General features: G+C 47.4%; 709 protein-coding genes, 3 tRNA genes and 1 riboswitch (1 of these 713 only partly in view). Of the genes, 395 read left to right on the plus strand and 317 right to left on the minus strand.

Features of this window, described 5'->3' with window-relative positions; translation table 11 throughout:
- The 11 genes from HB364_RS14325 to HB364_RS14375 all read left to right on the plus strand — a co-directional run.
- Window positions 1–709: the 3' portion of a SusD/RagB family nutrient-binding outer membrane lipoprotein gene (locus HB364_RS14325; RefSeq protein WP_208419954.1), read on the plus strand. The gene continues 839 nt to the left of window position 1, outside the view; the window shows 709 of its 1,548 coding nt (coding positions 840–1,548); the start codon falls outside the window, past its left edge; the stop codon is at window positions 707–709.
- A gap of 240 nt (window positions 710–949) precedes the next feature.
- Window positions 950–2,590, plus strand: coding sequence for an alpha-L-fucosidase (locus tag HB364_RS14330; protein WP_167288752.1), 1,641 nt, complete (start codon window positions 950–952; stop codon window positions 2,588–2,590).
- Entirely contained in the window at window positions 2,587–4,884 is a 2,298-nt protein-coding gene (locus HB364_RS14335; RefSeq protein WP_246228491.1) for a beta-N-acetylhexosaminidase, read from the plus strand. The genes HB364_RS14330 and HB364_RS14335 overlap by 4 nt, the downstream gene beginning before the upstream one ends.
- A gap of 100 nt (window positions 4,885–4,984) precedes the next feature.
- Window positions 4,985–6,301, plus strand: a complete 1,317-nt coding sequence (locus HB364_RS14340; RefSeq protein ID WP_167288756.1) for a gluconate:H+ symporter — start codon at window positions 4,985–4,987, stop codon at window positions 6,299–6,301.
- 11 nt (window positions 6,302–6,312) lie between these two features.
- A complete protein-coding gene (locus HB364_RS14345) occupies window positions 6,313–6,792 on the plus strand; it encodes a RidA family protein (RefSeq protein ID WP_208419955.1) in 480 nt (159 codons plus the stop codon).
- 19 nt (window positions 6,793–6,811) lie between these two features.
- The gene (locus tag HB364_RS14350; protein ID WP_167288758.1) at window positions 6,812–7,930 is read left to right on the plus strand and encodes a D-TA family PLP-dependent enzyme; all 1,119 of its coding nucleotides are present in this window, start codon (window positions 6,812–6,814) and stop codon (window positions 7,928–7,930) included.
- An 87-nt stretch (window positions 7,931–8,017) separates the two neighbouring features.
- The gene (locus HB364_RS14355) at window positions 8,018–9,094 is read left to right on the plus strand and encodes a dipeptidase (RefSeq protein WP_167288760.1); all 1,077 of its coding nucleotides are present in this window, start codon (window positions 8,018–8,020) and stop codon (window positions 9,092–9,094) included.
- Window positions 9,095–9,281: 187 nt separating this feature from the next.
- On the plus strand, window positions 9,282–11,558 hold the full coding sequence (locus tag HB364_RS14360; RefSeq protein WP_167288762.1) for a GH92 family glycosyl hydrolase: 2,277 nt from the start codon (window positions 9,282–9,284) through the stop codon (window positions 11,556–11,558).
- Window positions 11,559–11,605: 47 nt separating this feature from the next.
- Entirely contained in the window at window positions 11,606–12,472 is an 867-nt protein-coding gene (locus HB364_RS14365) for a hypothetical protein (protein WP_167288764.1), read from the plus strand.
- Window positions 12,473–12,767: 295 nt separating this feature from the next.
- Window positions 12,768–13,430 carry a hypothetical protein gene (locus tag HB364_RS14370; protein ID WP_167288766.1) on the plus strand — a complete coding sequence of 221 codons (663 nt, stop codon included), beginning with the start codon at window positions 12,768–12,770 and terminating at the stop codon, window positions 13,428–13,430.
- Between the two features lie 3 nt (window positions 13,431–13,433).
- Entirely contained in the window at window positions 13,434–14,648 is a 1,215-nt protein-coding gene (locus tag HB364_RS14375; protein ID WP_167288768.1) for a T9SS type A sorting domain-containing protein, read from the plus strand.
- Between the two features lie 235 nt (window positions 14,649–14,883).
- Here HB364_RS14375 and HB364_RS14380 read toward each other — a convergent pair whose 3' ends face one another.
- On the minus strand, window positions 14,884–17,538 hold the full coding sequence (locus HB364_RS14380) for an AAA family ATPase (protein ID WP_167288770.1): 2,655 nt from the start codon (window positions 17,536–17,538) through the stop codon (window positions 14,884–14,886).
- 592 nt (window positions 17,539–18,130) lie between these two features.
- Here HB364_RS14380 and HB364_RS14385 point away from each other — a divergent pair.
- The 3 genes from HB364_RS14385 to HB364_RS14395 all read left to right on the plus strand — a co-directional run bounded on the left by HB364_RS14385 (window position 18,131) and on the right by HB364_RS14395 (window position 19,543).
- Window positions 18,131–18,409 (plus strand): type II toxin-antitoxin system RelE/ParE family toxin, encoded by a 279-nt coding sequence (locus tag HB364_RS14385; RefSeq protein WP_167288772.1) that lies wholly within the window; start codon window positions 18,131–18,133, stop codon window positions 18,407–18,409.
- 14 nt (window positions 18,410–18,423) lie between these two features.
- Window positions 18,424–18,747, plus strand: coding sequence for a HigA family addiction module antitoxin (locus HB364_RS14390; protein ID WP_167288774.1), 324 nt, complete (start codon window positions 18,424–18,426; stop codon window positions 18,745–18,747).
- Between the two features lie 238 nt (window positions 18,748–18,985).
- Window positions 18,986–19,543 (plus strand): RNA polymerase sigma factor, encoded by a 558-nt coding sequence (locus HB364_RS14395; RefSeq protein ID WP_167288776.1) that lies wholly within the window; start codon window positions 18,986–18,988, stop codon window positions 19,541–19,543.
- 83 nt (window positions 19,544–19,626) lie between these two features.
- On the opposite strand, the gene HB364_RS14400 is transcribed toward HB364_RS14395, so the two are convergent.
- From HB364_RS14400 to HB364_RS14430, 7 genes are all read right to left on the minus strand, one after another.
- On the minus strand, window positions 19,627–21,501 hold the full coding sequence (locus HB364_RS14400) for a RagB/SusD family nutrient uptake outer membrane protein (protein WP_167288778.1): 1,875 nt from the start codon (window positions 21,499–21,501) through the stop codon (window positions 19,627–19,629).
- 39 nt (window positions 21,502–21,540) lie between these two features.
- Window positions 21,541–24,936 (minus strand): TonB-dependent receptor, encoded by a 3,396-nt coding sequence (locus HB364_RS14405; protein ID WP_167288780.1) that lies wholly within the window; start codon window positions 24,934–24,936, stop codon window positions 21,541–21,543.
- Window positions 24,937–25,169: 233 nt separating this feature from the next.
- Entirely contained in the window at window positions 25,170–26,357 is a 1,188-nt protein-coding gene (locus tag HB364_RS14410) for a FecR family protein (protein WP_167288782.1), read from the minus strand.
- Window positions 26,358–26,531: 174 nt separating this feature from the next.
- Entirely contained in the window at window positions 26,532–27,632 is a 1,101-nt protein-coding gene (locus HB364_RS14415; protein ID WP_167288783.1) for a slipin family protein, read from the minus strand.
- 453 nt (window positions 27,633–28,085) lie between these two features.
- Window positions 28,086–28,139 (minus strand) — tRNA-OTHER (locus HB364_RS14420).
- A 190-nt stretch (window positions 28,140–28,329) separates the two neighbouring features.
- Window positions 28,330–28,806 (minus strand): ribonuclease H-like YkuK family protein, encoded by a 477-nt coding sequence (locus HB364_RS14425; protein ID WP_167288785.1) that lies wholly within the window; start codon window positions 28,804–28,806, stop codon window positions 28,330–28,332.
- A 142-nt stretch (window positions 28,807–28,948) separates the two neighbouring features.
- A complete protein-coding gene (locus tag HB364_RS14430) occupies window positions 28,949–29,113 on the minus strand; it encodes a hypothetical protein (protein WP_167288787.1) in 165 nt (54 codons plus the stop codon).
- A gap of 554 nt (window positions 29,114–29,667) precedes the next feature.
- On the opposite strand from HB364_RS14430, the gene HB364_RS14435 reads away from it, so the two are divergent.
- Window positions 29,668–29,889 carry a hypothetical protein gene (locus HB364_RS14435; RefSeq protein WP_167288789.1) on the plus strand — a complete coding sequence of 74 codons (222 nt, stop codon included), beginning with the start codon at window positions 29,668–29,670 and terminating at the stop codon, window positions 29,887–29,889.
- Between the two features lie 128 nt (window positions 29,890–30,017).
- Window positions 30,018–30,731 carry a type 1 glutamine amidotransferase domain-containing protein gene (locus tag HB364_RS14440; RefSeq protein WP_208419956.1) on the plus strand — a complete coding sequence of 238 codons (714 nt, stop codon included), beginning with the start codon at window positions 30,018–30,020 and terminating at the stop codon, window positions 30,729–30,731.
- Window positions 30,732–30,739: 8 nt separating this feature from the next.
- On the opposite strand, the gene HB364_RS14445 is transcribed toward HB364_RS14440, so the two are convergent.
- The 4 genes from HB364_RS14445 to HB364_RS14460 all read right to left on the minus strand — a co-directional run bounded on the left by HB364_RS14445 (window position 30,740) and on the right by HB364_RS14460 (window position 35,396).
- Complete coding sequence (locus tag HB364_RS14445; protein ID WP_167288791.1) at window positions 30,740–31,750, minus strand: GntR family transcriptional regulator; 1,011 nt, start codon at window positions 31,748–31,750, stop codon at window positions 30,740–30,742.
- Between the two features lie 56 nt (window positions 31,751–31,806).
- On the minus strand, window positions 31,807–32,436 hold the full coding sequence (locus HB364_RS14450; RefSeq protein WP_167288793.1) for a hypothetical protein: 630 nt from the start codon (window positions 32,434–32,436) through the stop codon (window positions 31,807–31,809).
- 259 nt (window positions 32,437–32,695) lie between these two features.
- Window positions 32,696–33,943, minus strand: coding sequence for a sialidase family protein (locus HB364_RS14455; protein WP_167288795.1), 1,248 nt, complete (start codon window positions 33,941–33,943; stop codon window positions 32,696–32,698).
- A 757-nt stretch (window positions 33,944–34,700) separates the two neighbouring features.
- A complete protein-coding gene (locus HB364_RS14460) occupies window positions 34,701–35,396 on the minus strand; it encodes a FadR/GntR family transcriptional regulator (RefSeq protein WP_167288797.1) in 696 nt (231 codons plus the stop codon).
- Window positions 35,397–35,641: 245 nt separating this feature from the next.
- Here HB364_RS14460 and HB364_RS14465 point away from each other — a divergent pair, with 245 nt between their 5' ends.
- From HB364_RS14465 to HB364_RS14505, 9 genes are all read left to right on the plus strand, one after another.
- Window positions 35,642–39,001, plus strand: coding sequence for a SusC/RagA family TonB-linked outer membrane protein (locus HB364_RS14465; RefSeq protein ID WP_167288799.1), 3,360 nt, complete (start codon window positions 35,642–35,644; stop codon window positions 38,999–39,001).
- A 65-nt stretch (window positions 39,002–39,066) separates the two neighbouring features.
- Window positions 39,067–40,542 carry a RagB/SusD family nutrient uptake outer membrane protein gene (locus tag HB364_RS14470; RefSeq protein WP_167288801.1) on the plus strand — a complete coding sequence of 492 codons (1,476 nt, stop codon included), beginning with the start codon at window positions 39,067–39,069 and terminating at the stop codon, window positions 40,540–40,542.
- 31 nt (window positions 40,543–40,573) lie between these two features.
- Window positions 40,574–43,669, plus strand: a complete 3,096-nt coding sequence (locus tag HB364_RS14475; RefSeq protein WP_167288803.1) for a SusC/RagA family TonB-linked outer membrane protein — start codon at window positions 40,574–40,576, stop codon at window positions 43,667–43,669.
- 308 nt (window positions 43,670–43,977) lie between these two features.
- Entirely contained in the window at window positions 43,978–45,555 is a 1,578-nt protein-coding gene (locus HB364_RS14480) for a RagB/SusD family nutrient uptake outer membrane protein (RefSeq protein ID WP_394353238.1), read from the plus strand.
- A 144-nt stretch (window positions 45,556–45,699) separates the two neighbouring features.
- Complete coding sequence (locus HB364_RS14485; protein ID WP_246228492.1) at window positions 45,700–47,274, plus strand: sialidase family protein; 1,575 nt, start codon at window positions 45,700–45,702, stop codon at window positions 47,272–47,274.
- A gap of 78 nt (window positions 47,275–47,352) precedes the next feature.
- Window positions 47,353–48,276, plus strand: coding sequence for a dihydrodipicolinate synthase family protein (locus HB364_RS14490; protein ID WP_167288807.1), 924 nt, complete (start codon window positions 47,353–47,355; stop codon window positions 48,274–48,276).
- Window positions 48,277–48,458: 182 nt separating this feature from the next.
- Window positions 48,459–49,487 carry a sialidase family protein gene (locus tag HB364_RS14495; protein ID WP_317170703.1) on the plus strand — a complete coding sequence of 343 codons (1,029 nt, stop codon included), beginning with the start codon at window positions 48,459–48,461 and terminating at the stop codon, window positions 49,485–49,487.
- A 41-nt stretch (window positions 49,488–49,528) separates the two neighbouring features.
- Entirely contained in the window at window positions 49,529–50,473 is a 945-nt protein-coding gene (locus HB364_RS14500; RefSeq protein WP_167288811.1) for a dihydrodipicolinate synthase family protein, read from the plus strand.
- A 120-nt stretch (window positions 50,474–50,593) separates the two neighbouring features.
- On the plus strand, window positions 50,594–53,191 hold the full coding sequence (locus tag HB364_RS14505) for a sodium:solute symporter family transporter (RefSeq protein WP_167288813.1): 2,598 nt from the start codon (window positions 50,594–50,596) through the stop codon (window positions 53,189–53,191).
- A 76-nt stretch (window positions 53,192–53,267) separates the two neighbouring features.
- On the opposite strand, the gene HB364_RS14510 is transcribed toward HB364_RS14505, so the two are convergent.
- The 4 genes from HB364_RS14510 to HB364_RS14525 form a co-directional block, all read right to left on the minus strand.
- Window positions 53,268–53,708 (minus strand): hypothetical protein, encoded by a 441-nt coding sequence (locus HB364_RS14510; protein ID WP_167288815.1) that lies wholly within the window; start codon window positions 53,706–53,708, stop codon window positions 53,268–53,270.
- 94 nt (window positions 53,709–53,802) lie between these two features.
- Complete coding sequence (locus tag HB364_RS14515) at window positions 53,803–55,281, minus strand: S41 family peptidase (protein ID WP_167288817.1); 1,479 nt, start codon at window positions 55,279–55,281, stop codon at window positions 53,803–53,805.
- A gap of 69 nt (window positions 55,282–55,350) precedes the next feature.
- Window positions 55,351–56,262, minus strand: coding sequence for a toxin-antitoxin system YwqK family antitoxin (locus HB364_RS14520; RefSeq protein ID WP_167288819.1), 912 nt, complete (start codon window positions 56,260–56,262; stop codon window positions 55,351–55,353).
- Between the two features lie 64 nt (window positions 56,263–56,326).
- Window positions 56,327–57,160 (minus strand): hypothetical protein, encoded by an 834-nt coding sequence (locus HB364_RS14525; RefSeq protein WP_167288821.1) that lies wholly within the window; start codon window positions 57,158–57,160, stop codon window positions 56,327–56,329.
- 100 nt (window positions 57,161–57,260) lie between these two features.
- Here HB364_RS14525 and HB364_RS14530 point away from each other — a divergent pair, with 100 nt between their 5' ends.
- Genes HB364_RS14530 through HB364_RS14540 form a run of 3 tightly spaced genes read left to right on the plus strand, consistent with a single transcriptional unit; the run spans window position 57,261 to window position 63,032 of the window.
- Window positions 57,261–58,466 (plus strand): DUF3667 domain-containing protein, encoded by a 1,206-nt coding sequence (locus HB364_RS14530; protein ID WP_167288823.1) that lies wholly within the window; start codon window positions 57,261–57,263, stop codon window positions 58,464–58,466.
- A 13-nt stretch (window positions 58,467–58,479) separates the two neighbouring features.
- Window positions 58,480–59,262, plus strand: coding sequence for a nucleoside triphosphate pyrophosphohydrolase (gene mazG / locus HB364_RS14535; protein WP_167288825.1), 783 nt, complete (start codon window positions 58,480–58,482; stop codon window positions 59,260–59,262).
- Window positions 59,259–63,032 carry a sensor histidine kinase gene (locus HB364_RS14540; RefSeq protein ID WP_167288827.1) on the plus strand — a complete coding sequence of 1,258 codons (3,774 nt, stop codon included), beginning with the start codon at window positions 59,259–59,261 and terminating at the stop codon, window positions 63,030–63,032. The genes mazG and HB364_RS14540 overlap by 4 nt, the downstream gene beginning before the upstream one ends.
- 13 nt (window positions 63,033–63,045) lie before the next feature.
- Here the strand turns inward: HB364_RS14540 and HB364_RS14545 are convergent, their stop codons facing one another.
- Both HB364_RS14545 and HB364_RS14550 read right to left on the minus strand, forming a co-directional pair.
- Window positions 63,046–63,531 (minus strand): low affinity iron permease family protein, encoded by a 486-nt coding sequence (locus HB364_RS14545; RefSeq protein ID WP_167288829.1) that lies wholly within the window; start codon window positions 63,529–63,531, stop codon window positions 63,046–63,048.
- A 117-nt stretch (window positions 63,532–63,648) separates the two neighbouring features.
- Window positions 63,649–64,305 (minus strand): ferritin-like domain-containing protein, encoded by a 657-nt coding sequence (locus HB364_RS14550; protein WP_167288831.1) that lies wholly within the window; start codon window positions 64,303–64,305, stop codon window positions 63,649–63,651.
- A 220-nt stretch (window positions 64,306–64,525) separates the two neighbouring features.
- Between HB364_RS14550 and HB364_RS14555 the strand changes: the two genes are divergently transcribed.
- From HB364_RS14555 to HB364_RS14565, 3 genes are all read left to right on the plus strand, one after another.
- Complete coding sequence (locus HB364_RS14555; protein ID WP_167288833.1) at window positions 64,526–65,026, plus strand: hypothetical protein; 501 nt, start codon at window positions 64,526–64,528, stop codon at window positions 65,024–65,026.
- A gap of 75 nt (window positions 65,027–65,101) precedes the next feature.
- Window positions 65,102–65,524, plus strand: coding sequence for a hypothetical protein (locus HB364_RS14560; RefSeq protein ID WP_167288835.1), 423 nt, complete (start codon window positions 65,102–65,104; stop codon window positions 65,522–65,524).
- Between the two features lie 149 nt (window positions 65,525–65,673).
- Entirely contained in the window at window positions 65,674–67,305 is a 1,632-nt protein-coding gene (locus tag HB364_RS14565) for a hypothetical protein (protein ID WP_167288837.1), read from the plus strand.
- Window positions 67,306–67,346: 41 nt separating this feature from the next.
- Here the strand turns inward: HB364_RS14565 and HB364_RS14570 are convergent, their stop codons facing one another.
- From HB364_RS14570 to HB364_RS14595, 6 genes are all read right to left on the minus strand, one after another.
- Window positions 67,347–68,504 (minus strand): YncE family protein, encoded by a 1,158-nt coding sequence (locus tag HB364_RS14570; protein WP_167288839.1) that lies wholly within the window; start codon window positions 68,502–68,504, stop codon window positions 67,347–67,349.
- A 28-nt stretch (window positions 68,505–68,532) separates the two neighbouring features.
- Window positions 68,533–70,548: a TonB-dependent receptor gene (locus HB364_RS14575; protein WP_167288841.1), complete on the minus strand. Its 2,016-nt coding sequence runs from the start codon at window positions 70,546–70,548 to the stop codon at window positions 68,533–68,535.
- Entirely contained in the window at window positions 70,548–71,732 is a 1,185-nt protein-coding gene (locus HB364_RS14580; RefSeq protein ID WP_167288843.1) for a PKD domain-containing protein, read from the minus strand. Before HB364_RS14580 ends, HB364_RS14575 begins: the two co-directional genes overlap by 1 nt.
- Before the next feature lie 9 nt (window positions 71,733–71,741).
- A complete protein-coding gene (locus tag HB364_RS14585) occupies window positions 71,742–72,851 on the minus strand; it encodes a DUF5074 domain-containing protein (protein WP_167288845.1) in 1,110 nt (369 codons plus the stop codon).
- Between the two features lie 206 nt (window positions 72,852–73,057).
- Window positions 73,058–73,317, minus strand: a riboswitch (cobalamin riboswitch).
- Between the two features lie 53 nt (window positions 73,318–73,370).
- Window positions 73,371–74,450, minus strand: coding sequence for a cytochrome-c peroxidase (locus tag HB364_RS14590; RefSeq protein ID WP_167288847.1), 1,080 nt, complete (start codon window positions 74,448–74,450; stop codon window positions 73,371–73,373).
- Between the two features lies 1 nt (window position 74,451).
- Window positions 74,452–75,249 carry an MbnP family protein gene (locus HB364_RS14595; protein WP_167288849.1) on the minus strand — a complete coding sequence of 266 codons (798 nt, stop codon included), beginning with the start codon at window positions 75,247–75,249 and terminating at the stop codon, window positions 74,452–74,454.
- A gap of 268 nt (window positions 75,250–75,517) precedes the next feature.
- Here HB364_RS14595 and HB364_RS14600 point away from each other — a divergent pair, with 268 nt between their 5' ends.
- The 5 genes from HB364_RS14600 to HB364_RS14620 all read left to right on the plus strand — a co-directional run bounded on the left by HB364_RS14600 (window position 75,518) and on the right by HB364_RS14620 (window position 78,796).
- Entirely contained in the window at window positions 75,518–75,736 is a 219-nt protein-coding gene (locus HB364_RS14600) for a hypothetical protein (protein ID WP_167288850.1), read from the plus strand.
- Between the two features lie 19 nt (window positions 75,737–75,755).
- The gene (locus tag HB364_RS14605) at window positions 75,756–75,920 is read left to right on the plus strand and encodes a DUF1328 domain-containing protein (RefSeq protein WP_167288852.1); all 165 of its coding nucleotides are present in this window, start codon (window positions 75,756–75,758) and stop codon (window positions 75,918–75,920) included.
- Between the two features lie 120 nt (window positions 75,921–76,040).
- Window positions 76,041–76,211 carry a DUF1328 domain-containing protein gene (locus HB364_RS14610; protein ID WP_167288854.1) on the plus strand — a complete coding sequence of 57 codons (171 nt, stop codon included), beginning with the start codon at window positions 76,041–76,043 and terminating at the stop codon, window positions 76,209–76,211.
- Between the two features lie 145 nt (window positions 76,212–76,356).
- On the plus strand, window positions 76,357–78,312 hold the full coding sequence (locus tag HB364_RS14615) for a KUP/HAK/KT family potassium transporter (RefSeq protein ID WP_167288856.1): 1,956 nt from the start codon (window positions 76,357–76,359) through the stop codon (window positions 78,310–78,312).
- 73 nt (window positions 78,313–78,385) lie between these two features.
- Window positions 78,386–78,796, plus strand: coding sequence for a response regulator (locus tag HB364_RS14620; protein WP_167288858.1), 411 nt, complete (start codon window positions 78,386–78,388; stop codon window positions 78,794–78,796).
- On the opposite strand, the gene HB364_RS14625 is transcribed toward HB364_RS14620, so the two are convergent.
- Window positions 78,797–80,446, minus strand: a complete 1,650-nt coding sequence (locus HB364_RS14625; RefSeq protein WP_167288860.1) for a PAS domain-containing sensor histidine kinase — start codon at window positions 80,444–80,446, stop codon at window positions 78,797–78,799.
- A 123-nt stretch (window positions 80,447–80,569) separates the two neighbouring features.
- Here HB364_RS14625 and HB364_RS14630 point away from each other — a divergent pair, with 123 nt between their 5' ends.
- The gene (locus tag HB364_RS14630; RefSeq protein ID WP_167288862.1) at window positions 80,570–80,938 is read left to right on the plus strand and encodes a DUF1801 domain-containing protein; all 369 of its coding nucleotides are present in this window, start codon (window positions 80,570–80,572) and stop codon (window positions 80,936–80,938) included.
- Window positions 80,939–81,786: 848 nt separating this feature from the next.
- Here HB364_RS14630 and HB364_RS14635 read toward each other — a convergent pair.
- On the minus strand, window positions 81,787–82,029 hold the full coding sequence (locus HB364_RS14635; protein WP_167288864.1) for a hypothetical protein: 243 nt from the start codon (window positions 82,027–82,029) through the stop codon (window positions 81,787–81,789).
- A 267-nt stretch (window positions 82,030–82,296) separates the two neighbouring features.
- Here HB364_RS14635 and HB364_RS14640 point away from each other — a divergent pair, with 267 nt between their 5' ends.
- The 4 genes from HB364_RS14640 to HB364_RS14655 all read left to right on the plus strand — a co-directional run bounded on the left by HB364_RS14640 (window position 82,297) and on the right by HB364_RS14655 (window position 85,056).
- Window positions 82,297–82,716, plus strand: coding sequence for a response regulator (locus HB364_RS14640; protein WP_167288866.1), 420 nt, complete (start codon window positions 82,297–82,299; stop codon window positions 82,714–82,716).
- 294 nt (window positions 82,717–83,010) lie between these two features.
- Complete coding sequence (locus tag HB364_RS14645) at window positions 83,011–83,409, plus strand: tetratricopeptide repeat protein (RefSeq protein ID WP_167288868.1); 399 nt, start codon at window positions 83,011–83,013, stop codon at window positions 83,407–83,409.
- Between the two features lie 89 nt (window positions 83,410–83,498).
- Window positions 83,499–83,951 carry a chromate resistance protein ChrB domain-containing protein gene (locus HB364_RS14650; protein WP_167288870.1) on the plus strand — a complete coding sequence of 151 codons (453 nt, stop codon included), beginning with the start codon at window positions 83,499–83,501 and terminating at the stop codon, window positions 83,949–83,951.
- A gap of 148 nt (window positions 83,952–84,099) precedes the next feature.
- Entirely contained in the window at window positions 84,100–85,056 is a 957-nt protein-coding gene (locus tag HB364_RS14655) for a DUF1259 domain-containing protein (protein WP_167288871.1), read from the plus strand.
- An 18-nt stretch (window positions 85,057–85,074) separates the two neighbouring features.
- Here HB364_RS14655 and HB364_RS14660 read toward each other — a convergent pair whose 3' ends face one another.
- The 19 genes from HB364_RS14660 to HB364_RS14740 all read right to left on the minus strand — a co-directional run bounded on the left by HB364_RS14660 (window position 85,075) and on the right by HB364_RS14740 (window position 102,877).
- Window positions 85,075–87,144, minus strand: a complete 2,070-nt coding sequence (locus HB364_RS14660; RefSeq protein ID WP_167288873.1) for a copper-translocating P-type ATPase — start codon at window positions 87,142–87,144, stop codon at window positions 85,075–85,077.
- 39 nt (window positions 87,145–87,183) lie between these two features.
- The gene (locus HB364_RS14665) at window positions 87,184–87,759 is read right to left on the minus strand and encodes a DUF2911 domain-containing protein (RefSeq protein ID WP_167288875.1); all 576 of its coding nucleotides are present in this window, start codon (window positions 87,757–87,759) and stop codon (window positions 87,184–87,186) included.
- A 27-nt stretch (window positions 87,760–87,786) separates the two neighbouring features.
- A complete protein-coding gene (locus HB364_RS14670; RefSeq protein WP_167288877.1) occupies window positions 87,787–88,353 on the minus strand; it encodes a DUF3347 domain-containing protein in 567 nt (188 codons plus the stop codon).
- A gap of 33 nt (window positions 88,354–88,386) precedes the next feature.
- Window positions 88,387–89,607 (minus strand): efflux RND transporter periplasmic adaptor subunit, encoded by a 1,221-nt coding sequence (locus HB364_RS14675; RefSeq protein WP_167288879.1) that lies wholly within the window; start codon window positions 89,605–89,607, stop codon window positions 88,387–88,389.
- 3 nt (window positions 89,608–89,610) lie between these two features.
- Window positions 89,611–90,816, minus strand: a complete 1,206-nt coding sequence (locus HB364_RS14680; protein ID WP_167288881.1) for an efflux RND transporter periplasmic adaptor subunit — start codon at window positions 90,814–90,816, stop codon at window positions 89,611–89,613.
- Window positions 90,794–92,047, minus strand: a complete 1,254-nt coding sequence (locus HB364_RS14685) for a TolC family protein (protein ID WP_208419958.1) — start codon at window positions 92,045–92,047, stop codon at window positions 90,794–90,796. The genes HB364_RS14680 and HB364_RS14685 overlap by 23 nt, the downstream gene beginning before the upstream one ends.
- Complete coding sequence (locus HB364_RS14690; RefSeq protein WP_167288885.1) at window positions 92,031–93,965, minus strand: efflux RND transporter permease subunit; 1,935 nt, start codon at window positions 93,963–93,965, stop codon at window positions 92,031–92,033. Before HB364_RS14690 ends, HB364_RS14685 begins: the two co-directional genes overlap by 17 nt.
- 2 nt (window positions 93,966–93,967) lie before the next feature.
- Entirely contained in the window at window positions 93,968–95,260 is a 1,293-nt protein-coding gene (locus HB364_RS14695) for an efflux RND transporter permease subunit (RefSeq protein WP_167288887.1), read from the minus strand.
- A gap of 8 nt (window positions 95,261–95,268) precedes the next feature.
- A complete protein-coding gene (locus HB364_RS14700) occupies window positions 95,269–95,748 on the minus strand; it encodes a heme-binding domain-containing protein (RefSeq protein ID WP_167288889.1) in 480 nt (159 codons plus the stop codon).
- A 25-nt stretch (window positions 95,749–95,773) separates the two neighbouring features.
- Window positions 95,774–96,400 (minus strand): DUF3347 domain-containing protein, encoded by a 627-nt coding sequence (locus HB364_RS14705; RefSeq protein ID WP_167288891.1) that lies wholly within the window; start codon window positions 96,398–96,400, stop codon window positions 95,774–95,776.
- A gap of 26 nt (window positions 96,401–96,426) precedes the next feature.
- Entirely contained in the window at window positions 96,427–97,416 is a 990-nt protein-coding gene (locus HB364_RS14710; RefSeq protein WP_208419959.1) for a hypothetical protein, read from the minus strand.
- 202 nt (window positions 97,417–97,618) lie between these two features.
- Complete coding sequence (locus HB364_RS14715) at window positions 97,619–98,017, minus strand: HYC_CC_PP family protein (RefSeq protein WP_167288895.1); 399 nt, start codon at window positions 98,015–98,017, stop codon at window positions 97,619–97,621.
- A gap of 64 nt (window positions 98,018–98,081) precedes the next feature.
- Entirely contained in the window at window positions 98,082–98,279 is a 198-nt protein-coding gene (locus HB364_RS14720) for a heavy metal-binding domain-containing protein (RefSeq protein ID WP_167287793.1), read from the minus strand.
- 29 nt (window positions 98,280–98,308) lie between these two features.
- Window positions 98,309–98,959, minus strand: coding sequence for a DUF2231 domain-containing protein (locus HB364_RS14725; protein ID WP_167288897.1), 651 nt, complete (start codon window positions 98,957–98,959; stop codon window positions 98,309–98,311).
- A gap of 3 nt (window positions 98,960–98,962) precedes the next feature.
- Window positions 98,963–100,444, minus strand: a complete 1,482-nt coding sequence (locus tag HB364_RS14730) for a hypothetical protein (protein ID WP_208419960.1) — start codon at window positions 100,442–100,444, stop codon at window positions 98,963–98,965.
- A gap of 88 nt (window positions 100,445–100,532) precedes the next feature.
- The gene (locus HB364_RS33705) at window positions 100,533–100,928 is read right to left on the minus strand and encodes an HYC_CC_PP family protein (RefSeq protein WP_449406432.1); all 396 of its coding nucleotides are present in this window, start codon (window positions 100,926–100,928) and stop codon (window positions 100,533–100,535) included.
- A 116-nt stretch (window positions 100,929–101,044) separates the two neighbouring features.
- Window positions 101,045–101,170 carry a hypothetical protein gene (locus HB364_RS33340; protein ID WP_262889782.1) on the minus strand — a complete coding sequence of 42 codons (126 nt, stop codon included), beginning with the start codon at window positions 101,168–101,170 and terminating at the stop codon, window positions 101,045–101,047.
- Window positions 101,167–102,375, minus strand: a complete 1,209-nt coding sequence (locus HB364_RS14735; protein ID WP_208419961.1) for a hypothetical protein — start codon at window positions 102,373–102,375, stop codon at window positions 101,167–101,169. The genes HB364_RS33340 and HB364_RS14735 overlap by 4 nt, the downstream gene beginning before the upstream one ends.
- 1 nt (window position 102,376) lies before the next feature.
- Window positions 102,377–102,877 carry a TlpA family protein disulfide reductase gene (locus HB364_RS14740; protein WP_167288899.1) on the minus strand — a complete coding sequence of 167 codons (501 nt, stop codon included), beginning with the start codon at window positions 102,875–102,877 and terminating at the stop codon, window positions 102,377–102,379.
- Window positions 102,878–103,084: 207 nt separating this feature from the next.
- On the opposite strand from HB364_RS14740, the gene HB364_RS14745 reads away from it, so the two are divergent.
- The 7 genes from HB364_RS14745 (at window position 103,085) to HB364_RS14775 (ending at window position 109,025) form a co-directional block, all read left to right on the plus strand.
- Window positions 103,085–103,984 carry a helix-turn-helix domain-containing protein gene (locus HB364_RS14745; protein ID WP_167288901.1) on the plus strand — a complete coding sequence of 300 codons (900 nt, stop codon included), beginning with the start codon at window positions 103,085–103,087 and terminating at the stop codon, window positions 103,982–103,984.
- A gap of 158 nt (window positions 103,985–104,142) precedes the next feature.
- Window positions 104,143–104,472: an ArsR/SmtB family transcription factor gene (locus HB364_RS14750; protein ID WP_167288903.1), complete on the plus strand. Its 330-nt coding sequence runs from the start codon at window positions 104,143–104,145 to the stop codon at window positions 104,470–104,472.
- A gap of 56 nt (window positions 104,473–104,528) precedes the next feature.
- Window positions 104,529–105,371, plus strand: a complete 843-nt coding sequence (locus tag HB364_RS14755; protein ID WP_167288905.1) for an arsenite methyltransferase — start codon at window positions 104,529–104,531, stop codon at window positions 105,369–105,371.
- A gap of 70 nt (window positions 105,372–105,441) precedes the next feature.
- On the plus strand, window positions 105,442–106,566 hold the full coding sequence (gene arsB / locus HB364_RS14760) for an ACR3 family arsenite efflux transporter (RefSeq protein ID WP_449406434.1): 1,125 nt from the start codon (window positions 105,442–105,444) through the stop codon (window positions 106,564–106,566).
- A gap of 43 nt (window positions 106,567–106,609) precedes the next feature.
- Window positions 106,610–107,386, plus strand: a complete 777-nt coding sequence (locus tag HB364_RS14765; RefSeq protein ID WP_167288907.1) for a metallophosphoesterase family protein — start codon at window positions 106,610–106,612, stop codon at window positions 107,384–107,386.
- A gap of 71 nt (window positions 107,387–107,457) precedes the next feature.
- Window positions 107,458–108,018 carry a sigma-70 family RNA polymerase sigma factor gene (locus tag HB364_RS14770; RefSeq protein ID WP_167288909.1) on the plus strand — a complete coding sequence of 187 codons (561 nt, stop codon included), beginning with the start codon at window positions 107,458–107,460 and terminating at the stop codon, window positions 108,016–108,018.
- Between the two features lie 65 nt (window positions 108,019–108,083).
- Complete coding sequence (locus tag HB364_RS14775) at window positions 108,084–109,025, plus strand: phosphatase PAP2 family protein (RefSeq protein ID WP_167288911.1); 942 nt, start codon at window positions 108,084–108,086, stop codon at window positions 109,023–109,025.
- A gap of 100 nt (window positions 109,026–109,125) precedes the next feature.
- Here the strand turns inward: HB364_RS14775 and HB364_RS33520 are convergent, their stop codons facing one another.
- The 6 genes from HB364_RS33520 to HB364_RS14805 form a co-directional block, all read right to left on the minus strand.
- A complete protein-coding gene (locus tag HB364_RS33520) occupies window positions 109,126–109,338 on the minus strand; it encodes a GDCCVxC domain-containing (seleno)protein (protein WP_167289736.1) in 213 nt (70 codons plus the stop codon).
- A gap of 109 nt (window positions 109,339–109,447) precedes the next feature.
- Window positions 109,448–110,242: a sterol desaturase family protein gene (locus HB364_RS14785; RefSeq protein WP_167288913.1), complete on the minus strand. Its 795-nt coding sequence runs from the start codon at window positions 110,240–110,242 to the stop codon at window positions 109,448–109,450.
- Between the two features lie 48 nt (window positions 110,243–110,290).
- Window positions 110,291–110,884, minus strand: coding sequence for a Crp/Fnr family transcriptional regulator (locus HB364_RS14790; RefSeq protein ID WP_167288915.1), 594 nt, complete (start codon window positions 110,882–110,884; stop codon window positions 110,291–110,293).
- A gap of 58 nt (window positions 110,885–110,942) precedes the next feature.
- On the minus strand, window positions 110,943–112,328 hold the full coding sequence (locus HB364_RS14795) for an MFS transporter (RefSeq protein WP_246228493.1): 1,386 nt from the start codon (window positions 112,326–112,328) through the stop codon (window positions 110,943–110,945).
- A complete protein-coding gene (locus tag HB364_RS14800) occupies window positions 112,270–113,376 on the minus strand; it encodes an MBL fold metallo-hydrolase (protein WP_167288917.1) in 1,107 nt (368 codons plus the stop codon). Before HB364_RS14800 ends, HB364_RS14795 begins: the two co-directional genes overlap by 59 nt.
- A gap of 14 nt (window positions 113,377–113,390) precedes the next feature.
- Window positions 113,391–114,059 (minus strand): metalloregulator ArsR/SmtB family transcription factor, encoded by a 669-nt coding sequence (locus tag HB364_RS14805; protein WP_167288919.1) that lies wholly within the window; start codon window positions 114,057–114,059, stop codon window positions 113,391–113,393.
- Window positions 114,060–114,213: 154 nt separating this feature from the next.
- Here HB364_RS14805 and HB364_RS14810 point away from each other — a divergent pair, with 154 nt between their 5' ends.
- Both HB364_RS14810 and HB364_RS14815 read left to right on the plus strand, forming a co-directional pair.
- Window positions 114,214–114,765, plus strand: coding sequence for a peroxiredoxin family protein (locus HB364_RS14810; RefSeq protein WP_167288921.1), 552 nt, complete (start codon window positions 114,214–114,216; stop codon window positions 114,763–114,765).
- Between the two features lie 38 nt (window positions 114,766–114,803).
- Complete coding sequence (locus tag HB364_RS14815; RefSeq protein ID WP_167288923.1) at window positions 114,804–115,244, plus strand: protein-disulfide reductase DsbD family protein; 441 nt, start codon at window positions 114,804–114,806, stop codon at window positions 115,242–115,244.
- Between the two features lie 159 nt (window positions 115,245–115,403).
- Here the strand turns inward: HB364_RS14815 and HB364_RS14820 are convergent, their stop codons facing one another.
- A complete protein-coding gene (locus HB364_RS14820; protein ID WP_167288925.1) occupies window positions 115,404–115,658 on the minus strand; it encodes a helix-turn-helix transcriptional regulator in 255 nt (84 codons plus the stop codon).
- A 396-nt stretch (window positions 115,659–116,054) separates the two neighbouring features.
- Here HB364_RS14820 and HB364_RS14825 point away from each other — a divergent pair, with 396 nt between their 5' ends.
- Entirely contained in the window at window positions 116,055–116,369 is a 315-nt protein-coding gene (locus tag HB364_RS14825; RefSeq protein WP_167288927.1) for a hypothetical protein, read from the plus strand.
- A 467-nt stretch (window positions 116,370–116,836) separates the two neighbouring features.
- On the opposite strand, the gene HB364_RS14830 is transcribed toward HB364_RS14825, so the two are convergent.
- The gene (locus tag HB364_RS14830; RefSeq protein ID WP_167288929.1) at window positions 116,837–117,052 is read right to left on the minus strand and encodes a hypothetical protein; all 216 of its coding nucleotides are present in this window, start codon (window positions 117,050–117,052) and stop codon (window positions 116,837–116,839) included.
- A gap of 808 nt (window positions 117,053–117,860) precedes the next feature.
- On the opposite strand from HB364_RS14830, the gene HB364_RS14835 reads away from it, so the two are divergent.
- The 5 genes from HB364_RS14835 (at window position 117,861) to HB364_RS14855 (ending at window position 120,946) form a co-directional block, all read left to right on the plus strand.
- Window positions 117,861–118,616 (plus strand): hypothetical protein, encoded by a 756-nt coding sequence (locus HB364_RS14835; protein WP_167288931.1) that lies wholly within the window; start codon window positions 117,861–117,863, stop codon window positions 118,614–118,616.
- 109 nt (window positions 118,617–118,725) lie between these two features.
- Window positions 118,726–119,499 (plus strand): hypothetical protein, encoded by a 774-nt coding sequence (locus HB364_RS14840; RefSeq protein ID WP_167288933.1) that lies wholly within the window; start codon window positions 118,726–118,728, stop codon window positions 119,497–119,499.
- Between the two features lie 373 nt (window positions 119,500–119,872).
- Entirely contained in the window at window positions 119,873–120,184 is a 312-nt protein-coding gene (locus HB364_RS14845; RefSeq protein WP_167288935.1) for a hypothetical protein, read from the plus strand.
- Between the two features lie 178 nt (window positions 120,185–120,362).
- The gene (locus HB364_RS14850) at window positions 120,363–120,719 is read left to right on the plus strand and encodes a hypothetical protein (RefSeq protein ID WP_167288937.1); all 357 of its coding nucleotides are present in this window, start codon (window positions 120,363–120,365) and stop codon (window positions 120,717–120,719) included.
- 50 nt (window positions 120,720–120,769) lie between these two features.
- Window positions 120,770–120,946 (plus strand): hypothetical protein, encoded by a 177-nt coding sequence (locus HB364_RS14855; RefSeq protein ID WP_167288939.1) that lies wholly within the window; start codon window positions 120,770–120,772, stop codon window positions 120,944–120,946.
- 118 nt (window positions 120,947–121,064) lie between these two features.
- Here the strand turns inward: HB364_RS14855 and HB364_RS14860 are convergent, their stop codons facing one another.
- Entirely contained in the window at window positions 121,065–123,149 is a 2,085-nt protein-coding gene (locus tag HB364_RS14860; RefSeq protein ID WP_167288941.1) for an LTA synthase family protein, read from the minus strand.
- Between the two features lie 171 nt (window positions 123,150–123,320).
- Between HB364_RS14860 and HB364_RS14865 the strand changes: the two genes are divergently transcribed.
- Genes HB364_RS14865 through HB364_RS14875 form a run of 3 tightly spaced genes read left to right on the plus strand, consistent with a single transcriptional unit; the run spans window position 123,321 to window position 127,502 of the window.
- Window positions 123,321–123,995 (plus strand): response regulator transcription factor, encoded by a 675-nt coding sequence (locus HB364_RS14865; RefSeq protein WP_167288943.1) that lies wholly within the window; start codon window positions 123,321–123,323, stop codon window positions 123,993–123,995.
- Complete coding sequence (locus HB364_RS14870) at window positions 123,992–125,035, plus strand: sensor histidine kinase (protein WP_167288945.1); 1,044 nt, start codon at window positions 123,992–123,994, stop codon at window positions 125,033–125,035. The genes HB364_RS14865 and HB364_RS14870 overlap by 4 nt, the downstream gene beginning before the upstream one ends.
- Before the next feature lie 55 nt (window positions 125,036–125,090).
- Window positions 125,091–127,502: an outer membrane beta-barrel family protein gene (locus HB364_RS14875; protein WP_167288947.1), complete on the plus strand. Its 2,412-nt coding sequence runs from the start codon at window positions 125,091–125,093 to the stop codon at window positions 127,500–127,502.
- 71 nt (window positions 127,503–127,573) lie between these two features.
- On the opposite strand, the gene HB364_RS14880 is transcribed toward HB364_RS14875, so the two are convergent.
- Window positions 127,574–128,083, minus strand: a complete 510-nt coding sequence (locus tag HB364_RS14880) for a DUF4382 domain-containing protein (protein ID WP_167288949.1) — start codon at window positions 128,081–128,083, stop codon at window positions 127,574–127,576.
- A 541-nt stretch (window positions 128,084–128,624) separates the two neighbouring features.
- On the opposite strand from HB364_RS14880, the gene HB364_RS14885 reads away from it, so the two are divergent.
- The 3 genes from HB364_RS14885 (at window position 128,625) to HB364_RS14895 (ending at window position 131,912) form a co-directional block, all read left to right on the plus strand.
- Complete coding sequence (locus HB364_RS14885) at window positions 128,625–130,328, plus strand: T9SS type A sorting domain-containing protein (RefSeq protein WP_167288951.1); 1,704 nt, start codon at window positions 128,625–128,627, stop codon at window positions 130,326–130,328.
- Window positions 130,329–130,385: 57 nt separating this feature from the next.
- Entirely contained in the window at window positions 130,386–131,192 is an 807-nt protein-coding gene (locus HB364_RS14890; protein WP_167288953.1) for a helix-turn-helix transcriptional regulator, read from the plus strand.
- A gap of 156 nt (window positions 131,193–131,348) precedes the next feature.
- Window positions 131,349–131,912, plus strand: a complete 564-nt coding sequence (locus HB364_RS14895) for an ester cyclase (protein WP_167288955.1) — start codon at window positions 131,349–131,351, stop codon at window positions 131,910–131,912.
- On the opposite strand, the gene tamL is transcribed toward HB364_RS14895, so the two are convergent.
- From tamL to HB364_RS14915, 4 genes are all read right to left on the minus strand, one after another.
- The gene (gene tamL / locus HB364_RS14900) at window positions 131,904–134,204 is read right to left on the minus strand and encodes a translocation and assembly module lipoprotein TamL (protein WP_246228494.1); all 2,301 of its coding nucleotides are present in this window, start codon (window positions 134,202–134,204) and stop codon (window positions 131,904–131,906) included. The genes HB364_RS14895 and tamL overlap by 9 nt on opposite strands.
- A 79-nt stretch (window positions 134,205–134,283) precedes the next feature.
- Window positions 134,284–139,395 (minus strand): translocation/assembly module TamB domain-containing protein, encoded by a 5,112-nt coding sequence (locus HB364_RS14905; RefSeq protein ID WP_167288959.1) that lies wholly within the window; start codon window positions 139,393–139,395, stop codon window positions 134,284–134,286.
- Window positions 139,396–139,552: 157 nt separating this feature from the next.
- Window positions 139,553–140,065 carry a CinA family protein gene (locus HB364_RS14910; protein WP_167288961.1) on the minus strand — a complete coding sequence of 171 codons (513 nt, stop codon included), beginning with the start codon at window positions 140,063–140,065 and terminating at the stop codon, window positions 139,553–139,555.
- Entirely contained in the window at window positions 140,058–140,477 is a 420-nt protein-coding gene (locus HB364_RS14915) for a response regulator (protein ID WP_167288963.1), read from the minus strand. Before HB364_RS14915 ends, HB364_RS14910 begins: the two co-directional genes overlap by 8 nt.
- A 423-nt stretch (window positions 140,478–140,900) precedes the next feature.
- Here HB364_RS14915 and HB364_RS14920 point away from each other — a divergent pair, with 423 nt between their 5' ends.
- Together HB364_RS14920 and HB364_RS14925 are read left to right on the plus strand one after the other, a co-directional pair.
- The gene (locus HB364_RS14920; protein WP_167288965.1) at window positions 140,901–147,080 is read left to right on the plus strand and encodes a HAMP domain-containing protein; all 6,180 of its coding nucleotides are present in this window, start codon (window positions 140,901–140,903) and stop codon (window positions 147,078–147,080) included.
- 103 nt (window positions 147,081–147,183) lie between these two features.
- Complete coding sequence (locus HB364_RS14925; RefSeq protein WP_167288967.1) at window positions 147,184–148,440, plus strand: sensor histidine kinase; 1,257 nt, start codon at window positions 147,184–147,186, stop codon at window positions 148,438–148,440.
- A gap of 113 nt (window positions 148,441–148,553) precedes the next feature.
- Here HB364_RS14925 and HB364_RS14930 read toward each other — a convergent pair whose 3' ends face one another.
- On the minus strand, window positions 148,554–149,009 hold the full coding sequence (locus HB364_RS14930) for an NUDIX domain-containing protein (RefSeq protein WP_167288969.1): 456 nt from the start codon (window positions 149,007–149,009) through the stop codon (window positions 148,554–148,556).
- Window positions 149,010–149,102: 93 nt separating this feature from the next.
- Here HB364_RS14930 and HB364_RS14935 point away from each other — a divergent pair, with 93 nt between their 5' ends.
- Window positions 149,103–149,441: a hypothetical protein gene (locus tag HB364_RS14935; protein WP_167288971.1), complete on the plus strand. Its 339-nt coding sequence runs from the start codon at window positions 149,103–149,105 to the stop codon at window positions 149,439–149,441.
- A 7-nt stretch (window positions 149,442–149,448) separates the two neighbouring features.
- Here the strand turns inward: HB364_RS14935 and HB364_RS14940 are convergent, their stop codons facing one another.
- The 4 genes from HB364_RS14940 to HB364_RS14955 form a co-directional block, all read right to left on the minus strand.
- Entirely contained in the window at window positions 149,449–150,387 is a 939-nt protein-coding gene (locus HB364_RS14940) for a magnesium transporter CorA family protein (protein ID WP_167288973.1), read from the minus strand.
- Between the two features lie 38 nt (window positions 150,388–150,425).
- A complete protein-coding gene (locus HB364_RS14945) occupies window positions 150,426–150,974 on the minus strand; it encodes a DinB family protein (RefSeq protein WP_167288975.1) in 549 nt (182 codons plus the stop codon).
- 2 nt (window positions 150,975–150,976) lie between these two features.
- Window positions 150,977–151,759, minus strand: coding sequence for a diaminopimelate epimerase (gene dapF / locus HB364_RS14950; RefSeq protein ID WP_167288977.1), 783 nt, complete (start codon window positions 151,757–151,759; stop codon window positions 150,977–150,979).
- A 133-nt stretch (window positions 151,760–151,892) separates the two neighbouring features.
- Entirely contained in the window at window positions 151,893–152,771 is an 879-nt protein-coding gene (locus tag HB364_RS14955) for a nucleoside phosphorylase (protein WP_167288979.1), read from the minus strand.
- Window positions 152,772–152,873: 102 nt separating this feature from the next.
- On the opposite strand from HB364_RS14955, the gene HB364_RS14960 reads away from it, so the two are divergent.
- A tRNA-Cys gene (locus HB364_RS14960) sits at window positions 152,874–152,944 on the plus strand.
- 97 nt (window positions 152,945–153,041) lie between these two features.
- Here the strand turns inward: HB364_RS14960 and HB364_RS14965 are convergent.
- Both HB364_RS14965 and HB364_RS14970 read right to left on the minus strand, forming a co-directional pair.
- Window positions 153,042–153,770 (minus strand): LytR/AlgR family response regulator transcription factor, encoded by a 729-nt coding sequence (locus HB364_RS14965; protein ID WP_167288981.1) that lies wholly within the window; start codon window positions 153,768–153,770, stop codon window positions 153,042–153,044.
- Between the two features lies 1 nt (window position 153,771).
- Window positions 153,772–154,770 (minus strand): sensor histidine kinase, encoded by a 999-nt coding sequence (locus HB364_RS14970; protein ID WP_167288983.1) that lies wholly within the window; start codon window positions 154,768–154,770, stop codon window positions 153,772–153,774.
- 193 nt (window positions 154,771–154,963) lie between these two features.
- On the opposite strand from HB364_RS14970, the gene HB364_RS14975 reads away from it, so the two are divergent.
- From HB364_RS14975 to HB364_RS14995, 5 genes are all read left to right on the plus strand, one after another.
- Window positions 154,964–155,692 (plus strand): ABC transporter ATP-binding protein, encoded by a 729-nt coding sequence (locus HB364_RS14975; protein ID WP_167288985.1) that lies wholly within the window; start codon window positions 154,964–154,966, stop codon window positions 155,690–155,692.
- Entirely contained in the window at window positions 155,689–156,465 is a 777-nt protein-coding gene (locus HB364_RS14980) for an ABC transporter permease (RefSeq protein WP_167288987.1), read from the plus strand. The genes HB364_RS14975 and HB364_RS14980 overlap by 4 nt, the downstream gene beginning before the upstream one ends.
- Before the next feature lie 23 nt (window positions 156,466–156,488).
- Complete coding sequence (locus HB364_RS14985) at window positions 156,489–157,388, plus strand: helix-turn-helix domain-containing protein (protein ID WP_167288989.1); 900 nt, start codon at window positions 156,489–156,491, stop codon at window positions 157,386–157,388.
- Between the two features lie 100 nt (window positions 157,389–157,488).
- Entirely contained in the window at window positions 157,489–157,893 is a 405-nt protein-coding gene (locus HB364_RS14990) for a VOC family protein (protein ID WP_167288991.1), read from the plus strand.
- A gap of 36 nt (window positions 157,894–157,929) precedes the next feature.
- Complete coding sequence (locus HB364_RS14995; protein ID WP_317170714.1) at window positions 157,930–158,364, plus strand: VTT domain-containing protein; 435 nt, start codon at window positions 157,930–157,932, stop codon at window positions 158,362–158,364.
- Window position 158,365: 1 nt separating this feature from the next.
- Here the strand turns inward: HB364_RS14995 and HB364_RS15000 are convergent, their stop codons facing one another.
- From HB364_RS15000 to HB364_RS15015, 4 genes are all read right to left on the minus strand, one after another.
- The gene (locus HB364_RS15000; RefSeq protein ID WP_167288995.1) at window positions 158,366–159,745 is read right to left on the minus strand and encodes a gluzincin family metallopeptidase; all 1,380 of its coding nucleotides are present in this window, start codon (window positions 159,743–159,745) and stop codon (window positions 158,366–158,368) included.
- Between the two features lie 112 nt (window positions 159,746–159,857).
- Window positions 159,858–160,103 carry a hypothetical protein gene (locus tag HB364_RS33655; RefSeq protein ID WP_394353239.1) on the minus strand — a complete coding sequence of 82 codons (246 nt, stop codon included), beginning with the start codon at window positions 160,101–160,103 and terminating at the stop codon, window positions 159,858–159,860.
- Window positions 160,009–160,251, minus strand: coding sequence for a hypothetical protein (locus HB364_RS15010; RefSeq protein WP_167288997.1), 243 nt, complete (start codon window positions 160,249–160,251; stop codon window positions 160,009–160,011). Before HB364_RS15010 ends, HB364_RS33655 begins: the two co-directional genes overlap by 95 nt.
- An 86-nt stretch (window positions 160,252–160,337) precedes the next feature.
- A complete protein-coding gene (locus HB364_RS15015; RefSeq protein ID WP_167288999.1) occupies window positions 160,338–160,991 on the minus strand; it encodes an alpha/beta hydrolase family protein in 654 nt (217 codons plus the stop codon).
- Window positions 160,992–161,154: 163 nt separating this feature from the next.
- On the opposite strand from HB364_RS15015, the gene HB364_RS15020 reads away from it, so the two are divergent.
- Complete coding sequence (locus HB364_RS15020; RefSeq protein ID WP_167289001.1) at window positions 161,155–162,501, plus strand: amidohydrolase family protein; 1,347 nt, start codon at window positions 161,155–161,157, stop codon at window positions 162,499–162,501.
- Window positions 162,502–162,507: 6 nt separating this feature from the next.
- On the opposite strand, the gene HB364_RS15025 is transcribed toward HB364_RS15020, so the two are convergent.
- The 3 genes from HB364_RS15025 to HB364_RS15035 form a co-directional block, all read right to left on the minus strand.
- A complete protein-coding gene (locus tag HB364_RS15025; RefSeq protein ID WP_167289003.1) occupies window positions 162,508–163,809 on the minus strand; it encodes a RagB/SusD family nutrient uptake outer membrane protein in 1,302 nt (433 codons plus the stop codon).
- 18 nt (window positions 163,810–163,827) lie between these two features.
- Window positions 163,828–166,992, minus strand: coding sequence for a SusC/RagA family TonB-linked outer membrane protein (locus HB364_RS15030; protein WP_167289005.1), 3,165 nt, complete (start codon window positions 166,990–166,992; stop codon window positions 163,828–163,830).
- A 242-nt stretch (window positions 166,993–167,234) separates the two neighbouring features.
- Entirely contained in the window at window positions 167,235–168,128 is an 894-nt protein-coding gene (locus HB364_RS15035) for a bestrophin family protein (RefSeq protein WP_167289008.1), read from the minus strand.
- A gap of 160 nt (window positions 168,129–168,288) precedes the next feature.
- Here HB364_RS15035 and HB364_RS15040 point away from each other — a divergent pair, with 160 nt between their 5' ends.
- Both HB364_RS15040 and HB364_RS15045 read left to right on the plus strand, forming a co-directional pair.
- Entirely contained in the window at window positions 168,289–169,365 is a 1,077-nt protein-coding gene (locus HB364_RS15040; RefSeq protein ID WP_167289010.1) for a fatty acid desaturase family protein, read from the plus strand.
- Window positions 169,366–170,177: 812 nt separating this feature from the next.
- Window positions 170,178–170,864 (plus strand): hypothetical protein, encoded by a 687-nt coding sequence (locus HB364_RS15045; RefSeq protein ID WP_167289012.1) that lies wholly within the window; start codon window positions 170,178–170,180, stop codon window positions 170,862–170,864.
- Between the two features lie 19 nt (window positions 170,865–170,883).
- Here HB364_RS15045 and HB364_RS15050 read toward each other — a convergent pair whose 3' ends face one another.
- Entirely contained in the window at window positions 170,884–171,327 is a 444-nt protein-coding gene (locus tag HB364_RS15050; protein WP_167289014.1) for a DMT family transporter, read from the minus strand.
- Between the two features lie 102 nt (window positions 171,328–171,429).
- Complete coding sequence (locus HB364_RS15055) at window positions 171,430–172,335, minus strand: alpha/beta fold hydrolase (protein ID WP_167289016.1); 906 nt, start codon at window positions 172,333–172,335, stop codon at window positions 171,430–171,432.
- 342 nt (window positions 172,336–172,677) lie between these two features.
- Between HB364_RS15055 and HB364_RS15060 the strand changes: the two genes are divergently transcribed.
- From HB364_RS15060 to HB364_RS15070, 3 genes are all read left to right on the plus strand, one after another.
- Window positions 172,678–173,346 carry a type 1 glutamine amidotransferase domain-containing protein gene (locus HB364_RS15060; protein ID WP_167289018.1) on the plus strand — a complete coding sequence of 223 codons (669 nt, stop codon included), beginning with the start codon at window positions 172,678–172,680 and terminating at the stop codon, window positions 173,344–173,346.
- 88 nt (window positions 173,347–173,434) lie between these two features.
- Window positions 173,435–174,247 (plus strand): alpha/beta fold hydrolase, encoded by an 813-nt coding sequence (locus tag HB364_RS15065; protein WP_167289020.1) that lies wholly within the window; start codon window positions 173,435–173,437, stop codon window positions 174,245–174,247.
- A gap of 32 nt (window positions 174,248–174,279) precedes the next feature.
- The gene (locus HB364_RS15070; RefSeq protein WP_167289022.1) at window positions 174,280–174,582 is read left to right on the plus strand and encodes a putative quinol monooxygenase; all 303 of its coding nucleotides are present in this window, start codon (window positions 174,280–174,282) and stop codon (window positions 174,580–174,582) included.
- 110 nt (window positions 174,583–174,692) lie between these two features.
- Here HB364_RS15070 and HB364_RS15075 read toward each other — a convergent pair whose 3' ends face one another.
- Window positions 174,693–175,421, minus strand: coding sequence for an antibiotic biosynthesis monooxygenase (locus HB364_RS15075; RefSeq protein WP_167289024.1), 729 nt, complete (start codon window positions 175,419–175,421; stop codon window positions 174,693–174,695).
- 205 nt (window positions 175,422–175,626) lie between these two features.
- Here HB364_RS15075 and HB364_RS15080 point away from each other — a divergent pair, with 205 nt between their 5' ends.
- From HB364_RS15080 to HB364_RS15090, 3 genes are all read left to right on the plus strand, one after another.
- Window positions 175,627–178,098 carry a sensor histidine kinase gene (locus HB364_RS15080; RefSeq protein ID WP_167289026.1) on the plus strand — a complete coding sequence of 824 codons (2,472 nt, stop codon included), beginning with the start codon at window positions 175,627–175,629 and terminating at the stop codon, window positions 178,096–178,098.
- Window positions 178,099–178,111: 13 nt separating this feature from the next.
- Window positions 178,112–180,091: a sigma 54-interacting response regulator gene (locus HB364_RS33345; protein WP_167289028.1), complete on the plus strand. Its 1,980-nt coding sequence runs from the start codon at window positions 178,112–178,114 to the stop codon at window positions 180,089–180,091.
- A 248-nt stretch (window positions 180,092–180,339) separates the two neighbouring features.
- The gene (locus tag HB364_RS15090; protein WP_167289030.1) at window positions 180,340–181,236 is read left to right on the plus strand and encodes a LysR family transcriptional regulator; all 897 of its coding nucleotides are present in this window, start codon (window positions 180,340–180,342) and stop codon (window positions 181,234–181,236) included.
- Window positions 181,237–181,360: 124 nt separating this feature from the next.
- Here the strand turns inward: HB364_RS15090 and HB364_RS15095 are convergent, their stop codons facing one another.
- A complete protein-coding gene (locus HB364_RS15095; protein ID WP_208419963.1) occupies window positions 181,361–181,849 on the minus strand; it encodes a helix-turn-helix transcriptional regulator in 489 nt (162 codons plus the stop codon).
- Between the two features lie 350 nt (window positions 181,850–182,199).
- Between HB364_RS15095 and HB364_RS15100 the strand changes: the two genes are divergently transcribed.
- The 5 genes from HB364_RS15100 (at window position 182,200) to HB364_RS15120 (ending at window position 188,365) form a co-directional block, all read left to right on the plus strand.
- On the plus strand, window positions 182,200–182,712 hold the full coding sequence (locus HB364_RS15100) for a hypothetical protein (RefSeq protein ID WP_208419964.1): 513 nt from the start codon (window positions 182,200–182,202) through the stop codon (window positions 182,710–182,712).
- A 499-nt stretch (window positions 182,713–183,211) separates the two neighbouring features.
- Window positions 183,212–183,652, plus strand: a complete 441-nt coding sequence (locus tag HB364_RS15105) for a hypothetical protein (protein WP_167289032.1) — start codon at window positions 183,212–183,214, stop codon at window positions 183,650–183,652.
- Between the two features lie 1,106 nt (window positions 183,653–184,758).
- The gene (locus HB364_RS15110) at window positions 184,759–186,138 is read left to right on the plus strand and encodes an AAA family ATPase (protein ID WP_167289033.1); all 1,380 of its coding nucleotides are present in this window, start codon (window positions 184,759–184,761) and stop codon (window positions 186,136–186,138) included.
- Window positions 186,139–186,148: 10 nt separating this feature from the next.
- Window positions 186,149–187,036, plus strand: a complete 888-nt coding sequence (locus HB364_RS15115) for a DUF4435 domain-containing protein (protein ID WP_167289035.1) — start codon at window positions 186,149–186,151, stop codon at window positions 187,034–187,036.
- Window positions 187,037–187,201: 165 nt separating this feature from the next.
- Window positions 187,202–188,365, plus strand: a complete 1,164-nt coding sequence (locus tag HB364_RS15120) for a hypothetical protein (protein WP_167289037.1) — start codon at window positions 187,202–187,204, stop codon at window positions 188,363–188,365.
- Window positions 188,366–188,730: 365 nt separating this feature from the next.
- Here the strand turns inward: HB364_RS15120 and HB364_RS15125 are convergent, their stop codons facing one another.
- From HB364_RS15125 to HB364_RS15155, 7 genes are all read right to left on the minus strand, one after another.
- Window positions 188,731–190,005, minus strand: a complete 1,275-nt coding sequence (locus HB364_RS15125) for a mandelate racemase/muconate lactonizing enzyme family protein (protein ID WP_167289039.1) — start codon at window positions 190,003–190,005, stop codon at window positions 188,731–188,733.
- Between the two features lie 78 nt (window positions 190,006–190,083).
- Complete coding sequence (locus HB364_RS15130) at window positions 190,084–191,028, minus strand: RraA family protein (protein WP_167289041.1); 945 nt, start codon at window positions 191,026–191,028, stop codon at window positions 190,084–190,086.
- Between the two features lie 20 nt (window positions 191,029–191,048).
- Window positions 191,049–192,161: a bile acid:sodium symporter family protein gene (locus tag HB364_RS15135; RefSeq protein WP_167289043.1), complete on the minus strand. Its 1,113-nt coding sequence runs from the start codon at window positions 192,159–192,161 to the stop codon at window positions 191,049–191,051.
- 81 nt (window positions 192,162–192,242) lie between these two features.
- Complete coding sequence (locus HB364_RS15140) at window positions 192,243–193,739, minus strand: mandelate racemase/muconate lactonizing enzyme family protein (RefSeq protein ID WP_167289045.1); 1,497 nt, start codon at window positions 193,737–193,739, stop codon at window positions 192,243–192,245.
- 224 nt (window positions 193,740–193,963) lie between these two features.
- Complete coding sequence (locus tag HB364_RS15145; protein WP_167289047.1) at window positions 193,964–194,887, minus strand: RraA family protein; 924 nt, start codon at window positions 194,885–194,887, stop codon at window positions 193,964–193,966.
- 84 nt (window positions 194,888–194,971) lie between these two features.
- Window positions 194,972–196,537: a gluconokinase gene (locus HB364_RS15150; RefSeq protein WP_167289049.1), complete on the minus strand. Its 1,566-nt coding sequence runs from the start codon at window positions 196,535–196,537 to the stop codon at window positions 194,972–194,974.
- A gap of 11 nt (window positions 196,538–196,548) precedes the next feature.
- Window positions 196,549–197,436, minus strand: a complete 888-nt coding sequence (locus HB364_RS15155; protein WP_167289051.1) for a helix-turn-helix transcriptional regulator — start codon at window positions 197,434–197,436, stop codon at window positions 196,549–196,551.
- A 216-nt stretch (window positions 197,437–197,652) separates the two neighbouring features.
- Between HB364_RS15155 and HB364_RS15160 the strand changes: the two genes are divergently transcribed.
- The 5 genes from HB364_RS15160 to HB364_RS15180 all read left to right on the plus strand — a co-directional run bounded on the left by HB364_RS15160 (window position 197,653) and on the right by HB364_RS15180 (window position 206,378).
- Window positions 197,653–200,835, plus strand: coding sequence for a SusC/RagA family TonB-linked outer membrane protein (locus HB364_RS15160; protein ID WP_167289053.1), 3,183 nt, complete (start codon window positions 197,653–197,655; stop codon window positions 200,833–200,835).
- Window positions 200,836–200,846: 11 nt separating this feature from the next.
- On the plus strand, window positions 200,847–202,391 hold the full coding sequence (locus HB364_RS15165) for a SusD/RagB family nutrient-binding outer membrane lipoprotein (protein ID WP_167289055.1): 1,545 nt from the start codon (window positions 200,847–200,849) through the stop codon (window positions 202,389–202,391).
- Between the two features lie 94 nt (window positions 202,392–202,485).
- The gene (locus tag HB364_RS15170) at window positions 202,486–204,210 is read left to right on the plus strand and encodes an IlvD/Edd family dehydratase (RefSeq protein ID WP_167289056.1); all 1,725 of its coding nucleotides are present in this window, start codon (window positions 202,486–202,488) and stop codon (window positions 204,208–204,210) included.
- 23 nt (window positions 204,211–204,233) lie between these two features.
- Window positions 204,234–205,061: a fumarylacetoacetate hydrolase family protein gene (locus HB364_RS15175; RefSeq protein WP_167289058.1), complete on the plus strand. Its 828-nt coding sequence runs from the start codon at window positions 204,234–204,236 to the stop codon at window positions 205,059–205,061.
- A gap of 3 nt (window positions 205,062–205,064) precedes the next feature.
- Complete coding sequence (locus HB364_RS15180) at window positions 205,065–206,378, plus strand: gluconate:H+ symporter (RefSeq protein ID WP_167289059.1); 1,314 nt, start codon at window positions 205,065–205,067, stop codon at window positions 206,376–206,378.
- A gap of 15 nt (window positions 206,379–206,393) precedes the next feature.
- On the opposite strand, the gene HB364_RS15185 is transcribed toward HB364_RS15180, so the two are convergent.
- Window positions 206,394–208,046 carry an outer membrane protein assembly factor BamD gene (locus HB364_RS15185; RefSeq protein ID WP_167289061.1) on the minus strand — a complete coding sequence of 551 codons (1,653 nt, stop codon included), beginning with the start codon at window positions 208,044–208,046 and terminating at the stop codon, window positions 206,394–206,396.
- Window positions 208,047–208,151: 105 nt separating this feature from the next.
- Here HB364_RS15185 and HB364_RS15190 point away from each other — a divergent pair, with 105 nt between their 5' ends.
- Both HB364_RS15190 and HB364_RS15195 read left to right on the plus strand, forming a co-directional pair.
- Complete coding sequence (locus HB364_RS15190; protein ID WP_167289062.1) at window positions 208,152–209,597, plus strand: sensor histidine kinase; 1,446 nt, start codon at window positions 208,152–208,154, stop codon at window positions 209,595–209,597.
- Window positions 209,563–210,246 carry a response regulator transcription factor gene (locus tag HB364_RS15195; RefSeq protein WP_167289064.1) on the plus strand — a complete coding sequence of 228 codons (684 nt, stop codon included), beginning with the start codon at window positions 209,563–209,565 and terminating at the stop codon, window positions 210,244–210,246. Before HB364_RS15190 ends, HB364_RS15195 begins: the two co-directional genes overlap by 35 nt.
- A gap of 37 nt (window positions 210,247–210,283) precedes the next feature.
- Here the strand turns inward: HB364_RS15195 and HB364_RS15200 are convergent, their stop codons facing one another.
- The gene (locus HB364_RS15200) at window positions 210,284–211,723 is read right to left on the minus strand and encodes a Gfo/Idh/MocA family protein (protein WP_167289065.1); all 1,440 of its coding nucleotides are present in this window, start codon (window positions 211,721–211,723) and stop codon (window positions 210,284–210,286) included.
- Window positions 211,724–211,966: 243 nt separating this feature from the next.
- Here HB364_RS15200 and HB364_RS15205 point away from each other — a divergent pair, with 243 nt between their 5' ends.
- Together HB364_RS15205 and HB364_RS15210 are read left to right on the plus strand one after the other, a co-directional pair.
- Entirely contained in the window at window positions 211,967–212,536 is a 570-nt protein-coding gene (locus HB364_RS15205; RefSeq protein ID WP_167289067.1) for an RNA polymerase sigma factor, read from the plus strand.
- A gap of 138 nt (window positions 212,537–212,674) precedes the next feature.
- Window positions 212,675–215,065 (plus strand): TonB-dependent receptor, encoded by a 2,391-nt coding sequence (locus HB364_RS15210; RefSeq protein ID WP_167289068.1) that lies wholly within the window; start codon window positions 212,675–212,677, stop codon window positions 215,063–215,065.
- On the opposite strand, the gene HB364_RS15215 is transcribed toward HB364_RS15210, so the two are convergent.
- Entirely contained in the window at window positions 215,062–215,712 is a 651-nt protein-coding gene (locus HB364_RS15215; protein ID WP_167289070.1) for an NAD(P)-dependent oxidoreductase, read from the minus strand. The two genes, HB364_RS15210 and HB364_RS15215, sit on opposite strands and share 4 nt — an antisense overlap.
- Before the next feature lie 261 nt (window positions 215,713–215,973).
- On the opposite strand from HB364_RS15215, the gene HB364_RS15220 reads away from it, so the two are divergent.
- The 8 genes from HB364_RS15220 (at window position 215,974) to HB364_RS15255 (ending at window position 233,459) form a co-directional block, all read left to right on the plus strand.
- The gene (locus HB364_RS15220) at window positions 215,974–217,197 is read left to right on the plus strand and encodes a FecR family protein (RefSeq protein WP_167289072.1); all 1,224 of its coding nucleotides are present in this window, start codon (window positions 215,974–215,976) and stop codon (window positions 217,195–217,197) included.
- Between the two features lie 254 nt (window positions 217,198–217,451).
- Window positions 217,452–220,796, plus strand: a complete 3,345-nt coding sequence (locus HB364_RS15225; protein ID WP_167289074.1) for a TonB-dependent receptor — start codon at window positions 217,452–217,454, stop codon at window positions 220,794–220,796.
- Window positions 220,797–220,808: 12 nt separating this feature from the next.
- Window positions 220,809–222,632 (plus strand): RagB/SusD family nutrient uptake outer membrane protein, encoded by a 1,824-nt coding sequence (locus HB364_RS15230; RefSeq protein WP_167289076.1) that lies wholly within the window; start codon window positions 220,809–220,811, stop codon window positions 222,630–222,632.
- 21 nt (window positions 222,633–222,653) lie between these two features.
- A complete protein-coding gene (locus HB364_RS15235) occupies window positions 222,654–223,532 on the plus strand; it encodes a discoidin domain-containing protein (RefSeq protein ID WP_167289078.1) in 879 nt (292 codons plus the stop codon).
- Between the two features lie 45 nt (window positions 223,533–223,577).
- Window positions 223,578–227,096: a discoidin domain-containing protein gene (locus HB364_RS15240; RefSeq protein ID WP_167289080.1), complete on the plus strand. Its 3,519-nt coding sequence runs from the start codon at window positions 223,578–223,580 to the stop codon at window positions 227,094–227,096.
- A gap of 78 nt (window positions 227,097–227,174) precedes the next feature.
- Window positions 227,175–227,594, plus strand: a complete 420-nt coding sequence (locus tag HB364_RS15245; protein WP_167289082.1) for a hypothetical protein — start codon at window positions 227,175–227,177, stop codon at window positions 227,592–227,594.
- Window positions 227,595–227,628: 34 nt separating this feature from the next.
- Entirely contained in the window at window positions 227,629–231,120 is a 3,492-nt protein-coding gene (locus tag HB364_RS15250; RefSeq protein ID WP_167289084.1) for a discoidin domain-containing protein, read from the plus strand.
- 128 nt (window positions 231,121–231,248) lie between these two features.
- Window positions 231,249–233,459, plus strand: a complete 2,211-nt coding sequence (locus HB364_RS15255; RefSeq protein ID WP_167289086.1) for a TonB-dependent receptor plug domain-containing protein — start codon at window positions 231,249–231,251, stop codon at window positions 233,457–233,459.
- 34 nt (window positions 233,460–233,493) lie between these two features.
- Here the strand turns inward: HB364_RS15255 and HB364_RS15260 are convergent, their stop codons facing one another.
- The 9 genes from HB364_RS15260 to HB364_RS15300 all read right to left on the minus strand — a co-directional run bounded on the left by HB364_RS15260 (window position 233,494) and on the right by HB364_RS15300 (window position 245,175).
- Window positions 233,494–234,510 carry a succinylglutamate desuccinylase/aspartoacylase family protein gene (locus tag HB364_RS15260; RefSeq protein ID WP_167289088.1) on the minus strand — a complete coding sequence of 339 codons (1,017 nt, stop codon included), beginning with the start codon at window positions 234,508–234,510 and terminating at the stop codon, window positions 233,494–233,496.
- Window positions 234,511–234,581: 71 nt separating this feature from the next.
- Window positions 234,582–236,762 carry an outer membrane beta-barrel family protein gene (locus HB364_RS15265; protein WP_167289090.1) on the minus strand — a complete coding sequence of 727 codons (2,181 nt, stop codon included), beginning with the start codon at window positions 236,760–236,762 and terminating at the stop codon, window positions 234,582–234,584.
- Window positions 236,759–238,195 carry a DUF3526 domain-containing protein gene (locus HB364_RS15270; RefSeq protein ID WP_167289092.1) on the minus strand — a complete coding sequence of 479 codons (1,437 nt, stop codon included), beginning with the start codon at window positions 238,193–238,195 and terminating at the stop codon, window positions 236,759–236,761. The genes HB364_RS15265 and HB364_RS15270 overlap by 4 nt, the downstream gene beginning before the upstream one ends.
- Window positions 238,192–239,628 carry a DUF3526 domain-containing protein gene (locus HB364_RS15275; RefSeq protein WP_167289093.1) on the minus strand — a complete coding sequence of 479 codons (1,437 nt, stop codon included), beginning with the start codon at window positions 239,626–239,628 and terminating at the stop codon, window positions 238,192–238,194. The genes HB364_RS15270 and HB364_RS15275 overlap by 4 nt, the downstream gene beginning before the upstream one ends.
- Window positions 239,629–239,630: 2 nt before the next feature.
- On the minus strand, window positions 239,631–240,818 hold the full coding sequence (locus tag HB364_RS15280; protein WP_167289094.1) for a DUF4374 domain-containing protein: 1,188 nt from the start codon (window positions 240,816–240,818) through the stop codon (window positions 239,631–239,633).
- A gap of 14 nt (window positions 240,819–240,832) precedes the next feature.
- Window positions 240,833–242,986, minus strand: a complete 2,154-nt coding sequence (locus HB364_RS15285) for a TonB-dependent receptor plug domain-containing protein (protein WP_167289095.1) — start codon at window positions 242,984–242,986, stop codon at window positions 240,833–240,835.
- Window positions 242,983–243,903, minus strand: a complete 921-nt coding sequence (locus HB364_RS15290) for a hypothetical protein (RefSeq protein ID WP_167289096.1) — start codon at window positions 243,901–243,903, stop codon at window positions 242,983–242,985. Before HB364_RS15290 ends, HB364_RS15285 begins: the two co-directional genes overlap by 4 nt.
- A 1-nt stretch (window position 243,904) precedes the next feature.
- Window positions 243,905–244,375, minus strand: a complete 471-nt coding sequence (locus HB364_RS15295) for a glycine-rich domain-containing protein (RefSeq protein ID WP_167289097.1) — start codon at window positions 244,373–244,375, stop codon at window positions 243,905–243,907.
- A 464-nt stretch (window positions 244,376–244,839) separates the two neighbouring features.
- Window positions 244,840–245,175, minus strand: coding sequence for a hypothetical protein (locus HB364_RS15300; RefSeq protein ID WP_167289098.1), 336 nt, complete (start codon window positions 245,173–245,175; stop codon window positions 244,840–244,842).
- A gap of 85 nt (window positions 245,176–245,260) precedes the next feature.
- On the opposite strand from HB364_RS15300, the gene HB364_RS15305 reads away from it, so the two are divergent.
- Together HB364_RS15305 and gap are read left to right on the plus strand one after the other, a co-directional pair.
- Entirely contained in the window at window positions 245,261–246,175 is a 915-nt protein-coding gene (locus HB364_RS15305) for an NAD(P)/FAD-dependent oxidoreductase (protein ID WP_167289099.1), read from the plus strand.
- 216 nt (window positions 246,176–246,391) lie between these two features.
- Window positions 246,392–247,381 (plus strand): type I glyceraldehyde-3-phosphate dehydrogenase, encoded by a 990-nt coding sequence (gene gap, locus HB364_RS15310; protein ID WP_167289100.1) that lies wholly within the window; start codon window positions 246,392–246,394, stop codon window positions 247,379–247,381.
- A 14-nt stretch (window positions 247,382–247,395) separates the two neighbouring features.
- Here gap and HB364_RS15315 read toward each other — a convergent pair whose 3' ends face one another.
- The gene (locus HB364_RS15315; RefSeq protein ID WP_167289101.1) at window positions 247,396–248,445 is read right to left on the minus strand and encodes an alpha/beta fold hydrolase; all 1,050 of its coding nucleotides are present in this window, start codon (window positions 248,443–248,445) and stop codon (window positions 247,396–247,398) included.
- 194 nt (window positions 248,446–248,639) lie between these two features.
- Here HB364_RS15315 and HB364_RS15320 point away from each other — a divergent pair, with 194 nt between their 5' ends.
- From HB364_RS15320 to HB364_RS15345, 6 genes are all read left to right on the plus strand, one after another.
- A complete protein-coding gene (locus HB364_RS15320) occupies window positions 248,640–249,011 on the plus strand; it encodes a DUF2784 domain-containing protein (RefSeq protein WP_167289102.1) in 372 nt (123 codons plus the stop codon).
- Between the two features lie 61 nt (window positions 249,012–249,072).
- Entirely contained in the window at window positions 249,073–253,308 is a 4,236-nt protein-coding gene (locus HB364_RS15325; RefSeq protein WP_167289103.1) for a two-component regulator propeller domain-containing protein, read from the plus strand.
- A 401-nt stretch (window positions 253,309–253,709) separates the two neighbouring features.
- Entirely contained in the window at window positions 253,710–256,979 is a 3,270-nt protein-coding gene (locus HB364_RS15330; protein WP_167289104.1) for a SusC/RagA family TonB-linked outer membrane protein, read from the plus strand.
- Window positions 256,980–256,990: 11 nt separating this feature from the next.
- Window positions 256,991–258,901: a RagB/SusD family nutrient uptake outer membrane protein gene (locus HB364_RS15335; protein ID WP_167289105.1), complete on the plus strand. Its 1,911-nt coding sequence runs from the start codon at window positions 256,991–256,993 to the stop codon at window positions 258,899–258,901.
- 96 nt (window positions 258,902–258,997) lie between these two features.
- The gene (locus HB364_RS32920; protein WP_208419965.1) at window positions 258,998–260,923 is read left to right on the plus strand and encodes a glycoside hydrolase family 88 protein; all 1,926 of its coding nucleotides are present in this window, start codon (window positions 258,998–259,000) and stop codon (window positions 260,921–260,923) included.
- 157 nt (window positions 260,924–261,080) lie between these two features.
- On the plus strand, window positions 261,081–261,845 hold the full coding sequence (locus tag HB364_RS15345) for a hypothetical protein (protein WP_167289106.1): 765 nt from the start codon (window positions 261,081–261,083) through the stop codon (window positions 261,843–261,845).
- 109 nt (window positions 261,846–261,954) lie between these two features.
- Here the strand turns inward: HB364_RS15345 and HB364_RS15350 are convergent, their stop codons facing one another.
- On the minus strand, window positions 261,955–262,317 hold the full coding sequence (locus HB364_RS15350) for a LytR/AlgR family response regulator transcription factor (protein WP_167289107.1): 363 nt from the start codon (window positions 262,315–262,317) through the stop codon (window positions 261,955–261,957).
- 461 nt (window positions 262,318–262,778) lie between these two features.
- Here HB364_RS15350 and HB364_RS15355 point away from each other — a divergent pair, with 461 nt between their 5' ends.
- Together HB364_RS15355 and HB364_RS15360 are read left to right on the plus strand one after the other, a co-directional pair.
- Entirely contained in the window at window positions 262,779–263,813 is a 1,035-nt protein-coding gene (locus HB364_RS15355) for a hypothetical protein (RefSeq protein ID WP_167289108.1), read from the plus strand.
- Window positions 263,776–264,741 carry an alpha/beta hydrolase gene (locus HB364_RS15360; RefSeq protein WP_167289109.1) on the plus strand — a complete coding sequence of 322 codons (966 nt, stop codon included), beginning with the start codon at window positions 263,776–263,778 and terminating at the stop codon, window positions 264,739–264,741. Before HB364_RS15355 ends, HB364_RS15360 begins: the two co-directional genes overlap by 38 nt.
- 90 nt (window positions 264,742–264,831) lie before the next feature.
- Here the strand turns inward: HB364_RS15360 and HB364_RS15365 are convergent, their stop codons facing one another.
- The 8 genes from HB364_RS15365 to HB364_RS15400 form a co-directional block, all read right to left on the minus strand.
- Window positions 264,832–265,338 carry a hypothetical protein gene (locus tag HB364_RS15365; protein ID WP_167289110.1) on the minus strand — a complete coding sequence of 169 codons (507 nt, stop codon included), beginning with the start codon at window positions 265,336–265,338 and terminating at the stop codon, window positions 264,832–264,834.
- Between the two features lie 196 nt (window positions 265,339–265,534).
- Complete coding sequence (locus tag HB364_RS15370) at window positions 265,535–267,310, minus strand: serine hydrolase (RefSeq protein ID WP_167289111.1); 1,776 nt, start codon at window positions 267,308–267,310, stop codon at window positions 265,535–265,537.
- 287 nt (window positions 267,311–267,597) lie between these two features.
- Entirely contained in the window at window positions 267,598–267,789 is a 192-nt protein-coding gene (locus tag HB364_RS15375) for a hypothetical protein (protein WP_167289112.1), read from the minus strand.
- An 81-nt stretch (window positions 267,790–267,870) separates the two neighbouring features.
- On the minus strand, window positions 267,871–268,242 hold the full coding sequence (locus tag HB364_RS15380) for a cupin domain-containing protein (protein WP_167289113.1): 372 nt from the start codon (window positions 268,240–268,242) through the stop codon (window positions 267,871–267,873).
- A 171-nt stretch (window positions 268,243–268,413) separates the two neighbouring features.
- Window positions 268,414–269,133, minus strand: a complete 720-nt coding sequence (locus HB364_RS15385; protein ID WP_167289114.1) for a type 1 glutamine amidotransferase domain-containing protein — start codon at window positions 269,131–269,133, stop codon at window positions 268,414–268,416.
- 77 nt (window positions 269,134–269,210) lie between these two features.
- Window positions 269,211–269,411, minus strand: coding sequence for a CsbD family protein (locus HB364_RS15390; RefSeq protein WP_246228496.1), 201 nt, complete (start codon window positions 269,409–269,411; stop codon window positions 269,211–269,213).
- A 94-nt stretch (window positions 269,412–269,505) separates the two neighbouring features.
- Entirely contained in the window at window positions 269,506–269,727 is a 222-nt protein-coding gene (locus HB364_RS15395; RefSeq protein WP_167289115.1) for a hypothetical protein, read from the minus strand.
- A 158-nt stretch (window positions 269,728–269,885) separates the two neighbouring features.
- The gene (locus tag HB364_RS15400) at window positions 269,886–270,446 is read right to left on the minus strand and encodes a helix-turn-helix domain-containing protein (RefSeq protein ID WP_208419966.1); all 561 of its coding nucleotides are present in this window, start codon (window positions 270,444–270,446) and stop codon (window positions 269,886–269,888) included.
- A gap of 268 nt (window positions 270,447–270,714) precedes the next feature.
- Between HB364_RS15400 and HB364_RS15405 the strand changes: the two genes are divergently transcribed.
- Window positions 270,715–271,323 carry a hypothetical protein gene (locus HB364_RS15405; RefSeq protein ID WP_167289116.1) on the plus strand — a complete coding sequence of 203 codons (609 nt, stop codon included), beginning with the start codon at window positions 270,715–270,717 and terminating at the stop codon, window positions 271,321–271,323.
- A gap of 65 nt (window positions 271,324–271,388) precedes the next feature.
- Here HB364_RS15405 and HB364_RS15410 read toward each other — a convergent pair whose 3' ends face one another.
- A complete protein-coding gene (locus tag HB364_RS15410) occupies window positions 271,389–272,438 on the minus strand; it encodes a ligand-binding sensor domain-containing protein (protein WP_167289117.1) in 1,050 nt (349 codons plus the stop codon).
- Between the two features lie 11 nt (window positions 272,439–272,449).
- A complete protein-coding gene (locus tag HB364_RS15415) occupies window positions 272,450–272,989 on the minus strand; it encodes a hypothetical protein (protein ID WP_167289118.1) in 540 nt (179 codons plus the stop codon).
- Window positions 272,990–273,291: 302 nt separating this feature from the next.
- Here HB364_RS15415 and HB364_RS15420 point away from each other — a divergent pair, with 302 nt between their 5' ends.
- Window positions 273,292–273,714 (plus strand): acyl-CoA thioesterase, encoded by a 423-nt coding sequence (locus HB364_RS15420; RefSeq protein ID WP_167289119.1) that lies wholly within the window; start codon window positions 273,292–273,294, stop codon window positions 273,712–273,714.
- Between the two features lie 4 nt (window positions 273,715–273,718).
- On the opposite strand, the gene HB364_RS15425 is transcribed toward HB364_RS15420, so the two are convergent.
- On the minus strand, window positions 273,719–274,294 hold the full coding sequence (locus HB364_RS15425) for a Tgt2/MlaC family protein (protein ID WP_208419967.1): 576 nt from the start codon (window positions 274,292–274,294) through the stop codon (window positions 273,719–273,721).
- 143 nt (window positions 274,295–274,437) lie between these two features.
- On the opposite strand from HB364_RS15425, the gene HB364_RS15430 reads away from it, so the two are divergent.
- Window positions 274,438–275,436: a glycoside hydrolase family 43 protein gene (locus tag HB364_RS15430; RefSeq protein ID WP_167289120.1), complete on the plus strand. Its 999-nt coding sequence runs from the start codon at window positions 274,438–274,440 to the stop codon at window positions 275,434–275,436.
- A gap of 75 nt (window positions 275,437–275,511) precedes the next feature.
- On the opposite strand, the gene HB364_RS15435 is transcribed toward HB364_RS15430, so the two are convergent.
- The 4 genes from HB364_RS15435 to HB364_RS33525 all read right to left on the minus strand — a co-directional run bounded on the left by HB364_RS15435 (window position 275,512) and on the right by HB364_RS33525 (window position 278,744).
- A complete protein-coding gene (locus HB364_RS15435; protein WP_167289121.1) occupies window positions 275,512–276,000 on the minus strand; it encodes a hypothetical protein in 489 nt (162 codons plus the stop codon).
- A gap of 195 nt (window positions 276,001–276,195) precedes the next feature.
- Window positions 276,196–276,867: a hypothetical protein gene (locus tag HB364_RS15440; RefSeq protein WP_167289122.1), complete on the minus strand. Its 672-nt coding sequence runs from the start codon at window positions 276,865–276,867 to the stop codon at window positions 276,196–276,198.
- Between the two features lie 63 nt (window positions 276,868–276,930).
- Complete coding sequence (locus tag HB364_RS15445; RefSeq protein ID WP_167289123.1) at window positions 276,931–277,605, minus strand: bZIP transcription factor; 675 nt, start codon at window positions 277,603–277,605, stop codon at window positions 276,931–276,933.
- Between the two features lie 287 nt (window positions 277,606–277,892).
- On the minus strand, window positions 277,893–278,744 hold the full coding sequence (locus HB364_RS33525) for an AraC family transcriptional regulator (protein WP_167289124.1): 852 nt from the start codon (window positions 278,742–278,744) through the stop codon (window positions 277,893–277,895).
- 144 nt (window positions 278,745–278,888) lie between these two features.
- Between HB364_RS33525 and xylA the strand changes: the two genes are divergently transcribed.
- Window positions 278,889–280,217: a xylose isomerase gene (gene xylA / locus HB364_RS15455; protein ID WP_167289125.1), complete on the plus strand. Its 1,329-nt coding sequence runs from the start codon at window positions 278,889–278,891 to the stop codon at window positions 280,215–280,217.
- Window positions 280,218–280,312: 95 nt separating this feature from the next.
- On the opposite strand, the gene HB364_RS15460 is transcribed toward xylA, so the two are convergent.
- Window positions 280,313–280,828 (minus strand): hypothetical protein, encoded by a 516-nt coding sequence (locus HB364_RS15460; protein ID WP_167289126.1) that lies wholly within the window; start codon window positions 280,826–280,828, stop codon window positions 280,313–280,315.
- A 188-nt stretch (window positions 280,829–281,016) separates the two neighbouring features.
- Here HB364_RS15460 and HB364_RS15465 point away from each other — a divergent pair, with 188 nt between their 5' ends.
- Window positions 281,017–282,051 (plus strand): sensor histidine kinase, encoded by a 1,035-nt coding sequence (locus HB364_RS15465; RefSeq protein ID WP_167289127.1) that lies wholly within the window; start codon window positions 281,017–281,019, stop codon window positions 282,049–282,051.
- Window positions 282,048–282,785 carry a LytR/AlgR family response regulator transcription factor gene (locus HB364_RS15470; RefSeq protein ID WP_167289128.1) on the plus strand — a complete coding sequence of 246 codons (738 nt, stop codon included), beginning with the start codon at window positions 282,048–282,050 and terminating at the stop codon, window positions 282,783–282,785. The genes HB364_RS15465 and HB364_RS15470 overlap by 4 nt, the downstream gene beginning before the upstream one ends.
- Window positions 282,786–282,808: 23 nt before the next feature.
- On the opposite strand, the gene HB364_RS15475 is transcribed toward HB364_RS15470, so the two are convergent.
- The 3 genes from HB364_RS15475 to HB364_RS15485 all read right to left on the minus strand — a co-directional run bounded on the left by HB364_RS15475 (window position 282,809) and on the right by HB364_RS15485 (window position 286,960).
- Window positions 282,809–283,276 (minus strand): hypothetical protein, encoded by a 468-nt coding sequence (locus HB364_RS15475; RefSeq protein ID WP_167289129.1) that lies wholly within the window; start codon window positions 283,274–283,276, stop codon window positions 282,809–282,811.
- Window positions 283,277–283,351: 75 nt separating this feature from the next.
- On the minus strand, window positions 283,352–285,055 hold the full coding sequence (locus HB364_RS15480; RefSeq protein ID WP_167289130.1) for a GMC oxidoreductase: 1,704 nt from the start codon (window positions 285,053–285,055) through the stop codon (window positions 283,352–283,354).
- Window positions 285,056–285,148: 93 nt separating this feature from the next.
- Complete coding sequence (locus HB364_RS15485) at window positions 285,149–286,960, minus strand: AIPR family protein (RefSeq protein WP_167289131.1); 1,812 nt, start codon at window positions 286,958–286,960, stop codon at window positions 285,149–285,151.
- A gap of 816 nt (window positions 286,961–287,776) precedes the next feature.
- On the opposite strand from HB364_RS15485, the gene HB364_RS15490 reads away from it, so the two are divergent.
- The gene (locus HB364_RS15490) at window positions 287,777–288,487 is read left to right on the plus strand and encodes a hypothetical protein (RefSeq protein WP_167289132.1); all 711 of its coding nucleotides are present in this window, start codon (window positions 287,777–287,779) and stop codon (window positions 288,485–288,487) included.
- Here HB364_RS15490 and HB364_RS15495 read toward each other — a convergent pair.
- Window positions 288,460–289,026, minus strand: coding sequence for a P-loop NTPase family protein (locus tag HB364_RS15495; RefSeq protein ID WP_167289133.1), 567 nt, complete (start codon window positions 289,024–289,026; stop codon window positions 288,460–288,462). The two genes, HB364_RS15490 and HB364_RS15495, sit on opposite strands and share 28 nt — an antisense overlap.
- 23 nt (window positions 289,027–289,049) lie before the next feature.
- A complete protein-coding gene (locus HB364_RS15500) occupies window positions 289,050–289,613 on the minus strand; it encodes an RNA polymerase sigma factor (RefSeq protein ID WP_167289134.1) in 564 nt (187 codons plus the stop codon).
- 128 nt (window positions 289,614–289,741) lie between these two features.
- Here HB364_RS15500 and HB364_RS15505 point away from each other — a divergent pair, with 128 nt between their 5' ends.
- The 8 genes from HB364_RS15505 (at window position 289,742) to HB364_RS15540 (ending at window position 301,509) form a co-directional block, all read left to right on the plus strand.
- On the plus strand, window positions 289,742–290,740 hold the full coding sequence (locus HB364_RS15505) for a FecR family protein (RefSeq protein WP_167289135.1): 999 nt from the start codon (window positions 289,742–289,744) through the stop codon (window positions 290,738–290,740).
- Window positions 290,741–290,776: 36 nt separating this feature from the next.
- Entirely contained in the window at window positions 290,777–293,968 is a 3,192-nt protein-coding gene (locus HB364_RS15510; protein WP_167289136.1) for a TonB-dependent receptor, read from the plus strand.
- 27 nt (window positions 293,969–293,995) lie between these two features.
- Window positions 293,996–294,745, plus strand: coding sequence for a hypothetical protein (locus HB364_RS15515; RefSeq protein ID WP_167289137.1), 750 nt, complete (start codon window positions 293,996–293,998; stop codon window positions 294,743–294,745).
- Window positions 294,746–294,767: 22 nt separating this feature from the next.
- Window positions 294,768–297,440 carry an MBG domain-containing protein gene (locus tag HB364_RS15520; RefSeq protein WP_167289138.1) on the plus strand — a complete coding sequence of 891 codons (2,673 nt, stop codon included), beginning with the start codon at window positions 294,768–294,770 and terminating at the stop codon, window positions 297,438–297,440.
- A 29-nt stretch (window positions 297,441–297,469) separates the two neighbouring features.
- Window positions 297,470–298,588 (plus strand): type IX secretion system outer membrane channel protein PorV, encoded by a 1,119-nt coding sequence (gene porV, locus HB364_RS15525; protein ID WP_167289139.1) that lies wholly within the window; start codon window positions 297,470–297,472, stop codon window positions 298,586–298,588.
- 228 nt (window positions 298,589–298,816) lie between these two features.
- Window positions 298,817–299,392 (plus strand): hypothetical protein, encoded by a 576-nt coding sequence (locus HB364_RS15530; protein ID WP_167289140.1) that lies wholly within the window; start codon window positions 298,817–298,819, stop codon window positions 299,390–299,392.
- 10 nt (window positions 299,393–299,402) lie between these two features.
- Entirely contained in the window at window positions 299,403–300,356 is a 954-nt protein-coding gene (locus HB364_RS15535) for a nucleotidyl transferase AbiEii/AbiGii toxin family protein (RefSeq protein ID WP_167289141.1), read from the plus strand.
- 376 nt (window positions 300,357–300,732) lie between these two features.
- Window positions 300,733–301,509, plus strand: a complete 777-nt coding sequence (locus HB364_RS15540) for an AbiJ-NTD4 domain-containing protein (RefSeq protein ID WP_167289142.1) — start codon at window positions 300,733–300,735, stop codon at window positions 301,507–301,509.
- Between the two features lie 7 nt (window positions 301,510–301,516).
- Here the strand turns inward: HB364_RS15540 and HB364_RS15545 are convergent, their stop codons facing one another.
- From HB364_RS15545 to HB364_RS15555, 3 genes are all read right to left on the minus strand, one after another.
- Window positions 301,517–303,883 carry an ABC transporter permease gene (locus HB364_RS15545; RefSeq protein WP_167289143.1) on the minus strand — a complete coding sequence of 789 codons (2,367 nt, stop codon included), beginning with the start codon at window positions 303,881–303,883 and terminating at the stop codon, window positions 301,517–301,519.
- 350 nt (window positions 303,884–304,233) lie between these two features.
- A complete protein-coding gene (locus HB364_RS15550) occupies window positions 304,234–305,604 on the minus strand; it encodes a glucuronyl esterase domain-containing protein (RefSeq protein WP_167289144.1) in 1,371 nt (456 codons plus the stop codon).
- A 26-nt stretch (window positions 305,605–305,630) separates the two neighbouring features.
- Window positions 305,631–307,595 (minus strand): sialate O-acetylesterase, encoded by a 1,965-nt coding sequence (locus HB364_RS15555; protein ID WP_167289145.1) that lies wholly within the window; start codon window positions 307,593–307,595, stop codon window positions 305,631–305,633.
- Between the two features lie 371 nt (window positions 307,596–307,966).
- On the opposite strand from HB364_RS15555, the gene HB364_RS15560 reads away from it, so the two are divergent.
- From HB364_RS15560 to HB364_RS15570, 3 genes are all read left to right on the plus strand, one after another.
- Window positions 307,967–308,686 (plus strand): hypothetical protein, encoded by a 720-nt coding sequence (locus HB364_RS15560; protein WP_167289146.1) that lies wholly within the window; start codon window positions 307,967–307,969, stop codon window positions 308,684–308,686.
- A gap of 209 nt (window positions 308,687–308,895) precedes the next feature.
- A complete protein-coding gene (locus tag HB364_RS15565) occupies window positions 308,896–310,584 on the plus strand; it encodes an arylsulfatase (RefSeq protein ID WP_246228497.1) in 1,689 nt (562 codons plus the stop codon).
- Between the two features lie 56 nt (window positions 310,585–310,640).
- The gene (locus HB364_RS15570; RefSeq protein WP_317170706.1) at window positions 310,641–312,809 is read left to right on the plus strand and encodes a GH92 family glycosyl hydrolase; all 2,169 of its coding nucleotides are present in this window, start codon (window positions 310,641–310,643) and stop codon (window positions 312,807–312,809) included.
- 80 nt (window positions 312,810–312,889) lie between these two features.
- Here HB364_RS15570 and HB364_RS15575 read toward each other — a convergent pair whose 3' ends face one another.
- The 3 genes from HB364_RS15575 to HB364_RS15585 form a co-directional block, all read right to left on the minus strand.
- On the minus strand, window positions 312,890–313,312 hold the full coding sequence (locus HB364_RS15575; protein ID WP_167289148.1) for a VOC family protein: 423 nt from the start codon (window positions 313,310–313,312) through the stop codon (window positions 312,890–312,892).
- 151 nt (window positions 313,313–313,463) lie between these two features.
- Window positions 313,464–314,924, minus strand: coding sequence for a M20/M25/M40 family metallo-hydrolase (locus HB364_RS15580; RefSeq protein ID WP_167289149.1), 1,461 nt, complete (start codon window positions 314,922–314,924; stop codon window positions 313,464–313,466).
- A gap of 115 nt (window positions 314,925–315,039) precedes the next feature.
- Window positions 315,040–316,629, minus strand: coding sequence for a tetratricopeptide repeat protein (locus tag HB364_RS15585; protein WP_167289150.1), 1,590 nt, complete (start codon window positions 316,627–316,629; stop codon window positions 315,040–315,042).
- A gap of 281 nt (window positions 316,630–316,910) precedes the next feature.
- Here HB364_RS15585 and HB364_RS15590 point away from each other — a divergent pair, with 281 nt between their 5' ends.
- Window positions 316,911–318,578 (plus strand): M1 family metallopeptidase, encoded by a 1,668-nt coding sequence (locus HB364_RS15590; RefSeq protein WP_167289151.1) that lies wholly within the window; start codon window positions 316,911–316,913, stop codon window positions 318,576–318,578.
- A gap of 118 nt (window positions 318,579–318,696) precedes the next feature.
- On the opposite strand, the gene HB364_RS15595 is transcribed toward HB364_RS15590, so the two are convergent.
- Entirely contained in the window at window positions 318,697–319,116 is a 420-nt protein-coding gene (locus HB364_RS15595; RefSeq protein ID WP_246228498.1) for a DUF3574 domain-containing protein, read from the minus strand.
- A 158-nt stretch (window positions 319,117–319,274) separates the two neighbouring features.
- Here HB364_RS15595 and HB364_RS15600 point away from each other — a divergent pair, with 158 nt between their 5' ends.
- The 5 genes from HB364_RS15600 to HB364_RS15620 all read left to right on the plus strand — a co-directional run bounded on the left by HB364_RS15600 (window position 319,275) and on the right by HB364_RS15620 (window position 326,491).
- On the plus strand, window positions 319,275–319,826 hold the full coding sequence (locus HB364_RS15600; protein ID WP_167289152.1) for a DUF6934 family protein: 552 nt from the start codon (window positions 319,275–319,277) through the stop codon (window positions 319,824–319,826).
- A 608-nt stretch (window positions 319,827–320,434) separates the two neighbouring features.
- Window positions 320,435–321,541 (plus strand): DUF4856 domain-containing protein, encoded by a 1,107-nt coding sequence (locus HB364_RS15605; protein WP_167289153.1) that lies wholly within the window; start codon window positions 320,435–320,437, stop codon window positions 321,539–321,541.
- Window positions 321,542–321,646: 105 nt separating this feature from the next.
- On the plus strand, window positions 321,647–322,732 hold the full coding sequence (locus tag HB364_RS15610; protein WP_167289154.1) for an imelysin family protein: 1,086 nt from the start codon (window positions 321,647–321,649) through the stop codon (window positions 322,730–322,732).
- A complete protein-coding gene (locus tag HB364_RS15615) occupies window positions 322,719–324,083 on the plus strand; it encodes an HTTM domain-containing protein (RefSeq protein WP_167289155.1) in 1,365 nt (454 codons plus the stop codon). Before HB364_RS15610 ends, HB364_RS15615 begins: the two co-directional genes overlap by 14 nt.
- A complete protein-coding gene (locus HB364_RS15620) occupies window positions 324,080–326,491 on the plus strand; it encodes a TonB-dependent receptor (protein ID WP_167289156.1) in 2,412 nt (803 codons plus the stop codon). The genes HB364_RS15615 and HB364_RS15620 overlap by 4 nt, the downstream gene beginning before the upstream one ends.
- Here the strand turns inward: HB364_RS15620 and HB364_RS15625 are convergent.
- Window positions 326,476–327,174, minus strand: coding sequence for a response regulator transcription factor (locus HB364_RS15625; protein WP_167289157.1), 699 nt, complete (start codon window positions 327,172–327,174; stop codon window positions 326,476–326,478). The genes HB364_RS15620 and HB364_RS15625 overlap by 16 nt on opposite strands.
- A 72-nt stretch (window positions 327,175–327,246) precedes the next feature.
- On the opposite strand from HB364_RS15625, the gene HB364_RS15630 reads away from it, so the two are divergent.
- Both HB364_RS15630 and HB364_RS15635 read left to right on the plus strand, forming a co-directional pair.
- Window positions 327,247–327,540, plus strand: coding sequence for a YiaA/YiaB family inner membrane protein (locus tag HB364_RS15630; protein WP_246228499.1), 294 nt, complete (start codon window positions 327,247–327,249; stop codon window positions 327,538–327,540).
- 54 nt (window positions 327,541–327,594) lie between these two features.
- Entirely contained in the window at window positions 327,595–328,224 is a 630-nt protein-coding gene (locus HB364_RS15635; protein ID WP_167289158.1) for a hypothetical protein, read from the plus strand.
- Between the two features lie 5 nt (window positions 328,225–328,229).
- On the opposite strand, the gene HB364_RS15640 is transcribed toward HB364_RS15635, so the two are convergent.
- Window positions 328,230–329,921, minus strand: a complete 1,692-nt coding sequence (locus HB364_RS15640; protein ID WP_167289159.1) for a tetratricopeptide repeat protein — start codon at window positions 329,919–329,921, stop codon at window positions 328,230–328,232.
- Between the two features lie 339 nt (window positions 329,922–330,260).
- Here HB364_RS15640 and HB364_RS15645 point away from each other — a divergent pair, with 339 nt between their 5' ends.
- The gene (locus HB364_RS15645) at window positions 330,261–330,656 is read left to right on the plus strand and encodes a hypothetical protein (protein WP_167289160.1); all 396 of its coding nucleotides are present in this window, start codon (window positions 330,261–330,263) and stop codon (window positions 330,654–330,656) included.
- Window positions 330,657–330,722: 66 nt separating this feature from the next.
- Here the strand turns inward: HB364_RS15645 and HB364_RS15650 are convergent, their stop codons facing one another.
- From HB364_RS15650 to HB364_RS15685, 8 genes are all read right to left on the minus strand, one after another.
- Window positions 330,723–331,235, minus strand: a complete 513-nt coding sequence (locus HB364_RS15650; protein WP_167289161.1) for a hypothetical protein — start codon at window positions 331,233–331,235, stop codon at window positions 330,723–330,725.
- 100 nt (window positions 331,236–331,335) lie between these two features.
- Complete coding sequence (locus tag HB364_RS15655; protein WP_167289162.1) at window positions 331,336–336,828, minus strand: M43 family zinc metalloprotease; 5,493 nt, start codon at window positions 336,826–336,828, stop codon at window positions 331,336–331,338.
- 103 nt (window positions 336,829–336,931) lie between these two features.
- Complete coding sequence (gene rocD / locus HB364_RS15660) at window positions 336,932–338,170, minus strand: ornithine--oxo-acid transaminase (protein ID WP_246228500.1); 1,239 nt, start codon at window positions 338,168–338,170, stop codon at window positions 336,932–336,934.
- Between the two features lie 209 nt (window positions 338,171–338,379).
- Window positions 338,380–339,084 carry a signal peptidase I gene (lepB, locus tag HB364_RS15665; protein ID WP_167289163.1) on the minus strand — a complete coding sequence of 235 codons (705 nt, stop codon included), beginning with the start codon at window positions 339,082–339,084 and terminating at the stop codon, window positions 338,380–338,382.
- Window positions 339,084–339,932, minus strand: a complete 849-nt coding sequence (gene ispE / locus HB364_RS15670; RefSeq protein ID WP_167289164.1) for a 4-(cytidine 5'-diphospho)-2-C-methyl-D-erythritol kinase — start codon at window positions 339,930–339,932, stop codon at window positions 339,084–339,086. The genes lepB and ispE overlap by 1 nt, the downstream gene beginning before the upstream one ends.
- Complete coding sequence (locus HB364_RS15675) at window positions 339,932–340,528, minus strand: bifunctional nuclease family protein (protein ID WP_167289165.1); 597 nt, start codon at window positions 340,526–340,528, stop codon at window positions 339,932–339,934. Before HB364_RS15675 ends, ispE begins: the two co-directional genes overlap by 1 nt.
- Before the next feature lie 93 nt (window positions 340,529–340,621).
- Complete coding sequence (locus tag HB364_RS15680; RefSeq protein WP_167289166.1) at window positions 340,622–341,587, minus strand: electron transfer flavoprotein subunit alpha/FixB family protein; 966 nt, start codon at window positions 341,585–341,587, stop codon at window positions 340,622–340,624.
- A gap of 119 nt (window positions 341,588–341,706) precedes the next feature.
- Entirely contained in the window at window positions 341,707–342,450 is a 744-nt protein-coding gene (locus HB364_RS15685; protein ID WP_167289167.1) for an electron transfer flavoprotein subunit beta/FixA family protein, read from the minus strand.
- 129 nt (window positions 342,451–342,579) lie between these two features.
- On the opposite strand from HB364_RS15685, the gene HB364_RS15690 reads away from it, so the two are divergent.
- Both HB364_RS15690 and tilS read left to right on the plus strand, forming a co-directional pair.
- Window positions 342,580–342,897 carry a tetratricopeptide repeat protein gene (locus HB364_RS15690; RefSeq protein ID WP_167289168.1) on the plus strand — a complete coding sequence of 106 codons (318 nt, stop codon included), beginning with the start codon at window positions 342,580–342,582 and terminating at the stop codon, window positions 342,895–342,897.
- Window positions 342,898–342,948: 51 nt separating this feature from the next.
- On the plus strand, window positions 342,949–344,334 hold the full coding sequence (gene tilS / locus HB364_RS15695; RefSeq protein WP_167289169.1) for a tRNA lysidine(34) synthetase TilS: 1,386 nt from the start codon (window positions 342,949–342,951) through the stop codon (window positions 344,332–344,334).
- Here the strand turns inward: tilS and HB364_RS15700 are convergent.
- On the minus strand, window positions 344,309–344,953 hold the full coding sequence (locus tag HB364_RS15700; RefSeq protein ID WP_167289170.1) for a rhomboid family intramembrane serine protease: 645 nt from the start codon (window positions 344,951–344,953) through the stop codon (window positions 344,309–344,311). The genes tilS and HB364_RS15700 overlap by 26 nt on opposite strands.
- 44 nt (window positions 344,954–344,997) lie before the next feature.
- Window positions 344,998–345,471, minus strand: a complete 474-nt coding sequence (locus HB364_RS15705; protein WP_167289171.1) for a 23S rRNA (pseudouridine(1915)-N(3))-methyltransferase RlmH — start codon at window positions 345,469–345,471, stop codon at window positions 344,998–345,000.
- Window positions 345,472–345,644: 173 nt separating this feature from the next.
- Between HB364_RS15705 and HB364_RS15710 the strand changes: the two genes are divergently transcribed.
- Complete coding sequence (locus tag HB364_RS15710; protein ID WP_167289172.1) at window positions 345,645–345,815, plus strand: hypothetical protein; 171 nt, start codon at window positions 345,645–345,647, stop codon at window positions 345,813–345,815.
- Between the two features lie 46 nt (window positions 345,816–345,861).
- On the opposite strand, the gene HB364_RS15715 is transcribed toward HB364_RS15710, so the two are convergent.
- On the minus strand, window positions 345,862–346,992 hold the full coding sequence (locus HB364_RS15715) for an Sb-PDE family phosphodiesterase (protein WP_208419968.1): 1,131 nt from the start codon (window positions 346,990–346,992) through the stop codon (window positions 345,862–345,864).
- A 99-nt stretch (window positions 346,993–347,091) separates the two neighbouring features.
- Between HB364_RS15715 and HB364_RS15720 the strand changes: the two genes are divergently transcribed.
- Together HB364_RS15720 and HB364_RS15725 are read left to right on the plus strand one after the other, a co-directional pair.
- Window positions 347,092–348,870 (plus strand): UvrD-helicase domain-containing protein, encoded by a 1,779-nt coding sequence (locus tag HB364_RS15720; RefSeq protein ID WP_167289173.1) that lies wholly within the window; start codon window positions 347,092–347,094, stop codon window positions 348,868–348,870.
- Between the two features lie 558 nt (window positions 348,871–349,428).
- A tRNA-Arg gene (locus HB364_RS15725) sits at window positions 349,429–349,502 on the plus strand.
- A 295-nt stretch (window positions 349,503–349,797) separates the two neighbouring features.
- Here the strand turns inward: HB364_RS15725 and HB364_RS15730 are convergent.
- Window positions 349,798–350,775, minus strand: coding sequence for a GlxA family transcriptional regulator (locus HB364_RS15730; protein ID WP_167289174.1), 978 nt, complete (start codon window positions 350,773–350,775; stop codon window positions 349,798–349,800).
- 124 nt (window positions 350,776–350,899) lie between these two features.
- Between HB364_RS15730 and HB364_RS15735 the strand changes: the two genes are divergently transcribed.
- From HB364_RS15735 to HB364_RS15745, 3 genes are read left to right on the plus strand one after another with little or no spacing between them, the layout of a single operon-like run.
- Window positions 350,900–351,331: a VOC family protein gene (locus HB364_RS15735; RefSeq protein WP_167289175.1), complete on the plus strand. Its 432-nt coding sequence runs from the start codon at window positions 350,900–350,902 to the stop codon at window positions 351,329–351,331.
- Between the two features lie 3 nt (window positions 351,332–351,334).
- The gene (locus HB364_RS15740) at window positions 351,335–351,715 is read left to right on the plus strand and encodes a DoxX family protein (protein WP_167289176.1); all 381 of its coding nucleotides are present in this window, start codon (window positions 351,335–351,337) and stop codon (window positions 351,713–351,715) included.
- 1 nt (window position 351,716) lies between these two features.
- Window positions 351,717–352,250: an SRPBCC family protein gene (locus HB364_RS15745; RefSeq protein ID WP_167289177.1), complete on the plus strand. Its 534-nt coding sequence runs from the start codon at window positions 351,717–351,719 to the stop codon at window positions 352,248–352,250.
- 291 nt (window positions 352,251–352,541) lie between these two features.
- Here HB364_RS15745 and HB364_RS15750 read toward each other — a convergent pair whose 3' ends face one another.
- The gene (locus tag HB364_RS15750; RefSeq protein WP_167289178.1) at window positions 352,542–352,751 is read right to left on the minus strand and encodes a hypothetical protein; all 210 of its coding nucleotides are present in this window, start codon (window positions 352,749–352,751) and stop codon (window positions 352,542–352,544) included.
- A 343-nt stretch (window positions 352,752–353,094) separates the two neighbouring features.
- Here HB364_RS15750 and HB364_RS15755 point away from each other — a divergent pair, with 343 nt between their 5' ends.
- Both HB364_RS15755 and HB364_RS15760 read left to right on the plus strand, forming a co-directional pair.
- Window positions 353,095–357,903, plus strand: coding sequence for a PKD domain-containing protein (locus HB364_RS15755; protein WP_167289179.1), 4,809 nt, complete (start codon window positions 353,095–353,097; stop codon window positions 357,901–357,903).
- Between the two features lie 3 nt (window positions 357,904–357,906).
- Window positions 357,907–358,953, plus strand: a complete 1,047-nt coding sequence (locus HB364_RS15760; protein WP_246228501.1) for a PorP/SprF family type IX secretion system membrane protein — start codon at window positions 357,907–357,909, stop codon at window positions 358,951–358,953.
- A 28-nt stretch (window positions 358,954–358,981) separates the two neighbouring features.
- Here HB364_RS15760 and HB364_RS33660 read toward each other — a convergent pair whose 3' ends face one another.
- Both HB364_RS33660 and HB364_RS15770 read right to left on the minus strand, forming a co-directional pair.
- A complete protein-coding gene (locus HB364_RS33660) occupies window positions 358,982–359,128 on the minus strand; it encodes a tetratricopeptide repeat protein (RefSeq protein WP_167289180.1) in 147 nt (48 codons plus the stop codon).
- Window positions 359,129–359,171: 43 nt separating this feature from the next.
- A complete protein-coding gene (locus tag HB364_RS15770) occupies window positions 359,172–359,435 on the minus strand; it encodes an alpha/beta fold hydrolase (protein ID WP_167289181.1) in 264 nt (87 codons plus the stop codon).
- A gap of 218 nt (window positions 359,436–359,653) precedes the next feature.
- Here HB364_RS15770 and HB364_RS15775 point away from each other — a divergent pair, with 218 nt between their 5' ends.
- The gene (locus tag HB364_RS15775) at window positions 359,654–359,989 is read left to right on the plus strand and encodes a hypothetical protein (protein ID WP_167289182.1); all 336 of its coding nucleotides are present in this window, start codon (window positions 359,654–359,656) and stop codon (window positions 359,987–359,989) included.
- A 122-nt stretch (window positions 359,990–360,111) separates the two neighbouring features.
- Here the strand turns inward: HB364_RS15775 and HB364_RS15780 are convergent, their stop codons facing one another.
- Window positions 360,112–360,567: a hypothetical protein gene (locus tag HB364_RS15780; protein WP_167289183.1), complete on the minus strand. Its 456-nt coding sequence runs from the start codon at window positions 360,565–360,567 to the stop codon at window positions 360,112–360,114.
- A gap of 123 nt (window positions 360,568–360,690) precedes the next feature.
- Window positions 360,691–363,822 (minus strand): ligand-binding sensor domain-containing protein, encoded by a 3,132-nt coding sequence (locus HB364_RS15785; protein WP_167289184.1) that lies wholly within the window; start codon window positions 363,820–363,822, stop codon window positions 360,691–360,693.
- A gap of 103 nt (window positions 363,823–363,925) precedes the next feature.
- Between HB364_RS15785 and HB364_RS15790 the strand changes: the two genes are divergently transcribed.
- The 5 genes from HB364_RS15790 (at window position 363,926) to HB364_RS15810 (ending at window position 372,267) form a co-directional block, all read left to right on the plus strand.
- Window positions 363,926–365,254 carry an IPT/TIG domain-containing protein gene (locus HB364_RS15790; RefSeq protein ID WP_167289185.1) on the plus strand — a complete coding sequence of 443 codons (1,329 nt, stop codon included), beginning with the start codon at window positions 363,926–363,928 and terminating at the stop codon, window positions 365,252–365,254.
- Window positions 365,255–365,298: 44 nt separating this feature from the next.
- Window positions 365,299–368,376 carry a SusC/RagA family TonB-linked outer membrane protein gene (locus HB364_RS15795; RefSeq protein ID WP_167289186.1) on the plus strand — a complete coding sequence of 1,026 codons (3,078 nt, stop codon included), beginning with the start codon at window positions 365,299–365,301 and terminating at the stop codon, window positions 368,374–368,376.
- 21 nt (window positions 368,377–368,397) lie between these two features.
- The gene (locus tag HB364_RS15800; protein ID WP_167289187.1) at window positions 368,398–370,398 is read left to right on the plus strand and encodes a RagB/SusD family nutrient uptake outer membrane protein; all 2,001 of its coding nucleotides are present in this window, start codon (window positions 368,398–368,400) and stop codon (window positions 370,396–370,398) included.
- 12 nt (window positions 370,399–370,410) lie between these two features.
- Window positions 370,411–371,367 carry a DUF4973 domain-containing protein gene (locus HB364_RS15805; protein WP_167289188.1) on the plus strand — a complete coding sequence of 319 codons (957 nt, stop codon included), beginning with the start codon at window positions 370,411–370,413 and terminating at the stop codon, window positions 371,365–371,367.
- 90 nt (window positions 371,368–371,457) lie between these two features.
- Entirely contained in the window at window positions 371,458–372,267 is an 810-nt protein-coding gene (locus tag HB364_RS15810) for a response regulator transcription factor (protein WP_167289189.1), read from the plus strand.
- A gap of 92 nt (window positions 372,268–372,359) precedes the next feature.
- Here HB364_RS15810 and HB364_RS15815 read toward each other — a convergent pair whose 3' ends face one another.
- Window positions 372,360–373,268: a hypothetical protein gene (locus tag HB364_RS15815; protein ID WP_167289190.1), complete on the minus strand. Its 909-nt coding sequence runs from the start codon at window positions 373,266–373,268 to the stop codon at window positions 372,360–372,362.
- 260 nt (window positions 373,269–373,528) lie between these two features.
- Here HB364_RS15815 and HB364_RS15820 point away from each other — a divergent pair, with 260 nt between their 5' ends.
- From HB364_RS15820 to HB364_RS15835, 4 genes are all read left to right on the plus strand, one after another.
- On the plus strand, window positions 373,529–374,779 hold the full coding sequence (locus tag HB364_RS15820) for a PQQ-dependent sugar dehydrogenase (RefSeq protein ID WP_246228502.1): 1,251 nt from the start codon (window positions 373,529–373,531) through the stop codon (window positions 374,777–374,779).
- A gap of 219 nt (window positions 374,780–374,998) precedes the next feature.
- On the plus strand, window positions 374,999–375,169 hold the full coding sequence (locus tag HB364_RS15825) for an ATP-binding protein (protein WP_167289191.1): 171 nt from the start codon (window positions 374,999–375,001) through the stop codon (window positions 375,167–375,169).
- A 10-nt stretch (window positions 375,170–375,179) separates the two neighbouring features.
- A complete protein-coding gene (locus HB364_RS15830) occupies window positions 375,180–375,443 on the plus strand; it encodes a hypothetical protein (RefSeq protein WP_167289192.1) in 264 nt (87 codons plus the stop codon).
- Window positions 375,440–376,117 (plus strand): GDSL-type esterase/lipase family protein, encoded by a 678-nt coding sequence (locus tag HB364_RS15835; RefSeq protein WP_167289193.1) that lies wholly within the window; start codon window positions 375,440–375,442, stop codon window positions 376,115–376,117. Before HB364_RS15830 ends, HB364_RS15835 begins: the two co-directional genes overlap by 4 nt.
- Window positions 376,118–376,180: 63 nt before the next feature.
- Here HB364_RS15835 and HB364_RS15840 read toward each other — a convergent pair whose 3' ends face one another.
- Window positions 376,181–378,532, minus strand: a complete 2,352-nt coding sequence (locus tag HB364_RS15840; protein WP_167289194.1) for a glycoside hydrolase family 31 protein — start codon at window positions 378,530–378,532, stop codon at window positions 376,181–376,183.
- Between the two features lie 151 nt (window positions 378,533–378,683).
- Here HB364_RS15840 and HB364_RS15845 point away from each other — a divergent pair, with 151 nt between their 5' ends.
- The 5 genes from HB364_RS15845 (at window position 378,684) to HB364_RS15865 (ending at window position 383,892) form a co-directional block, all read left to right on the plus strand.
- The gene (locus tag HB364_RS15845; RefSeq protein ID WP_167289195.1) at window positions 378,684–380,183 is read left to right on the plus strand and encodes a Gfo/Idh/MocA family protein; all 1,500 of its coding nucleotides are present in this window, start codon (window positions 378,684–378,686) and stop codon (window positions 380,181–380,183) included.
- A 74-nt stretch (window positions 380,184–380,257) separates the two neighbouring features.
- A complete protein-coding gene (locus HB364_RS15850; RefSeq protein ID WP_167289196.1) occupies window positions 380,258–381,235 on the plus strand; it encodes a hypothetical protein in 978 nt (325 codons plus the stop codon).
- 519 nt (window positions 381,236–381,754) lie between these two features.
- The gene (locus HB364_RS15855; RefSeq protein WP_167289197.1) at window positions 381,755–382,735 is read left to right on the plus strand and encodes a 3-keto-disaccharide hydrolase; all 981 of its coding nucleotides are present in this window, start codon (window positions 381,755–381,757) and stop codon (window positions 382,733–382,735) included.
- A gap of 56 nt (window positions 382,736–382,791) precedes the next feature.
- Window positions 382,792–382,989: a hypothetical protein gene (locus HB364_RS15860; protein ID WP_167289198.1), complete on the plus strand. Its 198-nt coding sequence runs from the start codon at window positions 382,792–382,794 to the stop codon at window positions 382,987–382,989.
- Window positions 382,990–383,049: 60 nt separating this feature from the next.
- Window positions 383,050–383,892, plus strand: coding sequence for a universal stress protein (locus HB364_RS15865; RefSeq protein ID WP_167289199.1), 843 nt, complete (start codon window positions 383,050–383,052; stop codon window positions 383,890–383,892).
- A gap of 2 nt (window positions 383,893–383,894) precedes the next feature.
- Here the strand turns inward: HB364_RS15865 and HB364_RS15870 are convergent, their stop codons facing one another.
- The 5 genes from HB364_RS15870 to HB364_RS15890 all read right to left on the minus strand — a co-directional run bounded on the left by HB364_RS15870 (window position 383,895) and on the right by HB364_RS15890 (window position 390,160).
- Entirely contained in the window at window positions 383,895–385,631 is a 1,737-nt protein-coding gene (locus HB364_RS15870; RefSeq protein ID WP_167289200.1) for a cytochrome c oxidase subunit I, read from the minus strand.
- Window positions 385,631–387,793 carry an amylo-alpha-1,6-glucosidase gene (locus tag HB364_RS15875; protein ID WP_167289201.1) on the minus strand — a complete coding sequence of 721 codons (2,163 nt, stop codon included), beginning with the start codon at window positions 387,791–387,793 and terminating at the stop codon, window positions 385,631–385,633. Before HB364_RS15875 ends, HB364_RS15870 begins: the two co-directional genes overlap by 1 nt.
- Before the next feature lies 1 nt (window position 387,794).
- Complete coding sequence (locus HB364_RS15880) at window positions 387,795–388,904, minus strand: glycosyltransferase family 4 protein (RefSeq protein WP_167289202.1); 1,110 nt, start codon at window positions 388,902–388,904, stop codon at window positions 387,795–387,797.
- Between the two features lie 145 nt (window positions 388,905–389,049).
- Window positions 389,050–389,487, minus strand: coding sequence for an Hsp20/alpha crystallin family protein (locus tag HB364_RS15885; RefSeq protein WP_167289203.1), 438 nt, complete (start codon window positions 389,485–389,487; stop codon window positions 389,050–389,052).
- Window positions 389,488–389,608: 121 nt separating this feature from the next.
- On the minus strand, window positions 389,609–390,160 hold the full coding sequence (locus HB364_RS15890; RefSeq protein WP_167289204.1) for a hypothetical protein: 552 nt from the start codon (window positions 390,158–390,160) through the stop codon (window positions 389,609–389,611).
- Between the two features lie 193 nt (window positions 390,161–390,353).
- On the opposite strand from HB364_RS15890, the gene HB364_RS15895 reads away from it, so the two are divergent.
- Complete coding sequence (locus tag HB364_RS15895) at window positions 390,354–390,821, plus strand: DUF3592 domain-containing protein (RefSeq protein WP_167289205.1); 468 nt, start codon at window positions 390,354–390,356, stop codon at window positions 390,819–390,821.
- Window positions 390,822–390,824: 3 nt separating this feature from the next.
- Here HB364_RS15895 and HB364_RS15900 read toward each other — a convergent pair whose 3' ends face one another.
- Window positions 390,825–391,673, minus strand: coding sequence for an NAD(P)-dependent oxidoreductase (locus HB364_RS15900; protein ID WP_167289206.1), 849 nt, complete (start codon window positions 391,671–391,673; stop codon window positions 390,825–390,827).
- Window positions 391,674–392,085: 412 nt separating this feature from the next.
- On the opposite strand from HB364_RS15900, the gene HB364_RS15905 reads away from it, so the two are divergent.
- Together HB364_RS15905 and HB364_RS15910 are read left to right on the plus strand one after the other, a co-directional pair.
- Window positions 392,086–392,772, plus strand: coding sequence for a BclA C-terminal domain-containing protein (locus HB364_RS15905; protein ID WP_208419969.1), 687 nt, complete (start codon window positions 392,086–392,088; stop codon window positions 392,770–392,772).
- 43 nt (window positions 392,773–392,815) lie between these two features.
- A complete protein-coding gene (locus HB364_RS15910) occupies window positions 392,816–393,778 on the plus strand; it encodes a discoidin domain-containing protein (protein ID WP_167289207.1) in 963 nt (320 codons plus the stop codon).
- 83 nt (window positions 393,779–393,861) lie between these two features.
- On the opposite strand, the gene HB364_RS15915 is transcribed toward HB364_RS15910, so the two are convergent.
- Window positions 393,862–394,260: a hypothetical protein gene (locus HB364_RS15915; protein WP_167289208.1), complete on the minus strand. Its 399-nt coding sequence runs from the start codon at window positions 394,258–394,260 to the stop codon at window positions 393,862–393,864.
- 205 nt (window positions 394,261–394,465) lie between these two features.
- Here HB364_RS15915 and HB364_RS15920 point away from each other — a divergent pair, with 205 nt between their 5' ends.
- On the plus strand, window positions 394,466–396,457 hold the full coding sequence (locus HB364_RS15920; protein ID WP_167289209.1) for a sensor histidine kinase: 1,992 nt from the start codon (window positions 394,466–394,468) through the stop codon (window positions 396,455–396,457).
- On the plus strand, window positions 396,441–397,079 hold the full coding sequence (locus HB364_RS15925; RefSeq protein WP_208419970.1) for a response regulator transcription factor: 639 nt from the start codon (window positions 396,441–396,443) through the stop codon (window positions 397,077–397,079). The genes HB364_RS15920 and HB364_RS15925 overlap by 17 nt, the downstream gene beginning before the upstream one ends.
- Here the strand turns inward: HB364_RS15925 and HB364_RS33355 are convergent.
- The 5 genes from HB364_RS33355 to HB364_RS15945 all read right to left on the minus strand — a co-directional run bounded on the left by HB364_RS33355 (window position 397,076) and on the right by HB364_RS15945 (window position 400,507).
- Entirely contained in the window at window positions 397,076–397,210 is a 135-nt protein-coding gene (locus HB364_RS33355; RefSeq protein ID WP_262889786.1) for a hypothetical protein, read from the minus strand. The genes HB364_RS15925 and HB364_RS33355 overlap by 4 nt on opposite strands.
- A gap of 13 nt (window positions 397,211–397,223) precedes the next feature.
- Entirely contained in the window at window positions 397,224–397,694 is a 471-nt protein-coding gene (locus tag HB364_RS15930; RefSeq protein WP_167289210.1) for a hypothetical protein, read from the minus strand.
- 56 nt (window positions 397,695–397,750) lie between these two features.
- Window positions 397,751–398,647, minus strand: coding sequence for an RNA polymerase sigma factor SigJ (gene sigJ / locus HB364_RS15935; RefSeq protein WP_167289211.1), 897 nt, complete (start codon window positions 398,645–398,647; stop codon window positions 397,751–397,753).
- A gap of 92 nt (window positions 398,648–398,739) precedes the next feature.
- Entirely contained in the window at window positions 398,740–399,414 is a 675-nt protein-coding gene (locus HB364_RS15940; protein ID WP_167289212.1) for a LytR/AlgR family response regulator transcription factor, read from the minus strand.
- Between the two features lies 1 nt (window position 399,415).
- Window positions 399,416–400,507 carry a sensor histidine kinase gene (locus HB364_RS15945; protein WP_167289213.1) on the minus strand — a complete coding sequence of 364 codons (1,092 nt, stop codon included), beginning with the start codon at window positions 400,505–400,507 and terminating at the stop codon, window positions 399,416–399,418.
- A gap of 195 nt (window positions 400,508–400,702) precedes the next feature.
- On the opposite strand from HB364_RS15945, the gene HB364_RS15950 reads away from it, so the two are divergent.
- Window positions 400,703–401,887 (plus strand): TlpA family protein disulfide reductase, encoded by a 1,185-nt coding sequence (locus HB364_RS15950; protein ID WP_167289214.1) that lies wholly within the window; start codon window positions 400,703–400,705, stop codon window positions 401,885–401,887.
- 95 nt (window positions 401,888–401,982) lie between these two features.
- Complete coding sequence (locus HB364_RS15955; protein WP_208419971.1) at window positions 401,983–402,414, plus strand: PRC-barrel domain-containing protein; 432 nt, start codon at window positions 401,983–401,985, stop codon at window positions 402,412–402,414.
- Window positions 402,415–402,692: 278 nt separating this feature from the next.
- Here the strand turns inward: HB364_RS15955 and HB364_RS15960 are convergent, their stop codons facing one another.
- From HB364_RS15960 to HB364_RS15970, 3 genes are all read right to left on the minus strand, one after another.
- Window positions 402,693–403,073 carry an SWIB/MDM2 domain-containing protein gene (locus tag HB364_RS15960; protein WP_167289215.1) on the minus strand — a complete coding sequence of 127 codons (381 nt, stop codon included), beginning with the start codon at window positions 403,071–403,073 and terminating at the stop codon, window positions 402,693–402,695.
- Between the two features lie 268 nt (window positions 403,074–403,341).
- Window positions 403,342–406,029: a DNA ligase D gene (ligD, locus tag HB364_RS15965; protein WP_167289216.1), complete on the minus strand. Its 2,688-nt coding sequence runs from the start codon at window positions 406,027–406,029 to the stop codon at window positions 403,342–403,344.
- A gap of 131 nt (window positions 406,030–406,160) precedes the next feature.
- A complete protein-coding gene (locus tag HB364_RS15970) occupies window positions 406,161–406,367 on the minus strand; it encodes a dodecin family protein (RefSeq protein ID WP_167289217.1) in 207 nt (68 codons plus the stop codon).
- Window positions 406,368–406,561: 194 nt separating this feature from the next.
- Between HB364_RS15970 and HB364_RS15975 the strand changes: the two genes are divergently transcribed.
- The gene (locus tag HB364_RS15975; protein WP_167289218.1) at window positions 406,562–407,128 is read left to right on the plus strand and encodes a DinB family protein; all 567 of its coding nucleotides are present in this window, start codon (window positions 406,562–406,564) and stop codon (window positions 407,126–407,128) included.
- Here the strand turns inward: HB364_RS15975 and HB364_RS15980 are convergent.
- Together HB364_RS15980 and HB364_RS15985 are read right to left on the minus strand one after the other, a co-directional pair.
- On the minus strand, window positions 407,086–408,333 hold the full coding sequence (locus HB364_RS15980) for an MFS transporter (RefSeq protein ID WP_246228503.1): 1,248 nt from the start codon (window positions 408,331–408,333) through the stop codon (window positions 407,086–407,088). The two genes, HB364_RS15975 and HB364_RS15980, sit on opposite strands and share 43 nt — an antisense overlap.
- A 153-nt stretch (window positions 408,334–408,486) precedes the next feature.
- A complete protein-coding gene (locus HB364_RS15985) occupies window positions 408,487–408,780 on the minus strand; it encodes an oxidoreductase (RefSeq protein WP_167289219.1) in 294 nt (97 codons plus the stop codon).
- Between the two features lie 254 nt (window positions 408,781–409,034).
- Here HB364_RS15985 and HB364_RS15990 point away from each other — a divergent pair, with 254 nt between their 5' ends.
- Together HB364_RS15990 and HB364_RS15995 are read left to right on the plus strand one after the other, a co-directional pair.
- Entirely contained in the window at window positions 409,035–410,039 is a 1,005-nt protein-coding gene (locus HB364_RS15990; RefSeq protein WP_167289220.1) for a LacI family DNA-binding transcriptional regulator, read from the plus strand.
- Between the two features lie 107 nt (window positions 410,040–410,146).
- A complete protein-coding gene (locus HB364_RS15995) occupies window positions 410,147–410,647 on the plus strand; it encodes a DinB family protein (RefSeq protein ID WP_167289221.1) in 501 nt (166 codons plus the stop codon).
- A 547-nt stretch (window positions 410,648–411,194) separates the two neighbouring features.
- On the opposite strand, the gene HB364_RS16000 is transcribed toward HB364_RS15995, so the two are convergent.
- The 3 genes from HB364_RS16000 to HB364_RS16010 form a co-directional block, all read right to left on the minus strand.
- Window positions 411,195–411,731 (minus strand): DUF4199 domain-containing protein, encoded by a 537-nt coding sequence (locus HB364_RS16000; protein ID WP_167289222.1) that lies wholly within the window; start codon window positions 411,729–411,731, stop codon window positions 411,195–411,197.
- A gap of 122 nt (window positions 411,732–411,853) precedes the next feature.
- Window positions 411,854–412,327: a response regulator transcription factor gene (locus HB364_RS33530; protein WP_167289223.1), complete on the minus strand. Its 474-nt coding sequence runs from the start codon at window positions 412,325–412,327 to the stop codon at window positions 411,854–411,856.
- A 117-nt stretch (window positions 412,328–412,444) separates the two neighbouring features.
- Entirely contained in the window at window positions 412,445–412,789 is a 345-nt protein-coding gene (locus HB364_RS16010; RefSeq protein WP_167289224.1) for a hypothetical protein, read from the minus strand.
- 330 nt (window positions 412,790–413,119) lie between these two features.
- On the opposite strand from HB364_RS16010, the gene HB364_RS16015 reads away from it, so the two are divergent.
- A complete protein-coding gene (locus tag HB364_RS16015; protein WP_167289225.1) occupies window positions 413,120–413,953 on the plus strand; it encodes a sugar phosphate isomerase/epimerase family protein in 834 nt (277 codons plus the stop codon).
- A gap of 81 nt (window positions 413,954–414,034) precedes the next feature.
- On the opposite strand, the gene HB364_RS16020 is transcribed toward HB364_RS16015, so the two are convergent.
- On the minus strand, window positions 414,035–415,066 hold the full coding sequence (locus HB364_RS16020) for an aldo/keto reductase (protein ID WP_167289226.1): 1,032 nt from the start codon (window positions 415,064–415,066) through the stop codon (window positions 414,035–414,037).
- Window positions 415,067–415,353: 287 nt separating this feature from the next.
- Between HB364_RS16020 and HB364_RS16025 the strand changes: the two genes are divergently transcribed.
- The 5 genes from HB364_RS16025 (at window position 415,354) to HB364_RS16045 (ending at window position 421,907) form a co-directional block, all read left to right on the plus strand.
- Window positions 415,354–416,286: a DnaJ C-terminal domain-containing protein gene (locus HB364_RS16025; protein ID WP_167289227.1), complete on the plus strand. Its 933-nt coding sequence runs from the start codon at window positions 415,354–415,356 to the stop codon at window positions 416,284–416,286.
- Between the two features lie 22 nt (window positions 416,287–416,308).
- Window positions 416,309–416,671, plus strand: coding sequence for a hypothetical protein (locus HB364_RS16030; protein WP_167289228.1), 363 nt, complete (start codon window positions 416,309–416,311; stop codon window positions 416,669–416,671).
- A 50-nt stretch (window positions 416,672–416,721) separates the two neighbouring features.
- Window positions 416,722–417,504 (plus strand): RMD1 family protein, encoded by a 783-nt coding sequence (locus HB364_RS16035; protein ID WP_167289229.1) that lies wholly within the window; start codon window positions 416,722–416,724, stop codon window positions 417,502–417,504.
- A gap of 133 nt (window positions 417,505–417,637) precedes the next feature.
- Window positions 417,638–419,578, plus strand: coding sequence for a transglutaminase-like domain-containing protein (locus HB364_RS16040; RefSeq protein ID WP_167289230.1), 1,941 nt, complete (start codon window positions 417,638–417,640; stop codon window positions 419,576–419,578).
- 40 nt (window positions 419,579–419,618) lie between these two features.
- Window positions 419,619–421,907, plus strand: a complete 2,289-nt coding sequence (locus HB364_RS16045) for a DUF3857 domain-containing protein (RefSeq protein ID WP_167289231.1) — start codon at window positions 419,619–419,621, stop codon at window positions 421,905–421,907.
- Between the two features lie 70 nt (window positions 421,908–421,977).
- Here the strand turns inward: HB364_RS16045 and ppsA are convergent, their stop codons facing one another.
- Entirely contained in the window at window positions 421,978–424,413 is a 2,436-nt protein-coding gene (gene ppsA, locus HB364_RS16050; protein ID WP_167289232.1) for a phosphoenolpyruvate synthase, read from the minus strand.
- Between the two features lie 307 nt (window positions 424,414–424,720).
- Between ppsA and HB364_RS16055 the strand changes: the two genes are divergently transcribed.
- The 5 genes from HB364_RS16055 to HB364_RS16075 all read left to right on the plus strand — a co-directional run bounded on the left by HB364_RS16055 (window position 424,721) and on the right by HB364_RS16075 (window position 434,252).
- Window positions 424,721–425,593: an AraC family transcriptional regulator gene (locus tag HB364_RS16055; RefSeq protein WP_167289233.1), complete on the plus strand. Its 873-nt coding sequence runs from the start codon at window positions 424,721–424,723 to the stop codon at window positions 425,591–425,593.
- 131 nt (window positions 425,594–425,724) lie between these two features.
- Window positions 425,725–429,453 (plus strand): galactose oxidase-like domain-containing protein, encoded by a 3,729-nt coding sequence (locus tag HB364_RS16060; protein WP_167289234.1) that lies wholly within the window; start codon window positions 425,725–425,727, stop codon window positions 429,451–429,453.
- A 217-nt stretch (window positions 429,454–429,670) separates the two neighbouring features.
- Window positions 429,671–430,042 (plus strand): hypothetical protein, encoded by a 372-nt coding sequence (locus HB364_RS16065; RefSeq protein WP_167289235.1) that lies wholly within the window; start codon window positions 429,671–429,673, stop codon window positions 430,040–430,042.
- Window positions 430,043–430,245: 203 nt separating this feature from the next.
- The gene (locus tag HB364_RS16070; RefSeq protein WP_167289236.1) at window positions 430,246–432,579 is read left to right on the plus strand and encodes a TonB-dependent receptor; all 2,334 of its coding nucleotides are present in this window, start codon (window positions 430,246–430,248) and stop codon (window positions 432,577–432,579) included.
- A 2-nt stretch (window positions 432,580–432,581) separates the two neighbouring features.
- Window positions 432,582–434,252 (plus strand): PepSY domain-containing protein, encoded by a 1,671-nt coding sequence (locus HB364_RS16075; RefSeq protein WP_167289237.1) that lies wholly within the window; start codon window positions 432,582–432,584, stop codon window positions 434,250–434,252.
- A gap of 464 nt (window positions 434,253–434,716) precedes the next feature.
- Here HB364_RS16075 and HB364_RS16080 read toward each other — a convergent pair whose 3' ends face one another.
- Window positions 434,717–435,325 carry a porin family protein gene (locus HB364_RS16080; RefSeq protein ID WP_167289238.1) on the minus strand — a complete coding sequence of 203 codons (609 nt, stop codon included), beginning with the start codon at window positions 435,323–435,325 and terminating at the stop codon, window positions 434,717–434,719.
- Between the two features lie 122 nt (window positions 435,326–435,447).
- Between HB364_RS16080 and HB364_RS16085 the strand changes: the two genes are divergently transcribed.
- The 3 genes from HB364_RS16085 (at window position 435,448) to HB364_RS16095 (ending at window position 438,498) form a co-directional block, all read left to right on the plus strand.
- A complete protein-coding gene (locus tag HB364_RS16085; RefSeq protein WP_167289239.1) occupies window positions 435,448–436,326 on the plus strand; it encodes an MBL fold metallo-hydrolase in 879 nt (292 codons plus the stop codon).
- A 64-nt stretch (window positions 436,327–436,390) separates the two neighbouring features.
- Window positions 436,391–436,966, plus strand: coding sequence for a hypothetical protein (locus HB364_RS16090; RefSeq protein WP_167289240.1), 576 nt, complete (start codon window positions 436,391–436,393; stop codon window positions 436,964–436,966).
- 248 nt (window positions 436,967–437,214) lie between these two features.
- On the plus strand, window positions 437,215–438,498 hold the full coding sequence (locus HB364_RS16095; RefSeq protein WP_167289241.1) for a hypothetical protein: 1,284 nt from the start codon (window positions 437,215–437,217) through the stop codon (window positions 438,496–438,498).
- Window positions 438,499–438,585: 87 nt separating this feature from the next.
- Here HB364_RS16095 and HB364_RS16100 read toward each other — a convergent pair whose 3' ends face one another.
- The 10 genes from HB364_RS16100 to HB364_RS16145 all read right to left on the minus strand — a co-directional run bounded on the left by HB364_RS16100 (window position 438,586) and on the right by HB364_RS16145 (window position 447,400).
- Window positions 438,586–439,350 carry an SDR family NAD(P)-dependent oxidoreductase gene (locus HB364_RS16100; RefSeq protein WP_167289242.1) on the minus strand — a complete coding sequence of 255 codons (765 nt, stop codon included), beginning with the start codon at window positions 439,348–439,350 and terminating at the stop codon, window positions 438,586–438,588.
- Between the two features lie 89 nt (window positions 439,351–439,439).
- Window positions 439,440–440,351, minus strand: coding sequence for a helix-turn-helix domain-containing protein (locus tag HB364_RS16105; protein WP_167289243.1), 912 nt, complete (start codon window positions 440,349–440,351; stop codon window positions 439,440–439,442).
- Window positions 440,352–440,431: 80 nt separating this feature from the next.
- Window positions 440,432–441,217, minus strand: coding sequence for an L-fucose dehydrogenase (locus tag HB364_RS16110; protein WP_167289244.1), 786 nt, complete (start codon window positions 441,215–441,217; stop codon window positions 440,432–440,434).
- A gap of 12 nt (window positions 441,218–441,229) precedes the next feature.
- Window positions 441,230–442,084, minus strand: coding sequence for a fumarylacetoacetate hydrolase family protein (locus HB364_RS16115; RefSeq protein WP_167289245.1), 855 nt, complete (start codon window positions 442,082–442,084; stop codon window positions 441,230–441,232).
- A gap of 23 nt (window positions 442,085–442,107) precedes the next feature.
- Window positions 442,108–442,677, minus strand: a complete 570-nt coding sequence (locus HB364_RS16120) for a LutC/YkgG family protein (protein ID WP_167289246.1) — start codon at window positions 442,675–442,677, stop codon at window positions 442,108–442,110.
- An 11-nt stretch (window positions 442,678–442,688) separates the two neighbouring features.
- A complete protein-coding gene (locus tag HB364_RS16125) occupies window positions 442,689–444,068 on the minus strand; it encodes a LutB/LldF family L-lactate oxidation iron-sulfur protein (protein ID WP_167289247.1) in 1,380 nt (459 codons plus the stop codon).
- Window positions 444,069–444,083: 15 nt separating this feature from the next.
- Entirely contained in the window at window positions 444,084–444,821 is a 738-nt protein-coding gene (locus HB364_RS16130) for a (Fe-S)-binding protein (protein WP_167289248.1), read from the minus strand.
- Window positions 444,822–444,872: 51 nt separating this feature from the next.
- Window positions 444,873–445,637, minus strand: a complete 765-nt coding sequence (locus tag HB364_RS16135) for an SDR family NAD(P)-dependent oxidoreductase (RefSeq protein WP_167289249.1) — start codon at window positions 445,635–445,637, stop codon at window positions 444,873–444,875.
- Window positions 445,638–445,696: 59 nt separating this feature from the next.
- On the minus strand, window positions 445,697–446,983 hold the full coding sequence (fucP, locus tag HB364_RS16140; RefSeq protein ID WP_167289250.1) for an L-fucose:H+ symporter permease: 1,287 nt from the start codon (window positions 446,981–446,983) through the stop codon (window positions 445,697–445,699).
- Between the two features lie 15 nt (window positions 446,984–446,998).
- Complete coding sequence (locus HB364_RS16145) at window positions 446,999–447,400, minus strand: L-rhamnose mutarotase (RefSeq protein WP_246228504.1); 402 nt, start codon at window positions 447,398–447,400, stop codon at window positions 446,999–447,001.
- A 298-nt stretch (window positions 447,401–447,698) separates the two neighbouring features.
- Here HB364_RS16145 and HB364_RS16150 point away from each other — a divergent pair, with 298 nt between their 5' ends.
- The 16 genes from HB364_RS16150 (at window position 447,699) to HB364_RS16225 (ending at window position 488,318) form a co-directional block, all read left to right on the plus strand.
- Window positions 447,699–450,863, plus strand: a complete 3,165-nt coding sequence (locus tag HB364_RS16150) for a SusC/RagA family TonB-linked outer membrane protein (protein ID WP_167289251.1) — start codon at window positions 447,699–447,701, stop codon at window positions 450,861–450,863.
- 11 nt (window positions 450,864–450,874) lie between these two features.
- Window positions 450,875–452,461 carry a RagB/SusD family nutrient uptake outer membrane protein gene (locus HB364_RS16155; protein ID WP_167289252.1) on the plus strand — a complete coding sequence of 529 codons (1,587 nt, stop codon included), beginning with the start codon at window positions 450,875–450,877 and terminating at the stop codon, window positions 452,459–452,461.
- A gap of 46 nt (window positions 452,462–452,507) precedes the next feature.
- The gene (locus HB364_RS16160) at window positions 452,508–453,347 is read left to right on the plus strand and encodes a hypothetical protein (RefSeq protein ID WP_167289253.1); all 840 of its coding nucleotides are present in this window, start codon (window positions 452,508–452,510) and stop codon (window positions 453,345–453,347) included.
- 123 nt (window positions 453,348–453,470) lie between these two features.
- Entirely contained in the window at window positions 453,471–455,933 is a 2,463-nt protein-coding gene (locus HB364_RS16165; RefSeq protein WP_167289254.1) for a glycoside hydrolase family 2 protein, read from the plus strand.
- Window positions 455,934–456,030: 97 nt separating this feature from the next.
- The gene (locus HB364_RS16170) at window positions 456,031–458,589 is read left to right on the plus strand and encodes a glycoside hydrolase family 95 protein (protein ID WP_167289255.1); all 2,559 of its coding nucleotides are present in this window, start codon (window positions 456,031–456,033) and stop codon (window positions 458,587–458,589) included.
- Between the two features lie 21 nt (window positions 458,590–458,610).
- On the plus strand, window positions 458,611–460,758 hold the full coding sequence (locus HB364_RS16175; protein WP_167289256.1) for a glycoside hydrolase family 31 protein: 2,148 nt from the start codon (window positions 458,611–458,613) through the stop codon (window positions 460,756–460,758).
- Window positions 460,759–460,864: 106 nt separating this feature from the next.
- Window positions 460,865–462,010: an alginate lyase family protein gene (locus HB364_RS16180; RefSeq protein ID WP_317170707.1), complete on the plus strand. Its 1,146-nt coding sequence runs from the start codon at window positions 460,865–460,867 to the stop codon at window positions 462,008–462,010.
- 42 nt (window positions 462,011–462,052) lie between these two features.
- A complete protein-coding gene (locus HB364_RS16185; protein ID WP_167289258.1) occupies window positions 462,053–463,936 on the plus strand; it encodes an alpha-L-fucosidase in 1,884 nt (627 codons plus the stop codon).
- Between the two features lie 9 nt (window positions 463,937–463,945).
- Entirely contained in the window at window positions 463,946–465,121 is a 1,176-nt protein-coding gene (locus HB364_RS16190; RefSeq protein ID WP_167289259.1) for a glycoside hydrolase family 88 protein, read from the plus strand.
- A gap of 450 nt (window positions 465,122–465,571) precedes the next feature.
- Entirely contained in the window at window positions 465,572–467,887 is a 2,316-nt protein-coding gene (locus HB364_RS16195) for a hypothetical protein (RefSeq protein WP_167289260.1), read from the plus strand.
- A gap of 160 nt (window positions 467,888–468,047) precedes the next feature.
- On the plus strand, window positions 468,048–469,157 hold the full coding sequence (locus HB364_RS16200; protein ID WP_167289261.1) for a hypothetical protein: 1,110 nt from the start codon (window positions 468,048–468,050) through the stop codon (window positions 469,155–469,157).
- A 155-nt stretch (window positions 469,158–469,312) separates the two neighbouring features.
- Window positions 469,313–476,359: a PA14 domain-containing protein gene (locus HB364_RS16205; protein WP_167289262.1), complete on the plus strand. Its 7,047-nt coding sequence runs from the start codon at window positions 469,313–469,315 to the stop codon at window positions 476,357–476,359.
- Between the two features lie 39 nt (window positions 476,360–476,398).
- Complete coding sequence (locus HB364_RS16210) at window positions 476,399–477,631, plus strand: hypothetical protein (protein ID WP_167289263.1); 1,233 nt, start codon at window positions 476,399–476,401, stop codon at window positions 477,629–477,631.
- A gap of 45 nt (window positions 477,632–477,676) precedes the next feature.
- Window positions 477,677–478,459, plus strand: coding sequence for a hypothetical protein (locus tag HB364_RS16215; protein WP_167289264.1), 783 nt, complete (start codon window positions 477,677–477,679; stop codon window positions 478,457–478,459).
- A 169-nt stretch (window positions 478,460–478,628) separates the two neighbouring features.
- Window positions 478,629–487,772 (plus strand): RHS repeat-associated core domain-containing protein, encoded by a 9,144-nt coding sequence (locus HB364_RS16220; protein ID WP_167289265.1) that lies wholly within the window; start codon window positions 478,629–478,631, stop codon window positions 487,770–487,772.
- Between the two features lie 3 nt (window positions 487,773–487,775).
- Window positions 487,776–488,318: a hypothetical protein gene (locus HB364_RS16225; protein ID WP_167289266.1), complete on the plus strand. Its 543-nt coding sequence runs from the start codon at window positions 487,776–487,778 to the stop codon at window positions 488,316–488,318.
- A gap of 300 nt (window positions 488,319–488,618) precedes the next feature.
- On the opposite strand, the gene HB364_RS16230 is transcribed toward HB364_RS16225, so the two are convergent.
- Genes HB364_RS16230 through HB364_RS16245 form a run of 4 tightly spaced genes read right to left on the minus strand, consistent with a single transcriptional unit; the run spans window position 488,619 to window position 490,853 of the window.
- Window positions 488,619–489,911 (minus strand): integrase core domain-containing protein, encoded by a 1,293-nt coding sequence (locus tag HB364_RS16230; RefSeq protein ID WP_167289267.1) that lies wholly within the window; start codon window positions 489,909–489,911, stop codon window positions 488,619–488,621.
- A 37-nt stretch (window positions 489,912–489,948) separates the two neighbouring features.
- On the minus strand, window positions 489,949–490,257 hold the full coding sequence (locus tag HB364_RS16235; RefSeq protein ID WP_167289268.1) for a hypothetical protein: 309 nt from the start codon (window positions 490,255–490,257) through the stop codon (window positions 489,949–489,951).
- Between the two features lie 58 nt (window positions 490,258–490,315).
- On the minus strand, window positions 490,316–490,642 hold the full coding sequence (locus HB364_RS16240; RefSeq protein ID WP_167289269.1) for a type II toxin-antitoxin system RelE/ParE family toxin: 327 nt from the start codon (window positions 490,640–490,642) through the stop codon (window positions 490,316–490,318).
- On the minus strand, window positions 490,632–490,853 hold the full coding sequence (locus tag HB364_RS16245; RefSeq protein WP_167289270.1) for a hypothetical protein: 222 nt from the start codon (window positions 490,851–490,853) through the stop codon (window positions 490,632–490,634). Before HB364_RS16245 ends, HB364_RS16240 begins: the two co-directional genes overlap by 11 nt.
- Before the next feature lie 341 nt (window positions 490,854–491,194).
- Between HB364_RS16245 and HB364_RS33535 the strand changes: the two genes are divergently transcribed.
- From HB364_RS33535 to HB364_RS16260, 3 genes are all read left to right on the plus strand, one after another.
- Window positions 491,195–494,332: an RHS repeat domain-containing protein gene (locus HB364_RS33535; protein ID WP_167289271.1), complete on the plus strand. Its 3,138-nt coding sequence runs from the start codon at window positions 491,195–491,197 to the stop codon at window positions 494,330–494,332.
- Window positions 494,332–494,940 carry a hypothetical protein gene (locus tag HB364_RS16255; RefSeq protein WP_167289272.1) on the plus strand — a complete coding sequence of 203 codons (609 nt, stop codon included), beginning with the start codon at window positions 494,332–494,334 and terminating at the stop codon, window positions 494,938–494,940. The genes HB364_RS33535 and HB364_RS16255 overlap by 1 nt, the downstream gene beginning before the upstream one ends.
- Before the next feature lie 193 nt (window positions 494,941–495,133).
- Complete coding sequence (locus HB364_RS16260) at window positions 495,134–495,787, plus strand: IS1 family transposase (RefSeq protein ID WP_167289273.1); 654 nt, start codon at window positions 495,134–495,136, stop codon at window positions 495,785–495,787.
- Window positions 495,788–495,804: 17 nt separating this feature from the next.
- Here the strand turns inward: HB364_RS16260 and HB364_RS16265 are convergent, their stop codons facing one another.
- Both HB364_RS16265 and HB364_RS16270 read right to left on the minus strand, forming a co-directional pair.
- Window positions 495,805–495,987 (minus strand): hypothetical protein, encoded by a 183-nt coding sequence (locus tag HB364_RS16265; RefSeq protein WP_167289274.1) that lies wholly within the window; start codon window positions 495,985–495,987, stop codon window positions 495,805–495,807.
- The gene (locus tag HB364_RS16270) at window positions 495,968–496,213 is read right to left on the minus strand and encodes a hypothetical protein (RefSeq protein ID WP_167289275.1); all 246 of its coding nucleotides are present in this window, start codon (window positions 496,211–496,213) and stop codon (window positions 495,968–495,970) included. The genes HB364_RS16265 and HB364_RS16270 overlap by 20 nt, the downstream gene beginning before the upstream one ends.
- A gap of 301 nt (window positions 496,214–496,514) precedes the next feature.
- Here HB364_RS16270 and HB364_RS16275 point away from each other — a divergent pair, with 301 nt between their 5' ends.
- A complete protein-coding gene (locus HB364_RS16275) occupies window positions 496,515–496,703 on the plus strand; it encodes an addiction module protein (protein ID WP_167289276.1) in 189 nt (62 codons plus the stop codon).
- 17 nt (window positions 496,704–496,720) lie between these two features.
- On the opposite strand, the gene HB364_RS16280 is transcribed toward HB364_RS16275, so the two are convergent.
- The 3 genes from HB364_RS16280 to HB364_RS16290 all read right to left on the minus strand — a co-directional run bounded on the left by HB364_RS16280 (window position 496,721) and on the right by HB364_RS16290 (window position 498,956).
- Entirely contained in the window at window positions 496,721–497,299 is a 579-nt protein-coding gene (locus tag HB364_RS16280) for a hypothetical protein (protein WP_167289277.1), read from the minus strand.
- Between the two features lie 460 nt (window positions 497,300–497,759).
- The gene (locus HB364_RS16285) at window positions 497,760–498,269 is read right to left on the minus strand and encodes an O-acetyl-ADP-ribose deacetylase (protein ID WP_167289278.1); all 510 of its coding nucleotides are present in this window, start codon (window positions 498,267–498,269) and stop codon (window positions 497,760–497,762) included.
- A 15-nt stretch (window positions 498,270–498,284) separates the two neighbouring features.
- Window positions 498,285–498,956 carry a dihydrofolate reductase family protein gene (locus tag HB364_RS16290; protein WP_167289279.1) on the minus strand — a complete coding sequence of 224 codons (672 nt, stop codon included), beginning with the start codon at window positions 498,954–498,956 and terminating at the stop codon, window positions 498,285–498,287.
- Window positions 498,957–499,450: 494 nt separating this feature from the next.
- Here HB364_RS16290 and HB364_RS16295 point away from each other — a divergent pair, with 494 nt between their 5' ends.
- From HB364_RS16295 to nudK, 27 genes are all read left to right on the plus strand, one after another.
- On the plus strand, window positions 499,451–499,924 hold the full coding sequence (locus HB364_RS16295) for a hypothetical protein (RefSeq protein WP_167289280.1): 474 nt from the start codon (window positions 499,451–499,453) through the stop codon (window positions 499,922–499,924).
- Between the two features lie 151 nt (window positions 499,925–500,075).
- Complete coding sequence (locus HB364_RS16300) at window positions 500,076–500,948, plus strand: DUF5675 family protein (protein ID WP_167289281.1); 873 nt, start codon at window positions 500,076–500,078, stop codon at window positions 500,946–500,948.
- Window positions 500,949–501,003: 55 nt separating this feature from the next.
- The gene (locus HB364_RS32925) at window positions 501,004–501,525 is read left to right on the plus strand and encodes a BRO-N domain-containing protein (RefSeq protein WP_208419973.1); all 522 of its coding nucleotides are present in this window, start codon (window positions 501,004–501,006) and stop codon (window positions 501,523–501,525) included.
- Window positions 501,526–501,600: 75 nt separating this feature from the next.
- Complete coding sequence (locus HB364_RS32930) at window positions 501,601–501,834, plus strand: hypothetical protein (RefSeq protein WP_208419974.1); 234 nt, start codon at window positions 501,601–501,603, stop codon at window positions 501,832–501,834.
- Between the two features lie 91 nt (window positions 501,835–501,925).
- Complete coding sequence (locus HB364_RS16310; RefSeq protein ID WP_167289282.1) at window positions 501,926–502,759, plus strand: hypothetical protein; 834 nt, start codon at window positions 501,926–501,928, stop codon at window positions 502,757–502,759.
- Between the two features lie 7 nt (window positions 502,760–502,766).
- Complete coding sequence (locus HB364_RS16315) at window positions 502,767–503,105, plus strand: hypothetical protein (RefSeq protein ID WP_167289283.1); 339 nt, start codon at window positions 502,767–502,769, stop codon at window positions 503,103–503,105.
- A 269-nt stretch (window positions 503,106–503,374) separates the two neighbouring features.
- Window positions 503,375–506,572 (plus strand): SusC/RagA family TonB-linked outer membrane protein, encoded by a 3,198-nt coding sequence (locus HB364_RS16320; RefSeq protein ID WP_246228505.1) that lies wholly within the window; start codon window positions 503,375–503,377, stop codon window positions 506,570–506,572.
- A 30-nt stretch (window positions 506,573–506,602) separates the two neighbouring features.
- Window positions 506,603–508,516 carry a RagB/SusD family nutrient uptake outer membrane protein gene (locus HB364_RS16325; RefSeq protein WP_167289284.1) on the plus strand — a complete coding sequence of 638 codons (1,914 nt, stop codon included), beginning with the start codon at window positions 506,603–506,605 and terminating at the stop codon, window positions 508,514–508,516.
- 15 nt (window positions 508,517–508,531) lie between these two features.
- Entirely contained in the window at window positions 508,532–509,737 is a 1,206-nt protein-coding gene (locus tag HB364_RS16330) for a DUF4959 domain-containing protein (protein ID WP_167289285.1), read from the plus strand.
- A 66-nt stretch (window positions 509,738–509,803) separates the two neighbouring features.
- Window positions 509,804–510,484 (plus strand): DUF4998 domain-containing protein, encoded by a 681-nt coding sequence (locus tag HB364_RS16335; protein ID WP_167289286.1) that lies wholly within the window; start codon window positions 509,804–509,806, stop codon window positions 510,482–510,484.
- A 201-nt stretch (window positions 510,485–510,685) separates the two neighbouring features.
- Window positions 510,686–512,077 (plus strand): alpha-L-fucosidase, encoded by a 1,392-nt coding sequence (locus tag HB364_RS16340; RefSeq protein WP_167289287.1) that lies wholly within the window; start codon window positions 510,686–510,688, stop codon window positions 512,075–512,077.
- Window positions 512,078–512,099: 22 nt separating this feature from the next.
- Complete coding sequence (locus HB364_RS16345; protein ID WP_167289288.1) at window positions 512,100–513,635, plus strand: DUF4955 domain-containing protein; 1,536 nt, start codon at window positions 512,100–512,102, stop codon at window positions 513,633–513,635.
- 127 nt (window positions 513,636–513,762) lie between these two features.
- Complete coding sequence (locus HB364_RS16350) at window positions 513,763–516,942, plus strand: SusC/RagA family TonB-linked outer membrane protein (protein ID WP_167289289.1); 3,180 nt, start codon at window positions 513,763–513,765, stop codon at window positions 516,940–516,942.
- A gap of 20 nt (window positions 516,943–516,962) precedes the next feature.
- Entirely contained in the window at window positions 516,963–518,693 is a 1,731-nt protein-coding gene (locus HB364_RS16355; protein WP_167289290.1) for a RagB/SusD family nutrient uptake outer membrane protein, read from the plus strand.
- A 64-nt stretch (window positions 518,694–518,757) separates the two neighbouring features.
- The gene (locus tag HB364_RS16360) at window positions 518,758–520,404 is read left to right on the plus strand and encodes a 3-keto-disaccharide hydrolase (RefSeq protein WP_246228506.1); all 1,647 of its coding nucleotides are present in this window, start codon (window positions 518,758–518,760) and stop codon (window positions 520,402–520,404) included.
- A 244-nt stretch (window positions 520,405–520,648) separates the two neighbouring features.
- Complete coding sequence (locus tag HB364_RS16365; RefSeq protein ID WP_167289291.1) at window positions 520,649–521,791, plus strand: glycoside hydrolase family 88/105 protein; 1,143 nt, start codon at window positions 520,649–520,651, stop codon at window positions 521,789–521,791.
- A gap of 128 nt (window positions 521,792–521,919) precedes the next feature.
- A complete protein-coding gene (locus tag HB364_RS16370; RefSeq protein ID WP_167289292.1) occupies window positions 521,920–522,393 on the plus strand; it encodes a hypothetical protein in 474 nt (157 codons plus the stop codon).
- A 1,044-nt stretch (window positions 522,394–523,437) separates the two neighbouring features.
- Window positions 523,438–524,850 (plus strand): hypothetical protein, encoded by a 1,413-nt coding sequence (locus tag HB364_RS16375; RefSeq protein WP_167289293.1) that lies wholly within the window; start codon window positions 523,438–523,440, stop codon window positions 524,848–524,850.
- A gap of 2 nt (window positions 524,851–524,852) precedes the next feature.
- Window positions 524,853–525,296, plus strand: coding sequence for a hypothetical protein (locus HB364_RS16380; RefSeq protein ID WP_167289294.1), 444 nt, complete (start codon window positions 524,853–524,855; stop codon window positions 525,294–525,296).
- A 3-nt stretch (window positions 525,297–525,299) separates the two neighbouring features.
- Window positions 525,300–526,778 carry a hypothetical protein gene (locus HB364_RS16385; RefSeq protein WP_167289295.1) on the plus strand — a complete coding sequence of 493 codons (1,479 nt, stop codon included), beginning with the start codon at window positions 525,300–525,302 and terminating at the stop codon, window positions 526,776–526,778.
- Between the two features lie 16 nt (window positions 526,779–526,794).
- Window positions 526,795–530,295 carry an acetate and sugar kinases/Hsc70/actin family protein gene (locus HB364_RS16390; RefSeq protein WP_167289296.1) on the plus strand — a complete coding sequence of 1,167 codons (3,501 nt, stop codon included), beginning with the start codon at window positions 526,795–526,797 and terminating at the stop codon, window positions 530,293–530,295.
- Window positions 530,296–530,307: 12 nt separating this feature from the next.
- Entirely contained in the window at window positions 530,308–531,543 is a 1,236-nt protein-coding gene (locus tag HB364_RS16395; protein ID WP_167289297.1) for a hypothetical protein, read from the plus strand.
- Window positions 531,536–533,095: a hypothetical protein gene (locus HB364_RS16400; RefSeq protein ID WP_167289298.1), complete on the plus strand. Its 1,560-nt coding sequence runs from the start codon at window positions 531,536–531,538 to the stop codon at window positions 533,093–533,095. The genes HB364_RS16395 and HB364_RS16400 overlap by 8 nt, the downstream gene beginning before the upstream one ends.
- Before the next feature lie 50 nt (window positions 533,096–533,145).
- Window positions 533,146–534,843 (plus strand): hypothetical protein, encoded by a 1,698-nt coding sequence (locus tag HB364_RS16405; RefSeq protein WP_167289299.1) that lies wholly within the window; start codon window positions 533,146–533,148, stop codon window positions 534,841–534,843.
- A 44-nt stretch (window positions 534,844–534,887) separates the two neighbouring features.
- On the plus strand, window positions 534,888–535,496 hold the full coding sequence (locus tag HB364_RS16410) for an OmpA family protein (protein ID WP_167289300.1): 609 nt from the start codon (window positions 534,888–534,890) through the stop codon (window positions 535,494–535,496).
- Complete coding sequence (locus HB364_RS16415) at window positions 535,493–536,020, plus strand: retropepsin-like aspartic protease family protein (RefSeq protein WP_167289301.1); 528 nt, start codon at window positions 535,493–535,495, stop codon at window positions 536,018–536,020. Before HB364_RS16410 ends, HB364_RS16415 begins: the two co-directional genes overlap by 4 nt.
- Before the next feature lie 308 nt (window positions 536,021–536,328).
- Complete coding sequence (gene nudK, locus HB364_RS16420) at window positions 536,329–536,910, plus strand: GDP-mannose pyrophosphatase NudK (RefSeq protein ID WP_167289302.1); 582 nt, start codon at window positions 536,329–536,331, stop codon at window positions 536,908–536,910.
- Window positions 536,911–536,915: 5 nt separating this feature from the next.
- Here the strand turns inward: nudK and HB364_RS16425 are convergent, their stop codons facing one another.
- Window positions 536,916–537,953, minus strand: coding sequence for a sensor histidine kinase (locus HB364_RS16425; RefSeq protein WP_167289303.1), 1,038 nt, complete (start codon window positions 537,951–537,953; stop codon window positions 536,916–536,918).
- Between the two features lie 188 nt (window positions 537,954–538,141).
- Between HB364_RS16425 and HB364_RS16430 the strand changes: the two genes are divergently transcribed.
- Window positions 538,142–539,155, plus strand: coding sequence for a LacI family DNA-binding transcriptional regulator (locus tag HB364_RS16430; RefSeq protein ID WP_167289304.1), 1,014 nt, complete (start codon window positions 538,142–538,144; stop codon window positions 539,153–539,155).
- Here HB364_RS16430 and HB364_RS16435 read toward each other — a convergent pair whose 3' ends face one another.
- Window positions 539,156–540,703 (minus strand): glycoside hydrolase family 28 protein, encoded by a 1,548-nt coding sequence (locus HB364_RS16435; protein ID WP_167289305.1) that lies wholly within the window; start codon window positions 540,701–540,703, stop codon window positions 539,156–539,158. It abuts the gene before it with no gap.
- Window positions 540,704–540,708: 5 nt separating this feature from the next.
- Window positions 540,709–542,235, minus strand: a complete 1,527-nt coding sequence (locus HB364_RS16440) for a hypothetical protein (RefSeq protein WP_167289306.1) — start codon at window positions 542,233–542,235, stop codon at window positions 540,709–540,711.
- Window positions 542,236–542,399: 164 nt separating this feature from the next.
- Between HB364_RS16440 and HB364_RS16445 the strand changes: the two genes are divergently transcribed.
- The 3 genes from HB364_RS16445 (at window position 542,400) to HB364_RS16455 (ending at window position 547,717) form a co-directional block, all read left to right on the plus strand.
- Window positions 542,400–544,283: a glycoside hydrolase family 97 protein gene (locus tag HB364_RS16445; RefSeq protein WP_167289307.1), complete on the plus strand. Its 1,884-nt coding sequence runs from the start codon at window positions 542,400–542,402 to the stop codon at window positions 544,281–544,283.
- 76 nt (window positions 544,284–544,359) lie between these two features.
- A complete protein-coding gene (locus tag HB364_RS16450) occupies window positions 544,360–546,411 on the plus strand; it encodes a glucosidase family protein (protein WP_208419975.1) in 2,052 nt (683 codons plus the stop codon).
- Between the two features lie 130 nt (window positions 546,412–546,541).
- On the plus strand, window positions 546,542–547,717 hold the full coding sequence (locus tag HB364_RS16455; RefSeq protein WP_208419976.1) for a threonine aldolase family protein: 1,176 nt from the start codon (window positions 546,542–546,544) through the stop codon (window positions 547,715–547,717).
- 55 nt (window positions 547,718–547,772) lie between these two features.
- Here HB364_RS16455 and HB364_RS16460 read toward each other — a convergent pair whose 3' ends face one another.
- The 6 genes from HB364_RS16460 to HB364_RS16485 form a co-directional block, all read right to left on the minus strand.
- The gene (locus tag HB364_RS16460; protein WP_167289308.1) at window positions 547,773–548,666 is read right to left on the minus strand and encodes a BT_3987 domain-containing protein; all 894 of its coding nucleotides are present in this window, start codon (window positions 548,664–548,666) and stop codon (window positions 547,773–547,775) included.
- Window positions 548,667–548,691: 25 nt separating this feature from the next.
- Window positions 548,692–550,182: a SusD/RagB family nutrient-binding outer membrane lipoprotein gene (locus HB364_RS16465; protein WP_167289309.1), complete on the minus strand. Its 1,491-nt coding sequence runs from the start codon at window positions 550,180–550,182 to the stop codon at window positions 548,692–548,694.
- 20 nt (window positions 550,183–550,202) lie between these two features.
- The gene (locus HB364_RS16470) at window positions 550,203–553,379 is read right to left on the minus strand and encodes a SusC/RagA family TonB-linked outer membrane protein (protein ID WP_167289310.1); all 3,177 of its coding nucleotides are present in this window, start codon (window positions 553,377–553,379) and stop codon (window positions 550,203–550,205) included.
- A 522-nt stretch (window positions 553,380–553,901) separates the two neighbouring features.
- Window positions 553,902–554,723, minus strand: coding sequence for an SMP-30/gluconolactonase/LRE family protein (locus tag HB364_RS16475; protein WP_167289311.1), 822 nt, complete (start codon window positions 554,721–554,723; stop codon window positions 553,902–553,904).
- 34 nt (window positions 554,724–554,757) lie between these two features.
- On the minus strand, window positions 554,758–556,911 hold the full coding sequence (locus HB364_RS16480) for an alpha-galactosidase (protein ID WP_167289312.1): 2,154 nt from the start codon (window positions 556,909–556,911) through the stop codon (window positions 554,758–554,760).
- A 222-nt stretch (window positions 556,912–557,133) separates the two neighbouring features.
- The gene (locus HB364_RS16485; RefSeq protein WP_167289313.1) at window positions 557,134–558,000 is read right to left on the minus strand and encodes an AraC family transcriptional regulator; all 867 of its coding nucleotides are present in this window, start codon (window positions 557,998–558,000) and stop codon (window positions 557,134–557,136) included.
- A 591-nt stretch (window positions 558,001–558,591) separates the two neighbouring features.
- Between HB364_RS16485 and HB364_RS16490 the strand changes: the two genes are divergently transcribed.
- Window positions 558,592–560,250 carry a UxaA family hydrolase gene (locus tag HB364_RS16490; RefSeq protein ID WP_167289314.1) on the plus strand — a complete coding sequence of 553 codons (1,659 nt, stop codon included), beginning with the start codon at window positions 558,592–558,594 and terminating at the stop codon, window positions 560,248–560,250.
- 127 nt (window positions 560,251–560,377) lie between these two features.
- Window positions 560,378–561,568, plus strand: a complete 1,191-nt coding sequence (uxuA, locus tag HB364_RS16495; RefSeq protein WP_246228507.1) for a mannonate dehydratase — start codon at window positions 560,378–560,380, stop codon at window positions 561,566–561,568.
- Window positions 561,569–561,738: 170 nt separating this feature from the next.
- Here uxuA and nagB read toward each other — a convergent pair whose 3' ends face one another.
- Both nagB and HB364_RS16505 read right to left on the minus strand, forming a co-directional pair.
- Window positions 561,739–563,646 carry a glucosamine-6-phosphate deaminase gene (nagB, locus tag HB364_RS16500; protein WP_167289315.1) on the minus strand — a complete coding sequence of 636 codons (1,908 nt, stop codon included), beginning with the start codon at window positions 563,644–563,646 and terminating at the stop codon, window positions 561,739–561,741.
- 182 nt (window positions 563,647–563,828) lie between these two features.
- Window positions 563,829–564,407 carry an RNA polymerase sigma factor gene (locus tag HB364_RS16505; protein ID WP_167289316.1) on the minus strand — a complete coding sequence of 193 codons (579 nt, stop codon included), beginning with the start codon at window positions 564,405–564,407 and terminating at the stop codon, window positions 563,829–563,831.
- A 130-nt stretch (window positions 564,408–564,537) separates the two neighbouring features.
- Between HB364_RS16505 and HB364_RS16510 the strand changes: the two genes are divergently transcribed.
- From HB364_RS16510 to HB364_RS16525, 4 genes are all read left to right on the plus strand, one after another.
- Window positions 564,538–565,527: a FecR family protein gene (locus HB364_RS16510; protein WP_167289317.1), complete on the plus strand. Its 990-nt coding sequence runs from the start codon at window positions 564,538–564,540 to the stop codon at window positions 565,525–565,527.
- Between the two features lie 171 nt (window positions 565,528–565,698).
- A complete protein-coding gene (locus HB364_RS16515) occupies window positions 565,699–569,181 on the plus strand; it encodes a SusC/RagA family TonB-linked outer membrane protein (RefSeq protein WP_167289318.1) in 3,483 nt (1,160 codons plus the stop codon).
- A gap of 20 nt (window positions 569,182–569,201) precedes the next feature.
- Window positions 569,202–570,806, plus strand: coding sequence for a RagB/SusD family nutrient uptake outer membrane protein (locus tag HB364_RS16520; RefSeq protein WP_167289319.1), 1,605 nt, complete (start codon window positions 569,202–569,204; stop codon window positions 570,804–570,806).
- Window positions 570,807–570,974: 168 nt separating this feature from the next.
- Window positions 570,975–572,027 (plus strand): PD40 domain-containing protein, encoded by a 1,053-nt coding sequence (locus HB364_RS16525; protein WP_167289320.1) that lies wholly within the window; start codon window positions 570,975–570,977, stop codon window positions 572,025–572,027.
- A gap of 59 nt (window positions 572,028–572,086) precedes the next feature.
- Here the strand turns inward: HB364_RS16525 and HB364_RS16530 are convergent, their stop codons facing one another.
- Window positions 572,087–574,354, minus strand: a complete 2,268-nt coding sequence (locus tag HB364_RS16530; protein WP_167289321.1) for a glycoside hydrolase family 20 protein — start codon at window positions 574,352–574,354, stop codon at window positions 572,087–572,089.
- An 86-nt stretch (window positions 574,355–574,440) separates the two neighbouring features.
- A complete protein-coding gene (locus tag HB364_RS16535; protein WP_167289322.1) occupies window positions 574,441–576,351 on the minus strand; it encodes a CocE/NonD family hydrolase in 1,911 nt (636 codons plus the stop codon).
- Between the two features lie 61 nt (window positions 576,352–576,412).
- Here HB364_RS16535 and HB364_RS16540 point away from each other — a divergent pair, with 61 nt between their 5' ends.
- From HB364_RS16540 to HB364_RS16550, 3 genes are read left to right on the plus strand one after another with little or no spacing between them, the layout of a single operon-like run.
- On the plus strand, window positions 576,413–576,877 hold the full coding sequence (locus HB364_RS16540) for a nuclear transport factor 2 family protein (protein ID WP_167289323.1): 465 nt from the start codon (window positions 576,413–576,415) through the stop codon (window positions 576,875–576,877).
- 28 nt (window positions 576,878–576,905) lie between these two features.
- Complete coding sequence (locus HB364_RS16545) at window positions 576,906–577,931, plus strand: N(4)-(beta-N-acetylglucosaminyl)-L-asparaginase (protein ID WP_167289324.1); 1,026 nt, start codon at window positions 576,906–576,908, stop codon at window positions 577,929–577,931.
- A 9-nt stretch (window positions 577,932–577,940) separates the two neighbouring features.
- A complete protein-coding gene (locus HB364_RS16550; RefSeq protein WP_167289325.1) occupies window positions 577,941–578,684 on the plus strand; it encodes a copper homeostasis protein CutC in 744 nt (247 codons plus the stop codon).
- Between the two features lie 32 nt (window positions 578,685–578,716).
- Here HB364_RS16550 and HB364_RS16555 read toward each other — a convergent pair whose 3' ends face one another.
- The 4 genes from HB364_RS16555 to pfkA form a co-directional block, all read right to left on the minus strand.
- Complete coding sequence (locus tag HB364_RS16555; protein ID WP_167289326.1) at window positions 578,717–579,388, minus strand: DUF6624 domain-containing protein; 672 nt, start codon at window positions 579,386–579,388, stop codon at window positions 578,717–578,719.
- 68 nt (window positions 579,389–579,456) lie between these two features.
- Entirely contained in the window at window positions 579,457–580,305 is an 849-nt protein-coding gene (locus HB364_RS16560; protein ID WP_167289327.1) for a helix-turn-helix domain-containing protein, read from the minus strand.
- Window positions 580,306–580,435: 130 nt separating this feature from the next.
- Window positions 580,436–581,929 (minus strand): pyruvate kinase, encoded by a 1,494-nt coding sequence (gene pyk / locus HB364_RS16565; RefSeq protein ID WP_167289328.1) that lies wholly within the window; start codon window positions 581,927–581,929, stop codon window positions 580,436–580,438.
- Window positions 581,930–581,988: 59 nt separating this feature from the next.
- Window positions 581,989–582,972 carry a 6-phosphofructokinase gene (pfkA, locus tag HB364_RS16570; RefSeq protein ID WP_167289329.1) on the minus strand — a complete coding sequence of 328 codons (984 nt, stop codon included), beginning with the start codon at window positions 582,970–582,972 and terminating at the stop codon, window positions 581,989–581,991.
- Window positions 582,973–583,146: 174 nt separating this feature from the next.
- Here pfkA and HB364_RS16575 point away from each other — a divergent pair, with 174 nt between their 5' ends.
- The 3 genes from HB364_RS16575 to HB364_RS16585 all read left to right on the plus strand — a co-directional run bounded on the left by HB364_RS16575 (window position 583,147) and on the right by HB364_RS16585 (window position 587,096).
- The gene (locus tag HB364_RS16575; RefSeq protein WP_167289330.1) at window positions 583,147–585,306 is read left to right on the plus strand and encodes a prolyl oligopeptidase family serine peptidase; all 2,160 of its coding nucleotides are present in this window, start codon (window positions 583,147–583,149) and stop codon (window positions 585,304–585,306) included.
- 108 nt (window positions 585,307–585,414) lie between these two features.
- On the plus strand, window positions 585,415–586,314 hold the full coding sequence (locus tag HB364_RS16580) for an SDR family oxidoreductase (RefSeq protein ID WP_167289331.1): 900 nt from the start codon (window positions 585,415–585,417) through the stop codon (window positions 586,312–586,314).
- Window positions 586,315–586,319: 5 nt separating this feature from the next.
- Window positions 586,320–587,096, plus strand: coding sequence for a M15 family metallopeptidase (locus HB364_RS16585; RefSeq protein WP_167289332.1), 777 nt, complete (start codon window positions 586,320–586,322; stop codon window positions 587,094–587,096).
- Between the two features lie 7 nt (window positions 587,097–587,103).
- Here the strand turns inward: HB364_RS16585 and HB364_RS16590 are convergent, their stop codons facing one another.
- The 5 genes from HB364_RS16590 to HB364_RS16610 all read right to left on the minus strand — a co-directional run bounded on the left by HB364_RS16590 (window position 587,104) and on the right by HB364_RS16610 (window position 593,203).
- Window positions 587,104–587,472, minus strand: coding sequence for a hypothetical protein (locus HB364_RS16590; RefSeq protein WP_167289333.1), 369 nt, complete (start codon window positions 587,470–587,472; stop codon window positions 587,104–587,106).
- Between the two features lie 46 nt (window positions 587,473–587,518).
- Window positions 587,519–588,439, minus strand: coding sequence for a citrulline utilization hydrolase CtlX (ctlX, locus tag HB364_RS16595; protein ID WP_167289334.1), 921 nt, complete (start codon window positions 588,437–588,439; stop codon window positions 587,519–587,521).
- A 111-nt stretch (window positions 588,440–588,550) separates the two neighbouring features.
- Window positions 588,551–590,002 carry an arginine deiminase family protein gene (locus HB364_RS16600; RefSeq protein WP_167289335.1) on the minus strand — a complete coding sequence of 484 codons (1,452 nt, stop codon included), beginning with the start codon at window positions 590,000–590,002 and terminating at the stop codon, window positions 588,551–588,553.
- A 218-nt stretch (window positions 590,003–590,220) separates the two neighbouring features.
- Entirely contained in the window at window positions 590,221–590,640 is a 420-nt protein-coding gene (locus HB364_RS16605) for an OsmC family protein (protein WP_167289336.1), read from the minus strand.
- A 142-nt stretch (window positions 590,641–590,782) separates the two neighbouring features.
- Complete coding sequence (locus HB364_RS16610) at window positions 590,783–593,203, minus strand: hypothetical protein (RefSeq protein WP_167289337.1); 2,421 nt, start codon at window positions 593,201–593,203, stop codon at window positions 590,783–590,785.
- A gap of 317 nt (window positions 593,204–593,520) precedes the next feature.
- On the opposite strand from HB364_RS16610, the gene HB364_RS16615 reads away from it, so the two are divergent.
- The 5 genes from HB364_RS16615 to HB364_RS16635 all read left to right on the plus strand — a co-directional run bounded on the left by HB364_RS16615 (window position 593,521) and on the right by HB364_RS16635 (window position 596,049).
- Window positions 593,521–593,922 carry a helix-turn-helix domain-containing protein gene (locus HB364_RS16615; RefSeq protein WP_167289338.1) on the plus strand — a complete coding sequence of 134 codons (402 nt, stop codon included), beginning with the start codon at window positions 593,521–593,523 and terminating at the stop codon, window positions 593,920–593,922.
- Window positions 593,923–594,195: 273 nt separating this feature from the next.
- Window positions 594,196–594,642 (plus strand): MauE/DoxX family redox-associated membrane protein, encoded by a 447-nt coding sequence (locus HB364_RS16620; RefSeq protein ID WP_167289339.1) that lies wholly within the window; start codon window positions 594,196–594,198, stop codon window positions 594,640–594,642.
- Between the two features lie 135 nt (window positions 594,643–594,777).
- Window positions 594,778–595,131 carry a hypothetical protein gene (locus HB364_RS16625; protein ID WP_167289340.1) on the plus strand — a complete coding sequence of 118 codons (354 nt, stop codon included), beginning with the start codon at window positions 594,778–594,780 and terminating at the stop codon, window positions 595,129–595,131.
- A gap of 115 nt (window positions 595,132–595,246) precedes the next feature.
- A complete protein-coding gene (locus HB364_RS16630; protein WP_167289341.1) occupies window positions 595,247–595,600 on the plus strand; it encodes a hypothetical protein in 354 nt (117 codons plus the stop codon).
- A gap of 95 nt (window positions 595,601–595,695) precedes the next feature.
- On the plus strand, window positions 595,696–596,049 hold the full coding sequence (locus HB364_RS16635) for a hypothetical protein (RefSeq protein WP_167289342.1): 354 nt from the start codon (window positions 595,696–595,698) through the stop codon (window positions 596,047–596,049).
- A 69-nt stretch (window positions 596,050–596,118) separates the two neighbouring features.
- On the opposite strand, the gene HB364_RS16640 is transcribed toward HB364_RS16635, so the two are convergent.
- The 5 genes from HB364_RS16640 to HB364_RS16660 all read right to left on the minus strand — a co-directional run bounded on the left by HB364_RS16640 (window position 596,119) and on the right by HB364_RS16660 (window position 604,694).
- Window positions 596,119–597,492, minus strand: coding sequence for a RagB/SusD family nutrient uptake outer membrane protein (locus HB364_RS16640; protein WP_167289343.1), 1,374 nt, complete (start codon window positions 597,490–597,492; stop codon window positions 596,119–596,121).
- 18 nt (window positions 597,493–597,510) lie between these two features.
- Complete coding sequence (locus HB364_RS16645; protein ID WP_167289344.1) at window positions 597,511–600,996, minus strand: SusC/RagA family TonB-linked outer membrane protein; 3,486 nt, start codon at window positions 600,994–600,996, stop codon at window positions 597,511–597,513.
- 226 nt (window positions 600,997–601,222) lie between these two features.
- Entirely contained in the window at window positions 601,223–602,611 is a 1,389-nt protein-coding gene (locus HB364_RS16650; protein WP_167289345.1) for a TlpA family protein disulfide reductase, read from the minus strand.
- Between the two features lie 196 nt (window positions 602,612–602,807).
- Entirely contained in the window at window positions 602,808–603,980 is a 1,173-nt protein-coding gene (locus tag HB364_RS16655) for a FecR family protein (RefSeq protein WP_167289346.1), read from the minus strand.
- A gap of 105 nt (window positions 603,981–604,085) precedes the next feature.
- Entirely contained in the window at window positions 604,086–604,694 is a 609-nt protein-coding gene (locus HB364_RS16660; protein WP_167289347.1) for an RNA polymerase sigma factor, read from the minus strand.
- Between the two features lie 1,447 nt (window positions 604,695–606,141).
- Here HB364_RS16660 and HB364_RS16665 point away from each other — a divergent pair.
- Window positions 606,142–607,218, plus strand: a complete 1,077-nt coding sequence (locus HB364_RS16665) for a fatty acid desaturase family protein (RefSeq protein ID WP_167289348.1) — start codon at window positions 606,142–606,144, stop codon at window positions 607,216–607,218.
- A 72-nt stretch (window positions 607,219–607,290) separates the two neighbouring features.
- Here the strand turns inward: HB364_RS16665 and HB364_RS16670 are convergent, their stop codons facing one another.
- Window positions 607,291–607,587 carry an RNA recognition motif domain-containing protein gene (locus HB364_RS16670; protein WP_167289349.1) on the minus strand — a complete coding sequence of 99 codons (297 nt, stop codon included), beginning with the start codon at window positions 607,585–607,587 and terminating at the stop codon, window positions 607,291–607,293.
- 352 nt (window positions 607,588–607,939) lie between these two features.
- Between HB364_RS16670 and HB364_RS16675 the strand changes: the two genes are divergently transcribed.
- On the plus strand, window positions 607,940–608,170 hold the full coding sequence (locus HB364_RS16675; protein ID WP_262889788.1) for an RNA recognition motif domain-containing protein: 231 nt from the start codon (window positions 607,940–607,942) through the stop codon (window positions 608,168–608,170).
- Window positions 608,171–608,177: 7 nt separating this feature from the next.
- On the opposite strand, the gene HB364_RS16680 is transcribed toward HB364_RS16675, so the two are convergent.
- From HB364_RS16680 to nusB, 15 genes are all read right to left on the minus strand, one after another.
- A complete protein-coding gene (locus HB364_RS16680) occupies window positions 608,178–608,429 on the minus strand; it encodes an RNA recognition motif domain-containing protein (protein ID WP_167289351.1) in 252 nt (83 codons plus the stop codon).
- A gap of 334 nt (window positions 608,430–608,763) precedes the next feature.
- Window positions 608,764–611,937 (minus strand): efflux RND transporter permease subunit, encoded by a 3,174-nt coding sequence (locus tag HB364_RS16685; RefSeq protein WP_167289352.1) that lies wholly within the window; start codon window positions 611,935–611,937, stop codon window positions 608,764–608,766.
- A gap of 67 nt (window positions 611,938–612,004) precedes the next feature.
- Window positions 612,005–613,081 (minus strand): efflux RND transporter periplasmic adaptor subunit, encoded by a 1,077-nt coding sequence (locus tag HB364_RS16690; RefSeq protein WP_208419977.1) that lies wholly within the window; start codon window positions 613,079–613,081, stop codon window positions 612,005–612,007.
- Window positions 613,082–613,097: 16 nt separating this feature from the next.
- A complete protein-coding gene (locus tag HB364_RS16695) occupies window positions 613,098–614,498 on the minus strand; it encodes a TolC family protein (RefSeq protein ID WP_208419978.1) in 1,401 nt (466 codons plus the stop codon).
- Window positions 614,499–614,550: 52 nt separating this feature from the next.
- Window positions 614,551–615,171, minus strand: a complete 621-nt coding sequence (locus HB364_RS16700; protein ID WP_167289353.1) for a TetR/AcrR family transcriptional regulator — start codon at window positions 615,169–615,171, stop codon at window positions 614,551–614,553.
- A 66-nt stretch (window positions 615,172–615,237) separates the two neighbouring features.
- Window positions 615,238–615,837 carry a TetR/AcrR family transcriptional regulator gene (locus HB364_RS16705; protein WP_167289354.1) on the minus strand — a complete coding sequence of 200 codons (600 nt, stop codon included), beginning with the start codon at window positions 615,835–615,837 and terminating at the stop codon, window positions 615,238–615,240.
- Window positions 615,838–616,056: 219 nt separating this feature from the next.
- A complete protein-coding gene (locus HB364_RS16710; protein WP_167289355.1) occupies window positions 616,057–617,118 on the minus strand; it encodes a bifunctional transcriptional activator/DNA repair enzyme AdaA in 1,062 nt (353 codons plus the stop codon).
- 83 nt (window positions 617,119–617,201) lie between these two features.
- Window positions 617,202–618,029 carry a maleylpyruvate isomerase family mycothiol-dependent enzyme gene (locus tag HB364_RS16715; protein ID WP_167289356.1) on the minus strand — a complete coding sequence of 276 codons (828 nt, stop codon included), beginning with the start codon at window positions 618,027–618,029 and terminating at the stop codon, window positions 617,202–617,204.
- 52 nt (window positions 618,030–618,081) lie between these two features.
- Window positions 618,082–619,827 (minus strand): M14 family metallopeptidase, encoded by a 1,746-nt coding sequence (locus HB364_RS16720; protein WP_167289357.1) that lies wholly within the window; start codon window positions 619,825–619,827, stop codon window positions 618,082–618,084.
- 23 nt (window positions 619,828–619,850) lie between these two features.
- On the minus strand, window positions 619,851–621,485 hold the full coding sequence (locus HB364_RS16725; RefSeq protein ID WP_167289358.1) for a M14 family metallopeptidase: 1,635 nt from the start codon (window positions 621,483–621,485) through the stop codon (window positions 619,851–619,853).
- A gap of 205 nt (window positions 621,486–621,690) precedes the next feature.
- Complete coding sequence (locus tag HB364_RS16730) at window positions 621,691–623,031, minus strand: Gfo/Idh/MocA family oxidoreductase (RefSeq protein WP_167289359.1); 1,341 nt, start codon at window positions 623,029–623,031, stop codon at window positions 621,691–621,693.
- 147 nt (window positions 623,032–623,178) lie between these two features.
- Entirely contained in the window at window positions 623,179–623,799 is a 621-nt protein-coding gene (coaE, locus tag HB364_RS16735) for a dephospho-CoA kinase (protein WP_167289360.1), read from the minus strand.
- 77 nt (window positions 623,800–623,876) lie between these two features.
- Complete coding sequence (gene yajC / locus HB364_RS16740) at window positions 623,877–624,218, minus strand: preprotein translocase subunit YajC (RefSeq protein WP_167289361.1); 342 nt, start codon at window positions 624,216–624,218, stop codon at window positions 623,877–623,879.
- Between the two features lie 92 nt (window positions 624,219–624,310).
- Window positions 624,311–624,736: a DUF1573 domain-containing protein gene (locus tag HB364_RS16745; RefSeq protein WP_167289362.1), complete on the minus strand. Its 426-nt coding sequence runs from the start codon at window positions 624,734–624,736 to the stop codon at window positions 624,311–624,313.
- 46 nt (window positions 624,737–624,782) lie between these two features.
- Complete coding sequence (gene nusB / locus HB364_RS16750; protein ID WP_167289363.1) at window positions 624,783–625,709, minus strand: transcription antitermination factor NusB; 927 nt, start codon at window positions 625,707–625,709, stop codon at window positions 624,783–624,785.
- A gap of 348 nt (window positions 625,710–626,057) precedes the next feature.
- Between nusB and HB364_RS16755 the strand changes: the two genes are divergently transcribed.
- Together HB364_RS16755 and groL are read left to right on the plus strand one after the other, a co-directional pair.
- Entirely contained in the window at window positions 626,058–626,339 is a 282-nt protein-coding gene (locus HB364_RS16755; protein WP_119048861.1) for a co-chaperone GroES, read from the plus strand.
- A gap of 108 nt (window positions 626,340–626,447) precedes the next feature.
- Window positions 626,448–628,088 (plus strand): chaperonin GroEL, encoded by a 1,641-nt coding sequence (gene groL, locus HB364_RS16760; protein WP_167289364.1) that lies wholly within the window; start codon window positions 626,448–626,450, stop codon window positions 628,086–628,088.
- Window positions 628,089–628,175: 87 nt separating this feature from the next.
- Here groL and HB364_RS16765 read toward each other — a convergent pair whose 3' ends face one another.
- Window positions 628,176–629,291 (minus strand): hypothetical protein, encoded by a 1,116-nt coding sequence (locus HB364_RS16765; protein WP_167289365.1) that lies wholly within the window; start codon window positions 629,289–629,291, stop codon window positions 628,176–628,178.
- Between the two features lie 122 nt (window positions 629,292–629,413).
- On the opposite strand from HB364_RS16765, the gene HB364_RS16770 reads away from it, so the two are divergent.
- Complete coding sequence (locus HB364_RS16770) at window positions 629,414–629,866, plus strand: DUF4440 domain-containing protein (RefSeq protein ID WP_167289366.1); 453 nt, start codon at window positions 629,414–629,416, stop codon at window positions 629,864–629,866.
- Window positions 629,867–629,868: 2 nt separating this feature from the next.
- Here HB364_RS16770 and HB364_RS16775 read toward each other — a convergent pair whose 3' ends face one another.
- Both HB364_RS16775 and HB364_RS16780 read right to left on the minus strand, forming a co-directional pair.
- The gene (locus tag HB364_RS16775; protein WP_246228508.1) at window positions 629,869–631,158 is read right to left on the minus strand and encodes a hypothetical protein; all 1,290 of its coding nucleotides are present in this window, start codon (window positions 631,156–631,158) and stop codon (window positions 629,869–629,871) included.
- A 147-nt stretch (window positions 631,159–631,305) separates the two neighbouring features.
- Complete coding sequence (locus HB364_RS16780; RefSeq protein WP_167289368.1) at window positions 631,306–631,734, minus strand: Hsp20/alpha crystallin family protein; 429 nt, start codon at window positions 631,732–631,734, stop codon at window positions 631,306–631,308.
- A gap of 241 nt (window positions 631,735–631,975) precedes the next feature.
- On the opposite strand from HB364_RS16780, the gene HB364_RS16785 reads away from it, so the two are divergent.
- The 3 genes from HB364_RS16785 to HB364_RS16795 all read left to right on the plus strand — a co-directional run bounded on the left by HB364_RS16785 (window position 631,976) and on the right by HB364_RS16795 (window position 636,734).
- Window positions 631,976–632,389 carry a BrxA/BrxB family bacilliredoxin gene (locus HB364_RS16785; protein WP_167289369.1) on the plus strand — a complete coding sequence of 138 codons (414 nt, stop codon included), beginning with the start codon at window positions 631,976–631,978 and terminating at the stop codon, window positions 632,387–632,389.
- Window positions 632,390–632,518: 129 nt separating this feature from the next.
- Window positions 632,519–633,817, plus strand: a complete 1,299-nt coding sequence (locus HB364_RS16790; protein ID WP_167289370.1) for a prolipoprotein diacylglyceryl transferase — start codon at window positions 632,519–632,521, stop codon at window positions 633,815–633,817.
- 439 nt (window positions 633,818–634,256) lie between these two features.
- Window positions 634,257–636,734, plus strand: a complete 2,478-nt coding sequence (locus HB364_RS16795) for an outer membrane beta-barrel family protein (RefSeq protein WP_167289371.1) — start codon at window positions 634,257–634,259, stop codon at window positions 636,732–636,734.
- A gap of 505 nt (window positions 636,735–637,239) precedes the next feature.
- Here HB364_RS16795 and HB364_RS16800 read toward each other — a convergent pair.
- Complete coding sequence (locus tag HB364_RS16800; protein ID WP_167289372.1) at window positions 637,240–638,007, minus strand: metallophosphoesterase; 768 nt, start codon at window positions 638,005–638,007, stop codon at window positions 637,240–637,242.
- 77 nt (window positions 638,008–638,084) lie between these two features.
- On the opposite strand from HB364_RS16800, the gene HB364_RS16805 reads away from it, so the two are divergent.
- The 5 genes from HB364_RS16805 (at window position 638,085) to HB364_RS16825 (ending at window position 641,961) form a co-directional block, all read left to right on the plus strand.
- Window positions 638,085–638,576: a YajQ family cyclic di-GMP-binding protein gene (locus tag HB364_RS16805; RefSeq protein WP_167289373.1), complete on the plus strand. Its 492-nt coding sequence runs from the start codon at window positions 638,085–638,087 to the stop codon at window positions 638,574–638,576.
- A 470-nt stretch (window positions 638,577–639,046) separates the two neighbouring features.
- Window positions 639,047–639,298 (plus strand): type B 50S ribosomal protein L31, encoded by a 252-nt coding sequence (locus HB364_RS16810; RefSeq protein ID WP_167289374.1) that lies wholly within the window; start codon window positions 639,047–639,049, stop codon window positions 639,296–639,298.
- Window positions 639,299–639,542: 244 nt separating this feature from the next.
- Window positions 639,543–640,598, plus strand: coding sequence for a putative sugar nucleotidyl transferase (locus tag HB364_RS16815; protein WP_167289375.1), 1,056 nt, complete (start codon window positions 639,543–639,545; stop codon window positions 640,596–640,598).
- A 51-nt stretch (window positions 640,599–640,649) separates the two neighbouring features.
- Window positions 640,650–641,411 (plus strand): triose-phosphate isomerase, encoded by a 762-nt coding sequence (gene tpiA / locus HB364_RS16820; protein ID WP_167289376.1) that lies wholly within the window; start codon window positions 640,650–640,652, stop codon window positions 641,409–641,411.
- Between the two features lie 130 nt (window positions 641,412–641,541).
- A complete protein-coding gene (locus HB364_RS16825) occupies window positions 641,542–641,961 on the plus strand; it encodes a hemerythrin domain-containing protein (protein WP_167289377.1) in 420 nt (139 codons plus the stop codon).
- Window positions 641,962–642,022: 61 nt separating this feature from the next.
- Here HB364_RS16825 and HB364_RS16830 read toward each other — a convergent pair whose 3' ends face one another.
- Together HB364_RS16830 and HB364_RS16835 are read right to left on the minus strand one after the other, a co-directional pair.
- Window positions 642,023–642,601 carry a hypothetical protein gene (locus HB364_RS16830; protein WP_167289378.1) on the minus strand — a complete coding sequence of 193 codons (579 nt, stop codon included), beginning with the start codon at window positions 642,599–642,601 and terminating at the stop codon, window positions 642,023–642,025.
- Window positions 642,598–643,659 (minus strand): agmatinase family protein, encoded by a 1,062-nt coding sequence (locus HB364_RS16835; protein ID WP_167289379.1) that lies wholly within the window; start codon window positions 643,657–643,659, stop codon window positions 642,598–642,600. Before HB364_RS16835 ends, HB364_RS16830 begins: the two co-directional genes overlap by 4 nt.
- Window positions 643,660–643,971: 312 nt before the next feature.
- Here HB364_RS16835 and HB364_RS16840 point away from each other — a divergent pair, with 312 nt between their 5' ends.
- The 3 genes from HB364_RS16840 (at window position 643,972) to HB364_RS16850 (ending at window position 647,677) form a co-directional block, all read left to right on the plus strand.
- Window positions 643,972–644,385: a cytochrome c maturation protein CcmE domain-containing protein gene (locus HB364_RS16840; RefSeq protein ID WP_167289380.1), complete on the plus strand. Its 414-nt coding sequence runs from the start codon at window positions 643,972–643,974 to the stop codon at window positions 644,383–644,385.
- Window positions 644,386–644,393: 8 nt separating this feature from the next.
- Window positions 644,394–646,880 carry a cytochrome c biogenesis protein CcsA gene (ccsA, locus tag HB364_RS16845; protein ID WP_167289381.1) on the plus strand — a complete coding sequence of 829 codons (2,487 nt, stop codon included), beginning with the start codon at window positions 644,394–644,396 and terminating at the stop codon, window positions 646,878–646,880.
- 140 nt (window positions 646,881–647,020) lie between these two features.
- Window positions 647,021–647,677 carry a DUF4294 domain-containing protein gene (locus HB364_RS16850; protein ID WP_246228509.1) on the plus strand — a complete coding sequence of 219 codons (657 nt, stop codon included), beginning with the start codon at window positions 647,021–647,023 and terminating at the stop codon, window positions 647,675–647,677.
- Here the strand turns inward: HB364_RS16850 and rfaE2 are convergent, their stop codons facing one another.
- The 4 genes from rfaE2 to panC all read right to left on the minus strand — a co-directional run bounded on the left by rfaE2 (window position 647,678) and on the right by panC (window position 650,600).
- A complete protein-coding gene (gene rfaE2, locus HB364_RS16855) occupies window positions 647,678–648,169 on the minus strand; it encodes a D-glycero-beta-D-manno-heptose 1-phosphate adenylyltransferase (protein ID WP_167289382.1) in 492 nt (163 codons plus the stop codon). It lies immediately after the preceding gene.
- Entirely contained in the window at window positions 648,114–649,175 is a 1,062-nt protein-coding gene (locus tag HB364_RS16860; protein WP_167289383.1) for a lysylphosphatidylglycerol synthase transmembrane domain-containing protein, read from the minus strand. Before HB364_RS16860 ends, rfaE2 begins: the two co-directional genes overlap by 56 nt.
- A 73-nt stretch (window positions 649,176–649,248) precedes the next feature.
- Window positions 649,249–649,593 (minus strand): aspartate 1-decarboxylase, encoded by a 345-nt coding sequence (gene panD / locus HB364_RS16865; protein WP_167289384.1) that lies wholly within the window; start codon window positions 649,591–649,593, stop codon window positions 649,249–649,251.
- Between the two features lie 158 nt (window positions 649,594–649,751).
- On the minus strand, window positions 649,752–650,600 hold the full coding sequence (gene panC, locus HB364_RS16870; protein WP_167289385.1) for a pantoate--beta-alanine ligase: 849 nt from the start codon (window positions 650,598–650,600) through the stop codon (window positions 649,752–649,754).
- Window positions 650,601–650,712: 112 nt separating this feature from the next.
- Between panC and HB364_RS16875 the strand changes: the two genes are divergently transcribed.
- The 5 genes from HB364_RS16875 (at window position 650,713) to rlmB (ending at window position 655,697) form a co-directional block, all read left to right on the plus strand.
- A complete protein-coding gene (locus HB364_RS16875) occupies window positions 650,713–651,525 on the plus strand; it encodes a glycogen/starch synthase (protein ID WP_167289386.1) in 813 nt (270 codons plus the stop codon).
- Window positions 651,526–651,558: 33 nt separating this feature from the next.
- Window positions 651,559–652,992, plus strand: a complete 1,434-nt coding sequence (locus tag HB364_RS16880; RefSeq protein ID WP_167289387.1) for a DUF4270 family protein — start codon at window positions 651,559–651,561, stop codon at window positions 652,990–652,992.
- An 81-nt stretch (window positions 652,993–653,073) separates the two neighbouring features.
- Window positions 653,074–654,327, plus strand: coding sequence for a methionine adenosyltransferase (metK, locus tag HB364_RS16885; RefSeq protein WP_167289388.1), 1,254 nt, complete (start codon window positions 653,074–653,076; stop codon window positions 654,325–654,327).
- A gap of 64 nt (window positions 654,328–654,391) precedes the next feature.
- A complete protein-coding gene (locus HB364_RS16890; protein ID WP_167289389.1) occupies window positions 654,392–654,952 on the plus strand; it encodes an NUDIX domain-containing protein in 561 nt (186 codons plus the stop codon).
- Window positions 654,936–655,697 carry a 23S rRNA (guanosine(2251)-2'-O)-methyltransferase RlmB gene (rlmB, locus tag HB364_RS16895; protein ID WP_167289390.1) on the plus strand — a complete coding sequence of 254 codons (762 nt, stop codon included), beginning with the start codon at window positions 654,936–654,938 and terminating at the stop codon, window positions 655,695–655,697. The genes HB364_RS16890 and rlmB overlap by 17 nt, the downstream gene beginning before the upstream one ends.
- A gap of 4 nt (window positions 655,698–655,701) precedes the next feature.
- Here the strand turns inward: rlmB and HB364_RS16900 are convergent, their stop codons facing one another.
- The 3 genes from HB364_RS16900 to corA all read right to left on the minus strand — a co-directional run bounded on the left by HB364_RS16900 (window position 655,702) and on the right by corA (window position 657,934).
- On the minus strand, window positions 655,702–656,268 hold the full coding sequence (locus HB364_RS16900; RefSeq protein ID WP_167289391.1) for a hypothetical protein: 567 nt from the start codon (window positions 656,266–656,268) through the stop codon (window positions 655,702–655,704).
- A 97-nt stretch (window positions 656,269–656,365) separates the two neighbouring features.
- Complete coding sequence (locus tag HB364_RS16905; RefSeq protein WP_167289392.1) at window positions 656,366–656,932, minus strand: hypothetical protein; 567 nt, start codon at window positions 656,930–656,932, stop codon at window positions 656,366–656,368.
- A gap of 27 nt (window positions 656,933–656,959) precedes the next feature.
- Window positions 656,960–657,934 carry a magnesium/cobalt transporter CorA gene (corA, locus tag HB364_RS16910; RefSeq protein ID WP_167289393.1) on the minus strand — a complete coding sequence of 325 codons (975 nt, stop codon included), beginning with the start codon at window positions 657,932–657,934 and terminating at the stop codon, window positions 656,960–656,962.
- A 178-nt stretch (window positions 657,935–658,112) separates the two neighbouring features.
- On the opposite strand from corA, the gene HB364_RS16915 reads away from it, so the two are divergent.
- Both HB364_RS16915 and HB364_RS16920 read left to right on the plus strand, forming a co-directional pair.
- Window positions 658,113–658,976, plus strand: coding sequence for a hydroxymethylglutaryl-CoA lyase (locus HB364_RS16915; RefSeq protein ID WP_167289394.1), 864 nt, complete (start codon window positions 658,113–658,115; stop codon window positions 658,974–658,976).
- Between the two features lie 10 nt (window positions 658,977–658,986).
- Entirely contained in the window at window positions 658,987–660,009 is a 1,023-nt protein-coding gene (locus HB364_RS16920) for a GSCFA domain-containing protein (RefSeq protein WP_167289395.1), read from the plus strand.
- A gap of 23 nt (window positions 660,010–660,032) precedes the next feature.
- On the opposite strand, the gene HB364_RS16925 is transcribed toward HB364_RS16920, so the two are convergent.
- On the minus strand, window positions 660,033–661,091 hold the full coding sequence (locus HB364_RS16925; RefSeq protein ID WP_167289396.1) for a phosphotransferase enzyme family protein: 1,059 nt from the start codon (window positions 661,089–661,091) through the stop codon (window positions 660,033–660,035).
- 1 nt (window position 661,092) lies between these two features.
- Window positions 661,093–662,445: a Gfo/Idh/MocA family protein gene (locus tag HB364_RS16930; RefSeq protein ID WP_167289397.1), complete on the minus strand. Its 1,353-nt coding sequence runs from the start codon at window positions 662,443–662,445 to the stop codon at window positions 661,093–661,095.
- Between the two features lie 208 nt (window positions 662,446–662,653).
- Between HB364_RS16930 and HB364_RS16935 the strand changes: the two genes are divergently transcribed.
- The 6 genes from HB364_RS16935 (at window position 662,654) to HB364_RS33540 (ending at window position 675,301) form a co-directional block, all read left to right on the plus strand.
- On the plus strand, window positions 662,654–663,265 hold the full coding sequence (locus HB364_RS16935) for an RNA polymerase sigma factor (protein ID WP_167289398.1): 612 nt from the start codon (window positions 662,654–662,656) through the stop codon (window positions 663,263–663,265).
- A gap of 104 nt (window positions 663,266–663,369) precedes the next feature.
- The gene (locus tag HB364_RS16940) at window positions 663,370–664,572 is read left to right on the plus strand and encodes a FecR family protein (protein WP_167289399.1); all 1,203 of its coding nucleotides are present in this window, start codon (window positions 663,370–663,372) and stop codon (window positions 664,570–664,572) included.
- A gap of 209 nt (window positions 664,573–664,781) precedes the next feature.
- Window positions 664,782–668,240 carry a SusC/RagA family TonB-linked outer membrane protein gene (locus HB364_RS16945; RefSeq protein ID WP_167289400.1) on the plus strand — a complete coding sequence of 1,153 codons (3,459 nt, stop codon included), beginning with the start codon at window positions 664,782–664,784 and terminating at the stop codon, window positions 668,238–668,240.
- A 32-nt stretch (window positions 668,241–668,272) separates the two neighbouring features.
- Entirely contained in the window at window positions 668,273–669,904 is a 1,632-nt protein-coding gene (locus HB364_RS16950; RefSeq protein ID WP_167289401.1) for a SusD/RagB family nutrient-binding outer membrane lipoprotein, read from the plus strand.
- 31 nt (window positions 669,905–669,935) lie between these two features.
- Window positions 669,936–672,740, plus strand: a complete 2,805-nt coding sequence (locus HB364_RS16955) for a M16 family metallopeptidase (RefSeq protein WP_167289402.1) — start codon at window positions 669,936–669,938, stop codon at window positions 672,738–672,740.
- Window positions 672,741–672,745: 5 nt separating this feature from the next.
- On the plus strand, window positions 672,746–675,301 hold the full coding sequence (locus HB364_RS33540; protein WP_167289403.1) for an outer membrane beta-barrel protein: 2,556 nt from the start codon (window positions 672,746–672,748) through the stop codon (window positions 675,299–675,301).
- Window positions 675,302–675,310: 9 nt separating this feature from the next.
- Here HB364_RS33540 and argS read toward each other — a convergent pair whose 3' ends face one another.
- A complete protein-coding gene (gene argS, locus HB364_RS16965; protein WP_167289404.1) occupies window positions 675,311–677,206 on the minus strand; it encodes an arginine--tRNA ligase in 1,896 nt (631 codons plus the stop codon).
- A 400-nt stretch (window positions 677,207–677,606) separates the two neighbouring features.
- Here argS and HB364_RS16970 point away from each other — a divergent pair, with 400 nt between their 5' ends.
- Entirely contained in the window at window positions 677,607–678,122 is a 516-nt protein-coding gene (locus HB364_RS16970) for a GtrA family protein (RefSeq protein WP_246228510.1), read from the plus strand.
- Window positions 678,123–678,130: 8 nt separating this feature from the next.
- Here HB364_RS16970 and HB364_RS16975 read toward each other — a convergent pair whose 3' ends face one another.
- Entirely contained in the window at window positions 678,131–678,784 is a 654-nt protein-coding gene (locus HB364_RS16975; protein WP_167289405.1) for a YdeI/OmpD-associated family protein, read from the minus strand.
- A gap of 421 nt (window positions 678,785–679,205) precedes the next feature.
- On the opposite strand from HB364_RS16975, the gene dnaK reads away from it, so the two are divergent.
- The 7 genes from dnaK to HB364_RS17010 all read left to right on the plus strand — a co-directional run bounded on the left by dnaK (window position 679,206) and on the right by HB364_RS17010 (window position 691,942).
- On the plus strand, window positions 679,206–681,116 hold the full coding sequence (dnaK, locus tag HB364_RS16980) for a molecular chaperone DnaK (RefSeq protein ID WP_167289406.1): 1,911 nt from the start codon (window positions 679,206–679,208) through the stop codon (window positions 681,114–681,116).
- 824 nt (window positions 681,117–681,940) lie between these two features.
- Entirely contained in the window at window positions 681,941–683,281 is a 1,341-nt protein-coding gene (locus tag HB364_RS16985) for an IPT/TIG domain-containing protein (RefSeq protein WP_167289407.1), read from the plus strand.
- Between the two features lie 30 nt (window positions 683,282–683,311).
- Complete coding sequence (locus HB364_RS16990; RefSeq protein WP_167289408.1) at window positions 683,312–684,649, plus strand: IPT/TIG domain-containing protein; 1,338 nt, start codon at window positions 683,312–683,314, stop codon at window positions 684,647–684,649.
- 211 nt (window positions 684,650–684,860) lie between these two features.
- A complete protein-coding gene (locus tag HB364_RS16995) occupies window positions 684,861–686,084 on the plus strand; it encodes a DUF1624 domain-containing protein (protein ID WP_167289409.1) in 1,224 nt (407 codons plus the stop codon).
- A 164-nt stretch (window positions 686,085–686,248) separates the two neighbouring features.
- A complete protein-coding gene (locus HB364_RS17000; protein ID WP_167289410.1) occupies window positions 686,249–688,681 on the plus strand; it encodes an ABC transporter permease in 2,433 nt (810 codons plus the stop codon).
- A gap of 55 nt (window positions 688,682–688,736) precedes the next feature.
- Window positions 688,737–691,169 carry an ABC transporter permease gene (locus HB364_RS17005; protein WP_167289411.1) on the plus strand — a complete coding sequence of 811 codons (2,433 nt, stop codon included), beginning with the start codon at window positions 688,737–688,739 and terminating at the stop codon, window positions 691,167–691,169.
- Window positions 691,170–691,294: 125 nt separating this feature from the next.
- The gene (locus HB364_RS17010; RefSeq protein ID WP_167289412.1) at window positions 691,295–691,942 is read left to right on the plus strand and encodes a hypothetical protein; all 648 of its coding nucleotides are present in this window, start codon (window positions 691,295–691,297) and stop codon (window positions 691,940–691,942) included.
- A gap of 332 nt (window positions 691,943–692,274) precedes the next feature.
- On the opposite strand, the gene HB364_RS17015 is transcribed toward HB364_RS17010, so the two are convergent.
- Complete coding sequence (locus HB364_RS17015; protein ID WP_317170711.1) at window positions 692,275–692,868, minus strand: 3-keto-disaccharide hydrolase; 594 nt, start codon at window positions 692,866–692,868, stop codon at window positions 692,275–692,277.
- A 76-nt stretch (window positions 692,869–692,944) separates the two neighbouring features.
- Between HB364_RS17015 and HB364_RS17020 the strand changes: the two genes are divergently transcribed.
- On the plus strand, window positions 692,945–694,036 hold the full coding sequence (locus HB364_RS17020; protein ID WP_167289413.1) for an aromatic ring-hydroxylating oxygenase subunit alpha: 1,092 nt from the start codon (window positions 692,945–692,947) through the stop codon (window positions 694,034–694,036).
- Window positions 694,033–695,499, plus strand: coding sequence for an APC family permease (locus HB364_RS17025; RefSeq protein WP_167289414.1), 1,467 nt, complete (start codon window positions 694,033–694,035; stop codon window positions 695,497–695,499). The genes HB364_RS17020 and HB364_RS17025 overlap by 4 nt, the downstream gene beginning before the upstream one ends.
- 10 nt (window positions 695,500–695,509) lie before the next feature.
- Here the strand turns inward: HB364_RS17025 and HB364_RS17030 are convergent, their stop codons facing one another.
- Together HB364_RS17030 and HB364_RS17035 are read right to left on the minus strand one after the other, a co-directional pair.
- Window positions 695,510–696,016, minus strand: coding sequence for a cupin domain-containing protein (locus HB364_RS17030; protein ID WP_167289415.1), 507 nt, complete (start codon window positions 696,014–696,016; stop codon window positions 695,510–695,512).
- 9 nt (window positions 696,017–696,025) lie between these two features.
- The gene (locus HB364_RS17035) at window positions 696,026–696,955 is read right to left on the minus strand and encodes a hypothetical protein (protein WP_167289416.1); all 930 of its coding nucleotides are present in this window, start codon (window positions 696,953–696,955) and stop codon (window positions 696,026–696,028) included.
- A 128-nt stretch (window positions 696,956–697,083) separates the two neighbouring features.
- Here HB364_RS17035 and HB364_RS17040 point away from each other — a divergent pair, with 128 nt between their 5' ends.
- The 4 genes from HB364_RS17040 to HB364_RS17055 all read left to right on the plus strand — a co-directional run bounded on the left by HB364_RS17040 (window position 697,084) and on the right by HB364_RS17055 (window position 700,376).
- The gene (locus tag HB364_RS17040; protein ID WP_167289417.1) at window positions 697,084–697,425 is read left to right on the plus strand and encodes a DUF3290 domain-containing protein; all 342 of its coding nucleotides are present in this window, start codon (window positions 697,084–697,086) and stop codon (window positions 697,423–697,425) included.
- Window positions 697,426–697,490: 65 nt separating this feature from the next.
- Entirely contained in the window at window positions 697,491–697,973 is a 483-nt protein-coding gene (locus HB364_RS17045) for an FKBP-type peptidyl-prolyl cis-trans isomerase (RefSeq protein ID WP_167289418.1), read from the plus strand.
- A gap of 95 nt (window positions 697,974–698,068) precedes the next feature.
- Window positions 698,069–699,496 carry an L-serine ammonia-lyase gene (locus HB364_RS17050; RefSeq protein WP_167289419.1) on the plus strand — a complete coding sequence of 476 codons (1,428 nt, stop codon included), beginning with the start codon at window positions 698,069–698,071 and terminating at the stop codon, window positions 699,494–699,496.
- Between the two features lie 13 nt (window positions 699,497–699,509).
- Window positions 699,510–700,376, plus strand: a complete 867-nt coding sequence (locus tag HB364_RS17055; protein WP_167289420.1) for a class I SAM-dependent methyltransferase — start codon at window positions 699,510–699,512, stop codon at window positions 700,374–700,376.
- Window positions 700,377–700,412: 36 nt separating this feature from the next.
- Here the strand turns inward: HB364_RS17055 and mqnE are convergent, their stop codons facing one another.
- The 8 genes from mqnE to dnaE all read right to left on the minus strand — a co-directional run bounded on the left by mqnE (window position 700,413) and on the right by dnaE (window position 712,110).
- Window positions 700,413–701,582, minus strand: coding sequence for an aminofutalosine synthase MqnE (gene mqnE / locus HB364_RS17060; protein ID WP_167289421.1), 1,170 nt, complete (start codon window positions 701,580–701,582; stop codon window positions 700,413–700,415).
- Window positions 701,583–701,662: 80 nt separating this feature from the next.
- A complete protein-coding gene (locus HB364_RS17065) occupies window positions 701,663–702,262 on the minus strand; it encodes a hypothetical protein (RefSeq protein WP_167289422.1) in 600 nt (199 codons plus the stop codon).
- Window positions 702,263–702,264: 2 nt separating this feature from the next.
- Window positions 702,265–702,447: a hypothetical protein gene (locus tag HB364_RS17070; protein ID WP_167289423.1), complete on the minus strand. Its 183-nt coding sequence runs from the start codon at window positions 702,445–702,447 to the stop codon at window positions 702,265–702,267.
- Between the two features lie 26 nt (window positions 702,448–702,473).
- Window positions 702,474–704,123, minus strand: coding sequence for a NupC/NupG family nucleoside CNT transporter (locus HB364_RS17075; protein WP_208419979.1), 1,650 nt, complete (start codon window positions 704,121–704,123; stop codon window positions 702,474–702,476).
- Between the two features lie 186 nt (window positions 704,124–704,309).
- The gene (locus HB364_RS17080) at window positions 704,310–706,073 is read right to left on the minus strand and encodes a carboxypeptidase-like regulatory domain-containing protein (RefSeq protein ID WP_167289424.1); all 1,764 of its coding nucleotides are present in this window, start codon (window positions 706,071–706,073) and stop codon (window positions 704,310–704,312) included.
- Between the two features lie 27 nt (window positions 706,074–706,100).
- Entirely contained in the window at window positions 706,101–707,864 is a 1,764-nt protein-coding gene (locus HB364_RS17085; protein ID WP_167289425.1) for a carboxypeptidase-like regulatory domain-containing protein, read from the minus strand.
- Between the two features lie 132 nt (window positions 707,865–707,996).
- Complete coding sequence (trxA, locus tag HB364_RS17090; protein ID WP_167289426.1) at window positions 707,997–708,314, minus strand: thioredoxin; 318 nt, start codon at window positions 708,312–708,314, stop codon at window positions 707,997–707,999.
- 154 nt (window positions 708,315–708,468) lie between these two features.
- Window positions 708,469–712,110 (minus strand): DNA polymerase III subunit alpha, encoded by a 3,642-nt coding sequence (dnaE, locus tag HB364_RS17095; RefSeq protein WP_167289427.1) that lies wholly within the window; start codon window positions 712,108–712,110, stop codon window positions 708,469–708,471.
- A gap of 176 nt (window positions 712,111–712,286) precedes the next feature.
- On the opposite strand from dnaE, the gene HB364_RS17100 reads away from it, so the two are divergent.
- Both HB364_RS17100 and HB364_RS17105 read left to right on the plus strand, forming a co-directional pair.
- On the plus strand, window positions 712,287–712,967 hold the full coding sequence (locus HB364_RS17100) for a C40 family peptidase (protein ID WP_167289428.1): 681 nt from the start codon (window positions 712,287–712,289) through the stop codon (window positions 712,965–712,967).
- A gap of 100 nt (window positions 712,968–713,067) precedes the next feature.
- Entirely contained in the window at window positions 713,068–713,907 is an 840-nt protein-coding gene (locus HB364_RS17105; RefSeq protein ID WP_167289429.1) for a rhomboid family protein, read from the plus strand.
- 39 nt (window positions 713,908–713,946) lie between these two features.
- Here HB364_RS17105 and HB364_RS17110 read toward each other — a convergent pair whose 3' ends face one another.
- Entirely contained in the window at window positions 713,947–715,716 is a 1,770-nt protein-coding gene (locus tag HB364_RS17110; RefSeq protein WP_246228511.1) for a M1 family metallopeptidase, read from the minus strand.
- A 38-nt stretch (window positions 715,717–715,754) separates the two neighbouring features.
- Here HB364_RS17110 and HB364_RS17115 point away from each other — a divergent pair, with 38 nt between their 5' ends.
- Window positions 715,755–717,386 (plus strand): ABC transporter substrate-binding protein, encoded by a 1,632-nt coding sequence (locus tag HB364_RS17115; protein WP_167289430.1) that lies wholly within the window; start codon window positions 715,755–715,757, stop codon window positions 717,384–717,386.
- A gap of 844 nt (window positions 717,387–718,230) precedes the next feature.
- Here the strand turns inward: HB364_RS17115 and HB364_RS17120 are convergent.
- Together HB364_RS17120 and HB364_RS17125 are read right to left on the minus strand one after the other, a co-directional pair.
- Window positions 718,231–718,731 carry a GyrI-like domain-containing protein gene (locus tag HB364_RS17120; RefSeq protein WP_208419980.1) on the minus strand — a complete coding sequence of 167 codons (501 nt, stop codon included), beginning with the start codon at window positions 718,729–718,731 and terminating at the stop codon, window positions 718,231–718,233.
- A gap of 174 nt (window positions 718,732–718,905) precedes the next feature.
- Window positions 718,906–719,706 carry a hypothetical protein gene (locus HB364_RS17125; RefSeq protein ID WP_167289431.1) on the minus strand — a complete coding sequence of 267 codons (801 nt, stop codon included), beginning with the start codon at window positions 719,704–719,706 and terminating at the stop codon, window positions 718,906–718,908.
- 983 nt (window positions 719,707–720,689) lie between these two features.
- On the opposite strand from HB364_RS17125, the gene HB364_RS17130 reads away from it, so the two are divergent.
- A complete protein-coding gene (locus tag HB364_RS17130) occupies window positions 720,690–721,268 on the plus strand; it encodes a Cap15 family cyclic dinucleotide receptor domain-containing protein (RefSeq protein ID WP_167289432.1) in 579 nt (192 codons plus the stop codon).
- A gap of 62 nt (window positions 721,269–721,330) precedes the next feature.
- Window positions 721,331–721,942: a hypothetical protein gene (locus HB364_RS17135; RefSeq protein WP_167289433.1), complete on the plus strand. Its 612-nt coding sequence runs from the start codon at window positions 721,331–721,333 to the stop codon at window positions 721,940–721,942.
- Window positions 721,943–722,019: 77 nt separating this feature from the next.
- Here HB364_RS17135 and HB364_RS17140 read toward each other — a convergent pair whose 3' ends face one another.
- Together HB364_RS17140 and msrA are read right to left on the minus strand one after the other, a co-directional pair.
- Window positions 722,020–723,429 (minus strand): PQQ-dependent sugar dehydrogenase, encoded by a 1,410-nt coding sequence (locus HB364_RS17140; RefSeq protein ID WP_167289434.1) that lies wholly within the window; start codon window positions 723,427–723,429, stop codon window positions 722,020–722,022.
- 471 nt (window positions 723,430–723,900) lie between these two features.
- Window positions 723,901–724,485 (minus strand): peptide-methionine (S)-S-oxide reductase MsrA, encoded by a 585-nt coding sequence (gene msrA, locus HB364_RS17145; protein ID WP_246228513.1) that lies wholly within the window; start codon window positions 724,483–724,485, stop codon window positions 723,901–723,903.
- Between the two features lie 403 nt (window positions 724,486–724,888).
- Between msrA and HB364_RS17150 the strand changes: the two genes are divergently transcribed.
- The 4 genes from HB364_RS17150 to HB364_RS17165 all read left to right on the plus strand — a co-directional run bounded on the left by HB364_RS17150 (window position 724,889) and on the right by HB364_RS17165 (window position 730,076).
- Entirely contained in the window at window positions 724,889–727,009 is a 2,121-nt protein-coding gene (locus HB364_RS17150) for an endonuclease MutS2 (RefSeq protein WP_167289436.1), read from the plus strand.
- Between the two features lie 6 nt (window positions 727,010–727,015).
- A complete protein-coding gene (locus tag HB364_RS17155) occupies window positions 727,016–727,498 on the plus strand; it encodes a hypothetical protein (protein ID WP_167289437.1) in 483 nt (160 codons plus the stop codon).
- Entirely contained in the window at window positions 727,470–728,324 is an 855-nt protein-coding gene (locus HB364_RS17160) for a tetratricopeptide repeat protein (RefSeq protein WP_167289438.1), read from the plus strand. Before HB364_RS17155 ends, HB364_RS17160 begins: the two co-directional genes overlap by 29 nt.
- Before the next feature lie 285 nt (window positions 728,325–728,609).
- Window positions 728,610–730,076 (plus strand): CHRD domain-containing protein, encoded by a 1,467-nt coding sequence (locus tag HB364_RS17165; RefSeq protein WP_167289439.1) that lies wholly within the window; start codon window positions 728,610–728,612, stop codon window positions 730,074–730,076.
- 125 nt (window positions 730,077–730,201) lie between these two features.
- On the opposite strand, the gene HB364_RS17170 is transcribed toward HB364_RS17165, so the two are convergent.
- Both HB364_RS17170 and HB364_RS17175 read right to left on the minus strand, forming a co-directional pair.
- Window positions 730,202–730,639, minus strand: coding sequence for a CBS domain-containing protein (locus HB364_RS17170; protein ID WP_167289440.1), 438 nt, complete (start codon window positions 730,637–730,639; stop codon window positions 730,202–730,204).
- 139 nt (window positions 730,640–730,778) lie between these two features.
- On the minus strand, window positions 730,779–731,744 hold the full coding sequence (locus HB364_RS17175) for a hypothetical protein (protein WP_167289441.1): 966 nt from the start codon (window positions 731,742–731,744) through the stop codon (window positions 730,779–730,781).
- 122 nt (window positions 731,745–731,866) lie between these two features.
- On the opposite strand from HB364_RS17175, the gene HB364_RS17180 reads away from it, so the two are divergent.
- Both HB364_RS17180 and HB364_RS17185 read left to right on the plus strand, forming a co-directional pair.
- Window positions 731,867–732,505 (plus strand): RNA polymerase sigma factor, encoded by a 639-nt coding sequence (locus HB364_RS17180; RefSeq protein WP_246228514.1) that lies wholly within the window; start codon window positions 731,867–731,869, stop codon window positions 732,503–732,505.
- Between the two features lie 17 nt (window positions 732,506–732,522).
- Window positions 732,523–733,293 carry a tetratricopeptide repeat protein gene (locus HB364_RS17185; protein WP_167289442.1) on the plus strand — a complete coding sequence of 257 codons (771 nt, stop codon included), beginning with the start codon at window positions 732,523–732,525 and terminating at the stop codon, window positions 733,291–733,293.
- Between the two features lie 5 nt (window positions 733,294–733,298).
- Here HB364_RS17185 and HB364_RS17190 read toward each other — a convergent pair whose 3' ends face one another.
- The 3 genes from HB364_RS17190 to HB364_RS33545 all read right to left on the minus strand — a co-directional run bounded on the left by HB364_RS17190 (window position 733,299) and on the right by HB364_RS33545 (window position 737,040).
- Window positions 733,299–734,294, minus strand: coding sequence for a type II toxin-antitoxin system antitoxin SocA domain-containing protein (locus tag HB364_RS17190; RefSeq protein ID WP_167289443.1), 996 nt, complete (start codon window positions 734,292–734,294; stop codon window positions 733,299–733,301).
- A gap of 7 nt (window positions 734,295–734,301) precedes the next feature.
- Complete coding sequence (locus tag HB364_RS17195) at window positions 734,302–734,655, minus strand: type II toxin-antitoxin system MqsR family toxin (protein ID WP_167289444.1); 354 nt, start codon at window positions 734,653–734,655, stop codon at window positions 734,302–734,304.
- 120 nt (window positions 734,656–734,775) lie between these two features.
- A complete protein-coding gene (locus HB364_RS33545; protein ID WP_167289445.1) occupies window positions 734,776–737,040 on the minus strand; it encodes a serine hydrolase in 2,265 nt (754 codons plus the stop codon).
- A gap of 481 nt (window positions 737,041–737,521) precedes the next feature.
- On the opposite strand from HB364_RS33545, the gene HB364_RS17205 reads away from it, so the two are divergent.
- Complete coding sequence (locus HB364_RS17205; protein ID WP_167289446.1) at window positions 737,522–739,183, plus strand: T9SS type A sorting domain-containing protein; 1,662 nt, start codon at window positions 737,522–737,524, stop codon at window positions 739,181–739,183.
- 82 nt (window positions 739,184–739,265) lie between these two features.
- Here the strand turns inward: HB364_RS17205 and HB364_RS17210 are convergent, their stop codons facing one another.
- From HB364_RS17210 to HB364_RS17225, 4 genes are all read right to left on the minus strand, one after another.
- Window positions 739,266–739,649, minus strand: coding sequence for a DUF6520 family protein (locus HB364_RS17210; RefSeq protein ID WP_167289447.1), 384 nt, complete (start codon window positions 739,647–739,649; stop codon window positions 739,266–739,268).
- Window positions 739,650–739,759: 110 nt separating this feature from the next.
- Window positions 739,760–740,305: a MauE/DoxX family redox-associated membrane protein gene (locus HB364_RS17215; protein ID WP_167289448.1), complete on the minus strand. Its 546-nt coding sequence runs from the start codon at window positions 740,303–740,305 to the stop codon at window positions 739,760–739,762.
- 206 nt (window positions 740,306–740,511) lie between these two features.
- Window positions 740,512–742,011, minus strand: coding sequence for an NAD(P)H-hydrate dehydratase (locus tag HB364_RS17220; RefSeq protein WP_167289449.1), 1,500 nt, complete (start codon window positions 742,009–742,011; stop codon window positions 740,512–740,514).
- A gap of 35 nt (window positions 742,012–742,046) precedes the next feature.
- On the minus strand, window positions 742,047–743,366 hold the full coding sequence (locus tag HB364_RS17225) for a serine hydrolase domain-containing protein (RefSeq protein WP_246228548.1): 1,320 nt from the start codon (window positions 743,364–743,366) through the stop codon (window positions 742,047–742,049).
- A 428-nt stretch (window positions 743,367–743,794) separates the two neighbouring features.
- Here HB364_RS17225 and serA point away from each other — a divergent pair, with 428 nt between their 5' ends.
- The 12 genes from serA (at window position 743,795) to HB364_RS17285 (ending at window position 762,966) form a co-directional block, all read left to right on the plus strand.
- Window positions 743,795–745,033 (plus strand): phosphoglycerate dehydrogenase, encoded by a 1,239-nt coding sequence (gene serA, locus HB364_RS17230; protein ID WP_167289451.1) that lies wholly within the window; start codon window positions 743,795–743,797, stop codon window positions 745,031–745,033.
- Window positions 745,034–745,043: 10 nt separating this feature from the next.
- Window positions 745,044–746,375 (plus strand): ATP-binding protein, encoded by a 1,332-nt coding sequence (locus HB364_RS17235; protein ID WP_167289452.1) that lies wholly within the window; start codon window positions 745,044–745,046, stop codon window positions 746,373–746,375.
- Window positions 746,376–746,377: 2 nt separating this feature from the next.
- Complete coding sequence (locus tag HB364_RS17240; RefSeq protein WP_167289453.1) at window positions 746,378–747,643, plus strand: tetratricopeptide repeat protein; 1,266 nt, start codon at window positions 746,378–746,380, stop codon at window positions 747,641–747,643.
- A gap of 210 nt (window positions 747,644–747,853) precedes the next feature.
- The gene (locus tag HB364_RS17245) at window positions 747,854–749,383 is read left to right on the plus strand and encodes a S26 family signal peptidase (protein ID WP_167289454.1); all 1,530 of its coding nucleotides are present in this window, start codon (window positions 747,854–747,856) and stop codon (window positions 749,381–749,383) included.
- Window positions 749,384–749,541: 158 nt separating this feature from the next.
- Window positions 749,542–750,027: a cytidine deaminase gene (locus HB364_RS17250; RefSeq protein WP_167289455.1), complete on the plus strand. Its 486-nt coding sequence runs from the start codon at window positions 749,542–749,544 to the stop codon at window positions 750,025–750,027.
- Between the two features lie 105 nt (window positions 750,028–750,132).
- Window positions 750,133–752,691, plus strand: a complete 2,559-nt coding sequence (locus HB364_RS17255; RefSeq protein ID WP_167289456.1) for a hypothetical protein — start codon at window positions 750,133–750,135, stop codon at window positions 752,689–752,691.
- A gap of 281 nt (window positions 752,692–752,972) precedes the next feature.
- The gene (locus HB364_RS17260; RefSeq protein ID WP_167289457.1) at window positions 752,973–755,195 is read left to right on the plus strand and encodes a GH92 family glycosyl hydrolase; all 2,223 of its coding nucleotides are present in this window, start codon (window positions 752,973–752,975) and stop codon (window positions 755,193–755,195) included.
- 45 nt (window positions 755,196–755,240) lie between these two features.
- Window positions 755,241–758,396, plus strand: a complete 3,156-nt coding sequence (locus tag HB364_RS17265) for a SusC/RagA family TonB-linked outer membrane protein (protein WP_167289458.1) — start codon at window positions 755,241–755,243, stop codon at window positions 758,394–758,396.
- A gap of 12 nt (window positions 758,397–758,408) precedes the next feature.
- On the plus strand, window positions 758,409–760,298 hold the full coding sequence (locus HB364_RS17270; RefSeq protein ID WP_167289459.1) for a RagB/SusD family nutrient uptake outer membrane protein: 1,890 nt from the start codon (window positions 758,409–758,411) through the stop codon (window positions 760,296–760,298).
- 19 nt (window positions 760,299–760,317) lie between these two features.
- Window positions 760,318–761,001, plus strand: coding sequence for a DUF3823 domain-containing protein (locus tag HB364_RS17275; RefSeq protein ID WP_167289460.1), 684 nt, complete (start codon window positions 760,318–760,320; stop codon window positions 760,999–761,001).
- 21 nt (window positions 761,002–761,022) lie between these two features.
- The gene (locus HB364_RS17280) at window positions 761,023–762,348 is read left to right on the plus strand and encodes a glycoside hydrolase family 71/99-like protein (RefSeq protein WP_167289461.1); all 1,326 of its coding nucleotides are present in this window, start codon (window positions 761,023–761,025) and stop codon (window positions 762,346–762,348) included.
- A 120-nt stretch (window positions 762,349–762,468) separates the two neighbouring features.
- Complete coding sequence (locus HB364_RS17285) at window positions 762,469–762,966, plus strand: DUF6496 domain-containing protein (protein WP_167289462.1); 498 nt, start codon at window positions 762,469–762,471, stop codon at window positions 762,964–762,966.
- A 94-nt stretch (window positions 762,967–763,060) separates the two neighbouring features.
- On the opposite strand, the gene HB364_RS33365 is transcribed toward HB364_RS17285, so the two are convergent.
- Genes HB364_RS33365 through HB364_RS17295 form a run of 3 tightly spaced genes read right to left on the minus strand, consistent with a single transcriptional unit; the run spans window position 763,061 to window position 765,054 of the window.
- Entirely contained in the window at window positions 763,061–763,189 is a 129-nt protein-coding gene (locus HB364_RS33365; RefSeq protein ID WP_262889789.1) for a hypothetical protein, read from the minus strand.
- Between the two features lie 54 nt (window positions 763,190–763,243).
- Complete coding sequence (gene chrA / locus HB364_RS17290; protein ID WP_167289463.1) at window positions 763,244–764,368, minus strand: chromate efflux transporter; 1,125 nt, start codon at window positions 764,366–764,368, stop codon at window positions 763,244–763,246.
- Window positions 764,369–764,415: 47 nt separating this feature from the next.
- Window positions 764,416–765,054, minus strand: coding sequence for a VOC family protein (locus HB364_RS17295; protein ID WP_167289464.1), 639 nt, complete (start codon window positions 765,052–765,054; stop codon window positions 764,416–764,418).
- 268 nt (window positions 765,055–765,322) lie between these two features.
- Here HB364_RS17295 and HB364_RS17300 point away from each other — a divergent pair, with 268 nt between their 5' ends.
- Window positions 765,323–767,686: an ABC transporter permease gene (locus HB364_RS17300; RefSeq protein ID WP_167289465.1), complete on the plus strand. Its 2,364-nt coding sequence runs from the start codon at window positions 765,323–765,325 to the stop codon at window positions 767,684–767,686.
- A gap of 72 nt (window positions 767,687–767,758) precedes the next feature.
- Entirely contained in the window at window positions 767,759–769,246 is a 1,488-nt protein-coding gene (locus HB364_RS17305) for a hypothetical protein (RefSeq protein ID WP_167289466.1), read from the plus strand.
- On the opposite strand, the gene HB364_RS17310 is transcribed toward HB364_RS17305, so the two are convergent.
- The gene (locus HB364_RS17310) at window positions 769,221–772,331 is read right to left on the minus strand and encodes a ligand-binding sensor domain-containing protein (RefSeq protein ID WP_167289467.1); all 3,111 of its coding nucleotides are present in this window, start codon (window positions 772,329–772,331) and stop codon (window positions 769,221–769,223) included. The genes HB364_RS17305 and HB364_RS17310 overlap by 26 nt on opposite strands.
- Window positions 772,332–772,788: 457 nt before the next feature.
- Between HB364_RS17310 and HB364_RS17315 the strand changes: the two genes are divergently transcribed.
- From HB364_RS17315 to HB364_RS17325, 3 genes are all read left to right on the plus strand, one after another.
- The gene (locus tag HB364_RS17315) at window positions 772,789–774,270 is read left to right on the plus strand and encodes a T9SS type A sorting domain-containing protein (protein ID WP_167289468.1); all 1,482 of its coding nucleotides are present in this window, start codon (window positions 772,789–772,791) and stop codon (window positions 774,268–774,270) included.
- Between the two features lie 179 nt (window positions 774,271–774,449).
- A complete protein-coding gene (locus HB364_RS17320) occupies window positions 774,450–775,211 on the plus strand; it encodes an ABC transporter ATP-binding protein (RefSeq protein ID WP_167289469.1) in 762 nt (253 codons plus the stop codon).
- A 47-nt stretch (window positions 775,212–775,258) separates the two neighbouring features.
- Window positions 775,259–775,783 (plus strand): YfiT family bacillithiol transferase, encoded by a 525-nt coding sequence (locus HB364_RS17325; protein WP_167289470.1) that lies wholly within the window; start codon window positions 775,259–775,261, stop codon window positions 775,781–775,783.
- A gap of 1 nt (window position 775,784) precedes the next feature.
- Here the strand turns inward: HB364_RS17325 and HB364_RS17330 are convergent, their stop codons facing one another.
- From HB364_RS17330 to HB364_RS33375, 4 genes are all read right to left on the minus strand, one after another.
- Window positions 775,785–778,034: a TonB-dependent receptor gene (locus tag HB364_RS17330; RefSeq protein WP_167289471.1), complete on the minus strand. Its 2,250-nt coding sequence runs from the start codon at window positions 778,032–778,034 to the stop codon at window positions 775,785–775,787.
- Between the two features lie 13 nt (window positions 778,035–778,047).
- A complete protein-coding gene (locus HB364_RS17335) occupies window positions 778,048–779,340 on the minus strand; it encodes a tetratricopeptide repeat protein (RefSeq protein WP_167289472.1) in 1,293 nt (430 codons plus the stop codon).
- Window positions 779,341–779,534: 194 nt separating this feature from the next.
- On the minus strand, window positions 779,535–780,059 hold the full coding sequence (locus tag HB364_RS33370) for a DUF4331 family protein (RefSeq protein WP_167289473.1): 525 nt from the start codon (window positions 780,057–780,059) through the stop codon (window positions 779,535–779,537).
- A gap of 46 nt (window positions 780,060–780,105) precedes the next feature.
- Window positions 780,106–780,768 carry a DUF4331 family protein gene (locus HB364_RS33375; RefSeq protein ID WP_167289474.1) on the minus strand — a complete coding sequence of 221 codons (663 nt, stop codon included), beginning with the start codon at window positions 780,766–780,768 and terminating at the stop codon, window positions 780,106–780,108.
- Window positions 780,769–781,405: 637 nt separating this feature from the next.
- On the opposite strand from HB364_RS33375, the gene HB364_RS17350 reads away from it, so the two are divergent.
- From HB364_RS17350 to HB364_RS17360, 3 genes are all read left to right on the plus strand, one after another.
- Entirely contained in the window at window positions 781,406–781,813 is a 408-nt protein-coding gene (locus HB364_RS17350) for an EVE domain-containing protein (protein ID WP_167289475.1), read from the plus strand.
- 206 nt (window positions 781,814–782,019) lie between these two features.
- Window positions 782,020–783,009 carry a DUF4349 domain-containing protein gene (locus HB364_RS17355; RefSeq protein ID WP_167289476.1) on the plus strand — a complete coding sequence of 330 codons (990 nt, stop codon included), beginning with the start codon at window positions 782,020–782,022 and terminating at the stop codon, window positions 783,007–783,009.
- Between the two features lie 116 nt (window positions 783,010–783,125).
- Window positions 783,126–783,812, plus strand: a complete 687-nt coding sequence (locus tag HB364_RS17360; protein WP_167289477.1) for an SIR2 family NAD-dependent protein deacylase — start codon at window positions 783,126–783,128, stop codon at window positions 783,810–783,812.
- Window positions 783,813–783,883: 71 nt separating this feature from the next.
- Here the strand turns inward: HB364_RS17360 and HB364_RS17365 are convergent, their stop codons facing one another.
- The 3 genes from HB364_RS17365 to HB364_RS17375 form a co-directional block, all read right to left on the minus strand.
- Window positions 783,884–785,392 (minus strand): saccharopine dehydrogenase C-terminal domain-containing protein, encoded by a 1,509-nt coding sequence (locus HB364_RS17365; protein WP_167289478.1) that lies wholly within the window; start codon window positions 785,390–785,392, stop codon window positions 783,884–783,886.
- Between the two features lie 101 nt (window positions 785,393–785,493).
- Complete coding sequence (locus HB364_RS17370; protein WP_167289479.1) at window positions 785,494–785,808, minus strand: carboxypeptidase regulatory-like domain-containing protein; 315 nt, start codon at window positions 785,806–785,808, stop codon at window positions 785,494–785,496.
- 253 nt (window positions 785,809–786,061) lie between these two features.
- A complete protein-coding gene (locus HB364_RS17375; RefSeq protein ID WP_167289480.1) occupies window positions 786,062–787,444 on the minus strand; it encodes a DUF4339 domain-containing protein in 1,383 nt (460 codons plus the stop codon).
- Between the two features lie 319 nt (window positions 787,445–787,763).
- On the opposite strand from HB364_RS17375, the gene glk reads away from it, so the two are divergent.
- From glk to HB364_RS17415, 8 genes are all read left to right on the plus strand, one after another.
- On the plus strand, window positions 787,764–788,831 hold the full coding sequence (gene glk, locus HB364_RS17380) for a glucokinase (RefSeq protein WP_167289481.1): 1,068 nt from the start codon (window positions 787,764–787,766) through the stop codon (window positions 788,829–788,831).
- 246 nt (window positions 788,832–789,077) lie between these two features.
- On the plus strand, window positions 789,078–791,174 hold the full coding sequence (locus HB364_RS17385; protein ID WP_167289482.1) for a carboxy terminal-processing peptidase: 2,097 nt from the start codon (window positions 789,078–789,080) through the stop codon (window positions 791,172–791,174).
- Window positions 791,175–791,377: 203 nt separating this feature from the next.
- On the plus strand, window positions 791,378–791,920 hold the full coding sequence (locus HB364_RS17390; RefSeq protein WP_167289483.1) for a hypothetical protein: 543 nt from the start codon (window positions 791,378–791,380) through the stop codon (window positions 791,918–791,920).
- Window positions 791,917–794,745 (plus strand): tetratricopeptide repeat protein, encoded by a 2,829-nt coding sequence (locus HB364_RS17395; RefSeq protein WP_167289484.1) that lies wholly within the window; start codon window positions 791,917–791,919, stop codon window positions 794,743–794,745. Before HB364_RS17390 ends, HB364_RS17395 begins: the two co-directional genes overlap by 4 nt.
- Window positions 794,742–797,417, plus strand: a complete 2,676-nt coding sequence (locus HB364_RS17400; protein WP_167289485.1) for a tetratricopeptide repeat protein — start codon at window positions 794,742–794,744, stop codon at window positions 797,415–797,417. Before HB364_RS17395 ends, HB364_RS17400 begins: the two co-directional genes overlap by 4 nt.
- On the plus strand, window positions 797,414–800,398 hold the full coding sequence (locus HB364_RS17405) for a tetratricopeptide repeat protein (protein ID WP_167289486.1): 2,985 nt from the start codon (window positions 797,414–797,416) through the stop codon (window positions 800,396–800,398). Before HB364_RS17400 ends, HB364_RS17405 begins: the two co-directional genes overlap by 4 nt.
- Window positions 800,399–800,530: 132 nt before the next feature.
- Window positions 800,531–803,671 (plus strand): FG-GAP-like repeat-containing protein, encoded by a 3,141-nt coding sequence (locus tag HB364_RS17410; protein WP_167289487.1) that lies wholly within the window; start codon window positions 800,531–800,533, stop codon window positions 803,669–803,671.
- A 364-nt stretch (window positions 803,672–804,035) separates the two neighbouring features.
- Window positions 804,036–804,449: a hypothetical protein gene (locus HB364_RS17415; RefSeq protein ID WP_167289488.1), complete on the plus strand. Its 414-nt coding sequence runs from the start codon at window positions 804,036–804,038 to the stop codon at window positions 804,447–804,449.
- 166 nt (window positions 804,450–804,615) lie between these two features.
- Here the strand turns inward: HB364_RS17415 and HB364_RS17420 are convergent, their stop codons facing one another.
- On the minus strand, window positions 804,616–805,296 hold the full coding sequence (locus HB364_RS17420) for a hypothetical protein (protein ID WP_167289489.1): 681 nt from the start codon (window positions 805,294–805,296) through the stop codon (window positions 804,616–804,618).
- 1,064 nt (window positions 805,297–806,360) lie between these two features.
- On the opposite strand from HB364_RS17420, the gene HB364_RS17425 reads away from it, so the two are divergent.
- From HB364_RS17425 to dinB, 3 genes are all read left to right on the plus strand, one after another.
- Window positions 806,361–807,038 (plus strand): DUF4760 domain-containing protein, encoded by a 678-nt coding sequence (locus tag HB364_RS17425; RefSeq protein WP_167289490.1) that lies wholly within the window; start codon window positions 806,361–806,363, stop codon window positions 807,036–807,038.
- A 1,003-nt stretch (window positions 807,039–808,041) separates the two neighbouring features.
- Window positions 808,042–811,188: a DNA polymerase III subunit alpha gene (locus tag HB364_RS17430; RefSeq protein WP_167289491.1), complete on the plus strand. Its 3,147-nt coding sequence runs from the start codon at window positions 808,042–808,044 to the stop codon at window positions 811,186–811,188.
- Between the two features lie 5 nt (window positions 811,189–811,193).
- Entirely contained in the window at window positions 811,194–812,363 is a 1,170-nt protein-coding gene (gene dinB, locus HB364_RS17435; RefSeq protein ID WP_167289492.1) for a DNA polymerase IV, read from the plus strand.
- Between the two features lie 36 nt (window positions 812,364–812,399).
- On the opposite strand, the gene HB364_RS17440 is transcribed toward dinB, so the two are convergent.
- On the minus strand, window positions 812,400–813,209 hold the full coding sequence (locus HB364_RS17440) for an SOS response-associated peptidase (RefSeq protein WP_167289493.1): 810 nt from the start codon (window positions 813,207–813,209) through the stop codon (window positions 812,400–812,402).
- Window position 813,210: 1 nt separating this feature from the next.
- Window positions 813,211–813,453, minus strand: coding sequence for a hypothetical protein (locus tag HB364_RS17445; RefSeq protein ID WP_167289494.1), 243 nt, complete (start codon window positions 813,451–813,453; stop codon window positions 813,211–813,213).
- A 209-nt stretch (window positions 813,454–813,662) separates the two neighbouring features.
- Between HB364_RS17445 and HB364_RS17450 the strand changes: the two genes are divergently transcribed.
- The 6 genes from HB364_RS17450 (at window position 813,663) to HB364_RS17475 (ending at window position 817,985) form a co-directional block, all read left to right on the plus strand.
- Entirely contained in the window at window positions 813,663–814,601 is a 939-nt protein-coding gene (locus HB364_RS17450) for an alpha/beta hydrolase family esterase (RefSeq protein ID WP_167289495.1), read from the plus strand.
- Window positions 814,602–814,680: 79 nt separating this feature from the next.
- The gene (locus tag HB364_RS17455; protein WP_167289496.1) at window positions 814,681–815,217 is read left to right on the plus strand and encodes a hypothetical protein; all 537 of its coding nucleotides are present in this window, start codon (window positions 814,681–814,683) and stop codon (window positions 815,215–815,217) included.
- Window positions 815,218–815,257: 40 nt separating this feature from the next.
- Entirely contained in the window at window positions 815,258–815,539 is a 282-nt protein-coding gene (locus tag HB364_RS17460; RefSeq protein WP_167289497.1) for a hypothetical protein, read from the plus strand.
- Window positions 815,540–815,566: 27 nt separating this feature from the next.
- The gene (locus HB364_RS17465; protein WP_167289498.1) at window positions 815,567–816,007 is read left to right on the plus strand and encodes a hypothetical protein; all 441 of its coding nucleotides are present in this window, start codon (window positions 815,567–815,569) and stop codon (window positions 816,005–816,007) included.
- 70 nt (window positions 816,008–816,077) lie between these two features.
- Window positions 816,078–817,232, plus strand: coding sequence for an acyl-CoA dehydrogenase (locus HB364_RS17470; RefSeq protein ID WP_167289499.1), 1,155 nt, complete (start codon window positions 816,078–816,080; stop codon window positions 817,230–817,232).
- Window positions 817,233–817,283: 51 nt separating this feature from the next.
- A complete protein-coding gene (locus HB364_RS17475) occupies window positions 817,284–817,985 on the plus strand; it encodes a YggS family pyridoxal phosphate-dependent enzyme (protein WP_167289500.1) in 702 nt (233 codons plus the stop codon).
- A 450-nt stretch (window positions 817,986–818,435) separates the two neighbouring features.
- On the opposite strand, the gene HB364_RS17480 is transcribed toward HB364_RS17475, so the two are convergent.
- The gene (locus HB364_RS17480) at window positions 818,436–819,077 is read right to left on the minus strand and encodes a dioxygenase family protein (protein ID WP_167289501.1); all 642 of its coding nucleotides are present in this window, start codon (window positions 819,075–819,077) and stop codon (window positions 818,436–818,438) included.
- 183 nt (window positions 819,078–819,260) lie between these two features.
- Here HB364_RS17480 and HB364_RS17485 point away from each other — a divergent pair, with 183 nt between their 5' ends.
- The 3 genes from HB364_RS17485 (at window position 819,261) to HB364_RS17495 (ending at window position 822,807) form a co-directional block, all read left to right on the plus strand.
- Complete coding sequence (locus HB364_RS17485) at window positions 819,261–820,280, plus strand: sensor histidine kinase (RefSeq protein WP_167289502.1); 1,020 nt, start codon at window positions 819,261–819,263, stop codon at window positions 820,278–820,280.
- Window positions 820,277–820,996 (plus strand): LytR/AlgR family response regulator transcription factor, encoded by a 720-nt coding sequence (locus HB364_RS17490; RefSeq protein WP_246228515.1) that lies wholly within the window; start codon window positions 820,277–820,279, stop codon window positions 820,994–820,996. The genes HB364_RS17485 and HB364_RS17490 overlap by 4 nt, the downstream gene beginning before the upstream one ends.
- 131 nt (window positions 820,997–821,127) lie before the next feature.
- Window positions 821,128–822,807 (plus strand): glutamine--tRNA ligase/YqeY domain fusion protein, encoded by a 1,680-nt coding sequence (locus tag HB364_RS17495; RefSeq protein WP_167289503.1) that lies wholly within the window; start codon window positions 821,128–821,130, stop codon window positions 822,805–822,807.
- A gap of 130 nt (window positions 822,808–822,937) precedes the next feature.
- Here the strand turns inward: HB364_RS17495 and HB364_RS32935 are convergent, their stop codons facing one another.
- The 5 genes from HB364_RS32935 to HB364_RS17520 form a co-directional block, all read right to left on the minus strand.
- Window positions 822,938–823,687, minus strand: coding sequence for a glycine-rich domain-containing protein (locus HB364_RS32935; RefSeq protein ID WP_208419982.1), 750 nt, complete (start codon window positions 823,685–823,687; stop codon window positions 822,938–822,940).
- A 117-nt stretch (window positions 823,688–823,804) separates the two neighbouring features.
- Window positions 823,805–825,145, minus strand: a complete 1,341-nt coding sequence (locus tag HB364_RS17505) for an amidohydrolase (protein ID WP_167289504.1) — start codon at window positions 825,143–825,145, stop codon at window positions 823,805–823,807.
- A 38-nt stretch (window positions 825,146–825,183) separates the two neighbouring features.
- Window positions 825,184–825,735: a GNAT family N-acetyltransferase gene (locus HB364_RS17510; RefSeq protein WP_167289505.1), complete on the minus strand. Its 552-nt coding sequence runs from the start codon at window positions 825,733–825,735 to the stop codon at window positions 825,184–825,186.
- A gap of 9 nt (window positions 825,736–825,744) precedes the next feature.
- Window positions 825,745–827,307 carry an acyl-CoA mutase large subunit family protein gene (locus tag HB364_RS17515; protein ID WP_167289506.1) on the minus strand — a complete coding sequence of 521 codons (1,563 nt, stop codon included), beginning with the start codon at window positions 827,305–827,307 and terminating at the stop codon, window positions 825,745–825,747.
- A 40-nt stretch (window positions 827,308–827,347) separates the two neighbouring features.
- The gene (locus HB364_RS17520) at window positions 827,348–827,893 is read right to left on the minus strand and encodes a DUF7935 family protein (protein WP_167289507.1); all 546 of its coding nucleotides are present in this window, start codon (window positions 827,891–827,893) and stop codon (window positions 827,348–827,350) included.
- 163 nt (window positions 827,894–828,056) lie between these two features.
- On the opposite strand from HB364_RS17520, the gene HB364_RS17525 reads away from it, so the two are divergent.
- A complete protein-coding gene (locus tag HB364_RS17525) occupies window positions 828,057–828,401 on the plus strand; it encodes a HesB/IscA family protein (protein ID WP_167289508.1) in 345 nt (114 codons plus the stop codon).
- Window positions 828,402–828,560: 159 nt separating this feature from the next.
- Here the strand turns inward: HB364_RS17525 and HB364_RS17530 are convergent, their stop codons facing one another.
- The 4 genes from HB364_RS17530 to HB364_RS17545 all read right to left on the minus strand — a co-directional run bounded on the left by HB364_RS17530 (window position 828,561) and on the right by HB364_RS17545 (window position 835,353).
- Complete coding sequence (locus tag HB364_RS17530; protein ID WP_167289509.1) at window positions 828,561–830,927, minus strand: ABC transporter permease; 2,367 nt, start codon at window positions 830,925–830,927, stop codon at window positions 828,561–828,563.
- Window positions 830,928–831,118: 191 nt separating this feature from the next.
- Complete coding sequence (locus HB364_RS17535; RefSeq protein ID WP_167289510.1) at window positions 831,119–831,496, minus strand: retropepsin-like aspartic protease; 378 nt, start codon at window positions 831,494–831,496, stop codon at window positions 831,119–831,121.
- Window positions 831,497–831,669: 173 nt separating this feature from the next.
- Window positions 831,670–832,860: a pyridoxal phosphate-dependent aminotransferase gene (locus tag HB364_RS17540; protein WP_167289511.1), complete on the minus strand. Its 1,191-nt coding sequence runs from the start codon at window positions 832,858–832,860 to the stop codon at window positions 831,670–831,672.
- 141 nt (window positions 832,861–833,001) lie between these two features.
- Window positions 833,002–835,353, minus strand: coding sequence for an ABC transporter permease (locus HB364_RS17545; protein ID WP_167289512.1), 2,352 nt, complete (start codon window positions 835,351–835,353; stop codon window positions 833,002–833,004).
- 199 nt (window positions 835,354–835,552) lie between these two features.
- Between HB364_RS17545 and HB364_RS17550 the strand changes: the two genes are divergently transcribed.
- Both HB364_RS17550 and secDF read left to right on the plus strand, forming a co-directional pair.
- Window positions 835,553–836,704: a SecDF P1 head subdomain-containing protein gene (locus HB364_RS17550; protein ID WP_167289513.1), complete on the plus strand. Its 1,152-nt coding sequence runs from the start codon at window positions 835,553–835,555 to the stop codon at window positions 836,702–836,704.
- A gap of 127 nt (window positions 836,705–836,831) precedes the next feature.
- Entirely contained in the window at window positions 836,832–839,951 is a 3,120-nt protein-coding gene (gene secDF / locus HB364_RS17555; protein WP_167289514.1) for a protein translocase subunit SecDF, read from the plus strand.
- Between the two features lie 144 nt (window positions 839,952–840,095).
- Here the strand turns inward: secDF and HB364_RS17560 are convergent, their stop codons facing one another.
- On the minus strand, window positions 840,096–840,305 hold the full coding sequence (locus HB364_RS17560) for a hypothetical protein (protein WP_167289515.1): 210 nt from the start codon (window positions 840,303–840,305) through the stop codon (window positions 840,096–840,098).
- 273 nt (window positions 840,306–840,578) lie between these two features.
- On the opposite strand from HB364_RS17560, the gene HB364_RS17565 reads away from it, so the two are divergent.
- The 4 genes from HB364_RS17565 (at window position 840,579) to HB364_RS17580 (ending at window position 844,452) form a co-directional block, all read left to right on the plus strand.
- Complete coding sequence (locus HB364_RS17565; RefSeq protein WP_167289516.1) at window positions 840,579–841,844, plus strand: sensor histidine kinase; 1,266 nt, start codon at window positions 840,579–840,581, stop codon at window positions 841,842–841,844.
- 12 nt (window positions 841,845–841,856) lie between these two features.
- Window positions 841,857–842,564, plus strand: a complete 708-nt coding sequence (locus HB364_RS17570; protein ID WP_167289517.1) for a response regulator transcription factor — start codon at window positions 841,857–841,859, stop codon at window positions 842,562–842,564.
- Between the two features lie 229 nt (window positions 842,565–842,793).
- Window positions 842,794–843,426 carry a hypothetical protein gene (locus tag HB364_RS17575; protein ID WP_167289518.1) on the plus strand — a complete coding sequence of 211 codons (633 nt, stop codon included), beginning with the start codon at window positions 842,794–842,796 and terminating at the stop codon, window positions 843,424–843,426.
- 318 nt (window positions 843,427–843,744) lie between these two features.
- A complete protein-coding gene (locus HB364_RS17580; protein ID WP_167289519.1) occupies window positions 843,745–844,452 on the plus strand; it encodes a DNA alkylation repair protein in 708 nt (235 codons plus the stop codon).
- 21 nt (window positions 844,453–844,473) lie between these two features.
- On the opposite strand, the gene HB364_RS17585 is transcribed toward HB364_RS17580, so the two are convergent.
- On the minus strand, window positions 844,474–844,716 hold the full coding sequence (locus HB364_RS17585) for an RNA recognition motif domain-containing protein (protein ID WP_167289520.1): 243 nt from the start codon (window positions 844,714–844,716) through the stop codon (window positions 844,474–844,476).
- A 332-nt stretch (window positions 844,717–845,048) separates the two neighbouring features.
- Between HB364_RS17585 and HB364_RS17590 the strand changes: the two genes are divergently transcribed.
- The 15 genes from HB364_RS17590 (at window position 845,049) to HB364_RS17660 (ending at window position 870,255) form a co-directional block, all read left to right on the plus strand.
- Window positions 845,049–846,116 (plus strand): 3-oxoacyl-ACP synthase III family protein, encoded by a 1,068-nt coding sequence (locus tag HB364_RS17590; protein WP_167289521.1) that lies wholly within the window; start codon window positions 845,049–845,051, stop codon window positions 846,114–846,116.
- Between the two features lie 456 nt (window positions 846,117–846,572).
- Window positions 846,573–848,243, plus strand: a complete 1,671-nt coding sequence (locus tag HB364_RS17595) for a CBM96 family carbohydrate-binding protein (protein ID WP_167289522.1) — start codon at window positions 846,573–846,575, stop codon at window positions 848,241–848,243.
- A 79-nt stretch (window positions 848,244–848,322) separates the two neighbouring features.
- Complete coding sequence (locus HB364_RS17600; RefSeq protein ID WP_167289523.1) at window positions 848,323–852,303, plus strand: CBM96 family carbohydrate-binding protein; 3,981 nt, start codon at window positions 848,323–848,325, stop codon at window positions 852,301–852,303.
- Window positions 852,304–852,430: 127 nt separating this feature from the next.
- Window positions 852,431–855,082, plus strand: coding sequence for a CBM96 family carbohydrate-binding protein (locus tag HB364_RS17605; protein WP_167289524.1), 2,652 nt, complete (start codon window positions 852,431–852,433; stop codon window positions 855,080–855,082).
- Window positions 855,083–855,109: 27 nt separating this feature from the next.
- Window positions 855,110–856,531: a discoidin domain-containing protein gene (locus HB364_RS17610; protein WP_167289525.1), complete on the plus strand. Its 1,422-nt coding sequence runs from the start codon at window positions 855,110–855,112 to the stop codon at window positions 856,529–856,531.
- Between the two features lie 24 nt (window positions 856,532–856,555).
- Complete coding sequence (locus tag HB364_RS17615) at window positions 856,556–858,817, plus strand: cellulase family glycosylhydrolase (protein ID WP_167289526.1); 2,262 nt, start codon at window positions 856,556–856,558, stop codon at window positions 858,815–858,817.
- An 81-nt stretch (window positions 858,818–858,898) separates the two neighbouring features.
- Window positions 858,899–859,333, plus strand: coding sequence for an FKBP-type peptidyl-prolyl cis-trans isomerase (locus tag HB364_RS17620; protein WP_167289527.1), 435 nt, complete (start codon window positions 858,899–858,901; stop codon window positions 859,331–859,333).
- A 99-nt stretch (window positions 859,334–859,432) separates the two neighbouring features.
- Entirely contained in the window at window positions 859,433–859,999 is a 567-nt protein-coding gene (locus HB364_RS17625; RefSeq protein ID WP_167289528.1) for a collagen-like protein, read from the plus strand.
- Between the two features lie 110 nt (window positions 860,000–860,109).
- Window positions 860,110–860,349, plus strand: coding sequence for a hypothetical protein (locus HB364_RS17630; protein ID WP_167289529.1), 240 nt, complete (start codon window positions 860,110–860,112; stop codon window positions 860,347–860,349).
- On the plus strand, window positions 860,349–860,753 hold the full coding sequence (locus HB364_RS17635) for a type II toxin-antitoxin system VapC family toxin (protein ID WP_167289530.1): 405 nt from the start codon (window positions 860,349–860,351) through the stop codon (window positions 860,751–860,753). Before HB364_RS17630 ends, HB364_RS17635 begins: the two co-directional genes overlap by 1 nt.
- A 278-nt stretch (window positions 860,754–861,031) precedes the next feature.
- Complete coding sequence (locus HB364_RS17640; protein ID WP_167289531.1) at window positions 861,032–864,124, plus strand: SusC/RagA family TonB-linked outer membrane protein; 3,093 nt, start codon at window positions 861,032–861,034, stop codon at window positions 864,122–864,124.
- A gap of 11 nt (window positions 864,125–864,135) precedes the next feature.
- Complete coding sequence (locus tag HB364_RS17645; RefSeq protein WP_167289532.1) at window positions 864,136–865,998, plus strand: RagB/SusD family nutrient uptake outer membrane protein; 1,863 nt, start codon at window positions 864,136–864,138, stop codon at window positions 865,996–865,998.
- Between the two features lie 44 nt (window positions 865,999–866,042).
- A complete protein-coding gene (locus HB364_RS17650) occupies window positions 866,043–866,450 on the plus strand; it encodes a DUF5018 domain-containing protein (protein WP_208419983.1) in 408 nt (135 codons plus the stop codon).
- A gap of 51 nt (window positions 866,451–866,501) precedes the next feature.
- Window positions 866,502–867,494: a DUF4466 family protein gene (locus HB364_RS17655; protein ID WP_167289533.1), complete on the plus strand. Its 993-nt coding sequence runs from the start codon at window positions 866,502–866,504 to the stop codon at window positions 867,492–867,494.
- A 295-nt stretch (window positions 867,495–867,789) separates the two neighbouring features.
- The gene (locus HB364_RS17660; protein ID WP_167289534.1) at window positions 867,790–870,255 is read left to right on the plus strand and encodes a T9SS type B sorting domain-containing protein; all 2,466 of its coding nucleotides are present in this window, start codon (window positions 867,790–867,792) and stop codon (window positions 870,253–870,255) included.
- Window positions 870,256–870,300: 45 nt separating this feature from the next.
- Here HB364_RS17660 and HB364_RS17665 read toward each other — a convergent pair whose 3' ends face one another.
- The gene (locus HB364_RS17665; protein ID WP_167289535.1) at window positions 870,301–871,035 is read right to left on the minus strand and encodes a sialate O-acetylesterase; all 735 of its coding nucleotides are present in this window, start codon (window positions 871,033–871,035) and stop codon (window positions 870,301–870,303) included.
- Window positions 871,036–871,357: 322 nt separating this feature from the next.
- Here HB364_RS17665 and HB364_RS17670 point away from each other — a divergent pair, with 322 nt between their 5' ends.
- On the plus strand, window positions 871,358–872,053 hold the full coding sequence (locus tag HB364_RS17670; protein WP_167289536.1) for a hypothetical protein: 696 nt from the start codon (window positions 871,358–871,360) through the stop codon (window positions 872,051–872,053).
- Window positions 872,054–872,057: 4 nt separating this feature from the next.
- Here HB364_RS17670 and HB364_RS17675 read toward each other — a convergent pair whose 3' ends face one another.
- Window positions 872,058–873,047, minus strand: coding sequence for a nucleoside hydrolase (locus tag HB364_RS17675; protein WP_167289537.1), 990 nt, complete (start codon window positions 873,045–873,047; stop codon window positions 872,058–872,060).
- 241 nt (window positions 873,048–873,288) lie between these two features.
- On the opposite strand from HB364_RS17675, the gene HB364_RS17680 reads away from it, so the two are divergent.
- The 6 genes from HB364_RS17680 (at window position 873,289) to HB364_RS17705 (ending at window position 877,653) form a co-directional block, all read left to right on the plus strand.
- The gene (locus HB364_RS17680; RefSeq protein ID WP_167289538.1) at window positions 873,289–874,059 is read left to right on the plus strand and encodes a hypothetical protein; all 771 of its coding nucleotides are present in this window, start codon (window positions 873,289–873,291) and stop codon (window positions 874,057–874,059) included.
- A gap of 112 nt (window positions 874,060–874,171) precedes the next feature.
- A complete protein-coding gene (locus tag HB364_RS17685; protein WP_167289539.1) occupies window positions 874,172–875,044 on the plus strand; it encodes a hypothetical protein in 873 nt (290 codons plus the stop codon).
- A 14-nt stretch (window positions 875,045–875,058) separates the two neighbouring features.
- A complete protein-coding gene (locus HB364_RS33550) occupies window positions 875,059–875,760 on the plus strand; it encodes an FKBP-type peptidyl-prolyl cis-trans isomerase (RefSeq protein WP_317170715.1) in 702 nt (233 codons plus the stop codon).
- Between the two features lie 401 nt (window positions 875,761–876,161).
- Complete coding sequence (locus HB364_RS17695) at window positions 876,162–876,731, plus strand: hypothetical protein (RefSeq protein WP_167289541.1); 570 nt, start codon at window positions 876,162–876,164, stop codon at window positions 876,729–876,731.
- 171 nt (window positions 876,732–876,902) lie between these two features.
- Window positions 876,903–877,253: an MmcQ/YjbR family DNA-binding protein gene (locus tag HB364_RS17700; RefSeq protein ID WP_167289542.1), complete on the plus strand. Its 351-nt coding sequence runs from the start codon at window positions 876,903–876,905 to the stop codon at window positions 877,251–877,253.
- 40 nt (window positions 877,254–877,293) lie between these two features.
- On the plus strand, window positions 877,294–877,653 hold the full coding sequence (locus tag HB364_RS17705; protein ID WP_167289543.1) for a hypothetical protein: 360 nt from the start codon (window positions 877,294–877,296) through the stop codon (window positions 877,651–877,653).
- Between the two features lie 12 nt (window positions 877,654–877,665).
- Here the strand turns inward: HB364_RS17705 and HB364_RS17710 are convergent, their stop codons facing one another.
- Window positions 877,666–878,991 carry a serine hydrolase domain-containing protein gene (locus HB364_RS17710; protein ID WP_167289544.1) on the minus strand — a complete coding sequence of 442 codons (1,326 nt, stop codon included), beginning with the start codon at window positions 878,989–878,991 and terminating at the stop codon, window positions 877,666–877,668.
- Between the two features lie 86 nt (window positions 878,992–879,077).
- Window positions 879,078–879,635 (minus strand): ABC transporter permease, encoded by a 558-nt coding sequence (locus HB364_RS17715; protein ID WP_167289545.1) that lies wholly within the window; start codon window positions 879,633–879,635, stop codon window positions 879,078–879,080.
- Window positions 879,636–880,037: 402 nt separating this feature from the next.
- On the opposite strand from HB364_RS17715, the gene HB364_RS17720 reads away from it, so the two are divergent.
- Window positions 880,038–881,507, plus strand: coding sequence for a hypothetical protein (locus HB364_RS17720; protein WP_167289546.1), 1,470 nt, complete (start codon window positions 880,038–880,040; stop codon window positions 881,505–881,507).
- A gap of 474 nt (window positions 881,508–881,981) precedes the next feature.
- Window positions 881,982–882,413, plus strand: coding sequence for an SRPBCC family protein (locus HB364_RS17725; RefSeq protein ID WP_167289547.1), 432 nt, complete (start codon window positions 881,982–881,984; stop codon window positions 882,411–882,413).
- 6 nt (window positions 882,414–882,419) lie between these two features.
- Here the strand turns inward: HB364_RS17725 and HB364_RS17730 are convergent, their stop codons facing one another.
- Window positions 882,420–883,523, minus strand: coding sequence for a hypothetical protein (locus HB364_RS17730; protein WP_167289548.1), 1,104 nt, complete (start codon window positions 883,521–883,523; stop codon window positions 882,420–882,422).
- 546 nt (window positions 883,524–884,069) lie between these two features.
- On the opposite strand from HB364_RS17730, the gene HB364_RS17735 reads away from it, so the two are divergent.
- Window positions 884,070–885,854 carry a hypothetical protein gene (locus tag HB364_RS17735; RefSeq protein WP_167289549.1) on the plus strand — a complete coding sequence of 595 codons (1,785 nt, stop codon included), beginning with the start codon at window positions 884,070–884,072 and terminating at the stop codon, window positions 885,852–885,854.
- Between the two features lie 159 nt (window positions 885,855–886,013).
- On the opposite strand, the gene HB364_RS17740 is transcribed toward HB364_RS17735, so the two are convergent.
- The 3 genes from HB364_RS17740 to HB364_RS17750 are packed head-to-tail and all read right to left on the minus strand — an operon-like array spanning window position 886,014 to window position 891,539.
- Window positions 886,014–887,639: a polysaccharide lyase family 8 super-sandwich domain-containing protein gene (locus HB364_RS17740; RefSeq protein WP_167289550.1), complete on the minus strand. Its 1,626-nt coding sequence runs from the start codon at window positions 887,637–887,639 to the stop codon at window positions 886,014–886,016.
- A gap of 10 nt (window positions 887,640–887,649) precedes the next feature.
- Window positions 887,650–889,599 (minus strand): heparinase II/III domain-containing protein, encoded by a 1,950-nt coding sequence (locus HB364_RS17745; protein ID WP_167289551.1) that lies wholly within the window; start codon window positions 889,597–889,599, stop codon window positions 887,650–887,652.
- A gap of 44 nt (window positions 889,600–889,643) precedes the next feature.
- Complete coding sequence (locus tag HB364_RS17750) at window positions 889,644–891,539, minus strand: heparinase II/III domain-containing protein (RefSeq protein ID WP_167289552.1); 1,896 nt, start codon at window positions 891,537–891,539, stop codon at window positions 889,644–889,646.
- Between the two features lie 337 nt (window positions 891,540–891,876).
- On the opposite strand from HB364_RS17750, the gene HB364_RS17755 reads away from it, so the two are divergent.
- Window positions 891,877–892,908 (plus strand): LacI family DNA-binding transcriptional regulator, encoded by a 1,032-nt coding sequence (locus HB364_RS17755; RefSeq protein ID WP_167289553.1) that lies wholly within the window; start codon window positions 891,877–891,879, stop codon window positions 892,906–892,908.
- A 2-nt stretch (window positions 892,909–892,910) separates the two neighbouring features.
- Here HB364_RS17755 and HB364_RS17760 read toward each other — a convergent pair whose 3' ends face one another.
- From HB364_RS17760 to HB364_RS17770, 3 genes are all read right to left on the minus strand, one after another.
- Window positions 892,911–893,921: a LacI family DNA-binding transcriptional regulator gene (locus tag HB364_RS17760; RefSeq protein ID WP_167289554.1), complete on the minus strand. Its 1,011-nt coding sequence runs from the start codon at window positions 893,919–893,921 to the stop codon at window positions 892,911–892,913.
- Between the two features lie 63 nt (window positions 893,922–893,984).
- On the minus strand, window positions 893,985–894,731 hold the full coding sequence (locus HB364_RS17765; protein ID WP_167289555.1) for a LytR/AlgR family response regulator transcription factor: 747 nt from the start codon (window positions 894,729–894,731) through the stop codon (window positions 893,985–893,987).
- A 32-nt stretch (window positions 894,732–894,763) separates the two neighbouring features.
- The gene (locus HB364_RS17770) at window positions 894,764–895,882 is read right to left on the minus strand and encodes a sensor histidine kinase (protein ID WP_167289556.1); all 1,119 of its coding nucleotides are present in this window, start codon (window positions 895,880–895,882) and stop codon (window positions 894,764–894,766) included.
- Window positions 895,883–896,168: 286 nt separating this feature from the next.
- Between HB364_RS17770 and HB364_RS17775 the strand changes: the two genes are divergently transcribed.
- On the plus strand, window positions 896,169–898,634 hold the full coding sequence (locus HB364_RS17775) for a TonB-dependent receptor domain-containing protein (RefSeq protein WP_167289557.1): 2,466 nt from the start codon (window positions 896,169–896,171) through the stop codon (window positions 898,632–898,634).
- A 79-nt stretch (window positions 898,635–898,713) separates the two neighbouring features.
- On the opposite strand, the gene HB364_RS17780 is transcribed toward HB364_RS17775, so the two are convergent.
- From HB364_RS17780 to HB364_RS17790, 3 genes are all read right to left on the minus strand, one after another.
- A complete protein-coding gene (locus HB364_RS17780) occupies window positions 898,714–900,276 on the minus strand; it encodes a DUF6770 family protein (RefSeq protein ID WP_167289558.1) in 1,563 nt (520 codons plus the stop codon).
- Between the two features lie 42 nt (window positions 900,277–900,318).
- The gene (locus HB364_RS17785; RefSeq protein WP_167289559.1) at window positions 900,319–901,725 is read right to left on the minus strand and encodes a M48 family metallopeptidase; all 1,407 of its coding nucleotides are present in this window, start codon (window positions 901,723–901,725) and stop codon (window positions 900,319–900,321) included.
- Between the two features lie 202 nt (window positions 901,726–901,927).
- Window positions 901,928–903,082, minus strand: coding sequence for a PDDEXK nuclease domain-containing protein (locus HB364_RS17790; protein WP_167289560.1), 1,155 nt, complete (start codon window positions 903,080–903,082; stop codon window positions 901,928–901,930).
- A gap of 180 nt (window positions 903,083–903,262) precedes the next feature.
- Between HB364_RS17790 and HB364_RS17795 the strand changes: the two genes are divergently transcribed.
- Window positions 903,263–903,718: a (2Fe-2S)-binding protein gene (locus HB364_RS17795; protein ID WP_167289561.1), complete on the plus strand. Its 456-nt coding sequence runs from the start codon at window positions 903,263–903,265 to the stop codon at window positions 903,716–903,718.
- Between the two features lie 3 nt (window positions 903,719–903,721).
- Entirely contained in the window at window positions 903,722–905,887 is a 2,166-nt protein-coding gene (locus HB364_RS17800; protein ID WP_167289562.1) for a xanthine dehydrogenase family protein molybdopterin-binding subunit, read from the plus strand.
- An 88-nt stretch (window positions 905,888–905,975) separates the two neighbouring features.
- Here HB364_RS17800 and HB364_RS17805 read toward each other — a convergent pair whose 3' ends face one another.
- Complete coding sequence (locus HB364_RS17805; RefSeq protein WP_167289563.1) at window positions 905,976–908,327, minus strand: TonB-dependent receptor; 2,352 nt, start codon at window positions 908,325–908,327, stop codon at window positions 905,976–905,978.
- Between the two features lie 457 nt (window positions 908,328–908,784).
- Here HB364_RS17805 and HB364_RS17810 point away from each other — a divergent pair, with 457 nt between their 5' ends.
- The 6 genes from HB364_RS17810 (at window position 908,785) to HB364_RS17835 (ending at window position 916,904) form a co-directional block, all read left to right on the plus strand.
- Complete coding sequence (locus tag HB364_RS17810) at window positions 908,785–912,030, plus strand: SusC/RagA family TonB-linked outer membrane protein (RefSeq protein ID WP_167289564.1); 3,246 nt, start codon at window positions 908,785–908,787, stop codon at window positions 912,028–912,030.
- 15 nt (window positions 912,031–912,045) lie between these two features.
- Entirely contained in the window at window positions 912,046–913,500 is a 1,455-nt protein-coding gene (locus HB364_RS17815) for a SusD/RagB family nutrient-binding outer membrane lipoprotein (RefSeq protein WP_167289565.1), read from the plus strand.
- Window positions 913,501–913,518: 18 nt separating this feature from the next.
- Window positions 913,519–914,202 (plus strand): immunoglobulin-like domain-containing protein, encoded by a 684-nt coding sequence (locus tag HB364_RS17820; protein WP_167289566.1) that lies wholly within the window; start codon window positions 913,519–913,521, stop codon window positions 914,200–914,202.
- Window positions 914,203–914,214: 12 nt separating this feature from the next.
- Window positions 914,215–914,703, plus strand: a complete 489-nt coding sequence (locus HB364_RS17825) for a lipid-binding protein (RefSeq protein ID WP_167289567.1) — start codon at window positions 914,215–914,217, stop codon at window positions 914,701–914,703.
- A 245-nt stretch (window positions 914,704–914,948) separates the two neighbouring features.
- The gene (locus HB364_RS17830; RefSeq protein ID WP_167289568.1) at window positions 914,949–916,031 is read left to right on the plus strand and encodes an SMP-30/gluconolactonase/LRE family protein; all 1,083 of its coding nucleotides are present in this window, start codon (window positions 914,949–914,951) and stop codon (window positions 916,029–916,031) included.
- A 39-nt stretch (window positions 916,032–916,070) separates the two neighbouring features.
- A complete protein-coding gene (locus HB364_RS17835; protein ID WP_167289569.1) occupies window positions 916,071–916,904 on the plus strand; it encodes a hypothetical protein in 834 nt (277 codons plus the stop codon).
- 26 nt (window positions 916,905–916,930) lie between these two features.
- Here the strand turns inward: HB364_RS17835 and HB364_RS17840 are convergent, their stop codons facing one another.
- Window positions 916,931–917,995, minus strand: coding sequence for an acyloxyacyl hydrolase (locus HB364_RS17840; protein WP_167289570.1), 1,065 nt, complete (start codon window positions 917,993–917,995; stop codon window positions 916,931–916,933).
- 123 nt (window positions 917,996–918,118) lie between these two features.
- Window positions 918,119–920,650 (minus strand): phosphocholine-specific phospholipase C, encoded by a 2,532-nt coding sequence (locus HB364_RS17845; protein WP_167289571.1) that lies wholly within the window; start codon window positions 920,648–920,650, stop codon window positions 918,119–918,121.
- Window positions 920,651–920,917: 267 nt separating this feature from the next.
- Here HB364_RS17845 and HB364_RS17850 point away from each other — a divergent pair, with 267 nt between their 5' ends.
- Both HB364_RS17850 and HB364_RS17855 read left to right on the plus strand, forming a co-directional pair.
- The gene (locus tag HB364_RS17850) at window positions 920,918–921,385 is read left to right on the plus strand and encodes an Lrp/AsnC family transcriptional regulator (RefSeq protein WP_167289572.1); all 468 of its coding nucleotides are present in this window, start codon (window positions 920,918–920,920) and stop codon (window positions 921,383–921,385) included.
- 5 nt (window positions 921,386–921,390) lie between these two features.
- Complete coding sequence (locus tag HB364_RS17855) at window positions 921,391–922,419, plus strand: EamA family transporter (RefSeq protein WP_208419984.1); 1,029 nt, start codon at window positions 921,391–921,393, stop codon at window positions 922,417–922,419.
- Window positions 922,420–922,746 lie beyond the last annotated feature (327 nt).

Here is a 922,746-nt window from a genome sequence, read left to right on the forward strand (position 1 = left end):
CTTCAACAATACCGAAGGTGGTAAATACCAAAAAGTATTTATTGATTCGCTCAAGGCCAATAACGATCCGCGGTTAAGTGTGCTTGCTGTTGTATATGTAAACGGGGTAGCCAATTCCACGGAAAGCATTCAAAAGGGCATGGCTTCCAATATCAATGGTAACAAGCCCCCCGATTTTGTTACTTATTCAGAGCCCAAACAAACCACCGTACTGCGTGTGGATGCGCCTTTGTTGTTATTCACGGTGGCAGAAGCCAATTTCTTACTGGCGGAAGCCGCTTTGCGAAATTGGTATACGGCCGAAACAGCCGCTGCGGTATACGAAAAAGGTATCCGGGCAGCGATGAAGCAGTGGGACCTGATCAGTGGTACAACAGGAACCATTGATGGCGGCCGGATTGACAGTTATGTAGGGGCGCATGCACTCGCTACCAGTGCTTCCATAGCGGTGCAAACGGAACAGGTCTATAACCAGTTTTGGGTAGGTATTTTTCCGGATGCACAGGAAGTATACAACAATTACAGGAGAACGGGCTATCCTGCCCTGGTGCCCAATAATTACGCGGGCAATGCCACCGGTGGTAAGATCTTCCGGAGGCTCCTGTATCCCATTTTAGAACAAACCCTCAACAGGACTTCTTACAATGAGGCCATTGAAAGGCAAGGCGCCGATGACCTGTTGACGAGGGTTTGGTGGGACAAACAATAGGAGAGGACCGTAGTTTTTCTCATACATTAGCGATTTTTAAGTGGAGGGGGCATTTCCATGCCCCTTTTTTCTAACCTTAACACTCATTTGTCATTTTCGCATGGAGACTTAACACCCTTTTATCATTTAACACCCTTTTGTCATTTCGAGCGGAGACCTTACACTCTTTTGTCATTTCGAACGAAGCGAAGCGGAGTGAGAAATCTGCCTGCGAAGCAAACGTAAAATCTTACTTGTTACATGAGCGGGAAACGTTTTTTAATACTAATGATCAGCATCCTGGGAAGCACCTACCTTCCCGCCCAGGATGTAGTCAACGATGATGAGTCCAGCAGTTACAACCTCAACAAACCCGAACGGGAAGAATGGCTGCGCAATACCAACAATGGTATGTTCATTCACTTTAGTGTAGATGCCCCGCTGGGCATCGTGATCAGTCATTCGCTGGTAGGCGCTTCCGCCGATTATGTGAACCGCTACTTCACAGAACTGCCACAGGTTTTCAATCCTGCCCGTTTTAATCCCGATGAAATAGCAGCCCTGGCCAAACTGGCAGGCATGAAATACATCATGTTCACCACCAAGCACCATTCGGGCTTCTGTATGTGGGATACCAAGACGACAGATTTCAACATCATGCATACGCCTTACCACAAAGACCTGCTGAAAGAATGGGTGGAAGCTACACGGAGGGCCGGCCTGCAGGTGGGCTTTTACTTCTCACCTGAAGACTTCCATTTCCTTCACCGGCATCACTTACCCATTAGTCGTGATAACGTAGTAATGAATGAGGAAGTTCAACAAGCGTGGACCGACTTTACCCGCCGGCAATGTGAGGAGTTAATGACCAATTATGGTAAGATTGATCTCTTGTTTATTGATGGCGAACCCAAGGAGATAGTCAAAGAAACCTGCTGGAAACTACAACCGGATATCCTGATCACCAGGGGGGCGCTCAAAACACCAGAGCAAATGCTGCCCGGTGTTACCATTACCGATCCCTGGCTTTCCTGCATTACCATGGGCACGGCCTGGCAATACCAGCCTACCAACGACCGGTACAAATCGGGCAGGCAGCTTATTGAATTACTGATCGAGGCAAGGAGCAAAGGCGGCTCCCTCTTACTGAACATTGGTCCCAAACCCAATGGGGAGATGGCGCAGGAACAGGAAGACCGCTTGCGGGAGATGGCCGCCTGGTATTTTGTGAACAGAGAAGCGGTAGACAGTGTACGTCCCTGGGTGATCACCAACGAAAACAACAATTGGTTTACGGCTTCCATTGATAAAAAAACAGTCTACGCTTTTGTAACGGATGCCGCTGCCTGGAAGGAGGGCGACCGGAAGTCATTGGTATTCCATTCGATCAAAAGCACAGCAGCCACCCGTATCAGCGTACTGGGACAAAACAGCCTGATACAGGAATATAGACCGGGTAAGGATGTGGGTTGTAAATACCAGCAAACAGATACGGGCCTGGTGGTGAGTGTAGTAAAAGCGCAGCGGCTCTATGATGACCATCGCTGGCCCAACCCCGTAGTGATCAAAATAGAACAGGTAGAGCCAGCCATTCAGCCGGTACAGGTACAAACGGTATCTGCCAAAACAACGGCGGCCACAGTTCTGCTGCAGGGTAAAGTACTCAATTATAAAGGTGATGCTGCGATGAAAGCCGGCTTCTGGTACCGGGTGTACAACGGACAAACGGAAGACCTGTATGCCGGTCCCTGGATAAAGACGCGGGCAGTAAAACCAACGGCCGACGGCAGCTTTACAGTAACAATAGGAGGGCTGAAGAAAGGACAGAAATATGAATACAAAGCAGTCGTTGAATACAACAGGATCTCATTCAATGGCGATGAAAAAGTATGGCAACAATGAGAACAGGGTGGTTATTGATATTACTGCTGCCGGTTGTGCTGTATGCACAGGATGCTGTTGAAAAGGCGCCTGCGCTCATTCCCATGCCTGTATCCATCAAAAGCACCGGGCATTCCTTTACGACTAACGCTGCTACTGTTATTTATTGTCCTGATACAGCGCTTCACAGAACGGCTGGGTTGCTTGGTCTGTATCTTTCATCCTATAAGCAATCATGCAGGTTGGTCGCTGCAAAACCTGCCGCCAATTATATTTCCTTATACATAGACTCCGCAGCCATTCCGCAAAGTGAAGGCTATACATTGCAGGTCAACAAAGACCATATCGCATTGGCCGCCCATGACATCGCCGGCCTCATCCATGGCATCCAGTCCCTGCGGCAACTGTGGCAAACCACTGCAAAGAACACATTAACCATTCCGGGCTATGCCATTACCGATTATCCCGGCTTTGCTTACCGCGGTATGGCATTGGATGTGAGTCGCCATTTCTTCCCGGTTGCTTTTATCAAACAATACATCGACTTATTATCATTATATAAGTTCAACACATTTCACTGGCATCTTACCGATGACCAGGGCTGGCGTATAGAAATAAAGCGATACCCCAGGCTGCAGTCCGTTGCAGCCTGGCGTGCGCAGACATTGATCGGACATAAGAAGGAAACACCCCACCGGTTTGATGGTAAGCCTTATGGTGGCTATTACACCCAGGAGGAAATAAAAGAAGTGGTGCAGTATGCTGCACAGCGAGGTATTACCATCATCCCGGAAATTGAAATGCCGGGGCATGCACTGGCTGCCCTGTCGGCCTGGCCTGCACTCGGCTGCACAGGCGGCCCCTATGCAACAGCTACTTTCTGGGGCGTATTTGAGGAGGTGTTCTGTGCCGGTAACGACAGCACATTTGTTTTTTTACAGAACGTGCTTGATGAAGTACTGTCACTTTTCCCTTCCCGCTATATTCATATAGGTGGGGATGAATGTCCTAAAACAAGGTGGAAAGCCTGTGCCAAATGCCAGCAACGCATGCAGGCGTTATCCTTGAAAGATGAACATGACCTGCAATCTTATTTCATACAGCGGATAGAAAAATACCTCAACAGCAAAGGCCGTGACATCATTGGCTGGGATGAGATACTGGAAGGCGGACTGGCACCCAATGCCACCGTCATGAGCTGGCGCGGTGAAGAAGGCGGCATCACGGCCGCACAACAAAAGCACCGGGTGATCATGACACCGGAGAGCTATCTCTACTTTGATTATTACCAGTCGCGCCAGGCAGCAGAGCCGGTGGCGGCTGGTAACTATACACCCTTGAACAAAGTATACAATTATCAACCTGCCGGTACGCTGCCCGATACCTTATTATCTTACATCGCAGGTGTGGAAGGGCAGGCCTGGAGTGAATATTATACGAATGAGCAGCAGGCAACTTATATGATCTTTCCCCGGGCGATGGCCCTGGCCGAGCTGGCATGGACGCCTGCGGCTATGCGCAATTATGATCAATTCCTGCAGCGCTTGCGGGGGCAGTCAGCTTTACTGCGACAATTGCAGGTAACGTATTACACCAATTTTGATGAAGTGGTAGGTATGAGGGTCAGGCCGCTGAAGGGGACGGTTGAATTGTCGCTATATACCCCTTACCCGGACGCGGCCATTTATTATACTACCGATAACAGCATACCTTCTCCCAAAGGAGTCCTTCGGACCGGGCGAAGTCCTGTATACAAAGGACCGGTGGTGATGAACAAGAGCGGAATACTCAAAGCCCTTGCTTTCGATAAGCGCGGGCAACCGCTGGGGCGAATATTTCAACAGGCGGTTACGGTTCATAAAGGGATCGGCGCCAGCGTAACGGTGGCACATCAACCCCTGGAAAGATGGAATCCCGGTACGGCTGTGCTGGTCAATGGCGTTGCCGGTAGTGCCCGCTACAATGACGGGCAATGGCTGGGTTTCAGTGGCGATGACCTGGAGGCGGTGATTGATCTCGGTACAACTCAACCCATTCAGTCCCTGCAAATGAATTTACTCAATTACCACTGGCAAAGGATATGGGCGCCCGTGGTATTGAATATCGAAGTGTCGGAGGATGGGATACAATACAGGAAGCTATTTACGCAACGTAATTTCCCGGTCAATGGTATCAATACCGTGCGGGCAATAGTCAAAGGAGTTAAAGCAAGGTATATAAAGGTAACAGGCATTAACAAAGGCATCATCCCCGCAGGGGAGTATGGCGCCGGCAGCAAGGCCTTGCTGATGATTGATGAGATCATAATTAACTGATCACGCAGCGTCCCTTACAGTAGACGCTGCTGAGAAGACAAAAAAATAGAGTTCCCCGCAGAGTCTCTCGAAGAGGACTCTGCGGACCAAAAAACAACACATGTCTTTTATCATCGTAATAGGATGTATCATCATACTCATCCTGCTCACTACCTGGGGCAGGCTCAATACCTTCCTGGCATTCCTGTTGGTGTCTGTGCTGGCGGGCATCCTCTTACAGTTGCCATTGAATAAGGTCATGACGGCTGTACAGCAGGGCATGGGCGATACACTCGGTTCGCTGGTCATCATCATTGTACTGGGTGCTATGCTGGGCAAACTGGTGGCGGAAAGCGGTGCCGCACAACGGATAGCGGCGGCGCTCATGAAGGCTTATGGTCCCCGTTATGTGCAATGGGCATTAATGCTCACCGGTTTTATTATTGGCATCCCGCTTTACTACGGCGTGGGCTTTGTACTCATGGTGCCGCTCATCTTCTCGGTCGTGTATGAATTCAAATTGCCGGCAGTGTATGTAGGCTTGCCCATGCTGGCAGCCTTGTCGGTCACGCATGGATTCCTGCCGCCGCATCCCTCGCCGGTAGCACTGGTAGGTCAGCTAAAGGCCAATATGGGACTTACTTTGTTATATGGCCTTATCGTGGCTGTCCCGGCTATTATCATTGCCGGCCCTTTGTTCTCCCAGCTCCTGAAAAAGGTATCGTCCACGCCTTTGCAGACCTTCCGGCCAAAACCTATTGATCCGGCCAAACTACCGGGCATCACTATGAGTGTTGTCATTGCGTTGTTGCCGGTATTTTTGTTGATGATCACGACTGCATTGCCCTATGTTTTTGTCAATAGTTCACCGGCAGCGAAAGCCGCATTTTCCTTTGCCGGGGAACCTGCCATCGTGATGCTGGTGGCGGTCATCGTGGCTACCTTTACATTGGGAACAGGCACCGGGCGGTCCATGAAAGCAGTGATGGAACTGTATGCTGAGTCGGTGAAAGACATAGCAATGATCCTGCTCATCATTGCAGGTGCGGGCGCCCTGAAACAGGTGCTGTCAGATAGTGGCGTAAGCGGGGATATTGCTGCTGCTTTGCAAACATGGCCTCTGCATCCGCTGGTGTTGGGATGGCTCATGGCGGCCATCATACGGGTATGTATAGGCTCGGCTACCATTGCCGGGTTAACCACGGCGGGCATTGTTGCTCCGCTGGTAACGCAAACCAGGGTAGACCCCAACCTGATGGTATTATCGGTAGGCGCAGGCAGTCTGATGTTCTCGCATGTGAATGATGCCGGGTTCTGGATGTTCAAAGAATACTTTAACCTCAGTATAAAGAACACGCTTAAAACCTGGTCGGTAATGGAAACGATCGTTTCTGTGGCCGGACTGATCGGAGTATTGATATTAAGTTTATGGATATAAAAAACCTTACAATGAAGAACATGACAATCAAAAGCGCAGAAGAACAGTTTGCACAGTTAGGGTTAAGCTTACCTCCGGCCCCTGCACCATTGGGTGTATACAAACCTTTTTTAATTGATGGAAAGTACCTGTATATCTCAGGTCATGGCCCGGTACTCAACAACAGAACGCTGATTACCGGGCGTATCGGTAAAGACCTGGATATGGAACAAGGGAAGCTGGCTGCCCGGCAGGTAGGGCTCACCATTCTTTCCACCATCCGTACGCATGTAGGCGATCTGGACAGCGTGAAGCGGGTGATCAAGATATTGGGCATGGTGAATTGTACGCCCGATTTCGAACGGCATCCCTATATCATCAACGGGTGCAGTGAATTGTTTGCCGCTATCTGGGGCGAAGAAAATGGGATAGGGGTACGCAGTGCAGTAGGCTTTGGCTCCCTGCCGGATAACATTCCTGTTGAGATTGAAGCAATGTTTGAGTTACATTAATCGCTTAACTTGGGGCACTATGGAAAGATCAACAACAGCCTGGTACACCATCAGCAACATCGCAGGTATTGATTCCCCTGCATTGGTGTTGTACTATGAAAGGATAAAGGAAAACATCCGTTTGCTGAAACAATTGTCGGGCAATATATCCCTGCTGCGCCCGCATGTGAAAACAAACAAGATAGCAGAAGTATGCCGGCTGATGCTGGAAGAAGGCATTACCAAATTCAAATGCGCCACCATTGCAGAAGCAGAGATGCTGGCACAGGTGCAGGCGCCGGATGTATTGCTGGCCTACCAGCCGGTGGGGCCTAAGGCGCAGCGCCTGGCTGCCTTGATCACCACCTATCCCGGCACGCATTTCTCCTGCCTGGTGGATAACAAGGTAGCTGCTGCCAGCTTATCGCAGGTAGCCGTTGCCCATCAGATAGCAATAGATATTTTGCTCGACCTGAATGTAGGCATGAACCGTACAGGCATTCCACCGGGAAAGGAGGCGCTGGACTTGTTTGAGTACTGCCTGGCTTTGCCCGGCATCAACCCGGCAGGACTGCATGCTTATGATGGGCACATCAAAGAAACAGTCCCGGTAAAAAGACAGTTACAAAGTGACAATGCGTTTGCCGGCGTACAGGCATTGGCAGCCACCATACAGGAGCAGTGGGGAATCACCCCCGTCATTGTGGCGGGGGGATCACCCACCTTTCCCACGCACCTGCACCGGGCAGGCGTGGAATGCAGTCCCGGCACCTTTGTATTCTGGGACAGGGGCTACAAGGAGCAGTTGCCGGAGCAGCCTTTTGATTATGCAGCGCTGGTGATCACGCGGGTGATCTCCATCATTGATGAGCATACCATCTGCACCGATCTTGGTCACAAATCAGTAGCCGCGGAAAATCCGTTTCCACGGGTGTACTTCCTCAATGCTCCCGAAGCAACATCAGTAGGGCAAAGTGAAGAACACCTGGTGTTGAAAGTGCCCGATGCGGCTGTTTATGCCATTGGTGAGGTGTTGTATGGCGTGCCCATGCATATCTGCCCTACGGTAGCCTTGTATGAAAGGGCCATTGTGATCAAAGACCATGAGGCCATCGAAGAATGGAAAGTGGTAGCCCGTGACAGGAAGATAACTATATAACCTACTGCCGCAGTCGTTCCTCCCTGCAATTCTTCCGTGCTTGGGGGATGGGAGGGCACTGCGGTATAACCATCCATTATTAATACCATGTTCACCATAGACGCCCACTTAGACCTCAGCATGAATGCCATGGAATGGAACCGCGACCTGCGGCAGCCTGTGATGGCTATTCGTGAGCGGGAAGAAGGACTTACCGATAAACCCGACAGGGCAAAGGGTACTGTTGCATTCCCCGAACTGCGCAAGGGCAATATCGGATTGGTAGTAGCTACCCAGATCGCCCGTTATGTAGCGCCCGGCAACTCCTTGCCCGGCTGGCATTCACCCGAACAGGCATGGGCGCAAACACAGGCGCAAGTGGCCTGGTACAAAGCCATGGAAGCTGCCGGGGAAATGGTCATGATCAACAATGCAGCAGCATTGGAGCAGCATCTCTCCTTATGGATGAATGGAGAACCTAATGAGCAAAAGCCCATCGGGTATATCCTCAGCCTGGAAGGCGCCGATTCACTGGTTACGCCGCAACATCTCGAAACAGCTTACCAATATGGTTTGCGGGCAGTGGGGCCTGCGCATTATGGACCGGGCCGGTATGCCAATGGTACCGATGCTACGGGACGATTGAATGAGCAGGGAAAGCTATTATTGAAAGAGATGGATCGCCTGAACATTATACTGGATGCCACACACCTCTGTGATGATGCTTTTTGGGACGCGATGGATATTTTCCAGGGTCCTGTATGGGCCAGTCATAATAACTGTCGCGCATTGGTCAATCACAACCGCCAGTTCAGCGATGAGCAGCTAAAAGTATTGATTGAAAGAGGGGCAGTGATTGGTGGTGCGCTGGATGCCTGGATGATGGTACCCAACTGGGTGCGGCAACAATCCATGCCGGAAACCATGCAATGTAACCTTGAAAAACTCATTGATCACCTGGACCATATTTGCCAGTTGGCTGGTAATACGCTGCACATAGGTATCGGTACCGACCTGGATGGGGCTTTTGGCAAAGAGCAATGCCCTTATGACCTCGAAACCATTGCCGACCTGCAAAAGATACCCCACTTACTTTCCCAACGTGGCTATGCTGCTGCCGATATCGAAAACATCATGCATGGCAACTGGCTGCGCTTCCTGCGTAAAGCTTGGAAGTCCCTTTAGATCTGACAGGTTTTAAATTCTCCGCAGTGTCTCTCCCCGCCATGCCTGGTGAGCAGGTGGGAGGACGCTGCGGTAGTTTGTTGTTGACTAATCGAAATCGGTTTCGCAAATAAAGCCATCTGATACGGCACTTTATCCCCCGGAAAGACGCAATTTGACAACCATTCGTCTACGATTAATGGGCTATATGAAAAAACGTGTTATTCTTTGCAGTGTATTAGCATTGTTAGCCAGCATCTCCTACACCCGGGCGCAGGGATTGCTGCAGTGCGTGCAGCCGCTATCCGGTACGGCGCCTTCCACTACGCTGGCCGCTCTAAAGCACAGCGAGGCCGGTTCTGAAAAAAATGCCAATACCATTCCTGCTGTGGGCCTGCCATTTGGTATGACACAGTTTACCCCGCAAACAAGGCTCACAGAAAATAAATGCATACCTCCTTATTTTTATAAAGACTCCCTGTTCACCGGTTTCCGGGGCTCTCACTGGTTAAGCGGTTCCTGCACGCAGGACTATGGCAGCTTTACCATCATGCCGGTTACCGGCGCTTTACAAACTACCGTGAATAACTATGCACAGGTTTTCTCCCACCAGCAGGAAGTAACTACACCGGCTTATTACCAGCTCACCCTGCCTGCCGCACACCTGGTGGCAGCAGTAACTGCTACCGCGCGTTGCGGTATGATGCAGTTCACCCTGCAGCAAGATGATAGCTTGTACATCCTGGTAACGCCCAACAGTGACCAGGCGAAAGGTTTTATACAGGTGGATGCTGCACGGGGCGAGGTGTGGGGATACAATCCCGTACACCGCATCTACCAGGGATGGGGCAAGCCTGCCGGGTTCAATGGCTGGTTCTTTATCAAAATAGATAAGGCCATTGCTGGTAGTGGTACCTATGCCGGTGATCAACGCTTTGCGGCGGTGAGCATACAGGAACAAAAAGGCATGGGCGCTTTTGTAGGTTTTGCCATGAAGAAAGGCGAAAAGCTGCGACTGAGGATAGGTACTTCTTTCAGCAGCCTCGAAGGCGCGCGGAAAAACCTGCAGGCCGAAATACCCGGCTGGAATTTTGAGCAGGTAGTGGCCCAGTCAAAGCAACAGTGGGAGAAGGCCTTGTCGCGGATACAGGTGGAGACGGGCCATGACAAAGACAAACGTATCTTTTATACGGCCCTGTACCATGCTTATCAGCATCCCCGTTTGTTCAGTGATGTGGATGGTACTTACCCTGCCTTTGCCGGCAGCGGCGGACTGAAAAAGGTGGCCGGCCAGTATTACGATGATTTCTCCATGTGGGATATTTACCGGGCGCAGTTGCCCCTGCTGGAAGTAATACAGCCTGCCATGATCAATGAGCTGGTGCGTTCCCTCGTATTGAAAGGGCAGGAGGGAGGTTGGTTGCCCATCTTCCCTTGCTGGAACAGCTATACCGCTGCCATGATCGGTGATCATAGTACCGCTGTTATTGCAGGCGCTTATGCCAAAGGCTTCCGTGGGTATGATGTGCAGGCTGCCTACCGGTTAATGCGTAAGAACGCTTTTGAGACAGCCAATCCAACGGACTATAAAAATGGTATGGGGCGCAGGGCGCTGCCTTCGTACCTGCAATATGGTTATATCCCTATGGAGGATAGTGTGCCCGAGGCCTTTCACAAAAAGGAGCAGGTGAGCCGCACGCTTGAATATGCTTTTGATGACTATGCCTTGAGTGTGGTAGCCAAAGGGCTGAATAAGGCGAACGATTATACTATCTTAGAACAACGTGCTGCCAACTACCGGAATGTATTTGATACATCGGTAGGCATGGTGAGGGGGCGTTATGCCAATGGTCAGTGGGTAACGCCTTTCCATCCCGATAAACGCGAGTCCTATATCACGGAGGGCACGCCACGTCAATATACCTTTTATGTTCCCCAGGATGTGCCGGGATTAGCGAAGCTGATGGGTGGTACAGACAAACTGGAGGTAGCGCTGGATAGTTTGTTTGCAAAGGATGAATACTGGCATGGCAATGAACCGGGCCACCAGATACCCTTTATGTACAACTATACGGCTGCTCCCTGGAAAACACAGCGGGCTGTGAGGCAGATACTGCGGGAGGAATACAATGACGGCCCCGGCGGGTTGAGTGGTAATGATGATGCCGGGCAAATGAGCGCCTGGTATATATGGGCCGCTATGGGGCTATACCCACTGAACCCCGTGCCCGGTGAATACATGCTGTCATCGCCCCTGTTTGACAAAGTGACCATTCAATTGCCTGGCAACAAGCAACTGCAGATCGTTTGCCATAAAAAGGACGACCAGGCTATTTATATTCACAAGGTTATACTGAACGGAAAGTCATATACGAAAAACTTCCTCACTTACCCGCTCATCAGGCAGGGCGGCAAGCTGGAGATCTGGTTGCAGCAGGAACCGGCAGGGTGGGGTGCGGCTGCCCATCACTCAAATGGGCGATAGGCGTCCCTTTCGGGGCTGTCTATCTTTGGCGGAAATAATAACCCACTATGAAAAGTGTACAGGGCATAGTGTCCGCCCAATACTTATTACCAGCATTGTTAATAATAGGTGTTCTAACCAGCTGTAAAAAAGGGGGTGGTTCCGGCACGCCTGGTCCTGGTCCCGGTACTGCAGTATGTGCGCCTGCCGGTGAAACTACTACCTTAATTGGCAATGAAGCTTCCTGGCAGTACCAGTATGATAGCAAAGGCAATGTGACAAAGATCATCAAGCTCAATAAATATGGGCAACAGGAGATTGTTACAGAAGTGTTTGCTGATAAAATTATACGCACCACCTCCGGCGCCATTATTAGAACTAACTATAATGCCAATATCTTTGAGGCCTTACCTTCACAGGCACAGGTGTCCCTTACTATAAATGGTGGCGCTGAGCAGACCAATTATTATACCTACAGCTTTTCCTACGATAGTAAAAAACGGCTCAGTAAGATTGTGGAGCATACAGCCAGTGTGCCCAACGACAAAGAGTGGGAACTTATCATCACCTACAATGACAACAACAACGTTACCAAATTACAATATGGGTGGACTACCCATCCCGCAGAACCAGTTACGGTTATACCTGTTACTGCTTATGATGATAAACCCAATCCTTATGCTGCCGTTAAATATTACAAGTTCTTAATGAACAACTATGCCTGGGATAATTATGATCCCGAGCCGGTATTAACGGCATTGAGCAGCAATAACCCACTGGATTATACCTTGAATGCCGGTACTCCCCAGCAATTTAAGCGCACCATGTCTTACGCTTACAATGAGCATGGCTTCCCTACAGAGCGGGTGAATACCAATAAGAATTCGAGCGGGGAAGCCACTTTCAAACAGACCTTCTCTTACAATTGTAAATAACAGCCCCCTATAAATAAAAAGGTGAGTCGCCCCGCTTTTGGGGCGCTCACCTTTATTTACTAACACTGTCAACGGCCACTTTCCTGAGCTACATTCACTTCACTACATTCCAGGCTAGCTTATTATTAATATCAAGGGAATTACATTGCTTTTCTTTCACTCATTTACAGAATTTACATTTATCATCTTATGTATTAAAAAAATACACTTCCCAGGGTAGAATCGTTTTTTTTGTCACTTACAACAAAGTATCTCAACTTGTAGCGGGAGTTATTCATCCTAAACCTAAATGCGCATGAAAAAACTTACTCTTTGTCTTATAGTCATGACCCTTATGACCTGTCTGCAGGCACAGGATCTTGCCCTCGCAGGCCCTTTCGGAAGTATCATGCAACCTGTGACAGGCTGCTCGCTCACTACCGAAAATGTTACCATCCGTATTTTCAACTTTGGATCCACCCGACCTGCAGGTTCTTCGTTCCCTGTAAATTATATACTCAACGGAGGAATGCCTGTCAATGAAACAATTACTCTTGGGTCTGCACTTCTTACCAATTCGAGTCTTACATATACATTCACGACACGCGTCAATCTGTCTATTCCGGGTACCTATATTATCACAGCAACGGTGAGCCTGCCTGGTGATATTAATCCGGACAATAACAGTTATACGAACTTGGTCACCCACAACGCCATTTCCGGCGGCACTGTCAACGGTAGTACTTCCGCCTGTGCAAGCGGTAACAGCGGCACGCTCACATTAGCTTCACATACAGGCAATATCCTTCGCTGGGAATACAGCAACGACAATGGCAATACATGGTATTATATTTCCAATACCACCACAACGCAGAGTTACAGCAATCTGAAGACCACAACCCTTTATCGTGCGGCCATTCAGTATCCGACTTGCGGCATTGTCTTCTCATCCATTGCTACCATCACCATCAACTGTTGATCCATGCGCTATTTCATCAGTATATGGATGCTTTTGACAAGCTACCCGATCCTGGCGCAGGATCTGGCACTCGCCCTGCCTGGAGGTGATATTCTTCAGCCTGTAAGCGGATGCTCACTCAGCAGCGCTGAAAATGTTTCGGTACGAATTTTCAATTTCGGTCCCGATCTCCCTGCCGGTTCCTTTTTTAATGTGAGCTATACTATCAATGGAGGCACTTCCACCACCGAACAAGTAGTACTTTCATCCGGTCTTTTATCTCATTCTTCTTTTACGTACACTTTTGTTACACCGGGTAACCTTTCCGCACCCGGCAATTATATTTTAGATGCTGTCGTGTCGATTTCCGGCGATATCAATCCAACCAATAATGCGCTCAGCGGTCGTGTTGTTACCAATGCTGCCTCCACTGTGGGTGGGGACGTAAACGCCGACCAGGCCATCTGTGGTGTTATCAATAGCGGTAGCCTTTCATTAAGCGGTCATACCGGCAGTATCAGCCGCTGGGAAACCTCAGAAGACGGAGGCATTACCTGGCGTTATGTTTCACAGACCACCACGCAGCAAAACTTCCTTAACCTTAAAACTACCACACGATACCGTGCCGTGGTAAAGAACGGTACCTGTGCTGAAGCAACGTCCTCTGACGCCACCGTCGTCATCATGTGCGCATTGCCTCTTACGTGGATCAGCTTTGAGGCCCGGCGGGCAGGCAACAACGTTGAACTGGATTGGCAAACAGCCAATGAAGTGAATACCAGTCATTTTGTTATCGAACGGGCTGCAGATGATCATTCGTTTCATACTATCAGTACTGTTCCGGCACAAACGCTATCAGGGCATTATCAATTCACTGACCGTGGTGCACCGGTTACAGCATTGGCGTACAGGATCAGGCAGGTAGATCTGGACAGCAGGTATCATTACTCGCCTATACGAAGCATCCTGGAAGTAAGCAGCGCGCCATCACTTGTATTCAGGAATAACCCGGTGATCACTGGTATGCTGTCGTTCGATATGAAAGGATATTCAAATGGAAATGCCGTTATCACTATTTTCGATAGGAGCGGTAAAAAGATAAAATCAGCCGAAGTCCGGTTAAATCAACGTAATCAGACCATTCATATACCAGTACACGGAGTAGCAGCAGGGATCTATTTATTGACCATACAATCAGGGAATTTATTTAAACAGAAGAAATTCATAATATCGCAATAGAGAGTAGCAGCGTAAAATAGGGGAGAGATCTGAAGTAGTTGTTGCTGACATAATTCAGGAAGTTCGGTATCCCGCCAGGGACACCCATAAAAAAAGCCTCATAAATTCATTTACGAGGCTTTTCATTTTCAGTACCCGGAACGGGACAAATATTGAACCAAGCTGTGACGGATATAATAGTTTTCAGCGATCTGCCAGAGTGACAATATTTAAAAAGGACAGAATAACTAAATATTTAGTTATTCTGTCTTTCTCTTCTTGCTTTGCCAATTATTTCATTTACCCGGGTTATCATTGCTTCAAGATGCCTGGGTTCTGGTGGTGCACCAGCCCTTTCTTCCGTGTGAGTATGCCCCTCAATGATAGCAGAAAGTTCCTCGTAGATACTTTCTATCTCTTGTACAAGCGTATGATCCCAGTTTATTCTTTTGAGGGAAGTAACCAGTACTCGATCTGTCCACCGCTTTATAACTTCCTTAAATAAGTAGTGAGGAACTACTTCTTCAATTGTACGGCGTAATTCGCTCATTCCCCTGCGAATTAATTTTTCCTGTTCAGACCCTGTTGCTGCATTTGCTTCTACCAGGGTGCTTGCAGCTTTTTGAGTGTTGCGATATTGAGGAGTAAGGTCAGGGCTATCATCCAGCGAAACTACCCCAGGTCTACCAGTGCTGTCTCTATGTACCCAATGAGTTAGTATTCCAACATGGGCCTCTTTTGCAGCCGCTACAAGCATATTCAGAAATACAAGATCATGGGTAAATATTATAACCTGTCGTACTTTTGACTCATTTACAAGCCGTTCCGCAATTTTTTCCTTTCGGTCATGGTCTTGTGATGTTACTGGATCATCTACTATTATTCCTGCATTTGCTGGGTTCAAAGCAACCTCTGTTAAGAAATCAGCAAGAGCAATAGCCCGTTGTTCCCCCTCACTTAAAACTCTTTCCGGGCTATGTCCGCCCTTCATAGATAAAGATTTGACTGTCTGACCACGGCTTCCCTGTGTTCTAAATTCTACCGGAAGATCACATTCCAACAACTCACATTCTTGTGAAAAGCGTTCCTGATAACCTTCTGCAATAAGAGAGGAAGATAGTTGTGTTTCCTTATCAGTTATTGGACGGGGATTAAGACTGCGTTTAGGTACATCAGAAACTTCTCTAATCCATTCTAAATCATTAATATAGATTTCTATATCAGGCAAAAGCTGATTCAAAACCTGTTTATGTTCCAGGTTAATGCGTTCTGCCTCTAATGCTTGTAATGCAGCTTCTGCTGTTTGCTCTCGCAAACGGGCAATATCAGTGTCAATTTGCGTAGTAAGTGCTGTATATGAATCAGTTAAGTCGATAAAAGCGGCAGTTGGTATTTCTCCTGCACCAGTCTGAAGTACCTGTATTATCGTATCACGGTCTGCCTGAAGAGTTTGTAACAACTCAGTTGTTTGCCTTGACAAGACAGGATTCAGGCGTTCAACGTGATCTCTTACTGTCGTGCTTTCCGAGAAAAATTCCAGATTAACTGCTTCAATGGCTCTTACGGTACCGTCAATAACAGCGCTGGCCTGCTCCATTTGACGTTTGGCGTCACTGGCAAGAAATCCCCAAAATCTTTTAATGAGATTGATGGATGCTTCACCTAATGGTCTATGACATAGTAAACAATGGTCTTGCTCTTGTGGGTAATTAGTTGATTCTGTGTTTGCAAGAGCTTGCGCAGCAGACAAAAAAGCTTCCCATTGAGTTGTACCGATGCTCTTAAAAAAATCGGTGCTGAATGAGCCTGCACCATTTTCTGCTACCGCTTTGGCTTTGGTGATGAAGTCATTTAGCTGAGCACGGTATTCTACTCTCTTTTCTTCTGTCAGCAATGCGCTTGATTGTTGTAAGTTGTTTATTAACAAATTAATATCACGTTTTGCGCCTTGTAATTGTATTATAGCACCTGCAACAGACTGAGATTGTAATTCCCTTATCTGGCGCTGAACTTCTTCCAGCCTTGCCCGCTCCATATCTCCAAAAGCAGCAAGGTTTCTTAGAACGGTTAAATCCGTATTGGCACTCAAAGAAGTAATGAACGTGGAAACAGGACTTACAGGCCCAATAAAACTTCTTGCAAAGGTATTTTCCTTGGTTTTACCCGTAATATCAGTGGCAAGGCGAGTGGATAAAAGCCCATAGGCCCTGGCCATTTCTGGAAAAACATCAAAGCCGGCTGGCCTAAAACGTAATGGGCCCTGTTCAACCAAATGATTGCGAGCAACTGGAGTATCAAAAATGGATATTCTCTTTAGCTCTGTATTTGCGGTGTTGTCTCCAATAATAAAGGTAACCTGTTGATTTCCAGAGCCAGTATTCATGATGATTTCAGCACTCGGCCGGGGTTGGTCGATGCTATCATCGTAAATGTTCGGCAAAACTGTATGCTGCATGCGGCTAAAGCAGATATTGGATAATACCCGTACTACCCCGCTTTTGCCCGCACCATTTCTACCATAAATAACAGTAAGGCCGTTTGAAAAAGTTAGTTCAAAAGTTGGGGGTAGGGCGTTGACGGAGCGCAACGCACGAATGCCGACAAGTAATACTGGTACGGGGCTCGCTGTTGCTGGTCTTCCAGTGATAACCTGTGGAACCTCAATATCAATGGGAGAGGAAGCCAGATTATAATCTCGTAAAAATAATTGATACGCCTGCTCGATTTCTGCATCAGCTATTCTACCAGAGTGAATGATACGGCCAAGAATATATCTCTGCCACGGCCTGAAATTTTGAGCCCAGGTATCGAGCTCCTGCCATATAGTGGTGGCTGAGGGAACCGCAGTACCGTTATCTGGTACAGGGGAATCATTCTGATCTTCCCTGATTGCGCTTATGCTATCCGTCATCTTATATCTTTAATGTATGATGTAGTTTGTACACTAACGTGTCAGTATAATGATACACGCAAATTTATAACGTAACTACTCTGAATACACTAACTGTGGGAAAGCTTATCTTATATCAATTATAAGGATCGGGGGAAGGGAGTTGAGCCTTTACTCACCTTCCAGTAAACAGTATTTTAAGTCCTGCGCGTCTACCGAGTCTCCTGCCTGGGCGATGCTTCTCGCGCGGGAATTTCGCAGGAAAATAACAAAACACCTAAAGGTTGAGTTATTTTACTCAATACATTGAGTAATTTGTAAAATATGTTTGAGCGACCTCATTTACAGGTACTTGTGAAAACCTGCAAGCGCCAAAGAAGGTAACAATCTTGTCTGCCTTATACGAACTGATTTGTCCATGTAGCTTATTGCGCGGCTCCCCACTAAAGTTTTTGTTGCTATGTAGATTTTTTATAATCTAAAAACAGCTTGAATCCGTAAATCCTACCTAATAAGCATTTGGAGTCATGAAAATGATGCCAAAATAGCCAATTTTTTAATTGACAAGTGTATCAATACATGGTACACTTGTTGTAAATTTGGGCATAATTGAATGATACAGTCCATTAATCACAAGGGCTTACGGCTTTTCTATGAAAAAGGAAACGGCTCAAAGCTTCCGGCTGAATATCTGATGAAGATTGCTTGGGTACTGGACGCACTGGATGCTGTAACGTCAGAAGACGATATAAAACAGCTTGGATCGGGCATTCATAAACTGACAGGAAATATGGCAGGTTTCTGGTCGATAAAAATCAGCCCTAATTACCGGATCGTATTCCGGCTGCAAAAGGGCGATATTTATGACGTTGACTACCTGGACTATCATTAAAGGAGGAAAACACTATGTTGAAACGAGGATTACCCCCATCACACCCCGGCGCCATCTTGCGTGAGCTTTTTATGAAGGAACGCAATTTGACTGTGACGGAACTTGCAAAAGGTTTAGGCATGACCCGAGCCAATCTATCTGCCATTATCAATATGCGCGCTGGAATAAGCCCGGAAGTAGCGGTAAAGTTATCCGAGGCTTTCGGTAATTCGGCGGGGTTCTGGATTAACTTACAAAACAATTATGAACTGTGGCATGCGGAGAAAAAGGTCAAGCGTTCTTCCATACAGCATTTTCGCTTGCCGGGAAGCAGCAGGCAAACGGCCCACACACAGTAATATATCGTGCATCACTTCTGCGGCACGAAGATCTGCTTCAGTTGTTCTATCAGCACCTAACGGCCTGCGTTTTTGTCTCATTCTTTCTACAAATCGTCTCATTTTTAAACCCGGCGGCTAAGCAATAAAAAATGCGATTAAGGAGGATGTATTGTCCGGCTTTGAATTCACCTAAAAACTCCCGGATTTGTTTTACATTCATGCTGTTTTATCACCTTACTAACTGTTTTTAGCGGTAATGGAGCATTCTAACGAATTGTTATTGCCTGGGGATGATGAACAGGCTTTTACCAAACTGTATGAGCTATACTGGGAAAAGTTATATGTTATTGCCCGGAACCGGTTGAACGATCGGGCTGTTGCTGAAGATATAGTACATGATGTATTTCTGGCCTTATGGAAAAACAGGAAAAATACCAGCATCCGTTCCCTGGAGAATTATCTTGTCACAGCAACCAAGTACCTGGTGCTGACACACATAAAAAAGAAAGCTTACGCAGAGAAATACGTGCAGGAAGCTGGTAAGATGGCCCATCCATCGTTTGATAGTACCCTGAACGATGCCCTGCACCACAGAAGAATACTTGAATTGGTACAAAAAGAAATTGATCTGCTGCCTGAAAAATGCAAACTTATTTTTCAATACAGTCGTGAAGAAGGAATGAGCGCAAAGGAAATAGCAGCAGTGCTCGAGCTGAGTAAGAAAACGGTAGATAACCAGATCCAGAAAGCCTTAGACCGCATTCGCGGGCGATTAAAACAGGTACTGTCTTCCCTATTCTCGCTATTACCATAATTTTTCAAAAACAGGTAGAAAATAGAAGCCCCCGGAGTTAATTACATAACTCCGGGGGCTATGTCAGTATATTTTATGGTCTGCTACCATCCAAAGTTTTGTACCAGCATCCCTCCTCCCTTATCAATTTCGTTTTGAGGTACCGGCATGAGGTAGTGCCGGTCTAAAAATACCCGGTTTTGTATAACTACCGGCTTATAAAACACGGCTACACCAGCCGCCTCGCTACCTGGGTCAAGCCCGGTGGCCTGAAGTTCTGCCGAGGTAGGACGTGCATTGAGGCCATGCACCGGGCCATTGTCTACGGTTTTGGCAATCAACCAGCGGCGCACATCCCAAAAACGTTGTCCCTCCAAAGCAAATTCCACACGCCGTTCATTCCTGATCCTTTGCCGCATTCCTTCCTGGGTATTATCATTGGTGCCGGCAACAGGCAGCGCGGGCATTGACACCCTCGTCCTTACCTTATTGATGGCATCATACACCTCTTGTGTAGGAGCATCCAGGTACTCATTCATGGCTTCTGCATAAATAAGATAAATATCAGCCAGGCGGATCACGGGGAAATTCCTGTTGGCGGTACCGCTCCCTTTCATGTTTACCCCCGGGTCAGTCCACTTTCTCCAGGTATACCCGCTTTCACAGTTGGTACCCGTTTTGGGCCAGCCATCGGAAGCGCCTCCGTTATTCCCAAAATAGGCATACTTAAGGGGTCTGCGATGGTTGGCCGAGTCCCACCATGTATAATGGAAATTAATACTGGCATAAAAACGCGGGTCCCGGTTCTTGTACATATTTGAAACATTAGTGGCCTGCCGGAATGCTTTCCCATCCCAAAGCTTCCCATTCCAGGAGCCGTCTTTTTGATACCCGGAATTGGGATCGGAAATGGGCAGCCCATTGTTCATCTCATAAGCGTCTATCAGTTCCTGTAATACACTGTATTTCCCGGATCCGCCTGAGCCTTGAGCATCCTTGCCATTGGGCTGAAGATTTTGATCAAGCTCCCGCGTGGTGCCTAACAACAATGGCAAAATGGTTTCTTTATACTCGCGCGAAAAGAACAGCCGTGCATAATTGTCTATTGGATTGGAAGGGTTGGGATTGTTGAGTGCATAAACATTCATGTCCAGCACAGCCTTGGCAGCATCAGCAGCTTTCTTCCATTTTTCTTTATCATAGGTTTGCGGGAACAATTGTGTGCCGTCTGTATTTTTTACAGGGGCATATAGGGTATTCCCGTTAAACAGGGGACTGGCAGCATATACCAAGGTGATGGCTTTTAATGCCATGGCCGCACCCCGGGTGATCCGGCCCGTTTCCCCCGGGTTATCAGTATAATCAATAGGCAAAACCGGCGCAGCCTGGTCCAGCTCTGCTACTATATAACTTACTACCTCATCTACGGGCCTTCTGGTCTTTACACCATCAGGGATATTGACGCTTACATCTGTGATGGTATCTCCCAAAAGCGGCACTGCGCCAAAGCGTCTGAATAATTCAAAATACAGCTTAGCCCTCAAAAACCGCACTTCAGCTTTATATTGAGGGATCCTTGCCTGGTAGTAATCTGCCCTGTCCTGTGGTATAGGCGTCTGATCAATATTCTTCAGGAAAATATTGGCCCTTCGTATAAATTGATAAGCCGTTGTCCAGTTACTCAATGTATTATCCGTTGGTCCCCAGGCCCCGGAGTTGAACTTTAACTCAGGAACACTTTCCCAGTGGTTTTTACACTCGTCAGTACAGGCGCCGGTGTTGGTATTGCCATAAACATCTGTGGAATTGGTAGCCAGTGAAGTGTACATATTGGCCCAGGCCCGCTCTGCCGTAATAATGTTTTTGTAAATATCTTTCTCTGTAACAATTTCCTTGGGCACCACATCAAGGTATTTTTTGCAGGATAGGACCAGCAGGCAAAGCAGCAGTAACGTATAAAAAAATATATTGCGTATCATGTTGATCTGTTAAGGTTTCAAAAGATGTTACCTGAACTATTAAAAAGAAAAATTAAGACCTGTATTAATTACCCGTTGCTGCGGATAAGTACCCGTACCACTATTGGCAATTTCCGGGTCAAAAATTTTCAGTTTATCCCAGGTAACAAGGTTAATACCGTTTACAAATACCCTGACATTATTGAACCCTATTTTGGTAAGCCAGTATTTAGGAATGCTGTACCCTATTTCTACTGTTTTTAAGCGCAGGTAATCGCTGGAAAAGATCCAGAAGGTGGAATTTGCCTGGTTATTGGTATTGTCTTGTGAAGACAGGCGCGGATACTTATAATTGCCATCCGGGTTCGACGGTACCCAATGGTTATCCTTGACCTCGGCCAGGACACCCGCAAATCTTGAAAAGGGGAAAATACCTGATCCATTCACCAATAAAGAGCCGCCAAGAGCGCCCTGGAACAATACACTAACATCCAGACCGGCATAATGATAGGAAAGGCTTACGCCCAAAATAGAAGTAGGTTGGTTCCGTTTTCCGGAAAGATAGCCTGCATCAACTGTGTTAATGATCCCATCTCCATTGATATCCTTGTATTTGATATCCCCCGGTTTGGTATTTCCAAAAACAGACTGAGAAGGGCTCTTGGCTATATCTGCGCTATCTCTGAATAAACCAATGGCTGTATAGCCATAAATGGATCCTATTTCTGTACCAGCCCTTGCCTGCCATTCTCTGCCGGTAAAGGCTGGTTGGGCGTAGTAAGCTATTTTATTTTTTACATAGGAATAGTTGACCCTTACTGCGTATCCCTGTTTGCTAAATTCTCTCCGGTGCTCAACAGACACATCAAAGCCATGTTTATTAACAGTAGCGGCATTCAAGGCCGGGGCATTGGCCAGCCCAACAGAGGCAGGGATCAGTTCAGAATAGACCAGGATATTTTCCCGTCTTTCATGGAAATACTCTGCTGTCAGGTTCAGGCCGCCTCTCCACAGCCCCAGGTCCAATCCTATATCCGTTTTATAACCTTTTTCCCAGGTCAGCACAAGGTTGGGAATACGCACTTCAGCAACACCTCCATAACTGTTCCCGTCCCGGTTTACACCAAACTGGTAGCCGGAAGCGCTGGGATTCCATTGGCTTAAATAAGAAAACCGTACCGGGTTACCATCATTGTCCCGGGGCAAAGTAGAGGAACCTGCTATACCATAGGACCCTCTTATCTTTATCTGGTCAATAAACCCAAGGCCATCGCTCTCTTCGATGAATTTTTCCTGGGCAATATCCCAGCCTGCAGATACGGCAGGAAAAAGCCCGAATCGTTTCCCGGCAGGAAAGTTCTCTGCGCCATTATAGGCCGCCGATACCTGCACCGTATACCGGTTATCGTAGTTATACATGACACGCCCAATAACACCCTGGTTCTTAAAAGGAAGCCCGCGAATGGCATTTTCGCTGCCGCCGCCTATCGCGTCAAAAAAGGAGGACTGGGTATAAAGTGCCATGGCCTGTATCGTATGCTTTCCGATAACGCGGTCATAATTTAAATAGGCCTCCAGGGTACTCCTTCTGCTTCCATTGGCGCCTACATTATACCCCAGTGTATTGTCCCCGTTTTCGATAACCTGGTAAGTTCCGCTGGCAGCGGGGTTAGTCACCGTATCGGCTATTACGCCTGGCTTTAGTCTGTAAAGGAACGTCCTTCTTGATAACGGACGGCTTACATTCCGGTAATTGGTATTGTCGAACGAAAACCGCACCCTTGAGCTCAGGCCGGGAAGAAAGTACCGCATATCCCACTTGAAACCGGCGGTGGACTGGAGGTTGGTTTCAAAATTACGCTGGTATCCCGACTGGGTTAGTAGTGCATAAGGCGATGCTGGTCCGCTGGTGAATGCTGCCGGGCTGCCATCCGGGTTGACAATAGAATACCACCAGGCAGGTGTTGATTTGATAGTGGCAAAAATATCACTGGCATTGGCCCCCGGATAATTCCGGTCTCTTACAATGGCGCCCAGCCCTAACTCCATACTCAGATCTCTTGAAATTTGCAGGTCAATATTCGATCTGAAATTATACTTATTAGTAACGGCCTGCATATTATAATCTTCGATCTGGTCTTCATACTTATACTGCCCGTTTTGCCTTAAGTAACCCATGGATACAAAGTACTTGGCAAATTCATTACCTCCGGTTACATTAATATTCGCCTGCTGCATTAATGAATAGGGTTTTAACATGGCATCTACCCAGTCCACATTAGGATAAACGTATTCATAAGCAGGCTTGCTTCTGTCACGATAATACTTAAGTACCGAATCTGTATATTGTATGGCAACCGGTAATCCATCATTGATCAAGCCCTCGCGGTACATGGTAAGTCCATCATAAGCATCTGCATATTTGGGTAATCTGGTAGGGCTTTGCCAGCCGTTTTGCAGCGTCACACTTACCCGGGGTTTGGAAAAGCTTCCCCTTCTTGTGGTAACCAATATGACCCCATTGGCGCCATTGATCCCATAAATAGCAGTAGAGCCTGCATCTTTCAGGATGCTGATATCTGCAATCTCATTGGGATCAACATCACCAAAAGACCGTTGAATACCATCCACCAAAATGATCGGGCTGTTATTGCCGGTGGTACTTAATCCACGGATATAAAGATTGGCCCCATCGGCACCCGGCTCCCCACTGTTTTGCACGGTGATCAGACCCGGTAAACGCCCGGCCAATGAGTTGCTGACATTAGCCACCGGGCTCTGACGCAATTCCCTGGGACCAATAGAGGCAACGGAACCTGTCAGGTATTTTCGCTTTTGCGTACCATATCCGATCACCACTACTTCTTCATTACTTTTTGCCTGTAATTGCAGGATTATGTCAATAGGAAACCGTGTGGTGGCCATCACTTTCATTTCCTGCGGAATATAGTTTACATAACTTATTACGAGAGTAGCGCCAGCTTCCGGAACAGCTATTGAAAACTTGCCGGCATTGTCGGTAACCACAGATATGGGCGTTCCCTTAATGCTGATAGTAGCGCCCACCAATGGCTCTCCGATATTATTATAAATGGTACCGGTTGCCTGAATATTGACGGGTGGGGGCATCTCCCGCGTAACCGGCTTTTGGGACAAGGGTACTTCTCTTCTTTTTACTACTACTATATTGTATTTTATCTCGTAGGTAAAAGGTTGGTTTTTAAAGCAATGGTCCAGGACATCCCGCAGGGGGGCCTTCATTACGTTGATGCTTACAGGCAATTCGTTTTTCAGCAGGTTTTCGTCATATACAAAGGAGTAACCTGTTTGATCTTTGATGGTCTCAAAGATCGTCTGCAGCTGAAGCTTATTGCCTTTCAAGGTTACTGTTTGCGCATTAGTGCGGGCACTTGTCTGTAACGTGGCGGCAAGAATGAGACAACTCAAAAGTTTCATAAATAACAATGATTTAGCAGGCATGAATTCAGGAGCCCTGAATTCAGTAGAAATCGGGGGAAGATGCATATCTTCGTAATGTTTTGGAGTTTAAAATTGTTTGTAATTCCGTCAAGAAGTTGTAAGCAATCAAATCCAAAATGTTCGCCGGAGGTGTAGCCGCACTTCCGGTTTTATTTTGGTCTGGCCTGTTTTCTTTTACACTTTCATTGGCATCCTTTTATCGTTAAAAATTATTGAGGCAGGACCGTAATTTTCTTCCCTTTTATTTGAAAAGTAACAAGGCCGGTAGTTTCAAGCACTTCCAGCAACTGTTTAATATCTTCCGTCCTGGGAAAGACGCCGGATAAATAAGTCCCGTCCACATTTCCTTTGTATTCTACTTCTGTTTCGTACCAGCGCGACAACTGCCGCATGATCCCCTTTATGCTCATTTTTTCAAACCGGAACTCCCCGTTTTTCCAGGCAAGCGCCTGCCGCATATCCGCTTTGGCAAGGGTAAACCCTGAATCCGTTTTTGTGAATGTTGCCTGCTGACCAGGCGCTATAGCTGCATTCCGGCTATTGTGCCATAGTTCTACGCGCCCCTCAACCAGTGTAGTTTTCACCACCTCTTCATCACCATAACCCATAATGTTAAACTTGGTGCCAAGCACGTTCACCTTCATATCATCCTTACGGGTGGTATGGACAGAAACGGTGAAAGGTTTTCTCATCCCTTTCTCTGACAAAGCTGTTGTTACTTCAAAATAGCCCTCCCCCGACAGATATACTTCACGGCTGCTTCCTTCAAATACGATGGGGTAGCGTAATGAGGATGCCGAGTTGAGCCATACCTTGGTGCCATCCGGCAACGTCACCTGGTGTTGACCACCACGCGGTGTTATGATCGTGTTATACAGTACCGCGCCAGCCTGCCTATGCGGAGTACTAGCTTTATATACGATAGCTCCATCTTCCGGTTTAATGATTTGCAAACCACCTTCTGCTCCTATAATGCCAGCGCCAGCGCTGTCCAGCACAATCCTTCTCCCATCTGCCAAAATAAGTGTTGCCTTATTACCCCCAGGCACAATGGTGTCTTCCGCAATAGCAACAGCGCCGGGATCAGTAACAGCAGGTCCAGCGTTTTTCTTACTAAAAAAATAGATGCCAGTGGCCAGCACAGCCGGTATTGTAATAGCCGCCGCAAGCTTCAGCAACCTGCTGCGTCTTTTTTGGGCGGTCTTCAGCTTGCGGATATTTTCATCCAAACGTCTCCGTATCCGTTCACGCACCTGGCTGTGAAGTTGTTTCAAGTCAGCTTCAGATAGGGCACTTTCATCGTTAAATGAATAATACCAATCATTTACCAGTTGGCACTCTTGTTCGGTAGCGTCTCCACGCAGGTATTTTTCTATAATATGTATCGGTAGGCTCATATGTCTATATATAGTATATCCAGGAAGTAGTTATACCTATTCCTCTTTAAAAAAAAGAAAAAGGTGAGCCGCCCCGCTTTCGGGACGCTCACCTTACTTATACTTGCCAAGGTCAACGGTCTAAATTCGGGGGTTGCTAACCCCCGAATTGTATATGCCTGATATTCATTACAATCACTTCTGCGGCACGAAGATCTGCTTCAGTTGTTCTATCAGTACACCGTTGCCATTTACACTGATATTGCTGATCTTATCGGCGATCTTTTCCACGTATTCCATCTCCTTCAGTTTCCACAACATCGCATTGTCTTCCATCAGCTTGGCTGTGTTCAGCAGGCTACGGGTGCTGGCAGTTTCTTCCCGGCGCATAATGGTATTGGCCTGCGCCTTCTTTTCCGCGATCAATACCTGGTTCATGATCTCCTTCACATCGCCCGGCAGGATGATATCACGGATACCGAAACCCGCCACTTCTATACCCAGTACAGTGGCTTTTTCTTTCACCTGCGCCAGGATAAAAGGAGCGATGCTCTCTTTCTTTTCCAGCAATTCATCAAAACCAAGGGTGCTGATGTATTCACGCAAAGCCAGTTGAAAGGAAATGTACAATTGCTTGTCGTATTCCTTGTTCTGCAGCAATGCTTTTTCTATATCGGTCACCTTGTACTGTGTCCAGGCATTGATACGCAAAGCCGCTTTGTCTTTGGTCAGTATTTCCTGCCCGTTGATCTCCAGTTGTTGCTGGCGGGTATCCACCTTGTTGACATAGAGGCTGATGCCGTTCTTATACCAGAAATATACCCCACTTGACAATATCTTCACAAATTGGCCGTCTACAAACAGGAGAGCCTGTTCATAGTTCTCTACGCTGATGCTACGCATATACGGCGCTACCAGCTTATGCTGAATGGTAGCACGATCAATGTTTTCGGTGATATCTATCTTGCTGGTATCCAGCCGCACAAAATCATGCGCTACCACACTTTTCCAGAAAGTGTAACGACCGGCAGTCAATACTTCTTTCAGCAGACCGTTTTCGTAGTGCACTACGATCTCACTATCTTTCACTTCCACCACCTGCAGGGCTTCTGCCAGGTGGCTATCCTGCAACAGGATATTCAGTTCCACGGGTGCTATGAAGGGTTTGGTCACCTCGTAAATGTTTACTGCCGGGTTGTCCCAGAACCAGTAATTCCCTTCTTTCAACATACGCTGGTATACACCACGCTTAAATACCAGGCCCACTTGCCAGGCATTTACTGTTACTTGTTTCATGTCATCTGTTTTAAGGTTTATTCTTATTCACTGCAGTGTCTCTCTGTGCCGTGCGTCTGTGCGATGGCAGAGGACGCTGCGGTCTTCTTCTCAGTAAAATAAAGCCGGCATTACTGCCATCCGGTAATCACGGAGAGGGTAGTGTAGCCTGCTTAAGGACACCAGTTTGTTTGTGTTTTGCCGCCCCGGTTCGTGTCTTCACGAACCAAGGCTGCACAAAGTGATGCCCGCCACAGACGCTTACTACCGCCTGCAGGTGTTTACCGGATTGCGCCTTGCTGTATACAGGTTTATCCAAAAGGAAAAGGCGTAAGTACGGACTTACCTGTACCCTCAGCAAAGCTGCCGGCAATAACCCCGGCTTTATAAAGGCCACCATTTGAGAAGCGGTGTACTTCTTTGTCTCTACATTAACTGTGTAGTGTTCTAACCAACTGAACTACCCATGCTAAGTGGGGTGGGATTCGAACCCACGCATGTCTGTTGCTCTAACCGCTGAGCTATCCCGCCAAGGGACGGGAAAGGGAATCGAACCCTTGACCTACAGTGTGATTGGCTGGTATAGCTTGTTGCGCAACAGCATACAGTAAGCTACTGCTCCTGCACTGTGATGCTTCTTTGAAACATGCACCCGGGTTGCTTTTCAACAGGTATATACCAGTCTTGCCGTGAAGCAAGCTTTTTAGTCTCTTTATACTCAGACCACTTTATCTGCACAACAGGAACTCGCAAAAGCGTAAGGCTTGGCCCTGAAGGCAAATCCCATTCCCATAATATAGCCCATGGCATCTTTCAGGGCATGGTTACTTTTAAAGTTGGGATTGGTGTTGATGTCTGCATGCACTTCCATATCTATACTGTAAGTAGTAAACAGGTCGCACAACTGGTAGGCTACCTCGATACTTTTACCTACCTCCGTCAGCATCCGTTCTTTCACACTCATGGGTTGCCGGGAGGTGTCGCTCAGTACGTACATAAATCCTCCTTTCCCCTTACGGATGAATACGATTACGGTGGCGAATGCGGTAGTACCTGCCCTTACCTGGCTATCGGTACCGATGCATACCTTCACTTGATGCCCTTTGGCTGTTTCCCTTGCCAATACCGATCTTACTTCTTCTTCGATCGGGCGGCGGATGGCAGTACCATCCAGCCGCTGCCATTGCTGTTCCATTGTATTGTGTTTTAAGTTTCTCTGATTAGATCCATTTTCGTTTCATTAATATTTTATTCCGCTTAATCTTTTAAATCTTGGTTCAGGCACAAAAAAGCCCGGTCGTTTTTTACGACCGGGCTTGCTGTTCAGTGATACTGTTTCAGGCAGTATCATACTGTTGAGCAAACGGTCGAATGGCTATACTCTCCCTGTTTGATATACCCCACATACCCCGTTGAATATACGCACACTGGTTACTGCCGGGGAATGAGGTGCATTCCCGGAGGCTGGTATACGTAGTATGGAGCAATGATGGTAGCTTCATTGAATTTGTTTATTCCCCGCAGTGTCTCTCAGCCAGGCTTTGTGTGCCGGGGAGGACGCTGCGGTCATTTAACAAAAAAGCCCCGCAATCTCTTGCAGGGCCTGTGTTATCGTGAATTCGTTGTTTCAACTTATTCCGCAGTACAACCTGCCCTGCAACCGGTATAATCGCCGCTGCGACTAAACGCGTTTGTTAGTTCAATATGTAACTGTATGCGTGGCATCTGTACTGTTTTTAAATTTTGTTTTGCGTTGCAAAGATGAAAATAATTTCCCGTTGTTTCCAAATTTGTAGGCAGGTTTTTTTATTATTTCTTTGCCAGGCTATTTCGGTACCTTCCTGAAATGCCCGTCTGTAGGGCATTTCAGGCCGCTTATAGCTGGCTTAAATGAGGCGAAATTAATATATGGGCAAATGCCATAAAATAAGGTTACCTTCATGCATATATTTGCGCCATCCCTGTTGCCGACCTACGCTGTCATCACTGTTTGCATCAGAAAGGTTCTTATCTATAAAACGACCTCAGCTAATTTTTCACTCATAAAACCAGCAACATGAGAAGTGCAGGAAGGCCACCAGTTACACCAGTGCAATTGAAGAACGGATTCTACATAGAAGTTTGTGATAAAGGGACCAATAAAGGAATGAAGATCTGGAATGCTACAGAAAAAGCCATGCATGATGCCGCGCAGCTTTATGCCGGTCACAAAAACGTGATTATCCTCGGAGAATTCAAAGAAGGCGCCTTTAAAACAAGTCCGCACACGCGTAAGTAAACAGGTTTACCAACCGGGAAAAATAACTGTCTGTATTCGTTTGCCGGCCGGCTAACCGGGCTACACTTTATTTACTGTCAATAAAGAAAACGACTTTATGGCGGTAACTCATCAAATATTCTTACTACATGTCAAAGCCCATCAAAGTTTTATTCGTAACCACATCACATGATACATTGGGTGAAACCACCGAAAAGACAGGTTTGTGGCTGGATGAGCTGGCTGCTCCTTATTTTATTTTCAAAGAAGCAGGAGCGCATATTGTCATTGCTTCACCCAAAGGAGGGCCTGTGCCCATTGATCCCAAAAGTGAGTCTATTATTTCGGTAACCCGCAACTCGAAACGTTTCAGGAACGATATAGAAGCCATGAACCATTTATCACGCTCTTTACCGCTGCGCGACATCCGGGAAGAGAATTTTGATGTACTGTTTGTGGCAGGTGGCCACGGCGCTATGTGGGACCTCGCCGCCAATCCATTACTGAAACAGTTGCTGGATAATTTCCTCACCAAAGGCAAACCGGTAGGGGCAGTTTGCCATGGAGTAGCAGCCCTGCTGCCTTTGCAGGATGCCAGCGGCCAGCCCTGGGTAAAAGGAAAACAGGTAACTGCGTTCAGCAACAGTGAGGAAGAGTCGGCAGGTATGACCAAATTGCTTCCCTTCTTACTGGAAACCCAACTGACTTCCCTGGGAGCAGCATATTCCAAAGGAACAAACTATACGAAATACGTGGCGACTGAGGGTAACCTGGTAACCGGCCAGAATCCGGCTTCTGCTGAGGAAGCTGCGAAAATGACACTGGGCCTGATAAGACCTACCTACAGTACCATAAAGAAATAAGCTGTTATTTACAGCGATTTCCGTACGATCATACGGAAAGGATTTTTCACCTGTTTCGCTTCTTTGTTGAGCAACATCAGGGCGGCCGTTTTACCCATCGCTTCGAAATCGGTGGTGATCACCGTAATCTCCAGTAATTCTTTTAATACGGTTTCATTAAAGGAAATAATGCCCACATTCTTCCCTGGTTGCAGGTTGGCGTCCTTCGATTTCTTGATCAGTTGCGCCAGGTCCGATTCTGCCGTAACAATATAGGCAGTGCCGGCCTGTGGCAGTTCTTTATCCAGACTGGAAATAACAGCAAATGTTTTCTGGTGCTTCAGGCAAAACTCAAAGCAGCCTTCTATAATGTCCCGCGGGTGATTGCTCTGGAAGGGGAATACAATAATGAGGCGGTTGTATTTTTTCAGCAGCTTCACCGATGACTCCAGCACATCATGAATGTCTTTTTTGAAGTCCTGGTATACCGACATATGGCTTTTGCCCAGTTCCGGTACATTTTTATCCAGCATCATTAGTTGGGAGGCCGGGATCGTCTTTAGTACTTTCAGGTATTGCTTCTTACTCGTTTTGTGGAAGAAATGGGGCATGATCACATAGTAATGGTATTTGCCCATATTGGCTTCCAGTATCTCTTCCAGCCTGCGTACATCATAGTGGTGCACCTGCAGGTCTACCACCGCTTTGTCCTGCAGGGTATCAATAAAACTGTAATACGTTATTTTCTTATAGGAGCTGAGCTTGTTGAAGATGAGCAGTATTTTCAGCTTTTTATCTTTACGGCCTACTACATAGTACCCCTTCGCCGGCACGGCATATACATATCCTTCCTCGATCAGTTCACGGTAAGCTTTTTCTACGGTATCGCGCCCATAGTGGTAAGTTTTGCTGAAATCATTGATGCTGGGCAGCTTGCTGTGTGGTTTGAGGCCGCCATTGTCGATGGCCATGGATACAGCATGCACAATCTGTTTGATCTTACTGGGTATATGGTGGACATTTACACTGAAAGGCTTCATCGCAATCATTTAGATGCAATAAATATAATTCACCTGACAGAAACAAATGCAAAAAGCTATTTCAGCACATCAAAATCCACTACCCGGCGCAGGTATTTTTTATCCTGGATCACCCAGGTATATTCATTGCCCTTATAGGAAGTGTTGAGCAGGTAGATGTAAATAGAGCGTCCATCCTTGGAAAGAAAAACCCCGTTGCGGGTTCTGGAAGTACCACCTTTATCCTGGTAGGAAAAGCTGGGCTCATACAGGTCAAAATAGGCAGTAGAGGGAATGGCTACTGTATCCTTGCCGATCACTACCGTGATGGATGCAATGGTAGTACGGGGCATTTCGCCATAATTGCCATAATAGGGCTTGCCATCGATCTTCACCACATGCTTTTCTTCCAGCATGATCTTGTGTTTGGCAGGATCAAACACGCCGGTTTTGATGGTCACCTGCAACTGGTCGTTGGCCCAGGTCATATAATCGGCGCCATATGATTTTACAGGCACTGATTGCAGGGGCAGCTTGCTGATGCTTTCGTCAATACCGGCCATGAGGAAAGTGGCCAGGTCGGCCCGGACATCCTTTTGGGATACTTTCACAAAATTGTCTTTTTTATTGCGGAAGTCGCGGAACTCTTCGTCCTGCGCCAGGCAGATGGTCGTGCAAAGCAATAATACCGGAAGGATAATACGCATGATTCGGAAGTTTGGATAATGGCTACGAATTTAATACGTAGTGTTCACTCCGGCAAGATGCATGTTATTGTGTGAAAGGCATGTTAAAAGCGTTTCGGGTTCCGCGTTTTGAGTTTCGGGTTCTTCAGGTGTAACAGGATGAGCAATAGCTGTCCTGCTGTGAGTGCAGGCAAAGCAAAAATACCTGCCAGTTAAAGAACCAGCAGGTATTTCAAAGCGCGGAGCAACCCAAAACCCGAAACTCCAAACCCGAAACTGGCTACGGTTCCGTAGCGCCATTCAAAATCCACGGCAGATTGAACTTGTGGAACTCAATAGAACGGTGGCTGGTGGCATTGTTGCTCACATCTTCATTGATCTCGATCAGTGCGCCAACGGCATAGTCGGCTGTTTTGGCCATGCTGGAATAGCCGCCCTTGCCCTGGTCGCAGGTCTCTTCATCGGTAAGCCAGTCGTGCGTTCTGCGGCTGATGGGCCAGGTAACGCCTTCATCATAGCTGATGCGGATGCGCATCTTGCACCTTCTTTCCGAGCTGGCGGGGTTCAGGAACATAATGCGGCTGGGCTCGCCGGTATAGCGCAGTACCGAGCCTTCGCAGCGGGGATCGAGCAGGGTGTTGTGGGGCGCGAAAGCGCTCCAGGTGCCGCCGATCGTGCCGGTAGAGAGCCAGCGCCGCTTGGCTGTTTCAAACTGGGCGGTGCCGGGCCGGTCATTGCGCATCAGTTTGCCATCGATCAGCTCAATGATCGTGGGTTCGCCGGAGCCGTTGGGCACCAACTGGTAGTGCCAGGTGGCGCCATGGTCGTCGCTGTAAATGTTGCGCCGGTTGGCGGGAATGATCAGCCGGCCGGGATGGTCAATACTGGTTTGCAGGCCCACACCGGGACCCATGGCATCCCAGGTAAAGCCGGGCGGCAGGAGGGAGCTGGTCTTGTCAACCGGGGTAGCCCAGGTAACGCCGTCGTCATCACTCCAGGACACATACACTTTCCGCTCGCCCCATTCGTCAATGGGTTCATAGCCATCGGTACCGCCCTGGTTCACAGTGCCGGAGTTCCAGGACATCCACAGCCATACCCGCCCGGTATTGCGGTCTACCACAGCCGTAGGATTACCCCAGGTGCCGGGGCCTACGCCTACTACTTCCTGCAGCGCCCCCCAGGTAGAGCCGTGGTTGGTGGAGCGCTTGTACACCAGGTTGATATTGCCGTAATCCCTGTTGTCGCTCATGCGGCCTTCGGCAAAAGCGAGGAGGGTGCCGCTGTTACAGCGTACGATGGAGGGGATGCGGTAGGAGTGATAACCTTCTGAGCCGCCGTTGAACAGGACCATGGTGTTGTGATAGGGGGCGGCGGCTTCAGTGGCCAGCTCATTGTCCGTGGGTGGAGCAGGTGTGTCGGTTGGGGTAGCCGGGGTCACATTGCGTTTACAGGATACAGCGCCGGTAAGGAGTAATAGTAGGGCAGAGGCATATAATAGCCTCTTGCAAAAGAACTTCTTTTCCATAGACAAGTCGGTTTTAGTGATTTTATGTTGTTATGTAATACATAATCAAAATAGGGATTCTTTTTGGGAATGCCAAATTGAAGTAGGTGATGGGGTGGAAAGGGATGGGCTGACAGAGGGCGGGTGGCAGGAGGAAGCGGAAGGATGCCCGGAAAATGGAGGGGAATGGGAGAGGAATGCGTTGAGATAGCAGGCAGATAGTACGCAGATAGTACGGGGAATGCCCTGGAAAGCGCACTGGAATGCTCTAAATAGGGCTATTGCTGTAGAGTGCCAGTGCAAGGTTTGGGCAATACGTCGGCCATGTCCTGAACAGGCGCAGGCCTTTCGCTGACCATTCCCGGGCAACCGGGTATTCCTGATAGCCGTCCCATAGTAGTCCCCTGGTAATCCCATAGACGCTCCATGGTCCTCCCATAGTAGAGGTAAGGGACAAGTAAGCCAGTAGTAAGGGAGTAGTAAGGCAATAGTAAGGCGACAGGGGTCAAATGCAGGTGGGACGGGGATTTGTATTGTTTTGGATTGGCAAACCCAGTCCCCGCAAGGGTTTGATCGAAAAGAAGATTTCAAAAATAATACGCCTGGTCATATAACAAACGGATAGATCAGTGTTTATACAATTTACCCAAAAAGCCTTTCGAAGCCAAAATTAGCTTTCAAGATCCTCTCAAAACTTGCTGTAAGCGCCAATTCAAATAGGCTTCTGTATGCTGAATTCTGTATACTGTATTCTGGATTCTGAATTCTGTATTCTTTCCTACAGGTGCTCCAGGTGCGGCAGCAAATGCTGGCGCATGGCGTTGGGGAATTCTTCGGGTTTATTGCCGTAAAGGATGCGTACCAGGTCGGCATGGGTGACGGAGCCTACGGAAGTGTGCTCCAGTTTGGACTCATATTCCACCACGTATTCGAATACGGGCATCAGGATCGTCTGAAAACGTTTTAAGGTCTCATTCCCGGCCATTTCGTAGAGGGTGGAGTGGAAGTCCACCTCGCAGCGGATCCGCTCAATAGAGGTGCTCGCACGGCGTTCCCGCTCCACGATGGCATCGAGCTGTTGCAACTGTTCGGGGGTCTTGCGGCGGAAAAGCAGGTCGCCCAGGCCTATTTCCAGTACAATGCGCAGTTCAAAAAGCTCCTTGCGCACGTTCATATCCAGCATGTTAGGGTGCAGGATCCGCTCCAGGCCCTTCATCACGTCGGGCTGGGTAAGGATCATACCCCGCTTTTTCTTCGATTCGATCATTCCCAGCATGCGCAGGCGGCTCAAAGCCTCCCGTACCACGTTGCGGCTCACGCCCAGCGCTTCCGCGATCTCCATTTCCTTGGGAATGGCATCGCCCGGCCGGATGGACCGCCGGATGATGTAATCACGTAACTGGGTCTCCACCTGGTCGGCCATGGTGATAGAGGCTATAGGCTTCAGTTTAAATAGTTCCTGCTCGGTCTTCATAACAGCAAATGTAGTAAAGAGTGTTGATATGTAATACTTAATAAACGGTTTTATTCGGGTGCGGACCATCAGCAGCTGGTTGCTGTAACGCGCTGTTTTTGACTCCTTCTATTCATAATTACCTATTGATCAGCAGACTGGCCACACATTAAAATTTTAGTCAAAAAGTTGGCTGCATAAAGGAAGTCCCTATATTTGTATTATGTAGTACATAATTATCTGCAAACAAGCTAACGCAAGCCATTATGAAAAAACTGATCTTCTGCCTCCCGCTGCTGGGCTGTTGGTTACTGCTTTCTTTGTGTGTGACCGCCCAGGACACTGAACTGGTGGTTTCCGGAACCGTTACCAGGTCGGCTGCCAACGAAAAATTGTCCAATGTGACCGTCACACTCAAAGGTACCTCGCTGGCGGCCGTTACCGGCGCCGGCGGACAATATTCCTTAAAAGTAAATGATCCGAAGGGCATTCTGGTATTTACCTACGTAGGATTGCAGTCCCGCGAAGTACCCATCGAAGGCCGCAGCCGGATAGATGTGGCGCTGGAGCCCGACAATGCAGCGCTCACCGATGTGGTGATCGTAGGGTATGCCCAGCAATCCAAAACGAGGATCACGGCTGCCGTATCGAAACTGAACCCCGAAGAACTGAAAAATACCGCCAACCCTAATCCTGTACAGGCTATACAGGGAAAAATAGCCGGTGTATCCGTACCCATTTCTTCCGGCCAGCCCGGCGCCGGCGCTATTAATATCATTATCCGCGGCAGTACCAAACTGAATGCTTACGGCAGTGGCTTGGGCAATAGCAATGGCAGTCAGATAGGCAGCTCCGATGCCAATGTAGGCCCGCTCATTGTAGTGGATGGCATATTCCGGTCATCCATCAATGATATCAATCCCGATAATATAGAATCATTCCAGGTCATGAAAGATGCCGCCTCCACCGCCATCTATGGCGCGCGCGGCGCGAATGGGGTGATCGTGATCAAAACAAGGGGCGGTAAGTTCAACAGCAAGATGAACCTTACGCTCAACCACCGCACCACCTGGGAAACGCCTGCCCGCAGTTATAAATACATTGGCGCCACCGATTACCTCCGGCTGGCCCGCACAACGGTGAAGAATACCTTCGATGGCCTGGATAAGAACAACCTGCTGAACAATGGCGGTTTCTCTGCCGGCACCCGGGTATATACCGCCAAAGGCCAATACGGCAGGAACATTAACCTCACAGCGCTGTATGATAATATTGTGGCCATAGAAGGGCAGGCCTATGTAGACAACCTGCTGGCCAAAGGCTGGAAAACGATGGACGACCCGATCAACCCGGGCACCAAGCTGTTGTATGCCGACAATAACTACCAGGATATGCTGTGGGTAACCGGGCTTACCCAAAATTACAATGCTTCGATTGATGGAGGCAGTGAGAAAGCCAGTTACAACGTGTCGGCAGGCTATACCGATCAGAAGGGTACGTTTGTAGGCACCCGCTACAGGCGCTATGACGTATTGGGCAATTTCAACTTCAAAGCGGCTGATAATTTCAGGATAGACGCCATGATCAATTATCAGAACGTACTGCCCAACTTTGTGGATGCTTACCAGAATGAACTGGTACGTGGTACCCGCGTTACCCCGCTGATACGTATTTATAAAGATGATGGCAATCCTACGCCCGGTGAATTATATACGGTGCGCAACCGCTTCCATACTTTGAAGTATGATGATTTCCGCGTATCCACAGAAAGGCTGATTGCCCGCGTAGGCGGCGACCTTACGATCATCAAAGGCCTGCATTGGCGGCCGTCATTTTCCTACCAGATGCAGGATTACCGCGAGCTGTTCATGCGCAAGGGTACGCCTGCCGATGAGATACAGCCTTCTACCCAACGGCAGAAGAATGAATACACGGAGAATATGCGCGACCTGATGACCGACCAGATATTGCAGTATGATTTCGATATCAATGGCGACCATGACTTCATGGTACTGGGTGGCTTTAACTACCGCCGGGTTACCTACAATGCCATCAGCATTGGTTCACAACGGGCCAATAATGATTACATCTATACCATTAATGAACCTACCACTGCTATTGTGAATGGGGTGATCACTTCCAACGTGACCAATTTCTCCACCAGCTTACGCGAAGAGCGCTCTGCGAGCTTCTTTGGTCAGTTTACCTATGATTACCAGAAAAAGTATTTACTGGGTGGCAGTTTGCGGTATGACGGCTTTTCCAACTTTGCACCGGGTAACCGCTATGCCCTGTTCCCCTCTATCTCTGCCGGCTGGAATATCCACAAGGAAGATTTCTGGAATATAAAAGCGATCAGCAAGCTGAAGTTACGCGCCAGTTGGGGTGGCAGTGGCTTGAGCGACCTGAGCATCACGGATACCTATGGTGGTTATGGCGCCACACAATATGCCAACGCAGCAGGCGTGTTGCGCAACAATCTTTCCAATCCAAACCTGGTATGGGAAACGACCCAGACCACCGACCTGGCCCTCGATGCAGAATTCTTTAAAGACCGTATTAGTCTGACCATTGATTTTTACAATAAGCTTACCAAGGACAGGCTGGCCGTGAAACCCCTGCCTTCAGAAGCGCCTTTCCCTTCTGTAGCCTTCAACAATGGTGTGTTGCAGAACAAGGGCGTGGAGATAGAACTGGGCGGTATCATCATTGATAAGAAAGACTTCATCTGGAGAAGCTACCTCTCTTTTGCCTATAACCGCACCGTGGTAAAAGAATTGCCCGACAATGGCAGGGTGAGGAACCGCCAGGGTGGAGATGTGGTCTATGATCCCACTGCCAAACAACTGGTAGAAGCCGGTGGCATTGCAGAAGGTGAGCGCCCCTTTGCCCTGTATGCCTATAAGGTATTGGGCGTATTTGCCACCGAAGCAGAAGCCGCTGCCTGGAATGCTAAAACCAAAGATAACCTCGCCTCTCCCTCAGGACAAACGGTAAAGAAACATGCCGGCGACTTCATCTTCGCCGATGTCAATGGCGATGGCATTATTGATACGAAAGACCAGGTGTTCATGGGCTACCGCACACCTGATAAGATCGGCGGTATGCAGAATATCCTTTATTATAAAGGCATCACGTTACGTTTTACGGTAGACTACGCCCTGGGCCACCTCATCAGCAATGGCGCACTGGCCCGTTCACTGGGGCAGGGCAGGGCCTTCAATGAAGGCGCTCCTTCCGAGGCGCTGGGCTCCGACATCTGGCAGAAAGAAGGGGATGCAGGCAAAAAATATGCACGCTTCTCTTTTGCTGACTTTGACTTTGGCCAGCGCAATTACCTGCGGGGCGCCACCCTTGGTGTGAATCAATCCTATAGTTCTGATGTATCGGTCATGATCGGGAAAGGGGATTTCCTCGCTTTCCGCGAGATCGGTATTGCTTATGACCTCCCCAGGAACTTACTGAAAAAGGTACATGCCACCGGCGTCAATGTATTTGCCAGCGTGTACAACCTCGGTTATATCACCAAATACAAAGGACAGAACCCCGAGAGCTATACAGGCTTTGACCCGGGCGGTTATCCCAGGCCAAGGCAGTTCTCTTTGGGCGCTACGGTCAGGTTTTAGGTCTTGAGGCAACGAGATGGTCATTGACTACCCTATCCACATTCAAAAACAGCAATAACGAGCATATGAAAAATATAATATTCACCTGTATAGTAACGCTGAGCTTGCTGGCGCTCGCAGGTTGTGAAAAATTACTGGAAGTAGATCCGGAGTCCAGTATTACAGAAGATACCTATTTTCAGAACGAAGGCGATTTTGAACCCTATGTAACCGGTATCTATATCTACATGCGCAGCTTTGCCAATAACATTACTTATGGTACGGAGCGAAGTGAAGAGCTGGTATCTGCGCTTAACTCACGCTTTGGCGTGGCCTGGCAACATAACCTCAGCCCTTCCAGTGGCGCCCTGAATTATAACGACTGGTACCGGGGTATCGGCCATTGCAACCTGTTGCTGGAAAAGATCAAAGATTTTGATTTCCCCAACAGTCCGGATACCAGGAAGCGTATTATAGCAGAAACCTATTGCCTGCGCGCTTATATGTATTTTCACCTTACCCGCATCATTGGCAAGGCGCCCCTGATGCTGCAGGCAGTGCTGGAAGATAAAGATATACCCTTGCTGGAACGTTCACCGGCCACGGAAGTAATGGCTCGTATCTATACGGATCTCGACTCTGCGATCAGCCTGTATAAATCCATGAGCAACTTCAATGTGAAGACCTATCCTTCTAAATACCGTTTTTCTTATGGCGCCGCCCAGGCCCTGAAGGCAGATGCCTGTATGTGGGATGGAAAAGTACTGGAAACCGGCAACGTTGCTTTTGAAAGTGCTATTACTGCCATTAATGAAGTAGAGGCCTCCGGCGTAAGCCTCAATACCGATTTTAAAAATGTAACCGGCTTACGGGGTAGCAGCAATCCGGAAGTGATCATCGCTGCCTATTTCCTGCGCGATGAATCGGGCGCCAATTATGGACTGAATGCACTGCCTTACCTCACCGGTGTGCAGGGTGCGTTGAACTTGGACAGCATACCTTATGCAAATGTTTCCGGCAACGGGCAGGGCGCTTACCAGATCAGCACCAAATCAAGGGCGCTCTTCAATGCCTGGCCCGACGACAAGCGCAAGCCTTTTACCTGGGTAACAGAACGGCAAAACTCCGGCAACAAGATTTCCTGGATCACCAAGTATCCCGGCACCAAATATCCCGATGACCGGATCTCTGATAATGATATCATTGTTTACCGCCTGGCCGATATCTATCTCCTGAAGGCAGAAGCGTATGCCGCCCTCGACAATACTACGGATGCCATCACCTACCTGAATAAGGTAAGGGTGCGTACCGGCAATGGCGATTATACCGGCGCTACGGATAAGGCAAGCGTGGAAAAGGAGATACTGGATGAAAGAGGCCGTGAATTGTTTTTTGAGAATAAGCGCTGGTACGACCTGGTGCGTTTTCACAAAGGAGGTACTATTGATGTGTACACCTATGTACCCAACCTGACAGGCAAGACCACCCCTTTATTCTGGCCGCTGAATACCACGGTGATGGCCAATAACCCCAAACTATTGCAAACCGACGGGTATCAATAGTAAACCATATAACCCCGCATAACTGACCGCTATGACCTACAAAACCCTTTCTCTTTATTCCGTCCTGCTGGCCATGCTTGTTGTATGCAGCATGTCCGGTTATACACAGGACCGTATTTTGCAGGTAACCGGTAAGGTTACCGATGAACTGGACAAAGGCCTGGCCGGTACCAGCGTAAAAATTACCGGTACCAAAATTACTACTGTTACGGGTAATGATGGGTCTTACCGCATCATGGTAAGTCCTACCGACTCGCTGGAGTTTTCCTTCACCGGTTATAAAACAGAAGTATTTGCTGTGCGCAACCGGGTAGACCTGAACGTGCGGCTGACGCCGGTGGCCGGCGGCCTCAACGAGGTAACGGTGATCGGCTATGGCCAGCAGAAAAAAGTAAGCGTGATCGGCGCGCAATCCACCGTAACGCCGGAAGACCTGAAGCTGCCTGCCCGCGATATCGCCGGTATGCTGGCAGGTCGTATTGCCGGTATCATTACCACCTCAAGAGGTGGCGGCCCCGGCCAGGACAATGCCGGGGTACTGGTACGCGGCGTGGCTACTTTTGGCACCAGTACCCGTACGCCCCTGATCATTATTGACGGGGTGCCCGACAGAAGTTTTAATGATGTGGATCCCGAAGACATTCAAAACTTCACAGTACTGAAAGATGCGGCTTCTACAGCAGTGTATGGTACCCGCGGCGCCAATGGGGTTATCCTCATCAATACCAAAAGAGGCGTGGCCGGCAAGCCTGCCATTAACGTGGAAGTGAACCAGGGCCTCACCCAATTTGTGCAGGTGCCTAAACTGCTGGATGCGCCAACCTGGATGGAAACATACAATGAAGCACTGAAGACAAGAGGCAGGGACGCTTTCTATTCGGATGAAAGAATTGCCTTGCACCGTAGCGGCAAAGATACCGACCTCTATCCCAATACCGACTGGTATAAAGAACTGTTCCGCGATTTCGGTCTCACGCAAAGGGCCAATGTCAATATCAGCGGTGGTTCTGAAAAAGCCAATTACTATATCTCTGCCGGCTACTATGGCGAAACAGGATTGCTTAAATCGAAACCCGAAAGAAGCTATGACACCAAGACCTACTATCGCCGGTATAATTTCACGGCCAATATCGGTGTAAGTATTACCAATACGACGAAGCTGGACCTGGGTATTGCTACTATTATTGATCAGCGCAACGGACCTTATGATGGCTCCAATAACCCGCAAAACGGCGCGTTTGAACAATCGCTCAGAGTGCCTTCGCATATCATTCCTGCCCGGTACTCCAATGGGGATTGGCCTGCCACACCCGATGGACGCAGCAGCCCAGCCCGTATTGTTTTTGGTATCGGCTCGGGCAATGAGTATTCTGCCACCCTGCGGCCCAATATTCGTGTGAAGCAGGAGCTCAGCGCACTCACCAAAGGACTGTCTGTTTCCGGGCTATTCTCCTTCGACGTATATACGGATGCCCTGGTGGCCACCCAGCATGCTTCTCCCACCTTCTATGCAGAAGGCAGGGATGCTGACGACAAGCTGATCACCCGCCAGGTAAATACCAGCAATGATATTCTCTCCTTTGCTTCTGCACGTAGCACCAACCGGCGTATGTATACGGAAGCTTCGCTGAACTATCAACGTACTTTTGGGGTGCATGAAGTGGGGGGCCTGTTCCTGTTCAACCAGTCGGAATATGTGGATGGCAATGCCAGCACCTTTACTACGGCGGTGCCTTTCCGCAACAGGGGCATTACAGGTCGCGCCACATATGGTTATGATGGCCGCTACTTTGGAGAGGTGAACTTTGGTTATACCGGTTCTGAGAACTTCAGTCCCGATAAACGCTTTGGTTTCTTCCCCTCCTTTGGGGTAGGCTGGCTGGTGTCCAATGAAAAATTCTTTGAACCCGTAGCCGACATATTATCCTATTTCAAACTAAGGTATAGCTATGGTTTAACAGGTAATGGTGGTTTTAATACCCGCTTCCTGTACCTGAGCCAGTTGACCAAGGCCAGCAATGTATACCAGTTTGGTATTCCTGCTTCCTTATCACCTTCTTATAGTGGCTATACCGAATCACAGATCGCTACCGACCCTACCTGGGAAACCTCTTACCGGCATAACCTGGGTGTTGAAATGAACTTCCTGCACAATGACCTGAAGATGGTATTGGAGTTATTTCGTGAAATGCGGAGGGGCATTTTAAGGGCCGATCAAACCATTCCGTTAACATCGGGCTTTGGCGGTGTAAACCCCACCCGCAATATTGGTATCGTACTGAATAAAGGTATTGACCTTACCCTCTCTTATAACCGTTCATTCGGCAAGAGCCAGTGGATCAATATCACCGGCACGTTTACCTATAACAACAATACCAACCTGGAAGATGGGTTACCGCCCCAGCCTTATCCCTGGATGCAGTGGAGAGGAAAAGAGGTGGACGCCAAAGAACTGTACACTTCCCTCGGCTTATTCAAAGATCAACTGGATATTGATACGTCTGCCGAACAAAGTGGCGATATCAGGCCCGGCGATATCAAGTATAAAGACCTCAACGGCGATGGCGTGATCAATAATTTTGATGTATCGCGCGTCAATGTATCCGGCACACCCAAGATGATGTATGGTATCAATCTTTCTTTCGGGTACAAAGGTTTTGATATCGGCGCCTTTATACAAGGCACCGGCAAAGTATGGTTGTTGTATGGCAGTGGTGATGGTACCTATCCCTTCGCGAGTGGCGCCAACAGTCCCAACCTCTATGCCATTATTAAAGACCGCTGGACGGAAGAGAACCCCAACCCCAATGCTTTTTATCCACGTCTTACCAGCAACCAGGACATCAATTCCAACTTCCTGGTGAGTGACTGGTGGCTGAAGCGGGCAGATTTTATCCGCCTGAAGAGTGCAGAGTTTGGTTATACGCTGCCGGTAGCCAGGGTAAAAAAGATGGGCATTAAGAACATACGCATATATGTGAATGGCACCAATTTGCTCACCATTTCAAAATGGAAGCACTGGGACCCTGAGCTGAACGATACCGGCACCAGCTCTACGACCATCACACGCGGCGGATTCTATCCCAATATCAAAGCATACAACTTTGGTGTAAGGGTAACCTTTTAATGATCACATTTAGAACTATCACAATGAAAAAAACAAATCTATATACTACTTCCCTGTTATGCCTGTTGCTGGGTACTGCCACGGTATTGCCCACGGGATGTAAGAAAGGATATTTTGATGCAGTGCCGAAGGACCTGGTGGATGTGAATGCTATTTTCAAGAATAAAACAGAAACAGAGAATTGGCTGGCCGGCATCTACGGCAAGATGCTGGACCCCTGGGGCACATCGGCCAGCTCGGCCCGGTACTTTGCTGCCTGGTGCGAAGAGCTGGACCTGAATACACCAACCGCCCAGGCCACCAATGCGCTGAGCGGGGTAACGGCGGGGGTAAACATATGGACAGCCAACTACCAGGGTATCCGGCTGGCCAATATTTTTATGGCCAATGTAGAGAATCCGGAATCCAATATCCTGGATGAACCCAATGGCGCCGCACTGGTGCAGCAATACAAGGGTGAGGCCCGTTTCCTGCGCGCTTATTTCTACTGGACGCTGATGAAGTTATATGGCCCCGTAGTACTGGTAGGGGATAAGATCGGTGAGGTGGATGACAATTACCTGCAACCGCGGAATACCTGGACGGAGTGTATTGATTATGTGCTGTCGGAAATGGATGCCGCCAGGGAAATGGTGCCGGAAAGGCATATTGTAGCGGCTACGGGCGCGGACGATCTTACACAAACCGGCCGCATCAATAAACTGATCATTGATGCGGTGAAATCGCAGGTTACTTTATATGATGCAAGTCCGCTCTTCAATGGCAATACAGCCATGGCCAGCTTTCAGAACAAAGATGGCAAGGCCTTGATGAATACCAGCTATGATGCTGCCAAATGGGCCAGGGCCGCCGCAACTGCCAAAGAAGCCATTGAGCATGCTGCTTCCTATGGAAAGAAGATATTTAAAACTACTCCTGTCAATGCCGATCCGTTCATAGCGGCCTTCAATTCCCATCGCGACCTGTTCCTGACCGGCTGGGCCGATGAAGGCATCTGGATACGGACGGTTACAGGTTACCAGGCATGGGAAGTAGACGCGGCTCCACGGGCTGCCAATGGTACTACTACCAACTCCAACCTGACACCGCCGCAGGAGATGGTAGACCATTACCGGATGTATAATACCGGTAAGCGTATTGATGAGGCAGGCAGTGGTTATAACCCAACTGGTTTTACGGCTACCGCCAAAGCCGGATTCTATGTAGCGAACACATCCAATATGTATGTAGGCCGTGAGCCCCGTTTTTATAACGCCATTACCTTTAATGGCGCCACAGTTCCTTTTGTGGCCAGGTCCGGACAAACCCATGTGCAATTCTGGCCAACCGGTAATTCCGGCAATGGTGAGGGCAGCGAGATAAGATATCCAAGAACGGGATACCTGGTGCGCAAGAATACCAATCCGGCCAGGAACCTCTCCAACAATTCCGGTAACGTGGTGCGCCCGGCCATGTACATCCGGTTAGGAGAATTGTATTTAAATTATGCCGAGGCGTTGAATGAATCCAGTCCCGGTCATGAGGATGTGTTGACCTACCTGAATGCCATTCGTACAAGAGGTGGTCTGCGCGCTTTTCCTGCTGACTCTTTAAGCCAGGATCAACTGCGGGAGCATATCCACCAGGAGCGGTGTATTGAATTGGCCTATGAAGGTCACCGGTTCTATGATGTACGTCGCTGGAAAATAGCCAATGATCCCGAAGGCAGGCAGGGTGGTGAGTTCACCGGTATGAATGTGTTGGTAGGTACCAGCCTGAATGATCCGGCGTATTATGAAAGGGTCAGGTCTTCCACCCGGGCATGGGACGATCGGTTTTACTTTTTCCCCCTGCCGCAAAGTGAGCTGAACCGGAACACGAAAATGGTACAGCCGCCGGGGTATTGATGATGTAATGCTATGCTTAAAATAAATTCCGTGCTTAAGAAAATGATCTCTTGCTCCTTTCGCCTTCAAACCACTGTGGCCGTCATAATGTGCATGGTGCTTCCATGCATGTTATGGGCTGCAGGGACTGGAGAAGAATTGGTCATGACACAACGGCAATACCAGGTGCCTGTGCTGCTTAAAAAGAAGGACAATCCGGTGCTGCGTATCACGATCTATAATGCCGGACCGAAGGAATCCTTTACAGAAGGTTTTCAACTGAACCTGTCGGGTACTACAGATCTGAGAGATATCAAACGGATAAAACTGTATTACGCGGGTAAGGACTCTTCGTTCACCAACCTCAGCAACACTGGTAAGATGACGTTGTTGGACAGCAAAGATCGCCTTGGAACTGTTATGTGGATCGGTGATGACCAGGAATTGAGTATCGGACTAAATGTTTTCTGGGTATCGGTAGAGCTAAATGACAAAGCCGATCCTTTGCATAAGATATTTATTCGTACAGAAGCTTCCATGCAGAGACATCAACATCCGGTAAAGATACCGCGGACTGAAGTCGTGCCCTTGCGCATTGGTTATGCACTTCGTCAGCACAATGATGATAACGTACATACCTACCGCATACCCGGACTGGCCACTGCCAAAGACGGTTCCCTGCTGGCTGTGTATGATGTGCGCCGCGAAAGTGCGCGCGACCTGCAGGGCCATATTGATATCGGCATCAACCGTAGCACCGATGGCGGCAACACCTGGCTGCCCCTGCAGATTGTACTGGATAGGGGTACCTGGGGCGGACTGCCGGAGAAGTTCAACGGCGTATCCGACGCCTGCATATTGGTAGATAAGAACACCGGCCATATTTTCATTGCCGGCCTGTGGATGCATGGCGTATTGAATGCACAGGGCAAATGGATAGAAGGACTGAATGAAGACAGCACGGCCTGGAATCACCAGTGGCGCGATAAAGGATCACAACAGGGTTTTGAGGTGAAGCAGACCTCCCAGTTCCTGGTCGTTAAAAGTGAGGATAATGGCAAGACCTGGAGCCAACCGGTAAACCTTACCCGGATGTGCAAACAGGAAGACTGGTGGTTATGGGCCCCCGCACCCGGTGCCGGCATTACCTTACGGGATGGCACGCTGGTATTCCCCACCCAGGGACGCGAAAAAGGGAAAGCTTTTTCCAATATCACCTATAGTAAAGATGGGGGCAAGACCTGGACTACCAGCAAACCCGCTGTAAGTATCTCTACTACGGAGAATATGGCCGTGGAGCTGTCAGACGGTAGCATCATGTTGAACATGCGCTCCAACAAGAACAAGAATGATACCGGCAGCACCAATGGCCGCGCCATTGCCGTCACCAAAGACCTTGGTAATACCTGGATTGAGCATGCTACTTCCGGCGGTGCATTGCCCGAGCCTGTTTGCATGGCCAGCATTATCCGGCACGACTATGTGGAGAAAGGAAAAAAGAAATCGGTACTGTTGTTCTCCAATCCCGATTCCAAAACCGTGCGCCACCGTATGACGGTTAAAGTGAGCTATGATGACGGGAAGACCTGGAGCGCCACTAAAAAGATATTGCTGGATGAAGGAAAGAGCCGCGGCTATTCCTGTCTTACCAGTATTGATAACAATACCATCGGCATCCTGTACGAAAGCAGCATGGCCGATATGGTGTTTCAGAAAATAAGTTTGAAAGAACTACTATAGTTGAATTTCCCCGCAGTGTCTCCCGAAGAGCTTGTCCCGCTTTGCGGGAGGACGCTGCGGATCAAGAACAATAAAAGCATGCTTACAGCAAAGACACTGAAAGGCAACTGGGCCACCTTGTTACTGCCCATCAATAAAGATGACAGCATAGATTATACAAGGCTGGCAGCAGAGATGGATATTATGATAGATGCCATGCCCGATGGAATTTACTCCAATGGCACAGCCGGTGAATTGCACAATCAAACAGAAGAGGAGTTTGACAAAATACAGGCATTGCTGGCAGACAAATGTCATGCAGAGGCAGTGCCTTTCCAGGTAGGTGTCAGCCATCCTTCGCCGCTGGTATCCCTGCAACGGATACAAAGAATGGTGGCATTGAAGCCGGCTGCCTTCCAGGTGATCCTGCCCGATTGGGTGACCACCGGCGCCGGAGAGCAGGAAAGCTTTCTGCAAAAGATGGCAGCGGCAGCAGGAGATATCCCCCTGGTGCTGTACAATCCACCCCATGCCAAAATGGTACTGCAGCCGGCCGACTTCAACCGGTTACAGCAGGCCGTTCCTTCCTTCATCGGTGTTAAAGTAGCTGGTGGCGATGCTGCCTGGTACAAGGCCATGCGGCCGTATGCGGATACCCTCTCGATATTTGTGCCGGGTCATTTCCTGGCTACGGGTGTGCAGGAAGGAGTGGCGTCCGGCGCTTATTCCAATGTGGCCTGCATCAGTCCGAAGGGTGCGCAGTGGTGGTGGCAACTAATGCAAACTGATCTTGCCCGGGCACTGGATGTGCAGCAAAGGATCTTACAGTTCTTTGATAGTTGTATCGTACCTTATAAGCAGGCCGGTTATTCCAATCCGGCGCTGGATAAATTCTTAGCTGCTGTAGGCGGATGGGGCCCCGTTGGCACCCGCCTGCGCTGGCCCTATAAATGGATTCCGGAAGAAGAGGTGGCCAAAGCAAGTGTAGTGTGTAAGGAATTGTTACCTGAATTTTTTGAGTAGCGAGTGGCTAGTGGCTAGTGGGGCGTACTACTCGCCACTTACTACTAGCCCTTAAGAAGTATATTATGAAGTATATAGTCATATCTTTTTTATTAGTGGTCGGAGTTTACATCGGAAGTAGTTGCAAGACTGCAAAGGTATCTTCAGGAAGAGCAGTCCGAACAAGTATCGTATTCGAACCCGTGGCCGGTTCCTATGCCTCCATGCGTATTCCCGCCCTCGTGCTCACCAAACAGGGCACGCTGCTAGCCTTCTGTGAAGGAAGGGTAGGCACTGCCAGCGACTGGGCCGAAATGGATATGCTCATGCGCCGTAGCACAGATGGTGGTAAAACCTGGGAACCGATGGTGGTGATAGCGCCCCGCCAGGGAATGATGCCTACCAGTAATGCCACGCCCATTGTAGATGCCAATGGTACCATTCACCTGCTGTACCAGCGCGGCTATGCCAATGCGTACTATACAAAGTCGGCCGATGATGGTAAAACCTGGAGTCCGGCTGTTGACATCACCTACGCTTTTGAAGCCTTTAAGCCGGAATACAACTGGCAGGTATTGGCGCCGGGGCCGGGTCATTCCATTCAACTGATAAATGGCCGTTTACTGGTGCCGGTATGGATCTGTGATCCCGCGAAATTAACCCCGCATAAAAGCCACTATCCTTCCCGGGTAGCTACCATTTACAGTGATGATACCGGCAGGACCTGGAAGCGTGGGGCCATCCTGCCCGATACCGGGATTAAGAATCCAAGCGAAACCATGGCCGTACAACTGGAAGATGGCCGCGTGATGTTGAACATCCGCCATTCCGGTGATAGTCACCGCCGGGGAGTCAGTTATAGTCCGGATGGCATCAGCGGGTGGACGGTACCTGTGTTGGATACTGCGCTGTATGAGCCGGTATGCATGGCTTCCATCATCCGGGTCAATGATAAAGGCAGAAGCGCCTTGCTGTTCTCCAATCCCGATACCCGGCTGGCGCCCAAACCACCGCGCAAGAACCTGACGGTAAAGCTGAGCTATGATGATGGACAGAACTGGCCCATTCAGCAAGTCATTGATACCAGCTTTGCCGGTTATTCCGATCTGGCAGTGGATAAGGAGGGCACCGTCTATTGCCTGTATGAAACAAATACTGTAGGGCAGGGATGGAATTACAGCCTGGTGCTGAAGCGGTTTACGGTGGATTGGATAAAGAAGAGGAAGAAATAAGCATTCAACTGGATACAATTAAAGTATAAAATACAATAATCATGATGAAAATTGAAGGATTGATCGCAGCGACGTTCGGTGCGTTTCATGAAGATGGATCATTAAACCTTGCCCCGATCCCCGACCTTGTTGAAAAACTGATTAAGGATGGTGTAGCCGGTGTATTTATTTGTGGCACCAATGGTGAAGGCCCCAATCTTACCATTGAAGAACGCATGGCCGTAGCAGAAGCCTATGTAAAAGCCGTTAATAAACGCATCCTGGTGCTGGTGCATGTAGGACATACCTCCATTGCAGAATCCCGTAAGCTGGCTGCCCATGCTGCCAGTATAGGCGCCGATGCTATTTCGGCAGTGGCGGCGTTCTACTTTAAGCCGGGCTCTGTGCAAAACCTGGTGAACAGTATGGCGCAGATAGCTGCTGCAGCGCCTTCTTTGCCTTTCTACTATTACCATGTGCCCGCCCTCACCGGCGTAGGCATGGATATGATTGATTTCCTTCGCCTGAGTGAAGGAGTAATACCCAACCTGGCAGGTATCAAATACACAGCCGCTACCATTTTTGAATACCAGGCCTGCCTTAACTACAAGAATGGCAAATACAATATCCTGTATGGCTATGATGAAATGCTGTTGAGTGCATTGGCTGTAGGGGCCGGTGGCGCTATCGGCAGTACCTATACTTTTGCAGCGCCCTTGTATTTAAAGGTGATCGAATTGTTCCGGCAAGGCAATCAGCCGGCAGCGCAACAACTGCAACTGAAACTGGTGGAAATGGTGCGTTGCCTCCTGAAATATTCACCCATCCCGGCCCAGAAAGCCATTATGGAAATGCTGGGTTATTCACTGGGTCCCTGCCGTCTTCCCCTGGTAAGCCTTACCAAACAGGAAGCGGCAGCATTGAAAGTTTCCCTGCAGGAAGTGGGCTTCTTTGAAGAACTGGATAAACATTATGCGAAGAAATTAAGTGCTGTTGACGCTAAATAGAGAACAAATTAAAAGGCAAGTGGTAAGTGGCGAGTAACAAGTGACCTCCCACTAGCCATTCACCACTAGCCACTTGCTCTTTATTATATTATTCACGATTGACGATTGAGGATTCACGATATGAAATACAGCTTACACATCTTATGCTGCCTGCTGATGGTATGGCCCATGCGATCACCGGCGCAGGATAATCATCCGCACCCTTCCTTTCTGAACTGGAGCCAGTTGCCGGCATTGCCGGGCACGCCCGGCCTGGCAGGGTGTTTTGCCGGCGTATCCAATGGAACCTTACTGGTGGCAGGCGGCGCCAACTTTCCCGATGGCGGTACGCCGTGGACAGGTAGCGCCAAAGTATGGCATAATAAAGTCTATGCACTGGAAAGCCCCACCGGTCAATGGAAAGAAGCAGGCATGCTTCCCCGGTCATTGGGTTATGGTGTATCTGTTACCTGGCGCGATGGTCTTATCTGTATGGGCGGCAGTGATGTGGCCAGGCATTATGCAGATGTGTTTATGCTGCGCTATACCAATGGCCGCATTCAGACGGAGACCTTACCGGCATTGCCCCGGCCATTGGCCAATACCAGCGGTGTGCTCATAGGCGATGTGATTTACATAGCCGGTGGTACGGCAAGCCCAACTGCTACTGCTACGGAATCGGTGTGTTGGTCGCTCGATCTGTCTGCTCCTGAACAAAGCCGGCAATGGAAAACATTGCCTGCCTGGCCGGGACCTTCCCGCATGCTGGCGGTGGCCGGAGCGCTCGACGGCGCTTTCTACCTCATCAGCGGGGTAGAGCTGGTAAAAGGAAAGGAGGACTCCACGGCTCACCGGGTATTCCTGAAAGATGCTTATCGGTATAGCCCTGCCAAAGGATGGGTACGCATTGCTGATGTACCCGAGCCGGTGGCGGCAGCACCCAGTCCGGCCTTTACTACCGGGCAGTCGCACCTGCTCGTATTTGGCGGCGATCATGGGCAGTACTTTGAACAGAATGCTATCCTGAAAGAAAAACACCCCGGCTTTTCTGATAAAGTGTGGGGATATAATAACATTACCAATGCGTGGTCGGTAATGGATACTGTGTTGACCGCTAAGCAGCCCGATGCGGCGGCGCAACCCAATAACAGTGTATGGGCGCCGGTCACCACGCCTGCCGTGGTATGGAATGGCAGCCTGGTATTGCCTTCCGGCGAAGTGCGGCCGGCTGTAAGAACGCCCCGGGTGCTCATGGCGACCCCGGTACAGCCGCCGGGCGCTTTTAAATTGCTGGACTGGATCATTGTAGGCATCTACTTCCTGCTGGTGATCGGTATCAGTGTCATCGTTTCCCGTAAGATGGAAAGCTCCACCAGCGATTTCTTCCTCGGTGGTGGTAAGATACCCTGGTGGGCGGCGGGACTCAGTATCTTTGGTTCCAAGCTCAGCGCCCTCACCTTTATTGCCATCCCCGCCAAAGCCTATGCTACCGACTGGGTATACCTGCTGAATAATATCATGATTGTGGCCGTAGCGCCCCTGATCGTTTATTTCTACCTGCCGTATTTCCGGAAGATGCAGTTGACCAGTGTATATGAATACCTGCGCATCCGCTTTAACCAACGGGTGAAATTATTGGGCAGTCTTACGTTTGTACTGTTCCAGGTAAGCCGCCTGGGTATTGTTATTTACCTGCCTGCACTGGTATTGAGTGCCGTTACCGGTATCAACATCTTTGTGTGCATCATTGGTATCACCGTTATTACTACTGCTTACAGTGTATCGGGTGGGATAGAGGCCGTGGTGTGGACAGAGGTCATGCAGGTAGTGGTACTGTTGGGCGGTGCGCTCATGGCGCTCGTCTTTATGGCCAATTCCCTGCCGGGCGGCTTTGGGCAGTTGTTTACCGAAGCAGCGGAGAACAATAAATTCCGGATGGCCATTATGAAGGGCAATATCACGGAACCGGTATTGTGGGTGGTGCTGGTGGGTGGTTTCCTCACACAGTTGGTTACCTATTCATCAGACCAGGTAGTGGTGCAGCGCTACCTCACCACGCCTACCGAAAAGGAAGCCCGCAAATCTATTTATACTAATGCGCTGCTGGTGATCCCTGCATCACTCATCTTCTTCTGTGTAGGTACGGCCTTATGGGTATTCTTCAAACATAATCCTGCGGCGCTGAATCCACATGGACGTATTGATGATATATTCCCCTGGTATATTTCCAACCAGTTGCCTTCGGGGCTGGCCGGACTGGTCATTGCCGGCCTGTTTGCCGCCACTATGTCTACCATCAGTTCCAGTATGAATTCCATTGCTACGGTAGTCACTACCGACTTTTACCAATACCTGAAACCTGCCAGCACCGACCGGCAGCGGTTTGCCTTTGCACGCCGTACCACGGTGGTATTGGGAGGGCTTGGTTTCCTCATTGCCATCTACATGGTATACCTCAGCAATGCTTCTATATGGGATCAATACCTCAAGATCATTGGTCTGTTTGGCGGTTGCCTCGCGGGCATGTTTGTGGCCGGTATCTTCTTCCCACGTATCAACAGCATGGGTATCTTTATTGGTTTTATCATCAGTGCTATCTGTCTCTTCTTTGTACAGGCGGCCAATATCATCAGCTTTTTCCTCTACCCCGCGGTAGCGGTGCTGGTGTGCGTGCTGGTGGGATATGTGAGTAGTTTGATATGGAAGGAGAAGGCTGGAAGTCTGAGGCCTGAGGTCTGAAGCTGGAAGTCGGCAATTTAATTTGAAGTCTGAAATCAGCGGTGCTCTTCCGACCTCTGATTTCAGACTTCTGATTTTATTTCTTAAACTCCAGCAGGTGTTCCACATCGCTGGTGCCGTCGTCGTAATAGCCGGTAGTGCGGAGTTCCGTGTTGGTAAACTTTGTAATGTTGTAATCGAGCCCGTCAATCCTAAGCAGGGATTCACTGACAAGCTCATAAGGCAAGGTGTCGCGCTGTATCTCATCATCATCTTTTACCGCTTCATAGACCATACCATTTGTTCTGAATTCCAGGGTAAATATGCCTACCGGGATATTCCGGCCAGTGGAATCCTTAAAGGCGCCGGTATTATATTCGTAGGTCTTTTCCGATTCTTTTACCAGGTTCCATTTACCGAGTATACGCTCTGCCGGTGGTTTCAATGCATCTTCATCTTTGTCTTTCTTACAGGAAAATAATACGGTAAGGGCCGTCAGGCCGATCAGGGAATAGCGCATAAGGGTGGTGTTTTTCATGTGGTTTTTATTTCGCTGTAAAATAGAAGAAAGTTTCGGGTATTCAAAGAGGGGAATACCGTTCTGACAAACGGGTTGATTAGCAGGGATTTCCTTAGCGTGCTGTCGCCCCAATCACCCCCAACACATACTCCATCACCGCATCCCGGTTCGTAATAAAATCCTGTTGGGAGGACGTAATGGTCTTATCCGGAATGATGCCTGCGCCAAAGGGGATTTCGCTTTTGTTGGTTACATATTGCAGCAGGTCTACCACGCTGAAGGAAAAATTGATATGCGTATGCGGTAGCTGGTAGGCTACTTTGTCGTGCCCGGTATGGCCATAATAGCCGCCCATACTTTCTTCACCGGTCACCGTAGCATAGCCTTCACTCTTGACCATACTGGCAAAAAGCGAGGCGGCAGAAGCCACGGCCGGGCCAATGAGCAAATACAATTTGCCTTTGAAAGCCAGGCTGTCCGGTTGCCAGAAGCGGTTATAATCCGGGTTCTGGTAATACCTGCCATCTTTTAGTTGATTGTGCTCCAGGTGAAAGTTCTCTTCCGTATCAGGGATCTCCGTGCTGTCATCCGTGTAATAATATTCCTTATAAGGCATGTCCTGGAATATTGTAAAGGCTGCTTTGTTCTCTTTAAACGGCTGGCGGGCCAGGTAAGAAAACGTAAGCAGGTCATTGGGATCATCACCGCCACCATTCTTACGGATGTCAATCACCAGGTGTTGAATATTCTTTTCCCGCAGGGTGGTAAAACATTGCCGCAGGAACTGCTTATAGGTCGCATGCTTTTTCGATTTCGGGCCGCCCAGCGCGAAAGTATTCACGGTGAGGATGGCTGCATCCAGACTGTCTATCAGCCGGAAATCATACCGGTCATCCAGCAGGGTATCCAGTGACAGGGAATGCCTTTTCCTGTTCAGCAATACATAATCCTTGTACTTTACTGCAGGCAGTATGACTGTTGTTGTTGTGGACGCTTGAAAAGGTTGGTATACGATCCGGAACTGTTGGACAGGGCCAAACTCATACCGGTAAAATAAAGGAAACCTGGAACCAATACCCAAAAGCTTACCGGTTATATTGTGGCCATCGGTTGTATAATATTTATACAGGCGCGGCAGGATAGATGATACAGGCAATCCATTAATGGACAGGATGGCAGCGCCCGCCGGTATCTTTTGCCCGTCTGTATTTACCAGCAACTTATTGTTCACCACCTTCACAGGATAGGGGAAGAAGGCGGTTCGGGTGTTCATGCTATCCAGGTAATCATCGGGCAGCGCAATATCATCGTGCAGGCTGCCTATATACGATAGGATAGAAGAAAGGTATTGGTAAAATTGCTCCAGGCTGGTGTTGTGGGTGATCTGCCGGCGGTAATGGGCAAATACACTGTCTACCTGTTGCTTTGAATGATATTTGTACAAACCGGCATGGGCTTTCTCCAGTATATGTTGATACAGGGTAAGATCGGCTGCCAGCGCTGCTTTGCCTGGGACAGGACGTGTAGCCTTTTGGGAAAATAACGGTGAACTAATAATAACGAAGGTAAGGACCAGGAAAATTGGCTGCATGGCTTCATCCGGCAGTGGTTGTACGCTGCTGCCGGGAGCCAATATACGATCTTCCCGGTGGTTACTACGCTATTTTTGTTTGGTCTCGTGGAGAATATTGCCACCCCGGTCATATTGCCTCGACAGGATAACCCTGCCATAGGTATCATAAATAATTTCGGATTGCGGTTGTATCCTGCGATAAACAGTCCTGAGCGAATCTTCATTGGGATGTCTAAACAGGTCAAGCCGGAAGGATGGCGAATTTTTAGTCGTGGTGGTATCATAATAATACCTGGTTACATTACAATGTTGTCCTTTGCTATAATAGCTTTCATGTTCAAGTTGTCCGGAAGGATAAAACCATTCGGTTTTGCCATCCAGGGAATCATGGATGTAGGTTTCCCGGCCCCGCAAGGTCCCATTGGGATACCAGATCTTTCGTGCACCCTGTAATTGCCCGTTGCGGTAAGTTTCTTCTATTTCCAGTTGCCCGTTGGGGTAATATTCAAGCCGGGTTTCGTTGGCAAACTTCTTTTCAGGATGCTCATACAGCTTTCTTAGTCGCTGCAATAAGTTCAAGCCCCTGCCGTATTTCCAGTCCCGCTGGCCATCAGCATTCCTGTATTGCGCATTCCTGTCACAGGCATGAATACGCATCTTGCCGTCTTTTAACTTTCCGAATAATATCCATTCTTCTCCTTTGGTCATACCTATGTAGCAGGAGGTATGCCTCGTATCGTCTATCACCTGTTCCACCGCCTTGCCTTGAAACAGTTCAATGATGTTCAAACTAATTAACCCCATGGTGTGAGAGGGGGAGGGAGCGCCTGCTGCAGGTTCATAATCCTTGTCATCAGTAATTTTTATGTATGCTATTAAATCGTAGTCTTTTAATTGGGCTAAACTGTCGGTGGTCAATATGTCCATGCAAATGCAGGCCTGCAGGTGGTTGATGCCTGCCACCGATGTTAACAGCAGCAGGGCTATGATTTTTTTCATATATGTAGGCGGCGTTTAGGTATGGCCTATATTCAGATGCCTGCAGATGCCGGATTACATACACTCAGAACTGGTATTTATATTCCACCTTTCCGATCAATACCTTCGTTTTGGAAAAGCAGGCATCCTGGGCTTTCAGTCCTTTTTCGTCATAGGAGTAATACCATTTCTGGTAATCGCCGGTGCCTTCGGTAGTGACCAGCATAGTGGCTGTGCGGCCCTGTTCGTCATATTCAAAGATATAATCAGGTAATAACCGTTTGGCGCGGTTATTATACCGTACAATATCCGTTAAGCGGTTTTTGTCATCATAGTAATAATACACTATTGGCTGTGCCTGTCCCCGGCGCACGCTTTTTTCTTCACCGGGATTGCCTTTATCATCTGCCACAAAAGTGATATAGGTGGTATCTGAATTGTTTTTGATCTTCAGCATACGCACCGGTTTGCCGGCCGCATCGTAATACCACAGGTGTTGTTCCTTGTTCACATAATTGCCCGGGGAAAACGCCAGGCTGATGATATTATTGATGCGGTTATTGGCGTCATAGGAATAGGTGATCTCTGTTTTATTGCCATCAGTCGTATCTATGGTTTTAATGAGCTGGCCGGTTGTATTAAAAACAGCCGTATTAACAGAAGTGCCTGCGAGGGTAGTAGTCGTAGTAGTGACAATCTCTGTAAAGTTATTTTTTACAATTTGTTCACATTTGAAGCCTTCAATGGGTTGGTTGTTGTTGTCGTAACTATTAAAGCGTACTGCCTTTACCTGTTGCTGCACCCACACTGCCCGTTTCTTCATCTGTTCGCCGGTCACTACGAGGTCATTATAATAGTGCTGGCTTTGCCCTGCCAGGGCAAAACAACATAGGCAAAGGATTAAAATAGTTGTTTTCATGCTGCTGCTAACGAAAAAATGCCTGTTTTCCATATAGCGGATTCCCAAATTTTTCTGTAAAATACTGTCTTTCCTTATTTTTAGACAAAATTAACACCCGGTGTCCCATTCCAAAGAGCGTCATGAGAAAATATGCCTGAACTGTAATGCTGAACTGAGCGGAAGATTTTGTCACGTATGTGGGCAGGAAAATATCGAGCCAAAAGAATCTGTCTGGGGTCTTGTCAGCCACTTTTTCTATGATATTACGCACTTTGATGGTAAATTCTTCCATACCACCGGCCTCCTCATTAAAAAGCCCGGTTATTTACCCGCAGAATACATCAAAGGCCGCCGCGCCCGGTACCTGCATCCCATCCGGATGTATGTATTCAGCTCTGCCCTGTTCTTCCTGATCTTCTTTATGCTGGTGAAGCCCAAAGATATTGTCAATGGCGACTGGACCACGCTCAAGGACAAAATTCAGGATTCAGTGGCGCGGCTTGATTACGCGCAGACTGTGGTGTTAAAGACGGCCCAAACCAAACAGGATTCGCTGGACATTATCGCCTCTTTTTCTGAGGCAAAAGAACAGTTAGCGGACATCCGCACGAAAACGAAGACGGGGAAAGACAGTGCTGTGCGCAATGGGAAAGACAGTATTACGCGCAACGGGAAAGATAGTGCTGAGCACAACAAGAAGGGAAAATCAGCCGGCAGCGATGAGGAAGAGGAGGATGACGGGCCCAACCTGAATGTCAACTGGTTTGACAAGGACTACAAGTATAAAACGGTGGAGGCGTACGATTCTGCCCAGCAGGCGTTGCCCCAGGGCGAACGGGATGGCTGGTGGGAGCGGAAAGTGAAGCACCGTAACATAGAATTGCAAAGGCGTTACCGGGGGAAGGACAGGGAGTTTGTACAGGACCTGATGGATAAGTTCCTGCACATGCTGCCTTACCTGCTGTTCTTTTCCCTGCCCCTGTATGCCCTTTTTATGAAGCTGCTGTATTTCCGGCACAAGCGGTTCTATTATGTAGATCATGGTATCTTTTTTATCTACCTCTATATTTTCACTTTCGTCTTTTTCCTGGTGTATTTCTCGGTGATGGAGTTGCGCATTCATACGCACCAGGGCTGGATCGGCTGGATTGAAGCGGCCCTGATACTGGGCGGCATTTATTATACTTATAAGGCCATGCGCAGGTTCTATGGGCAGGGCCGGGCCATGACCTTGCTCAAGTTCTTTTTGCTGAACGTGATGGCCTTTTTTACGCTTACATTCCTGTTCATATTTTTCTTTACCTTGACCTTTCTCCGGGTTTAAAACACTACTAACTATGGAAACAAACAATGTGGCCGCAGCTTTCCTGCGGCTGGTGACTATTATGGATGAGTTGCGGGAAAAATGTCCCTGGGACAGGAAGCAGACCGTGCACACCCTGCGGCCCCTGACGATTGAGGAAACTTATGAGCTGGCAGATGCTATTACGGATACAGACTGGAAAGGCATTAAGGAGGAGATCGGCGACCTCATGCTCCACATGCTCTTTTATGCCAAAATAGGGGCCGAGCAAGGACAGTTTACGCTCGAAGAAGCCCTGCACGGGATTGCCGACAAGCTGGTATCCCGCCACCCGCATATTTATGGCGATGTGCAGGTAAAAGACGAGGAAGAAGTAAAGCAGAACTGGGAAAAATTGAAATTAAAAGAGGGCAAAACCTCCGTCCTGGGCGGGGTGCCTGTATCATTGCCTGCCGTGGTAAAAGCTACCCGGTTGCAGGAAAAGGCCAAACAGGTAGGGTTTGAGTGGGACCACCGGGAGCAGGTATGGGACAAGGTAAAGGAGGAAATGGACGAGTTACAGGAAGCGGTTGCCGCTGCACAACAGCCTGAAATAGAGGAGGAATTTGGCGATCTCCTGTTTTCCCTGGTCAATTATGCACGGTTTTTGCAGATAGATGCTGAAAATGCGCTGGAAAGGACAAATAAGAAGTTTATCAGCCGTTTTACCCGTATGGAACAACTGGCAAACAGCGATGGGAAATCCCTGGCCGATATGTCCCTGGCCGAAATGGACGCCCTCTGGAACAGCATTAAAAAACAAAACCCCGGCACTTGAAGCAATTGCTGAAAAACTGGCTCATTAAGAATATTTACCTGCTGGCTGCCATCGGCCTTTTTGGCGTAGCGCTCATCCTCAATAAGTATGTTATCGGCACTACTACCACCAGGTATTATGTGAACCTGATTGAGCAGCGGATACAGCAGAAAGAAAAAGATTTCCGGGAGTTTACTACTGATACGGCTTTACTGGCCATGCTGGTAGAACAGCGCTATGATGAAACTACCCTCGAACGGGTGCTCGACAATAACAAAGGCTACGATATTTTTATTTACGGCCACCACGATGATTCGCTCAATACGCCGCACCTCGTTTTCTGGAATACGCAGACGATCCTGCCCGATGTCTCTTTCTCCTGGGGCATGGATACCAGCCGGCTCATCAAACTGGTCAATGGCTCTTATGTGTACAGCAGCCGGCGGGTCACCCTGCATGGCAAACAGTATACCGTACAGGGACTGATCCCTGTAATATGGAGGTACTTTGTAGAAATGGAGAACCTGCCCAAAGAGTTTGCCGGTTATGCCAAAGCGGTGGAACGGGTAGATCTTGTTATGTCGCCTACGGCCTGGCCCGTTAAAAGTATCCGTGGCAATACCTTGTTTTACCTTGAGCAGATCAATGAGCACCTGCAGCAGCACAGTATATGGTCTATACTGCTGGTCATTGCCGGCATCTTCCTGCTCTTCATATATATTCAGCAAACAGCCGACTATATTGGCCGCCGCTATGGATTGTGGTGGGGCGTTGGTTTTCTCGTAGGGCTGCTGCTGCTCATGCGCCTGGCCACTTACTTCTTCCCCGGTATCCTTAACCTGCGGCAATTTGAACTTTTTGATCCCTATATCTATGGTTCCAGCCTGGTACTAAGCTCCCTGGGCGATCTGCTCATCAATGCACTGCTGCTTTGCTGGATGGTGATCTTTATTAACCGCCGTCTGGATACTTCTACCATTAAAGCGTTTGATAAACCCTGGAAAAACTGGGCAGGCACTACCGGTATTCTAACATTGCTCATCATCTGCACTTTTACATTTGCCGATATCCTGCAAACGCTGGTGTCCGATGCCAAGATATCTTTCAATGTAGCCGACTTTTTCAGCCTCGTAAAACAGTACAGCTTTGTGGGTTTTGCCGTTATGGCCACCCTGGGACTCAGCTATTTTTTGCTGGCGCAGATATTCCTCACCGTGGTAGGTAAGCTGGTAGGAGAAAAGAATTATGTATTATTTATTATCACGGCCTTCCTGGGCCTGCTGCTGCTATCGTTCCAGCGCAATACTGCCATGATAGAACTCAACCTCTATGCCCTGGTATGGCTGCTGCTCTTTATGTGGCTCATGCAGCAAAAGCTCTTTGCCGGGTTGAATTACCGGCTCAATGTATCGGAAGTATTGTTCTGGCTCTTTATATTTTCTTTTTCCATATCGGCCGTTATTCTCTTTGAGAATGGCAAAATAGAATTTGAACAAAGAAAACGGTATGCGGAGAAACTGGCCACCCAGCACGATCCCTCCAGCGAGCGGTTACTGAACATTGCCCTCGCTTACCTCGACAATAACTTCCTGGAACCCAATTTTCACCGCTTCTATAACCAGCAGGAGAATGCCCGTCTGAAAGACAGCATCAATAAAACCAGCTTTTCCGGTTATTCCAGTAAGTATGATACCTGGCTGTTTACCTTTGATAAAGACATGAACCCGCTCTACAATACAGAGCCTGGCTCATTCGATACCCTCAATACGATCTTCCGCAACCAGGCCAAGGTGACCAATATCCCCGATTTCCCGGACCTGCGCTACTTTGAAAGGTCATTCGATAAATACTCCTATATTTTTAAGAAGGAGGTGGTAGATACCAATAATGTTGCCATTGGCTACCTCTTTGTATTGTCCGATCCCAAGCGGCATAAGAGCGAAGCGTTGGTGCCCGAGCTGTTTAAACAAACGCGGGAAATAACACCGGAATACGGATCGGTGTATGCCTGGGCTATTTATGACAGCCTGAAACTGATCAGTCACTATAATGATTATGCATTTCCCACTTATCTCAATAAGCAGTCCTTAAAGGATGAGTTCAGCATTGTTAAAAAAGATGGGTATGAAGAGCTGTGGTACCGCGGTACGCCCGATAAGGTGGTGGTGGTGGCCCGGAAGAGCAATTCTTTTATAGATGCCATTACCTTATTTGCCTATCTGTTCAGCACCTTCCTCTTCCTGCTGGCCTTTTACCGCATCGTGGCTTACCTGATGCGCAGCCGCCTGCAACGAACTTCCTGGAAGGAATTCTGGGAGTTAAGCATCCGCTCCCAGATACACAGCACCATTATTATGATCAGCCTGCTGCTCTTTGTGGTGATCGGGGTGGCCAATGTAATTTTTATCATTAACCGGTATCACCGCAATAACCAGGACCGGCTTACCCGCGCCATCCAGATCATGGTGAACGAAGTGGAAAAGAAACTGACCGACCATGCTACCTTCAACGAAGGCATCATGTTGTATGAGCCGGGCTTTAGCGATGAAGTGGAACAATTGATGAGAGATATTTCCGACATCCATGGTATGGATGTGAACCTCTATGATACGGCCGGTGATCTTAAAGTGGCTTCCAACCAGGATATTTATTATCGCGGGGTAGTGAGTGAAAAAATGAATCCCCTCGCGTATTTCCGGCTGCACAACCTGCGGCAGGTACAAACCGTTACCGATGAAAAAGTGGGCAAGGTAGATTACCTCAGCATCTATGCCCCGGTGCGCGATGATGATGGCAATGCCGTTGCCTACCTCAACGTGCCTTCCTACAGCGCAGAAGTGGAGCTTACGCAGGAGATCTCTTATTTCCTGGTCACGATCATTAACCTGAATGCTTTTATCTTCCTGGTGGCAGGCGCTATTGCCCTGTTCATTACCAACCGTATCACGTCTTCCTTTACCCTCATTACGCAAAAGCTGCGGGATATTAACCTGGGTAAGATGAACCAGGAAATTAACTGGAGCCGCAATGATGAGATCGGCGTACTGGTAAAAGAATATAATAAGATGGTGCGGAAACTGGACGAGAGCGCCGAATTTCTGGCTAAGAGTGAACGGGAGGGCGCCTGGCGACAGATGGCCCGGCAGGTAGCGCATGAGATCAAGAATCCACTCACCCCGATGAAGCTGAGCATCCAGTACCTGCAGAAAGCCATTGACGATAACAATCCCAATGTAAAGGAGATGACGGCCGGCGTGGCCCGCACACTGGTGGAGCAGATTGATCACCTGTCCAAGATCGCTTCCGACTTCTCACAGTTTGCCAATATTGGTAACCCGCGCAACGAGGTGTTTGACCTGCATGAGATGTTGTATTCTCTTACGTCTTTGTATGAGGCTACCGAGAACCTCGATTTCCAATGGGAGGCCGTACCGCATAAAGTATTACTGTTTGCTGATAAGACGCAACTGAACCGCCTGTTCACCAACCTGATGCAGAATGCCATTGAAGCCAGTGAAGGCATGCCGCAGCATATCATCCGCATGAATGAAGTGCTGAATGGCGAATATATTACGGTGAGTATTTCCGATAATGGCACCGGTATTCCCGAGGCTACCCAGTCCAAAATATTTACGCCCAATTTCACCACTAAATCTTCCGGCACAGGGCTTGGCCTGGCCATGAGTAAAAGCATTGTGGAGCAGGCCAAAGGCGATATCTGGTTTGTAACGAAAGAAGGCGAGGGCACTACCTTCTATGTGAAGATACCTTTGTTGAGGGCTATGAATTAATGGCGACATAGGGTCACGCATGTAAAGGCTTTTTTAAACTTTTGAATTTTTGTTGGTGGTTCTCATCTGCCTCATCCAGGGAATGGGAACTATGCAGGTCTTTTTCCTTTTCGGCCAGTGCTGATAATTTGGTGTAATACTTCTTGATCACGCTGAGCTCTTCCTCCGTCAGGTCTTCAATATCCACCAGGCGGTTGCTGGCTTTCTCATGGCAGGCGATCAATTCATTCAGCTTTAGGTGGATAGCGGTAGTATCCTTGTTCTGCGTCTGCTGGATAATGAATACCATCAGGAAGGTGATGATGGTGGTAGAAGTATTGATTACCAGTTGCCAGGTATCGGAAAAGCCAAACAGTGGTCCGCACAGCGCCCAGCCGATGATGAGCAGCATGGCCAGGATGGAGGCCAGCGGACTGCCTGCGGCACGCGTCAGTTTGCCAGTGATCCTGTTAAAGAGACGGGCCCATTTCAGGTTCTTTGATTTGGAAGGTTTTGCCATATAAAATGATATTACGCAGGTACACTATCAATAAAAAAGCCAGGCCACAGGGTGTGGCCCGGCTTTGCCTCTACACCTTAAGCTTTAACGGCTGTGAGTGAATGTTTTCAACCCTAATTAAGCTTCTTCGTCTTCCTCTTCTTCCATCCTATTCTTGTGGGTGCCTGTCTTCCGGGATGAGCCTGCTTCATCCTCAATGCCGGCAGGAAAATTCACATTGTTCTCGGCAATATAAGTAAGGCTCTCATCAGTTTCTTTTTCTTCTTCCAGGGTACGTCCCAGCAGCTCAGCTACTTCTGTCATGCCAAAAGTATTGGCCAGCGTAGTTAAACCGCCATACGTAGCAATTTCATAGTGTTCTACTTTTTGTGCTGCTATAATGAGGCCCACATCCCGTGTCAGTGATCCTTCGGGTGTTTCTTCCATCACTTCTTCCGCTTCTTTTTGTAAACCTTCCATCGCATCGCATTTTTTTGCCTGTGCTTTCTGTCCCATTAATTCAAATACCTGTTCCAGTCTTCTGATATGCTCTTCTGTTTGTGTGAGGTGCTCTTCAAAGGCCTGGCTCAGTTCAGTAGTGGTGCTTGCCTTAGCCAGTTTAGGCAATGCTTTCGTCAATGCTTTTTCTGCCCAGTAAATATCCTTCAGCATATCCGTAAAAAGCTTTTCCATTTCTTCTCCCATCTGCCTATTGGCAGGTTGAGAAGAACCTTTCGCTGGTATTTTTTCATTTTTCCCGGAACTGGCTTTCCTGGATTTAGTTGCTTTTTCCATAAAAAGATTTTTTATTTAGTTAATAGGTGGTGATGAAAGAGAGAGTGGTAAAAGGTGTGCCATACAGTGAGCGCAGGAGTATCTACAATTTGCCGGCATAGTTGAGGAAGAAAAACCCGGCATCACATCTACCAGCCTGGATGGGTAATTAATTCTACAGAAAAGAAGATGGCCTGGTACAGGCATATCATTTGAAAATATTGTGTTAAAAATAACCGCTATGTTAAGCAATATACAACTTGGTTTCCTGAGAGACCGTATCCATGAGATCGGAAGCGCTCTTTTCGCCAACACCAGTAATGCTGCGTTTAAATTACCTACTTCTATTATATCTGTACTACGGGTAGATGAAGCAGGGAATATCCTGTTCTTCCTGCACAATCCTGACCTGTTTATAGATGAAAGCGATAAGGAATTCCCTGCCCGGCTTGATTTCTACCGCAAGGGCAAACCCTTTTTCCTGCAGGTATCCGGCCAGGCATGGGTGGTCACCAGCCGGGATGAGATCAATGCACTGCTCGACGGGGCGCCTGAACACCGCGTGAATGTCTTTTCCCGGGTGATGCTGGTAAAAGTACGTGTTGAACATGCCGCTTATTATGAACAACGCGAGCGTGCCGTGAGCCGGCTGCAATCCTGGTGGCATGCTATCTGCAGCTATCTCTTACAGGAAAAGCCCCGGTACAGGCCGTATAAGCTGCATCCTGTGGTGTTGGCATAAGGAAAGGTATAAAGGCAACAAGGCATAAAGGCAAGAGTAAACAGTGATCAGCTAAACAACTAAAATCAACTAACTATGCGCTTTATATTACCTGATAACCTGAAATTCGCAAAACGGTTTATAGAGAAAACATTTTTTGGGGCGCTTAAGATACACAACAAGGCTACCCTGAAGGACCGCTTTTTGGTTGAAACGGTATTCATAGATGCCAACCAATATATCTGGTGCTGCTGTGCTGATGAATTGCCGGTAGCTACCGATAAGTTTCCGGTATCCCTCAAATATGTAGATAAAGAGAAGGGCATTTATATGAAAGTGACCGGTACAGCCCTTAAAGTAAAGTCAGGCTTACAACTGGTAAGTGAAGCAGGGTTAGATGATGCTATTGATGAGCTGACAGACAAACGCCCTGTTACATTGCTCAAGATCAAAATGACGGAGACAGTTTATTATAAAAAGAATAACGGCCAGATTAATTTCTACGCCGTAGCAAGCTAGGAAACCACCCTAAGAAAGTGCGATAGGCGGTCTGATCTTTGCGTTAGGCCGCTTTTTTTTGCTCACTCGCTCCGGAGGCTTGCCAATAGCCGTCATCCCGCTAAGGCGGGACGGCTGATAGGAATTCTAAACCCCAATAATATTAGTGTATGTCGAAGAGAAGCATTGCCATAATAGTTCTATTGTTACTCATCGCCGGGGGCATTGTTACCTGGAGTATCTATAAACGCCGGATCGTAAAAAACGAAGTGGCTAAAACGATAGCCGACAAATCCAATAATTTGTATGGCATAAAAACCGGCAGCCTGGATATTGATGAAGTGGCCGGTAGCCTCACCGCCACCAACCTTGAACTGGCGCCCGACTCCAATGTGTACAATCAATTGAGCAATACCAGTGATGCGCCTTCCGTACTGGCAAAGATCAGTATACCTTCCTTAACAGTGGCCGGCGTAAAAACACCCAGAGCATTACTGAACAGCGAAATTGACGGACGCAAAGTAGTGATCCATTCCCCCCGTATAGAATTGTTTTTTACCGGCAAGGGCAAAGATTCGCTGAAAAAGGTGCCCGACAAAGAAATGTACCGCCAGATATTGGGCAATCTCGAACTGATAAAAATTGATACGCTCTCCGTAGTCAATGCCACCATCATTACCCGCGAATGGAAGACCGGCCAAATCCGCATGCAGTTTGACAGCGTATTCATTGATCTCTTTCGCATTGCCGTGGATAGTCTGCACGATAAGGATACCACCCGTATTTTGTTTGCCGAACAAGTACTGGTCAAATGCAAAAAAGCGCGCTGGAGCAGCAAAAATAAATTGTACCAATATGAAGTGCATGACATCCACCTGAACAGCAGTGAGAAAAAACTGAGCATGAACAGGTTTACGATTAACCCTGCTTTGCCCGAACAAAAGTTCCTGCAGCAGTTTAAATACGCCAATGACCGGTTTGATGTGGATATCCGGCAGATCAGGCTGGCCAGCCTGAATGTGTCACTGCTGTTGGTGCAGCAGGATATAGCAGCCGATTCCCTGGTGGCTGGCGCCAGTAATGTCCGCATTTACCGGGACCTTTCTTTTCCGCACGATGGGAAGAACAGGGTAGGTACTTACCCCAACCAACTGATCATGAAACTACCCATTGATCTGGCTGTTAAAAAAGCAACTTTTCATAATTGCTTTATTGAATACAAGGAGCGCAATGGCAAGAGCGGCAAAAGTGGTAAAGTGCAATTTCATAAAGCGGTTGTATCGGTCGCCAACCTTACCAATCACCGGAAATTACTGGTCGCCAAAAGTATGCAGGTACAGTTCAGGGCACAATTCCTGGATAAAGCGCCTGTAAGGGCGCTTATCAATTTCTATCCCGACGGGGGAAGGTTTACCATAGAAGGGGAAATGGGGGGCATAGAAGCCACTGACCTCAACCAGCTCACAGAGCCCATGGGACTGACCACGATTGAGAAGGGTACGCTACGCGGTATGAAATTCAACTTCTCCGGCACCGATTATACCACCGATGGGCGGCTCACCATTTTTTACAACGACCTGAGGATTGCCCTGCTGCAAAAAGACAGTACAGATAATTCATTGAACAAAAAGGGGCTGGTAAGCATGTTGGCCAATATAAAAGTGAAGAATGACAATCCCGGTAAAAAGGAAGAAGTACGTGTGGCCGATGTGCATTATAAACGGGATACCCACAAATCTTTCTTCAACCTCGTGTGGAAATCCATCTTTACCGGCGTAAAGCAAACGGTAGGGATGGAGTAGAAAAAGGCAACAAGGCAGCAAGGCAAAGAGGCAACGAGGTATTAAGGCATGCCGCTGAGTCTTTTGTTGGTGAATACAATATGGGCAGGAATATCACCGGTCTCCACATCCCATTTACGTTTCCCATCGGGCGAAAAGCAATACAACCTGCCCGGCGTTACATAATCTTTGGCGTCTGTTACCAGTATCTCCCGCGTTTCCGGGTTCACTGCAATGCCATAAGGAATAGCGATCTTCTTGTCGGTACCATCCGTTATAAAATTGCGCGACACCACTGTTTTTGTCTTCGTGTTGATAATGGCATAGGTAATGGTATTGCTGTTGGTAACATAACTCCATTCCGTGCTGTATACATAGGCCGAATCGCCGCAGATGGTGATATTGCTGGCCGCCAGGTCAAGCGTGTCTGTCACTTCGTCGGTGCTATTGATGATATAGGTATTGGAAGGTATCTTTTTATAATCCCCGCGGGAGGTAACGTAAATATTCCCATGTCCATCCGGCTCCATCCGGTGCAGGTTAATGCCTACTGTTATTTTGGACGTTTCTTTAAATGTATTCAGGTCAATCACCGATACTGTATTATCATAATGCGGTACGCGGTAACCTCCTGAATTGGCCACATAGAGTTTATTATTACGGATCACCATCTCCTCCGGCTGATAGCCCACCACGCAGGTGTCTTTCACGGTAAAGGTGACGGTATCTACCCGGGCTACACAGCCCAGCCGGGCATTGGGATCAATCAATACAGGGCCAGCATAGGAACTTACGTAAGCATAGCCTTTATCGAAAGTAATATACCGGCAGTTGGGAATGGGGATCGTGGCAATATGCCTGGCTGTGGTTACATCCATCACCTCCACCAGGTGCGATACATTGATCACTGCATACAGCTTATTGCCATAGACCTGTATATCATTGCCTACATCGCCCAGCTCTTTTACAATAGCCGGATTGCGGGCAGGGAAAATATTCTTATGGTACGTACCGGATGGATAATCAAAATAATCAAGGGAAGCCTTGTTGCTGCCCATATTGGCTTCATTCAGTAAAAAGAAGCCTTTCACCAGGCCGTTGGTGCCAGGCGTGATGGGCGTAGTGGTAGGCGGCACAATAGCATCTTCTTTCCGGCAGGAAGTACCTGCCAGCAGGAGAAGCAGGAATACCAGGGAGATGGTTGGTAGCGTAAATTTCATCATCAGTGTATTTGTTGTAAGCGAGGCTTTACAGGGTGATGCCGGCAATTAGTTTATAATTAATGCCCGGCATGGGATACCATTGCACCACTTCATAGTGCTGGTTCAGCAGGTTGTTCACCTCCGCCGTAAGCCGGACCGTTTTTTTCTTATGAGTCATGTTTTTTGTCAGCGCCACATCATGTGTGTACCAGGGCCTGCTATAATTTTCCGGTATATTGGCCACTGCTTCATAGCGCTCACCGGTATAAATAAAACTATAGTGCAGGTGCCAGCTTTGCCAGGTGGGGTTCAATACCAGTGATCCGCTATGCCAGGGTATATAAGGCAACTGCCCGCCATAATACGGACTGGCACGGTCGGTAAAGTCCTGCGCTTTTTGATAGGTATAGCTAAGGCGGGCATTGAGCAACACCGCCGGCGACAGTTGCCAGTTGGTTTGTACGGCTACATCCAGTCCCCTGATCTCCGTATAACCCAGGTTCAGCATCGTCCACCGGAACTGGTTGGAGGTGGGCATGGCCACGATCTTATTTTTTACCTGGTTAAAATAAGCGTCTGCCTGCGCTTCTACCCGGCGGAGCAAGCTATGCGGGAAATCGCGGGCGAAGGTTACGCCTGCATTGTATTGGGTGGTATATTCCGGGACCAGGTATTTATTCCCAATGAATGTATAGTATAGGTCATTGAGCGTAGGCATCCGGAAAATGCGTTTGTAAAAAGCACGCAGGTGAATGTCGGGTTGTTTCCAGGGTTGCCAGGATATAATAAGTGAAGGCGTGTATTCATGCTTGCTACCGGCCGCACTGTTTGCCACTTTGGTAGTTTCCTGCACAAAGGTGCCCAGCAAAGAGACCTGTACCGTAAGCCGCTTTAATTGAAGCGAAGTGGCCAGCGCCCCCAGGGTGGTATAACGGCGCGGGTATACAAAATCAACCAGGTCGGCACGCAGGGTGTTGAACAAAAAATCAGTCGCTGCATTCACGCTCCAGCCCGGCAGCAGGGTAATCAAATGGGCAGCAGAAAAATAAACTTCCTGCTGCCGGTAATGATTGTTTACATAGAGCGTGGTCACATCCAGCCGGGGGTCCGACAGGTAGTGCAGGTAATCATAGGCATATTTACTATTTAATTGCAGGCTGTAGCGCTGGCTGAATTGCTTGCGCATAGATGCCTGCACAAATACATTATTGTCCCATTGCCGGTCCTGGTGTTTGAACCGGCCCGGCTCTTCCCGTACGGCGGCGCCGGGATAACCTCTTTCGGAATTGTACCAATACACTTTTGCCTTCCATTCACCGCCTGTTATACGGCCATACAGGCCGCCTTCCAGGCGCAGGGTATATACATCCCCGTTCTTCCGCACTTCCGTGGTATCGTATCCGTCCTTCTTCACATAGCTGAACCGGTATTGGCCATTGGTATACAGGTATTCGGCATTGAACGAAGTGGTGAGTTGCTCATTCAGCCGGTGTTCCCATAAGAGGGATGGATTAATGGTGCCGAAGGAGCCGCCTTTTATAGTAGCCTTGAAATTATTCCTTTTACCTTCCGTAAAAGAAGGAATGCGGGTAGTCATATAAACAGCACCGGCGGAAGCAAGATCTTTGGCCGTTTGAAAAATGGCGCTTTTCTGTCCATTGTAAAGCGAAATGGACACCATATTGTCCAAAGAAAACCGCCCCAGGTCAACCGTACCGTTCTGGGCATTGCCCAGTTCAATGCCATCATAAAAAACACCCACATGCTGACTGCCGAGGCTGCGGATATTCACTGTTTTCAGGCCGCCCACACCACCATAATCTTTTACCTGTACGCCGGAGAAATACCGGATGGCATCGGCCACGGAGTGTACGCTCAGGCGTTGCAGGGCAGCGCCGTTCAGCGTTTGCACAGGTATTACTTCTTTGATGGTGCGGTCGGCTGTCACTATTACAGCGTCAAGACTGCGCACCCGTGCAGTATCTTTCTGTTGTGCAGCAACTGTGCTGATACTGCAACAGCATACCAGGAGCCAAATATATTGCCGTAATACAGTGTTCATCATTGCAGCCCCAGATCTTCTACACCCATAATCTCTGTAGATACTTCTCCCAGCCAGCCTGCTTCGGCACGCATACCGGTATAGATCCTGATGAAATGGATAGCGGGCAACTTCACCGGCTTACCTGCCTTATCTACTGCCCAGTCGAGCCGGATGCCAACCCCTTCATCCGCATTGGGCCAGTTATCAGCATAGCCGAAAGAAAAAGGCGAGCTCACATAATAAGATCCATTGCCAGACTGGTCTTTGACACCACTGCTGGTGAGCTTTGTGCCTTTGAACGTAATGCTGCTGCCTTTCCATTGCGGGTAATAAGGTTGTGCATGGAATACGTTTTTAGACAGGTAACCGGCCGCCCCCTGGTTGTCCGTCCACCGGATATAGGTTGTATCGCTCAGCGACCAGTTATTTTCATCGGGCGTAGGCACTTTATTTTCATCCGGCTTGTGGTAGGTGATCTCGTAATGGTGGATCGTTTTCGGACTATTGTATTCCGAACCGGCAATCTCATACCAGGTATCATCGGGCAATCCATTGCCATTGGCATCCATCGCTACTTCAATGATACCGGCCTCTGACCATTCATTAAAAGCATTGCCCAATACTTTAAAGCTGGCCTGACCGGAGTTGTTCATGATCGCATGATCAAAGCCCACTACTACAAATCCGCCAAAGCCGCCCAGGTGAATACCGGATGATGTTTTGAGCGCGTTGGTTGCTTTCAGCGCCATCTGTTCGGCGGTTTCCCCTTCCTTCCATTCAGGCATGCTGTTCACAAACTGACCCGGTGCGGGGAAGTATTCAAATACTTTCATCGCTTTGGAAGAATACGCCGTGCTTTCCTTTTTCACCACCACGTTAATAGTGGTGGATAGCGTTTCCGTGCCATTGGTAACGGTCAGGGTAATGGGATAAGTACCGGCGGTATGGCTGATAAAGCGAAGCGTATCGGTCGTTGCAATGATCTCATTGCCGGCTTTCCATGCGTACACTGCATTGGGCAGGGTAGTAGTGGCAGGCAGTACGAGGAACTGATACCGGTCTACCACAAAACCGCCTGCAGGCTCCTTGATCATAACAGTAGCGGCTATCTTATCGGGGGTGTCTTTTTTACAGCCTGGTAATAAAGCAACAAAGACCAGGAGGATAAGAACAGGTTGGTAGCGGATGATTATTTTGTTCATGGTTCAGGATTAATTGAAGATCATTAAAGCGGGGAAGTAGTAGTAAGTATAATTGACCGTTTTCTTCAGGGTTGCATTGGCGGCATCATAAAAGTAAAGACTGTTATAGGAATAGTTTTGCCCATAACCCGATTGTACAGCTGTTACTACCAGTTCATTGGCGGCAGCATAATAACCTACAGCCGCGCCATAAAACTCCTTACCAGTGGGTATCGTGGCAAAGGGGGCCGAGAGGGAAGCTGGGTTACCGGCTATGTATTTATAAAGCTGGTTGCCGCCGGCGCCCCACGACATGGTTTTGGCAATGAATACCGCATTCTCCGTAGAAGAAGTAGTAACGGTGCCTACGTTCCAGGCAAACCAGGGATTGCCCAAGGTGAAAGGAAGTGTCACCTTATTGGTGTCTAAAGTAGTGGTGTTCACCTTTACGAGTGAAGTACCGCCTGCCACCCAGAGGCTGCCATCAGGTGTTTTGGAAAGCCCCTGGTTCATCCCTGCGATGGTTTTCACAATACTGTAATTGCTTTGGTTCAGTACTATCAGTCCGGCCGATTGGTTCAGTACAAAAATGTAATTGCCTTCCTTGTATAGGCAGCCTGTTTCGCCGTTGATGCCGGTGATCTTCGCGCCTACCGTAAGCGTGGAAAGATTGAGCGGGTAAATGCCATTGGCAGTACTGATCAGGCCATTGGTGCTGTCCAGTCCCAGGAAAGCGCGGCCATTGGCAGGCAGGGAGGCGATGCGACCGGTCTCTACCAGCGATTTGGAATCGGTTACCACGAATGGTCCCTGCTTGGATACCAGATACAGCTTGCCATTGAATACGGCGCCGTATTGCGTGGTGACGCCCAGTTCTTTGCCCGGGTTCTCCAGGTGGTATACCATCTGTTCAATCGTGTCCTGTCCGTAGCGGTAGAAATTTACATTGCCATTGTCATGGCCAAACCAGCCTTCATTTACCAGGATGATGCCGTTTTCATACTTGCCCAATACCTGTGTCTTTTGGCTGGTGGATTGGGTGAGCGGTTGCTGGAAGTCGTTGTCTTTGTTACAGGCTGCCAGGCTGGCCATAAAGATCAGCAGCAGCAAGCCTTTCATGGCGGATAACCGGTTGTGCATTTTGGTATGATTAAGTGTGATAGAAAACAACCTGTTACCATACTTAATCAATACAACACCATACCCCGGATAGTCATTCCGGTGCATAGGTATGCACAACCGGCCGTTGCCTGTTACAGCAGGGGACAGCAGGCATAACTACAGGGAAAAAAATGAATAAGCTGCGTGCAGCCAATCATTCATGCTTTTTACCCGAAAGCTATGAATTAAGTAGGTAGCTGAAGGCAGGTCTCCTGGCTTGTTCTATTGCCGGACGCCTTCCCATTGCGTTTGCGTTATACAAAACAGCAACAGTGGCATGTAGATCCGGCAATTTCGTGGGTGTATATGCGAACATACTATGATGCGTACCCACGTAAAGAACTTACAGTTGCGGGACAGCTCCGGATTTTTGCTGGTGGCAATCACCGGATTCCCTTTTAATCACTACCCATAACGGTAATGAACCTTAAGCGTTGCAAAGATAAGGGGAAAGATTGTGGTGAATGATCAATTGTGAGTAGCTCGTTAATAAGTTGTCTAATACCTGATACATTGCGGACATATGTTCACTTCACCCAACTTAGGATTATTGGTAAACGATGTATCCGTCAGCGTGTGCAGGAAAGCTTTTAAAGCGGACCTATCGGTGTTGGACAAAGGAAGGCCAGTCCTGCCTGAAGATTGTAACAGCAACGGATCAATATTATCTGTCAACTGTACGCCGGCGGCATAATGTTCCAGTACCTGGTCTATGTCTTTAAACCGTCCGTCGTGCATATAAGGCGCTGTTAAGAAAATATTCCGCAGGGAAGGTACTTTGAAGCGGTACTTGTCGGCGGGCTGACTGGTAACACCCATACGCCCGAAATCCTGGCTGTAAGGATACAGGCCATTATTGCGGAAACTGAAGTCGGTGAAAAAGGGTTCGCTGTGGCAGGGGGCGCATTTGTTTTTAAATAAAGTATAGCCTGTCGATTCTTCCGGCGTAAAGGCAATACCTTCTTTACGGATCACCTGGTCGTATTTACTGTTGGCGCTTACCATGGTGCTCATGAACATACTCAGCGCCTGCATTACCCGGGCTGTCGTGATCTCACGGTTGCCAAAGGCGGCATAAAAATAAGTAGGGTAGTAAGCATCCTGCTTGATCTTGTTCACTACTGCTTCTACCGATTCACCCATTTCCACATGACTGCTGATGGGTACCAATGGTTGCAGGTCGAGGTCATTCACGCCGCCATCCCACATAAACGAAGTGGCCCAGGCCAGGTTTTGCAGGGCCGGCGCATTGCGTGTGCCCAGTGAATCAAATATCCCATGGCTCAGCCGGTGACCGTGATGGGAAAAGGCCGAAGCCTGTATATGGCAGGTGCCGCAGCTCACGGTACCGTTCTTCGACAGGGTGCCATCATAAAACAACCGCCTGCCCAGGGCAACCTTGGTCTTATTATATTGGTTTTTGGAAAGATCATATACTGGCCGCGGGAAATGGGCAGGTTGCGGAAAGCTGTCTGCATAACTGCCGGCAAAGGATGAAGGGGAATGTCGCAGGAAGCCGCTCAGCAACCAGATCAGCATCAACACTGCACATCCATATATGACCCGCATTTTTTTCATGCTACTTGTTTTGGTATTCCACGTTCCTGTACGCAAAGCCCCGCGCATAATTATCGGCAACCCGGGAGCTGGCGGGCGTAAGCATAATATGGTGCTGTGTCTTCAGGTCAATTGTCCATACGGCATTGAGTACCTGCAATACATCAAACTGCAGGTGTACAATGGCTTTTTTAGCTGCACTTACCTGCAACGGTTCTTTTGCCGGCAACCGGACTGTCACACGCCGGATATTATTAATGGTAGGGGAATTATAACCGCCGTAGCCGCCAATATGGAATTCAAACTGCCGGAAACCGGTAGCATCTGCCGGGATCGCAGGTGAAGCGCCCTCCAGTTTAAAAAAGATATAACCGCTGTTCCAGGTCCAGTACATGCTTTCACCGGCAGCCATATCCCTGCCGGGGTCCAGTACGCCTTTTCTTTCCCCGATGCCCAGCGTAGAAGTTACACTGTCTACACCCACCAGGAAGGAAATGGCGGAATAAGTGCCTTCCGGAACGGGGAGGGCAATTGTCTTCGTAGAATCAGCCTGCTCTTTCACCAGGAAAAAACTTTCCTTCTTTGGTATTACATATCGCTCTCCGTTGGCCCTGATCAGCTCGATATTGCTGATATAATACTGTAACAGGGAAATCGTGAGGGAATCGCCGGCCGGCATGCGGTATCCTATTGAGTCAAGCACCAGTGGCTGCTTACCCACCCGGTGATCCAGGCGAAGCAGCACCTGTGCTGTGGAGGCGGCGCCTGCCAGCAGGCCAGTCAATAATAAGGGCAGGAATTTCCTGGTTGTCAGGCGCATCAGCTCGATGGATTGAGCCGTAAAAATAAGCCATTTTGAGAGGCAGGCAAGCGGAACAATACAGGCGCGACCAATGCATGAACAATGATTTTATAAACTGTTGGGAACTGACTAGCAATCCCCCTTCCCGGCCTTCCCGCAGCAGCGGGAGCGGGGGAGGAGTTTACTACATATGGTCAAATCCGTTCATATTGTGGAGTGGTGTACTCAGGTTTTAATACCAGATCAATGGCCTGGTGAGGGCATTGTTTTTAAACGTTAATAAGGTATGAACACTCAAAATAAAAGGGATGCAGGCAGCCGGAACGGAGATCAGTTAATGATACCCGCTGCTGTTCCTGTAGCCAGACCCCATCAAGAAAAGGATCAGCCTGAAGTAACCGTGTACAGGAGTATACCGGCAGGAGCAGCGAAACCTGCACCTGCTGCATTGCCCTTGTTTATGGATGCGCCGTTGTATAAGGCGCGGGATTATGATCCATTGTAAACAATTAAATCTTTTATTTATGTTACGCTGGACAATCATCTTTTTAGTAGTAGCCATTATCGCGGCGCTTTTCGGATTTGGCGGTATTGCAGCCGGTGCGGCAGGCATAGCCAAGATCCTGTTCTTTATTTTTATCGTACTATTCCTGTTATCGCTGATATTTGGCAGAACAAGAACACCTTAAGAGGATAACAAAACAAGCTGTTTTTATAGTATTTGGTGCTTAAAAAGAGCGCAGGCATGCTACTTCTACATAGTACCTTTGTGTAGTGGGGATCTATTGTAAACAATAAAATCCTTGGTTATGTTTCGCTGGTCAATTGTTTTCATAACAATAGCGGTCATCGCCGGGCTCTTTGCGTTTGCCGGTATCGCAGCCAGTGTTGAAGGTGTTGCGAGGGTCGTGTTCTTTATTTTTATGATCTTGTTTGTTGGATCACTGATAGCGAACAGCATAAGGGCCGATAAGCAATAATCGCAAAGTGGAGACATGGTGATAAGGTATAGCGTGGCTAATGGAAGGATTACTTCCGTGCAGGGTAGGACTGTATCGTATAAATAAGAAAAATCATATAACCTGACAAGCTGTTTTTATAGTATTTTGGCGCTCAAAAAAACGCATGCAGGCGACTTCAACAGCATTGTTCCATAAACGGGTTACCTCAGCAGGTGTTTTAATTGCTACCGGCATTGTGTTTGGCGACATTGGTACTTCACCATTGTACACACTCAATGCCGTTTTTCATGACCGGGTCATAACGGAAGACGTGGCGCTCGGCGCGCTCTCGGCGATCTTCTGGACCCTCTTCTTTCAAACCACGCTGAAATACGTGATCATCACCCTCCAGGCCGATAACAACGGGGAAGGTGGTATCTTTTCCCTCTATGCGCTTATTCGCCGTTTCTGGGGTAAATGGTTGCTGATTCCGGCCATGGCCGGCGGCGCCTTCCTCATGGCCGATGGCATCATTACCCCGCCCATCTCGGTCGCTTCCGCCATTGAAGGCCTGCAGAAGATCAATCCGCATATTAATACCGTTCCCATCATTGTCGTCATTCTCATTGGCCTCTTCTGCTTCCAGCAATTTGGGACGGAGAAGATCGGGAAGATATTTGGCCCTGTTATGCTCGTATGGTTTACGTTCATCGGCGTACTGGGGCTCATGGCCATGCGCCATTCACCGGGCGTGTTCAAAGCCCTCAACCCGTATTATGCCTGGGTGATGCTGCGGGAAGTGCCGGGCGGTTTCTGGTTGCTGGGCAGCATCTTCCTTTGTACCACCGGGGCCGAGGCCCTGTACAGCGATATGGGCCATTGCGGCCGCAACAATATACGCGTAAGCTGGACGTATATCAAGGTTACGCTCATCCTCAGCTACGCGGGGCAAACGGCCTGGCTGCTGCAGCATGTTGGTGAGCCGGTGGGCATTATAAGTCCTTTCTACCATATCGTGCCCGATGCGATCTTCCTGCCTTCCCTGGTGCTGGCCACCCTGGCTACCATCATTGCCAGCCAGGCGCTCATCAGCGGCTGCTTTACCCTCATCAACGAGGCCATACGGCTGGATATATGGCCGCGGCACCGCGTGGTGTTTCCCGGTAACTTTAAAGGGCAGCTCTATATTCCCTTCATCAACTGGTTCCTCATGGCAGGTTGCATCGCTATGGTATTGCACTTCCGCGAGTCTACGGCCATGGAAGCCGCTTTCGGATTAAGCGTTACGCTTACCATGCTCATGAGCACGGTGCTTATCAACTACTATCTGCAGGTAAAGCGGGTACCCTTCCCGGTAGTGATGTTCATTACCGGTTTATTCCTGGCCATTGAAATCTCTTTCTTAATTGCCAATTTCCAGAAGATCAAAGAAGGGGGCTGGATCACGCTCGTCATCGGCGCGGTACTCTTCCTCGTTATGTTTATCTGGCACCGCGGGCGCAACATCAAACGCGCGCTTACCAAACTGGTTCCGATAGAAAATTACATTGAACTGTTGAAGCGGCTGAGCAGCGATGAAAAGATCCCCAAGTACGCTACCAACCTTGTATACCTCACGCCCTCCGGTTCTTCGCGTATGGTGGAGCAAACTGCTATTGATTCCATCCTCTCCAAATCGCCCAAGCGGGCCGATATCTATTGGTTTGTGCATGTGAATGTGCTGGATGAACCTTATGCCTGGCGTTACCGCGTAGAAACCATTGTAAAAAATGACATCTACTTTATTGTTTTCAACTTTGGTTTCCGGGTAGATCCCCGGGTGGATTATTACTTCCGGCAGGTGGTGAGCGAATTGGTAAAGACCGGCGAGGTAGATGTATCAGAGCGGCATGAACAGTATTACCAGGAAAGCGCTATTGGTGATTTCCGCTTCCTGGTGCTGGAGTCCTTCCTGTCCTTTGATAACGACATGCCTTTCCGGAAGAACTTCATTATGAAAAGCTTCTTCAACCTCAAATTGCTCAGTGTAAAAGAGTCGGTCAACTTCGGTCTCGATCCCAGCAATGTCACCGTGGAGAAATACCCGGTCGTGGTAACGCCCGTTGTGCACGAACAGTTGGTGCGGGAGAAGGTTGGTTGAACCCCGTTTATTTCCATTTGGGTGGAATGATGCCGCGCACTTATCTTTACTGTAGACGCTAAACCGGCACGATATGGAACCAAGTAACCTGAGAATTCTAATGGCCGATGATGATGAGGAAGACCTCGAACTGATTGAAGAAGCCATTCTCGACGTACAGCCCGGCGCAGAGGTGGTTAAATTTTTAAATGGACGCACTACCCTCGAATACCTCAATGCAAGTCCCGACAGCGAGCTGCCCTGCCTCATTATTCTTGATTACAACATGCCCGAAATGACGGGCGCCCAGGTGCTGGCCTATATGCAAACACAGGAACGGTACCAGACCATTCCTAAAATTGTACTAAGTACGTCCAATGCCTCCCCGCACATACAGGAATGCCTCCGCAATGGCGCTGTGGAATATTTTGTGAAACCCGACAGTATTAAAGGATTTCACAAGCTCGCCACTAAATTTCTGGCCATTTGTAATCACCGAGGCTGATCAGTCTTGAGGCAGGTAAATGGTGAAGCTGGCGCCTTCACCGGGTATTCCGGTAGCCTGGATAAACCCTTTGTGGTGCTGGACAATTTTTTTACAGATAGCAAGGCCGATACCCGTTCCTTTTGCTTCCACGAGATTATCCAACCGCTGGAACAGTTCAAAGATCTTCTGGCTAAAGCGGGGATCAAATCCAATACCATTATCGGTTACCTGGAGTTTATAATATGCTTTGTGGGGGTCTGCTTCTTCCCCTTTGATGGCATATCCTTTTACCACCTTGCTCTCTATTTTAATCACACCATCCCGGGCGGGGTGCTTATACTTAATGGAATTATTGATTAAGTTAAACAGGAGTTGTTTCACCTGGAAAGGAACCGCCCGTAAGGGCATCAGTTTGCCCGTTTCCAGGCGGATGTTTTTTTGTTCCAGCTCTTCGGCATGAAAAAAAGCTATCTCCTGAATGATTTCATGGAGGTCTACTTCATGATGACCTTCGGCATTCAAAGTTGTTATAGCATACACCAGCAGGTCTTCAAGAATTTGCTGCATTCGCTCTGCTGCTTTAACAGCCCGGTTTAAATATTCCCTTGATTTAGGATCCAGTTGATGGGCGGTGTTTTCTGCTATATAGCCATTATAAGTGCGGATCTTGCGCAGCGGTTCCTTCATATCGTGTGAAGCAGCATACACAAACGCTTCCAGCTCCTTATTTTGAAATTCAAGCTGGGCCAGGTACGCTTTCAACTGGTCTTCGGCCAGCTTTCTTTCCGTCAGATCGCGGGTCACCTTGGAGAACGCGATCACCTTATTTTGGTCATCATGCAAGGCGGTTAATACAATGCTGCCCCAGAAAGCGCTGCCATCCTTTCTTCTTCTCCAGCCTTCGTGGACCGCTTTTCCTTGTTCAGTGGCCTGCCGCAGCAATTGCAGGGGCAGACCTCGCTGCCGGTCGTCCGGGAGGTAAAATTCCTCGAAGCTTTTACCTACAATTTCTTTCTCTTTATATCCTTTGATCTTTTGGGCGCCCTTATTCCAGTTTTGAATAATTCCTTCCTTACTTAATAAAATAATCGCATAATCTTCTACTTCTTCAATCATCTTGTGGTAGCGCTCTTCACTTTTTTCCAGTTCCTCCATTTTGGTTACTACCTGTTTCTCCAGGGAAACTGCCAATGACCGGTATTGAGCTTCGCTTTCCCGCAAGGCCAGTTCTGTACGCTTCAGGTCCGTAATGTCCACCAGCATATTAATAGCTCCGGTCATCCTGCCTGTGGCATCAAAAATGGGTTGGGGATGGGGGGCTACATGGCGGGCTGAACCATCCGGCCGTACAACAATAATTTCTTCACCATTTACCGGCCGCTGTTCCTTCAGGCATACCGCCATCGGGCAGGTATCCAGTGGAAGCTCGTTGCCGTCTGTCTGCAGGATCTTAAAGGAACCGCACCACACCTCCTGGCCGATTACGGGCTCCCGGCCCCACAGAACGGCCGCCGCCCGGTTGTACTGCATGATGATGCCTTCGGTATCAGTGGTATATACGGCTACCGGCAGCAGGTCCAATAACTGGTCACCCGGGGAATGGCCCTCCCTTACACTGCTTGCCAACGTTGACGCTAAACCATTCAGGAATCCCCCTTGCTGCATCATGCCTCATTTATTGGTTATTATTAAAGGTAGGCAATTCAGCCTGGCTACGCATTAAAAAGGAATTAAGAGGTTGATAAGTAATCCAATACCAATTTTATACCAGATGGAGTACCTTAGTCTTCCATGACCACCCAACTGGAACAGTATTACCTCAGCAAGCCGGAGCCTTACCAGGGCTGTCTCCTGGCCCTGCGGCATATTATTGTAAATGCCCATCCTGGTATTGTGCATGAACGTAAATTCCAGATCCCGTTCTTCACCTATAAAGGCAAAAAGCTGGGTTATCTCTGGCTGAACCGTAAAAAGCTGATGCTGGGATTTTGTCTCGATAAAAGTTTGCAGGAAGTGGTGCCGGGCGTAAAGCCTAAAGACCGGTATGAGTCATTCCAGGTAGATCCCAATGAAGACCTGCCGGTAGAACTGATCCTGCAAAAGCTGCACTACTACCTGAAGCGGATTGATGAAGGGGAAGAACGTCCGGCAAGCGTATAACTTTACCTTACTTTCCGGCTCTGGCCCTACATTGGCGCAAGTATGCAGCCCGGCCTTGGGCGGTTGGGTACTTGTGCCTCTCTAGTTGAGCATACAAAAAAAAGCCCCGCATGGAAATGCAGGGCGAACACTAATCAAATTCGTTAACCATTAAACCTTATCCTTTTTATTATAACAAGTAAATGCGCTTTGTGTACTAAAAGCAACAGGTACTTTTTTTTCAGGATACTGACTATTTGATGTACATCAATCCTAAACAACACTAAGTGGTCATTAAATCGATGGCTATACATCAATAAAATGCTCTGCGAAGGCTTGCAGTCTCGCAGTTCTATTATATGGCTTGCAGCCATATCCTGCTGCCGTTTGTTTCATAGGTCGCATAGTTTATACTACACTGTTTAATGGTTAGTGCCTAATCAACTGCTCCAAAAAAATGCCCCGCATGGAAATGCGGGGCGCGCTAGTTGAATTGCGTTAACCATTAACCTTATCCTTTATAGTTATAACAAGTAAGCCTGCCTGCTGTACTAAAGGCAACAGGCATTTTTTTCGACAAGTCAATTATTTGATATGCATCAACCTGTAGCGGAACTAAGTAGTTGTCCCAATGGCGGCCCAACAGGTCTTCCTGTCTGTATGACTTTCTCTTTGGCACAGAGATCCGGTTATAGAGGGTAGGGGCTGGATATACTCCTTCTCTGAAACGCCCGTGGCTGTAAGCGGCTTTCTGCGCATAGGCCTCAGCGACTTTAAAAGAAACAGGGGCACAAAGCCCCTGTAATCAATTCCGGTAAATCTGGTTAAGTTACAACTTGCACTAAAGTGTGGCAAGGGAAAACGACCTACTATGGCGATGGAGTGGGTGTCTCAACAGGATCATTAGGCGGAATGGGGGAGTCGGTCATTGATGGTAAGGATGCTTCCTTTTTCCGGCGGTTAATTTCTGCAACAAGCGCGTCTGTACTTGCTTTGTATTGCAGGATTTCGTCCTGAGTGCCACTAATAAAAGCCCTGGTAAATCGTTGCGTTTCTTCTGCCAGCAAGTCAACTAAAGTTGGCAAGTCTAATTGCTGATAGTTTCGATCCATAATCAAAAGAGGCCGCAAATACTACACCAACTGTTTATTCCTAAGGGTTTACACTCACTGTTGGATGGATGGCCTTTATACTATTCCTGGGTGATGTAGAATTTTGTCTACAAAACTGGCTATGTTCCCGCTGCTTGTTGCGATGGCCGGATATCTTTTTTGCTACAAATTAGATCTTTCCTTAATTTCCTTTGTTGTTAATTGGTCCCATAATTGCCTTATTAAAGCGTAAACCGCCGTGCCTTCAATAACCTAATAATTACTCCTATGCAAAATCTCCCACGCCTCCTGCTTATTGATGATAATGAAGATGATCTATACATTTTACGACTGGCCTTCGAAACCATTCGTGAACCTGTTCAATGTATGGTGGAGACGGATAGTGAGATGGCCTTGAGCCGGTTACTGGAACAGAGCATCGTTCCCCTTCCTGATTGTATATTCTTAGACTTAAACATGCCCAAGGTTGGCGGCATGGAGCTGCTGGCTGCTATTAGATCCATTTCTCTCTATGACGATATCCCGGTGATCATACACAGTACTTCCACGGCCCAGAAAGATATAGAGCAGGCAAAAGCATCAGGAGCCAACTGGTATTTACCGAAAGCCTCCAACTTTGCCCTGCTGTGCAAAAGCCTGCAGGAGCTTTTCCCCGCTGTTAAAAAAAGGGTTACTCCCGTATTATAATGTTATCGTAGAGCGTAACACAAAACCCTCCGGGGAACCGGAGGGTTTGCACATAAATGAAACACTATATGTTGCTCTTTGCACAAGAAGAAAAAAAAGTTCTACGGTCTGCGGTGATGTAAATTTGTCCCGAAATCCTGCCCGCAACAAATATTCCGGCGCCTGTTTGCTATTTACGCATAGTTTATCCTACACCGAATAATGGTTAGTACCTACTGCAGCCAGTTGGTACAGGCCGACTCCCTTTCCTGCAGGGCACAACAGTTGTATCAATAGGGGTAAAACACTGATCGTATGGCGGTACGTTATACCTCCCGCAACCTGCACGTGCGGGCCAGGCAGGCAGAACAGGCCGGTGAACCGGAAGAAGCCGCTAAGCTGTACATGCAGGCTCTCAAAAACGACCCGATGGATGACCTGGCGTATAACCGGCTGATGGTCTATTATCGCCGGAAGAAGGACTATAAAACAGAACTCAGGATCATTCAGTCCGCCATCGCCTCCCATATCCGCCATGCGCAGGAAAGTGGACAACAATGGCTAAAGAAAAACAAAAAAACAGCCCGCATGGCCAAAGCCCTGGTGAAAAGTCTGGGCCTTGTAGACAGAAAAGGAACGCCCAAACTGGAAACCCGCCAGCTTGCCACCTGGCGGAAACGGCTGGCCGTCGTACGTAAACGGCTGCAGCAATAACGCCTAAAAAAGTAATTTCTATACCAAATGGTCATTCCTGTTCTATTTCAGGTCAGGTAAATAATACAAATTGTGCCAAATGATCAGGTATGAAATGGATTACACGGGAGCGGCCCAAAATTGACCGCATTGCCTGCCCCTGGCTGATTCAGAACTTTGTGGATAAAGAGGCCGAGTTTATTTATGTTCCCAAAGAACAGGTGTTTGAAAAAGCAACGGAACAGCATGCGATTCCTTACGATCTGCCGGGTGCGGAATATACGCATTATGGAAACCAATGCACGTTCGATTACATCATTAAAAAACATGCCCTCACCGATCCGGCCCTCTTGCAAATGGCACAAATTATAAGAGGCGCTGATACAGATAGCTTTCACCTGGCGCCCCAGGCGGCGGGCTTATGGGCCATCTCAGCAGGGCTATCGTATAACTATAAAAATGACCAGGAAATGTTAGCCATAGGCATGAAGCTATACGATGCCTTATACAGTTGGGCTAAATACGTACAATCTGAAAGACACACCTGGAACCCACAAGGGTAAACCATAAACTTTATGCGGCTGCTGATTAAAACCTGTAAGGCCAGGCAGAATTTCTTCAAATTTGGAGCTTAGATTGCAGCAAAAGGAAAGCAGGGAACTAAGGGAACTACTGGTGGGATTGAAAACGAATACAACAAACATAGATATTATGAAACGGTTTTTGGGCTTAATGATCATCACAGGAACATTCATGACAGCCTGTGATCAGTCAGGAAATGAGAATAAGATCGCTGCCGGCAGTGAACCCAGGAAAGATACCATTGCCTGCCCGCCGGGCAGCAGCAAACTCGACATTGCCACCATTGAACAGGTTACCGGCATGAAGGGAGTGTCAAAAAATGGGGAGTATAAGATCACTGTGCCGCAGCATGACCTCAACGTGGTAGTAGATGGTTTTAAGATCATACCACCTATGGGCCTGGGCAGTTGGGCCGCCTTTACACCCTGCGCCGATAGTGCCATGGTCATGGGCGATATCATTCTTACCGAAACCGATCTGGCCCCGGTGCAGCAGGAGGTCATCAAACAGGGTTTTGCCATTACCGCTATTCACAACCACTTTGTCCGCAACCATCCCAATGTCATGTACATGCACATTGACGGGAGAGGTAAAGCGGCTCAACTATCCGCGCGTGTAAAAGCGATCTTTGACAGGGTCACAGCCTCCAGGGGCAAAGATCCCAAAGCCAGCAAACCCGACAGTGTGATCAATACCATCAGCACCTCCATGCTCGATTCTATCATTGGCTACAAAGGCGAAGCTGCTAAAGGTGTATACAAATACACCATCGGCAGGCCGGATGTGGCTTTACTGGAACACGGAATCCCCGTCAGCAGCTTCATGGGCTTCAATACCTGGGCCGCCTGGCAGGGAACACCGGAAAAAGCAGCGGTGGCCGGCGATTTTGCCATGCTCGAAAATGAAGTAGAGCCGGTGATAAAGACCCTGGTCGAAAACGGCATCGAAGTAGTGGCAGTGCATAACCACATGGTACACGAGCATCCCCATATTTTCTTCCTGCACTACTGGGGAGTAGGTCCTGCTGAAAAACTGGCCAAAGCGTTTAAAGCAGCCCTGGATAAAACCGGGAAAGAGAACAAATAGTGGATGAGAACCGCCGTGTTAAGACATCCGCAGGAATTTTGCATTGATGGCTACAATGATCGTACTTAAACTCATTAGCACAGCCCCCATGGCTGGACTGAGCATGAATGTGGGATACAAAATACCTGCTGCCAATGGAATGGCAATCACATTGTAGCCAACCGCCCAAAATAAGTTCTGGATCATCTTGCGATAGGTAGCCCGGCCAAAAGCGATCATCTGTACCACATCTTTGGGATCACTGTTCACCAAAATAATATCGGCAGTTTCTGCGGCTACATCTGTTCCGGAACCTACTGCAATGCCTACATCTGCCTGGGCCAATGCGGGTGCATCATTCACCCCATCACCCGTCATGGCTACGATCTCTCCTTTATCCTGGAACTCTTTTACCTTGTGTAGTTTTTCATGCGGTAATACATTGGCGAGATAGCCATCCATTTGCAGCTTTTGGGCTACTGCAGCGGCTACTTTTTCATTGTCACCCGTTAACAGGAAAGATTTTATGTTCATCTGCCTAAGGGCGTTTATGGCTTCTGCGGCTGTTTCGCGGATGCTGTCTGCCAGTGTAATGATACCGGCAGGCTTATCATCTATCAATAGGAACGTAACAGTATCTGTAGTCTGATCTATTCCTTCAGGGATCGGTGGAGCACTTGTTTTCTGCTGCTTAAAGTAGTTGGGTCCCGCAGCTATCACTTTTTTGCCGTTTACAATGCCGGTAACTCCCATGCCCTGCATGTATTGGAAGTCGGAGGTTTTCCATAATTCCAGGCTTTGCTGTTTCAACCTGCGCATAATGCCATGGGCAATGTGGTGTTCAGAGTTTTGTTGTATGGCTGCTGCGTATTGCAACAACTGGCCGGGTGTGTACTGGTTATTCAGCGATATCACCTGTTGTACCTCATGGGTACCTTTCGTTAGGGTACCTGTCTTGTCAAAAATGATAGTAGTCAGCTTTCGGGCATTTTCAAAGGCAGTACGGTTGCGGATCAGTAAGCCATGAACAGCAGACAGGGTAGTGGAAATAGCTACTACCAAAGGAATGGCTACACCCAGGGCATGGGGACAAGCCGTTACCATTACTGTCACCATTCTTTCCAGGGCGAAGGCCAGTTCCCTGCCGGCACTAAGCCACACAATAAAAGTTATAATTCCAATGCTGATGGATATAATGGTGAGCCATTTGGCCACCTTGTTAGCCAGGTTTTGGGTGTTGGATTTGGTACCTTGTGCCGACTGAACCATATTAATCACCTTGTTGAGATAACTATCGCTGCCGGCACCGGTTATTTCTACCTTTAATGCGCCATCCCCGTTGACGGCTCCTCCGATTACTTTATCGTGTTTTTCTTTCTTTACCGGCACGCTCTCCCCCGTCAACATACTTTCATTTACATAAGAGGTGCCTTCCAGTATATGGCCATCGGCAGGGATTTTTTCGCCAGGTTTCACAACAACGACCTGCTTATTCTCCAGTTCTTTTAAGGAAATATCTGTTACTGTTCCATTCCGTTCTACATGCACTACTGCAGGCAACAAAGCTACCAGTGATTCCAAAGCCTGGGAGGCGGCCATTTGCGATTTCATTTCCAGCCAATGGCCCAGCAACATAATATCGATCAGGGTAGCCAGCTCCCAAAAGAAGTCCATACCGGGAAGGCCAAAAACAACTGCAACACTGTACACATAAGCAGTTGTAATGGCTACGGCCACCAGTGTCATCATGCCTGGATTGCCCCATTTCAATTCCCGGACCAGCCCAACCAGGAAGGGCCCCCCTCCATAAAAGAAGATAAAACTGCTCAATGCCAGTAGTACATATTTATCTCCTGTAAAAGTGAAGGTAAAGCCCAGCCATTGCTGTATCATGTGTGATAACAGCAAAACCGGAACAGTAACAACCAGGCAGATCCAGAACCGTTTCAAAAAGCCTTCCGTATGATGGCCTGCATGTTCATCGTGCATCTGATGGTCAGTTTCCTTTTGCTGTTGCTTACTGGTTTGCTGCATTTCAGCATGGGCATGATGTTCATGCGCTTGTCCGGTTTTAGGCTCGGCATGATGATGGTGATGTTCATGGTTCATAATCGGCTCTTTTATGGTGGATAATTGGCAACCTGTACATTAACCTTTGATCGTGATGGGAAATTCAATGCGTAATTTTTCCCAGGCTACAGCAATCTTTCCGGTATTACTTTTCCCAGGTTCTACAAAATACTGTAATCGTTCAGTCAGCGCATATTTTACCGGTTTGACCTTAATCCTTACTACATCTTCTTTCTGGTCATATTCTGTGGCAAGGTGCTGTTGCCATTTTGTATTGATGATCACGGTCCATTCATTTTTACCAGGTATAGTGAAAAGAGCGTATTTTCCGGCAGGTATTTCTTTTCCGCCCACGACAAAGGTGTGCCCGATTTCAAGGGTGGTGGCATCATGGGCGCCGGTAACCCATACCTCATCGTAGGGTACCAATCCGCCCCATATTATCCTGCCCCTTACACCCGGTGAATGATAATTGATCTTAACAGAATCATGACCAATTACTCCAACAGCAGCCGATTTAATGCTACGTTTACTGGTATCTTTCAGCAAGTTTGGATTGTAACAAACTGCTTCCTTTTGTGCCTGTAATTTCAAAGCTCCGGCCAGTAATATAACTACCAGCCAGAACCTGGATACGAAAGTTGATTGAAACATACTGAATGCTGTTTAGTATTAGGACGTTTATTTAATAGTTTCTTTTACCTCTCCGCAGGTCATCATTTTTTCGCCGAAGTAAGGATTTTTGATTTCTTTGTTAGGACTGATCCAGGAAGCTCCCTTATCATTCAAAGCCATCGGGCAATAATCCACATATAGTTCACCGGAATTAAGACCTGACTTTTTTACAAGGGTAATAAAATCATTGCTCAAAGTAGAGTAAGCAGTTCTTTGCACTTCAATATCGGTAGCTGCGGTAATTTTTGCAGCATTGGAGGCAACGGCTTCTGCACCTGGAACCTCTTTTGCTCCTGCTTCGATGGCATTGCTGGCAACTTTGGCTTCTGCCATATCACCGTTTGTCAGCGCAGTTGTCAGGTGTACATAATGCTGGTAAACCGCATTGAGTTTGTCGTCTTTTAACTTTACAGATGCTGGGGAAGTCTTGCCTTCTTCCATTTTCATCTGATCATGGCCTGTGTGGTTTGCGCTATCCTTTTTATCGGTATCTCCACCTGAATTTCCATCACCGCAGGCGGCAAAAAGGATTACAGACAATACAGGAATAGCTGATTTCAATAACTGTTTCATGTTTTTAATTTTTAGGTAAATATTCGGGTGACGTTAATGTTGATGTGTTGCCATTGGATCAGCACCTTTCTTTAATACGTATTCGCTATACAATAAATAAGCTCCGCTGATCACCACTTTATCGCCTGCAGCTAATCCTTCAATAATTTCCACTGATTCAAAATTCTCCATACCGGTCCTTACTTTACGTGGCTCAAATTTCCCTTTGGCTGTTTCGATCCAGACGTGCGTTCCTTTTCCGTCCCTGATCACTGCATCTACCGGCAGTGTAAGGGCATCTGTTTTGGCTTTAACTGGTAATAGGATATTTACCTGCTGTCCTGGTTGCCACTGATTGCCGGGATTGACAATAGTACCTCGAACCTGTAATAGCTGGCTGCCGCTTTGCAAGGAAGGATTGATAAATTGAATGATCATGGTTTGGGGTTTGTTTTCCCAACCGGCTACAATTACCTGAACGGCCTGGTTCACACGGATGGCCCCTGCTTCGGAGGGGTATATATCCGCCTCTACCCATAATTCACCATACCCTTCGAGTTTCATAACAGCACTACCTTCTGCGGTATATTGTCCTTCTGTAATGGAGAGTTCAGCTACGGTGCCACTGCTGGGCGCATAATAGGTTACATAAGGGCTTATCTTTTGTGCCTGAAGTAACTGGTTGATTTGTGTTTCTGATTGATCATACAGCACCAGTTTTTGCCTGGCAGCTTTTTCTATTTGTTGAAACCGGGCATCTTCCGGGAATTGCCGCGCCTGCGCGGCTGACAATAAGTATTCCTGTTGTAAAGTGGCGAGCTGTTCAGAGTAAATTTCATACAAGGGTTGGCCTTTATTTACTTTGACACCTGTTTCCCGTACATACAATGCTTCAATCCTGCCTGGCACTCGCGTAGATATGACAACCGTTTTTTCAGGATCTGTTGCAAGCCTGCCATTTAACTGTTTTACATTGGATAATGCACCTGCGCCAATGGTCATGGTAGTTACATTCGCAAGTGATACCTGGCTTTCACTGAGGGTCAGGAAAGCATCTTTATTATTTTTATCAAAGGGCACCAGGTCCATTCCACAGATTGGGCAGGTTCCTGGTTTGTTTTGGACGATCTGCGGATGCATGGGACAGGTATAGGTCTGAGCCGCCTTTGCCTGCTGTTCCGTATTCTTTTTGTTGCCTTCTTTACAAGCCTCTAAAACCAGCACTGGTGCCATAGTAAAAATAGCAAGGGTCTTTATAAATCGCTTTCTTTCCATATACTACTGTTTGGCTTTGCCATTTACTTTTATGAAACTTTCGCTATCTACGAGATAAGCTGCGTTAGAAGCTACCTGCCAACCTGCTATATCAGTAATAACTTGTATAAAACCTTCCGATTCTATCCCGGTTTGTATTTCGATAGGGCTATACAGGCCATTATCTTTTCTGAATACAACAGACTTAGTACCTAATCGCCAGACAGCTTTTTTAGGTAGCCACCAGTTTCCGGTGTAAACGACAGGGATAATACCGGTAAGCAATTGTCCAACCTGAAAATTATTTTTATCCAGGTAAACTCTTCCTATCAAGAAGTTCTGTCCGTTGCGAAACACAGGTTCTATTAGCCCTAAACGGGCAGATTGAATAGCGTTTTTATTTCCAGCCGGGTAGAACAACAGTTTTTGTCCTTTTTTTAATTGCGTGGCCAATGACGGGAGGAATGCAAATTCTGCCACAAGGTTAGTGGCCTGATAGATGGTAAAAACCGTCTGGCCCGCATTTACGTATTGACCTTCGCGGATCATTACTGGAGTGGAAGTAGCTACTGGCAGCGTAGCAGTAGTATTACCGGTAGGGCTGCCACCACCCATTCCTTCCATGCCACTTCCTCCCGCAGCAGGCTGACCCATTGTTGGGGCGCCTGCCGCCGCAGGCGTAGTGGGAATGGCTGATTGTTCCAGTATATATCCATTCGCATTACTATATACCGGAACGCGGTAGGAAATGTTGCCGGTTTTAACCACCTGTTCAATTTGGCTTGAAGACATACCCAACAACAACAACCTTTGTTTGGCTCCTGCTAACATTTCCGGACTATTGTGGGCGACAAATATTAACTCGCGCTGAGCAGCAGCCAGGTCCGGGGAATAGATCTCCATGATCAGTTGTCCTTTCCTTACCGGTTGATAATTATATTTAACCAGTAATTTTTCGATGCGCCCGCTTACCCGGCTGGCCAGGCTGGTTTGATGGCGGGCATCATAGGTGATCCTACCACTTACTTCCACTGAACTGATGCGGGTACCGGTTTCGGCATTGATGGCAGGAATGCTGGCGATCACCTGTTCATTGGTTGGTTTTGTGCGCCTGCTCATGCCACTATCAATGACCAATTCCCTGTTGGCTTCTTTCACTATTTTATCCTTACAGGATACTGATGCCAGCAGTATTAATAATAGCGTATTAACGATATAATTCCTTCTCATAATCCACAATCATTTCGTATAATTTCAATTTTTCATCCAGCACATTCATTTGCATCATGGTTTGCGCTTCCCAGGCGTCAATGACAGCGGGCAACTGTATTTTATTTTCCTGGTACACCAGGAAAGTGGCATCGAATGTTTTTTTAAGGGCGGGAATGATCTTTTCCTCCATGGCAATGATGCGTTTTTGCATGGATTGAATTTCGTATTGCATACCATACAGCATGCCCTGCGTTTCCTGGAGCATGGCCGCCCGTTCCTTTTCCATGCCCTGTATATTATACTGCATGGCTTTAACTTCATTTTTATACATTTTGGAAGCCCAGGGAGCAATGGGTATAGATACCATGCCCATCACGCTGAATGCAGTAGGCATAGCCGCATCCAGGGGATACATATGATCAAAGCGGATACGGAAATCCGGCTTTTTTTCTTTCTGCATACTCTCCACATTCAATTGCATGGAGCGGATGCTTTCATTCATTTTAAAAACATCTTTTCGTACGGATGCTAACATAGCGGTGTCATAGGATGCCGATGGTGTGAAAGAGGGTTGATATAAAGAATCAATCTCAAATTGCTGATTGCCGGGTGCATTCATCAGACTGTTGAGCCAGGCCCTTGCCTTGGCAATGGTGCCTTCCTGCATGCGGATCATGTTGCGGTTTTCTTCTATACGGGCATCCGCCTTGAACACACTGCCCAACTGAGACTGGTTGTAGGGATAACGTACTTCTTCAATCTTTTTCATCATGACCATGATCCGTTCATTTTCCTGTAGCACTTTTATCCGCTGTGTGGCCACCAGCCAATTAAAATAAAGCCGTTTTGCCTGGGCCTTGAAGTCATTCAGGGTGATGTCCCGGTTGGCCCTTTCCACGTTTGCCTGGGAAGCGATGTATTTCTTTTTGGCATTTAACTTTGCCGTATTGGGTATATCCTGCTCAATGGCCAGCATCAGGTTTCCTCTATCCCTGCCATCCATAATAATCTGATTGGGGTAAGGCGTCATGAAAGTTCCTACACCCACCATGGGGGCCATCCAGCCGGTAGCTGCTTCGGCACTGTATTTATAGCTTTCTGCTTTCAGACCATAAGACTGCAGCAATACATTATTTCTGTCAATCCTTTGCAGAATAGTATCCAGCGGTAAAATGGCTGGTGGTTGCGCCAATAATTGCAAGGGAGCCAGCAGGATTACTAAAAGAATATATTTAATGCTGTGTCTCATGGATTTCCAGTTTTCCGTACTTCCGTAATTCATATTCCTTTGTCATTAAAAATATCAGGGGAGTTACCAGTAGTATATGGGTGGAAGAAGTAAGTACACCGCCTATCATGGGTAATACAATAGGTTTCATAACATCTGTACCAACACCACTGGCCCACAGTACAGGTACCAGCCCGAACAAGGATACACATACAGTCATCAATTTGGGCCGCAGCCGTTTGGCGGCACCCTGAATAACATACCGGCGAAGATCTTCCGGGGTGATGGTCTCACCGGAATTACCTTTTTCTGTGACCAGTTGTTTCATGGCATCATTGAGATAAATGACCATCACAATACCTGTTTCCACGGCGATACCAAACAAAGCGATAAAGCCCACGGCCACCGCTACAGAAAGATTGGCGCCCCATATCCAGATCATATAAGCACCCCCGATCAAGGCGAAAGGCACAGTGATCAGGCTTAAAAAGGCTTCACGTATTGAATGAAAGGCGAAGTATAAGGAGAAGAAGATAATCACCAGTACAATGGGCGCTATCCACAGCAGGGTTTGCTGACCACGAATCAGGTTTTCATATTGCCCGCTCCATTCCAGGTAATATCCCTGCGGTAATACACCTTTGGCCTTATTCATTTTTTGAATGGCTTCTGTTACCGTACTGCCCAGGTCCCTGTCCCGAACGTTGAATAAGACAGCGCCTCGCAGCATGGCGTTTTCGGAATTGATCATTGGTGGGCCATCCTCAAAAACCACGTCTGCCACGGCCGACAGGGGGATTTCTCCAAATGCAGGGCTTACGAGCGGAATGCGTTTAATGCGTTCCACGCTGTTGCGGTATTCCTGCGCCAACCGAACCGCTATAGAAAAACGCTGGCGGCCTTCAATGGTATTGCCTATGGTTGAACCACCCAGGGAAGTTTCAACGGTTTGGTTAACATCATCCACGTTTAAACCGTAACGACTCAGGTCAGCCCGGCGAACATTAATAGAAAGGTATTTTCCTCCGGTCACAGGTTCTACATACAGGTCGGCAATGCCCTTTGTGCCCTCCAGTACTTTTTTCACCCGCTCTGATACGGATGCAATGCTGTCCAGGTTCTGTCCGTATACTTTTACGCCTACATCCGTGCGGATGCCGGTAGCCAGCATGTTAATGCGGTTGATGATCGGTTGCGTCCACCCATTGACGACGCCGGGTATCTGCAACTTGGCGTCCAGTTCGTTAACAACGTCTTTTTTGGTGAGACCTGGCCGCCAGGCGGATTTCGGTTTCAACATGATGATGGTCTCAATCATGCTGATGGGGGAGTTGTCGGTGGCTGTGCTGGCCCTGCCCGCTTTTCCCAGTACTTTATCTACCTCGGGAACCGATTTGATAATTTTATCCTGTACCTGTAAAATGCGTTTGGCCTCAGCGTTGGATACATCGGGCAAGGTGACTGGCATAAACAATATGCTCTGCTCATCAAGCGGCGGCATAAATTCTGTTCCCAGGGTTTTGAGCAGAGGAATAGTGATCAACAGGGCAATGACATTGATGGCCAAAGTTGTTTTCCGCCATTTCAGCACCGTTCTGATAATGGGTTCATATATTCTTTCCAGGAACCTGTTAACCGGGTTGGCGTTATCCGGCCTGAATTTACCTTTCATGAAAAAGGAGATCAATACGGGCGCGAGTGTGATTACCAGCAAGGCATCCACGATCATGATGAAGGTCTTGGTGTAGGCCAGCGGATGAAATAGCTTGCCTTCCTGCCCCGTCAACATAAATACCGGTAGAAAGGAGGTAATGATGATCACCGTGGCGAAGAAAACGCCCCGTGATACCTGCTTACTGGATTGTTCAATGACTTTTAACCGTTCTTCTTCTGAAATCCAGTTCGCTGCTTTTTTATTTTTCTTGTTGAACCAATTCATAACTAAGCCGATTGTTTGTTTTGTTTTAACCAGGCTTCATACCGTACTGACAAATGCTTATAAGCATTTTCACTCATGATAATGCCATTGTCCACGATCACTCCGATAGCCAGTGCGATGCCGGTAAGCGACATGATATTGGAAGAAATACCAAAGGCGTTTAACAGGATAAAACTGGCAGCCAACGTAATAGGGATTTGTATAATAATACTCAGGGCGCTCCGCCAGTGAAACAGAAAGATGATTACCACAAGAGAAACGACAATCATTTCTTCGATAAGTGTTCTTTTTATGGAATCAATGGATTCTGTAATTAGTTCCCCGCGATCATAGACAATATCAAACTTGACCTTCTCAGGAAAACCTTTTGCCACTTCCTGCATTTTAGCTTTGACCTTGTCAATAACAGCAGCGGCATTTTGACCGTAGCGCATAACTACGATTCCTCCAACACGTTCCCCCTGTCCGTCCTGGTCGAATATACCCAGCCTTGTTTCACCGGTCATTTGTACGGTTGCCACATCTGCTACCCGGATGGGAATGCTGTTTTGGTTTTTGACAGGTATATTTTCAATCTCTTGCAGTGATTTCAGGTAACCAGAAGTTTTAATAATATATCCTATATCACTTAATTCAAACTTTCTGCCACCTGATTCATTATTGTTTGTCCGGATGGCATTAATGACTTCCGGGACAGAAAGTTTATAGTAAAGTAGTTTATTAGGATCAACAGTGACCTGGTATTGCTTTTGAAAGCCACCGAAAGAAGCGATCTCACTGACGCCTTCCACGTTCTGTAACGCAAACTTGATATACCAGTCCTGTAAGGCCCTTTGTTCTCCCAAATCCATGTTCGGAGCATCGAGCGTATACCAAAGAACATGGCCTACACCGGTTCCATCGGGTCCCAATTGAGGCGTGACACCGGTAGGTAATGATCTTGTAACGGTACTCAACCTTTCCAATACCCTTTCCCTGGCCCAGTAAATATCTACGTCATCATTAAAAATAACATAGATGAAACTCATGCCAAACATGGAGGTGCCCCGTACGTATTTAATGCGCGGTAATCCCTGCAGGTTGGTGACCAGCGGATAAGTTACCTGGTCTTCTATCAATTGCGGACCTCTGCCCATCCATTCTGTAAATACAATCACCTGGTTTTCCGATAAATCAGGGATTGCATCAATCGGGTTTTTCTTAACCGAAAAGAACCCCCATACAAATAACCCGGCGGACAGCACCAGTACAATGAACCGATTTTGGAGTGACCATTCTATTATTTTATGAACCATAACTGTTTTTATAAGCTGGTTTTACTCTTTCCTTCTACGATCAGATTACGTGTATCTTCTACCCATTTGAGCACTACGGCTTTCTCTGCTTCGGTTAGCCTGGCATCTGCGTGCATAATTCGGTACGATTTAAGCGGCATAGTTCCTTCTTCCAGTGATTCCCCGATGGATTTGAGTTTGTTGAACTGTCTCTTTTTTGAATAACTTCCATACTCGCTAAAGTTTAATTCTTCCTTTCCATCTATAATATGCCGGTCTAATAGTAACCGAAATGGCTGCACATGAGCGTACCACGGATAACGTGTATTATTGCTGTGACAATCATAGCAAGCTCTATTCAATACCGATTGCACCTGATCTGGCACACGGTAATTATTTACTATATCTGTGGGAGTTATTTTATCACTCTTGTTTATGCTTCTTGGAATAAACTGTATCAAAACAAGAAGGATCAATAATCCCCACACTATTTTTTTAAATACACGCATAGTGACATCTGTGGAATCTGGACAGTTATTGAATTTTTTCTTCCACCTTTCCGCATTTCGGCATTTTGCTGCCCATATATGGGTTCTTGATTTCCATAGTTTCGCTTAGCCACATTGCGCCCTTATTATTGTTATACATCGGACAGTGATCATGATATAGTGTTTTGCCGCCGCCAAAGGCTTTTGCCAAAGCATATACATCTTCGCTCATCATAGAGAAGTGTTCGCGCTGATGTTCTATCTTGCTTTTGCTGATATGTTCAGCATGTTCCTTCAGATCCTCTTCGTTTTCCTCATATATCTTTTTTTGCTCGGCGGTGAATAATGACTTGTCTATTTTGCCCAATGTGGAAGACATGGCTTTGCTGCCTTTAACGGCTTCTTCGCCATTATCATTTGCTAAAGCGTTCTTAACATGCAGGTAATGGTCAATTATTTCATTTATGGATGCCGCTATTTTTGGATCAACATTGGTATAAGCCACGGCTACTGTCTTAATATCTTTTTCTTCCATTGAAGTGGTTTGACCGGCTGAATCTTTTTTCATTGAATCCATATCATGGTTCTCTGCCTGTTTATTATTGTCACTATTGTTGCAAGCAACAAGAACGATGGATGCTATAGCTATTGAAACAAAAAATATCTTTTTCATGATAAGACTTTTAAGTAGTTAAAAAATTATTGTTTCAATACAATTCCGTTTGGTTTTTTGCCTACTGGAATGTCTTTAACTTTTGAATGGTTATTTACATTGATAACAGAAACAGAAGCCGCCATTTGATTGGTGACATAGGCCGTATTGCCATCAGCCGTAAAGGCAACGGCATGCGCCCCTGCGGCTGTATTGAAGCTACCGGCATGCGTCCACTGGCTACTGGACCCGTCCCAGGACCAGTAGTGTACTTTGCCATTATCCGGGTCTGTAATCCACAGCTCTTTTTTTACACCGTTATGGGCAGCACTGCCAGGCATAAATCCTACATCAATGGTCTGGATGACAGCATTGGTAGACACATCAACAACGCTGATCGTTTTGCCTTCCTCATTGTCCACATACATTTTGCCGTCATAGCCTACCCACGCGCCCACAGGTTCAGCGCCCACAGGAATGGTGGCTATAATGGTTTTGTTTACAGGATCAATGACAGAAACAGTGTTGTCTCCTCCGTTGGCTACGTAGGCTTTCGAGCCGTCGGCGGAAAAGCTGACTTCAGCAGGTTCCATACCTACGGCTATAGTATTTTTCAAAGCGTAGGTTTGAGCATCATAAACGAGCACTTTGCCGTTCATTTCCATTTGGGATACCCATATTTCACGGCCATTGGAAGAATAAATAGCGTTGTGGTTAGATACCGGCAAGTCCACCGTTTTCAATATTTTGCCTTTAACAGCGTCCATTACCAGGACCTTGCCTTTCATATCATTCATACCTCCGGAATGTCCGGCGCTCAGGTCCATGCCCGGTACTCCAATAGCGAGGCGGTGCATATCAAAAATGCTGTATAGAGACAGGTGATGCGGCCACATGACCATGGAATTATCGGTTCCCATCAATTCTATAGTTTCTGAAACGGTGTTTTTGTCCAGGTCAATAACAGATATGGTACTGGATTCCCCGTTGATAACATAGGCGGCAGGGTAATCAATTTGTTTATCTTCCATTGACATACCGGGTATTTTTTGCTTTCTGCAGGAAAGTATGGATGCAGCAAGCAGAATTGCTGAACAGGCCGCTGCCAATGCAGGGCGTCTGGCCATGAACATAAATGAACATTTAGATTAAGAAATAAGACTACGTTTGAGCGGTAATGATGGCGGGCGTGATAGGCAATGAAGTAAAAGAAAAAACAGCTACGCCCTTAGCAGGGGATCAGATGCGGAAAGTACAAAGGAAAATATATGGTTGAACCTTACAACTTCGGGGTGGAGCATTGTTTACCGGAAACTCCTGCGTTAATGAGGTCACCTGCACCTGCGGCAGTTCAATAAAACTGACTGGTGTTACGAGGGAGGTAAATGCCAGGAGTTGAAAAGCCGATTCGGCTGTTTTATGATCTTTATCCAGCTTTACGAGCTTATGTTCATCTTTGCAGCACTTTTTCTTGCAGGAACTATCCTCTTTTGCGCCACATTTGCCGCACTTTTTTGCTTTCCCATGCCAAAGCCCCTGTTCAACCAGTTTGCCCATGCAATAATGCATGTGTACGGTGGCCCCGGTTGAAGAACCAATGTAAAGAATAGCTAATATGCAGACAATGAACTTTTTCATTCAAAACAAAAGTAGCGGTAATTTTTAGAAGTTGTGTTATAAAATTTTCGCTTTGAGTTATATTTTAATGGATTGCTGCACCTCTTTTTAGCTGAATGTCAATGCGGATGGGCCTGACCTGATTGGCTTTCTGATTGCCTTTTTCGACCAACTCCATCCCGCATTTGGGGCAAATACCGGGTTGATCACTCAGCACTTCCGGGTGCATCGGACAAGTATACTTCTTGTCTTTCTGCATCGGAGTCATCATTTCATTTTTCATACATTATATTTTAACGTTCTGGAATATGGTTAATATTTCATGTCTTTTAACGCTTTCTTTTTATCTCTTGATTGAACGGAATCCTGTTTTTTTGACGTATCCTGTTTGTTTGTATGCTCATGTGGCGTAGTCGAATGGTCATGCTGTGGCTTCGTTTTATCTGGCGAAGTAGCATCCTTAGCACTTCCATGATCATGCCCCAAATTTGAGTGGCTATGCGGTTTTGTAGAATCACCTCCATGCTCCCTGTATTGCTCTATAGGTTTTACACCTGCACCTTGTTCAAATACCATTTTGCCTCCAAGAAATCCTTGATAAAAAACTGCAGCAGTACCAATAACAAGAAACAGAACCCATGTAATGTATTCGCCTTTCCCGATCCTGTTTTTACGTACCCAAATCCAGGTTAACAAAGCGAAAGAAAGGATGAGAATACCAAATCCGGTAAATTTATGCTTTACCAGTACCTGGTGTATTTCGTCATTATGGGTTAAGTTTTGTTCTTCAATTAGTCCTGTGAGAACAGCAGCTATACCACCTATAACTCCTAACAATAAATTCCAGAAAGCAATTTGTTTAAAGAGTTCTTTTTTTGTAAACAATGACATGGCGCCGAAAAGAGCAGCGATTGTAATCAAAGCAATCGGGAAATGAACTACGGCTGGATGTAACTCGATCATTTCTTAATGATTTGAATGGTTTCGCATGGTTGAATGTTTCATTCCTGGCAAAGCATTCATGTTTATCGGCAACACATGAATATATATTTCTGCCGATAACGGCAACTTCCCATACAATCCACGTAGTTCAGAAGGAGTAAAAAAGGCAGATCCCTGAATGCCTATTCTGAAATTCGTGTTGAACGCATGCAGGAAATTATAGCTTGCTCCTAATGTTAATGCATTTATGGAAAATAACTCATCTAAGCCATTTATGTCTATATTCAGTTCATGCTCACTCTTCTGGATAGACTCGTATCTTCCGTAAATGGCTGTCCTGTTCATTTGTAAATTGGATTCGAGCAGTGCTGAATGTTCCGGGCGGTGATCCCACTTTTGATTTGCTCCCCAAACAACCGCTGAAGTCAAATGTGTTTTCTCACCCAAAATGATGCTGTGCAAAACCGAAGCGGTAGTTCTCGTTATATTTTCTTCCGGCTCTAAAGATTCAGGGCTTTTTATATAAGCCTGTGAGAATTGAATGGCAAAATTGTCCGTTGGGTTAGCGGAAAAACGATACGACCAGGAATCAAAACGAGGCTTGTCAAAGCTATACCGGTTTTCGTTCGGCTCGCGACCTGTAAAATTCGAAAGTTCGAATTTTAGTACTTTATACCTGAATCCTAATGTAACGACTCCAAAGGTAATATGTGTTGCATCCTGCCAGTGGTGTCCTAATGGGGCGTCGGGATTATTCATGCTTGAAATACGGTGCATAAATGCCGGTGGTCCTATGGCGGGCTCTCCTGGATAACCCAGATAGGCAGTAATATCAATGTCCTTGTTGACCATATGAGTATAAGCCGCACTTAGTCCTGAGACAAAATCATGCGGGTGCTGCCTGTCGATTAAAAGCTTCCCGTCGGAAGTCTCTCCGGATTGAAATAACAGCGGATAACCATTTCCGCCCATTACCAACTCGTCTGCGGATAACATCAGGGAAAGTGCAAGTAAACCACGTTTGTTTATCTTTCTGTTTGCCATCACCATTACCCAATTGGGCGCATCAAACCTGTCTGTTAAGCTATCACTTCTTACCCCCTTGCTGAAAATGTCCTGATTATTATACCTGAAAAAGATACTGCCATGAAACATCAGATTCCAGTTCTTTGTCATCTTCATGTATCCGTACATCGGAGTAGCATCTGGTTGCCAGGCCGTCCCGGAACTGTTGCGGTTCATGGGTAAATTAAGAGAAAACGCATGCGTCATGGGCATATCCATCGGACGCATACTCGTATCCATATTCATGGCATGATCGCCATGCATCTGCTGCTGGATAGGTATAGTATCTTTCCTGGCGACCTTCTCCTGTGTCCTGGGTGCTTTCTTTTTTGCTTTGGCTGTAGAATCCTGCTTCGTGGGCGTCTTATGGTGCTCATGCTGTGAAACCGAACTTTTGTATATGCCACATAACACCATCAATATGATGATAACTTTAAACATAATCTACCTTTTAAATAGTATCGACTGTTACAATGACCCCAATAACAAATGGATATGGACGGCACCCCTGATGGCCGTAGAAAGACAATCAAATGCGGAAATTCTGAAATTGAATGAAGAGCGGAGTTGGATGCAATGGCGGGCTATGATCCCTGTATAATTTTGGTGCAATGTTGCAAATGGGAGGCGTAAAATTAACAAGACTGGTTAGGGGCGGCAGTAGCAATTCTGGAGGAGTAAGATCGTAGCTAACCTGCGAATACGGATGGGTATTATCTGATTTGGCAACAACAGAAATATCTTTACAGCAATTCTTACTCTCTTCTGTATGCTTTTTCATCCCACATTTGCCACATTCCTTATCAGCCTTGTGGTATAAGGAAAAACTGACCCATTCCCCCATGCAATAATGATGGTGAACGGTAACGCCCGTTACATAAATCAGGTAAAACTGTAACAATATGATACAACTGATTTTCTTCACATATACAAACTTCTGTGAGAATGATCATAAAAATTATACCACGGATGTAAAGAAAGGCCCTCTTTGGAGGCGAATTGGGTAAATACCTACCAAAGGTAAGGCTGAGGGTAAGAAAACTAGCCGGGAAGGTAGCGGCTGATAGGGAAGTATGTTCTACAGTTGGAGCAAAGGATTTCTACATAATCCTTATTGGCAGCAGTCTTTTCCAACTGCTGCCGCACTACCAGGATGCAACCCTTCATAAAGACAGGCTTGCCACCTTAATTGTTTTCTGTTTATCATCCGTCCAGGCAAAAATTACATTATTTCCTGATTTTGTCATTTGAGGGAATCCACTGGATCTCGATTCAGACGATGACGCAATGGTTATTGAAAGCTCTTTTTTGCCGTCATTGTATACCCTGGCTGCTTTGATCATCGAACCTTCCATCCAACTGACCATGGCGCTTTTTTCGTCCAGCATAATAACATCTACCCGGCCAATTCCATTTCCCTCATCAATACGGATGGGAGTACTAAAGTTAGCCCCCCCGTCCTTTGAGAAAACAATATTTACTTGCCCTTTTTTATCGGGTGCTGAAAACCACGCTACAGCAAGGTTATTCCCTTGAGCATCGACCTTGGGGCCGTTAACCGGACATCCGGCAATTTTCCAGTTGTCCGGAAATATTGATTGGGGTTTTGTCCATTGACCATTTACCATCCGGACAATCGAAATGTCCCTGATCTCCTCTTCCGACCGGTCGCGGTAAACTACAACCGGACCAATTGTTGTTATCGCTGCACTGGTCTGGCAACAATCGCAAACCCGGTTATCAAGTTCCCATTCACCGGATTTAATCCCTTGTTTATTAACTACTGCGGCTCGTATAGTCATTGAGCCATGATGCCCTTCATGATGCCCGCTTTCACCTTCCATGGCAGCATTCCTTCCGTCGAGCCATGAAATGAAATAATTTTCCCCGTAAGGTAATATTGAAACGAAGCCATGTTCTGCTTTCTTTCCATCATCATGAAGGACCTTTGGAGCATTCCATGAATTCCCTTTGTCAAATGAACTGATCAGCTTCACGTCGTATGCATAGGTGCTTTTTTCGCTTTTCTCTAAAATATGGGCTATCAGACTATCCCTTCCATCTGAAGCCAACATTGGATAATCCGCCCAATTGACAAACCAATTATCTCCGGAAGCAATAACTATAGGTGCTGACCATTGGCCATTGTTCAATCTTGAAAATTTCAGCGAGCTCTTTTCTTTTCCTTTTTCAATCCATGACAAATAAACAACTCCATTTTTGTCAGTGAATAAATAAGGTTCAGCGCTGAGTGAATCGGCTGGGGATACAAGGAGTTTTAAATGATCTTTCTCTGTGCTTATCTTTTGTTCGGAATTCTTGCATGAAACAACCAGGACAAGGAACATTAAAACGGATAGTAGTTTAATCATCTTATTTTGCAATTTTTAAGATCATATCAATGTTGGTACTGTCAACCCAATTTCTTGAACCCATTTCCGAGAAAACCAGGTTTCCTTCGCGGTCAAAAATCATGGTTGTTGGCAGCGCCTGAATATTCAAGGCTTCGCTGTTTTCGATCCTGGCATAATTAAATTTATAAGAATGGTCGTTCTTAAACTCTTTAATTTCTTCCACATTTTCACTGGAAGCCAGCAAAAATATCACCTCCTCCTTTCGAAGGATATTTTGTGCCTTCTCTATAGAAGGCATTTCTGCCATGCAGGGCTTGCACCAGGTAGCCCAAAAGGTAATAAAAATTGTTTTCCCACTGTATTTTTTCAGATCAATAGGCTGTTCGTTTAAATCTATTAACTTGATTTTGTTGATTTCCCGATCCTTCTGCGTGTAAGAAACAGGTTTATCTTTGTGGTCTCCATGGCAACCCAATATCCCCAATAATAATATATTACTGAATTTACGTATACTATTCATTCACTTTTTTTGTTTGTTATCGGTAAAATTAGGGATAATGGAATTATGCTATCGGCATTCGCTCCCCGGCAAACAAACCTCACACTACTGATAGTTGTTGAATAACAACTACAAGTAGCGTAATTACAACTAAGAGTGGTTGCTATTTTATTGATTCTGAATTGAGTCTGAATATCTTTGCGGTGTCATAACAAAGACAAAGTACCTATGTTAAATGCGAAGATGATCGGCGATAAAATTGCCAAAGCACGAAAGAAAAAAAATATCTCTCAAGCCCAGCTTGCCCAGCGTCTATTCATTAGTTCTCAGGCGGTCGGAAAGTGGGAACGCGGAGAATCAATGCCAGACATCACTACTTTTAACAGTCTCGCGGAAATGCTGGGTGTTGATCTTAACTATTTTTCAGAAAGCTTCCAATCTGAGGCCACTGAGGCGGCATCCGTTGAGCCTTTGATTAAGCAGTCCGATGAATTGCCATCCGGAAAGCAGGAGAAAAAGCTAAACTGGGATATGTCGCGCGGAAACTGGGTGGACGCAGATTTTTCCGGGTTGAAAAATCTGCATGAAAAATTCAGTTCCTCCAATATGCAGCGCTGCAAGTTTATCGGTTCAGAATTGTCGGGACTTCTTCTAAAAAGCAATAATATTAATAGCTGTGACTTCTCCGGTTCCGACTTCAGTAGCAGCCACATTCAAAATTCAAATTTATCTACCAATCTATTTAAGGACTGTTCATTGAAAGAAACTGAATTTTCAGGAAGCTTTATCTATGGCTGCGATTTTACCGATGCCGATTTTACCGGAGTGGTGGCTAAATCTGGTGGCTTCGAGAAAAATACCATTGCCAATGCAGTATGGAATCGCACCTCTTTTAGTGCTATGTATATTGCCGATATCGTTTTCGAGGGTATAGTGGAGGACTGTTATTTTGAAAACTGCGCCTTTAAAAAGGTGACATTCCAGCATGCAACACTTACAAACACGTTCTTTAAAGGCAAGAGTTTGAAAGGGATCCGGTTTATTGACTGCCAGGCAGACCGGATGACTTACGAATTCCTGAAAAATGGGAAAGCGAACTTGAGTGGTATCACATTATTAACAACCTAAGGAAATAATAATCAAAAACTGCCGGGTAATACCGGCAGTTTTCACTTCGGACGCGTACTTGTGCCAGTCACCCTTCAAAACAACCGATTTACTCTTCCATTTTGACCATCCACTAAAAATAAATTTGCCCATTTAATTATTCATCGTAATATTGCGATATGGGTCTCACGAAATCAGAAATATTCACCGAGAAGCAGAACAGGCTGGCGCAAATGATGAAGGCACTGGCTCATCCGGCTCGTATTGCTATCATACAGCAATTGGTTAAGAAACAAGCCTGTGTTTGTGGCGACCTGGTAGAGGAGCTGGGCCTTGCGCAGGCCACCATTAGCCAGCATTTGAAGGAGTTAAAAACGGCTGGCCTGATAAAAGGCAATATTGAAGGCACCAGCGTATGCTATTGCATTGATTCCAAAGTGTGGAACCAGTACAGGACAGCTTTCGACGCCTTTTTTGTCACCTATGTAAACAAAGACGAATGCTGTTAGCATTTTTTTTGACTCTATTAATCGCAATATTGCAATAATACAATAAATACAAAGCCATGCAAACTACCGAACAACTAAAAGACCTGGTAAGGCAGAAATACGGTGAAATTGCCTTACAGGATAAAACAGACAATGCCGCTTCCTGCTGCGGTTCCGGCTGCTGCTCCGTTGAGACTGCCAACATTATGACAGATGATTACAGCCAGTTGGAAGGCTACAACCCCGATGCCGACCTGGGCCTGGGCTGCGGACTGCCCACCCAATTTGCAAAGATCAAAAAAGGGGATGTTGTTATTGACCTGGGTTCTGGCGCCGGTAACGATGCTTTTATTGCCCGTGCTGAAACAGGAGAAACCGGAAAGGTCATCGGCATTGACTTTACCCCCGCCATGATTGAGAAAGCAAGACAGAATGCTGAGAAATTAGGTTATCACAATGTGGAGTTCAGGCAGGGTGATATTGAACAAATGCCTGTCTCTGCCAACACAGCCGATGTCATTGTCAGCAACTGCGTCTTGAACCTTGTTCCCAATAAAGACGGAGTGATCAAAGAAATCTATCGGGTATTAAAACCCGGCGCACACTTCAGTATTTCCGACATTGTGCTGGAAGGCATGTTACCTGCCAGCATCCAGCAGGCTGCTGAAATGTATGCGGGCTGCGTATCCGGTGCTATTCAAAAACAGGTGTACCTGGAACTGATTGAACAAAACGGTTTTGAGAACATCATCATCCAGAAAGAAAAGCCCATTCACATTCCCGATGATATATTATTAAATTATCTGTCCAAAGACCAGTTACAGGAATTCAGGAGTGGCAAAACCGGTATCTATAGCATCACCGTATTTGCACAAAAACCAGTAGCCGCCAAAGCCTGCTGTGGTCCGGACTGCTGTTGACATAAACAGTCAGGGAACCGGTTTGAATAGGTCCGGTTCCCTGGCTGTATTTCGCTATATACCAAATGCTGTGTTAGGATTTCTTCCCTTAACGAAAAAGATAACCATCGTGAGCGCCAACAACTGTAATCCGGCCAATGAAAGAAAGAAATTGAGCTTCCTGGACCGGTATTTAACACTATGGATATTCCTGGCAATGGCGGCAGGAGTATCCATTGGCTACTTCATCCCTTCATCCGCCACCTTCATCAATTCATTTTCCACCGGCACTACCAACATTCCGCTCGCAATTGGCCTCATCCTCATGATGTACCCGCCCCTGGCAAAAGTCAGGTATGAAAAAATGGGCGAAGTCTTTAAGAACACAAAAATCTTAGGAGCATCCCTCTTCCTCAATTGGATCATCGGGCCAATCCTCATGTTCATACTGGCCATCATATTCTTAAAGGGTTACCCCGAATACATGATAGGCCTCATCCTCATCGGTCTTGCCCGTTGTCTCGCCATGGTCATCGTATGGAACGAACTGGCCGAAGGGAACCGCGAATATGCTGCCGGGCTGGTAGCCCTCAACAGCATCTTCCAGGTGCTCTTGTACAGTGTATATGCCTATGTATTCATCACCATCTTGCCGCCTTTATTTGGTATGAAAGGATTGGAAGTGCATGTCACCATCGGCCAGATTGCAGAAAGCGTAGCTATCTACCTCGGAATACCTTTTGTTGCCGGTATCATTAGCCGCTACGTCTTGATCAGGCTAAAAGGAGAGACCTGGTTCCGCGAAAAATTCGTGCCCGTCATTTCACCTATTACACTCATTGCCCTGCTGTTTACCATTGTGGTTATGTTCAGCCTGAAAGGTGAGCTGATTGTCCGGATCCCCTTGGATGTAATACGGATTGCCATTCCACTCGCTATTTACTTTGTGATCATGTTCCTCGTCAGCTTTCTGTTGGGTAAATCCCTCGGAGCCGACTACTCCAAAAATGCATCCATTGCTTTCACCGCCGCAGGCAACAACTTTGAACTGGCAATAGCCGTCGCCATTGGCGTATTCGGCATCAACAGCGGCCAGGCATTTGCCGGCGTAATAGGGCCATTGGTTGAGGTCCCGGCACTGATCGCATTGGTAAATGTTGCCTTCTGGTTACGTAGAAGATATTATACCTTGTCCAATGATCCGCAAACAGTATAAAAGTGTCCTCTTTCCAACTAATAATTTTTGAAAACAACTACACATGACCAGGATTGTACTTTTTTCAGACATCCACGCCAACCTGCCCGCATTGGAAGCATTTTTTAAGGAGATAGATAGCAGGCATTACGATAGCATCTACTGTTTAGGCGATTTGGTAGGATATAATATCTGGCCCAATGAAGTCATCAACGAGATCAAAGCCCGTAAAATTCCCACCATTGCCGGCAATTATGATTTCGGGATCGGCAGGGCCATTGATGATTGTGGTTGCGCCTATAAAACCGATGAAGAAAAAGCAAATGGCGCCGTCTCTATTTCCTTTACCAATGAGATCGTTAAGTCCGAAGAACGGGAATACCTGAGAACATTACCAGCTCACATCCGGGTGGAGTTTCAATTGAACAATGACAAACTGAACCTATTGCTGGTGCATGGAAGCCCGCGCAAGATTAATGAATACCTCTTTGAAGACCGCGAAGAAAAAAGCATGCTGCGGATCATGCAGGATGCCGATGCAGATATTATGTGCTTTGGCCATACACACAAGCCCTACCACCGGGTACTGAATTCAGGGACGGAAGATGCCCCGCATTACCGGCATGCCATCAACATCGGTTCAGTCGGTAAACCCAAAGATGGAGACAACAGGGGAGGCTACGTTATATTGACCATCAACGACAACAGCAGCATTCTGACAAAAGACACCGTCCAGGTAGAGTTTGTCAGGTTTAATTACGATATAGAAAAAGCAGCCAAAGCAGTAGAAGATAGCAGGCTGCCCAACGCCTACGCCGAAAGTTTAAGAAAAGGAGTTTAATACATAGATGCATGGTGATGATCCTGGGCTTTTACTTAGGCTGCCATATATAATTTATTAATTCAGTGAACATGGAAAATTTAGTCTTGACCATCCGGAATAACTTTGAAAAGGAGCTCCTGGACATGGTCTGCAGAAAAGTAAAACACCAGGATTATTGCCATGATATCATGCAGGAAGTGTATATAAAGATCATGGCCAATCTGCCTAAGATCGAACAGGCCGATAACATGATCGCCTATTTATCCAGGCTTACCGGCAACACGGTCATTGATTACTACCGGAAGAATGGAAAAATAATGGTAGAGGAGGAGCCAGACCAGTTGGTGGCTGCTGAAACCACAGAAAAACCAGATACTTCTTTAAAATTGGCCGATTGTTGCCTGCGTCCGATGATTGATTCCCTGCCACCCATATACCGCGACGCACTGGTCATGGTAGAATTGGAGGGCCTGAAGCACAGGGAATTGGCGGAGAAAGCAGGCATTTCCCTGACCAATGCCAAAACAAGGGTACAACGCGCCCGTGAAAAGCTCAAAGAGATCATATTGCAATGCTGTAACTATGAATTTGATACGTATGGAAACATTGTCTCCTGTTGTAAAAAAGATCAACCCGCTTTTCCCGAATAAATAAATTGCTGGTAAAACCTGCGTCTTTTTTCAAAAACCTGCGTCGTCTGGTAAAAGACACTACCATGAAAATGTTTCAGACAACCAGACAATCAATGCAGGTGTTATTGTTTCTCCTTACTTACACACTGTTTACCTTTTCCTTCAGTAGCCGGACAATCGCTCAGTCCCTTGACCCCTTGGAACCCATTGGGCAGCATTACCAAACGCAGGCAGTATTGGACAATGCACCGGTCGACAAAAGAGCTTTTAAGGATACCATTACCTTTCCCTGGACCGAATACAGCAAGGGAGCCTTATCAAATGCGCTGTGGAGGACAGTGTACTTGCTACCTGAAGATGAGGCCAGGCTGTCGTCACTGATCAGGTTTCCGGCCAACAGCTCAGAGCAAACAAAAGCAGAACTGGAGTACATGCTCACCCTCCAGCAGAAAAGGACTCCCAAAGAAATACAACGGGCACAATACATTGCCAATATAGGTTCCTGGCCCAACATCATCAATCCGCTGGATTCCTCTTGTGCAGAAAACAGGGAACAGTTATTTTATATTTCCTCCACCATCGTGGGTGATTGGTTTAATGATAAGAATTTCCCGGCTCTTACAGATTTATTACTGAATTGTATTCAGGATACCAGGGTAACGGAGTTCAGGTTAAAAAGGCACTTCAAACGTCCGCGTCCTTATCATCTGGAACCGGCTTTACAACCACTCACCAGGATCAATTCACCCTCATTTCCAAGCGGGCATTCCTTATGGGCCTTCACACAAGCCTTCCTGTTCAGTGAGATCATCCCGGAGAAAAGAAATGAATTCCTGAAAAGAGCAGAGGAAGTACGCTGGTCCAGGGAAGTAATGGGCATTCATTTTCCAAGTGACAATGAAGCCTCCCGCATCATCAGTTGGAACCTGATAAAATACTGGTACAACAATCCGCAGTTCGTAGCCGACCTGGGAAAAGCCCGTATAGAATGGCTTACAAAAAATAAAATATTTACAGGAAAGTAATTTTGTGTCTTTGGGGATAGTATAGTCATAGGCACCGGTTGATTGCCGGTGTTTTTTTATCCTCATAAACTTATGGATTAACGGTATTTAGGTGATGAGGCTATGTACAACAAGATTTATTCATCTGTATCGGCGGACATTTCACAGTACCATAGCTACAAAATACACAACAATCCCCTTGTTTGGGCTTTATTAGGGTTTTGCAGTTGGTGCAGGTATAAAAATACTGACAGGCATCCACCGGCATGGTTTCTTCTTTCTGAAAGCCGCAATGTGGACAGGTAATCGTCGATTCAAGTACGAAAGTATCCATATTGGAGTTTTTTAATTTTTCACACAGCATGATTTCCCCCTTCGGAGCAGGGTTTACTATTTTATTAAATGCAAGGAGGTTGCGATAAAGATCCAGAGCGCCACCTATTCTATATATGTACAGTTTCATTGCTTTTTGGTTTTACAGGACAGGTTTTTCCATTTACTTCATCAAATTTTTTGTCATAGTCGTCCCGTAGAGTACCCATCATTCTGTCCCAGATAGTAAAATATAAACCGTAGTTCCCCTTAAAATACTGATGATGCTGATTGTGGCAGATGGAGGTATTTATCCACTTGCCCAACCAATGTCTGTTAAAACCCTTGGGATATAATTCAAAACCTAAATGACCATACACATTGTAAACAAGGCTAAAAACAAAAAAAGTCATTAAATGAATACCATGAATAGGAATAATAAACAGGAACACAACAAAAATTAAGGATTCCACTACTGCTTCCAGCGGGTGAAACGCATAAGCCGCCCAAGGTGATGGGTTTGTTGATTTATGATGAACAAGGTGGAATTTCTTAAATAATAAAGGGTGATGCATGAGGCGATGCGCCCAATAAAAATAAGTATCATGTATCATCAGCATAAGGGGGAACGCAAGGATCAGATAAATCAACCCATGCTTTTCTATATCGGTATAAAAAGTAGTGTATGGGCGGATAGTATCACTATAAAGCATTATCAGCGGTGGAATGGAGAAAATGATTACTGATAGAGTAGAAAACACAAGCTCTCTGATATAATCCTTTTGTTTTGGAAACTTTTCCTGGATTTTCCTATAGGCTAATTTTTTCCTGAAGAAAACATAGTAAACAAGAAAAAATGGGAGCGCAATTAAAAAGTATTTATACGCATTATCCAGTAACAACCAAACAAATTTATCCCAATTCATAACTTCATTATTGAAGGCCGAAGTTAAAATGACTGTATTAGTTAAAAACTAACCTGGGTTATTTTGTTTTCCTGCCAGGCGGCGACGTAAGCGGCTAAGGCTTTCTGGCTCAATACCAAGATACCCTGCAATGTATTTAACAGGTATCCTTTGCAAGGCACCCGGATACATTTTCTCAAGAGACAGGTATCTTTCCTCTGCACTTAGTTCTTTTACGCTTTGCTGGTTCATTAGTACATTTCTTAAATCTTCAGCAAGTATTTTGGTAAATAATGATTCAAACTTTAGGTTTAGTTTTAGTATTTTTTCCAGGTTCTCCTTAGGCAAGATCAGCGCTTCGCAATCTTCCAACGCAATAAAATTTTTGTGAGAAAGCGCATTGTTCATTAATTCTTCAGTATAAGTGAAGAAACAATTTTCACACTTAAAGTCGAATGCCGATTCTTTGCCATTATCATCAATAGTGGTTGTTACTATCAGCCCCTTGTTTATGAATCCAATAAATCTGCAATACTCACCAATTCTCAAAATATATTCCCCTTTTAAATACTTTTTGAAAGTAGTATACTGCAAACCTTCCTCAATTTCTTCGTCGGAAATTTCAATACGCTGTTTAATATAGTTTGCAACTCTTGAATACATAAAGGCAATATGTTTACAAATTTACATGGTCGTAAACTATTTTCAAAGGTTGGTAAGTTCAAACACTTTTATACTTAACTCCGTATGCCCTGGATAATTTATTCTTAATCCAATCTGTAATCTTAATAAAATTCTTGTCACTACATTTCATTCGATAGAAAATAACCCCTGCAGAAAATATTGTAAGTAAGCCTATTACCAAGACTGATATGCTAATCCCAAATGTGTCAGCAATAATGCCGGTGAGAACGGCACCAATTGCATAACCCAAATCCCGCCAAAGTCGAAATACTCCCAAACTATTAGCCCTGTCGGCAGGATGGGTATTTTCAGCGACAGTAGCGAGAAATGTAGGATATACCATTGCAGTACCCCACCCAAGAATAGATGAAAGGATTATAAAGTGTGTCATGGTGTTCGCAAACAACAAACAAACCAATGCTATTCCCTGCAATAACATTCCGATAAATAATAAGTCTTTTTTACAGAAATGATCCGCCATCTTTCCTGTAAACAATTGTCCTATTCCCCAAACAGCAGGATAAATGGCTGTTACTATTCCAATTTGTCCGATGCTAAAACCTTTTGCTGCTAACAAAATGGGAAATAATCCCCAGGCCATCCCATCGTTTAAATTATTGATCAACCCTGCCTGAGTAACGGAACCAAGATTTTTATTCTTCCAGGTAGTTTCCCAAAATACATTCTTTAGCTTTACAACGTTACTGGTTGTTGTTTCAGCAGTAACGTGATGCCGGGTATCTTTCACCAGCAGCCAACTTCCCAACAATCCTAATACAGACAAAGCTATTCCAAGGTAAAAAGGATAGGGGCGTAAACCATACGTTGCAGCGATCCACCCGGTAAGGAATGCAACAATAGCTACTGCCAGATAACCTGCAAACTCATTTAAACCCATTGCAAAGCCTCTTTGCTTTTCACCTACCAGGTCAATTTTCATTACGACAGTGCTACTCCATGTTAAGCCTTGGTTGATCCCCAATAAAACATTGGCTGCGACAATCCAATTCCAGTTATCAGCGAACATTAAAACAAAGGGAACTGGAATTCCAATTACCCACCCAAGCGTAAGCAGGTTTTTGCGTCCTACTTTGTTTGCCAGTGCTCCCGTGAAATAGTTGGTAATTGCTTTTACTATTCCAAAAACAATGATGAAAGAAAGTATAGCGGTTTTAGCAGCAATATGAAATTCAATTGCTGCTATTTGTGGCAATATACTTCTCTCCAAACCAATCATGCCACCAACAAAAGCATTGATGATAACAAGCAAGGTGAATTGTTTCCAGTTTTCCTGTAATCCTAATTTAACTTGTCTGCTCATGGGGATAAGATTTGCTTTGTTCCATATTGCTATAATTTTAGGATCAGGATATAGCGCATCTATTGGCCCCTGCTTCCAGATCAATGGGGTTAACTCCTTCATAGTTACCGGTAATGTTTTTTTCGGTAATAGCAAGAAAGTTGGGCGGTGTTGGCGGGATCTTTAGTAATAGCAAATGAATAAACTCATCCTTACCGCTTTGCAGCAGGGTAATATTCCTTTTTGCTTCACCAATGGTTATTGCAATGAGTTTATTATCAAATTCGACTGGCCTGTTGGTATGAGCCGGTAATACCATTACGCTATCGTGTAATAAAAGCAGCTTCTGCAGCGATTGATATAACATTTCAGCTTTTTCCCTGCTTTCCTCCCCGCTGGATTTCAAATCCGGGCGACCTACTCCATTGGTAAAAAGCGTATCCCCTGTAAGTAATATACTGTCATCAATATAGAAGCTAAAGCTGTTAAATGTATGGCCAGGTGTAGGTATTGATTGCAATACTACAGCGCCAACTGCAAATTTGGTACCGCCTTCAATAGGGTTATATTCAAATTGCACATTATTAGGAACAGGCAGGTACAATGGAATATTATAATACTGTGCAATTTCTTTTGAACGGGAAAGATGATCGGCATGTATATGGGTTTCTATCACATATTTTATAGAAAGGCCATGCAGACTAACCAGTTCAGTATATACTTCAACAGGGAGCGAAGCATCAATAATCGTTGCCTCTTTGCCCGATGCAATAATATACGATAGGCAACCTTTGCCAGTTCGCCGTATCTGCCATAGTTCAAAACCATTGAATTCCTGATGGGCGATATTCCATGCCAGGCTCCATCCCTTCATGCCGTTTTGCAATGAGAAAGCATTATATCCTTTTTGTTTTAGTATATTGGCTGCCGTCAAACTTACTTTACCACCTGCACAAACCGTTACTACCGGAGTGGATGCGTCTAATTGAATATCGTCAAATACAGTAAAGTCACGCTGCTTCAACCTGTCATATACATCAATATGAATACTGCCGGGTATGAACCATTCCGACCTTTCCTGCAACGGCCTTACATCAATAATGTTTACTGCTTCGCCTGAAGATAATTTTTTCCTGAGCGCATCAGTTGTAATAACAGGAGTATCTTGCATTGCTCTTTTTTTTATTATTCTTCAATGATTTCAACAGGCAATCCTTTCATTTTCCAGTCCGGAAAACCTTCTCCCAACCTTTTGGCGTTAAACCCCTTTTGGGTAAGTATTTGTACCGCTTCATCGGCAAATACACAAAAGGGCCCCCGGCAGTAAGCAACATATTCTTTATTCTTTGGTAGTTTTTTAAGCCGGGTGGCAAGTCCCTCTACAGGAATGTTGATTGCCCCGGGAATATGCCCATTTTTAAATTCCGTTTCCGGGCGAACATCCAGTATGACCACATTTTTGGATTTTATCCTTTTTAATAAATCGTCCATTTTGAGCGCCTCCAGGCTGTTTCGTTTTTCCCGGAAGTCATTTACCAGTTTTTCCATCTCTGCCATATGTTTCAGTCCCAGTTCGCGAAGCATTTGCCAGGATTGGTATATCTCCTCATGCCCCAGTTTGTAATAAATAAAATTCCCTTCCCGCCTGATTTCCACCAAATTGGCAGCCTTTAGCACCTGCAGGTGTTGTGATGTATTGGCAATGGACATGCTGGTTTCATTAGCTATTTCCTCCACCGCTTTTTCTCCCTGGCCAAGTAAATCAACAATTTCAAGCCGGTGGGAGTTGGCCATTGCTTTGATCATTGTTGCCAGCATGGAATATGCCTTATCCTTAAAAATTCTTTTCTCCATTTTATATAACTATTCAGCAAAAGTACGTAAATTCAATTATTCAATAAAATTATTGAATAGATACAATTCTCCTGCATCTGCTTTCTTCCTATGAGTATATAAAAGAAACCTTACCCTGATAAGACAAAGAATAACAAACAAAAACAGGGGCAAAATGAAAAATTCTTTAGTACTCATGGCTATTCTGCTCATTATTTGTGCAGGTACTGCCTTACATGCCCAGACTGCGCAACCCATGATCGGGCAAGCTGCCCCTTCATTTGAATTGAAAGGTGTTGATGGCAATAACTATTCACTGTCACAATTGAAAGGCAAGCTGGTATTGATCCATTTCGCCACCACCTGGTGCCCTTTCTGCAACGCAGAAGCCCCCAATCTGGAGGAGCTCTACCAATCGTACAAAGACAAGGGAATACAGGTGTTCCTTATTGATGTAAAAGAAAATAAAGCCCTTGTAGAACAGTCTTTCAAACGGTATAATTTATCATTTCCCGTGTTATTGGACGAGGATGGGAAAGTAGCCACAGCTTATTCCCCACCAGGTGTTTTGCCCGACTTGTCAAGAGATGAGGTGGTTTTAGCTTCCAACCTGATCATTGACAAAGAAGGGAAAATCCGTTTTTATTCTTTATTGAATACTACCGCGTTTGATGCCAAACTTCTCAGTGTGCGTAAAAAACTGGATGAGTTGCTCAATGAACAATAGCTATGATCTTTTTGAGAATTATACTTATTGCCTGTTTTATGGAGACGGGACAGCTACAGGTAAAAGAACAAGATATAGTAAGCGTATCTGTAGACGAAATTTTATTGACTCCCGTGAAGAAAATCGTAGCCATTATTCATGTTACAGTTAAAGCAGGTTATCATATCCAGGCCAATAAAGTAACCAATGCATCCCTGATTCCTGTTTCGCTGGAGACAACACCCGACATTTCTTTTTTAATCTATAAACCACTTTTTCCTCCTTACAAAATTTTTCGACTGGAAGGTTCTGAAGAAGTGCTGAATGTATTTGACAGCGCTTTTATCATACGCTTACCTATAAAAGTAATGGCTAACGTTAGCGCAGGGAGGTATTATGTGCAAGGCAGGATCAGATATCAGGCATGTAATTCCAAAACTTGTCTGTTTCCCAGAAACGTCGATTTTAAGATACCTGTCGTTGTCCAAAAGTCAGGTTAAAGTCTGGTGCTTTATAAAAACCTACAGGTTTTAATAGTTCGAACCATTTAAATTATTTTTATATATCCCTTTGAACATTTTTTGGTCGGAATGATCAAAAACATTCGAACTAAAAAACGCTCTGGGAGCGAGTTCTGCCTTTCTTTTAAGACGATACAGTTACTTTCCAATTCCTTTAAACAGGTCTGAATCAAAAAAGTCTTTAAAAGACATTCCGAAGTATTTGCAGTATTTCAGGATCGTATAAAGAGTAGCACCATTCCCTTTTTCTATGCGGTTTAAAGCCTGTTTGTCCAGGCCAATGTCATAAGCAAAATCTACCTGGTTTTTGCCGGTGCTTTCACGCAGTTCTTTTAACCGTGCAGTAATTTGCTTTTTTAAATGAAGGTCTTCTTTACTTAATACCACAGCCATCATGCAATGTGGCTACTATTAAAAAAAATAAGTAAACAGTGCTGTTTACTTGTCAAAAATTCCCTTACATTTACACTACCAACCAATAACAGGCACATTCTTACAGGTCTTGCTCCGCGAATCTGACAGTTCCCATGGTCGCAAGCGTAAGTAAAGTGCCCAATCTCTATATTTACATATAGGGTTGGGCCTGCTTATGTACCTTTGTGACCAGCGCCGAAAGGCGTGGCTTTGTCAGAGCCCGCGGACAAAGGGAAGAGTAGGTTCCAGCCTTATGTGTTTAATCTTATGATCAAACACGAATGCCACTCAAATCTCCTTCAATAGACTTGCATTAACAGCGCAGATCATCTGCTAATCGCGTACTAATTTATTACACTAACGTTAATCTAGTCTATGCCTACCCGAAAAAAGAAAAGCAGCGCGGCCAAAACAACACCCGCAACAGTCACATTAGCACAGCAGCAGTTTCACGAATCGATGGAAGATTTTTTCGACAACTACCACCTCGATGAAGTAGAGGAACAGTTATGGAATTGGCTGGAGGCAGGTCTAGGCGGTGAACATAGCAATTATGCCAGAGCCAGAGACCGTAGTAACCTCATATTTTTCTATAAAATCCTAAGTAGGTTATTAAAAAGTAGTTGGTATTTGCACAAGGCTCAGCTACCTGATAACAGTGTTAAGCAACTAATAAAACAAAAGAAATAACAGAAAGACTTCCTGCAAGGCGCCAATGGTTGAAGACGGAGGGTCTTTCATCCTGAAGGGGATCGTGAGGGAACTTACCGTATGCCATTACAAATTTGTAGGGGTCTTTTTCTGCTTTAATCCGTTCTCTTGAATGAGGATACACAAAAAAGCCGCCATAAGGCGGTTTTTTTTATGAAGTATATAATCGCAATGGACGCTCATTGCATCCCGCCAATTCCAATTCAGACAACAAAGCCCCGCATTGAAATGCAGGGCTTACACTAATCAAATTCGTTAACCATTAAACCTTATCCTTTATATTATAACAACTAAACCGCGCTCCTGTACTAAAGCAATCTTATCTTTTTTTTGAATTACTAAAGCATCCCACCAATCCCAAAATCCACCAATCCCAGTTCAGACAATCAAAAAGCCCCGCTCTTTCGAACGGGGCTACTTCACAGGAATATCAGATGGAGATCACATCACTTAGCCTGCGGGTCTTCTACCACCACCTGGCTCACCGCACCGGCTACAGTGCCGGCAACAGCCAGGTAGCCTGCTATCTTCACCATAATCGCCGGCAGTGCCACCGGTGTAGTTAGGATAGCGCCGCTCACGGCAGCGAGGATAAGTCCCCAGTTCCGCAGCTTCGCAAAGAAGGGCGGGGTAGGGCTTTGCATTCTTTCTTGTATACTCATAATAAATCGTTTTTAATAATGAATAATCTTGTGAATACCTACACTGTCATACCCCATTTTTCAACGGCTACCGGTGTTATGTCCGGAAGACCTGCGGCTGGCTTCTGCAGGCGAATAATTATTGGCCGGAAAAACGGGTACAACAGCGGCTACTAATACTGGCACAACTTGTCCCGCTCTGCGGAGCCTGTCCCGTTTTACGGGAAAGTAGGCAGCCTGGCAATGTGCTTGAGCGTACTTGTGTCCTTGGTCACTCTTATGATCATAAAGAAACCTGGAAATACTTGCTGGCAGTTGTCATGACGTATGCAGCAATACAAACCTACAACACCGGTTACCCATTCTCCAAATCTGCATGAGCGATTATGCGCGTAATGAACGCTAATGGTACATAATGCGCGTTCATGTACACGCAAAAGCGCCCATCATCGTTCATCACGCGCAAGTGCGCTCACCAACATTTGGAAAACATCTGTTCTGCAACGTACGTTTGTCTTGTGATGTTACTACAGCAGCAAAGAAGCAATAAAAGAAGAGGAAAAAAGAAAGCATAGAACAGTACGTGTGACTATAGATCGCCAATGGATCAGCTATACATCACCTATAGATTACCTATAGATCACCTATGGATTACCTATAGCTTCCCTATACATAGTCTATAGTTTACCCATTTCAGCAAAAATGAGCAGCTTTCACCAAAAGTAGCAGGGCAGCTGGCGCCCCGCCCCGAGGTAAAAGCCTGTTTATATACGTTGCAACCGCGGGCAACGGTCCTAACAACAATTAGTAACAATTAAAAATTCAGTTTATGCCAAAACAGATAAATCCCCTTATTAAATTCAAGGGAAGTATGCACGGGGTTAGTTTTTACAAAACACAGGACGGTTTCCTGGCCAGGGAAAAGACCAGCATCGATCCTGAGCGCCTGAAAAGCGATCCTGCCTTTAGGAACACCCGGCGTCACAATGCGGAATTCAATGCAGCCGGAAAGGCAGGTAAGCTATTCCGTAGGATCTTTGGTGATGAGATCAACAATGCCTCCGATAACCGCGTCGCCAGCCGCGTTACAAAGGCCATGGTGGCTATTGCGAAATCCGATCCGGTAAGCACCTTTGGGCAACGTAAAGTGGTACTGGGCGATTTCAACCTGTTGGAGGATTTTGAATTCAACACCTCAGCCCCGCTTTCCTCGGTATTCAGGAAAATACCGGCCTGCGTTATTAACCGGACCACCGGGACCGTCAACGTCAACATTCCGGAATATATAGCGGAGGAAGACATTGCGGCACCCAAGGATATCAGGCACTACAATTTCTTTGCAGCGGCCGCTGTAATAGATTTTGCTACGGAGGAGTATTTCATAGGACGCCAAAGCCGGCCTAATGTGGAGTACAATGAAACAGTGGTACCCGCAGCTGCCATATCATTGACCATCCCGCCAAACGCTACCACGCCCATATTTGTAGTATTGGGATTGGAGTTTGTACAACTGGTCAATGGCGTTGTATACACCAAAAGCCGAAAGCTCAGTGCGCTACAGCTCATAGCCATTGATCTTCCGTAGGAATTTCCATTCCTGTCGCCATGGTTCGTGTCCCCACGAACCATCACAACCCCGGGACCGGGTTGCTCTACCCGGTCCCTTTTTCATCCACTTTAAAAATTAAACCATCATGTCAACACAAAAAAATAATAAGATCAGCAAACGGGCCCTTCCCGGCTATACACTTATTCCCAAAGAGGACCATTACCAGATAAAAAAGATCAGCTTGTCAGGAAAGCTGGTCAATACCGATCCGCGGTTTATCAATACCCGGCGGAACAACCAGGAATTTGGCCATCTCATGAAAAGCTCCTCACTCATGCGCTCCGTCCTGTTAGTAGAAACTGGTAAAAAATTGCCTGCCCGTCCGTTCATAAATGCCCTTCGCAACCTGCAGGTCGCCGATCAGCACAACAGGTATGGCAGTCGCAGTCCTGTCAATGGCCCAATCGACCAATTGGAGGGCTTTAACTTTAATGATGCCTGTCCATGGCAAACTTGTGTAAATACCGGTGTCCTGGTAACCGTGGATACGCGCAACAACATAGTAGAGATCACCTTTCCGGCATGTACGGCAAATGAAGCAGTAAATCCACCCCCTGGTGCTACCCACTACAATTTGTATGCTATCGTTGCCTCTTTCGATCTTGATCACTTACAAGCGGATAGAGAAATAATTAAAAAAGGCCACCTGCCCATAAAAGCAATAAAAACAAAAACAATAATACGGGAAATAAAAACCGGCCGGCATCAGCTAAACATGGTAGTAACAGGGGTAAAGTGGTACCGCACGAACGAAAAGACAAACAACATAGTCCCCCTCAAAATACCTGGTCCCCTAATTATTTCCAAAATTTGGAAAAGTGGCGACCATAACACGGCCAACGAAAGATTTGCTGCATAATAATTTTTTTTTCAGTGCCTGTAACATTTGGATAGGCTCGTTCGTACCACTATTATAGGCATGCCCATGTAGCCTTTCCTTTTCCCGTCCAGGTGAATGATCTCCAAGGCATTATCAGAATAGTAGCACCACTCGTGTCCCAACCAGCGTTTCCATAACCAGTTCATGGTTTGTTATTCCATGAACGGACCATGAGTTCCGCTTATCCTTTTACTATACATCATCGCTAAAGCTGTTGAAGGCAGTTGACCGTCAATACTGCACGCAGGCGCACAAGTAGTAATCTCCTGCAGGCAGGATCAACTGTCGGTGCCAGCTATTGTATGGACCACAAAAACATATTCAGTAAAACCATCTAAAATTCAACAATGCTATGAGTACCAGTAAAGACCCGAAAAAGCAGCTACCGCCCTATCTGTACGTCCTTTCTGTAAAGGAGGTGGAACAGTTAAGAGGCGTAACAACGTCCACCGCCCGGCGCGACTTGAAAGAAGTACGCGACAAACTCAATAGGAAATCCCGCCAGCCGGTATTTCTCACGGAATACTGCGAATATTTTGGTTATCCCCTGGAAAAAGCCTGTAAATTCCTGAACATCCGGTATGTGCAGGAGCCGCAGGAATCATATATAGACTGGGTTGAAGTACCTAATAATTCAGTAACTATAAAAAGAAAAGCATCATGAAGTTTTCAGGGCAGACAAAAACTGCCGGTATTAGCCGGCAGTTTTTCACTTAGTCCTCAACTGGCGCAAGTGTGTAGTCTGGTCAGGCGCGCAGGGTACTTGTGCCTGCCTCCAATGCCTCGTTGCCTATTACGCCGCCTATAACAAAAGGCAGGTAAGTTGATTGCTTTTCACTATCTTGGTTTCATCATCAAAGCAGTCACTGAAGCTCAAAGCCACCATATTATTCTTTTTCGTGCTGGTATACATCGGCGAATGGGCGGCTTTGCCTTTTTACATCAATCCGGAGCCGCCTGAGGTAAGCTGTTGCGCCAAAACCAAAGAAGCGGCCAACACGCCTTGCCAGAAACCTCCCAAAGATTGTAATACCACCACCTGCTGTGTCAATTGTCCGCTCTGTTATGTGATGACCGTGCCCGGCGTATCTATGCCCGGCCAATGGAACGACATTATTAAAAAGGAATATTCACTGTATTTATCTCACTACGACTTCATCTTTTTGGCTACCACCTGGAAGCCACCCAATGTGGGTTAACCATACCAACTTTTTATTCCATCTATTTACTTTCATTACAAACACTCAATATGAAAAGAATATTGTTATTGGCTACTATTGCCATGCTCATGACCAGTACTGTAACTTATGCCAACGGTGCACCCACACAGGACAAGGAAAAGTGCAAAAAGACCTGCTGCACAAAATCCTGTCCCAAGCCATGCCCGAAGGACAAATGCGAAAAGAGCAAGTCTGCTAAAAGCTAAGCCAGCAGGTTGGTAATAATAAGTAAAGCCCCGGCAACGGGGCTTTACCTTTTCAATCTATACATATACTAAATGCCTTTATGCAAGGATTGATGAGTGTTCAGTAACCAGTAACCAGCTATTCCGTCTGCCGGCGGTGCTTCAGCAACCAACTGATACTTTGATAATACGCAATGGCCTGCCGGGTGAGGGTATCATCGGCTGGGGCAGGGGTGGCATTGCCCGTGGCAAAATCGGGTGTATAGTGCGCCAGGCGGTGTACGGGCGACTGCACCACCAGCTTGCCGTTGCGCAGGTAGCCCAGCCCCTGGTAGGTGCTGATGAAAGCCCGCTCGCGGCCCGGCGGCAGGTGCAGCAGGTCCTGCCCGAAGAACTTCGACCGGTAGCGCAGGTTGAGCAGTCCAAGGATGGTGGGCGCTACGTCTATCTGCGCAGCCAGTGTATTCACTTCCTTAGGTTGTAGCAGCGCCGGCGCATAAATGAGCATGGGAATATGATAACCCGTTACAGGCAGCTCCACACTGCCCGCACTGCCCGCGCAATGGTCCGATACGATCACAAACACCGTACTGTCGAACCATTTCTTGCTGCGTGCCTCCCGCAGGAAGCGGCCAATGGCATAATCCGTATACTTTACGGCGCCTTGCCTTACCTGCCGGGCAGGTGGTATATCAATACGTCCTTCGGGATACGTATAAGGCCGGTGATTACTCACCGTCATAATATGGGTAAAGAAAGGCTTGCCGGTAGCACTGTTGGAATCCAGCACCTGCAGCGCCAGGGAAAACAGGTCCTCATCCGCCACGCCCCAGATATTCTCGTAGTGTACCTTTTCGGGCGGTATGGCCGACCGGTCAATCACCGTATAGCCATTATTGCCAAAGAAAGTCTTCATATTATCAAAATAACTGTACCCGCCATACAGGTACTGGGTGGTATACCCGTGGGAGCGCAATACGCTGCCCAGGGAAAACAGGCCCCCGTTATCGGGCCGCTTCACAATACTTTGCCCTGGCGTAGGGGGAATGGAGAGTGACAGTGCTTCGAGGCCGCGCACCGTGCGGGTACCGGAAGCATACAGGTTGTTGAAGAACAAACTGTGCGCCGCCAGCGAGTCGAGTTGCGGCGTAATATTTTCAGTACTCCCGAAAGCGCGCATAAAATCGGCGCTCAGGCTCTCCACGCTGATCAGCACCACATTCTGTTTCCTTTCCGGTTCAGCATAACTGATCTCCCGCTCAATGCTGTAAGGATCGTTGCTGGTAAAACGGCTATTGGGGGTCTGCAGTTGCTCCCGCGTGATCCGGAAGGCCGTCGTATCGGGCAGGGTGGTATAGAACTGGTAAAAATCCAGCTCATTTTGGGTAAAGGCGGTGGCAAATTCAAAAAGGCCATCGCCCGCCAGGGAATTGGCATACTCATTACGGCTGAACTGCCGCCATTTGGCCGACACCGTATAATACACCAGCAGGGGCAGGGTCATGAGTACAAGGGCCAGCAGGGAACGCCGTACAACAGGCAAGGGCTGTTGTACGCTTTGGCGTACAGGTTTCCGGAACAGGTATACCGTCAGCGCCGCTATAACAAGCAGGCCCGCCAATATCCAGCCAATGGGATAAGATTCTGCAATATTGCCCAATACTTCGGTAGTATATACCAGGTAGTCAACAGCGATAAAATTATACCGGGTGGAAAACTCCTGCCAGAAAAACCACTCGCTCACCGCATTCAGCAGCAGTAAAAAGATCACCAGGCCCAGTCCGGTATACAATACACCCGCGCGCCAGCGTTGCCGGAAAGCAGGTACAAAATACAACAATAGGTAAACGGCAAACCGCAGTACCACATAAACGATCAGGGCGGTATGCAGGGGCGGACAGAAAGCCCTTGGCACCACGTTCGTGAACAGCAACAGGGCTGTCGACCCAATGAAAAAGGCCGTTATAAATGGTAAGAGGCGCTTACGGTATATCCTGTCATTTTGCAGCCACAACTGCAGCACGAAGGGCAGGATCACAAATACGGCTACCGTACTGTCGTACAACAGGCCGATACAGAAAGCGCCTGCCGCCTGCGGAAAGGTAATGCCGGAAGCAGGAATACTTGCCAGTAACGTTATACGTGTAATGATGGAAATAACGAGAAACAAAAGGATAATGAGCCAGACAGGGAAAAACCTGCTGCGGGAGAGCATCTTAACCATATTGCATGTTTTGTGGGGGTGCAAACATGCCCAATAATTCTGTTGGAAATTTGAAGGCAAGCATGTCGCATCCCCCTAACGAAGGAATCCTGTAATTGTTGTGCAATATATTAACTTGCACTTAACAAATGGCATTCCAAATCACTTTAGAATCGGCTAATACATTTGCGCATGAAAATCCTGGTAATAGAAGACGAGACTGCGCTGGCCCAGAGTATCGTTGCCTACCTGTCGGATGAGAACTATTTGTGTGAACGGGCTGCCACAGCCAGGGAAGCAATTGATAAAATTGATGTATATGATTATGATTGCATCGTGCTGGACCTCATGCTGCCCGGTGGCGACGGCCTCAGCATATTACAGGAGATCAAGGCCCAGAACAAACAGGATGGCGTGATCATCATCTCTGCCAAAAATTCCCTGGAAGACAAGATAAAGGGCCTGCAGATCGGCGCCGACGACTACCTCACCAAGCCTTTCCACCTGTCAGAACTGGCGGCCCGCATCTATTCCATCATCCGCCGCAAGCAATTTGGCAACGTCAACATCATAGAACAATATGAGCTGAAGATAGACCTGCTGGCCAAAACAGTGCTGGTGCATGAGCGGCCTGTATCGCTTACGCGAAAAGAATTTGACCTGCTCCTGTATTTTATAAGCAATAAAAATAAAGTGATCTCCAAGAACGCATTGGCCGAGCATTTGTCGGGCGAAGTAGCCGATATGCTCGATAATTATGATTTTGTATATGTGCACATCAAGAACCTGAAAAAAAAGCTGCTGGAAGCCGGCAGCAACAATTACCTGAAAACCTTGTATGGCACCGGTTATAAATGGGAAATATGAGTAAACTGCTCAACCGCTCACTGAAAAGGTTCCTGGTCTATGCCGGGATCATACTGGCAGGCAGTATCCCTGTCTATTACCTCACCATGAGCAGGCTATGGCAATATGAGCTGGATGAGCACAACGTGATCGTAACGCCCGAAGCAGGCCGGGAAGATAGCTATCTCATCATTGTTGCGGTGACCTCCCTGACCGCCTTGTTCTTTATATTGCTCATGGGTGGTTTTATATTGCTCAACCGCCGCATCTCCCGCCGCTTATGGCAGCCCTTTTACCGCAGCCTGGAGCAGATCAGGCTGTTTGACCTGGGCGCTCAGCAAAAAGTGGTTTTTGAACCAACGGATGTAGACGAGTTCGCCGCCTTGAACCAAAGCCTGGACAAGCTGATTGCCGGCAATATTGCCGCTTATAACCAACAGCAGGAATTTGCCGACAATGCTTCCCATGAACTGCAAACGCCGCTGGCCATTATACAGTCCAAACTCGACCTGCTGCTGCAAAGCAAATCACTCACCAATGAACAATTTACCATCATTGAAGAAGCCAATAAAGCACTGGCGCGTGTAACCCGCATTAATAAGAACCTGCTGCTGCTGACCAAAATAGAGAACAGCCAGTTTATGGAGAAGGAAGCGATCTGTCTGACGGAACTACTGGAACAGGCTATTGCCGTATTCACGAGTTTCTCGGAAGACAAGCAGCTCGCCCTGCAAACCCATATAGCGCCCGGTGTACAGGTAGAAGGCAATAAAATACTGGTAGAGATAATGCTCAATAACCTCATCACAAATGCCATCCGGCATACTGCCGCCGGCGGAACGATTGATATTCACCTCACCGCCAATAACCTCTCCGTTTCCAATACCGGCGCCACGCCGCTGCAACAGGAACAACTGTTCAAACGTTTTGGCGCCACTTCGGCCCACACGCCCGGCACCGGCCTGGGCCTCGCCCTGGTAAAACAGATCGGTCACCGCTATGGCTGGCATATCACTTACGCCTTTAAAGATCACCTGCACACCTTCTCTATCGGCTTTTGATTTAGATTTCCTTCCAAATCGGGCGGTACCTATGCACAAACAGCCCCCGTATAGCATGAAAAAAGGCCGGTACACTTATCTTCTTTTATTGATCATCACTTCTGCAGCACAGGCGCAATTCTCCCAAGTAACTTTATCCGGGATGACCAGGGATGCAAAAAACAAAGCTGCTTTGTCCTTTGTCAACGTCAGGCTCCTAACGGCGAAGGATAGCAACTTTGTAGCCGGCACCATCTCCGGCGAGGATGGCCGCTTTTCCCTGCCTGATAGTAAGCCCGGCGGGTACGTACTCATGATTTCCTATGTGGGCTATCAGCCGGCAGCACAGCCAGTGACGATTGGGCAGTTAAGTGCCTACCTCCACCTCGGCAATATCGAACTGATGCCGGAAGAAAAACTATTGGGCGAGGTAACTGTTACCGGCCAGCAGGAGGCTGTATCGCAAAAGATGGATAAGAAGACATTTAAGGTGGCCGACAATATCAGCCAGGCAGGTGGCTCGGTCCTCGAAGCCATCAGGAACCTGCCGGGCATCACCACTGGCCAGGATGGCACCGTGCAATTGCGGGGCAGTGATAAAGTCATGATCCTCCTCGATGGCAAACAAACCGCCCTCACCGGTTTTGGAGGTCAGCGGGGGCTGGACAATATTCCCGCATCGGCCATTGAAAGGATCGAGCTCATCAACAATCCCTCTTCAAAATACGATGCCAATGGCCATGCGGGCATCATCAACATCATTTACAAAAAAGAGAAAAAAGAAGGCTTCAATGGCAGGGCCGCCCTGGCCGCCGGGGCAGGGGCGCTCTGGGTCAAGCGGGAGAACTATCCTGCCATCCGGCCCCAATACCAGGGCACACCCAAGATCAATCCCTCGTTGTCACTCAACTACCGTCAGCACAAACTGAACCTGTTTTTCCAGGGCGATAACCTCTATACCAAAACGCTGAATAAAAATGAATTTGCAAACCGCTTCTACGATGATGGTGATACCGTGCTGCAACAAACCAAAAGGAACAGGACCACTAATATTGTGACCCTGAAAACCGGGGCCGACTGGTTTATCAACAGCGATAATACTTTCAACATTTCCGGACTGTTCAGCAGTGAAAAGATCCTTGACCGCGGCGATGAACCCTTCTTTAACGGCGACCTCTCCAAAAGGCAACGCCTCTGGCAATTCCTCGAAGATGAATTGAAAACAACGGTCACGGCAGCAGCAGGTTGGCAACATACCTTCAGGCAGCCGGGCAGAACGTTGAACATAGGCTTCAACTATACCTTTCACCGGGAAGATGAAAAGTATTTTTTTACCAACATCATGCCGGCGTATACCGGGCTGGATTCCTTCAAGCTCCTCTCGGATGAGCACGTGGCAGACCTGACCATGGATTATGTACAACCGCTGAAACATGGCCGCTTTGAAACCGGGTTTAAATACCGCAGGCGGTACATTCCGGTGAACATGCAGTTTAAACCGGGTATTAACTCGCCGCTGGATGTCAACGCCGGTGGTTGGGCCGATTACAGCGAAACCATACCGGCCGTGTATGGCAACTATGTATTTGAAAATGCCCGCTTTGAAATAGAGGCCGGCTTGCGTGTGGAGTATGTAGGGGTGGAATATGACGTAAACCCCAACCATCCAACTTACAAAAGCGATGGCTATGACTACACACAGCCTTTCCCCAACCTGCGGCTGGCCTGGAAGATCAATGACGATAACAAACTATCGCTGTTTTATAACCGGCGGGTAGACAGGCCCAATGAAGTGGATCTCCGCATCTTTCCCAAATATGATGATGCGGAGATCATCAAAGTGGGCAATCCGGCCCTGCGTCCGCAGTTCACCAATACGGCAGAGCTGGGTTATAAAACCGGTTGGAATGCTGGTTATTTATTTGCTGCTGTTTACCACAAATGGATGAATGCCACCATCACCCGGATCGGCAGTATCGTGCCCGGCAGTACCATCATCTACAACATCTTTCAGAATGCGGGTAAAAGCTATAGTACCGGTATGGAGCTCATGGTATCACAGGACCTTGCCCAATGGGCTACGGTTAGCCTCAATCTCAATGGTTATCAAAACACCATTGACGCTTTCACCGTGGTGAACAAATACCCGGTAGAGAATACTTTTACGGCAGGTAAGGAAGACCTCTTTTCAGGTAATATTAAATTCAATGGGTTATTCCACCTGCCTGCGCAATGGGAGGCACAGCTCTTCGCTATTTACCAGGCGCCGGACCTCATACCGCAGGGAAAAACTTTTGCTCGCTTTTCCATAGATGCAGGGGTTAAAAAAGGTATTCAGCAGGGCAGGGGCGAACTGTTCGGCAACTTCACCGATCTGGCCAATACCTTACAATTAAAGAAAGAAATAAAAGGGGATGGATTCCGCTACGTCAGCAACGACTATTACGAAACGCAGGTCTTCAGAGTAGGGTATAGTTATAAGTTTTAGTGCAACAAAAAGCCCCCCAAAAGGGAGGCTGATTGTCATGAACGTATTAAACGCTCTGATGTAACTGCAACTTATTTGATTTTTAATACAGGTTTCAGTTTGTAATCGCCGGTACCTTCCTGGAAAATGGAAAGCGCGGCATCAAAATCAATAACCAGCGAATCCAGGTGGGCATTCAGCCTTTTATTCAGCTTGATCTTTAAACCCGATTCACTGCCGCTGGGAATGGTAAGCGGGTACAGCACACTGTCTATCATAATACTGTTCTGGCTGCCCAGTACAAACCGCACTTCTTTCAGGGTGCCGGTGGGTATGGTGCTTTGTGCAATGAGGGTATCAATGCCGTTTTGAAAATCGAGCAGGTTATAAATACCAGCCCTGGTGTCGAGGTTGATCCAGCCCGTAGAGTCATCCTGCAGGTTAACACGTACTTGCTGAATGTCTACATTTACTTCTGTAGCATTGTACGGATTGTCGGTAAGCCTGATCCTTAAATCGGTGGTGCTGTCATTGTCCTTATTACAGGCAACAATAGTTCCGGCTACAACAGCTACAGCCAATAAATAACGCAGTGGTTTCATAGTGTGTATTTTGATTACATGAATGAGAAAATCATGCCAGAAATCTATGTAACATTCAGTAAATCAAACGGTTAACTAAGTTAGACTGTGGCAGGTTAAAAAGGTTTAATCCCTGGAAAGATATTCTTTAACAAAATGCCTGCAGGCATGCTTTTGATAAAGATCAAACAACAGCTAGTACTACTGATTGTCAGGCTGATCGGTAAAAAACAAGGAGACCGGAATAAATAAATGATGCCTGGTTGCATTCGGTGAAAAATGATGAAATAGGTATAGCGAAATAAAAACATTTATTATATCTTGTCACCAAATCTGTAATCCATGAAAGCAATTTTACTTTCAACCCCTTCGCACCGGCCTCTGTCGCATTCTTTGTTTTTTTATAATATAACCTTCCTCCATTGTACATCAACTAGGTACGACCGTTATAGGCCGCTGGGCTGATTACGGAATTGATGATAGCTATTCATTTTGACCCGGGAACATGACAATAGCAATTGGTATGCTTCCGGTTATCATATACTAAATCCCCCTCCCCCTTATGAAGAGAATTATACAATTCTTATTGTTATCCTGCTGTGTGTGCTCCCTCGATGCCCAGATCACCACACCTGCTGTACGCGCCGGCTTTGAAGTAGATGGCGGACTGCGCGCCAATAATTTTAACGGAACGCCCAACTCCGGTACTGACGACTGGTTTAGCAATGGTGATGCCGGTAGCGGCATCTTTGTGATAGATACTATGGGGGCCGCTTATATCAACCAATTGTATATTACCAATCCTGGTACCCGGATGCTGCCTTTATTCAGGGGTATGCGTTATCCGCAGTTTGCGATCGTGAACAACCATATGCTCATTGATGCCGTGTTCATCCGAGACCACCATGGCGATGACTCTACCGTCTTTGCGTCCGGCGCCAATAAAAATGGTTTGAGCCCGGCGGATTGGACAACGCCTGTTGCCCAGGGGGTACCCAACAAGAATGATATCCTCGACATGTTCATGCATGTGCGGCGGGCTGGTGTCAACGCTGCCGATTCCCTCTGGTTATTTGGCGGTGTATCCCTCGAAGGGACCGGCGGCAACCGTTATTTCGATTTTGAAATGTACCAGACAGATATCTACTATGAGCGGGCGAGTTTAAGCTTTAAAGGATATGGCCTTGATGCAGGACATACCAGTTGGCTGTTTGATGCAGCAGGCAATGTGACCAGGGCCGGCGATATCATCTTTACTGCAGAATATAGTGGATCGGGACTTACTGCTCTCGAAGCAAGGATCTGGGTGCACAAGGATGCACGCACTACCGTAACGCCTGCGGCCTTTAGCTGGGGTAGCGAGTTTGATGGTGCTTCAGGTGGCGCTACCTATGGCTATGCCAATATTCTTCCTACGGCGGCAGGCACCTTCTATACAGGTCTTCAATGCGATAACAATACCTGGGCAGGGCCGTTCAGCCTGGTGCGGGTTGACAATAGTATTGTATCTAATTACAATGCTGAACAGTTCCTGGAATTTTCTGTCAACCTCAGTAAACTGGGGGTAGACCCGCTGGTGAATGTAGGCGATCCCTGCCTGATGCCTTTCAGGCGTATCCTTGTAAAATCAAGGAGCTCCAACGCATTCACTGCCGAACTGAAAGATTTTGTAGGCCCCTTCGATTTCTTCCGGGCGCCGATGGCGGCAGCCTCGGCCAATATCCCGGTATTTTGTGGCACAACGGGCGTCAGCACCATTAGTGTAGATAACCCGCTCGTCACTTCCTTATACACCTGGTCTACCGCCGATGGGCATATCATCGGTGATACTGTGGGGCATTCCATCAATGTTGACCAGCCCGGTACTTACATCGTGAGCCAGCAATTGATGGATAGCTGCGGTACTTCCTATGCAAAAGATACGGTAGTGGTAGCCCTCGACGCAGGCTGCACCCTCCTGGAACAAAAAGATAAAGACAATCGTCCTCCATTCAGTTATACACCACTGAAGAAAGCCGTGTTGCTCCTGCGCAATCCGGTGAAGGATCATATACAACTTTCGGTGGCCAGTCCTGTGAAAGAAGAGGCCACCATCCTGGTCGTTGATCCTTCGGGCAGTGTGCTGAAAACGGTCCGCACCAAACTGCCCAAGGGCTCTTCCCTGGTGGACATCGAATGCCCGCCCGGCTGGAAAAGCGGTACCTATTTCATCAAGACAATACTGGGTAATGAAGTATTTACGAAAAAGATGGTCCTGATCCGATAAGGAAGGGACGGCAAATAATTGATTATCTTTAAGGCAGGTTACCATTTAGCCACAGCCATGGAGATACATTTGCCCACCCAGTTATTGAGTCCCTTCATCAGGCATTTCATGATCATGGAGAGCCGGGAAGAAATGACCAACCGGATTTTCCCGGATACATCGCTGGTCATGTCGTTCAGGTACAAAGGGCAGGTGAATTTCCTCCTGAAGGATACAAAAACAGCATTGTCATCTTTTACACTCACCGGTCTGCGAAAATCAAACCGGGTGATCAATTATACAAAAGACACCGCCAATATTCTCGTTGTATTCAGGGAAGCTGCCGCCCATGCTTTTATTAAAGAGCCGCTGCATGAATTGTTTGAGGACAGTGTGCCGCTGGATAATTTCACCGGGTACCAGCATCTATCGGCCATTGGGGAACAACTGGCAGCAGCGCATAACCATACGCAAAGGATCAATATAATAGAAGCCTTCCTCCTGGAAAGATTATACAATCACCGGCCCGATGCCCTCATCACAGCGGCCCTGAAAAAGATCCGGGCAGCCAACGGCATCATCCGCATAAAAGACCTGGCCGGGGCCTTGTACATCAGCCAGGATGCTTTTGAAAAACGTTTCCGGCGGATGGTAGGTATATCTCCCAAGCAATTCGCCTACATTGTCAAAATGAGGGCTGTTGTCAACAACGTCCTGAATTTGGTTCCCGCAGCGTCCTCTGCGAGAGACGCTGCGGAGAAGATATCTCTGGCCGGGATAGCTTTTGATGCCGGCTACTTTGATCAGCCCCATTTCAATAAAGACTTCAAACTATTTACCGGACAAACACCCACGGAGTTTATGAAGAACCCAATGATCATGTGATCATTGCTTACTTCACGCTTTACCAACGTTCCATTCATGGCATAAAAAAGCCATTGCTGGTGATTGCCCCGCCCGGCAATGTCATAGATCAATGATTTTTTACAAGGAATCATTCCTGCCGGTGCAGAGCTTTGCAGTAATAAAAAACACAACACCATGAAACCGGCATTTACCGCGCTGCCCCTGTTATGGACCCTGCTGTTCACGGCGGGCCTGGCGCATGCACAATCGGCTGATAATAATAAAGTAAAAAGTAAAAAAAAGGAGTTGACTATGATGACTGTTCAAACAAACAAAGCAACGATGTTGAAGTTATTTGAGGAATCCCTCAACAGGCGAAACTTTGAATTATTGAAAGACCTGATAGCGGATGAGTATACAGGCATACGCTTAAAAGGCGCTGCCGGCTTCAGCGAACCGGTCATGCCGCTCATCAAGGCCTTTCCCGACATGCAATGGACGGTGGATGAAATGGTAGGGGAGGGGAATAAGGTCACCGTACGGTGGACAGTGCGGGGTACCCATACCGCATCCTTCAATAATTTGCCGCCAACCGGCAACAAGGTAGCCAATACCGGTATAGGCTTCTTTGAACTGAAGGACGGTAAGATCATCAGCGGATTGGTGCAAACGGACCGGCTGGGATTTTTACAGCAACTGGATGTACTGCCCGATGATGTCAATGTGATCTATGCCAATGCGATCAAGGCACTAAAATGAGTACCCGATACCCAGGTTCCACACCAGGTTCTCTCTTCGCCACTGGCTGTCGCCAAAGGAGATCTTATCAATTACCCAGCGTTCACCCGCTGGCAGCCAGGGCTTGCGCAACGGGAAAGCCACATCGAGGCGGATAATCAGGATGGTAACATCGAAGCGCAGGCCCACGCCGGCCCCGACAGCTATTTCTTTCAGGAAGTCTTTACTGAATTTGGCGCCCGGCTTATGGGGATTGTCCCTGTACAACCAGATATTACCGGCATCGACAAAAGCGGCGCCTTCCACAATACTGAACAGTTTACTGCGCAGTTCTGTATTCAGCTCCAGTTTAATATCGCCGGTCTGGTCGGGAATAGCATTCGTGGCGCTGCCATTAAAAGTACCGGGACCGATACTGCGGTTACGGAAGGCCCGGATGCTGTTGCTGCCGCCGCTAAAGAATTGTTTGATATAGGGCAGCTCGCTCGAATTGCCGTGGGGAATACTGCCGCCAATGATCAGGCGGTTGGCCCAACTGGCTGTGCTGCCTACCTGCAGATAATACCGCAGGTCGCTCTCGGCCTTGATGTACTGGGAGAACACGCCGCCGAATACACGGCCGCCGCCTTTTCCGCGGGTGGTATCTCCAAAGATCAGCCCGGCTACATTACCCGAACCGTCGAGCGTGCCACTGAAATAAATGCCCGTAGCATACTTGCTTTTATTGATGCGCGTATCGTACGTAAAATTGTACGTGCTGCCCAGGATGAACTGCTTTTCGATCGCCTTTGCCAGGGTCACATCGTTGCTCATCAATTTTTCGTATTCCGTAGTTACATTCATCGGCTGCACATAATTAATGCTGATGAAGTTGAACTGGTGTTCTTTGTACAGTGATTCCTTCCAGGCATAGCCATAGGAGGCGCGGAAGGAATTAAGCGTATATAATTTCCGTTTATTCAGCAGGTCATAGCCCAGCAGCATATTCGTCTTGGGTACAAAACCGCCGCGTGTCTTGATATTGAAAAAAGGGATCAGGAACCGCGGGAAGGTGAGCCCGCCTTCCAGGCCCAGCCGGTACACATTATAACCCTCCTGGGCGCTGCTGTACTGCACTTCGGCGCCGCCCGAAGCAGTGATGGTGAGCAGTTCACCGGCCCGGAAGGTATTGCGGTTGCGCCAGGATACCGATATATTGGTGCCCACCAGGTTATTGCTCTTTGTGGTGCCGTTGATCTCTGCGCGCAAAGACTTTTTGGGAAAGGGCGTGAGGTAATAATAGGTATTGAGCTGGGCAAAGGGACTGTTGGCTACCCGCTCAAACCGGTTCTTCACAAACTTGAACACGCCCAGGTTCACCAGGCGGTTGAGGGAGAGATTGTGGTCCTCCCGGTTATAAATATCATTGGGATTAAATTGCATGGCCTGTGAAAACAGGTAAGGTTTATACCGCCTGTTGGAGTCTACTACATAATAGCCCTGGTAAAATTGCCCATATCTCCGGGCCGTATCACTGGCCGCCTGGTTCAGCCGGTAATTGGTGTAAATAACAATATCCTTGATCGTATACATTTCCCGGGCAACTTTGGGAATACCGGGTTTGAGTTTTACATACATATTCACCCGGTGGTTACCAATCGTTGTGTCGGCTTCGATCACCAGGTATTCAGGATTGAAATAGTAAAAGCCATTGTCCTTTAAATAGGCATCAATGCGTTCCCGTTCCAGCTTAATAATCGTGAGGTCAAAAGGTGCATCCCGCTTCAGCAGGGAGAGCTTCTCTGTCTGGCGGATCGTATTGGCCAGGAAGCTGCTGTCCATTTCAAAACGTACCGTATCAATCACATATTGAAGGCCGGTCCTTACCTGGTAAGTAGCGGTGGCCTTTTTATTTTTTACCGTTGTATCGCCTCTTACGCCCGCCTGGAAAAAACCTTTATTCTCCAGGTAATTTTCCAGCACAGCGGTATTCTTGTTCAGGCTCAGGTCGCTCAGCAATACAGGCGGTTCGCCCACCTTGTTCTTGAGCCAGCCACGGATAGAAGTTTCCTTTTTGGGATTGCCGGCCAGGTTGTATACCCACAACTTAAAACGGACGCCCAATATCTTTTTATTGGGCTGCGGGCGGGTAAGGGCGCCCAGTTCTTTCCGGATGGCCTTTCTTTTTTTCGCGCCCAGGTCTTCTCCGCGCACCCTCACTGTAGCGCCCAGGTACAACGCCTCGCCATCCGGCAGCTTCCTGGTATTGCTGCAACTGGCCATCATCATTACTAAGCCGGTCAATATAAGTCCGTATATCAGTATGCGTATCAAACTAATCATGTAATGTGTCCAGATTCGTGTTCTTCTTTCTAAAATCTATGGCAAGTGGCTAGTGGTGAGTGGCCATTTACTACTCGCTTCCACTACCAGCTCCCGGTACCACAGGCGGTTTTTCTTCCTTTTCCTTCTCTTCCTGCAGTTGACGTAAGCGTTGCCGCTCCAGCCTTCTGGCCTGGCGTTTCTTCGCCGATTCAAAAATTTCCCGGAAACGGTTATAGTCAATACTGATCACAAAGCCCAGTCCTGTTTCCACCACATAGCCTTCCAGGATACCCTCGTATTCATTCTTGCGATAAGCACGCAGCAAATAGCGGCCATCCTTGCTGAGCTGGTAAGCGAGCGATACATCGCCGGCAATATTACTGCTTTGCCGGTTGGTGTTCTGCGCACCTTCCACTTCAAAACTACTGCCAACGGTAACAGTCAGCCGGTCATTCAGCAACCGTTTGGATAAAGCCACATTCACATCGGTACGGTTGGTAAACTGGCCGGTGCTGTAATCTTCCTGCGACTGCACATCGAAATTGATATCAACACCCGATACCAGTCCGGACGCCAGTTGGTTAAGCTGTTCGGTCAGTATTTTACTCACGCTCTGCCGGGCAAATCCTTCCGCGGTGAGGCTGCTGTTGCCGGTAACAAAGGGATCTTCCCGGATAAACCGGTTCAGCAGCAGCAAGGCAAATACCTGCTTGTTCATCTCCGTAGGTTGTTGCCGTATTTGCTCCAGCTTGATATTGGCATTCTCAATGATCGCTTTGTCCACTACATACGTTTTATCTTCCGGCAGCTTAATGTCAAAAGCAATAGTGGGTTTCATCAGCTCGCCGGTCATCTTCAGGTATACCTCGAAGGGAAGCCGCTGGCGATAGGTATTGCGTACAGCAGCCGTCATCTCCGGCAACTGGCTTTCTACCAGGTCAATGGGGGCAGTTTTGGCAATATACATGGCAGTGATGTCCACTTCCGCTTTTGTAGGTTCTCCCTGCCAGATGATGCGGCTGCCTTTCTGGATATCAAACTTGCGCTTCAGGAAATCGAGCGATAGTTCATAACTGCCCGACTCCAGTTCGTACGTTCCCGTCAGGGTTACCTTACCGCTGGGGTCAATACCGCCATTCAGCGCTGCTTCTCCTTTTACCCGCAGGAAATCGCCATTGCCTTCATCTATGATCAGGTTCAGCTCGGCTTCCTTGTCAATGGTGATATTTACAGAAATATCAAAGTCGCGTATGGCGGCTGTATTGAGTGAGTCCAGCGCATTCAGCCACAAAGAATCATTGGGTACTGCATCTTTGTCTACAAAACGTACAATGCCTTCCCGTTCCTGTACGCCCGGGTCATCCTGGGGCAGTACCACCGTCAGCTTCGTTTTCTCATTCACCTTCAGCGAGCCGTCCACCACCGGGTGCAGTTCGGTACCTTTAATATTAAGACGGCTGTTAAAGAATACCCTGCCATAATACAGCTCATTATCTTTCTTCGTACTGTTCAGCGCCTGGAAATTGCGGGCATTGAATACCAGGTCAAACTTATAATTGCTGAAATTGGTCGTATAGGCGGTGCCATCCAGTTCGGCGGTATTATTCGCCGAATCCCGGATCGTAAAATTATTAAACACCACGCCCTCATTGGTAATACGGATCTGTTCCTGGTCTACCTTCAGTGTGCTGCTCAGCATACGCGGTACAAAAACAGCCTTATTAAAATTCAGTTCTCCGGTGATGGAGGGTTTGTCCATCGTGCCATTGACGGCAAACTGCCCGTTCAGGGTACCCGAAGCTTTTTTAATTTGTCCCATTGAAATACCTTCGATCGTACTGAGCTGCAGTTGCCGCACCGCTACATCAAAATCAAAAGAGCTTACCTCCGCCATCTTATATACCCCTTTCATTCCTACATCATTGCCCCGGCCGGTTAATGTAATATCGGCCTCATAATTATTGGGTGTTTTATTATCTGCCAATATGTGCAGGTCGCCCAGGGTATCGCGGTTCACGCTTACATGCTTCACCGTAAGGTCGCCTGCAAAAACAGGATCTTTACTAATGTTGGCAAAGATGATATTGCCGTTCAGTTCACCATCGAACAGCAGTGAATCCCGCTGTATAAAGCTGGCCAGCGTGGCGATCCTGAACCGGGAAAAGTCAACACCCAGTGGCCGCCCGTTCTGGTCTGTGCGTGTTTGTAATGTCAGCCGCTGGTCCATAAAGCTGAGCGAGAAATTGCTGGCCGTTATATTCGTGGAATCGAACGTGATCTTATTATCATTGCTCACCTGCCAGGACTGGTAATTCAGCATCAGCGAGTCGGGCCTGAGCGAAAGGTCATACACGCCTTTGGAAGGTTGCGCTACCAATCCTTCCAGGTGGTACTTGTCTTTACCGTTCACATCTCTCGTGGCAAGGGTGAAATTGATCTTGTTATCGGCCACCGTCGTGCGCAGGGAGGTGCCATATATGGATAATGATGCTCCGTTGCGTATGCCTTCAACCGTAGCCACTGCCTGCAGCCTGCTTTCATTTGTATTGGCCGTTAACAGCAGGTTGTTGACCTCTGTGGCGCCATAGGCGATCATCGGGGCACGCAGGGTGGCATTCAATCCGCCATTACTGGTGAAATGGCCGTTGAGCATTACCGGGTCCATACGCTTCAGGTCGGGCGCAAATGCCTGTAGCAGGGGCCTGTCAACCAGCCTGGCCCGTATCCGGAAGTCATAGGGCGGGAGGGTGGTGAGCGAATCGCCTGCATTGGAAAAATACTGTTGTACCGAGCGCTGTATCACCGTGCCCAATTGTGTAAGATTGTATTGTCCCCACAACTGCGCTGTGAGCGCTTCACTGTTCAGGCGGATCACCTTGCCCGAATCGGTAAGGTTGGCTATCACCTCCAGGGTATCTGTTTCAATACGCTGTTCACCCATTAACAGCAGGTTCTTCGTTACCAATAATCGCCCCTGCAGGCTGTCAATATTGGTTACCGGGAAATCAGCGTCAATATTGCCGCGGTAAATAATAGGATCTGTGGTAAGATGCAGTGCCTGGGTCTTGATACTGTCTACGACTGCCTGCAATTTAATAGCGGGGTAAGCGCCGGCCAGGTTGCCGGAGGCATCCAGTGAAAGATGGATGGGTTCATTCTGAATACCGGCATTGACGGTGAACTGCTGTTGGGCAATGCTGCCGGCTAACCGCAGGTCGCGGTACGTATAGCCCTTGTATTCCGCTACTGCTATCAGGCCGTTCAGCGAGGCATCCATCGTTTTGGGCTGGTAGCCCCTGCCTTTCACCGTTACATCCATGGTCAGTAATCCCAGGTCGGGTTGCTTTAGCAACTGTTTCAGGTCGAATGAGCGCGTGGTCACCACCGCATCATACCGGATGTTATTGGGATCTGCGGGGTTTTGTACCGTTCCCTTAAAACTGGCGGAGCCCAGCGTGGTGTTCAGCACCAGGTCGGCCCGGAGGTTTTTTTCCGTGCCATTCAGCTTACCCGAAATATTGAACTGGGAGGGAAATGTAATATTGTCTGGTATCGTGCCGGCCGGCAGCAGCCTACGCATATCCCGGGCGCTGCTGCTGATGTCTTTGATCACCAGGTCGGCTTGCATCTTTTTCATGTCGGGCAATCCCCTGATATAGCCGGCCATCTCCACATTCGTTTGCTGCAGGCCTTTCAGGCGCAGGGAACCGATCCGCAGGTCGTTTACAGCGCCGCTTACCTGGCTATGGATATACCAGGTACCCTGCGGGTTGGCAAAAGCGGGTTGCGAACGCAGGCTGGGGGCAAACGTGAGCACATCCTTTACCTGCACCTTGCTGTTGCGCAGGTCCATCGTCACCTGCAACCGGGTAATATCTTTTTGCAAGGCGTCAAGCGAAGGATAACGTACTTCGATGCTGCGCTCCAGCCGGGTGCCGGGCGTTTCCACCAGCAGGTCGTGCAGGTAAGCGCCTTTGGCGGTATACTGGAAATCTGTTTTTAACTGCTGCAGGGTAAAGCCCGATTGTTCGGTCACCTTGCCTGCTGTAATACGGCCACGGATGGTATCGGCGCTGTAGTAAATATTGTTGGCTGCAAAATGCAGGTTGCGCAGGTCAAGATGGGAATAGTCCATACCTTGTTTGGCTTTGGGCGCATTGTCATCGTCCATCCTGAAATTATTCTCCTGCAGGTCCAGGTCGGCTACCTGCACGCGCCAGCCGCTTTCTGTTCGTGTTTTCACCTCCTGCTTCACTTCCTTCACCACTACTTTGGCCGCTTCTTTTTTGCCCAGGCGGATGGCGGCAGTGGTCCTGGTCAGCGCCAGCTTATCCAGGGCGATCAGGCGTTTATTCAGGTCAACATCTTTCGTGTTTACGGTCAGCTCACCCAGGTTCAGGTTGGCATAAACGGCAGATACATCATTGCCATAGTCGAGGGTGCAATCTTCCAGGTCAATCTCTTTAAACTGCAATTGCAGCGCGGAGGGGGCTTCAGCTTCTGCTTTGTCTACTGCTTCCGGTTCGGACGTAGCCAGTGGTTTGCGCTGGTAAATACGCGCCCGCAGGCCGCTGACTTCGGTAGCAGGGACATGGTAGATGGAATGCGTGGGATCAAAAACGGTGATGCGGGTATCCAGGTGCCCTATGTACGTCGTCACATCATTGCCAGTCACTACATCCTCATACCGGGCATTGATCTTATTCAGTATTACCCGTTTGATCTGCATCTTAAAACTACTGGTATCGGTAGAAGGGGCAGCAGGTTCCTTCGGGGCAAAAGCATCCACAATAAACTGGAAATTAAACATAGTGTCGGGCAAGGTCCTTTTGATCGAGGCCGTGATCTCCTCCAGGTTCACCTCGTTTACGACCAGTTCGTTTTTAAGCAACTTCCACAGGTTCACGTCAAACTTCATACGGCCGCCATAGAACAACGTGTCCTGCTGTTTATCTTCCAGGTAAATGCCTTCCAGTACGATCTTTTTGGGAAAACCGATGTACAGTTTGCGTACGTCTACCTTTGTTTGCAGCTTCTTTTCGAGCCAGCCCACTGCCTTGCCGCGGAGGAAATGTTGAACGGGAGGTGTTTGGATCAAGATGAGCAACAGGATCAATACGCCCAGCAATATCAGGAAGGTCTTCAATAATATCCTCCCGATCTTTTTGAGTTTAGCAGGTACAGTACGCTGTTGTTTCAAGTTGAATCCCGTATTTATTGGTGATACCATTGATCATAAAGGCTCCTGGTGCATAGTTCAAAAAGCAAGCCTTTTTCACCCTGCATCATTTTAATTACCGGATCTTTAAATTGGGGAGATCATTCTACAAATTACGGAAAGAAAGGCATATAGACCTTCAACTCCCTTTCAGGCATTCTTCCAGTATCCTTAACACCTGTTCCGCATAATCCACCTGCACGGCCGGGGCGGCCCCTTTATCGGAGGTGATCTTTTCCAGGGTAAGTACTTCACCCCGGTAAGTAACGGCTACAAAGGCAAAGATATCATGCACGTTCTTCTCCGGCAACGGAGCGGCGTAGCCGGTAATGGCAATCCCATAATCGCTCCGGAAAAGCTGTTGTACGCCCAGGCTCATCTGGAAAGCTACCTTGGCCGAAACTCCGTTGCTTTGCAGGGCCTCGATGGGGTCTATCTGCAGGTGTTTACATTGCTGGCCGATATTGTATACGGTAATACCACCCTGGAAAAAGAAGGTGGCTTCATCAGCGGAAGAGAGGATGGCCTGTACATAACCGGCTGTTACACTCTCGGCCACCGCCAGTGTTTCATGGCGTTCTTTCAGGAGGGCGCGGATCGTGTTGGCTTTATTCTCAAATAGCATAATCGTGGATGGAGGATAACTACTCACTACTCACTTCTTTCCCTTCACTCCCTATCTTGTGGAACCACCAGGCAATCTGCTGGCATTCCGTAAAAGTGGCCGGTTTTGTAATATAAGCGGCGGCGCCGATCTCTTTACACCGGGTCCGCTCTGCATCATTAATAGAAGTGGAATAAATAATCACGGGAATATCGTGGTACAAGGGATGTTGCTTCAGGTAGGTGAGGGCTTCCCGGCCATTCATACGTGGCATATTCAGGTCCATCACGATCAGGGCCGGCAGCTCTCCGGGAGGAAGCTGGTCCAGGAATTCAATAGCCGATTCGCCATTATCAGCAAACCGCAGTGCATTACCAATACCGTTATCACTGAAAGCTTCCTGCATCAGGAGTTGGTCCTCTGAATCATCATCCACCAATAAGATCGTCTTTGCTACCATATCGTTTGGATTATCAGGTATCATAGGCATCAAAGCGTATAGGCATCAAGGCAAAAAGGCATGCAGGCAACGAGTTGGAAAACAGGAGTCGGCGACAATAAAGGCCTCGTTGCCCTAGTGCCTCGTTGCCTTGTCTTCCTAAAAAACAATGCCCGTTCGCATTACCCATTCCCCACCGATTCCGGTATGTCCCTGTATGTATACAATTCCCACCACAGGCAGTGACCAGGAGTCAAAAGGCCTATGGAAATTTTTCCCCAAAATGGGTATTTATTCCCCCAGGATACCTGGTTTTGTTTAATCATTCCCGGGTATAGCGGGCTGAAAGTCAATACAGATGCCAGCTCATTTTTATAGGTAAAACTGGCATGATTTATTATTTGATATACCGTTTATTATCACTTCTTACACCAAACTATTTGTATGACCCGCCCAAAAACTAAGTCCACTAAGTCTTCGGACGGTAACAGAGCTGTCATAACCAATGCAAACGGAATACCCCCTGCCAAGCGAGGCGCCAAAGCCAAAAAAGGAGCGCCTGACAATATCGGTTATGATGATGCCCGGGCGCAGCAGGGGGCCGGTCAGCTCGATCTTCGCGAATTGTTGCACGTGCTCACCGAAGTGAAGAATGGGAATTTCGACGTGCGTATGCCCATTGATGAAACAGGCCTCAGCGGAAAGATCTGTGATACCCTCAATGATATCATTTCCCTCAATGAAAAAATGATGCAGGAATTTACCCGCGCCGGTAATACCATCGGCAAGCAGGGTAAGCTCACCCAGCGTATAGGAGTGCCCGATGCCAAAGGGGCCTGGGGTACAGGGGTGGAATCGCTCAATGCACTCATTTCCGACCTGGTGCACCCTACCATTGAAATCGCCCATGTGATCAGTCTCGTGGCCAAAGGCAACCTGTCGCAGGAAATGCCCCTCGAGATCGGCGGTCACCCGCTGCAGGGGGAATTTGCCCGTATTGCCAAAGAGGTGAACGACATGGTGAAGCAGCTCAACCTCTTCTCCGTGGAAGTAACGCGGGTAGCGCGGGAAGTAAGTAATGAAGGAAAGCTGGGCGGACAGGCCAAGGTAAAAGGTGTGGCCGGTGTGTGGAAAGACCTGACAGATTCCGTGAACCAAATGGGTAGTAACCTCACCGAACAGGTGCGCAATATTGCGGAGGTGACCACGGCGGTGGCCAAGGGCGACCTCTCCAAAAAGATCACGGTGGACGTAAAGGGGGAGATCCTGGAATTGAAGAATACGATCAATACGATGGTGGACCAGCTTAACTCTTTCTCTTCCGAAGTAACGCGGGTGGCGCTGGAAGTAGGTACGGAAGGAAAGCTGGGCGGTCAGGCGCAGGTAAAAGGCGTGGCCGGCACCTGGAAAGACCTTACTGACTCGGTGAACCAGATGGCCTCCAACCTCACCGGCCAGGTGCGCAATATCGCGGAAGTAACTACTGCCGTGGCCAAGGGCGACCTTTCCCGGCAGATCACGGTGGACGTAAAAGGAGAGATCCTGGAATTGAAGAATACGATCAATACGATGGTGGACCAGCTCAACTCTTTCTCTTCCGAAGTAACGCGGGTGGCACTGGAAGTAGGTACGGAAGGAAAGCTGGGCGGTCAGGCACAGGTAAAAGGCGTAGCCGGTACCTGGAAAGACCTTACCGATTCTGTAAACGGGATGGCCTCCAACCTTACCGGCCAGGTGCGTAATATTGCGGAGGTGACCACCGCGGTGGCCAAGGGTGACCTGAGCCGTAAGATCACGGTGGACGTAAAAGGGGAGATCCTCGAATTGAAGAATACGATCAATACGATGGTGGACCAGTTGAACGCCTTTGGATCGGAAGTAACGCGGGTGGCGCGGGAAGTGGGCTCAGAAGGTAAACTGGGTGGACAGGCGCAGGTGCCTGGTGTGGCTGGTACCTGGAAAGATCTTACCGACTCCGTGAATATCATGGCCGGCAACCTTACCTCGCAGGTGCGCAATATTGCTGAGGTGACCACGGCCGTGGCTACCGGCGACTTGTCGCGTAAGATCGATGTGGATGTACGGGGTGAGATCCTCGAATTGAAGAATACGATCAATACGATGGTGGACCAGTTGCGCGGTTTCGCTTCCGAAGTAACGCGGGTGGCGCGGGAAGTAGGATCGGAAGGAAAACTGGGCGGACAGGCTACGGTAGAAGGGGTAGGTGGTGTGTGGAAGGACCTGACCGACTCCGTGAATGGAATGGCTTCCAACCTCACCGGCCAGGTGCGTAATATTGCGGAGGTGACCACCGCGGTGGCCAAGGGTGACCTTAGCCGTAAGATCACAGTGGACGTAAAAGGAGAGATCCTCGAATTGAAGAATACGATCAATACGATGGTGGACCAGTTGAACGCCTTCGGATCGGAAGTAACGCGGGTGGCGCGGGAAGTAGGTTCCGAAGGGAAGTTGGGCGGACAGGCCGATGTACCCGGCGTAGCCGGTACCTGGAAAGACCTGACCGACTCTGTCAATAAAATGGCTTCCAACCTTACCTCGCAGGTGCGTAATATCGCGGAGGTGACTACCGCGGTGGCGAATGGTGACTTATCGCGTAAGATCGGTGTGGACGTAAAAGGGGAGATCCTGGAGTTGAAGAACACGATCAACACGATGGTGGACCAGCTCCGTGGTTTCGCTTCCGAAGTAACACGGGTGGCGCGTGAGGTGGGTACCGAAGGTAAGCTGGGTGGCCAGGCCAATGTGCCTGGTGTGGCCGGTACCTGGAAAGACCTTACCGACTCTGTGAACCAGATGGCCGGTAACCTCACTGCCCAGGTGCGTAATATTGCCGAAGTGGCCATCGCCGTGGCGAATGGGGATATGTCGAAAAAGATCACGGTAGACGTACGCGGTGAGATCCTGCAGTTGAAAGAAACCCTGAATACGATGGTGGACCAGTTGCGCGCCTTCGCTTCTGAAGTAACGCGGGTGGCGCGTGAGGTGGGTACCGATGGTAAACTGGGTGGACAGGCATTCGTACCCGGTGTGGCCGGTACCTGGAAGGATCTGACCGACTCTGTAAACCAGATGACGGGTAACCTGACCGCCCAGGTGCGTAATATCGCTGAAGTAACGAAGGCGGTGGCGAGTGGTGACTTGTCTAAAACAGTACAGATTGACGTAAAGGGGGAGATCCTCGACCTGAAGAATACGATCAATACGATGGTGGAACAGCTCAACTCTTTCGCCTTCGAGGTAACCCGGGTGGCGCGGGAAGTAGGTACGGAAGGTAAACTGGGTGGCCAGGCCGAAGTACGCGGTGTGGCCGGTACGTGGAAAGACCTTACCGACTCCGTAAACATGATGGCCTCCAACCTCACCAACCAGGTGCGCGGTATTGCCAAGGTGGTAACAGCCGTGGCAACCGGTAACCTGAAACAGAAACTCTCTATCGTATCGCGCGGTGAGGTAGCGCAGTTGACCGATACCATCAACGAGATGATTGATACCCTCGCGGTATTTGGCGACCAGGTAACCACGGTGGCCCGTGAGGTGGGTGTAGAAGGACGGCTGGGTGGCCAGGCCAGTGTACCCGGCGCCTCTGGTATCTGGAAAAACCTCACGGAGAATGTGAACCAGTTGGCCCAGAACCTCACCACACAGGTGCGTTCTATCTCGGAAGTGGCTTCTGCGGTAACGAAAGGCGACCTTACGCGTACCATCAGGGTAGAAGCGAAAGGAGAGGTGGAAGCCCTGAAAGATACCATCAACCAGATGATCAGCAACCTGAAGCAAACTACTTTGCGCAACCAGGAACAGGACTGGTTAAAGTCCAACCTGGCCAAGTTCGGGCAAATGCTGCAGGGACAAAAAGACCTCAAGACGGTAACACAGCGTATCCTCTCCGAGCTGGCACAGGTGGTGACAGCGCACTATGGCGCCTTCTATATTTTAAAGCAGGAAGAAGACGCACAAAATGTGAAGCTGAGCCTCTTTGCGGCTTATGGGTATAAATCGGATAAAAATATTCCTACGGAATTTGCCATTGGTGAAAGCCTGGTAGGGCAGGTGGCCTTTGAGAAAGAAAGGATCATCCTCTCCAATGTGCCGGGCAACTATATTAAGATCAGTTCGGGGTTGGGCAAGGCGCGGCCGGCCAACCTCATCATCCTGCCGGTATTGTTCGAGAACAATGTGAAAGCGGTTATTGAGCTGGCCTCTCTCGATGTGTTCAGTGAAACGCACCTCGACTTCTTAAGCCAGCTCACAGAAAGTATCGGTATCGTATTGAACACCATTGAAGCGAATACCCGTACAGAAGAGTTGCTGACGCAATCCCAGTCACTGGCGGGTGAGCTCAAAATACAACAGGAAGAGTTGCGCCGTACCAACGATGAATTGCAGGATAAAGCCCTGCTGCTGGTAAAACAAAAGAACGAAGTGGAAGCCAAGAACAAAGAGGTGGAGGAAGCCCGCCGTTCGCTGGAAGAAAAAGCGGAACAGCTTACCCTCACCTCCAAATACAAATCCGAGTTCCTGGCCAATATGTCGCACGAGTTGCGTACGCCGCTCAACAGCTTGCTCATCCTGGCGCAGCAGCTTTATGAAAATGCAGAAGGTAACCTTTCCGATAAGCAGATACGCTATGCCAAGACCATCCACTCCTGTGGGGATGACCTGATACAATTGATCAATGATATCCTCGACCTGTCCAAGATCGAGTCTGGTTTCATCACCGCCAATTTCGGCGCGGTCCGCTTTACCGAGATTGCTTCCTTTGTGGAAACGACCTTCAAGCCGATCTCGGAAGCAAGGCATTTACGCTTTACCATCGAAACAGATCCGGCGCTGCCCGACTTCATGGAAACCGACCTGCAGCGCCTCAACCAGATATTGAAGAACCTGCTCTCCAACTCCTTTAAGTTTACAGAGAAAGGGGAAGTAAAACTGCGCATCTATGAGGCCAGGCGCAACTGGAAGCCGGGAACGCACAGCCTCGACAATGCCCATAAGGTAGTAGCTTTTGCCATCACCGATACCGGTATTGGTATTCCGCAGGAAAAGCAGAACATCATTTTCGAGGCCTTCCAGCAGGCAGAGGGTTCTACCAGCCGTAAATACGGTGGTACGGGTCTGGGCTTATCCATCAGCCGTGGCCTGGCCGAACTGCTGGGTGGCACCATCGAACTGGAAAGCCAGCCTTCCTTCGGCAGTACCTTTACTTTGTTCCTGCCGGTAGAGGCCCTGGGAGAAATGCTGCCCAAAGACGATAACCTCTCTGCTTACCGCCAGTTCCAGTTGGGTGGCGATAGCGGCGAAATTGATACCCTCATTAATTCCATCCGTGCTACCTCCGAAACCAAGGAGGTGCAGGGCATGCATGGTATGGTGAATGAAATGCTCAACGAGGCCGGCGACGACAGGAATGCCATACAGCCCAATGATAAGGTCATACTCATTGTGGAAGACGACCTGCGTTTTGGCAAGATCATTATTGACAAAGCCCATGAGCTGGGTCTCAAGGCCATCGTGGCCACCAACTATATAGAAGTGTTTGACTTCATCAACCGCTTCCTGCCCATTGCCATCACCCTCGATGTGAAACTGCCCGATACCAGCGGCTGGAAGGTGCTGGACCTGCTGCGCAATGACCTCAACTACCGCCATATTCCTATCCACCTCATTTCCGGGGAAGAGAACAAGGAGCTGGCATTGAAACGGGGCGCCCGCAGTTTCCTGCTTAAGCCGCTCGACAATGAAGCCCTCAATGAGTTATTTAACGATATCATGGGCTTCAATAGCAAGCAGGTGAAAAAAGTGCTGGTAGTGGAAGACAATGAAATTGACGCCTCACAGATCGTCAAGATCCTGCAGGCCGATAACATGGACATTACCCTGGCCGATACGGGGAATAAAGCGGTCAAGGAGATCAACAGTGAGGAGAGCGATTTTGATTGTATCATCCTAGATTATACATTGCCCGATATTTCGGGTACGGATATTGTGAACAAAGTAGCGGAATCCAAAAGCAAGCTCACGCCGGTCATCATCTATTCGGGGAGAGACTTTGGTAAAAAAGAGTTGCAGCACCTGAACCGTACCTCCAATTCCATCATCCTGAAAGGGGTGAATTCCCTGGAGCACCTGCTGGAAGAAACCGTCCTGCATTTGCATATCAACCACAAGGACCTGCCGCAGGATAAGAAAAAGGTCATTGAGAATATACGGATGAAAGAAGACATCCTCACCGGGAAGAACATCCTGGTAGTGGATGATGATGTAAGAAACCTGTTTGCGCTTACTACCGTATTCGAAAGGTACAATATCAACGTGATCACGGCCGAGAGCGGCAAAGATGCCATCAACATCATCCGTGATGAAAGTCCGAAGATTGACATGGTGCTGATGGATATTATGATGCCCGAAATGGATGGTTATGAAACTACCCAAAAGATCAGGCGCGAGCACAAGAACAGTACCTTGCCCATCATCGCTGTAACGGCCAAGGCCATGAAGGGCGACCGCCAGAAATGTATTGAGGCCGGCGCCAGTGATTACATCACCAAGCCGTTGAAGATAGATCAACTGTTGTCACTGATGAGGGTGTGGTTTTATAAGTAAAAGCGAGTGGTAAGTGGCGAGTAGCGAGTGCCCCACTAGCCACTAGCTATTCACCACTAGCTTCTTCCGAAATACTAAATTCTAAATTCGAAATTGACTACAAATGCAGCAAAAGATCTTATTGGTAGACGACCGGGAAGATAATTTGCTTTCGATGGAGGCCATATTGGAGCCGGACGGTTATCAGTTCGTGCGGGCCAACTCGGGACGTCATGCCCTGAAGATCCTGCTTACGGAGTTCGACTTTGCCCTCATTCTGATGGATGTGAAAATGCCCAACCTCAGCGGTTTTGAAACAGCGGCACTCATTTATGAACGGGAGAAGCTGCGGCATATACCCATCATCTTCATTACGGCCAACAATTACGGGGAGGAAAACATCTTCAAGGGATACCGCACGGGCGCCGTGGACTATATTTATAAGCCCATCAATCCCGAATTGTTGCGGGCCAAGGTAGGTGTGTTCATAGACCTGTACCAGAAGAACCGGCGCCTGCTCATCCAGGAACAAAAGCTCAAGGCTATCAACAAAAGCCTGGAAAATGAGATCAGTGAGCGCAAGGCATCGGAGGAAAAGGTGAGACAGCTTAACAACCAGTTGCTCGGCAATATCACCCTGCTGGAATCGGCCAACCGCGACCTGGACCGCTTTGCCTTCATGGCCTCGCACGACCTGCAGGAGCCTTTGCGCAAGATCCGCACTTTCAGCGACCTGTTGTCTTCCAAATACAAGGACAGCCTCGATGAAGATGCCGGCTCTTATATAGTTCGCATACAAAGTGCCGCCGCCCGCATGCAGGCGCTCATTAAAGATATCCTCGCCTTCTCCAAGCTGACCGGTGAAAAAGACAATTTCGAATTTACCGACCTCAATATTTTGCTGGAAGAAGCCCTGGCCGACCTGGAAGTAACCATCCGGGAAAAGAGTGCCCATATCAGTGTGGCAGAACCCTTGCCTGCACTGGAAGTAAATCCCGGTCTTATCAGACCCTTGTTCTTTAACCTCATCAGCAATGCGCTTAAATACAGTAAAAAAGAGGTAGCGCCGTTGATCAGCATCCGGTATGAGCTTAGTGGCGTGCAATTGGCCAGCAACAGGGAGAACATTACCAAATACTGCCGCATCTATATTGAAGACAATGGGATCGGGTTTGACCAGGTCTATGCCGAGCAGGTCTTTGAAATGTTCCGCCGCCTGCATGTGAGCAGTGCCTTTGAAGGTACAGGCATTGGCCTGGCCCTCTGCAAAAAGATAGTGGAAAAGCACCACGGGTCCATCACCGCCCACAGCAAGGCCAATGAAGGCACCACTTTTATTATTAACCTTCCCGTTTACCAGCCTATAAAAGTGGAAGCGTAATTGTGAAGAGGCTAGTGGTGAGTAGCGAGTAGCTAGTGGGGCCTGAAGTGCAGCAAGCTGATGACCTGGTAGCAAGCTGATCTAACAGCCCACTCGCCACTTGCCATTTACTACTAGCTTGCTTTTATTATATTGGCTACAATCTTATCAATCGGGAGTGTAATCTCTTCTGCAGAAAACTTATCCCAATCAATAAACCGGAAGGTCTCCGTTTCACCGGTACGCTTGTATACTTCCAGTTGTTGTTCATCAAAATCGAAGGGCTTTATACGAAGGGGCGCCCTGATCGGCTCCACGGCATGGGCGAAATAATAAATAGCAATGATCTGCTGGTCGGGTGTGAAAGCGCTCATCTGGAAAAAGTCGGTGGTATAAATATGGTCCCCGATGCGTACTTCCAGGTCCATCTCTTCCTTGAATTCCCGTTTCAGGCAATCGCGGGTGCCTTCTCCAAATTCCAGTCCGCCACCGGGAAACTTCGTATAATAACCGCCACGGATGTATTCGTCGCTTACCAATACCTGTTTGTTGTCCCCGAGAAGAATGCCGTATACTCTTACATTAAACATGATGATAATTTAAGTGGTCCAATGTTAACTTTTTTCCTGCCTGCGCAACGGTTTTAAATAGTTGCTTGTCAGTCAAGGCAAACCCGTCTTTTTATGAAGCAATTTTTCATACTCACTGCTACCCTGGCCTGTCTTACCCTGGCAAGCTGTTCCAAAGATAATGATCAGCCCGAAAAATTACCGGCTAACATCAGTAAGCTGATAGATGAGAGCAATTGTGTATGTCTGCCTTATGTTAACCTGTATACCTGGAATAATCAACAAGTGTATGTGCTGGCCTTTAAAGGACCTGCCTGTGATTGGACGCCTGGCTATTTCAATAGTCAGGGACAGACCATTCAAATGGCGCAGGACTATAGCTTCACCGACTTCCTGGAGGACAGCAAACTGGTGAAAAATGTGTGGTCTTGTGAGGAAGAGGCTGAAAAATAACCTGAACTCAAAATATCTTCTTCTTTAAAAAGAACCACCCGATCACGAGAGAGATGACAAGTGACAGGAATACCGGTATGTAAAACGCATACGGTGAATCCTTATAAGGGATGGGCACATTCATACCATAAATACTGGCTACCAGTACAGGGAAGGTCAATACGATGGTGATCACCGACAAGCGCCTCAACACCTCATTCTGGTTATTGGCAATAATACTGGCAAAAGCATCCAGGGTACTGCTCAGGATGTTGGTATAAATATTGGCCATTTCAAGCGCCTGGGAGTTGTCTACGATCAGGTCACCCAGGAATTCCTTTTCATCTTCATTCAGGCCCAGGAAATTGGTACGTTCGATCTTCATCAGCAGCATCTCATTCGAGCGGAGGGCGGTCACGAAATACACCAGGCTCTTCTGGATGCGCATCAGTTGCAGCAGTTCTTCATTCCGGTTGGCGGCGTACAGCTTCTGCTCCACAATATTGCGGCGGTGATTGATCTCCTTCAGCGATTCCATATACGTCTGGATGATCTTCTCAAAGATCTTCAGGGCCATCATCTTCCGGTTGTCCGGGTGGCGGTTCTGAAAAGTGTGCAGGAATTTCTTGATCGCGCCGTTATCGAAGGAGTTGACTGTAACGATCTGGTTGTGGGTAAGGATAATAACGATCGGGATGGTGATGTACAGGGCATCACTCGCGTTAAAAGAGTTATTCTCTGTAGGCGTTTTAATGACCACCAGCTTCACATTATCATCCTCCTCAAAGCGGCTTCTTTCGTCAATATCCAGGGAGTCTGTTAAAAAGTCGAGGGGAATGTCCAGGCCGTCCGACAGGTCGGAGAACTCTTCCTGCTTGAGGGGAGGCAATACATTCACCCAGGAGCCATTCTCTGGTTTGTCGATGGCTACCGTCTGATGGTTGATATTTTTGAAGTACTGGATCATTTGGCCGGCGCAAAGGTAGGGGAAAACGGGCCGATAATCTATTGGATTCTCTTCTTCACAATGGCCAAATGATGCTCTGTGTGGTAAATGGTAAAATAACAAAGCTCCCGCAAAGTGATCTTTCCCAATAAAGGATGTTTCACTATGTATTTATCCAATTGTTCATCCTTCCAGTTCTTGCGGAGGGCCTGCAGGTAAATGGTGGTGAATTGCCGCCAGTTATTGATCATTTCGTCCTTATTGGCGTTGGGTTTCATGTGTTTGGGTACATAACGACCCTGGGCTTTGCCGCCGGCGGCCAGTTTCTGCCGGTATTTTTCTACCAGGGCAGGGTAGGTGCGCGAGGGGCGGTTGGGCTTCCCCCCGATCAGGCGTACGAGAAATTTGGGCAGGGCATACGCTGCCGTGGTGGTTTTCGTGGAGATCACCAGGTGCTGCAGGTTTTGGGCAATAGACCATTTGTCGGACGACGGTTCAATAAAGAACAGGTCGGCAGGCACGGCCTGGCAAAAGGTGGTAAACCGGTGAAAGGACTTTTCCGATTCGTGCAGGATCTCTTCTATGGTAAGTGTAGTGGGTAGGCTCATGGTTATAGTTCGATCCCTCCCTCAAACACTTTTTCTGCGGGACCGCACAACCATACATTATTATAGGTGTCGTCATCAATACGATCGTATTCCACGCTCAGCTTGCCGCCGCGCGTGAGCACGGTGACATCATTAAAGCCGCGCTCATTGTGGTAGCATACGAGCGCGCTGGCGGTAACGCCGGTGCCGCAGGAAAGGGTTTCATCTTCCACACCACGCTCATAGGTGCGTACGATAATTTCATCTTCCTTTTTCTGCTCCACAAAGTTTACATTGATGCCTTCTTTGGCAAAGCTGTTATTATAGCGGATGTCCATACCTTTTTTATATACATCAAAAGCCATTACATCCGTTACCATCTTTACATAGTGGGGGGAGCCGGTATCGAGGATAAAATCGCCGTGCGACTCACGGATGCCGTTCACGTCTTTCATCTTCAGGCTTACAGTACCATCGTCATCGATCTCTGCCTCGTGGTCGCCATCTACTGCGATGAAATGGTACAGGTTCTTCTTAATGCCCTGGTGCCAGGCAAACTTTACCAGGCAGCGGCCGCCATTGCCGCACATGGTGCTCTCCCGGCCGTCGGCATTGTAATACTTCATCTCAAAATCATAGCCGGGTTTCGCATTCAGCAGCATCAGGCCGTCTGCGCCAATCCCAAAGCGGCGATCGCACAGAAAACGAATCTGCTCGGTATTCAGTTCGTTGTATTGCTCTTTCCGATTATCCAGTATCACAAAATCATTCCCTGTGCCCTGGTATTTGTAAAAATTCAGTTTCATGGAGTATGTGTCTTCTACGGTTTTACTTGATTCACTCGCTCTTTATCTTCTCCGCAGTGTCTCCCGAAGGGGACGCTGCGGCTTTTGTCAGCCCCGGCTTCACGCCTCAAAATTAATAACAATCACACAACTATTATAACCCGCTTACCACTTCTAATGTTTTCACAATTAATTGCTGCACAGCCGCGCTGCCATCCTTTGAGAATTCCTTAACAACCCGGTTGGCTACAATCGTGCTCAGGGAAAGGCAATGATGCCCCAGCATCTTGCCCAGTCCATAGATACCCGAGGTTTCCATCTCAAAATTCGTAATACGATGCTGGCCAAAGCTGAATTCCGTCAGCCGGTCAATCAGGCCGGGATTGCTCAGTCCCAGGCGCAGGACCCGGCCCTGCGGGCCATAAAACCCCGGACAGGTAACTGTAATACCGGGATAAAAGCCATCGCCGGCAAAGTGTTTCATCAGGGAGGCGCTGGCGGCGCTGATATAAGGCTGGGAAATGCCGCTGTTGAGCTGGGTCTGGGTCACAAAAGCCTGTAAAAGCTGTTTTTCCCCGTCATTTTCTTCATGGCGGTAAAAATTCAGCAGGTTGTCAATGCCCAGTCCATGGGTGGATACCACGTAACTGTCTACGGGAATATCCGCCTGCAGAGCGCCGGAAGTGCCCACCCGTATAATATTCAGGAGTGTATGTTCCGGTTTGATCGTCCGGCTCTCCAGATCAATATTCACGAGGGCATCCAGCTCATTCAGCACAATATCTATATTATCCGGACCAATACCGGTAGACACTACCGACACCCTTTTTTGCCCGATATAGCCGGTATGGGTCACAAATTCCCGGTGCTGGCGCTGGTATTCTACCCGGTCAAAATGCCGGCTCACCAGGGCTACCCGGTCCGGATCGCCAACGGTAATAATGGTGTGGGCAAGCTCTTCTGGACGTAGATCAAGGTGGTAAATAGCTCCGCGATGGTTGATAATCAGTTCCGACTCCGGGATACGTTGCATAAAAAGTGTTGCTGATAGTTGCCAAATATCCGACAAATATCCTACTTTTGCACACCCCATTCAACGGCGCCTCCCGGCGTTCCGGAAAAAAGGGGAAAACAAGGTCCTGTGGCCGAGCGGCTAGGCAGAGCTCTGCAAAAGCTCCTACACCAGTTCAAATCTGGTCGGGACCTCCGAATAAGAAAACCCGCTGTTAAGCGGGTTTTTGTATTTTATCACCTCCTGTATCTTTGTTGTATGGTTCCGTGGCCGGGTGGGCCAGGCAGGGGGCTACAGCAGGTTCTTTTGCCTGAGCAGGCTGAAAAAAGCCTCCCGGTAAGTATCTCCCACGGGTATATTTCTGCCCCTGACCAATACCTGGTTGCGTTCTATCGACTCAATCTTGTCGAAAGCAACCAGGAACGATTTATGTACCCTGACAAAGCGGCCTGGCGGCAATACTTCTGCTGTCCTTTTGAAGGTTTGCAAAGCAATTGTTTTCCCCTGCAGTGTATGGATGGCAATGTATTCTTTCAGTCCTTCAATATAGAGAATGTCGGGGATAGCAACCTTAATGATCTTATGGCCTGATTTAACGAACAATATTTCTTCCGGTGCTGACCGGGTGGCGACTTCCGGTATGCCTGGTCTGTTTTCCAATGCAATGAGTTCACGGGCTTTTCCCGCCGATTTTAAAAAGCGTTCAAAGGACACCGGTTTTAATAAATAGTCCACTACTTCCAACTCAAAACCTTGTATGGCATATTGCGGATAAGCCGTTGTAAAGATTACTTTACTCTTCTTATTTAACAATTGGGTAAACTGTACGCCATTCAGTTCTGCCATCTGGATGTCCAGGAAAATAAGCTGTGGTGGCTGTTGCGTAGCCAGGGCCAGCGCTTCCAACGGATTGGTAAAAGCGCCTGCCAGTTCGAGGAAGGGCGTTTTACGGATATAGTCTTCCAACAGTTCCAGCGGCAGGGGTTCATCATCCACGATCATACAACGGATCCGTTCCATATCAATGTAGTTGCAAGGTTAAATGTACACAATAATGTGTGCCGTTCTGTTCAATGGTAAAACCTGAAGCAGGAGGATATAACAGGGCTATCCTTCGTTTTACATTGGCCAGTCCAATACCGCTAGTCGCATCCTTCAGGTGATCATTGATCCTGTTGCGGGTATGGAATGATAATTGCCCGTTGTCAATTTGCAGCCTGATCATGGCCGGATCTTCTTCATTGTTCAGTACCCCATGCTTGAATATATTTTCCACAAAAGGTATCAGTACCAGGGGTGGTATGGTGCAGGCGCCCGTGTTGCCTGTAACTGTATATTCCAGCGCCATCCGGTCCTTCATGCGTAGTTGCTGCAAAGCAATCAACTGGTCGATATAGTCCAGTTCTTTCTGCAATGCCACCCGCTCCACATTGCTTTCATATAACATGTACTGCATCATGCCAGAGAGCCGCATTACTGCATCCGCCGTTTTATCCGATTGTTGGTAAGCAAGCGTATAAATATTGTTAAGGGTGTTGAATAAAAAATGGGGATTGATCTGGGAGCGCAAAAATGCCAGTTCTGTTCTCAGGTGTTGGTTTTCCTGTTGTTCCCGCATTCTTGCACTACGAAACCAATCTACTGTAAACTTATAAACCGTACTGGCGAGCAAAAAGTAGCCGGTAAAGATGACGCTCCTGGTAAAGGTGTTCAGCAGGGTAAGCCATGGGGGCTGGTATTGGTAAACATTAAACAGGTAATTGACCAGCAGGAATAAGGCTGTATACAAAATAATCAGGATCAGCCAGCTCAGCAATAAATGAGCGATCCGGCGTTTTTTCACCCACCAGGGAAAAATGACCAGGAGATTGAGGTAAAACGAGCCCATGTAAAGAAAATAGGCAGTGGTTACATAAGGTATCGGTTGCTTTATTCCAAACCTGATAAGTGGTATCAGCACCAGGGCCAGTATGATCAGCCAACCCACGATGTGTATCATTACCAATGCTATCCTCTTCATGAATTAAAGGTAGTGAAAACGCTTTCTTCTGCGCAGGACCTATCAATGAACGTCCCTACCTGCTCTACCAAACGGGATTTTAGCGGTCATTGACCGCGGCACGCCATTGCTACTTTTGGGAGGCTGGTTGGTTGAACGCTTTTGGCATACGCATAAAAGCATTACACATTTGCCGCACAACAACAGCACCGCTATGCATCCACCTGTAGTCAGCATCCGGCACGTATCTCACCGGTTTGGAAAGCAAACCATACTTGACAATATTTCCCTTACTGTGCCTGCCGGGAGTATTTACGGATTTCTCGGCCCCAATGGCGCGGGTAAAACGACCACCCTGCGGTTATTACTGGGCTTGTTGCAAAAACAAGATGGCAGTATCCAAATCTTCGGCAAAGACATAGCCACGAACCGGCTGGAGCTGCTCCGGCGTACCGGTTCATTAATAGAGCAGCCATCCCTATACGGGCACCTGAATGCCCGGGAGAACCTGGATATTTACCGGCTTTCCTACCCTTGTGAAAAGAAGCGGATAGCGGAGGTATTGGAAATTGTGAAACTGACAGATACAGGCCGTAAGAAAGTGCGCGCTTTTTCATTGGGCATGAAGCAGCGTTTGGCCATTGCCATTGCCCTTTTGCCCGATCCTGATCTGTTGGTGCTGGATGAACCTTCCAATGGGTTGGACCCGGTGGGTATCATCGAAATGCGCAACCTGATCACAGACCTGCATACCACCCATCATAAAACGGTCATCATATCCAGTCATCTACTGGCTGAGATCGGCAAAATTGCCACTGATCTTATCATCATTCACCAGGGCAGGGTACGCTATGAAGGAAGTCTACAGGGGCTCTACCAGCTCGATCCTGCCCAAAACGATCTGGAAAATTTATTCATGCAAATTATCTCCAACCCGTTATGACACTATCATTCCTGCATAATACCAAAGCAGAATTATTAAAAACCAGCAGCACAGCTATACCCTGGCTTACCTTACTGGCAGCCGGTTTCCTGCCCGCTATCAACTGTATTATCCTGCTGGCCCGTCCGGATGTTTTAGTCAATAAGCTGCAAACTGATCCCTGGCTCATTTTTCTGCACATGAACTGGAAGAGCAATGCAGCCTTCATACTGCCCCTTTACCTTATTTTGCTGAACAATGCCATGGCGCAGATCGAATACCGGAATAATGCCTGGAAACAGGTATATGCCCTGCCACGCCGGTACACGGATATCTTCTTTTCTAAATTTATCGTCATGCTTGGTTTCCTTGCAGCTTTCTTCCTGCTTTTTCATGCCTGGATCATTGCAGGTGGTTTGGTGGCCGGATGGATCAATAAAGGATATCCATTCTCTACGCACGCTTTCCCTTTCAACGAGATGTTTATTTTATCCGCCCGTATTGGCCTGGCCGTTATGGGTGTGGCCGCTATTCAATATTGGTTAAGCCTTCGTTTCCATAATTATATCATTCCCCTTGGCATTGGGATTGGCCTGCTCATACTAGGACTGGTATTAATGGATTGGGATAAGAGTATTTACTTTCCGTATGTGTACCCCATTTTTATGTTTTATACCGGTTTGCCGGAGCGCCATGGAACGCTGTCCCTTTTGTTATGGAATTCAGGCATTGCCTTTGTGGTGGCCATCCTGGCCGGTTGGTGTGATATGTATAACAAAAAAGAAAAAGGATAGCCCGGGTATATTATTTTTACTTCATGGAACGGTCGAAAACTATGATCCCTTATTATACTGAGATCAATGATTTCCTGGCGTCTATCTCCTGGCCAGGAAAAACAACGAACCCGGATTTTTACTGCCTGCGTTTACAGCCATCAGATGAACCCGTACAGATATACAGGCCTCCCTTTAAAAGGTCCTTTTATTTCTTTTCGTTGTTAATTAACTCGGGGAAGATCGAAATTAATTATGGTGATGAAACGGTGAATGATCCCGAGTCGTACCTGGTTTTTCATTCCCCCAACCTGGTGTACAGTTTCTCCCACAATAACGCCCTGGAGGGCTATGTGATCTACTTTAAATCGGAATGCTTCTCTTATTTTAAACCGGATTTTCACACCGAATTCCCCTTATTCAACCTGCTGCACACCAATTTATTTAAGCTGGACCGTGCCACCTTCCAAAAGCTGGCGCCCCATTTTGAAGAAGTATTTGCAGCGTATGAAAGATCGGCCAAAGACCAGCATATCGAGGCGCGTGTTAAATTACTGGGCCTGTTGTATTATTTGAAAGACTTTTCCCTGGAAAGAAAGAAGGAGATACGGTTGGCCACCCCGCAGCAAATTCTACTAAGGAAATATGTTCAACTGGTCAATAACCACTATATCGATAAAAGGACCGTACAGGAATATGCGGACCTGCTCTCTGTAACGGCCAATTACCTTTCCCAGTCGGTCAAGGCTGTTTCCGGTAAGAATGCGCTCTCTTATATTGCCGAAAGGTTAGTAAGTGAGGCTAAGTCGCTCATCCGGTATACTGATTTTGAGATTGCTGAAATTGCCTACCAGTTAAACTTTTCTGACCCTGCCAACTTTGGTAAGTTCTTTAAAAAACAGGCGGGTATGTCTCCTTCGGAGTTCCGGAACCTGGGCAAGTGATCAAATTTACCGGTTTACCCAAGTTTTTGACCATTTGTTCAGGGCTGCTATATTTTACTTTGTTGCGTGAAACAAATTTTTAACCATTAACAATTTAAGTATGGCAACAAAGGTTTTTATCAATCTGCCCGTAAAAGATCTGAACAAGTCAAAGGCTTTCTTTGAAGGTCTTGGTTTCAGCTTCAATCCACAATTTACTGATGAAAATGCAGCGTGTATGGTGATCAGCGAAACTATATACGCCATGCTGCTGACGGAGTCCTATTTTAAGACCTTCACCAAAAAGGAAATCAGTGATGCCCGCAAAAGCACAGAAGTGTTAATCACATTGGATGCTGCTTCCAAAGAAGAAGTGATCGGTATAGTAGCCAAAGCAAAAGCATTGGGTGCTACTATGTACAGTGAACCGCAGGACCTTGGGTGGATGTATCAGCACAATTTTGCCGACCTGGATGGTCACCAATGGGAGTTTGCTTACATGGACGAAACCCAATTACCGGGCTAACAAAACTATGTAATAAGATAAGCGCCGGGTTCTGTTATTTCATTGGCAGGGGTGTTTGCCTCTTCTTCCCTGGGTTATATGATCGGCAGGTATTTAGGGCCGCACACCGTCGATAAATTCGTTGGTAAAAAGATACAGCAAAAGGTTGGTACCTTTATTAAAAAGTATGGCGTGCCGGCCATTGCTATTACGCGTCTTTCTTCGTTATCCAATGACTCCCTCAGTTTTGTGACAGGTATTTTGAGAATGAACTACACCAAGTACATACTGGCCACCTTGTGCGGCATCACGCCCCTGATCGTTTTACTGGCGATCTATGGTGAAAATGGTAAAATAGAAAAAGCCCTGTATTGGATAGCAGGTGCATCAGTACTGTTTTTGATTGCCTACATCTTCATTGACAAACGGAGAAAAAGAAGAAAACAGCAAGGGGCGTCAGGTCGTACCAAAAGGCCAGCATCAACGGCATGATCTATTGCCGGATCATATCGGTTACACTGTTGCAGGTATTGGAAAGCGCCTTGTCCGACTGCAGGTAATCAGTATAGAACTGATCGAAATCAGCCTCTTTGATCTTATTGGCCAGGGCGGTTTGCTTAAAAACATCCAGGGTAATAGCTTCCCGGGGAGCTTTTTTGATAATGTCTGAGAGAATCCTGTAAGTTGTTTTTTGTCCGAATTGCTTTTCAAAGCATAATAATAAAAGCGGACCATACATATACCGGTAGCCATTATCAATTTCATTGGCGGCCGTGATCCGGGCAAGGGGCGGGTATTTTTTATCTTGTATTTGTGTAACATATTCGCGGATCCGCTGGTGATAAAAGCTGGTATCCGTAAATGCTTCTGCCGCTTTCAGGGAGAGATATTCTGTAGCCGATTCAAGCCAGAACCAGAACCAGCGGCCTGCAGTGCCATTAAAATAGTAGTGCGCCAGTTCATGAGCAAAAAAGGCAGTATTCTTATTGTCCAGCTTGCCGGCCGGGGTGATCAACGTAGTGAAATTAACCCCTGCATAGGCAAAGCTGGGGAAAACTGTAAATCCCCAGGCGCGTCCAGGTTTGAAAGGTTCCACTGCCTGGTGGGAGATGATGTAGATGCCGCCTTCATAGGGAAGTTTTAATTTTTCTGCATAAAAAGCTTTTAATTTATCCAACTCCCGGAAAAGCGTCTGTGCAGTACCTGTATCTACGGTAGCATTCAACAGGTAGTTCCTGCCGGACTGCAAGAAATCGTAATCACCGGCAAATAAAAGCAGTGGCACGGCTGTTTGGGAAATCAAATGGGCCGGCCGTTCCTGCCGCGGCGGACATCCGTTGATAAACACCGTTCTGGCATCCTCGGTATACACGGTAATATCATACGTGTACTTGTCAAGCAGCCGGTCATTGCTTACATCATAGATCACCGGATACCATTTGCTTTGTTCTGTTGCCCGCAGTGTTTTTCCGTTCAGTGCAATGAAGCCTTTATAGTCGAAGCTATTCAGGGTATCGCTGTATACCGGGAAAGCTCCTTTGTATTGGATGCTGAAAGCTGGGGGAAGAAAAGGGAAACTGTCTTTTTTGTTTTTCATCAGGTAGTAGCCAATGGCTTCCCCGTTTATTTTACCATTGTAATACCCGTCATAGTGTAATACCTGTCCGCTGTCGGACGTACAATACCGGATATTCATGCCCCGGTTAAGCATGATTTTGTATTCTTTTAGTGGAGGCAGGTTGGAAAGCCGGAAGTTGCAGTCAATGAGCCCATCGCTCATTTTGATATGGACCGTGCCCTGGATATGGGGTTGCGTTTGAGCTGTAGCCTGCAATAGGGTAAAAACAAGGGTCAGAATGCCAATAATTTTCATAAGTACTATGCGTCTTTTCTTTTAATGTTTGCCTGATAGCCAGCCAATAGGATCTTAGCTATACACTTTTGCAGCAATAGACGCCAGTTATAGATAAATGTTGCAGAAAGACTCAAAGCGTTTTAAGGCTCAGCAATAGTATTGTTATTTCATTAAACCCTTTAATGGTAGCATAATCGATGGCTTTCTGCTCCCGGCTATTCACCACGGTAGTATCTGCTCCCTGCTCCACCCAGGCAAGGTAGCCATTCATGCTCTCCGTATTACCGGATACCGGTTGACTGAAATTCACGTTCACGCCATTGTCCAGGAACAGGCTTACGATCTCTTTCTGGTTGTTGGCGCAGGCATACCAAATGGGTGAAAGCCCTGTTTTGGAACAGGGGCTCGAATATTTGCCGGGTTTCGTAGCCGTGCAAATTGCGGGGAAGTTTTTCTCCCTGCCGGATAAGCGCTGCGGCTTCCTCCAGGCTGCTCTTCATCAGCGCGGTTAACAATGCATTCATCTTGGGGCAGATAAGATTTGTCTGGTTATAAAAAGGCTAAAGACAATCAATCTTAGTGCCAATTATCATTTTAAGGAAATAGTAACTTACACTTTATCCTTCACCCATTGTTGGGTGGCCTCTACCAGTAGTGACAGGATATCCTTCTTGCCTGCTTTGAACATATGATCAGCCCCTTCTATTTTCACCAGCGTGGCTTTTTTCAGGGAGGAGCAAACGCCTTCAATCAGTTTCCATTCAGCCAGGGCATCTTTGGTACCCTGCAGGAAAAGCATCGGCGCTTTTACCTCCTTCAGGTGTTCTGCCCTTTCCGTGGCAGGTTTTTTGGCAGGGTGGAGGGGGAAGCCGTAGAAGATGATCCCTTTGACTTCCTTGCGCGGATGGGCCGATAGATACTGCGAAGACATACGTCCGCCGAAAGATTTACCGGCAGCAAACAATGGCAGGGAAGGAAATAATTCCTGCGCTTTATTAATAGCTGCTTCAATTGTTTGATGCGCCACTGCCGGTGTATCGGCCCTTCCTTTTTTGTGTTCGGTAAATGGGAAATTGAAACGCACCGTGCCAATGCCTGCTGCTGCAAGCTGGGTGGACAGTGCTACCATAAACGAATGATCCATGCCGGCGCCTGCACCATGCGCCAGCGTGAGGATGCAGGTGGCTTTGGCAGGCACCATGCTTTCGGCTGAAACTTTGCCAATTTCAGGCGATACCTGTATGGAGAATGCTTGTGTGCTCATAGTGATAACCGTAATTCAGTAATAGTATACTAAGTTAAACCACCGGCGGCACATAATTTATTTTTCCTTTCTTTCCAACCTTTACAGCTAATGATCCTCTTATTAACGTGGCCTCTGACCGGAAGTAAATATACTCCCCCTTATAAATTGAAATATGAAATATATGAAATGGACTATTATGATCCTGTTCGCTATCTGTTCTGTATCTAACCTCTTTGCTCAACCCACGAAATACCTGATAAAAGCAGGTAAATTTTTCGACAGCGAAAAAGGCGTGTTTACTACCAATATGGTGATCCTTGTGAATGGTCCGATGATCGATACTGTCAAAGTGGAAAAAGATCTCACCGCAGCCGATCGCAACAGTTATCCTCAGGTCATCGATCTTTCTGCTTACACAGTAATGCATGGCCTGATAGATTGCCATACGCACCTGCTCTATAAGGAGTTTGTTTATCCCAATCGCCGTACTGGCAGCCTTGACCTGTTAAGAGAGTTGGAGATGGATGGAGATGCCTACCGTGCATTGTATGGTGCTGCCAAAGCGAAAGCCTACCTGGAGAACGGGATCGTTTGGGTACAGGACCTGGGCAATTCCGGCAGCTTCGCGGATCTCGCCTTGCGTAAGGCGATTCGAAACGGGTTGGTAGCAGGTCCCGATATGAGTTGCTCCGGGCCGGGGCTGGCTACTGAAGGCGGTCAGTTGCCAGGTCTTATTTATAAGTATAGGGATATTGTTAGTGATGAATACCGCATTATAAAAGGAGTGGATGACGCTATCCAGGCGGTCAGGGAGCATCTGAACCAGGGTGTGGATGTCATTAAGATCTATTCAAACAACACTCCCAATGTTACGAAGATGCGCATAGAAGAGATCGCCGCTATTGCGAAGGAGGCACATCGTCACGGGCGTAAAGTGACCGCGCACGCCTCCGATAATGAATCCGTATGGAATGCCGTAACAGCAGGTGTGAACGGCATTGAACATGGTTATTCAATGGATGATAGCACGATGCAGTTGATGGCTTCCAAAAAGGTGAACTGGGTTGCCACCCTGGGCGATACGACAGGTTCCTGGAAATTTTCTTTGACCAGTTGGCCGGAGATGAGCGCGGCAGATCGTGCAAGGGGCATCTATAGACGCTTTAAGAGAGATTCAACGCTCTTGCAAAGGGGAATCAAAAACGGGCTGACCATCGTATGCGGCAGTGATGATTACCTCGACAATGGTAAGCCCCCTGGAGAAGCGACCAAGCATGTACTCATCGGCTATGTGGAAAAGGGCATGTCGATACCTGCCGCCTTACAAACAGCTACGGTGAATGCTACCCGCCATATAGGCATCAGGAATGCCACAGGGTCGATCAAACGGGGGCAGCCTGCTCATATCGTTGCTTTTGGCGGCAACCTCGATAAGGATATCCATGAACTGCTCAAGACTGCTTTTGTCATGAAATGGGGGAAGATATACATCAATATTTCAGACCCTCGTCTACCAGCAAATCGATAGGAAAGCTCAATTAGGTGGATCCGCGGGTGTATTGGAATTGTTATCCCGTTCAACGAACGGATAAGGCAGGTAATTCCGCTTACGTTCTGCCAGTGGGCGCTCCAGGCGCCGCTGGTCCTGCAGCCGCAATCCCGACATATAGAGTTCGATACTGCGGTTACGGTATATTTCGGTCAGCAAGGCTGCCTGCGTAATAGCACCGACATAGACAGGCTGATCAGCTCCTACGCCAAAGGGATCATCGGCTGGCTTTTTGGTCAGCACCTGGTTGAGGTATACGATGGCATTGGGCAGGTTGTTTTGCCGGGCGGACGCCTCGGCTTTGATCAGCATCATTTCACCGGGTAGATAAAGCGGCCATCCGGAGGCGGAGGCAGCCGCAAATCCATTAATACGGAATCGCTGCGCCGAAGTTGGATTGACGGTAATATAAAACGGTACGCGTTTATCCGTGAGGCTGGGCGCCAGCGCCGGTGGCAATCCCATCGTGGAATCGATCGGCTGGTACACGTTGTTGGTAGAAGTGGCTGTTTCCCAGATAGGGTTCAGCGTGATGGCGTCGAAATTAAAGGTTGATTTTATAGTGAGGTTTACTGCATTGGCTTCTGTGAGGGCAAGGGCATTGTTGCCCACATTCAAGGCGTACCTTGCTTTCAATGCGTGTAAGGTGTTTACGATATCTATGCCGGCCGGAATATTGGCCAGGAATTGGGCGCTCATGGGATTGGCAGCAATAACCACCAGGGCATTATCCAGTATGCCGATGGCTTTTGTAAAGGCTTCGGCGCTGGTAATGAAAGTAACATTGGCACCTATGGTATCCGGTACATGGTCCCAATTCATGGCCAGGTTGCCGATGGCCAGGGCTTTGAAGAGGCTGGCATAAGCGATCAGGCCGCTGGCATATCCTTTGTCGGCCAAAGCAGGTGCATTCCTAAGCACGTTGTTGGCATCGAAGATGATCTTATTACTGTTGATCCACAAGTTAGCCAGGATGGTATTGGTTCCATCAACGGCAGTGCCTCCCAGGAACAACTGGTACTCTGCGGTATTGCCCTGGTTAATGATGTTGAGTTGCCGGGTGACGAATCCGTCTGTTGTTATTTGGGTGTACAGCGAACTGGCACGCTGGAAAGTGTATACCCTTTGCAGCCCCACTGCTACGCCAGTCAAACCACGGGAAGTGGTCAAAGCATCGTCTACCGGTGCTTTGGATGGATCGGTATAGTTCTTTTTGCAGCCCACTGTCTGTATCAGCACCAGGGCCAGGAAAAAAACAGCGGATAGTTTTATATTGATCAATTTCATACAAATAAAATTTAAGTATTAGAACTTAGCAGCTACAGAAAGACTGAAAGTGCGTGGAATAGGAACGGTGCCAAAATCAACGCCGCGCAACACGGTACTTTGTCCGCCGGAATTCACTTCAGGATCATATCCCTTGTAATCATCCCAGGAGAACAGGTTGCGGCCACTGGCGCTGACCGTCAGGTCACTAAAGATTTTCAGTTTGCCGAAGCGGTAGCTCAATGAAATCTCCCGCAGCTTCACGAATGAACCATCATCCACACGCCATTCTTCTATCTGGTACACGCTGTTAATATAGCCGCGGGGCAACTGACCCAGGTGTTCCTGTTCGGCCACTTTACCATTGCCCACGCCCTGCCTTGTTCTGAAATCGGCATTCCATACATCCACACCCTGTACCGCATCGAACTGTACGCGCAGTCCGAACTTTTTATAGCTTACCTCATTGACCAGGGTAGCTGTGTAATCGGGATTGGGATCACCAATCACTTTCCGTAAAGGCGTGCCGGTGGGCAGGCCATTGGCATCACGCTGGGTGGTATAACCCAATGGACCATTTTGCGTGCCTCTTTCCAGTTGCGGAAATCCCGCTGCATTTTTGATCTGGCCGCCATTGGCATCGAGCGCGAAAAAAGTGCCATAGAAAACGCCAATGGGCTGTCCTTCCAGTATGGCTACGGGCGCGCCGGCAGTGGTGCTCAACAAGGTCAATGCCTGTCCTATTTCCAGCGCTTCATTCCGGTTGTGGTTGTAAATACCGGTTATATCCCAGCGCCAGTCTTTGTTTTTAACGGGTGTACCGGTAAGCACTACTTCGAAACCTTTGTTCTCCAGCGAACCGAGGTTGTCGAGGAAGCTGGCGTAGCCGTTGGTAGGCGCAATCACGCGACTGATGAGCAGGTCATTTACTTTTTTGATATAATAATTGAACTGCAGGCCGAGCCTGTTGTCAAAAAAGGAAAGGTCAGTACCCAGCTCTAACTCTTTTTGGCGCTCCGGCTTAATATCGGGATTGACCAGTTGGGCGTTGCTAAACAGGGCGATCCGGCTCAGGAAAGCAATGGTATTATAGGCGTTGAACCGTGCGTAGGGAGCAATGCCGGTGAGGTTGCCCGATTCGCCGTAGGCAATCCTCAGCTTGGCCAGGTTCCACCATTTTGCGATCGATAGCTTGTTCCACCACTCCGTTTCAGACAGCACATAACTGCCACTTCCTTTTATATACACCTGGTTGCGCTGGTCTTCTCCAAACACGGAGGAGCCATCCAAACGTACTGCGCCTGTTACAAACAATTGGTTGCGGTATTTAAAGTTCTGTTGCAGGTACACACCGGAAACAGACAATTCGGTGCGCTCATCGGAGCCGGGCAGCAGTGTGCTGGCCGCATTGACGGTTTCCACAAAAGGCGCCAGTCCCCTGCCATGCAAGAGCGTATAACCATTCTTTTCATATTGCATCGAATAGCCTGCCTGCGTAGTGCTGGCAATGTCATCGTTGATGTCGAACTGGTAGGTGCCGTTCAGCTCATGGTTGATCTGGAAGAAATTGTTGGTAGCGGCACTGGCATAACCATTCAGCGCCACCGACAGATCGGGGCCTCCGCCAAAGAAAGCCGTGCTTACGTTATAAGTATACGGCGGCATGGTGGTAGTGCCACGCTGTGCATAGTTGTCAATACCCAGTGTATAATCGACCGTCAACCCTTTTGCCGGTCTTAACTTTAACGAAGTGCTGGCTATAAGGCGGTTGGTTTCCTGCCGTTGTTTGAAGTCTTCCATGACCGATACAGGGTTCACGCGGCCGCGTTCACCTACTGCCTGTAGGTTGCCGAAGATATCGCGCTGCCAGATGTTGTGGAAGTTACCAATGATGGTAACGGCATTCATGGGAGAGAAAAAGGAGTTGCCATCCGGTTTTTCATTGGCGAGGCTGTTGATGTAATTTAGGCCCACACTCATGCTGGCCCATTTGGTGATTTCCTGGTCGAGGTTCAACCGGAAACTGAAGCGGCGGAAATCGGTATGATTAATAATACCCTGGTTGAAGAAATAAGAAGCGGAAGTATAATATTTGGTTTTATCCTTCCCTCCACTGACCGATACATTGTTATCGGTACCCAGCCCGGTGCGGAAGATATAGTCCTGGTAGTCATAACGGGTTACATTGGTTGTATTGGTGGGCAGGGCGGGAGGTGTACCTACTGCCGTGATGATGTCTTGCGTTAATGCACCGGGGCCATCGGTGGGTCCGCCAAACTTCACCGGCGCCTGGTTTACATCGAGCTTTTTGCGCAGCTCGCTGACCAAAATGCCGGTAGAAAAGCTCACCACCGGTGCGCCGGTACTGCCTCTTTTGGTAAAGATCTGTACCACACCGGCATTGGCCCTTGATCCATAAATGGCGGCAGCAGCAGCGCCGTTCAGCACTTCCACCCGTTCAATATCGGCCGGGTTGATGTCGGCCATACGGCTTTGGCCAACCGTACCTACAAATAAGTTACTGCCCGTATTATTAGTGGTGGTGTTGGGCGCATCGTAGGTGTTTTGGGTATTGGTGACGCGGTTGGTGGCATTGTTAACAATAACGCCATCTACAATGTACAAAGGCTCGGAAGAGCTGTTGACGGAACTGATACCGCGCAGCCGCACAGAGATGCCGCCGGCAGGATCGCCGGAGTTTTGGATGATCTGGGCGCCGGCAGTTTTACCCTGTAAAGCCGCCAGCACATTACTGGTAGCGCCTTTGTTGATGTCATCCGCTTTTAGCGTGCTGATGTAACTGCCCAGTTGCCGGCGGGTGGTACCTTGTGAGGTACCGGTTACGATCACTTCATCGAGGCCCAGTACATCTTCCACCATGGTTACCTGCTGGGTGTAGGTGGTGGCGTTACCGATCTGAAGCGTACGCTCCACGGCTTTAAATCCCACGCCCGAAAATTCCAGGGTATAACTCCCGGGTTTCAGGGGAGCCGTTACACTGAAGTTCCCGGCGGCATCGGTAGCCGTACCATAGGTGGTATTTTTAACCGATACTGAAATGCCGTTGAGGGCCTGGTCGTTAGGCCCGGTCACTTTACCGCTGATGGTAACCTGGGCCATTGCCAGCAGGGCGATGAGGTTACTGATCAGGAACAGGCCAATAACCCGTAAAGGCCGGCCATGCATTGATAAAGGTGCAGTCATAAACCTTTTTTTTGAATGAATAATAGCGGGTAGGGAGGCGGGGTTGGGAGTGGTTGGAAGAGTAGTATCATGCCGGTGTTACCGTATGTACACTTTAAATTACGTGAATCTATTTGATATTCAATATAAATACGGCAATTTCAAGGTACAAGACAAGACGGGTGCAAGATTTTGCAGGTTAGGTATTTGGTGGAGTTGTTTTTGGTGGTGATGCCTGCACAGGTGGGATGGTCTGTCAAAATTTACATGATATAGTAGGTTCTTGTATCAGGCTTCGTGGTAGCAGCCGCTTCTCCTAATAGCTGCCTGATATCTCTTTCTACAGTCATCGCGATCTCCGTAATGGGTACATCGCTGGGCCTGTTTCTGAAGGGATCCTGCAGGTGATAGGCGACCTTTTCAATGAGAAAGAAACCAGCGGAGATCAGGAGCAGCAGTGGTGCTACTAAACGGTTATCGATGTCTTTCAGGGAAATGGCCAGGGTGACGACAAAGAGGTAAATGATGAAATGAAGGACCAATCGATAAGAAGACGGGAAAATTGTGCTGTTAATCCTTTCCACGCTTCCCATCGAATCGGTGAGGCGGATAATAGTTTCCTGCAGATGGATATGCGCATGTACGTCAAGTATTTTGCGCAGGCGGAGTTCCTGCAGGTCCCTGGAGGTAGTTTGCAATAAGAAAAGCGGCTGGTTGTTTTGCTTAGCCGCTTCTGCCAGTTCGGCGACGGGAAGCAGGTGTCCGATATTTTGCAGGGTATCGAGCTTGCGTAATGATCTTCCCAGTATATACCCCCACGCTATTTGCCGGTAGCCGATCTGCTTTATTGCCTGGGCCTGTCCGGCTCCCATAAAAGTTTGTAACTGGATGATCAGGCTCCTGGAATCATTCAGGATACCTCCCCATATTCTTCTTGCCTCCCACCACCTGTCGTACGACTGGTTCATCTTAAACGAAAGAAGTACCGATATAGAAGTACCTAAAAATGCCGGAATAGCCAGTGGCATGACCGGTAGAGCACTCATAAATTCAATGGCTCCAAAATGAGTGGCCAATCCGACGCATAAAACTATTATCAACTCATATTTGATGATGCCGAATGAATATTTAATGGGAATACTTGATTCGAGTAACATAGATTTAATTCATGTAATGTAGTCCTATTTGCCGGATACCCTCCATTTATCAGGCAAAAGTGTGAATCATGTGATTTAATCCCGGAATCATATAACCCTCTTTTGGGCAAATTGTATCACCTTTGGCCAGGTATCACATTATTCATTTGCCCGGCGTGATATGTCTAAAGTAACTTTTAATAACAGCAACCGCCTGTTTTATCAGGCCGTTAAAAAGTCAGTGGATGCCTACTTTCAAAGCAACCGGCTCAGAAAAACCGGCAACTGGAAGCTGTATATGAAAGCATTCATACTAATACCGGTTGCCATGGGCCTGTATGGCTACCTGCTATTGGGGCACTATCACTGGCTGGCCGGCATCCTCCTGGCGGCCCTGTTGGGATTGTCGCTGGTATGCATCGCTTTCAATGTAATGCATGATGCCTGCCATGGCAGCTATTCCCGCAAAAAATGGGTGAATGAGCTCATGGGCCTTAGCATGAATGTTTTAGGCAGCAACGCTTTTATATGGAAGATCAAGCACAACATCATCCACCACACCTATACCAATATCGATGGCATCGATGATGACCTGGCCAACAGTTCCCTGTTAAGGATGTGCAACACCCAGCAATGGAAACCCATCCACCGGTTCCAGTTCATTTACATGTATCTCCTATATGCCATCAGCACGCTTGCCTGGATGTGGGGTACGGATTTTGTAAAATATTTCTCCAGGAAGATCCATCATACACCGATCAACCAAATTGATCTCCATCAGCATATCGTTTTCTGGACCAGCAAATTGTTGTACCTGTTCTTTTATGTGGCGGTGCCTATATATTTCATCGGGTGGCAATCATGGCTGGCCGGTTTCCTGGTTATCCATGTGGTAATGGGTCTTAGTTTATCCATCGTATTTCAACTTGCGCATGTAGTAGAAAAAACAACCTTTGAAGTCATTGCGGAAAAGCCCAAAGTGATAGCGTCGGAATGGGCTATCCACGAAGTAAGTACCACGGCTGACTTTGCTCCCAAAAACAAAGTGATCAGCTGGCTGGTGGGTGGGTTGAACTTTCAGATAGAACATCACCTCTTCCCACAGATCAGCCATGTGCATTATCCGGCATTGAGTAAAATAGTCCGGCAGCAATGTGAGCTGTTTGGACTGCCCTACAATTTCTACCCCACCATGAGGCAAGCCATCTACTCGCATGTACGCCTCATGAAACAATTGGGGCGTTCTCATGCCCCCTGATGGATGCCACTCGTTTTTTATTGTTTTAAAGGAGGTTAAAAAATAACAACTGCTCAGCTCCCGCCAGAGCAGTTGTTCGCTCATCATGGCTGTTATAAGATGTAGGTATTTAACAGACTGCAAAATTCATCCCTTCTTCCTTCGTAACCACTTTGAATGGTCGTTAAGATCATTTAAAAGGGCCAGGATAGAAATCCAGCCCGTTTTTTAATCCAATATCCTATGAAAAACCGATCTAAAGGTAGATGGTTGATTGATAGCGGTTGTTATTGAATGACATATTTCTTTTATATAATTCACACATGGTCTCCCTGGCAGCCGGTTAACGGGCAGCATTACCTGATACCGCTGTTCACAATTGCCGGCTGGTCAATCGCCTGGTCATTTACCAGGCGATTGTTTTTTTGGGGGCTGGTTTCAAAAATCCGAGCGTGATGGACGGCTAAAGGCTAAAAAACGGCACCCCCGGTATTGCATACTTCTTCATACCCGCTTCGTTGAAGCTGAACCTGGAATTATGGGTATGCCGGTGGGTTTTAGCCGATGGAGGGAGATGGCAGAAGAGGCGGGGAAGACTGGTAGTGAGTGGGGGAAGGGGTATGGCAGGTAGCTGCCTGGTACCTATGGGGGTACTATGTGATGAGGATCTGGTATTGAGGAGGGTCTCGGTAAAGTCTCGATAAGGTCTCGACAATGTCTCGAAAAGGTCTCGATAAGGGTGGCAATCCAGGTGGGAATTTTTACCGTAAGTATTGGTAGGGGCGAGCGCCCTGTATGTAAACTTTATTCATAATCAATTAATTCCAATTTTTATGGCAAAATCAACATCCCGTCTCTTCAAGTTCCAGGGAACTATTGAAGACCTTACCTTCGTGAACAGCAAGCGCTACAAGCCGCATGTCCGCGCCCGCAAGAACTCCAAAAAACCTTTCGTGATGACGGCCGCTTTGGCCGAAAGCAAGAACCGCCTGCAGGAATGTAATAATTACCTGCAGCCTGTATTCCAGGCTTTGCGTACCGAAGTGTATCATGGCTCCCTTTGGTCGCGACTGGTAAAAGCACTTTTTGCCAGGTTAAAAGCCGGCGGGCCGTTGGGCCTGACCTGCCTGCAAGGCTTTGACTGTAATTTACAACATAAGCTGTCGGAATTGTTCACCCGCGGTTATGATTTTTCTGCAACCCAAGAACAAAACCAATTGCGTGTACGGGTGTTGTTACGCCAGCATCCGGCCGTCAATGACGATCTGCCGCGGACGGGTTACCAGGTGCGCCTGGTGGCTATCTTCCCGGATGCAGAAAACGGCGCCACGCATAAGGAAGTGGTGTTGGGTCCGCTGACGAAATATGACGCCGCGTTGGAAGCGGTGGAACTAATGGTGCCCCTGCCGTCGGCTGAAGCGCCCGGTATGTTGTTGCTGGGCATGACGACGCACCTGCAGGGGTTGGGCGCCTGGGAGGTCATGAGTGATTCGGGGATGAAGGTGATGTGGGTGCAGTGAGGGTGAATAGATTGAATTGTTAGAATTTTCTAACGACAATGACACCAAGGATAATAAGGATTATTCCCAGCAAACGCCATGCATTAAAAGAGTGTTGTTCTGCTACCAATACATTGTAATGATCCAGTAGAACAGCGATAATAACCTGTCCTGCTACTACAAGGCCGAAAGTGAGTGCCATGCCAATCCGGGGTAATGCCAGCATGGTCGCTGTTATGTAAACGGCCCCGGTAAGACCGCCCCCTAACCAATAGTAAAGGGGTGTGGACCTTAGCCCAGCCCAGGAAACAGAGTCTTTTGTAAATGGCAGGTATAATGCAACCGCAAATGCCCCGACGATGAAGGAAAACAATGAGGCGAATAACGGACTGTCAATTGACTTTCCAAACCGGGCGTTCAATCCCGCCTGCAGGGGCAACAAGGCGCCAGCGATAAAAACGATGATGAACCATACTGCTTTCATGAGCTAATTTTAAGGATTAATACAGTAGTCCTTGATCAATGAAAAAGCCCTTTCATTACTTGCATATACCAGCTCACGGGGCTTTTTGTAAATAAGACTACCTTACATTTCTTTCATTTGCTTTTTTACTTTTCCTTTTGCGGTCACCTTTCTGTCAAGAAAATCCCTGATCGTTGCCCCGATCTCGTCGCCGAAACTTTCGAGAGCGAAATGTCCTGTAGGATACAAGTGAAATTCAAGGTTCTTTACGTCCTTCTTAAATGCCTCGGCACCAATACCTGGAAAAATGTAATCATCCTTACCATACACGATCAACATCTCCGGATTTTTCGTGCGCAGGTATTCCTGCCATTTGGGGTATTGTTTTACGTTATTCCGGTAATCATAAAACATCGCGATCTGGATGTCGTCATTTTCAGGGCGCTGCAGGTGCCGGAGGTCTATTTCCCAGTTGTCTGGGGATACAAGGCTCGCATCCGGAACATTGTGTGTGTATTGCCATTTCAATCCGTCGGGATTATGAAAAGCCTGGCAGGCTCTGATAGCATCCTTGTCGTTCCTGTCTTTCCAAAGCGCCTTGATGGGATCCCAGAACGTTTCCAATCCTTCTTCATAACAACATCCGTTCTGTACAATAATGGTCTCAATCTTGTCTGGATATTTTGAAGCCAGTGTCCAGCCAATGGGAGCGCCGTAATCCATCAGGTAAAGGCTGAACTTTTCAATATTCAAGTGGTTCAGCAATCCTTCGATGAGCCTGGCGTAGTTTGCGAAACTGTATTCGAAATCGGCCATAGGGGGTTGTTCACTTCTGCCATAACCGGGGTAATCGGGCGCGATCAAATGGTATTTGTCCGATAAGTCGTTGATCAGGTTACGGTACATGTGTGAGGAGGTTGGATAGCCGTGCAACAATACCAGTACCGGTGCATCGGCGGGACCTGCTTCCCTGTAAAAGATATCCACACCGCTAATCTTCGCGAAGTGATAATGTGTTTCGTTTTTCATCATCTTTGTTTTTTTGTTATTATATTTTTTTCGTTAAGCCTATATCTCAGTTTGTTCACTTCAAAGCTCAAACCAATAATTTGATTTTTAAAATCACCCTACTAATAGGTTGTATCAAAAATGTAATAGGCGGGGTGTTCTGATCTTTAAATGTGAAGTGAGAAGGATCATTATAATTATAAGAGGACCTATAACTCAAGTTATTTGTCCGGTCACACACTACTCCTCAATTTTGTCATAGGTTTTATGTTGACACCCAGACTATGACCTTTTACTTGTTCCGTACCGAAAAGATCATTTAACAAAGCTTCACATTTATTCATCACTTTAATATTTGTTTACATGAAAAAGAAGATTTTGTTTATGGTAACCAGTGCTGATCTTATTGGACCAAAGAATCGTCGCACCGGAAGTTTGCTGACCGAGGTGGCCCACCCCTACGAAGCATTTAAAAAGCAAGGGTATGACATTGATATTTATAGTGTAAAAGGAGGTGAGGCCCCTATAGACATGGTTGAACTGGAAGACCCGGTTAATATTGCATTTCTCAAGGGTGACGGACCGGCGAAGATGAAAAACACCGCCCGTATCAAAGATGTATCAATAGATGGTTATGATGCTGTGTTCGTCCCTGGCGGGTTGGGGCCTGTTGTTGACATGACTGACAATCCTCCGGTGCAAAAAATCCTGGCCTCCATGTATGATAGTGGCAAGGTGGTGAGTGCTGTCTGCCATGGACCAGTGTCTTTGGCGAATGCTAAGCTGAAAAATGGTTCTTACCTGGTCAAAGGTAAAAATGTTACGGGTTTCAGTATCGCTGAGGAACTAAACTATGCAAAAGAAGATGTCTCGTTTGAACTGGAAGACCTTTTAAAAGAGCGTGGAGCTAATTATAGTGCTGTTGACCCATGGCAACCTCATAGTATTACCGACGGGAGACTGGTCACCGGGCAAAACCCGGCTTCAGCCCAGGGTGTAGCCGAAAAGGTGATCGCTATTTTAGAAGCTTAAGGATTTTACGACAGGGCTATTCGCCCCCTTCTTCCCGGGCAGGGGAGAAGGGACTGTAAATAGATTTATAACAACATAAACGAAGATCATGAAAAAACAGCAATCATTATTAGCATATATCGCGGGGGCAATATTGGTGTTTACGAGCCTGTCCGTCATATCTTTTACAGACGCATCCCGGCAGGTCTTGTCTTCTAAAGAAGAAGACAAACCAACGATTGTGTTGGTTCACGGCGCCTTTGCCGATGGTTCGTCCTGGAACAAAGTGATACCCATTTTGCAGAAAAAAGGATACCAGACGATCGCGGTGCAAAATCCGCTTACTTCTTTGGGCGATGATGTGGCATTTGTTGAGCGGGCTATGGCCGAAGTACAGGGAAAGGTAATACTGGTGGGACATTCGTGGGGAGGCGTTGTTATTACCCAGGCTGGCAACAACGAAAAAGTAAAATCATTGGTGTATGTTGCCGCTTACGCACCGGATGAGGGGCAGAGTATTGAAAGTATCAGCAAGGATGCCCACGAGGTGAGGAAGGTGCCCAATGTGCCAGGCCTGGCGGACCCCGTCGTTAGTGATGGTTATATCCGGCTTAAAGAGGAAACAGTGATCAACCATTTCGCGCAAGACCTTTCCCGGCAGGAAGCCAGGATCATTGCGGCTGGTCAGGGTCGTTTTCACGTTAGTACAATAACTGCCAAAGTATCTAATCCTGCGTGGAAAAACAAACCAAGTTTTTTCATCGTATCTGACAATGACCATATCATTTCGCCACAGGTGGAGAGCGAGATGGCTAAGAACATTCATGCCACTACTTATCATCTTCCTACAAGCCACGTTGCCATGTTGTCAAAGCCTGATAAAGTGGCCGAAGTGATCCTTAAAGCTGCCGGTGACAAATAGAAATCCTGGTAACAATAGAAAAATCAATGATCATGACAACAACTCCCGTTCATGTATTTGCCCGGTGGAAAGTGAAAGAGGGCAATAGGCAAACTGTTTTAAAACTGCTGCAAGAGGTACGTTCAAAAACCATCCGGGAAAAAGGGAACCTGTTTTATAAGATACATCAAAGCCAGGCAGATGCCAACACCCTGATCTTATTTGAAGGGTACGCAGATGCCGTTGCACAGCAAGCGCATACGAATGCCGATCATTTTAAAAGGGTGGTGGTTGAACAAATTGTTCCCTTATTGGAAGAGCGGGAAGTTACGTTGACTACACCCATCGGTGACTGACCTGGTATTCGTTTTATGCCTCCGCCTGCCGCAGCTATTGCGTATGTCAGGCAATGGAACAGGTATAAGGGCAACCTTAACCTGTTTTTTATTACCGGCACCTGGCAGTTTTAAAAATGCGGCGAAAATTGAATGAGGTGGTGATACCCTTTCTCAAACGGCGGTTGTTTGATGGAGGCTTGCAGGAATTGTATCACCGGCTCCAGCGCAGGATCTGTTAAATGATATTTGAATGCGTCCCAGTTGCGGAATTTCTTGAAGACGATGAACCTGTATTTATGGTAAGCTACCTGGCTAAGTTGAAAAAGCAGCACGCCCGGCTCATTCCGGAAAGCGGACAGGAGCACCTGGTTGATTGACCTGAAGTGATTTTCAGTACCTGCTTTCACATCTACCAATAACATGACGGTTATTGGCTGCTGATGGGCGGTTGGTGGATTCCCGGCAGCTTCTTTGGAAAGGAGTTCCAGGTCTTTCAGCAACATGGTCTCCACTGGCGATACCAACCCGATCTTTGTTAAAGCACTGACCACTTTTGCCGCATCGGTCCTCCTGTTCATTTTATAAAAGCTCCGGTCACTCCACCGTTCGATTGTCCACATAATGCCGGCATTTCCTTTTTCATAGTATGCTTCAGCCTGTATGTTGCCGGTTGCTCTCCCGGAACTAAAGATATATTCACTCAAGGCCTCCAGGAATTGATGCCGGCAGGAAGTTTTTACCTGGTATTGTGTTAACACCACCGTGATGGAACTATCCATGGCCCGGGCGTGTACACGCTTGTTCCAGGCACGCACCAGGTATAAGACGGCCATCCTCCATATGCTGAGCAGTTTCATTGCGATAGGTATTAGGAAAAGCAATCGTTTGATCAGGTAAATATGGCAAGAAGGACTCCACCGGAAAAATAAGCTGCGTCATAGGTGCTATTATTATTCTGATTAACAGCGGGGGTAAAGGCCGCATTGTAGCGTTTTTTCATTACCTTTCCCACAAGCCTGTTGGGAGCCGGCTTTTCTTATGGTTTTCCTAAAAAAGAAAGCTATGTTTAAGGTAGTGGTAGCCTATATCCTGTTCAGCCTGTTGATGTCCCTACACGGGCTATCCCAACCTTCACCCCCCTCCGCCATTCCCGGCTATACTTATCATCCACCGCATGAAGACAAATTATCCTGGCAACGATTGAATTTGTGGCTGAGCAGCACTTTCCTGGTTATTGTAAAGGAAGGGCAGGCCGATGCTGACAGTTGCCTGTATGCCGCCAGCCGCTCACTGGGCATAAGCCGGTTTTCCCTATTGGCTGAAGGGTTCGACGATCCTGACTTGTTTGGGCAATCAACATGGATTGACCGGCGGGACCCCGGCAAAGGCGTCCGCCTGCTTTCAGCAGCTAACGGTAGAAAACATTTGCAATTACTGCTATTACTGGGTGCGTATTATGCCTTTGAGCCCCATAGTTATGACAGGCACCGGGACAGTGTTGAATATTTTCTGACGAGGGCCCTCCATGAAAGTAAATCGTTGAAGGAGGAAAGGCTGGGCAGGCAGGCCCTTTGCCTGCTGGGTAAGGTATATATCCAGGGTAACGATAAAAGGGGCGATTCCCTCAGTGACGCATTGATCAATGAATGCAAGCGGGCAGGTGATCAAGAAACGGTCGCCAGGATATTGGCCTACCGCGGCATCTACAAACCTCCCACGCCTTCCACGCTGGAAAAGAAGGTGCTGGACCTGCAGGAAGCGGCAGCCTTATATCAAAGCACAGGCAATGCGGAAGGAGCCATCAATGTGTTGACTGACCTTGGTTATTTGCAGATCATTACCGGGCAGTTGCCTGCTGGTTACGAAAGTCACTTAAAAGCCTATAAGCTGGCCGAGGCTATTCATTATCCTTATACCCATTACAGTACGCAGGCGCTGGCCTCCGCTACTATTTACCAGGGAAAGTTTGGTGAGCCATTGCGGTATGTATATCAAACGATCAAGACGGCGGAGATCACCCGTGACAGTCTTGCCTGGGGTTATTTCTATACCAGCCTGGCGCTGCTGCTCAATTCAGAGGGCAGAACGAAAGAAAGTGCTGAGATGGCGCAGCAATCGGTAAAACGGTTTGTTGCTGACCGCAATACATCGGTATACAATATACTGAATGATGTGGTGGGGTATATGGGGGAGGAGGGGCGTGCAAAAGAAGCGCTGGCCCTTACGCAGGATATTGCCAATAAGGTGGGCTTCCCTGACAATTTTTCGGAGCAATTCTTTTATCACTTTGTGTTTTCCAACTGTTACCTGAATCTTGGCATGGCAGACCAGGCAGAGCTGCATATAAAAAAGCTGGACTCCCTGGAGGCCAAAGCCGCGGTTTTCAGAGGGCCGGTCAGGCAATCCGCCATCAATGCGCAGTTTGCACACCTGTTTGTGCTACGGAAACAATATCAAAAAGCCAGGGCGTATTTTGAAAGGCAAATCACTTCTCCCAGCCTCGATGAAGGCGTTTTGCCCAATAAACTGGTAACCTACCGCTGGCTGATCTTTATTGATTCTGCGCTGGGAGATCATGCGGCTGCGGTATCACATTACAAATCGTACACACAGTTGCTTGATTCCAACTTTAAAGTAACAAAGATAAGACAGGCGGAAGAACTCCAGGTAACCTACCAAATGAATGAAAAAGAGAACCAGATCAAATCGCTAACGCAGGAAGCAAAGCTTGAAAAGGCCAATTCGGAGAAAGCAGCCCTGGTAAGGAATTTAACGATTGCCGGCATTTTAGCCGTCCTGATCATTGCGGGTTTGTTATACCGGCAAAATCGCCTGAAACAGCGGAGTAATCAAGTGATTACCGGGAAGAACGAACAACTGCAGCAATTGCTTTCCGATAAGGAGTGGTTATTAAGGGAGATACATCACCGTGTGAAGAATAACCTCCAGATCGTTTTGAGCCTGCTGGATTCGCAGTCTGAATATATTAATAATGATGCTGCGCTTGCTGCTATTGAAGACAATATGCGGCGGGTGCATGCCATGGCACTGATACACCAAAAGCTTTATCAGTCGGACGATATTTCCACCATCTCCATGCCTGAGTATGTCCATGAATTGGTGAGCTATGCGCGTGACAGTTTTGATACCGGTAACCGGATAAGCTTTGAACAAGCTATTGAGCCGTTGGACCTTGACGTATCGCAGGCTATTCCACTGGGGCTGATCATAAATGAAGTGATCGTTAATGCTATTAAGTATGCATTTCCCGACGGGCGGAAAGGAGTTGTACGGATCCGCTTTTACCAGGACGGAGCTGATCATTTGGTCCTGCAAATAGCAGATAATGGTGTTGGTTTGCCGGCAGGACTTAATACAAAGGCGTCTACTTCACTGGGGCTTGACCTGATGAAGGGACTTGCCCGGCAATTGAATGGCAGCTTTGGCTTTGAGAATAATAACGGTCTGCATATTACTATCAGGTTTACCGTTCTCCGCCATCACTTTTCGCACCCATCTTTGACCAATTCTTAAGTACCTGAATGCCATGAAGAAAAAAGTGCTGATTGTAGAAGATGAATTTATTGTAGCCAATAACCTGCGGCAGGTATTGCAGCGGTTTGGCTATGAGGTAAGTGGTATTGCCATTTCCGCCGAAGAGGCGGAAGCGCATATCCAAAGCCATAAGCCAGATATTGCCCTGCTGGATATCCGGCTACAGGGGGAACGCTCCGGCATTGATATTGCCAGGAAGTTAAAGGCTGAGAATATAGCTTTTATTTATTTGTCGGCTAATTCGAACCAACAAATATTGGAAGAAGCAAAGACGACTGATCCTTATGGATTTTTGGTGAAACCATTCCGGAAGAAAGACCTGCTGGTGATGCTGGATATTGCGTGGTACCGTCATATGCATGCTATCGAAACAAAAACGAACCAGGAAGGGCTTTTGCAGCAACAGATCATGGACACCAGCCATGAAAGCCTGGATAGCCGGCAAAAGTTGTTGAAGCTTGCCAGGATCCTGCAACCTCACCTGCCATTCGATCTTATCAGTTCCGGGCTCAGGCCATTCAATGCTGCGCAATACAACGACAAGGGGTATTTACGTATCGGGTTCGATGAATACCAGTTTATCGGGGAAAAAGAATTGCTGACCATCGCTCATTTAAAGAGGACCTCCCTGGCTGTTATTCTTGCCAACAGCCATACGGATATAAACGCGATCATTTATAACTATGAAACGGGCCATGAGAAGCCGAATATCCCGTCAATTCAAAAAACATTGACCGAAACATTCGACCTGCAGTCATACCTGGTATTTCCTGTTACCCTCAGCAATGGACTATCGTTTCATTATTTTTTCTACAGCCGTCAGCGCGCTGTATACGCTTTTCAGCACATTGCCTTATTGAACCGGTTGAGAATTGGTTTAACAGCCGTAGCTGAAAAAATAATTTACGGCGATGATCCGGCCACTTCCATGCCGGATGAGGCCGGTTCTCCCAGAAGGCTGCCAGGAGGGGCTTTGCATCGCCCTGAATTCAGTCCTATTATCGGGAACCACCATCTCTTGTTAGCTGCATTGGACCTTACTGCGCAGGTAGCGCCTTATAATACGTCGGTTTTAATTCTCGGGGAAAGCGGGACCGGAAAAGAAAAGGTGGCTCAAGCCATTCACTTACTTTCTCCCAGAAAAAACGGGCCCTTCATCAAGGTTAATTGCGCGGCTATTCCTACTGCGCTTATAGAATCGGAATTGTTTGGTCATGAGAAAGGGGCATTTACCGGCGCTATAGAAAAACGAAAAGGGCGATTTGAACAGGCTGATGGTGGCACTATTTTTTTAGATGAGATCGGAGAGCTTCCATTAGACATGCAGGTGAAGATATTACGTGTTTTACAGGAGAAGGAAATTGAATATGTCGGCGGCGACTCCCCGGTGAAGCTCAATGTGCGTATTATTGCTGCCACCAACCGCCACCTGGAGAAAGAGGTGGCTGCGGGCAATTTCCGGCTTGACCTGTATTATCGCCTCAATGTTTTTCCTATTACATTACCCTCCCTGCGGGAACGGAGCAGTGATATAGCGGGGTTGGCCACTTATTTTGCGGAAAAGTTCTGCCGGGAGTTCAATAAGCCGTTCACCGGCATTGCTACTTCCATGATGGAAGCCATGATGGCTTATGACTGGCCGGGCAATATCCGTGAACTTGAGAATGTGCTGGAGCAGTCTGTAGTGCTCAATGACGGGCAGTCGAAATTGTCCTTGCGGCGCAATCTTGCAGGCGGCGCCACCGAATTGGCCAGGAAGGTGGATATTAAAACGCTGGATGATGTAAAGCGTATTCAAAGAGAAACAGAAAGAGATTATATTATTTCTATTCTCAAAAAGACAGCCGGCCGGATCCGTGGCGCCAATGGAGCTGCGGAATTGTTGAATATTAAACCTACCACCCTGGAATCAAAAATGGAAAAGTTAAACATCAAAAGAGACGATTTTATCGGTTCAACCAGCGACCTATAGATTGTAAGACTCCGATATTTCCGGGGGCTACACGGCCAGCCTCCGATTTTTTCGGATCGCTTGCTACTTTTTTCCTGTAGGCCTCCATGACAGCATTCCTAAAGATCATTGTTCATCAATGAATTGCAGCACCCGTTTATTTTAGTTCCCCGTTTATTATTAACTGGCACGCCAATAGCTGGCCCTGCCTGCAACAGCATTAGTCCTTCCTGCCGGGCTATTTGTATGGATCCTAAAATAAACCTTATATGTTGAACCTGGAATGGCTTCGCACTTTTAAAGCAATTTACGAGACCGGCAACCTGACCGCCGCCGCACAAACGCTCTTTATTTCGCAGCCAGGTGCAAGCCTTCATTTAAACTCCCTGGAAACGTATACAGGGTACCCTTTGTTCATGCGTGAAACACGGAAGATGACACCCACCGAGCGAGGCATTATACTTTATAATTGCATCCTGGATTCCCTGAATAAGTTGGAGGAAGCTGAACAATCATTTTTCCGGAATTCCAAAGTGAATAAGCCAACGATCAGTGTGGGCATGGGGGTTGAAACGTTTGAGTATACCCTGGAAGAGCACCTGGCCACCTTGCCTTTCAACCTGATCGTACGATTTGACCGGTACCTCACGCTATTGCACGACCTGGATACGGGTAAACTGGACCTGATCGTGACGCCCCAAAAGGGTTTGCAAGCTAACCTGGAATATACACCGTTTATGCGCGAACGGATGGTTTTGGTCTGTGGCAGTCATACGGATTCCGGACCGTTGGACCAACTGGTTATGACCAATGACAGACCCGCCATCCGGCAATGGTTGAAGCAGCAGGTATGGTATACTATGGGTGCAGATATGGAACACCTCAAAAATTTCTGGTTGGCCAACTTCGATTGCCTACCGGACCTGCATCCCAATTATGTGGTCCCTCACTTCTCTTCTATCCTTCGCTGCCTGAGCAATGGTAAGGGCCTGGCCGTCATGCCGGATTTCCTTTGCAGGAGGGCGATCGACCATCAAACGATCAGGCTTGCCTGGGAGGGAAGTTCGCCGGTAGAAAGCATGTTGTATTTCTGCAAACGGAAGAAGACGATTTTCAGGGAGGAGATTCGTCAACTGGAAGCGTTGTTGGTTAAGGACCAGGTGTGATGAGCGCCGGGGGGCATTTTTAGGTCCCGCTTCGCGGTAAAAGATGTTGACCCCGTTGATGTCAATGAAGTGATAGGTAGTTTTCTTAAACTGTCTGCAAGGAGTGGTGATACCGTTTCCCATCTCATGATCCCTGTGCGTATTTATTATGCTGATTAGCAGACAGCGCAGCATTTACAGTATATTCTCCATAGAAATGCATGATCTCGGCTTTCTCCTGGTCGTTTCCCCGTTCGAATACACGTTGAATAACGGCTTCTTTCTGGTTGAGCCAATCAATCGAGTTTATATCTGTATCCCAGAAAAGGCTTTTGCGGAACATGTTAAGATCTGGGTGGTGTTCTTTGCCCTGTTTTTGTTTGATCTCTTTGATATCATAATGAATCTGCAGGATCATAAAAAAACCTTCCTCGATGCCCAGCGCGTGCTCAATGCGGAGCGCAAGGTCTGTATTCATCTTGCGCCTACCTTTAGTAATATCGCCAATGATGGTAGGGTATTCATTAATCGACATAGCAAAAAGTCCCTTGCGAATGTTCCTCTTTTTGAGTTCACGTTCCAAGATGATACCCGGATGGATGCCTTTCAGCAGGTTAATATCTTGCATTGTCATGATATAAAGTTACAATAAAATTTAGCCATTATTATGGATACAATAGTTTGTAAACAAAATTGTTTATTTTTATGGTTGGCGTTATTGTTTAAATTAATAAGGATTCGAAACGCTGTAAGTTGTTAAAAATCAAAGTGATAAACGATTGCATGTTCTTTACACGTTATTTCGTCATAATCTTCATTTTGGAATTCAGGGGATAAAGGCGTTGTGGGTGGGGTGAGGGGGCCGGAGTTGCTACGCACTGCGTAGCAATTGTCTATGGTTTTGTGGTATGTGCAGAAGCGGGGGCAACATGAGTATTTCTTGTTCTTGTTCGCGATTCGCGAACAAAGAACTAAATTGGCTACATGAAGTCATTAAGTTCGATGCGCCCCCAGGATATTGTCATCCTGTTGAAACTGCTGACTGTCCAGGAGCCTGACTGGAAGTATCGCGACCTGTCGGCTTCGCTTTCTATTGCCACTTCCGAAGTGTCAGAATCCCTGGTACGTAGTCACCAGGCCAGACTAATAGATGAAAGCCGGCGGAATGTTCACCGTCAATCGCTGATGGAATTCCTGGAACATGGCATTCGCTATGTTTTCCCGCAAGTGCCAGGCAGTATGGTTACGGGCATACCTACAGCCCACAGCCACCCTTTCTATAAACAACATTTTGCCATTGAGTTTAATTACGTATGGTCGTATGAAGACGGAACTATGCGGGGACTGGCTATTCAGCCACTTCATAAAGGCGTGCCTAAAGCATGCCTGCAGGATGAACTTCTTTACGAACTGCTGGCAAGCGTGGACATTTTACGGGTAGGCAAGGTAAGGGAACGGCAACTGGCTTTGGAGCGGTTGCAAAAGGTTGTACTATAGTCGACCTTTAAATTAAATGGCTGTTTTTAAAAAAGATGTAAGCGGAACGGTTATCTCGCCTGGACTCGAAAAAAGATCTCACTTATCCTAATTCTCTGTCTTGTGCATTTTGATACTGTGGATGGGGTTACCAACTACGTTTGGTGGCTATTTTTCCGAATGCTGTCAATGGGACTAGGCATAAGGAGGTGCATGCATTTGCAGAAGTATATCCAAGTATATTCGGGCTTTTCGAACGTGCAAGTGTCGCTTGCACAATTGGCCAACTCCAAGATCTGTCTTCAATTTGAGTTCATCTTATTGATTTCCACTGTGGTTTGCCTGAATGCCTTTTAGATCAAAGCTCCTTTTTTATCTCTTGCCGTCCAATTGGTTTTATTCAATGCAGTACGTTTCGTGTATCCAATGCCTTAACATAAATCAATTAAAAAGTAATAAGACATTATTTAGTGTTGCTTGTACGTTAGAAGATTAAAGACCACCTTTAAACCCTATAACTATGAAGCCATTTAACACAAAAGTGAAGGTTGTGGTTCTTCTTGCTGCCATTATTATTGCCTATTTCGGCTGGCAGGCACACAGGCAGGATTCTGAACTCAAGGAACAAAAACGCCGTGAGCAGGACCAAATCACTAACATCCGAAATCACATTACAAGCTTTGTCCTGGCAGAAAGAAATAGTTATCAGTACAGCAATCTGGGCGGCATTTATGGCCTAAGTATTAAAGTGCAAAACAAAACCATTTACATCATTGACAAAGTGACGGTCAAGGTGTCCTATCTAAAACCGTCCGGCGAAGTGTGGAAAGATAAGTTCGTCGAATTCTACTATGTAGAGCCTTGGAAAATGGTGGAAAACAAGGTTGCAGATGAACCACGTGGTGTCAGAATCGAATACAAGATTGTAAGTATCACTTCAAGATCCTTGGGATTGTTATAGCCCATCCCATACAGTCACATATTCATCCCTCGCCACCATCCATGAATGCATCTTCCAACGCTCGGTGCTTCTTCCAGTTGATCTTTTGCTGCACCCGGTGACTACCGTATAAAAATGCAAGACCTATATACAAAAGGAGTTGAGACCCCATTAAATAACCTATACCATATACACCACTGGCCAGATTTGCTGTTATTTCTTCGAACTGGAGCAAAGTGGACAAACAGTCGACCAAGACAAATAGAATACCCAATATTAGGTATATGTTACGGCGGATCTTCAAAGTCAGATAATTTTGAAGAAAAGTACTAAATTAATGTTTTATTTGTACCTTTTTGCGTTGGGATTGTTGTTCTTTACTTCTATTTCAAAAATGTTTCAAAGGGAAAAGCAATTACGGCAGAAATATGACAAAGCGATTAAGGACTGAGACAAGCGATTAACTTTAGAATTAGGTAGACTATATTATTCCAGGCTACGAGGTGGACACCTATTTCTTTACAGCAATTATGAATGATTTATCTACAATAAGATAAACTTAATTCAACTTTTATGGAGACCAATAGGTTATAACGATTTTCACCGGCACAGTAGACGTGCTCGATTCAGTGATTGGCTATAAGCCTTTACGTTCTTGGCCGGCATGGATTATTGTGCCTGTAAAAACTGAAACCAGACACTGTAATGTGAAGGAAGAAGTTCTTGAGGTACGGGTACGCAAATTCACATAGCCAACCCTGCATACCCGCGCCAGTCTGGGAGAAACGCAATTGGATATTGAAGTGCCTACAGGTATTAATAATGATGATATCAGTAAGATTGAGAATGGTAAAACAAATATTCAATTTATTGCTATTGCCAACTAGCCAGGCTATAGGAATTGAAATGCATGATATCTTTTGCAATTATGTAGTTTAGAATAATAAACCATTTGCTCCAAGCAATGCAAATACATCGCCCCAAAAAAAGATTAATAATAAGAAAAAAACGAGAGGTGAAAATGATTAATTGGGAAATTTTTAGTGCCGAACCAATAAATAAGTCACTATATAGTCTTTGATGAAACTCGTAAATCAATTAGTTAATTGGTTACTAAATAATATTTAATGGAACTTACAAAACTAAGTGTTGATAAACTTTTTGAAAGCTTTTCCTACACAATCAACCTTAACTCTAAAGAAAAGATTACACTTCTACATGGACAAAATGGGTTGGGGAAAACAGTAATCCTACGAATGGTTCAGCATTTCTTTGATCAAAATTTCATAGAACTCAAATCGATTCAATTTGACCATTTCTGTTTGTTCTTTGGAAACAACATTGAAATTAAGATTACAAGACTTATTAAAAATAGTGAAATACAACTGAGGATTGAAAGGTACACTAATGGAAAAAGAACTGAAGATCCCTTTATTACCAAAGATACTCATTCTCAAAAAAGATACCGAAATATAAAGTATTCTCATTCTCAACCTTATATTTTTGAAATTGATGAGTTGTTTGATGAAAGAATAAACTATCGGGAGATAGAGTATATTGTACAGTCTGCTTTGCCCGAGTTAAGGTTGGTTGGTCCTGGAGTTTGGCTTGACTTAAAGACCCGTAGAGAATATACTTTGCCCCAGCTTATTGAAAAATTTAATAAGCATCTACCAAAAAGTCTGATTGATATTTTTGAATTTCCCAAATGGCTTAGTGAGATTACTCAAAGTCAAAAAATTAGATTTATCGAAACTCAACGACTATTGAATAGAATTAAATCCGAGGACAGCAAGTATAAGTCTGCCGTTATTGAGTTTAGCCAAGCAATAATTGACACAATTAAAACTACAAGAGCAGAAGCTTCGGACAGAGCATCGAAATTGGACAGAACATATCCGAAAAGATTACTGGAAAAATTGAGCAATAAGGATAATATAAATGAAAGTCAGATAGCGGATAGTTTATTGGTTTTGGAAGATAAAAGAAAATTACTAAATGGTGTTGGGCTTATTGATGCCGAGGAAGAATATATACAACCTTATATTGGTATACAACAAAACGAGATTATTAAAAGTGTATTGGAATTATATATTACTGATAGTAATGAAAAACTTTCTGTGTATGACTATTTAAGTAAGAGAATAAAGCTTTTCTTAGATATCATAAATAGAAGATTTCTCTATAAAACATTTTACATTGATAAGCAACTTGGATTTATATTTAAATCAAACATAACAAAAAAAGATATTCCTCTTTCGGGCCTTTCATCAGGAGAGCAGCACGAACTCGTGCTATTCTATATCCTACTTTTTAATACGCCGAAGGGCTCCCTTTTACTAATTGATGAGCCTGAAATATCGTTGCATATTTCTTGGCAAAAACATTTCATTGATGATTTAAAAGAAGTAATTAAAATTAATGAAATGGAAATTCTAATTGCTACCCATTCACCTGATATTATAGGGAATAACTGGGATTTAACGGTACAATTAGAAGGAATATAAACGAACAAGCATGATTGAATATCTAAGCCCTGATAGGATTGCCAATGCTATTGTAATGGATAGTTCCTTTAATGGAGCCTCATTGATTGTAGAAGGAAGAAGGGATTTTCTTTTTTTTCATAAATTTATCTCTCATAAAAGTTGTCAAATTCAAATTGCATTCGGCAAATTGTTTGTTATCGAAGTTGTTAAGATTCTAAGTCAAAGGAAATTTGAGAGAGGGTTGGGAATAATAGATCGAGATTTTGGATTCCTGCTAAAGCAAACTTTTGAAAATGACTATTTAATTGAATGCGACTATCATGATATAGAAATGTCTATATTAGATTCCCCTTGCTTCGATACAATTGTTGCCACACATTGTAGTCCCGAAAAAATGTCGTCTTTATTCTCAAAATCTTCATTGCATTTAAAAAACAAACTTCTTGAACTGATTACTCCTTTAGGTAACCTAAAATTAGCTAACCAACTACATGATTTAGGGTTGGTATTTAAACCTCAAAAACCTGAAGGGAATGCTTTGCCATACTCAGATTTCATAGATACCAAAACGTTTACATATTTAGGACATGATAAAATGGTTTCTTCCGTATTCAATTTTTCTGTTGCTAAATCGAGTAAAATAGTTTCTAAAGATGTTATAAAAACTAAACTGGTTGAAATTGAAAGTAAGTACTACGATTTAATGCATTTATGCAATGGTCATGATTTTACATTTGTTTTCCAACTAAGCCTAAAGAAAAAGATTGGTCAAGGTGACAGCTCTGAAATAAGCCCGAAGGCTGTAGAGCAAAATTTGATTCTTGGCTATGATTCTTCTTATTTTATTCAAACAACATTGTATAATAAGATCAAAAATTGGGAAACCAAGAATAAGTTAAAAGTTCTTGCATTTTAAAATTTCAAGCGAGCTGCAAATATGTTTACAAGTTATAATATTAATTCTACTGAGTTATCTAAAAAATTTCGACTGACAATTTGTATGTCAAATGATTTCCGTGACATGGCACTATCTATAATTCGTAGAAGGTAAGTGTTGTATATATCAAAATGCCTAATTACGATGATTATTCGGAAAGATTTAAACTTGGATGACAGAATATGTCAAAGGTTACGAATATTAGCCGCATTAAAAACCGCGTCATTAAGGTTAGGATTGGGGCTAAATCAATTACCAGGAAAATTTAAAGGGATAGATAAAAATGTCATTCACTTAATGGCGGGAATGCTTGTTGTTTCAGACTCGTTAGGACTGGATTTGCCTGGAGAATATGTGTTACCCGATCCTGAAGAAAAAAATCCTGTGAAATCTATCTTTGATCATTTTGGGGACAAAAACTATTTACATCAAGCTGTTTTTGATAAGTATGGTCAATCATACTCATTGGTCTTTATTGTTGTTGAAATTACTAATATCATTTATGATTTATCGTCAATTGACTTTAAGACTAAATCAAAAGGTCGCATTCTGGATAAAAAGCTTATGTTGTGGTTTTTAAATGAGTTGTCAGTTTTATTGCTGAATCAAATCATTCCAATAAAAAACTACTTTGGAGAAAACTTACAGTTAATTTTTTTGAAACTTATATCATTGATTAAGAACTTAAAGCAGAATGATCAATTACAAGAAGTGTCTGACATTTCAAGAGAGTTGTCAGATAGTTTACTTCCAGAATCTATAACAATCTATCGAAGGATTGAAATTTTAAAGCCACTATTGGAGAAATTGATGCTATGTCCTGTAGGAATAAAAGGGTGGAAAGCTTATGAAGAAATTTGCTTTGAAATTCTGAACTTTTTATTTGTTCCTCCTTTTTCCGAGATTAATATTCAACATAGAAATCTAAGTGGAACTCAAAGAAAGGATGCGTTGCTACTTAATAATATCTATGATTCTGGATTTTGGAATTCGATTCGATCTGAATTTGGATCGAAACAAATTGTTTTTGAGTTTAAAAATGTAAAAAAGATACGTTCCCAAGATATTGGACAAATATATCGTTACCTATCAAAAACTAACATTGGCCGGTTCGGAATAATACTTACCAGAAATGCTCCTACCAAAGCAATATTAGAACATTTACGCGAGGCTTATCATGAAGAACAAAAACTTATAATTGTTATTCATGACGCATTTTTGAAGCAGTTGATGTATGAGATTGTGTATTTTGGAAATTGTGAAGGCGCGCTATCACGGTTTAAAGGTTCTTGGGAAAGCATATTTTAACTCAAGTTGAACGATTGATTCAGGTTATATAAAAGGCATATACGGTATTGCTGATTAAGTTAGATGACCGGATCATATTGAATCAAATTATGCTGAAACGTATACCTAAAAATGGTTTCAGCTTGTATTGGTTTAATTTCATTGGTATAATTTACTACTTTGGTAACAATAAGCTCTTTGCTTGCAATACTCAAAATTTCCTGTGATTTGTTGTTTGGGTAATGGCTATTATTAATTGGATGAAATATGCTATGGGTACAAGTTTATGAGAAATCTGCTTTCTCCCGTTCAGGACCGAAAAAGACATTTTTTATCTTTATCGAAAATTTTCTGTCTTTGCCCTTTTCCTAATTCCCAGCTTTATCCTACTCAAAAAACGGCACGCCCGGTATCGCATACTTCTTCATCCCCGCTTCATTGATCTCTACGCCGATACCCGGTTTATCCGATACCGTGATAAAACTGTCCTTTACCCATTCACCTTCAAAAGTCACAATCTCCTTGAACATAGGCTGGGTATGAAAGTAAGACTGCCATTCCATGATCATGAAGTTGGGAACTGAGGCGCACACATGCGCGCAGGCCATGGCACCCAGGAACGAAGCCACCATGTGGGGCGCAAAAGGTACATAGTATAAATTGGCGAGGTTGGCAATGCGCTGCCCTTCGCCCAGGCCGCCACACTTTTGCAGGTCGGGCATGACGATGTCTACTGCGCCGATCTCCAGCATCCTTCGGAAACCATACGCCAGGTAATGGTTCTCGCCGGCACAGATGGGCGTGCTGGTGGATTCGGTGATCAGTTTATAGGCTTCTACATTCTCCGCCGGTACCGGCTCTTCCAGCCACATCAGGTTTAATGGCTCCACCCGTTTGGCAATGGCCTGTGCAGTTACTGCATCATAACGGCCGTGCATGTCGGCACAGATGTCGATGTTGGGACCTACTGCCTCCCGGGCGGCAGCCAGTTGATCGTACATGCGTTGCAGCTCGGCCGGACTGGCAGTCCAGTTGTACCAATCGTATTTGTTGGGATCGTTGGCCTGGTCCAGGTCGAACTTGATGGCATTGAAGCCCATCTTCCTGGCGTTTTTAGCGGCTTCGGCAAAGTCAGCAGGTTTGGGCAGGTTGCGCTGGTACAATGCGGTATCGCAATACACACGCACCTTGTCGCGGAATTTGCCGCCCAGCAACTGGTACACCGGCAGTTTCAGGGCTTTACCCGCGAGGTCCCACAAGGCCGATTCGATGGCCGACAATACTGCTACATACATGCCCGACTGCGCTCCCTGGAAGAAACCCGACTTGCGGATGTCTTCAAAGAGCCGGTGCACATTCAGCGGATTTTTTCCTTTGATGCGCTCGCCGAAATTCTTCACGAGATGATAAGTGCCGGGAATGGCATCCACGCCTTCACCACATCCCCAGATATCCTGGTTGCTGTATATTTTTACGAAGAGGCTGCCCCTGATGTAACCGCATTTCACGTCGGTGATCTTGAGGTCGGAGGGGGGAGAACTCTTGGGCGTGCGGTCTATTGCCTGTTCATATTCCTTGCCGAAGGAAGATAAGGAGGCCAATGGTGTCATGGCGGCTGCGATAGCGGCCTTGGTTATGAATGATCTGCGTGAGTTTGTCATTGCATGTTGTTTTTTAGTATTGGGTTGCCGGAGGCAACAAAATAGAGCTTCGGAGCTACAAGCTCCGAAGAGCAGCCTTTACCAGGTACGGTCTTTCAGGAACTGCTGAATGGTCTCTTTCGGCACTGGCAGTTCATTGATGTGGTCATTGACCCATTTGGAAAAGTCCTTTTCAATCTCGTCCGTCCACCGGGCATCGATCTGGCCGGCGGTGTATTTGCCTTCCCGCAGCCGCTGGTGACCAAACATGTCGCGCAGGCGAACAATTTCTGAAGTGGTACACACTTTCTCCGCGAGGTGCGGCGGCACAAATACCACTACGCCCAATTTGCCCAATACCACATCACCCGGCATTACGGTCACGGTGCGAATGCGCGTGGGCTTGTTAATGCCAACGATCATGGTGTTCAGATCGCCCGGCGGATTATGATAGGAAGGATCATAGCTGGTATAATAGGAGGTGAAGCCGCCTATTTCTTTGAGTCCTTCTACATCCCGGAGCGCGCCATCGTACACAATGCCATTGCCGGTGCGGGCATAGATGGCGTTGCCCACATTATCGCCAATGGTAGGTCCGTTCCGGTGTGCGCCAAACTGATCGGCCACGTATACATCTCCTTTCACCAATATATCCACCGGCCAGGTGTTCTGTCCGCGTTTCCCTTTTTTCTTACCTAGGGTATCAATGGCTTTCCACACATCGGGCCTTGCGGGCATGAACATAGCCGTAACGGCTCTTCCCACCAGCACGCTATCGGGATTGATGACCTGCCAATGCTCGGCTACCTGGTAGCCATAACTGGCATTTTTCATGACGGCCCAGGCTTCTTCCACACTGACCTGTTTCATGCGTTCGAGGATCTTATCCGGCACTTTGGGCCTTCCATCGGGAAACCGTTCCCCTTTCCATTCGGGCGTTAAGGCTACCAGTTCTTCTTTGCTGATCTGCACTTCCTGTGCAGTGGTGTATTCACAAAGGATCGTTATGAGGAGTAAGGTGATCCCGCTTTTTAAAAGATGCATAAGCAAGCATTTGAAGTGAGTTAATTTTTTACAATGACGGCTTCAGGAACAACCTTTTTGTCTTCTCCGGGCGGATGGTTGTGCCACCAACTGGCCAGCGAAGAACCGGTGATGTTCATCACAGGTCCAAAGATGGCAGGCGCGAGTCCGGCAGTAGCCAGCTTGCCCATGGCCAGCGCGAGTCCGGATGCCAGGCCCGCATTCTGCATCCCTACCTCCAGGGCAATGGTGCGGCAATCCCTTTCGTGAAAATGCAGCAGCCTGGCCGACCAATAACCCATGAAATAGCCCAGTACATTGTGTAGCAGCACAGCAATGAGCAATAAAGCGCCTACCTGCAACAGGTTGTCCCTGCCGGCGGCGGTGATGATGGTGAGGATAATGGCAATACCCCCCATAGACAATAAAGGCATGGCTTTATCGAGCCATTTGGATTTTCCGTGCAGGAGATAATGAAACGCCAGACCAGCCGCTACCGGAATGATCACGATCTTGGTAATATCCCACACCATACCCCAGAAATTAATGTCTACAAAGCTGCCGCCCAGCAGTCGCATGAGCAGCGGCGTTAAGAAAGGCGCTACCATGGTGGAAATAGTGGTGACCGATACGGATAAGGCCAGGTTGCCCTTGGCCAGGTAACACATTACGTTGGAGGCGAGTCCGCTGGGGCAGCAGCCTACCAGGATGATGCCGGCAGCAATTTCATTGGGAAAGTTGAATAGCTTGGCCACGGCAAACCCTACCAGTGGCATGATCACGTAATGGCATACAACGCCTACAATGATGCCTTTGGGCATGCGCAGCACATTGGCAAAATCTTTCAGGCTTAATTCCGTACCCATGCCAAACATGATGATCTGCAACAAAGGAATGATGAGGCCCGATAGTTTAAAGCTGCCGATGGTTTTGAAATGCTGGGGATGATACATGGCGAGGCTCACAACCGCCATGATCATGAGCGTATAGGTAAGCCCTTTTAGCAAAGGGTGTTGCCGGAAGGCCAGCGCCAGACTTACAAAGAACAAGAGCAATAGCCAGCCACCCCATTGATGTTGTTGCTGCAGGGCCAGTATGCAGTACACGATTAAAAGAACAGCCGATGTGAGGTAGTAGACCGTAGAACGTTTCATGTGGCAATGCGTTTGGTTGTTGTAAGATATTTCTCCTTAGACCAGGGTGAGCCGCCTTTGGAAGGCGACCCACCCTTTGCATCAACTCCAGGTGCGGTCATGCGAGCGTACATCATTCCATTGGGGCGTGGGCTCAAAATAGGTTTTGTCGGAGGCGTGCAGGTGCTGCTTCACTACCTCCTCATTTAATTCAATGCCCAGCCCGGGAGCCGTTAACGGAAGGTTGCCAAAGCCTTTGGTGATCAGTTTTCTTCCATCGGTTGTTTTCACGAGGTCTTCCCACCAGGGCAGGTCAACGGAGTGATGCTCCAGTGATAGGAAGTTTTGTGTGGCGGCGGCACAATGCACACTGGCCATGAAGGAGACCGGGGTGCCGGCCTGGTGCATGGCCATCGCTATGCCATTTTCTTCTGCATAATCACCGATCCGTTTGGTCTCCAGCAACCCGCCGGAAGAAGCAAGGTCGGGGTGCACAATATCAACGGCCCTTTTGTCAATTAAAGCTTTGAATCCTTTCAGCAGGAATATGTCTTCACCGGTAAGGCAGGGGGTTTCCAATGCATCGCTCAATGTTTTCCATTGATCGGTCAACTCCCAGGACACTACATCTTCCAGCCAGGCCAGCCGGTATTTTTCCAGTGCTCTCCCGAGACGTATGCCATTGTTCAAATCAAAATGGCCATAGTGGTCGGTGGAAATGGGCGTTTCATAGCCCACCATGCTGCGTACATTTTCTACAACGTTGGCCAACTCTGCCAGTCCTTTGTCCGTGATCTGTATCTGTGTGAACGGATGCAGGGTATTGGCGTAGGACATCGGATTGTTCATGTCGCCCCATTGCGCCAGGTTGCCCTGGGCATTGCGCCACATATCGGCATTGACCAATGTACCCGGCTTGTTCTTCAATTCATTGATGGATACATCCATTTTCAACCAGGTGTAGCCCTGGTCTTTCATCCGGTAATTAATGAGTTTCTTTTGCGCTTCGGGCGAGCCTGCTTCCGGCGTATCTGCATACAATCTTACCTTATCACGGTAGCGGCCACCCAGTAATTGCCAGGCGGGTACATTGTAGGCCTTGCCACAGATGTCCCACAAAGCCATTTCCACGGCGCACACGCCACCGGCTTGTCTGGCCTGTCCGCCAAACTGTCTTATTTTCTTGAACAGCATTTCCACGTTGCAGGGATTTTCACCCAGCAGCCGGCTTTTGAGCAGTAAGGCATAACGTACGTCGGCCCCGTCCCTTACCTCGCCCAATCCATAAATACCCTGGTTGGTGTCAATGCGTATGATGGCTGTTCTTCCCAGCACGGTGGTGACGCAGTAACGCATGTCGGTTATCTTCAGATCGGAAGGAGCGGAGTTCCGGCTTACCTTTTGCGTGCTTTGCGCCACGATGTCTTCGATGGGCGACAACATACAGGCGCCACCCAATGTAATGCCACCCAAGGCGGATCGTTTTATAAAAGAACGGCGACTGTTGGGTGGTGAATCATTAGTAGAGAGATGACTATCTGGAGCGGGGGACGGGTCTTTCAAACCCAGTTTGGTGAGGAATTTTTGTGATGGTGTCATATAGGATAATTTAATTGTTATGATTGGTTAAGTGATGTCGGAAGTCTGAGGTCTGAGGTCTGAAGTCTGAGGTCTGAAGTCTGAAGTCTGAAGTCTGAAGTCTGAAGTCTGAAGTCTGAAGTCTGAAGTCCGAAGTCCGAAGTCTGAGGTCCGAGAATTGCGAAACTTGAGCATTTACGTTCTATCTGACCTCAGACTTCAGACCTCCGACTTCTGCCTTCGTCTTACCACGTTCGTTGTTTCATAAACTCATCCAATTCCTTCCTGCTCATCGGCAGCTTATCAGGATTGTCGTTCAGCCATTGCAGGAAATCTTTTTTGATCTCGTCGGTCCATTGCGTATCAATTTGTCCGGGTGTGTACTTGCCTTCGCGCAGGCGCTGGTGGCCAAAGGCATCGCGCAGGGCAATGAATTCGGCATTCAACACCACTTCCTCCAGCAGGTGGGCAGGGACGAATACCACACCACCTTTCTTCGCCAGCACCGCATCGCCGGGCAATACGGTGGCGCGACCAATGCGAATGGGCACATTGATGCCGCCGAGCATCATCTGTTGTATGTAAGAGGGATCATAGCCTTTGATCCAGGCATTGAACCCTTTGATCTCTGCCAGTCCTTCTATATCGCGTACGGAGCCAAAGAAAATAACGCCGCGGGCAGATTTGGCATAGATGGCATTGCCGAGGTTATCGCCAATCAGGGTGCCATCCACCACCTTGCCATAGCTGTCGGCAATGTAGATGTCGCCATTTTTCAATACATCAATGGGCCAGGAGTTGGGCGCGCCGATGCGGCCTTCGGCTTTACCTTTATCTTTTACCAGCTTGTCGGCATCGGGCCGCAGGGGCAGGTATTGCGCCGTTACTGCACGGCCGGTCATGGCCGAATCAGGATGCAATACCATCCAGTCGCCTTCAAACTGGTTCATGTATCCTTTGTTGCGCAAAATGCCCCAGGCCTCTTCGAGGCGCACCGCTTTGAGGCGTTGCAATAATTTGTCGGGTACGTGTGGGCGTCCGTCGGCAGAGCGTTCTCCTTTCCATTCGGGCGTTAAGGCTTTGATCTGTTGCGGGGTAAGTGTTACCTGTTGTGCGTGTAATAGCGAACACAGGAGCAAGCCTGTCATCGTTAGAAAATTCTTTTTCATATGGATTTTTTTGAGGTCTGAAGTCTGAGGTCTGAAGTCTGAAGTCTGATTTTTTCCTGCATCCGGCTTCTGGCTTCCTGGCCCTTACCGGAAAACACTTTGCTTTTTCTTCTCCAATTCCTCCGGAACTGCATGTTTTTGTTGCAGGTTGCCGATGGCTTCAAATTCATCAAACAGTTTGGTGCTCAGTTTTTCAAAGATGCCGAAGTAATCTGCATAGACGGCATGGTGCTGTTTATGCGGTTTGTATACATCGGGCAATTCAACGGTTTTGGCTGCTTCATCCAGCGATTTGTAGATGCCCATCTCCGTAGCGCTTAACAACCAGGCGCCAAAACTCACGCTGTGCGATTGCTGCCGCAGGCGTACGGGCTTGTTAAACATGTTCGCGATCATCTGGGTACAGAAAGGAATGGTGCCGAAGCTGCCATTCACGGAAAGGCTTTTGATCGTGCGTTGTTCGCCGAGACTTTTACCGATGCTGTATATTTCATACAGGATGCCTTCAATGGTGGCCCGCACAAAATGTTTACGTTCGTGTTTAATGTTCAGCCCGAAATAAGCACCCCGGGCATTGGCATTCCAGATGGGGGCGCGTTCGCCCAGCAGGTAGGGCAGGAAGAGCAGGCCATCTGAACCCACCGGCACCTGGGATGCCTCTTCGATCAGTTGTTGCATGCTGTGCTCTATATCGAAAGGGTTGGTAAAGTCGCCAAACTGCCGGGTAAACCATTCAAAGATGTTGCCGCCATTATTGGTAGGTCCGCCACTTACATAACAATTATCGGTCAGCAGGTAGTTGAAGAAACGCATTTGATCGTCTTTCAGTACCGTGGGGCCCATTACGCGTACGGCGCCGCTGTCTTCAATGGTAATGGTGGCATTGCCTTCGCCTTTCACCCCATCGCCCAGGGTTGCCAGGCAACCATCGCTGGAGCCAACAATGATCTTCGTTTCGGCCAGCAGGCCCAGTGATTGCTGGTAGGCTTTCTTCAGTTTGCCGGCAGTGGCAAATACAGGTGCCAGGTCGGGCAGTTTGGCGGCTGTAATGCCGGCATACTGCAGGGCATCGGCTTCCCAGGAAACAGTATGAATATTCAGCAGACCGGTGGCCGAAGCAATGCTGTAGTCTATCAGGTATTCACCGGTCAACTGGTGAATGATGTAACTTTTAATGGAGAGGAACTTACTGGTTTGCCGGAAACGCGCTGCATCACGGCTCCTGATCCACGCTATCTTCAGCAGGGGCGACATGGGATGGATGGGCGTTCCGGTAGCTGCATAGAGTTTTTTGCCAGCCGCCGAGTTGCGTAGCTCTAGTGCTTCTTTCTTGGCGCGGTTGTCGCTCCAGGTAATGGCATTGCCAAGCGGGTTACCATTTTTATCTACTGCCAGCAGACTGTGCATAGCGGCGCTGAAACAAATGCAGGCTACTTTATATTTCTTCGGGTGTATGTATTCATTCAGCAGGTTCTTCAGTACATACAGGGTGGTAATAAATATCTGCTCGGGGTCCTGCTCACTGTGGTCGGGCTCTGTATGAAATGTAGGATAGTAACCCTTCATCGAACCGATGACACGGCCATTGAGGTCAAAAGCAAATACCCTGATCCCGTTGGTCCCTAACTCTATCGTAATGATGCATTTCATATTTGTGGGGATTATTGGTTGCTCAAATGGTTTTTTCTGAATTCACTGGGCCGGTAACCGGTCAGTTTTTTAAAGGTGGTGGAAAAATGTTGTGATGAATAGAACCCGGTATCCAGTGCGATGTCGGTCACACTGATATCAGGCCGCTTCAATAGTTTAATGGCTTCCGAAATACGGATATTGATGAGGTAGTTGATGGGCGAAAAGCCTGAATAGCTTTTTACCCTTTCTGTGAACAGGGTAGTGCCCAGCCCTACGAGGGCTGCCATTTCTTCTACCGTCCATTGGTGCGAGAGGTTTTCGCGCAACACCTGTTCCAGGCGCATGAAAGTTTTGGGGAAGTCGCGGCCGGGATGGCTTTGCCGGGTCATGTGGCGGGTTACCTGTATCAGCAGGTCATCTACCTGGTGGTTGATGCGCGCCTGGTAACCTATTTCATGACCAAACAGTTCGGCATGTATACATTTGAGTATTTTACCGGCTTCGTTGAACCTGGATAGTACCGGTGAACTATTCAATGATAATATTTTACCGATGGCGGCGCCTTCACTTTCCGACAAGCCGCTCCATTTGCCGGGAAGGATATGTCCATTCTCTCCTTTGTGAATGCCGAGGTGGATCCAGGTAAAGGCGCCGATCTCCAGTACGCCGTTATCGCTGCCAAACGGGGCGCCGGGCATTATCACGGCTACATCGCCCGGGTAAAAGACATAAGGCTGGTGATTGATGCGCCATTCAAATTTGCCTTCTATAATATAATAGATCCTGATGCCTTCTGTGGCCGTAGTGAGAAAGGTATTGAGCTGGATAGAGCCATTCTTTTTTATGCCCACTTCCAGCATATGCGGGAATAACCGCAATTCTGCTGATTTGCCGTGTTGTAGCACAAATTGATTCATATGGCTTTATCTAAATGACTGAGGCAACCGTTAACGTTTGTCAGGGTGAGCCACCTTTGGAAGGTGACCCACCCTTTGATCACCTCCATATAAAGAAAGGAAATTTATCGGTGCCGGATGTACAAAATTCAACACAGTTTTATTTTGGAAGTTTTTGAATGGAATACCGGATAATTTGGCACCTTAACGATTATCTCACCAAAACAACTTGCCGGTATGAAAAAGTACACCAGCGGCAAGCCATCCCGTTTTACGGGACTATGGCTGCTTTGCGTTTTTCTTTTGTTGATATCCGCTGCCCGCGCTCAAACAATTACAGGTACTGTATCGGATGAAAAAGGTACGAAACTTTTTAATGCATCCGTCGTAGTGAAAGGAAGTTCACAAGGAACTGTTACCGATGCTGATGGCAAATTCAGCATTCCCGTGCCGGCCACTGCCGGTAACAATGCCACCCTCGTTTTTAGTTCAATAGGATTTAAAACGATGGAAGTGGCCATAGGAGGCCGCAGTGTAGTGAATGTAACGCTGGTGGCCAGTAACCAAGACCTGGGCGAAGTGGTGGTAACGGCGCTTGGTATTAAGAAGCAGGCCCGTGCATTGGGTTATTCCGCCACCAGCGTGAAGCCCGAAGAGCTGACCGTGAACCGTTCCAGCAATATCATGAATTCCCTGCAGGGCAAGGTGGCAGGGGTAAATATCTCCTCACTGGGCACCGGCCCCGGCGGTACTTCCAAGATCCGCATCCGCGGCCAGTCGTCTCTTTCCGGGCAAAACAACCCGCTCATCGTTATTAATGGCGTACCGGTTGATAATACCAACTTCAACGACAATACGATTTCCGTGAAAGGCGGCGGTGTATTTGCCGACGGCGGCGACGGTTTGTCGAGCATCAACCCCGATGATATTGAAAGTATGACGATATTGAAAGGAGCGCCGGCATCGGCCCTCTATGGCTCACGCGCCAAAGACGGGGTGATCATGATCACCACCAAAACGAGAGGAAAAACAAAAGGCATCGGTGTTACGTATAATGGGAATTATACCAACGAGACGCCCCTGGATTTTACCGATTACCAGAACGAATACGGTCAGGGTGAGGGCGGCGTTCGTCCTACTACAGCCAATCCTACTACGGGACAATGGTCGTTCGGTGAAAAATTTGCACCGGGCATGACGCATATACTCTTTAATAACCTGACTGTTCCCTATCAGCCACAGGGGAGCCGCATTAAAGAATTTTACCGTAATGGTCAGAATTTCTCCAATACGGTAGCCCTTGAAGCGAGCAATGATAAAGGAGGGCTGCGGCTGTCGCTGAACAATACCGACAATAAAGGCATCATGCCCAACAATTCGTTCAACCGTAAAAGCATGAACCTTGGCTTCAGCTACAATCTTACGGAGCAGTTCATGTTATCGGGCAATATCAATTATTCGAGAGAGCACAACAAGAACCCGCCCAATATTGCCAACCAGGACAATTCCATTCCTACTACTTTAATGGCCCTGGCCAGCTCCATGCCATTGAGCGTACTCAATGCCAATAAATATAATGCAGCAGGCAATGAGTATCCCTGGACGCGGTTTACCAACCGTACGAATCCTTATTGGGTGATGGCTGAGCAGTTTCATAATATTAAACGCGACCGTATATTCGGCAACGTGGCATTGAAGTATAATCTCTTGCCCTGGTTAAGCGTGCAGGGCCGCTTTGGGCAGGATTACTGGTCGCGCGATGAAGACGTGAATAATTTCCCCACCGGCCAGGCTTCCAGGTCCACCGCGCCTCCCGGTTTTGTGAATGGTGTATTCACGCAGGAATCACGCCGCTTCCGGGAAACGAACCTCGACTTCCTGGTGAATGCCAATAAGGAGTTTGGCGACCTGGGCGTAACCGTCAATGCCGGAGGCAACCGCATGCGCAAGCGTTCTGATATTAATAATGTAGTGGTAACAGATTTTATCGTCAAGGGTTTGTATACCGTGCAGAACGGACGGGGCAAAGACCCGGTGTATACCCTGATAGAGCAGGGCGTGAATTCTTTGTATGGTTCTGTTGAACTGAACTGGAAGCAGACTTTCTACCTCACCGGAACGGCGCGTAATGATTGGTTCTCCACGCTCTCACCAGACAAGCGGAGTATTTTGTATCCTTCCGTGTCGGGCAGCTATGTATTTTCCGAACACCTGCCCAATATTTCCTGGCTGAACTTTGGTAAGCTGCGGGTGGGTTATGCCGAAGTGGGCAGCGATGGTGATGTGGCACCTTATGCCGATCAACTGTTCTATACTGTCAATGCCAACTTCATCAACAATCCCAACAGCATACCGGTACCAGTGGGCACCAGCAATATCAGCAACAATGCCAGCGGCACCACCTTGCCCAATCCGAACCTGAAACCCAGCCGTGTGGCGGAAACAGAGATCGGGTTGGAATTACGGATGTTCAACAACCGTGTAAATCTTGACCTGGCCGCGTATCGCAAGATCACGAGCGACCAGATCGTGCTGGTGCAGATATCCGATGCTTCGGGTTACCTCAATACCCCTATTAACAGTGGTAAAAGCCGTAACCTTGGGTTTGAAACTATGCTGAACCTGGTGCCAGTCAAGAACAGGTTCTTCACCTGGGAATTTACGGCTAATACCTCTTACAACATCACCAAAGTACTCAGCATCATCACCAGCACGCCGGGTGAGCGCATTACCACCGGTACGCACGTGTTTAATGGAGAAACGAGGCATGTAGTAGGAGAGGAGATCGGGCAGATTGCCGGCTTTGGGTATGCGAGGGACGCAAAAGGACAAAGGATATTCCAGTCGAACGGCTTGCCACAGCGCACGGCCGGCTTTGTATTGTTTGGCAGCGCCCTGCCCAAATGGGTAGGTGGTTTCCTGAATACGTTCAACTACAAGGGTATTAACCTATCGGTGTTTATTGATTATAAACTGGGCAACAAAGTACTTTCCGGCACCAACTTTAATGCGGTGCGGCATGGCCTGCACAAGATGACGCTGGAAGGCCGCGTCGGTGGCGTGAAAGGAGTGGGTGTGGATGCCAACGGTAATCCCAATAATGCAGTGATGGCGGTACAAACTTATTGGGAACACCTGCGTACGCAGCAGATCGTGGAATCGGTTATTTATGACGGTGGTTACTGGAAGTTGCGCCAGCTATCGCTGGGGTATGATTTTACCAAACATATTCCTGTCAAATGGCCCATTAAAGGATTGAAGCTCGACTTCGTAGCTAATAATGTACTGATCCTCAAAAAATGGGTTGACAATATTGACCCTGAAACATTCGGCTTCGGTTCGGATAACCAGGTAGGGCTTGAATCGCCCGGTCTGCCTACCACCCGCAGCCTTGGATTGAACCTGAATATTAAATTCTAATACCTTCTGTTATGCAAAAGATATTGAAATATAGTTTACCGGTCTTATTCCTGCTCGCCACTGTTGGCTGTGATAAAGGATTGTCGGACCTGAATGTAAATAAAACCAGTCCCAAAGGACTCGACCCGGTCCTGTTGCTGAACCAGGCCATTATCAATACTTCGTTTCCCGTAAAAACACTGGTATTCGATGCAGGCATTGTGCAGCAGATGGTCACTCCCAACGGTGGCGTGCTGGCAGGCGCCAATTTCAACCAGGACAGCCGTGATGTAACCACGGCTCCCCTGTGGACGGCCTACTATCAAAGCGTGATCAAGAATACCTATGATGCCCTGACGCGTGCCAAGGACGATGCGACGAGGAGCAATATGTACAATATGATACGCATTTACCAGGCGTATGTGTTCATGATACTCACGGATGAGTATGGCGACATACCGTATACCGAAGCCGGCGCGGGATGGATGACCAAAGTAATGTTTCCCCAATACGAACGCCAGCAGGATATTTATCCGAAGCTTATACAGGAGTTAACGGAGGCGGCAGCGGCCCTGAATTCCGCAGGCACTATTGAAATCCTGGATGTATTGTATGCAGGCAGTATAGATAAATGGAAAAAGTTTGCTTATTCGCTATTGCTGCGCGCCGGTATGCGGCTGTCTAAAATAGATGCGGCCAAAGCGCAAAGCACGGTGCAGGCTGCTTTTGCAGGAGGTGTCATCACGGCCAATGCTGATAATGCCTATATACGGCATGACGCTAACTTTCAACAGCCCATTGGCGGTACGCTCAATGGCAGTGAGGCCGCGAATTTCTACCTCACCAAGCCGTTTGTGGATCAGCTCAAGAGTACCAATGATCCGCGCCTGCAAGCTATTGCCATCCGTTATGTAGGTGCTCCCAATGGCGCGGGGCAAACGGTGGCTGTAGGTTCCACTGACCCCGCCAAACAAATAGGTATGCCCATCGGCAAAGACAATGGCACGGTTGTAGCCGCTGCCACTGCCGACGGTTTGGCCAGCTTTTACGATTACAGCCAGGTAGACCGCCGCAGGATGGTGAAGACCACTTCGCCGGTATTCCTGGTCACTGCCGCACAAACCAACCTGTTGCTGGCCGAGGCCCGGTTCAGGGGATGGATCACCACCGGCAATACCGCTGCGCAATATTTTGAAGACGGGATCGAAGCCCATATGGACCAGATGGTGGTGTATGATCCCAATAGTGCGGTTGCCGGCGGCGCCCGCGATATTTATGTAACTAACAACCCGCTGACGGCAGGCAATGAACTGCAGCAGATCAATACCCAGTACTGGATCGCTTCTTTTTTGAATGGTCCGGAGGCTTTCGCTAATTTTAGACGAAGCGGTTTTCCGGCCCTTACACCCAATCCTTATGGACAGCCCAATAATCCCGATGTACCCAATGGTACTTTTATCAGGAGGCTGACTTATCCTACTTCGGAGATCTCTGTGAATACGGAGCATGTGAATGACGCGATTGACAAGCAAGGACCCGACAAATTAAGCACCAGGATATGGTGGGATAAGCAGTGAAGTCGGAAGTCTGAGGTCTGAGGTCGGAAGAGTAGGATCATAGGATATATATCATCGGTAGAGGACCGGTGGACAGATCATAAATGCATAGAAAATGAACAACCAGCAAAAATTAAGAAGCCACGATTGGTTTGGCAGAAAAGACAAGGACGGTATCATTTACAGGAGCTGGATGAAGAACCAGGGTATGCCGAACGATCTATTCGACGGCAGACCGGTGATCGGTATTTGCAACACGTTCAGCGAACTGACCCCCTGCAATGCGCATTTCCGGGAACATGCGGAGATGGTAAAGCGGGGGGTGCTGGAAGCGGGCGGTTTCCCGGTCGAGTTCCCGGTCATGAGTCTGGGGGAAACTTTGCTGAAGCCTACTGCCATGTTGTTTCGCAACCTGGCCAGTATGGATACAGAAGAAAGCATCCGCGGCAACCCGGTAGATGGAGTCGTATTATTGACCGGCTGCGATAAAACAACGCCTTCCACGGTGATGGGTGCAGCGAGCGTGGGGCTGCCCACCATCGTGGTGCCCGGCGGCCCGATGTTGAATGGAAAGTACAAGGGCCAGGACATCGGATCGGGTACCCATGTATGGAAGTTTGATGAAGATATGAAGACGGGGAAGATGACGCATGAAGATTGCGAGTTTGCCGAAAGCTGCATGAGCCGGAGTATTGGCCATTGCATGACAATGGGTACGGCCAGCACGATGGCTTGTATGGTAGAATCGCTGGGGCTCACTTTAAGCGGTGCCGCTGCCATACCTGCTGCCGATAGCCGGAAAAAGCAACTGGCGCAACTGAGTGGCAGGAGGATCGTGAATATGGTGCGGGAAAACCTGACCATTGATAAGATACTTACCCGGGAGGCTTTTGAGAATGCCATCAAAGTAAACGCCGCAGTAGGCGGGTCCAGCAACTTCATTATTCATTTAACAGCCATTGCAGGAAGAATAGGGGTGCCATTGGCGCTTGAAGAATTTGATACCATCGGCAGCAAGATCCCGTTGTTGTTAAACCTCATGCCTTCCGGGAAATATTTAATGGAAGACTTTTTCTATGCAGGCGGACTGCCGGTGATATTGAATGAGCTGAAGGACCATTTGCATAAAAATGTGGTCACTGTTACCGGGAAGAACCACCATGAAAATATCAAAGGCAATATTGACTGCCACAATGAAAATGTCATTGCTCCCTTAACGAAACCCCTCATGGCAGAAGCCGGCTGTGTGGTGGTAAAGGGCAACCTGGCTTTAAACGGCGCCGTGATGAAGCCATCGGCCGCCTCGCCTTCCCTGATGAAGCACCGGGGCAGGGCGGTGGTGTTTGAAAGCATCGAAGATTACCATGCCAGGATTGATACGCCGGAACTGGATATTGATGAAACCTGTGTGATGGTATTAAAATACGTAGGCCCCGTTGGCTATCCCGGCATGCCGGAAGTGGGCAATATGGCGCTGCCTAAAAAGCTATTGCAAAAAGGCATCACTGATATGGTGCGCATTTCCGACGGCAGGATGAGCGGCACTGCTTATGGCACCGTGGTGCTGCATGTATCGCCGGAAAGCGCCATCGGTGGTAACCTGGCCCTGGTACAAAACGGGGATATGATTGAGCTGGATGTAGAGCAGCGCCGGTTGCACCTGGATGTGAGCGAGGAGGAACTGGCAAAGCGAAGGGCTGCCTGGATGCCACCCAAACCTGCCGCCAGCCGTGGCTATGTGAGTCTTTACATTAAGCACGTATTGGGAGCCGATAAAGGCGCCGATCTGGATTTTTTACAGGGCAATTCGGGCTCCACGGTAACGAGGGATTCACACTAAAGGATTTTACTTCAATAAAAAACATGAAACTCTACAAAACAAAAAAAGGCGCCGTCATTGAAAAGGATGGTCATTATTATGCTTTGAATGAAAGCTGGGAGGCATTGGTGAATGATGACCAACTGTATGAAAAACTGGATCAACTCACCTACACATCGACGATGGCAGATAGCAGTGCCATCCAAGAGTTGTTACCGCCCGTAGGGAGGGACCAGGAGTTGTGGGCCTGTGGCGTTACCTACCTGCGAAGCAAGATTGGCAGGCAGGAAGAAAGCAAGGCAGCAGGCGGCGCCGATTTTTATGCCAAAGTATATGAAGCCGAAAGACCGGAAGTGTTCTTTAAATCCACTTATCACCGCATTGTAGGACATGGGGGACTGGTGCGTATCCGCAAAGACAGCACCTGGGATGTGCCGGAACCTGAGCTCACCTTAGTGGTCACTCCTTCCGGCAAAATAGTGGGGTATACCATCGGCAATGACATGAGCAGCCGGAGTATTGAAGGGGAGAACCCGTTGTACCTGCCGCAGGCAAAAACGTATGATGGCAGTGCGGCGGTGGGGCCTTGTATTTATGTTACCAGGGAACCGCTCCCTGCAAACACAGCTATCAGCCTGGTCATTGCCCGCAACAATACCACTGCTTATAAAGGCGAAGTGTCCATCAGTCAGTTGAAAAGAACGCCGGAAGAACTGGTGTCGTTTGTATACAGGGAATGCAGTTTTCCGTACGGCTGTTTGATCATGACGGGAACAGGCATTGTGCCGGGGCATGATTTTACCCTGCAAAGTGGTGACGAAATAGCCATCTCCATTGATCCTATCGGCACACTCGAAAACACGGTACAATAACGCATGACAATCCTCATCATCGTATTGGCCATCGCGTTACAGATCTTCCTGTCTGCAAAGAAAGTAAGTCCGTTTATCTCCTTGCTGGTGGTAGCTATACTGGCCGGTTTATTCCTGGGCATGAAGCCCGGCGTGTTATTGGTATCCATTGAAAAAGGGGTAGGCAGTACGCTGGGAGGGTTGGCCCTGATCATTTGTCTCGGCGCCTTCCTGGGAAAGATACTGGAAGTGACGGGCGCTGCCGAACAAATTACTTCTACGCTCATCAGGGCTTTTGGGATCAGGAATATACAATGGGCGGTATTGCTGACTGGTTTTTTAATCGGCATTCCGCTCTATTACAATGCGGGTTTCGTGATCCTGGTGCCGCTGGTGGTAACCTTGACCCGCAAAACCGGTTTACCTTTATTATACATCGTTATACCCATGGCGGCTTCCTTAAGCACTACGCATTGTTTTTTGCCGCCACATCCGGGACCGGTGGTGCTGGTAAAGGCATTCAATGCCAATATGGGTAAAGTGCTGTTGTATGGGATCGTATTGGCCATCCCGGCAGTCATCGTGGCCGGACCCTTGTTGGGTAAACTATTGAAGAACCTGACCACACCAGCACAGGATATTGCTTTAACAGCCGCTACCGTTCAGCACAAAACACTGCCGCCTGTGGCAGCAAGTTTACTCTTCGCCTTAATGCCGGTATGCCTGATCGCACTGGCGGTGGTGGCAGGGCATCTTTTACAGCCTGGAAGTATTCTGCAAACCATTTTACTGTTTATCGGTGATAGTGTCATTGCCTTGCTGATCACCGTATTACTGGCCATGTATTTCCTGGGTAAGGAGGCAGGCATCAACATTGCACAAATGATGAAATTGTTGGGGGAAGCCATCGCCGGCATTGCCATGATCTTGCTCATCATTACCGCCGGTGGTGTATTCAAGCAGGTGCTGGTTGACAGTGGCACCGGCAGTTATATTGCCACCTTCAGCAGCAAATGGGATATGCCGCCCTTGTTATTTGCCTGGGTTATTACTGCCTTCCTGCGGGTCATGATCGGTTCGGCCACGGTGGCCGGTATTACGGCCGCTGGGGTAGTGGCTCCGTTAGTAACCGCCGGCAACGCATCACCCGAACTCATGGTGCTGGCCGTGGGCGCCGGCAGCGTATTCGGCTCTCATATCAACGACTCAGGTTTTTGGATGTTCAAGGAGTTCTTCCAGTTGTCTTTACCGCAAACCCTGCGCTCCTGGACAGTGATGGAAACGGTTATTTCTATCATCGGTCTTGGTGGCGTGTTGGTGCTGGATGCGGTCCTGTAACTTCCATAATGGGATTCACGGATTATTCTTTTTCCTGATCACGTAATTGCCGGTATCGTCTGCCTTTTCTGCCGACCAGCCTTCGTTCAGCTCTATTTCGTACGTGTCGCCAATGATCTTATTCCCTTCCATCCGGAAAGGGGTGGGAAAGATGAACGTTTTGTAATCAGGTAGCATGAGCACGCCAGCATTACCCAGCACAGATTTATCTTCGATGGTCTTAAAAGATCCAAAGCATTTGCCCGATTTGTCCCGGCCTTGAATGCCGGAATATACAGTGCCCAGTCCGGGGATTTCGATGGTGCCATTCATATTGAAGGTGCGATTGTACTCCATCCCGTCTGTAATTTGTGCACGTAGGGTGGGTTTCTCCTGCAGCAGGCTCCGGTAGTAAGCAAGGAGTTTTTCGTTTTGGGTCCTCCGGTCTTCTTCTTCGCGGTGTATCTGTTCAAAGTTGTTGGATTTCCTGGCCCTTGCCAATTGATTGACCGTGGTATCAATCGCGGTCGCTTTTGCCTTTTCATAAATGGCCAGGAAATTATATACCTGGTCAAGCCCGGCTTTCCACTGAATGTGCAGGTGATCAAACAGCAAGCCATAAGCTACACCGGTAGCATACGGGAAGGGCCGGGTATAGGTTTGCGCTTCTTCTCGCTGGTAGATCTCTTCGATGGCTTCTTCGTATTTATCGGGCGTGCCGGACAAGGCAAAACCGGTATAATTCGCCAGTCCTTCCAGGGTTTCTATCTCTAGTTCCGGTTGGAGGTAGTCTTTATTACGCCCCTGTCTTATTTTCCTGAATCGTAGGGCGTCTTCAAGACAGGCCACCACTTTTTGCTGAGCGCTTTTATGGCCGGCATAATACAGCGCGTTGCGCAATGCCTGGTATTCCAAACGCAGCAGCTCCCGGGCCTCGTAATTGTCCAGGTATTTGATGGCGTCGCCGTTCAGTTTGCGGGCCTTCCTCTGCAAGAGGTGGAACAGTTCATGAATTATAGTACTGGAATGGTCTGAAAGATAGTTGGATAATACGATGGCATAATCCTTCCCTGCATAGGTTTGAACGGTATTGACAAAGGTGAGCGTATTGGGCGGCAGTTTGGCATAGTATATTTTCCCGCTATCGGTTTTGCTGCCGGGAAATTCCGTGATGGAATAAACGGTATTGTCATAGTCCAATACCAACATGTTTTCATTCCAGATAAGTTGTCCCCATAACTGCCCGTTATCTGCCTGCAATCGTTGTTTCGCATTGTGCAGCGCTGTGGCGATGCGCCCGGGCAGCCGTTGAGATGCGGAAGCCTTGTTGTCCTTTACCTTATTTACTATTACAGGCCAGCGTTTGTGATGGTGCAAGCCCGTTAAATCGCTATCCTTCACGATGTGGTCATAGTTGGAATAAAACTGTTTGCCGGCCAAATACGCCAGGATATCCAGCGCCCTCTTGTTTTGCTGGTTCAGGGCATAAATACAGGCGGCATCGTATAGCCTTTTATTGCTCAACCGGTAACTGAATATGTTGTCAAATACTTTTGCGGCAGCTTTATAATTCTTTCCCTCGTACTGTTTCATGGCCTCGTTGTAGAGGCTTGTTTTGTTCTCTTGTGAAAAAACGTTGAGGGTGATCAGCAGGCAGGCTGTTAAAAACAGCGTGAAAGATAGTTTCATGCGTAAAATATTAAATGAAAACCTGCAGCAAATAGCGGGAATTACAATCAGAAATTGGGTTAAATAAGGTTAAATGAAGGCAAAACGAAGGTTAAAAACAGCAGGATGTTTCGTTATTCTGCGGTTAGCCTGTATCTTTTCAGCATGCGTTTTGCCCAAAAACTGACCCTGCTGATCATCGGTTGTATAATCGTATTGGGAGGATTGTGCCTGATCCAATACTACCTGATCCGCAATACCTACCGGCTGGAGCAATCGGCCTACCTGCAGCAAGTGAAGCAGCGCCTGGGAACCAGGGGCCAGGTACTGATCGATTCACTGAATCACCAGGGGATGGTAGCCTTGCTCCGGGACATACGGGACTCGCTCGAAAGCGGGCGGAAACCTTCCTTGAATAATTTTCAACAACAGATCGAAGTGGTAGCGGCCCCTCACCGGCATGCCATCAGCCAGGCGCTTTCGGGCGACAGCCTGCTCCACGACAATCATTACGTTTTACTGTACACCCATGTAGTGCTGTACCACCGGCAGGTGGCAGATACCTTGTTGCCAGGAGGAGCACCACCACTGGTGCTGACAGGAGGTAATGCAGATCAAAGCGCTAACGTTTTACCTATAAGCGAAGGATTGCAACAGGCTGGTTTCAGCCTGGGCACTGATACCGTAACCGCGATGACCTATACGCCTGCCTATCGCCTGTCGGTCTGGACAAAAGCAGCAATCGTTGCTGAGCATTGGCAGGCGACCATACTCAGGCGCATGGCCTGGACCCTGATTGGCAGCGCGCTGCTGATCATAGCGGTGACAGTGATCTTTTTCCTGGTGTTTATGACACTATTTCGTCAGAAGCAGATCGCTGATGTGACCACTGATTTTGCCAACAATATGACCCATGAGCTGAAGACGCCGCTTAGTTCGGCAGCAGTAGTGGTTAAATCCCTGCGGACGCCTGAGGCAAGACTGGATGAAAGCTGGTATGGCGAACTGTTGAACGAGCTGGACAGGCAACATGAGAAGATACGGCGGATGATGGACAGTATACTTACCAGCGCCATGGATCAGCCAATGGGCATGACACAGTCCCGGCCATTCAATCTCGCCGGCGTGCTTAAAGAAATGGAGCAACTGGTGACGGCCTCCGGGCGGGACTTACAGTATACAGGCAATGAAGATATTGTGGTCAATGCTGATCCCGACCTGCTAACAGGCATTCTGGCCAACCTCGTAGACAATGCTTTGAAATATACGCCGGCCGGCACGTCTTTGCATATCCATACCGAAATAGCGGGAAGGACGCTAAGGATCTCCCTCGAAGACCAGGGGTCGGGGATCCCGTCGTCCCTGCGCCGCCACCTGTTCAGGAAATTTTTCCGTGTGCCCCGGCCTGCCGGTAACCATATCCGTGGTTTGGGCCTGGGTTTGTACCTGTGCCGTATGCAGGCAAAACAGCTTGGCGGCGATATTGCTTATCATACCAGCGCCTCCGGCGGAAGCCTATTCACTATAACTTTGCCTTATGACAACAACACGGCTATTATTGGTAGAGGATGATGCAGACCTGGGGCGCCTGCTGGGTAAATACCTGCGGCTGCAGGGTTTGGAGGTGGTGCTGGCCGGCGATGGCGAATTGGCCCTTACTTTACTGACAGAACAAACTTTTGATATGGTAGTGCTTGATGTCATGCTGCCCAAGGGAGATGGCTTTTCCCTGGCTGATACCCTAAAAAGAAAACATCCCGGTATGCCCTTCCTCTTCCTGACGGCGCGCCGCCAAAAGGAAGATGTGCTGAAAGGGCTTGGGCTGGGGGCCGACGACTATATGGTCAAGCCTTTTGATGCTGATGAACTGGTGTTGCGTGTACAGAATATCCTTCGGCGTAGCAGTGCGGTAGCGCCTCCTGCCGACGGACTGATCTTTGGGGCTTTTCGTTTTGAACCGGCACAGCTAAGGTTGTATCACGGCTCTTCCTCTGTACTGCTGACGAAAAAGGAAGCAGGCGTACTTGAACTGCTGGCCCGGCAACAGGGCCGTATTGTGAGCCGTAAGGATGTATTGGAAAAGATCTGGGGCAATGCAGACTATTTTAATGGCCGTAGCCTCGATGTTTATATTGGAAGACTGCGCAAGTTGCTGGAAGCGGATGCCCGGATCCGCCTCGAGAGTGTGCGGGGAGCGGGATTCATACTACACTGCGCTTAATAACTACCTGCATTGGGTTTTTGGTTGTTCGAAAACCTCACTGCGGTTCGCTTTGTGTGGCTGCTTTCCGTATGCCGGTATTCCCACCATTCTCCAGTGTAAGGTTTACGGGTTTATTATTTTTCCAGGCACTCCTGGTAAAATCCGGCACATCCACTGTTCGTGAACGGTTGGCGACGGACTGTTCACTTAACGGCGCAATAGAACTCCATAAGGCGCCATCGTATACATCCTGGTCCAGGGGAAGTCCGTTGCGCAAACAATCGATCAACCGCCAGTCCATAATAAAATCCATACCGCCATGACCGCCTATCTTTTTAGCGATCTCTCCCACATGCCTGATGATAGGGGGCGTATATTTATCGTACAGCTCTTTTAACTCTTCGTTTTTTATCCAGCCATGTCCAAATGCAATGCGTTCGGGCGAAGGATATTTGCTGGCGATGCCCTTTGTTCCACTGATCAAATGGATACGCGAATAGGGGCGTGGTGTGGTAACATCATGCTGTAGCATGATGGTCTTACCCTTTTGTGTATGGATCAGCGTGGTATTCATGTTGCCACGGAACGGCTTTCCTGTAAACTGGTTATAGAAAGGATCGGCGGCTGCTTTTTCCTTTGCCATAGCGCTCATCATAAAATCGCCGGAAGACATAGCCACCAAATGGCTCATTTGATCACCCCTGTTAATATTAAGACACTGGGCAACCGGGCCAAGTCCATGTGTGGGATACAGGTTACCATTACGGAAATTTTCTTTCAGCCGCCACATATCGGCATAGCCTGTTTTACTAAAATTCAGGTCGCGCAGATCATGAATATACGCGCCTTCCGCATGTACCAGTTCACCCAACAGGCCATTGCGCACCATATTCAATGTGAGCATTTCAAAGAAATCATAACAGCAGTTTTCGAGCATCATACAGTGCCGCCGTGTTTTTTCAGAAGTTTCAACCAGTTGCCAGCATTCATCGAGTGTTACCGCGATAGGCACTTCACAGGCGACATGTTTTCCATGTTGCATGGCGTATAATGCCATGGGGGTATGCAACTTCCACGGGGTACAGATATACACCAGGTCAAGCTCCTCTGTATTGATCATGGTTTTCCATCCGTTCTCTCCCGAATATTCTTTTGCTTTTGGTAATCCCTGTTTCTCCAGGATGGCCTGTGCTTTTGTTGCCCTTTGCGGATCCTTATCGCATAATGCTTTAATTTCCACGCCCTCTATATGCGACATGCGCTGCACGGCACCGGGCCCACGCATACCTAAACCAATAAAGCCGATACGCACTTTGTCTATTTTAGGTGCGGCGTATCCACACATGTTAAACTGCGGTGGCCGTCCGGCCCATTCATAAACCCGTGACAAACTTTCCTCGTTGCTTTTTGCAGCAACCCGGGAAGGCAGGCCTATGGCCATTGCGCCGGTACCAAGGGAAATATTGCGGAGAAAATTTCTTCTGTTCGTGCTCATAGATCGTTAGTTAAAATTGGATGAGATAATACCACAAATCATGATCAATAATAGCGAGAATTATTGACCTTTTTTTACGCAATCGGGTGCGCATATTTTGTGGTGCCGGATAATCTGGCTGCTAAAAATCACGCAAACGATTGAATGGCTTCCGCACCTGGCAATCTAAAAGTTTATAATAACTTGTTTTAATTTTTGTATCCTTGCAAACAGGAGCGCTGCCAGCACATGCCTGCTTTGAATATGACTAGCTTATGGGAAAAGATACGCCAGGAGGATACTTCTGCCATGGTCTCCCTATATGAGCAAACGTATGCGGACCTGTTAAGTTACGGCGTACAACTGAGCAACAGCAACGAAGTTGCCAAGGATGCTATTAATGATGTATTTGTTGATATATGGGACAACCGCTCCAAACTAAAACCGGTTGAACATGTAAGGGCTTATTTGTTTGCCTGTATCCGTCGAAAAATTTTTCAATCAATAGCTTCTCACCGGAAAATAAGCAACCTACCCGAGGATATGCAACTTTTCAATGACCAGGGCGACTTGTCTTATGAGGATATATTAGTAGCCATGCAGCGATCGGATGAGATACGCTATAAGGTACAAAAGGCCCTGGAAAAGCTGACCGGCAGGCAAAGAGAACTGATCCAAATGAAATACTTCAAAGGCATGGATTACCAGCAGATTGAAAGCGAGACGGGTATCAGCATGAAAACAGTGTATAATACCATCTATAACGCCATGAAAATACTGGCCGATGAATTGAGGGACATACTTTTTGTATTAATCTTTCTCTTCCTTTCCTAAGCTAATAATTTCCCGAAACAAAACAGCGCCGTATACTTTCCCGTCACCGTTGTCACAAAAAATATCCCTCTCCTGTCACATGTTTCGACTCCCATGGCTCAGCATGGCGGTTTTTACCATTATTTTAAATAAAGTAACATGTATAACAGGACCGTTTGCATCATTTTTTTCATGCTCATCAGCACCATGCTGGTTGCACAGAACAACAGCGCCATCAAAGGAAAAGTGGTTGAATACAGAACAAAGCAGCCCCTGGCAGGGGCTACCATAGCCATCAGGGAAAATAATTTTGTGGCCGTCACAGACAGCACAGGCATTTTCTTCATTCCAAACCTGTCTGCCGGTACCTACACGGTAACAATAACCAGTATTGGTTATTATGACAAAACGTTGAACGATATAAATGTAGTGCCCGGTAAAACCTATTACTTTGAAACAGAACTGACAGAGGATGCCATAAAACTGAATGATGTTACCGTGAGAGCCTTTAAAGGTGAAAATAATCCCCAGATGCCTGTATCTGCTTTTGCGCTTTCCAGGGAAGAGATATTCAGAAGTCCCGGGGCGCAGGGCGATATTTTCAGGGCCATCGGCATTCTGCCAGGCGTGGTAAGCAGTGGTGGCCAGTATTCCGCCATTGCAGTGCGTGGACAGGGCACTTCAGATAATTTGTTTATGGCGGATGACATACCCCTGTTCCAGGTCTCACACCTGGAGATCGAAGGATTCAATACCGGCTTTAATGATCCCAACGGTGGGCGCTTTAGCATATTCGCTCCCCGCGTAGTAGAGAATGCCACTTTCCAGGGCGGTGGCTTTGGCGCCCAGTATGGAAGAAAAAGTTCATCGTATCTTGGCCTCGGCATCAAAGAAGGTAACCGCACCAATCCTTTGTACAGTGGTCAGTTCGATCTCATTGGTTTTACGCTTATGTATGATGGTCCTTCAGGATTCGACAAAAAAACAAGCCTCTTTGCTTCTGCCAGGTACCAGAATTTCGACCTGTTGCTCAAAATGATCGGTCTCACCCATTCCGGCTCACCTTCGTATGGTGATTACATGCTCAAGACAATTACTGAGATCAATGCCCGCAACAAATTGTCCTTCATTGCCATGTTCAATCCCGAGACCTATAAGCGCACCGTAAAAAATGTGCTGGAAAGCAAAAACCTCAATGATGACAACAATTCCAATTTTATCGGCCAATCAAAAGTAAGCAAAGCGGTCGTTGGTCTTAACCTGCGTACACTCACAGGGAAATCCAGCTACCTGAAAAATATCCTTTACTACAGGATGATGGATGTTAACAACGATCTCGGCTATACAAATCCTGTTATTGAACCCGACGGGGACATCATGCCTACTGATAAGATCAATTTTGAACAGGACCTCCGGAAAATTGAGAACGAACAACAGGAAGTGGGTTACCGGAGCATCTTTACACAGCGGGGCAAACACATCACATTCACGGCGGGAGCCGATGTGGCCAGGGTGAATATCGATTATAGCCGCAAACTGAAGCATACCGACACTTTGTACAGTTTTTTGCCCACGGATTACAGGCCAAATCCTGCTCAATATTATCTCATCCTTACACCCGACCATTTCAATGCGGCTTTTGAGGATGCTGCCTGGAATGTATCCGGGTATCTCGATCTTTCCTTTACCCTGTTTAAGCGCCTCACCTTAAATCCTGGTGTAAGATATGACTACACTGGTTTTGCTGCGAAACACACCCTGTCACCGAGGATCAGCGGGATGCTTGAGTTGGGTGGAAAGCACAGTATCAATTTTGCTTCAGGTATCTATTACCAGGATCCCGCTATTGCGGATGTTGCTTCTCAGCCCCAAGGCCACCGGTTAAAGTCTGAACGTACCATTCAATACATACTTGGTTACAAAATATACTTCAGCCCCGATGTGAAATTTACTGCAGAGGGATGGTATAAAGAAATGGACGACCTTGCTGTAAGGCCATCCAGTGGTGAGCCTTTGTTGAACAACAATGGGACCGGTAAGGCCCATGGTTTTGATGTAAGCCTTACCAAACGGCTCTCCCAAAAATACCACGGCCAGGTAAGCTATTCCTATATGGATTCCAAAAGAGATGACCATGATGGGTTGGGCGAATACAACTATATATTTAACCTTCCCCATGTGATCAGCCTGCTCGGAAGTTACAAGCCAAATGATAAGTGGATCTTCTCCGGCAAATTCAGGTATGCAAGCGGCCGTCCCACAGATCAATACATAGTGCATTCCGATGTTTTTGATAATGCAGGCTATCTGCGGTATGCGCAGGAGGTAAAAGAAAAAAATGGTGAAAGGCTCGCTGATTTTATCAGCCTCGACCTGCGGGCTGATTATAAATTCCGGTTGAAGAAAATTGGATGGACAGCTTTCTTTGATGTTGTAAATGTGCTGAACAGGTTCAATGAAAGCTCCGCCCTCTTTCAGCCGCTTACAGGAAAAACTTATTTTCTCGGCCTTGCCGTGTTCCCGACTTTTGGCATGCGGATGGACTTTTAATTAGATATTTCCACCCGCGAGCAAAAGACCTGTTTATTATCAATATTGTTTACTATAAAATGGGCCAGGTCAGACCGCCGCAATATCAGCGGGTTGCGGAGATATTCATTGGCCGCAAAGCGGTATTTGCCGGTTATTTCCCCATTTCTTAGCCTGGGTGCCCGCACAATCGTCCAGTTTAGTCGACTTTGCTTCACCACTGCTTCCATTTTTAGCAGGTCCGAAAAATTATTTTTCAAAAGAGGCTGCAGAATATATTTAGTTGCCAGTTTCATTATAAACGGCATGCCCGGTGTAACCTCCACCCCAATTCCCGAAACACATATCAGCCGCGAAACATTGTACTTATGCATTGCATGAATAATATTGATCATTCCCATTGAATAGAGTACCGTAGGTTTATTGTTGGTTACGCCGATAGAAGATATTACCACATCAGCCCCCTCCAGTTCATGATCAAAGCTTGCCGGATATAATACATCTCCCTTTGATATTTTCAGGCTGGAATATGCTATTGATGCATGACATTCCTGCTGGATCGTGACCACATTCCTGGCCACTGCTGTCACATCATATCCTTTTGCTAATGCCTGCTTAACTGCTAAAAGCCCCGTTCCACGCGAGGCTCCAAGAATAACAATTTTCATAATACTTTTTACATACTGAGACAGAACAACATCCTGTTTTGTGACATCTTACGGCCAGTTCTCCATTATGGCATCATTAGTATGATCTGCATTATGTTTTTTTTGATTCTTGCACTATTCGCATCCCTCAAACAAGTACACATTAATAGGGCAGCTACTATTGCAATCGTTTGCGTTCCCTTTTTTAAAAAATAGTTAAGTTTTTCTTGGGTAAAAATCCCTTGTACCTGCTTCTTATTAGTAAAGCCTTAACCTCATTTTATGAATCCCGGAACAAATCAAATTGAAGCATTATTGTCCGATGAATCGTTTTTGAAGTATTGCGGAGGCGATGAGCAGGAAAAGCTGTATTGGGAAAGTCAACTTCAGCAAAACCCGGCATTAAGCAAGCAGGCAGAACAGGCCAGGAAATTGTATGAGCTGGTGAAAGCCGAGCTGGTGGATGTGCCCGCCGAAACCGAACGATTCAGGACGTATATCCAGGAATATATTTCAGCTAACGGCAGGCATTATGAAAACCAACCGCCGGTAATTCACATGCCAGTGAGGCGTAAAGTATGGATGTGGACAGCCGTGGCGATCCTTGGTTTTATGCTGGGCGCCGGCGGTTATTTATTGTACCTGGATAAGCCTGCCACGGGGACTGCCCGGCCTGCACAACAAAAAGGACAGCTCAATAATGATGTGGCCCCGGGTGGCAATAAAGCGGTGCTTACGCTGGCAGATGGTTCGCAGATCGTACTGGATAGTGCTGATAACGGAACGCTATCGCAACAAGGCAATGTAAAAGTGATCAAATTAAACAGTGGCCAGTTGTCGTACCAGCAAACAGCTAAACCGGTGACAGCCGTGCTTTATAATACAGTAAGCACGCCCAGGGGCGGACAATATAAGATCATGCTTGCTGATGGTACGGTTGTATGGTTAAATGCTGCCTCTTCTATCCGTTATCCGGCTGCTTTTGCAGGCAATGAGCGAAGGGTAGCCATCACCGGTGAAGCTTATTTTGAAGTTGTAAGAAATGCAGCCATGCCTTTTAAGGTGGATGTACAAGGGATGGAAATAGCCGTGCTGGGCACTCATTTTAATGTTAACAGCTACGATGATGAACCCAGTATCCGAACCACACTTATAGAAGGAGCTGTTTCGATAAAACAGCAGGCGGCTGTTGCTTTTATGAAGCCCGGTGAACAGGTGCAGGTGACAAAGGCCGGCGAGATGAAAACGATACCGCATGCCAATGTAGAAGCAGCTATTGCCTGGAAAAACGGCCTGTTCCAATTTAACCATACCAGCCTGGATGAAGTATTGCGCCAATTAGTAAGGTGGTATGATGTGGAAGTTGAATTTCAGGGGAAGTCACCCACACAGCGGTTTGGCGGTGAGATACCGATGGACAGCGATCTCTCTGAGGTTTTAAAGATATTAAACTATAGCAGGGTAAAATTTTCGATCGAGCACAAAAAAATTATTATAAGATCTTAAAACTGGTATAAGTAGGTAGAAAGTAAAAGTTTTAAAGGCTGATCCAAAAAAAAGCCCGTCCCGATAGCTATCGGGACGGAGCAAACCAGGAGTGCGGGAACACTCCTGGCGAAATTCCTGGGTCAACCTGAAAAACGAATCCGGTAAGACTGTTTTATTCATTGTTCAACCCAAAACTCAAAGGTATGCATTTCAAGGCTCCTTGCCAACCCCGGCATGTCATGCCGGGGCCTATCACCAAAACACTGCTTGTTATGAAATTAACAGCAATCTTTCTATTGGCCACTGCCCTGCAGGTAAGCGCCACCGGGTTCTCCCAAAAAGTAAGCTTATCCCTAAAGGATGCTTCCCCGGAAAGAGTATTTCGTGAAATCAAAAAGCAAACAGGGTATGTATTTTTTTATGATGAGGATGTTTTGCAAAAGACTGAAAAGGTAAGCATTCACGTGCAGAATGTTACGCTGGAAGAGGCGCTTGCCCTCATTTTAAAAAAACAGCCGCTGGAGTACAATATTATCAAAAGGACCATTGTATTGCGGCTAAAAGCACCCTACACCGAAGTAAAAGAAATAAGTCCGCCACCCCTTTTGCCTGTTAAGGGAAAGGTAACTGATGAAAATGGCAATCCGCTGCCGGGCGCCACGGTAAAAGTAAAAGGATCTTCTTTAAAGGAACATGTTTCACTGACCAATACAGCAGGAGAGTTTTCACTGAATGTTCCGGCTGATGCCGTGCTGGAAGTTTCTTACGTTGATTTTGTAACACAGGAAATAAGCGTGAGCGGGCAAAGGGATTTTCATGTACAGTTGAAAAAGGCCGACAAAGGAATGGATGAAGTGGTGGTGGTTGGATTTGGCACACAGAAGAAAGCCAGCGTGGTGGGCGCTGTACAATCTATTAAACCGGCAGAGCTCCGGTTGCCCAGCAGCCAGCTATCCAACTCTTTTGCCGGAAGGTTGGCAGGGGTAATCGCTTATCAACGTACAGGCGAACCCGGCGCCGACGGGTCGTCCTTTTATATCCGCGGCATTTCCACCTTCAGTGGCGCTACGAACCCGCTGATCGTACTGGATGGTGTTGTAGTCAACGCAGGTGAATTAAATGCCCTGGCGCCGGAAGTCATTGAAAGCTTTTCTATCCTTAAAGATGCTACGGCTACTGCGGTGTATGGGTCAAGAGGGGCCAATGGGGTAATGATCGTGACCACCAAAAGGGGGCGGAATATTGATAAACCCCGTGTGAACATCCGCATCGAAAATTCGGTGTCTACCCCCACCACTGTTCCTGAATTTGCAGATGGGGCCCGTTTCATGGAGCTCTATAATGAAGCGGTAACCGGCCGTGGTACCGGTGAAATACCCTACTCCAAAGATAAAATTGAGGGTACAAGAGCAAAACTTGATCCTTATTTATTTCCGGATGTGGACTGGTATGATGAAATGTTCAAGCCCTATGCCATGAATCAAACTGTGAATATTAACGTGATGGGTGGAGGGCAGAAAGTGGATTATTTTTTGAGCGCCACCCTGAATAATGATAATGGGGTATTAAGAAAATTAAATGTGAACAGCTATGATAATAATATCAATGTAAAAAGGTATTCTTTTCAGAACAACATCCATGTTGATTTTACCAAAAGCACATCGTTGTCGCTAAAGCTCAATTCATTTCTTCGTGATTACCATGGACCGTCTGTAAGTCCTCAAACTATTTTTGGACAGGTAATGGGTGCTAACCCGGTAGATTTCCCGCTGATGTTTCCCAGCGAGGAGGGCAGCAAGAGCATCCGGTTTGGCGGTAAGAGCGGTGGCCGTTTCAATGATGGCTTCATCAACCCCTTTGCCGAAATGCAAAAAGGGTATACTGATAATTTCCAAAGTTCGATCACGGCGGTTGTAGACGGACAACAAAAACTGGATCTCGTTACCAAAGGGCTTTCGTTCAAAGCCCTGGCATCGTTTAAGAACTGGAGCAATGGTGGCACCACCAGGGAAAGAGGCGTGAACCAATACCAGGCCTCCAATATTGTCAAAAAACCTGATGGCACTTTTACTTATGATATTACAAGAGTAGGGACCGTTCAAAATGAAGTGTTGTCGACATCCGGAAGTACAAGCGGGGACCGGCAGATCTATTTTCAGACCTCCTTTGATTATAACAGAACATTTGGGCCACATACTGTAAGCGGGTTGTTCTTATACAATCAGCAGGAGTTTAGTAATAACGGCTCTACCACGCTTATCGGCTCCTTACCGAAAAGGATACAGGGGCTGGCAGGAAGGGTAACGTATGCCTTTGATAATACTTACCTGCTGGAGTTCAATGCAGGCTATAACGGTTCGGAGAATTTTGCCAAAAACCACCGCTATGGTTTATTCCCTTCTGCGGCAGCCGGCTATGTGGTGAGTAATGAAAAATTCTGGGCGAAAATTGCACCGGTAATAAGCCTGCTGAAATTAAGAGGCTCATGGGGCCTGGTAGGAAATGACCAGATTGGCGGGGACAGGTTTGTATACCTTTCCGATATCGATCTTGGCGGCCAGGGCTATACTACGGGCATTGGACAGGACTATACCAGGAACGGACCTACGTATAATCGCTTTGCCAATGAAAATATCACCTGGGAAGTGGCAGAAAAAGTGAACCTGGGTATCGACCTTCAGTTGTTCAATAAAATAAATATTGTGTTCGATATTTTCCGGGAGAACAGGTCTGACATATTCCTGCAAAGACAGGGTATCCCGGATTTCCTGGGCACACAGGGCACAAGTGTATATGGAAATCTTGGGAAGGTACGCAACGAGGGATTCGATGCATCCTTGGATTATTCGGGCAAGATCAACAAGGACCTGTCTTTTACTGTGAAAGGAACTTTCACCTATGCGCACAATACGGTATTGGACTATGACGAACCGGCATTCTATAAGTATAAAAACCTTTCCCGCATAGGGTATCCGGTCAATTCGCTACTCGGCTACTCGGCTCACCGCTTGTTTATTGACCAGGCTGAAGTTGATGCAAGCCCTTTGCAACAGATCGGTGGTTTTGTTACCGGTGGGGATATTAAATACTTTGACGTCACCAACCACATTGATGGGTTAAATATGATCAACAGCGATGACCGCATCCGCATGGGTTATCCAACAGTGCCCGAAATTGTATATGGCTTCGGGGCTTCTTTCCGCTACAAGAAGTTTGATGTATCATTTTATTTCCAGGGTGTGGCCAGAACATCGTTTTTCCTGAGCGGGTTCCATCCATTCGGTACGAGTGACATACGCAATGTATTAACCTTCATTGATGAAGATCACTGGAGCCCTAAAAATCCCGATATCTGGGCAAGCTATCCCAGGCTGAGTAAGCTGGAGAATCCCAATAATACGGCCAACTCTTCCTATTGGCTGAGAGACGGATCTTTTCTGAAGCTCAGGAATGCGGAAATAGGATACAACCACAAGTTTCTCAGGGTGTACCTGAGCGGATATAATTTATTGACCTTTTCAAAGTTCAAGCTCTGGGACCCGGAGCAGGGTGGCGGGAATGGTTTGGGGTATCCCACACAAAAAGTAGTGAATGTAGGTGTTCAAATGGGATTCTAAAATTTAAATAGTATGAAACTAAAAAATATTGTCCTCTTGTTGTTGGTTGCCGGAGTCATAACAAGCGGGTGTAAAAAATACCTGGATATTGTTCCGGATGAAAGACCAACGGAAGAAGATGCGTTCAAAGATATATACGCAGCGGAAAACTTTTTGTATTCCTGTTATGCGCCTTTGCCAAATCCAAGGGCAAGTGTTAACTCCATCGACCTGATGACCACCGATGAAGTGGTAACGGCTTTTGAGCATGAAACATTTGCCCAATTCCCCAAAGGCACGTTTACGGCCTCGAATACAGTCATTTCTTATTGGAGTACTTTGTATAAAGGGATCAGGCAGTGTTATATCCTGATCGCCAATGTGGATAAAACGCCCGGCCTGGCTGAGGAAGACAAAGCCCTTTATAAGGCAGAAGCGAAGTTCCTGATCGGGTATTATCATTTTCTGCTGGTGCGCATGTATGGCCCTATCATTATTCAAAAAGGTGTAGCCGATATTGAAATGCCGGCATCGGAATATCCTGCCCGTTCCACCTATGACGAGTGTGTGCAATTTATTGGTGATATACTTGATGAAGCGGCCACAGGCCTGCCACCCAAACGGGTGACCAGTTCCGAATACGGAAGGGCTACCAGTATTGCCGCCAAGTCGATCAAGGCGCGCATGCTGTTGTATGCCGCATCGCCCCTGTTTAATGGGGGAGGTGGAAACATGTCCAGTTTTTACGGCAATTTCAAGCGGGCATCAGACGGGCAACAACTGATCAGCAGTACTTATGATAAGGAAAAATGGAAAAAAGCCGCCGACGCTGCATTGGAAGCTATCAACCTGGCAGAAGCAAACGGGCATCAATTGTACCATTACAACACGGCAGTAGGTGCTGATTATCCAACAGACCCCATTGAAAAGGACCTTCGTTTCACTTTTGTAGACAAAAATTCCAATGAAGTAATTTTTGCAGACACACGAAGAGAGGGTGTGTATGATTTTCAGAATAAATCAACTCCCTTTATTGCCGGTACCTCTTATAATGGCGTTGCCCCGACATTAACCATGCTTGAATCCTTTTACACTAAAAACGGTTTGCCGATAGACAAGGACCCAACCTATGATTATGGCGGGAGATATAGTGTCGTATCAGGGCCACTTGGCAATACGCTGAGCCTTAACCTGAACCGGGAGCCCCGATTCAACGCCTGGATCGCTTACCATAACAGCAATTACGAGATCATCCGCGGCTCCAGCAAATTTGTGAAAATGATGTTCCGGAAAAATGATGCACATGGTATCCAGGGAAGGAGCAATGATTATTCACCCACCGGCTACCTGAATAAGAAAGGTGTTCATCCCTTATCTGTTCAGACTTCCTTAAGCGTTACGCAAAACTATCCCTGGCCGGTAGTACGGCTGGCAGAACTGTACCTTAATTATGCGGAAGCATTGATTGAATACGGAGCTGACCTGACTACAGCAAAGACTTACATTGATAAAGTCCGTACGAGAGCAGGTATTCCTGCCGTTGATGCAGCCTGGAATGCGATTGGCGGGGCCAATGACCAGGCTACGTTAAGGTCCATTGTAAGACAGGAGCGCACAATAGAGTTTTACCTGGAAAATCACCGGTTCTGGGACCTGCGCCGATGGATGATCGCTGAATCTTACCTGGGTGTAAAAGCAAAAGGAATGAATGTACAGGGAACAACCGATGCTGACTTCTTTAAGGTGACAGATATTGTGTTTCCCCGCAGCTTCCGTTCTCCTGCCTTTTACCTGATGCCCATTCCTATTGATGAAATAAATAAAAGCGGCAACCTGGACCAAAATCCCGGCTATTGATCATCACCAAATTAACGACTCATGAAAAAGCTATTATATATCATGCTTGCAGGTTTATTTTTTGCCTGTACCAAAGAAGAAGCAGGCCCTGCAACTCCTTCCGACCTCTCAAACCTTACCGGCGAGCCAAGGGTTGGCGGTGTTTTATTAAAATGGAACAAACCGGCAGACAGCAATTTTCTCTATGTGGAAGTGCGATACCAGCGGAACGATGAAACAAGGACGGTGAAAGTAAGCCGGTTTACCGACTCTGTATTGATTGATGGCTTGCTGAATAAATATGAATATTCATTTGAGGTGCAGGCTTTCAATGCCATCAGCGGTAGTCATGCGGGCGGTAAAGTGCTGGCAGTAGGCCCTATAAGGCCTGTGCGCCGCCCGGTGGCTGTTGCTTATCTCCAGGACCAGTTGACCAAACTCACTGTAACAGACCCTATGATTGAAACCTACACGCAGGAAACATCTGAGGGGTATAAGCAAAACCTCGTTGACGGCGACAGGCTTACCTATTGGCATACTGCCTGGTCGGCCAATGTTGCCCCCTTACCCCATTGGGTAAAGATCAGTTTTGCCGAAGCTGCCAAATTGGGCGCTATTAAATATTATTTCAGAAATAATAATACCCAAAGCGGCAGGCCGACACAGTTTTCTGTAGAAACAAGTGAGGACGGGCTTACCTGGACAAAACAATGGACCTCACAAGCCGGCTTGTCGGTCACTACACCGGTTACAGAAGAAAGGCTGCTGGCGTTTGACAAAAATTATTCTGCTAAATTTTTCCGCATAAACATTGAAGCCAGCTTTAACAACACTACCTGGATAGCACTTGGTGACATGAGCTTCCACGCCATGGGAGAAAAGATCACTGATCTTGAAACAGTAGCGGAAGATAATTATTGATCTGTTCAGGCGTTCAACAGATTTATTACGCATTAAACTTATGATATGAAAAAGAAGGCTATGCCCGTCAAAGCAATCTTAATTTTTTTATTATCTGTTGCCGGAGGATTTTATATTACACGTCTTTCTATAGGCAATGATCTTTTTTCGAAAAATGAAGTGAAAAAGGAGGAGGAAGGGGAAGAAGAGGCTATCTCCGAAGTGGCGCATTTGCGTTCGGCCTGGTATAAAGAGCTGGTATCCGGGAACCCGAATATTTACCGCCTGCGCAGCCTGTATGCTGGTTACTTTGCGGCCCACACTTATAAACGCAGTTATGAAACCAATGCCTACATGCGGTTTTTGCAGCAGAACATGATCAATGTAGATGCCAATGGTTATGTGTTGCCAACGTTGAATTTCCCCGGGGCCAGGCAAACTGACTTTAGTGTTGCAGCAATTGGAGGGCCATGGACCCAATTGTTTACCAAATGGAAAACCAACCAGGCCGGGGGCAACGATGGGGTAGGAGTGGTGCGTTCGATTGCCATTGATCCCGGTAATACGAACAGGGTGTTGGCGGGCGGTACGCTGGCGGCTATATGGAAAACCACCGATGAAGGCGTCACCTGGCGAACTGTAAGTCAGGGCACGCCCCATGTAAAATGGGTAAATGATATTGCCTATGTTAAAAATTTCCCTGCTACCGTGTATGCCGGCACGGACATGGGTGTTATCAAATCGACCGATGGTGGGGAAAACTGGAGCTATACAGGCCTGAATAACGCGGCCAATTATCCCAACACGTTGGGCGAACTGGTATGGCTGGGTGTTACCAGTCATACCACTGACACAGTATATGCTACTATCAAAGAAAATGGCCTGTGCTATCTTAAAAGAACAACGAACGGTGGCGCCACCTGGAGCACACAGCAAACCTTTCCTTCCGGCACTACTATATGGGATATGAAGGTTAAACCCAACGATGCCAAAACAGTGTATATTATGCGGGTAGATGCCGGCGGGCAATGGATCAATTTTTGGCGGTCGACCGATGGCGGAGTGAATTTTACAAAGATCAATAACGGTTATCCTGCAGATGCTGCTGTAGCCGCCCACCGGGCACGATTGGCAGTAACGCCGGCCAATCCGAACGTCGTATATATTGCCACAGGGTATAATGGTGGGGACACCAACGATAAGATCAGTTTCTTTAAATCTTCCAATGCCGGCGTCTCATTTACCAAAACCTGTTGCGGTACAGCTTCCCAGCCGTTGGTCTATTCCAATGGCAGCAATGATTTTCTTTATGAAACCTGTCACCTTGCACAACTGACCTGGAATTTTGCTTTTGCTGTTTCGGCTACCAATGAAAACTTGCTGGCCTGTGCCGCCAATAAGATCAAAGTAAGTAACGACGGCGGCGCTACCTGGCATTATGACCTCAGCGGAACCACCATCACAGGTTCCCAATATGACAACTACCAGGCCTGCCCTGGTCACAGAGGCGTGCATGGCGATCACCACGGTATGGCCATCCAGGGCAGTGATATATGGAACACCAATGATGGCGGTGTTTACCATTCGGGTGATGGGGGGAATACGGTGGTGAAAGATGTATCGGATGGTATGGCCGTGCAGGAATTGTGGGGCTTTGGCCAGGCCTTTAAAAAGGATATCATGGCGGTGGGTCTGAATCATAATGCGATCAATATGCGGGATGATGCGGCTTATAGTGGCTGGGTGCGCATTAATGGCGCTGATGCGATGGCGGCCAATGTGAATCCGATAGATGACCAATACCTGTATACCCATCCCTGGGGGCATGACCGGGTAAAGAGAAATACAACGGCCAATACAGGGCATATTATCAATCCACTCGGCATTGAGCTGGGATACATCACCCTGGACAATGTTGAATTTGACGCGCATCATTATTATACGATCTATGCCAGCGACTATGGGGACCGTAACAAAAGTTACCGGATAGCCAAGACCACCAACAACGCTGATAGCTGGACGATCATTAAATCATTCGCTGCCGAGCAGAAAAATGCGGTAGCCGTAAAGCAGAGTTATGCCAATAACCATTATATCTATGCAGTAGTAGAGCCGAACAAGGTCTGGAAATCTGCTGATGCAGGCGCTACCTGGACAGAGGTTTCGCCTCCTGCTTCGCTGATAAGCTCTTATGCATTATGGCGACTGGCAGTAAGTGATAAGAACCCTAACCATCTTTGGGTTTCTGTAAAAGGACATCAGAATACGGTAAAGATTATTCGCTCAACCGACGGTGGCGCTACCTGGGAGGATTATTCAACAGGGTTGCCCGCTTATGCCATTACTTCCATGATCTACCAGCGCGGAAGCGATGATGGTATTTATGCAGGCACCACGTACGGTGTATATTATCGTAAAAATGGCATGACTGCCTGGGAGCAGTTTGGCACCAGTCTGCCCGCCACCCAGGTGAGCTTTATGCATATCAACTACGCATTGGGGAAAATCAGGATCGGCACACAACGGGGTATCTGGGAAAATGCTTTGGCAGCCATCACTCCGCCCAAAGCCAATATCAGTGCCAATAAGCTTAGCTTTTGCCCTGCGCTCCAAAATGCGCAGGTCCAATTCGCTGATTATTCAGTATTGCACAATGATGCACAAACAACGTATAGCTGGAGTTTTCCTGGCGGTACTCCTTCCACTTCCACCAGTGAGCGACCCCTGGTATCTTATGCCAATGCTGCGCCAGGCAATTATGACGTTACCCTTACAGTAACAGACCAATATGGCTCCAGCACGCAAACGCTGACCGGCTTTATTAAGGTAAACTGTGGTCAATTCAGTAATTGCAGCAATCCCACAGACCTTCCTAAAACCAACTGGACGATTGAATATGCAGACAGCTATGAATCTACTGATCCTCCGGCCAATGCTATCGATGGAGGATCAGGCAGTATATGGCATACCAGGTGGAGTGGGGGTTCGCCTCCGGGCTACCCACATGAATTACAAATAAACCTGGGCGATACCTTTACCATTAGTCAATTAAAATACCTGCCAAGGCAGGATGGCAATGTAAATGGGCGGGTGGCGAATTATGAAATATATGTTGCTGCCAATACTTCCAGTTGGGGAACACCGGTGTATACCGGCACATTTGCCAATAGTGCCACGGAAAAGGTGGTGAGTTTTGCCGCGAAGGCGGGAAAGTATATCCGGTTCAGGGCTTTAACGGAAGTTAATAACAATATATGGGCGTCTGCCGCTGAAATAGGTGTGGTTGGGTGCCTATATATTCCATCCTCACCAGTTACGTCGACCTTGACAGGCGTCGAAACCGAAGTAAAGAAAACAGTTGAACTATTCCCCAATCCTGCCAAGGATGTATTCTACATTAGTCTGACTGGTTATACAGGAAATACGGATGTCCGGATGTACGATATGAACGGACGTGTTGTTGTATCAAAAAGATTTAATAAGAATAAAACGTCCCTGAATATATCTGGCTTACGGTCAGGAGGATACGTAGTTAAAATAAGGAACAATGGTAACGAAGAGGTGGCAAAGCTGATGAAAAGATAAATATCCAACTCGTACTATTGTATAGCATCGCATTTCTTCTCTACTTTACTATATTATTATTCATTAAACCATTTATTCATGAGCAATCAATCATTCCTTGCAGCAGTGATCCTGCTGCTATGCTTTTCATTTTCCCTGCACGGGCAGGCTCAGCAGCCAGACTACGGCAAACATCCCCACTGGATCAAAATGATGGATGATCCGAATGTCAATTATTTTGAGGCTGTGAAAGCATTTGAAACATACTGGAAAGGCAAGACCAAACCCGTAGAAGAAAAAGAGGTATTCAGCAATTACAATCAGCAAAAGATTGTCACCATCCGGAAAACCGAAAGAGAGGCCAAAGAGTATGCTTTTGAATACAAGAAGTTCCTGTACTGGCAACAGCAGGTATTGCCTTATGTTCAGCCCAATGGCCGTATCCTTTCCACAGAAGAAAGGCTGCAATTATTTGAGCAGGAAAAAAAGGAACGGCAGCGCCGCTCCAAAGGGCAGTAATAACCTATCCATTAATGACTGAAAACTTTTATCTATGAAGCTTTATCCTCTTATACTTACTATATGCCTGCTTGTCTTTCACCATACCATGCATGCGCAAAGCTGGTCGGAAGTAGGCCCGATCGCTTTCCCCACCAATATTTCCGGGCAGATACATGGCATTGGCCGTGTATGCCAGCTCAAGTTCCATGCTACTGATGCCAACAGGATGTATGCGGTGAGCGCTTCCGGCGGATTATGGATCAGCAATGATGCCGGCGCCAACTGGCAGCGGACAGGCAGCGATACAGAAATACCGCAAGGCAGTTGTGCTTCGGTTTGTATCGACTACACCAATGATAATATCCTGTACCTCTCCAGTGGTGATCCCAATTATTATGGCAATGGATATGGGATCTGGAAAAGTACCGATGGCGGCACTACCTGGGCTGCTTCCAACTCCGGTATGGGGAACAGGATGGCGCTGGAAATACTGATGAGCCCTACCGATCAAAATACGCTGATCGCTGCTACTACCGATGGCATCTGGAAATCGACCAATGCCGGTGTGTCGTGGACAGTTAAAAAAAGCGGGGGTGCTTTTAAAGACATGATCTATAAACCCGGATCTTCTGCCATCCTGTATGCAGTAGATAATGCTACTTTCTGGCGTTCGGCCGATAACGGGGAAACCTGGACCCAGATCAGCAGTGTAGCCCCGGCAGCCGGCAATGGCGGACGTATTGCTGTATCGGCCGCTAATACCAACGTGGTGTATGTTGGTTTTATTGGTTCCAATAATTCCGCAGGAGGGATCATTTACCGGTCGACAGACGGCGGGTTGAATTTTACTTTACAGAAAGGCGATGTTACGCCCAACCTGACTGGTTATGACGCCGGCTCCGGCGGACAGGGCAATTACAATTTTACCATTTTTGCTGACCGGGCAAATGCCGATATCCTATATGTTGGCGCACATTGCAACTGGAAAAGCACGGATGGCGGTGTGAACTGGACGAAGCTGACCAACTGGTGGGAGAAATGCCATACCGATATGCATCATATTGTTACTTCGCCGTACAACAATAACCGTTTATTCAATGCCAATGACGGCGGGATCTTTTTAAGTACCGACGGCGGTGTAAGCTGGTCTCCTTCCGCCAATGGATTAAGCGCCACAGAAATTTATCATATGGGGACCAGCAAGCTTTCCCGTAGCATTATCGGTATTGGCACACAGGACAACGGTGAGCTGTATTATAATGGCACTACCTGGTATTGTAACCGCGGCGGCGACTGGGGATCCAAATATGAATTTGATTATGCCAATACCAATGTGGCGTATTATGTTGAGAATGCCACACGGCGCGACCTGGTGCTCAACAATGGTTCCACAGGCATTGGGTTGACGACTCCGAATAACAATGATGTTTATTCGGTAACCGCTCAAAATACCAATCTTGCCTTTGTGGGTCAGGGCACTTCCCTCAAACGCAGTTCCAACCTGCTGAATGCTTCCCCCACCTGGAGCAGCCTTACTACTTTCACGGCCAACATCAAAGCCATTACCATTGCTCCCGACAATACCAATGAAGTATATGTGCTGACCAGTGATGCCAAAGTGTATTATTCCAGTAATGCTACAGCGGCCAGTCCAACCTTTGCACAGGTCTCCACGGTTCCCAACAGCGCAGCTACCTTTGGCAACCTGGTGGTGATCAATAGCAATACCAGTGTAGTCTACGCAACAGCGGGGGCTAAGGTATACCGTTCTTCCAACAAGGCAGTAACCTGGACAGATGTGAGCGGAACCTTAGCCAGTGTGAACATTATTGACCTGCAGCATGATAAATTCAGCACCAATGAAAGCATTTATATTGCTACAGCCAAAAGTGTACAATACCGTAACAGCACCAATGGCGCCTGGCAGAATATTTCAGCAGGGCTTCCTGCTATAGCCAATATCACCAATTTGCGGTTGTTCAATACGACTTCGAACAACAGTTTATTGCGGGTATCTTTTTATGGCCGCGGCGTATGGGAGATCCCTGTTAACAATGACGGGTCGGGCAATCAGCCGTCTTCTGTAACTATTACAGCACCTGTCAATAACAGCAATTTTGTAGCGCCGGCCAATATTAATTTTACGGTGAATGCTACGGATGCCGATGGCAGTGTTACCAAAGTGGAATACTGGAATGGCGGCGCTAAAATTGGTGAAAGCACCACCACTCCTTTTTCCTTTGCCTGGAACGCTGTAGGCACCGGCTCCTATAACATTACCGCCGTTGCCATTGATAACGGGAGCGCCAGCACTGCCTCTGTGCCTGTAAATATTTCTGTGAGTGAGTCGCAGGAGCCCTGCCATGCAGCTATTCCCCGCACACAATACAGTGTGTACCAGTTTGACAGTGAAGAGACCGCCGGTGAAACGGCCCCTGCCACCCATGCTATCGACGGAGATGTAAATACCTTTTGGCATACCCAATGGAGTGGTTCAACAGCACCGCTGCCGCATTATATTGCCATTAATCTCGGCGCTACGTACAACGTGACCAAATTGCGGTATGTGCCCCGCCAGAACAGCACCAATGGGCGGATCAATGCCTACCAGGTGCATACCAGCATTGATGGAAGCACCTGGACGCTGGTAGCATCCGGCAATTTTACCAATACTGCTACCGCGCAGGATGTAATATTAAGCAGGCCTGCACATGCCCGGTATGTGAAGCTGACAGCTACTTCCGAGTTAAGCGGCCAGGCATTTACCACCATAGCGGAATTAACCTTCTTTGGTTGTGCCGTTCCTGCTTCCTGTACCACTACCGGCATTCCACGCAGTAATTATAGTGTAAACGGGTTCGACAGCCAGGAGACTACCGGCGAAACAGCACCGGCCACCAACGCGATAGATGGCAACAACAGCACTTTCTGGCATACCCAATGGTACAATTCAACGGCTCCCATGCCGCATTATATCACGATCGACCTGGGCGCCACCAACCAGCTTACTACGGTTACGTATGTACCACGGCAGAACAGTACGAATGGGCGGATCAAGAATTACAAAATAGAAGTAAGCGTATTGGGGCAGGCATGGTTCACAGTAGCCGAAGGCACATGGCCCAACAGCACCACCACACAAACGGTGAGCTTCGGGGCCATCCAGGCACGGTATGTCCGGCTTACTGCCAGTTCCGAAGTAAATAATAACCCATGGACTTCTGTAGCCGAACTGTCCTTTGCCGGATGCGGTGCCGCTGCTCCTTCCATACCTATTGTTTTGAGGACCGTGAAGGGAGATGATCTCTTATCGTATCCCGTTCCCACAAAAGGCATGGTGACTGTAAAGCTACCTGCTTTGCAGGGCAGCCGGGTTAACCTGGAAGTATTTGACCTGCAGGGCAGGCTGGTTAAAAAACAACCCGTGGCTGCTGCGAAGAGCACGGTACAGATCAACCTGAGCAATATGGCCAGTGGCCAGTATATCCTTGTGGTAAGAGATGAAAAGGGCACAGTTTATTCCACCAAACTGATGAAGGAATAAACGGGCTTCGTGCAGACATCGGAATTGAACGTATGTGTGCTGCTCAAAGCACACATACGTTCAATCCATTAATATGATTAAAGCCTGTATCCGCTTTTGCAAATGCATTTTTATTTCAACTTTTTCTTATGAGATCAATAGTACTCATTATATTCATTTCAGCTATTGTTATCCCTGCCCGGGGGCAGGAACCCGTTACAGATTCGGCACAGTCTCTTACAGAAGTGGTGGTGAGCGCCAATAAATTTGCAGAAAAAAGCAGGCATGTAGCACAAAAGGTAACTGTTATCAGCAGTCGTGAAATAGCTTCTTCGCTGTCGAACAATACAGCAGGCCTGCTGGAGCAAACCGGAAAGATATTTGTACAGCGCAGCCAGTTGGGCGGGGGAAGTCCGGTGATCAATGGTTTTGAAGCAAGCAGGATATTGCTGGTGGTAGATGGTGTGCGTATGAATAATGCCATCTACCGCACGGGGCATTTGCAAAATGCGATCACGATCGATGATGATATCCTGGAAAGAACGGAGATCTTATATGGTCCTTCCTCCACTATTTACGGTTCTGATGCCCTGGGGGGCGTTATTCATTTTCAAACCCGGCAGCCCCGGCTTTCCCGGGAAGGGTTCCGGGCGCAAACCAATGCCAGTACCCGGTACAGCAGCGCCTTTGCTGAATTTTCCGGTCATGTAGATGTAAACCTGGGATGGAAAAAGTTTGCTTCTCTTACTTCTGTCAGCTACAGTAGTTTTGGCGACCTCCGGCAAGGAGCTGACCGCAATCCTTTCTATGGCGACTTTGGCAAAAGAACAGCGTACATTGCCCGCATTAACGGAATGGATTCCATTGTAGCGAATAAAAATGTTAACATCCAAAAGTTCAGCAATTACAAACAATATGACTTTTTGCAAAAGCTGCGATGGGAACCCGGCGCAACACAATCGCACGAACTGAACCTGCAGTATTCCACCAGCAGTGATATTCCCCGTTATGATCGCTTAACGGACACCAGGAATGGCCAATTAAGGTGGGCGGAATGGTATTATGGTCCCCAGGACCGGCTGATGGCTGCCTATACCTACAAACGCAGGCAACTGCCTGGTTTCTTTGACCAGTTAATGGCCGGCATGAGCTACCAGCGCATTGTAGAAAGCCGCATGCAGCGCGCTTACCGCAAGGACCTGCGGGAAAACAGGATAGAACATATCGACGTAGCGGCCTTTCATATCGACCTGCGTAAAAGCGCCGGGCGGCATGAGCTGAGCACCGGGGCCGACGGACAGCTCAATTACCTGAACTCAACCGCTTACAATTATAATATTGCGAACGGTCAAAAGACTTATGGTTTACAGACCCGCTATCCCGACGGGAAAAACAATATGAGCTATGCAGGCGCCTACCTGCAGCATTTGTATAAGATCATTCCCGGTAAACTGATCCTGAATGACGGCATACGGGTGAATTATGTAGCACTCAACGCACATATTGCCGATCCTTCCCTGCTGCATTTGCCATTTACCGATGCCTCGCAAAGGAATTTTACCTATAGCCTGAATGCAGGCATTATTTACCTCCCTGATCCTGTAACGAAATTATCTTTTAATTTCTCCACCGGTTTCCGTGCGCCCAATATTGACGACCTGGCCAAGGTATTCGAATCGGCAGGAGGGATACAACTGGTGGTACCCAATGCTGATCTGCAACCTGAGAAGACCTATCAGTTCAACCTGAACCTGGAGCGGCAATTTGATGAGTGGGTAACCTTGGAAGCGAATGCTTTTTATACGTTTTTCAGGGATGCTATTGTGCTGGATAATTTTCACCTGAATGGCGCTTCATCCATTGAATACGATGGCCGGATCACCCCTGTGGTGGCCAATCAAAATAAAGCGCGGGCATTCATTTATGGTTTGCAAGGATCTGTCACGCTCAGGCCGGTCAGCCATTTCAGCCTGTACAGTCATGCTGCTTATACCTATGGACGTTATAAAGGCAGCGACGGTCAGCAGGTGCCCATGGACCATATTCCTCCTGTCTTTGGTAAAACAGGCATTACCTATACCTGGCGTTTTGTTGAAAGCGAGTGTGCTTTATTGTATAATGGCTGGAAAAAACTAAAGGATTATAATCCTTCCGGTGAAGATAACCTGCCCTATGCCACTGCGGCAGGAATGCCCTCCTGGAGTATCTTCAATGCTTCAGTAGCCTGCACCATTGGCCGGCATTTGCAGGTGCAGGTTACCCTGGAAAATATACTGGACCGCAATTACCGGGTGTTCTCATCGGGGATAAGCGGTGCGGGCAGGAACCTGATGATCAGGCTGAAGGCCCTCCAGTTGTGAGCGCCGGGCATCTATCCGGCCATGTTATATAGTTTTACAATGAACCCAGGTTGAACAATATCTCTCCTTTATTAACCGGTGGCGTGGCTATCTGATAAACGATAAAGCCGTCCACCGGTGAATAAATATCCGTGAGCCAATTCCCTTTTACATCGGTGATATAGCCCAGTTTCATGCCGGCACGGATAAGCTGGCCACTCTTGCAATGGCTGTAAAAGATGCCGGTGTGTTCACTGTTAAGGGTAGTGCGTTTGGTGATCTCCAGGGGCTTGTTGGACATTACCGGTGTGCCTGGCAACAATTGCAGGCTGCGCATTACATTCAATAAGCCATCGTTGATCTTTTTAATTTCTGCTGTTGAAACCCCTCCCAGCTTTCCGCATTCAATGGCAACGGTGGGTATGCCCTGTGCAACTGCTTCTTTGGAACAATAAACAGTAGGTTCTCCTTTCACAAACCCGGCTTCAGATTTCATGATCCAGTCAAAGCCCAACGCCTCTGCCATCTGTTTGGCGGTAGCGGCCTGTTCCCCCAAGGCATAATACCCTACATAATCGTGCAGATCTTCTGACGCATCACCGGCATGAATATCTACCAGGTAATTACACCTGGGTAATATTTGCTGTGATAATACCCAGGCGATGCATTGGGTGAGGCTGCCGTTCTTATTGCCGGGAAATTCACGGTTAAGGTTTTTGCCGTCAACAGGATTATAATACACCGACCGGCCAAAGAACGCCTTTACATTCGCTATATGTACAATGATAACTGTTCCACGCAACGAATCCGGGTGAAGTTCACGGGCCATCTGCTGCATGGCTATGATCGGTGGATACTCGAATCCATGGATACCGGCTATTAAGCCGATCACAGGACCAGGGTTTTTGCCATGTACAATGGTAACGGGGATATAAGTACTGTCTTTCGAAGGAGCAACAACAGGCAGGTCAAAGGAGGCTTTTGTCCCCGCAGCCACCTGGTGTCCTTCCAGTATAAAGGGCGTCTGCCGGCCAAAGGCTGCTAAAGTGGACCAGTTCAACAGCCATATCATAGTTACAAGTTGCTGGCATTTCTTTAAGATGTTCATTAAGTGTAGCATAGTACTCAAGTCTTTTTTAAATGTTATAGTCTTTCCTGCTCTTCTATACTATTGGCTCTTTTGGGAATGAGTTTGCCGCCAATATGGTAGCGTATGCTCAGACTGAGGCGGTGGGCTTCCGGCCGGTCGTTGTACCGGTAGTCGGTGGTGTTGGTGAGGGAGGCGCCGCGCAGGTGGTAGGTGCGCAGGCAATCCATGAAGTTGAGTTGTACCGTGAGCTTGTCTTTCATCATGGATTTGCGTACGCCGGCATCCGCAAAGAACAAGGGTTCCTTGAGGTAAATGCCCCAGAGCTCACGCGAATAAAAGAAGGTGGCTACTTCGAGACGGAAGCCGGCCGGCAGCCTGAGCTGCTGCTGGGCCTGTGCATTGAAGGCCCAGCGGGAAGCGGTAGCATCGCCTCCTATCTGTGGAAAAGGATAACGGGAATAATTGGCGCCGGCCGATAGCTGCATGCTCCACGGGCCTACGTTGAAGGGGGCCGAGAACAGCAGATCGAAGCGTTGCATATTGCGGAAGTTGGCCGTCACACTTTTAATCGCATTGGCGGCGGAGTCGATGAGCAGCCTTTTGGTCATATAGTTGTCGCGCAGGGCATAGGTAGCTGTGAGGATGTATTTACGGTGGATGGTCAAGGCTGCCGACAGCAGCCAGGCCATTTCCGGCACCAGGGCCGGATTACCTGAATAGTAAAAGTATTGATCGGTGTACCAGCGTACGGGGTTGAGGTCGGCGTACGTAGGCCGGTTGATGCGCCGGCTGACGGAGAGGTTGAGCTTGTGTTGTTTCAGCTCATGGTCTACCGACAGGCTGGGGAAGAAGCTGCTGTATTCCCACCGGTTGGTAAAGCCGTTTTTAACGGTATAGCCTTTGGCATCGGTATGCTCTATCCGCAGGCCCGCGAGGATACTGGTTCGTTTGAATTTCTTTGCGACAGATACATAGGCCGCTGATATGCGCTCGTCGTATAGGAAATGGTTCGACATGGTAACTGCCTCTTTGTACGAGCCGCCGATCAATGAGTCGAAGCGATAGTTGTTGTCATTGGTTACATACGCATATTTAAGTCCTGCCTTCCACAGGATGCCCTGGTGTGGCCATTCGAGATCTGTCTTGGCCGAGCGGATGGTGATATAGCCGGGCTGGTGAGAGCGCAGGGCATTTTCGTCTATAACGGCACTGGTAGTACCATCGGTGGTTACGCTGGTCATTAGTGCGTCCGACAAGTTGCGATAACTGATATAGTGGCCTTCTGTGGTCAGTTTTTTGCCGGTGGTATCGATGTTCCAGGTCCAGGCTACGTTGCCGGCATCGTAGTGGTAGGGCTCGATGATGTTGTTGAACGTGCTGATGGCGGAGTGGAGCTGATGTCCGTCGCTATAACGGCGCACGATGGCATCTTTGGGCGCTGCAAAGTCATCGAAGTACCCATGGTAATGGGCGCTGAGTTGGTGACGATCGCTGAGGCGCCAGTCGGCCCCCGCGCGCCAGGTATAGAATTTTATAAGATAGTGACTGATGCTTTCCCTGTCCAGCCGGTAGGTGTTGCCGTTATCATGCACGGTATTGCCGCTGGTGCTGATCACTTTGCGGTTGGGGGTATTATAATCGAAGGAGCCGTAGAGGCTGAACGCGCGCGTGTTGAGCGTGGCGCTGATATTTTGATTCGTCATCCAGGTGCTGCCTCGTGTAACGGCCGAGCGCAGGTCGATAGCGTAGCCGCGAATGGTGCGTTTGCGGGTAACGATGTTGATGATGCCGGCATTGCCGGCGGCATCGAACTCGGCCGTGGGTGCAGTGATCAGTTCTATCTTCGCAATATTGTCGCCGCTCAATCCTTTCAGGAAGTCGGCCAGTTGCTTGCCGGAGAGGTAATTCATTTTTCCATCGATCAGTACGTTCACGCCTTCCGTTCCGCGCAGGCTGATGTTGTCATCCTGGCTTACGCTTACACCCGGCATTTTCTTCAGCAGGTCGAATACCGATGCGCCGGTGGTGAGGGCGCTGTTGGTAAGATTCATGACGATGCGGCCATTCTCCACCTGTAGCATGTTTTTAGTGGCGCTAACGATCACCTGCCGCATCGAATCGGTGCGGGGAAATACCAGGGTGTCCTTTGTGGCAGGCGCCGGTTGCGCCAGTCCGGTAGCGGGGATAGCTGCGGTGAGCAGCATGACCAGGATGAATGAATAAGGTATTTTCATGGTTGTGCATTTAATCTATACCGGAGCCGGTAGTAAGCCACGGTGACCGTGATGGCCGTCAGCAGCCACAGCCACCCCAATCCTTTGAATAAAGCGCCGGTGGCCTGCAAGGGCGGGGAGGGTTTGAAAACGGGGATGTGATGGAAGTCGGCCTTTGTCATCAATCTGCCGGCAAAGAGCGGTTCAAAGCTGAAATGGCATAGCTGCCCGTGAAAGGCAGTTATGGATTGCCGGAAGGTGAAGGCATCTTCCAGTCCGCTATGCGCCAGTATATTCAGCAGGTTCTGCGTATTGGCAGCAGGATTGACGAGGTTAAAGGCTGTTATTTTTTGATGGCGGTCCCACACCTGTTGGTAATAGGCATCTACCGAAGGTTTGGCGGCAGCATCGGTGAGGGTGACATACGCCGAGTAGGCCTGGAATTCGAAGAAGCGGGCCGCGGCAGCGGTATCTGTATGCTTGTATTGGGGATAAAGCTTGTAAAAGCGTTCCAGTACTTCCAGTTTCTCCTGCTTCGATTCGCCCAGTCCCTGCTGGCGGCGAATAAAGTCGGTGAGCTTCGTCGGGTCGGCCTGCTTTTCATTGGTGAAGCTAAGGTTGAGCAAGGCTGGTATCACTACCAGGAACAAAAGCCATACGCCCAGGCTGCACAGCGCGTTGAACGCGCTGCTGCGCCGGAATGCATTCACGAGCAGCAACAACGCAAACCAGCAGACGGTGTACGACCAGGTGATGAGCAGCCACCACCCCATGGAGGAAGCAGCGCTGACCGGTGTGCCGCTCCACACGAAGGCTATGCCTGTTATGAAAAACAGCAGGGAGGTGGTGATGCCCAACCAGAATAATGCTTTGCTCAGGATGATGTGGTGCAGGGGAATGGGTTGTATGCGCAGCATGGGCAACGTGCCTTTTTCCGCTTCATCCGACAGCAGGTTGTAGGTAAAGCTGATGATGAGGAGGGGCAGCAGGTAGATGATGACGAACGACAGGTCAAAATTCCCGGCCAGCAGTTTACGTGGATTGGCGATCTCCGACCGGAAGAGTTGCAGGTACAGGTTCTGTGCATTGAGCGGGAGGTAAAAGGCATTCACATCGCGCTGGCCGATAGACAGCCGGGACATGGGTGCGGGCTCGTCGATGGCGTAGTAGTTGAGGAAGAAGCGCACTTTGGAAGGGTAGGCGGCTTTTTCCCAGGCGGCCAGGCCGGCGGCTGTGCTGGTATCGGCTGCCAGTCCTTTTATTAGTTGCTGTTGATCGAGGGCATTTTGCCGGCGGATGTATTGCACCGTGTCTTCCTGCCGGTCGATGACCGCATTGCCGTAATGAATGGCATACAGGGCCGCGCATACGAATACGGCCATGATCACCCCCTGACCGTAGTTCCTGGTGAGCATTTTCCATTCGCGCGCGCCTATAAGAAGGAATGTTTTCATAACTGGGTGATGAGGGGGATTCGTTTAAGTACCAGGTAAAAGAGCCCGCAGGAAAGCACCAGCAGTACTGCCAGTGATAACAGCTCTTTACGGTAAAGCTGTATTACCTGCCGCAGGGGCAACAGTTGGTATTGAAAATCCGGCACCGATGCATAGAGCGCCTGCGAGGCTTTATAATCCCAGTCGCCCAGCCTGGAATGGTGCATCATGTCTTCATTCATCTGTTGTACAAAATGGCGGCGGTAGGCTTCCGTCTTTTGCTGGAAGTCGATATGCGTATAGAGGTCGGTAGCCGCCAGCCCCATGGAAAGGCCCTGCACGGCGAGGTAAGGATCGGCCATGCCGGCAAGGCGACAGAAGCGGTCCTGCTGCAACAGGGTTTGCTGCAGTTGATGAAAATGTTTATCGTATACCATGCTGCTGTATGCTTCGCCTGCCTGCATGATGTAGCCTTCGAAATTGAAGGGCAGTTCGCTCACGTTTTTCACCTGGTATTGCTGCAGCAGTTTGGCTTCCAGTTCCCGGGCGCGTTCATCTTTGGTGTTGTGGCCATTGATGCCCTGTGTTATGTCTTGCTGAATAGCTTCCCGGAAAGCATATTGGGAAGGCAGCGGGTAACGGTCGCTGCCCATGTTGGCAGCGGTTTTAGGTAAAATGATGCAGCCTGCGATCCAGATGGTCAGGAGGGTGAGCAGGGCGTTGCCGCTGGTTTTGCTGATGGCGGATATGAACACGGTGAGTAGGGTGAACAGCCCGAAGTAACTGCTATACACGACCAGCAGCAGCAAGGCGCGCCAGCTCCAGTCACTGCCGGCGCCGGGCGCCATGCCTGCATAGAAAAGACCGGTAATGAGCAAGGCGGGCAGCAGGAGCAGCAGCAGGGCCAGGAATTGTCCCAGTACTTTACCGGCGGCAATGGTGGTGAAGGGTACGCCGCTGCTCAGCAGCAGCTTGAGGGTGCCCTGGTCCCTTTCCTGCGTAATGGAGGCAAAGCCCATGAAAATGATGAGCAGGGGCGCCAGCAGTTGCAGTACGAGGGCTACCGATAGCTGGCCAAAGCGAATACTGGCGCCATAGCCTTCGGCCGGTTTAAATACGAAATCATTTTGCCGGTGAGGTTCCAGGTAGGCATAAGCGCCTGCATAGCTGTCGAGGCCTGCATCGAACATGCTGAACCAGGTTTTGGGTTTGTAGGCAAAGGTGCCAAAGTGCGCCGCGATGTGCGGGTGTTTGGGGTCCTGGTGCAGCCATTGTTCCCGCTTTTCTTGCTTCGCTTCTTCCCGTATGTCTTTTGCCGTATGGTAATTGCGATAGCCGCCCCAGGCTGCCACCCCGAGGAGCAGCACGATGATGCCTGCGATCAGCAGGATCACCTTGCTGCGGTACACGGTGGTCAGTTCTTTCATGGCTATAGATAGCAGGTTGCTGGTCATGATTACTGTAGTAGTTTGTCGAAGCCGCTGCAGGGGCCTCCGGTGAGGGTAACCTTCTTGCTCACGTTGCCATTGGCAAGCTGATAGCTGTACAGGCTGTTCTCTGTTTTGTTGGCCAGGGCAAAGACGAGCTGGTCATTGCCGTAGCGACGCATGGTGGCGCCATTGGAGCCGTACACATCGGGCAGGTTGCCCAGTTTGCCGGCGCTGGTCTTCTGTACCACATCGAGCTTGTAAAAGCTGTGTGACGGGCCATTGATCTCATAAGAGTCGCCGGGTTTCACGAGGGCGAGGGTGAAGGCCAGGCCATTGTCGAACAGTGATACGCCACGGCATTTGTAACCGGTGGCAGCATCCAGGTCGAAGAACCAGGAAGGATCAAAATCAGCTTGTCCTTTTTTGATGCGCAGGATGCCGCTGGGGCGGTTGGTATAACCGAGGCCCGCTACATAGATATCACCATTCTTGTCGATGGCAAAGGAGTTGTATGCGTCGAACACGCTGCCGGTGCGGTAGTCTTTGATCAGTTTTTCCAGTTTGGCGGTGGCAAGGTCGATCACGGCCACGTAGGCAGTGTCATTGTATTTCTCCACGAAGCCGGCGCCTTCATAGAATACGCCCATGAACAGTTTGCCGTCGCGGGCTTTCATGCCGAGGTAATACATCACAGGCGCTTCTGCACGCAGGATGGAGGACAGGTCGATCTCTCCTGTGCGTTCCATCGTGGTGGGATTGAATTTGATCACCTTGGCCAGGCCGCCTGCCACGGAGGCATAGGCTTCGGCAGGGCTTACAAATTCAACGGTGCTGTAGGTTTTGGCGCCGGGCACTACCAGTTCTCCCACTTTGGTAGCCTTGCCGCTTTTATCAAAGGAATACTTTGTCATGGTAGCAGGCGAGTTATACACGCTGGCATAGGCAGCACCGTTGTACACCAGCATGCGACCATTGCCGGTGAGCTCGGTGGCGTTGCCATTGTCCAGCGAGGCGGTGTCGAAATTCGCCAACCCCTGGATATAAGTGGTCCTGGCGCTGCCGGTACCGGCTACCAATGCAATGGCGTATTGGTTGGCATCTTTGTTAACGGGTTCGCCGCCGTTGTTCTTGTCTTTGCTGCAACCGCTCGCAGCCACCAGGGCTATCATGCCGGTAAGAGAGAGCGTTGCTGCCAGTGTTCTGTTACGTTTCATTTTTTGAGTTGCTTTTATTGGTCAATGAATATTCTGCCTTTGAGGGTCCAGGCGCGGCCGGGCAACTGCACGTTGAAATTGTCGTACACCCGTGCATTGCCGAGGTTGTGCACTTCGAAACTCAGCGCTGCCCTGTTGCCGGCGAGTGCATAGCTGATGCCGGCCTGCTGCACGAATTGCGTAGGGATGACGGCTTTGGTATCGCCCCGCCCGTCGTTCGACCAGTAGAGGTAAAACCAGTTCACGTAGTTGATGCCATACCAGCACTGCAGGGTATGTTGTTTACTGAACAGGTTGCGGCGTGTCCATTGGAGTTCGCCATTGGCAAACAGAAAAGGTTTATTGGGCAGGCGCCGGTTATAATAGCGGTCATCAATATTGCCCGTATTCTCTTTATCAGATTTGTTGATGATGTGCTGGAAAGTGCCATTACCCCATAGGGATAGTGAAGGGGTGAACTGGTAACTGGCTTCTGCTTCGATACCGGCCGACAGGGCTTTGAGCAGGTTGCGGTATTGTGAACTGCGCGGCGAGGCCTGCAGGAAAATGATGTTGTCGGTAAGCCGGAAGAAACCGGTGAGCCCGGCTGTGAAAGCCGGCCGGGTATACTTCGCCATGAGGTTGAGGTTGTGGCTGTTTTCCGGTTGGATGGAAGGGTTGGCCCTTACCAGACTAAAATCGCCAAACACCTCCATCTCATCCGGTAGCCTGCTGGCATATTCGTAGGATAGTTTAAAAAGTAAGTTCCTGTTCAAAAGGTATTTCAGTGCTTCGCTTATGCCAAATTGTTGTTTCGACTGTCCGGCGGGATTGAACACCATGTTGTCGATCGTAAACCCCGTTGCGTGGTACCAGTAATATTTGAGGGAGGTAGTGCTGGTGAGGTGTGGTGCGAACTGATGTTGCCAGGCCAGTCCGGCCGTATTCTTTTGCATCTTTACGGTGTGGCCGTAAAAGTCCTGCCCGTAATATTTTTCCGCAATGGTATCTTTTCCCTTGCGGGTAAAATACGTGCTGGTGAGCGAGAAGCTGAATTTATTGTTGCTGTCGGCCGCATAATCCAGTTGCAGCCTGCCTACGAGGTTGCAGGTGGTGAACAGCAGATCGGTGCGCGAACTGGCTATTTCTCCATAAGCGATCCTTCTTTCATATACTTTTCCATCCCAGGTATACGCATTATACGAGGTATCGAGGAAGTGTTCTTTGATCTGACCTGCATTGCCATAGAAGGACAAATTGAGCCGTGGCAGTACCTGTTGTTTTACATAGCGTATACCGGCATTCCAGGTGTGTTCGTTGCGGATCACGGCGCCGTAGGGTTCCATCATCACCAGGTTGTGCTGCACGTCTTTGTCCATGCCATAGTACGATGCATGGATGCTGAACAGGTCGGCCCAGTTCTTTTTCAGGATACCAACTTCGGCATTGAGCTGGTAATCGCGGTAGCGGTCGTGAAAGCGTTTTACCTTTTGAGGTTTTGGATTGCCCAGTTGATCGGGCACATCGGCGGTGATGGTGTAGTTGTTGTCGCTGTAATTGTAGAAGCCACCTGCCTGCAGGAAGAAGTGATCACCCAGGCCTTGGTAGGTATTCACGGCTGCCTTGTGGGTGTTGAACGAGCCGATGCTGTAGGAGGCATCGGTATAGTTGCTGAGTTGCTGACGGGTAACGATGTTGATGGCGCCCCCGAGGGCATCGCTGCCCAGTTCGATGGGTACTACGCCTTTGTATACTTCAATACGGTCAATGGCGTTGACCGGGAAAATATTGAGGCGGTTACCGGCGCCGAGGAAGTCGGCGGGAATGCCGTTGATAAAGAACTTCACCTGCCGGCCGCTAATGCCATTGATGGAGAAGTCGGCCTTGCTGCCAAGGCCGCCATCCTGGCGCACCCGTACACCGGGGCTTTGATTGATAAGATTGAGCGTGGTGGCTGGCCTGTTGTAATATTTCTTTGCGTCGATCACGGTGACGGCGCGGTTGGATTGCTGCAGGCTGCCGGCGGAGGTGGTGCTCACCTGTACAGACTTTAATTCGGTAGCAGGCTTTTTCAGCGTGTCCTGCCGGGCGGATGTGGCGGTTGTATTGGTTGCCGGTGATTGCGCCTGACTGTTGTGCCATAACAATACGCCAACCAGCATGGGTAATATGTAATATAGTTTGTTCATCGTATTTCGGTGATTAGCCCATGGGCGATCATTTCATCATAGCTGTTGTTGTCTGTTTCGCGCAGTTGTATGGCGCTGGTCATTCCGTCTGCCGCTTCCCATATTGCCCGTTGCGGACCGGTGAGCCGCCAGGCTTCTTCTCCTTCATGGGGCAATACATAGGTTACCGGTTCTCCGGTTTCTTCCTTGTGTAAGGCGTGGTATTGCTGGTTGCGTAGTGAACGCGGCTGCTGCCAGGCATGCAGGGGAATCGTGATCCTTTCTTCGTTGTACACGAGGAATATGCTTTTGCCGGCGGTGTTTACAGCATGGCTGTCGCCAGGGGCGATATAAAATACTTCGAGGTTTTCGGGCCGCTGATGTTGGCCTGCGGCATAGGTAATGAGTTTGGCCGGCACAGGTTCTGCGCCAGGATTGTGGATATTCACCTCACCCGCGGAATAGGTGGTGATGTCGAGTTGTTCTACATAGAAGAAGTCTTCTGCGGCTGTACCTGAATGTTTGAGCGATCCGTTGAGGTACATTTCCGACAGCAGGGTGTATTTGCCGGGCGGAGCGCCGGGCGGAACGGACCAGGTAAAGTAATAGTGCCGGCCGTTCTGAATATTGGTCAGTATTTCCACGAGCTTCCCGCGTGGTTGTTTTCCGGCGAGGTAGGAGGCCAGTACCAACAAGGGCGTGTGCTTGTTGAGGTATTGATACGTACCGCTTTGCTGCAGACCGGGTGGGGCAGGAGCCGCCGTGGAGGGCAATAGCAGCACAGGTTCTTCAAAAAGCATATACGTTTTCCCATCGGGCGTGTGGATGCCAATACGCACGTACGGGCATACAGCCGATTCCATCGCGGGCGGAAGGGTGAGGTTCCAGTGGATGGTGACGGCACTGCCGGCAACGGTGCGTTTGGGAAAGATGCTCATGTCAGTTTTTTCGAAGGTTTTTGATGGTTTGTTTACTGTATTGTGCGGGATATTGCTGAAACCACTTGACCACGGTATCGCGGCCCAGTTGGTCGTACGTGATGGACATGAACGTGGCCAGTTGATCATGGAATGCTTTCCTTGCGGCGGCTGCATCGGCGGCCAGTTCCTGCCGGTGCTTTGTTTTGGCGGCTTTGGAAGAAGGCGTGTGGTGCAGGTAGCCTCCGAAATAAAAAGCGCAAAAGTCCTGGTACTCTTTGGTGAACAGGATGAAGTTGTGCCACATCTCATCCACGATCAGCAATTCATCCGGGATGAATACGCCCGGCTGCCGGCAGATGAAGAGGAATTTCTTTGTTTCCGTGAATATGTCTTCCGCTTCGGCCTCCGTTACTTCAAACAGGTCGGTAAAGCGGGATAGTACATCTTCATTCCTGTATTGTAAAAGTTCAGTAAGCGTGGTAGCGCTCATGGCAGTAAAGTTTTAAGTGTATAAACAGCGGAGGTCAATGCCTCCGCTGTTTTTTTACGACAGACTAACCATTAATCCTGGGTGCCGCAGCAATGGCTGCCGCCGCAGCAATGTGTGCCGGTCCCGGTCCATTCTCTTTTTTCGATAAGGGAAGCAATGAGTGCATCCTTGTTGATGATTTCCATAGTGAAAATGTTTAACTGTTAATGCCTACTATTTTGAAAGAGGTGTTCGGCAATTTCCTCTGTTGCTATAGCAGCACGGGTACCTCGTGCCTAAACAGCAATGCGGTATACGGAGCGTGGCGTGCTCCGGCTGAATGAAAAGGGAAGTAAAAGGATGTTGTAAATGCCGCCTGCGGTCATGCGAGCGGGTGAACGTTAACAGGGGACATACATGGCAGACATTGCCTGCATGGATTTACAGGGCCAGGCAAAGAACGGTATTGCGCAGTGTGTCCGGTCTTATGCGCTGGGTGGGCCTCTGACCTCAATAATGAATAAGCGATCGGGATTGATGGAAGTAAGCAGCCTGCTGTAAGTGGGAGCAATGTGTACAGGCGCTATTACCAGTTGTATTTCGCCGGTGAATGGTGTGTCTTTGGCGAGCTGGAATTCGCAGATCGTACAGGCGCAATGGATGGGACCGTTTTGGCTAATAACATTTTCTTGTTTGCAAAGCGGTCCGTGGCTGTTCGAAGCGTGTGTATGCAGCACTTTGGTGATATGCACCAACAACATCACTGCCATGAGCAGCAGTGCGATCAGTTGCCTGGTATGTGCATGCCTTGTGCGATACATGCAAACAAAGATAGGGGAATTTGCATTGAATGCAACTGAGTTGTAATTTTATTTTTACAAGAACAGTTCAATTAAATCGTCAGTGATGGAAGTTTTTGATTATGAAGTAGCTGTCGTGGGCGGCAGCCATGCCGGCCTGGCGGCGGCGCATACGCTTGGCAGAAGTAAACGCAGTACGATCGTATTCGATACTGGTAATCCGCGCAACAAAGCTGCCAGCCGGTCGCATAATTTCTCGGCTCATGACGGGACTTCTCCTGATGCGTTACGTTCCCTGGCACAACAACAGTTGCAACAGTTTCCGCATGTAAGGTACTCACAACAGCCAGTGACGGAGATATCCATTTCCGGAGCAGGTTACCGGTTGACTGTAGACGAACATGATACCGTCGAAGTACGCAAGGTTATATTAGCCACCGGCGTTACAGATCATCTGCTGCCCATTGAAGGGTTGATTGAATTGTGGGGCAACAAAGTGTTTCATTGTATTTACTGCCATGGCTGGGAGGCCAGGGACCAGCCGGCGCTTGTACTGGTGAAAGGAGCTATTGCCTGGGAGGTGGCCATGACCATCAGTCAATGGAATAGCCAACTCACCTTTTTGCTGCATGGTTCGGCTATAGAAGACACTGCTAAAAAAGAGCAACTACTGCAAAGAGGATGGAAGCTTGTTGAAACCCCTGTTGTACGGGTGATTGAACAGGAGGGTGAAGTAGTGGCGTGGCTGGCCGATGGACAAGTAGTCTCCGGACCGGTTGCTTATTCCAAACCGGTGCGTGTACAGTTTAACAATGAACTGGCCGGCATGCTTGGCTGTGAAATGAGTAAGAGTGGGTCGGTGCTGACGGATGCCGGCATGCAGACTTCCGTGCCCGGTGTATTTGCCTGCGGTGATCTTTCTCATCCGGGCTATCACCAGGTTTCCGAAGCGATCAGCACCGGCCATAAAGCGGCAGCTTTTTGCAATAACCAGTTGTGCATGGAGGATTTTGTGAAATGATGAATTACTCAAATGGTATGCTGGCAGTGCTGTAATGTTCCGGACTTTTACAGGTATTAAAACTATGGTGAATAAGAATCGTAGGCTTTTTTCTACAGGGGGATTGGCATGTAAATTAAACAATTGTGGTTCAAAAATGGTTGTGTATAAGACTGCCTGTAACTAACACCTGTTGGTGGCAGGCCTGATTTACTCACATTTAAAAAATTGAATACCATGAAGAAAATTGCCATCAATGGCTTTGGAAGAATTGGCCGGGCTTCCCTGAAGATCATCCTGGAAACTCCTGACCTGGAAGTAGTAGCCGTGAATGACCTGATGGATATAGAGAATGCAGCTTACCTGTTGAAATCCGATACCGTATATCGCCGTTATGAAAAAACGGTAGCCATTGAGGGTGATACACTGGTTGTTGATGGTAAAAAAATCAAATATTTGTCGGTGAGGGATCCGAAAGACCTGCCCTGGAAAGCATTGCAGGTGGAGGTAGTGATTGAAAGCACCGGCCTGTTCACAAAAAAAGAAGATGCGGATAAACATATTCTGGCCGGCGCCAACACAGTGGTCATGTCGGGCCCTACCAAAAGCAAGGACGTGCCAACAGTGGTGCATGGGGTGAATACCGAAGACGGGCGTACCCATATCTTTTCCTGCGCCAGTTGCACTACCAACAACATCAGTCCACTCATTGAGATCCTCGGTCGCCGCATCGGCATCAAAAAAGCCATCCTCAATACCGTACATGCCTATACTGCTTCCCAGACTTTAGTAGATGCGCCTTCCAAACGCGAGCCCAGAATGGGCCGCGCTGCCGGTATGAACCTGGCGCCTGCTTCTACCGGCGCCGCCATTGCCACGACGAAAGCCTTACCGCAATATGACGGAAAATTTGATGGCGTGGCTATCCGGGTGCCGGTGATGGTAGGCTCTATTTCCGATGTTACCTTCATTGCTGAAAAGCCCACCACGCCGGAAGAGATCAACAACATTCTGAAAGAGGAAGCGCAAACTGACCGCTATAAAAAAGTCATTGCAGTCAGTGAGGAACAGTTGGTATCTTCCGATATCATTCAAAGTTCCTATGCTGCTGTAGTTGATCTTGAAATGACCCGGGTGGTGGACGGGGACCTGGTGAAGGTGATGGCCTGGTACGACAATGAATGGGGGTTCACCAACCAGATGATCCGCCAGATACAGGAATTGTGAGCATAATCCTGTTATCACCTGGCATAACCGGCTGCTTCCACAATGGCGTCGGCAAAAGTTTTCGGCGCTTCCTGCGGAAGGTTATGACCAATGCCGCCAGTGAGGGTATAATGCCTATACTTACCGGTAAACTTTCCTGCATAGGCTGATGGGGCAGGGTGCGGAGCGCCGTTAGCATCTCCTTCCAGCGTTATGGCAGGTACGGAAATTACGGGTGCCGCAGCCAGCCTCTTTTCCAGGCTATCATATTTAGCTTCGCCTTCAGCCAGGCCAAGGCGCCAGCGGTAATTGTGGATCACGATGGCCACATGATCGCTGTTGTCAAAAGCAGGGGCAGACTGTTCGAATGCAGCATCATCGAAATGCCACTGCGGGGAGGCTGTTTGCCAGATGAGTTTGGCAAACTCGCGACGATTCGTCTCGTAGCCCAGACGGCCACGCTCCGTAGCAAAGTAAAACTGGTACCACCAGGATAGTTCTGCTTTGGGCGCCAGCGGCGACCTGTTCACCGCCTGGCTGCCGATCAGGTAACCGCTCACACTCACCAGCGCTGTAACGCGTTCGGGCCACAGGGCCGCTACGATATTGGCAGTACGGGCTCCCCAGTCGAAACCGCCAATGATAGCTTGCTTAATCTTCAGCGCATTCATGAGGTCGATCACATCTACTGCCAGGGCCGACTGTTGTCCGTTGCGTAATGTCCCGGCATCGAGGAAGCGGGTGGTGCCATAGCCACGCAGGTAAGGTACAATCACCCGGTACCCTTTGTCCGCCAGCAGCGCCGACACTTCGGTATAACTGTGTATATCATACGGCCAGCCATGCAATAAAATTACAGGTGTTCCATTTGCCGGCCCGGCTTCTGCATAGCCAACGTCCAATACTCCTGCCCTGATCTGTTTGATGTGTGCAAATGATGCGGGAACTTTATTACTCCCGTTGTCCACAGGGGTACCGGTATTGTCTTGCGCTTTTGCGGAATGTATGCCACCCAGCAATGCGGTGCTGAGGGTGAAGGCGACGGCAGTAAACAAGTGACGACAGCCGGTATTTTTTGCGTTCATGATCTATGTTTTGAGTGATTTGATGGGGCAAAGATGTTTCGAAACAAAGTATTGGTTACGTAAAATCCCCCGAAGCCGGCATATTCAGGCGTGGGTTGGACAAATTGGGGGTGGGGTGTGCGTATTAGGAGGTATCTTGCAGGAGGAGTACTAATGATGCATGGGGAAAGATTCATGTACTTAAATCTTAATGGATGCTTCCTTTTCTGGATATACTGTTTACAGTATTACATCTCCTCATTATCGGGTTTAATTTATTCGGATGGATATTTCCCGCCACCAGGAAACTTCATTTTATTTTCATACTGATCACTGCCTTCAGTTGGTTTATACTGGGCATCTGGTTTGGTATGGGGTATTGCCCTATTACCGACTGGCAATGGCAGATAAAAGAGAAGATGGGGGAGCGCAATCTTCCGGGCTCGTTTATTACCTATTTCGCTAATAAAATTACCGGCCGTTCTTTCAGCGATGCTTTTATTAACCAGGTAACGTTGATCAGCTTTATAGCGGCTGCTTTGCTTTCCGTGTATGTTAATTTCTTAAGGCGGAAGAGGAGGCGGTAGGCTTCCGGCTTCCACATTCAATCCCTGAATCAACAGAAATTAACCCTAAATTTGGCCGCGTATGTATAGATACATTGCTTGTTTACTGGCTATCTTTTGCAGTCAGTTACTGGTGGCGGCCGATAATCCCCGGATTATCCGGCTGGGAGTGGAAAAGGGATTGTCCAACAATTCTATACGCTGTATATACCAGGACAGGGATGGCTTTTTCTGGTTCGGTACTTTTGATGGACTTAACCGCTATGATGGTTATGAGTTTAAAGTGTTTCGCAATAAGCTCAACGATTCACTGTCGCTCCCACACAATTATATCTCCTCCATTCACCAGGACCCGGAAAAAAATATATGGGTAGGCACCGGTCAGGGGCTTAGCATCTTCAATAGCCGCACCTCGAAGTTTTCACCGGCTTACTTCCTGCCCGGCGGTAGCGGCAGGCGCGAAAAGATCACCGCCAGCATAGACAGGGTGGTTTCAGACGCCCAGGGGAATATATTTATTGCCACGCATGGGAGAGGGTTGATGGTGCAACTGGCCGGGACCCATACAGCTATACGGATCCCTTTAAAAACAGGGACAAAGCAACAGTTTGATTACAGTGTGACCGCAGCGATCGATGATCAACAAGGCATCTGGCTCTTCGTGGAGGAGGTGGGACTGCTAAAGTGGGACCCTGCCACGAAACAAATGCAATTGGTGAGCGGTGCGGTAAAGTTTGCGAACAATATCGTGCCCGACAACCAGGATAATATTTGGATCGGTACGGCAAATGGTTTGCACAAATATGCCATTGTACCCGGCGCCTATGTAAAAACGTACAGGGCCGCAAAAGACGGCTTAACATCAGACAATATCGCCTCCCTCGCATTCGACAAAACCAGGAAGCTGTGGATCGGAACAGAAGGTGGCGGCATCAATGTGCTCGATCCTGTAACAGGCGAGGTGACTTATATATTGCCCGGCGAAAACAGTCAGTCACTGTCCAGTGAGTCGGTCACCGCCATTTATCACGACAACGAATCGAGGCACTGGATGGGCACCCTCAAAGGAGGGCTGAATATCATTGACCCCCGCATCAGCCAGTTTCAGACAGTGGCCCACGATCCCGTGAACCGCAATAGCCTCGTCAGCAATTTTGCCGCCTGTTTTTTTGAAGACGAGAACGAGCAACTATACATCGGCACCGATGGCGGCGGCATGAGCATCTGGGACCGGAAAAGCAACCGCTTCCGGAACTACCGGCATGACCCGGCCAACATACGCTCGCTGAGCAATGATAAGGTCACCAGTATACTGGAAGATCATCGCGGGCAGATCTGGATAGCCACCTTTGGCGGCGGCGTGAATAAGTTTGACAAAGCATCCGGCACATTCCGGCGGTACACCTGCTACAACGAGGCCGTTGGGGTGGAGAATGCCAATGTCAGGAAACTGTACCTCGACCGGGAGAACAAGCTCTGGGCAGCTACCTTCGGCAATGGTAAATTATATCGCTACAATGAAACCGCTGACCGGTTTGAATTATTCGACCAGTCGTTGTTCGATCTCGTCTCCTTCCTCGAAGATGATCAGGGAGCCATGTGGGCCGGCGATTCCTACCGGTTGATCAGGTTGGACAGAAGCCATCAACAACACCGTGTCTTTGCCATCGGAAAGCCGGTAAGGGCCCTGTGGAAAGCTGCGGATGGTAAGTTTTGGGTCGGCACAGAAGGGGCGGGGATACTGTTGTTCGATCCGGTACAGGGAAAGGTCGTAGCCCATTATGCCGACGACGAGGGCTTGTGCAATAATTCAGTACTCAGCATGTTGCAGGACAAGGCCGGCAACCTGTGGGTAAGCACCTTCAATGGGCTCTCCAGCTTCAATCCCCAGCTAAAAACATTTACCAACTATTACCAGGGCGATGGCTTGCCCAGCAACCAGTTTATGTTCCGGGCTGCCCTGCATTTGCGATCGGGCGAAATGGTGTTTGGCAGCATCAATGGATTTGTGCTTTTCTATCCGGAAAAAATCGCGCCGCGCAAATTTATGCCGCCGGTGCTGGTGACCGGCCTCCGGGTCAACAACAAACAGATAGGAGAAGAAAACAGGTATGTCAACAGTATTACCGACAACCACATCAGCGGTTTACGCATACCCTACAACGAAGCAGTGCTGTCGGTCGATTTTGCGGCGCTGGAGTATACCTCTCCCGGGAAGATCTGGTACGGCTATTATCTCGAAGGATGGGACAAGGGCTGGAATTATACCAGCAATATCCGTACGGCCAATTATACCAACCTCCGGGAAGGTGATTATACCCTGCACATCAAATCGACCAATGCAGCGGGCGAATGGAATCCCAGGGAGACGATACTTTCCATCAGCATACTGCCGCCCTGGTACCGCACCTGGTGGGCGTATACGCTTTATGCCTGCCTGGCGGGCGGATTGTTGTACTTATATATAAGGTATAAATCCAGGCAAACACGCCTCGAATACGAGGTGCAGATAGCCCGGCTGAATGAAGAAAATGAACGTGCTGAAAGAGCAAAAAGCCAGGCCCTGCTGGGATTGGAAAAGGCCGAACGTCAGCGCAGCGAAGCGGAGCTGGAATTGGCAAAAGCCGAAAAAGCAAAAGGGGAAGTAGCGCTGGAGGCGCAACGAGTGATCAATGAAAAGGAGCGGGACCTCAATGAAAAGAAAGTGGCTTTCTTTACCAATATCTCGCACGAGTTCAGAACACCGCTCACCCTGGTGCTGAACCCGATCAAAGACCTGATCAAAAATAAAGAGCTGGGAGAAAACGAAGCCGACCTGCGGCTGATATACCAGAATGCCGGCCGGATGCTGCGCCTGGTAGATCAGTTACTGTTGTTTCAAAAGGCCGATAGTGAACTGGACAGGCTGAAGATCTCTAAAATTGATCTCACTGCGCTCATTAAAGAAGTGTATGGTTCCTTCACCCAGTTGGCCCATGCGAAGAAGATCGACTACCAGTTGCACCTGGAGGAACCTGCATTGGTGATGTATGCCGACCGGGAGAAACTGGAGATCATTTTGTATAACCTGCTGTCCAATGCTTTTAAATACACGCCCAATGAAGGGAAGGTCATTGTCAGCGTAAAGTCAGCCGATGGCCATGCACTGATGGAGGTGAGGGATAGCGGGCCGGGCATCTCCGCGGATGCACGCGAAAAGCTATTTGAAAAGTTTTACCAGGCCAGCACGGCCAAAGCGGGGTTTGGCATAGGGTTGTTTTTGGTAAAGCACTTTGTGAACGCTCATAAGGGGACCATTAATTATACCAGTGAAGCAGGAAAGGGCACTGCGTTTTTCGTAGAAATGCCCCTGGGCGATGAGCACCTGGCCAGCCAGGAGATCATGGAGGAAGCTGTGACCACCACTTCTATCCTCGAAGAATTGCCGGAACCGGCAATACTGCCGGAAGCAGACGATCCGGATCTTCAACAGGCACATAATCCGCTCACCACAGAAAGCCGGAGTATCCTGGTAGTGGACGACAACAGGGAGATACGGCTATACATCCGCCACTTGTTCAAAGATCTGTATGCGGTGTATGAGGCGCAAAGCGGCGAAGAAGCCCTTGCCCTGGCGAGCCAATACCTGCCGGATGTGATCATCAGCGATGTGGTGATGCAGCCCATGTCGGGCATCGAGCTTTGTCAAAAGATCAAAGGCGACCCCGCTTTGGGGCATATCCCGGTGATCCTCCTTACCGGCAACGCTTCTACAGAAGCCAGGCTGAGCGGGGTAGAGGGTGGGGCTGATGATTATATTGCCAAGCCTTTCGACCGGGACCTGCTGATAGCCCGGGTGGCCGCCCTGTTGAAAAGCCGGAGCAACCTGCAGAAGTATTTTTATAATGAGATCACACTCCAGGATAATCCGTTAAAGATCTCCTCCGACTACAAGGAGTTTTTAGACAACTGTATCGCCATTGTGGAAGCGCATCTCGACGATGACCAGTTCTCCATTGTCACCCTGGCGCGGGAGCTGGGCATGAGCTATGCGAAAATGAACAAGAAGATCAAAGCCGTTTCCGGACAGCCGGCCAATGCTTTTGTACGGTTCATCCGCCTGCGCAAAGCGGCGGAGCTGTTCATCAATACCAACTATAATATCACTGAAACAGCTTTCCAGGTGGGCATCAGTGACATCAAGCATTTCCGGAAACATTTCACCAGTCTCTTCGGTATGAAGCCCTCTGCCTACATTGAAAAGTACCGCCGGAACCTGGGCAAACAGTACAATCTCAATGAGAAGATCATAAAGAGGGACGAATCTGCCACCCAATAAGGCTATTTCATTGAATATCAATCGTCACTATCTTTCGTGGCGTAAATTTGTAGTACCCTCAAGTGTAAAATTGCCCCCTTTTTATCAAAATCGCCCCCCTACCTGCCCGTTTACTTCCTGCTAAATTGTGAAAGAATTAACACTGGATTGCCTTCTTAAAAACCCCTAAGCAGGGCGTAGAAAACTGCTTGCGTATATGAAAAAAGTAAACCGATCGACACGTCGTCCGTGGCTCTTTGGCCATCTATTCGCTTTTTACTCACTTTCCCTTCCTCCCTGATCAACACAGATCACAACATCTTAAACAATCAGAGACAGGCCCCAACTGCCGGGCTTGCTCCTAACAACAACTGCGGTTTCAACTAAACTGACATTAACACTTGAAAATAACTATACGCTTTATGAAAAAGCTACTGACTCAACCACAAGGAGTGATCGCCCTGGTGTTTACTGCTTTGTGTTTGTTACCCCTGACCATGCTGGCCCAAAACCGCCCCGTTACCGGCACTATTATAGATGCCACCACCAACCAACCGGTGATAGGCGCTTCCATTACCATCGGCGATAAAGCTGCGGGGACTACTTCCAATGGAGAGGGACGTTTTTCCCTGGAAGCTCCCGTTAATGCTACCCTGCATATTTCTTCTTTAGGTTATACGGCACAAACTATTAAAGTGCCTGCCAGCGGCGATATCTCCATAAAACTAGAGCCCAGCAAGGTATCCCTGAACGAAGTAGTGGTCATCGGGTATGGCTCGGCGCGGAAAAAAGACCTTACCGGCGCTATTACCCAGATCAAGCCCGATAAGCTGGCCGATCAGAATCCCAATACCGTGCAGGACATCCTGCGGGGAACACCGGGCCTAAGCGTTGGCCTCGATCCTTCTGCTAAAGGCGGCGGTGCGATACAGATCCGCGGTCAGCGTTCAGTATATACTGAAGCAGGCCACAACGATCCCCTGATCGTTTTGGATGGTATGATCTTTTACGGCGAACTGTCTGAGATCAATCCCGATGATATTGCCCAGATCGACATCCTGAAAGACGCTTCGGCAGCTTCTATCTATGGAGCTAAATCAGCCAATGGCGTACTGATCGTTTCCACCAAAAAAGGGCAAAAAGGTAAACCCAGAATTAGCTTCACCTCCAGCCTGGGCGTTACCACTATGGGAGCCAACAGGCCGGTATTTGGTCCGGAAGGCTATATGCAATACCGGGAAGACTGGTACACAGCCGCCACGTATGGGCTCAATACAGCCAACAATCAATATGAAGCCTACCAGGTACCGCAATCGGGTTGGGGCACGAATAAAAGACCTGGATTTTATGCCCGGCCTACTGAAGCCAACCTGACCAAATACGGTATCACGCTGGACGCGTGGAGAGCTTATACCAGCAACAACTCCGCCAACGACAATGAGGTTTGGGCAAAACGGCTCCTGTTGCAGGACACCGTGCTGAACCGTTTTCTCGGCGGACGCACTTTCGATTGGTATGACCAATCTTTCCGCACCGGCATCAACCAGGATTATAACATCAGCGCATCCGGCGGCACCGATAATATGAACTATTACATGTCACTCGGCTACCTGAGCAACCAGAGCGCTGTGAAAGGCGATGATTACAAAGCCATCCGCGCCAACCTGAAAGTGGAAGGCAAGATCACCAAATGGCTGGAGATTGGTGGAAACGTCAACTTCCAGAACCGTACCGATGGCAACCTGGCGGTAGACTGGAACAAGCAGATCGTGAACAACGCGCCCTTTGCTGCCTACAGGAACGAAGCTACCGGCGCCCTGCTGGCCAACCCTATGGGCAGAGCAATGGTCAACAATTTTGGTTATAACTACGACTTCGACCGTGGTTACCGCGATCTTGACAAAGGTTTCACCGTATTCAATGCGATCCTGAACACCAAGGTGAAGTTACCTTTCAATATCACTTATTCATTCAACGCTTCTCCGCGTTTCCAACACTTCCGTGACCGCTACTGGGAATCTGCCAACCACCCCGACTGGAGAACGACCAATGGTCTCGTGAACCGGGAACAAACGGTGCGTTTCGACTGGTCGATCAACAATACCCTTAACTGGGAACAGACTTTTGCCGCCAAACACCGCGTGGCAGTGACCCTTGTACAGGAAGCAGAGAACCGCCAGTTGTGGACCGACCGTGTGGAAGCCCGCGACATCAAGCCCAGCGACGCCCTCGGATTTCATGAAGTATTTTATGGTAGTAAGGACAGGAGCAGCTATGATGCCAACGACGTGAAAGAAACGGCCGATGGTATGCTGGCGCGTGTGTTCTATTCTTTTGACGAACGTTATATGATCACCTCTTCTGTACGCCGTGATGGCTATTCTGCATTCGGTACCTCCAATCCGCGTGCAACCTTTTTCTCCATTGCAGGCGCCTGGACGTTCACCAACGAAAGCTTCTTCAACTGGAAACCCATGAGCTCCGGTAAGCTGAGGGCTTCCTGGGGACAGAATGGTAACCGCTCGCTGGCCGATCCTTACCTGGCCATTGCCAACCTGGGCGCCGGTGCAGGAGCCACCATGGGCTACCTCGATGCCAGTGGCAACCTGGTGCAATACAGGTACCTGTCGGTGAGCCGCCTGGCCAACCCCAACCTCAGTTGGGAGAAAACAGAGTCGTTCAACGTTGGTCTCGATTTCGGCTTCCTGAACGACCGCATCACCGGTAGCGTTGATTATTATATCACGCCCACTGTGGATATGATCATGAACCGTTCACTGCCTCAATTCTCCGGCGTGTCCAGTATCACCACCAACCTCGGTAAGGTGGAAAACAAGGGTATTGAGATCACCATCAACTCACAAAATATCAGGACCCGTGATTTCTCCTGGAGCACCAACTTCGGATTCTCGAAGTATAAGAATGAGATCAAACACCTGTACTATGTATACGACAATATCCTGGATGCACAGGGTAACGTTATTGAAGTAAGAGAAAGGGACGACCTCGCCAACGGATGGTTCATCGGCCAGCCGATCAGCGCTATCTGGAACTACAATGTGGTGGGTATCTGGCAAGCCAATGAAGCGGCCGAAGCTGCTAAATATGGTCAACGTCCTGGCGATCCCAAGGTGGCCAACAATACGGCCAACGATAAGGTAAATCCCGACGGCAGTACGACGCCTGCTTACGGCGATCCCGACAAGCAGTTCCTGGGACAAACAGCTCCGCCGATCATGTGGTCGGTAAGGAACGACTTTACGTATAAGAATTTCAATTTCTCCTTCAACATCTATTCTTATTGGGGGCACAAGAGCCTGAGCAACATTTACCTCAACCAGGATAACGGAACCTCGCTGGTGACCAACCTGGCCAACGCCTACGAGAAGGATTACTGGACGCTTGAAAACCCCAGTAATGTGGTAGGACGGTTGGATGCAAAAGGTCCTTCCGGTGTAAACGCTCCCGGAAGATTATTCGACCGCTCTTTCATCAGGCTCGAAAACGTAACGTTGGGCTACCTGCTGCCTAAAAACCTGCTGTCGAAAGTGGGCATAGACAAATTCAAAGTTTTTGCCACCGTTCGTAATGTAGCGGTATGGAAAAAAGATAAGAACTGGGATTACTGGGATGTTGAAACAGGTGGAATGGCTCCCAGGACCTATACTATTGGATTAAATGCTAACTTCTAAACGATTGAGACATGAAAAAGACCCTATATAAATATTTACTGATAGCGGGATTGCTGGCCTCGCTCACGGGCTGTAAGAAAGAATACCTGCAACCCGATCCGTTATCTTTTTACGAACCAGGGGCCACCTTTACTACCCGCGCCGGCCTGGATGCAGCGCTGGCCATCGCCGACCGTCACCTGCGTTCTTACTGGACTTATTTCGAATACGTGGACCTTGGCCTGCCGATCAACACAGAATACATGTTCTCGGACATGGCCGTGGCCAGTAAAACCGATGATGGCAATATCTTTGCCGACATTGCTACGCGGTTTACCCCTACCGATATGCCCGAAAGGACCGGCTATTTCTGGAACGAAACCTACAATGGCATTAAATATGCCAATACCGTATTGAGCTTTATTGGCAATGTGGAAGGGCTGGACGAAGCTACCCGGAACGAATACCGGGGCAGGGCGCTTTTTCATCGCTCTTTCCGTTATCTCGCACTGGTATTTGAGTTCAAGGACGTGCCCCTGGTGACCAAGATACTCAGCGCGCCCAAAGTGAACTACAAGACCACCAAACGCGAGGCCATCCTGCAGATGATCACGGCAGATATGGAGAAAGCGATAGAGTGGGTGCCCGAGCAAAAGAATATGGCTTTAAAGGGTATGATCAACAAAGGCGCCTGCCGCCAGTTGCTGATCAAATGTTACCTCGCAACAGGTCAATATGACAAGGCGATAGAACAGGCGGATATCCTGATCAACAGTTCCGGTTACTCGCTTATGACCAACACCTTCGGCACTTTCATCAACCCTTACCCGCAAACCTGGCCCATCACCCGCAACGTGATCTGGGACCTGCACCGCCCCGAGAACAAGGCGATTGCGGCCAACAACGAAAATATCCTGATCATGCCCAACCGCATGCCTACGGATGCCGGTATTAATATGAACTCCATGCGTAACTGGCTGCCCTGGCACGATGCGATCGGCACACAGTCGCCCGATGGTAAACAAGCCTTACGATTTTATGCACCCAACGCCACCACGTACCGTGTCAATTATGACTATCCACGTGGGATCGGCCGCGGTATTGCGCATATCCGCCCCACTTATTATGCTACCAATGAGCTTTGGATCGTGAATGGCCTGGAGGATGCCGGTGACCTGCGTCACAACAGCACCGTGGGCAACTGGGCAAGAATGGATTCACTCAAATACAATGATCCTTCCAGTACCTGGTTCGGCAAGAACCTGGTGCTGCGTCACCCTACCACCAATGCGATCCTGTGCAACGATACGGTGCGTAACTGGTTCGACTGGCCGCATTACAAATATTATGTTGAAAACCTGATTGAAACAGGCGATCGCAGCAATGCCAACCACCGCGGCGGCGCCGGCGATTGGTACTTCTACCGCCTGGCTGAAACCTACCTGCTGCGTGCAGAGGCCAAATTCTACAAAGGTGACGTAGTGGGTGCAACGGCCGATGTAAATACCATCAGGCAGCGTGCCGGTTGTACACAAACGTATGCGGCTGTAAACATCGGCGATATCATGAATGAGCGCGCCCGCGAACTGAACATGGAAGAATGGCGTTTTACCGAAATGAGCCGGGTTTCCTATTGCCTCGCCAAAAGTAGCAAGCCCGATGAGTGGGGTAACACGTACAATGCCGATAACCTGGCGACGAACAGCTACTGGTTTAACCGTATACAGGCTTATAATAACTATTACAACAAGGGTAGGGTAATAGTAAAGAACCGTTCTTATACCATGGCTGCCCACAATATTAACTGGCCCATACCCAATAGCGCCATTCAAGCGAATGGAGGAGCCAAACTGCGCCAGAATCAGGGCTACACTGGTTTCGACGCCACTATTTCTATGTGGGAAACCTGGGAAGAAGCAGTAGCCGATGAAGACAAAAATTAAATTACTTGCGTACATGAACTATATTTACCAGCCTGCCCGTTGGCAGGCTGGTAAATTATCCTTGAAGGCGTTCAATAAAAGCCTGCCCTTATTAAGATGATCCTGAGAAAAACATTCCCTCTTTTTGCCGCCTTGTTGTTGGGAACAGCCATGCAGGCACAGCCCCACAATAGCTCCACTGAGGTAAAAGCAGAAACATCCAGCCAGAGCGTATTGGATATCATTTATAAAGTGAACCGGTACTGGCAAAGCACGCATCCGCAACCAGGCTGGGCATTCTGGGATGTGGCCGCCTATCATACCGGTAATATGGAAGTGTATTCACTGACCCGGGATACTGCCTTCAGAAAATATTCAGAAGATTGGGCGGCGTACAACCAATGGAAGGGCGCGAAATCGAACAACCCGGCAGACTGGAAACACACGTATGGCGAGCGGGATGAATATGTTCTCTTTGGCGATTGGCAGATCTGCTTTCAAACTTACCTCGACCTCTACCACCTGCAACCGTCAGCACAAAAGATTGCCAGGGCCAAAGAGGTGATGGAATACCAGATGAGCACTGCCCGCAACGATTATTGGTGGTGGGCAGATGGCCTGTACATGGTGATGCCCGTTATGACCAAACTGTACAATACGACCGGCAACCCCCTTTACCTCGAAAAGATGCAGGCATATTTTCAACATGCCAATAGCATTATGTACGACGAGGAAGCAGGGCTTTATTACCGGGACGCCAAATATGTTTATCCCAAACACAAAAGTGTTAACGGTAAAAAAGATTTCTGGGCCAGGGGAGATGGATGGGTGTTTGCAGCATTGGCCAAAGTGATCAAAGGTCTTCCTGCCACGGCCCCCAACAGGTCCTTCTATGTGCAACGGTTCAGGCGGATGGCGCAGGCCATCAAAGAAGCGCAACAAACGGAAGGGTATTGGACGAGGAGTATGCTTGATCCGGCGCATGCACCAGGCCCGGAATCGAGTGGTACGGCCTTCTTCACGTATGGGTTGCTGTGGGGCATGAACAATGGCATCCTCGACAAAAAAGATTACCTGCCCACAGCACAGGTTGCCTGGAACTACCTCACCCAAACAGCCTTGCAGCCCGATGGAAAGATTGGATATGTGCAGCCCATCGGTGAGCGCGCTATTCCCGGGCAGGTGGTAGATAAGAACTCAACCTCTCCCTTTGGGGTAGGCGCCTTCCTGCTGGCCGCTTGTGAAATGTACAGGTGGCAGAACAATACTTTGAATCATGACCGTGATGGCTATCGTTTGGTATGGTCGGATGAATTCAACCATCATGGAGCGCCCGACACCACGAAGTGGGGTTATGAAAAAGGCTTTGTGCGTAATGAGGAGTGGCAATGGTACCAGCCGGAGAATGCGGCATGCAGGGACGGACAGTTGGTGATTGAAGCCCGGCGCGAACAAAAGCCCAATCCCGGGTATACAGCAGGAAGCAGGGACTGGCGACGCAAGAGGCCGAATATAGAATACACCGCTGCCTGCCTGCTCACCAGGGGCAAGGGGTCCTGGTTATATGGCCGTTTTGAAATGCGGGGCCGCATTAGCATTAAGGACGGGATCTGGCCTGCGTGGTGGACGCTTGGTAATGACAAGCCCTGGCCCGGCAATGGCGAAATTGATATCATGGAATATTATCGCGGCAAGCTGCTGGCCAATATCGCCTGCCTGGGACCCGACCGGAAAGCGGAATGGTTCAGCAACACCTTCGCCATCGATTCATTGGGCGGGGAGAAATGGGCCAGCCAGTTCCATGTATGGCGGATGGATTGGACAGCAGAATACATCGCGCTCTTCGTAGATGATGTCCTGCTCAACAAAGTACCCCTTGACAAACTGAACAACAAAGATGGCAGCGGTTTTAATCCGTTCCGTCAGCCCCACTACATGCTGTTGAACCTGGCCATAGGCGGTATGAATGGAGGAGATGCCTCCAAAACAACCTTTCCGCAGCAGTTTGAGGTGGATTATGTAAGAGTTTACCAACGAAAATAAGCTGAACGAGGATTATTGTTTCAACGATACAGGATAAATATTTTATATCTATATTGGATAACCGGAAAATCCTAACGGGATTGACAGGGGTAATAATGAGGCTCGCTATTCGTTATTCCTACGCTTAATTCGAGCTCTTTAACCCCAACATCCAATTATGAAAATTCTTAAATTATCTGTTCTTTCGGTTTTAATTACATGCATCGTATTATCCTGTAAAAAAGACTCCGATGGAGGAGGAACAACGCCCACAGGAAAACTGGTCCGTATTCACCAGGGACAGGACCCGCTGACCGATGATGATACGGTATACCTGCTTTCTTACAATGCTTCCGGTAAATTGCATAAGCTGATTGATAGCCTGTACGGCGATACTATGACGGCAACCTACGATGCCGCGGGCAGGATTGAACGCATCACCAACAGTTTTGGGGAGTACGTAAAATATACCTATAATGGGGATGGTTTGCTGACGCAACAGGATTATAACTGGGGAACCAATGAGCGGTATGTATATACCTATAAAGATGGGGTAGTGGAGAAAAAAAGCTATTACCACAATGCAAACGGCCCGATGGAGTTGTGGCGCTATTATACCTATACGGTAACCGGTGGCAATATAACCAGCATAAAGGAGTATGATAAAAGCGGGACATTGATCGTAGAAAAAACATTGACGTATACTTCACTGCCGAATGATTATAAAGAACTGGCTTTATTCAATTATAGCAACCTGAAGGGACTTGAACCATTTATAACTGACGAGTCCCTGTTCAATAAAAATGTACCGGCTACTATGTCCTGGGACGGAGATAAGATCACCCTCACCAATACGCTGAATGGAAGTAAACAGCTTGGAAAAATGGTAGCCACCATAGATTCGTACGACGAGACCTATACCTGGCGGTTTAATTACAAATAATATTGGCTTCTTCCCGTATATAAGCTAATATGCAAATAATTGGGCGCTTAAGCGCCTAAAGCCCCGATGATCGTCGGGGCTTATTTTTTGCGGTGGGATAACTGTCTTCTTACTCCTGCTGCTTCCCGCTTTTGGAGACTTTATTTTCCAGGACAACGATCTGCTTCATCAGTGATGGATAATATTGTTTGGAAACAGGCAACTGAAGTTTTATTGCAGGCAGTATTACTCCCTCCCGTGTTACAAGCGCTATTTGTTTACCAGCCACTGCGAAGGAGCGGTGGATTCGCAAGAACGTATTTGGGGGCAGCAGGTTCAGGCAATTCTCCAAGGTAGCGCGCACCATAAAAAAGGTTTTAACGCCTGTAAAAAATTTTGTGTAATTGTCCCTTGCTTCCAGGTAAATGATTTCATCAAGAACAATCTGTTTTAGCACGCCCTCCGTGCGGTAGAAGAAATGCTGGTTTTGCATGGCAGGTTAGGGGTTTAGCTTTCGAATATACAAATTAGTTTATATGATTTGAGGCCAGCAGTTGTTAAGAGAGGCCGTTCACCCCTGCCTGCGTCGCCTTCCGCCCCAGCTTCTCATACACTCGCTCCCTTTTTCCGGAAAGGAGTATGTGCCTATGTTATTTTTGAATGGAGGCTGTTGCTGATGGCGCCTTGTTTAATGAAGTGCGGAAGGATGGAAGTGAATGGAGGTGGAGCATGACTGGTGCGGGTGGTGGTGGGAGCAGGCAGGTGGCTGGGTAGGGTGGGGTATGGAGCTGGAGAGGAGCTGGGTCTTGGTAAGGTCGCGATAAGGTCGCGAAAAGGTCGCGATAAGGTCCCGATAAGCCTGTCCATTTAAAGGGGCCTGTTGGTGCAGTTGTTGGGTAGTGACAAGTATTTGATTTTTAATATCCTATTCATAATCAATTAAATCCAATTTTTATGGCAAAAAATCTATCCGCCATCTTTAAGCTCCAGGGGACTATTGAAGACCTCACGTTTGTTAACAGCAAGCGTTATGGGCTGCATGCCCGCACCCGGAAGAATTCCAAGACAGCTTTCGTTATGACCCCGGCGCTGGCTGAAAGTAAGGACCGTTCGCAGTTGTGTAACCAGTACGCCCAGCCTGTTTACCATGCTTTGCGCCCGGAAGCGCATGATGGAGGGGCATGGTCAAGGCTGTTGAAGCTACTGCGTGCCGAGTTAAAATCCGGCCGACCCCTGGGCCTGGAATGCCTGAAAGGTTTTGAATGTAATTTACAACATCCGTTGGCGGAAGTGCTCGCCGGAGGGTACGATTTTTCTGCAACCGCAGCACAAAATCAGTTGCGCCTGCACGTGCTGCTGCACCAGCACCCGAAGGTGGCGGATTCGATGCCCCGGACGGGTTATCAATTGCGCGTGGTGGCTATTTTCCGGGATGTGGAGAAGGGCACCGTACATAAAGAAGTGGTGTTGGGTCCGCTGACGCAATACAATGCTGCGTTGGAGCCTGTGGAACTCACGGTACCCCTGCCAGCCGCTGAGGCGCCCTGTATGTTGTTGATGGGTATTGTTCCGCATTTGCAGGGGGGAGGCGCTGCGCGGATCATGAGTGATTCGGGGATGAAGGTGGTGTGGGCGGCTGACCGTAGCGCTGCGGAGGTGGCGGAACCTGAGACCCGTGTGGAAATAAAGGCCGATGTGTCTGTTGCCGGGGCGGGTGTGGCTGCTGGTAATGCTCCAAATAATGCTTATCTTAAACCGGGGAGACCTAACGGAAATGAGAATGTTACAATAACCCAATCAACCTTCCTGTACAATGTCACGGAAAATAAAATACTTTTTGCTGGTAGTGCTTATGGGGATGCAGATGAGCTCTGTTTTGGGCCAGGCAAAACCGGTAACTCCAGTCAACCGCCCGGATACAAAACGTGGTGCTGTAGTTACCCGGCATCTTGTGTCAACCATACTGAAGGAGAATTTGATCGGACTTGACACCCACCGGGTCATTAAAGTATATCTTCCTCCCGGTTATAACGATTCCAAAAGATCTTATCCGGTTGTCTATTACTGTCACTCGATCTTTTCTACTGCAGAAAAGTTATTGGAGGATGGAAAGCTGGTGAACGTACTGGAGCAGGCTTTTGCGAATAAGATTATACCCGAATTCATTTTTGTAGTGGCAGATTACAGCAGTCCGACAACGGGCAGCTTGTATGAAAACTCACCGGTGAGCGGCCGTTGGCTTGATTTCACCGTGCATGAACTTGTTCCCTTTATTGATAAGCAGTTTCGCACGATCAGTCATCGTGATAGTCGCGCGATAACCGGGGATTTTATGGGTGGGCGCGGAGCGCTCAAACTGGCCATGACGCATCCGGAAGTTTTTAGCGTAGTATATGCCTTGCATCCGGTGGCCACCGGCGCCGGGTATATACCGTGGGCAGCCAATGAGGTGAACTGGAAAAAGATCCACCAGGCCAAAACGTTTGCTGAGCTGGCAGGTGATGGCCGGGCGCAAATGTTTGTTGCCATGGCGCAGGCCTTTTTGCCGAATCCCCATCGTCCGCCCTTTTATTGCGACTTCTGGATGGAGCCCGACAATGGCGAACCGAAATTGCATACCGAAAATACCCGGAAAGCCCAGGCTGGCTTTTTGTTGGACCAATCACTGGAAGAAAGTGCACCAAACCTACAGCAATTGCGCGGTATTGCTTTTGACTGGGCCCGCTACGACCCAACGCCTACACATGTATATTCGAACCAGGCATTTACCCGTAAGCTGGAAGACCTGGGCATTGAACATGAGGCCGAAGAGTACCGCGGAACACCCTGGAATAAGAACTGGATAGCCAATGGCCGGGTGTATTCGAGGATGCTGCCTTTTTTGGGGCGGTGGTTGGTGTTTGAGGGTAAGGAGTAGTTGACAAGGGGAATCGGTTTACTTTTTAATGAACGAGAATTTCCGTGTGAGTGTGCTATCATTATAGCATGCAGGAAGTGAATGCCGCTGCTATTTAAATGTTTTGAAAACTATGGTTGAATAAGGATCGTAAACCTGTTTTTCTGACTTCGGGTACTCCAGGAGGGCAAAACAAAAGGCGTCTTGCTTTATGATCATTTTGTGGTAAAAGATACTGTTTCCTTTTGTGCCGGAAATGATATAGAAGTCGGCCCCTTTTTTCTTGTAGGTGATAACGGTAGAGGCGCCTGCTTTCTCCAAGCTGGCTAGATCGTTGGCAAACTGTTGTTGTAGCGTAATGGGATTGCCATTCTCGTCCTGGTTGAGCCGGCCAAAGACGGTGAGGATCACTTCTCCTTGTTTATTGGCAAACTTTCTGCCGTCTCCGTTGAAGGCTTCTTCTTGTGGTGTTAACACTTTCTCCGGGTAATTGATGCAGTAGCCGAAACGGGCGTTGCAGTATTGGCTTGTGGAGGGAGTAGGTTGGGGTGTTTCCGGTACACCGGAGATACGAAATAAGGTGAATAATGTTAGTAGATAGATAAATAAAAGATTCATGCTCAAATATAGGGAGTTATGATATTGGTGCTGTTGTTTTCCGGAGCCGTTGTTATATTTAATTCTCCGCAGTGTCTCCCGCTTCGCGCGGCGGAGCTTAGCGCAGGCGGCGAAATGGACGTTTCGGCCATGTTTTATGCATAGCGCCGAAGGCCATCCCAGCCACCAAGCCAAAGTTTATATTTATTCTAGTGCCTTAATTGACTCGTTTCCCCTGCATCTCTTGCCCATTCTGGAAAAGAACCAGCTTCTCCACACTACCTTGCTCATTTTTTACGAATAAGATTTTGCCATCTATTGCTTTCATGAAAAATTTGCTTTCTGATTCCGCGTATAGTTCATGGCGAGGTTGACCTGTGGCTTGTTCATACAATCGGGCGCCTTCCTTAGTTATCGAAATCACAAAAGAAGGTGTCAACTGGTATTTGCCAACATAGGTATCCAATATCTTGTCCTCAACTGTAGCCTCCTTGGGATCGGCAACTTTCTCACCCAATTCATTTAATTTTCTGATGGCGTTCATGCTATAAGGGTCCAGCTCGAGTGATTTTTTATAATCCATGATGGCCTTTGTCTTTTCACCATTCAACATATAGGCTTCACCCCGGCTATCCCACACATTGAACGATTGAGGATATTCCATTACATTAAGGTTAAATACGGCAATAGCTTCCCTGATTTTACCCGTAGCGATCATACCATATCCTAGTCCATTGATCTCACCTTCGTTGAGATAATAAGCGGGTTGCTTTTTGATTTCCGCATATCGCTTCAGGGCATTTGCCAGCGAAGTAGTCGCAAGTGTTTTACCAAGCACATACGCAACTGATATTTTAGGCAGATCAAAAGGTTGATCATACAATATTTTCAAGATATTATTTTGCATAGCACCCAGATTAGTGCCTCCCGTATTATTGAGCAATACCACCAGGTGTTTATTCTTTGGAATCCGGATCAACGAGGTATTGAAGCCATTAATGCCACCCTGGTGTCCCATCGCCTCAACCGAGTCTTTTAACTGAGCGATCTGCGTTTTGTAGACACCCCAACCGTAGGCATAATCGCTTTTGTAAGGCGTAAGCATGATCGCTTTCGAGGAGGCAGACAAAAGCTTGTCGCTGTACAAAGCTTGATCCCAAAGGGCTAAATCTTCGACGGTTGAGTACAAAGAACCTGCGGCATAAGGAATGGACATATCAAGGTAGGGAGCATTTTCATACTCCAAATTCCATCTATCGTAGCCTGTGGCCCGCTTGGGTAAGATCTTGAAAAACATATCATAGCCAGTATTATTCATCTGTAGTGGCGTAAAAATGTTTTCCTGTAAAACTTTTTCATAGGTTTTACCGGTAACTTTCTCAATAATAGCTCCCAGCAAAAAATAACCTGAATTACTGTAGGCAAAAGCAGAACCTGGTTCAAATTCAAGTGGCAGATCCGAAAACTGTTTAAGGAAGTCAGCAGGTTTGTATCGATTGCGGTTAAACGTCTTGAAGGCAGGAAGGTTGGTATAATTGGGAATGCCGGAGGTATGGGTAAGCAAATGGTGAATGGTAATTTTGTCTCCCGCTGCTTTAGGGTAGTCGGTCAGGTAGTCGGTAATTTTGCCCTCCAGCTTAAGTTTGCCTTGTTCTACTAACTGCATTATCAGCATAGCCGTAAATTGCTTGGTGAGCGAACCCAGGCGAAACTTGGTGTCAGGTGTATTGGGAATATTCCATTCCATATTTGCCAGACCGTAACCTTTTTTAAAGATCACCTTTCCATTCTCTACAACCAGCACAGATCCGTTGAACTTACCATTGTCTACGTATCTGCCCATGAGATCGTCGATCTGTTTGGCTTTTTGTTGAGCAAATGCTATAGGGGTAACGGCAAACAGTACAAAAACTGTTATCCAATGACGAGTTAGTATATATTTTTTTTTCAGTATCATGATCGGGCTAAATAAAATGTTTATTTTATTTTTCATATTCTATCAATTTGATTCAGCGATATTACTTTGATATCTTTAAGCCCGGCGACTTAGGTTGTAAATAAAAGTGTAAACTTTGTAAATAAATCGTAAATAGTATGCCTGATAGCCGAAATCTCCTCTCCGGGAAACGCAAGTACCTGTACTGATTGATATTACTCTGGATTTGATTTTGAAGAAGAAGCGAAAAAGGGGGGTAAACATGGTGCTGTCTAAATACACTCTGCAGTTTGTACGGTCACCGTATTTTCAGGTACCTGTGTAAAAGCCGGTGGCGGCAGGCCCTATTTGCCCGAAAACCTGCTGAGAAACTGGCTGGCGTGCCGGAATGGGACAGAGCGCTGATTCAACGTATTGGCAGTATTGGCAGCCAGCCACTGGACCAGTTGTTGGTTGGCTGAATGCAGGCTCGCGCTGCCGATAATGGCTAAAATATTCTTTTGGGTGTGCATGGTGCGTACGAAAGAGCCATGCAAATTAAGCAAAGTATTCAACAGGCAATAACAACCTAAAGCCTGCAATGGTATGTTGCAGGCTTATTCTTTGGGGCAATCAATTTATACTTCTTCATACCCGCTTTTAATCGTAGTTAATATCATTTTAAACCGTCCGTTGGGTTTTATATAATTCGGCAAATGCGCGGGAATGATAATGCCCTGTCCGGATTCCAGCACACTGGATTTTTTATCAATCACTATTTCTGCTTTGCCTTCAATGATCTGGGCAAAGGTCTCAAAGGGAGAAGTTTTTTCTGTTAACCCTTCCCCGCTATCAAAAGACATTACACTTATATTGCCGGTTGACTTTTTCATAATGGTTTTAATAACCACTGAATTAGGAACATATTCAATAATCTCGACAATAATATGGGCTATTGATTTTTCCAGTTCGCTATTGTCCGGTTTCTCATTATCAAATGCTTTTTTCATAATGTAAAATTTTGTCAACTGGCATTAACAGGGGATGTTAAAACATGGAATAAAAAGGGCCAGGATAAAGATCCAGCCCCGTTATAATCCAATATCCTATGAAAAACCAATTAAAGGTAAGGATGTGGTGTACAACAACTATTATTGAATCCTAATATGATTTTATATAATTCACACATTTTGCATTTTAACAACCAGGTTGGGCTTTTTTATGAAGCTGTACCATGCCACTACTCTCTTAGCCACCTCTTCCGAGGAAGCCGGGTTTTGACCGGTGATGATATTGTCATCAGCCACCACATAGCACAGATAATCCGTGGTATTGGTATAGAGCGCCCCCAGCGAGATCAACGTATCGGCTAATAAAAAAGGCACTGCACCAGTCAATCCTGTTAACCTTTCTTCACTATTGCTGAAGGCAGTAAGGCGTTTACCCTTTACCAATAACCTGCCGCCCCCATCCCGTACTGATAACAAACCTGCTACTCCATGGCCTACGGCCGCGATAGGTTTACCGCTGTTGTTAAAGGCTTCCAGTAATTTTTTTACCGTTCTGTTGCCGGCAAGATCCCATAAAGCGCCATATCCGTCGGACAGGAACACCACATCAAAATCGTCCGCTTTCGCGTCTTTTAACAAAATGGACCGGGATAGAAAAGTCATCGCCATCGCTTCAGTCAGCAAATGCCTGGCGCTCCTGGTTACGATGATTATGGACTGGTTTTGAGGGGCCAGCAGAATGGCTCCCCCGTTGGGGGAAGCGATCGTAACCTCAGCGCCCGCATCCATAAATACGTAATAGGGGACTGCCAGATCTTCCAGCCATCCACCAGTCTGACCACCGGTATCAACTGGGTTATTATATGATGTAGTTATAAATAATACTCTCATAAGATTTATGTTATACTAAAAAAAGAACTACCACCGGCTCTGATAACCTGTTGATAGTTCTCCCCGTCAGTTGGTGGTTACAGGGATTCAATGATCTTAACCAGTTCTTCCTTGGTTTTACCTAATTTCACTTGTAGCTTTCCCAGCATTTCCTCTTTTTTCCCCTGTTCATACAGCAGGTCATTGTCCGTTAGAATGGCAAATTTCTTCTTAAGTTTACCCTTCTGCTCATTCCAATTTCCTTTTAGTTCCGTCTTTTCTGCCATTTTGTTTGTCATTTTTATTTGAGTTATGTAATACTTGTGTAAAGGTGAGCGCATTACTGTTGATAAGTGTTATACAATTGTCTGAATCTATTACATTATTCACACTTCAGATAATCCTGGTAAAATGAAGACTGTTCTTGTAATCCATAACGGTATGTAGTACTTTAATCTTTTCAATGATCTTCACTTCCATTTTCCGGTGGAACCTGATCTTTTTAACCTCGTGCAGTGCTTTAGTATAAATGGCCTCGGCGGCTTCAAAATCCCCGCTGTTCTCATTTTTTAGCGCTTCAGCAAATAATTCGACAGCGATATTTTTCTTTCGCATAACAAAAAAACGTATCGCAATAAAAATACCTGATAGCGCTATTAACAATAGAAGGTAGTAGTAGAATAACATAACATATATACAAAGGTAGATTTATCAATACCCGGCATCATTATACAATTTCACAAAATAGTTGTATGATTCACACACGGGGCTGGTTACAGGTCATCCAGCATGTTACGCCTCTTCTTTTTGATCTGTTTGAAGTGGGATGGGGTAAGGCCGGTCACTTTTTTAAACTGGGCAGAAAGATGCGATACGCTGCTGTAGTGCATCTGGTAGGCTATTTCAGAAAGATTTAACTGATCATATACCAGTAATTCCTTTACCCGTTCAATCTTGTGCGAGATAATGAATTTTTCGATGGTTGTGCCTTGCACCTCTGAAAAAATATTGGCGAGATAGGTATAATCGTAGTTTAATTTCTTACTTAAGTATTCAGAAAACTTAACCCGTAATGGTTCTTCGGAATAATGCACCAATTCAATAATAACATTTTTTATCTTCTGGATAAGCATGCTCTTTTTATCGTCCATTAGTTCCAGTCCCGATCGTAGCAAAGCTCTCTGGACCTGATCATGCTGCTGTTGGGTGATGTTTTCAACAATTTCTACTTCGCCCAATTCCACCACGATACAATGTAATCCAAGTTTTGTTAACTCTTCTTTCACTACCATTTTGCAGCGAATACACACCATATTCTTAATGAAGAGTTTCAAAAGGGAGTTATTTTTTACAAAAAATGATACCCGGAGAGCGTTTTAAAAGAGTACACAGACGATCAGAAGTAAATAAAGATAGTCAAAATGTATCAATAAATCAACCTGTTATTCCCTGGATACCTCTTGTTGAGGTTAACCATGACTAATGCCAGGCGCATGAATGTGTGAATGATACAACTTATAGTAGTGATTGTATAACAGTTATGCTGCCAAATAAATACAACTTTGTCAAATGAAACAAGTGAAAATAGTACTACTTAGCGCAATGTCTCTGTTATCGGGCATGTTCCTGCATGGACAGGCCAGGGAGGCTTCTGTGATGATTGAAAATGAAAACCATCACGCAATCATGATACAGGTTGAACAGCCTGAAAAAGACACCCGGGAAGCTTTAAAGCTGCGGCTGGAACGTTCCGGGTTAAAAGAAAAGCTCAGGAACGGCGTTGTGAAGTACAAAGGGGTTACACTCTCTGAGATCAGTCCGGATAAATTAGACATTTATACAAAAGTGGAAGAAGGTCCCAACAATAGCAGTGTTGTTTACATGGCGGTATCCAGGGGCTATAATAACTTCGCCAACAGCATGGCAGATAGTAGCATCACACAGAACGTGAAAAAGTTTCTACAATCGTTTATCATGGATGCCCAGCATCATTCTGCCGATATCGGGATCGCCAGCCAGGTGAATGATATAAACAAAGACGAAAAAAATTATCAACAGCTATTGGATGAACAAGCCGATCTGCAAAAGAAAAGATCTGCTATTGACAGCAGGCTTTTGGAAATCCAAAATGACCTTTACCTGAAAAAGGAAGATATTGACAAAAAGAAATTAACCCTCCGGGATGCCAAAGCAAAACGGGGCAAACTTTAACCTAACCCACTACGTCCACCACCGCCTGAAACACAATTCCATCTTAAAATTGTCGGCAATACAGCTTATTTCTGACCCTCTTTACTTTTAAAGTCCGTGAGGGTCTTTCCATCATAACGATGCACCCCACCCAAAGCTCCAAACCAAATACTTCCATCGTTAGCTTCCAATATCGCCAAAAAATCCCCTCTTCCTCCTGACTTAATTTCTGTTAAAGTGGGCATTTTATTGTACAAGGACTTTTGATCATAACGGGAAAGAGCCCAAACCTTCCCATTAGGATTTATTTCACCTGTAGTCCAGAGATTTCCTTTTTTATCTTCGATTACAGCATAAACAACTCTCTGCGATACCTTAGTAAAGACACTGCCGTCATAGCGCCAAAGACCGTTGGCGCGCCCACCATTTTCACCAAACCAAATATTGCCTTTTTTATCTTCGATTATCGACCAAACGTTGTTAAAAGCTTTGCCTTCATGGATTAAAGTGGTAAACGTTTTTCCGTCATAAACGAAGGCTTCGCCCCTTGTGCCAATCCATAATTTCCCAGTTTTGTCTTCAATGATAGTAGTAATATCATTATTGGAATGTCCTTCTTTCGTTGTAAAAGTTCGAAAAGATTTTCCATCGTAACGGCTTACTCCACCTCCTCCAGTGCCGAACCAAATAATGCCGGCTTTATCTTCGTAAATACACATAACCGCATTATTAGCAAGTCCCTCCCTGGTTGTAAAATGTTGAAAGGATTTCCCATTGTAATTATAAACCCCTGAATCAGTGGAAGCGAACCAAAGGTTTCCGCGTCGATCTTCCAGAACATCCCAGAATCTGGGCAAACCTAGTTTACTTGTGAGATTAGTAAACGATTTTCCATCGTATCGAAAAACACCACTCCATCCTGCAGCAATCAAAATGTTTCCGTTTCTATCTTGCTTTATATTACGAACCTGACCAATAGGCACCTTGGAGGTGTCCAACTCTTTAAGTTGAGATTCGGAGATGCCATTGGGTCCTTTACTGAAATTATCTTGTGGTGGGTTTGTTTTGTTTTGCCCTTCACAGGAGGTGTGAAAAACAAACACCAGGAACAAAGCATTTAAGTATATGTATTTCATAATTTATTTACTCAGCAACCGCCTTTTCGGGGGACACGTTTAAAAATTACTTTACTATCTCGTTCTACATAGTCGCCCGATACTATTGGATATGCATACTTGGGCGCATGCGATACGTTACGGCTTCTTATAATTATTTTGTCGTTAACTTTCAGGCTATGCAATTGCTCAAGTTGAGACTTTTCCGGATCAAAGTTTAGAATATAATCGTCACCATTAATCCTGACCATCACTCCGAAACCTAATCTTGAGCCTGGCGGAAGAGAAAGAGAGGTTACAACTCCCTCCATATTGGTAGAATCTGTAATGTTCTTCCTTATTTTAGCTTCAGCGGCATAAACTTTTTGACCTGCGGGAGACGCTTCCCATTTTTTGTACATTATACCAGCTGGGGTAGCCTCCCATTTTTTCAATTCGGCTTCCCTTTCAGCAGCAGAGAGTGGCTTTGGGGTTGATTTTTTAGAAGTTTCATTTTTGATTTCGCGATTAGCAAATACTAGTCCGCTTACCACAACCAGCGGTAAGAACAGCGCATAAATAACTTTTTTCATATTTTTGTAGGTTTAATTAACATAGATCTATCTCCTTATAAATCAGATCCGTTTAAGGCATTTCTTTTATTTTTCGTATCCTATTAAAGTTTGATACAGCGAAACTACTCTGATCCTTTCAGCTTGAAGGGTCAGGATTGTAAATTAAAATGTAAACTTTGTAAATTATTGTAAAAGTACCCTGGACCTTAGAAACTCGTTGCTTGGCATTTACTTCAGTGACAGTCCGTCCTGTTAAATAAAATTTTACCGGCTAAAGAGCCTGTTCTACTTTTGCAGCCTTCTGCTAACACTATTATCATATGGAATATTCAAAGACCTATACTGTTAAAGACGAGCATATAGACGTTCAGAATATCATGGATGGATTGTATTATCCTTTTTACATGGAGTATTGCCGGCACGATTACATCCGGGAGGTGCTCGGGTTTGATTTTGAGGAAGAAGCGAAAAAGGGGGTAAACATGGTGCTGTCTAAATACACCCTGCAGTTTGTACGGTCGTTGAAAAGAGGCGATGAGTTCATCGTTACCTGCAGCCCGATGCTGGATAAGAACAATAAGTCGGTATTGCATTTCAGGCAAACCATTTTGCTGAATAGTAAGGTCGTTACCAAGGCCGTATTCTCAGGTACCTGTGTAAAAGCCGGCGGCGGCAGGCCCTATTTGCCCGAAAACCTGCTGGAGAAACTGGCAGGCGCGCCGGAATGGAACGGGGAGTTGTAGCCTGCTAACGTTGTTGGTCTTTCAGTTTCCGCATTTCCTGCAGTAAATGATCAATACCGCCGGCGTCTAACAAAGGCCGTACCTGGTCGTCGCGAATGCCGGTCAGCATGGAACCACCCAACACCGCCACATCTTTTACTTTCCACCCTTTGGATGTTTTCACCATTGTATATATCAGCTTCAGCTCCTGTTTTTTCACCGGGTTGTCAATGACGACCATGGAGGCTACGGTAGCTTCGTGCCCATTTACCTCGGGAGTTTCGTAGATAATACTGGCCAGATCTTTAAAGTTTTCGCGGATCCTGGGAAAAGCGATCTTTGAAAAGAGTGCCTGGAACAGGCTCGCAAATTCACTCAGTTGCTGCGGCGTGGCTTTGGCGTGGTAATCGGCCAGTAAATACCTGGAGATAGACTCCATGTCCAGTTGTTTCAGGGCCTGGGCATCCTTGCTGGTCCTGACCTGTACGACCAATTTTTTGATAGGTGTTAGAACTTCGCCGGAGGCTTTTGACTGGCCCTGCACCGTCAGCAGGCTGGTTGATAACAGGGTCAGGAGCAGGAAAGATTTAGCTGACAACATGGTTGGGGATTTAGTAAGCTAAAGATAATAAATACTACCTCACTTTGCGGTCCGAAAGCCCGGTTAATAACTGGGTGCTTTGAAGAAATAATTGACAGGGATCCGGAAAAAGGAAGCATAAATAAAGTCTATATTGCAATACCATGAGGTATAAAAAAGTTTTAATAGTAACATTAATGGCGCTGAACGGTGCACTGGCCTTTTCACAAAACAGGGAGCCGGTACTAAGGGAAAATGTGCCCCTGGATTCCATTCGCCTGAGTGATCCTTTTATCCTGGCCGATAAAAACACCTCCACCTACTATATGACCGGGACAGGAGGGCTGCTGTGGAAAAGCAAAGACTTAAAGAAATGGACGGGCCCTTTCCCGATCACCAGGACCGACCCCGCCTCCTGGATGGGGCCGCGACCCATGATCTGGGCGGCAGAGCTGCATTACTATAAAGGCAAATACTATTACTTCGCCACCTTCACCAACAGGGACGTGAAAATTGATACGGTGAAAGGAAATGTCATCGAACGGCGTGCCTGTCATGTATTGGTCAGCGATCAACCCGATGGGCCGTATGTTCCGATGAAAGACCCTGTATACCTGCCGGCCAACAAACCTACCCTCGATGGCACCCTTTGGGTAGACAAAGATGGTAAGCCCTATATGGTGTATTGTTATGAGTGGCTGCAAAACTGGGATGGGACCATTGAAAAAATTGAACTCAAACCTGATCTGAGCGGTTCCATAGGTGAGGGGAAATTGCTGTTTAAGGCCAGCGAATCTCCCTGGAGCAAAGAACGCGACGAAAAGGGTAATATCATACCGAATAAAGTAACCGACGGCCCCTGGCTGTTCCGTACGCAAACCGGGAAATTGGGCATGTTATGGACCAGTTGGGTGTTTAATGTATATACACAGGGGGTGGCTTATTCTCAAAGTGGCGCCCTGGATGGGCCGTGGATACAGGAAAAGGAACCGGTTACGCCACCCGATTATGGGCACGGGATGTTATTCCGCACGTTTGAAGGAAAACTGCTGCTATCGGTACATAGTCATCAAGAAGGTAAAGACGGGCGTACCATAAGAATACCCCACCTGTTTGAAGTGGATGATACCAGTGATAAAATTATAGTGGGTAAACCATTTTAAATGTAAAAAGGACCGCGCAGTTGCGATCCTTTTTACGACATAGTTTAATAGCTATTATCCAACAGGGATGAGCCTTTACAGCGTCCCATAATCACCTGCTGCAATGTGATAGTCCTTGTACCGGAAAATCTCGCCATCATAATAATCGTGCTCCTGGTTGGAAGCCACTACATGGTATTCGCCATAGGCTACCGTGCTGCCACCATACGTGTAGTTGTTATACCCATCAAACCCGATTACCGTGTAATTAACGGTTAAACCGCTAACACTGGTGGGGGTAGCGCCATTGTCTTCATAAAACCGGACCACAACATCCCCATACAAGCCGGGGCCGGAATTGTATTCGTTTTCATACTGCAGCCGGGCCCAGATGGTAGTAACAGAGCCGTCCTTGGGATTTACAGCGCGTACAGGGAATAAAGGTGTCAGCATCACCGGGTTACTGCTTTTGGCACTGATTGTTGGTACGGGTAGTTTGAAAACAGCCGGCAGGGTAGGGGCTGCGTGTACATGGAGAACAGATAATAACAAAGACAAGCAAACGAAAAGACTGATCTTTTTCATAACAAGGATTTGAAAGGTTTAAGAACGAATTTTTCATAAATAAGGCAAACAGAAAGGGTTGCCCTTGCATCTATTAAGGTAGGGCAAAAAAGGTTGACGGCGGCTGCGTATTACTTAATCGTTTAAGTATTGGGTATAGAAAAAGGCTGCCACAGGTTATATGGGCAGCCTTGAGCGACGGTATCAAACCAGGGCCTAGTCCCTGGTAAACAGTTTTAATTTCCCGCTGAAGGTAAGCCTGGTAGAAACTGGTTTACCCTGGTTGGGCACATAGTAGGAATTGACGTTGGACGTATATTCCGTCGTGGCAGACGATACAACCACCAAAGCAATATCACCGGTAGCAGGGTTAAAGTTATTAACCGTGATATTAATAGTAACGCCATTGGGATAAAGATTGCTATCATATCTGGCCCTGTCGTCATAAGCGTCGAAGTCATTGTCCCAGTAATGAGCGCTTTTGGGGTTGATAATTTCCTTCGTAGCGGGTTTGTACCTGAATGCTACCCAGGCGCCTTCATACCAATATATTTCATTGATGCGCTCAATGTAAATATCATAAGAGCCATCGCCGTTATTGATCATTCGTTGGGTACGGCTGTCGCTGGCTTTAAACTTATAAGTACCCTCTACGGTCCGGGTGCCATTATTGTTATCTCCAAAGTTGGTGACCGCTACCATCGGCTCATCTGATCCCAACAGGTGTTCCGTTTCATCGGCCTCTTTCCCGAGCCCGGAATTTTGTTGTTTTAATGTTTCTACCCGGTTCCTCAGGGTCTTGATATCGTCTTTCAGGTCCTTGTTGCACGACGGAAAGAAAGCCGATCCGGCAACCAGCAGGCTAAAGACAATGAATGATCTTTTCATTGAAATATGTTTTGTCGGTTTAAGTAAGGGTTGATGATTGGTTACTGCCCCATTGTGCAGCCATTATTCCCCTTCGTAGGGATACAGCTTTAATTTACCGGTAAATGTAAAATTGGTAGACATTTCTTTGCCCGGATTGGGTGAATAATAGGAATAAGCATTGCCCGTGTACTCACCGGTAGCTGTAGCAGAAAATTTCAATGCAATAGCGCCAGTGCTTAGGTTAATGCTATCGAGCGTGATGTTAAAGGTCAACCCCTGTTGGTACAGGTTATAGTCGTACCTGGCGTTGTCATAATAAGCGTCCTCATCGTCCCAGTATTGTCCCCCCCTTTTATTGGTGATCTCTTTGGTGGCGGGATTGTAGGTAAATGCTAGCCAGGCCCCTTCGTACCACATCACATCGCTAAAGCGTTCGATGTAGATATCGTAGTTGCCATCGCTTTTTTGTACCAGTCGCTGGGTTTGGTTATTGCCCGCCTTAAAATGGTACTTGTCTTTGATGGTCCTGGTAACATTGTTGTCGTCCACAAAAGTAGTGGTGGCCTCGATCGGCTCGTCGGAGCCTAAAGAATTCTTAATGTCACCGATCTGTTCCTTCAATTCAGAATTGTGGTCTTCGAGTTCCTTTACCTGTTTTTCGAGATCGCGGATATCGTCTTTCAGGTTTTTATTACAGGAGGAGAACAGGGCGGCACCGGCAACCAGTGCACTGAAGATTACTGATGATTTTTTCATTCAGGTTTGTTTTTAAATGGATATTGTTAATTGTTATAGAGAATACAGGTAACCGGGAAGATCAGGAGCGGCATTGTGTGATGGCCATGGCGGCTTGCCCCGGCAAAGATGGTTGGGTTTCATGGTAATTGAATTTTATAGATTATACTTCTTATGGATAATCCGTTGACGAAGAAAAGGGAACTATCCTAAAGAACAAAGCAACTTCGGGTGAAGTGCTGTTTTTATTGGTTAAAGCGACAATAATAAAGGAGTGTTCCGGAGCCCGCTTGAAGCTACCCACTTAGTTAAACAGCAAACCCTTCCATAAACTGCCGCCTGAACTGGCTGGGCGTTTGCTGTTTTACTTCCTTGAACTGCTTGCTGAAATGCGCCCAGCTTTTATACCCGCTTTCATAACAGACCTCCAGTATGGGCTGGCTGGTAGTGGTGAGCAGTTTACAGGCATGACTGATGCGCAGGTCGCGGATAAATTCGAAATAAGTCTTCTTAATGTTCTTGCGGAAGAACCGGCAGAAAGTAGGAATGGTCATATTGGCCACGGCGGCAATCTCTTCCAGGGTAATGGGTTCCAGGAAATGTTTGAAGGAGTAATCAATGATCTTTTCTATCGCGGGGTTGACAGAAACGGCCGGATCATGAAAGTCTGCGGCCAGTATCTTATACTGCTGGGAGGCGCTGAGCTTATGCAGGCATTGGAATAACAACAATAATTTCTCAAACCCTTTGGCTGTATGCAGGGCATGCATATCCTGCTGCATCTCTTTCTTCAGTCTTTTCTGTAGCAGTATACCATTATTCTTTTTCAGCAGAGCTTGAATGGTCTTCATCTCCGGCATCTGGAGTAAACCCTCTCCCCAGCAGTCACCGGTAAAATGCACCACCAGTACCGCACAGTTCATCTTGGGATGGTGCTTCCGGAACCAGTGGGGGAGGTTGCCGGCAATAAAGAACACATCATTTACCTTATAGTCACATACATGATCACCGATCAGGGCAGTGCCATGCCCCTTTAAAATGGTGATCAATTCATACTCCGGATGTTTATGCCAGTTCGTTTCAAACTGCGGCGTTTCATACACACGGCAGGCAAAACTCTGGTTAGCATCCGGCTCTACTCTCTGAATAAGCGTTTTCACTGGTAAATAGCAAGGATTTTATCAGTCTTTTACCATAAATGTACCATCATTTGATAAGATAGCATATTTTCTTTTAAGAATAGCAGTTGTACGGGACGGCAAATCCTGTAATATTTGCGGATTGTATTACACCAAAACGATTATATGAAAATAGTAACCGGGTCTACGGAATTCTTCAAAGGGATTCCTGCCATCAAATTTGAAGGCTTGCAAACAGATAATCCATTGGCCTACCGCTGGTACGACGAAAACAAAGTGGTAGCCGGCAAACCCATGAAGGACTGGCTGCGTTTTGCTGTAGCTTACTGGCATTCTTTCTGCGGTAGCGGCGCCGATCCTTTTGGAGAGGCCACGCATCTTTTCCCCTGGGATGTTAAAAAAGATCCTGTTGAAAGGGCTAAAGACAAAGCCGATGCTGCTTTTGAATTCATCACCAAAATGGGCCTCCCTTATTATTGCTTCCATGATGTGGATGTAGTGGAATATACCAACGATGTGGAAGACAATGACAAAAGACTGGCCACCCTCACCCAATATTTAAAGGAGAAACAGGATGCCAGTGGCGTAAAGCTGTTGTGGGGCACCGCGAACCTGTTCAGCAACAGGCGGTATATGAATGGCGCTGCCACCAATCCCGATTTTCATGTGCTCACCCATGCCGCAGCACAGGTGAAAGCAGCCCTCGATGCTACCATTGCACTGGGCGGCGAAAACTACGTATTCTGGGGCGGCCGCGAAGGCTACATGAGTCTGCTCAATACCAACATGAAAAAGGAGAAAGAGCACCTGGCCCGCTTCCTGCATGTATCCAAAGACTATGCAAGGAAAAATGGCTTCAAAGGCACCTTCTTCATTGAGCCCAAGCCCTGCGAGCCTACCAAGCACCAATACGATTACGACGCAGAAACCGTGATCGGCTTCCTGCGCCAGTATGACCTGCTGAACGATTTCAAACTGAACCTCGAAGTAAACCACGCCACGCTGGCCGGCCATACCTTCCAGCATGAGCTGCAGGTAGCGGTAGATGCCGGTTTATTGGGCAGTATGGATGCGAACCGCGGTGATTACCAGAATGGCTGGGATACCGACCAGTTCCCCACCAACCTCAATGAGCTTGCCGAAACCATGCTCATCATCCTGGAAGGTGGTGGATTTAAAGGTGGTGGCATCAACTTCGACGCCAAGATCCGCCGTAACTCTACCGATCCGGAAGACCTCTTCCATGCGCACATTGGTGGTGTGGATACTTTTGCCCGGGCGCTCATCACGGCTGATGCCATCCTGCAAAAAAGTGCGTATAAAAAGATCCGCCAGGAGCGCTACAGCTCTTTTGATGGTGCAGAAGCAAAAGCTTTTGAAGCAGGGAAATCCACGCTGGAAGACCTGCGTGCCTATGCCATCAAAAATGGTGAACCGGCAACACGCAGCGGCAAACAGGAATTCATCGAAAACATCATCAACAACTACCTGTAAACCGCAGGCGTTGTATCTATAACTTCATTGTGCCGGTAACCGGAGGTCCGCTGTATGAAAGGACCTCCGGCCCGGTATTTTTCATGGCGCTACTGCTACTTTATTTTTATCTTGGTTTCTTTTAAGCCTTTTTCCTGCAGATAATTGTACAGCTCTTCTCCTTCCTTACCAGCCAGCTTTGCATGGTGCAACAGGGTAAACCCGTGCGGCCCATTGGCAAAAATGAGTTTGGGATAGGCTTCCAGCACAGGCTTTACCAGCGCTGTTTTTCCCAGCGTAGCCAGCACAAATAACGTTACCCTCGATCCTGCATTGATCAGGTACTCTGCAATGGCTACATTACCCACATGGCCCGCGCCTTCAATAGCTGATTCAAAATCGCCGTTCCCCCAGTCATACTTGCTGTGCACCAGGTTAGGGTATTCCGCCACCATGGTCTGCACTTTTGAAAGGTCTTTATGACCGGCGCCTACAAACTCTTTTACCAGACTGGCTGCATAGGGTGGGGGTGGGTCTTGTTTGGCGGGCGCCTGGCCGCTGGTAAACTGGTTGAGCAGTATCAGTCCGGCAGTGCCGCCGGTAACTGTATACAAAAACTTCTTTCTATTCATAGCTTGTAAATTTTTATGAAAAATTAGTGTGGTCCTGACCCGGCTGCAAATCATTTACGCCAGCCCTTTGCTTTCCGGGGTGAAGCGCAAGGGAAGCTGTTCACCCAGCAAAAACTGCCTTTTACCCGATTCTACAAATCCATCTGCTCATTTCCCTGTATTTTTAAATCATAACAATCCTTCCTGCCATGCCGCGGGCCCGTTTATACTATACCGGCTTTCTCGTCATCTTTACCCTCTTCTGGCTGCTGTTTAAAATAGGGGGCATCGCCAATATTTACCGGGCGCTGGCATCCACCGCCATTGACATGGTTTTTAGTATAGCGGCCATGTGGGTCACTATTGCTATACTGCTGCCGAAAGGGTTGTATACCAAAAAGTATAAACTATTTGCAGGAAGCTATCTGCTCCTGATCTTCTTAGCCGGCAGCCTGATCATCCTGGGGCAATTGGAGCTGGGTGGCAGTTCCCTCCTGCAATACAAGGAAAAAGTAGCCCGCAGCAACCATTATTTTTACTGGTTCTGGTCAGACCTGATCTTTGGTTCCTACTTCCTCGTATTCATGATCACCGCAGCAGGGGCTGCCATCCGCTTTGCTTTCGACCGCGTAAATGCACTGAACCATATAGAGCAACTGGAAAAAGAAAAACTGCAAACGGAACTGGAGCGCCTTAAAAACCAGTTGAACCCGCATTTCCTTTTCAATGCACTCAATACGATCTATTACAAAATAGATCGCAATAACCAGCCCGCCCGGGAAACCTTGCAGGAGTTTTCAAAGATGCTGCGCTACCAGTTATATGAATGTGACAAGGCGGCTATTGAAATAGAACAGGAGCTTTGGTTCCTGCAATCCTATATTGAACTGCAAAAAGAACGGATGAACAGCAACTACCGCATCTCCTGTAAAGGGTTTGAGGATGTGACGGGATTGACGATCACCCCTTTTTTATTGTTGCCGATTGTGGAGAATTGTTTTAAACATGTATCGCAATGGACGGACCGGGAAAATGAAATTTGTATTGAATGCGCGCAGCAAAAAAACACCTTCCTGCTGGTCGCCTCCAACAGCATGCAGGATACCAATGGTCATCACCACGGTGGTATTGGTTTGAAGAACATTCAAAAACGGCTGGAGCTCATTTATCCCGGCGCGCATCAACTGACCATCCGGCAAACCAGCGAACGGTTTGAACTGTCCCTGCAACTTCAACTGTCATGAAACTGCGTTGTATCATAGTAGACGATGAACCTTTTGCCCGCCATGGACTGGCAGAGGATATCCGTACCATTGACTTCATGGAAGTGACCGGTATTGCCGAAAGCGCTCTGCAGGCCATGGAACTGCTGGTAAAGCAAACGCCCGACCTGATCTTCCTGGATATAGAGATGCCCAAACTAAATGGGTTTGACCTGCTGCGTACGCTGGAGCAACCGCCCATGATCATTCTCACCACAGCGTATGCCCATTACGCCCCGGAAAGTTATGACCTGGGTGTCATTGATTACTTACTGAAACCTATTTCCTTTAATCGCTTGCTGAAAGCATGTCATAAAGCGAAAGACTATTATACGCTGATTCGTGGGGACACGAACCAGGGCAGCCTGGCAGGATCAGGTGTAAACGATTATTTCTTTGTGAAATGCAATGGCCGGCAGGAAAAGATATGCTTACAGGAGCTGCTGTATATTGAAGCTGCCGATAACTACATCTTTATCCATACTACAAGCAAAAAGCTGCTGGTATACCATACCCTGAAAAACATGGAGGAATACCTGCCGGCCAACCGCTTTATAAAAGTGCACAAATCATTTATTGTTGCCTTTGATAAGGTAGACAGCCTGGAAGGAAACCAATTATTTATCGGGGAGCGCACCATACCAGTAGGCAGAAACTTCCGGGATGCACTGGCCGAACGGGTGGCCAAGAATAAATTGCCGGGAGCGCGAAAATAGGGAGCTGTGTTTAATGGTAGGTTTTATCCCATTCCCGCCATAGAGGCTATGAAATAGTTTGAAGCATATACACCCAGTAAGATAAATAAAATGTCTTGCGGTTTTTCGTCGTATGTGATGTCATAATTATATTGGAACTTACTCCAATTAAATTTGGGGTCAAACTGAATTAGCTTTTCTTCGTCTCTATTTTCAATGATGAATTTGTTATTAAAAATACCTGTTGCTTTTAAAACAAATTCTTCTCCGTCCTGAAATATAAATACAATTTGTCCACGCCAATTCATTTTTAAGTTTGCTATTTCTGCTCCGTTTTTTGTCACGGTAATGCTTGTTCCAAAAATTCCAATTGGTGCAATTTTATATAGTTCTGAATTTGTCAGCCTAATTTCAGCTTTATGGGAAAATAAGTTTTGATAAATCAGTTCGCCTAACAATTGTCCGTTGTCTGTTAATTGAAAGGTCTTTTTATTTGTCGATTTTGCTTCCATTTTGTGCTGTTTTTAAGGTTAACGTTTTAACTCGGCAGGGTCGTTCTGTACGGTGACTGCTATGCTGAAATATCTTTAATTCCCCAGTTTATTAGCCAGCCGTAGCGCCAATGCTACCAGTGTGCGGACGGGATTGGCGGCTGAACTGAAAGGCATTACCGACATATCACATACATACAGGTTGGAAGTGCCGTGCACACTCAGGTCTTCATCTACTACAGAGCCGGCAGCAAAGGGCGCATCGAGCCGGGGCCTGTAAGGCATGCGCAGGCTGCCGGCTGCATGATGCACGGTGCCATAGCCGAAGCCATTACCGTGTTTATTGAAAACACTTTCTTCTCCGTCTTTCATTATTGGCCGGGCTGCTTGGCCGTTGTGGCTGAACTGCGTAAAAAGCTGGATAGCTACTGCATTCATCAGGTCGAATATCTCCTTGTTACTTTTGTTCCATCCTGCCAGCGCGGGAAAGCGTGCTTGCGACAGGTAGTCGGCCCAATGCTGGTTCCTGAACTTTATCTCCGGTATATACCCAAAAGGTGGCGGTGGCAGGATGCGGTTGTTGTCATCGAGGCAGTTGCCGTAGCTGATCTTGATGTCCATCCTGGAGACGCCATCCGTTTGGATAGGTGTTCCTGGTGCACTGGGATCATTCTCGCGCAGATGCCAGTATTCGTGGTTGATATTCACTTCCACATTGAATGGATAACGGACCTGATTTTGCCCGTCGCGCCGCCCGCGGGAATACAAGATGATCTTGGCATGTACATCTTTGGGAATGGCCAGGCCATCAATATGATCGATCAGGCTGGTCAGTTCATGCGAAGTGGGATGGTCGGTAAGCCCTACGCCTACCAGTTCACGTGTGGCAGATGGCAATGTGGTGAACAGGCTGGAAGAGCGGCGCAGCAGTTTGGGACTTTCGATGGAACCGCCTGCCAGCACCACGGTAGGAGCATAAAAAGTGCGGAAGCTGCCATCCAGTGTGTGGCTGGTAATAAGCTGGTAGCCGCCACCGGGAGCGCGTTGTACGTCTTCCACAAAATGATTCAGCAACAATTGCAGGCCAGGTCCTTTGCCCTGGTTTTCGTGCGAGATCAGTCCGGCCTGGTTGATCAGCAGTTCGGCTGTATTGAATACGCCGGTTGGTTCTGTATAGAACCGGTCTTTCGGCGTGCCGTCGGCGGCCAGGTAGGGTTGGTGCAATGCACGGGGTGTTTCCCGGATGATGAAATCGTCCTTGAGCGGACTGTTGTTGAGCTTTGCCACAATTTGGCTGGCCACCGTACCCATGGATACGGATTCGTTCATCTTGATGCCTGCTTCCTGCAGCAGGTTATTGGCCAGGTCGTTCCGTACGGCGGCTGGAAAGAAGTCCAATTCCCAGGGCTGTATGGTGGGTATCAGTCCCGACCAGAAGACTGAGCGTCCGCCCAGGTTGAGTTGTGGCTTTTCGCCGATATATTCGGGATGCGACTGGTCCTGCCCGTGTTGCCAGAAGGTATCACAGGCAAAATGCTTCGCCAGCCGGCTGTTGGGAAAGCGGCAGATATTGTACACGTGCGTGGGGTAGATGAAGGAGCCGGCTTCCAGTACCAGGATGCGCCTGGGCGTGCCCAGCCGGTCGGCCAGTTCATCGGCCAATACGCCGCCCCCGATACCGGAGCCAATGATGATGATATCAAACCGGGTATTGTCGCCGGTATATTGCGGGAAAAAACGGGTATGCGCAGGACCCGAAGCGGATACAAAATTGGCGTAGGTAAATGGCGTGAAGCTCATAAGCGAAGGTTTGACTTTGAGGAGTTAATGACTTTTGTGAGCTTTATTCGTCAAGTATAAACAGATGCTATAAGTCACTATATGTCTGCAGTTTTAATGTCCATCTCTACTTGCCGTAATGTTTTTGTTGGTAGTAGTTTGTGCCGAAAAGTAATTTAGAATATCTTGCATGAATCGGTCACTTTCAAACCATTTAGCATAATTGTAACTTTGGTAAGTGGTTACTTCGCCAGTGCGTTTATTTGTTCTCGTTTTGGTTTCTGCTATATTGTCTCTATAGTGTTCTAAAAAAACTTCCCAGTTTTCATTTACTATTTTATAGGAATTGTCAGCAATTTCTTTATATTTTTGAAGGTTCGTTGGTTTGAATAAAACCGTCATAACGTAAACTTTTGCATAAGTTGATATATCTACACGCTGAGTTGGCTGTTTAGTTTCATTGAGTCTTCGAAAGCACAAATAGCCAAAAAAAGCATTGTCAGCTTTATCGCTGTCTGTTAAGGCTTGAAAGGAGATGCCCTGTTTAAGAAATAATTTTTTTTCACGAGCCTTAGTAATACGGCCATTTGAGCAATAAAACATTCTAAAGAATAGATTTCTTTCCATCACGGAATCTGATGGAATATAACCATTAAAAATGCCATCTGCAAATTCACCTCTTTTTCGTTCATAGAGCAATCCGTATTTATCGAATAAGAACTTCTGAATTTGAACCTGAAGTTTTTCATTTGCCATTTTATCAGCATTAATTACTGGTGTTTGCTTATTCGTCGCTTCTGAGATATCGTTGATTAAGTCTAATTTGCTTTCATGTTGTTTATTGTTAAGAAGAGTTATTACTTTTAAAAGAACTTCTTTGTTTTTGAAAACAGATTCAACATCTTTAGTAATGTTTTCTTCATAGATGCGGCTCAATGTATATGAGGTCTGTCCACCATTTATAATTTGAGGATTTTTTACTATTAACTGTGCTTTGTTCTTTTGTCCAATTTTCTCATTGATATAAGTTTCATCTGATAGCATAGTAATCCCATTGTTGAATAGTGCAAATTCATTCGTTTCTTTTTCTATAATTGTTTCTCTAATTGCATTATTTACATGTTTACCCTCATGGCCCAAATAGCTTCTTGGATTGTATTTTAGAATAGAATTTTTATATTTATACATTATTCTCCCTAATTCAATTGTAGGAACAAACAAAACTGTTATTTCACATTCTCCTTTTTTGGTTTGAACTGTATAGCTTATTTTGCTGCCTGCGTTTTTATTGCTTAAATCAATGTTTATGTTTAAGTCAGTTGCGTTGAAGAAGGTTCCTGTGATTACGGGGAATACTAATTTATCATAACATTGCTCGTAGTTGAAAATTTCTGTGGCAAAACCTCCTGTTAATTTCCGCAAATCACTTGGTTTTATATTAGACAAGTTTGCTAATATTATTACTTGATTTGAATATCTAGCTATGTTTTCAGTTGTAGATATTTCCCGTTGTAGCTGTTTTATCTTGCCATTATATTCCTTGCCAGTTTCATCTTGTTCTTCTCCATCAAGAATTCGATTGACATCCATTACTAAAACTTCCTCTAAGGCAATTTCTTTTGTTTCAAAATTACTTCCATTAGTTCTGAATTTTGATTGTATAAAGTACGCAGTTCTGTTTTCTTTGTTAATAAAGTACCCGTCAATGCCGCCATCATAGCTGCCATCTGTGACAAAATGTTCTCTTTCTATGAAGTCGAGAAGGCCAAAGCTTACTTTAAGATATAAGTGAATAAAAGCTCTAGAACGAGCTTGATTTTGTTCCTCAGAGTTTTTAAACTTTTTTGGGTATTTACTGCTCATAGAAGCAGGTGCTTCTTTAATAATTGTGTCCAGAATATTGATTAGAGTTTCAAACTTTGTCATAAAATTATTATCAACGGACAAGCCTCTCTAGAGTATTAGTTTGCTTATTATACCAACTACTAATTAAATCGGCCTGCTTTAATGGTATAAGATGTTTTATAAGTTCAGGACAGATCGTTTCATCTTTATTCGAGTATGAAAAAAACGTTTATTGTTAGTTCAGACTTCATATGAGTTGAAGTCTGCATGCAATATCAGATTGTAGCGGAATCGTCTCCCTATTCCGATATTACAAAAAAACACCCAATGCACTGATTTTGCATGAAGCGTGGCAGGTATAGTTATTATTCTAACAACAAAATGGTGTTTCTGTACTAAAAGCAATTCATATTTATTATTTTATGCTTTGATATTCACCTATAGTAATACCCACATGCTTTCCTATGCCTCTTCTCCACCGCCTCCTTAACCGCTACAGTATCAATCTTATGTGTACACCTGCGTAATCCCTGGCAGAGTCGGTTGTGATACGCATAACTGGTGCCCGACCGGCAGATGTATACTTTAGGTTCAGACACGCAACTGAACCACACCACCGCAAGGATAAGCAGTGTCTTCATGGGAGTAGGGGAGTTTATCCTATAACTGTAGCCAGGCCGTACAGATTGCCCCGGGCGCCCGGGAATGTGCAAAATCTTAGCTTAAGTCAAACTTTGCCGTTAGGAAGTCGCCGGTAAGGTGGCAAGGTGATAAGTTTTGATCCTCTCCGTCCATTAAATCCTTTTAATCCCGGTACAAACGGTCCAAACAAATGCAACGTTCGTAACTCATTCCTTGTCAATGGCCTGTAATCAACACCCAAACACTGTATTCTATATGCGCTTTACTCATCCCTGCCTCGTATTTTTAGTCTGTACCCTTACTTTTGTAGCCTGCTCAAAAAATAAAGACAATCCCAAGCCCGAAAAGCAGCCTCTCCGGCTATGGGCCGGACAGGATACTGTCATCGCTCTCACCGGTACCGGCCAGTACACCGCCATGTCAGACAGTACACAGGTGGCGCAGGTGACCGTTCAAAACGACAGCCTGCACATCACTACCAGCTACCCCGGCCCCGCCACCATCCATATTACCGGGCCGGATAACCGTACTACCGACCTGAAGCTGGTAGCCAACTCTGTGATAGGCACCTGGAACAGCGTGAAAGGGGGGACAGGCGGGTGGACAAGCATTGAGGTACAATGCAGTGATCCTGCATTGGCCGCCAGCCTGCAGGAACAATTGTCTGAAAAGGAGATGAAGCCGGAAAGCATCCGTGCCCTTGCCTTCCGGGACTATGCCGATCTCGCTTTCCAGGAAATAAGGACTGACAACATCAGAAGACAGGGCACCTTTTCTTTCCATGATCTTACCCTTACCTTAACCGAAGGCAGTACCGTGGAAGTATACCGGCTGATCCCTTTCACACTAAGCAGGTTTGCGCTTGAACAGGACCTTACTGCGCAATTCCAGGCCATTCATCCGGGGAAAGGTATTACCAAGGTTACCCGCACCCGTTACTACACAGTTGCGGAAATACCGGGATAGCCGGATAGGAGCAGCTTGTTCATGACCTGCTCCACCTGCTCTTCCGTGGTATAATCTCCTCTTAGTTGCAGTACCGGGCAACTCAATTGTTGCATCCACTGTTCATGAGCCTGCAAGGTCCTGTTGGCTATGCCGGTACCAGGGTCATAATCTGCTGCCCAGGCAAGGAAGTCCTCATATTGTTGCTTCCGGCCGGGATCAGTATAAATGACCGTACCATACCTTTCCAACTCTCTTTTTTTAAGCCGGGCCATCCTGATAGCAGGTGGTACCCATAAAAACACTACGAGGTCAAATGCCGGGAATACATCTGCTCCCCAGTCAATAACAGAACCGCCTAATATCCAGGAAGTGGATTGGAGCGCCTGTTGTACCAAAGCATTTCTTTCGGCTGGTTTGCGCCGCAGGGTATAAGGCGGTTCCGCTCTTTCCCAGAAATAATCATCACTGTCAATATAGGGAATGGAAAGTTTTTCCGAAAGGGCAAGTCCCAAGGTAGTGACGCCACTGGAGGAAGCGCCGAAGATATGTAACCGCATAGGAGAAAGTAAAAAAGTATATATTACAACTTCAACATTGAAGAAGACGCAACAATAGTCAATATCAGGTTATAGTCAGTAAGCAGGTCATTTTTTAGTAACCGGATAGCGCGGCTCATGTATTTTTCCACCATGCTCACAGACAGGGACAGTTGTTCTGCGATTTCCCGGTAACTCATGCCTTTTTCCCGGTGCATCAAAAACACTTCCCGGCAATTGCCCGGCAGGCGGTCAATGGCCTGGTCAAGCGCCTGTAATTGCGCCCTTCCATTATCGGAAATATAACTTTCGGTGATACTACCCGTTTCTTTCTCCAGGTTTTCCAGCCATTGGGCGTCTTCCCGCATGCGCCGGCGTACCTCATCTATCAGCAGGTTACGCGCATACGTCTTTACCAGGGGCAGCGCCTCTGCAGGATCACGGATCACCTCTATCCGCTCCCAGATCTTCAGGTAACATTGTTGCAGCAGATCTTCTATCAGCGTAGTATCACTCGTAAACCTTGACAGATAAGCAAATACACGGTCTCTTGTTTCAAGATACAGACGGGTAAAAACGAGGTTGGATGAAGAGGGCGCCGGTTGCATAGCACCGCAAAGGTAGAAGAGCCGGTCAGCTCTTTTGTTACCAAATTATTAATTGACGCTTTTTCGCTGAAATTTAATTGAGGTAAAAAACGTGTTTGACGTGTATAGTATAGACCCAACCCTAAACTATGCAACTAACTGCAGTGCAATGGCAGCGTTATATGGATAATACCTGTAGCGAAGCTGAACGTAAAGAGATCTATACTTATCTGAACAGCCTCACCGCGGAAGAACTGGCCTCCTTACTGGAGGCCGGGTTCCCGGAACAGGCAACCACCATGCCGGAAGCCATGGCGCTGCGACTGAATAAAAAACTGGAGCAGGCTACCGGAATCATACTCACTGAAAAACGACGACCGGTATTGTCAATAGCTTTCCACCGGTGGATAGCTGCTGCCAGCATTCTATTGGTGGCGGGGCTTACACTCTATTACTTTTTGCCCGCTCCATCAGGCGCCAGGCAGCAGCAGACCGAGATAGCCTCCAGGGATATCAGCAATACCACCCACCATGTTCAAAAGATCACCTTGCCGGATGGAAGCATGGTTTGGCTTTCACCACAATCCATGCTGCGTGTACCAGATAATTTTAATCGTGCTACCCGTGTGCTGACTTTATCAGGGCAGGGTTATTTTGAAGTAGCGCATGATGCAGCAAAACCTTTTAGCGTGCAGGCCGGCCCTGTACAAACCACTGTACTGGGTACCCACTTTAACATAGAAGCATATCCGGCAGAATCACACACCGCTGTATCGCTTACGCAGGGCAGGGTAGCCGTGCGCGCGCGCACCGCCGGTGGCGCAGACAGTATGGTATACCTGCAGCCAGGTCATAAGCTGGTGTATCAAAACGATGTGCAACAATTCACCCTGCAGCCGGTGGCTGTTGAATATGAAACAAGCTGGGCCGGTGGTGGCCTGGTGTTTGACAGTCTCGATGTGCGCGATGTATTCTTACGGCTTGAACACCGGTTCAACATAAAGATCCAATTCGATCCAATACTCTTCAAGGGGAAGAAATTGACGGCTGTTTATCCCAAAGCCGATCTGTCCGTCATTCTCCGGAACATGGCCTTTGTACAGGGCTTTAATTACCGGCAGCAAAAAGACACCATACTCATACAATAACAACTTATATACAAAGCATACAAACAAGTTTCTACTATGTATTTACTTTATCGCAAGCCGAAAAGGCCGGCCCGGCTATTGATCATTTTGTTGATGTTATGGGGCATGCCCGCAACAAGCCAGGACATACAGCAACCGCTGAGCCTCTCTATGCAGGATACCAACCTATCCGGGGTATTGAGTGCCTTGGACAAGCAAACCACTTTTACATTCTCCTATGATCCGGCTGTCCTCAGCAAAGTACCCTTGAAGGATGTCAGCTATAAAGCAGTGCCATTAAGCAAAATACTGGAGGACCTTAAAGCCCGTACCGGTATTGAATATTCCATTCAGCAGGGGACCATCGCTTTCCGGCCTGGTCCTGCTGCTCCTGCCACAAAAACAATAGCCACCATCACCGGGCATGTGGTGGATGAAGAAGATGGTAAAGGCATTCCCGGTGTTACCATCAAAGTAGTTGATAAAAATGTGATCAGCCATATTGACGGTTCTTTTTCAATAAGCGTATCCCCGGGCAAACACCATATCCTGTTATCTTCTGTTGGGTATGAGAAAAAAGAAATTACGGATGTGGTATTGACCGATAAACAGGTGCTTGAATTAAACCTTACCCTGAAGCGGCAGAAAGGAAGTCTATCCAGCGTAGTAGTACAGGCCAGTGCAAGAAAAGAAAGCATAGCGGCCTTGTACAGTCGCCAAAAGAACAATACGGCTATTTCTGATGGTATCAGTGCCGAACAAATACGGGTAACGCCGGATAATAATACGGCACAGGTATTAAGAAGGGTAAGCGGCATCACCATTCAAAGTGAAAAATTTGTAACCGTTCGCGGCGTGAGTGACCGGTACAACAACGTATTGATCAATGGCGCTTCCCTGCCCAGCACCGAACCCAACAGGCGGAACTTCAGTTTTGATATTGTGCCCAGCGCCCTGGTAGATTATATAGTGGTGAATAAAACGGCCACGCCCGATCTGCCCGGCGAATTTTCCGGCGGTCTGATACAGATCAATACCAAAGACATACCCTCTAAAAATTTTCTGGAAGTCACCATCGGCACCGGCTTAAACACAGCCAGTGATGGCAAAGGCTTCCTCAGCTTTAAGCGCGATCCGCAAGCCTGGCTGGGTAAAGTGGGTAAAGACAGGAAATGGTTTGGGGATGGCAAACTCATTGATCCGACGGTGTATGGCAAAAGGGTCAATATTCAAAATGACACTGCTTTCAGGAATGCTGTCGGGGGTCAATTGCCCAACCGGTGGAAAGTGCATCAATACGCCTATTCGCCGGTACATAATTTCCAATTGAACGGTGGTATGGCCCATCATTTTGCCGCCGGTAATACCCTGGGCTTTGTGGGAACACTTACTTACCGCAATGAAATGTTGTACGAAGAAGGCGATTCGCGGGTGTTGCAGCAGTCGGATTTTGATGCGCAACGCTATCGCTATACCACCACCATCGGAGGCCTCTTTAATATGGCTTACAAGACCAAAAAACACAAGCTGGCCTGGAAAAACATTTACAACCGTAAATACAGTGACCAGTTCGATCAGCAGGTAGGTGCTTACATTTCCGATGGCTGGTATTCGAGAAGAAGGAGTCAGGTGACACTCACCAATGATCTCTTGCTTTCCAAGCTGGAAGGAGAACACAACATCGGGAAATTTGGCCTGAAAGCAGACTGGTACGGCGAATACATTCAATTGATACGTGAACAACCCGACACCAGGTTTATCACCGGCCAGGGCGAAAAACCTATACAGGGCGCCCAATCCAAATACACGGATGATGGCAGGTATACCTATGACCTGAACAACCCGCTGATCGTAAAGAACGGATTGTATGCTTCCCGGCTGGAAGAGATCAAGAAAAATGCCGGCCTGAACCTTTCCTTGCCCTTCCATATAGGCAATGCAAAGCAGCTTTTTAAAACGGGCTATGGCTGGTCGGAAAGAAGCGCCGATTTTGATGGTACCGGTTTTAAGATCAGGGAGGTGCCTCCCAGTAGCAGCTATCTCCTTGCAACAAAAGGATTGCCTTATGAAGACATCGCTATACCGGAGGCTTTCTCCAGCGGCAAGCTGGAATACTTTGCTGCTTATACCAGGTCGGAAACCACGGGCGACCGGTATGAAGCTGGCCAGCAACTGCAATCGGGTTATGGTATGCTGGACCTGAAGTTCTTTAAAAAACTGCGTGTAATAGGCGGTGCGCGCTATGAGCAGAATAAGATCACCATATCTACCGTACAATACAATAACAACGGGCATAGCGTGTTCAGGGACACTTCCTATTATGAAAAAGACTGGCTGCCTTCGGTAAACCTGGTGTATAGTTTTACCGACAAGCTGAATGTACGCGCTGCTTATAGTAAAACATTGGCCCGTCCGGATTTTGTGGAGCGATCGCCTTATGTGTACTATGATTTTGTGGAACTGGCAGAAGTGGTGGGCCAGTATGCCCTGAAAACTTCCCGCATTCAAAACTATGACCTCAGGCTGGAATATTATCCCGGCAGTAATGAGATACTGTCCGCCTCTCTCTTCTATAAAAAATTTCAGGACCCGGTGGAGCGGTTCTATGTTATTGGCAGTGCTATGAATACCATTGAGTACCGGAATATGTACGAGGCAACTGCCAAAGGGGTGGAACTGGATGCCCGCAAGAGCCTTGGTTTTATAGCGCCCAACAGCAAATGGTTGCAGCACCTCTACATCAGCGGCAATTATACCTGGCTTGAAGGCGGTATCAGTTACTTTGAAACCAAGAAGAACCCGGATACCAATAAAGATACCCTCGTGCTGGCAGATGCCAGCCGTCCTATCCAGGGCCTATCGCCTTACATCATTAATGGCGGTTTGAATTACCAGGGGGATATATGGGGCTTTAACATCGCCTATAACCGTACCGGCCGCCGCATTGTAAATGGCGGAACGCATCCTACCCTCATTCAATATGAAAATCCGAGGGATGTGGTAGACCTGCAATTAAGTGGCCGGTTCCTGCAGCAAAAACTGGAAGTAAAATGCAATATATCGGACCTGCTCAACCAGTACTTCATTGTCTATAGCAACAATATAAACGGGGATAGCAGTGGCGGCTTTGCCACAGAGGGGCCTAATAAGGACCCCAAAGGAGAGGCTTTCAATGAGGAGTTCGACCTGATCAATTATAAAGTGAAAAAAGGGGTTGGGTTCAGTATCAACTTCACGTATAAATTTTAGCAAACCTTATTGCATAAAAGCAATTATATGAACAGGAAATTTTCAACAAACAGCATTTTGTTCTATTGTGTGCTGATCGTATTACCGGGCCTGGCAGGATGTTCCAAAAGCATCAAAACCATGGACGATCCGAAGTTTATGTCCCTGAGTATCTATGCAAAAACAATAGATGCCCTGCAATTAAAAGTGACCGCCGGTGACGAAATATTGACACAATCCATCGTTACGCCTGATGGACAAGTAAGCGTAACCTTTCTGCATACGGAGCCGGAGTACCGTTTTGGGGTGTACGATGTATTTACTCACCAGGCTATACTGGATACGCTGGTCTCTATCAATACCATCAGGGCTGGGGGCAGGAAGATCGTATTGCTTCAATCGGTGCCGGGTGGAGAGATGGTGTGGGTAGGCCCACCCCCGGCCAGTGAAACCTTGCCAACCAGTGATTCCACAAAAATGTCTATTGTATACACCCTGGCTGCGTTGCCCGACCAGGTAAAGGTGGTGGTGGAAAATAGTATCGGCAACACCAATAACTACCATGCTACGGACAGCTTTCTGCTGCAAAAAGGTGAATTCTCCCATTACTTCACCGGTAACAGAACCTCCAAAGGAAAATTACAGTTGAAGTTTTATACGCCCGATAGCAACCGTACGCTGGTAGCAGCGATCACCAATGATTTCAACAGGCTCGACGACAAATTATATGTGTTTGCCTTCCGCACAGGCAAGCTTTCCAACGGCGTGTATTCGCTCACGGCAGAAAATCTTTATTGAATCAATTTAATAGTCTCCCGTCATGAAACTATTTTCCACTTTAATCCTTGCTTTATTCATTAGCGGCCTGTCTTACGCCCAAAGTATTACAGAGATATTAATGCCACAGTACATGCAGGGTACCGGCAGTTTCACTGCAGCAGACGACCGCCGGGTGCCTTATGTATGCCGGCTAAAGCTCAATGGACTGCTTCCCAATAAAACCTATCGCTATTATACCCGTATGGCGTTTCCTAATTCTTCCGGTACAAGTGGTGAAGGGGCGTACATACTTGTAAAAGCCAATGGCGATTTTATACGGGTAACTTCTCCTTCTCTGGCCACTGCCGGACGCTATGACGAATTTACGACCGATGCGGCGGGCTCACATACGGGTTGGTTTATCTCAGAAGCCAGTAGTTCTACTACCTTTAATCCGGGCACTGAGCTGAAGGTAAGAGTGACCTTAAACAATGGTAATGGTGGCATAGGTCCGGTACAGGCGCTTACGACCACCAGCACGGTGAAAATACGGGCATTTGATAATACCCCTGCCGGTGGTTCTTCCATCAGAAGCACACCCGTGACCGGCGCTACTGCCAAAAACTTTGTTTTCCTATGGGATAACCAAGCAGGTACAGGCAGGCCGGTAGCAGGTAGTTTCATTGAAAGCGAAGGAACTGCCGGCACCGTGGCGAATGGATATGCGCCGTTTTATGCCAATGATGTGAATGGGGTGGATAAAGCCTGGGGTACGATTGTCCCGAATAACCTGGCCAACGGTATTCTGCGGATCGGGCAATACAGTTTGAGTAATGCCAGTGAAGTAGGGTATAAATTATCTTCCGATGGTTACTGGCCTTCACCGGCAGGCGTCAGGGTAAGCACCGCCAATCCAACAAACGGATTAACGACTACCATCGTGCTGGATGGCGCGGTGGCTAGGCTGGATGGAGCGAACGTTAAATCAGACCAACTGATTACCTTCAATACCTTGCCTGCTAAAACCTATGGCGATGCTGATTTTGCCGCCGGTGCTACAGCAGGCGCCGGAACGCCCGTGACTTATTCCAGCAATAATGACAATGTGCTCTCTGTTATAAACGGGCAATTGCATATTGCCGGTGCGGGCGCCGCTGATATTACCGTTAATCATCCGGGTGATGATTTTTATAACCCGGCTCCGCCCGTTGTACAAACCATCACCGTTAACAAGGCGTCACTCACCATCAAAGCAGATGACCAGGCAAAAGTGCAGGGCCAGCCGAATCCGCCGTTGACGCTTACCTATACAGGTTTTGTGAACGGGGAGGATGCCACCAGCTTAAACCCGTTGCCGGTGGTGAGCACCACGGCCACCACGGCATCACCGGCCGGCACTTATCCCATCACAGCGGACGGGGCCGGTTCTTCCAATTATGCAATTACTTATGAACCCGGTACATTAACAGTGACGTCTGTTGCCCAACAGCAAACGATCCAATTTGGTCTGCTGCCGGCTAAAACGTACGGTAATGTCAGCTTCGATCCCGGTGCTATTGCCACCTCAGGATTAACCGTCAGCTATACCAGCGATAACCCCGCTGTAGCGGCCATTGTAAACGGCCAAATACAGATTACCGGTGCAGGCACTGCTACCATTACTGCCTCGCAGGCAGGAAGCGATGCTTATGAGCCTGCTGCTGATGTAACACAAACACTGGTGGTGAATCCTGCCGCTTTAACTATCAGCGCAGATGATAAAACCCGTTTATTCAATCATCTCAATCCTGCATTGACGATCACCTATACTGGTTTTGTGAACAATGAAACAGCGGCTGTTTTGTCAAGTCCTGTCATCATAAGCACCACGGCTACCGTATCATCGCCTGTGGGCAACTACCCGATTACCGTGGAAGGCGCTACGGCCACGAATTACACCATTACCTTTGACAATGGTACATTAAGGGTGGAGCCTTTGATAGCGCAAACGATCACCTTCCATGACCTGCCGGTAAAAACCTATGGCAACGCTGCCTTTGCTGCCGGCGCCAAAGCCAGCTCGGGTCTTACTGTTGAATATGCCAGCAGCAATCCTGCAGTGGCTACGGTTGCCAATGGCATTATCACCATTCATGCAGCAGGCACAGCGACTATTACAGCCAGCCAGCCGGGTGATATGTCTTTTTCATCGGCTGATCCGGTTACGAAGCTGCTGACAGTGAAAAAGGCCAACCTCAGTGTGACTGCTAAAAGCCTCACCAAAAAAGAAGGCGAGCCCAATCCATCGCTGACCATCCTGTACAACGGTTTTGTGAACGGCGATGATGCAGGCGATCTCACACAGGCGCCGTTTATCGGTACGGCTGCCACTACTGCTGCAGTGGCCGGCGTGTATCCCATTACCGTATCAGGGGGGCTTTCATCCTCCAACTATAATATTGCTTACTTAGATGGTACACTTACGGTGTTACCTGTGAGCAGTGATACATCCGGTTGCAATGCTTACATCAGTACGCCGGGCAGACTGCGTATCAATTACTATGCTACTACCGCCGAAAAAATAACCATCCAGTTATTCAGCAGCTACGGAGGCAGGGTACTGAATAACAGTCTGACTGCTGTGAAAGGTATGAACACCTGGTATTTTGAAGTAGGCAATTTGGCAACAGGGGTTTACCCTTTACGCATCAGCAGCGAAGGGCAGGTACGGAAAACCAAAGTCCTTATCCGTTAACAACATGATCAAGTTTAAAAATGGAAGTAATGCGCAATAAAAAAATAACTATACATGTCCTGACAGCCTGCATTGTATTAATGACAGCACACAGGGGGCAATCGCAGGAGCACAATACCAATACCATCAACGTTACCACCACAGCGGTACCCTTTCTGCGTATATCGCCCGACGCGCGCAGCGGCGGGGTAGGGGATGCTGGTATGGGTTTGTCGCCGGATGCCAACAGCATCTATTACAACCTCGCTAAAACACCATTTATAGCCGCCTCAGCGGGTATAGCCGCCAGTTACAATCCCTGGATGAAAGAAGCGGCCGATGATATGTATCTCCTGGCGCTGGCAGGATTTTACCGCCTGGCCGATCATCAGGCGCTGTCGGCCTCGGTCAGGTACTTTAGCCTGGGCAGTACGCCATTTATTGATTACAGCGGGAATAAATTAATGAGCTTCAAGCCAGCCGAATATACCCTGGAGCTGGGCTATGCCCGCCAATTATCTTCCAGGATCGGAATAGGTATAACAGGCCGCTACATCCATTCACGCCTGGCTACCGGTGATGCCAGTGGCGCCAGCTATAAGGCAGGGAATGCGGTAGCCGCAGACATATCTTTCTATTACAATGGGCTGGTTGAAAAGAAAGGCTGGACTGCCGGCCTGTCTCTATCCAATCTTGGCTCAAAGATCTCCTATGCAGGCAGGGAGCAAAGGGATTTCTTACCGGCCAGTCTAAATGCAGGAGGATCATTTACCGAAACATTGGATGAGGACAATGCCATCAGTTTTATGCTGGATGCGAACAAACTGCTGGTGCCGGAGGTGCCGGCCAATTCAGCAGGCATGAAGGCATACAGGGAAACGGGTGTGATGAAAAGCTGGTTTGATTCTTTCAGCAATGATGCCTGGCAACTGGGGCTTGGCATAGAATACGGTTATAAGGACCTGCTGTATCTGCGGACGGGCTATAGCAGAAAAAGCTATGCTGCCGGCAACTGGCAAAGCATTACGGCCGGTATTGGCCTGCAGTGGAACCAGGCCATGCTCAACTTTTCCTATATGGTGCCCACAGGCGATAAGATCAGCCGCAGTCCGCTCAGCAACACCATCAGGCTGGGGGTGTTGTTTAACTGGCACAACCCGCAGGAATAAATTCAGGCCCCGCTTTGAAATCCACAAAACTTTTACTGTCCGCTTCCCCCAAAAGCGTTCCGGTATTTTATGAAGAAGGATTGCGATATTGTTTGCAAAGAGGCCGCCGGAGCGGCCTCTTTTTAATGCCCCAAAGGCTCGGATATTTCGTATTTTTGCATGAAATTTACATGAAAATTCGGTCGTCTTTATTGTAGAGTAGCTAGTGTTTTATGTAATTAAGTAATTATGAGCCAATTAGATGTGTTAAAAAATAACCTAAAGCAAGGTCAAGTGTACCGGCGTAACGATTTAACCAAATGGTCTAAATCGGTAGACCGGCATTTGCGTGAGCTTACAGAAGATGGGACGCTTGAAAAGTTATCCCAGGGGCTCTATTATTATCCCAAAATGGGCACATTTGGTAAAACACCGCCAGACGAAGATGTTTTAATAAAGAGTTTCCTGGGCGATAACAGGTTCCTGGTCATGAGTCCGAATGCCTATAATACCCTGGGAGTTGGTACTACACAGTTGTATAATACAAGATTGGTATACAACCACAAGCGGCATGGTGACTTTCAATTAGGCAACAGGCCATTTTCATTCCGGCAAAAGCCGCATTTTCCAGGCAAGCTAACCGAGGAGTTTTTGCTGGTAGATCTGTTAAATAACCTGGATACGCTTGCCGAGGATGTAGACAAAGTGCTGGAGCTGGTAAGTGGAAAAGTGAAAACTATGGACATAAAAAAACTTAAATCTACTGTGAGCAAATACGGAAACGCCAAAACGAAAAAGTTTTTTAGCTCCACTTTCCAATCTTAGTTTATATAGAATGGCCGCAGATTTCCTCCATAACCACCCGGAATTTGAAGATCTGTTACTGATTCTGGAAAGCCAAACCGGTATTCTTGCCAATCTGATTGAAAAGGATTATTGGATTATGCATGTATTGCACGGGCTTAAACGGCAAGGTTATGAGTTTGAATTGAAAGGCGGCACTTCTTTGTCGAAAGGTTTCAGGATCATTGAACGCTTCTCTGAAGATATTGATATACATATCAAGCCGTCTGCTCACTTCAGCATTAATGAAAATCCCAATAATAATAAGGAAAAGAATGTAGCAGCGAGAAAGGCCTTTTATGACTGGCTGGTCACTGATATTAAGATCGATGGTATTGTGTCTGTTCAGCGCGATCATGTTTATGACGATCCTAATTTCAGAAGCGGAGGCATCCGGTTGCTATATGATAGCAAAACGTCCATCTTGCAAGGTGTAAAGGAAGGTATCTTGCTGGAGGTAGGTTTTGATACAGTGACCCCCAATCAATCAGTTGCCATCAGTTCCTGGGCCTTTGATCGTGCGCAGGAAACATCAGGCCTTGAAATTATTGACAATCGGGCTGCTGATACCATTTGTTATAATCCGGAGTATACTCTTGTCGAGAAATTGCAGACGATTGCGACGAAGTTTCGCAGGGAGCAGGAGACTGGCGTAGAGAGTAAAAATTACATGCGGCAATATTACGACGTGTATAGCCTGTTGGGTAACGAAAGAGTTCAGTCATTTATAGGAACTGAAGAATACAAAGCACATAAAGAAAAAAGATTTCCGGCCATTGATTTTAACATCCCTATTGCTGGTAATGAGGCTTTCTTACTTTCAGAGCCCGCACTGAGAAAGCGATTTGATGATCGATATAAAGCTACGGCTGCACTGTATTACAATGGTCAACCAGACTTCGCAGTGATACTGGAAAGGATAGAAGAATACCTGGACAGGCTTTAATGTTTTTAGTGCTGATTCCTTACCTGTAATTTTTTATAGAATGTTACAGGAACCCGGACCTGCAATATTTCAAAGAAGACTATGCCGGTCCGGGAAGAAGAAAGAAGCTTACAGCCTGCACTGCAAATCCCATATCGGGCCGGACCGTGTTTCTTAGAAGACAGCTTTTACCCAAAAAAGGGTGAACCGGCTGATCGTTTCCGGGCATCGCCTTCACTTTTCGGGTATTACTTTCATTGATTACCAACAGTCTTGAGCTAGCCGTCTGAAAAGCGTGTAAATATTTCCTAAAGTTTCCTAAGTGCCTGTTACTGACAGGAATAAATCTTAATTTAACAGAGCGCAACAACCTGTCTGGAAACCCAAAAAGCCTGTCATGAAATCAACTCTACGCACAACATCCTCCGCCATAAAACCTGCTTCCCCGGCTGAATTCATCAACCAGGACCTCAGGATCCATCTCTGGATGATATTATCAGATCACTTCTTTATAAAATTCAACAACGGATGGTCTTTAACCGAAACGGAGCAAATGGTACATTATATCCAAACGGAATGCTGCGCCGGCATCGGCAAAGCTCCAACAGTAAGTGATAAGGCTGATCCAAATGACTTCCTCAATAGACTCGAAAGCTGGTTCTTTGAAGCGGAGTGTTCTAAAGTGTTAGACTTTATAGAATTTATCCTGCCGGTTATACAGCAGAAAGACGATCGTTTCGATGAAGTGATCCTATTCTGCAACTATGCGATGGAAACAGAGGAGGCCGGCTATCATATCATAAATAATAAAGTGGTCCGGGTATTAACGGACAGGGAGTTGCAGGAAATTCAACAGGCCGTACAGGGAATAGCGCAGGATCCTGTGAGTAAACATTTTTCAAAGGCGATCGAACTACTGGGCAACAGGAAAGCGTCCAGCTACCGGGAAGCAGTACTGGAAGCCATAGCTGCTGTTGATTACGTCATGGAACTGTTTCCGATGTATAGGGTCAATGGGGAAGCCTTATTGCCGATCATCTCCAATCCCAATGGCCTGGTCAGCATCAAACATGCATTGACAGAAGGACACATGGCTGTTTCTTTCGACAAAGCCAGGTATTGGTTAGTGGCCTGCGCGGCTGCCATCAACCTGCTGAAAGAAAAAGTAGGTTAAAATAAGGTTATTCCGATTTCAGGCTTACTACCGGCCGGGTAATGGCTGCTTTCACCGATTCATAGCTTACCGTGAGCCAGGCAATCACCAATACCACCAGGGAAGCCACCACAAACACAATCCAATTCACGGGTATATGATACGCAAAACCTTCCAGCCACTGATGGATACCATACCAGGAAAGCGGAATAGCAATGGCGATAGCGATCAGAATGAGTTTGGTAAAACTGGTGGATAGCAAGTAAACGATACCGGTTACAGAAGCGCCCAGCACCTTGCGTACACCGATCTCTTTGGTCCGCTGTTCGGCCATGAAGGCTGAGAGACCATACAAACCCAGGCAGGAAATAAAAATAGCCAGGATGGCAAACAGGTTAAAGATGCTGCCCATCTTTTGTTCACTGTGGTATAAATTGTCCAGGTCTTTATCCAGGAAAGTATAGGAGAAAGGGTAGGCGGGGTTGAGGCTGGTATATACTTTGTCCAATGCTTTAATAGTAGCTTCTGTATTACCCGGCGCTGTGCGTACCATTACAATCCCTCCCCACCGGTTAAGGCGTAATACCAGCGGTTCAATGGCATACTGCAGCGGTTTATAATTAAAATCTTTCACAACGCCGATAATCATCCCTTTCCGATCGCCAAATGAAAGCGGCTTGCCCACCGCATTGCCGGCGTTCAGGTTCATCAACCGCATGGCTGTTTCATTGATCACATAGTTGGAGGAATCTCCATTGAACGTGGTGGTGAAATGACGGCCGGCCACCATCTTCATTTTAAACAGGTCAATAAAATTTTCATCCACATCCATGGAAGGAATGACCACCTGCGACTTCGGGTCTTTCCCTTCCCATGTTACATCAATCGTTCCACTGGTCAGGGCAGTAGGCAATTCGGAAATAACACTGAAATCACTGGTCAGCGGTGATTGCTGCAAAGTGCTTTTCAACGCCTTTTGTTTACTCCATATTTCCCCATTCATCGGTATATACAGCAGGTTCGATTTGTCAAACCCCAGGTTTTTATTTTTGATGAATTGCAATTGCCGGTACACAAAGGCTGTTCCCACCAGCAATACGATCGCTACTACAAATTGTGTAACAACCAATCCATTCCGGAATAACAGGTTGCCTTTTCCCAGGCGTAATTTCCCTTTCAATACTTTCACCGGGGCAAAGCCAGACAGTAACAGGGCGGGATAGCTGCCGGCTACCAGTCCGGTAAGCAAGGCAATCGCCAGCAAACCGGCAATGGGTTTACCTTCCAGCAAATGCAGGCTCAGGTTCTTATCTGCCAGCCCGTTGAAGCCGGGCAGGGCGATCCATACGATCAGGATGGCCACGCATAAAGAAAAGAACGATAGAAGAATCGATTCTCCCAGGAACTGTAACACCAGTTGATAACGGGCGGCGCCTACTACCTTGCGCAGTCCTACCTCTTTAGCCCTATTGGCGGAGCGGGCAGTGGCCAGGTTCATGAAATTGATACAGGCGACGGCAATAATGAAGATCGCCGCCAGAAAAAAGATACGCACATATTGCATATTGCCATGACCGGGCACATCAATCTGCATATCTGAATGCAGGTGAATATCGGTCAGGGCCTGTAAATGAAAATCGATCTTTGCTTCCTTACCCTGGCTTTTATGCCAGATCGCCTGGATCTTTGCGGTAAGACCGGGTAGGGATGCGGTCGTTGTTTTTTTATCCAGTCTGAGGTACGTATAAAAATTGAAGCTACCCCATCTTTTACGTTTAAGGTCCTCGTCTGTTTTTGCCAGGAACGACATGGGCAACAGTATATCGAACTGCAGGTGGGAGTTGGAGGGTATATTGGCCAATATACCAGTTACCATAAATGGATCATGGTTGTTTAACCGGATCGTCTTGCCCATGGCCTCTTCCTGGCCAAAATATTTCCTGGCCAGGGTTTCTGTGATCACGATGCCATTGGGCCGTTGCAGGGCGGTGGCGGCATTACCCTGCAGGAACGGAAAAGAGAATTCCTGCAGGAAATTGGAGTCTGCAAAAAAAACGTTCTTTTCCTCGAACTTCCGGCCGGCCCCTGCTTCAAACAGGCCGGAAAATGGTTTACTCAGGCGTACCACTGCTCTTATTTCCGGGAGTTGAGATTGCAGGCCTTCGCCCATACCTGCCGGACTTACCGCTGCTTTAAAGTCGCCGGCATTGGCGGTGAGCCGGTAAAGCTGATTGGCATTGGCATGGAACCGGTCATAGCTCAGTTCATGCTGTACCCACAATAGGATCAAAATGCAGCAGGCCATACCGATGGCCAGTCCGGCGATATTCAGGCTGGAATAGATCTTATGGCGGACAATATTCCGTAATGCGATCTTGAAATAGTTCTTGAACATGGTTAGCAGGTATATGCGTGATAACCACCCAAATAAAGGCCATTTTTGTATTGTGCTGAGAATCAATTGATATTAGAATATCCCAAGCTCCGGCACTGTGCGGTTTTGGTACAGGGAATGTGCGGTTGTGGGAGTGTTATAAGCAGCCGGGACAGACGGTAGCGTAATGGTACCCGACTGGCAGTGAACTTGCAGTCTAATGGGCAGGGAATGCCCTAAGATAGCTCTAAGATAGTACTGGGATAGCACTATACATTAGGCCATTCTTAGGCCATTCCCAGGCAACCCTTAGGCAACCCCCAGGCAACTTCGCTAACATAGTGCTACCCGTGCATTCGAATTTGTGCCTGTTACTTAGCCGTGAAATATCGCTCTGCAAATGCGATGAACACCGGCCAGTTGGGACCCGTAGTATGACCACCGCTATGCTGGCGGAAGGCAAGATCGCCTTCCAGTAAGCCCGTTTCCTGTTGAGGCATCTCCCGGGTGCCCAGGTCCTTTTTACCTAATAAAGTATATACCGGACCGGCATGTACGCCACCGAGGAACATGCCTTTGGCATCTACCCATTGCCCTTCTACTGTAGGAGAGCCGACACTGATGAATACCGGGCGCGGTGCACAGAGCGCTATCAGTTCATGGGCATCTACCGGCAGATCGGCAGGCGTTAACGGACCCGCATACCTGATAAAATTGCCGGCAAACCAATGGTATCCTCCGGAAGAAGCGAGGTTTTCCACCTGCTCGCCAAATATCCGGCGCAGGATCTTGGCGCCGCCTGCTCCGGAAGAACCAATAAAGCCGATCGCAAACCGCGGCTCATAAGCCATCGTTACCAGCGCCGCCTTGCCATATCGCGACAACCCTTCAATACCTACGCGTTTTACATCTACCGATTTATCCGTCTCGAAATAATCCAGCGCACGGCTGGCGCCCCAGGCCCAGGCGCGCAGTGCCCCCCAGTCATCCGGCTTACGCGGCTGACCCTTGTTCACCAGACCAATAATGCCCTGTGTTAAACCAGCCCCGTTATCGGCCTGGTAACTCGTGGGCACCAGGATCGCATAGCCCCAACCTTTGGCTAATAATTGTTGCTGCCAGGAAGGTGGCGCGTTGCGGGAAGTATCGCGGGGAGGCGTAAAGCCCGGCGGGAACTGGAAACCAAATTCCATCATTACCGGCACCGGCCCTTTCGCATCAGCAGGAACAGTCAGGCTTAATTGTATATCAACAGTGATGGCTTTATAAGCGGAATTGTCTACATGGCCCACCAGCTTTTTGATGATCACCGGGAAGTTGCCATTCATTTCACGGGCAGTACTCACTACTTCCCAGTTTACCGGGGGCGTATGCTTAGGCGCCCGGCCGTATATCTCGCGGTCGAAGGCTTCCACAATTTCGGGACGGCGCAGCTTCCACCAGGTGTTGGCATCCGTTACCGGTTGGCCGTTGTTTAGCACCAGTGGGTTGGGTAGGGTAGTGTAGGGAGAAGCCCTTGACTCGTCGGTATTGGCAGCATTGGGCGATTGGGGATTACCTGAGGGGCCGGGTCTGATAGCAGTGATCTGCAACTGGGAGAGCATTTGCTTATAGTCCTGCTGCGTTACCCGGTTAATGCTGTCGCGGCGCAGGCTGTCGGCCCGTGATAACCGGCCAAACTGGGCATAACCCGCTGCTGTTACCACAAGGGTAAGTTGCATCAATAGGAAAAGGCGTTTCATGGTGTATGCTTTATTGATGGTTCATTTTACTGATCTGTTCTGAAGGGGGAAGCGGGCAGGCCTTCCCTGTTATACAGGTTGGGATTGGCAGGATTGTCGGCCCAGGCATACCGCACATACAGCGGTTGGGCAATGGCGTCATTCCATACGATCACCTGGTCGCCTTCGATCTTCGCTTTGGCCCATACAAACTTTTTATCGGCGCCAGCAATGGCAAACTCACCGGGCGCTTCACCGTCATTCGTGATCAGTCCGCCGCCAACATGATGGAAGCGGATCTTCATCTTGTTCCCTTCAATTAGTACGGTATCATACAGCGGTCCCGATGCTACGATGTTTTTATTACCATAAACCAACTGGTCTGCCAGCAGCGACAACCGTTCGCCTACGTCTTTCTTATTGTCCGGGTGAATATCATTCCATTCACCCAGGTCAATCGCTACAGCCATGCCGGTGTTCGGTACGGACAATGCTTTCAGTTGTGCTTCCCGCGTAGCGGCCCAATGGCTTTCCATAGGCAGGTATTGCACATCCATATAATTGGGCAACTGTACATACAGGAAGGGAAGATCACCCTGGCCCCATTTAGTGCGCCAGTCTTTGATCAGCGCCGGCATCAGGGCAGCATATTCCCGGGCGTTGCCGGTATTGGCTTCGCCCTGGTACCACAGGAAACCTTTAATGGTATAAGGGGTGGCAGGGGCCAGCATGGCATTATACAAAGCGGTAGGACTATTCTGTGCAGAAAAAGAAACGCCGTTAAAACGTTGGGGAATGAACACATCGCCCACGCGGTATTGCCAGGTGCCTTTCAGGTCAATCGTATCCTGTCCCGCACTAAGGTAATAAGGCTTATCGGGTACAAACCCGCCTTTGCCGGATTGGTTAGTAACACGCACCACCAATAGGTTTTTCCCCGGCTGTAAAACACCCGCAGGCAACAGATACCTTCTTTGCGGATATTGATAAGTAGTACGGCCCACCTGCTTCCCGTTTACGTACAGTTCATCTGCATCTATGATCCTGCCCAGTGCAATCTTAGCCGGCAATTGCGCCATGGCTGCAGGAACATCAATCTCTTTGCGGTACCATACCACGCCGTCCAGGTCGCGGATGCCCTGGTCTTCCCAGTAGCCAGGCACATTGATAGACCGCCATCCTTTGGATTGATAGCTGATAGCATACCAGGGCACAGCGCCTGTCAATCCTTTATCTTCCTGCTTAGGCCGGCTGTTATTAAAGGCCTGCATGGCCCGTATAAGTCCGTTGGTATGCGCTGTATCCTTATTTTGGGTAATGGTGGCAGCGATCGCGGGAAATGCGGCCAGCCCTTCTTCGCTGGTCCATGCCTGTATAGGCGTACCGCCCACACTGGCATTGATCAGGCCAATAGGAACCTTATATTGCTCATACAGCTTGCGTGCAAAAAAATAAGCTACGGCTGAGAACTGTAATACATCCTGCGGATTGGCGGTTTTCCAGTAGCCGGTGGGCAGGTCATCATGCGGGCCCTGCAGGTCGGTCATTGTGGGTATCCAGAAATGACGTATCTGCGGATAATTGGCGGCCGCAATTTCCTTTTCATACCGCTCCCGGTGCAGGATCATCTGGTGCACCATATTCGATTGCCCCGAACAGATCCATACATCGCCTATAAGAATATCTTTTAGCATAAGATGATGCTGGCTGGCGTCAATCTGCATCGTGTAAGGGCCGCCGGCTTTCGCAGGCGCCAGTTGCACCTGCCATTTACCATCGTTGCCCGTGGTCGTTCTATAAGTCTTGTTGTTGAACCGCACGGTCACCTTTTCACCGGCTGCTGCGCGGCCCCAGATACGGGTGTTGGCATCACGCTGCAGCACCATGCTGTCCCGCACCAATTGCGGCAGGCTCAGGGCAGGCCGTATAGCCGTTTGACCATATACCAATGATAACAGGGGACTGCAGGCAACAAAAAAGGAGAGGAGCTTTTTCCGGTAAGTTCGTTTCATATGACAGCTATAAATGTAATCGATTGCTTTCTTCTATATAGGCTAAAATAGCTCCTTTTTTGAAAACAAATTATACAATCGGTTACATTATTAAAATGATGTCTATGTTTGAGATCAACAATTGGCAGGATTACTTAAAAAGAAGAGGCGCCTCATCCAAAAAAATCCTACATTTAAGTGGTATTCTTTCCATTTTCACAGCAGGGACCATCCCATCCTGCGTATCCAATCTACTTTCCTAATGCTTTTGGTGGCGATCTAAACACTTATCCCCCGTTATTGCTTTCTCTTATCTGTGCCTCATCCCTTATCACTCCGTTGCACCTATTCAATCTCTACCCGCTATTTATTCATCAATTAAATCATCTGACATGAGAAAGATGCTTCTCATCTGCTTGCTCATTCCTGTATTAGGAATTAGCCAGACAAAAAACGTGGTCAATTTCTTCAGGGTATTCGCCAAACCCGACAAAGGCGCCCAATTGGAAAAAGCATTGATGGCCCATGGCCAGAAATACCATACGGGCAATTGGAAGTGGCGGATATTTGAAATTCAGACAGGGCCCGATGCCGGAGGCTTCCAGGTAATTGAAGGACCGCTTAGCTGGACGGATTTTGATAGCCGCGGCGATCTCGGGGCGGCACATATGGCCGACTGGAATACTACTGTGGCCCCCTTGACAACAGGCGTGGGCACCCAGGCGTTTGCTACCTTCCTTGAAGAGTACAGTACTGTTCAGCTATCGGACTATGCCGATAAGATCATCATCAATCACATCTATCCTAAACCCGGTATGATGGGAGGGCTTAAAGACATGACAGCAAAAATGAAAAAAGCCTGGAAGGCCGGTAATGAAAGTGTGGCCGTATATGAAGCCAGTTTTTCCGGCGAACCGCAAATTTCAGTTGTTACCAGGCTCAAAGCCGGCTTAAAAGAACTGGAGCCCAATTTCCGGAAACCGCTGCCCGAAAGATACAATGCGGAGAATGGCGCCGGAGCCTGGGAAGGCTTTATGAAAGCTGCCGCTGACAATGTAGAACGCCGTTGGAGTGAAATGCTGTTGTACCGTGCCGACCTCAGCTCCAAATAATAACAATACTCAAAAGGATAAGGGGCATTAACCCTTATCCTTTCCTTCCCGTCTTCCCGCCTTATCCCAAGGAGTCCTTCGGACCCGGCGATGGATATACGCAAAAAATGAGACAAATTGAACAAGTTTTGAACAAGCGCGAAGCTGCCTATTCAGTTACCTTGAACCGGTAATATGTCAGCTACGCTATGAAGAGCAACAAAATATACATGAGTGTGCTATTGGCAGGAACCGCCATAGCCATATTGTTGGGATGGAAGAACAAACCGGAAACTACGCTGCCCCAACCGAAGCGCCCCAACATCATCGTCATCCTCGCCGATGACCTCGGCTTTTCCGACCTGGGTTGTTATGGCGGGGAGATCAAAACGCCTAACCTCGACTACCTGGCGCAGAACGGCCTCCGCTATACCCAATTTTACAACACCTCACGTTGCTGTCCCTCCCGCGCTTCCCTGCTCACCGGGCTCTACAACCACCAGGCTGGTATTGGTAAAATGACCGAAGCAGAAAATGAGCCGGGCTACTACGGGCACATCACCCAAAATACCGTTACCCTGGCGGAAGTATTAAAAACAGCCGGTTACCATACCGCCATGACGGGCAAATGGCATGTGTCCAATACCAATGTACAGAAGACCCCGCAGGAACAGCTCGACTGGCTGAACCATCGCACCACCCATGAAACTTTTTCGCCGCTGGAACAATATCCTACCAGTCGCGGCTTCGATAAATTCTTTGGTACTCTCTGGGGAGTCATAGACTTCTATGATCCCTTCAGCCTCGTCAGTGGCACCCAACCCATTACCAGTGTGCCCAAAGATTATTACCACACGGATGCCATCAACGATACAGCGGTGGCCTACATCAGGGAATTTGCAAAAACAAAACAACCTTTCTTTTTATACGTAGCGGAAAATGCACCACACTGGCCGCTGCAGGCAGAACCGAAGGACATTGCCAAATACAAAGACACCTATAAAGTGGGTTGGGAAGCCATCCGCAAAGCACGTTATGAAAAGATGGTGAAGATGGGGCTTATTGATCCCCGGCAAACCAAACTACCCCAAAGATGGAACGACAAGCTTACCTGGGCAAACAATCCCGATACTGCCTGGGATGCGCTGGCCATGGCCGTGCATGCCGCCATGATCGATCGCATGGACCAGGGCATTGGCCGCATCATCAACACCCTGCGGGCAACAGGACAACTCGATAATACGCTCATCGTATTCCTGTCTGACAACGGCGCCAGCTCCGAAAATGCCGCCAATTATGGGCCCGGTTTCGACCGTTCCGGTGAAACACGCGATGGCCGCAAGATCATCTTCGCCACCAAAAAAGAAGCGCCACCCGGACCACAAACTACTTACGCGTCTATTGGGCAGCGTTGGGCCAATGTGTCCAACACGCCTTATCAATACTGGAAAGCGGAGTCCTGGGAAGGTGGCGTACACACGCCCATGATCGCTTACTGGCCCAAAGGCATTACCGCCCCCAAAGGCAGCTTCAATAGTCATGTAGGCCACGTCATGGACTTCATGAGCACCGTAGTGGAATTGTCGGGCGCTACTTATCCCGCTACCTATAAAGGTCATACCATTCCGGCCACTACTGGTCTCAGCCTCGTGCCTTCTTTCAGCGGGCAACAAAACAAAGGACACCAGACACTCTTCAATGAGCATTTCGGCGCCCGTTATGCACGCGAAGGCGACTGGAAACTGGTATCGGGCAGTGGCAGGGACAGCACCTGGCGTTTGTTCAACCTGGCCGCTGATCATACGGAGACCGTTGACCTCGCCGTACAATACCCCGATAAAGTAAAACACATAGACAGCCTTTGGCGGCAATGGGCCAATACCCACAATGTATTCCCCAAACCTGGTAGCAGAAAATAACATTGCATTAGTATCTTCACCCGGTTATCTACAACCTATTAAAACAGCATTATAAAGTGAACAGACTATTCAACCCGCGAACAGGCCTGGCCGGCCTCCTGCTGCTGGCAGGTTGCATCGCCGGCGCACAGGACATCAAAAGCTATACCTCCTATGTAAATCCTTTCATCGGTACAGCACCACTCACCGATTCGGCTATTCTTGGATATAACCTGCCCCAAGGATGGCGGTCATGGGCCGGGCTCGTATTTCCCGGTTCCTCTTTACCCAATGCCATGGTGCAGTTAAGCCCTATGACAGAATATGGCTCCGGCGCAGGATATGAATATGAAGACGATGTCATCTATGGATTCACCCATACCAATAAAGGACATTGGAACCTTTGCAATATACCATTGTTGCCCGTTTCCGGTGCAACGGATACCGGCAGTAAATTCGTGTCCCACTTCTCCCACAAAAAAGAGACAGCTTCGCCGGCTTTCTACCAGGTATACCTCGATGATTATAACGTAAACGTGAGCCTTACTTCCACCCTGCGGTGCGGGTTCCATAAATACGAGTACAAAGACAACAACAACCGGAAAATACTCTTCGATCTGGCCAAAGCCAATAACAGGGTCTCCGACTGGACCATTGAGCAGGTAGGCAGTACTGCCTTGCAGGGCTATCAACAGTTGGGCAGGGAGAAAATATACTTCTATGCTGTCGTTAACAAGGGCATTGACAAGCTGGAAAAAAAGAAGGAAGGCGCCGCCGATGGATGGGCGCTGGTACACATCAGCAATGGCAACAACACACCGGTAGAGCTCAAAATAGCCTTATCATTTGTCAGCACACAAAATGCCCAACAGAACCTTGGACAGGAAATAGGCAACCGGTCATTTGATGACATCCGCAAAGCGGGCAATCAAACCTGGGAAGCGGTGTTGTCAAAGATCCAGGTGAAAGGCGGCACTGAAAAACAAAAGCGGATGTTCTATTCCTGCTTTTACCGGTCACTGTTGTGGCCAGCCCTGCTCAGTGATGTGAATGGTGAATATACGGATGCAAAACGGCAGGTGGTAAAGGCCGATTTTAACTACTATACCATTCCTTCCCTTTGGGATACCTACCGCAACAAAGATGTGCTGCTGGGCATCGTATCGCCGCAGGTAACGCTGGATGTGATCAAGTCGCTCAAGGACATAGGCGATAAAATGGGATTTATTCCCACCTTTTTCCATGGAGATCATGCAGCTTCTTCCATCACAGGCGCCTACCTGCGCGGCATTACCAACTTTGATGTAAAAGGCACTTATCAATTGCTGTTAAGAAATGCAACCGTAGAAGGCGGCACGCGGCCGCATATTACTGAATACATACAAAAGGGTTACATCTCCGAGCCGGATATTGCAGCGCCCCATGTGGAGACCAAGGCCAAAGCCGGTGTTTCCAAAACACTCGAATATGCCTATGATGACTACTCAGTAGCGCAGTTGGCAAAGCAATTGGGCGATACGGCCAACTACAGGCTATTCATGGTCCGCTCAAAGAACTACAAAAACGTATTTGATCCTTCCACCCGCTTCATGCGTGGCCGGTTAGAGAACGGTGAATGGGTTCGGCACTTCAATCCGCAATATCCCTACTATGAATACATGTACCGGGAGGCCAATGCCTGGCAGGTATCTTTCTATGCCCCGCACGACATGAAAGGACTGATTGAACTATATGGTGGCGCAAAGAACTTTGAAGCCAAACTCGATTCATTATTTACGGTACCCTGGAATCCTAACTACATTGCCAGGAATGTGGAGACCATGGTAGGACAATATTGCCAGGGCAATCAACCCGATCATGAAGCGCCTTTTGCCTACCACTTCATTGGCAAGCCGGAAAAGTCTCAAAAAATACTGGATCACATCTTAAACAATTTGTACGGTATTGGCGAAGACGGACTGATCCTGAGTGGCATGGATGATGCGGGCGAAATGTCGGCCTGGTACCTGTTCAGTGCATTGGGTTTATATCCTTTTTCCGCCACCGATCCCGAATACATTGTCACCGTACCGCTGTTTGACCAGGTAAGCTGGCGGCAAACCAACGGTAAACTATTGACCATAAAAAAGTCGGGCAACAGCAGGCACATGCGCGCCATCCTTGTCAATGGAAAAAAGAATACCGGCTACTTCGTACCGCATGAGCTGTTCAAAAAAGGAGGGGAGGTTGTTATACAAACGCGATAACACAGTCTTGGCAATAGACACACAGCCCTTTGATAATTGTCAAAGGGCTGTGTGTCTATCGGGTAATATCATTCAAAAGATCAGGAGGGTTGGTTGCTGTAATTGATCATCCAGTGTACACCAAACTTGTCTACGAAAGAACCAAAATAATCGCCCCAGAACATGTCTTCCAGCGGCATTTCTATTTTTCCGCCTGCAGAGAGACCGTTGAAGAGGCGGTCTGCTTCCTGCCGGCTATCAGGTGCAACAGAAATATAGTTGTTGTTACCCATCTTCAGTACATGACCGGCAGAAGGAAGACAATCGGAAGCCATCAGGAACTGGCCTTTGCCAATAGGCAGGGATGCGTGCAACACCCTGTTCTTTTCATTGTCCGGTAAGTTTTCCGTACCCGGCGCTTCAGTCATTCTCCGGATAGACAATTCACCGCCGAAAACAGCATGGTAAAAACGGAATGCTTCTTCGGCATTCCCATCAAAATTCAAATAAGGATTGAGAACCATAATAATACCGTTTAAAGAGTTTCTAATAGCGTTGATAATGGCAATAGAAGACTGGCAAGCCTCCTGGAACAATGCATCAAAGCTATGGCGAATAAATAAACGGCAGGCTGTGCTATTCTGACAAAATCCGGGTGTAATTGCGACAAACCTTCTAATCCTTCCATCGCCATGCTCCTTCCAGCACCAGCGGCTCTTTCAGGTTATGCTGCAACAGGAACTGTTTGGTTTCCTCATCATTTAGTTTCTTCACAGGAATCGTATCGGCTGTGCCCAGCCCGTATAACAGCATAGATACAAACCGGACGGTGTTTTTCAGGCCTTGCTCACTATTTACCAGGCTGAATACATCACAGTCTGCATGATAACAACCTGCCGGACCATTTACGCCACGGCCGCCACCGCCACCGCCTGTGGGAATGCCTTGCAGCATAAAGGGCTGGTGATCGCTGTGCAGGCCTGTCCTGTCCGAAAAACCATTTGTGAAAGTCGTGTCAATCTTATTAGCAATGGCGCCAATCGCCTGGAAAAGTTCCTTCGCTTCCGGCATGCTCGAAGAATAACTGCGCACATCACCCGTCATATCGAAATTGAGCATATACCGCAGGTGGTCAATTTGCTTGTTTTTAATAGCTGCGGCTACATACGCTTTCGAACCCAGCAGGCCCTGCTCTTCACCCATAAACATCACAAACTCAATCGTGCGTTTGGGCTTCAGGTGTAGTTGTTGAAACGTTCTCGCCATATCCAGTACAGAAAAAGACCCGATGCCATTATCGATAGCGCCGGTGGCAAGGTCCCAACTGTCGAGGTGGCCGCCCACCACGATCTTCTCCCGGGACAGGCTGCTGCCTTTGATCGTAGCGATCACATTCCGCGCTTTTATAAGGCCGGAGAAATTGGTCATATTTATCCGGCTGTACAAGAGGCCGGTTTTCAACTGCTCTTTCCATTGCATGCCGTCTTCCTTGCCAATACAAACGGCTGGTATGGGGATCAGTTTCCCGGTTACAGAAGCTGTGCCGGTCAGCAGTGTGCCGCCATCTACCGTATTAATCACAATAATGCCTTTGGCGCCATATTTAATGGCGATGGCTGTTTTTTCTGAGCGGTGCAAAGACCGGCCTGTTGTGCCCGGAAGCAGGCCGAGATATACCAGCGCGATCTTATCTTTCACCACACCAGGACGGGCTATATAATCACTGTCCAGGCCATTGCCCATATCTACTACTTCAGCAGTAAGGTCCACCTTCACCGGTGAATGCGCCAGTGATACCGACTTTACTGGTTGCAGGGAACCAGTATTGGCGCCTACGCTCACTGCCAGCGTACCGCGACTCCAGCTCTCTACTTCAAAAGGTTGATATTTTACATCGGTAAACCCGTAGGACTTGAGCAGGTTATAAGCATAAGCCTCTGCCTTGCTGCCATTTTCGGACCCGGTAAGCCGGTGCCCGATCGTTTCTGTCGCATCCTTTAGCGTACTGTAAGCTTTGGAATGTTGTTGTACCTCATCATTGATCTTTCTGAAAACAGGCTCCCAGGTGGGATTTTGTTGTGCAAACAGGGAAACACTTGCAATAAGGAACAGGCCGGTCAGTATTGATTCTCTCATGTTAATGGGGGATTGAGCGTGCTCAAAGTAAGAAAAAAATCAATGGTGCAAGCATGAAGCTATGCTTGAAGGCGCGCTTCCCGTAAAACGGGACAGGTCGTGCCTTATTAAATCCTTACTGTCCCGCCTTTCTACGTAATTCATTTACCTTTTGTGCGGCATACATAGGTTCCATGTCACGGAGGTTCTCAAAATGCCGGATGGCAGCCGTCCATTGTTGTTTTTGCTCCTGCAATAGTCCGAGGCTATTTTGAGTATTGAACCATTGTTCCGGATTATCTTTTTGGGTATAGAAGTCAAGTGCAGCGGTATAGGCCATCACTGCTTCTTCCAGCAGGATGATACTGTTCGTGGCGGCGCGGCTGCTTTCTTCCCAAAGGGCAGTGCCCAGGTTGTATTGCGTGCTGGCATAGGCTTCCGGAAAACATTCTTTGGTGTGTACGATCAGCGCTGCGCGGAAGGCCGCCACTGCTTCGGAGAGTAAAGTCCTGCCTTCGGTAACCCGGCCTTGCTCAAACAATGACACACCGAGGTGATGCTGGGCCCAGGCCCATTCCTCCGGCGATTCTTTTTCAGTATACACTTCCAGCGCCAGCCGATAGGCTGCGGCCGACTCCTTAAACAGGATAATGGCTGCAGCATCTTTTGTATCACTGCCCCAGAACTGAAGCATATTGCCCAGGTTATATTGTGCCAGTGCCCAGTCTTGCGGATGATCCTGACGGGTATATATTTCCAGTGCTGCCCGGAAAGCGGCAATCGCTTCTTCAATAGCGCCCAGGTTACTCAATACAACGCCCATATTATTCTGCATCCTTGCCCAGTCTTGCGGCTGATCCTTTTTGGTATAAACGGTCAGTGCAGCATTGTAAGCCGAGAGGGACTGCAGGAATAAACTATCGCCGGTACTTCCTGCTACCAGTTCCCCCTGTGTTTGCAATATCGTGCCCAGGTTGCTTTGCGACCGGGCCCATTCCTGTGGGAAGGTGGTTGGACTATACCGGGCAAGCGCTGCCTGCTCAAGCGCAGCAGCCTGTGTCAATAAAGCAAAGCCTTCATCACCTCCGAGGCGGTTACCTTCTTCGTACAATACGATGGCCAGCAGGTCCTGCACATGGCTTTTCTTTTGTGCCGGCGTATCCTGCAACAGCAGGCTGTCGGCCTTGCGGTACAGGCGGATAGCTCTTTTGAAATTACCGCCCTCGCTGGCGCTGTTACCTGCCAGTAAATAAGCGGTGCAGGTTGCATCCGTTGCTGCTGTTATGGCCGGGTCTTGCCCGCCTGCGCCGGTCAGGTTCACAGGTAATGACTCTTCCTGCAATATAGCAGCCTGTTCATAATACAGCGAAGAAGTGTGGAATTGTTTCAGGTAATAATTGCGGGCTCCCTGCAGCATCAGGTCCCCCTCTTCATTCTTTACAGAATCTGCCTGCGCCCAGGCATTCACCAGTTCCCTTGCTTGCGTGCAGGTAATCCCATGCTCATGGGCAAATGCTGTAAAACATTCATCATAATGCGCAAGGGTGGGAGCTTTTTCTGTGATGGCCTGCTCGTTCGCTTTTTGGGAGATGGTGCTGATCAGTGTTACAAAAGAAGCATTCGTAACCGGCTTAACGCGGCTGTTAGTCTCTTTCAGGCTATCCTGCGCATGCAGGCACGACAGGCAGTATACAAAAAAAGACAGGCAGGTAAAATGCTTACGCATAAGCGGTACAATTGGTGAAAAAAGGGTACACAACTTATTGGCACAGGCATATTGGTCAATCGGATCCCGGATCACACAGGCAGGGCAAGTTTAAACGTGCTGTTTTATATATAAAGGGCGGACGATCTTACGGAATGTAAGGTTGAGAGGTACGATAGAAATGCCCTGCAAAGGTAAGGAAAAAATTGTCTTGTTGCCGTTCCTCCAACAAGTTAATTTCCGTATCAAACAGGGTAAATTCTTCCTCTTTATTGTAGCCATCCAATTCTATATTTGGTTTCATGAACAGGACCCTCCTCATTGCTATCAGTTGCCTCTTTTTCTCCCTGTATAGTGCTGCCCAGGCCGGCCGGCAAAAGGTATTCACACTGGCCGATACCTTGCGTGGCAGCCTCACGCCCGAAAGGACCTGGTGGGATATACAACGGTATGATCTTTCCGTAAAGCCGGATTACAATACCAAAACCATCAGTGGGGTGAATGAAATCACTTATAAAGTGACCGGCTCCAACGCCCGGATGCAGATCGATATGCGGGAACCCCTGGTCATTGATAGCGTGCTGTTCAACCACAAAACGTCTTTATCCTTTGCCAAAGAGGGTACTGTATGGTATATCCAGGCGCCAAAACAGTCCCTGAATGCCATCAATTCTGTAGCCATCTATTACCATGGCCAGGCGCATGAAGCAGTGCGCCCACCCTGGGACGGCGGATGGACCTGGACCACCGACTCTCTCAAGCGTCCGTGGATGACAGTAACCTGCCAGGGATTGGGTGCTTCCATCTGGTATCCCTGCAAAGACCACCAGAGCGATGAGCCCGATAAAGGCGCCAGTCTTACCATGACCGTACCCGACACACTCGTGGCGGTAGCCAATGGAAGGCTCCAGTCTAAGAAAGTGAATGGCGATGGCACTACTTCCTGGAAATGGGCGGTCGTAAATCCCATCAGCAACTATTGTATCATACCCTACATCGGCAAATATGTCAACTGGAGTGAAGTGTACAAAGGGGAGAAGGGGAATCTTGATGTAAACTACTGGGTATTGGATTATAACCTGGAAAAGGCGAAGGTCTACATGCCGAAAGAAGTAAACAATATGCTGCATGCATTTGAACATTGGTTCGGACCCTATCCGTTTTATGAGGATGGGTACAAACTCATTGAAACCTCCAATACAGGTATGGAGCACCAGAGTGCAGTATCCTATGGTAACTGGTTCAAGCCTGGTTACCGCGGACGGGACGGTTCAGGCACGGGCTGGGGTATGAAATGGGATTTCATCATCATCCATGAAAGCGGGCATGAGTGGTTTGGCAACAACATCACCACCAACGACCTGGCCGACATGTGGGTGCATGAAGGATTTACCAACTACAGTGAAACCCTTTTCATTGATTACATCTTTGGAAAGGAAGCGGCCAATCAATACAACCAGGGTATACGGCGCGGTATCCGCAATGACCGGCCCATCATTCCCGACTATCATGTCAATGCACAGGGCAGTGGGGATATGTATCCCAAAGCAGGCAACATGCTGCATGCCATCCGGCATAGCCTGGATAATGACAACCTGTGGCGCAATATACTGCGGGGACTGAACAAACAATTCTATCACCAGACGGTCAACTCCACACAGGTAGAAAAATACATCTCTACCAACGCAAAGTTTGATTACGGTAAAGTCTTTGATCAGTACCTGCGTACCGTACAGCTACCTACATTCGAATACTACTTCAGCGATGATAAAAAGAAAGTGTTTTATCGCTACGCCAACTGCATAGAAGGATTCAACCTGCCGCTGGTATTGAAAGACAAAACCACCGTGCTGAAAATAAAACCTACTGCGCAATGGCAGAACCTTTCACTGAAGGGCGACCAGGCTGCACTGTTCGATAAAGCAGCCATTGAAGCTATGTACTACCTCACCGTTACCAATGGGCGTTGAACATTGTATATTTGGTGAAGGGCGGTTTGCTCCGACAGATATATGATTACATTTCCCCGCAGTGTCTCTTTCGTGCTGCGGGCCTGCGCATGGCGAAGGGCGCTGCGGCCTCGTTGCCTTAATGCCTCAATGCCTCGTTGCCTCTTAACGCCTCCAACCACATCCTTCCCTTCACATCCATCCTCAGCACCGCCTGCTGCTGGTAGCGTTGCATATATACCTGCATCAGTGTATCCAGGTGGGCCTGCCGCTGTCTGCTTTTCTTACCGATGAACGTCAACACCTTTGTCTGTTCTGTGATCGTAGTATGCAGTTGGGTGTCGCGCCATTTGCCGGTAGCATCTCTTTCAGTATAACCTTCCGGGAACCGCAGGGCTACCACGCTGTCGCTGAACCATTGCCATTGTTCTTTGGACACCTGTCCGCCACCGGGAATATTGAGGCCAAAATACAGATCAGTCCGCCGGGTGGTAGCGCAGGCGCTCAACAGCAATAACAAAACGGCAATAATCGTAACAGGTTTAATAGTTGTCATCATACCGCAAAGTTGCTGTGCCGTTCTGCCACCTCCAATGCTTACTTAGCGGCTGGCAGCAATCAACCAATAATTAGCAACCTGTACCGAACAGCTTGTAAAACTGGTTTAAATCTATTGACGCGATTGTCACGTATGTATACTAACCTTCTTACCACAATATGAGCAGTTTAGGAAATAGATATCACTTACAGGAACAAAAATCCGAACAGGATCTTAAATTCTTTTTTATAAGTAAAGGACAGCAGGATGTGGTTAAAGTAATTCAATACTCTTTCATACAAAAGATATTTGACAAGAGCGTTTATAACCTTGGATTTGGTGATTATGATATCGTTATGGATACTATTATAGATGATGTCAATACTAATAATGGCGACGCTTTTAAGGTTCTGAATACGGTGTTAAGTACTATTCCTCTGTTTTTTGAAAATTATGAAGGTTGTGTGTTAATGGTGCAGGGGAGCGATGGAAGGCCTGAATTTATTGAAATATGCAGGCAGAAATGTGTGAAGAAATGTAAGGACGAATGTAAGAACTTTAATAGGAGAATTAACATTTATAGCTATTATGTGAACAAGAGTTATGAGCAATTAGCCGTTGATTATCAGTTTTTTGGCGGCCTGAAGAATGGAGAGGGGTATACAGTTTTAGAAGCGTACAAAGTAGGTAAAAAGTATGATTCAGTACTATTAGTAAAAAGAAATGATTAACTTCACGATATGAAGACTAAAGAAAATAAATCAAAGAAAATGGTAAAGGTGCCGGAGGCCGGGTTACTGTCTTTAGTAGCTTCAAAGCTTAAAGACAGGACCTTATTTCCTAAAAAGGTAGAGCATGCAAAAAAGTATTTGCAAAAGGTAAAAACTTCGAATTAATAAACTTCACTTCAATACATTAAAAAGGCGTCAAAATGTTGACGCCTTTTGTTTTTGATGGAAGCTTTGCATCCCAATAGTTTAATACTAGTAATTATCCTTCCAATCCTCAAAATCCACCTAATCAGGTTCAGTCAAATTCTAAACTTCCCGCCACTTCACTGTCATATTCCCTTCTTTTTCTAAATTATTGCGGATTAGTGCGGGTTAATTGTGAAATAATTCGTATGAGTTTGGCCACCATTGCCGGATGAATACCTGGTATAGGCCTGTAAAGCCCTGTGAAGGGCAGGTCCCCAGCGCTGTGCACCAAGTATTCTAAAGCAATTCTGAATTTACTGTCATTGAGATGTCACTATAAGCCCTCTGCTGCTCTTTTTACTCATCTCGTAAGAGCGCGCGTAAGCCACTAAATAATTTTGCGGAAAATAATTAACCGACAAATGGCAAAAAGACTGCTCTATCTCTTATCTGCGACTGTTTTATTTGTTTCTGCCACCTCCTGTAATAAAGACGACGACGATACCATACTTCCTTATACCGTGCCGGATACCTATACTTTCGATAACACTGAATACAAAGAAGCGGCTGCCAGGATCAGCATGTGGGTAGGCTATACCGGGCTGCTGGGCAAATCCAACGGCCGCCAGTTGAGCCAGGATACTGTCAACAACCTGTGGAACAATACCAACAACTCCTTTACAGCAGAAACTGCCGCCGGCATACCTTATACGTATGACGTGCTGAATACCCTGTCTTATAACCTGGCCGGTAAAACCGCCGATGCTGTTGCCTTCAAGGCGCTGGCCGATTCCATGGTAAAGGTGAGCCAGTACTACAACACCACAGCATCCAAGGGTGTAGCTGGTAAAATAGGCAGCCGGATATTCAACTACACCGGGCTGGAATTCAACCAGGCCATAGCCAAAGGTTTGATGGGCGCCCTTACCCTGAGCAATGTCATCAGCATCCTGGATAAAATACCAACCGACGATAACAATACCGTAGTAGCTGGTTCCGGAACAGCCATGCAGCACAACTGGGACCTCGCTTTTGGATATGTTGGCATACCTAAGAATTATGATAGTGCAAAAGCCTATACCAGTGCTGATGTAGACAGGCCATTTGCTCTCGGTGGCTATTTCCGCGAAAGGGGCCGCTACCTCAAAATAGGTGGCACTGTATTCGAAGCCTTCAGAAAAGGCCGTGCAGCCATCGCTGCAAAAGATTATGCTGTGCGCAACCAGGCCATTGCCACCATCAAAGAATACCTGGAAAAAATGCTGGCTGCTGCAGGATATTATTATATCACGGCTGCTCAAACACAGACTGAACTGTCGGCCAAGTTCCATGGATTGTCCGAAGGCTATGGTTTTGTATTGGCACTGAAATACCGGGCTGCCAACAGCAAGCTTACTACAGCCAACTACCAAACCTTATTAGACCTGATCAAAACAGATTTCTATACATTGGCTGAGGATGCCAGCAACACCAAGCTCAAACAGGCGCAGGCTATTTTCACCAACGCCTATGGGCAGTTGCAACCCTAAGCCGGTACACACCAGTAAACCATATTCACGGCAGGCCCACTGATCCACATCAGGGGCCTGCCTTTGGCTTTAAAAAATGAGTATCAAAACAACGTTATAATCATCATGAACAGGAAGCTTTACAGATCAGGGATTGTAGGCGCGGCGCTGGCCGCTGTGGTCTTGTACGCCTGCAGCAAGGGGGGCAACAATGATAGCGGCACAACCGGCAACGATACTTTCAAATCGGAAATGCTGGTCAACTATGCCGATAATATTATCATACCGGCATACGCGAACCTGCAAACAAAACTGGGACTACTGGAAACCAGTATCAATGCTTTTATTGCAGCGCCATCAGTGGCCACACAAACAACTGTGAAAGGATCTTTCAAGGATGCTTATCTCAGTTTTGAGGGCGTGTCTGCAGCTTACTTTGGCCCGGCCGCTGCTATCCTGCTTAATAATTACATCAATACCTTCCCCGCCGTGCCTGCCAAAATAGAAGCAGGCATTCAATCCGGCACCTACAACTTTACCATACCGGTTGCATCCGACAGCATACAGGGTTTCCCGGCCCTTGATTACCTGCTGTTCTCTGCAGATGCAGTACAAAAGTTTTCGGATGCCGGCGCCGCCAACCGGAAAAAATATGTACAGGATGTTATTGGCAGGATAAAATCACTGGTGGCCAATACGCTGGCGCAGTGGAATGGCGCCTACCATCATACCTTTATCAACTCACTCAAAACAGACGTCGGCAGCTCCATTGGCAGCCTCGTTAATCAACTGGCTTTTGAAATGGATGCCATGAAAGGTCCGCGCATTGGCTGGCCCTTTGGCAAGCAATCCAACGGGATCGTATTTGCCGATAAATGTGAAGGATACTATGCTGGCATTACAGGCGAGCTGGCCGTAGCCAACCTCACCAGCCTTAAAAACTATTTTACCGGAGGTGCGGGCAAAGGCATAGATGATTACCTTATCCTGCTGAAGAAAAACCAGCTCAATACGGATGTACTGGCGCAGTTTGAGGTGGCGCTGAATGCCCTCAAGGCTATCCCGGCGCCCATGTCGGCCGCATTTGCCAACAATGCCACCCTGGTGGAAGCGGCGTATAAAGAAGTGCAGAAATTATTAACGCTTATCAAAACTGATGTGGCCTCTGCTACAGCGGTACAGATAACCTACATGGATAATGACGGGGATTAAAATGGAGGCTGCCGGCAGGCCCGTTTCTATTGCGCCGCTGGTAACCTTCCGCATGGTATTCGGACTGCTGATGTTGCTTAGTATCCTGCGCTTTTGGTGGCGGGGCTGGGTAACCTCTGTCTATGTACTGCCCGATTTTCATTTTACCTACTGGGGCTTTGAATGGGTGCAGCCGCTGGGTAACACCGGTATGCACCTGCTCTTTGGGGTTATGGCGCTCTCGGCCCTCTTGCTGGCCATCGGTCTTTGGTACCGCATAGCGGCCGTTGTATTTTTTCTCAGCTTCACCTATGTGGAGCTGATAGATCTTACCACTTACCTCAATCATTACTACTTCATCAGCCTCATCGCGTTCATCATGATCTGGCTGCCCGCCAACCGTCATTATTCCGTTGATGCATGGCTGCGTCCGCAGATACGGAGAACGCAGGTGCCGGGCTGGACCATTGGCCTGCTGCGTTTTCAACTGGCAGTGGTGTATATCTTTGCCGGGCTGGCCAAGCTGGATGCCGACTGGTTACTGCAGGCAGAACCTATGCGTACCTGGCTGCCCTCCAAAAGCCACCTGCCCCTTGTAGGAAAGTATATGTATGCTACCTGGGTAGCCTACCTCTTCTCCTGGTTCGGGGCTGTATATGATCTCTTCATTGTCTTCTTCCTGCTCAATAAAAGAACAAGGCCCGTAGCGTACGGTTTCGTGCTTGTCTTTCACATCGCCACCGCCATCTTCTTTCCCGGTATTGGCATGTTCCCCTATGTTATGATTGCGGCCAGCCTCATCTTCTTTTCCGGCAGCTTCCACGAAAAACTATTGTCCCGCCTGCCTTTTTACACCAGTATGTCCAGCCTGCCGGCAACCCGGGAAGCCTATCATTTCAAATGGAATAAGCCGATGGAGATAGCCATAGCAGTATACATACTCTTGCAGCTCATCATTCCATTGCGTTTCCTTGCTTACCCCGACCGGCTTTTCTGGAGCGAGGAAGGCTACCGTTTTTCCTGGCGCGTTATGCTCATGGAAAAATCAGGGGCTGCTTACTTTACCGTAAAAGACAGTGCTGCGCGCAGCGGCTATACCGTCAATAACCAGGAATTCCTGACCCCTATACAGGAGAAAATGATGAGCACCCAGCCGGATATGATCCTCAAATATGCTCATCACCTTGCCCGGGAATACAAAAAAAGAGGGATGCAAAACCCCGAAGTATATGGGGAGGTGTATGTATCGCTCAACGGAGAACGCTCACGGTTATTCATAGATTCTACCGTCAACCTCGCACAGCAGCAGTTGGGTTGGCATCATTATACATGGATATTACCCTATAAACCATCAATAACAGCGAACAAATGAGAAAGTGGCTTTTGATAATGATTTGCAGTTTGATCACTGTAACCACCTGGGCGCAACAACCGCAGCAATTCACCCTTAGCGGTACCATCCAGGCAGGTGATGAAACCCTCGTCAATGCTTCTGTGCAACTATTGCCGCTTGCGGCTACCACACTTACCAATGACCATGGCTACTTCCGGTTTGCCAAACTGGCGCCGGGCAGTTACAGCATCAAAATAACCGCACTGGGCTTTAAGGAATACAGCGATAGTATAACCATCTCCAATAAAAGCATTGCCCTCGCTATCAGCCTTACGGCAGCCGGTGCGCAAAACCTCGAAGCCGTGTTGGTGGTATCAAAGAAACAGGAAGCTGTCTCAGGTAAGCTCAGGGATGTGGCCGGCACCGCCATCTATGCCGGTAAAAAAACAGAGCTCATCAACATGCGCTACATCAACGGCAATCTTGCTACCAACAATACCCGCCAGATCTATGCGCGTATTCCCGGGCTCAATATATGGGAGTATGACCGCGGCGGCCTGCAGTTGGGCATCGGTGGCAGGGGGCTTAGTCCCAACCGTTCCTCCAACTTCAACATCCGGCAAAACGGATACGATATCAGTGCCGATGCGCTTGGTTATCCCGAAAGTTATTATACACCATCGGCAGAAGCGCTCGACAGGATCGAGATCATCCGTGGGGCGGCCAGCCTGCAATATGGTCCGCAGTTTGGCGGGCTCGTCAACTTCATCATGAAGGAAGGCCCCCGCGAAAAACCCATAGAGTTTACTACCCGCCAGTCTGCAGGCTCTTTTGGTTTCTTTAATTCCTTCAACAGCATAGGCGGCACCATTGCCAATAAGAAACTCAATTACTATACTTTTTACCAATACAAAAAAGGCGACGACTGGCGGCCCAACAGTCACTACGATCAGCACAACGCCTACCTGCACCTTGCCTACGATTTCACGCCACGGCTGAAAGTGACCGCAGAATACACCTTCATGAAATACCTGGCGCAGCAGCCCGGCGGTCTTACCGATGCACAGTATAAAGAAGATCCTTCTGTATCCGTGAGGGCCAGGAACTGGTTCCGGGTGAACTGGAACCTCATCAGCCTCACGGCTGATTATGCTTTCAGCGAACATACCCGGCTCAACTGGCGCAATTATACCTTGCAGGGTGGGAGGGATGCAGTAGGCATCCTGTCGTACATCAACCGACCCGATTATGGGGGCAACAGGGATCTGATGACTGACAAATACAACAACTGGGGTTCTGAACTGCGCTTCATTCACCAGTACAACCTGTTCAACAACCAGGCAAGTACCTTCCTTGTAGGGACCCGTTATTACAAAGGGCTTACCACCAGGAAGCAAGGTGATGCCAATGATGGCGCCGGTGCAGACTTCTACTTTTTAGGCCCCGAACCCAACAGGTCGCAATACCGTTTCCCGGGCACCAATCTCGCTGCCTTTGCAGAGAACATCTTCCGCATCAATAAATACTGGAGCATTACCCCCGGCATCCGCTTTGAGCACATTAATACCAAAGCCGAAGGGTACTATTACAAGCAGAACATCTTTATTGATGATGAGAAAATTGAGGAAACAAAATCCAATCCCCGTTCCTTTGTGTTGCTGGGCATCGGCACTTCCTGGAAATTTAAAAATGGGGCAGAGTTGTATGCCAACATTTCACAGAACTATCGTTCCATCAACTTCAATGATATCCGGGTAGTTAATGCGAACGCGAAAGTAGACCCTGACCTGAAAGATGAAACCGGTTTCAATATAGACCTGGGTATACGGGGCAACTACAGGAACTGGCTGTATGCAGATCTCAGCTTCTTTTACCTTCAATACAACAACAGGATCGGTTCCATCTTTACAAGAGATACCAGCTTCATGACCTACCGCCTGCGTACCAATGTGTCCGACAGCCGCAACATGGGCCTCGAAGCCCTCATTGAGGGCGATATCCTGAAAGCTATTTACCAGGAAAAGGCAAAATACAAGCTCAGCCTGTATACCAGTCTTTCACTCATTGATGCCAAATACATTAATACAAAGAATACGGCCATTGCCGACAAACTGGTGGAGAATGTGCCGCCTGTATTGGTGCGGGCCGGCTTGTCATTTGGTAATCCCCGTTTCAACGTTACCTGTCAATATGCTTACCAGGCGAAGCAATACTCCGATGCTACCAATACCGAGGAAACACCGACGGCAGTGGATGGCGCCATTCCCGCCTTTAGTGTAATGGACCTCAGTCTTAGTTACAACTGGCGACAGTTCACCCTGTACACGGGTGTCAACAATATAACAGATGAAAAGTACTTTACACGCCGGGCAGATGGCTATCCCGGACCTGGTATCCTCCCGGCTGATAAAAGGAACTTCTATGCCACCATTCAGTTTAAATTATAGGTGAGCCGGTAGCCGATACCATATACTGTTTCAATCAGGTCATCGCAGCCTGCAGCCTTTAGTTTCTTCTTCAGGTTTTTGACATGCACATACAAAGCGCTGAAGTCGGCGGGCGCTTCCGGGGTGCCGGTGGAGAGGTACCGGGCCAGCGTGTTTTTGGAGATCACTTTATTCTTATTCAGGGCCAGGTGCAGCAGCAGGTCATATTCCCGGCGGGTAAGGCCTATTACCTCGCCTTGCATCGTTACCATTCGTCCTGGTATATCAATCATCAGCTTATTGAAGCTGATATGTTCATGGCCTTCCAGGTTTTCATTCCGGATGATCCGGTTGAGCTGTTCATCAAGCCCTGGCAGGGTATAGGGCTTGGTCAGGGTGGCCATGCCGAGCCCTTCCATCTTGGCAGGGGTAACAACAGGGTTGGGCGCAAAGGTCAGCACCGTTTTCTTATCCAGTTTAGATTGCCGGAGAAACCGCAGCAGGTCAAGCTCCTGCTGGTCGAGGAGGGCTATATTGTACACAATAACATCATAATAATGAGCGGCCAGGGCCTCCTGCGCGGGAGCCGGGGAGCGGTACATTTCACACCAGTGCCCTTCCGATTTCAGGAATTGCGCAACATGGCTGCTCAGTACTCCATCATTGTCTATGACCAGGATCTTCATGCCAATTAATACGGGCAAAACAAAGAATGGTTTCTAAAGGAATTCTGAAGAAGCCAATTTTCCCGGAAAACAAATAGCCATACTGTATTAATGTTTGGCCTGTTCTCCGCCATCTCCGTTCAAAAAGCAGTACGCGATCAGTTGGAAGGCATACCGGTTACTAACCTGTATTATGGTATTGCCTGGTTTACCACGCTCTTATCCATCTTACTGCTCACCATTGGCCTTTGGAATGCCGATCTTACCAAAAGCGAAAAAGGCTTTTATGCCATGGCATTCACCCTCAGCATCTTTGCGGCCATTGCTGTACAAAAAAATACAAGGGATGTAAAAGCCAGTCAGCAAGACGGGAACAACAGCCCCGGTAACAATACAGAAAAGTAATTAAACCTTTTAGTTTTACATTCGTCCTATCATTACCTTAAACAAAAATCTGTCATGAAACGCTCCCTTATCCCTGGATGTCTTGCCGGAATGCTGTTTTTCCTGGTAAATGCACCCACTGCCATTGCTCAAAAGACAAAAGACATTTTTTCTCCCGACATGCCACTTACTTATTTTGGGGTAGACTTTTCTGAAGCAAGGATAATAGGAGGGACTCCTGCCAAAACATCGGATTTTGCGGGTATCAACAACCTGATCGTTAATGAAACGAAAAAATATGATCTGCCGGCTGTTTTCCAAAGATCATCGGTGACCGTTGATATCAAGGCGGTGAATAAAAAGAACGCAACGATCAATACTGCCGCTATTAAGTCTTCCAATGTCAGTGACTTCAACAGGCTTAAAAAGGACGATGTATATAAGATCATCAAAGGATATAATTGGGGCAATCGTAAAGGCATAGGAGTATTGTTCATTATGGAAGGAATGAGCGCCACTGGAAAGGTTGCCTCTATGTATGTTACTTTCTTTGACATCGCTTCCAAAAAAGTATTGCTTACAGAAGAGATGACTGGCGAAAATGGCGGCTTCGGTTTCCGCAATCGCTGGGCAACTTCCCTCTACAATGTGATGGAAAAGGTCAAAAAAACAAAGTATAACGAATGGAAAGCGGCTAATCCGTGATCCTGTCAATCCTTCAAATTCTGCAAGATCCTGGTTCTGACTATCTCTAACTCCGGTCTCCTGCTCCCGGCAGTATCTGCCACTGCCAGCAATTGCCGGTAATAATAACCGGCCTTTTCCAGGTTCCCGGTTTTTTGGGCCGCCAGTCCGGCCCCATATAATCCGTTAAAACGATTGGGATGCTTTTTCAGGTCTTGTTCGTAAGCTTCGAGGGCTTTATCAGGACTATTGAGTTGCAATAACAGGTCGCCTAAGAACTCTCTGGCCGGGATTACCTCACCGGGTGTCACAGGATGCTTTTCGGTCTTGTCTTCCAATTCAGCCGCCAGGGTCATACTGCCCAGTGCTTGCTCCTGCCTGCCTGCTTTCCAATGTATCCAGGCTTCACCTGTTTTGATCTGTATATCCACCTGGTTGGCTTTGTAAATATCTTTTTGCGCTATCAGGGTATCCTGTATCTGTTTCAGTACCTGTAGTTCGGTATTAGCGGCCTCCTTATTGCCGGTATGGACAGCACCCATGAGGCGGGTGAAGTGGACAATGGCTTTAGGCCAGGGATGATCATTCCATACCAGGTTGGCAGTGGGTGGCTTCAGATCCGCGGCTTCCTTCCAATATCTATTTTCCAGCAAAAAGCGGGAAGGAATAGCGGCAAAGGCATAAGCTACTTTAAAATTAGCAGGGTGAACTTCGCGAATCGCGTTAAGATTATCTAACAGTTGTTTTGCCCGGGTATTATCACCTTTTTGCAGGTACGCATAAACGAGGTAGTCCATGCCATGTAACTCTTCATCCCAATGCTCCTTCCCGATTGCCTGTGCGTAGCATTGAGCGGATGAAACGGAGGCCAGGTTCGATTGAATATCTTCATCCCACAGTCCCAGCCTGGTAAAAATATGGGAAGGCATATGCAGGGCATGCGCCGAAGAGGGGGCTACAGAAGCATATTTCCTGGCAGCCGGCAGGGCGAGGGTAGCCAGTTCGGGCGCATCATACGTGTGAATAAGGTAATGCACGATGCCTGGATGGTTGGGCTCACCGGGGAAAAGAGCCTGTAAAATAGCGCCGGCTTTCCGTTGTTTTTGGAACGTTTTATCAGCAGGGTCAGCCGCCGCATTCAATGCCAGGGCATACAGGGCCGCTGCCTCATGGTCATCCGGCCAGGCTGTATATAATTTTTCCATGGCCTTTTCAAAGTTGAGACACCGGCTGCGATGGTCTACCTTCTCCCAGTTTGCATAAAAAGCGGCAATAGCGTCAATATAAGCCGCTTCTTTTTTTGATAGAGGAAGGGCCTGTGCTATGGCAACGGCTTTGCTGCCCTTGGTGAGTTCTGTTACGGAAGGGGGCGTCCAGAGGGGATGGAAATTGCTCATCGCTATGCCCCAGTAAGCCATGGCGCAGGAGGGCTGCTCGTCAATAATACCGGCAAAAACCTTTTCTGCTTCATCATATTCAAAGGAATGAAGCAATTTCAAACCAAGGGTAAAGGCTGCTTTCACAGTAGCGCTGCCGGCAATGGCAAAGGTCACTGAACCAAATTGTTGTGTGGTAGTTCCACAGGAAATAAGGTCGCCTCTCTTAAGGTCCAGCGCGCTGATCGCCTCCGGGGCAGGCGCTGTATTTTTTCCCCTGCACGAAAAGGTGGTGGCATAAAGCAACACCCATAACATCCGTTGTAAGAAAAGCCATTGCATACAAATCGTATTTAGGTGATTCAATAAACGGGCGGATTAATGGCGGGGAAATACCAAAGGGCGGATAAGAGGCGGCAGGGAATGGCACGAAGGTAGGAATAATCACGAACCCGCAAACCCTGCACCTGTGGGCATTCCGTAGTATCAATAAGCGCCTGCTCCCAACTAAATTAAAATATATTTCGTATATTTTAATGTCGGGAAGCCGAAAGGCAGCCCGTTCTGCCGGAGTCTAAATAATGCATTTTCTCATATTAGCAGTTAGTTTTGGTCGGCCTGGGTGTCCACCCGGGCTTCTTTTTTAGCAACTTACCCTATCTTTGCCCCTCTTTTTTCATTATGAAATATTCCCAATGGATCGGCATCGCTGCCGCAGTTTTACTCGTGGTAGCCTGTTTTTTACCCTGGACCTTCCATCCCGACCTCAATAAGAGTTTTACGGGCTTCTTTTCCGAGGAAAATAACTACGGCAAGCCCGGTAAGGTTTTCATCGGCTTGGCGGTGGTAGCCACCATCTTCTTTATTACGCCCCGTATATGGGCCAAGCGCTGGAATTTGCTGGTAGGCGCTTTGACAGTAGCCTTTGCCATTAAAAGCTTCATTGTTTTTTCAGGTTGTTATAAGGGCATTTGCCCGGCCAAGCAGGCGGGTCTGTGGATCATGCTGGGAGCGGCCATCATTATGCTGGTAATGACGTTGGTGCCGGATATGAAGGTGGGAGAGCAAAAAAACTGAGGAACTTACCGGAAATATAAAAGAGCCAACGAATGATCGCCCGACCATCCGTTGGACTCAAAAAGATTAATCTTCATCTACCTGTTTTACAGTACCGGAGTATGAACCGGTTACCTTTTTCTTATCATCACCAAAAACCAGCTCATAGGTTACCGTCATGGTACTACCACTTACGCTAACTGTAGCGGTGCCGGAAACAATGTCTTCTCTCCAGGTGCCGGTGTCCAGGTCCGGAAAGTTAACATTCATGAAAGCATAGCCATCAAAGAAATGCTTGGTGCCATCAAAATCAGGATCACTATCCGCTTTGTAGGTATAAGTGCCGGGCGTTACTTTGTCATTGTCGAACGTGATGCCTACGCCATGGGCTTTGCCCTGAAAATTGGGATTGTAATCAACAGAGATCATTACCAGGTCTGAATAACTACCATTAAATGTTGTGTTGATCGCATAATTGGTCGTGTAGGTTTGTCCATCATAGGTAAATGATCCTTTCACATCATCTTTGTTTTTCTTACAGGCGCTGAAGAATAAGGCCAGGCTCATGAACAAGGCCAGGGAACGGATGGTTGTTTTCATTGGTTCTTAATTTTTATAGTGTTGGGTTTAAATGCCGGTTGGCGTCCTTAGTAACGTATCAGGGATTAAATTGGTATTTTAAATAATATTTTTTTACTGGTTATTTTACCAGTGTTACTACCCCCTTTTCTACCTTTTCTTCCTGGCCGGTGCCGGTAAACCGGTATTGACAGGTCCATACAAAAATGCCGGTATCCTGTGGCTTTCCTTTGTAGGTTCCATCCCATCCTTTCCAGGCATCGGTCGTTTCAAAGATCCGTTCGCCCCAGCGGTTATAGATAGTCAGCCGGAATTTGTCCAGCAGACCATACACCTTAGGCTTAAAGAGATCATTGTTGCGGTCATTATTGGGCGAAAACGCACTGGGCATATACAGTCCGTTCAGGCAATCTTTTACACTGGTAAATAGAATCGTATCTGCAGCTTCGCAATTATTCCTGTCTGTTACCAACACAGCATAGCGGCCAGGTTGAGTAGCTATATAAGTATTGGCGGTTGAGCCATCGTGCCAAAGGTAGGCTGAAAAGCCGCTGCCCGGATTCAGGATCATGGATTTGTCCCTGCACAGGAAAGTGTCTTTCCCCAGGTTTATTTTGGGCAGTGCATATACGTTATGGATAGTGAGGGTGTCCCGGGATATACAACCATTGGGGTTAGTGGCAGCTATCCAAAAAGTGCCGGCTGTTCCGGCGCTGATCTGTTGGGACTGTGCCCCGGTATTCCAGCTATACGCCGTAAAGCCCGGCCCGGCGTCCAACACCAGGGGGCGCTCATTACAAAAGCTGGTATCATTGCCTAAGCTCAATGGCATTACCGGCTTCACCTTTACCCGGATGGTGTCCAGCACCAGGCAGCCGGGACCTTTTTCTGCTGTTACACTGTAGATCGTGTCCCTGTCGGTAAAGATCCTGATCGTTTGCCCGTAAACGGGACTGATCCTGTAATCGCCACTCCAGCGGTAATTGCTGAAGCCCGCCGGCGCTGCCAGGGTCAGCGTATCGTTCCTGCACAGTTCAAGATCTACGCCCAGGTCAAAAGGCACTGGCGGCGCCTGGGTGATATAAACTGTATCCCGGTATTCATTGCCGCAATGATCGGTGGCCAGCACGTGGTACATGCCTGGCCCATACGCCGTGAACGTGGAATCGGAGGAGCCGTCCTGCCACTGGTAAGTGGCAAAGCCGGTGCCGGCATTCAGTGACCAGGTGCTGATAGCGCACAATTGTATATCAGGGCCGAGATCGAGGGTGCTCCGGGCTTCAACAGCAGTGAGCAGGAGGCTATCCCTCAATACGGTGCAGGGGGCTGTTATGGTGGCATACAGCATGGCGGTGCCGCTTCTCAGGAATACCAGGCGCACTGTTGAATCTGTGAAGGACGTGATCTTTGCCAGGGTGGGATCAATGTCCCATACGGCCGGTAATGAACAACCGCTGTTCCTGTTGATGGAATAAGTGACCGTATCACCACGCAGACAGACGCTGTCATCTCCTGTAATACCTGTTAAGCTACAGGTAACCGGTGCGCATTGCTGTTTTTCTGTTAAAGGCACATCAAGCACCGTGGAGGTTACGGCAAGGGGTGTTTCAAAAACAGGGGTCGTAATATTGCTCCAGGTCATGGCACTGGTCAGCACGTTTACATTGCTCAATGTATTGCTGGCCTCATCAACGCGGCAACCGGGCGTGGTGCCATTAGCGGCTGCTTTTACCACATGTATCTTGCCATCGGTGCCGGTTACCGGCTCCTGGAAAGTACAGGCGCTGATGATGCTGCCATCGGCATACTGTTGCACATTGGCCGCTGTTTGCATAATGATACCAGGGAAATTGCCATACGCTTTTTGCCAGTCAAGCGTGCCGGCTGCGCCCGCTTTAAAGAGATAGAAATTATTGCCAAAGGCATACCGGCCGGCGGAAGCTATAAACCCGCCATCGCTGGAAGGGAATATAGAAGACCGGGGATTGGTATCGTGCATCTGCAACTTTTGATAACTCAGCAGGTCCAGGTTTTGGGTGAATTTGGCAACGCCCTGTTGCTTGCTGTTGTAATTATTGCCGTCAATCAGGTGCAGTCCAGCCATAAAACCATAAGACGTTTTAAAGAGCTGGATATTGAAATTGCTCCTGTTGTCCAACGAAAAGCGGATAGAAGAAATGATGGCGCCGGTATTTTTGTTCATCTTAATGATGCTGCCATAATAGCGCTGTTCCAGCAATGCCCAGTAATTGGCGCCCAGCACCAGCGTATCATTATCTTCCAGTACACTATGGATGTCTGTTCCTGCTTCATGGACCAGTTGCTGGCTCCAGATGATATTGCCCCCTGCATCTGTTTTGACAATGATCCCTTCGGCCGGCGTGGGGAGAGGGGTAACGCTACCGGTAAAAACAAAACTGCCGTCTGCGGTTTCTATCACGTCAAGTCCTATATGGCGACTATTGTTTTTGATGTAGAAATGTTTTGACCAGTTGACCGTACCGTTGGCGTTTAATTTTACCAGGTAAAAACCACGGGTATAAAACGAATTGGAAGCACCGATAGCGATATAACCGCCATCGCGGGTGGGTTTAATTTTCCGGAACTCATCATAGCTGGCACCGCCGATGCGTTTGGCCCATTGGAGAGTGCCACCTGCACTGAGCTTCATCACCAGCGCATCCATGGAGGGGCTTTCCTGGTCGGCATCGCCGGCCACGGGGTTTACATTGCCCGTCAGGACAGAGCCGCCATCGGGTGTGGCATGGATATAGAAAACATTGTGGTTGCCTGTGCCCACATAGGTTTTTTGGAAAGTAGGCAGGCAGGTATCAGGTAATGGGGTAGTGCAGGTGCTGCCTGAGCAAAATGAATTGGTTCCCACAAGGCCCGGGCCTTCCTGCAGATTAATGGCATTAATGCTAAGGCTGCCGGTACGTATATCGAACCAGGAAAACGGATTGGTCGTAAAGGGTGGGTGGTTGATACGTACCTGTACACTTGATGAAGGGCAGCCGTCTGTATTGCCCTGGATATCTGATTTGACGACATATATCCTGCTTACGCCGCCAGTTGGAAGGTGATTGCCCACGCTGATAAAACCACCGTCGGGGGCAATACGCAAGCTAAGATTGGTTTGAACACCTGCCCGTGCATGTTTTCTTGTCCACTCCATATTGCCGGCAGCGTTGAATTTAAACAGGTTAAAGTCGCTGGCGCCATTGTCCTCTGTGTGCTGGATCGCAAATCCACCGTCGGGTGTAAGTACAAACAGGCCGGGGCCGCCCAACTGGTAATCCGGTGCAATGATCTCGCGCACGTCTACCGCATCGCCATTGAGGTCAACGTCAAGGATCATGGCACGGCCCGTATTGGTATTGGTGAAATCGTCGATCGTAGTTACCTGGTAGAGATACCGGTTGCCTTGCCGGTAGAAAGAAACACCGCCTGAGTTATTGCGGCCATCTATATCATATTTCTTTGACCAGATCACATTGCCATTGGCCAGGTCCAGCTTCATGATGAGTGCATCATGCCAGGTAGCGGAGCGGGATGTGCCTGCTACCAATATTCCTCCATTATCTTCCAGCAGCGCACTGCCATTATCACTGTCACTATCATCATATACCTTGCTCCACATCAGGTTGCCGGCGGCATCCAGTTTTATCACGAGCACATTGCCTGTACCCGGATTGTTATTTTGCCTTCCTGTAATTACGTAACCACCATCACTGGTTTGCAGTACATTACTGGCGATCTCACCAAAGGTTGAGTTTTCACCAAACTGGCGGGCCCATTGCACAATGCCCGTTGCATCCGTTTTCACGGCCAGGGCGGCGCCGGTGAGAAAACCATAAGATCTCGTTTGCCCTACGGCTATAAAACCACCATCAGCGGTAATGATGAGCCGGTAAAATGCATCGGCCCGTGTACCTCCATAGGTATGACTCCATTGTACAACGCCTGCATTATTAATTTTAAGCAGGTAGCCATCATCAGTGCCACTGCTGACGACGAAGGTTCTGCCGGCAATAATATAACCGCCATCGGGCGTAGGGCGGATATCATTACCATAAAAATCTCTTGATCCGCCATAGGTGTTCTGGAAAGTAAGTTGCGGAACGCAGGCGCCTGTTACTACCACGGTGCGTGTTAATGAGTCGCTGCAAAACCCATTGGAGGCTTTGAGCTTAATGGCATAATTGCCGGGTGCGGTAAAAGCTTGCGAAAAGTTGAACGTGGTGCTTTTCGCAACGCCATTGAGCAGCCAGCTATAGCTGGTAGCTCCGGTGGTGGTATTGATAAAATTAAGTGTTGTGTTGATAGCAACCGCGGTATCAGGAGGGGTGAAGTGAACAGTTACCGGGCAGGTGACTGTTATTACTTCCGTTTTAACCGCACTGTCGCATAAAGGGTTGCTGCTGTAGGCTACCAGTTTAATGGTGTAGGTACCTGCGGTATTGAATGTATAGGAATAATTAAAAGCAATTGACTGTTGCACATTGTCGAGGTACCAGGCATAAGTAGCTCCATTTACTGAGCTATTGGTAAAAGTAACCGCTGTGCCGGTTGTTACTGCTGTACCGGAAGCGGTAAAGTTGGCTGTTACGGGAGCAGGACAGAAGGTTAAGCAGGATTTACACAGGAGTAAGCTGCCGCGTACGTTTTGTATAAACCAGTTCATACGGTCGGCCTGCCCTTGCGTAAACACTTTCATGCAATCGAAATTGCCGTAATCCATGTAATCTTCCTTCAGGTCGTTTACATCGGTGCCGAAACCAGACAAGGCATCTGTGGAGCAACTGTTCACGCTGGTGTTGCAACCCACAGCCCCGGTAGATTGGTCGGGTGGGGTATCGCATACCCGGTCTCCGTCGGCTGTACAGTCATCGTTCTTGCAGGCGCCCTGGAAGGTATGGTATAATCCGAGGTAGTGCCCCATTTCATGGATGGTCACCACACTGTTGGCCGGAGAGCTGCCAAACCAGGTGGCTTCCATCACAATACCGTCGAGGTTGGAGCCATGGGCGGTAGGCAGGTAGGCATAACCGGCTACACTACCCGGTATGGAGCGCACCAGCCATATATTGATATAGCAAGAGGGGTTCCACCGGTTAAGGTTCTTTACGTTTTGGTCATCCGAATGATAATCGGGGCCACCCATGACAGTATAGGGGGACACATCACGGGTAATGCCATTTGTAGGATTGTTGTTCGGGTCGCGCTGGGCAAGGCAAAACTGTATTTGTGTATTCACCCCATCGGCAGGATCATAGTAACCGGTATTGGCAAAAGCTTCATTGAGGTGTTGAATACCAGCCAGTACCTGTGCATTGGAAATATTCTCTGCGCCATTGTTGTGAATGATATGTACCACTACCGGTAAGGACACTACGGCGTTGGTTCGTTGTGTAACTGCTCCTGAACGGCGGGCAAGCTGGTATTGTTGTAGCTGCCGTTCAACCTGTTCATGGTATTGCCGCAGTACTCCATTTTCGCGGAGTAGTTTATCAGTGACTGTTTGTTGACCGCAGGTAACGGGGGGAGTTTGTTGTGACCAGGATAGGCATACGGAAAGGATGCTCAGGATGGTTATCAGGATTGGACGGTGCATAAGGGTGAGGTATCAACGCCGGAGGCGTTAAGCCCCGGCCCCCTAAAATACTAAATATCAGCATATTTAAAAACAATGCGGGCCGAAATGGCCCGCATTGTTTTTAATCTAATATGTGTAGACTTCGGTTGATGATGCTGATAGATTCGTATACCTGTTCCCGGTTGATAACCAATGGGGGAGATAACCGTATCTTATCGCCATGGGTAGGCTTGGCCAGTAAGCCTTCTTCTTTCATGGCCAGGCAAAGGGCCCAGGCAGCTTCCGGGTTGGCATGCTGAATCACGATCGCATTCAGCAGGCCCTTGCCGCGGATCGTTGTAATATGCGGTGATTGCAGCGCCTGCAATTCCTGGCGGAAAAGCTCACCCATGGCCAGGGCATTCTCTGCCATGCGCTCTTCTTTCAATACCGTGAGAGCGGCTATGGATACCTTACAGGCCAGCGGGTTGCCGCCATAGGTAGAGCCGTGTTCACCCGGTTTAATGGTCAGCATGATCTCATCATCAGCCAGTACAGCCGATGCCGGTAAGGTGCCACCACTAAGGGCTTTGCCAATGATCAGGATATCGGGGCGCACATTTTCATGATCGCAGGCCAGCATCCTGCCGGTACGGCATAAGCCGGTTTGTATCTCATCGGCCATAAACAATACCCGGGCATCTTCACAATATTGTTTGGCGGCAGCCAGAAAACCCTCATCAGGGATTACCACGCCGGCCTCTCCCTGTATGGGTTCTACCAGCAGGCCGGCCACGTTGGGGTCTTGCAAGGCGGAGGCCAGTGCAGGCAGGTCATTATAAGAGATCACTTCAAAGCCCGGCATAAAGGGACCAAAACGGTCATACGAAGAAGGATCTGTGCTGAAGGAAATTACTGTGCTCGTGCGGCCATGAAAGTTATGGGCGCATACCAGGATGATTGCTTTGTTGGCGGGAATGCCTTTTACATCATAGCCCCAGCGGCGGCACAGCTTGATGGCTGTTTCTACGGCTTCCACACCGGTATTCATGGGCAAGACTTTGTCATAGCCAAAATAGTTCGTAATAAACTGCGTATACTCACTAAGCCCTTCACTGTGAAAAGCCCGCGATGTGAGGGTGAGCACCTGCGCCTGCTGGGTCAGTGCAGCAATAATGGCCGGGTGACAATGTCCCTGGTTTACGGCAGAATAACCGCTGAGGAAATCATAATAACGCTTATTGTCTACATCCCACACAAAAACGCCTTGTCCCCGGTTAAGCACCACAGGCAGGGGATGGTAATTGTGCGCGCCGTGCTTTTCTTCCAGTTCGAGGTAATATCTTGTTTTATCGGATAGCATAGTGGTGGTAGTTGGCATACATAAAAAGAATGAAAGTGAAACAATGAAACCCTAAATAATAACAGGAATACCCGGCATGAGCTATGCCGGCAGCAGGAGTGCCACTTTAGTGATTGAGCAGATCGAGGTTCTGCAATAAAAAATGTACTATGTAGGTACTTGCTTTAATAGCGGGTAATTTGAGCGTAAGATACACAATTTCAGCGGGAAGTCCTAAGGTGGATGGGTTATTTGACGCCGAGAACTACGCCGTGCAGGTCACTTTTTTTGATAAGGCCAATCAGGCGGGAATCTGCGGCATTATAGCGATTGTCGCCCAGTACAAAATAATGGTCTTTAGGTACCTGAATGGGGCCGAAGTCATCGAGCGTCCAGGGTTGGTGGTAGATCGCTTCAATCTCCGGCGGAGGAGGCTGGGTTTTGCCGTGTAGATACCGTTCACACGGGATTTTCATGGCAGTTAGTTCTTTCGTTTGCTCTTTGCTTAGAAAAACAATTGCCTTCCCGCTATCAATCCGGATTGGTTCATCATCGCCTGAGAGATTAAAATGCTCGGTAACTGTCATTATACCCGCATCAGGAATGAGATACATGAGCCTAAGGTTGAGCGACGTATCGGCAGACTTGTCATTCACATACAGGTTACCTGCTTTAATGGCTATTTTATCGCCGGGCATTCCGCAAAGGCGGTACACACGCACATGCTTGCCTTGCATAGAATCAGTGTAGTAGAAAGTGATAAAATCAAACCGTTCAGACGACACCAGGTTGGAGCTAAAGAATTCATCGCCCACTTTCAGGGCTGGCAGGTTGGCGCTACTGGGAGTTTTGAAATAGATCAATGCGCCGGTAATCCTGGCTGCCACCAAAAGGCTAATAATAATGCCGCCAATAACGGCCAGGACGATAAGGGGTTTCTTCTTTTTAGACATTACCGGCTTAAGATATAACTTTTGTATGAAGGAAATAAACCTTCCGGCGTTTTTCCTTTGGGGAAAATGCCATAAAAGCTGGAACCGCTGCCCGTCATGGAGGCATAGACAGCACCGGCGGCATAGAGGCTTTCTTTAATACTTTGGAGGGCCGGATGCTGTTTGCATACAGGCGCTTCAAAATCATTGACCAGTGTATTTTTCCAGGTGTGGACGGGTTGCCTAATCACCTCGCTGATGGGCGTGGCCGGAAGGGTAGGGGTGATCTGTTCAAAGGCCCATTTGGTATTGATATGTACTTCGGGGTATACCAGCAGGAACGAATAGCCAGATAGGTCCAGCGGGAGGGTCTGTAGTAATTCACCGCGCCCGGTGGCTATACAGGGCTGATTAATAATAAAAAAGGGGCAATCACTACCCAATTGAAGGGAATAATCCAGCAATTGCTCCCGGCTGATGCCCAGCCTGAATTTATCATTTAGTAATTGCAGGGTAAAGGCCGCGTCGGCAGAGCCGCCTCCCAGTCCGGCCCCCATGGGAATGGCCTTGTGCAGGTACAATTGTATGGGGGGCAATTGGGGAAAGTCTTTTTTCAGCAGGTGCCAGGCTTTTACGCAGAGATTATCAGCCGGGGCGCCCTGTACCGGAAGGCCGCTCATGAATAGTTCCACCTCATCGGGCCCCTCGTGCAGGGGGAAGCCCTGGGCGGATACCGGCCTGCCAATAATTTCTATCGCATCTTTCAGCGGCAGGGGGTAGAATACCGTTTCCAGGTCATGGAATCCATCGGCCCGTTTCCGGGTAATGTGTAAACCAAGATTGATCTTGCAATTGGGGAAGGCGATCATTACCGGCCTCTTTTGCGGCTATTGATCTCATCACGGATGGCGATGGCGCGGATATAATCTTCCTGGTCCAGTACCTCATTCAGCAGGGTATTCAGCTCTTCCAGTGTCATAGACCGGAGGTCGTCATGGGCGCCGCCCGATTCTGCGGCCACTGCTTCTTTGGGTTGTTTTTTCTTGCCGGAGGGGTCCTCCATCAGGATGCCGGCGCTTTCCAGGATGTTATCGTAGGTATAAATAGGACAGCCAAAACGGACGGCCAGTGCCAGGGCGTCGGAAGTGCGGGAATCTATTTCCACGGTGTCATGCTCGCTTACACACACCAGTTTAGAATAGAAAATGCCTTCCTGGAGGTCGCAGATAATGATCTCCTGCAGGTCGATATTGAAGGCATTCATGAAATTCTTCATCAGGTCATGGGTCAATGGCCTGCTGGGATGCATCTTTTCCAGTGCCACTGCAATGGCCTGCGCTTCAAAACCACCAATTACGATGGGCAAACGACGAAGGCCGTTCACTTCACCCAATACGACTGCGTAAGAGTGTGTCTGGGTGATACTGTGTGACAGCGCAACTATTTCCAGCTCAATTTTTTTCATACGAAAGCACGAAACTAAGGGTTTTTTACCTAAAAAAAATGCGGTTGGTTATCAACCGCATTTACAGCTTTTGTTGTATAGGACCTGCTAAATTTATGCCACTCCTTTTACTTTTTTCACCGCTTCTATGATTTTGGGCACTACCTCAAAGGCATCGCCTACAATACCATAGTCTGCCGCCTTAAAGAAGGGGGCTTCCGGGTCTTTATTGATCACCACGATCACCTTGCTCCTGTTTACCCCGGCCAGGTGCTGGATAGCGCCGGAAATACCGATCGCAATATAGAGGTTGGGAGCAATGGCCAGGCCGGTTTGTCCTACGTGCTCATGGTGCGGACGCCAGTGTACATCGGCAACGGGCCGGCTACAGGCGGTAGCGCCACCCAGCAGGTGCGCCAGCTCTTCAATCATACCCCAGTTCTCGGGGCCTTTCAAACCACGGCCGCCGCTCACAACGATCTCTGCTTCGCTGAGGGGGATCTCGCCGGTAACCTTATTGACCGTCTTCACTTTTACTTTGGAGGATTCTACTGTAGCATTCAGGGCCGCTACTTCGGCAGTGCCTTCTCCGGCAGTTATTTTATAAGCGTTCGCGTTCAGTGAAATGATCTTGACAGGAGAGCTAAGGGCGATATTGGCAAATGCCTTTCCGGAAAATACGTTCTTCTTCACCACAAAGCCATTGCTGGTATCGGGTAAAGCTACCGCACCAGACACCAGGCCTGCTTTCAAACGGGCTGCCAGCCGGGGGGCAATGGCCTTGCCATCTACGTTATTGGAGAAAATAACCACGGTAGCGCCTGCAGCAGTGACTGCCTGTGCTATCACAGCGGTGAATACCTGCGCATCAAAATGGTTCAGGGTATCATTGGCTACATGGTGTATCTTTTTAACACCGTACTTGCCCAGCGCGGCCAGGTCTTCCGTTACCGTACCCAGCACTACGCCTTCTGCAGTAGTGCCCAGTTGCTCAGCCACTTTAGCGCCATAGCTCAGTGCTTCTAAAGAGGCTTTTTTTACATGGCCGTCGGCCTGGTCAATGAATATAAGAACAGACATATAATTTGAAAATTTGAGATCCCGCAAAGCGGGACAGGTTTTGAAAATGTGATAATGCTAAGACAATTGAGAATATGGCTGAGATATGGCAATTTTCAAATTACCACCTTACCACATTATCAGATTAGCTTTGTTTCTTCATGCAGCAGTCTTACCAGCTCTGCAGGATTATCAGCAGGGACCAGTTTTACGCCTGCTTTGGCAGGAGGCAATTCAAAGCCTACTACGGAGGTCAGTGCATCCACTGCAGCAGGTTCTACCACTTTCAGCGGCTTGGTACGTGCGCCCATAATACCTTTCATATTGGGGATGCGTTGTTCGGCCATACCTTTCTGGCAGCTCACCACTACTGGTAATGATACTTCACAAATTTCTTCGCCCCCTTCAATTTCACGGGTGATGGTAGCGGTAGTGCTATTCAGCTCAAACTTAATGGCCAGCGACACATACGGCAGGTTCAGCAGTTCTGCCACCATACCACCGATGGAGGAACCATTGTAGTCAATCGTTTCCTTACCGGTGAAAATAAGATCATAATTGCCCTGCTTCGCTACTTCAGCGATCTGGGAGGCTATATAAAAACTGTCATGACTGTCGGCATTTACGCGGTAGGCTTCATCACCACCCAGGGCCAGGGCCTTGCGGATAACCGGATCTGTATCGGCGCCGGCTACTGTAACGAGGTGCAATACGGTGGAGGGGTCCTTTTCTTTTAATTCGATGGCGCGTACCAGGGCATACCACTCGTCGTACGGATTGATAATCCATTGTACGCCATCCTGTGCGAATTTCGTATTGTTATCTGTGAAGGCTATTTTTGCCGTTGTGTCCGGCGTTTTGCTGATACAAACTAAAATCTTCATAACGTTTATTTTTTGTATCCCTGCTCCGCTGGGATCCGGGAGCGGGATTGATGGTTGTTTATGCAACCAATCTATATACAAATATAAGTGCCGCAAAGATAGTTTTGAAATATTTAATGGGGGAAAAAGATGGAACGAATTGAGAAACTAAAAGCATTTCTGCTGGCCAGTCCGGATGATTCCTTCCTGAAACATGCGCTGGCATTGGAATACGTGAAATTGGGGGATGAGGCAGGCGCCCGGCAATTATTTGAGGAAATACTGACATTGGACCCCGGCTATATCGGCTCTTATTACCATTTGGGCAAACTGCTGGAACGAACCGGCGAGCAGCCACTGGCCATCGAATGGTACGAAAAAGGAATGGCTGCCGCCAAAGCGGCGGGTGACCGGCATGCGTACGGAGAGCTGCAGGGGGCGTATGAAGAGGCGAGTGGTGAATGGTGAGTGGCGAGTAGGGCGATGATTTTTGGGGCTTCGATTACTATCTATAGCTATATGAGTTTATTAAAGAGATTTAAGGAGTTTGCAGATAAAGAACATCTTTTCACCACAACGGACAGGTTGCTGCTGGCGGTGAGCGGGGGGATTGACTCTGCCGTATTGTGCGAGCTCTGTTACCAGGGGGGGTATGATTTTGTGATCGCTCATTGCAATTTCCGGCTAAGAGGGGAGGAGAGTGAGCGGGATGAACAGTTTGTGCGGGACCTGGGTAAAAAGTATAGCAAGGAAGTGCTGGTAAAACAATTTGATACGGAAGCGTATGCTGCACAGCAGAAGGTATCTATACAGGTAGCGGCGAGGGAATTAAGGTATGCGTGGTTTGAAGAAATTGCAAGTGGCAAGCGGCGAGTGGCAAGTGGGGAAGACCTTGTTATTTTGACTGCTCACCACCTCGATGATAATATCGAAACAGTATTGATGAAGTTCTTCAAAGGCACGGGCATTGCCGGAATGCGGGGCATATTACCCAGGCAGGGGAAGATAGTACGGCCCTTGTTATTTGCGAAGAAGGAAGAACTGGCGCAGTTTGCGGCCGACCATCAACTGCCATGGGTGGAAGACAGCTCCAATGCGCAGGATAAATACGCCCGCAATTATCTGCGGCACCAGGTAGTACCGCTGTTACAAAAGCTCTATCCTGAAGTGGTGAATAACCTGGCCGCCAATATCACCCGTTTCCGGGAAGTGGAAGAACTGTATCACCAGGCAGTGGAAGCACATCAAAAGAAGTTGCTTGAATACAAAGGGAGTGAGGTGCATATCCCCGTATTGAAGTTGAAAAAAGCAGCGCCCTTGGCTACCCTGGTATACGAAATCACAAAAGGATATGGCTTCACGGCTGCCCAAACGGCCGACATTATTCACCTGCTGGATAGTGAATCCGGCCGCTATGTGGCGTCGGGTACGCATCGCATCATCAGGAACCGCAACTGGCTCATCATAGCGCCGGTGCGTACAGAAGCAGTGAATCACATTATCATAGAGAAGGAGGATACATTGGTTCAGTTTTCAATGGGTAGCCTGCTGCTCAAAAATGTGAGCCTCAAAGGTTCCCCATTCCCCACTCACCACTCACCACTTACTACTGACAACTCCATAGCCTGTTTAGACAGCAAGCATCTCCATTTCCCGCTCCTGCTTCGCCGCTGGAAGGCCGGCGATTATTTCTATCCCCTGGGCATGAAAAAGAAGAAGAAAGTGGCCCGCTTTCTCATTGACAGCAAGCTATCCCAAACAGACAAGGAAAAAGTATGGGTGCTGGAAAGCAATAAAAAGATCCTTTGGGTAGTGGGCATGCGTATTGATGACCGCTGTAAGCTGGACCATGATACAAAAGCCATATTACAGGTGGAATTTAAGACAGGTGGAAATAGTCTTTAATCTGCTCCACGAACATACGGAGCACCGGATAATCTGAGAAAAGACTGGCCATGATGATCACGAACGCCAGGCCATAGACAGAGCCCCAGAAGTGCGCGCCATGGGCGATATTGCCACCGCCACGTTTGTCCATATAGGCCGACAGGCCGAGGTATAGGAATCCGAAGATAAACCCGGGAATATAAACCGGTATCAATATAATGCCGATGCCCCTTACCGGGTCGAGCAGGATAAAAGCAAATACTACAGCAGCCACAGCGCCGGAAGCCCCTCTGGCGGCATAGCCGGAATTATCCTTATGCTTCAGGTATAGCGGTAATGCAGCAAAGAACAAGGCCGACACATACAACAAAAGGAACATGAGCTTCCCTTTTTCCTGGAATACCGTATACGTGAATTTTTCTTCCACAGTACGACCAAATAAATACAAGGCATACATATTAAGTCCCAGGTGGAGGTAATTGGCGTGTATCAGGCCATGAGAAAAGAAGCGGTACCATTGCCGGGAGTAGTTAATAGACGTAGGATAAAAGATAAGATCGTTATCAATTTTTGTGTTGTTAAGCGCCGAATAAGAAACCAATACTGTTATAATGATAATAATTAAAGTAATGCTCATTGTTACTGCTATTAGGCTCAAATCTAATCAAAAACCCGACAGTTTTAACTATGGTGGTACTTTTCATTGCGTATAATGGTGCAGGCACGGTAAACCTGCTCGGCCAGTATGAGCCGCACCAACTGGTGGGGGAAGGTAAGATCGGATAAGGACCATTTATGATTGGCCCTTTTCAATACTGCGTCATCAATGCCATAGGCGCCGCCGATAAGGAATACCAGTTTTTTAATACTTTCATTGGCCCTGGCCTGCATGAATTTGGCCAGTCCTTCGGAAGAGAAGGACTTGCCCCGTTCATCCAACGCTACCAGGTAATCGCCGCTGTCGAGCCATTCCAGGATCGTTTCTCCTTCTTTCTTCTTCAGGTCCATTTCACTGAGCATGCCTGCATTTTTGGGCACAGGAATGATCGTCCACTGCACCGGATAATATTTCGATATGCGGCCGGTGAAGTCTTCTATACCGGCTTGTACATACGGCTCATGTTTTTTACCTATCGACCAGAAATGGATCTTCATGCGTTAAAAGTAAGGATTAATACGGCAATCGGTCCCGACAAGAGTCGGGAGCAGTCGGCAATAAGAAGTGCGCAACTGTTTTTCTCGTTGCCTCAATGCCTTGTTGCCTTGTTGCCTTTATGCCTCCTGTGCCCGTGGCAATGCTTTTGCATGAAGCAGCCTAAACATCTCTTATGAATCGTATTGTATATCTCTTTGCTGTATTGTTGAGTATGATAGGGCTGCAATCCTGTGAATTGATTGCAGGCATTTTTAAAGCAGGTGTGTGGACAGGTATCCTGCTTGTGGTAGTAGTGGTAGGCCTCATCATCTGGATCATTGCAAAGATGGCAGGCAGAAAATAAAAAGCCGCCGGCAGTATTGCCGACGACTTAGTTTGTCCACTAAGTATTATGGTGTTATCTTCACTGGTATTGTAATAGTAGGATGGCTATTAGGTGCATGGATGGCATTGAGCACTTCGAAGGTGAGGTCAATGCTGGTTAATTTGTCTTTTGTCTTTACCTCTATCAGGGTCTTCTCACCGGGTTTCAGTGTAACGATATCTGCATGTGCGTGAAAGGTATATTTCGATTTGTTCTGCAGGGTAAATTCGGCACTGGTCACATTTTCGATCTCCAATTGCAGTACACTTGTTTTGGGCAAGTATTTGGCACTGCTCACTTTCAGTGACTCTTTAATGAGCGGTACCAGGTATTCATCCCTGCCAATCAGCAGGTCCTTGTAGAAGACCACTGTTCTCCTGTTCATCAATCCTTCTCTGATGGCCTCTATGGTTGCTTCTTTGGTAAATACGAGGGTAACGGGCCGGTGGCCTCCCTGGGGCACTCCGAAGGTCCAATCTACCAGTTTGTGCACATCGCTGGTGCCCATGATGGTCAGGTTATTGTCCAGCGCTATCTGCAGCGCCTCATCTGAATAGTTCACATCATTCACCACTTCAATCCCATCGAGCAGTTTTTCTTTAATGAGCATCTTGTGCATGGGGGTGAGTGTGGAAATGCCATCAGGGCGTTGGCTGACCCACATGGGATGGTTCCAGAAGGTAAAGGCATTTTGCCTTTTGGCTTCGCGGAATACGGCTACAGAATCTTCTATCAGCATTTTATTGGCATCTTCAATAAAGATGGCATTGCAGTGGCCGGGCGGCATTTTGCGGGTGATCTCTGAGCCACGAATGATGAGCAGGTTGTGGTCTTTGGCTTCTTTGAGGGCCAACTCGTAGGAGCGGTTGCGGTCGGGATGTGGAATATCGGCTTTATGTGGCTGGTACTCCAGGTGCTCGGTGAGTGATATGGCATCCAGTCCGTCCATCAGGGCTTCTGCCACGCGTATATCGGGCCATACGCTGCCATCGGAGAACACCGTATGCTGGTGCAGGTCGCATTTCATGGTTTTGTAGCCCGGCATATCGGGGAATTTCAGGCTGCGGGCCATTTTGTGACTATGGGGAATCCGTTCTGTTTGTGCAAAAGTAGCTACTGAAAGAAGGCAAAGAATTAAGGCCGGTAGTTTGTACATGCATCAGATTTTGGGGCCAAAAGATAGGGGAATTTTAGAGATGGGGTCGTTAATTGTAGATTATTAATTCCTGCTGTTTTTTCAATAATTTGCCATACTATGCAATTGACTGCTGAACAAAACGCTATTGTTCATTCTACGGGGAATATCAGGATCAATGCGGTGGCGGGATCGGGGAAAACTACGACCATTATTGAGTATGCCAGGGCCCGGCCGGATAGCCGAATTTTATACCTGGCCTTTAACAAGGCGGTGAAGCTGGAGGCGGTCCGCAAATTTGCTGCATTGGGGCTCGATCATGTGAAAGTGGAAACAGCCCACTCGCTGGCTTATAAGCATATCGTATTCCGGCATCAATACAAGGTGAGGGCGCAGGGATATAAGACGGCGGAAATAGTTTCACTGTTGGGGCTGCCCGGCAGTGGAGAGCGGCATGCGGAATATATACTGGCCAATCATATTAATAAGTTTGTATCCTATTTCTGCAACAGTGATAAGCAAAGGGTGCAGGACCTGAATTACCTCGATATTGTAACTGATACGCAGGCAAAAACATTCGTGAAGACTTTCTATCATCAGATAGAACAGCAAACGCGCCTGTTGCTGGCAAAGATGGATAAAGGTGAAATTGAAGTGATACATGATTTCTACCTGAAGAAATTCCAGTTGCTGGCCCCGCAGCTATCTTTTGATCATATTCTGTTTGATGAGGGGCAGGATGCCTCGGCTGCCATGCTGGATGTGTTCTTTAAACAACCGGCCACTAAGGTGATCGTGGGAGATACGCATCAACAGATCTATGGCTGGCGTTTTGCGGTCAACTCGCTGGAAAAAGCAGACTTCAAAACCTATCAGTTGTCCACCAGTTTCCGGTTTGGACAGGACATAGCTGATCTTGCTATGCGTGTATTGACATGTAAGCAATATATTGACCGGGACGTGGCAGTGTCGATCAAAGGGAAAGGTACCAGTAAGGAGCTGAAATCGAAAGCGGTGATTGCCCGCTCCAACCTGGGCCTGTTATTGATGGCTATTAACTATGTAACGGAGGGGAAATTAAAGCGTGTTTATTTTGAAGGGAATATCAATTCTTATACGTACGCGGATGAAGGAACATCCTTGTATGATGTGCTGAACCTTTACCAGGACAACCGGTCTCTTATCAGGGACAGTCTTATCAATGGGATGAAGGACATGAAAGACCTGGAAGATTATATTGAAAAAACGGAGGACATGCAATTGTCGATGATGGTAGAAGTGGTAAAAGAATATGGCGATGAGATACCAGCAATCATAAAATCTATCCGGGACAAGCACGTAAAAGATGAGGATAAAGACAAGGCTGATATGGTCTTTTCTACGGTTCACCGCTGTAAGGGTATTGAATATGATGAGGTGCAACTGGCGGATGATTTTATTACGGAGGAAAGGTTGAAAAAGATAAAGGAGGAAAAGAAAAAAGAAGATATTAATATCTCCAAATTAAATGAGGAGATCAACCTCTTGTATGTAGCAGTGACGCGGGCCAAACAGCATATTTTTGTGCCGGATGCTATGATGCCGGAAGGGTTCCCTTATTCTGCACAGGTAAAAGCATTGCCATTCAAGAAACAGCAAAAGCAACAGACAGGGAACGTTGCGCAAAAAGGCAGGCAGGGGCCTGTAAAAATCTTTAAGACGCCGTTGACGAAGCGTTCCTTTTCTTACGACACGGTGGGGGATGATTACCGGGATAGTTCTAAATCCTGGACGAATGAACGGGATGATGAGTTAACCATCATGCATGGAGATGGCGTAAGCATTGCTGAAATTGCAGATCATTTTGGATGTACGAAGGGGGCTGTCAAATCACGTATTAAGAAGCTGGGGCTGGAGTAGGGGGAGTTTGTCGCGTTTTATTTGGGGTTTTGTAGCCTATTTTGTAAATTGTAGTGAATCAATAAATTACAGCTAATAGCTGTTGTTATTAAAATTCCGGAATGAACTTTTTTGCTATATCCTTCTGCTTTTCAATCTGTTGTAAAGTGTCTGTTGGCACATTTCCGCGTCCAGCCTGCATTTGAGGCACTTTCTCTTACTATTGTCTTGCTACTGTCTTATTACTGGCTTGTAACTGTCTTACTTCCGGGTGCCTTGATCTTAGCCTGAGCCATTCTGTATCCTCGCTTGATCCCCGGCTGATCTGCGGCGGATCCCATGTGTTTTCCCTTTTGAAGATGGTTTTATCTTGTCCTGAACGAGACAGTTGTTTACATGGGTAATTGAATGTGCGCAAGGGAGTGCGAAAAGCTTTTCACTGGTATTTTACAAGCCGAGAAAGGGGAATATAATTAATTGTTTTTCTGATAAATGTGTAAATTTTTCTGATTTCTGTTTGGGTGCAATGCAGAATATCTTTATTTTTGCAGCCCATTTACACAACGTAGATGTTTTCCAGGCCCTGTAGCTCAATTGAATAGAGCATTTGACTACGGATCAAAAGGTTTCAGGTTTGAATCCTGACAGGGTCACGAAAAAGCCTCTCTCCGGAGAGGTTTTTTTATTGCCCGTACCCATAGCCCAATTGACTAGAGCATCCCGGCCCGTGGGCCGGGATGGTTTCTGGTTTGAATTCCCGCTATGTAACGGGACAAGCTCTGACGCGATCACGCAATCAGTCCAATTTTACAAAAACCGCTACCAAAGCGGGTTTTGTATTTATTTATCTAATTCGTTAGCGTTTGTACATTTCCTAATTCATTGAATTACAAAATGTATTCGGTTTGAATCCTGGAAGGGTGTTTGTAGCGTGTTAAATCGGACGACTCATTTTTTATATTTATCCCGATATTCAATAGGTGTTAGTCCAGTTATTTTTTTGAACAACTCCCTGTATGTCTGACTATCGAAGTACCCAACACTCAACATGATCTCATCAACCGATTTCCTTCCTATTTCCAACCCCTTTTTACTGGCTTCAATCCTTACTTTTTGCAGGTATTCCAGTACGGTACAATGGGTAGATTTTTTAAACTTTCTTTCAAATGTTCTCCTTGTCAAAAAACATCGTTCCGCTAATTCCTCCACTGTAATTCTTTCAACATAATTTTTCTCAATAAATTCCTGGGCTTTTAAAACGTCCTCATCTCCATGGTCTTTCAATCCATTAAAAACAATAAACGGGGTCTGAACCATTTTATCCAGATTAACTACAAAATATTTGGCAACGAGAATAGCTACTTCCCGGCTCACATATTTTTCAATTAAAAACAGTAGAAGATTCCAGTAAGCAGTGCTACCACCGCTTGAATACAAGCCATTCTGCTCCACAATTATTTTCTCATCAATAAGGGTAACATCCGGGTAAAAAAACCTGAACTCATTGGCATACTGCCAATGGGTGGTGCACTTCTTGCCCTTTAATAAACCGGTAAATGCCAGCATAAACGATCCGGTGCAAAGCGAGGCAATTTCTGCATTTCGTTGATACTGTCTGATTATCCAATCCACTAAAAATCGATTCCCATGGTTACTACTTATCATATCACCCCTTATAGCAGGAATGATAATCAGATCGGTTTTCTCTAATGCAGATGTAGTTATATCTGGTTTAATATGCACCAAGCCATCCTCGATAACAATATTCTCCGTTTCGCCCACCACCTGAATGTGAAAAATATCTTTTTTGTGCTCAGATTTACATATTTCGTTAACTTTTCTAAACACCGCCCTGGCATCAACCACGGATGCATAGTTGGCATTTTTCATCGCCAATATAGATATGTGCTTCCTCTTAAGGATCATCTGTCTATTTATACAAATGTAACTAATTCGGCTGACGCAAATGCCTTCTATATTATGTCGCATTTGCACTTAAAAGTCAAGGCATATTAACGCTACTTTTACATTGTACTAAACACAACACAATATGCAAGGCATCAATATCTATCTGCACTTTAATGGAAACAGCGAAATAGCTTTTTCCTTTTACAAGTCCGTTTTTGGTGGAGAATTCCTGGCAATACAGCGGTATAAGGATATACCAGGCGGCGACAAAATGAATGCGGAAGATCAGGAGAAAATGGTTCACATATCATTAAAAATAGCGCCGAATACTACCTTAATGGCATCTGATAACCTGGCCAGTCATCAAAATGAATTGGTGATGGGCAATAATTATCACATTTGTATTCAGGCTGAAAATGAAAAGGAGGCCAATAAACTTTTTCAGGCACTCTCAAAAGACGGTAAAATTGAAATGCCAATGAATAAAACATTCTGGGGAGCCTATTTTGGCATGTGCCAGGACAAATTTGGATTACTATGGATGATCAATTTCACTTACCCCGTAAATCATTAAGATATGAAAATTACAAAAATAAAGATAGCATATTGGATCGTCCTTGTTTTTATCACAATAGGCATGCTTTTTTCAGCCGTACCCAGCGTGCTAAAATTACCTTATGCGGTTGAACATTTTTGCAATGTTTTAAAACTACCGGAATACCTGTTGGTTTTTACGGGGGTTATAAAAATCATCGGTTTGATCACTCTGTATATCCCCGGCTATCCCAGATTAAAAGAATGGATATTTGCAGGCTTTACGTTTGATTTGATCGGCGCCTGGTATTGCAATTATTCAGGACTAAATTCCTTCGCAGGAACCTTGCCTGTACTGGTTTATTTGCTGATTTTATTTGTGCTGTACTATTTGTATCATAGAATTCACCCTACAACCAAGTGATATGACGCTCGTATATATTTTAATAGCAGTAATGCTCCTATTATTGATCGCTGCAGTTTTTGTAAAAAGAGACTTTGTGGTTCAGCGTCAACTTGACATACCCAAGGACCCCCAAGAAATTTTTTCGTTTATAAAGTATTTGAACAATCACAAATATTTTAGTAAGTGGGTTACAAAACATGCTATAGATACAACAGACACAAGAGGCAGAGACGGAACAGTTGGTTTTATTCAACCCTGGAACAATTACCGGGATAAGGCAGGTATAGGCGAATTGGAGATAAAGGCTTTTACAGAAAACGAAAAAGTTCACTTGCTGCATCATTACTTTAAACCGATAAAAGGCCTTGGCGAATCGGAAATTATCATCCGGCAAAACGGTCATTCAGGCTCGTTGGTCAAGTGGCAATATACCGGACATACAAAGTATCCATTCAACCTGATTACATCCATGTTAAACATGGATAAAATTGTCGGCAAAGACTTAGATCAATGCCTGAACAGGTTAAAAGAGAAGCTAACTATATTAAAATAAGGAATTAATTGCCCCGGCAAGTCCTCCTTCGTTTTCAAAGGGATATTGCCAAGAAAAATTATTAGCTGTTTCGGAAGAAGACTCTACAAGTGAATCAGCAAACGCCTCAAGGATTACAGTTTGGTTTACACAGGCAACACATTGGGTATCAAACCTAAATGTTTGTCAGCCGCTTTAAATCCATTAAGAGAAGGTTCGAAAATTGTATCGGCGGGATCACCGCAGGTAATCCAAACGGGGTCATTTTATGCTCACCCTATAAAACAATCATCGGTGCCAGGAGGTTTGTGGTTAATGATGTGTTTGCGGATGCAATAATTTAAACAGCTCCTTTTGTAAATCGTCGTTTGACAATCCGTTTAATAACTGAGAATCAATTTCATACCATTTCTTTTTATTGCCTAATACACCAATTACATAGGTGTGTCCGGCCGGCACTGTTTCGCCGGTTTCGGGATGTTTTTTAGAGAGTGTTACTACTACATCTTTATATTTTGACATTATAGTAAGATAACTAAAATAATTGGTAGTAGGAGCGCAGTATACAAAGGAAAAGAACTCTCTGTCAAATTGTAAAAACCGGAGAGCTGAATAAACTGATAAGGCGAAAGAGGTTACCAAGAGCTTCACAGCAATGTGAGGCTTTTTTTGTGCCTGGTATAAGGGATGATCATAATATAAGATGAATCGAATAACCATATATTATTTTACTATTATTCGATTCATTCCCCGTTGTGGTTAATTCGTGCGAATTCTTCTGCGATTAGCCAGTGGCTTATACTATAGGGTGTTTCTAACCGTTAATAGTATTCTGTTTATACGGGAACGGATCATCCAGTATTTTATGAAACCTACCAGCTTATTATTCCGACTCTGTATACTAATTGTTTTGTTGGCTATTGGTAAGGACGCAAGAACTCAATTGGTAGCAGCATTTTCTTCTAATCCGGTTGCAGGATGTGCGCCGGTGCTGGTCAATTTTAAGGATGCTTCGTCAGGCAATCCCGATCAATGGGAGTGGGACCTTGGCAATGGAACTATTTCTTATTTCCAGCATCCTTCTGTCACTTATTTTAATCCTGGTACTTACACTGTAAAACTTACGGTCCGGAAGAATGGCCGTTCGGCAACAATAACCAAGACCCAGTATATTACTGTGTATGCCTTGCCTGTCATTGATTTTTCGTATTCTGCCACTACCGGGTGTTATCCCCTGAAGGTTGATTTTACTGATAAAAGTGCTCCGGGAAGTGGCACGTTGAGCAGTCATTTATGGGATTTTGGCGACGGAATTGTTGATCGTAGTGTAAACCCCGGGCATACTTACCAGGCTTCCGGAGATTATAACATATCGCTACAGGTTACCAATAGTTTTGGTTGCAAAGCGGGTGCAACGCGTCCCAATGCTATACGTATTCATACAGGAGTAAAGGCAGGCTTTACAGTGGGTACCCGAAGCTGCCAATCGCCCTCCAATGTCCCGTTTGCCAATACCAGTACGGGAACCGGCAGCTTAGTTTATAAATGGGATTTTGGAGATGGATCACAATCAACGGCGCTTGATCCTGTTCATACTTATACGTCATCTGGTAACTATATTGTGACATTGACTGTCTCTAATAGCGGAGGTTGTCAAGACGTAATTCAACAGACTGTTGAGGTGGGAAAGAATAAAGGTGATTTTACAGCACCTGCGATCTCCTGTGTAGGCCAGGACATTCAGATCAGCAATACATCAAATCCTACTCCGTTGAGTGTTGCATGGGATTTTGGCGATGGTACGACTGGAACTGATCCTTCACCAGCCCATGCTTATGGCGCTCCCGGCAACTATACGATCAAACAAGTAACTGCATTTTCAAATTGCCAGGATATTAAAATACAGGCAATAAAAATTATTCCTGCACCAACTGTTGACTTTTCGGCAGCAGAAAAAGTATCGTGTAAGGTGCCTTTTACAACAACCTTTACCAGTTTTGCTCCTGATGCGGTGGCCTGGAAGTGGGAATTCGGTGATGGTGAAACTTCTACCCTGGAAAACCCATCTCATACTTATAAGGTACAAGGCGTTTTTAATGTATCGTTGACGATTACCAATGGTGCCGGCTGCGAAGTGACCGCTACCAAAAATAGTTATATCGAGATCAAAAAGCCGGATGTGCGCATTATGAATGCGCTCTCTAAAGATTGCGTGCCTTTTACTTTTAAACCCGTGTTAAATATTATATCAATTACGCCCATTGTTAAGTATGAATGGGATTTTGGTGATGGCAGTACAGGTACTGGTTTGGATCCGGTACATACCTATACACAAAAAGGAACCTATACAGTTTCTGTTACTTATACTACTCAAGACGGATGTAAGGAAACAATTTCAAGAAAGGACCTGGTAAAGGTAGGTAACAAGGTAAAGGTAGACTTTGATGCCAATCCTAAAGATGCCTGTGCTTCTACTCCCATTAAATTTACGGACCTCTCGAAAGGTAACCCGCCTGCTGACAACCCTATAGAAGAATGGACATGGCAGTTTGGTGATGGAGGAGGCAGCAATCTTCAACACCCGACTTATGTTCATAGTGATACGGGTTCTATGTGGGTCGGTTTGACAGTTTATAGTAATGGATGTCCTTCCTGGGCGACAAAAACTAATTTTTTGCATATAAAGCCCCCCATTGCAAAATTTAAACCGGCTATGTCTTGCGCCGATCCTTATAGAAGGGATTTTATTAATGAATCAATTATTGATCCATCATTAAATCCGCTTACCTACCTATGGGATTTTGGTGACGGTCAGCAGGCATCAACAACAAATGCTTCTCATGTATATAACCGGCCAGGTATGTATGATGTAACGTTAACCGTCGTTAATGGCGGTTGCAGCTATGCAACTTCGAGCCGGGTATTTATTGTTGACAATACTGTGGACCTCCAGGCCTCCGATAATGCGGTTTGTATAGGTGGGTCAGTTAAGTTTGATTTCACTTTGTCAAACACAGATAATATAATCAGGTATTATTTGTATTCAGACTATAGTGCAACTTCTTATGATAAGAAGTATACGATAACTGAAACTTATACCAGGCCAGGTACATATGCTGTTTACGCTTATGTGGTGGACACCAACCACTGTGCAAAATCACTTATTAAAACAGTGCAGGTAATTGATATCAAGGCAGCGCTGCAAGTTGCGGCAGTTGCCTGTATTAATAAGCCGGTAAACATTACCAATATTTCTACCGGCGACGTGGGATTTCCTGTCACTAATAGCGTAATTGATTTTGGTGATGGTTCCCCGGTCGAGGTCAATCAGGCTGTTTGGTCTCATGTATATTCAAAAGCCGGAGATTATACGGTTACGCTAAAGGTATCGAACAGCAAAGGATGTCCTGGCAGTACTTCAACAGTGATCCATGTTACTGATCCGAAAGCTGATTTTAGTTCACCGGCATCCACGAGCTGTGTGGGAAAAGTAGTTTCGTTTGTTGCCAGTGGAGGGCAACAATTTACGTACGAGTGGGATTTCGGCGACGGGCAAACGGTAGCAGGCCCAACCCCGGTTCACCAGTATGCTAATGAGGGCACTTATTCTGTAGTGCTACGTTATAAGGATCAGTACGGGTGTACAGGTTCTGTGCAAAAGACCGACTTTGTAAAAATTGGCAATCCTGTGGCAGGTTTTACGATCAGTGACGATCAAAGCACCTGTCCTCCGCTGGTGGTAACCTTTGCTGACAGATCTATTAATGCAGAAAGTATATCCTGGGATTTTGGTGATGGGAATACTTCTACGAACGTTAATCCAGTCCATTTTTACACTTATCCCGGAGAATATTGGCCAAAAATGATTGTTACAAGCAAGGGAGGGTGTATTGATGTGCTGCAGGATAAAAAGATCACGATCAAAGGTCCTACCGGAACCTTTAATTATGGCAATGTGGATGGCTGTGCGCCTGTGTCAGTCGAGTTTACAGGTGTTACTAATGATGCGGTGAAATTTATTTGGGATTTTAATGATGGGGCAATTGCTACCACTACGGTCCCCAAGGTTGATTATACTTATAGCCGTCCCGGCAGTTATTTGCCAAGAATGATCCTCGAGGATGTTCAGGGGTGCCAGGTTCCTATCATTGGTCCGGATGTTATTGATGTATATGGATTGGTCGCGAATTTCAGTATGGATAAAACGATCGTGTGCGATCGGGGATTTGTACAATTTACCGACCAGTCCGTGTCCAACGACGTCATTACTAATTACTTTTGGAAGTTTGGGGATGGTAGTACGGGTAGTGGTCAGCAGTTTTCGAAGGAGTACACAGCTCCAGGTGACTATATGGTCCAGCTTGAAGTTACCACCCAACACAATTGTAAACATACTGTTGATGCCACAGTACCTATCCAGGTGATCCCTGCTCCCAAGCCCAATATTAGTTCTGCAACGGAGGCTTGTGTACCAGCAGACATTCTCTTTCAGGGGCAGTTGCAGATACCCAATCCTTATCCATTAACCTGGGCCTGGAGCTTCAATAATGGTCAAACTGCCAACGTACAAAATCCTTCTCCGGTTAGTTACGAAAAAGATGGCCGCTACCAGGTCTCTCTTGCTGTGACGAATTCTTATAATTGCACTGGCTCAACTTCTCAATTGGTCACGATCCACCCCTTACCTGCCCTGGATGCCGGGGAGGATGTTGTTATTTGTGAGCATACGTCCCATCTTCTGAAGGCTTCCGGCGCTGTAAAATATACATGGTCTTCGGTTGGTAGTATGTCGTGTGTCAATTGTAGCAATACCATGGTGCATCCTGCCACATCGACGAGGTATTATGTAGAAGGGGAAAGTTCGTATGGATGTAAAACTACTGATTCTGTGTATGTGATGGTACAGCACCCTTTTACGATCGATGTGCGTAAAGGGGATACTATCTGCGTGGGCGAAAAATTTCAATTGGAGGCTACCGGCGCTGACCGGTATAGTTGGTCGCCAGCTACGGGACTTGATAAAACTACTGTCCGTAATCCGTTGGCGCAGCCGAATGTTACAACGCTGTACCAGGTTATTGGAAGTGACAATTACAACTGTTTTACAGACACTGCTTATGTACCTGTAACAGTTTATCCTTATCCCAAGGTAGAGATGGAAGCCGGGAAGACGGTAGTGGTGGGGACTTCGGTGACGCTACAGCCGAAAATTTCCCCTGACGTAAAACAGATCCAATGGACGCCCGGCACGTGGCTTAGTTGTATTGATTGTGCTGCACCTGTTGCTTCTCCCAAGCAAACAATTCCATACCGGGTTTTGGTAACCAACGAAGGTGGTTGTATTGCCGAAAAGGTAATTAAGTTGTTTGTTGTTTGTAATGGGACTAATGTGTATCTCCCCAACACTTTTTCTCCCAATAACGATGGCGTCAATGATGTTTTTTATCCGCAAAGTAAGGGGGTGTCTTTTATAAGAAGTTTCCGCATTTTCAATCGTTGGGGCGAATTGGTGTTTGAGCAATTTAGCTTCCAGGGTAATGACCGTTCAAAAGGCTGGAACGGAAAGCAAAAGAATCAGCCAGCCGTTTATGATGTCTTTGTGTATGTTATGGAGGTTACTTGTGATAATGGAGAGATACTTTATTTAAAAGGTGATGTAACAATTATCAGGTAATATATGAAAAACTGGTTTGTTTATTGCGGCATGCGCTTGGCGATGATCCTTGTATCATGTTGCCTGCTTCACGACGGCCATGCGCAGGATATCCATTTTTCTCAGTTCTTTGAGGCTCCTTTATTACGCAATCCTTCGCTGGCGGGCATTTATGAGGGTGATATCCGTATACAGCTTGTTTACCGGGACCAATGGAAGAATATTACACCGGCTTCCTTTCGTACCGCCTCTTTCAATACTGAGTATAAAATGCCGATAGGAAAAGGGGATGACTTTTTCACCATCGGGGGCCAGATCCTTTATGATAAAGCAGGTTCTGCAGGCCTGGCCACCACGCACGTGCTGCCTGTTGTGAATTATCATAAGTCGCTCAGTAGCACACATCCAATTTATCTTTCATTAGGCTTTATGGGTGGTTATGTACAAAAGAAAATAGATTACTCAAGGATAACAACCGGCAATCAATATGAAAATGGCAATCCTAATCCCACTATTTCTACCGGAGAAACTTATATGGATCCGGTACTGCAGTATTGGGATGGGTCTGTAGGTATGAGTTTTAATACATCGTTCGGACATGCTTTACAACATCATGTATTCATAGGGGCTGCCTATCATCATCTTAACCGGCCGAAGGCCTCTTTTTATAAGAATGCTTCTGTTGAGCTGTATCCCAAATACGTCTTTTCCGGCGGTCTCAAGCTTACTGTTAATGAATTCAACAGTGTAACATTTTATGCTGATATATTTAAGCAAGGGCCTGCGCAGGAGGTTCTTGGCGGAGGTTGGTTCACGCACATTTTGGGGGATTTTCCCGAAGACCCGGAATATACTATTCATGGTGGTCTTTTTACACGTATTGGTGATGCGGTGATACCGATGATTAAAATCGATAAGCGGGCCTTTTCTATGACAATGACTTATGATATAAATATCTCGCCGCTGAAAACTGCGAGTCAATTTCGTGGGGGGCCTGAGCTGGGATTATCTTACCGGCAGTTCATTGAGCGTAACTCCAGCCGGGATAAAGTGCTGTGCCCACGTTTCTGACGAGTTGTCTTGAGGTTTTAATCCGCTTTTAATTAGAAGGGGCGGGAAGGAGCTTTTTAAGATGGTCCTCAGCCTTCTTATTGTCAGGGCTTAATTGAAGAGACCGTTGATAATTTTTGATTGCAAGCTCTTTGTTTCCCGCAGCTTCATATGCCTCTGCCAGGTTTTCGTACATTTCTGAACTTTTGGGGTATAATAGGACACTTAGCTTCAATACTTCAATCGCTTTTTCCAAAACTAGGGCGGTCGTAGGTTATAAGGGTTGCGTTCGTAATATCGGCTATTGGCTTCAAAAAACTACCCCAAACTGTTACGTCGGTCCCACTTCCACCTTCAAACAAGATTGGCATTCCCCTTCCTTTTATGATGTGAAAATGGAGACGGTAACCACCAACATCTAATAAGGTATCAATCGTCTGGCTTCTGGCTGAATTTGCCATTAAGCCAAAAAAAGTAAGTGTTGCAAAGAGATATTTTTTCACGATTTCAGATGGTTTTACGTTTGAAACATGATTAGATAATCCCGGGCATTCCATAACAAGGGCTGTTTACCCAGGCAACACATTGGGTAAGCTTTTTAATCCGGATGCCTGCAATGTGTGAATGATATAACTTAATTATCTGATTGTATAACAGTAGTTTGGGCTAATAGATTCAGTTTTGTTTATCCATCCGTGGTTATGTCAATCACAACTTATTTATGTCAAACAATACCAATAGTACCGTTATTAAGGACTACGAGAAGTTTAGTCCTGCAAACTACCCAAAAGCGTTTCATGAACTTTCCGTTTTAAATCAGGGGATAGCACATATCGCCATTTATTTCAAAGTTGAGATCATTATATCTTACTTAAAAGACCACTCCCTGAAAACCGATTGGGTTGAAGGCAATCCTGCACTCACCCAAATGATTACTTCCGGTTTTTTCAAAACTGAACATTTGGAATCGTTATTTGAATCTTGCCGCAACAATAAAGTTTTTCTTTATGATTTTGAAGGATACATTAGCAGGCTGCTTTTGATGCGAAGGGATTAACTTTTTAGTTCTTAGTGGCTATATGCAACAATTCCTTTGCAAGCAGCCGCTTGCTATTTAGAGAGTTTAGAGAGAGTTCTATGCAACGAATCCGAGCGACGCTGGTGGCAGGGATTGTGTTGTTACATATAGCGAATATCCGTTTTGGGAGCTCTTACCACTTCCGGTTTGGAAGCTATTTTTTTATGTAAAAACGTCAAAAACTTTATAATATCTTCAGACTCCCCCTGTTTGAAAAGAGGATGTTTATTGCATCCTCTATCTATTGAAACCTGCACATTGTTGCTTCCGGCAATAAACGACAGCTTAGTATATACTTTAGGAAACATATCACAATTGTCCTCCACCTGGATAGTGCCTTTTAATTTGGCAAGACCACACACCTGCGCCGTTTTAAAAATATCCGTCTTCTCCTGATCACTTAAGGTGAACTTACAATCATAAGATTTGCCATTCATAAAGTACACCGTGTAGGTTTCTTTTTCCAGATCAATTTTAGCATGCGCCCCTGTTTTAACTATTATTTTCTGAATTTGAATGTCCTTATCATTGCTTTTGGGGTTACAGGCAAATAGCATGGCTATTAGAAAGAATCTCATCATATTAAACGGCTTAGCAGGGACAAAGTACTAATTTTCTAAATCTGAACTACCTTACATGCTGTTAAAATTTCCCTGAAAAGTGGTAAGTGCAGGTCGTTTTTATGTATTGAGGGGCAATGTAAAGGTAAATAGGTTGTATTGCCCGTCGGTACTATACTCCAGGCTGCCTTTATGCAATAAGGTGAGGGAGCGGGCTAATGATAAGCCAATGCCGGTACTTTCAACCAGGCTGCTATTAGATGATCTGTAGAACGCGTCAAAAATATAATCCCGCTCGTTTTCGGGAATGAGATCGCCATCATTGAAGATCCTGATGATTACCTGTTCTTGGGAAGAGGTTGCATTCACTCCTGCTATAATTTCCAGCAGTATGTAGGAATGGCCATACTTGATGGCATTGTCCAATAAATTCCCTGTGATCTTAATAATTCCCTCTTCATCAATATTGCAAATAATCGAAGGCTGATTCGCCATAAATGTATAGTGAATACCTTTTTTATCCGCTTTGGGCTGAAAGTTATTGAATTGTTCCTTCACGATGGCCACGATATCCCTGGCTTCCGTATGCAGCAAATAATTCCCGGACTCTATTTTTCGGAAATCCAGCAACTGGTTGGTGAGTGTGAGTAACCTGTCGGTATTTTTATTCATGACCACCAGTTCATGCTTTATGTCGGGCATGCTGTCTGCCGATTTGAAGATCTTATCCATGGGGGCTTTTATAAGCGTTAATGGTGTGCGGATCTCGTGAGCGACTTTCGTGAAGAAATCAATTTTATGCTGGTATAGCTCTTTTTCCTTGTTCAGGGCAAAAAATTCCATGGCACGAAGCTGCTTTTCCCGGTGCCGGTTATAAAAGAAACGTACGATCAGGTAGCAGAGCGTGGCTATGATGATTGAATAGATCAAATACGCCAGCCGGGTTTTCCAAAACGGCGGTGTCACTTCAATGGCAAAGGATTTTTCATTGGGCACCCACATGCCATTGCTGTTGGTAGATTTTATTTTAATGACATAATTACCTGGTGACAGGTTATTAAAATGTATCCTTCGATCCTTGCCGATGAGATTCCATTTTTTATCAACCTCATCCAGCATATAAGCATATTCAATGTTTTCAGGAGAGGTGTAGTCAAGCGCGGCAAAATCCAGGCTGAAGGTAGAACGGTTATAGGGAAGCCTGATATGATCACTGTTGAGGACCAGTTTTTCGGAGATGGTATACATCGAATGGGAAGAAACCTCTTTGTTGTATACCTGTAGCTGTGTAAAAAAAATAGGGGGGACGGTTTTGCTAACAGAAAACTGTTTGGGGTTGAATCTTATGAAGCCTTTCAGGCTCCCGAAATAGATGTTGCCGGCAGTATCTTTAAAAGCAGAACGGTGATTGAACTGATTGCTTAAAAGTCCGTCACTTTGCCGGAAGGTCTTTAAAAATTCGCTGTTGATGTCAATATACGCCAAACCCATAGAGGTGGTGGCCCATATAATACCATTAGCATCCTGCACCGCACTATATACGATGTTGCTGGGCAAACCCGATGCTGTATTGTATACGCTTACCTGGTTATTGACAAGTGATATCCTGAAAAGACCGGACTCTGTAGCAACCCAGAGATAACCGTCACGGTCTTCCAGGAAGTTTACCACCTTGGTTTCATTAAATAAAATGCTTCCTTTATAGGGGATAGATAGTTTTTCCGGTTTCCCCTTATTGATACAATAAATACCACTATCATGCGTACCTATCCAGATGCGGCCTTTACTGTCCTGCAGGATGGCTGAGTAAAAGCCATGCCTGGGAAGCCCTTCTACGCTATTGAATTGTTTCGTTCTGGTGTCAAAATTATACAGACCGTTGGAGGTGCATACCAGCAGGTCTCCCTGACTGGTTTTATACAGGATGTTTATGTAGTTACTGTTTAATCCATTATTGGAATGGGCTACCTGGTGTTGTTTAATCGTGTTGGACGGTATGTCGAGCACATACAGGCCATTTTCAAAGGTGCCTATGTATAGATTATCCTGGTCTGCCAGCAAGCCATGTATGTTGGTGGGTAGGTTGCTGTAATTTTTAAAGACCTGTTTTACAGGATCAAATTGACTCAGTCCTTTGTCTTCTGTTCCTATCCATATTTTCCCGTATTGGTCCTGTGCCATTTCCCTGACTACACTGCCATGGATGGAGGTCCCATCCGGATGGGGGAAGAATTTTTCAAATGGCATGGAATGGTTGGGAAAGTAATTAATGCCACCGAAGTAAGTTCCTACCCAGATGCCTCCTTCTTTATCCTTACAAAGGGAATAGATCGCATTATCAGTCAATGAATATTTATCGCCTGTCATTTTACGAAGATGCCGGATGTTACCTGTTTGGTTGTTAACAATAAATAACCCGGCCTCGGACCCTACCCAATATTCTTGTTCGCCTGCTTTCAAAATGCTTCTTATAAACAACTTCCCCTTGCTGTGAGGAAGCAAGGGTATGGGTGACCATTTCTCCTGCTGAATATCAAATTGCTGTAACCCTGTGAGAGATGTTCCGATTAATAGTTTGTTACCGGTGTATTCGCAAATGCTTTCAATGGTATTGTTATTGCCGGCTACTTCAGGTGATCTGTAGTAATTGAATTGTTGGGTTGTTACCTGGTACCTGGCTAAAACGCCATTACCGCATCCCAGCCATAAGGTGCCATCTGTTGATTGATAGAGCTTCGTGATGTTTTGCAATTCCGGTGCAGGATAATGGATCACCCTCCTGGTTTTGGTATCGTATTTAAACAACGCGGAACCTTCTACAAACCAGATATTATCTTCCGCATCGCTTTGGATGGTCCTGACCCATTTGCCCTGTGTTTGCGGCAACCTGGTAAATGATTCGTCCTGCTTGTTAAAAAAGTAAAGTCCTTTGTTTGCTCCCACCCACAGCGTACCCTTGTTGTCCTGGTATAGGTTGAAAATGGGATTACCGGCTGAAACTGTTGCCGGGTTTTGATCAAGCCTGAATATTTTGAAATCATATCCATCAAACCGGTTGAGACCATCGGATGTTCCGAACCAGAGAAATCCATCCCGGTCCTGCAAGGAGGTGATGACAGAGTTGTTGGACAACCCATTCTCAATCTCATAATGCCTGAAGTAAATGGTTTGCCCTTCACTACACTTGCAGAATAGTAGTAAGATAATAGCCGGCAGCAATGGTTGGATGATAAGACGGGAGAGGGTTTTCAAAAAATGAATCAATTTGGATCTATTTTGATCAAAAATAAAGAACGCAATTTTAAGAGGCGTGTAATTTTGATGTCAAATTGACTGATTGCTATAACGATTGAGTATGAATGCTAAACCCGCCAATGAACCAAAACGGGGTCTGCCGGTGACCCGTCTGCTTTTTTTTCTATTGCTATTGTACGCCTGCACCGACAAGAACACCATTGATACAGGGACGCCTCATGATCCTTCAAAACCGGTAACCGTCAACCGCATTGCGCCGGATAGTGGTGGTGTTAATACCCAAATGATTATATATGGCTCTAATTTCGGGAATGATACTTCCCTGATTAAAGTATATATCAATGGTCATCCAGCCCATGTAATCGGCCTGAATGGTACAGCCCTCTATATTTTAGTGCCCTCGAAAGCCGGTACGGGCGAGGTGAAAGTGGTAGTAGGAACGGGCGCCTCGGCAAAAGAGGCGACCGCCCCTGGTATATTCAAGTATATTTTTCTTCCATCCGTAAGCACGCTGGCCGGTTTTACCGATAAAGACGGAAAAACAGCTATCGTGGACGGCCCGATCGAGAAGGCGCAATTTGAAGAGCCTTACTGGTTGTGCTTTGACGAACAGAAGAATATTTATTTGCTGGAAGAACATAGAGCATTGCGGTTTATTAATGCCGCCAAAACAGAAGTATCCACAAAATGGAGAACAGGTAATGGACTGGACAGGCCCAGGACCCTTGCCTTTAATCCTACCTGGGATACACTCTATATTACCAATGATCAAGGGTCATGGACCGGCTTAAGTACCGCGGTGGCTACCAAGGCGGATAATTTTACCAGGTGGAACTCACTCATCTATAGCCTGCAGACTAATGGCGGCGCCACACAACCTCAAACAGGCGACTATTTCTACAATTCCTATTCTAACGGCGCCATATTTAAATGGGACCGGGCAGCGAAAGTGGCCAAAGAGCTCTTCCGCATAGGAGATGTAAGCTGGGAATTCAATATTCAGTTTGCGCCGAGCGGCGATTTCGCTTATATCGTAGTCGTCAACCAGCATTATATCCTGAAGTCAAGCTTTAACCGGCAAACCGGTGAACTGGAAACCCCGGTACACTTTGTTGGGGGAAGAAGAAGCGCGGGGCATAATGATGGAGTGGGTACTGATGCCCGGTTTGACCAGCCCCACCAGGGGGCTTTTGACGAAAATGACAATTTTTACGTGTGCGATATTTTCAACCATTGTATCCGGAAGATAACGCCTGAAGGTGTGGTGAGTACTTTTGCCGGCCGCCCGAGGAGTTATGGATATGCAGATGGCGCTTTAAGAGACGCCCAGTTCGACCGGCCAATGGGCATTATTTATGACCGGGAAACCGGGACTTTTTATGTAGCTGACCAGAAAAACAGGCGCATCAGAATAATTTCTACAGAATAACACGTATCGGAATAACTCCTACAGAACAACCTGAATATTTTACAATGAAAAGATATATAACATTACTACTGCTAATGTTCGGCAGTTTTATGACTGCTCATGCCCAGGACACCATACGGGTAACCGGTACAGTAAGCGATGACACCAATACCCCCCTTATTGGTGTAAGTGTTTCCATAAAAGATAAGGTAAGTGGTGGCGTTATGACGGACCTGAAAGGTCAATATGTGATCAAAGCAGAGCCTTATAGCACGTTAATCTTCTCCTATGTTGGTTTTGCTAACCAGGAACTCAAGATCAGTAATAAGACCCTGCTTAATGTAAGGCTGAAACGTGCTGATTCAAGCGCCTTAACACAAGTAATTGTTACGGCTGCAGGTCCACAGCGAAAAGTGTCTGTGGTAGGCGCCATCACCGGAGTCAATGTTGACGAGATACGTATACCCTCCGCCAATATTACCAATGGATTGGCCGGTAATGTGGCGGGCATTATTGCCATGCAGGGATCGGGTGAACCGGGTAATAATCAATCAGAATTCTGGATCCGTGGCATTTCCACCTTTGGGGCTAATCAAAGCGCGCTTGTGCTGGTGGACGGCTTTGAGCGACCTTTTAACGAGATCAATATTGAAGATATACAGTCCTTCTCCGTATTAAAAGATGCATCCGCCACTGCCATTTATGGTTCAAGAGGCGCCAATGGGGTAGTGCTGATCACCACCAGGAAGGGCAGGGCCGGTAAGGTGAATATTGATGGGAAAATGGAGTACGGCTATTTAACCCGTACCCGTACACCCAGGTTTGTGGACGGCTATACCTACGCTCAATTGGTGAATGAAGCGAAGATCACGCGGAACCAGGAACCATTGTATACGCCCAACGAGCTTGAATTGTTTAAGGAGGGGTTAGACCCCGACCTGTACCCGAATGTAAACTGGCAGGACAAAATGCTCAAGGATGGGGCCAGTATATACAGGGCTTCTATTAACCTTTCAGGCGGGGCCTCCATTGCCCGTTATTTTGTTTCGGCCAGCTACGTAAATGAGGGTGGTATGTACAAAACCGATCAGGCACTAAAGGATTACAAAACCAACGCTAATATGTCGAGGTGGAATTACCGGGTGAATTATGACCTTGATATTTCCAAATCAACCACGCTGGCGCTGGGGGTTTCCGGGTTTTTGGAAAAGCAGAACTTTCCTGGTTTAAATAACCTCAATATCTGGTATTCGCTTATTGGCCAGTCGCCGGTATCCATTCCTTTTAAATATTCCAATGGCCTGATACCTGCTTACGGTACCGGTAATAAAACCAATCCCTGGGTACTGGCCACACAAACAGGTTTCCGGGAACATTGGGAAAATAAGACCGAATCGAATGTTACGCTGAACCAACGGCTGGACATGCTGACCCGGGGGCTCCGGTTTACTGCCCGGCTGGCTTTTGATGCCAATAGTTTGAATGATATTAACCGCATTAAATGGCCCGAACAGTATAATGTGGAACGCAGGCGCGACAGGAATGGCAAGCTCATTATGCACAGGGTATCTCCGGAGTCGTTAATGACCCAGGAAACCAGCTCGTGGGGTGAAAGGGTTTACCAGGCCGAAGCTGAATTTGGGTATAGCAGGAACTTTTCGAATACACATAACGTGGAAGGGTTGCTTAAATCTTTTGCGCGGGAACAACGACAAACCCAAAACCTGGGAACTGATATCAGAAATGGTTTACCCCGCCGCAACCTTTCTATTTCGGGCCGGGCCATGTATGGTTATATGAACCGGTATTTGGTAGAGTTTAATTTCGGCTATACCGGGTCGGAAAATTTCAGAAGTGGTCACCAGTTTGGGTTCTTTCCTGCCGTGGCTGTGGGTTGGAATATAAGCGAGGAAAAGTTCATCAAGGACAAGTTTGATTGGCTGGACCTGTTCAAGATCCGCTATTCCATCGGAGAGGTGGGTAATGACAATTTTGGGGGCTTGCGTTTTGCCTATTTAAGCACGATAGAAAGCGGGGGCGGTTTTAATTTCGGAGAGCCGGTAAGCCCCAATAGTTATACCGGCCTGTATTATACCCAGGTATCTTCGAATGCACTTACCTGGGAGGTGGCGAGAAAGCAGAACCTGGGTTTTGACATCAATCTCCTGCACAACACCTTCTCCCTTACATTCGACATCTTCCAGGAAAAACGGCGAAATATTTATATACAAAGAAGCCAGTTACCGGCTATGGCAGGCATTAGCAGCCAACCCTGGGCCAATGTAGGTGAAATGGACAATAGGGGAGTGGATGGTAATTTCAGTATCAATAAAAAGATCAGGGGCATTAATGTCACTGTCAGGGGTAATCTCACTTATTATAAAAACCAGATACTGGAACGTGATGAGCAATACAATAGCTATCCTTACTTGCTGCAAGAGGGTTATCGTGCTGAACAAACCCGGGGACTGATCGCACTGGGCCTGTTCAAGGATTATGAAGACATCCGGAACAGCCCCCGGCAAACTTTCGGCTCCTATATGCCGGGCGATATCAAGTACAAGGATATAAACGGGGATGGGATTATTAACGGCGAAGACGTGGTGCCGGTGGGTGCCGGCTGGAGGCCAACCGTTGAATATGGCATGGGGATGTCTGCCTCCTGGAAAGGGCTCGATATTAATGTTCATTTCCAGGGTGCAGGACGTAATTCTTATTTCTTAAACGGGCCTACCGTTTATCCCTTTGTGGAAGGTGGCTGGGGCAATATCCTGGCCGAAGTAGTAGAGCCGGGCAGCCGGTGGGTATCGGCTGAGTTGGGTGGAGGTCATGGCACTTCCGAAAACGTAAACGCAAAATACCCGCGCCTGAGTTATGGGGGCAATGCGAATAACTATCGTCCTTCTACTTTCTGGTTAAGGGATGGCGCTTACCTGCGTTTTAAAACATTGGAGATGGGCTACACATTACCGGCAAATCTTTGCACCCGGCTGCGCCTTAGAAGCCTGCGGGTGTACCTGATAGGCACTAACCTGATGGTATGGGATAAAGTAAAGGTATGGGACCCTGAAATGGCCAGCAGTGATGGCACCCGTTATCCATTGCCCAAGACACTCACGGTGGGTATGACTTTCAAATTTTAATGAACCTAAAAAAAGTTGGTCATGAGACTTCCGATATATCGCATTTTATTGATCGCTGTTGTTGCCGGCTCCCTGCATTCCTGCAAGAAGTATATGAATATGGACCATTATTTCAAAGACAGGATGAATGTTGACACCCTGTTTGTAAAGAAAGATTATGCTGAGCAGTGGCTGGCCGATGTATATACCCACTTGCGGGGAGAAAACCTGGATGTAGCCAGTAAAGACTATGCGCCTTTTAACCTGATATCCGACGATATGTTCTTTGGTGACCGGGGCGATGAACTGGATGGCAGAAGTTATAAGAATTATAAGAACGGAGAATATACGGAAAGCTGGACACAAGGTTCCTGGGGTTCCTGCTACCAGGGCATTCGTAAAGCCTCCATCTTTATTTATAATATTGACCGCAACCGTGAGATGAGCAAAGCAGATATTGCCGGTCGTAAAGCAGAGGCCCGTTTTTTAAGAGCTTATTATTATTGGTTGTTGATCAGAAAGTATGGACCGGTGCCTTTAATGCCGGAAGAGGGCATTGATTATACGTTGCCTTACGAAAACCTGGCCACACCCCGGAGTCATTATGATAGTTGCGTGAATTTTATTACCCGCGAATTGGCTACCGCTGCAAAGGACCTTCCTGCGGGCCGTACCAACCGGGATATGGTGCGGCCGACAAGAGGCGCTGCCTTAGCGGCCCGGGCGAAGGTGTATTTGTACGCAGCCAGTCCTGAGTTCAATGGCAATACAGAAATGGCCGATGTGGTGGACCATGAGGGTAAGCCACTCATATCACAGGTATATAATGAAGAAAAATGGGCCAGGGCCGCGGCTGCTGCAAAAGACGTGATTGATCTGGGCGTATATCGCCTTTTCACGGCTCCCTTCAACGCTACCGATCAGGGACCGGCTCAACCAAAAACAATTGTTCCCCCTCATCATCCCCAGTATTCAGATGCCTCCTTTCCCAATGGCTGGCGGGATATTGATCCCTTTGAATCGTACCGCCAGTTGTTCAACGGAGCGCTTACCGCTTCCGGCAATCCTGAATTAATATTTTCGAGGATCACTGAATTAAGTAATGTTGGCCCCGAAGCTTTGGCAAAACACCAAACGCCGTACTCTATGGGAGGGTGGAATGCGCATGGCATTACACAAAAGCAATGCGATGCCTATTATATGAATGATGGCAATGATATTCCTACCAGCCCGCGTGTTCCGGGCTTTACCTCCAATGCTACCGATTATCTGCCTTTACCGTCAGATGTTTCTTTGCAATACGCGAACCGCGAGCCCCGTTTTTACGCCTCTGTTGCTTACAATGGAAGCATTTGGTACCGGCTGAGTGCAATCGAGGCCAATTTAAGAAGTAAACAGGTTTTTTATTACAGGGGCGAGCCGGATGGCAAGCAGCCTGCTTCTCCACAGTTTCATGTAAGAACAGGATTAGGCGTCAAGAAATTTGTGAACCCTATTGACTCTCACGATGGGAAAGTGTTGGGCTCTTTTGTGGTACCGAAATATGAACCTGCTATCCGGTATGCCGAAGTGCTGCTGATTTATGCAGAGGCCCTGAATGAATTAGGCGGTTCTTACAATGTTCCTGATTATACCGGCGCCCATACACATGCCCTGTCACGGGATGTTTTGGAGATGAGTAAGGCCATGAGCCAGGTCCGTATAAGGGCCGGATTGCCTGACTTTGATGCAGGCGTTTATGGTTCGAAAGAAACCTTCCGAAAAGCCCTTAAAAGAGAAAGACAAATTGAATTGCTGGGAGAGAACCACCGGTATTACGATCTCCGGCGTTGGAAAGATGCGCCTGTTGAGGAAGCCACGCCGATCATGGGTTGTAATATGGACATGACAGTGGCACAGCGCGACGTGTTCCATACACCTGTTGTGATCCCCTCTTTCCCTACCATATTCGTAAAGAAGATGTATTTGTGGCCCATTTCCCATGACGAATTAAGAAGGAACAAAAAATTGACCCAAAACCCAGGCTGGACAATGCCTTATTAAAAAGCATCAATTATGAAAAAGATCCATTTGATTATATTATCAGGCCTGCTGCTGGGCCTGGGTTGTGCCAAGGAGTGGACAAGGGAATTGTATGTAAAAGAAGTGTCTTTTGCAAAGAGTGGCGTGGTGAGCGTATATGCCCAATACAAAAGCCAGGGTGGCGTAGTAACCGTTAAGGTACCGGTAGTGCTTAGTGGTTCAACCGGCAATAAGGAGGACATCGAGGTTACCATAGCTATAGATAAGGATACGCTCGAAAACCTGAATTTTGAAAGATTCAGGTTGAGGCAGGACCTGTATTTTCATGAGCTGCCCGAAACCTATTATTCCTTTAAATCTATGACTACTACGATCCCTGCGGGATCATCACAGGGGTATTTGGATTTAGAGTTGAAGCTGGAAGGATTGGATTTGATAGACAAGTATATTCTGCCGGTAAAAATAGTTTCCACTTCAAAGAACAATGTTTCAAAGAGAAGATGGTTCAGCAAATCGCTTATGCGAATTATACCGTTCAATGATTATTCGGGTCGGTATTCCAATGCCGGCCTTATCTGGAACCGGGATGTGTCGTCGCAACCCGCTTTGACAATCCCTTACCGGAATGGCTGGGTGGTGGATGAGCATACGGTGTTTTTCTTTGCCGGCAATATTGACGAAGAAGCTTATGACCGGAAGAAGTATAAAATAATCGCCTCCTTAAATTCTGATAGTACCGTCACACTTTCTGCTCCTGATGCTTCTATTAATTTTGTCCAGCAGAAAGGAACTTACTCTATCAGCAAAAGAAAAGATGAGGTACAACCTTACCTGGAAAAAACATATATCACCATGAACCTGGAGTATTGGTACAGCGATATTACCAACCCGGCTTTCCCGATCAACTACCGCTTTGTGGGGCCGATGACGCTTGAAAGGGTCAGGAATACGCAAATTCCGGACGAAGATCAGCAGGTGCGTTTTGAGTAAGACGGGAAGGGCTCCATTTGGAAAAGTGCATTTTATTGCGTAAATAGCTATACGATTATAGCGTATATACCCTAAACAATACCAAGTGCCATGAAGGAAATGGGTCCCTTTCTGAAAACAGCCAAACCTGTGGTTTTACTGGTGGATGACAGTGAAGATATATTGGACTACCTGTCTCGCGATTTTAATAAGAAATACCATACCTATACTGCGAAGAACGGATATGAAGCGATGGCCATTTTACAGCAGGAGTTTGTGCAATTGGTAGTAAGCGATGTGATGATGCCCAAAATGGACGGATTTGAATTTTGTACAGCCATCAAATCAACTCCCGCACTGAGCCATATCCCCGTTATACTGTTAACTGCCAAAAACACTTTGCAATCAAAGATAGAGGGGCTTAAAACAGGCGCCGACGCCTATATCGAAAAGCCTTTTTCATTAGACCATCTGTATGTGCAGATAGATAACTTACTGGAAAACCGCCTGCAATTAAAAGAATGCTATGCCAGGTCGCCACTCGTGTACATCAACCGCATCGCGTATTCAAAAGAGGATGAAGTTTTTTGGAGGCAGTTAACGGATATGATCCTTGACAACCTGCATGATACAGATCTGGATGTGGAAAGGATCGCTGTTTTGATGAATATGAGCAAGGCTACCTTATACCGTAAGATAAAATCCATATCCGACATGTCGCCCAGCGATATTATTAACCTGACAAGATTGAAAAAGTCAGCCGATCTGATCAATGCCGGCAATTGCCGGATCAATGAACTGGCAAAGGAAGTGGGCTACAATTACCCGGCCCAGTTCAGGCGCAACTTTCAGAAACAGTTTAAGATGTCTCCGGCCGAATATATAGAAAAGGTAAGGCTTGCGACCAGCGCTAATATATAATGCATAAACAATATCAGCGTATGACGTTTCCGCATACGCTGATATTGTTGCTTTCGGTGATCATCACCGTATAGAATAAAGCCTGTTATTTATTACCGGGCGGGTTTCAATACCCACGTTTCAAAGGAGTCTTCAACACCGTCACCATCACTGTCCCAGCCTTCCGTGAATTTCAGTCTTTCAGCGGTAAGTTCTTTAATCTGTACATCGTCGTCCTCTTCATCAAAAGGTTCGTTGTCCCAGGCATACAAAAACCTGTCTGATTGGGTAGAATGCCATTTCCAGTTGGCCATATCGGCTTCTTTTAATTTGCCTCCGGAAAATGTTTGCACCAGGTAGGTACCATTATTGCTCATCAGGAAAGAAAGACTGTCAACGATATAGGAAATTTCATTGCCGTTTTCATCCAGTATCCATTCTTCTGACCCTATTATGTCAGCGCCGCTCTCTTCTGTGGTAAGATACCAGGGGCCTTTGCACAGGAGGGCAGTGCGGTTATCGGCAGGAATGGCGGCGGTTTTGTTGGCGGCAATGGTGATCGTTTTGTTGCCGGCAGCATAGAATAGCTTAAAGTCCATTTTGCCGTCGGTAATTTTGATGCCGGTAAGGTAACCGATACCGGTGAGGACAATAGAGTCACCTGATTTTGCTTCAAATTTACCGGTATATACTTTTTGATTTTCGTCGTAAATAATATACGTGCTGTCGCTGGTAAATTCAATGAATCCGGGTACGTCACCGGTGGTGCCTGTGGTTCCATTGGTTTCCACCTGCTGTGGTAAGGGGCGTCCCAGTAAAGACCTTTGGGACTGTCTGCCCTGTTGGCTGATGGCCTTTCTGCCTAATTGTACATCTGTACCAAATAGCCATTTACCCTGGACATCTTGCTGCAGTTTTTTGGCAGCTTCATTGCCAGGGGGCGGCGTAGTGTCATCATCGTTTTTCGAACAGGAAAACAATAAGGTCATTCCTGCCAGCAGGAAAAGTGGGATCTTTTTCATGGTTTAGTTTATTGTGAATATTGGTAAACGGTGAAAATAACGGCAAGGTGTGCTGCTATGATATAAGAAAAAATGGGTGAGTATACGTGTAGGTTGTTTTTCAAGGGTACCGGTTAATTTCGGCGCAATGTAATACAGGGGCTCTGTACTTGCAAGCCGGGCGTGCCGATATACCCAAATACAGGGGCCGGGGCACAACATTTGCCGTAAATCCCGGGTAAGTGGGGTATCTTAGAATATAATATTAAAACCGTTTCAATATGTACAAGTTTTGGAACATGCTGACTTATGTTTCCCTCATTGCCATAGCCTGCAATGACAGCAAGCCTAAATTGGCCAATACCAGTAATGCTGATACTACCCAGGCAGCAGATACGACCGGCGGTAAGCCAGTAGAAACAAAAGCGCCCAATACTAATTATAAACCGGCTTTTGCGGGGCAAACACGTATCCGTAGTGTAAAGACCCAAACGCCCTATGAAGCCACCATTGTTACGAAGGACCTGGATAAGCCCTGGGGTATTACGTCCTTGCCTGATGGCAGGTTCCTGATCACCCAAAAAGAAGGAACGATGCGGATCGCTGCTGCCGATGGTAAACTGAGTGCTCCCATCACCGGAATACCTGCTGTTAATTCCAGAGGCCAGGGTGGACTGTTGGGACTGACCATTGATCCCTCTTTTGACAAAAACAGGATGGTGTATTGGGCATTTTCTGAGAATGTACAAGGAGGCACATTGACCAGTGTGGCTAAAGGTAAATTATCGGCCGACGAGAAGAAGATCGAAAATGCCGCCGTTATTTATCGCGCCACGCCTGCCTATGATGGTGACCTGCACTATGGCGGCAGGATCTTATTTGACAAACAGGGCAACCTGATGGTGAGTACCGGCGAACGGTCGGATAGGGAAACAAGGCCGCAGGCGCAGTGGCTGAACTCCGGGCTTGGTAAGGTCATTCGTATTACGACTGATGGCAAACCGGCCAGCGGTAATCCTTTTGCCGGCAACAGTAATGCAAGACCTGAGATATACTCTTATGGTCATCGCAATGTACAGGGACTGGCCTGGCATCCGGAAACCGGCGATCTGTGGGAAGGAGAATTTGGTCCACGCGGTGGTGATGAGATCAATCTCATTCGTCCGGGCAAGAATTATGGATGGCCCATTATTACATATGGTATCGAGTATGGCGGGGAGGAAGTGCCTGGTGGTATTACCCAAAAAGAAGGGCTGGAACAACCTGTTTATTATTGGGACCCGGTCGTATCGCCCAGTGGTATGACGTTCTACAATGGGGATGCAATGCCTGAATGGAAAAACAATTTATTTGTTGCTGCTTTAAATACGCCCCACCTGGTGAGGCTGGTCATAGAAAATAATAAGGTAACCGGAGAAGAGCGGTTACTGGAAAAAGAACGTGAGCGGTTCCGTGATGTAACCGTGGGAAAAGATGGCGCCTTGTATGCCGTGACGGATGGAGGAAGGTTGTATAGGATGGGGAAGAAGTGATGAGGTCCTTTTTTTTGTCCCAATTTGGGTAATAATGTCTTTTTGTTTATCAAAGTTGAGAATGTTTAACGAAGTAGTTAGACATTGTTTGTATTAATGATCAAGATATAGCATATTTGTCATACAGGTTGTATAAAGTGTTGATTTTTATAGGTTATTGAGTAGTGGTTCTATGCCGATCAATAAATAATAATTATTATCTTTGTAATATCTACTTGTATGAGCGATAAAGATTTTAATAACTTAATGAAGTTGGCGCAGAAATTAGCCCAGGAAAAGCCTACTAAAGAAGAAGCTCTTCGTTCATTGGTACGTGCTGGTATCCTGGATGAAAATGGTAATTTCACTCCCCCTTACGCTTCTCTCGAAATCACCCCTCGTCCTCGTTAAAGCTGCCTGAATGTATGATGTTAAGTCCAATCTGATCATTGGATTTCATGGGTGTGAGCGTCATGTACGGGACGCGTTGTTGCTGAATCCAGATGATTATAAGATCAGTAAAAAGCCCTTCGATTGGTTAGGACATGGTTTGTATTTCTGGGAGAACAACTATGACCGTGCTTTGCAGTGGGCTACCGAAAAGAAAGAGCGGGGTAAAATACAAGAGCCTTATAAGGCGGGATTTCCTTACTTTGGCAGCTCTAAAAATATGCTTATTATATGAAGCACCTTGTTTTGGCCGCCCTGGTAAGTTGTATAGTATGTCAGTTTTCCGCAGCACAGCAAAGTGCAGCCACCGCCAACCCGGATTACAGGCCCGGCGCTTATGCCGTTAAGAGCGCCCAATTCAGGAGTTATCCCAACTCACGCAAAGACATTATTTTCCTGGGCAATAGTATCACTGCCGGTACCGACTGGGCCGAGCTGTTGGGCAATCCCCATTGCCGCAACCGCGGTATTTCGGGCGATATTACGTATGGCATCCTTGCACGGCTGGATGAAGTAACAGAAGGCCAGCCTGCCAAGGTATTCCTGTTGATCGGCATCAACGATATCCAGCACAATACACCCGACAGTATTATTATTGCCAATTACCGGAAGATCGTACAAACGATCAAGGTAGCCTCGCCCCGCACCAGGATCCATGTACAAACCCTGCTGCCAACGAATAATACTTTTACGCAGTTCAAGAACCATTACAATAAAGACGAACATATTGCTGCGGTGAATGAAGGGATCAGGAAGATCGCTGCAGAAGAGCAAGTAACCTGTATTGAACTGAACAAAGCATTCCAGGACGCAGAAGGGAAACTGGATAAGAAGCTCACGATGGATGGACTGCACCTGAATGCAGAGGGATATAAACTGTGGGCCGGTATCCTGAAGCCTTATTTGTAACCGTAAAGCCAGGCACAAATAAAGTAGCGCAGGAGGGGCTACCCTGCGTTTGTTAATAGCGATCTATTTTAGTTGTATCTCCATCCTGCTACCTCTATAACTTACTTTTTGTTGAGTTCCGGAAGGAAGCAATACAATATTGAAATCCTTTTGCAGGGTTTTCTGCTTTCCGGTTGCTGGTTCAATGGTCAGTTTCTTATTGCTGTTGTTGTAGGTGATGCGCATGCGGGTGGATTTCCCTTTCAGGTAATCCTGGCTGATGCCATCATCATCGTACAGCGTGAAATCGCCGTTGGCGCCGCTGTATACCCTGAGCGTGGTGGGTTCCGCTACTTTTTGTGACGTGTACTGGCGGATGGGATCAACGGGAATGATGGCGCCGGCACGCACATAGATCGGCATGATGGAAAGATCTACAGTACGTGTAACGGATTGTCTGCCGGTATGCTTTTCCCCCGTCCACCAGTCGTACCAGTCGCCTGTGGGCAGGTAGACTGTGCGGGATGTAGCGCCCTTCTCAAAAACGGGCGCAATGAGCAGGTCGCGCCCCCATAGATATTGACTGCCCATATTACGAACCTGCGCATCATCGGGATAATGCAACCACATGGCCCGCATGAGCGGCATGCCTGTATTACGGGCTTCCCATGCCAGGGTATAGGTGTAGGGGAGCAACTGGTAGCGTAGCTCTGTATATTTCCTGGTGACCGGTTCTATAGCCGGGTTATTCATTTCCGATTGTTTGATGTTGCGGGGATCATCAGCGGCTACAGTAGTATTCCGGTTGTTGTTCTCCCGCGGGCCCATATCGCTCAGACCAAAACCCCAGGGCAGGGCGGTAAACCATGTTCTGCCATGTGAACGGAAAGAGCCGCAGAAAGCGCCAAACTGGTACCAGCGGGCATAAAGCTCTCCGGTCTTTTCGGCATTGGGATAGAAGCCGCCAATATCGGAACCCCAGAAGGGGCCAATGCTCAGGGAATAATTGATGCCTACTGCTATCTGTCCTTCCAGTGTTTTCCAGGAAGATTCTGTATCACCGCTCCATACCCAGCCGCCCCATTGAGCAATACCAGGATACCCATTGCGTTGCAGGCTCCAGGGCCTGACATTGGGTTGGGTGGAAAGATGTCCCTGGTAATACAATTGATGTCTTTTGATCCGTTCAAAAAGATTGAACCAATCGCCCTCATCGGGCCAGAATGCATCTACTCCCTTATTCACCAGTTCTACATGCTGCTGCCAGTAATGGTGGATATGCGAAGCATCCATGGGTTCTCCCGGCCGCGCTGGAATAGTTCCCTGCAGGGTAGGGAGTTGATCGCGGTCCCAGGGCACCATGTGCAGCACCACTTTTACATTACGTTTGTGCATATCGGATAATACGGCAGCGGGATCGTGTTTGAATACTTCGGGGTTGAAATCAAAAGAAGGCTGCAAAGTGTTCCAACCCCGGGGTGTGAAGCCGGTACCTAAGTAGATAACGGCATCCAGCGGTATCTTTTTGGAACGGAAGCTGTCAATGATGCCCATCATCTGTGTATCATTGTCGAGGGTACGGTGCGATTGCATATAACCAAGCGCCCATTTGGGTGGCATGGCCGCAGGGCCGGTGAGTAGAGAAAAGTCTTTCATGAATGCGGCGGGATCGTGTGCATCAAAAACAATGACATCGTACAGGCCCGGTACTATTTTATCAATGGGCGGTTTTCCTTTACCCTGGCTGAGGCCCTGGTTCTTTTCGGTTTGCGGTCCGGCGGCGCCGGCAGGCGGTTGCCAGGGTATGCAATAACCTTTGTCCTTTTGTGCCATATCTACCTGTACCCAGGGCGTAACTACAAACAAACCCCATCCTTTGGTGCCTGCCAGCAAGGCTACGGGATTGCGGGAGCCATAGGCATCACTTTGCCAGCGTGGTTCCATGGTATGCATCCGGCCACGGCGGTCAAACTCAATAGGAAGGGCGCGCCAGTTGACCCCGCGTTCCGGTTTCGGGCCGCCTTCTCCCAGGCCCAGTATAGGCTGATCATCCATATCGAACGATAGTTTGCCATCATCCCCGAAAATCAGTTGCTGGATGGCCTGTCCCTTTGCATTGGTCACTATTATGGTAAGCGGGGAGGGGCGCACTTCTACCTGCAGGTTGCCTACTTTTTTCTTCACGGGGGAGGTTAGCGTACGGAGACTGATAGTTGCCGCCCCATATTTCCGTTCGGCCAGCGCAGGTGTGAAAGGGAAATCTTCCTGAAAGCTCAACGGTTTTAAAGTAATTCGGATGCTGTTGGCGCCTGCTGCGCGGATATCCAATTGGGCTGGTTGCCCATTAGTAGTAATCTGCTGCGCGTGGATGGTTCCGGCAACTGCCAGGAGCAGCACCCATGATAAAAGCATACGGGAGAAGGTCTGGTAAAGCATCGTTGTAAAGATTGACCACGATGATATCCATGTTTTAGGAACTGGCAATGCTTTTTTGAAAGTGGTTAAAATTTGTCAACCCGGGGCTAAAGCCGGTAATTTTCCGTAATTTTTATCAGCATTTAAAAACACCACGTAAACCTTCCGCTTAATGAAAAAGAACCATATTACCCGCCGCCAGTTTATTGATGCCACTACCAAAGCTTCATTGGCCTTCACCATCGTGCCCCGCCATGTACTGGGCGGCCCCGGTTATATTGCTCCCAGCGACAAGCTGACCCTGGCCTATATTGGCTGCGGCACGCAGGGACTGCGTGAAATGTGTGATCTCATCACCCGCCCGGAAATAGAGATTGTGTCCGTATGCGATCCCAATAAGCTAAGCACGAATTATATTGACTGGTCGCCCAATGGTATCCGCGACGGTATCCGCAAGGTGCTGAACGATCCCAACTGGGGTGCTGCCTATGAGGGCATTCCCGGCGGCCGTGATATAGGCAAAGAACTGCTGAATAGATACTACTCCAAAAGTATATACAGCTACAAAGGCTGTACAGCTTATGCAGATTTCCGGGAACTGCTGGAAAAAGAAAAGGATATTGATGCCGTGAAGATCATGACGCCCGACCATTTGCATGCAGCCGTTTCCATAGCAGCGATGAAGAAAGGGAAACATGTAGTGATCCATAAGCCGCTGGCCAACCGCATGCATGAAGCGAAGCTGGTGATTGACACGGCCCGTCAAACAGGCGTGAGCACACACTTACTGGCCTGGAGCAAACGCCCGGGAACAGAACTGGTAAAACAATGGATTGCGGAAGGGCATATCGGCCAACTGAAGTCTATTCACAACTGGTCTAACCGCCCGGTATGGCCGCAATGGACAACCAACCCTACCGATACACCACCTGTGCCCGAAGGTTTTGACTGGTCATTGTGGCTGGGCCCTGTTCCCGACCGGCCTTACCATCCCAACTATACGCACAATGTTTTCCGTGGCTGGTACGACTTTGGCGCCGGCAGCATTGCTGATATGGGGCATTACAGTTTATGGCCTTTGTTTCTCACGCTGGGTATTACTACAGCTCCCGATTCTGCTGAAGCTTATGGCACCACTACTAGTGCTATAGACAATCATGTATGTCGTGGTGTACAGAATGATGTGGCATTCCCTTATTCCAGTATTGTACGTTTCAAGTTTCCCCATCAGGCTACGTTGCCGCCTTTTGAGCTCTTCTGGTACGATGGCGGCATGCGTCCTAATACACCCGATGAATTAGGCAATGCTTCGCTGGAGCGGGAAGGGATGCTATTTGTGGGTGATAAAGGGTGCATTATGGCCGGGTTCCGCTGTGAGAATCCGAGGCTGTTGCCGCAAAGTAAAATGGATAGTGTGATGAAGGGAAAACCGCTTCCCCAGGAAGTGTACGATAGCAGTGATCAATATTGGATAGATGCGTTCAGGAATAAAACCCAGTCGCCCGGCAGCTTTTTACTGGCAGGCCCTGTAACGGAAACCATCCTGCTGGGAGGTGTGGCGCTGCGGGCTAAGAAAAAGTTGCTGTACAATGCCCGTGATATGAAGATCACCAATGACGAGGCGGCCAATAAATATTTCTACCGGGAATACCGGAAGGGGTGGGAGTTGTAGGGTGTTGCTGGTGGTTAATAAAAGGATAAACTATTGTAACTTTTTGGGGTATTCCCTTACTACCTTAGTTATCTATGAGAAAAAAGATCATCATCCCCGTTTTACTCACGGTTATCCTTGGCGCTGCTGGATTCATTAAGCAGTCCTCACAACAAATTCAATCCTCTCCTATACCTGCTGCCGCCACCTTCAAATGGGCAGGCGCCTGGCAGCCCACCCGGAAAAGCGCCGGCGATGGTGTTGTCAAATTAGATACCAAGATCGGTGCCTTCATCACACTGCCTGATGCAGCAGCGCTGGCTCATGTTATTTTCAATGTACAGAACAAGTTCCCGGCTTCCGCTCCCTGGGCTACCTGGGCGGTGGGCGATCTGTCGAAGGCTACGCCGTCTTATGCCGGCGTGCCGGTTGAAACACATGAAGCCTGGCTCACTTATATGGACCGGCTGGGTGTACAAGTATTTCTGGAGATATTTCCCTTTAAGGCCAATGCCAAAAAGGGAACTACGGCTACAGATATCCCTGCCATGATTGATACCTGGCTGAACAAATTCAAACACCACTCCTGTGTAGCAGGACTGGGTGTTGAACTGGAATACTTTGGTAAGGCCACCGATTCTGCCACGGCTGTCTGGGATGCACGGGTAAAATCGCACAAGTCTGCTTACCGTTTATTCCTCCGGCATTATAATCCGGATTACATGCCACCCACTTACCGTGGTAAGGGCGACCTGATCTTTATTAATGATGCATCGGAAGGAACCATTGAAGAATTGAACAAAGGTTTTGCCGACTGGGCCAACCGTTTCGCACCTACTGCCTGCGCCTTTCAATTGGGATACCCGGCCGATGAAGATGGCATGAACGGAAGTTCTGATCTTGGTTGGTGGAAACTGAAAGACCCGGTGAAGGATTGGGGGCAGTCTATCTTACCATTGATAAAAGACCCCAAACAGGAACTGGGCTATATCTGGGTCACTGCCCAATCGGGCAAAACGTATCATGCGAAGTGGGATTTGACGAAGGGGGCGAGGTTGCCCCGGCTTAAGTAATAAGAGACAACTGGAGTCATGCTGGTGGCCGTCCTAAGGTGGCGCTGACTGGTTATCGAGCCATATATACTTGGGGGCAGTCCCCTATGACTCTCCTGGCAATCTGATAGCAATCCCCCGGTAAAGGCAAAGGAAAAGTAAAGGAGAAGTAAGCCAGAAGTAAAGGAGAAGTAAGGCGGAATGGGTCAAATGCAGGCGGGACGCGGGTTTATATTGTTTTGGATCGGCAGATCCAGTCCTGGCAAGGGTTTGATCGAAATGAGGATGTAAAAAGTAATACGCCTGTCCATATAATAAACGGGTAAATCCGTGTTCGTACAATTTACCCAAAAAGCCTGCCGGAGCCAAAAAATACCTTCAAAATCTCCTCAAAATTTGCTGTAAGAGCACCCTGCCACAGCAGCGCAAAATCCCATTGCTGTGGAGTTATCTTTCAATGTCGTTGAATTAAGGGAAATGTCAGAGTTTGCCCCGCTCTGCGGGGCAGTTTGTATATTTACCCTCTTATAATGAACTACTATGCGTAAGAACCTCTTTCTTGTTGGTATGAGCTGTTTGTTAATAGCTGACCCGGTTGGAACCATGGCGTCGCCATCAATAGATATAGCAGCCTGCACACGAATGGCTGCAGCGCCCAAAGACCTGATCGGGCGTTGGGATATTACGATTGATGAAAATGGAACACCCAAGCCTTCCTGGCTGGAAGTAAAGCTCTCCGGCAGGCGTACCCTGGTAGGTTATTTTGTAGGCATTTCGGGTAGTGCGCGTCCTGTGTCTAATGTACAGTTTGACAGTACCGGCAAATTCAGCTTTGCCATCCCGCCGCAATGGGAGCGGGGCAACCAGGACCTGGTGCTGGAAGGAACATTAACAGCTTCGGGCATGGAAGGCACGATTGTTACCCCCGAAGGAAAAAAATACAACTGGAAAGGGGTGAGAGCGCCCTTGTTAAAAAGGACTGCTGCGCCGGTTTGGGATAAACCCATCAATTTATTCAACGGCAAAGACCTGACCGGCTGGAAAGCCCTGAGTAAAACGAATCAATGGGAAGTAAGGAACGGCATTTTAACCAGCCCGCAGTCGGGAGCCAACCTGGTGTCAGAACAAAAGTTCACCGATTTTAAATTGCATGTAGAGTTCAGGTTCCAAAAGGGAAGCAATAGTGGCGTGTACCTGAGAGGCCGTCATGAAGTACAGATAGAAGACAATCCCGCCAGCGAGCATCCTTCCAGTCAATTATTCAGCGGCGTATACGGATTTCTCACACCCAGTGAGATTGCTTCCAAAGGGGCAGACCAATGGCAAACGTATGATATTATATTAACCGGCCGGATGGTGACCGTAACCGTCAATGGAAAAACGGTGATCAGTAACCAGGAGATACCCGGTATTACCGGTGGGGCATTGGACAGTAATGAGGGAGAGCCCGGTCCTATTTACCTGCAGGGCGATCATGGCCCTATTGAATTCAGGAAGATCGTGATCACGCCTGCGAAGTAAAAGTAATAAGAGCGGGAAGGGTCCCATGGCTGCATTTTTGCAGGTAGTCAATTTGTATGGCAAAGAAAAAGACATTACCTGATCAGCCTGCGGAACTTCCCACTCCTTCCGAAGTACCGGAAATTCAACCTGACACTCCGGAACAACCTGTCCCGGAGTCGCCTGAAGAAGATCCCGGCCATGTTCCGGCGGAAGAACCGGTACCGGAAAACCCACCTACAGAAATCCCTCCTTTGCCTGAAAAGAAGGAATAACGGAAGCTTATCCCGCCTGGCAGGATATTGGTATCATGATCCCTGAATAAATCCTGCCACATGAAATCCATACTCATTCTAACGGATTTTTCAGAAGCAGCATTCCGCGCTGCTGAATATGCCTGCGAACTGGTTGATTCCCTACAGGTAAGGCGGATTATTTTGTACCACACTTACCAAAGTATTGTGGTGGGGACAGATCTACCCACCAGTACAGTAATGAATGACCGCCAGATCTACCTGGACAGCATGGAAGCGCTGGGCCTGGTACACGACCGGCTCAGGCCCCGGGTAGGGAATACGGTGAAAATTGATCTGCTGGCAGAAGCGACGACCCTTTTCCCTGATTCCATCAATGCGTTATGCCGGCGGGAAGCAATTGACCTGATCGTGTTGGGCGTATCGGGCAAATCCGGCGCTGAAAAGTTTTTAATGGGAAGTGTCACCACGCAGGTACTGCAATCCAGTGAATGCCCGGCCCTGATCGTGCCGGAAGAAGCGGTGATAGGGAAAGGCATTAACAGTATTGTACTTGCAGCCGATCTGAAAGACGCTTCAACGATGCCTGTAAATCTCCTGTATAAATTTTTAGATGCTTTTCCTGCAGAACTACATGTGGTGAATGTGCTGCCGGAAGCCAAAGAGAAGTATTCCCCTGAAACAGAAGAATCCATTGCCAAACTGCACGCAGTCCTGGAAAATTACAAACCTGCTTTTCATTATATCCAGGGAGATGATGTGGTAGCGAATATTCTTTCGTTTGCAGGGCAGCATCATGCTTCGCTGATCACGGCTGTTCCTAAAAAGCATGGATTTTTGACTGCGCTGTTTCATAAGAGTGTTTCCAAAAAGCTGGCCTATCACACGCAGGTGCCGCTATTGGTTTTGCCGGCTGTACAATAAACTTACGACTTTACTTCATCCGGTTTTGCAGGCTCCGTCTGCGGAATAAAATCCCGGCCATTTTTACTGTAATCATAGGGCCAGCGGTGTACTTCCGGAATTTCACCTTTCCAGTTGCCGTGGCCAGGAACGAGTGCTGTTGTCCATTCCAGGGTATTGGCGCTCCAGGGATTGTTATTGTGCACTTTTCTGCCCTTGAAAATGGAATAGAAAAAGTTGACCACAAAAAGTAATTGAATGCCAAATACAATGATGGCGGCGATGGTGATTGTCCTGTTCAGGCCTCCAAAATGTTTAAAGGATGCCCAGTCGGAATAACTATAATAACGCCTGGGCAGGCCGGCCAATCCCAGGTAATGCATTGGCCAGAAGATCACATAAGCGCCTGCCAGTGTGATCCAGAAGTGGATCTGCGCCAGCACTTCATTCATATACCGGCCATACATTTTCGGAAACCAGTGATAGATGCCGGCAAACATGCCAAACATAGCCGCCACACCCATTACGATGTGAAAGTGCGCCACAATGAAGTAGGTATCATGCAGGTGCATGTCAATGACCGAATTGCCCAGCCAGATGCCGGTAAGGCCGCCGGAAATAAAAAGACTTACAAAACCGATGGAGAACAGCATGGCTGGCGTAAGCCGCAGGTTACCTTTCCACAGGGTAGTGAGCCAATTAAATACTTTGACGGCAGAAGGTACAGCAATGAGCAAGGTGAGCAACACAAAGACAGATCCTAAAAAGGGATTCATACCGGTAACAAACATGTGGTGGGCCCATACGAGAAAGGAGAGGACCATAATGGTGAACAGGGAGGCAACCATGGCCATATACCCAAATATTGGTTTCCGGGCATGCACACTCATTACTTCCGATACGATGCCCATAGCCGGTAAGATAACAATGTATACCTCCGGATGCCCCAGGAACCAAAACAGGTGCTGGTATAAGATGGCATTGCCTCCTTCGTGGGGCAGCGCCTGCCGGGTGGAGCTGATAAAAATATCGGATAGATAAAAGCTGGTACCGAGGTTCCTGTCGAAGGTCAATAATATAAAGGCCGATAATAAAACGGGAAAGGAGAGTACGCCTAAAATAGCGGTAAAGAATAATCCCCAGGTTGATAAGGGCAACCGGGTCATACTCATGCCTTTGGTCCGCAGGTTTAAAACAGTAGCAATGTAGTTAATGCCTCCCAATAAGGTGGAAATGATGAAGAAGGCCAAACTCAATATCCACAGGTCCATGCCTGTTTGGGAACCCGGCATGGCATCATGCAGGGCGCTGAGGGGAGGATAGGCGGTCCATCCGCCACTGGCCGGACCGGTTTGTACAAAAAGGGAAATAAGCATGATGACCCCGGCCATAAAGAAAAACCAATAAGAAAGCATGTTGAGCAATGGAGAGGCCATATCACGGGCGCCTACCTGCAAAGGGATCAGCAGGTTGGCAAACGTGCCACTCAATCCTGCTGTTAACACAAAAAAGATCATAATAGTACCATGCATGGTAACAAGCGCATAGTAAAATTCGGGTTGTAGCTTACCATCTTTTGCCCAGTGGCCCAGTATGTTTTCAAGCCAGGGAAATGCTCTGTCCGGGTAGCCCAGTTGCAGCCGGAATAACACAGAGAAAAGCGCTCCTATGATAGCCCAGACAATGCCTGTTATCAGGAATTGCCTGGAGATCATTTTATGGTCCTGGCTAAAAATATAGGTTGTCCAGAAGTTTTCCATTATTTTTTTATTATCACGGCCCAGTCTTCCGGCTTTTGCAAGAGATTGAAACCAACATCAAATTGGATACGGGAGAGGTTGAGGTTGCAGGAGCTATTTCCCAGCCGCAGGTTAGAAATAAATATATGTTCCAGGTAGGGTGGTAGTATGGGCTTTTCGAAAGTGATGACTTTGGTAAGTGCGTTGATGTTGATACGAAAACAGGTTTGCAGCATCATGAATACGACCGCTACCGACCAGGCCTGGGGTGAGCAGGCCACCGGGTAACTGGTAGGGCCTTCACCACGCCGGCGCTCGAATCCGCAGAATAGTTCAGGCAGCCGCTGAAGATCTATAAATAAAGAAGCGTCGAACATCCCCTGCATTATTTTTAAGGCATGGTCCTGGTAATTGTATATCGATAAACCATAAGCAATAAGTGCATTGTCATGTGGCCATACCGATCCGTTATGATAAGACATGGGATTATAACGATGCTCCCGGTCGCTTAAAGTGCGTATGCCCCATCCTGTAAACATATCACTGTCCAGTAATGTGCCGGCCAGTTTCCGGGCATTTTCTTCATTGGCTATACGGGTAAAAAGGCAATGGCCTGCATTGGAGGAAACTACCCGGCAGGGGCGTTTATTGCCGTCTAAGGCAATCACAAAACATTTGAGGGCTTCATCCCAGAAGCGCTTATTAAATTGTTCCTTTAATGAGGCTGCTTCCTTAAAAAGTTTCTCCGAGAGTGCCGGTTCATTAAAATGCTTCGCCAACGTGGCGGCATAATATTTTGCGCTGTATACATACCCCTGTACCTCGCAAAGGGCAATTGGCGGCGGGGCCAACTGGCCATCTTCATGCATGATGGAATCAAAAGAGTCCTTCCAGCCCTGGTTCGTAAGGCCGTTTTCGGCCTTGTGCTGGTATTCCACCAATCCATCTCCATCTACATCCCCATATTTGTCTATCCAGTCGAGGGCAGCCATTATATGCGGCCATAATCTTTTAATGGTTGCTTCATCGGCGGTGCGTTCATAATACATGCCGGCGAGCATTACAAAGAGGGGGGTAGCGTCTATAGTACCATAATACTCTTTAAAAGGTATTTCTCCTGTATTGGCCATTTCCCCGCTACGCATTTCATGGAGTATTTTGCCGGGCTCGGCATCTTTGGACGGTATTAATTGGGTAGCCTGTTTTTGGGCAAGAAAGATCAACACATCCTTGCTTACTTCCGGCGCCAGCCACAATGTTTCCATCGCGGTGATCAATCCATCCCGCCCAAAAGCTGTATTGTACCAGGGCACGCCTGCATAGGGGTAATTGCCATATTCCGTTTGCGTCAGTAAGGAAAGGATGTCGGCTCTTGACCGGTTGATCCAATGGTTAAACTGGCTGTTGGAAGTATAGATATTGGCAAAAAGCCCCCGGGTTTTATTGATTTCTTCTTCTATAGATTCTCTGGCCACCTGGAAATCAATGTCTGCGTTTTTTTCATTCCCTGTTTTAAAATAAACGGTGTAATTGATGATTACCTGTTGTTTGGGTTGCAGGTGGAGCTTAAAGTGTACACTATTGCTGATAATATAAAAAGCAACTTCGGTAACAAATACAATACTGGTTTCACGCTGCAGGTCATCGTGCCCCTGGTACCTGAAAATGATCCGGTCAGTTTCTGCATGACAGGAAGTATCATTGGCCTTCACCTTACGGTCAAGCCCCCGTATCTCAAATATATCTTTGAAGTCGGCGCCAAAAGTCAATGAAAAAGTAACCTGGCATTCCCGTTCATCATAGTTCATGCACCTTAATTCTTCGTAAAAAGCTTTGTTGCGTATAAATTGGGTACGCGAGATATGGAGTGTATTTTCAGGAATACAGTCATTGAGTACAGGGTTGGTAAGGTCAATGGAGATGATCTCGTTGTCTTCTTTGATGGCGCTGCTCAGCAATAAAGGTCTCTTTTCTTCCATGGCCAGCACAAGCCTGTTTAAAAAGCGGGTGCCGTCATGATAGATACCCCGTACATTTTTACCGCCGGGGGAAATATTTCCTGTCTGGTCGAAGACCCCGAAGGTGTTGTAATGATTAATGACCTGGTTGAGATCATCAGTGTTCACTGCTTCGGCCGAGATATGGAATTTATTGTCTGCTGTTTCCGGATGACCTGCTTGCATATTATTCTTTTTTAAGTTGAACTTCAGCCCCCGCCGGTAAGTTATTCCTGCCGGGAGCCGGGAAGGATGTTGCCCGAAAATGATGGCTATCCTGCAACACCTGTATATATAAGCGGAGGTAATCTTCTGCCATTCTTCCGGCAGTGAACCTTTCTTCAAAAACACGCCGGATAGCCGGGCGCGAAAGCTGTTTGATCCTGCTCACCGCCTGTACCGCTTCCGGTATGGATTCCACCACAAAGCCGGTGATACCATGGTCAATTACTTCGGGAACGGACCCGTTTTTAAAAGCAATAACAGGTGTACCACAACTGAGGGCTTCAATCATTACCAGGCCAAAAGGCTCCGACCAGTTGATCGGGAACAATAAGGCTTTGGCCTTGCCTAAAAAGGAGGTCTTCTCCTGTTCATTGATTTCGCCTACATATTCTACCAGCGGATGGTCAATCAAATGGGCAATGTGTTTTTCAAAATAATGCTGGTCTACCTTATCAATTTTGGCGGCTATTTTAATCGGACAATTGCACTCAATAGCGATCTGGATGGCCCAGTCTACTCCCTTTTCCGGCGATATCCTGCCGATGAAGGCAAGGTATTCACCATTCCCCTCCTGCAAAGGATGCAGGCCCGCCGGTAAACCATGGTACACCGTACCTATCCAATTGGCCTGTGGAAGGGGCAAGCGCTGACTATTGGAAATAGAGATGACCTTTTGCCGGGGAAATTCATTGTACAGCGGTTGCAGGTCGGGTAAATCGAGCCGTCCATGTAAGGTGGTTATACAGGGCGTATCGCAGCGGGAACTGAAGGGGAAATGCAGGAAGTCGGTATGAAAATGAATAATGTCAAATTCCTTTGCCTGGCGTATTACTTTTTCCAACTGAACAATACAATGTGCCAGGGGATCAATGCAATCCGGGTTGAGCCGGAGTGCCTCATGGGTGATGGGAATGAGTTGGGCAGTGGTCACAGAGTCGCCGGAAGCAAATAAAGTTACTTCATGCTTGCGCCGTACCAGTTCTTCCGTCAGGTAATGGATCACACGTTCGGTTCCTCCGTATAGTTTGGGAGGTACGGCTTCAAATAATGGCGCTACCTGTGCTATTTTCATACGAATAGATATATGCTTAAGCAAGAAAGGTTCAGACTTAAGCCCAAACCTTCCTTCGCTGATACTGGTGACAGTATCATTCAGATGAAAAGCTGCAAATGTCGTATCGTTCCTTTGTACGTATTGGGCACGGATGCCGTTGAATCTATTTTATAGCTATTTGTTTGGTAGCTTTTACCTGCTGCTCACTTTTCGGTATAGTCAGTTTTAATATCCCGTCTGAGTAAGTAGCATTAATGCCGTCATCTTTGGCATTGTCGGGCAATTGGAATGACCGGGTAAAAGAGCTATAGCTGTATTCCCGCCTATTGTATTGTTTCTTGTCTCCTTCTGAAGTTTCGGTCCTTGCTTCTGCACTGATCGTCAGTATATCATCTTCTACATTCACCTTAAAATCCTCCTTTTTAAAGCCCGGCGCTACCACTTCAATGTTAAACCCTTTATCATCTTCGCTAATGTTTACGGCTGGTAACGATGATTTTGAAGGCCTGAAATCAGCAGGAAAGAAACTTTCCAGGTTAAAGAAATCCCGCCAGGGATCATAAGGCCTTGCTTCCTTGTTTCTTTTGGTGAGTGTATTCATAATAACCTCCTTTTTGCAGGCTTCAGGCAAAAAAAATATGCCATCCGGTAGATTGAGCAATCTTTTACAGATGTGTGAAAAATTGGGTCATTTTGTGGTTATCACCACCCGATTAACCCATTTATTTTACTTCGGGCCAGGTACCTGGCGGAGGCGCCGGTTCCTGTAAAATAGAAGGTGATTTATCCTTGGTTTGATTGTGTTTTATTACATAGGAAACCAGGACCGACATAAAAGCGCCGGCTCCGAAGTTGACAATAGTGGCTGTTACATAAATGAGCATGAGCGTGCCTTCATTGTCTTTATTGAGCGCCTGCGGCGCCCTGCTCAGAAAGGCATCCTGGCTGTTACCGCTCAAAAATCCCGGTATAAACACAAAACATAAAATAGTAGCACAGATAACTGCAATAGCGATCCCCACAAAAATGGCCATGTGGCCGGCTATGATCATCATCCACGTGCTTTTATAGTCCGGGCGGCGTCTGGTAAGCGTAATGGAATAAATTAATATGACAAACATGAAGAGTATGGAACCTATGAATAAAATAGCCGAATAATAATAACTGGCGATAGCCAAATACAACAACACAGGGATCGAATACGCAAGGCCCGCCAATGTGCCATAGAGGGTATATTCCCTCAAATGCCTTCGGTCAAAAAGTGTATTAGCCATGACGTTTTTTTAATAGATGGTACAAAAGATATGCCCCCTGAGCAGGCTGAGAATGATGCGTGCAGGCCTGTGGATTCATTTCCCCGGCATAATCTTACCGTCTTTGGCTCTTTTTTAACGATTGTCAGGCAATGATTCCCTGCCTGTTCCCGTTTCCGGTTTTACCTATTTGCCATTTACCTATTTATTACCTATGATCATACAACGGACAATATTCTTCCTGGCGCTTTCTGTTTTCTTTGTACTCCTTATTGCCAGTGGGAAGGTCATCTGGTTTCTGCGGTCTGAAAAAACAACCGGTGTTTTTTCTTTTGAAGGAAAGGGCAATGCACTGGAACAGATCCGGATCACCCATTCCTTCATTTATTTCAGGCATGGTAAAGACACGGTATGGTTCAATGGCCCCATCGGTCTCAATGTGCCAGAAGGCGCTGCCATTCCGGTGCGGTATAACCCGGCCAATCCTTCGGATGCGACAGTAAATACTTTCTATGGTATATGGGGTGGTACACTGGTATATTGCAGCCTGCCACTGCTGGTGCTGTTGGTGCTGGTGGTGCATCCCCATATCATACCTTACCGTTCCGTGATCCTGCTCAGCCGCAAAAGACCCTTTATGCAGCTCAGGTTGAAGGACGCTGCCGGAAATCCTTTTAGCTGATCCTTACAGCGCATCTTTCCCGATCACTGTCCAGTCATCATTGCCATGGCCTTTGGCTATCCACCTGTCCATTTCCGTGGCAATGGCCGGCACAATGGCCAGTTTAGTGCCTCCCTGTGCGGCGGCATCGAGGAATAACTGGGTGTCTTTCCGGGCCATATTCAGCTCCCAGGAGGGCTTATCATACGTGCCGGCGGTCATTCTCTTCAACCGGGCAGGCAGCATGGCTGCCGGGTTCCAGGAATCGAACAGGGCAGTAATATCACTGAGCGGCACATGCAGGGCTTTGGCCAGCGAAAGTGTATCGGCCAGGCCGGTAGTGAAAGTGACCAGGAACAGGTTACCGATGAGCTTTATACTGGCGGCCCGGCCTTCTTCTTCTCCGAAATGAAGCACCTTACCTGTCATGGCCGCCAATACAGGTTCCAGTTTACTGATGACCGACTGGTCGCCTGATACCAATATAGAACCGGTGCCTTCCAGGGCATTGATGGGGCCCATGAATACAGGAGCATGTAAATAGGTAAATCCTTTTTTCTTCCAGGCGGCCGTTCTTTGTATGGCGCCGGCTGCGGAAGTGGTGGTATGGTCTATAATAACAGCACCCGGTTGAAAACCTGCACTGGCTTTCTCCAGCACTTCATCTACCGAGGCATCGTCTTTCAGTGTGAGGTGGATGATGTCTGCTCCCCTTACTGCATCAGCCACATCGGCAAATGCTTTGGCGCCTTCGGCTTCCAGGGCAGTGGCTTTAGCAGTTGTCCTGTTCCAAACCTGTACCTGTATGCCTTTCTTTATCATTGCCCGTACAAAATTGGCCCCCAACAGGCCCATGCCTAAGAATGCTCTCATTGTTTTATTTTTTATAAAGATAGGCGACCTTTGCCATACCAGCTATTGACGCTTTTGTATGATTTATGCCACTTTTTACAGATAGGCATGGTTGTTTGCCATAAATCCTATAGTTTTGCGACACCTTATCGTTTTCCATTTTTCTCCACTGATTAGCAGCACTGATTTCCTGAATATTTCCCTTCCTTTTTTGCTCTGATAATAGTGATAGCTACCCTTTTTTCGCGGGCAGCATGGTTTTTTATGCACAGAGGAGTCGTGTTACTCAAAACTTCACGGGATTCTTTTTCCAATTAGCTGTACCATTTGATCGCATGCCCATCAGGGAATGGACCATTGCATGCGATAAGTTGCCGTATTCGTAGGGGATATGGTAACACCAGGTATCATTTATCATCAATACATATTAAGCATGAAAAAAAATCTGATGTTCCTTGCATTATTGTGCCTGTTAACTGCTATCCATGTCAATGCCCAGGTAGGCATTGGTACTACTACACCCAATGCCAGTTCGGCTTTGGAAATCGTATCTACTACCAAAGGTGTTTTAATTCCCAGGATGACAAGCGCCCAGCGAACAGGCATCGCTACGCCGGCTGAGGGATTAATGGTATACCAGACCAATGCGCCTGTTGGTTTGTGGATGTATATTTCAAGCGCCTGGATAAAGCTCTCCACAACCAGTGATCTCTTAGGCGCTTCTTCAGGGTATGCGGGTAATACCACCGGCGCCGTGATACCTGTTTTGTTGACAGGTACTGATGTGGCCCTGCCCAGCGCACAGAACCTGGGTGCAGATATTTCCGTCAACGGCGCCAATACCAATTTTACAGTAGCTAATGCCGGGCGTTATAGAATAGGTTATAATGTCAACATAACTGCTGCCTTGTTGGTAAGTTCCCGGATATTGATCAACGGAACACCCAATACCTCACTGACCATTCAACCCGTTGCCGGAACTACCTGGCAGCATGCTGAGGCGATCGTAACGCTAAGCGCAGGTGATGTCATTACCCTGCAATTATTTGGGCTCATAGGGGCTGCTACGCTTTTAGGTGGCAGCCAGGGCGCAGGATTGATTATTCAAAGAGTTGAATAGCAGGTAACGCAGCAGTATATTATTCACTTCAAAATTTAAAACTATGCGATACCTGGTATCTTTTGTGGGCAGCCTGTTGGTTGTACTGACGGGATCGGGGCAGTTTCATGTAGGGCCCGGCGAAAGCCTGTTCCTGCAAAATGGGGTTACTTTTACTGCAGACAGCCTGGTGCTGATACCCGGCGCCGATATTACCATTAGCAACAATACGCTTACGCGCAGCACTACGCCGATTCCCGGAACTACGCCGGGCACTAATAGCATTACGAGGGTATATTCCTGGACAGCGCCTGTTACCTATACAGGTGAGGCAGGCATTTTCTACGATGATGCAGAGTTAAGCGGCAATACCGAGAACATATTGCAGATAGCTTACCGCAATGGCACTGCCTGGACAACTACTGCTACCAGTTCCATTAATACAACGACTAACTATGTGAGCTACCTGGCTGGTAGCTTGCCGTTTAATGGCCTTACGGCCACCACCGCCGGCGTGCTGCTGCCCATTACTTATACTGGTTTTTCGGCCGCTGTTAAAGAACAGTATGTATTGTTGAACTGGCAGATGGGTGAAACAGATGGATTAACCGGCTTTGACATTGAGTACAGTAACGATGGGCGTAGCTGGACTACTGCCGGTACTATAATGGCTCCTGGCGGAAAGACTGATTTTAGCTTCCGCCACCCGGATATGGATTTCTCCACCCGGTTTTACCGTATTGCCATGCTGGAAGACAATGGCCGGCGATTGTATACACGTATGATAACCGTTCGTAACAACAATGCTGGTTCCCGGGTACGTATGGTGCGTAGCGGTAAAACAGTTATACTCTATTTTAGTGGACCAGCACCGGCTATGTTGGGGGTATATGATATGGAAGGCCGGTTGCTGATGTCCCGCAACGTTGTCCGGCAGCAATGTGAAATTACAGGACTGATCCCCGGCACCTATGTTATTTATTATGTAGCGGATGGACAGAAATTGTCCCGGAAGATTCAGTGGTGATAAAAACGTGTTCGTGATAGCAACGATCAATCAAAAAAGCGCCCTCGCATTGCGGGGGCGTTTTTGATTATTCTCTATGGCTATTATGGAAATTGATATGAGGTGATACCATGAATATAAGAAGTACCTGAGAAGGTTTTGGTATCAACCGCCTTGTCATTCACCAGTATTTCAGTTTTGAGGGTTCCGCCAACTGCTGTGGTAACAGTTATCCCAAAAACTTCGTATCGATCAACGGTTACCTTGAACTTTTTGGAGTAGGGAAGCGATACGCCGTCTGCATTGGCGATGCCTCCTGTTTCATTGGTATAAAGAACATCAGCAGTGGTTAAGCCACTTGTGGTAGGCGTTATCCTATACTCCAGGGTCACTTCTTTTGGATAGGATGGTTTGTCATCTTTGTCTTTGCTACAGGCAGTCAACAGGGAAACGGACAACAATAAGGAAAGCAGCTTTACCGGGTGTTTTTTAAGGTTCATCATTTATGTTTTGTTTTAAAATGTGCTATACGTCAGGCTGCGGTTAGGGGGGAGTCTTATTATCGGTTGTAGGATATATTTATGCAGGCAAAGGTATCTGGCAGTCACAGCCCGGACAATACTCCTAAACAAGGAATCTTTTCTACTGGTTTTCCGGTATTCTCCTGATGGTAAAAGAAATATTCAACATTTGTTGTTTATTTGCCGGATGATCCGCTATAGCTCCCTCGTATGTCTGTTGGTCCTGATCACCACCTGGTGTAAGGCCCAGTTACCATTGGATGAAAACCGGTATGCCGACAGCCTGCATACCGTATTACAGCAAGCCACTGCCGATAGTGTTAAGACAAAGGCCAGTTATCTTTTATCTTATTACTGGGTATTCAGGGATCCTGCAAAATCACGGCAATACCTGGAGCAGGGGCGGCAATATGCCCGGCAACACCCTTTTCAAACAGCCGTCTCTTATTTTTATGAGGGTATTATTTTCTATGCTACCGGCGAGGTAGCCCAAAGTGAAGCTGCTTTCCTGAAAGCCGACAGCCTGCTCAGCCAATTCGATACAAAAACAGCTTATACTTTCAGGTCGCAGTCCTGGCATAATTACGGCGTGCTGCAGCAGGCGAAAGGGGATGAAAAAACATTTGCTGATATTTTGATCAATAAAGCCATCCCCTTGGCCAAGATAGCGGACGATAGTGCGAACCTGGGCAAGAATTATCATGACCTGGCGCTTACTTTTAAAAATACGGCGCAGTATGAGAAAGCTTCCACCTGGTGCCTGATGGCGATCGGTATCTTTAAAAAATTACCCGCTACTACCAACCTGGCCACTGCCTATATCACGGCCGCAGAAAACTATGTATTGTGGGAAAAATATCCGCCGGCCAAGGCCATGCTCGACAGCGCCGGCGCCTTACTGGCCCCTCATCCGGGCTCATCGCTCCTGGTAGATTATTATGCGGCCGAAAGCATTTATTTTAACGCCATCCACCAATACCAACAGGCATTGGTCAGTACCGGTAAAGGCATTGAGCAGGCCAAACAACGAAACAGGCGCTATGAAGAACAACGGCTGTTATTGCAGCAATTCTATGCCTTGTTTGGCCAAAAGGATTACAGGCAGGCAAAGCCTGTATTGAACTACCTGTTGGAACAGCCGGAAATGATGTCACAGATCATCAACCGGCTACAGCTTTATAAAGGAATGGCTGAAACGAATGCGGGACTGGGGGATATGCGATCGGCCTATGAATGGAGCGACCGGTATAGTAAGCTCAGCGATAGTGTGCATGAGAGCCAGTTGAAAAACGATATCCAGGCCCTGGAGATCAGGTTCAATAATGCAGAAAACCAAAAGAAGATAGCTGTGCTCAAAGCAGAAAAGGAGAAAGCGGTACTGTCGGCCAAAAATACCCGGTTGCTCAACTGGTTTTTGGTGTCTGCCACGGCGTTATTGCTGGTGGTTGCCTGCCTGGCTTTATTGTATTACAGGAATAACAAAAAGTTATCTGAGCAGAAGGACCTGAACCATCAGCAGCAGCTTAAGGAAATAGAGCAGCAGCAGCAAATACAATTCAGCCAGGCTATGCTGCAGGGAGAAGAACGGGAGCGCAGGCGCGTGGCCGGCGACCTGCACGATGGGCTGGGGGGCATGCTGGCCGGTGTAAAGCTCAATTTAACGGGGCTCACGGCGCCCGCTGTAGCACAAGAGGCAGACCTGAATAAGGTGATCGGCCAGCTTGATCAGTCAATCAGTGAACTGCGCCGTATCGCCCGCAATATGATGCCCGAAGCATTGCTTAAGTTCGGACTGGAAACGGCCCTGAAAGATCTATGTGAGTCTATGATGGCCGAAAACATCCGCATCAGCTTTCAGTCATTGGGCATTGAGAAGAACATTCCCCAGCAAAAGCAGGTAACTGTTTATCGTATTGTGCAGGAGTTGCTCACGAATGCGATACGCCATGCCGGCGCCTCAGACATTTTATTGCAGTGCAGCCAGCATGATGATATTTTCTTTGTAACGCTGGAAGATAACGGGAAAGGGTTCGATACGAAGCTGGTGTCCCAGGCAAAAGGAATGGGACTGGGTAATGTAAAAAGCAGGGTGGACTACCTGAAGGGGAAAATGGACATCGTATCGGCCATTAATGAAGGTACCACGATAAATCTTGAATTAAATGTTGCAGGACAATAGTATCACATTGGCCATTGTAGATGACCATCCGGTAGTGATGGAAGGCGTACAGAAGCTGCTGGAGAGTAAAAAGCATATACAGGTTGCCGGCTGCTTTACAACAGGCGCCGATTTCATGGCATTCATAAAGAGCAACAAAGTTGATATTGTGCTGCTGGATATATCCCTCCCGGATGTCAGTGGGATAGACTTATGTAAAGATATCAAGGCCCTATCGCCTGCCACTTGTGTGCTGGTATTGAGTAACCACAGTGAACGAAGCATTATTATGCAAATGCTGCAAAACGGGGCCAGTGGTTATTTGCTGAAGAATGCTTCTGCTGCTGAGCTTACCAACAGTATCAACGAAGCGCTGGAGGGGCAGATCACTTTCAGCAGAGAAGTAAAGGAGATCATTGCCCGGCCTTCGGCCAGCGCATTAAGAGGTATTCCCCAACTGACCAGGAGGGAAAAAGAAATACTGCACCTTATTTCTGAAGGTGTCACTACTGCAGGTATAGCTGTACAACTTTCCTTAAGCCCGCTTACCATAGAAACCCACCGCAGGAACCTGCTGCAGAAGTTTGATGTAAAGAATGTAGCTGCCCTGATCAAGATCGCAGTACAGCAGGGATTGGTTTAACGTCTTCCGTACGGGTTTCTCCGGAGAAGCGAGGTCCTTCTCTTTAGTACCGCTATTACCAGCAGCAACATGCCAATGTGGGCTCCCATGGGAATGTTGAGCAGGAACCGCACACTGATCAGGAATTTCATGGCTATGTGTTTGTCAGTTGAATTTAAAGGCACTCAGGAAAAAGATAATGAACAGCAGCGTGAGTTGTGTAAGGTGGAAGAGGTTCATGTTCTTCCTGATCTGTTCCAGCGACTGTTGATCGGCGGGCTGTGGAGCGTCGGCCATTAACAGCCGGTTGAGCCTGGCCCCCTGCCTCCGGCCAAACAGTACGGCATTCAGGATCACCAGCACGACCAGCACTATTTTGATCCTGAACCACAGCATGGCCCCAAAAACAGTATGGAAAACTGCCATCATGCCTACTCCCGACAAGAGGATGAGCCCGGTACCAACACCAATCAGGATGGGCAGCCGGTCCAGCATCTTCCTTGCCAGTATACCCTCCTGCGGGTCCCTTGCATAAAAAGCCCAGAATTTCCTGGTAAGGATGAAATCAACAACAGTAGTACCCGCCAGCAATGTAATGCCGATAATGTGCAACCATAAGGACGCATTGAAAAGCATAATCTTTCTTTTTCCCCTAAGACAAACGAGCCTGCTTTTTTGTGACAGGGCCGTGGTTATTTCCTAAACTGTTTCAACTTATCGGGATTGGTCTGGATATAAATATTCCTGATCTGTTCACCATCCGTTTCCACGGAGAAAAGACTGATGGGGGTGTCGCCCAGGTAAGAAACAAAGGAGGGCATCCCATTGGCGATAATGACTTCCTGGCGGAAACCGGGCTGCTCGTATAATTTGGACATGGCGCTCATGATCAGCCTGCATACATTTTCCCTTCCATGAATAGGTTTATAGGCAGCGGTAAGCCGTTGCTCTTTAACCTGGATAAACTTGCCGGCCCCATCTGCAAACAATACGATGTCTTCTTTCAGCAGCTCGATGAGGTCTTCCAGGTTGCCTTCTGAAGTAGCCTGCAGCAGTTTATTGAGCATTTTTTCATGCACCCGCAGGTCTACTTCAAAGCGATGGGTATCCTTGCCAAGGTTGCCTTTTGCCCGTTTGAAGATCTGCCGGCAGTTATCCTCTGTTTTATCAAATATGCCGGCCAGCTCATAATAGTCATAGGCAAATATTTCCTTTAAGAGGAAGATGGCCCTTTCCTGCGGGGTTAATTTTTCCAGTAAGACCATGACGCCTATTGACAGGGCATGGTAGGTTTCTATTCGGGCCTGGTCGCGGGAGCTGTCATAATTTACCAATGGTTCGGGCAGCCATACCCCGATGTACTCCTCGCGTTTTACGCGGGCGCTGTTGAGGTAGTTGATACAGGTATTGGTAACGATCTTTACCAGGTAAGCCTTGGCATGCCTCACCGTGCCTTCAGGCGTTTCCATCCATTTCAGGAAAGCTTCCTGTACAATGTCTTCGGCCGTGTCAACGCTGCCAAGCATATTGTAGGCTATTGAAAAGAGAAGGCCTTTGTATTCAATAAACAGTTCTGCTCTATTGTCCATGCGATAATAAATGTAAGATAATTTGTATTGATGCCCTGCAGGGCATTCCTATAGCATGGGACAATTCACCCGGCTGGTTTGTGACAAGTGGCCTATAATATTTTCAGGTTCATTTTGTAGTGCTCGCCCACGGGTATGACGTTTTTGCCGATGGTTACGGAATCTTTACTGATCATGTTAATATGCCGGGTGTTGACCACATACGACCGGTGGGCCCTTTTGAACCCGTCTTCGGGAAGCAACAGCAATAATGATTTCATCGTGAGATGGGTAATATGCGTGCCGGTAGTAGTAACCACCTTAATATAGTCTTTCATGGATTGGGCAAAAAGTATGTCGGCATGATATACTTTCAGCAGACTGCCATTGACTTTAAGGTACAGGTAGTTCTTTTCCGGTTCCGGTGCAGGGGAGGGTTGCTGGTGCAAAAAGCGGGCAATGCCTTTCCTGAACCGTTCATAGGTGATGGGCTTCAGCAGGTAATCAACCGCCTGCAGTTCATAGCTCAACAGGGCAAACTCGGAATAGGCAGTAGTGAAAATAAAGGCAGGCGGGTTTTTAAGTGATTGTATGAACTGCGTGCCATTGACCAGGGGCATTTTGATATCCAGGAACAGAAGGTCAATAGGCTGCTGATGCAAAACTGCGAATGCTTCGGCTGCATAAAAGCATTTGGCGGTCAGCACCAGGCCCTCGGTTTGGCTGATGTGCTTTTCCAGTACCTGTTGCGCCAGCGGCTCATCATCAACGATCATGCATCTTATCATATCAGTTCAACATAATGGTTAAAAGTACTGTATAACTATGGTCCGTTTCCTGTATGGCCAGAGAATGCTTACTGGGGTAAAGCAAGGCAAGCCTTTTCCGTACATTCTCCATGCCAATGCCGGTCCTGCCTGTTTGTTCCGCAGCTTTCATGGCTTTGCTGTTCTTTACAGATAAGGTAAGCTCGCCCTCATTCAACACAATAATCGTTTCAATATAGCCTGCATGGAGCTCTTCTTCTATACCATGCTTGAATGCGTTCTCAATAAAAGGCAATAATAGCAGGGGCTCAATCATTGCCTGGCTGGTGATGCCCTGCGTATCGAACCGGATGGACAGTTTCTCATTGTACCGTACAGACTGTACTTCTATATAACTATTCATGAACTGTATTTCACTGGTTAAAGGTTGTTTGGGTTTATTTGCCTCATACAGTACATAACGCATCATCTCCGACAGGCGGGCTACCAGGGGGGCGGTGAGCTGTGATTGCTGCAATGCCAGTGCATAAATGTTGTTGAGGGTATTAAAAAAGAAGTGGGGGTGTAATTGTGACTGGAGGTATTGGAGGTCGGCCTCGGTTTGCAATTGTTTTAATTGCCGGATCTGCTTTTGTTGTTTGTCGTAGTGGATAAAATAAGCCAATGCCGCCATTTCCAGGAATTGTAACAGCAGGTAATGAATGCTGAAATGAAGGCCTTTTTGTTTCATCCACCTGGAGGCCTCTTCTACCATATCAGCCGGTAAGAAAGAGAGTTTGGAAATAGACCAATACATGACATACACTTTGTACAGTTCGTAGGATACGATAAATAGCAGCACCGAAAGCAAAAAGTACCCATACTTCCTTTTAACCAGGAATTGCTGGATGGCCAGCTTGTAGAATAAATAGTAAGGAATGATACTATAGAAACCCCAAACGATCCGCCTGATGATATTTTCCTGGAGATAATTCCGGTGAAACCCGGAAGGGTCTTCGTTGAAAGTGTACTCAAGATCCGAGCCCATGGGGATGATAATGCAAAGACAAATAAAGAATATCCATTCAATCCTGGCGTACTTATCCCATGTAAAAATAGATGGCCGTTTACTCATACGTTTTAAAGATATAGTAAATCCAAAACAAAATATTCCGTAAGACGGCCGGAGCTTTTGTTTTCGATTAAACCGTCTTTTTTTTCGATGAAATCAGCCTGCTGTCCCGCTGGTCTTTTTGTTGGTTGGCCCGGTCGAAATGGCTATTAACGGGGTGATATAGCCATTATGTTTGCTGTATAAATCTTTATTATTATGATGAAATTACTCCTTGCCTGTAGCGCTATATGCATGATGGGAAGCTGCCATGCCCAAACAGATCCGCCTGCAGTAGCTGTGCTGCAAAAGACAGCCGCCGCACTTAACAGTTTTACAAAGATGAGCTACCATTACACCCGCGAGATGAGGTATTATGAAAACAATTATCATAATATAGACAGTGCTGCCCTATATGTTGAATACATCAAAAACAGCCCGATTGGGTTAAGGTTTCAGGCAAACCAGGAAAGATCTGCTTTTATTTATGATGGCGGGATCACATTGCGATTGGATAAGAAAGGCATGACCATTGACAGCGCATCCGTGAAAACCGCCCGGGAAATGGAAAGCAGCAGTTTCCTGTATCATTCACTGCCCATGCTGCGCAATATCCTGCCACTGATCATCAATAACGATAGCATTCAAAAAACGGTAAGTGATACAACGATCAGCGCACAATCTTTTCTTTGTGTAAAATTAGAGGGGCCTGGTATGTATTTTACACTTACTGATATAAAACGTGCACAGTCTCCGGTTGCACAAAAAGTTTATTACCTTATTATTGATAAAAAAACTTACTTACCCTTTCAGTTCATTGCCAAATTTATCCGTGGCCGGGATGACCGTGATTTTGTGACGATAGCTTACACAAACATTAATACCAGGCCTGTTGTGCCGCCGGCTGCTTCCTGGACCTATGTTGCTTATGCACACCAGTATCAGCCATTCCGTCCTGATGTGAAGGTGCCTATGGTAAAGACCGGTGATATAGCCAATAACTTCAGGCTGCCTGATTATACGCCCGGCTTTATTGATAGTGTATCCCTTTACCAGTTTGCCGGCAAAATAGTGTTGCTCGATTTCTGGTTTAAATCCTGTGGTCCCTGTATGGAAGCCATGCCCCATTATAATGCATTGCAGAACAAATTCGACACAGCGCACTTCCAGCTACTCAGCATTAATATTGAAGATGGAGAAAAGGATATGCAATTCTTTTTCAATAAATTCCGGCCAACATATAAAATGCTGTATAAGGGTGGGGAGGTGTTCAAACGGATGGGACTTCCCGGCTGTCCATCCCTGGTATTGCTGGATAAAAAGGGAAAAGTGGTGCAGGTGGCTGTTGGCTTTGATCAGCAAGCTATTGAAAAGAAAATAGAAGAGGTCATGGCACAAAACTAAGTGAGGGAAAAGGGGCAATTAAGGGCTTCGCCAGTTCCTGCTGGCACGGTATTTATGCCTTATACTATTTTAGCCTTTAAAAAACAGGAGGTTATATGGTAATGCAAGATAAGAACTATGAGATTGACAACCAGACGGGTGTCAACCATGAAGGGCCAGATGCTAATAACCCGGTACGACGGCTAACAGCCCGTTCTATTACAGGCGATAAGGTAGAAAATCCTAATGGGGATGATCTTGGTAAGATAGAAGACCTGATGATCAATCTAAATACAGGCGAGGTAGAATACGTAGTGCTGGAGAGTGGGGCTTTCCTGGGATTGGGCGGAAAGCTTTTTGCCATTCCTTTTAAAGAGCTCGTGCTGAATCCTGCGAAAGAAGTGTTTGTATTGAATCGTGAAAAAGAATACCTGAAAGAAGCGCCGGGATTTGATAAGAATCACTGGCCCGATACCAACGATCACCGTTATTTTGAACGGGTGACCAGCTATTACGACCGTACACCTATTCCAATGTTGCCATTGTAATAGGGATGGTTATTTTTAGTAGTATGCAGCGGGGATAATGAACATTATCCCCGCTGTTATTATATATAGCCGAAAGGGGAAGCGTATAATGAGTGGGGATTGCCAGTGAAGTTAATAGTCGATGAAGGTCAGCTCTTCGGGAATTACTGCGATACAGTGAAGATAGAATACCATTGTAACAGATAGTCCGGGTGGACTGCCTGCCATCAGGGGATAGAAAGTTTGCCAGGTTACAGGTATAACCTGGCAAATTCTATTGGATGACCTTGCGGTCAGGTTTATTTTACATGCTTGCTGACAATCTTGGCCAGTTCAAACATCGTGATCTGGTCTTTGCCAAAGATTGGTTTCAGCTTGGCGTCTGCATTAATGTTTCTTTTGTTCTTTTTGTCCTGCAGGCCATTTTTCTTGATGTAATCCCAGATCTTCTTAACGATCTCAGTTCTGGGGATTGGTTTGCTGCCAATCACTTCAGCCAGTGTAGCGCTTGGCGTTAGTGGGGCCATGAAGGCTGCATTGGGCTTCCTGGCTGATTTTTTAACAGCTTTCTTAGCGGCTTTCTTAACTGCTTTCTTCGCAACTTTCTTAGGAGCTGCTTTTTTGGCGGCCTTTTTTACTGCTTTTTTAGCTGCTTTCTTGGGCGCTTTTTTTGTTGCCATTTGTTCTGATTTTTTTTTACGATTGATGATGGTGTCTAATGCAGGAGGAAGGGATTTTATTCCTGCACCAGACAGGATGATAATCTTTCCTCCAAAATTAATGAAGTAATATAGTAAGAAACATCCATATCAGCTCTTCATTTGTTCACCAGTTATGCACTGTCTGTTAGTAAGTTTCATTGGGGAAATGCTATAGTTGGAGTACAATCCCTCGTCATTACCATGTGCCTTTATCCCTCGTTGCCTTGCTGTCTCATTGCCTCGTTGGCTATTGTAGTTGCTTCAGCACCCTTGCTATATTAACGCCTTTACCCAATACCGGCTTGAACAGATCACCGGTTTTGGTGATCCTTGCCACTGCATTTTTGAGGGTAAAATGGGTGAGCCGTAACCCCTTTTTTACTTCAGTCCAATCCAGCGGCATAGACACTGTGGCGCCGGGTTTGGGCCGCAATGAGTAAGCCGCTGCCAGCGTGGCTTTGGGGCGGTTTTGCAGGTAGTCTATATAGAGCTTTCCTTTCCTGTTGCGGGTGAGCCTTTCAATACTGGTAAAGCGGGGTAACTGCTCGTGTACACGGGTGGCAATGAGCTTGCCAAATAACTGGCATTCGTCATACGTATACTTAGCGCCCAACGGAATATAAACGTGTATACCGGTGGAACCGGATGTCTTGGGATAGCCTTCAACACCCAGGTCGTCCAGTACCTGCTTTACCATTTGGGCGGTTTGTATCACCTGCTCAAACGTATTGCCTTTATCCGGGTCAAGGTCAAGGCAGCACCAATCGGGATGGTCCGGTTTATGAATGGTACTGTTCCAGGGATTCATTTCAATAGCGCCCAGGTTGGCCATCCATAATAAGCTGGCCTCATTGGTAGGCACCATGAAATTCTTGTCTTCCCCCTCACTGGTATGATAAGGAAACTGCTTGATCCAGTCCGGCGCTTTACCGGTTATATCCTTTTGGTAAAAGCTCTTGCCCCTGATCCCATTCGGGTATCTGTTCAGCGATTGGGGGCGGTCTACCAGGTAAGGAAGGATATAGGGAGCCACCTGGTAGTAATAGTTCAGCATATCCCGCTTGGTATATTTTTCCGTTGGCCAGAACACCTTATGCAGGTTGGTAAAAGATAATTCATGGCCATTGATGGCCCGCACCTGGGTGGCTTCAGAAGGATTCAACAGGGTTTTCCTTTCCCGTTTGCCTCCCTTCTTTAATAGTTTGGCTGCCGGGTTTTTCCGGGCACGCCTGGTTACTTCTTTTACTTCCACTGCCGTTTCTGCTACTACTGCTGTCGCTTTCTTGTCGTCCCGCATGCCTGCAAAACTGGGATGGCGCATCACACCATCATCGGTAATTTCTGCATAGCTCACTTCGCCTACCAGCTTTGGCTTTAACCAGGTAACAGTAGCATGTGGCGGATCGGGCCTGAAACGGGAGGGTTTATTAACGTCCGGCGGTTCGGTAAAAGGACATTTGGGGGTGACCAGTGATTTGAATTGCTTCATCATTTCCCGTTGCATCTTATCATTAAACCCCGTACCTACTTTACCGGTATAATGCAACCGCTTCCCCTCATAAACACCCACCAGTAATGCGCTGAAGAGTTTGGGCGAATCCTCATTCTTAGTAAAGCCACCAATCACTACTTCATGCCTTTTATTGGCTTTTAGCTTTAGCCAATCCCTGGTTCGTTCACCAGGTATATAAACGCTGTCGGCCCTTTTGGCCATTACCCCCTCCATACCCATCTCTGCCGCCACCGACAGGAATTCGGTAGCAGAGCTTTCAAAGGCTTCGCTGTAGCGGATGATGCCCGATGCCGGCACCAAGGGGCGCAACAACTCCCTGCGTTGTACCAGGGGCAACCCAGTCAGGTCATGACCATCCAGCCACAGGATATCAAATACATAATACACCAGTTCTCCATCGGCCTCGCTGCGCCAATTCTGTAATGACCCGAAGTGCGCAATGCCTTTATCATTCACTACGCAGATCTCTCCGTCTATAACGGCCTCGATCTTCCAATCGAGTACTGCCTGATATACCGGATAGAATTTTTCATTGAAGGATTTATTGTTCCTGGATAGCAATTCCACTGCCCCTTTATGACAAAGGGCCAGCGCCCGGTACCCATCCCATTTGATCTCATATAGCCAACCGGGTTGGTCAAACGGCTCATTCACCAGGGTTCCCAGCATGGGGCGAATATTTTTTGGGAAGGGTGCTTTAGGCGCTTCCTGCAGACCGGTTACCGGTTTTTTTTTTCGCGCCGTCTTGCGCGGAGCTGCTTTCTTTACTGGCTTTTGGGTTTTGCGTGTGCCGGCCTTTTTGGTGTTGGCAGTAGTGGAAGCTGCCGGCTGCCCGTAAATGTTATCGCTTGTTTTGGTCACTTCTTCCAGTGTTTTATCGGATAGAACAGAGCGGACTTTCCGGGTAACATTGGTTGCTTTGGCGTATTGGTCCCGGTGTTTGATCAGCAGCCAGGCATTGTTAGCTGCATTCTTTAACCGTACCAGGGCAAATTCTCCCTGTAGCTTATGTCCGTTGAGCCTGAACTTGAGGGAGCCTTCTTTGATTTGTTTAAGCAGTGCTTTTTCATCTTTCTTCTTATCGCCGCTGGGCTCCAGTGGTTCATACGTGCCTTCATCCCATACGATCACCGTTCCTGCCCCATAATTCCCTTCGGGGATAATGCCTTCAAAGCTGCGGTAATCATACGGGTGGTCTTCTACCATCATGGCCAGTCTTTTGTCCTCCGGGTTGGTAGAAGGCCCCTTGGGCACGGCCCAGCTCTTCAGCACGCCATCCATTTCCAGCCTGAAATCATAATGCAAACGGGTGGCATCATGTTTCTGCACCACAAAGCGTAAGGTTTTGCCGGAGGCCTTCCCGCCGGTAGGTTCCGGTGTTCTGCGGAAGGAGCGTTTTTTCCGGTACACTGTTAATGCCATAAAAGGAAGGTTTATAGAGCATACCTCCTTAAATCGCATGCCAGCGGAGTATTATTATGTCAGGCTGAGTCCCGCAGAGCGGGATCGAAGTCCTTTAGATAGGAGAGGTGATCAAATTGTATTACGAGTGGTCAATGAGCATCCAGCCGGAATGATATCTTACAGATCAGGCCATAGGAAATAATCTTATCATCTTTTACATGGGCCTTGATGTCTTTTACGTACACGGAGTCAATATTGCGAACGGTTTTAGCGGCTTCTTTCACTGCATTTTGCAAAGCATCATCAATACTTTTTTCTGAAGAAGCGATCACTTCAATAACTTTTACGATAGCCATAATATAAGTTTTGGATTATAAAGGCATAGCCGGCACAATTTTCATACCTGGCTGCCTTCCCCTGGCAGACAATAAGGTGAGGAAGGGTTTCTACAGGGAAGGATGACGCAATAAGCCCGCTTTATTGTCGTATTGGCACATCCTGCATCCGGAGAATAGCTGGTAGGTTTACAGTATCATTTAAAACTCAATGTATGGCTGTAAAAGAATTTATTGACCTGCCGGTCACCGACCTGAATAAGTTATTGCGTGAGCTGGACCTAACAGCACGCGGGCTGCTGGAAACCGTGGCGGCTTTCAGCCAGGGGCAATTCAATAAAATACCTTTTGCCGGAAGCTGGACGGCCGGGCAGGTTTCCGAGCATTTGCTGAAATCAATAGCAGGCATACCCGAACTGATGTTGGGGAATACCAGGACCACCACAGAAAGAAAGGGAGATGAAAAAGTGCAGGCCATTGAATCCATCTTTCTTGACTATGACATCAAAATGAAATCGCCCGATTTCACCCTGCCATCCGGAGGTCCGCACGACAGGAATGAACTCCTGAATGGTCTCAGGACCGCACTCGATGCACTGGCAGAAAAGGCGCGTACCACCGACCTTACGGCTACCTGTACCGATTTCCCGTTTCCCCGGATAGGGGAGCTTACGCGCTGGGAATGGATCTGTTTTGCTATCTGCCATTCCAAGCGGCATACGCTCCAGTTGAAAAACATTTACCGGCCTATTTCCCCGGCGGTTTCTTTTAACGGGGAATGAATCACCTTTTTTCCTGCCGGCAGGGGAGCGGGCATCTTTTGCTGCCTGGCGAGCGCCAAACAAAAAATAACACCGGTGAGTGCAAGGCCGGCGCCTACATATTCGGGTGAAGTATAGCCATAACCTGCTGCAATGGGCAATCCGCCCAGCCAGGCGCCCAGGGCATTGCCCATATTGGCGCTGGCTTGTAATGCCGAGGATGCCAGCATTTCAGCCCCTTTGGCGGCCCTGATCATTAACATCTGCATAGGCGCTATCACGGCAAAGGCGATAGCTCCGGTGAGGAAGGTCATTACAATGGCCGGCGCCTTATAATAGCTCACGACAGATACGATCAGCAAAGCGCCCACCATGGTCAGTAACAGGGCGCCCGTGGTTTTCAGCGGAGAAAAACGATCGGCCAGTCGTCCACCAACAAAATTGCCTACCGCCATACCTACACCTGCAACGATCATGATCATACTGATGCTGCCGCTGCTGAATCCCGCCACTGCTGTCATCAACGGCGCGATATAACTGATCCACGCAAACAATCCACCCGTGCCGATACTGGAAATACCAATAATGATCCAGATATCCAGTTGACCAAAGACCTTAATGCTTTTGCCAAAGCCGCCGGGCTGGGTGGAAGGCGACAGGTTGGGCATCCATTTACGGATGCTGGCGGCTGCCACCAGGGCAATCAATGCAATCACCAGGAAGGAATAACGCCAGCCGATAGTGTGCGATATCCACGTGCCCAGCGGAACGCCTGCGATATTGGCAATGGTGAGGCCGGCAAACATCATGGATACGGCCCGGGCTTCGCGCCCTGGTTCTGCCAGTCTGCTGGCCACTACAGCGCCCATACCGAAGAAGGCGCCGTGTGGAAGGCCGGCAAATAACCGGGCCGCCAGCAACAATCCATAATTGGGCGCCAGTGCAAAAAGTATATTGAACAGGGCAAACATACCCATCAGCGACAGGAGTATGATCCTGGGCCGGTAATGCGACGTTAAGGCCGTCATCAGCGGCGCACCGATCACCACACCCAGTGCATAAATGGAAATAAGGTGTCCTGCCGAAGGAATGGATATAGCCAGGTCGCTTGCCACATCGGGCAATACACCCATCATCATGAACTCAGTCATCCCTACTACCATACCACCAAGCGTGAGGGTAAGGAGGCCGGGTTTCATCGTCTTCACAAAGTTCATTGCTATCATGGAATGCGGTTTATTAAATGAATAGGCAAGGTATATGGCAAAGAAAAATGCTCCGCCTTCTGGCGGAGCATTCGTTGTGTTGTCATGCAGGCATTCAGCCCGGTTCCCATAGGTGAAATCTCTTCGGGTGGCTTGCAATCACATGGCCCTGTACTAAACAATCCGTACATGCTTGCCTGTTTGCAGCATCTCTGCTACCAGGTCAAGGTCATTTTTCGGGGCTCCTGATATCACGATGAGGTCTATGGTTGAATCCTCCATGATGGATCTCTTATCCTGTACTATCTCGGCATCCGGATAGTGTGATCGTGTAATTTCGGGCGAGGCGTTCTTCACCATTACTTTCTTCAGGAGGAACCCGTTGTTGGTATTACCCAGGGACTCTACCTGGAAAGCGCTGGTGGGTGTTTTGAATTCAATAAGCCCCACATTGGTTAATCTGTCCATAACTCACTGGCTTTAGGTATTATCATTTCCGGCCTTACCAAAGCTGTTGATGGCTTGGAGCGGGCAGGATTGATAGTCAAACAATGGTTTGGCAGCACAAAATTACGCATTATTGGTTAAACGTTTAACCAGTGCTGCTCTTTTTAACAGCTTATTGCTTTTGGGATGAATTTATTGGTTTGATAGTCAGTTTGTTGAAGGGGCTGATATTGGTTAAAACATTAATTGTATTTTAGCATATTCGATAACCCTGTATGGACCGGAAAGTTTCCTTAAAAGACATTGCCCAAAAGGTAGGGGTCTCTACGGCCCTGGTTTCCTATGTGTTAAACAATAAACGGGAAAACAGGGTGTCGAAAGACCTGGCGCAGCGCATCCGGGAAGCAGCGGCGGAAATGAATTACCGCACCAACCAGGTGGCCCGGAGCCTGAAAACCAATAAGACCTACACCATTGGATTGATTGTATCGGATATTGCCAATCCTTTTTCTTCGGGCCTGGCGCGCATCATTGAAGATGAGGCCGAACAGCTTCAGTACACTGTTATCTTTAGCAGCTCTGATGAAAATGCCCGGAAGTCGGGCAAATTAATAGATACTTTATTAGACCGGCAGGTGGACGGGCTGATCATTGCGCCGCCGGCTTTTTCTGAACACCAGGTGATCTATTTACAAGAGCAGCAAGTGCCTTTTGTACTGGTTGACCGCTACTTTCCTGATCTCAGCACCAACTATGTGGCGCTGGACAATTATGGGGCAGCTTTCAAAGGCGTGGAATACCTTATCAATACCGGCCGCCGTAAAATAGGGATGATCACCTATGATTCAGCGCTCTTCCACCTGCAGGAACGGAAAAGAGGGTATACCGCTGCCCTGGAAGCACATGGATTGCCTGCTAACAAGAGCTTCCTGAAAGAAATAGACATTAAGCTGGAACAGGCCACTGTAGAAAACGTCATCCAATCTTTACTCTCCGGCAATGACCGGGTAGATGCTTTATTATTCGGGGCCAACAAGATTGCTGTAGCGGGACTACGGTACATCAGTTCCCTCCCGGTAAAGGTGCCGGAAGAACTGGCCATTGTGAACTTCGATGAAACAGAAGCGCTGGAGTTTTACCAGGCTCCTTTTTCCTATATCAAACAACCGCTGCCCGAAATAGGCCGGCTCGCCATCCGTATCTTACTGGATAGCATTGAAAGAAACAGTGCCCCCACGCAAATTAACCTTGAAGGGGAACTGGTCCATAAAATCCCTTAGCAGTCTTTTTGACCCCCACCAGGTTTATTTTTTATTTTCTCCGTTCCTGCTGACATAAGGCTGTCACTACCCCTGCTTTTCTTTGAGGCATAATAAAAAATACCATTATGCAAGACACGCTCATCAGCACAACCGTAGTCATTACACCTGCTCAACTGCTGGAACACTGGCAGGGGCACCGCCGGGTTACACGACGTGTAATTGAAGCTTTCCCCGAAGAGCAGCTTTTCCAATATTCCATAGGAGGCATGCGTCCTTTTTCGGAACTGGCGCTGGAGTTGATCCGGTTAACTTTTATAGGAAGTCATGGTACGGCTACCGGCGAATGGAAGGACCTGGAAGAACTGTATACCGGTGATACGAACCCGGCTACAAAAGCGGGCCTGTTGAAGTTCTGGGATGATGCCACGGGCTACCTGAATGAACAATGGGCGCAGATAAAGCCCGGGCGTTGGCAGGAAACAGATGCTGCTTTGGGACAATATGAAGGACCGGTATACAGCAGCTCACTGTATTGGCTCGATAACGAAAACCACCACCGTGGACAGGGATATGTATACCTGCGCTCATTGGGCATAGAGCCGCCCTTTTTCTGGGACAGGGGATAAACCACACAGTAAGCCATGTAAAACAATAAAGCCCTCCGTGTATGCGGAGGGCTTTGGTATATTGGATCTTATAGACGGGGATTATTGGCCGGATGTGCTGTCCGACAAATTGCCGTTGGCAATAAACCTGATCTGCACTTTTTGTGCATCGTTGGTAGCGCCGGGCATACCGAGCAACAGTACCGTTTGCAAAGTGTTTTATTAAGTGAAAAAGAAAACTCTTCAGCAGTTGGAGTTGGTACGTGAGGTGCTGTTGGTAGGGTTATAGTAATTGTTCAAGGGAGACTGCAAAAATATTGAAAAAGCCGGGCCTGGGCGCCCGAGGAATGATAAAGGATCGTTAAAAGCGCAGTGAAATTGCTGAAAGCAACGCAATAAAAATGCGAGGCTTGCAAGCCCCGCATAGCTACAATTCTTCAGACACTGTCTGGAGAATCTATTTGGTTGAAATACAGGAAAATGATATTCGTCAGACACTGACTGGCGAATTTGTAGATAACAATTATTAAATCATGGCTATACTTTCCGTCTTACCGCCTTATCGGCACTAAACAGCAGGGCTCATCGGCTTTACCTTTCTTTTCAGCAGCAGGGCGCTGAGCAGGGTAATGATCAGCCCAACCGGTAATATCTCTGCATAAGTCATCAAAATAACGAATAGCGGGTTCTTGTACAGTTCTTTGCCCCTGGCTATTTCTGCTGCCACTTCATTCAGTTCAGCCTGGCTGGCGCCACTGCTCCTGGCGTCATTCATCGCACAGGCTGCATACCTGTCCATAAAATCGGGAAAGAACAATTTATACTCAACCAGCCATACCAGCACATACAGGGTAGAGGCCACCAGGGTAATATAAAACCCCGTTTTAAATGCTTTTCCAAAAGAAATAACCCCATTGTTGTACTTATCCCGGTAATTTTTAATGCCTACAAAGATCATGGAAAAGGCAACTACCATCGTGGTATAGCCAACGATGATATTCCCTTGGGCGCTTTCGTTCTTGTACATTGCCCTAATGTTGAAAAACATCAAAGTGGTAACAATAAGCCCGGCAATTAAACCAAAGACAAGGACAATCTTTTTCATGTCGTATAAATTTTAATTTGAATGGTTACCCAACAAATTTGACCCTTAAAACGCTGCCAACGTTCATACTTTAGGGTGATTTTAGGCGAACAGCCCATTTTCATTCCAATGGGTGAAAGGTATTAAGGTATGAGACTCAGCCTTTTGGCTTTTTCAATGGCCTGGGTCCTGCGTTTTACGTCCAGTTTCAGGAAGAGATTGGAGGAATGGGTCTTTACAGTATTCAGGGAAACAAAGAGGCGGTCGGCTATTTCCTGGTTGCTCAGTCCCTGGGCAATCAGTTGCAATACTTCCAACTCACGCCGGCTTAAGCCCGACTTATTGAAAGCTGCTTCGCTGAAAGTAAAACCAGCGGCAGGGGATACATATACCTCTTTTTCCACCACTACTGTTTTCACCTTGGGTTTGGTAAGCTTCAGCGCCAGCCAGATACCCAGTGTGGTGAAGATGATGGCTATAGCGCCGGCATATACTTCAAACGCATGATTAATGATAATAAAGCGTAGCTCCAGCCACTTCAGTAAGAACAGCAGCGCAGCCAGCGAAACACCGTAGATAATAACGTGCTTATGCCTTATTAATGGTTTCGGGATCATGTTGTACCAAAAATAAGGTTTTTCTTTTCAGGTAAACCTGACAGGTTTGCCCTATTCGTAGCATGCGAAACCCCGCAGAGCGGGGTAGACTCTGTCAGGTTTTGAGCTTATAAATATTCAGGCATGCCTTTGTTTTTTCCGCAGCAGGAGTGTAGCGATCTTACAAAACGCTATCAGCACCGGAATAAACGACAAGATGGTAAGGAACGAAAATATTTGCGCACCCACGGGCATGAGCTCACTGCTCAGGGAAGCTGTAAAATTCTCATACAAAAGAAATACAGTAATGGTCGAAAATACAAGGGTGGCAACAAGGCTGCTGCCAAGCGTAATAATTATATTCCTGCTGCTTTTTTCTTTCGACCTTATTTTTTCTGCAAAGAGCATCAACAGGAATAAACCGCTCAGGGCTGCGACCATAAGCGTTTTCACAACGGTGGGTAAGAAATCATGCATCTCCATAACGAACTGTTTAGGAATGAGACAAAGGGTTAAAGTTGGGTTCCCCGCACCATGAAGGCTGCGGACTATTTTTCTGTTTTGTGGAGAGATAGGTTGTATTGCAGGGTAACAATACACATAGGTATGGGAACACGGTACATTACACAGGAAGAAGTGGAAATAGAATGTAGGGTTACTTATACCAAAGTTAACTGAAATTAAATTATTAAAACATGGTTGTAATTGATTTATAATCAGGTAGACCGAAAAATTGATTTAAAGCAATCCGTTTTATGACACAATTAGTATCTTCCGGGCTCAATCAAAAAATTAACCGATAAAACCAGCCATATGACATCGAGAAGAAATTTCCTCCAGCAGTCTGCTTTAAGTCTCGCAGGCGCCATTTCCTTACCCCTGGTATCCGGCGCTGCGCCCGGTAAAAAAGAACCCGTGTTATTGTCAACAGGCATTGCCGGTTACACCTTTGCCAAATTTGACCTGGAAAAAGCCATTGCCATGATGAAGAAAGTGGATATCAAATACCTTTCTGTAAAGGATTTCCACCTGCCGCTCAACAGCAATGCCGAAAAGATCCAAAGCGTCCTGAAGCAATTGGCCGATGCAGACATCAAGGTATATGCAGTGGGCGTTATTTATATGAAAACCCAGCAGGCGGTTGATGAGGCTTTTGACTATGCAAAAAGGGTAGGCGTACCGCTTATTGTGGGTGTGCCCAATCCTGAGTTGCTGGACTATACCGAAAAAGTAGTGAAATCATCGGGCATCAGGCTGGCCATTCATAACCATGGTCCGGAAGATAAACTATATCCTGGTCCTAAAAACGTATACGACCTCATTAAAGACCGGGATGAAAAAATGGGGATATGCCTGGATATTGGCCATGCTATCCGGGCAGGTGCCGATCCTGCGGAAGCGATCAGGCTGTATAAAAACAGGATCTTCGACCTGCATATCAAAGATGTAACCCTGGCTGCCAAAGATGGTAAGGCTATCGAAGTAGGCAGGGGCGTGATCAATTTCCCCGCCCTGGTAAAAGCGCTCCATAAGATCCGGTACCAGGGTATTTGCAGCATTGAATTTGAAAAAGACATGACCGATCCCCTCGCCGGGCTGGCTGAATCTACCGGTTACTTCAAGGGCGTCGTAAAATCATTCGCGTAAGGAAACTTAAGGTGAGTCGCCCTGCAGCGCTGCAAGTGCTGTACGGCAGGGCGGCCCACCTTTCTGTATAGCTCGCTGCCTTTAATAAAACTTCGGTAACGGGACCAACTGCGTATTCTGCCGCTGATGCCAGTAAGGATAAATAGGCTCCCGCTCACTGGCGGCATCCAATTGTTTGATCTGTTCGGTGGTCAGGTTCCAGCCCACCGCGTCCAGGTTCTGTCGCAACTGTTCTTCATTGCGGGCGCCAATAATAATATTGGCTACAGTGGGTCTTTGTAATACCCAGTTCAGCGCTACCTGCGCCACTGTTTTACCCGTCTCTTCAGCTACTGCATCCAGTGCGTCTATAATATTGTACAGGAATTCTTCATTTAGTGCCGGGCCATGGCCACCCCCCTGTTGTACCCGGTTGGCTGCGGGCAATGGTTGGTTGCGCCGGTATTTACCGCCCAGCCGGCCGGACGCCAGCGGGCTCCATACGATCGTACCGATCTTCTGATCAATACCCAGGGGCATCAGCTCCCATTCAAACTCGCGGTCCAGCAGGGAATAATAAGCCTGGTGGGCAATATACTTTGTCCACCCATACCGCTCTGATACAGACAGGGACTTCATCAGGTGCCAGCCGGAGAAATTGGAGCAGGCGATATAGCGTATCTTACCGCTTTGCACCAGTGTGTCCAGTGTGCGCAGTGTTTCATCCACTGGTGTATTGCCATCAAAGCCATGCATGTGGTAAATATCAATATAATCCGTTTGCAGGCGGCGCAGGGAATCTTCTACCTGCCTTATCAGGTGAAAGCGGGAAGAGCCTGAATCATTGGGTGCCTCACTCATCTTAAAAGTAGCCTTGGTAGAGATGATCGTCTTATCCCGGAAGCCTTTCACGGCATGGCCCAATATCTCTTCTGCCACGCCTCTTGAATACACATTGGCCGTATCAAAAAAATTAACACCTGCTTCCATGCACAGCTTCACCAGGCGGTTGGCTTCTTCCTGCTGGGTGGTGCCCCAGGCTTTGAAAAAATCACCCACGCCGCCAAAGGTGGCCGTGCCAAAACTTAATACCGGCACCTGCAGGCCGGAATTACCCAATTGTCTGTATTCCATATATGGTATTTGATGATATACGGAAGATAACAACGGCCGTGCCGGATTGTTGAAAGGACCTGCACACAGCCTTGCTCATCAATCAGTGAGTGGCTGCACTCCGTGTGCAGGTACCTGTGGCGGCAATTTCCCAACCCCGATATTACATCCGGAATCTTTTGGTAACTTTAGCATACCTCCCCAAATCCCTTTACTGCCAACTGTATAGTCATGTTCCCGGAACCAGGACCGGCCGGGCCTGATTATTGAAGTCTACGCCTTATAAAGATGTTCTTAAATGTATAGCAGTGGCCAAAGATTATTATTCTATACTGGGACTTACCAGGACAGCAACGGACGAAGAGATCAAAAAAGCTTTTCGCAAGCTGGCCATTAAATACCACCCCGACAAAAATGCCGGCAATAAAGAGGCCGAAGAAAAATTCAAGGAGATCAATGAAGCGTATGAGGTGCTGAGCGATGCAGAGAAGCGGAAACTGTATGACCGCTATGGGGCCAACTGGAACCAGTTCAATGGCGCACAGCAGGGACCGCACCAATACCAGGGCGCTTCACCCGGTGGCGGGCATTATCATTACGAGGGCGATCCCAATGAGTTCTTTGGTCAGGATTTTGGACAGGGGGGCGGTTTCTCCGACATTTTTGGAGAGTTCTTCAACCGGTCGGGCGGTGCATCCGGCGCAAAACGGGGTGGCAGGCGAAAATCTAAAGGACAGGACTATACCTCGGAGATGGCGATCACGCTGGAAGAAGCCTATCAGGGGACAGCGAAGGTGGTTACACTCCATGAGCAAAAGGTGCGCATCACCCTCAAGCCCGGTGCTTACAGCGGGCTTACGATCAAACTGGCGGGCAAAGGCGCGCCGGGTATCAATGGCGGGCCGGCAGGTGATCTCTACATTACCATCCAGGTATTGTCGCACCCTGTATACAAGCGGGAGGGCGATCACCTCCGGCAAACGGTGACGATAGACCTGTTTACCGCTGTACTGGGCGGCGAAAAGGAAATAAGCACCTTATCGGGCATGGTAAAGGTGAAAATACCGGCAGGCACACAGAGCGGTAAAGTACTACGCATCAGGGGTAAAGGCATGCCGGTATACAACAGGGCAGGGGAGGCCGGCGACATGCTGGCAGAGATCCGGGTATTGATCCCGGAACAATTGACAGAACAGCAGCGGGAACTGTTCAGGCAATTACAATCAACATTCAAATCATAGAACCTGACTAATACTTTATTTTATGTTTCCGGATGTAATCATTTACCCATCGTATGCAGATACACATTCTTCCGTGCTGGATGATATCAGGGACCTGTTCATCAGCCGCCGGCTTATTCATTACGCCGGTTCCCTGCAGGAACGTTGCCAGCTTGATGAAGCAGCCCTGGAAAAGGCGGTACAAAAAGCATTGGTGGTTTGTGTAACGGCCGGCATTAGCCCGGAAGAACATTTCAAAAGCGTATTTGTGTATGCAGGGGATGCACTGAAAAAGGACTGGCTGGTATCGGACCTGGGATTGCAGCTCATCACACTCAATGCGGATATAACCAATCCCGTAGTAGCCAGGTTGCAGGTAGAGCTACTATCGGGAAGGGGATTATAACATGGCTTCCGCGATATTATCCGTACATTAGTAGCGCCATCATACTACTTATGAAAGTGACTACTATCGGATATCATTTAGGTGACAGACTGGACCTCAAGCACATTAAACACAGCCTCACTTTTGAATGTATCTATGCCGATCCTACTGAACTCATCTTCGAGGTAAAACACTTTTCCTGGTTTCAGGTATTTGATTATGGCAGTATCGTTTTCTTTGGCGTTGATAAAACGCTGCAAACGGATATTATCGGTTCCGTAAGAAGGATATTGTCGCTTCCTGTCAATGAGCTCATGACGGAAGAAATTGACGTGGAAGTAAACCCGCATTCCTCTACCAAAGTACTGTTTGATAAGATCATTGTTAACCAGATAAGCCTGGACATAGCCAAGATCGTCATGCTGAATGCAGCGCAGTCGGTGGCGCTGGATTATTACCTTGAGCAAACCAATATGATGCTGGCGCAAACCATCTACTTCAGCAATGAACTGGAAGAAAAAGGCAGGTTCTCTATCAAAGGAAAAAAACTGTTGAAGTACATCGGCAAGGCGCTTAACCTCAAGAACAAGATCGCGCAGAACCTGTACATCTTCGATAGCCCCGACATTACCTGGTACGATAAATCGCTCAATAGCCTGCATGATCAGCTCAACAGGGAACTGGATATCAGGATCCGGTACCGCAGCCTGCAGGAAAGCCTCAGCATCATCCAGGAAAACCTGGAGATCTATAAAGACATCAACCAGCACTCGCATAGCTCCACGCTGGAATGGATCATCATCATCCTCATTGCCGTGGAAATACTGAATATCTTCGTGGAACGGATATTTTAAATACTTATATATGACTGCCGGGTGGGTCGTACCGGATAATACCAGGGGACTTCATCCATTGATAGGGGTTAGTAGGTGAATTCCTCCCGGATTTACATAAGTTTGCATTGGATAAACCCCTTAATTTACCTGTATGAAAAGACTGTCCCTGGTTACACTGGTACTTGCCCTGCTTTCCATGTCCACCCTGGCCCAATTTCAAACTGTTGATGGAGAAGGTATTAGCCAGTCGATCGCCCTCAAAAAGATTCAGAAAAAAGCCAAATACGGCGCTTACCTTATTCAGAAAGAAGTAAGCTTCAGTACCGGTAAAGGCATCAATGGCCAGCCGGTGGCCACTGTGACCGAAAAAGGAACGGTGGAAATGGTGGCCCTGGAGAGCAAGACCAATATTGGCTACCTGCTGCCCTATAACCAGTTTGTAAAACTGGCCGATTACGATTTTGAGATCTTCTATAAGAACAACTTTAAAAGCCAGAAATACCCTCCGCAAAAAGTATCCCTCACAGATGAATCTATTTTCTTTGATGATAGCTACGGGCAGGTATATGGTTTCCTTGCCAACGAAACCGGTACACGCTGCCGGTTCAAATACAACTATGAATATTCCGATGCCAAATACCTTACCCGGGTATTCTTTCACCATGGCTTCCCGGTAAAACAGAACAGCATCAGTTTTAAAGTGCCCGACTGGCTGGAACTGGAGATCGTTGAAAAGAACTTTGCCGGATATAAAATAAAGAAGGAAGTAAAGAAAGAGAAGAACGTAAATGTGTATACCTACACGGCAGAGAACTTGTTGGGCATTAAGCAGGAGCCTTCTTCACTGGGTAGACCTTATTACCTTCCGCACCTGGTCATTACTGTGCGCAGCTACGTTGCCAACCAAAAGAAAATAAATGGTTTTAAGTCCCTCGATGATATGTATGCCTGGTACAACTTCCTGTACAAAAAAGCCGAGAACCAGACGGATGTGCTGAAGACGCAGGTAGCCCAGTTGACCCAGGGTAAAACCACTGATGAAGACAAAGTCAAAGCCCTCTACTATTGGGTGCAGGATAACATACGCTACATTGCTTTTGAAGAGGGCTATTCCGGTTTTGTGCCACAAACTGTGCAGGAAGTATTTAAAAACAAATACGGCGATTGTAAGGGCATGGCCAACCTGCTTACAGAAATGCTGAAGCTGGCGGGCTATGATGCGCATTTTGCCTGGATAGGCACCCGTGAAATACCATACGACCGTACCGAGATACAATCCCTTTGTGTAGATAACCATGCCATCAGTGTACTTTACCTCAAGGGGAAGACCTATTTCCTGGACGGTACCGAGAAATATGCCGCCCTGGGCAGGAATGCCTACCGCATACAGGGAAAAAATGTACTGGTGCAGCATGGCGATACCTATAAAGTAGAAAATGTGCCGCCGCCTTCGGCCGAAGATAACCAGATCGCCACCCAGGCTTCCCTGGTGCTCAAAGGCAACAAGATCAGCGGGCATGTGAAAATGACCTTTGATGGCGAATCAAAAAACTTCTTTCATTACATCTACAACACCATTCCCGCCAATAAGCGCAAGGAATTCATCACGCACATGATAGAGTTGAACGGTGCTAACTCGGAAGCTACCAATGTTAAAACCTCCGATTTTAAGAACCGCGATATTCCGCTGGTGCTGGAAGGCGATGTGGAGATCAGCAACCAGGTAACACAGGTGGATAAGACCTGTTACATTGGTATTGATTTCTTCCCCGGTACTTTTGCCAACTTCATTCCCGACGAAGAAAGGCAGAATCCCATTGACATGGACAATGTATTTGTAGCCAGTGATGAAGTAACGCTCGAACTGCCGGCCAATGCCAAAATGCAGGCCGCGCCGTCCAACTTCCAGTCGGCCTTCAACAACAACAGCATGGAAGCGGCTTATACCACTGCCGGCAATAAAGTCACCCTGAAAAAGAAAATGCGCATGAATTCGCCGGTGATCAATACTGCCGACTTTACCGCCTGGAAAGCATTCCTCAACAAGATCAAAGAATTCAACCGCAACAACGTAACCATCGGTTTGCAATAAACATCCTTTAGCAATAATGCAACCCTCCAAACTAATGTGCATGAAAACGATCATCCTCTGCTGCCTGCTGGCTATCATAGGCGCCGGCCAGGTATACAGCCAGCAACGTATTTCCAAAAAACAGGTAGAGCTCTTTCAAAAGAACCTCGAAAAAAATCCGCTGCTGACGGAGGAGGATGCCGACTTTAAAGGCAATAACAAAGCCGCTCAGTGGGCCAGTGAAAGCGCCGTGATCCTTTGCCAGAAGACCAGCTTTAATTTTGATAAAAAAGGCGTAAGCCTGGGCAAGCGTATCGGCCGTAACATATACGGGTTGCTGACAGCGCCCTTAACGTTGGGTGCGTCCATCTACTACGCCAACGCATCTAACGAAACCAAAATACTCATTGAAGAAACAGAGCGCCGTAAAATATTGCTCAATGATAAATTCGCCCTTGAACAATACTCTGTCTTATACTTCAGGCTCTCTACCGAAGGCGATGCCTTTGCTGCCCGGGTAATTAAGAAAGATGGCGCCACAGAGCCGGTGGATATTTCGGAAGCCATCAGCGTGGAAGACATCAAGCTGGTGCCCGGTATTTTCAGGAGCTATACCGATGAGCGTTTTTCTTCTTCTTACCGCCCCACCTACTTCAAAATAGCAGTGCCCGGTCTGGAAGAAGGGGATATCATTGAATACGAATTTAAGAACTTCAACAACCAGCAGTTCGGGTACAATCCCAGCTACCGGGAATTTACGCCTGTTTACTACCTCTGCAACCGGGAACTGCCGGTGGCCAAACAGGTAATTGAAGTAGTAACAGAAGACGAAAAATATTTCATAGGCTATAAAAGCCTGAAAGGGGCGCCGGAATTTGTGCAAACAACCAACAAGGGCAATAAAGTATTCCGCTGGGAAGATAATAACCGGGATAAGATCACCGATACCCGTTATGTGAGCGAGTTTATGGAATTGCCTTCCATTAAATTCCAGGTAGTCTATGCACGCAACAGCAGCAAAAACTTTGTGTGGTTCAAGGACGAAACGGATATGAAAAAGGACATGAGCACCGAAGAACTGGGGGAGAAGGCCAAGACCTTCTGGTTTAACCCGGCGAAACTACACCTGACCGGTGATTATACAGCGGGGCTCAGGGCCGGCATTGAATCTACGGTGGGTGATATGTACAAGACGCTCCGTAAGAAAGGCATCAAAGATGCCAGCCCGGATGAGTACGTACAAAAGACCTATTACCTCATCAGGTCGAAGACCATGGCAGGCGGCTGGAGTGATTTTGCCTTTGCCAAAGTGTTTTCCCGCCTGCTGGAAGAGAACAGGATTGAGCATGAAATTGTGGTAAGTGCGCCCAACAACAGGACCAACCTGAACTCCATTGCTTTCTCACAGGAAATAGCCTGGCTGGTTAAATACAAGAACAAGTATTACACCAATCCCGGTGAACACAGCAATCCGGAAGACCTGCAGGCCTGGCTGGTGGGCAATAATGCCATCCGCTTTCCCTATAACAAGGAGGAAGCAAAAGCAGTGAGTGAAGTACTGCCGCTCACCGATACGCTGAGCAATGCCATCCTTACCCTGGTAAGCGCCCGGCTGGATGATAGCAAAGTGAACATGTCGGTGGATAAGACCGTTGAGGCAAAAGGGCTGGTAAAGGACGATATCATCGATGAAGCCCTGGCGCTGATGCCTTTTATGGAAACTGACTATAGGAACTTTGATGGTCAAAGTATGTGGGAAGGCCTCAGTATGAAACAGGAAGAAAAAGCGGCCCAGGACTTCAATGACCAGAAGAAGGAATGGAAAGAGCAGAAGCCCATCATGATGAAAGGGCTGGCAGAAAATGAATATGGGTATCAGGTAGAGAAATACGACAACTTCCGCCTGCAGCAGGATGGCAGGAGCTTTAAAAAAAGGAACTTGAAATACAGTGAATCCTTTGTGCTGGGCGATATGACAGCGGCTGCCGGGAATGACCTGGTGGTGGCCGTGCCTGCGTTGATGGGCTTGCAAACAAAGATCAGGAAAGAGGAGCGTAGCCGGGTATTGCCGGTGGATGTGCGTTATCCGCGCGCCCTTAACTGGAAGATCACCTTTGCTATTCCTGCCGGTTATGAAGTGAAAGGGTTGGAGAACCTGCACAAAAAAATAGAGAACAGTTGCGGCAGCTTTACCAGCATTGCCTTTGTAGAAGGTGGCAACCTCATGGTATATGCTAAAAAGATCTATGCAGGCCGCCGCTTCGATATCGCCCAGTGGCCACAGATACTGGAAATCCTCGATGCAGCTTATGAAGTGTCACAAGCGAAGGTCGTTCTGAAGAAACTATAATTGAAGAAGCGAGTGGCTAGTGGGGCGCGCAAAAGCCCACTAGCCACTCGCCTCTTACCACTCGCCATAACTATGCTATCAACACCTTCATACGCTGTTCTATACTATGAATAGCTTTTACTGTTTTATAATAAGAATCCGGCGTTACAGAAATAGAATCAATACCCATCTCTACCAGGAACTGTGCAAAATCCGGGAAATCCGAAGGCCCCTGTCCGCAAATACCTACCGGGATATCAGCTTCCCGCGCAGCCGTGATCAGCATGCTGATCATCGATTTCACGGCCTCATTGCGTTCATCATAAATATGCGCTACCAGCGAGGAGTCACGGTCCAGCCCCAGCACCAGTTGGGTGAGATCATTGGAGCCAATCGAAAAGCCATCAATATGGCGGGCAAACTGCCGGGCCATAATAATATTGGAAGGCAGCTCTGCCATCAGTACCACTTCCAGTCCTTCCTGGCCACGTTCCAGTCCGCCTTCCTTCATGGCATCATATACCTGCAATAATTCCTTCACCGTACGGCAGAAGGGGATCATGGCTACTACATTCTTCAGGCCCATCTTTTCACGCGCCATTTTAATAGCCTTGCATTCCAGCAGGAAGGCTTCCTTATATTGGGGAGAATAATAGCGGGAGGCGCCGCGCCAGCCGATCATCGGATTTTCTTCTTCCGGTTCAAAATGACAGCCGCCCAGCAGGTTAAAATACTCATTGCTCTTAAAGTCGGAGAAGCGTACCAGTACCTTATGCGGGTAGAAGGCCGCTGCTATCTTGGCAATACCCTGGGAGAGCTTCTGTACAAAAAAGTCAGCCTCGTTCTGATAACCCCTGGTAATATCGTTGATCGCTGCCGTGAGGGGGGCATCCTGCAGTTCATGGTGGTGCAGGAGGGCCAGTGGATGCACTTTAATATAATTGTTGATGATAAACTCTTCCCGGGCCAGTCCCACGCCTTTGGAGGGTAGGTGAGCGAAGCGGAAAGCCATATCGGGCGAAGCTACATTCAGCAGGATAGGGGTGTCTACTTCCGGAAAAGTGCTCAGGTCGTAAGACACCGTTTGAAAAGGAATAATGCCATCATAGATCAATCCGGCTTCTCCTTCTGCACAGGAAGCGGTGATCACCTGTGCTTCCTGTAAGACCTCGGTGGCATTGCCGCATCCTACAATAGCCGGCACACCCATTTCACGGGCCACAATAGCGGCGTGGCAGGTCCTGCCTCCCTTATTCGTAATAATGGCGGCCGCTTTTTTCATAATGGGTTCCCAGTCGGGATCGGTCATCTCTGTTACCAGCACATCTCCTTTTTCAAAGACCAGCCGGTGAATATCCTGTGTTTGCAGGGAATGCAGTACCCTTACCTTGCCGCTGGCGATCTTATCGCCTACGGCAATACCTTTCGCTAAGATCTTGCCCGCCCTGGTAATATCCTGTATGGTATATTCTGTAATAGTACCGGGTGGGCGGCGGGAATGGATCGTCTCGGGCCGGGCCTGTACAATATATAATTCTTTCGTGGCGCCATCTACCGCCCACTCCACATCCATCGGGCACCAGCGCTGGTGCAGGCTGGAATAATACTTTTCAATAGCCATTACCCATTGGCTCAACTGTAATACGATATTATCTGGTATACAAAAGCTGTCCCTCTCATGCAGGCTGGTGCTGATGGTAGCTACGCGCTCGCCGGGCTCATCGCCATACACCATCTTTTTATCTTTTGTGCCCATCTTCTTTTCAATAATGGCGGCATAGCCTTTTTGCAGGGCCGGCTTGAATACAATGAATTCATCCGGCGATACAGTTCCCTGTACTACCAGTTCGCCAAGGCCAAAAGCGCCATTGATCACAATGGCCTCTTTAAAGCCGCTTTCAGTATCCAGGGAGAAAGCGACGCCCGAAGCGCCGAGATCAGACCGTACCATCTTTTGCACACATACGGAAAGGCCCACCTTAAAATGATCATACCCCAAACGCTGCCGGTAGCTGATGGCCCTGTCGGTAAACAGGGAAGCAAAGCAGTGCTTCACGGAATACAGCAACTGGTCGATGCCTTTTACATTGAGGTAGGTATCCTGTTGTCCGGCAAAGGAAGCATCCGGCAGGTCTTCTGCTGTAGCGGATGAACGCACAGCCACATCGGCGCAGAGCTGTTTATACTGATCAGACAATGCATCGTATGCATCACTGATCAGGTCGATCATTTCCGGGGGGAAAGGACTGCGGGTGATCAGTTCACGCACCGTAGCAGCGGCCTGTTGAAGCGAAGCGATATCATCGGGTTGGATAGCGCCGATAATGTGCTGGATCCTTTCTTCGAGGTTATTAAAACGGATAAACCGGGTATACCCCGTTACCGTAATAATAAATCCCTGCGGGATCTTCACGCCAAGCGGCGTAAGGTGTTGCAGCATTTCTCCGAGGGAAGCGTTCTTGCCGCCTACCAGGGCTATATCCCCGATGCCGGCTTCGCTAAGTGGCATGATCATCCGTTTTGACATGTGTTGTTGTTTTTCAGGTGAAGAGCAGGCAATAGCTACCCTGCTCATATTTTTTATGAGTATTAATAGATAGGGATCACTGGACTTTGGGATTACAATGAAAGAAACAGCAGGCAAAGAAGCATGCTGCCGCATGTATGCCTGACCTGTTTTAGCAACCAATCCGGTAATTGAATTGCTTATTCAAAAATAGTCGCAAACGCCAGAACATCTTACCATCCTATTACCCAGTTTTTGTACTATCTTACCATCTGAAAGAGAATTTTCCCCCTGTTTTATACCAGTAAAGTATTAAAATCGTTTTAGCATGAAGCCGCACTTAATGAAGATCCACCTGGAAGCGGAACATTCTTTCAGTGTACGACATGATATAGCACCGCATTTCTACAACCACTGGCATTATCATCCGGAACTGGAACTGGTGCATATCATTAAAGGCTATGGGCGGCAGTTCATTGGCGATCACATCCATCATTTCAAGGCCAATGATATGATCCTGCTGGGCGCCGATCTGCCCCACCTGTGGCGCAGTGATGAAAAATTCCTGCGCAAGAATTCCACATTGCAGATGGAAGCCATTATTGTACACTTTACGCCCGGCTGCCTGGGAGCGGATTTCTTTAAGCTGCCGGAGAACAAAGACCTGCTGAAGCTCTTTGACAAAGCGCAACAGGGCGTGCGGATCAAGAATCAAACCAGGATAGCAGTGGCCGGCCTGATGCAGCAACTGGTAGCGGCCCGCAAAAGCGAACGTATTATCTTACTTATGCAGATACTGCATGCGATCGCTTCTTCCAAACAAACCAAAACCGTATGCAGCAAGGGATTTGAATTCCATTACAATGAAGTGGAAGCCGACCGCATGAATAATATATACCAGTACATCATGAAGAACTTTTCCCGTGAGATCACCCTGGAGCAAATTGCCAAGGTGGCGCATATCAGTCCTAACTCCTTCTGCCGTTACTTTAAATCACGCATTAAGAAAACCTTCTCCCGCTTCCTAATGGAAGTGCGCATTGGTCATGCCTGTAAGCTGTTGGCCGAAACCCATAAAACAATAGCAGAAGTATGTTATGAAAGCGGCTTCAATAACTTCTCCAACTTCAACCGTCATTTCAAAGCCATTACCGGCAAAACGCCCATGGCCCATAGAAAGCATTACCAGGAGATGAAGTAAACTACCACTTCGTGGTATTGCTGCTCCACACTTTTGTGGTTAGCTTTACTGTACGTTTATTGAACTGCCTGTGTTCTGTCCCCTATAGCAATCATTCCCTGCGCGTTATTCTTCACCTTAAAATCAACCTCATGCCTCCTGTAACAGATGGGCGCTGGAATGGTATTGCTCAAACTCCCGGCGACTCCCGCACAACCGGCGATGGCGCCGGCGTATTCCCCGTTCATGGTCTTCTATTAAAAAATGGTAATGTCCTGATCTGGTCAGGCCACGTGGAATTTTCCCATTACCTCACAGAGTCTTATGAATGGGACCCCAACCAACCCATTAGCACGGCTATCAAGACCGTATTCCCTTCGGGGGTAGACATCTTCTGCTGTCACCATGCTTTGCTCGATGATGGCCGGGTACTTACCATTGGCGGTGCTGCCGCCACACACGGTACAGGTATCCGGGATATCTGTATTTATGACCCCGCTACACATGCATGGACCAAAATAGGCGACCTCAGTGAGCCACGCTGGTATCCTACCATGGTAGCATTGCCCGATGGCAGTTATGTAGTGTTTTCAGGGCGAGGTAGCTCTTCTTCTGTTATTTCTTCTACTACGGAATTATTACGGCCTCCTTTTACCGGTCCCGGTTACATGCCCACGGTATTGGCCGGCGCCGATAAAACATTCGCCACCTATCCGGGCATGCACCTTGTGCCTGGTGGCAAGGTGGTGTATTCAGGCACTACCTGGCGGTATGAAGCAGGTCAATCGTCACCCATCAACACCTTTTCCTTTGTAAAAACAGGGGCCAACAGTGGCGCCTGGATTGATGAAGGGCTGATGCCCAACGTACCTAACCGGGAAGAGGGAACTTCTGTACTGCTGCCGCCTGCGCAGGATGGTAAAATATTGCTGGTAGGTGGGGGATGGCCGGTATCGCAGAATGCTGGTACTGGTCACAGGGCGGGCTCAGAACTGGATGCGGCGGAGATACTCGATACCCAAAGCGGCGCTTTTGCCTGGCACCGCATTGCTGATATGAACCTGCCGCGGGTAAACCCTAATGCTGTGCTGTTGCCGGATGGAAAAATACTGGTGCATGGCGGGCATAACAGTTACAAATGGACGCCTGGCCTCACGCCCTCCAACCAGGCCGAGATCTATGATCCTGTACTGGATACCTGGACGCTGGCAGATACCATGGGCGCTTCCCGTCAATACCATTCTACTTCCATCCTGCTGCCCAATGGAAAAGTATTTACAGCCGGTGGTGTTGATCCTGCCCAGAGCGAGCCCGGCGTAGGCGGCACCCTGAACCAGAAGACCTTTGAACTATATGAACCTACCTATTTCTTCAATGGTACAAGGCCCACGATCACCAGCATCCGCCGCGATGATGGGCCGGCCACAGAGATCAGCTATGGCGGACAGTTTTTAGTTGATACACCCGATGCTGCCAGCATCATCCGGGTGGTGATCATGCGCACGGGTTCTATGACCCACCATACAGACACGGAACAACGTTATGTACCGCTCGATTTTGTACCTGATGGTACCGGTACTTTACGGGTGGGTGTAACCGGTGATGCCAGCATTGCGCCGCCCGGCATTTATATGGTATGGATCATCGGTACGGGTAACCTGCCCTGCCAGCAGGCGCACTTTATTACCCTTACAAAAAAGAGCTGTTACATCATTACCGATCGGTCGCATGTTTCCAATGATGAAGTGGCGCCTGCATCACCTTCTACCTTTGATGATGCTTTTTATGTGGTGATGGATGGATTCCTGCCGGCCGAATTAGGCATTCCACTCCCGGTGCCCGCCGACATTACCCCCTTCGCGCCTACTATCGAATTCAGGAAAGCAGATCATACATTGATTACCCAGATCACTGCAGAACCGCAGGCCTTGCTCACAGAAGTAACGCCTCCGCCTGCAGGCACCCGGCAGCGCTTTACTTTCAAATACCGCCTGCGCTTTGCCAATAACCAACCGTTCTTCCAGGCCGATATGACTACGCCCATTGAAATACAGGATGTGCATATCCATGCCGCCAAAAGTGGTTATACGGCCCATGGCAGGATCGTGCTTACCCATCAGCCCAATCCTTACATGCTGGATGGCGCCACCCATTGGCTGAGCACCGATCTCCGGGTATTTCAGTTAACAGAAGGCAGTGCAAAATTTGGCCAGCCCGCCATTGGCAATACAGAAGCATCGGCCATTAGTTTCCTGCAGGGTGTATTGAACAGCCTGAATGGAAGCCCGGCCGCCGGCGCAACGCAATTTGACAGTGAGCTAAATCCTGATCCCGAGATCAGCAGACTGGAACTGGGGCGCACACGCGGCGGACTAAGGGTATTCAACTTTGCCATTGCCAAAGTGCGCTATAAGGGCAGGTCACTGAATGCAACCGATGTGCGGGCATTCTTCAGGATGTTCATGTCCACTTCTCCCAGTGTGGCATTCAACAGTTCTACTACTTACCGGCGGGGCATCAATACAGCCGGAGCGCCTATTCCCTTATTGGGTTTATCCGGTGGTGACATACTCACCATTCCATTCTTTGCAGAGGCACGGGTAAATACGGCTATTCAAAGTATGCTGGACCAGGGAGATATCAACAACAGAAGGACCATCTCCCATGCTGCCGGCGCTGAAACCTATGCTTTCTTTGGTTGCTTCCTCGACTTTAACCAAACGGCCTTGCGTTTTCCCTTGCACCCTGGTGGTAATGGACCTTACAGCAGCGGCTTAAAGTCTGTCCAGGAATTGGTCAGGGGCCGTCACCAGTGTCTGGTGGCGGAGATCCATTTTGCCAGTGATCCCATCAATGAAGGAGAAACGCCCGGTTCCAATGACAACTTATCACAACGCAACCTGGCCATTGTAGAATCCGATAATCCGGGCGGCCCCGTTACCCATACCATCCAGCATACCATTGAGATCAAGGCTTCTGAGCAAATGGGAGTGAATAACAAATTCCGTATGCCTTACTTTGCCCTGCCTCATGCCGGCGATACGCCGCCCGACCACCACCAGCAAAGGAGGGAGATGGTATTGATCGCCAATGATGAGCTGATCATTGAATGGAAAAACCTTCCGCGCAACTCAAAAGCTACGTTATACATTCCTGCACTGCAGGCCGAAGACATCATCAAAATGTCAAGGCTTCGTCCCGGTCCCGAAGTGCTGGAGCTGGTAGATGAGCATACCATCAGTTGTGCCGTGAATGAAATTACCTACATACCATTGCCCTCCGGCCGCAGCTTCAACCTCGCTGCGTTATTGTCTATAGAATTACCCTCAGATGTATATAAGGGCGTAAAGCGGACGGTAAACGGAAAGGTGATGTATGAGAAAGGCCAAAGGTTTAATGTGACCTTTAAGCAGGTAGAAGGCATGAAGAGGAAAATACTGGGTGCTTTTGAACTGGTGATACCGGTAAGCTCCGCAGAATTGTTGCTGGAGAATGAGATGCAGGACTATGCCGTATTCAAACACATCTTTAGAAGTATACCCACGAATGATCGTTGGTATCCGGTGTTTGAACGTTATCTGCAGCATACCGGCGAGCGGGTCAATGGCTTTGGTGGCAATGCGGGCCTTATTGAAGCATCGCCGGATGGTATATCCGGGCAAACAGCCATACTGCTGCCACCGCGCTCCTTGTGTTGCAGGCTACGCAATGCCTTATGGTTGATGGCGGCTATCATGCTGTTGCTGCTGGCCATTGGACTGATCAGTGGCGTGGGCATCAACAGGGCCATGGCCATTATCATCGGCCTGCTTACCCTGCTCATGGCTGCCGGTATCATCTGGATGATACGGCTGCAATGCTTTTGCAAAAGAGCAGATTAATAAACAAGATAGAAAGCCAATGTCCCGATAGCTACCGTAAAGCATATCAGGACATTGGTTTTTTTATTGGAAGTTGGTGGCCTTCAATATCCTCCAACAACACAAACCGGGGATAAACGATCAGGTAGCCCATCATTATATTTATCATCAGGAAATGAAATGATCTTTGTCATTTTTTATTTGCTATTCTGGCCTTAGATTTGCACAAATTTCGTACTTGAAACAGGCAGGCGCCATATTATTGCTGGTGATCGTAATGGCACAAACCTTCAGCAAATGCTGGCTGATAGTGGGTTTTGTCATCAATCAGCGCACCATTGCCGCCACTTTGTGCGAAAACCGGGCAAAGCCCAACTCTTCTTGTCATGGTAAATGTTACTTGCGTAAACAGATGGCCGCCCAGGACCAACAGGAAAATGCTCCCCTGAATAGCGGTAAAGAAAAATTTGAAGTATTGTTGTTCAATCAGGTGGCTGAACAGATGCCTGTTGAACCCGTTACAGCTATATCCAATCATTTTCCTGCCTATACAGCAACAACCATTCAACGGTCTGTTGCCGCCATCTTCCATCCTCCACGCGTGGCATAATTCCCGTAGTGTTTCCTTTTGAATGCTTTCGTTTACATCCTGCAAACCGGTTGCAGGTATGTTGAACGGGTGGTATTCCTATGCAGGCTCCCGATTCATGCTTTGAATTATTCACTTCATGCAGCATCTGATTGAAGTGACACGTTGTTCCATGCACTTTTGCGGCGGCAAAGTGCCCATACTTCAGCCAAAACCGGACTATAATGAAAAGAGTTATTCCATACCTTATCACACTTTGTGGGGTATTATTCATACAACATGCTTTTGCCCAATCCCTTTTCCGCGGAAAAGTAATTGATGGCATCACCAAAGAACCCATTGCCCGTGCTTCTGTACAGGTGAAAGGCACTCAACTGGGCGCCTTTACCAATAACCAGGGCGCCTTTGAACTATCCATACCTGCCGGACAACAAACATTGATCATTTCTTCCTTAGGCTATCAGCCGGTTACAATACCTGTGGAGCCGCAACAAACAGCATTCATCATCGCCCTGCAATCCAGTAACAATACCATGCAGGAAATCGTGATCTCGGCCAACCGGGATATGGCCCGGCGTTCACAAGCCCCGGTAGCGATCAATACATTGACGGCAAAGACCATACAGGATGCCAAACCCATTACCGTCGACCAGGTGCTCAATAAAGTAAGCGGTGTATACATGGTGAACCTCGGCAATGAGCAACATTCCATGAGCATCCGTCAGCCCATGACCACCAAAAGCTTATTCCTCTACCTCGAAGATGGCATTCCTATCCGTACTACCGGCTTGTTCAACCACAATGCCTTGCTGGAAATGAACATGGCTGCGGTGCGGAACATTGAAGTCATCAAGGGACCTTCTTCTTCCCTCTATGGCAGTGAAGCCATTGGCGGTGTGGTGAACTTCATTACCCTCGTGCCACCGGCATTGCCTTCCTTAAAATTATCGGTACAGGGCAATGACATTGGTTACCGGCGTGCCGATGTACAAACCGGTTTCATCAGCGGTAAATGGGGCGTGAGCGTGAACGGTTATTATGCCGATAAACGCAACAGCTACATTGAATACAGCGGCTTTCACAAAGGTGTCCTCAGTGCACGCATTGACTATCGCTTCAGTGATAAGACGCTGCTCACCAACAGCATTACCTGGCTGGATTACTACAGTGATATGCCGGGCGGCATTGACAGCACAAAATTTGCCAACAAGTCTTTCCTTAATCCGCAAACCTTTACCTACCGCGAAGTGGATGCCCTGCGTTACCGCTCCACACTCAACCATATATGGAACAACAGGAGCAGGAGCAGTATATCCGTGATGTATCGTGACAATTCCATTGGGCAAAATCCTGCTTATTCCGTGAAGGATGATTACCGCCGGCAGGGGAGTGGCTGGCTGGGTAAAAAAGACCTGGCGCATGGTGAGATCAACGATGCCTCTTTCAACAGCTATGCGGTCATTGCCCAGCATAAGCAACAGTTCGCCTGGAAAGAGGCGGCCATCATTGCCGGTGTAAGTGCTGATGTTAGTCCGTCTACCTACCGGGCCGATTACATCCGCATCAAAAAAGATACCGTATCGGGGAAATATGTCAGCTATACACAGCCCGACAGTGTACTGACCCATTACCGCAACAACATCAACAACTATGCGGCCTTCATCAATGCTGAGTTTTCACCGGTGGAGAAACTGCGGGTGGTAGCTTCCCTGCGTTATGATCTGTTCCGCTACAAATTCGATAACTACTTAAAGCCTTCTTCCTACAGTGGCTCACCCGATACCACCAATCGTTTCAGTGCCGTGAGCCCCAAAGTGGGTTTTACGTACAACTTCAGCCGCGCTGCCGGCCTGTATGCCAACTACAGCCAGGGTTTTGTACCGCCGCAGGTAACAGAAATGTACCGGGGGGTGAAAGTACCCAACCTGGACCCTTCTGTTTTCTATAACTATGAAGTGGGCGGCTGGGTGTCATTGGTAAAGGGCAGACTGAGTGCTGATGTGAGTGCGTATTACCTGGATGGTACCAATGAAGTAGTGTCGGTAAAGCTGGATAATGGTTCTACCGAGAACCGCAATGCCGGTAAAACTTTACACAAGGGTATTGAATTGGGCGTTAATGCCACGCCGGTGAAGGATATCAGTTTCCGTTTCAGTGGCGCTTACAGTCGCCATGAGTTTACCAGCTTCAATGAGAAGGGCGTAAAATACGATGGCAATGAAATGAATGGTGCGCCCAACTGGATCTATAATACCGAATTGTGGTATCGCCCTGCTTATATAAAGGGGCTGCGCCTCGGTGTAGAGTGGCAGCATGTAGGCAGCTACTGGCTCGATCCGGTCAATACCGTGAAGTATCCAGGTCTCAACGTGGTGCATGTGCGCGCAGGTTACCAGTGGAAGGCGCTGGAAGTATGGGTGAATCTGACCAATGTGGGTGATAGCTATTATGCTTACACGGCCAGCAAAAGCAGTTTTGGCTATAGCTACAATCCTGCGGAGCCGCGCAATATGACGACCGGTATTGCCTATGATTTTGGTCACCTCTTTAAAAAATAACCATGCCCTTTAAACAATACATCCGCCGGCACCTATACCGGTGGCACCGCATCGCCAGTCTCATCATTGCCTTGCCGGTGCTCTTATGGGCGGTGAGCGGTTTCATGCATCCGCTGATGACCAACATCCGTCCGCAGGTGGCTACCCAACGGTTAATGGCGCCTGTTATAGATACGTCAAAAATAAAAATATCGCTGGCGGCTGCGCTGCAAAAGAACCATATGGATACCTTCCGTAGCTTCCGGCTGGTGGCGATGAACGACAACTGGTTTTACCAGGTACAACTGCCCGGCAGCAAAGTGTTGAAATATTACAGTGCAGATAACGGCAAACTATTGCCGCAAGGTGATGAACTCTATGCCCGTTACCTCGCGAAGCAATTCCTCGAAGGCGATGAGCAGGCCGCCGCTGTCGCCAAAGCCGGTAAAATGCTGGTCGCTTTAAAACCGGAACCCTTACCCGATGGCAGCACTACCGATGCAGCAGAAGCCCTCTCCGGCGATCATGATTGCTGCACCAGTACCATGGCGGCTATCATGAACAACAGCAAGGGAGCGAAAGTAAACGGTGTGACTTTCATTGAGCAGTTTGATAAAGAATACAAATACGTGAACCGTTACCTGCCGGCCTACCGCGTGAGCTTTGACCGGGCCGATGGTATACGTATTTACGTAGAGACGGCGCAGGACCGCTTTGCGTTTGCTACCGACAATAACCGTTATGCATTTGATACCTTCTTTGCCTTATTCCATACCCTGAGTTGGCTGGATGTATTGGGCAAAGGGAAGCATGTGGTGGAAATAGGTATCATGGCGCTGGCCATGTTTACCACGGTGATGGGCTTGTACATATTCTTCACCACGAAATCGAAGAAACCCAATGGTAACCTGACTGTGCGAGCCCGCCGCATCCATCGCATTACATCCTTGTCTGCTTCTTTGTTTACGTTGCTCTTCACCTTCAGCGGCGCCTTCCATGCCTGGGAGAAACTACAGCCCGATACCCGGCGCCTGTATGAAACGGCTACCCGTTTTTCCGCCACGCAGGCTGCGCCCGACTGGCAAAAGCTGCATGCGGCAGTGGGAGAGGGGAAGCTGATCACCAATGTATCACTGGTAAATATGCCCGGCGGCCCTTACTGGCAGGTATTCCATAAGGGACTTCAGCCCGTGGAAAAGAAGGCGGCTCCGGCAGGCGGGAAAGACCTCATGAAAAGCATGAATGTGCCGCCACCCAATACCTTGTACATACAGGCCGCTGATTACACAGTATTGCCATCCGGCGAACAACAATATGCACGATACCTGGCAACAACCTTCAGTGGCCGGCAGGCGGATAAGATCCTGTCCGTTACGCCCATCACCAGGTTTGCCGGCGAATATGGTTTTGTGAACAAGCGCCTGCCGGTATGGAAAGTGGGCTATGCAGAAAACAGTAAGGAACGTTATTATGTGGAAACCGGCAGCGGTAAACTGGCCGCCCTGGTCAATGACAACGACCTGGCGGAAGGGTACAGTTTTGCCTTGTTCCACAAGCACCACTTTATGGACTGGGGCGGTAAAACCCTGCGGGATATCAGTACCATGTTCTGGGCATTCATGCAGGTGCTGATGGTGGGAGTTGGATTATGGTTCTGGATGAAAGTGCTCAGGCGGCCGAAGGCAGCCCGGTAGGGGTGGGTAATGGGCAGTTAATGGACGAGGAATGCCCAGGGAATGGTCTAAGTATTGCCTGAACCTTGCACTGGTACACTATAGAAGGGTACGTATTTAGAGCACTCCAGTGCGCTTTTCTGGGCATTCACTGGCCATGTTTGGCGCACTTCACTCCCGGTGGGGATGTTATACGTGCTGTTTAAGCCACATTACAGCCTCATCGCGCCCCGATCTCAATCATTTCAGAAAAGCCCTCACGAAGGATAAAAGCCGGGGATTATGGCTAAAAAACTGCCAAATTTCTTTAATCCATGTGTCAACCATGTGTCAACCATGTGTCAACCATGTGTCAAACAAGTGCGCTTCATTGGAGAAAGGGGGTATTTGACACATGGATCACACATGGATCAAACAACCTTTGTACGAGGTTAAGAGGTACTTATTTTCTTCCCGGAATGGGGGGAATATGGATGTAGATGATCTTACAACAGAAAAAAAAGCCCGGCCTGTAACACCCGGTTGGCGCCGTCTTTGGTGCTGCCGGTATAACCGCCATTATCATCGGTGGTGATGCCTTTGATAAGTCCCCGGAAACCATAATTATAACGCACTTCCACACCCAGTGCCGAAGTGATCTTATACGTTCCGCCCAGGTCAAGGCCCCAGTCAAATTGTTGGAAATTATTGGTAACGTCGCGGCTGCCGGTAGAAAATTTGGAGCTTGCTTTGGTGAGAAAACCAAATTCCGGTCCTATCAGGAACCCGAACTTATTCCCTATGGGAAAACCCGCCAGCACGGGAAAAGCAATGTAATGAAAACGAACGGTTCCCGAACCCTCTGCTCCCAGGGCCGGGAAGCGGTATCCTTTGATGGAATACTGTACTTCCGGGCGGATAAAGAAACCTTGCGTAACGGGAAGCTGCGCCAGTCCGCCCACATTAAAACCAACGCTGGCCATTTCGGGATCAGCTTCCCGGTATTTGACAGTGTTAACATTTACGCCGGCTTTAACGCCGAAATCTACCTGCGCCTGCGCCGCCGGTATATTACAAAAGGCAATGATCACTGCCAGGAAGCCATACTTGTTCATGGGTGGTTGGGTTTTCGCTGTCTAAATATACCTTGCTTTTCCGGTACAGCCAACCGGAAAAGCGTCCGTGGCCCGGGAACGGACGATCTTAACAATCCATTAAAAGTAATATCATTGCACCCATGCAATTAACGATTACAGGTTATTCCACCGCCTTATTTGCTACCTGGTATTTTGTGGATGAATTAGGCCTTTTACTGGACGCCGGCGAAGGCCTCACTGCTTATCTTTTGCAGAAGAGCAGGAAAGTGAGTCATGTATTTATTTCTCATGCCGACAGGGACCATCTTGCCGGTCTTTTGCAGTTTAACCAGTTAAATGCCCGGGAAGGATTGCCCATTATTCATTATCCGAAAGATTCCGGTTCTTTTCCCGCGCTTGAGCAGTTTACGAAGCGTTTTGATCCCCATGTGGCCGGTACGGTGTGGAAGCCCGTTATGGAAGGAGACCGCATTGTTGTGAAAGATGACATTGTTGTAGAACCTGTCAGGAATGGACATGTGCCGGTGGTGGCCGGTATTACAAAAAGTTTGAGTTATAAAGTGGTGCAGGTAAAGTCAAAACTGCGCCCCGAATTCACTTCCTTACCGGGAGAGGAGATCAGGAAGATCATACAGGAAAGAGGGAAAGAACAAACTACCATGGAAGTACGCACCACCTTGCTGGGTTATTCGGCTGATACCCCTGTAGAGGACCTGGAGCGATGGAACCATTGCAAAACATTGATCCATGAGGCTACCTTTCTGGGCGGCCCGGAAGACAGCCGGATACAAACCCACGGCAATAAGCACAGCAGCCTGGAAGAAGTGATGGAGATGGTGAGCGGTTTGCAGATTGAACAGTTGATCCTGGGGCATTTTTCCGCACGGTACAGCCCGGAGCAGATTGATCAAAAGATCCTCAGCCTCTGTGAAAAACATGCCATCTCTATTCCGGTGCACAGGTTATTGCCGGGCGAAACGGTAAAAGACATACTGAAGCAAAAACCCGTAAACCGCTAAAGGATCGGTGGATTATGGATTCTAAACGTAAATTGCCTGCTCAGCGCATCTCATCAACATTACCATGAAGTCAATCACCACTTGTTGTAGTATTATAGCAATTATGCTGCTCACCGGCCTCGCCCTGCCCGCTAAAGCGGATACAACGGATAATTTCCAGGTATACCTGAAAAATGAGCTCGTGCTCCGGGAAAGTGATTACGGCCCGGATATTTTCTCCCAGAAATACCTGACTCTCGGCGCATCTAACGTCCACGATACCATCTTCGTCAATTATAACCATTGCACCGCGGGGGCTTCAGACCGTAAGATCGTGATCTGGCATGGCGATGATATACTATTCAGCCGTTCCTACGCTGATAAGGATGCGGCATCCCTCATGGCAATACCCGTCAAAGACATCGCCGGTGTGTATAACAGGCTGGCCAACAACGGCGGCGTGGTGATGCGTTATTATGACGACCAACTGCATCCGGATGGCGAGATACTGGCTATTATACATGGTGACAATACCATGCCACCCCAACCGGCAAAACAGGAAAAAAGCGATCAAGCTGTATTGGAATGGGCAATAGCAGCCATCATGACCCTGGTCCTGTTATTCCTGGTATTTAGAAAAATAACCAGGAAACCCGCATAAATAATCCTCGCCGAAGTCGCGTAATCAGTAGCACGTATCACCACCATCTACAGGCCACTGAATTTTATAGGACACTTTGGTAACATTAACAGTTGGATCACGACTAACGAAGAAATATACCCTCTATGATACTTCCCATGACCCTTAACCAAGGCAGGCACGCAAACAACAAATGCCTTTATAGCCTGCTACCTGTAATCCTTATTTCAGTTTTATTATCCTGTAATGCTGTTGAACAAAAGACCTTCTTGCAACAGGTAGCTGTTGTACCTGATACATTACAGATAGACAATGCGTATGATACCCTGGTAACTGGCGCAAAGGGAACAAAGCTGTTTTTTGAGAAAAGTTCTTTTGTATTGCCCGATGGTTCAGTGCCCAAAGGGAAAGTGTCGATTGTGCTGAAGGAGTGTTATGGCCTGGCCGATATGATGCGGGAGAACCTCTCTACCACGCAAAATGGCCAGTTGTTGCAAACGCGGGGTATGGTGCACGTTGCAGCTTTTGCCGGAGAGCAGGAGTTACAGTTAAAGAAAGGGAAAAAGTTTGTCATTCACTTCCCTAAAGATACCGCTGACCGCAAGCAGCCGATGAACCTGTTTTATGGGCAAACGGGTGCTGACGGAAATATAAACTGGCAGGTAGACAGCGCCACTTTGCTGAGACCCACCGCATTTTTGAGAAACTTAATGTATACGATCTGGCAGGAGTGTGACAGTACCTGGCCTGAAACTTTTTCCTTTAAGAGCAAAAAGGACACTAGCGTGTTTGACTATTTTTATAAGCATTTTGATAACACGAAACTGAAAGCTGCCAATGATATAATCAATAAAACTTTTGATGCCAGCTTTACGTTGACCAAACAAGGAAAGATTACCAATATAAAGGTGGAAGAGGTTGTTTATGATAATAAAAGAAATAGGCAAGTTCTGCCAACAAAGCCCGATCCTTATTTTTACGAATACATCAGCGAGTTGCCGGAGATCGAACCTTTTTGGGGAATGACTCGCCGCAGCGGGGCGGTACCTGTAGAGGTGGGATGTAACTTTCATATTGAAATAGGACTTTATCCGCCCGGTTACCAGGACATGGAGTCCTACCGGCAAGCCTTTTATCAAAAGTATACAGGATCTGTAGATAGTACTACCACGATCAACTCCATGAACGAGGCCGAACTGAACTGGTATGTTTTCAGTGCTTCGCGGCTGGGCTGGATCAATTGCGATTATTTTTGGGAGGCGCCGGGAGAGAAGATTAATTATGCAGTAAAAGTAGACCCTGCTGCAAAGCCCAATGTCAGGCTGATCTTCAGGCAGGCGAAAAGTATTATGGCTGGTACCCTGGAAGGAGACAGGTATGTGTTTAAGGAGGTGCCTGCCGGCCAGGATATAAAAATAGTGGCCATCAGTTTTAAAGACAGTAAACCTATGCTGGCGATATCGGAAACGAGAACCGGCAAGCAGCTTTTTGATCAACTGAAGTATAAAGATTTCACCATTGCAGAGCTGGAGAAGCAGTTGAATGTACCGTGATGCGGTAAGAAGCCAGTACTCAATGAGCATGAAAAAGCCTTGTAACCCATAACCGTTTACAAGGCTTTTTTGTGAAGATGCACTTGGTTAAATATTCATCCCTCCTGATACCTCAATGCGCTGGCCATTGATCCACCGTGCCTCTTCGGTGCAAAGGAAGGCCACCACACCGCCAATATCTTCCGGCAGACCGGCGCGGCCCAGTGCCGTGACATTGCGCACGAATTGGTTCACCTGCTCATTATCCCGCACATGACCACCGCCAAAATCCGTTTCTATAGCGCCGGGCGCCACCACATTGGCTTTAATGCCCCGCACACCCAACTCTTTGGCCAGGTAGCGTGTAAACACTTCGATGGCGCCTTTCTGCGAAGCATAAGCGGAATAACCCGGCATGCTGAAACGGGCCAGCCCCGAGGATATATTAATAATCCCGCCGCCGTCATGAAGCATAGGCAATGCTTTTTGCGTCAGGAAATAAACACCTTTAAAGTGTACATTCACTAATTCATCAAACGCTGCTTCGCTCACCTCTCCAACAGGAGCCTGGTAACCAATACCGGCATTGTTAACCAGGTAATCAAAATGATCTGCTGCAAATACTTCTTTGAGGGTGCGCTTTACGGCTACAAAAAATTGGTCGAAGTTTTTAATATCCCCGGTATCCAGGCGCAGGGCGGCTGCCCGGCCACCGGCTTGCTGTATCTGTGATACTACGCTGAGCGCTTCTTCCTGACTGTTTTTATAAGTGAGTAATACGCCGAGCCCTTTCTTTGCCAGTTGAAGGACCATGTCTTTTCCCAGTCCGCGGCTACCGCCGGTTACCAGGGCAATTTTACTTGTCTGTTCCATCTTTATCATTGAATTTTTATCAATGCAAAGTTTGGACGAAAGAGGATCACGCTGTTTGCGCGCATCAATCTGTTATTTGCAAAATTCAATCAATGCCCGGAACGGAAGGCGAGTGGAGAGACTTCGGTATGCTTGCGGAAGAAATTGGAAAAATGCGCTACCTGCTCAAAGCCCAGGCAATACGCGATCTCCGATACATTCCATTCCGTTTGCCGCAACAGGATCTTGGCTTCCTTTACAATCCTGCCATTGACCAGGTCGGTCGTGGTCTTGCCGGTACTTTCCCGCAGCACCTTATTGAGGTGGTTCACATGAACGGCCAGCCCTGCTGCATAATCTTTGGCCGTGCGCAGCCTCAGTTGCTGGTGGGTAGACTCGATGGGAAATTGCCGCTCCAGCAGTTCCACAAACAGCGAGGAGATACGTTCTGCAGCAGTATGCGTGGGATAATTGGCCGTTACGGGTTGCAGCTTCTGTCCGAAGTGGATCAGCTCCAGCACATAATTCCGTATCAGGTCATACTTATAGAGATAATCAGAGGCCAGCTCCTTTTCCATCTTCCGGAAAATAGCGGCAATCTCATCCCGCTGCTCTTCCGAGAGCTGGAAAATGGGATAACCACCGGCCTTGAAAATAGGCAGGTCATCAATCTGTACGCCGCTCTTTACTTCCCGGAGAAATTCATCGGTAAAAACACAGAAATAACCCGACTGGTCAAGATCATAGGGTACATAGTTATAAGGCACCCGCGGGGTGGCGAACAGGAGGGCATTCTTTTCTATCTCGATCACCTTATCGGCATACTCGGCCCTGTTCCTGCCGATGATCAGGCTTATTTTATAATAGGCGCGCCTGTTGTAAGGCATCTCCGGCTTCTTGCGGAGCCTTTGCATCAGCTCTTCCATATTAAACACATTGAAGTGGCCAATCTCCCTGTTAATGGTGGAAGGAATATTAGCGCGCACGTCTTTATAAAAATCTTCAATGGTCTTGATCTTCATAATATTTGTAAAAATCAAATATACGAAAAGGCCGGCACTGGGAGTGTACCGGCCTTTGGGAGAACTATATTTTGAATTGTTTATTGACTGATCGCCCTGTCTAAATGTACATAACCGCCATCTACATGGATAAGCTGACCAGTCGTATGGCTCGACCTTTCAGACAACAGGAAGGCCGTGGTATTGCCCAGTTCTTCGGAAGTGGTCATGCGGTGCTCCAGGGGTATCTTGGATACAATGGAAGCCAGTTTTTCTGCTGAATTGGGCAGACTGCTGATCCACCTTTCATACAGCGGCGTCCAGCATTCTGCTACAATGATCGCATTTACCCGGATGCCATAGGGGAGGAGCTCTACGGCCCACTCACGCGTTAAGGCATTGCGCCCGCCATTGGAAGCGGCATAGGCGGAGGTGCCGCCCTGACCGGTTTCTGCGGTCTTGGAACTGATATTCACAATAGCGCCTTTCGACTTCTTCAGCTCCGGCAAAGCATAATGCGCTACGAGGTAATAATGCACCAGGTTCTTGTGAAGGGAAGCGATGAAGGCTTCATAACTGCCGTTTTCCAGTCCTACGCCATCATTCACGCCGGCATTATTCACCAGTCCGTCTATACGGCCAAATTGTTTGATCACTGCTTTTACTGCCTGTTCACAGGCTTCGGGTTTGGTAAGCTCTGCTACCACCTGCGCTGCCTGGAAACCGGCTGCCTGAATATCGCTGACCGTTTTCAGGTTATCTTCCTCATTACGGCCCAGGATAACCGGGATCGCGCCTTCTGCTGCCAATACTTTGGAGATGCCTTCACCAATCCCTTTAGCGCCGCCTGTTACAATAATGACCTTATCTTTTAACTGGAGATCCATATGGCTGATTTTTTAAGGTTGATATGCTTTTGCTACCTGTTTGCTGGTACCCAGTCCGTCAATGCCCAGTTCCATTACATCACCTGGTTTAATATAAATGGGATTGGGCTTTTGTCCCAGGCCCACACCTGCCGGTGTACCGGTGGAAATAATATCGCCCGGCAGCAGGGTCATGAACTGACTGAGGTACGATACAATGAAATTCACATTAAAGATGAAGTTGCTGGTATTGCCATCCTGCATCATTTTACCATTCACCGACAGCCATAACCGCAGACTGTTGGGGTCTTTGATCTCGTCGGCAGTAGCAATCCAGGGACCTAATGGCGCAAAAGTGTCACAGCTTTTCCCTTTTACCCATTGACCGCCACGTTCCAGTTGGAATTCGCGTTCGCTGTAATCATTGTGCAGGGCATAACCGGCTATATATCCGGCTGCGTCTTTCTCTGTCACATAGCTGGCTTTCTTACCGATGATCACGGCCAGTTCTACTTCCCAGTCGGTTTTCTGGCTATTCTTAGGAATAATAAGATCATCATTGGGACCTACAAGGGCAGTCGTGGATTTGAAGAATACCACTGGCTCTTTGGGTGGCTCCATATTGCTTTCTTTGGCATGGTCGGCATAATTGAGGCCGATACAAATGATCTTGGAAGGCCTTACCTGCGGAGCTGCCCAGCGTACAGCCGCCGGTACTTCCGGTAAGGAAGGCTTTTGGTCAAGCGCTGCTTTCAGTTTGGCAATGCCATCTTCAGTAAAGAAGGTCTCATCATAATCACGGGTGATAGCCGAAGTATCGTATCGCTTTCCATCCAGTAAAATACCCGGTTTTTCGTTGCCAGGCTCTCCAAATCGGATTAATTTCATAACGCTAAGTATTGTTTAAATATTCAATTTTCAACGATGAACACCTGCAGGCTCCTGGGTCCATGTGCACCGATGACCAATGATTGCTCAATATCGGCTGTTTTGGACGGGCCTGCAATGAATACGCCATACGCCGGATTTTGCCGGCCCATTACCCCATAAGCCTGGTGCATATTGCCCACCAGGGTTTCCTTTTCGATCAGCAATATTAAATGTTGTGTAATAAAAGGCAGTACCCTTTCCACACAATCTTTATCTGTTAACCATATAGCGCCGTTCTCCGCTACGCCCAGTTGCCCTTTTAAGACCACTACATCCAGTAAGGCCACTTCTTTCAGCAGTTCCTTGTTGGAAGCGGTATCGCCTGCTATAAAATTGGCAATGCGTTGGGCGTCGGGGTATATTGCTTGTATCTTTTGCGTCAGCTCCTGCTGGCTCTTCAATAGTGTTACAGCGCCGCCGGCCTTGGTAATGGCTGCCGTGAAGGCTGCTACCAGGTCATTCGCCGCATAAGTAAAAGAAGGTAGCTCCGGTAAAGATACCAGTGCTGGTTTGTTCTGTTTGGCTGCGTTTAATATTTTATCTCTGCTCACTAATAAACCTATTATTTGTTTCCGTTCTTCTTATACCACTCCCGGAAGCTCTCTTTCGGTGGCTCGGGCAATTCCCGTTGCCGGGCCCAGGGATTCAGCTTTTTATTCAAGGCCAGCGAAGGGAACCAGCGCAGGAACCTGCGCGCCCATTTGCCCGCAAAACTATAGCGTGCCGGCGAGGACAATACGCCCGCCATTATCTTCATACTGGCCGTCTTCGCCGCAGGCATATAGCCTTCCTGCGTCAATACCTGCCGCCATTGGTACAGTTGATTATGGATATCAATCTTCACCGGACATACATCTGTACAGGAACCGCAAAGGGTAGAGGCGAAGGGCAGGTCGGCATTCTTGCGCATATCTAAATTAGGCGCCAGTATCGCACCGATAGGCCCTGCGGTGGCATTGTGGTAGCTGTGCCCGCCACTGCGCCGGTATACCGGGCAGGTATTCAGGCAGGCGCCGCAACGGATGCACTTTAATGAATTGCGGAAAGCCTCCCGGCCCAGTTGGGTAGTGCGGCCATTGTCAACAATCACAATGTGCATCTCGGAACCCGGCACCGGTTTCCTGAAATGACTGGAATAAGCGGTAATATTTTGTCCCGTCGCATTCCTGGCCAGCAGGCGCAGGAATATGCTGAGGTGTTCGGTACGCGGTATCAGCTTCTCAATGCCCATGCAGGCAATATGTACCTTGGCCAGGTGGGCGCCAAGATCGGCATTGCCTTCATTCGTACATACCACGATGGCCCCTGTCTCGGCTACGGCGAAATTGACGCCGGTAATGGCAATATCGGCTGCCAGGAACTTCTCCCGCAGATGGGCGCGTGCCGCCAGCGCCAGGTATAAAGGATCGGAAGCGCCTTTTGGGGTGCCGAGGTGTTGATGGAATATCTCGCCTACCTCTTCCTTTTTAATGTGGATGGCAGGCAATACAATATGGCTGGGTAACTCTTTATTCAGTTGTACGATGCGCTCACCCAGGTCCGTATCTACCACTTCAATGCCCTGTGCTTCGAGGTATTCATTCAGGTGGCATTCCTCGGTGAGCATCGACTTGCTTTTTACGATCTTCTGCGCGCCATGCTTTTGCATAATGCCATGCACAATGCGGTTATGCTCCGCTGCATCGGCGGCCCAGTGAACAGTAACGCCATTGCTGATGGCGGCTGCTTCAAACTCCTGCAGGTATTCATCCAGCCGGGAGAGGGTATGGTCTTTGATCTGCGATGCCAGCTCACGTAGCTGCTCCCATTCGGGGATCTCCTGTACGATCTTATCCCTTTTGTGCCGCACAAACCACAAAGTCTCATCATGCCATTGTACCCGTTCCTTATTCTTAAGGAACGTTGCGGCAGCCTCGGGATGTGGTATAGTAGGTGTGTTCATTCTTTTACGTTGCTTTTATAACCCTGCTACCAGTACCTCTGAAATATGCATCACCTCAAAAGGCAGTTGCTGCCTTCTGATCAATCCCTCCTGGTGCATCAGGCAGCTCACATCAGTGCCGGTGATCACGGTAGCCTCGTGCTTTGTATAATCATCAATACGCGACAATCCCATGGCCGATGACACTGCCTCTTCTGTAACACAGAACGTGCCGCCAAAGCCGCAGCATTCATCGGGCCTGTCCAGCTCTACCAGCTCCAGTCCTTCCACCATTTGTAGCAATTGTACCGGTTTGGAAAAAAAGGGTAATACTGTTTCAGAAGAGGAGGCCAGCTTCAATCCCCTTTGTCCGTGACAACCCTGGTGCAGGGCCACCTTTTTTGGGAAAGAGGCTTTAATGGCTTTCACCTGTACCACATCGGTCAGGAATTCACACAGCTCATATACCCTTTGGCGGATGGTAGTGGCGGCAGCTTCCTGCCGCTCATCATGCAGGTGGTCCTTTACATGCAATACACAACTGCCGGAAGGGGAAACGATATAATCATATCCTGCAAAGGCTTTAATGAAATTGCTGTTACAGGAGCCGGTTAAATGTTCATACCCGCCGTTGGCCATGGGCTGGCCGCAACAGGTTTGCTGCATCGGGTATTCTACCTGCACCCCCAGGTGTTGCAACAGCTTCAGGGTAGCAATGGCCACTTTCGGATAGAACTGATCTACATAGCACGGAACAAACAGGGCAACACGCATGCTTTGATTACTGATTATTTATTAGTGATTATTCCTTTGCTTCGCCTGTTGCTAACTATTCAACTTAATAAATCCACCATCAATAGGGTAATCGCAACCGGTGATGAAGGACGCTTCATCACTGCACAGGTACAGGATCAGGGCGGCTACCTCTGAGGGTTCGGCCATACGGCCGATGGGTTGGGTCTTGGACAGCTTTTCAAACATCTCCGCTTCACGGCCGGGATAACTGTTCTTTAAAAACCCATCCACAAAAGGCGTATGCACCCTGGCCGGAGAAACAGAATTGCAACGGATATTCTCATGGATATAATCTTTGGCTACCGAGAGCGTCATCGCCATCACAGCGCCCTTGGCGGTGGAATACACAAAGCGGTCCGACAAGCCTACCCAGGCAGCAATAGAAGCCATATTCACGATCACGCCACCTTTGGCCGCCCTGAATTGGGGGATGGCGGCAAACAGGCAGTTATAGGCTCCTTTTACGTTTACATTCATCACACGGTCGAAATCAGCCTCTGCCGTAGTGTCGGCTTTGCCAATATGGGCAATCCCGGCATTATTCACCAGTATATTCAGCGCGCCGATCTTATTAAATGTTTCCACTACTTCTGCCTGGTTGGCCACATTGCAGCTATGGGCGAAGGCTTTGCCGCCTGCGGCAGTGATTTCCTGTACGGTGGCCGCTGCATTCTCTTCGCTGAGCTCAATAATATGTACTTCGGCTCCCTGTTGGGCAAACAATACGGAAATGGCTTTGCCAATGCCGCTGCCTCCTCCTGTTACTACTGCTTTTTTACTGGCTAATGAAAACATTGTATTCAATCAATTAAACGTGTAAAATTATATGGATCACTATAAGTAACTATCCTGCTCTAAGCTGCCTTGATCTTATGTCCTTTCCAGCCAAAATAAAACACTACTACAAAACAAAGCAACGGTATCACATAGCCATACTGGATATTTTCAGTGGCGTCGGCAATGATGCCTAACAAGGGGGGTAACAAAGCGCCTCCGACAATAGACATGACGATGAGGCTGGACCCCAGTTTTGTATCCTTACCCAGGTCTTGTATGCCCAGTGAAAAGATAGTAGGGAACATAATGCTCATAAAGAAAGCGATACCGATCAATGCATATATCACGATCATTCCTTCTCCAAATATGGCCAGCAGGGAAAGTATGATATTGATAATGGAATAGATGGCCAATAATTTAGCTGGTTGTATATATTTCATCAGGAAGGTGCCTGCAAAACGGCCTGCCATAAAGGCCAGTCCATACCCCAGTCCCAAATAATATTTGGAAGCCATTTTTTCTTCCAATCCCATAGTAGTAGCCATCCTGATAAAGAAGCTGGAAACACATACCTGGGCGCCTACGTAGAAAAACTGCGCAATGACAGCCCAGGTAAGGTGTTTATAACGGAAAGCATGTAAAAAATTGCTGCTTTGGTCATCGCCTTCTTCTTTCGTGTCAGGCATCTTGGTGAAATAAATCACAACGGCTACCAATAGTATGATCAATCCCAATATCAGGTAAGGCATCTTTACACTGTCGGCTTCCGATTGCAGGTAAGCGTCCCGCACATTGGCGCCCATCGCTTCCAGTTCCTGCTCGGTATAATTTTTACCGGAAAGAATAAACGTGCCGCCGATAAAAGGCGCTATCATAGCGGCCAGTCCATTGAACGACTGGGCCAGGTTCAGGCGTTGAGTAGCTGATTCGGGCGGGCCCAATACAGTAGCGTAAGGGTTGGCCGCAGTCTCCAGGAAAGTTAAGCCGCAGGCGATAACGAATAGTGCGCCCAGGAAGAAAACATATTCCCTGGTATTGGCTGCCGGGATAAACAGAAAACAGCCTATGCCAAAGAAAATAAGGCCCAGCAGGATACCCGATTTATAACCAAACTTGCGCATCACATAACCTGCAGGCAGGGCCATCAGGAAATAAGCGATAAATACTGCTGAATCAACCAGCGAGGATTGCAGGTTATTCAGCCGGAAGGCTTTTCTCAGGTGCGGTATCAGAATAGGGTCGAGGTTGTGCACAAAGCCCCAGAAAAAGAACAGGCTGGTAACAAGGATAAAAGGGAATAGTAACTTTTTCCCGGTACCGGCGGTTTGGGTTGCGGAGAGTGTAGGCGAAGCAATTCCTGGCATAGATGGATGTTTTAACTATAGCGGTTGGTTGTTTAAATCAAATATCTTGTTCATCAGTAACCATTTTTCCCCTGGTTTTGCAGAAGGCAGGGCCTGCTGGTATTGCCACATCAGGGTTTCCCACTTTTGTACCGTGGGGTTGGCGGCATCGGCAATACTCTTCTTATCAAAAGAAAAATCATCATTCACTTCCATGATCATGAAAAGGCGGTTCCCGAGGCGGTAGATCTCCAGGAGCTCAATGCCACTTTCCCGGATGGATTGAAGGATCTCAGGCCATACTGCCTGGTGATAAGTTTCATATTCTGCGATCAATACCGGGTCGTTCTTCAGATCCAGTGCCAGGCAATATCGTTTGTTGGTATTCATATATTTATACAAAATGATCGAAAGTAAACCAAGGATGGGTGAATCCATCCTGCGCCATCCCGTGTTTTTAACCTCAATATTCATCAATGTTCGTGAAAATACGCATGCCTTGCCAAAATAGTTTATTATAATGGCAATAACATGAAATCCAGCTTGGCGATTTGTTCCTTAATTGCATGCGTAACCTGCTAAAACCCGCAATTAAAAAACGGCTAACATTAATTGCTATATCAGTCCCGGCACTTGTGTCGGGAACGCAGGGTTTATAAACCCCATTACAAAACGTTCGCACCATCACCGTACGTGCTATTACGGCGATGGTAAACACTTGAAAATTGCATGCTTTATGGAAAAGAAGCTCTCTCCGGCTACCCGGGTTCTGTACAGGACCAGGCCCTGGTGGTATCTCCCCCTTTTCGTCTTGCTCTCCTTGTCTTTGTATTCCTCAGCACAAACACAATCCCGCCAGGTGGCAGGTACCGTATCGGATGCCAAGGGTAATCCGTTAACAGGTGTTACCGTCAACCTGAAGGGAAGTGCAACAGGAGTCACTACCGGCCCCGATGGAAAATATTCCATTGCGGTTACCGGCGATAAGGCAGTACTGGAATTCTCTTATGTAGGGTACCTTACCAAAGAAGAAAAAGTAGGTACCCGGTCGGCAATCAGCATTACCATGACGGAAGGGACCTCCAACCTCGATGAAGTGGTGGTGATCGGTTATGGCCAGTCCATGCGGAAAAGAGATGTGGGCGCCGCCATTTCCTCTGTGAATGCCAAACAGATACAGGAGCGCCAGCCGGTGAACCTGTACGATGCCTTGCAGGGCCAGGCGGCTGGTGTATTGATCATGAATGATAACGGAGAACCTGGCGCACAGGGTTCTATACAGATTCGCGGTGCGAATACGCTTTCTGCCGATGGCAATACGCCGCTGTATATAGTGGATGGAGTGATCTCCGACAATGCCTCTTCGATTAATCCTAATGATATTGAGCGGGTGGAAGTGTTGAAAGATGCTGCTTCCGCCTCTATCTATGGTGCCCGTTCTGCTGCAGGGGTTATCCTCATCACCACCAAAAAAGGGAAGGAAGGCAAGCCAAGGGTAGATGTTCAATATTCCAGGGTGTACGGTAAGCTGGCCCACAAGATACAGCAGGCCAATGCGGCAGAATATCGCCGGTACAGGAAGATGCAGGGGGGGAATCTTTATGGCAGCGCCGGTAACCTGACCGATTCCCTGAACCCATCCTTTAATACAGACAATGATCTGCAAGACCTTTTACTGGGCAATACTGCTGAGCGCGGCGATCTGAAACTGAGCGTAAGCGGTGGCCAGAAAGGAATGGCCTATTATGGTAGTCTCAACTACATTGACGATAAAGGTATCGCATTGAACACCTGGTACAAATCCATCCAATCACGCATCAATACTGAATTCAAGGTTTCTCCCAGGTTCAAATATTCCAATAACCTGTCATTCTTCTGGTCGTTCGGGAACTTTACCAGCATCAACAACTCCCTGCGGCCTGTGTTTGACCGGCCATCTTACCTGCGTATCTACAATCCTGATGGCACATTGACCAGTTACCTTTCTTCAAAAAGGAACCCGGTAGCCAATGCTTTGCTGGAAGACAATACGCGTGAACAGCTCAAGGCGCAAATGAACCACCAGATAGATTATGACATCACCAAAGATCTGCGGTTTACTGCCAGCTTCAACGCACAACTGACAAGCCTGCTGGGCTTTTATTTTGCTCCACGGTTCCTGGATGATGGAGGCAATGAGAACTTTGCCCGGAACGATAATAACAGGGGATTCGACTGGCTGGTCCAGGGATTCTTAAACTACAACAAAAAATTTGGGGAGCATAGCGTAATGGCCATGGCGGGCGTTCAAAAGGACAGAGAAAAGGACGACAACACCCACCTGGAAGGAAAGAATTTTGTAGTAGAAACTTCCTCTTATGTTAAGGGCAATTTTATGGACAACCTTTCTGCCCAGTATTCCAACGCAAGCGCCGTTTCTACCGCTTCTGCATTTGGCCGGGTGGGCTATAGCTTTAAAGAAAGGTATATTTTCCAGGGCACTTACCGCAGGGATGCTTCCTCAAGATTTCATCCTGATCACCGTGTAGGTAATTTCTTTGCCGGTTCTTTGGCCTGGCGCTTTTCTGATGAAAAATGGATGAACTGGGCGGCAGGACCGTTGTCCGACGGTAAGCTGCGGTTTAGCTGGGGTCAAACCGGTAATGACAGGGTAGGTAATTATGAATACCTGCAACTGATTAACCAGGGTAATACCAGCTATAATAATGTACCAGGCGCCGTCTTAAACAGCACTTTTGGTAATAAAGAGTTGAGCTGGGAAGCTAACGAGCAAAAAAACCTCGGTCTCGACCTTTCCTTCTACAATGGCAGGGTAACCATTGCTGCCGACTATTATATTAAAACCACCCACGATCTTTTATATCCGGAACCATTGCCCAGCCAAAACGGCTTTAGCACGGTGAAGGTGAATGTAGGCTCCATTGAAACAAGGGGTTTTGAATTTCAAATGAGCACTGTACCCATAACTACCAAAAACTTTGCCTGGAACCTGAGTGGGAATATCACTTTTGAACGTGGAAAGATCAAGAGCCTGGAAGGGGGCCAGCCCTTTATTACTGGTAAATGGCTTATAGAAGAAGGCGGCAAACTGGGTAATTTTTATGGATGGAAAAGATTGGGCATTTATCCTACCGATGTGCACAATGCCTATGATGAGGCTGGTAATAAATTAACGCCGGTAGGAGTGGAAATTGAGCATAACCTGAATAATCCAAGGCTTTCTAAAGTTACTGCTGCGGGTTATACCCTTGGCGGGAAACCCTATACTGGTGTTGTGTACCGGAAGAAAGGTGTTGGAGCGACCCTGTTGGGAGGAGATGCTGAATGGGAAGATATTAATAATGATGGTGAAATAGACGACCGCGACAGGCAGATCATTGGCAATGCGCAGCCCGATTTCTATCTCGGCGTTATCAATAACTTCTCCTACAAGCAATGGTCATTGAATGTAATTGTAAATGCTACCATTGGCGGGCAGGTATACAATAGTTTCAAACAGGGCCTTACCAACTTTGCCAATACGAATGGTCCGGCATTACCCGAAGCAGTTTGGGGAGCCTGGGTAGTACAGGGACAGGAAGGTGCTACCTATCCTTACTTCCCTGATAAAGACGACCGTGGCAGTCAGCGCGGCAGCGGCAACACCTATTTCCTGGAAGATGCTTCTTTCATCAGGCTGTCAAGCGTTCGTCTCTCCTACAGGTTCAAGCCTGAGGTGGCCAGGAAGGCTTTCATGAACAACGCCAGCGTATATGTATATGGCATCAACCTGCTTACCTGGACCGATTATACCGGTTATGATCCGGAGTTTAGTTCCAGCAATGCGCTGCAACCAGGCGATGATAACGGTAGGTATCCCAAAAGAAGGGAACTGGGCATAGGTGTTAACTTTCAATTCTAAAAAATCAGGCAATGAAAAAACAACTTTTCTATACAACCTTATTGATGGTGCTGGCTTTGGGTGGCTGTAAAAAGTTTGCCAATGAAGAGCCTTTGTCGGATGGTAAACTGGAAGATTTTTTCAAAAGCGTATATGAGGCTGATGCCGCTATGGCCGGCATGTATGCGGGTATGCAGCAATGTATGATCGGGGAGAGTCAGTTCAATAACCGGCTCACCTATTGGGGGGATGCACGGGCCGATAATATGGAACCAAGCCAGTATGCCAATAACAATCATAACGAGATGTTCTTAAATAGTTTGACCCCCAATAATACTTATTCCGACTGGGGGCCTTTATATACGATAATAGGCAGGGCTAACCTGAATATTGCGAAATTTCCCGAGATCAATAACTATGCCCGTGGTAGCCAGATCATCTCCGACGCTACTTTAAAAAGTTACCTGATGCAATGTTATACTATGCGGGCCGTGTGTTATTTCTATCTGTTGCGGATATGGGGCGGCGTTCCTATCCGTACTACACCTTTCCTTAAGCTCGATGACAATCCCAAGGCGCCCAGGGAATCAAAGGCGAAAGTAAAGGAACAGATCATTTCCGATCTGCAAACAGCTTATGACCTTATTGCTACGAAAGGTTCTACACCCATTATATGGTATCTGCACGAAGGAGCTATCGCTGCTATCATGGCGGATGTGTACATGTGGAGAAGCCACGATGATGAAATTATGCCTGAATACGACAAAGCGATTGAATGGATGAAAATATTGTTTAAATCCAAAGGCGCCACCGGCAAGGTATACAATGCCACCGGGCAAACTGTTACCGGAAGCGGCGGTGTAGCTACTGACCTGGAAACTACCGGCAACTGGAAAGGCATTTTCACGAACCCCGCTGGCAGCATTGAAACCATCTGGTCCCTTCACTGGAATGTGGATGCTAATGGTTGCCCGTGTATGGCAGGCGTATCCTCGGCCAGGAACAATACACCTATAAAAACTGCCTTTCAGATATTTAACACCTGGGGTAAAAGTACGACCGATACGCGCGGAAAACAGACCATTGACCAGTTTAAGACTGATAACTGGGACAGGGTAATAAAATGGTATGGCCCGAATGGGTTTACCAATGCAACCACTACCTATCTTACCAGTGCGCAGGCCGCATCCTTTTCGGGTACGGATAAAACTGTTTATGTACCCATGTACCGCCTGGCCGATATGTTCCTGTTGTATGCAGAGGCGTTGAATAAGACTGGTGACAGGGACAATGCCCGTAGATACCTGAACCTGGTACGTATGCGGGCCACACTGCCTGCCTATACCACTGCGGAGCTTACCACTGAAACAGAGATGGAAGATGCCATCCTGAATGAAAGACGCTGGGAGCTATTTGCCGAAGGTAAGCGCTGGTTCGACCTCGTGCGTACCGACCGGGTGATACAGATCATGGACCCCATTTTAAAGGCAAGGCAACTGGCCAATGGCGGCGCTGAAGTAGGCTTTGGTACAGATAAAAGAAAATACATGTGGCCCTTGAACCGGAATGTGATGAATGCCAATCCCAACCTGCAGCAAAATAAGCCCTATTCAGATTAGACGCATGATCCGTTGTGCTTAATGAATAACCAGTAATAAAGAGTATATGAAAAATACACGCATTTATATCACCTGTTTTCTACTGTTAACGGCCTTTTATATGACAGGCTGTTATAAGCTGCAAACTGATTATGATTATCAAAAAAGAGAGGCTGACCCTAAAGTCAATATGACCGCGAAAGACTATATCCTTTCAAGGGGTACCAGCGCTCCGAGCAACGATACTATTTTTAAATGGATGCAAAAAGCCATCGAATATTCGGGTATAGATATCTCGGAATATGAGAAGGCTGGCCGGACCTATATTTTGCTGCATACGGATGCTATTAGAAGGCTTACCAGCGGCAAGGTGACTGCCGGATTTTTCTTCGATTATCCCGTTGTGGTGAAGGATAACGCCGGTGTTCCTATAAAATCCCTGGTCAACCCTGCGTTGGATTCGCTCCGGCCAGCCGTTGCCTGGGAAGACTATTCAAAGGAAACCGTAAAGAACCTGTTGCTATACCTCATCGTTCAGGGCGAATATGGTTTTGATAACCTGACTATTAACAATAAAGCGGTAACAACCCTGTTGCCGCCCAATACCAAGGTTGACCCGAAAGAAACGAGGTTGGGATGGGTGATCACCAAAAATGAACCCAATCCAGACCCCTCTTTTGCTACCAGCGTAACTTATAGTCCAGCCCTTGGTTCGGGATTTGACCAGGAGGGCAAGATGAACCTGAAGATCCTGAATAATGATGTAGCACCCATTGTTGTCAATGATAGAGTATACAACCGTACGGCGGGGTATTATTTTACCAATGGAAGGGGCCATGTATTCAGCTCCACTGCCAGCGGTGTTCCTGGTACCGGCATGCCTCCATTCAGGTATAGCTGGTTTTAAAGGAGTTGTTTTATTAAAAAATAAAAGTTGAAAATTAATGTAAGAAGCCGGCAGTAAGGTGCCGGTTTCTTTACTTTGATAAAGATACGCTTGAACGAGTTTTGATGAAAACTGACAGAAAGCATGACTATAAGAGCATTACTGATAACCTGTCTGACCCTGTGCATCCAATCCTTACATGCCCGGCAGCAAACGCGCTTAAATAACAATTGGGAATTCCTGCGGCAGGACCTCGGCGGTATCTGGGAAGCTGTACGCCCGGTAGGCAAAGGCAATCCCGAAAGCGTGCCCTTGTGGCAGCCCGTTACCTTGCCGCATTGTGTGAATGCTTTCGATGCGGTTGATCCGGATGTAAACTATTACCAGGGACCAGCCTGGTACCGTACCCAACTGGAACTTAAAAATCCGTATGCCAACGGAAGGACCCTGCTGCATTTTGAAGGGGCCGGGCAAAAGACAGAAGTATATGTATATACTACCAAAGTAGTTACCCATGTAGGAGGCTATGATGAATTTACCGCCGATATTACCGATGCAGTCAATGCCTTTACCCAAACGGAAGTATACCAAAAGCAGTTCAAAGGGAAAGTGCCCATCGCTATCCGTACCGATAATTCCCGCGACCTCGAAATGATCCCTTCTGATCTGTCCGACTTCAACCTCTATGGCGGCATCTACCGTTACCTGAACCTCGTATACACGCCCGCTTTATCCATGGAGAAGTTATTCGCACTGGCCGAAACGGATCCTGCCGGCAAAACCGGTAAGCTCACCATCCGGTCCCGTTTTTACAATCCACAAGGTATCAGCAATACTTCCCTGGTGGTAAAACTATTTGATCCTGCCGGTAAATTGGTGCAGGACCTTACGAAAGAAATAATGATAGGCAATGGCGATATAAGCATTGCGGCATTGACAATAAAGAAACCACAGCTATGGTCAACAGAGGCGCCTAAACTCTATACCGTTGAAGTGACCTTGAAAAGGCCGGAAGGCAACTATACCCAACGCGAGAAGATCGGCTTCCGCCACTTTGAATTTGTGGACCATGGTCCTTTTAAGCTCAATGGCCAGCGCCTCCTGCTGAGGGGTACCCATCGTCATGAAGACCATGCCGGCGTAGCTGCCGCCATGACCGATGAGCAGATGCGGGCAGAAATGATCATGATGAAAGAAATGGGCGTCAACTTCATCAGGCTGGGACATTACCAGCAATCCCGTACAATTTTGAACCTTTGCGATAGTCTCGGTATTGTAGTATGGGAAGAAATTCCCTGGTGCCGTGGTGGCCTGGGCGGTGAGGTATATAAAGAGCAGGCCAGGCGTATGTTGCGCAACATGATTGAGCAGCATTACAACCATGCTTCCGTCATTATATGGGGACTGGGCAATGAAAATGACTGGCCGGGCGACTTCCCCGAATTTGATAAAGAAAAGATCAGGATCTTCATGAAGGAACTCAATGATCTTTCGCATCAACTGGACCCTACCCGTAAAACGGCTATCCGCCGCTGTGATTTCTGTAAGGATATTGTTGATGTATATTCTCCTTCTATCTGGGCGGGTTGGTACAGGGGCATCTATACCGAATACAAATCCATAACGGAGGAAGAATTTAAGAAAGTAAATCATTTTCTGCATGTGGAGTGGGGTGGCGACAGCCATGCCGGCCGGCATTCAGAAAGCCCTGATAAAGCCCTGCAGAATATAAAACCTGCCGGTGCGGCGGATGAACGCGCAGGCGATGCTTCTTTATTTGGCGGTGCTGCAAGGGCCTCCAAAGACGGCGACTGGAGCGAATCGTATATCTGTAACCTTATAGACTGGCACCTGAAAGAGCAGGAAACCATGTCCTGGCTCACGGGTACTGCGCAATGGCCCTTTAAAGATTTCTCCACTCCTGTGCGGCCCGATAACCCGGTACCTTATATGAACCAGAAAGGGGTGGTGGAGCGCGACCTGACCAAAAAAGAAGCCTACCATGTATTTCAATCTTACTGGACCAGTAAACCCATGGCGCACATCTATGGCCATAGCTGGCCGGTACGTTGGGGCGGGGCAGAAGAAGAGAAAATGGTGAAAGTCTATTCCAATTGCGATGAAGCAGAATTATTCCTCAATGGCAAAAGCTATGGGGTTAAGAAACGCAGTTCGCAGGACTTCCCGGCCGCAGGCCTGCGCTGGAACCTGCGTTTTAACAAAGGACTGAATACGATCAACGTAATAGCCCGTAAAGGAAAAGAGTTTGTACGGGATGCCATCAGCTTCCAGTACCAGACGGACACCTGGGGTAAACCGGCAAAGCTGGACCTGCAGAAAATAAAAGAAGAGAATGGCATCGCCACGGTACAGATAAGGCTGCTGGATGAAAAAGGTATTCCCTGCCTGGATGCCACCAACTGGGTACGTTTTGGCCTGGCCGGTGATGGTAAACTGATAGATAATCAAGGTACTTCGTCCGGAAGCCGGTATGTACAAACGTACAATGGCAGGGCCACCATCAACCTGCAAACCAATAAAGGCATGAATGTAGTGAGCGTGCAAAGTGCCGGCATGAAAACAGTGACGATTGAGTTAGATAATTAAGGGTGGGTCGCTTCTACACTCGCTCGCCTCCGGCGAGTGAGGCTATTTACAAGCCTCCGGCTTGTTCGAAAAAGTAAACCAATAAATACAAATACCATTGAAACGTATTGCTTTTCTCGTTGCTGTATGCTTTGCCGGCTTTGTAGTAAGTGGGCAAAATGATCCCAATCTCCGGTTATGGTACAATAAACCCGCCAAAGCCTGGGAAGAAGCGCTGCCGCTGGGCAACGGAAAAACCGGCGCCATGGTCTTTGGTAAAGTAAAATCGGAACGTTACCAGTTGAATGACAATACGCTTTGGAGCGGCTTCCCCGATCCGGGCAACAATCCCAACGGGCCCACCGTATTGCCACAGGTACGCCAGGCTGTATTTGAGGGTGACTATACCAAAGCTGCTGACCTGTGGAAAAAAATGCAGGGGCCATACTCCGCCCGTTATCTTCCGCTCGGCGACCTGCTGCTGCATTTCCCCGCTACCGATACCATCGGCACGCAATACTATCGTGACCTTGACCTGAACAATGCTACTGCTACCGTACGCTATACTACCGGTGGCGTACAGTACCAGCGGCAGGCATTCACCAGCTTTCCCGATAAAGTAATGATGATAAGGCTTACCGCCAATAAAAGCGCTTCGGTCAGCTTTACGGCTGCCCTCACCAGTAAGTTGCGCTACAGTGTGAAGGCCACTGCCAATAACCAGTTAATCCTGACAGGCAAGGCGCCGAAGTTTGTAGCCAATCGCGAATCGGAACCACAGCAGGTCGTATATGATGAAGACGCGAAAGGAGAGGGGATGAACTTTGAGATTCATCTCTATATTAAAACAGAAGGTGGTACCGTAAAACAAGCAGGTGATCAACTCACCGTAACCGGCGCCAATGCAGTGACCATCTACCTTACTGAAGCGACCAGCTTTAATGGCTTTAATAGATCGCCCGGCAAGGAAGGAAAAAATCCTGCTATAGAAGCCGGCGCTAACCTTAAGAAAGTGCTTGCTTTCTCCTGGGACCAGTTGAAGCAACGCCATATTACCGATTACCAGTCGCTGTTTAACCGGGTAAAACTCAACCTGGGCGCCAATGCCGAAGCGGTAAAATTGCCTACAGATGAAAGGCTGCGCCGTTATGCCGGCACACAAAATGATAACCCGTTACAAACGCTCTATTACCAGTTTGGCCGCTACCTGCTCATTGCCAGTTCACGTCCCGGTTCCAGGCCGGCCAACCTGCAAGGCATCTGGAATGATCATATCCAGCCACCCTGGGGCAGCAATTACACCACCAACATCAATACAGAAATGAATTACTGGCTGGCGGAGAATACCAACCTTTCCGAATGCCACCAGCCTTTGTTCGACTTCATGAAAGAGCTGGCCGTGAATGGAGCGGTCACCGCCAAAGTAAATTACAACATCCCGGAAGGATGGGTAACACACCATAACTCCGACCTGTGGGCCAAAACCTCCCCACCCGGTGGTTACGAGTGGGACCCGCGGGGCATGCCACGCTGGAGTTGCTGGCCGATGGCCGGCGTATGGTTCAGCACCCACCTGTGGGAGCATTATCTCTTTACCGGTGATAAAAAATGGCTGCAATCAACGGCGTATCCCCTGATGAAGGGTGCTACGCAGTTCATGCTGCACTGGCTAATCAAAGACAGCACGACACCGTACTTAGTCACCAATCCTTCTACTTCACCAGAGAATACCATCAAGCTGAAAGGAAAGGAATACCAGGTAGCATTGGCCAGTACCATGGATATGTCCTTACTGCGGGAGTTGTTTAAGGCCGTGATCAACACCAGTACTTTACTGAATACAGATGCCGCCTTCCGGGTCCAGGTACAGCAGGCGCTTGATAAGCTCTATCCTTACCATATTGGTCAGTACGGACAATTGCAGGAATGGTATGGCGATTGGGATGATCCGAAAGACAAGCACCGTCACCTCTCTCATTTATTTGGTTTGTATCCTGGCAGCCAGATCACCGTACAGCAAACGCCTGAACTGGCGGCGGCGGCCAAACAATCACTGATCCACCGCGGTGATGTAAGTACCGGCTGGTCTATGGCCTGGAAGATCAACTGGTGGGCCAGGTTGCAGGATGGTGACCATGCCTATAAAATACTAAGTGATGCCTTTACCTATATTGATCCCACACAGGCCCGCGAAACCATGGGTGGCGGCGGCACGTATCCCAATCTCTTCGATGCGCATCCGCCTTTCCAGATTGATGGCAACTTCGGTGCTACAGCAGGCATCACAGAAATGTTGCTGCAAAGCCATGCAGGTTACCTGAGTTTCCTGCCGGCATTACCCGGCGTCTGGAGTGAGGGCAGCATCAAAGGCATTAAGGCTAGAGGCAACTTTACGGTAGCCATTCAATGGGCGGCGGGAAAGCTGGTGAAAGCAACCATCCTTTCAGGGGCGGGCGGCATTTGCCGTATCAAAACTACCACACCGGTTAAAATAGTGGAAGTAAAAGCCAATCCGGCGCAAGGCGGCAATGCCAATCCGTTGAATATTGCATATGGAAAACTGGTATACGAAAAGAACGCGCAGGCCCCCCTGCAATCCATCAATAAGGAAGGCGAATATGTAATAGAATTCCCCACCGTGAAGGGGAAGACATATACGGTAGTGAATAGTCAATAACATCAAACTATAAACATTCCAATGAGGCATTTCAAACATATAGGTGTTCTCTTGCTCCTGGTGAGCATTTCCATCAGCGTAATAGCTCAATCTCCCACCTGGACGGAAGTCGCGCCCGGTGTATGGAAAGCCACCATTGGCAAGCCCGAAGCTTTTGACTTGCTCAAGGCAGCAGGCAGTATACCCAATAAAGAAGCACTGGGGGCTATTACCAAAGCCGGTTTCCCTTTCTCCAAAGCCGATATTGCCGCCCGTACACAGGATGGTAAAACCTCCCTGCGTTTCCCTTTACAGAAAGAAGAGCAGGTATATGGCTTTGGCCTCAACTTCCAAACGGTACACCAGCGTGGCAAGATATTGCAATTGCATGTAGACCACTTTGGCGGCAAAGACAATGGCCGTAACCATGCACCTACGCCCTTTTATGTATCCTCACTGGGCTATGGCGTATTCATCAATGCTGCCCGTTACATCACTGTATATGCAGGTGCCGGCGTGCGGAAGGACAGCAAAAATCCACCGGTGGCTAAAGACCGCAATACCGATAAATCATGGGCTGCCCGTCCTTATTCCGATGCGGTAGAAATACTCGTGCCGGCGGGAGGGGTGGAAGTATATGTGTTTGCCGGACCTACACCATTGGATGCGGTGCGCCGTTTCAACCTGTTCAGTGGTGGTGGCTGCCTGCCTCCGCGCTGGGGACTGGGTTTTACCCAACGGGTGCAGCGTTTGTACAATGCCGGTGATGTGAAAAAAGAGGCCAATGACTTTGAGCAAAAAGGTTATCCGCTGGATTACATCGGACTGGAGCCCGGATGGCAAAGCAAATCCTATCCCTGCACTTTTGAGTGGGACAAAACACGTTTCCCGCAACCACAGCAGTTTGTAAAAGAGATGCTGGATAAAGGCATCCGCCTGAACCTCTGGCTCAATCCTTACGTATCGCCGGAGGCATCTATCTATAAACCTATTTTGCCTTATACAGGTTCCCATACCGTATGGGTAGGCGCTGTACCTGATTTCACCATGCCACAGGCCCGTAAGTTGTTTTTCGATCAGTTAAAGAAAGACCAGGTAAGTATTGGGATAAGTGGTTATAAAATTGATGAAGTGGATGGTTATGATCATTACCTCTGGCCCGATGTGGCTACCTTCCCTTCGGGTAACAGTGCCGAACAGTTGAGGCAAACCTATGGAGTGCTGGCGCAACGTTATAGTACAGACTTATACCGCCAGCAGAATTCCAGGACCTTTGGCCTGGTGCGCGCCTCCAATGGCGGCGCCGCTTCCTTTCCCTATGTGATCTACAATGATTACTACAACCATGAAGATTTTATCACGGCGCTCATCAACAGCGGTTTTGCCGGTGTATTGTGGACGCCGGAAGTGCGCGCCTCCAAAACAGGCGAAGAATGGCTGCGCCGTTTTCAAACGGTGATCTTTTCGCCCATGGCCATGATCAATGCCTGGAGCAGCGGCACCAAACCCTGGAGTTATCCCGAAGTGGCGGAGCAGGTAAAGCAACTGGCCCTGCTGCGCATGCAGATGATGCCTTACTGGTACACAGAATTTGCGCGGTATCATTACGAGGGTATTCCGCCTTTCCGTGCCATGAACCTCGAAGCAGGCTTCCGGCAGGAAGTAAAAAAAGAAGCCGTCAATGAGAACCTGGAGCAGAACCCTTATGCAGAGGCAGCTTCCAAAGAGATCAAAGATCAATACATGGCCGGTGAATACTTACTGGTAGCGCCTTTATTCACGGGACAAACCACCCGCAAAGTGATCCTGCCCAAAGGCAAATGGTACGATTTCTATACCGGCGCCTATGCCGGTGATGGGGAAATCATCACCGTAACGCCGGGCCTGGATAAAATACCGGTGTACGTAAAGGATGGTGGTATCATACCCATGATGCCGGCCATGCTGCATGCACCCAAGGCCGGTGAGCAGGTAGACCTGGAGGTCCGCTACTATGGCGAAAAGCCGGGCCTGTATAAATTGTATGATGATGATGGGGAGACCTTCAACTATGAAAAAGGAGCTTATAGCTGGCGTACCATCACCGTGTCGAAAGATGCCAATGGACAGTTGAAAGGCAATATCAGTGCACCGGTAACCGGAAAGCCGAATACCATAGGAAAAGTGACCTTTACCATGATGACGAAATAACTTGAAAATGCTACAGCTTAAATCATCTGAACTTTTTCTCCGCAGAGTCTCCCGTAGGGGACTCTGCGGATTCATTCCCAGTAGTGTCTCCCGAAGGGGACGCTGCGTGTGGCTGTTACTAATATGGACAGGCGCTCTACAAGCACAGGCGCAGGCTGATTACACCAAAGCCATCACACAAACGCTGCGTAAGCAGGTATTGAAAGATGCCGCCTGGGCCATGCAGCAGGAGCCGGTAACGGTTACTGCCAGCACTTCTCCCCGCAGCGCCGGAGGTAAGCATGACTTCTATTCCGAAGGCGATTACTGGTGGCCCAACCCGCAATCGGCAGACAGTCCTTACATTCAGAAAGACGGGATGACGAATCCCGACAACTTTGTAGCACACCGCCTGGCCATGATCCGCTTCAGCCGCATCATGGGCGCCCTGGCTTCCGCGTATAAGATTACCGGCGATCAAAAATATATATTACAGGCATTGAAGCATTGCCGTGCCTGGTTTATAGATACGGCCACCCGGATGAACCCTAACCTCTTGTATGCGCAGGCGATCAAAGGCAGGGCAACAGGGCGCGGTATCGGCATCATTGATACCATTCACTTCATGGAAGTAGTACAGGCATTAATGGCCATGCAGCATGCCCGCAACATGGATAAACAGTCGCTGATGGCCATTAAGGATTGGTTTGCCCAATACCTCACCTGGCTTACCACGCATCAGTATGGTAAAGATGAAATGAATGCGGCCAACAATCATGGCACCTGCTGGGTAATGCAGGTAGCGGCCTTTGCGAAATTTACCGGCAACCAGGCCTTGCTCGACTTTTGCAGCGACCGTTATAAAACCGTGCTGCTGCCCAACCAACTGGCGGCGGATGGTTCTTTCCCGCAGGAGTTAAGAAGAACAAAACCTTATGGTTATTCTCTCTTTAACCTCGATGCCATGACAACGGTTTGCCGTATCCTCTCGACTAAAGAAAATAACCTCTGGGCTTTTCAAACGCCCGATGGCAGGTCAATAAAAAAGGGTATTGAATTCCTGTATCCTTATGTGGCTGATAAAAGCAAGTGGCCTTTTAAGCAGGACGTGATGTATTGGAACGACTGGCCGGTGGCCCCTCCTTGCCTCGTATTTGGCGCGGAAGCCTATGGCAACAAAACCTGGCTGGATACTTGGACAAAACTGGACCACGCACCGGTAGTAGAAGAAGTGATACGTAACCTGCCCGTGCGAAATCCGTTGATATGGTAAACAGCCCCGTAGGGGCTACCCGCTGTAAAAAAACAAACAACGATGACCATTGCCAAAAAAATATTCTACACCACCAGCATAGGCCTTTCCCTATGCCTCCACGCTTTCTCCCAAAGCGGTGATGAAGACAAGGAAATGTTCAACCGCTCCAAAGCGCGCGACCAGCAGGCCATTGATGCAGCCGTAAAAGGATGGTGGACCGAATCCATGAAAACCCATGAGCAACGCATCCAATGGTGGCGCGAAGCCAGGTTTGGCATGTTTGTGCACTGGGGTGTTTATTCATTGCCCGGCGGGGAATGGAAGGGGAAGAAAGTGGGTGGCTATGCCGAACACCTCATGCGCAAAGAGAAAATTCCCCGCCAGGAATACCTGGAGCTGGCGCATCAGTTCAACCCGGTTAACTTCAATGCAGAAGAATGGATATTGCAGGCCAAGCAGGCCGGCATGAAATACTTTATCATCACGGCCAAGCACCATGATGGTTTTGCCATGTATGATTCCAAAGTATCCGACTTTAACATCATAGCCCAAACGCCTTTTAAGCGTGATCCCATGGCCGAACTGGCAGCAGCCTGTAAAAAGCACGGTGTACGTTTTGGTTTCTATTATTCGCATGCTTTTGATTGGGAACATCCTGATGCACCGGGGAATGATTGGGAATACAACAATCCCGGAGGTGATAAACAACTGCATGGCGGCATCAACTGGTATGCAGTGCATCCGGAACTATTGCCGAAGGCGCAGAAATATGTGGCAGAGAAAGCCATCCCACAGATCAAAGAACTCATTGCAAAATACCACCCGGATATTCTGTGGTTCGATACACCCAGTAAATTGCCGCTTTCAGAGAACATCCACATATTGCAGGCCATCCGTGAAGTGGATGCAACTGTAGTGGTGAATGGCCGTTTGGCCAGGAACGCTGCGATCAGCTTCGGTGATTACAAGAATACGGCAGACCGACCGGCAGAGTTCTATCCGGTTACCGGCGACTGGGAAGCGATCCCTACCACCAATGAATCTTACGGCTACAGCAAATACGACAGCAGTCATAAACCGGTAGCCCACTTTATTCAACTCATGGCTAAAGCAGCTTCCCGTGGTGGTAACCTGCTCATGAATATTGGCCCTAAAGGGGATGGCACTTTTGATACCAGGGATGTAACCATATTACAGGGTATTGGCCGGTGGGTAGATAAGAACAGTGAAAGCATTGGTAGTGCCGGTGCTTCGGGATTGCCCTTACAGAACTGGGGCGTATCTACGTTGAAAGGCAATAAACTCTACCTCCATGTATTTGAATGGCCGAAGGATGGTAAGCTTTATGTAGGTGGTTTGCAAACAGCAGTAAATAAAGCATTCTTTTTAACAGATGCCTCAAAAAAAACATTGCCTGTTAAAAGCAATGGTAAAAATGAGCTGGTCATACAACTGCCTGCCAAAGCGCGGGACACTGCTAATACAGTCATCGTACTGGAACTGAAAGGCGCTATGAAAGCGGATACCGTGAGCTATATGGCGCCCAATATTCCACAGACGCGTTTACTGGCATTTGATGCCGCCCAAACAGGTAAAGGTTTGGGATATGGAGATGGAAAGACCGGCCGTTTCTATGTAGACGGATGGGTATCGAAAGAGCAGTGGCTGAGTTGGCATATCCGTACGGCCGCACCGGCGAAATACCAACTGGTGATCAAATACCTGGCAGGCGCAGATGCCGGTGGTACGTATGTTATTGATATAAACGGTGTGAAAAAAGAATATGCCGTGAGCAAGGCGAAGAATGACACGGAGGTAGTAACGCAGGCGTTGGGTGAGGTGAGCATACCCGCCGGTACACAGGCGGTGAACATTAAACCGGTTGCCATCACCGGAAAAGAATTAATGAAGCTGTTGGAAATACAATTGATTCAAATACCATAAATACAAACCATGCGATTAATTGGTAGTTTAGCAATAGGTGTTTTATTGAATGGAACTATACAGGCGCAGCAAGTGAAATTGCCAACTGTATGGGCCGATGCAGAAAAGCAAACACAGGTAATGTTGCAGGCTGTACCTGCAGCCAAAGGGGATAAGACCGATCTCGTATCACCCCGCACCATTGAGAATGGCAAGCTGAAGCTGGTAGCTTCCCGCGACTGGACCAGCGGTTTCTTTCCCGGTGTACTCTGGTTGCTGTATCAATATACTGGGAAGCAGGAATGGCTTATACAGGCCAAAGCCTATACGGCCAATATTGAAAGGGAGAAAACCAATGCAGGTACCCACGACATGGGCTTTAAGATCTTTTGCAGTTTTGGTACGGGTTACCGCCTCACCCATAATGCCACCTATAAAGACATCATCATCCAATCGGCCAAAACACTCTCCACGCGGTTTAATCCCACCATCGGTTGTATCCGTTCCTGGGACCATCACAAAGAGGTGTGGGGCTTCCCGGTGATCATTGACAACATGATGAACCTGGAACTCTTGTTTGAAGCCACCAGGTTCTCCGGTGATTCTTCTTTCTATAAGATCGCGGTATCACATGCCAATACAACCATGAAAAACCATTTCCGCCCGGATTATAGTTCTTACCACGTTATTGATTATGATACCGTAACCGGCGCTGTGGTGAAAAAAAATACACACCAGGGATACAGCCATGAGTCGGCCTGGTCAAGAGGGCAGGCCTGGGGACTGTATGGTTACACCATGTGTTACCGTTATACAAAGAATCCGGCGTACTTACGGCAGGCAGAGCATATTGCAGCTTTCATCCTCAACCATCCCCGCTTGCCGAAAGATGGGGTACCTTATTATGACTTTGATGGTCCGGATATTCCCAATGCGCCACGCGATGCTTCTGCAGCAGCCGTCATTGCTTCCGGATTGTATGAGTTGAGCAGCTATAGCAAAAACGCCAAACTGTATCGCAATGCTGCTGATAAGATCATGACCAGCCTTACCCAATCCTATCGTTCGCCTATTGGGGAAAACTATGGCTTCCTTCTCCTGCACAGTACCGGCTCCAAACCTGCTAACAGTGAAGTAGATGTGCCATTGAACTATGCAGATTACTATTACCTCGAAGCGTTGTTGCGGGGTAGGAAGAAGAAATAAGTTAAGCTGATTATTAAGCTATACAAAAGGGAATTGATAAGCATCAATTCCTTTTTTTTATTTTGGTACAACGAAAATATTTATCTATACGCGCAGCCGGAAATGATGCCCACCGTAAAATTACGGTAATGGTAACCTGAAAAATATGTGAATAAAAACTCATGATTTGGTAACATACCACGATAATAAAACGCTTTAGTTTGCAGAATCAATTAAATGGCGCGTGTAGTTGACGGGATTACAGGAACGGAAAAGGCATATACGGTTGCACAGTTATGGACGATTTCGACACGGTTATCGGTTTAAACGGCACACTTATGCATTTCTATCCGGTCGTATGTTGTAGAGCCTTAATTTGCACCTGATAATACCAACAGAACCTGATTTCCTTATCCTGCAGGAACTCGTTGTTAAACCCCTTTATTGTTGAACCCAAACCTGACTGCGAATATGGGCATCCCATATCCGTACATAACTCCTTATCTTTTTACCGTAGTGGCGGCTTTCCTCCTTGCTACGGCTTCTGTCAGTGCACAGACTGCTGCCGGTGATACCACTCAGCCAGTTAACAAAACTTCCCGTACACTCACCGATACCACCCTTAAAGCGGTAAAAACACTGGCAGGCTACCAGCAGGATAAACTACTGGATGGAGTTAAAGGAACTTATAAGTCCAAACGCTCCTTACTCAAAGGACTCTTGCCCGGCAAGCAATCACTGCTGCCCAAAGATTCCTTATCCCTTGATAGTAATCACCCCTTCAAAAACCTGCTGCATACAAAACCACTGTTAAGAATGACCGGTGGTTACATCAGCTACCAGTTCAACTACCGCTCGGCCATTGATACGCCTTATGTGGAAAAAGACATTGCCCAGCATAATATTACGGGTAACCTGTATTTTACTGTAGCGGGCCACCTGCCCCTGCGGGTGACCTGGTGGTCGCGGCAAAGCAATTCGCGGGTATTCCGGGATATCACCGATGTGCAGGCCTCCTTTGACGGGGCTGCCTTTCAGCAGCAGTTGCAGGCTTCGCTGCGCCAGCGCCTGCTGGCCCTGGCGCCTTCCTTACAGGACTCCCTCACCGAAAAGTTATACAACCTCAAGAAACTCCAACTGGGTGGCCTGAAAGACCAACTGCTGGGTTCTTTTTCGCCGCAAAGCCTGGTAGAGGCCAATGAGACCCTGCGGGTGCCGCGCATCACCTGGCAGCCCGGGGTGGCCGACAGTGTGAACAGCCGCCGGGAAGACTCCCTGAAAAAAGCGGCGACTCTTTTTCTCGACCTGTATGCCAAAACCAAAGGCGAAGTGGACCGGCTGGAAAAACAGGTAGACTCCCTTAAAAAGAAGTATGAACAGAACCAGCAGAAGGTGCGGCAGTTCAAACAACTGGTGACCGGCAAATGGGATGACCTGATCGCTTCGCGGAGCTGGAAGGACAAACTGCAGCAATACGGTATGAGTAATGTGGAAGTGCCGGCTAAATATCGCTGGCTGCTTGGCTTAAGACAGTTCAGTGTAGGCCGCAGTGTGACCAACTACAGTGAGCTCACCGTGAAAAATACCAGTGTCAATGGCCTGAACTTCGAATACAACTCCTGGTATTACCTGGCGGTAGCCGCCGGCGTGGTGGATTACCGCTACCGTGATTTTGTGGTCAATGGCGCCAATAAGAAACCCCAGTACCTCTACCTGGTCCGGGCCGGTATTGGCCGGCTGGAAAAGAACTACTTCATTCTCTCCGCTTTCCGGGGGGAGAAGCAACTATTCCCCTCCAACGGCGCGCGGCTCTCCTCCATCACCGTTACCGGCTTCAGTGCCGAAGCCAAAATGCAGGTGAACCGTACAACCCACCTCACAGCAGAAGTAGCCAAATCACTCGCCCCTGATTTTAGAAACAATCCTTCGCGGGGCAATACCAAGTTCAGTTTGTCTGATCACAGCAACCAGGCCTATGCGCTGAAGTTGTATTCCTATATTCCTGCTACCCGTACCCGGCTGGAAGGCTATTACAAACAGACCGGCGCCAATTTTCAATCCTTCAGCAGCTTCCAGACCAATGCTGCCCTGGAGAGCTGGAGTGTCAAAGCAGGGCAGGACTTCTTCAAACGCAAATTGCGGCTCTCTGCCGCAGTGCGCAAAAATGAGTTTACCAATCCCTTCCTGCCACAGGACTATAAAAGCAATACGGTGTTCAAAAGCCTGACGGCTACGTTTAAAATGCGCAAGTGGCCGGTCATTACGGTGGGTTATCAACCCATGAGCCAGCTCACGGCATTAGACAGCCAGGTGGTGGAGAACCGTTTCCAGGTACTCAATGCCAGCGCTTATCATATCTATAAGATCAATAACCTGCGCACGGCCTCTACCGTGGTACTCAACAAATTTTACAATACCAACAGTGATACCGGTTTTGTGTACTACAATGCCACCAATGTATTCTGGGCGCAGCAATTCTTTTTCAAGGCTTTTACGGCCCAGGTAGCGGTGTCCTGGACGCAGAATTCCGGTTACCGGCTGACGGTGCTGGATGAAGGCATTCAACTGAACCTGACCAAACTGGGCTCGGTGGGTTTTGGAGTCAAGATCAACAGCCTGAATGATCAGGTGATCAAAACAGGCGGTTATGTCAATGCCGGTGTGCGGGTGTATAAACAGGATGTGATCACGCTGAGCTATGAGCGGGGATACCTGCCGGGCTTTAACAAAGGGCTTATAAGAAATGAAATGGGCACCGTGCAGTTTGTAAAGAGTTTCGGGTTTTGAGTTTCGCGTTTCGTGTTGCTGCCGCCTGTTGAACTTCCTGGCAATATTCAACTGACTTCTGTGGCAACAACCTGCTGATCATTTATCAGGCAGTTACACAGAAGAACCCGAAACCCCAAACCCGGAACCCGAAATAGATTTGATGCATGAAACAAACAATATGAAAAAGATATTTCTATTCATTGTACTGTTATTCGTGGGATGGCACGCCCACGCACAGGTGGTGCTGAACCTGCAGTTGCCGCCGCTGGGCCTTACTATTAAGCCACAGCTCTGGAACCTGTCGCTGGTCAATACTTCAGCGCAGGACCTGTCCGTACGTGTTGAAATGGTGATGACCGATGTGTCCAACAACCAGCGGGTGTTAACGGGCACGTCTAAGCTTATTCTGCTGCCAAGAGGCGTAAAACAACTGCAGTTGAGTGATGTGATGCCCATTACTTACAATCCCGGCAGTCCGGGTTATGCGGTAGATCCTTCGCCCGAAGGTTTTCTACCCATTGGCCTGTTCAACATCTGCTATACCGTGATCCGGGTGCAGAGTGATGAGGTGGACAGGCTGGGGGAGGAGTGTGAGACCATTGAGGTAGAACCCATCAGTCCGCCCCAGCTCATGATGCCGTTGGATGAAGAGCAGGTGGATATCACCCGTCCTTTCTTTGCCTGGATACCACCTTCTCCTTTCAACACCCTCAACAGCCTGCTGTTCGATTGGGTGCTGGTGGAAGTACAGGCTACCCAAAGTCCGGCTGATGCCATCCAGCAGAATGTGCCGGTGCTCACCAGGCAAAATATCTCCTTTACCAACCTGCAATACCCGCTGTCTGCTCCTGAGCTGGACAGCAGCAAGCTATATGCCTGGCGCATCACGGCCAAAAATAACATGAGCCCCATTGCCAACAGTGAAGTATGGAGTTTCCGGGTACGTCGGTACGGGCTGGATACCATTGCGGCTACAGGCACCGGTTATTTTGCGAAGCTGTACCGGGAGGAAGGAGCGGCCTTTACGATCTGCACGGGTGTCTTACGTTTTGAATACCTCAATGAGCTGAACAGTGCTGCGGTCAACCTGCGGTTGTTCGATATCAGCACGGCCATGCGCAAACAGATCACGCTGGACAGTACAGACCAGTCCGTACGCCTGGGACAAAACTTTGTGCAGGTAGACCTGCGGGAAACCGGTGGGATGATTAATAAACACCTATACCTGCTGGAGGTGGAGAATGCAAGAGGGGAAAAGCGGTACCTGAAGTTTGAGTACAGGGAGTAAAGGAGGGTGGCGAGTGGTAAATAGCGAGTAGCGAGTGGGCAAAACAGTTAGCCAGTTACACTTGAAGCCCACTGGCCATTTACTACTAGCCACTAGCTATTCACGATTGATAGTTCACTTTCGACTAATTGACGAATCACGTAAAATAATATTGCATGTTAGTTTCTCTGGCGCGTTATCACAAGAGCATTGCCTGGTTTTTTGTGGGATTGTTTTACCTGGAGCTGGTATTGGTACCGGTGGCAGGAAGGGGAGAAGGCAGGATGGCTATGCCGTTTAGATCAGCAAGGTCGTATGGACTGGATGTACCTTATCTGTCGGGCAAGGTCAGTTGGTCAACAGGGCGAAATAATCCCGGAGCGTTCACACCATTGGCTGACAAGGCCACTGCATTACGCGGAACGATGGTTCCCCTGGCAGGCTCCCCATTGGGGGCAGGAGGCAGTGCTGCAGATGGAGGCGGACCCGGACAGCCGGAGATGGCGGCCTTTACTTCTGTGAGCAGCGCCAATATGGTGGACCTGTTCAGCGGTGATTTCTCTTACAACATTCCTTTATTGGATGTGGGTGGTTACCCGGTGAACCTGGCTTACCGCGCCGGCGTGTCTATGGACCAGGAGGCGAGCTGGGTGGGGCTCGGGTGGAATATCAACCCCGGCACGATCACCCGGAACATGCGCGGCCTGCCGGATGATTTTAATGGTCAGTATGACTCAGTGCGCAAAGTGATGTCTATAAAAGAGAACAAAACCATCGGGGTAACCGGTGGGGCGGATGTAGAGATTGCCGGGTTCCCAAAAAATAAAGACGGAGGCACTGATACAGCTTCTATGGGAAGCGTCGGTGCCAGCCTGGGGGTAGTGCATAACAACTACCGTGGCTGGGGCCTTGAGCATGGTATCAATGCCAGCATCAATGCCGCTAAATTTGGTAAGGGAGCGCTCACAGCCGGGCTTTCTATTACCAATAGCTCTATGGATGGGTTATCCCTGGCGCCTTCTCTTTCGATAAGCATCAGTAAATACAATGCCAGTGAAGATGCAACTACAACACACAGTTTTTCTATTACCCAGCCATACAATACCCGGTCGGGCTTAAAAGCCTTGCAACTGGGGTTGGGCACACGAAGGTCTAATGGAGATATCAAGAATCAAAAAACAAGTAACCATGGTTACGGATCAACCTTTACTTCTTATCTTTCTTTCAACTCTCCCGGCTACACGCCTACGATCAGTATGCCCTATACCAGCCGGCAATTTTCCTTTACCGGTAAAGTCGGTACAGAAATAAAGGTGATACACCCCAGTTACTTTCTCAGTGGGTATGTTGCCAAACAGTACATTGCCGCTGCCGATACCCAGTTGTACCTGCCTTCTTATGGTTACCTGCATTACCAGGCGGGTGCGCAGAACAGGGCTTCCCTGCTGGACTTTAACCGTGAAAAAGAATTGCCATACAGGGAAAAACCTGCAGTGCCGCACATTGCCATCCCCAGCTACACCTATGATGCTTTTTCTATTACAGGTGAGGGTACCGGCGGTATGTTCCGCGCTTACCGGGCCGATATTGGGTTTATTCATGATCATTTCATCCGTACCAAAGATGCGTCGGACCGGGCCAGTGTGGATATTGGCACGGGCGACCAGGTACACGGAGGAATTGACCTCAACATCAACCGGGTTATCACACAGAATGGCCCCTGGCTCAACCAGAATGTAATAAAGGAAGCCATTAAGTTCAGAAAGGACTCGGCCGGTTTCCAGGCGGTGTACTTCCGCAATCCCGGGGAGAAATCCATCAATGACCGGCAGTTCTATGAAACACTTGGCGGCGATGATGTGGTAACGGTGGGCCTGGACCAGATGCCCAATGTCAGCGTCATCAATGCCACCAATTACCTGCGACGTTATAAAAATGGCCGCTTGAATGGCGTGCAGTTACTGAATGCGCAGAATGCCGTAAAAGCGCAGCGCGATAAGCGTACACAGGTCATCACCTATCTGTCGGCGCAGGAAGCGCAGGCGGTGGGATTGGCAAAGTACATTGAGTACCACCGGCTCAATGCTTTTGATTCCGCCTCCTGTGTGGAACCGTCGTTTGGGATAGACCCTGCTATGGGCAGCGGACTCATCGGGCAATATTTTAAATCAAAGCGACCGGGGGGAACGCTGGCATTTACAAAAGTGGCTCCCGTGATAGACTTTGATTGGGGCCGGGAAGTGCCCTTCCACGAGGCTGGCTTTATCAATGATAAGTTCTCCGTGCGCTGGACAGGCAGGATCAAGGCGCCCCAAACAGGCACTTATCACTTCTATACGACGAGCGACGACGGAGTGATGTTGTGGATCAATGATACCCTGATCATTGATCATTGGAAGCCCCGTATGAAAAAACATGGCCCGCTCAAAGGGCAGGTGAATCTTGTAGCGGGCAAAATGTATAATATCAGGCTGGAGCATTATGACGAGGGAGGCCTTGCCTATATACGGCTGGAATGGGACCATCCGGCCCAGCAAAACCGGGCACTCATACCACAGGCCTTTTTATTCCCACCTTCTGCCAAAGATACCTTTGAACACAACAACATTGTACGGGAACAGCGCGTGAACCGCTTCCGCAAAGCCAACCATATCTCAGAGATTGATGTGCTCAACAACGACGGGCGGCGTTACATATATGGCATACCGGTATACAACCTGAAACAACGGGAGACTACCTTCTCGGTAGATGGAAAAACCAACCAGGGGAACAAACTGACCGGCCTCGCCCGTTACAATCATGGGGTTGATAATACTACAGATAACAGGCTGGGCAAGGACTGGTACTTTACCAGTGAAGAAGTACCGGCCTATGCGCATTCCTTCCTGCTGACCGGAATCTTATCGGCCGACTATTCAGACATTACCGGCAATGGCATCACAGACGATGATATCGGCGACGCCGTAAAATTCAATTACACCAAAGTAGCAGGCATTGCCAATCCCTACCAATGGCGGGCGCCGGCTGTTCCGGATAGTGTAACCTATAATGAAGGGTTAAAAACCGATTACCGGGATGATAAAGGGAGTTATATCTATGGTGAGAAAGAATTGTGGTACCTGCATTCTATTGAATCAAAGACAATGGTGGCCACCTTCGTGCTGGAAGACCGGGATGACCTGCCGGCGATCGATGAAGGCGGACAACGGGTAAATTATTATGCTACCAAAAGATTGAAGGAGATCAACCTCTACAGCAAGTCTGATTTTGCCGTCAGCCGTACCAATGCCAAACCTGTCAAGACCATTCATTTTGAATACACCTATGAACTGTGTAAGGGTGCTTATGGCGATACGGCGAGAGGAAAACTTACCCTGAAAAAAGTGTGGTTTACCTACAACAATAACAAAAAAGGCCAGCAAAATCCTTATAAGTTCAACTACAACAGTAATAATCCCGCTTACAACCTCAAGTCCAATGACCGCTGGGGCAATTACAAAGATCCGCTGCAAAATCCCGGTTCTTCGGCAAACAATGTGATCACCAATGCCGACTATTCCTATGCTTTGCAGGATAGTATAATGGCTGCGCAGAATGCCGCCGCCTGGGCGCTGGATTCCATTTACCTGCCTTCCGGCGGCTCCCTGAAAGTGCAATATGAAAGCGATGATTATGCTTATGTGCAGGACAAGCGGGCCATGAATATGTTCCGGGTCATTGGTGCAGGAAGGACTTCCAACTTTTCGGACAGGTCATTGCTGCTTTATTCCAAGAGCCTGGTGGATTTTGATGACCACCGGTATATATTCATCCGTGTGCCCCGGCCGGTGAGCAACGTACAGGAGCTTTATCATAAATACCTGGCTGGTATAAAGAAACTATACTTCAAACTGTCGGTACGCATGCCGGATAATGATAACTATGGCAGTGGTTATGAAAATATTCCCTGCTATGCCGACCTGGAACCAGTCAACAGCTATGGTGTCGTCAACCCTGAAGTGATCTGGGTAAAGCTGGCGGGCATTTCCCTGCAGGGTGATGGAGGCGGTAGTTACAGTCCGCTGGTGAAAGCGGCCACACAATTCCTGCGCCTCAACCTGCCCTCCAAGGCATATCCCGGTTCAGAAACTGGTGATGATATGGACCTGGAGGATGCCGTGAAAATGCTGGCTTCCCTTACCACCAATATCACCACGGCCTTCAAATCTTTTGACCGTATAGCGCGCAACCGCCTTTGGGCATCACAGTTTGATACCCTGCGCAGCTTTGTACGGCTCAACAATCCCTTCCTGAAAAGAATGGGGGGCGGCCACCGGGTGAAGCGTATTACCGTATATGATAACTGGGATAAGATGGCCAGCAAACCTGGTTATCAACTTGTACGTCCGGCTATCTATGGCCAGGAATACCAGTATACTACGGTGCAGCAATTGGATAAGGATTCCCTGCTCATCAGTAGCGGCGTGGCCAGTTACGAGCCAGGTATTGGCGGGGAAGAGAATCCCTTCCATGTGCCGGTGGAATATGTGGAAAAGATTGCGCCGCTGGGGCCGGTAACCCTCGGTTATTCTGAAGAGCCGCTGGGTGAATCGTTCTTCCCTGCTGCCAATATAGGATATAGCCGCGTGCGGGTACGTACCATCAACTACAAGAATAAAAAATCGGCCAATGGTTTTGAGGAAACCAGGTTCTATACAGCGTATGATTATCCTACCTATGTAGACAGGACTTTCCTGGATGGCGAAACCAAAAAACGGTATAAACCCGCCCTGGCCAACCTGCTGCGGGTGAATGCCATTCATAAGATCGTCCTCTCGCAAGGGTTTAAAGTAGAGCTGAACGATATGCATGGTAAAATGCGCTCTACGGCTTCCTATGCTGAAACGGATCCTGTCCGTCCCATCTCGTATAGTGAACAGTTTTACCGTACAGACAATGCCAGCCTCGACCATAAACGGTTGTCAAATACGGTAATGGTCATGAAGCCCGACGGTACGATTGACAGTGCGGCGCTTATTGGTAAGGATGTGGAGCTGATGGTAGATATGCGTGAGCAAATGTCTATTACCAACGGCTATAACGTGCCGCTCAATACAGATTGGTTTACCGTACCCTTTACACCGCCTTACTTTTTACTGCCTACCATGCTCAACCTGGCGCAGCGGGAAGAAAATACCTACCGGTCGGTGGCTACTACCAAGGTCATACAACGCTATGGTATCCTCGATAGCGCTATCCAGATAGACAAAGGAAGCCGTATCTCCACAAAAGATGTACTCTATGATAGTGAAACAGGGGATGTGCTGCTGACCCGGACACAGAATGAATTCAATGATCCTATATACAATTTTAACTATCCTTCCCACTGGGCTTATGATGGCATGGGCCTGGCCTATAAGAACATTGATGTGGTGCTGCGCGATGTAAACATTGTGGACGGCCGTATGAAAGAAATGTCGCCCACCATAGAAAAACTATTCAGCAGCGGTGATGAGCTGCTCATTGCCGGCAAACAGCAAACCACCGATGTACCGGCGTCCTGCGATGATTCGGTGGCTACCTTCCCGGACTATGATAAATGCTGGGCAGTAGACAGTAGTGTATTGTATGGCGGTCCGCGCGCTATTTATTTCATTGACCGCTGGGGTAAAGCTTATACAGGTTATAAACTATCGCTCCGGATCATCCGCTCCGGTCGCAGGAATATATTGGGGGCGGTGGGCAGCGTGACCAGCCTGGACAGCCTGGTAAAGAAAAACGCTTCCGGCAATTATGAGCTGGTCATCAATGCCAATTCAAAGATCATTGCCGCCTCGGCCGGTGAGTTCCGCCAGTTCTGGAAAACGGATGATGTATTGCGCAAGCAACCCACCATCAGTTGTATTCCCAACTGGCAGCCCAATGGCATTGTGCGGTGTCTGCAAAGCGGCGGGGTGAATACCGGTTACCAGGAGATCAGCCATACAGATGTGAATCCCAATAGCCCTACTTATAATGATACCAGCCTGGTAGTAATACAGAATTGCTATGAATGTTCACGCCCGGCCCAATGGATACTGGCTGATACTTTCCGTTGTGCTACCGATAGTGTGGGTAATAATCTCGGATTCCAGTACCGTGGAGAAATAGATACTGCCTCCTGCAGCGCTACTTATGGACAGTACCGTTGGCAGATAGTTGCCGGACCCAATTGCGCGCTTTGTCCCAAACCGGCTGTATGGCAGTTCACCACCGGCGATAGTTGTGAAAAAGATGCCAATGGTATCAACACTGGTTTTATAAAAAGAAAGCAAACAAATGTAGAATCCTGCAGCAGTAATCCGGGCGCTATACGGTGGGTAACTGATACAGCTAATTGTATAATGTGTCCCAAACCGGATGAATGGATCCCCATACCCGATAGCATTATTTGCGCCAAAGACGCCAATGGCAACAATACCGGCTACCTGCAGCGTAAGGAAGTGAACGTACAGGGTTGCAGCGACAGCGGCTATGCAACGCGCTGGGTGCTCCTGGGGCAGAACTGCGATAGTTGCAAGAAGCCTGCCAACTGGCAGCCAATAGCAGGTGATAGCTGCCAAAAGATCAATGGCGTGATAACGGGCGTACGGTTAAAGCCACAACAGAATATGGAGTCTTGCAGCGATAGTGCCAGCGTGATAAAGTGGGTACAATATGGATCAAATTGCGATAGTTGTAAAAAGTCTAAAAACTGGCAGTTTGTAAGTGGCGATACCTGTACCAAAGATGCTAATGGTAATAATACAGGGTATAGGGCCAGGCGACAGCAGAATATAGAAGCCTGTAGCGATAGCGCCAATATGTATCGTTGGGTTTCTGTTTATGACACTACTGTTTGTTCAATGGGCCAATGCGTTTATGCAAAGATTGTATATGAGAATGCCCAGAATCTTTATAACGAAGATCATACGGAAATGGCCACAACTGCAGATATAAGGGTCTATTTCTATTCTGATACAGGGCGTACGGTACCTGTTTCGGTGACCAATTTTGCCCTTGTATACCGGATTGATTATTCGGAGGAGGGGAATTTCATTAGCAGTACTAATGCTCAGGTGGTTTGTAATGGAACTTCTAAGTTCATTATACGTGACAAAATTTATCAGACTTCTACTAATCAGGCTCCCTATATCCGGCAATGGGACTTTATTGTGCCAGGTACTTACGGGTTTACCTGTAGCGGTGGTGGAGGGATTGAGTAAAATAAAGCAGATAAAGTGAATAACGTTAAAGGATTTAATATGAAACTGACTAAGCATATATACCTGTTGAGCGGCATGGTGTTGCTGGCCATGACACAAGTCAATGCTCAAGCACCCTGCGACACTATTACCGGTACCATCTGCAAGAGTATTATCGCGGATACGGTCTTCAATCCCTATGTGACCGGGGTACTGGGCAACTGGCGGGCCAACAAGAGTTATACCTACTATGCCCGGCGTACCGAGCAGGACCCCACCACTGTCACCAATATCCGCAGGGACGGCACCTTCAAAGACTTCAGTGTATTCTGGGCTTTCCAGGACAACCGGTTAGCGGCTGCGCCCGATACCAACCGCTGGGTGTGGAACAGCGAGCTGACCCTGTTCAACCGCAAAGGTTTTGAGATCGAGAACCGCGATCCGCTGGGGCGCTACAATGCAGGCTTATATGGTTATAACCTTACCATGCCTGTTGCTGTAGTGCAAAACAGCCGCTACCGGGAAAGTGCTTATGAAGGGTTTGAAGACTATGTCTTTGCTACCCAGCTTTGTGATACTGCCTGTCCTGCTACCCGGCATATTGACTATTCGGGCTGGCGTTCCCATATAGATACCACCCAACGGCATACGGGATTGCGCAGCCTGAAAGTGCAGGGCAGCAACGGGGCCGATATTGGATTGTCATTTGAAGTGAAGAACACTACGCAGGATAGTGTGATGCCGAAATTGAACTTCGCCCTGAAACAGGATAATTGTATAGGTACTGTACTGAACAATATCAAAACTTCTGGTAAGATACTGCTGCCGGTTTTCTCACCGGTACCGGGCAAGCGCATGGTCATCAGTGCCTGGGTAAAGGAAACAGGCGATACCACGCTGAGAAATACCTATACTAAAAATAAGATCGTGATCACCGATGGAAGCACAGCCCTCACTTTCTATCCTTCGGGCAGCATCATTGAAGGCTGGCAACGCTATGAGGGTGTGTTTACAATAGGCGCCAATGCTACGATGATTACCATTAGTCTGCAATCTATTGGCGCCAATGCAGTGTATTTCGACGACCTGCGTATTCATCCCTTCAACGCCAATATGAAATCCTTCGCCTTCCATCCAGTAAACCTGCGGCTGATGGCGGAACTGGATGAAAACAATTATGCTACTCTCTATGAATATGATGATGAGGGTACGTTGATCAGGCTGAAGAAAGAAACACAGCGCGGCGTGAAAACGATCAAGGAAACGAGGAGTGCGTTGGTGAAAGAAAATTAAGAATTATAGAATCCAGAATTCAGAATCCAGCATAATACAAGTGATATGACAAGAATATTGTTGACGACTTTGATAATAACGCTTTGGCTCCCCTTTAGGGGTTGGGGGCAGGGGCAAGGACAGGCGCAGGAGGAGGCAACCTCTAAAGCCGCCGCCGCCATGCGCCGGCTGGCGGAAAAATACCAGCAGGCCCGCTTGCTAAGCTTTGATGTATTATACCGGTATGCTGCTGAAGGCAAGCCAGGTGAGTACCTGGATTCGCTGCGCGGGCAATGCAAGGTCCATGGCAACCGCTATTGGTCGGCATTGGACAATACTGAATCGGTATACGATGGTCAGTTGCTGGTCATGTTGTTTAAAGAAGACAGCATCATCTACCTGGCCAAACCAGCAGCCGCTTCAATGCCGGGAGCACAAGGAGGGGCCGCCAATCCCGTGGCCATGATCGATACTTTCCTGCTGCACAACAAAGGCAGTCAATGTTTCTATACAGCAACACCCGGAGAGGAACTGATCACGCTATCGTTGCCCGGAACAGGACCTTACAAACAGATCACCTGGCAGGTGAACCGGAAGACCGGTTACCTCGACAAAATGACCAGCCTGGTAAGATCAGACCAGTTGTATGATCCTTCTGTACGCGCACAGGTTACGGATGCTGCATCTTCTTATGTGGTGGTGGAAACCCTGTACAGCAACTTCCGGCAGGGTGCTTATGAGGAAAGCATATTCGCCCCGGGCAGGTATGCAAAAAAAGAGGGCGACACCTGGGTCACGGTAGTGCCCTATGAAAAGTATAAAGTGTTTTTGGGAAGCACGGGACTGTGAGGTTTCAGGTTTGAGGTTCCAGGTTGCTGCCGCAGCGCAGGGAGGATGATGGGTTGGATAGGGCCCGCCGCTACTGTATTCTGAATTCTGTATTCTGGATTCTGTGTTCTGAATTCTGTGTTCTGAATTCTGTGTTCTGAATTCTGTGTTCTTTTTCAATAAAATATTTATGAGAAAGTTTTTGTCCATACGATGGTTCATAGCTACTGCATTGTTATTCCTGTTCTGGATGCCGGCCCAGGCTGGTGTTGACCCGCCGGTCATCAAAGTGTTGGATGGTAGTTTAGGCCAGTTGAAACAGGATTCGTTGATCGTGGTGGAAGATGCCAAGTTCTTCGACGTCAACAATACCAATCTCATCAGGCCCTACCTGGTGCAGAATGTAGTATCCTTTGAGTTCAATGAAGGAATACCTGTGTATATACAAGGCGCTTTCTCAGATACTATCGAATTACAGGTCATCTATACGAAGGCCGATAATTCTACTATGACTGAATACAAAACCTGGGTGCTCGACTATAATACAACCGGCGCCTATAAGCATCGCAACACTTTTGTATTTACCGGTGGTTACCGCGTGCAGGTGAAGGTGATGAGTGTACGCAGCAACGTGGCCTGGGATAGCTGGAAGGCCCTCAAAGTAGTGAACCAGTTGCAGGCATTTCCACAATATAAATTCAGTTATACAGGCAATGCGGTTACACAGGTCAGTGACTCTGCCTGGACAGCCGGTGCGGATAAAGATGAACTGCCGGTATGGTGGCAGCCCTCCATCGGGGCCGATGAGTATGACCTGGAATGGGCTTATATAGATTCCGCAGCCCTGGCTGCCAAACGTTATGGCCCTGATCCCAACAATCCCAACCCTGCACTGATCTTTGATCAAAATGCCACCCGCGTATCTATTACAGGTACCGCTTATCGCATCCCGATCATTTATGACAGCAAGGGACATTTGTTTTACCGCGTGCGGGCGGTGCAGCAGCAAAGTAGCGGCGTCCGCTATGAAGCCATGTGGACTGCTTTCAATACCGTTGGTCATGGCCGCTTTGACTTTAATGGACATGAACGTACGTTGAACTGGCAGGCTACTACCACCTTTGCCGAAGAAGGCAAGCGCAAGAGCGTGGTACAATACTATGACGGCAGCCTGCGTGGCCGGCAAACCGTTACCAAAGACAATACGACCCAACGTACCATTGTAGCAGAAAGCTTTTATGATTACCAGGGCCGCCCGGTGGTACAGGTGCTGCCTGCCCCTACCTTAAACACCCTGATCGGCTACACGCCCAATTTCAACCGTGGCTTTAACCATCCGGAATACGATAAAAGCCTGTTTGATACCTTGCCGTCACCAGACTTGTATTGTACTCTGCAGGCAGCCCCCATGGACTCCGCATCGGGCGCTTCGCAATACTATTCAGGATCAAGTGCTTTCAAAGATTCGGGCGTACACAAATATGTGCCCCGTGCAGAAGGCTTTCCGTTTACAGAAGTAGAATATACGCAGGACAATACAGGGCGCATCAGTCGCCAGGGTGGAGTAGGCAAGGACTTCCGCCTGGGCAGTGGTCATGAGACCAGGTACATCTATGCCACCCCCGACCAGGGTGAACTGGACGCCTTGTTTGGTACGGAAGTAGGCGACAAATCGCATTACTTTAAAAACCTCGTGCGCGATGCCAATGGCCAGTACAGCATCAGTTATGTGGATATGCATGGCCGTACCATTGCCACGGCGCTGGCCGGTACGCCGGATACCGCCTCCAAACTGGAGAGGCTGGCTGCTAACAACCCCGCTACCCGTACAGAAGTGCTGGCCGATCCTTATTCGGCCGTGATCAAGGACCTGGTGATGGAGCACAAGAAAAGCCTGGCCGTGACCACTGCCGGCAATCATGACTTCAATTATGTCTTAAACCCGCTCTTGCTGAAGGAAGAAGGTTGTAACATGGACTCCGTATGTTACGACTGCCTGTACGACCTGCGGATCACCATCACCGACGACTGCAACAACCAGAAACTGGGCGGCGCACCTTTCGATACGCTGATCAGTAATTTTTCACTGGAGGCCATAGATACGGTATGCAGTAATGGCCAGGGGTTCTCGGTCAGCTTTACCAAATGGTTGTCTGAAGGCAACTATGAGATCACCAAGCAGTTGTCGGTAAGCCGGTACGGGATGGAGTATTACCGCGACAGCATATTCATGGCTGCCAATACCTGTAAAACGCTGGATAGTTTTATCGTTGAGCAGCGGGCCATCGTGCAGGCGCAGCAGTCCTGTAAACCTTCCTGCCAGGCCTGTACAGACAGCCTCGGAAGCTGGAGCCAATACTGGCAGCGCTTCCGGCAGGCCAACGGCATAGATGATGTGGATGCAGCGGTATACGAAAACATGGCGCTGCAGTCCTATGCAGAAGCCAAACAGGCATGTGATGAATTGTGCAACAAGCTCAGCGACCTCACCGGCATCCGCAAGACCATGCTGATGGACATGACGCCGTCCTCTGGTCAATATGCCAATATTGACAATGAACAGGACCGTTATTCTATCTTCTTCAGTCATATAGATTCTTCGGACGACAACCGGATCAAAGATACCTTCCCGGTCTACTCATTGGTGAGCGGTTACCTCGATGCAGATGGTAATCCCGACCTGGTGTTTGATGAATCAGCGGGTAAACTCGTACCGCCGCAGGACCTCTCGCCCGAAGTATTTGCCCAGCGTTTCAAACCCAGTTGGGCCGAAGCCCTGCTGCACCGGCATCCGGAATATTGCAAACTGCAAAGGTATGAGCAGTGGCAGGCAAGCCATGAGTGGGACCGGCTGTTTGAGGGAACAGATACCTATGCGGAAGCCAAAGCGAAGGGGTATTTGAACCCCTTGGGTGAAACCGGCACTATCGAAACCTTGTTTGGCCCTGATGGTGGAGATCCTTTATCCGACACTACCTGGTTCAAGTCCAAGCTCATGGACTCCCTGCTTCATTTCCGGACGGTAGCGGGCAAGCGTCTCAGCCTCTGGGGATTGGCATCTATTACCGTTATGTGCCCGGAAGGAAGCAGCGCTGGTTGTTACACCCCGTACCTGAATACCGGTTCTTTTCCGAACGACCAGCCCAATAGCAATGCCTTCAATACAACTGCTATGTGTGCAGGTGAGCTGGACATGGCCTGGCGCTCCTTCCGGCAGCTTTACCTCGATATAAAACGCAGCCTGGTCAATAAACGGATCAAGGAGTATTGCAACAGTAGCCTTACCGCTGCCAAAATTGTGGCCACAGGCCACCAGCCGCATTTCAGTGATGCGGCCGAACTGCTGGCGCTGCAGCCGGCTATTAATAAGCCCACTACCAAAGCAGAGGGAGAAGCTTTGCAGCAACAATATTATGAAGACAATTGCAAGGCGTATGCGCACCAGTGGCTGCAGGACCTGGCGCCCTGTACCTTGTATGATGAGGCCAGCCTGAACAACATCATCATCCCTGCCCTGATCAACATCTGTAAGGAAGGATCTGATCTGAAGCATCCTTATGGTTCCAGCTCGGTAAAACCATCAAGTACTGCTCCTGCTACACATCGCAGCTTTGAGGCCTATCTCGAATATTATAACAGCACACATGGCATCAGCAATAACCAGGACTGTAATGCCTACCTCATCAAAGCGCCGCAGCCGTATGATCAGCAGGTGGTGCATGGCAATAAGCCCCTGTACACAAAGCCGGATACCTGTGAGTGCTCTACCATCAGCCGGTTGTATGGTCAATACAAGCCTAAGCAAACCTTGTATGGCAGCTTCTCCAATTACCTCAACCGTGTGTACCAGACGGATATTGCCGATTCCACCCTCAATACGCTGCTGAGCCTTTGCGGCCATGCGGATTTCCCGGCGGCTGATTGTGATTTTATATCCAAGGCCATCTTCCTGCCACCGGTATTCCAGTGTAATACGGGGGATATTTGCGTAGACTGCTCAACATTTGCCACACTGCATGCGGAGTTCAAACAGAAATTCCCTTCAGTAAATCCTGCAATCTCCTATTCAGTTACCACAGACTCTACCCAATACAAATGGAACCGGTTGTATGAGCAGTTCATGAACTACCGGCTGGGCTTTGTAAAAACAGCGGATGATTACCTGCAGTTTAAGGCACAATGTGATGGGGGGGTGAGTGCAGCCTGTGACAGCCTGCAGGATATTGTGGACAGCTTCCGGGTGAACAGGCAGCAGTATGGGGTGAGATTTGAGATATTGACAGAAGATAACGTATTCCATAGAGATCAATATGAGCTCATACAGAATGGTTCTTTTCAGTTGCCGGATACAGCGCGTAAGCCGGGCGGGAGCAGTAGTGTGAGACTATTTATGAAGGCAGGAAGTTTTTGTGGCAGCGGTGGGTATGCCAATGAAGTAAGATACCGCTACCTTGGCACAGGGGGAAGCTACTATGCGAACCTTGGCCATTTTGGATGCAACATCGCCCTGATCAAGACAACAAGTAGCTGGGGGCCTCCGGGCATTTACCTGCATGGTTTTACTGATGAACCTTATAATATATACCAGGGATACATATTTGGCGGGAATGGCTTTAATGTAGTGCAGGTAAGTGCGGATACCAATGCATTGAACCCGCATATTATTAAGGCGCAAATTACCCCCGCGCATTATCGTCTTTATTTTGATGGCAACCTGGTGATTGATATCCCCCGAGACTCCACCTTACCCATTCTGAACATTGGTCCGAGTGGTTTTGGGTCTGGCGGACGTTATATGTCTATTGACTGGTGGAAGATGTATGATGGTAACGAGCAATTGCGTTACTTTGAGGATTTTTCAGATCCGGATAACCTTTCTTTATTTGATCCGGCGGCTGTATGTCCCGCCGGCACAGTACCCGATTGCCAGTCATCTTTTGTAGGCTATTTCAACCAGCGTACCGGCAACAGCTATACCAGCAGCCAGATTGATTCCCTGTATACAGCTACCTGCGGCAAATTGCCGTATGCCTGTGCCAGCAATACTGCACCGGTTTATGATACCCTGATCAGTTGGCTGAACGATTATAAGAAGTATGGCGGTATTCCGCACCTGGATGCCAGCGGCGCTGATACTACACGCTGGCGACCGAATTTCAATGGTTATAAATATGGATTGGGCGTGCCATTGGCTGAAATAATCAAGGACGGCGTGCTTTCTTTACCGGATTATTATACGGATACCCTGCCCGATGATACAAGATACGATGACATTGATTTTGACTATTACGATACGCTGTGCATGGACCCCGCCGGGTTTGATATAGAATTTCGCGTGAAATTGCCGGATAGTCTGGTAATACCTAACTGGATTAAAGACAAGTTCTGGTTCTGGATTCTGGCAGATCTGCACCCTAGTGGAAGCATGCTGGGTACATTCAAGTATGAAGGTAATGGCGCGGCAATCTGCACCCATCAGAACCACCCTGCAAAAGTATGCGCGGAAGAACCAGTGCCGATCCAGTCATTCAACGACTGGCGAATCGTGAAATTTGAATTCCGGGGAACGAGGTTCAGAATGTATATTGATAACAGCTTGATGGGTGAACGTACGTTGGATGCACCTTTTACCATTCTGGAGGTAATGGCTGTTAACCCCATGTCCCAAAAGGCCAAAATAGATTTCTACCGGATAAGGGACATCAACGGCCGTTTACTATACAACGAAGAATTCAATGATCCTTATAACCTGGCCATTCCCGACCGGTCGCTGAAATGCGGTGGTTGTGAAGTAGACTATGCGCGGTATTACTACAGGCGAACGGGCATTAACCTCACTTATAATGAGATCGCCGGTTTATATGCCCAGGCCGGTATCACGCTGGATGCCTGCGCCAAACCTGACCTCACCCTCTGCGGCCGCACCGAACCGGCCTTCCCGCCCACCTTGCTGGAAGCCATTGACAATTGCAGCGATTCTACCTTCATTATTCAGAGCAAGGCGCAGGACCTGTACAGCCGTTATGCGGATTCGGTAAAAGGCCGGTTCGACAGCAGCTATCGCGCTAAATGTCTGCAAGCCTATAAATATGAGCGCTTCACCGTACGCCATACCGTGAGCGAATACCATTATACGCTGTATTACTACGACCAGGCCGGTAACCTGGTAAAGACCATACCGCCGGCAGGCGTTCAGCCCAACTATGATTCGCTGTGGCTGGACAGCGTGCAAACAGCCCGGCTGGCCGGTGGTACCAAATTGCCGGCACATGCCCTGCCTACCCAATACCGGTACAATACCCTGAACCAGGTGACTGCCCAGAAGAGTCCGGATGGTGGTAAAACGGACTTCTGGTACGACCGGCTGGGCCGCCTGGCTCTGAGCCGCAATGCCCGTCAGTTGGCGATGAGCAGTGCCAATAACCATTACTTCAGTTATACCAGGTACGATACGCTGGGACGTATTACCGAGGTAGGGCAATTGAGGGACACGCTGAACCAGGCGATCACCGATACCTTTACCCGTAATGAAACGGCCCTGACCGGTTGGCATACCAGCTTGTTGAGGAACCGGGAGCAGGTAACCGCCACGATCTACGATATCCCCTATGATGGATTTACCGGCATTGACCCCACGTTGGTAACAGCCCAGCAAAACGTACGCAACAGGGTGAGCTATGTAACCTATACAGATACACCGGGCGTGACCAGCGCTTACAATCATGGTAGCTTCTACAGTTATGATATCCATGGCAATGTGGATACTTTGTTGCAGGACTATGGGCGTAAGGACAGCAGACCCAACATCATGAACAAAAATGAGAATCGTTGGAAAAAGCTGGTCTATGAATATGACCTCATCAGCGGCAAGGTGAATAAAGTCATGTACCAGCCGCGTTTCAGTGATCAGTGGACGCACCGGTATTACTATGATGCGGAGAACAGGCTGACGGAGGTAGAGACCAGCACGGATGGTTATACCTGGGAGAAGGAGGCTAAATATGAATACTACCTGCATGGCCCGCTGGCGCGTACTGTTATTGGTCAGCAGCAAGTACAAGGCATTGACTTTGCTTATACGCTGCAAGGCTGGCTGAAGGGGATGAACAGTACCGGCGCTATGCACACGCATGATATAGGCGGTGATGGTAAGGCTGGTAGTTTGAACCAGTATGTAGCCCGTGATGCTTTGGGCTTTAACCTGAACTACTTTGGCGGGGATTACAAAGCCATCAATCCAACAGTAACTCCCTTCCCCGATCATATCGCCCGGCTGAAAGTGCTGGCTGACAGCAACTACCGCCCGCTGTACAATGGCAACATCAGCAGCATGGCCAGCACCATCCGGCTGTTTTCCAATACGCCCTATTTCTACAACTACAAATATGATCAGCTCAACCGGTTGAAGGCGCAGGACGTGTTTACTGGCTTTAACCGGTCTACCAACAGCTATGCTGCGCTGGCAGCATCGACCTTGTTCCGTGAGCGGGTGTACTATGATGCCAATGGAAACATTACCAATTACCTGCGAAATGCGGCCAATGGCAATGTGATGGATAGCCTGACGTATAAGTATTATGCGGCCAGCAACAAATTACGGCAGGTAAGGGATAGTATCGGCGCCGGCGCCTTTGGTACATCGGCGCTGAACCTTGATATAGACAATCAGCCCGACACCAGCAACTATGTGTATGACGAGATCGGCAATATTATCCAGGATAAAGCGGAAGGCATCACCAGCATTAAGTGGAATGTGTATGGCAAGATCACGGAGATCAACCGCACGGCCTCATCCTTCAACCCTTATACTAAGATTGTATACAGCTATGATGCGCAGGGCAACCGTATAGGCAAGACCACGAACCAGGGTACCGGGCGGCAGGACCATACCTGGTACGTGCGGGATGCACAGGGCAACCTGATGAGTACCTATACAGCCTGGACGGGTAGTATGGTGGCGCCCGAAAACCTGCAGAACCTGGCGCTGAACCAGACTGACCTGATGATCTATGGCAGCAGCCGGCTGGGCGTATACCCGATCGTGTCCAGTAATGTGGATAATGGCCCCTGGATCAATCCGTTTTACAATGGCAACACCTATGCCCGTGGCTGGCGGCAATATGAATTGTCGAACCACCTGGGCAATGTGCTCACCACCATCAGCGACCGGAACTTTGGCGTATCTTCGGGCGGCTCTTTGACATTGCCTAATGGTGCTACGATCCCGGTAGTGGATTACTACGACCCCCACATGGTAGCCGCCAATGACTACTATCCCTTTGGTATGCTGAGCCGCCTGGCTGTTTCCTCCAATAATGTGTATTACAAGTATGGCTTTAATGGTAAGGAAAATGATTACGAAGTAAAAGGATGGCAGAATCAGCAGGATTATGGCATGCGGATTTATGACCCGAGGGTGGGAAGGTTTTTGAGTGTGGATCCGTTGACCCAAGAATATCCTTGGTATACTCCATACCAATATGCAGGTAATAAGCCAATTAAATTTATAGATTTAGATGGAGCTGAAGAGGGGGATAACTCAATTGAAAAATATTGGGAGAATCAACCTAAAATTGATATGACTAAAGCTTCTTCAGCAACAAGTCATAATGCAGCAGGCATTCCAAGAAATGGTATTTGGATGGTTAAACAGCAAATTGCGCAAAAGCCAGAAATGTTTAGCGATGCAAATCTACAGAATGTTAAACTGGGACGTATGCCAATAGTAGATGAGCAATGGGTTAAACATAATCCTAATCATGCAGGATATATGAAGCAGGGGTTACTTCATCACCACATTGATGGACAAGAAAAAGCAGTATTAATTCCTTCTGGATTAAATCGTGAAAAGTTTAGTGATTTACATGCGTACTTAAAAAATAAGGTAAAAGGCATGACTCGTGGTGGTAGTATTAAGGGGATGACAGGTGGCTTGATGAGTTTCTTAGGCTTTTTAGGAACTGCTTCAATGTTTAATACTAAAAATCCTGATGCTTGGATAAATGGTTTTAGCGGTGGGGAACAACCAGAAGATTATATTTACAAGATTAAAAAGGACTTTCAAAGTGGTGTTTATGTAGAGATTAATGGAGTTTCATTTGAATATGCTCCCGTTATGAAAAATGGTAAGCCGGTATTGGATAAAAATGGCAACCCAAAACAGTACTTATCTAAGCGGATTGTTACGGGTACATTATACTCTGGGTACATTTATGACGAGGATACCAAAACTTATAGAGGAGTTGATAAAATTAGTACACGAATTGAAACATGGCAATATGATCAAAATGGTAATCGTGTTGTAAAGAGTTACGATCCTGATAAAATATTATAAAGTATGAAAAAAGATGAGTTTGTAATTGAATTAAAGAAATATAATCTCTCAAGAGGTGATCTTGAAAAACTTCATATTTCAGAAGAATTAATTGATAAGGAAATAAGAAACCATGTATGTGTTCTTAGGAAGCAACCTTTAATTAATCTGTTTGTAAATAGCGAAGTAGTAAGTCTGTTAAATTATTATGACTGTACAAATGTTGTGATAGGGGTTCTTACTTTCTCTGGCGAAATTGATGAAACAGATGATTATTATTTAATAGGCCAAGTAGAGGCTGATCTATTAGCAATTAATAAAATTACTCTTGAGGTTCAGGTCTTAGACTACTTAGATTTAAATCATGTTATATTTAATTGTGCAGTCAATGGAGAGTCTTTTCTGGACGCAATTTTGATTTGTGCTGAATATTTCTCACATGTGCTTAAAAGCGATGACTTGACTGTAGATAAGTTATTTACATTTAATTATGTACAACAGAGCGCTGAAAAGGCTGGTGGAGATAAATATATTGAGTTTTATAAACTGCTCTTAGTGTATTGGTAGGGATGGTCGGTAGTGTACCGATTTGCACCTGTGTAAAAATGAAATATGTAAAGGAGTTGACGTTCAGTCAACTCCTTTACTTTTATGCATCAAACTGATATGGTATGAACACCTGTGCAACCTCTACAACCTTTTGATAATAAAGCGTCCGGATATCCGGATGGGGATAGAAAGCGGCTTAGGAGCCATTGATTTTAAAAGAGCAGCGGGGAAAAAGGGTGGGCCGGTACTTTTAAATGAGCAAGCGCTGAAGTAAGCAGGTTAACCCAGCAGGGGTACAACTTTCTCTTACCTGCTTTTTTAAAAGGAATAACTACAGCAGGATGTTCTTTTATTATGGGCCATACGGTTGGCTTTTGCGGCATAGATCTGTTGGCGGTACGTCTCTTTATCATACCGCTTACCATTGAGCACTTCCAGTGGCGTTAATCCATTCAGGACTGCCTGCGGCCGGTTGTTGTAATCCTCAATGGCCTGTGCTATAAATTTCTGCAGGGCGGCAAAGTCAGGGATGGACCGGTGATAAAGAAAGCGGTACTTGAGTTGCTTGTTGGCCGCTTCGATCATGGAGTTGGAAAACTCAATATCCTGCTGGGCAATGAGGTGTTCAATGAAGGGAGGTTCATGGGTGGATGTGAGGAAATGAACAGCCCCCTGGTTTTCTGAACCATCATCTGTGATAAGCTGGCAGGATGCCATGCCGGCAGGTTGCAGGTATTGCTCTTTTACAGCGGCCAGGTTCTCAAAAACATATTGCGCCTTACAGGACTGAGCCACCCGGTGGCCAAGAATAGCGCGTGAGTAATTGTCCTGCACGAGGTAAATGTAATTCTTTGCATTGTCCAATGTTCTGTATATGGTAGCATCGGCATGAATGATCTGTAAGGGCGCCGCCGCCCTGATGCCGGTATGATGGTTTTTACGGCGGTGAGGTACCTGGACCCTTTGCAGTTTGAGCAGGCTGACGTATTTGTAAAAAGTGCTGATGGTGAAGGCGGCGGCTTTATCCCGGATGAGCTGGTGATATACGGAGGATAAGGGCCAGTGCAGCCAGCAGGCATCGGTACAATAAGATTTGATAATGGCTACTTCTTTAGATAAAAGTTGTGCCGGATGTTTGAGACGGCAAAGGTTGAGTAAGGATTGCCTGCATGCCTGACGCTTTAATTGCAGGTAGGCCGGGTAGGGGAGCTGTAGGTATTTTAAGATAACCTGTAGCGGCAACACTTTCTTGTTCTTGTTGATATTGCCTAAAACTACCCCGCCTGCATTGCCTATATGTTCTTTTATTCTTGTAGAATATTTCTTCAGGAAGCGGGTCAGTGCAATCACCCGAAGCAAAGCTTTATTGATCTGTAAGAGTTTTTCATTGGTGAATACCTGTTGCATAATGGTAAATGAGGACTGATGCTGCAAATACCAGTCGTACCCGAAAAGTAGTTGGGTGTTCTTTTGCTTCCAGTCGTGACGGGTGGATTTAGGGATACGCAGCAGCAGATGATCCGGCAGGATATTGAGGTGAAAGGCTAATAGGAAATAAGGATGGTAGGAATACTTTGGCCTGAAGGCAAGGAGGTCGGTAGAAGTAGTCATTTAAATAATGCCAGGAATTGAACCAGCGTATGAAAAGTTAAACAGTCCGTTTTAATGGGTCATGCTGCTGAAAATAAACAATTCTATTAATAGCTTCCAGGAAGGCCTGATCATCGTTTTTCAGGTCTGGTGCGAGCTGGTTTTTACCTTCCTGCCTGTATAAGATCATGAATACCTGGAATCCCTTTGTTTGCTGTGGGTTTAGTCTGCCATAAAGATAAACAGCCAGAATCCGGGGATCAGAAGAAAGTTGAGGCGGCTGTGTGTTGATAAAGAAACGGGCAAAGCTTTTCAGGGCGGGGTCTTCCTGGTTAGCATTTTGTTTTACAAAGGTAAGGAAGCGCATTACTTGTACTTTTTTGCGAAAATAAGGAAAGCGGTATTGACCGGAAAAGCTTAAAGGCCTATTTTATGTTCTTTAACCGGTCTATTAATTCGTTATCTGTAATATTGCCCATTTTGGCTTTATCATAAATAGCCAGCAGAAATATGTTTTCTTTGGTTACTTGTACATAAGTAATGATGCGAGCCCCGCCGGATTTTCCCCTTCCTTTGCCGGCAATAGCCATACGTATTTTGTAGCAATTATGTCCAAGTGGTACGCCCAGTTGCGGATGTTGAAGAAGTTGCTGGGCAAGTGCCGCCATATCTTTTTTAACAGCCGGATATTTTTTGACCAATTGTTTAAGCTCCCGTTCAAATGGCGGAGTTGGAATAATTTTAAAGCTCATCCAGCAATTGGTTGATGGTTTTGGCTTTTGTGCTTCCTTTTTTGTATTTGTTCACAAAATCAACGGCTTCTTCTAAGTCGGCAAGAATTTTTTTCTCTTTGGAAGAAAGTTTCTTAGGCTCCACGACCTCAACGAATTCAAGGCGTTTAAGCAGTTCCTTTAAAAAAGGGATTTTGCTTTTGTTTTTAATATTTAAGATAAGTTGTTCCATATATCAATTATAAACGAGGGCTGTTACACAAATTTAGCTTTTTGCACCGGACTATCCAAAAGGGCATGCAAAAGGTATGCTGCAAGCTGAATAGCGATACAATCGTACAAGAGTGCGACGCAACGAACGCTTAATGGTAGTACTACAGCCCCGGTACCCTATAAGCACCTGCGATAGCAGCAAGTGGCAACTACGCAGGAAGCTACCTGCCTCCCCTCCACCGGAGAGCTTGTCCCGCTCCGCGGGAGGCCGGGGGAGGCGGTGACCAGGCCGGTAACCTGGTAAAGACCATACCGCCGGCGGGGGTACAGCCCAACTATGATTCCCTATGGCTGGACAGTGTGCAAACAGCCCGGCTGGCCGGAGGTATCAAATTGCCGGCACATGCCCTGCCTACCCAATACCGGTACAATACCCTGAACCAGGTGACGGCACAGAAGAGCCCCGACGGCGGTAAAACGGAGTATTGGTACGACCGGCTGGGCCGCCTGGCGCTGAGCCGCAATGCCCGCCAGTTGGCGATGAGCAGTGCCAATAACAATTACTTCAGTTATACCAGGTACGATACGCTGGGACGTATTACCGAGGTAGGGCAATTGAGGGACACGCTGAACCAGGCGATCACCGATACCTTTACCCGTAATGAAACAGCGTTAACCGACTGGTATGCCAGCCTGCAGAAGAACCGGGAACAGGTCACCAATACGATATATGATATCCCCTATATTGGTTTTGTAGAGGCAGATCCTACGTTGGTCACCGCCCAGCAAAACGTGCGCAACCGGGTGAGCTATGTAACCTACACGGATAAGCCAGACATGACCAGTTCTTACAACCATGGCAGCTTTTACAGCTATGACATACATGGTAATGTGGATACGCTGTTGCAGGACTATGGACAAAGTGGCGTAGTGCCCAATATCATGAACAAAAATGGCAACCGCTGGAAGAAGCTGGTGTATGAGTATGACCTCATCAGCGGCAAGGTGAATAAAGTCATGTACCAGCCGCGTTTCAGTGATCAGTGGACACACCGGTATTACTACGATGCGGAGAACAGGCTCACAGAGGTAGAGACCAGTACGGATGGCTATACCTGGGAGCGGGAAGCGAAATATGAGTATTATCTGCATGGTCCGCTGGCACGTACTATCCTTGGTCAGCAGCAGGTACAGGGTATAGATTATGCCTACACCATCCAGGGCTGGCTGAAAGGGGTGAACAGTACCGGCGCCACCATACCGCATGATATGGGTGGTGATGCCAAAGCAGGCGGCATCAACCAGTACATAGCCCGGGATGCGTTGGGCTTTAACCTGAACTATTTTGACGGCGATTACAAGACGATCAATCCGGGGGTAAATCCCTTCCCGTCTTACCGCCTTGCCGGGGGAAGTCTGCCCGATAGTGTGTACCGTCCGCTGTACAATGGCAATATCAGCAGCATGGCCACCCATATCCGCAAGTTTGATGAGCTGGGCCATGTACCCATCTTCTACAACTACCGGTATGACCAGCTCAACCGCCTTGTGAAGCAGGACGCCTTCTTCTTCAGCTTCAATGCTTCGACGAATAGTTATGGCAGTAACTGGGCGCCCGACAGTACCTTCCATGAGGATATATCCTACGATCCCAATGGTAATATTCAGCACTATAACCGCTATGCCATTGGGGCAGGTTCCAAAATGGATGGACTGACGTACAAGTATTATCCCGGTACTAACAAATTACGGCAGGTCAATGATCATATCGTTGCCAATAAGTATGGTTCCAATAGCTGGGACCTGATCTACGACCTGGACGACCAGGCGGACACGAGCAACTATGTATACGATGAGATCGGCAACCTGATCCAGGACAAACAGGAAAACGTTACCGGCATTCAATGGAATGTGTATGGTAAGATCACGGAAGTGAACCGTACGGCTACTACCGCCAATCCTTATACCAAGGTGGCGTATAGCTATGATGCGCAGGGTAACCGCATCGGTAAAACCTCCTACCAGGGCAATGGCCGGCAGGATCATACCTGGTATGTTCGGGATGCGCAGGGCAACCTGATGAGCACGTATACAGCCAACAACAGCACGCCGGTAGAGCCTGCCAACCTGCAAACGCTGTTTTTAACACAGGCCGATGTGTATGTGTACGGCAGCAGCCGGCTGGGCATGCTGGCGCGGGGCACGAATGCGGTGGACAATGGCAACAGTACCGGCCCCTGGATCAATCCTTATTATAATGGTGACAATTACAACCGTGGCTACCGCCAGTATGAGCTGACGAACCACCTGGGCAATGTACTCACCGTCATTAGTGATCGCAACTTTGGCGTATCTTCGGGTGGCTCTTTGACATTACCCAGTGGGGCTGTTATACCGGTAGTGGATTATTATAATCCTGATATGGTAGCCGCCAATGATTATTATCCCTTTGGCATGCTGAGCCGGACTTTCCAGACTGCTGATAAGTATAGGTTTGGGTTTAATGGTAAGGAGGCGGATAGTGAAGTGAAGAGCAGGCAGAACCAGCAGGATTATGGCATGCGGATTTATGACCCGAGAGTGGGGAGGTTTTTGAGTGTGGATCCGATAGCTGGGGAGTTCTCTGGATTAACTCCATATCAGTTTGGACATAATAATCCTATTGCGTTAATTGATTTAGATGGCTTAGAGGGCATTGAACCACCTAAGCCAGGGAAACCTGGTGCAAAGGAGGGTGACGTAAAAACAACCGAGGGAGAAACTGTATATGCTCCATCAGATTGTAACTGTCCTGAATCTGAGGGGATCAAAAAGACAAAAACTTGGTATTGGTACTCAGGACACCTTAATAGAGAAGCTAAAGCAGATTGGTATTCCAAAGAAGAATATGGATACATTACGCAGGACTGGGAGCATGGTCAGGTTTTACCCAAATATGAGGGGAATGCATTAACAAGTGCATTTAATGGAGTAAATCAAGAGAGGATAATTAATGGAAAAGTTGTACGAAATTGGAATGGTTATGCAGTAGGTGAGGATGGATATTTAATTTCAGGAGGCATCTTAACGACTTATTATCCAGGAGTAAAAGAAGCTGGAGGGGAAAGGCAGTTGTTAAAGGGCCTTGGAAACCTTGCTCGATTAAGACGAATTGCCCCTGGCCTGTTTAAGAACGGAAAATATACTGTATATTCCGGATTTAAGGATGGTGTATTATATATAGGTAAAACCGGATATACAATAGCGCAAAGATATGCAGGCAAAATTGCTCCGGCAGGAGTTAGGGCTTTGCAAGGATTATCAGGAAAAATTCCAAATAATGGAGTTGCAAAGGGTGTCGAGCAGTTGGTAATGGAATTAAATGGCTGGGTTGGCAGGGGAACAACTGTTCTTTCGAACAAAAATGCAGCTACAGTAAATGAAATTTACAAAGTGGTAGCAAGAAGATGGCTTAATCAAAATGTAAAAAATTGGGAAACACTTTTCAAATTTCAATAATGAAAAAATCAAATTCGGGGAAGGTGTATGCCTTCCCTCTAAATTTTGAACAGGGATTTGCTCTATGTAAGTTTATGGATTATACAGACGTAGCTTCGTTTGATGGAGCTTTGGTATATGTGCTAAATATATATATGAAAACCATTGATGAATTACCCACGACAGAGGAGCTTACAAAATCAAAAGTTTTATTTGGGCCAGTTCCTCTAAATAAGCATATTAATGTAAAAGGAAAAGGGGCATGGAAGCTTGTTGGTGCGATTAAAGTGTCCGATGATCCTATTCCTGTATTTAAAGACACTAATCAAATTGTTTCTTTGCAAAAAGCTGTTGATTGGTCAACCGTTAGTGGATGGAGAAAGCGGCACTTCAATGAAGGAGGAGAAGAATGTGAATATGAAGAAGTTCGATATTTGGAAATGCTGGAACTATATGATATGCGTAATGTAGAAATAAGAACTACTATGCACTTTCTTCTGTTGAATAATTTGAAAGTAGAAGATTATTATAATCTGAAAGACGAAAATTATAAAAGAATATATCTTCAAATGATAAATACTTCTTTTGACCGTAGCACCGCTAAAAAATATTTGAAAGTACTTAGTTAGGGTAGTGGGTAATGTACCGATTGGTGCTTGCGTAAAAATAAAATATGTAAAAGGGTTGACATTCAGTCAGCTCTTTTATTTTTTGGGGATGGGAAAGTAGTGTATAGAATGGTTGGAAAAGCAGTGGTTGGCTGGAAAATGGCGTCTATATTGCGTTGTAAAATCTAATGTGTACCGATTAGCACCTGGACCTATGAACTGTAACAACTGCAAGGGAGCATGTATTAAGAAAGGCTTCTATAAGACTACTCAAAGATATCAATGTAAGGTGTGTGGCCGGCATCAGCGGCAGGTTTACCGGAACAGGAAGTACTGTACAACCTTTGATGAACAAATCGCCGTATTGAATAAAGAAGGTGTAGGTATCAGTTCCATCAGCAGGATATTGTCCATTCCCAGAGCATCTGTTCAAAGAAGGATAGAACGGATGAAAAAAGATAAGCCGAAGCCGGTATTTACCGAAACCGGACAGGTATATGAGGTGGATGAACTATATACGTATATAGGCAGGAAAAGCAATCCCTGTTATATTATGTATGCGATCAACCGGAAGACGAAGCAGGTAATAGATTTTGTGTGCGGAGCCAGGAGCAGGGAGAATATAAGCAGGCTAATAAACACCTTATTAGGCTTGTCACCCCAAAGGATATATACCGATAAGCTGAATGTCTTTGGTTCTGTAATACCGGATTTCCTTCACCGCACCTTTCAATACCGGACGAACCATATAGAAAGGAAGAACCTTACGCTGCGTACCCATTTGAAAAGACTATCCCGCAAAACGATTTGTTACAGTAAAAGCAAAGATATGCTGGAAGCATGTTTCCGGTTGTATGTGTGGAAGTGAATAGGGGCGTGAAAATCTTAAAGTTCATCCAGTAATTGGTTGATGGTTTTGGCTTTTGTGCTTCCTTTCTTGTACTTGTTCACAAAATCAACGGCTTCATCGAGATTGGTATGTACATTCTTCTTTTTGGAGATAAGTTTTTTGGGCGCTCTCTTGGCGGGATTAGTCCAATGTGTTGCTTTAATTATTTCTTTTGCCATTTTCTGTATTTTTTATTATTTGGCCATGAGGAGTAAGTTTACCGGCCTTCATTGCTGCAAGTGATTGGTCAATGGCTTTTTGTTGCTCCTCACTGATTTCATCGCACCAGTCTTGCTGCTGTGCTGCAAATGTTTTTATAATCCTTAACACCACTTGCTTTTGTCTGATATTCAGGCGAGGCAGGTATTGAATGATCTCCTGGTCTATGAGTTTAATCTTCCCCATCAGTTCTTTTTACAAATTTAATTATTGGTAATTACTATCCAAATAAGGTGAATGGCGATATTGCCGTACAGTAATCAAAAAACATTAAGCAGGACAGTACCTGCCGGACCTGCCTTCTACTAATCTGGGTAATAGCCAGACAGTTGGAGCTATTCCAAAAGCGAGTCATCCCTCTGCACCAGTATTTAACCGCCATCAGGAGCAATGCCCTGCATATCCGGGGTTGGGAACTGGTAAATTATTAGATAAGGAAATAGCCCATGTTTGGGGCCATCTGAATATATCGGAAAAAAAGACCGTTTTGTCGGTTGCCAGGGCTATTGCTGAAAAACAGCACGACGACGATTTATGGGAAAATAAAGACTTTATTGCTGAATTAGATCGTAGAACTGCTGAATTTGAAACTGGTAAAGTAAAAGGGCTTTCGTTTGATGAGTTGACAACAAGAACAAAGCAGGCATACAAAAACAGAAAAAGGAAGAAATTATGAGATCAGCCCAATCTGATTTATCCCTTAATTGCATGGATTTTCAAGAAAGGATTCAAAATACATTCAGCCCATGGATAAGTAGTTAGTTCTTTATTACGTTGCTGCCGGAATTTTCGTTCGTTATACCTGTAAGCATAGAGATGGTAAGGTAGTTTTTCTTCCGGTACTTCGGTATGTTGTCTGCGCTGTTTCCCTTTTAATCGCTGTGTCTTACGGCGAAAGGGTTCTCTCAGTTGCACCACTTCAGGCTCGGGTAGCACTACTTCCTGACCGGTATATTGTTTGATCAGGTAAGTTACTATATCTTCTTCTGTCCATTGGTACTTCAGCCAGGTCATGGCTTCGCCGGTGAACTTGCGGTACAGGGCATGCTGTTTCCGGTGTTCCGGCAGGGCGGCATACACTGCCGATCCAATGCGGGAAGCTTTGCCCAACAGGGCGGCATATTGCATGGTCTTGCGGAAAGCAGGGTCTTTCTTCACCCTTTTACCCGTGAGTGAGCTACGGGTACGGATATAATATTGGCCATACATCTTGTAGATGCAGATGGGACCAATGGTTCCCGTTAAAGGTGGTATGCCGGTGTATTTAGCCATTTAATCCATAACATATACTGCTTAAAATTAATAAATGTTGGCTGTCATAACAATACCGTGAAGTGGGTAAAATGGCAGGGTTGTGTAAACCATGTATCATCCTTGTGTCATCCTGGTAGGTTAAAGCGCACTCGCCACATGCCTGGTACAAGGATGGGAGAAGGATTGCTGAGATCTGACTATCCTCCGGCTGTCTTCCGACTGTCCTCTAAGGTAAAGGCGCACTTTGTCCTGGCGATGTTCCGCCTCGCCTTTGAGCTGGGTTTGCTTCGGGAATGCTTCGGGGTTAAAGCGCACTTATAAGGGCGGGGAGCGAAGATGGTACGAAGGAAACCCCTGTCAAACCCAAACAACCTCCTTATAAAGGCTGCCCGGATTCCCGGAATGGGAACCGACCTGTTGAGGATATTCGGGAGCGACCAGTCTTAAATGGGAAGAGAACCCGGATAAACCACTTCTACTAGTTCAAAAGCTTGTTGTATAGTTCGTAATTCTCCCTATCATAACAAACAAAAACTACTTTCTCCAGCTCACTATTCCTGGCTAAAAAATCTCTTACTGTATTAATGGCAATTTCAGCAGCCCTGCCTTTGGGAAAATGATAAATACCTGTACTAATATTAGGGAAGGCGATGGTTTTAACCTGATGCGCTATAGCAAGCCGCAGACTGTTCGTATAAGCAGAGGCTAATAAGGTTTCTTCATCATGCTGACCATCATTCCACACAGGTCCTACAGTATGGATAACATACTTGGCGGGAAGTTTCCCCGCTGTTGTGATAACAGCTTCTCCCACTTTACAGCCACCTTGTTTGGCCCGGATTTGCTGGCATTCCTCCAGTATGGCCGGGCCGCCGGCTCTGTGTATGGCGCCGTCAACGCCGCCACCACCCAGTAAGGAAGTGTTGGCGGCATTGACAATAGCGTCTACTTCCATTTTGGTAATATCTCCTTGTATGAGTTGGATCATACTACAAAGATAAACTCATTTCCCCTGCTCCTCTTTCGCCCATTTCTCCCGCCGTGCGATCTCCGCTTTACTGACCTTATCCGGCACAAAGGAACCTGTTTTAACCTTCCCATCCGGAACATAGCTGGCGATAATGACACCTGTGGTGGATATTTTGCTATCAGTCAACTTCCATTCAAGTGCCTGGGTACCTTCTTCAAAGAGCTTCTTCCCGTTGCCAAGTGTCAAGGGGAAGGTCCAGGGATGCAACTCATCGATCAGGTGGTGGGAAAGCAGGGTTTGTACCAACCGGCTACTGCCGTGTACCAATAGGTCCGGACCGTCCTGTGCTTTTAGTTTTTTCAGCTCAGCCACGACATCGCCTTTGATCAACGTGGAGTTTTGCCAGGAAAGGTCAACCGGCGTCGTAGCTACTACATACTTTTGAATACGGTTGAAGGTGTCGCCGATCGGATCATTTTCCTGGTAGGGCCAGTGGGCGGCAAATATTTCATACGTACGCCTGCCAAGCAGCAGGTCAAAGGGTTTAGACATGATCTTGCCCATAGCATTATCCATCAGATCATCCCAGTAAGGAAACACCCAGCCGCCCCATTTGAATTGATGGGAGCGATCTTCCTCCGGTCCGCCTGGCGCGTGTAGCACGCCGTCCATACTTATAAACGTGGAAACAATAATCTTTTTCATGGCATATCTATTTACTTGTTGATACTGCAAAGCTACATGCCTTAAGTAGCTTGAATGCGGTGCGGACAAGACCATTTAAAGGGTGCTTTGCGACAAAATGCTGTTAGGTGGTTTACGCTGTGTAATCTGCGTACAAGCATTTTTATCATTTGTAATCATTTTTTGCATCTATCATCATCCGTATTGGGAATCGCTGCAGGATTAACTACTTTACAGGGAGAAGTGAACAGACAAACGAAAACGGACAAAAAAAGGAGCCAGGAAAATTGAAACATAGTATCGGAATAAGGGAGCAAGGGTAGGGATCACCAATAGGTCAGCTAAAGATACGCTATAGATACTCTATACCTGGACTATGGGAACTCTATACCTAAGCTATACCAACGCTATACCTAAGCTATAGTTTGCCCATTTCACGAAAAGCAGCGGTTTTTAACACAAAACAGCCCTCATTTCCCATGCCAGGCATACATTTACATGCTATAAAGCACATTATGCGTACCTGGTTATGGGCAATCAATATCGTAGTACTGGCGGCAGGCTGTCACTCGGGGATGACCTACAAAATGACAGATACCTTTCCGGTTACGGATAAGAAATACCTGGATGAGATGGCCGGTACCTGGCAAGCCACGGCAGAGACCTATACCATGCTGGCCAATAAAAACTATCGCCGCGATTCCATTTACATTATCCTGCAGCCTGATTCCGCTTTTAAAGCCCGTTTACCCGATTGTATGGATGCTGCCAATAAGGGCGGCCTCACCTGGGACGCCATCGGCGCGTGGAAGCTACACAAAGATGGGGATGTCTATAAACTGAGCATGGCCTTCGAAAAAGGCCGCCTGTTCAGGTTCAGGACTTTTACTGATTTTGATATTGTGCTAAAGGATTCCATACTCACCCTTTCCCGTTATGTGGGCAATCCGGATAAGGAAGAACTATTACAGTTCAGGAAAAGCCGCTGAATTTGTATATTTATAAAGTATAAGTACCCACCCGCTTTTTCTACCTGCTCCTTTCTTTATCCTTTCATACAGTTTTGTGGGGATTGTTGATGCTCCTGGTATAAAATGATTTATACCAGGCAACGGTTGTTTACACCCATAAAACAATAATATGAAAGACTATCCCTCCACAATTATCCGCTCCGGTATTATGCTTTTATTGGCGCTCATTAGCAGTACGCTCGTGGCCCAAAACTATTATGGCACCTGGAAAGGAAGCGCTACGCAGCCCGGCGCCAACATCAGCAATTGGACAGTAGCCATGAAACTAAGTAAACAAGGCAGTACGGTAGATTTCCCTTCCCTCGGTTGCGGCGGAGCCCTTGCCTATACAGGCAAAGAAGGCAATGCTTTCATCTTCAGGGAAGCGCTTTCCTATGGTGTCACCAAATGTATGCCGGGCATGAGCGTCCGCTTTTCACTTACCAGCCCCACTACCATGAACTGGGAAGAAATTGATGCCGGGGGAACTGCGCTCGCTTATGGCACCCTCACGCGCGATCCGCTGCCCGATGTACATATTGTAGTAACCCGCTCACAAAAATATGCAGGCTGTACACAGGGTGAGGTAACAGTTAATGGCAAGTCATTCAGTAAAACACTGGAGCTGCGGTTCGATAATGCCAAAAAGGATTCCAGCTCCATCCCGGTAGGTAATTACAGGGCCAAACTAAGGTACTCATCGGGTAAAAGCCGTTGGGTCATTGAGCTGCAAAACATCTATCCGCATGTGTATGAGAAAGTGGGCAAGAGCTGGAGAATGAAAACGGTATCACGTGAGCAGGTGCAGATCCATGCGGGCGATTACCCGATCAAAACCGGCGTCAACCTGCAGGGATGTGTTTTAGTGGGTAATAGTTATACAGGTTGCGGTTTTACGGATAGCAAAACTACCTTTAACAGCTTGCTGGACGAATATTTTGGCGGCGCCTCCCAACCCGATGCCAGTGTAAAGGTGACGGTCAGTGTGCTGATTGATTATTAAGCATCCCGGCAAAACGATTGTTATCGACTACTTGTTTTATGACTAAATTTGATATATGAGTAATGTTAAATTGTTTGAAAGTAAGCAAATAAGAACAGTTTGGAACAATGCTGATCATAAATGGTATTTCGTGATAGCGGACGTGGTACAGGTATTGACTGATACGCCTAATCCGGGAGATTATATAAAAAAGATGAGAAAGCGGGATGACATGCTTTCTAAAGGGTGGGGACAAATTGTCACCCCCCTCTTGGTAGATACGGCTGGAGGTAAACAGAAATTAAATTGTGCTAATGCTCAAGGACTATTGCGAATCATTCAATCCATTCCCTCGCCTAAAGCTGAGCCGTTCAAGCTTTGGCTGGCCCAGGTTGGATCTGACAGATTGGATGAAATTGAAAACCCTGAGTTGGCAACACAGCGAGCAAGAGAACTATATAAGTTGAAGGGGTATCCTGATGACTGGATCGAAAAACGTATGCGTAGCATTGCTATTCGGGAAGAATTAACTGAAGAATGGAAAACCCGGGGTGTAAAGGGAGAAACAGAGTATGCAATACTTACAGCAGAAATATAAAAGGCTACTTTTGATTTGACGCCCTCAGAATACAAGAAAGTTAAGGGACTAAAAAGCCAAAACCTGCGTGATCACATGACAGATCTTGAGCTGATATTCTCAATGCTTGGGGAGGCATCAACAACTGAAATTGTGAAAACAAAAAATCCAAAAGGGTTTATTGAAAACAAAAAAGCAGCTAAACAAGGTGGAGCAGTGGCTGGTAATGCAAGGCGTGATCTTGAAGCCAAGACAGGGAAGAAGGTTATATCAGCCAGCAATTATTTACCCAAAAAGAAGCACCTAAATAATAAGGAAGAAAGAAAGTAGCTTGTAATGCTGCTGCCAAAATCACTGAATACAAAGCAAACCGTGATCAACAGGGGTAAAGTAGAATGGACTAGCTTGGTTAAAAGCCACTATGAAAATAAACTTTACCTACGGTAATGCACGGTCTGTGCGTCTTATACTCCCTGTTTTTATTCTTTTTCTTATACAACTATCCGCTCTCGCACAGGCGCCACTGGTGTCTTTGCAGAATGGACGTCTGGTGTATAACCACTATGCCAATGAACGGCAGCAAAATGCCGTGAACCGGGTGCCCGATTTCTCCCATGCCGGTTACAAGGGCGGTGGTGTAGCCTTGCCGGTGCTGCCGGTCATGAAAACAGTAGAGGCGGTAACCGGCGATTGCCGTGCACTGATACAGGCGGCTATTGATGAGGTGAGCGCAGGCACGCCTGATGCCAATGGCTTCCGGGGCGCTGTGTTACTGAAAGCAGGTGTGTACTCTGTAGAGGGCACGCTCTTTATCCGTACCGGCGGTGTCGTATTGCGTGGAGAAGGAACAGGCCTGAATAGCACCGTACTCATCGCCACCAAAAAAGAACAGCATAACCTCATCACACTACAAGGTACAGGCAGTGGCTATGCCGAAGTAAGCGGCAGCCGTGCAAAGATCACCACCCCCTACCTGCCTACCGGCGCCACTACAGTAGACGTAGCGGCCGGACATACCTTCCAGGTAGGCAACAATATCGTTATCCAAAGAACACCCAATGAAGCATGGATTGATACGCTGGATATGCGCCAGTATGGATGGACGGTTTCCGGTTACAGGAATACCTATGAGCGGAAGATCATAGCTGTACAGGGCAATACACTTACCCTCGATATACCGGTGGTAGACGCATTGGAAAACGCCTATGGCGGTGGTGATGTATTCAAATCCAATATTACCGGTTCGCATCAATAACAGTGGTGTGGAAATTCAATCTGCTGTACCCGCTATTGTTACCCGGTACACCATTACATCGGCCAATGATGTGCCGGAGCGTGACCCTAAGAACTGGAAACTGGCGGGCTCCAATGATGGCGTGAACTGGGCTATCCTCGACAGCCAGGTGAACCAAAGCTTTGCTTCCCGTTTCCTCACCAAGACATATACTATTGACAGCAATGCTACCTTATATACTTATTACCGCCTCACCATCACCGCCAACGAAGTGAACTTCAATATCAGCAATGCGCTGAACGGGCTCTACTTCCTGCACGTGACAGATGGAGTGGAAAAAGCCGTACGCATCATTGTAAAATATTAAAGGGAAGCGTACATACTACACTGTCTTGCTTTTTTCCCCGCAGAGTCTCCCGAAGGGGACTCTGCGGCCAAGGAGAGCGTACACACTACACTGTCTTGCTTTATGCTAATAACATTGAATAGTATGCTAATTGGCAGATGAAAGCATACAGGCTATCTGTATAATTTGCTTATTCAACGATTGCTATATCTATACCTGCTTTATGCCATATCGACCCCGATATATTATTCCTGCATTCTCTCAACCTAACATACCCAAACAAATCGCTTATGGTCAGAAAATTACTACACACAATGGGGTGCTTATTGCTGTGCGCCGGAAGCCTCCGGGCGCAGCAAACAGCCGCTCAACGCGCTGCACCTGAAATGATCGCACCTGTCATAGAACAGGCCATCATCAAAGAGAATATCCCTCCGCCACTGGTAAAAGAAGTAAGGGGACTGGTAACCGACTCCGCAGGCCCGCTGGCCGGTGTGTCTGTTTTTGTGAAAGGGAAAGACAATATGGGTACCACTACCGATCTGAGTGGTAAATACATTTTAAGTGTACCTGATGACAATGCCGTACTGGTATTTACCATGGTGGGGTATGATAACCTCGAAATGCCGGTGCGTGGGAAGGAAGTGATCAATGTAATACTGAAGCGTGCTGCCAATTCCATGAATGATGTGGTGGTGGTAGCATTTGGTAAGCAGAAAAAACGGGAAGTGGTAGGTTCGGTTACTTCCATCACGCCGGGTGAATTGAAAATACCTTCCAGCAACCTTACCAATGCACTGGCAGGCCGTGTGGCAGGCATGATCGCTTACCAGCGGTCGGGTGAGCCGGGGCGCGACAATGCGGAATTCTTCATCCGCGGTGTAACTACTTTTGGTTACAAAAGAGACCCGCTCATCCTGATTGATAACGTAGAGTATACTACCAATGACCTGGCGCGGCTGCAGCCGGATGATATTGCCAGCTTTTCCATCATGAAAGATGCCACTGCTACGGCCCTCTATGGAGCGCGTGGCGCCAATGGCGTTATCCTCATTACCACCAAGGAAGGTAAACAGGGGAAGGCAAAGATCTCCCTGCGGGTGGAGAACTCTGTATCGGCCCCTACCCAGAATGTGGAGCTGGCCGATCCGGTTACCTACATGAAGCTGGAGAATGAGGCCAATGCCACCAGGGACAACCTCATACTGCCTTATACACAGGCTAAAATTGAGAACACGGCGGCCGGTAAAAACCCGGTCGTATTCCCTTCTACCGACTGGAGGAAAATGTTGTTCAAAGACTATACCATGAATCAGCGCGCCAACTTCAGCGTGAGTGGCGGCGGGCAGGTAGCTACCTATTTTGTATCAGCCTCTTTCAACAAAGACAATGGCGTATTGAAAGTAGACAAACGCAATAACTTCAATAACAATATTGACCTCCGTACTTATACCCTGCGCTCGAATGTAAACATGAAGATCACCAAAACAACCGACGCCTGGGTACGCCTGTACGGACGCTTTGATGATTACAAAGGCCCCATAGACGGTGGTACGGGGCTCTATGAAAAAGTAATGCGCAGTAATCCTGTGCTCTTCCCCGCTTTTTATCCGGTAGATGAAGACCATAAAACCACCAACCACATCCTCTTTGGCAACTATGACCGGGGCGATTACCTCAACCCGTATGCTGATCTGGTAAGAGGCTATAAAGATGAGTCCAACTCACTCATGATGGCCCAGGTGGAAATGAACCAGAACCTGGCATTCATCACGCAGGGGCTCACCTTCCGGGCTACCATGAATACCAACCGCCGCTCCAATTTTGATGTGGCCCGCGCGTACAGGCCTTTTTATTACAATATAGGCACTTACGACAAGTTCAATAATACCTATAAGATCTACAACATCAACCCCGACCAGGGTACTGACTTCCTCGATTACAGTGAAGGGGAAAAGAATGTATTGTCGCTCTTTAACTTCCAGGCGATGATGAACTACAGCCGGCTTTTTCATGACAAACACCAGGTGAGCGGGCTGCTGGTATTCCTGGCGCAAAACCAACTGGAAGGCAATGCCAGTTCACTGCAGAACTCCCTGCCCAGCCGTAACCTGGGCTTATCCGGAAGGGCTACCTATGGGTATGATAATAAATATTTCGCGGAATTCAACTTCGGGTATAACGGATCAGAACGTTTTCATGAAGCTGAACGTTTTGGTTTCTTTCCTTCAGCGGGCCTGGCCTGGTATGTATCCAATGAACCCTGGTTCGACAGGATACGCCTGCCCATTACCAAGCTGAAACTAAGAACTACCTATGGCCTGGTGGGCAATGATGCCATCGGCGATAAAGATGACCGCTTCTTTTACCTGTCGAACATTAACATGAATAATGCCGGCATGGGCGCCAGCTTTGGTACGGATGGCGGTTATACCAGGCCGGGCATTTCTGTTAGCCGGTATGACAACCCCTTCGTCACCTGGGAAACCTCTGAGAAAGGGAACCTCGCTGCAGAGATCGGTTTTTTTAACAAGATCGAGATCATTGCAGAATACTGGTGGGAGCATCGCTACAACATCCTGATGAACCGCACCATTCCCAGGACCCTCGGTTTACAGGGCGCTGCGCCAAAAGCCAATGTAGGGGAGGCGCGCGCAGAGGGTATAGACATTTCTTTTGATTATTCGGACCGCTTTGGTGATGACTGGTTCGTGAATGCCCGCGCTAACTTTACCTATTCCACCAGCAAGTTTGATGTGTATGAAGAGCCGAAATATGACGATGATTATTTATCGTATGTAGGCAAGAAGATATCCCAGCAAAAGGGGTACATCGCAGAACGTCTCTTTGTGGATGATGAAGAAGTAAGAAGCTCCCCATTCCAGGATGCCAATACAAGAGGGGGTGACATCAAATTCCGGGATGTGAATGGTGATGGCGAGATCACCACACTCGACCAGGTATTTATCGGCCATCCTACCACGCCGGAGATCACCTATGGTTTTGGCGTTTCTTCCAAATACAAAGGCTTTGACCTGTCTGTCTTCTTCCAGGGATCGGCCCGCTCTTCTTTCTGGATTGATGTGGAGGCTACTTCTCCGTTTGTGGACAATGATGGTGCCCCGGCTGTAAAATCCCAGAACCAGTTATTGAAAGCTTATGCCGACAACCACTGGTCGGAAGACAACCGGAACCTATATGCTTTGTGGCCCAGGCTGAGCCCCGTAGTGCACAGCAACAATGTAAAAACAAGTACCTGGTTCATGCGCAATGGCGCTTTCCTGCGGCTGAAACAGGTGGAAGCGGGTTATACCTTCCCGCGTAAGCTGTTGCAAAGGCTGAAGATGGACAACTGCAGGATATATGCCAATGCTACCAACCTGCTTGCCTTCAGCCGGTTTAAACTATGGGATATAGAAATGGCTGGTAACGGACTGGGATATCCTGTACAGCGTGTTATTAACCTGGGTGTGCAACTGGGATTTTAAGGAACCATGTGTTGAGCTAAAAAAATCATCATGAAATCATATAAGCTATACCTGGCCCTGGTCATACTCCTGAGTACAGGCGCCTGTAAAAAATACCTCGATGTGGTGCCGGATAATGTGGCTACCATTGAAAATGCGTTCACCCTGCGCGCTTCAGCAGAGCGGTACTTATTTACCTGTTATTCCTACATGCCGAGGAACGGCCATTATAACGACAACCCGGCTATGAATGCGGGCGATGAGTTGTGGTACATGTATCCTTCCAAGGATATCAATACCAACTTCTGGAACATTGCCCGGGGCGGACAAAACGCTTCCAACCCATTGGGTAATTTCTGGGAGGGCACCAATAGCGGCAGGGCTTTGTTTACCGGTATCCGCGATTGCAATATCTTCCTCGAAAACATCCACAAGGTGCCGGATATGGACAGGTTTGAAAAGGAGCGGTGGAGTGCTGAAGTGACCTTTCTCAAAGCCTATTATCACTTTTATCTGTTGCGGATGTATGGTCCCATTCCATTGATCAGGACCAATCTGCTGGTAGGCAGTAAGCCAGACGAGGTGAAAGTATACCGGGAACATGTGGATACCTGCTTCAATTACATTGTAAGCCTGCTGGACCCCTTGATGGAAAATGACCAGTTGCCCGATAAGATAGTAGGTACAGAAGCGACTGAGTTGGGCAGGATCACCAAATGCATTGTCACTGCCTTCAGGGCCAGGGTATTGGCAACGGCTGCCAGTCCGCTGTTCAATGGCAATGCCGATTATTCAGCCATGAATGATCCCAAGGGTGGTAAGCCGCTGTTTAATACGACCCACGATCCGCAAAAATGGGTAAGGGCGGCAAATGCCTGCCGCCAGGCCATTGAATTTTGTCATACCAATGGCTATTCATTGTACCAGTTTACCGGGCAAGGCTATAAGCTGGTGCCGGAAACCAAATTGCAACTGGACATACGCGGTGCTGTAACCGATAAGGAATTCAATTCAGAAGTGATCTGGCACAATACGATAAGTCGCGCCGGCGATATACAACGTTGGTGTATGCCCCTCATCAATGCGGGTACATCGGGCAGTGGCCCTAAAGGCATCATCGCGCCGCCTATTAAAATGGCCGAACTGTTCTATACCAATCATGGCGTGCCTATTGAGCAGGATATCGCCTGGGATTATGGCAACCGGTATGCCCTGCGGAAAGCCACCAATGCCGAGCGCTTCTACATCAAACCCAATGAAGAGACCGTGCAATTGCATTTCGACAGGGAGCCACGCTTTTATGCCAACCTCGGCTTTGACCGGGGTATATGGTACGGCAACTGGATCAACAATTATGATTCCACCGGCCTGGCAGTCATACGGGCCAGGAAAGGAGAAACGGCGGCCCGCCAGGGTATCAGTAACTTCTCCATCACCGGTTACTGGGTCAAAAAGCTCGTCAACATTACCACTGCCTGCGCAACAGATGGCGCTATGACCACGGTGCAATATCCCTGGCCGGAAATGCGCCTGGCCGATCTATACCTGTTGTATGCAGAAGCCTTGAATGAAGCAGATGGACCTGGTGGTGGTGCATTGGAATGGATCAACAAGGTGCGGACAAGGGCCGGTTTGCAATCAGTGGAAGATTCCTGGTCAAACTGGGCGCGCGAAAATGCCAGGTACACGACCAAAACCGGCCTGCGCGATATCATCCATCAGGAGCGTCTGATAGAGCTGGCCTTTGAAGGACACCGCTTCTGGGACCTGCGGCGCTGGAAAGAAGCACACCTCGTATTGAACCGCCCCATCAAGGGATGGGATATTGAGCAGCCTGATCTGGCTTCCTATTACAAGGAAGTGCTGTTGTTCAATCAATCATTCAGGATGCGGGAATACTTCTGGCCTATATCCATTAATGAATTACTCGTGAACCGTAACCTGGTGCAGAACCAGGGATGGTAGAAAAAAAACAAAAACATGAAACGAATACACATACTCCTTGCTATAACGTTTCTTCTCATGCTTGCCTGCAAAGAAGAAATACTGGGCCCTGCGGGTGATGGGAATGCGCCGGGCGCCATCAGTAATCCACAGGTAACCAGCCTGCCTGGTGCGGCTAAGATCACCTACACCTTGCCTAAAGATCCCAACCTCCTGTACGTAAAAGCCGTTTACGATATCAATGGCACAAAAATGGAAGAGCGGGCTTCTTATTTCAACAATAACCTTACCGTACAGGGTTTTGGAGATACCCGTGAGCGCGATGTGGTGTTGTATGCCGTAAGCCGTAATGAAAAAGAATCGCAGCCGGTGTCGGTCAGAGTAAAGCCATTGCCGCCTGCCATTGAAGACATCTTTAACTCGCTGGTGGTGATCAACACCTTTGGCGGTATCAATGTGGCATATAAAAACATACACAAGGCCAAGGTGGTAATAGAAGTATTGCTCGACTCAGCCGGCGAGTGGCTGTCCCTCGATGCAGAGTATACAGAACTGGAAGCAGGCGATTTCTCCGTGCGCGGCATGCCGCCGGTAGAGCGTACGTTCGGCATCTTTGTCAGGGACAGGTGGAACAATCACTCCGATACACTGGTAACCAAAAAAACACCGGTACCGGAAGAGTTGCTCTCAGCGCCTACCTATCGCAGGAATGCCTGGCCCATCCCGCAGCGGCAGCCATTGCCTGCTTCCGGGCTGCCGATGGTAACGCCTGCTAACCTGGGTAGTTGGCCGTTTGATGAAATGTTCAACGATGTCATCTCTTCCGGCGACGGGTTCCATACCAATGAACGCCTGGATCAACCAATATGGCTTCCTTTCGACCTGGGACAAACGACCAAGCTGAGCCGGTTTAAAATATGGCAGCGCCAGGCCGGCTACATCTATGACCATGGTAACCCGCACCGCTGGGAACTGTGGGGAACCAATACACCCACCGATACCAGTAGCTGGGTATTGCTGGGTTCCTACCTCATGCTCAAGCCTTCGGGGGGCGATGCGCCTGTTGCACAGACCTCCCAGGATGCGGATGTGGCTGCGGAAGGGCAGGAATATGATTTTCTTGTAACAGCGCCTGCGGTACGTTATGTGGCCTGGAAAAACATTGATAGCTGGGCGAATATCGGCGGTGAAAAAGGACACTTTCACCTGACCGAGATGAAGATCTGGGGACAGCGGCAGTGAGTGGTGAGTAGTGAGTGTGCGAAGAGCAGGCAATAATTAATAATTATTAATTAATAATCAACGATCATGTATCGATATTTAAAATATTTACTCCTGCTTATTGTGGCGGCATGCTGCTATGCCTGCAGTAAGATGGAAGATTCCTACAATGAGTTTACCAAAAACGGGGAGATTGTGTATACGGGTAGGGCCGATTCCCTGAAATTACAGCCGGGCAGGAACCGCATCGGTTTATCCTGGTTGTTACTATCCGATCCCCGTATTACCCGGTGCAAAATATTCTGGAATGATGGGACCGACTCTGTGACCATACCTGTGCAGCGAACAGAAGGGGTGGACACGGTGCGCATTATGCTCACCAATATGGCGGAAAAGACATACACGTTTGATATCTATACCTACGATGACCTTGGTCACTCTTCTGTAAAAGTGGATACCATTGGTATCGTGTATGGTGATCATTATGCAGGCTCCTTATTTAACCGCCCATTAAAAACAATTGCCTTCAGTGCCGATACGGCCCGGCTGGATTGGTCGGGCGCTTCGGCGCAATGTGTGGGCTCGCAGATCAGGTATGCCGATACGGGCGGTGTAATGCGTTCGGCCTGGGTGGCCAGTGCTGAAAAGCAAACCAAACTGCCGGCGCTTAAAAAAGGGCTTTCGTTTGAGTACAGGACTTTATACCTGCCTGTTAAGGCGGCTATTGATACCTTTTATACTGCCTGGGAATCAAAACTGGTTCCCTGAGTGAGCAGGTTACACAGCTCCATAAAGCAGCAGCCCTCCGCTTCCGCGGGGGGCTTTTTTCGCCGTAAAAGGCCGTCCTGAACTGTCCTGCCTTTTTGCTAATAAAATTGAATAGTATGCCAATTGGTGAATATCAGTTAGCCTATATCTAACTAATTTGCTGTTTATTACGATTGCTATATCCTTTAATTGATCCTTGCAATGAAGAAACGATTTTTTTGCCTGTTATCTGCCTCCTGTATCCTGATGCAGGCAGGCATGGCACAGCCATCTCCTGCGGCCACCAAAGAAAAAGACGAGCGTATGGAATGGTGGCGCGAGGCCCGCTTTGGTATGTTTATCCACTGGGGTGTATATGCCGTTCCGGCAGGTACGTATAAAGGACAAAAGATTAACCGCATTGGCGAATGGATCATGAACCGGGGTAAGATACCGGTAGCCGATTACCAGCAATTTGCAAAGGAATTCAATCCCGTTAAATACGATCCGGATGCATGGGTACGCATGGCAAAAGACGCGGGTATGAAATACATTGTGATCACGGCCAAGCACCATGATGGTTTTGCCCTGTTCGACAGCAAGGCTACCAAATGGGATATCGTTGATGCTTCTCCCTATGGAAAAGACCTGCTGAAGCCACTGGCAGAAGCCTGCCGAAAATATGGTGTTAAGCTCGGCTTCTATTATTCCCAGGCGCAGGACTGGTGCCATCCCGGCGGCGCTGCTTCCCGCAGGGCAACTACCGAAGGATGGGCCAACCCCGATTCGGCCCGTATTGATGCGTATACGGCGGCAAACAGTGGTCACTGGGATCCCGCACAAACTTCCAAAACCATGGCGCAGTACATAGATGAAATAGCGGTGCCACAGGTAAAAGAGTTGCTCTCCAACTACGGTGATGTAGCGGTGCTCTGGTGGGATACGCCTACAGATATGACCGATGAGTTTGCCGAAAAATTAAATGCACCACTGAAATTACAGCCGCATATCATTACCAATGACCGCCTGAAGCGCCCCAACTTCCCCGGCGATTACCTGACGCCCGAACAGCGCATTCCCAAAGTAGGGGAGATAGAGGGTAAGGATTGGGAAACCTGCATGACAATGAATGGTACCTGGGGATACAAAAGCTATGACGACAATTGGAAGAGCACAACCACGCTGGTACAGAATTTAATTGACATTGCTTCCAAAGGAGGCAACTACCTCCTGAACATAGGGCCCAAAGCTGATGGTACTGTTCCGCAGGAAAGTATTGACCGCCTGAAAGAAGTAGGCCAGTGGATGAAAGTAAATGGTGAATCCATCTATGGCACCAAGGGCAGTCCGCTGAAACCATTGGACTGGGGCCGTTGCACCAAAAAGGAAAACGGTGGTAATACCATTCTCTACCTGTCTGTATTTAATTGGCCCGCCAATGGTCAGTTAACCGTACCTGGTATTAAGAACAAAGTGGTCAGCGCAAAACTGCTGAGCAATGGCAATGCTGTTAAGACCAGCACTGCCGGTGATGTGCTCAGCTTAACGCTGCCTGCAGCACCCGCTGATAAAATCGCTTCGGTGATCAAAGTGGAACTGAAGGGTAGTCTGTAGAATTTAAGGTTAACAATTGCGTATGAAAAGGCTCGCATCTATTATCTGTATCACCCTCGTGGGTAGCAGCGTTAAGTCTCAATCCGTAGCGCCGTTATGGAATGATTATATTACTGCCAGGAAGGCCGGTACTACGCCTGTATTGCCGGATTACTCCTATGCCGGTTATCATTTCTCTGAGAAACCCATACCGGATATTTCTGGCAGGAAACAATTCAATGTAAAAGATTATGGGGCCTTGCCCAATGATGATCAATTTGATGATGAAGGGATACAGGCCGCTATTCAGGCGGCTGAAAAGAACAATGGAGGCGTCGTATTCTTTCCGCCCGGAAAATACTTAATAGCACCCGATACCAGCACCAGCAAACAGATCAGGGTAAGCAAAAGCCATATCATCCTGAAGGGCAGTGGGAGCGGAGCAGGCGGCACAGAAATATACCAGGCCAATATGCGCCTGAATAACCGGCAGTTCTTCTTTAAGCCGGAGAAAACAGACAACAGAAAGCTCACCACCGTAACCCAGGAAGCAGCACGGGAAAGCTTCTGGATAGAAGTGGCCGACGCTTCTATGCTAAAGCCCGGACAGGATGTAATACTGCGCCACCAGAGCGAAGCCTATACACGCTGGTACTTTTCACCCCTGCCGCTGAAGCCGGTATGGACAAGGTTGTTTGGCGAAAAAGGCGGCATGAACATCAGTGAGATCCACACCATTGAGCAAATAGAAGGCAAGCGGGTAAAGTTCAAAAATCCACTGCACATAGAGGTGAAATTATTGAGCGCTGTGCCCTTTGACTTACTCGCTTATAACAGCCTGGAAGAATGTGGGGTGGAAGACATCCTGTTCTCCAGCAACTGGAAAACATATCCCGAAGAATTTATCCATCATAAGAATGAGATCCATGACTATGCCTATGAAGCATTGGGCATGGAGTATGTAAAAAATAGCTGGGTACGCAATTGTGTTTTCCAGGATTGGAATGAAGGCGTTTTCCTGCGCGCCGGCTACCAGGTAAGCGTGCTGGACCTGACTTTTAAAGGCAAGAAGGGCCATGCTTCCGTACATGCCCGTACCGGTTATGGTGTGCTGATCAAGAACTGTCATTTTAATGGTGCACAGCATCATGGCGCAGGTACCGGTTATGGTGCTTCGGGTACCGTGATCACACAATGTGATCTGGGTACCGATCAAAACTTTGATATCCATTCCGGTCAGCCCTTTGCCACTTTGTATGATGATATAGCCGGCGGCGTATTCTATAACCTGGGCGGCCCTGAGCCGGGGCATCCGCACCATGGGAAGCAACTGACCTTGTGGAACTTTCAGCACCGTTCGGCCAAAGAACAACATTATAATTTCTGGGATATGGAACGCCGCAGGAACTATACCATTGCGCAACCCATACTGGTAGGCTTTCAGTCGGATAAGAAAGTTGATTTTGAGAATGCCGGTATCAATCAATTACAGGGCGCCATGGTATACCCGCGGTCATTGTTTGAAGCGCAACTAAAATTCCGGTTGTCAGGCATCAATGCTACTGCCGGTATTAAATAATCCTCCTCCTAAAGTCTGTACCGTTGCTATTACTGTAGTAGGCTGCCTTGTGCAGCGTACTGGATTTTTCATGCCCTGAAGGGATGCAGGATTGTATTGTTTTCTATTCACAAATAAAACTGCTATTATGAAACTTGCGTGTACAATCAGGTCGTTATCCCGCTGGCGGATACAACCTGTTCACACGGGTATATGTACCAGGCTGGTATGTATGCTGGCGTGTGTTCTATTGCTGATGGAACCTGCTATCGCCCAGTCGGGCGGTAAACTGATCACGGTAAAAGGAACTATTAAAGGCCCGAATGGCGTACCGCTCTCCGGCGTAAGTATTGTGACCAAAGGAAATGACAAGGCCACTGTTACGCAGGCGGATGGTGCTTTCTCCTTAACAGTGCCTGCCAATAGTACGCTGGTTATTTCGCACGTGGGCTATGCCAACCAGGAGATCACCACCCGTGAGGATGACCTGTTGGATGTAGCACTAACACTGCGTGCCGGTAAAATAGATATGGATGAAGTGGTGGTAGTGGGATATGGTACCCGCCGGAAATCGGAGTTGACAGGTTCTGTTGTTTCTGTCAATGAACAATCCATTAAAGATATCCCTACGCAAAGTCTGGCTTCTGCATTGCAGGGACGTGCAGCCGGTGTGGACATCCAGAAAACAGGGGGTAACAGTAAACCGGGAGCAGGCGTATCCATCCTCATCCGCGGGGCCCGTTCCGTACGTGCCAGCAATGCGCCACTGATCATTGTAGATGGTATTCCCTTTGGCGGCAACTTCAATGACCTCAACCAGGACGATATTACATCGGTAGAGATATTAAAAGATGCTTCTTCCACCGCTATCTATGGTTCGCGTGGAGCTAATGGCGTATTGCTCGTCAGTACCCGCCGTGGTAAAACCGGCAAAGCCATTATCACGTATAGCGGGTATGCAGGTACCAGCAGGCCCATTGGTGAATACAAACTCATGAATGCACAGGAGTTTGGCGAGCTCAAGAAGTGGGCGCGGTACATAGGCGTATGGACAACATCCACCCCCCCGGTGCAAAAATATTCAGGGCCCAATGATCCCCTGCTGATCTCAGAAGCCTTCTCCAGTGAGGAACAGGAAGGGTTGAAAGGCGCCGGCACGAACTGGCAGAAGCTGGTGTATAAGACTGGCTTTGTGACCAACCACCAGTTGGGCGTATCCGGTGGTACAGAGCAAACCCAGTATGCTATTTCCGGTGGTTACTTCAAAGAGACTGGCATCTTCCCTGGTCAGCAGTTTGAGCGCTTCTCCGTTAAACTGAGCGTTGATCAGCAACTAAGCAAAATGTTCAAAGTAGGATTGAGCTCATTAAATAATTTCTCCACGACACTGGGTGAAGGGTTTAATCCCATGGCGCAGGCCATGCGCGCCTCTCCGCTCGTAGGTCCTTATGATGCGGATGGAAAACTACGCAATGACTTTGTGCCGGGCAGCCAAAGCCAGGTATGGAATCCGCTGGCTGATTTCCTGCCAGGCGCCAAATCAGAACGGAGAAGAAGACTGGGCACTTTTACAACGGCTTATCTCGAGGCTAACTTAGGCCAGTGGGTAAAAGGCCTCAAATACCGTCTCAATGCAGGTACGGAGATCAGGTCGGAAAACTATGGTAACTTCTATGCCAGCAAAACCACCAACAACATGGGTGGTCAGTCATCTGCCGAAAACAGGACCAGCAACGGTACCAACTGGACGCTGGAAAACCTGTTGACCTACGACAACACTTTCTTCGATAAACACAAGATCAACTTCACGGGGCTGTTCAGTGCACAACAGGACAAATCGAACAACAGTTCGTTCAGCAACAAAGACCTGGTGGCTGATTACCTCGAATATTATAATCCCGAGTATGGTTATAACCTGACCGGTGATGGTAGTTACAATGAGTGGGGCCTTGTTTCTTATATGGGCCGGTTGAACTATGTGTACGATGATCGTTACATGCTCACACTTACCCTGCGTTCTGATGGTTCTTCCCGCCTGGCCAAAGGCAATAAATGGGAGATGTTCCCCTCTGCGGCCGTAGCCTGGAATATCCATAATGAATCTTTCTTCAAAGTAGATGCGATCAACAGCCTGCGCTTGCGCGCCAGTTACGGAAGAGTAGGGAATGCTTCTATCAGTCCTTATGGTACGGTGCCCCGGCTCGGCGGCGTTGTGTATAATTATGGCGAATCATTGGTGCGTGGTTTTTACCAGACCACGGTGGGTAACAATACCCTTACCTGGGAGTATACTTCCACGGCTGAACTGGGCCTTGATTTCGGATTACTCAATAACCGCATTGCAGGTAACATCAATGTGTACAAAGCATGGACCGACAAATTATTGCTGCCTAAGAACCTGCCGCCTACCAATGGTATTGAAGATGCAGTGTTGACGAATGTGGGTAAAACAGAGAACAAGGGTATTGAGCTGCAGGTGAGCGCCGCGATCATTGTGCCCCAGGGCCGCAATAGTTTTGGCTGGACCACCGATCTTAACTTCTCCATCAACCGGGGTATGATCACCCAGCTTGCCGATGGCGTTAAAGAAGATATTGGCAACACCTGGTTTGTAGGACAGCCCATCGGCGTATTTTATAATTACAGAAAAGTAGGCATCTGGCAGAATACCAAAGCTGATACGGCAGAAGCTAAGCGTTTGGGATTAACTACCACTGGTTCAAGCTCTGTGATCGGCGATATCCGTGTCGCCGACCTGAACAATGACGGAAAGATCACGGATGCCGACCGTGAGATCGTTGGTACTACACAGCCTGACTGGATTGGTGGTATGACCAACCGTTTCTCTTATGGCGGTTTCGATTTAACAGTGGTTGCTTTTGCCCGGTGGGGCGCTACGATGAATAGTTCCCTGCATGGTGGTGGTTTCTTAAATACTTTCCAGGGTACTTATAATAATATTAAAACCCGTTACTGGACGCCTGAGAATGGAGAGAAGGTATATCCCAAACCCAACTTTGGCCGGCAGAACCCCACTAACCTGGCGCTGCTGGGATACTTTGAGGGCAGTTTTTTAAAGATCAGGACCATCACATTGGGCTATACAGTGCCCCCGGCTTTCCTGAAGAAGCTTGGCGCCCGGAGCATCCGGTTCTATGCTACAGCAGAAGACCCGTTCATCCTGTTCTCTCCTTTCCGCAATCATGAGTTTGGCGGATTGGACCCTGAATCAGGTGGCAACGCATCAAGTCCCACTACAGGTACCAACCTCGCCGTGGATACACCACCGACCAGGCAAATATTATTTGGCATCAACGTTTCATTGTAAGCGACACAAAACAGTTAATCATGAAAAAGTTAATCATATACGGTAGTATCATAGCAGCACTGGCTGGCGCCGGCTGCAATAAATTACTGGAGGAAGAAGTAAAATCAATTCTTACCCCGGAGTTCCTGGGTACAGAAAAAGGGGTGCATGCCGGCGTGGACGCTGCCTATGCAGGCAACCGTTTATTATGGGGCAACCAGGACCTGTTTACCCTCACCGTTATCGGCACCGATGAATTTCAGCGTGGTGTGGACGGGAATACAGACGTGAATAATTATGCCAGCAGCTATACCAACGGGAATGGCCAAGGCAATAATATCTGGGCCAATTGCTACAAGTACATCAATGCCTGTAATGGTGTGTTAAAATATGGGCCGGAAGCGGAAATGGATGCCGCTGTGAAGAAAGTAAGGATGGCGGAAGCCAAATTCCTCCGGGCGCAATACTATTTTGTGCTGGTGCAATTCTTCCGGGATGTAACGATCTATACCGACTTCCTCGATCAGCCTTTAACAGCCGCCAAGCGCGATCCGCTGGCAGATGTGTATGCACTGATCATTAAAGACCTGACGGAGGCAGCCGCCGACCTGCCGGCCGGACCCAGAAGCAGTAACGTACAGTTTGGCCGCACAAGCTCCGCTGCTGCACGTCACTTACTGGCAAAAGTATACCTCGCAAAAGCAGGCTCTCCTGCCAAGGCAGCCGATGATTATGAGCAGGCTTATACAACTGCCAAAGACCTCATTGACAAGAAGGGTACTTATGGCCTGAGCCTGCTGCCCGATTTTAAAGACGTGTACAGAGAGGGCAATGAGAACAATTCCGAGATCATCTGGACCGTGCAGCATACTTCCAACCTGGCGTACAATGGTCCCAACAACAGTGGTGGTGCAGACAATGTACTGAACCATATGTATATTGGCCAGTATGATAAGCTGGGCCTGAAGAGAAGCAAAGAATATGGCCGTCCCTATATCCGTTGCGTTCCTACCCGCTGGACCACGGAAACTGCTTTTGCAGAAAGAGTGAATGATACCCGGTACGCCAAAACATTCCAGGTACTTTGGATCGCCAACTCAACTGCCAAGGCAGATATTGAGAACAACAAATGGCCTGACCCATTGCCGCCCGGCGCTCCTCCCGGCGCTGTTGCCGGACAACCGAAGATCAAAAAGATAGGCGATACAGCCATCTATATGCCCGGTGTTGATAAAACCGATCATGAAGTGGCGATTGCTCCCTACCTGCTGATCCCTCCGCGGAACTACAGTTCAATGATCGCACCTACGCTGATGAAGTACTTCGATGCAAAGAAAGCAGGGTTGAATGATCCTTCTATACGGCCGGTAATTGTATACCGTTTTGCAGAGACCTACCTCCTCGCAGCAGAGGCGGCATTGATGACTAATCGTGCAGCAGAAGCAGTCACTTACATCAATGCCGTGCGTGAAAGAGCGGCTTATCCTACCGGTAGTGCCGCCGCCATGAAGATAACGGAGGCTACCCTGACTACCGGGGGTATTGATTTCATCCTCGATGAACGTACCAGGGAATTAGTAGGTGAGAACGTAAGGTGGTGGGACCTCGTAAGGACAGGAAAGTTGCTGGAAAGGGTTAAATTATACAATGGTGATGCGGGGCCCAATATTCAGCCCAAACACATCCTGCGCCCTATTCCGCTGAACCAGTTGAACCGGGTAACCACCGGAGAACCGTATAACAATGATCTTTATTTCGCCGACTGGAATTAGGAAGTGAGTAGTGAGTGGTGAGTTGTGAGTGAGTGGCTGATTGGTTATAAATACGATTAATTACATGCAAGTAAATAAAAGTCGCTTCTTTTCATTAGCAATCATGCTGGCACTTTCAGGCTCCCTCCTGGCGCAGGATTTCAAACCCCTGTTCAACGGCAGGGACCTGAAGGGCTGGCATTCCTTCCTGAAAACAAAAGGAAAGGATAATGATCCCGACACGGTGTTTTCTGTAACCAATGGATGGTTGCGCATCAGCGGCAAAGAGTTTGGGTACATTGTTACCGAGCAGTCCTATACCAACTTTCACCTTGTAATGGAATTCAAATGGGGCGAGAAGAAATATCCGCCCCGCGAAAACAGGGTGCGCGACAATGGCATTTTGTACTATGTAGTGCAGGATGATAAAGTGTGGCCCCGTTCTATTGAATGCCAGATACAGGAGGGCGACTGCGGCGATTTCTGGCTGATAGACAGCGTTACGGTAGTGATAGATGGTGTAAGGACAGCTTCCACCAAGAATACGCGCGCCATCAAGAAAAAAGACAATGAAAAACCAACAGGCGAATGGAACCGGCTGGAGATCATTGCACGCGATGGCCATTGTGTGCATATCATGAATGGAGAGGTGGTGAATGAGGGAACAGACGCCAGCTTACGCAGTGGTAAGCTATTAATACAATCGGAAGGCGCGGAGATCTATTACCGGAAAATAGAGATCCGTGAGGATTCTGTCAAAGTAAAGGCTCCGCCGGCTCCCCGGCCTGCTGCCCGCGCCCCTGTACCGGCTGTATTACCGGGTAAGGGCCTGGCGCAGCATGATTTTTTATATACCGGCCAGTGGGATACCCGCAAGGACTCTCAAACGGTATCACTGGTGCGGAAGGGCAGGGTAGTATGGCAGTATGCCATCCCCAATAAGGACGCACAGGGTGTATTGAGTGAGTTTAGTGATATTCATCTGCTGTCAAACGGTAACTTGTTATATGCTTTTAAAACCGGTGCAGCAGAAATAACGCCTGCTAAGAAAATAGTATGGAGCTATCAATGTCCGGCCGGTACGGAATGCCATTCAGCACAGCCGGTAGGCACTGACAAAGTATTTCTTTGCCAGAATGGTACACCGGCCAAAGTAATGCTCATCAATAAAAAGACCGGTAAAGTAGAAATGGAACAGGAGGTGGAGACTGCCCGTCCAACTGATCCCAAAAGTGTGCATGGACAGTTTCGCCACATACGGCGTACCAAAGCAGGCACTTACTTGCTGGCTCACCTGAATATGGGAAAAGTCGTAGAGTACGATGCCAAATGGCAGCCAATCTGGTCTGTAGCTGCACCGTCGGCCTGGGCGGCTGTACGGTTAAAGAATGGTAATACGCTCATCAGTGGTAACCAGCATGCTTATGTGCGGGAAGTAAATCCTGCCGGTGCTATTGTGTGGGAAGTGAATAAGGACGATCTGCCTGGTTTTCCGCTCTATACCGTGCACCAGGTGAGCAGGCTGGCCAATGGCAATACGGTGATCTGTAACTGGGGTGGCTTTCTGCGCAAGGAAGATTGGGACAAAGTGGTACAGATCATTGAAGTGACCCCGGATAAGAAAGTAGTATGGGCCCTGCACCAATGGAAGAACCCCGACCTCGGGCCTTCTTCCTGTATACAGGTACTGGATGAAAAAGGAAAAGAAGAAAATGGCGATCTGCAACGATAACACCATGTTGTGTGTGCTAAAATAGTTGAATAAGAAGTAAACACTACCGTTCCAATATTAAGATTTTATATGTCTCTTGCAGGAGTTAGTAAAGGTGGGCGCCGCAATATAGCAGGTTTACAAATGACATACGCAAGCAATTAGCAATTAGTAATCACAGGCTGCTCACCTTTACTTTCTCTATAAACAAAGTTGCTGTTGCTGTGGGTTAGTGGTACATTGCTGATGCAAACAATTGATGTCTATGAATACAACGTTCAAATGCCTGTTGCTGGCAACAGGTGTTTTTTCTTTTACCGGTATTACCGGTTATGCGCAATCTAAGGATGCAGGCGGCTTAAAGAACTGGCCCAAGGGGGCATCGCCGCAGGAAGTTGGTAAGAAGGTGGCAGCCCGTTTTGTGGAAGTGCCACACCCCAATTTTGGCAGGCCTACGCCTCCCAAGGTGATCACCTATCCGGAAGTATGTACCTGGTATGGGTCGCTTACTTTTGCCAAAGTAACGAAGGACAAAGCCTTGCTCAAGCAACTGGCCGACCGTTTTGAACCGCTGTTCAGTACAGAAGCCAGCATGGTGCCTGTGCCGGACCATGTGGATTATGCGGTATTTGGTTCTGTTCCGCTGGAGCTGTACATGCAAACCAAAGAACAGAAGTACCTGGATATGGGCAAAGGCATTGCCGATAAGCAATGGGGACCGCCCGAAGGGCCGCGTGTAAAACCGGAAAGCCACGATTATTATAACAAGGGACTTACCTGGATGACGCGTATGTGGATTGATGATATGTTTATGATCACGGCGGTACAGGCGCAGGCTTACCGGGCTACCGGCGACAAGAAATACATTGAGCGCGCTGCGAAGGAAATGGTGGTATACCTTGATTCCCTGCAGAAGCCCAATGGTCTTTTTTATCATGCGCCCGATGTGCCTTTCTTCTGGGGCCGGGGTGATGGCTGGATGGCGGTGGGCATGAGTGAATTGTTGCGTTCACTGCCCAAAAACAACCCCAACCGTGCACGGATCATGCAGGGGTATAAACTGATGATGTCTTCTTTGCTGAAATACCAGGCAGAAACCGGTATGTGGCGTCAATTGATAGATGACCCGGAATCATGGCCGGAAACATCCTGCACGGGCATGTTCACCTTTGCGATGATCACGGGGGTGAAAGAAGGCTGGCTGGATAAAAAGACTTATGAGCCTGCCGTGCGTAAAGCCTGGCTCTCCTTGATCACCTATATTGATGAGAAGGGCGATATCCGGGAAGTGTGTGAAGGCACCAATAAAAAGAACGAACGTCAATATTACCTCGACCGTAAGCGCAATATTGGCGATATGCATGGCCAGGCGCCGGTATTGTGGTGCGCCACAGCGCTGCTGCGATAGGTGGTGATTGGTTAAAATTGTTAACAAGGGCAGTCAATTTGGCTGCCCTTCGTTATTGAATCGTTATTCGGGCTTAGGGCATTTAACTTTTGCCTGTTTATTGCAGTCTTATAGGCAAATAGTTAGTTATGAAAAAGATACTGATGATAATGATAACAATCGGACTGGCGTTGGGTGCTTCAGCACAAAAAAGGGTTGTTGTTCGTGGCGGCGGGTATCACTATGTGAGACCCCGCGTATCGGTTGGCCTGGGATTGGGTTGGGGATATTCTCCTTTCTATTCTCCCTACGGGTTGTATTCGCCCTGGTATTATCCTCCTTATGGATATAATTACGGGTACAGGCCATCCAGGCTTGACCTGACCATCCAGGATATTAAAACGGATTATGCCGATAGGATCAAATCGGTCAGGATGGGCGAAATGACCCGTCGTGAGAAAAGGCAAACGATAGCGGGGTTGAAGATAGACCGCGACAAAGCCATTACACAGGCCCGGAGGGACTATTATTACAAGCGTTCGGCTGCGCCAAAGCCGGCGGATAACGGGAGCAATAACGGCAATAGCAACAACGACCACAACAATAATCACGACAGTGAGTAGGACTCACTGATGCCAGTCTTGAAGAGGAGGCATGCCTGTAAGGCGGCCTCCTTTTTTGTGTTTTTTGTTGGTAAATGGTGGCTTTTTAAGTAAATTGAATAAGTCAGTTTTTATACTCCATTCCATGATTGGGAATAAACATTTTAATATGCCTGATCCGATCAAAGCCTTACTGGTAGTGGGTTTGCCAATCGGAAACAATATAAACCCGCATCCTGCCTGCATTTGACTCCTGTTTTCTTACTATTCCCTTACTATTGCCTTACTACTGGCTTACTTGTCCCTTACTTCTACTATGGGAGGACTATGGAGCTACTATGGAGCTTCTATGGGACTGCTATGGAGTCAGGTGGGTGCTATAGCCTTTTGTCTTGTACTGAAAAAACTTTACAGGTGGGTAGTATTGTGACAGAATTGGCTTTACAGTCTTTTTTGCAGAGCGGGTAGTGCTATTCCAGAAAAGTGGGCGAATGTCCCTGAAAGGGGGACAAAATGGGTTGTAATCAAATAATAACTTGGCGGCGATGCTGTGATCATGCTCTTTGCAAAAGGTAATTGTTGGTGTAAAGTGTATGATGGATAAAATAGCAATTGCTTCGGGTGGTTAAATCAATGTGTCGTTCGTTTTATAAGTTGATTTATGTAGTGGATACATATTTCCTGGGATATGGAAAAGGGTTAAAACACCTGTTTGTTGGGGTTGAAGAGGAAGCAGCGTTCTCTTAGTCTTAACTTTTGTCAATTTTTTATTTGCCATCTGTAAAAGGCTTGTCCGTTTCAGTTATTGCATTTAAATTAGTGAGTTACCGATATGGTCCATTTCTATATAAAGATTGTATCCTGTTTGTTTCGCTGGTAGCACCAAGTACGCGAAATAGTTCCTAAACAAGCTTCCGCTTTAAAGATTAGTAGCAAAGTATCCTAAGGGTTTATTCAGTTTAATTGCTGAGCATACCCACGTTTCTTCTATTGCTTAGTAGCCAGTGCAATTGTGGTAAGCATGTATTGCATCAAACCCCTTTTGTGTAAATGTTATTTAATAGTATGATTAAACAGTTTGCTGGTCTGTTGACGGTAATATTATTTGTGCTGGTTGGTTGTAAGGAGCAATCCGGAAGCGGCCGTAGAAATATAGGGAAGACTGTTAAAGACAGTGTTGCAACGCCGCCGCCTACAGCCTCACTCAGGCCGCCGTACAATATTCTGATTGAGAATTCAGGAAGTATGAATGGCTATGTGGCTATGGAATCCGATTTTAAAACTTCTGTACTTAGTTTAATTACTGACCTGAAATCAAAGGACATCACCGATGTTGTAAACATTTATTATATTAATAACCAGCTTTGTCCCCAGCAAGTCAACTCACAGCCCAGCGATATCCAATATTTTTTCCGTAACCTGAATCCCGCCAGTTTTAAAGCATCCGGGTGTGGCACCAGCTCTTCTTTTATCCCGGAGATCATACAGAAAGCTATCAGTACGCATACTGATGATGTTAATATCCTTATTTCTGATTTTATATTTTCTGATAGCCAGGGCGCTTCTCCCAAATATCTTGATGCCGCCCAAAATACACTGGAGCTTTATTTGTCGCATGAGCTAAAGCAACGTGATTTCTCAACCATTATATTAAAGCTGAACTCTCAGTTCAATGGTGTATACTATGTAGAAAGCCAACGACCACTTACAGTTAATTTATCAGATAAGGGTATCAGGCGCCCTTATTATATTATGGTCTTCGGGAAACAGCAGGCGTTGGGAGATTTCCTTTCTAAGATCCACTTTGCTGATTACAAAGGATTCGAGAATAGTTATTACCTGTTAACGCCTGAGGGCGCCAGACCCAAAGCCAAAGTAATAAGGAATAATAAGATTGGCGATTTTGAAATAGAACAACCTTCCTCCAAATTGGTCATTAATAACGCACAGGCCGGCGGACGGAATGCTGATCCTGATGTCTTCCAATTTTCAGTGGCTGCGGATCTTGGCATGGTTAAAATGGATAAATCCTTTTTAGATGATCGGGCGAACTATGAAGTGCCTGAAAATTATACGATCGTATCCATAGCGCGTAATACGGATGAGACCAATGAATCTTTAAAAGGGTACACGCATGTATTTACGGTGAAGACTTCCGATCTCAAGCAAAAGCAGGATGTGGCGATTAAGCTGAAATCGAAATTGCCGGCGTGGGTGGGAGCATCGTCTACTATTAATGATACTAACCCATTAGATTCGATACAACAAGGTCAGACTTTTGGGTTTAGTTACCTGGTGAGTGGTATTTCAGAAGCGTATAGCAACCGGTATAATGGTCAGGAGCAATTCTCCATCATGATAAAAGTGAGTAAGAATAATTACGTTACGGAAAGGAAGTCGTATGGGGCTATTTGGTGGATCATTCTTGGCTTCCTGGTATTGGTGGTAATAATTATCTGGATTAAAAATAAAAAATAGTTATGGATTTTTTGGTTGGTCTTTTTGAAGCGCTGGGGTTATACTCTGCGCAAAACGGATTGGGTGAATACCTGCAGGGGCTTGATGTGGAATGTAATGATTACACGCGGCAATCTATTTATAATATAGTTTTTATTTGCCTGTTTGGTATCAATACCCTTATTATGCTGAATTATTATTATGGCCTCTTCAACAGGCGTCCGTTTAATCGCTGGTGGTGGTGGTTCATCAATTGCCTGGCAGGTTCGGTTATTGTGTTTGTAATAGCCTTCATTATCCCCAATAATGATCTTTCTACCGGCAATTATTGCAAGGACCTTCAAATGAATACATCAGATTGTATGGGCTTCGCCTTCACTTCGGCTATTTTTTCATTTGTATGGTGCCTGGTCTTAACATTTTTGATCAAATGGAAGAGTAGTGTTAACAGAAAAGTCCCCTTTTAATTTATGGCAAAATTATTTTTATTCGCTATAGGCGGAACGGGTTCAAGAGTGGTAAAGGCGCTTACCATGCTGCTGGCTTCGGGCGTTGAAATAAAGAATACGGAAACGATTGTGCCTATTATTATTGACCCCGACAGCGCTAATGGCGACCTGACCAGGACGGTAGATATCTTAACGATATACAAAGAGATCAGGAAAAAGTCTGTTTCCGGCCAAGCTGGTTTCTTTAATACCAAGATATCCTCCCTGGATGAATTGGGTGACGGAGGTTTTGTGTCGGACAATTTTAAATTTGATATTGACGGCGTTAAAGAACAACTGTTTAAAGAATTTATCGGGTACAGCGAACTGGACAAGAATAACAGGGCTTTTGCTTCCTTGCTGTTCTCGAAATCCAACCTGAATGCCGATATGGAAGTTGGATTTAAAGGAAATCCCAATATCGGAAGTGTAGTGTTGAATAAATTCAAACAATCGGATTTCTTCAAACGGTTTGCCGCTAATTTTGAGCAGGACGACCGTGTATTTATAATCAGCTCCATTTTTGGAGGCACCGGCGCGGCTGGTTTCCCACTGATCCTGAAAAATATACGGGATGCGAAACATCCTACTCCTCACCATCATTTCCTGCAGAATGCCAGGATCGGCGCTGTAACTGTGCTTCCTTATTTTGGCGTTGATAAAAATGAACAAACTACTGTTGATAGTAACTCTTTTATTTCAAAGACCAAGGCCGCGTTATCCTATTATGCCAGGAATGTGAGCGGTAATAAGTCTGTTAACGCACTCTATTATATTGGCGACAATGTAACCAATGATCAAAAAGGAGCCGATGGTGCTACCGAACAGAAGAACAAGGCCCATTTTATAGAATTGGCGGCAGCCCTGAGTATTGTTGATTTTATGAGCCTGGAAGATGAAGAGCTGACTGTAGTTGACGGGCATGCGGCCAATCCCAAGTTCTTTGAATTTGGGTTAAGGCAGGAATCGGCGTCCATTGTTTTTGAGGACCTGGAGAAAGCGACCTATGAATTGATCGCCAAGCCATTGACCCGTTATGGATTATTCAAAAGTTTTATGGAGCATCATTATGAGGAATATTCAAAGGCAAAAGGGGAGGCTTGGGCTATTAATGGAAACAATAAACTGACGATGGAAGCGCTTGATGCACGTTTCAGATCGTCCATTAACCAGTTTAACAGGCATTACAATGACTGGCTTAGTGAAATGTCTTTGTCAAATGTGGCTTTTAATGGACTTGATCATCAGAAATCTGGTAAGGATATATACAATCTTGTCAATGGAAGACCTAATAAGAAAGGTTTTTTAAAAAGTGTATTTGAATCCAAGGGGCTTGATCATTACCTGGGACTACTTTCCAAAATGGAACCTAATTATGATCATTTAAGAAGCACACAAAAGCTTACAGCGCTTTTCTATAACGCTACAACAGAAATTGTTAACAAGGAGATTAAACTCTAATATAATTGTTTGCAGCATGAGTAAAATATTCCGTTTGCATACAGGGGCAGGAGAAAATATCGCTCATTGGCAGGAAATCCCCGGCCATCTGTCGGATAATTTTATTAATTCCATCGAGGACCCTTCAGGCTCTAATGCACATACCCAGATTACTTCTATCCCTTCTCCATTTGCCAGGATGGACCTGGTAAGAACAGCATTTCGTTATGTAACCGGTAAAAAGGCGCTTGAAGGGAATACGATCTATCACCGGATGGTTTCAGATTGTTTGGACGTTGCAGAGATCTTTTTTAATAGTGAGGCGTTGACAGATAAAATCGAAATACTGGAATGGAATGCCGGAATAATTGTTAACGGAGGGGAATTGGATATAGAGCCTGCCAGCGATCTGGGAAAGCTGCTTCATTCGGGTAATGCCAAACACCGGTTGCTGGGGGAAACACTAAAGATGTATTTATTCCAGGATAGGAAAGCATTTAATTTTTCAGGATTAAAGCATTGTTATTTGCTTAATTATAAGCAAGGGCCTGAAATTATTAATATTATCGGAGGTACATCTCCTGCCACTTTGTTCTTCTCATCGGCCAATGATCTGTCCTTTGTTGATATTACTTTTGGTAATGACAGGGTATTTGACGATAAGTTTTGCCCTTTGCACAAAAGGGGGAGAGAATTTATAAAATATATCTATTCCTTGCGGGCTGCTTTTAGTGGTTTCTCTGAGTCGTTCCCGGATGTGAATACTTATCTCGATCTGTGTTTTCAATTGTTGGATGATGGGCTGAAAAATACGATCAGGAATCTTGATAATACTATTTACGAAGCGGATTATAATAAGATACCTGTTAATGCAGCAGGCAATAATGCTGAAATATTGGGCCTTTATCTCCGTGCCAAGAATTATGGAGAGGTGCCCACCGGTGATGATAACGATTTTATTATTGAGTCGCCCAGGTATGCAGCAGGGCTGCCGCCTTGCGTATTGCCCAATGAACCATTTAATGAATCGTTAAAGTATGGGGGAGGCGTATGGCAAAAGAGTTATCATGAAAATGTGCCGTTTTTTGATGAAAGGCCTTTGAAAGACCGGACGCTTCCCAATCAAACGCATATTAAGTATCCCTATCTTACGGTGAGTGACTTTTTAGAGCCCTATCTGATAAAACTGCCTTATCCTGTAGATGCCGATAAGTTTTTTACCGGAAATTATGAATTCAGGACCGGGGAGAAGGACCACGGCTTTGTATTGCCTATCAAAAAGAGTTTTTTTGAGTATTTCTCTATTACCGACCTCATGGGTACTGTGTCGGATGGGAAAAAGATGTTTGAATTGGTCCAGATGCCCGGGGGCGTGAAGGCTATTCTTAGAATACCCATCAAGAAGAACAGGTACATACAGTTTTCGAGGTTATATCACACCAATCAGTTCCAGGATAAAGTACAAAAGGCGGATGAGAAGGAAAACTTTGGTATAGTGGCAGAGAATCAATTTACACTGGCTATTTACCCTTTCCTGAAGTTGTCACAGCCCGTCAATCCCCATTACAGGGTAATGTTTGTAGACAGGGATGTACATGCATTGACAAAGCATTATAATTATTCACTCAGTTTTTATAAGGAACAGCATCCTTTGGAGGCATTGAAGCTTGCTGCACCAAAGATGAGGAGCAATAAGCACCAGGTACAGGGGGTGACTACTACTTATGATGTTATTGAAGAGAATTTTGATATTATAGAGGTGAAAAATAATAATAGTACAGGCATTCTGATACCCATTTTTAAACAACAGCCGGCTGTTTCCAAAACCTTTAAGTTCGCTATTGACTTTGGTACTACCAATACCCATGTAGAGTATAAGGCAGGGAACGAAGAGAGCCGCCCTTTTGATATAACTGAAAAGGACTTGCAGATGGCTACGCTGCATAGCCCGGATGACAAAACGCGGGAGTACCTTATCCCTAAGTTTGGTGCGATAAAGCTGGTTGATTTTATTAAGGAGGAGTTTGCCCCTTTTTCTATTAGTACACAAAGCCAATATAAATTTCCGCAACGTACAGTAGTGTATGACAATGGGAATTTTAACCCTCATGAGCCGAACTTTGCCCTGGCTGACTTCAATATCCCATTTTGGTATAATAAAGAAAGACTGGAAGGGAATGGTGAAATAACACCTAACCTGAAATGGGTGGATTTTAAAAATGACAAGCGATTTGAAAGGAGGGCCCGGGGGTTTCTCAAGCAGCTTTTGCTGATGATCAGGAATAAGGTGTTATTAAATGGTGGAGACCTGGCAACAACTGAAATCGTATGGTTCTACCCTTCCAGTATGCCTAAGTTCAGGCGCGACTTTTTGCGGACTTCCTGGCAAACCTATTTTCAACGGTATTTTCCTGAGGCTAAGAACCTGAACAGGATGTCTGAGTCTTTTGCTCCTTTTTATTACTATTACCATAAGGAGAATGTAAGGCCGCACGACCGGCCCGCAGTCAGCATTGATATTGGTGGTGGTACTACAGATATTGTAATTTATAAAAGCGAGAACCCTGTATTGCTTACTTCATTCAGGTATGCTGCCAACTCCATATTCGGGGACGGGTATGGAAGTACTTCCACTTTTAATGGATTTGTACAACGGTATGAGGGCAAAGTGAAGGAGGCATTGGGAGGAGGGGCTTCCGTTCAAAAGTTAGTTTTAATATATGATTCGCTAAAGCAAAAGAATTCTAATTCCATTGAACTGATCGAGTTTTTCTTCTCATTAGAAGATAATAAATCTGTCAGGGATAGCCGGATCCCCTTGTCTTTTTCACAGCTATTGGCGGAGGATAATGAGCTTAAACTTGTATTTGTTCTCTTTTATGCTTCCATTATATATCACATAGCCACCTTGATGAGGGCGAATGGACTGGCCATTCCCGAATACATTACGTTTAGCGGAAACGGGTCTAAAGTAATAAAGATCGCGGGTGGGGGAACGGATATCTCCTCTTTATTGACGTATACAAAGATCATTTTCGAAGATGTGTATGAAACAGAGAAATCACCTCCTATAGAGTTCCGTTTTTTTAAGAGCCCTAAAGAAATAACCTGTAAGGGCGGGCTGGAGTGCAGCAATTTTGACCAGTTTGAAATGCTTGAGCGTGATATTACGGATGTGCTGGTAGGGTCTGATAATACTCGTACTACCAAACGGCAGTCCTTACATTATACACAGATTGAGGGGCCGGATATTATTGATGCGGTATGCACCAATGTGTCTGCTTTTATTAAGAAATTCTTTAGCTGGAATACAAAGTTCAATTACTACCAGAATTTCGGGATTAGTCCTAAAAAATTCCATGAATACGAGGAATTGTTGACAAGCAAGATCAAAGTAGATCTGATCAGTGGTATCAAAGAGAAGATCAAGGAAACGCATGATAATGTGGATATTAATATCGAGGAAACATTGTTCTTTTATCCGCTTTCCGGTGCTCTTAACAGGCTGGCTTATAAAATTCACAATGACAATAAATAAATGCGGGAAGCCATGAAGGGATTTTTAATAGCAGGATTGGTCGTTTTGAGTGCCGCTATGCCGGTAAGGATGTTGGGGAAGGATATAGATAAAGGTAAGCTTGAGAAGGCAAGGGATTATGTGAATGGAAAGATCACTTATTTGTTTCTGGAGGCTTATGTTGAAAGAGATAAGAGTAAGAAAGGTGAATTTGAGTCAATAAAATCCGATTTACAGATTGAGCACGTGTCAAGCGCCAAGGATGCGACAGTGCTTAAGAAAGTGCTTACCGGTAAGTTTACTAGGACCATAGGGCAATTGGTTGACCCTATTAATGGTATAGATATAAGTATGCTTACTGACCTGGAGAATGAGAAAGCCGCCGGTAAGATAGTTGATGATGCTTTTGCCATTCTTTCTGAGAGTTATAAGAAAGAGTATGATTTTCTGCAGGAAAAGCGGGACTTTCTGATAATGGCTATTGTTAATTTCCTGGGGCAAACGGGTGATCCCGGTAATGAAAAACAAAATGGGCGAGGCAGTGAGGGAAATAAGAAGGATACAGTGTTTGTTATGCCACAAAAGGCCGGCTTTTTTAGCAATGATCATTTGTCTATATGGATAGTGTTGCTTTTTCTGGCGATCACAGGGGCGTTCGTTTATTGTATGCGGGAGATAAAATTCCTGCATGAAAAGTTGCGTAAACTTGCGATTGATAATGACACAGCGGCGTTTAACAAAATGGCTGCAAGCGGCAAAGAAACCTGGCATAAGAACTCCACTGGAACGCTTAGTATACGAGACGTGGAAAATGCTGTATTGAACAGCACCGCAGTTCAATCATTGGTTGATGATGTTAATGTTATTAAAAGCATGTTGGAGAAAAAGGATAGTTCAGGTGTTGTCACCTCTGCTCCGGTACAGTCAACAGCCGGAACGCGTGAAGGCAGTAAGGAAGAAGTATTTTATATGGCCGGCCCTGTGAATCACTATTTCCCGCTTTCTGCAAAGTCTGCTACCAGGGAGAATACAGTGTACAAGTTTACGATTAAGAGCAATAAATACGAGGCTATTTATGAGTTGCATACTTCAGGCGCCCCTGTTCATGAAATACTGAGTATGGTAGAAAGCTATATCCGGCCAGCCTGCGATGAGGAGAACCTGCCAGGTGACACCGTACGGAATATTGTTACAAAAACAAAGGGGGTAGCTTTCCTTGAAGGAGACAGATGGATGATCAAAACCAAAGCTATTATACGGTATGAATAATTTTCAGTTGGGAGAACTTATTGGTGTTTGTGTGATCATAGGCTTTCAACTGCTTATTTTCATCAGGACAAGAAACCGGATTTCGGTTTATAAGTCTGTATTTCCCGATGCTGACAATTTTAGGATCATCAGGCCTGGGTTCTTAAAAGAGCATTTTGATCTGCATCCAAGAGAATTGCTGGAAAACCTGAATAAGTATATAGGGGAGAGTGAACCTAAGATTGTTCAAACAGAAATTGTCAGCGAAGGAGGACTGGTTCTGAGGCCGGAGATATATGAGCCAGACAAGCGCATCTTGGTTGAACTAATCTATAGAATGGAAGGGGGAAATCATGTTACGGACAAGATTGTGTATGCATTGAATACTTATCTTATCAGAAACCGCGGTGTAGCGTCTGATTTTCACTTGATAAAAGACGTGGTAGAGCGGAATACTGATGCTGTAGAGGATGATATTAATCAGTCTATTTCATTGCCTTTGTACCTGGGGTTGCTGGGCACTTTTCTGGGAATCGTATTTGGTTTGTTTCAGATATCGGGTGTGGATTTTGCCGCAGACCCAACCGCTTTAGACAGCGCTATTTCTCTATTGTTGGATGGCGTTAAGATCGCCATGATAGCCAGTTTTACCGGGTTGCTTTTTACTGTTATTAATAGTGGTTATTCCTTTAAGGGAGCCAAAGTGCTGGTGGAGGAAAAAAAGAATGACTTTTATACTTTCATTCAGATTGACCTGTTGCCCCTTCTTAATCAGAATATCAACTCGACCTTGTTCTCGCTGCAGAGTAACCTGCACAAGTTTAATGAAGAATTTAAGGAAAACGTGGATAAGTTAAATCTTGCCATGCGAAAAAACCATGACACTATCCTTGCGCAGGAAAGGATTTTGGATGCTTTGGAAAAAAAGGATATTGGAGCTATAGCAAAAGCAAACGTCGTAGTATTGAAAGAGCTACAGGCGGCTACGGATAAGTTCTCCCAATTTAATGTCTATCTGGCGCAGGTCAATGAATTGGTCAATGGTACGAAGGATTTTACCAGTCAGTTGAATGATGTTATTAAGCGTACGGACAATCTGAATGCACTTGGTAAGGGGATTGTGTCGGTATTTGAAGAAAACCAGGCTTTAGCGAAGTTCTTGCAAAGTCATTACAGTTCTTTGGATCAAAGTCATCAATTAATCACTCAGGCTGTTAATGGGGTAGGTAATACGCTGGATGAAACGCTTGTGAAACTGAAAGAGTTTACGCAGGAGCGGATCAATGAGGTACAGAAGATCACCCTAAGCGAAATAAACCTGATGCAGGAGCAGTATCCTGAGAAGTGGAAGAAACTGGATAACCTGATCCATTTGGAAACATTAAATAAGAACTTGTCTGATATAAAGATGAGTAGTGCAGCTCAGGTGGGAAGTATTGCGCTTGAACTTGAATCTATAAATAATAGGTTACAAGTGTTAAATGAAAGTATTGATAATGCAAGTAGAAATGGGCGTTGGAATATAATAACCCGTGTGTGGGGGAAGACGAAAAAGGTATTTGGGTTTAATTAATCAAGATGATTTAACTTATTATGGGGTTGTTAATTTTCAAATATAGCCAGTTGTTAGTGCCTTTTGGAGTTTTGGTGCTTCTTTGTATATCGTATAAGAACTTTTTTATTCTGTGTGGGGAATATTTTGTTCGTCGATTGGCTGCTATTATGTTGCTTATATTCGCGGTCATTTGTTTTGTATTTGGTATTCATTCTTCTGTGTTTTCTTCTTATGATATATTTAATAGCAGGGAAATCGATTCTGGATATGATTGGTTTAATTCATTTGATGTAATTAGGTTTCCTTTTGATCAATTAACGATCGCAAGTCAGTTTTCGCCAGAAAGTCACTTGCCGGTATCAGCGAAGTATGATAATACGCTTATTGGTCATTATTATTTTGTTGTTGATAAAAGCGGGTCTATGGCTCTGGATAGTGTTAGTGTTAAAAAGTTTGCCAGCTTAAAAGAGATTTTGTTGGACTCTATAAAAAATAATAAATTCTCACCTAAAAATGATGTTTGTTTTAACAATCTGGAGATTGAAGATTGTATTTTAGTCAGCTTAGTTTTGTCATTATATCATGCTCCGAACCAATATCCAAAATCTTTTACAATTGATTTTTATTTGGGGAAAGATTCAACTGTTTCCTTGACTGATGAGGAATTGAAAACTGATACATTAACATTTTCCAAGTTTTTAGGACTTTATTGTACAAAAAAGCCGAAAATCAATAAAAAATCTGAGAGCAGTGATTTTACTTCTATATGTAGTCGAATGATGAAGAAGAATATTCTGGATCCTGCAAGAAGTCATATGGTGACTATTGTGAGTGACTTTAAGCATGAAGTTGCAGCTTCAAGAAAAACTTTATCTGAACTTGGTTATTCTATTGATAGGTTAAACGAAAAGCATGTTTATCAGCTAAATATTGTAAAAGTTAATGGTTTTGCCGTTAATATGACTGAAGCAGATCCTACTATTAACAGATTTAGGCAATTGTCTGATAAGACCAATTATTATGAATTAGACGATTTGTATATTAAATCAGAAAATCCTTTTGAGTTTATAAGATCAGTAACATATCCTGTGGTTGAAGATACCTTATCCTCTATAATTTTCTATTATCCTTGTAAGCAAGGAGGATTTAATAGCAATTCTGTTACAAAGGTGATGTTTGATAGTATTGCAAAGCCGTTAGATTTATATATTGGTGTCAAAGAGCAGGATATTTATATGCCAGATGAGAGTGTTTATCTTAGAGCGACGGAATATAATTATTTAGCTAAACTTAGCAGGCCTATGAAAGTTCCTGTTTACCCGGACATCCCCCTGGTCCTGGAATTCCCTCATGGCGATAAGATTTGTGGTGAGTATTATATGGAAGTGTATGGTAATTTTATCGGTAAGAGAATAAAAATACCGATAATGTTTAAAGAAGTTTTGCCACCCACTTCATCTATTGTACTTGTTTTTCTTTATTTCCTACTGTTTACTTGTGGCTATTTAATGTTCTTCTATTTGTTGCAAAGATTTAAAGAGATGAAATTATATACCAATGATGTAAAAGTATCTTTTTATATTCTATTGCTTGTGTTAAGTGCTGCTTTGTTTCTTGTATATTTTGTTGAATATATTTGGTTTACATACAAGGTTTTGTCTTTAAATCGTTCTTTTATAAAAATATTCCTGGTTTTTTTATTTCTATTTATTGTTTTTTTAGTTGGGTTATTAAAGATGTTTAAATATTCTAAAATATCGCAGTGAAAGGAGCAAGAGAAAATTCCTTTTGGCCCAGTTATACTGACTTAATGACGAGTCTGTTCTTTGTTATGCTGGTATTGTATGTGTTAACTTATGTGCGGCTTAATACAACGATCAAGCTTCAGAAGGAAAAGCTGGCCATTATTGAAACGGTTGAAGAAAACCTGAAGCCTTTGAAAAGCGACTCAACGTTGTTTACCTACGAAGAAGAGTTTAAACGGTTTAAGCTTTCTTTCGATGTAAAGTTTGAAGTGGATCAATTCCAGATCAGCTACAGCAAACTGGAAAATTACGGAACAACAGTCATGAAAATTGACAGGGCCGGCGCTCAACTGAAATCCATTATTGATAACCTGAAACAGGCCAAGGAAGCTGATCCCAAACTGAAAAATGTTTCTTATATTTTAGCTATTGCCGGTTATGCCTCTAAGACCGGGGAAAAGTATCATAATTATGAACTTAGCTATAAACGTGCCTTGAGCTTGCGTGATTATTGGCATTCAAAGGGGATTGATTTTGAGGCGCCGGAGTATAAAGGATTGATTGATCTTCAGATATCCGGTAATGGCTGGGGTGGGGTAGGACGGCTGGAAAAAGAAGAAGATAATCAACGTTTCCTTATTCAGATATTTCCTAAAATCGGTGACTTCAAATGAGCAGAATAATCTTCTATATTATAACTGTTGTCCTCTTGCTTCCCGGTTGTTCGGGTTGTTCAAAGTCGGGCAGAATTAAAAAGAGTGACGGAGACATAGTGTCTCCCGGAACCAACACAGGAAGTAGGAAGTTTTCCGGCAGAACTATTGTTAAAATGGTAAAGGATAATGGCGTCTATAAAATACCGGTCACCGTAAATGGTGTGAGCATGGAATTTATCTTTGATACCGGAGCTGGTTTGATCTCTATTTCCAATGTAGAGGCATCTTATCTCTATAAACAGGGTAAATTGACGAAGGATGATGTTATCGGAACGGCTAATTTTATTGATGCCAACGGAGATATTTCAGTAGGTACAATTATTAGTTTAAAGGAAATTACGATAGGAAATAGAACTATTTATAATGTACAAGCTTCTGTGGTTGACAATTCTATCGCTCCTCTTTTGATGGGACAATCTGCGTTAGAGAATTTTGGTAAGATATCCATTGACTATAAGCGGTCAGAGATAACATTCGAATGATGCTGCTATGGATCACTGAGAAACTTTCTCCTGCATGAGCGCCACCTCTAAACCATCTTGCATTATTTACTTAGTTATAGCTTTACTGTTAGCTGGTTGTTTTACCTGCGCTACCAGGAAAAGATCAGGTTGTAAATGCTGGGACGGATGGGATAGCCATGCAACCGGGCGAGGCGCTTGCTCACATCATGGCGGCGTGCTATATTGGAAGCATACTTATTGGTGGGATTAGCAGACTACAACCTGATTCCGATATGGAGATGTCTTTAAAGGATTGAAACATAGAATTGTTAGTATCTTAGCAGGGTATGACAAATAACACGATCAAGATACTGCAAACAGAAGTACTCTCCAATAACTGGTACACCCTTCGGAAGATCACGTACGAATACCTGAAGCCCGATGGCAGCCGGGAAACGCAAAGCCGGGAGGCTTATGACCGGGGCAATGGTGCTACCATCCTGTTGTATAATACAACTTCTAAAACCGTGATCCTGACCCGCCAGTTCCGGATGCCGACTTTCCTGAATGGCAATGAAAGCGGTATGCTGATTGAAGCCTGTGCCGGACTGCTGGATAAAGATAACCCCGAAGATTGCATCCGGCGCGAAACAGAAGAAGAGACAGGCTATAAAGTTTCCCATGTACGCAAGGTATTTGAAGCTTATATGTCGCCGGGGTCGGTGACGGAGATCCTGTATTTCTTTGTAGCAGAATATACAAAAGAAATGAAAGTGCATGAAGGTGGAGGCATTGAACATGAACAGGAGAATATTGAGGTGCTGGAACTGCCTTTCAGCAAAGCCCTGGAGATGATAAGCACCGGTGAGATTAAAGACGCCAAGACAATTATGTTATTACAATATGCTCAATTGCACCAGTTGGCGTAGATATATCACTCTTCCACCTGTATCAGCGGCAGCACCACCGCAAATGTTTTCTCGTCTTCCTGAACGATGATGTCTTCCTGTTTCAGCAACTTGTATTTCTTCACGATGTTGTTGAGTCCTACTTTATTCGAAGAGATACGTTTTTTGCGTTGCAGGTTGTTGGAGACCAGTAACCGAGGACCAGCAATGGTAGTGATCAGGATCTGCAGGGGGCGGTCTTTCATCATCACATTATGCTTCACCGCATTCTCTACCAGCATCTGCAGGGTAAGGGAGGGAATACGGTGCCATACCAACTCATCCGGAATGTCTACTTCCAGGAACAGGCTGTCGCCATAACGCGTTTTGAGGAGGTGATAATAAGACTGAATGAACTGCATTTCCACCCATAAGGGCGCCAGGTCTTCTTCATTGTTGCGCAGCAGGTAGCGGTATACTTTGCACATCTCATCCAGGAACTTCTCCGCCTTGGCGGGATCTTCACTGATGAGGGAGGAGAGGGAGTTGAGGCTGTTGAACAGGAAGTGCGGGTTTACCTGGGCTTTAAGGCTCTCCAGTTGGGTTTGCAGGTTTTCCTTTTTGAGTTGTTCCGCTTCGTCTGTCACTTTTTTCCACTTTTCATAAAATGCCACCCCTTCATGGAAACTGGCAGCCAGCACGGTTGTGCCCGCTCCTGAAACAGCGCCCAGGAACATATGCCACAGGTTGAGCTGGTATTGAAAGAAATGTAAACGGTCATATAGCAGGCAGGCCAGGACTACCGTGATGACCGTAATGATCACGTATAGGGCCATGGACAGCAATACCCGTTTGATGGTTTGGTTGTATCTCGGATACCGGGCATTCATGACCAGGGCAATGATGATCTGCAGGTACCAGGAAACAAGGCCAATGCTGGCGGATAGGAGGGTGGTCCACCCAAAGATAGCTGCTCCGGAAAAGTATCGTTTTCCGAAAATACAATAATTAACCAGTATGATGCCCGGCGGTAATAACAAGCCAATGATCAACCAGTCCTTCTTGGTATAGTATGCCAATTTCATAAGTGCTGAAAGGACAGGCTAAAATAACAGGCTGTTACGGCTATACCTAATGCTGCTGTATGAATTGAGGGGAATGCTGTTTGAATTGAATGTATTATCCGGCCAGGGTATTCCCGCGTCCTTCACTACTTGTCGCTTTTACGGAATGGTTGCGTATCTTTAGCCCCGCCTGAAATACCTGTTGTCATATGGAACCTGTTAACCTGAAAAGGCTGGCCAAAGAGCTCAATCTCGCCATTTCCACGGTATCCCGCGCCCTGCGGGATAGTTATGATATCAGTCCGGAGACCAAGAAACGGGTGTTTGAACTGGCGCAAAAGCTGAATTACGAGCCCAATCCCTATGCCAGCAGCCTGCGCAAGCAGAAAAGCCGGACGATAGCGGTGGTGATCCCTGAGGTGGCCAATAATTTCTTCTCCCTGGCCATTAATGGCATTGAATCCATTGCCCAGGAGAAAGGATACCACGTATTGATCTACCTCACCCATGAAGATTACCAGAAAGAGGTGTCTATCACGCGCCACCTGCAAAGCGGGCGGGTGGATGGTATTTTGATGTCTTTATCGGCCAATACGGAAGACAGTAATCATATAGTAGAACTGCATAATAAGGGAATACCTATTATCTTTTTTGACAGGGTGAGCGATGCCATTGATACTTCCCGGATCACCACGGATGATTATGACAGTGGCTTCAAGGCCACCGAGCACCTGATACAGAGCGGGTGTAAGCATATTGCCTACCTGTCGTTCTCCCAACACTTATCCATTACCAATAAACGGATGCGCGGTTACCTCGAAGCGCTGGAGCATTATAATATTAAGCCCGACCGTAAGCTGGTAATACAATGCAGCAGCGATAACGGGCAGAGCTACCCCTTGCTGCGTAAGCTGTTATCCGGCAAGAAACGGCCGGATGGTATTTTTGCTTCTGTAGAAAAGCTGGCCATTGCCAGCTATCATGTATGTGATGAGCTGAAGATCGCTATACCGGACGATATTAAAGTGATCAGTTTCTCGAACCTGGAAACCGCCTCCCTGTTAAACCCTTCGCTGACCACCATTACACAGCCCGCTTTTGACATTGGCAAGAAAGCCGCCTCGGTATTGTTTCGCAGGCTGGAAAAGAGCCGGTCTGGCTTTATGAGCGAAACGGTGGTGCTGAAGTCTACGCTGATGCCGCGGAATTCAACGAAAGTATAGTTACAGTGCTTTCGCTACCGGAGTAACGTATTTTACTTTACCCGTCTTTACTCCCTTACTGTCTTTGCCTTCTATTTTAACGAAAGTGGCGGCGCGGCCTGTGACGGTGAAATCGTCTACTTTAGCGCCCTGCACATTTTCCAGCCGTACTATTGATGCTGCGCCTGCGGCAGCAGGAAGGGTCCAGCCGGTGAGCTCAATGTCTTGTCCATCTTCTGCAATAAAGGCCGGCCGGAGATCATCGGATGCCAGGGTGAGTTTGATGTTCTTTAGTTTCAGTCCCTTCACATGACGGGCCCAGATACCCCAGGCAGGGATGAGCGGACCAAATGTTTTTACTTCCGGGTATTGATCAATCGCCTCCGGTACTGCATGGCGGGCATTTTCTGCCGTACCGCCACCTGCCAGGCTGATCTCAATGTTTTCCAGCGTTACATTGCTGATGTAATGACCGGGCACCCCGGTGATGAGGATGCCAGAAGGTGGTTTTAGTTGAGCATCGGCGGCCGCCTCTGCTTTTACATTGCGGATGACTACATTATCAAACGTGCCGGTAGGCTGTTGGGTATCTTTCCCTTTGCGGAATACATTGAGCCGGGAGCCGAGGCGCAGCAGCATAGGCGTGCGCACGTTTTTCATGGTGATATCCGATATGGTAATGTTGCGCAGGTGAGCGCCGTCAACCGTAAGCAGTTTAATACCGCCATTGCGCGTATCATAGATATCGCAGTGAGAGATGTTGATCTCTTCAAAGGGCGCCATGGATTCTGTACCCATTTTAATAGCAGCCTGGTTGCTTTTCAGCTTCAGGCGGGTAACCGTAATGTTTTTACAGGCCATGGTACTGGAAGTGGTTTTAAAACAAAGGGCGTCATCACCACTTACCACATCACAATCGCGGATCTGTACCTGCTGGCAGCCATCAATGTCCATACCATCATTGTGCGCCACGCCATGGCTTACAATTTTTACGTTTTCTATCAATATCTGTTTGCTTTGGAAGTAGTGGGAGGTCCAGGCGGCTGCATAATACAGGGAAACGCCGCGTACGGTAACATCTGTACAACGTACAATGCGCAGCAGGAAAGGACGACGGCCCCATATTTTGGATTCGCCGCGGTTATCAGTTAAGATATGCTGCGCTTTCAGTTTGGCCCCCTGGCCGTCAATAGCACCTTCCCCTTCAATGCCGATATGCTGCACATCTACTGCTACCAGCAAGGCCCAGCCTACATCAATACCGAGGCCATCGGTAAAAGGATCAATGTTGTCATAATGTTCAATATTGGTGCTGCCCAGTATGAGGGCATCTTTTTGCAGCAGCAGAGTCACATTGTTTTTGATCACAATGGTACCCGACAGGTATTTGCCGGCAGGAAAGATGACTTTGCCACCGCCCTTTTGTGTACAGGCATCAATGGCCTGCTGAATAGCTTTGGAGTCGAGGGTGGTACCGTCGCCGGTAGCGCCGTAGTCTTTTACGTTGACATCTGCTGCTTGTGTGTATAGCGATGATGCGAGTAGTAAAAGGAGGAGGTACTTTTTCATATAAATTATTTCTGCTGTCTTGCTTTTAGTTGTGCCATGTACAGGGAAGTTGGTTGTAAACCATCTTTATTTTGTCCTTCCCATTCTCCGTCGGGCCGGCCTTTGAGGCGGCCATCAAATTTTTCGCCTTTCATGCCAATGTTATAGTTTTTGCCGGATGCCCAGGGACTTTGTACGGCAGCTCTCTTTACCGTGCAATTCCACAATACCTGGGTAACGCCAGCCCAGCCATGACCACTGCCCCAGTTGCCCCTGTCCTGTACATTGATCTCACCATCGGTAATGATGTTATCATACAAGGTGCCTACTGCCCAGCGGTGGTGCGGACCAATATCTGCATGGGTGTTTTTAGCCATACAGTTGTAAAATACATTGGGGCCAAGGGTTTTGGAACCGGTCACATAATCATGCCTGCCTTCGGTAGTGTGGCAGTTCATAAACAGGTTGCACTGGCCATTGTTGGCGAAAGAATAACGCCTGCCGCCGGTGATCTTTGATTTGGCATCCAGGCATTTGCTGTCCTTAACAGTAATGTACCGGGCATTGCCACCGAGGTTTACACAAGAGTAGCCAAAGTAGCGCGAAGTGACATTCCTTACCCAGCCATGCTCTGCTTTGTTGATAGCAATGGCATCCCAGGCATGGTTCTCTGCCGTATCACTGCTGTATACCGATTCCAGGTAGAGGTTTTCAACGCCTACCTCGCGGATGCGGCCGGTGAAGGTGTATTTATAGATCTCGCCGCCGCCATACTGTGCATCCAGGGCCAGCATGACCGGATTGTCAATAAATATTTTGTTGCCTTCTATTTTAGTGATCACCCTTTCAAATTCCAGGTTGTATTCTCCTGCCTTCCATTGTTTGGTGCCGCCGCGTTCTTCTATCTGGTCCATTTTGGTGTCCTGGATCCACTTCTCGGTACCCGGTCTGTTCAATATGATGGCATCACCTACCTGTAAGCCTTTAGCGTCGCTTATATGGAAGGAAAAGCTGCCTACGGGTACGTAAGGATCGGTGATCTTTATCCGGTCGCCTGCAGGCTGCAGATTGCCGCTGCCGGTGATGGCGATCAATGGCTTTTGTGTATTGGCTGTAGCTACCAGTTTGGTACCGTTTTCTGTATCGCCTTCACCCCGTAATACAATGCCGCCTGTTTTGATCTCCAGTGTAGCAGGGAGCTGATAGGTGCCCTTTTTTAAAAGGATGGTTCCCCGGAAACCGTTCTTATCAGGGGCTTTGGCCGATAGTGCATCAATGGCTGCCTGGATCTGCTGTGCCGCCTCTGCTGATGGTGTAATGGTGATGGCCACGGGAATAGTGGGAATGGCTTTATCGCCCTGGTAGTAACCTACCCGGCTAAAGTCGGGAATGATATTGCCTTTTTCATCGGGCGTATAGGTGAGGCTGCCGTTTTTACCGGCTTGTACGAATCTTGACTCCCATTGTATACTGCGGGTAACCGTAAAGGCCATTACAGATAACAGGGGAACGGCTATTAAGGGAAGATGTTTTCGTTTCAGCAATGCAAGCATGATCTGTTAATTGATGAATTGGATAATGTTCAATAAGCTACCCAATATTCCTACAAAATCCGGGTATTAGGAAGGGGATGACAGAATAGTTGAATGCTTTGCCAATAATATCAAAAAGAGGCTAGTTATTTATTAGTCTATTGCAGTTTTCAACACCTTGCCATATGAATATAAAATCGTTATTGTACGTCCTGCTTTGCGGGTTGTTGTTTACGACGCCTGTTATCGCTGCGGATATCGCTACTGTGTTAAGTCCTGACGGACAAATCAGTTTCCGCCTGTTTGTGGAGAACCATCAACTGTATTGCCATGCCAGTTTTCGCAACCAGCCGGTATTGGATAATACACCGGTGGTGGTATCCCTGGATGGTAAAACCCTGACCCGTGATATTACAACGGGTAGTATAAAAACCTACACGATCAACGAACGTTACCCCTGGCTGGGTGTTCATGCGACGGCTGTTAACCATTGCAACGGGGTCACTATTCCTGTACAACATGCTGTTGCTGCTTATACTATTGAGGTGCGGGTATTCAATAATGGGGTAGCCTTCAGGACGATTATTCCCGGTAAGCCGGAGCAACACCGGGTACCGGATGAAGCTACCGTTTTTGCCATACCTGCCGGTAGCACGCTGTGGTACCATGATATGGAAATACATTATGAAAGTGTGCATGCCAAAAAAGATATTGCACAGGTGCAGGCCGGTGAGTGGGCGGCTCCCCCTGCTACTTTTAAACTGCCCTGGGGCGGTTATGCTTCTATTACAGAAGCCGACCTGCGCAATTATGCCGGTATGTCGTTACAGGCTGATGGGAAAAATGGTTTGATGATCCGCCTGCCACAGCACCAGCCTACTTCTTATCCCTATCGTTTGCGGTATAGTGCGGAGGATACTGCCCGGTTGAAGCAACCTGCTGCTGTTACGGGCACTATTACCACTCCCTGGCGTGTGGTGATGATGGGCGCTGATTTGGGTGCGATGGTGAATAATGATATGGTGCACAATCTTTGTCCGCCTCCTGATGCTGCTTTGTTTCCGCAAGGATTTAAAACATCCTGGGTAAAGCCGGGACGTGCGGTATGGAAATACCTGGATGGCGGTGGCGATGGCACACCGGAAGTAATGAAAAAGTTTACGGATGGGGCCGCCGCATTGGGCTTTGAGCACAATATTTTGGAAGGTTTCTGGTCAAGGTGGAGCGATGCCGATATACGGGACCTGGTTAATTATTCCCGCCAGAAAGGTGTGGGCATCTGGTTCTGGAAACATTCCAAAAGTCTGCGTGACCCTAAAGCAAGAGATTCTTTTTTCCGCAGGTGTCATGACCTCGGCGTGGCGGGCGCCAAGATAGATTTCTTTGATCATGAAGCCAAAGAGGTGATTGACCTGTACCAGGCTATTTTAAAAGAAGCTGCACAATATAAGATCCTGTTGGATTTTCATGGCGCCAATAAGCCTACCGGACAATTGCGTACCTGGCCCAATGAGTTGACCCTCGAATCTGTGAAAGGAATGGAATCAAGCAGACTGTTAGACAGGGCCACGCATGAAACGACGATCCCTTTCACCCGTTTGCTGGCAGGGCCGGCTGAATATACGGTGCTGCATTTTGGTGAGCGGCGGAAGAATACCACCTGGGCGCACCAGATTGCCAGTGCGGCTATTGTAAGTTCACCACTGCTAACCTATGCGGCTCATCCGGAGAATATATTGGCCAACCCGGCGGTGGAGATCATTAAAAGCATACCCTCTGTTTGGGATGAAACGATTGTGTTGCCCGGATCGGCCATTGGTGAGCTGGCAGCTTTTGCACGTCGTAAAGGCAATACCTGGTTTGTAGCGGTGATGAATGGGGTGAGTGAAAGGTCGCTGAAGATATCGCTCAGCTTTTTGGGCAAGGGTAATTATAAGGCATTGGTAGCGCTGGACGATCCCGGTAATCCTGCTGCTGTTATTATGCAACAGGAAATGTATAAGCAGGGTGATGCGATCATCTTACCCTTGCAAAGCGGGGGTGGGTATATTATGAAGCTGGAGCAATAACGATGTTCCGGTTCGTGAGGACACGAACCGGTGCGCGTGAGTCGTAACAAGAATTGTTTAAACTGTACATTGCTATATGAATAAGATGGTTTGTTGTAAACGTTTTTTGACAGGCGTTGCTTTGCTATTAACACATGGCCTGATGGCGCAATCACCGGCCCAACAGGACCGCTGGGCGATCCAGCCGGACGGCAGTATCCTGTGGACGGTGAACGGCCGGTTGCCACACCGTGATCATATTGAGATGAGCGGGGAGAAGGTTTCCCTGTGGGTACAATACGGGGTAGACACCAGTGGCAAGTTATCCCTTAACCGCACGATGGTATTCCCCACTTTCCGGTTGTTGCCACAACGCACGATTGCCAGTATGACGTATAATGTGACTGATTACTATCTGCCGCGTTTCCTGATCAATGACCGGTTACTGAAAGCCGGTGTATATAATGCCGCGGTGGCGGAAGATATGCCGGAGCAGGTGATCAGTATACGTCATAAAGGGATTATGGAGGTGATCAGTACGATCGGAAGAAATAAAGATGTTTTACTGAAACGGACTTTATTCCCTTCTGTAGAAAAACCGGTAGCCCTGGAAAAATGGGTGTTTGTGAATACCGGTAAGCAAGCTGTGAAGATTGAGATGGAATACCTGCAACGCGTGGTGAAGCCTGCTGCTGAACGCACCACGCCTGCACAACACAGTTTTGTGGTATCTACGATTGGTGAAGGATTGAAAACGGTAGCGCCCGGCGACTCGGTAACGTTTGCTCTTAGCTACCAGGCTGTACGGAAAGATGCTGTTCCCGCAGTGGCCAATGTGCCGGCCGAAGAGCAGGGTAGGCGGCAACGCGTAACCGATATCCTGTCGAAGCTGCAACTGGAAACACCGGATGAGATGCTGAACACTGCTTTTGCCTTTGCCAAGATCAGGGCTACGGAAAGTATTTATCTTACCAAAGGTGGTTACCTGCATGGTCCGGGCGGACTGCGTTATTATGCGGCTATCTGGGCCAATGACCAGGCTGAATATATTAATCCTTTCTTTGCTTTCCTGGGTGATGAGGTAGGCAATAAATCGGCCATGAATGCTTACCGCTGGTTTGCCCGCTATATGAACCCGGATTATAAACCTATTCCCAGTTCCATTATTGCCGAAGGCGATGGTACCTGGCATGGCGCCAAAGACCGGGGCGATATGGCGATGATCGCTTATGGGGCCGGTCGGTATGCATTGGCTTATGGGAATACGGATTCGGCCAAAGTATTGTGGCCATTGATAGAATGGTGCCTGGAATACCTGCGCCGGCAGGTGAATGAACAGGGCGTGGTTAAGTCCAACAGTGATGAACTGGAAGGCCGTTTCCCGGCGGGTAAGGCTAACCTAAATACCAGTATTTTGTATTATGATGCGTTGCGTTCGGCCGTGATGCTGGGCAAACAGTTGGCGGTACCGAAAGCGCAACTGACGAAGTACCAGCAGGAGGCTACCGTACTACGTGCTAATATTGATCAATACTTTGGCGCTACTGTGGAAGGGTTTAAAACTTATCGTTATTATGAGGGGAATGATACGTTGCGCGCCTGGATATGTTCCCCGCTGATCGTGGATATTTTTGACCGTAAGGAAGGGACGATTGCTGCTTTGTTCTCTCCACGCCTGTGGACAGAAGACGGGCTGGCATCCCTGGCTGGTAATAAGACTTTCTGGGACCGTTCTACCCTGTATGCCCTGCGTGGTGTATTTGCGGCCGGTGAAACCCAGAAGGCTTTTGACTACCTGCAATATTATTCACGCCGCCGGTTGCTGGGCGAGCATGTACCTTATGCCGTGGAGGCCTACCCGGAGGGTAACCAACGCCACCTGTCGGCAGAAAGCGGTCTTTACTGCCGTATTTATACAGAGGGTATGTTTGGCATGCGTCCTACCGGGTTGAACAGCTTTGACTGTACGCCGCACCTGCCGGCAGGCTGGAATAAGATGGCCCTGCGCAAGGTGTATGCTTTCGGCCATGTATTTGACCTGGAAGTGTTGCGGGCTGCCAATGGCAAGCTGGATGTTGTGATCAGTAACGAGGGGAAGACGAAGAAGTATACTATCAGGGAAGGAGCTACGCTTACTGTAATACTCTGAGGTCCGAAGTCTGAAGCTGGAATTGATGGTCAGACCTCAGACTTCGTACTTCCGGCTTCAGACTTCTGTATCCCGGTAAAATCCGTTAGCTTTAAACAGTTTATTTTGTATAAAACTGAAACTGTAAGCTATGCACAGAAGGAATTTTCTGAAAACATCCGGTATTGCGGCCTTACCCACTTTAGCTACCACCTTTCCTTTCGGCGGGGCAGCCGCTGTGAACGGTCGCACAGATAAGCAGACGCCTGTTTATTTTTATTTTGATGGTATTAAGTATGACACTGCCGGGTATTTGAACAAGTTGCAACAGCTTAACAACGCTGCTGCCATAGAACCTGACTTCTATGGGGAAGGCGGGGTAGTGGAGGCCCTGGAAAAGCAATTTATAACAGCTACGGGCAAGCAGGCAGCTATTTATATGCCTTCGGGTACAATGGCCAACCAACTGGCCATTGCTGTATTGAGTGGCGAAAATACCAAGGTGTTTGTACAGGAAACGAGCCATGTATACCGGGATGAGGCAGATGCGGCGCAATCGATACATAACAAAAGGCTGATCCCTTTGGCGCCCAATGAAGCGGTTTTTACACTGGAGACGTTACAGGCGGCTATTAAGTACCATGATGAGGGAGAGGTGTTTAAAAGTGGTATCGGCGCGGTGTCTATTGAGAACCCGGTGCGCCGTGGGGATGGCGCCTGTATGCCTATAGAAGAGATCCGTAAGATATCGGCTTACTGCCGGGAGAAGGGGTATAAGCTGCACCTGGATGGCGCCCGCCTGCATATGGCGGCGGCCTTTACAGGGACTTCCGTTGCAGAATATGCCAAACATTTCGATACGGTATATATATCCCTCTACAAGTATTTAGGCGCCCTGGGTGGCGCTATGCTGTGCGGCGATAAGGTAGTAATAGATAAAATGCGGCACCTGATCAAGGTGCATGGCGGCGCGGTGTACCAGAATTGGATCAATGCAGCGATGGCCTTGCATCACCTCAATGGTCTTGATGAGCGGCTGAAGACGATGGCTAAAAAATCGGCAGACCTCTTTGCTGCCTTGAACCAGTTGCCCGGCTGTACCGTTACACCGGTAAAGAACGGCAGTAATATTTTTTATTTACAGACTGCCAAAGGCATTGATGCCAATAAACTGTGGGAAACGCTGGACAAAAAGCATAATATCCATGTGTGGCGCCGGCCGGGCAGCGATACTGTCAAGTTATTCGTGAATGAAACATTGCTGGCGCGCGATAATAGCAGCCTGGTCGCTGCTTTTAAAGAGGCGCTGGCTACAGCCAAAGTATAATTATTTAAGCTGAAACAGGAAGGCCGGTCCTCTATAGCGGGACCGGCCTTTGGTTTTATAGTTTTACTACTTTTTCCGTAATGATCCGTGTTGGTCCCGGTTGGGGATAGCCATATTTTAACCAGAAGGTTTTTGTGGCGGGGTCATACGTGTTATTGTAAGTAGCGTCTCCACCCATGGCAGCTACTGTAGCTGTAGTACCTGAAGTGCCTGATCCGGGTACAATGCTTACTGTATTATCGGCATTGATGGTAAGGACTATATTGACACCGGATAAGTCTCCTAATGTTTTCGATACACTGGTGGGCCCAGCGGTGCTTAGATAATCTTCATGGTCAATATCCCGGGGAACTGTGGGGTGTTGAAAATAGCCGGTAGCATAGTAATTGCCTTCAAATTCGTTTTTCACACCAATAGCTACGATGCCTGATTTCAGGTTGCCGCTGATGGTGTAACCTGATTTGTCCACCGCGCTGATCTCATAGCCCAGCGCCCAGGTGTCGCCCAGGAATGCGGAGGGTTTGATTTTCACCTGCAGGTAGGCCGTGTTGGAGCCTCTTGGTATGGTTACCATGCCGCTGGCATTGACTACTGTGAACATGGCAGCAGTGGGAACCTTGTAATCGGTGCCATTGGCTGTATTGTAATCGGTGACCAGGGAGTTCTTCTGTGTCAGGGTCACCTGGAGGTCTTCCGTAGCCGGGCCGGCCGTAGACAAGTTGACCGGGATGAGGTTGAAGGTAGTATCAAGGTTGCTGTTATCGAAAGATAAGACAAGGAACTGGTTGGCTGAACTGGTCGATAACGCTACTTCCACCATTTTGGGCTGGCTGCTATTGCGAACAGACTGTATCCGGCCATCATCAAATTCCTCGTCCTTCAGGCAACTCACCATGCCCAGTGAGAGGAGTAGCGCCAGCAGGTATGTTAATTTTATTGATCGTTTCATAATAGTTTTTTTTGGGTAAGTGTGATTATGGTTGCCAGAATAGTTTGGAGGTAAACTGGTTCTGTGCTCCCTGGGCGTTTACGTTCGTGCTGTTGGTCGTGTATTCGGTTTGCGGATACAGCAACCGTACCGGAAGGGCGTTGGACAGTCTGCCGGGATTCACAGAGATATATCCTGTATTGGGGATCATGTTCAGTCTGCGCAGATCGCTCCAGGCTTCCAGGGGATCAATACCAGCCAGTGCAATGTATTTCTGGTAGGTTATGAATTTTGCCCTGGTGGCGGCTGTGCCTCCTGCATTGTTCCAGTCGGCAATGGTGGCATTGTCCATATAGGTATTGGCTGCACTAACGGCGTTGGGAACACCCAGCCAGGTAAAAGATTCCCTCACAGCAGCTTCATACGCAGCTTTTGCATCGCCGGGCATCCAGCCGCGGGCGATCGCTTCCGCTTCCAGGAACATACTTACAAAGGATGGGAGTATCCATTGGTCCTGCGCAGAGCTTCCTGCCAGCCCGGGACCCATAGCCGAGCTATTGGCGCCAAAGGGGTTCCCGGTTACCAGGCCGTATACAGCACCCGTAATGGGTCCGCCTGCTGCGGGTGGTTTGAAGTACCGGGAGAGCCGTGGGTCGGTGGTGGCCGTAAGCAGGCTTACGAAATAATCGTTGGCGCGGGTGCTGGTGCTGGCATCTGCTCCGGTAGGAGTAAGACCGTAGTTGGCATAGAAGGGCGATTGTTTGTTGGTCGAATTTACATAGCCCGGGTTCACATCAATGGATTCTCCGGCATGGAGCACACCACCTGCATTGATAATTTTCGTGATCTCTGTGGCAGGATTAAAGCCCGACATCTGTGACTGCCTGATCTGCATCCGCAGCTTTAATGTATTGGCAAATTTGATCCATAGTTCTGTGTCGCCCCCATTGACGATGTCTACAGCCGTGAAGGAAGACGTAGGCGTTTCATTGAGGTAAATGATAGCCGAATCCAGGCTTTGTTGCAATGCGGCATAGACATCAGCGGCATTGTCATAAGCTGGTTGTGTATACTGGTCGTTCAGGAATGCCTGGGAGTAAGGTATATTGCCAAAAATATCTACTAGGTCCTGGAATAACCTGGCTGATAGTATCATGGCGGCGCCTGCCAGTACAGGATCCCCTTTTGCCTGCGCTTTTACTTTTACGCGGTTCAGGTCAAAGAGCACGTTGTAGTGATTTTGCCACAGCGGGTCGCCGAAAGTAAAATCAACATTGTAGGTAGTTTCATCCTGCTGGATGGCAAAGTCGCCGGGCGCTGCCCAGTAACCCAACCAGTTTTCAAGAAACCGGAAATTGCCGCTGGCCTGCCTGGCCCCGGTGGCATGCGCCGCCTGCGGGAAGATCAGTTCCGGTGTAATGTTATCGTCCGTTACGCGGTTGGGGTCTTTGTTTACATCCAGGTAACTCTTTTTACACCCCGCGAAAGCGATAGCCGATAGCAGGAGAATGAGTAATTTATTATGTAAGAGTTTCATTGTAATCAGTTTTAGATGGATTAGAATTGTACTGATACAGATCCGCCAAATAGCCTGGAAGCCGGTGATTGGAATGAGCTGCTCAGGCCAAATGTGTTGCCGGTGGATGTATAGTTGAATTCCGGATCGCCCCATTGATTGGATTCGGGTGCAAACAGCAGCAGGTTCCTGCCCACTGCACTTACCGTTAGTTTCTTGATCGCTTTTACATTGGCGAACCACCGTTGGGGAAGCGTATAGGAAATGTTCACTTCCCGTAAGCGCCAGGCGGCTGCACTGGCAAAATAATTGGTGCCAATGCCATTGTTAAGGGCTGCTCCTGTCCAGAAAGCGTAGTTGCCATCCTGTGTCTGTATATCAGTATTGGGCACATATTTGGAACCATCCCAGTAAACGGAGTTGGGGAATACAAAGCGTTGACGGCCGTATTCTGCACTGCGTTTGGAAATGCCGGCAAAGTCGGCATCACTGCCCATACCTGCATAGAAGTAGTGGCCACCTTTATAGTCCCAGGTCATACTTACAGAAAAATTACCAATGGAGTAAGAGGGTGAGATACCTATTACCCAAAGTGGTAAGGAGCGACCTTTAACCACCAGTTCGGATGCCTGTGAAGGATAGCCGGTAACCGGATCTACGATCACCCTTCCGAGTGAATCCCGGAAGTAATCAGTAAGCTGGAAAGCAAAAGCTGGTTTGCCTACCACGGCTATATTATTGGCAGTAGGTGAGCTAACGGAGTTTTGAATGAACCCTGAATTGCCACCGATCACTACGGGGATGTTGTTGAGGGTACTGGTCACCTCGTTGTCATTGTAGGTAGCATTGATCTTGAGATCAATCCGCCCTTTACCGATATGGACTACCGGATTTAACCCCAGGTCCATTTCCACACCATAGTTTTTGAAACTGGCGGCATTGGCCAATCCTATTGTATAACCGGTGGTGGAGGATTGTGATACCTGTAATATCTGGTTATCCGATTGCTGGTGGAAGTAGGTGGCTTCTGCATTGATCCTGTTCTTTAAGAATCCCAGTTCTGCACCTATTTCAAAGGTTTTGATGAACTCTGGTTTCAGGCTGGGATTGGGAATGGTTTGATTGGCCGTGAAGCCTGCTGTACTGCCAAAAGGAAAGCCGGCAGGCTGTGAGTAGGTAGCTTGTAAGGAATAAACGCCCACATTCACGTTACCGGATTTGGAGTAGGCAGCCCTTACTTTGGCAAAGGAGATCAGCTCACTGTTCTTGATGCCGGGCACCGCATCGGAAAGTATGACGGCGGCATTGGCGCCGGGATAAAAGAATGACCTGTTTTCCGGCAGCAGGCGGCTATCCCAGTCATTACGGCCTGTAAATTCTATGAAGGCCCACTCTCTGAAGCTGAGTCCCACGCTTCCATAAGCGGAAAGCAGCCTGCTTTCGGTATTGACGTTGTTGGGAAAGAGCGGCACATTGGCATCGCCACTGCGCACGGCTACATTGAACAGGTAGGGGACTACGAGGTTATTACCGCCTACGGCTACATCTTTGGTGCGGTTCTGACGTACCATACCGCCTGCGAGGTATTTAACGTTGAAGTCTTTGTTGATATCGTGGTCACCGTTCACAAAGTAGTCCAGGTTGAGGGTCGTAGTGGTAGCCTGGTCGTCAAATACACTGCCGGGACGGTTGGTGTATTGGGTAGGATTGCGGTGATCATGTGCCCAGTCGGTTACTTCAATGGGAGCATTACTGTTCTTAAAGTTGGTAAAGGCAAGGTTGGTGCTGGCCCGCACGGTTCCTTTGAGCCAGGGCCAAAATTGGTAGCTGACATCAATATTACCAATGAGGTCATCTTCCCGGCCACGCTGGCGCAGGTTGCCAATGATCCAGTAAGGATTTATTGCAAATTCATTGTAATAGTTGGAGTACTGGGCAAACTTATTGTTCCGCCAGTCCTTGTAGGCGGTAAGCGGCACATTGCTGGGTGTTTGCAGCACCAGGAAAAAGATACTGCCATTATAGGCTGGCAGTAATCCTGCCATACCCGCTTCATTCACCACGTCATAATTTTGCAGTACATAGTTGAGGCCATAGTTTACTGTGAGTTTACCATATTTCTTGCCTCCATTAAAGCGTATACTGGTCCTTCTGTTCTCATCTTCCGGCATTACCCCTTTTATTTTAGCATCCTGTACGCTTATATAAAAGTCGTCTCCGGCCAGCGATATGGAGTTCTGGTAGGTAAGCCCTGTATTCCAGAATTTCTTTTTTTCCTTGAAATAGCTGTTGGAATAAGGACCTGTTTGTATGGAGCCATCTTCCAGTTCAATGCCTATATCCTGCAGGGAACCGTCAAAGCGGGGACCATATTGCTGGTTTTCGTAGGGTACATAACCATAGTTGCCATATTGGTCAACGATCTCACCAGCGCCTGCCCCAAATTCTTTCTGCAGCTTGGGGAAATAGGCTACCCGTGTTAGTTGGATAGATGAGTTAAGTGTGACACTTATTGTTTTGCTGGCTCCTTTTTTAGTAGTGACAAGTATAACGCCATTCACGGCATCGGGACCATAAATGGCGGCAGAGGCTGCACTTTTCAGAATGGTGAGGTCCTGTATATCATCCGGTGGGATCGATGACAGGTAACCTAAAGGAGTAGGAGCGCCATCAACCACCAACATGGGTTGATTATTACCTGTGAGGGAACGGATACCCCGGATGTTAACTTTGGCATTTTCAAATACGCCACTGTTGACCGTGGCAACGGATACACCAGACACTTTCCCGTTTAATGCCTGCTGTACATTGACAGCTTTACCCTGTACAATGGTGCGGCTGTTGAGGGAAGTGGCTGCATAGCCCAATTCTTTCGCCTGCCTTTTTATGCCTAAAGAAGTGGTAACGATTACAGCAGCCAGTTCTACATCGCTTTTGGTGAGGGCAATGGTGAGTGAAGTACCTTGCCCGGTGGTGGCGAATGTCCTGGTTATAAAGCCTGAAGCACTCACCTCCAATAGCGCATTCTCTGGTGCTGAAATCCGGAAGAAGCCATTGTCATCGGCAGCTACACCTATTTGTGTGCCGCTGATCTTTACGGTAGCAAAGGGAACAGGATCGCCTTTGTCATCAGTAACCCTGCCCGTAAGTACCTTGTTTTGTGCTAATGCCATGATAGACAATAGCACCACTACTGAGAGTAATGAAATTTTTCTCATGTCATTTCAATTTGATGGGTAGAATATGTTGTTGTAGAGAAGGCCGGATGCTTCGGGGCCGGATATCTTAGGAGAAGGTAGTGGGATGGATGAGTAGTGATTAGTAGTATCCGGGAATCTCTATTTCTCTTATGGACAGGCGGAATACCTTGGATGCTGCTAAAATTCTGCAACTATATTTGTTAATTAACATATGTTATTCGTATGTTAATCAATTGTTATTGGAGGTGGGAATGTAACCTGAATGAATTATATTATACAACTGTCCTGTGTTTGAACATCTATTCCAACCATTATTGCCGGCTATTTTTAATCTCCGGCCGAATGTTATTCAAATGTTATTGAAATGTTATTTGTCTTGGCGGTGGGGTTCAAATCAGATAAGTTGCGTATGACATTTTTTTGTAAGATATTCTCATGTGTCCTGTATAGTTCTATTAGGAGCAAAAGGTCTTCGGTTTTGACCGGAGGCCTTTTTGTGTTAACCTGCGGGAGTATAAAAGTAGCAGCGGTTACAGGAAATTATTTAAGCTGGTAAGCTGCAACGGTTTTGGCAAAGAAAGTAGGCACGTATATGATCTTCTTTTCAGGATCATAGCCTATATCGGCTGTATTTCTTTTTTCGAGGTGGGTATCGAGCAGGGTTTCTACTTTGCCATCGGCATGAACATAGAAGATGTAACCTGCCCAGGCCGTAACAATGTAATCGCCATTGCCTACGGGTTCAATACCATCCGCACCCGCTGGCAGATCGGCTATTTTAGAGATGTTCTTTTGTGCATCGGCCTTTACAAATGATTTACCGGAACCAATGATCAGCTCATTGCCTACTGCTTTGAGGCCATTTGCGCCAGTCATGCCTTCGAGGTAAAGCGTTAGCTGGTCATTCTCGAGCTTCCATATTTTGAATGTTTTGGAGTCGGACACGTACACCTCTCCTTTATCGGATACAGTAATATCATTTAATGATCTGGTGCTGTCATGGGTGATCCTTTTCTCTACTTTTCCTGCCTTGATGTCTATCACCACTACCGCATTGAAGTCGGCTACATACAGCCGGTTTTTGAAGATGCCCATTCCTTTGGGACAGTTCAATCCGGTGATCCAGCTAGAGTCATACTTTTTACCATCCGGACTTAGTTTGCCAATACCGCCAATGCCATCGGCTTCCCAGGGAGCGCCATTGATGAGGGCCACAAAGAGGATATTCTTTTGTTTATCGGCCAGTACCGATTCCGGTACGGCTATGATGGAGTCGGTTTCCCATAGTTTTTCGAGAGAATGGGTTTGCGCCTGTGTGCTGATGGCTGCAATGATCAGAAAGGATGCTAAGGTCTTTTTCATATTGGCTGGTTTTCTTGTTGGTGCCTGAAGATACTTATTCTTCTGTTAGCTCAAAGATATTGCTGCTGAGCGGGGCAATCCTGCCGGGCGCCAGATTGAGGCCAATATTCATCAGGTATTCTCCGGTGAGCACTTTGTTGTTATCGGGATTGATGGATTTGGTATCGGGGAAGAGGTTGATCTCCCGGAACCGGTATTTTTTCTGCGGATCAAGTCCCTGCAGTTGTACCCGGCCAAAGAGGTCCTTACGGCGGGTATGTAGCTGGTAATTGAACAGGATGGCCTTGCTTTTGTTTTCCGATACATACATGAGCACCGCCCTGCTTTCCTCATAGGGTGAGATGAGCCGGTAAAGGTTGCCAAACCAAACGGTTTCGCTGATGCGCTTATAGGTTTTGACCGCTTCCTGGCTGAATTGTAATTCCTGTGGCGTGAAGTTATTGACCCGGATATCATAGCCCATTTTCCCCATCATGGCCACATCTGTCCTGAATTTCAGGGACTGCAGTTTGCCCATACTGGTCACATGGGCCGAGATAGTATTGGATGGGAAGAAGTAGGAATAGCCCCATTGAATGAAGATCCGTTCCAGGCCATCGGTATTGTCACTGGGCCAGAATTCGGTGAAGTATTTCATAGCGCCATAGTCGGTACGACCACCACCACCCGCACACAGCATGATGGGCAGGTGCGGATATTTAGCCCTGATGCGCTCCATTACCTTGTATAATCCCTGCGTATAAGCGATGTAGAGGTGCGATTGCTTTTCTTTGAGGTAAGGGGAATAGGCATTGGTCATGCTGCGGTTACAGTCCCATTTGATGAAAGCGATGCCGGGATTTTTGGTCATCATATCATCCACTACTGCGAATACAAAATCCTGCACCTGCGGATTGACCAGGTCCAGCACCAGTTGATTGCGGCCATAGTTTTCCTCCCGGTTGGGTAGTTTCAATATCCACTCAGGATGCTTTTGATACAACTCACTTTTAGGATTGACCATTTCCGGTTCGAGCCAGATACCGAATTTAATGCTTTTCTTTTCGGCTTCCTTTACGAGGTAGCCGAGGCCAGAGGGGAGTTTCTTTTTGTCTTCCTGCCAGTCGCCCAGGCCTGCTTTATCATCATTCCTGGGGAAGGCATTGCCAAACCAGCCATCATCGAGCAGGAAGAGGTCAATGCCGAGCTTTTTACCCTCGTCAAAGAGCTCTGTGAGCCTGGTTTCATTGAAGCTGGTATGGGTGGCTTCCCAGTTATTGAGCAGGGTAAGACGCGGACCTTTGCCATCCAGCACGCCGAAATTACGGGCCCAGGTATGCAGGTTACGGCTGGCCTGTCCTTTGCCCTGGTCGGTCCAGGTAAAGATAAATGCCGGTGTGGTAAAGGTTTCGCCCGGCGCCAGGTAATATTCCGATGCATAGGCATTGATGCCCGAACGTACCCGCAGGCCATTGCGCTGGTCCACTTCAAAGGTGTATTGGAAGTTGCCTGTCCAGGCCAGGGTGCCGGCTATCAGTTCTCCTGCTGTTTCGGAAGATTTGCCATTTAAGGAAAGAAAGAAGGCTTGTGTCTGGTAAAAATTGGTGCGGGTGCCCAGTTTGCTTTCCAGGGTTTTGATGCCGTTGGTGAGCTTTTCTTCCACCATATTCACTTCCCGTGCCCAGTCGCCATGAAATTGGGTCAGCCAGTATTCTTCGCTGTTAAAATGCAGCAGGGCGGACGCATATTGGGTGAGCATGACCGGCTTCTTTTCCCGGTGTAGAATGTCGGCCCAGCTTTTGATCACACCACTGTTTTGATAAGCAGTATAGTGCAGGGTAACCTCCACGGGGTATACAGGGTCTTTTAATACAATGTCTGTTTGGGTGAGGTCATGCTCCCGGGTTGTTTTATGGGAAACGTATTTGAGTTCGAGTGAGGGATTACCATCATTGTGTACCAGGCGGATGGCCGGTTCAAACTGGTTGTCCATGCCGGCAGTCAGGTATACCTCACGTCCGCCGGTGAGTGCCGCATAGGCTGCCGGCGCTAATTTCCGGCCGAGGTAAGACTGTAATACGCGCTGGTTACCGCCTACGGTAAGTACCAGGGCCGATTGGCTGGTTTCTATAATGATTTGTTGAGCCTGGGCAAAGAGGTGGCACGACAGGCAGGAGAAGGCAAAGGCAACAGTTAACCTGGTGAGCATGGGATGGTGATTGATGTGCCTGCAAATAAATGCTATCTGTACACCTGTAATGATGTGTTGGTTAGCCAGTTATTCAATTATTTTGGCCTGCCTACGCAAAAGCTTCGGCAGGCGATGCCGGGAAGTTGATTAAAAAAACGCAGCGTCTCCTTTGGGAGACGCTGCTGAGAAATGGAAAATTGATGTTTTATTAAGGTGCAGGAATCGCGGATCTTTCAATCATTAAGCAATAAACTCCTTCTGGTAACTGAGGGGGCTTTTGCCGGTGATCATTTTAAAGTATTTGTGAAAGCTGGTAAAGTTGTTGAAACCGCTTTCGTAGCAAAGCTGTTTGATGCTGAGGTTGTTTTCGATGAGCAGCTTGCAGGCTTGTCCTACCCGTATTTCTATCAGGAACTGTGAATAGGTTTTGCGGGTCCTGGATTTGAAATAGCGGCAGAAAGAATTGGGGCTGATATTGGCCACTGCCGCAATTTCTTCCAGCTGGATCTTGCGCTTGTAGTTTTTCAATGAGTATTCGTAGATGGCGTTCACGCGTTCATTTTCCGCGTCTACCATATCATGTTTAAAGCCAATGGAGGAAAGGGTGGTGAGCTGTTTGCACTCTGCAATGGTCACCAGGGCTTCCATGAGCAGGATGATACGTTCCGAGCCATCGGTCTTCAGCAGCCTTTCCAGCAGGTCGGCTACCTGCTGCCGTGTTTTGCCGGTGATCTGCAGGCCACGGCGTGCTTTTTCCAGCACTGTTTTGATGTTGATGTTTTCGGGCAGGTGCAGGAACTGTTCCCCCCAGAAGTTCTCCCCAAAATGGGCTACCCGGATATCGGCCTGCACACGGGTATCTTCTTCAAAGTACAGGTCGTCAAAACGCCAGTAGTGGGGCAGGTGGGCGCCCACCAGCACAATGTCGCCTGATTTGAACCTTTTGATACTATCACCAATGAACTGGGTGCCTTCTCCCTTTTTGAAATGGATGAGCTCAATTTCGGGATGGTAATGCCAGCGGTTGTTGATGTAAGGAACCAGGTCCCGGCGTACACTGAATGAGTGACGGGGGCCGGTAGATACTTTGAGTAGTTGGGGACGCATGCAAGTGTTTGTTTTGTGTTCTCTGGATTTGATTTAGCAGGATGTTGGACGGGACGGGCCAGGCTGAAAAGGCGCCTGTTTGCGGATAATGGGTGACTATATCCGAAAACGGACCGAAACTATGGGCCAGGAGGTCCCTTCAATGGACTGATCAAAAAGGGAACATTAACTTGCTTGCCGGGGATAAAACTGCAGGTGGCATGGACGGCCGGTATAAGTAACCGTTGTTGCCGGAACATAAGTGTAGAAGCAACCTGACATTGGTAGTATGCCATGGCAAGCAATTTAGATGATCTGATATAGCAAATTCAGTAATCAGGTACAAATTGGTTTTTTTTTCTCATAGGCAATCATTTGTTGCCTACTTTTTTTATGCAAACGTTTTCGAAAATCAGGACAGTTCAGGATACCTGTTTTCGTAAGCCAACTGGGGGGCAAAATGCCTCTAAGCTCTTTAGGATCAGGCTGGCAATGGCTGTTTTGGGGTATCGGCATGCTAATTCAGCTTAGTATTATGACAACTGTATAAAATTTTGAAACTGTCTGCATTTCTTTATTTGTATTATGGAATTTTGATAATTAAATGATGATATGCAGCATACACACAAATACCTCCAGATACACCCTGGTGATAATGTTCTGGTGGCTTTACAGGATCTCCCGAAAGGAACTTTGATTGAACTGAATAACCACACTTTTCCGCTGACAGACCCCGTGGCAGGCAAGCACAAATTCACGTTGCAACCTTTAAATCCCGGTGACAGTATTTATATGTACGGTGTATTGGTGGGTAAAGCCGATGCTGCTATACCGCAGGGTGGCGCTATTACTACCCGGAATATTCACCATGCAGCAGAAGATTTCAGCCTGGGCGAACGCAGGTTGCAATGGGAACCACCGGATGTATCGAAGTGGAAGCAAAAAACTTTTATGGGCTACCATCGTGCCGACGGTTCAGTAGGTACGGCTAATTACTGGGTGGTGATACCACTGGTATTTTGCGAGAACCGCAATGTGGAAGTACTGAAGGAGGCGCTGGTGGATAAGCTGGGTTATAGCAAGGTAAAGGCTTTTCAGGCCGATGTGGCCAACCTGGTGCAATTGTACCAAAGCGGTTCAGCGGAAGCAGATATCCTGAACGCTCCGCTGGAAGAGGTATTTACAGAGCAACAGTCACAACGGGTATTCCCTCATGTAGATGGCATTAAGTTCCTGAACCATGATATGGGATGCGGGGGCACACGCCTTGACGCCAATGCCCTGTGCGGGTTGCTGGCAGGATATATTACGCATCCTAATGTGGCCGGCGCTACCGTGTTAAGCCTCGGTTGTCAACACGCACAGGCTTCTATACTGAAGCAGGAGATCATGAAACGTGATCCTGCTTTCAGCAAGCCACTGGTAGTGCTGGAGCAACAGAAGGAAGGAACAGAGCAACAGTTGCTGAAGAAGGCGATCAAGCAAACTTTTGCCGGGTTGATGAAGGCTAACAGCATTACCCGTAAACCGGCGCCGTTGTCCAGGCTTTGTATCGGTCTTGAGTGCGGAGGTTCGGATGGCTTTTCCGGTATTTCAGCCAATCCTGCTGTAGGCTATGTTTCCGACATGCTGGTGGCCCTGGGTGGATCTGTGATCCTTTCTGAGTTTCCTGAGTTATGCGGGGTAGAGCAGGAGTTGAGTGACCGGTGTGTAGATGAAGCGACAGCCTTGCGTTTTATGGACCTGATGCGTAATTATAATGCGCGGGCAGAGGCGGATGGCTCCGGTTTTTATGCGAATCCTTCTCCTGGTAATATCCGCGATGGGCTGATCACCGATGCCATTAAATCGGCCGGTGCTGCCAAAAAAGGCGGCACATCTCCGGTAGCAGATGTGTTGGATTATCCTGAGCGGGTGACGAAACCCGGTTTGAATTTACTCTGTACGCCCGGTAACGATGTGGAGAGTACGACGGCTGAAGTAGGCTCCGGCGCTAATATCGTACTTTTTACCACCGGTCTGGGTACACCTACCGGCAACCCGATAGCACCTGTAGTCAAGCTCTCGACCAATACGAAAACGTTTTCGAAGATGCCCGATATTATCGATATTAATTGCGGTACTGTTATCGAGGGCAAAGCGACCATTCCACAACTGGCAGAAGAGATTATGGAGTATGTGATTGAGGTGGCGAGCGGCAATATCCAGCCCAAAGCTGTGCAGTTGGGGCAGGATGATTTTATTCCCTGGCGAAGAGGGGTGAGTTTGTAGAGTCGGAAGTCTGAGGTCCGGAGCCTGAGGTCTGAAGCTGCGTAATATTCCGGCTTCAGACTTCAGACTTCGGGCTTCGTATTTTATCTTCGCAGCGCAATTATTCATTTATTAATTTTTCTATTCAATGAGCAATCAACAGCAAGCGCCCTTCATGGAACAGTCATTCCGCTGGTTTGGCCCTAATGATCCGGTTAGTTTATGGGATATCAGGCAGGCAGGAGCTACGGGTATCGTTACCGCTTTGCATCATATTCCCAATGGTGAAGTATGGCCGGTAGAAGAGATTATGCAACGCAAAGCAGTGATAGAAGCCGTAGGGTTGCGCTGGAATGTGGTGGAGAGCATACCTGTGCATGAACATATCAAAACCCAGCAAGGCGCCTATAAACTGTATATAGAGAATTATAAGACGAGCATCCGCAACCTGGCACAATGCGGTATCCATATTGTTACTTATAATTTTATGCCTGTACTTGACTGGACGAGGACAGACCTTGCCTATACCGTTGAGGATGGTTCCAAAGCCCTGCGCTTTGAAAGGGCGGCCCTGGTGGCCTTTGATGCACTGCTATTGCAGCGTAAAGGCGCCAAAACGGAATATAGTGAGCAGGAGTTGCAACAAGCAGCACAACGCCTGCAGGCAATGACCGATGCAGAGAAGACCCTGTTGCAACGCAATATTATTGCCGGATTGCCGGGCTCAGAAGAGAGCTTTACGCTGCAGCAGTTCCAGGCGGCCCTGGATACTTATGAAGGGATTGATGCCGGGAAGCTGCAGCAACACCTGATCTATTTCTTACAACAGATAACGCCGGTGGCAGAAGAAGCGGGCGTGGTACTGGCCATTCACCCGGATGATCCTCCTTATGCGATCTTTGGTTTGCCGCGCGTAGTAAGTACAGAAGCTGATGTGCGTGCTTTGTTTGAAGCGGTGCCTTCCAAAGCCAATGGCCTGTGCTTTTGTACCGGTTCTTTTGGCGTGCGTGCTGATAATGACCTGCCCGGCATGGTAAAGCGGCTGGGTGACCGTATTAATTTTATTCACCTGCGCAGTACACAGCGTGATGCGGCCGGTAATTTTTATGAAGCCAATCACCTCGAAGGAGATGTAGATATGTATAGTGTGGTAAAGGAAATCGTACAGGTGATGCGTAAACGCAATGTTTCCCTTCCCATGCGGCCCGATCATGGCCACCAGATGCTGGACGATCTGAAGAAGAAAACCAATCCCGGTTATTCGGCCATTGGAAGGCTGAGAGGACTGGCGGAGTTGAGAGGATTGGAACTGGGTATCGCAAGAAGTTTCGGGTTTTGAGTTTTGGGTTTCGGGTTCTGCGGGTGTAGCTGGCTAATAAAATGTTAGCTCGTTGTAAACTTAAATAGAAAGCCGGAGGGTTGAGCAGACGCTTAATCCTCCGGCTTTTATTATTTAATTATGGGGTTTAGTATTTCAGCAACCCGAAACGCTAAACCCGGAACACGTCATTAATAATGCCATCTTACAAAGGCTTCCATCGCTGCGTATTTGGTCAATCCCAATTGCGCATAGAGGTTAGCGGTGTTTGCATTGCGGTCTTCGGCGCGTTGCCAGAATTCACGGGCATCACTACCCTGGAAGGGTACCATGTCTTTTTGTGACTGGTGGATGAAGATGCCGTACCTTTTTTTCATTACCTGGTCGGGGCTCATGGGGATAGCCATTTCAATTTCACTGATATCCCATTCCTGCCAGGCGCCTTTGTACAACCACATCCAGCAGTCTTTTACCCACTCATCGCCATCGTTTTTGATGCGGCGCAATGCTTCAAATACGACATCCAGACATACTTTATGGGTGCCATGCGGATCGGCCAGGTCGCCGGCGCAGAATACCTGGTGTGGTTTTATTTTGCGCAGCAGATCAATGGTGAGCTGTACGTCTGCCTCGCCCATCGGGTTCTTTTCGATGGTGCCTGTTTCATAGAAAGGCAGGTTCTGGAAATGATAGTTGTTATCACTGATGCCTACATACCGGCAGGTGGCTTTGGCCTCACAGCGGCGGATAAGTCCTTTGATGGCGCGGATCTCTGCGGTATCTATCTGGTTTGATTTTTTCTTTTTGAGATAAGCCCTTGCCTGTTCCAGTATTTCTTTGCTTTTGCTGCTGTCAATGCCAAACATGTCTTCAAACCCTACTGCAAAGTCCATGAAGCGGGTAACAAATTCATCCGTAACCGCAATGTTGCCGGAGGTTTGATAGGCTACATGCACATCATGTCCCTGGTCGTGCAGGCGCTGAAAGGTGCCGCCCATGGAGATGATGTCATCATCGGGGTGGGGGGAGAAGATGATGCAGCGCTTGGGATAAGGCTCACTGCGCTCCGGATGATTGGGCAGGCTTGCATTGGGCTTGCCGCCGGGCCATCCGGTGATGGTATCACGCATCATATAGTATACCTGCAGGTTGATCTCGTAAGCATCGCCTTTTTCTACCAGCAGGTCGCTGATGCCATTATCACGGTAATCACTATTGGTTAAGCTAAGGATCGGTTTGTTTACTTTAAGCGCCATGTTGACTACAGCCTTGCGGATCATGGCCGGTGTCCATTCTGTTTCACCGGTAAGCCAGGGCGATTTGAAGCGGGTGAGTTCTGCTGCCGCCAGCTCATCCAGCACAAAGGTGCAGTCGTTGTGCTGTTGCAGCAGGGAGGCCGGTATCTGTTCGTCTACATGCCCTTCCACTGATTTCTGTACTACGGGTGCTTTGGCTGGTCCCCAGGCCATGAGAATGATGCGTTTTGCCTTCATGATGGTGCTGATGCCCATGGTGATGGCCAGGCGGGGTACCTGTGATATGTTGGCAAACTCGTAAGCATTGGCAATGCGTGTAGAGTTGTCCAGTGTTACCAGTCTTGTACGGGAATAGATGCTGGAGCCGGGTTCGTTGAAGCCGATATGCCCGTTGTTACCGATGCCCAGTACCTGCAGGTCAATACCACCTGCCTGCTCAATGAGTTGTTCGTATTGTACACAATGGGCCTTGATGTTTTCTTTGGTGATCTCTCCATTCGGGATATGGATGTTTTCAGGATCTATATCCACGTGATCAAAGAGGTTCACATGCATGAAGCGATTGTAACTTTGCAGGGCATCTCCTTCGATGGGGTAGTATTCATCGAGGTTGAAGGTGATCACATTTTTAAAGCTAAGCCCTTCTTCTTTGTGCAGGCGTACCAGTTCTGCATAGAGTGATTTGGGAGTGGAGCCGGTAGCGAGACCTAAAATACATTTTTCCCATTTGGCCTGTTTGCTACGGATCAGATCGGCAATTTCGAGGGCTACTGATTTGGAACCTTGTTTAAGATCGGAGTAGATATTGACGGGGATCTTCTCAAACGAATCAACCATGCTCATAAAAACTTTGTTTGGTGCTGAATTATTTGAGCGCACGAAGGTAAGCGCTATTTCCATACTATGCAATGAAAAAATGAATAACTCTTTGATGCAGGCTTTTGCAACCGGTTGCGCAGGGGGTGTTTTAAGTAGGACGGCAGTCCTTATAAACTGGCAACGAGGGAATACAGGGGCATGCCCATTTAGGCGAACAACAAAAGAGGGAGTTTCTGCAGTATCTTTTTCATGGTCTTGATAGCCTGGGACAAGAGGTTGCGGGCTACCTGGTAGTTGATGTTCATGATATCACTAACCTCTTCATAACTAAGGTTCTGGTAAAACTTGAGGTAGATGATCTCTTTCTGGCGGGCAGAAAGTTGTTCCAAGGCCCTGAGAACGCTGGAGGTCCTTTCGGCATGTTCCTGTTTATCAATGATAAAGGTTTCGTAGCTGATCTCAAAGATGATATCTTCGGGGAGGGTGGCCTGCAGGCGGGTATTGGACCTTTTATGGAGAGCTTTTAGTAATTTGTATTTGATGGCTTTGAGCAGGTAAGCTTTTACCGAAATGGAAGGCGGCGCATTTTTACTTTGCCATAGTTCTATGAAGAGTTCCTGGATACAATCTTCCAATATCTCTGTATCGGCGCATATTTTATTGCCATACCGGAAGAGATCGGCATAATGACGGCGGAACAGTAAGCCCAAAGCATCCCTGTTGCCCTGTATAAAGGCCAGCCAGCAGTCAATATCTTGTTTATGGTCAATCGGGTCGTGCAGCATGCTCGTTGATAGCTCGCGATCGTAAACTACCAGTAAATATGAAGAAAATCAACAGGTAGTAAAAATATTTTTAAAATTGGCATTACAAAGTATTCAAACCAGTCACTTATAACAGGAAATAAGCTGATCTATGGAAAATATGTTTTCAACAGTGGAGGATATTATAGCAGATGAGGGTTTTCAGGCCTGGTATGCAGCCGTGGATAAGGCTGCTGTACAGGCCTGGGAAAGCCGGATGGAAACCCATCCTGCTATGGCTGTATTGGTGGCGGAAGCCCGGGAGTACATGATTGCACTTACCGTGCAGGAGCGGGAAGTATCTGTGGGCCAGGTAACTGCTGCAGAGCAGCGGCTGATGGCTTCGCTGGCCATTAAGCCTGCAACACCGGTGATCTCCCTGCAACGCCGTAATAACCGCTGGTGGTGGGCTGCTGCCGCTGTACTGTTGATCGGGATCAGCACTTTTGTATTGTGGAACAGATCTTCCTCACTGGCCCTGATGCAAACTGCTTATGGAGAGATCCGGCAGCAGCAGTTGCCTGATGGTTCTACGGTAACCCTGAATGCCAATAGTGAGATCAGCTTTCATGAAGGTTGGAAGGAAGGTTCCAGCCGGGAAATATGGTTGAAGGGAGAAGCGTTTTTCCATGTGACTAAAACACCTTCCAAATCCCGCTTTATTGTCCATACTGAGCGGTTTGATGTAGTGGTAACAGGTACACAGTTCAATGTGATGAGCCGCGCCGGAAAGACCAATTTAATGCTTACTGAGGGTAGTGTGACGTTGAAAACCCGTGAAGGAAAAGAAATTTATATGAAGCCCGGCGATTTTGTAGAGGTTACAGATCTGCAGCCGGAAATAAAAACAGGCAAGGAAGAGAATGTTCTGGCCTGGAAGGATAAGAAACTATATTTTGAGAAAACACCCCTCTCTGTTGCCGTACAAAAGATAGAAGAACTGTATGGTGTAAAGATCAGGTTGGCCAATAAAACAGTAGCTGATAAGACGCTCACCGGCATTATGTCGAATGATAACCTGGATGATTTGTTACAGGCCGTGGAAGTTGCCACTGATTTCCATGTAGTACATAAACATGACGAGATACTAATTACAGAATAATTGTTGAATACGGGTCATTGTATAGTCTGAAAGCATTCGCTAAAGGAATGCTTTTTAGAAAAACAAATGAGATGTTTTCCTGCTGCTCCGGAAAGCAGGGTGACGTTTTATGCATGGTCCTATTGGCATCACAAAACAATCACAAACTGCTATTAACTAAAAGGTTGCATTATGAGAGTCGTTCACATAAAACCCAAACTGCTTGGCTGTTTACTGGGATTGCAGTTGTTCTCTTTTTCTCCGGCAGGTGCACAGGATGTATATGCCTATGCTACTGGTAAACAAAATGCTCCCCGCCAGCAGGCTGATCCCAACAGGAAGCCGGAAGATACCAGCAATAAACAAAGCCTCTTTAAGGTATTAAAGGAACTGAATAAGACGAAAGGTGTTTCTTTCCTGTTCTCCGATGAATCGCTGGGCGAAAGGCTGGTGAATCCTGTAAAGAAAGATCATGTTGATATCGAGAAGATCCTGAACCAGGTGCTGGAGAATACAGGACTGAAATATAAGAAGGTCAATGACAAGACTTTCGTGATCGTGGTAGCTAAGGAATCGGTAAAGGCCAATACAACTACTGTTACGTTTGGCGATGACAATGGACAGGTGGCCGCTAACCGCCCGGACGATCCGGTAACCGGCAAGATAACAGATGCTACCGGCGAAGGCGTGGCGGGCGTGAGTGTATCGGTGAAAGGAACACAGCGTGGTACTACTACCAATGCTGCCGGCGTGTTTTCTATTGAAGTAAATAGAGGAGAAACACTGATTTTCTCTGCCGTAGGATATACTACCCAGGAAGTGGTGGTGGGTGACCGCAATACGGTTAATGTATTGCTGGCAACTGCCTCCGGGCAAATGACTGAAGTAGTGGTGACGGCGCTGGGTATTAGCAGAAGATCAAAAAGTATTACTTATGCCACACAAAAGATAAGTGGTGAAGAACTGACTGCGGTGAAAGACCCCAACCTGGTGAATAGCCTGAATGGCAAGATCGCCGGCTTAACGGTTAACAGAAGCGCTTCCGGCGCCGGTGGTTCTGTAAGGGTGGTGATGCGTGGTAACAAGAGTACACAGAATAATTCGCCCCTGTATGTGATTGACGGTATTCCCATGTACAACAGTTCTGTGGCACAGCCAGAGAACCTGTTTGGCCAGTCATCCGGTGTTGCCAGTGCAGGCCGTGATGGTGGGGATGCGATCTCTAACCTGAACCCGGAAGATATTGAAAGCATGCAGGTGTTGAAGGGGGCGTCTGCCGCAGCTTTGTATGGCAGCCAGGCAGCCAACGGAGCTATACTGGTGACTACCAAAAAAGGAAAAGCAGGTGCTACACGTGTTACAGTGGCCAGCAGTCTTACGCTTGACCGTGTGATGCTGAAGCCCGAAGCACAGTTTGCTTATGGACAGGATGGCGCGAACAATGAGAATGGCTGGGGCACCAAAAACGGGAAAGGCGATTATACGGATGACTTCTATCAGACAGGCGTTACCTGGATCAACAGCATCAGCCTGATGGCTGGCGGTGACAAGGCGCAAAGTTATTTCTCCTATGCCAATACAGATAATAAAGGGGTTATTCCTACTGCCAAATTCAACCGTCATACGTTTACTTTCCGTGAGAACGCTAAGTTCTTTAATGATAAGCTGACGGTGGATGGACTGGTAACACTGACCAGGCAAAAAGCTACCAATCGTCCTTCATCCGGATTGTACAACAATCCGCAGATGGGCCTTTATTTCTTTCCGCGTAATCTTGATTTTGGTGTATATAAAAATGCCTATGAAGTTAATTCTCCGCAACGTGCATTGAATGTACAGAACTGGTGGAATATTGACTATGATAATGGCAATTTTGGCAATGAATATTCCCAGAACCCCTATTGGATACTGCATCGCAACCAACGTAGTGACAGCCGTGACCGTGCTTTCAGTTCATTGACGTTGCGGTATGAGTTATTGCCCTGGTTGTCGGTACAGGCGCGTGGCAGTTACGATTTTTCGGTGGATGATTATGATTCCAAAATGTATGCAGGCACGCATCCTGTAATAGCAGATTATAATGGACGCTATACCTGGGAACGTAGTAAGAACAGTGTAGCTTATGGCGATGTACTGTTTTTCCTGAATAAGAATATCAGTCCTGATCTTTCCCTGAATGCTACCCTGGGCGCTTCTGTCAATGATGCCCGGGTGAATGACCGTACTTTTATTGATTCGTATGGCGCTGTAAATGCAGATGGCGTGAAGCAGGGACTGGGTATTGCCAATGTATTCAGTGTGCAGAATATCCTGGCCCGCAATGCCGCCAAACAACAATCGGTGATCCGCTACCAGACACAATCAGTATTGGGCAGTGCTTCCCTTGGTTATAAAGAGATGGTGTACCTGGACCTGACAGCCAGAAATGACTGGTCATCTACTTTGTCGTATACACCCAATCAAAGTTTCCTGTATTATTCTGCAGGCGCTACCGGCGTGCTGAGCGAGATGGTAAAGCTGCCGGAGGCTGTAGACCTTGCCAAACTGCGTGTATCCTTCGCCAGGGTGGGCAATAGTGTAAAGGCGTTTGTCACCAATCCTCCGTTGTATACGGTAAATCCTTCCACAGGTGGGCTGGTGAAGAATATAAAGGCCTCTTATCCCAACAGGCCGCTGAAGCCGGAAGATAACCGTTCTTTTGAAATTGGTACAGAGTGGCGCCTGCTGAATAACCGTGTGGGTGTAGATGTTACCTGGTATAAGAACGATAATTACAATCAATATTTTGAGACGCCTGCGCCCAGCAGCAGTGGCTTCAATACTTATTACCTGAACCTGGGCCAGATACGCAATACAGGTGTGGAAGTGATGTTGAGCCTGGTACCGGTAAAGACCAAGGACCTGGAATGGAATACCGCCCTGAATTTTGCAGCCAATGATAATAAGGTGGTAAACCTGAGCGAAGATGGTGTGACCGATGCCAACGCGCAGTTCTTCTTAACCGGCTTTGATAATACCTACGGTTCTATTGTACGCGAAGGCGGCAGTTTTGGGGATATCCTCTCTTTCGTAGCCGACCGCGATGATAAGGGCAATATGGTCCTGAATGACAATGGTACGCCCAAGCGGGCCGCCGACAGGAAAGTGATCGGCAATCCTAACCCTGATTTTACGGCAGGCTGGAGCAACAGTGTCCGTTACAAAGGTTTTGACCTGAGCTTCCTGTTTGATGGTCGTTTTGGTGGTGAGGTGATGAGTATTACTCAAGCTGAGCTGGATGTACGTGGTTTCAGTGAAGCCAGCGCCGCTGCCAGGGAAAATGGTGGTGTACAGGTTGCAGGCACTAAAAATGGTACTCCCTTTACCGGTAAAGTAGATGCCAAAGATTATTATACAGCAATCGGTGGCCGTGCCGGTATTGGTGAATTCTATCTGTATGACGCTACAGCGGTCCGCTTACGTGAATTATCACTGGGCTACACCGTTCCATTGAAATGGAAAGGCGTACGCAGCCTGAATGTATCCCTGATCGGCCGTAACCTCTTTTTCATTAAGCGCGAGGCGCCATTTGATCCTGAAATATCTATGAGCACGGATAACGGATTGCAGGGCGTGGATGTATTTGGCCTGCCAGCTACCCGCAGCCTCGGTATTAATGTAAAAGTTGCCTTCTAATCTTTAAACGCATGTATTGTATGAAACGTAAATATATTTTCAGCCGGTTTTTTTGTGCAGCGTTATTCTTCTGCGTTATGGCAGGAGGATGTACCAAAAGGTTTGAGTCGATCAATACCGACCCTTATGGTCTGGACGAAAATAGCCTGAAGGGAGATTTTGCCCTTTATGGGGCGCCTTTTAACCAGATGCAGTTGGGTGTGCATTTGTTTGCTCCCGAATGGCAATACCAGTTGCAGCAAAACCTGAATGCCGACATTTATTCGGGCTACCTGATGACGCCTACGCCTTTTGCGAATAATGTGAATAACAGTAACTATTTCATGGTGGATGGCTGGAATAATTTCATCTGGACCATCGCGTATGACAATGTGATGTCTCCTGCCCAGGCGGTGATTGACAGAGCAAAAAAAGAGAAGTATGCCAATTTTGAGGCATGGGCGATGGTACTGAAAGTGCTGGCCATGCATCGTGTAAGTGATATTTTTGGTCCGGTAGTGTATACCAATTTCGGAAAGATCAATGCCGATGGCAGTGTAACGTATGATTCCCAGCAGGAAGCTTATACAGCCTTTTTTAAAGACCTGGATGATGCACAGGCCAAACTGAAGGCTTATGCTGATGACGCAGATGCTGCCCAGATATTTAAGAATTTTGATCTTTCTTATGGCGGCAGTTATACGAAATGGATGAAGCTGATCAATTCCCTGCGTTTGCGGCTGGCGATCAGGATTGTGAAAGCAGATGCGGCAAAAGCCAAAACAGAAGCTGAAAAAGCATTATCCAATAGTTACGGTGTTATTGAGAGTTCAGAGAATGATTTTATCATTAACAGCAAAACACTCAATAATCCACTGAGTGTGATCTCTGACAGTTGGGGCGATATCCGTATGGGTGCGCCTATTGAGTCTTATCTTACCGGGTACAGTGATCCGCGTTTGTCCAAATATTTTGTGGCAGCTACCGATCCTGCCGTTGCAGGACAATATAAGGGGATCCGCAATGGTATTGATCTGCCCAATAACCAGTTGTACCGTAAATTTTCCACCCTGGCTCCTTTGGGAACAAAGATGCCGATGCTGACTTCAGGCGAGGTATGGTTCCTGAAAGCCGAAGCTAAGCTGAGGGGCTGGGCTGTACCGGGTGTAGCTACCGTGCAGGAGGCTTATGAAAAAGGCATTCAGCAATCGCTGGCGCAGTGGGGCGTGGAGTCTCAGTTTGATACTTATAAGAACAGTACCGCCCAGCCTGCCCAATATGTTGATCCTTTCAATGCTGCCAACAGTGTATTGACCGGTTCTCCTTATTTAAGCACCGTAAGTCCTAAATGGAATGATGCCGGCAGTACTGAGCAGAAACTGGAACAGATCATTACCCAAAAATGGATTGCTTTGTTCCCTGAATCACAGGAAGCCTGGTCTGAATTCCGCCGTACCGGTTACCCCAAACTGTTCCCGGTGGTGGTTAATAACAGTGGCGGGGTAATACCTGCGGGCCAGTTTATCAAGCGTATCAATTTTGCCATCAGTGAGAAAGAAACCAACCAGATAGGTTACCAGGGTGCTGTGCAAAAGCTGGGTGGCACTGATAATATCGGTACCCGGTTGTGGTGGGATAAGCCGTAACTGGTTGCTGGTTGCTGGTAGTTCAGTGACCCGCATTGAATAATGTAAGTATTTTAAGTGTTATACGTAGTCGTTATCGAGGTACAAATAAGCCCTCTTCTTTTGAAGGGGGCTTTTTCGTGCAACGTTTTGCAAAACAGCAAGGTCAGTACATGCTAAACCCTGTACATGAACAAGCTCGCACTTATTCTGCTGGTTGTTGTGGTGGCTTGCCGCAAAGACCATAACCCGCCTATCCGGTTAGATGCTGCTACTGAAATCGTTTTTGTCTCAAGGCCCACTTCCTCCGGTGACTGGAAATTAGAACTCATGCAGGGTGATGGTGGTAACCGGCGCGCGATTGCGGGTGTTTACAAATCGCCGGGAGAGTTTACCGTTTCTCATGATGGAAAGAAAATAGCCTGGACTGCTCATGAAAATGGTGCTCACCGGTTATATGTAACAGATAAAGCAGGAGGGACGCCGGTTTTGCTGGGCAGTGGCGTCAATTACTGCGGCCAGCCAGACTGGTCACCGGATGATCGTAAGTTGGTATTTATGAAAAGCGACGATCCTGCGGAACTGACTATTTATATGGTGGATAGTGACGGAAAAAATGAAAAACGATTGACTCCAGATAACTGGAGTGCGTGTCCAAGGTGGTTTCCGGATGGTAAAATGATTGCTTATGTATCGATAGTAGGCAATAATAGAGGTATTTATTCCATGCAGGCTGACGGAAGTGACAGGAAGCTGCTATTATCTGGCAATAATTTTTTTAATGCGCTGTTTGTTTCTCCCTCAGGTGATAAGATTGTTGCCACTGAGACTTTGTGGGAAAGGCCCACGAAAATTTTTGTAATGAACGCAGATGGGTCGAATCCAAAGAATCTCGCTGCTGGTGTCGATCATTTTACTGAAAATGATATGGGGGGAGAGTCCAATGGCAGCCCGGCATGGTCGCCTGATGGTAAAAAGATCGCTTATGTATCAAGTGTTACAAACCGGAGTGAAATTTATGTGATCAACAGCGATGGAACGAACGACAGACGTCTCACCAATACCGGTAAATTTAATAGCAGTCCTTCCTGGTCGAAGGATGGGCAGTATATTTTATTTGCTTCCAACAGGAATGGTGATGCTACTTCTGATCTTTATGTCATGAAGGCCAATGGGCAGTCGCAAACAGCCCTTACGAAAGAGGCAGGGTTTAATATATCGCCGGTATTTGTAACGCCTTAATAAAAAGAGGATGTCTTCCGGCGAAGAAGACATCCTCTTTCCTTATTTAACTTCTTTATTTAGTTGACCCCGATCTCGTCTACAAATAACCAGGCTTTGCTGCCGGCGCCAGGATTGCCGGCGGCGATGGTACCATAGTTTTTAGCGAATACTTTTATGTAGCGTGCCGAAGTGGCGGTGAAAGGAAGGGTGATGGTCGCGGCATTGTTCTCTTCTTTTACCGCTTCACTGGTTTTGCCGAGCGGGCGCCAGTTACTGCCATCAGCAGAAGCGAATGCTTCCACGTACTGTGGCGGATACACCCAACTGGGCTGCTGGTCCAGTATGTGCAGGTTGACAGACGATATGGATTGTGCTTTGCCTAAATCAATCACGGCTTCCATATCGGGTCCCTGCCAGCCCAGCCACTCTTCTGAGCCAATACCAACTTTGTCGGCCTTAGCTCCATTGATCAATCCAAAGCTGCCACCATTACCAGCGCGGCTCTCCGCAGGTGGTGTAGTGATGGAGAGTTTTTTGCCGGTAGCTTTGGTAATGGTGAATTTCTGCCATACCCAACTGGTGGGATGTCCGCCTTTAACCAGCGTAGCCCCCATTTCTGTATCCTTTGTAATTAAGAAAGGTTTTGAATAGGGCAATAGTAATGAACTGACTTTAGAAGGCGTGTAACTAACTTTGCCTTCCGTAGAAGTGCTTTGTAATGCCCACTGAACACCCTTGTTGTCTTTTGCCGGTAGTATGCTCGCCTTCAGGTCAAAAAAAGCTTTGCTGTAATTGGCGCCCCACAGATCATATCTTTTGAATTGTGTTTGCAGGCGTTTTTCAAAATCAGTCCAGTTACGCTTTTCCTTCGGACTCCACAATACTTCACTGAGTGCACTGGCGCGGGGGAAGATCATGTATTCCACTTTCTTCGTGTTCTTCATATATTCTGTCCACACATTGCCCTGTGCGCCGAGTACATGCTTCGCTTCTGCTGCAGTTAATTCTTTGGGCACCGGCTCGTAGCTGTAGATCTTTTGTACCGTGGTATAGCCGCCAATGGTAACAGAATCTTCATTTTTTGTTTGTGAATGGTCGAGGTATACATGGCTGCCGGGCGTCATGATCACATCGTGGTTTTGTTTGGCGGCCTCTATGCCTCCCTTTTCACCGCGCCAACTCATCACCACTGCATTGGGCGCCAGGCCACCTTCCAGTATTTCGTCCCAGCCAATGAGTGTTTTGCCTTTGCCATTGATGTATTTCTCCATCCGTTGTATGAAATAGCTTTGCAGTTCATGCTCATCTTTCAGCCCCAGGTCTTTGATACGCTTTTGGCATTTGGGACAATGCTTCCAGCTTTCCTTGGGACATTCATCGCCCCCCACATGTACGTATTGGGCGGGGAATAAGGGTATTACTTCATCCAGTACATCCTGCAGAAAATTGAATACCGTATCATTGCCGGCGCAGAATACGTCGTTGAACACGCCCCAGGTTTCCTGTACCTTATAAGGGCCGCCGGTACATCCAAGGTAAGGGTAGGCTGCCAGTGCTGCAGAAGCATGGCCCGGCATTTCAATTTCCGGTATAATGGTCACATAGCGTTTGGCGGCATAAGCTACAATGTCTTTTACTTCCTCCTGTGTATAGAAACCGCCATAGTGGATGCTGTCATTGCCTTTGCCGGGATAACGGCCGATGATGGTACCGTTGCGGTAACCACCAATTTCTGTAAGCTTGGGATATTTTTTGATCTCAATGCGCCAGCCCTGGTCTTCTGTTAAATGCCAGTGGAAGTAGTTCATTTTGTGCAGGGCAATGTAATCAATGTATTTTTTGATAAAGTCTACCGGGAAAAAATGACGACCTACATCGAGGTGAAGGCCGCGGTATTGAAAACGGGGATAGTCTTTGATGCCGACGAAAGGTATTTTTAAGGACGCGCTTTTTTGTACCGGCAGTAACTGCAATAAAGACTGTACACCATAAAAGGCGCCTGTTTCATTATCGCCGGCGATGTAAACCTGGTCTTTCTTTACCTGCATGATATAGGCGCCGGCTATGGGGTATTCCATTTTCTCGTAGTTGAGGTGAATGGCGCCCGGCGCATTTTTGCTGGTCACTTTCAGGGTAAAACCATAGATCTGCTGCAGGTAATCATTTAAGAAGCCGGCAGCATTTTCCAGTCCGGAACCATCTAACACAATAGGGGTGTTTTTGGTGATCACAAACTGGCCGGCCAGTTTAGGCATTTTTACCTCCGCCGGCCGGGGAATGATGTTTACCTGTGCCAGGGCACAATGAGTAGCAAAAAGCAGTGCAAGAACAAATGATGTACGCATGGAATCCGTTTTTACAAATGGTGTTGTTTCACGGCCCAATGTAACGAAGAATTATGAAATTATTTTATGCAACCGATAGCCTGAAATCATTTTAACACCGGCAAAAGGATGTTGCTGCTGTTGGCGGCATCATGGAAGATGCGGATGGTGGCTTTCTGGAAATCACTATCGTTTGCTTCATAGATATTTACAAACTTTTGCGGGTTGCGGTCTACCAGCGGGAACCAACTGCTTTGGACCTGTATCATAATGCGGTGGCCTTTTTTGAAGGTATGGGCTACATCGGGCAGCTCAAATTTCACCCGTTCTGTTTTATTGGGTTTAAAGGCTTCGGGCACTTCAAAACTGTTGCGGAAACGTCCACGCATTACTTCACCACGTACCAGCATCTGGTAACCACCCATGGGGTAGGGGCCACCGGCGTCACGTCCGGCTGCTGATGGCGTGCCGGGGTAGCTGAAATCATCCGGGAATACATCAATGAGCTTGACTACAAAGTCGGCATCTGTGCCGGTAATACTGGTGAGCAGGTCGGCTACCAGGGTGCCACCAAGCGTCACTTCTTCTGTCAATAGATCTGTCTGGAAAGTGAGTACATCGGTACGGCGGGCAGCAAAGCGCTGGTCATCGGTCATATACTCCCTGGTGCGTGACCAATGCACATCTTCTGTATAGGGTACCGGTTTGGCAGGGTCACTGATGTATTCACTGAAGCTGGTTTTGCCAGTGGGCTTATCCCAGCCCAGTTTACCATTGGGTTGCAGGTACAGGGCTTTGTCTGTTTTACCGGCAGGAGGCCATTGGGGGTATTGTTTCCATTTATTGGCGCCACTGAAGAAGATGGTGGCTTCTGCCAGTTTGGCGATGTCTCCTTTGCCTTTGAGGAAGTAATTGAAGAAAGGCACTTCAATGTTGTTCTGGTACCAGTGGGAGGTATTGGCGCCAAATTGTACATGGCCCAATTTGCTGCCATCGAGAGAGGCCCATTGTCCATGGAACCAGGGGCCCATGACTATTTTATTGAAGGCAGCCGCTGCATTCTTTTTCTCAATGGCTTCATATAAACGCCAGGCGCCAAAGCAATCTTCTGCATCAAATAAGCCACCTACGGTAAGCATGGCCGGCTTGATGTTGTTGACAAAGTTGCGGGGATTGCGCGCTTTCCACCAGTTGTCGAGGTTGGGATGGGCGTAGAGGTCTTTCCAGAATTTCAGGCTATCACCGGTAAGCTGCATAAAGTTCTTTAAAGCGCCGATGCGCAGGTAAGTTTCATAGTTGTCATTTTGGGGGAGTTGTAAGCTGGTTTTTGGCCCTACTGTGGTAGGAGCAGGGCGTGGATAGCCAAAACCACCTGCATAGAAAGAGAAGCCATCAAGGAGGAAGAAAGCGCCGTTGTGGTGAAAGTCGTCGCCCATAAACCAGTCTGTTACCGGGGCCTGGGGACTTACTGCTTTCAGCGCAGGGTGACCACTTAGCGCCGCCATGGTGGAGTAGAAACCGGGATAGGAGATACCCATCACGCCTACATTGCCATTGTTATTGGGCAGGTTTTTGATCAACCAGTCAATAGCATCATAGGTATCGCTGGCTTCATCAATATCCTGGCTGGTCTTTTTATCGGGATTGAAAGGACGTACGTCCACAAATTCGCCTTCACTCATCCAGCGGCCGCGTACATCCTGGTTAACAATGATATAGTTCTCGCGGGTATAATAACGGAAATGGCCTACCCATAAACTGGCGCGGAAGTTCTGTTCTCCATAAGGGAAGCAGGAGTAGGGAGTGCGCGTCATCAGGACCGGATGCTTTTCTGTATTGTCTTTGGGCAGGTAAACGGAAGTGAATAGTTTCACACCGTCGCGCATGGGAATGGAATATTCCTTTTTGATGTAATTGTCCCGTACCCAGGCAGAATCCTGTGCGGTTTGGAAGCTTAGCTGGGCCTGGGTGGTGAAAATAAAAAGGCAATTCGCCAGGAAAAGGAGTAGTTTTCTCATGGTAACCATTAATTTTAAAGTTCTAAAGTAAGGAATGTTGTTCAACCCATAGTTGCCATTTATGCACCCACATCAACAACTGATAGAAAAGTTTTATACTTCTTTTAATAAACTGGATGCTGCCGGCATGATCAGTTGTTATCACGGGGAAGTATGTTTTTATGATCCTGTTTTTGAGAACCTTACCGGTAAAGAAGCGGGAGCGATGTGGACGATGTTATGCAGGAATGCCAGGGATTTTTCCCTTACTTATAGTAAGGTGGAAGCTGGTGATGAATATGGCAGTTGTGAATGGACGGCCCACTATACTTTTTCCGCTACCGGCAGGAAGGTCACCAATCATGTGAAAGCGCATTTTAAATTCCATGAGGGATTGATCATTGAACATATGGATGATTTTGACTTATGGAGGTGGAGCCGGCAGGCTTTGGGGGTTAAGGGGCTGTTGCTGGGGTGGAGTGGTTTTGTGATCAATAAGGTGCGGAAGAGGGCCAGGGCCAGTTTGAAGAAGGCAATGGCTACTTAATATAAAAAGAGAGAAAACTACTATATCTATGTCTACAAGGAGAAAGTTTATACAATCATCTTTAGTGGGGTCGGCTGCTGTACTGGCTGGTAAGTCTTTGTTGGGTACGGATGAAATCCCTTATCCCGTTACCAAAGGTAACCCGGTTGTGATCTCTACCTGGGATTTTGGGAAGGCGGCCAATGCAGAAGCCTGGAAGGTTTTATCGGCCGGCGGCCGCGCGCTGGATGCAGTGGAAGCAGGCGTGCGGGTGCCGGAAGCGGATGAAAGTAACCAGAGTGTCGGTTATGGCGGCCTGCCCGACCGTGACGGACGGGTAACACTGGATGCCTGTATTATGGATGAGCTATATAATTGCGGCTCTGTGATGTGCCTGGAGCATATTGTACATGCCATATCCGTAGCCCGGCTGGTGATGGAAAAAACGCCACACGTAGTACTGGTGGGAGATGGCGCTTTGCAATTTGCCCTGGCCAATGGATTTAAGAAGGAAAACCTGCTGACGCCCTCCTCAGAAAAAGCCTGGAAAGAATGGCTGAAGACCTCGAAGTATGAGCCGGTAATGAATATTGAGAATAAGCTGTATAAGAAAGAAAATGATCCTATGCCCGGCGGCATCAATAACCATGATACGATTGGTATGGTGGCCATGGATACCAACGGACACCTGAGCGGCGCCTGTACTACCAGCGGCATGGCTTATAAGATGCATGGCCGGGTAGGTGATTCTCCTATTATCGGGGCCGGGCTGTATGTAGACAATGAGATCGGCGCTGCTACTTCTACCGGTGTGGGTGAAGAGGTGATCCGTATTGTAGGTTCACACCTGGTAGTAGAACTGATGCGGCAGGGATATAAACCTGAAACTGCGTGTAAGAAAGCGGTGGAACGTATTATCAGCCGCAGTCCGGAGAAAGCCAAAAAGATACAGGTGGGTTTCCTGGCGCTCAATAAGAAAGGAGAGTATGGTGCTTATGCATTGCAACCTGGGTTTACTTATTCGGTGAAGAGCGGGAAGGAAGAGACTATTTATAAGGCGAAGAGTATTTATTAAAATTTATTTATGCCTGAGATCATTCTTGAAGTATGTGCTTTTAATATTCAGTCCTGTATCATTGCGGAGAAGGTAGGGGCGGCGAGGGTAGAATTGTGCGATAACCCGGTGGAAGGTGGCACTACACCTTCGCATGGCGCTATTCAACGTACCCGGGAAAGGATCAATATTGAGCTGTATCCTATTATTCGTCCGCGTACTGGCAATAGCTGGTATGATGAGGATGAGTTTGCCATTATGAAAAAAGATATTCTGCTGTGTAAAGAGTTGGGCTGCGATGGTATTTCTACCGGTGCGCAGTTGCAGAATGGTGAAATAGATACAGAACGGATGAAGCGCATGGTAGAATGGGCTTACCCAATGGGCGTTACCTGTCACCGGGTATTTGACCGCACACCTGATCCTTTCAAGGCTTTGGAAGAAATCATTGGCTGTGGTTGTGAGCGTGTATTGACCAGCGGACAGCGAAGTGCTGCGCCCGATGCCACCGAAATGCTGGCCAGGCTGGTACAGCAGGCCAATGGACGTATCATTATCATGCCGGGCGCCGGTATCCGTGCTTCCAATATTGAAAAGCTCATCAAAGAAACAGGCGCTACAGAATACCATACCTCTGCCAGGATCACCGTCCCCGATCTTGTTACGTATCAAAACCCGGCCATCTTGGACAGCGGGGATGTAGTTATTGCCAATGAAGAAGAGCTGCGTCAACTGCTGGCCAATGCACAAAAGGTAAAGGCGGCCAGTGAATGAGCCGCCTGCTGTACTAGTTATCAGTGGTACTGTTACTGGTTATTGTTGATAGGGTACAGCTTAGGTTTTGTAATGCCCTTCTTCTCGTACATGTCTTTGTTCATTTCAAAATGGAAAGTTCCCGCCACATTCAGGTACTCTTCAATGGGCTCCATTCCCATTTCTTTTCTACGGGCATTAACCGTTAAACTGTCCTGCAAAGGCTTGGGCAGCGCCTGACAACTGTCTACATTGTATGTGACCTGTGTACCATACACCTGCTTGCGGCCGGTATTGATCAGCACTCTGTCTGTCAGGTACGCGTAGTTCCCAGGATGAGCATTGCCTTTTTTTACCTCCGGTTTCATGGCTGTCAGTATCTTTTCCTGAAAAGCCACCCATTTGTCACAATGCTGCACCATGAGCCAGAAGCTGTGTTCCCCTTCTTTTCCTACGAGGTTATAACCAGGATAACCATAGCGGCTGAATATGTTTTCCAGTATTTGTTGGTGGGTGCCTACTACGCTGTCTCTAAATTGTTGCCATGCTTCGGGTGTCATTTCTTTGTATTTGCCAACAGGTGGCTTCATCGCGATCTGGTCAACCTCTTTCATTTTGTTGAGAGAATCGGCTAAAAGCTGGTTAAAAGAAGGACTCGTTTGCGCCATCACCGGCTTGCCATGAACCCATAATAACAATGCCACGATCATGCTGTAATACTTCATGTTATGCTGATTTGGTATACGAAGTAAAAGCAGGAGGGGGCGTTAAAATTGTACTTTTCGGACAAACACTATTCTTTAACAAATCGGAAGATGAGGTTGTCATCGGCTAATTTTTCCACTGAATTAAAGAACGCAGTGGGATTGGAGCCGGTGAGCTTGTTGTATACTTTGATGAAGTAGGCCTGGTCATAGAAATTACTGGCATAACCTATTTCTGTGAGCTTTTTAAACTGTGCATTGAAGAGTTTGTTTTTAAGGGAATGCCTGAAACGGGCAATTTTCTTCCAGGCCACCGGCGAAATACTTAGGTGTTTTTGGAATAACCGGTTGAGCGAACGGGTAGAGAGGTTTAGCCTGTTGGCGATCTCTTCAATAGACAGGTCCTCTGTAAAATCCATTAACCAGTTAACGGCCTGTTCTGTCAATGTATGTTCGGGCGTGGATGTATAAATGGCTGCCAGGAAATCTTCCAGCAGGGATACTCTTTCCTGGTTATCGTCTGTGGCAAAAAAGCTGTTGAGCAGACGATGGTAAGCGGGTAGTTGTGTCCAACCGGTGAATGCCTGAGAATCGGCCGGCGCTATTTCACAAAAAGGCTGGGTAAGAAAGTAGCTAATGCCGGCTGGTTTAAAGCAAATAGTGATCTTGTCAATGGGGCCTTGTAATTTGACCAGTAAGGGCGTCTGGAAGCTTCTTTGTATTAAAGCCGCCGGTGTTCCGTGCTTAACGGCCTGTACCCTGGTGTGCTGTTCATTGATCTCATATAGGGCCGACCTGTGCAGACTGACCGGAACCGCAATGTTGGGAAAAGCATAATAGGTGGTTTGAAAATCCGGCGACCCGGCTCTCAGGAAATAGTAATACTCAATGTGCTGTTGAAGCGTTGGATGTTGCGGATAAAAAGTAGCGATGTCCATAGCGTACTGTTCCCAAATGTACAGTACCAAACGTTAATAAACCGATAACGTATTGCGGTTGGGCATAAAAAAAGATGTCCGCTTCTGGCGGACATCCTATAGTGTTTAATACTCAATGTTCAGGGAAGAATTACTCCACCTTGGTGATCTTTAAGGTATTGGTGGGCAGGTGCAGGTGTACTGGTACGCTGCCTGTGTTTACCACCACACTACCTGGTTTGATGAAGCCCCGCTCTTTGAGGATGTTGATCTGGTCAAAGATGATATCATCCAGGCTTTCTTCTTCATCATAGAAGAAGGCGCGTACGCCCCAGCTTAAGCTGAGCTGGTTTACCAATGTCTTTTCCTTGGTAAATACGTACAGTAATGATTTGGGGCGGTAGCTGCTGAGCGTGAAAGCTGTGTAACCGCTTTGCGTCATACCGATCAATGCATCGGCAGAAGTATCATTGGCCAGCTTACAGGCATTGTAACAAACAGCATCGCTGAGGAAAGAAGGGGAGTGCGGTTGCGGCTTCAGGTCTTCTTCCCGGTTATAACGGTATTCCGTTTTTTCCACTTCGAGGATGATCTTGCGCATGGTTTCCACTACGAGGGCGGGGTGTTTGCCGGTAGCGGTTTCACCACTCAACATCACGGCGTCAGCGCCTTCCAGTACGGCATTGGCCACATCGGTGATCTCACTGCGGTTGGGCTTTACGCGGTCTATCATACTTTCCATCATCTGGGTGGCCACGATCACCGGCTTGGCGCGGTGAATACATTTGCGGATGATGTCGCGCTGTGCCATTGGTACTTTTTCTACCGGCAGCTCTACGCCGAGGTCGCCACGCGCTACCATCACACCATCTGATTCCAGGATGATGTTGCGCAAGTCTACCAGGGCAGAAGGCATTTCTATTTTGGCAATTACCTTGCTCTTGCTTTTCTTTTCGGCCAGTCTTCTCTTCAGGTCTACGATGTCTTCTGCTTTGCGTACAAAGGAGAGGGCCACCCATTCTACTTCCTGGCCGATGATGAATTCCAGGTCGGCAATGTCTTTCTCGGTCATGGCCGGCAGGGATATGTTGGTATCGGGCAGGTTCACACCTTTCTTGGGGAGCAGGGTGCCGCCATAGGTCACTCTTACTTTTACATCACCGGCTTTGGTGATCTCTGTGACTACTACTTCCAGCTTGCCGTCATCAATCAATATTTTGTTGCCCACTTCCACATCTTCGTGCAGGTTGGGGTAAGAAACGTAGATCCTTTCTTTGTTGCCTACTACTTTTTCTTTGGAGGTAAAGGTGAGGATGTCTCCGGGTTCGATGGGCAGGGCGCCATTTTCAATGTCGCCTACGCGTAATTTGGGGCCTTGCAGGTCGGCCAGGATGGCAATGTTGTAAGGCTCTTTGGTGTTCATTTCCTTGATATAGGAAATGATCTGTGCTTTATTTTCATGCGTGCCATGGGAGAAGTTGAGACGGAAGATGTTCACCCCGGCTTTTACCAGTTCCAGTAATTTATCATAAGTATCACAGGCGGGTCCTACGGTCGCTACAATTTTGGTGCGGTGCGTGATGTGCTGAATGCCCGCTTCCTTATCCATTTCATTATGCAAATACTTCGACAGATCTCTTGCCATGTTTGTTGGGATTACGTGATTTACAAATTCATATTTTCAAAAGCAATAGCATTGACTCTTTAACTGGCTAAGATCTTTACGATCTTCATCCATTCGTCACTGATCTTTTGTTTGGACTTGACTGCTTTTTCCAGCAGGGTGTACTGCATACGGTTGTTGAGGATACCCACCATTACGTTGTGGCGGCCTTCCAGCAGGCATTCCACGGCAGAGTATCCCATGCGGCTGGCAATGAGCCTGTCCAGGCAGGTAGGGGCGCCACCGCGCTGGATATGCCCCAAAATGCACAAACGGGTATCGATGTTGGGCAGGCGTTCTTTGATGAGGGCTGATACATGCTCGCCACCGCCAAATTCGTCTCCTTCCGCTACTACTACCATGTTTACCAGTTTCTTGCGACGCTCTTTTTCCTGAAGGGAATGGATAAGCTCTTCCATATCTGTTTTGCGCTCCGGTATCAGGATGTGCTCGGCCCCGGTAGCAATACCACTGTGCAGGGCTATGTAACCGGCGTCGCGGCCCATCACCTCAATGATGAAGAGGCGGTCGTGGGCATCGGCTGTATCACGGATCTTGTCAATGGATTCCACGGCTGTATTAACGGCCGTATCAAAACCAATGGTGAAATCGGTGCCGGCAATATCTTTATCAATGGTACCGGGAATGCCGATACAGGGAATGTCGAATTCACGGCTGAACACATCCGCGCCACGGAAGGAGCCGTCGCCGCCAATGATCACCAGGCCATCGATGCCCAGGGCTTTCAGGTTGTTATAGGCTTTCTGACGGCCTTCTTTTTGAAGAAATTCTTTGCAGCGGGCTGTTTTGAGAATGGTGCCCCCACGTTGAATGATGTTGGCCACACTACGGGAATGCATAGGAATGATGTCATTTTCCACCATGCCGGTATAACCACGCATAATACCAAATACTTCCAGTCCATAATAAATACCCGTTCTTACAACGGCACGCACTGCGGCATTCATTCCCGGAGCATCGCCTCCAGAGGTCAGAACACCGATTTTAGTCACCTTTTTTGCCATGAATTAGTTCTGTTAGTTATTTTTTAAGAAAATCTCCAAAATAATGCAAGAATTATTGATTATCAGCCTCTCTTTTTTAAAATGCGGCCCAAAAATAAGGTTTTAGTTTGATACACGAGCGGCAGGGCGCGATGACCGAAAATCAGTAATCTTGTCGGTTCAAACCCACCTGTTATGATTAAATACTATATTATAGTTGCGATGACTTTTTCAGTGGGTGCTGCGACTTATGCGCAGCATTCGTACCCCATTACCCAAAAAGTGATGCATACAGATGATTATCAGGGTACAAAAGTAGAGGATCCTTACCGCTGGCTGGAAGATGATAACAGCGCCGGGACCAAGGCCTGGGTAGAAGCGCAGAATAAGGTGACTTTTGATTACCTGAATAAGATCCCTTACCGCGGACAAATGAAAAAACGGATTGAAGAGGTGGCCAATTATCCCAAATACACCGCACCGAACCGTAAAGGCGACTATTATTATTTTTATAAGAATAATGGTTTACAGAACCAATCCCTGTTGTATCGCCAGAAGGGGCTGGATGGCGCGCCCGAACTGGTGATGGACCCCAACAAGCTGTCGCCGGATGGCACCACCCAGCTTACCAATTTCACGCTTTCCAAAGATGGGCGGTATGCTATATGGGGTATTTCGAGGGGTGGCTCTGACTGGCGCACGTATTATGTACGGGACATGCAGACCGGCAAGGACCTGGCAGATTCTATCCTGTGGGTAAAGGTGTCCGGCGCTTCCTGGCAGGGCAATGGCTTCTATTACAGCCGTTATCCCGCCCCTGAAAAAGGGAAAGAGCTTTCTTCGAAAAATGAAAACCACCAGGTATGGTACCATACGGTGGGCACTTCCCAGGACCAGGACGAACTGGTGTATGAAGACAAAGGCAATCCCCAGCGTTTTCATACCCTGTCGGTGAGTGAAGATGAGCGCTTTGCTTATCTTACGATCAGTGACCGTGGCAAGGGTTTCCAGGGTAATGCCCTGTATTACCGCGACAGTAAAGGCGGCAATAATACCTTTAAACCCATCGTAGCGGCTGTAGGCAAGTTCCGCTATAGCGTGGTGGATAATACAGGCGATAAGATGCTGTTGTTCACCAATGACGGTGCTGAGAATAATAAGATCGTTTTATTTGACCCTGCCAACCCGGCGCGTGAAAACTGGGCGACGATTGTGCCGGAAAAACCAGAACCCATACAAGGGACGGGTACGGCTGCCGACCGCCTGTATGTAAGTTACCTGAAGGATGTTACTACACGGACCTATGAGTATGATTTTACCGGTAAGTTGCTGAAGGAGATCAAACTGCCGGGCCTGGGCACTGCCAACGGATTTGGCGGTAATCATGATGACCAATTCTTCTTTTATACGTTCAGCTCTTTTACTTTCCCGCCTACGATCTACAAGTATGATATTGCTACTGGCGTGAGCACGGTATTCCGTCAGCCGGAGGTTTCTTTTAATCCCAACGATTATGAAACGAAACAGGTGTTTTATCCCAGCAAGGATGGCACCAGGATACCTATGTTCATTGTGCATAAGAAAGGATTGAAGCTGGATGGCACGAATCCCACGATGCTGTATGCGTATGGTGGTTTTAATATCAGTTCCCTGCCCGGCTTCAGCTCCAGCCTGATACCCTGGCTGGAGCAGGGTGGTGTGTATGCACTGGCCAACCTGCGAGGCGGTGCTGAATACGGGGAAGCCTGGCACCAGGCCGGTATGCGTTTTAAGAAGCAGAATGTATTTGATGATTTTATTGCAGCCGGTGAATACCTGATTGCCCATAAGTATACCTCCAATAAACGCCTCGCTATCCGTGGTGGTTCCAATGGCGGGCTGCTGGTAGGCGCTGTGATGAACCAGCGCCCTGACCTGTTTAAGGTGGCTATTCCCCAGGTAGGGGTGATGGACATGCTGCGCTTCCATAAGTTTACGATTGGCTGGAACTGGATTGCTGAGTATGGCAGCAGTGACAGCGCTGCCGATTTTAAGAACCTGTATGCTTATTCTCCGTTGCATAACCTGAAAGCAGGCGTTCATTATCCGGCCACCCTGATCACTACGGCCGATCATGATGACCGCGTGGTGCCTGCCCATTCCTTTAAGTATGCGGCTACCCTGCAGGAAAAACACAAAGGGGCCAACCCGGTGATGATCCGCATTGAAACGAATTCGGGTCATGGCGCCAGCAATACGGCCAAGAATATTGAAAGTACTGCGGATATTTATTGTTTTATGTTCCAGAATATGGGATATGTGCCTAAGTTTAAGAATAATTATACGGGAGATAACGATAAGAAGAAAGGATTTTAATAAAGGGCTAGTGGTAAGTGGCGAGTGGCCAGTGGAAAACAAACGTGGCGAATCAAAAGCCCACTCGCCACTTGCCATTCACCACTTGCCTTTCTCTATATTTGCTTCATGAAGATATTAATCACTGGTGCGAATGGTCTGTTAGGACAACACTTAACGCGTTTATTACTACAGCAGGGATACACGGTGATCGCTACCGGCAAGGGAGATGCCCGCATCCGGATGGATGAATGGGGAGATCGTTATATATACCATCCGCTTGATATTACAGATGCAGTGGATGTACAGCGGGTGATGAGCGCTGTACAGCCGGCCGTCGTGGTGCATGCTGCTGCGATGACACAGGTAGACGAATGCGAACTCCATTCCGAGCAATGTGAACGTACGAATGTGATCGGCACTTCCCAGGTGCTGGTAGATGCAGAAGTGTATAGCCAACATTTTATTTATGTATCCACTGACTTTGTGTTTGATGGCGAGCAGGGGAATTACAGGGAAGAAGATGAGCTGAAGCCGGTAAGTTATTATGGATTTACCAAGATGCAGGCGGAGGCGATCACCGAAACCAGTACGATCCCCTGGGCTATTGTGCGCACCTGCCTGGTGTATGGCAATACCCTGCAGGGCACCCGCAACAATATTATCACCTGGGTAAAGGGCAGCCTGGAGCAAGGTAAAGCGATCAAGGTAGTGGCCGATCAATGGCGCACGCCTACGTATGTGGAAGACCTGGCAAAAGGCATTGCGCTGATCATTGAAAAAAAGGCTACCGGCATTTATCATATTTCCGGGAAAGACCTGTTGACGCCTTATGATATAGCTATCCAAACGGCCGACCTGTTTGGCCTGGATAAAAGCAGGATAGAAAAAGTGGATGCTGCTACTTTCACACAGCCTGGCAGGCGTCCGCCCAAAACAGGTTTTGTGATTGAAAAGGCCAGGAAAGAACTGGGGTATGAGCCGCTTTCTTTTGCGGAGGGGTTGAGGAAGATGTTTGAAAAGGCATGAACAATATGAAAGTCTGTAGCTATATATTTTTTCTTATACTGATAGGCTCTGCTGTTATGGGGCAGGATACGGCGCAGGTGCAGGCGTATGCGCGGAGGCTGGTGAAGGCGTATCCTGATTGTATTGCAGGTATTAAAGATAATTATGTAGTTTTTAAGAACGGGACAAGGTTATTGTTTGATGACGGGGAAAGTAAAACCCTCACAGAATTATATGCACATCCCGATATAGAAGACCAACTGAAGGCGCTGTACGTAAAAGGCAAAACAGCTAATCCCGCAGAACTGGATGATCCCGGCAGGGTCAGGAATGATTCATTTTTTAAGACGATGTATGGGGCGACGCCTGCTGCTGTGCAGCAAAACCTGACTACGATTACCTGGTTGCCCAAAACAGCGAGGCAGTCATTGAAGGTATCGCGGATCAATGGGGTGGATAAGCGGCTGCAGGCTATTTCTGATGAGCTGGAGCAACTGCCTGCCCATTTGCTGCCGTATGTGCAACAGGTTGCCGGTACTTTTACCTGGCGGGTGATCAAAGGCACCAACCGGTTAAGCACCCATAGCTTTGGGATTACGATGGATATTAATACCAGCTATTCCAATTACTGGCAGTGGGATAATAAGACTACGGATGAACAGAAAAAGATACCTCATTATATTAACAGGATACCCTTTGAAATAGTAGCCATTTTTGAAAAGCATGGCTTTATCTGGGGCGGTAAATGGTATCATTACGATACGATGCATTTTGAATACCGTCCTGAGTTGCTGGTGGATTAGACTGTACCTATGGGGCTTCCGTGGGGTTCGTTACCGCCAGTTCATGGGCATGATTGATGGAAGAGAACAGGAGTGGCTGGCCATTATCTTTATAGTTAGAGAACGTTATTTTCTTGCCCGGTACAGCCAGGGCTGCTGGCAGATTATTGATGTACACTGCATTGGTACAATTATAAATAGGCTTTGGATCACTTGCCCCAAGCGTGCAAAGGAATTTATGGATGGCGGGGTCTGGATTTTCAACAATGGCGGCATAGAGATTGGCGCCAAAACCAGATTTTTCAGCAATGGTAACTATTACCGCAGGACGGGCGTCTTTCTTGCATGACAGGGAGGAAAAGACACAAAATAAAATCAATATGATAAGGTATTTCATGTTGGGGGTTTTGTACATGACAAGATGACTGTTCCTTTCGTTGCAGCTACTCCGCAATCCGCCTTTCCAAAAATACCTCTGCCATCATACAGCGGGCGCTGCCGCCGCCATTGGTCTCTATCGTGTACAGGGGGGCGTGGATGATCCTGTTGTAGCTGCGCAGCCTGTTTACCTGTTCCGGGGTGAGCGACTCATAGGCCTGGGTACTCATTACCAGTAAAGTTTCACCCTGTATGCTGGCCACCTGCAGCATGTTGCCGGCAAAGCGGTTCATCTGCTCCATGGTGATGTCTATCAGCTCTTTACCCGACTGATCGATTGTATTGTGTACCCCTTCACGTGCTGCTGCATCCGGTAAGGAGTCCATACAAATTACAATGTAACGATCAGCCACACACATGATGACGTTGGTATGGTATACCGGCCGGCCGGCGCCATCCACGGCATCAAATACAACCGGCTGATAGTCCAGCGCCCGGCACCATTCTTCCAATACGGTCTTATCAGTACGCGGGCTGAGGCAGGCATAAGCGATCTTCAGGTCCCTGTCCAATACCATGCTGCCGGTGCCTTCGAGGAAGCGCTGCTCATTTTCATGTTGGGTGAGGTCGTATGTGCGTTCAATGATGAAACGTTCCCGCAGCTTTTCCAATACATGCGGCTTGCGTTCCTGCCGCCGGTTGTGGGCAAACATGGGGTAGAGGCAAACGGTTCCATCAGCATGAAAGGAGACCCAGTTGTTGGGAAAGATGGAGTCGGGCGTATGTGGCTCGGGGGTATCATCTATTACAATGACATCCACCCCGTTGTTGTGCAGCATTTGCACGAAGCCATCAAACTCCTGTTGAGCCTTTTGTTGCGCCTGGGTATCCTGCCCGGCTACCTGGAAGGCGTTGTTGACCGCGGTCTCGGCGTTGTAGCCAAAGTTGACCGGGCGTATCATGAGTATATGAGGTGTAATAGACATGAATTATTTCGGCTTTAGTATTTCGGATTCTTTTATTCTAAAAGGCTTTTCAATAGCTTCCTGGCTGTGCTAAGGATTCTGAATGCTGAATGCTGGCTTCTGTATTCTTCTCTACATCTCTTCTCTTACAAGCGGCATGCTCATACAATGGAAGCCACCCCGGGCGCGGGACAGTTCTGCTGATGGCATGAGGATCACTGTATTTTTGAGATCGCCGGGGGCAACAGTGCCCTGCTCAAATTGTTCCAGCAATTCCTTCACGGGTACAATGGTAAATCCTGCTTCGCGGAAAGCCTCCACGGTTTTATCATTGCGGTCATAGCCCAGTACCACCCCTTCTTTCAGGGCCAGCAGGTTGCAGCTATCCGTCCACTGTTCCCTGGTATCGTAGGGGAATTTATTGTTGCCGGAATAAATGAATCTTATTTTGCCTTCACAACCCAGGTCATTTCGGCTGATGTCTGTGAGCAGTTCTTCGAGGTTGTCAAAGTATGCTGGCTCCTCGATCGTTTTTTTACGGAACTGGATGATCTTGATTTTCTCGTCCTTTTTCAATCCACCTTCCAGTATGCGTTCTACGGCATCATCGTCCTCGTGTTTCATTACTTTTTTGGAGAAGGCGCCCAGCATCACCCATACATCGCGCCGTACCTGCGTAAAGATGGTATCAATATGCATGTAGTCGCGTTTTTTGGGGATCTTGATCATGGTGATCTTCTTCACAATGTTCTTATCAAACAACAGGTTGATGACCTGGTGGGCCGCTTCCATGCTGGTGCGTTCACTGACACCGATGAGCAGGTGATCTTTACTCACCACCATTACATCACCGCCTTCCAGCGTGACCTTTTTTTCATCGCCATCCCTGGGCAAAAGGAAATGGTGAAAGGTATCTGGTATTTCGAGGATGTTATCGCGGTAACGTTCAAACAGCGGATGGTTGAAGAAGATATATTTGGCCAGCAGGGCCTCGCGGGTACGTGCTTTCTTGGCAGGCTTATTCAGTAGTACATAATCGTTGATCACAATACCAATATCACGGGTAAAGATAAAATTAGGAATAGGAGGGAACAGCAGGTCATCCCCGGCCAGCGTGCCGCTGATGATGACTTTTGATAGCTGTGCGGGTGGCAGTTCCAGCAACTGTGTTTGTGTGGTATAGGAGCATCCTTCCACGGCGCATACAGAGGCTACGAGTTTGAGGCGGATCTCATGATCTTCCAATACTTCGGCCAGCAGCCATTCCAGTTCAATTACTTTCTCGCTGCGGAAAAAGCCGGGTTTCTCCGGTTTGTAAAAATTACGTTTACTGTCGGGCGCATCTATCTCCTGCAACCTGCCTTTGATCTTGTCAGGGTCCAGGAAGTAGAGCAGTATCTTGGTGTAATAATCATATTCCTTGCGGCGGATGGTATCAAGGTGTACAATGTCTTCAAATAACCAGTCCTGCGCTTTGGAGGGAACTACGCGGCCCAGGCCGCTGTCGGGACTATGTACCAGCAATCGTTTTAATGTACCTACTTCGGAAGCAACGTGTAAAATGGTCTTATCTTTTTTAGTCATATAAGCAAAGGTTGATCTGTTCGTTCAGAGATATGGATACGGTAGGAGCGGTAGTGAATGTATGTGGCAAAGAGAGCTAACCCGGGATATCGGGCAGCAGTAGCTGTGCAAAAGGAAGTGTAAAGGTTCCTGATGGTTTCATACGGAAGGTAAAGATACAAATAAAAAGGACCATTGCTACATGCAATGGTCCCTGCAAAGGGGGTAAAACCCTGAGATTATTGATAAGTTACACTTAAAGTAATAGGAACGCTCAATGCTTTGGAGATAATACAGTTGGCTTTGGCGCCTTCTGCTATTTCCTGGAACTTTTCGGGTGATACGCCTTCGATAGCGGAGGCAGTTAATTCGAGGTGGATACCATTGATCTTAAGACCTACCATGTCCAGATCGAGGATGGCCTGGGTTTCCAGGTCGCCGGGCTTAAAACCAGCCTGTGAAAGGACCGCGCTTACTGCCATGGTAAAACAGCCTGCATGAGCAGTAGCCAGCAGTTCTTCAGGGTTAGTGCCAACACCTTCTTCAAAGCGTGTTTTGAAAGAATATTGCGTTTTATTCAAGGTGGTACTTTGTGAAGAAAGAACACCTTTGCCTTCTTTTAAATTACCGTTCCAATGGGCGGTTCCTGTACGTTTCATAATTTAAATGGTATTTGAAAATTAAATGAATAATGCGTGTATGAAATATTCATGCCAGCCTTTGTGGCTGTGCCTGGCTTAAGAATAACATAAAGCTACGGGATTTAGTTGAAGGTGGAAGTCAGAATTGAGAGCCGGCATATTATTCAGTCACCTTAAAGAACGTCTTCCCGCTGATCACGCCCTCCTGGCTATAGCCCTGCAACAGGCAGGCAAACCGTCCATTGAGGTCATTGGTGGAGAACTGTATGATGGCTTCTCCCTGCTCATCGGTCAGCACCCTATAGGTCCAGAATACAGTAGACATCATTTCAGGGGCAGCGGGGTTAAACTTATCATAGTCTGCCACGTAAAATTCTTTGGGATAACCGACGCCATTTACCTGCTGCATAAAACCTGGCGGTTCCTCTGCTCCCTCACAGCCCTGATAGATTACTTTCTGGCCATGGTAAGTGTATTGTCCGCCGGTAACAGGTATTGAGCCCGTAGGGTGATTGGGGCAGTTGAGGATGTTGTACATGCATACCCAGTCATTGCAGTGGAGGCTTTTGTAAGTGCCGCTGGTATAGTCATCCTTTTTTTTAGCTGTTACCACTACCGCCTGCAGGGCTTTTTTCAAATGGTCCTGTTCCTGTACCGACAGTTCGGCTTTGAGGTAACCTGCTTCCGGATAAGATACTGTTGACAGCGCCGTATCCATGGTGGCGCAGTTGTTTTGCAGGATGACGTTGTAGTCTTTAAAGTTTTTGGTATCACTGACCAGGATGATGGCTTTTTTGCCTGCTTCGGTGCGCAACGCCTGGGAGGGTAATTCGAAATAGCCTGTTGAGTCTGTTTCAAAGGTGTACATACGCTGCCCGCTGAGGATCATCATTTGCACCGGCTTTTTCACGGGCCGGTCCCGGTAGCGTACGTAACCCATATCACAATGTTTTTCCTGCCGGGGTATGTATGCCCCGGCAGTATTGATGACTTCCCATTTATACCTTGTCCAGAACCGGGTGAGTAATACACGTTCAATATTTTCCCGGCTGCTGAGGTAACTGCCGGCCGGTATGGTAGCCGGTGCGGGAAGGAAACGGTCGAAATAATAAAAGCGTACAATGTCGGCCATCCTGGTAGTATCTATGCGGGAAGCCAATATGCAGGCGAGTGAAAATATGGATTTCACCGGCTGCCCTTTGCTGTTGGTTACTTTCACTTTCAGTTGCAGTTTGGCCCGGTGATGGTAAACAGATGAATCGGTGATGAGTTGTACCTGTAAGGGCGCTGTTTTCCGGATGTATACGGCCCTTTCGGCCTGTGGTACGCCGGCTGCATTGAATAAGGTAAGGGTGATCACGCCTTCCGGCATATCGGCGGTGGACAAGTGCAGGGACGACCGGTTGTCATTGACAAGGAGTGTGCCTTCAAAGAAGGTAGTGCGGTAGTTATGCGCTATCAAATGGCAGGTACCTTTGGCCGGCGCACCGATCTCTATTAAAAAGCTACTGTCTTCTATTACTGCGTCGGGTACGTGCAAGCTATAACCAGCAGGCGCTACCGGTGGAAACTGATATACCAGTTGCAGGGCGGTATCTGCTATTTGCAGGGTATAAGTGGCCTGCTGCTGTGGCTGCCAATGAATAATACCTGAACCGAACTGATCGGTTTCAAAAAGTGCCACGGGCGCCCCGTTTTTCAGCAACTTCCCTTTGGTGGCAATGGGCACACTTTCTCCGTTCTTTATTTCTATGGCCATGGTGGAGGGGTGGTCATGCACCAGGTTGCCTCCTTCGGGATACAGCCGGATGGCGGCCACCTGCCGGAATAAAGGCACGGTGGTTTTGATCAACTGTTTTTCCTTCTGCCGGGTGATGGTGGCCTGTAGCTGTATTTTTTTACCCCAGGCCTGCTGACGCAGCATACCGAAGTTGACTTCTCCGAAAGGATTGACCGTTTTCTTACCGGTCTGTACTACTTTTCCGTCTGCCAGCAAGGTATAGGAGAGGTTGCCGCCGCTGGCCAGTCCGCCATAACCGGTGAGCACTTTATAACCAAAGTGTACAGAATCGCCGGGAGCAGTGGGGGAGGCTGGTGGCAGTAACGATAATTTGAAGGTAGTGGCTTCTGATGCTTTTATGCTGATGGACTGCTGGAAGATGGATTGCTGTGGATGGTTGAGGAGGCTGTTGGTATAGGCCAGGAGCCGGTATTCGCCGGTGGGCAGGCTATCGGGCAGGAAAATACAGCCACCTGCGGTGCCGGTATCAATGACAAAGCGTTCGGAGAGTACGATCTTTTTGCTGGCCTCTTCTATCAGTAGGGTGTAGAGGGTATGCTGGGATGGGATGGGGCCGGGGCTGAGGATATAGGCTGAAAACCAGATGTTCTCCTGGTGTACATATATCGTTTTGTCTATATGCAGGAAGAGATCGGGCTGTTGGCGGCCGGCCGTGTATTGATTAAAGCTGGAGTCCAGAGCGTCGAGGATGGCCAGTTCCTGTTGCCGCTGCGCGGAGGCAGTACCGGCTACAAACGATAAAAGGATAAACGCAGACAAGCGTGCGAAAAGTCGTGGCATAAAGGGGCATGAAAATACGAAAATGTATTTTCCCTGGATCAGGGAGGCTTTCTTAGGGGTTTATACTTACAAAAATAAAAATGCGAATGGGTGTGATCTTTCTGTTCGCATTATTTTGTAGTTTAGATAAGTAGAAAAAGGCGATTTTCTACCTTCTCGCACAAACATTCGAAACTTCATTCCCGAGCTATTCTTCCCCCATATTCCTGGAGGATATGACAACCACTATTGTACTGGTAAGGCAAACCATTACCTGGCCTGTTAACGCTATTTACTTTCCCCAAGGGGGAATGGGATCCTATTAAATTAAACCTCTTATGAAAGAAGCAATCACCTTGTCCGAAGAAGATTTCGCCAAGATCCGCAATGCTGCAAGTATCATTGAAAGCAATCTAAAGTATCACTACCGTATTGAAGACCTTGCCGAAAAGGTCTGGATCAACAAAAACAAGCTCAAAACAGGTTTTAAGCAGGAGTTTGGGACAGGCCCTTATGGCTATCTCATGAATAAACGAATGGAGAGATCGAAGGAACTGCTGTTGGATAGTAAAAATGAATCACTCACCAGTATTGCACTGGCTATGGGATTTACCGGCCATTATGCAGAGACGAATTTTATCAAGTTTTTTAAGAAGTCTACCGGTCATGCGCCGATAGAATGGAAAAGGTTGCAATTGAAATTGCAAAATGAGCATAATAAAAAGCGGGTTTCTGCATAACGTTATTTCAGTTGTGCTTAACAGTGATTGAAGTGTAAAATGAGAAAGTGCTGATTGGACTATGGATTGGGCTGATTGGACTGTTTTTACAAATTAACTTAGCTATGCAAACAACAAAACTTTAAAACAGTGTTTCTCTTTTCAATCCCTGTTTGCAACCATTAAACCGTGAATTTATTTTTCCTTCGGAGTGCTGAAAGCTGACATAAGCATATGATCATGCTGGTGCAGCTATTCTTAAACAAAGAGAAAATAAATTTATAAACCTTTGTTATGAAAAAAACTGCTTTCGTTGATGTAATAGCAGCCGGCTTTATTTTCCTGTTTGCCTATACTGCCATAAATAAGTTCCTGGATATCATCTCTCTTCGAATAGTATTGAAAGATTACCCGCTGATTGGAAATTTCTACCAATGGTTTGCATGGGGGCTACCCATTCTTGAATTTTGTATCGTTGGCCTGCTATTGATTCGAAGGACGAAAATAATTGGACTTTATGCTTCATTAATTTTGATGTCGTTATTTACTTTGTACGTGACTTATTTATTCATATTCGCTCCGAATATGCCTTGTACATGCGGAGGGATGCTGCAGAAACTTTCCTGGCCTGGGCATTTGGCATTTAATCTATTATCTATTCTTTTGGCGGCAGTGGCCATCATACTGCATAAAAGATCAAAGACAATTAATAATAAAATAACTACCCCGGTCCTCCATTAACTATTTGCTACGTAGCATTTGTGATTAGCTATCACATGAACGTGCGATCAGCCGCGTTAGGGTTGCTTGCTGGTCAAAGGTTACAAGCCGAAATCCTTTTAAAAAAAGTAGGCGTTAATCATTAAATTTTTATTTATGAAAAAGTATCTGTTAGGCGTATTTGCACTTGTTCTCGCCATTGGGTTCAGCTCATTCGGTACAATGGAAAAATTAAGCTTCCGTTACCTGATCTTCACACCCGCAACTGGATCTTCCAACGAAATTCTGCAGTCAAACTATACTGACAATGGTACCTCTGAGCCTTCAGTTGAGTGTGAAGGTGCTGCCAAAGTTTGCTGGATTCGTGTTCAGGATTCAGATGAAAATGGAAGTATCAGTTCTACTGAGTTTGCTAATCAAGTTGTTGTTTTGGATACCGACAGTCCCAAGAATAACCTGATAGCCGACGACCAAACACCGGATGACGTTACCTATACAGAAAAACCATAACGGTTAAAATAACAGAGAGGCTGCCATTTACTTTTTAAGGCAGCCTCTCTATTTATTCAGAGCCAGCAAATTGTTGCCTTTATTCTATTAGCCCTTAACCATTAAACTTTTATTTATGAAAAAGCACTTGTTGGGTGTGTTCGCGCTCGTTCTTGCCATCGGGTTCAGTTCATTCGGTACTATGAAAAAGGTAAGCTTCCGTTACCTGATCTTTAACCCTGCAATTGGATCTACCAACGAAATTTTGCAAACAAACTATATTGATAATGGTCTCTCTGAGCCTTCAATTGAATGTGAAGGTAGTGCCACCGTTTGTTGGATTCGTGTTGATGATTTCAACTTAAATGGAAGTATTGATCCAAACGAATTTTCTTCTCAGGTTGTTGTTTTGGATACCGACAGTCCCAAAAATAACCGCATAGCTGACGATCAAACGCCGAATGGCACTTCCTATACGGAAAGGCCATGATGGTTTAAAATAACGGGGCTGCCATTTGTTTTTTAAGGTGGCCCTTTTTGTTTATTCATGGCCGACAAATTTCTACCTTTTATAAATTTTTATTTATGAAAAAGCACTTGTTAGGCATATTCGCACTCGCTCTATCCATTGGGTTCAGTTCGTTCGACACAATGAAAATAACAAACTACCATTACCTGATCTTTACACCCACTGTTGGATCTACCAATGAAATTCTGCAAACAAATTATACTGACTATGGTACCGCCCTGCTTGCAATTGAGTGTGAAGGTAATGCCAAAGTTTGCTGGATTCGTGTTGACGATACAAACTTTAATGGAATTATTGATATAGACGAGTTTTCTGCGCAGGTTGTTCCTTTGGATACAGACTTTCCCCGGAATAACCGCATAGCCGACGACCAAGTACCGAATGAGGTTTCCTATGCAGAAGGACCATAATGGTTTAAAATAACAAGGGCTGCCTTTTATTTTTTAGGCAGTCCCTCATTTATTCATGGCCAATAAATTCTACCTTTTATTCTGTTCTATTCCCGACATAACGATTACCTGCTCGGGGATCAAATAAGTGTAACGTAGGTCGTTGGGAGGAAGTTGGTACACCTGATCGTCCAGTTTCCTTGTTAAAGTGATAGCATATTGGGACTCTTTATTGAGCCGCCTGAGATCAGACCACCGGATCCCACGATTTACCAATTCTTTTTTTCTTTCCTGTAAGATCAGGCCCAATGCTTCGGACGCATCCGCGGCCTGGTAGGCCACAAAGCTATTGGCTTTCCACCGTCTTTCCAGCAAATGGTTTAAAGCAGCAATTGCTTCTGTTGTGTTATTGAGGCGTGCCTGGCATTCTGCTTTTATTAGGTATAGCTCATCAACAGTTAAGCCATTAAACAAATTGGTTCTTGTTCCATTGTAGCTGCCTTTAAAGAAATAAGTGCCGTTGGACCGCTTTCCAAAAAAGGCCTGCCTTCTTAGGTCATTAAGGGAATAGGAAGCAAATAAAGTGGTATCTACCGTGGATACAAAATAATATCCGTTATTGGCGCCAAAAGTGAAAGTATATAATATTACCTCAGGGTTAAACACTTTAAAGGGGGTATTCCCGCCAAATGTAGTAGCATCCTTATAGATCATTAAGGTGTCATATAAATTAAGCGCTTCCTGACAATTTTGTAAAGCCAAGGTGTAGTTGCCCATTTGAAGATATATCCTGGCTAAAAGAGCCAGGGCGGCAGTTTGGGTAGGCCTGGTTTTGTATAAAGGTTCGGATGGTGGCGGCGTATTTTTCAATAAAGTAGTAGCGCTTTGAAGGTCATCCAATACCTGTTTGTACGTTTCTTCAACAGTAGCCCGCCGGGACTGTTCGTTAAAATCAGCATTCAGCCGTAGTGGGATACCCAAATCACTTTTACTGGTAGCCGGATCGTAGGGTGGGGCAAAGATTTGTGATAGATTATAGAAAGCAAATCCCCTGTAAAAAAGGGCAGCCCCCTTAATGGACATGGCCATGTCTTCTTTTCCTTTCACATCAACCTTTTCAAGATTATCTAACACCGTATTGGCATAGAATACAGTCTTATATCCAATAGTCGTCCAGTCTACAGAAGCGTCCGTTTTTGATTCCCATATATACGATTGCCTGGCTGCTGGATCTAAAGTATTCAAATTACCTGGTGTAAGATAATATTCGTCAGTCCCATTATTGAGCATGGGAAAAGATTGATTATTTGCGGTATAATTGTCAATAATGGCCTGCAGGTCTTTGAGCGACCCGGGAGTGCTAAGCCGGGAATCCGATTTTTTATCAAGATACTTTTTACAACCCGGTAGGGTAGCAATGATTACCAGGCAATAAAACAATTTCTTTATAATAGTTGTGCACATATAAAAGCAGTTAAGTGTCTAAAAATCAAATTTGAGTCCGAGTGCAAAAGTTTTAGGGTTCGGAAAAACTTCATTTCCGGTATTGGTGTCGGGATCCAGCTTTTCGTCGTTCGCCCGGTATAAAATACCCAGGTTGTTACCATACAAATACACTTCAATTTTCTCAAAAGGGCTTTTTTTCCAGATCATTTTATCCAATGCATACCCCAGCCTGATGTACTGCAGCTTTACATTATCTGCCTTTCGTACATTGTCCGATGACAAATAATAAAACTGGTCCCTGTTTGGATCATCGGGATAGGTCATGGAAGGTACAGTGGTTGTTTTCTCATCTCCGGGTTGCTTCCATCTTTTTTCGTAATCGGGATGCATTATTCCATTGTCAAACAACGCTCCATACCTGATAGTGTTTTTCCTGAAGTAGTATTTGAATCGGTAGGAGATACTGACTGTCAATGATACTCCTTTGAACGAAAACTGGTTATTCAAGGAGCCAAATACAAGCGGAATAGCAGAACCGTGATAGGTCACTTGTGCTGTATCGTACGATTGGTTTAGGATGCCAAAATAGTCTTTGCTTATCCCTTTGCCAAGATAGCCCTGCGGGTCTCCTGTGGTAGGGTCAAGTCCGGCAGAAGGCAGGCTATAAATGGAATAAGGAGAATGACCTTTTTGAAAGGAAATGATACTCCCGTTTGTTTCAATAGTACTGCCTACAACATAATTCGAAGGAAACCCATAGTCTGTGACTTTGTTAGAAACTATAGAAAACAAAAGTTCCGTGTTCCATTTGAATGGACCCTTGAAATTTAAAGAGCTTATGGAAATATCTGCGCCTTTTACGGTAAGGCCGGCACTGTTGGCAAGGGTTGATGAGACACCCGAAGTAGGATCTATATCCTTAGATAGGATGAGATTTTTCGAGCGTTTCTTGTACAGGTCAACAGTGCTGCTGATCCTGTTATTCAATATCCTGAATTCCAACCCTAAATTCAAATGAGATAACTTTTCCCAGCTTAAACTTGGGTTCCCTGGCCTGGTAATGATTCCGTATGGCTGGTTAACAATACTGAAAGCAGCATCATTTAATTGAATAATGGTATAGGGGGAGATCGTGTTATTGACATTTCCCTGATAGCCATAGGTGAATCTTAGCTTTAAATAGGGCACGGCATTCACCTGGTAAAACCGTTCCCTCGACAATTCCCAGGCAGTACCCACAGACCAAAATGGCTTCCATTTATTATTGATATCTACACCAAAAAGATTGGAAGCATCCCTACGGCCGCTGACGGTTAAGGTGTACTTGTTATCATAAGTGTAGGCTGCATTGCCAAAAATGGATACAAAACGGTCTGCGGTCTCAAATATCCCATTAGAGTTGGGGACCCTTCTATTGCCAAAATCACCATATTGAGGTAGGAGATTTACAAAATCTACATTGGAAGTTGATTTTGTAATATCATCGTATCCATAATAGATAGCTGATGCTACATCAATATCTGTTGTCCTTAATTCCCCTGCCGCCAATGCTATGATCTTGTGTTTATCTTTCCAGTTGTAGGAAAAGTTTAACTGCCCATTCACTGCCTGGGAAACCATTTTTTGATTTCTGATGGAAAGTATGCCTCCCAAGGGGATGCCTCTGGATACAGCATTGCCCTGTACAGTGGTAAATAAATTAATAAGATCGCGAGTATAAAACGAATTTTCTGAATAGAGCTTGCGAAGTTCAACGTTACTTCTTTGATATTGGTAATTGACAGCAGCCGTCAGCCAGTTCGTAATTTTATAGGTAGGCGCAAAATTGAAGACTATATCTTGATTTTTGTTCGTATTGTCAATGGCATTCAGCTCATTGAGCGGTTGATAACTCCAATCTAGTAATTTCCCACCACCGGCTGTATCTGTAAAGCCTGTTCTATACCATTTGGCAATAGATAAAGGAGCGCCATCCATAGCTGCAAGTTGTGCGTAGGGGTACAGCCGGTAGTTGATACCCACATCGTAAGCATTGGTGCCGAAGTTTCCTATGCTGTTATTTTTTGAAGTACTGGAAGTATAAGCTATTCCAAATCTTACATCCAGGTTGTTGATAGGCGAGATTGTGTTATCGGCCCGGAGCGTTATCCTTTGATTTTGTACTCCCACCAAATTGTTTAAACCTTTGTCATAGCCGCCGGATAGCATATATTTTATTTTCGGACTGCCTCCACTTACATTCATGGCATATTGCTGGCTGTAGGCACGCCGGTATATGTATTTCTCGAAATCATTCCGTACATTAATTTTTCTTAAAGCATCAATGGCAGCAGTAGCATCATTGTCGGATATTAAACCTTCCCGTCTTTTATTCAGGATTTCCACAACAGGGGTTACGGGAGTATAGGTGGTCATATCGCTCAAAATTCCATCATAGTGACCCTGCTCAAATAAAAACGTCTCGACATCAATAAAATCAGAGGTGGACATAGATGGAAAGAAAAACAGATCAGGCTTTTCCGTTACCGAAATATTGGAATTGACCGAAACTTTGGTTTGCTGGTTATACCTGCCCTGCTTGGTAGTGATCACAATGACGCCGTTCGCGCCCCTGGCGCCATAAATAGAAGCGGCTGCAGCGTCTTTCAAAACGGTTATACTCGCCACATCATTCGGGTTGATATTGTTGATGTCGCCTTCGTAGGGTAGGTTGTTGACTACTATTAATGGGTTCTGAACCGTTGAGCTAAATGTGCTCAATCCGCGAATGAGAACATTATTCAGTGGCAAACTGGATTCGACGCCGGAAACACCGCGCCTGTCGAACAGGATGCCTGTTGTCACGCCCTCCAGGCGGCTCAACAGATCTGGGCCTACTCTTCTATTCAATTCTTCATTGTTGATGACATCGTAAGAACCAGCCGCCCTGTTCGGTCCGATTTTCTGGTACCCCGTATTAATGACCACTGGTTCTTCTGCATTAACCCTGTTTCTCAGGTATATTTTAAGTGATGATTTACCGGCAACAGGAGTTTCATGATCTTCTACGTTGACGCCGGTAAATACCAATGTATCGGCGCCTTCTATCCCTTTGAAAGCGAAAAAGCCATTGGCATCAGTAGTCGTTCCACGTTGACTGCCCTTGATCCTGATGCTGACCCCGTCCACTGGTTCATTGTTCTGATTCCAGACGGTGCCGCTTATATTCAATAAGCGACCCATATTAATTCCTTGGGGAGAAGAAAACATCTCCTGCTGATTGCTGGAAATGAGGCTGACAACAATGTTAGTTTTTAAGATTTTATACTTGAAAGGCTGCCCTTTAAAACAGGCTTCCAGTGCCTTTTCAAAATTAATATTAGATACCTGCACAGTTACTGATTTGGCTTGTCTGATCTCTGTTGTGCCATAAACAAACCTGAAATTTGTTTGTTTCTCGATCAGTTCAAATGCCTTTGTGATCGGGGCATCTTTTAAGTCCAGGCTAATGTTTTGGGCAATACCATTGCCGGAAACATGCATACATACCATTGTTAAAAGTAGAACGGTCAATTTCACTTTAATCAGAATTTTTGATTCCCAGATTGCACTACGTTTTACCCTGGGAGGGCAACAAAAGAATACCATACCTTTGCAGTGTTTAGGTTAAAAGATTGAAAATTGCTACAGCCTATTTGCGATCTGCCTGAACAATTGGCCGCTTCGGGTACCATCCGGAGCGGTTTTTGCGTATAGGCAAAATTTTTAGTTACTCCGATATTATGTACATCATCCGTTCCCTTTGTTCCAGTTGCACATCAAACCCCTGCCTTTCCATGTCCTTCTTAAAATCGTTAAAATTGGATAAGGCGGGTACAGATAGTATCAACGTAAATTTCAAGCTGTCAGGAACGCCAGATTCATTGTAAATAAAGGGGAGATTTCGCTCGTTATTGTTCAGATGGACAATAATGTCCTGAACGCTCATATTAATAAAATGAACGTCCTTGTCTGAGACCACGATTTGCTCTCCCACAGCCTTTTCTTTTAAAGGAGTAAGATTGGTATTGAGCTTTCTGCGAATAATGAGACACGGGGTTGGCAATGGTCCTTGAGACACGTTGATTCCCAGTCCCACCGATAACCAGTGATGTAAATCTCGGCTTATAGCTCTTTTACGTTCGATGGCAGACAATGTTAGTGGTAAGGAAATAGAATAACAAAAAGTGTTGGAGGAAGTATTTTTAGCCGTCCAATAAAAGCTGTTAGTGTTGTTGTCAGTATCAAATTTATTGGTGTTCGAAACATTAAATTTGACTTCTTTCAAGTCATAATCCCCTGAAATATCTCCTTTAATGGCGCCCTTGCACAGGTCAATGAGCGGAACATTTAAATAGTTATAGGTTATGCTATTTTGGGCGGAATCCACAATTCTGTCTGCGCTGAAATGAACACCTTCCAATGCTCCGGTCAATGCTGAATAAAAGAGTAACCTAGGTTTCACCAACTCCCGGTTGGTATAGCTTAGTAAAGGCTTTTTATAGTCAAAGGACAACAGGTCATTTTTAACAGGCCAGCGACTGGCCATTCCTGCAAGTGCTTCTTTCACGAAGGCGGAGGTAAAGTGTTCTGAACCTGTCTGACCAATGACTACACCTTTATAGATCCAGATAACATGAGATACTGAAACGAAGGGGAAGTATTTATGTAGAACCTTATCATGAATTACTGTCGGAAGTGAAAACTTTTTAAGTTGTTTGTTATAGCTTAAATGTTTGGTCATTTGTTGTTTTGAATCATACCGCGTCACTGTTATTACCTGCACCTGGTCTTGATATTCTTCCTGAAGTTTTTGTAGTTTGGGAAGCGCTGCTACGCAAGAGCTGCACCAGCTTTCCCAAAAATCTATGATCAGCAGCTTATCGTTGAAGTCAGTGATATTAATAGAAGAATCACTGTGGTTAATTACGCCGTCAATCTTAATGTCAGGCACTGCGTCCCCGATTTTCAATGACTTGATCTCTGCCGGGGCTTTATGGCTATAAACTGGCGATAAACGGTTGACCGATGTGAGCGACTGCCCGTTCACTATACTGCTGCCGCAGGCAATAGATATTGTTGCGAACGTTATGCTACGAAGCAGTAAGGAAATATGCATAATTGACCATTTATTCTTTTATCAAAAAAATTGCCTGAATCGTTTGAATGCTAAGAAAACATGCAAAAAAGCTTTATTGGTTTACAAAAAGCTTTTAGGCAAGTACGCAAATGAGAATTATCTCACAGGAAAGGCAATCGAAATTTCAACAGAGGATAAGAGAGAAATGGTAATTATTTAGAGAATGGTAATTGTCTTATGGCAATGCAAGGATAGTGTTGTTGCTTTCCCGCTTAAAATGTACCAGATCGGTTGCTGAAAGAATATTCAGTACTTCGTCCAGTGAGCTATTTCTTGATATTCTCGCCACAAGTCGTTTATTGAGATCAACTCCCTCCACACGCAATTGAATATCATACCACCGGGAAATTTCGCGAAATATCGATCCCAACGTAGTGTCGTGAAAATAGAATTCCCGCCTGGTCCATGCAATAGCTTGCTGTACATTGGCGCCTTCATTTTTTTCAATGTGACCACTTCTGTTGGTTATTGATTGTTCTGATGGTTGTAGTATTACATGCCGGTTGGCTGTTGAAACCAGTACCGAACCTTCAATTAGCGTTACCTGTACCTGGTCATCTTCCTTGTAGGCAGATACATTAAAATGTGTTCCTTTAACCTCAATGATGGTATTATTCGCTTTTACCTTAAAGGGTTTATTTATATTTTTCGCCACTTCCAGGTAGATCTCACCTTCAACTTCAATGATCCTTTCATTTTCAGGAAAACTAACAGGGAAGGTCATAGAAGATTGAGCGTTCATCCAAATCCTGGAACCATCAGACAATTGCACCTGGTATTGCTTTCCCTTAGCTGTTGAAATGGTATTAAAAGCGATTGCTTCATCTGGGGAACCTCCGGTGTAGGATAATTTTTCGCCGGATTTATAAATAGCGGAAGCCTCTTGTGCTTTAAGTTCACCATCGGCTAAATTTTCCAGAATAAGTTGCTTTCCATTTGAAAGAGTGAGGATAGCATTGCCATTTGCTGGTAGTATAACCGGAGAAGTGGCCGTGATTTCAATTTCCTTTTTGCCGGCATCAGAGCGAAAGTAAAGGTAAGCACATGTTGTTATCAAGAAGGTGATGGATGCGGCGGCTATCCAAAAATTTCTTCTCCTCCTGTTCTGAAAAGAAATTATCTTGGTTTCTTCTGAAATAATTCTACGGGATTGCAGGTATTTTTCCGATTCCTGCCATTCATTTAACAGCCGGCGCAGTTTTTCAGGATTGGTAAGCTCTTCGAAAAGAGCCTTATTGTTGGGCGACGCATGAATCCAATGATCCAGTTCACTGGTCTCATTGAGGGACAAATTCTCCTCCAAGTATTTGATTATCAATTCATGTATTCGCTCTTCTATTGATAGCATAGTTATTTGTTGAGAAGGGGGTACTGCATTACCTCCTATTAATAAAACCGGTCAGATATAGGTTTCGTACCGCCAGAATTAATATTTATTTAATATTGATTCGTTTTAGGCCGCGAGCCGGATAAGTAGTGTAACGGCCAAAAGCAGTTTTTTTAAGAGAGGGTTGTTGCGCAGTTGCTCCAGGGCTTTAGCTTTAGTGCTTCTTACGGATCCTTCTGAAAGCCCCATCCGCCTGGACACCTCACGTGTATCAAGTCCTTCTATAAACAGCAGGGTAATTACCTCCTTTCGTTGACCCGGGAGTTTTTTGATTTCCTGAAAAATGGTATTAATGACTTCTGATCGGATCAGCGCATGTGAGATATCTTCATCCAAAACCTTGTTTTCTAAAAATTTTTCCAGGTCGTCGTGTAGGATCGTGTGCTTTTCTGTTTGTCCGTGGTGGTACCTTAAAAAGTCGTATGCCTCATGGCGACAAACAGTCAGCAAAAAAGCCTTTAAATTATTTAGCGTATCAAAGCGTTCGCTCATTTTCCAGGCTTTTATAAAAGATGAGGAAACAATATCTTCCGCAGTAGGCCGGTCCTTCAGCAAACCATAAGTAAATTGGAATAATGGCAAATAAAATTGAGCATGTACAGTCCTATAGGCCTGTTCGTCCTTTTGTTTAATTCTTTCAATCAGGTCATCTGGAGGCGGACTGTTTTTATTCATTGTAATGTTCCCACTATATATACGAATTCAAATCTATGCAGATTTGTTGCATTTTTTAAGAAGAGGAATATCGCTAATTATATGCCAATAGGCTTTGAAGAATACGTTCAACAGTCTAGAATTTCAAGTGATGCTCGTTCAATTTTTGGGAGGATAGGTTTTAGTGGCGCAATATTAATTCAACAAAATGGTTTTAGCAAGTCCGTTACCGTAATACTCCGAGGAACCTTACCAAAGATACAAGTAATTATACGTGCAAGAAAAATTGCTGATAAAAAGGATTAAATAACAGGGGCTGTATGGGTTCAAAAACTGCTCAAGTATATATTCTATTTAGGGGGTAATTCTATGAAGGGTAAATACTTTCTCATAGGGGACCGAAGCCCTGGCGTAGGTGGTTAACGCTGGAGGGGTGCTTTGTAGCCTTCCTCTATCTCACTGACGCGACTTATCCCGTCCCTACGGAGCCTGTCCCGTTTTACGGGAAAGTATGCAGCTCGGCCTCGTGCGACCATGTATTTGTGTCCATAGCTTCGCTTTCCACCCGCACCCCCTCCAGTATCCGCACCCATTTCATTATTCTCATTTTTCATCAAAACTCTACATAACTATCACCCGCATTTGGAAACCTTCTGTTTTGCTATGTACATTTGTGTCGTGATGTTACTACCGGCAGCAAAGGCGAAATAAAAAAAGAAGCAAAAAAAGTAGAGAAAACGGTACGACTAACTATAGACAGGGTAGGGATCACCAATAGATCAGCTATAGGTACTCTATAGATACTCTATACCTGGACTATGGGAACTCTATACCTAAGCTATACCTAAGCTATAGTTGACCCATTTCACGAAAATCAGCGGTTTTAGCCAAAAACAGCAGGGCTACTGGTGCCCGTATACCAAAGCTCTCTTAACTGGCGCGACCTGTCCTGCTCTCCAGAGCCTTGTGTCCATAGCTTCGCCTTCCAATCGTACTTCCTCCAGCATACGGCTTTTCATTTGTTATCATTTTGCATAATTTTATGCATAAATGTCACCCGTATTTGAAGTCCTTCCTACTCTAACTACATTTGTGTGAAAGACAATCCCTGGCGCACATACACCAAAGCGTGAGTAATAAGCCATTAGATACCACGCATAAAAGTAATCTCTCCCGCAACAAATACAAGAGATACTAACAACCAGGAACCCCGCATAGAAGGGACCAAAAAGTGCCAACCTCTTGCCAACAAGCATCCACTCCGCAGCATAAAAGCTCGTGAGTAGTAAGCAAAGCCGCACTTGTGGTGGCGCTGGCCCGCCAGGGCAGTGATTACATTGTTAACGAAGCGGTTGTTTATTTAACAGTGCTGCCTGTCAAATAAATCGTACCTTTCACGCGTAGTCTACTTCTGCAAAACCACGTTATTTCTCTTCTGTATAAGGTTGGCTACTATTAATCATTGATCATGCCTAAAGTAACTTATAATAACAAGAGTAAACCATTTTATCAAACGATCAAGAGTGGGGTCGACCAGTATTTTGCCAGCATGCGCTTAAAGCCAACCGGCAACTGGAAGTTATACAGTAAATCAGTAGTGCTCATTACATCTGCCGCAGTATTGTATCTTTCCCTGCTGCTTTTCCCGCTGCCGGTAGGGGTAAGTATTGCGCTGTGTGCGTTATTGGGCTTTGTACTGGCCAGTATTGGCTTTAATGTGATGCACGACGCCTGCCATGGTAGTTATTCCAGCCGGAAATGGATCAATAATGTGATGGGATTAACCTTGAACGCCCTGGGCGGCAATGCTTTTATCTGGAAATTTAAACACAATATTATTCACCATACTTACACCAATGTGGACGGTGTGGATGATGATATCAATAAGAGTCCCCTGATGCGTATGTGTGCTACGCAGAAATGGGTCCCGGCACACCGTTTTCAACATATTTATGTAGTGCCCATTTATGCCATATCATCCCTGGCCTGGGTGCTTTTGCTGGACTTTGACAAGTATTTTAAAAGGAAGGTGGTGGATACACCCCTCCAGAAGATGGACAGGAAGGAGCATTTTATTTTCTGGATCAGTAAGGTATTGTACGTATTGTTCTATATTTTACTCCCTGCCCTGGTAGTGGGGTGGGTGCCCTGGCTGATCGGGTTTATATGTATGCATGCAGCAATGGGTATTACACTGGCCATTGTATTCCAGTTGGCCCACGTGGTAGAGGATACCGCATTTGAGCATGTGGAGGTGAATGACCAGTTGCAGATAGAAAATGAGTGGGCTATACACCAGGTGATTACAACTGCCAATTTTGCGCGCACCAATAAGATCGTATCCTGGTTTACGGGTGGCCTGAACTTCCAGGTAGAGCATCATTTATTCCCCCGTATCAGTCACGTGCACTATCCTGCTATTAGTATTATTGTAAAGCAAGCCTGCCAGCAATATAATATTGCTTATAACGAGTTCCCTACCATGCGCCAGGCGGTCCTGTCGCATTTCCGGACCATGAAGCAGTTGGGCCGTAAACCAGTGTGACAACTTTATTTTAAATATAAAAGTCCCGGAGGTATACTTCGGGACTTTATTATTTATGACTATATTATCACATTACCACCTGGAATTGTTGCGGCCTCCTGAAAATCCCCTGCCACCTCCACTTTCAGACCTTGGTTTGGCAATGGATACAGAGATGGCCCTGCCTTCTATTTCACGACCCGACAGTTTGGAAATGGCTTGTTCAGCCTCTGCTGCCTGTGGCATTTCTACAAATCCAAACCCTCTGGATTTGCCGGTAATCCTGTCGGTTACTACTTTGGCGGAGGTTACTTCACCAAAGGCTGCGAATAACGCATGCAGGTCTTCATCGGAAACGCGAAAGCCGAGGTTTGAAACATACATGTTCATACTGTAAAATTAAAAGATGATAGATAACTGTGGCAAAAACAATAAAAAGTAGACGAGACTATAATTATGCGGAGAAATGAAGAAGCAAAAAAATGGTCAATACTTTATGTTGTAAATGTCAATTTGCATGTGAAAGGTAGTCATTTGAACGTTGATGGCCAATTAATTCACAGGTATAACTTTAGCCTATCCTGCCTGGCGCCGCCAGTACTGATAATAAATTAGTTAATGCCATATAATTAGTGTAGCTTTAAAAGATTCATACGACTTCTTATATATCCTGATCTGTTTAACCTCCGCCCTCCGCAGTTCCTGTATATGATTAGCCTTGCATCGTCTAAAAACTCACTGTATGCGCATCTTTGTGGGAAATTTAAGTGATATGGCTACTGCAACTCATCTTTCCAATCTGTTTGTAAAATTTGGCGTCGTACTTTCTGTTTATATTATGCCGGATGAGAGCAATGGCCATTCTCTTGGATACGGTTTTGTAGAAATGGACGAGGTGCCCGGGGCTATGGCGATTGCCCAGTTAGACAGTTCCCAGTTTATGAATCGCTATATAGAGGTAGGTGAAGCCTGACACCAGATCACCGCTCCGGATAATAAGCCACTTCCCGCACAGTTATTTTTTTGCCATCTACCATGGATTGGTCCAGGACTATAATAGCCTGTCTTGCCTGTGCTTCTACCGGCATATCAATAAGGGCATGCCCTTTTGAGCGGCCATTGAGTTTATCCTTAATCACTTCGGCGGAGTCTACTATACCAAAAGGAGCAAATAGTTTCCTGATATCAGCATCAATGACGTTCAGGGTGAGATTGTGTACCTGGATGTGCATACGGTGAATGTAATTTTGACTTGAACGCCGGCTACCTGATCAAAGAAAGTAATAAAGAGATCTGTTACTGTCCGTAAAATAACAACCGGAATAGGTACTAAGGTAACCTTTTAACGGCAATACAGGGGTTTTTATTTGAAGCAGGATAATTAATTGCCATCATTGAATTATTCCGGCTTAAGCCCGGTAAGGATTGAAGATACCACCGAATAAGGCGAAAGAAAAAGACCTCAACCTTCCTGGTATATACCGGGCGATTGGGGTCTTTTCTTTGTAATGCTAACGGTTTTGTTCCTGTCTAAGTCAATGCCTGCCTAAAAAAGTAATGCTTCAATTATATATGTGAAGGACTGAACTCGCCTTCATGTACTTCCTGCGGCACATAGTCCTCTACGATGAGCTCTTCAATGTTCTTGTCCTTTTTGCCCCTGCTGAACCTGTTTATGATCTTATCAAAGATGGCGTACATCACGGGCACCACCACCAGGGTGAGGAACAGTGAACTGATAAGGCCACCGATGATTACCCAGGCCAGGCCATTCTTCCACTCGGCGCCCGCACCTTTGGCAAGGGCAATGGGCAGCATACCGATCACCATGGCAATGGTAGTCATGAGGATGGGGCGGAGACGGGCATGGTTGGCATCAATCAACGCCTGGTAAGTACTGGCGCCTTCTGCCTTACGCTGGTTGGTAAAGTCAACCAGGATGATGGCATTTTTGGCAACCAGACCAATCAACATGATCAATCCAAGGATGGTAAACAGGTTTAACGACTCATTGGTGAGTGCCAGCGCCAGGAAGGCGCCTATGATGGCCAACGGAATAGAGAACAATACCACAAAAGGATATACGAAACTGTTGTATAAGGCCACCATAATGAGGTATACCAATACAATGGCTGCCAGCAGGGCAATACCCAGGGAGCCAAATCCTTCACTCTGGTTTTCCATGTCACCGCTCCATACATAGCCCACACCTGTGGGACGGGGTAGTTGATCAAACAGCTTTTGCCATTCAGCAGCTACGGTACCGGAGGGACGTCCTACGCTTTGCGCCTGGATGGTAACAGAAGTACTTTTATCCCTGCGTTCCAACTGGCTGGGGCCGGAACCTTCTTTCACAGTGGCAAACTGTGATAAACGTACCTGCTGGCCCTGGTCGTTGATGAAGAGCAGGTTGCTTACATCTGTAATGTTCTGCCGGTTGAATTTCTCATACCGGATATTGATGTCATATTCGTATTCACCCTGGCGGAATTTGCCATCGGTATTACCGCTAAAAGCTGTTTGCATGGTACTTCCCACGGTGCTCAGCGAGAGGCCCAGTGCCGCCATTTTATCACGGTCTACCTGCACACTGATCTCCGGGTTACCGGCTTCTACCGATAAACGCATTTCCGTAGCACCGGGCACTTTCCTCAGCTCGGCCATGGCAGCATTGGCAAAGTGCATCACACTGTCGAGGTTCGGGCCTGTTACTACCAGTGAAAGCGGGGCCTGTTCGGCTGTACCCAGGATACTTACCTGCACTGTTTTTATTTTAGCGCCTACCAATATCTTCTCCAGTTCACGCTTTGTTTTTACCGCATAGATGCTGGCTTCATCCTGGCGTTCCTGTTTGGATACCAGTTGTACGTCGATCTCAGCTTTATAAGCGGTGGATTGTGAAGCACCCATACCATCACTGCTCTGCCCGATGGTGGTGATGAGCTTGGTCACTTCTTTTTTCGTTTTGAGGTATTCCTCTGCACGGCGCGTCATGGCATTGGTTTGCTCAATGGAGGCATCCTTGGGCATTTCTATCTGCACCAGGAACTCACCACGGTCGGTCTTGGCAAAGAATTCTGTACCGATGTAGCCGGCGCCTACGAGGTAGAAGGAGCCGAAGAATAATACCAGCATGACGGTCAGCGTGGTTTTCTTATGGCCCAGGCACCATTTGAGGAGACCGCTGATCCAGTTGGTAAAGCGGTGCAATCCTTTTTCAAACCCTACGATGATCTTACCAAAGAATGTTTTGCCGGTGATCTGCTCCAGCTTTCCGAAGCGGGATGATAACCAGGGCACGATGGTAAAAGAAGACAATAAGGAGAGCAGGGTAGCAATAGATACCGTTACGCAAAACTGTTTCAGGATATCCGCCGCCAGCCCGGTACTCAGGGCAATAGGAATGAATACCACCACAATTACCAGGGTAATAGAGGTAACGGTAAAGCCGATCTCTTTGGTGGCATCATAGGCTGCCCGCACCCGGTTCTTGCCCATTTCCATATGCCGGTAGATATTTTCCAGTACCACAATGGCGTCATCCACCAGGATACCCACCACCAGTGAAAGGGCCAGCAGCGACATGAGGTTCAATGAATAGCCAAGCAGGGCCATGCCAATGAAGGTGGCGATCAGTGAGGCAGGAATGGCCACCATAACGATCAGCGCATTCCGGATGCTGTGCAAAAAGAACAACATCACAAATGCCACCAGGACGATCGCCAGTATCAGGTCATGGATCACCGCATCTGCTGACTGCAGCGTATACACAGAGCTATCGTTCGCAATGTCTATTTTCAATCCGGCACTGGCATAGTCTTTCTGCAATTTATTAATGCCGGCAGTGATCTGTTCGCTTACCGATACTGCATTGGCGTCGGACTGTTTGATGACCTGCAAGGCAATGGAGCTTTGCAGATTTACCCGCGCCAGCTTCTCCACGTCTTTTTGTACATCCTGCACATCAGCCACGTCTTTCAGGCGTACCTGCACGCCATCCTTATTCAGGACAACGAGGTTGCGCAGTTCTTCCACATTTTTATACTTACCGGCCAGACGGATAAGGATATCCTGCTCGCGTGTTTGCACGCTACCGGTCGGGAAGTCGAGGTTGGAAGCAAGGATAGCGTTCTGTACCTGGATGAGGGAGAGGCCAAAGCCCTGCAGGCGGGTGGCATCAATGTTTACCTGTATTTCACGCTCCTGTCCGCCGATCAGGTTTACCTGGGCTACGCCCTGTACACGGGATAATACCGGTGCAATGCGTTTGTCCATCAGGTCATAGAAGGCGGCTTCTTCCATTTTGCCGGAAGCAGCCAGTGTCATCACCGGCAGGTCGTCCAGTGAAAACTTATTGAGCGAAGGCGGGTCCACATCTTCAGGAAGATCGGCCAGGATGGCGTTTACTTTACGCTGGGCATCGTTGAGTGCATAGTCCACATCGGCGCCGCTGTTCAGCGTGATGGTGATGATGGATAAGCTTTCAAAAGATTTTGTTTCCAGCTTTTTGATGTTCTCCATAGAGGATACGGCATCTTCTATTTTCTTGGACACCGTATTCTCCACTTCACTGGGGGAGGCGCCGGGGTATACCGTGGTAATGGATACTACCGAAGGTGAGAACTTGGGCAGCAGCTCATAGTTCAGTGAGGTATAGCTTAACAAGCCACCCAGGATGAGTACTGTAAACAGTACGATGACCAGGGTAGGGCGTTTGATAGATATTTCTGCAAGTTTCATGAATTCATTTTTAAATGTCAGGCTGAGCTTGTCGAAGCCCTTCGACAGGCTCAGGGTGACAGTTTAGTTATTTTACAATTGAAATGGGAGCACCTTCGGTGAGGTTGATCTGTCCACTGGTGATGACTGTTTCTCCTTCATTCAATCCCTGTAATACTTCTACTTTATCACCCATTACCCGGCCGGCCACTACTTTGCGGAGGCTGGCGCTGTTATTGTTCTTTACTACAAATACCTGGTTGCTGCTAACACTGCCGATGAAGGCAGAGCGGGGCACCAATATTACCGGCGCTTGTGAAGGGAAGTTAAAGATGGCAGTACCATACATACCGGCTTTTACCAGGTTACCGGGATTGCCTTTCAGTTCCAGTTCTACCGGGAAACTGAGGGCATTGTCGGCCTTGGCCGCAATGAAGCTCACGGTGCCGGTAAAATCCTTGTCGGGGAATACACTTACTTTGATGGGTACTTTATCGCCCACTTTCAGGTTGGCTACCTGTGATTCTTCTACCGTTACCTGCAACTTCAGTTTGGAAATGTCAACCAGTTCAAACAACTGGGTGGCGGGCGCTACTACTGCACCCGGCTCTATATAACGTTTATTCACTACGCCATTGATGGAGGCGCGGATATACGCATCGCCTACTTTTATTTTGGCTTGTGCTACGCGTGCTTCGGCATTGTCGAGCGCGAGATGGGCCTGGTCCAGTTGCTGCTGTGTAACACCGCCTGTTTTGAAAGCATTTTCATAGCGCTCTTTATCTTTCAGGGCATTCCGGTAGTTCGCCTGTGCGCTTTCGAGGTCTACATTGAGCTGGTCGGTTTTGATAACGGCCAGTGTTTGTCCAACATGTACCACATTCCCTTCGTCTACCAGCACCTGGGTAACCCTGCCGGAATTTTCGGCTGAAAAGTTCATTTGCCGGCCTGGTATGAAATTGCCATTGGCGGAAAAGTCCAGTTCCAGCGCCTGCTTCTGAACAGGGCTTATCCGTACCGCCACATTGCCATTGGCGGCAGCTACCACGGCTGTTTTTTCCGCATTCTTCTTTTTATTGTTGTTGAGCACCCATCCTATCAGGGCTATGGAGCCTGCGATGATGACGATGGTGAGTAAGGTGCGTACTATTGATCTCTTTTTCATCCTGGTTGAATTATACTTAGTTTAATAATGATTTTAGGTTGCCTTGGGCTTTAATGAGCTGTATTTCCGCTACGCGGTAATCCAGCAGGGCCGCGGAATGGTTGTTCTGGGCTTCAGTGAGTGCGTTCTCTGCATCCAGCAGGTCGGTCAGGGTAGCCAGTCCGTTATTATAATTGTTCCGGGTATTGTAGAAAACCTTCTGCGCCAGTTGTACATTTTCCCGCTGGTTATTGAGTATGATAATGCTGTTGTTGATCTGTGTTTTAGCATTTTCATATAATAGGTTCAGGGAGAGGCTGGTATTGGAAATATCCTCTTGCAGCTTGCGGATGCTTACATCGGCCTGCCTGATGCGGGAGCGGGTGGCGCCGCCATTAAAGATGGGCACTTTCAGGGTCAATCCTACAGAAGCATAATCGAACCAACTGACACCCGCGCTGCCTTTCTGGAACCAGGGAAGCTTATTGCCCATTCCCTGGTAACCATAGTTACCGTTCAACGACAGGGTAGGGTAGTACTCTGCTTTGTAGGCATCCTTCTGATACTTCAGCAGGGTTTCCTGTTGCTTCAGTAACCTGAACTCTGTACGATTACTTACATTCAGGGTGTCGCCTGCGGGAGCGCTCTGCGGGTGAATGGAGGCGAACTCAACAGCAGGTAATGCAATGGGAGTTTGAATAGGCATGCCCATGGCATACTTGAGCTGATTTTCCAATTGACTTACGCCATTTAATAATTGTTGCCTTTGTGTTTGCAGGTTGGAAATGTTGACCGCAATACGGTCCACATCAATCTGTTTGGCCAATCCATTTTCGTACTGGCCTTTAACGATCGTTTGGACGGTGCTGGTATTCTTTATGGTGCTGTCCAATACTTCGATCTTCTGGCGCTGTACCAGTACCTGGTAGTAATTGGTGGCCACCTGCTCGATCAGTTGCTCATCGGTAAGTTGTGCATTGATCCTGTAATACTCCTGGGTGGATTTGGCCGCTTTCAGCCCGGTAAATACAGATTGGTCAAACAGGTTCTGCGACAGGGAAACACTGGCGCTGGAATTCCATTTTTGCCCAAAAGCGACCAGCAGGGTTTTGCCGGGCTGGCCGGCCAGTTCACCAGGCAATGCGCTCAATTGTAAAATGGGATTATAGGTAAGCCCGCCATTACCGGTGATCTGTGGTAGTGCGCGCGCCTTTACCTCATCAATCTGGTATTGGCCATTCTCCACATCGAGGCGTGCCTTGCGGGCTGTTTGACTGGCCTGGAGCGCATAGTTCAGCGCTTCTTTCAGGGTAAGCGTTCTGGCATTGTCCGGTGAAGCCGGTGATTGCGCCAGGGCCCTTCCACCCCAAAGCCCTGCCATCAGCAGCAGGCTTAGGGTGAGCCTTTTCCTTGTTCTTTTGTTTTTCACATCCATCATACACTTGTTTTATTACTGGTTGGTGTTTTTTGTTTTGTATCCTTCGACAGGCTTAGGCTGACAAAGCCTGTTCTGAAAACTCTTTTTTATATTTTTCAATGAGCCGAACGCCTTTGATGGTAGCGAGCCCGTACAGGTAGTGCAATACCAGTTGCTCATTGATGGTGGCCTGTGGCCATAATTGATGGTGATTGATTTCCTGTTTGGTATTAATGCCCGTAACAGATACCTGGAAGCCGGCTATCAGTTCCGGGATGATCTGGCTGCGGTACAGTTGCTCTGTCTGGCCACGTTTAATATTGTTCAGCAGCAGTTGAAATAAGAACCCTTTCTTAAAAGCTGTATAGCGTTCAAAGGCTGCGTGGTGGTACTTCTGTAGGTCGTGCAGCAATGTTTCATTCATGAGGCTGATGGTCCCCTTGACAGACTGCCAGATGAGGAATATTTCCTGGATGGCATTGGAGGCTCCCCGGATCACTTTCAGGCAATCCTGTTCCAACTGCTGCAGGGGACTAGCATATACCATTTCTACCAATTCATTTTTATCGGCAAACCAGGTATACAGTGTTTTCTTGGAAATACCCATGCTGCTTGCTATCTCGTCCATTGTTATACTCCGCACGCTGAACTGGTTAAATAAAGCGGCTGCCTTCTGCGTGATCTGTTCTCTCATTATTAACACTATTATTTAATCTTTGTGTTTAACATTTTTGTCAAATAAGGGGCGTAAAAAATGCTATTATTTGAACAGCATTTTTAAAATGATTTCCTTCCTGGCAGCCAGCATTTGCTTGTATTGCTTATCAGAATAGTTAAAGATCCTCTTGAAAATGGGTTGTATCACTACCGGGTGCGACAGGAGGGAGATGAGGTTGATCAAAAACTGTTGGGGCTCTATTTTCTCAATAGTACCCTTTTTGATCTCTGCTTCTACATCCTTCAGGAAATTCTTTACCCGGTCTGTTTTTTTAAGATCAGCAATGATCTCGTTTTGCTTTTCCACGTCCTCATTGATCCGGGTGACCATATAAATGTCCAGGTAAGGATAGGTAGCAGCCTGTTCTGTGAAGATGTCAATGAAATGCTCGATCTTCTTTTTAAAGGAAGTCTCTGTGCTCATGGCCCTGTCGAGGCGCTGATCCATGGCGTCCCTCGCTTCCCGCAGGATCTGATCGAACAACAGGTCGCGCGAGCGGAAGTAGTAATTCACCAGGGTACGGTTGACCCCGGCGGCATCGGCTATCTCCTGGGTAGTAGCATTGAACCTCCCTTCGGTAAAGAAAAGCTTGCGTGCTGCATCCTTGATCTGTTGTTCGGTTTGACTGTCTTTAACTGCCATTGACAATATAGTTTGACAAAATTGTTAAACAAAGATATTAAACAGCGGCAGATTTCCAAATCCAGGATTTGTTAAAATATGGTTAGGAGTGGTAGTAGGGTATTGTAAGAGGTTCTTTTGCAGTCGGTTAGCCTGTGGATAATTTTTTACGAAACCGGTACCGGAAACTCCCGGTGGATAGAAAGTTTACATTGTTTCGCCCTCGTTGCCTCAATGCCTTTATGCCTCGTTGCCTTTTTTGTTCTTCATTTCGTGGTCCAGCAGCCATTGTTTTCGCCAGATGCCGCCGCCGTAGCCGGTAAGGTTTCCATCGGTACCAATGACGCGGTGACAAGGAATAAGGATGGATACCCGGTTAAGACCATTGGCATTGGCCACGGCACGTATGGCAGCAGGTTGATTGAGGTGAATGGCCTGTTGCTTATAGGAGCGGGTAGTGCCAAAAGGTATGTGGGTAAGTTCCTGCCATACCTTTTGCTGGAACGAAGTGCCCGGTGTGTCCAATGGTACCGTGAATAGTTGACGGGTACCGGCAAAGTATTCCTGCAGTTCTGCTGTTAACTGGTCGAAGTGCCGGTGCTGTCCCGGCAGCAGGGGAGAAGCCAGTAGCTTTTGCAGTTGCTTCAATTCGGTTTCCAGCATTTTGCGGTCGGTAAATTCCAGCAGGCAAATGCCTTTATCGGTAGTGCCGGCCAGCATAGGTCCTAATGGCGTCGTGATGCGGGTAATGGTGATCACCTGTCCCGATTTACTGGCTGTGGGCGCAAAGCCTGTATTCTTTTTGAAAGCATAATGAAAGCCGCTCAGGGAGTCGTACCCATTCTCAAAGGCCGCACTGGTTACCTTCTCTCCATAGCGGATCATGCCAAAAGCCTGGTTAATGCGCTGCATGCGTTGAAAAGACTGGAAGGTGAGGTGGTGGTGTTTCTTGAACCAACGCCGTACCTGTACAGGCTCTATGCCCATATCCCGTAGTTCCTGGTCCCTGATCTTTTTATCAGGATTCTCCTGCAGGAGCGTGAGCAGTTGTTTAATGAAGCCGGGGGCTGTATGCTGTTGCTCCAGCGGTGAGCAAATCTTGCAGGGACGGTAACCATGCAGGATGGCTTCTTTACTGGTAGTATAGAATTCTACATTTTCAAATTTGGGCTTACGGGCGGTGCAGGTAGGCCGGCAAAAGATACCGGTGGTCTTTACCGCGGCAAAAAACACGCCTTCAAACTGGCTGTCTTTTCTTACCAGGGCATCATACATCAGTGCGGGTGTCAGCGTTGCATTCATACTTCAGGTTCTTTATGCAGCAAAAGTAGCAGAATTGACCACTACGCACCAACCGAAAAATGGACAGGCATTTTTGGGCCTGGTTACGCCATCACCGATACCATATCGAGTACTACATCACCCAGCTTTTGATCTCCTGCAATGGTTACATATTGCATGACATCCTTACGCCGCCAGCTTTTGGAAAAGAGCTTCCAGGCTATGGCGCCATCAATGGTGGTATGGGCTGTGGGTGATGCACCAGGCGCTGTTATAAGCTCCCATTCTGTTTTCCTGATAAGGTACCAGTCGCCACCGCCCACGCCAGTAAGGGTAAACTGTAATACGGTGCTTTCCGGCGCCGGTGTATCGCGATAGGTAAAAGGCAATGCCCGCATAAAAGTATCCAAAAACGGATGATAAAGTTCCGCAGTCATGATCCCCGGCTTATTGACTGCTTCCCTGATCTGTTGCTGGTGATGCCACTTCTCGGTGTATTCCCGCGCAATATGGAACCAGTTGGCCGATATGGCTTCACCTGCCCAGCCCACCGAAAAGATAGCTTGCGCCTGTGGGTCCAGCGAAGCCATGTAAGCACTGGCCTTTGGGCAATTTTCTTCGAGCAGACTGGTTAATACGGCCGGGCTGATGCGTTTGCAGGCAGCTACCCAATCCGCATTGAGCTGGTTGAGGTAATCAACCAGGTCGCCAGGAGAATGGATGGCGCCAGGCGGGGCGCCCATATAGCCATCCCTGGCAATGGACAAGGTACGCAGGTGGGTATCCAGCAAATGGGCCGCCACATCTTTTACCGTCCACAGCTTAGCTACGGTGGGTTTATTCCATTCCTCCGGTGTTAATGAACGGAGCAGTTCCATTAGCTTTTGGTCAAGCACAGGAAAGAGATGTATCGTTTCAATAGGTGGGTTCATAAAGCAAATATAAAAAGCTGTGGGCTCGTAGCTCACAGCTCGTGGCTCGCAGCTACTTAGTCTTACTTAGCAATCCTCCCTTCCGGCTATCCACACTAATCGTATACTTGCCGCTGCCCTGCACAATCCAGCGCACGGTAACGGTACCTTGTCCCGGAATGTTGGTTACCTCAACCGTTGCCGGATTGTTCTTCTGTTCAGTAGTAATATTCAGGTCGCGGTTGTCAACCACCATACCGGCCAATACTTTAACACCGGTGAGGCTGACATAATCCGGACGCTCAATTTTAAATTTCAGGTCCTGGCTGGCATGCGTAGGAATGATGCGTTCATTGGCAATGACCGCCGTGATCTCTTTCAGTCCATCACCCAGGTCTTTCTCTGCAATAGAATCAATAGATAGTTTGGGTGTTTGATAGCAATGGAAAACACTGAACGACATGTTCCGGTGGGCATCACTCTCCATGAGGAAGCCCGGATGCATGCGGCCAAAGTTCTTTTTAAAACCACCGATCTCGATTTTACCATATTGTGGATGGTTGTATTCATGCCATTCTACGAAAGCATCTTTGAACAGCAGGTAGCGGTCAAACTGGTAGGAGGGATCTATGCCGGAATTATCATTGTCATCATCATTGCCTTTATTGAACATCAGGTACGAGGTCCATAGCTCATTGGAGAAAGTATAGATACCACGACCGCCATAGAACCAATCCAGCTCACCGCCATAAGCAGAATACAGGTCTTTGTACACCACGAGGTAGCGATAACCGGGCAGCAGCTCTTCGCCTTTCTTGCCCAGCACATCATAAATGCGCACATCAGTGGCATTATAAGTGCCTACATCCTCCTGTCCGCCGGGACCGCGCAGGATCATGCCGCCTGAGTTGTGGTAGGATTGTGCGGCTGCTATGTTGGGATGCTTCATCACAAATTCCATCACTGCCCTGTTTTCCGGTAAGGAGAAAGGATATTTATACGCGCCGCCCTGTATGTAGTTGGGCTGCCATCCCCATCCCCAGTCACGGTTAGGGTCATATTCAAAGGTATAACCGTCTTCATTCACCAGTCCGTCACCATCATTGTCAATGCCTTCCAGCCCCAGCAATTCATAATCGCCTTTTTCTTCCGTACCTACCTGTATCATCTTGCGTGGGTCGCGGGTATCCTGTTTCCAGCGGCCATTGGGATTTTTGCGGCGCATGATAACGATGTTGCCATCTTTATCCAGGTCGTCATAGCCATCCTCATCAACAGCGCCATCACGGTCATTGTCTACCGGTATGAGACCGGAGCGGGGGGAGTTGGCATTATTGGCTTCGTGGAAGAAGTTGTCCCGCGCATCGGGATTGATGGTAGGTACAATGTAAAAGGTTTTATCGGCCAGTAATTCCTGTATGTATTTGGTATCGCCAAAGGATTCAGTGAGGTACCAGGCGGTGTATAAGGCAAACTCACTGCCCTGTACTTCATTGGAATGGATATTGCCATCAATGTACATGGCGGGTTTGCGGTTCACCTCACCGCCTTTTTTGAAATCACTGATGGTAAGGCACCAGAGATCACGGCCCTGGAAGGATTTGCCAATGGATTCCAGTTTGCACAGATCGGGATGCGCGGCGGCTATCTTCTTGCAGATGTCTGTAATGCCTGCATGGTCGTTGTACCTGTTCCAACTGATGGGCACTTTGGGATTTACCGGGCTACCCACTCCTTTAAATACCTGGTTGGGTTGCTGCGCCATGCCGGCCATCGTGGCCAGGCCAATGAATAGAAAAGTTGATATGCTGATTTTCATAATGATCAATTTTGAACAACGTACTAAAGCGTAATATCTGTTTTAACGGTACCGGTGGTAGGGCTGCCTGCCTCAATGGTTATTTTACCACTGCCTTTGATGAGCCAGGTCAGTTGTTGGGAGCTGAGTCCTTCCAATGCATTCAGCAGTTGGTTTTTGCGGCCACTGATCACCGATTGATTGTTGGCTGTATTCACCCGTACCTGTATGCGTTTGATCCAGTAGCTTCTTTCACCCAGCTTCGTATGGGAGGCCAGCAGTCCTTTATTGGCTACTTCCAGCGTAACGCGGGTAAGGCCATTGCTTACTTTCTCTGTTTTTACATGCAGTATATCCAGTTCGGGCTGGTAGGCAGCCAGCTTTGTTACAAAGTCTGTATGCTTTTTTACAATCTCCGGCACCAGCTTGTAGGGGGGATTGATCAATACAAAAGGATCTATGCCACCCACTTCCACTGTTCTGCCCGCGAAATCGGGATGCTGTACCGGCTTCCAGGGGGTGAAGGTATTGGTGATGCTTTGCTGGGCGGCCCAACGCAGGTAATTGGCGGTGGGATCATCAACCGATAATGCTTTTTCTTTTTTGGCGGTGTCGGGTTTAGCTTTTGGTACAAACCAGCCTGGTGTGCTGAAGCTGTAGCGGGCATAATGATAATATCCCCAGGAAAGGAAGTCGCCGCCAGCCGGTGTTGTTTTGGGCGCTTCTTTCATGCCTGTTATTTTATTGTATAATTCCGATACCAGGGTATTGGCTTTGGCATCTGCTTCGAGGTAGCCGGCTACAATGCGTTGATTGGCTGCAGTAGCATTATAGGTGAAGGGCGTGGAAAGGTTGTTGTTGCTGCTGAAGCTGATGAGGACATATACATTGGCGAGATCGAACAATTGATCGGCGATGGCCCTTGTTTCTTTTTCAGATACGGCAAACTCGCCGCTGCCCTGTGTAAAGGAGGGATGCTTGTAGGTAAAGTTCTTATTGAACCATACGCCGCCTTCTCCATCTTCATTGTACTGGTTGTCTTTATCGTTGTCAATACCTTCCGTGTACAGGAGGTATTTGCCTTTTTCGCCTTTGGAGGCATCGGTTTTGATCAATACGCGCGGGTCGTCGGGATGTGGTTTGTAATCACCCAGCGGAGATGCTATCCGGATCGAAGTGATCTTGCCATTGCCATCGAGGTCATCATATCCATCTTCATTGTCTTTACCATCACGGTCGTCATCGGTGCTGGTGGCATTGCCCTGGCGTTCGTATTGCCCTTTGACAAAGTATTGCTCAGTAGCATCCGGGCTCAGGTTGGGAAATACATAGAACGTGGTTTTGTTGAGCAGGGCCTTGATGCTGTCGGTAGTGCTGCCTTTCAGCAGGTCTTCTGCAAAGCCAATAGCCAGTTCTGCTCCCAGCAGGTTATTGCCCTCCACACCGCCTGCGATGGCAATGGCTGGTTTGGCGGCGGTATTCCCGCTGCCGATCGTGATCATCCAGATATCCTTATTGCCGGTAGTACGCACAATGGATTTTACGGTAGCCAGTTGCGGATACTGCTTGGATAAGGCCTGTATGCGATTGGATTGTTGCTGGTAATTACTATAGTCTTGCGCCTCTGCGGCCAACAGGGGTAACAGGCCGCACAGGAGGGCAATCAGGTGTTTTCTCATGCAAGGAAATTTTTTAAGGAATAAATATAGTTAGAATACAGAATACAGGAGACAGAATACAGAATCCTTTGTGCGGCTACCAGTATGTTGCCACTTGTATTTCTGCTGTATTCTGTATTCTGAATTCTGTATTCTAAAAAGAAAAGCATGATCCGAAAACGAATCATGCTTAGTATAGGAATAATTAATAATAAATAATCAATAACTAACCCACCCGTTGCTCCTTTGGCTTCAGCGAAGTCAGGTCTCCAATGCTTACCGGCTTGCCACTATCAATACTGTTGCGGGCTGCAATGCCGATGAGGATAGACATAGCGCCATCCCGGCTGCCGGCTGACTGGTGATAGGGATCTTCACCCGGTGTAAATACCTGTTTGCGCAGGCGCGTATCGCCACCGCCATGACCGGCCTCATTGTTGGGAATACGGATGATTTCCCGTTTGCCAAAATTGGTGGTTACCTGTATCTCATCATAGGGCTCTTCTTCCCAGGGCTGACTTTCCTTGATCCAGGCATCAATCCTGCCTTTGGTGCCGTTGAAGGCAATACGGTATCCCTCATAGGGTGAGTAAGCGGTGAGCGAGTAGCTTACCTGCACCTTGTTGGCATACCTGATCTGCACGGCCATCTTGTCAAAAATATCAATATCTTCTTTCCACACGCAACCATCCCGGTGATAGCCGTCATATTGTTCATTGGCGGCATACAGTTCCATCAGGTTGGCGTTTTTGGTCATATCCCAATAGAATTTGCATTCTTTTTTATGCGGGCAGGGGCGGCAGTGTGTATGGCGGAAGGAATTATTCTTACCATAATGTTCCAGGGCGCCATAGGCAAATACCTGTTCGGGTTCTGAATTGATCCACCAGTTGAGCAGGTCAAAATGGTGGGTGGATTTATGCACCAGCAGGGAGCCGCCATTTTTGCGCAGGCGGTGCCAGCGGCGGAAATAATCAGCGCCGTGGGAGGTATTGAGGTACCAGTGGAAGTCGACAGAGGTGATCTTTCCAATGGTGTCATTCCGCAGCAGTTCATAGATCTTTTGCCGGTGGGGCGAATAGCGGTAGTTGAAAGTAACAGTCACCTTTTTACCGGTTTTCTTCTCTGCATCGAGGATGGCCTGGCATTTCTGCTCATCAATGGTCATGGGCTTTTCGGTGATGATGTCCGCGCCATATTCCATGCCTTTGATGATGAACTCATGGTGGGTGCCGTCTACCGTCATCACCAGTAATTGATCGGGTTTTGTTTCCTTCATCATCTTGTCAAAGTCGGTGAAAGTAGGGCAGGCGAGGCCCATTGCTTTTTTGGCGGTCTCCACGCGGCCGGGGTTGATATCACATAAACCTACAAACTCTACCTGGTCGGCAAATTCTTTGATCACCGGCTTTCCCCACATACCAATACCGCGTACGCCGGTACCTACCATGGCTATACGTTTTTTGGCAAAAGGAGTAGTCAGGGATGTGTTGGCCAGTACAGACTCAGCAATGAGTGATCCGGCGATCAGGCTGCCGGATTGTTGCAGGAAGTTTCTTCGGTGCATAGCAATCTTTTATTTGATCATAAGTTAGGCATTGCACCGCAAAGCGGAAAAAACTTTTACGAAAAAGGGTAATTTCCGGGATTAAAATGCTGAATAAGATGCATTTGTGATCAGGATGGTGCAGGACGGTGGGCGGCTAGTTGCTGGTTATTGGTTGCTGGTGACTGGTTGTTGGTTACTGGTTGCGAGCGAAAGTAATTGTAGGTGTAGTTGCATTACCTGCGGTATCACAGCACTTTGTTCATCATTCACGATGACAAAATCACAGAGCCGCATTTTGATGAGCTGTTTGATCTGTTTATTCATGCGGGCGATAACCTCCTCGCGGGTAATGTGGTCACGCTGGATGGTGCGGTGTATGCGCAGGGCATCGGGCGCTGATACGCCTATTACATAATCGAGTTGTGATTGGGAACCGCTTTCAAAGATCAGGGCTGCTTCCTTGATGGCATAGGGCGTGGTTTGTTGCTGTAGCCACCGCTCGCCATCCTGGATAGTAACGGGGTGTACAAGTGAATTGAGCAGTTCGAGTTTTTCAGGGTTGTTGAATACGAGCTGCGACAAGTGCTTCCGGTTCAGCATACCCTGCTCAAAGGTAGCCGGGCCAAAGTGATGGATCAGTTCCTCGCGCAGTTGAGGATCGCTGTTCATGATGCGTTTGGCTTCCTCATCGGCATAGTAGACCGGGATGCCCAGTACTTCAAATACTTTGGCTACCGTGCTTTTGCCCGAACCGATGCCGCCTGTAAGACCAACGCGTAACGTCATAGAAGGCAAATTAATTAAAAGGCACAAAAAAACCGGATGTCTTGCATCCGGTTCCTATTACTTATAATAAGGAGCGCTTATTTGGCAGGTGTAGCCGCGTTATTCTTATTGACGTTGTTGGTCCACTCAATAGAAATAGCGCTTTTCTCGATCTTGATGTAGCTGCCCGGGCTGGTTTCCAGGTCAATCGTGCCATCTTCGTTCACTTTATTGATCTTTCCGTGAATGCCGGCAATGGTTACCACTCTTTCACCTTTCTGCAAATTTGCCTGGAATTCCTTGGCCGCTTTGGCTTTTTTGGCTTGCGGACGGATCATAAATAACCAGAAAATAAGGATCATACCACCCAGCAGAACCAGTTGCATGGTACCGCCACCGCCTGCTCCTCCTGCTTGTAAGAAAATAACTAAGGATGTCATTTTGTATATCTGTTTTAAAAATGTTTAAAAATATCAATGGACAGGGGCGCAAGATACGGTAAACCGGCAAAATTACTTCCCGCTTCGCGGGATTAGTTCTTGGGAGTATCTGCAGCAGGCATCACTTCTACGGTAAAATACAGTTTGTGCGTCTCGTCGCCACCTGTATTGGCATATACGGTCAGCGTCTTCTTATTGGTCCCCAGCCGTCCCTTGCTATTGAAGGTTGCTTTTATCTCGCCTTCCTTGCCCGGAGCTATAGGCGCCTCGGGGCGTTCTGCCACAGTACAACCGCAACTGGCTCCTACATTTTTGATGACGAGTTGTTTAGCGCCCGTATTTTTAAAACGGAAGACGATGTCTACTACCTGGCCATCCAGTACTTTGCCCATGTCTTTGGCCGAATCGATCCATTGAATGGTGGTTGTTTCGCCCGGTTTGGGCGGTTCACTGGCGCCGCTATTGGAGCAGGACCAGGCCGTAAGGGCTACGAGCAGGGAAAAAAATAATGTTTTCATTTGGAAAAAGTTTTGACAAATCTATTGCTGGCAGGTTACCACTGTGTTAAGAAGGCTTAAATGCCACTTTGTGCATTTTATCTTCCCGTACCAGGTCCTTATGAATATTATCCAGGATTCCGTTTACAAACTGACCGCTTTGCGGTGTGCTGTATTCCTTAGCCAGGTCAATGTATTCGTTGATCGTTACTTTGGGCGGGATGGTCTCAAAATACAGGAACTCGCAAACACCCATCCGCATGAGGATCATGTCCAGTACAGCGATCCGTTCAGGGTCCCAGTTCTTTAATTTGGGCTTAATGTATTCCATCGTCACCTCTTTCTTCTCCAATGCTGTTTCCAGCAGGCCCTTGCCAAATAACCATTTTTCCTTGCTGATGAGCTCCTGGAAGTTAAAGCCCGCCGGCTTGTTCAGGAAATTCTGCAGCAACAGGCGCAGCATGTCGGCATCATCGTCCCAGTTGGTGAATGTTTCTTCTACATAGCTGGTAAAGTCCTCATTGGGCAGCAGCAGCTCATTGAAGATGAATTCCAGCATGGCCTTTTCTTCTTTTTTCTCACGGGCCGGCACGGAGATGTATTGTTTATATTTATCTGTATCTGCCAGTTGCAGGTAGATCTTGCGCAGGAGTTCGGGATTAGCCAGCAGTTCGGGCCTGGTCTCTTTTACGGCTTTCTGGTAAGAGGGGTGTTCGAGGATCTTCCACAGCAATTCATTGCCGGCCAGTTTAATATTTACATTCAGGTCTTCCCGGGAGGGCAGGTGTTTACCGGCACGGTTACGGGCGTCTATCTCGGCGTAGCGGGCTACTTCGGTGAGGTAGTGGATGAGGTAAATAAAGAGCTGGTGGGTAAGGTCAAAGTGTTTCTGAAGTAGTTTAAAAGGGTCACCGTTCTTTTCGGGTGTTTCCTGGCTTTCCACGGAATAGAGGACCTGCATTACCTTCACACGGATGTTTCTTCTGCTGATCATGCTAAGAGCTTATTTTGAACCGGCAAAACTAACTGATTTCGGTGGAATAGCGAAGTCTGAAGTCGGAAGTCAGCGGTCAGAAGTTCAGGCAGGAAGCTAAAAGTCAATGGTCAGACCTCGGACCTCAGACCTCCGACTTCATGCTTTCCTGCAAAATTGGCATTGATACTTAATGCTATAGGCCGGCCACCACTCAAATCCTGTCACCCTTTCCCCGGAAAGCTGAAAAAATGGCTTGTAAAAATGGTTTGGTATAGATTATGTTTAACTTTGCCGCCCCCCGGCAGGCATAAAAACAGAATTGCCGGGATACTAAACATTTCACCAAAATCAAAAAACTGATAAACTATGGCTAAGAAAGTCAATGTTACCCCCCTGCACGACCGGGTAATTGTGAAACCCGCTAAAGCGGAAGAGAAAACTGCCGGTGGTATCATCATCCCCGACACTGCCAAAGAAAAGCCTCAGCGTGGTACCGTAGTAGCCGCAGGCCCTGGCAAGAAGGATGAGCCGGTAACAGTAAAAGTAGGTGATACCGTATTATATGGTAAATATTCCGGAACTGAGATCCAGATTGAAGGTGATGATCTCCTGATCATGAGAGAAAGCGACATCTTAGCAATTGTATAAAACCTGAAGTCTGATGTCTGAAGTCCGAAAAGCATCGGAGCAAAAGATCAGACGGCTGACTTCCGGCTTCAAATAATCAAATTACCTAATTTTTCAAATTAACATAATATGGCAAAACAACTGTTCTTCGATATCGAAGCCCGTAATAAAATGAAGAAAGGGGTTGATATTCTGGCGAATGCGGTGAAGGTGACCTTAGGTCCCAAAGGCCGTAACGTGGTACTGGAAAAGAAATTCGGTGCACCGTCTATTACTAAAGACGGTGTTACTGTAGCAAAAGAAATTGAACTGGAAGATCCCATTGAGAACATGGGCGCCCAGATGGTAAAAGAAGTAGCTTCCAAAACCGCTGATATTGCCGGTGATGGTACTACTACTGCTACTGTACTGGCCCAGTCGATCATCAGCGAAGGTTTGAAGAACGTAGCTGCCGGCGCCAATCCCATGGACCTGAAGCGCGGTATTGATAAAGCTGTTGCGGCTGTTGTTGAAAACCTGAAAAGCCAATCACAGCCTGTAGGTATCGACAGCAAGAAGATCCAGCAGGTAGCTTCTATCTCTGCCAACAACGACGAAGCGATCGGTAAGCTGATCGCTGAAGCTTTCGGTAAAGTAGGTAAAGAAGGCGTGATCACTGTGGAAGAAGCAAAAGGTACCGATACCAATGTAGACGTGGTAGAAGGTATGCAATTTGACCGCGGTTATATCTCTCCCTACTTCGTTACCAACAGCGAAAAGATGGAAGCTGAGCTGTCAAGCCCTTATATCCTGATCTACGACAAGAAGATCAGCGCTATGAAGGATATCCTCCACATCCTGGAGAAAGTTGCTCAAAGCGGCCGTCCTTTACTGATCATCGCTGAAGACCTGGAAGGTGAAGCACTCGCTACCCTGGTAGTAAACAAATTGCGTGGTACCCTGAAAGTAGCGGCTGTAAAGGCTCCTGGTTTCGGTGACCGTCGTAAGGAAATGCTGCAGGACATCGCGATCCTTACCAAGGGTATCGTGATCAGCGAAGAGCAAGGTTACAAACTGGAGAATGCCGATCTCAGCTACCTGGGACAAGCTTCTTCTGTTACCATCGACAAAGACAACACTACTGTTGTTGGCGGCAAGGGTAAGAAAGAAGATATCACTGCCCGCGTAAACCAGATCAAAGCCCAGATCGAAGTAACTACTTCCGATTACGATAAAGAAAAATTACAAGAGCGTCTCGCCAAGTTGAGCGGTGGTGTAGCTGTACTGTATGTAGGTGCTGCAACTGAAGTGGAAATGAAAGAGAAGAAAGACCGTGTGGATGATGCCCTGCATGCTACCCGCGCTGCGGTAGAAGAAGGTATCGTTCCCGGTGGTGGTATCGCGTATATCCGCGCCATTGCCAGCCTGGAAAAACTGAAAGGCGCTGTGAATGAAGACGAGCAAACCGGTATCGCTATCGTTAAGCGTGCGATCGAAGAGCCCCTGCGCCAGATCGTATTCAACAGCGGTATTGAAGGCAGCATCGTTGTTCAGAAAGTAAAAGAAGGTCAGGCCGACTTTGGTTTCAATGCCCGCACTGAGAAGTATGAAAACCTCTTCCGCGCCGGTGTAATTGATCCTACCAAGGTTACCCGTATCGCACTGGAAAATGCCGCTTCTATTGCCGGTATGCTGCTCACTACTGAGTGTGTAATTGCCGACAAGCCTAAGAAGGAAGAAGCTCACACCCATGGTGGCGGCGCTCCTGGTATGGGCGGTATGGATTATTAAGAAGAGAATACAGAATTCAGTCAATACAGAATTTTGTAGACAATATGGATCCCGCTGGTTCCCGTTTTACGGGAGCAGCGGGATTTCTTATTTAATATACTGTAGCATGAACTGCGCGAGCTTTTTATTGGCGGCTGCCGAAGGATGACCATCTCTCCGGATGAAATAGCTTTTGTTGTTGAGGTCTATAACAGAAGAGACCCTGATGACCTGCACAGAGCCTTCCGGGAGGGTATTGAGCGCTTTTTCGATCCTGTCGATGGATAAAGTACTTACCTGTTTATTGGCCCAGTTGGTATGGTCCCAATCGATCAGGATTAATTTACCTCCTGTGCGCCGGATTGCTGCGGCCATTTCCCGGATCATTAAGAAACATTTGTCGTAATGCTCCTGTGGCAGGTGGCGCACGTCATAATTGAGCTGTACCCTGTCCAGCATATCTTTTAAGAATGTAAAGGTGCCCAGCAGGGATAGGTAATGGGCATACCTGGGCCTTGTGCTATCTGCATAGCCGCTGAGCTGTCCGGTATGGATAAGTGAGTCGTTTACTGTTTTAAAGTAAGGGCCTCCCAGGCTCCATTTGTATATGCCGCTGGCCCGCAGGATATGGTCGTATATAAAGGAGTACACAAAAATGCGTTGGTTATTGGAAGAGTTGGCATATTGTTCTTTAAATAACTGGTACACCTGGTGGATGCCATACCCGCTAATGCCACCGTTGATGGTATTCTGGTTGGCCAATTGTCCGACCTGCCAGGGAAGGGTTTCGTTGTCGTTCACCCCTCCTCCAAACGTAAAACTGCAACCCAGGAATACGATCTCTTTGGAGGCGGCTGCTGTTGTAAAACCTATGCGCCGGCTGAACTGCCTTCCTGTAGGGTCGCGGGCAGCTTCCATTGTATAATTCACCTTGAACAGGGTGTCTTTGTTTATTACCTGGCAGGCCTCGCAGGTGCCATTTTTCCCAATGACATAACCAAGGCTGCTATCGGGTTTGAAGAAGTCGGTTTTGCAGCTACCTGTTCTGTACGGCTTATCACTGAAGAACGCCCGGTAGGGAAACTCGATCAGTGAAAGAAAAATAAAACAGACTATGATCGTCAGCAGGAAATTAGGCAATTGCCTCTTTTTCTGTATGCTATACAGTAAAACGAACCATGACAGGAGGTTGACGGCAATAAGTAAAAATAAACGTTTGTCCATGCTGACGATTTTCCGGGCTGCTACCGCAAGATAAATAAAGTGACCACTTATACAATAATACGGGAGCATAAGCTTCCCCTGCTTATATTTATCTTATCCGGTCATAAATCAATCTACTGTTGATGAAAAAGATGTTCTCTGCACTTGCCATGCTGCTTAGTATTAGTTATGTACAGGCGCAAACCACGGAAGACTCTGTAAAAGCGGCGGTCAACCAATTATTTGAGGGCATGAAAACGGCCAATGCGGAGATGGTAAAAGGCGCTTTTGCGGATAGTGCTGTACTGCAAACCATCAGTCGCAACAAGGAAGGGGAAACCATTATCCGGAATGAGGCCGTAAGTGCTTTTGCCGGCTTTGTAGGCAAGCTGAAACCCGGCGTTGCGGATGAGCGCATACAATTTGAAACGATCAGGATCGACGGGCCGCTGGCCATTGTATGGACACCCTATAAGTTTTATTACAATGGACAGTTCAGTCACTGCGGTGTTAACAGCTTCCAGTTGGTACGCTTTGGCGGGCAGTGGAAGATCCAGTATTTGATAGATACGCGGAGGAAAGACAAATGTGAGTAGCCTTACTTCTTCAACCTGTACTTCCTTCTCACTTTCGGGCTGTCGAAATAATCATTGAGTTCCTTCTCGCTCATATTGCGGGTCATTTCGATCGGAACGTCAATAAGCTGCACCTGTATCTGCTTCAGCTCATCTTTAAGCTTATTGGTCTTTTTGGCGATGTCTGGGTCCCGTTCACCTACAAGGGCATTATCCTTTAGCATATAGTCCAGCCTTTTAATAGCGGCACGGACAGCAGATGCCTGGTTCTGGTCAAAGACTTTTTGCGGGGCCACCGCTTCTTTGATAGGTACCAGGGAAACGCCTACACTGGGTAATATCTTTCCGGTTTTCTGTGCATCTGTACTGGTGGAAGAAGTTAAGATAGTACCGGTGAGGGCGGTGGTGGAACTGGTGATATCAAAGCCGGTACGGGCATTCTTGGTTTTCTTCACCCCTTTATCCAACTGCAGGAACGTATATTTTAATTGCAATATATAGGTCTCAATATTATGCGCCTGTAAGTTGAATTCCTGCAGGGCAAAGGGATAGTTGAGGGCGTCTTTTACAATGACCCGCACTACGGCCGTATCCCTTACCATGAAACGGTTGGTGCCAATGAAGCTTAGCAGCAGGATCCGTTCCTTGCCGATGTCGGTTTCCTTTACAAAATCAAAAGGGGGCGACCAGATGAAATCATCCTCACATTTCTTTACGTTGGTGTAATTCTTCATGGGCAGGTTGGCCAGGAAGGTAATATTGTCAATGGGGAAGCTGCCAAATTCACACTGGACCTTAAAGGCCAGTGTATCCCCTTCTTCAATGGTAATGGTGGAATTCACGGATGGCTTTACCTTGGCCAGCACTATTTCCGTATTGTAAAATACAATGGAGAAAGAGGTGTCTACCCGTTCGGTGGGATTGTCCAGGCTTTGGACCCCGATATTCACCCGGTACTCATTGTCGTAGCGGAGCTTGCCGGAAAGGAAATAGGATTTCTCCGCTTTAAAGGTCAGGGTGCCATTGTCTTTATTGATCCGCAAGCCTACCGGCGAATTGCGCAGGTACCAGTAATATTTGGATTCTTCCTTGTTGATCTCCAGTTTGTAGGTGAGGGTAGAATCTACATGGAGCGTAAAATAGGGGTTGAGGTTCTTGATGCGCAGGATAGCCTCCGTTTCCGCCGTGTCGGGCAGCGGGACGGGCAGGGTATCAATAGCTTTAGGAATGGTATCAGCCGTCCGTTGGGTTTGTGCTGCTAACCAGGCCGTGGGTGCTATCAACAGTATAATCAGCCCTATTATTTTATTCATCGGGGGATTTGGACTTGTCATGTTTTTGAATCGTGGCCGAAGTTAATAACAAAACAATAAAAAACCCATCCCGATAAAGATCGGGATGGGACTTAAACCAAAACCAACTGCTTATGAAAAAAGTTTAACTATCCTTTAATATTTTACTTACTGGATATTAATCTGTTTGGTGCTCACTTTAGCTTGTTCTTTTTTGGGAAGATGAAGCTTCAGCACTCCCTGATCGTACTTCGCCTGGATATTATCAACATCCACCTGGTCATCTACCGTAAAGCTGCGTTTGAAGCTGCGTTGGGCAAATTCCCGGCGTACTGTTTTGTACTCTTCTTTCTTTGTTTCTTCTTTCTTTTCAAAGCTGATCGTCAATAAGCCATCTTCTACTTTTACCTGAAAATCTTCCTTATTCAGACCAGGAGCGCTTACTTCCACATGATAAGCCTCTTTGGTTTCATGAATGTTTACCGGAGGATTGTGCAAGGTGCTATCCTTCCAGGTAGGAAACTGATTTAACAGATCATCAAATACTGAGTTGAATACGCTGTTTACCGGGCGGTTGTTGAATTTTACGAGTGTCATAGTCTATTACTTTTTGTTTTTGTAATGAATTTGTACAGGAGTATTTTCAAATGGCATACCAGTGCAAAAAATACCTGTTTTTACCGCCAGAAATGGAAAAAGAGGCATGGGTATAAGACAAAATGTCTGTAATTGCTTCAGGTTTGCAGACATAAAGTCATGTTAATTGAATTCAAAATGCCCGCGTCAACTTTTTGCGTAGATTTGCGTTCTTAGATTGAACTAAAAAATAGCAAAGAATATGTATCCAGCAGAAATAGTGCAGCCCATGAAAGAGGAGCTGACAGATTATGGTTTCACCGAGTTGCTCACACCAACAGAAGTTGACAACCAGTTAAGTAAGACAGGGACCACCCTGGTGATGATCAATTCCGTATGTGGTTGTTCGGCGGGTTCAGCCCGCCCGGGAGTGTTGATGGCAGTGGCGAATGCCAATAAGAAGCCCGATCACCTCAGTACCAGCTTTGCGGGTTTTGATATAGATGCTATCCGGAAATTGCGTGAGCATTTATTACCGTATCCTCCCTCTTCGCCTGCCATCGCTTTATTTAAGAATGGCCAGTTGGTGCATTTCATCGAGCGTCATCAGATTGAAGGTCGCCCGGCGCAGATGATCGCGCATAACCTGATCGCCGCTTTTGATGAATACTGTTAAGTAAGGAATTATGCTGATTAAATTCAGCTTTGTTCATAGTGATAAACCTTCCCATTCCTGGGAGGGTTTTTTATTGCTGGAAGCTTTTACTTATCATTGCACATTCAAAATCTCAATTACTAACACTACATGTATCCCAACCTATACTACGCTTTCCGTGATTTGTTTGGTCTTGAAGCAAGGGGACTACGCTTTGTAAATTCTTTCGGATTCTTTGTGGCGCTTTCTTTCCTGGCAGCCGCCTGGGTACTTACGCATGAGCTGAAGCGTAAAGAGCGCGCCGGGTTATTGACAGGGCAGGATGTGAAGATCATGGTAGGCAAGCCTGCTGGTTTTGGCGATATATTACTCAATTTTATACTGGGCTTTATCCTCGGTTATAAGATCATAGGTTTATTTCTTTCCAATGATCCCGCTACAGAGGACCCGCAATCCTTTATTTTCTCTGCTGCTGGTAACTGGCCCGTAGGTATTGGCCTCGGTTTATTATTTGCCGGTATTAAGTGGTGGGAAAAGAACAAGCAAAAGCTGGATAAGCCCGAAGAGCGGATCGTGCGTATATGGCCGCATGACCGCGTAGGGGACCTGGTGATCTATGCCGCCCTCTTTGGTTTCCTGGGGGCCAAAATATTCCATAACCTGGAAAACTGGAATGAGTTCTGGGCAAGCCCGATAGAAGCCCTGCTTTCTTTCAGCGGACTTACTTTTTATGGCGGGTTGATCTGTGCTGCGGTAGCTATCTTTTTCTATGCCCGTAAGCACCAGATCGGTTTTAAGCACCTTTGCGATGCCGTGGCGCCCGGATTGATGATCGCCTATGCCATTGGCCGGATGGGCTGCCAGGTGGCCGGCGATGGCGACTGGGGCATCCTGAACAGCGCCTATATTACTACGCCCGATTCAAAGGTGGTACTGGCGGACACTGCGCAGTTTAACAGCGCCCTGCAGGCCAATAACCGCTTTTATTTAAAGACCTTCCAGGTGGAGTCGCTTGACCAGGTGCACCATAAATCAGTAAAAGCGCCTTCCTGGCTGCCCGACTGGATGGTGGCCTATCATTATCCCCATAACGTAATTAATGAGGGTACGGCCATTGCCGGCTGTACCGATCCCCAATATTGCAACCAATTGCCCATCCCGGTTTTCCCAACCCCCTTTTATGAAACGGTGATCGGGTTGCTGCTTTTTGCCCTCTTATGGTCGCTCCGCTACCGGCTGAAAGTGCCTGGTACCATGTTTGCTGTATACCTGATTGTGAATGGTTTGGAGCGGTTCTTTATAGAAAAAATACGGGTAAATACTACCTACAGCATCTTTGGTTTCCATCCTACCCAGGCGGAACTGATCTCTGCCGGACTGGTCATAACCGGGGTAGCGTTGTATTTCTACCTCACCCGTAAAAAGGCGCCCCAACAGGCGGTAAGTTAATTTTTCCCTTCTTTTCTACCTGGGATGGCAGGTGAATGGTACCCTTTAGCTTTAGGAGTGGTAATGGAATGCCCGGGGAATGGTAGGGGAATGCTCTGCAATAGCACTAAGATAGTACTGGGAATGGCCTGGGACTATACTGTACAGTACTATCCAAGGCCATTCTTAGGCCATTCCCAGGCAACCCCCTGGCCAGTATACTACCATCCGGCGCCCATTCTGGTAGCCGTTCGCGCCCATTTTCCTGCCATTTATCCCAATCGGCGGTTGCGCTGTAACCTATTTGCCGCTGGCACGTCACACTATTGTCACCCAATTATTACCGGATATCAATAAAACCAGCCTTTCAACACTTGGCAATGTACTATGCGTAACATAGTACCTATTTTTGGACTGTAATTAATAAGACAAAGTATTCAACAAAGTAAAGAGTATAGCCATGAGAACAAAACTGACCTTAGCAACCATTATCCTGACTGTTTTAAACCTGGTAGCCCTGGCGCAGAACGGAGCCTCCCGTATTACCGGGAAAGTAGGGGATGCCAGTCAGGCTGCCATCCAGGCGGCCACTGTAACGCTGTTAAAAGCCAAAGATTCTGCAGTAGTGAAGATGTCGGTTTCCGATAAAGCCGGCCAATTTGAGTTTGAAAATATCCCCGATGGTAAATATCTGCTGGCAGTATCGGCCGTGGGACATACCAAAAAATATACCCCTGCTTTTGAAGTAGCTGGTACTGCAGTAGAAGTGGCCCCGGTAGTGCTTGCCGGCCAATCGAAGGAAATGAAAGCCGTGACCGTTACCGCCAGCAGGCCCATGATTGAGCAAAAGATTGATAAGACAGTGCTGAATGTGGAAGCCTCTGTTACCAATGTAGGCGCCAATGCCCTGGAAGTGCTGGAAAAAGCACCCGGCGTACAGGTGGATAAGGATGGTAATATCAGCCTGAAAGGTAAACAGGGCGTTATTATCATGATGGATGGCCGTCCTTCCTACCTCAGCGGCCCCGAACTGGCCAACCTGCTGAAAGGTATGCAGGCTTCCCAACTGGACCAGATCGAGATCATGACCAATCCGCCTGCCAAATACGATGCGGCCGGTAACTCAGGGATCATCAATATCAAAACCAAGAAAAATAAGATCAAAGGATTTAACGGGAATATAACTGCAGGTGTGGGTCAGGGCGTTTATTTCAAGACGAATGAAAGCATCAGCCTCAATTACCGTGATGGTAAAATGAACCTCTTCAGCAGCTATAGCTTTGGATACAATGAGAATTTCCAGCAACTGGATATCTACCGCCGCTATAAAAATGATGACAAGACGACCAACGCCATTTTTGAGCAAACGGCTTTCATGAAGCGCATGAACCGTAACAATAACCTGAAACTGGGCATGGATTATTACCTCACCCAAAAAACGACCCTGGGTATTGTGTTGAGTGGTTCTTACAACCCGCAAACCAATGATGGTGATAATACCAGCTACCTCAAGAACCCAATGGGCCAGGTTGATTCTATAGTTAAAGCAGATTCCTATATCCGGGAAGCCTGGAAGAATGGCAGCGTAAACCTGAACATACGCCACCAGTTTGATTCCACCGGCCGTGAGTTTTCAGCCGACCTGGATTATATCCGTTATGATGCTTCCAATGATCAGTATTTTATCAATACTACTTTTTCACCTGTCTGGGTGAAAAGGTACGATGAACAGTTGAATGGTGTGCTGCCCTCCACGATTGATATTTATTCTGCCAAAGCGGATTATACCCTTCCGCTGAAGAAGGGCGCCAAACTGGAAATGGGCGTAAAATCAAGCTATGTGACTACAGATAACAAAGCCAACTATTCAGAGTTCGTAGGTGGCCAGTGGCAGCCGGATATTACGAAAACCAACTACTTTGACTATGAAGAGAATATTAACGCCGCTTATGTAAGTTTCAATAAGCAGTTGAATAAAAAATGGGGCGTGCAGGCTGGTTTACGGTTTGAGAATACCAACCTGAAAGGACGGCAAACTGACCTTGATCCTGATCAGCCGGATTCTTCTTTTGACCGTTCTTATAATGGCTTGTTCCCTACCATTTATTTTAGTTACAATGCCAGTAAGGACAACCAGTTTGGTATATCTTACGGCCGTCGTATAGACAGGCCCGGCTACCAGGACCTGAACCCGTTCATGTTCTTCATTGATAAGTATACCTATGGCCGTGGTAACCCTTTCCTGAAACCTCAGTATTCCAACAACTTTGAGTTTACACATATCTTCAAGGGAATACTGACCACCAACCTTAACTATAGTATTACCAAAGACGTCTTTAATGAAACTTTCACACAGGAAAAACGGCCCAATGGTGAAAGGGGGTATGCTACCATTGTGCGCGAAGGCAATATTGGCAAGCGGGAAAATGCAGGCATTGCAGTGAGTGTACAGACGCCGGTAGCCAAATGGCTAACCATAATGGTATATACCAATTACAATTATATCAAGTATAGTGGCGTGGTTAATGGCGAAGAATTGAAAATAGAAGCCGGTAACCTGATGATGAACATGAACAACCAGTTTAAGTTCAATAAAGGATGGGGTGCTGAGCTGAGTGGCTGGTACCGTACAAAAGGGCCGGACGGCCAGATATTGCTGGACCCGTTTGGCCAACTGTCTGCCGGTGTCTCAAAGCAAGTGTTGAAAGGCAAGGGTACCGTGAAGCTGAATGTGCGTGATATTTTCTATACACAACAACCCAAAGGACATATCAACTTCGAAAATACGGAAGCCCGCTTTAAGAATTCGCGCGATACCCGGGTAGTAAACCTCACCCTGACCTATCGTTTTGGCAAGCCCCTGAAAAATGGGAATGGTCAGCGTAAGAAAGGTGGCGCCGGTGAAGAGCAGAACCGTGTAAAAGGCGCCGGAGAGTAATAAAGAAAAGATGACGGCTGATGTTTCCCAAAATGGAAAAGTTTTCGACTAATGGGAAAAGCGGTTCGTGAATAGGACAGGAGAGAGCCGCTCTGCAACATGGCAGCAGTTATGTGGCAGAGGGGTCGCCTGCTGAGTAGAAAGGAGATGAGTGCTGTATTAACGTTGTTTTAATTATTGTGCAGGGCTTTTAGAAAATTTTAACAGGGTATGGCACAACCTTTTCTCTTTAAAATAGTCATATATAGGTAAGCAACAACAATGAAAAAAATAATACTCATAGTAATCGTGTTGATGTATATCGTAGGATGCGGAATATCCTACATGTAGAATAATAAAAAGATACTGCTGTGCGTTTAAGGACAGAGTGATTCAGTGAGCAGGTTTTTTATCAGCCGTGAAGTATTAAGCAAAGCGATCTATAAAAAGTTATTATACATTTTTTCTCATAAGCAGTTAGTTTTGGTTAACGGGCCCCATGTCTATGGGGCCTTTTTAATTTACTTCACCGGTAAGAAATTTCATATAACTCATTCACCGGGTCCGACTGCCAGTATTGTTTGGTTTCTACGTTCATAATGGTTAAGCGCCCACCGCCTCCGGCCCCGGTATCGAGGTTATTTACATTGGCTGCTTTCATGGGTTTGTCTGTTCCCCACATGATGGTACGGGTATGGCCTATAAAAATTTCCCGGAACCGGGTAGACATACGGAATGTCCCCGGCCTCTTTTTCCCCCTGTTGGAAGCCTCCCAGGAAAGCGCTTCCAGCCAAAGCTCCCGGTCCCAGTAATACAAATACGGTTCCTGTTTCCGGAAAGGCCGCTGCCGGTTGAAGCCTGCATGTACAAAACAGTTCCCGGCCGTATCGGTATAATACAATTGCTGGCTGTTAAAGAAGTCCCTGTGGGTAGCTGGTACATCGGTGGGAGACAGGGCCAGGGGATGAATGTACCCATAGGCAGTAATGACGTCTTCCTTGCCGGCTGCTATCAGGTAGGAGCGGAGGGTGCCTTCGCCGCCCTGGGCCCAAAGCTGGGGATGCAGGCCCGTTTGCAGGAAGTCCTGGAACCAGTCGTCATGATTCCCTTTAATCGCTATCAGGTGCCGGATCTTCATCAGTTCTTCCACGCAAGCAAATACTTCAGCATACCCATCGGTAATATCGCCCAATTGAACCAGGATGTCCTGTTCATAATCAAAAGCGGAACGCTGCAGGCATTGGAGAAGGGCCCGGTAGCTTCCGTGGATATCGCCCATAACATAGGTGGTCATTGCTGATAAGATTTCAGGTAGCAAATTAGCATATTATGATTTCAGTACATTCCATAGCTTTGCCGCAAAATGTTGCTATGCCCTCATTCGATATCGTTAGTAAAGTAGACGCCCAGGCATTGGACAATGCCGTAAACGTTACTACCAAGGAAATTACCAACCGGTTTGACTTCAAGGGGTCCCATGTAGTGATCAACCTGGATAAAAAGGAGTTTAAGATCAACCTGGAAACAGAGGACGACATGAAGATGCGCCAGCTCATTGATGTATTGATCAACCGCGCCCATAAGCAGGGCATTGCCCCCCAGGCGTTTGATACCTCCAGGGAATCCTATCCCAGTGGCAAGGTGACCAAGCAGGAGGTAAGCGTACGCAATGGCCTCAAGCAGGAAGATGCCAAAAAGATCGTAAAGCTGATCAAGGATTCCGGCCTTAAAGTACAGGCCCAGATCATGGATGATACCGTACGGGTGACCGGCAAAAAGATTGATGACCTGCAGGAAGTGATACAACTATGCCGGGGGGCGGAACTGGGTATTCCATTGCAATATGAGAATATGAGGAGTTAGGCCAAATGTGCATAACTCGGTGCACAACTGGTGCATATCAGAAGGGCATAAAATTTGGAACCGCTATAGATTATAAAGTATCTTAGATGTAGAAAGTCGCCGGAAATACTTAACTGGATTGAAAGCGATTTTTAGAAAGCATTGGATTGATAACTCATACGAACTTAGGTGAGTATGAATATTAACCCGGTGCTTTTTTTATTTCATTTTCTTTAACTTATCTTTCTGCAACCCCACCCATCCGTTTCCCATCTATATAATAGGAAATCAACGCAAACGGTTGAGAAGGGCTGAATGATTGATTTTAGTCAATAATTAGTGTTGCAACTATAATTTTGTTGCATATAAAATTGGCCAAGAATTGAAATAAATTTAATTTGGCAGTAAGACAGTCGGGAGGTAATTTTGCGACTTTGTAAATATTAAAATTTTGTACGGCAAAATCCGTGCAACCTTTAAATCAAAGAGTTATGAAAAAAGGCATCCATCCCGAAGGTTATCGGTTCGTTGTTTTCAAGGACATGAGTAATGGTTACAGTTTTTTGAGCCGTTCTACAGCCCCTACCAAAGAGACTATTAAGTTTGAAGATGGTAAGGAGTATCCGTTGATAAAGCTTGAAATTTCAAATACTTCTCACCCGTTCTATACTGGTCAGAATGTATTGGTTGACACTGCTGGTAGAATTGATAAGTTCAAAAAGCGTTACGAAAAGAAGAAATAAGCTTAACTTCAGCATAACATTTTTTGTTTTTCATGGCTATACTTTCCCTTTCCTATTCTTAGGAGAGGGATTCTTTTTTAAGGCAAGTGGTAAGTAGCGAGTGGCTAGTGGGCCTTTAATTCGCCAGCCACTGCTCAATACTCGCCACTAGCCATTTACCACTCGCCCCATATCTCTCTGGAACCAAGATTGCATATAAGTATTACATTTGAAAATCAGTCAATAAACAGTGTAATACCTACTTATGATATTCCTGAATGACAAAGAAGTACGCGACCATTTATTTCCTTTCACGCTCATGCGTTCTGCCGCCGATATCCGTATCGGCATTCTCACCATCCGCGAGAAGTGGGAAGCCTTACTGGGGCAGGAGGTAAAAGTAGTGGGAGACGCTTCTCATGTAATTTCCCCCGAAGCGGCCCTCTTTGCTGCCAATATTATTCCTTCCGAACAGTTTATCGCTTCCCTGCAAAAAGATGACAATACGCTCAAAAAAGACCCCGATTGGGAGGCTATTAAAATACTGCAGTATCCCTGGCATATTTTTGAATGGAATGACTGGGCCCTGCGGGAAGATTTCAAATTGGTTACCCGTGACAGGGCTTCCCAGGTGATCCCCGAAAGTGTGCAGGTGATTAATGCAAAAGACATTTTTATAGAGCCGGGCGCCCGCCTGGCCCATTGTATGCTCAATGCTTCTACCGGGCCTGTTTATATCGGCAAGGATGCCGAGATCATGGAGGGCAGCTTCATCAGGGGGCCCTTTGCGCTTTGTGAGGGCGCTGTAGTGAAGATGGGCAGCAAAATATATGGCGCTACCACCATCGGTCCTTACTGCACGGTGGGCGGCGAGATCAAGAACAGTATTTTCTTTGGCTATTCCAATAAAGCACACGATGGCTATCTGGGCGATGCCGTGATAGGAGAGTGGTGCAACCTGGGCGCCGGTTCTTCCAATTCCAACCTGAAGAACAATGCCACCGATGTACGTGTGTGGCATCAGCCTTCCAAAGATTATATCCGCGCCGGCATGAAGTGTGGCCTGCTCATGGGCGATTATTCCCGTGCCGCTATTAATACAGCTTTTAATACCGGCACCGTGACAGGCATCTGCACGAATATTTTTGGGGAAGGGCTTACCCCGAAATTCATACCCAGTTTTACCTGGGGAAGCAAGGCATTATCGAGGTATGAATTTGAAAAAGCATTGTCCGATATCAGTAATTGGAAAAAATTAAAGAATCGGGAACTCACAGATGCGGAAGCAAAGCAATTGAAACATATTTTTGAGCAATCATAGTAATGATAGGTCATCGAAACAGTAAAAGAATCTAAAACAAATCAACCAAACATGCGTAAACAAATTGCTGCTGCGAACTGGAAAATGAACTGTACTTATCAGCAGGGGGAGGAATTATTGGACAATATCCTGGGTGCTAATATCAGTCTGGCCGATCACCGGCAAGTGGTCTTTGCAGTGCCTTTCCCTTACCTGATCATGGCTAATAGTGAAGTGGCTGATGAAAAGAATTATTTTATAGCAGCACAGAATTGTTACCATAAAAAATCCGGCGCCTATACCGGTGAAGTGTCGGCAGAAATGCTGCATTCCATCGGCATCAAATACTGCGTACTGGGACATAGCGAACGTCGTGAATATTTCCAGGAAAGCAATAAGATGCTGGCTGAAAAGTTAGACCTCTGCCTGGAATATGGCATTACGCCTATTTTTTGTTGTGGTGAACCCCTCAGCATCCGGGAGGCCGGTACACAGAACGCTTATGTGGAAACTCAATTGAAAGAATCCCTGTTCCATCTCCCGGACAGCGCTATGGCCAAGATCGTGATCGCTTATGAACCCATCTGGGCCATCGGCACGGGTAAGACCGCCAGCTCGGACCAGGCACAGGAAATGCATGCGCACCTCCGCAGTGTACTGGCTAATCAATATGGGCCCTTACTGGCCGGTAATATCTCCATTTTATACGGAGGCAGCGTGAAAGCCAATAATGCCAAAGACCTGTTTGCCCGTCCGGATGTGGATGGCGGACTGGTAGGCGGCGCTTCCCTGAATGCGGAAGAGTTTATTGCCATTATCAATGCCCTGAAATAGCAGCAACCGGTCCAAAGGACTCCTTCGGAGCAATCGGTCCTTTGGACCGGTTGACGATTTGTTAAAGTTTTCCACACAGCCTGCTTATGGAGTAATTCTTGTCGTATTTAACGGAAAGGAGGGACTCGTTATGGAACGAAATTCCGTACTACAGCCGTTTCTAAGCCACCTGGCCAGCGACCGCCAGATCTGCACCCAGATACTGGGCAATATCATGGCCGGCAAAAGCAGCAAGATAACCAAGCAGGCCGTGGTGAACTTCTGGGTTAATAACCTTCAAAAACACATTGAGGCCGAAGAAAAGACCCTGATCCCCTTCCTGGTCCGGCATCGTTTTAACCTGCAATACACCAACTTATTGCACCGTGAGCATGATACCATCCGGGTATTGGCAGAGCGGCTGCCCGCAGGGCAGGAGGGTGATTACCTGTACGAGGCTTTTGTAAAGCTGGTACATGAGCACCTGCTGTTTGAAGACAAGGTAATTTTTGCCCAAATCCAGGAAACCATTCCGGAGCAGGAACTGGCGCAATTGCGCCTGGTAGCGTAAAACTGAACCAGGAGGTCTGAGGTTGGGAGCCTGAAGCTGACTTTGGGACTCAGGCTTCTGATTACTGATTGCCGGACTTCCGTATTTCCTGGCTTGTTTTCCCAAGCTGCTTACGGCAATACGCATTAAATTCCTCTTCATCGGCCTCGTCTTCTTCCTCATCTTCCACTTCCCGCTGGAGGATGCGGTTATTGGTGAAATCAAGGGTCAGCAGGCCGTCTTTCAGCATGATGTTATCAAACTGTGCCCACGGATATCTTTTTTTGAAGAGGGAGTTGATGACCACTTCCTGGTCGGAAAAGCCGATCTCCAGGGAATATTTGGCCTGGTATTCCAGTAAGGCAAGAATGATGAATACAAATGTGAGCCATTGAAAGTAAGGCATCTTCATCCATACGAGGGCCGCAATGAGCAATGCGCGGCTATAGTACACTTTTTTGCCTTTGGCCGATTGCCATACATTCCAGATCAATACACCGGTAACAAAAACGGCTCCGAGGAGATAGGCCACACCTACCTGATGAGCAAAGACCAATTCACGAACAAAGAATATAACAGACAGAATGCCCAGCAGGAGGCCGATAAAGTCTATATATTTACTTTGCCTGTTTTTAAGGATAACAACGTATTGGTAGATCATGAGCCGACAACAGCCTGTTGATTGCAAGCCACCAGCAAATTACTTAACTTCCACAATACACGTGCGCCAACATTGGCATCCCACTCATTTTCTCCCACACCTACTTCACTCAAGTCGAAGCCAACGAAGCGGCGGCCGCTCTTAATGATGCGTTTCAGCAGGTAATATACCTGCTGGGCTTCAAAGCCACCGGGTACGGGCGTACCGGTATTAGGGCACAGTTTGGGGTCGAGCCCGTCAATATCAAAGCTCAGGAATACATGCTGCGGCAGGTGGTCCACGATCTCATCGGCGATCTCTCTCCACGACTCACCCTCATAACAGCGTTCCTTAATGTTTTTATCAAAATAGGTAACTACCCGCTCCTTGTTGTTGCACAGGTAATCCCATTCCTCTTCACAATAATCACGTACCCCCACCTGCACCAGTTTGGTAAGCTGGGGTATTTCATTCAGGGCATTGTACATGATGCTGGCATGGCTATAGCGGAAACTCTCATAGGATTCCCGCAGGTCGCAGTGCGCATCAATCTGCAAAATGCCAAAAGAAGGATATTTATCGGCTATAGACTTGTAAAATCCCAAAGCGGTACTGTGGTCTCCACCCAATAAGGCTACCAGTTTGCCCTGGTCCAATAAAGTTTTGGTCTGGTCATATACCCAGTTATTCAGGTATACAGCCCCTTCATTGATCTCCTTGAGTGATTTGCACATAAAATTGTTTTTCTCTATGGGCTCACCTTTGGAGATGTAGTCAATGTACAATTCAGCTTCTTTGCGCAGGTAATCGCTCTTCAGCAGGATCTTCCTGTCGGGCACACGCATATAAAAGCCCTGTTTCCAGGCATCCTTTACATCGGCATCAAACAAGTCAACCTGCATACTGGCTTTGAAGATATGGTCGGCGGCGCGTGCTGTACCGGCACTACAACTAACGGTCACTTCCCAGGGTACCGGCAGGATTACAAGCCGGGCATCTTCTTCTGTGAAGGGCAAACCAAATATGTTATTATTGGGATTACTTACACCGTTGGGATCAAAATGTGATAAGTCTGTCATTGTTGAAGAGGTCTCTTCTTTAAAAACGCCGTGCAAGGTAGCACAGTATTAGATAGAAGCAAAATAATGTCAATAAGTTGCATAACGATCGTTAGTTATGGGTTTCGGGTTTGGAGTTTGGGGTTTCGGGTTGCTGCCGCAGGGTGGTTTTACTGGCTTTAGTCCGGAACACTGATTTTATACCACATTTCCAATTATTTATAGAAAAATGAACAAAATGGAAATCTGATGGTTATGGGCAATGGAAACACATAAAAATCACATAAACCTGTTCCGCATTTTGAGCTACCTTTGCGGAGAATTGAACCCGGTATGAAGAAGATCCACATTGTCATCCTTGTGTGCATTGCTGCCAGTATCATGGTGTTGCTGAGTTTTATGGGTGATCTTTCTACGTATGAAACCCTTGCCTCTGCCCGCCAGAAAGAAGGTAAAACGGTTACTGTCATCACCCAACTGGACAGGTCTTTCCCCATCGAATACAATCCGGCTGTCAATCCCAACCTCACCACTTTCCATGTCATGGACTCCCTGGGTAATAAGGCCCGGGTAGTATATTACTTCGAGAAACCTTTCGATATGGAAAAGAGTGACCGTATTGTTCTGAAAGGCAAAATGAGGGGTGACCTATTTGAAATCAGCCGTAAAGACGGCATCCTCATCAAATGCCCTTCCAAGTACAAAGATGACCCTAAAGCAGCCTACAATAACCTCTCTCAAAATTAAAGCGCCTGATGGATTATATTGGTGAACACCTGTTGCCCGGACAGCTTGGTCATTTGCTGGTAGTGCTTTCTTTAGTAGCCTCCATCGTGGCCTGTATTGCTTATTTTAAATCTGCCAATGCCAAACTGCCCGATGAAGCAGTAAGCTGGCGGAAGATAGGACGTATTGCCTTTATCACCGATGCGCTTTCCGTAATAGCCGTATTTGGCATTATCCTCTTCATCATTGTACAGCATTATTACGAATATTATTACGCCTATAATCATTCCGACAGGTCACTGTCGCCCAAATTCCTGCTCGCCAGTATCTGGGAAGGGCAGGAGGGCAGTTTCCTGTTGTGGACCTTGTGGCATAGCATATTAGGTTTGATCCTCATCCGTACCGCCAAAAAATGGGAAGCGCCGGTCATGACGGTCATCAGCTTCGCCCAGATCTGTATGGCTACGATGGTGCTGGGGCTATATGTGTTTAACCTCAAGATCGGCAGCACGCCCTTCATGCTTACCCGCCACCAGTTTTCCAATGCGCCTATCTTCAACAACCCCGATTATCTTTCCATGGTGCAGGATGGGGTAGGCCTGAACCAATTGTTGCAGAACTACTGGATGGTGATCCATCCCCCGGTATTGTTCCTGGGTTTTGCCTCTACCATTGTTCCCTTTGCGTTTGCCATAGCCGGCCTTTGGAAAAAGGAATACGGTGGCTGGACCAAAACCGCATTGCCCTGGTCATTGTTCTCCGGCGGTATATTGGGACTGGGCATAATGATGGGGGCGTACTGGGCTTACGAATCGCTCAGCTTCGGTGGCTATTGGGCATGGGACCCGGTGGAAAATGCCTCCCTCGTTCCCTGGCTTATATTGGTAGCCGGCATCCATACCCAGATCGTATATAATGCTACCGGTCATTCACTCAGGGCCACGCATTTCTTCTTTATTGCTACCTTTTTGCTCATCTTATATTCCACCTACCTTACCCGCAGCGGCGACCTGCAGGATACTTCCGTGCATGCCTTTACAGGAAGTGGTATGAACTGGCAGCTCCGGTTGCTGGTCTTTGTTTTCCTGGTGCCTTCTTTATGGCTGTTTATTGCGCGGTATAAAAAGATCCCGCATATTGCCAAAGAAGAAAACTCATATAGCCGGGAATTCTGGATGTTTATCGGCTCGCTGGTATTGTTCCTGTCGGCCATCTTTATCGGCGTGGCTACTTCGCTTCCGGTGATCAATAAGATATTCGGCACCAGCTTTGCCATCGGGGAAGACCGGGAATTTCCCTATAACCGTATCATGATCTTTGTAGCGGTTGTATTGGGAATACTTACGGCCATTACCCAGTATCTGAAGTATAAGAACACGGCCAAAGGGCAGTTCTTTAAAAAGCTGGCCCTGCCTACCGGCATTGCGTTGGCTATATCCATATCAGTGAGTGTATGGGGCCATGTTAATTATGATAAATTCGGCGCGGGTTTCCTGACTGCTATCCACCTGGCACTGTTTGCCAGCATTTATACCGTAATAGCCAATGCCGGCTATATCTGGAGCGGCATGAATGGTAAGCTGAAAGCAGCCGGTGCATCTGTGGCGCACGTGGGCTTTGGCATTATGCTCGTGGGCGTGCTTATCTCCTCTTCCAAAAAAGAGGTATTGTCCATGAACTTTATCAACCCGCTCAACTTTGGCCCCGACCAGAAAGAGAAAGGGGTGGAGAACCTCACTTTATACCAGGGCGTTCGCACCGATATGGGAAAATACTGGGCTACTTATGTAGAGGACTCGGTAACGGAAAAAGGCAAGATGACTTATTTCCGTATCGACATGGAAAGCAAGGATGGCAAAGAACGTTTCCCGCTCTACCCTGATCTGATCAAGAACACCAAAGGCCAGGAAGGATATTCCAACAACCCCGATGCCCGCCACTACTGGAATAAAGATATTTTCGTATACATCAATTACTCCACCAAAATGCAGGAGACAAAAGATACATCGCAATACCGCGCACAAAATGTGAAGGTGGGCGATACGATCTTTTATTCCAATGGTTACATGATACTGGATAGCGTGACGGCCAATCCGCAAACGGATAAATACAAGCCTGAGCCGGGCGATGTGGGTATTATGGCCAACTTCAGCGTTGTAACCCGTGAGCAAACAAAACTGAAAGCGCAGCCCCTTCTGTATGTGCGGGATAATAACACGTACCATATTATGGATTCTGTATTCTCCCAGGGTTTATCGGTAAGCCTGTCCAAAGTGGCCGACGATAAGCACATCGAAATACGGGTGAAAGAATCTGCCCAGATGGTGCCTTTTATTGCGCTTAAAGTACTTCAGTTCCCCTTTATCAAACTCGTATGGCTTGGCACCGTGCTGATGGTTATCGGATTTATCATGAGTATGGTGCGCAGGATCAGTTTGCTGAAACCAATTGGTGAGGCACAGGCAGCCAGGAAGAAACCAGTAGTACAACAAGAGGAGCCGGTTTCCGGCAATTAATCAGCCAGTTACATATAGGAGGCCAGCAACGGGCAACTGCATCGGGCAATTTTAACTAAAATATTTGCAGCTTTCCGGGTTACTTAGTTTGTCTTACCCGTATTATTCTACAGGAATAATTGCTATTTTGTGTAAGCTTCATGGTATCCAAACGCATTATATTGGGCTGTTTGATGTGGGTGGCGGCATCTTTATGCCTCACCAGTCATTCCATGGCCCAGGAAAAGGATACCATTCCTTTGCCGCCCGGCGTGGAGCAACCCGAACTGGGGCCTAATGATACGATCCCGGTACCCGCCATGATCATAGGCAACCAGCTTGTTCCTTCCGGCAACCTGGAATGGCTATGGGTAACGGCTCCCTATCCCAAACATTTATTGAAAAAGCGGCAGGAGTGGACGAGGCTCCGCAATGCCATTTATGTTACCTACCCTTATGCCCGTAAGGCCGGCGTTATTATCAATGAGATCAATAGCAAACTGGCCGGTGTTACGGATAAGGAGCAGCGCAAGAAATACCTGAAGACAAGGGAAAAAGAGCTGAAGAAAGAATTTGCCGATCCCCTCAGTAACCTGTCGGTATACCAAGGCAGGGTGCTGATGAAGCTCATTAACCGGCAAACCGGTAATAACTGCTACGATATTATTAAGGAATACAAAGGCGGCTTTACTGCCCGCATGTACCAGACTGTTGCTTTCTTCTTCAACAGCAATCTAAAACAGCCCTATAACCCGCAAGGCAATGAAAGGGAAATGGAAATGATCGTGCAGGAAGTGGAAAAGATGTACCGGATGTAGTTACAGTTGATTTATTTTCCCGATGATCCCCGTTGTTGAGTATCCTTCCACAATTGGATTGATGACTACTTTACCGCCATTGGCTTTTACTTCTTTGGCGCCTACGATCTGTTCTTCTGTATAATCGCCGCCTTTTACCAGTACATCGGGCATCACCGCTTTGATGAGTTCCAGCGGGGTGTCTTCTTCAAAAAGTACTACGGCATCTACCATGAGTAATGCAGCCATCACCGTGCTGCGCGCCTGCTCATCATTCACAGGACGGGCATCTCCTTTGAGCCTTTTGGTGGAAGCATCAGAATTTAAACCTACTATTAAGTAATCGGCCTCTCTGGCGGCCTGTGACAGGGAATAAATATGTCCGCGGTGCATGATATCAAAAACACCATTGGTAAAAGCGACTGTTTTACCGATTGCGCGCCATTGGGCTATTCTTTTAATCAGCTCCGGAAGTGTGAAGATCTTGCTTGGGATGATGTCCGCTTTGCGCATGGGATTCTTTTTGCTTCTTATTGAAATATGGCAGCAAAGCTAAGGCAACAAATCCACTGATGAGTATCTGGAAGAATTGAACAGTCCACATCAGCCAGCCGAAAGCTAACCCGAGGCTTTCTTTTAACCCATAGAGCGCCATTGTTTCCTGTACGAGCAGGGGATAGGCGCCTATTCCGCTGGGCGTTATGATCATGGCGATACTGCCGGTGGATAGTACAGATAAAGATTCTTTGGTGCCATAGACCGTGGTCTCCTGCATAGCGTACATGCCAATGCGCACACTCACGAGGTACATGGCCCAGATGAATACAGAATGGAAGATAAACCAGCCTTTGCTTTTTACATACCGCACACTGGTAAGTCCCTGCCATATACCTTGCACAATGCGTTTGATCTTATAGATAAAGGATATATGGGAGAATTTTTTAAATACATACCAGGCGCCGGCGAACCCAATGACTACGATGGCCAGCAGGATGATGATTTTGGTGGCGCTCAGGCCGCTGGTTTTGGAACCCAGTATATCATTGAGGAGGCCTGTAGCATAAGGCCCAATGATGTCCGACTGGGTGACAATAGCGATTGTCATAACAATGGCCAGGCATATCAGGTCGAAAGCCCTTTCGGCTACAATGGTGCCTACCAGCTTATCGGCCGGTACTTTTTCATAGCGGGCCAGGGCTGTACATTTTAATACTTCTCCGAGGCGGGGAACGGCGAGGTTGGCCAGGTAGCCGATGAGCACCGCCATATAGGTATTGGAGATACGGGGTTTATAACCCAGTGGCTCCATGAGTATTTTCCAGCGGATGGCGCGGCTGTAGTGGCTGAGCAGTAAAGCGGTAATAACCGGTAATAAGAGCCAGTAATTGGCATTACGGAAGGCATTCTGAATATCTTCCCAGTCTTTATCAGAAACCTTGCGCATTGACCACCATACTAAAAAGATTCCAAGCCCCAGAAAGATGATGTATTGCAGTACGCTTAGAAGCTTTTTATTCATAAGTTCAAGGGAGGTTGGTTGTCAAACAAAAATAAGGACAATATATAACGCTAATGTTATTATAACGGTAATGTTATAATTTATTGCCTTCTTTTGGGAATACCAGCCAGGGTTTGAAAGTTTTGGCCTTTTCAAAGTCCATGCGTGCATAGGAAATAATGATCACTATATCGCCTGCAGCCCCCTGGCGGGCGGCTGGTCCGTTGAGGCAGCAAACACCGGAGCCTCTTTTACCTTTGATCAGATAGGTTTCGATGCGGGAGCCATTGTTGACATTGACCACCTGAATTTTTTCGTGTTCAATCATATTGGCTGCATCCATCAGGTCTTCATCCAGGGTAAGGCTACCAACGTAATTCAGATTAGCTTCTGTTATCACTGCCCGGTGTACCTTCGACTTAAGCACTTCTATGTCCATGATCGTGTATTAATTTGACTGTTATTGCCCCGCTGCAGGGGCGGCTGGCGCCTGCAAAAATAGGGCGCCTATAAAAAACGGCTGCAAAGCTATAAAAGTTTACTGGATTTCAAACGTTAGTTAGCCCTTCACGAATTAGTTTAAATGATAATGTGCTGTTATTTAGTTACCTGCCTATTATCAATCAGCCTTACTTCGCCTAAAAAGGCGGCGATGAGGGCTACCAGGGGCTGTTTGCCATCCCAGGTATCGGTGGGGGATAAAGAATGGGCGTCGGCCACAGCTACATAATCTATTTTGAATCCTTCTTTTTCGAGGAGGTCCCGGGCTTCCTGCAGGAGGGGAGTGAGGGATCCCGGAGTTATATGCCGGCGGATATGTTCCAGCGCGTGGTAAATGGCCGGCGCCTTCTTCCGGTCTGCTTCCGGTAATCGCATATTGCGACTGCTCATCGCCAGTCCGTCCTTTTCGCGGATGGTGGGAACGGCCACAAAACGGGTATTCATTTTTAAATGCTGTAAGAGCCATTGTACCACCATACATTGCTGGTAATCCTTCTGGCCCATAAATAACTCATCGGGCTGCACTTTCTGCAACAAGCGGCTCATGACCTGGCATACTCCCTGGAAATGGCCGGGGCGGTATTGGCCTTCAAGCACGGTTTCGAGGTAGCCAAGGTCATAATGTTCCAGCCCGTGGATACTGTGTGGATACATTTCATCCACAGACGGCAGGAAGAGGATATCTGTTCCGGTTTTCTCCAACTGGTAAATGTCCTTGTCCAGTGTATTGGGATACTTCTTATAATCATTAGGGTCATTGAACTGGGTGGGGTTTACGAAGATGCTGCATACTGTGATGGACGTGTGTTGCCGGGCTTCCTGCACCAGGGCGAGATGTCCTTCGTGCAATGCTCCCATTGTGGGAATAAAGCCTGTTTTCCGTTGCATCGTCCGCTGCTTTTGAAGATGTCTGGCCAATGCAGCAGCCTCCTTAAAAATGATCATTTTGAGACGTTTAAAAGCATGGGACAGGCTATGCCGCCCATTTTTCTAATAAAATACCTTAACTTTGCACCCTGTTTTTAAAAATGGTTATCCGCAACCAATTATAATCATAATGCAGACAAAGAAAAGAATTTTATTTATTGCCAACGAAATGTCTCCTTACCTGGAGCTGACAGAATTTTCGGAAACTGTTAACCGGCTGGCGATAAAGGCAAATGAAGGTGGTTTCGAAGTTCGTTGCATTATGCCCCGCTTTGGGGTGATCAATGAGAGGCGGCACAGGCTCCATGAAGTTGTCCGGTTATCAGGTATCAACGTCTCTGTTGACAATGATGATTTTCCCCTCCAGATCAAAGTTGCTTCCCTGCCCAATGCCCGTTTACAGGTTTATTTCCTCGATAATGAAGACCTTTTCAAACGCAAATCTATTTTTCATGATGATGATGAAAAGTGGTTTGATGACAATGGTTTGAGGACGGTGTTTTTTTGTAAAGGAGCCCTGGAAACAGTCAAGAAATTTGGCTGGCCCCCCGATATTATCCATTGCAGTGGCTGGATGACCGGCCTCATCCCCCTGTATCAAAAGACTGCGTATAAAAAAGAACCTGTATTTGCCCATAGTAAAGTGATCTACACGCTTGGCAATAACAGTTTTAAAGAAAAGCTGGGTCCTAATTTCCTGAAGCTGGCCAATATCAGCCCCAATATCAAGGACAAGGACCTGGAACCCTTCAAAGAGCTTAATAATACAGCTATGATGCGCGGTGGCGCTACTTATGCGGATGCTGTGACCTTCGGCGCTGAAAAGGTAGATAAAAAGCTGGTAGAGGAGTTTGGCAAAGTGAAAGGTAAAAAGGTGCTCACCTATAATGCAGAATCCGATTTAACAGACTATTTGCAATTGTATTCCGACCTTGCCAAATAGGCTGAATTTCTGTAACCTGTTAACAATCTCTAAGTGAATAGCAAAATTACGCTGTCTGTCATAGCTGCTTTGACCGGATTGATGATTTATAGTTCCTGTACTAAAGTAGACACTACCGATCTTGGTAATGAGCTCATTCCCGCCGTAGACAATGTACATACTTTTGAAACGGTACTGGATGTCGAAACCGATAATTTCCTATTTCCCGATACTACCCGCCTTACCGGCTCTTCCCTCCATGCATTAGGCATCATCGGCGATGATCCCGAATTTGGACGTACAGATGCTGCTGTATATGCTGCTTTCAACCCATCCACGTATGGTGTCCATCCGTTTGGGAATAAAGATTCCCTGATTGCTGTAGACTCGGTGGTGCTGTCCCTGGCTTATGGTGGCCTGTATGGCGATTCCAATTCTGTTGAGCGTTTTGAAGTGTTCCAGATAGATCCTGCTACGAATAACTTTAAAGATTCCATCTACCGGATCAGTGAACCTGATTTTGCCGTATTGCCTGCTGTATTGGGAGGCAAGGATGTTGACTTTAAAAGCCTCAACGACTCCGTGATATATGTACAGGGAAAAGATACCGTGAGGACCATTAATGAATTACGCATCCGGCTGGATAATTCCTTCGCCCAGCAATTCATTAATTACGATACTGCTAATCAGTATAAAACAGATTCGGCATTTAAAATATATTTTAAAGGACTGGCCATTAAAGCCAATAATGCTTCGGCCGCTAAAAACGGACTGGCTTATGTGAACCTGGTCAGCACTACCAATACCCGGCTTACCTTTTACCGGCGCATGAAAAACGGTAGCACGATAGATACCACCACTACCGTATTCAGCTATACCGATGGTACGCAGGCCAACCTCATACGCCGTACAGCCGCGCATGGTTATAAAACCTATCTGGAGAATGGCTCACCCAATGATGACAAGGTATACCTGCAAACCGCACCGGGCTCTTATGCTACGGTGAAAATACCCGGCCTGGATACCTTTAAGAATGTGAACCGGGTGATCCACCGTGCAGAGCTGGTGATAGAACAGGTTGAGTCTACACAGGATAATATCTATACCGCGCCGGCCTTATTGTTTATCGATGCCATCAATGCGGCCGGTGATTCCTCCTTCACTATCCGGAATGATTTTATTTATACCGGTACCGGCGGTGGCTATGATGTAGCCAGTCTGGGCGGCGTGTTGAACAATAAGAAATACACATTCACTTTAACGCGATACCTGCAAAGTGTGGTCACCAAGAAGTTGCCTTATTATACGCTGCGTATTTATGCGCCCTTCTTTGCTGATCCTTATTACCAACTGCCGGACGGCACATCACGAGTCTTGCTAACGTACTTGTTTGTCAACAGCCCCATTGCCAACGGACGGCTGGTGGCCGGAGGTGGCAGCCATCCTACGCAGAAAATGAAGGTTCGAATTATTTATTCTAAAATTTGAGATGGACGCTTATCTTTGCGCCTGTCTTGCCATCATAACCCGTTAAAGATTCTTGTTTAACCTTTATCAAATCAAATAGTCATGCCGTATTTATTTACATCGGAGAGTGTGTCCGAAGGCCATCCCGATAAGGTCGCTGACCAGATCTCTGATGCGCTTATTGATAACTTCCTTGCATTTGACGCTCAGTCAAAAGTAGCGTGTGAAACATTGGTAACTACCGGTCAGGTTGTATTGGCGGGCGAGGTTAAGTCTGCTGCCTACCTGGACGTACAGGAAATTGCCCGTAACGTGATCCGCAAAATTGGTTATACCAAGAGTGAATACATGTTCGAAGCCAGCTCCTGCGGTGTATTATCTGCCATCCACGAGCAGTCTGCCGATATCAACCAGGGTGTAGACCGCAAGAAGAAGGAAGAGCAAGGCGCCGGTGATCAGGGTATGATGTTTGGCTATGCCACCAATGAAACCGAGGACTATATGCCACTGGCATTGGACCTGGCCCACAAGCTGCTCATTGAGCTGGCTGCATTGAGAAGGGAAGGCAAGCAGATCAAGTACCTGCGTCCTGATGCCAAAAGCCAGGTAACGCTGGAATATGATGATAACAACAAGCCTGTACGTATTGATGCTATCGTAATCTCTACCCAGCATGATGATTTTGCTGCTGAGACCAAGATGCTGGACCAGATCAAGAAGGATGTAGTGAATATCCTGATCCCCCGCGTAAAGGCTAAATACAAGAAATACGCTCACCTGTTCAATAACAAGATCAAGTATCACATCAACCCAACCGGTAAGTTTGTGATCGGTGGACCACACGGTGATACAGGTCTTACCGGCCGTAAGATCATCGTTGATACATATGGTGGTAAAGGCGCACACGGTGGTGGTGCATTCAGCGGTAAAGATCCTTCCAAGGTAGACCGTTCTGCTGCTTATGCTACCCGTCACATTGCCAAGAACCTGGTAGCTGCCGGTATCTGCGAAGAAGTACTGGTACAGGTTTCTTACGCTATTGGTGTAGCTCAGCCCATGGGTATTTACATCAATACTTATGGTACTGCCAAGGTGAAATTGACCGATGGTCAGATCGCCCAAAAAGTATCTGAAGTATTCGACATGCGTCCTTACTTCATTGAGCAGCGTCTTAAACTGCGTAACCCGATCTATAGTGAAACTGCTGCTTATGGCCACATGGGACGTAAGCCGGAGATCGTGGAAAAGACATTTACATCACCAGATGGCAAATCCGTTAAAAAGAAAGTGGAGCTGTTTACCTGGGAGAAACTGGATTATGTAGGGAAGATCAAAAAGGCATTTAGTTCCAAATAGTTGCTGAAAAAAATAAAGAAGCCCCCGCACCACGGGGGCTTTTTTATTTTTCTATTTTCGCTCCATGAATGAACTTCATAATCCCTGGCAAATAAAGGGACAAAAGCAGATCTATGATAATCCCTGGATTGGCGTAACAGAGTATGATGTGATCAATCCTGCCGGGGGTAAGGGCATTTATGGCAAAGTACATTTTAAAGGACTGGCCATAGGCGCCCTGCCGCTCGACGAGCAGCTCAACACGTACCTGGTAGGACAGTATCGCTTTACCCTGAACCAGTATAGCTGGGAAATACCGGAAGGTGGGGGTGCACTGGATATAGAGCCGGTATTATCGGCCCAGCGGGAGTTGCTGGAAGAAACCGGCCTGGTAGCCCAAAGCTGGACGAAGATCATGGAAATGCATTTGTCCAACTCGGTATCGGATGAACATGCGATCATTTACCTGGCGCGTGAGTTGAGTCAGCAGACTGCCTGCCCGGAGGAAACGGAGCAACTGCAGGTACGCAAACTGCCTTTTGAAGAAGCATACCGTATGGTAGAAGCCGGAAAGATCACCGACTCCATGTCGGTAGCGGCTATTCTTAAAGTAAAACTGATGTTAACTGATGGACGGATATCATAAGAAACCAGGCATCAAAAAATCTTCATTGATCATCGGGCGCCAGCCTATTATTGAGGCCATTCAATCGGGCCGTCCTATTGATAAAATACTGTTCCAGCGCAATGTGACCGGTGATTCAATCGGCACCATCCGTCAGCTTGCGCGGGATAACAATATTCCCATCCAGCAGGTGCCGCCGGAAAAGCTGCATGCACTTACCAAGGCCAATCACCAGGGATGTATTGCTATTGCGGGCCTGGTGCAATACCTCGACCTGCAGCAGGTGATAGATCATGTGGTAGGCACCGGTGAAACACCCTTGTTTATTATGCTGGATGGTGTGACCGATGTGCGCAATATTGGCGCTATTGCCCGTACGGCGCTTTGCTGCGGGGCACAGGCATTGATTATTCCCGATAAAGGAGTAGGGGCACTGAATGAAGAAGCCCTCAAATCATCGGCCGGCGCATTGGAAAGGATACATGTATGCCGGGTGAACAGCCTGATGAAAGCTGTAGACACGCTGCACCTGAATGGCATTAAGGTGTATGCATCGGAAATGACAGCTACCAAGAAAGTATTTGACCTTCCTTATACAGAGCCTTGTTGTGTGATCATGGGCAGTGAGGATAAAGGTGTTTTCCCCGGACTGATCAAGATATGCGACGATGTATTCAAGATACCCATGGCGGGCGATTTTGAGTCGCTGAACGTGTCAGTAGCCGCCGGCATTATTTTATACGAGGCGATGAAGCACCGGTTGTAGGTCATTATTGCAATGGCACCCGGCCTATCTTTTCCAGTAAGCTGAGCCGCATACTGTCGAACTTTGGTTGCTGGCCCCCGATCACAAACTTTTTGCGTGCGATAGCGCCAATAATAGCGCCTGTTATTCCGCCGGCAACGCCACCCGCAAGGCCATACAGCCCGGCCTTTTCTTCTGCCGACAAACAAAGTATACACCACCTGGAACCATCATTTAATCCTTCGTCGTCACCGCTGATAAGCCCCGCGGCTATGCCTACGCCCATTCCAATGGCGGCCCCTATTGCCAATATCCTTGATGTGGTTCCATGCCTTCTGATATACACTTCCTGGATGTTCGGGGCTTTCACCTGGGCAAGCTCTTTCGGGGCTGTGCTATAAGGATTGAAGATGACCTTTTTGTTCGATAGCAACAAAGCGGTGTCTGTAGCCTGGTTGAGATAACCCGATAAGCTTTGGCCGGTTACCGTTAATACTTTGACTTTAAAGATGCGCTTTTTGACGGGTAGTGAATCCTGTGCGTTCGCTTGCAGCAACAGGATGACCATCAGGAGTGAGAGGACCTGTTTCATGTAGATTGTTTTAAGAAAGGGGAAGGAAGGTTAGGAATTGATTAAGAGAAGGTACAAAAACTTCTTATCAATACCAATAAATCAACAGGGGATAGGATTAGTGCCGGAGCTGCTTGTCAACAATGACATAATACCCCAGGCCTCCTTTTGCTAAGGTCATTGTTACCTGTTTGTATTGCGCAATGGTTGCTTTGTAAGCGCAGTCGAAATATACTTTGTTGCTCACGTTATCAAATTCTACCACGGCATAGGGAGCACCGCAACCACTCCCTCTTTTCATACGGTGACCGGTCTCTATGATCTCTGCAGTAACCTGCTCTGTCTGACTACTTTTGCCATAATAATTGATGGCTGCGATGGCAAAAAAGGGAGGCGTTGCCCCGCCTAAAAAACCATAAAATAACAGCACTATAAGCCATCCGTATTGCTCTTTTTTCCAGATCAGTGCAAGGATGACAATTCCGGCAAATCCGCCTGCGATGACAGTCAGCAGGAGTACCCTGGTGGGGATGAAAGTATCTTCAAGAAGAAAGATACTCCAGATAAAGACCGCCACGCTACAAAAGAGGATCAGCACGCCCGTTAACGCCTGCCTGCCTTCTGTTGGCCGGAACGTTTCAGGATGAACCAGCCTGTGTCTTTTTCTGCTGCTTTTCTTTCTCATATCAGCAAGTTACTCTATCCATCATTTTTATAACCAGCCAGACCGCCTGAATAAAACATATAAGAGAACACATACTGCAATAGTGCCAAGAATGATTGCATAAAACCCATATTCCGATTCCGTCTCAGGTATAACCCTAAAGTTCATTCCCCAAAAGCCGGCCACCATCGTGGGAACGGCAATGATGGCCGCCCACCCGGCAAATTTTTTAGAGGTATCATTTTGAGAGATGGAAATGAGTGAAAAATTAGCTTCCAGCGCCGTGTTTAGTAGCTCACGGGTATTATCCACCATCTCATTGATACGTATTACATGGTCATATATATCCCTGAAGTAAGGATGCGTTTCGGCTGAAATACTTTTAATATCAAACCGCATCAACCGGTTGCAGATATCCACTAATGGCGACACTGCCCTTTTTACTTCCAGCAACTCCCGTTTCAACTGGTATATCTGCTCGGTCGTTTGACGGCTGGGTCTCTCTTTAAATATTTTATCTTCAATAGCCTCCAGATCGCTTTCCAGATCATCAACTACCGGGAAATAGCGGTCAACAATAAAATCCATGATAGCGTATAAAACAAAGCCCTGTCCTTTCGAAAGTAATTCAGGCATAGATTCACAACGGGAACGCACTTCTGTATAGGCGATCGTAGATCCATGTCGCACACTTACAATAAAATTTTTGCCCACAAAAAAATGGGTCTCCCCAAACTCAATATGTTGTTGCTGGTTCTTGTGTGCAGTACGCAGCACAATAAAAACTGTGTCACCGTATAATTCTATTTTGGGCCGCTGGTGTGCCAGGTGGGCATCTTCAATAGCAAGATCATGAAGGTTAAATTCCTTCTGTACCCTTTGTAGTACCTCTTCCGATGGCTCATGCAGACCGATCCACACAAACTGGTTGACATCTTTCAATACTTCATGTACCTTATTTAATTCTACATCTGCAATCCGGCAGCCACTTTGGTAAGCGGCGCAATTAATAATCTCTTTCATGATCTGTGTTTTGGCTAAGCAATAACTACAGAAAGATCGGAAATTTTTATCAACAGGTATGGGCCCCGGAATTTAATAATATTAGCTAAACACCTGAATTACTGTATCCTCGTGAATAGCTATCACGCCCGCCGGTATTCCATACAGGAATGTTACCTTTGCTCCCCAATACGTAACGATGAACCAGGCAGTAAAATTGATAGAATGTCCCCGGGATGCCATGCAGGGCTGGAAGCCATTCATTCCCACCGCACAGAAGGTGGAGTATCTGAATGCCTTGCTAAAGGTGGGCTTTGATACCCTCGACTGCGGCAGTTTTGTATCTCCCAAAGCCATCCCCCAGATGGCCGATACAAAAGAGGTGATCCCGCAATTGGACCTGAGCCATTCCAACACTAAGTTACTAACTATTATTGCCAACCTTCGGGGTGCGGAAGAAGCTGTTGTATTTGACCAGATCACTTATCTTGGCTTTCCTTTCTCTGTATCAGAGACATTTCAGTTGCGCAATGCCAACAGCACCATAGCGGAATCGCTGGACAGGGTAGAAGAGATCCAGCATTTATGTATCAAGACCGGTAAGCAATTGGTGGTGTATATATCCATGGGCTTTGGTAATCCCTATGGCGATCCCTATTCACCGGAGATCGTATTTGAATGGGTAGATAAACTGGCAGCCATGGACATTGGTATTATCTCCCTGGCAGATACCGTAGGGCTGGCAGCGCCGGAACAGGTAGCTTCCCTGACAAATTACCTGGTGAAAGCATTACCCGACACAGAAATCGGCGTTCACCTGCATTCCACTCCCTTTAACCAGGAAGCCAAAACAGCGGCTGCCCTGCAGGCTGGCTGCAGACGTTTTGACGGCGCCCTGAAAGGGATTGGCGGCTGCCCGATGGCCAATGATGAGCTGGTGGGCAATATGAATACAGAATGGATGATCGCTTATTTTGAACAACAGCACCTGTTGCCTGTATTGAATAAGGAAGCCCTGCTGGAATGTAGCCGCATGGCTGATTCCATTTTTGCCGGGCATTAATATACTGATTATGGATTTCATGTTAGATATCAATATTCCCACTCCTCCGGAAACCATTAATTACCGAGAGCCCATCCTGCTTACCGGCTCCTGTTTTACGGAGCATATCGGCAACAGCTTGCAGGAGTTGAAGTTTGAGGTGTTGCAAAACCCCAATGGTATTCTCTTTGATCCTTCCAGTGTTGCTTCCAGCCTGGTATCTTATGTACAGAACAAACAATACACTGCCAATGATCTTTTTTACCTCAATGAACTGTGGCAAAGCTGGCAGCACCATAGCCGGTTTTCGCATGTAGACCAGGAAACCTGTTTGCGCAATATCAATGCTTCGCAGGAAAGAGCCCACCAGTTCCTGAAGCAAGCCCAATGGCTTGTTATTACATTGGGCAGTTCCTTTTCTTACCGGCTAACCGATCAGGCGCCTGTTGCGTCTCAAACCGGGGGAGGTGCAGCGGGGGCTGTAGCCAATTGTCACCGTGCTCCCGGACAGTGGTTCCGCAAGCACCTGATGACAATTGAAGAGACCAATACAGCGCTGGACAATAGTTTATACCAGGTATTTAAGTTCAACCCCTCCCTGCGGGTTATATTCACTGTGAGCCCCGTTCGGCATATCCGTGACGGCGTAGTGGACAATAACCGTAGCAAGGCCCGTTTGCTGGAAGTGGTGCACCACCTGGTGAATAAGTTTGATAAGCTGTATTATTTTCCTGCCTACGAGCTGGTGATTGATGTATTGCGCGATTACCGTTTTTATGATGTAGACATGGTACATCCCAATTACCCGGCTACGAGCTTTGTATTGGAAAAGTTTATGAGGCATTTTACAGATGCCGAATCACAGCAACTGGCCACAGAGGTACAGAAAATGGTGATTGCCCGCAAGCACAAGGCTTTTCATCCCGCTACCGAAGCGCATAAGAAGTTCCTGAAAGCCCATCTTGAAAAAGCAAAGGAATTACAGGACAAGTATCCCTTCCTGAATTTGCAGGAGGAAATAGCATATTTTGGGATAGAGGCAACAAGGCATTGAGGCAACAAGGCAACGAGGATTGTCTATTGCTTTTTCTCCAGAAACTCCTCCAGCTTCTCCAGCAAGATCAACTGATTCAATGCCCTGTTTAGGTTTTGCTCAGGGTAATCTATTTTATAGTACACGTCATTGTTTAGGAAATCCGTTATAAAGCGGAGGGACTGCATGAATACCATCATGAGGCCGGCCTTGTGAATGTGTTCCTTTTCTGCCGCTGTAAAGCTGTCGCCGATACCTTCGAGGTAACCGGCAATGATCGCCTGGTAAAAGTCAGCATTGATATCTATTAACTCCCACGCTGTACTGTTCTCATCCTGTGTGGCAGCCATGCTGCGGATCATATCGCCTACATCAGAGAAATAAAGGCCGGGCATTACCGTATCCAGGTCTACCGGGCACAGCGCCTCATGCGTAACAGAATCGAGCAGGATATTGCTCAGCTTACAATCATGGTGCATCACCCGGGTGTGGTAATCGGCCGGATGCTGTTGTATGTACGTATAGAAGTCTACCAGTTGTTTGCGTTGCCTCAATTCGGCAATTACATGGGTTGACTTGAGTAAACGCCCGATGGCGGCCTGGCTCACTGCCTGCTCAAACTGGTTGTACCGCAAAGCGAGATCATGGAAATGGGGTATGATCACTTTTAAGCGGGTCGTATTGATGGCATGCAGGGAGCGGGTGAAATGACCAAAGCATTGCGCGGTTTTATATACCTCTGCTGCTGTATTGGGCAGGGTTTGCGTATAAGAACCGTCTATATAACCGGTGGCCCGCCAGAAAGACTCCTGTCCATCTTCCCAAAACCATTTCCCGTCGTGGGTAGGTATTAGCGGGGCAATGAATGAGCCGTTGTTATTGGCGGCAATGCTTTCGTACACCAATTGGTAATTGTAAATGATATTCTCCGGCTGTTTGAACATGTGCCGGTTGATAGCTTGCAAAACAATGGGCTTGCTGCTGTTGGCGCCGGTAAATGCTACCTTGTAGGTATGGTGTATTAAACCATTACCGAGGTTAGCAATCGCCGGTTCACCGTGCCCAAATTGCCGGGCTGCAGCTTCTATAATAGATTCGTTCATGTTAATATTGATCATTCAGGGCAAAATCATTCTTGCGGTACATCCATTGTCCGCTGGTGAAATCCGGGAATTCTACTGTTTCATTACCGAGCTCAATGCTCATCTCACTCAGGGGTGTAATAGCGCTCCAGGCGGCCGCATCATACACATCCTGCGGGGTAGGCACTTTGCGTTTGATGGCTTCAATGAAGGCATGCAATACAAAGAAGTCCATGCCTCCATGTCCGGCGCCTTCTGTTTCCTTACTCCAGCGCTTCCATAAGGGGTGGTCATATTTATCCAGGTAACTTTGGGCCGCTTCCCACTGGTGGGGTTTGGGGCTCACGCCTTCGAGGTAGATGGAGTGGTTCAGGTCCATCCAGATGCCTTTGGTACCCTGCACCCGGAAGCCCAGTGAATAAGGGCGGGGGAGGTTGGTATCGTGTTGTAACAGGATCGTTTCACCATTCACGCAACGGATCATGGTGGTGACCACATCGCCCAGCTTGAATTCCACTTTTGCGTTGGGATGTTGTTCTCCGCCTTTCTTCACTACAAAGTCATGCAAGCCCCTCGCCTTGGTGGAAAAGCACGACAGGGATACAAAACGGTTGCCCCGGTTGATGTCAATCATATTGGCTACCGGGCCAATGCCGTGAGTGGGGTAGAGGTCGCCGTTACGGTGTACGGAATGGTTGGTACGCCACCTCGCTTCGGAGAAAGCCTTTTCGCCAAATTCCACGCCACCGCCATAGGCGTCTTTACCATTGTTGAATTTTACTTCCCGCAGATCGTGTTGGTAGCCTCCCTGCAGGTGAACGATCTCGCCAAACAATCCCTGCCTTACCATATTAAGCACGGCCATTACATCACGGCGGTAGCATACGTTCTCCAGCATCATGACCTGGGCATTGTGCCGCTCGGCCGCTTTTACTACATCCCAGTGGTCCTGCAGGGTAATACCCAATACTACTTCCGTACCTACATATTTAATACCTGCTTCCAGTGCGCCGAGGATCATAGGAGCATGCCACTCCCAGGGCGTGGCGATGAGCACGCCATCCAACTCTTTCAGCTCCACGAGCTTTTTCCAGGCGTTGGGATCACCTTTGAATATTTTGGGAGCGGGTTTCCCTGCCTTTTTAATGAGGTCCGTTGCCATCTGCAGCATACGCTCATCAATATCGCAGATAGCTGCTATTTCCACATCGCTACGGTGCAGGGCATTGTCAAGGTGATTCTGTCCACGCAACCCTACGCCGATGATGCCTATGCGTACTTTTTGTTGTTGCCCGGCAAATAGCTGACTGGCCGGCAGGATAGCAAATCCGGCTGTAGCGATACCGGCATTTCTTACAAAGTTTCTGCGATTCATAAGCGGGTGTTTGATGTATAATATGCAGGTGGCAAAGTAGATAAAAATGCCGGAATACCTGCCAGTTGCAGAAAATCTTACGCAAACGTGTGCAGTAAAAAAGTCCGGCAAAGACGGGGTGAAGAAAAGCCGTTTGTCCCTTCTTTATTGCACTAAAAGAGGTTCCGTTTATTTTTCCCTACATTTATGCCTGAAGCAACTGTCCGTCTTGCATCCGCACTCTCCCTATACCGATCTCCATCTTTTTGCCCTCATAGCAGAGGGGGATGAAACTGCATTCAATGAACTGTATAAACGTTATATACCTGTACTGGTCCCTTTTCTCCGCAAACTTACAGGGGCTGATGTGCCGGCAGATGAGATCATACAGGATATATTTATCCGTCTTTGGCTGGGAAGGGACAAGTTGGCCGGAGTAGAACAACCCCATAGCTGGATTTTCAAAATAGCTTCCCATGCAGCTTTTTCCTGGTTTAAACAGCACCTGCGTTATCAGCAGGTGGTTAATAACATGCATACAACAGTGCCGGTTGACAGCCAGCATGATGCTGTCAATAACCACCTCGACCTGCAGGAAACGCGCAGGCTGATACAACAGGCGGTCAGTTCATTGCCTGCCCAACGTAAAAAGATCTACCTGCTGAGCCGTGAGCAGGGGATGACGATCCCTGCTATTGCCGAACAATTGCAGTTGTCCCACAGTACCGTTAAAAATGCACTGGTGCAGGCATTGGCGTCCATCCGTCAACACCTGCAGGAAGCGGGCTATCAATTCCCGCTTTTAGTGTTGTTCAGCATTTTGCATAAGACTATTGATTGATGCCTTTATGAACGCCAGGTTATATAATTAAAAAATATTTGACCGGGCAGTAGTCCTTTTTTTTACGACAGTTGACTTATTAATTATAGGGAAATACCAACACCATGCATTCAGCTTCATCCATACCGCAATTGCTCAAGGCTTACATGGAAAACCATGAGGATCCGGAAGTGCTGGACCAATTGCGGCGCCTGAGTGAGCAGGAAGGGATGGAAGCACAGTTCCATCTTGCGCTGGCGCAATTAATGGAAGAGCAGGAGAGAGCGGATAAAGTGATCAACCAGTCCCATTATGAGCAATTGTTCCGGGCGATCATGGCTGTAGATAAACCAGCTATAGAAGGATCAGGCGGCCGGGTGGTTCCTATAGCGCGTTCACGCTGGTGGTGGGCTGCGGCGGTATTGCTGGTAATAGTGGGTGGTGCTGCTGCCTGGTATTTTAATACGGACCAGCCTGCCGGTGTTATCACAGAGCAAAAAGAGTATGACGTACAGCCGGGTAAGTCTGGCGCTATCCTGGTACTGGCCAACGGCAGTAAGCTGGTATTGGACAGTTTGCAGGATGGTGTTGTTGCCAGAGAGCAGGGGGCTAAAGTGGTGCTGTCAGGCGGTCAGCTTACTTATAGAAAGGAGGATGAACATTCTTCTGCTGTTACCTACAATACAATGGTTACACCCAAAGGCAGGCAGTTCCAGGTATCACTGCCGGATGGTACCAGGGTATGGCTGAATGCGGCTTCCTCCCTGCGGTATCCTACTGCCTTCACCGGCACAGAGAGGAAGGTGGAAATAACCGGCGAAGCTTATTTCGAAGTAGCACCCCTATCCGCTAAAGGGGGAAAGAAGATACCATTTAAAGTAGTGGTCAATAACCTTGAAATAAATGTGTTGGGAACGCATTTCAATGTGAATACTTATGACGATGAGCCTGATACAAAAGTGACTTTACTGGAAGGCGCTGTAAAAGTGACGCATAAAGGGGCCAGTGAAATGCTGAAGCCCGGAGAGCAGGCGCAATTAAACGCCAATGGATCATTGAGCAAGGTAGCAGGGACAGACATGGCCAAAGTGATGGCCTGGAAGAATGGCTTATTCAATTTTGAAGGAATGCCCATCAGCCAGGCTATGCGTCAACTCGCACGCTGGTACGATATTGAAGTGGTATATGAACAGGGAATACCGGATATTGTTTTTGGCGGTAAGATGCCGATGGATATAAACCTTTCCCAATTGCTGCTGGTATTGAAAGATGCCGGCGTGCACTACAGACTGGAAGCCGGCAACCGGCTGGTCATTGTCAGGAAATAAAGTACGATAACCTCTTCCTATAGAAACGATTGCGGCTGTATAAAAACAAAGCCGGAAGTGAGTCGAAGCACCTCCGGCAGGTGTCTGATTAATTAAATTTCCTTACCGGGATTTTCATCAACCAAACAATGCAATTTATGCAAAAAACTGCTTATTGCAGTCCCCGCCTGCTACGGCACAGGTCTGCAATGTCCAAAATTCTGCTCGTGATGAGGTTAACGTTTTTCTTTCTGATGGTAGCAACGCTGGGGGTTCATGCCTCCGGCCACTCCCAATCCATTTCTTTAAGCGGAAAGGATATCCCTGCCAGGCAGGTATTCTCCGCCATCGAAAAGCAAACAGGCTATGTGATCTTTTACAACAACAGCCTGCTGGATGAAACGGCACTGGTTACACTGGATGTAAGCCAGATGCCGCTGGAAAAGTTCCTGGAGCTGTATTGCAGTAAGCAATCACTCAACTACCGGATCACCAACAGGATGATCACTTTTTACAGGAAGATCATTATACCCGAACCTCCTTTCCTGAATTTGGATGCTTTCAGGAATATCTATACGGGCAGGGTTTTAAATGCCACATCCAAAGAACCGCTGGCCGGCGCCACCATTACGGTAAAAGGTAAAGAATCCTTTGTGATCACCGATAGTAAGGGGAGCTTCAAAATGGAAACAGATCCGGGCACTATCCTTATTATTTCCTTTGTAGGCTACCAGTCGAAGGAAATTAAATTAGACGCGAATAAAGCTGATATTACCGTTATGCTGGAGCCACAGGCGGAAAAGCTGTCCGAGACGGTGGTCACTGCGTATGGGATTGAAAAGAGCCAGAAAGAGATCGGCTATAGTGCTGTTAAGATCAGCGGTGAAGAGATCAACCGGGCCAACTCAGGTAACCTGCTTACCGGTTTAGCCGGTAAAGTGTCTGGTTTAAATATTGCTACACAATCCGCCGATATGAACCCGCAGATGCGTGTACTGCTCCGGGGTATCCGTTCTTTTGGCGAGAACAGTAATAACCAGCCCCTGTTTATCCTGAACGGTACACCATTGAGCTTTGGTTCTGATATTGCTTCGGCCAGCCTGGTCATGGATTTCATCAATAATATCAATCCTGCCGATATTGAAAATGTAACGGTGCTTAAAGGCGCCAACGGTACCGCTTTATACGGTCCGGAGGGCGTGAATGGTGTTATTATTATCACTACCAAAAAAGGACAAAAAGGTAAACCGGTCATCAGCTTCAGGAACAATGTCTCTTTTCAACGGATGGACTACCGGAATGATAATTCTCTGCAAAGACGATACGGTACCGGGATGGGCACCGTAGATGCCAATGGTAATGGTGTATACAGCCTGCTGGACAGGAACGGCTGGGGACCCGCCTATAACGGAGAGCTGGTTAAGATCGGCCGCCCGGATGAGAATGGTGAATACCAGATGGTGACTTATTCCGATAAAAAGGATGCGCGCCGCTTTTTCAGGGTGGCCAGTATCGTGCAGAATAACCTGTCTGTTTCCCAGTCTGATGCTGTATCTGATTTTTATATCGGGCTGAATCATGTTCACCAGGAAGGGTATATACCGGGCGACAAGCAAAATGCCCTGAGCGTTTTTTTCAGCGGTGGCCGGAAGTTTGGCAAGCTGCAGGTTCAGCTCAACCTGAACTATTCGCGTACCACTACTGATGGCGGGCCTGAGATGCAGTATATCGGAAGTTATCCCACTTTTATACCGGTACTGAGTTATAAAGATTATGAGAATAATAAATGGGCAGATAATAACCACTATTGGTCGGACCAGGAAGTGATGAGCCCCTACCAGGTTGCCAAAAATAACAGGAGCGTAGGTACTTCCAATGCCCTGGCAGGCGGCCTTATCATTACCATGAAGGTATTACCCTGGCTCACTATTACCGAGAAGCCCGGCATTGTGTATAATGGCGCTTATGAAAAAACAACCCAGGCTCCGGTCTACTTCTCCGATTTTGCCAAGCAGTACGGTGGATGGAACCGTTACCGGGACCAACTGGCGCAGCTAAAAGAAGATACCAGAACACTTACTTCGCTCAATAATGACCTGCTGATCACCGCGCTCAACCAGGCAGGCAATTTTACGTTCAGGACTACTATTGGCAACTCCATCCGGGAGAGCTACAGTAAAAAGATGGGTGGGAGCGGCAATCCTATTGTACCGGTGTATAACCTTATTTTCTCGCGTGACCAGCCTTATGGTAGTGAAGAAGCATTGCTCACCCGTTTTTATTCTGTATTCGGAACAGCCGGTATTGGTTACCGGGACCGTGTGTTTGTGGAACTGATGGCGCGTAACGATTGGGACTCCAAACGCGCCAGCATAGCCCGGGGGAAAGACCTGTATGTGGGCGCCAATACTTCTGTGATATTGAATGAAGTGATCCCTTCCCTGAAAGAAATAAGCTGGCTATCGCGCCTGCAGTTGCGGGGTGCTGTGAACGGGACCGCCAATATGAATATTGAACCCTACCAGGCTGAGCGTACACTAATGCTGGCTTTCCAGAATTATTTCCCTTACCCGGGCACCATAGACGATGGTGTGCTGAGCTATCAGTTCCTGGCCGATATACCCAATCCTTACCTCAAGCCTGAAAAGATCCTGTCGCAGGAATATGGTATGGCGATTGGTTTGTGGAAGGACCGTGTGGTGGCAGATTTCTCTTTTTATACACAACGTAATAACGGCGTTATTATGAAAGTAAAAACGCCCTGGCTGAGCGGCGCCAGCACGCTTGATAACCTCGGTGTACTGCGCAATTCGGGCTGGGAACTTGATCTTAAGTTCAATCCCATTTTTAAATTGAACAATGGACTTACCCTTACGGCCGACTTCCGCATGGCTATGAACACCAACAAGGTTTTATCCATTAGTGATGTGTATGAAGGAGTTTTCCCATTAAAAACGCCCTACTGGGGAAGCATGTATGGCATTGTGGCAAGGCCCGGACAGACTGCCTTTGAATACCAGTTGTTCGATTGGAAAAGAGATCCTGCAGGAAGGATAATTGTGAACAAGCAAACAGGCATGCCCGAAACAGATAGGGATAGCGCCCATTTTACGGGCAGGAGCCTGCCAAAGTATACAGGAGGTATTAATATTAATCTTTCCTGGAAAGGATTGTCGCTTGCTGTGCTTGGCGAGTTCAACCTGGGTGCCTGGCATTATTATGAAAAAGGAACGCTGGATGTAATGAATGGTATGCATGTACTGACGACTTACAACGACCGCAAACCTTATGTGATACCCAATTCCTCTTACCTCGATGCCTCCGGTAAGTATGTGGACAATACAGACATCAAGGTGAAAAACGCCAATAAGGAGCTGTACAGCCGCTTTGAAAATACCTCCACACTCTATATTGCCAAAGCCGACTTTTTGAAGATACGGGAAATCGTGCTGAGCTATGAGCGCAACCTAAAAACAAAAGTGATCAAACGTTTCCAGGTGAGCATTTATGGACGCAATGTGTTCAACTTCTATTCAAAGGGTAATAAGAGCGGCGATCCTCAACTGATCAAAGGGCCGGGTGGCCGGGGATACCGGACTATTCCGGATAACCTCACCGGTTCCGCATCAGGTATATCCACCGTGCCAGGTATTGTTCAGTATGGTGTGATCACCACCCTTAATTTTTAAACCATCTTTCTCCAGGTCAAAACTTGTATTATATGCGTATCTCAAGATATTTAACACCTATAGTGCTGTGCCTTGCCTGCGGTCTGTTGCAGACGGGCTGTAAGAAAGGCTGGATTGATATTAATTATAACCCGCTGCAGTTAACAGAGGTAAATGCTACGCCGGACCTTATATTGCCCAACTTGCTGATTGAAAGCCAGAGTGCCTTGAATGATGATATGATACAGAACTGGATGGGGTACTGGGCCTCGGCCGAATATCCTTCCGGTATAGCCCAGCTTACTTATTTCCCTATGGATAATTCGATGTTCCCAACCTCCAGTCCGGATGTGAATGTCTTCATCTTTGAACAAAATGCACAAAAGCACCAGCAGCCCTATTATGTGGGGATTGCCAAAGTGCTCAGGGCTTTGCAGTGGAGCCGCGCTGTAGACCAGATGAATAATCTCCCTTACAGGGAAGCAGGCAATATTACGATTATGAAACCCAAATACGATAATGGCCAGTTCATTTATGAAGACCTGATCAGACAACTGGACACGGCCATTACATTGATACAGGGCGCCAACCAGGGTAAAGCCATCCGTATTGGCATTGCAGATATTATGTTTAAGGGCGATAAAACGAAGTGGTATAAGTTTATTAATACTTTAAAGTTACGCCTGTTGATACACCAGGCCAGCCGGGCAGACAGGGCCACCTATATTAAACAGGAAATTGACAAGATACTGGCGCAGGGGTTGGGGTTCTTAAACAGTGGCGAAGATGCCGATATGAATCCTGGCTTTACGGCGCAAAAGCCGGCACAATATTTTGCCAAGTACTCACAGTACGACCTGTACACCCGCTTCAGTATAGTGTTGGGCAATAAGTTTTTTCCCTTTTGGCAACTGGCCCGCGCCAATGTAACAGCGATGAATTTGCTGAAGGCCAATAATGACCCGCGGCTTGGGTTCTTTTATGGACCTGCACGGGTGCCTGTACCTGCCGGCGCTCCCGAACCTTTTACACAACCTGGCCCGGTTGAATACCGGGGTAATAAGTATGGCCTGCCGGTGAATGCACTTGATTACCCTTACCAGGGTGCTGATTTCGTATCGCAGGTAGGTGGTGTGCGCGCCATGAATTCGGCGGTGTCGCCGGTATCTACGGGCATTATCAAGGGGTATAATATGGATAGCTGGATCATGACCAGCGTGGAAAGCCTCTTTCTGCAGGCAGAAGCCATTTACAGGGGCTGGATGCCGGGTGATGCGGAGGCTGCTTATAAAGATGCCGTACGGGAATCTTTCCGCTGGCTGAATGTGGGCGGCAATACAACACAACCTGGTTTGTCGGATGCGGCCTTTAATAATTGGTATGCCCAGGAAACGGCTGCCGGCAATGCGCAAGTAAGCTGGACCGTGGCAACGGACAAGTATAAGTTACTGATGTTCCAAAAGTATATGGCCTTTAATGGTATTGAACCTTTTGAAGCATGGGTCGATTACCGGCGCAACGGCGCTTTCCCCGATATCCCGCTTTCTTATGATCCTGCCCGCACAGGCGACAGGATGCCCATAAGATCACCTTACCCGGTACAGGAAGCGTTGCTTAACAAGGAAAACCTGGAGGCGCAGGGTACGATAGATATTTTCACCAGCAAGATATGGTGGATGCCCTAATTATTATTAGCTAAACATAAGAAGGTAAATTATGAGATTGTACAGCAGGAAAACTGCCGCAGGCATCCTTTGCCTGTTACTGAACGGAACTGTATGGGCGCAACAGGATACTGAAGCGGTGCCATTGGATGCAGCCATTACCACCGGTAAGCTGCCGAACGGATTTACTTATTATATCCGCCGGAATACCACGCCGGAAAAAAGAGCGGTGATGTACCTGGTTAATAAAGTAGGCTCCATACTGGAAACAGATGCGCAGCGCGGACTGGCGCATTTCCTGGAGCATATGGCCTTTAATGGTACTACGCACTATCCCAAGAATGAACTGGTGAACTACCTGCAAAAATCAGGGGTGCGTTTCGGCGCCGACCTGAACGCCACTACTTCTTTTGATGAAACCATTTATCAGTTGCCGGTAACTACCGACGATAAGGTACTGTTCAGGAATGCGCTGCAGGTACTGCGCGACTGGGCACAAGGTATTACCCTCGATGCCGAAGAGATTGATAAGGAGCGGGGCGTAATACTCGAGGAAAAACGCCAGCGCCTTGGCGCTTCCCAGCGCATACAGGATAAGGTGTTGCCGGTAGCCGTTAATCAATCCCTCTATGCAAGCCGGTTACCCATTGGTACAGAAGAAGTGTTGAAAACATTTAAGTATGAAGAGATCAGGAAGTTTTACCAGGACTGGTACCGGCCAGACCTGCAGGCATTGATCGTGGTAGGCGATGTAAATGTGCAGCAGGTAGAGAAAGCCATCAAGGCGCTATTTAGCGATCTGCGTATGCCTTCCAATGCCCGTGAAAGAAAGTATGTTAATATTCCTTTCACCGGAAAGAACCAGTTCCTGGCTGTAACGGATAACGAAGTTCAGGCCACCCGGCTGGAATTAACGATTAAGCATCCGGTACTCAAAATAAGAACAAAAGCAGATTTCCGGGAAGCGATGATGCGCAACCTGTTCAATATGATGATGGGCAACCGCTTCAATGAAATATTGCAAACTGAGCATATTCCTTTTAGCAGCGCCGGTTGCAGTGTTGGCGGCATGATGGCTAATATGGACGCTTTGTCGGGCCGGGTGGTATTGAAGCCCGGGCAGTTGGAAAAGGGTATTAAGGCGTGGTGGACGGAATTGGAAAGGGTGAAACAATATGGTTTTGTGGAAACAGAACTGAAACGCGCCACCACGAATTACCTCGCGGGCATTACTGCTACTTATAAGGAAAGGGACAAAACGCCTTCTGAAAGTTATGTACGGGAGTATGTAGAGCACTTTGTGAGCGGTGTGAGCAGTCCCGGCATTGCCTATGAACAGGACCTGTATAAATCTTTTGCCAACCAATTAACGGTAGCCGACTTCCGCGCCTTTGTAACAAAATACCTGAAGGAAACAGACCGTGATATTGTAATGATGGCCAATGATACGTTCCGTGATTCGCTGCCTTCGGAAGCTACGGTACTGCAATGGTTCAAGGAAGCGGAAGCTGCCGGTATAACAGCCTATGTTGATAAGAAGACAGACAGGACCTCCCTGCTCGACCAGCCTGTACAAGGTGGTACCATTACCGGGGAAACCAGTAATAAAGAGGTTGGTATTACCGAACTGGTATTGAGTAACGGCGTGAAGGTGATATTGAAGCCTACGAATTTTAAAAAGGACCAGGTCCTCTTTAATGGATACAGTCCCGGCGGATTGTCATTGGTAAACGATGCTGACTTCTATGATGCCCGGATGGCTACCAGCCTGGTGACGGCCAGCGGTGTGAGTGATATGCCGTTGCTGGAAGTGCGCAATATGCTCACTGGTAAGAATGTGGCTGTATCTCCTTTTATTGATGAAACCGCAGAGGGTTTTTCCGGCAGCGCGGCTGTGGAGGACCTGGAAACGGCGCTTCAGTTGGTGTACCTCTATTTTACAAAGCCCCGTAAAGATCCCGTTGCATTTAACAATATGGTAGAGCGGATACGTCTCTCTTTCGTCAATGCCGACCAGTCGCCCGGCAAGGCATTTAATGATACCCTGTCTGCCGTATTGGGTAATTATCACTTCCGCAAGATGCAGATGCCGTTGGATAAGGTAGACCAACTGGATGCAGACAAAGCGATGATGATTTATAAGGACCGCTTTGCCGATGCCAGTGACTTTACGTTCACTTTCGTAGGCAGTTTTGATGTGGCCGCTGTAAAGCCGCTGCTGGCTAAATACCTCGGGGCATTACCTGCGGTGAATAGAAAGGAGCAGCCCCGCGACCTGCACCTGAATTATCCCGAAGGGAGGGTTGCCCGCAAGGTGGTAAAGGGTAAAGAGCCGCAGGCGAATGTGATGCTGGTATTCAGCGGTGGCTTTACGTATACCGTTGCCGCTGCCAATCAACTGCGGGCGCTGGCTGCTGTACTCAATATCCGGCTTACAGAACGTTTGCGGGAGCAGGAAGGAGGCGTATATGGTGTGCGGGTGAATGCCAATGTCCGCAAGCTGCCTTCGGGAGAATATGCGCTGTTGATCAATTTTATCTGTGACCCCCGCAACGTGGAGCCACTGGTGCTGAGTGTGAACAGCGAGATCATGAAGCTAAAACAGGAAGGCCCTTCAGAGGATGATATGACCAAATACAAGGCTACGGATAAAACTGGTTACGACAGGGCGCTGAAAGAAAATGGTTTCTGGCTTAGTTACCTCGCGGGCAAGATCGCTAACCAGGAAGAGCCGGAGATGCCCGATCAAAAGAAGAAGCTGCAGCATATAACACCCCAGCTGTTGCAGGAGGCTGCTATCCATTATTTCAACAATGCGAACTATATCCGGGTGATACTGGTTCCTGAAAATAATTAATGATCGTGAGTAAACCTGTTCCTTGCAACGCAGGCGGTGCATTGCCCGTTTTGCATCCTGCCTTGCGCTATGCAATGGTATTGGTTCTAATCCTGCTCGTGTTTGTCAATCGTGCATCGGCACAGGATGACGACACGGGCAGGCTTAAAGCACAGCACCTCGACTCCGTGTTCATTAAAGGACACAAGCTGCCGTTCACGATAAAAGGCGATACGCTTGAGTTTAATGCTACTGCTTTCAAACTGTTGCCCAACGCGGTGGTGAAAGACCTGCTCAGGAAGCTGCCAGGTGTTATCGTTGGTGCAGATGGCAGTATTACGGTGAATGGTAAGAAGGTAAACAAGCTACAGGTAGACGGTCGCGATTTCTTTGTCCACAATATGGAAGCGGCTATTGGCAACCTCACTGCTGAAGTGATAGACAAGGTGCAGGTGATGGAAAGCAAACCGGTAGAAAGGCAACGTTCCCTTGCGGTACAACCGCGCACAGATGATGTAATGATCAACCTTACCCTCAAAAAGAACCGGAAGGCCGGTGTACTGGGAAATGTGCTGGCGGGCGCCGGTACAGCCGACCGGTATGCCGCCAATGGTATGCTGAACCTGTTTGGCGGCAAGACCAGGCTGGGCTTTTATGGTTCAGCCGGTAATGAAGGAGCGGGCAGGGGGGGAGGTTTGACGATAGCGCCTGTATCAGGCGGTATGCCTTCTTCCGGAGGCTTTACAGATAATCAGTCCGGCGCCGTGAATATGAATACCCAATATGGTAAAGAGCTTACGGTTGACGCCAATTATAGTTATTCCCGCAGCGCTACCCATAAGGAAACCCTGCTCAGCAGGCTGAATGTATTGCAGGACAGTTCTTTTATGTATAACAGTGATCAGCAGGAACGGAGCCATCACAGCAGCCACCAGTTTTCGCTGGGCATCCGGTATGAGCCGGACTCTTTAACAATATGGAACTGGCGGCCCATGGTTTCTTTTGGCCGTTCGGGCAATGCTGTTCTCAACGATGCTTACTCAGCAGGCATGACGGGTAAACTGATCAATAGCCTTGCATCGGGGTCGCATACAGCCGGTACTCAGTACAGTGTGGGCAGCCAGCTTGGTTTTAATAAAACCAGCAGGAACCGTCGTATGAACCTTGCTATGAGCTGGGATATTACTGTAAGTAACCAGGATGAAAAGCAGAACAACAGATCGGTGAATGATTTTTACACTGCTACCAATCATACAACAGACAGTATTGATCAATACAGTACAAGCGTTCAACAAGGCATTACCAACAGGATCGGCATTAATCTTTCCGGCAAGGTCACCAAACACATCGTAGTAGCACTGGATTACCCGCTTGACTGGAGCGTGAATAAGCTCCGGAAAGAAACCTTTCCCTATAATCCTGCCTCCGGCAAATATGATCAAATAGACAGCCTGCTGTCCAACGACAACAGGAGCAGTAGCCTGACACAGGCGCCTGCCTTCCAGGTAGCGTATAAAACAGACCGTATGAGCCTTGCCCTGAATACCGGTATGCGTTTTATCAGGCAGGAAAACCAGTTGAGGTGGAAGGACTCTGTTGTGCGTATTCAGCAGCAACAGTTCTCGCCCAATGTGCAGTTCAATTATACGATCAATTCATTCAGCAGTCTGTATGCTGGTTATAGCATCAGTTCTTCAGCCCCCTCGGCAGAGCAACTCTCCCCGGTCATTGATAACTCCAATCCTTTGTATATAAGGACCGGCAATCCTTTTTTGAAAGCGAGTATTGGGCATTTTATGCACCTGGGGATTTCCGGATTTAGACCGTCAAAAGGCCTGAGTATGCACTTGGCTGCACATGGCTCCGTTACACAGAACCAGGTAGTGAATGCTATTGATTATGATTCATTGGGCCGGCAGGTCAGTACTTACCGGAATGTGAATGGTGCGGGCAGGTTCAGCATTACAGGCGGCATGGGTATTAACAAAAGAAAGGACGACTGGAGCATTACCGCCAGCACCAACCTATCGGCCAGTGGCAGCCGGGAGGTTAGTTTTGTAGCCGGCCGGCAAAATGATTTTGATAAGCTAACCATCGGGGCGCATTTATATACTTCCGTAGGGTACAAGGAATGGTTTATCCTCTCTCCTTCGGCCAATGTTGATTTTACAAGTTCTACTTATTCTTTGAAGAGTATGCCCGGCGCCACTTTCAATAACCAGTATTACCAGCTTCAACTGGAAGTGAACGCTATCAAAAGGCTAAAATTCACCATGGATGTCAACTACCGCTATAATTCCCAAATAGCGGTAAAGGAAAACAGGCAGGTCACTACCTGTAACAGTTCTGTCGCTTACCGTTTCCTGGCCAAAGAACAACTGACGCTCACAGCTTCCGTGCAGGATATTTTTAACAGGAATAAGTATTTCTATAACCAGGTAGCGGATACTTACCGGGAGCAGGTACAGGTAAATGGCCTGCGTCGTTACGGCCTGCTTACCCTGTCTTACGCTTTCAACCGGATGCATGGCAATACGCAAAGAGCGCCTGTTGGTGTACAGACGCTCCCTATCGCTAATTAAGCTATCTGCTTACATTCTTTCCGGCACTTTGATGCCCAGCAGGTGCATGCCTGATGCAATGATGTTGACGGTGATCTGTACTATCTGTAAACGCAATTGCTTTTTCTCGTTCGATTCTGCATTGACGATAGAGTGTTCTGTATAGAAAGAGTTGAATGTTTGCGCCAGTTTAAAGATGTAGCTGGCAATGACAGAAGGATTGTGTTCGGCCCCTGCCTGTTCCAGGATGGTGGGGTATTGCTCGACCAGCGTAACCACTGCTTTTTCCAATGGCAGCAGGTCTTTGCTTATAGCAGACTTATCGCCGCCACTGCCGGCTTCTTTACGCAGGATGGATTTTATCCGCGCATGGGTGTATTGAATGAACGGCCCGGTAAAGCCGTGGAAGTCGATGGATTCTTCGGGATTGAATACCATCCGTTTCTTTGGGTCTACCCGCAGCAGGAAGAATTTCAATGCGCCTAAGCCAAGTGTGTCATAGAGACCGGCTAATTCCGATTCATTGAAGTCTTTCACTTTGCCCAGCTCTTCTGTTTTCTGTTGGGCTATCTGTATCATGCCATCCACGAGGTCATCGGCATCTACAACGGTGCCTTCCCGGCTTTTCATTTTGCCGGTAGGTAACTCCACCATACCATAGCTGAGGTGAAAGATACCATCCGCAGCCGGTAAGCCCAGTTTCTGGGCAATGAGCTTTAAGACCTTGAAGTGGTAGTTCTGTTCATCGCCTACCACATAGATGCTTTCATCGCACTTGTATTCTTCGTATTTAAAGACTGCCAGGCCAATATCCTGGGTAATGTAAACAGATGTACCATCCCGGCGGCGTACGATCTTTTGATCGAGGCCATCCGCCGTCAGGTCAATCCATACACTGCCATCTTCTTTCTGAAAGAATACGCCTTTCTTTAATCCTTCTTCTACGAGGTCTTTGCCCAGCAGGTAGGTATCGCTTTCATAATAGATCTTATCGAAGTCACTGCCGATGCGTTTGTAGGTTTCATCAAAGCCCGCATATACCCAACTGTTCATTGCCCGCCAGAGTTCCATGGTTGCGGGATCGCCCTGTTCCCATTTGATCAGCATCTCCCGCACTTCTTTCATGATGGGCGTATTGTTGCGCACGATCTCTTTGATCTCTTCATTGATCTCGGCGGTCTTTTCTGCATTGCCGGCCAGTTGGGGCAATTTGCCCAGGAATAGTTGCAGCTTATCCTGGTCTTCTTTATTGAAGTCGCTGAGGTTGCCGGCCATCACTTTCGCTTGTAAAGGAGCAGCCTGGGCCTTGAGCTCATTTTCAAATTTTACATAGTAGTCGCCTACGAGGTGGTCGCCTTTGGTGCCGGTACTTTGTGGTGTGGCGCCATTACCAAATTTCTGCCAGGCCAGCATGGATTTGCAGATGTGCACGCCCCGGTCATTGACGATACAGGTTTTGATCACCTCATAGCCATTGGCCTTGTAGATCTCGGCAATGCTCCATCCAAGGAAGTTGTTCCGGAGGTGCCCGAGGTGTAAAGGCTTATTGGTATTGGGGGAGGAGTATTCCACCATCACCCGCTCACCATGTTTTGCCTTGTATCCGTATTGGGGATTGTTATAATTGTCCTGCAGGAACTGCAGCCAGTAGGCTTCTGATAAGGAAAGATTGAGGAAGCCTTTGATGACATTGAATTTGGTAAACAGGTCGCTATTGGCGGCCAGCAGTTTTTCTCCCAGTTCATTGCCCAATGCTTCCGGGCTTTTTTTGAGGCTTTTTACGAGGGCAAAGAGCACCACGGTGTAATCGCCTTCAAATTCAGGTTTGGTTTCATTCACCAGGATAGCGGATGGTTCTATGGATAACTGAAATAATGCCTCTATTTGTTTACTTATTGCCAACTGTAAAGCCTGAACAACTGCCATGTTTTCATTTTGAGGGTGCAAAAATAGTACAATGGCGTGAGATGGTTGTTTTTGAAGAGAGACAAGGGGTGCTACAAGCACCAGAATAGGGATTCGAGGCTGCAAACCTCGAATAGCTGCTAAAATCAAAAAGCTGCCCTTCTCAGGACAGCCTTTTGCAGATCTAGGGGTTAAACAACAAGTTCAGAATCAAATATGTGGTTTTTTGAGTGATTAAATGTCAAGGTGACTTTTTATTGATCGCCGTCAAAGTAGAAGTACTCAATCGGTTTAGTTCGATGCTTTAGCGGATTTTATTATATGACGGTTGCGCACAGCTCCTAATATTACCGAAAGCAATACAATAGGTTATGGACAGTAATTGTAATTGAATTACTTTTGCCCCGCAAGAAAATACCTGATGCTGAAGGATTATATTATTGCTGTTATTGATTTCTTTTACCCCCCCTTCCGGAAATTAATGCCTCCGCAGACATTTCGTTATGCGGCCTGCGGTGGGGGTAATACCCTGCTGGACATTTTTCTGTATTGGGTCGCTTTCCATTTTGTGCTGAAAGGGCAGGACCTGCATATCTTCTTTGTTACGATCAGCGCCAAGATTGCCGCCTTCCTGATCGCTTTTGCCATCAGCTTCCCCACGGGCTACTACCTCAACAGGAATATTGTATTTCCAGGCTCTACCTTACTGGGCCGGGTACAACTGTTCCGGTACTTCCTGCTGGTATTGATCTGTATTGCCCTCAATTATATTTTTATCACGCTTTTTGTGGACCGGTTTGGCATCTATCCTACGATTGCCAAGGCGCTCACCACAGTCATTGTGATCTCCTTCAGTTACCTGACCCAAAAGAAGTTTACTTTCAAAATAGAAAATGCCGAAGAGGGGTCTTCGGCGCCTGCTACTGACAGCAAATAATTCCGTAATCATATATTCCTCGGATTTTTCCATCCCTTTTCCAGGCGTTCCAATGTACCGGCTATCCTGGCGGCCCTCGTTTCCTCTCTTTTGGCGGTAATGATCCATTCCACGTATTCGCGCCTATGGCTGAAGGCCAGGGCATCGAAAACAGTAGCAGCCTTCTTGTTTTTCTTTAAGGCTTTGGCCAGGTCTTCCGGCAGGCGGATGGTCTTTGTTTTGGAATCAGCATACTGGTAAATGAGGCGTTCTTCTTTATTGGCCGCTTTCTTTTCATCGGCTTCGGTCTTCAGGCGGAAGGCAAAAGAAGACCAGGTATCATTGAAGGAGATCAGGCTCAGCCATTGCAGGTCGTTTTTCAGGAGCGTTTCCCAGCCTTTATCACGGTTGAGGTCTGTTTGTATCCCGGAAGTCCCTTTGGGATAATAGGTCCAGCAAACCACGCCTTCTTTAAGCTGTTTCATGACCTTGGGCAGGTCTTTTTCCATCTGCGCCTGGTTGAGGACAAACCAGTGGATCTGTTGATAATTTTTCCCGCTGCTGGTGACGGTTACATCATCGGGCAGGGGTGACAATATTGCTTCAAAGTCCCTGGGAGCATTGATTGTAAGGAGTGTATAGCCTTCTTTTATTTTCAGTTTTCCGGCAATGGTGGCAGCCATAAGGGGCATTTTAAAGGGAAGTTACGGAAAGGCTTGGTTGTGTATCCGTTTTAAACGATAGCTGCCTGTAAAACTTGTGTGAGCCTTGCTTCATCCATGTGCCATCCATGTGTCAAATAGGGGTGTTCTCCAATGAACGACACATGCCTGACACATGGTTGACACATGCTTTGTAAAACTTTCGCACCTGTTTTGACTGATAATCAAATAAATAATTCAAATTGTCAGTCCCAATAGATGACCCGGAAATATACAGTGGATTGTAAACCAATTACTTTATATGTTATTATACGGCAATCCTGTGGGAAAGGCGCAGATAGTCTTGCGACAGAGATCCACCCGGGAACTGACATTTTTTCATTCTGACAGGGCACGGCATAATGATTGATAACCATAAGGGAACATTAAATTCAACACAACTATGGGAAAGATAATAGGAATTGACCTGGGTACTACCAATAGCTGCGTGGCGGTTATGGAAGGTAATGAACCTGTGGTAATAGCCAATGATGAAGGACGCCGTACCACCCCGTCAGTAGTGGCTTTCCTGAAAAACGGAGAGCGTAAAGTGGGAGATCCGGCAAAACGCCAGGCCATTACCAATCCCCATAATACCATTACGAGCGTAAAGCGTTTTATGGGTCGTCGGCACGACGAAGTGACCGAAGAGATCAGCCACTGGAGCTATAAGGTGGTGAAAGGTGACAATAATACCGTACGAATTGACATAGACGGCCGGTTGTACACACCGCAGGAAATCTCGGCGATGGTATTGCAGAAGATGAAGAAGACTGCCGAGGATTATCTTGGTCAGGATGTAACAGATGCCGTTATTACCGTTCCGGCTTATTTTAACGACGCGCAGCGCCAGGCTACCAAAGAAGCCGGTGAAATTGCCGGTCTGAATGTACGCCGCATTGTGAACGAACCTACGGCTGCTGCCCTGGCTTATGGCCTGGATAAAGGCAAGCATGACCAGAAGATCGCTGTATTTGACCTGGGTGGAGGTACTTTCGATATTTCCGTACTGGAACTGGGCGATGGCGTATTTGAAGTAAAATCTACCAATGGTGATACCCACCTGGGTGGTGACGACTTCGATAAGGTGATCATGGACTGGCTGGCTGAAGAGTTCAAGAAAGATGAATCCATTGACCTGCGTAAGGACCCGATGGCTTTACAGCGTTTGAAAGAAGCGGCTGAAAAAGCGAAGGTGGAACTGTCCTCTTCCAGCGAAACAGAGATTAACCTGCCTTACATTACGGCGGTGGACGGTGTTCCCAAACACCTGGTGAAGAAACTCACCCGCGCCAAGTTCGAGCAGTTGAGCGATAAATTATTTGAGCGTTGCCTGAAGCCCTGCGAGCAGGCCCTGAAGGATGCCGGTTTGAGCACTTCACAAATTGATGAAGTGATCCTGGTGGGTGGTTCTACCCGTATTCCCAAGGTACAGGAGATCGTAGAGAAGTTCTTCGGCAAGAAGCCCAACAAGGGGGTGAACCCCGATGAAGTGGTAGCAGTAGGTGCTGCTATCCAGGGTGCGGTACTGACCGGTGAAGTGAAGGATGTACTGTTGCTCGACGTAACACCGCTTTCACTGGGTATTGAAACCATGGGTGGTGTAATGACCCGCCTCATTGATTCCAACACTACCATCCCTACCAAGAAGTCAGAGACCTTCTCTACTGCCAGCGATAACCAGCCCGGCGTACAAATTCACGTAATTCAGGGTGAGCGCCCGATGGCCAACCAGAATAAGAGCCTGGGTATGTTTAACCTGGATGGTATTCCGCCCGCTCCGCGTGGTGTGCCCCAGATCGAAGTAATTTTCGATATTGACGCCAATGGTATCCTGCACGTAACAGCGAAGGATAAAGGTACTGGCAAGGAACAAAAGATTCGCATTGAGGCCGGTAGTGGTTTGAGCAAGGATGAAGTAGAAAAGATGAAGGCGGAAGCCCGCGCCAACGAAGCTACTGATAAGGCAGCCCGTGAGAAAGTGGATAAGGTGAACCAGGCCGACAGCTTGATTTTCCAGACAGAAAAGCAACTGAAAGAGTTTGGCGATAAGATCCCGGCTGATAAGAAAGCGCCTATTGAAAATGCTTTGACTAAGCTGAAAGAAGCGCACAAATCACAGGATATAGCCGCTATTGATACAGCTGTAGCTGAGATGAATAATGCCTGGACGGCTGCTTCCGAAGAGATCTATAAGGCACAGGCCGCAGGTGCACAACCTGGCGCTGACCAGCAAGGTCCTAACGGCGGCGGACAATCCAATGCCGGCGGCAGTGAAAATGTGACGGATGCAGAGTATGAAGAAGTGAAGTAATCTGCACCACGATTTATTGGGTTGCTAAGATTAACAGATATAAGCCCTTCGCGGAAGCGAGGGGCTTTTTCATTTAGCATATACCCAATAGATACGGTTAATATTTGCGCTGGTTTAATAGTTGATAGGAAGGGGTTATTCGTTCCTGTTATGGATGCATACCGTATCCGGTAGTGTTGTAAGTTCTTTCTATAAAGAGTGTTGCTTTTCTGCTGTGATGGGCAGTTTTTTGACGGGAGCATGAGTGTGTATATAACCTTGATTTCAGCCATTGCCTTTCCTAAAATAGGTAAAATCAAATTTGGTGGTATACGGAAAGCACTTGGTGTTCCCATGAGCCTTGCAAATCTTATTTGCTTCCCGGAGGGGAGGGTCACTCAAAAAATTGCCAATAGCCGGTAGCTGTAACTGCCGGCTATTTATAACTGCTTGCTTTGCCCGGTTTTCTGACTGCTGGCATGGTAAGGGTTGAAGCCAGACATCCGGAAATCTGGATTGCTAACTTTAAAAATTACAGCATGAAAAGCAGGTTGATACTGATTAGTATCGGTTTGAGGCGATCCTTTTTTCGCCTGATGATCGTTACTATGAAGTGCTGACTTTTTGAAGCCCCCTGTTACAGCAGGGGGCTTTTTTATTATAATGTTTTTAGATATGCCCTATTTATAGGATATGGCTGTGCGTTTGCCATTAAATATCCTGCAGTTTATTCTCTGCTCTGTAACACTTCATGTACAGTTTGCTGCAACACAAGCAGGTTGTGGCAAAGTGCGTATATACTCCTTCCGGATTTATCGTTTTTAATGCCTGAATCCTATAAACTTATGAAGAAAACCATTTTAGGGGGTGTAATTGTATTGCTTACTGCTACTGCCTGTAAAAAAGAGAAGGCAGAACCCATCCCGTTTATCACGCATGTATATCCGCTGCAGGGGCCACATGGCGCCGAAGTACGTATTACCGGAAGATATTTGGGTGCGTCGGTTGGCAATACTGATGTCCGGTTTAATCATGTTAAGGCCGAGGTTGTCAGCGTTACAGATACGCTCCTGAAAGTTAAAGTGCCTAAAGGCGCCGAAACAGGTGATATAACTATTGTGTCGCGAGGCAGGAAGATACGCGGTCCGGAATTTAACTATGAATATACAGTAACCGTTAGCACAGTAGCCGGTAATGGAATACGTGGTTTTACAGAAGGGAATGCAAAAGAGGTCAGTTTGTACAGTCCGGGACAAATGGTATTTGATCAGGCGGATAACCTTTATTTCCTTGACCAGGCAGGAGCTGCTATCCGGAAAATGAATCCGGCAGGTGCTTTGACCACTTTTGCCGGTAATGGTACCGGAACGGAAACGCCGGTGGACGGAACAGGCGCCAATGCCCGGTTTGGCACCTTAAAGGATATTTGCTTCGATGCGCGGGCGCAGGTATTGTATGCTGTTGATTTCCGTAGTTCAGCTTCCGGCAGCAGGATCATTAAAGTTACCCCGGAAGGCAACCTCGGAAAGGTAAACACGCTCTTTGGCGGTGGGGCGGCCTCCTGGGGTTATCTTGATGATAATAATCTTTCCAATGCAAAATTCCGTCAGTTAAGCGGGTGTGTTACCGATGGAGCCGGCAACTTGTATGTAATGGATATGGGTAATTACTGTATCAGAAAAATAGCTTTCGACGGTACAGGTGTAAGCACATTAGCCGGCAAAGGCGGCGCCTGGGGACATGCTGATGGACAAGGGGCCGAAGCTATGTTCACAGAAGTATCGGATATTTCGATCACACCTGCAGGCGATTTACTGGCGCCGGAATGGGGTGGGAATTATATCCGGAAGATAACATTGACAGGATTGACAAGTACATGGGCCGGTAATGGTGTGGAACTGGATAGTGATGGTGCGCTCATGGCTGCCAGTGTTAATATGCCTCTAATGACTGCTGCGGACAAAAAAGGCAATGTGTATGTAATAACCGGCGGTTTAAATCGCTTACGGATCATTACTGCAGCAGGACGCGTAATCACCTTACTAAATAATTCCTACGGCTACCAGGATGGTTCCGGGACAGAAGCAAAGTTTCAATTTATGAGCGGAATTGCTGTAGACAGCAAGGACCATGTTTTTGTTGCTGACCAGGGTAATCGCCGTATCAGAAAAATAATTGTTGAATAACCCCCTTTCCCAAACTATATTCCTTAATTCATGAAAAAGATATTGCCTTTTTATAAAGTAGCATGCCTGTTGGCCATTACCAATAGTATGATTGGTTGTTGTAAAAAAAATGACGCTGTATTTGACAAGCCCACCGCTGTTTTGTATAAAATACGTCCCACACACGGTCAGTATGATACAGAAGTAACTATTTATGGTAATTATTTCAACACACTTACCGGTGCGGATATAAAGTTCAACGGCATGGAGGCAAGCATTACCGGCGTCACCGATTCTACTGTTACGGTGAAAGTACCCAAAGGCGCCGGCTCCGGCAATGTAACATTGACGGCCAATGGCATCACCCTTACGGGACCTGTATTTGAATATGATTATAAAGTAACCGTCAGCAATGTGGCCGGTCCAGCCAATGGACGGGGCGGGTATGTGAATGGCAGCGGAGCGGTTGTGCGTTTCAATGGCCTGTATGGACTGGCCATTGATAGCAATGATAACGTATACGTGAGCGAATCACGGAACCATTGTATCCGGAAAATGGATGTACAGGGCAATGTAACCTTGTTTGCGGGTATACCCCAAAGCCTGGGCTATAAGGATGCAGCAGATGGTAAGCAGGCCCGGTTTAATGCACCGCAGGGATTGTGTGTTGACAGGAACAATGATCTTTTCCTGGTTGACCCGGGCAATTACAGGGTACGAAAGATTACGCCTGATGGAGCGGTAACCACCATTGCCGGTAATGGCCTGGGCGGATGGACTGATCATGTGGATGCTTTACATGCTGAGTTTCATCCTGGTCCTTATTGTACTACCGACACCGGCGGGAATGTGTATGTTTCCAATAATAATTGTTCCATCCGTAAAATTGTTCCCGGTGGCGGGGTAAGCACGCTCGTTGGAGCGGCTAATGAAATTGGTTTCCGGGATGCGTACGGGGGCGAAGCCCGCTTTTCTATTCCTTTGGGAATAGCCTGTAATAATGCCGGAGAGCTATTGGTGGTAGATAGCCGGAATTCCCGGATCAGGAAAGTAAACAGCTCGTTTGCTGTATCTACCTTTTCAGGAACCGGGTTGGAGCTCTCGGCCGATGCCACCCGGCCATTGTTGGCCAGTTTTGCAATTTCCGGACCTGTTACATTCGACAAGAAGGGCAATTTGCTGATAGGAGAAACCTATACCGGGCATCTGCGTATGATAACGCCGGCAGGCCGGGTGGTTACGCTTACCAAAGGAGGCGCCAATGGGGTAACAGATGGCAACGGAAGTGTTGCCCGTTTTGGAAATATTGTCAGTATTGGCGTGAACAGCAAAAATGAAGTATTTATTGCCGATGCGTTTAACTGCATTCGCAAGGTAATTATTGAATAGGCTGAACAACGATTTATTGGTTTTCTAGTTTTAGGTGGGTGAAGCCCTTCGCAGCAGCGGGGGGCTTTCTTGTTACTCCCAGGTTCGCAAGATTCAGGTTGGAAATCAGAATAATTATCTGAATAGTGTGTAGTGTTTAGAATAAAATTCTGATAAGTTTGTTTAAAACAGAAAAAAAGTCGGTATCTTTAAAGCGCAAAAGCATCTTATTATGGAAAGTATAGCCATTCCGGCGGCTGCCCCTCAAAGGGTGGCCGCCACTATCCGCATTGAATCCATTGACCTGTTGCGGGGTTTCATTATGATTATTATGGCATTGGACCATGTACGTGATTATTTCCATGCCGACGCATTGGTATATGATCCGGTGGACCTCACAAGAACCAATGCATTTCTCTTTTTTACACGCTGGATTACCCACTATTGTGCGCCCCTGTTCATGTTCCTGTCGGGTATTTCTGCTTTTCTGAGCGGAGGACGGAAAACCAAGAAGGAACTATCGCTCTTCCTGTTGAAGAGAGGCGTGTGGCTGATACTGCTGGAACTTACAGTAGTGCACTGGGCCTGGTATTTTAATTTCCTGGGGCATGGTATGGACCTTACCGTGATATGGGCCCTGGGCATCAGCATGGTTTTCCTGGCAGCGCTGATCCATTTGCCGCTATGGGCTATTTTTTCCATCAGCGTATTGATGGTAGCAGGACATAACCTGCTGGATGGCGTTCATGCGCCCGGCAATACCCTGCAGGGCTTCGGCTGGGCGCTGTTGCACGAACAGCGGCCCTTTACCTATAATGGATTCCTGGTGCTGGTAGGGTATCCCATTATACCCTGGGTAGGGGTGATGGCGCTGGGTTATTGTATGGGCAGCATCTATACTAAAAACTATCCTGCTGAAAAGCGCAGGAAGCTGTTGATGACGCTGGGTTTCACACTGGTGGCGTTGTTTATCATTGTCCGCGCTATTAATGTATATGGCGATGGGCGCCCCTGGAGCCCACAATCTTCTTCACTGTTTACGGTATTGTCATTTTTGAATACCGTGAAGTATCCTCCTTCTTTGCTTTACCTGCTGATGACGATCGGGCCTGCCCTCCTGTTCCTGGCGTGGATGGAAAGAACGCCCGGCTGGCTGGGACAAAAGGTGGCCGTTTTTGGAAGGGTACCGCTGTTCTATTATATACTGCATCTTTACCTGCTGCATTTACTGGCCATGTTTGCCACGGTCTTCAGCGGCCATCAATGGAGCGATATGGTATTGGATTATGCCCTGTGGACCGGGCGCTCTTCCGCCCAACTGGAAGGGTATGGATTTTCGCTGGGCATTACCTACCTGGTATGGATAGGGGTGGTGATACTGCTGTACCCGCTTTGCAAGTGGTACGACCAGTACAAGCGGACACATAAAGACCAATGGTGGCTGAGTTACCTGTGATCCGGGCAGCGTACACTGACCGGATGGTTACACCTGTTGTATCGAAACCGGACAGTGGGGCGGTTGGTTTGTTTGTATAAGTGATTGATTGTAAGGATGGTGCTGATGGGCATTTTCCTTGTAGAGAATATGACAATATATTTCCTTGCCATAATCTCATAACCATGCTAACACATTATCTCCGGATTGCTTTCCGCAATATGGCCAAACAAAAAATGTATACCGCCATTAAGGTAGGCGGTTTTGCCATTGGCATTGCAGCCTGTATACTGATCGCTTTGCTGATACGGGATGAAATGAGCTATGATACACAGTATAAGAATGCAGCCAATATTTACCGGCTGGTAGGTGGCTATATAAATAATGGAAAGGAAGAGAAAGGGGTGAGCCTTCCCGCGCCTATGGCTACTGCTATGAAAGCCAATTTTCCGGAAGTGGAAAAAGCCGGCCGCCTGATGCCCAGTAACCTGTTTTATGGCGCTGGTAGTAACCAACTGCGCCGGGATGATGAACAGCAGAATACCTATGAGGAAGGCTTTGTATATGCCGACCAGGAGTTGATAGATATCCTGCAATTGCCGATGGTATATGGCGACCGGGCCAAGGCGCTTGCGGAGCCCAATACGATCGTGATCACCCGGCGGAAAGCGGAAAAGTATTTCCCGGGGCAGGATCCTGTAGGCCGGCTGCTATTCCTGAACAATGACACTAAAACACCTTATAAAATCGGCGGTGTCATGGAAGACTGGCCATCAACATCCCACCTGCAGTATGATTTCCTGCTCACCCTTACAGGTAAATCATTGTGGGATGGTGAGCAAACCTGGTGGCTGGCGAATAATTATGGGGTGTACCTGCAACTAAAACCTGGTACCGATATAAAGCAGTTTGAAAAGAAGTCCAGTGCCACTATTATCGGAAAATACTACCTGCCCGCTTTTAAAGCAGTCGGCCAGGCAAATGCAGCGGAGGAGGCTAATAAGTCCCGGCTATATGTACAGCCACTAAAAGATATTCATTTGAAGTCTTATGAAATGGGCGACTGGGAGACCCGTGGCGATATCCGTTTTGTATGGCTGTTTGCGGCCATTGCCTGTTTTATTTTGGTTATAGCTTGTATCAATTTCCTGAACCTCTCTACGGCCAGGAGCGCCAACCGGGCCAAAGAGGTAGGGTTGCGGAAAGTGATCGGTTCACAGCGTAGCAACCTGATTAAACAATTCCTTACAGAGTCTATCTTGTATAGTTTCTTTGCTTTTATACTGGGCCTTTTACTAGCTTGGGCCAGTTTACCTTATTTCAATAAAATAGCCGGCAAGTCACTGAGCATGCCCATTGGTGAGTGGTGGATGTTGCCCCTGATCATTGCGGGCGCTTTATTCATCGGCCTGCTGGCTGGTTTATATCCTTCCTTTTACTTATCCGCTTTTAAACCCATCCAGGTATTAAAAGGACAGTTGAGCCGGGGCAGTAAGAATGCCGGTCTCCGCAGTACACTGGTGGTATTCCAGTTTACCACTTCCATCATTCTGTTGATCGGCACGGTGGTTATTTACCGGCAAATGCAGTATATACTCCATGCCAAAACAGGTTTCGATAAAGACCAGGTGGTCATGATCCAGGGTACCGGTACCCTGGGCAGGCAAACGGCCACCTTAAAAAATGAACTGCTGAAGTTGCCCCAGGTGCAACAGGTGTCTGTGAGTGGTTACCTGCCTGTTGCAGGTACCAAGCGGGATGGCAATCCCTTCTGGAAGGAAGGTAGGGCAGGGCAGGAAGCCTTTGTGTCGGGGCAAAAATGGTATGTGGATGATAGTTATATTTCCACTTTCGGTATGAAGCTGGTAGCTGGCAGAAATTTTTCACCTGTCATGCCCACCGATACGCAGGCCGCGATTATTAACCAGGCGATGGCCGATAAGATCGGTTATAAGGACCCCATCGGGAAAAAGATTACCAATGGATGGCAGACCTTTACCGTTATAGGCATGGTGGAAAATTTCAACTATGAATCCATGAAGCAGCGGGTAGAGCCCATTTGCCTGGCATTGGGCCATAGTAATGATATCGTTTCTGTTAAGATAAAGAGCGGGGAGGTGAAGCAAACCCTGGCGGCTATTACCGGCGTTTGGAAAGGCTTTGCACCCAATCAGGCCATCCGGTACACATTCCTGGACGAGCGTTTTGCCGCCATGTATGCCGATGTGGAGCGTACCGGGATCATCTTCACCTGCTTTGCCGCGCTGGCCATTATTGTAGCTTGTCTGGGTTTGTTTGCACTGGCCGCCTTTATGGCCGAGCAGCGCAGTAAGGAGATCAGCATCCGCAAGGTATTGGGCGCTTCTATACCGGGATTATTCCTGCTGCTGACCAATAATTTCTTACGGCTTATTTTAATATCCCTGCTTATTGCAGCGCCTGCAGGTTGGTACCTGATGCAAAAATGGCTGCAGGATTACGAATACCGTATTGCTATTACCTGGGATATTTTTGCTATCTCCGGTATAGTGGTATTTTTAATTGCACTGACCACCATTTGTTACCAGGCAGTGAAAGCAGCATTGGCCAACCCGGTAGAAAGCCTGCGGGCAGCGTAAGGCCTGCAACATTTTTAAGCAGGCCCTGACTTTCATTTTAAAACGCAAAAAAATTATGCTTACACACTATTTCCGCATTGCTTTCCGCAATATGTCCAGGCAAAAGATGTATGCTGCTGTCAAGATCGGTGGCTTTGCCATTGGTATAGCAGCCTGCCTGCTCATTGGTCTGTTGATAAGAAATGAGCTGAGTTATGATACGCAGTACAAAAATGCCCCTGATATTTATCGCCTCATTGGCGTATATAAAGAAAATGGCAAGGAGGAAAAAGGCGTAAGCTGGCCGGCGCCCATGGCCAAAGCGATGAAGGCTGATTTCCCGGAAGTAGAAAGAGCAGGCCGCCTGATGCCGGCCAAGCTGTTTTATGGCGCCGGCAGCAACCAGTTGCGGAAAGAGGATGAACCCAATAATACGTATGAGGAGGGGTTCACGTATGCCGACCAGGAAATGCTCGATATGCTGCAACTGCCAATGGTATATGGTGATCGGGCAAAAGCGTTGGCCGAACCGTTTACCATGGTGATCACGAAACGGAAAGCAGATAAGTATTTTCCCGGCGAGAACCCTGTGGGCAAGCTGATGTTCCTCAACAACGATACAAAGTACCCTTATAAAATTGGTGGCGTTATTGAAGACTGGCCCTCTACCGCTCATCTGCATTATGACTTCCTGCTCACCCTTACCGGTAAATCCTTATGGGATGGTGAACAAGGCACCTGGATGGCCCAAAATTATAGCACTTATGTGCAACTGAAGCCTGGCACGGATATAAAAGCGTTTGAGCAAAAAGTCATCAGCCATGTTCTCAATAAGTATTACCTGCCTGCTATGAAAGCTGCCGGCGATGTAGATGCTGCAGACGTGGTGAGTAAAGCCGGTTTACTGGCCCAGCCTTTGAAGGATATTCATTTGAGGTCTTACGATATCTGGGATTGGGAACCTCGTGGCGATATCCGTTTTGTGTGGTTGTTTGCCGCCATTGCCTGTTTTATCCTGATCATAGCTTGTATTAACTTCCTGAACCTTTCTACTGCCAGGAGCGCTAACCGGGCCAAAGAAGTAGGATTGCGTAAGGTGATCGGCTCGCAACGCAGTAGTCTTATTAAACAATTCCTCACAGAATCTATCCTGTATAGTTTCTTTGCTTTTATACTGGGTCTTGTACTGGCATGGGCCAGTTTACCTTATTTCAATACAATAGCCGGCAAGTCACTGAGCATGCCCATTGGTGAGTGGTGGATGCTGCCCCTGATTATTACGGGCGCTTTGTTTATTGGCCTGCTGGCTGGTTTATACCCTTCCTTTTACTTGTCGGCTTTTAAGCCCATCCAGGTATTGAAGGGGCAATTGAGCCGGGGCAGTAAAAATGCGGGCCTGCGCAGCACGCTCGTGGTATTTCAATTCACCACTTCTATTATCCTGCTCATTGGTACGGTGGTTATCTACCGGCAGATGCAATATATCCTGCATGCCAGGATTGGCTTTGACAAAGAGCAGATCGTCATGATCCAGGGGACTAATACCCTGAAGCGCCAAACAGTTGCATTGAAGGAGGAATTGTTGAAACTGCCGCAGGTGCAGCATGTATCTGTAAGTGGTTACCTGCCTGTGGCAGATTCTAAAAGAGACGGCAATACATTCTGGAAAGAAGGAAGGAGAAAGGAGGATCCTGGTGTGGGCGGACAGAAATGGTATGTGGATGACAGTTATATTCCCACTTTCGGTATGAAGATCGTTGCCGGCAGGAATTTCTCACCCCTGATGCCTACCGATTCTCAGGCCCTGGTCATTAACCAGGCTATGGCCAGCAAGCTGGGGTTGAAGGACCCGATCGGAGAAAAGATCACCAACGGCTGGGAGCATTTTACAGTGATAGGAGTGGTAGAAAACTTCAATTTCGAGTCCATGAAGCAGCAGGTAGAGCCGCTGTGCATGACGCTGGGGCGCTCCGGGGATGTTGTTTCCGTTAAGATCAAGGGAGGGAATATTCAACAAACGCTGGCCACTATTACCGGTATCTGGAAAGGTTTTGCCCCCAATCAACCCATCCGGTATACCTTCCTCGATGAGCGTTTTGCCGCCATGTATGCCGATGTAGAGCGTACCGGTATTATCTTCACCTGCTTCGCTGTATTGGCGATCATTGTGGCCTGCCTGGGCCTGTTTGCACTGGCGGCCTTCATGGCCGAGCAGCGCAGCAAGGAAATGAGCATCCGCAAAGTGCTGGGCGCTTCTGTAGCAGGGTTGTTTATGCTGCTGGTCAGGAATTTCCTGAAGCTCATTCTTATTTCTATGATCATAGCGGCACCGGCCGGGTGGTTGTTGATGCAAAAATGGCTGCAGGATTATGCATACCGCATATCCATAACCTGGGATGTATTCCTGATAGCAGGAGTAGCCATATTGGCCATTGCATTGGCTACCATCTGCTACCAGGCCATTAAAGCGGCCATTGCCAATCCCATTAAGAGTTTACGTAGCGAATAAAAGCATTGCTCTGTTGTCTGCCTCTTCCCGCCCCGGCGGGAGGAGGCGTTTTTATGTGCCACCAATATAAAAGAGTTATAAACTTCCTCGGGGAATTCGTACCTTATGAGCACAAACGGATTGTCATGAAAAATATTCTCTGGTGCCTGTTGTTACTGGCGCAGCAGGGATTGACCCAGGACCTTGCCACTGATATTAAAGAAGAACATATTGCCAATGCCTCCGGAAGCCCCTACCTGTTTAAGGATTGGATGGATGGTGTAGTGGTTTTTAAAAGCGGCCGGGTAATGAAGCAATTCAAGCTCCGGTTCGATTGCGCCCGTAACCGGTTGATGCTTCAATTTGAGGGCAATGCTTTTGCCGCAGAAAGCCAGGTAAAGGAGTTTGTGTTGTATACCCAAAGCCGGAAGGAGAAGGATTCCATGATATTCCGGAAAGGCTTTCCGCCTGTTGATAAATGTGGCCCCGATACTTATTACCAGGTATTGCTGGGTGGTAAAACTGTTTTGCTTCGCCTGTTTACCAAAGTGGTGGTGGAAGAAAAGCAACTGGTGAATACAGGCAGTCACAGGCGGCTGGAAGATGAAGAATATTATTACCTGCTGCAGGATGGGGCGATGATCAACCTCCCAAGAAACAAAGACGACCTGGTGAGTAAGCTGCCGGTACAGGCCGATGGGCTCAAACAGTTCGTGGCGCAGCAAAGCCTCCGGATGGACAAGCCGGAAGACTTCATTAAGATCATCAGTAAATACAACGAGCTACTGCAGTAATAAAATTGAAAAGGCTGCCCGCTCATATTGCTACAGCCGGCAGCATTTCCAAAAAGATCGCGGGCACATCATGCCCCCCGATACCTGATCGTTCCTTTGGCTAAAGACGGCCAAAGGCGCTTTTTACGGATAAAACGGGTTGCAGAGATAAAAAGGAGGAGGGTATGGATAAAAACTGCATAAATGACGGCGTAGAGGAGTAAAGGGTTGCATAGGGAAGGCGGCGACGTTTGCAACAAACTGTATGGGACAAACAAACGGCAGTGAAGGGTATAATCAGGTTTCCATCCCGCGTGCGGTAAATATATATGCAAAAATTAAACCAAATTCTGTTATAACGGCTTTATGCGGATGTTCTTCCAGCGAACTTTAATCCCGCCGCCATCATGGATCTGGAGGGCAATGAAGCCATTGGCAGCCGTAATTTTATCGTCTTTCAGGGTGATCATCTGGTGGCCATTGAGCCAGGTAGTGACTTCTCCGCCCACCACTTTTATCTTCAGTTCGTTCCATTCGCCCTGCTTTAACCATTGTTCATCTTCGGGGTTGGGTTGTATCAACCAGCCCCGGCCGTAAGATTCATAGACGCCGCCGGTATGCTTGTTGAGCGGGGCCACTTCTACCTGCCAGCCACTGATCTTTACCCCCTCAATGGAGGAGCGGAAGAAAACGCCGCTGTTGCCATTGGCCTCCTGCTTAAATTGCAGGGTAAGCTCAAAGTCCTTATAAGTTTTATCAGTAGATAGGTAACCGTATTGTTTGTCGGGACCACTTTCGCACACCAGTTCCCCCTTCTCTACATACCATTTTTCTGTACCGTGAATGGTCCAGCCGCTCAGGTCTTTACCATTGAACAGGCGTTGCGCTTTTTGGGCAGTGGCGATAACAGGGAGGGCAAAAAGGAAGAGGAATAACAATGTTTTCACCGTATGACAGATTTATAGGAGGAAGGTAAGCTATTTACTCAACTCTTTCTTAACTTACCTCTACAACCAATTCAGCATGTCCCGTTTTTCTGTACACCCGCAAATTGCCAAAGCCCAAACCCTGCACACTGGTTTCTATACCGATCCTGCCATTTTTGAAGCCGCGAAAGAAAAGATCTTTGCTCCTTCCTGGCAGTTTATCGGCGATGCCCACAGCGTTAAAGAACCCGGTCAATGCCAACCCTTCACGTTGCTGGAAAGCTACCTGGATGAACCGTTGGTGCTTACCAGGGATAAAGAAAATAATATTCATTGTCTTAGTAATGTGTGTACGCACCGCGGCACCATTGTGGTGCATGAAGCTTGCAAGGTGAGCAACCTGCGCTGCCGGTACCATGGCCGTTTGTTTAAGCTGGACGGTAGTTTTCATTCCATGCCCGAGTTCAAGGAGGTAGAGAATTTCCCTTCTCCGGCTGATGATCTCACCCGGTTGCCGCTTTTTCAATGGGGGCCCTGGTTGTTTGCTTCCCTCGATAAACAGTCGGCCCTGCAGCCCTACCTGCAGGATATGATGAACAGGGTAGGGTGGTTACCGGTCAATGATTTTGTATACCAGCCGCACCTGTCGAAGGATTATGTGGTACAGGCGCATTGGGCGCTGTACTGCGAAAATTACCTGGAAGGGTTTCATATTCCTTTTGTGCATGCGGGATTGAATGCCGTGATAGATTTCGGTAATTACACCACAGAGTTGTTTACCTGGTCCAACCTGCAACTGGGCATTGCCAAAGATGATGAGGATTGTTTTGATCTTCCCGCTTCTTCGGTGGATTACGGGAAGAAGGTAGCCGCTTATTACTTCTTTGTGTTCCCCAATATGATGTTCAACTTTTATCCCTGGGGACTTAGCATCAATATTGTACGGCCCTTGTCTATTCACCAATGTAAGGTTTCCTTTCTGACCTATGTATGGAAAGAGGATAAGTTCAATACAGGGGCCGGCTCCGACCTGGATACGGTAGAAATGGAAGATGAAGAGGTGGTGGAAGCTGTGCAAAAAGGGGTACGTTCCCGCTTTTACCAGCATGGCAGGTATTCCGTAACCAGGGAGCAGGGCACGCATCATTTCCACCGCATTATTTCATCCTTTATGGAGCCGGGAGCATGAGCCGGAACGTCCCACCCGAAACCCGTGGCAGGACTATCGGCTTTTGGACAGCTACCGCTATTGTCGTAGGCAGCATCATCGGCTCCGGTGTATTTATGAAGCCTGCTGTGATGGCGGCGCAGGTGGCCTCGCCGGTATGGCTGGCCATAGCCTGGATAGCCGCAGGTATTTTTTCTTTATTCGGAGCGCTTATCTATGCGGAAGTGGGCGCTATGTTTCCCCAAACAGGCGGCCTCTATGTTTTCTTCCGGCAGATGTATGGCGATTTTGTCGCCTTCCTGTATGGCTGGGCGGCATTTGCCGTGATCAATTCTGCTTCTGTATCGGCCATCGCTTTTGTGTGCGCCCAGTATGCTGATTATTTTCTTCAATTGCCACGATTACCGGAAGCGATGGAACAGGCCTGGGTAGTACATATTCCCGGCCTGGGCTCTTTGTACCCCCTGCAAAACCTGGGCGTGAAGGGGCTGGCCATTGTATTGGTGGCCGGACTTTCACTGGTGAATTACCGGAGTGTAAAAGCCGGTGGCGTTCTACAGGTGATCTCTACGCTGGTGAAAGTGGTTGTGATTGTGCTGCTGGTCTTTGGCATCTTCCTCTCGGGCAATGGATCGGTGGCCCATTTTACAGCACCTGCTGCGCATCCCAAAATGAATTGGGAACTGGTGGGTGGTTTGGTAGCTGCCTTAACAGGCGCCTTTATGGCGTACGATGGGTGGATCAACGTAACTTTTGTAGGCGGTGAGATAAAACACCCGGAAAGGAATATTCCCCGCAGCCTGGTGATGGGATTGTTTATCTGCATTGCTGTGTACCTGCTGGTAAACCAGGCCTACCTGTATGTATTGCCGGTAGATGCCATGGCCGGCTCCTCGCTGGTAGCGGCTGATGCTATTGCCATAGCGCTGGGTAAAACGAGCAGCGCCATTGTGGCTGCCCTGATCGTGATCTGCACGTTCGGTGCGGTGAATGGAAATACGATGGCTATATCGAGAGTAACGTATGCGATGGGAAAAGACCGGTTGTTCTTTGCCTGGGCCGGTAAGGAGCATCCGCGCTTCCATACACCGGGCAATGCGCTGTTGTTGCATGGCATCTGGTCATCCGTGCTCATCATGAGCGGCTCCTTTGATATGCTGGCCGACATGTTCACCTTCACCGCCTGGGTGGCCTACCTGTTTGGCGCTATTGGTATATTTATCCTGCGGAAGAAAATGCCGCATCATCCGCGCCCGTATAAAGTATGGGGATACCCGGTAGTGCCGTTGCTGTTTATAGCTTTTGCTGCTTTTTATGTAGTCAGTACAATATGGAATGATATAACCCGGTATATGGCTGGTGAAACGCCTGTGGTGAACTCCCTGCTGGGATTGGCGATCGTGGTGCCGGGGATTCCGCTGTATTTATATTTTAAAAAGGCAACGAGGCATAAAGGCAACGAGGAAATAATCAATAATCAGTAATTAATAATCCTCAAACCCTTGTTAGTTCTTCAATCAACTTTTTGTAAAGAGGATATTCATTGATCAAAGCCTTCCTTTCCGCCAGTTCAAAATCGGCGAAATCAAAACCGGGTGCTACGGTACAGCCTGCCAGTGCGTAGGCGCCGCCTGCCTGTACCCGGGAGGCAAACCAGCTACCGGCTTTAATGGCGCATTGGAACTGCTGTCCCTGCCCGGGATCATTGCCCAGCAGGTGCTCTGTCAGTTTCCCGGTAGTGTCTATCTCATACACGATGAGGGGATCGCCGTAATAAAAATGCCACAGCTCATCACTCTTGATGCGGTGAAAAGCAGAGAACTGGTCATCCTTCAACAGGAAATAGATACTTGTACAGATGTTCCGGCCGGCGCCAAAGGAATCGGGCAATGCCGGTGCTGCTACCTGCAGGGGAGAGCGGTATACCTCCCGGAAAGCGCCTCCTTCAATGTGTTCTGTAAGTTGTAATTGTTTGATCCAATAATCGGCCGTCAGGCGCATACAGGTTGTTTATTGTGCTATACGTACTTTAACAGGTTTGGTGCCATAATACCAGGCGTTCAGGGAGTCTTTCAGCCGGGTAGTATCGGCCGGTGTGCCGGGTATGATGACGGTAATATTGAAGTTCAGCGAGTCCTTTGTTTCCAGCTTAAAGTCCCTGTTGAGCGTCAGCAAAAAGGCATGCCGTTTCAATGCCCTTGCTTTGCGGGTGGTGGTTTCGGCAATGAACTTATAGCTGCCTGCAGGAACGCCGGGTACTGCCGGAGTTACCGGTATACTGTCGGCCGGTGCTTTGGCAGCCGTATCTGCTTTTTGAGTAAGTGTATCTGCTACCTGTGCAGGAGTGCTCAGCTCCTTGCCATCATTGTTGTTGTACAGGCTGTATCCGCCCCAGATAATAACCGCCAGCCCGATGACAACAAGGGTGCCCACCAGCAGGCCTTTGCGCCGGTTATGGTGTGCCTCTATACGGCTATAGCTTTCATCGAAGGCCGATTTTTTCTTAACCACCGGCTTCTCAGTTTCCCTTTCCTTTTCGCGCCCGTGTTCAGACACTGTTTCCATGCGCTCCATGCTGGGTTCGCCGGGGATGAACTCATAAATGCCCAGCTTATTCTTATGCAGGGTGCCAATGCCCTCAATATGGAAGGGCTTGCCGATGTTGAGTAACAGCTTGCCGTCGGCCAGGTAAGACTCCAGGTCCGACTCTGCGAGTGGCCTGATTTTGCCGGTATGCGCGCGTATATAATCTATGAGCGCGTCATCGGCTTTGGCAATTGGCTGCTGTGTGAACTGTACATATTTGAGGAATTCACGGAAATTCTTATCGTTCTGGTCCGGTACTGTAACAGCCGCATCCAGATGGAAAGAACCAATAGATGGCAGGTTTAGGTGCTTGTGCTGATAAAAATACTGCGCTAAAAGGATAGATAGTTTCAAGGTATTGCAGATTTTGACACAAGTTAATCATAAATTATTGGTATGCAAGTATTATGCTGGCTGGTCAGTATTTTTGCAGAACATTCGTGTTATAAAAGGCTTTTTTATACTATGTTTAAATACCTCGTATGCTGAATGAACGGGAGCGGCAGTTTGTACAATATTGGGAAGCCAACCGCCTGCGTGAAAAGCAGTGGCAGCAGCAATTGATGGCAGGTATTCCCATGGGGCTGTTATTCGCCCTGCCTGTATTGGCCATTATTTTTACCGGCAAGCTGTGGTATAAAAGGGCTGATATGTTGATGAATACAATGATCAACCCCTATGTATTGATCATTGCGGTATTTGTTATTACCGTTTTTGTGTCTATCTTTTACAAGCGGCATCAGTGGGACATGAAGGAACAGTACTATCGCCAGTTAAAAGCACGGGAGGAACACGAAAGCGGGGAGGGGAAGCCTGGCGCCTGATGCAGCTATCGGATTGGCCCGGCTGTCTTTTGATCAACACCATCACTTACTGCAAAAAATCATTCATGCGGAAAATTGCCTTGTGCCTGTCATTTGTAGCACTGCTGCTGGCTAATTGCTTCAAGGATAAAAATGATTGTGAAGCGCGTGATATAACTGCCCCGTCCAACGAAAAGCAGGCGCTGGCAGATTATATTTCCTCCAACGGTATCCAGGCCAATCAACATAAAAGCGGTTTGTACTACCAGATCATACAAGGCGGTTCCGGTATGAGCCCTGCCATCTGTTCTTCTATCAAGGTTGGTTTTACCGGCAAGCTCACCAACGGCACCCAGGTAGAACAGGATGATCATACCGTCCTTAACCTGAAATTAATGCTGGAAGGCTGGCGCATAGCCCTGCCCCTTATTAAGGCCGGCGGAAGGATAAAGATCTTCTTACCTCCCTCACTGGCCTATGGCTGGGAAGGAAAGAAGGTAGGCAGTACAGAAGTGGTGCCTCCTAATTCTATCATGATCTACGATATTACTTTGTATGAAGTTTTATAGAGAGCTGTTAGCTATTAATCATTAGCTTTTAACTAACGCCAGGTGACTAACAGCCAATACCTATTTCTCCTAACTTTGCAGTAAATTAAAATTCTTTGCCCCACGAAGCCATTTCTGTATTCGATATTTTCAAGATAGGCGTAGGCCCTTCCAGTTCCCATACATTGGGTCCCTGGCGGGCTGCCCAGCGCTTTTTACAATCCCTCGAAGATAAAGGACAACTGTTCCAGGTAGAAGCTATCCGTGTACTGCTGTATGGTTCCCTGGCCAAAACAGGCAAAGGGCATGGCACGGATGTGGCGGTACAATTGGGACTTAGCGGCGATGATCCCGTGACGTTTGATGTGAACCTGATTGATGCCAAAATGGATGATATCAGAACGATGAAAAAGCTGTTGCTGCATGGCAAACATGAAATTGATTTCGACCCTGCAGAAGATATCGAATTCCTGGTGACAGAATCACTGCCTTATCATCCCAATGCACTCACTTTCCTGGCCGCGTTTCATAACGGCGATTCCATGGCCGAAACGTATTATTCCGTAGGTGGTGGTTTTGTGCAGAAAGAAGGGGAGGACGCGAATGCCGGTACTGCGATTGAATTGCCTTTCCCCATTGATAAAGCAGATGACCTGCTGCACTGGTGCCGTAAAACCGGCCTTAGCATCAGCGAGGTGGTGATGGAAAATGAAAATAGCTGGCGCCCTGAGCAGGATACCCGGCTGGGCATGCTGAATATATGGCGTGTGATGAAGGAATGTATCTTCCGGGGCTGCAATACAAGCGGTATGTTACCCGGAGGGCTCAACGTAACACGCCGCGCCGCCGATCTCAATAAAAAACTCCTGGAAGGCAGGACGTATACAGATTATGATTCCTGGTTGCAGGCCGTACGGGATGGCGGCCATCATTTTAAGTATACGCTGGACTGGGTAAGTTGTTTTGCCCTGGCTGTGAATGAAGAGAATGCGTCTTTCGGGCGTGTGGTCACGGCGCCTACCAATGGCGCTGCCGGTGTAATACCGGCCGTATTGCAATACTTCGTGGTCTTCTGTGATGGGTATAAAGAAGAGAAGATATTACAGTTCATGCTCACCGCTGCTGAAATAGGCAGCATCTTCAAAAAGGGCGCTACCATCTCTGCGGCTATGGGCGGTTGCCAGGCAGAGATCGGCGTATCGTCCGCCATGGCGGCAGCCGGGTTGACCGAAGCCATGGGAGGCACCCAGCGGCAGGCCCTGATGGCTGCAGAGATAGCCATGGAGCATCACCTCGGACTTACCTGCGACCCTATTGGCGGACTGGTGCAAATTCCCTGCATTGAGCGCAATACCATGGGCGCTATCAAAGCCATTACAGCTTCCCAACTGGCGCTGCAAAGCACGCCCGATTTTGCCAAAGTGTCGCTCGATAATGTGATCAAAACCATGTGGGATACGGCCAAGGACATGAGCTTTAAATACAAGGAAACGGCAGAGGGCGGCCTGGCCGTGCATATCCCGATTAGTTTGCCTGAATGTTAGACCTGAATTGACAATGGAACGCGATTTCAATACCATCAGTCCATCTGCAGGCGCTTTACTCATGATGAAGGCGCTCACCGATATTCCCTTTGCCAAAGATACCGCCGCCATGGTGGGCGACCTGGAAGCTTTTACAAAAACGGCACGTGAAAAACGCTCCCGCGTTATGATGGGCCGGATTATTCATTTTGAGAACCGGTATAAAACGATTGACGGGGCATTGTCCGACATCCATCCGCAACAGGTGCTGGAACTTTCCTCCGGCTTTTCCTGCCGCGGTCTCCACATGGCGCTCCATAAAGACGTGACCTATATAGATACCGACCTGCCGGAGTTTATCAGCAACAAGAAGCAACTGGTGGAAAGATTGATCAAAGAAAAGCAACTGCAGCTTAAAGGCCAATTGTACATTGAGCCATTGAATGCCATGGATGAAGCGCAGTTCAGCAAAGTAGTGCAGATATTACCGCCGGGACCCGTTACCATCGTCAATGAAGGATTACTGGTATACCTCAATACAACTGAAAAAACACAGCTTTGCGCTACCATTCATCGCCTGTTGAAGGAAAGAGGCGGCTACTGGGTGACGGGAGATGTGTACATTAAAAAAGATATGAGCCGTTTGCTCGGCCAGTCCCAGGATGCATTTGATGAACAGCTTACAAAGTTCCTCGAAGAACACCGTATAGAAGAGAACAAGTTTGAAAGTTATGAAGCGGCGCTGGACTTCTTTACCCGTTGCCATTTTACGGTGAAGCGCCGTATAGACATAGACTATGCTTCACTAAGCTCCCTCCGGCTCATTGCCCGCGGGGTGGAAGAAGACGAGGTGCGGGAATGGATGCAGGGCCGCGAAACCTGGGTGCTGGAAGCAGTATAGCATGTCACCCTGAGCTTGTCGAAGGGCAGTCAAAGCCTAATTCAATAACGGATTAACTTCTATCTCCTTAATATCAATATCTGTATAGTCCCTCAATTCATGATACAATGTATCCCGCTCTACAGGCTGGCGTTTTACCTGTTTGATCAGGGTTACCAACTGGGCAGTGCTCATGGCAGGTGTTTGCTCTTCAGAGCCGGCCATGGAGTAGATCTTGGTAGAGTCGTCAATTGTTCCATCAATATCATTCACGCCAAAGGACAAGGTTAACTGGGCATTCTGGCGTCCCAGCATAGGCCAGTAAGCTTTCAGGTGCGTGAAGTTGTCCATATACAGGCGGGCAATGGCATACATGCGCATGTCTTCAATGATGCCCGATTCCGGTATGTTGCTCATGTCATTCTGCTTGTTGCGGAACTTGAGTGGGATGAAGGTATTGAAGCCACCGGTCTTATCCTGCAGTTGCCGTAAGCGCTCCATGTGGTCTACCCGGTGCCAGTACTTTTCAATATGGCCATAGAGCATGGTGGCATTGGTATGCATGCCCAGGTTATGCGCTGCTTCATGGATCTTCAGCCAGCCTTCGGCATCTACTTTATCATCGCAGATCTGCTGACGTATTTCGGGATGGAAGATCTCGGCGCCGCCACCGGGCAGGGAATCCAATCCGGCCTCCTGCAAATAGGCCATGCCTTCCTCTACACTTTTCTTAGCCTTGCGGAACATATAATCCAGCTCTACCGGTGTAAAGCCTTTGATGTGTAATTCCGGGCGATGGGCTTTGATCTTGCGCAGCAGGTCGGCAAAGAATTCGAGGGTGAGTTTGGGATGCACGCCTCCTACAATGTGTACTTCGGTAACGGGTTTGCCATCATAGCCTTTTACAATATCAAGCATTTGATCGGTGGTCAGTTCCCAGCCTTCTTCGCGGTGGGCATAGAGACGGGAATAAGAACAGAACTTACAGGCAAATACACACACATTGGTGGGCTCTATATGGAAGTTGCGGTTGAAATAGGTTTTATTGCCATGCAGGCGTTCCCGTACAAAATTGGCCAGCGCACCTACAAAGGGGGCATTGGCTCTTTCAAACAGCAATACGCCGTCCTCAGGGGTAATGCGTTCGCGGGCAATGATCTTATTGGCTATTGTACGGAGGGCCGCATCTGGTTCGGCGGCTATCACCTGCTGGATGAAAGTGTTCATGGTATGCAAAGTTACATCAGGGTTCTAACAATCAATGGGATAAATTGTTCAGGCAATCCGTTGAGTTTGAATTAATCCTCTTACTCGCTTTTGTTTTGCAGGCGTTCAGCAATAAATATTACCTGCTGTATCCATACCGGACATTCAGGTTGTTTGTGTTCAATTCTTCCTTGTTTTAAAACTACCATTGCCAAGGCCGTTTCGGCGTTGTCAATCAGGTAGGCTTCTTTAAATAAAGGCAATTTACTCCTCAGATAAAGTAGTGACATTTTATACCTGTGTTCTATTATATTGGGTGGTACATAATGCCCTCCTTCTTTTACTCTTTTTTGTACCCGGTTAATATGAATATCTTCAACATAATCAGTGCATAGGAAATAAAGAATAATGTCATATCCTTTGCGGATCATCGCTTCAATCCATTCGTATTCTGAATCTTTTGCCAGGTTACTTTCAATCATAAAGCCTGCATTTTCCTGCAGAAGCTTTGTAATACGTTCCCGGTAAATTTCTTCTGCCTTCGCGAAATTGGTATCGCTATAACTTCCAAGTTCCCGGGTAATAAGGTCAATGTTTAGAAAAGGTAAATCAGGAGAAATGAATCCTTGTTCAATTGCGGTGTAATAGAAGGTGGTTTTTCCAGCACCATTAGGGCCTGCGAGGATATATAGCGTTGGCATTCTTAGCTTTTGGCGACTGCCTTTTTCAGGGCTACTTTAGTATGGCTTTTAGGATTTTCTTCAATAAGCTGCCCCTTCTCTACATAAAAGATCGTACTCTCTGCTTTGATAGCTTTGCGGCGAACATATTCGCGCAAGGCAGAAGCCATTGTTTCAAAATTAATATGTACAGGAAAGGAATTCATACTACAAAAATACGCATTTCTGACAATTACATCAATGCCCCGGCGATGCAGCCGCACATGAGGCAGGCAATGGTGCCGCCTATAAGGGCTTTTACGCCCAGTTCTGTGAGGTTTCTGCGCTGGTTGGGGGCCAACTGGCTAATCCCCCCGATCTGGATGCCAATGGACGCAAAATTGGCAAATCCGCAGAGGGCATAGGTGGCGATCAACAGGGATTTTGGGTCCTGTATTACATTGTTGGCTTTCATGTTGCCCAATGAGATATAGGCCATAAATTCATTCAGGATGGTCTTTTCCCCCAATAGTTGTCCGATGGGAACCATATCTGTACTGGACACACCAATGAGCCAGGCAACGGGTGAAAATACATAGCCTAAAACCATCTGGAGCGACAATTCCTGGTACCTGCCTCCGGTAGCAATGGCTATTTGTTCATTCAGGTGGGTAATGTTGCCAATCCAGCCCATCAGGCCATTCACCACCCACATGATTGCTGTAAATACGATCAGCATGGCGCCTACATTCACGGCCAGCTTCAAACCGTCAGTCGTACCCAATGATAATGCATCGAGGAAATTATCCCCAAGCTTCTCTTTTGGGACTGTAAGGTCTTTAGATACAAGGTGCTCGTCCGTTTGCGGGAAGAGTATTTTAGAGATCACAATAGCTGCAGGCGCACTCATGATCGATTGACTGAGCATGTGCAGGGCAAAATACTGTTGCTGATTGATGTCCGATCCTCCAAGAAAACCCACATAGGCTGCCAGTACACTTCCTGCTGTATTGGCCATACCGCCAATCATAATACAAAGGATTTCCGACCGGGTCATCTTTTCCAGGTAAGGCCGTATCATCAGGGGAGCCTCGGTTTGCCCCAGGAAAATATTAGCCGCAGTAGACAAACTCTCGGCTCCTGAGATCTTTAATTTATTCAGTACATAGGCAAACACGTATACAATAACCTGTAATACGCCCAGGTAGTAAAGTATGGAAGAGAGCGCCGCAAAAAAGATAATGTTGGGCAATACCTGTATGGCAAATACATATGCCCAGCTTTGTTTGTCATCCGCCAGTTTGCCAAACATAAATTCAGTGCCTTTATGGCTGATGTTGATGAGCGATACAAAAGTATCTGAAGCGGATTGCAGGATGAGCTTAAATATCTGGGGGTTACATACTTTCCCATATACAGCGCCGGTAATCAATACACATGACAGCAGGATGGACCATTTCATTAATTCTCCATGCTTTTTACCCACTCTGAAGATCAGGGCCAGTATGGTTATGCAACTAATAAAGATGGACAGATTGGCCCACTTCCCAAACAGGTTGGGGGCAAGGATCAATCCTATGATGAAGAGCAATTGCCAGATTAATACATACGCAAGGTTAACAGGATCATAGGTAATAGTACTACCGGCTGTTTTATTTTTTACCCGGTTAAACTTATTGTAAACGGTGTAAATAAGAATGCCACCAAATAGCAGCCAGAAAACGGGTTGACCAAATGCCGTGGTGTGTAAGACACCCATGGCAAACATGACCTGGGCAAAAAGCCCCATTCCCACCAGCTTCCAGTTAATAGCCCGCCGGTTATTGCTCAGGAGATAACAAACAAAAAGGAGAAAGAACATGCCGAGAGCGCCGCGGGAAATGTTGACCAGGATGGGATTCATGCCGGTAGGTTGGTTAAATTTAAATATTGGGCAATATAAGGATAAATCGCAATCCTCCTGAAATCAGTAAGCGCTCAGGCTAAAAAGTTGTCATACAGTAACTGTCTGTCCGGATGAGATAATATTATAAAAAAAGGTATTGCAAGGCCCCTACGACCTTGCAATACCCGGTTGATTGAAATATTATTATTGGTACCTCTTAACCCGGAAAGTACAGTTGATGGGGAGGATGGCCTGTGAAAGGGTATCCTTTACAGTTCCGGTAAAGTTACCGGCAACATACCCACCAACAGTATTCTCGTATTCTGTAATGTTTACAGTGATGGTGGGGGTGTTGTTTCTATGAATATAGTAAGTGTTGTTTTCACGGATGACCATCTGACTCATCGGGCTTGTTCCGGGGATTGGTTCTCCTATAAAAGACATGTCGAACGACCTGTTATCTCCTCCGAAACCAGATATCAGTGTTTGGTTATTCTGTTGCCCCCGGTAGGCGATCATTGAATCAGTACCGCTGATACCGTAGCTGGTTCCGTTAATGTTATAATTGATGTACTCTGTAAGTACGTTACCACAGGCCACGAACTGGCCGGCATTGACCGTAGTACCGGAAATAGCTACGGTGCTGGCCGTTCCCGATTGCGTGCCGCCAATATCATAGGGGGTAATAGTGGCTGAGGCAGTTGTATTGGAACAGCGGACTACCGGCATGCTGAAAGCACCGTTAATAAGGTTGCTGCGGTAATACACCCCATCGAGATGGATGGTGACATAACCATTCGTAACAGCGGCTGCATTACAGTTCACCACCGTACCGGAAATAGTAACCTCCGCAGCGGTAGACGTAACAGTGACGACGCCCAGGTCGCTATTGGCCGTGAATGGTCCTACATTTTGGGTATGGGTCAGGTTGCCGCATTGATTATATACTTTCATCACCAGGTTGCGGTTGGCAGGTATCTTACCGCTGACCACACCGTCTATATTGGTATAACCGTGGCCGGAAATGCTGCCCAGGGTATCTGTGCCGGTAGCGCTGATCACTACCTTTACTCCTCCCAGTGCCACACCTTGCTGATTCTTAATCGTAGCAGTAAAGTCAATAATGGCGAAAGGCGCATCACAATTCCAGAAGGAGAAGTGACTAACAGTGCCTACATAATTATTGCCCTGGCGGGTGGCAGTGCCTTCTTCTTTCCACAAACCGGTTTTTTCGTCCAGGCTCCATAAAGGAATGGTGGCCGGGGCTTGTCCTTGCAGGCTGGCAGGTATCGGGAAAGTAAGACTGGCGGTTTTGCCGCTGGCCAGTTGAAGCTTTTCTCCGTTGGCGCCATTCAATTCCACCGCCATCATACCGAAAGATTGTAGGCCTGTTTCCTGGTTGGCGCTATTAATACCGCGCAGGGTGCCGGGTGTGATCTCACTAAAGTTGCTGGCTTCTGGATTGATAAAAAAAGCGCTCACCGATACCGTGCCTGTATAGGCTGTAGTGGAGCCTTCCTGTACAATACCGCTGGCGGGGAACACAATATTACCCCCCGATGGTACGGTGACCGTGCCGCCGCTATTACCGTTGAAGTTGCCGGCAGCTATTTTTTTGATCAGTTGAATGGAAACCGAGTTGTTCTTATTGGGGGTTACCACAATGGTTTTAATGCCCTTGAAATAGCCTTCTTTTTCCACGGTTACCATGCCCGCATGCTTGTCTACGGAAATATTGCTGAGGTTAAAAAGACCACTGGCATTGGTGGTAACAGATATCGAACCGGCTTTCACCGTGGCGCCGCTGACCGGCAATTCATTTTCATCTACGATCTTGCCCTGGATAGAGGCGGTCACGTATTCGGCTTTATAAGGCGGCTTATCAGGTGTATCCGATTTGTTACAACTGAAGTAAACAATAGTTGCTACTAACAGGCAACCTGGGATAAGCAAGCGGGATAGTTTCATGATAATGGATTTGAAGGGTTTAAATGATTATTTGTACTTCTTAACCCGGAACGTACAATTAATGGGGAATACAGCCTGTGTAAGGGTATCCTTTACAGTCCCGGTAAAGTTACCGGCAATGAACCCATCTTGTACATTATTGTATTCTGTAACGTTTACAGTGATGGTGCCGTTATTTCTATAGACGGGACCGCCATCATCAACGTATAGGAAAGTCATGGTGCCTGTTCCCGGAGCAGGTTCGCCCCTAAAAATAAAGTCTGTAAACCTATCATTATTGTTCGGCCTGGTAGCTCCAAAATACGTGAAATCGCTCTGGGCAGCACGGTAGGCAAATAATGAATCAACTTCACTATAGGTAAAGCTGGTGCCATTGATATTGTAGTTGATATATTGCGTGAGCGAGTTACCGCAGGCCACCAACTGGCCGGTATTAACGGTAGTGCCGGAAATAACTACTGTAGTGGCTGTGCCCGACTGGGTGCCGCCAAGATCATACGGTGTTACAATGGCCGAAGTGGCGGAATTGGAACAGCGTGTTACCGGGATACTAAACACACCGTTCACCAGGTTGCCGCGGTAATAGATCCCTTCCAGGTCAATGGTCACATAGCCATTGGTAACGGCAGCCGCATTACAGTTCACCACCGTGCCGGAAAAAGTAACCATTGAGGTGGCAGACGTAACGGTGATAACGCCGAGGTCGGCAGTACCCGTAAGAGGCCCTGCATTTTGTGTGTGAATGAGGTTACCACATTGATCATATACTTTCATCACCAGGTTGCGGTTGGCTGGGATCTTACCGCTCACCACCCCTTCTGGACTGGTATAGCCGAAGCCTGATATGCTGCTTAAGGTATCTGTTGTACCGGTAGCACTGATCACTACTTTTACTCCTCCCAGTGCCACACCTTGCTGGTTCTTAATAGTAGCTGTAAAATCAACTACGGCAAATGGTGCATCACAGTTCCAGTAAGAGAAGTGGCTTACAGATCCTACATAATTATTGCCCTGGCGGGTGGCAGTGCCTTCTTCCTTCCACAAGCCTGTTTTTTCATCCAGGCTCCATAAAGGAATGGTAGCCGGCGCCTGCGATTGCAAGCCGGCAGGTATCGGGAAAGTAAGGCTGGCGGTTTTGCCGCTGGCCAGTTGAAGTTTTTCTCCGTTGGCGCCATTCAATTCCACCGCCATCATACCGAAAGATTGCAGGCCCGTTTCCTGGTTGGCGCTATTAATGCCGCGCAGGGTACCCGGCGTGATCTCCTGGAAATTGCTGGCTTCGGGATTGATAAAAAAAGCGCTCACCGATACCGTGCCCGTATAGGCAGTAGTGGAGCCTTCCTGTACAATGCCACTGGACGGGAACACAATATTACCCCCCGATGGTACGGTGACCGTGCCGCCGCTATTACCATTAAAGTTGCCGGCAGCTATTTTCTTGATCAGTTGGATGGAAACCGAGTTGTTCTTATTGGGGGTTACCACAATCGTTTTAATGCCTTTGAAATAACCTTCCTTTTCCACGGTTACCATGCCCGCATGCTTGTCTACAGAAACATTGCTGATATTAAAAAGACCGCTGGCATTGGTGGTAACGGATAGGGAGCCGGCTTTAACGGTGGCGTCGCTGACAGGTAACTCATTTTCATCTACGATCTTGCCCTGGATAGAAGCCGTTACGTATTCGGCTTGATAAGGCGGCTTATCGGGCGTATCCGATTTGTTACAACTGAAGTAAACAATAGCTGCTACTAACAGGCAGCCTGGGATAAGCAAGCGGGATAGTTTCATGATAATGGATTTGAAGGGTTTATTGAAAGACAAGGATAGACAAAAAAGACCGTTACTACAAGGTATTGATATACAATAAAAAAAGCGATTCATTAAACCATGAATCGCTTTAGAAAATAGATTATAAAACAGTTATATATGCTGCTCGATCTTCTTTACAAAGTTGGCTTTCGGTTGTGCGCCGACCAGCTTATCCACCACTTTACCACCCTTAATGAAGAGGATAGCAGGAATAGAAGTAATCCCGTAATTAACAGATATCTGCGGGTTATGGTCTACATTCACTTTACCCACATTTACCTTTCCTGTGTATTCCTTAGAGAGATCTTCAATAACCGGCCCGATCGCGCGGCAAGGCCCACACCATTCAGCCCAAAAGTCTACCACAGTCAATTTATCGGAAGCGATCACTTTCTCCTGGAAGTTCGCGTCGGTGAATTCTAAAGCCATAAATCAAAATTTAGATGTAAAAGTAATTATTTTATTGTTTGTTGGTAAGCCTGGAGTGGGTTTCCCGTTGTGGGACTCATTCTTTAACTTACTGCTAAGAACCGACAAATTTATAACCAATTCGGTATTCCTGCCCCTCTGTCGTTATCCACATTTACACAGTGACAACCTGTACATCTACCTCGGGCTTATTCTGCAGCCAGGCCGTCATTTCGTCATTCATTTCAAACCCCGTTTCCAGGCTGTACAGGCTGATCTTGTATTGCCGCTTCATTTCCTTGATATTGAACTTCAAACCAGCCTTTCCGGGGTGGGTTTTAACATTCTTTTCGAGGAAATTGACCATGTCGGCATCAATGTGCCGGGCCTCGATATCTATTATAACCTGTTTGGTAAGGTTTTGTTTAATGCTCTCCAGCAAAACGATCTTATCCACCTTGAACTCATACTCCACCTTGTTAAAGCGTTGTTTAAAGAAACCCGTTATGAATAGGTTCTTACCTTTTTCCATGTAATTGGAAAAGCGCATATAGTCGTCGCTCCAGAGCATGAATTCGCTCTTGCCGGTATAATCCTCAATAATAAATGAGGCAAACTGGCGGCCGGTTTTGGTTACCCGGTGCTGGGCGTCGGTTACCAGTCCGGCCAGCCGGAACGTGCGGCCCGGGTTGGCCTGGAGGGTGATCGCCTCCTTGATCTCATTAAAGTCGGCCAGGGTGGTGAAGCCGTAGTGCTTTATTTCGAACCGGAAATGGTCCAGCGGGTGGCCGCTCATAAACATACCGGTTACCTCTTTCTCCCTATCCAGCAGCTCGGTCAAAGTCCATGGTTCACAGGGGGGTATCTTCGGCAGGGGAATATCCAGGGCCTTGGGCAGGTCGCCAAAGAGGGTATTGGCGGTGCTGTTATTCTCCGTCTGGTAAATATTCCCGTATTTAATGATCTTCTCCATGCCGGAGGCGGTTTCCCCTTGTGGTATGGTGAAATATTGCGCCCGGTGGAATTCTTTAAAGCAATCAAAAGCGCCGGCATACACCAGGCATTCCAGGGTCTTTTTATTCACCGCCCGCTGGTTGACCCGCTTGATCATGTCAAAAATATTCGTATAGCGGCCATTGGCTTCCCGCTCGGCAATGATATTTTCTACAGCAGCTTCGCCCACGCCTTTTAACCCGCCCAACCCTACGCGGATATGGCCTTCCAGGTTCACAGAGAAGCCTTTATGCGATTCGTTAATATCCGGTCCCAGTACCATCTTACCCATCCGCTTGCACTCTTCCATAAAGAAAGTGAGCTTTTCAATGGCGCCGGCGTTGTTGAGTACCGCAGCCATATATTCAGAAGGGTAGTGGGCCTTGAGGTAGGCTGTCTGGTAGGCCACAAAGGCATAGCAGGTGGAGTGCGACTTGTTGAATGCGTATTGGGCGAAAGCCTCCCAGTCGGTCCACACCTTCTCCAGTTTATCAGCAGGATGGCCTTTGTCCGTTCCTCCCTTCACAAACTGGGCCTTCATCTTGTCCAGTACCGCCTTTTGCTTCTTACCCATCGCCTTCCGCAGTACGTCGGCATCTCCCTTGCTGAAGCCGGCCAGTTTCTGGGCCAGCAACATCACCTGTTCCTGGTATACCGTGATACCATAGGTATCGGCCAGGTATTCTTCCATTTCCGGGAGGTCATACGTGATAGGTTCCCGTCCATGTTTACGGTCAATAAAGTTGGGGATATAGGCCAGCGGACCGGGGCGGTACAGGGCGTTCATCGCAATCAGGTCGGCAAACTGGTCAGGCTTCAGGTCACGCAGGTATTTTTGCATACCGGGACTTTCGAACTGGAAAGTACCGATGGTATCCGCTTTCTGGTAGATCTCGTAGGTTTTCGTATCATCGAGCGGAATATCGTCTATCACGATTTCCACGCCGTGATTCTGCCTGATCATTTCCAGCGCATTCTTAATGATCGTGAGGGTCTTCAACCCCAGGAAGTCCATCTTGATAACGCCGGCGTCTTCAATAATACTGCCTTCAAACTGGGTTACCCAGAGTGTGGAGTCTTTGGCTACAGATACGGGGATGAGTTCTGTCAGGTCTTTGGGGGCGATGATAATACCTGCTGCGTGGATACCGGTGTTCCGTACCGATCCTTCCAAACGTTCGGCTTCGTGCAATACCGTTCCGTTCAGGGTATCGCTTTTATAGATCTCGCGTATCCTTTTTACGCTTTCCAGTTCATCGGGGCCCAGACCTTCCTTCTCTTCCAGCGATTTTTCGCCTTCCTTGGCGGTGAGGGGCGCTTTCAATACACGGCCCAGTTCTATACCCGGTTTATCCGGTACCAGCTTGGCCAATGCATTCGATTCGGCCAGGGGCAGGTCCAATGCACGCGCCACGTCTTTGATACTCATTTTGGCGGCCATGGTACCATAAGTAATGATCTGCGCTACCTGGGCCTTGCCGTATTTGTCAACTACATAGTCAATTACTTTCTGACGGCCTTCATCGTCGAAGTCCGTATCAATATCGGGCATTGACTTACGGTCGGGGTTCAGGAACCTTTCGAACAGCAGGTTGTACTTGATGGGGTCAATATTGGTGATGCCGATACAATAAGCTACCACGCTACCTGCAGCGGAACCACGGCCGGGGCCGATGAATACGCCCAGGTCGCGGCCGGCTTTGATGAAGTCACTCACAATAAGGAAGTAACCGGCAAAGCCCATCGTTTTGATCGTGAACAGCTCAAAGTCGAGCCGTTCCGTTATTTCGGGTGTAAGTTCTGCATAACGCTTCCTGGCCCCTTCATAAGTAAGGTAGTGCAGGTAAGTCCATTGGTTCAGGTTACTGTCGTCGGTCGTCTGGAATTCTTTAGGAAGTGGGAAGGCCGGCAGCAGGATATCCTTCTTCAGGTTCAGCACCTCCACCCGGTCCACGATCATATTGGTATTGTCTATAGACTCCGGGATGTCTTTGAAGAGTTCCTTCATTTCATCCTGTGTCTTGAAATAAAACTGATCGTTGGGGAATTTAAAGCGGCGCTCTTTTACGTTCAGGTCATCATTGATGATATCGTCATATCCCGGCGTACTTTTCTTTTCACCGGTGTTAATACAAAGCAGGATGTCATGGGCATTGTAATCATCCCGGTCGGTATAATGGCTGTCATTGGTGGCAATGATGGGCACATTGAACTTCTTCGCAAATTTGAGCAGTACTTCATTGATCTGGATCTGCTCTTTAATATCATGGCGCTGTACCTCGATGAAATAATCTTCCCCAAACAGGTCGAGCCACCATTTGAATTCCTGCTCAGCTTTTTCCTCTCCATCATGCAGGATGGTTTGCGGCACATAGGCGCCGATGCAGCAGGTAGTGGCAATCAGCCCTTCGTGGTATTGCTCTATCAGTTTCTTGTCAATACGGGGGTATTTGCTGTACATTCCTTCGATATAGCCCAGCGAAGTGAGTTTGATGAGGTTCTGGTAACCTTGTTTGTTTTTGGCCAGCAATACCTGGTGATAACGCTCATCCTTCACATCTTTCGAGAATATCTTACGATGACGGTCTTCCACCACATAAAATTCGCATCCTACAATGGGCTTTACCTTCAGGGAGCCATCCTCATTCTTGTGTTTGTAGGCCTCTGATACGAACTCAAAAGCGCCAAACATATTACCGTGATCGGTAATAGCAATGGCCGGCTGACCATCTTTAACGGCTTTCTTATACAATGATTGGATAGAGGCTGCTCCATCGAGCAGGGAAAACTGGGTATGGACGTGAAGGTGAGAGAATTTACACATTACAATTTTGGGATTTGCGATGCCTGGTTAGTAATCAACACAAAGTGAGCTACAAAGTTCCTGAACAATTGCTAAACAAATGACAATATATTTCCACATCCGTGAATCGGCACAAGGCTTGCCATTTTGGCAATGTATTTGTTACTTTGCGACATTTATCTTTAACCAGGGCATTGATGTATAATATGTTAAAACAAGGATGGCTGATAGTTTTGGTGGCCCTGGCCGCTACCAGTTGCAGTACCCAGCGAAAGACCACGGCGGCTGTACCCGGCGCCACTACGAAACCTGCGGCTGGCTCACCCCGGTTTATTGAGAATATATCCATCAAGCCGTCCGGCGGTTCTTCCGACTATACGGCAAGTCCGCCCCTCAATGAACGCTATACACCGGGGCCTTCCATTCATACAGGCACTAATGTGGAGCTGAGCGATCCCCTGCAGTTTAAATATTCTATCCTGCTCGACCTGCCGGTGGAAGAGCTGACAGACGGCAGGATGATCAGCTTTATTGAGGACTGGTATGGTACCCGCTATAAGTATGGCGGTACCGATAAGAATGGGGTAGACTGCTCTGCCTTTGCCCAAACGTTTATTTACACACTGTATGGCCTCCTGCTGCCACGCACGTCGGCGCAACAATACCAGAAGAGCAAGCGCCTGCGCAAGGATGAATTAGTAGAGGGCGACCTGGTATTCTTCAAAACCCGCGGACGTAAAGCAGGTATATCCCATGTAGGCGTTTACCTGCGCAATAATAAGTTTGTACATGCTTCCACTTCCAGCGGAGTGATGATCAATGATATGAATGATGCGTATTATGCTGCGCACTATGCAGGCGCGGGCAGGATACGGTAAATTGGTTTTGGGCACCCAGGCAAGTATTTATTAATATGCCAAAGGATGGATATATTTCGGACGAAATGGGATGGTTTAAGCCCCGAAAAATATTGTTGCAATGATTGGTACCGGCCTCCTTGTATTCTTATTAATCATTCTGAACGTCCTTATTTCCTGGAGAGGATTCAGGAACAGTGATTTTTTTGCCCGTTATGAATTTAATGTTGATGGCATTCTGCTATACCGGCAATATGACCGGCTGATCAGTTCAGGTTTTCTACACGTGGGCTGGCTGCACCTGATCTTTAATATGCTCGCGCTTTATTTTTTCAGCGGCTCATTGATCGCTGTACTGAATTGGTGGGGCTTTCTGATCATTTATTTTGCCAGCCTTATCGGCGGCGGCCTGCTTTCGCTGTACATACACCGTTACAGCGGTGATTATAGTTCGGTAGGGGCGTCAGGAGCCGTATCGGGGATCATATTTGCGGTGATTGCTTTATTCCCGGGTATCGATGTCCCGCTCATTTTCATTCCCCTTCCCGGCTGGCTTTTCGGTCTTTTGTATGTGCTGATTTCTATTTATGGCATCAGGTCAAGGACTGGCAATATAGGACATGATTCCCATCTTGGCGGGGCGCTGGTTGGATTGGTTGTTGCCCTATTGATGCGGCCGCATGCACTGGTGGAAAATTATGTCACGATACTGATTATTTCAGTACCTGCCATCGTGTTTATTTACCTGATCATTACAAGGCCTCATCTATTGCTGGTAGATAATTTTTTCTACAAAACGCATCACCGTAATTACAATATTGATCATAAATACAACCAGCAACAGTACAACCGCCAGCAGGAGATTGACCAGATATTGGACAAAATCAACAAAAGCGGTATGCACAGCCTTACCAAAGCTGAAAAAGAAAAGCTGGAAGAGTATTCAAAGCGGATACGCTGAATATAAAGTGTTAGCTATCAGGTATTGTAGCTGCCTTTCTTACTTCACTTTCTGTATATCTACATGGACTTCCTTTGTATTTATATAGAAATTCCTGTCCACTGCAAAGAAACCGTTGTACCAGCCTCCTGCTTTCAGTAGCTGCCATTCTTCGGTGGGTGTAATGAACATGGTGCGGTCACCGGCCAGCTTCACTTTTAATGGCATGGTAAACCCTTTGATGCAATTGGTGTAGCGGAAATAGATGCCAAGGCCTTCATGTTTAACTTCCAGCACAGGGATATGCGTGGTGCGCAGGTATTGGTCAAATACTTTGGAGAGGTCAATGCCGGCCTGTTTGCTGATATAAGCTTCCACTTCTTTGGTATCGGTGGTTTTATGGTAGAATACCTGGTTAAGTCCTCTTAATATCTGTCTGAATTTCTCATCATCTCCAATGATATTGCGGATGGTGTGCAGCAGGTTGCCACCTTTGTAATACATATCCCCGCTGCCTTCCTGGTTGACCCCATAGTGGCCAATGATGGGAATGTCATTTTGTATCGCTTTACGGGTGCCAATACAATAATCATTGCCTGCCTCTACGCCAAACTCACAGGTAGTATAAATGGTTTCGGAGTAGTTGGTGAAGCCTTCGTGCAACCACATATCGGCAATGTCATTGCTGGTGATATTATTGGCAAACCATTCGTGGCCGCTTTCATGTATGATAATAAAATCCCACTTGTTGCCCCAGCCGCTGCCGGAGAGGTCGCGGCCACGGTAACCATTCTGAAATCCGTTGCCATAGGCCACTGCACTCTGGTGCTCCATGCCCAGGTGGGGTGATTCCACCAGCTTATAACCATCTTCATAAAAAGGGTAGGGGCCGAACCAGTGCTCAAAGCATTTAAGCATGGTAGGCGCCTGTTTGAATTGCGCTTTAGCTTTATCGAGGTTATAATCCAATACCCAGTAATCACAATCCAGTTTGCCCTTTTCGCCGGCAAAGTCTTCATGCCAGGTTACGTATTTACCGATATAGGGAACGATGTTGTAGTTATTGATGGGATTCTTTACTTCCCATGTCCAGGCAGTAAGGCCGTTGTTATCTTTTTCTTTTTTTGCCAACCGGCCATTGCCTACAGCCACCAGGCTATCGGCCACATGCATGGTTAAAGAAGCTCCTGAGTCAGGTTCATCGCTCTGGTGGTCTTTGCAGGGATACCATACACTGGCGCCCAGTCCCTGGCAGGCAACACTCATCCAGGGACGTCCTTGTTTATCTTTACTCCATATCCAGCCACCATCCCAGGGTGGACGAACCGCTTCGCGTGGCTTGCCGTGGTAGTATAATTCCAGCGGATAGGTGGCTGTAATACGATCATGAAATGGTTTTGTCTCTAACCAGTAAACATTACCTTCTCTTTTGAACAACACCGGGGTCCTTCTCTTCACCCGTCCATCTTTGGATACAATTTGAAAGAAGGCGCTGTCCAGCAGCATGGGCTCCTGCAGATCGATCTGCATCAGGGTGACGGACTTGTCGCTGTTGGGTGATGGTTTAACATATATCCTTACGAGACCACTAATGGTCTTGTTGTTATAATCGGGCTTGACATCTATGGCATACCTTAAAACATCCCACCAGGTCCTTTCGGGTCCCAGGCTTCCCCGCAGTGTATCCTGCCGGGTAAAACCTTTCTTCTGGTTCAGGGGCTGGGCCTGGCAGGAAATGACCATGCATAATAAAAGAGCAGCAGTGCATCCTGTCAGGGGTGTAAACAAACCTGCAAAAAAACGCAGCGTATTTATTTTAATCCGGATCAAAGTGATATGTTTTTGAAGTGCTAAATTTAACGCAGAATATGAAAGCTAACCCACTATTTTTCACCTTTAACGTTTTAATAGTTACCCTGTTGAGCGCCTGCGGCGAGCGGGCAGCCAGTAACAAACAGGTATTCCGGTACAATGAATACAGTGGCATCGCCTCGCTCGATCCTGCTTTTGCCAAAAATCAATCGGTCATCTGGGCGGTGCACCAGTTGTACAATACCCTCGTGGAAACCGACCAGGAACTGCGCATAGTGCCTTCCCTGGCCTACCGGTGGGACGTATCGGACGACCGGCTGGTATATACTTTTCACCTGCGCGATGATGTTTATTTCCACGATAATGAAGTCTTCCCCGGTGGTAAGGGCCGTAAGATGACGGCCTACGATGTGGAGTATAGCTTTACCCGTATTACGAATCCCGCCACTGCCAGCAGCGGTGCCTGGATCTTCAATAACCGCATAGCCGCCAAAGATGGTTTTAAAGCATTGGATGATTCTACCTTCCGTCTGACGCTTTTACGGCCATTTACACCCATCCTTGGACTGCTCAGCATGCAATACTGCTCCGTAGTACCGCATGAAGTAGTCACAAAGTATGGCCCCGATTTCCGAAGCCATCCCTGCGGCACCGGACCCTTCGCCCTCAAAACCTGGGAAGAAACACAGGTATTGATCATGGTGAAAAATGAACGCTATTTTGAAAAGGACAGCGCCGGCAACCGCCTGCCTTACCTCGACGCGATCAAAACCAGCTTTTACGACAGCAAGGCGACAGAGTTCCTGTTGTTCCGCCAGGGGCAACTGGACTTTATCAATGATATTGAAGCCTCTTTTAAAGATGAGGTGCTTACCAAAAAAGGCGTACTGCGCAAAGACTGGGAAGGCAAGATCAGGCTTACCAAACATTCGTACCTCAATACAGAATACCTGGGCATAATGGTAGACAGCAACAATGCACTGGTAAAAAATTCCCCGCTAAAGCTAAAGGCCATCCGGCAAGCCATTAACTATGGGTTCGACCGCCGCAAGATGATGATGTACCTGCGCAATTCCATCGGTACACCTGCCGAAAGCGGTTTCATTCCTTCGGGATTGCCTTCCTTTGATTCATCTGTCGTGAAAGGTTATCCCTACGATCCGGCGAAAGCACGCCGTTTGCTGGCCGAAGCCGGCTTCCCGGATGGGAAAGGGATGCCGCCTGTTAAGCTGCTTACCATTGCCATCTATTCTGACCTGGCTAGCTTTATTGCCCGCCAGTTGGAAGAAGTGGGATTGAAAATACAGGTAGAAGTAGTACAGAAAAGTCTGTTGCTGGAACAAACTGCCAAATCACAGGCCTTGTTCTTCCGTGGTAGCTGGATGGCCGATTACCCGGAAGCAGAGAATTACCTCAGTGTTTTTTATGGCAAGAACCCTGCTCCCCCCAATTATACCCGTTATAAGAATGCGGCTTTTGATAAATTGTATGAACAAGCTATCGTAACCGAAAATGACAGCCTGCGTTATAAGCTGTACCAGCAAATGGACCAACTGGTCATTGCCGATGCACCGGTAGTACCACTCTGGTATGATGAAGTCATCCACCTGGAGCAACTATGGCTGAAAGGATTTCCTGCCAATGGATTAAACTTATTGGAACTACGCAGAACGAGAATTGAAAAGTAGGCAACAAGGCATAAAGGCATTGAGGCAACGAAATCTGTTGTCGAAGCAAAAGTCATCAGTATTTTGGCAGGTTTATTGCTGCTTAATAAGTATCATTTTCTGTGAATGACTGTTTGCCTACGGAGTAGAGTACTACAACTTAAGTATACAAGATTTTAGTTTTTCCATAAGACATCAATTCTAAAAAGACGAACAATAAAACAGGGGATGGTTATATCCCTATGCGAACAGATATAACAACTGGATGTAATAAAATATTATCTTTTAGCTGTTTTAACACCTCCTTACAGCGTACTTGCAACGATGTTTCAGCGATCTTACAGCGGCCTCATAGCGGACTTACAGCGAGCTTACAGCGGTGTTACAGCGACCTTATAGCGATATAAGTCGTAGGTAACTCCCTCCTAACTCCATACTAACTCCCCATTTCCTCCCCACCAGACGCCTAGTAGCGCCCACCCGGCAGCGGCCCAAAAGGCAGGTAAACGTATTCTCATTATATCAGAAGGCTAGTGAATTGCGCTGAGATAGCATTACGATAGTACTGGGATAGTACTGAGATAGCACTGGAATGCTCTATACACAGTACTATTCCAGCGCAGTCTTAGAGCATTCCCTGACCATGCTCAGACAATACCCAGCGCATTAGCCTGCAGTAAGCTTACCATTTGGGATGGTTGTCGTATAAGGAGTGGCTGGAAGTGTCAATTTCATTGACAGATGGGACTGATTCACTCCGAAGGGAGTGTTGTTTTTTGTGGCAATGTATAGTTGGCGGTAAGGCTTGTTTCCCCGCAGCAGCCTATGTCTAAGATTGTGCCGCCAGCTTTTACTTTGTTTGATGTCAGTGATCTCTTGGTTTTATGGGTATCCAAATCTCTTCTTCTGAGGTTGGGTCATTGCCTTTGTATTTTTCGCCCAGTACCTCAAAGTGTGGCCTGTTGTCTAAAGTATAATTGGAGTTAGGTAGCCAGGTTGTGAAGATGTATTGGAAAATGCCGGGGTCGTTGGCTGATCCTTTATAGTCAAATACTGCATACAGTCCACCAGGCAGTATGAATGCTTCCATGCCGGTTGGTATTTTGTCAAAATCCGCTACTTCAACAGTGGCCCATTTTTCAAATTCATTGGTGGGTATAAAGCTGGCAAAATAGGTTGCTGGATAAACCTGCATGGAAATGAGGTCGGTGGTCAGGTTGTTGGTTATTTCTTTACGCCTGGGTGTAAAGCCTTTCCAAAGTTCGGCTGTTTTATTGTTGGCTAAGCTCATTGGCAGCCGGTTGCCGACTAATTTCTTTTCGCTTATGGTTTTGATTGCCGGTGTTATTGTAAAGGTTGGTTTCAATGTATTTGATTAAAGTGTGTTAATTAGTGCTTGCTTTGGTTGTTTTTTTAGTACCATTACCTTCCACAGGATTGTTTGGCAGGGAATGGCTATTGAGTCGGGCCATTTTTTAATGGAAGAAATTCCTGAGGTAGTAAGCAAAGCGTTGACCGGATTCTTTGCAGTTTAATACAGTTATGTTTTTCCTTCAAATAAACCGCTGACCATTTTTTTCGGGTAAAACTTATCTGCCAGTTCAAACAGCCACTCTTTCAAAACGGTCAGCGGCCTGTTTGGGGCGGTATAGACGGCTATCCGGTTATACAGAGCAGCTATCTGTTGAAGAGAATCCGGATCATGTTTACTCATCTTGTTCACCGTTTCATCCTTAATGAGGTCAAAAGCATCCCGTAAAGAGGCTTTCAGAAAGTCATTGGATAAATGATCAGTTTCTGCTGCGATGCGGTCAGTGAGGCGGATTTCAGGATGATATAATCCCCAGGCACAGTAGCGGTTATTTCTAAAAAACAACGAAAGGTCATTGGATACAACCACCTCTTGCAGCCGGCCGGCCAACGTAAATGTTTCATTGAAACAGAGCAACAGGTTGCCTTCCATATGATAGTACCTGTAGGGAAATGGCTCGAGCGCAAATAGGCCGGAATGCTCCCTCAGCCTGGGCAGGCCCGCTATTTTCTCTGCTTCCTGTAGTAGCTGTAAATTGTCAGGAACCTTATTGTCTTCCGGATAATACAAGGCGACTATTTTCAGTAACCGGGTGGAAGGATCAAACCCTAATGAGTCAGTGCTGGTCAGGTGCAGCCAGTCTTCAGTACTGCCAATGACTTCCGACATTTCCTTGTCCATTGCTGCTGTACTTTGGCTGGCAGTGATCAGGACTTGTAAGCAATCTAATAGTATACGTGGTTTTATGGATAGTTGCTGCCCGTATTCCAATGTTATATATGCATTGTCTGTAATTTCAAATTCGGTCATGCATTAAATATAGGCCAGTTTAGTTAATGGCTGAAGTACACAGATACAAAACAAATAAACTTCCGAAAATTCCCAATACTAAAAACACTTCCCGTTTGAAAGCGTTCCAAATCTGGATGTGTTTTGCCTTGTAAATGAAGGCGATAATTATTAAAATAATTATCGAAAGAAATGCTGCCCAGATGCCTCCTATTATGGAATGCCAGATAAAGAACAGGATAAATGGAAGGATGATTTCCTCCGGATAAATATTCTGTATTTTGTCACCCCAGAAGCAAATGAGCAAAGAAGATGTCAGCAGGCAGATAATTACGATGGTCAATGTAATCCTGATGATCAATTTGGTTTTTCGGATAATGGTCAATACTTTTTCCGGCATAAAATGCTTAGGTTGTTCGTAGGCGAGATACCGTTTTGCGCCCGCTATTATACGCTATTTATTAGTAGGATGCAATAACAAGTTTATTGTATTTGTTTCAGCGCAAATATAAGCGAAAGCTAAACCGGTTAGCACATAGAATCAGCTCAAATGGTGGTATGCTGTTAATGCTCTGTCAATGAAAAAATCCCTAGGGGGAAATGATTAGATTTGGTGCCTGATTGGTCGTTATGGTACAGTTGGGACTAATACAGGTAAATCCTACCTTACGTCCTTTACGAGTACGGCATTTTTCTTTCCGCGGCCAAAAGATTTAAAAAAGCGGCAACGGTCTTCCAGGAAGCCATTCAGTTGGATTCACTCAATGCAATGCCACACATTAACCTGGGCAACCGAAATAACGCTTCCTTGACATTATGCCACACCGTGAAAATGGTTTATATAATTAGTAAATTATTTATATTTGATACGTCTCTCGCATTTAAATTTATTTGCTCTGTTTCTCTTAACAGCAAAATAAATATCCCAACCACTTCAATGAGACCATTGTACAATGGCCAGACGATGTTCCTATAGAGGACATCTCTCTAAATAATTAAGTTAAATGCATACCTATAGCATCAACTCAGACGAGCGTAAAACAGTCATTGGCATTTTAGGGATTTTAAGTATTGCCATCATGTTGATAGTAAAGAACAATTTATGTTTACCATCCTGGGTACCTATTCCTTCAGTTTTTGCCATATTTGGTGGATTTTACTGGATATTTGATCAACTTATTTGGAAATTGCCTCTGATAAATCAATGTTTGAGTACACCCAATCTTAATGGAACATGGACAATTTTAATGAAGTCGTCACGAGATAGTTATGCTACCGAATACGAGGGAGTGCTTACCATTACACAGAGTTGGAGTAAAATATACATTTTTATGGATGGGGAAAAGGCTATTGGTCAATCAATAATGGCTGGTATAGAAGTTCATACTTCTAAATCTTTCACGCTGAAGTGGGAGTACCTTTCTCAACGAAAACCTGAATTTGCAGAAAATGAGTATATGCATTATGGCATGACCAGGGTAATGAATCAGCCGAACGGTGCAATAACTGTTTTAAAAGGAGATTATTATGCTGATAGAAGCAGACATAGCTCAGGACCTGTAAGTATAATAAAAAAGGCTTAGTTTCATTACATATGTAAGAGGAGTTACTAAGCCGTGTGTGTTGATGCAAATATACAAATATTATGGACAAACCAAAGCCTCAAAATAGTAAAAAAAAGAAGGAGAAAAATAATAAGCTCTTACATCTAAGCCTGGGTTTATATGCTACTTTCTATCCTAAATATTATCTTTTGGAAACCACCTTAAAAAACCGGCTGTATTACTTAGTAAAACAAAGATTAGGGGAAAGTTGGTTCGATGACCAGCTTAATTCATCGAAAAATGATACTGTTTTTAAGCTAGAGGCCGATGTTATTTTACGACGGAAGCCCAAAGGATTTGTATTAAAAGATAAAGGGTTATTGGTTGAATCTGGATTGGGCATCTGGGTAGAGTTTTTTAATCGAAACCTTTACAAAGAATTGAAAGGAGTACCAATATTGATTTTCCCTAAACTACCCCCAGATATTAAACGAAAGGAGTTATACAAGCAATTAAGCAAGGTAAAAGAGCTTCGAAATCAATTATTTCATTATAGGATTCCCCCTGCGACTAAGTCTACCGATGTTAATATATTAATAGATGTAAATAATGATCTAATGAATTTACTTCAATGGTTGGATGTTCCCACAGGCTCTTTAGCATCTAAAGAGTTTGAAAAAAAAATAGAAGCGGTAAGAAAAGCATTAGATTGAGAATTAAAAAACCGCATCTCATGAGATGCGGCCGGTATAATTATGTATGTTGTTGTAACGGCTTGCTGCATGCGTGATTACTTATTTCCCTGCCTGTTATCATCATCCTCCTTGTCCGCTTTTACTTCTATGAGTTTAAGGACTTTGCCGGTATTGCCCTGCGGGCCCAGCATAGAAGATACGGTGAGGTATATTTCCCCTTTAGTGTCCTGCCCAAATCCTCTCAGGTAATAGCCTATATCGTCGGGATGGCTCTTCAACGAAACTTCCTGGTAAGTCCATGCACTACCGGCAGGCGTCGCAGCAAAAAGCTCTCCGTCCGTGGTAGTAAATGATTGAGAAAATGTGCCAAAGATGTATTTACCATTCCAGCCATTGATATCATGGCCACGGTAAACGTGTCCGCCAATAACAGTGGTAGCCTTGCCGCCGGCCGGATTTTGCCAGTTGTTAATTTCTATCACAGGATCGATCAATGGATTGCCCAGGTTGTCCACTAACGGACAGGAAGGTAACACCTCCAGACTGCTGGCTGCATTGAAGCAATGCCTGCCTTCTTTCACATTCCAGCCATAGTTGCCTCCTTTGGTCACTACATCGATCTCTTCCCACAATAACTGTCCCGCATCTCCCAGAATTAGCTGATGTGATCCGCCCATATCAAAGGAGAACCGGTAGGGATTACGAAAACCATAGGCATAAATTTCATCCCGGCCCGGCTTATTGACAAATGGGTTATCGGGAGGAATGCCATACGGCGTGCCGGTATTCACATCAATGCGTAATACATCGCCCAGTAAATTGGCTTCGATATCCTGGCCATTGCCGCCTTTATTGTCAGGATACCAGTCTTCCACATGGCCTACAGCCGTGTCATTGGAACTGCCTCCATCGCCAATGGAAATATACAGGTATCCATCAGGGCCAAAAGCCAGCGTTCCGCCATTGTGATTAAATTGCGGATCATCCCATTCCAATATGACTTTTTCAGAATTGAGATCTGCTATGTTTGGGGCGGCAGATGCTTTGAATTCAGCGATACGGCTGAGATTGTCCCATAAAGCATCCGGCGCCGGCCCGCCTGCACGTGGCGGAAGCTGGTAATAAATATAGAAACGCTGGTTCTTTTTGTAGTCCGGATGAAAAGCCAACCCCAATAATCCCCGTTCATCGAAACCGGGATTCAGGGTTACCAGCTTACTGCTTACATCCATAAAAGGAGTAGATAGTTTATGGCCGTCTTTGTCAATGATCCAGATCTTTCCAACCTGGTCAATGACAAATAAGCGTTTGCTGTCGTCCGGAACAGCCACTAATTGTATGGGGGACACAAAGTCGCTCGCTATTTCTTTTATATCCACTGCCCTTTGGTGGCCAGGTGGATCAAATTTCCTGCAACCTGGTAGTATGAGTAGCCATACGACTGCGCATAATGCTGCAAACCTCCTGGCGGAACAGCAGGCATCGTTAGTTGGTGTGTACTTCATAACAATGGTATTTTGATGATTAAACAATCCCCCCACAGCCAACACAGCAAGGCCGGTCAACTGTTGGGCATGCTTTCGCCTAACATTCTTCCGGTGCAGGGAAGCAGGGCGTGGTTTAGTGAGTAACGTTCATGACGGGTAAAATATAGCCTTGAATAAATGGGGAGGGGCCGTTCACAACAACATATGGATGGAAGCAACTAAGAATACGGTTAACGCAATGGAAAGGTTGTTGCAGGCGCTGGTTAAGGCGATTGACAGATTTGTGGGGCTATAAAATTTGTAGAAGCAAATACTCAGAAGGAAGTATATAGTGGCAAAGATTGAAAGAGCAAAAAGCCGGCCAACGCCAGTCTTATTGGTTAAGCATAAAAAAGCCGCACCCCTTACAAGATGCGGCTGTGTACATTATTCCCAATTAATGTTATTTTCTTTCTCGTTGCCTCAATGCCTTGCTGCCTCGTTGCCTTCTTACTGCGCTTTCTTCATCTTGTTCTTGAACACTTTCTCAAACTTCTCCAGTTTGGGACGGATAACATAGTAGCAATAAGGTGCGGAGCCATTGTTGTTATAATAATCCTGGTGGTAGTTCTCTGCCACATAGAAAGTAGAGGCAGGCGTGATCTCTGTTACAATGGGTTTGTCCCAGGCGCCGCTCTTGTCCAGTTCGGCTTTGTATTTCTCTGCCCTGGCCTTTTGCTCCGCATTGTGGTAAAAGATGGCGCTGCGGTATTGCGTGCCCACATCATTGCCCTGCCGGTTGAGGGTGGTAGGATCGTGGGTTTGCCAGAATACTTCCAGTAACTCATCGAAGCTGATCTTTTGGGGATCATACACAATTTCCACACACTCGGCATGCCCGGTAGTGCCTTCGCATACTTCTTTATAAGTTGGATTTTTAACATGTCCGCCACTGTAGCCGGAGGATACTTTCAATACGCCGTCCAGTTGCTGGAAAATAGCCTCTGTACACCAGAAACAACCGGTGCCAAAGGTAGCGGTGTCTGTTTGCAGGGCCGTTTCTCCCGTCGCGGGAGCGGTTAAGCTGTTTGTCATATATTTTGATGAATTTTCTCGTACTGCACAGGAGAGCAGGGTGACCATCGAAATGAATGTTGTTGTAAACATCAGTCTCATACTACTTCGTTTTGTTAAATCAGCCATGCTGCTATTGGATTTACACCAGTATAAACGCAATCCAACGCATTTAGGTTTGCAGCCTGGCCGACAGGAAGCTGCTTTTACCATTCAGTTAACAGTTAAGTACGGAAATTGGAAATCCCGGAAGACGGAAAGGTCGAAATTCCGGAAAACCGATGATGCAAAAAGTAGTAGAAAATGGTTATTAATCAGCGACTGGCGAAGCGCGGTAGCAACCCGAAACGCCAAACCACAAACCCGAAACTCTTCTTACCTTTGCACCTCATAAAAATAAGTGGATATCAGCGAATAAATAACTATGAAATTTTTTCCCGAGTCGGCATTGGTACAACTGGAATTCGAGAAGGTGAAGACTTTACTGGAAGAGCATTGTAAAACCCTGTATGCCAAAGAAAAAGCGCATGACCTGCGGATACATACCCGCAAAGACTATATTGACCTGGAACTGCAGCAGAGCCATGAATATAAACTGTTGGTACAGCATGGCCAGTATTTCCCCAACGACCATACCCTGAATTTGTCCAGGGAGCTGAAGCTGATTGGCATTCCCGGCGCTGTACTGTCGGGCGAACAGCTCATGCTGGTACGCAAACTGGCAGAAAGCCTGCAGAGCATTTTCCGGTGGTTCGACACCGAGCGGCGAACCGCTTATCCCGCCCTTTCGAAGGTAATTGCAGACACCTATTATGAAAAAGCCATTTTAGCACTGATTGATGAGGTGCTGGATGAGAATGGTAATGTGAAAGACAATGCCTCGGAAGAGCTGAGCCGCATCCGGCTAAGTCTCTATAAACGCCGCAATGAGTTGCGCCGCCTGTTCGACCGCATCGTGCAAAAACTGGTGAAGGCCGGCCATGCAGCCGATATTGAAGAAGCTTTTCTCAATGGCCGCCGGGTAGTGGCGGTGTATGCCGAGCAGAAAAGGCAGGTGAAAGGTATCCTGCATGGGGAAAGCGACACCCGGAAAACCGCTTTTATTGAGCCGGAAGAGACAATAGAACTGAATAATGATATTTTCTCCCTGGAAAATGAAGAAAGCCGGGAGGTATACCGTATCCTGCGGGAACTGACAGCCAAACTGTCCATTTATGCACCCCTGCTGAAGGCTTACCACGATATCCTGGGCGAATATGATTTCATCCGCGCCAAGGCCAAGCTGGCGGTGGATGTGAATGGCAATTTCCCCATCCTCAGTGATAAGGCGCATGTACACCTGGTACAGGCCTACCATCCTTTGCTGTACCTGTACAACAAGCGTTCCGGCAAACCCACGATGCCGGTGCAATTGACCCTCGATGAGAAGAACCGCATACTGGTGATTTCCGGTCCCAATGCCGGTGGTAAAACGGTTACCCTGAAAACGGTGGGACTGCTGCAACTGATGCTGCAAAGTGGTTTGCTGGTGCCGGTACATCCGACCTCGGAGTTTGGCATTTTTAAGCAGATCATGATCCATATCGGCGATACACAAAGCCTGGAATTTGAACTGAGTACCTATAGCTCGCACCTCAGGAATATGAAACACTTTATGGAGGTGGCCAATGGCAAGACCCTGTTCTTCATTGATGAGCTGGGTAGTGGTAGTGATCCCAACCTGGGCGGCGCTTTTGCGGAAGTGATCCTGGAAGAGATGGTGCGCAAGCATTCCATGGGCATTGTCACCACGCACTACCTCAACCTGAAGGTGATGGCCAATAAAACACCGGGCATTATCAATGGCGCCATGGCCTTTGATGAAAAGAACCTGTTGCCCATGTATAAGCTCATTATTGGCAAGCCGGGAAGCTCCTATACGTTTTCCATTGCGGAGCGCATCGGGCTGCCTCCTGCACTCATTGCCCGTGCGCGGCAACTGGTAGAGGAAGATCATTTCCGCCTGGATAAACTGCTGAACCGTACGGAACAGGACCTGCGCGAGATAGAAAAGAAAGAAAAGGAACTGCACAAACTGCTGAAGGAAAACGAGCGGATGAAGAAGGACATGGAAGCGCTGATTGACAAAGAGCGGCATTACCAGCAGGTGGAGTTGCTGAAGCACCAGAATAAGGTGACGGAAGAACGCATTGCCTACCTGCGGGATATGGAACGCAAGCTGAAGCAGATCATACTGGACTGGCGCAAAGCATCGAGCCAGGAGGATAAGCGCGACCTGATGAAGCAATTGCATGCCTTGCTGTTTGGCCAGAACCAGAAGCAGGTGAATGAGAAAGTAAAGAAGAAGATCGGCTCCAAATACGAAGAAGTGGGAGGTGAGGTTGTCATTGGCACTAAGGTACTCATGAAAAAGAACCACCAGGTGGGGGAGGTGAAAGAGATACGTGGCCGCAAGGCGGTGGTACAACTTGGCCTGATGCCTATTACCGTTGATATTGGCGACCTGACCGTAGTGACGGAAAAAGCGCCTGAACCACCTCAGTAAGCAGTTATGCGATACATACTTTTACTGGCCATATTCTTTTATACGATACCCTCCTCCGGGCAAACTTTTCTTATAAAAGAAGGTAAGTTGGCTGATACCATCACCGACCCCGATCTGGAGTACGGAAGCGCTTTGCCTTATTATTACAGCGTTGGCGGAAAATACCCTGCCGGTTCGGCTACCCTGTTAAAAGAAGTCCAGGCATTTACAGAAAAACAAAACAACAATTATTCCGGCAGCGGATATATCACCTTTCGCTTTATCATTGACACTACCGGGAATATGCTTCCCAGGGTGAAAGTGATAGCAACAGATGAACACTATAAAAGCCATCATTTTGAAAAGGCGCTTATCAATGAGCTGTTTGCTTATTTAAAAACACTTAATAAATGGCGGGTGGCGGGGATGGTGCCGGGGAAAACCTGGAAATACATTGCGTTCATAACGTTCAAAATGAAGAATGGGAAAGTTATTAATATCATTCCTTAGCTGTTTGTTCATTGTACTGAATAGCTGCGGACAATCGAACCTCCCCAGGCTGCCCTTGGATTGTGCCGACAGGCGCGTGCAGGACAGTCTTATTAAAAGATACATTACCAATGGGGCAGATAAGCTGCCCGGAATGTACAATGATCCTGCCTGGCAGTTGTATTGTGATAGTGTAATTGCCCTGTGTCCTGAAATCGCTGAAGTTTATCAGCGAAAAGCGGTACCCTTTATTAAAAACGGTGAGTACGAAAAGGCGTTTGTATTGTATGATATCACTGTTCAATTAAACCCTAAAAGATATACGGGGCATAGAGGTTTTTTGAAATGCCTGTTTACCAAGGATTATGAAGGCGCTATTATTGACCTTCAGAAAGCACAGGAGCTCGTACCCAATGGTTATGACATGGACCATACCTACAAGTTTTATGAAGGTTTGTGTAACCTGGAACTGGGTAATTATTCCGCAGCCGAACAAAATTTTAAGCAGGATATTTCCATTCAGGCCAATGATCACCCCGCAGACCCTCCGCATTTTAATACCTTATTGTTTATGGGTATCCTGTATTATGAAATGGGGAAAGATGTCCTGGCAAAAGAGTGCCTGTTGAAATGCCTGAATGCCTATAAGCAACATCCGGAAGGCAATTATTATCTCGCTTTGGTGTTCCAGCGGGAAGGAAATACGGCTATGAAAAGGAAATACCTTGAAATAGCGAAAAAGTCGTACAGCAACGGATACAGAATGAATGAGGATCAACTGTATTATGTGAATTATCCTCACGGGATAAAGCTGTATGAAATAGAGGAGGCGCTGAGCGGCCTATGAGACAACCTTTGGGGGATTCATTGCGTAAAGATGATTGAATGAAGGCGGTGGGGTAAATGCAGGCTTGCTGGTCTTCCGGTTAAAGTAGTCAAATAGAAAGGGATTGTATTCAAACAGTTGCAATATTCTTGTAATGACCGTGCGATTAATAATGGACAACAGTGTGTTTTATCTTAAAAAAATGTATAATTTTATAGTAGCTCTTCCTATCCTTCATCCTCCCTTAAACTCATAATAATTCAATTCTTATGAGGGACCGTAAATAATCACCTCAAAATTTACGGTATGAGACAGTATTACATGAAAACCCGCGTGGTATGCACTGCCATGCTACTGATGGTATCAATTATTGCCCATGCTGCCATCCATCCGTTTCTCGCTACTTATTCAGGCAGCCAGGAAAATCCTCCCAATCCATCACCAGCTATCGGCACCATTGCCGGCGTTTATAATGATGCGACCAATACCCTTCATTATACGATCGCTTTTGGTGGGCTATTGGCTGGCACCACCGCAGCACACTTTCATGCACCGGCGGCGCCCGGTGTCAATGCACCGGTGGTCATTGCACATGCCGGATTCCCGGTGGGCGTTACTGCAGGGACCTATGCCGCTACGGAAGTGCTCACTGATGAACAGGAGACACAGTTAATGGCCGGTCTGTGGTATTCCAATATACACACCACGTTGTTACCCGGTGGTGAGATCAGGGCCCAGATCGTGCTGGGTATACCCAATACCCTGCATTTCTTTATTGACGAGTACAGCGGTTCACAGGAAGTACCACCTAATAATTCTCCGGGCAGAGGGCTTATTTTCGGGGTGTACGATGCTGCCGGTAACAGGATCTATTATGGTATTGTTTTCGGCGGGTTGATGACCAATACGACAGCAGCGCATTTCCATGCTCCCGGCGCGCCCGGTGTCAGCGCTCCTGTTATTATTGCACATGCCGGTTTCCCGGTGGGGGTACAGGCCGGCTGGTATGCCAATACCCATCTGCTCACCGATGAACAGGAAACTCAATTGTTGGATGGCCTGTGGTATTCCAATATTCATACTACCGGTTTGCCGGGCGGTGAGATCAGGGCGCAGATCATGCCGAAAGAACAGGCCGACAGTTCGTGTACAACCATTGCCAACCTGCATACAGATCCCTGCCTGTTGTGGCCGCCTAATCATAAGATGAGGGATGTAAAAGTGCATTATACAGCCGGAGACAATTGTCCGGACTTTGGAGGCTGTGAATTGTCTGTCACCAGCAATGAAGCGGTCAATGGCAGTGGTGATGGCAATACTTCTCCCGACTGGGAGGTTATTGATGACCACCATGTCAGGCTAAGGGCTGAACGGTCGGGTAATGGCAATGGCAGGGTATATACCATCAAAGTAACCTGCAGGGACCCGCTGGGCGATACTTTCAGCCGTAGTACCACCGTGATCGTACCGCATGACAGGAGGGACGGCAATGGAGTTGATTGTCCGCAAGGACGGCGTGAAAGTGGCCTGTCGGCGATCATCTCTAACAATCCCGGCAGAGGCAACTTTATGTTAAACATTCAAACCGATAATCGTACAGACCGGATACAGATCACCATCTCCAGCATGTCCGGCCGCATCGTGTCCAACATCAGCAATATCATTGGCAGCCAGGTAGTGCGCATTGGTGATAACCTGGATGCAGGTGTCTATTTTGTAAAGATCATCCAGGGTGATCAAACTATACAGTTGAAGCTGATCAAAGTAAACTAAGCAAACCGTTGTCATGCATTATAAAAAAAGGGCAGTACCAGTGGTGCTGCCTTTTTTGTCGCTACCAAAAAGCCCCGCAGAGCAGGGCTTCTGGTTCTCCAGGGGGTAATTGGAGAGCAAATGGTTTATCGTGCCGAATGCAGGTAATCTTTCAATTGCGTAATTGTCTCTTCGTGGGAGAGGATGGTTTCTTTTACCACATCATTGATGGAAATGATGCCCATGATCTGTTCTGCTTCAAATACCGGCAGGTAACGGATATTCTTATCCGACATGAGTTGCATACAATAGTCAATGGAATCGGCCGGCGTTATCCGGGGAATATCGGACGACATGATTTCTGAAACCGGTGTATCGGTAGAGCTTTTACCCTTCAGGATGATCTTACGGGAATAATCACGCTCAGTCATAATGCCCAGGTACTGGCCATTGTCCATGACCATCACAGAACCTATGTTCTGATCGGCCATGATCCTTAATGCATCCAATACAGAGGTGCCGGGTGTTACAGTGGTGATGTTACTGCCTTTGCGAAGTAATATATCCGCTACTTTTTTGTTCATACAGCTTGATGTTTTGGTGAGCAATCAGTGAATCGTAATATACAACATTCAATGCACATAAAAAAAGCGGGCCACCTTTTTAAGATGACCCGCCGGAGGTACGGTAAACCGACTGAAAAAGTCCCGGAGATAAGCCTGTTTATTGAATGGAAGCCAGGAAAGCATCTACTTCAGCTTGTGTGGCCTTGTGGATCGGCGCATCAATGTGCATATTGGCGCTGATGGTAATGCTTTGAGTGCCAAACTGTATGAATCCATCACTGTCCTTACCGATCAATACCAGGTGTGCCTGTGACCCAATGGGCAGGGAGTTCTGGTAAGATTCAAACTTCTGAATGCTGTAGTTGAACGGGAAGGTGATCACGGTGCTGATGTTTTTGAAAACCAGTATCACCTGCAGGTCTGTTACCTGGTTATTATCCTGGAAAGCAGGCAATACGGTAACGGTTGTTTTGGGGTTGGGATCGCTGTAGAGGCGGTCGCAGTTTACCCAGGTAAAGCCAGGCAGGGTGAAAGTATAGCTGTTGGGGCCATTACCGAAAGGATAATAAGGAGCAGGTACCCAGGTAGTAGGATTTTGTGGTTGCTGGCCACCGCCGCCACCTGCACCGCCTTGTCCCTGGTCGCGTTTTTCCTGTACGAACAATCCCATATCCCTGTTATTCATCACCTTGGGTACTTCCACCTGGATGCCGGTATCGCCCAGGTTGGGGTTTACCCGCAGGTTTTTACCATCCTGAAGAGCCTTGATCTCCATTTCGCCGCCGGATTCCAGCAACTGGCCATTGGATTCGGTCATAACGCCTGACAGTAATACGTCTTTCTTGCTGAGTACTTCCTTCAGGGTAACGGTTACATTACCGCTTACGATATTGCCGCCGCCATCTACGAATGCATTGGCCGGAAATTTAACCTTGGTGCCTTTTTCACCGATAACAGCAAACCCTGTAGCAGCATTGCCGGTAAAGCTTTGCGTGGGTATTTTATGCGAGGTCCAGAAATCATCGGCCTTTGCATAGGCCGGAGCATCATTGTTTTTCTTACAGGAAACCAGTGTTGCAATGGAAGCAGCTATAACAGTGGCTGCGAATAATGAACGTTTCATAACAGTATATTTTTAGTGATAGTGCCTACTCTTTGATTGGGCTTTTCGGCATCCGCCCCTTGCGTGTTCACAGGTATATCAGCGGGTCGTAATTTTTGTTACCCCCCTGGGTTGAAAATTTTTTGGCTATTTTTACCGGCAGGGGCGTAAAGCGGCGTTTGTGCTATGGCTATCATTCACTTATAAAACTTTTTACCATAACCACCATTATTCATACCGACCAGCGATATATACAGGCCCTGCTGGAAAATGATACCCTCGCAGTGCGGGAGATCTATAGCAGGTATGCCGGGAAAGTGCGGCAATATATATTGGCCAACAGCGGCAGTGAGGATGATGCCGCCGATATCTTCCAGGAGTCTTTAATAGATATTTATAACCAGGCAAAAAATAAGGGCTTACAGCTTACCTGTCCCTTTGAGCCTTTCCTTATTATAGTATGTAAAAGGAAGTGGCTTAATGAGCTGAAAAAAAGAGGGCGGCAGCCGGTAACAAAAGATATAGACGATGTATCTATAGGGGAGGATGTATTTGCCATGGCCGAGCAATTAAAGCAAAGCCAGGATAAAATGCAGCTTTTTCTGCAATGCTTTGAGCGCCTGGGCGCCACCTGTAAAGAGATCATTAAAAAATGCATGGGTGGTGAAGACCAGGAAAAGATCGCTGAGCAGTTGAAGGTAACCTATGGTTACCTGCGCAAGAAGAAAAGCGAATGCATGGCATCCCTTGTACAAATGATCCGTCAGCATCAGGATTTATAACCTAAGAAGCTACAGTTATGAAATATACTTATGAAGATATGGCGCGCTATGCGGATGGCCTGATGGAGGCTGAGGAGCAGCAGGCTTTCGAGGCGGCGCTGGCTACCGACGCTGAGCTGCAGCAGCAACTCGCTTTGTACAGGGAGGTGGATAGCTCCTTGCAACAGCAGTTTGGCAAGGATGAGCAGCGGGAGCAATTGCAGGGTACCCTGCAACAAATGCGGCAGGAGTTTTTCGGTACGAAGACAGCCATTGAACAACCGCCTGTGCAGCAGCCGGCGCAACAGACAGCCAAAGTAATGCCGTTTAAACGCTACCTGACCGTTGCAGTAGCGGCGGCGGCAGTGCTGATCATCGGGGTATTTGTGTGGAATCCTTTTGCTCCTGATCTCTATGCAAAATATGCTGCTACCCAAATGGTGGCGCAGGTGGAGCGGGGGAGTCATGTTGATTCCGTATTACAAAATGCTACCCTTGCTTTTAATAACAAGGAATTTACGGAGGCCGCCGTATTACTGGCGGAAGTGGTACAAACGCAGCCCGATAACAGTTACGCGCTCTTCTATTTTGGTGTGGCATTGATGCAAAGCAACCAGGTGCCACGGGCCAGGGCTGTTTTTGAGCAACTGGTGAAAGGTGAATCAGCCTTCAAATATGAAGCTACTTTCTATGAAGCCCTTAGCTACCTGAAAGAAGGCAATAAGGATGCTGCCAAAGACTGGCTGGAAAAGATCCCTGCCGATGCACCTAATTATGTGAAGGCGCAGGAGTTGCTGAAGAAGCTGTAGCAAGACTATACACCTATCAGATCAAATGCGTAATTATAATTGATCAGTTTTTTACCATCTATGTTTTCTTTCCAGGCGGGCTCCTGGTGACTGATATCTACCAATTGGCTTGTCTTCAGGCTTTTTAATTTTGCCTGTACAATTTGCATGCTCTTTATTTCCTCCTCACTGAATAGATCTTCCCGAAATACCAGGTCTGTAGCCGGTTCAATGATCACCATTTCTTTATCGCCATCCCAAATCTCATATTTCAGAGTGATCACACGTTGTTCCTCAGCCATCTTAAATAAATAATCAAACTGACCGGGAACAGGGCCCCATTGTATAGCGCGGTATTGTAATCCGCTGATGCCGGTACCTGTTTTCTTAAAATGATAAAAATCTGCATAAAACAATAGCTTGTTAATCGCAGTCTTTAAAGGCTTCAGGTTATCAGCAAAATAACGCACCATATGATAAGCCTTTTCAGGGCTTGTTTTTCTGTACCCGTTAAACTCACAGGGCATATGTACGCCCAGCATTTTTTCCTGCATTATTTTCCAGGAGGTCTTCTCTTGTTTTAATTCAGCGATGCGTTTTAACAGCTTCTCTTTTTGCCTGTCTTTTACGGCATCGCTTAATTCTACCAGACGCAAAAATTCATCCGGATTGGCGGCCATTTGTATCAGTCGCGCATTGGTTTCGCTGGGGATATCCCCTGTTTCATATAACCTGTACTGGTTTACACCAAAGCCCAATATCTCTGACATCGTGGTGGCGGGCAGGTCATACTGGCTACGGGTATTTTTGATCTCTTCCGTAAAGGGCAATTTATGCTTGGCGCGGTAGGCATTATATACCTGCCCAAGATTAAGGTTACCCAATTCCTCATCTTCAAATTCTTCGCCGGAATCGGTACACCGGTAAGAATGATAAACCACTTCAAATTGCTCTTTGCGGAATTCCAATGTTGTTTTCCCCCTTACCAATTCCATCGGCTTTCCTGTAATAGGACTTTTCATACAATTATTATTTAAAGGGATAATGCATTTTATGTTCTGCGAAATGAAACGATATACATATAGTCTTTGATTCCGGATGTCCCAATTGTATCTTGATATAAACCTCCCGTCCCTTGATTACCTTACCGAATATCCACATAGCCGAAATATGATAAAGTGTATCCTGAACAGGACCTTCCGAATAGTCTTTTAATTCCAGGTCTTTCAGGACCTGGCGCACATGTGTATAGTTGTATTCAAGGGCCAGTAACGTTTTGGTATTCTTATCATTGGTGCGGTCAGTCCTGATAATAAGACCCCAAAAGTCCATTTTGAATTTGAAGTCCTGCAGGAATTGGATTACCTGGTTTTTCAAAGGCATACAGCGATTGATTTCCCTACAAATGTACTAAAAAGTTTAGTATATACAAATTTAAATACCAATTTTAAACTTTATCGTTTAATTCTGATAAATAGGTGGCCTGCATTGCCCGGGAAGTTCCTATTCCAGCTCTTTGAGTATTAAATCCGTCATGTCAAATCGTGGGAAATCTCCTGCATTGCTCAATAGGATGATCAGGATTTGATCGTCGGGTTGCCGCACAAACATGGAGTAATAACCAAAGTCGGTGCCCGGATGGTAAATGATGGTATGTTGTTGTGACTTCCTGAACATCTTTTTATCAATCATCCAGCCATAGCCATAACCGGCATCCCAATCGGTGTAGTCGGCGCGTGGCGTAAAGGAGGCGGCCAGCAGGCTATCGGGCAATACCGTGCCTTTATACATGGCCTCATCCCATTTCAGCAGGTCCTGCACCGTGGAGGCAATGCCACCGGCGCCAGCCATATTCTTAATAGGATATGCCGGCTCTTTTTGTCCCATCCAATAACCGGTTGAGTTCAATACAGGCAGGCCGAACCCGGAATGGTCCATGCCCAGCGGTTTAAAAATGCGTTCCTGCAATACCTGTCCATACGATTGTCCGGTAACCTTTTCAATGATGGCTGCCAATAGCAGGTAGCCGGAATTGGTGTAGCTGAACCGCGTGCCTGCTGTAAATTCGGGTTGGTCGCTGCAGAAAGCAGTCACCATCTCGGGTAGTTCATACGGCTGGCTCATCAGCTTTGCGGTATAGTCGTCGTTTTTGGTATAGCTGGGAATGCCTGACGTATGGGTTAAGAGTTGTTCTATAGTCACGGCGCCATGTACATGGGAAGGAAAAAAACGGCCAATGGAGTCCTGCAGCCGGAGTTTATTTTCACGCACCAGTTGCAGGACCAGTTGTGCGGTGAATGATTTGGAAAGCGAGCCGATCCTGTATTGGGTAGTGTCTGCGGCTGTTGCTGCTTTTTCTTTATCAGCCATGCCATAGCCTTTTACAAGGATGATTTTGCCTTTGTATTGAATAAGCGCCGATCCGTTGAAGGCGCCCATGTTATGGTAGTAACTGCAAATGGAATCAATGCGGGTGGTTACCTCTCCCCGTATCTTTCTCAGTTTTGATTCCATCTTTTCTTTCAGGCTGAAGGCGCTATTGCGGGCCTCGATCTCCCTGGCAATAGCTTCCGAATTATAATCGGCCAGCAGGATATTGTAGTCCTTCCAGAATTCAGCATTGTTGTCAGCTTGCTGCAACTCAATGAACTTATTGTTGCCCAGCGCTTCCTTACTTACAAAGGCATTGCCGGGCAGGGTATCAATCTCCGTTATAATATAATCTACCCTGATATCCGCCGGAAAATCATAGAAGCCCCGCTTGCTTTTAAAGTTCAGTATATTGTCATTCTTCACAGACGATAAGATCCACTTGCCGCCATAGGGCCGGTAAGTAATGTCCCAGGCCTCTTTGCGTATGTCAATATTCATTCCCAGTATCTTCAGTAAGGCCCGGGTGCCTGCGTCGCCATACTTACACCAGGCCATGCCACGCGGACTTCTTTCCATTTGTATAGACACAAAGGCGAAACTTTCCGCATCCAGTAAAAGCTGCCCTTTAAACAGGGATTCTTTGATGCCTTCTTTTTGATCAAATAGTATCTTGTACACTTCCCGGCCATGATAGTTAATTACGCCCCGCATGGTAAACTGGTGCTTTTTAATGCCTTCTTTACTGAGCAGTTCGGAAGAGGCGATCTCCTTTACCTGGTCAAATTCATACAGGTTTTTAGGTTTCAGTCCGAGGTCAATGCCGTGGGATGCTTTTTCATCCTGTACCGATCTCATTTTCTGCAATTGGAACTGACTGGTTTTGGAGGCGGTATAACCGAAATTGTAAATGTCAAATACGGCTTCGGACAGCATAATATGTGCTGCTCCCTTTTTGGTATCTATCCTGTAAAAGCCGCGTGTAACATGCGGGTTGGTGAAATAGTTATCCGGAATACGTTTACGGGCATTTTCCAGCAGTTCCAGCGGATGGAGGGGTTTCACCACCACTTCCTGCAGCGCTGCGGGGAGAGGCTTTAATTGTATAACGGTTGCTTTTTGTGCGGCAAGGCCGGCTACCGCCAGGCGTTGCGTAGAAAAGCCGAGATAGGAGATTTCCAGTGTATCATGGAGGGAGGCCGCATTTCCTTTTAACAGGAATTGACCGGATTGATTGGTGAGGGTGCCGGTACCTTTGATAACAAGCCGTACTGAAGCAGATGGGAGAGGCGCATGGCGCGGATCTCTTACTTCGCCGGCAATCACCCAATGGTCGTTCTGGGCATTAATCGCATGACAGACAGTAAATAGTACAGCAAGTAAAAATGTGACCCTCACTATTTATTTTTTGCTAAAAGTAGTGGGCAGGATGTTAACTATATTGTAAAGTGCGGTTAACCGGGAGAGGTGTAAAGAATTGGCTTTCCGGGAGCATAAAGCAATCGTGTCAGATACCCGAATCCGGTCATTTTTCGTTGCCGCCCCAGTGTATGGTAGTCTTTATATCTCCTCCGGAATAGCAGTTATAATAAATTAGTCATGAATTGTTATTAGTCCGGAGTTTATGCAGTAATTTTATTTAGCTATATCTTATAGTATACAAAGAACGGCCTCCTTACCTTTTTTACTTCATTTAATTTGGTACCGTAAACCAACTCCTTTTTGGCGTAACACCACACAGCTCCCCACCAACCCACAGGTTAATGTTACTGGCAGTAGTATGTCTGCCCAAGATATCTATGCGCCCAAACAGTCAGGCGTGGGGTATCCGGCATGCAGTATTTGCAGGAAATCACTTTTACTCTACAAAATCCTTCTTATGGTAGCAATGAAATTCAACGTCACTATGTTTTTTTTAATGGTATTTATGGCAGGGGCTGCGCAGGTGCCCTTTACGTCAGGTAATATTGTAGTATACCGCGTGGGCACGGCGGGCTCAGCATTAACCAGTGCTGCAACGCCGGTATTTTTAGATGAATATACACCGGCCGGCGTACTGGTCCAGTCGGTTGCCATGCCGGTAGCCGTGAGTGGCTCCAACCAGGTGTTAACCGGAGCCGGTACTGCCGGCACGGAAGGGATTATGACCTTATCGGCTGATGGCCAGTACCTGGTGGTTCCCGGTTATAATGCCGCCGTGGGAACAGCCACCCTAACCGCTACAACGAGTGCAGCCGTTCCAAGGACCATCGGATTGGTTAAGTATGACGCCACCATCAATACCACTACCGCGCTCACCGATCTTTCTTCTGCAGGTTCTGTAAGGTCTGCGGTATCAGACGATGGTACTGGCGTGTGGGCTTGCGGAAATGGAACGGCTGGTGGTACCGGGGGCGTACGGTATGCTCCATTGGGCGCTACTACCTCTACCCGGTTGAGTACCGGTGGCCCGGGAGCGCTTCGCGCTCTTAACATTACAAGTGGTCAATTATATGTAGCCGGCAATACCAGCACTCCAAAATTGGGAGTGATAGGTACCGGCATGCCAACCACAAGCGGGCAAACGGTCTCCGGTCTGCCCGGTTTTCCCACAGGCGGAACCCCGGGACAGTTTATTTTTGCAGACCTGGATGCGGGCGTAGCCGGACCAGATGTACTTTACGTAGCGGATGACAACGCTGGCATTCAAAAATATTCTCATGTTGGTGGAAGCTGGACTTTAAATGGAACTGTTGGTACCGGTACTGATGATTATAGGGGCATGGCTATCAAGGTTTCCGGAACTACCGTTACCTTATACACCATGAGAATAGGTCTCAACAGTGCTGCCAACGGCGGTGGCGAGTTCGTTACACTTACCGATGCCAGCGGGTTCAATGGCGCTTTTGCAGGAACGCCTACTGTATTGGCTACCGCTGTCACCAACAATACCTCTTTCAGAGGGGTAGCCCTGGCGCCACAGGCGTTGGCCGTTACGCCTGTTAAATTGATGACCTTCACAGCCCGCGCCATCAACAAAGATGTACGGATGGCCTGGTCCACAGCATCCGCCATCAACTTCAGCCATTTCGAAGTGGAACGGTCTGCGAATGGGAGCACATTTACCGTTGCCGGCAGGGTTAATGTCCGGTCCACCAATAATAATACTGTTGACTATACCTTTACGGATGCAGGCAGTATGAATACCAACATGTCAAACGGCATACTCCACTATCGTTTAAAAATGGTAGATATAGACGGCAGGTTTGAATACTCAAAGATCATTGCTGTATTCATGAACGAAAAAAAGACCGGCTTGATCAATGCTTACCCGGCCCCCTTCACTAATAAAGTATGGGTGAAAGTAGGATTAATAAGCGCGGGCCATGTACACTTATCGGTTACTGATCTTGGGGGAAGGGTCATAAAGTCAATGCAGCTATTGCTGCCGGCAGGAGAAAATACGGTTTCAGTGGATGAACTGGGTAGTTTGCCCAAAGGAACCTACCTGCTGCGGGTAACTATTGATGATAAAATAACTTCGATGAAACTCATGAAATAACCCTTTCACAGGATGGCATATAAAAAGGGTTATCCCGCTTATATAGGATAACCCTTTATTTGTTGACCTGTTTTATACCCTTTTAATTCTTCAACTCAACTCCGGTATTGAGGATCTCTATAGAGAGGTCTTCAAACTGCAGCAGAGCATTATCAATGAGGTTCTTAATATAAGTGTTCTCGTCATCTACCATGGGTAATCCAGGGAATGCTCCTCCAGGTCCATAAATTTCACTGGGGTCAACACAAATAGCACATAAGTTTGTCGCACCCGGACAGGAAGGGGGCGGGCTTACTGTTAATGTGAAATTTACCGGGTCATGTTCATTGCCTGGCGCTGCGGTGTAATCGTACCATACACAAGTTAAGAGTGCCTTGCTCTTTGCTTCGGCAGTGCGAAAAGCGAAGGAGGTGCCAATGGCCAGCAATAGCACAATGGCTGAGATACCGATTTTGAAATGCTTCATAACTTGAAGATTATTGATTAAAAAATGGCCTGCGTGTTTACAGGAGCAGGCTTTCCCTGTTTGTAACATTTTTATAACTCCGTTAATGATCTTCAGGATTGGTTATAGTACTACGGGTTTGCCGGACCGTGTTGTTGCTTGTGTGTAATGTAAAGGGCCCGTATCGTTATGAGCAGGAAAAAGGCATTCAGGAACAGGTGTTGTTTCCAGGATAGCTGGGTAATTACCCCGCCGCAGGAACAAGGCAGCATGCTTCCGTATTTGACCAGGATATAAATAATGTAGCCGGTAAACAAGGTCAGTAAAAGCAGGGAAGCATAATAGCCGGCTGTTTTTGTTTTGTCAAAAAGCAATAATAAACAGATCAGTATTTCGGCTACAGGAATGATATAAGCCAGTTCAGTTACATAAGGGCGCAATACAGGTGATTTGAACATGGCATCCCGGAAAGCCGTTACATCAATGAGCTTCACTTCTTCCCAGGTGAAAGGAGGCGTGTAGGTGATAGGGTTCAATTTACTAAAGGCGGTATAAGCAAACAGGAAGATAAGAAGGTGCCTGACTTTTATGTACTTGCTTACCTGGTTACAGATAGCAGTGAAAAAAACACTTGCATACATTTTGGCAGCGGCTTTCGGCCGGATTGTGTTTTCCATAAAATGAGCGGATAATGAAGTGGGAGAATCTGTCTTACCAAAGGTAACACCGGATTGTAATCAAACGCATCAATTTTTCACTGCTTTCACTTAATTTATGTGGTTTTCTCAAAAGAGCCTATAGACTAACTCTTATTGTGACCTGTTCTCAACGCATTTCCATTTTTTGTGGCGTGCTTTGCGTAAGAAACTAATCATAGAAAGTATTATTCCTTCACCTGTTGAAACGCATCGCCCAAATAATCAGTAATATCAGAAGCAATGAGGGATTCCTGGGAAGAGTAGGAGACAGCGAGATCGCCGGCCAGGCCATGCAGGTATACACCAGCTATGGCTGCCTGTGCAGCAGTATAGCCCTGTGCAGCCAAACCAGTAATGATGCCTGTTAGTACATCGCCACTGCCACCGGTAGCCATACCGGGATTGCCGGTGCTGTTGAAATAAGCCAGTCCTTCCGGCGTGGCTACGAGGGTATAACGGTCTTTTAATACAATCACGATCTTAAAGGCGGCGGCTTTTTTCAGCGCCAGTTGTATGCGTTCAAAATCATTGGCCGCTTTGCCAAATAAGCGCTCAAACTCTTTGGGGTGGGGCGTGAGGATGGTATCCGGAGGCAACTGCTCCAGTAATTGCTGGTGCTGTGCGAGTACATTTAAGGCATCGGCATCCAATACCAGTGCATGCCTGCATTGCTGAAAGATACTTTCCAGTAATGGCTTGTGTGTAGCATGCTGACCCAAACCCGGACCAACGCCTATCACATCATACTTGTCCATCTCCACTGCCAGCTCCACATATTCCTTACCGGCTGTATAAGTCATGGCTTCGGGTACAGCTATCTGCATGATCGTATAACCAACGGCGGGAATGTGCATCGTGAGTTTACCTGCGCCGCTGCGCAGGCAGGCTTTGGCGCTAAGTGTAGCGGCGCCCATCATGCCCTGGCTGCCTGCTACCATCGCTGCATGGCCATAACTGCCTTTATGGGAAAATGGCTTGCGTGGTTGGAGGATGGACTGTACCAGTGATTTGTCTATCCAGTGGTGGGCAGGGGGATGTTTTTCCGGGAAAGCGGGATGCAGGCCGATATCCAGTATATGCAGCACACCAATGAAAGGAGCATTCTCTGCTACCAGGAAAGCGGGCTTATAACATTGAAAGCTCAGGGTATGGGTAGCAGTGATCACCGTATTGCCGGCCGAAGAGCTGTCTACCATCAGTCCCGAAGGGATATCAATGGCAATCACTTCCCCGCCGCTTTGGTTGATATGCTTCACCACGGAGGCGGTTAATCCTTCCAGCGGCCTGTTGAGCCCCGAACCCAGCAGGGCGTCTATCACAATATCGCCGGCCGTGAGTACCGGGATGCCTTCTTCAGAAGAAATGAATTTAATCGTGGCATTGGAGTCATGCAGGCGGGCCAGGTTGGTCTGGAAATCATCGGTGCCTTTGTGGCCAAATTCAAGGATATAAACAGTAACGGTATGATCGCTTGCTGCCAGTAACCGGGCAATGGCCAGTCCATCGCCCCCATTATTACCCTTGCCGCAAAAAATAACAAAGCCGGCTTCGGTATTCCGGTATTTCAGCAACCATTGATAGCAGGCCAGTGAGGCCCGCTCCATAAGATCAATAGAGGCGATAGGCTCGTGCAGGATGGTATATTCATCCCAGGCGCGTATATCGGTAGCGGAGAAAATGTACATGGCTAAATAATGAGTAGGCTAATATACGCCACTCATTACTTCTTTCCGGACTTGCTGGTAGTTTTAGTGGTCCTGGCGGCCTTACCGGCATACGAAGTGGTGGTGCTTCTCTTTTTGTAGGATTTTGTTTTGGCCTTGGCTATCATTTGCTTTTTGGACGATTTCTTGCGAACAGTACGCGCTACCCGGTTATCGGCATAGCCGTCACCGTCTGTACGCTGCATATAATCGCCAAAATAGTCGGCCATTTCCTTGACTGTATAAATGCTCTTAGCGTCGTTATTACACAGGGCGATGATGGTTACATCCTCATCCAGCAGGCGGTAAAAGGCGGTACGGTTGCCATGCCACCAGCCATTGTGGTATACGAGCTTCTTGCCGTTCTTCAGTACATACATGCGCCAGCCAAGACCATAATTATGGGTGCCGGGCTTTTCAAAGCTGTAAGGACTATAAGCGGCATCAAGGGTTGATTGTTTGAACAAGCCATTGTGCAGCGCCTGGTCCCATTTCAGCAGGTCACGCACGGTGCTGTAAATATTCTTATCGCCATATACCATGTCTAAATAGTCAAAGGCATAAGGGCGGCCTGAATAATAAAAGGAGGGGAGGCTGCGGGCTGAATCGGCCCGGGTGAACACATACGAGTCACGCATGCCCAGGGAATCAAAGAAAGTATGCTTGAGGTAATCGCCATAGAACTGGCCGCTCACCTTTTCAATGATCAGGGCCAGCAGGGCATAATTGGTATTGGAATAGCTGAAGCCGCGGTCGGGGCGGCCAACGGGGATCTTCTTGCGGTTGGTGATCAGGAAGTCCAGCACATCCTGGTTATTCATGATCTTGCGCCTGTTCCAGCCCAGGCTGCCCATATAATGGTCATACTTGGGAATACCACTGCGGTGGTTCAGCAACATTTTTACCGTAACACCTGCGCAGGGGAAGTTGGGGAGGTAATGGCTCACGGGATCGTCAATATTCAGCTTGCCCTGTTCCCACAGTTTGAGCACGGCCATGCCGGTAAAGGTCTTGGACACCGAAGCCAGGTGAAAGGGGGTATTAGCGGTAATGGAATCTTCCGGGCGGCGGGGGTTGGAAAACCCGGCATATTTCTCATACAGGACCTGTCCCTTGCGGGCAACCAGGATACTGCCATTCAGGTGGTCACCAAAGGTGGTATCCACAAAACCCCTTACGAGCGATATATAGTAGTCGGCTGAATCTGGGTTGTTGGCAGACGCATTGGCAGCAGACAGGGTAGTCTGCGCATTTGTTTGCGCTAATAATGCTGGCTGTTTATCACTGAGTTGTGCACAGCCAATAGCAAGGAGGCTTACTGGAATGAACCTTAACATGGTTTTCAAAAGGAACTGTTTTTTTCCGGGTTAGTGATCAACAAAAATATCAATTAATCACGGAATTTACGGCATCAGGCCTGTAATTTCACAGATTATTTGCATCATAAAGTACTGATAAATACTTATTTCTATAAGTCGCTGCTACCTTTTTTGACATCCATCAACCCCGATCCGGTTTTTCCATGTCAATTTTATGCGACATCTTTGCACCCCGATCCCGGATTATAAGATTAAAAGCAGATTTCATGGATTAGTAGATATTATTCAATGTTATAGGCGAATTGATAGATATTATTCACTCCATCTGCCTTTACTGAACTTCCATCCGTGCAATCTGTAATTATCTGTATAGTCCGCATAATCAGTCTAATCTGTTATAATCGGTGCAATCTGTGATTATTTAACGCAAAAGATGAGCCATCATTATGAGCGAGAAAAAAAATACAAGTTATCCGAAAGAGAAAGTGAACATCCTGTTCCTGGAGAACATCAGCGACGCAGCCGTAAAGAATTTTAAAGAGGCGGGTTATGCCTCCGTGCGCAAACTGGGCGGCGCCCTTACCGAGGACGACCTGGTCCGAGAAGTGAAAGATGTACACCTCCTGGGTATCCGTTCCAAAACCCAGATTACCCCCCGGGTGCTGGAGGCGGCTAAAAAGCTGCAGGCCATCGGCTGTTTCTGTATCGGGGTAAACCAGGTAGACCTTAAAAGCGCCACCGAACATGGCGTGGTGGTATTCAATGCTCCTTATTCCAATACACGTTCGGTGGCTGAGCTGGTGATCGGGTTGTCCATCATGCTCATCCGTCGTATTCCCGATAAAAATATGGCTGCCCATAAAGGTATCTGGATGAAAGAAGCCAAGGGCAGCTATGAGCTGCGCGGCAAAACCCTCGGTATCATCGGCTACGGTAATATCGGCTCACAGGTGAGCGTGCTGGCCGAAGCCCTGGGTATGAAAGTGATCTTTTATGATGCGGTGACCAAGCTGCCGCTGGGCAATGCGGTGGCCAAAAAAACGCTGAAAGAGGTGGTGAGCCAGGCAGATATCATCACTTTACATGTTCCTGATACGCCTGTTACCAGGAACCTGATCAATAAGAATGCCTTAAAGAACTTTAAAAAAGGCTCTATCTTAATTAACTATGCCCGCGGTGAAGTGGTAGACCTGGAAGGGCTGCGCAAATGCATCCTGGACGGGCAGATAGCAGGTGCCGCCATAGACGTTTTCCCCTGGGAGCCGGAGAAGAATGGCGACCGCTTTGAAACGCCTTTGCAGGAGTTGCCCAATGTGATCCTCACCCCGCATATCGGCGGCTCTACGGAAGAGGCGCAGGAAAATATCGGGGAAGATGTGAGCAACAAGCTATTCCAATTCCTCGAAATGGGAATTACCAATGGATCGCATACCATACCAGGCCTGAACCTGCCGCCGCAGGAAGGCACCCACCGTATATTGCACATTCACCGCAACGTGCCGGGGGTATTGTCTGAGATCAACACGCAATTGTCTAAAAACAATATCAATATCCTGGCGCAGTACCTCAAAACCAACGATGAGATCGGTTACGTCGTATTGGATGTGGACAGGAAGATCTCCGATACTGCTTTCCAATTGTTAAAACAGGTCAAAGAGACCATTAAGGTGAGATTGTTGTACTAATTTCAACGCGATGAGCGATCATATTAAAAGCCTGCAGGAAGCATTACAGTTTTCACCAGACAATATTCCGCTGCGGTTGCACCTGGCGGAAGTATTGCTGCGGGAGAAACGCTATGTGGAGTCGGGCGAACAATACAGGGAAGTACTGCAGCGCAGCTATGGCAATACAAAAGCGAAGCTGGGACTGGCGGAAGCCTATTTTTACCAGCAGAAATACTCCGCAGCTATTATTATTTATGAGGAGATCTACCCCGGGCTGCCTTCCGATGCCATGGTATTTTTTGTAAAATGCCTCATCAAGGAGCATTCCTTACAGCAGGCGGTAGAAGTGTACCAGAAAGTAATAGCGCTCAACCCCGATTTCCGGGATGAGGAAATCGACGCCCGCCTGCGCATGAGCGGCGGTGGTATGCAGGGGGATGAGGGTGATGATATGGAGGATGACCTGGACCTGGAGCGCGATGGCGGCAGCTATTTTTTAGAGAAGCCTACCATCAACTTTTCCCACGTAGGTGGTATGGCGCGCATCAAGGATGAAATATCCATGAAGATCATACAGCCCCTGAAGAATCCCGACCTGTACAAGGCCTTCGGGAAGAAAGTGGGCGGTGGTATATTACTGTACGGACCTCCGGGATGTGGCAAAACCTATATTGCGAAAGCTACGGCCGGGGAGATCCATGCCAAATTCATCAGTATCGGGCTGCACGATATCCTGGATATGTGGATAGGGAACAGTGAGAAAAACCTGCATGGCATATTTGAGCTGGCCCGTAAGAATGCACCCTGTGTGCTGTTCTTTGATGAAGTGGATGCCATGGGCGCCAGTCGCAGCGACCTGCGGCAGTCGGCCATGCGGCATGTCATCAACCAGTTCCTGGCAGAAATGGATGGGGTACAATCCAACAATGAAGGGGTACTTATCCTGGCAGCTACCAATGCTCCCTGGAGTGTGGATGCGGCCTTCCGCAGGCCCGGCCGTTTTGACCGGGTGATCTTCGTGGAGCCGCCCGATGAGCCCGCCCGGGAAGACATTATACGGGCCATGCTGAAAGACAAGCCGGTCAAGGATATTGATACCCGTAAGATAGCGAAGGAAACGCCTGACTATTCAGGGGCCGATATTAAAGCCATGATTGATATTGCTGTGGAAGACAAACTGCGCGAATCCATGGCCAGCGGTAATCTGCAGCCATTGGGTACCAAAGACCTGCTGAAGGCGGCCAAACAACATCGTCCTACCACCCTGGAATGGTTTTCTTCGGCACGCAATTATGCTTTGTATGCCAATGAATCCGGACTGTACGATGATATCCTGAAATTCCTCAAGATTAAAAAGTAAGCATGATCGATGTAGCGCCCATGCTGGAGCGGGCTAATTTATTACTGGCACAGGGGCGACCCAAAGATGCGGAAAAACAACTGGCTGATGCCTTACGCACCGAGCCGGAAAATGATTATGCCCTGTCATTGCTGGCCCGCTGCAAATTCGATCTGAAGCAATTCAAGGAAGGCATCGAGATAATACAGCGCGCCATCCGGATCATACCCCATGAAGGATATTACTTCTACCTCCTTGCTTTTGGCTATTACCAGTTAGATAACAATGCATCGGCCCTGCGCTACCTGCAACGGGCCGTGGAACTGAGTCCCTGGACAGCGGAATTCTTCGGCCTGTGGGGACTGGTATTACTGGAAGAAAAAGATTTTCAACAGGCCCTGCAAAAAGCCAATGAGGGACTTGCTGTAGATCCTGAAAACATTACCTGTCTCAATGTACGCTCTACTGCCCTGAACAAAATGAAGCGGGTGGATGATGCGATTGAGACCATGCAGGATGCGCTGGAAATGGACCCCGAGAACGCCTACACCCATACGACCGTTGGCTGGAACCTGCTCGAGAAAGGCCGCCATAAAGAGGCGGCAGAACATTTCAGGGAAGCGCTGCGCCTGCATCCCAATATGGAGGGCGCCCGGGAAGGATTAAAACAAGCCCTCAAATCAAAAATACCACCGTATAAATGGCTGCTGCAATACAGTTTCTGGATCAACAATAAAGGCAAGAATGCCCGCTGGGCCATTCCGCTGGGTATCTACTTTGGCGTACAATTGATCAGCCGGGTATCGAAATCCGGGGGAGAAGGCTGGTACAATGTAGGCCTTGCCGTGGGGGCCTTGTACATCTTATTTGTGATCACCAGTTGGGTCATCAATCCGCTCGCCAATTTCTTCCTGCTCTTTCATAAAGATGGCAAATATGCACTCAGCGGCCGCGAAAAGACCAATGCACTTGGCCTGATCATTGCCCTCGTTGCGGGAATAGCCCTCTTATTAATGGGATTATTCATGCCGGATAGAGGAGACGGCAATGGACCGGTGATGATGGCTGGGTTGGTCACCATGTCATTGGGATTGCCATTGGGGCATATGGATTTTCCCTTGCGCTTTAAAGGCAATAGTGGCGTACAGTGGTTTTCCATGGCGCTCCTCCTGTTTGGCGTTATTACCGTCGCTTTTGCGCTAACCGGTTCAGCAGCAGCTACCAACATCTTAACCGCCTATCTCGTTGCCTTTGTGCTGTATACCTGGGCAAGCGTGTTTGGGAAATAAGTGTGAAACCCATGCTCCGGGTGAAAAAAGTTCCTCAGCCTGTAACAAACCGGACGATATGACAACTAATACACCGGTTCACCCCCCGTGTAGCAGGAGGGGCCCCCGGGCCCGGAAGAGGCTTTATAAATAGTAAAATCCTGGTTAATACACTGTTGCAATGCCAATTAATATGGTATTTTTGCCCGGAATTTTAATAAAAAAGACAGCATGAGTTCACACGATCTGACCGTCATTATTATCATCTCGCTGCTGATTGTTCTATTACCCGCCGTAGGACTGTATAAAATGTTTGAAAAGGCTAAGATCCCGGCCTGGAAAGCTTTTGTACCCTTCCTCAATACCTGGGAAATTATCAAGGTAACCGGGATCAGGAAACACTGGTTCTTCTGGCAGTTCATTCCTGTTGTAGGCTGGTTTATCAGTTTGTGGTTATTGGTGGAGTTTGTGAAACTTTTTGGGAAATTCCGGTTCCTGCAGCATGCCGCTACCGTACTGCTGGGTTTTGCCTACCTGCCAGCCATTGGTTTCAATGACAAAGAGAAATATTACGGACCTGATATTGTTAAAAAACATAAGAAAACGGCTGCCCGGGAATGGATAGACGCCGGGGTATTTGCCGTGGTGGCTGCTACCCTCATACGCACTTTCGTTTTTGAGGCCTATACCATTCCCACTGGATCTATGGAAAAGACCCTGCTGGTAAATGACTTCCTTTTTGTAAGCAAGCTGAGCTATGGGCCGCGCATTCCGAATACGCCGCTGGCTGTTCCTTTTGTGCACCATACATTGCCAATAACGAATACCAAATCGTATTCTGAGCTCATCCATATTCCTTATACGCGCTGGTTTGCCAGTCCGATAAAACGGAACGATGTGGTGGTGTTTAACTTTCCGGCCGGTGATACGGTTATCAACCGGGATGAATACCAGTCTAAAAACCCTTACTACGATGTGGCCTGGGACCTGGGACGGGGAAATATGGATGTAGGCCGGCAAATGATCCTGTCTAATCCGGAGGAGTACCCGCTCATTATCCGGCCGGTAGACAAGCAGGAGAATTACATTAAGCGGTGTGTGGCCATTGCGGGCGATACCTTACAGATCATAAACGGGGTACTGTACGTGAACGGGCAGCCAGCATTTTTGCCTCCCAAAATGCAATTGTCTTATACGGTGACGACCAAAGGACAGCAATTGGATTATGATGCCTTAAAAGAGGAATATGACTTTGATAAGGCCGATGAAAGCGAGATACAGCCAATGGGCGAGAACCATTACTGGATGTTACTGACCAATGAGGCCAAAGACAAGATGATCAAAAATGGTCTTATTGACAGCATTGCCTTATACAAACGAACGGATGACAAAATATTTCCACGTGATGGAAAGCATCACTGGCAGGTGGATGATTTTGGCCCGCTGTGGGTTCCTAAAAAAGGAGCTACCATTACCCTCAATGCGGATAATTATTCCCTGTATGAGCGCGCCATACGTGTATATGAAAACAATACACTGGAAATGCGGAATGGTAAAATATTCCTGAATGACCAGGAGACCAACAAGTATACCTTTAAAATGGATTATTTCTGGATGATGGGGGATAACCGCCACAGCTCACAGGATAGCCGTTTCTGGGGATTTGTGCCGGAAGACCATATTGTGGGAGAAGCATGGCTCATCTGGATGAGCTGGGATAAAGGTGTGCGTTGGAACCGTATGTTCAGCAGCATTCATTAGAAATAGATAGCTGAGGTCTGAAGTCGGAAGTCTGATGGCCACAGCATAAAAATAGGAAGTCCGAAAGTCAGCAAGTATCTTGCATACAGGCAGGTCTTGTTGAATTTCGGACTTTTCCGACTTCTGATCTCAGGCTTCGGACTTCTTAAATTGTACACATGAAACAGAACGAATATAAATTCTCTTACGAGGTATATGATGCTATCGATGAGCTTAATGAGGATGACCGTTATTTGTTGAATAAAGCGCGGGAGGCAACACAAAATGCCTGGGCGCCTTATTCCCGTTTCAGGGTAGGTGCAGTAGCTCGCTTAAAAAGTGGCACCCTGGTAATGGGGGCCAACCAGGAGAATGCCTCTTATCCCGCAGGCATCTGTGCCGAAAGGGTATTGCTGTCTTCAGCCGGGGCCAGCTATCCCGGCGATCCTATTGAAACCATGGCTGTCAGTTATGAAGGTGATGGCGTGGTAAGTGATCATCCTATCAGTCCCTGCGGCATCTGCCGGCAAACCTTGCAGGAGTTTGAACAACGTACACATCATCCGGTGCGCCTGATCCTGGCAGGCAAAACCGGCAAAGTATATATTATTCCTTCAGCCGGTATGTTATTGCCGCTGGCTTTTACCGGCGACGAATTAGTTTAATATACAACGCTCATCATTTATCCCCTTATTTAAAAATGCCGCTGTTAATCCTGTTGAATGAAGCTCAGAATAAGTAATTTGTCCCTTATTTAGCTCAGCTTGCTTATGGGGAGATTTCTTTTACTGGTATGCTTCATATTCTTTACCGGCAATGTTTTTTGTCAATCTCATGGTTTACGATTTTCCAGCCATGAGGTGGTCCCTGAAAAGAGGACCGCGCTTAACCTGACGCCCCAAGACCCGCTATGCCTGAAGCAGGCTGCTGAAATATCCTTCGACCTCACGTTTATACCTCACCTGGAAATTTACTTCGGCTATATCGTGCGGCTGGTAACAGACAATCACCAGAACATTGATATTGTTTACAACCAGAAACTACAGCGGTTCAACTTTGTGATCGGGGAAACCGTGTCGGGCGAATTCACCATTGATTCCCTGCAGTTATATGGTCAATGGAACCAGTTCAGGATCACTTTGGACCCCAAAACAAAGGAAGCTGGTTGCTATCTTAATAACCGTTTTATTGCAAAAGGGAAGGCCAATATCTCCTTCGCTACCTGCTACAGGATATTCTTTGGCGCCAATGACTTCACTGGTTTCCAGATAACCGATATTCCTCCCATGAATGTGCGCGATATACGGATAACAGTGGGCAATGCGCCGCTGGCTTACTATCCTTTGTCTGAAAGCAGCGGCAATCAAAGTATGGATGAAGTGAACAATAACAGCGCGGTAGTGAGGAACCCGGTATGGATCAAACCCCGGCACCAGAACTGGGTACCTGTGGCTGCCATAGAAACGCAGGGCACGGCCAGTGTGGCCTTTGACAAAAATAGGGAGCGGTTGTTCATCGTGTCAACAGATTCATTATACGAGTACTCTTTTAAAAGCGGGCAACTGACGGGCATCCGGCTGGCGGCAGGACACGATACACTGCCACCCGGCAATCAGTCTGTATTCAATGCTGCCGGTAATGTCTTGTATAACTTTAATATTGACCAGCGGGAAGTAAGCACCTTCCTGTCAAAGGCCAATAAATGGGATATCAACTTTACGCCCGGGCCGCTCACCATCTACTGGCAGGCCAATAAATTCCTCTCGCCGGTGGATAGCGCTTTATACGTAATAGGAGGTTACGGGCAACTGCAATACAGGAACGAAGTGCAGCGCTATCACTTTCTCACGCGGGAATGGGAGGCGGTTGACGCCAAAGGGGATTTCTTTATGCCGCGCTACCTCGCTGCTTTGGGAACCAACAGCGCTGGTGATACGGCTTTTATCATGGGAGGCTTTGGCAGCAAAACAGGGGATCAGACAATCAATCCCAAATACACCTATGACCTCATGGCCTGGTGCGTGAAAACAGGTTCCTTTAAAAGTATCTATCACCTGAAAGAACCGGCCAGCCAGTTTTGTTTTTCCAATAGCCTGGTCATCGATTCCGCTACGCGGGATTTCTATGCGCTCATTTATCCCATTGACCGGTTTAATTCCTCCCTGCAATTAATGAAGGGTTCCCTGCAATCGCCGGAATACCAGCTCATGGGGGATACCATTCCTTATGCCTTTCACGATATAGAATCATTCGCCGATCTCTACTATTGCCCTGCCAGTAAAAAGCTGGTGGCGGTAACGCTGTTTACCAATAAGCAATACATCAGTAGCGTAAAAGTATACACCATTGATTTTCCGCCCAACAAACTACAGATTGCTTCAGCGCCGGTGGCGGCAGCTTCCCGCGATTGGATCTGGTTCCTGCTGGCAGGTGGAGTAGTGGCAGCGGGTGTGCTGGTAGTGATGGGACGTAAGAAAAGGGCCGGGCAACTGGCATTGAAAGAAGAAGCGCTGCGGCCTGTAGTGTCTGATAAAATAGCAGGAACTGCGGCAACAGTAACAGCACCGGAAAATAATACAACGGGCATACCGCCTGCAGGAGCTAAAGACATTGCAGCCGTCTATCTGTTTGGGCAACTGGAAATCTTTGATAAGGAAGGCAATGATATTACCAAACTGTTCACGCCATTGCTCAAAGAACTCTTCCTGCTGATACTCATCTATACCTGGAAAGACGGGAAAGGTATTGCTTCGGAAAAATTGTATGAGACCTTGTGGAGTGATAAACCGGTGAAGGATGCGCGGAACAACTTCTCGGTAAACGTGGTAAAGCTCAAAGGCATCCTGGAAAAAGTAGGGGAATGCCATATCGGGAAGGAGTCTGGCAAATGGAAGCTGGACATTTTGCATGATGCTATTAAAATAGATTATCAGCGGTACACAGAACTGGTAGCGGATACAACGGCCATTACCAAAGCTTATATCCATGAGCTGGTCCAAATTGTTGGACGTGGCCCTTTCCTGAGTGCCATGCATTACAACTGGCTGGACGATATCAAGTCGGATGTTTCCGGTAAAACCATAGATATGCTTTTAAAATATACATCTGCCGCCGACCTGTTGGCCGAAGCGGAATTCATCATCAGGATTGCCAACTGTATCTTTTTCTTCGACCAGCTCAATGAAGAAGCCCTGGCTTATAAATGTAAATGCCTTGTATTGTTGGGGCGGCATGGAATGGCCAAAGATGCCTACCTGAAATTTGCCAAAGAATACCGGGAGAATTACGGGCATGACTTTGAAAAGCCTTTTGCTGAAATAACGGGATAATGACTATTGTCACTCGCTCGCCTCCGGCGAGTGAGGGTATTTACAAGCCTCCGGCTTGTGACCGCAAGCCAGAGGCTTGCCAATACCCCTCACCAGCGGGACGCTGGCGAGTGCTTTCTCTTTCCCAGCAGAGTCTCCCGAAGGGGACTCTGCGTCTCTTTCGCATAAAAAAATAAAAAACAGTCCATTAATTTCCCAATTAATGGGTTTGTTAATGCCTTTATTAGTGCCTTACCGCTTTATTGCAGACAGATTGATTCAACAAAATTGCTGTCTGCTATATGAAAAAGCACCTGCTGCTGATATTGCTGTTAGGGAATGTGGCCGTCGGCTATGCCCGTCAACCCGGCAAAGCTTCCTTACCCCCCGCTGAGAGATCCAATCTTGATTATGTAGACCCTACTATCGGTAATGTGGGCCAGTTACTGGAACCCACCCGGCCCACCATCCAGTTGCCCAACCAGGTGATACGGGTTGCGCCCCAGCGGAAAGACTACCTCGATAACCAGATCACCAGTTTCCCGCTGAACATTGTTTCCCACCGCATGGGGCAGGTATTCTCCATCAAACCCTCCGTAAAACCGGTGAATGCGGAAAGCTGGAAGGACAGGATGGCGTATGACCATGACCTGGAAATCAATAACCCCTGGCATTATTCCACTTACCTCGTGGAGGATGAAGTAACGGTTGAATTCACCCCCGGTAAGAAAGCTGGTATCTACCGTTTCCGCTTTCCCCGGTCGGCACACAGGGCCATCCTGCTGGATGTGTACAACGGCGGTCCCTCGGGATACAGTTTTCCATCGGCTACTGAAGTGACCGGTATGGAAACCTGGCATGGTGATGTAAAGGTCTATATGTATGGGGTATGGAGCGCTTCCGGCACCACACATACCATGCCCGGCAGCGGGGCCAAAGCCTGGATCAGTTTTCCCGCTGCTGTTGGCGAAGTGGAACTGAAATATGCCATCAGCTACATAAGTGCAGCACAGGCCAAAAAGAACTATGAGGAAGAGCTAAAAGGCAGGAGCTTCTCTACTATTGCTGAGAACGGGAAAAAGGCCTGGGAAAAGGTGCTGTCGCAGATAAAAGTAGAAGGAGGCACCGAAGCGCAGAAACGCTCTTTCTACACGGCCTTATACCGGTGCTATGAGCGCATGGTAGACATAACAGAAGATAACAATTACTACAGCGGCTATAACAAACAGGTGAATCAAGACAAGCGCCCCTTTTATGTGGACGACTGGTCATGGGATACCTTCCTGGCCCATCACCCCTTACGCATGATATTGAATCCCGCACAGGAAGAAGACATGCTGCAATCCTATGTACGCATGTACGAACAGAGTGGCTGGATGCCTACCTTTCCCATGCTGTTTGGTGATCATGCCTGTATGAATGGCTTCCATTCTTCTGTGGTCTTTCTCGATGCTTACCGCAAGGGATTAAGAAACTTTGATATTCAGAAAGCCTATGAAGGCATGCGCAAAAATGCCACTGATGCCACCATCATCCCCTGGCGCAACGGGCCTGCCACCTCCCTCGATCATTTTTATCATACGCATGGTTACTTTCCTGCCTTGCCACCCGGAGAAAAAGAAACCGTAAGCCTGGTAGACAACTTTGAAAAAAGGCAGGCAGTGGCCGTAACACTGGGTACCAGCTATGACGACTGGGCGCTGGCTCAACTGGCGAAGGACTTACATAAGCAGGATGATTATGCGCTCTTTGCCAAACGCGGATTGAACTATAAGCACCTATGGCACCCGGAACAGCAATTCTTTATGCCCAAAGATGATAAGGGCAACTGGATCAATATTGACCTCAAATTTGACGGCGGCCCCGGCGGCCGTGATTATTATGATGAAAACAATGGCTGGACCTACCTGTGGCAGGTGCAGCAGGACGTACCCGGTCTTATTGAGCTGATGGGAGGAAAGCAAACATTTGAAGACAGGCTGGACCAGTTGTACCGGGAAGGGTTGGGCAGGGGCAAGCATGAATTCTGGAGCAAATTTCCCGACGCTACGGGGCTGGTAGGACAATACTCCATGGGCAATGAGCCTGGCTTCCATATTCCTTACTTGTACAACTTCACAGCCTCCCCCTGGAAAACGCAAAAGACTACCCGCTTTTTGCTCGATGTATGGTTTAAGGACAACATCTTCGGTATTCCCGGTGATGAAGATGGCGGTGGTATGACGGCGTTTGTGGTCTTCTCTTCCATGGGCTTTTATCCCGTAACGCCGGGCCTTCCTGTATATACCATCGGAAGCCCTGTATTCAGTAAAGTAACCATCGACCTGCAGCATGGAAAGCAGTTCCGCCTCACGGCTAATCACTGTTCTGTAGTGAATAAATACATCCAAAGCGCCCGGATGAACGGGAAGGAATTGAATACACCCTGGTTTACGCATGAGCAACTGATGAATGGCGGACACCTGGAACTGGAAATGGGCCCTAAACCCAATAAGGCCTGGGGCACCGGAAGTACCGGCTTTTAAAATCGGAGCAACTATACATTTTAACACCAAAACGATTATCTAATTATGAAAAAATTGCACGTCATATTATTCATGATCTGTGCTTTCCCCTGTTTGACGATGGCTCAGCAAAAAGTGATCAGCGGGAAAGTAACGGATGCCGGGCGCAATGCCTTGCCCGGCGTTACTGTTTCGGTCAGGAGCAGTAATGGCAATGCCACGACCGACACCTATACGTCGGCCACTACTACAGATGCCCAGGGATCATTCAGCGTTACTGTGCCGCAGAACGCCAGGGAGTTGGTATTCTCCTTTGTGGGTAAAAAAGAGGCGGTGGAACAAATCGGTACACGTACCGTTATCAATGTAACCATGGCCGACGGAGATGACCAGCTATCCGATGTGGTGGTAGTAGGCTATGGTACCAAAAGAAAAGAAACGTTGACCGGCTCCGTGAGCAATATCACCAACAGGGACATCCAGACCACTACCAACGTAAGCCTGGCGCAAAAGCTGCAGGGTAAGGTAGCGGGCTTACAGATACGCCAGTTGGGCGGCGAGCCCGGTACGTTTGACAACATGATCAACATCCGCGGTTTTGGTGCGCCCCTGTATGTGATTGATGGTATTGTACGCGATGGCTCTTCCGAATTCCAGCGCCTCAATGCAGATGATATTGAAAGCGTGTCCTTCCTGAAAGATGCTTCTGCCGCCATCTATGGATTTGGTTCCTCCAATGGCGTAGTGATCGTAACTACCAAAAAAGGCGCGCGGGGTAAAGCTACCTTTAACTATACCGGCGTAGTGGGTTTCTCACAACCTACCGATGTGCCCCGCATGGCCAATGCCGCCGAATGGATGCAAATGCGGAATGATGCCGCATTGCTGGCCACCGGCGCTCCCTTCGTTTCACAGGAAGAGCTGCAGAAATGGATAGACGGCGCCCCCGGTTATGAAAGTACCGACTGGTATGATGCCGCTATGAAAAAAACAGCTATCCAGCAGCAACACAACCTCTCTGCTTCCGGCGGTAACGAAAAAACACAATACTATATCGGTCTGGCCTATGTAGACGAAGGCAGCTACCTCCGCAGCAATGACATGAACTATAAGCGTTATAATTTCAGGGCGAACCTCACCACTGAGCTGGTGAAAAACCTGAAGGCAGAAGTGCTCATCGGCGGTCGGTATGATAAAAGGACCACGCCCGGCGAAAACTTTTTTAACATCTTTAAGGGTACACGGGTAACCCTGCCTACTGAGAAACCTTTTGCCAATAACAATCCTGCATATCCTGCTGTAGTGACACCTTCCAACCAAAACCCGCTCACCCTGTCCAATGCCGCTATGACCGGTTACAGTGAAACGGTGAACAGGAATGTACAATCTACTTTCTCGCTGATCTATGAGGTGCCTTATGTAAAGGGACTTACTATAAAAGGGACGGCCGCCTATGACCTCAACAGCTACCAGGGCAAGGATGTGTCCAAACCCTATACCCTCTACACCTATGTAGGTGGTGAATACGTACCCTCACCACAACGGGTAGGCACCGGTGGTATTTCCAATGGCTATGGCAACAGCAATCGCTTTGTGGTATTGGCGCAGGCCAATTATGCTACCACTATTGCCAACCATCATAATATAGCTGTACTGGGCGCTTTTGAACAAAGGCAGGAATGGAGCCGCAATGCAGACCTGAGAAGGTTGTATAATTTCTATACCATTGACCAGATCAATGCTGCCAGCGCCAACAACATGACCAACTCCGGCGGAGAAGGACAATCTGCCTCACAGGCCGTACTGGGCCGGTTCAATTATGATTATGATAAAAAATACCTGTTGGAATTGGCCTTCCGCTACATGGGCACCTTCGCTTATCCGCCGGATACACGTTGGGGATTCTTTCCCATTATCTCCGGCGGGTGGAGGGTTTCTGAAGAGAACTTCATGAAGCAAGTGAGTTTCATCTCTAACCTCAAGCTGCGCGCCTCTTATGGTGAAGTAGGAGAGTATGCCGGTGGCCCCTTCCAGTGGATACAGGGTTTTTCCCTGGGCGGTGGCGGACAATATGAATTTGAGAATGGTAGTGCCACTACCGGGGCCGCAGCGCCCGGTTTGGTGAATCCACGGCTTACCTGGATTACCGCCAAAACAGCCGACATTGGGATAGAGCTCGGCTTCTTCAACAATAAGCTCACCTTCGAAGGGGCGGTATACCGCAGGGACAGGGTGGGTATACCCGCCAGGAGGAACCTTTCACTGCCCAATACCTTCGGTACTGCACTGGCAGAAGAAAACCTTGAAAGCGACCGCGTGCAGGGTATTGAATTCTCCATTGGTTACAACGACCGGATCGGGAAAGACTTTCGTTTCAATGTATCGGGCAACTTCAACTTTGCCCGCTCCCAAAACCTGTACCGGGAAAGGGCGCCTTTTCAAAGCAGTTGGGACAGGTGGAGGAACGGACAGGCTTACCGTTATGATGATATCATCTGGTCTTACACTTACCTCGGACAATTCCAGAGCATGGATGAAATAGCCAACTATCCCCTCCAGAATGGTGACCAGGCCAATATCCGTGAACTGCCCGGCGATTTCAAATATGCAGATATCAACAACGATGGGGTGATTGATGACAAGGACATGCTGCCCATGTACCTCGGCGCAAACGGAACCAACGATAACCAGAACCCAAGGGGTAAAAATCCCAAGATCAACTATGGCCTTACGCTCAATGGCTTTTATAAAGGGTTTGATCTGAACGTACTGCTGCAGGGGGCAGCGATGTACACCGTTCGTTTCAGCGAAGTATATGCAGAGGTGATGGCTTTCCGCGGTAATACGCCTGCTTACTTCTTCGACAGGTGGCACAAAGCCGATCCTTATGATTCCAAGAGCGAGTGGATACCCGGCAAATGGCCTGCCTCCCGCTTCAATGGTGATGTAGGCAGCATGTACAAAGAAAGTTCTGTATGGCGTAAAGATGCTTCTTACGTACGCTTAAAAAGCGTGGAACTGGGTTACACGTTTGAGAACAAATGGTTCTCCGGTACAGGGATCAGGAAACTGCGTGTATTTGTGAGTGGGTTCAACCTGCTCACCATTGCCGATCCATTTGTAAAGGCATTTGATCCGGAAAGACTGGAAGGCCTCTTCAATGCCGGTTTCAATTACCCGCTTTCCAAAATATACAATGTTGGTATCAATCTTAACTTCTAAAAAGAGCTTGCTATGAAACTGAATCAAATAACATACATCCTACTGGCGGCAGGCCTCTCGTTGGCAGGTTGTAAGCGGGTACTGGACCTGCAGCCGACTGATAAACTAACGGCTGATGCCATCTTTGGCGATCCGCAGGGCGTAAAGGTCTACATGGCCAACCTGTATTTCCAGTTACCTATAGAGGACTTCGCTTTCTTCCGCCAGGGCTTCAACCAGAATGGCGGCGATCCCAACAATGGCGGCTTTAGCGCTGCCATGGAAACTGACGAAGCGGTACATACGGAGTTTGGGGATTTTGTAGGAGATGGCGATTTCCATTGGTGGGACCAGGGGTATAAACTCATCCGTGATGTGAACCTGCTCATTGATTATATCCCTACCCTTAACATCCGGGAAGAGGAAAAAGCGGCGCTGACCGGTGAAAGCGCCTTTATCAAGGCTTTTGCTTACTTCGCCATGGCCAAAAGATACGGCGGTGTGTCTTTAATGAAAAAGTCGCAGGTGTTTGATGGTGATCCCGAAAAATTGAAAGTACCCCGCAGCACCGAAAAAGAAACCTGGGATTATGTGCTGGAATTATGTGACCAGGCCATTGACAACCTGGGTACTGCCAAAAGCCGCCGTGCTTCCAAATGGACGGCGCTGGCCTTAAAAGCCAGGGCTGCCTTACATGCTGCCTCGCTGGCCAAATTTGGTAACCGGATCACACTGACCGGCGATGCAGTGACCCAAAAGCTGGTGGGACTTGATGCCGGTGATGCCAATGGTTATTACAAAGCGGCTATTGATGCGGCGCATGAGCTCATTACCAATGGCGGGTATGCTTTATACAGGCCGAACCCGGCCAATCCTGCTGAAGCAGCAGAGAACTATCGCCTGTTATTCCAAAATCCCAATGATGCTACCAACGAAGCCATCATGATCAAAGGGTTCACCCTGCCGGGTAACAACCAGGGCCATAATTATGATATCTGGTACCAGCCTGCGCAGGCCGCCAATGGATGGCCTCACCCCGGTCGTATGAACCCAACGCTCGACCTGGTAGATGTGTATGAAAGTTATACCAATCCGGGGCAGTCTGCTCCTGTCGTAACGCGGGTAGATGGCAACACTACAGACTACAATGGCTTTACCAGTTCTACCAATTACATACAGTTCAACAACCCCAACGAGATCTTTAAAGACAAGGATGCCCGCCTCTGGGGTACTGCTATCTTGCCGGGTACTGTATGGAAGAACACCCCCATCATTATCCAGGCAGGTTATGTAAAGCCGGATGGGAATGCTGTTATCCGTACCAAGGACCAAATCACGGTAGGTGCCAATACTTATTATACCTATGGCGCGCCGGACGTGACCATGTACTCAGGCTTTGATACTTACGGCGGTAATAATACCCGCTCCGGTTTCTCGTTCAAAAAGTTCATGAACCAGAACAATCCCATTGTACCGGGCTGGAACCAAAGCACTACCGACTGGATCGAGTTCCGTTATGCTGAAGTGCTGCTCATCTATGCAGAGGCGGTGGCAGAAAGCGGCCAGGGTGATGCGGCACTGGCGGCCAAATGCATCAATGACCTGCGCAAGCGGGCAGGCCATACTGCTGATATTACATTGACACCCGAAAATGTACAAAGGGAGCGAAGGGTAGAGCTGGCATTTGAGAACAAAAGATATTGGGACCTCATCCGCAGACGGGAGTTTCACACAGAATTCAACAACAGGTTTATGCATTCACTGCTGCCGTTGCAGGACCTGCGTGCGCTGCCTGCCATCAAATACATCTTTGTCCGGGTAAACGTGCCCAATACCAATCCTAAAACATTTCAGCCGAAATCCTACTACCGCTACATCCCCGGTATAGGTTCCAATGGACTGGTACAAAATCCGCAGTATTAAAAGACTAATAATATTTGTTATGAATAAATTACGGTTAATACTCTTTATATCCGTCATTGCCCTGTCTTCCTGCAAAAAGGATAACTATGACGGGCCCGATTCCGGCCTTTCCGGCAGTTTCCTTGATGAAGCTACCAATGAGCTGGTGCAGATGGATATTATACGCGGCACCCGTATTGAGTTTATTGAACACGGGTATGCCAACCCGCAGTCGCAGTACATGATCCTCAAAAACGATGGTACCTATGCCAACACCTTAATGTTTGCCAACACCTATACCATCAAAATAAGCGAGCCCAATTTCATTCCTGTTCCTGATCAGGAAATAGCGATCAAAGGACAAACAAAGCTCGACTTCAAGGTAACGCCTTATATCCGGGTGAAGGAGGTGAGCATTGTGAGGAACGGGAGCAAGGTGACAGCCACTTTTAAGTTGCAACAGAATGTGATCAACAACGTACAAAAAATTGGCCTCTATGCGCATTCCGACTCAAGGGTAGGAGAGCCTATGCGGCTGGTAATGGCAGAGCAACAGATCAATGCAGTGACCGACCCCAGCCATGTGTACACGCTGGAAATAGACCTGCCTTCCAACAGCTCACAATTAAAACCTGGCAACAACTATTATTTCCGGGTAGGTGCACTGATTGGTATTGGAGGCTCCAAACCGAATTATGCGCCGGCTGTGAAGCTGGGCATATAGTTCTTTAAAAATATTTATACTATGAGAAAAATAGCAAGGTTTTTATTTACGCCTGCATTGATGATGCTTGCCTGCTGCTCCAAAGGCAGCGGAGGGGATACGACCAATCCGCCCGACCCTCCGGTACAGGAGGTGGTATACGATGAAACAGGGTGTTTATATACTTCTTACAATAAACTGGTCATGGCCGGCTACCAGGGTTGGTTTGCAGCACAGGGCGATGCTTCAGAAAGGGGATGGTACCACTACCAGAATGCCCGTTGCGGGGGATTCATGCCTGGCTGCTCGGCCGTGGATTTCTGGCCCGACATAACGGAGTATCCCAAAACCTATAAGTCGCCCTTCGCGTTTGCCAATGGTAGTGATGCCTACCTGTACAGCCCTTATGATGAGGAAAGTGTAGACCTGCATTTCAAGTGGATGAAGGATTACGGCATTGACGGCGTTTTCATGCAACGCTTTGTGGGAGAAATAAAACCATCCAACCCCAAGGGGAAAAGGCATTTTAATAAGGTATTGGAAAATGCCCTGAAAGCAGCTAAAAAGTACGGCCGGGCCATTTGTGTCATGTATGACCTCAGCGGGTGTGCCCCCGAAGATGTGGCGTACCTGGAACAGGATTGGAATGAATTACAAAACCTGTTCACCCTTTTTGACAATAAAACACATCCTACCTATTTACGGCACAACAAAAAGCCACTGGTCGTTATCTGGGGCGTAGGCTTTAATGACAACAGGAGATACACGACGGCCGATGTGGACAAGCTGGTTGACAGGATCAAAGGCCCCGCCAAAAAAGTATCGGTGATGCTGGGGGTGCCTTATTACTGGCGCACCTTAAAGAATGATACAGAAGCCTCCCCGGCATTGCATGCACTCATTAAAAAGTGCGATATCGTAATGCCCTGGGCAGTGGGAAGGTATAGCAATGATAACTATAACAGTATAGCAGGCGGGGAATTGGCTGGTGATATTCAATGGTGTAATACCAACAAGGTCTCCTATGTCCCTTTAGCCTTTCCGGGCTTTAGCTGGGGCAACCTGAAAATGGATGTTGCGCAGTACAATTCCATTCCCCGCCTTAAAGGAGATTTCCTATGGAAACAGGTGGCAGGCGCCAAAATATCCGGTGCGCAAAGCTTGTACATTGCCATGTTTGACGAAATAGACGAGGGCACGGCTATCTTTAAATGCGCCCGTGCGGCCGATCTTCCCTTACATGGCGACAAACAATTTGTAGGCATCGAAAATGAGCTGGCTTCAGATTATTATCTATGGCTTACCGGGCAGGCAGGCAAGTGGTTCCATGGCGAGAACGGATTTTCTGCCACCAAACCTGTACGTTAACTATTTTCCATAATGCAAGTGTGCATCCCTTCCCCGGTTTGTATCTACCTACCGGGCCTGGATGTTACACGCGGTATGCCCGGGCATGCCAATTGCTGCGGATGTTGAAAACATTGTGTTATGCCAGAAAAGAAAGTAATCGAGCGCGCGAGGCGTGACAAGCGGCAAGGCAAATCTCCCTCTACACAGGCGGGTGAGTTCGTGCATGATCAAATAAAGAAAATACGCAAAGGGGAACACGGCGCCCGGTCAGCCAAACAAGCTATTGCTATCGGGCTATCGCAGGCCCGTCGCGCAGGCGTTGACCTGAAGCCGCCTAAGAAAGGCACCGTTTCAGAGAAAACCCGTAAGAGCGCGGAAAGCGCGTACGAAAAAGGGCAACATCATGAGCCGGTTTCGAGGAAGCGTTCACGGGCAAGGACGAAGGCCTTGAAGCGCGAAGGCCATGCGGCTGCTTCCCATAAAGCATTGTCAGAACAGGCCCGCACAGCCGCCAGGAAACGCGGCGCCGCCGCCCGTTCCGCTGCTGCACGTAAGGCTGCCAAAACAAAAGGACCACGTAAGCGCTCCGTAGCGGCGAAGAAAGCAGCGCGTACGAGAGCGCGTCGTGCAGGCTAAGTGCGGTTGTTAGTGCAGGTATATTTTCCACAAACAGGTTGGAAGATCTGCACCATAGGCGTACGGTGAAAACGATGCCTTCATGTCATACATCCTATGGCCGTTTCCATTGCTCCTTATTGATGGACATGGTGATGGCTGTCCACTTTTTGCCATTCACTTCCCGTAAAAGTATTTTATCGGGAACAATGGTAAAGCCTACTTTTTTGTCTAACCGTGTCATAACAGGAGGGTTGAGGTTGTTGCGGTAAAAGTGTAAGTAATTTATCGACCCATTTCAGACCAGCGACAACAGATAGCCGCTCAGGGCGCCGCCCAATATGATGAAGGCGCTGTTTATTTTGGGAAATAAAAATGTGCAGGCAAAACCCAATAGTGCAATCAATATTGTTTTCCAGTCTGTCACAGTTGTTTTTCCCATCTCTACACAGATAGCCAATATAAGGGCAATGGAGGCGGCATTCACTGTATCCAGGAATGCCGACATGAACCTGGACTTTCTCAGCCGGGGGATCAACGGGTTCAGTAAGGCCACGAATAGAAAGGAAGGCAAAAAGATCCCAATGGTAGCGGCCACTGCCCCGGGAAATCCCTGTAACTGCCATCCTATAAAGGTGGCTGATGAAAACACCGGTCCGGGTGTGAATTGACCTACTGCAATGGCGTCTGTTAATTGTTGTTTGGTGAGCATGTTGGTGCGCACCAGCTCGGCGTCCAGGAAAGCAAATAATACATACCCGCTTCCGTATAGTATAGCGCCTACTTTGAGGAAGATCCAGAATATTTTCCAGTCAAATATATTGCTGGTGGTATAGGCAAGCTGTAATAAGGCAAATGGGAAAACATTTTGTAATGTGTGTTTCCTGTTTCTGGCTAATTGCAGTAGTATCCCCAGCAATCCTGCACCAAACAGAATGAGTATTTCATGAAATCCATATAGTGCCAACGCTGCAGCAATTTTGCCGACAATGATCAATTGTATGGAGGTAAATGCTTTCTTCCCCAGTGTGATCATCAGGGATACCACCACGGCTATAATGGCCGGTTTAATACCATAAATAAAGGGCGTTACCTGTGGCAACTGGCCATATTGCTGATAGGCCCAGGCAAAAAGACCGGTGATCACCACGGCGGGCATAATAAAGCACAAGCCGGCTACAACAAGTCCTTTCCAGCCGGCTCTTTCCTGTCCGCAATGCATGGCCATTTCAGTAGAATTGGGCCCAGGAATAAGATTGGTGGCGCCTACAAGATCAAGGAACTGTTCATGGGATAGCCATTTCCTTTTTTGTACCACCTCCTTTTCCATCATGGCAATATGTACCGCCGGCCCGCCAAAGCCGACACAGCCCAGCTTGAAGAACAACTTAGCTACTTCAGACAATTCCTTCCGTTGTTGCATAATGCCTTAAAGCTAAGCGGAAATCAATAAAAAAGTATAAATAGCTATTATTCCACAAACCGGTAGCTGGCGTGGGTGTCGTAATCAATGCCATGCTTTTGCTTCAGCTCCTGGATAAACTCGTGAGTCTTTTTGGTATGCGGGCTGGCCACGCCCACATTTTTGCCTACTACTTCAAAAGTGTGCAGGAGGGTTTCTTCCAGGCAACTGTCAATGCTCATGCCCTTGTGTTCGGCGAGGTCCTTGAGAAGGGCGGCCAGGCGCTTTTCCAGGCGTACAGGCACTGCTACTCGTTCTATCTTAATGGGAGGCCCCATATGTTGGATATAGTGCCCAAAGGCAAGCGTATTGCCCCAGGGGTCTTTTACCGCATAATCGCGCAGTTCATACTCCCTGTCTGCCGGTGTATGCACTACCTCCACACCATTGCTGCGCTGAAATTCATACAACTCATCAGCATCACCCACCACGAAATACACGGAGTTGCTATGGGGTTCCCCTTTATATAGGTGTATGGAAACGTCCCCTATGTTCATGCCGGCCATTTCCGGTGGTTCGCCCCAGGTAAAGCCATGAGAAAAGCCCAGCTTGTTGGCATAAAAATCAACAGCGGCAGGTATATCACTCACTACCAGGAGTGGATGAAGCCGGTCACAATCAATAGTGGGGGCCGTTATAGCAGACATGGTATTCCTTTTTCTAAAATTAATTAAAACCCGTCCGTCGTAGGAGGTTTTTATGTATGCTACCATTTTACCGTGATAACATGCATACCCGTATTCTTTCTTTGCGGAAGGACGGCATTTTGAAATAAGTAATGCGTGTAAAAGCGTACGTTTATTGTATCGAAACCGTACATTTTAATTTGATAACTAAGGTGCATATGATTGATTATCAGTGGCCTATGGTCGGGCATTGCATTTGGTAAAATACATTAACCTGAAACACCTGGTTATGTTTATAAACACTTATAAGATCGCCTGGCGGAATATGATGCGTAATAAAGCCTTTTCCGCTATTAATATCCTGGGCCTGGCCCTGGGTATGGCTGCCAGCCTCTTTATTTTCCTTTGGGTACGGGATGAATGGAGCATAGGCAAGCAATATGCGAATGGTCCCTTTCTGTACCGCATCATGGAGCGGGAGTTTTCTTCTGGCAAAGTAGTGGCCGATGAAGATACGCCCGGCTTATTAGCCGAAGAACTGAAAAAGCAATTTCCGGAAGTAGTGCATGCCGCCGGCTTCACCTGGCCCGAAGGACATGTACTGACAGCAGGTGATAAAATGATCAGGCAGGTAGGGCGGTATGCCGGGGCTGATTGGTTTGGTATGTACAGCATACCCTTGCTGGCAGGCACACCTGCTACGGCATTGAATTCACCTTCCGGTATAGCCATTTCACGTAAGCTGGCAGAAACTTATTTCGGTAGTGCGCAAAATGCTATTAATAAATCAATCCGCTTTGATAATGCTGTCGACTATCAGGTCACGGCTGTCTTTGAAAACCTGCCAGCCAATGCAACCGAACGATATGACTTCCTGCTCACCTGGTCCGAATTCCTGAACCGTGAGCCATGGGCTAAAGACTGGACAAATGGCGGTCCCGGTACCCGTATTCAACTCAGTCCTGATGCAGACCGTAAACAGTTTGAGGCTAAACTCGAATGGTTTCTCAAAGGACGTAACACCGATTTTAATTCCACCTTTTACATCCAGCTTTTTTTGCAACCCGAAACAGAAGCTTACCTGCACGCCAGCTTTAAGGCAGGCTACCGGGTAGGTGGCCGCATTGTATATGTTCGCCTGCTGACCATTGTAGCCCTATTCCTGTTGCTGATTGCAGGTATCAACTTTACCAATCTCGCTACGGCGCGTTCTATAAAACGGGCGCGGGAAGTGGGTGTGCGTAAAGTAGTAGGGGCGGGGCGGCTTTCCCTGGTCTGGCAGTTTATGGGGGAAGCTATATTACTGGCTGCGATAGCATTGATAATAGCCATTGTGATTGTAGTAGCTGTATTGCCTGCATTCAATCATCTAACGGGGAAGCAACTAACATTACCACTGGCGCAGCCATCTGCATGGGGCTTGCTATTGGGATTATTGATCATAACGGGTATTCTGGCAGGGAGCTATCCGGCCTTTTTCCTTTCCTCCTTAAACCCGGCGCGTGTATTAAAAGGCACCTTACGTTTTGGAGCAGGCGCACAATTCTTCCGCCGGGGCCTGGTAGTATTCCAGTTTCTCATGAGTATGCTGCTCATTACCGGCACCCTGATCGTATACCGGCAATTGAACTACATAGAAACGAAAGACATTGGGTACGACAGAAAAAACCTGGTCAGTATTCCGGGCCGGGGCATAGCCAAACAATATGAGGCATTCAGGAATGAGTTGCTGCAATTGCCCGGTATTCAGGCCGTGACACATGCTGCCTTAAATCCTTTGGGTAATGGCAATACCACCGAGGCTGTTGAATGGCCCGGTAAGGACCCAAATGATATGATCTCGTTCAACCAAACCGGTGTATGGTACGATTTTGCCAAAGTACTAAAGGTGAAAATTATACAGGGACGTGATTTTTCTCCCGCATTTGCCGATTCCAACAATTATCTGATTAACCAAATGGCGGCCCAACGTATTGGGTATAAAGACCCCGTGGGCAAGCCGCTTACCTTTTGGCGCAAGCCGGGAAAGATCATTGGCCTTATAGAAGACTTTCATTTCAATTCCCTGCACCAGCCTATTACTCCCATGATCATTCGCCTTGATCCCAGGAATAGTTTCGATAACATCCTGGTACGTCTTGAGTCTGGCAAAACAAAAGAGGCGCTGGCTGGCATCGAAACGGTGTACCGTACTATGAACCCTGATCTTCCTTTTACCTATTCATTCATTGATGAGGGCTACCAACGGCAGTACAGGAGTGAAACCATCGTAGGCACACTGGCCACTATTTTTACCTTCCTGGCCATCTTCATTGCCTGCCTGGGACTGTTTGGATTGGCGGCTTTTACCGCCGAACAGCGGACCAAAGAAATAGGGGTACGCAAGGTGCTGGGCGCCAGCGTAGCCAATATTGTGACATTACTTTCCAAAGATTTCCTGAAACTGGTACTCATAGCCATCATCATGGCTACTCCGGTGGCCTGGTGGGTCATGCACCAATGGTTGCAGGAATTCGCTTACCGGGTACACATCAGTTGGTGGGTCTTTGTGTTGGCAGGCTTACTGGCTGTGGTCATTGCCTTAATAACCATCAGCTTTCAAAGCATCAAAGCCGCCTTAACGAGCCCGGCAAAGAGCCTCAAATCAGAATAATCATACAGGTCTTATAACAGCTTATACTTAATAAAAAAGATGAACCCGCAACAGTTATTACGCCGTCAGTCTATGAAAATCATGCTTGTAGTACTGCTGACAGTTATTCAGCTATTTCCTTCGCAGGCAACGGCGCAACCCACAGAGAAGATCGTATTTGACAAAGGCGATAGCGCCACTGGCTATTACCTGGCTGTTCGCCCAAAGTCAAACAACATAAAGGGCACCCTGTTACTGATCACCTGCTTCAATGTACCTGAAAACCTGCTATCGGAAACCCGCTTACATAACGTGGCCTACGCCAATGACCTGCTCACGGTATATGTATCCATGGGCAACAAGCTATATGCGGATGCGGCTGCTATTGACCGCCTCAACAAGATTGCGCAAAGCATTGCGGCCACCTTTGCAGCAGATACTGCCCGCTTTGTATTGGCGGGTTATGATTTTGCAGGGAATATTGCCCTGCGGTATGCAGAGCTGGCTACAGAACAGCCGGCCTCCTATAGCCTGCATCCCAAAGCTTTTTTTGCAGTGGATGCACCGGTAGACCTTTTTGGCCTCTGGACCTGGTGCGAAAGACAAATACGCAGGAACTCCCGTTCGGTGGGCGATGCTAAATACATCCTTGATTTCATGACCAAAGACATTGGTAAGATAACAGATAAGGCCGATGCCTGGCGTAAGCTGACGCCCTTTTATAAGGATGACGTGGCTGCCGGCCATGAGCGGTTCCTGGTAAATATGCCGCTGAGATTATACTATGATACAGACATGGAATGGCAGCTTGCCGAAAGGGGTAATAGTTTATATGATACCAACATGCCGGATGCAACGGAACTCATCAGTAGGCTGCTGCAGCAAGGCAGTAAAAAGGCGCAGTTCATTGCTTCCAAAAAGGCTGGTGTCAGAAGCAATGGCATGCGTAGCCCCAATTCTCTTTCCATCGTTGATGAGGTGGATTGCATACATTGGATAAAAAAGGAGCTGGACATCTTTGATCCGTTTACCTGGAAGCCGCCCTACACCTTGCCGTTGCCTGCTGGTTGGGGTACAGAACATTTTGCCCTGCCGCCCGATTTTGCGCCCACCTTCACCTGGAAAGGTGTAGAGGACATCCGTTTCCATCCCGGCTGGGGCGATACAGCCAGCAAGGGCTACTGGTCCTATGCTTACCTGTGGTGGCTGGATGGCAAACTGTCTGTTACGGAGACTTCGCTGCAACAAAACCTCCATGCCTATTATGCCGGTCTGGTAGGACGCAACATTGAGCCCCGGCACATCCCGGCCAATAAAGTAGTACCTACAGAAGTAGTCATTAAAAAAGCGAAGCCACTGGGTAATGATATAGAAACCTTCACCGGCACCATCCGCATGCTGGACTACATGGCGCAGCGCCCCATGACTTTGAACTGTATTGTTCATATGAAGGAATCCCGTACAGCCGGTAAGTCGGCTATATTCATAGAAGTATCGCCGCAGGCAATTAATCATCCGGTTTGGAAAGAAATGGATAAAATTGCAGCGGGGTTTGTCATCCCATTGGCACCAGCAGAATGATAGCCATGCCATTACGGTCACGCTGCACCTCTGTTTCTGCATTGATGAAGGCTGAGCGGCCATGTAGGTCTTTTATTAATTTTTCCAACTCAGGCGTGTTGATAGCAGGATGGGCTGTAGCATCCTGTATAGTCAGCAGCAACTTGTTGCCGGAAAGGCCGAGATTGATCAGGGTTTCTTTTCCTTCCGCATGCTGTATGATCGCTCTTAATGATTCTTTAAAAAGGATAAAAAATTCAAGCCGTTTTTTCATATCCAGCTTTACGGCGGTTACCTTTTTATCAACGGTAAGATCTATGCTGGCGGCATAGCGGTTTTTTAAGGCATCAATATATTCCCTCATCCGCAACAGTGATTTTTCCATGCTGTCATTGTCGGGATCAAGGCTCCATAAAATATCTTCCATGGCTGTCACCATATGACTGCTTTTATCACTGATCTGCCGGATATACTCTTTAGAGCGTTCAATATCCCTGTCGGCCTTTATACGTGCCATCTCACCCAACATATTGATACTGTTCAGGGTAGAACTTACTTCCTGGTGTAAATTGATGGCTATCTCTGTCCTTATTCTTTGGAGACCTACTAAACGCTTTATCCTTTCCCGGTCTATTACGTATAAAATGATAACGATCAGCAATGTAAGCGTAAGGTAAAACCACCAGGTTTTCCAGAAAGGAGCTTCAACGTTTATTTTCAGACTGGTTACCTGGCCGTTGGTATCAGCCCCATTGTCTGTTTTGATATGGAAAGTATATTTCCCGGATGGCAGGTAGTTATAGATCGCCCGCAGCGATTCATCGGCTGGTATCCAATCCTTGTCCAGCCCCTCCATTTTATAATAGAAATTAATTTTATTCTGCGACTTAAAGCTCAATGCACTGAATTCAATCGTTACTGAATTTTTATCGTAAGGAAGCGTTAGCCTCGCCAATTGCAGCAATGAATCAACGGGCAGGGATATGTTTAGCAGTTTGAAATCTGTAATGATTCCCGGTGTCGCCTGGGCATTGGCTATCATATCTGCCGGTTGAAAGACCATGATATTACGACCACCATAAAATAATAACCGGCCATTATTTAGTTTGAGATGAGCGGCCTGGGAAAAAAACTCATCCAGCATCCCATCCCGTTTATCATATACTGTAAATATGTTTTTTGACAGGTTGAACCGGCAAAGCCCATTTTCGAGCAAGCCCAGCCAGAGAATTCCCTGGTTGTCTTTGGCGATGGATAAAACAGAACCCGGCAACCCATCCTGTCTGGTAATGATGGAAATCCTGCCTGTTTTTGTGTTCATCACCTGGATGGCGGCGCCTGCTATGACCAGTAAACTGTCATTGTATTCAATGATGTCGGACAGGCCATCATCCGCCAGGCGGTATCCTTCCGGCTTTGCGGTGGTGATATGGTCTATTTGCGCATGGGTGGCAGCATCTATTTTATACAAACCCTGGTTGTACATAGTTACCCATGCGAAATTGTGCTGATCAATGATGATGTTGGTGGGCATTGTTTCCTGAAATGCTTTTACCAGTACATATCCTTTTTTGTGATCATTGCCTGCCAACTGCCGGTCCCATTTGATGATATCGCCTGTATTGTTTTTCCAGGTACTGAACCACAGGTTTCCTTTTTTGTCTTCTGTGATTCTCCGGATGATCTTGCCGGCTATTATTTCGGGAGCAAATTGTTCCGATTGTCCGGTATTCGGATCATATAGGATCATTTGTCCTTTGGTATATCCCATCCATACCTGGCCTGTAAGGCTATGCTGGTAAATGGCCCATATTGAACGCTGTGTGTATTGAGCCGCGGGGTCGCCTTTGGGGGCTACCGGGGTAAAATCCTTTCCATAGGTGTACAGGCCGGCGCCCGCAGTACCGATCCAGATATCCCCATTTTTCATTTCACCAACTGCCGTTACCGGTTGTTCAACAGCAGCCGGATCATTCCTCCGCTGTAATAAATAATTGGAAAAGAAGTTGGCATCCGGGTTGAACCTGAACAATCCATGCGTGGTGGATACCCAGAGATTCTGTTCCCTGTCCTCATACATATCCACTGCCATATCAAAGACCAGGCTCCTGGGATTACATGTTTCGTTGACAGGGATCTTTTCAAAGACAGTTAACCCCGCTTTTTTGTATTCCATTAAAAAGGGCAATCCACATAGCCATGTCCGGCCATTTTTTTGTGAATAGATCTTTTTTAATTCATGGTATTCGTTTTTAGGCTTTAAAGCCGGGAAGGGGATATGCCTGTCATGAGTGCCTGTAGACGGATCAAAACGGTGGACTACGAATTGAGCTTCCTGCTCTGCATGGGGGGTAGAACACCAGAAATGCCTGTTGCGGTCGATGTGTAACGTACGGGGAAACTTTTCCTGCCCCAATGCTGCAATAACCGGGTCATTATTGCGATTATTCCCCCGATAGCTAACCTGTTTATTGCCGACGTTGTATACTGCCAGTCCCGAATCACAGGCCATCCAGAAATTGCGGGAATGATGATCGATCAACAACTCGTATACCGTCCAGCCCGCCGGGAGTACTTCATTCAGCGGGCTGCGCGTAAATTCCTGTGTTTTTGCTGAAAAAAGGTAAATGGCATATTGATGGAGCAGCAGGTAAAGGTTCCCCTCCCTGTCTTCCATCAGGTATTTTATGCTCATTAATTCTTTTTTGTCCCGTACACGTATGGGGATCTCCCGGTAAGTAAAATGCGTGGTGCTGAAGATCCCGACTTTATCGTCTGCTGTTTGCACCCACAGGTTATGCTTTGTATCCTCATAAACACCTTCTACTATATTGTGGGGAATGGTTTGTGGATCACCCGGTTTATTCCTGAATGTGAGGAACCTTTTGCCATCATACCGTTGCAATCCGTTGGTGGTAGCCAGCCACATAAAGCCTTTGTGGTCCTGTATCACATTGAGTACGGCATTGGCTGAAAGCCCGTTATTGGTATTGAAAGACGTGAATTGGTATTCATTTACCTTTTGTGCCCCGGCCATCAGGCAGGCATGTGAAAAAAGGATACATAATAATAGTCGCAGGTGCATGTAAGGGGGCGTAGGGCTCAAATATACTTTAAATTTCCTACTCACCACCGATCCCTCATTACTCACTATATTGTCTTCGCGCCAGCTCAAAATAACATACCCTGTATTGGTTACTTGTTTTCGATCAAGTAATTGGCAGGGTATTGCTAAATCTCAAATATATTATTAGGTTTGTATTAATAACTGTTTGGCACAGCTATTCTACTTCTCCATAACCTTATCCCGGTTCAAAATCCACACTATTCTGGCATCTGTTTCTTCACTGTTACAAAGCACCGCAGTATATCATCCAATTTCCACTTTAGGCATCTTACACTACATTACCATTCACTGTAATTTCTTTGCCATGGGCTGAGACCCCGGCAACAATCCGTCCATTTTCCTGTCAATCATCCACTTCAACATTCCATTCCTATTAACCGGAAAGTATTGCTATCTGGAACGGATACCCTATTTGTAACCCCATAAAGAAAATAAAATGAGACGTATTCTACTTATCAGCATGCTGCTGACGATTGCTACTGCCATCCATGCCCAACTGGAAGAAGATTTTTCACCCAACCCCACCGACTGGACATTAGACCAGGGAGCTCAATTCACTGCTGTCAATGGTGATGCTGTTGCTGTAACGCCTGCCGGTGGAGGTAACAACCATGCTGTTATTGGTACTTCTGCCGTTAACAAAACTTCCAATACGGTAGAAGTATGCTTCGATCTAACCCCTTACAATTCGAACCTGAATGGTAAGGTGAATTTTGCATGCGCTACTTATATGGATATACTATTTGTTAAATCCTCCGTTACTACCTCCAATGATGCAGAACTCCCCGAAAATATTCTGGCACGTATCGATAATTTTCAAGTGTCAATCAGTGGCGGCGCCCATTGTTTTACCTTTAATTTCCCGGCCGGTGTAGTGGCCGCCGATTTTAAAATATTCCTTTCTTTTCATGCCACTTGTAACCAGGGAGGCACTAAGCTGGTACTGGATAATGTAAAAATAAGCGGTGTAGATGAAGTGTGCCCGGGCACTACTTGCCCGCCAGCGGCTCTTGATGATATATTTGACCGTACTGACGAAAATGAGCTGTCATTCGATGCTGTGGTCTACGGTTCCAATATCAACTATCCCGGTCCGGGCAGTAAAGCTGCCGACCTGGGCGGTACCGACAATGACCCGAATGATACCTATGCACACCTGCAGTGGACACTGGTAACAGCACCGTCTAACGGATCTGTTGTGATCAATGCGGATGGTTCCTGTACCATTACCAGAAATTCACTGACTACAAAACAGGTCGTTTTCGTATACCAGATCTGTGATGATGGCGCCGATAATAACTTTGCTACCACCGGCGATAATCTTTGTGACCAGGCTACCGTAACAGTCAACTTTGCTGTAAACATTGTCACCCCTGTACTCCTGACCAACTTTTCTGTTACCCGGAAGGAGGCGCTGGTAACGGTGAAATGGACCACTTCTTCTGAGAGCAATAACAGCCGGTTTGAAATACAACGCAGCACTGGTGGCAACCCCTGGCAAACAATTGCTACTGTTCAATCAAAAGCAGCGCAGGGCAATAGTGATGTGCCCCTGAGCTATGAATTCAGTGAATCCATCGCTATCAAATCGGTGGCTAGCTATCGCCTGGTACAGATAGATAAGGACGGCACAAAAACAATATACGCTATCAGGATGGTGCGGGGTATGGACGGCATGGCTAAAATGATACTTACACCCAACCCGGCCAGGTCTGGAAGGTTTACCATCATCTTCGACGATGTGCAGCCAAGGGATATTATGATCAGCGACCTCAGCGGCAAAGCAGTGCAGCAATGGCATGGTTATGCACAAAGCAACCTGCCGGTCAATGGTCTCCGCCCCGGCCTGTACATTGTACAGGTAACCACCAGAGCTACTTTGGAAAAACAGGTGCAAAAGCTCATCGTTACCGAATAACAGCGATCGGATCCCTGCCCTCATTCAATAATAGAAGCCCCTTTCTCGAGGAAGGGGCTTCGCCTATTACGGCACCAGCCTAAAAATGGCCCGTATCCCCTCCACTCGCCATTTACCACTCGCCACTCGCTTTTTCTTCAAACTTCTTCCTTAGATTGCACCTCAAATGGATGTTCCTTATGAGCAAGGTGATCATTTCTGTAAAGGACCTCGTCAAAAAGTACGGCCAGTTTGAAGCGGTCAAAGGCATTAGCTTTGATGTGCAGGAGGGGGAGATATTTGGTTTGCTGGGGCCTAATGGCGCCGGTAAGTCTACTACCCTGGAAATTATAGAAACCCTGCGGGATAAAACGGCGGGAGAAGTAACTGTGCAGGGATTTAACCTGGATACCGACCCCAATGAGATCAAAAAGATCATTGGCGTGCAGTTGCAAACCTCCGGCTTCTACCCCGGCCTCAACCTGCTGGAACTGATAGACCTCTTTGCCGGTTTATACAACCGTTCTGTCAATGCACGGGAATTGCTGAAAAGTGTGAACCTGGAAGATAAAGCCAAAAACAAGTACAAAGAGTTAAGCGGTGGACAAAAACAGCGTTTTTCCATTGCTACCACCCTTATCAACCAGCCCAGGATCATCTTCCTCGATGAGCCTACTACGGGCCTCGATCCCCATGCCCGCCGTAACTTGTGGGAACTGATCAAGAACATCCGGGCGCAGGGCACTACTGTTATCATTACTACCCATTACATGGACGAGGCAGAAGTCCTGTGCGACCGTATCGCCATCATAGATGCGGGTAAGATCATTGCGCTGGAAACACCGGATAAGCTCATTGATGAATTGGTGGCTACTGGCTTTGAACGCCCCAAAGAAGTAAAAAAAGCCAACCTCGAAGACGTGTTCATTCACCTTACCGGTCACACCCTGCGGGAGGAGTAAGAGCGGCGCCGTCTTTCAATTTGTAAACATAGAAATCTTCAAATCATATGGACTTACGATACCCCATCGGCAAATATGAGTCACAACCTTTTTCCGACAAGCAAAAGCGTACCTGGCTGCAGGATATCCAGTTCTTACCGGGATTATTGGAGACTGCTATCGAAAATCTCGATGAGAAACAGTTTGAAACGCCCTATCGCGATGGGGGATGGACGGTGAGGCAGGTCGTGCACCATGTGGCCGACAGTCACCTCAATGCTTACACACGTTTTAAGCTGGGGCTTACAGAGAATAACCCGGCCATCAAGCCTTATGAAGAAGGGCTGTGGGCCGAACTGAAAGACGTATCTGTGGTGCCTGTAAACATCTCCATCACCCTGCTCTATGCATTACATACCCGCTGGCATGCTGCCATCCGTGACCTCACCGATGAGCAATGGAAAAGGACGGTATTCCATCCGGAACATAAAAAGGAAATGACCCTCTGGTTCCTGCTGGGCATGTATGCCTGGCACGGTAAACACCATGTAGCGCACATCACTTCCCTGCGTGAAAGAAAAGGATGGATATAGGCTAAAAGAAGACTGCCAGCTTCACTCTTGCAAAGAAAGGAACACCCGGTGTAAAATGTATTTCACTTACTGGTGCTGGTTCGTCCTTTAAGCGGGATTCAGTGTCAAATTGTGTTTCATTCCACTTTACATTGAACAGGTTCTCTACGGCAATACCCACCTCGTACTTCTTTTGCGTGTAATTGAAGGAAATATCTGTAACGGTATAGCCGCTGGCGATGACAGATTTGTCTTCATTGGCTGGCCGGTCTTTCATATACCGGTACCGGATGCTGCCATTAAATCCTTGTTGTAATTGCCAGCTCAGCCCGCCCGTACTGGTAAAAGTGGGGGCAAGGGGAATATAACTTTCTCCTTTGGGGGTATCCATGCTCCGGGGTTTGGCAATATTGAAATTGGCATCGGCAAACAACCACTTATTGATCTGATAGCGGCCCGAAACATCGAGGCCGGTACGACGGGTTTTACCGCTGGGCTCCACAATACCTTCATCTCCTACATACACAAATTCCTGCTGCAGGTACAGGTACCAGGCTGCCACGTTAACAAGCAGTCCGGGCAGCGGTTTTACCAGGATGCCAAGATCGGCGCCATAGGCAGCCGGGAGTATTTCATAACCACGGTTAAAGACCACTACCCGTGCATCATTGGAATGGAATCCTTTCCCCGCTTTGAAATACAACTGGTTCTTATCATTGAGGGTGTACTGGATATTCAGCCGGGGGCTGAAGATCGCCTTCCGTTGGGCGGGCAATGACGGCGTAGTGAGCTTGTCGGTATAATCAAAATTGAAATAATCAGTCCGTACGCCGATATTAAATAACCAGCGGTCTTTCTGAAAACGTTCTTCTACCCAGGCAAAAGCATTCAATTCGCTAACATTACCCAGTTGTTTATATTCCAGTACCGTGTTCTTATTAAGGGTGTTCGATAACTCGCTGTTGTGGGTCTTGTCCAGCCTGAACCCTGCTCCATAGGCGGAAGTAATATGCCAGTCGCCTGCTTGCAGGGCATGGGTGAATTTGGAATGAAAGCCATAAATATCTCTTGCTTCCGCTTGCCTGATCTGGTCGCCGTTGACGGGATCATTCAGGAAAAAAGTAAAATTGGAATACAGCTTAAACTGATAACGCGAATAATACAACTGGTTTTCCCAACTGCTGTGATCGTCCAGATAACTGGTAAGGCGGACGCTGGCATTGGTACGGCTGGTATAGCCGCCTTCTGTATCGTCAATAGATCCAAAACGGCCGATAAGACCGCTTTTCACAGCACGTTCCGGTACCTGGCCCGAAGCATCCCAGTCGCTGTTGAGTGTAGACAGAATCAGGGTAAGCTTGTTGTTCCGGCCCAGTTGTGTATTGAACTTACCAAACAGGTTAAAGCGGTTGAAGTGCTGGGGTGCATCAAAGGGACCATCTGAATACAGCAGCTCACTGGCTACATAGGCGTTCGTTCCTTTTTCTTTTAACCGTTCATCCAGCAGATCGATCATAGCCAGTCCGCGGAAAGTATTGAACTGCCCACCTTCCAGCTTCACCGTACTTTTATCAAGACTGTTAAGGGTATTCATGCTTACATAACCGGCGGTACCCAGGTTGCCATATTGTGTATAATAAGGGCCCTTGCCATAATCTACACTGGCGGTGAGTTCTGGTATCAGGAAATGCAGGTCGGCATAACCCTGGCCATGAGCGTGCGATACCATATTCACCGGCAGGCCATCTACCGATACATTAATATCTGTGCCATGGTCAATATCAAAACCGCGCAGGAAGATCTGTTCTGCTTTGCCGCCACCCTGGTGCTGGCCAATGAAGAGGCCGGGCACTGTGCGCAAAATGTCCTGTGCCGAACGGGCGGGCATCAGGTTGAGGTCTATCTTACTGATCGTATGAAAAGAGTTGGCGGTTGATTGCGGTGTGATCACTACCTCCTGCAGGTTAACAGCGCCTTTTTGTAAGGCGATCACCAGCTTTTCTGTGTTGGGCTCCACATTTATCTCCTGTGTTTCATAACCAACAAAAGAGATGATCAGTTTGGCGGCAGCAGCGTCGGTGGTGGTGGGGTAGGTTAAGGAGAAGAAACCCTGTTCATTGGTGGTAATGCCCTGGTGGGCATTGCTCCAGTGCACATAAGCCAGTTCCAGGGGCTCTTTCGTGAGTTTGTCAATCACCTTTCCCCGGATCGTTTGCCGGGCCTGTGCAGCCATGGTAAGAAAGCAGCTAATAATGACAATAAGGAGCTTCATAGCTGGTATATCACTAAAGATTCATTAATAATTGTTGCAACTGGTTAGCCTGTACAGGCCCTAATTCATAAGCACTGTTTTGGGCCTCCCGAAGGTATTGTTTTGCGTTGTCTCTATGGCCACCGGCCATATAAATACGCCCCAGGTTATACAACACATCAGGCTCAAAACATTTATTTTCCACCTGCGAACGGGCTATGGCAAGCGCTTTGTCTACAGCACCCTGCTCACAATAAGCCCTGGCCAGCCAGCTATAGGCTTCGGGGGTGGGGCGGTGCTGCACTTCCCGCCGGGCAAGCTGCAAAGCCTGGGCGATACCGGAGGGCGTTTCTACCTGTAGGCTAAACAGGTATTTATTATACATATCTCCATACAGTGTATCATTGGTTGCCTGCAGAAACCTTTGCTGGTATTGTTGCCGGGCAATAGTATCTTTTTCATAAGTCGCTATCTCCGCCAGCAACAGGTCATAATCCGGCACAGGATGTTGCTGTTGCAGATAGTGCAATATCTTTTTAGCATTCATGGCATCCCTGTCGTGTGAAAAAGCAAGCCAGGCAATTCCCTTCAGTGCATGATAGCAGGCGGGATCAATGGCCAGCGCCCTGAGGTAACGTTGATAGGCCTGTTGGTAACGGTTGGCATGGCCATATAGGTCGCCCAGGTTGGCCATTGTCCATACGGCTAAGGCAGGATTATTGTTGATGGTTTCATAAGCTTCTTCCATCAGCACAATGGCAGCGTCCAGGTTGCCTTCTGCATGATCTTTGTACTTGGCTGCGCGGATAAGGTATTCAAAACCTTTTTTATCGGCCAGGCTATTGAGCGCCTTTTTGGCCCGGTACCGGTTGCCCAGTTCCATGGCCACATCAAATTCCATCAACACGGTAAGGAACCTGTCATCACCCAGCACAAGGGCTGAATCAACATACTGCTGCGCCTGCCTGAAGCGGTGTTGTGTAATACAGTTGGCCGCGAGCGAACGCCAGGTAGCAGAGGTCTGGATATGATTGATGCGGTTCACGATGCGATATAAACTATCCGCCTGGTGAACTTCCGGGATATTCCCCGAATACCTGAACCGCCTTGTCAGCAAACCGGCGATCTTTGATTGGGCTACCATATCATCAGGCGTTCTTGCTAAGCGGCTTTGCCAAAGTGCTATTTCCTGGTCAATAGCCTGTAAGCCTGTAGCATTACCTGGTAGCCGCAGGTAAGCTGCATAGTCCTTGGGGTTGGTAACCGGTTGCTGCCTGCAGGCCATGAAAAGAAAGATAGATACGCCAAAAATGATAAGCTGCTTCATGATCAGTTTTTTAAATAATAAAGGAATGTTCCGGGTTTAGAGTTTGGAGTTTCGCGTTGCTACCGCATTGAAACTTGCAGCTGATACTTAAACTGACTAACTGTTAAATTGCTTTTGCAACAACCAGACGACTAACATTCATTACGTTGTTACACCTAAAGAACCCGAAACTCCAAACCCGAAACACGAAATAGCTAAAAAGGAGCTGCGAGGTAAGGAAAAGCGCTCAGAAAAGGCTTGTCATTCATGTCTACATGGTCACTGGTGAGGCCGGGATTGGCCATCGCATTGGGCCCTCCAAAAATTAATATCAGTTCCACATCAATCACATCATCGCTCAGCGCCCTTCCGGTGAGCACATTCGTGCCGTCATAAAAGGTCGTAGGGGCGGTGGTAGATACATTAAGAACATCGGTAGCCAGCACACCGGTAAACTGATCAGCATTCAGTCCCAGTAAATTGGTGGTATAGCCGGCATTCAGGGCCAGCAGCTTGGTCTTGAACTTGGTGCCAAACATTCCACCCTGCATGGATGGCGTAGTAGTATTGAACACATCTTTTTCAGCGGCACTAACAAACACGGTATTGATAGCAGGGCGGGCCATCTGGTCCATGGTTTGGTAATAAGTAGTCATCTTGTCATCGTCCTTATCGCAGGAGGTAATGGTAGTTGCTATCATAACAACTGAAACCATCATCAGCAACATATTTTTTTGCATGGTTATAATTTTTAAGTACAAGGGAAATGTTTTACGCATCATCGGGTCAGCTCTTTTTCTTGGTTTCCAGCCATACATTTAATTTGCCGGAGGAGGCGCCTAACATGGATTTGGGCACTTCCACTACCAGGCTTAGCACATTGGTGCCCGCAAAAGCATCCGTACCGGGATTGTTAAAGGAAGTAGCTTGCCCGGCAATGATCTTTTTAAACTGGGTGAGGTCAAAAAAGAACGGATCATCACGCGGCCCGGCAAATACTTTCAGGCCGCTGGTAGTAGTAGTAATAGTAGGAGAGGCGGCGCCATAAGCAGTAACAGCCACTTCGGCAGTAGAATTGCCTTGCAGTCTGCTACGGGTGCCGGTTTCTGCAGGCTTAACCGGTCCGTATATCTTCATCTTACCATTGGCATAAATACCCTGTATCACCAGGTCTTCCACATTGTCATTATTATTGTCAATATTGAATTCAATGAGGGTGTTTTCATCAAACCGGGCTGCGCTGGTGGCTGCGGACCCCATCAATAAGCCTTGGGTATTGGCTACAAATACGAGATTGTTTGGGTCTTGCCCGCGGAATACATACACATCGGTGATGTCTGTCGTTTGATTGGTAACTGCCGGTGAATCAATGTGATCGGCGGCAAACAGCAAGCCTCCGGTAATCAACCCGGTAGCTGCCAGGGATAGAAAGATCTGTTTACGTTTCATGCTTTGTTTTTTTAATGGTGATTCAATTGTATTTGGTTGGGACAAAACATCCCGCTTACTACCCGGCTGTACAGGCAGCATTGTTCGCTCCAATAAATAATCATGTATGTATTGACCGGTTACCGGTAGGGCAACATTGTTCAGCATTTAGCCGAAAACTTTCGGGAAATAATTAAACACGATCAGGGAACGGGTGGCTTACATCAAGCACACCAGGCGGATTGTTATAACAATGTTGGCGCACTAATATATACGGAATGCAGGAACTGAAAAGTTTGGAAGACCATAAATAAAAAGTAGCCTGTTGTAAAAGAAGGAGGGCCGGCAAAAGCCAGCCCTCGAGTGAGCCTTTTAGCTCCTGGGTAACACCACATGATCGATCACATGTATAATGCGTTGTTTAAACTTGAATAATTGATCAGGTTATTGGATTTATCGGCTTTCTTGTAGGATCAATGATGGGAGGTAACTTGACATACATACGTATAAAGGCATAGGGCTGGATTTTCAACTTTGTAAGATTTTATCTTTTTTCTGTAAATCCTTTTTTAGCAGAAATCCGTACCAGGGGGTGCTGTATTTCGGGCAGGGGATGTATTTTTACTTTTTTAATTACAATCCGTCTTAATTTACCGTCATGGCTTACTGGCTTGTTAAATCCGAACCATTCAAATACTCCTGGGAACAATTCGAGAAAGACAAACAAACTTATTGGGATGGCGTACGCAACTATGCGGCCCGTAACTTCATGAAAGAAATGAAAAAGGGCGACCAGGTATTCTATTATCACAGCAATGAAGGATTGGAAATAGTAGGCATTGCCAAAGTGGTCAAAGAATTTTACCAGGACCCCACCACCGATGAAGATGCCTGGGTAGTGGTAGACCTGGCCCCTTATAAAAAATTAAAGAAGCCCGTAAGCCTGGCACAAATTAAAGCCGATAAACGATTGGCCAATATGGCGCTGGTACGCCTGGGCAGGCTCTCTGTAGGGCCGGTTACGTCCGAAGAATGGAAAGCTGTCATGGAATTGGCCGGCGAATAAAGTGTGCAACTAATTAGTCTCGCCGTTACACCTAAAGAACCCGAAACCCAAAACTCCAAACCCGGAACTGCAATTAACATTTCCTTGTAGGTTACCTTTTCTGCATTACTGAAATGAATATACAAGCGGGAAATTCTCTCCCCAGGGTATTTATGTAAAATAAAATTCCCTGCATCTAATCATCACTTACGTCTAAAAGTATAGCCATGAAGTACAACCATCAATGGCAGTTACCGCTATGCGCGGTACTGCTCCTGACTTTCAACGCCTGTAATTACAACGAAGGTAAATCCACAGAAGCTGCCAACACGCCGGCGGCCGATGTAACATTAGCAAAAATGGAGGAAACACCCGGTAATGGGGTTGTTGCCGATTCAGTTGCCGGTGCCCCGGCGCCTCCCCAGGATAACGGACAGGAGCAGCAGCAACAAAGACAACAACAACCGCAACAAGGTACCGTACAACAATCACCGGCGCCCAACCCCGATTGGGATAAGAAGATCATTAAGAATGCTACCCTCTCGGTAGAAGTAAAAGACTATACCCGCTTCAATGAGCTGGTGCGTGCAGCCGTGAAACAATCCGGCGGTTACATAGCACAGGAAGAACAAAATGAGTCGGACTATAAAATTGAAAATGCGGTTACCATTAAAGTACCGGTAGATCAGTTTGACAATGCAGTAGCTGCACTTACACCCGGTAAAGAAAAAGTATTGATCCGGAAAATAACATCCCAGGATGTAACGGGTGAAGTGGTGGATACCCGGTCAAGACTGGAAGCGAAACGGCAGGTAAGGCTGCGCTACCTCGATCTCCTGAAACAGGCTAAAAACATGGAAGAAATACTGCAGGTACAAAATGAGATCAATGACCTGCAGGAACACATGGAAGCGGCCGCCGGTCGTATCAACTACCTCTCGCATGCTGCTGCTTTCAGCACCATACAGCTTAGCTACTTCCAGGTATTGAACCCGCAGGCAAAAGATATCAGTACCCCGCCGGGTTTTGGGAAGAAAGTACTGCTGGCCCTCGGGGCCGGACTGGAATGGGTAGGGGAGCTCATCATCCTGCTGCTTACGCTCTGGCCTGTATGGATCGCATTACTTACCGGCTGGTGGCTTTTCCGCAGGTACCGCCCCGCCAAACGCATCATAGCAGCGCCGCCTGCTCCACCTGCAGAACAGAGCGCTTCATAATTCTCACGTCTCATTGCTGGGTCCTTTATAACAGAATGGCGTTTGGCGGCTTTGGTGTTGCCAGGCGCCTTCTGTATTTTTACAGGGATCGTAAAACCTAATAATATAATCATCCAATGAAGAAGAAACTCGTCGTCCTCACCGGGGCAGGCATCAGTGCAGAGAGCGGATTAAGAACCTTTCGCGACAGCGATGGTTTATGGGAAGGTTATGATGTAACAGAAGTGGCTACACCCAGGGCATGGGTAAAGGACCCAAAATTGGTGCTGGACTTTTACAACATGCGCCGGGAGAATGTACGGGATGCCCAACCCAATGCAGCCCATTATGGACTGGCCCAATTGCAGGAGAGGTATGATGTACACATCGTAACCCAAAATATTGACGACCTGCATGAACGCGCCGGATCGTCCAACGTGCTGCACCTGCATGGCGAAATATTCAAAATGCGCAGTGAGGCAGATGAAACCCTCGTTTATGATATAAGAGGTAATATCAACCTGGGTGATACGGCCGAAGACGGGGCGCAGCTAAGGCCCCATATCGTTTGGTTTGAAGAACCCGTGCCATTAATAGAAGAAGCCGCGCGGATAGTAAGGCAGGCCGATATATTTGCCATAGTGGGTACTTCACTGGTGGTATACCCTGCGGCAGGACTGGTGAACTATGCACCCTGGCCCATCCCGAAATACATCATTGATAAAAAAATACCCTATACTTCTTCCGTACAAAACCTCACAGTCATTGAAAAGCCTGCTACAGAGGGAGTAAAAGAACTTATAACTTTATTACTGCAGGGGTAAGTCAACGGCGTAGCTATTCTTTTACATGGGCTTCCCTTCCCGTCTTTCCGCCTTCCCGGCAATAGGCTATATCAGGAAATGCTCTCAAAGAAAATAATCCCATGCTTTTCCAGCTCTTCCAGCACCGGCTCATAGATCTGCGCAAGTATGGGAATATGGAGGCCGGTAAGTTGGATCTTCCCCTGTAAGATCAGCTTGGCTGCAATGCCCAGGGGCAATCCTACTGTTTTGGCCATGGCCGTATGCAATGGGTCCTGGCCTTTTACAATAAGGGTGCTGTTGATCGTATTGGCTACGCCATCTGCTGTTTCATAACCGATCTCATGCAGCATCACGATCATGTCCTTATCAGTGGCACCCAGCGCCAGCTTCGTTTCCAGGGCAAACTGCAATACTTCGGCCGTACTGCACATACCCTTATTGATAACAGTTTTATCATCATCCATGCCCAGGAAGAACAATTGCTTCATGGATAAATTGGCTTCATGCATCTGCCCGGCTACTGTAGCAGCGGCTTTTGTCTTTACTTCATTCAGGTTAATGTCCATCAGTTGCCCATGGTCATCCACCATCATAAAATCCTGCAGGGCCTTGCGGTCATTCTCATCGGCTTCCTGTTCTGCTTCCAGCAGTTGCTGCAGCTTTTCCAGCAATTGCTTGGTTTGAGCAAAGCGTGCCGTAAGCTGCTTTTCTATCCATTCTGAAAAGCCATGCGTATTAAAATGCTGCTGGAAGAACTGTTGCAGCGTCATACCATCGGTATTGTACTGCTCTGTTTCATCGGTCAGCTTTAATTCGATCACATTCTTCCAGCCAAAACAAAACTCCGGGTAGCGTAGCGTGGTGCGTATAAAAGTGGCAGCTTCTTCCAGCTCATAAATGGGAATATAGCCCAGGGAATCACGGTTGGGGTACCAGGCCAGGTAACCCAGTTCCGGGATATTCACCACCCGGTTGGCATCGAAGAGCTGTTCATAAGGCATATGTATCTCCGCCTGGTTCTCTTTAAAAACAGCGCCGGCTTTTCCGGCCAGCACCACATTGCGCGGGTTCCAGCTTATTTTATAATGCCAGGGGTTATCGTCCGATTCGGGTGCTACCAGTCCGCCGCAATGCGACTTAAAGGAGGTAATGCGTCCCCCGGCGGCTTTAATGCGATGGATCAATTGTACAGCGCTCATGTGGTCAATTCCGGGATCGAGCCCCATCTCACACAGGAACAATAGCCCTTTATCCTTGATCTGTGGCGCCAGTGCACTAATCTTTTCATCCACATAAGAAGCCGTGAGCAGGTGTATGCCTTCGGCTACACAATCTTTGGCCACGAGGTAATGAAGGGAAGGAGGCAGCAGTGAGATCACAATATCGGCAATAGTGATCAGTGAGTAGCGGGCTACATCGTCTTCTACATTGATCGCGTAGGCGCGGGTCCGGGCTGCAAGGTTCGTTTTGGAAAGCGCCAGATCCAGGTTACTGTCAACTACATGCAATTGCCACTCATTTTCCTGTACGGTTTTAATGAGGTACTCGATAAGGCAGGTGGCCGACTTTCCGGCGCCAAAAACTACAATATGCTTCATGCAGAAGAGAATATGAATTGCAATATACAAAAAACAAAGCCGGACTGCTTATGGCAGCCCGGCTGTTGGTTCTGAGCCGTCCTTGTAATACTTTATAGTGTTTACCGCTGTAATTTGATCTCGCCAAGGTCGGCTGTCTGTCCTTCTTTTACATCTGCATCCAGGGTGGCATCCTTATAGGGACTCCTGGCATCTATCCATACTTTCCAGGACCCCGGTTTTACAAGAAAGGAGAAGCCTCCATCATCATTAGGCTTAACCTTTAGGGAATCAGTGCCATTAATGGCTACCACCACTTCAGCCCCGTCTGAAGGTGAAACCTTTCCCGTAATAGAAGACTGCTGCATAACTCGAACCGCGTGCAGACTGGCTACCGCGATGATGATGACAATCAACGTGGCAATGGTCTTTTTCATAATTATGGTTTTATTGTGAGATACAATCCCTGCGTATGGCTGCAGGTAGAATTCACAAAGGTGCGACGGTTAAACATGGGAGATGGGGATATCGCAATCGCAGTAAGTAATATATCCAATTTTTATGCCAGCAGGCAGGTAGCGCGGTGGGAATTAAAGAAATGCATACGCAGGAAAACGCATCAAATACAAAAGCGACCGGCATCCTGGTCGCTTTAGGATAATATAAAATGTTATTTAAGTTAATCGGAATTTAATATCCTGCATGGGCCAAACCCAACGCTTTGGAATTGATGCGGGTAATAACATAATCAACCGTTACACCCCGGTTAGTACGTGGCGCGTCAACTGTTTTTTGTTCACCGGGCGCTACATCATTAAACAACAACAACTGTGTTTTTACCACCCTCTTTTCAGGGCCCAGGTAGCGTACTTCCACTTCCACCTGGTCCAGCGGGTACAGGCTGTTATTGGAAATCGTCAGTTGCAGGTCAGAAATGCCCCCCAACACACCGGTCTTATACTTATTGGCATCAACAGCCACCAACTGGTGTATATTCTTCCGGGCCTGTTCTACTTCCTCCCGGTTTACCGGTTTGTTTTCGGGCTTATTGGTTACCACAGCGGGAATAAACTTTACACCCTGTTGCTGTAGTGCATCAGGAGGTAATACTTCTTTTGGGTTGTTTTCCGTTTTATTATGCACCGGTGTGCCAATGTTTTCTTTTTTGTTATCTGCAGGCGTTGTGTTTGCCGGCTCATCTGCAGGAGCTGTATTGCTCTCTGCCGGTACATTGACAGGCGCCGGCGGAATCACGTTTTGAGTGGCGGCTTCTTTCCTTTTTTCCCGTTCCTGTATCTGCTTTACCAACAGATCGAGCTCAGCATTATTCTTTTGCTGGCGGCTGTTACTGATTACAAGTCCAATAATAATACCGCCCAGCACCAGGCAGGCGGCGGCTATGCTGCGCATCAGTATACGGTTGCTCTTATTGCTTTGCTTTATTACAGGCGCCAGTGTTTCCTCCTGTTGCGGATAATGCTTTTCAACAATTTCAGAAAAAGCAGGGGCAGGCGGTGTTTCCACCACTGTCTTCATATGTACGATCGGGTTGGCTGCCATGCTTTCAGCCTGCTTCATCTTTTCTTCCCGCAGCCGGGCAAACTTTTCATTCAACAGTTCGGCTGTTGAAGTATCAGCCGTATCAGTGGCGGCTGGTACAGGAGAGGCTGCTTTACTCGTATTTGTGGTAGTTGCCGTAATATTGCGGTCTTTCGTGCCGGCAGGTAACGTAACATAGATCTTTTTGGCGGTAATAGTGGGCGTAACAGGCGTGGTGGCTACAGGGGTGGTCACCACGATCGCTTCTGTTTGTACAGAGGCCTGTTGGCTGATAGCGTTTACTTGTTGTTGAGTAGTAGTAACTGATTTCTTCTTGTAAAAGCGGTCATAAGGCTGTTCTTCCACAGCAGGAGCAAAGGCCTGTAATTCGGCAATTTCACTGGGGTAACGCCATGCGGCACTCTTCCCATCCAGCCATACAAGGTCATAAGGTTTGAGGCCCATATTAATCAACTCATCCACTGAGTAAGGCCCCGTCTGCTTGTTGTCACGAAGTAGTAAGTACTTGTTCATATTCATAGATAAGCATACACAAAAGCTCAAAAGCAATTGTTGAGGTACGACGTGCGGTAGTCATTCAGGGGATTGGAGTGAGGGGGAATATTGGATGGCTTATTGTAAGGGTAAATGCAAGTTAATAACTTGCTATCATTTATTCCAATAACCAGGCCGGAAAATTGTTAAAGGGATGAGAATCCGGGAGCCGGAATATAGAATCCGGAAGCCAAAAGCCTGATGCTGGCAGACTTGCATGCCGCGCAAACGATGCTGGATGCTGAATTCTGGATTCTATATTCTATTTTTACAACTCCTTCATTTATAGTAACATTTTATGGATACAACAGGAACCATCAGTCAGCTACCCATACCACTTGCTTTGCCGCGCCGTAATGCAGTGCCCGCCACAGGCATCAGGGTACTGGCCGGCGATATCGGGGGTACCAAAACCAACCTTGCCGTGTACCAGGTAATGCCGGAGGGCATCAAACTGCTACAGGGCGCCCGTTATCCGTCTGCAGAATATCAATCTCTTATAATCCTTATCAAGCATTTTTTAGCAGAGAATAACCTGCGCCTGCCCGATCGTATCAGCCTGGGCGTGGCAGGGCCCGTACTCAATGGTAAAGTAGACATTACCAACCTCACCTGGGTATTGGACCAGGCCGAAATTGCCCGGGATACAGGGGTCAAAGAGGTGGTATTGATCAATGACCTCGAAGCCATGGCCTATGGATTGGCAGCCCTTCAGGCGGAAGACTTTATCACCATCCATGGGGGTAAAGAAGGCGCTGTTGGCAACATGGCCATCATAGCGCCGGGCACCGGGCTGGGGGAGGCTGGCCTTTACTGGAATGGAAAAGCCTATTTCCCGTTCCCTACTGAAGGCGGGCATTGCGACTTTTCGCCCCGTACCGACCTGGACATGGAGCTGTGTAAATACCTGCAGCAGCAGGGTGAAGTGGTAAGCTGGGAAAAAGTAATAGCAGGGCCTGCTATCACCAGCATCTATACCTTCCTGCGTGATGTGAAAAAGAGGGAAGAACCGGCCTGGCTGGCAGAGCAGTTGGCCAAAGAAAAGGACGATTCGGCGGTCATCAGCCAGAACGCCCTGCACAATAAAGCGGCTATCTGTGTGGAAACCATGGACCTTTTTGTTCGTTACATTGCCCGCGAAACAGCCAACCTGGTCCTCAAAATGAAGGCTACCGGCGGTATCTTCCTGGGAGGGGGGATACCTCCCAAAATTGCGCCGCTCCTGTTGCAGGAGGCCTTTTACCGGCATTACATGGATTGCGACCGCATGCAGCACCTGCTGGAAGGGGTGCCTATCCGCATCATCAAAAACGATAAAACGGGCTTGCTGGGCGCCGCCTTCTATGGTGCTTATGGGGAGTGGTAGTTTCGGGTTTGTTGTTTGGCGTTTCGGGTTGCTACCGCGTTTTCGACAGGCAGCCCATTTGTACAATACCTGAACATTTCATCAATTTTACTGTCATAATATCAAGCCACTAAGCTAATTTTAAGCTTAGTGAGGGTTGTTGCACCTGAAGAACCCGAAACTCAAAACCCGAAACCCGGAATCGATGTCTTTTCTGGTACGATGGTAAATCTTAATTTAAAGTAAAATTATAATTCTTGTATTGTTATGATTAAGTGCCGCAGCTATCAGCTTATCCTGTGCATTTCCTTTCTGGTTATTGGCCTGTCTTGTACTACCCTGGCGCAAAAAAGTAAAGTGACCGAGAATGTTGACCTCGTATTCCACAATACGGCCGACATGCTGCAGCAGATCCATTATGCGCCCAAAAAGCTCGATGATAAATTCTCTGTCCAGGTATTTACTGCCTACCTCCAACAGCTCGATCCGGGTAAACGTTTCTTCCTGAAAGAAGACCTGCACCGGTTCAAAAAATACCAACTGCAACTGGATGATGAAATGAAAGGCAAAGTGGTACACTTTTACAAAGTGGTCAACACCACCTTCAAGCAACGGCTGAAAGAGTCGGAGGCAATGGTGGAGGAACTGCTGAAGCAGCCTTTTAAATTCACTACACAGGAAATATACAATACCAATACCGATAAGCTGGATTACTGCAAATCGGCCGATGACCTCAAAAGCCGCTGGCACAACTACCTCAAATACCAGGTGCTGGGCCAATATGAAGACCTGCTCGACATTCACCAGCGCGACAGTGCCAACAAACAAACCGAAGGGCAGATAGAAGAAAAAGCCCGACAAACCATCGGGCGCATTGAAAAAAGGAACATTGACAACCTGTCTAAACTCACTACCGATGAGGAAGCTTTCAATACCTATGTGAACAGCATCACCAACCTCTACGATCCCCATTCCAACTACTTCCTGCCGGTAGACCGCCGGGAATTCCAGGAAAGCCTGAGTGGTGTGTACTATGGTATCGGCGCCTTATTAGCCGATATGCAGGGTAAAATTGGTATCGGCGAACTCATGATCGGCGGGCCTGCCTGGAAAAGCGGACAGGTAGATAAGGGCGATGTCATTGTAAAAGTTACCCAGCAGGGCGGCAAGCCGGTAGATGTGGCAGGCTTTACCATGGGTGAGGTCATCAAACTCACCAGGGGACAGCAGGGTACCACCGTTACCATCACCTTCCGCAAAACCGATGGCAGTCTCAAAGACGTAACGCTGAAGCGCGCAGCCCTGCAACTGGAAGATACCTTTGTAAAAAGCGCCATCATTGAAGATTCTGTCAAACTGGGATACATCTCCTTCCCGAAATTCTATACCGACTTTGGCGATGCCAATGGCCGTAGTTGCGCGGTTGACATGGCGCGGGAGCTTACCCGCCTGCAACAGGAAAATGTAAAAGGCATCATCATTGACATTCGTGATAACATAGGCGGTAGCCTGGGCGAGGTCATCAACATGATCGGCTTATTCATCAAAGAAGGACCGGTGGTACAGGTAAAGGGACCGGTAGGCGAGCCCTATGTAAGCCGGGTGAAGGGTAAGGAAGTATTATACGATGGCCCCCTCGTAGTGCTCGTCAATGAAATGAGCGCTTCCGCTGCCGAGATATTTGCAGCAGCCATACAAGACTATCACCGGGGTATCATCGTGGGCAGTAGCTCTACCTATGGCAAGGGGTCTGTGCAGCGTCCTTTTGGTATCGGTGATAACCGGTTATCCAATAGTGTGAATACCGACCTGGGCACCCTGCATGTAACCCTGCAAAAATACTACCGCATTACAGGCGCCGCCACCCAGTTGAAAGGCATAGAGCCCGATATTAAACTGCCGGGCATCTATGAACCGTACAAAATACAGGAGAAAAACAATCCTACCGCCCTGGCCTGGGATACCATTCAGGCAGTACCCTTTACCGCTATGGATGAGCAGGGTACCATTCCCAAAGTAGTGGCTCATTCAGGTGGACGCATGCAACATGATTCTGTGTTGCAGGCCCTCACCAAAAACCTGCATTGGATGCAGAATAGGAATGGCATCTATGCGCTGCAACTGGAGAAATACCGTACTGCCGAAAAAGAATTGCAAACCAAAGTAGGCGAAATAAGAAAGCAACTGGTGTCGGCAAAGCCAATGGGGGTTAAAAATACCACCGATATGGAGGATGCGCTGAAAAACAAAGAGCAATTCAAGAACGACAGCAACAAGGCCTGGATCAACTCCTTAAAACGCGACCTCTTCCTGTCAGAAGCCGTCTATGTCATGTATGACTACCTGCGGTTAAAAATAAGCTGATAGGTTTGAATACGCTATAAATCGTTTACTTATATCAAAAAAGGCTATTTCTCCCTGGAATAGCCTTTTTTCATGGCCGCTCCTGCCGGTTTTTCATTATTTTAGTATTCCTGCTGAGCATCTCCCAACCATACACTGCATAGGATCAGAATGTCCTGTTAAAAGCCCTGTATTATTATCATTAAACTAAATCGTAGTTCCTTATGGGTAAGGGGAAAGCTAAAAGCAATAATGAACAAAAGGATGACGCTTCAACGTCCAACACCAACCAGCAGGCCTCAACAGGCAAGGGCAATAACTACCAGGCTGGAGGGAATATCTACATCAATGATCCCGGCACTGCCAACAGCCCCCAAGAAGAGGCTAAGCCGAAAAAATTAGATACCTGGCAAAAAGTGGTAGCCATCATCGTGGGTATTACTGCGATCATTACATTCTTCTTTACGTTTCGGGAAAAAATGGGCTGGGTACCAGCTAAACAGGAAACCGTATTGCAGGATTCTATATTTGTTTCTGGTTTAATCAGGGATTCGCTGACTGGTGAAGCAATCTCCAATGCCTGGGTTACCAGCGATCTTAAGCCTGGTGATACCATCCTTACAGCGAGCAACGGTACATTTGAATTATATGTACCTGGAAAATCCGGCCAGAGTATTCGTATATATACCGGAGCCAAAAACTACCAGGAAAGGAACGAATACCATACACTTCCCAGGGCTATCGCCATTTATCTGAACAAGAAATGAAGCACTTCTTTTTCCTGGCCATACTACTGTTTCAATCATCCCTTTGGGCGGTTGCCCAGATCAACCTCAAAGGCATTGTAACCAATGACGGCTGCAACAATAGCTTAACGCATAAAGGTTGTAAAGTATTTCCGGCTGTTGGTATAAGTGTGGGTACTATGAATGATGTTACGGATGCCAATGGCCGTTTTGCTATCAGTCTGCCCGGGCAATACACACCCGGCAGTGAGGTCATTGCCCATGTTGAAGTACCCGGCCATTCCATTCACATGCCCCTGTATGGGAAATTCAACCTGCCCAATACCTTACTGGATGATGTATTTGAGCAACAGATCATCCTGCTGCCCAAAGGAAGCCTGAAGCATTTCACCAATGCTTCCATTGTGGCATTCATCAACAACATCTCCAAAAGGGAAAGTGAAAAAACAAAGATTGAAAAAGAAAAGGCGCTTAATAACTATGAGTATTACTTCAAAGAGTTTGCCGATTATCATGGTTTTACACCCAGGCAGGTAAAAGGATTGATAGACCAGTGGGCTGCTACCGACTCTGTAAAAAATGCTATTGGGGATAATTTGTTGCAGGCAGCCCGAAACTATTACCTGCAGGATTATAACAGAGCTTCCCTGTTTTATGAAAAGGCTGGGTTATTAGGCAAAAAAGATATTGCACAAGAAATACAGGAAGATGAAAAACGGAGGAATAGAATAATTGAGAAAATTGAAGCTGCGTGCAATGCTTTCCTATTGGCTGGAAATAGCGCATTTAAGGCCCTTAATTTTAAAAGAGCGATAGAGCAATATCATAAAGCTGATAGCATCATAACTTTGCCAAATTCACTGCAAAGAATATATGGCTCATTTATACACCTAAAATGGGAAATAAGGGACGCGCTTGCGCCGGCATTATTTAATCAGGGTATTCGTATACAAAGCAATGAAGGGAATATTTTGCTAAGAGAGGCAGTAAGGCTTTATCGTATGGCGCTTAAGGACTATAATAAAAAAGATTTTCCGGAATTCTGGGCCAATACACAAAATAACCTCGGGAATGCCCTTGGGCATCAGGAAAACCGCACAGCAGGAAAGGAAGGAGTCATTTTGCTGGAACAGTCAGCTGCTGCTTACCATGCAGCACTTGAAGTGTATACTAAAAAAGACTTTCCTGAGCAATGGGCCAGTACGCAACATAACCTTGGTATTACGTTTGCTGCCAGGGGTGCTCGTGCAAACGGCAGCGAAGTAACCGCTTTACTGGCACAAGCGATTAATCATTACTATGCAGCACTGGAAATCAGGACCAAAGAAAAGTTCCCGAAGGACTGGGCCGATACGCAGAATTGCCTCGGGGTTTTGCTTCAGGAGCAGGCAGATCGTATAGCAGGTAGCGAAGGCATCGCCCTGTTGAAACAATCGGAGGCAGTCTATCGGGCACTTCTTGAAGTCAGGACCAAAGAATCTTTTCCGCAAGCCTGGGCCTTAGTGCAGAATAACCTGGGAGTTACGCTTAAGCAACAGGGTCTTCGTATGGAGGGAGGTCAGGGAATTGCCTTGCTGGTCCAGGCAGAGCAGGCTTTTCGTGTGGCGCTTGAAGTGTATACTAAAGAAAATTTACCGCAAGACTGGGCCATGGCGCAGAATAACCTCGGATCTGTGCTTCATGAGCAAGCTACCCGGGTGGAAGGCAGTGAAAGTGTGATGCTGCTGGTACAGGCGATAGCAGCTTACCGGGCAGCCCTGGAAGTAAGGACCAAAAAAGAAGTACCGCAAGACTGGGCTAATACACAGAATAACCTCGGGTCTGCATTGCAGGATCAGGCAGATCTTATTGGAGGAGCTGAAGGTATGACTTTACTGACTCAGGCTGTGAATGCCTTTCAATCTACGCTTGAAGTATATACCAGGGAACATTTACCGCAGGACTGGGCGCATGTACAGAATAATCTGGGAGATGCCTATAAGCTGCAGGCTATGTATGCGGAAGGCGTTGAAGATATTGCTTTATTAGCGAGATCAGTAGAATCTTACCGGGCGGCTCTTGAAGTACGGACCAAAAAAGATTTACCGCAGGAGTGGGCCAATACACAGAATAATCTTGGCAATGCGTTGGCTGAACAAGGCCTTCGTATGGATGATAGTGCCGAAGGAGTTGTTTTACAGGTACAGGCAATAGAAGCTTATCGTGCAGCACTGGAAGTTAGGACCAGAAAAGATTTTCCACAGGAGTGGGCTGGCCTGCAGCATAATATTGGAACCACACTCCATGAGCAGGCTCTCCTTACGGAAGGTGCTGAAGGAGTTGCTTTATTGGAGAAGGCAGTGCAGGCATATCGCGCGGCCCTTGAAATCAGGACCAGAAAGCATTTGCCACAAGGCTGGGCCGATACACAGAATGGCCTTGCCAATACCCTGGCAGAACAAGGCCATCGAACGGAAGGCAGTGCAGGAATTGTTTTATTGACCCAGGCGGTAGAAGCCTATCATGCAGCGCTTGAAGTTTTCATTAAAAAAAACTTCCCGCGTAATTGGGCTATGACTCAATGTAACCTTGGAGTTGCGCTTAACCAATTGGGCATTCGTAAAGGAGAGAACGGGGGAGCGGCCTTTTTGGAGCAGGCAGTAGAAGTCTTTAGTACTGCGCTGGAAGTTTACACCAAAAAAGATTTTCCGCTGTTGTGGGTTGACATACAGAGCTCTTTAGGATTAATATATGAACACACCAGGCAATGGGCCCGCGCAAAGCAATGCTTTGAAAACATCCGCAGCTTCGATGCTGAATATGCTGATAAGAAAATCAAAGAAATCGAAAAACAAATGAAGTTATGAAACCTTGCTATTGCCTGCTGGTCCTTTCATTGTTCGCAACGTCCGGGGCGGTTGGGCAGGTCAACCTCAAAGGCATTGTAACCAATGACGGCTGCAACAATGGCTTAAAGCACAAGGATTGCAAAGTGTTTCCAGGTGTAAGGGTAAGTGTGGGTGCCATGGGCGATGTAACCGATGCCAACGGTCGCTTTGCCATCAACCTGCCTGCGCAATACACACCTGGTAGTGAGGTCATTGCCAGTGTAGATATATCCGGTTACGCCATCCACATGCCCCTATATGGAAAATTCAACCTGCCCAATGCCTTACTGGATGATGTATTTGAACAACAGATCATTGTATTGCCCAAAGGGAGCCTGAAGCATTTTACCAATGAAGCTATTGTGGCGTTTATTAGGGGCATATCCAAAAGAGAAAGCGAAATAGCGAAAACGAAAAAAGAAGCATCGCTCAATGACTATGCCTTCTATTTTAAAGAGTTTGCCGATTACCACGGCTTTACACCCGATGAGGTAAAAGAATTAATAGACAAATGGGCCAATACCGATTCTGTAAAAAATGCCATCGACAATTTTGAGCTGCAGGGAGCCCGGCATTACTATTTGAAAAACTTCCTGCAGGCAGCCGCCAATTATGAAAAGGCCGGCGACCTGGGTGAAGAGCATAGCAGGAACGAACAACATAAAACACAAAAACAGGTAAAAAGAACCATTGAAGCCATTGAGGATGCTTACAACAACTATATGCTCGCCGGCAATAGCGCTTGGGCTGCCTATGATTTTAAAAGTGCTATACGGGCATTTCAAAAAGCTGAAAGGGTAGTGATGTTGCCCGATTCCTCGCGGAAATTTCATGGTTCTTTTGAGATCAGTAAGTGGGAGGTAAGGGAGTTGCTAGCGGGTGCTTATTTTGAAGAAGGTATCCGTGCAAAAGGCAGTGAAGGAAATGTATTGCTGAAAAAATCCGTAGATGTCTTTCGTGCGGCGATCACCCCGGCTAATAAAGCAAACGTGCCTTATTACTGGGCAGTCATGCAAGGTAATTTAGGAGGCGTGCTTAAAGAACAGGGTATGCGTTCAACGGGCAGGAGTGCAAGGGAATTATTTGAGCAGTCAATGGCTGCCTACCGGTCATCGCTGGAGATCCATACCCGGAAAGACTGGCCGTTTGCCTGGGCAATGGCGCAGGATAACCTGGGCCTTGTGCTGCAGGAACTGGCAATGCGCATGCCCGGCAATGAAGGGAAAATATTATTAACGCAATCGGTAGCTGCTCATCGGGCTGCATTGGAAGTCGACACGGAAAAGGAATTACCACAACATTGGGCGCTCACACAAACTAACCTGGGTGCTGCATTGCTGGCGCAGGCAGAGCAGTCTGAAAATCAGGAGGCTGCTGCTTTACTGATACAGGCCGAAGCGGCCTGCCGGGCTGCACTGAAAATAGTTACTAGAAACAACTTTTCGCAGGATTGGGCGCTCACACAGCATAACCTGGGCGCCATACTGAAAGCACAGGCTATACAGGCAAAAGAGGCAGGGGCAAACGCTTTGCTGCAACAGGCAGTGACAGCTTATCGTGCAGCGCTGGAGATAAGGACAAAAGAGGAAACGCCGCAGGACTGGGCCAAAACACACAATGATCTCGGGACTGCCTTGGTAGAACAGGCGGAGCGTTCCCCGGGCAGTGAAGCTGTCAGTTTGTTGGCGCAGGCGGCAACCACTTTTCAGGCAGCCCTGGAAATCTTTACTAAAGCCGATCTGCCGCAATACTGGGCCATGACGCAGTGCAACCTGGGCGTCGTGCTGCAGGAGCAGGGTGAACGTCTTGAAGGTAGTGAGGGTATCGCTTTACTGGTACGGTCGGTTGCTGTCTTTCGCGCAGCACTACAAGTTTATACCAAAGAGGACCTGCCGCAGGATTGGGCACTCTGTCAAATGAACCTCGGGAACAGTCTTCAAAAACAAGGCAGCCGTACAGCAGGGAATGAAGGGGTCGTTTTATTGGAGCAGTCGGTAACTGCCTTCCGGGCAGCGCTGGAAATCTATACCAAAGAATTCCTGCCGCAGGATTGGGCCAGCGTGCAGCATAATCTCGGTGTGGCACTTTGGGAACAGGGGGGGCGCACGGCAGATGATAAGGGAATTATTTTATTGAAACAGGCGGCAGATGCATTCCAGGCTACTTCAGCGGTATTTACTAAAAAAGACTACCCGGTATATTGGGCCGGTAATCAAAATAGCCTGGGCGGTGTACTTTATGAGCATGCCATGCGCGCCTGGGATAGCGAAGGGATTGTTTTATCTGCAAAGGCTATAAAAGCCTTTCAGTCTGCATTGGAAGTGATCACCCGACAAGAACAACCACAGGATTGGGCCAGGACGCAGGTTAACCTGGGAGTGGCTTTACATGATCTTGGTATACGCAGGCAGGATAGCTCACGCGTTGCTTTATTGGTGCAGGCAGAGCAGGCTTACCGCAAAGCGCTGGAGGTATTCACTAAAGAGGGATTTTCGCGCTATTGGGCCCATACGTTGCCCAAATTAGCCCTGCTCTATGAACAAACAAAGCAATGGGCCAAAGCAAAACAATGTTATGAACAGATCCGCTACCTGTACCCGGAAGAGGTTCAAAAGAAAATCAAAGAAATAGAAAAACAAATGAAACAATGAAGCCCCTCCTTTACCTAATCATATTGTTGTTTCAATCATCTCTTTGGGCGGTTGCCCAGATCAACCTCAAAGGCATCATAACCAATGACGGCTGCAACAATGGCTTAAAACACAAAGATTGTAAAGTGTTTCCAAATGTCAGGGTAAGTGTAGGTTCCATGAGCGATGTAACAGACGTCAATGGCCGCTTTGCTATCAACCTGCCGCTGCAATACACGCCCGGTAGCGAGGTCATTGCCCATGTAGAGGTGCCCGGCCATTCCATCCACATGCCCTTGTATGGAAAATTCAACCTGCCCAATACCTTGCTCGATGATGTATTTGAGCAGCAGATCATACTATTGCCCAAAGGGAGCCTGAAGCATTTTACCAATACGGTCATCATTGCATTTATTAACAACATATCGAAAAGAGAAATCGAAAAACTAAAAGCTGAAAAAGAAAGGGCATTCAACGACTATGGGCACTATTTTAAAGAATTTGCCGATTATCATGGCTTTACAGCAATGAGGGTTAAAGAATTAATTGATCAATGGGTTGAAACTGATACTGTAAAAAATGCCATCAATGATTGGATGTTGCAGGGAGCCAGGGATTACTACCTGCGAAACTTCATTCAATCTTCTGTATATTATGAAAAGGCTGCCAGGTTAAAGGGTGAAGTTGTTGAAGAACAATTGAAAGAGGCAGATAACCTCCTGAAAAAAAATGCAGCAGGGATCGGGGTTGTCTGTTATGCTTTTTTTCTTGCCGGTAACAGCGCCAGTGAAGCCTATGATTTTAAAAGGGCTATAAGAATGTATACTATGGCTGATAGCGTGATCACGTTGCCCGATTCGCTGCAAAGCATTTACGGTTCTTATAAGGAAGAAAAATGTGAAGTGGGGATAGCGCTTGCCACAGCTTTATGTGATGAAGGTATTCGTACAGAAAGTGGTGAAGGAATAAAATTATTAACGCAGGCGGTTGCTACTTGTCACACAGTGCTGGAATATTATAGCAGGAAAGATTATCCCGACGATTGGGCCAGAGCACAACATATACTGGGGAATATATATAAGGAATTGGGGAGCCGGATGATTGGAAGTAAAGGAGCAGCTTTATTGACTCAATCTGAAGCTGTCTTTCGGTCAGTGTTGGAAATCAGAACCAGGATTCGTAATCCGGAGGCTTGGGCTACTACTCAGAATAATCTGGGAACTACATTTTATGAGAAAGGAATCCGGATAGAAGGAAACCGTGGAGCTGCTTTATTGGTACAGTCCTTAGTAGCTTTCCGGGCAGCTATGGAGGTATATACCCTAAAGAAGCAGCCGGTCCAATGGGCTATAATACAGTTTAATATAGGGAATGTTTTTAGAGTGCAGGGATTACGTATGGCGAATCATGAAGGCGATACGCTATTGGCCCGGTCGGTCGCTACCTATCATGCAGCATTGGAAATATTTACTAAAAAAGATGACCCGGAGCGATGGGCTAGCATACAAAGTAATCTGGCCCTTACGCTTAAAGAACAAGGAAAACGCTTCCCCAAAGGCGAAAGAGGTATTTTATTAGCAAAGTCGGTAAATGCCTGTCGCGCGGCGTTGGAAATTGTAACGAGAGAAAGCCTGCCGCAGCAATGGGTATTAACACACATCAATCTTAGCGTTGCCCTTCTTGAACTGGCAGATCTGATGGATGGCAATGAGAAAAGGCGTTTGCTAGAACAGTCGGCAGATGCTTGTCGTGCGGCGCTAGAAATGGTATCCAGGGAAAACTCGCCGCAATATTGGGCCCAGGCACAGGTACATCTGGGACTTGCACACAATGGACTGGCACTTTTAATGAAAGATGCCAAAGTAGTAATAGACTTATTGAAACAGGCGGTGAACAATTACCAAGCGGGGCTGCAAATACTGACGAAAGAGGATTTGCCACAGTTATGGGCATTTGCACAAACCAACCTGGCTTCCATACTGTATGAGTTGGGGACACGTACGGCAAGAAATGAAGGTGACACTTTAATAGAACAGGCAGCTCTTGCCTGTCGCGGTGCACTGGAAATATATACTAAAAAAGATCAGCCGAGACAATGGGCGATGTTGCTAAACAATCTGGCTGTTATACTTTGTGAGCAAGGGAGCCGTAGAATTGGCGATGAAAGCATCACTTTATTACAAAAGTCCGTGGCTGTCTGTTACGAAGCATTGGAAGTACAAACCAGAAAGCACTTGCCTATAGAGTGGGGCCTGACACAAAAAAATCTGGGGAAAGCACTTTTGGAATTGGCAGCTCGAATAAGCGACAGCAGCTTTGCAAAAACCTTGTTGACAAAATCGGCGGATTCTTACTGTGCCGCGCTGGAAGTGTATACCAAACAGGATATGGCACGGGAATGGGCTTTAATGCAGCATGAAATGGGAGCTGCCTTGATGGGAAAAGCGCTTCTGACTAGGGATAGTGAAAGTATTTATTTATGGGCACAATCAGCAGCGGCTTTTCACCTGGCCTTGGAAGTGTATACCAGAAAAGACCTGCCAGAGCAATGGGCGGGAATGCACAACAACCTGGCCTATGTACTAAAAGAGCAGGGGATTAGAACCGGTGGTACGGAAGGGGATGTCTTATTAGAGCGGTCTGTAATAGCTTGCCATGCAGCATTGGAGATATTTACCAAAAAAGACTTTCCAAAGGGATGGGCAACAGCACAACATAACCTGGGGTTAACTTTTAAAGAACAAGGGATTCGAATGGACGGAGATAAAGGAAGAGCTTTATTGGCGCAGGCTGAACAGGCTTATCTGAGAGCATTGGAAACCGTTACAAAAAATGAAGAAGTAGGATTATGGGTCATGATTTATGTAAACCTGGGAACATTGCATGAACATACAAGGCAATGGACAAAGGCAAAGCAGTGCTATGAAAAACTCCGCGAATTATTTCCTGAAGAAGCCGCAACAAAAATTAAGGAAATAGAAGAACAAATAAAACAACAATAACTGTTACCCCACTGCCTCACCACTAACCGCTAAAACCTAACCGCTAATTCTTAACCATTACCTTTTTCTAATAATTTTCTATATCTTAGACACCCATAACCCTGTTAACCATACTCAACCACCTAACTACACATGAAACCCTTACTCCTGTTGCTTGCACTGGCATTGACTGTGCATACTGGATTTTCACAGCCCGTCATCAGTTCTTTTACGCCTGCATCAGGGCCTATCGGTACCCAGGTCACCATTACCGGCAATAACTTTGGCCAATTCACCAATGAAAACATTGTCTACTTCGGAGCAGTCAGGGCTACTGTAGTAACGGCATCGCCTACCTCCCTCAAAGTAGTAGTTCCGGTGGGCGCCACCTTCCAGCCTATATCGGTTACTGTTAATGACCGGGTGGCCTATACGGCCCGGCCCTTCATCATTACCTATACCGGTGGCGGCATGGATTTTACACCCACCTCTTTTCAGCCGGCAGTCAACCTGCCGGGTGGTGCAAATGTTACCGCCTGCGACCTGGACAGGGATGGCAGGATAGATCTCATCTCCACCGTGTTCGCCTCCGATCAACTCAACATATTAAGGAATACCACCCAGGATAAAGTGGTTTCTTTTGCGGCTGCCACCACCGTTGGTAATGTAATAAATCCCATCAGCGTTCGGGCGGCAGATATAGACGGAGATGGCTTGCCCGATCTCATTGCCACCAATCCTACGTTTAGTGTGGTATATGTGATCAAAAACCTGAGTACGGCCGGCAACCTCGACTTTGACAGTCCCCAAAGCTTTGCTACAGGCGCCGGCTGCCGGAAACTGGCTACCGGTGATATTGATGGCGATGGTAAAACAGACATTGTAGTGGCCAACACCAGTGCCGGTACCGTATCTGTGTTGAGAAATACTTCTTCCGGCGGCGCCATCACCTTCAGCCCCAAAGTCGACTTTGCTACTACCTCCGATCCCGAAGGGGTAGCCGTAGGCGACCTGGATGGCGATGGCAAACCCGAAATTGCCGTAGCAGGTTATCAGGCTGCGGGCCTTCTCTCTGTTCTAAAAAACACCTCCGTAGCCGGCGCCATCTCCTTTAATTCCAAAATAGATTACATCACCGGCACATGGCCCTGGGATGTAAGCATTGCCGACCTGGATGGAGATGGAAAGACTGATCTTATCTCTTCCAACAACTCACCTAATACCGTATCAGTTTTCAGGAATACCACTGCTGGTGTCCTTGACTTTGCCCAAAGGGTAGACCTGCCCCTCAGCAGCAGCAGTCCCCGCGGTATGGCGCTCAACGACCTCAATGCCGATGGCAAGCCGGATATCGTTACTGCCAATTGGTTCGTCGATTCCAAAGCTGCAGCATTAAAAAACAACAGTACGCCCGGTACCATTTCCTTTACCACCTCTACCGACTATACCGCCAATACCGGTGCAGGCAGTGTGGCCCTGGCCGATCTTAATGCCGATGGACTTACGGATATCGTTACGGCCAATTCAAACAGCAGCTCCCTCTCTTACTTTCAAAACCAGTTGGGCATTACCACCTTCCCCGACTGTCCGGTATTATTGCAGCCTGCTAATAACGCCGCCAATGTACAGTATGACGCGCCGCTGCTCTTCACCTGGAACAAAGCTGCAGGCGCCAGCGGTTACCAGATAGAGATCAAAGAGCAATCGGGCGCCACCACGCTCGACAATACCACCGATACCTTCTACCTCTTTTATATGCCATCTTCGGGCATCAACTATACCTGGAAAGTAACGCCGCTCAACATGCCGGCGAATACCGTTACCTGCCCCGGCTTTACCTTCAGTACCTGTACGCCGGTGGCCAACCCCGTTACCATCACGGCAGAAGGCAGTACCGACCGGTGCATGACCGATTCTGTATTGCTCAGGGCCAGTAATGGCGCCAACGTACAATGGTTCCTGGACGCGCAACCCATTGCCGGCGCTACGGCCGATAGCTTCTGGGCAAAAAAAGCGGGCAACTATACGCTCAGGGTGCTCAATGGCGCCTGCTATTCCGATATGTCCAATACCATTATCGTTACCCCCCTGTGGACACCCGTTAAGCCATCGATTACACCCGACAGGGATACCTTACTCTGTACAGGCGGCAATGTGCAGTTTACCACTACGCTGGAGATCAGCAACCAATGGTTCAATGGTAATACGCCCATTGCCGGGGCCAACGGGCTCAGCTATACAGCCACCGCTGCGGGCAGTTACTACCTGCGGGTTACCAACAGTACTTCCGGTTGTCATAACTATTCCGATACAGTGATTGTAGGCATTATACCACCATTAGCTACACCGGTTATAACAACCAATGGTAATACCACCATTTGTGCCGGTGAAAATACAGTGTTACAGTCATCAGCCGCTGCCGGCAACCAGTGGTTCAGGAATGGGGTAGCCATTACCGGTGCAGTAAGCCAGCAATATACCGCCACACAAACGGGTTCCTATACGGTACAGGTAACTGAAAATACCTGTACATCAGCTATCAGTACTGCGGTGGCCATCACGGTCAATGCCGTGCCGCCTGCACCGGTCATCAATCCGGCAGGAGGGGGAAGCTTTTGCAGTGGGGATAGTATAAAGCTGCAGTCTTCGGCGCTCAGCGGCAACCAATGGTTGAAGAATGGCACAGCTATTACTGATGCTACTGGCCAGGATTACTTTGCGAAAGAGGCAGCATCCTATACCGTAAAAACAACGCAGGTGGGTTGCACCTCCGATGCCAGTACGGCAGCCATTACCACGGTACTGCCTTTACCGGCGAAGCCCGTCATTACTGCCAGTAGCAATACCATGAGTGTGGGCACGGGGTACGCATCGTACCAATGGTATTTCAACAATACCCTCATTGCGGGCGCTACCACCAACCAACATACTACTACGCAAAGTGGTACCTATAAAGTAGTGGTGAAAGACAACAGCAATTGCAGCAATACTTCCGATAACTTCAACTTCGTAACCACGGCTGTCAATGATGTAGTATTACAGGGCAACCTGGTGCAGTGGTATCCCAACCCGGTACAGCGTAACCTGCTCGTCAAAATAACGGCTGGTACTGGTTTGTCAGCCCGGGTTACCCTCCGCATAGTGGATCTGTTGGGCAGGCAGGTACACCAACAGCAGCTATTGAAAAATGGCCTCAATACCATCCCGCTGCAACAACTGCCCGCGGGCACCTACTGGATATTACTCAGGAGCGGCCAGTCGGAGAAAGCCGTGAAAGTGCTGAAAGTGGATTGATAACTTACTATAATAACGAATTGGTTTGACACTGTCAAACCAATTCGTTTAAGGATTCTAGTTGCCTCGTATCTGCAGAGGCTGCCCTTAGCTTACGCTGCCTTCTGGAACAGGCCCTGTAGAGCTTGTCCCGCAATAGCGGGAGGCCTCCGCTTTGTAGCCTTGGTTTTGTGCGTTGGCCACGGCGCCTTTAGGTGCCGCCCTCATTTCATCGCGGGGCCTCTTGGAAAATCATGTTAAATCAGCGCATTAACAGGCTAATACCGCCACTTCTTCAAATGCCCGTTTAGGTTATCTTGTTACAGATTATGTATGGGTTGTACGATCATGATCACTTATCCTTTACACTTTTAATTTAAAAATTATGAATGCAGTTGTAAAAAGCCAACCTCGTTCTATCCAATTGTTGTTTGCCGGCTTGTTAAAAATTATTGCTATTCTGTTGATCATACTCACCATTACACCTGATGCAAGGGCGCAGCATTGCGACGGGTGCAGTGTAAACTTGAACGGTCCTGAGGTGGTACAGGTAGGACAAACAGTGACGTATACTGTAATGCCCTTATGGCCAAATGGGCAGTATATTTCCTGGTACTGGGATGGTTTTTATAACTTATCGGCTTATGGTACGATTGTAGATCAGGGGATATACCCATCAGGCGAACATTGGGCGACCATATATTTTCATTCACCTGGCTATACCTGGGTAACATGGGAAGCCTATTTTTCACCTTATGGAGTTAATTATGATGAACTCCCCATTACGATTAATCCCTGAGACATACAGAAATGAATAATCCTGTACAACCCATACACTCCTTCTTTGTCATTTCGAACCCGCCATACGTCCTTGCCTTCTCAGCAGGTAATGCGGGTGAGAAATCTGCTATCAAAGCAAAAGCTCACTATTGATTATCTACGTCGTTTACTTTCTTCCATACGTCCTATCCCGTCTTCACCACTGCCAATCCCTGGAAACTCCTCGAATCACCATTTTTACCCATCATGCCCACAATCCCCAGCAACAATACATAAGGAGCTTTGGCAGAAGGAGCCGGTAGCTCAAACTCAACTGGCGCCAACTTCGACTCCAACGGGATCAGTGCACTCTGCACCACTTCTTTCTTAATACTAAGTTTGCCGAAATTCGGGAACAGCCCGATCAACTTCAGGTGATATCCTTCAATGTGTTTCACATCATCACAATGCGGACGTTTTTGCAGGGTAACTGTTACGTGCATTTTTTTACCCGCACGATCTACCGATACCTCGTATCGTTCATTGACCAGCGCCTTGAGCGTTCGTTTTTCGTCGCATTCCAGTCCTGCCAGCATGGCCACATCCGGCTTCAGTCCCGCCTTGGCCTGCTTGAAAAAAATAGACAGCAGCTTGCTCCACAACTCCCCGTCACGATGCTCATCACGCAAAGCAGAAAAAATAATTTTAGCCTGCTTATTGCACTGCATCAGCAACTTTTTACTCTCTTTAAATGTCTTATTAATAGTGATAGGAGTGTAAGTCCCCCTTTCAGCACGGGCATGTTGCCCGTAACGCTTACTGTTCACAAGAGTTACCCCAAAAATGGTTCCTTTTAACTTAATCAGCTTGGATATGTTCCTGGCCATACATAAAATATTGAAATTAGAAAATGTTTTTAACACAGGTTCTCAGCCTGTTAGCATAAATATACATAATTTCAGTTATGTATTACAGAGATATTTTAGAGATATTTCAGAGACCTTATAGAGACATTACAGAGAGTAAGGTAATGGGAAGGCGAATAGCAGGTAATACCCATGCGAAAGGAAGGCGAAAGGGGTACCTATGGGTTCCACCTGCCATCTAACTACGCCCTTGCAGGTAAAGCGCATTTGCTAAAGGTTGGCTGGTATAACAAAAAAACACCCGTCCCGCGAAAGCGGGACGGGATTTTTTTAGCGGGGGGATCAGAAAATTATATAGTAAAAGAAACCATCCGGAAGGATGGTTTTAGGCTCCCCAATGTGCGAATCAGGTTGCTCACAGGAAATCAGATGAATGATAAGGATAGGCTAATGGTACTAAGTATGTGAAATATTGTATTGTTTTAGATAAATGCTTTGATATTGTTATGAGAAATCCTTGTCAAATAAGTATATAATGGCACTGCAGGGTACTTCTATCAGAGAACTTATTTTTTTTATCTCCTTATAGCTTAGGTCTTCGGGATGTGCAATTAAATCGTCTATACGACTTGTGTTTTTTCTTAAAGCCCGGGCCAGCACTGATTTGGGCAAAGGCACAAATATTTGTTCAAATTCAGTAATGCGCTTGGTTTCGATCAAGTCCCTGACTATCTTGTAACGTACATCCTTATGCATTACCGAAACTAAACATAAGAAGTCAGCTTGTTATTTTACAGAAAGTATTTTCTTTGTTACAAACCGTACTTTGTTTAATACAATAGATACCAGGGGCTCATTCAAAAGCTTTGTATTTTAATCTTTATATATGCTTTAGTTGAAATTTTTCCTCTTTGAGGAAGTATTTGATCTTATTCTTTTGTTGTATCATACTTTCCGCTTATTTTGGGCCTCCTTTAGGCCTTCCCTTTTTCAAACCTCCCTTTTGCGAATACCTTAATCTGGGTGCTCGGCGCTATTACATCAATATTCTCTTTTCTATTAATCACCATGAATAACGATCATGTATGTTTAGCTTTTTTAAAAAGACATCTCCGCATGGGGGAAGAATTACAATTTCTTACAGTGTTTTAGGGATAGGACTTGTTGTGCTTGTGGCCGGGATCGTTGTTGTTCGTTACCTCGATCACAGGTTTTCATTAAATATAAAATTAGGCGACTATATTTCTATGTGTTCTTTCGGAAGTGTAACCATTGGCCTGATTTATAACGCCATTGCACTGCAATACAATGCTCAGATCAATAAGCTGCGATTTGAGAAGGAAGATGAGGTGAATAATTATAATAAAAAGAGACTTACTTATGAAATAATGTCCGATTGGTATAAGGCAGATATGGCAATGAATGCAGAGAAGGCAAGACGATTTGTTACTCCCTTTAAAGGCAAGCTAAACGATCCGGTCGTTTTAAGCGAGTTTAAGAAAAAACTGGCAGATGATGCCCACCTGGAAGACCGGAAATCGTTGACGGCCGTGTTAAATTACTTTGAAAATCTGGCTCTCCTGGTATATGATAAGGTGATCGATGAAGCTATATTGAAGAAGGCTTTCAGGACAGCTTTTCTTACCTACTATAACAACTTAAAGGAATATATAGAAGACGAGCAGAGAGGCAACAATGGTAGTAATTGCAGGATCTTTATCAATTTCGTTAGTCTTTCCAAAAGCTGGCTTTGGGTTGATTAGCAAGGAATATCTGTCTGTAAATAAACTTTATTACATTTTTTATGCGTAAGGACGAGCGTTATGGATTAATAAAACACCTTATTGAATCCAGACATATTACACAATTCAGGCAAATATTTAACTATTTACCCAAAACCGTAATGGCCAGGGAGCTGTCAAAAAATACCAGCCGTATGACAGATCTCATTGATCGACCTGAGGAGCTTAAGCTGCAGGAGGTGTTTATAATCAGCGAATTAATTGACATACATTATATAGAGATTGTTAAACTGATAATGCAAGAAATTAGTGCGCGTCCATCCAGGCGAAAATGATAAGACATCAAATAGATGTCAGAAGTAATAAACTAAAAAAGCATGACTCAAGTCATGCTTTTTTAGTTTATTATTTTCAGTGGCACTTTTTAAAGGCCTTCAAAGTCGCTTTGTATTGTTAGTATAACCATAGTATTATTATTAGACTCTCGAAACTACAAATTATATCTATACTAATCTAATAGATTTGTACTTTTTTAAATACAAAATGTACTTTCTTTAACCATGCCAGTACTTTCATAGATATAGGTTGTTATTTTAGAAAATACAGAAGATACTTAGTTAGGACGAATGTATACTTTATTAGATACGGAGTGTAACTATCGTTGTTAGTGCTTGTTTTTAACAATTGTAAAAGCAATATTATCTAAAGCCTGTAGTGTCAGGCTCTTTCATAAGTTTTGCATTCCTCACTTTAGTGAATTGAAATCATATCGCATAGGTGCGTTGAATATTACCTCTGCTGCTTCAGGGTATTTTTGGCTAATTATTTTAGTAATTTTACATTGTAATCACATTGATGCATTAGTGTACCACTACCCGTTATAATACTGCATCAGCACGCAATGAATAAGCACCCATAAGGTAGGCTATTAAAAACACAGGCAATATCCTGTACCGGCAGCGCTTTGTCCATAGGGCAAAGCCACCTGCTGCAGGAATCCTATTGCCACAGCAACCGGCAGCACATGTATCTTAATTGTAAAACATACTACAGCTTCAAATACGGCACCTTCAGCACCGAAGAACTCGTGCAGGAAGGCATTAATAAAGGCGTGGCAGCCCTGGCCCTCACCAATATCAACAACACAGCCGATATGTGGCCTTTCATAAAAGAATGCCGCAAGGCAGGCATCAGGCCTATTCCCGGCGTGGAGGTCCGCAATGGCGATGCATTACAATACATATTGCTGGCAGCTAACAACCATGGCTTTGAATGGATCAATACATTTATATCCACACACTTAAAAAACAACAAGCCCTTTCCGTCGCCCACCGCCACCACTGCTTTTTTTGACGACAGTAGCGATGGCTATGTCATCTATCCGCTGGGCGCCAGGGAAGTACCCTCCTTATTAAAACATCAGTTCATCGGTGTGCAGCCCGCTGAAGCCAACAAATTGTACAACATACCACCTGAGCACAGGCATAAATATATCATCCGTCAGCCGGTTACCTTCCAGTCGGAAGATCATTATTATGTACACCGCCTCCTACGGGCGATGGACCACAACGTGGTGGAGTCAAAGCTGCCGCCCGGTGCTGTATGCGGCAGTAATGAATCCTTCATGCCGCAGGAACAAATACTGCAGGCTTTCCGCGCCATGCCCTGGGTTGTCACCAATACCCTGCGGCTCATTGATACCTGCAACCTGGAAGAGGATGCCAATACCCGTAAAAACAAACAATACTTCACCATCAGCAAAGAAGATGACTCCATATTGCTGCGCAAACTGGCCCTCGATGGTCTGCAGCAACGCTATAGCAATAATACTGCAGCAGCCGAACGACTGCAAAAGGAACTCAACATCATCAACAACCTGGGCTTCACCGCCTACTTCCTCATCACCTGGGATATTATTCGTTATGCCAAAAGCAGGGGCTTTTACCACGTAGGGCGGGGGAGTGGGGCCAACAGCATCGTGGCCTACTGCCTCAAAATAACAGATGTTGATCCACTGGAGCTCAACCTCTATTTTGAACGCTTCCTCAACCCGGAAAGAACATCACCACCCGATTTTGACATCGACTTCTCCTGGCTGGAGCGCGATGAGATCATGGACTACATCTTCAAGCGCTATGGTGAAAAATATGTGGCCCTCATGGGTTCTTATGTCACCTTCCAGCAGCGGGCTGTAGTGCGGGAGCTGGCAAAAGTATTTGGCCTGCCCGAAGCAGAGATCCATGGCCTCTCCAGGCTGCCCTTTGTAACAGCGCCTGCCTTTACGGCCTGGAAAAAACTAGGCGCACGCCCTGCCGGTATAGATGATTACCACAAAGGCGTAGCCTGGTACCAGCACAACAATAAGCCGGTAAACTATGCGGCCATCATTGCCCGGCTGGGCCGCAAATACCAGCTTACGGAGGAAGAAACTATGGCATTGCAGCAATCGCCGCTCGCCTTCGGCATCATAGATCACATTGTATGGAAAATACTTTATTACAGCCCCTTCATCCACAACTTTCCCAATCACATCAGTGTGCATGTGGGCGGCATGCTCATCAGCGAAAAGCCCATCCATGCCTGGACAGCCACCTTCTATCCGCCCAAAGGTTTTTCCACCACGCAAATTGACATGTACGTGGCCGAAGAGATCGGGCTCGATAAACTGGATGTGCTCAGCCAGCGCGGCCTGGGCCATATCAAAGAAACCATCCGCCTGGTGCAGGAAAACCAGGGCATCCGCATACACATTGATGAAGTGGAGAAATTCAAAAAAGATCCGCGGGTAAGGGAGCAGTTGCAACAAGTTCATACCGTAGGTTGCTTTTACATAGAAAGTCCGGCCATGCGCCAGTTGCTCAGCAAACTCCGGTGCGATAACTACCCTGTGCTGGTAGTGGCCAGTTCTATCATACGCCCCGGTGTGGCCAGCAGTGGCATGATGCGGCAATACATATCGCGGCACCTCGCGCCGCATACTACAGAGTACCTGCACCCGATCATGGAGCAGATACTCAGCGAAACCTATGGCGTCATGGTATTCCAGGAAGATGTCATGAAAGTAGGGCACTACTTTGGTGGCCTCCCCATGGCGGCGGCCGACAGCCTGCGCAGGGCCATGAGCGGCAAATCGCGCGGCGTGGATCACTTTGCCATGCTCAAAGATCAGTTCTTCAACAACTGTACCGAAAAAGGCCATACGCCGGAGCTCACGGCCGAAGTATGGCGGCAGATGGAATCCTTTGCCGGCTATAGCTTTTGTAAAGCACACTCTGCCAGCTATGCCGTGGAAAGCTTCCAGGACCTCTACCTCAAAACCTACTTTCCCATCGAGTTCATGGTAGGCGTCATCAACAACTTTGGTGGCTTCTACAGTACCGAACTGTACTTCATTGAGCTGCGCAAGGCGGGCGGCATACCGCACCTGCCCTGCATCAACCACAGCCATTACTACACTACCCTCAAAGGCCGCGACGTGTACACTGGTTTTGTACACCTCAATAGTCTCGAAAAGTCGACTGTCAAAACCATCCTTACCGAGCGGGAGCGCAACGGCCATTTCCTGCACCTGCAGGATTTCATAGAAAGAACAGCCCTTCACCCGGAGCAGTTGAACATCCTTATATCGGCAGGCGCTTTACGGTTTACCGGCAAGTCGAAAAAACAACTGCTGTGGGAGTCCAACTTCCTGCAAAAGCGGCAGCATGCACCCGTGACAACGCATACGCTTTTCAAAGAAAGGCCGGTGGCCTTTAAGCTGCCCGATCTGCACGATCATCCCATTGATGATATGTATGATGAAATAGAAATACTGGGCTTCCCTTTCCGTAGTCCTTTTGAGCTCATGCAGGAGCAGTCGTTCCCGCGCCTGCCCGCCAAGGAATTGCCAAAGCACCTGGGCAAATCCGTAAGCATGCTGCTCTACTTCATAGACTATAAAGTAGTGCCTACGGCCAATGGGACCGTCATGGCATTCGGCGCCTTCCTCGATGAACAGATGGATTGGGTGGATACGGTGCACTTTCCACCATCATACAAACAATATCCGCTGAAGGGAAAAGGATTCTACCATGTCCGCGGAAAAGTAGTAGAAGACTTCGGCTTCCACAGCGTGGAAGTATCCTTCATGGAAAAGATCGGGTACAAAGAAAGAACCTATGCAAACCTGTAATCAATATGATCCTTACCACACAAAGACATATCGCCCATTTTGACCTGGATACCTTTTACGTATCGGTAGAATGCCTCAAAGATGATCGCCTCAAAGGAAAGCCCGTTATCATTGGCGGCAGCAGCGACCGTGGGGTAGTGGCTTCCTGCAGCTACGAAGCCCGGAAGTTTGGTATCCATTCGGCCATGCCCATGAAGCTGGCGCGGCGCTTATGCCCGCAGGCCATCATACGCCAGGGTGATATGGAATCTTACAGTAAATACTCCCGGCTGGTGACCGACGTCATAGCCGATTCAGTGCCCTTGTTTGAAAAAGCATCTATTGATGAATTTTATGTAGACCTCACCGGGATGGACAAATACTTCGGCAGCCAGTTGTTCACTGCCGACCTCAAAAAGAAAGTCGTCAAAGAAAGTGGCCTGCCCATCTCGTATGCGCTGGCCGGTAATAAGCTCATCAGTAAAGTGGCTACCAATGAAGGAAAACCTAATGCAGAAATGTGGGTAGCCTGGGGGCAGGAGAAAAATTTCCTCGCGCCGCTTAGTATAGCCAAAATGCCCGGCGTTGGTAAGGAAACGGCTTTCCTGCTCCTCAAGATGGGCGTGGAAACCATCAAAGTGCTCAGTGAAATACCCATGGAAATGCTCTCCAATCTCCTGGGCAAAAATGGTCTCTCACTCTGGCGCAAGGCCCAGGGGCTCGATGAAACGCCGGTGGTGCCGTATCATGAGCAAAAGTCCATCTCCACCGAAAATACCTTTCAGCAGGATACCATTGACATTGATTTCCTGCATGCCCAATTGGTACGCATGACGGAGAAAATAGCTTTCCAGCTAAGGGAGGAAAATAAGCTCACAGGCTGTGTCACTGTTAAGCTGCGGTATTCCAACTTCGATACTGTTACTCGGCAAAAGACCATTCCTTTTACCGGCGCCGATCACAAGCTCATTAAAGTAGTGCGGGAATTGTTCGACAAATTATATGAGCGCCGTATGCTGGTGCGCTTACTGGGCATTCGGTTTACCCAACTGGTGCCCGGCAATGACCAGATCAATATGTTTGAAGATACACAGCACATGGTACAGCTTTACCAGGCCATAGACAGCATCAAACACCAGTATGGAGAGCAGTTCATAGCGCGCGCCCGGGGAATGGCTTCAACAATGTCATCCTGAGCCTGTCGAAGGATGCTCGCAGCTCGCAGCTTGCCTTCACACCGCTACAGAAAGCGCCGACAAGTCCTCATACGTAAACGGTGCTGCCGGTTCCAGTGCTTCCCGGAAGTCTTTGGCAATGCTGCAGGCTTCCATGCCAGCAGCCGGGTATTGGAACCGCGCTATTTCAGTAATGCGCTCTTCTGTAGGAGAGCCCAGCAGCCATTCATACGCCAGTTCATCCGTTAATATCGTGGGCATTCGTTTCTTGCTGTTGTGCACTTGTTCCATCAGGCCATTGGCGGCCGTAGTAATAATGGCAAAGCTCTCTACATACTCACCGGTGCTTTGATCGGTCCAGGGCTGCCATACACCGGCCATATAAAAATATTCCTTGTCCTTTACCGTAATATGATAAGGATACTTAACAGCCGTCTTCACCGGCTTGCCTGTTTTCTTGCTTACAGGAAATACATGCCGCCACTCAAAAAAGCCGGTGGACAACACCAGGCAGCGACGGGAGAGTGCCGCCTGCCGGTAGATCTTCCGCGGCAATAACAGCTCTTCTGAGATGGCATTCAACGTAGTGATCGGCGGATGGAACTGCCCGCTTTCATCTTTATAGCCAAAGCGCATCTTGCCTACAGATTCCCGGGTCTTCTGGTAGCCGGGAATAAAGCCCCATTCCATTTGTACAATATCGAAATTGGCTTCGCCTTCTTTCTTTTTCAGTACTGGGTGACTGGAATAATCAAACCCAATATGCAGGGGATTGCCCAGGAAATCATAATCGGCAATCAGCTTCTCCAGTTGCAGCAGCCTGATATGCTCAGCCCTGGTAACCCGTACGCCATTGTAATAACACATATTAATTCGTTTTTCTGAAGTGTGCATCAATCAGTTTGCCAATAGAAACCGCCAGCGCCTGTTGTCCCTCCGGTATCGAGGTCCAGAACAACTGGCCTTCGTTGCTGGTAGCCTGTGTGATCACCAGCGGCTTGCCGGCATCCATACCTACCAGGAATAGCGGCCTTCCGGCCATGGTCACTTCCTTTACCGGTATCTTCTTCTCATTGAAGATAACTTCAAATACGTCAGCAGTGGATTCCATACCATCATTTTTTTGATAATGAAAACTACCCATAAAAATACGAATACTAAATAAGTTAGCAATAAAAATTGGGCTATTTATCCTGCTGAACGGGTCAGGAAGTTAAACTTCCTGCCTGTAAACAGGTCTTACAGCATACTATAGGCATGCCTCCCGCGTTCTTATTGCCATCATCAGGGCGTAAAATGCACTGGCTTAACCAACTATTTATGAAAAATGGCTTAATCTGTTTCTTGCTGATAACAGGCGTTGCAGCTTTATCCTCCGGCTGTGGTAAAAAAGAAGACGATGATCCGGCCGAAAAAATATACCGGGTAGAAGGTTCCATCAGCATAGATGGGCAGGCGCGCACCTATTTACTCAACCTGCCGCCGGGGTATTATGAAGGTGCCGGTTTTTCACTGGTCATTGCCATGCATGGCGGGGGCGGATCGGCCACCCAGTTTGAAACCTCTTCATTGCTGACGCAAAAAGCCAATGCAGAGAACTTCATCGTCGTGTATCCCGAAGGCGTAAAAAGCACCGGTGCATTGGGTGTCCGTACCTGGAATGCCGGTACCTGCTGCGCTTTTGCCGTGGAGAACAACATCAATGATGTAAAATTCATCACCACGCTCATTGATAAGCTGGTGGCAGATTATAAGATCAACGCCAAAAAAGTATACGCCACCGGGCATAGTAATGGTGGTATGATGAGTTACCGGCTTGCCTGTGAGGCATCCAATAAAATTGCCGCCATAGCGCCCAATGGTTGTACCATGGTGGTAACACAGCCTTGCAATCCTGCCCGTGCAGTACCGGTATTGCACATGCATTCGGTATTGGATGAGCACATTCCTTACACAGGAGGAACCGGCAATGGTATCTCCGGCGTTTATGCGCCGCCATTGGATTCTGTGTTCAACGTGTGGTCATCCAAAAACACCTGCACCACCACTGCCCAGGTGGTCGTCAACAACAGCAGCTATAAATTCACCCGCTGGACCAATTGCAGCAACAATACCGCCATACATTACTATTTAACGCAGGATGGCGGACATGCCTGGCCGGGTGGTTTACCGGGTAGCGCCAATGGCGATACCCCTTCCCAGGCCATCAATGCCAATAACCTCCTGTGGGACTTCTTTAAGCAATACCAGTTGCCGTAACGCCCGCAAATACCCACTGTTTGTAGAACCAGGTAAACGACTTATATTTAACCGGTAGTTATTAGCTACCGGTTTTTTTATGATCAAGTTCTTACAGCAACTCAACCCCTTTACCAAAACGCTTTTGGCAGCATGGCTCCTTCTCGTTGTTTATGGTTACCTGGCCCGGCTAACCGGCATCTACTTTTTCTGGGAAAGTGACTCAATTGGTTGGACGCTTTTCCTGTTGGCGGTTATTGGATTCCTGTATAAAAGGATCAGGCTAAAACGGGCCATGCAAAAGAAGGTACTGGGTGAAAAGCTGGTCATTGGGCTCATCATCTTTGTTTTCTTAATACAGGCAATTCTGATTTCAGTTATCCCCAATTCAGATGCCTATGTTGCCGCAAGATCTTTTCTGAAAAATGACCCTGCTGTAAAAGCAGAGGTAGGTCATGTGACCGGCTTTGGCCTTATCCCTATGGGAAGCATGGAGCAGTCATCCGGGCCGGGTGGTACCTATGGCAGCGCTTCCATTTCATTGATCCTAAAGGGAGATAAAAAGTATAAAGAGGTAACTGTTTTGGTTATTAAACTTCCCGATAGTCTCCATTGGCAGGTAGAGGCTGTTGAATAAAGGATTTTGTAGCTACCGAAATACTAAGTAATTTAGTATTATGAAAGGGGAGATCACTGCACGGATTGAGGGCTTCATGAGGCGATATCCCGTAGAGCGGATATATGCTACACGGCAGATAGAGCAATTCCGCATATCGGGCCGCAACGGATCAATCGTCTTTCAAAGTAATCGCCCTTTCCTGCGCGCTAACGGACTTAAACTAAAGCGCATTGACTGGAAGCTCATCGAAGGAACCCTCCGCAGCATGAGCGCCAAAGATGCCCTGGCCCAGGGCCTTGACGAATACGTAAAGCAACTGGAAAAGGAGGGGAAATTGTAATAGTCTTCTCAAAAAACGTTTTAATACATGTTCATCAGGCAAACCATCTTCATTCTACTCGCCATACTGGCCTTCCTGTTGGTTTTTGTGACTTTTCGCGAGGCGACCTCTGTTATTCCGGGCTGGCATACCACCATCTATGTAGGACCGTCATGGTATCATTTCATTTTCCCGGCCTTGCTATTGATGATTTCCATTTTATACAGGCGCATTATCCGGAGAGGTGTCTTGGTATCCGGTGCCTTTTTTACGGCGCATGTACTATTCACCATCATTACTTACCTTATCAGTGCTTTCGGTATAACAGTATATTTCTTGTTTTTTAATGACTATGATAGTTACATGGAGCGAATACTTTTAGTGATTAACTGGGGAGCGCCATGGCTGTTGTGCGCAGGTCAGATGATCTTTGTCATTCCATTGTGGCTGAAGCTTTCCGCAGGCAGAAGTTCCAGGTTGGGGAACTGATGCGAACAATTGTTAGTTTTTGTGATAAATTCTATTACTTTTGTCCCTAAACTAAAAACAGACAGGCCATATGCAATTCCAGTTATCTGAAGAACACCTCATGATCCGCAAGGCAGCCAGGGATTTTGCCCAACAGGAATGTTTGCCCGGTGTTATCGAAAGAGATGAACACCAGAAATTCCCCAAAGAACAGGTCCTCAAGCTGGCCGAACTGGGCTTTATGGGCATGATGGTAGACCCCCAATATGGCGGCAGTGGCATGGATACCATGAGCTATGTATTGGCCATGGAAGAAATTAGTAAAATAGATGCCAGCGTAAGCGTGTGCATGAGCGTGAACAATAGCCTCGTAACCTGGGGACTGGAAGCATATGGAACAGAAGAACAGAAACAAAAATACCTCACACCACTGGCGCAGGGGCGCAAAGATGGTGAACTTTATATTGGCGCCTTCCTGCTGAGCGAGCCAGAGGCTGGCAGCGACGCTACTTCCCAGCGCACGACTGCAGAAGACAAGGGTGATCACTATGTACTCAATGGCACCAAGAACTGGATCACCAATGGCTCCTCCGCTTCTGTATACCTGGTCATGGCGCAAACAGATGCCGCCAAAGGCAGTAAAGGCATTAATACATTTATTGTAGAGAAAAGCTGGCCGGGTGTAGTAGTAGGGGCCAAGGAAAACAAACTCGGCATCCGGGGCAGCGATACCCATAGTATCTTATTCAATGATGTAAAAGTGCCCAAAGAAAACCGCATCGGCGCTGAAGGTTTTGGGTTCACCTTTGCTATGAAAACACTGGCTGGCGGCCGTATAGGCATTGCTTCCCAGGCATTGGGCATTGCCAGCGGTGCTTATGAGCTGGCCCTTAAATACTCCAAAGAGCGAAAAGCCTTTGGTAAAGAGATCATGAATCACCAGGCCATCCAGTTCAAACTGGCTGATATGGCGACCCGCATTGAGGCCGCCCGGTTATTATGCCTCAAAGCCGCCTGGGAAAAAGACCAGCTTCAGGATTATGCCCTCAGCTCTTCCATGGCCAAAGTATTTGCCAGCGAAACCGCCATGTGGGTGGCTGTAGAAGCGGTACAGATCCATGGTGGTTATGGCTACGTAAAGGAATACCATGTAGAACGATTGATGCGTGATGCCAAGATCACCCAGATCTATGAAGGTACTTCCGAAGTGCAGCGGATTGTGATCAGCAGATCTATACTAAAGTAATTTAATAGTAGTTTTGCTGCCATCATCCTGTAACCAGCAACGATTTCATTCATGGCAGTGAACATTGAACAGTATAATGCGATCAAAAAAGAATTAGGTAGCGAAGTAACTCTTGTGGCCGTTTCCAAAACAAAGCCGGTAGAAGACATCAAAGCCCTGTACGATCTTGGTCAGCGCGACTTTGGGGAGAACTATGTACAGGAGTTGGTGGAAAAGCAGGTATCATTACCGCCGGATATCCGCTGGCATTTCATCGGTCACCTGCAATCCAATAAAGTCAAATACATTGCTCCTTTTGTGCATCTTATTCATGGTGTGGACAGCTATAAGTTACTATTGGAGATAGAAAAGCAGGCGGCTAAAAACCTGCGTGTCATCCATTGCCTGCTGCAGGTGCATATAGCGCAGGAAGAAACCAAATTTGGCTTTGATGCAGCCGAACTGGCAGATATCATGAACATCCTGCAAAAGGGGCAGCTACAGCATGTACAGGTGCTGGGCCTCATGGGCATGGCCTCCTTTACAGAAGACGAGCAGCAGCTTCAAAAGGAATTCATATACCTCAAAGGTCTCTTTAATGAATACTTCCCCGCTTCCAATGCCCAACTCCCGGTTTCTGATCCACTACTCACCACGCTCTACTCACCATTTCCTATCCTTTCCATGGGTATGAGCAGTGATTATCAATTAGCTATAGCCTGTGGCAGTAATATGGTAAGGGTGGGCAGCCTCCTTTTCGGGGCTCGTTTCTAACCCTGATATCGGCATTTAAACCACTTTCACCTTCCTTTTGCGGTCAAACATCGAATAGATTATGGGGTACGTACCGCAGACAGTATTTTTACTACTGTTAAAAGGATATAAGATAGTGTTTTTCATAGGTTATTGATTAATGGTTAAGGGCTGTTTCTACAGCCTTTTTTTGTTTTATACGCTTCCGTACCGTAAAAAATACATGGCAGATAGCGACTTAAAACCTGTCAGGTCTCACACTAATTTCCGGCCCAATCCCACCAATCCTTCAAATCCAATAAATCCCGGTTCAGACAGACAATCGTTCCCTTTCGTTCATTCAACCGGGTTTCTCTTACAAACGTCGAATAGATTATGCAATGGTCGCTTTGGAGAGTAGCTTTACATTGTATTAAAGGAAAAAGATAGTGTTTTTCATAGGTTATTGATTAATGAATACAAGGGCTGTTTCTACAGCCCTTCGTTTTTTGGGTAATTGATAATATTCAGGCCAAGCACAATGTCCCTTTTGGCCGTAAGCATTCCATCTTTCTTGGTAAGCGTGAGAATACCACTTCCGCCATACTGCCGCTGCTGTTTGCGTTCTGCTGCAGTGAGGAACGGATCATCATCAAACAAATACTCATCAATCCAGTAAGGATTCTTATCGGCCTCTTTGATCACCGGGTGGATATGGGCAGGCGTTCTGCCGCTAGGATAGGAGGCTGGTTTCAGCGTATAAAATGCGTATTGGCCTTTCTCATTGGTGCGTATCCAGCCACGGAGATAACCATGCCGTTTGCCCCAGCCTTTTTCATCGCCTTTAGTAGGGTATACACCTGTCTGGTCGGTATGGTATACATACAGGACCACATTGGATGCAGGTGTTTTGCCATCCACCTGGTACACCGTACCGGTGATCAGCAACTTGGGACCTTTGTCATTAAAGTCGGGCAAGGTATCCACCCAGTTCAACTGATCAAAAGGAACAGGACTTTCAAAAATGGCTTCACACCCTTCACAAGGCGCACCAAAGGTGCCGCGCGGATTGCCTTGCGCGCAGCCGGTAAGCGCCAATAGCAACAATGCCGGTAAATAGAAGAGCATTTTCATATTGAACAGTTTTGATTGGTTATTACACTACAAAGTGACAATAATAGCAGGCCCGGGTAAAAAATCTTACACATCTTGCAGGTATTACTGGATGAATGGGATATAACCGGCATTTCGTGTAGCAGATCGGACAGCAGGTGTAAGAAAAAATACCCGCTGGTTTTTGTATATTTATTTTGGGGTATGAACAAGCAATCCATATTCAGACGCTATAAACTGGACCACCTGCTGGGCTGGCTGGTGCTATTTGGCGGCTGGCATTTTTTCCGTTACCAGGATTACCCCCGCGATACAGGCTGGCTGATCACCGGCCTGAAAGTGGTAGACCTTGCTCTTATGGTCTACATTACCAATTACCTGCTTATTCCCCGGCTCTTGTACAAAAAGCAATATGTTCTTTTTGGAATTACCTTTCTGTTGATCGTTACCGGCTTCAGCTTTTTGAAAATGTACCTGGAGGGGCAGATCATGAACCGCCATTCTTTATTCTTCAACAATTTTAAAGGCCGTTTTTATGATAATGTGATTCCCCATATCCTGCTGGTGAGTACCGGTGCTGCTTTTAAGCTGCTGATGGATTATGCCCGCGCGCAGCGCAGGCTGGGGGAGGTGTCTAAAGAAAAGGCTGAAGCTGAACTGAACTTCCTGAAGTCGCAGATCAATCCGCACTTCCTGTTCAATTCACTCAATGCTGTTTATTTCCTGATCGACAAGCAGAATACTACTGCCCGGCAAACGCTGCTCCAATTCTCCGACCTGCTGCGGTACCAGTTGTACGATTGCAATTCAGACAGCATAGAAATTGAAAAGGAAGTAGCCTACCTGCAGGATTTTATCCGTTTGCAACAACTGCGCAAAGACAACAACTATGAAGTGAATGTACAGGTGGGCGAGGAAGTGCGGGGATTCCGTATTACGCCGTTGCTGCTCATTCCTTTTGTGGAAAATGCTTTTAAACATATCTCTCACCACAGCAATCAGCGCAACTTTGTGCAGGTAAACATGGCCCGGCAAAATGGTAGTTTCCTGTTTACGGTCGAGAATTCAAAAGAAAGCCTTCACCGCTCTACCGAGCCGCCGGGCGGTATTGGCCTCAGCAATGTAAAACGCAGGCTGGAACTGCTGTACCCGCAGAAATATGAATTGCAAATCGATAATAATGATGCTACCTTTAAAGTAGCGTTAAACCTCCATTTGTCATGATGCTGCAATGCATAATCATAGATGATGAGCCGTTGGCCCGCCAGGGATTGACCGAGTACATCCAGGACGTGGATTTCCTGCAACTGGCAGGGGCTTTTGATAATCCCATGAAGGCGACGGACACCCTGATGCAGCAAAAGATTGACCTTATTTTCCTCGATATACAGATGCCCCGCATGACGGGACTGGAATTCCTGAAAACACTGGCACAACCTCCGCTGGTGATCTTTACCACGGCCTACCCGCAATATGCGGTGGAAGGTTTTGAACTCAATGCCATTGATTACCTCCTGAAGCCCTTTTCCTTTGAGCGTTTCTGGAAGGCGGTCATGAAAGCCAGGAGCCTGCGGGAAACAGGCATGCAGCCGGCCGGCAGTACCACTGCAGAGCCGGATTACTTCTTCATTAAAAGCGACAATAAGCTGATCAAGATCAGGTACGATGAAATACTGTTTGTAGAAGCCCTGCAGAACTACGTGGCTGTACATACCACAGAAAAGAAATATATAACCTACCTCACCTTCCGCAGTATTGAGGAATACCTGCCGGAAGGCCGTTTTGTACGCACCCATAAATCCTTCATTGTGGCTGCCGCCAAAGTAGAAAGCATTGAAGGCAACGACATCAAGATCGGCCCACACCATATTCCCATCAGCCGTACAGAGCGGGAAGCCGTGCTCCGGCAGCTCACGCAGAACCGTCTGCTGAAAAGATAAGCTAGGAATGTCTTATTCCGCGCAGAGTCTCCCGGAGGGGACTCTGCGGATCAGAAATAATACGTAAATTTGCGGTTACCATATGCCACGGACGTCGTTAGACCGTGGCATATTCGTAAAAGAAAGGTACCATGACTGAGATTAAAAAAGCAGAAGAAAAAAGCCTCAATTTTATCGAGGAGATCATTGAGGAGGACCTGAAGGCGGGCAAATACAAATCCATCACTACCCGTTTTCCGCCGGAGCCGAATGGCTACCTGCACATTGGGCATGCCAAAAGCATCTGCCTCAACTTTGGTTTAACGCTTAAATATGGCGGAAAGACCAACCTCCGTTTTGATGACACCAACCCCATTACCGAAGACACAGAATATGTGGACAGCATCAAATCCGATGTCCAGTGGCTCGGTTTCCAATGGGCTAATGAACTATATGCTTCTGATTACTTTGAACAGTTATATGGCTTTGCCGTAAAACTGATAAAGAAAGGGTTGGCCTATGTGGATGATTCTACCAGCGAGGAGATCGCTGCCCAGAAAGGAACGCATACAATGCCGGGTGCAAGGAATCAATACGCTGAAAGAAGCGTAGAAGAAAACCTGCGCCTGTTTGAAGAAATGCGCAATGGTAAATACGAGGATGGCAAAAAAGTATTGCGGGCAAAGATTGATATGACATCGCCCAACATGCACATGCGCGATCCTATCCTGTACCGCATTAAGCATGCCGAGCACCACCGCACGGGTGATGCCTGGTGCATCTATCCCATGTACGATTTTGCACATGGACAGAGCGATTCCATTGAGCATATTACCCATTCCATCTGTACGCTGGAATTCATTCCCCACCGCCCTTTGTATGACTGGATGATCCGGGAATTGGAAATATTCCCCTCGCATCAATATGAGTTTGCACGCCTCAACCTCAATTACACTGTAATGAGCAAGCGCAAACTGAAACAACTGGTGAATGAAAAGCATGTTACAGCCTGGGATGATCCCCGTATGCCTACGATCAGCGGTTTCCGCAGAAGAGGATACACGCCGGAGTCCATCCGTGATTTCTGTGAGCGGGTAGGAGTGGCCAAGCGGGATAACATCATTGAATACTCCCTGCTGGAATTCTGCATCCGCGAGCATCTCAATAAGATCGCACAGCGCCGCATGGTGGTATTCGATCCCCTGAAAGTGACCATCACCAACTTCCCCGAAGGGGAGGTGGAAATGCTCAAGAGTGAGGACAACCCGGAAGATGCGGCAGCAGGGCATCGTGATGTGCCTTTCAGCCGGGAATTATATATAGAGCGGGAAGACTTTTTGGAGAACCCTCCCAAAAAGTTCTTCAGACTGGCGCCCGGGCAAGTGGTGCGCCTGAAAAGCGCTTACATCATCCGTTGTGAGGAAGTGATCAAAGATGCCAATGGCAATATAACAGAGCTGAAATGCACTTATATCCCCGAAAGTAAAAGTGGTTCCGATACTTCTGGCATTAAAGTACAAGGCACCCTGCATTGGGTAAGCGTAGCGCAGGCCATCAGTGTGGAGATAAGGGAATATGACCGCCTGTTCAAAGTGGAAGACCCTTCCAATGAAGAAGGTGACTTTAAGGATTACATCAATCCCGATTCCTTAAAGGTCATTGGTGCTGCCTTTGCAGAGCCGGCTTTAAGAACCGCCCGCTTTGATGAACGTTACCAGTTCCTGCGCAAAGGGTACTTCTGCCTGGATAAGGATACGTCGGAAGAAAGGATGGTATTTAACCGCACGGTGACGCTCAAAGACGCCTGGGCCAAAGAGCAGAAGAAAGGCTGAGCGACGAACAGCTCCAGGATCTAAAAGATTAAATGGATTAAACAGGATAACGATTTAAAGTCAGGCTGTGTACATCAGCTTGACTTTTTTTATTGCCTGCAACCGGCAACTTGTAACCAGTAACCAGTTTCTAATCACCACCACCACCGCAGCCGCCTCCACAACCGCTGCATCCGCCACTGCAACCACCATCGGCATTACAGCCACTATCGCCTCCACAGCCACCGCCACATCCTCCACTTGTGTTTTGACCTCTTCCTGATCCTGATTGTGTGCCTTGTGCGAATACAATCAATCCTGATATACCGAATATGACAAGGAAAGCATAATTGGAGCTGATCACACTTACCAGTAAACCAGTTATGATTAGTAGGAAAGCGCTGATGTTTTTGTGCCAGGATTTCTTGGGAACGAGCCAGTGGGTTTGTGTGTTGGCCCTTACAAAATCAATATCGCCAAAACGTTTGTTAGCAGGTGGCCAGATATCATCGGGAGGTGCGTAGCCAAACTTGTCGCGGTAAAGTTGTAAGGTAGATTCGTAGTAGCTGATGAACTTGTCTCTTTCGGCGGGGCCGCCTTCGGTGGGAGTGTGGTGGAGGTCTTTTCCGAGAATGTTCTTGCAGAGGTCGTTCCAGTAGGATTTGGTGTACACAAGGTGAAGGTGCCAGGCCTGGTCTACTTCATCGGAGGGCGTTACGGGGTGGGGACTGATCATACACAGGAAAAGGAACTTTTTGTACTCCGTAACAACTCTTTCAGTAAAGAAAGGTGGCCATCCATTTTCCCGGGCTAAACGTTGCGAAAAGGTAAGTGCATCGTTGGGGTTGTCGGGGGAGTAGCTTTCCAGCTTACTCCACAACAGGGTTTCATCAATTATCATAAAGAACTCTTTTACAAAAATAGTTCGCCAATATTACCGGAATATTATGTGTTTGCATCAAAGCAAAGGCCGCACCATACAATTGTGGCGCGGCCTTTTATATTCAATGTGTTATAGTTAGAATCCTTTTTTAGTATTGGTTTTATTGTCGCCGCCTGCTTTCAGTTTGGCATAATCGAATACCAGTTGGCAGAACCCTTTCACGCCCAGGTCCAGCCGGCTGTCATCAATATAAAAGTCAGGCGTGTGATGGGGTGGGGCTTTGGACTTATCAGTGCCCTTGGGCATACCGCCAATATAAATAAAGAAAGAAGGGGCCTTAGTGCCAAAATAAGAGAAGTCCTCTGCACCAGTTACCCATTCCCGTTCGGTCACATTGCTTTTACCGGCGGCTGTTTCGAGGGAAGGCACCATCATCTTCACCAGTTCCGGTTCATTATAGGTGACCAGCGTTTTGGTATCAATGGTTACTTCGGCAGTGGCGCCCATGGCTTCTGCTACGGTAGTAGCCACCTTGCGGATGCGTTCATGCGTTTCTTGTTGCATCTTGCTGTCCAGCGTGCGTATCGTGCCTTCCAGTACAGCTTCTTCCGGGATAATATTGGGACGTACGCCACTGTGGAATTTACCCACGGTAATCACTACAGGAGCTTTGGTGAGTTCAGACTGACGGCTTACAATGGTTTGCAGGGTGCTGATGATCTCCGTGGATACTACAATAGGGTCTATTCCTTTCCAGGGCTGTGAACCGTGGGATTGTTTGCCTTTTACTTTGATGGTAAACCAGTCGGAGGAAGCCATAAATGCGCCGGGCTTATACTCAAACTTGCCCACTTCAATATCTGATTCAATATGCATCCCAAATACTGCATCTACTTTGGGGTTGTCCATCACGCCTTCCTTTACCATGAGCGGTGCGCCGCCTTCTTCATTGCCGGGAGGACCTTCTTCTGCCGGCTGGAAAAAGAACTTGACGATGCCGGGCACGTCTTTCTTCATGCCGGCTAGTACTTCTGCTGTACCCATCAGCATGGCTACATGGCTGTCATGGCCACAGGCATGCATCACGGGCACCGTTTGGCCCAGGTAGTCGGCCATAACAGTTGATTTAAAGGGAATGTTTACACGCTCCTGTACGGGTAATGCATCCATATCTGCCCGCAGGGCTACTACCGGTCCGGGCTTGCCGCCACGGAGGATGGCCACAATGCCGGTCTTGGCCACGCCCGTTTGCACTTCCAGTCCCAATGCTTTTAGATGAGTCGCTACATATTCCGCTGTTTTGTACTCCCGGTTGGAGAGCTCCGGGTGTTCATGCAGGTACCGTCTCCATTCGATCAGCTTGGGTAAAATAGCGCTGGCTTTCTGTTCAATGAGGGTTGATACAGGTTGCTGTGCAAAACTGGTTGCAGTAGATAAAAGCAGTAAAAGACAGGTTAGTTTGGCTGGTAAACGCATTGACGGATTGTTTATCCTCCAATATATCGAAATAATCGTTACCGCCAATCCCATACCACCACATTCCAGTTGTCCATAAAGTCTTCATACGTATGAATGATCTCAAAGCCAACCCGCTTATGCGCCTGCAGTGACCGGTAATTCGAAGTAGAAATTTCTGTAATAATAAAATCGTAGTGCGGGCTATACACCACTTTGTGGTGTTGATACAACATGTCAACTAATCCTTTGGCCCGGTGTGCCTTGGAAACACAGATCTGTCCCATTACATAAAAGCGGTGATCGTACAAAGGCTTCCCCTGCCATTGTAGTTTCTCAAAATTCACGAACATAGGCTCCAGGTCGGGATAAGCCTGGCGGCCTTCCAGCGTTACCGTCATGGCATAGGCTACTACTTCATCTGCCTGCTTAATAATAATGCTGGGGGCAATGGCATGCAGTTGTTGCAGCATGGGCAGGTTAAACTGCATGGTGAGGAAGCCCTGCGCGTTCTTTTCTTCCTGGCTGATGAACTGTTTCAGGTTCTGACGCTGCAATTGAAGTATTTGTTCCAGATCTTTATTGGAACCAACTGTGGTGGCTGAGTACATGGAACGAAGTTACTTATATTCCCCGTACACCTCCCGCAAGGTATCTGCAATCTCACCCAGCGTACATTTCTGCTCTACCGCTTCAATAACAGTAGGCATAATGTTTTCATCACTGCCTGCTTTATCGGCTAGTAATTGCAGCAACTGATCGCACTTGGCGTGGTCACGTTGCCGGCGGAGGATAGCCAGTTTATCACTTTGCACCTGGCGGATGGAGTCGTCTATTTTAAAGGGAGGGACCGTATTGGTGTCTGTTACCTGGAACTTATTCACTCCCACAATGATCTTTTCATTGCGTTCTACCTGTCGCTGGTGATCATAAGCGCTGCGGGCAATCTCATCCTGTATAAATCCCTGTTCAATGGCCGATACACTGCCGCCCATGGCATCTATCTTACTGATCAGTTTCCAGGCTTCTTCTTCTACCTGCCGGGTGAGGGACTCTACAAAATAAGAGCCGGCCAACGGGTCAACGGTATCTGCGGCGCCACTTTCAAATGCCACGATCTGCTGCGTGCGCAGGGCAATACGGGCGGCTTCTTCTGTAGGCAGGCTCAGTGCTTCATCATAGCCATTGGTGTGCAGGGATTGTGTGCCGCCCAATACAGCGGCCAGGGTTTGAATCGTAACGCGCGATATATTGTTGAGTGGTTGTTGGGCCGTGAGGGTGCTGCCGCCCGTTTGGGTATGGAAGCGCAGCATCATGGCCTTGGGGTCTGTGGCGCCCAGTTCCTTCATCATCACTGCCCACATACTGCGGGCAGCGCGGAACTTGGCCACCTCTTCAAACAAATTATTGTGCGCATTGAAAAAGAAAGAGAGGCGCTTGCCAAATACATTAATATCAAGCCCTTTTTCCAGGGCTGCTTTTACATAGGCCTTACCATTGCTGAGGGTAAAAGCAATTTCCTGTACGGCCGTACTGCCGGCCTCGCGGATATGGTAACCGGAAATGGAGATCGTATTCCACTTGGGCAACTCATGACTGCACCATTCAAAAATATCGGTGATGATGCGCATGGAAGGCTTGGGCGGGTAAATATAAGTACCCCTTGCAGCATACTCCTTCAGGATATCATTCTGTATAGTGCCGGAGATCTTCTTCAGGTCGGCGCCCTGTTGTTTGGCCAAGGCTACATATAAGCTCAGGAGGATAAAACCGGTAGCATTGATGGTCATGGAGGTCGACACGTCTTCCAGCTTAATGCCTTTAAAGAGCGTCTGCATATCTTCCAGGCTGTCAATAGCCACGCCTACTTTTCCCACTTCTCCTTCAGCCAGCGGGTGGTCGCTGTCGTACCCGATCTGTGTGGGCAGGTCAAATGCCACGCTCAGGCCCATTACACCCTGCGATAACAGATAGTGGTACCGTTTATTACTTTCTTCTGCAGTGCTGAAACCGGCATACTGCCGCATCGTCCACAGCTTTCCCCGGTACATATCCGGCTGCACGCCGCGGGTAAAGGGAAAATCGCCGGGCGGGGGCAGGGGAGGGAACCCTTGTACACGACGGGCGTCATACAACTCATGGATCTCAATTCCGCTGTCTGTAAAGATCTTTTTTTCAGGCATAAGCAACACTGTTAAGGTCAAATTTCCGGCATGGGCTTCATTAAGCCATCAGTTTACGGGCTTCATAGCTTAAGGCATCGGACACAATGGAATGTAAAGATGCTTTGGGATTTTGCATCAGCATTTCCAGGATGCTGCGGTTAAGGTCCTGTGCGGTGGCTTCTGGCGGTAAAAAGGAGGTGATCTGGTTTACGATCAGCATATTCTGGTCCTTCAGGTTGCGCACAGCTTCCCAGGCTTCCTGGGTGACATACATCTGCTGGGTAACATTGTATTCAAATTCTCCCTTGATATTCTGGATCAGTATGGCCTGCATATCCCGGGCGCTCAGGTCGGGCGCATTCAACCGGCTGATGAGGTTGGGCAGGGCGATCCGGTCGGTGAGCAGGATCAGCCGTTCATAGGCCTGCAACTGCATCTGCTTGGTGTTGGTGGGGGCCGTTGCTTCCTGTTTGTCAGCCTTCTGCCGGGCTGCCAGGGCTTGTTTGGCCTCTTTGCGTTGTTTCCAGAACAAATAGGCCAGGGTGCCTCCTAATGTGAGGGCTATAATAAGCTGCCATATAAGTTCATTCAAGGAAAGTGACATGCGGGTTAGATTTTTAAGTCAACAAATGTAGTGAAATGGTTTTTGGTTCCCTCTAACGGTTTTTGGGGTGGTTATAGTCTGCCGGGCAGCATGATTGTCAATTGTTTGTTGAGGCATTGACAGTTCCTGCTATTCTCTGTATTTTTGGGGCAAATATTGTGTAATGGAAATAGCCTCCGTATCGCCTGTACAGTTTACGCCCAATGCCCAAAAAGAGCTGACCCGCCTGATGAGTGACCCCGGTTTCGATACCAGCAAATACCTGCGGATAGGCGTAAAAGGCGGTGGCTGCTCCGGCCTGAGCTATGTGTTGGGCTTCGACGACCGGCAGGAAAACGATGAACAATATGAAGTGGATGGGTTGACCTTTATCATGAATAAATCACACGGCATGTACCTCATGGGCATGCAGATAGACTGGCAGGATGGCCTCAATGCCCGTGGCTTCTCCTTTACCAATCCCAATGCCAGCAAAACCTGTGGGTGCGGTACTTCTTTTTCGGTGTAAAATGTATACCTCTTGTTATTGCAGTTCAATCATTGCAGCGTTTGTTGGTAAGTCTTACTAACATTATCTACCCCTTCTTTCTTCAGGGTGCTGTAATTTTTATCGCTTACATTTTACAGTGGCGGCGAAAGGATACTCCTTGCTGTCCTTAAATATATTTTACTCACTCCTCAGGCTCTTCACAGGATTGGTAAAAGCCGCATTGATACTTTGGAAGCTTACTGTCAGCAGGGCAATACCAATAGTCAGCAGTCCTGTCAGCGCAAAGATCCACCACTCAATACTGACCTTATAGGCAAAGTCCTGCAGCCAGCGGTTCATTAAATAACGGGATATGGGGAAGGCTACCAGGATGGCAATGGCTACCGGCTTCAGGAAATTCACGGATAGCAATACAATGATATCCGGTACAGAAGCACCTAATACTTTGCGTACGCCAATCTCTTTGGTACGTTGTTCAGCCGTGAAGGCGGCCAGGCCAAATAAGCCCAGGCAGGAAATAAAGATGGCCAAAAAGGCAAAGTAATTGGATAGCTTACTGATCACCTGCTCGCTCTTATATAGCTTATCATATTCCAGGTCGGCAAACTGGTACGTGAAAGGGAATTGGGGATTCAGGGAATGGCATAACTTTTCCAGGCCCGCCAGGGTTTGTTGAGTACTGCCTGCCTTGATGCGCACCAGGATGGTGCCCCAGGGTTGTTCTTCCCGCAGCCTGATCACCAGCGGCTCTATAGCCTGGTGCATAGAATTAAAGTGAAAGTCTTTCAGTACGCCAATGATCATACCTTTGCGTTCGCCCCATGTTATCGTTTGGCCCACCGGATCTTTAAGCCCCATCTTTTGTATGGCCATTTCATTCAGCAGGAATCCTGTGGAATCAGTGGCAACACCTTTCATGAAATCATGGCCTTCCACCAGCTCCAGGTTCATGGTTTTTACAAAATCATATCCTACTATAGCATCTGCAATGGAAGTGACCAGGTTGGGATCTTTACCCGGCCAGCTCACATCACCAATATGATGCGCAATAACAGTAGGCGTTTCCCGCATCTTGGTAATATTCAGTGCACCTGGCAGTTTCCCGGCTTCATCTTTGAAAACGGAATAGTTCTTTGCGAGGTCGCCTTCAAGTGGAATATATACCAGGTTCTCCCGGTCATATCCGAGGTTCTTTGATTGTGCATACTCCATCTGGCGGTATATAACGATCATACCCACCATCAGTATCGTAGAAAGGGCAAATTGCAACACCACCAACCCTTTTCTGAAAAAGGCAGCACCCGGACTGAATTTTAAACTTCCTTTTAAAACGTGGATAGGGTTTAGTGACGACAGGAACAGGGCCGGATAACTACCCGCCACAAAACTTGTTATAATGAGCAGTGCCAACAAGGCGCCCCAAAAAACGGGTTGTGTTAAAGGCAGCAGCAGTTGTTTTCCGGTGAGCGCATTAAATGCCGGCAATAGCATGTCAGTGAGGACAACAGCTATGATAACAGCGAAAGCGGTAACCAGCATGGCCTCTCCAATAAATTGTCCTATTAGCGTGCTGCGGAATGCACCGACCACTTTCCGTACACCCACCTCCTTAGCCCGCTTGGCGGAACGGGCGGTGGCCAGGTTCATGAAATTGATACAGGCAATGAGCAGGATGAAGACGGCCACTAAGGTTAACAATTGTACATATTCTATGCGGCCGCCGGCCGGCTGACCATTGCTGAAATTGGCATGCAGGTATTTTTCGCTGTAGGGTTGAAGTCCCAATTCATAACGAACGTTCCCGTTGGCGGGAATATACCGGTGAATGAAATCTTTGATCTTTGATGCGGTGGCAACGGGATTGGCATCTGCGCGAAGTTGTATAAAAGTAGAGGGGTTAAAATTGCTCCAGTTATTTACCCAATCGTTTTCTTTCACATACGCCTGCCAGCTTCTCAGGAAGTCAAACCGGACAGAAGAATTGGTGGGCATATTTTCAAAAACGGCCTTTACCTGCAGGTCTGTTTTGTTTTCATAACGAATCGTTTGCCCGATGGCCTTTTCAGGGCTTCCAAAGAAATACATAGCCGCGTTCCGGGAAATGGCTATTGCTTCCGGTGAATTCAGGGCTGTTTGAGGGGTGCCCTGCAACAGGCGGTAACTAAACATGCTGAAGAAATCGGCTCCGGCATAGTTGCCCTCCATCTTATTGATCTTGTTGCCCGCCTCAAGCGTATAAGGCATATTCCAATCCAGGCTACTGGCATATTGTATTTCAGGAACCTGTTTTTTAAGTTCTTCAGCCAACAGTCCTTGTGTAATATACGAAGCGTCTACCGTACCGTTGGCATACTGGCGCTCATATACCTGGTATAATTGCTTATTGTTTGTATGAAATCCATCTACGTTGCGTTCATCCTGCACCCACAATAAGATCAGCAGGCTGCAGGTCATTCCCAATGCCAGGCCCGATATATTGATAGCAGAAAATGCTTTATTGCGGAACAGGTTCCGCCAGGCGGTTTTGAAATAGTTCTTGATCATGGGCAAAAGATGATACGCTCTTTCCGTAAAAATATGCCAATTGCTAAAGATGCTGAAAGCCAGGCTGTTTGGGATAACAATAGGAACCACCTTGTTCGCTTTTGATACAGCAGCAGAGCGGCGGTGATACAGGGAAAGGAAGCTCACAGCAGGTCGAAAAACAAAAGCCGGGCATTCACCCGGCTTTATCTTTATATCAATTGCATTTTTGCTACTTTGGGATCTACCTCAACCTGGTCATCCTCAAAGTTGAGTTTGATGCGCCATTTTTGTAAGGTGGCTGCTCCTATAATTATTTCCTCACTTAATCCCGGGACAACCAGGAATTCATCACTTAGTAAAACATCATCAATGTAAAAGTCCAGTCGTACCACTTCTTTTACTTCAATATAATGTGCCTCACTGGCTGTAGCGATTTTTCTAATCCTGCCCAAGGGTTGAGCTTCGGTTAATTCGTTTACAAACTCGGGATTAATGCAAGAGAGATTTGCCCCGCTGTCAAACAGGGTGTAGAGTGTTTTTTCTCCTTTCGATCCTACATATAGTAGTGGATGTTTCAAGATAGACATTGGTTAAACTTTAACGAAGATACGAAAAAAGAGGCGGTCTGGATGTACGGTAAAAAACAAAAGCCGGGCTCTCACCCGGCTTGCTATTCAAATTATCAGTAACTGTTATTTAGTCCTGTTCTTAGAATCCCAACATGCTGAATGCTGGATGCTGGATGCTGAATGCTGGACCTCTATTTCAGTTTTCCCAGTGCTGCAATGATCCGCTTCCAGGCTTCTTCGATCTTCTCCATGCTGTTGGCAAAAGAAATACGGATACAGGTAGGCTCACCAAAAGCACGACCTGTTACGGTACTTACATGCGCTTTATTCAGCAGGTACATGCAAAGGTCATCGGCATCCTTGATCGTTTCTTCGCCATCGTTTTTGCCAAAGTACTGGCTAACGGTGGGGAATACGTAAAACGCACCATCCGGTTCAGCATACTTCAGTCCGGGAATGCTGTTCATGATCTCTATCACACGCTTCTTACGGCGCTCAAATTCTTTATTCATTTCCTGGGAGGGGCGCAGGTCGCCGGTAAAGGCTACAATGGCCGCGCGTTGGGTAATGCTGTTGGTGCCGCTGGTAAGCTGACCCTGTAATTTCTCACAGGCTTTTACGATATCCGGATGAGCAGCCACCACACCCAGGCGGTAACCTGTCATGGCAAAACCTTTACTCAGGCCGTTCACAATGATCACGCGGTCTTTCAGGTCTGCAAACTGCGCAATGCTCTCATGTTTGCCTATGAAATTGATGTACTCATAGATCTCATCAGAGAGGATGAATACCTTGGGATACTTACGGAATACTTCGGCCAATCCTTCCAGTTCTTTCTTGCTGTATACAGAACCGCTGGGGTTACAGGGAGAAGAGAACATGAACAGGCGGGTCTTCTCTGTTAAGGCTGCTTCCAGTTCAGCAGGCGTGATCTTATATTTATTGTCGATAGAAGTAGTTACCAGCTTTACCACACCTTCACCCAGCTTCACAATTTCAGAGTAAGTAACCCAATAGGGGGTAGGGATCACTACTTCGTCGCCGGGGCTAACTACTGACCATACAGCATTGGCCAGACTTTGTTTGGCGCCGGTGGAAGCGATAATGTTCTCAGGCTTATAGTCAAGGTTATTATCGCGCTTCAATTTCACGCACACCGCTTCACGCAGGTCGGGATAACCAGCTACGGGGGTGTAATGGCTGTAATTGTCATCAATGGCTTTCTTGGCTGCATCCTTAATGTGCTGAGGCGTATCGAAATCGGGTTCTCCCAAACTAAGATCAATAACATCTACGCCTTTAGCCCTGAGCTCACGACCGAGTTTTGCCATTTTCAGCGTCTCCGGTTCGTTGAACCACGTCAATCTGGTTGATAGTTCCATAATAATGTCTGTTGCTTGCTTTTTTTAAACGAATGGCGCAAAAGTAATACAGAATCCGGTTTCTTGTTTCTGATAATGGGAATAATAATAAAGCCCTGCATACCAACAGGTAGCAGGGCCAACTATAGAAAAGAGAAAGGCTTACTCTGTCCGGAGCGATTTGACGGGATTGATCAGGGCTGCCTTGATCCCATGGAAGCTCACCGTGGCGATGGCAATGATAAAGGCCAGCAAGCCTGCCACCGCAAACATCCACCAGGATAAACTGATGTGGTAATCCCAGTTCAGCAGCATTTTATTCATGGCCCACCCTGCCAGGGGCGAAGCGAGGATGAAAGCCACTGCCACCGGTTTCAGGAAGTCTTTAGACAGTATGAGCCATAACTGTGAAACACTCGCACCCAGTACCTTACGCACGCCAATTTCCTTATTGCGCCGTTCGGCTAGGAAGGCAGAGAGGCCAAACAGGCCCAGGCAGGAAATAAAGATGGCGAGTGTACCCACTATGTTGGTCAGTTGGCTGGTATAACGAATACCCTCGAAGCGTTTCTGGTACTCTTCGCTGACAAAATGGTAGTCAAACGGGTAGTTGGGATTACTCTTTTTGATTGCCAGCTCAATCTGCCCCAGGGTCTTACGCCAGTTGTCATCGTTCCGTACCCGCACAAACAAGTGGTTCATACCACCCCTGCCCAATTCGATCAGCATGGGTTGGGGAGTTGAAAAAGGGCTGTTGTAAACAAAATCCTGCACCACGCCTATAACAATGGCGCCGCTTAGTTTGGTGCCTATTACAGGTGCTTTCAGGCCCATTTTGGTCACTGCGGCCTGGTTAATAAGGCAGGCATTGGTATCGGTACCAAAAGCGGGACTGAAATCGCGTCCTTCGGCCATTTTTAGCCCGGCTGTTTTTGCCCAGTCATAACCTACACTGGTAAGGGTGACCCAGATATTCTGGCCGGCTGTTTTTCCCGGCCAGTCAATGCCATCCGTAGCGCCTCCAAACCTGATAAGATCATTGCTGCCGCCTGAGATGCTGGTCACCCCCGGTATTTGCGCCAGCTCATTTTTGATGAGGTGGAATTTGCCATTCATATCACCCCGTAAGGGTATCTCCACCAGGTTTTCAGGATCATATCCGATAGGACGGTTCTCTGCATGCCGCAGTTGTTTAAAGATGACAATGGTGGCAATAATCAGGAATATGGAAGTCATGAACTGGAAAGTGACCAGCCCTTTTCGTAGTATGGAACCGCCTTTGCGGTTAACAATGATGCCTTTTAATACCAATACCGGCTTAAAACTGCTGAGAAAAAAGGCGGGATAGCTACCGGCTACCAGTCCTGTGAATATTACCATGCCCAATAAAGACAGCCACACACGCCAGTTGACAAAATCAAATGTCATGTTCTTCTCCGTAAAATGATTCAACACCGGCAGGGCAAGCACAGCCAGGAACAGGCCCAGCAGCAGTGAAATAAAGGTGAGCAGCATGGCCTCGCACAGGAATTGGAAAATGACCTGTTTCCGGAAAGCCCCCATTACCTTCCGTACACCTACTTCACGGGCACGTCGTTCGGAGCGGGCGGTAGCCAGGTTCATAAAATTGATACAGGCGATCAGCAATACGAACAGGCCGACAGCGCCCACCAACAGGACCGCATAGATCCTGCCGCCGCCACTCGGTTTGCCATTTTTAAACTCTCCATACAGCCACATATCGGCAAAGGGATAGGCAAATAATCCTTCATCCTTGTTTTTCAGTTTTTCCTGGATGAGTTTAGCCAGTTTGGCATTGAGCGCCGTAAGGTTAGTGCCCGGCTGTAATTCCATCCAGGTAGCAATGCTATTATGGTCCCAGTTGTTGATCCAGGCACGGTTTTCCTGTTCATAAAGACTGAAGGGCAGCACTACATCAAAGCGCTCGCTGCTATTCTCCGGAATATCCCGTATTACAGCACCTACCTGCAAAGGATGCGTGTTATTGTACATGATCAGTTTGCCCATGGGGTTTTCCTGCCCAAATAGTTTTTTGGCCGTCCTTTCCGTGATCACTACCGATCCTGATTGCTCCAGGGCTTTGACCGCGTCGCCGGCAATTGCCGGGAAGGTCATCATCCGGAAATAATCGGGTTCTACGTACACCGTTTTTTCGTACAGCGCTTTTTCTCCACTTTTGATGAGTCCCTGGCCTCCACTGCCAAAGCGGGAGATGTATTTTACTTCAGGTATGTCGTTTCGAATAGCCCCTGCCAGCGGTCCTGACACGGAGGTGCCTGAACTGATTTCACCATCGACTTTATAGTTCTTGATCAGCGCATGAATATTGGGCAAATGGGTGTGAAACTTGTCGTAGCTCACCATATCCAGTATCACAAGCATCACCAGGATACTGATGGCCAGGCCCACAGCCAGCCCACTGATATTAATAAAAGAAGAGATCTTATTCTTCACCAGGCTGCGCCAGGCGATCTTCAGGTAATTTTTCAGCATATATGATAGTATCGGGTTGTTTGTTCCCGGCCAAGAAAATGCCAGAATAGTAACTTGTTACTAATCAGCAATGTATACATGCAATGCAATGGTAAGACTGTCCTGTTTTGATACAACGGGTGTTCGCTTTATGGTAGTCCTTTACAGTTATGAAATGAATCGCAAAAGCTTTATTTTCATACCTGAATCCCACTATTGTATGACAACCCGATTAACCCGTTCCATTATCCTTTCTGCAGGCATTGCCCTGCTTATTACAGCCGCTTATTACTGGTTATTGAATGAAACCCGGTTGCTGAAGAAAGCCCCGAAAGTCACCCGTTATCAGGCAGAAGTCAATATCCGTTTGGGAGCGCCGGAGAATGTAACAAGCCCTGTTGCTGATGTCCAAAAATGCATAGCCATTATTGATGACCGGTTAACGCAGGTCCGGTATGAACACACCATAAAACCGGAAAACGATAAGACTTTCACCATTTCAATAGATGGGCTGACAGATACCACCGGCCTGAAAGAATTACTGACAGGAAATGGCAGCCTTGCCATGCAGGAGGTGTATGACCTTTCCGTTTTTGCCAATACGCTTTCTTCGGCCAATAATGCCCTGGCAAACTACTTTCGTTCCCATCCGGAAGATACCCTGCTTCGCCAAAACAGCCAGTTGAGCACGATTGAATACCCCTTGCTGTCGTTATTAAATCCGGCACGGCCCTTTACAGGAGGGGGAGGCGGTATGGTATATCCGGGATATATTGGGCTGGTAGCTGAAAAGGATACTGCTTTACTCCGTCAATTGCTGGAGCATCCTGCCGCCACGCCGTACTGGCCTGCTGATAATCGCTTCATGCTGGGAAAGAATGATGGGTATGGCGTCACGCAAGGCACTCAACTGGTATATTCCATCAAATACCATCCGCCCCGGATCACGAATAAAAACATCATTCGGGCAGAAGCTGAGTATGATGGGAGCACCAACGAGCAGGTGGTTGCCATGGACTTTGACCCTGCCGGAACGGCGGAATGGGAGCGAATGACCACCCGGAATATCAATAAGCCCATTGCCATTTGCCTGAACGATAAAGTGATGTCGGCGCCCACCGTTACAATGGCAATAAGCGGCGGCAAATCCAGGATAACTTTAGGCAGAAGTACTGACAACGAGCATGGTAAAATACTAAGTATTTTGCTGAAAAGCAAGGAGTTACCGCTCCAGGTACAGGTAAATCAGGCACATTTTTCGCCGGCCCGCCCACAAATTCCGGCTGTTTGGCCTTATGCTCTTTTATTTATGCTTTCCTTTGTGATAGCAATGACTGTCCAATGGCTGATTTACCGGTTGAATAAAAATTAAAAGCCCGGCTATCTGTAAGCGCTTGTCGAAACCTTCTATAAGCCTCATTTTCAGGCTTATTTTGCTGTTTCCTTTTCTGTCTGAAAACCCTATCTTTGCCAACTCCTAAAAAATAAACAACATTGCAATGAGAGCACTGGTTAGCATTTTTGCTGGATTATTGATCCTTATATCCCTTTACCAGCTATCCTTTACCTGGTTCGTGAACAAGTATGAGAAAGAGTTGGACGCCAAAGCCACTTCCTACATCAAACGGGCATACACTGCCGCAGCCCAAAAATATCCTGGTGATAAAGAAGCACAAGCTGCTTACCAGGATTCACTGGATACTTATAAAGCCACCTACCTCGATAGCTTACGTATTGCTTCCAAAGATAAAAAGATTACCTGGTGGGGACAGTCTTACCAGAAAGCCAAAGAAAGTGAACTGTTATTAGGCCTCGACCTTCAGGGTGGTATCAACGTAACGATGGATATTGCATTGGACGGACTGGTCAAAGGGCTGGCCAATAACCCCAAAGATCCCCAGATCACCAAAGCCATTGCAGAAGCGCAACGCCTTAAGCTGACCAGTGACCAAAACTTCATTAACCTTTTCGTTACTGCTTTCAAGAGTGTGAACCCCGGCGCTAAACTGGCCCCTCACTTTGCCAAAGCCGGTAATAAACTGAATGCTACTTCCAACGATAACCAGGTAATCGACTACATCAATGGAAAAGCTACTGCTGCCATGTCTCAAACCTACCAGGTATTGAGAATGCGTATTGACAAATTTGGTGTGGCGCAACCTTCCATCAGCCTGGATGAAAATAAAGGTATTATTACCGTGGAACTGGCCGGCGCCAGCGATCCTGAACGGGTAAGGAAATACCTGCAGTCTACTGCCAACCTGCAATTCTGGGAAGTATATACCATGAATGATGGTGTAATGCAAACCGGGCTGGTAAATGCCGATAAGGCTTTGGAAACTTACCTGTATGGTACTTCTGCCACTACGCCGGATAGTACAACTTCCATTCCTGATTCTATAGGAGGCGCTAAACGCGATTCCTTAAAGAAAGTCGTTGACAGCGCTGCCCTGGCTGCCCGCCAGAACCCGCTGTTCAGGGTGTTGAATCCTGCACGTCCTTACCAAACAAACAATGGCGGCACCCAATATCCCGGCTATGTTGGTATTTCTCTTTTAAAAGATACTGGCAAGGTAAACCAGTACCTCAACCTGCAGGTTGTACGTAACAACTTCCCGGGCAACGTGAAGTTCTTGTGGGGTAAGCGGGACCGCGATGACAATGGTAAATTAAGCGATATCCTCACCTTATATGCCATCAAGACCGTTCCTGGTAAAGAAGGCGCTCAACTGGAAGGTGGCGCTATTGAAGAGGCAAGGCAGGATTTTGACCAGACTACAAATGAAGTACTGGTACTGATGGATATGAATGATGCCGGTGGCCGTATATGGGCGGCAATGACAGAGCGCAATATCGGCAAGCCCATCGCCATCGTACTGGATGATATTGTTTATACAGCTCCCAACGTAAACCAGAAAATTGACGGTGGTAGCTCCCGCATCACTATGGGTTCCGGTAATGCCAAGAACAGGGCCCTGGTGGTAGAAGAAGCACAGGATATTGCCAATATCCTGGAATCAGGTAAAGTAGAAGCCGCTGCCAAGATCGTACAGGAGCAGGTAGTAGGACCTACGCTGGGTGAAGAAGCTGTACAGGGTGGTATGATGTCTTTTGGCATCGCCTTCATAGTGATCTTCCTCCTGATGCTGGTATATTATAACACCGCTGGTGTGGTAGCCAATATCGCCCTGATCCTGAACCTGCTGTTTACCATTGGTGTGCTGAGTGCCCTGGGCGCCACGCTCACTGCTCCCGGTATTGCGGGCCTGGTACTCACGATCGGTATGGCTGTAGATACGAACGTAATCATATTTGAACGTATCAAGGATGAGCTGGCGCATGGCAAGTCGCATGAGCAGGCTGTAAAAGACGGTTACCGCCGTTCCTTACCGCCGGTACTGGATGCGCACATCACTACTTTATTAACTGCCATTATCCTGGCCATCTATGGTCTGGGTCCTGTATTAGGTTTTGCTACCACGCAGATCATTGGTATCCTCTTGTCCCTGTTCTGCGGTATCCTGGTATCACGCCTCATCACCGACTTCTATACCAATAAGAACCGTCACTTCAAATATTTCACTAAGCTTTCCAAGCGCATCTTCCAGCATGCCGCCTATAAGTTTATCGAATTCCGGAAAGTAGCCTATGTCATTTCTGTGATCGTACTGGTCTTAGGTGTGGCTGCTATCATCCACGGCTTTGATGAAGGCGTGGAATTTAAAGGCGGACGGAGCTATGTGGTGAACTTCGGTAAGCCGGTAGATGAAGAAAAGGTACGGGTGGCCTTGGAAGAAACTTTCAAGAAAACACCGGTGATCAAGACCTATGGTTCTGCCAGCAAGCTGGAGATCACTACCGATCACAGGATCAATGAAGAAGGATTAGCGATAGATTCTTCGGTGCGCAATACCCTGTTTGGCGGGTTAAAGCCTTTCCTGCCGGCCAACCTGACTGCCGAAGAGTTTGCTACTACTAAATATGTGGAAGGCACCAAAAAAGTAGACCCTACTATTTCTGATGACCTGAAAAGTGGCGCCCAGTGGGCTACCTTCTGGTCACTGCTGATCATCGCTATCTATATCTTTATCCGTTTCCGCGACTGGCGTTATTCACTGGGTACTATTGTGGCCCTGCTGCACGACGTATTGGTAACGCTGATCGTATTCTCCTTCCTGAAAGGGGTGGTGCCTTTCCCGCTGGAAATAGACCAGCACTTTATTGCGGCCATCCTTACGGTGATCGGTTTCTCCATGAACGATACGGTGATCGTATACGACCGTGTGCGTGAATACAGCCACACGATGAAGAATGTAGATAAAACAACGCTGATCAATAAGGCGATCAATGATACGCTGAGCCGTACCATTATGACCTCGCTGACGGTATTCCTCACCATCCTCATCCTGTTCCTGGTAGGTGGTGAAGTAACAAAAGGATTTGCCTTTGCGATGCTGATCGGTGTTGTTACCGGTACCTATTCTTCCATCTTTGTAGCGGCCCCCATGCTGGTTGACCTGGCCAAGAGCAAACCACTGGGTGAAGCTGATGCAAAGCCCGGAACGCCTGCACAGCCGATAAAGGCCAAGCCCGTTGCCCCGGTAGCGAAGAAAGCGTAAGAATATCCTGATTAGATTATAGACAAACCCTGTAGCGCTATGCTATGGGGTTTGTTGTTTATAGCCATAAAAAGAGAACGTCGTCCACCCACGGACGACGTTCATTAAACCCTAACAAAACCGACCTTGCTTTATGAAAAATTATCAGGACTGCTTAGCTTGCTTAGTGTGTTTTTTGTGATGATGGGCACCGGCAGCCTTCTTTGTTTCTTTCTTATCAGTTTTAGCCACATCCCTGGCGGGAGCTGTTGCTTCTTTCTTAGCAGGCTCTTTAGCTTGCTTAGGAGTTGCCTGAGCCATTGTAAGGCCAGTTAATGCTATCACCATAGTGGCTAATAAGAATACCTTTTTCATTGTCTTATATTTTATAGTTGAAAAATGTTTACAGGGTAAAACTATCCAAATAATTTGCCCATACACATTTTTGAAGGCTGCTTAACCGCGGGTTAACTACTGTTAATGAATTGTTGATGAATGCTCCCTGTCAGCCTGAGCCTGTCGAAGGCGGTTTCGACAAGCTCAACCTGACATTTTCTATGTAACTTACCTTAACGATCGGTTAACCAGATAAAGTAAAAAGGATAAATAATGCGTAGCAAATTTGCCGGAGGTATTTATATAAACAGCATGCGTTCTTCAACCCTCAGGTGGATCATTCTGCTGGCTACATTCTTAATCGCGCTGATTGTAGGTGTGCAGCTATTCTGGCTTCATATAGTGTATTCCTATGAACAAAAGACCTTTAATACAAACGTAGTAAAAAGTATACGTGGCTTGTATGAGGATATGGATATTGCCGATACGCCATCCAATCACCTGCAGGACCTGGTAGAAGACCCCTCCCCGGATTATTTCCTTTTCCGGGTGAAAGGGAAGGGGTTCTCAAATGACTCGCTGGTACATTACCTCAAGCATGAGCTGAATGATTTTGATGTGCTAACGGATGCGCATGTAGGTTTTTATGACGCCCGGCAGGGTAAATACATGGCCGAGCAATATATACCTGCTGCCGCTGCCCGCTATGATCCTACCCAGAAGGTGCTGGCGGTGTATAAAAGGCCCCATGATTATGTGGTGTTGTATTTTCCGCATCGCAATAAATATGTATTGGCCCAGATGAACTTCTGGTTCATCAGTACAGGGATCTTATTTATTGTATTGATAGGGCTGGCGGTTATCCTGTTTTATTTCTATCGCCAGAAGTTCCTGGCAGAGGTACAGAAAGATTTCGTCAACAACTTTACCCACGAGTTTAAAACCCCGCTGGCCGTAATGAAAATATCGGCCGAGGTATTGTTGCAGGAGAAGATCGTAAACCAGCCCGACAAGTTGTTTAAGTACGCCCACATTATACAGCACCAGACAGAACACCTGCAAAGCCAGGTAGAACGGTTATTGCATATCGCCTCTACCGACCGGCGGGAACTGCCTATTGAGAAAGTGAAGGTGCCGGTGAGGGAGATCATTGAGCAGGCTGTTGCCAAAGTACAACCCCTTGTAGAGGATAAAGAGGCGCTGGTAGAAATACAGGACCCCTCAATGCCCGGCTATGAGCTGCTGGCCGACAGGGTGCACCTGGAACTGGCGGTGGTAAACCTGCTGGAAAATGCCCTGAAATATTCCACCAAACCCCATGTGATCATCAGTGCGGGCCGGGAGAATGGGCATCTTTTTATTTCCGTAAAAGATAATGGCATAGGTATTGAAAAGAAATACCAAAAGAACCTGTTTAAAAAATTTTACCGGGTACCCACCGGAGACGTACATAATGTAAAAGGGTTCGGTTTAGGACTGAACTTTGTGAAAAGGATCATTGAAGCGCATCATGGCAGTATTAAAGTGAATAGCCTGCCGGGTATCGGAACGGAATTTAAAATGCTATTCCCGCTTTAAAATTATATCATCATGACAACGAGAAAAGGAAGAGTATTGCTGGCCGAAGACGATCTGGCATTGAGCTATGTGATCAAAGATAACCTGGTAGAGGCCGGTTATGAAGTAATCGTATGCCCCGACGGCCAGACAGCTATTGACCAGTTTGATAAGGGGCGGTTTGACATCTGCCTGCTCGATGTAATGATGCCCAATAAGGACGGTTTTACCGTAGCCAGAAAGATCCGCCAGCACAGCGATGTGATCCCCATCCTTTTCCTGACCGCCCGCTCCATGGAGGAAGACCGGATCAAAGGATTTGTGTCTGGCGCCGACGACTACATTACAAAGCCGTTCAGCATGCAGGAACTGCTGTTGCGTATGGATGTTTTTATGCGCCGAACCAAAAAGCTGTCGGCAGACCAACTGCAGGAGTTCACCATCGGCAAACTTACTTTCTCCTATAGCGACCTTAAGCTGAATACGCCCACTGAAAGCTTTACCCTCACCCAGAAGGAAGCCGACCTGCTGAAGTTCCTTTGTGAACATGCCAATCATATCCTGAAACGGGAGGAGGTGTTGCTGCATGTATGGGGCAAGGACGACTACTTCCTGGGCAGAAGCATGGACGTTTTTATGACCAAGCTCCGTAAATATTTTAAGGCCGATCCCGATGTACTCCTGGAAACGATCCATGGAGTAGGCTTCCGCTTCAATGCCTCCGTACAGGTGCCCGCCTGATAACTTTGAGCATTGAACGTGGCACTGGTCCTGGACGCAGGCCGTGACTTTTCCATTCCCCGGCATCTCAATTGCACATACTATACTCATTAAACGATCGTCAGGATATTAGCATTTCGCTAACATTCCTGAACAATTTGTTATTGATTACCATGGAATTAAACCATGGAATGGAAATTGAAATCAAAATACAGGAGGTACGATTAAATCACCTTAAATGAAGTATTGTATGAAAAAGTTAATAATACCTGTCAGCCTTGCCATGATGGTCCTGCTGGCAGCCTGTAATTCCACCAAAGTCACCTCATCCTGGAAAGCGGATGATGCCAGCAAGCTCAATTACCAGCAGGTACTGGTATTGGGGCTGATGCCTAATAAAGACCGCAGTATAAGCATGGACATGGAAAATGAACTGGCCGGGGAAATGAAAGCGGCCGGCGTGAATGCCGTAGCTGCCAGCACGGTGTTTTCTCCCAACCAGCTTAATAATATGAATGAGCAAAGGGCGCTCCGCTGGCTCCGGAACAAGGGGTATGATGCCGTGATGACGATCGTATTGCTCGATAAATCCAAAGAACGGGACTATGTGCCGGGTAATGTTACCTATCAACCCCTGGGCGGCTATTACAGCCGTTTCTGGGGCTATTACAGAACGGTCTATGGCCGGGTATATACACCGGGCTACTATACCACCAGCACCAATTATTTCTGGGAAAGTAACCTGTACAGCCTGGGTGACAATAAAATGCTCTATTCCGTGCAGTCCCAATCCTTTGATCCTGCTGCCGACAACATCGGCCGTGACTATGCCAAACAGATCACACGGGATATGCTGAAGCAGGGTATACTGGTTAAGAAATAAATTAGCAGATAAGCTTCGTAACTTAAACAAGATCAGTTTTCAATGCCTTCGTATTAAACGGAGGCATTTTGCCATTGAGCCCTTAGTACATTCATCCTTAGCCGCCTCTATATCATAGATTATCTTTAATATATTAAACAATTATTATTCATATATTTCAGAGATATTCCAGACCAAAAGAAGTGGGATATCTCTGGAATATCTCTGTGTTATATGTGGAATATCTCTGGATTATCCTACTATTTACTGGCAGGGAACCGGAAGACTTCCACAATGCTTCTGCGGCTAACGTATTTTTGTATGCCTAAAACAATTCATATGACAAAAGCCGAAGTAATGAAGGAGCTGCAATCGCTGGGCAGTAAAGAGGCGAAGGAAAGGTGGAGCAAGCATGGGGCCCGGGAACCCTTTTTCGGGGTGAAGGTGGAAGACCTGAAGAAGATCATGAAAAAGATCAAAAATGACCAGGCGCTGGCGCTGGAGTTGTATGAGACGGGAAACTCGGATGCCATGTACCTGGCCGGACTGGTAGCCGATGGAGCTAAGATGGCGAAGCAACAGCTGCAGGCCTGGGCTGATCAGGCGCCCTGGTACATGATCAGTGAATATACCGTTCCCTGGGTGGCGTCTGAAAATGCCCACGGGCATGAACTGGCGCTGCAATGGATTGATAGTAAAAAGGAACATATAGCAGCCAGCGGCTGGAGCACCCTGGCAGGTTTACTGGCCATTAAGCCGGATACTGAAATTGATACAGAGGAAATAAAGTCGCTGCTGGATAGAGTGGAGAAAACGATCCATACAGCGCCCAACCGTACAAGGTATGCCATGAATGGTTTTGTGATTGCTGTGGGCGGCTATGTGCCCGTATTAACGGCACAGGCAATAGCTACCGCGAAGAAGATCGGGGTAGTAGAAGTGGATATGGGAGGTACAGCCTGCAAAGTACCCTTTGCGCCAGACTATATCCAGAAGATGAAGGAGAAGGGATACCTTGGTAAAAAGCGGAAAACGATCAGGTGCTGAGATCCGCGATCAAACGTCCAGCTACCAGGCGATGGTCACTTCATTTACCTCCATATAACTGTTCATGAAGATGCGGTCATTCAGATTCCGGATGGCGGCAGTTCCGGCATTGTTGTCCATTTCTATATAGGCGCAGCCTGTAGAATGGCCGGTTTCGGAATCCATCACAATGCGTGCAGAAATGACTTTACCGAATTGCAGGAAGAGCTGAAAAAGATGGTGGGCAGTCGTTTTCTTGTTGAGGTTACCAACAAAAATATTCATAAGAGTGGCTTTTGAAAGTGTACAATGAAACGGCACGGGGGTAGAGGGGACAGGAAAATGAAGTTAACCAAATATTACACATCAACCTAATTTGTTTTCACGGGAAAACAGGTGCGAAGAGCTTACTGGCATTGAAAATTAAGGCATTAGCTTTTATATTAAAAAAACGTTACTTTGCAATGCTCCCACTTTAAAAAAGGCAGGTTTATCCTTGCCGGTGGGGCGTAGAGAATACATAATTTGTAGATCATATGTCAGCTCTGTTGGATATGGTATATTAATTTAGTGTGGTTAGTTTTTTGTTGTATATATTGAACCCTGCTGATCAAACGATGCAAAGAACCATTATTACAGGAACCGGGAGTTATATTCCTTCCGTGATCAAAAAGAACAGTGATTTTATCTCCAATAGCTTTTATACGGAAGACAGGGGGCTCATAGACCGCCCCCAAGAGGAAATAGTGGATAAATTTAAGCAGATCACCGGTATTGAAGAGCGGCGTTATGCCTCTGATACCATTACCGCTTCTGATATGGCCATCCAGGCCGCCTTCCTCGCTATAAGGGACAGTGGTGTTGATCCGGAAACGCTGGATCAGATTATTGTAGCGCATAATTACGGGGATGTGCTGCCCCATACTACACAAACTGATAATGTTCCCTCACTGGCATCACGGGTGAAGCAGGGATTGGGGATCAAAAACCCTTCCTGTATTCCATATGATATATTGTTTGGCTGCCCGGGCTGGCTGCAGGGCCTCATACAGGGCGACCTGTTTTGCCGGGCAGGCGCTGCCAAAAAATGCCTGGTCATTGGCACAGAAACTCTGTCGAGGGTGGTGGATGATCATGACAGGGACAGCATGATCTTTTCCGATGGAGCAGGGGCTTGTGTGATGGAATACAAGGAAGCAGGCGATAAGCATGGCATACTGAGCACCAGCACACGGTCCGATTGTGTGGAGGAAGCCGGGTATATCTATTTTGGTCAATCCAATGCGCCGGATGCAGATGCGGATACGCGTTATATTAAAATGAAAGGCCGGAAAGTATATGAATATGCCATTAAGTACGTGCCGGCAGCCATGAAAGAATGCCTTGATAAAAGCGGTGTAGGCATCCATGAGCTGAAAAAGATCTTCATTCACCAGGCCAATGAGAAAATGGATGAAGGTATCGTGCGCGCTTTTTACAACCTGTACGGCGCCAAAGCTCCCCGTGATATTATGCCTATGTGTATCCACTGGCTGGGTAATAGTTCCGTAGCTACCATTCCTACCTTATATGACCTGGTGCGCAGGAACAAACTAACGGAGCATGCCCTGAAACCGGGCGATGTCATCCTGTTTGCATCAGTAGGCGCGGGTATGAACATTAATGCGGTTTGTTACCGGTATTAGTAAAAATACTATTCATTCCCGTTATATTGTTTTCTGCTAATATAGCTTAGTATTCGGTTAATTGAGGTAATTCAAGCGTTGAGGTAATAGTGTTACTTCACAGTACTATCTTTTTTAACTAACAAAACTGCTTGCAACTATGGAAAAATGTCCAATAGACTATTCGTAAGGGTATTCCTGTACCTTTTTTTATCCTGATTTATTTGTGTGTTCCTGCGATAACGCTCCTTACTATTCTTCCCAATCTTTACCTCCGATACGACTACACAGCAGGAATCCGATAAGTCGCTGCTATAAGTGAATAAGACGCAAAGGGCATTGCCATGCCCATCAACATTGCTATGACTGCATTGCTGCAGGGATCGGTGATCCCCGTAACAATAGCTTGTACTGTCATGCCTGCAGGTATGGCGATGGCGAAGTATTGCTGATTATTCACTAATTAAACCTTATATCATGAAGCAGCTTTATGCTTTCCTTATTTTCCTGCTGATGGTTTCCGCGCTACAGGCGCAGGTAACACTCTCTGCAGATGGCCCGGGCAACACCTACTCATTGATCGAGTCAAAAGGCTTTGGCATTGAAAGCCCCGATTGCCGGCATACTTCTTTTGGTCCGCATGTGACCGAAGTATTCGATAACATACTGGGCAAAAATGTTTTTGTATTCCATAGTCACCCGGTTGCGGATGATGATCGCTGCGGTGCTGACGACCGTGTGCGGATGGAGATCAAAGGGGGCAGTGGCTCACCGGCGGCCATGCAGCATACGCAGGGGCAAACAGCTTATTACCGCTGGAAGTTCAAGCTGGATGCCGGCTTCATTCCCTCCAGCCGCTTTACCCATATTTTCCAGATCAAGGCCATCGAAGGTGATGCCGGCGCTCCGCTGATCACCATTACGCCGAGGGCAGGCAATCCGCAGAAAATGCAGATCATTCACAGTGCGGGAGAAGGCAGCGGTAGCCTGGGCACGGTGCACCAGGTAGACCTGGCGCCTTTTAAAGGCACCTGGGTGGAAGCCTATGTAAAATACAAAAGCAGTGAAGGCAGCGCCGGTACTTTTGAGATTACCATCAAAAGGATCAGTGATGGCGTTACCCTGCTTTCTTATAGCCGTACAGGCATTGATATGTGGCGTACGGATGCCGATTACAACCGTCCAAAATGGGGTGTTTACCGCGGTAAGGATGATGTGCTGCGCGATGAGCAGGTGCGCTTTGCCGATTTCTGTATATCAGAAACCAGCGAAAGCCAGTGTCCCAGCAGCATTGGCGGCAACCCGCCCGGAGGTGGAGATGTTAACCTGGCGCCTGCCAATGATGCTTATGTAAGGGATGGCACCAATGCCGGTACGGCATTCGGATCCACAGATGCTGCTTCATTGGTGACCAAACTGGCTCCTTCGGGCCAGCTTAACAATAACCGCGAAGCCTACCTTGCATTCGATGCGGCTTCAGTAAGCGGTACTATTTCCGCGGTTACACTACGTGTATATGGCCGTACGGAAGATGACCGGGATGCCAATGTGCCGGTAGCGTTATATGCAGTTGCCAATACCGGCTGGAGCGAATCATCCATCACCTGGAACAATAAACCGGCTGCCGGGACCACAGCGCTGGCCACCGCTACGGTTACCGATGAAACAGGCCGGTATTATACCTGGAACGTGACCAGCTATGTGCAAAGCGAAATAGCAGCAGGACGTCCCGTGGTATCCTTTGTATTAAAGAATACCCAAACTACTGACGGGCGCCTTTTGTGGAATTCAAAAGAAACAGGTTCCAATCCTCCGCAACTGGCGGTCACCACCACTACTTCCCTGCAATCACAAAGACAGTTGTTGCAGGCAACAGCCGAAGAAGACGCAAAGGAAATGACTTTGATAACCTACCCCAATCCTTTCCGGCAAAACAATACCATTACATTCCAACTGGTTGCCGGCGGGCCAACGCAGTTGGCTGCCTATGATATGACCGGGAAGCAAGTGGCGGTATTGGTCAACGGCCGTTTAGCGGCCGGTACACACCGTGCTTACCTGAAGCCCGATGCCTTGCCGGCAGGTGTATACCTGCTGCGGCTGGTAAACAATGGGAAAACAATAACCCATAAGCTCGTAAAGGAATAAACAATCCTACAAATGGTGAGCCGCCTTTGAAAGGCGACCCACCATTTGTATCCATTCACGTCCACCAAAACCAATCAATATGAAAAAAGAAGGTCGCATGAGAAAATTCCGGCAGCTATTCATAAGCTGCCTTTTATTGTTGCTGGTACACTATGGCCTGGCGCAAACATTGCCTGCCAATTTTCAGCGGGTACTGGTGACAGGAAGCATTACGGGGCCTACTGCAATGGCCTTTACACCGGACGGCCGGGTGCTGGTATGCCAGCAGAACGGGCAACTGCGGGTGGTAAAAAATGGCAGCTTATTGTCTACGCCCGCCGTTACCTTATCGGTCAACACCAGCGGGGAACGCGGGCTCATTGGCGTTGCGGTAGACCCCAACTTTGCCAGCAACCAATACATTTACCTGTATTATACGCATACTTCTGGTCCGCATAACCGCCTGAGCCGGTTTACCATGACGGGTGATGTAGCGGGATCAGAATTAGCGATACTGGACCTGCCTACGCTGAGCGGCATTTACCACAATGGTGGCGGACTAGCGTTTGGTAATGATGGTAAATTATATGTGGCCGTGGGAGAGAACCAGGTAGGTTCCAATTCGCAGAACCTGGACAATTACCTGGGTAAATTATTACGTATTAATTCCGATGGATCGGTGCCGGCAGGAAATCCTTTTACGGGTAACGCGGCACGCAGCCGTATCTGGGCTTATGGTTTACGCAACCCTTTTACCATAGCTTCTGATCCGGTAACGGGTAAAATATTTGTAAATGATGTGGGCAATGCTACCTGGGAAGAGATCAATGATGCCACTACCAGTGGCCGCAATTTTGGCTGGCCCGATAAAGAGGGTATGTGTACCAGTGGCTGTACAGGATATACCAATCCTATTTATGTATACGCCACCAATCGCGATGATCCACCACCTAATGGACAAGGCTGTGCTATTAACGGCGGTACTTTCTTCAACGGCGGCATCAGCAATTGGCCGGCGGTGTATAATGGTAAATACTTCTTCCTGGACTATTGTGGTTCCTGGATTGATTACATCAATCCCACTTCTCCTTCACGGGTATCATTTGGTACAGGGCTAAGCAGCGGACTGGTATACATCAAGCAGGGAACAGACGGGAACCTGTATTACCTGCGCCGTGACAATAGTTCCCTGTACAGGATCGTGTACACAGGCAACCAGGCGCCTACCATTACTACACAACCGCAAAATATTTCAGTGCCGGTGGGAGGCACCGCTACCTTTACCGTAGCAGCTACCGGCAGCCCGGCGCCGACTTACCAGTGGCGGAAAGGCACTACCAATATTGCAGGCGCTACCGGCACTTCCTATACCATCACCAATGTACAAACCTCCCATGCCGGTCAGTACAATGTAGTAGTGACCAACAGTGCCGGAACGGTGACCAGCAGCAATGCCACGCTTACCGTTACCCAACCCAATACCTTACCGGTAGCAACAGTAAGCAGTCCGGCCAATGGTGCACTGTTCAGGTCGGGGGATGTGATCAGCTTTAGCGGTACCGGTACAGATAGCGAAGATGGAACACTGCCTGGCAGTGCGTTTGAATGGTGGGTTGATTTTCACCATGCCACACACGTACATCCTGGTCCACAGCTCACGGATGGCGTAACCAGTGGTTCCTTCACGTCCAATCTGTCGGGGCACAATGAAACCAATATCTGGTACCGCATTTATTGCGCGGTGCAGGACTCCCAGGGCGGACGCGATACTTCCTATGTAGAAATATTCCCGGTCACCTCTAATCTTACGCTGCAAACACAGCCGGCAGGATTGCAGGTACGACTGGATGCTGTGCCATTCACAGCGCCTTATACCACAGAGGCTATTTCCGGGGCAACGAGACCCATCGTCGCCATTTCACCGCAAACCCTGAATGGGGTAACTTATATTTTTGACCACTGGAGCCAGGGCGGTGCTGCTGCACAGGATATCACCATTACGGATAATGATGTTACCTATACAGCGCATTATCGCGTGGCGCCACCACCCGTAAATATCACACCGGTACATGATGCCTATGTACGGGATGGCACCAACGCGGCCATTACACATGGCACTACCGATTCCACGTTATTGATCACCAAAGTATCGCCGGCCGGGCAACTGAACAATGCCCGCGAAGCTTACCTGCAGTTTGATCTTTCGTCTATTAGCGGTAATATATCGTCGGTGACATTGCGGGTATATGGTAAAGTAGATGGTACGGCCGTTCCTTCTGTATTGGTAGGCGTGTACCCGGTAGCCAATACTACCTGGACAGAGAATGCCATTACCTGGAATAATAAACCTGCTACAGGTACTGAACTGGCCAATGCTACGGTGACCAATACCGCTTATTCCTATATCACCTGGGACGTTACCAATTATGTGAAGAGCGAATTGCTGGCAGGCCGCACCAAAGTGTCGTTGGCCATGAAGAGTCTGGTGGCGCATGATCCACGTATATTCTGGAACTCATCAGAGTTTGGTTCCAACCCACCGCAGTTGTCACTCATCGTTGAAGGTGGCAATGTGGCCCCCACAGTCAGCATTACGGCGCCGGCCAACAATGCAGTGTTCACAGCACCCGCTTCCGTTACCATTAATGCAACGGCCGCCGACAGCGATGGCAGTGTGCGGAGGGTGGAATTCTTTAACGGAACCACCAGTCTGGGTATAGACAGTACGGCTCCTTATGCTTTCACCTGGAATAATGTACCACAAGGTACTTATACGCTCACCGCGAAAGCTACCGACGATAGCAGTGCTGTTACTACTTCTGCACCGGTAAATATTACCGTGCAGGCTCCGCCAACCTGTACGCCGGTCACCGCCAGTGCCGATGACGGCAATGTGGCGGCCAATGTATTGGACAATGACCTCAATACCCGCTGGAGTGCCAACGGCGACGGGCAGTGGATACAGCTTTGCCTGAGTGATACATTTACCATAACAGGCGTGCAGATCGCCTTCTACAGCGGTAATGTACGTACTTCCACCTTCGACGTATTGGTGGGCAATGATGGCGCTAACTGGACTACGGCAGCTACAGGCCGTGTGAGCAGCGGTACTTCCTTAAACCTGGAGACTTTCACGTTTGCTGCACAGACCGGTAAATATGTACGTATCGTAGGGCATGGCAACAGTGTGAACCTGTGGAACAGTTATACAGAAGTGAAAGTGCAAACCAGCACCGGCGGCGGTCAGGAATACACCTTGTCGCCTACACAGGATGCTTATGTACGCGATGGCACCAATGCAGCCATTACACATGGAGTGACTGATTCTACCTTGCTGATCACGAAAGTATCACCGGCAGGTCAGTTGAATAATGCACGGGAAGCCTACCTCAGCTTTAACCTGTCTTCCGTAAGTGGAACTGCTTCATCCGTGTTATTAAAAGTATACGGCAAAGTAGATGGCACTGCAGTGCCCAGTGTACTGGTGGGTGTATTTTCTGTGGCCAATACCAGCTGGACAGAAGCGGCCATTACCTGGAACAACAAACCGGCTTCAGGAGCTACTGCCCTGGATACCGTTACAGTGACCAATACCGCTTATGCGTATTATACTTTTGATGTAACCAGCTATGTACAAAGTGAACTGGCGGCAGGCCGCACCACCGTATCCTTTGCCATGAAGAGCCTGGTGGCGCATGACCCGCGTATATTCTGGAATTCATCAGAGTTTGGCTCCAATCCGCCGCAACTGGTGGTGAACACCGGCACGCAGCTTACACAGCAGTCCGGTCAGATGCTGACAATAGAAGAAGATAAAACAGCTACCGGTTTGGCGTTAAACAGCTTTCCCAATCCTTTCGGGACAAGCAGTACCATTACTTTCTCCCTGAAAAAAAGTGGTTATACAACACTGGCCGTGTATGACCTGCAGGGCAGGCAGGTGGCAATGCTGCTACAGGCACGCTTAGCTGCCGGAGAGCACAGAACAAGGTTTGTGCCGGGCAAACTGGCAGCCGGCGTGTATGTATTGAAACTGGTACAGGAGGGCAAGGTAACAACACGTAAACTGCTGAAAGAATAAGGGTATCCATGTACAATGTGCGGATGTGCGTCTGTTTTTTAATCATGAAGTAGTAAAGACGTATACGCATGTCCGCACATTTTTAAAACCGGCACATTTCTTTATCGCACTACATAATACAACAAGCATGAGAAAAATAATGACTTATTGGCAGACTGTTTGTAAAGCAGGTAACGGGAGCGTTGTATTACTCTTTTTAATGTTTTTGCTGACCAGTAGAACATGGGCAGCAACCATCACCGTTACTTCTTTACCGGCCCTGCAAACGGCTATTAATAATGCAGCGCCGGGCGATATTATCATTCTGACCAATGGGGTATATACAGCTTCTGCAGACATTACGATTAATAAGCAGGGTACCGCCGCGCAGCCCATTACCATTAAAGCACAGTCTATTGGGGGCGCAGAAGTACGGGGAACGGCCGGATTCAGTATTGTAAGCCCGGCGAGGTACATCATTATACAGGGCTTCAGGTTCACCCACAATGCTTCGCAGGCCACCATGGCCAGCGGCACCAGCTTTTGCCGGTGGACCCGGAATGTTTTTGAAACACCGGGACAGGGGGAGAACCTTTCCATTAATGGCAATGATCATGAAGTGGATTACAATACTTTCCAGCACAAGGATGCGCTGGGCCGTTTTATTACCGTGCGTGGAAGCGGCAGCCAGATCGCGCAGCGGATACATATCCACCACAATTACTTTTTTGATCAACAACCACAAACCGGCAATGGCGCCGAAACACTACAGTTTGGTTTGAGCGGCTACAGTCTTTCTTCCAGCAACAGCATTGTAGAATACAACCTCTTTGAGAACTGTCATGGCGAGAATGAACTGATCTCCGTAAAAGCTTCTGCGGTGACACTGCGGTACAATACCATCCGTGATTGCCCTGCCCAGTTTACCCTGCGGCATGGCAACTTCTGCCTTGTATATGGCAATTACTTTATCAATACGCCGGGTATCCGCATTTTTGGCGATGACCATAAGATATTCAGCAATCATTTTGAGAATTGCAATCCTGCCATCAATATAGGCAATGGTGATGGAGAGGTGGCCAATGGGGATCCACTCACGGCGCATGACCGGCCCGATAGGGTATTGGTAGCGTTTAATACGCTGGTCAATAATCCCGGCAATATTACCCAGAATGGCCGTACCAATGGCCTGGGTGCTACTGCCATTACTGTTGCCAATAACGTTATACAGGGTGGGGGAGCGGCAGCCTCTATAGCGGGTCCGTATACCGGTGGTGTATGGAGCGGCAACCTGCTCTATAATACCAATGGCGCAGGGGCTATGCCTTCGGCTGGTTATACTACGGCCAATCCATTACTGGCCAGGGATGCTACAGGTACTTTTCACCTGCAGGCCGGAAGTCCGGCCATCAACAGCGCTACCGGTTCTTATCCATCTGTGACCACCGATATGGATGGCCAGGCGCGTACTTCACCCTTGGATAAAGGAGCCGATGAGGTTTCCGGTGCCGCTGTAACAGCGCAGCTACTCACTACTGCGATGGTGGGTCATAACGGCAGCTCCACACCGCCAACGCCTGGTTGTGAACCAGTGAGCGCCAGCGCTGATGATGGAAATGTACCGGCCAATGTACTGGATAATGATCTCAATACCCGCTGGAGCGCCAATGGCGATGGCCAGTGGATACAGTTTTGCCTGGGCGAAACAGCTACCGTTACCGGTGTGCAAATCGCTTTTTACAATGGCGATACACGCACTTCCACCTTTGATGTATTGACAGGTACCGATGGCGTGAACTGGACCACGGTGGCAGCCGGACGTGTAAGCAGCGGCACTTCCCTGAACCTGGAAACATTCACCTTCAGTGCCAGGACAGCCAAATACGTGCGCATTGCAGGGCATGGTAACAGTGTGAATTTATGGAACAGCTATACAGAAGTAAAAATACAAACGCAAACATCCGGCGGAGGTACTACCACACTTACCCCCACGCAGGATGCGTATGTGCGTAACGGTACCAATGCAGATGTAACCCATGGCACCACTGATGCTGCCAACCTGCTTACCAAACTGAACGCTACCGCCTCTGCCGGTAATGACCGGCATACTTACCTGCAGTTTAATACCAGTAGTGTAAGTGGTAATATTACGGCTGCTACGCTCAGGCTGCATGGCGGACTGGATGATAACCGGGATAACAATATACCGGTGAACGTATATGCAGTAAGCAATACTACCTGGACGGAATCAGCCATCACCTGGAACAATAAACCCGCTACCGGCGATTCCCTGCAACGCGTGGTGGTAACAGATTCTGTGAAGCGTTATTATACCTGGGATATTACGGCCTATGTACAGGCAGAAAAAGCGGCGGGCAGGAATACCATCTCCCTGGCCTTACTGGCCAGGATAGCTACCGATCCCCGTATTGCCTGGAGCTCGAAAGAAGCAGGCGCCAATCCGCCACAACTGGTGATCACTACCGACAATTCTTTACTGACCAGTGTTAGCGCCTCATCATTCGCTGTGAAAGAGGGTGTGAACAATCAACTATTGAACAGTTATCCCAATCCATTTGGTAACAGCAGTACCATTCGCTTCTACCTGGAAAAAGCGGGTCATACCCACCTTGCCGTGTATGATATCAGTGGCAGGCAGGTTGCGGTATTGGCCAATGGCCAGTTGCCGGTTGGTTACCATCAACGTCAGTTTGATGCCACCGGATCACCGGCTGGTATATACCTGTTGAGGCTGGTGCAGGCAGGTAAAGTCATTACACAAAAAATAGTAAAGGAATAATTACATCAAATACAAAACTAACTACCAATGAAGGCCATTAAACATATCACCATACTGGGCATGTTATTTTTCCTCATCCCCTGCGTACCTACGCAGGCGCAGTTGGGCAGCGGATGGGTGTCTTATTCTCCTACCAAGAAGATACACCTGGATAATGAAGACGGGTTACAGATATTTAACTGGAGCGCCTTTCAATCGGTATGCAGTCCGGTATGTGCAGATTATACTTATACCAGCAGCAATGATACGGAGACGTTCCGCCTGTTCGACAACCGGACAAACCGTTCTGAGATCAGGTTACAGAATGACTATTCCACCGGCAGCCGGCAGTTTGAAGGGTATGTTACCATTTATGCGCCACTGGAGGATGAAAGCCTGATGCAGATCTTTGGCAGTACTTCCGGCGCCACACAAATGATGATACGGGGTTATGCGGCTGATGGTGGCTCTATCCGTGGAGCAGGGCAAACATTAGCTACCGGCATCTACGGCGTGGAGTTACGTATTAATGTGATCCACCTGCAGGAAGATGTAGGCAATAAGATCATTATCTATGTGAATGGTGTTAAGAAAGCAGAGATTGCCGATAATGAAGCGGTGACCAATTATCATAAATATGGCAACTATGGAACGCTCACTACAGATGAAGCGGTGGTAAAATGGCGGCGAGCCAGGTTCTTCCGGGATGGCACGGCGCCGTCTGGTGGGACTGTTACCAACCTCGCATTGAATAAACCGGTCACTGCCTCTTCAGAACCGCAACCTGAAAATCCTGCTGCTTCGGCAGTAGATGACAATACCGGCACCCGCTGGTCGGCCACCGGCTATCCCCAATGGCTGGAAGTAGACCTGGGCGCTGTATCCACCCTCAACAGAACGGAGTTGGTATGTTATGCCGACCGCGCTTATCAGTATACTATTCAAACAAGGAGCAGTACTTCCGGTTCCTGGACACAGGTGGTGAACCGCAGCAGTAATACCACACCTGGCACAGCCGCTTCACCTATTGTAGATAACCTAAGTAGCATAAGCGCCCGCTATGTACGGATCAATGTTACCGGCGCTTCGGGCTATACAGGTCCCTGGGCCAGCCTCGCTGAGTTCAGGGTGTTTGGCACTTCCACCGCATTAACAGCTACTGCGCCCGGTACGGTACAGGCTAAAGTTGGTGATGACAAGGTTGCAAGGGGGGGCGATAATGATCTTCTTGTAGCACCGAATCCCGTTACGGGCGGGAAAGCGACCCTGAAGTATATACTAATGCAGGCTGGCCAGGTACATATCGCTGTGTACAACACCAGCGGACAGGCAGAAATACTGGCCAATACCTATCGTTCTGCCGGCACATATACCCTTGACTGGAATACCGCCGGTAAAGCAAAAGGATTGTATATCGTGAACATGGTAGCCGGTGATAAGAAGCATAGTATTCGCTTGCTGGTGAAATAATTGATCAACCTAAAATAAATCCTCATGAAAAAAAGCATCCATCTTTTGCTGCAGGCAGTAAGCCTGTTATGGCTGATCCTGCTGATCGCTCCGCATGCCGGGGCGCAAACGCCTGTGGCTAAAAACGGCCAGTTGCAGGTAATAGGACTAAAGCTCTGTAACCAGTATGGCAATCCCATTCAATTGCGGGGTATGAGCACACACGGTATTCAATGGTATGGCTGGGGAAGTTGCCTGACAGAAGCTTCCCTTGACGCACTGGCCAATGACTGGGGCGCTGATATTTTACGCATATCCCTGTATGTACAGGAGGGCGGTTATGATACCGACCCGGCAGGCTTTACCGCCCAGGTAAGCCGGCTGATAGAAGAAGCTACTGAAAGAGGGATGTATGCGCTGGTAGACTGGCATCAACTGGATCCTGGTGATCCTAATGCCAACCTTGCCAAAGCCAAGACCTTTTTCACGGCTATTGCCAATGCGCATAAGGATAAGGTCAATATCATTTATGATGTATGTAATGAGCCCAACGGGGTTACCTGGGCACGGATCAAAACGTATGCCGATCAGATCATCCCGGTTATCCGTGCCATTGATGCCAATGCACCCATATTGGTGGGTACACATGGCTGGGCATCCCTGGGCATTTCTGATGGCCGCACAGCACAGGATATAGTGAGTAACCCGCTGACTTTCTCCAATATCATGTACACGTTCCATTTTTATGCGGCTTCGCATGGTAATGAATACTATGATGAGCTGAACTGGGCTTCGGACCGCCTGCCCATTTTTGTAACGGAGTTTGGTACACAAACCTACACAGGCGATGGTGGTAATGATTTTACCATGAGCCAGCGTTATATTGATCTGCTGCGTACCAAAAAGATCAGTTGGACCAACTGGAATTATTCGGATGACTTCAGAAGCGGCGCCGTATGGCAAACAGGTACTTGTTCTGCCGGCCCCTGGACAGTGGCCAGGCTGAAGCCTGCCGGTGTATGGATCCGTGAGCGTATGCTGAGCCCGGCTGATGATTTCCCCGGTGGGGTAGTTACGCCTCCCTGCGATCCGGTGAGCGCCAGTGGCAATGATGGCAATGTGCCGGCCAATGTACTGGACAACAACTTAAGTACCCGCTGGAGCGCCAATGGCGACGGGCAATGGATACAATTCTGTTTGAGCGATACGGTTTCTATAACAGGTGTGCAGATCGCTTTCTACAGTGGTAATGCACGCACTTCCACTTTCGATGTGCTGGTGGGCAATGATGGTACCAACTGGACCACGGCGTCGGCAGGCCGTGTAAGCAGCGGCACTTCCCTGAACCTTGAAACCTTTACGTTTACGCCGAGGGATGGTAAATATGTGCGCATCGTAGGACATGGTAATAGTGTGAATCTATGGAACAGTTATACAGAAGTAAAAATACAAACCGGCAGCGGCGGCGGCAATCAGCAGCAAACTTTCCTGCCCTTGCAGGATGCGTATGTGCGTGATGGCACCAATGCAGGTACCACGTTCGGTACTACTGACTCCACGTTACTCATCACCAAGATATCGCCGGCCGGCCAATTGAACAATGCACGGGAAGCTTACCTGCGTTTTAACCTCACTGGTTTAAGTGGAACAGTGTCTGCCGTTCAGTTGAGGGTATATGGCAAAATAGATGGCACCGCGGTTCCCAGTGTGCCGGTAGGCGTATTTGCGGTGTCGAATACTACCTGGACAGAGACTGCCCTTACCTGGAATAATAAACCGGCTTCCGGCATCGCGTTGGATACCGCTACAGCCACCAATGCCGCTTATACTTACCATACCTGGGATATTACCAGCTATGTGCAGAGCGAACTGGCCGCAGGCCGTACCAATATTGCGTTGGTGATGAAGAGCCTGCAGGCGCATGACCCACGGATATTCTGGAACTCCAGCGAGTTTGGCTCCAACCCGCCGCAACTGGTGGTTACCACTACACAAACACTGGCAGCCGGCCGATTGCAAACCGCTACAGTAGCAGATGAGGAGGCGGTGGTAAAAGCATCGCTCCGCAGTTTTCCCAATCCTTTCCACGAAAGCAATACCATTCAGTTTTACCTGGAAAAGCCAGGATTCACCAACCTGACAGTATATGATATCACCGGAAAACAGGTGGCTGTATTGGTGAATGGGCATTTGCCGGCAGGACAACACAGGGCTGTGTTTAAACCCGCAGGTACTGCCACCGGTATTTATACCATCAGGCTGATGCATGACCGCAAGGTCATCACGCAAAAGCTGGTGAGAGAGTAGGCGTTCTTATTTCCATATAGCAATTAACAAGCCGGGTACATCTGTACCTGGCTTTCTTTATCTTTGCGCAAAATATATGTCATGGGAATTGCCGATAAATTGTTTCAGTTGAAGAATGAGAAAGCTGCCGCTAACCTGAAAGCGGGACAGGATTTCCTGGAAGCGAATAAACAAAAGCCAGGCATTGTGAGTCTGCCCAGCGGACTGCAATACGAGATTATTACCGAAGGCACAGGCCCCAAACCTGCTGCTACCAATAAAGTAACCTGCCATTATCATGGCACCCTGATTGACGGCACTGTCTTTGACAGCTCTGTAAAACGTGGACAGCCTGCCACTTTCCCCCTCAATATGGTGATCAAAGGTTGGACCGAAGGGCTGCAATTAATGCCACAGGGCAGCAAATGGCGCTTCTTCATTCCGGCCCACCTGGGTTATGGCGACCGGCAGGTGAGCGCCCAGATCGGTCCCAACAGCACGCTGATCTTTGAGGTGGAGCTGCTGGGGATTGCTTAGGCGGCCCTTACTTATTAATGATTTTTTTAATTCTTTTTTGTGGGGTAAGTTTATGGAGACATAATCAGCTACGCTTTATAAACCACTAAAATTTACCTCATGCAAAACAGAATCATCCTGCGTGGGGCTGCTGCCTTGATAGCAGTCTCTTTACTATTTGCCAATTGTAAGAAGGGAGATGCCGGACCTGCAGGCCCGGCCGGACCAGCGGGACCGGCAGGCGCAGCAGGTGCTACGGGTCCCAAAGGTGATACCGGCACTGCCAATGTTATTTATTCTGCCTGGCTGGATGTGATTTATAATGTAGACACCACCAGCAGTGGCGATACACTTGGCTTTTATGCCAATATTACGGCGCCCAAACTTACCAGTACTATCCTGAACACCGGTGCCATGAAGGTGTTTTTCAACTTTGGCACCACCGCCGATCCGGATATTGTGCCCCTGCCATTATCCGATCCTTTTTTTGGGCTCTTTTTTACAGTAGATTACTTTGTGCAGCGTATCTACATTTATGCAAATGTGGATGCCAGCACAGTGGTAGTTGGCGGCAACAAATACCGGCAACACCGCTATATCCTCATACCCGGCGGCACGAATGCCCGTATGGGTATTGACTGGAATGATTACAACAAAGTGAAAGAAGCGTTGAAGCTGCCTGATTGATAAAAAGATAGAGTAGCCCGGGCAATAAGTCTGTCCGGGTTTTTTGTACATTGAAGAGCCTTGATTTTGCATAAATGGCTATAATTCAGTAAATTTGGTGAAAGGGAAGTATGACTTATACTGAGAAACATATTGTTGAAACTTACGCAGGCCTTTTTGAAGGACTTAGTTCAATTAGTAAAATTGAATTAATAGAAAGTCTTTCCAAATCATTAAAGACTGAAAAAAAGACCAAAGAAAACAGTTTCTACAAATCTTTTGGTGCATTTTCCTCCGACAAGTCTGCTGAAGAAATTATTGCTGACATTAAGTCAAGTAGAAAATTCAGAAAGAAAGACATTAAATTCTAATGCAGTATCTTCTTGACACGAATATCTGTGTATTCTTTCTGCGTGGTAAATTGAATCTGGACGAAATTGTCCGGACCAAGGGACGTGAAAACTGTTACATATCCGAAATTACTGTCGCTGAACTGCGCTACGGAGCAGAAAATAGCGATAATCCTGCTAAATCGCATAAAGCAGTAGATGCTTTTTTGAATGGGCTTTCCATAATACCGATTTTTGGTTGTATAAAACGATATGCAAAGGAAAAAGTCAGACTCCGTAAAATGGGCAAACCAATGCACGATGAGTTTGATCTGTTAATCGGCGTTACTGCCATTGAGAATAAATTAACGCTGGTTACCGAAAACATCAAGGACTTTGAACGGTTGGATGGAATTAAGATCGAGAATTGGTTCAAGCGAAAATAATACCCCACAATAATACCCACAGGATTTCCCTTCAATAACCTTCCTCTTTACCTCTCCCCATTTTTATGCTGCGGAACAATAGTATTGTGGACGGGTTCGACATGGAGTTTTACTGCGTTAGATGTGCTGAAAACCGGGGAGAAAACAGTGCTATACCACAGATGGCCCATCCCTATTCGTAAACGTTTTAGTAAATAATTCTGCAAATTCTGCAAACGATTCCAGCTTTTTTTGCCAAGTTTGAGTTAGCTATATTCTAACATATAAACTGATTGCTTATGCCACAGATGCTCCTTCTGCGGACAAAGATCCCTTTGTCCGTGCTCCAACTCCTTTTACTTTTTTTACTATCACCTTTTTTTTCACAGGCACAACTGAAAACGATTTCAGGTACGGTAAAAGACGAAACCGGCGCTCCCTTGCCCTCCATATCTGTAATGGTGCAGGGCTCGAACAAGGGTGCTGCGACAGATGAAAATGGAAAGTTTTCCATTAGTGCAGCGCAAGGCGCCACCATTGTTTTTTCTTCTACCATTCATGAAACGGTTACCATTACCGTGGATGATCGTAGTGAATACAACATTACGCTGAACCGGAAAGCCATTTCCATGGCCGATGTGGTGGTGGTAGGCTATGGCCGGCAACGGAAGGTAAACCTGGTGGGTGCAGTATCTACAGTGACTGTAGATGAAAAGATCACCGGCCGGGCAGTGCCCAACGTTTCGGCAGGATTGAGTGGACTGGTGCCGGGCCTGGCAGCCACCCAGTCTACCGGTATGGCCGGCCGCAACGGAGCCGAATTGATCATTCGCGGCCTGGGTACCGTCAACAACAGTAGTCCGCTCGTGGTGGTGGATGGTATGCCTGATGTGGACATTAACCGGGTTAACGTGAACGACATTGAATCCATTTCCATCCTGAAGGATGCTACTTCCGCTTCGGTGTATGGATCAAGGGCTGCGAATGGTGTAATATTGATCACCACCAAATCGGGCAAAGGCGCTAAAAGGACCGCTATCAACTTTGTCAGCAACATGGCGCTGAATAAGCCGGTAAAAGCGTATGACTTCATGGCCGATTACCCGCGGGCATTGACGCTTCAACGGCAACGGACTGCTGTCAACACACTGCCCGGCAACCAGCTTTTCAAACTGGGTACCATTGATCAGTGGATGGCGCTGGGCATGATTGATCCATTGCGTTATCCCAATACCGACTGGTGGGATGTTATTACCCGCGACGGGGCTTTCCAGAACTATAACCTGTCGGCATCCGGTGGTGGCGATAAATCGAACTTTTTTGTTTCTGTAGGCATGCGCGAAGAGCAGGGCCTGCAGATCAACAATGATTATAAACAATACAATGCCCGGTTCAACTTTGATTACAAAGTGAAGAACAACATGAATACGGGTGTTAAGTTCAATGGCAACTGGTCCAACTTAGTCTATGCGCTGGAAGAAGGATTTACTGATTCAGATCCCGCCAATACAGCGGGCACTGACATGCAGTATGCCATTGCCGGCATTACACCTTATGATCCTGTCTCCAACAGGTTTGGCGGGGTAATGGCTTATGGTGAAGACCCACAGGCCTACAATCCCTATACGGTATATGTGAATATGCTTAACCGGCAAAACCGGCAGGAGGCCAATGCGATGATGTATTGGGACTGGACGCCCATTAAAGGATTAACAGCTACTATTGATTATTCGCTGAACTATTATAACCAGTTTAGCTGGCGGGCCGATATGCCCAACCAGGCTTTTAACTTTCAAACCAACAGCTTTGGCAGCCGCGTATATGCAGGGCCCAATGCGGCGGTAACGAACAATACTTTTACCGGGTATAAGACCATGCTGAACGGCCGGTTGAATTACCACACCAACATCGGCGCCAATCATGATATCAGCGCGCTGTTTGTATACAGTGAAGAGTTCTGGTACGACCGCTTCCAGGGCGGTTCCAGGAATGACCGGCTCAACCCATTGCTTCATGAAATTGATGCGGCCCTCCCCAGTATCCAAACCACTGCCGGTAATTCCAGCCGGGAAGGGCTCCGCTCGTACATAGGCCGGGTGAACTATACTGCCTTCAATAAATACCTGCTGGAAGCCAACTTACGGGTAGATGGTTCTTCCAAATTCCTGAAGGGCAGCCAGTATGGTTCCTTTCCTTCTGTAGCGCTCGGCTGGCGTTTTACGGAAGAGGATTTCATTAACAATTTCACCGGTAGTTTCCTCAGCAATGGTAAGCTGCGGGTATCGTATGGAACATTGGGCAATAACAGCGGCGTAGGACGCTACGAGCAACAGATGACCCTGGGCGCCAATCACTATGTGACGAACAGTGATGTGGTGCGTGGTTTGGTGAACAATAAATTGTTGAACCAGTTCCTGTCCTGGGAAGAGACCTCGGTGCTGAACGTCGGGCTGGAGTTGGGTTTCCTGGATAACCGGTTAACGGCGGAGCTGGATTATTATGACCGGCTGACCACGGGTATGAATCGTCCTTCCGAGTTATCCATCCTGCTGGATGGTGCTTACAATGCACCACGTACCAATATTGGCGACCTGCGCAACCGGGGTGTTGAAGCTACTATTTCCTGGAAGGACAAGGTAGGCAACTTTAGCTATGGCGTAACCCTGAATGCTTCTTACAACAGGACCAGGCTGGAGAAATGGAATGAGTTCCTCACCCGTGGCTACGTATTCCTGGATATGCCTTACCATTTCGTATATACGTATGAAGACATCGGCATCGCACAAACCTGGCAGGATATCTACAATGCCACACCACAGGGCGCATCGCCGGGTGATATCCTCCGCAAGGACTTGAATGGCGACGGACGTATAGATGGGAATGATATGAAAGCCGATCAAAGTAGCCAGCGCGACCGGCCTACTACTTTTGCTTCCCTGAACGGCTATATCGCCTGGAAAGGTTTTGATATCGGCTTCTTACTGCAAGCTTCTGCAGGCCGTAAGGATTACTGGATCAATGCTTTCAACAATACCAACTTCAGTGCTTCCCGCTATGCGGCTACCTGGAACCATTGGTACAATCCGTGGACACTGGACAACAGGCAAGGCTTATGGCCACGCCTCGGTGGCAGTGGCAATAACAGGGCAGAAACTACTTTCTGGCTGGACAACATGAATTTCATGCGGTTAAAAAACCTGCAGATCGGTTACTCCGTACCCGGCAACCTGTTGCGCAAAGTACACCTCAACAGTTTGCGGATAGCAGGCTCCGCTGAAAACCTGGCTACCGTAACCAATTACAGAGGCCTTGATCCTGAAAAGGCAGGTTCTGCCAATAACATGTATCCGCTTGTAAAATCCTATTCATTGTCTGTTCAACTGGGTTTCTAAACTGCTGTAATATGAAAAAGATAACATTTCGATCTATAATAACGACCATACTTATACTATCCGGTACAGCGATGCTGTTGCCCGGCTGCCGGAAAGACCTGCTCGACCAGGCATCTACCACGCAGGTGCTGGGTATAGAATTCTGGCAATCAGAAAGTGATGCCATGGTGGCGCTGATGGGGGCCTATGCGGCTGCCCGTCCCTGTTTTGACCGTGATTATTATTTTGATGGGCAGGGTGAATATGTGCGCGCCCGGGGTACCAGCACTACCAACGGTAACTTAAGGCTGGGTGATGCGTATAATGGCGGCAACTATAATCCCTCCGGTTATGGCGGCAGCTTTGACAAAATGTACCGTTACCTGTATGGCGCTATCCACCGTGCCAACTATGTGATTGATAATACTAAAAAGATGATGGAGTCGAATATTGGCAACCCGCAAAACCTGGAGGTGTTCATTGGTGAAGCCCGCCTGCTGCGTGGCCTGTGCTATTTCAAACTCATCAGCATGTGGGGCGATGTTCCCTACTTTACCAAAACGGTGAGCAGTGTAGCGGCAGAAGCGAACGCGGAAATGCTGAAACAGGTAAGGATACCTATCGGGCAGGTGAAAGATTCTATCCTCGGCGATATTACCTACGCTTTTGAAAAACTGCCGGCCAAAGCCGCCGCACTGGGCCGTTTTACCAAACCTGCTGCACTGGCGCTGCGGGGTAAAGTACAATTGTACTGGGCTTCCTGGAAAAAGAATGGCTGGCCCGAACTGGATGGCTTTACGCAGGATATATCGGCTGCCAATGCCGCTTATGCCGCTGCTGCCGCCGATTTCAAATCGGTGATCGATAATTACGGGCTCACTTTATACCAGGGTGGAGATCCCGGCCTGACCAGCGTCACAGGAAGTGCTGATACGCTGCCCAATTACTACCACCTGTTTACCCCCAAGGCCAATGGTAATCCTGAAATGATCATGGTATTTACCCATGGCGGCACGGGTTCAGGACAGGGCGAAGAGCTGATGCGCGATTTTGCCGGCCGCTCACATGAAGGATCGCAATGCTGGGTATCGCCCCGTTATGAACTGGCCGACAGGTACCAGTTGCTGACCACGGGTGATTTTGGCACCAAGATGGTCCAGATGAACCCTACTACCAATCCCAATGCCAGGACTACCCTGAACTCAGCCGTGAACCCGGCCACTTATGGTAACAAGGATTACCGGCTGAAGGCTACCATTCAGTGGGATTATGAAGTGAGTGTGGGCATGGTATCGCTGCAATCAACCGGCTTGTGTCCGTTTATTTATCAGACCTGGGGCGCCAATATTACGCTGAATGGCATAAAATATATTACCTACAATACAGATGGTGTAAACTCTGGTTACGTGTTCCGCAAGTTTGTACGCAACTATGCAGGGCAGGGACGTAGCGATGGTGATTTTGCCTGGCCGGTAATACGCCTGGCCGATGTGTACCTGATGTATGCCGAAGCTACCAATGAAGTGAGCGGCCCGCAGACCGATGCCATTGACTTAGTGAATAAGGTGCGTCGTCGCGGCAACCTGCCGCCGTTGGCTGCGGGAAAAACCGATACCAAAGAAAATTTCTTCAGCGCCATTGAACAGGAGCGCATCGTAGAACTGGTAGGCGAGGGGCAGCGTTCTTTTGATATCCGGCGCTGGAGAGCCATTGTAAGAATATGGGGCGGACCGGGAACAGCAGGTGTATGGCGCCGTGATACCTGGGGTGCTGACAAGGACCGGTATTACCAGAATGCTTCCGACAGGACCTACGAGCAGAATTATATTTTCAGGATACCTCCTTCTGAGCGTGACCTGAATCCTAACCTCACCCAGAATGCTCCATGGAGATAAGGGGATGCCAACATTTCACATTTGAATAACTAAAGATTACAACAATGAGAAAACATATCAATATAACAGGCGCGCTTTTACTGATGGCTTTTGTGTGGACAGCGTGTAAGAAAGATAATCCGATAGATGAGGATGGCTTATTGATCACCAGCCGGGCTGAATGTTATGTCAGCAGTTTTGAATTGCTGGGAACTGATTTTGTAACCGTAAGAACAAAGACGGCCACCATTGATACAACAGCGAAAACTGTTTCGGTAACCGTGATGTTTGGAACAGACCTGAAGAACCTGTATCCACAATTTACCCTGGCGCAGGATTGTAAACTGGATCCAAAAATAACAGGAAGAACAGATTTTTCAGATCTGGCCAATCCGCGGGAATACACGGTGGTCTCCGGCAATCGCCAGGTCAGGAAAACCTATAAAGTATTGATCACTGTTCAACCGCGTTAAGAGAACGATTGTCAGGGTGACAGATTAACTAATATTATTAAATCAGCAATCATGAAACGTAATCCGATCTATATATATCCTCTTTCGCTACTGGCATGCCTGTTGTTGGTAATGACCAGTTGCGAGAAAAAAGATTATGTCCTGCCCACCGCCAAGGATGTATTGCAGAATGATGCCATCAAGCGTACGCTAGGCCCCAATATTGTGAATGATACCATTGAGTTTGTATATGCTATGGGTATCCTGCCCTCCAAAGGCAAACTGGTATCGGCCGAAGTGGAAGCTTCTATAGCAGGCGCTACCGGTACCTTCCTGGAACACCGGTCGTACTATACCAATACCAGTGGTGTGGATGTACCTGTAGAGATAGGTAATCCTTCTGTGAATGATAAGACCAAAACGACTGTTACGTTTACCAAGGATACTTCCGCTGCCGCGTTGCGTTATACCTATATTGTGCCGGAGGAAGCACGCGGTAAAACGGTTTCTTTTACCTTCACTGCCCGCAGCAGCAATGGCGAAACGGTTAATTACAAGCTGGGACCTTACAATGTTTCCAAAATGGACATCAAGCACCGGCTTACCGTATCCAATGCCAACAACGCGTATATTTCCATTGAAGATATGGCGGTGTATAATGATGCAGGCGCTGCTGCCAATGCCAATAAAATTGACCTGGTATACCTGTACCGCACGTACACCACCAGCACCTTCACCCATGCGTTGGTAGCGCCCGCGGCCGATCCGCAATACCTGCCGGATATTACCTTGCCTGCCGGCGTTAACAGGAATACCAAAATTCAGCGGGCATTTAACCTGCAGGATTATGACCTGGCATTCCTGCAATTTGGTATTTATATTGATGACAGGGACTTCCAGGAACTTGATCTTACCAATGCACCCAACTATGCCATTAACCTGAAGGCCGAAGCTGGTATATGGGTGGAAACAGCCGATAAGAAGTATCGTGCGTATGTGTATGTCAACTCCATCAACAATGGCGCTAAAAGCGCTGTGATCAGTATCAAGCGTTATGCGCTGTAAAAAATAGAAAGAGCGAGCAGTTTTGGTTATTGTATAGCAGAAAGGCAGGTCCTCCCCGGAGGGCCTGTTCTTTTTTTGATCCCAGGACAAGTTATTGGTCGATAGATCTTGCCTTTTCACATAATTAACTGGTACATTGGTAAAGAAAGACCGTGATTTGCCCAACGCATTGGCTGCTTATCCAGTATATAGCCCGTATAGTGCCAGGAAAGCATCCTGCTTTTCCGATATCCCTGTTGAATGGTCCCGGCAACTCATTTTCACCGTATAGCCTGCTCTTAATATGTACCGGTCTATGAAACGTAAACTGATGAGGCATTTATTGTTGTGTAGTATGCTGTTAGCGGTAACAGCGGCAACGCTGCCCGTACTGGCCCAATCCCAGGCTTGCCCTGTGAATATTAATTTTGCCACCGGCGATCTTACCAATTGGTCTGCCAGCACCGGCCTGGTAAACAGGGCTTCCCAAAGCTACCCGTTTCCTAATACCGGCGTGACCACGATTCCCGAATACAATATTTCCATGACCGGCATCCAGGTCAATACCAGTTCATCTGCTGATCCGTTTGGCGGTTTTCCCTCCATTCCCACGATCAATGGTCATGCTTATGGCTATTCCATCAAGCTGGGGTCTACTGCTACTTCCTACGACCTGGGCGCCGGCAATAATCCCGGTGGCTTTACGCGCGCTGTTACTTATACGATCCAGGTACCTGCCGGCCCTGTTTCGGAACCTTATACGATGACCTATGCGTATGCCCTGGTGCTGGAAAACGGTACCCACAATTCCAATGAACAACCTTTGTTCAAGGCTACGCTGAACACACCCGACAGCATTATTACCTGTGCTTCGCCCGGATATTACCTGCCCACTTTCAATGATGCCGGTCAAGGCGGTGGCGGCGGCGGGGGAGGAGGAGGCAGTTCCACCGGCGCTACGCTGGACTCGGCTGCTGCCCTGGCGCAGGGCTTTACCAACAGTCCGGTACCGTTCTATTCGCATTCCGGGCAAGGGGGCGAGGGCAGGTGGCTATATGATGTATGGACGAAGGGCTGGACAGAAGTGACCTTTGATCTGTCGGCCTACCGGGGCAAACAGGTCACCCTTACTTTCGAGGCCGATAATTGCAATCCGGGGGCGCATTTTGCTTATGCCTATGTGGCGCTCCGCAACAGTTGTGCAGGACTGGAGATCAGCGGTCCGCAAATGGCCTGTACCAACAGCACCTTTACCTATTCCATACCGGCGCTGGCCAATGCCACGTATAGCTGGACGGTGCCAGCCGGCTGGACGATCAATTCCGGCGCCAACAGCCATGCCATTACCGTGACAGCAGGCCCTGGCAGCGGTGATATTATTGCGCATGAAGTAAATGGCTGTGCCGATCTGCGTGATACCATAAAGGTTTCCAGCAAGCCGCCTACGGTGCCCGGTGCGGTGACCGGCGATAGCAGGGTATGTACCGGTGCCAACAATACGCTGCTCACACTGGGCGGGCAAAACGGGGATGTGCTGAACTGGTTATCATCTACTGACGGTATTACCTGGACGCCTGTAGCCAATACATCACTTTCTTACACTGCACAAAATCTTACTGCCACTACACAATTTGCCGTGGTGGTGCAGAATGGCAATACCTGCCGTGCCGATACCAGCACCAGCGCCCTGGTAACGGTTGACCCCAAAAGCGTTGGGGGCATTCTTAGCCCAGCCAACACCAGTTTTTGTACCGGGCAAACGGCGGATAATTTGCTCACCTTGAGCGGCTACACGGGCAGTGTAGTGAACTGGCAACGATCGGCCAATGGCAGCAACTGGAACAGTTTTATACCGACGTATACTCAGGCAGCTTATGCTGCGGGCGGACTTACGGCGGATGCTTATTTCCGCACCATTGTGAAAAGCGGTGTTTGTGAAGCCGATACCAGTGCGACGGCAACCATCCGGTATGTAAACGTGCCGTTTCCGGCCGCCACTTACGACCCGGACCAGGCTTCCATTTGCTATGGTGATTCCCTGCGGCTGAATGCTCCCATTACAATAGGCACCAGTTATACCTGGCGACCTGTTGCGACGCTGAGCAACCTGGGCGACGGCCGCATTACCAGCCTGCCGCTGACATTGCAGGCATTGGCCAAACCTTTATCCACTACCAATTATGTACTGACGGTATTGAATGCCGGTTGTCCCAATGCGCTCAACGATACCTTTAAAATACAAGTGGCTCCTCCCATTATTGTATCGGCGGGCAATGATACATCGATCGTATTTGGTCAGCCATTGCAACTACAGGCCACCGTAAATGTGGAGACGGCCAATATTTTTACCTGGACACCTGCTACCGGACTTAACTACACGAATATTCCTAACCCGGTGGCCATACTGGGTCAAAATGCGCAATCCATTGAATACACGGTGAAGGCTGCCAATGCCGCCGGCTGTTACGGTACAGATGCCATCAAGGTAAAATTGTTCCGTACGCTTCCCGATATTTTTGTACCCAATGCTTTTTCGCCCAACGGCGATCGAAGAAATGACGTCGTTTACCCGGTTTGTGTGGGCATAACAAGGCTGGATTACTTCAGGATATATAACCGCTGGGGGCAACTGATCTTCAGCACCACTACCATTAATAAAGGTTGGGACGGCACCCTGGGAGGCGTGCAGCAATCATCGGGCACCTTTGTATACATGGTGCAGGGTGTAGACATTACAGGCCGGGTGATCACCAAAAAGGGAGCGCTGCAACTGGTCCGCTGAGGACTATTGACCGATGCTGCCAAGCAAAGCACGACAACCGTTTATTTATTTTTTAGTTTGCTGCAATAGCTGCATGGCTGCGGCATAACGTTTTCCCAGCTCTCTTGCCGAGGGTGTATCAAAATGAAGTTTGTCGCCTTTATCGGTGAGGTCCTTTGCCGAAACAACTGCTGTGCCGGACACCCGCTGTGGCAACTGATTGATCACAGGATTGATCAGGGTGGTCTTATTGAAGTGTCCAATCTCTCCGGCCACGAAGGGAAGGTAAGGCTGTTGAAGGTCCGCACGCAAGCGTTGGATGAGCGCAGTTAGCTTTTCAAGATAAACCTTGGCATGTGTGGAGTCGTTGTCCGACTCTCCCTGATGCCACAGTATCCCTTTCAATACCCCTTGCTGCATGGCAATCTGTGTGCGACGGATGGCATCGTCGTAAGGGTGGGCCACTTTCAGGTAGATGGCGCTTGGTTCCCATACGTTAACCGGTGAACCTCCCCATGCACAGGGGATCAATCCAATCCTGATCGCAGGATTACCGTTTAGCATCGTTTGGGCAAAGCTGATGGCCGGACCAACTCCTACAAAGGCGGGCTTATCGAAATGAACCGGATCGGTGGCCTGTACCCAATGATGGAGAGAGTCCAGCATGAGGATGCGTGGATCGTTCTGTTTACTTGCTGCGTCGAGTGGTCCCCTCCCTGCCATATTGGACTGGCCAATGAGCAGGTAAAGGTGGAAATTGCTGTCGGCCGGGGCTTGCGCTTGTAGGTATTGTGGGAACATAGATGAGGTTAATAACGGGAGAAAGGCAAATAAGTGGCGCAGGTTCATTCGTTACATTTTGGGCCTTTAAGGTAAATATAATTGGTGGACTTTTTTTCCTGCATTGCTCCGGCAGGTAACATATAACAGATAATTCAATGACCAACTGATAAATGAAATTTATGTCTTATATGGCAAGCGGACTTATCGGTCAGGTCTTAACATTCATAATTAAGCGCGAAATGTTATCTTCGGCAGCAAAACAAAATCAACTTCCGGTACCAGCGCGATGGAATGCTGCCTATTCTGCCGTCGCAAATACCGGTTCGTGGTACGCAACTTTATGAAGCTCCTACTGCTTATAATTACTTTATTGTTTGGACACACCGTATTAGGACAATACCGGATAGACCCAAAGGTTCAACATGAATTCGACAGCCTTTTCAGTCTGCAACCAGAAGACGTTCAGCAAAAGAGATACATCAAAGGCTTTGACGACGGTTTCGCCCTGCTTTTAAGTTTCAAAGAAGACACTTTGAATAGGAAGGAATTCAATCCGCCTATTATTGATACTTCTATAATGATTGTTGCCATTGACCCCGGCACCGGTAAAGAATTGCCCGACCTGCCGGGAGATACAGCGAAATATAATCAATGGCTTTCCTGTAAGGCTACTTTTCTAAAAGACACTTTGGGCATAAGCTCATTTTTTGGACTATTTTCAGGACTTGGCTTTTCTGTAAAAGTTATCGGTGGTAAAGCCTTCGGGGAGTTCTTTGAGTATGTACGCGGAGACAAGATTTATCGTCAAAAGTTGACAGGTACAAAATTATCAGAAATTCAAGTCAGGGCTCGTACAGAAAACGTCGTTTTAAGCAGCATTCCGAAAAGACTGGGCGACGTCTTCTATGGCAAGGCAACATTAGTGACTGAACCTTTCTTTCGTGACGATGATGAGTTTAAGAATGGCTATATTCAAAAGAGATACACTGTTACGTATTTATTTACTTGCAAAGTAACTGACGGCGAACAAAAGTAGCGTGCTAAGCAGGAAATGGCTGATGCATAATAAGCTGGTTAATGATCTCCGTTATCTCAGGTACCGGCATCTTCCTGATAAGATAGAAGTGCCCTTTCCCGGTGGTATCCCAGGCATTACTGCCATCGTTGTTGATGGTGAACCGGCCGGGCTGAAGCGTGTAATAGTTATCCCATCCCCTGATGGCTACCAGTACTGCTGTTTCGTCCCAACTCATGCGGCCATGCCTGTCCTGTTCACTCATAGGGATACATATAGCAAACACCTCTTTTACAGGACTATTTTGAATGTCCTTATTGTGGATCAGTGGTAAGCCTGTCCGTATTTCAACGCCAATTTCAAAACCGCTGAAAATAATGGTGCCCGGCCATTGGGTGAAGACTTTCCCGGAGGCGGTTACATCTTTCTCTACATTGAATTCTTTGCCCGCAGGGAATTTGCCAGCCATGCATACCAATAATTTTACTTTCTTTTTTACGAGGTCCATGCCCGACAGGGGCGAGTATTGATCAGCGGGTGACTGCAGCAGGTTGGCCAGGTTGGTGAGAAACCCTACCGTTACGATCGTTACCGTGCCATCGTGCTGCGCTGCCAGTGTTTTACGATAAAGTGCTACGGCATCCATGGCCTCGTCATTGGACTGTAGGGTATGTGGGTACCTGGCTACGATGACCGAATCCCATTTTTGCCAGGCAGGCATGTTAACCGCATTGCCCTTTGGCACGCCTACCGGAAGCTGAGGCCTGTTGAAATAAGTATTGTATACATTCAATGCCGCAGCCACCTTTGGATGTTTATTGCAGGCAATGGTGGCCAGGATGTTGGCTTCGCCACTGTCGGCCAGGGCATGCAGCAAGGCAATGGCTCCCACATCATCATAATCAGGGCCAAAATCTGTATCGAAAATTATGGGAACGGGATTTTTTTGCTGTGCCTGGCACCAGTTGGCTCCGCAATGGCTAATGAACAATAAGAGCAGGGTTATTATTTTCATATGATTGTGTCCTTTCGCCAATAAATGTACCTTAAAAAGTGAGATGGTAAAAGGCTGCCTCCGATAGCCTGAAGTGCCCCCTGTGGAGGGCCCCATACATGGGCTTACCTTTACTTGCCCTACTATCGCCCCCGGAGTATCTCTACTTTATCTCCGGAGTACACCCTCCATAGGAGCTCTATAGCTGCTCTATAAAAGCTCTATAAGAGCTCTATAGCTTTTAAAGAATTTGGAAGATTTTATGAAGACTTCGTATATTGTTGCGAGAGGGATTCCTGGCAATGGTACCAATATTGTTAATATACAATTATTGTCCATGCTGAAGAAAAGAAAGTTTGATCCCAGGATCCCTCCCTGTCCGGACCCGGATAAGTATACTTTGGTACGTGGTAAGCATCATTATTACTGGCGCAGAAACAGAGGTACCATAAAGCCCGCTGTATTGAATGAGGTAATGTCGCGCAGCGCCGCCATCACTTCCAAAACCAATCGTGCAGCCAAACACATGATGTCGTTGCTGGCAGTGTTCACCCAGCAGATGTCGCTGGGCATGAGCACGACCGAAGTAGGAGGGGCTTTCAAGCGGGCTTACCTGCAAGATGGCAGGATGGATTTCCGGTTTATGCACGAGATCAAATTCCAGGAAGAACATCCCATTCATAAATTGTTTAAGGGGGCTGTTTACCCGAAGATCGAGCGGGGAAGCATCCAGTTGCAGATTGGCGTGGGCGGCCCGAATGTTAAGGCGCCGAGCCGTTATGCGGCGGGTTACCGGTTCACCGCCATCCTGCTGTACGGTGATCCTTCCAAAGATCGTGGCATCAGGATCGAGACGGGGGAGTCTGAGACGTATTCATTCAAGGAAAAGAACCATGTAGACTGTAAGCTCTCGCTGGTATTGCCTGCAAAAAACCGGCCCTGGACGGTGTTGCTGCATATTGGTTGCAAAATGACTGATAGTCTTCCAGCCGGTCCGCGGTATCATGCAATGTGGGTGGTGAAGGCGGGGTAGGGAGGACAACAAAAGAAGGATTGATAAGTGAACATCCTGAACCATATTTAAAATCAAAATGATAATACGCTCATCTAAAAATTTAATGAATACATTTAGTAAGCATTGTTTTTTGATCCTATTAATTGGCATGAGCTCATTGCCTCAAAAAGTATTGTCTCAGGAACTAACTACTTATCGGGCAAGTCAAATGCAATCGGATTTGCATAAGTTTAAACATGCATTGGAGTATGCTCATCCCGGTTTATATACACATAATAGCCCTGCTGAATTCAATGACTTTTTTAATCACCTGCTGGCGCAAACATCAGCGCCGCTTGATGCTGTGCAGTTTCATAACATCGTACTTCAACTGATTGCCTATCTGCATGATGGACATACAAGGGTGTTTCCTGCCAACAAACTCCGGGCCTATATTAATAAGCAAAAACTGCTTCCTTTTCACAGTCTTGTACAAAAACAGCGGATATTCATTACACGTAATGTGATTGGAAAAGACATGGCAGATGGATCGGAAATTATCGCCATTAATGGGGTTTCCTCTGATAAGATAATAGTAACCCTGCAGCGATATTTTGCGGGAGATGGATTATGTGGTAGTTGCCTTGAGTACCGGTTTGGTACTTCTTATAATTCCTTTTATCGGATATTTCCATTGATATTTGGTTTTCACACAGTGTATGAGCTTACCATTAAAGATTACAAGACAAATAAAATTAGCAGCATAGAAGTTCCTGCTGTTTCTGTTGGCGAATTCAGAACCAATGAAAAAGCGAAATACGGAAATAACCTGCACACCGTGAGCATAGAGGAAACGATGGCCGAGCCTGCATTCAAGTTAGATTTCGGCAGCGATAATAGATATGCCCTGATGAAGATAAGCCGGTTCGTTAAAGATGGTTTTGAGGAACCGGCTAATAGCTTCCCGGATATGTACACGGTTGCATTCAGGCAAATAAAAGAGCGAGGAAATTTGTTGAGTTAAAACAGTTTAATCCCATAAAAGAATTTTACTTTAACGGGACTGTTTACGTACTTATTGATGGTGGTACTATTTCTGCAGCAGGTACAGCAGCAGGTTTGCTGAGAGAATATACTAATGCCATCTTTGTGGGGCAAGAAACAGGGGGCTATGCAGGAATAAGTAATGGCATCCGGCAGCTTTCTATTTCCGGAGACAGTACCGATATTAGTATTAATCTCCCACTCATACATGGTGAGTTCGCCATCTCCGAACATTTAAAGAAACGGGGAATTACCCCAGATTACTGGATTGAAAATTCAATTCACGATTTGCTTAATGGAAAGGATGCGATACTGGCCTTTGTGGTAGAGAAAATTAAAAAATATGGTTTCAATGAAAGTCCAAGCGGGCTTAAATACAGGACACTAAGAGAAGGAACCGGGGAGCCTGCAAAAGCTGGGCAAGAAGTTTTAATACATGAAACGATGTCGTATTATAATGATTCTTTGCTATTCGATTCAAGGAAGTTACCTCGTCCAATTAAAGTACTGATTGGGGGTAATCAGGTTATCAAAGGAATAGACGAGGGGCTTGTTGGTATGAAAAAAGGCGAGGTCAAGAAATTAATAATTCCTCCTGCATTAAGCAAAAGACAGGGTGTTCAGACATTCCCACATCCAGACTCCACATTAATTTATGAAATTGAGTTAATGGACATTTTATTAAAAAAATTATAATAAGGACAAGGAGATGATTACAGTAGAACCTGAATGTGAAGATTGGGAAATTTTTCATTTCTCCGCGGAGTCTCCGGCTTGTAACTGTACGTTAAGGAAAATCGACTTGTTACTATTTAATTTACCAGGATGATGATCTTCTGCTGCCGGGACTCTGCGGTTACCATTGATACCATACATCGCAGTGTCCTCGCCGCCCTGCCACGCCCGGCGACGGAGAGACATTGCGGGGAAAAAATATTGGTTGCAAGATGAATGATAGTCTTCCTGCCGGTCCGCGGTATCATGCGATGTGGGTGGTGAAGGCGGGGTAGGGGTTCAAGTATGCATTATTTACACTGTCGTGGTAATTTACTCAAACCAGTGTATATTTAGAAGCTGACTGAATTATTTTGAATACTATGCTTGTACAATTTCATGAGCAGACGGTTGACGATTTTCTCATTCCATCTTTTGCCTTGAAAAAAGGTGAAATTGTAATTGTTCAACTTCCTAACGGGCCATTCTTTCACCCTCTTGAGTTAGCATTGATCGACATAATCACTGGTAAGACTGTTAATGAAAAAGTTGAAATCATATCGCCATTGAGGTATGTTGAGCATGTTAAAGAAAGTTGGTTTAGGTATCATTTCCTGCCAATTACTGTTGGAACCTATCTTGACAAGTATGCCAATAAGGCAAATCCGGTCTATAAAAAGATTTATGATATAAAGTGGATGACGCCTAAAACTAAAGTGCAAGCCTTGGCGGGGAATCCAAGACGACAACTTTCGCTCTACACAACTTTATCGTGGACAAGTGACATAATATTTGACTTAGCCGGTGTTGATCCACAAGGTGGACAAGATATTTATAATTTTGTAAAGACAGTTGTGCAATCAGGTGGTTCTGCTATTCTGTTTGACTATAGCGACGAATTTAAGAATGACTGTACGGCATTTATTCAAGTCCAATATTTAGGAGGAAAATGAGTTTGGAGAATTTGTACCGTATCCGGACAGGCTTAGTGTTTAGAACAAATCATTTAAGATAAGACCTTTAGCAGTGGGTTAGATTTGCCTGCGGGGGTCAGGAAGATAATTGCAAAGTAGCACCTGAATTTGAAGATTGGGAAACTTATCCATACTAAAAAGTAACCTCAAATGGTAACCATTGCAGCTTTCCGGAAACTGGCACTTTCGTTCCCTGAGGCGACGGAAGAAGCGCACTTTGAGAAAACATCCTTCAGGGTGAAGAAGAAGATCTTTGCCACCTACGACGATAAAAACAAAATAGCCTGTATTAAACTGTCGGAAATAGACCAGGATGTGTTTTCATCAGCGGACAGGACAATAATTTACCCTGTTGATAATAAATGGGGCAAACAAGGCTGGACACTCATTGAAATGAAGAAAGTGCATAAGGACTTATTTGCGGATGCGCTGACTACAGCCTATTGCTGCGTGGCGCCTCAAAAATTGGCTGCCCTGGTTAGGAAAAATGAAAACGAATGAGCAACAAAGAACTCAATTCAGTAACTGTCAATATTAACCAATGCGAGCTTTATTCCTTTCTATTTTGATGGTTGTTGTCTTGATGGCCAACGCACAAAAACCTAAAGACGGGACCTATACCTATTCCATAGCTTTTGAGGAATGGCAAGGTAAATCGTTGGGTGCAACATGTACTGTTGTGATAAATGGGGATAGTATAAAGGTTGTTCATGATGGGACAGGTAATTTGACAGGAAAGAAAGGCGACGTACTTAGCCAGGGTATAATCATGAAACATGCAAAGTCTGGTAAATGGATTGTCGGACATTCTTTGAAAGACAAAGAAGCGAAGGAAATTGGCGGATGTTCCGGCGGCCCCACTATTATTGATTTTAAAAGAAAGAAGTTTTGGCTTTGCTAAATGTTCTTGCTTTTACTTACTCCTGGACAAGTAATATACATTATCCGTTTCTTTTATTTGCAGGCCTCCTTTGTGGGGATTGAATTCGAAGAATGTGCCGGTTTTTAAATTCATAAAATAATCAGTGGCTACCGGCTCTACATTCATTGATCTGCCGGCAGCTTCTACTATCAGGGTATTATTCTCTTTTCTGACTACTACTTTAAAGGGGAGATCACCAGAGGTGTATTCACCCAGGTATTGGTCAAGATCACCACCCTGCAGGGCAACAGGCTTTGAAAATGGAATAGTGTAGGCGTCATTAAAACTGATCTTTAATATTCCCTCCAGTATGTCTATCCTTGGGTACAAGATGCCATTGGTGATGTAAGTCACAGCCAGCTTCTGATCAGGATAATATCTTACGGCACTATAAAATTCTTCTATCCTTCCGTTATGCCCGTACCCTTTCGTTCCATCAAAGTCGTACGGGAAGATACCCATCCCATAACCATCTATCATGGTTGTCATCCTGGCAAGATTTGCCTGACTGATGAGTTTGCCGGTAAATAATTGATGTATAAAAGTGATCAAATCTGTTGGCGTGGATACCACCGAGCCAGCCCCCATATGTATACCCAGATTTGTTTCTTTTTCCTTTTTCCATGTGCTGTCGGCGTATTTGTAAGCCGAACTTTCATTCCTGGCAATGTTTATTGGTTTTCCATAGTATGTATTGGCTAATCGAAGCTTTGATATTATCCTTTTCTCCAACGCCACCGCAAAAGGGCGCCGGTCAATTTTCTCAATAATGTAGCTTAACAGCAGATAGTTGGTGTTGCAATAGTCTGCCTTTGTGTCTGGCTCAAAATCTGTTCCTTTACCTGTAATGATCTTCAGCATTTCATCGGCTGTTCTTTGCTTGTCCATCCAGTCTGGGAAATTGGTATCTTTCGTATAGTCATGTAAGCCACTTCTGTGATAAAGCATTTGCTCTATTGTAATTTTACCGGCATTAGGCAACCCAGGGAACCAGGTGGCCAACTTTTCGTCAAGGCTCAATTTTCCTTCCCCGATAAGCTGAAAGATCATGACGGCAGTAAGCATTTTTGAAACTGAACCAATCCTGTATTTGGTATAGATGTCAGGAGCAACTCTTTTACTGCCATCCAGCAAAGAAAAGCCGATGGCTTTTTGGTATTCGATTTTCCCATTGATCGAGATGGCTACACTTCCTGTTGCCAACCCCCGGTTTTGCAGCATATCGAATAGGCTGTCTAATCTTTTTGTATTTAACTTTTGTGCATAAGCAACAGGGAAAAGGAACAGGGCAAGGGAAAGGATTACCAGGGGTTTCATTGGCGGTTTTTGATTGTACAACCTGTGAAATTAGCTGTTGCCTGCTACTTTAGCAAAGAATTTTTCACTCGTATGTGACCTTGCCGCTATTCTGTTCTTATACTTTTGGCCGGATTCATCAACGCGGCTTTGATACTTTGATAGCTCACCATCAACAAGGCTATGCCCAATGCTCCGAGGCCGGCAACAGCGAAGATCCACCAGTCTATTGCTGTACGGTATTCATATTGCTGAAACCATTCATACAGGAAATGGTAAGCGACAGGGGCTGCGATAAAGCAGGAAATAATGATCAACACTATAAATTCTTTCGATAGCAATTGCCATACATTCAATACGGAGGCTCCCAGCACTTTGCGGATCCCTATTTCACGGGTACTTTGTTCAGCCATAAATGCGGAAAGGCCAAATAAACCCAGGCAACTGATAAGAATAGTAAGGGCGGCAAAAGAGCCTGCAAGCATACCTATCCGCACTTCATTACTGAATTTCTTACTGTATTCATGATCTACAAAACGATATTCGAAGGGATTACCGATATTGACAAAAGAAGAAATCCTGTTTTTTGCAAATTGCGGAAAGCGACCCGCAGGTAATTCTTTAGCATGTATTTTAACCGGTTTTAATGATCCCGTCATTTTCATGCTAAGAAAATGCCGGATTATATCTTCTTATTAATCAATAATATGTGTTTTTTTATAGGGTGAAACTGCCCGGTTTTGATACGGTTGACCGTCTGACTCCGTACGGAGGATAATACTCTTCTGCCGCAGGGACGCTGCGGTTACTATCCGGGTTGTTTATTTTTTGTTTTGCTGTAATAGCTGCATGGCTGCGACATGACGTTTTCCCAGCTCCGGCCACGCCGTCCTATGTAGTAGAAACTTTTATAATGCTTCCTGTTATGAGTTGGTAACAAAAGGCGATGGTATAGCTCAGGGCAGAATATATTTTGTACATTGGTTTTCCAACCGACTGCCGTTCAGAACTGAACGTTTCACAAATACACCGCTGAACAAAAAGCCGTCATTGTTGGCAGGATACAAATGAGACAGTTTGTTACCATAATCGTTCTGACATTAGCCCTTAACTGCTTTGGACAATATCCATTAGATAAGTCAAAGATTTCCTGGCATACAGAACAAACTGTTACAAGAATTGAAAAGGTTAACCTGCTAATGAGCAGCGAAGTTTGTGATCAGGGAACGCGACCGCCTCAATGCGATAACTTTTCAGAACTACAAAAAAAGGCGACAACAGATGAACTAGTGGAGTTGACAAACCATCCGAACGGAGTGGTTCGTTGTTATTCATTTTTGGCCTTGTCTTACGATACTGCTGCAAATTTGCTCCCAATAGCCATTAAGCATATCGGCGACACGGCGTTAGTAATAACGCAGCTCCGTGGTATTAGAATAGCGGAGAAAGCCGGAGATTTTTTTATTAACGTTGTTACTCCTCAATACGGTGACTTAAAATCGAAAAAGCTAACCTCTGCTGAATACGACTATTTAGATAGTATGCTTATCTATACGCCGGGCATTTTATATGCAAAGGCAAATGCCATCAGCAGGGCCAGACTGACCGAAGCGTTTTATACAAGGGCAAGAGAACTTGTGTTGAAAGAAAATAACCAGCCAGCATTAGTGATGTTGGCCAAATATAAAAGGATGCAGGACATCCCGATAATCTTAAATAACAAAAGGAATAGCGGACCCCGTAATCAACTTGTTTTCACCTATAAAGCAATTAGTGAATTCCCCCATTCCTCATTTATACCTTTTCTAAGAAAGAACTTATACGAGGCAATGGATACGTTATCCTGGCGTACGGAATGGGAAGAATTATATAAAGCCATCGCAAGCTTCAAAAATGATACTGCACTTCAGTTTTTAAAAGTCCCTTTTACACAAGTAAAACACCAAGTCATCCGGCAATACCATATTGGCCTTGTTTTTGAAGCCATGCAGGCATTCTACACGCCAATTTATGATGAACTTCTTTGGGAAATGTGGGGTAATGAAAAAAGAATAAGCCCTGCGGTTTTTCGCTTGCTTTATCCGAAAAGTCCAGAGAAGGCTTATCAGTTAACTAAAGAAACAATTCAGAACGCGGACGATTTTTATTATATCAACTCTACAACTGATAGTGATGAGGAAGAAACTTTTGTAAATTTATTGGATGTAATGCTTGACACGATTATTGTCAGGGATAAAACTTTGGCTGTTGAACTAATTAATCAAAATATCCGGGTAATTAATGTTCATCAGTTTCCTGCAGTTGTTGGTAAAGCGTTGAAGCTTAAAGATACTTCCTTTGTAGCATCGCTTCTCGCCAGGCTTACAAGGGAAGATTATCCACCCGTTTTCCTAAAAGCAGCAGAAACCCTAATTGCCTTTAACGATCAGCGTATAAACAAGCGAATAGTTGAAGTTTCCAAACGAAATGTAAACCTGCGAATTGGGCGGGGCGGTCAGGATTTTGCCAAATTGTTAGAAGAGAATAATATTAAATAAGGCTATAGGCAGCATTCAGTTTGGCAAAGACGCCGCTTTTTTAATCTTAGACAATGGACAATTCAAACGGTTACGAAGGCATAGCTCCTATTTTTATCAAAAGTCGTGGACAAGACGTCAACGGCATAGATCGGGATTATCGCTGATTGAAGAATTTGAAGATGAAGGTGAGAACCATTATTTCAATGCTGTTAAAACTTAACACTGCCTTTCTTTCCCTCTTCTTTGTTAACTTGTCTTGAATACCAAGATTAAACATGATGTAACAAAATTAGGGTATTTGTAAGCGAAATGTGTAATAAAATTAGGGTTAATTTGTTGTTTACTTGTAACAAAATTAGGGTAGTGTTAGGACTGAAAGTGCTTGCGCAGACAATTCCAAGGTACTTCTATAGGTACGGTAAGCTAACCAACTGATACGACCGGGGACAATTTGCTACTTTTAACAGTGACAGTATTCAAAACAAAAATGGTATGGCGGACCTATTTCATTATTTCCACATCAACGTCCCGCCCGGCAAAGTATTTGAGAGCATCTCAACACCAGGCGGTTTGGACAAATGGTGGAGTAAAAAATCATCAGGGAAGCCTGCACTTGGAGAAATATTTCAATTTCACTTCGGACCTGAATACAACTGGGTAGCAGTGGTGTCAAAATTTATCCCCAATAGAGCGTTTGAATTGACAATGATAGACGCTGACCAGGACTGGGTAGGTAGCACAGTCGGTTTCAGGTTGGCAGACAAAAACAGCACTACTGAAGTCCAGTTTTACCATACGGGCTGGAAAGAAGATAACGAGCATTACAGAATTTCAAACTACTGTTGGGCTATGTATCTGCGATTATTAAAACGGTATCTTGAGTTTGGAGAATTTGTTCCGTATGAGGACAGGCTTAATGTTTAGAATAAATTATAGAATAAGCACTTTAGCTAGCGAAACTATAAATACTATTGATTTAATAAGAATTGCCGTCAACATTCGTGATAATCTTCTGTGCTCATTCTTCACTGGCGGCAATATCCGCAGGGACTTCTCAAATCCATCAGCGGGACTGACCAATGCTACTGAATCCGCCTCCATAGCCAGCTCTGCAGGCGCTTCTCCTTTGGGCGGGCCAACTTCCTCCAAAGCAAACTCTATAGGTGATGCTTTAGCAATATCAACCGCTTCTACTGGCAGTTTGGTAGTTGCTTCTTCCTGGAAGCATTCCACATGTGCAGGCTCATCAACTTCTCCCACTTCCGGCTTTCCAACTTCCCTGCTGTTAGTTTCACCAATCCACTGCATGATACGCAAGGCGCCGCCCCTTACCAGCTTCGGCTTATCATTGACCAATTTATAAAACTCGATTCCCATCAGCCAGAAACAGCCTTGTTCATTGGCTGGCTGGACCACTTGTTCAAGACAGAACGCTTCTCCTGCCTTGCGGCCCATCGCTTGTATACTGCCGGCTTGTTGATCACAGGTGTAAGATCTTTTTTCAAAATCAATCGTCAGCACGCACGATACCAGCCGGTAATGTGTAGCTTCGGCAGGTATCGCTTTCTTCCTGCGCAGCCGGAAGGCAGGGATATTGATCATCACTTTGCCTGCTTCTATGGAATAGGTATTTTCTATATTCAATGGCAGGGCATCGTCCAGTAATAACTTATGGTTAAACTCGAAGCCTGATAATACCGACAGGTCGCCGGCAGCGATCACACGCTCACCCCAATCATGAATGGGATCTGCTTTGAGAGCAGCCAGCATCGGGCCATTCATGCGGCTATTGAGCCGGATATTTTTCACGGAAGGCAGCAGGCTGACCAGTGCACGCCGCATGAGCTGCGAGGCTGCGGTGGCCCGCTTCCACTCAGCCGCATTACGGCGGGTATTAGCCATACTGTCCAGATGTTTTACCTGCCATGCCGTAGGCCCGCCTTTTAACTTCATTTGTTGGCCAAACTCATTTACATAATAGGTCGTGTCACCTGTTGACCCTTTAATCTGGTAAGGTGCTATTATTTTAGCCATAAAAAATGTTTTTATCTAATTTACAACTAAGCTATAGTGTTTTCCAAATCACCATGTCGCATAATGAACCTTATGACGCATTTGTCGCTTTTTTTTCTGCTATTAAGTTGCAAAGGCTATATAAAGTCGCGCTCTAAGGCTTGCTTGTGCGCTCTGCGAGGGCTTGCAGCCTCGCAGTCTTATTTCCGGGCCTCGGGCCCGCTTTACGTAGGTATTCTTAATAGCTCTCCCATAGTAATCCCCTGATAATCCAAAGGATGTCCCCGGGCAGTCCCCTATCAAAAGCAAGGGAGAAGTAAGGCAGTAGTAAGAGAGTAGTAAGGCAATAGTAAGAAAACAGAAGTTAAATGCAGGCAGGACGCGGGTTTATATTGTTTGAGATTGGCAAACCCACTGCCAGAGTGGATTTGGTCGAATGAAGGTCTGAAGAGATATAATGTCCTGTCATCATGTTGAACGCTTGTATAGCAATATACGAAAAATAAGAAAGCGCTTGAAAAATGCTCTCTGTTAGTGCATTTATTTCCCGGAAATTGGTAGTATTCTATGCCATTCTTAAAAAGGTGTTTTAACGGTACCCTAGCTGGAGATATCGTTCTATTTTTAGTAGTATCTTCTAAATTTATCTCTGTGCTGGATCCAAAGGAACAAGCAAAATATTATATTGAAAAGATCAGGTCGCTGGGCAAAACGACTAATCAGACTTTATTAATAGTGTTTATACCGCTCTCGTTCCTATGGCTTACGGAAATTGAAAAGTATTACCAGGTTGCGGATCGGTATATTGAACAGATGACAGCCCGACATACAGCTTTTGAAAAAGAAAACCAGCAGAAAAGACAGATTGATACTATTAAGAGTCTCATTGGGCAACTATATAGGCATATGCCTGATAGTATTAGGTCTTACAAAGCCTCAGATAGAGACTCTGCCCTCCATGTAATCATTAAACCAATACGTGCCCAACAAACAAAGTTTACACAACGGCTTGCCAGTCAAGCGAAGAAAAATGTCACTATTAATGATTCTATAAGGCTTAATCTGGAAAAACTGATCGTGCCTGTTAATATTCCGATCCTGAACGTAAAATTTGAAAGGGTTGGATTGAAGTGGACAGTGCCGCTGGTGATGATTTTCTTTTCAATTATGCTGGTATATGCCTATATGAGAAAGCAAAAGATAATCAACACGTTAAGCAGATTTAAGGAAATATTACATAATGATTACTCAAATGCTTCAGCTAAGCTATATAAAGATTACGACTTTAGCCTGCCTTTCTGGTTTTTTCCGCTGCAAAAAGAACGGACTGTTGATCTGAAAGAAGAGACCCGTCAGCAAACCTTGCAAAAAATAATCGGGCTCGATAGCAGGTCGTTAAGAATATCAAATATGATTGTCTGGATTATTTACATCTTGTTCTTACTGGCTAATTTGCGATTATTGGTTATTAACTGGGACCTGAATTATAAAGTGCTTCACAAAGATTATTCGTTGTCTAATGCCATTGGGATATTGCTTTTTATGGTAGACGTACTCTTTATAATACTTATTTCTAATAAAATCAATGAGCCACATACCGGTCTTGTTGAAAGTAATCAATTGAAAAACAATAACCGGCGGAAGTTTATTGTTACCATGTCTATAGCAACTATTGGTTCATTTCTGGCAGAGCCAATCTATGGCAGATTAGCAAATGGAGAAAAATGGTATCATAATCCGCGTTTCCGACCGAAAACCAAATATTTGCCCCAGGTAAAGAAAGGGATGTATATGACTGTAAAAAATAAAAAAGAAAATACAGGTCCAATTTATTATTTCAATCGGAATGGCAAGAACCCGGTAATGAAAACGCTGAGCGGAGAAGATTGGAAGAAATTTGCCAGTAAATTGAAAATGCTTGGCATAAAGGAGTTATTGAGTCATAATACTCATTTGTTGAGGACGAAGCAACAGGATTTGTTGCAATACGTATTGGAGAGAAAAGAAGATACTGATGGATTTAAATTGTTAATAAGGTATCTGGAAGTTAACCCGGATGTACCTACCGTTGAATTTATTGATCTGTATACAAGGATGAGCACCCGGTTTTCTTTACCCAGTGGGCAGACAATGATAGTTGCTGATAAAAAAATTGCCGAACGGATAGCGGAAATTATTAGCAATAATAACGGCTATCTTAAAGGATATTTAACAGGAAAGGATCTCTTTAAGAATATTGACAAAAACGAATCTGCAAAAGCCGATACGATCAGGCGGATGCTCAAAGAAGAATCTTCCGTTCGGTTAAAAAAATGGCAGGTAAGAAGTAAGGCTACTACTAATGAAAAATGATATGCGTGGGCTGCTTTTAGTTTAAAGTAAAATAGCAATGAACACCAGTGTTCATTGCAGATAGGGGTTCGAATCCCTTCAAGTATGTCCACGCTTTTGTTCGAAAGTTCCCTGGCCGAAATGCTTATTCAATGCTGCAGGCACGTAACCTTCCTGTTTTTACTGCACAACAACCGTACTCCCAGCTTCAGTACCTATAGGTAATTGCACATCTATCGTCCGCTCATTCACCTTCAATTGCAAGGAGTTTAGTTTCTGCGTCGGATCTGTTACTGCGATGGCAGAGACCGTTGCGCCTTTCGCTTTAATCATTACGATGCAGGGTTGTGTGGTGGCAAGGGTTAGCCTGTCATTGATCCGGATAGTCCCTGCTTTATAAAAAACGATGCCTGTTCTCTCCAGGCCCGTATGTTGCACCACTTGCAGGTCGGCCGTATTGGCAAGTATCTTTACAGGCAATTTCCTGCTATAGGCGGCAGCTGAAACTATATCAATGCCGGGCACCACGATCCAGGCGTAACCTGCGTTCTTTGGTTGTACGCCATGGTCCAGCCATAAGGTGAATACATTTTCCCGCACTGTTGTGGTTGTTGCCCAGGCCTGGTGGTTGATCTGCCGCCAGTTACCAGTAGCTTCTCCATTGTTGATATGCATTGTGGCCGGTTGAGGAAAGATATAGGCTACGCTATCATGCAAAACCCACGATACGGCAGGCAATACATGTTTACCTGTTGGCAGGGTGGTTGTTTTATGATTCGTATGTACAGTCACTTGTTTATTCAGCAGGCATTGGTTCAGGGTAGTGAACACCGGCAAAGCAGTATCTGCATGAATGCCTGCACCAAGACATACGATCTCCTGATCAAAGAAGAACCATGCCTTGTGCGCTTTGAGCGGATCATGCACACTGGCAAAATCAAAAGCAGCCACGCCATATTGGCCATCACTCATACCTCCCGAAAAATCAGTCAATCCCTTTTTGGCCAGTTGCCGCCAATGAGGAACGTCCTGCTTTTGTACGATGGTAGCGCCCGGTATCTTTTGCCAGTCCCACACGGGAAAAATGTTGAAGTACTCGTGGCCGGTACGGGATATAAAAAAGGAACCATCCCCGTAGTGATGGTTCCTGATCCCTTCTTCATTGTGCGGCTCTTCCATATTATTGGCACGGGCAGAATGCATGCGCACGGATGCGTAATAGTTAGGCCGCTGGTGGGTATAATAATGCGAATACCAGAAATAGCGGTCGCGTGTGAAGTTGGGTTTGGTTTTGCCAAGCCGTACATCAATCACTTCCTGTAGTTCTTTGGCACGGTGCGCTATCTGCAAGCCTTCCTGGCGCTGCTTCTCCGTAAGACTGCTGTCCATTACCAGGAGGGTATTGATCATCAGGTTAGGCGTACCCATTTCATTCCACCACCAGTTCTCGCACCGGAAGTCATGGGCCAGCCAATAATCAAGGGCGGCCGCAAATGTTCTTTTAACGGCAGGATCCTGGTAATATACCGTGCCTGGTTTTTTATAAGTCCTGGCCAGCGCCAGCATATTTTCCAGGTGGTCTTTGTGCTGGAAGCCGGTACGGGATACATCCTTATAATTGATCCCCGGCCAGGTACCATCGGGCTGAATGGATTGTACCAATTGTTGGATGGCGGTTGTGTTAACAGGCGGGGCCAGGAGGTCACTTACCACACGTTTTTTGATGAGGGCAATATCTTGCGCCTGGCTATACATGAGTGCCAGCAGGAATACAACCAAGGAGAATACGGAATGTTTTTGAAGCATGTGCAGGCATTTATTTAGGCGCAATTGCAAAACTGATCTTATCGTTGGTTGTAGGTTTATTGACAGTGAATTTTATTCTGTAAATATTATCGCCCCACTTGTCCAGGATGCCTTTATCTTCCATCGCTGTTAAAGGGATCTTTTCAATGGCTGCACCCATTTGGTTAGGGTTGTACTTTATGACAAAATCTTTGGCTGTGCCGTCCTGTAATTTGTAATGGATAACCAGCTCGCCGGGTTTTACGAGGGCTGCAGGATAGCAGGTCATCAGGTTTTGCACAATACTATCAGCCCGCGTGAGCGCGATAACATCTTTCACTTCCACATTCCTGCCACGATTTAACCGTATCGTCCGCTGCCAGCTATTAACACCGGCTTTCTCCGGATATGATTTGGCGATGTCGAGTGACAATTCAGCAAATGACTTGTCCTGTTTGTACGTTACGTTGGTGGCTTTGAACCGGGCGCCGGGTGGCTGCGTGGCGCCGTTGATGGTGGGCACATTGTGGTAGTCGGAACAGTTATACCATATATCATAGCGCCGGCTGCTGAATGTTTTCCGGGTATAAGTGCCCCTGCCTACATCAATCAGTACAGGCAGGCCATTGTAATAAACGATATAATTGCCAATATCATTGTGATTATGGCTTTCGTCATTGTGCCCGCCTTTAGCGGCCACGAACAAGCCATCCGTGCTGCCTTCCTTATCCCGCGCAATCATTACCTGTATATCGGGCAACCACACATTGGCCGGCAGGGGCAATCCCTGCGGCGCCTGGCGGTATTCATCCTGCATGAACAGGGCAAAGAGGGTCCTGAAGTAATGGTATCTGCCGGCATTGCCATCCTCCTCCGGCTTACGATAGAAAGCGCCGAACCGCATCATGGCAGTATCCCGGATGTCTTTACCAAAGCGATAGATCATGTTGGCAGCCATGCCGGGCCGGGGATCTGCATCGGCAAAGTTCAGGAAATACTTTTCACCGATCTGCGCCCGGTAAATGAAGCGGGCCATATTCTTTATCTTCTCATCCTTGTAAACATAATTGAAAGCATTGTTAGTGGCCAGGTTCAGCATGGCTATGTTATCATACAGGGAAGCCGCGGCAGCGCCCCAGTAACCTGGCCCTTCATCACAACCTCCATCCTTCGGATAGGGATTTACAAATTCATCTAATACCCATAATATCTTTGCAACCGCATTGGCCCGCTGAACATCATCTTTTTCCAGCAGCAATACGGTATTGAGCCAGTTGGAACAGATCCAGGGATTCCAGTTATTGGGTGGCCTGCCATTGGCATTCTTCGTCATCCAGCCATGTGCTTTGGTCATGAGCGGCTGAAAAATGCGGTAATTGGTTTCATAATAAATGCGTTTCCTGATCTGCGGAGAAACTGCATCCAGTTTATCACCTACAAAATAATCCACCCAGGCAAGGAAAGTGCCTGTCTCTGCACTGAACAGGTCAACAAACGGCGCCGATACATCCATAAGCCCTGAATACTCTTTCCGTTGCGGCAGGTGGGCCGGTACGCCCCACCACGATTCTTCACAGATAGACCATACGCCATTGATAATGGGATCAATGAACCGTCCTTTGTTCTCATATACTTCTGCCAGCAGTAAAGTGCCCAGCACATTTCGTTTTTCATAGCTGATGCTTTGGTATTCATTACGGTCGCCTGTACGTTCTATCAACAATGATTTGGTGGCAGGGATCGAAGGCCAGTTATAATTAATATAACTGTTTGCCTTTTCCAGGATGGCTTTCATCATGGCCGCATCAGCTTTGGCCCAACCGGTGCGGTCACTGGTTTTGGGGAAAGGCGTCCACTGCGCCTGCGGTATCAATACTGTTTTGAGTTCAGGGGCAGTGAATTTGCCACTCAGCAGGTTTTGCTGGGCAATCAGTTTACTGCAAAATATTACCAGCAGCAGGGTTCCTATTGTCTTTTTCATATACAATGAATTGAGTGATCATGGATACAAATACTTATCAGCGATCATTTGTCTTTCTTCCAATGGCTGAGCGGTGTGGCTTTTGCCATTGCCTTGCCGGCCGCTTTACCGGGTTTCAGCGCCACCCGGATGGTTGCTTTGGTATTGGCCGGAAGGGTTACCTCAAAGCCCGTGAGGATGGTGCCCGGGTTGGGGGCGTCATAACTATTGGGCGGATCGGTAGACCATGTTTTCATGGTTATTTCACCGGGTGCTGTTACTTCCAGCTCCAGTTTTTTGCCGTCTTTGGTCAGTTCCGCTTTGTTCTCACCGGTAATGGCTACACTGGCCGGCGTGAGCAATGTCCAGCGGATCGTGGCAGCCTGGTCGGTCGTTTCCACTTCATCCTGTACCAGCACATACGATTGGTCAACGATCGCAATGCCGCGGTTGGCAGCTACCAGTGAACCTTTGTATACGGCCGACATGTCCGTGATGGCATGCATAAAGGAAGGGGCTGCCGAAGAAGCGGTGATCGGGGCATGCCCTTCCACCCGCTGGTGCTGGTTATTAACGGCAAGGGTGTTGTGTACAAGATTGGTAAGGCGGAATACCGTCCAGCGCTGGGCATCCTGTGTTCTGCCAAATAACTTAATGCCTTTGGACTCCAGCGATTCATAGTCCTGCATGCCAAAGTCCATGGCCCAGCGTACGCCATCGGCTTCCATCACAAAGGAACCAATATCCATATGCGCATGGTTAACCGATACCGACCCGCCTTTCATCCCTACAAAGAGGGCGTTGGGATCGGTCCAGGAAGTACGCATCAAAGCAACCGGGTTTTTGCCCCTGCCCATCCACATGCCGGATGCAGGAGCCGGGATGCTACCGATATTGGTGCCGGCGCCCCACAGCATAATGGCCGGCAGCAGGCGGTTGCCGGTATGTGATTTCGGGTCACTGTTCTGTAGCCGGCTTTTTTCTACCCATAGCAGGGAAGGATCTTTTAGTTTGGCGGCAAACCAAAACATGGCAGGTTGCAAGCCTCCGGAGCCACCTGCATCTGAATAATTAAAGGGCCTGCCTGAGGGGCCGGTCATATTTTCCAGGTAACCGGCCGTTCTCAGGAAGCCAGGTTTTTCAGTGAGGCCAAAGTCTTTGCCAAATAACTTTTCGATAGCACTATTAAATAATACGTTGAAGCTGGTGCCATAACCCCAGTAGCCATAACCTTCCGGGTAAGCGCCATCGGGCGCGTAATCGGCCATGGGCAATACAATGGATGTTATAGCGCGGTTAATGATCTGTTTGGCCAGTTGGGGTTGGTCTTCATAAATAGCCATAGCGCCGTAGCTCATGCCTGCATTGCACACCTGGTTCCAGTTGTGTTCTGCTTTCAGCCAGCTATTGTTGCCCGGGTTTAAAGAAGGTTCCAGTCCTTTTTGCAGGATGGCTGCTTTAACAGCAGCACGGGAAGCGGGTGATAGCTGGTCATAGAGCCAGTCGTACCCAATGGCCATAGCCAGGGTCATTTCCGCCACATCCAGGAAATGGGAGGGATTCCAGTCGCTGAAAGCGGCGATGGCCAGCATCTCTTTTTCGGCACGTTGGGAATAAGCGGGCTGTTGGGTGAGGCGCCAGGCATAGGAGAGGAAGAAGATCCTGCGGATGGCCTCACGTGATTTATCCAGCAGGCGTCGGCCTATTTGTATGCGTTCTATGGGGGGCAAGGGCAGTAGTTCGTCCGATGCAGAAAGGATGGCCTGGTGCAGCTTACCCCAGGTGGCATCGGCTGCGATGGTTTGTTGGATGGCACGCTCTTCATCTTTCAGCAGGAGAATGCGTGGGTGCGGAGGCAGGTGGGAGTCTGACGTACCTATATAATCGGTTTGAGGAGCAGCAGGTAGCCCCGAAAGCAGCAACAGGGCCAGCAGACCGGAGTACAGGTAGTTTGTCGGCATATAGCAATCGTTATGATCAAGGAAATTAGACATTCTATCGCATACCGGTCTTGCGTTGTCTGTCTTTATTTTTACTTAAACGTTTCAGTAAATAAATCGCCTGATTCTGAAAACGATACCAGCTTTTTTCATCAAGTTTGAAATAGTTATTTTTTTATGATCTTAAACGATTGCTTATGTTAATACCCTGCCTGAACTCCTGCCGCACCTTATTGGTTCGCTCACCCATTGATCTTCGTCACCTGGTCCTGGCATCCTAGATATATTGGAAACGATTCCAGCAATTTCCTGCAACAATCTTATGGGCGTGTTGTCCTTACGCTAACCGCCTGCCATTATGAAGAAAAAAAACAACAAGAAAAACTCCATCCAGGAGCTCGCTGCTGCCTTGCAGTTGTCGCCTGCCACCATATCCCGGGTATTGAATAACCATCCGCATGTGCATGAGGCTACGCGCAGCAAAGTGATGACCATGGTAGAGCAGGTAGGGTATAAGCGCAACATCATGGCTTCGGGCCTGCGTACAAATAAGACCCATACCATTGGATTGATCGTGCCGCGTATTTCCATGTTCGTGCATACGGAGATCATTACTACCATTCAAAACGGGTTACATACACATGGGTACAACCTCATCATCTGCCAGTCCAATGATTCCCTGGAAATAGAAAAAGACCTGGCGCTCACTTTATATGCCTCGCGGGTAGATGCCGTGATCGTGGCCTGTACTTTATTTACCACCGATTTCAGTCATTTCGATATACTCACACAAAACAATATCCCGGTTGTTTTTTATGACCGTGTTCCGGTAAAGCCTTATCCTGCCTGTATCATCAAAGGCGATGATTTCAGGGGGGCTTACCTGGCCACTGCTCATTTGATTGAATTGGGCAGTCGCCATATTGCCTACATATCAGGCCCGGTGGGCTGTAATATTTACATAGATAGGTATGCCGGTTTTGAGCATGCTATGAAGCAATACCATGTACCGGTGATGAAGGATTGGATATTTTACCATGAGCTCACGGCCGAAAATGCCCGTAAGGCCATGCACCGGCTGTTTGCCCGCAAGCCCTGGCCGGACGCCATACTGGCTGCCAATGATACCACGGCCCTCACTGTATTGGCTTTTGCCAAAGAGCGGGGAATTGCGGTACCGCAGGACCTGCGGATCGTAGGTTATTCCAATGACCCGCGCTCCTCCATTGTAACGCCTTCCATTACTACAGTGGAACAGTTTCCCGGGCGTATCGGCAGTGTGATCGTCACGGAGCTGTTGAAGATATTAAAGAATGACAGGCAAACGGTGGCCATAGATGCGGCGCCCATCATTACGCCGGTGGAATTGATCAGGAGAATGTCTACTTAATGTTACTTACTGGTAGAAGCCCGCTGTATCAGGGATGACTTAAACACAATACTCTCATTCGTAAGCGGTACATTCTTTTTCTCCAGCGTGGTCAGCAGCCGGGCGGCAGCCTCGTGGCCAATATTAAAGGCCGGCTGGGTAATGGTGGTGAGGGAAGGGTTTAAAAATGAGGCGATGGGCAGGTTGGAGAAGCTGATCACCTTTACATCTTTGGGGATATTGAGGTCCAGTTGCCGGCACACCTCATAGCCCGCCATGGCATACCGTTCCACGGCCGCAAAAATACCATCAGGTTTTTCCCGGATGAACATGTCCCGGATGAGCGCTACGTCTTTCTCATCGTTGTTGGTGCATTCCACGATCAGTGATTCGCTATCGGGCAACTGAAAATCTGCTATTGCTTTCCGGTAACCCTGCAGCCGTTTGTTGCCGATGGAAAGGCTTTTGGAGATCGCCAGGTGCGTGATCTTTTTACAGCCCTGTTCTACCAGGTGCCGGGTGGCCAGGTAGCTGCTTTCATAATCATCCGTGGTTACTTTGACCGTATCAAACTCTTCTGAAACCCTGTCGAAGAAAACGATGGGCAACCCCTTCTTTTGCAGGTTGTGTAAATGGGTACAATCGGTAGTAGTACCAGATACCGATATGAGCACACCATCTACCCGGCCATTATACAATTCTTTAGCCAGGGATACTTCTTTCTTATAGTCTTCATGGGTTAAATAAATGAGCACATGGTACCCCTTTTCCTGGGCAACGGTTTCAATGCCGTTGATGGCGAGGGTGAAATAGTTATTGGCTATTTCCGGTATGATGACAGCAATGGTTTTGCTTTTGTGTTTACGGAGGCTGCTGGCATGTGGGTTGGGCTGATAATTCAGTTCATTGGCCAGCGCAATCACCTTCTCCTTTGTTCCTTTACTGATGTCATAACTGTCGCGCAATGCTTTTGACACCGTAGCAATGGATAGGTTCAATAATGACGCAAGCTGTTTGATGTTAACAGATTCCATACGCAGTTATTAAGGATAATCTGTCTGTAATCTAAGGATATATTTTGGAAAATATCCTGTTATTTACTGCGGGGGATTGTTCGTTTTATCCCATAATTTATTCATGACCACCTGTTGAATGACCTGGTCGCGGTAATTCCTGCTGATGGGAATGCGGTGGGATTGTATAAATATCTCATTGCCTTGGATGCTGTCAATCTTATGAATAGAAACGATATAGGATTTGTGTACCCGGATGAATGATTTGCTGTCCAGGTTCTGTTCCAGGTTTTTCAGGTACAGCAGGGTTATATATTTTCCCCTGCTGGTATAAATGGTAATGTAGTTTTGCATGCCTTCCACGTACAGGATGTCATCAAAATGGATCTTTTCATATTTGCTGCCGCATTTGATGAAAAAGTAATCACTCACATTGTCTGTTTTAGGAAGGTCCTGGCCACTGGCCTTGTTGATCAACTGGTAGTAGTCTTTTGCTTTGTTGGCGCTTTTGAAAAAGCGGTCAAAAGTGATGGGTTTTAACAGGTAGTCCAGCACGTTCAACTGGAACCCTTCCAGGGCATAACTGGGGAAGGCCGTGGTGATGATCACCATGGGTGGGTTCTGCGTCATTTTCAGAAAGTCGATGCCATTTATTTTAGGCATCTGGATATCGAGGAAGATCAGGTCTATGCGATGCTGGTCCAATAGTTTGATGAGTTCAACCGGGTTCTCACAGGTTTCAACCAGGTGCAGGAAGTCGATCTCCTGAACGTAATTAGCAATGCCTTCCCTGGCCAGTGGTTCGTCATCAATAATTACACAGTTAATCATTCGTATTCAAGTTTTAATAGGTGAGGGAATGTTCAGGCGGTTTGGGATATGTTTTCCAGGATCACCAGTTCGGCAAGGTCCATCTGCAGCTTTACATCAAAGCTGGTTTTGTTACGCTGTACCTGCAGTGTATATTGTCCCGGATAAATTAATTCCAGCCTCCTTTGTACATTCTGTAAGCCAATGCCGCCATAGCGAACAACATCATTCGCCTTATAGGTGGATGTACTGTTGGTGATGGAAAAATTCAGTTGCTGCTGGTCCATGTACAGGTTTATTGTTATCCAATTAGGCTCATTGGTATGTTTGGAAACGTGTTTAAAGGCGTTTTCTACAAAGGTCATTAATATAAAAGGAGCTATTCCCAGGTGCTTGGTATATTGCTGCTCTATTTGGAGTGATACTTCCAGGTTCTTGTTTAGCCTGAGCTTTTCCAGTTCGATGAAGTTTTCCAAATAAGCGATCTCGTTACTTAATGGTATCTGTTTGTCATTGCATTCATACAATTGATACCTCAATAGTTCGGAGAATTTGGCAAGGGAAGCAGAGGCCTTGTGAGGATTTTTGTGGATGAGGAAAAATATGGAATTGATGGTGTTAAACAGGAAATGGGGATTGAATTGGTTCTTAAGGAATGTAAGTTCAGTTTCCAGTTTTTCCTTTTCAAGTAACTGCTGCCGCCTTTTGGTCTGGATCCACTTCTTGGTCAGTTTTATACTCATGGCAAAGGTCATACTGGCCATGGTGGAGGGTAATGAATAGCTGAAAAAATAATTAAAGCAGTCATGCCCTTTTCCATATAACGCTTCAAGCGACTTGCCGGAAGTAAAGGAGCTTAAATAATATCCGCTAACAATTAGCAAGGCGGCACAAAGTATAGTTGCCAGCAGGTAAGTGATGTAGCGGGGGAACCTGCTTTTTTCAAGGTATCTCGGGATCAGGAAGTATAGATTGAAATAGACTGCAAACGCCTGAAAAATAACGTAGAAGACAAACTGTACCGTATAGGGGGAGAAGAATATCGAATTGGCTGCCTTCAGCGGATTGCCCAGTGCCACTACCGACCACAGATAATGATAAAGGCACCAGAAAGGGATATGGTGAAGTTTGTATTTGAGTAGCCAGTTCTGACCCGATCTTTCCTGCAGCATACAATAAATTGTCTGTATTAAAAATACATTGATTTTGCTGGTTTCAGGCATCCGGTATATGAATTCAGTCAAATAAATGACCAGTTACTTATCTGTATATACCAACGGTATTATTTCCTGTGTGCACTCCTGTCATTTTTTATGCATTTCATCAATTATATCCGACCTGTAGTCATTCCGGTTTTATTAATCTTCCCTGTATCTATTCCTTTGTTTAGATAATCCCGCAAAAAATAGTTGTGGGTCTTGTTCCGGCGCCGGGCAGATCTTTAAATCATATAATGTTATGAAGACCTTATTACTTAATGTGCTATTATTTTGTTTTTTGACAGATACAGTTGGCCAGGTATCCGGAAAGCTCACTGCCGCTGCAGGCCAACCCATTCCATTTGCCAACGTTCTTTTATTGAAAGCAATGGACACTTCCCTGGTAAAGGCAGCTTTGACGGATGAAAAGGGAGATTACCTGATTCAAAATACCAGCCCGGGAAGGTATTTTTTGCGATTTAGCAGTGTTGGCTACCAGTCATGGGATTCTCCTCCGTTTGAACTAACAGATTCCCGGAGGAATAAAGATTTCGGAACACTGGTCATGCAGGAAAGTTCCAGGGAATTAGGGGAGGTGGTAGTCCGGGCTGAAAAGCCATTGTTCCAGCAGCAGGTGTATGGAACGGTGGTGAATGTTGAAAGCAGTGTGCTTACAAAAGGAAGTTCTGTGCTGGAGGTATTGGAGCGGTCGCCGGGAATATTTATAGACCGTCAGCATAATGACATTGCCTTGAACGGGAAAGGCGGTGTAAGTGTTATGGTGAATGGTAAGCTGCTGCGTATGTCGGGAGATCAACTGGTTACCTTATTAAATGGAATGAGCGCCAATGATATTGAAAAAATAGAATTATTGACAACTCCTCCTGCTCGGTATGATGCAGAAGGAAGTGCCGGTATGATCAATATCGTATTGAAGAAAAGTAAAAAACGGGGAACTGCGGGCTCCTTTTCTGTGACCGGAGGCTATGGCTGGGGGGAAAAGGGTGCTGCCAGCGTCAATGTTGACCATAACACAGGAAAGGTAAATCTATATGGTTCTTATTCCTTTAATCATGACAGGGCGTATAGCGACTGGCATTCAATTGGTACTAATAATATGCCGTTATTGGGCGGACAAAATTACACGGACATTCTGAGCGAGATCAGGTCCACTGACAACAGCCATACTGCTACGCTTGGGCTTGAAACAAAGGTAAGCTCAAGTCTTACTGTTGGCAGTAACATTAACTATAACAACAGCCGGCTAGTCATCAGTACCCATAACACCGCATTCTATGACGTGGAGCCGGATTCGCTGTATACATTGGATGCCAATATATATGGTGACAACCGCTGGCAAAACCTGATCACCTCGCTGTATGCAGTGAAAAACCTCGGGGAGGGCGGGCAAATTAACGTTGACATAGATTACCTGTATTATAAGAATAGCAATCCCTCTGATGCCCATAGTTCCTACCGTGATAAAAATGGAAATGAAGCCGGGTCAAATGATACACTTTTTTCCCCCTGGCAAAAAGGCTTTGCCCATTCATCCATAAAGGTGGGTGTAGGTAAAATTGATTATACCAGGCAATTATCTCCCAGGCTAAAGTTAGAAACAGGCATCAAGGGCACCTATACGAGCAATTCAGGTTTATCCAGGATAGAGAGCCTGGTGGACGGGACCTGGGTAAGCAGGGGCGAAACATCCACTAACATAGTTATGAAGGAAAGCATAGGGGCTGCTTATGCCTCCGTTAATGCACAGTTGGCCCCCGCTATCAACCTGATTGCAGGCGCCAGGTATGAACATGCTGATACACGGATGGATGACCCGGAAAAAAAGCAACCTATAACCCATCGGAAGTTGGGTAAGCTCTTTCCCAGCGTTTTCTTTTCCTGGAAGCTAAATGAAAACGCAGACCTGCAATTCTCCTATACCCAAAGGATCAGCAGGCCCTCTTACAATGACCTGGCATCGTTTGTTATATATACTTCTCCCAATTCAATAGAATCGGGCAATCCCTTATTGAAACCAACGATCACTAATAATCTGAAAGTAGGCTATAACTACCGGGGGTATATATTTTCTGTATTGTTCAGCAGGGATGATCATCCTATTGCCAGGTACCAGGTAACGAAAAGCCCTGCAGGTGACCTGGTCAATCTTTGTCCACAAAATCTTATATACCAAAATAACCTGACTTTTCAAACCAGCCTGCCCTGGAAAGTCAATGACTGGTGGAATATGAGTTATAGCTTTGTAGGAGGGTGGAGGCAGTTTAAGGAAGACTTTACCGTCACGCCGGCTAAAAAAACATATTTCGGGTTTTCTGCCAACTTCAGCGAGACGTTTAAGTTTCCCCGGAACTTTTCCCTGGAAATTTCAGGATGGTACAATGGGTCATCTTATAACGGAACCAAAAAGGTAGATGGATTCGGCGCCTTGAATGCAGGCATCAAAAAGGAATTAAAAAATAACGGGGGGACATTTCAATTATCCGTTCCAGATATCTTCAGAACAGTAAGTATTGTAAGTTATTATGGTACATTGGCAGAGGAAGCATTTGATATAAAAAGTCATGTTGTATTCAGAACAGAATCTGCCCGGTCGCCCGTAATAAAGCTTACCTATTCCAGGTCTTTTGGCAATAGTACTATAAAGAGCCAGCGAAAACAGGATGCCGGGTCCAATGAGGAAAGGGAGCGGATCAAAAAAGGGTAAACATGACCATTCTTCAAAAGTAAAGCGTCCGCGATGTTGATGCCGCGGACGCTTTTTTATGCATATATAGGCTACGTGCTTAGCCTAATTTTTCCAGTCTCAGGTCGAGGCGCTTATCTTTCTTGAAATACTCCAGTATCATTACAGAGCCGGCTTTGGCCGGGAATACTCTCATGTTGCTGGCCTTTGACTTCAATTCAATTTTATCGGTGGTGAACTTGCTGCCATTGTAACGGATGGCATTGAAGGTTTGTCCCTTGTATTCAGAACTTCTTACATAGTCGCTATAGCAAATGGTAAAACTGCTGTTGTCCGGTTCTCCGGTTGTGAATTCATAGTCAAATGCGCCCACCATTTTAAGCATCATGGCAATGGCGTGTTGACTGTTATAGTCACTGATAGCAGATAGCGTGGCATCGTTCTGGGTTTTATCGTATATAGTGGCATTGGTCACTTTATACTTGTCGTTGAATTCCATCATCACCATATCGGTGATCACGATCTTGGTAACGCCGGTAGAGCCAGTACTTCTGCCTCCACTTAACACAGCAAGGCCTATTCCCAGGGCGCTGGCTTTCCGCTTGTACCCTTCACCCACTACAAATAACTTACCATTGGGTGCTTTGAGCAGCTTGTGGATATACAGGAATCCCACATCGTCAATCTTGCCTTTGGCGTTGGTAGGAAGGTATTTGGCTAAATCACCGCCCCAGCTATTGTAAGTTTTGGAAAGTACTTTCCCTTTGCTGTCAATCTCGTACAATCCAAGGCCCAGGCTGGCATCCTTAGCGATATTGGCATTCAAATCAAAGTAACTGCCCATCACAAGTATTTTGCCGGTGCCACTCAATTTGACCACACTGGTAGGAACAAATTTATAATCACTACCTTCTGCATCTATTTCAAACTCCTTCTTTTTGGTAACAAAATTCAACCCGATGAGGCTCGCGGCCATCTTACCGCTCAGGGCCCTTTTTCTTTTCATCACTTCCAGTATGATCAGGCTGTCGGTACTGCCCAGAAATTCTGCCTGTGCATACTTTTCTTCATCGTCGTTAGGTACATAGGTCCATTGTTTTTTTGATTGGGAAGAGTAGAAATCCACTTCATACGTACGTTGCTTGCCATCCCTCAGGGGGAGTACCGATGCATAGCCCTGCTCGCCGAGGTCAAAAACATTCTGGTTAGTGCCTTCATCGGTATGGAGGGTCTCATATTGTTTCATCAGGTCATCGGTTTTCCTATCATACTCCCGGGTATAAGTAAACTTCAACTTTCCATCAATGTCATACACCTTCATCTCCAGCATCTTGGTTTCTGCATTCTTAAAAAGGAAGGCGAGGCTGCTGCCATTGTAGGCGGCCTCCAGGAGACTGATCTGTTTGGAGTCCTGGAACTTGATGTCTTTTACCTTGTTCAGGTTCTGGTCCAGTATCTGCAGGGTATATTCGTTGGTATTCCTGTCTATCTTATCACTTTGGTACAGGAAGAAATAACCTTTGATCTGATTATTTTCCATGATCGTACCACTATTGCGTAAATACGCTGAATATACCTTGTCAATGCTCAGTTTAGCCTGGGCATGGATTTGTTGCGTGCCTAAACAAAGGAAGGTCGCGGCAATAATAAGTTTTCTGATCATTTTTCTTGGTGTTTGGGTTGTGGAGAGTAAATCGTTTGTGTTTTATTGGGTGGCTATTTGAATACTGGCGCTGTAAGCAGTTTTGAATGGCTCATATCCCTTAAGCTGTACATGATACCGGTTCAGGAAATGGTAACTGATAGAGGCCAGGTTTTCCAGGTAAAGATTTTGGATGAACTGCAGCAGCAGGTTATAACTCGCCGGGTAACCGGGGCTGGGCAGGTCAATATATTTGCCAAGCGTATGGGCTTTTTGGGCTGCATGTATACTATTGAGCAAAGTGCCGGTATGGGCTACCAGGTAAGGATCGCCAGGCTTTTGCTGCAACAAGGCCAGGGTGAAATACAAACTTCTGGTGTAATTATTGGCGGCATACGACCAGGCGATGATCTCATACCGGAAATCATTTTTGAGTGTGTCGAACCTGGCTTTGTCAATAACGTTTGCCGGGCGGGCAGACTGACCATAGCCGTTGATGACGGGTTGCAGTAATTGTATCCTTTGCCGGCAGTCAGGGTGCGTTTTCAGGGAGTCATCAAGGGTATTGTCCTCTTTCAACAGGGCATGGCCACCCAGCAATCCTTCTTCTTTGGCGATCCATTTCTTCTGGAATGGATATTTGGGGGCGTTGAAGGTTGTTTCAAGGGCTGCGGCGGTATTAAAAGGATCTGCATCAATCGTGTCCAGCAAGGCCAGGGTAGTCAGTGCGGCGCTAACATCAAACTTTGTGTTGCGTACCAATGCCACGGCTACAGAATCGGCTTCGCTTTCATGGTCCCTGCTATGCCTGCGGGAGGTGAAAGTAAGACCCTTCACCAGTTTGTCCAGTTGCTCCCTTTTCTTATATTCAGATCCCTTAATCTTACGTAATTCAGCCTGTACGGCTGGTGAATTGATGGTGGTAACATACCGGTTGATGGCATTATCGCTGTGTTTGAGCAGGAAATGCGCTATCTCGTGGGCAATCACAAAAGCTGCCTGGCTTTCATTGTCCAACCGGTAGAACAAGCCCATATTAATAAGGATAATCCCTTCTCCTATATAACTGGCGTTGGGATTGCCGGAACGGGAGAAATAGCAACGGAAGGTCTGTTGCTTCAGGGAAGGATTGGCCTGTACGATCTCATTCGTCAGTGCATCGAGGTATTGCTGGGCAGCGGCGGCTGTATAGATCTCTTTGTCGTCAAACTTGGATTTAATATGCTCCCATCGCTGCTGGTATATCTTTTTGAAGTCTTCTTTATATTGGGCGGGCAGGGCTGTCAGGTCGGCCTTATACTGTTCCTCATACTTTCCGGAAAGCTTTTTCAGTAATGTTTCATCTTCCGGGGCTGGTATAAAAGCCGTCGTTTGAGCGATACCTGTAAGTACCAATGAAAAACTGAATACCAGGGTAAGTAAGCGTGTCCGTACCGGACATGGCAGGGCAGACCGAAAACAGGGCATCATATTAGGAGTTAGTTGCTAACGGTTGCAAATAACGGGAAATATTCATATTGAACAAATCCGTTCTGTTTTGCATTCGATTGAATGTATTACTCCTGTCTCAAACGTGTGCAGCATGGCAATATTGTCGGTGGCGGGTTAAAATGCCCTCCCCACAAGGGTTATGCCTCTAAATGCAGGGTAGGCTCCGGGTGGTGATTAAATACTATATGTTTCTATTCAGCTCTTTTTCAAATTCTTCTATAGTGGGGATATTACTCTTTAATTCGGCAGGTAATGCCTGGGTAATGATAAATTCACTGATCCCAATGGGCTTGTTTATTCCCCGGAGGGCATATTCAACTTCAATACCCCTTTTGCCCTTGCAAAGGATGATGCCGATAGTAGGTTGGTCGGTTTCCTGTTTTAATTGATCATCTATCACTGAAAGGTAGAAGTTCATTTTGCCGGCAAACTCGGGTTCGAAGGTGCCTGTTTTCAGATCAATGACTACAAAACTCCGCAGCCGGATATGGTAAAACAGCAGGTCGAGCCGGTATTCTTTATCACCTACTTCCAGGGGGTACTGCCTGCCAATGAAAGCAAAACCTTTCCCCAATTCAAGCAGGAATTTGGTAATATGTTCTGTAAGCTGTTTTTCAATGTCCAGTTCCTGTATCTGCGGCTCCAGCGCAAGGAATGCAAAATTGTAAGGGTCTTTGAGCATTTGCTGGGCTATCAGCGCCTGCTGTTCGGGAAGTGTATTCTTAAAATTGTTGAAAGCTTTTCCCTGCCGGGCAAAGAGATTTTGCTCAATCTGGAGGGCTAAAATTGCCCGGGTCCAGTTGTATTCAATAGTTTGTTGGATGTAAAATAATGCCTGTTCAGGGTCTTTAACCTTATTCAGTATTAGTAAATGGTGACCCCATGGAATCCGTGCAACAACTTGTTGCACAGAGTTAATAGATTGATAATCAGTACTACTCAGTGCAGCAGCTTGCCGCACTGAAATAGGTTGATTATCAATGGAAGCAAGCTGTTGCACAGAGTTAATAGATTGATAATCAGTACTACCCAGTGCGGCAAGCTGCCGCACTGAAACTGAACTATAAAAAAGGTAAAACCTTCTGATATCGAAGAGATTTCTTCTGGAGAAACCAGGCATATTGGGGAACTCCTGTTTTATATCTGAGGCTAATTGTTCTATGTAATTATTTCTACCATCAAATAATACCTGATTTTGAGCAATCATCTCTCCGATCTTCCAATAAAGCTGAATGACCGCTGAATTGACTGCTAGAGCAGCTTTTGCCTGGCTGGAACGTATCTGTTCCTTAATGGCAATTAACAGTTCCCTGTATTGATAGTCGTTAGTTAGCATTGGTTTGACATAGAATAAGAAATAAATATACTTAAATAAATTAATGTATAGGCATGGCCATCGAATTATTATATCCTTCCTGGTTTCCCACTCACTTTAAAATTAGTATGAACGGTTTCCGCGCCGGCGTACCTGCCTGCTTTTTTTTCCTAATTTTAGAGTACTCAAAATGAAAACCTTATGGCCATTTTTAAGCTTACCATTAATGGGAAACAACAGCAGGTGGATGTAGAAGCTGACACACCATTGCTGTGGGTGTTGCGCGATAGTCTGCACCTGGTGGGTACCAAGTACGGATGTGGTATGGCGCAATGCGGCGCCTGCACGGTCCACATGAATGGCGCAGCCGTTCGCTCCTGTATATTGCCCGTATCTGCTGTAAAATCACCCGTCACTACCATTGAAGGGCTGTCGGCCAATGGCGATCACCCGGTACAGTTGGCCTGGGATGAAGTAGATGTGCCGCAATGCGGCTATTGCCAGGCGGGACAGATGATGACGGCCGCTGCCTTCCTTAAAACGAATCTTCATCCTACAGATGAAGAAATAGCCAGCGCCATGCATGGCAACCTGTGCCGCTGCGGCGCTTACCACCGCATTCGTGAAGCCGTAAAAGTAGCCAGCAAAAAAATCTAATCTATGCAAACAACTACCACTACCAACAATACCGGCCGGAGAGACTTCCTGAAATGGTCTGCATTCACTGCAGGCGGATTGATCCTGGGCTTTAAATGGGCAGATGCCGAGGGGCAAACTGCTTCTGTATTCTCCGCTGCTATGGCCGAAGCAGATGTAGCCATCAACAATTACCTGACCATTGGCACCAATGGTATCGTGACCATATTTTCTCCCAACCCCGAACTGGGACAGAACATCATGACTTCCTTCCCCATGATCGTGGCGGAAGAACTGGATGCCGACTGGAACCAGGTGAAGGTAGTACAGGCGCCGTTTGACGGCAAGCGGTTCGACCGGCAGTTGACTGGCGGCAGTGGGGCGGTGCCGCATTCCTGGCCCCTGTTAAGAAAAGCAGGCGCTACAGCGCGGTTTATGCTCATTGCTGCAGCAGCCCAACGTTGGGGTGTACCTGCGTCAGAATGTACAGCAGAAGCAGGTTTTGTATTGCACAAAGCCAGCGGTAAAAAAGCGGGCTTTGGCGAGCTGGCAGAAGACGCCGCCAAAATACCGGTACCGGCTAATGTTACGCTGAAGGACCGCAAAGATTTTAAACTCATCGGTACAAAAGTTAAGAATGTTGCCAATAAAGAGATCCTGACCGGCAAGCCATTGTATGGGCTCGACTTTTACCGGGAGGGTATGTTATATGCCATGATACAACGGCCGCCTGCCTTTGGTACAAAAGTGAAATCATTCGATGCGGCTGCTGCAAAGGCCCTGCCTGGCATTGTAGACGTGGTGCAGGTGAAGAACGGGGTAGCTGTAGTGGGTAAATCCACCTGGCAGGTGATGAAAGCGAAGAAAGCACTGAAGATCACTTATGAGAATTCAGGCAACATAGAAAGTACGGCAGATCACGATAGAATATTTGCCGACCTGCTGAATAATGGTAAAGCTACTGTGCGCAGGAAAGATGGAGATGTGGATACTGCTTTTAAAGATGCTGCCAAGGTCATTAAGGCAGAATACCAGTGCCCGTTCATTCCGCACAATCCACTGGAGCCGATGAACTTCTTTGCCCATGTGAAAGAAGACAGTGTGGAGCTAATAGGCCCCTGCCAGATACCTGGCAGTGCACGCACGGCTGTTTCCAAAATGCTGAACATTCCCGAAGAGAAGATCACCCTGGAGCTTACCCGCCTGGGTGGTGGCTTTGGCCGCAGGCTGTACAATGATTACGTGGTAGAGGCTGCCGAAGTGTCCTCTCTTTTAAAAGCGCCGGTAAAAGTCATCTGGTCAAGGGAAGATGATATGATGGGTGGTATTTACCGTCCTGCGGTGAGATATCGTTTTGAAGCAGCGCTGGATGCCGGTGGCAATATGATTGGTTATAGACTGCGGGGCGCGGGTATCAATTCCGGCAACCCTACCCGTGAAAACAACTTCCCTTCCGGGGCTGTTGACAACCTGCTGATCGAATCGGTAGAACACCAGTCGCCCATCACTACAGGGGCCTGGCGGGCACCGATCACCAACTTCCTGGCTTATGCCGAGCAGTCTTTTATAGATGAAGTGGCGCATGCTGCCGGTAAGGACCCGGTACAGTTCCGCCTTGATCTGTTTGAAAAAGTAAAAGCAAAACCAGTTGGCAGAACTGACTATAACATCAACCGGATGATAGATGTTACCAAAAGGGTAGCGGAGCGTTCCGGCTGGGGTAAGAAAAAAGGCGTGATACAAGGCTTCAGTGTATATTTCTCTCACCGTTCTTATGTGGCACAGGTAGCTGAAGTAGTAATGGAAAAAGGCAAGCCGACGGTGAAGAAGATCTATGCGGTGGCTGATTGTGGTCAGGTCATTAACCTGGGCGGTGCGCAGCAGCAGGTCATGGGTGCTATTGTGGATGGCATGGGACATGCCCTGTTTGGCAAGCTGTCATTCAAAGAGGGCGTTGCCGAGCAAAATAACTTCCACAACTACCGGCTTATCCGCATGCGGGAAATACCTGAAGTTGATCTCTTCTTTGTAGAAAATGAATTTGATCCTACCGGCCTTGGTGAGCCAGCCCTGCCACCCACCGGCGGCGCCATCGCCAATGCCATCTTCAAAGCTACCGGCAAGCGGTTGTACCAACAGCCGTTTATAGACAGTGAGGTGTTTGGCGGCAGTGGGAAGAAGACGTTTTGATAAATAGTAACAAAGCATATTGAGGCTTCAAATCTGATGATTTGAAGCCTTTTGTTTTTCAAAGCATATCAGCCCATAGAACCTTGCGCTAAAACTTATAAGTAAGATTGGCGGTAACCCTGGTGGGATTCTGCGCCGCCAGGCGATTAGACCAGTACTTTTCGTTGGTAAGGTTGTCTACTTTCAGACCGATCCTGAAAGCAGACCTGTCATAAAATACGGAGGCATCCAACACGGTATAGGAGGGGATGGTGAAAACAAAAGCCTGCGTATTGGTTTGATAAGATTCGCTGCCATAATTACCGCCGAATGCAAATCCCAACCCTTTGGCATTCCCTTTTACAAAACGGTAGCTGATCCAGAGGTTGGCCATTTTGTCGGGGCCGGCTGAAGCCGGGCGCAGTCCCTCAATGCTTTTATTAGCCTTGTCATACTTGCTCTCATTGTAAGCATAACCTGCCACCACATTCAAACCCGGTATAGGATTGGCAATTACCTCTGCTTCAAATCCCTTGCTCAGTTGGGTGCCATCCTGTAAAGAAAAATTGGTATGATCAGGGTCATCACGCAGCATATTGGTGACTGAGATATCATAATAGCTCAATGTTGCATTCAGTTTATTATTCAGTGCGTCGAGCTTAATGCCTGCTTCCCATTGGTTGGCCTGCTGTGGTTTAAAAGTATTGCCATTATAATCTGTACCACTCAGGTTCTCAAACCCGTTCATATAATTGGCAAACAAGGACACCTGGTTTTTAACCACCTGGTATACCAATCCAAATTTGGGTGATAAGGCTGTTTGATTAAAGGCGCCGGCAGTGGAATCGTTAGCAGGATAATAGGCGCCCCTGGCCTGGTAGTAATCTACCCGCAGGCTCGCCATCGCCAGCAATTGGTCGGTTACATTGATCACATCAGAAACATAAGCACTATACGTATTATCCCGTACGCGGGTATAATTCACAAATGTGGCGGTGGCGAATTGGGGAGATACTTTTTCTACGGTAAAGTTGTTATAGGCGGCGCCAGGTTTCTTAAAGTTGATGGCAGGCATATTGATCGTAGCGTCATTCCGGGAAGATTGCAGGTTATAAAAATCTGCCCCGATCACTACCCGGTTCCTCATATTGCCGATATAAAAATCGCCCTTGAAGTTTTGCTGGATGTTTGTTCCATAGTAGGGATACTCCTGCGAAGTAACCGCTTGCCTGAGTGTGCTGTCGCTCAAGATCGTTAAGCCCACCACATACCCATCAGAAGAAGAGCGGGTACGTGAAAAGACCGTCTGTGAGGTCCAGCTCTCCGATAACTTGTATTTTACTTGTCCAAATACATTCAATTGCTGACTGGTATAAGCGATGGTATTGTTGGCAAAGGAAAGTTTATACGGCATGCCCAGTTCTTCCACACTTTTGGCAACTCCTTTGGTATACGTAGTAACCCGGGTAGGGGAAGTGGCTTTATAGCCGCTCATTTCTATATCCAGCAATAAGGTAAGCTTGTCATTCACTTTATAGGATAAACTGGGCGCCAGTAAAAAGTTTTTACTGAAACCGGCATCCTGGAAACTACGTTCACTGTGAACAGCGCCATTAAACCGGAAGAGAGCAGTTTTTTCCTGGTTGAGCGGGGTATTAACATCCAGTGTTATCCGGTTGAGGTCCCAACTTGCGCCTGAATACGATACTTCTCCTTTGAAAGTCTCAAAAGGCTTCTTGGTGACCCGGTTAAACAAGCCGCCGAACGAAGCCAGCGTGCTGCCGAATAAGGTGGCGGAAGGGCCTTTGATCACTTCAATGCGTTCCAGGTTGGCGGGGTCAATACTGGTATAAATAAAACCGCCTACTCCATTGCGCACCAGGTTGGCAGTGGTAAACCCTCTGGAGATAGCCGTACTTCTTCCCTGGTTATAAACAATGGGAATACCGGCTCCGGGAATGTTTTTAAAAGCAGCATTGTAATCGGTGATCAGTTGTTCTTTCATTAATTCCTTGCCCACTACACTGTACACCTGCGGGTTTTCTATATTCTTTAATGACAGCTTGGATACGTCATCGCTTTCCTTTTTGGCAAACCGGTTACCACCGCTTGTTACCACCACTTCTTCCAGCTTTTGGGAAGACTGGGTGATCTCAATTTGCACCGAAACAGGTTTGTTGTTGACGATCTCCACTTCTTTGGTAATGGTTTCAAAACCAATTAGGGATACTTCCAACTGGTATTTGCCGTTGGGTACATTTTTAAACCGGAATTCGCCGCTTTCATTGGTAGTCACCCCTTTAGTAATCTCTTTTAAAACAACGGTCACATTAGCGGCGGGGTTACCATCAGCGGTAATGATCTTTCCCTGGATAGTGCCGCCATCTTCTGTAGTGGCTTTTGCCAATAAAGTATTAGTAGAAAATAGCCATAAACCAACAAGAAAAAAGAGCCTTATCATCCTGATTATCAATTTAAGTATACCCAAAATTTAGGGCAGGCAAAGGTACTATGAGGGGGAGATGCCAGGCGTAGCGATCGGGAAAAATGAGTTGCGTGAAAAGGAAAATTAACCCCTGGAGCCCAAAGGGCCTGCTATCCTCTTATCGGACATATTGGCCATTTATCAATATATAAATATGGCTTCATGATAATATTTGTGAATCGTATCTGCTGTAAGGTGCAATGAATGTATTATTTACAAATGCGGCAGAAATGAAACAGGAAACTATTCATGTAGGTAACAGGCTGCGCAGGAATAAAATAAAAACAATTTACCTGATTACTAACGGGAAGTTACCCTGAAAATATGTACGTAAGTCTTCGTAAACCTTTCCTGATCTGTTTTAGCTGGTGTAATACTGCTTCACAGGTATAAAATATCTGGATAATTTCAGAGAAGATCAAAAACTAATTTTATGAGAAGAGTGCTATTCTCTCTCGTCGCAGCTTTATTATGCTGCGGAAGCCTGTATGCACAAACACGTACCATAAGCGGAAAGGTTACAGATGCAAAGACCGGCAATCCCATACAGGGAGCCACTGTATCCGTACAGGGTAGAACAACAGCCGTTCAAACAGGTGCAGATGGCAGGTACACCATCGCCAATATTCCCACCGACGCTACATTGGTCTTCAGCTTTGTTGGCTATAGTCCCAAAGAATTAAAACCCGGCAATGCCGCCACCCTCGATGTAATGTTGGAAGAAGTAGCTACCCAATTAAATGAAGTGGTGGTCACTGCCCTCGGTCAGTCGCGCGAAAAAAAATCACTCGGCTATTCTACTACTACTTTAAAAACGGAAGACATCAACCGGGTATCTCCTGTAAGTATGTTTGATGGCTTGCAGGGGAAAGTAGCAGGCGTGGATATTTCTAACGTCAGCGGCAACCCGGGTGGATCTACCAAGGTCATCCTGCGTGGCTATAGTTCACTCGGTGGTAATAACCAACCCCTGTTTGTGGTGGATGGTGTGCCGGTGAGTGATGTGCGACCGGGATCGGAAGGGGTTGACCCCGATGGCGCCAACAATAAGGGTACGGGTCTGGACAATATAGGTCTGCCCGGTTATGATTTTGGTAATACAGCGAATGATATCAATCCCAATGATATCGAAACTATGACTGTGCTGAAAGGTGCTGCTGCCACTTCTTTGTATGGCTCACGCGCCAGTAATGGTGTTATTATCATCACGACCAAAAAAGGGAAGAGCGGAAGGATCAAAGTAGATGTGAATTCCTCTGCTGTTTTTTCCGACCCGCTCATATTGCCCAGGATGCAGAACCAGTTCGGACAGGGATGGGAAGCACAATTCATTCCTTCAGAAAATGGTAGCTGGGGACCCCGGCTCGATGGAGTAAACCGTTTATGGGGCGCGCCTGTCAACAACTCGCAACTGCTGAAGCCTTTCTCTTTTGTCAAAGATAATTTCCGGGATGCTTATGAAACAGGCCGTGAATTCAACAATACCGTTTCCTTCAATGGTGGTAACAATAATACTACTTTTTACTTTTCTTATGGAAATGCTTACAGTGATGGGGTAGTACCTTCCGATAATGATTCCTACCGCAGGAATGCCCTGTCATTGCGGGCTACTACCCGGTTGGATAAATTCTTTGCCGAAGGGTCTTTTAACTTTGTGAACAAGGCACAACGTTTTGTAGAAGTAGGGCAATCGGCTTCCGGTGTAGGGGGCTCTTTCTTTGAACAACTATTACAGATACCGGTAGATATTCCTATTGCTGACCTCCGGGATTATAAAAACCAATTCTTCAATGTAGACAACTACTTTACGCCTTTTGCAGAAAACCCCTATTATACTTTATTTGAAAATGGCGGGCGCAGCCGCAATGACCGCTTCTTTGGCAACATCAACCTGCAATACAAAATAATGGATTGGCTGACCCTGCAACTGCAACAGGGTATTGACAATACGAACAGCGTTACCAAAACCTGGCGCAACAAGAATGCGCCTTCTCCCGGCAGTTGGAATGCGGGAAGCAATCCGGAGAGCGCTGCCCGCTCTGCCAACATCGGCAGCGTACAGGAAGGTTCACAAAAATATTATGAGTATGACAGCAAGCTGGATGTGCTCATCAAGAAAAGGTTCAATGACGACTTTGACATCGATGCCATTGCCGGCGCCAATTACAATGAAAGAGGCAGTAATGTATTGTACACCTATGTGGAAGACCTGGCGCTACCGGGATTCTTTGACATTTCCAATGGGGTGAATCCCCCGCAAAGCGCACACTATAAAAGCAAACAATCCATCTTTGGTGTTTTTGGTTCTGCCACGCTCGGCTATAAAGACTATCTCTACCTCACCTTGACCGGCAGGAATGACTGGAGCTCTACCTTGCCCAAGGGAAAGAACAGCTACTTCTATCCCAGCGCCAACGTTTCCCTGCTCCTGTCAAACCTGCTTGACCTCACTGGAAGAACACCCATCAATTATGCCAAGATCAGGGCCAGCCTGGGCCGTACCGGTAAGGATGCCCCGATCTACCGGGTGTATGATGTGATCTCTTCACAGGTAGTAATATTGCCCTTCGGGCAGATCAGTTTCCCCTTTAACGGAGTGCCCGGCTATACGTTGAACGACAGGTTGGGTAATGTCAACCTGGAACCGGAGATCAGCAAGGAATGGGAATTGGGTGGCGAGTTCAGGTTATGGGACAGCAGGATAAGTCTTGACCTGGCCTACTACAACAAGTTATCAGAAGGGCAGATCATCAATGTACCCATTGCACCCACCACAGGATATACTTCTGTAACCCTCAACTTTGGTGAAGTACGCAACCAGGGTATCGAACTGAGTGCGCAGGTAACACCGGTACGTACCAGGCATTTCAACTGGGACATCAATTATGTATTCACGCGCAACCGCAACAAGGTACTGGAACTGCCTACCGGGCTCGACAGGGTAACCCTCAACAATGCCTACGATGCCAACCTGGAGGCTCGGCTGAACATGCCACTGGGTGTATTCTTTGCCCCTACTGCAAGGAGTGATCCGCAGGGCCGCGTAATTGTTGATGTCAACACCGGGTTCCCGGTAGTGACTACGGAAGACGTTTACTTTGGTACAGCACAAAGGGATTATACCATGGGGCTGTCCAATAGCTTTACCTATCAAAACTTCCGGTTGGGCTTCTCCTTCGATTATCGCAAAGGCGGTGTATTCTATTCCAGTACTTCCGAACTATTGCTATTTACGGGCAACCATTACAGAACAGTATACAATGGCAGGAAGCCGTTTATTATACCCAATTCTGTGAATGAATCCTTTGATGCAGATGGTAAGCCCGTATATACAGAAAATAAAACGGTGCTGGATGAAATACACCAGGATGATTATTATTACCAGAACTCTAACAGGGCCACATTCTATGACTGGACCATTCTTGACAAGACCTTCCTCAAGTTAAGGGATGTGACATTGAGCTATACCTTCCCTTCCAACTGGACAAAAAAGATAGCCGCGGAACGCGTGGTGTTAACCCTCATTGGAAGGAACCTGTGGGTGAAGCTGCCAAAGGGTAACAGGATGGTTGATCCGGAATCTTCCAACTTCGGCAGGGATATAGCCAGCGAGTTTGGTGAGTTCAGGGTAGGGCCAACGCCACGTTCTTATGGAGCTTCCTTACGCATCTCTTTCTAACCTAAAAATCAGCTTATGAAACGGAGAAAATATATCATCTGCCTACTGATCATGGTGGTGGCAGGAACGGGTTGCAGTAAGATCACGGAAGACAATATTGATCCCAATAACCCTTCTGTGGAAAATGCAACACCACAACTCCTGCTTCCTTCTGCATTCATGGCTACAGCCGGACAAATAGGAGGAGAGTATGCCATTACCGGCGGGCTCTGGGCGCAATACTATACGCAAAGCGCCTTTGCCAGCCAGTACCGTACCATTGATGCTTACAGTATGGTGTCTTCCGACAACAATATTGCCTACCGGGAATTGTTCCGGGGTGCATTGATAGACTATAAAAAAATACAGGACCTTACCACCGCATCAGAAAACTGGCCTTTTTACCTGATGGCTACTATAATGAAAGTTTACACGTACCAGGTGCTGGTTGATCTCTATGACAGGGTGCCTTATTCAGAAGCGCTATCAGGTTCTGCCAACCTGCAACCCAAATTCGATGACGGGTACAGCATCTATACCGGCCTGCTGGCCGAAATTAATGATGCCTTGACGAAAGAATATAAGGTTACCTTAAATACTACTGATGCGGTAAGTGATATCATTTTTGAGGGGGATATGGACCAGTGGGAGCGTTTTGCCAATACACTTAAGCTCAAAATGTACCTGCGTATGATCAACGCCAAGCCAACAGAAGCGCAGCAAGGCGTTACGGACTTATATTCCAACAATGCGCCTTTCCTGGAAACAGGCGCAGGCATCACCAGCTACGAGGACCGGCCCAATTACAGCAATCCTTTTTATGAACAGAATATACGTCGCTTAAATACCAATGATAATCTGCGGGCCAGTGTAACCTTCGTAAGCTGGCTGCAGAAAAACAATGATCCGCGCATCGTCAGTTATTTTGGTTCTGCCACTCCCGGCGCTATCCACCAGGGCGATTATGCCAGCAATAACCCGGCTTATGGCGCTGCTGCGGTATTTGTGCAGCATGCCACCGATCCCGTATGGTTTATCTCCAAAGCTGAATCCTATCTTTTACAGGCCGAAGCGCGCGCCCGTTATTTTGCAGGAGCAGGCGCCAAAGCCTTGTATGATGCCGGTGTAACGGCCGCTTTTGAGCAGTTGGGACTTACGCCCGGAACATTGCTCACAGGAGCTTATATCTTTCCCGATGGTGGTACGATAGAACAGAAACAGGAAGCGATCAGTACACAGAAATGGGCCTCATTTCCAGGCACACATGACCTGGAAGGTTTTTTTGAGCAAAACCGCACTGGTTATCCGAAATACAGTCCGGTATACTCAACAAGTCCGGCCTATGTAGCTGGCCAACTGGTCTATTCTGCCAATGGGGTGACAGGAGGTTTGTTTCCCAAACGGTTGTTGTTTCCCGAAATAGAAAGAAGCCGCAATATCAATACACCGGCGGAAGTACCATTGACAGAAAAAGTATGGTGGTCAAAGTAATCACAACAAACAAATTTTATGAAACAGTTGATCCTGAAATATGCGCTGCCTGTGTTGGGAATATTGTTGCTGCAGGCCTGTGCCAAAGAACCTTCATTCGATTACCCGGAAGGATATGTAGGAGGTTCCAAGGTGGTTAATTTTCCTTCCGTAGCCATCAAGGGTGAGCGCCTTATTATCCAAAACCAGGGCACCCCTTATACTGAAGCCGGCGCAGATGCCTTCCTGCAAGGCCAACCTGTTCAATATACTACTACAGGTTCGGTGAATGTCAATACGCCCGGTGTATATGAACTGGAATACAGTGCCAGCTCTCCCGATGGCTATTCTGCCAGCGATTGGAGAACAGTGGTCATCCTATCTACCGCTGCTGATGTAACCAATAACAATTTCTCCGGCACTTATAACAGGGCACTTACCGGTGTTAATGCTACCTGGACAAAAACCGGTCGCGGAATATATGATGTAGACAATCCGGGAGGCGCTGCTGCAGGAGTAGGCTTTATTGTAAAGCTCGTTAACTATGAGGGTACTAAGATCGCTATCCCCCGCCAGCAGGCTTTTGACCCTTCCATAGGCGGATTAAATGTCATCCAATCGACCAGTGAGGTGTACCGGGCAACGGCTGTTCCCATCACCGTTGACTGGATAATCCTGGCCGGTGGCTATGGCACCGGCTTGCGCACTTTTACTAAAATTTAAACAACTACTATTATGAGCAGTCGTTTTATTAAATATATATTCCCGGTATTTATGGCAGGGATTATTGTTGCCGGTTGTGAAAAAGATGAAGATATAGGAGGTACTGCTGTTGAGAAATTGGCTGGTGAATGGTGGGTGCAGCTTTCTGTTGACGGTGACCTCATATCACAAAGCTTTTTCTCGGTCATGACCTACAATACGGCAGACAATGCCAGTAATAAAATGTGGATTGATGACCATGAAGATATCTGGCCTTTCAAATTCAAATGCGACGTGGATGCGGCCAATCAAACCTTCTCTGTTACCGGCGCCACCAGCGAGTATAGTAACATTACCATCAACGTGCAAAATGGTAAAGTACTCACCGGTGTAAGTAAGGGGCCTGTTTCACAGGCAGTAACTGATAGCATCTATTTTGAAGCTGAGTTCTCCGATGATCCGGGCGTAACGTACCAGATTCACGGCTATCGCCGTACCCGGTTTGCTGAGGATGATCATTAAAGCACGTTTAGAACCACATCAACAATACTTGCTTAGCGGGAGGAACATTGTTATATACTAAACTCAAGGTACATCCTAACGGATAGGACCTCCATTGTCCATGACAAATGTCATTGCCAGCCTCTAATGAGCTTGTATAATATTCTTCACTGTATTTTATTGGAAGTTTTTTTGAAGAAGTCGGATTACTTTGTTTATCCGTGTAATTGTATCCGTCATATTTTTTCACTTAAACTTGTTTGCTTATGAAAAAAAGTATTCTTTTTTTCCTGGGAGTACTATGCTCCTTCGGATATTTCTCCTGCACAAAAAATGCAGTTAATAATTCAGACTTACTCACCGAAGTAGATGCCCGCAACAGGCCACCTGATTGTGGTTGTATTGCAGTAGAGGGGAGTACTATCTTTGACCCCACCTGCCTTGTTTCACCGGCTGCGCATGGACGATTAGACACCATTCAAAAAGGCTTTAGTTTCACAGAAGGTCCTGCTGTTGATAAATGGGGAAATGTGTTTTTTACTGACCAGCCCAATGACAAGATTTACAGATGGGATGCTGCCACTGGCAAAATAACCTTGTTTTTACAGGGGACTGGTCGTTCCAACGGAATGGCATTTAACAAACAGGGTAACCTGATCGCTTGTGCAGATATGCGTGGAGAGCTATGGCGTATAGACAGGTACGGTAATCATAAAGTACTGGTCAATAATTACAAGGGTAAACTGTTAAATGGCCCCAATGATGTATGGATCAATCCTGTGACCGGAGGTATGTATATTACTGACCCGATGTTTCCAAGAGATTATTGGGAGGAAGGCGATCCCCGGAAACAAGGTTGGCCTCCAACACATTCGGAACAGGCTGCCACCGGCAAAGGAGGTTATGTTTATTACCTGGCTCCCGGCAGCAGCAAATTGGTACGGGTAACGACTGAAGACATGGGATGGGATGCTGATGGATGGCCGAACGGTATTGTTGGAACCCCAAATGGAAAAAAACTCTACGTAAATAAATGGGCTCCTGATAACCTGGGCGGCACCTGGGTGTTCGATATTAAACCTAATGGAACACTCGCCAATATGAAGAAGTTTATTGACATGGGCGGTGATGGTATGTCAATGGATGAAAGGGGAAATATTTACATCAGCAACAGCCTGGGCGTAACCGCCTTTGACCCGAACGGAAAGAGGATCTTTAATGTTCCTACCGGCGGCGGAGCGACAAACAATGTTTTTGCCGGTCACAATAATAAACTCTTATTCATTACAGGGGCAGTAGACAGGGTAACTTCGCTAAAGATGAATGTAAAAGGGGTAGAAAGGTTTTAAGTTGCTTTTCATAGTATATTTGATTAAAACCCCTAAGCTGTGCACGAAACAACAACTGTAGATGAAGCCATCTCCAAAGGGCAACAGATGATCAATTACCCGGCATTCCTGATTGTACTGGGGATACCCGGCGCTTCCACTTATTTAGTTGTTCAAAACATATTGCCGGTGTGGGTGCTCCCGGTAGGATTTATTCTGGGCTTAGGTCTTGCCTGGCTTTACTGGGGCATCATGATCCCCAAATGGCGGCTATGGGCCTTTGAAAATGTGCGTAATGTACATGAGCTTAAAAAGCGGGCGATCAGGGAAAAGCTCATCTGGCCCGACAATAGCTTTTGGCGAAAGATAGAGATCTGGACGCCGCTTGATAAAGAAAGATGGCTTTCCCTGCAAAGCAAATTCAATAAGGAAGATGTTTTTACAGACGATCTCGCTATTCCGGCCGAAACCATCATTGGCTACTCCAAAGGCAAGAATTACTTTCAAATGGCCATTATGCTGGTTATTCTGGGCGGGGGCGTTTTCCTGATCGTCAGCACAGGAAATTACATTGTGGGTGCTATCGCGGTAGTGATCGGCGCCTGGTTGAGTTACAAAGAGTACAGGCAGGCTACTAATACAAAGCCACAGATCATAGTAAATGATAAAGGTATACAGACCATTTCAACCCCATTTTATGAATGGAAGGATATTACCAATGAGGAAGCAATCGGCCAGCGTTCAGGAAAGCATACCTATTATTACCTGATTTATGATTATCCCGGCGGCAGTGCAAAATTACAGATAGACGACTATGAAACAGACCAGCGTTCCTTGAATAACCTGCTGAGCTTGTATCGTGGCCGCTATCAAAAGAAACAGAACCGCCGGTAACAACCAGTTAATCGAATCCTTTTTATTTATTGTGGCCACGACCAGGTAAAGCGTAGGTCTATGAAGTCGGCTATGTGGCGGTGGGCCTGTAAGTGAAAGCCTGTGCCCAGGTGCCGGTTAATACGGTAATGTATTCCCCAGCGATGGTAAACATCTTCAAAATAATTGGTAGGATTGAAAACATAAATGCCAAAGCGCTGGCTGAAGATGAACTTTCCCAATAGGAATTCATGTCCCAGCAATAGCCCGGCCCTGGTGGCGCTGGCATCTATTGAATCCTGTTTTAGCTTGAACCGCAATGCCCGGTCGGTAAATACTTCCACCCCGGCAGTAAGTGCATTAATGCGGCCTACCTGTTTGCTTCCCTGGAAGCTAATGCCGATCACGGGTAGCCGGCGGCTCCTGCCCTGCTCATCCAGCACTCTCTTGGCGATGCCAAACACACCGGCATCCCACCTGACAGGTAATTCCTTCCAGAACTTATCCCTTCTGCGTATGCCCCGGAAATAAGGCCGGGGGTGGGGCTGGTAACTGACTACAACACCGGCAGTAGGCCAGTTAATCCCCTTATTGGGTTCTTTCAGTCCGCCGTTGGATTCATGCTGGTAATTGATAGAGCCATTCAGCCACCACCGGTCATTCAGTCTGAACCATAACCCTGTTCCCACCAGCAGGTAACCGCTCAGGTGGGTGCTGTAGGATTGATTGGTAGGATTGTGTACCGGGCGATAAGGAGCCGTGAGATAGGAGAGGCCTGTCGCTGCTCTGAAAGAAAAGAAAATATGGCTATTAAGCCGGTAAGTGGGTTCTAAAAAATAGGCGCCGGTAAGACCTTTTCCCAATATGCGCGTATCATAATCATAGAAGGTCAGCAGGAGGCCCTTGCGGGGAAAGCAATTGCAGAGATTCCAGATCGCAGCATCATTCCGCTGCCAGCCGAGCGTTAATTCCAGGCCGGTAGGGTGGGCTCCCTTGGTGTTCTCTACAGCCGGTGAATGAGCAAAAATGAAACCATGCTGAAGGCCGCTCCCGATGCTAAATATATTTTTCAGTCTGCCGCTACCGGGTGCAGCAGTATCTCCTTGCGCCATCGCCGGTGGCAATAGGACATTCGATAATAACCAGACAAGTAACCACCTATATTGGCTATTCCGGTAATGCATAGCAGCACAAAACTATAAAGTTATTCTGGTTGGGCCGCTTTTGGGGATGGCTTATACCATCCTGCCCATAAAGGGATCGGTTTTGCTATCCCGGCCTGTTTCTATCCGGCCAGCATATCTTTTGCTGAAAGAAGTATGCCCTTTTACCGTGATAGTGAAATCGTACCAGCCATAGCTTTTGGCAGTGTCAATGATCGCCAGGTTCTCCCGGCCTGACTGCACGATCACGGTTTGTATGGTCTGCTTGTAGGCATTGTCTGTAATAATAACTGTTTGTGCTGTCTTTTCTGCGTTGCCGAAGGTCAGGATCAGTCTGCCTGATAATTGTGAGCGTTGGCCATTCACCGGTTCATACTTTGTCCTGGTACTTACCATGGGCGCTGCACTGCTGCCGGTAAACTCCCGGAAGAACCCATTGGGGCCATACACCTGCAGGTGATAAATGCCTCCCTCAAAATCAGTCACTTCCCAGTTGCCAGCCACCGCTTTACCTGGTGCTACGGCATAGTCCCACGCGCGTACCCTTTCTCCCTGGTACAGGCCGGGTGCATATACCTGAAAGGGCGAGCCGGCAGTAGCATCACCAAAAGTGCCTTTGTCGGATTTCATGACAATATCGAACGACTTCCTGTCTTCGCTGATGAACCCTTCCGCATACAACTCATAAGGCAGGGCATTGGCGTTACGGATGCCTTTTTCCTGCGCCGGCAGGAAAGACGTAGCATAAGGCTGCTTATTGGCCTGGGCTATTTCTTCCTTCGTTAGTTTCCGGTAATTGGAGGGCAGCTTTTTAAACTGTGCCTTGTGAATGCCTTCAATAAATTCGTCTCGTTGCAGTGCGGTCGGACTAATGATCTTTTCCCCGTTATAGGGTCTGAATACAGAAGTAAGATCACCGCATACGGCGCGCCGCCAGGCGCTGATATTGGGCTCTGTTATTTTTTTACTGGTTTTGTGCGATAGGAATTTTTCCAGGAACTGCAAGGCGGAGGTATGGTCAAATACCTGCGAGTTCACATAACCGCCCCGGCTCCATGGCGAAGCGATCACCAGCGGTACCCGGTAGCCCAGGCCAATGGGGCTTTCCCGCATGTCATCTGCATCGGAAGATTGCTGGCTGGCATTGGCTACATATTCAACGCCGGTATGAATGCCTTCGGAAACAGCACCGCTTTCTTTTTTGTAAGGATGTGGTGCCACAAAAGGAGGCACATGATCAAAATAGCCATCATTCTCATCATACGTGAGCACCAGGATGGTCTTCTTCCACACCTCCGGGTTTTTAGTAAGGATATCCATCACTTCACTCAGGTACCAGGCGCCATACCAGGCAGCGCCGGGGTGGTCGGAGAAATTTTCCGGCGCTACGATCCAGGATACAGTAGGTAATTTACCTGTATTTACATCTTCACGGAACTGGTGCAGGATATCTCCTTTGGGCAGCTTTACTTCGCGTTCTGTATCGCCATCTTTATACTTCAAAGTGTCCAACTGGTGATAATAGGGGTCTTTCCGGTTGGTGGTAAAGGCTTTATCGTGCAGGTCTTTTTCACGTTGGGACAATTGTTCATATTTTTCCCGGGTATATACTTTCTGATCTTCTTCTACTGTAGCCAATTGCTTCTTTAACCAGTCTATCCTTTTTCCGATCTTCTCTGCATCTGCAGCACCTGCCGGCAGGGCTTTTAATTGCTGTTCCTGCCTGCTAATCTCTGCTGATAATTTTGCGGCAGCTTTAGGCAGGTTGGCAATATATTCAGCCGACAGTTTTACCTGGTATTGTGCAAAAAACTCCAAAGGGTTATCGGTGAAGTTACCCAGCCAGGCATCTTCTTCTCCCTCAAAGCCTACACCAACACTGATCTCATTCTGGTATACCCGCCAGGAAATACCCTGCGCTTCCAGCCGTTCGGGAAAAGTGGTCCAGTTCACCCAATTGCCATAATCAGCATCACCATTCCATACACGGGCCAGCACATTTTCATCGGCTTTCTCCCGGATCGTACCTGTCCAGAAATACAGGCGGTTGGGGGTGGTGCCGGTCAGGGAAGAGCAAAAATGCTGGTCGCATACCGTAAAGGCATCTGCCAGGGCATAATAAAAGGGGATGTCCTCCCGGTTATGGTAACCCATTGTAAGCGGCATCTCTTTATAGGCTTTATTGCCCGAGGGTTTGGCTTGCAGCCAGCGATCGTATTTACCATTATTGCGGGCATCCACCTGGTTGCTCCAGGAGTGGGGCAGGGAGTTCATCCAGGTAGCCTTGGTGTTTTTTATGTCGAGGCGGAAGGGCGCATACGTTTCTCCTGCATTATTGGTTTGCAGCCATACTTTATTGTTGTCGGGCAGGGTAATGGCGCGTGGATCATTAAAGCCGCGTACGCCCTGCAGGCTGCCAAAGGTGTGGTCGAAGGAGCGGTTCTCCTGCATCAGGAATACTACATGCTCTGCATCGAGGTAAGTGCTGCCTGCCGCCGGGTTGATGGCCATGGCTTTGGCAATGGAAGCGGGCAATACCTGCAACAGGCCGGTGCCGCCGGACAAAATAGATGCCTTTTTCAAAAATGATCTCCGGGTTTCCATACAATGGGTTCACAATAAGTTACTGAATGTGTTGGTGCGATAAAAGTATACGATCGTGCCTGAATACTGCCAGACAAGGTAAGATTTAAAAAGATGGTAACACGGCATAACCCTAAGCCTATTAGTCTTTTAGGGTTGCTCCCGGTAGGGGATTGCCCATAGGGGGCGGCTTCTGACAGTTATTAAAGTGTAAATAAATTGCGAAATATGGGGGTTGCGACAGAATTATATTCGGAATAGTCTTACTTTTACAGAAATATATTCTTTATGTTTATTGAGCTGGATGATATTGACCTCCGGATACTGGACCTGATGCAGGCCAATGCCCGTATTTCCAATGCCGACCTGGCCCGGGAGCTGGCCATGGCCCCTTCGGCAGTACTGGAGCGGGTAAAAAAGCTGGAGCAGAAAAAAGTGATCCTCCAATACAATACAGCCATCAACCCCACGGCGCTGAACCAGAAGTTGCTGGCCTTCATTTTTATCAAAACAAAAGAGATCGGGTCAGATTCAAGTATAGCCGCTTCACTGGCCAAGGTCCCGGAAGTACAGGAAGTGCACATCGTTGCCGGGGAAGATTGCTTCCTGGTGAAAGTGCGCACTGAAGATTCCGCTTCCCTGATGGCCATGATGCGAAAGGCCATCAAGCGTATCCCCAATGTGCTGTCTACGAAAACAACGATCGTGCTTGAAACCGTGAAAGAGCAACAACAATTGGTCATACCAAAAAACTAATCTTTATGTCGTTAGCCGAAAAACAAAAACAAGCCTCACCGGTAATGGTTGTCGTAGCCTTTACTGTATTGTACATTGTGTGGGGGTCTACTTACTTCGCTATTGCAAAAGCAGTGGCGCACATCCCGCCTTTTATATTGGGAGCGCTGCGCTTTATAGCAGCAGGCGCCCTGCTGATGTTATGGTGCGTCTTCAAGAAAGAAAAACTATTCAATCCCGTACAGATCAAACATGCCGCCATTACCGGTACCATGTTATTATTTGTTGGCACCGGCGCCGTCATCTGGGTCGAAAAAACAGTATCCAGCTCGCTCGTAGGTGTATTGATCGCTTCACAGGCCATCTGGCTGGTACTGCTGGACAAGGCCAACTGGAAAACAAACCTTACCAATCGCAATACGGTGACAGGGCTCCTCATTGGCTTTGCAGGTGTGGTGCTGCTCTTTAGTGAAAGTGTTGCCGGTGCAGTTTCCCAATCAGGCGGAGCGATCTCTGTCATTAGCTTTTTAATACTGCTGGTGGGTATGCTCAGTTGGTCTGGCGGATCTATCTATTCCAAAAACAATTCCACAGGCTCTTCTACCGTCAATTCGGCCTGGCAGATGCTGATAGCCGGACTGGTATTTATCCCGGCCAGTATTGTCAATAATGAATGGGCCGGCTTCCAATGGCAGGCAGTGCCCATGGAATCCTGGCTGGCCGTATTATACCTGGTAGTCATGGGTTCCCTGGCTGCGTACAGCGCTTATGTATGGCTATTGACGGTGCGTCCTGTAGCGCAAGTCGGCACGCACGTATATGTAAACCCGGTGGTGGCTGTATTGCTGGGCGTTCTCTTTGCCGGTGAACACATGAGCTGGCTGCAGGTTGCCGGACTGGCCGTTATCTTAACCAGTGTATTGCTCATCAATCTTGCCAAATACCGTTCAAAACCCGCTACCGGTAAGCAAAGTGAAAGCGCTCCGCAGCCGAAAGCCGGGAAAGAAAGGGCTGTTGCCGGCACCAAGCAGATGGCTGTTTGTGCCGACTGCTAAGCTGATTACAGGATAACAATTCATTAATATTTGATCTGGTCATTACTGTTACCACAGTGACCGGATCAAATATTTTTTTTATACTTTGTTTTTTTACTACTTTCATGCTTTAAAGGGTCTTACCCCGATCCATTTAACGGCCGGCAGGCACTATTTTATCAGAAAGAGCGATCATCCTTGTTTCCCTTCGTACAATGAATTACGACAAAAGTCTGTACACGACGCAGCGCGCTGGAAAGAAACAGTACTGTACTTATCCGTTTTTTATAGTCTTTGTCCCATCCTTATGGAATAAATGTTACCTCAATTTATCAGCCATCCATGTAT

The organism is Paraflavitalea devenefica (assembly GCF_011759375.1).
GTDB lineage: Bacteria > Bacteroidota > Bacteroidia > Chitinophagales > Chitinophagaceae > Paraflavitalea > Paraflavitalea devenefica.

Coding starts and splice junctions, on each gene's coding strand:
- HB364_RS14330 (WP_167288752.1), top strand. CDS start 950: ATGAGCGGGAAACGTTTTTTAATACTAATGATCAGCATCCTGGGAAGC.
- HB364_RS14335 (WP_246228491.1), top strand. CDS start 2,587: ATGAGAACAGGGTGGTTATTGATATTACTGCTGCCGGTTGTGCTGTAT.
- HB364_RS14340 (WP_167288756.1), top strand. CDS start 4,985: ATGTCTTTTATCATCGTAATAGGATGTATCATCATACTCATCCTGCTC.
- HB364_RS14345 (WP_208419955.1), top strand. CDS start 6,313: ATGAAGAACATGACAATCAAAAGCGCAGAAGAACAGTTTGCACAGTTA.
- HB364_RS14350 (WP_167288758.1), top strand. CDS start 6,812: ATGGAAAGATCAACAACAGCCTGGTACACCATCAGCAACATCGCAGGT.
- HB364_RS14355 (WP_167288760.1), top strand. CDS start 8,018: ATGTTCACCATAGACGCCCACTTAGACCTCAGCATGAATGCCATGGAA.
- HB364_RS14360 (WP_167288762.1), top strand. CDS start 9,282: ATGAAAAAACGTGTTATTCTTTGCAGTGTATTAGCATTGTTAGCCAGC.
- HB364_RS14365 (WP_167288764.1), top strand. CDS start 11,606: ATGAAAAGTGTACAGGGCATAGTGTCCGCCCAATACTTATTACCAGCA.
- HB364_RS14370 (WP_167288766.1), top strand. CDS start 12,768: ATGAAAAAACTTACTCTTTGTCTTATAGTCATGACCCTTATGACCTGT.
- HB364_RS14375 (WP_167288768.1), top strand. CDS start 13,434: ATGCGCTATTTCATCAGTATATGGATGCTTTTGACAAGCTACCCGATC.
- HB364_RS14380 (WP_167288770.1), bottom strand. CDS start 17,538: ATGACGGATAGCATAAGCGCAATCAGGGAAGATCAGAATGATTCCCCT.
- HB364_RS14385 (WP_167288772.1), top strand. CDS start 18,131: ATGATACAGTCCATTAATCACAAGGGCTTACGGCTTTTCTATGAAAAA.
- HB364_RS14390 (WP_167288774.1), top strand. CDS start 18,424: ATGTTGAAACGAGGATTACCCCCATCACACCCCGGCGCCATCTTGCGT.
- HB364_RS14395 (WP_167288776.1), top strand. CDS start 18,986: ATGGAGCATTCTAACGAATTGTTATTGCCTGGGGATGATGAACAGGCT.
- HB364_RS14400 (WP_167288778.1), bottom strand. CDS start 21,501: ATGATACGCAATATATTTTTTTATACGTTACTGCTGCTTTGCCTGCTG.
- HB364_RS14405 (WP_167288780.1), bottom strand. CDS start 24,936: ATGAAACTTTTGAGTTGTCTCATTCTTGCCGCCACGTTACAGACAAGT.
- HB364_RS14410 (WP_167288782.1), bottom strand. CDS start 26,357: ATGAGCCTACCGATACATATTATAGAAAAATACCTGCGTGGAGACGCT.
- HB364_RS14415 (WP_167288783.1), bottom strand. CDS start 27,632: ATGAAACAAGTAACAGTAAATGCCTGGCAAGTGGGCCTGGTATTTAAG.
- HB364_RS14425 (WP_167288785.1), bottom strand. CDS start 28,806: ATGGAACAGCAATGGCAGCGGCTGGATGGTACTGCCATCCGCCGCCCG.
- HB364_RS14430 (WP_167288787.1), bottom strand. CDS start 29,113: ATGAAGCTACCATCATTGCTCCATACTACGTATACCAGCCTCCGGGAA.
- HB364_RS14435 (WP_167288789.1), top strand. CDS start 29,668: ATGAGAAGTGCAGGAAGGCCACCAGTTACACCAGTGCAATTGAAGAAC.
- HB364_RS14440 (WP_208419956.1), top strand. CDS start 30,018: ATGTCAAAGCCCATCAAAGTTTTATTCGTAACCACATCACATGATACA.
- HB364_RS14445 (WP_167288791.1), bottom strand. CDS start 31,750: ATGAAGCCTTTCAGTGTAAATGTCCACCATATACCCAGTAAGATCAAA.
- HB364_RS14450 (WP_167288793.1), bottom strand. CDS start 32,436: ATGCGTATTATCCTTCCGGTATTATTGCTTTGCACGACCATCTGCCTG.
- HB364_RS14455 (WP_167288795.1), bottom strand. CDS start 33,943: ATGGAAAAGAAGTTCTTTTGCAAGAGGCTATTATATGCCTCTGCCCTA.
- HB364_RS14460 (WP_167288797.1), bottom strand. CDS start 35,396: ATGAAGACCGAGCAGGAACTATTTAAACTGAAGCCTATAGCCTCTATC.
- HB364_RS14465 (WP_167288799.1), top strand. CDS start 35,642: ATGAAAAAACTGATCTTCTGCCTCCCGCTGCTGGGCTGTTGGTTACTG.
- HB364_RS14470 (WP_167288801.1), top strand. CDS start 39,067: ATGAAAAATATAATATTCACCTGTATAGTAACGCTGAGCTTGCTGGCG.
- HB364_RS14475 (WP_167288803.1), top strand. CDS start 40,574: ATGACCTACAAAACCCTTTCTCTTTATTCCGTCCTGCTGGCCATGCTT.
- HB364_RS14485 (WP_246228492.1), top strand. CDS start 45,700: ATGACACAACGGCAATACCAGGTGCCTGTGCTGCTTAAAAAGAAGGAC.
- HB364_RS14490 (WP_167288807.1), top strand. CDS start 47,353: ATGCTTACAGCAAAGACACTGAAAGGCAACTGGGCCACCTTGTTACTG.
- HB364_RS14500 (WP_167288811.1), top strand. CDS start 49,529: ATGATGAAAATTGAAGGATTGATCGCAGCGACGTTCGGTGCGTTTCAT.
- HB364_RS14505 (WP_167288813.1), top strand. CDS start 50,594: ATGAAATACAGCTTACACATCTTATGCTGCCTGCTGATGGTATGGCCC.
- HB364_RS14510 (WP_167288815.1), bottom strand. CDS start 53,708: ATGAAAAACACCACCCTTATGCGCTATTCCCTGATCGGCCTGACGGCC.
- HB364_RS14515 (WP_167288817.1), bottom strand. CDS start 55,281: ATGCAGCCAATTTTCCTGGTCCTTACCTTCGTTATTATTAGTTCACCG.
- HB364_RS14520 (WP_167288819.1), bottom strand. CDS start 56,262: ATGAAAAAAATCATAGCCCTGCTGCTGTTAACATCGGTGGCAGGCATC.
- HB364_RS14525 (WP_167288821.1), bottom strand. CDS start 57,160: ATGAAAACAACTATTTTAATCCTTTGCCTATGTTGTTTTGCCCTGGCA.
- mazG (WP_167288825.1), top strand. CDS start 58,480: ATGGAAACAAACAATGTGGCCGCAGCTTTCCTGCGGCTGGTGACTATT.
- HB364_RS14545 (WP_167288829.1), bottom strand. CDS start 63,531: ATGGCAAAACCTTCCAAATCAAAGAACCTGAAATGGGCCCGTCTCTTT.
- HB364_RS14550 (WP_167288831.1), bottom strand. CDS start 64,305: ATGGAAAAAGCAACTAAATCCAGGAAAGCCAGTTCCGGGAAAAATGAA.
- HB364_RS14555 (WP_167288833.1), top strand. CDS start 64,526: ATGTTAAGCAATATACAACTTGGTTTCCTGAGAGACCGTATCCATGAG.
- HB364_RS14560 (WP_167288835.1), top strand. CDS start 65,102: ATGCGCTTTATATTACCTGATAACCTGAAATTCGCAAAACGGTTTATA.
- HB364_RS14565 (WP_167288837.1), top strand. CDS start 65,674: ATGTCGAAGAGAAGCATTGCCATAATAGTTCTATTGTTACTCATCGCC.
- HB364_RS14570 (WP_167288839.1), bottom strand. CDS start 68,504: ATGAAATTTACGCTACCAACCATCTCCCTGGTATTCCTGCTTCTCCTG.
- HB364_RS14575 (WP_167288841.1), bottom strand. CDS start 70,548: ATGAACACTGTATTACGGCAATATATTTGGCTCCTGGTATGCTGTTGC.
- HB364_RS14580 (WP_167288843.1), bottom strand. CDS start 71,732: ATGAACAAAATAATCATCCGCTACCAACCTGTTCTTATCCTCCTGGTC.
- HB364_RS14585 (WP_167288845.1), bottom strand. CDS start 72,851: ATGCACAACCGGTTATCCGCCATGAAAGGCTTGCTGCTGCTGATCTTT.
- HB364_RS14590 (WP_167288847.1), bottom strand. CDS start 74,450: ATGAAAAAAATGCGGGTCATATATGGATGTGCAGTGTTGATGCTGATC.
- HB364_RS14595 (WP_167288849.1), bottom strand. CDS start 75,249: ATGCGCCTGACAACCAGGAAATTCCTGCCCTTATTATTGACTGGCCTG.
- HB364_RS14600 (WP_167288850.1), top strand. CDS start 75,518: ATGAACACTCAAAATAAAAGGGATGCAGGCAGCCGGAACGGAGATCAG.
- HB364_RS14605 (WP_167288852.1), top strand. CDS start 75,756: ATGTTACGCTGGACAATCATCTTTTTAGTAGTAGCCATTATCGCGGCG.
- HB364_RS14610 (WP_167288854.1), top strand. CDS start 76,041: ATGTTTCGCTGGTCAATTGTTTTCATAACAATAGCGGTCATCGCCGGG.
- HB364_RS14615 (WP_167288856.1), top strand. CDS start 76,357: ATGCAGGCGACTTCAACAGCATTGTTCCATAAACGGGTTACCTCAGCA.
- HB364_RS14620 (WP_167288858.1), top strand. CDS start 78,386: ATGGAACCAAGTAACCTGAGAATTCTAATGGCCGATGATGATGAGGAA.
- HB364_RS14625 (WP_167288860.1), bottom strand. CDS start 80,446: ATGATGCAGCAAGGGGGATTCCTGAATGGTTTAGCGTCAACGTTGGCA.
- HB364_RS14630 (WP_167288862.1), top strand. CDS start 80,570: ATGACCACCCAACTGGAACAGTATTACCTCAGCAAGCCGGAGCCTTAC.
- HB364_RS14635 (WP_167288864.1), bottom strand. CDS start 82,029: ATGGATCGAAACTATCAGCAATTAGACTTGCCAACTTTAGTTGACTTG.
- HB364_RS14640 (WP_167288866.1), top strand. CDS start 82,297: ATGCAAAATCTCCCACGCCTCCTGCTTATTGATGATAATGAAGATGAT.
- HB364_RS14645 (WP_167288868.1), top strand. CDS start 83,011: ATGGCGGTACGTTATACCTCCCGCAACCTGCACGTGCGGGCCAGGCAG.
- HB364_RS14650 (WP_167288870.1), top strand. CDS start 83,499: ATGAAATGGATTACACGGGAGCGGCCCAAAATTGACCGCATTGCCTGC.
- HB364_RS14655 (WP_167288871.1), top strand. CDS start 84,100: ATGAAACGGTTTTTGGGCTTAATGATCATCACAGGAACATTCATGACA.
- HB364_RS14660 (WP_167288873.1), bottom strand. CDS start 87,144: ATGAACCATGAACATCACCATCATCATGCCGAGCCTAAAACCGGACAA.
- HB364_RS14665 (WP_167288875.1), bottom strand. CDS start 87,759: ATGTTTCAATCAACTTTCGTATCCAGGTTCTGGCTGGTAGTTATATTA.
- HB364_RS14670 (WP_167288877.1), bottom strand. CDS start 88,353: ATGAAACAGTTATTGAAATCAGCTATTCCTGTATTGTCTGTAATCCTT.
- HB364_RS14675 (WP_167288879.1), bottom strand. CDS start 89,607: ATGGAAAGAAAGCGATTTATAAAGACCCTTGCTATTTTTACTATGGCA.
- HB364_RS14680 (WP_167288881.1), bottom strand. CDS start 90,816: ATGAGAAGGAATTATATCGTTAATACGCTATTATTAATACTGCTGGCA.
- HB364_RS14685 (WP_208419958.1), bottom strand. CDS start 92,047: ATGAGACACAGCATTAAATATATTCTTTTAGTAATCCTGCTGGCTCCC.
- HB364_RS14690 (WP_167288885.1), bottom strand. CDS start 93,965: ATGAATTGGTTCAACAAGAAAAATAAAAAAGCAGCGAACTGGATTTCA.
- HB364_RS14695 (WP_167288887.1), bottom strand. CDS start 95,260: ATGGTTCATAAAATAATAGAATGGTCACTCCAAAATCGGTTCATTGTA.
- HB364_RS14700 (WP_167288889.1), bottom strand. CDS start 95,748: ATGCGTGTATTTAAAAAAATAGTGTGGGGATTATTGATCCTTCTTGTT.
- HB364_RS14705 (WP_167288891.1), bottom strand. CDS start 96,400: ATGAAAAAGATATTTTTTGTTTCAATAGCTATAGCATCCATCGTTCTT.
- HB364_RS14710 (WP_208419959.1), bottom strand. CDS start 97,416: ATGTCAATGGAAGATAAACAAATTGATTACCCTGCCGCCTATGTTATC.
- HB364_RS14715 (WP_167288895.1), bottom strand. CDS start 98,017: ATGAAAAAGTTCATTGTCTGCATATTAGCTATTCTTTACATTGGTTCT.
- HB364_RS14720 (WP_167287793.1), bottom strand. CDS start 98,279: ATGAAAAATGAAATGATGACTCCGATGCAGAAAGACAAGAAGTATACT.
- HB364_RS14725 (WP_167288897.1), bottom strand. CDS start 98,959: ATGATCGAGTTACATCCAGCCGTAGTTCATTTCCCGATTGCTTTGATT.
- HB364_RS14730 (WP_208419960.1), bottom strand. CDS start 100,444: ATGTTTAAAGTTATCATCATATTGATGGTGTTATGTGGCATATACAAA.
- HB364_RS33340 (WP_262889782.1), bottom strand. CDS start 101,170: ATGAAGGGTTGCATCCTGGTAGTGCGGCAGCAGTTGGAAAAGACTGCT.
- HB364_RS14735 (WP_208419961.1), bottom strand. CDS start 102,375: ATGATTAAACTACTATCCGTTTTAATGTTCCTTGTCCTGGTTGTTTCA.
- HB364_RS14740 (WP_167288899.1), bottom strand. CDS start 102,877: ATGAATAGTATACGTAAATTCAGTAATATATTATTATTGGGGATATTG.
- HB364_RS14745 (WP_167288901.1), top strand. CDS start 103,085: ATGTTAAATGCGAAGATGATCGGCGATAAAATTGCCAAAGCACGAAAG.
- HB364_RS14750 (WP_167288903.1), top strand. CDS start 104,143: ATGGGTCTCACGAAATCAGAAATATTCACCGAGAAGCAGAACAGGCTG.
- HB364_RS14755 (WP_167288905.1), top strand. CDS start 104,529: ATGCAAACTACCGAACAACTAAAAGACCTGGTAAGGCAGAAATACGGT.
- HB364_RS14765 (WP_167288907.1), top strand. CDS start 106,610: ATGACCAGGATTGTACTTTTTTCAGACATCCACGCCAACCTGCCCGCA.
- HB364_RS14770 (WP_167288909.1), top strand. CDS start 107,458: ATGGAAAATTTAGTCTTGACCATCCGGAATAACTTTGAAAAGGAGCTC.
- HB364_RS14775 (WP_167288911.1), top strand. CDS start 108,084: ATGAAAATGTTTCAGACAACCAGACAATCAATGCAGGTGTTATTGTTT.
- HB364_RS33520 (WP_167289736.1), bottom strand. CDS start 109,338: ATGGATACTTTCGTACTTGAATCGACGATTACCTGTCCACATTGCGGC.
- HB364_RS14785 (WP_167288913.1), bottom strand. CDS start 110,242: ATGAATTGGGATAAATTTGTTTGGTTGTTACTGGATAATGCGTATAAA.
- HB364_RS14790 (WP_167288915.1), bottom strand. CDS start 110,884: ATGTATTCAAGAGTTGCAAACTATATTAAACAGCGTATTGAAATTTCC.
- HB364_RS14795 (WP_246228493.1), bottom strand. CDS start 112,328: ATGAAGGAGTTAACCCCATTGATCTGGAAGCAGGGGCCAATAGATGCG.
- HB364_RS14800 (WP_167288917.1), bottom strand. CDS start 113,376: ATGCAAGATACTCCTGTTATTACAACTGATGCGCTCAGGAAAAAATTA.
- HB364_RS14805 (WP_167288919.1), bottom strand. CDS start 114,059: ATGGAGAAAAGAATTTTTAAGGATAAGGCATATTCCATGCTGGCAACA.
- HB364_RS14810 (WP_167288921.1), top strand. CDS start 114,214: ATGAAAAATTCTTTAGTACTCATGGCTATTCTGCTCATTATTTGTGCA.
- HB364_RS14815 (WP_167288923.1), top strand. CDS start 114,804: ATGGAGACGGGACAGCTACAGGTAAAAGAACAAGATATAGTAAGCGTA.
- HB364_RS14820 (WP_167288925.1), bottom strand. CDS start 115,658: ATGGCTGTGGTATTAAGTAAAGAAGACCTTCATTTAAAAAAGCAAATT.
- HB364_RS14825 (WP_167288927.1), top strand. CDS start 116,055: ATGCCTACCCGAAAAAAGAAAAGCAGCGCGGCCAAAACAACACCCGCA.
- HB364_RS14830 (WP_167288929.1), bottom strand. CDS start 117,052: ATGAGTATACAAGAAAGAATGCAAAGCCCTACCCCGCCCTTCTTTGCG.
- HB364_RS14835 (WP_167288931.1), top strand. CDS start 117,861: ATGCCAAAACAGATAAATCCCCTTATTAAATTCAAGGGAAGTATGCAC.
- HB364_RS14840 (WP_167288933.1), top strand. CDS start 118,726: ATGTCAACACAAAAAAATAATAAGATCAGCAAACGGGCCCTTCCCGGC.
- HB364_RS14845 (WP_167288935.1), top strand. CDS start 119,873: ATGAGTACCAGTAAAGACCCGAAAAAGCAGCTACCGCCCTATCTGTAC.
- HB364_RS14855 (WP_167288939.1), top strand. CDS start 120,770: ATGAAAAGAATATTGTTATTGGCTACTATTGCCATGCTCATGACCAGT.
- HB364_RS14860 (WP_167288941.1), bottom strand. CDS start 123,149: ATGGTTAAGATGCTCTCCCGCAGCAGGTTTTTCCCTGTCTGGCTCATT.
- HB364_RS14865 (WP_167288943.1), top strand. CDS start 123,321: ATGAAAATCCTGGTAATAGAAGACGAGACTGCGCTGGCCCAGAGTATC.
- HB364_RS14870 (WP_167288945.1), top strand. CDS start 123,992: ATGAGTAAACTGCTCAACCGCTCACTGAAAAGGTTCCTGGTCTATGCC.
- HB364_RS14875 (WP_167288947.1), top strand. CDS start 125,091: ATGAAAAAAGGCCGGTACACTTATCTTCTTTTATTGATCATCACTTCT.
- HB364_RS14880 (WP_167288949.1), bottom strand. CDS start 128,083: ATGAAACCACTGCGTTATTTATTGGCTGTAGCTGTTGTAGCCGGAACT.
- HB364_RS14885 (WP_167288951.1), top strand. CDS start 128,625: ATGAAGAGAATTATACAATTCTTATTGTTATCCTGCTGTGTGTGCTCC.
- HB364_RS14890 (WP_167288953.1), top strand. CDS start 130,386: ATGGAGATACATTTGCCCACCCAGTTATTGAGTCCCTTCATCAGGCAT.
- HB364_RS14895 (WP_167288955.1), top strand. CDS start 131,349: ATGAAACCGGCATTTACCGCGCTGCCCCTGTTATGGACCCTGCTGTTC.
- HB364_RS14915 (WP_167288963.1), bottom strand. CDS start 140,477: ATGGTAGCAAAGACGATCTTATTGGTGGATGATGATTCAGAGGACCAA.
- HB364_RS14920 (WP_167288965.1), top strand. CDS start 140,901: ATGACCCGCCCAAAAACTAAGTCCACTAAGTCTTCGGACGGTAACAGA.
- HB364_RS14925 (WP_167288967.1), top strand. CDS start 147,184: ATGCAGCAAAAGATCTTATTGGTAGACGACCGGGAAGATAATTTGCTT.
- HB364_RS14930 (WP_167288969.1), bottom strand. CDS start 149,009: ATGTTTAATGTAAGAGTATACGGCATTCTTCTCGGGGACAACAAACAG.
- HB364_RS14935 (WP_167288971.1), top strand. CDS start 149,103: ATGAAGCAATTTTTCATACTCACTGCTACCCTGGCCTGTCTTACCCTG.
- HB364_RS14940 (WP_167288973.1), bottom strand. CDS start 150,387: ATGATCCAGTACTTCAAAAATATCAACCATCAGACGGTAGCCATCGAC.
- HB364_RS14945 (WP_167288975.1), bottom strand. CDS start 150,974: ATGAGCCTACCCACTACACTTACCATAGAAGAGATCCTGCACGAATCG.
- dapF (WP_167288977.1), bottom strand. CDS start 151,759: ATGAAACTGAATTTTTACAAATACCAGGGCACAGGGAATGATTTTGTG.
- HB364_RS14955 (WP_167288979.1), bottom strand. CDS start 152,771: ATGCAACGTATCCCGGAGTCGGAACTGATTATCAACCATCGCGGAGCT.
- HB364_RS14965 (WP_167288981.1), bottom strand. CDS start 153,770: ATGGAACGGATCCGTTGTATGATCGTGGATGATGAACCCCTGCCGCTG.
- HB364_RS14970 (WP_167288983.1), bottom strand. CDS start 154,770: ATGAAGAGGATAGCATTGGTAATGATACACATCGTGGGTTGGCTGATC.
- HB364_RS14975 (WP_167288985.1), top strand. CDS start 154,964: ATGCATCCACCTGTAGTCAGCATCCGGCACGTATCTCACCGGTTTGGA.
- HB364_RS14980 (WP_167288987.1), top strand. CDS start 155,689: ATGACACTATCATTCCTGCATAATACCAAAGCAGAATTATTAAAAACC.
- HB364_RS14985 (WP_167288989.1), top strand. CDS start 156,489: ATGGAACGGTCGAAAACTATGATCCCTTATTATACTGAGATCAATGAT.
- HB364_RS14990 (WP_167288991.1), top strand. CDS start 157,489: ATGGCAACAAAGGTTTTTATCAATCTGCCCGTAAAAGATCTGAACAAG.
- HB364_RS15000 (WP_167288995.1), bottom strand. CDS start 159,745: ATGAAAATTATTGGCATTCTGACCCTTGTTTTTACCCTATTGCAGGCT.
- HB364_RS15010 (WP_167288997.1), bottom strand. CDS start 160,251: ATGAATGCATTGTTAACCGCGCTGATGAAGAGCAGCCTGGAGGAAGCC.
- HB364_RS15015 (WP_167288999.1), bottom strand. CDS start 160,991: ATGAGCACACAAGCATTCTCCATACAGGTATCGCCTGAAATTGGCAAA.
- HB364_RS15020 (WP_167289001.1), top strand. CDS start 161,155: ATGAAATGGACTATTATGATCCTGTTCGCTATCTGTTCTGTATCTAAC.
- HB364_RS15025 (WP_167289003.1), bottom strand. CDS start 163,809: ATGAAATTGATCAATATAAAACTATCCGCTGTTTTTTTCCTGGCCCTG.
- HB364_RS15030 (WP_167289005.1), bottom strand. CDS start 166,992: ATGACTGCACCTTTATCAATGCATGGCCGGCCTTTACGGGTTATTGGC.
- HB364_RS15035 (WP_167289008.1), bottom strand. CDS start 168,128: ATGTTACTCGAATCAAGTATTCCCATTAAATATTCATTCGGCATCATC.
- HB364_RS15040 (WP_167289010.1), top strand. CDS start 168,289: ATGTCTAAAGTAACTTTTAATAACAGCAACCGCCTGTTTTATCAGGCC.
- HB364_RS15045 (WP_167289012.1), top strand. CDS start 170,178: ATGGCAAAATCAACATCCCGTCTCTTCAAGTTCCAGGGAACTATTGAA.
- HB364_RS15050 (WP_167289014.1), bottom strand. CDS start 171,327: ATGAAAGCAGTATGGTTCATCATCGTTTTTATCGCTGGCGCCTTGTTG.
- HB364_RS15055 (WP_167289016.1), bottom strand. CDS start 172,335: ATGAAAAACGAAACACATTATCACTTCGCGAAGATTAGCGGTGTGGAT.
- HB364_RS15060 (WP_167289018.1), top strand. CDS start 172,678: ATGAAAAAGAAGATTTTGTTTATGGTAACCAGTGCTGATCTTATTGGA.
- HB364_RS15065 (WP_167289020.1), top strand. CDS start 173,435: ATGAAAAAACAGCAATCATTATTAGCATATATCGCGGGGGCAATATTG.
- HB364_RS15070 (WP_167289022.1), top strand. CDS start 174,280: ATGACAACAACTCCCGTTCATGTATTTGCCCGGTGGAAAGTGAAAGAG.
- HB364_RS15075 (WP_167289024.1), bottom strand. CDS start 175,421: ATGAAACTGCTCAGCATATGGAGGATGGCCGTCTTATACCTGGTGCGT.
- HB364_RS15080 (WP_167289026.1), top strand. CDS start 175,627: ATGTTTAAGGTAGTGGTAGCCTATATCCTGTTCAGCCTGTTGATGTCC.
- HB364_RS33345 (WP_167289028.1), top strand. CDS start 178,112: ATGAAGAAAAAAGTGCTGATTGTAGAAGATGAATTTATTGTAGCCAAT.
- HB364_RS15090 (WP_167289030.1), top strand. CDS start 180,340: ATGTTGAACCTGGAATGGCTTCGCACTTTTAAAGCAATTTACGAGACC.
- HB364_RS15095 (WP_208419963.1), bottom strand. CDS start 181,849: ATGACAATGCAAGATATTAACCTGCTGAAAGGCATCCATCCGGGTATC.
- HB364_RS15100 (WP_208419964.1), top strand. CDS start 182,200: ATGAAGTCATTAAGTTCGATGCGCCCCCAGGATATTGTCATCCTGTTG.
- HB364_RS15105 (WP_167289032.1), top strand. CDS start 183,212: ATGAAGCCATTTAACACAAAAGTGAAGGTTGTGGTTCTTCTTGCTGCC.
- HB364_RS15110 (WP_167289033.1), top strand. CDS start 184,759: ATGGAACTTACAAAACTAAGTGTTGATAAACTTTTTGAAAGCTTTTCC.
- HB364_RS15115 (WP_167289035.1), top strand. CDS start 186,149: ATGATTGAATATCTAAGCCCTGATAGGATTGCCAATGCTATTGTAATG.
- HB364_RS15120 (WP_167289037.1), top strand. CDS start 187,202: ATGATTATTCGGAAAGATTTAAACTTGGATGACAGAATATGTCAAAGG.
- HB364_RS15125 (WP_167289039.1), bottom strand. CDS start 190,005: ATGACAAACTCACGCAGATCATTCATAACCAAGGCCGCTATCGCAGCC.
- HB364_RS15130 (WP_167289041.1), bottom strand. CDS start 191,028: ATGCATCTTTTAAAAAGCGGGATCACCTTACTCCTCATAACGATCCTT.
- HB364_RS15135 (WP_167289043.1), bottom strand. CDS start 192,161: ATGAAACGTTCTACGGTCTACTACCTCACATCGGCTGTTCTTTTAATC.
- HB364_RS15140 (WP_167289045.1), bottom strand. CDS start 193,739: ATGACACCATCACAAAAATTCCTCACCAAACTGGGTTTGAAAGACCCG.
- HB364_RS15145 (WP_167289047.1), bottom strand. CDS start 194,887: ATGAAAAAGAATTTTCTAACGATGACAGGCTTGCTCCTGTGTTCGCTA.
- HB364_RS15150 (WP_167289049.1), bottom strand. CDS start 196,537: ATGAAATGCATCATTACGATAGAGTTAGGGACCAACGGGATCAGGGTA.
- HB364_RS15155 (WP_167289051.1), bottom strand. CDS start 197,436: ATGAATCAATTTGTGCTACAACACGGCAAATCAGCAGAATTGCGGTTA.
- HB364_RS15160 (WP_167289053.1), top strand. CDS start 197,653: ATGAAAAAGTACACCAGCGGCAAGCCATCCCGTTTTACGGGACTATGG.
- HB364_RS15165 (WP_167289055.1), top strand. CDS start 200,847: ATGCAAAAGATATTGAAATATAGTTTACCGGTCTTATTCCTGCTCGCC.
- HB364_RS15170 (WP_167289056.1), top strand. CDS start 202,486: ATGAACAACCAGCAAAAATTAAGAAGCCACGATTGGTTTGGCAGAAAA.
- HB364_RS15175 (WP_167289058.1), top strand. CDS start 204,234: ATGAAACTCTACAAAACAAAAAAAGGCGCCGTCATTGAAAAGGATGGT.
- HB364_RS15180 (WP_167289059.1), top strand. CDS start 205,065: ATGACAATCCTCATCATCGTATTGGCCATCGCGTTACAGATCTTCCTG.
- HB364_RS15185 (WP_167289061.1), bottom strand. CDS start 208,046: ATGAAACTATCTTTCACGCTGTTTTTAACAGCCTGCCTGCTGATCACC.
- HB364_RS15190 (WP_167289062.1), top strand. CDS start 208,152: ATGTTTCGTTATTCTGCGGTTAGCCTGTATCTTTTCAGCATGCGTTTT.
- HB364_RS15195 (WP_167289064.1), top strand. CDS start 209,563: ATGACAACAACACGGCTATTATTGGTAGAGGATGATGCAGACCTGGGG.
- HB364_RS15200 (WP_167289065.1), bottom strand. CDS start 211,723: ATGAGCACGAACAGAAGAAATTTTCTCCGCAATATTTCCCTTGGTACC.
- HB364_RS15205 (WP_167289067.1), top strand. CDS start 211,967: ATGACTAGCTTATGGGAAAAGATACGCCAGGAGGATACTTCTGCCATG.
- HB364_RS15210 (WP_167289068.1), top strand. CDS start 212,675: ATGTATAACAGGACCGTTTGCATCATTTTTTTCATGCTCATCAGCACC.
- HB364_RS15215 (WP_167289070.1), bottom strand. CDS start 215,712: ATGAAAATTGTTATTCTTGGAGCCTCGCGTGGAACGGGGCTTTTAGCA.
- HB364_RS15220 (WP_167289072.1), top strand. CDS start 215,974: ATGAATCCCGGAACAAATCAAATTGAAGCATTATTGTCCGATGAATCG.
- HB364_RS15225 (WP_167289074.1), top strand. CDS start 217,452: ATGAAATTAACAGCAATCTTTCTATTGGCCACTGCCCTGCAGGTAAGC.
- HB364_RS15230 (WP_167289076.1), top strand. CDS start 220,809: ATGAAACTAAAAAATATTGTCCTCTTGTTGTTGGTTGCCGGAGTCATA.
- HB364_RS15235 (WP_167289078.1), top strand. CDS start 222,654: ATGAAAAAGCTATTATATATCATGCTTGCAGGTTTATTTTTTGCCTGT.
- HB364_RS15240 (WP_167289080.1), top strand. CDS start 223,578: ATGAAAAAGAAGGCTATGCCCGTCAAAGCAATCTTAATTTTTTTATTA.
- HB364_RS15245 (WP_167289082.1), top strand. CDS start 227,175: ATGAGCAATCAATCATTCCTTGCAGCAGTGATCCTGCTGCTATGCTTT.
- HB364_RS15250 (WP_167289084.1), top strand. CDS start 227,629: ATGAAGCTTTATCCTCTTATACTTACTATATGCCTGCTTGTCTTTCAC.
- HB364_RS15255 (WP_167289086.1), top strand. CDS start 231,249: ATGAGATCAATAGTACTCATTATATTCATTTCAGCTATTGTTATCCCT.
- HB364_RS15260 (WP_167289088.1), bottom strand. CDS start 234,510: ATGATATGGCTGTTGAACTGGTCCACTTTAGCAGCCTTTGGCCGGCAG.
- HB364_RS15265 (WP_167289090.1), bottom strand. CDS start 236,762: ATGAAAATACCTTATTCATTCATCCTGGTCATGCTGCTCACCGCAGCT.
- HB364_RS15270 (WP_167289092.1), bottom strand. CDS start 238,195: ATGAAAACATTCCTTCTTATAGGCGCGCGCGAATGGAAAATGCTCACC.
- HB364_RS15275 (WP_167289093.1), bottom strand. CDS start 239,628: ATGACCAGCAACCTGCTATCTATAGCCATGAAAGAACTGACCACCGTG.
- HB364_RS15280 (WP_167289094.1), bottom strand. CDS start 240,818: ATGAAACGTAACAGAACACTGGCAGCAACGCTCTCTCTTACCGGCATG.
- HB364_RS15285 (WP_167289095.1), bottom strand. CDS start 242,986: ATGAACAAACTATATTACATATTACCCATGCTGGTTGGCGTATTGTTA.
- HB364_RS15290 (WP_167289096.1), bottom strand. CDS start 243,903: ATGAGCATCTTTCCCAAACGCACCGTTGCCGGCAGTGCCGTCACCATC.
- HB364_RS15295 (WP_167289097.1), bottom strand. CDS start 244,375: ATGAGCGCTACCACGCTTACTGAACTTTTACAATACAGGAATGAAGAT.
- HB364_RS15300 (WP_167289098.1), bottom strand. CDS start 245,175: ATGTATCGCACAAGGCATGCACATACCAGGCAACTGATCGCACTGCTG.
- HB364_RS15305 (WP_167289099.1), top strand. CDS start 245,261: ATGGAAGTTTTTGATTATGAAGTAGCTGTCGTGGGCGGCAGCCATGCC.
- gap (WP_167289100.1), top strand. CDS start 246,392: ATGAAGAAAATTGCCATCAATGGCTTTGGAAGAATTGGCCGGGCTTCC.
- HB364_RS15315 (WP_167289101.1), bottom strand. CDS start 248,445: ATGAACGCAAAAAATACCGGCTGTCGTCACTTGTTTACTGCCGTCGCC.
- HB364_RS15320 (WP_167289102.1), top strand. CDS start 248,640: ATGCTTCCTTTTCTGGATATACTGTTTACAGTATTACATCTCCTCATT.
- HB364_RS15325 (WP_167289103.1), top strand. CDS start 249,073: ATGTATAGATACATTGCTTGTTTACTGGCTATCTTTTGCAGTCAGTTA.
- HB364_RS15330 (WP_167289104.1), top strand. CDS start 253,710: ATGAAAAAGCTACTGACTCAACCACAAGGAGTGATCGCCCTGGTGTTT.
- HB364_RS15335 (WP_167289105.1), top strand. CDS start 256,991: ATGAAAAAGACCCTATATAAATATTTACTGATAGCGGGATTGCTGGCC.
- HB364_RS32920 (WP_208419965.1), top strand. CDS start 258,998: ATGATCCTGAGAAAAACATTCCCTCTTTTTGCCGCCTTGTTGTTGGGA.
- HB364_RS15345 (WP_167289106.1), top strand. CDS start 261,081: ATGAAAATTCTTAAATTATCTGTTCTTTCGGTTTTAATTACATGCATC.
- HB364_RS15350 (WP_167289107.1), bottom strand. CDS start 262,317: ATGCAAAACCAGCATTTCTTCTACCGCACGGAGGGCGTGCTAAAACAG.
- HB364_RS15355 (WP_167289108.1), top strand. CDS start 262,779: ATGGCAAAAAATCTATCCGCCATCTTTAAGCTCCAGGGGACTATTGAA.
- HB364_RS15365 (WP_167289110.1), bottom strand. CDS start 265,338: ATGAATCTTTTATTTATCTATCTACTAACATTATTCACCTTATTTCGT.
- HB364_RS15370 (WP_167289111.1), bottom strand. CDS start 267,310: ATGAAAAATAAAATAAACATTTTATTTAGCCCGATCATGATACTGAAA.
- HB364_RS15380 (WP_167289113.1), bottom strand. CDS start 268,242: ATGAAAAAAGCATTTGATAATGAGAAACCGGACAATAGCGAACTGGAA.
- HB364_RS15385 (WP_167289114.1), bottom strand. CDS start 269,133: ATGAGAGTATTATTTATAACTACATCATATAATAACCCAGTTGATACC.
- HB364_RS15390 (WP_246228496.1), bottom strand. CDS start 269,411: ATGACAAACAAAATGGCAGAAAAGACGGAACTAAAAGGAAATTGGAAT.
- HB364_RS15395 (WP_167289115.1), bottom strand. CDS start 269,727: ATGCGAAAGAAAAATATCGCTGTCGAATTATTTGCTGAAGCGCTAAAA.
- HB364_RS15405 (WP_167289116.1), top strand. CDS start 270,715: ATGTCTCTGTTATCGGGCATGTTCCTGCATGGACAGGCCAGGGAGGCT.
- HB364_RS15410 (WP_167289117.1), bottom strand. CDS start 272,438: ATGAAATACATATACTTAAATGCTTTGTTCCTGGTGTTTGTTTTTCAC.
- HB364_RS15415 (WP_167289118.1), bottom strand. CDS start 272,989: ATGAAAAAAGTTATTTATGCGCTGTTCTTACCGCTGGTTGTGGTAAGC.
- HB364_RS15420 (WP_167289119.1), top strand. CDS start 273,292: ATGGAATATTCAAAGACCTATACTGTTAAAGACGAGCATATAGACGTT.
- HB364_RS15425 (WP_208419967.1), bottom strand. CDS start 274,294: ATGTTGTCAGCTAAATCTTTCCTGCTCCTGACCCTGTTATCAACCAGC.
- HB364_RS15430 (WP_167289120.1), top strand. CDS start 274,438: ATGAGGTATAAAAAAGTTTTAATAGTAACATTAATGGCGCTGAACGGT.
- HB364_RS15435 (WP_167289121.1), bottom strand. CDS start 276,000: ATGAAAAAGATCAGTCTTTTCGTTTGCTTGTCTTTGTTATTATCTGTT.
- HB364_RS15440 (WP_167289122.1), bottom strand. CDS start 276,867: ATGAAAAGATCATTCATTGTCTTTAGCCTGCTGGTTGCCGGATCGGCT.
- HB364_RS15445 (WP_167289123.1), bottom strand. CDS start 277,605: ATGAAAAAATCATCAGTAATCTTCAGTGCACTGGTTGCCGGTGCCGCC.
- xylA (WP_167289125.1), top strand. CDS start 278,889: ATGAAAATAGTAACCGGGTCTACGGAATTCTTCAAAGGGATTCCTGCC.
- HB364_RS15460 (WP_167289126.1), bottom strand. CDS start 280,828: ATGAATAGAAAGAAGTTTTTGTATACAGTTACCGGCGGCACTGCCGGA.
- HB364_RS15465 (WP_167289127.1), top strand. CDS start 281,017: ATGCCGCGGGCCCGTTTATACTATACCGGCTTTCTCGTCATCTTTACC.
- HB364_RS15470 (WP_167289128.1), top strand. CDS start 282,048: ATGAAACTGCGTTGTATCATAGTAGACGATGAACCTTTTGCCCGCCAT.
- HB364_RS15475 (WP_167289129.1), bottom strand. CDS start 283,276: ATGGAAGCAAAATCGACAAATAAAAAGACCTTTCAATTAACAGACAAC.
- HB364_RS15480 (WP_167289130.1), bottom strand. CDS start 285,055: ATGAGCTTCACGCCATTTACCTACGCCAATTTTGTATCCGCTTCGGGT.
- HB364_RS15485 (WP_167289131.1), bottom strand. CDS start 286,960: ATGACAAAGTTTGAAACTCTAATCAATATTCTGGACACAATTATTAAA.
- HB364_RS15490 (WP_167289132.1), top strand. CDS start 287,777: ATGCGCTTTACTCATCCCTGCCTCGTATTTTTAGTCTGTACCCTTACT.
- HB364_RS15495 (WP_167289133.1), bottom strand. CDS start 289,026: ATGCGGTTACATATCTTCGGCGCTTCCTCCAGTGGCGTCACTACCTTG.
- HB364_RS15500 (WP_167289134.1), bottom strand. CDS start 289,613: ATGCAACCGGCGCCCTCTTCATCCAACCTCGTTTTTACCCGTCTGTAT.
- HB364_RS15505 (WP_167289135.1), top strand. CDS start 289,742: ATGCAACTAACTGCAGTGCAATGGCAGCGTTATATGGATAATACCTGT.
- HB364_RS15510 (WP_167289136.1), top strand. CDS start 290,777: ATGTATTTACTTTATCGCAAGCCGAAAAGGCCGGCCCGGCTATTGATC.
- HB364_RS15515 (WP_167289137.1), top strand. CDS start 293,996: ATGAACAGGAAATTTTCAACAAACAGCATTTTGTTCTATTGTGTGCTG.
- HB364_RS15520 (WP_167289138.1), top strand. CDS start 294,768: ATGAAACTATTTTCCACTTTAATCCTTGCTTTATTCATTAGCGGCCTG.
- porV (WP_167289139.1), top strand. CDS start 297,470: ATGCGCAATAAAAAAATAACTATACATGTCCTGACAGCCTGCATTGTA.
- HB364_RS15530 (WP_167289140.1), top strand. CDS start 298,817: ATGAGCCAATTAGATGTGTTAAAAAATAACCTAAAGCAAGGTCAAGTG.
- HB364_RS15535 (WP_167289141.1), top strand. CDS start 299,403: ATGGCCGCAGATTTCCTCCATAACCACCCGGAATTTGAAGATCTGTTA.
- HB364_RS15540 (WP_167289142.1), top strand. CDS start 300,733: ATGAAATCAACTCTACGCACAACATCCTCCGCCATAAAACCTGCTTCC.
- HB364_RS15545 (WP_167289143.1), bottom strand. CDS start 303,883: ATGTTCAAGAACTATTTCAAGATCGCATTACGGAATATTGTCCGCCAT.
- HB364_RS15550 (WP_167289144.1), bottom strand. CDS start 305,604: ATGAAACGCCTTTTCCTATTGATGCAACTTACCCTTGTGGTAACAGCA.
- HB364_RS15555 (WP_167289145.1), bottom strand. CDS start 307,595: ATGAAACGAACTTACCGGAAAAAGCTCCTCTCCTTTTTTGTTGCCTGC.
- HB364_RS15560 (WP_167289146.1), top strand. CDS start 307,967: ATGAGAAAGATGCTTCTCATCTGCTTGCTCATTCCTGTATTAGGAATT.
- HB364_RS15565 (WP_246228497.1), top strand. CDS start 308,896: ATGAGTGTGCTATTGGCAGGAACCGCCATAGCCATATTGTTGGGATGG.
- HB364_RS15575 (WP_167289148.1), bottom strand. CDS start 313,312: ATGGTTCTCAATCCTTATTTGAATTTTGATGGGAATGCCGAAGAAGCA.
- HB364_RS15580 (WP_167289149.1), bottom strand. CDS start 314,924: ATGAGAGAATCAATACTGACCGGCCTGTTCCTTATTGCAAGTGTTTCC.
- HB364_RS15585 (WP_167289150.1), bottom strand. CDS start 316,629: ATGCGTAAGCATTTTACCTGCCTGTCTTTTTTTGTATACTGCCTGTCG.
- HB364_RS15590 (WP_167289151.1), top strand. CDS start 316,911: ATGAACAGGACCCTCCTCATTGCTATCAGTTGCCTCTTTTTCTCCCTG.
- HB364_RS15595 (WP_246228498.1), bottom strand. CDS start 319,116: ATGATGACAACTATTAAACCTGTTACGATTATTGCCGTTTTGTTATTG.
- HB364_RS15600 (WP_167289152.1), top strand. CDS start 319,275: ATGAGCAGTTTAGGAAATAGATATCACTTACAGGAACAAAAATCCGAA.
- HB364_RS15605 (WP_167289153.1), top strand. CDS start 320,435: ATGGCAAAAAGACTGCTCTATCTCTTATCTGCGACTGTTTTATTTGTT.
- HB364_RS15610 (WP_167289154.1), top strand. CDS start 321,647: ATGAACAGGAAGCTTTACAGATCAGGGATTGTAGGCGCGGCGCTGGCC.
- HB364_RS15615 (WP_167289155.1), top strand. CDS start 322,719: ATGACGGGGATTAAAATGGAGGCTGCCGGCAGGCCCGTTTCTATTGCG.
- HB364_RS15620 (WP_167289156.1), top strand. CDS start 324,080: ATGAGAAAGTGGCTTTTGATAATGATTTGCAGTTTGATCACTGTAACC.
- HB364_RS15630 (WP_246228499.1), top strand. CDS start 327,247: ATGTTTGGCCTGTTCTCCGCCATCTCCGTTCAAAAAGCAGTACGCGAT.
- HB364_RS15635 (WP_167289158.1), top strand. CDS start 327,595: ATGAAACGCTCCCTTATCCCTGGATGTCTTGCCGGAATGCTGTTTTTC.
- HB364_RS15640 (WP_167289159.1), bottom strand. CDS start 329,921: ATGCAATGGCTTTTCTTACAACGGATGTTATGGGTGTTGCTTTATGCC.
- HB364_RS15645 (WP_167289160.1), top strand. CDS start 330,261: ATGAAATATTCCCAATGGATCGGCATCGCTGCCGCAGTTTTACTCGTG.
- HB364_RS15650 (WP_167289161.1), bottom strand. CDS start 331,235: ATGAAAACAACCATCCGTTCCCTGGCCTTGTTCATGAGCCTGGCCTTA.
- HB364_RS15655 (WP_167289162.1), bottom strand. CDS start 336,828: ATGCACCGTCCAATCCTGATAACCATCCTGAGCATCCTTTCCGTATGC.
- rocD (WP_246228500.1), bottom strand. CDS start 338,170: ATGCCAACTACCACCACTATGCTATCCGATAAAACAAGATATTACCTC.
- lepB (WP_167289163.1), bottom strand. CDS start 339,084: ATGTCTAAAAAGAAGAAACCCCTTATCGTCCTGGCCGTTATTGGCGGC.
- ispE (WP_167289164.1), bottom strand. CDS start 339,932: ATGATCGCCTTCCCCAATTGCAAGATCAATCTTGGTTTACACATTACC.
- HB364_RS15675 (WP_167289165.1), bottom strand. CDS start 340,528: ATGAAAAAAATTGAGCTGGAAATAGTTGCGCTGTCACACAGTATCACC.
- HB364_RS15680 (WP_167289166.1), bottom strand. CDS start 341,587: ATGTCTGTTCTTATATTCATTGACCAGGCCGACGGCCATGTAAAAAAA.
- HB364_RS15685 (WP_167289167.1), bottom strand. CDS start 342,450: ATGAAGATTTTAGTTTGTATCAGCAAAACGCCGGACACAACGGCAAAA.
- HB364_RS15690 (WP_167289168.1), top strand. CDS start 342,580: ATGGAACGAATTGAGAAACTAAAAGCATTTCTGCTGGCCAGTCCGGAT.
- tilS (WP_167289169.1), top strand. CDS start 342,949: ATGAGTTTATTAAAGAGATTTAAGGAGTTTGCAGATAAAGAACATCTT.
- HB364_RS15700 (WP_167289170.1), bottom strand. CDS start 344,953: ATGAGCATTACTTTAATTATTATCATTATAACAGTATTGGTTTCTTAT.
- HB364_RS15705 (WP_167289171.1), bottom strand. CDS start 345,471: ATGAAGATCCATTTCTGGTCGATAGGTAAAAAACATGAGCCGTATGTA.
- HB364_RS15710 (WP_167289172.1), top strand. CDS start 345,645: ATGAATCGTATTGTATATCTCTTTGCTGTATTGTTGAGTATGATAGGG.
- HB364_RS15715 (WP_208419968.1), bottom strand. CDS start 346,992: ATGTACAAACTACCGGCCTTAATTCTTTGCCTTCTTTCAGTAGCTACT.
- HB364_RS15720 (WP_167289173.1), top strand. CDS start 347,092: ATGCAATTGACTGCTGAACAAAACGCTATTGTTCATTCTACGGGGAAT.
- HB364_RS15730 (WP_167289174.1), bottom strand. CDS start 350,775: ATGATCCTTAAGAGGAAGCACATATCTATATTGGCGATGAAAAATGCC.
- HB364_RS15735 (WP_167289175.1), top strand. CDS start 350,900: ATGCAAGGCATCAATATCTATCTGCACTTTAATGGAAACAGCGAAATA.
- HB364_RS15740 (WP_167289176.1), top strand. CDS start 351,335: ATGAAAATTACAAAAATAAAGATAGCATATTGGATCGTCCTTGTTTTT.
- HB364_RS15745 (WP_167289177.1), top strand. CDS start 351,717: ATGACGCTCGTATATATTTTAATAGCAGTAATGCTCCTATTATTGATC.
- HB364_RS15750 (WP_167289178.1), bottom strand. CDS start 352,751: ATGTCAAAATATAAAGATGTAGTAGTAACACTCTCTAAAAAACATCCC.
- HB364_RS15755 (WP_167289179.1), top strand. CDS start 353,095: ATGAAACCTACCAGCTTATTATTCCGACTCTGTATACTAATTGTTTTG.
- HB364_RS15760 (WP_246228501.1), top strand. CDS start 357,907: ATGAAAAACTGGTTTGTTTATTGCGGCATGCGCTTGGCGATGATCCTT.
- HB364_RS33660 (WP_167289180.1), bottom strand. CDS start 359,128: ATGTACGAAAACCTGGCAGAGGCATATGAAGCTGCGGGAAACAAAGAG.
- HB364_RS15775 (WP_167289182.1), top strand. CDS start 359,654: ATGTCAAACAATACCAATAGTACCGTTATTAAGGACTACGAGAAGTTT.
- HB364_RS15780 (WP_167289183.1), bottom strand. CDS start 360,567: ATGCTATTTGCCTGTAACCCCAAAAGCAATGATAAGGACATTCAAATT.
- HB364_RS15790 (WP_167289185.1), top strand. CDS start 363,926: ATGAATGCTAAACCCGCCAATGAACCAAAACGGGGTCTGCCGGTGACC.
- HB364_RS15795 (WP_167289186.1), top strand. CDS start 365,299: ATGAAAAGATATATAACATTACTACTGCTAATGTTCGGCAGTTTTATG.
- HB364_RS15800 (WP_167289187.1), top strand. CDS start 368,398: ATGAGACTTCCGATATATCGCATTTTATTGATCGCTGTTGTTGCCGGC.
- HB364_RS15805 (WP_167289188.1), top strand. CDS start 370,411: ATGAAAAAGATCCATTTGATTATATTATCAGGCCTGCTGCTGGGCCTG.
- HB364_RS15810 (WP_167289189.1), top strand. CDS start 371,458: ATGAAGGAAATGGGTCCCTTTCTGAAAACAGCCAAACCTGTGGTTTTA.
- HB364_RS15815 (WP_167289190.1), bottom strand. CDS start 373,268: ATGAAAAAGATCCCACTTTTCCTGCTGGCAGGAATGACCTTATTGTTT.
- HB364_RS15820 (WP_246228502.1), top strand. CDS start 373,529: ATGTACAAGTTTTGGAACATGCTGACTTATGTTTCCCTCATTGCCATA.
- HB364_RS15825 (WP_167289191.1), top strand. CDS start 374,999: ATGAGCGATAAAGATTTTAATAACTTAATGAAGTTGGCGCAGAAATTA.
- HB364_RS15830 (WP_167289192.1), top strand. CDS start 375,180: ATGTATGATGTTAAGTCCAATCTGATCATTGGATTTCATGGGTGTGAG.
- HB364_RS15835 (WP_167289193.1), top strand. CDS start 375,440: ATGAAGCACCTTGTTTTGGCCGCCCTGGTAAGTTGTATAGTATGTCAG.
- HB364_RS15840 (WP_167289194.1), bottom strand. CDS start 378,532: ATGCTTTACCAGACCTTCTCCCGTATGCTTTTATCATGGGTGCTGCTC.
- HB364_RS15845 (WP_167289195.1), top strand. CDS start 378,684: ATGAAAAAGAACCATATTACCCGCCGCCAGTTTATTGATGCCACTACC.
- HB364_RS15850 (WP_167289196.1), top strand. CDS start 380,258: ATGAGAAAAAAGATCATCATCCCCGTTTTACTCACGGTTATCCTTGGC.
- HB364_RS15855 (WP_167289197.1), top strand. CDS start 381,755: ATGCGTAAGAACCTCTTTCTTGTTGGTATGAGCTGTTTGTTAATAGCT.
- HB364_RS15860 (WP_167289198.1), top strand. CDS start 382,792: ATGGCAAAGAAAAAGACATTACCTGATCAGCCTGCGGAACTTCCCACT.
- HB364_RS15865 (WP_167289199.1), top strand. CDS start 383,050: ATGAAATCCATACTCATTCTAACGGATTTTTCAGAAGCAGCATTCCGC.
- HB364_RS15870 (WP_167289200.1), bottom strand. CDS start 385,631: ATGGAAAACTTCTGGACAACCTATATTTTTAGCCAGGACCATAAAATG.
- HB364_RS15875 (WP_167289201.1), bottom strand. CDS start 387,793: ATGCAAGCAGGTCATCCGGAAACAGCAGACAATAAATTCCATATCTCG.
- HB364_RS15880 (WP_167289202.1), bottom strand. CDS start 388,904: ATGAAAATAGCACAGGTAGCGCCATTATTTGAAGCCGTACCTCCCAAA.
- HB364_RS15885 (WP_167289203.1), bottom strand. CDS start 389,487: ATGAATACACTCACCAAAAGAAACAAGGAAGCAAGGCCTTATGATCCC.
- HB364_RS15890 (WP_167289204.1), bottom strand. CDS start 390,160: ATGGCTAATACACTTTTTGACCGAAGGCATTTGAGGGAATATACCCTC.
- HB364_RS15895 (WP_167289205.1), top strand. CDS start 390,354: ATGATCATACAACGGACAATATTCTTCCTGGCGCTTTCTGTTTTCTTT.
- HB364_RS15900 (WP_167289206.1), bottom strand. CDS start 391,673: ATGAGAGCATTCTTAGGCATGGGCCTGTTGGGGGCCAATTTTGTACGG.
- HB364_RS15905 (WP_208419969.1), top strand. CDS start 392,086: ATGAAAAAAAATCTGATGTTCCTTGCATTATTGTGCCTGTTAACTGCT.
- HB364_RS15910 (WP_167289207.1), top strand. CDS start 392,816: ATGCGATACCTGGTATCTTTTGTGGGCAGCCTGTTGGTTGTACTGACG.
- HB364_RS15915 (WP_167289208.1), bottom strand. CDS start 394,260: ATGATGAACCTTAAAAAACACCCGGTAAAGCTGCTTTCCTTATTGTTG.
- HB364_RS15920 (WP_167289209.1), top strand. CDS start 394,466: ATGATCCGCTATAGCTCCCTCGTATGTCTGTTGGTCCTGATCACCACC.
- HB364_RS15925 (WP_208419970.1), top strand. CDS start 396,441: ATGTTGCAGGACAATAGTATCACATTGGCCATTGTAGATGACCATCCG.
- HB364_RS33355 (WP_262889786.1), bottom strand. CDS start 397,210: ATGAAATTCCTGATCAGTGTGCGGTTCCTGCTCAACATTCCCATGGGA.
- HB364_RS15930 (WP_167289210.1), bottom strand. CDS start 397,694: ATGCTTTTCAATGCGTCCTTATGGTTGCACATTATCGGCATTACATTG.
- sigJ (WP_167289211.1), bottom strand. CDS start 398,647: ATGGACAATAGAGCAGAACTGTTTATTGAATACAAAGGCCTTCTCTTT.
- HB364_RS15940 (WP_167289212.1), bottom strand. CDS start 399,414: ATGATAAGATGCATGATCGTTGATGATGAGCCGCTGGCGCAACAGGTA.
- HB364_RS15945 (WP_167289213.1), bottom strand. CDS start 400,507: ATGAGTAAACGGCCATCTATTTTTACATGGGATAAGTACGCCAGGATT.
- HB364_RS15950 (WP_167289214.1), top strand. CDS start 400,703: ATGATGAAATTACTCCTTGCCTGTAGCGCTATATGCATGATGGGAAGC.
- HB364_RS15955 (WP_208419971.1), top strand. CDS start 401,983: ATGGTAATGCAAGATAAGAACTATGAGATTGACAACCAGACGGGTGTC.
- HB364_RS15960 (WP_167289215.1), bottom strand. CDS start 403,073: ATGGCAACAAAAAAAGCGCCCAAGAAAGCAGCTAAAAAAGCAGTAAAA.
- ligD (WP_167289216.1), bottom strand. CDS start 406,029: ATGGCATTAACAGTGTACCGGAAAAAACGCTCCTTCCGCAGAACACCG.
- HB364_RS15970 (WP_167289217.1), bottom strand. CDS start 406,367: ATGGCTATCGTAAAAGTTATTGAAGTGATCGCTTCTTCAGAAAAAAGT.
- HB364_RS15975 (WP_167289218.1), top strand. CDS start 406,562: ATGGCTGTAAAAGAATTTATTGACCTGCCGGTCACCGACCTGAATAAG.
- HB364_RS15980 (WP_246228503.1), bottom strand. CDS start 408,333: ATGATAGCAATGAACTTTGTGAAGACGATGAAACCCGGCCTCCTTACC.
- HB364_RS15985 (WP_167289219.1), bottom strand. CDS start 408,780: ATGGACAGATTAACCAATGTGGGGCTTATTGAATTCAAAACACCCACC.
- HB364_RS15990 (WP_167289220.1), top strand. CDS start 409,035: ATGGACCGGAAAGTTTCCTTAAAAGACATTGCCCAAAAGGTAGGGGTC.
- HB364_RS15995 (WP_167289221.1), top strand. CDS start 410,147: ATGCAAGACACGCTCATCAGCACAACCGTAGTCATTACACCTGCTCAA.
- HB364_RS16000 (WP_167289222.1), bottom strand. CDS start 411,731: ATGAAAAAGATTGTCCTTGTCTTTGGTTTAATTGCCGGGCTTATTGTT.
- HB364_RS33530 (WP_167289223.1), bottom strand. CDS start 412,327: ATGATCCCGAAACCATTAATAAGGCATAAGCACGTTATTATCTACGGT.
- HB364_RS16010 (WP_167289224.1), bottom strand. CDS start 412,789: ATGGAGATGCATGATTTCTTACCCACCGTTGTGAAAACGCTTATGGTC.
- HB364_RS16015 (WP_167289225.1), top strand. CDS start 413,120: ATGACATCGAGAAGAAATTTCCTCCAGCAGTCTGCTTTAAGTCTCGCA.
- HB364_RS16020 (WP_167289226.1), bottom strand. CDS start 415,066: ATGGAATACAGACAATTGGGTAATTCCGGCCTGCAGGTGCCGGTATTA.
- HB364_RS16030 (WP_167289228.1), top strand. CDS start 416,309: ATGTTTCCGGATGTAATCATTTACCCATCGTATGCAGATACACATTCT.
- HB364_RS16035 (WP_167289229.1), top strand. CDS start 416,722: ATGAAAGTGACTACTATCGGATATCATTTAGGTGACAGACTGGACCTC.
- HB364_RS16040 (WP_167289230.1), top strand. CDS start 417,638: ATGAAAAGACTGTCCCTGGTTACACTGGTACTTGCCCTGCTTTCCATG.
- HB364_RS16045 (WP_167289231.1), top strand. CDS start 419,619: ATGAAAACGATCATCCTCTGCTGCCTGCTGGCTATCATAGGCGCCGGC.
- ppsA (WP_167289232.1), bottom strand. CDS start 424,413: ATGTCAAAACGGATGATCATGCCACTTAGCGAAGCCGGCATCGGGGAT.
- HB364_RS16055 (WP_167289233.1), top strand. CDS start 424,721: ATGAAGCCGCACTTAATGAAGATCCACCTGGAAGCGGAACATTCTTTC.
- HB364_RS16060 (WP_167289234.1), top strand. CDS start 425,725: ATGCCTCCTGTAACAGATGGGCGCTGGAATGGTATTGCTCAAACTCCC.
- HB364_RS16070 (WP_167289236.1), top strand. CDS start 430,246: ATGAAAAGAGTTATTCCATACCTTATCACACTTTGTGGGGTATTATTC.
- HB364_RS16075 (WP_167289237.1), top strand. CDS start 432,582: ATGCCCTTTAAACAATACATCCGCCGGCACCTATACCGGTGGCACCGC.
- HB364_RS16080 (WP_167289238.1), bottom strand. CDS start 435,325: ATGAACAAGTATGGCTTCCTGGCAGTGATCATTGCCTTTTGTAATATA.
- HB364_RS16085 (WP_167289239.1), top strand. CDS start 435,448: ATGCAATTAACGATTACAGGTTATTCCACCGCCTTATTTGCTACCTGG.
- HB364_RS16090 (WP_167289240.1), top strand. CDS start 436,391: ATGAAGTCAATCACCACTTGTTGTAGTATTATAGCAATTATGCTGCTC.
- HB364_RS16100 (WP_167289242.1), bottom strand. CDS start 439,350: ATGGAACAGACAAGTAAAATTGCCCTGGTAACCGGCGGTAGCCGCGGA.
- HB364_RS16105 (WP_167289243.1), bottom strand. CDS start 440,351: ATGAAGATCAAGACCATTGAAGATTTTTATAAAGACGTGCGCGCTAAT.
- HB364_RS16110 (WP_167289244.1), bottom strand. CDS start 441,217: ATGGATCTCCAGTTAAAAGATAAGGTCATTATTGTAACAGGCGGCGCT.
- HB364_RS16115 (WP_167289245.1), bottom strand. CDS start 442,084: ATGAAATTAATCCGATTTGGAGAGCCTGGCAACGAAAAACCGGGTATT.
- HB364_RS16125 (WP_167289247.1), bottom strand. CDS start 444,068: ATGAACACACCTACTATACCACATCCCGAGGCTGCCGCAACGTTCCTT.
- HB364_RS16130 (WP_167289248.1), bottom strand. CDS start 444,821: ATGCGTGTTGCCCTGTTTGTTCCGTGCTATGTAGATCAGTTCTATCCG.
- HB364_RS16135 (WP_167289249.1), bottom strand. CDS start 445,637: ATGTTTTCATTAGCCAGTAAAAAAGCAGTAGTAACAGGAGGAGGCAGC.
- fucP (WP_167289250.1), bottom strand. CDS start 446,983: ATGCCAGGAATTGCTTCGCCTACACTCTCCGCAACCCAAACCGCCGGT.
- HB364_RS16145 (WP_246228504.1), bottom strand. CDS start 447,400: ATGGATTCACCCATCCTTGGTTTACTTTCGATCATTTTGTATAAATAT.
- HB364_RS16150 (WP_167289251.1), top strand. CDS start 447,699: ATGGAAAAGAAGCTCTCTCCGGCTACCCGGGTTCTGTACAGGACCAGG.
- HB364_RS16155 (WP_167289252.1), top strand. CDS start 450,875: ATGAAAAAACAACTTTTCTATACAACCTTATTGATGGTGCTGGCTTTG.
- HB364_RS16160 (WP_167289253.1), top strand. CDS start 452,508: ATGAAAAATACACGCATTTATATCACCTGTTTTCTACTGTTAACGGCC.
- HB364_RS16165 (WP_167289254.1), top strand. CDS start 453,471: ATGACTATAAGAGCATTACTGATAACCTGTCTGACCCTGTGCATCCAA.
- HB364_RS16175 (WP_167289256.1), top strand. CDS start 458,611: ATGAGGCATTTCAAACATATAGGTGTTCTCTTGCTCCTGGTGAGCATT.
- HB364_RS16185 (WP_167289258.1), top strand. CDS start 462,053: ATGACCATTGCCAAAAAAATATTCTACACCACCAGCATAGGCCTTTCC.
- HB364_RS16190 (WP_167289259.1), top strand. CDS start 463,946: ATGCGATTAATTGGTAGTTTAGCAATAGGTGTTTTATTGAATGGAACT.
- HB364_RS16195 (WP_167289260.1), top strand. CDS start 465,572: ATGGGCATCCCATATCCGTACATAACTCCTTATCTTTTTACCGTAGTG.
- HB364_RS16200 (WP_167289261.1), top strand. CDS start 468,048: ATGAAAAAGATATTTCTATTCATTGTACTGTTATTCGTGGGATGGCAC.
- HB364_RS16205 (WP_167289262.1), top strand. CDS start 469,313: ATGTTAGTTTCTCTGGCGCGTTATCACAAGAGCATTGCCTGGTTTTTT.
- HB364_RS16210 (WP_167289263.1), top strand. CDS start 476,399: ATGAAACTGACTAAGCATATATACCTGTTGAGCGGCATGGTGTTGCTG.
- HB364_RS16215 (WP_167289264.1), top strand. CDS start 477,677: ATGACAAGAATATTGTTGACGACTTTGATAATAACGCTTTGGCTCCCC.
- HB364_RS16220 (WP_167289265.1), top strand. CDS start 478,629: ATGAGAAAGTTTTTGTCCATACGATGGTTCATAGCTACTGCATTGTTA.
- HB364_RS16225 (WP_167289266.1), top strand. CDS start 487,776: ATGAAAAAAGATGAGTTTGTAATTGAATTAAAGAAATATAATCTCTCA.
- HB364_RS16230 (WP_167289267.1), bottom strand. CDS start 489,911: ATGACTACTTCTACCGACCTCCTTGCCTTCAGGCCAAAGTATTCCTAC.
- HB364_RS16235 (WP_167289268.1), bottom strand. CDS start 490,257: ATGCGCTTCCTTACCTTTGTAAAACAAAATGCTAACCAGGAAGACCCC.
- HB364_RS16240 (WP_167289269.1), bottom strand. CDS start 490,642: ATGAGCTTTAAAATTATTCCAACTCCGCCATTTGAACGGGAGCTTAAA.
- HB364_RS16245 (WP_167289270.1), bottom strand. CDS start 490,853: ATGGAACAACTTATCTTAAATATTAAAAACAAAAGCAAAATCCCTTTT.
- HB364_RS16255 (WP_167289272.1), top strand. CDS start 494,332: ATGAAAAAATCAAATTCGGGGAAGGTGTATGCCTTCCCTCTAAATTTT.
- HB364_RS16260 (WP_167289273.1), top strand. CDS start 495,134: ATGAACTGTAACAACTGCAAGGGAGCATGTATTAAGAAAGGCTTCTAT.
- HB364_RS16265 (WP_167289274.1), bottom strand. CDS start 495,987: ATGGCAAAAGAAATAATTAAAGCAACACATTGGACTAATCCCGCCAAG.
- HB364_RS16270 (WP_167289275.1), bottom strand. CDS start 496,213: ATGGGGAAGATTAAACTCATAGACCAGGAGATCATTCAATACCTGCCT.
- HB364_RS16280 (WP_167289277.1), bottom strand. CDS start 497,299: ATGGCTAAATACACCGGCATACCACCTTTAACGGGAACCATTGGTCCC.
- HB364_RS16285 (WP_167289278.1), bottom strand. CDS start 498,269: ATGATCCAACTCATACAAGGAGATATTACCAAAATGGAAGTAGACGCT.
- HB364_RS16290 (WP_167289279.1), bottom strand. CDS start 498,956: ATGAAAAAGATTATTGTTTCCACGTTTATAAGTATGGACGGCGTGCTA.
- HB364_RS16295 (WP_167289280.1), top strand. CDS start 499,451: ATGCGTACCTGGTTATGGGCAATCAATATCGTAGTACTGGCGGCAGGC.
- HB364_RS16300 (WP_167289281.1), top strand. CDS start 500,076: ATGAAAGACTATCCCTCCACAATTATCCGCTCCGGTATTATGCTTTTA.
- HB364_RS32925 (WP_208419973.1), top strand. CDS start 501,004: ATGAGTAATGTTAAATTGTTTGAAAGTAAGCAAATAAGAACAGTTTGG.
- HB364_RS32930 (WP_208419974.1), top strand. CDS start 501,601: ATGACAGATCTTGAGCTGATATTCTCAATGCTTGGGGAGGCATCAACA.
- HB364_RS16310 (WP_167289282.1), top strand. CDS start 501,926: ATGAAAATAAACTTTACCTACGGTAATGCACGGTCTGTGCGTCTTATA.
- HB364_RS16320 (WP_246228505.1), top strand. CDS start 503,375: ATGGTCAGAAAATTACTACACACAATGGGGTGCTTATTGCTGTGCGCC.
- HB364_RS16325 (WP_167289284.1), top strand. CDS start 506,603: ATGAAATCATATAAGCTATACCTGGCCCTGGTCATACTCCTGAGTACA.
- HB364_RS16330 (WP_167289285.1), top strand. CDS start 508,532: ATGAAACGAATACACATACTCCTTGCTATAACGTTTCTTCTCATGCTT.
- HB364_RS16335 (WP_167289286.1), top strand. CDS start 509,804: ATGTATCGATATTTAAAATATTTACTCCTGCTTATTGTGGCGGCATGC.
- HB364_RS16340 (WP_167289287.1), top strand. CDS start 510,686: ATGAAGAAACGATTTTTTTGCCTGTTATCTGCCTCCTGTATCCTGATG.
- HB364_RS16345 (WP_167289288.1), top strand. CDS start 512,100: ATGAAAAGGCTCGCATCTATTATCTGTATCACCCTCGTGGGTAGCAGC.
- HB364_RS16350 (WP_167289289.1), top strand. CDS start 513,763: ATGAAACTTGCGTGTACAATCAGGTCGTTATCCCGCTGGCGGATACAA.
- HB364_RS16355 (WP_167289290.1), top strand. CDS start 516,963: ATGAAAAAGTTAATCATATACGGTAGTATCATAGCAGCACTGGCTGGC.
- HB364_RS16360 (WP_246228506.1), top strand. CDS start 518,758: ATGCAAGTAAATAAAAGTCGCTTCTTTTCATTAGCAATCATGCTGGCA.
- HB364_RS16365 (WP_167289291.1), top strand. CDS start 520,649: ATGAATACAACGTTCAAATGCCTGTTGCTGGCAACAGGTGTTTTTTCT.
- HB364_RS16370 (WP_167289292.1), top strand. CDS start 521,920: ATGAAAAAGATACTGATGATAATGATAACAATCGGACTGGCGTTGGGT.
- HB364_RS16375 (WP_167289293.1), top strand. CDS start 523,438: ATGATTAAACAGTTTGCTGGTCTGTTGACGGTAATATTATTTGTGCTG.
- HB364_RS16380 (WP_167289294.1), top strand. CDS start 524,853: ATGGATTTTTTGGTTGGTCTTTTTGAAGCGCTGGGGTTATACTCTGCG.
- HB364_RS16385 (WP_167289295.1), top strand. CDS start 525,300: ATGGCAAAATTATTTTTATTCGCTATAGGCGGAACGGGTTCAAGAGTG.
- HB364_RS16390 (WP_167289296.1), top strand. CDS start 526,795: ATGAGTAAAATATTCCGTTTGCATACAGGGGCAGGAGAAAATATCGCT.
- HB364_RS16395 (WP_167289297.1), top strand. CDS start 530,308: ATGAAGGGATTTTTAATAGCAGGATTGGTCGTTTTGAGTGCCGCTATG.
- HB364_RS16400 (WP_167289298.1), top strand. CDS start 531,536: ATGAATAATTTTCAGTTGGGAGAACTTATTGGTGTTTGTGTGATCATA.
- HB364_RS16410 (WP_167289300.1), top strand. CDS start 534,888: ATGACGAGTCTGTTCTTTGTTATGCTGGTATTGTATGTGTTAACTTAT.
- HB364_RS16415 (WP_167289301.1), top strand. CDS start 535,493: ATGAGCAGAATAATCTTCTATATTATAACTGTTGTCCTCTTGCTTCCC.
- nudK (WP_167289302.1), top strand. CDS start 536,329: ATGACAAATAACACGATCAAGATACTGCAAACAGAAGTACTCTCCAAT.
- HB364_RS16425 (WP_167289303.1), bottom strand. CDS start 537,953: ATGAAATTGGCATACTATACCAAGAAGGACTGGTTGATCATTGGCTTG.
- HB364_RS16430 (WP_167289304.1), top strand. CDS start 538,142: ATGGAACCTGTTAACCTGAAAAGGCTGGCCAAAGAGCTCAATCTCGCC.
- HB364_RS16435 (WP_167289305.1), bottom strand. CDS start 540,703: ATGAAAAAGTACCTCCTCCTTTTACTACTCGCATCATCGCTATACACA.
- HB364_RS16440 (WP_167289306.1), bottom strand. CDS start 542,235: ATGCTTGCATTGCTGAAACGAAAACATCTTCCCTTAATAGCCGTTCCC.
- HB364_RS16445 (WP_167289307.1), top strand. CDS start 542,400: ATGAATATAAAATCGTTATTGTACGTCCTGCTTTGCGGGTTGTTGTTT.
- HB364_RS16450 (WP_208419975.1), top strand. CDS start 544,360: ATGAATAAGATGGTTTGTTGTAAACGTTTTTTGACAGGCGTTGCTTTG.
- HB364_RS16455 (WP_208419976.1), top strand. CDS start 546,542: ATGCACAGAAGGAATTTTCTGAAAACATCCGGTATTGCGGCCTTACCC.
- HB364_RS16460 (WP_167289308.1), bottom strand. CDS start 548,666: ATGAAACGATCAATAAAATTAACATACCTGCTGGCGCTACTCCTCTCA.
- HB364_RS16465 (WP_167289309.1), bottom strand. CDS start 550,182: ATGAAACTCTTACATAATAAATTACTCATTCTCCTGCTATCGGCTATC.
- HB364_RS16470 (WP_167289310.1), bottom strand. CDS start 553,379: ATGAGAAAAATTTCATTACTCTCAGTAGTGGTGCTATTGTCTATCATG.
- HB364_RS16475 (WP_167289311.1), bottom strand. CDS start 554,723: ATGAAAAAGACCTTAGCATCCTTTCTGATCATTGCAGCCATCAGCACA.
- HB364_RS16480 (WP_167289312.1), bottom strand. CDS start 556,911: ATGCTCACCAGGTTAACTGTTGCCTTTGCCTTCTCCTGCCTGTCGTGC.
- HB364_RS16485 (WP_167289313.1), bottom strand. CDS start 558,000: ATGCGTCCCCAACTACTCAAAGTATCTACCGGCCCCCGTCACTCATTC.
- HB364_RS16490 (WP_167289314.1), top strand. CDS start 558,592: ATGCAGCATACACACAAATACCTCCAGATACACCCTGGTGATAATGTT.
- uxuA (WP_246228507.1), top strand. CDS start 560,378: ATGAGCAATCAACAGCAAGCGCCCTTCATGGAACAGTCATTCCGCTGG.
- nagB (WP_167289315.1), bottom strand. CDS start 563,646: ATGAGCATGGTTGATTCGTTTGAGAAGATCCCCGTCAATATCTACTCC.
- HB364_RS16505 (WP_167289316.1), bottom strand. CDS start 564,407: ATGCTGCACGACCCGATTGACCATAAACAAGATATTGACTGCTGGCTG.
- HB364_RS16510 (WP_167289317.1), top strand. CDS start 564,538: ATGGAAAATATGTTTTCAACAGTGGAGGATATTATAGCAGATGAGGGT.
- HB364_RS16515 (WP_167289318.1), top strand. CDS start 565,699: ATGAGAGTCGTTCACATAAAACCCAAACTGCTTGGCTGTTTACTGGGA.
- HB364_RS16520 (WP_167289319.1), top strand. CDS start 569,202: ATGAAACGTAAATATATTTTCAGCCGGTTTTTTTGTGCAGCGTTATTC.
- HB364_RS16525 (WP_167289320.1), top strand. CDS start 570,975: ATGAACAAGCTCGCACTTATTCTGCTGGTTGTTGTGGTGGCTTGCCGC.
- HB364_RS16530 (WP_167289321.1), bottom strand. CDS start 574,354: ATGCGTACATCATTTGTTCTTGCACTGCTTTTTGCTACTCATTGTGCC.
- HB364_RS16535 (WP_167289322.1), bottom strand. CDS start 576,351: ATGAGAAAACTACTCCTTTTCCTGGCGAATTGCCTTTTTATTTTCACC.
- HB364_RS16540 (WP_167289323.1), top strand. CDS start 576,413: ATGCACCCACATCAACAACTGATAGAAAAGTTTTATACTTCTTTTAAT.
- HB364_RS16545 (WP_167289324.1), top strand. CDS start 576,906: ATGTCTACAAGGAGAAAGTTTATACAATCATCTTTAGTGGGGTCGGCT.
- HB364_RS16550 (WP_167289325.1), top strand. CDS start 577,941: ATGCCTGAGATCATTCTTGAAGTATGTGCTTTTAATATTCAGTCCTGT.
- HB364_RS16555 (WP_167289326.1), bottom strand. CDS start 579,388: ATGAAGTATTACAGCATGATCGTGGCATTGTTATTATGGGTTCATGGC.
- HB364_RS16560 (WP_167289327.1), bottom strand. CDS start 580,305: ATGGACATCGCTACTTTTTATCCGCAACATCCAACGCTTCAACAGCAC.
- pyk (WP_167289328.1), bottom strand. CDS start 581,929: ATGGCAAGAGATCTGTCGAAGTATTTGCATAATGAAATGGATAAGGAA.
- pfkA (WP_167289329.1), bottom strand. CDS start 582,972: ATGGCAAAAAAGGTGACTAAAATCGGTGTTCTGACCTCTGGAGGCGAT.
- HB364_RS16575 (WP_167289330.1), top strand. CDS start 583,147: ATGATTAAATACTATATTATAGTTGCGATGACTTTTTCAGTGGGTGCT.
- HB364_RS16580 (WP_167289331.1), top strand. CDS start 585,415: ATGAAGATATTAATCACTGGTGCGAATGGTCTGTTAGGACAACACTTA.
- HB364_RS16585 (WP_167289332.1), top strand. CDS start 586,320: ATGAAAGTCTGTAGCTATATATTTTTTCTTATACTGATAGGCTCTGCT.
- HB364_RS16590 (WP_167289333.1), bottom strand. CDS start 587,472: ATGAAATACCTTATCATATTGATTTTATTTTGTGTCTTTTCCTCCCTG.
- ctlX (WP_167289334.1), bottom strand. CDS start 588,439: ATGTCTATTACACCTCATATACTCATGATACGCCCGGTCAACTTTGGC.
- HB364_RS16600 (WP_167289335.1), bottom strand. CDS start 590,002: ATGACTAAAAAAGATAAGACCATTTTACACGTTGCTTCCGAAGTAGGT.
- HB364_RS16605 (WP_167289336.1), bottom strand. CDS start 590,640: ATGAAACGTACAGGAACCGCCCATTGGAACGGTAATTTAAAAGAAGGC.
- HB364_RS16610 (WP_167289337.1), bottom strand. CDS start 593,203: ATGCCACGACTTTTCGCACGCTTGTCTGCGTTTATCCTTTTATCGTTT.
- HB364_RS16615 (WP_167289338.1), top strand. CDS start 593,521: ATGAAAGAAGCAATCACCTTGTCCGAAGAAGATTTCGCCAAGATCCGC.
- HB364_RS16620 (WP_167289339.1), top strand. CDS start 594,196: ATGAAAAAAACTGCTTTCGTTGATGTAATAGCAGCCGGCTTTATTTTC.
- HB364_RS16625 (WP_167289340.1), top strand. CDS start 594,778: ATGAAAAAGTATCTGTTAGGCGTATTTGCACTTGTTCTCGCCATTGGG.
- HB364_RS16630 (WP_167289341.1), top strand. CDS start 595,247: ATGAAAAAGCACTTGTTGGGTGTGTTCGCGCTCGTTCTTGCCATCGGG.
- HB364_RS16635 (WP_167289342.1), top strand. CDS start 595,696: ATGAAAAAGCACTTGTTAGGCATATTCGCACTCGCTCTATCCATTGGG.
- HB364_RS16640 (WP_167289343.1), bottom strand. CDS start 597,492: ATGTGCACAACTATTATAAAGAAATTGTTTTATTGCCTGGTAATCATT.
- HB364_RS16645 (WP_167289344.1), bottom strand. CDS start 600,996: ATGCATGTTTCCGGCAATGGTATTGCCCAAAACATTAGCCTGGACTTA.
- HB364_RS16650 (WP_167289345.1), bottom strand. CDS start 602,611: ATGCATATTTCCTTACTGCTTCGTAGCATAACGTTCGCAACAATATCT.
- HB364_RS16655 (WP_167289346.1), bottom strand. CDS start 603,980: ATGCTATCAATAGAAGAGCGAATACATGAATTGATAATCAAATACTTG.
- HB364_RS16660 (WP_167289347.1), bottom strand. CDS start 604,694: ATGAATAAAAACAGTCCGCCTCCAGATGACCTGATTGAAAGAATTAAA.
- HB364_RS16665 (WP_167289348.1), top strand. CDS start 606,142: ATGCCTAAAGTAACTTATAATAACAAGAGTAAACCATTTTATCAAACG.
- HB364_RS16670 (WP_167289349.1), bottom strand. CDS start 607,587: ATGAACATGTATGTTTCAAACCTCGGCTTTCGCGTTTCCGATGAAGAC.
- HB364_RS16675 (WP_262889788.1), top strand. CDS start 607,940: ATGCGCATCTTTGTGGGAAATTTAAGTGATATGGCTACTGCAACTCAT.
- HB364_RS16680 (WP_167289351.1), bottom strand. CDS start 608,429: ATGCACATCCAGGTACACAATCTCACCCTGAACGTCATTGATGCTGAT.
- HB364_RS16685 (WP_167289352.1), bottom strand. CDS start 611,937: ATGAAACTTGCAGAAATATCTATCAAACGCCCTACCCTGGTCATCGTA.
- HB364_RS16690 (WP_208419977.1), bottom strand. CDS start 613,081: ATGAAAAAGAGATCAATAGTACGCACCTTACTCACCATCGTCATCATC.
- HB364_RS16695 (WP_208419978.1), bottom strand. CDS start 614,498: ATGATGGATGTGAAAAACAAAAGAACAAGGAAAAGGCTCACCCTAAGC.
- HB364_RS16700 (WP_167289353.1), bottom strand. CDS start 615,171: ATGAGAGAACAGATCACGCAGAAGGCAGCCGCTTTATTTAACCAGTTC.
- HB364_RS16705 (WP_167289354.1), bottom strand. CDS start 615,837: ATGGCAGTTAAAGACAGTCAAACCGAACAACAGATCAAGGATGCAGCA.
- HB364_RS16710 (WP_167289355.1), bottom strand. CDS start 617,118: ATGAATGCAACGCTGACACCCGCACTGATGTATGATGCCCTGGTAAGA.
- HB364_RS16715 (WP_167289356.1), bottom strand. CDS start 618,029: ATGAACCCACCTATTGAAACGATACATCTCTTTCCTGTGCTTGACCAA.
- HB364_RS16720 (WP_167289357.1), bottom strand. CDS start 619,827: ATGAAAATCAGCATATCAACTTTTCTATTCATTGGCCTGGCCACGATG.
- HB364_RS16725 (WP_167289358.1), bottom strand. CDS start 621,485: ATGAGAAAACACCTGATTGCCCTCCTGTGCGGCCTGTTACCCCTGTTG.
- HB364_RS16730 (WP_167289359.1), bottom strand. CDS start 623,031: ATGCACCGAAGAAACTTCCTGCAACAATCCGGCAGCCTGATCGCCGGA.
- coaE (WP_167289360.1), bottom strand. CDS start 623,799: ATGACGTTACGCGTTGGTCTTACAGGCGGCATCGGTTCGGGCAAAAGC.
- yajC (WP_167289361.1), bottom strand. CDS start 624,218: ATGACATCCTTAGTTATTTTCTTACAAGCAGGAGGAGCAGGCGGTGGC.
- HB364_RS16745 (WP_167289362.1), bottom strand. CDS start 624,736: ATGAAAACATTATTTTTTTCCCTGCTCGTAGCCCTTACGGCCTGGTCC.
- nusB (WP_167289363.1), bottom strand. CDS start 625,709: ATGATCAGCAGAAGAAACATCCGTGTGAAGGTAATGCAGGTCCTCTAT.
- HB364_RS16755 (WP_119048861.1), top strand. CDS start 626,058: ATGGCTAAGAAAGTCAATGTTACCCCCCTGCACGACCGGGTAATTGTG.
- groL (WP_167289364.1), top strand. CDS start 626,448: ATGGCAAAACAACTGTTCTTCGATATCGAAGCCCGTAATAAAATGAAG.
- HB364_RS16765 (WP_167289365.1), bottom strand. CDS start 629,291: ATGGACAAACGTTTATTTTTACTTATTGCCGTCAACCTCCTGTCATGG.
- HB364_RS16770 (WP_167289366.1), top strand. CDS start 629,414: ATGAAAAAGATGTTCTCTGCACTTGCCATGCTGCTTAGTATTAGTTAT.
- HB364_RS16775 (WP_246228508.1), bottom strand. CDS start 631,158: ATGAATAAAATAATAGGGCTGATTATACTGTTGATAGCACCCACGGCC.
- HB364_RS16780 (WP_167289368.1), bottom strand. CDS start 631,734: ATGACACTCGTAAAATTCAACAACCGCCCGGTAAACAGCGTATTCAAC.
- HB364_RS16785 (WP_167289369.1), top strand. CDS start 631,976: ATGTATCCAGCAGAAATAGTGCAGCCCATGAAAGAGGAGCTGACAGAT.
- HB364_RS16790 (WP_167289370.1), top strand. CDS start 632,519: ATGTATCCCAACCTATACTACGCTTTCCGTGATTTGTTTGGTCTTGAA.
- HB364_RS16795 (WP_167289371.1), top strand. CDS start 634,257: ATGAGAACAAAACTGACCTTAGCAACCATTATCCTGACTGTTTTAAAC.
- HB364_RS16800 (WP_167289372.1), bottom strand. CDS start 638,007: ATGACCACCTATGTTATGGGCGATATCCACGGAAGCTACCGGGCCCTT.
- HB364_RS16805 (WP_167289373.1), top strand. CDS start 638,085: ATGCCCTCATTCGATATCGTTAGTAAAGTAGACGCCCAGGCATTGGAC.
- HB364_RS16810 (WP_167289374.1), top strand. CDS start 639,047: ATGAAAAAAGGCATCCATCCCGAAGGTTATCGGTTCGTTGTTTTCAAG.
- HB364_RS16815 (WP_167289375.1), top strand. CDS start 639,543: ATGATATTCCTGAATGACAAAGAAGTACGCGACCATTTATTTCCTTTC.
- tpiA (WP_167289376.1), top strand. CDS start 640,650: ATGCGTAAACAAATTGCTGCTGCGAACTGGAAAATGAACTGTACTTAT.
- HB364_RS16825 (WP_167289377.1), top strand. CDS start 641,542: ATGGAACGAAATTCCGTACTACAGCCGTTTCTAAGCCACCTGGCCAGC.
- HB364_RS16830 (WP_167289378.1), bottom strand. CDS start 642,601: ATGATCTACCAATACGTTGTTATCCTTAAAAACAGGCAAAGTAAATAT.
- HB364_RS16835 (WP_167289379.1), bottom strand. CDS start 643,659: ATGACAGACTTATCACATTTTGATCCCAACGGTGTAAGTAATCCCAAT.
- HB364_RS16840 (WP_167289380.1), top strand. CDS start 643,972: ATGAAGAAGATCCACATTGTCATCCTTGTGTGCATTGCTGCCAGTATC.
- ccsA (WP_167289381.1), top strand. CDS start 644,394: ATGGATTATATTGGTGAACACCTGTTGCCCGGACAGCTTGGTCATTTG.
- HB364_RS16850 (WP_246228509.1), top strand. CDS start 647,021: ATGGTATCCAAACGCATTATATTGGGCTGTTTGATGTGGGTGGCGGCA.
- rfaE2 (WP_167289382.1), bottom strand. CDS start 648,169: ATGCGCAAAGCGGACATCATCCCAAGCAAGATCTTCACACTTCCGGAG.
- HB364_RS16860 (WP_167289383.1), bottom strand. CDS start 649,175: ATGAATAAAAAGCTTCTAAGCGTACTGCAATACATCATCTTTCTGGGG.
- panD (WP_167289384.1), bottom strand. CDS start 649,593: ATGGACATAGAAGTGCTTAAGTCGAAGGTACACCGGGCAGTGATAACA.
- panC (WP_167289385.1), bottom strand. CDS start 650,600: ATGATCATTTTTAAGGAGGCTGCTGCATTGGCCAGACATCTTCAAAAG.
- HB364_RS16875 (WP_167289386.1), top strand. CDS start 650,713: ATGCAGACAAAGAAAAGAATTTTATTTATTGCCAACGAAATGTCTCCT.
- metK (WP_167289388.1), top strand. CDS start 653,074: ATGCCGTATTTATTTACATCGGAGAGTGTGTCCGAAGGCCATCCCGAT.
- HB364_RS16890 (WP_167289389.1), top strand. CDS start 654,392: ATGAATGAACTTCATAATCCCTGGCAAATAAAGGGACAAAAGCAGATC.
- rlmB (WP_167289390.1), top strand. CDS start 654,936: ATGGACGGATATCATAAGAAACCAGGCATCAAAAAATCTTCATTGATC.
- HB364_RS16900 (WP_167289391.1), bottom strand. CDS start 656,268: ATGAAACAGGTCCTCTCACTCCTGATGGTCATCCTGTTGCTGCAAGCG.
- HB364_RS16905 (WP_167289392.1), bottom strand. CDS start 656,932: ATGAGAAAGAAAAGCAGCAGAAAAAGACACAGGCTGGTTCATCCTGAA.
- corA (WP_167289393.1), bottom strand. CDS start 657,934: ATGAAAGAGATTATTAATTGCGCCGCTTACCAAAGTGGCTGCCGGATT.
- HB364_RS16915 (WP_167289394.1), top strand. CDS start 658,113: ATGAACCAGGCAGTAAAATTGATAGAATGTCCCCGGGATGCCATGCAG.
- HB364_RS16920 (WP_167289395.1), top strand. CDS start 658,987: ATGGATTTCATGTTAGATATCAATATTCCCACTCCTCCGGAAACCATT.
- HB364_RS16925 (WP_167289396.1), bottom strand. CDS start 661,091: ATGAACGAATCTATTATAGAAGCTGCAGCCCGGCAATTTGGGCACGGT.
- HB364_RS16930 (WP_167289397.1), bottom strand. CDS start 662,445: ATGAATCGCAGAAACTTTGTAAGAAATGCCGGTATCGCTACAGCCGGA.
- HB364_RS16940 (WP_167289399.1), top strand. CDS start 663,370: ATGCATTCAGCTTCATCCATACCGCAATTGCTCAAGGCTTACATGGAA.
- HB364_RS16945 (WP_167289400.1), top strand. CDS start 664,782: ATGAGGTTAACGTTTTTCTTTCTGATGGTAGCAACGCTGGGGGTTCAT.
- HB364_RS16950 (WP_167289401.1), top strand. CDS start 668,273: ATGCGTATCTCAAGATATTTAACACCTATAGTGCTGTGCCTTGCCTGC.
- HB364_RS16955 (WP_167289402.1), top strand. CDS start 669,936: ATGAGATTGTACAGCAGGAAAACTGCCGCAGGCATCCTTTGCCTGTTA.
- argS (WP_167289404.1), bottom strand. CDS start 677,206: ATGGCAGTTGTTCAGGCTTTACAGTTGGCAATAAGTAAACAAATAGAG.
- HB364_RS16970 (WP_246228510.1), top strand. CDS start 677,607: ATGCTGAAGGATTATATTATTGCTGTTATTGATTTCTTTTACCCCCCC.
- HB364_RS16975 (WP_167289405.1), bottom strand. CDS start 678,784: ATGGCTGCCACCATTGCCGGAAAACTGAAAATAAAAGAAGGCTATACA.
- dnaK (WP_167289406.1), top strand. CDS start 679,206: ATGGGAAAGATAATAGGAATTGACCTGGGTACTACCAATAGCTGCGTG.
- HB364_RS16985 (WP_167289407.1), top strand. CDS start 681,941: ATGAAGAAAACCATTTTAGGGGGTGTAATTGTATTGCTTACTGCTACT.
- HB364_RS16990 (WP_167289408.1), top strand. CDS start 683,312: ATGAAAAAGATATTGCCTTTTTATAAAGTAGCATGCCTGTTGGCCATT.
- HB364_RS16995 (WP_167289409.1), top strand. CDS start 684,861: ATGGAAAGTATAGCCATTCCGGCGGCTGCCCCTCAAAGGGTGGCCGCC.
- HB364_RS17000 (WP_167289410.1), top strand. CDS start 686,249: ATGCTAACACATTATCTCCGGATTGCTTTCCGCAATATGGCCAAACAA.
- HB364_RS17005 (WP_167289411.1), top strand. CDS start 688,737: ATGCTTACACACTATTTCCGCATTGCTTTCCGCAATATGTCCAGGCAA.
- HB364_RS17010 (WP_167289412.1), top strand. CDS start 691,295: ATGAAAAATATTCTCTGGTGCCTGTTGTTACTGGCGCAGCAGGGATTG.
- HB364_RS17020 (WP_167289413.1), top strand. CDS start 692,945: ATGTCCCGTTTTTCTGTACACCCGCAAATTGCCAAAGCCCAAACCCTG.
- HB364_RS17025 (WP_167289414.1), top strand. CDS start 694,033: ATGAGCCGGAACGTCCCACCCGAAACCCGTGGCAGGACTATCGGCTTT.
- HB364_RS17030 (WP_167289415.1), bottom strand. CDS start 696,016: ATGCGCCTGACGGCCGATTATTGGATCAAACAATTACAACTTACAGAA.
- HB364_RS17040 (WP_167289417.1), top strand. CDS start 697,084: ATGCTGAATGAACGGGAGCGGCAGTTTGTACAATATTGGGAAGCCAAC.
- HB364_RS17045 (WP_167289418.1), top strand. CDS start 697,491: ATGCGGAAAATTGCCTTGTGCCTGTCATTTGTAGCACTGCTGCTGGCT.
- HB364_RS17055 (WP_167289420.1), top strand. CDS start 699,510: ATGGAACGCGATTTCAATACCATCAGTCCATCTGCAGGCGCTTTACTC.
- mqnE (WP_167289421.1), bottom strand. CDS start 701,582: ATGAACACTTTCATCCAGCAGGTGATAGCCGCCGAACCAGATGCGGCC.
- HB364_RS17065 (WP_167289422.1), bottom strand. CDS start 702,262: ATGCCAACGCTATATATCCTCGCAGGCCCTAATGGTGCTGGAAAAACC.
- HB364_RS17070 (WP_167289423.1), bottom strand. CDS start 702,447: ATGAATTCCTTTCCTGTACATATTAATTTTGAAACAATGGCTTCTGCC.
- HB364_RS17075 (WP_208419979.1), bottom strand. CDS start 704,123: ATGAATCCCATCCTGGTCAACATTTCCCGCGGCGCTCTCGGCATGTTC.
- HB364_RS17080 (WP_167289424.1), bottom strand. CDS start 706,073: ATGAAACTATCCCGCTTGCTTATCCCAGGTTGCCTGTTAGTAGCAACT.
- HB364_RS17085 (WP_167289425.1), bottom strand. CDS start 707,864: ATGAAACTATCCCGCTTGCTTATCCCAGGCTGCCTGTTAGTAGCAGCT.
- trxA (WP_167289426.1), bottom strand. CDS start 708,314: ATGGCTTTAGAATTCACCGACGCGAACTTCCAGGAGAAAGTGATCGCT.
- dnaE (WP_167289427.1), bottom strand. CDS start 712,110: ATGTGTAAATTCTCTCACCTTCACGTCCATACCCAGTTTTCCCTGCTC.
- HB364_RS17100 (WP_167289428.1), top strand. CDS start 712,287: ATGTATAATATGTTAAAACAAGGATGGCTGATAGTTTTGGTGGCCCTG.
- HB364_RS17105 (WP_167289429.1), top strand. CDS start 713,068: ATGATTGGTACCGGCCTCCTTGTATTCTTATTAATCATTCTGAACGTC.
- HB364_RS17115 (WP_167289430.1), top strand. CDS start 715,755: ATGAAAGCTAACCCACTATTTTTCACCTTTAACGTTTTAATAGTTACC.
- HB364_RS17125 (WP_167289431.1), bottom strand. CDS start 719,706: ATGACCGAATTTGAAATTACAGACAATGCATATATAACATTGGAATAC.
- HB364_RS17130 (WP_167289432.1), top strand. CDS start 720,690: ATGCATACCTATAGCATCAACTCAGACGAGCGTAAAACAGTCATTGGC.
- HB364_RS17135 (WP_167289433.1), top strand. CDS start 721,331: ATGGACAAACCAAAGCCTCAAAATAGTAAAAAAAAGAAGGAGAAAAAT.
- HB364_RS17140 (WP_167289434.1), bottom strand. CDS start 723,429: ATGAAGTACACACCAACTAACGATGCCTGCTGTTCCGCCAGGAGGTTT.
- msrA (WP_246228513.1), bottom strand. CDS start 724,485: ATGACAAACAGCTTAACCGCTCCCGCGACGGGAGAAACGGCCCTGCAA.
- HB364_RS17150 (WP_167289436.1), top strand. CDS start 724,889: ATGAAATTTTTTCCCGAGTCGGCATTGGTACAACTGGAATTCGAGAAG.
- HB364_RS17155 (WP_167289437.1), top strand. CDS start 727,016: ATGCGATACATACTTTTACTGGCCATATTCTTTTATACGATACCCTCC.
- HB364_RS17160 (WP_167289438.1), top strand. CDS start 727,470: ATGGGAAAGTTATTAATATCATTCCTTAGCTGTTTGTTCATTGTACTG.
- HB364_RS17165 (WP_167289439.1), top strand. CDS start 728,610: ATGAGACAGTATTACATGAAAACCCGCGTGGTATGCACTGCCATGCTA.
- HB364_RS17170 (WP_167289440.1), bottom strand. CDS start 730,639: ATGAACAAAAAAGTAGCGGATATATTACTTCGCAAAGGCAGTAACATC.
- HB364_RS17175 (WP_167289441.1), bottom strand. CDS start 731,744: ATGAAACGTTCATTATTCGCAGCCACTGTTATAGCTGCTTCCATTGCA.
- HB364_RS17185 (WP_167289442.1), top strand. CDS start 732,523: ATGAAATATACTTATGAAGATATGGCGCGCTATGCGGATGGCCTGATG.
- HB364_RS17190 (WP_167289443.1), bottom strand. CDS start 734,294: ATGAAAAGTCCTATTACAGGAAAGCCGATGGAATTGGTAAGGGGGAAA.
- HB364_RS17195 (WP_167289444.1), bottom strand. CDS start 734,655: ATGCCTTTGAAAAACCAGGTAATCCAATTCCTGCAGGACTTCAAATTC.
- HB364_RS17205 (WP_167289446.1), top strand. CDS start 737,522: ATGGTAGCAATGAAATTCAACGTCACTATGTTTTTTTTAATGGTATTT.
- HB364_RS17210 (WP_167289447.1), bottom strand. CDS start 739,649: ATGAAGCATTTCAAAATCGGTATCTCAGCCATTGTGCTATTGCTGGCC.
- HB364_RS17215 (WP_167289448.1), bottom strand. CDS start 740,305: ATGGAAAACACAATCCGGCCGAAAGCCGCTGCCAAAATGTATGCAAGT.
- HB364_RS17220 (WP_167289449.1), bottom strand. CDS start 742,011: ATGTACATTTTCTCCGCTACCGATATACGCGCCTGGGATGAATATACC.
- HB364_RS17225 (WP_246228548.1), bottom strand. CDS start 743,366: ATGTTAAGGTTCATTCCAGTAAGCCTCCTTGCTATTGGCTGTGCACAA.
- serA (WP_167289451.1), top strand. CDS start 743,795: ATGAGCGAGAAAAAAAATACAAGTTATCCGAAAGAGAAAGTGAACATC.
- HB364_RS17235 (WP_167289452.1), top strand. CDS start 745,044: ATGAGCGATCATATTAAAAGCCTGCAGGAAGCATTACAGTTTTCACCA.
- HB364_RS17240 (WP_167289453.1), top strand. CDS start 746,378: ATGATCGATGTAGCGCCCATGCTGGAGCGGGCTAATTTATTACTGGCA.
- HB364_RS17245 (WP_167289454.1), top strand. CDS start 747,854: ATGAGTTCACACGATCTGACCGTCATTATTATCATCTCGCTGCTGATT.
- HB364_RS17250 (WP_167289455.1), top strand. CDS start 749,542: ATGAAACAGAACGAATATAAATTCTCTTACGAGGTATATGATGCTATC.
- HB364_RS17255 (WP_167289456.1), top strand. CDS start 750,133: ATGGGGAGATTTCTTTTACTGGTATGCTTCATATTCTTTACCGGCAAT.
- HB364_RS17260 (WP_167289457.1), top strand. CDS start 752,973: ATGAAAAAGCACCTGCTGCTGATATTGCTGTTAGGGAATGTGGCCGTC.
- HB364_RS17265 (WP_167289458.1), top strand. CDS start 755,241: ATGAAAAAATTGCACGTCATATTATTCATGATCTGTGCTTTCCCCTGT.
- HB364_RS17270 (WP_167289459.1), top strand. CDS start 758,409: ATGAAACTGAATCAAATAACATACATCCTACTGGCGGCAGGCCTCTCG.
- HB364_RS17275 (WP_167289460.1), top strand. CDS start 760,318: ATGAATAAATTACGGTTAATACTCTTTATATCCGTCATTGCCCTGTCT.
- HB364_RS17280 (WP_167289461.1), top strand. CDS start 761,023: ATGAGAAAAATAGCAAGGTTTTTATTTACGCCTGCATTGATGATGCTT.
- HB364_RS17285 (WP_167289462.1), top strand. CDS start 762,469: ATGCCAGAAAAGAAAGTAATCGAGCGCGCGAGGCGTGACAAGCGGCAA.
- HB364_RS33365 (WP_262889789.1), bottom strand. CDS start 763,189: ATGACACGGTTAGACAAAAAAGTAGGCTTTACCATTGTTCCCGATAAA.
- chrA (WP_167289463.1), bottom strand. CDS start 764,368: ATGCAACAACGGAAGGAATTGTCTGAAGTAGCTAAGTTGTTCTTCAAG.
- HB364_RS17295 (WP_167289464.1), bottom strand. CDS start 765,054: ATGTCTGCTATAACGGCCCCCACTATTGATTGTGACCGGCTTCATCCA.
- HB364_RS17300 (WP_167289465.1), top strand. CDS start 765,323: ATGTTTATAAACACTTATAAGATCGCCTGGCGGAATATGATGCGTAAT.
- HB364_RS17305 (WP_167289466.1), top strand. CDS start 767,759: ATGAAAATCATGCTTGTAGTACTGCTGACAGTTATTCAGCTATTTCCT.
- HB364_RS17315 (WP_167289468.1), top strand. CDS start 772,789: ATGAGACGTATTCTACTTATCAGCATGCTGCTGACGATTGCTACTGCC.
- HB364_RS17320 (WP_167289469.1), top strand. CDS start 774,450: ATGAGCAAGGTGATCATTTCTGTAAAGGACCTCGTCAAAAAGTACGGC.
- HB364_RS17325 (WP_167289470.1), top strand. CDS start 775,259: ATGGACTTACGATACCCCATCGGCAAATATGAGTCACAACCTTTTTCC.
- HB364_RS17330 (WP_167289471.1), bottom strand. CDS start 778,034: ATGAAGCTCCTTATTGTCATTATTAGCTGCTTTCTTACCATGGCTGCA.
- HB364_RS17335 (WP_167289472.1), bottom strand. CDS start 779,340: ATGAAGCAGCTTATCATTTTTGGCGTATCTATCTTTCTTTTCATGGCC.
- HB364_RS33370 (WP_167289473.1), bottom strand. CDS start 780,059: ATGCAAAAAAATATGTTGCTGATGATGGTTTCAGTTGTTATGATAGCA.
- HB364_RS33375 (WP_167289474.1), bottom strand. CDS start 780,768: ATGAAACGTAAACAGATCTTTCTATCCCTGGCAGCTACCGGGTTGATT.
- HB364_RS17350 (WP_167289475.1), top strand. CDS start 781,406: ATGGCTTACTGGCTTGTTAAATCCGAACCATTCAAATACTCCTGGGAA.
- HB364_RS17355 (WP_167289476.1), top strand. CDS start 782,020: ATGAAGTACAACCATCAATGGCAGTTACCGCTATGCGCGGTACTGCTC.
- HB364_RS17360 (WP_167289477.1), top strand. CDS start 783,126: ATGAAGAAGAAACTCGTCGTCCTCACCGGGGCAGGCATCAGTGCAGAG.
- HB364_RS17365 (WP_167289478.1), bottom strand. CDS start 785,392: ATGAAGCATATTGTAGTTTTTGGCGCCGGAAAGTCGGCCACCTGCCTT.
- HB364_RS17370 (WP_167289479.1), bottom strand. CDS start 785,808: ATGAAAAAGACCATTGCCACGTTGATTGTCATCATCATCGCGGTAGCC.
- HB364_RS17375 (WP_167289480.1), bottom strand. CDS start 787,444: ATGAACAAGTACTTACTACTTCGTGACAACAAGCAGACGGGGCCTTAC.
- glk (WP_167289481.1), top strand. CDS start 787,764: ATGGATACAACAGGAACCATCAGTCAGCTACCCATACCACTTGCTTTG.
- HB364_RS17385 (WP_167289482.1), top strand. CDS start 789,078: ATGATTAAGTGCCGCAGCTATCAGCTTATCCTGTGCATTTCCTTTCTG.
- HB364_RS17390 (WP_167289483.1), top strand. CDS start 791,378: ATGGGTAAGGGGAAAGCTAAAAGCAATAATGAACAAAAGGATGACGCT.
- HB364_RS17395 (WP_167289484.1), top strand. CDS start 791,917: ATGAAGCACTTCTTTTTCCTGGCCATACTACTGTTTCAATCATCCCTT.
- HB364_RS17400 (WP_167289485.1), top strand. CDS start 794,742: ATGAAACCTTGCTATTGCCTGCTGGTCCTTTCATTGTTCGCAACGTCC.
- HB364_RS17405 (WP_167289486.1), top strand. CDS start 797,414: ATGAAGCCCCTCCTTTACCTAATCATATTGTTGTTTCAATCATCTCTT.
- HB364_RS17410 (WP_167289487.1), top strand. CDS start 800,531: ATGAAACCCTTACTCCTGTTGCTTGCACTGGCATTGACTGTGCATACT.
- HB364_RS17415 (WP_167289488.1), top strand. CDS start 804,036: ATGAATGCAGTTGTAAAAAGCCAACCTCGTTCTATCCAATTGTTGTTT.
- HB364_RS17420 (WP_167289489.1), bottom strand. CDS start 805,296: ATGGCCAGGAACATATCCAAGCTGATTAAGTTAAAAGGAACCATTTTT.
- HB364_RS17425 (WP_167289490.1), top strand. CDS start 806,361: ATGTTTAGCTTTTTTAAAAAGACATCTCCGCATGGGGGAAGAATTACA.
- HB364_RS17430 (WP_167289491.1), top strand. CDS start 808,042: ATGTATCTTAATTGTAAAACATACTACAGCTTCAAATACGGCACCTTC.
- dinB (WP_167289492.1), top strand. CDS start 811,194: ATGATCCTTACCACACAAAGACATATCGCCCATTTTGACCTGGATACC.
- HB364_RS17440 (WP_167289493.1), bottom strand. CDS start 813,209: ATGTGTTATTACAATGGCGTACGGGTTACCAGGGCTGAGCATATCAGG.
- HB364_RS17445 (WP_167289494.1), bottom strand. CDS start 813,453: ATGGAATCCACTGCTGACGTATTTGAAGTTATCTTCAATGAGAAGAAG.
- HB364_RS17450 (WP_167289495.1), top strand. CDS start 813,663: ATGAAAAATGGCTTAATCTGTTTCTTGCTGATAACAGGCGTTGCAGCT.
- HB364_RS17455 (WP_167289496.1), top strand. CDS start 814,681: ATGATCAAGTTCTTACAGCAACTCAACCCCTTTACCAAAACGCTTTTG.
- HB364_RS17460 (WP_167289497.1), top strand. CDS start 815,258: ATGAAAGGGGAGATCACTGCACGGATTGAGGGCTTCATGAGGCGATAT.
- HB364_RS17465 (WP_167289498.1), top strand. CDS start 815,567: ATGTTCATCAGGCAAACCATCTTCATTCTACTCGCCATACTGGCCTTC.
- HB364_RS17470 (WP_167289499.1), top strand. CDS start 816,078: ATGCAATTCCAGTTATCTGAAGAACACCTCATGATCCGCAAGGCAGCC.
- HB364_RS17475 (WP_167289500.1), top strand. CDS start 817,284: ATGGCAGTGAACATTGAACAGTATAATGCGATCAAAAAAGAATTAGGT.
- HB364_RS17480 (WP_167289501.1), bottom strand. CDS start 819,077: ATGAAAATGCTCTTCTATTTACCGGCATTGTTGCTATTGGCGCTTACC.
- HB364_RS17485 (WP_167289502.1), top strand. CDS start 819,261: ATGAACAAGCAATCCATATTCAGACGCTATAAACTGGACCACCTGCTG.
- HB364_RS17490 (WP_246228515.1), top strand. CDS start 820,277: ATGATGCTGCAATGCATAATCATAGATGATGAGCCGTTGGCCCGCCAG.
- HB364_RS17495 (WP_167289503.1), top strand. CDS start 821,128: ATGACTGAGATTAAAAAAGCAGAAGAAAAAAGCCTCAATTTTATCGAG.
- HB364_RS32935 (WP_208419982.1), bottom strand. CDS start 823,687: ATGATAATTGATGAAACCCTGTTGTGGAGTAAGCTGGAAAGCTACTCC.
- HB364_RS17505 (WP_167289504.1), bottom strand. CDS start 825,145: ATGCGTTTACCAGCCAAACTAACCTGTCTTTTACTGCTTTTATCTACT.
- HB364_RS17510 (WP_167289505.1), bottom strand. CDS start 825,735: ATGTACTCAGCCACCACAGTTGGTTCCAATAAAGATCTGGAACAAATA.
- HB364_RS17515 (WP_167289506.1), bottom strand. CDS start 827,307: ATGCCTGAAAAAAAGATCTTTACAGACAGCGGAATTGAGATCCATGAG.
- HB364_RS17520 (WP_167289507.1), bottom strand. CDS start 827,893: ATGTCACTTTCCTTGAATGAACTTATATGGCAGCTTATTATAGCCCTC.
- HB364_RS17525 (WP_167289508.1), top strand. CDS start 828,057: ATGGAAATAGCCTCCGTATCGCCTGTACAGTTTACGCCCAATGCCCAA.
- HB364_RS17530 (WP_167289509.1), bottom strand. CDS start 830,927: ATGATCAAGAACTATTTCAAAACCGCCTGGCGGAACCTGTTCCGCAAT.
- HB364_RS17535 (WP_167289510.1), bottom strand. CDS start 831,496: ATGTCTATCTTGAAACATCCACTACTATATGTAGGATCGAAAGGAGAA.
- HB364_RS17540 (WP_167289511.1), bottom strand. CDS start 832,860: ATGGAACTATCAACCAGATTGACGTGGTTCAACGAACCGGAGACGCTG.
- HB364_RS17545 (WP_167289512.1), bottom strand. CDS start 835,353: ATGCTGAAAAATTACCTGAAGATCGCCTGGCGCAGCCTGGTGAAGAAT.
- HB364_RS17550 (WP_167289513.1), top strand. CDS start 835,553: ATGACAACCCGATTAACCCGTTCCATTATCCTTTCTGCAGGCATTGCC.
- secDF (WP_167289514.1), top strand. CDS start 836,832: ATGAGAGCACTGGTTAGCATTTTTGCTGGATTATTGATCCTTATATCC.
- HB364_RS17560 (WP_167289515.1), bottom strand. CDS start 840,305: ATGAAAAAGGTATTCTTATTAGCCACTATGGTGATAGCATTAACTGGC.
- HB364_RS17565 (WP_167289516.1), top strand. CDS start 840,579: ATGCGTTCTTCAACCCTCAGGTGGATCATTCTGCTGGCTACATTCTTA.
- HB364_RS17570 (WP_167289517.1), top strand. CDS start 841,857: ATGACAACGAGAAAAGGAAGAGTATTGCTGGCCGAAGACGATCTGGCA.
- HB364_RS17575 (WP_167289518.1), top strand. CDS start 842,794: ATGAAAAAGTTAATAATACCTGTCAGCCTTGCCATGATGGTCCTGCTG.
- HB364_RS17580 (WP_167289519.1), top strand. CDS start 843,745: ATGACAAAAGCCGAAGTAATGAAGGAGCTGCAATCGCTGGGCAGTAAA.
- HB364_RS17585 (WP_167289520.1), bottom strand. CDS start 844,716: ATGAATATTTTTGTTGGTAACCTCAACAAGAAAACGACTGCCCACCAT.
- HB364_RS17590 (WP_167289521.1), top strand. CDS start 845,049: ATGCAAAGAACCATTATTACAGGAACCGGGAGTTATATTCCTTCCGTG.
- HB364_RS17595 (WP_167289522.1), top strand. CDS start 846,573: ATGAAGCAGCTTTATGCTTTCCTTATTTTCCTGCTGATGGTTTCCGCG.
- HB364_RS17600 (WP_167289523.1), top strand. CDS start 848,323: ATGAAAAAAGAAGGTCGCATGAGAAAATTCCGGCAGCTATTCATAAGC.
- HB364_RS17605 (WP_167289524.1), top strand. CDS start 852,431: ATGAGAAAAATAATGACTTATTGGCAGACTGTTTGTAAAGCAGGTAAC.
- HB364_RS17610 (WP_167289525.1), top strand. CDS start 855,110: ATGAAGGCCATTAAACATATCACCATACTGGGCATGTTATTTTTCCTC.
- HB364_RS17615 (WP_167289526.1), top strand. CDS start 856,556: ATGAAAAAAAGCATCCATCTTTTGCTGCAGGCAGTAAGCCTGTTATGG.
- HB364_RS17620 (WP_167289527.1), top strand. CDS start 858,899: ATGGGAATTGCCGATAAATTGTTTCAGTTGAAGAATGAGAAAGCTGCC.
- HB364_RS17625 (WP_167289528.1), top strand. CDS start 859,433: ATGCAAAACAGAATCATCCTGCGTGGGGCTGCTGCCTTGATAGCAGTC.
- HB364_RS17630 (WP_167289529.1), top strand. CDS start 860,110: ATGACTTATACTGAGAAACATATTGTTGAAACTTACGCAGGCCTTTTT.
- HB364_RS17635 (WP_167289530.1), top strand. CDS start 860,349: ATGCAGTATCTTCTTGACACGAATATCTGTGTATTCTTTCTGCGTGGT.
- HB364_RS17640 (WP_167289531.1), top strand. CDS start 861,032: ATGCCACAGATGCTCCTTCTGCGGACAAAGATCCCTTTGTCCGTGCTC.
- HB364_RS17645 (WP_167289532.1), top strand. CDS start 864,136: ATGAAAAAGATAACATTTCGATCTATAATAACGACCATACTTATACTA.
- HB364_RS17650 (WP_208419983.1), top strand. CDS start 866,043: ATGAGAAAACATATCAATATAACAGGCGCGCTTTTACTGATGGCTTTT.
- HB364_RS17655 (WP_167289533.1), top strand. CDS start 866,502: ATGAAACGTAATCCGATCTATATATATCCTCTTTCGCTACTGGCATGC.
- HB364_RS17660 (WP_167289534.1), top strand. CDS start 867,790: ATGAAACGTAAACTGATGAGGCATTTATTGTTGTGTAGTATGCTGTTA.
- HB364_RS17665 (WP_167289535.1), bottom strand. CDS start 871,035: ATGTTCCCACAATACCTACAAGCGCAAGCCCCGGCCGACAGCAATTTC.
- HB364_RS17670 (WP_167289536.1), top strand. CDS start 871,358: ATGAAGCTCCTACTGCTTATAATTACTTTATTGTTTGGACACACCGTA.
- HB364_RS17675 (WP_167289537.1), bottom strand. CDS start 873,047: ATGAAAATAATAACCCTGCTCTTATTGTTCATTAGCCATTGCGGAGCC.
- HB364_RS17680 (WP_167289538.1), top strand. CDS start 873,289: ATGAAGACTTCGTATATTGTTGCGAGAGGGATTCCTGGCAATGGTACC.
- HB364_RS17695 (WP_167289541.1), top strand. CDS start 876,162: ATGCTTGTACAATTTCATGAGCAGACGGTTGACGATTTTCTCATTCCA.
- HB364_RS17700 (WP_167289542.1), top strand. CDS start 876,903: ATGGTAACCATTGCAGCTTTCCGGAAACTGGCACTTTCGTTCCCTGAG.
- HB364_RS17705 (WP_167289543.1), top strand. CDS start 877,294: ATGCGAGCTTTATTCCTTTCTATTTTGATGGTTGTTGTCTTGATGGCC.
- HB364_RS17710 (WP_167289544.1), bottom strand. CDS start 878,991: ATGAAACCCCTGGTAATCCTTTCCCTTGCCCTGTTCCTTTTCCCTGTT.
- HB364_RS17715 (WP_167289545.1), bottom strand. CDS start 879,635: ATGAAAATGACGGGATCATTAAAACCGGTTAAAATACATGCTAAAGAA.
- HB364_RS17720 (WP_167289546.1), top strand. CDS start 880,038: ATGAGACAGTTTGTTACCATAATCGTTCTGACATTAGCCCTTAACTGC.
- HB364_RS17725 (WP_167289547.1), top strand. CDS start 881,982: ATGGCGGACCTATTTCATTATTTCCACATCAACGTCCCGCCCGGCAAA.
- HB364_RS17730 (WP_167289548.1), bottom strand. CDS start 883,523: ATGGCTAAAATAATAGCACCTTACCAGATTAAAGGGTCAACAGGTGAC.
- HB364_RS17735 (WP_167289549.1), top strand. CDS start 884,070: ATGCCATTCTTAAAAAGGTGTTTTAACGGTACCCTAGCTGGAGATATC.
- HB364_RS17740 (WP_167289550.1), bottom strand. CDS start 887,639: ATGCTTCAAAAACATTCCGTATTCTCCTTGGTTGTATTCCTGCTGGCA.
- HB364_RS17745 (WP_167289551.1), bottom strand. CDS start 889,599: ATGAAAAAGACAATAGGAACCCTGCTGCTGGTAATATTTTGCAGTAAA.
- HB364_RS17750 (WP_167289552.1), bottom strand. CDS start 891,539: ATGCCGACAAACTACCTGTACTCCGGTCTGCTGGCCCTGTTGCTGCTT.
- HB364_RS17755 (WP_167289553.1), top strand. CDS start 891,877: ATGAAGAAAAAAAACAACAAGAAAAACTCCATCCAGGAGCTCGCTGCT.
- HB364_RS17760 (WP_167289554.1), bottom strand. CDS start 893,921: ATGGAATCTGTTAACATCAAACAGCTTGCGTCATTATTGAACCTATCC.
- HB364_RS17765 (WP_167289555.1), bottom strand. CDS start 894,731: ATGATTAACTGTGTAATTATTGATGACGAACCACTGGCCAGGGAAGGC.
- HB364_RS17770 (WP_167289556.1), bottom strand. CDS start 895,882: ATGCTGCAGGAAAGATCGGGTCAGAACTGGCTACTCAAATACAAACTT.
- HB364_RS17775 (WP_167289557.1), top strand. CDS start 896,169: ATGAAGACCTTATTACTTAATGTGCTATTATTTTGTTTTTTGACAGAT.
- HB364_RS17780 (WP_167289558.1), bottom strand. CDS start 900,276: ATGATCAGAAAACTTATTATTGCCGCGACCTTCCTTTGTTTAGGCACG.
- HB364_RS17785 (WP_167289559.1), bottom strand. CDS start 901,725: ATGATGCCCTGTTTTCGGTCTGCCCTGCCATGTCCGGTACGGACACGC.
- HB364_RS17790 (WP_167289560.1), bottom strand. CDS start 903,082: ATGCTAACTAACGACTATCAATACAGGGAACTGTTAATTGCCATTAAG.
- HB364_RS17795 (WP_167289561.1), top strand. CDS start 903,263: ATGGCCATTTTTAAGCTTACCATTAATGGGAAACAACAGCAGGTGGAT.
- HB364_RS17800 (WP_167289562.1), top strand. CDS start 903,722: ATGCAAACAACTACCACTACCAACAATACCGGCCGGAGAGACTTCCTG.
- HB364_RS17805 (WP_167289563.1), bottom strand. CDS start 908,327: ATGATAAGGCTCTTTTTTCTTGTTGGTTTATGGCTATTTTCTACTAAT.
- HB364_RS17810 (WP_167289564.1), top strand. CDS start 908,785: ATGAGAAGAGTGCTATTCTCTCTCGTCGCAGCTTTATTATGCTGCGGA.
- HB364_RS17815 (WP_167289565.1), top strand. CDS start 912,046: ATGAAACGGAGAAAATATATCATCTGCCTACTGATCATGGTGGTGGCA.
- HB364_RS17820 (WP_167289566.1), top strand. CDS start 913,519: ATGAAACAGTTGATCCTGAAATATGCGCTGCCTGTGTTGGGAATATTG.
- HB364_RS17825 (WP_167289567.1), top strand. CDS start 914,215: ATGAGCAGTCGTTTTATTAAATATATATTCCCGGTATTTATGGCAGGG.
- HB364_RS17830 (WP_167289568.1), top strand. CDS start 914,949: ATGAAAAAAAGTATTCTTTTTTTCCTGGGAGTACTATGCTCCTTCGGA.
- HB364_RS17840 (WP_167289570.1), bottom strand. CDS start 917,995: ATGGCGCAAGGAGATACTGCTGCACCCGGTAGCGGCAGACTGAAAAAT.
- HB364_RS17845 (WP_167289571.1), bottom strand. CDS start 920,650: ATGGAAACCCGGAGATCATTTTTGAAAAAGGCATCTATTTTGTCCGGC.
- HB364_RS17850 (WP_167289572.1), top strand. CDS start 920,918: ATGTTTATTGAGCTGGATGATATTGACCTCCGGATACTGGACCTGATG.
- HB364_RS17855 (WP_208419984.1), top strand. CDS start 921,391: ATGTCGTTAGCCGAAAAACAAAAACAAGCCTCACCGGTAATGGTTGTC.